A 905533-nucleotide genomic window follows, 5' to 3' on the forward strand; every position below is an offset into this window, starting at 1 on the left:
GTGCCTTCGGTGTCGATCTTCGAGGAGACGACGACGTCGGCGGCGCTGGCACCACTGGCGAGCAACGCCGTCAGCGTGGCGGCAAGTGCAAGATTCTTGAACATGATGTTTCCCTTTGTACCCCGTTAAACCTTTGTTTTGCAGGCCCGCGCCGCCTCAAGGCCACTGTCCGGACACACAAGCGTTCGTGTGAGCCGACAACCCACAAGCGAATTTCTGGCTGCTTCGGGCAAATACCGCTCATCGAGAAAAAAACGATGTCGCTTCGGTTTCCCGCTGCAGTCGCGCGATTATGACGAGCGTACTCGACATTCGCGCGAAATTGGATTTCTTTTTTCGGGGGCAAGTGCGTTTGTTTTTGTTCCCCTTACCCGTTTGACGCTGTTCCGATCTCATTTCTGTGGCTGGATCGGTTAGGCGACGAAGAAACGATAGCGGCCGCCCCTGTGCTTAGGGATATCTTTTTTCAAGAACACATCATATCGTCGGGCTATCAAAGCCGGTCTCGCGGCCGCAGCAGGGCGCTCGCTTGGCGTGGAAGGAAGAAGGGTTTGTATCTCGGCGCATTGTTCATAGCCGACATGGTGTTCTCGGTCGGCTCCGTCAGGGAGACCGCCCGTCAGCTCTCTTTTTCTCCCTCGACCGTTTCCAGTGCGCTCCGCCGTCTGGAAACGGAGCTTGCCATGAAGCTCGTCGAGCGGGCATCCGGTGAGCTCGCAACCCTGCTTGCCAGCTCGAAGGTCCAGAAGGGGCTCCAGCCTATCCTTGCCGGTATCCGCCAGCTTTCCGCCCGGGTGAAGGAGCCGCCCGCGCCTGATGATTATGCGCAATGGGCGGCGCGCCTGCCGCTGAAGATCGCCACCATCGAGCGCTTCCTCGAAGTCGCCGATCAGGGCAGCATCAACCGCGCCGCGCGACGCCTGCGGCTGGGACAGCCGCAGCTCTCGCTGCAGATCGCCAATCTGGAGGAACTGTTCGGTTGCCGCCTGTTCGAGCGGCAGGCGCAGGGCTCGGTGCTGACCGATGCCGGCCAGGAAGTCCATGCCATCCTCGCCGGCATCGCCCAGGCCTGGGACGAGATGAAGGCCGCGGCGGATGAGCGGTTTCAGCGGACCGCGCGTGCCGTTCGCATCGGGTCGATCATCCCGACAGGCTCTGAAAGCTGGGTCGCTCGCTCGCTTGCAAGCCTCGTGTCGCGCTGGAATATCGGCGGCAACCGCAACATGCTGTCGCTGATGCTGATGACCGCGGACGACCTGCGCGAGGCGCTGCGGTTCGGCCGCATCGATGTCGCCATCGTCGATTCCGTCTTCGGCCTCGATGCTTTCGAGCACATGGAACTTGTCGCGACCGACATGGTGGCGATCGCGCCGCTTGACAGCAAGGAGCAGACGGTGGCCGCGCTGGTGGAAAATCACCCGCTCTGCGTGCCGAGTTCGCGTACCGGCATCGGCAATGCCGCGACGGCCTTCGGCTACGATAGCCGCGACCGGCGCCGCTTCCGCGGCCGCGACATCACCTCGGCCGATTCCCTGCCTGTCATCGTCGATCTCGTGGCTAATCACGGTTACGTCTCGTTCCTTGGCCGCGTCAGCGCGCTTCCGATCACCGACAAGGTCAGGATCGTCGACCCCGAGCAGATCCTGCCATTGTCTTATCATCTCGCCCACAATGGCCGCAAAGCGTCGATCGAGGCATGCCGCCTGATCCACCAGGCTGTTCGCGAACTGGTGGCTGACGTGGAAGCACCCGGAAAATATCCGGCATTCCGGGGATAGGTGGAACCATTGTACCACCTTTGCGTTTGGGTAGGTTACGTTAGTCCGGACGTACGGATACTATAAGCCCCCCCGATCTCGTTCGGCACCCAAGGAGAATAAAAATGAAAATTCTGGCAACAGCGCTCGTCGCGCTGGGCATTGTCGCTTTGCCCGCAACTTATGCTGAGGCTCAAGATTATCATCGCTGGCATCATCATCGCCCTATGGTCGTTCAACATCACCAGCCTGACCATGGTTGGAATCGCCACCACGGCTGGCGTAACGACCGGCCATACCATCATCATCGCTGGGATAGGCGGCACCACAACCAGCCGCATTTCTCGCACGACTGACGATAAGCAACTGACATGTATAAACGGCGCCTTCCGGCGCCGTTTCTTATTGAGGCTACCGATGTCCGACCTTGGCAGGTTCCAGAGCGTGACCGGCGCAGGCCCATGTTTTTGCCCACTTTCTTGACGACGAACGTGTCCGGCCCCTTGCCGGGCACGGTGAGGCCGGAACCTCTCGAAAATACCCGCCATCTCCGGGCGTTTTGGAACAATCGGAGCGCAACCGCGTTTTATTTGCTGGTCTGGACAAGCGCGGATGATTCGAGCCGCGTCAGCGTCCGGCTTCCAAGGAGGCTGGAAATGAAAATTCTGGCAACAGCGCTCATCGCGCTCGGCGTAGTCATTCTACCCGCAACCCATGTCGATGCACGCCAACATCACCGCTGGCATCATCATCATACGGTGATCATCTATCGTCACTACCACCACCACTATCGACCCTATTACTATCGGCCTTATTCCTATTACCGCCCCTATTATTATAATGATTATTACCAGCCCTATTACTCCTTTGGCTTGTTCGGCTGGCCTGGCTATAGTCATGGCTGGTATGGTGGTCGGGGATACCATTCTGGTTGGTATGGTGACCGAGGATACCATCACGGATGGCATGGCGGCGGTGGCTGGCATAGATGGCGCAACCAGCCGCATTTCTCGCATAACTGAACATGCCGGCTGATATGCAAAACGGCACCTTCCGGCGCCGTTTTCCCAACGGATTACCTGCTGTCCGGCGTCATAAGCTCATGCCGGATTCAGAACATGAACGGCACGGGCAGCCATAAGATGCTTCACCTTCTCGCCATAGGCAGCCATATGCGCTGCGGCGGCGTGAGCCTTCAATGCGTCCATGCTCGCCCATTTCTCGACGACGACGAATGTATCAGGCCCGAATGCCGGATCGGCGCCGTCGACATCGACGACAGCCGTGTATTCGATGCAGCCATTTTCGGCGTGGACAGCCGGAACGTTCGCCTGGAAGGCTTGGAGCACTTCGGCCCGCTTGCCGGGCAGGGCGGTGAGGATGGCGAGAACGTGGATCATGATGATGTCCTTGAAACAATTGGATGATGCCGGTGAAAAATACCGGATGCCGCCGATTCCGCGACCGGTTTCGACCATTATCACAAAAAGACGACGCTCGAACGCTTGACTGTTCGGCTCAGCCCGAAAGCCTCACATGCGGTTGATATTTTTTGGATCGAGCGATCCGCTAAGCAGATGCCCGAATGCAATGATATTGCCCTGCAGGCGGCCGCGCCGGTCGATATAGGCTGGTGGATTGACTGCGCCGACGATATTCGAGGCAACGTTGCCGCCCATCAGCTTGAGCGCCCATTGCAACGACACGGAGCGCTTTTTCACAAGGTAAAGCGGATTGGCGACCTGGGAATATCCGAGACGCATGCCCGATGTGCGCCCCATTTTGACCCCGAGATGGACGCCGCGCAGCCGATTGAACCTGACGATCTTGCCGTATGGACGCAGCCTCCGGCACAGATCGACGTCCTCCTGCCAGGCATAAAGCGGCAAGGCTTCATCGAAATAGACACGATTGGTCAGGATGGGCTGCAAGCGGAAGATCATATTGCAGCCATAGGCATTGTGAGCGGCTTCGATCGATGGAACAGGATCAGGGGTCGCGTCCTCCTCGATGGCCCGGTCCGCTTCTTCCGCCGTCAGGCCCGGTCCGAGGATGCCGTCGCGGATGACCTCTCCGGTCGCCACGACAATCTCCTTGTCGGCCTCGAACAGCGCTTCCGTTTCGGCAAGATAGTTTGCCGCGGGAAAGAAATCGTCGTCAAAGAAGATAAGTGCATCCATGCCGGCGGCGGCATCGATGATCGCGTTGCGCTGCGGGCAGCTTCCCCGTTGAGATGAGACGATGCTCACGGGAAACGGCGCCGATTGCAATCGTTCCATGTCGATATCTTCGTCTGTGGCCGGGCAGAGGAAAAGGTGATCCGGCCTGCGCGTCTGCGCGGCAAGCCTGTCGATCATGCATGCCAAAATCGCTTTGCGACCGCATGTCGCAACCCCCACAGCAATCTTCATGGTGCATCCCCCAATGTCATCCAGAACGCACAGAAACATCAAAATCTGAATCTTTGGTTGTATTTATTACGCGGATTCAACGCATCGCTTGCAAAGCGATTTCCCGTGCCATGATCCGCAAACGAAGGATCGCCGCCGAGGTCCTGCGAAAGCCCGCGAGATGACCGGCGCGCCGATCATGGCCGAAGCGGATGGCGGCCCCGAATGCCTGACGCAAGCCATGAATGCCAAGAATTTTCGCATCCATGGTTTTCAAAGCGGGCCGTCTCTGCGGTCTTGGCCGAAGTCAACGTCGAAGGTATCCGCCAGCATGAACACGCGCGATTCAAGATTTCACTACAAGGGCGGCATGCCGCATACGCAACTCAGCCTGCACCATACGGAAAATGCCCGGCTGCTGCCCGATCGTGGCGAGCTTCTTCACCGGTTGCCGCACGGAGGCATCTGCGCGGAGATCGGCGCGGCCTTCGGCGACTTCACCGGGGAAATTCTTGAAAAGAACGCGCCACGGGAGCTCTACCTCATCGATGCATGGGATACGCCCCGCTACCAGGACGGTCTGGAGCAGATCAGGACGACATTCAGAGGGGCGCTGGAAAACGGCCGCCTGCATATCGTGCAAGGCTATTCGACGGTAAGGCTGGCGGAGTTTCCGAACAGCTTCTTCGACTGGGTCTATATCGATACCAATCATAGTTTCGAGACGACATGGGAAGAGCTGTCGATCAGCCACTTCAAGGTGAAGCAGGATGGGCGCATCGCCGGTCACGACTTTTGCACCGGCAACGTCGTCGACGCTATCCCCTATGGCGTGGTCGAAGCCTGCACCAAGTTCTGCAAGGATTTCCATTGGCAATTCGAATACCTGACCGTGGAATCCCAGGGGCACTTTTCGTTTTCGCTGAAACGGCTCTGAGTGCGTCTGATCTCGGTTTGCGGAACCGATTGTAGCCGCAGGCGATGATTCCGAAGAGGCTTACTTGGAAGCACCGGGTGTGTAAGGCTTGCACTTATAAGGTATCGAGCCTTCCTTATCACGAACGACCGCATTGCCTTCCGGATCGAGCTTCAAAGTCCAAGATGTTTGCAGGCCGTTCGAGCCCATAAAACCTCCCGTGAAGGTCACGTCGTCTCCTTGCCGGGTGAATCCGGTGACACCGCCAAGGTGGCGTTGATAGTCCTGCGAGCGCATGACGACGCCGACGAGAGCCGCTGATCCGGTGGGAGATGACAAACCGTATCCGCCATTGGGCGCGCACGGCATCATGTCGGCGATGAATGGGCCGCTGACGCAACTAAGGACGTGGCCGAACTGCTTTTTGGAATTTAGGTGAACATATACGTTATCAATACCGTCGCCCCTGCAGAGCATATGCATTGGCTTCTCCGCGGGAGCTGCTAATGCCATGCCGGTGGCTGCCAGATAAGCGGCGGCGGCGATTGCGTTCATGAGATTCATAGAGGCCTCCGATGGCAGCCATCATTAGCTTGCACGTTCGATAAGTCGAGTGCAGCCCATCTTGTTCTTGACTATCTTCGGTCCCTAAATTGGCCGCTTCGAATCGCGATATCGCGGCCACGAAATAGGGGAAACAGACACCTGAGAACGGCTGTAGCAATGTGTGGAAAGAGTAGTGCCTGGAAAAATGGTGCCGCTTGCAGGACTCGAACCTGCGACCCCATCATTACGAATGATGTGCTCTACCACCTGAGCTAAAGCGGCATTCAAGGGGCTTTGGTTCGGCCCCGCGATTTGCATGGCGCTGATACAGTCTATACGGCCAGATTTCAAGCGTCCAAATCGCCATTTCGCAAAAAAGCGAAAAGCCTGTGAAAAAACAGGCCGCTCCTTGCTCGTTCAAAGCGCCAGCCGTGCACGCGCCTGATGATATTCCGTCTCCAGCCGGTCCACCAGCGCCGCAACGGGCTCGATGGCCTTGACAGCGCCGATGCCCTGGCCGGAGCCCCAGATGTCCTTCCAGGCCTTGACGCCGGTCGTGGCCGCCTCGAAATCCATCTTCGAAGGGTCGGCTTCGGGCAGCTTGTCTGGATCCATCCCGGCGGCAAGGATGGAAGGTTTCAGGTAGTTGCCGTGCACGCCGGTGAAATAGTTGGAATAGACGATATCGGCGGCGGCGCCGTCGACGATCGCCTGCTTGTAGGCGTTGGCAGCGCGGGCTTCCTCCGTCGCGATGAAGGGCGAGCCGATATAGGCCATATCGGCGCCAGCGGCCTGGGCTGCAAGAATGGCGCCGCCGGTGGCGATGGCGCCGGCGAGCAGCAGCGGCCCGTCGAACCATTCGCGGATTTCCTGGACGAGCGCAAAGGGCGAGAGTTGGCCGGCATGGCCGCCGGCACCCGCGGCGACCGCGATCAGCCCGTCCGCGCCCTTGCGGATAGCCGAGTTGGCGTGGCGGTTGTTGATGATATCATGCAGCACGATGCCGCCATAGGAGTGCACTGCCGCATTCACCTCAGGCACGGCGCCGAGCGAGGAGATGACGATCGGCACCTTGTATTTCATGCAAAGCATCAGATCGTGTTCCAGCCGCTTGTTTGACGTATGGACGATCTGATTGACCGCAAATGGAGCTGCCGGCCGTTCGGGGTTTGCGGCATTATGTGCGGCAAGATCCTCGGTGATCATCGCCAGCCATTCATCGAGCTGGCTTTCCGGGCGCGCGTTCAGGGCCGGGAAGGATCCGACCACGCCGGCCTTGCATTGCGCCAGCGTCAGCGCCGGATGCGAGATGATGAACAGCGGCGAGGCCACGACCGGCAGCCGCAGGCGCTCGGTCAGGATTGAGGGGAGGGCCATGTACATCATCCCTTTCTTTGACGTTTACGAAAACGTCAAAGGAATAACAGATGTCTTTTTGAAGGGGAAGATGGTGCTCGCATGGAGGTGCAATCGGCGGCCTTATGGCCAAACCCGCTTAAATTCCTCGCAGATTTGGGGAGAGTCTTTAGATTTTATTTTTCCGCTTGAGATAATCTCCCAGCGCCATATCCGGAATCTTTCTCTTGGCCGGACGTCGAGCTTTCCTATCTGCTTCGAGAAGACCCGCTTCCTCATCGACCGTTTCATCGCCGCTCATTTGTGCGACCACGATATTAGAGGCATGTCGGCCTTGCCTATTGGATTGCGCCTTGAATCGTGGAATCGCCTTGCGCTTGGCTTTGTTGTTCTCACCATACGCATCCCGTCCGTCGCGCTCATAGGAAAGAAGCTTGTCTTCCGATGGAGATCGGCTTTCTCGGGTCTTTTGATCACTCATCCTTTTGCACCTCGTTGTAGGGACAAAGGCTATCATTCGAAAATCGATCATGTCGAGAGAGTTCCGCGCAGTCCGATGCGCCTTCCAGCCATCGCAATTGCGTCGTCTTTGACATTTATCCCCGCCCGAGTGCCTGTGGCTTTGGTCGGAGGCTTGCGTATTGACGGACAGGGCGTTACCGAATCCGGTTAACGAATGATAAAGACCGGGACCGTCTTGTCGGTAGAGTCTGCAGGTATGTTGCGAGTGAGAGTAAAGGACCTGATGTGAGCGGATTAGAAACGGCTATCAGAAGCGCGTTGGACCGGTCCGATCGCGCCAATCCGGAAATCCGGGCTCGCATCTATCAGTCGGCGCGGCAGGCTTTGGAAGCCGGCCTCCGCAAGCAGGATATTACCGATATCAATGTCGTCTCCGCCCAGCGTCAGCGGCTGGAAGCGACGATCCGGCAGATCGAGGCCGAGGAGCGCGTCCGCCCGGCGGAGGAAATATCGGTTTCGCCGCAGCTCGATGTCCCGCATGTTTCCCCGGCGGTGCCACGACCGGCGGCCGGGCAGCCGGCACAACAGCATGAACCGGTCATGAGCGTGCGCGGTGAAACCCGCAACCCCTCGCTTTCCGTCCACGCTTCCGCTCCGGTCGAACCCGAAACAGTCGAGCCCGCAGCACCGGAGAGCGATTTCGGTGATATGCGCGCAGGGCCGGCCGATCATCTCGGCGCCGATAGCGCCATAAGGCCGGCGACCGCAGCCGCACCGGCAGCGGCGCGAACAATGAATTTCAAGCCCGAGCGCGCTGCGGTTCGCCGCAAGCCGCGCAAGTTCTTCTCGCGCCTGCTGGTATTCTGCATTCTGCTCGCCTTCCTTGGTGTCGGAGCCTGGTGGATCAAGACTTCGGGCGTGTTCATGTCGGCGGCGCAGAGAGACACGAGTGTCCGCAATCCGCCGGCGCATATCGATTCGCAGGATTTCAGCGGCAGCAACAGCGACGAAGATACGTCGGGCGACGGGGATAGCAGCGGCCCTGCCAATCCGGGGCTGGCGACCATCGACCCGCAGAACAGCTTTTCCGAAGAGTGGGTCGCGATACTGAAGCCGACGGACGCGTCGAAGGTCACCGCCGGCGCGCAGGCGAAGGCTGAGAATATTTCGGAAAACGAGGGGCCGGCCGTGCGGCTGACCTCTCTCAGCAGCGGCGCGGATGGCGCGGCCTCGGTCCAGGTGCCTATCAATGTGCTGCAGCAGATGGCGGGCAAGCCGTCGACGATCGCGCTGACGTTACAGTCCACCTCGGACACGCCGACGCAGATTACCGTCGAATGCGACTTCGGCTCGCTCGGCAGCTGTGGACGGCATCGCTTTACGGTCAGCCGCCAGAAGACGGATGCGCTGTTTCAGGTCCGCTACGATCGCTCGCTGGCGCCGACGAGCCCCGGCCGCCTGATCATCAACAGCGACGTCGACGGCAAGGCCCGCGGCATCAACGTCTACGCCATCCGCGTGCTGCCCGGACAATAGGCCCGGGTAGCCCTTCCCCTATTTGAGAACGTCTGGACCCATGCCGAGGATCTTTTCGTCGATTTCGCCAATGGCCTTTTTGTCCTTGCCGTCATAGTCGAGCGTCAGCAGGATGTGACGGATGAGGTTCAGACGAGCGCGACGCTTGTCGTTGGCGCGGATGACCGTCCATGGCGCGTAATCGGTATGCGTATCCTTCAGCATGCGGTCGCGCTTTTCGCCGTAGTCCTTCCATTTCGGCAGGGCGGCTATATCCATGGAAGAAAGCTTCCAGACGGCGCGCGGATCGTGGCATCGGTCGTGGAAACGCTTCAATTGCATCTCTCTGCCGATATCCAGATAGAATTTGAAGAAGGAGATGCCATCCTGGACGATGAGCTTTTCCATCTGCGGCGCCTGCTTCAGGAACTGCTCGTACTGCTTCGGGGTGCAGAAGCCCATGACCGGTTCGACACCGGCGCGGTTGTACCATGAGCGGTCGAAGAGAACGAATTCGCCCGCCGTTGGGAATTGGGCGACATAGCGCTGGAAGTACCATTGCCCGGCCTCGCGGTCCGTCGGTTTGGTGAGCGCCACGACGCGTGCCAGGCGAGGGTTCATATGCGCCGAGGTTGCGGCGATCGAGCCTCCCTTGCCCGCGGCATCGCGTCCCTCGAACAGCGCCATCACCCGCTTGCCTGTCGCCTGCAGCCAGAACTGCACCTTGATGAGCTCGATCTGCAGCATCTCCAGCTCTTGCTGATATTCCTCTTCCTTGAGCTTCTTTTTGTAAGGGTAGCCGCCCGAAGTCAGCGCTTCGTCGTCGATCCAGCCCGGCAGCACGGGATCATCGACATCGAATATGCGCTTGCTGCCGCGGATATCCAGCTCCACGGCACGGCTCTTCGCTTGTTCTTCTCCCATATGTCAGGCTCCTCGGCTCTTTACGCTCTGTTAAACATGTCGCTTGGGCACGACAAAAGGCTCGCTGGGCAAACTGGGACTTTTATCCAATGGTTTCAAGCCCTTTGCGGGTTTCCTTCTTTGCCGGCTACGTTTATTGTTGTGAGTTATCGCCTTCTGTGGATAGAGCCGAATACTTCTGTCATGAATCCCGGTTAAGAGGCGGAATCCAGCATTCCGTAACGACAGACAAAGGGACGGGCGCAATTGGAAGACGAATGGTCATTTGTCAGGAGACTGGCGCTGCGGTTGCGGCAGGAGAGCGCTATGCTGATCCTGGCGACGCTGATCGCCGTACTTGCGCTCATCGAGGGCATCAATACCGGCGCTGTCTTTTGGATCTGGGCCATCGTCATGATCGTCGCGCTGATCCGGCCTCCGCTGGTGGAGCGGATCGTCGTGCCGTCGCGGGAGGAACCTCAGCCGATCGATCCGGAAGTTCTGCTGCGCATGGTTTTTGCGGGATTGGCTGCACTCGACATCCCGGTGCTGATCATCGATCGCGAGGCATCCGTACTGGTGCAGAACGCAGCCGTCGAAAAGGCCTTCGGCGCCTTCCCCGCGGGGGCGCATATCTCCTCGAAGCTGCGCTCCCCCGGCCTGCTCGACATGGTGCGCGAGACCATAGCCACCAACACGCCGAACCAGATCGAGCATTCCGAGCGCCTGCCGTCGGAGCGCGTCTATATCGTGCGCATCGCGCCGGTCGAGCTGCCGGAGGCCGATGTCGAGACCGGCTTCTTCCTGCTGTCGTTTCGCGACATATCGGAACTGCGTCACATCGATCGCATGCGCTCCGATTTCGTTGCCAATGCCAGCCATGAACTGCGCACGCCGCTTGCGTCGCTGCGGGGGTTCATCGAAACCATCCAGGGGCCGGCCAAAGCGGATCCGAAGGCACAGCAGCGCTTCCTCGGCATCATGCTCGACCAGACGACGCGCATGAGCCGGCTGGTCGATGATCTCCTGTCGCTATCCAGGCTGGAGCTGAAATCGCACATCGCCCCGGATCAGAAGGTCGATCTCGTGCCGCTGCTCGGTCATGTGCGCGACTCGCTGCTACCGCTTGCCGGCGATCTTGACGTGACGATCAATCTGCATATGCCGGCGGGCAAGGTGGAGGTGCTGGGCGACCGCGACGAGCTGGTGCAGGTCTTCGAAAATCTCATGGAGAATGCCTGCAAATACGGCCAGGAAGGCAAGGCGGTGGAGGTTACCTTGCTGAACGAGCCGGGCCAGGCGGTTGAGGTCGTCGTGTCCGACAGCGGGCCGGGAATTCCCGCAGAACATGTACCGCGCCTGACCGAGCGCTTCTATCGCGTCAATGTCGAGGACAGCCGCTCCAAAAAGGGAACCGGCCTCGGGCTTGCCATCGTCAAGCACATTCTGACCCGGCACCGCGCCAGATTGATCGTCAAGTCGGAAGTCGGGAAGGGAACGGACTTTACCGTCCGTTTCTAAGAACCCCCATAAATCGCCCATTTTTGGCGTGATTTATTCCATTAATTTCAAAGAGATGACCTGTCATAATTGTTTCACTCGCCTGACATAAAAGGGCGGTGCTTTGGCCGCTAAGAAAGTGATGCTGAACCAGGCGGATGTGGCATCCGTTACAGCGCTCTTCAGAGCTCGTCAGGGGGATTCATTATGAATGCTTTGAAATTGTCTATTCTTGCGCTGGTTGCATCGGCTGCCTTTGCTGGTGCCGCGACGGCTCGCGATCAGATTCAGATCGCCGGCTCATCTACGGTATTCCCGTATGCCAAGATCGTTGCCGAAAGCTTCGGCGAGACCTTTACCAATTTCAAGACGCCCGTGGTCGAGTCGGGTGGCTCCGGGGCCGGCCTAAAGGAATTCTGCAAGGGCGTCGGAACGGATTCCATCGACATCGCCAATTCATCGCGCCCGATCAAGGACAGTGAAATCGAAGCCTGCAAGGCTGCCGGCGTCGCTGATATCCAGCAGATCAAGATCGGCTACGACGGCATAGTTTTCGCTTTCGACAAGAGCAATCCGGACATCAAGTTCGAGCCCGTCGATCTCTATAAGGCACTTGCCGCCGAAGTGGTCGTTGATGGCAAGCTGGTTCCGAATCCCTACAAGAAGTGGTCGGAGATCAAGCCGTCGCTGCCGGATTTCGAGATATCAGCCTATATTCCGGGCGAGAAGCACGGGACGCGGGAAGTCTTCGAGGAGCGGGTGCTTGCCGCCGGCTGCAAGGCTTCCGGAGCGGTCGACGTGATCAAGGCAGCCGTTTCCGATGCCGGCCAGCAAACCAAGAAATGCGTCGCTGTACGCAAGGATGGCGTCGCAGTTGATATCGACGGCGACTATCCCGAGACGCTCGCCCGCATCAATGCCAACAAGCACGGCGTCGGCGTTTTCGGCCTGTATTTCTACCAGAACAATGCCGACAAGCTGAAGGTCGCCACCGTCAGCGGCATCGTGCCGTCGGGCCAGACGATCGCCGATGGCACCTATCCGGTGTCGCGTCCATTGTTCTTCTACGTCAAGAAGGCGCATCTCGGCGTCATTCCGGGCCTCAAGGAATATGTCGATTTCTTCACGAGCGATCAGATGATCGGACCGGACGGCCCGCTGGCGGAATACGGCCTCGTGCCCGCTCCGGATGGCGAGCGCGACCAGATCCGCAAGGACTTCGCCGGCGGGAAGATCATGTAAGTGCATAGAGACTATGCACCGGTGCGGGTTTGATCCGCGCCGGTGTTCGCCGGGGAGTGGGAATGAGCATATCGCTGCTGTTGTTGTGTCTGTCGGTCATTGGTGCCCTTGCCTTCGTGCTCGGGCGCGCGAGGGCGACTGCGATATCAGGCGGCAGGTCTTCCTCGATGCACTCCCGGCTCGGCTATCATGGCGCCTATGCTGCGATCTGGGCGGTGCTGCCGGCCCTGGCGCTCGTCTGTGTCTGGCTGATCGTCAGCCCGATTATTATCGATCGCCTGGTGGTCAAGTCCTTTCCGGAAGAGGTGAGAACCCTTCCGCAGGCGGAGCTTAACCTCAGCTATGGCATGGTGCGCAGCATTGCCCACGGCATGCGCCTGCTCGATGGCCAGGAACTCGCCGCGGTTGACGGCGGCGCGGCCGATCTCCAGTTGCTTCTGGCGCAGAAGGGCGTGCCACTCGCGGTCCGCCCAACGGGTTACATGATCGATGCAGCCAATAAATATAACGGCATGCGCGAAGTCAGCCGGATGGTGATGTCTGCATCGGCGATCCTTCTGTCGTTGCTTTGCGCGGTTCATGGCTTGCGTGCCATCGCCCCGCGTTTTCGCGCCCGCAACCGTGTCGAGCAGGTCATCCTCGGCGCCCTGATCGTCGCCTCCTCCATTGCGGTGCTGACGACGGTCGGGATCGCCTTTTCGATGCTTTCGGAGGCGGCGCGTTTCTTCAGCATGGTACCTGCCCATGAGTTCTTCTTCGGCACTGTCTGGGATCCGCGCTTCACCGGTGCCGGCTCACAGACATCCGGAACTTTCGGCTTGATACCCTTGCTGGCCGGCACGATCTATATCGGTCTCGTCGCCATGTTGTTCGCGGTGCCGATCGGCTTGTTCGCCGCCATCTACATGGCCGAATATGCTTCGGCCCGCGTGCGCTCGATCGCCAAGCCCCTGCTCGAAGTGCTGGCCGGCATTCCCACGATCGTCTACGGCTTCTTTGCCCTCGTCACGGTCGGGCCGTTCCTGAGAGACATCTCGGCGGAGATCGATGGCCTGCTAACGGGAAGCTATACAAGTTTCATCGAGGCGCAGAGCGTCCTGACGGCGGGCTTCGTCATGGGCGTCATGCTCATTCCCTATGTCTCCTCGCTGTCAGACGACATCATCATGGCCGTGCCGCGGTCGCTGCGCGATGGCTCGCTCGGTCTTGGCGCCACCCGCTCGGAAACGGTCAAGCGCGTTTTGCTGCCGGCGGCACTTCCGGGCATCGTCGGCGCGCTGCTGATGACCGCCTCGCGGGCAATCGGCGAAACGATGATCGTCGTGCTGGCCGCCGGTGTCGCGGCTCGCATGCAGTTCGATCCCTTCGAACCCATGACGACGGTTACCGTGAAAATCGTCAACCAGTTGACCGGCGATCTGGAGTTCACCTCGCCGCAGACACTGGTCGCCTTCGCGCTCGGCATAACGCTGTTCTGCCTGACGCTCTGCCTGAACGTCTACGCGCTCTACATCGTCCGCCGCTACAGGGAGCAATACGAATGAGCGACATCGTATCCTCCTCGTCACAGAATATTCCGCGCGGGCTTACGCCGGGCGCCCCGGCGCGGCGCGATATCGGCATCAAGCGGCGCTATGCCGCCGAGCGCCGCTTTCGGGCCTATGGCATCGCCGCCGTAGTCTTCGGCCTGGTCTTCCTTCTCACGCTTGTCTCGACCGTGGTCCGCAACGGCTATACCGCCTTCGTGCAGACCTCGATAACCCTACCGATCGAATTCACCGAGAAAGTCATCGACCCCACCGGCAAGCGCGCCAGCGATCCGAAGGTGCTGATATCAGCCAACTATCCGGTCCTCATGCGCGATGCGCTGGTGAAGGCCTTGGGCATCGATCCTTCCGATCGCGTACTCGTGCGCGAAGCCACGACAATGGTGTCGGACAGTGCGCGGATTGCACTGCGCAACAAGATCATGGCCGATCCCTCGATCATCGGAACGACTGGGAATGTGACGTTCCTTGCGAGCGCCAATATCGACTCCGCCAACAAGGGGCAGATCGACCTGGCGGCCGACGAGAAGGATCGCAAGGTTTCCGATCGGCAGCTCGGCTGGATGAAGCAGCTGACAGCCAGCGGCGCGCTGCACGAAGCTTTCAACAGCGGTCTCTTCCTCTCGGGCAACTCGAGCCGCCCCGAGGCCGCGGGTCTCGGCGTCGCGCTGATCGGCTCGCTCTATCTGATGCTGACCGTCCTCGCGCTCGCCTTGCCCGTCGGTGTCGCCGCTTCGATCTATCTGGAGGAATTCGCGCCAAAAAACCGGCTGACGGATCTGATCGAGGTCAACATCAACAATCTCGCGGCGGTGCCCTCCATCGTCTACGGCCTGCTCGGCCTTTCGGTGTTCATCAACATGATGGGGCTGCCGCGCTCTGCCTCGCTGGTCGGCGGGCTGGTGCTCAGCCTGATGACGCTGCCGATGATCATTATTGCCACGCGCTCGGCACTGCGGGCGGTACCGCCATCGATCCGCAGCGCGGCACTCGGCCTTGGCGCGTCGCGCATGCAGATGGTCTTCCATCATGTGCTCCCGCTCGCCATGCCGGGCATCCTCACGGGCACCATCCTCGGGCTGGCGCATGCGCTCGGCGAGACGGCGCCGCTGCTTCTGATCGGCATGGTCGCCTTCGTCGCCAACTATCCGGCCTCGCCGCTCGATCCTTCGACGGCGCTGCCGGTGCAGATCTACATGTGGGCGAGCGAAGCGGAGCGGGCCTTCGTCGAGAGGACCTCCGGAGCGATTATCGTGCTGCTCTTCTTCCTCGTTGCGATGAATATCGGCGCGATCCTGCTGCGGCGCCGCTTCGAACGGCGCTGGTAGGGGAGGGCGACCAAATGAACATGATGACGGAAGCCGCGGGCGAAAGAGCATTAGCCAAGAAGATGATGACGATCCCCTACAAGATGATCGGCCAGGACGTCTCGGTCTTTTACGGCGACAAGCGCGCGCTCTTCGATGTCAACCTGAACATTCGCGCCAATACGGTCACGGCACTGATCGGTCCTTCCGGCTGCGGCAAGTCCACTTTCCTGCGTTGCCTCAACCGAATGAACGACACGATCGAGACCTGCCGCATCACCGGCAAGATCACGCTCGACGATCAGGATGTTTATGACAACAGCATCGATGTCGTGGAGCTGCGCGCGCGTGTCGGCATGGTCTTCCAGAAGCCCAACCCGTTTCCGAAGTCGATCTACGAGAACGTCGCCTACGGACCACGCATCCATGGCCTGCACAGCTCGAAAGCCGATCTCGAGCATATCGTCGAGACCAGCCTGCAGAAAGCCGGTCTCTGGGGCGAGGTCAAGGATCGGCTCTATGATGCCGGCACGAGCCTGTCCGGCGGCCAACAGCAGCGTCTGTGCATCGCTCGCGCGGTCGCAGTCAGTCCAGAGGTCATCCTGATGGACGAGCCATGTTCGGCGCTCGACCCCATCGCAACCGCAAAGGTCGAGGATCTGATCCATGAGCTGCGGGAAAACTTCACCATCGTCATCGTGACGCATTCCATGCAGCAGGCAGCCCGCGTTTCGCAACGCACCGCAATGTTTCATCTCGGCCATCTGGTTGAGGAGAACGATACCGATAAAATGTTCACCAATCCCGACGATTTCCGCACGCAGGATTACATCATGGGCCGTTTTGGTTGATGATGCCGTGCGCGCGGCTCCTTTCACACAGTTCACCTTGAGGATAGAAAAATGGTCTCCACTCACATTCTCTCTGCCTATGACGAAGACCTGAAGTTCCTGACGCGCCGCATTGCGGAAATGGGCGGTCTGGCCGAGCAAATGGTCAGCGACAGCGTTCGCGCACTGGTCCAAAGCGATACCAGTCTTGCGCAGAAGGTCATTTCCGACGACGTCATTCTCGATCATGCGGAACGGGAAGTCGGCGACAAGGCGATCGTCACCATCGCCCGCCGGCAGCCGATGGCCGCCGACCTGCGCGAGATCATGGGCTCGATCCGCATCGCTTCCGATCTGGAGCGTGTCGGCGACCTCGGCAAGAACACCGCCAAGCGCGTCATCGCCGTGCAGGGCACAGGCGTTCCGCGGCGGCTTGCCCGCGGCATCGAGCATCTCTCCGAACTGGCGCTCAGCCAGCTCAAGGAAGTGCTTGACGTCTATGCCACCCGTTCGCCGGACAAGGCTGTGTCGATCCGAGAGCGCGACGAGGAAATCGACGCGATGTACACCTCGCTCTTCCGCGAGATGCTGACCTACATGATGGAAGATCCGCGCAATATCACCACCTGCACGCATCTTCTCTTCTGCGCCAAGAACATCGAGCGCATCGGCGACCATGCCACCAACATCGCCGAGACGATCTATTACATGGCGACCGGCGCCCAGCCAGAAGGCGAGCGCCCGAAGGATGATACCGCCAACACCGTTGGCGCGGTGACGGAATAATCTGGAAGCGAAGAAAAGGAGACCAGAGGCGCATGGTTCCGAGAGTTGCTGTTGTAGAAGACGAGGAAGCGCTCAGCGTTCTGCTGCGCTACAATCTCGAGGCTGAGGGCTTCGAGGTCGATACGATCCTCAGAGGCGATGAAGCCGAATTGCGTCTCCAGGAGCGCATCCCCGATCTTCTGATCCTTGACTGGATGCTCCCCGGTGTATCCGGCATCGAGCTCTGCCGCCGGCTGCGTATGCGGCCGGAGACGGAGCGCCTGCCGATCATCATGCTGACGGCCCGCGGCGAGGAAAGCGAGCGCGTGCGCGGTCTTTCCACCGGCGCGGACGATTACGTCGTCAAGCCGTTCTCGACGCCGGAGCTGATGGCCCGCGTCAAGGCGATGCTGCGGCGCGCCCGCCCGGAGGTTCTCTCCACGGTACTGCGTTGCGGCGATATCGAGCTGGATCGCGAGACCCATCGCGTTCACCGCAAGAGCCGCGAAGTGCGGCTGGGACCGACGGAATTCCGCCTGCTGGAGTTCCTGATGTCCTCGCCGGGCCGGGTCTTCTCGCGTTCGCAGCTGCTCGACGGCGTATGGGGACACGATATCTATGTCGACGAACGTACCGTCGACGTGCATGTCGGCCGCCTGCGCAAGGCGCTCAATTTCTCCAATATGCAGGATGTCATCCGCACCGTTCGCGGTGCGGGTTACTCCATGGAAGCTTGAGCGGGTACGCCCGTTCAGGCATCGACATAGCGGCGGAAACAGAAAACGGGCCTTTCGGCCCGTTTCGTTTATCTTATTCTGGAGCGGTTACGCGTTTCACCGACTCGCGTGACCGCTCTATACTATTGTTTTTACGCAATTCCGGACGGAAAACCGCTACGCACTTTTCCTGGAATTGCTCTATGGGGCATCTCAGCCGCGCGGTTGAGCTGGCCGACGCCGTTCATGCACCGGCTGGTAGGCCAGGCGCTGATGGTAGCCGCAATAGGGCGATGCATCCGGGCTCTCGTTGCCGCAGAAGTGGAAATCGTCCTTCAGCGGGTCGCCGACTGGCCATTTGCAGGTGCGTTCCGTCAGCTCGGTCAGGACGAGGCGCCGAGAGATCGGAACGACGACGTTGGCAGCCGGACGATATTGGATCTCGTTGACCGCATCGACCTCAATCTCTTCCTTGAGCATGGTCGCGCCCTGCTGGCGGGTAACCGTGCGGGTTGCGACGCGCGATGTATAATTCGATGCGCGGGGCGCCGAGGCGCCGCGCTTCGGCGTTCGGGCAGCGGTCGCCGTGCCGCCCGCCTTCGCTCGGCCCGGCAGGCTCAAGCGGTGCACCTTGCCGATGACGGCGTTACGGCTGACACCGCCCAGCTGCGCCGCGATCTGGCTGGCGCTCAACCCTTCGGACCATAGCTTTTTAAGCTTCTCGACGCGTTCGTCTGTCCAATTCATGCCCTGTCTCCGCTGTCGCGTTTCCGATGGCAGAATCCTTCACCATTGCCCCGCATAGGATCGAGGCGCGAAACGCTCTAAAATTGTGGTGACTAGTTCCGCCGCATGCAGTCTAGCAATTGGTTTTTAACCTAGTGTGAGGCTGACTCCGTGACAAGAGTCGCGGGAATCTTGAGGAATCGATTTCGAGGTTTTCCCCAACTTGCTGTCCTGGCGTGGCATTTATGCAATATGATCCGGCCAACGCATCCCGTTCGGCCTCGGCCGCTCTCTCGCACCTGCTAAATCGCCAGTTTTGTTGACATCGCGGTGCAAAACATCAATAGTGCCCACGCCGCCGCAAGGCGGCATTTTTAATTTTTTCGGACCCGTTTCATGGAAAGGAAGCGATTGGTCCTTAGGGTTGTGATCGAGGAGATACGCCATGGCCGAGACAGCGGCGCTTTATGACACCTATATGCGCGCTCCGCTGCGGTTCGAGCGAGGCGAGGGCGTCTGGTTGATCACGGAAAATGGCGAACGCTACCTCGATTTCGCGGCCGGTGTGGCAGTCAATTCGCTCGGTCATGCGCATCCCCATCTCGTGGCCGAGCTGAAGGCGCAGGCTGACAAGGTATGGCACCTGTCCAACCTCTACGAAGTGCCCGGTCAGGAGAAGCTGTCGAAGCGGCTGACGGAAGCCACATTCGCTGACAAGGTGTTCTTTACCAATTCGGGCGCCGAAGCGCTGGAATGCGCCATCAAGACGGCGCGGCGCTATCAGTTTGCCAACGGGCATCCCGAGAAGTTCCATATCATCACCTTCGAAGGTGCCTTCCACGGTCGTACCATCGCGACGATCGCTGCCGGTGGCCAGGAAAAGTATATCGAAGGCTTCGGCCCGAAGGCCCCCGGCTTCGACCAGGTGGCTTTCGGCGATCTTGATGCGGTTCGTGCCGCAATCACTGATGCGACGGCTGCGATCCTGATCGAGCCGGTGCAGGGCGAGGGCGGTATCCGCCCGGCGACCAACGAATTCCTGCGCGGTCTCCGCGATATCTGCGACGAGCACGGTCTGCTCCTGGTGCTCGATGAAGTACAGTGCGGCGTCGGCCGCACGGGCAAGCTTTTCGCCCATGAATGGGCCGGCATCAAGCCCGATATCATGGCGGTGGCCAAGGGTATCGGCGGTGGTTTCCCGCTCGGCGCATGCCTTGCAACGGCAGAGGCAGCCTCCGGCATGAAGGCCGGCACGCACGGGTCGACCTATGGCGGCAATCCGCTTGCCATGGCGGTCGGCAATGCGGTGCTCGATATCGTGCTGGCCGATGGCTTCCTGGAGCATGTGCGTGATATGGCGCTGGTCTTCCGCCAGGGCCTTGCCTCGCTCAAGGATCGCTTCCCGGATATCATCGAGGACATCCGCGGCGAAGGTCTCATGCTCGGCATCAAGGCAGCCATCCCGCAAGCGGATCTGCTGCAGGCGATCCGCGCCGAGCATCTGCTGGGTGTTCCGGCCGGCAACAATGTCGTTCGCCTGCTGCCGCCGCTGGTCGTGACCGCCGAGGAAGCGCGCGAAGGTCTTGCTCGCATCGAGCGTGCGGCCGAGCGTGTACGCGCCGCCCGCGTCAAGAAATCGGCCTAAGTTCGACGCCCGCAGTCGGGGCGTTCTTGCCCTATGCGGGCGTTATTGTTTTTTCTGGAGTACAGGTGAGGACATGGCTTCTCCGAAACACTTTCTCGATCTCTCGGCTGTAGCGGCCGCCGATCTGCGCCACATCATCGATGACGCGATCGTGCGAAAAAGGGCGTTGAAGGCGGGTACCGCCGATAAGCCGCTTGCCGGCAAGATGCTGGCGATGATCTTCGAGAAGCCTTCCACCCGGACCCGCGTCTCCTTCGACGTCGGCATGCGCCAGCTCGGTGGCGAGACACTTTTCCTGTCCGGAACCGAAATGCAGCTCGGCCGCGCCGAGACGATCGGCGATACGGCGAAGGTGCTGTCGCGCTATGTCGATGCGATCATGATCCGCACGACCGATCATTCGCGCCTGTTGGAACTGGCGGAGCATGCGACCGTTCCGGTCATCAACGCGCTGACCGACGATACGCATCCCTGCCAGATCATGGCCGACATCATGACCTTCGAGGAGCATCGCGGCCCGGTCAAGGGCAAGACTATTGCCTGGACGGGCGACGGCAACAACGTGCTGCATTCGTTGATCGAAGGCGCTGCGCGGTTCGGCTATCGCATGAACATGGCGGTACCTCTTGGTTCCGAGCCCAAGGATCACTATTTGAACTGGGCCCGCAACCAGGGCGCCGAAATCATGCTCTCGCATGATGCCGACCGTGCGGTCGCCGGTGTCGATTGCGTGGTAACCGATACCTGGGTTTCCATGAATCAGGAACACCGGGCCCGCGGTCACAACGTCTTCCAGCCCTATCAGGTCAACGCGGCTTTGATGGCACAGGCCGGCAAGGACGCGTTGTTCATGCATTGCCTGCCCGCCCATCGCGGGGAGGAAGTGACTGATGAAGTGATCGATGGTCCGCAATCCGTTGTTTTCGATGAGGCGGAAAACCGCCTGCATGCGCAAAAGTCGATTCTTGCTTGGTGCCTGGGCGCAATCTGAGGATATGAAACCGCGTCTGAGGGCGCGGGCGCAGTAGGAGTAGAGCAATGGCCGAAAATGCAGCCTCGCTGGGTCAGTTTGATTTTGCCGGTGACGATCACGTGGTTCCCTTCCAGGTGGAAGGGCTCGATGTGCGCGGTCGTGCCGTGCAGCTTGGTTCGTTGCTGGACGCAATTCTTGCCCGGCACAACTATCCGACCCCGGTCGCCCGGCTTTTGGCCGAGGCCATCGTCCTGACCGTCCTGCTCGGAACCTCGCTGAAGTTCGAGGGCAAGTTCACCGTGCAGACCAAGAGCGACGGTCCCGTCGACCTCCTGGTTGCCGATTTCTCGACGCCGGAAAATGTCCGCGCCTACGCTCGTTTCGATGAAGAGGCTCTGGCAAAGGCGATCGCCGCCGGTGAAACCGAGCCGGAACAGCTGCTCGGCAAGGGCGTGCTCGCCTTCACTATCGATCAGGGTCGCTACAGCCAACCCTATCAAGGCATCGTCGCTCTCGACGGCGCCTCGCTCGAGGAGATTGCCGGCACTTATTTCCGCCAGTCGGAGCAGATACCGACTCGGGTTCGCCTGGGCGCCGCAGAACTTTTCGATCGTGACGAGAACGGCAAGCCGCGGCATCGCTGGCGGGCGGGCGGCCTGATCGCGCAGTTCCTGCCGGAAGCGCCGGAGCGCATGCGCCAGCCGGATCTCCATGGCGGCGATGGCGATAGCGGCATGCGTGATCATGTCGAGGACGATGCCTGGGCGGAAGCACGCAGCCTGGTGGAGACCATCGATGCGGATGAATTGACGGATCCGCTTGTCGGCACCGAGCGCCTGCTGTTCCGCCTCTTTCATGAGCGCGGCGTGCGCGTCTACGAACCCAAGGCGGTTTTCGACCGCTGTTCCTGTTCGCGCGACAAGCTGAAGGGCGTGTTGCAGGGGTTCTCGGCCGAGGAGATCGAGGCCAGCCAGGAGAACGGCGAAATCGCCGTCACCTGCGAATTCTGCTCGACCACGTACCGCTTCGAGGCAGCCGAGATAAATGTGACCTGATCGGGCTCAGTTCAGCGTGCGCATCAGGTTGGGCGTATCGAGGGAGAAGGCGGGGATCTTGACATGGAAAAGTTCCCCGTCATCCGTCTCCATCTGGTAGTGGCCGAACATCATTCCCGAGGGTGTGTCCAGCGGGCATCCTGAGGAATATTCATAGGTGTCGCCAGGCCGCAGATGCGGCTGTTCGCCGACGACGCCGGGGCCGGTCACTTCGTCGACTATTCCGTTCATGTCGGTGATATGCCAATAGCGCGTCACCAGCCGAACGGAAACTTTCGAGTGGTTGGAGATGACGATGCGATACCCCCAGACATAGCGATCGTCATCCGGATCGGATTGCTCCTCCAGATAAAACGGCTCCACGACCACTTCTATGTCGCGTGTTAGGGCGCGATACATGCCTGATACCTTACCACTGCGCTGGAGCATCAAGCGTCGGACAAACGCTGGAAAAGCCTCAGTATCTTTAAGTCTGCGGCATATTATCCGCTTTCCACCGTCCCGCAAAATGCAGGATCTCTAGCGGTATCCTACAAGCAACCTATTCCGTCAAGGAACGGATCGGTGAAAACCCGTGTGATCGGCCGGAGCATCCCGGTTTTTAGCTATTACGGCTAATATCGAAGGTTAATAGGCCGCAGCCAAAAGTATCACAGGCCGCTTCTCTTTCACTGTTATCCCGCATACTGCTGCCCGAATACCCTCCATGGGCGGAAACGCTTACGGAAATTGCAGGTTGACTTGAGACTCGATTGTCATGTCCGCCACGCCTCAATCCAAATCTCTAGATCATATAATTCCCAAACCGGTCTTGTGTTCCCCGAGAAGCGCTTCTCTGCGATTTCCCGGCGAGGGGATTTCGGCTATCATCTGATTCTGGCATGGCCCGTGCCTCCCCCCTCCATCCGGGAAAGTATACTTCATGCGGGGCTGTCGATCATCAAACCGACTGTTTGAGCGCCGGGCATAAGGAGGGGTTGCGGTCATTGCTCGCAATAGGAGGTTTACAATGAGGCTTTCCGCCCCTGTTTATCATTTGAAGCGCAAGGCGCGGCTGCTGTCGCGTCAACAGAATATTCCTTTGCATGCCGCGCTGGATCGCGTAGCGGCCCGCGAAGGATTTCAAGGCTGGAGCTTGCTTGCGGCCAAGACGCAAGCGGCCGTACCCGCCGACGATTTGTTCTCGCTCTTGAGTCCGGGCGATCTGGTGCTGGTCGGCGCGCGGCCCGGCCAGGGCAAGACATTGATGAGCCTCAAGCTCGCCGTCGGAGCCATGAAGGCTGGCAATCGCAGCGCCTTCTTCACGCTGGAGGATACGGAGAAGGTCGTCCTGGATCGCTTTCGGATCATCGGCGTGGATCAGGCCGAGTTCAGGGAACTGTTCGAGCTCGACAGTTCCGATGCCATAAGTGCCGATTACATCACGCGCAAATTGGCCTCAGTGCCGCGCGGCACATTGGCGGTGGTCGACTATCTGCAGATACTCGATCAGAAGCGGGAGAAGCCAGAATTGATGACCCAGGTCCGGGCATTGAAGGCCTTCGCGCGCGACAAGGGCGTGATCGTCGTGTTCATCTCGCAAATCGACCGTTCATACGATCCGGCGCTGAAGCCATTGCCCGATCTCGATGACGTTCGTCTGCCGAACCCGCTGGATCTCGCGCTTTTCGACAAGCTGTTCTTCTTGCATGCCGGCAAGGTTCAATACAAGGCGGCGAGCTGACGCTGGCCGTCTGCTTGCATCATGGCCTGCTCAGGGCAGGTCGGGCCGCCCGGAAAATCTCCGGGCGGCTTGTCGATTGATATCAGGCGGAGACCTGTTCCAGAGCGCGGGCGAAATCCTCGACCAGATCCTCGCTGTCTTCGATACCGGCGGAGAAGCGCACGGTGCCCGGCGAAATGCCGAGTTCGGCGCGCGCCTCGTCGGTGAGGTTCTTGTGCGTCGTGGTGGCCGGATGAGTGATCAGGCTCTTGCTGTCGCCGAGATTGTTGGAAATCCGCACGATTTCCAGTGCGTTCTGCAGCTTGAAGGCCGCTTCCTTGCCGCCCTTCAGCTCGAAGGCCACCAGCGTCGAGCCGCCGGTCATCTGCTTTGCGATGATATCGGCCTGCGGGTGATCCTTGCGGCCGGGATAGATCACGCGGGCGACCTTGCCGGGGTGCCCGGCAAGGAAATCGGCCACCTTGGCGGCATTCGCCGTCTGCTGCGCGACGCGCAGCGGCAGTGTCTCGATGCCCTTCAGCAGCGTCCAGGCGGTGAACGGCGACATGGCCGGGCCGGTGTGGCGGAAATAATCCTGCAGGTTCTCGTCGATCCACTGCTTGTCGGAAAGGATGACGCCGCCGAGCGAGCGGCCCTGGCCGTCGATATGCTTGGTGGCGGAGTAGACGACGATATGGGCGCCGAGCTCCAGCGGCTTCTGGAAGAGCGGGGTGGCGAAGACGTTGTCGACCACGACCTTGGCGCCGATCTGGTTGGCGAGTTTGGCGACGGCGGCAATGTCGACCACTTCCAATGTCGGATTGGTCGGGCTTTCCAGGAAGAAGACCTTGGTCGTGGGACGGATGGCCTTTTCCCAGTTTTCGACGAAACGTCCGTCGACCAGCGTGCATTCGATGCCGTATTTCGGCGCCAGCGTTTCGACGACCCAGCGGCAGGAGCCGAAGAGCGCGCGAGCGGCAACGATATGGTCGCCGGCCTTCAACTGGCAGAGAATGGCGGCGGTGACGGCGGCCATGCCCGAGGCCGTGGCGCGGGCATCTTCCGCGCCTTCCAGCGCGCACATGCGCTTTTCGAACATGTCGTTGGTCGGGCTGCCGTAGCGGGCGTAGATGAACCCATCCGTCTCGCCCTTGAAGCGTGCTTCCGCCGCTTCCGAGGTGTCGTAGACGAAGCCCTGGGTCAGATAGATTGCTTCGGATGTTTCGCCGAATTGCGAACGGAGCGTTCCGCTGTGAACGAGCTGGGTTGCGGGGCGCCAAGTCTTGCTCATGCCATCACCACTTTCAAAACAAAAAAACCGGCCGCAATTGCAGACCGGTTTCAACCCGGTCTTTTTAGCCACTTATTTAACGTGGCTGCAAGCCGACCGGCCAAATCACCACGGGATAAGTTGCAATACTGCCGTTGATCGCTTGCGTCAATTCCCTGAGTTTGGTTTTGTCTGCGACAAATTACTGTGCCTGGCGCCCGTAGGCTGCGCAAAGGATCACGGTAACACTTGGAATTTGCACATGACCCTTCAGATCGCGCTATGGTTTGCAGGATTGTGTGCCGGGGATGAGGCATGATGGCTCGCAATACTGGAATTCTAGCCGATCGCGCCATTGCGGCGCTTTTTGACGCGGGGCGGCTGACGAGCGAACGGGAACTGGACGCCGATCAGATCCAGCCGGCGAGCCTCGATCTTCGGCTCAGCGCGCATGCTTTCCGCGTCCGCGCCAGCTTCATGCCCGGCCCGTCGCATCTCGTCGCCGACAAGCTCGACCGGTTGAAGCTGCATGTCATCGATCTCTCCGAAGGCGCTGTGCTGGAAACCGGCTGCGTCTATATCGTGCCGCTGATGGAGCGCCTCGATCTGCCGGCTGACATGTCTGCGTCGGCCAATCCGAAAAGTTCGACCGGCCGCCTCGATATCTTCACCCGCGTCATCACCGACCGGGCGCAAGAGTTCGATAAGATCCCGGCCGGCTATTCCGGCCCGCTCTATCTGGAAATCAGCCCGCGCACCTTCCCGATCGTCGTGCGCCGCGGCTCGCGCCTGTCGCAGATCCGTTTTCGCGTCGGCCAGGCCGTGCTCACCGAGCCGGAACTGCTGGCCCTGCACGAGACCGAAACGCTGGTGGCCAGCAAGAAGCCGAACATCACCGGCGGCGGCATCGCGCTGTCGATCGATCTTGCCGGCGACAAGGAGGGCCTGATCGGCTATCGCGGCAAGCATCACACCGCCGTTGTCGATGTCGACAAGAAGGCCCAGCACGATATCTTCGATTTCTGGGAGCCGCTCTATAGCCGCGGTCGCACCGAACTGATCCTCGACCCGGACGAATTCTATATTCTCGTCTCTCGCGAAGCCGTGCATGTTCCGCCGCATTATGCCGCCGAGATGACGCCCTTCGATCCGCTGGTCGGCGAATTCCGCGTCCACTATGCCGGCTTCTTCGATCCGGGCTTCGGCCACGCGCCGTCCGGCGGCCGCGGCAGCCGCGCCGTGCTCGAAGTGCGCAGCCACGAGGTGCCTTTCATCCTTGAGGACGGCCAGATCGTCGGGCGCCTGATCTACGAACACATGCTGGAACAGCCGAGCAGCCTCTATGGCTCCGGCCTCGGCTCGAACTATCAGGCGCAGGGCCTGAAGCTGTCGAAGCACTTTCGGCTCTGAGGGGCTAGCGACTGGCCTTGACAGAGACCGCCAACTGTTGGACATCTCAGGGTGTCAGGCGGGTGTAGCTCAATGGTAGAGCAGCAGCTTCCCAAGCTGAATACGAGGGTTCGATTCCCTTCACCCGCTCCAACTTGCCCTTGTCAAAAACGGCCTCTTGTTTTCAGCGCAACCTTCAGCGCTTCGCCGAAGGTTGCGATCGGGCGGGCGAGGCGTCCGGCCTGCGGGCGATGCATCAGCCAGTTGACGACTTTCGGGCTGAAATCCGGCGCCTCGATGACCTCGACGGCATCGCGCCAGCGGCTTTCCGATAGCGCCGCCGGTGTCAGGACGCCGATACCGAGACCGCGTGATACCAGCGACATGCGCAATCGGCGCTCATGGCTTCGCCAGCTCGACGCATCAATGGTCTCTTCGTCGGCATCTTCTTTCTCGGCGGCACGCTGGGCTCGGCGCTTGCCGGCACCGCATGGGATTTTGGTGGCTGGGTTGCCGTCTGTGCAACGGCCGCAGGCTTTGGCGCGGTTGCCTTGATCACAGGCCTTGCGGAGCGTAGGTGAAGGATGCAAGAAAACGGCAACACTTGCCGCCTCGCCTCCGCGTCGCCATATGCTGGCTCATTCAGGTGGGTGCCAGACAAGAATGGCAAAAGGAGTGCCCCTTGAAAGGAGCGTCCTTATGCGCGGCATTGCATGGTTCTACAGATTGAAGGCGATCTTTGTGCGTGGCGTGCTCACGATATCGCGCAGCACGAAAATTCCGCTGGGAACGACGATCATCTGGAAGCGCGGCAGTGTTCGCATCGGCGCAAAGGGGCATTTCCGCAAGGGCGTCGTCATCGATGCGCAAAAAGGCAGCATCGATATCGGCAATCACGTCTCCTTCAACGAGTACACAATTCTGTTGGGCAGTGGCGGGATTTCGATCGGCAACGATGTGCGGATCGCCGCCCATGCCATGGTCGTATCCTTCGATCACAATTTCGATGATCTCACCCAGCCCATCCGCCAGCAGGGTCTCACGAGGAAGCCTGTCGTCATCGAAGATGATGTCTGGATCGGCGCGGGAGCGAAGATCCTGGGCGGCTCCCATATCGCTAGGGGATGCGTCATCGGCGCGAATGCCGTCGTCAAGGGGAAGACCGAGCCATACGGCATCTATGTCGGTGCGCCCGCCAGATTGCTGAAATGGCGCGGACAGAAAGACAACTCCACTGCCGAAAATATCGAGCAGCTTCTTTCTTCGAAGAGATTGACAAACCGATAGGCATTGACGTGTCGAAACAGGCGGCATTCGTTAAGACGTGCCGCCTGCAGTCTATTCGCCAAATGGTTTACGATCGCGGCGTTCTCAGAATTCCGTCCAGTCCGCGTCCTTGCTCGTCGTGGCCGGTGGCTGATTGCCACTGAACGCACTCAGCAATTTCTGGCCGAGCGCGCGCGCCGGCGAGGGCGCCGGACGTGCCTTCACGCCGTCGACAGCCCGGATGACGGGAGCTGGCGCAGGTCGTGGCAGGGGTCGCGCAGTGGGCCGCGGCGCATTGGTTGCGGCAGGCGCCGCACGTACATGTGCAGCCTCGCCTCCGCTCGTGCGGAACTGGCCGATGAGTGCCGCCAGAGAGGCGGCCTCGGTCGCCAGACTGTGGCTCGCAGCCGTGCTTTCCTCCACCATGGCGGCGTTCTGCTGGGTGCCGTGATCCATGGCGTTGACGGCGGTATTGATCTCCTGCAGGCCGGCCGACTGCTCGCGCGAGGCTTCGGCGATCGCGTGTACATGCCGGTTGATTTCCTGCACGTCCGAGACGATGGCGTCGAGTGCCTTGCCGGTTTCGTTGACCAGGCCGACGCCGGTCCGGACATGCGTTTCGGAGGTGGCGATGAGCGTCTTGATCTCCTTGGCGGCATTGGCGGACCGTTGCGCCAGCTCGCGCACTTCCTGGGCGACCACGGCAAAGCCCTTGCCGGCCTCGCCGGCGCGGGCGGCTTCGACGCCGGCGTTCAGCGCCAGCAGATTGGTCTGGAAGGCGATCTCGTCGATGACGCCGATGATGTTGCTGATCTCCCCGGAGGATTTTTCGATCTGCTGCATGGCTTCTACGGCATTGCGAACGACCTCGCCGGACCGCTCCGCGCCTGCGCGCGTATGGACGACGAGTTGACTTGCTTCCTGCATACGCCTGGCGGCGTCCTTGACCGTCGTGGTGATCTGTTCCAGCGCGGCGGCGGTTTCCTCGACCGATGCCGCCTGTTGTTCCGTGCGCCTTGAAAGCTCGTCGGCTGCGCCACGGACTTCGTTGGCACCGGCGTTGATGGCGCTGGCATTGGCGCCGACCGCGTGCATTGCCCCGTCGAGCTTGAGGAGCGCGTTGTTGAAGTCCTGCCGGAGCTGATCGAGATGTTCGACGAATTGGGTGTCGATGCGCGTCATGAGATCGCCTTCCGCAAGACGCTTCAAGCCATCGCCGACCGCTTGAACGGCCTGCTGCAGATGCGCTGCCTCGGCAGCCTGCCGAACCTCGCGTTGAGCGCGTTCGCTGTCGCTGAGCGTCCGGTCGGCTTCGGCCTGCGCCGCGAGCCGCGCGCGTTCTATCGCGTGGTCGCGGAACACGACGACGGCTGATGCCATCTGGCCGATCTCGTCGCGACGGTCGTGGCCTTCGATTTCGCTTGCCGTATCGCCGCCGGCGAGCGTCGTCATGCGGTGATGCAGATGCATCAGCGGCGCAGCAATGCTTTTCTGCGCGACATACATGCCGAAGATCAGGGAGAGAAGTGTCACGGCACCAAGGGTGCCGAGCGTATAATCGATGGCACTGTTGACCTCCGCCGACAAGGCATCGCCGCCGCTGTTCATTCGGTTTGCCAGCGCATCGCCATTGGCTTGCATCTGCACCATGAGCTTGAGCAGTTTGTCGTTGACCACGGCCATGCCCGCCTCGGCGCCTTTGGCGTCGCCATTCTTGCGCTGCTCGATCGCCTTGTTCGTGAGCGTTTGCAAGTCATCCAGTCCGGCGAGGATCGCGTCGATGGGCTGCTTCCGGGCGGGGACAAGGCTCTCGGCATGCTTCAGCCTATCCTTCGCCTCGCTGAAATAGCTGCTGCCCGCCGTCGCCGCCGTCTTGACGGCATCGCTGCCGGGATCGAAATTCAGCATCAGGCTTGCCTGCAGTACCCCGGCCAGTGCGGCGGAATTCGAGCGCGCCCCTTCCGTCGCCGCAATGGCTTCCCGATCGAGGAAGGCCTTGTAGGCCTGGTCCGCCTTGCGGGACTCGCCGGCGATATACAGCAGGCCGGCGAAGGAGATGAGGCCGAGAAAAAGGATCACGGCAAGCATCTTGGTTTTGATTTTCAGGTTCCTGAACATGATGGTCCATTTGGGTGCCGCGCCCTTATCGAGGAGAATGCGCAAGGGTCCGCTCGTCTTGGAAGGACGGTGAGGATCGCGCCGCCTGATATGTGCGGATGAAGCCGAATTTGCGGGATACCTTGCGAAGAAGGCTCGGACGACTTGCATCATGCGATCGGCTGCCGGGCCGACGTCGTCGATGCCGCGAGTACAATCAATAGAGCTTAATCGACCGCTAACGAGGGCACTTATGCGGCCGAATTCCCACGGCAATTTTGTGCTTGTTCAAAATCTCGCAACCGACCGGTGCGGCACGCGTCCGCCATTCATCTTGCGGACGCTGCCGCCATCATTCCTTGGCGCGATATTCCCCCTGCGGCATGACTCTGCTACATCGGTTGGTGAATCAGGGATCGATACACACGACCGGAGGCTGGATCATCACCATGCGTGTTTGCCTTTCGTCGCCAACCTCCGCAACGAAGCTTCTGGCGCGCGCGGCGCTGATCGCCATGTCGTGCGCCTTGCCGCTTGCCGCCCAGGAAGCCAAGCCGCCGAGCCTGCCGATCCTGTTCGATGCGCGCGAGCGACTGCCGAAACCTGATCTGTCTTCTTTGGTGAGATTGAGGTTTCTGACCTCGATCGATTTCCCGCCCTTCAATTTCGTCGATCAGAACGGCAAGCTCGCAGGCTTTCATGTCGAGCTCGCCCGCAAGATCTGCGACGAACTCGGCATATCGGACAAATGCCAGATCCAGGCGTTACCGTTCAACGAATTGCAGGGGGCGCTCACGGCTTCGCAGGGCGATGCGGTGATTGCCGGCGTCGCCGTGACCCCGGAGCTGCGCAAGACCTTCGCCTTTTCACGCCCCTTCCTGACGTTGCCGGCTCGTTTCGTCCGCAACCTCAAGGCTCCGATCAGCGGCACGACGGCCGCATCGCTTGCCGGACACCCCGTCGGCGTGGTCAAGGGGACGATGCACGAGGCTATGATGGCGGCTTTCTTCCCGGCGATCAAGCCGGTGCCGTTTGACGACAAGGCGGCTCTTCTGGCGGCCGTCAAGGACGGCAAGATCGATGCCGTCTTTGCCGACGGCTTGCAACTGTCCTTCTGGGTATCGTCGCCGGCGGCGGAAAAATGCTGCGCCCTTTTCGACGGTCCCTATCTCTCCCAGCAGTTCCTCGGCGAAGGCATGACCATCATGCTGCGTCAGCAGGACGCCGATCTGACGGCGGCGATCAATCATTCCCTCGCCACTCTGTCCCGCGATGGCAGGCTGCAGGAAATCTATCTGCGTTATTTCCCTTACGGGCTCTATTGATCAGGCCTTGCGGTAGCGGGCAATCGCGCTGCGCTCGATGGCCGCGCAGGTGAGCTTGTCGAGGCCCAGGCGGTCGCGAAGCAGGCTGAGAAGGCGCAATTCCTCCGCCTTGACCGACAGATCGGCCGACGCGACTTCCACGGCGAGCGCATACGCCGTGTCGTAGAGCCGGGCCGGCAAGGTGTCGCGCACGGTTTCAAGTACGATATCGAGCCCCTCATTGTTCGCCAGAAGCTTGGCGCAATCGCGGGAGACCGAGATCAGCGTCTCGTCGTCAAAACCCTTGAAAACCGGCAGGGCGTGGATGAGTTCTCCAATCCGGCTGAGTTCCCGGTCGTTCATCGTTCGATCGACGGCCGAGGCCAGTACCATGACGTAGATGAGGGCCTCGTGAGCGGAAAGCGGCTTGTTCATGACAGGCGAAGTCCTTCGAATTTGGCAGACTGAAAAGTCGCGCGTCTCATGGCAAAAGCTGGTGGCGGAAGCAAGGCGTCAGATCGGATTGAGCGGATCTTCCTTGGGCAAAGCAGGCCCAAGGGTCGATTTTCCAGTCTTTCGTGGGTCGTCACCATAGATGCCGCGCTGCTTCTGCTTTGCTTCGTCGACAAGCGGCGCCAGCGGCGATCCGGGTTCCGGCTCGGCCCAGCCGAAACGCACGAGCCAGGCGCTGAGATCGACGCGAACATAGCGGCAGGCACCTTTCACCGTGCCCTGCCAGGTCGCGCTCGGCAGGTCGCAGTCGATGGTGCGTCCGCGCAAATACATGCGGAATGCGGTGCGGGCAGCCAGTCCGCAAGGCCAGCTTTTGCCGCTCGGGCCGGTGCACATCCGATCGACATCGGTTGGGATGATGCCGGTGAGCTGCACGCTCCTGCCCGCAATGGTCAGCACACCCGCCTGATCCGCGAAGGGTCGGACAAGCTCGATGGGCTTTATCTGCTCCTCAGGTTTCTGCGCATCACCGAGCGAAGCCTGCTCCGACTGAGGCCGGGGCGGAAGGGTCTGATGTTCGGATGCAGCCATCTGCCTGTCGATCTGATCGGCCGGCATCCGGTTGTCCGGCGTCGGATCTACTTTAGCCTGGTCGGCAGGCGCAGGATCCGGCGATGTCGATGCGGCGCTGGCCTTGTCCGCCGCGACTTCGGTTGGCCCTGAAGTCTGGTCCGAGGGCGTGTCCGTGTTTTTCAAGAACCGTGCCGGCGGCGCCTCATTCGGCTTTGCCGAAACATTGGTCGACTGCGCTGTGGCGGGAAGGGCCTTGCTCTCTTGCGCCACTGCCGGCTGAGCAGTGGCTGCGTTGTCTTCCGCAGCCTTACTTACATCGCTGCCAGGCGCTATCTCCACGGCCGGCTTGGCGGGCGGCGCCCCGGTCTGATCTTCCGGCTGCGTTTTATTGGAGGTCGTATCGTCCTGCTTAGCTGTATCGATGGGCTTTGGCGCATCATTATTCTTCGCAGGCGTGAGATCGGCCTTGGCGGTTTCCGCCGGCGCTGTCGCCGGCCGATTTTCCGTCACCGCGCCGCTAGCGCCTCGGTGGGGCAGAGAAAAGCCATGCTCTCCCAGCTGGACCACGATCAGCGTCAACCACGAACCGACCACCGCGCCCGCCACACCTCCAAGCAAAATATTACGACGCATACCGAGAAAACTTTCCTATTGGCTTGCCCATATGATCCGGGCGATCCATTCCACATCCGCCAGATCGAAGCTGCGGTTGGGGTGCTCGGGGTTGAGCGACATCAACTCGATCGAGCGTGCACTCTGCCGCAGCAAGACCTTGGCCATGACTTCGCCGTCGCGGGTCTTGACCACGACACGGTCGTTTCGCCGGATCTGAGCCCCTGGTTCGACGATCAGAATGTCGCCGTCGCGGTAAAGCGGCAGCATGCTTTCACCCTGTATCTCCAGCGCATAGACGCCGGCCTCATGCCCGGTCGCGGCGGGAAATTCCACCATATCCCAGCCCTGGCCCGCCGGGAAGCCGCCGTCATCGAAGAAACCGCCGGCGCCTGCCTGGGCAAAACCGATAAGCGGAATGGAGCTGCCGGCTGGTGAAATTCCCTGGGCGGACATCTCGCCACTCCGCAGGAAACCCAGAAATTGCTCGAGGCTCGCGCCTGTCGCATCCAGCACCTTGGCGATCGATTCCGTCGATGGCCAGCGCAGGCGCCCGTCCTGGCTCAACCGCTTCGACTTGTTGAAGGACGTAGCATCGAGCCCCGCTCGGCGTGCCAGACCGGAGGGCGTCAAGGCATATCGCTCGGCGAGCCTGTCTATCGCACCCCATATCTGCTCATGTGACAGCATCGCCGCTCAGCATCCGCGCGCCGGATGGCCCGGCGCTCAACTCATTGCAAAAAGGTTAACCGAGGCATTTTGGCGAGTAAAGGGCGAGATAGGAATACGGTCCTTTATCCCTGTGCTTTCATCGCCCAGCTATCCCGGGCCTCAGGTCTTCTGTGGCTGCGGCTTGGTGTCCGGCTGCTCGTTCTGGAATTCCTTCGCCATGCCCATGAAGCCGCGCATGAATTTCTGCATGATGCCGAGCGTGCGATCGACATCGGCGTCGCTCGGAAGGCTTGATCCGTTGTTGGAGGCAACGGTCTTTTCCAGCTTGGTCACGCGGTCGGAGAGACGGTCGAGCTCGTCGTCATAGGCGGCGCGCTCGTCGGCGGCCATGCGGCAGACGAGGTTGCCGTTCTGATCCTGGCAGATGGACATCGCGCCGGTCTGCCGATCGAGGCGGACGAAATGATCGCCGCTTCGCTCCAGCTGGAAGCGCGTTGCGTCCGGTTCGGCCGCGAATGCGGGTGCAGTCAGAAGAACAGCGGCGGGCAGAAGCAGGGCCGCGATGCCGATTCTCATTTCCTTCGTCATGTCATCCTCCGGATTTTCTGCTTAACTGTGCATCTTCGCGCACGTTTCCCCGTGGACATCGACGGCGGTTTTCGTGCAAAGCCCTATCAGAGCAAATGTTCACATAGGGATGATGACCGCGATGCCAGTGGTTTACAAGATCGTGCCGGATGCGCTCTGGCAGCAGGCCAGACAAACCGGCGTTTTTAATGGCGCGGCGATCGATCTGACCGACGGCTTCATTCATCTGTCCACGGCCAGGCAGGCGGTGAAAACCGCGGAGCTCTATTTCGCCGGCCAGGCAGGGCTGCTGCTGGTGGCGATCGACGGCGATGTGCTTGGCGAGAAGCTGGTGTTCGAGCCCTCGCGTGGCGGCGATCTCTTCCCGCATCTCTACGCGCCGCTGCCGCTTTCGGCGGTGCTCTGGGAAAAGCCGCTGCCGATCGGTTCCGATGGTGCGCATGTCTTTCCGGAGATGGCCGAATGATCGGAGCCTTTCGTGATCTCGGCCGGCGCGGCCTCTTCCTCCTCGATCCGGAAACGGCGCATGGCATGTCGATTGCGGCGCTGAAGTCCGGCCTCGTGCCGGCTTGCCGCGTCAGCGCCGATCCGCGCCTGCGCCAGACCGTCGCCGGGCTCGACTTCGCCAATCCCATCGGCATGGCGGCCGGCTTCGACAAGAACGCCGAGGTGCCGGAAGCCCTGTTGAAGCTCGGTTTCGGCTTTACCGAAATCGGCACGGTGACGCCGAAGGCGCAGCCCGGCAATCCGCGCCCGCGCATCTTCCGTCTCGTCGAGGACGAGGGCGTCATCAACCGCCTCGGCTTCAACAATGAAGGTCATGAAGCGGCTCTCCGCCGGCTGCAGGCTGTTCGCGGCAAGGGCATCATCGGCGTCAATATCGGTGCCAACAAGGACAGCGTCGACCGCATCGCCGACTACGTCACCGGCATTCGCCGCTTCTATTCCGTGGCGCGCTATTTCACCGCCAACATTTCTTCGCCCAATACGCCGGGCCTGCGCGATCTGCAGGGGCGCGAAAGCCTGTCGGCGCTGCTGTCGGCCGTGCTCGCCGCCCGCGACGAGGAGGCAGCGAAGGCCGGCAAGCGCATCCCCGTCTTCTTGAAGATCGCGCCTGATCTGACCGAGGAGGGCATGGACGACATCGCGGCCGAAACCTTGGCCCACGCTTTGGACGGCCTGATCGTCTCCAACACCACGCTTTCGCGCGATGGGTTGAAGGATCAGCGACAGGCGAAAGAGGCGGGTGGCCTTTCCGGCAAGCCGGTCTTCGAGAAGTCGACCATTGTGCTGGCGAAGATGCGCCGCCGTGTCGGCAGCGCTCTCCCGATCATCGGGGTCGGCGGCGTCTCGTCGGCCGAGACGGCGCTGGAGAAGATCAAGGCAGGTGCCGATCTGGTGCAGCTTTATTCCTGCATGGTCTATGAAGGGCCGGGCTTGCCCGGCCAGATCGTCGCCGGCCTGTCGAAGCTGCTCGACCGCGAGCGTGCGGGCTCGATCCGCGACCTGCGCGACATCAGGCTGGACTACTGGGCGAACCGGAACGTCTGATCGGCCCGTTTCTTCAGGCCCATGGCCAGGAAGATGCCGCGGAACAGCAGGAAGGCATTCATGGCCATCCACAGGCCGTGATTGCCGAGCGTCGGGACGAGGATCGCAAGCGCTATAAGGTAGCCACCGAAGGACATCAGCATCCGGTTGCGCATGTCGCGCGACCAGGTGGCGCCGATGAAGACGCCGTCCATCAAGAAGGCGAGAGCGCCTGTCAGACCCGTGACGGCGGCCCAGGGCAGATAGGTTTCGGCAGCGGCGCGAACCTCCTGCGAAGTCGTCAGCAGGCGGATCAGCGCCGGGCCGACGGTGAAGAAGAACACGGCAGCGGCAAGCGCCAGCCCGAAGGACCAAAGCCCGGTCAGCTTCAATCCGCGCTCGAAGGCAGGCCGATAGTTGGCGCCGATTGAGCGGCCGGTAATCTGCTCTGCGGCGTTCGCCAGTCCGTCGAGATAATAGCCGGACAGCAGGAAGAAGTTCATCAGCACCGCATTGGCGGCCAGCATCACCGCGCCGAAGCTGTTGCCGATGCGCGTCATTAGTGTGAATGCGCCGATCAGCACGAAGGTCCGGATGAGGATGTCGCGGTTGAGCGCGAAGAGCTGCGTGAGCTTGGAGCGCGACAGCAATTCGGCGCGCGCCGGCCTCTCTTCGGCGGCAAAGCTGCGTATCACGATGGCGAGCCCCAGCAGCGTGCCGGTCGCCTCACCGATCAGCGTGCCCCAGGCGACGCCGGCAACCCCCCAGCCGAGCCAGAGGCCGAGAAAAATGGCGAGCGCGATGTTGACGCCGTTGATGACGGTCTGCAGCAGCAGCCCGATGCGGCCCTGGCCGCGACCGAGCACGAAGCCGAGCAGCGCGTAATTGGCAAGTGCCGCCGGGCCGGAGAGCATGCGGATGGAGAAGTAAGTGCGTGTTGCATCGGCAATGGCACCTTGCGGCCCCATCAGCTTGATGCCGAGCCAGAGCAGGACGGGCGACAGTACGACGATCAGGAAGCCGCAGCCGAGTGCCGAGATCAGGGCACGCCAGAAGACCGCCTGCTGTTCGTGCCGGTCATGGCGGCCATAGGCCTGTGCGGTAAGCCCGGTCGTGGAGGCGCGCAGAAAGTTGAAACTTGCGAAGATGAGATCGAAGAGCACCGCGCCGATCGCAAGTCCCGCAAGCGCATCCGGCTGGCCGAGATGGCCGACGACGGCGGTGTCGGCAAGACCGAGCAGCGGCGTCGTCATGAAGCCGAGGGTCATCGGAAGCGCGATCGACAGCACGAGCCGATGTGTGACATCGAAGGGCAGAACCCTTCCGCTCGCGTCCTGAACATTCATATCTGCTTCGCGCCTCCTCAATCCGTGGAGAGCACCATGGACCAATAGGGCTTGCTGCCGGAAGAGGGGGCATAGGCAAGAGCGACGCCGATACCGTCATATTTGCCGAGCATGTTGTGCAAATGCTTCGGCGAATTGATCCAGGCCGTGACAGCGGCGTTCACGTCGCGCTGGCCCTCGGCGATGTTTTCGGCGGCCGGCAACTTGACGCCGCTCGCCTTGACCCGCTTGCCGAAATCGTCGCCGATGCCGATCAGATGTTCCATCTTGCCGGCATCCGCCATGCGTCGCGCCTGATAGACGGCGGCGGTGCTGGCGGCGGTGTCGATCTTCAGCGGCGGCAGCCCGTTCTTGGCGCGCAGCGCGTTGACGAGCGGTAGGGCGGAGGCGGTCTGGTCGCTGGCCGGCGTGTTGGAAAGGCGGGCAGGCGGCGTGGCGCAGCTCGCAACGGAGGCAGCGAGCGCAAGGGCGGCGAGGCGCAGCGTATCGCGGCGCGTATAAGGCAATGTCTGGGAATTCATGTCAGCGGTTATAATTGAACAATCGGAGAATGATGAAGAGCGGGATGACGATGGATGCGCCAATAACCAGATAATCACCGAACTCACCGAGCGCAGCAAAGCCGCTGTGCCAGAGATCGACGACGAAGCGGCGCAGGCCGTTGAGGAAATCGAGCGGCCGCCAGCCGAAGAACTTCATCACGAAGCCGACGACGAGCGATACGACAACGAGCTTCACCACTGTGCGGCCCGGCGAGTCGCCGAGGAATCTGTTCACCTGATCGGACATGCTGACGTCTCCATAGTGGGCAGTCGGTCGGTTTTGAGATAGGGCCGCGGGCTGCTGCGCGCAAGCGCTTTTGCCTGGCATCCATCTCAAACACGCGTCTGCCTGAAATAGGACTTGAGTTTTTTTGTGGCCGCGTCCAAAGCCGAGCGTCAAACAGGATCGAACCCATGCTGCCGAGCCAGCTTTCCTCCGGCGATGTCATTGCCGACCGTCGTGCCGACTACGCGAAAATGCTTGCCGAGGGCGGCGAGCCAGCGAGCGCCGGCGAATTGATGGAACAGGCGCTGGAGCTTGTGCCGCACTGGGCCGCGGGCTGGTTCACCCTCGCGACCTATCGCGAAAAGGCCGGCGATGCGCCGGGCGCGATCGCTGCATTGAACGAGGTGCTGGCGCTGGATGCCGGCGACGTCTTCGGCGCGCGCCTTAAGCTTGCGGTTCTGGGAGCAGTGGCGGTGCCGGACCGGCCCCCGAGCCTTTACGTCGAGCGGCTGTTCGACGATTACGCCGATCGGTTCGAGACTTCGCTGGTGGGGAAGCTTGGCTATAGCGTTCCGGGCAAGCTTGCGGCCCTGATCGCCGGCACGGCCGATATATCAACGCATTTCCAACTCGCCGTCGATCTCGGCTGCGGCACCGGCCTGTTCGGGCCGGAGATCCGCGGGCGCGTCGATCGGCTCGAAGGCTTCGATCTGTCGAAGGGCATGCTCGCCAAGGCAGCGGAGAAGGGCGTCTACGACCATCTCGGCCAGGCCGATCTGTCGCTGGAGCCGCTTCTATCGGGCGTTTTCGATGCCGGGCTGGCGCCGGGACGGGCAGATCTCATCACCGCCGCCGATGTCTTGATGTATCTGGGCGATCTGCATGGCGTCATGGCGATCACGCGCATGCTGGCGGCCGACAATGCCGTCTTCGCCTTTTCGGTCGAGGATGCGGAGCATCCTGAGGGCTATGTGCTACGCCACTCTCTGCGTTTCGCCCATTCGGAAGCCTATGTGAGGGAGGTGTTGGCCGACCATGGCTTTGCGGTACAGGATCTCGCGCGCAGCATCATTCGCATGGATGCCGGAAAACCGGTCCACGGCATTCTGTTCATTACGCGCAAATCCGCCTGACCGATCGATTCTTGCGAATTTTAAATAGGTCAGTATTCCTTACATATTTGCTCTTGATTGTGGCACGGGCTTTCAGCAAATTCCCTGAAAACAAAGGGGAAAGCACATGGCAAACCTGAAGAGCGCCTTTGGCGTCTGGAACACGTCCGCGACCCGGCATTCGCTGGTCGAGGATATTCAAGGCATAGTTTCCGGCAGTCTGGTTTCGTCGCTCGGGCTTTTCTGCCTTTCGAGCGCCGGGCTGTTGACGGGCAGCACCGCCGGCGTCGCCTTCCTGCTGCATTATGCGATCGGCGTGAATTTCGGCCTGGCCTTCTTCGTGGTCAATCTGCCGTTCTTCTATCTGTCGCTGAAGCAGCTCGGTCCCGCCTTCACGGTGAAGACCTTCATCGCCATTGCGCTGACCTCGCTGCTGACCAATATTCAGCCGCGCCTGTTCGAGGTGGCCCATGTCAACGCCCTCTGGTCGGCACTTCTCGGCGGCATCCTGCTCGGCTTTGGACTGCTCGCACTCTACCGTCACCGCGCCAGCCTGGGCGGTGTCGGCATATTGGGGATCTATTTGCAGGAGCGTTTCGGCATACGTGCGGGGCTAGTGCAGCTTGCGGTCGACCTTTGCGTTCTCGCGGTCGCTTTTGCAGTGACCTCGCCATTCGTGGTCATCTGCTCGGTGTTGGGCGCAATCGCCCTCAACCTCTTCCTCGCGATCAATCACCGCTCGGATCGCTATATCGCCTTCTAGACGGCCAGTGATTTACTGTTTGCGGGTCTCGTCGGACTCGACGATCGCAGCTTCGTGATACCAGCTGTCGAATGCAGCCGTCGCGATGCTCGTGCCGATGTCCGGGGTGAGGTTTAGCTTAGCGCGCTGGCCGACCGCGGTAGGGCGGGCCTTGACGGGAAACTGATAAATCTTTGCCGTTTCGTGTTGAACACGGATTGCCATTCTTTGTCTCTCCTTTTGGTGTTCAAGCGGGCGTGCTTGAAGAGACAACTCATATATAGCAGAGCCAAACGCAGATTTCAGCATTCTGCTCAAAAAAAATGCTAAACGTTGAAATTATAGGCAATTTAGATGTCGCCAGATCGGCGCCCCCTGTCTGAACCGGCCGATTTTTCGGGCCGGCCCGAATCGGCGAGGGTGCGACAAGTTGGCAGCACCTGCCGTCGAGCGGCTTACGATTTGAAAAGATTTGGGCATTTAATGCTCATAAATCCCCGCGCAAAAGCGTGCGAATTGCGAAATCCTCGTCGCTCGAGTCGAACAGCCGCGTAATCTGGCATGTCAAATGCATGTCATGTGGCAGCCGTTTGTAGTGAAGGATTTTTCGGCGGGCGTGCCGGCAATTTTTTCTACTTCGCCTGATTAACTGTTATGAGGTGCGTAATGACGAAATTTAAGCTCGAGTATATCTGGCTCGACGGGTACACCCCGGTACCGAACCTGCGCGGTAAAACGCAGATCAAGGAATTCGACGCATTTCCGACGCTTGAGCAGCTTCCGCTTTGGGGCTTCGACGGTTCGTCGACGATGCAGGCCGAAGGCCGCAGCTCCGATTGCGTGCTCAAGCCCGTCGCCCTCTATCCCGACCCGGCCCGTACCAACGGCGCCCTCGTCATGTGCGAAGTCATGATGCCGGACGGCGTTACGCCGCACGCTTCCAACAGCCGCGCGACCATCCTTGACGATGAAGACGCATGGTTCGGCTTCGAGCAGGAATACTTCTTCTATAAGGACGGCCGTCCGCTCGGCTTCCCGGAAGCCGGCTACCCGGCTCCGCAGGGCCCGTACTACACCGGCGTCGGCTACAGCAATGTCGGCGACGTTGCTCGCGAAATCGTCGAAGAGCATCTCGATCTTTGCCTGGAAGCCGGCATCAACCATGAAGGCATCAACGCCGAAGTGGCCAAGGGCCAGTGGGAATTCCAGATTTTCGGCAAGGGCTCCAAGAAGGCCGCCGACCAGATCTGGATGGCCCGCTACCTGCTGCAGCGCCTGACGGAAAAGTACGGCATCGACATCGAGTTCCATTGCAAGCCGCTCGGCGACACCGACTGGAACGGCTCGGGCATGCACTGCAACTTCTCGACCAAGTTCATGCGCGAAGTCGGCGGCAAGGCTTATTTCGAAGCGCTGATGGCTCAGTTCGACAAGAACCTCGACGCTCACATCGCCGTCTACGGCCCGGACAACGACAAGCGTCTGACCGGTAAGCACGAAACTGCTCCGTGGAACAAGTTCAGCTACGGCGTTGCTGACCGCGGCGCCTCGATCCGCGTTCCTCACTCCTTCATCAAGAACGACTACAAGGGCTACCTCGAAGATCGTCGCCCGAACTCGCAAGGCGACCCCTACCAGATCGCTTCGCAGGTTCTGAAGACCATCTCGGAAGTCTCGACTGAAGGCTTCGCTTCGGCTGCCGCCTAAAGCTTCCAAGCTTGGCTTGCTGAGCATAGGAAAGTGAATGAATGACGCGGGACTTCGGTCCCGCGTCATTCGTTTTTTTGGGCCAGTTCTGAGCTTATCAAATGGCGTTTATCGCCCAGATTCTCATGTGCGCCGGCTGCTAACCCAGACGCCGTCATCCTCGGGCTTGACCCGAGGATGACGGCGTTCAGTGGCGAGCGGCGACGCACAGCATGTTTAGGAAAAGGAAACTCAGGCCGCCTTGTTTGCCGCATCGACCGGATGCAGCGCGCGGAAGCCGACGGCGAGCCGGTTCCAGATATTGATCGCGCCGATCGCCACGGTGATCTTGACGATCTCCTCTTCGCTGAAATGTTGTTTCAGCGGTTCGTAGTCGGCATCCGGTATGCCCGTCTGGGCAATCTTGGTGACGGAGTCGACCCAGCGAAGCAGGGCGCGTTCGCGGTCGTCATAAACAGGCGATTCCCACCAGACGCACATCAGGTTGATCCATTGTTCGCTAAGTCCGTCGTGCCGGGCTTCCTTCACATGCATGTCGACGCAATAGGCGCAGCCATTGATCTGCGAGGCGCGAAGCTTGATCAGGTGGATGAAGCGGCGCTCCAGACCCGAGCTCTGGACGAAGTTTTCCAGTGCGACGATGGCCTTGTAGGAGTCGGGCGAGGCTTTGGCGAAATTGAAACGGGGATGCATGGTCTTCTCCTTGGGTTCAAGTTCTTGGTTCAGCTTTTGGTCTTGCGTTCATGGATCGCGAGAAAGGCGCAGCCCCTCGCGTTTATGCCGCCGTCCGTGTCCGTTTGCCTGAGGTCGGTCAGCACGTCGGCGATGCTGGTTTTGGCCAGTTCGGCCCGATAGGCGCGTTCAGCCGCAAGCATGGCGGCGTTGATGCCGCAGGGCTTGGCGAAATAGCGCCCCGGCAATGGGCTCGGGCCGCGCTGGCGGATTTCCGCGCAGCGGAAGGCGGGCGCCGGACCCTCGGCGGCCAGCACGATATCAAGCAGGCTGATCGCCTCGGGCTTGCGCGCCAGCCGATAGCCGCCTTTCGGCCCTGGAACCGTATCGAGAATGCCCGCGCCCGAAAGCGCCTGCAGATGCTTCAGAAGGTAGCTGACCGAGACGCCATGAAATTCGGCAAGGGCAGCGGCCGAAAGCACACCTCCATCCGACAATCCAGCCAGCATGCTGACGCAATGGATGGATTGTTCGACGCCGTCTCCGAGTTTCATGTCTCGGCCTCTCTAATCATGGATATTTTTTATCCGCGATTATTCTCGGAGTCAATTGTTTTTTTAATTGGGGCGGTATGTAGCCTGAAAGGTGGCTGTCGATATGCTGCGCGCCCGACACCCCCCTTGTGGGGGAGATGTCACGACAATGAGAGAGGGGGTGCACACTTTCTACGAACTCCAAAACCAACGATGCGAAGTCAAACATCCCCGCTTCTCATCCGCCGCATATCCATTACATTTGCCCGCGTGGACCAGATCGACCCGGAGCACCCTCTTGCCCTGCCTGCCCCCTTCATCCGCTGGTTTGCGGAAAAGGGCTGGCAGCCGCGTGCCCATCAGCTCGAACTGTTAGCTCGCGCCGAGGCCGGCGAAAGCACGCTATTGATCGCACCGACGGGCGCGGGCAAGACGCTGGCGGGCTTCCTGCCGTCGCTCACCGATCTCACCCGCCGCGGCAAAGTCCCGCCCGGCTCGGCCTTCACCGGCATCCATACGCTCTACATCTCGCCGCTGAAGGCGCTCGCCGTCGATATCGAGCGCAACCTGATGAAGCCCGTTACCGAAATGGGTCTGCCTGTTTCGGTCGAAAACCGCACCGGCGATACGCCTGCCGGCAAGCGGCAGCGCCAGAAACTCAATCCGCCCGATATTCTTCTGACGACGCCAGAGCAGGTGGCGCTTTTGCTCGCCAATCGCGAGGCCGAGCGCTTCTTCAAGGATCTGAAATATATCGTCTTCGACGAGCTGCATTCGCTGGTCACCTCCAAGCGCGGTCACATGCTGTCGCTCGGTCTCGCCCGCATCCGCAGGCTCGCGCCAAGCGTCCGGACCATCGGCCTTTCAGCCACCGTCGCCCAGCCGATGGACCTGCAGAAATGGCTGGTGGCGCAAGAGCAAGGGAAGGAGCAACATGCCGGCCTAGTTCTGGTCGATGGCGGCGCCAAGCCTGACATATCGATACTATCAACCGAAGAGCGCATCCCCTGGTCCGGCCATTCCGCGAAGTATGCGATCCCCGATATCTATCGCGAGCTGAAGGCCCATCGCACCACGCTGCTCTTTGTCAACACGCGCTCGCAGGCAGAAATGCTGTTTCAGGAGCTGTGGTCCGCCAATGACGACAACCTGCCGATCGCCCTGCACCATGGCTCGCTCGATGTCGGCCAGCGCCGCAAGGTGGAGGCGGCCATGGACGCCAACCGCCTGCGCGCTGTCGTCGCCACCTCGACGCTCGATCTCGGCATAGACTGGGGCGATGTCGATCTCGTCATCCATGTCGGTGCGCCCAAAGGCGCAAGCCGCCTCGCCCAGCGTATAGGCCGCGCCAATCACCGCATGGATGAGCCTTCCAAGGCAATCCTGGTGCCGGCCAATCGCTTCGAGGTCATGGAATGCCAGGCAGCCCTCGACGCCAATTATATCGGCGCGCAGGATACGCCGCCGATCGGCGCCGGCGCGCTCGATGTTCTCGCCCAGCATGTGCTCGGCATGGCCTGCGCCGAGCCCTTCGACATGCTGGAGCTCTATGATGAGGTGCAGAGCGCCGCTCCCTATGCCGATCTCTCCTGGGAAACCTTCGAGCGCATCGTCGATTTCGTCGCCACTGGCGGCTATGCGCTCAGAACCTATGAGCGCTATGCCCGCATCCGCAAGACGCCGGAAGGACGCTGGCGCGTTTCCAATCCGCAGGTCGCCCAACAATACCGTCTTAACCTCGGCACCATCGTCGAAGAGGCGATGCTGAATATCCGCATGGTGAAGCGCAATGCGCTCGGCTCGCTCGGGCGAGGGGGAGCGCCGCTCGGCAAGGTCGAGGAGTATTTTCTCGAACAGCTTTCGCCCGGGGATACGTTTCTGTTCTCCGGCAAGGTGCTGCGCTTCGAAGGCATCCGAGAGAACGAATGCCTAGCGTCGCAGGCTTTCTCCATGGACCCGAAAATCCCATCCTATGCCGGCGGCAAGTTTCCGCTGTCAACCTATCTCGCCGATCAGGTGCGGGCGATGATCGCCGATCCCGACCGACGGCATCGCCTGCCGGATCAGGTGCGTGACTGGTTGGAACTCCAGAAGGAAAAATCGCTGCTGCCACGGCGCGACGAGTTTCTCATCGAGACTTTCCCACGCGGCAGCCGCGCCTACATGGTCGCCTATCCCTTTGAGGGGCGTTTGGCGCACCAGACGCTCGGCATGCTCTTGACCCGCCGGCTGGAGCGGGCCGGGGCCAAGCCGATGGGCTTTGTCGCCACCGATTATTCCCTTGGCATATGGGGATTGGAGGATATGGGGATGATGATCGCCAATCGCCGTCTCAGCCTCTCCGATCTGTTCGATGAGGACATGCTCGGCGATGATCTCGAGGCCTGGCTCGACGAATCCTTCCTGCTGAAACGCACCTTCCGCAATTGTGCCGTGATTGCCGGCTTGATCGAGCGCCGGCATCCCGGCAAGGAAAAGACCGGCCGTCAGGTGACGGTATCCGCCGACCTGATCTATGACGTGCTGCGCAGCCACGAGCCGGATCATATCCTGCTGCAGGCGACCCGGCAGGATGCCGCGACGGGACTTTTGGATATCGGCCGACTTGGAGATATGCTGAGACGAATCAAAGGCCATATCACCCACCGGGCGCTGGATCACATCTCGCCGCTCGCCGTGCCGGTGATGCTGGAAATCGGCAAGGTGCCGGTGCCTGGCGAGGCCCACGATGCCGTGCTTGCGGAGGCTGCCGACGACCTGATCCGCGAGGCCATGGAATGAAGCATGATCCCAAAAAGTGTGAAGCGGTTATTGGACGAGATCATGCGAAACAGACGACAAAGGTAGAGTATTAGGGTGATGAACCGCCTGGCGCTAGCGCGAGATATCAACGGTCAAGGGAACGGCGCGACAACTGCGTCGGGCGCCGAGACCGTCGTTCACGGCGTTGCCGCCCTCTGCGATCCGCTCGGTGCCCTCTATCTGCCGGATGCCGGCATTCTCGTCGTCTCCGATCTGCATCTGGAAAAGGGCGCCGCTTTCGCCCGCCGCGGCATGCTGCTGCCGCCTTACGATACGCTGGCGACGCTGACCGTGCTGGCAGCCGTCATCTCCCGTTACGACCCGAAGCTCGTCGTCTCGCTTGGCGACAATTTCCACGATCGCCTTGGCTCGCAGCATCTGCCGGAGGAGTTTCGGAGCCTGATCGTCACCATGGCGCGCGGCCGCGAATGGATATGGATCAACGGCAATCATGATCCGGACGGTACCGTCGATCTGCCCGGTCATTCGGTTGACGAGATGCACTATGGCGGGCTGACCTTCCGCCACGAGCCGAAGACGGGACGGCATGCCGGCGAGATCGCCGGCCACCTGCATCCTTCCGCCACCGTCCGTCGCCGTGAGAAATCGGTGCGACGCCCATGTTTCGCCACGGACGGCGCACGTCTGCTGATGCCCGCCTTCGGCGTCATGACCGGCGGCCTCGACCTTCGCCACAAGGCCATGGCCGGCCTGTTCGAGCCGGAGAGCCTGATCGCCCACCTGCTCGGCCGCGACCGGATCTATTCGGTGCGGTTTGGCAATCTGTCGGCCTGAAGCATTTCAGGCAAATTTCACCGGCTCGTAGCGCAGGACCACCGCTCCCGTTTTCAGCGCTCTGGATTCAAGCAGCTTCAACGGTCTCTGCTCGGCTGCCGGCTTGAAATGCGGATTGCCGGCGCCCAGCACGACGGGAACGAGGCAGATGCGGATCTCGTCCACCAGATCAGCCTTGAGCAACACATCCGTCACCTCGGCGCTGCCGAAGACGAACATGGTCTTGCCGGGCTCTTCCTTCAACTTCCTGACTTCGGCGGCAATGTCGCGAACCACGCGGGTATTGTTCCATTCCGCCTTGTCGAGCGTCCGCGAGGCGGCGATCTTGGCGATACCGTTCATATAGGCGGCGATATCGGGTGTCTCAGTTGCGGTCCGCCAGTAGGCGGCCATTCCCTCATAGGTCTTGCGGCCGAAGATCAATAGGTCGCCCTCGTGGCCGAGCTCGGTCGCATAGCGTTCCAGTTCGTCGCCCCAGGTGAGCATGTGAAAATCGAGGTCCCATGGCTTGATTCCCTCGAAGTAGCCGTCGAGCGTCATAAGATTCCAGACAACAAGCTTCCTCATCGTTTTTCCTTCGCCATAACCGTATCATGATCAAAACCGCTTGCTAAATGCAAGCAGTTGAAAACTAGTTCGACTGATGGCAAAATGCAAGCAGTTTTTGGAGACTCTTATGGACGCATTGCACCGCTCAGGCTGCCCGATCAATCTGACGCTGGAAATCCTCGGCGATCGCTGGAGCCTGATCATCATCAGGGACATCATGTTCGGCAATCGCCGCCATTTCCGCGAGCTGCTGCAGAAGTCGGAGGAGGGTATCGCTTCGAATATTCTCGCCGACCGCCTGAAGCGGCTGGTCGAGCGCGGGCTTCTCACCCGTGACGATGATCCCACCCACAAACAGAAAGCCGTCTACAGCCTCACCGAGATGGCGATCGATCTCGTGCCGCTCTTTGCCCACATGGGCGCCTGGGGCCGCAAGCATCTTCCGGTCTCGGAGGAACTGTCGATCCGCGCCGAGCTGCTGGAAGAGGGTGGGCCGAAGCTCTGGGAGGATTTCATGGACGAACTGCGCGCCAGGCATCTCGGCAAGGTGCTGCCACCGGGCACGCCGTCGGTGCTTGGCAGATTGACGCAAGCCTATCTCGCGGTCGTCGAGCGCAAGAAAAGCGAATGATCAGCTTTTCCGGAATATGAAGCTTGCCGCCCATCCGGTAATCAATGCCAGCAAGACGGAGAACACGCCGTAGGTGATCGGTCGCTGGTGCGCGGCGTCGGTTATCATCTGCTCTATGCCGGTCTTGATGACCCGCAGCGGCAGGGATTTTTCGTTCAGAAACTTGCCGGTTTTGAAGAGATAGGCGCGCACCGTATGCACGCCGTTCGGCACATCGGCGGGTATTCTGAGCGTCGCTTTGAACAGTGTGGAACTGACGAAGCGCACGCCTGCCGGATCGCTTTCATAGAGGCCTCCGGCCGATTGCAGCCGGCGGAAGGCCTGCCGGAATTCCGGCACGTCAGCGACATTGCCGACGAAGCCGACCGGGGTCAGGGGAATATGGTCGACGCCGATGCCGCGGTCGCTGAGTTCGAGCGGCGCGGTGATATTGTCGACGGCGCGCGTGCTCGACAGAGAATAGGCCTGCGGCACATGCTCGAATGTCATCGACCGGGTGTTGACCCAGATGCCGAAGACGCGCTCTTTCCTACGCACCGTGGCGTTTTCGCGTGGGCCCTCCAGCACGACGACGATGTCATACTGGCCGATCGCCAGAAGCAGCTGGTCGGTGTTCGAAAGGGCGCCGAAGATCGTCAGGTCGGCGCCGGCGAAGTCTGAGGTGATGGCGATCTCGCTCGTCGAGGTGCCGATCTCCATAGTCTCGCGCGATGATGTCGAGGTCGTCGGCTGATCGAGAAGCACCTGCGCCTGGCCGCCGAGCGGCGCAAGCAGCAGTGTCGCGGCGATGAGCAAGCCGACGCGCCTCATCTGCTTACCCCTTCGAGGACGACAGAATAGACGTCTGCTGGCGTGACCACCAGGGCGATTGCCAGGCGAAGCCCGACGGCGAGAACGAGGAGGCCGAGCAAGGCGCGCAACTGCTCGCCGCGCAGCCTCTGGCCGACGCGCACGCCGTATTGGGCGCCGACGACGCCCGCCACCATCAGCAGGAAGGCCAGTATGATATCGACGGAATAGTTGGTTGCGGCCTGGACGATGGTGGTGAAGGCCGTCACGAAAATGACCTGGAACAGCGAGGTGCCGACGACCACGTTCGTCGGAACGCGCAGCAGATAGATCATGGCCGGCACGAGGATGAAGCCGCCGCCGATACCCATGGGCGTCAGCATGCCGACGAAGAAGCCGAGGCCGACGACCGGTATGGCGCTGAGATAGAGCTTGGATTTCTTGAAGCGCAGCTTCAGGGGCAGGCGCTGCACCCAGTTATGATGGCGCGGCTTGCCGGAGGACGGCGGCAGCTTTCCCGCGGCCCGGCGCATCGCCCGCACGCTTTCCCACAGCATCAGCGTTCCGACGGTGCCGAGCAAAAGCACGTAGATCAGCGAGATGATCAGGTCGATCTGGCCCAGTCGGCGCAGCAGCACGAACAGCCAGAGGCCGAACGTCGCACCCGCAAGGCCGCCCGCCAGAAGTATCGCCCCCAGCTTCAGATCGAGCGAGCCGCGGCGAAAATGGGTAAGCGCGCCCGAGACCGAGGAGGCGACGACCTGATTGGAGCCGGTGGCGACCGCGACGACGGGCGGGATGTTGTAGAAGATCAGGAGGGGCGTGATGAGAAAGCCGCCGCCGACGCCGAACATGCCGGAGAGGAACCCTACGGCTGCGCCCATGCCGAGAATAATGAGGATATTCACCGACAGTTCTGCGATCGGCAGATAGATCGTCACGCGTTGTTCCCATTTGCAGGCATTCCGGCATGTCGACCGGAGCCCGGACCATTTTCCCCTTTAAACAGCGGATTCTAATCTGAAATCGTTGCCAGAGCCTTAGGAAAAGCCATGCCGCTTCAGTTTTCGAATTGCTGGCTCCACTCTAGCGCGGATTTTTCCGCATTTCTGTGACGTTGATCCAGCAGACGGGTGACAGGATGTAGACGGCAGTGCGTATCGCGGCTCCCCGAAACGAAAAATGCCGGCATGGTGGCGCCGGCATGTCGATGTCCTGAACTCCGCAGGAGCCGCAAAGCCTATTTGTTGCGGGCCAGAAGCTCCTTGACGACCTGATCGGTCACCCGGCCGTCCGACGGCAGGCCGACCGACTTCTGGAAGCTTTTCAATGCCGCCACGGTCTTGTCGCCCATGCTGCCATCAGGCGCACCGGCGTCGAAACCGTTCTTGTTGAGGATCGCCTGGATGTTGCGAATAGCCTTCTTCATGTCGATGGAGGCTGTGTTCACGCCCTTGCCGGTCGTCCATTCCTCCGGAATGTCGGTGCCGTTGGCCTTGGCGTCGGTCGGCTGCACTTTCCAGAGGTCGACCTTGGCGCGAGCGCTTTCGAGATCGGCCGGCTTCATGGCGTTGGCGACCTCGTCGCGCTTCTGAGCGGCGTCCTTGTCGCCGCTCTTTGCGGCGATCGCGAACCACTTGTAGGATTCCTGCAGATCCGCCTTCACGCCGTTGCCGCGCGCATAGAGGATCGCGAGGTTGAACTGGCTGTCGGACACGCCGAGGTTGGCGGCGCGGATGAACCAGTTTGCCGCCGAATCATAATCCTGCTGGCCGGCAGCGCCCGAGGCGTAGAGGACGGCGAGGTTATGCATGGCGCTGGCGTTGCCCTGATTGGAGGCCTGCTCGTAATATTGCTTGGCCTTGGCCAGATCGTGGTCGATGCCGTTGCCCTTCTCGTACATGCTGGCAAGACGGTACTGCGCGGGCGCGTAACCCTTGTCGGCCGAAAGCTGATACCAGCTTGCCGCTTGCTTGAGATCCGCCGCGACGCCGCGACCATCCGTATAGCGTGCGCCGATTTCGAAAAGCGCGACCGGGTCGCCCGACTTGGCGGCGGCGGCGAGCGAAGGCGGCTGGATGCCGTCGGGCACACTGATGTCCGTTGGCGCTGAGGAAGCTGCTGCCGGCGCTGCCTTGTCGGCCGGAACGAAGGCTGCCGTCTGCTGTGCGGACGGCGGCGTGCTGCCGACCGGAGCCAGAGCCTCGCTTGCCTGGTTGCCGTCGAGCGGAGCAGCGACCGTCAGGTGATCGTTTGTCTGCGCAGGGGCCGGATTGGTGGGCGCTGCCGTCTGTTGAACGTCCGCCGCATTGCCCGTGGAAACGGCAGGCAAGGCGGATTGGTTTGCGAGCTGCTGGTTGTTCACCATCGGGCTTGCATTGGCGGCGATGCCGTTGGTCGCGGCGCTGGCTGCCGGCGAGGCCATCGTCGAGACCTCTGCGGGCGGCAGGGCCTTTTGGCCGCGCGTCAGCGTGTTGACCAGCGGAAACGCCATGATGGCGAGCAGGGCTGCGCCGACGGCAAGCAGGATCGGCCGACGGAAGCGCGAAAATGCACCGCCCTTTTTTGCGTCCTTCTTGGACGAAGGGGTCGAGCGCTGCGTCTGGTCGACTTCCATCGCCGCTGCCTGAGCGGCGCGGCGGGCTGCTGCGATATAGTCGGCGCGTTCGATTTCGGTCGGCTGGCGGCTGTTGCCGTTGCGCGCGGCATTCTGGCTGGCGCGCACGCGCTCCAGGATTTTTTTGATGTCGGGCGCGCCCGAGCCCGGCTCCAGCAGCGCGTTGGCCTCTTCGGCGGGCATCATGTCGGCGGGATCGATCGACGGCGCCTGTTCGATGACCGGGCGGTCCGGCGGGAAGATCGGTTCCGCCTTTTCGGGCGTGAACAAACGCTTGCCAAGGCTGGCGAGCAGACCGGCCTTCGAGCCGCTCTTCTTCGCAGCCGCCTTGATTTCGGCTTTCGTGTTGGCATCGATCGCTTCCGCGATGGCGACCTCGGAAGAGACGGCGGATTCGGCGGGCGCAATCGTGCGGATGATCGGCCCGGCCTTCTGCTGCCCGGCCATCGGCGGTTTCACTGCCGGCGCATTCTCTTCGGCGAAGACGTCGCTTTCGAAGCCGGCGCCGGGCATGGCAGGTGTCGGCCGGCGATGCTCCATGTGATCCAGGCGGTCGGCGATCTGCAGCAGCGTGCCATGCAGCGCCTCGAAGGTGCGGTGCGTGCGTTCGTCGCTGCTGCGGCTGAGATCCTCTAAATGGCGAAGATCCTCGGCGAGCGCGCTAAGAGCGGACATATCGGCGGCCTGCACGCCATTGCCGATCCCGCCGTCCCGGGAATAGGCCTCGACGACTGCTTCCGCCGCGTGGCGCGCCGCTTCGATGATGTATTCGTCATTGGTCGCCATATAGTCTTCGATGGCGCTCATCCGGCGGTCGAAATCGACCGGGATGTGGTCGGCAGCAGCCCTCGGTTCATTCGTCAGCAATGCGGACAGATGGGCAATCTGCTCTTCGAGATTGCGCAGCGCCTGCGTGTCCGTGGGCGCTGCGGCCGTGCTGGCCTCCAGCCGTGCCGCGATATCGGACAGGCGCCCCTCCAGCCGGTGAGCCATGCCGTCGTCGAGGCCGGCCGCGGGAAGCGGCGGATGAAAATCCATCTCGTCGATGCGGCGGGCCAGGTAATCGAGCCGGTCCGCCAGCACGTGATCGACCGACCCATGCTCCAGTGCATCGATCTTGTGGGAGATGTCGGCGAGATAACCGACGAGCTCGGGCTGCACGGCGGCCTTCTGCGAGTGCTCCATCATGTAGGAAAGCTGGTCCAGACGTTCCTCGAGCCGGGCGACGGCCTTGGCGCTGCCCAATTCGTCGATACGCACGGCGAGCGCTTCAAGACGACCGGAGAGATCGTCGGCCGGCTGGCGCCGCGCCGCATCGCGGCCCATCAGGTCTATCTGATCGGCAAGGCCGCCGATGCGGCCTTCCAGCCGTTGCATCGCCTGATCCTGCGGCTGCATCATGCTGCCGAAGCTCTCCACGGCGGTCGCGATCGCCAGCAGCTTGTTTTCCAGGGCATGCACGGCCGGGCTGTCGTTCCTGCCGGCCAGCTGCTGTTTCATGTCGTCGAGGCGATAAGCAAGCGAAACGAGCTCATCCTGCAGGCCGGCGGTGTCGATTGCCTTAACCTGGCGCTCGACATGATGCAGGGATTCCTCGCGGGCAAGGCCGTCCATCAGGGAGCGGAGCTCGTCGAACTCGGCCTTCAGGCCCATCGTTTCCGGCTGGCCAGCGAGTTGATTGATGCTGTCGGCAAGGCGAGTCATGTCTTCGCGAACGTCGGCGGCGAATTGCGTGTTCTGCGCGCTCTCGCGGATGTCGCGGATTTCGAGGCGTAAGGCGCCGACTTCGCGGGTCACGCTTTCGGCGATGTCACGCTTGAGATCCTGGCGAAGGTTGACGAGCGCCTGGGCGATGTCGACTGAGCTTTCGGCGGTCGGCCGCTGCGGCTGGCGCGCGGAGGTATAAGGATCGACCGGCCGGCGGGTCGGCTGTGGTTCGGCATGGGCGATATCGTCACGGCGCGCGTGCAGCCGCTCGCGGTTCGCCTCAAGCGCGCGCTGGCGCTGGCGGATCTCCGCAAGCGGGTCGGGACGAATATCGTTTTCCTGACGCTCGGCACGCAGCGGGCGTTCATAGGGTCGGCTGACCGGGGCCTCGCGTTCGACGCGGGGTGACATGCGCTCCGGTACGGCGGCCCGCTCGGGAGCGGCTGCATAGCCGCCGGCAACGCGCTGGCGGGTCTCCCGGGAGGCGGCGGTGCCCATCAGGCCCTCTATGCGCGCCTCCAGCCCCTCGATCGTGCGGCTCAAAGCGTCCAGCGACGCCCAGTCGCCCGTACCGGTAGGATTTGATCGCGATCCGCTCATGTCTTTTGCTCGCTTCGAACTATCGACCACTACGGGCCACCGGACTGACAGGACGAGGACATCGCGACGTTTCCGCGCCGCCCGCATCCCACCATTCGGAAAGGGATAAATATATTGGCTTTCCTCAAACCGAGCCGCAAAACGGCGTTTCCTCAAAGGACAAAATTGAAGAAACGCGAAGCATTGCTGCTCAACTCGTACAATTTACGAAACGTGGTAAACAACTCGTTAAGTTTTGCCGAAGTCTTAACCTTTTATTTCGGTTCCATAATCGAATGTTCGGATATTCTTATGAAGGGACTGCGCCGGCGGCACCTCCAAAACCGGTGTTTCCCACTGCCTGGATCCAACAGTTCCCGCATCGCCCGTCACCAAAATTTCAACGCGCGGCACAAATTTGACGTTTACGCAAACGTCAATATTTTGTAAGAGTAGCCCAGTGGCCGGAATCTGAGATCCGGCGGCGAATTGGAGGAATTCGAGAAATGCCAGTCTACAAGGCACCGGTGAACGATACGCTCTTCGTCCTGAACGATGTGCTCGGGCTCGAGCGTTACAACAATCTGCCGGGTTACGCCGAAGCCACGCCCGACATGATCGAAGCGATCGTCGGCGAAGCGGCCAAGCTGTCCGAAGAGGTGCTCTTCCCCCTGAACTATTCGGGCGACCAGGAAGGCTGCGTGCGCCATGATGACGGCACCGTCTCGACGCCGAAGGGCTTCAAGGACGCCTATCGCGCCTATCGCGAAGGCGGCTGGCTGGGCCTGGCGGTGCCGGAGGAGTTCGGCGGCCAGGGGCTTCCCTATGTGCTGCATTGCGCTGTCGGCGAATACACCTCCGCCGCCAATATGTCGCTGATGATGTATCCCGGCCTCACCCAGGGCGCGATCGCGGCCGTCCTCGTGCATGGCTCCGACGCGCAGAAGCAGACCTATCTGCCGAAGATGGTCGATGGCACATGGTCCGGCACCATGAACCTCACCGAGCCACATTGCGGCACCGATCTCGGGCTGCTGCGCACCAAGGCGGTTCCGCAAGGCGACGGCAGCTACAAGATTTCCGGCCAGAAGATCTTCATTTCCGCCGGCGAACACGACATGACGGACAATATCGTCCATCTCGTTCTTGCTCGCATCGAGGGGGCGCCTGAAGGCACCAAGGGCATTTCGCTGTTCATCGTTCCGAAGTTCCTCGTTAGGGAAGACGGTTCGCTCGGAGCGCGCAACCCGGTCTCCTGCGGCGCGATCGAGCATAAGATGGGCATCCATGGCAACGCGACCTGCGTGATGAACTATGACGAGGCCACCGGTTTCCTGATCGGCGCCGAGAACAAGGGCCTCAACGCCATGTTCGTCATGATGAACGAGGCGCGCCTCGGCGTCGGCCTGCAGGGGCTTTCGATCGCCGAGATTGCCTATCAGAACGCCGCCGCCTATGCCCGCGAACGCATCCAGGGCCGCGCGCTCTCCGGCCCTAAGGCGCCGGACAAGAAGGCCGATCCGATCATCGTCCATCCCGATATCCGCCGCACGCTGATGACCATCCGTGCCTTCAACGAGGCCGGCCGTGCCTTTCTGCTGTGGACGGCGCTGAAGTCTGATATCGCCCATCGCTCGCCAGACGAGAAGGAACGCCAGTCCGCCGACGATATTCTCGGCCTGGCGACGCCGATCCTCAAGGGCGTGATGACTGACAAGGGTTTCGAACATGCCGTCATGGCGCAGCAGGTGTTTGGCGGCCACGGCTATATCGAAGAGCATGGCATGAGCCAGTATGTCCGCGATGCCCGCATCACCATGATCTATGAAGGGGCCAACGGCATTCAGGCGCTGGATCTCGTCGGCCGCAAGCTGGCGCTGAACGGCGGCCGCGCCGTCATGGCCATGTTCAAGGAGATCGGCGATTTCTGCGAGGAGCATCGCAACGACGAACAGATGGGCTTCTTCACCAAGCATTTGAAGAAGGGCTTGAACGACGTGCAGGCCGCGACCATGTGGTTCATGCAGAACGCCATGGCCAAGCCCGACAATGCCGGTGCCGGCTCGACCGATTACATGCACCTCTTCGGCCTCGTCGTCCTCGGCTATATGTGGGCGAAGATGGCGAAGGCGGCGCAGGATGGCCTTGCGAACGGCGACAGCGCGCGCGAAGACTATTTGAAGAACAAGCTTGTCACGGCGCGGTTCTACATGGAGCGCATCATGCCGGAAACGGCGCTGCGCAAGGCCCGCATCGAAACCGGCGCAGACACGATGATGGAACTGGCGGCGGAAGCCTTTTGAATTCTACCTTCTCCCCGAGAGGAGAAGGGGGAATTCGCGGCTTCGGTCGCCATATGCTGAATTGGAAGGCGGCACGCCGCCGCAGGGAGATGAGACATGACCGAGGTTTTCATTTACGACCATGTGCGCACGCCGCGCGGGCGGGGCAAGAAGGATGGATCGCTGCACGAAGTGCCGTCCGTGCGCCTTGCCGCCAAGACGCTTGAAGCGATCCGCGACCGCAACGGTCTCGACACAGCGACGGTTGACGACATCATCATGGGCTGCGTCGATCCGGTCATGGAAGCCGGCGCCGTCATCCCGAGGGGGGCTGCCTTCGAAGCGGGCTACTCCACCAAGGCGCCCGGCATGCAGATTTCCCGTTTCTGCGCCTCCGGCCTCGATGCCGTGAATTTCGGCGCGGCCAAGATCGCGCAAGGGGCTGATGATATCGTCATTGCCGGCGGCGTCGAAAGCATGTCGCGCGTCGGTCTCGGCATGTCCGGCGGCGCGTGGTTCATGGATCCCTCGGTCAACTTCCCGGCCTATTTCATGCCGCAGGGCGTCTCAGCCGATCTGATCGCCACCAAATACGGCTTCTCGCGCGATGATGTCGATGCCTATGCCGTCGAAAGCCAGAAGCGCGCGGCCAATGCCTGGGAGAAGGGCTATTTCAAGAATTCCGTCGTCTCGGTGAAGGACATCAACGGCCTGACCATTCTGGACCGCGACGAGCATATGCGCCCCGGCACCGACATGCAGGCGCTGGCCTCGCTCAATCCCTCCTTCCAGATGCCCGGCGAGATGGGCGGCTTCGAAGCCGTCGGCATCCAGGCGCATCCGGAAGTGGAGCGCATCAATTATGTCCATCATGCCGGCAATTCTTCCGGCATCGTCGATGGCGCTGCCGCCGTACTGCTCGGCTCCAAGGCGGGCGGCGAGAGCATGGGCTTGAAGCCGCGCGGCCGCATCAAGGCTTTCGCCAATATCGGCTCCGATCCGGCGCTGATGCTGACCGGCCCCGTCGACGTCACCGAAAAGCTCTTGAAGCGCAGCGGCATGACCCTTGCCGATATCGATCTCTTCGAACTCAACGAAGCCTTCGCCGCCGTCGTGCTGCGCTATATGCAGGCCTTCGACATTCCGCACGACAAGATCAACGTCAACGGCGGCGCCATCGCCATGGGCCATCCGCTGGGTGCCACCGGCGCGATGATCCTCGGCACCGTGCTGGACGAGCTGGAGCGCCGCGACCTCAATACCGCGCTGATCACGCTCTGCATCGGCGCCGGCATGGGCACGGCCACGATCATCGAACGCGTCTGAGGGAGGGGAAACCAATGGCTTACACAAATTTCACTGTCGAGACCGACGCAGACGGCGTAGCACTCGTCACCTGGGACATGCCCGGCAAGTCCATGAACGTCTTCACCGCCGAGGTGATGGACGAGCTGAACGCCATCATCGACGCGACAGTTGCCGATGCAGCCGTCAAGGGCGTGGTCTTCACCTCGGGCAAATCGTCCTTCTCCGGCGGTGCCGATCTGTCGATGATCAAGTCGATGTTCTCGTTCTATCAGGAGGAGAAGGCCAGGGATCCGGCCGCCGCGACGCAGAAGCTCTTCGATCTTGTCGGTCGCATGACCGGCCTGTTCCGCAAGCTGGAGACCTGCGGCAAGCCGTGGGTTTCGGCCATCAACGGCACCTGCATGGGCGGTGCCTTCGAGCTGTCGCTGGCCTGCCACGGACGCGTCGCTTCAAGCGCCAAGAGCGTCAAGATCGCGCTGCCCGAGGTCAAGGTCGGCATCTTCCCGGGTGCCGGCGGCACGCAGCGTGTGTCACGATTGACTGACGCTCAATCGGCTTTGCAGATAATGACGACGGGCCAGTCGCTGACGGCGGTGCGCGCCAAGGCGATGAACCTGGTGCATCAGGTGGTCGAGCCGGATCAGCTGATCCCCGCGGCCAAACAGATGATCAAGGACGGCCTGAAGCCGGTCGCACCCTGGGATGAAAAGGGTTTCAAGGCGCCGGGCGGCGGCATCTGGACGCCGGCCGCAGCCCAGCTCTGGCCGGCAGCCCCGGCCATCCTGCGCCGCGAGACATCGGGCAATTATCCGGCCGCACTCGCTATCTTGAAATGCGTCTATGAAGGTCTGCAGGTTCCCTTCGACACCGGCCTGAAGATCGAGCAGCGCTATTTCACGCATGTGCTGCAGACCACCGAAGCCTATTCGATGATCCGCTCGCTGTTCATCTCCATGCAGGAGCTCGGCAAGGGTGCCCGCCGCCCGGCGGGACAGCCCAAGACGGAGTTGAAGAAAGTCGGCGTTGTCGGCGCCGGTTTCATGGGGGCTTCCATCGCCTATGTCACCGCAGCGGCCGGCATCCCGGTCACGCTCATCGATCGTGATATGGAAGCCGCGACCAAGGGCAAGGGTGTCGGCGAAGGTTTGGTCAAGGATTCAATTGGTAAGGGAAGACTGACTCAGGATGAGGGAGCAGCCCTGCTTTCCTGCATCACGCCCTCGGCCGATTACTCCGATCTGAAGGATGCGGATCTCGTCATCGAGGCGGTGTTCGAGGATCGCGACGTCAAGAAGGCCGTCATCGAAGCGGTGGAAGCCGTGCTGCCGGCAGGCGCCATCTTCGCCTCCAACACCTCGACGCTGCCGATCTCCGGCCTTGCCAGGAATTCCAAGCGCCCGGCGGATTTCATCGGCGTCCATTTCTTCTCGCCCGTCGAGAAGATGATGCTGACCGAGGTCATCCTCGGCAAGGAAACGGGCGACCGTGCCATTGCCGTCGCGCTGGATTACGTCGCCGCCATCAAGAAGACGCCGATCGTCGTCAACGACACCCGCGGCTTCTTCGTCAATCGCTGCGTCTTCCGTTACATCCATGAAGCCTATGACATGCTGATCGAAGGCGTGCCCGCGGCGATGATCGAGAATGCCGCCAAGATGGCCGGCATGCCTGTCGGCCCGCTGGCGCTCAACGACGAAGTTGCCATCGATCTGTCCTACAAGATCCTGAAGGCGACCGTCGCGGATCTCGGTGAGAAAGCGGTCGATCCGCGTCACATGCAGCTAGTCAGTGGTCTTGTGGAAGGCGAAGGTCGCCTCGGTCGGAAGAATACCAAGGGTTTCTACGACTATCCGCCGAAACCGGCCAAGAAGTCGCTTTGGCCGGGCCTGAAAGAGCTTTATCCGCAGAAGAAGGCCGATGACGTCGATGTCGGCGTGCTGAAGCAGCGCTTCCTCGTCACCATCGCGCTTGAGGCGGCGCGTACCATGGAAGAGGGCATCGTCACCGATCCACGTGAGGCCGATGTCGGCTCCATTCTCGGCTTCGGCTTTGCACCTTATACCGGTGGCGCGCTGTCTTACATCGATGGCATGGGCGCCCAGGCTTTTGTCGATCTCTGCGAAAAGCTCGCGACGGCCTATGGTCCGCATTTCAAACCAACGGCACTCCTGAAGGACATGGCCGTGAAGGGCGAGAGCTTCTACGGCCGCTTCAATCCCTACGGCGTCGAGAAGGCGGCTTGAGGCAATAATCCATCGCGGACAGCAAAAAATGGGCCGCTTCTGTCGGGAGCGACCCTTTTCGTTCGTCCTCTGCTCAGTCCATCAAACCGAGGAGAGTGACATGACAGAGATCATCGGCAATCGCGACGAGGCCGAAGCCATTGGTGCCGTGCTTGCAAGCTGGGCCACCGCCCTTGGCAACAAGCATGCGGCTGGTGTCGTTGGGCATCTGAGCGACGATATCGTCAGCTTCACGCTGGCGGCACCCCTGGTGCACAAGGGCAAAGGTGCAGATGGCTTGGAGAATTGGTTTTCGACCTGGCAAGGCCCGATCGGCGGCGATGCCGTCGACGTCAAGCTGACTGTCGGTGAAGACGTCGCCTTCTGGACCGGGCTTGTGCATATGACTGGCCGGAAGACCGATGGCTTCGAAGTCGACCTCTGGTTCCGCCAGACGCTCGGCCTCAGAAAGCAGGCCGGCGTCTGGAAGATCGTGCATGAGCACACGTCGGTGCCATTTGCGATGGACGGCAGCGGCCGCGCCGAACTCGAACTGAAACCGTAAGGATTATCTTACGCTATGCTCAAGGGTTTCTCCTTGCCAGCCCGCAGGGCAACGACACCCCAGCCGACCAGCAGAAGGATCGCCGCCGCGTAAATGTCGGCTGCCGCAGCAAATCCGAGCGCCTTCGACAGGAAGCCTGCCAGGATCGCCGGCACGCTGAAGGCGAGGTAGCTCTGGATATAGAAGGCCGAAAGCAGCCCGGCGCGCTCGTCCGGCTTCGCCAGCGGCATGATGCTGCGCACGGTGCCGAGGAAAGTCGCGCCGAAGCCTGCGCCGGCGATCAGCGTTCCCGCGGCAAGGATCGACACCTCAGCCGCATGCACGCCGGCGACGACAGTCAATACGCCGAGCGTCATGCTCGATATGCCAAATGTCATTGATGTCGCGGACGATCTCTTGCGCAGCAGAAACACAGCACCCGCGCCGCTGATCGTCAGCGCCGCGACCACGGAGCCGCCGACGAGAGGCGCCGTGCTGCCGGTCGTCGCACTCACGAGCGAGGGCACCAGCGATAGATAGAAGCCGCCGAGGGCCCAGACGGCAACATTGATCGGCGTCAGCGCCAGCAATGTGCGGCGAGCCTGCGGCGGAACCGCCACTTCCGGCTTCAGCGATGCGAGAAGCCCGGCCCGGCGTCGGGTCGTTTCCGGCACCAGCCAGAGAAGCACGGCCTGAATGGCAAGCAGGACGAGCGTCACGGCATAGACAGACAGCGTTGGCGCCGGCGCGTACTCGACCAGCAGGCTCGTACCGAGCGCGCCGATCGCCATGCCGGCAAGCGGCGCAAGGCTGTTGGTGATCGAACCCTTGATCGGATCGAGATCGACAAGCGCGGCGCCGATGGAGCTTGCTGCGGCGCCCGTTGCCAGGCCCTGCACGATGCGCGCGGCAATCAGCCAATTCGGACCCTCGGCCATTAAAAACAACGCCATCGCCACCATATTGAGGAGGATGGACACAAAGATCACCGGGCGGCGGCCGAGATGATCGGAGATCGAACCGACGATGAGCAGCGCGACGAGCAGGGCGAAGGCATAGACGGCGAAGATCACCGTGATCAGCACCGGCGAAAAGGCGAAGGCCTGCTGGTAGAGGCGATAAAGCGGTGTCGGCGCGGAGGAAGCGGCAAAGAACAGGGCGCTCGTCGCTGCATAATAGAACGGCGCCAGGCGTCTGGCCGGCGAAATCGGAGTGCTGGCAGTGGATTCGATCGAGGGCATCGACTATATCCTGCTTAAAGCTAAAAGATTGCGTTAGGCTCATATAGAGCGCCGCATGCACAAAAGCAAATAATTTGCGTTAGTGGACAGTCAACCCCGTTCACGATAGGCAAAAGGGAAAGATTGGCAAGGTTTATGGGCTATAGGGAAAACCCGCGTCCGGGTGGGCGCAGCGCCAGGGTTCAGGCTGCGGTGCACCAGTCCGTCCGCGATATGCTCTCGACAATGGATCGCGCCGATGTGACGATCCCGTTGATTGCGCAGCGCGCCAATGTCACGCCGTCGACGATCTATCGCCGCTGGGGCGATCTGCAGGAGCTCCTGGCCGATGTCGCTGCCTCGCGCCTGCAGCCTGACGGCGCGCCGCCAAAGATCGGCAGCGCGCGCGACGATCTCGAAGCCTGGGTCGAGCAATATGCAGACGAAATGGCCTCCGGCGTCGGCCGGGAGATGATCCGCGATGTGCTCTCGGCCGCCGATGCGACAAATGCCGAAAGGTGCAGCGGCTACACCCAGCATCAATTATGTGTGCTCATTGCCCGGGCCAAGGAATACGGTGAAGCCTTTCCGACCCTGGTCGAGCTGATGGATCACGTCATTTCGCCGATCATGTATCGCGTCCTTTTCGATCAGGCGCCCGGCACAGATTATGTTCGCGAACTCATCGCACGAGCAATGCCGAGGGACACATCCCGAACTTGAGACGGCGTCGATTCCGGCGCACGACTCACCAGACGCTGTCGGGCTGTCTTCTTTGCGACTTTGATTGGTTGCCCGCAACTGACGAACAAGTTAACGGATGAATACACGCAAAAATTGTCAATGCAATGGAATTTCCTTGGAATACGCGTGCCGGAATGGGGCTCTTCGTCAATTTGTTATTGAAAAATAAAGCAGAAGATGATGCTAATTATCTTTAGCGAATTCAACGGCAACGCGAAGGGGTCTGCTCAATGCTTAATGAATTCAAGGCATTTATCGCACGCGGCAATGTCATGGATCTCGCCGTCGGAGTGATCATCGGCGGTGCTTTCGGCGGCATCGTGAAATCGCTGGTTGACGATATCATCATGCCGGTCGTCGGTGCGATTTTCGGCGGCTTCGATTTCTCGAACTACTTCTTCGGTCTCTCCTCGGCGGTCAATGCGCCGACACTGGCGGCTGCCCGCGCCCAGGGTGCGGTTTTCGCCTACGGTAATTTCATCACCGTCCTCATCAACTTCCTCATCCTCGCCTGGATCATCTTCCTGATGGTCAAGGGCGTGAACACGTTGCGCAAGCAAGTCGAGCGCAAGGAAGAGAAGATCGCCGAGGCAGCGCCTCCGCCGGCGGATGTGCAGTTGCTCACCGAGATCCGCGACCTTCTCGCCAAGCGTTGAGGGGGTTCCGCGCCGCTGATTTTAAAGCCTCGGCCCGACAAGGGCCGGGGCTTTATTCATCACCAAAATCGATCGATCACTAAGGCAAAGTCATGGGATTTGCCCACCATTGTGCTCTATGAAGGCGAAAACCGGAGACTTTGCATGTCGATACTGAATAGCCTCAGCCCGCGTGCGCTTGCAGCACCCGAAAGCGGGATCGTCGAAGTTGTGAATTATGCCCGTGGCCGTGACGGCCTCCTGCCGCTCTGGGTCGGCGAGGGCGATCTGCCGACGCCGGATTTCATCAATCGCGCCGCCATGGCCTCGCTCAACGCCGGCGAAACCTTCTACACCTGGCAACGCGGCATTCCGGAACTGCGCCAGGCGCTCGCCGATTACTATGGCCGGCACTTCGGCACCTCCTTGCCGATGGAGCATTTCTACGTCACCGGCTCCGGCATGCAGGCGATCCAGCTTTCCGTACAGGCGATCACCTCGCCCGGCGACGAAATGGTCTATCTGACACCCGCCTGGCCGAATATCGCCGCCGCGCTGGAGATATCAGGCGCCCGCTCCGTCGATGTGCCGCTGCAGTTCGAGAATGGCAAATGGTCGCTCGATCTCGGGCGTCTCGAGGCTGCGATCACGCCGAAGACCAAGGGTCTTTTCATCAACACCCCATCAAACCCGACCGGCTGGACGGCAACGCATCAGGATCTTGCCGATATTCTGGCGCTGGCGCGAAAGCACGGTCTCTGGATCATGGCCGACGAAATCTACGCGCTCTACTATTATGCCGGCGGCCGCGCGCCGAGTTTCCTCGATATCAAGGAAGCCGACGACAAGATCCTCTTCGTCAATTCCTTCTCGAAGAACTGGTCGATGACCGGCTGGCGGGTCGGCTGGATCGTCGCGCCGGCCGAACTCGGCCAGGTAATCGAAAATCTCGTACAATATTCGACATCCGGCGTCGCGCAATTCATGCAGCGCGGCGCGGTCGCCGCCCTGAACGAGGGCGATGACTTCGTTCGCTCGAACATCGCCAAGGCCACCCGTTCTCGCGATATTCTCTGCGATGCCCTGATCGCCACCAATCGCGTGCAGACGCTGAAGCCGGATGGAGCGCTCTATTCCTTCCTCAAGATCGACGGCGTCACCGACAGCCGCGGAGCCGCCATCGACATCGTCGACAAGACCGGCGTTGGCCTCGCGCCCGGAACGGCTTTCGGGCAGGGCGGCGAACTCTTCCTGCGCGCCTGCTTCCTGCGCGACGCGGCTCAGGTCGCCGATGCCGCAGAGCGGTTGAGCCGGTATATTTTGAGTTTGTAACGAGAAGCATCTTCGCGATTGCCGCACCTCTGATACCCCCTCTGTCACGACAGTGACAGAGGGGGATGCGCATCCTCCTCGATATCGATACTTACCCGTCGTATAGCCAATCGATAAAATGCGACCGATCCCGCAAATCCCTACCTAACCATAGAAACAAACTTCCCCTTCCTACAGTCTGCTCAGCGCAGGCTTTTAATCAAATCGCACGAATACAACCCTCATATATCGCCGATACGACTTGGCGGGGACGCGAAGAATGACGGTGTTGGTGACGGGCGGAGCCGGATATATCGGCAGCCATATGGTCTGGAGATTGCTTGAAGCGGGCGAGGACGTGGTGGTCGTCGACCGCCTTTCGACCGGTTTTCGCTGGGCTGTTCCGCCCGCCGCCCGGTTCTATCTCGGCGACATGGCGGACGAAGCGCTGCTGCAGAAGATTTTCGCCGAAAACGACATAGACGCCATCATCCACTTTGCCGGTTCGGCCGTGGTGCCGATGTCGATCGAGGATCCTCTCGCCTATTACGAAAACAACACCGGCAAGACCCGCATCCTGATGAGCGCCGCCGTCAAGGCTGGCATCCGTCATTTCGTCTTTTCTTCCACCGCCGCCGTCTACGGTCCGCAGCCCGCGGAAAGGCCGGTCAGCGAAGGCGCACCATTGCGGCCTGAATCGCCCTATGGTCAATCCAAGCTCATGTCGGAGCTGATGCTGCGCGATGCCGCTGCGGCCTATGATTTCCGTTATGTCGCGCTGCGCTACTTCAACGTCGCCGGCGCCGACCCTAAGGGGCGGGCCGGCCAGTCGACCGAGGGTGCGACCCATCTCATCAAGGTTGCCTGCGAGGCGGCACTCGGCCGCCGCCATCAAGTGGATATCTATGGCACCGACTATCCGACGCATGACGGAACGGGCGTTCGCGACTACATCCATGTCAGCGATCTTGCGGACGCGCACCTCATGGCGCTGCGCCATCTGCGCAGCGGCGGCCGGCCGCTGGTCGCCAATTGCGGCTATGGCCTGGGCTATTCCGTGCTTGATGTGCTCAACATGGTCATGCGCGTCCATGGCCGTGCTTTCCGCATCCACATGTCGCCGCGCCGGCCGGGCGACACGGCCAGCGTCGTCGCCGATGCGACGCTCGCCCATCGGGAACTCGGCTGGGCGCCGAAATACAATTGCCTGGAAACGATCGTGCGCTCGTCGCTGGATTGGGAACTGCAGCTTGCGCAACGTTCAAGCTTCGATGCGGGCGGGCTCAAGAAGGTCTACGCTGCCCCGAGCATCCGGTAGCCGGAGCCGACGGCATCAACTGTCAGCACCTCTCCAAGGCCCGAGAAAGGCCGGCGCATTCCGGCGTACGGCTTCCGTCAGAAAATCGATGACGGTGCGCACGCGCGGCGATTGGCGCAGATCGCGGTGGCAGGTGATCCAATAGTGGCGCTTGAGATCCACTTCCTGCGGCAGCACGACCTGCAGATCCGGATGCTTGCCGGCGATGAAAAACGGCAGCACGCAAAGCCCCAGTCCGTTCTTGGTCGCCGTCAGTTGCGCGAAGATGCTCGAGCTCTGGAATTGCGGCCTGATGCGCGGATGGACGTCGCCGAGATAGTCCAACCCCGGCGCGAAGATCATGTCCTCGATATAGCCGATGAAAGCGCAGTCGGGCAGGTCGTCGCGGCTCTCGATCGCTCGATGGCTGGCGAGATAATCTTGCGATCCATAGACCTGAAGGTGATAGTCGGTCAGCTTCTCGGTGAAATAGGGGCCGGCCTTCGGCGGGTCGAGCACGACGACGATGTCGGCCTCCTTGCGCGAGAGCGACATGATCTGCTGGATGGTGATCAGCTCCAGCGAAATGGTCGGATGTTTAGCCGTGAATTCCGGCAGCACGCCGGTAAAGAAGAAATTCGAAAAGCCTTCCGGCGCGCTGATGCGCACTACACCGCGCTGCGCCGCCGATCCGGCGGAAAGATCCGTCCGAAGACGCTCGGTTTCCTGCTCCATGCGCTCCGCCGTGTCGATGAACCGCTGGCCCATGCCCGTCAGCATGTAGCCGCGCGGATTGCGCTCGAAGAGCTTGACCTTCAGGGCGAATTCCAGCCGGTCGATGCGGCGCGAAACGGTGGCATGGCTGGTGCGCAACTGCCGGGCCGCGGTCGAAAGCTGCCCGGTTCGCGCCACGGCGAGGAAGAATTGCAGATCGTCCCAGGTAAAGTGCGGCGTGCCCTTCATGTTTCCCCCTTCTGTTCAAAAATGAACAGACCCTGTTTGGAATTAATTGCAATCGCGACTTGCGTCAACGCGCGATTTCCTTGATCCTGCACGTCTCGGAAAGTCGTTTGGAGGAAAGCGGCTGGCCAATTTTGAACAGATTCATTTTTGCCAAATCTCTGGGAGGAGAATATGCGAAAGAGTCTTATTGCATCCCTGGCACTTCTGCTTGCAACCAGCACAGCGGCTTTCGCCGCCGGCGCGTCCGACGGTGTCGTCAAGATCGGCATCCTGAATGACCAGTCGGGCGTCTATGCCGATTTCGGCGGCAAGTCGTCCGTGGAGGCTGCAAAGATGGCCGTCGAGGATTTCGGCGGCAAGGTGCTCGGCGCGCCGATCGAGATCGTCGATGCCGACCATCAGAACAAACCGGATATCGCTTCGAACATCGCCCGCCAGTGGTACGACCAGGACAAGGTCGACGCGATCATGGAGCTGACGACCTCGTCGGTGGCGCTTGCCGTGCAGGCCGTCGCCAAGGAGAAGAAGAAGATCGATATCGTCACCGGCGCTGCAACGACGGATCTGACAGGCAAGCAATGCTCGCCCTATGGCTTCCACTGGGCCTATGACACGCATGCTCTGGCCGTCGGCACCGGCGGCGCGCTGGTCAAGCAGGGGGGCGATACCTGGTTCTTCCTCACGGCCGACTACGCCTTCGGCTATTCGCTGGAGCAGCAGACCGGCGATTACGTCAAGGCAAGCGGCGGCAAGATTTTGGGTTCCGTTCGCCATCCGCTGTCGACGAATGATTTCTCATCCTTCCTTTTGCAGGCGCAATCGTCCGGCGCCAAGGTCATCGGCCTTGCCAATGCCGGCCTCGATACCTCCAACGCCATTAAGCAGGCCTCGGAATTCGGCATCACCCAGGGCGGCCAGCATCTGGCGGCACTTCTCTTCACGCTCGCCGAAGTCCACGGCCTCGGCCTGCAGGCGGCTCAAGGGTTGACGTTGACCGAGGGCTATTACTGGAACCTCGACGACAAGAGCCGCGAATTCGGCAAGCGCTTCTTCGCCCGCACCGGCAAGATGCCGAACATGATCCACGCCGGCACCTATTCCGCCGTCACGCAATATCTGAAGGCGGTGCAGAAGGCCGGCACTGATGATACCGAGGCCGTCGCCAAGGAACTGCATGAAATGCCGGTCGATGATTTCTTCGGCCGCGGCGGCACGGTCGGCGCCAACGGCCGCATGATCCACGACATGTATCTGCTCCAGGTCAAGAAGCCGGATGAGAGCAAGCAGCCGTGGGATTACTTCAACGTGCTGGCAACCATTCCTGGCAAGGAAGCCTATATCGATCCCGCCAAGAGTGGTTGCGATCTCGTCAAGCAATGAGGTTACGGCCGGCCGATGGCGATATCAGCAATAGATCAGCATGAAGAGCCTCGGGTGGTCTTGTCCGCCCGGGGACTCCGCCGCGATTTCGGTGGTTTTACCGCCGTCAAGAATGTCGATCTCGATGTGCAGCATGCCCGCGTCCACGCGCTGATCGGCCCGAACGGCGCCGGCAAGACGACGGTGTTCAACCTGCTCACCAAGTTCCTGCAGCCCACCCACGGCACGATCACGCTGCTCGGCACCGATATTACCCGCACGAGACCCGACAAGGTGGCGCGCATGGGCCTCGTGCGCTCCTTCCAGATTTCGGCTGTTTTTCCGCATCTGACCGTGCTCGACAATGTTCGTGTCGCCTTGCAGAGGACGAGCAATCTCGCCCATCAATTCTGGCGGCCGATCTCGGCGCTCGACAGCCTCAACGCCCGCGCCGAGCAGCTTCTCGCGTCCGTCGGACTTTCGAAGGAGCGGGATGCCGTTGCCGCCGATCTTTCCTATGGCCGCAAGCGCGTGCTGGAGATCGCGACGACCCTGGCGCTCGACCCGAAAGTGCTGCTGCTCGACGAGCCGATGGCCGGCATGGGGCTGGAGGATGTCAACACCGTCTCCGCCATCATCCGCGAGGTGGCGCGCGACAGGGCCGTGCTGATGGTGGAGCATAATCTCTCCGTCGTCGCTGACATCTGCCATCAGGTGACCGTGCTGCAGCGCGGCGAGATCCTGGCTCAGGGCGATTACGCCACGGTCAGCCGCGACCCGCGCGTCCGCGAAGCCTATATGGGCATGGAGGAGGCTTGAGGATGGCGGCGTTGCTCGAAGTCCAGGGGCTGAATGCCTGGTATGGCGAAAGCCACATCCTGCATGGCGTCGACATGCGGGTCGGCGAGGGCGAAACCGTCACCATCCTTGGCCGCAACGGCGTCGGCAAGACGACGACATTGCGCACCATCGTCGGCATCGTCCGCGCGCGCAAGGGCAGGATCGCCTTTGCCGGCGCCGACATGATGCAGGTGCCTTTGCACAAGACCGCCCACAAGGGCATCGGTTTCGTTCCGGAGGAACGCGGCATCTTCTCGACGCTCAGCGTCTATGAAAACCTGATGTTACCGCCGGTCGTGGCATCAGGCGGGATGACGGTCGACGAGATTTTCGAACTGTTTCCCAATCTGCACGAGCGCCGCAACAGCGCCGGCACCAAGCTTTCCGGCGGCGAGCAGCAGATGCTCGCCATGGCGCGCATCCTGCGCACCGGCGTTCGCATGTTGCTGCTCGACGAGCCCACGGAAGGCCTTGCGCCCGTCATCGTCCAGCGCATCGGCGAGGTCCTGCAGAAGCTCAAGGCGCGAGGGATGACCATATTGCTGGTCGAGCAGAACTTCCGTTTCGCCAGCCGCATTGCAGACCGCTTCTATGTGATGGATCACGGCCAGATGGTCTCGGAGTTTCCGGTCGGCGAACTGCCCGAGCGCATGGACATGCTGCACAAAGCGCTGGGGGTCTGAACCATGACGACGATATTCGGTATCCCCACCCAGGCCCTTCTCGGACAATTGCTGATCGGCCTCATCAACGGCTCCTTTTATGCGCTGCTGAGCCTGGGGCTCGCGATCATCTTCGGCATGCTGCGGGTGATCAATTTTGCTCACGGCGCGCTTTACATGCTCGGCGCCTTCACAGCCTATCTGCTGCTCGCCTATGCCGGGATCGGCTATTGGCCGGCCTTGATCGTGGCGCCGCTGATCGTCGGTCTGTTCGGTGCCCTCGTCGAGCGGCTATGCCTGCGCCAGCTTTACAACATCGATCCGCTCTACGGCCTGCTCTTCACTTTCGGCATGGCGCTGACCATCGAGGGCACGTTCCGCTATCTCTACGGCTCCTCAGGCCAGCCTTATGCGGTGCCGGCGGAACTGGCGGGTGCCAGGAACATCGGTTTCATGTTCCTGCCCGTCTATCGCGGCTGGGTGATCATCGCCTCTCTCATCGTCTGCATCGGCACTTGGCTGCTGATCGAGAAGACCAAGCTCGGCGCCTATCTGCGCGCGGCGACGGAAAATTCCGTGCTCGTCCAGGTCTTCGGCGTCAATGTGCCCGTGCTCCTGACGCTGACTTATGGTTTCGGTGTCGCACTTGCCGCCTTTGCCGGCGTGCTGGCGGCGCCGATCTATCAGGTCTCGCCGCTGATGGGATCGAACATGATCATCATCGTCTTTGCCGTGGTCGTCGTCGGCGGCATGGGGTCGATCATGGGCGCGATCGTGACAGGTTATATGCTCGGAATTGCAGAGGGCCTGACCAAGGTCTTCTATCCGGAAGCGTCGAATATCGTCATCTTCGTGATCATGGCGATCGTGCTGCTCATCAGGCCCGCGGGCCTCTTCGGTCGGGATGCGTGAGATGGTTGATCTGACCACATTGGGATCCAGGCGACACCAGAGGTTTTCGGCGCAGAAACTGCTGCTGGTTATCGGCGTCGTCGGGCTGATCTGGGCGCCGTTCTTCATCTACCCGATCTTCGTCATGAAGGTGCTTTGCTTCGCACTGTTCGCCTGCGCCTTCAACCTGCTGCTCGGCTATGCAGGCCTGCTCTCCTTCGGTCATGCCACCTTCTTCGGCGGTGCCGCCTATTTCACCGCCTATGCGGTGAAGGAGTGGGGCGTGCCGCCGGAGCTCGGCATCCTGATCGGCGTCGCCGGCGCGGCGCTGCTCGGCCTGGTCATGGGCTTCGTCGCGATCCGACGGCAGGGCATCTACTTCGCCATGATCACGCTGGCGCTGTCCTACATGTTCTATTTCTTCTGCCTGCAGGCTGCGTTTACCCATGGCGAGGACGGCATTCAGTCCGTGCCGCGCGGCTATCTCTTCGGCATCCTCGATCTCAACAATTCCTTCAACATGTATTATTTCGTCCTCGCCGTGTTCCTGATCGGCGTTCTGATCATCTGGCGCTTCATCAATTCGCCTTTCGGCATGATCCTGAAGTCGATCCGCGAGAATGAGCAGCGGGCGATCTCGCTCGGCTATTCCGTCGCGCATTACAAGCTCGGCGCCTTCGTCATGTCGGCGGCGCTGGCGGGGCTCGCCGGAGCGGTCAAGGCGCTGGTCTTCCAGTTCGCGACGCTCACCGACGTCGCATGGCAGATGTCGGGCGAAGTGATCCTGATGACCCTGCTCGGCGGCATCGGCACGCTGATCGGCCCGCTCTTCGGCGCGGGATTCGTAGCGACCCTGGAAAACTACCTCGCGACGTCGGAATTCCCCGTCACCATCATCACCGGCATCGTCTTCATGGTCTGTGTCCTGCTCTTCCGGCGTGGCGTCATCGGCGAATTCTATGCGTCGCGGCTGGGACGGAAGCTGGGATTTGAATATCGGCGTTGATTGGTTGCCTTTCCTTCTCCCCGTTCGCGGGGAGAAGGTGCCCGAAGGGCGAATGAGGGGCTATTTCGAGATTGATCCGCAAGCCGGGATTTGCCGAACCTTCATGCCCCTCACCCTAACCCTCTCCCCGCACGCGGGAGAACGAATGACTGAGTTTTGAACATGGATCGCTTCGACTACATCATCATCGGTGCCGGCAGTGCCGGCTGCCTGCTTGCCAACCGGCTCTCGGCCGATCCCAACAATCGGGTGCTGCTGCTGGAAGCGGGCGGCAATGACAACTATCACTGGATCCATATTCCCGTCGGCTATCTCTATTGCATTAACAATCCCCGCACCGACTGGTGCTTCACCACGACGCCCGAGGCGGGGCTGAACGGTCGCTCGCTGAACTATCCGCGCGGCAAGGTGCTTGGCGGCTGCTCCTCCATCAACGGCATGATCTACATGCGCGGCCAGGCGCGCGACTATGATCTCTGGCGGCAGCTCGGCTGCACCGGCTGGGGCTGGGAAGACGTGCTGCCCTATTTCACCAAGTCCGAGGATCATTACAGGGGCAAGGACGAGATGCACGGCGCCGGCGGCGAATGGCGGGTGGAGAAGGCGCGTGTGCGCTGGGCCGTGCTCGACGCCTTCCAGGCGGCAGCCCGCGAGGCAGGCATCCCCGAAACGGCCGATTTCAATCGTGGCAACAATGAGGGCTCCGGCTATTTCGACGTCAACCAGCGTTCCGGTATCCGCTGGAATACGGCGAAGGCCTTCCTGCGGCCGGCAATGAAGCGAGGCAATCTGACGGTCTACACCAAGGCCCAGGTGCGGCGCCTCGTCATCGAGGGTGATGCCGTGATCGGCGTCGAGTTCCAGCACGATGGCGTGGCGAAGCGCGTCTACGCAAGCAAGGAGACGGTGCTGTCGGCCGGCTCCATCGGCTCGCCGCAGATCCTCGAACTGTCAGGCATCGGGCAGGGCGATGTGTTGAGCAAGGCCGGCATCGAGGTCGTCCGCGAGGTCAAGTCCGTCGGCGAAAACCTGCAGGATCACTTGCAGCTTCGCATGGCTTACAAGGTGACCGGCGTTCCCACCTTGAACGAGAAGGCGACGAAGCTCATGGGCAAGGCGGCGATCGGCCTCGAATATCTCATCCGCCGCTCCGGGCCGATGGCGATGGCGCCGAGTCAGCTCGGCATCTTCACCCGCTCCGGGCCGGACAAGGAAACGCCGGATCTGCAATATCACGTGCAGCCGGTCTCGCTCGACAAGTTCGGCGATCCCGTCCATCCTTTTCCGGCGATCACCGCCAGCGTCTGCAACCTGAGGCCGGAAAGCCGCGGCTCGGTGCATGTCCGCAGCCCCGACTTTGCCATGCAGCCGGCAATCAGCCCGAATTATCTCTCCGCATCGCGCGACCGCGAGATCGCCGTGCGCTCCATCCGCCTGACGCGGCGGATCGTGGCGCAGCCTTCCTTCGCGAGATTCAGTCCGGAGGAGTTCAAGCCCGGCCCGTCCTATCAGACCGATGCTGATCTCGAGCGCGCCGCCGGCGACATCGGCACGACGATTTTCCATCCCGTCGGCACATGCCGCATGGGTAGCGATCCGCAAAGCGTCGTAGATCCCCGTCTGCGGCTGCGCGCCCTTGCAGGGCTGCGCATCGCGGATGCGTCGATCATGCCGTCGATCACATCGGGCAACACCAACTCGCCGACGATCATGATCGCCGAAAAGGCGGCTGAGATGATCCTTGCCGACAACCGCTGAACGCCTGCTGATGAGAGCAAGTCCAGGAAAAGTGCGCAGCGGTTTTCCGTCCGGAGTTGCGATAAGACAAAGAACCGGAACGGTCCGGCAGTTCCGTGAAATGCGAACGGTTCTGGCGGCAAGGACAGGAGATTTGCATGGATAGCACGGACGAAGTGATCATCGAGCGACGCGGATCGGCTGGCATCATCCGGCTCAACCGGCCGAAGGCGCTGAACAGCCTGACGCTTCCTATGGTGCGGACGATAACCTCGGCCCTTGAGGAGTTCGCCATCGATCACGCCATCGCCGCCGTCATCGTCAAGGGCGAGGGCGAGCGTGGCTTCTGCGCGGGCGGCGATATCCGCCTGCTGCACCAGAGCGGCAAGGAGGGTTCGGACGGCGCGGAAACCTTTTGGCGCGAGGAATTCCGGCTCAACCATGCCATTTCACGCTATCCCAAACCCTATGTCGTGCTTATGGACGGCATCACCATGGGCGGCGGCGTCGGCCTTTCGGCGCATGGCAGCCATCGCATCGTTACCGAACGCACGCGCCTTGCCATGCCTGAAACAGGCATCGGGTATTTCCCCGATGTCGGCGCCACCTGGCTCTTGCCGCGCGCGCCGGGCGAAGCCGGCACCTGGCTGGGCCTGACTGGCCTTCCCGTCGACGCCGCCGACGCACTGCACGCAGGATTCGCCGATCATTGTGTTGCCTCCTCGGCGCTTCCTGTATTGATAGATGCGATCGCGGCGCTGCCTGCCTCGGCTTCCGCCGCCGATGTGCATGCCCTGATCAAGACCATGGCAACGGATGCAGGCGAGAGCCGCCTTGCGGCAAATCGTGACGTGATCGATCGCGCCTTTGCAGGGGATACGGTCGAGGAGATTCTACAGGTGCTGGCCAAAGAATCGGGGGAATTCGCCGCCGAAAGCGCCGGCGTGATTGCCGGCCGCTCGCCGACCAGCCTGAAGCTGACGCTGCGGCTGCTGCGCGCCGGGCGTACGAGCGGAGATCTCGCCGAGTGCCTCAATCGTGAACTCGGCGCCTGCCTGGGCATATTGTATAATCATGATTTCTACGAAGGCGTCCGTGCCGCCGTCATCGACAAGGACCGCAACCCGAAATGGTCGCCGGCCAGTCTTGCCGAGGTGAGGTCTAGCGATATCGACCGCTTCTTCGTACCGGCGCAGCCGCCGCTTTTCGCAGCATAACGGATCATGGGAGGAAAATCATGACACGGATCGCATTCATCGGCCTCGGCAATATGGGAGGCCCGATGGCCGCCAATCTGGTCAAGGCCGGCCACGCCGTCATCGGTTACGATCTCTCGCATGACATGCTCAAGGCCGCCGAGGCAACGGGAGTCAAACCCGCGAACGTGCTGACCGAAGCCTTGGCGGAGGCTGAGGTGGTGGTGACTATGCTGCCGAAAGGTCAGCATGTCCTTACGGTCTGGACCGATATCCTTCGCTCCGTGCCGAAGGGTACCCTGCTGATCGACAGTTCCACCATCGATGTCGATAGTGCCCGCAAGGCTCACGTCATGGCGGGTGAGGTTGGCTGCCTCTCGCTTGACGCGCCGGTCTCGGGCGGCACGGGTGGCGCCTCGGCGGGAACGCTGACCTTCATGGCGGGTGGCTCCCCGGAAAGTTTTGCGGCCGCCAAGCCATTGCTGGAGGTGATGGGCCGCAAGATCGTCCATTGCGGCGATGCCGGCGCCGGACAGGCGGCGAAAATCTGCAACAATATGATCCTCGGCATTTCCATGATCGGCGTCTGCGAGGCCTTCGTGCTCGGCGAAAAGCTCGGCCTTTCGCATCAGGCCCTGTTCGATGTCGCCTCGACCTCCTCCGGCCAATGCTGGTCGATCAACACCTATTGCCCGGTGCCAGGCCCCGTGCCGACATCGCCGGCCAATAACGACTATAAGCCCGGGTTCTCGGCAGCCTTGATGCTGAAGGACCTGCGCCTGTCGCAGGAGGCGGCGCTGTCGAGCGGTGCATCGACGCCGCTAGGCGCGGAAGCGGCGCAGCTCTACGCGCTGTTTGAAAAGCTCGGCAATGGAGGGCGTGATTTTTCCGCGATCATCGAGATGTTTCGGGAAGCTGGTTGAGTATAATCGGTAACAGTCCAGTGAGTTGAAAGCCCGGATTGCCCCTCACCCCGGCCCTCTCCCCGCTCGCGGGGAGAGGGGGATTATGCCCCATGCTACTTCAACCGGACTGAGAGCAGGCTGTTTTACGCTATAGTTCCCTCTCCCAGCGAGCCGGGCGAGGGCGAGGGGCTCTTTGCCGAGCAACAGCCTCAAAGAATGAGCTTGAACTCACCGCCACATGCCGCGCATGCGCGCGCCGACATCGACGCGCACCTGCCGGGCTCGAATGGCGGCGGGGCTTTCCGCCCGCGCCTGAGGCCAGCCGCAGACTTCGAAGAATTGCAGCAATGTCGCCGGGATGAAGCGCGTGCGCGAGGCAAAGACATGCTTGTCGCCCTGCGCATGCTGGCCGTGAATGAAGAACCGTTGCGGCGTGACGAGATCGAGATTGTCCTTGGCCCGCGTCATCGCGACATAGAGCAGGCGCCGCTCCTCCTCGATCTCTGCGGATGATCCGACGGCGAGATCGGCGGGGATGCAGCCGTCGACGGCATTGAGGATGAACACCTTCGTCCACTCCTGCCCCTTGGCGGAATGGATGGTCGACAGGATCAGATAGTCTTCGTCGAGCAGCGGCACGCCGGCCTGGTCGCTGGTGGCATCCGGCGGATCGAGCGTCAGTTCGGTCAGAAAACGCTCGCGCGAACCATAGCCGGCGGCAATCTGCTCAAGCTGGACGAGATCCGCCTGGCGCGTCGCAGCATCCTCGTGCGCCCGCTCCAGATGCGGTTCGTACCATTGCCGCACCAACCCGATTTCCGCCGGCCAGCCGGCCTTGCCGCTCTTCACGTCTCGCATTGTGTCCACGAAGACGGTCCAGTCATCGCCCGTGCGCGGCGGCGTCGGAAGCTCGGCGAGGGCGGCGATCGGATTGGCATGTTCGCCGATTTGGTCGAGCACGCGCTGCGCCGTGGAGGGGCCGACGCCGGGCAGAAGCTGCATCAGCCTGAAACCCGCCACCCGGTCACGTGGGTTCTGGGCGAAACGCAGCGCGGCCAGCATGTCCTTCACATGGGCGCTGTCGAGAAACTTCAGCCCGCCGAATTTGACGAAGGGGATATTGCGGCGGGTAAGCTCCACTTCCAGCGGCCCGCTATGACTTGAGGTGCGGAACAGCACCGCCTGCTGTTTGAGCCTGGTGCCGCCCTCGCGATTTTCCAGCACTTCGTCGGCGACATAACGCGCCTGATCGCTTTCGTCGCGCACCGTCACCAGTCGCGGTCGCTCGACGCTCTGCCGTTCCGTGCGCAGATTCTTGGTGAAGCGCTCGGAAGCAAGATCGATGACAGCATTGGCGGCGGCGAGGATTGGCTGCGTCGAGCGGTAATTGCGGTCGAGCGTCACGATATCGGCAGCGGGCGTGAAGGCTTTCGGGAAGTCGAGGATGTTGCGCACCGTCGCCGCGCGGAAGGAATAGATCGATTGCGCATCGTCGCCGACAACGGTCAGGCCGCGGCCATCCGGTTTCAGCGCCAGCAGGATCGACGATTGCAGCCGGTTGGTATCCTGGTATTCGTCGACGAGCACATGGTCGAAACGACCGCCGATATCCTCGGCGATCAGCGGCTCTTGAAGCATATGCGCCCAGTAGAGCAGCAGATCGTCGTAATCGAGCACATTCTGCGCCTGTTTCGCCTCGACATAGGCGGCGAAGAGATCGCGCAATTGTTGTTCCCAGGTCGCGCACCATGGGAAGAAGTCGCGCAGCATCTCTGCGAGCGGTGCTTCCGAATTGACGGAGCGTGAATAGATGGCAAGGCATGTCGCCTTGGTCGGAAAGCGGCTTTCGAGCTTGGAAAAGCCGAGGTCGTGGCGCGCGAGGTTCATGAGGTCGGCGCTGTCTTCCCGGTCGTGGATCGTGAAGGCCGGATCGAGCCCGATCTGCTCGGCATAATCTCTCAGAAGACGTGCGCCGATGCCGTGAAACGTGCCGCTCCAGGCGAGCGCATCGGCTGTAATACCCGCATTGGCACCGATCACCTCGCGGCAGATTCGCTCGACACGGCGGCCCATTTCGGCGGCGGCACGGCGCGAGAAGGTCATCAGCAGGATCCGGCGCGGGTCGGCGCCCTTGACGATCAGATGCGCGACACGATGAGCAAGCGTATTGGTCTTGCCGGATCCGGCCCCGGCGATGACAAGCAGTGGCCCTGCGACATGGCCGTCGCCGGCCGTTGTGCCGTGCTCCACCGCCAGTCGCTGCTCCGGGTTCAGCTTTTCCAGATAGGCCGCGCTCATGAACTCTCCTGAATGCCTCGGATGAAGGGCGCGCCAGGCGCAAATCCGCGACGAATCGAATCGGCGAAATGATCCGGACGTTCTATGGATGTTCCGAATTGCCTAAACCTGTCAAGATTTGTGGGATTCGCTGGGGATGTGATCTTTTGCGCAAGAATCCTACCCGGATTTGGTCAGGCATGGCTCGAAAAGGACTATCCTCATGCTTATGTATCATTATGGCGCTCATCTTGAGTTTTGGGTTTCAGCAGTGCGTTGAGTGAAGGTTTCAGAATATGAACGAAACGATCGCCACTGGGCTGCATCTGCCGGGCGGACTGGTGGCTTTGCCGGATGGGCGCATCGCGCTCGTTGAGATGGATCATACCCGCCGCGGTCTGAAGCTTTTCGACACTAGCGGTGCGCATCGGGAAGTTTGTCGGATCGGTGGTCGTCCGACCGGGATTGCGATCGACGGCGATGGCTGCTTCTGGATAACCGACGGCCCAGAGCATTCCCTCGTCAGGCTCTCGCCGCAGGGCCGGGTGCTGCAGGTGATCGAAGGTGGCGCGGACGGCTCGTTTCTCCATCCGAACGATCTCGCTTTCGGGCCTGACGGCTTGCTCTACATGACCGATTCGGGCATCCGCACCGCCGATCTGCTCGAAGGCGGCCATATTCATCCGGATTTCTTCAAGGCGGCCTACAATGGCTGCGTCTATCAGATCGATCCCGCCGAAGGCCGCGTCATCAGGGTCCTAGCCGCGGGCTTGCTCCTTGCCAATGGCATCGCCTTCAGCGCCGACGGGCTGCTCTATTACAGCGAGACCCTGACCGGAAAAATTCATCGGCAGATCGTCGGCGGGCGGCAGGAGATGTTCGCGCAGTCGATGACATCGCCCACCGTCAACGCGTTGCGCGGGCCGGCCGGCATCGCTTTCGATCGCAGCGGCGTGCTCTATTGCGCCATGTACGGATTGGGCGAAATTTCGCTTGTCGATACCGAGGGCAGGATGGCGGGCCATATCCGCACGAACGGCGCGCGGCCCGGCAAGATTGCCTTTACTGTCGACGGCAAGCATTTGCTCGTCAGCGAGCAGGACAATGGTGCTGTGGAAAAGATAACGGCGCCGCGACCCGGGCTGCCATTGCATATGCCGTCCATCTAGAGACTCGATCTCCCGCCATATCCGTAGTCATGAAGCGATGAAAGGAAAGTTGCAGGGGTCTGGTTGGGAGAACCACGTGCTTATCACACATCACACAAATTTCCTCGCGTGATCCGTCTCCGCAATCCTGCTTGGCGCAGTTCTTGTCGCTTCTCCTGCTCTCGCCAACAATGGCAATGGCGCTGGCAACGGCAATGGCAATGGCAGTGGCAGTGGCCATGCAAATAGCAAAAACGCCGACAATTCCGCTCAGGACGCATCGGCGAGCGATGCTTCGACGTCAAAAGCCAAATCGGCGAGTAGCCTTGGTGCTTTGAACGGCTTCATGCACGCCTCGCCCAAAGCTTTGGCACATGCCTCCGCCAAATCGGAAATCGGCAGGGTTGCTGTCGTCTATGGTGGCCTCCTGCAGAATTACCTGTCACCGCGGCAGGGTACCACGCCCCATCGGCCCGCCGGAGCCGGCGAGAGCGCTTCCATATCCACTGTCGATATGATTGCTGAAGCGGCTCTCGTGTCCGCGAAATCATGTCCGTGATCGACCGGACTTCTCCGGAAAAGACTTAGAGCGGCTAGGCGTTTCACTGAATCGCTTAACCGCTCTATGTTTTTGCTTTGCGCAATTCCGGACGGAAAGAACGCCCCGGTGTCCAGTGTGGACGCCGGTGGACATGCCCGGAGGCCGGGCATGTCCTGTTCCAATCGCGCTGCCGCTTATTCCGCGGCGGGGATCTGCTTATTATCCTTGCCGGACTTGCCGTCCGCCGGCTTCTCGTCGTTGGCAACTGTCTTGGCGTGACGGCGGCGCCAGTCGCCGAGGAAGAGCAGGATGGGTGCTGCGATGAAGATCGACGAGGCGCCAGCGACAAGTATGCCGAACACCATCGGGATCGCGAAGCTGGAGACGGCGCTGCCGCCCCAGATCGCCATCGGCACCAGCGCCAGGAAGGCGGTGGCGTTGGTATAGAGGCTTCGCGCCAGGGTCTCGTTGATCGACTTGTCGATGATCTCGCGCAGCGGCATCGACTTGTAGAGCCGCATGTTTTCACGCATGCGGTCATAGACCACGACCTTGTCGTTCACCGAATATCCCACAAGCGTCAGGATCGCGGCGATGGCCGTCAGGTTGAAATCGAGGCCGGTGATCGCGAAGAAGCCGATCGCCTTGGTGACGTCGAGCACCAGCGTGACGATTGCGCCGACTGCGAACGGCCATTCGAACCGCACCCAGATGTAGACGAGCATCGCCAGGCTGGCGATCACGACCGACAGGATGCCGGCCCAGGCAAGCTCGCCCGAGACCTTCGGACCGATGACATCGGTGCCTTCAATGGTCGCGGCTGGGTCGATCTTGGTGATTTCCGCCTTGAGCTTGGTCACCGCTGCTGTCTGTGCCTCTTCGCCGCCGTCCTGGCGCTGGGCGCGGACAAGGATGCTGTTGTTGTCGCCGAAAGACTGCAGTGAGATTTCGCCGAGGCCGAGTGTGTTCAGCCCCTGGCGGAACGTCGACAAGTCGGCCGCGTCCTTGGTCTTGACCGACATCTGGATGCCGCCGCGGAAATCGACGCCGTAGTTGAGGCCTGGATGGATGAATAGCACCACCGAGGCGATCGACAGGATCGCCGAGACGGTGACGCCAAAGAAGCGGGCCTTCATGAAGTGAATGTGCCTGTCATAGGGGCTGAAGGGGATCAGCGGCCTGATGTTGAGCACCTTCAGCTTGCGGCGACGGGTGATGGCGATCATCACGACGCGCACGAAGGCGACGGAGGTGAACATCGAGATAATGAGGCCGAGCCCCATGGTCACGGCAAAGCCGCGAACCGGGCCGGAGCCAAAGTAGAACAGGATGGCGGCCGCGATCAGGGCCGTCATATTGCCGTCGATAATCGTCGAATAAGCCTTCTTGAAGCCGTTATCGATGGCGGCGAAGGCGCCGCGGCCCTTGCGGGTTTCTTCGCGGATACGCTCGTTGATGAGAACGTTGGCATCAACCGCAAGGCCGATACCGAGGACGATGCCGGCGATGCCGGGCAGCGTCAGCGTGGCGCCGACCAGCGTCAGGGCCGAGAAGGTCAGGATCGTGTGAACGAGCAGTGCAAAATTCGCGAGAATGCCCCAGGCGCCATAAAGCACGAAGATGAAGGCGGCAACCAAGACGAAGCCTACCAGGCCGCTATAGATGCCCTTCTGGATCGCATCGGCGCCGAGGTCAGCGCCGACGGTGCGTTCTTCGATGACGGTCAATTTGGCCGGGAGCGCGCCGGCGCGCAGCAGGGCTGCGAGCGTGGTAGCGCTGTCGGCGGTGAAGTTGCCGGAGATCTGGCCCGAACCTCCGGTGATCGGCTCACGAATATTCGGTGCACTCAGCACCTTGTTGTCGAGGACGATGGCGAAAGGCTTGCCGACATTTTCGCGGGTGATTTCGGCAAAGCGGTTGGCACCGGCGCTGTCGAAACGGAAGGTGACGAGCGGCTCATGCGTGTTCGGATCGAAGCTCACGCGGGCGTCCGTCAGGCGGTCGCCGGACAGTTCGATACGGTCGAGGACCGGATAGCTGTTGCCCTGCTCATCCTTGAGGATCGTGACGCCGGGACCGGGATTGTTCGGATCGGCATTGTCGGCAAGCAGGTGGAAGGACATCTTCGCGGTCGAGCCGAGCAGCTCGCGCAGGCGCGACGGGTCCTGTGCGCCCGGAAGCTGCACGAGAACGCGGTTCGGGCCGACGCGCTGGATGGTCGGTTCGGCAACGCCCACTTGGTCGACGCGCTTGCGGATGACTTCAAGGCTCTGCTGGACGGCGGAATCGACATTGCTGGCGATACCGGCCTGCGAGAAGGACATAGTGATCGTGCCGCCGTTCGGGGCGATCGTCAGGTCTGACTGGCCGGCGGAGAGGCCCGAGGTGACCGTGTTGGCAAGCGTCTGCAACTGCGTCACCGCATCGCCGCTTTGCGTGGGATCGGTGAGTGTTACGACGACCTGGTTGCCGTTGCGGATGATCGAGCGGGTCTGGATGTTCTTGTCGCGCAGAACGCGGCGCGAATCCTGCTGCAGCGATTGCAGCCGGCCATTCGTCAGGTCCTTCTCGTCGACTTCGAGGACGAGATAGGAGCCGCCGCGAAGGTCGAGGCCGAGCGGTACCTGGCTATGCGGCAGCCAGTTTGGGATTTTGCTGAGAGCCGACTGCGGAAGTACGTTCGGCAAGGCAACGAGAATGCCAAGCACGATGATCACCGAGTAGAGTGCCACCAGCCATGGTGAAGTGCGCATGGGTATTATCCTTGGAAATACGCTGATGCCAGCGGTGGTGCCGCTGGCGGACGTAGGTCATGTCGGGGAATGCGCCAAAGGGCGCGTTAACCGGTCAGATGAGGCCGACCGGCGGGGCGCGCGCGAGATAGGCGCGAAATGCCAGGATTTCAGGCTGCGTGACGTCATTGCGATCGCGCGGCTGCCAGAGATCGATGAGAAGTCGGAACGATGGAGCGGTCGCGAGCGTCGCGGGCCCAATATCATGCCAGGTGGCTTTCGGCAGAGCCGTGCGATCGGCGACCACCATGCCGCGAACCGGGTCCCGCAGCGAAAGGTAAAGGGGTTGATTGTCCTTACCGGAAGAAAGCGCATCTGCATCCGAGCGAGCGGCAAGGTTGATGCCGCCGCCAAGCGCCAGCCCGAGATAAGCGAAGAAGGCGAGGAACAGCGAGGCGATCACGCGCGCTCCGGCGCGGTGCGTCCTGTTGTCCTTATCTTCGCTGTCGGCGGCGCCGAATTCGAGCGGGTTCAACGGTAAAAGATGCCTTCATTCCTTTGCCGGCGCGGGCTCCGGCGGTTCGGTCATGATATCAGGACGCTCCGCGTCTTCATAGTGCGGCCTGTCATGATGCACTTGCGCGAGCCGGTCAACCATGCCAAGCGCGATTTCTCGCTCTCCCATGATGACGGTATCGGCGCCGTATTGCTTCAGCACGTCGATCTCGATATCGGAATGCGCCCGTGCGACGATCAGCAGCGGAGGGTTGATCGCCCGAGCCTGCTCGGCGATGCTGCAGGCTTCGAATGCGTTGGGAATGGCGATGACCAGGCTGCGGGCTGCGGCGATATTGGCATATCCCAGCACCAGCGCCGAGGCGGCATTGCCGTAGATCGCTTCGATCCCTGCCTGCTTGAGCTCGCCGATCCGCTTTTCGGAATCCTCGATGACGACGAAGGGCGTAGCAGACGATTTCAGATTCTCGCCGACGATGCTGCCGACCCGGCCATAGCCTATCAGCACGGCGTGACCGGTCATGGTGACCCTGCGCAACTCTTCATCGACTTCGGCGGCAGCTGGCTGTTCGGCAGGAATGGGCGATGGCTCGACGGTCGCCGCCTTATCGGCCTGCACAGCCGCCTGCTCTCCGCTTTCGGGTGTCTCGCCGCCCTGCCGCCTGGCGTCCAGCATCTTGCGCAGCCAGTCGCAGGCGATGAAGGCAAGAGGGTTCAGGATGATCGAGATGATCGCGCCGCCGAGAATGAGGTCGCGCCCTTCGCTCGGCAGCAGACCGAGTTCGACGCCGAGGGCAGCGAGGATAAAGGAGAATTCGCCGATCTGCGCCAGACTGGCGGAGATGATCAATGCCGTACTCATCGGCTTGCGGAAGGCGAGCACGATAACGAACGAGGCGACCGATTTGCCGATGACGATGATGAATACGGTCGCAAGCAACGGCAGCGGATTATCGATCAGGATATTGGGGTCGAACAGCATGCCGACGGAAACGAAGAAGAGCACGGCGAAGGCATCGCGCAGCGGCAGGCTTTCCTGTGCTGCCCTGTGGCTGAGCTCGCTTTCCGAAAGGATCATGCCGGCGAAGAAGGCGCCGAGCGCGAGCGAGACGCCGAAGAGCTTTGCCGCGCCAAAGGCGACACCGAGCGCGATGGCGAGGACGCCGAGGCGGAAAAGTTCGCGCGAACCGGTGTGAGCGATGCGGTGGAGGATCCAGGGAATGACCCGGCGCCCGACAACCAGCATGAGGCCGACGAAAGCCGCGACCTTGAGCAGCGTCACCCCGATGATGCCGGTGATGCCGAGATCGAGGCCGAGCAGCCGGCTCAAGCCGGCTGACAGCGGTTCGACGCTGCCGTGGCCGTTACCGGAAATGCTGGCCGCGGCCGGAATGAGCACGAGAGCCAGAACCATCGCGAGGTCTTCGACGATCAGCCAGCCGACTGCGATCTTGCCCCGCTCGGTCTCGACCAGCCGCCGCTCCTGCAGGGCTTTCAGAAGCACAACCGTCGAAGCGACCGAAAGCGCAAGGCCGAACACCAGGCTGCCGCCGAGTGGCCATCCCATCAGTGTGCCGAGGCCCCAGCCGAGCAGGGTGGCAAAGCCTATCTGGACGATTGCGCCGGGAACGGCGATGCCGCGCACCGACAGGAGATCCTTCAGCGAGAAATGCAGGCCGACGCCGAACATCAGAAGGATGACGCCGATTTCCGCCAGTTCCGGCGCGAGGTTCTGGTCGGCAACGAAGCCCGGCGTATGCGGGCCGGCCAGCACGCCGGCGATGAGATATCCCACCAGCGGCGGCAGTTTGAACCGGTTGGCGATGGCGCCGAGGATGAATGCCAGGACAAGGCCTATGACGATGGTCGAAATCAAGGGCGTGTCATGTGGCATTGCCGTCTCCTCGATGCTGGAAATCCTGTGCGATTATGCTATAATTTGGTTTATGTTGACCAATATGGTTGGTTTTTGATCGTGAATCAAGGCATGAAACCAATGATTCTGACCCCGGCGCTGTGTCGCGCGGCACGTGGCCTGCTCGATTGGACTCAATCGGACATAGCGGAGAAGGCTGGCGTATCGCGAAGCACGATACGCGACTATGAAGGCGGCCATCACGAAATCCACCGGGCGACCGAGGCACAACTGCGCCTCGCCTTCGAGGAAGGCGGCGTCGTTTTCACGGAGATGCCGGGTCTCGGCTGGGGGCTTTGCCCGCGCGTGCCTGTCATTCGCGATTAGAGCAATTCCAGGAAAGTGCGTAGCGGTTTTCCGTCCGGAATTGCGTAAAAACAATAGCATAGAGCGGTCGGGCGATTCCGTGAAACGCGTAACCGCTCTAGGATTTGGGCGACAGGCAGCTCGCCGGGACGCGATAGGCGTAGAGCGTCTTTCCCTTCATGTCACCGAGATCGGGCGACCAGCTCTTGATCAGCTCCGCTTGGCCCCCGACACAGTCGAACGGATCGTCGGAGACATAGAGCACGCTGCCGGTCACGGTCGCTGGAAGAGAGAAATTCTGCTCGTAATAGCTTTTCGGGAAGCCGCCGAAGTTGCGCGCATAGATGTGGAACGGCTTGCCCTTCAGCGTATAGAAGAGATCGGCGAGAATATCGCGGTCTTCGCCGACGATATCCGGTGTCTTCGCCATTGTTGCGATGTCGGCGATTTCCAGGCTGATGGCGCTGCGGCCGATATAGCGCTTCATGACCAGATCGCCGTTGGGCAGCTTGATGTCATAGGCGAAGACAGTCAGGATCGGGATGACGAAGGCAACGACGCCACCGATGATCAATGAGGTCACCAATCCCTTTTTCGTCAGCCGATAGAGCAGCCAGACGGCGAGGATGATGCCGACGACATAGGCGGTAACAGCCCAATTGGCATAGGCCTTGGCGAAAAGGGCCTGCAGGGTGATCAGGGCCACCACCGGAACGGAAAACCAGAACAGCAGCTTTTCCCGGTCGTCGCTCTGGCCCCGGATCAGCCGCCACCCGGCCCACAGCATGGCATAGAAGACGACCGGCCCGACCACGCCGAACTGCGCCCCGACGAAACCGAGTGCGCTCAACACATGTTTCAGCAGCCCGCCGTTGCCGCCGCCCGTGCCCCAATGGGCGATGGTTTGCGTATGGCGCACGGTCGCCGCTCCATGGGTGACGTTCCACCACAGATTGGGCGCAACGACGATGGCGCCCGCAATGGCAGCGATTGCGACGTCGCGCCAGGCGATGCGGGCGGAGCGCAGCGTCAGCATGGCGATGCCGACGCCCGGCAGCAGGAAGAGTACCGAATATTTGGTCAGAAAGGCTATGCCGAGGCTGATACCCAGGATCAGCGCCTCGAGAACAGAGGAGCGCTTCGTGAGGCCGAGAAAAGCCCAGATCGCAATTGTCACGAACAGGATCTGGATCGTGTCTGTCGATACCAGCACGGCCGAGAGCGAGGCGGCAGGCAGGGTGATGAAGATCACGCCGACCCAGGGCTCGATATCGCGCCCGGCGTCTCCGTCGATCAGCCGCCGTGTCGTGCGCATCAGCATCAGGGCGGTGGCGAGATGAAAGAGCGGCGCCGATACGCGGATCCAGAATGTCGAATCCGATCCCGATATGGTGTTGAAGAAGCGGATGACCCAGGCGATCATCGGCGGCTTGGAATAATAGCCGAAGTCCAGGTTCTGACCCCAGAACCAATATTGCGCCTCGTCGACGAACAGGTCCGTCCTGTTGAGCAGCAACATGATCACGCGCCAAAGCGTGACACCGAAGATGATTGCAAGACCGAGCCCCAGCGAAAGTTTCTGGGTGTCTGTTCGGGAATGGGTCGTATCGGGCATTGACTGATGGATCTCGGTGCCGGGTCGTGGGGCTTAATACGGAACTATCAAGCTCAATGCTAGCTCCCGACGGCCGGGAAAGATGGCGAGACGCCCGTTGCCGCCGCCTCCAAAAGGCTCCGCGGCCGATTTTTGCGTCCGAGATACCGGGTAGGTCTTCCCTAAAGGACGCGAGATGCGGTCTTGCCGCGCGCCTGTTCTATGCGGCATAGAAGCATGAACGCCGCTAGCGTCAGGCTGGCCATCAGCGAAGCGGTCAAACCAAGAACAATCATTGCTCTCTCCGTATCGACATCGAAGGTGTCTATGCCTTCAGCAGTAGGGCATGAAGCTTGCTCGTGACTTGCGATCGGCAGCTTTTTTCAGTCGGCTGAACGTTCATGAAGCGCATCGCTAAATTAGGGCTATTCGAAACAGGACGCTCGGCGTGATGTCATTAACCTTCGGGCAAGGAATTAACCATAAACATTGAGCTTGAACGTCGGAATGGGAAAATTGTGACTCGTTCTCACCAGGCATGAAGCCGCCCCGCCGTACCGTGTAGATCCGGTATCCATCTCATCAGACAGGTCCGCAAAAGACTTTGATGAACGAGCGAGCTTCAGCGCCTAGATCACACGATCGAAGGCTAAGGGCCCCTTTCTCGCCTCCTCATAGCGTCCGGCGCGGATCATCAGCGGTTTCGCCAGCGCTTGGGCGCGCGGCAGTTGCGAGGACGATTTTGGCGCAGGATTCGCCGTCAGATCAGGCAGGTAGGGCGCAGGCTGGCAGCCTTCGCGACCGCTTGCGTTTTGCTGGCCTCGACGCCGGACAATGCGAAACCTTGCGCCGCAACCGACCGATGCTCGAAGCTCATCTCAAGGCTGGCCTTCGCGATCTCTTCCATCGGTTCCAAAGCTTTCCGGACGCCGCCCGCAATTTTACGAGTGAAAGCCAGCTCCAACGGCTTCAGGATCTGCAAACCTCGCATTGGGACGTGCTGACGGATGCGCGCTTCGACAGTCTCTATGCCGAGCGTGTCAAGGTTCTCTCCGACAGCGAAAGCAAGATGGGGCTCGATCCGCGCTGGCATGTCGCGGGCCACGGGGTGGTTCTGGAGCATATGCTTGCCGGCATCATCGACGAGATGGGCGCCCGCGCCATCCTGCCGGGAAGCAAACGTCGTGCCCGGGAACTGAGCGAGCTCGTCGCCGCCGTCATTCGCCTCGTCATGGTGGATGTCGAGATTGCGGTGTCGCTTCGGTTCAATGAATTGCGTGTCGGCCACCAGCGCGCGCTTGCCGAGCAGCGGGCTGCCGATCGCGCCGAGGCGGCCGACCTCATTGCGGAAGTCGTCAACGGTCTTGCCGTGCGCGACCTGACGGTTCGCCTGCCCATGGATTGTCCCGAAGCCTATGCGGAAGTGGCCGAGGCCCTGAACGCAGCTCTCGACGACATCCAGCAGCAATTTGCCGCTCTGTCCGGTGGTGTTCAGGCGGCGGAGACCGCAACGGACGCCATCGCCCGCGCATCCAGATCCTTCGCCGAGGCTTCGGCAGAACAGTCGCAAGGGCTTGCAGCGTCCGCGCGGCAGCTCGCTGAACTGGCCGATCAGGTGCGTGGCAATGCGGCCAATACGCGCTCGGCCGAACGCGCCGCCGCTTCTACCCGGGTGGCTGCGGAAGACAGTGGCCGGATTGTCGGCCAGGCCATATCGGCCATGTCGGATATCGAGACCTCGGCCGAAAAGATCGGTCAGATCATCGGTGTCATCGACGAGATCGCCTTCCAAACCAATCTGCTCGCCCTGAATGCCGGCATCGAAGCCGCCCGCGCCGGCGACAGCGGTCGCGGTTTTGCCGTTGTCGCGCAGGAAGTTCGCGCCCTGGCGCAGCGTTCCGCCGATGCCGCCCGCGAGATAAAGGTTCTGGTGACCGGCACCAAGGCACAGGTGGATGCCGGCGTGCAGATGGTCGGCCGTACGCAGGACGCGATCGGCAGCATCGTTCGCCAGGTGACCGACATCAATGACGTCATCTCCGGGATCGCGACGGCCAGCGATGACCAGGCCGTCGGCCTGCATTCGGTCACGACCGATATCGGGGGCTTCAGCCAACGCGCCGCTGCGGGGGAAAGCCTTGCAAGCCGCGCGCACGAAGGTGCCGATCATTTGCAGACCGTCGTCGTCGAGCTTGGCCGGACGATCCGTGAATTCCGCATCGAACGCGAACGGCGCCATGCTGCCGCGCCGGTGCAGGTGGCGGCCGCGCGCCAGCGCCAGCTTCCCGGTCGCGACGAGTTCGTTGCCCGGCGGGATGAGGACGATGTGTCCGAATTCGATTTTCCGCTTCGCAGGATCGGCCTGGGAGGCGAGCGGAATGCCTATTGATGTCTCTGTTTTATGCGCATGCGGGCCGTCAGGCCCGATTTCAGACAACTAAGGAATGAAGCGATGCGGAGTAGGAAAAGCGAAAAGGCAGTCAGTCTGGCCGCGGTGCTGGACCTCAACGAGGCCGCGGCACTTCGCGGCAAGTTGATGGGGTTGCGCGGCAGCAATGTCGTGATTGATGCGTCCGGCGTCGAGAGGATCGGGGCCCTGTGCGTTCAGGTCATCATGGCCGCTGCCAAGACGTGGAATGAAGACAAGCTGTCCTTCACTTTCTCCAAGGTGTCGGACGCATTTCAGAAAACGATGCAGGTGATCGGGGTGGATATCTCCCATCTGCTTGCCAAGGAGATCCGGCAATGAAGAAAAAAGTTCTGACCGTGGATGACTCACGGACCATTCGAAACATGCTTCTCGTCACCCTCAACAATGCGGGCTTCGAGACCATTCAGGCCGAAGACGGTGTCGAGGGCCTGGAGATTCTGGAAGAAGCCAACCCGGACGTCATCGTCACCGACATCAACATGCCGCGCCTCGACGGGTTCGGCTTCATCGAGGGCGTGCGCCGCAACGACAAATACCGCGCCGTTCCGATCCTCGTGCTGACGACCGAGAGCGATGCTGAAAAGAAGAACCGTGCCCGCCAGGCCGGTGCGACCGGCTGGATCGTCAAGCCGTTCGATCCCGCCAAGCTGATCGATGCCATCGAGCGTGTAACCGCTTAAACAGGATTCACCCCTCATGGATATGAACGAAATCAAAGAGATTTTCTTCCAGGAGTGCGAAGAGCAACTCGCCGAACTGGAATCCGGTCTCCTGAAAATGAATGATGGCGACCGCGACCCGGAAACCGTCAATGCCGTATTCCGAGCTGTTCATTCCATCAAGGGTGGGGCGGGGGCCTTCGGTCTGGACGATCTGGTCGCATTCGCCCACGTCTTCGAGACCACGCTCGATTGCGTTCGATCCAACAAGCTGGAGCCGACTCAGGATGTCTTGAAGGTCATGCTCAAGGCCGCCGACGTTCTGGCCGACCTGACCAATGCCGCCCGCGACGGCGGCAGTGTCGATCAGGCGCGCAGCCGGGGCCTGGTCAAGGAGCTGGAGGCGCTGGCGCACGGTGTCCTGCCGGCACCATCCGCCGCTGTTGTCGCCGAGGCGGCTCCGAAGGCCGCCACACCCGCGCCCGCGCCGACGGATGACAGCGGCTTCCAGCCGATCCCCTTCAGCTTCGATGATGACTTCGGTGCCGACGAGGCCGCTGGCGCCGTACCGGAATACGAAGTGAGCTTCCGCCCGCGCTCCGATCTCTACGCCAAGGGCAACGATGCCACGCTGCTGCTGCGCGATCTCGCGCGCTTGGGCGAGATGAGCATCTATTGCGACGTAGATGAGTTGCCGGGTCTTCCCGAACTCGATCCGGAAGCGGCCTATTTCAAGTGGACGATCTCGATCAAGACGGACAAGGGCGAGGATGCCATTCGCACCGTCTTCGAATTTGCCGAATGGGATTGCGACCTTGATGTCCGGCAGGTCGAAGATGCCGCCGGGCCTTCCGGTAACGAAGAATTGCCGATGGTGCCGGTGCCCTTCGATCTTTCCATCCTCGATGAGGAGAGCACCGAGCCGGAAGCCGAGCCGATCGAGGAAGCACCGCTGCCGAAGAGCGATGCGGCCGCGGCCGTTGCGGCGGCTGAAACCGCCAGCAACGTTACCCAGCTTGCCGCTGTCGCCGCTCGCGTCGAAAAGAAGGAAGCGGCCCTGGCCGCTGCCGCCGCTGCCAACGCCGCCGCCGCGCAGAACAGCGCTGCCGCCGCTGCGGGACAGACCATTCGCGTCGACCTCGACCGCGTCGATCGACTGATCAACCTGGTGGGTGAGCTCGTCATCAACCAGGCCATGCTGTCCCAGAGCGTCATCGAAAACGACAACAATGGCACGTCCTCGATCAACATGGGCCTCGAAGAGCTGCAGCAGCTCACCCGCGAGATCCAGGACAGCGTCATGGCGATCCGCGCCCAGCCGGTGAAGCCGGTGTTCCAGCGCATGTCGCGTATCGTGCGCGAAATCGCCGACATGACGGGCAAGTCGATCCGTCTGATCACCGAGGGCGAGAACACCGAGGTCGACAAGACAGTCATCGACAAGCTCGCCGAACCGCTGACCCACATGATCCGCAATGCCGTCGACCACGGCATCGAAACCCCTGAAAAGCGCGAGACGCTCGGCAAGAACCCGGAAGGCACCGTCCGCCTGACGGCAAAGCACCGTTCGGGCCGCATCCTGATCGAGCTTGCCGACGACGGCGCCGGCATCAACCGCGAAAAGGTGCGCCAGAAGGCCATCGACAATGATCTGATCGCGGCCGACGCCAATCTTTCCGACGAGGAGATCGACAACCTGATCTTCCTGCCAGGCTTTTCGACCGCCGACAAAATTTCCGACATCTCGGGACGTGGTGTCGGCATGGACGTGGTCAAGCGCTCGATCCAGGCGCTCGGCGGCCGCATCAACATCACCTCCAAGCCGGGGCAGGGCTCGGTCTTCACCATGAGCCTGCCGCTGACGCTTGCCGTCCTCGACGGCATGGTGGTGACGGTTGCCGGCCAGACCCTGGTCGTGCCGCTGACCGCGATCGTCGAGACGCTGCAGCCGGAGGCCGCCGCCATCCATTCCTTCGGCGCGAACCATCGCCTGATCTCGATCCGCAACAGCTTCTGCCCGTTGGTCGATGTCGGGCGCATCCTGAATTTCCGCGCCACACAGGCCAATCCGGTCGAGGGTGTCGCACTGCTGGTCGAATCGGAAGGCGGCGGTCAGCGTGCGCTCATGGTCGATGCCATTCAGGGTCAGCGTCAGGTCGTCATCAAGAGCCTTGAAGCCAATTATACGCATGTGCCCGGCATTGCGGCCGCGACCATCCTCGGCGATGGCCGCGTCGCCTTGATCCTCGATGTCGATGCGGTGGTCGGCGCTTCGCGTGGCCAGTCGCTGAAGGCCGAGATGTCTTACGCAGCGGTGGGGTAAGTCTATGTCCTATGCCGTCAAGAACCTGACCCGGGAAGACCGCGAGCTGATCGCCTTCCGGATCGGCGACCAGGAATTTTGCATCGACATCATGTCGGTTCGCGAAATTCGCGGCTGGACACCGGCTACAGCGATGCCGCATGCACCTGCCTACATGCTTGGCGTCATCAACCTGCGTGGCGCGGTGCTGCCGATCGTCGATCTCTCGGCCCGGCTCGGCATGAAGCGTGCGGAACTGACTGCGCGGCATGTCATCATCGTGGCGCAGGTCAAGCGAAAGGTCGTCGGCCTTCTGGTCGACGCCGTGTCCGACATACTGACGATCACGACCGACAATATCCAACCGACACCGGAAGTCTCCTCGGACCATGAGCGGCAGTTCGCGCGCGGCATCGTCGCAATCGAGCGCCGCATGATCTGCCTGATCGAACTGGAAGCCCTGTTTCCTGAAAACGAAAGCGAAGCTGCATGAGCGTGATGGGAGCAATAGATCTCAAGGCATCGCCAGACGAGGTCCTGGCCAGCGGCGAATATCCGCTGACCCGGCGCGATCTCGCCGAGATCGCCGCCATGATCTATGCGGATGCGGGCATTTCCCTCAACGAAAGCAAGGCGTCGCTGGTCTATTCACGGCTGTCGAAGCATATTCGTGCGCTGGGCCTGCGGGGCTTCAGAGACTATTGCCTGCTGGTTTCCTCTCCGGCGGGAAGCGCTGCACGGCGCGAGATGCTGTCGCATCTGACGACCAATTTCACCCGTTTCTTCCGGGAAAATCATCATTTCGATCATCTTCGCGATGAGGTTCTGCCTGGTCTCCTCGCCCGCGCCAAGGCCGGAGGCCGTGTGCGGATCTGGTCGGCTGCCTGTTCCGACGGGCAGGAGCCCTATTCGATAGCATTGACGGTTCTGGCGCTCATGCCGAATGCCGCGGACTTCGATTTCAAGATTCTGGCGACGGATATCGACCCCAAGATCCTCAGTCTGGCCCGCGCAGGCGCCTATGACGAAGCAGCCCTCGAGACGATCTCGCCTGCCATGCGCAAGCAATGGTTCCAGGATGTTGATGTTCAGGGGCGACGCAAGTTCCAGATCGACGATCGCGTCAAGCGGCTGATCACCTACAACGAGCTGAACCTGATGGCGCAGTGGCCCCTCAAGGGTGCCTTCGACGTCATCTTCTGCCGCAACGTCGTCATCTATTTCGACGAACCGACACAGGTGAAGATCTGGTCGCGCTTTGCCGGACAGCTGCAGGAGGGCGGCCACCTCTATATCGGCCATTCCGAGCGGGTTGCCGGCGAGGCGAAACATCTCTTCGACAATGTCGGCATTACGACCTACCGCTATCTCGGTAAAAACGCGGGGAGAAAGTCATGAGCGCCGCTGCCCGTGTTCTCGTGGTCGACGATTCCCCGACCATGCGTGGCCTGATCACCGCTGTACTGCGCTCCGATCCGGAGGTCGACGTCATCGGTCAGGCCGGCGATGCTCTTGAAGCACGCGCTGCGATCAAGGCGCTCAATCCGGATGTCGTCACGCTCGATATCGAGATGCCGAACATGAACGGCCTCGATTTTCTGGAAAAGATCATGACGCTGCGGCCCATGCCGGTCATCATGGTATCCACAATGACACATCGCGGGGCGGATGCGACGCTCGCCGCGCTGGAAATCGGTGCGTTCGATTGTGTCGGAAAGCCCTCCCCGGGCGAGCCGCACCCCTTCGGCGACCTGGCGGAGAAGGTGAAGGCCGCCGCCCGCTCGCAGCGGCAATATGTCAAGCCCGCCGCCAGCCGTACGCCGCCGCCGGCCGTTGCCGATTTCCGCGTCGGCCGCAAGATCGTCGCCATCGGCTCGTCCACCGGCGGCGTCGAGGCATTGATCAACGTGCTGCAGAAATTTCCGGCCAACTGCCCGCCGACCGTCATCACCCAGCATATGCCTCCGAGCTTCACGCGCAGCTTTGCCGAGCGGCTGAACCGCCTCTGTGCGCCTGTCGTGGAGGAGGCGACCGACGGGGCACGGCTTGAAATAGGCAAGATCTATCTGGCGCCCGGCGGCGAAAGGCACCTGCGGGTCGCCAACGCTTCGGCACCCCATTGCCGTCTGGCAGACGGTGGGCCGGTGAATGGCCATCGCCCTTCCGTCGACGTGCTCTTTGATTCCGTCGCCGAACTGGCGGGCCGCAATGCCGTCGGCGTGATCCTGACCGGCATGGGGCGCGACGGCGCCTCCGGTCTTCTCAAGATGCGTCATGCCGGCGCGCGCACCATCGGCCAGAATGAAAAGACCTGCGTGGTCTACGGGATGCCGAGGGTCGCCTACGAGCTTGGTGCCGTCGAACAACAGTTTCCGCTGAACGCCATTGGCGAGGAAATTTTGAAAATAACAGCCGCCCGAAAGGAAGGGAGCGAATAATGTCTCTAGCGGAGAAAATCAAAGTTCTGATCGTCGACGATCAGGTCACCAGCCGCCTCTTGTTGAGTGACGCGCTGACGCAGCTCGGGTTCAAGCAGATCACGGCTGCCGGTGACGGCGAACAGGGGATGAAGATCATGCAGCAGCAGCCGCATCATCTGGTCATCTCCGATTTCAACATGCCCAAGATGGATGGGCTCGGCCTTCTTCAGGCCGTCCGCAACAATCCGGCGACCAAGAAGGCGGCCTTCATCATCCTGACGGCGCAAGGCGACCGCGCTTTGGTTCAGAAGGCGGCACAACTCGGGGCCAACAACGTTCTGGCCAAGCCTTTCACCATGGAGAAAATGAAAGCGGCCATCGAGGCCGTGTTCGGAGCGCTGAAATGATTGCTGAGGGTGCGGTCCGTCGCATGCACATCATCCAGGGTGAGTACAAGGTTGTCAGCGATCCGGACGTGGTGCTGGCGACCATCCTCGGCTCGTGCGTGGCGGCCTGCCTGCGTGATCCGGTCGCTGGCGTCGGCGGCATGAACCATTTCCTCCTCCCGGGAATGGCGACTTCGCCGATGAGCGGTGGCGATGCGACGCGTTACGGCGTGCACCTGATGGAACTTCTGATCAACGGCCTCCTGAAAAAGGGCGCGCGGCGTGATCGGCTGGAGGCTAAGGTCTTCGGCGGCGCCAAGACGATCGCGACCTTTTCCAATGTCGGCGAGCAGAATGCGGCTTTCGCCATGCAGTTTCTGAAAGACGAAGGTATCCCGGTTGTCGGCTCCAGCACGGGCGGCGAGCATGGGCGCAAGATCGAATATTGGCCGATCTCCGGACGTGCCAGGCAATATCCGCTAACCGGCGCAGAGACGCAGAAGACCGTGGCGCTCGAGCAGCGTCCGGTTGTTGCACCCAAGCCGGTCGACAACACGATCGAGTTTTTCTGATCAGCGAGGCTACTGCATGACCCCCTTCCAGCGTGCCGAAACGTCCACCATCGAGGAAACGCTTCCGGCCATCCTTCTGCGCATTGTTTCCGAATTGCATGACGTCGCCTATCTGATCGAACGCATCGAACCGCAACTGCTCGACATCAGTGGTATCAACGTGCTCGAATCGCCCGACACGATGAAGGTCATCCAGGGTATCGATCTCGCCGTCCAGAAGACGCGCGGCATCGCTGAATTCATCGACACGATTGCAGGCGCCATGCCGGAGGGCTGGACGGTCGATCTTGCGACGGCCTTGAGCCTGGTCAAGCTGACGGAAATGCAAAAGGCGCTCGGCGGGGGCAGTTTCCATGCGCACTCCCAACCCATGGCGAAGGCCGCCGGCGATTTCGATTTCTTCTGATCGAAGCCGGCCACGGTGAATGCTGCTTTTCTTTTGTAATTTTCTCTAATTTACACCGGGTTTTTTCCTGCTTTTCGGCCCGACGAAACGTTCGCACAAGTTTCGATTTCTATTTTCGCTGCACGGCACAAAGCCATCAGGTCTTTGACGAATCGTGCGAGAACAGAATGAATCTGTTAAATCAATTAGTTCCCTTGTTCCGGAATCTCCAGAATCTCGGGAGAACACGCCTGCTGATCATGGGCGGCGTGGGCGCAGCTTCCATTGTGCTGGTCCTTCTTGCCGCCCTTTACGTCAATAAGCCCACCCAGGAGACGCTTTATGTCGGCCTGGATGCCACTGATCTCAATCAGATCAGCATCGCGCTTGCCGAAGCAAAGATCAACTTTCAGGTCGGTACGGATGGTACCAGCCTGACTGTGCCGACCGGCATGACCGGCAAAGCCCGCGCTCTTCTCGCCGAGCGTGGTCTGCCGAATAGCGGCAATGCCGGCTATGAGCTGTTCGACAATGTCGGTTCGCTCGGCCTGACCTCATTCATGCAGGAAGTCACCCGCGTTCGTGCGCTCGAAGGAGAAATCAGCCGCACGATCACCTCCATCGCCGGCATCAGCGCGGCGCGCGTGCACATTGTCATGCAGGATGTCGGCAACTTCCGAAAGGCGGATCAGAAGCCGACTGCCTCGGTCATGATCCGCGCCAGTGCGGAAGCGGCGCGCAAGTCGGCGCCGGCTATCCGGCATCTCGTCGCGTCCGCCGTTCCGGGTCTTGAGGTCGATGACGTCACGATTCTCGATTCGACCGGCCAGTTGCTTGCCTCCGGCGACGATCCCAGCAACGGTGCGCTCAGCCGCAATCTCGGCATCGTGCAGAATGTGCAGGGCGAAGTTGAGTCGAATATCGACAAGGCGCTCGCACCCTTCCTCGGCATGGACAACTTCCGCTCCAGCGTAACGGCGCAGCTCAATACCGACAGCCAGCAGGTGCAGGAAACCACCTTCGATCCGGAATCGAAGGTCGAGCGCTCCGTCCGCACGGTGAAGGAAGCGCAGAAGTCGCAGCAGAGCCAGCCCGACAGCGCGGCAACCGTCCAGCAGAATATTCCGCAGGCGGCCCCGCAATCCGGCGGCAACACGCCGACCTCGAACGATCAGTCCGACAAGCGCGAAGAACAGACCAACTACGAAATCAACAGCAAGACGACGGCGACGACACGCAACAGCTACAAGATCGAGAAGCTGTCCGTCGCCGTGGTCGTCAACAGGGGCCGCGTCGCGCAGATGGTCGGCCAGGGCGCGGATCAGGCGAAAATCGACGCCTATATCGCCGAGATGCAGAAGATCGTGGCGACTGCGGCCGGCGTCGATCCGAGCCGTGGCGACATCGTCACCGTCAATGCGATGGACTTCCTCGACAATCAGTTGCTCGACGACAATTCCTCCAGCTTCAGCGTCACGGATATGCTGGGCCGTAACATGGCCGGCATCATCAACTCGCTCGCCTTCGTCGCGGTTGCCTTCCTGATCGTCTGGGTCGGCTTCCGCCCACTGATCCGCTCGCTCGGCGCTGGCGCGGGCAGCGGCACGGCTCTGCCGGAAGCAGCGGGCCTGGAACTACCGGACTTCGCTCCCGCGGTCGAGGGACCCGGCGCCGCCCTGATGGACGGCTTCGGCTCGGATTTCGGCTTCGACAGCACCGACGATTTGCTGACGATGGGCGACGATGGCGGCACCTTCAACCGCCGCGTCAAGGAAGGGCCTGAACGCCGCCTCTCGCGGATGGTGGAGATCAGCGAGGAACGAGCCGCGAAGATCCTCAGAAAATGGGCCGTCGACCAGGCAGCCTGACGAAAGGACCGGGAGAGATCCCGGTCCTTTCTCATTTGAGGGTACTTGAAATGCCGCTCTTCCCTTGCCCTTGCCGTCCCGGGGCCTCTCTGATTCAACTGGGTAATTTGACGTGTGCGTAAGATGGAATTTCACTGGAAATGCCGTTGCTGGGTAGAAAGAATCGACTTACAACTGATATGCCTTTCCGCAATGGTTGTTTAAGCAGCGCGATTCGGCCCTCGATTTCCGTGTTTCGCAGGTTCGAAGAGTTTGCAGAGTCCGGGAACGCGGAAAAATCAATTCATGGTTCGATGGTTGTGTATGCGGCGATTGATGCCAATGCGATTGCCGACATGGAATTCAGTAGTGAGTGCGCTCATCTGCCCCGCCCGCGCCGGGATGTATTTTAGTCGCGGAAGAGAATGAATCGGCGCGAATGCCTTGCCGAGAACCGAAAGCGGCTTTCTTGGCAATGCGCTGGGCGCTGACGGAACAATGCTCTCGTTTGACGGCCGATCGTCCAGCAGCGGCAGGAAATGCAAGAATGGATATGCAGATATCGCAGGCGAGCAAGGGCGACAGGGATGCGCGATCAGCGGCATCCATCGGCGCCATGTCGCGCGAGCAGCTCATTCTGCAGCTGAGCGCCATTGCCGGCCCATCCTATCTGCAGGCCGGCCTGCGCGCGCTGGCGAGCTATGCCGGCGCCTCTCATTATCTTCTGGCGCGGTGCGATCTCATACAGGAGAACGGTCTCGATTTCGTCGTGGCCTGCGATTGGCCTTTCGATCTTGTCAGGCGCCTTGCACCGGAGTTGACGAGCGGCTATGGCCGCACCGGCGAGTTGGAAAAATGCATGGCGCTGTTCCAGCCGAGTGCGGCTGTCTTGCCCGACGATGTCGAGCTGCCGGAAGGCGTCGGTCGCCAATATTATGCTATGACTTTCAACGTCGGCCGAACGCGCTTCTCCTTGCTGCTGTTGACCCGCGACTCCGTGCCGTTCTTGCTCGAACGGCTCCGCGATGTCGGTCTATTGTCGGGTTATCTCGCCAGCTTCACGCGTTGCGTCGAAGTCAGGTCGGAGCGCGATTTCGATCTGACTGAACGTGAGCTGGAATGTCTGTTCTGGATCGCCGAGGGAAAGACGAGCGACGAGATTGCCATGATCCTTGGAATATCGCGCAATACCATCAACAATTACATCACCAGTGTCATGCGTAAGACCGCGACCAAGACCAGATCGGAGGCAATTGCCTTCGCCGTCCGAAACAATCTCGTTTGAAGGCATAGTGAATGCGATATCAGCCAGACAGGACGACGGGTACGCCGGCAGAAACACGGCTTACCCGCTCGGGCAGGATTTCTGGCCGCTCCGATCTTTTTCCGAAGCTCGTCTCGATGCTGAAGTTGATCGATGCGCAGCATTTTGCGGTTTATCGTCTCCACGGCTCCGGCCTGCCGCACAAGCAGCGCCTGGTATGCGAGCTCGACAATTGGGGCTCAGCGAACTCCGTCGTCGGCAAGGCTTTCGTCGACGCCTATAGCGATGCGCTGATCGAGCATATCGAGAAATCGATGCTTCCTCTCATGTGGAACGGCCGCGATAGCGACAGCACCGCCGAGACGCTGGACTTCGCCTCGTTCACGCAGCGCCTGAAACCGCATCTCGTGCCATTTGCCGGCGTTGCCTTTCCCGTACGGCTGGGTAGCGTGGGGAACGGCTATGTCGTCTTCACTGCGAAATTCATGGATCTGGCGAGCGACATGATCGTGGAGCTGCACGGCCGCTGCTGCCAGCTCATGATGGAGCTCCTGTCGCTTGATGAACGCCGCTCGCAGGCCGCCGAAGCACTCAGCGAGCGTGAGATCGTCTGTCTGCAGCTCGCCGGCGACGGCCGCATCAGCGAGGAAATTGCCGAGAAGCTCGGATTGTCGGTACACACCGTCAACGCCTATCTCGGCTCGGCCACGATAAAGCTTGACAGCGTGAACCGCATCCAGGCGATCGCGAAGGCGATCCGCTTCGGTTATATAAGCTGATAGGCTGAGCCGCCGCGCCGCGGCGGATAGCCCTTATCACATAAATTGCAAGATTTGGAAGCAGCTCAGCTCGCGCGAGCAATCTCGCCATGGATTACGTAGCGGGCATCCATGAGACTACGTGCGAGCAGCGCCGTATTCTCGTCCGGATCGGTCGACGCCCTGTCAAAGGCGATGTGATTGATCTCGATGCCGGCATGATGCTCGGCCAGCGCCAGTTTCGCATAGATGGTGACGCCGTGCGGCTTGATTTCGAGGTCGATCGTGACCTCCGCCGGGCCGCCCCAATCGAGCTTGTAATCGCCGCCAAGTCCGAAATTGACTGTGCCGGGGAGGAAATAGAGCTCGGCCGCCGAGGCAACGAGGTCAGCAATATTACCATATCGTTCGAAACGCAGCAGCGATATCAGGTCGGCGGCGTCGAGGAGGCGCAGCTCGCTCGCGACCGGGCTGATGGCTTCGGCAAGTATTTGTTCACGTTGGGCAGAGTAGGGGCATTTTTTCATTTGGTTTATCGTACCCGTTTTCTATTCGTCTGCGCGGCGTAGATCCTATGGATGAGCTCGGCGACAGCTTTGTAAAATACTGACGGGATGACGCTATCAACCGAGACTTGCGCAAACATGGAGCGTGCGAGGGGCACGTCTTCGAAAACGGGAATATTGTTGGCCTCTGCTATCTCTCTGATTTTCAAGGCGATAAGGTCCTGCCCCTTCGCGACGACGACGGGCGCGTCATTCTCTTCGCGCACATAGCGCAGCGCCACGGCAAAGTGCGTCGGGTTGGCGATGACGAGGGTCGCGCGCGGCACTTGCTTCATCATGCGGCGCCGGGCGCGGTCTCGCGCGATCGAGCGCTGGCGCGATTTGACGATCGGGTCGCCCTGGGATTGCTTGTGCTCGTCCTTGATCTCCTGCTTGGTCATTTTCAGCTGATCGAACCAGTGATATCGGCTCCACAACACGTCGGCGATACCGACGACCGCCGTCGCCATGAGCACGATGACCAGAATCCGCTGAACGATCGTCGACAGGCGCACGAAGATTGTCTGCGGGTCGGAAGACATGGAGTCCATCGCGTGGAAGAACTGGCTTCGCAGCACGAAAAACATGATGATGCCGACCACCACGATCTTGGCGAGAGATTTTCCGAATTCCACCAGGCCGGATGTGCTGAAGATCCGCTTCCATCCGGAGACGGGCGATATTCGGGAAAATTGCGGCTGGATGCGGTCGAGAACCGGCGTCGGCAGATTCTGGAACATCGAGGAGCCGATGCCGAAGGCGAAGAACAACACGACGGCCGGCAGCACCAGATTGCCGACTTCCCAGCCCAGGCGGGTAAACAGCAACATGGCGTCGGGGCCTGTTTCAAGTTGCCATTGATCCGGCTTTTCGAAGAGGTCGCGCAGGACTTCGCCCATGCGGCCCATGCGCTCCGGCAGGAAGAAGGTGACGTAGATGATGGTCGCGAGCATGGAAGCAAAGATGGTTGCGTCCCTGGAGTGGGGAACGTTGCCCTTCTCCACCGTGTCGCGGAGTTTTTTCTCCGTCGGCTTTTCTGTTTTACTGTCCTTGTCTTCGTCAGCCAAAACAGCCGTCCTTCATGAAACGGAAAGAGGCCGCGCATCACACGCGGCCCTGAGCTTGAACATACTAAGACGAATTAGGTGAGTCGTGCGGAGATTACGCTGCTTCTTCCACAGGCGTATTTTCCTTGGACTTGAGCTCGATCTGGCCGGAATTGGCGAGCCGGATGGCCTCCTGCGCGATAGCGCGTCTCGCGATGGCGATTTCGCGTGGGTTGATGCCGGTATTGCCCATCTGCAGATCGGATTCGATCATGCGCCGTTGGCGCGGGCTGATCGAGGAAAGCACGATCTCGCGGATTTCGTTGTTCGAACCCCGGAGCGCCATGGTGAGAATGTCGGCGGCGATGTCGTTGAGCAGCAACACGCGGCTCGGCTGCGGCATGCGGATGAGATCGTCGAACAGGAAGATCTTCGGACGGACCTTCTCGACCGATTCCTTGTTGATCGATTCCAGCGAGTTGAGCAGGGTATCGACCACCGGCTTGTCGAGTTCGTTCATCAGATCCGCGACCTTGGTCGAGCCGGAAGCGTTGCGTTCGGCATCGATCTCCGCCATCAGCCCGAGAACGCGGTTCTCGATGATCTGCGCCGCCTTCGGACTGACTTCCTTCAGGTTGACAGTACGGTTCATGATGTCTGGGCGCTGCGCTTCCGGAAGCTGCAGCAATACCTTCGCGCCGAAGGCCGACGGCATCATCGACAGCACATAGGCGACGGTTTGCGGATGCTCGCGCAGGAGGAACTTCGCGACGAAAACCGGATCGGCCTCGCCGAGACGGTCCCATATCGAGGTTTCGTAAGCCTGGAAGGCGGTACGCCTGCCGAGCAGGCTGTCTACCTCGTCCGGCGTCAGGCCTTCCTCGAGAATGCTCTCGATGGCCTTGGCGTTGTCCATCAGGCCGGCGCCCTCCGTGAAGAGGTCCTCGAATTCCGCCACGAGTAGCGCCAATTCATCCGGTGGAATGAGCCTCAGCGATTGTGCCGAGGCGATGATGAGCTGCAGTTCATTCTGGGTAAAATACTTGAGCAGCCGTCCCGCCACCTGCTTTCCCATGGCAAGAAGGACGGCCGCCGCTTTTTCAGTCTGAGATAACGGTTTCTCGGCAAGCGCGCCGCTGAAATCGTCAAAGTCCATCATGGTCTTCGTCTCCATCCCGCACGGGGAGTGGGCTCATCCTGAGCCGGGTTCAGCTTTTTTTCGTATTGTATATTTCAATGAGCTTGATACCGAACCTGGTGTCGTCATGTTCCAGAACGGTAATTTCGCCCCGGCCGATCTTGCGGCCGTTTACGGTAATTTCGACCGGCTCGCCGATCTTCTTGTCGAGTGCGATAATGGCACCTTCGGTCAGGTTCATCAGGCCGGAGACCTGCATCCGGCAATTACCGAGAACGATCTGGACGTCGATCGGGATATCCATGATCAGGTCGAGATTGGCGGCAAGAGCGCTACCCGGCGGGACAGGCTCGGAGGATGGGCCACCGAAGTCGCTGTCGCCGAAGGCCGAGCCGGAGTTGTCGTCGCCAAAATCGCCGAATGTCGAAAGGCCGGTGCTTGGTTCCGCGCCGAATGCATCGGCATCGAGATCCGGCATGCCGCCTTCATTGCCCTTTTTCAGGACGCCGCGCAGGCCATCGATGGCCTCGTCCAACGCGGCGTCGCTGCTTGAAACTTCGAGCGATTCCTCGCTGCTTTGCTGTATCGTCTTCGTAGCCATGAAATCACTATTCCAGTTGAAACTTGCCTCAAGCTGCCGTGGGTGGCGGGCACCGCCAGCCGGTCAATTCATCAGGTGCCGAAGAAGCTCGTCATCGGAATTCACATTGTCCTTGACGCGCACCGTATAGTTTTCGCCAGAGCGTCCGAATTCGCAGATGTAGAGATCCTTGCTGTTGGCGCTGACCTCGACCCGCACGTCGCCCGCATCCATGAATGGAATGACATCGCCGACGGCGAGCCTGGAAATCGTATCGAGCGTCAGGGATTGCAGCCGGATGCGCGCATCCAGCGTCACCTGCGAGCGGCGCACCTGCTCGCCGAGCTGTTCCGACCATGTCTCGGAGGCTGCCGTCGTGTTCTTCGGCCGCGGTGCACTGACGACGGTCCGCAACAGTTCGCGCTGGGGCACGATGATGACGACCTGGGAAAGCGACTTGCCGAGCGAAACCGTCATCGTGATCGCCGCGGCGAATTCATCCTTTTCGCCGCTGACCGGTGCCGGACGATCTTCGACATTGTGGGGCGGGTCCAGATAGGGCTCGAAGCCGCCGGTCGCATTGACGGCCGAACGCAACACATTGGCGATCTTGTCGAACACCATGACGGAAAGATCGAGTTCGATCACCGAAAGCGGCCGGGGAACGGCGGCTTCCATGTCCTCCAGACGAGCTCCCAGCATATGTTCCATAAGCGTCATGATAAAGCCGGCGCCGCAGCCGAGCACGAATTTCGGCGCCCAGTTGCGCAGCGAACCGTTTACCAGGGCGTAGCTGCCGCCAAGTCCGGCAACCAGATCGTTCATAAGACCCGGCTGACAGCTGGCATAGGCGATCCCTATGTCGAGACCGGTTTCGCTCTTGATCATATCGGGCAGAAATTCAGCATAGACCTGTCCGAACGCCGTGCCGAGCTTTGTAAGCGCCGCCTCATCGCCAAGGCTGCCCGTGAGCTTGGCGTAGAGGATTCGATCCATCGTCTGCATCTTGTGTGCGGATTGCTGGCTCATGGTCATCAGGCCGCCTTGCTCTCACCGCCGGGGTTCATCATTTCCTGCTCGACGGCGTCGATGGAAGGACGCTCATAGGAGGAGATGGTCTTGCGACCATATTCAAGCGCCACCTGCGGTACGGAGCCGTTCATATAGGCCAGCAGCGTCTGCTTCACGATGACGTAGAGACGATGCTGCTTGTTGCGCACGACCTTGATCTGCGAGACCAGCGGCGCGCAGACTGAGTAGGACAGGATGATACCGAGGAAGGTGCCGACCAGCGCCGAGCCGATGAGATGGCCGAGCACTTCGGGTGATTCGTTGATGTGGCTCATAGCCTTGATGACGCCGAGAACGGCGGCGACGATACCGATGGCGGGGAAGGAATCGCCCATGATCGTGATCGAATGATAGGGCTTCATCTTATCGTGCTGCATGGTGTCGAGTTCTTCATCCATCAGCGCCTCGATCTCGTGGGAGCGGGCGTTGCCTATGATGATGAGACGAACATAATCGCAGATGAAGGCCGTCAGATCCTTGTTCTTCAGCACGGTCGGCGCCGCCTTGAAGATCACCGATTCATCGGGGTTGTCGATATGGGCTTCGATTTCGTTGCGCGACTTGGTGCGCAAGTCCCGCATCAGGGCGTAGAGCACGCCGAGCGTGTCGAGATAGTCGCGCTCCTTCGGAACTGCATGCCGGAACGCTTCCAGCAGTGCCTTGCCCGAGTCCTTCACGACCTTCATTGGATTGGCCATGATGAAGCCGCCGAGACCGGCGCCTGCGATAATGACAAATTCGAAGGGCTGGAATAGCGCGCCTACGTCTCCGCCCATGGCCATGAAGCTGCCTATGATGCAGCCGCAGGTCACTACAAATCCGATAATAATGTTCATCGTCGGTCCACACCTGAACGTTGCTTCATACGATGAACTAGGAGACCTGCCTTGCGTGAGGCTGTTCGTCGTGTTGCGCGACCGCCTTTTGCCTTGTCAGCTTCGCACAAGCCAGTGCAGGCAGAGTAACGTGCAAGGGCATCCATGCCCCGCTAACGAAATGTAGGAGCGCCGTTCGGCGTTTCCTTTCCCGTTATTCTCCAATGTCCGGAGGGCGTTGAAAATGCAGTCTGGTATCTATGTGGCGCTGTCGTCCCAGATGGCGCTTGAGCGGCGTCTGACCACGATCGCCGACAACTTGGCAAACGTGAATACGACGGGCTTCCGGGGCACCGAGGTCAAGTTCGATCAAGTCCTCAGCAATACCCAAAACAAGCTGAACGCCAAAGTCGCCTTCGTGTCGCAAGGCAACGACTATCTCTCGACCGACAATGGCGAATTGCAGAACACCGGCAATCTATTCGACTTCGCCGTCAAGGGCGACGCCTGGTTCGGCCTCAACACACCGGCGGGTCTGGTGTTGACGCGCGACGGCCGTTTCACCATGACCGACAGCGGTGCTCTGGTGTCCGTGCGGGGCTTTCCGGTGGTCGATCCCGGCGGCGGACCAATCCAGCTCGACCCGGCGGGCGGCGCGCCGACCGTTTCGTCGGATGGTACCGTCTCGCAGAACGGCAAGCGCATGGGCCAGATCGGTCTCTATGATGCGGATGTCGGCAAGGGCTTCCTGCGCTACGAGAACAGCGGCATTCTGCCGACGGACACGCCCCAGCCGGTTGTCGACCGCTCGAATGTCGGCGTCGCCCAGGGTTACCTCGAAAACTCCAACGTCAACGGCATGCGGGAAATGACCCAGCTGATCGAGGTCAATCGCGCCTTCGACAGTATCAGCACGCTGACGAGCAGCAGTGAGGGCACGCTCACGGACGCGATCAAGACCCTCGGCGGCAGCCAGTAAAGAGGGCGGATCATGTTCGAGGATCGGTTGCCGGATGGTGCATTGTCGCCGAAGCTTTCGCACATGGCTGTCCTGGCGGGCCAGTATGCGGTGGCGGAAAATGCCGTGGCCCATGGCGGCCACGTGCGGACGATCGCCGCCGGGCATTACACGGTTGCCGGTCTCTCCAGACAGGTGCGTCTCGGCGATTTCGTCGCGCATCGTTCGCAAACGGGCGTCCATCTCGGCGAGGTCGTCCGCGTCGAACCCGAGCTGACCTATGTCTGTCCGATCGAGCCGGGAGAACCGATCGGCATTCAGGATACCATCATCCGCAAGGGCGCCTTCCGCATCGCGCCGAGCGACGGCTGGTGCGGTCGCACGATCAATTCGCTGGGTGAACCGATCGACGGGCTGGGACCGCTGGCGATGGGGCTGGAATCGCGCGCCATCTCCAACACCGCGCCGCCCTCGATGACGCGCAAGCGCGTCGATACCGGCTTCAAGACGGGCGTGCGCGCCATCGATATCTTTTCGCCGCTGTGCCTCGGCCAGCGCCTCGGCATCTTTGCCGGCTCCGGCGTCGGCAAGTCGACGCTGCTGTCGATGCTGGCCAGAGCCGACGCCTTCGACAAGGTCGTGATCGCACTGGTCGGCGAACGCGGCCGCGAAGTGCGCGAATTCATCGAGGACACGCTCGGCACGGATATGCAGAAATCGGTGGCCGTCGTTGCGACCAGCGATGAGAGCCCGATGCTGCGCAAGATGGCGCCGCTGTCGGCGATGACCATCGCCGAACATTTCCGCGATCAGGGCGATAACGTGCTGTTGATCGTCGACAGCGTCACCCGCTTCGCCCATGCCATTCGCGAGGTTGCGACCGCGTCGGGCGAACCGCCGATCGCGCGCGGATATCCGGCCTCGGTCTTCACCGAACTGCCGCGTCTTCTGGAGCGCGCCGGCCCAGGACCGGAGGGCACCGGCACGATCACCGCCATCATTTCCATCCTCGTCGACGGCGATAACCACAACGATCCGATCGCCGATTCCACCCGCGGTATTCTCGACGGCCATATCGTCCTGCAGCGCAGCCTTGCCGAGGAAGGCCGCTATCCACCGATCGATCCGCTGGCGTCGATCTCGCGTCTGGCGCGCAAGGCCTGGACACCGGATCAGGAAAAATTGGTTTCGCGTCTGAAGGCGCTTGTGCATCGCTATGAAGAAACCCGGGACCTGCGCCTCATCGGCGGGTATCGCCAAGGGGCTGACGCGGATCTCGATATCGCCGTCCGCCAGGTTCCGATCATCTACGAGATACTGAAGCAGACCCCTGGCGAGCGGCCGTCGGCCGACGCGTTTACCGACCTTGCGACCGCTTTGAAGAATGCCTCGGCCGGAATGGTTCCGGCCAAGGGAAGATAGCGGTGGCAAGATGCATCACCTCATCCATCCCTTTGAATTCAAAGATCCTGTTCTCAGCTAGCCGACATTTCCTAACTTCGTGCCGAAAGAGGGACCAAACGTGAGAGAATCCGATGCAGACGAACCGGTCGCTCCGCTGAAGCCGGCGAAGAAGCGAACTGTCACGGACAGGGCCTTGGTCTGCGCGGGCCTGGCGCTTGCCGGCGCGTCAGCCTTTTTCCCCTGGTACGTCTTCCTGAACCCGGACAAGTTCGGCATCCACGTGGCCGAAGGCGACCGCTCGCGCGATTTGCCGAACTGGCCGGGCCGTGAGATCGTCAGCGTGTCGCCGCTTGCCATGGTCAACAAGAACCCAAACGGCCCGAAGGACCTCATTCCCGATCCCTTGACGACCGCGACTGTCAGCAATGTCGGGCGCGAGGACGATAAGGGACAGCCCGCCGAGGACCAGCCGCTCCCCGGCAAGTCCCCGTTCCATCTGCTGCACGTCGCAAACGGCCGCGCTTTGATCGAGGATGACACGGGCATGTACGTCGTGCGCGTCGGATCGATTCTGCCCGACAACAGCCGTCTGGCCACCATCGAGCAGCGCGATGGAAAGTGGGTGATCGTCACCTCGACGGGTGATGTTTACGGCCACAATTGAAAAGCCCGGAATCGCCTGCGTTTCAGGCGTTTCGAAGAGTTTGCAGGAACGCATTTCCCGCAAGTCCCACGCAAGATTATGCCGCTAGGGTGATAGTGTAAGAACGGAGAGAAGCCATGCAACCCATTCAGCTCTTTGACCTGGCCTCGCGGCAAGCCGAGTGGCTCCAGGCGCGTCAGGAAGTTGTTGCCGGCAATATCGCCAATGCCAATACCCCGAAATATCGCGCCAAGGACGTTACGCCGTTCCAGGCCGTTCTGGACAACCAGAACGTCGGCATGGTGAAAACCAATCCTGCACATCTTTCGGGCAATGAATTCAGCGCGAGCGGCGACGTCAACGTCGAAGAAGCGTCGCTCAGCCAGGAAATAGGCGTCCAGGAGTCGGGTAATACCGTCGGCCTGGAAGACGAACTCTCCAAAGCCGGCGATATCAAGCGGCAATACAGCTTGAACACCGCGCTCGTGAGCTCCTTTCATCGCATGATGTTGATGACCGTAAAACAATAGATGAAGTGAAGATGTCATGGACCCCTTATCAGCCGCATTGAAGATTGCAGGCTCCGGCCTGGAGGCCCAATCGACCCGTTTGCGTGTCGTTTCCGAAAATATCGCCAACGCCCGCTCGACGGGCGATACACCCGGCGCCGATCCCTACCGGCGCAAGACCGTGACTTTCGGCGCCGAGCTGGACCGTGCCAACGGGTTGACGACGGTCGGCGTCAAGAAGCTGGGCGAAGACACTGGCAAGTTCGTCGAGGAATACGATCCGGACAATCCGGCAGCGGACCAGAAGGGCTACGTCAAGATGCCTAATGTCAACGTCCTCGTCGAGATGGCCGATATGCGGGAAGCCAACCGCTCCTATGAGGCCAACCTGCAGACGGTCAGGCAGGCCCGCGATCTCATCTCTTCCACTATTGACCTGTTGAAGAACCAATAATGATCGATTCAATCAAGAATGTCGCCTCTCTCTCAGCCACCCGCGGCCTTGGCAGCATTGCCACGGACCTGACCTCCGCCGCATCCGGAGTGCTTGGCTCATCGCCGGCCGTCGCGATGGGAACCACGGCCGGAATGAGCTTCGCTTCGGTCATGTCGAATGTCGCGAAGGACTCCGTCAACACGCTGAAGGAAGCTGAAAATGCTTCCTTTGCCGGCATGAAGGGCCAGATGAGCACACGCGAAGTCGTCGACAAGGTCATGCAGGCGGACCAGACGTTGCAGACCGCGATTGCACTGCGTGACAAGCTCGTGTCAGCCTTTCTCGACGTTACGAAAATGCAGATCTAGAGCGGTGTTACCGCTCTAATTAACTGATTTGGCGGGAATTATTCGCAGGCCGCGCCGCGGTTTCGAAGGCCCCGCCCCACCTCGAAGGACGAAAGCATGAGAGCGCTCGCAATTGCCGCGACGGGCATGGACGCCCAGCAGACCAACCTGGAAGTGATCGCGAACAACATCGCGAACATCAATACGACGGGTTACAAGCGTTCGCGCGCCGAATTCTCCGACCTTCTCTATCAGACCGAGCGCGCCAAGGGCATCGCCAACCGGCCGAACCAGGCCGTGGTTCCCGAAGGCGCCAACATCGGTCTCGGCGTGCAGACCGTGGCTGTGCGCAACATCCAGATCCAGGGCGAACTGTCGCAGACGCAGAACGATCTCGACGTCGCGCTCGTCGGCCGCGGCTGGTTCCAGATTCAGATGCCGGATGGCACGACGGCCTATACCCGCGCCGGATCGTTCAACAAGAGCGACACCGGCCAGATCGTCACGCCCGACGGCAACGTGCTCGAGCCCGGCATCACGATCCCGAACAATGCCAGCAACATTACCATCAGCTCGGCCGGCCAGATCGCAGCCACCATCGGCACGGCGACGACGCCGACCGTTCTCGGCCAGTTGCAGATCGCCAACTTCGTCAACGAAGCCGGCCTGCAGCCGATGGGCAGCAACCTTTTCACACAGACGCCCGCCTCCGGCAATCCGGTCGTCTCCGATCCGAACGAGAACGGTTTCGCATACCTGAAGCAGGGTTATCTGGAATCGTCGAATGTCGATCCGGTCAAGGAAATCACCGATCTGATCACGGCACAGCGCGCCTATGAGATGAATTCCAAGGTCATCACGACGGCTGACGACATGGCGCAGATCGTCAGCAAGAACCTGAAGTAGCGGGAAGGACGGGCCGAACATGAGGTTTCGCCGGATGAAAAGCTTAGCAATGGCCTGGCTCGCCGCAGCGAGCCTCTCCGTCGTGTTCGTGTCGATCGCGCCCGTAGGCGCGGCACGCGCCGACGCGGCCGGCATGGGTACCGCGGTGGTGCCGACCGAAACGATCTATCCGGGCGACATCATCAGCAGCGGTCAGCTCGAGGAGGTCGAAGTCACCAACCCCAATCTGACGGGCGATTATGCCAAGCGGCTCCGGGAGGTGACGGGTCTGGTATCGAAGCGGACGCTTCTGCCTGGCCGGACCATCTCCGTCTCCGCTTTGCGCCAGCCCTACGCGGTAACGCGCGGCTCCAACATCCGCCTGGTGATGACCATGGGCAGCATGACGATCACCGCGGCCGGGACTCCGCTGGATGACGGCGCCGTCGGCGACAGCGTGCGTGCCCGCAATATGGATTCCGGCATCATCGTCAACGGCACGGTTCTCGAAGACGGCACGATCCGCGTGGTCGCAAAATGAAGAGACTTCGTCAATTTTTCGCGGTTCTGCTTGCATTGCCAAGCCTGATCGTTGCCGATCCGGCCATGGCGATGCAAGCGCGCATCAAGGATATCGCCTCGCTGCAGTCAGGACGTGACAACCAGCTCATCGGCTACGGCTTGATCGTCGGTCTCCAGGGGACCGGCGACGGCTTGCGTTCCTCGCCTTTTACCGAGCAGTCCATGCGGGCGATGCTGCAGAATCTCGGTATCTCGACCCAGGGCGGCCAATCTGCCGCCAGGAACACCGCCGCCGTCATGGTCACGGCGAACCTGCCGCCGTTTGCAAGCCCCGGGAGCCGCATCGACGTGACAGTCAGCTCGCTCGGCGATGCGACGTCGCTTCGCGGCGGTACGCTCATCATGACCTCGCTGAGCGGTGCCGACGGGCAGATCTATGCCGTCGCGCAGGGCTCGGTCATCGTTTCGGGCTTCCAGGCCCAGGGCGCTGCCGCAACGGTCACCGAAGGGGTCACGACGGCCGGCCGCGTACCCGGCGGCGCCATCATCGAACGCGAGCTGCCGTCGCGCTTCAAGGATTCGGTCAATCTGGTCCTGCAGCTGCGCAATCCGGACTTTTCCACCTCCATCCGCATTGCCGACACCGTCAATACCTGGGCGACCTCGCGCTTCGGCGCGCCGATCGCCGAGGCCAAGGATTCGCAGGAAGTCGCGATTGCCAAGCCCAAGATGGCGGATCTGACGCGGTTAATGGCCGACCTCGAAAACCTCAGTGTCCAGACCGACACACCGGCCAAGGTCGTCATCAACGAGCGGACCGGAACGATCGTCATCGGTGCCGACGTTCGCGTCTCGCCGGTCGCCGTCAGCTATGGAACGCTGACGGTACAGGTCAGCGAGAACCCGCAGGTCATCCAGCCGGAGCCCTTCTCGAACGGCCAGACGGCCGTCCAGGATCAGACCGACATCACCGCCACCAAGAGCGGCGGCCGTGTCGCGGTGCTGGAAGGGCCCGACCTGAAAACGCTGGTCTCCGGCCTCAACAACATCGGCGTCAAGCCGGACGGTATCATCGCCATCCTGCAAGGCATCAAATCGGCCGGCGCCCTGCAAGCGGAGCTCGTATTGCAATGATATCGATCGCCATCGCCCGGAAAATGCTGAACTCCTGTGGCCTCGCGGCAACCTTGGCAACAGTTACCATGGTGCTGTCGCTCGGCTTCGCAACGGCGCAGGAAGCGCCAAAGCCGGTCGTCGTCGACCCGGCTTCCAGCCAGGATGAGATCCGGCAATTCTGCACCAACATCGCCAATCCGGCCCGGGATCAGCGCTACCTGCTGCAGAAGCAGGAATTGGAGAAGCTGCAGGCGGATGTCGATCAGCGCATCGCCACCATGGACAAGCGCAAGGCGGAATACGAGGACTGGCTCAAACGCCGCGACGACTTCCTGAAAACCGCGGATCTCGGCTTGGTCGACATCTACAAGAACATGAAACCGGATGCGGCGGCGGCGAGCCTCAACGATGTCAGGATCACGGTGGCGGCAGCGATCATCATGAAACTTTCGGCGCGCCAGTCGAGCCTCATTCTCGCGGAAATGGATGCAAAGAAGGCGGCTGTCATCACCAACATCATCGCCAGCGCATCCGACCCGAATACATCGAAGTCGAAGGACCCCACATGAACATGCGTCTTACGGCCACGTGCGCGGTCGTCGTCTTCCTCGCCGGTTGCAACTCTCAAGCTCTGAAGGAGATCGGCAGGGCGCCGGCCATGAGCCCGATCGGCAGCGGCCTGCAATACGCACAGACGCCACAGATGTCGCAATATCCGAAGCGGCCCCACCAGGTCGCGCAGGGCTATTCGCTCTGGAACGATTCGCAGGCAGCCCTCTTCAAGGACGCGCGCGCGCTCAATGTCGGCGACATCCTGACCGTCACGATCCAGATCAACGATAAGGCGAACTGGGACAACGAGACCAACCGCAATCGCACGAACAAGAGCGACATGAACTGGGATATTTCCGCCAAGATCTTCGGCTGGAAGCCCGCCACCAACGCCGATGCAACCTCCGGCTCTGATACCAGTACCGACAGCAAGGGCAAGATGCAGCGTTCCGAGCAGATCAACTTGCTGGTCGCTGCGGTCGTGACCGGCATTCTCGAAAACGGCAACCTGATGATCAGCGGCTCGCAGGAAGTCCGCATGAACCAGGAAATTCGCATTCTTAACGTCGCCGGTATCGTGCGGCCACAGGACGTTACCGCGGAGAATACGATTTCCTACGACAAGATCGCCGAGGCGCGCATCTCCTATGGCGGACGCGGTCGCCTGACGGAAATACAGCAGCCGCCCAGGGGACAGCAGGCCGTCGACTTGTTGTCGCCGCTTTGACGGCCGGTGGCATCGGATAGTTTGAGAACGGACGGACAAGGACATGGCAGTGGCCACAGACGAACCGGCAAAAGGCAAGGGATCGCCGCTGATCATGACGATCGTCGGGCTGCTGGTGCTGACCGTGCTCGGCGGCGGCGGCGGCTGGCTGCTCGGCACAGTGGTCGCCCCGAAGATCAAGACCGCAACGGCGGCCGTGCAGGCAACGGCGCAAGCCGCCGGTAACGGCAAGCAGGCTGCGGCGGCCGCGCAGGCGAACGGCGTCATCGCGCTTGACCCGATCACCGCCAATCTCGCCTATCCCTCGCAAAACTGGATAAGGCTTGAACTTGCGCTGGTATTCAAGGGGCAGCCCGACGCGCAGCTCGCCCAGAGCATCCATCAGGACATCATGGCCTATATCCGCACGGTCTCCCTGCAGCAGATCGAAGGCGCACGGGGACTGCAATATCTTCGGGATGACATTCAAGAGCGTGTTGACCTGCGCTCGGAAGGACGCGTATCGAAAGTTATGTTCAGAACTTTCGTGATCGAATGATTCGATTAATACTTGTCATATCTGTATTAGCTATTGCTGTATTGTCGCCTGAACTGGCGATGGCGCAGCAATTGCCGCAACAGCTCCCCACCGATCTTCTGAACGTCCCCGTGAATGGCTCGGTCGCGGCCTGGATCATCCGCACGTTCGGCCTGTTGACCATCCTGTCGATCGCGCCCGGCATCCTGATCATGGTGACGAGCTTTCCGCGCTTCATCATTGCTTTCTCGATCCTGCGTTCCGGCATGGGCCTGGCGACCACGCCGTCGAACATGATCCTGCTCAGCCTGGCCCTGTTCATGACCTTCTACGTCATGTCGCCGACCTTCGATCAGGCATGGAAGGATGGCGTGCAGCCGCTGCTTGCCAACCAGATTTCGGAGGCCGATGCCGTGCAGCGCATCGCCGAGCCGTTCCGCACGTTCATGTCCAACAATACGCGCGACAAGGACATCAAGCTTTTCGTTGATCTGGCGCAGGAGCGCGGTCAGACGCCGGTGCTCGACAACAAGATCGACTACCGTGTTCTGATCCCGGCCTTCATGATCTCGGAGATTCGTCGCGGTTTCGAGATCGGTTTTCTGGTCGTCCTGCCGTTTCTCGTCATCGACCTGATCGTATCGACTATCGTCATGGCCATGGGCATGATGATGTTGCCGCCGACGTCGATTTCGCTGCCGTTCAAAATTCTTTTCTTCGTGCTGATCGACGGCTGGAACCTGCTGGTCGGCAGCCTCGTCCGTTCCTTCCACTGACGGGTCAGCCGCCGGCGCTCGTCGGAAACCTGGTTCCCGACGATCTGCAAGCCTTACTCGGCGGCGATAGCCGCCGCGTTCTGATCATAAGTCAGAAAAGGCTCCATGCGCGGCGGCAGCGCCGGCACGTCCATGTGGTCGGGTGCAAGGCCCTGCTTGGCGCGTGCCACCATCATCTCGAAGGCCGTCTCCAGATGGTGGGTGAAGCGTTCGGCGTCGAAGAGCGGCTTAATGGAGCGATTGACGGCCAGTGTTTCCTTGAACTGCGCAATGCGTTCCGGCTGGCCGGCGAGCTGCACGGCCATGTCTTCATAGGCCTGGATATCGTCGGCCACCAGCTCCGGTAAGCCTATCGCGTTCAACAGGCTTTCGCTGACGCGGGAGGCGAAGTTGGTGCCCTTCACGGTGAGGACCGGCAGGCCGCCCCAGAGCTGTTCCGATGTGGTGGTATGGCCGTTGACCGGGAAGGTATCGAGGCCGAGATCGGCAAGCTGCTGACGATCGATGTGGTCCTCGTAGCGAATACGGGTGGTGAAGACGACCCGTTTGCGGTTGATGCCGCGCGCTTCCAGGCGTGACCAGAGATTGGCTTCGGCGCGCGGGCCGTTGCACAGCAGCCAGAGCACGCTGTTCTTGCTGCGCTTGAGGATGTTGCACCACACGTCGACCATCTGCGACGTGACCTTGCGGTTGCCGTTGAAGGAGGCGAAGACGAAGGCCTCCTCGGGCAGCCCGTGCTGCGCGCGCGTCGTCGGCCGTGGCTTCGGGCGGTACAGCGGATCGTTCGGCTGATAGCATTCGGGCAGGCGGCAGAACTTCTCGTGAAAATGCGGCTTCGAATGGTCCGGCAGCACGTAGGGGTCGCCGACGATGTAGTCGAGATCGATATTGACGGCCGTGCCGGGGAAGCCGAGCCAGGCAGCCTGGATCGGGGCGGCCATGTGATTGAGGATGCGGGCGCGGCTTTCCTTGGTATGTCCCTTGAGGTCGACCAGAATGTCGATACCGCGGGCGCGGATCATTTCCGCCGCAGCCTGGTCGGAAAGGCTGCGGACGTCGACCATCGCCCCCCATTTCGCGTGATCGAATTCCTGCTCCCGCTGGGAAGACAGATCCGAATGGTCGAAGAGCGTGATCTCGAACCGATCCCTGTCGTGCAATTCCAGGGTACGCTGCATGAGTTTCATGGTCGCATGTCCCGGCCAGAAGTCGGACGACAGATAGCCGATGCGTATCTTGTTGCCCCATGTATGCGGGGCGTTGCGCCGTGCCTCGGCATGGCCGGCTGGCAGCGGCACGGTATCGTGGATCGCAAGCTTGTTGATCGCCTCGTCGCCGCACCAGTGCAGATGGAAGAAGGGATTGTCCGGAATCACGTAATCGAGATTGCCTTGCGCGATCGACGCGGTGATGGGGGCCATGTGCCTGTCGACGACTGCAAGGTCGGACACCTCGCGGGCGAAGATCAAATAGAGCGTGCGAAAGATGATGTTGTCGGGGTGCTTCTTGAACAGCGTCGCGACGATGTGTCGGTTGCCTTCGTCATAGAGATCGTCCGTCAGCAGTTTCGCTGCCATGAGCCGATGTCTAAGTTCGGGTCCCTCGACGAGTACGGTCTTGAAGCCGACGAGGAGTTCTTTCTGCTGGCGGCTGAGGAAAATGCGCGTGAGGACGAAGGCAAGGTCAGGATCCTTGAATGCCATCGGCAGGATCATGCTTCCGATCGCCAGCGCCTGATCGTCGTTGCCGCAATCGCCGTGCAACAGCAGCGCTTCGCGAAGATACTCCTCGCGATGGGGCTTTTGCCTGCCTGCCAGTTCGTAGGCGCTTGCCGCATCCGATTTGAACCCGAGCTTCAGCAATGTTTTCGCCAGCAGCGCGTAGGTCTTGGGTGACCTGTCGACGTTAAGCAATTCGTTCAGCGTTTCCAGCGCGCGCGTATATTGCCCCTTCTGATAGAAACCGGACGCTGTCACAAAGGCGTTTTTCGTATTCACGAGCGAGAACTCCGAGCGGAATGTTGAACTGGGCTCCGGTCGAAGACCGAGCACCGGCATCATGGATTCGCCGCATCATCGCGCGCGTAGCTTGCCTGAAACCGAAGCATCTGTCGAAAGGCCTTCATGCTTTCTTAGCCACGTTCCGGAGAGATATTTCCCGGCAGCCGGCGCTTAAGGAATTCGCAAGCAATGGATGCGAGTGTCCTTGCGACATGACGGGTTTGGTCCGCTAGGAAATGGATCGAGGTGCATGAAGCCGCTCCGTCATCGCCGGTGTTTTCAGTCCGGTATGTCCTCCTTTTTGTATCCAGTTTCCAGGGGACAACCTCAATGACCAGCATTATTACCAACAATTCCGCAATGGCCGCCCTCCAGACGCTGAAGGGCATCAGCAGCAGCCTGCAGAGCACACAGAGCGCCGTTTCGTCCGGCCTGCGCATCTCCAAGGCTTCCGACAACGCTGCTTACTGGTCGATCGCCACCAGTATGAAGTCCGACGACAGCGCCCTCGGCGCCGTTTCCGACGCTCTCGGCCTCGGCGCCGCCAAGGTTGACACCGCATCGACGGCCGTCACCAGCGCCATCGACGTCGTCGGCCAGATCAAGGACAAGCTCGTCAGCGCCATGGAAGGCTCGGTCGACAAGTCGTCCATCCAGGAAGAAATCGGCCAGCTGCAGCAGCAGCTGCAGAGCGTTGCCCAGTCGGCTTCGTTCAACGGCGAAAACTGGGTCATGGCCAAAAGCGGCGACTCCGCTTCGGTTGTTGCCTCCTTCATCCGTGGCACCAACGGCACCGTTTCGGTCAGCACGACGTCCTACGCGTTCAACTCCGGCGCAACCGGCAACGTTCTGTTCGGCGCAACCGCATCCGGTTCGATCGACACGACGTCGGGCATTCTCGGCACCAAGACCGGTTCCTACTCGGTCTTCAGCCTTGACATCACCGGCATGACCTCCGGCCAGATCTCCACCTCCCTCAACATGGTTCAGACCGCTCTGAACTCGTTGACCAGCATGGGTTCGAAGCTTGGCTCGATCTCCAGCCGCATCGACCTGCAGACGAGCTTCGCTTCCTCGCTCTCCAGCTCCATCGAATCGGGCGTTGGCAAGCTGGTTGACGCCAACATGGAACAGGAATCGAGCAAGCTGTCCGCTCTGCAGACGCAGCAGCAGCTGGCCATCCAGTCCCTGTCGATCGCCAACTCTTCGACGCAGTCGATCCTGTCGCTCTTCCGTTAATCGGAAGCGTCAGCTACCCGCTGATCGAAATTCCTAAACAGGAAGTTAACCGCGCCTATCTAAGGCGCGGTTTTTTTTATATTTTCAGGCCTAACACGGTTCAGCTTTTCTTAACTATATTGCTGTTTCTTAGGACCATCGAAACGGCGAGTTAACCTTAACGGATTTGGTTAACAGGCATGATGCTGAATGCCGTTACCGGTTTTTGGTCCGGAATGTCCCTTATTTAACCACTGCCAAAGGGGCAAAATATCATGACGAGCATTCTTACCAACAACGCCGCAATGGCTGCTCTCCAGACACTGCGCAGCATCGGCTCCGATCTGCAGAACACACAGAGCGCCGTTTCGTCCGGCCTGCGCATCTCCAAGGCTTCCGACAACGCTGCTTACTGGTCGATCGCCACCAGCATGAAGTCCGACGACAGCGCCATTGGCGCCGTTTCCGACGCTCTCGGCCTCGGCGCCGCCAAGGTTGACACCGCAACCACCGCCGTCACCAGCGCCATCGACGTCGTCGGCCAGATCAAGGACAAGCTCGTCACCGCCATGGAAGGCTCGGTCGACAAGTCGTCCATCCAGGAAGAAATCGGCCAGCTGCAGCAGCAGCTGCAGAGCGTTGCCCAGTCGGCTTCGTTCAACGGCGAAAACTGGGTCGTAGCCAAGGGCGGCGACTCCGCTTCGGTTGTTGCCTCCTTCATCCGTGGCACCAACGGCACCGTTTCGGTCAGCACGACGTCCTACGCGTTCAACTCCGGCGCAACCGGCAACGTTCTGTTCGGCGCAACCGCGACCGGTTCTATCGACACGACGTCTGGCATTCTCGGCACCGTGACCGGCACTTACTCGGTCTTCAGCCTTGACATCACCGGCATGACCGGCGGCCAGATCTCCACCTCCCTCAACATGGTTCAGACCGCTCTGAACGCCCTGACCAGCATGGGTTCGAAGCTTGGCTCGATCTCGGCTCGCATCGACCTGCAGACGAGCTTCGCCTCTTCGCTCTCCGACTCGATCGAATCGGGCGTTGGCAAGCTGGTTGACGCCAACATGGAACAGGAATCGAGCAAGCTGTCCGCTCTGCAGACGCAGCAGCAGCTGGCCGTCCAGTCCCTGTCGATCGCCAACTCTTCGACGCAGTCGATCCTGTCGCTCTTCCGTTAATCGGAAGCGTCGGCGCCGCGCGCCGGTCGAAATTCCTGAACAAGAAGTCAACCGCGCCTGCCAAAGGCGCGGTTTTCCTTTTTTGTCGCTTGCTGCTTCAGTGGCCTCTACGAAGCGGCCGCGAGCGTGGCGCCAGCCTTGCCGCAAACCGCATCGACGAAGCCGTCGAACAGCTTGCGCATGGCGACCTGCTTGTAGGGATAGATGGCCGGATCATCCATATTGTGGACCACCATCGCGACATCGAGCTCGAACACCAGCAGGCGCCCGTCGGGGAGTTCGGCGCAGTCAATGCCGAAATAATCGAGCCCGATGTGGCGGTGGAGAGCTGCAAAACTGGTCTTGTGACGAACCGCGAAGTCCGTATCGAAGTTCTCCATCCAGGCCTGCTCGACGGCGCGCTTTGCCGCGCTTTGCCCCATGCCTGCGCTCAGATAGTGCACGATCCAATGGTCGGAAAGCGCCATGTGGCTCGCAAAAGCCCTCCCGTTGATGAACACGACGCGCTGCTTGTTGTAGTAGCCGTCCGGGCCGCGGAAATCGATGAAGGGCGCGACGTAAAGCTCGGCAGCCGGCTGTATCTCCAGCCAGGCTGACAGTCCCGCGAGATCGGCGATGCGCTCCATTCCGTGGCCGGCATGGGTGCTGATCGGCCGGATGACGAGCGGGAACGCGAGACCCGGAACGCAATCTTCCAGGCGTTTGACACCCGCGCCCACGGCGACGAGATCCTGGCGTGATACGCGATAGGTGGTCGGCGAGAGGATTGATGGCTCGTTGGCCAGCATTTCGCTCACGCCGTCACGTGTCAGCCTGCTGATCAGTTCGGGATTGCGGTTCATGACAGGGCCGTCGAAACCCGCAAGCAGCTTTTCCATATGGGCGAGGAGAGGCGCGTTTTCGGTCGATTCCCCGATTGCCATGAAGGCTACGTCGTATTCCGGCAGATCTGCGAGCGCGGTGGTTTCGAGGTCGACGTAGCGCAGCCACAACACACAATTGCTGCCCGCCAGCAGGAAGTCCACTGGCGTGTTCGCCATGAAATCGCCTTCCGTGACGAAGGCCAGAAGGCGGGGGCCGGTTCCATTGCCATGGACCACACAGAAATCGCGGCGCAGCTGCACGGCATTGTGCAGGATCTGGCGGGCCTCCTCGGTGCGGCTCAGTGTTTGCAGGATCGTCGCCATGTCCAGGAGTGTTGCGGCATCGGTAGGATCCGCTGTCGCGCGCTGCATCAGCTCGTTCCAGAGCGGCGTCACGTCGCGGCCGGCATAGATGAGCGATACGATCCTCTGCATGCCCAGTATGCGGGCGCCAGCCCATGTGTCTGAAGAAACCGGGGCGGCAATGGGGGCTTTGGTCATCAGCATTCGCGTAGATCCTGTCGGGAACCGAGTGTCAAAATGCCCTGAACGAGCGCGTCTATGTCCGCCTGTCGCGTGCGATGGTTCACGATCGCGGCGCGGATTGCCGGCTGTCCGTTCAGATGGGTCAGAGACGGAGCAACCCGGCCTTCGGCATGGAGGTGTTCGACGATATCGGCGTTGATGGCCGGTGGCGCCTTGCCGTCGGGGCCGACATAGGCAAAGCAGACGATATTGAGCGCGACAGGCGCCAGCAGCTTCAGGGCCGGCTCTCGCTCGACCTTTTGCGCAAGGCCGCGCGCCAGCATGCAATTCGCGCTCATCGCATTGCCCAGCGCCTTGACGCCGTAGGTCTTCAGGGTGAACCAGGTCTTCAGCGCGCGGAAGCCGCGGGAAAGATCCGGACCGTAATCGCAGGGCCACCAGTCGCCGCCGGCAAGGCCCGTGGCTGCGCGGCTGAGATAGGCGGCTTCCGACGCAAAGGTTTGACGCTGCCACTCGCTGTCTCGAACGAGCAGGAAGCCGGCATCGTAGGGTACCTGGCCCCATTTGTGGAAATCGAAGGCCAGCGAATCGCAGGTCTCGATGCCCGCGAACAGATCGGCGAGATCCTCGCTCAGGATACCCAGCGCGCCCAGTGCACCGTCGACGTGAAAATGAAGATCGTATCGGTCGGCGATGCCGCGCAGGGCGGCCAGATCGTCAACGGCACCGGTATTGACGGTTCCCGCGCTTCCGATCACGAGGAACGGTGTATGCCCTTCCTGCCTGTCGCGCAGGATCGCCTGCTCCAAGGCCTCGATATCGATCTGCCCGGCGGCGTTGACCGGGATGCGCCTCAGCTGATCGCTGCCGATCCCGGACATCTCGAAGGCGCGCGGCACGCAGCCATGCACCTCACGCGACGCATAGGCCACCAGACGAGCTTCGTCGGATAGCCCTGTCGCACGAACATCGGTGCCGAGTTTGCGGCATCTTGCAAGTTGCACCGCTACGAAATTGGCTTGAGATGCGCCGGTCAGGAATATGCCGCCGGCCGTATCCGGAAACGAGAATATCTGGCGTGTCCAGCGGATGATCTGGCGTTCGACCTCGATCGGCATATGATCTCGCCCGCCGAGATTGGCGTTCAGCCCTCCAGCGAGCATTTCGGCAAGCATGCCGGTAACCGTGCCGCCGCCCTGCACCCAACCCATGAATCCCGGATGGATATTGCCACTGCCATAGGGGAGGATGTTGTCGCGGAAAATCGCATGGACATCTTCGAGGTCACTTGCTTCGATGGGCAACGGTGCATCGAACAGCGCGCGTCCGGAAGACGGGGCGGGTTGCCAGACCGGCTTTGCAGCAAGTGTTTGCAGATGATCGAACATGTCGTCCAGCATCTGATGACCTTGCTTGCGCAAGGCCTGCCAGTCGTCGGGATCGAGGCTCGTCCGCTGATGGCGATCATCCGCCACCCGCCCGGCCTCCTGCAAGCTAAACATCGTCACCTCGTATTCGGCCGTTGTGCCGACATTGCCGCCCGGCCGCGTCTTACTCGACATTCGTCGGATCGGCGCAATGCTATGCCGTCCAAGATGGCGCGAGGCTGACTTGCATTGTTCAAACGCTCCAAAATGGCAAGATCACCCCGAAATCGACGCTTTCATGCACGTGTTGCGAAAGACCCTTGGGCATACGCAATGCAAGGTGGTGCATATGGAATCCCCGAGAGTTTGATCAGCTATTCTCCAGAAAGTATGATTCCGTTAACTTTTACGCGCGGCATTAACCTTTTGTTAAGGCTAATGCTGTCATTTGCAGCTAACGCAACGGTTGGTTAACCACTCTTAAGAGCCGGTTAACAAGCATGAGGCTGATTGCCGTTCCCGGCCGCAGACCGGAATGTCCCTTCCAAATTCAGCCACAAGGGGCACCCTTCGATGACCAGCATTCTCACCAATAACGCGGCAATGTCCGCTCTTCAGACTCTGCGCTCCATCAATACGAACCTCGAAGATACTCAAAGCCAGGTTTCTTCCGGCTATCGTGTCGCCAAGGCATCCGACAACGCCGCCTATTGGTCGATTGCTACCACCATGCGTTCCGACAACAGCGCGCTTTCCGCCGTCTCCGACGCGCTGGGGCTGGGTGCCGCCAAGGTCGATACCGCCTATACGGCCATGGACAATTCCATCACCGTCGTTCAGCAGATCAAGGACAAGCTCGTCGCAGCAACCGAAAACAGCGTCGACAAGGCCGATGTGCAGGAGGAGCTCGCGCAGCTTCAGCAGCAATTGGAGAGCATTGCCCAATCCGCCTCCTTCTCCGGACAGAACTGGATGTATGCCGTCAATGGCGCGTCGGCTTCCGTCGTTTCTTCCTTTGTGCGCAACAATGACGGTACTGTCGCCGTCAACAGCACCAGCTACAGCTTCGATACCGGATCGCAGGGCAATGTCATGTTCGGCGCGGATGCCACGGGCGCCATCGATACCAGTTCGGGCATCCTCGGTACCCAGCAGGATATCAACGGGACAGCCTATTCCGTCTTCAGCCTCGATATCACCAACATGACGGGCGGTGATATCGCCAAATCGATGAACCTTGTACAGGGCGCCCTCAACGCCATGACAAGCACCGCTTCGCAGCTCGGTTCGCTCTCGACCCGCATCGATCTGCAGACCAGCTTCGTCTCCTCCCTGCGGGACACGATCGACTCCGGCGTCGGCAAGCTCGTCGATGCGAACATGGAAGAAGAGTCGAGCAAGCTTTCCGCATTGCAGACGCAGCAGCAACTGGCGATCCAATCGCTGCAAATCGCCAACAGCAGCGCGCAGAACGTCCTGGCGCTCTTCAAGTGAGCCTTGACTGGAGCTTACCTTGAGATGGCGCGGCGGCTTTTCTCTCTTGTCGCCGCGCATAAGCTTTTGTTAACCTTGCCGCGTAACTGATTTGCAGTTTTCTGCGCAGGGCCGTTTTTCGATCTCTTTGGAGCGATTTCGGCACCTTGTTCTAGCGACGGGCCGTGCTGGGATATCTCCCGCTGGTGGGCATGAGGCCAATCGTTGCTGCCGGATCGGCCCGGTTTGCCAGTTCCAATGGAATTACGGATATTCAGATGAGCAATGTGACGACGAATCGTGCCACGTCCGCGGCACTGACCGTGTTACGCGGAGTCAACAAAGACCTGGGTGTCGTGCAGCAGCAGGTTTCATCCGGCTTTCGCGTCCAAACTGCAAGCGACGATCCCACCTATTGGTCGATGGCGACAACGATGCGCTCGGACCGGAGCAGTCTTTCCACGATTACGGACGCACTCGGCCTCGGCTCCTCCAAGGTCGACACGGCGTCCACGGCCATGGATTCAGTCGTAAGCCTGCTGACCCAGATCCAGGCCAAGCTGGTTTCTGCAAAGGAGCCCGGCACGAACAAGGATGCCGTCAATGCCGATATTCAGCAGCTCAAGGGCCAGCTGCAATCGGTCACGCAGTCGGCGTCCTTCTCCGGCGAGAACTGGCTCTACAATGCCAATCAGCAGGCCACGACGCAGCAATCCGTCATCAGCAACTTCACCCGCGGTGCCAGCGGGCAGATAAGCCCCGTGTCGATCAACTACGACAGTTCGCAAACCCTGATGATCGATACTGCCGATCCGAGCCGCGGATTGCTGACGAAGAATGTCGATGCAAGCACGTTCGACACCTCGAGCGGCGGCAGCACTACGGCCCGCAACTATTATCTTCTGGCCGCCGATAGCGGCACGACGCCGACCGGTGGGACGGAGATCTCGATCTCGAGCAGTACGACGGACGCTGAATTGACGGATATGCTCAATGTCACGAATTCGCTTCTGACGTCTGCAACCGCGGCGGATTCGACCCTTGGCCTGATGAAGTCGCGCATCGACGATCAGTCCAGCTATATTTCAAAGCTCAGTGACGCCATCAAGAGCAGTGTCGGCGATCTTGTCGATACGAACATGGAAGAGGCATCGGTGCGGCAGAATGCCCTTCAGACGGCGCAGCAGATGGGCGTTCAGTCGTTGTCGATCGCCAATAGCATGGCGAGCAAGGTGTTGATTCTCCTTCAGGGGAAATGATGGTGGGGCGGCGCGGCCAGATCGGCAGCGGTCCCGTCTTCATCCTCGCACAAGTTTGACTGCCTACGGTCCATCGCAGTGGCATGGTTGCGCAGTTTGCCGATGACATCAGTCGTCATTTCCGGCAGCGCAGCCACAGGACGGAAACCGGAAGCGTGATGATCGACGTTTTGAGCATGGGAATTGTTCGGCCCTCTTATGGCATCCACTCGCAACGCCATGCCGATGCGAACGGGGAGATACACGCGTGAGCTTGGTATTATCCCGATACCTCAAGGATTTCAGTGCCGAGCAGGCGCCACCTTCCGACGTGGCGGACATGCCATTCGGCGAGACAGCCTTTGTTCCGGATAGTCCGGTAGAGCCGCCGGTTGATATCGAGGCGGAGCGCCGCGAGGCATATGCGGAAGGGCACGAGGCGGCCACGCAGGAACTGTCTGAGAAGCATCAGGCTGAGCTCGATGCCATGGCGGACTCGTTCCGCAATGAAATCGATGCCCTCCGAGCGCGCTACGAGGAGCAGGCAGCGGAAAGGATTGCGGCGGACATGACGCGTATGGCGGCGATGCTCGGCCAGGCGATCAGCGCGGAAGCCGCCGCGGCGCTTGCACCGATCATGACCGAAACGCTGACCGCCAGCGCCGTCGCCGATCTTGCCGATCTGGTCAAGGCAGCGATCCTCGACGGCAGCGCCGGCCCGATGGTGGTCAGTGGGCCGCATCATCTCTTTGAAGCCCTTCAAGACCATCTCGGCGACGATGGCGCTCTCCTGCGCCACGTCGAAGCGCCGGATGTCGATCTCGCCGTTACCATCGGCGATAGCGTTCTTGTGACGCGCATGTCCGCCTGGGCCGCCAGTCTGAGAGAGATTCTGAAATGAGCGACGGCGATCAAAATCAGGGCAAGCACGAGATCATCATCGTCAAGCGTCATGGCGGCGGCGATCACGAAGGCGGCCACGGAGGCGCATGGAAGATCGCCTATGCCGACTTCATGACGGCCATGATGGCATTCTTCCTGGTGATGTGGCTGGTGAACGCTGCAAACGAGGAGACGAAGGCCTCGGTCGCCTCCTATTTCAATCCGATCAAGCTTGCCGATGAGAAGCCGACGGAGAAGGGCGTCAAGAAGCCTGTGGACCAGGCTGAAGGCGAGAAGAATCAGCAGAAGTCAAATCAGCCGCAGGACAGACCGAACGACGGCAAATCCGCCAAGACTGGCGAAGACCTGACGTCCACCTCCGGCGACCAGACGAACTACTCGGAGGCCGACTTCTTCGAGAACCCCTATTCGGTCCTGGCGGAAATCGCACAGGAAGTCGGTCAGCAGGCCAATGTCAGCGCCAAGGGTGAGGGCGGTGCCGCCCAGTCGGGTCCGGCCACGGGCGCGGACGGCGGTCAAGCCTATCGCGATCCATTCGATCCGGATTTCTGGACCAAGCAGGTCAAGGTCTCCAGCGCGTCGAAGAATGCGAACGAGGAACAGTCCGCCAAGTCGGATCAGTCGCCAAAGGGCGAAGTCATCGCACTTTCCAAGGCAACCGCGGCCGATACCGGCCAGCCGGCCAATCAGCTGCAGACCCCCGAACAGCAACCGACGGTGAGCGAGCAGCAGGCATCCGGCGCGCAGCAGCAGAACAATCGGGCAGGGAAGTCGGCACAGACCGCGAGCGCCGCCGGGCAAAGCGATGCCTCGACCTTCGAGGACAACGCCGCCGTGGCGCAGGGCAAGAGCACGACGCCGACCAAGGCGCAGCAGCAGGAAGCCAAGGAACTGCAGCAGGCGATACAGTCTGAGATCAACGGTGTCGCGGGCCAGCTGGCCGAGGGTCTGCAGGTTACGTCGACCGAAGGCGGTCTGTTGGTGACGATCTCCGACCAGAGCAACGATCCGATGTTCAACATAGGCTCCGCCGTGCCGCGCCGGGAAATGGTGATGGCTATGGAGAAGATCGGCAAGATCCTGGCGGAGCGCAAGGGATCGATCCTGGTCCGGGGTCATACCGACGGCCGCCCCTATATGGTTGGCGGCCGCAACGACAACTGGCGGCTGTCGCTCGACCGCGCCCAGAGTGCCTACTATATGCTGACCAGCGGCGGACTGGATGAGAAGCGGATCGTACAGGTCTCCGGCTTTGCAGACCGGCGCCTGAAATTGCCCGACGATCCCTTCAACGACGCCAATCGCCGTATCGAGATCCTGATTGCGAACCCGTCGAGCCAGGCGTCGAAAGACCAGGCACCTCCCGATACCCAGAACCCCGTGAAGCCCATTCCGGGCAAGGGCAAGTCAGGTCAAGGCAAACAGGGATAGTCCATGGCGCGCAAACAGCATCGTCATAGCCTTGTGCTCGCGCTGACCTTCGGCATGCTCGTGCCGGGTGGTGTTCGCGCCGAGGGGCAGGACGTCCTGCCACTCTACAAGATGCTGCGCTCGCTCGAATTCATCCAGGATTCCGTCGTCGCAGGCGACAGCTCCGCCGGTGAAATGCAGCGTTTCATGCTGGCCACCATCGATGAGCGCCTGCGCAATGTGGACAAGGCGGTCTTCGACGACGACCGTAACGTCGATGCTGCCCTGATCTACACGATGAGCGGTGGCAATCCGGCAACGCTCGAATATCTGATGTCGCGCGACGTCAATGGCAATTTCGACAACCGGGTTGCCGACGTTCTCAGGAAGTATCTGAACGGCAAGGGTCTTCTGGTCGTCAACACGCTCGCCGACATTGCCAGGGAATATCGTGACAAGCCGATCGGCCCCTACCTCGCACTGGTTGCCGGCAATGTGATGTCCGGAAAGAACCCGACGGCGGCCTTGAAGCTTTATGACTGGGCGCGTTTGACCGCGCCGGGGACGATCGTGGAGGAATCGGCACTTCGACGTTCGCTTGCCCTGTGCACCGATGCCGGGCTGGTGCCATCAGGGCTCGAATACGCGCGGCGCTACACGAGGCGCTTTCTGCATTCGCCCTATGCAAGCCAGTTCGCCGATCTTTTCGTGCAGCTGGTCGTCGATCACGACTCCGCTGTCAAACAGCAGGATATCGTCGATATCCTCTCCTTCATGGATCCTCCCAGGCAACGGGAAATCTATCTGCGTATGGCACGCCGTGCGGCGATCGCCGGCAAGTCCGATCTCGCGACGCTCGCGGCCGGTCGTGCCCAGGCGATATCAAACGACGGCAGCGACGCCTTCGGCGCATTGGCGGGCTTCTACGGCGGGGTTGCGGGCGTATCCACGCCAGCTTTGCAATCGGCGGTCAACAATCTCGACCAGATGCCTGCGGGTGAACTGAACGCGGAGGATCGTGCGTTGCGCGATGCCGCCAAGGCGGTGGCGCAGGAGATTCTACGCGCACCCGACCCCGCAAGCCTCGGGCAAGGCACTGTTCCTAACCTGCCCAACCAACAGAGTACTGAACACGATGCTGCTGTGACGAATCAACCGGGAGGCCAATTGCCCGGCACGGCGGGTGTTGAGGAGGGAGCCGCGGCAAGCGCTGCTCTTACCCCGGAGGGAGGGCGGCAGGAGGCCGACCCTTCGTTCAACGCATTCGTCACGACGAGCCGTTCGAAGCTTGATGCGATCGACGGCATGTTGAAGCAGGAAAGTCACTGATCATGAACGACATCGGTATATCCGGCGCCTCTTCAGGGGTGGATGTTCTTGCTTCCTCCAAGGGTGCGCGCCCGGGAAAACAGGATGACGGCAAGGGATTTCTGGATGCGCTGACCGGCTCACTCGGCAACGGACGTAACACGTCCGGGACGAGTGCCGGCACGGACGCGAAAGCCGCTGCCGATATGAACGGGAATGCGGACACCGGGAAGGCGGCATCGGGCGATCAGGCGCCTGACGCTCCGGCTCCCAGCACTCCGGCTATCGATGAAAGCATCAATGCCGGGGCTGGAATGATCGATACTTCCGCCGCCGATCTCGCCAATCTTCCCAGCCTTCCCAAGGGCGCCAAGCTCGGGCAGGGTGCCGGGACGGCGACCCTCTCTAAATCTCTGATAGAGCTTCAAAAAGCCATTTCGGCCGGTTCCGATACCGACCCGGCCGCGGCAACGACCGATCCGACCGCAGCGACGACTGATCCAGCTATGCCTTCTCCCGAGGCGCGTGACGTGCCGGCGCAGCCCAAGGTCCTGGATCAGTTTGCGGATATGGCGCAGCAGCTGGTCGAGGTGGCCGCAGCCGCTGACCAGCCGGCGCCAGCCGAAGGTGACGGCAAGGCACCGGTCGTAAAGGGCGGCAAAGGCACCTCGACGACGGATGACGGTAAGTCTTTACTAACGCAATCCGCCCATGCGGCTGGCACGATCTCTGACGCCTTGTCACTCCTCAACGCTCCGCAGACCGTTGCCGCGGTGCAAGGCGTAACGGTCCCAGATAGTCAGGCTGCAGGCGGCGATACGAAGGTTCAGGGAGCTGTGCTCGGCAATGCGGCGCTGACGCAAGACTCGTCGGACAATACGGCGGCGTTGCCTAGCGACGGCAATGGAGCGGATGCGGCGCAGACCTTTCGGCTGACACGCGCAGACGGGCGAGGCGGCGCGCTCGACATGTCGATCACCAAGAATGGTCACGACGCGGCAGATGTCAATGTGGCGGCCTCCGCGAACGGCGATGGGCAGGCGGTCACAGTGCTCGAAAGTCGCCGCTATCTGGGCCTGACCGCCAGCCCCAACTCGGCGCTCGTTGCCGGTTCGCTTGCCGGCGATCGCGAATGGTCGGCTGCGATGCAGCCGGGCTCGGCGCTCTCCAACGCAGCAAGCTTGACGAGCACCGGCAAGGTCGTCAACACCCTCAAGATCCAGCTGCGTCCCGACAATCTCGGCGATGTCACGGCCACCATGCGGCTCTCCGGCGACCAGTTGAGCGTCGACCTGAAGGTGCAGACGGGCGAGGCCTACAGACAGCTCCATGCCGATCAGAGCCGCATGGTCGATGCGCTGCGGGCTCAGGGCTATCAGGTCGACAGCATCACGGTGACCATGGCTTCGAATGCGGATCAGCAGTCCGACAGCGGCAGCCGGCAATCCGGATCGGGGCAGTCGCAACAGCAATCCCTCTTGAACCAGGGGCAAGGCGGCGATGCACGTCCGAAGGGCCAGAACTATTCGGGACAGCAGGCAAATGGCAATGACGGCAATCGCAGCTCGGGTGAGCGCGGCGTGGAAGATGGCGCTGCTGGCAACGCTCAGCGTTCTCGCTCTGGCGCAGTTTACCTGTGAGGCGTTCGCATCCGGAAACGCGACGCCACCCGACAACGGTGCGGCCGGCCTCTGCGAACGTGAAATTCAGTCGGCCGCCGCGAAATACGGAATACCGGAAGGAATTCTTTACTCGGTCGGGTTGACGGAAACGGGACGCAAGGGTTCGCTCTATCCTTACGCCCTCAATATTGAAGGCCGGCCGGTCTTCCCGCCGTCCGAAAATGCCGCTCTGCAAGCTTTCGCCGCAGCGCGACAGAACGGCGCAAAGCTTATCGATATCGGCTGCATGCAGATAAACCAGTATTTCCACGGCGAGAATTTTCCCTCTGTTGCCGCTATGTTCGATCCTCGCAGTAACGTCGAGTATGCCGCAAAGTTTCTCCGCAATCTCCATGACCAGCATGAGACATGGACGATGGCGGTAGCTAGATACCATGCCGGTCCGAACAATAACCCCGCCCAGAAGGTCTATGTCTGTCGCGTGATCGCCAATCTGGTTGCCACCGGCTATGGAAAATGGACGCCCAACGCGGCGACCTTCTGCCAGGACTAGACAACCTATAGGTTGCATACCCCTTCCGGTTAGCCGTCACTAACTCTTTCGATGGAGTTGACAGTCGCGAGATGGCCTGAATTACATATATTAATAATGTAATAACTAACTACTTTTTTATCGGTGTAAATTGCCGAGCACCTACTATATCTAGTGCAAATCGCCCCTCGAAAGTTAATCAATTATTAATTCCCGTCACTCATTTCCGACAGTTGTTCGTGATTCGCCCGATTCGTACCCATAGTTCATCGAAACACCACACTGATTCGGAGGCGGACGAATGATCGTAGTGGTTGATGAGCGAGAGCTTGTTAAAGACGGATATACTTCACTTTTTGGACGGGAAGGCATCCCATCCACGGGATTTGATCCTCGCGAATTTGGCGAATGGGTCACGACGGCGGCAGAGGGCGATATTGCGGCAGTCGAAGCATTTCTGATCGGGCAGGGACAGCACGTATACGAGCTTCCCAGGGCGATCCGTGACCGGACGATGGCACCCGTCATCGCGGTCAGCGATCATCCCTCGCTCGAATCGACTCTTGCGCTTTTTGATTGTGGCGTCGACGATGTGGTCCGCAAGCCGGTGCATCCGCGGGAGATCCTGGCACGGGCCGCGGCAATCCGCCGTAGGCTCAAGGCAATCACCAACTACACCGATATTGGCGCGATTCGCATCTTTGCCGATGGTCGCGACCCGGAAATCAACGGTGATGTTTTTGCATTGCCGCGGCGTGAGCGGCGCATCCTGGAATACTTGATCGCCAATCGCGGCCGCCGGGTGACCAAGACGCAAATCTTCAATGCGATCTACGGCATCTTCGATGAGGAAGTCGAAGAAAATGTGGTGGAGAGCCATATCTCGAAGCTGCGCAAGAAGCTGCGCAAGAAGCTTGGTTTCGATCCGGTCGATTCCAAGCGCTTCCTGGGTTACTGCATCGATTGGAGCTGAAGCTCCCGATCCTGCCTCCAGTCAGTTGAATTCAAGCAGAAGCCCGAGAATCCAGCGATTCTCGGGCTTTTGCTTGAGCAGTCGTCAGGCTGTGTTTTCTTTCTAAGGTGCGTCGTCTCTTACCATTTGCCGTCTCGTTGATGCGCGGGCGGATGCAAGGCGACGCTCTTCGAAAAGTCGCCTCGCGACGAATGACTTTTCCTCCTCTCAGACAGCTTCACGCAAGGCCCGCCACCTACTCTCAGTCGCAAGAAGGAAAACGAGGATTCCAGATGAGCATTTTCGGTAGCATGAAAACCGCGGTTTCAGGGATGAACGCACAGGCGAATCGTTTGGGGACCGTTTCGGACAACATCGCCAACTCCAGCACGACAGGCTACAAAGAGGCGTCGACGAGCTTCTCCTCGCTCGTGCTGCCTTCTTCCGGCGGCAGCTACAATTCCGGCGGCGTGGAGACTTCGGTTCACTATGCGATTTCGCAACAGGGCAACGTGTCGGCCACCACTTCGAGCTCCGACCTTGCAATCCAGGGTAACGGCTTTTTCGTCGTTCAGAGCGCGGCGGGACAAACGTTTCTGACCCGCGCCGGCGACTTCTCGCCCGATGCCAGCGGCAACCTGGTCAATTCCGCCGGCTTTACGCTGATGGGCTATTCCGCCGCCGCTGGCTCCCCTTCGGTTGTTGTCAACGGCTTTGGTGGCATGGTGCCGATCAATGTGACCCAGAGTGGCGTAACAGCGGTCGCAACGACGACCGGCACCATGTCGGGCAATCTCAATTCCAATGCCAAGATCGCCACCAGCAGCGCGACCGGATATCTGCCGTCCGAAAACCAGGCGCCGGTCACCACCGACACGAGCAAGGCGTCGATCACAGGCTACGACAGTCAGGGCAACGCCGTCACCTTCGACGTCTATTACACCAAGACTGCGGACAACACCTGGGATGTCTCGATCTACAACAAGGCTGACGCCGCTTCGGGTGACACGCCGTTCCCCTATTCTTCAGGCCCCGTCGGCAGCACGACCCTGACGTTCGACAGCAATGGCGCGCTGACATCGGGCGGGACGTTCGACGTCACCTTCGGATCCAACTCGCAGACGATTGCCATGGATATGACCGGCTTCTCCCAGGTAGCCACCGATTTCAGCGCCACCGGCAAGATGAACGGTCAGGCTCCCAACCCGGTGACGAGCGTCACCGTCGGTAAGGATGGCACTGTCAACGCCGTCTACAAGGACAGCTCGACCAAGGCACTCTACCGCATTCCGCTCGCCACCGTGTCAAGCCCGGACAATCTGACCGTGGAAACCGGAAACGTCTATTCGGCGAATGGTGTGTCCGGCGTAACGGTCAGCGGTTGGCCTCAGAGCGGCGGGTTCGGTTACATCCAGTCCAACGCACTGGAGGAATCCAATGTCGACCTCGCAACCGAGCTGACGAATATGATCGTATCGCAGAAGAGCTACACCGCGAACTCGAAGGTCTTCCAGGCCGGTTCCGATCTTCTCGACGTTCTCGTCAACCTCCAACGTTAAACTCCAACGTTAAAACGGATAGGGTATCGAGTCAGTCATGTCGCTCACAACAGCACTCAATAACGCACAGGCGATATTCAACAATACCGGCGCGCAGAGCAGCGTCGTATCGAACAATATCTCCAATGCTAGCAACGCGGATTATTCGCGTCGCCAGGCGATGCTGACGACCGACATGTCTGGCGCGCAGGTGGTGAAGATCGCTCGCGCCGATGAGCCGGCGCTGCAGAAGGCCTATCTCGGCAACGCGTCGGCCGACGCTGCGCAACAGCTGCTTCTGAAGGCCTATAACAGCCTTCAGTCAGCGACGATTGGCGGCAACGACAACGAGACCGCACCTGCGACCTACCTGTCTGCCTTTCAGACAGCGATGCAGACTTATGCGGGGTCGCCGTCCAGCACCACGGCGGCTCAATCCGCCATCAATGCGGCTCAAAGCCTTGCCACCGGGCTCAACGACGCCACGACCGTGGTGCAGAGCACCCGGGCCGATGCCGACAAGCAGATCGCGTCCGATGTCGATACGCTGAACGGTCTGTTGAATCAGTTCCAGACGGCAAACGACGCGGTCAAGTCCGCGACGGCAACCGCCGGGCCTACATCGAGCGCGGTCGCCGATGCGCTCGATCAACGCGATTCCGTCTTGAAGCAGATCTCGCAGATTGTCGGTGTGACGACGGTGACGCGCGCCAACAACGACGTGGCGCTCTACACCACAAACGGTGCGACCCTCTTCGAGACCATTCCGCGCTCGGTGACCTTTACGCCGACGAATTCCTACACGGCAGGCACTCCCGGCAACAATGTCTACATCGACGGTGTTGCATTGCCTGCGGGTCAGGGCGCCGCCACCACGGCGCAGGGTAGCCTCCAGGCGTCGTTGCAGGTTCGAGACGACGTCGCTCCGACCTACCAGAAACAACTCGATGAAATCGCGCGCGGTCTGGTAACGGTCTTCTCGGAGAAGAACCAGACGGATCCTACCGCAGCGGCGCAGACCGGTTTGTTTACCTGGAGCGACGGCACTGTTCCAACCAGCGCATCCGTCGTCACGGGTATGGCCGGCTCGATCACCGTCAACCCGGCATTGATCGCGTCGCAGGGCGGCAATCCGAACCTCCTGCGCGACGGCGGTATCAACGGGACGGACTATGTCGTCAACGCCAGCGGCGATAGCGGTTATTCCACCCAGCTGGATGCCTACATCACCGCCATGAACACGAAGATGGATTTCGACTCCACTGCGGGCTCCGACACCAGCGCCAGCCTCATGGATTACTCGTCCAGCTCTATCGGCTGGCTCGAGGGGCAGCGCAGCGCGGCGACGACGGCGGGTGAAAACACGTCTGCGGCACTGTCGCGCTCCTCAAGCGCCTATTCAAACGCGACCGGTGTCAATCTCGACGAAGAGCTGACGCTGATGATGGATATCGAACAGTCCTACAAGGCTGGAACCAAGATATTGAATGCAGTCAACGAGATGCTTCAATCGGTACTGGATATTGCGAGCTAAGCCATGAAACTTTCTTTCATTTCGAGCACAGCCATTCAGAACTCCATGCGTCAGACGATCCGTCAGGCGCAGAACGAGATGACAGATGCATCGACTGAGGCCACGACAGGTACCTATGCGGATATTGGCGTTTCGTTGGGCAGCGGCACGACGCAGAACGTTAATCTGACGAGGGAAGTGACGCGCATCGATTCGATCCTCAGCAGCAACTCGATCGCAAACCAGCGAATGACGTCGTCGCAGACTGCCTTGAGCGATATGAGCTCTCAGGCACAGAAGTTCATGGATCAGCTGGTGGCGCTGCGCGGCAATACCGACGGTAGTAGCGTGTCGCTGACGCAGCAGACGGCCACGGCGACCATGTCCAGCTTTATTGCGGACGCCAATACCATGGTCAACGGCGAATATCTTTTTGCCGGCACCAACACCGACGTGCAGCCCGTGACAGACAACTCCGCGGCGGCGACCACCGCGATCCAGACAGCGTTGACGCAGTATGCCACGGACAATGGCACAACCGTTGACCAGCTCAGCGGCGCCCAGATGAAGGACTTCATCACGACCATTGTCGAGCCGATGGTCACGTCCGACAGTAGTTGGTCCAGCTGGTCGAGTGCGTCGGATCAGAACATGACCAACCGGATTAGTAACTCTGAAGTCATCGATTCGTCGACAAATGCGAATTCGTCGGGTATGCGCTATCTGGCACTCGCAACGACCGTTGCCAATTCGCTGATGAGTACGACGCCCAGTCTTGGTCAGGATGCATTGAATGCAGTCACCGACCAGGCGACCAGCTATGCGCGCCAGGCGATCGACGGACTTAACACCCAGGCGAGCCAGCTCGGCCTCTCTCAGTCGCGCCTGACGGATGCAAACACCGCTCTGAATGCCCAGAAGACCATTCTCAATACCAATATTGGCGACCTGACGGGAGTGGATCCCTACGAGGCTTCCACCAAGGTCAATAGCCTCGAGACGCAGCTCCAGACCGCTTACACCATCGTCTCGAAGATCCAACAGTTAAGCCTTGTAAATTACCTTTGATGATCAAAGGGAAGTAATGACCAGGAAGGATGCATGAATGTATCAGTTCTCATATGCGGAAGTCATGCAGGATGCAGTGGCCGACGCCAAAGAGCGAGAACGACAAGTTCTGGACCGGTCGATTGCCCTTCTCTCTGCGGCCCGTGATGCGGGGAAATACGGCCGTGAAGCGATTGAAGCCCTGTTCTATACGCGGCGCGTATGGGTCAGCTTCGTCGAGGACCTGAAAAGTCCGGAGAACCAGCTCAATGTCGAACTGCGCGCCAACTTAATTTCGATCGCCATCTGGATATTGAAGGAATGCGATCGGATCCGGCGGCGCCAGTCGGAAAACTATCAAGGCATCATCGATGTCACCACCATCATCAGGGATGGACTTAAATGAAAAGTACGCTTCGCATATCGCTTAAAGCCGGGGAAAAGATCTTTATCAATGGGGCTGTTCTGCGTGTCGATCGCAAGGTCGCCCTGGAATTCCTGAATGATGTGACCTTCCTCCTTGAAAACCACGTGCTTCAGCCAGAGGACGCCAACACCCCGCTGCGCCAGCTCTATTTCATCGCGCAGATGATCCTCATCAATCCCGAAGGCAAGGAACAGTCGACGACGATGTTCCGCAAGTCGATCGTTATGCTGCTGTCCTGCTTCCATAATGAGGAAGTGCTGGCCGAGTTGAAGCGTATCGACGGCCTCGTGGCCACCGGCCGCGCCTTCGATGCATTGAAGGCGATCCGCGGGCTCTATCCGGTCGAGGACAATATTCTGAATAATCAGGAGATGCCCGCGGCCACGATCGAACACATTCGCCGGGAGATTGCTCCATGGCAGCGGTAGATGCCGTCAACAGCAGCACGAGCGGTTCCTCCAAAACCGCTGCCGCAGCCTCGGCGAGCGCCACCCTGAATTATAACGACTTCCTGCAGCTCCTCATCGCACAGATGAAGAACCAGGATCCGACCTCTCCGATGGATGCCACCCAGCAGATCTCACAGCTTGCCAGCTTCTCTCAGGTCGAGCAGCAGATCCAGACGAACTCACACCTCGAAACGGTGTTGCAGAACCAATGGATCTCGCAGGCGTCCGACTATATCGGCAAGCAAATCCAGAGCGCCGACGGCAAGGTCACGGGCACGATCAAGGAAGTAACCGTCTATTCGGACGGTGTTATCGCCCAGACCACGGCGGGCGACAAGGTCCTGATCCAGGCCGGTGTGACGATTGCCCCGGCTGGCACGGCCATTGATACGACGACATCATCGAGCGATACTGGCACCGGCGATTCGTCGAGTACGAACTAGAGCAGCAGCTTATGAGGAGCTGGCTGAACCTGAGGTGAAGATGTCATGAATGAAGCCGATGCATTGGATATCTTCCAGGCGGCGATCCGGACGGTGCTCGTGGCTTCCGGCCCGGCGGTTCTCGCGGCCATGATTGTCGGTCTGGTGATCGCCTTGATTCAGGCGCTGACCCAGGTGCAGGAGGCGACATTGACCTTCGTGCCGAAGATCGTCGCCGTCATGGTGACCATCGGCATCACGGCCCCTTTCGTCGGCTCGCAGATCTCGATCTTCACCAATCTTGTCTTTTCCCGAATCCAATCGGGCTTCTAGATCGGGGCCGGAGGCCGAAATGGCTTTCGGCTCATATGTTTCGCTGGCTGTAAGCCATTCTCGCACAAGCTTCGCCTCTTAAAGATCGGTTCGAATAGGGCAGGCGGATCAGCCGTTTGCCCCCTCTCATGAAGAGACGGAACCGGTCGATGGCACAACCACCCGCATTAGCACTCCCCAAAGCCAATCCAAGCGTTCGTGATATCGGGTTCGCCCTCGGTATCATGGTCATTCTTTGCGTGCTGTTCCTGCCGATCCCGCCGTTCCTGATCGATCTCGGGCTCGCTTTTTCGATCGCGCTTTCGGTGCTGATCCTCATGGTGGCATTGTGGATCAAGAAGCCGCTGGAGTTTTCGTCCTTCCCGACGATCCTTCTGATCGCCACGATGACGCGTCTGGCGCTGAACATCGCGACGACGCGTGTCATCCTCTCGCATGGCTATGAGGGGCATGACGCCGCGGGCGGCGTCATTGCGGGCTTCGCCAGCCTGGTGATGTCGGGCGATTTCGTCATTGGTCTGATCGTCTTCATGATCCTGATCACCATCAACTTCATCGTCATCACAAAGGGCGCGACGCGTATCGCCGAAGTCGGCGCCCGCTTCACCCTGGATGCCATCCCCGGCAAGCAGATGGCGATCGACGCCGATCTTTCGGCGGGCCTGATCGATGAGAAGGAGGCGCAGCGACGCCGTCGGGAACTGGAAGAGGAAAGCTCCTTTTTCGGCGCCATGGACGGTGCCTCGAAGTTCGTGCGCGGTGACGCGGTTGCCGGCCTTTTGATCACTTGCATCAATATCTTCGGCGGCATCATCATCGGCTATTTCCGTCACAGCATGCCGATCGGCCAGGCTGCGGACGTCTTCGTCAAGCTTTCGGTCGGCGATGGTCTGGTGTCGCAGATGCCGGCGCTGATCGTGTCTCTGGCCGCCGGCCTCCTCGTTTCGCGCGGCGGCACCTCCGGTTCCACCGATCAGGCCGTCATCAATCAGTTGAGCGGCTATCCGCGCGCGCTCGCCGTCTCGGCGGTCCTGATGGGCATTCTGGCCATCATGCCCGGCATGCCATTCGTGCCCTTCGTGTTCCTTGGCGGCCTGATGGCGGCCGGCGCCTGGTTCATTCCGCGCCAGGTCGAAGCCGAGAACAAGCTTCGCCGCGACGCCGAGGAGCAGAAGGTGATGCAGACGAAGGAGATGGAGAAGGATTCGGTCAAGTCGGTTCTGAAGACCGCCGAGATCGAGCTGGCGCTTGGCAAGATCGTCTCCACCCGCCTGCTCGGCGCCCATCAGGAACTGGCCTTCCGCGTCGGCAAGATGCGCAAGAAGTTCGCGACGCAATACGGCTTCGTCGTGCCGGAGATCAAGGTGATCGACGACATGGCCATCGCCGACAAGTCGTATCAGATCCGCATCCACGGCACGACGATCGCCTCCAACGTGCTGCGCGTCGGCGAAGTGCTTGTCGTCACCGGCGCGGGCCGCAAACCCACCGTTCCGGGCGATGACATCCGCGAACCCGCCTTCGGCATGCCGGCCGTGTCCGTTCTCGAAGCCTTCACGGAGGATCTGAAGCGCGAAGGCTTCCAGCCGATCGACAATGTTTCCGTCGTGCTGACCCATATGAGCGAGGTCATTCGCAACAACTTGCCCGCACTTCTGTCCTACAAGGACGTGAAGATATTGATCGAACGTCTCGATCCCGAGTACAAGAAGCTCGCCGACGAGATCTGCTCGTCGCATATGTCCTATTCGGGCTTGCAGGCGGTGCTGAAGCTGCTGCTTGCCGAGCGCGTCTCGATCCGCAACCTGCATCTCATCCTTGAAGCCGTGGCCGAACTTGCGCCGCACGTGCGCAAGACGGAGCAGATCGTCGAGCATGTCCGCGTGCGCATGGCGCAGCAGCTCTGCGGCGATCTGGCCGACAACGGCGTATTGCGAGTGCTGCGCCTCGGCAGCAAATGGGACCTGGTCTTCCACCAGGCGCTTAAGCGCGATCAGAAGGGCGAGGTCGTCGAGTTTGACATCGATCCGCGCAGCCTCGAGGAGTTCAGCGAGCAGGCAGGCAAAGTTATCCGTGAATATATGGACCGAGGCATGCCCTTCGTTCTTGTCACGTCGCCGGAAACGCGCTCCTATGTGCGCATGATCATCGAACGCTTGTTCGCGACACTTCCGGTTCTGTCGCATGTGGAATTGGCCAAGGGGATCGAGATCAAGATTCTAGGTTCCATTTCATGATATCTGACCCCCAGGGTACCATTCTGGCGCTGTTCGTCGCCTTCTGCCGCATCGGCGGCTGCATGATGGTGCTTCCGGGGTTTTCGTCGGGCCGGGTGCCGACGCAGATTCGGCTGCTTATCTCGGTGGCCTTGTCGATGGCGATCCTGCCGCTGCTCTGGAATACGATCTATCCCGAAGTGTCGAAGAGCGGCGCGAGCTATATAGCGTTGATCTTCACCGAAGCGATCATCGGTCTGATGTACGGCATGATGGCCCGGATCTATACGCTGGGCCTGCAGTTCGCCGGTACGGTCATATCAATGATGATCGGCTTCAACGCTCCGGCCGGCGCTGATATGATCGAGGATTCAAGCGAGACCTCGATGACCAGCCTCATCAGCTTTTGCGGGCTGATGATTCTCTTCATCCTGGATTTTCATCACTACGTTCTGCAGGCGTTGGTCGATTCCTATTCCCTCATTCCCTTCGGCGGGCATATCGAGCCTCGGACCGCGCTGATCTCCATTACGGACGCGCTGGAAGCAACTTTCTTCATCATGCTGCGGCTGGCGAGCCCTTTTCTGCTTTACGGCCTGATGTTCCAGATCTCGATCGGCTTCATCAACAAGCTGGCGCCGCAGATACCGATCTATTTCATTTCCACGCCCTATCTTCTGATGGGCGGTTTGTTCATGCTCTATCTCAGTATGGCGACGATGATCAGCCAGTTCTCCAATGCGTTCCTCACTGTTTTCAACGGGCATTAGCGGATGAGCGGAAAGGCTGCGCATCGCACCTTGGACGGGCTCGGGAACGCACAGACGGTGGGCAGGTAGGCCATGGCGGAAAGAAGTCGTTCTGAAAAACTGAAGCGCCTCGTCGCGGTGCAGCGGCATCTGGAACGGATAGCCGAAAACGAGCTTGCCGATACGACGCGTCAGCGCGACGATGTCACCGCATCGATGGAAAGGGTGATGGATGCGATCAGCTCCGCCGACCCCATTCATATGGCGTTCTCCATACAGTATGCCGACCGCTATGGCCGCCTGACGATCAGGGATCAGCAGCTTGAAGGCATTCAGGAGCTGATTCAGATGAAGGTCCAGCAGGAACGCACCAAGGCTGACCGGCTGGAAGAGCATATGAAGGACGCTCGGGAGCTCGAAACGCGCGAAGCTGACGATAATGCGGTCTACGACATCGTCGATCAGCACTTCGCCGCTGCAACGCCAGCCTCCAGCAAGGTTCAAAAACCATAATCACCGCGATCATGGAGCAGGATGTGCATCGTTGGGTTGCCCGCCTGCTCTGACCGTTTGATTCGACATGCCCTCCACGCGATCGATGCATCGTGTGTTTCCGGGGCATGCGATAGCAGAAGGAGACGTGACGTGGCTATTTCGCCTCCGAGTGATTTGGTTCTGGATGTCGTCAAGGCCGCCAATCCGACCGATGTCGAGGCCGCCCAGGCCAAGCTCGCCGCCAACAAGGCCGCTTTCGCCGCCACCAGCCTCGCCGAAAACGGCAATGGCTTCGGCGCGGCATTCGATGCCCTTAATAGCGCTGCAACCCAGGCCGGCCTCAGCAACGCCAATACCCACACTGGCCCGACGAAGGTACCACAGGTCTATCGCAAGTTCGAGGCCATGATGCTGCAGAATTTCGTGAAGAACATGCTGCCGAGCAGCGAGACGCTCTACGGCAAGGGTTCGGCTGGCGAGATCTGGAAAGGCATGATGGCCGAGCAGCTGGGCAACACGATCGCCAAGAATGGCGGCGTCGGCATCGCCGAAAAGATGTATCAGGAACAGGTCACCAAGATGCGCAATACCGGCGCCATCAATTCCGCGACCAATGAGAACGACAAGAAGATGGCCTTGAGCGCCGTCACGGATTTTCAGCGCAAGACGCTGGCCGCCGCTGACGACAATAGCGATAGCGATACCAGCATCACCAATCAGAACACGCTGACGTCCCAGAAAGCATAAGCGAGGTAATACCATGGAAGTGATGTCGCAAGACTATCGGATCAAATCGGTCCTTGGCCGCCTGGAGATGATTATCGATAACGAGAACAACCGGATCGGCACCGACCCGGAGTTCGATCTGAAGGTGTCGAACGCTCACAAGAGCCGCTGCCTCTACGAATTGTCGATGCTGTTTCGGGATACCGATCCGGCGGAACTCGCCGTCGCTCATATCGAGCAGCTTCATGGCCTGAAGAAGAAACTGGTTGTGAACGCGCGTCGCGTCGAGGCTCATCTCGAGGCCGTGCGCGCGGTCGCCGACATTCTGCGGAACGCGGTGCAGAACGCCGATGCGGACGGCACCTATTCGCAAGAGCAATTCCGCGTCCGTGAGGCTGGATGATCAAGCTCGTTCTCACCGGCCTGTGGGTCTGCGCCGTAACATTGGCCTCGGTCTATTTTTCGGTGCAGACGGCGACGGCGCCCGCGACCAGTCCTGACGATGCCAAGAAGGCACAGCAGGAACTGGTCAAGGGCGAATCGATCAATGTTCCCGTCATCGCCAACGGCCAGGTGACCGGCTATTTCCTGACCCGTATCTCCTTCATGATGGAGAAGGGCAAGGTAAACGCACTGCAGATACCCTTGCCGGAACTGACGACCGACGAGCTCTTTTCGCTGCTGATCGGCAACAAGGCGATCGATATCGCCCACGTCGAGAGCTTCGATGTCGCTGCCTTTCGCAGCGATCTGAAGAAGCGGATGAACGAACGGCTCGGCGGCGACTATGTTGCCGACGTGCTGATCGAACAGCTCGACTACCTCTCCAAGGAGGAAACTCATGGCGGCGAAAGCATCGGCAGGAAAACGGTCAAGCCGGTGAAGATCGTGAAGGATGCCACGACCGACAGCGCGACTGCTCACTAGATATCGGCTTGCCAAGGCGATAGCGCCGCCCCATCCGAGCGGCGGCAAACAACGATTTGCCGCCCGACGACAAAGTTAACAAACCCCTGACAATTTCAAGCAATTTAAAGGATTTATTCTAACGGAAGGTTGGAATTGCCTTGCTATAAGCACCTCCTGTGCATGCCTCTCTAGTTGCCGCGCCGACGAACGGCCGGGGAGGCGTGCCTTGTATCGCCGGCGCCGGATATGGTTGAGCGCTGCCGGCAGGAGGTTGTTGGATTGAATCCGGTCGCTGATTTTGCCGTACTCGCGTCACGCCGCATGATCTTCGATCTGCCGGTCTGCGATCTTGATTGGGAAGACGCGCTGACCTTCATCGATGAGCTCGCATCCCTGCCGGTCGGACATACCGCGATTTCCTTCGTCAATGCCCACAACATGCTGGTGATGCTGCGCGACGAGAGCTATCGCGAGGTTCTGGAGCGCAATCTCGTTTTGCCTGATGGCGTGGGTCTCGATATCGCCTCCCGGGTTGCCCACGGAGAGCCCTTTCCCGCCAATTTGAACGGCACCGATTTCGTACCGGCGCTGCTGACCTTCATGGAGCGGCCGAAGCGCATCGGTCTCGTGGGTGGCCGTCGCGCGATCGTCGAGAAGGCCGCGGAGAGAATGCGGCGACACGCGCCTTGGCATGAATTCATCGTCATCTCGGACGGCTTCTTCGATCCGGCGAGAAGCGACGCGGTAACCAGGGAAATCAGCCGACAGAAGATCGATGTGCTGATCGTCGGCATGGGAACGCCGCTGCAGGAAAAATGGGTTGCCGAAAATGTCGGTCCGCAGCATGCGCGGTTGGTGCTGACCGTTGGCGCGCTGTTCGATTTCTTTTCCGGAACGGTGCCGCGCGCTCCGGGGCTGGTACGCGCATTGCGCAGCGAATGGATGTTCCGCCTGCTGTTGGAACCGAACAGGCTGTGGCGGCGCTATGTCCTCGGCGTGCCGCTGTTCTTCTATCAGGTGATTCGGCACCAGTTCGGCCGCAAGGAGCGTATCCTTCGCGCAGAACCACAGGAAGCGCCGCAGCCGCTGCTCGTATCGCGAGATAAACTCGCGAGTTGATCACGCGCTGACGTGGCGTTAACCTTTTCTTTGGCATGAAAATTTAGAGTGGGTTAACCATTCGCATCGGTCCCCGACCATGCGCGCGAGATGACCTGCCATGTCGGAAAACAAAGCAAGGCTCGGATTTTACCCTGACGATGCGGAAGCCTTCGAGGTTTCGCGCCGGCCGCACCGGCGTGTCGCCTCCGATCGGGAAGACAATATACCCTCTGCTGCCTCCCATCTGCGTGCGGCCAACTCTGACGATCCACGCGATGCGGAGCTGCGCGCGATTCTGCGCAGAATGCTCCGCGGCGATCCCTATCCTGTCTCGGGTCGAAAGGCATTCGTGGAGGAAGGTGCGCAGCAGGCCCAGTCCCTGACCGAGCATATCAGCAGCATTCTGAGCCATCGCTACATCGACGAGCCGGTCAGTCATCCGTCATCGGAGGCCGACGTGGATCTGCTGGAATTCGTGCCCGACCTGCTCGATGGCGGAACCGGGCTGCCGGCTCAGACCGCCACACCAGTCTCGCGCGAGCAAATCCCCCCGCTGCGTCCTTGGACTTTTGGTGTTGGCTCCATCGGTTTTGTCATCGCAGCTTCGCTGGCGGGAGCGGCCATTCCGACGATGCTCGCGCCACCGCCGCTCTATATGTCGCAGACCGTCCTGCATGTTGAAGGGAAGGAGGGCCGCGCGCGCCAGGCATTGCTGGATGTAGCGGCAAAGCGCGCGGTCGCCCCTTCAGCCCTTTCCGACGTCGTCGCCAGGCTGAAGCTGGATCGCGATCCGGAATTTACCGGCAGCCGGGCGGGCGCTCTTGGCGTTGCCGTCGAACTCCTGTCCGGCAACGGCAATGCCTCCGATGCGCCGTCGCGCGCGCAAGCCGCTCTTCGCAAGGGCGTCGCCGTGAGCGTCGATGGCTCGGCCGGCCTCCTGCGCTTGGCTGTCACCACGGGCGATCCGGTCAGGTCCGCCGAGATCGCCAATCGGCTGGCTGTGGCCACGACGCATGATGCCGCCGTCGCGCAGGCGGCGGGAACACCAGCCGTTGGCGATATGGCAGCCGATAACAGTCGCAAGGAGCTCGAGCGTGCCTCGGCCGCACTCGCCGGCTTCAAGGCGCAGTATGGCGAAGACAGGATCGCGGCGGCACTGGCGTTGCAGGAGCAGCGGCAGCAGTTGGATGGCGACATCAAAGCGGCCGGTCTGGCAGTGCGTAGCGCCAAGGCGCGCGTTTCGGCGGTCAAATCCGCGACACCTGCTTCCGTCCTCGGCGGTGCATTGCCGGGCGATCTGGCATCGGCCGCCCTCGATGATCTGCGCAGCCGTTACAACGCCGCCAAGGCGCAGCTTACGCAGCTCTCGACGCAGCTTGGTCCCCGCCATCCCCGCCTGCTCGCGCAGCAGGCAACCGTCGATGATCTCACGGCCAGCATCCGCAGCCAGCTGCAACGGCTTGTCGTCAGCAGCGATGCAGCCTTGAAGACCGCCCTTGAAGACCAGCAGGCCCTTTCTGCGCGTATGACCGCTCTCAGCCAGAAGAGCGTCGATATTGACGTCGTCCGTCTCGCGCAATTGCAGGATGCCGTTGCCGCCGCGCAAAGCCGCTACGAGGCCGATCAGCAAAATCCCGTTATTGCTCCGCCAGAAGCCGGGGCGCCGTTGACCGTGGTGTCGCAGGCCGTCGCAGCCGCAGCGCCGCTGGACGACGGTCTTGTCGGCAATCAGGCGATCGGCTTCCTGGGAGGGCTCTGCCTGGCTCTTTGCCTGGTTTTCCTGCGTAAATGGCTTACTGGTGCCGCGCCGACGGAGGACGATACGGTCGTCGATGCCACCACCGCTCTTCAGCAGGATATCGAGCTGGAGTTTCCGTCAACGCACGATGCTCCCGACGAACCTGTTGCGACCCCTATGCCGGAAATGGGAAGCCAACCGGCCGGCGCCGATGAATGGACGCGTGTCCGTCAGGAACTGGCGTTCCTGCGTGCCAAGGTTCAAACCTATGCCGCGCACAGGCATGTCGGCCGCGGTTGATCGGCCCGCCGTTTTCTCCTTGCAATTACCACTTTCAGACACCATAGGGCGTTTGCAGGCAATTCGATCAGGCTGACGGCTTGTAGATTGCTGCCGAATTCATATCGGGAGACGAGCGTGACGACAGTGATCGACGGAAAGATTGCGGCGGCTTCGGTGATCGAGGCGGTGAAGGTTGCCGCCGGCGGGCTTGAGACGGAGACCGGTGTTAAGACCGGACTTGCCGTCGTCATCGTCGGCGACGATTCGGCCAGCCACGCTTATGTGAACTCCAAGAGCAAGATGGCCAAGGAATGTGGCTTCAAGTCCATCCAGCACACGCTGCCGGCGGAAACGACGCAGGAAGAACTCGCTGGTTTGGTACAGTCCCTGAACGAGGATCCGTCCATTCACGGCATTCTGGTGCAGCTGCCGCTGCCGAAGCATCTGGATTCCGATGCGATCATCCAGTCGATCCGGCCGGACAAGGATGTCGATGGGTTGCATGTGGTCAATGCCGGCAAGCTTGCGACCGGCGATCTCTCAACCGGACTGATCTCCTGCACGCCGGCCGGCGCCATGCTGTTGGTGCGGCGCATTCATGGCGAGGACCTGTCGGGGCTGAATGCCGTCGTCATCGGCCGCTCCAATCTGTTCGGCAAGCCGATGGCGCAATTGCTGCTCAATGCCAATGCGACTGTCACGACGGCGCATTCGCGCACCAGGGATCTGGCATCTGTGGCTCGCGGCGCTGATATCCTGGTGGCCGCGGTCGGCCGGCCTGAGATGGTCAAGGCCGATTGGATCAAGCCGGGCGCAACGGTTATCGATGTCGGCATCAACCGCATTGCCGCACCGGAGCGCGGCGAGGGCAAGAGCCGGCTGGTCGGCGATGTCGCCTATGCGGAAGCCTCGAATGTCGCCGGCGCCATCACCCCGGTTCCGGGCGGTGTCGGGCCGATGACGATCGCCATGCTGATGGCCAATACCGTCATTGCCGCCCATCGGGCAGCCGGAAAGCAGCCGCCGAAGTTTTGAGCCTGCGTCAGTCGGCCGGCGCGACGCCGGTCGAAGCACGAACGATCAGCTCCGTCTTCCAGAGTTCCTGCGCCGGAAACGTCTCGCTATGCTTGATCTCACCGATCAGGCGTTCGGCAATGCGTATGCCGGCGGCGCGCAGCGACGAGCGCGTCGTCGTCAGCGGTACGGTGAAGCTTTCCGGCTTGAGCAAGGTCAGCACGTCGTCATGGGCGATCAGCGATATATCCTCGCCCAGCTTTAGCTTCGCCTGGTTGATGGCGCGAACCGCGCCGAGCGCCAGCACGGTACTGGAACAGAGAACTGCCGTGGGGCGCTGTTCGAGCTGCAGGATGCGCTCCATCTCGAACAGGCCCTGCTCATCGGTCATGGCAGTGTGACTGACGCGGGCTTCGTCCAAAGCCAGACCCCACACGGCGAGCGCCGCCTCGACGCCGTTTTTCCGCCGAATGGCGAAATCGAGATAGATGGGGCCGTTCAACAGCGCAAAGCGCCTGTGCCCGAGCTGCAGCAGCAGCTTCGTGGCGTCATAGAACGCGGCTTCATTGTCGATGTCAAGGTAGGGATAATCCGGTTCCGAGCCGATGGACCGCCCATGCACGAGGAAGGGCATGGAGAGCGTCTTCAGCATTTCCAGGCGGGGATCGTGGCCGCGCATATAGTTGACGAACAGGGCATCGACATTGCCGCTGGCCGCCAGCCGCTTCAAGGCACCGACTTCGTCATTCGGATCCGCGGGCGTGAGCACGAAATGGAAATCGTGCCGCAGGGCCTCCTCGCCAAGCCCGGTCAGGAACTCGCTGAAATGTACGTCGGAAGAATTGCCTGGCGATGTCGGCATGACCAGCCCGATCGAGCCGGCCTTGCCCGTCGCGAGCCTTTGCGCCGCTTTGTTGGGCCGGTAGCCGGTTTCCCGAACCGCTTTGAGCACTCGCTCGCGGGTCTCGCGATTGACTTCCGGATATCCGTTCAAGGCGCGGCTGACTGTCGTCTGCGACAGCCCCAGCATTTGCGATAGCTGTTTCAGATTCACGTAATTCGGCTCCCAACTCCTCGCCCGCTAAGATGCCAACGTAACCTCCCGCGACGTCCACGGCTTCCAAAGCGCTTTCAAATATGTAGCAGGCGACGCGCCTGAAACAAGACAATTAGCAAAATATTGGGGCTTATTTTATGCTGCAGCGCGAGAAATGCTATGTATATTAGTCAAAATCCGAAAATCACTTGACTTTGTCCCGTCCTCAATGGATGAGAGAAGCAGCCAAAGCGCTTTGAGGAATGGAGCGCGCAGCGCGACAATGTGTTTCGGCTCGTGGATTTTATGTTTGGGAGGACAACCACATGAAGAAGTTGTTTTTGATGACTGTCGCTGCCGCCGCTCTGGTGGCGGGTACAGCGATGGCGGCCGATCTGAAGTTCCAGCCCGGCCAGGACTCCAAGTTCAATTGGAAGAGCTATGACGAATTCAAGGCCGCTCACGCCGATCTGAAGGGCGAGACGCTGACGATCTTCGGCCCCTGGCGGGGTGAGGACGAGGCACTCTTCACCAGCGTCCTGAATTATTTCACCGAAGCGACAGGCGTAAACGCCAAGTATTCGTCCTCGGAAAACTACGAGCAGCAGATCGTCATCGACACGCAGGCCGGTTCGCCGCCAAACGTCGCCATCCTGCCGCAGCCGGGTCTTTTCGCCAACCTGGCCAGCAAGGGCTATCTGACGCCGCTCGGTGACGAGCTGGGAAGCTGGGTGAAGACGAACTACGGCGCCGGCGACAGCTGGGTCGGCTACGGCACCTACAAGGGCAAGGACGGCAAGGACGCCTTCTACGCATTCCCCTACAAGGCCGACCTGAAGTCCCTTGTCTGGTACGTGCCTGAGAATTTCGACGAGGCCGGTTATAAGGTTCCCACCACTATGGAGGACCTTTTCAAGCTTTCCGACCAGATCGTCAAGGACGGCGGCACGCCCTGGTGCATCGGTCTCGGTTCGGGTGGCGCTACCGGCTGGCCGGCAACCGACTGGGTCGAGGATCTGATGCTGCGCTTGAACGCGCCGCAGGATTACGATCATTGGGTCGACAACACGCTGAAGTTCAACGATCCGAAGGTCGTCTCCGTCATCGAGGAATTCGGCAAGTTCGCCAAGAACGCGAAATATGTCGCCGGCGGCGTCGCAGCGGTTGCTTCGACCGATTTCCGTGATAGCCCGAAGGGTCTCTTCACGGTTCCGCCGAAGTGCTATCTGCACAAGCAGGCCTCCTTCATCCCGTCCTTCTTCCCGGAGGGCACCAAGCTTGGCCAGGATGCGGACTTCTTCTATTTCCCGCCCTATGCCGCGCATCCTGAACTCGGCAAGCCGGTCGAGGGTGCTGGCACGCTTGCTGCCATCACCAAGGACTCGAAGGCTGCCCGTGCCTTCATCCAGTTCCTGCAGACGCCGATCGCTCAGGAAGTCTGGATGGCGCAGTCCGGCTTCCTGACGCCGTACAAGGGTGTCAACACGGCGGCCTATGCCAACGATACCCTCCGCAAGGAAGGCGAAATCCTGACCAGTGCGACGACCTTCCGCTTTGACGGATCTGACCTGATGCCGGGCAAGATCGGCGCGGGCTCGTTCTGGACCGGTATGGTCGACTTCGTCGGCGGCAAGTCCGCCAAGGACGTTGCCGACGAGATCCAGAAGTCCTGGGACGCCATCAAGTAAGACATCGCAAGCCAAGCGTCGCCGGCAGATACCGGCGACGCCATGCACCATGTTACGGCGCGCCCGCGAGGCGCGGTTGATGTCGGGCGGGTGGCCTCAAGCAGGTAAATTCGGGAGGGAAGGATGTTTTCGCAGATACTGTCGGCGATTGGGGCCATGATATTCGGCGTTGCCTTTTGCGCCGCTTATTTCTGGTTCTCCAACAAGCTTCTGGACATAATTTTTCCGGCAAAGGAGGGGACCGAGGTCCATACCGCCGCCGTCAACCTGACCCGCCGCGGCCTGATTCGGCCCTGGCTCTTCTTGGGTCCGGCGCTCTTCCTGCTGGCCGTCTACCTCGTCTATCCGGTGGTCGCGACCCTCATCCTGTCCTTCTACGGGCCTGACGGCAATCAGTTCGTCGGCGGCGCCAATTATCTCTGGGCCCTCAACGACACTGAATTCCGCCAGTCGATCTTCAATAATATCCTCTGGCTTGCTGTCGTGCCGGCCGCCTGCACCTTCTTCGGCCTCGTGATCGCCGTCATGACCGACCGTATCTGGTGGGGCAACATCGCCAAGGCCGTCATCTTCATGCCGATGGCGATCTCCTTCGTGGGCGCCTCGGTCATCTGGAAATTCATCTACGAATATCGCGGCGGCACCGACGCTCAGATCGGCCTTTTGAACTCTGTCGTCCAGTTGTTCGGCGGCACGCCGGAAGTCTGGATCACCATTCCCTTCTGGAACAATTTCTTTCTGATGGTCATGCTGATCTGGATCCAGACAGGCTTTGCCATGGTGATCCTGTCGGCGGCGCTGCGCGGCATTCCGGAGGAAACCATCGAAGCTGCCGTCATCGACGGCGCCAACGGCTGGCAGATCTTCTGGAAGATCATGGTGCCGCAGGTCTGGGGCACGATCGCCACGGTCTGGACCACCATCACCATTCTCGTGCTCAAGGTTTTCGACATCGTGCTCACCATGACCAACGGTCAGTGGAACACGATGGTGCTCGCGAACCTGATGTTCAACTGGATGTTCCGCGGCGGCGGCGATTCCGGCCGAAGCGCGGTCATCGCCCTCGTCATCATGGCGGCGGTGACGCCGATCATGATCTGGAACATTCGTCGTGCAAACGCAGAAACGAAGGGGCGCTGACATGCTTGGAAATCTCGGTCGCATCGGTCCCGCCCGCATCTTCGTTCATGCCGCGGTGTTGCTTATCGTCCTCCTCTGGCTGCTGCCGACGCTCGGCATCTTCGTCACCGCACTGCGCGACAAGGATCAGATCGTCGTCTCCGGCTGGTGGACGGCTTTTTCCGGCTCCTCGCAGACCGCCGCCGTGCGCCTCGATGGCCCGGACAAGGCAAAGCAGGATGGCGCCAACTATGTCATCGCTGGTACGGTTGCCGGAGAAGGCAACAGCGGTAACGGCAGGATCGAGTCCTTCGGCCTGCGCGTGCAGGAACCGTCCACCTACAAGGTCGGTTCGTCCGCCGATCTCGGCAATGGCGAGACGCTCACCGTCAATGCGGACGGCAGCTATCGCTATCAGAAGAACGGGCCTTTCGGTGCCGATGCGCGCAGCAAGCGCATCTATCTGACCATCGCCACGCCGCCGCAATTCACGTTCGATAATTATCGCAGCGTGCTGGGCGGCGAGGGCATCGGCCAGTCCTTCATCAATTCGCTGACGGTGACGATCCCGGCAACGGTGATCCCGATCCTGATCGCCGCCTTTGCAGCCTATGCGCTGGCCTGGATGGAGTTCCCTGGGCGCGCCTTGTTGATCGCGCTCGTCGTCGGCCTGATCGTCGTGCCGCTGCAAATGTCGCTGATCCCGCTTCTGCGCATCTATAACGAGATCGGCCAGATCTTCGGCGTGCCGTCCAAGACCTATCCAGGCATATGGCTGGCGCATACGGCCTTCGGTCTGCCGCTGGCCATCTATCTGCTGCGCAACTACATTGCCGGCCTGCCTAAGGAGATCATCGAATCCGCCCGCGTCGACGGCGCCAGCGATTTCGACATCTTCGTCAAGATCATCCTGCCCCTGTCCTTTCCGGCGCTCGCCTCCTTCGCGATCTTCCAGTTCCTCTGGGTATGGAACGATCTGCTGATCGCCATGGTGTTCCTCGGCACGGACAAGGATCATCTGGTCCTGACGGCGGCCCTGAATGCGCTGCTGGGCTCGCGCGGCGGCAACTGGGAGATCCTGACGGCATCCGCCTTCGTCACCATCCTTATCCCGCTCTTCGTCTTCTTCGGTCTGCAGCGCTATCTCGTGCGCGGTCTGCTCGCCGGGTCGGTGAAGGGGGGCTGATCCAAGACTATTCCATTCTAACGGGACCTATTCAGCATGAGCATTGCCCCTCAATCGATTTCGGCAGTTGACAAGGACTGGTGGCGTGGCGCGGTGATCTATCAGATCTATCCGCGCTCCTACCAGGACTCCAATGGCGACGGCATCGGCGACCTTAAGGGCATCGCCATCCGCCTGCCGCATGTCGCGGCCCTGGGTGTCGACGCAATCTGGATATCGCCCTTCTTCACCTCGCCGATGCGCGATTTCGGCTATGACGTCTCCAACTATGAAGACGTCGATCCGATTTTCGGCTCACTCGCCGATTTCGATGCGATGATGACGGAAGCCCACCGCCTCGGCATCAAGGTGATGATCGATCTCGTGCTGTCGCACAGCTCGGATCGCCATCCCTGGTTCGTCGAAAGCCGCTCGAGCAAGGACAATCCCAAGGCCGACTGGTATGTCTGGGCCGATGCCAAGCCGGACGGCACACCGCCCAACAACTGGCTGTCGATCTTCGGCGGCTCGGCCTGGGCGTGGGATCCGACGCGCATGCAATATTACATGCACAACTTCCTGACCTCGCAGCCGGATATGAACCTGCACAATCCGGAAGTGCAGGATAGGCTGCTGGACGTCGTGCGTTTCTGGCTCGATCGTGGCGTCGACGGTTTCCGCCTCGATACCATCAACTTCTATTTCCATGACAGGGAACTGCGCGACAACCCGGCGCTGGAGCCCGCGCGCCGCAACGCCTCGACCGCGCCGGCGGTCAATCCCTATAATTTCCAGGAGCATCTCTACGACAAGAACCGCCCGGAAAACTTGAAGTTCCTGCAGCGTTTCCGCGCCGTCCTCGACGAATATCCGGCGATTGCCGCCGTCGGCGAAGTCGGTGACAGCCAGCGTGGTCTCGAGATCGTCGGCGAATACACGTCCGGCAATGACAAGATGCACATGTGCTACGCCTTCGAGTTTCTGGCGCCGGATGCGCTGACGCCCGATCGCGTCGAAGAGGTCATGAAGGATTTCGCCGCTGCTGCCCCCGAAGGTTGGGCCTGCTGGGCATTCTCCAACCATGACGTCGTGCGCCACGTCAGCCGTTGGGGCAATCTGGTCGCCGATCGCGATGCCTTCGCGAAGCTCTATGCAGCGCTGCTGCTGACCCTGCGCGGTTCCGTATGCATCTATCAGGGCGAGGAACTGGCACTCACCGAAGCCGATCTTGCCTATCAGGATCTGCAGGATCCCTACGGCATCCAGTTCTGGCCGGAATTCAAGGGCCGCGACGGCTGCCGAACGCCGATGGTTTGGGACAGCCAAGTCGCACAGGGCGGCTTTTCCACAGTCAAACCATGGCTGCCTGTGGCCGTCGAGCACATCCTGCGCGCTGTCAGCGTTCAACAGGGCGACGAAAATTCGGTGCTGGAGCAGTACCGCCGCTTCCTCGCCTTCCGCAAGCAGCATCCGGCCTTTGCCAAGGGTGAGATTGCCTTTGCGGATCCGCAGGGCGACATACTCATCTTTACCCGCACCTACGACGGCGAGACCATTCTCTGCGCGTTCAACATGAGTCCCGCCGAAGCGATGGCGGCCTTGCCTGAAGGGAACTGGCAAGCGTTGACCGGGCACGGCTTTACCACCAACAACTACGGCAACAAGATCGATATTCCGGCCTGGAGCGCTTATTTCGCGCGTCTTGCCTGAGCCCTTGGGAGGAGGAAGAATAGATGACGGGACTTGTTCTGAAGGATATAAGAAAATCCTACGGCAGCGTGCATGTGCTGCATGGCATCGATCTGGAGATCAATGAAGGCGAGTTCATCGTCTTCGTTGGGCCGTCCGGCTGCGGCAAATCCACATTGTTGCGCATGATCGCCGGGCTCGAGAGCATCACCTCGGGCGACATGCTTATTGCCGGGCAGAAGGTGAACGAAGTACCGCCCTCCAGGCGCGGCATCGCGATGGTCTTCCAATCCTATGCGCTCTATCCGCATATGACTGTCTACGACAACATGGCCTTCGGCATGCGGATTGCCGGCGAAAACAAGCAGGAGATCGACCGTCGCGTCCGCGCGGCGGCCGCCAGCCTGCAACTTACCCAATATCTCGAGCGGCTGCCCAAGGCCCTTTCGGGCGGCCAGCGCCAGCGCGTCGCGATCGGTCGCGCCATCTGCCGTAACCCGAAGGTCTTCCTGTTCGACGAGCCGCTGTCGAACCTGGACGCCGCCCTGCGCGTCGCCACACGCATCGAGATCGCCAAGCTCAGCGACTCCATGCCCGAGACGACGATGATCTACGTCACGCACGACCAGGTGGAGGCGATGACGCTTGCCGACCGGATCGTGGTGCTATCCGCCGGCCGCGTCGAACAGGTGGGTGCGCCGCTCGAACTCTATGAGCGCCCGGCCAACCTCTTCGTCGCCAAGTTCATCGGCTCTCCGGCGATGAACATCATCCCGGCGACCGTGACCGAAACCGGCACGACGACGACCGTGACGCTGAAGGGCGGCAAGTCGGTGACGCTCGACTTGCCGACCGAGGCTTCCGAGAGGGGTAAGCAGGCGAGCTTCGGCGTTCGTCCGGAAGATTTGCGCATCGCGACCAACGAAGATTATCTCTTCGAAGGCGAGGTCGCCATCGTCGAGGCGCTCGGTGAAGTGACGCAGCTCTATATCGAAGGTCTGGTTGATGGCGAGCCGATCATCGTCAAGATCCCCGGCATTACCGATATCCACCGCGGCCAGAAAATGCGCTTTGCCGCCGACAGGCAGAAGCTGCATCTCTTCAATGCCGACGGCCATACCTATCGAAAGCAGTAGCAGATTGCGCCTATGAGACGACGCCGGCTCAAGCAAAGACGAGCAACAAAATTCAACTTGAGCTGGCGAACTCAAACTTTCTGTTAAAGACCCGCTGATAGTCTTGTCTTCGTAATATACGTCAGGGGTTTACTAAGATGGCTGCTTTCGGCAGGGCTAATTCAGGCCAACATTTCCTCAATAAAGAAGAATCCTTCATGTATGACCGCGAAGTGCGGTTCCGAATGGAGGATACGATGAACGCCGCGCGGCTCGAATACACGGAAAAGGGTGTGATGAACCTCGCGTCGCGCCGCTGCGACATCACCCGCATCTCGCAGAGCGGCGCCATCCTGGCGATCCTCACTCAGTATAATCTGCCGAAGCAGTTCTATCTGGATATCCCAGACGCGCGCATCACCAAGGTTGGCTGCGTGCTGATGAAGGTCTTCTCCAACAACACGGTGGAAGTGCGTTTCCTGCGTCTGCTCACGGAGAAGGAAATGAACAAGATCTTCGTCTACAGCACGCACCCCGCCCATCGCGACCGCGTACTCGACATCCGAGCCTAGAGCAATTCCAGGAAAAGTGCGTAGCGGTTTTCCGTCCGGAATTGCGCAAAAACAATAAGCTAGAGCGGTTAGGCGATTCCGTGAAACGCACAACCGCTCTAGGCAGCAAAACCGGTCGACGGTCTCCGCAGCCAAAGGGCCGAGACATAAAGCACCCGCAACGCTCCTGCCTCTGTTCGCTACTTTAAAGTGGCGGACGTGAGGCTTGTTTCCATTTCCCGTCTTTTGACCCGGTCAAAAGCTTTGAACTGACTCAGGCAATTTGATTATACGCCTCGGTCATTGCTGCGCGGCATCTTCCTGCAGCCACAGGCGTCTGTCGTGTGGCAATGGTGCATAATCGTGCCATGCGGCCAGCTTGTCGTGGTAAGCCCTTCTGTAGGCCTGATGGTCTAAGAAGCCGGTATTCTCCTGAACAAGCTCCGTACCAATGTCGTAATAGATGTCGAGATTGTTCAAGTCAGGCACCGGGGTCTTGCCACGTTCGCTCTCTGCCTGCATTTGCCAGAAAAGCTCTTCGAGACGGCGGGCCAGCGCCGGAATGTCGCGCAGCGCCGATGTCTCCCGTTTAGCCTGCAGGATCTCCCTGACCTTCGCGAGGCTCCGGGGAATTTTTGCAAAGCCGACGGCCTTGTCGATGTAGGATTGCGGGTCCGAACATATCAACTCCGGCACGCCGGCCGCGGCAACGATGCTGTGGCAGAAGCGCGCAGCAAAGCTCTTGCCGGGGAATGTAAGGACAGGCAACCCCATGGTCAGGGCATCGGCTGCGGTCGAATGCGCCCCGTAGGGAAATGTGTCGAGGAACAGATCGGCGAGCGGGATCCGGGCGAGATGTTTGGCATTCGGTGCCTTGGGCGCGAAAATGAGGCGCTCCGGCGCAACGCCGGCATTCTCGGCCACCTGGCGCAGGCGCTTATCCACATCGTCGCCGCCGGTGAGCAGCCAAAGCACGCTGTCGGGCGTCGCGGCAAGGATCTTCATCCAGTACGCAAAGGTTTCCTGCGTGATTTTCTGCATGCCGTTGAAGCAGGCAAAGACGAAAACATCTTCCGGCAGCCCTGCCTCTCTGCGTGACGGTTTTTCGGCAATCACCCTCTTGCGATCAATCGGCTGGTTACAGGCGATTCTGAGCACTTTCTCCGAATAGTAAATCTCGCTCTCGGGCGGGATAATGTGTTCGTCCGCAATGATGTAGTGATGGAACGGACTGCCCATCGTGCCTGGATAGCCGCAGAAGTTGACGATAACGGGCGCTGGCCTGTAGGCGAAGATCTTCGTCCGCGCATGCTTGGTATAGCCGTTGACATCCACCAGAATGTCGATGTCGTCGTCGGCGATCTGCCGAGCCGCCTCGGCGTCATCGAGCCCGGCGATATCACGCCAGCAATCGACGACGGCCTTCATGCGCGTCTGCGTCGGGTCCCCCGTCACAGGGTCGCCGCAGTAGTAGGCGTAGATTTCAACGCTGCGTTTGTCATGCAGTTCCAGCACTTCCCGGAGCGCAAAGCCGACCGCGTGATCGCGCAGGTCCGAGGAAACATAACCCACACGAAGGCGCTGGCCGGTTCCCGTCTTCTGCTTTGGCGTCTTGCGCGGGAAGCCGCTGGTATCCGGACGTCCTACGAAAGACTTGTTGTAGCGATAGGCCTTTGCGAGCTGGAACAGCGGATCGTCGGAAAAGCAGGCAAGTGTCAGGGGCGACATCGCATCGAGCAGTTGGCGCATGGACACATGGTCCGATGTCACCAGAGTCGGCCATTTGCACTGGCGCTGGCGTAGCGCACTCCAATGTTGTCCAGCCTCGGTCTTATCAGGCCGAAGTTCGATTGCTTGCCACAAAACGGCTTCCGCATCCTCCATCAGGCCGGCGTTCTCCATGACACGACCGATGTGCTGAAGCGCCAAAAGGCGATGCGTGAGCTTGTCCGGCGTGCTGTCCGCGGTCATGTCCACGAAACTGCGCCATTGCAGGATTGCCTGGGTGGCGATGCCGCTATCTTCCAGCGCCCGTCCGAGATTGATGTGCGCCGGACCAAAACGCGAATCGAGCTTGAGGCAAGCGCGCAAGGCATTAATCGATCCCGCCACGTCGCCCAACTGCCGCAAGGTAACGGAATAATTGAAATAGACGAGATGCAGGTAGGGATGGGTTTCGTTGAATGCGATCCAGACCTTATAGGCCTCTACCGCCTCGATCTTTTGTTCCGCACCACTTCGGGCTTCTGCGAACTGGAACAGCTCGTTGAAAGGAAGGCGCTGAGTGCGCGCTAACTCCAGAATTTCGGCAAGAGACCGAGCGGAAACTGTAGCTGATGCATTGTTGGTGACCATGGACATCCCACGAATTGGCGGCAGGCATTGCAACCATTTAAGAAATGGTCATCAGTAGTGTTAACTGTGCTAGCTTGCCTTGAACATGTCACGCCATGCCTCCTGAAATCGGTGGAGGCCCTGTCAGCCATCAACAGATTTATGCGGTCTCGAACTACGCCGGGAAACCGCGTGCAATCCTGACGGTGGCTGCGAGTCCTCGGTCACACGTTCTCGCCCGGGCCAGGGTCGAGCCGGTCTCTTGTGCGAGCTTCGAAGCACGGCTTCGAGATCGTGAACTGGTCAAAAAGCGCGGATCAGGCACTCACATAGTTCGAGATGACGGCCGCGATCTGATCTGGACTGAGATACCCCATCTGGGATTTCATGAGAGTGCTCAATTGTGTGCTCGACAGGCTCGCTATGTCTTCCGTGGATAGTCCCGCCACGCCGTTCGAACTGAACGACGCGATATCGCCGGTTGAGAACGTCGCCAGCTCTTGCGTCGACAGTGCCGCAACTTGCGCTGACGTCAGCCCGCTCACCTGGCTCGTGGTCAAGGCCTCGGCTTGTGCCGTCGTCAGGGAGGCGATGGCCCTGGTGCTCAATCCCGCGATCGCCTTCGAATTGAGGGCGACGATATCATCCGTGGTGAACACGGCGATGTCATCGGTGTCCAGTGCAGCGAGCTGCAATGCATTCAGTGCATTGATCTGCGATGTCGACAGAGCCGCGATTTGATCGGTGCTCATCGCTGCGATCTGATTGAAACCCAGCGAGGCGAGCTGGCTGGTCGACAGGGCTGCGATCTGGTCGCTCGTCAGAGCTGCGACAAAGGTCGTGGACAGACCCTGTATCGAGTCCGAGCTGATCGCCGCGAGTTCGGCGGTGGAGAAGGTTCCCAGATCTTCCGTCGTCAAGCCTGCTGCACCTGAGGAACTCAAGGCTGCGATCTGGGCGGTCGACAGCGCCTCAACTTGCTCGATGCTCAAAGCCCCGACCTGCACACTGCTGAGGCCGGCGATGCTGGCTGTGCCCAGCGCTGCGATTTGCGCGGTGGAAAGCGATGCGACAAAGTCCGTGGACAACCCCTGGATGGAGCCGGAGCTGATCGCGGCGATATCGCTGGAGGAGAACTTTGCGAGGTCGCTCGTGCTCAGCCCTGCGATGCCTGTCGAACTCAAGGCGGCAATTTGGGCCGTGGAGAGCGCCTCGATCTGCTCGACGCTCAGGGCGGCAACCTGTGCACTGCCCAGGCCCGACACGCCCGCCGTGCTCAGCGCCGCCACCTGCGCCGTTGACAGGGCTGCGATATCGTCGGTGCTGAGGACAGCGATCTGTTTGGATCCGAAAGCACCGATTTGAGCTGTCGTCAAAGCCTCGACCTGGTCGGTGCTCAGAGTGGCGACCTGCGCCGTCGTCAGTCCCGCGATGCCATCCGTGCCGAAAGCGGCGATCTGCGCCGTTGACAGCGCTGCAATAACGGCCGTGGACAGACCGGATATGGCGCTCGCGCTGATCGCTGCGATATCGGCGGTCGAAAAAGTCCCGAGAGCGTCGGTTCCGAGGATCGCAATCTGCTTGGAACTGAGGGCTGCCACCTGGGCAGGCGTCAAGGCCTCCGCTTGGTTCATGCTCAGCGCCGCGACCTGATCGGTGGACAAGCCCGCAATGCCGCCTGTGCCAAGTGCCGCGATTTGCGCGGTTGTCAGCGCCGCAATAACGGCTGTGGACAGGCCCGATACGGCGTTCGAACTGATCGCCGCTATGTCGGCGGTCGAGAAAGTGTCGAGATCATCCGCCCCGAGGGCTGCGATCTGCTTGGAACCGAGGGCGCCGACCTGGGTCGGCGTCAGTGCCTCGGCCTGATCCGTACTGAGCGCGGCCATCTGGTCGGTGGTCAGGCCCGCGATACCGGACGTGCTCAACGCTGCGATCTGCGCCGTCGACAGAGCCGCGATCCCTTTCGTACCGAGTATCACGGTTTGTTTGGAACCAAGCGCCCCGATCTGCGCCGTCGTCAAAGCTTCGAGCTGGTCGGAGCTCAAAGCGGAGATCTGAGCCGTGGTCAGGCCCGCGATACCGGCAGTGCTGAGCGCCGCGATCTGGTCTGTCGAGAAGGCAGCTATCGTAGCCGTGGACAGGCCCGCTATGCCATTCGAATTAATCGCCGCGATATCGGCGGTAGAGAAGGTCTCAAGATCGTCCGTTCCCAAGGCTGCGATCTGGGTCGAGCTCAACGCGGCAACCTGGGGCGTCGTGAGGGCCTCGGCCTGGTCGGAACTCAGAGCCCCTATCTGAGCCGTGGTCAGGCCGGCGATGCCGGCCGTGCTGAGGGCAGCGATTTGCGCGGTCGACAGCGCAGCGATACTTGCGGTGCCAAGGCCAGCAATCTGGGTGGAGGCAAGGATAGCAACCTGCGCGGTGGTCAGGGCCGCGAGCTGGCCGGTGCCCAAGGCGGAAATCTGTCCTGTGGTCAAACCTGCGATGCTGGCTATGCCCAACGCCGCGATCTGGTCCGTCGAGAAGGCGGCAAGCGTGGCCGTGGACAATCCCGATATGGCGCTCGAACTGATTGCCGCCATATCGGCGGTCGAGAAAGTCTCCAGAGCATCCGTTCCCAGGGCCGCTATCTGCTTCGAGCTCAGCGCGCCGACCTGCGTAGCCGTCAGGGCCTGGGCCTGATCGGTGCTCAATATGGCGATCTGCGCGGTGGTCATGCCCGCAATGCCGGCCGTGCTGAGCGCCGCGATCTGGTCCGTCGTCAGGGCGGCGATGTCATCTGTGCTGAGGGCAGAGACCTGCTTGGAGCTGAGAGCGCCGATCTGGGCTGTCGTCAGGGCCTGGGCCTGACCGGTGCTGAGGACGGGAACCTGCGTGGTGGTCAGACCCGTGGTGCCGGATGTGCTGAGTGCGGCGACTTGCGCAGTGGAAAGGGCAGCGATAACGCCCGTGCTCAATGCCGCGACCTGGGTCGGGCTCAGAGCCGCAATCTGCTTGGTAGGCAGGGCATCGACCTGACTGGTGGTCAGGACCGCGATCTGTCTGGTGGAAAGGCCGGTGATCCCTGCCGTGCTGAGTGCGGCGATCTGCGCCGTCGACAGTGCGGCAACGGCTGCCGTGGACAAGCCCGATATGGCGCTGGAGCCGATCGCTGCGATGTCCTTGGTCGAGAAGACAGCTATGTCGTCGGCTGTCAGGGCTGCAAGCTGCGTAGAACTGAGGACGGCGACCTGAGCAGTCGTCAACGCCTCGGCCTGACCGGTATTCAAGGCCGCGATCTGTTTGGTGGTAAGGCCGGCAACGCCGGATGTACTGAGCGCGGCGATCTGCGCCGTCGATAGTGCGGCAATGGCAGCGGTGGACAGGCCGGATATGGCGCTGGAGCTGATCGCGGCGATACCATTGGTGGAGAGAGCAGCCATGTCGTCCGTCGTCAGCATTGAAAGCTGGGCCGAATTCAGCGCTGCGATCTGCGTCGTGGTGAGAGCCTGAAGCTGGCCAGTGCTCAAAGCGACAATCTGCCTGGTGGTCAGACCGGCAATGCCGGAGGCACTGAGCGCGGCGATCTGCGCCGTCGACAGCGCGGCAACGGCGGCCGTGGACAGGCCCGATATGACACTCGAGCCGATCGCCGCGATGTCCTTGGTCGAGAAGGTCGCGATGTCGTCCGTACTCAGGACTCCAACCTGTTTGGAATTCAGAGCGCCCACCTGGGCAGCCGTCAGGGCCTCGGCCTGTGTGGTGCTCAGCGCCGCGATCTGTTTCGTGGAAAGGCCGGCGATACCCGAGGTGCTTAGAGCCGCGATCTGCGCGGTGGAAAGCACGGCGATAACGCCTGTGCCCAAAGCCGCGACCTGTGTCGAACTCAACGCTGCAATCTGCTTGGTAAGCAGGGCATCCATCTGATTGCTGCTCAAGGCGAGAATCTGGTCGCTTGTCATCCCGGCAACGCCGCCGGTGCTGAGGGCGGCGACCTGGTTTGTCGACAGGGCTGCGACGGCAGCCGTGGACAAGCCCGAAATGGCAAGCGAACCGATCACCGCGAGATCGGCGGTCGAGAAGGTTGCTATATCTGCCGTGCTCAACGCGGCGAGCTGGGTTGAGCTCAGTGTTGCGACCTGGCTCGTCGTCAGCGCTTCGGTCTGTGCCGTGCTGAGGGCCGCAATCTGATCGGTGGTGAGGCCGTCGATGCCGGCGGTGCTGAGTGCCGCTATCTGGCCGGTGGAAAGCGACGCGATAGCTCCCGTGCTCAAGACGGCGACCTGGCTCGAGCTCAGCGCCGCAATTCGCGCCGTGGACAAGGCGGCAATCTGCGCCGTGGACAAGGCGGCGACCTGATCGGTTGTCAGGCCTGCAATGCCGGTCGTACTCAGAGCTGCGATCTGGCCGGTGGAGAGTGCGGAGATGACAGCCGTGCTCAGGCCGGGGACGGCGGTATTCGAAATCGCCGCTATGTCGGCAGTCGAGAACGTGGCTATGTCGTCTGCACCCAACGCAGCCATCTGGGTCGAACTCAGCACCTTCACCTGCGCGGAGGAAAGTGCCTCGACCTGCGCCGTGCCAAGGGCGGCGATCTGGCTCGTCGTCAGACCCGTGATGCTGAGTGTGCTCAGGGCGGCAATCTGGTCAGTGGAGAGGGAGGCTATGATATCCGCATCCATAGCGGCAATCTGCGATGAACGCAGAGCCGCCACCTGTTTCGTGACCAGAGCATCGACCTGGCCGGTACTCAATGCATCGATCTGCGTCGTGTTGAGGCCGGCGACGCCCGCTGTGCTCAAGGCTGCGATCTGCGCGGTCGACAGAGCGGCAATCGCAGCCGTGGACAATCCCGATATCGCACCTGAACTGATCACCGCGACATCGGCGGTGGATAGAGCGGCGATATCATCCGTCCCAAGAGCGGAGAGCTGGGTGGATTTCAGGGCCGCGAACTGGCTCGTCGTCAATGCTGCCACTTGATCGGTGCTCAGAGCGTTGACCTGATCTGTGGTCAAGCCGGCAACACCGGAGGTGCTTATGGCTGCGAACTGCGTTGTGGAAAGCGAGGCGATGACATCCGTGCTAAGCGCCGCGATCTGCGCCGAGCTGAGCGCCGTGACGCGCACCGTGGGCAGGGCGGCGATCTGCGCCGTGCTCAGGGCCGCGATCTGGCTGGTCGTCAACCCGGCAATTCCGACCGCGCTCAGAGCAGCGACCTGATTCGTCGAGAGCGCCGCGATGACGTTCGTGCCCAAGCCCGATATGGCCTTGCTTGAGAGCGCCGCGATCTCCTCGGTCGAGAAGGTGGCGATATCATCCGTTCCAAGAGCGGCAATCTGGGTAGAATTCAGCGCGGCAACCTGGCTCGTCGTCAATGCCTGCATCTGCGCCGTACTCAGCGTGTTGATCTGATCGGTCGTCAGGCCTGTAACGCCGGATGTACTCAGTGCCGCAATCTGCGCCGTGGAAAGGGATGTGATCACGCCGGCATTCAAGGCGGAGACCTGTGTCGACGTCAGCACTCCAATTCGCGCAGTGCTCAACGCCGCGATTTGGCTGGTGCTCAACGCTGCGATCTGACTGGTGGTCAGGCCGGCGAGCGCGCTTGTGCTCAGGGCGGCAATTTGCGCTGCGGAAAGATCTGCGATGACGCCGGTGCTCAAGCCCGCGGCGGCTTTGCTTGATATCGCCGCTATATCCGCGGTCGAGAAGGCGGCTATATCATTCGTCCCGAAAGCGGCCATCTGAGTTGAGCTCAGTACCGCGACCTGGGTCGTGGTCAGCGCCGCAACCTGGCTGGTGCTCAAGGTCGCAATCTGGCCGGTCGTCAGGCCGACGATCGCACTTGTGCTCAGCGCCGCAACCTGCTCGGTGGAAAGCGATGCAATGACACCGGTGCTCAGCCCGACTATGGCTTTGCTTGATATCGTTGCAATATCGGCGGTCGAAAACGTGGCTATGTCATCCGGGCTCAAGGCGGCAAGCTGTGTTGAACTCAGCACCTTGACCTGTGAGGACGACAGCGCCTCGGCCTGCGCTGTGCTCAACGCCGCGATCTGGCCGGTCGTCAGGTTCGCAACGGCACTGGTGCTGAGGGCAGCGATCTGCGCGGTCGAAAACGCCATGATGTCGTCCGTACCCATGGCGGCAACCTGAGCTGCTTTCAGGGCGGCAGCCTGGGTGGTCGTCAAGGTGGCGACCTGCTCCGTGCTCAGGGTAGAGATCTGGCTCGTCGTCAAGCTTGCAATGGCACTTGAACTGAGGGCGGCGATCTGTGCGGTCGAAAGCGCAGCAATTTGGCTTGTCGTCAGGCCGACAGCCGCGCTTGTGCCCAAGGCGGCAATCTGATCCGTGGAAAGAGATGCAATAACATCGGTACCCAGGCCTGCCATGGCTTTGCTGGAAAGCGCCGCGATCTCGGCGGCCGAGAACGTGGCTATGTCGTCCGCACCCATGGCGGAAAGCTGGGTCGAGCTCAGTGCTTTTACTTGAGCGGCGGAAAGCGCCGCAGCCTGCGTCGTGCTCAAGGCGGCGATTTGGCCAGTGGTCAGGCCGGCGATGCCGACCGTACTGAGCGCGCTGACCTGTTCGGAGGAGAGGGATGCGATGACATCCGTACCCAAAGCCGCAATCTGCTTGGAACTCAGCGCGGCGACTTGGGTCGTCGCCAGGACGGCCGCCTGTGTCGTGCTCAACGCCGCGATCTGATTGGTGCTCAGACCTGCAATCCCGGTCTTGCTCAAAGCAGCAATCTGGGTGGACGAGAGGGCTGCTATGACGTCCGTGCTCAGGCCCGATATCGCTCTGCTGGAAATCGCCGCGATATCGGCGGTCGAGAAGGTCGCGATATCGTCCGTTCCCATGGCGGAAAACTGTGTCGAACTCAGTGCCGCGACCTGCGTTGTCGTCAACGCCTCGGCTTGTGCCGTGCTCAAGGCGGCAATCTGGGTCGTCGTCAGGCCGGAAAGACCGGTTATGCTTAGGGCGGCAATCTGTGCGCTCGATAGCGCCGCGATTTCGGTCGTGCTCATGACCGCGACTTGCGCCGCCTTGAGGGCGTTGACCTGTGTCGTCGTCAAGGCTGTGACCTGCATCGTGCTCAAAGCAGCAATCTGGGCCGTGGTCAGGCCCGCGACTGCGGTCTTACTCAGGGCGGCCATCTGCGTGTTTGACAGCGCCGCGATGTCATCTGTACTCATAACAGCGACTTGCGTCGCCTTGAGAGCGCCGACCTGCGTCGTCGTCAGGGCAGCGACCTGCTCCGTGCTCAACGCTCCTATCTGGGCTGTCGTCAGACCGGAGATCGCGCCGGTGCTCAAGGCAGCGATCTGATCGGTCGAGAGGGCCGCGATAACGGCCGTGGACAAGCCGGGCACCGCCGAAACGGTGATTGCCGCCATATCCGCGGCGGAGAATGTAGCGACGTCATCCGTCCCGAGTGACGCAAGCTGGGACGAACTCAGCACCTTGACCTGCGTGGAGGAAAGCGCCTCGGCCTGATCCGTGCTCAGCGCTGCGATCTGGCTCGTCGTCAGGCCGGCGATAGCACTCGTACTCAGGGAGGCAATTTGTGCGGTGGAGAGCACCGCAATATCGTTTGTCCTCATCACCGCGATTTGCGACGCTTTGAGAGCAGCGATCTGAATTGTTGTGAAGGCGGCGACTTGAGCCGTGCTCAGTGCTGCGATCTGGCTCGTCGTCAGGCCGGTAATCCCACTGCTGCTCAGGGCGGCAACCTGATCGGTGGAAAGCGCTGCAATGGCGCGCGTATCCAGGCCCGATATCGCTTGGTTGGTGATCGCAGCAATATCATCAGTGGAGAAAGTCGACACGTCCGCAGCGCTTAGAGCCGCCAACTGCTTTGAGCCAAGGGCTTTGACCTGAGACGTGGTCAAGGCTTCCGCCTGATCTGTCGATAGAGCGCTGATCTGCGCTGTGGTGATCGCGGCGATCTGAAGCGTGCTCAGACTTTCGATGTCCGAACCGGTAAGAACAGCGAGCTGATCAAGCGTCAAGCCGACGATGGCGTTTTGTGAAATGGCGTTCAACTGCTGCGAACTGAGGACATCAACGTCTTCCGTATCCAACGCGGCAATTTGAGCCGAAGAAAGGACGCTAATCTGCTTTGTAGACAGTGATGCTACGTCCTCCGTCGTCCAGGCCTTAACCGCAGCGGTCGAAAGAGACCTGATCTGAGTGGTGCTTAGGGTGGTGACGATCGAAGTCATACGTGCAGCTCTTAATGTTAGCTAATACGGAAAGCCATTCACCCGATAACCAGCATCGCGTGAATGTTCGGGGCCCGAAAACTGACAGTCATAAAAATTCACAGCCTGACAAAGCGGGTGTAGTCAGACTAGCTTGCCCGAACCTGAGGTTGGTGTACCCAGCGGGATTTCACCCGGCGACGTCGAGCAGCGTTCCATTCGGAACGTGCCCTCCATGCTGTCCGGAGCGAGGCTGCGTGCGCTCGTTGGACACGCAGCGAAATATGGAAATATAAGGCGCTAGGAAAATCGCCGGACGTGGCAGGCTTTATCGGAGAAGCCATCGGGCTTCTGCCCGAACCAACCGATAAAGCCGCCGCCAGTCTTCGTTTGAGCAGACGTTGCTTATCGCCCGCTGCTGGCGCTTCACGGCGCTAAGCCGTGAGACGCTTCAGTGGAACAGGACGCTTGCGCCCTGATCGGCCGGACCCGCGGCACGGCGGAACGGGGCGAAGAGCTCGCGCCCCATGCCGAATTCGTTCCCGGAGAGATCTGCGGTGACCGGTTCGCGCTCGGCCATATCGGCGGCGTCCACCAGCACCTCCAGCGTGCCGGCGATCGCGTCGATGCGGATGATGTCGCCCTCCCGGATGCGGGCGATAGGGCCGCCTTCGACGGCTTCCGGCGTGACATGGATTGCGGCCGGAACTTTGCCGGATGCGCCGGACATACGGCCGTCGGTCAGAAGCGCCACGCGGAAGCCGCGATCCTGCAGCACGCCGAGCGCCGGCGTCAGCTTGTGCAGCTCCGGCATGCCGTTGGCCTTCGGGCCCTGGAAGCGGACGACGGCGACGAAGTCGCGGTTCAGCTTGCCGTCCTTGAATGCCTGCTGCATCTCCAGCTGATCGTGGAAGATGACGGCCGGCGCTTCGATGATGTGGCGTTCCAGCTTGACGGCGGAAATCTTGATGACCGCCTTGCCGATGTTGCCGCGCAGCATCTTCAGGCCGCCATTGCCCTGGAACGGCGTCTCGATGCTCGCCAGCACCTTCGGATCGGCGCTCTTTTCAGGTGCCGGTTCGCGCGCGACATTGCCGTCGGCGCCGAGCTTGACGTCGATGGAATAGGAGCTGAGGCCATGACCGTAGACGGTACGCACGTCATCGTGAAGCAGCCCCTTCTTCAGCAGCTCCTTGATGAGAAAGCCCATGCCGCCGGCGGCATGGAAGTGGTTCACGTCGGCAAGCCCGTTCGGATAGACGCGGGCAAGCAGCGGGATGATGTCGGAAAGCTCCGAAATATCCTGCCAGGTCAGCACGATGCCGGCGGCGCGCGCCATGGCGACCAGGTGCATCGTGTGGTTCGTCGAGCCGCCGGTGGCGTGCAGGCCGACGACACCGTTGACGATCGAACGCTCGTCGATCATCTCTCCGGCCGGCGTGAATTCGTTGCCCATGGCGGTGATGGCGAGCGCCCGCTTGGTGGCCTCGCGGGTCAGGGCCTCGCGCAGCGGCGTGCCGGGATTGACGAAGGACGCGCCGGGCATGTGGAAGCCCATGATTTCCATCAGCATCTGGTTGGAATTGGCCGTGCCGTAGAAGGTGCAGGTGCCGGGGCCATGATAGGACTTCGATTCCGCCTCCAGCAGTTCGGGGCGGCCGACCTTGCCTTCGGCGTAGAGTTGGCGCACGCGCGACTTCTCGTCGTTCGGCAGGCCTGACGTCATCGGCCCGGCCGGAATGAAGACGGCCGGCAGATGGCCGAAGGAGAGGGCGGCGATAACGAGGCCCGGCACAATCTTGTCGCATACGCCGAGGAAGACGGCCGCATCGAACATGTTGTGCGACAGGCCGACGCCGGCCGACATGGCAATCAGGTCGCGCGAGAACAGCGAGAGCTCCATGCCCGGCTGACCCTGCGTGACGCCGTCGCACATGGCAGGCACGCCGCCAGCCACCTGGGCGATGCCGCCGGCCGCGGCTGCTGCCTCGCGGATGATCGCGGGATAGGTCTCGAAGGGCTGATGCGCCGAGAGCATGTCGTTATAGGAGGTGATGATCCCGAGATTGGGCACGCGGTCGCCCGCCAGTGCATCCTTCTCGGAGGGGGAACAGACTGCGAAACCATGCGCCAGGTTGGCGCAGCCGAGCACGGAGCGTTGCGCACCCTTCATCGCGGTATTGCGCAGGCGGTCCAGATAGCGCTCTCGCGTCGGCTTCGAGCGCTCGACGATGCGTGCGGTAATCTTGGAAATGCGGGCGTCAGCGGCCATGGTCGATCTGCCTCCGTCTGTTCTGCGCGGTGCCCCGGAAGATCGGCTTCGATCTGTTTTGGTAGAGGGCGTGGCGCGTGGTTCGAATGTCAATGCGATGCCGATACGCCCTTGCGGGCGCCCGGCGCAGCAGCTGTTGCTGGTCTTTCAGAGTTCGATGACGAGGCCTGTCGGCTGCGTCAGGGAGCCCAATAAATCTCGACTGGAGAGGCGGCCCGGCGCAGCACGGCGCGGATCGGCATCTCGGTTTCTTCGCCCGGCGCTTCCGCCTTGGCCAAAACGTCCTTCTTGCCCTCTCCCTCGATATGGAGCACCAGCAATCGGGCATCCTGAAGGCTGGAGAAGGTAAACGTCAGCCGCGGCTCACCGGCACCTTCCGCTTCCATCGTGATGATACCGCGCGGTGTCTTCGGATCGAGAGCGGTCAGGAGATTGCTGCCGCCCGGAAAGAACGAGGCCGTGTGGCCGTCATTGCCCATTCCGAGGATGGCGACATCGAAGGGCTGGCTGACGACTTTGGTCTTCTCCGTGGCGATGGCTGCGGCCTCCTCGACGGAAGCCACGGCCTGATAGAGCGGGAGGAACTTGGCCGCAGCGGCCTTGTCCCTCAGCAGGTTTTCCTGGACGAGCAGGTGGTTCGAGCGCGGATTGTCTGCCGGCACAAACCGTTCGTCGACCAGGGTGATGGTCACCTTGCCCCAGTCAATCGAACGCGAGGACAGCACCTGGAAGAAGGCCTTCGGCGTCGAGCCGCCGGAGACCGCTATGCTTGCGGAGCCGCGCGCGGCGATGGCGGCCGAGAGGGCCTCGGTCACCTTGTCCGCGAGCTTGCCGGCGAGTTCGGCGCCATTGGCGAAAGCATGCATATTCGCTGTCATCGTTGTCGTCCCGGATTAAATATCGTCATGCCAGGTGCGGCCGTCGCGCTCGATCAGCGCGATGGCCTGGCTCGGACCCCATGTGCCGGCCGTATAGCCCTGCACCTGCTGACCGGCCTCTTCCCAACCCTTGAGGATCGGATCGACCCACTTCCACGCCGCTTCCACTTCGTCGCGGCGCATGAACAGCGTCTGGTTGGAGCGGATGACGTCCATCAGCAGGCGCTCGTAGGCATCCGGATTGCGGACGTTGAAGGCCGAGGCGAAGCTCATGTCGAGCGAAACGTTGCGCAGGCGCATGCCGCCCGGACCGGGGTCCTTGATCATCAGCGACTGCTTGACGCCTTCGTCCGGCTGCAGGCGGATGATCAGCTGGTTGGCGACGGTGCGGCCAGCGGCCTGATCGAAAATATTGTGCGGGATCGGCTTGAAGGTGATGACGATCTCCGACATGCGGCCTGCCAGACGCTTGCCGGTGCGGATGTAGAAGGGAACGCCGGCCCAGCGCCAATTGCCGATCTCGGCCTTGATGGCGACGAAGGTTTCGGTGTTGGAGACGCCGCCTTCGAGTTCATCGAGGTAGCCCTTGACCGGGCCGCCCGAGGATGCGCCGGCGCGGTACTGGCCACGAACCGTCGCCTGCTCGACGTTGGAAGCGTTGATCGGCTTCAGCGCGCGCAGCACCTTCAGCTTCTCGTCGCGCACGGCTTCGGAATCCATCGAGGAGGGGATTTCCATCGCGGTCAGGCAAAGGAGCTGCAGGATGTGGTTCTGCACCATGTCGCGCAAGGCGCCGGCGGTGTCGTAGTAGCCGGCACGGCCTTCAAGGCCAACCGATTCCGCAACCGTGATCTGCACATGGTCGATGTGATTGGCGTTCCAGAGCGGTTCGTAGAGGGCGTTGGCGAAGCGCAGCGCCATCAGGTTCTGCACGGTTTCCTTGCCGAGGTAATGGTCGATGCGGAAGATCTGCTCTTCCTTGAAGACCTTGCCGATCGTGTCGTTGAGCTGCAGGGCCGAAGCGAGGTCGCGGCCGATCGGCTTTTCGACGACGATACGGGTCTGCTTGGTGATCAGCTTGTGGTCGTGGATCTTCTGCGAGATGTCGCCGAAGATGCCCGGAGCGACGGCCAGGTAGAAAGCGCGGACGCGCTCCTTGCCCTCGTCGAGAATCTTCTTGAGCTGATCCCAGCCGGCATCACTGCGCGCGTCGACCGGAACATAGAACAGACGGGCGAGGAACTTCTTGACTTGCGCCTCGTCATATTCGCCCCCCTTCAGGTGTTCCTTGAGGGCGGCGTCGGCGAATTTGCGGTATTCCTCGTGCGAAAGCGCGCTACGCGAAGCGCCGATGACGCGGGTCGGTTCGGAGAATTGGCCTTCGATCTGGCGATGATAAAGAGCGGGCAGAAGCTTGCGCTCGGCAAGGTCGCCACTGCCGCCGAAAACGACATAATCAAATGGTTCAACGGGAATGATTTGGCTGCTCATGAGGTATCTCTCAATCGGTCTTGGTTGAGGTCCCTTTTAATCTAATCGATTTAAAAAGGCCAGTGTGCATCGCAAAATTCAGACTCGGCTTTTTATAGTGGATTGCCGGCGGAAGAAATCCATCTTCCGATTTTTAGAACCTGTCGCGCAACGCAAACCACGAGAGCGCCAGGAAAAGCAGAGGCGCCCGCATGCGCGCGCCGCCGGGGAAAGGTGGAACATTCAGCTCCTTGAAGAGGTGAAGCTCGTCCGCATTCCCGAGAACTGTTTTCGCATAGAGTTTACCGCAATAGTTTGACAGCATGACCCCATGCCCGGAATAGCCGCCGATCGAGGTGACGCCCGGCATGACCTCCCGCACGAAGGGCTGGCGCGGCATGGTGATGCCGACCGATCCGCCCCAGGCATAATCGATGTTGATATCCGCCAGGGCCGGATAGATCTCGGCGATCTGCCGGCGGATGTGCTGCGTTATGTCGCGTGGATTGTCTGATGTATAGGCCTCGCGCCCGCCGAACAGCAGGCGCCCGTCTTTCGATTTGCGGAAATAGCGCACCACGAATCGCGAATCCGCGACGGCTTCGTTGCCGGGAAGCACGGTCGGGAAGCGATCGAGCGGTTCGGTGGCGCCGATGAAGGAGCGGATCGGCATGACATGGCTCGCGGTCACCGGCTCGAGGTTGTCGATATAGCCGTTGCAGGCAATCAGCACCCGTTCGGCGGTGATTTCGCCGCCGTCCGTCTGGATGATGGTCTTGCCGCCCGATTGCCGGAAGGCCTGCGCCCTGGTCATTTCGAAGAGGGAGGCGCCTGCCTCGGCGGCGACCCGCGCCAAGCCGATGAGCAGCTTCAGTGGGTGGATATGCCCCGTGCCCATGTCCCTGACGCCGTAGAGATAGAATTCGGAGCCCAGCCGTTCCTGGGTCTCGGTCCGATCCATGAATTTGACGTGCGGATAGCCGTAGCGCGTCGCGGCGATCTCCGCATTTTCCATATAGGCGTGCTTGTAGCTCGGCTTGTGCGTGACATTCATCTGGCCCGGCAGGAAGTCGATGTCGATACCGTGCTCGGAGGCGAAATCGAGAAGATGGCGCTTCGCATCCTCGGCAAGATCGAAAAGAGCCTTCGAGCGCTCGTAGCCGATCTTCTCTTCGAGCTCCTCGGGCCATGAGCGCTGGCCGGTACCGAGCTGACCGCCATTGCGGCCCGAAGCGCCGTCGCCGAAGCGGTTGCCGTCGATCAGCACCACTTCGGCACCACCCTTGGCGAGATTGTAGGCCGCCTGCAGGCCGGTATAACCGCCGCCGATAATCGCGACATCGGCCCGGCGCGAACCATCGAACTTCGGATAGATCGGGCGTGGGCCGACGGTTGCCTGATAAAAGGAAAGTCCCGGCGCGATCGGGCTCTGCCATGTTTCGTGCAGTGTCATGGGCGATCCCTTCACACGTTGAGCAGAAGGAATTCCCGCTCCCACGGGCTGATCACCTGCATGAAGGTTTCGAACTCGCCGCGTTTGACACCGGCATAGATGTCGATGAATTCCTTGCCGAGGACCTCCTGGAAGGCCGGTTCGCCCTCCAGGAGCGCGATGGCTTCAAGCAGGCCGCGCGGCAGGTCGATCGAGCCTTCGTTGGCCGAATCCTCGGTCGGTGCCGTCGGCTCCACCTTCTTCATGATGCCGAGCAGGCCGGAGGCGAGCGAGGCGGCGAGCGCGAGATAGGGGTTGGCGTCGGAGCTCGGCAGCCGGTTTTCGACGCGGCGGGCCTGCGGATCGGAGACCGGCACGCGGAAAGCCGTGGTGCGGTTGTCGTAGCCCCAGGCATTGTTGACCGGGCAGGACATGTTCGGCGCCAGCCGCCGATAGGAATTCACATAGGGCGCAAGCATCGCCAGCGCATTCGGCACATAGCGCTGCATGCCGCCGATGAAGTGGAAGAATTCCTGCGACGGACTGCCGTCCGGATTGGTGAAGACGTTCTTGCCGGTCTCGATGTTCACGACGGACTGATGAATATGCATCGCCGAGCCCGCCTGGCTCTGCATCGGCTTGGCCATGAAGGTGGCATAGATGCCGTGCTTCAGCGCTGCCTCGCGAATGGTGCGCTTGAACATGAACACCTGGTCGGCAAGCTCGATCGGGTCGCCATGGCGCAGGTTGATTTCGAGCTGCGCCGGACCCTCTTCATGGATCAGCGTGTCGATCTCGAGACCCTGCTTCTCCGAGAAGTGATAGATATCGTCGATCAGTTCGTCGAACTCGTTGATGCCTGCGATCGAGTAGCCCTGACCGCCGAGAATCGAGCGGCCGGAGCGACCTTTCGGCGGATGCAGCGGATAATCGGGGTCGTCATTCTTGGCGACGAGATAGAATTCGATCTCGGGCGCCACCACCGGCTTCCAGCCGCGGTCGCGATAGAGTCCCAGAATCTGCTTCAGCAGGTTGCGTGGCGTATAGGAAACCGCGTGTCCTTCGGAATTGACGATATCGCAGATCACCTGCGCTGTCGGGTCGGTTTCCCAGGGGACGACGGAAAGCGTCGAGAGGTCCGGCACCAGCTTCAGGTCGCTGTCGCGCGGCTCGTAGCGGAAGCTCTCGGTTTCCTCCGGATACTCGCCCGAAATCGTGTGGCGGTAAATCGCGGAAGGCAGTGCCAGCGACGTATTGGAGGTGAATTTCGAGGTCGGCATCATCTTGCCGCGCGGCACGCCCGCAAGGTCCGGAGTGATGCATTCGATGTCCTCGATCCCGCGCGCCCGCAGCCACTGGGCTGCTTCCTTCCAGTTTGCCACGCCGCGTGCCGATCTCAGGCTAGGAGGTACCGTAGGGACTTTCGAGACAGGCACGGAAGCTTTCAGCGGGGTCTTTCTCGCAGGCATAAAACACCGTATTTGGATTGATCGGTGATTGCATCATAACCGCAGTTTGCCAATTGGCGAGGGGGAAAACCGCTCGGACTTTCGCCGTATGATGGAAAAATGATCAGTGAGCGCGGCGAATGATTAGGGGTTGAAGCGTGGTCGGCAGGTATGATGTGATCGTTCTCGGAGCGGGCGCGGCAGGCATGATGTGCGCCATCCGCGCCGGCCAGCGCGGGCGTTCCGTCGCCGTGCTCGACCATGCCGCGGCACCCGGCGAGAAGATCCGCATTTCCGGCGGCGGCCGCTGCAATTTCACCAATATCCATGCCGGCCCGAAGAACTTCCTGTCCGCCAATCCGCATTTCGCCAAATCGGCGCTGGCTCGCTTCACGCCTCGGGATTTCCTCGCCATGGTCGAGCGCCATGGCATCGCCTGGCATGAGAAGACGCTTGGCCAGCTCTTTTGCGACAACAGCGCCAAAGACATCATCCGCATGCTGACCGACGAGATGCGCGCGGCCGGCGCGCAACTGTTGTTGCGCACGGAAACAAGCGGGGTGGAACAGATTGACAGCGGCTATCGCATCAGCACTTCGGAGGGCACCTTCGAGGCACCCTCGCTGGTTGTCGCGACCGGCGGCAAGTCGATCCCGAAAATGGGCGCGTCCGGCTTTGCCTATCGCATCGCCGAGCAATTCGGATTGCCGCTTGTCGAGACGCGGCCGGGCCTGGTGCCGCTCACGCTCGATCCGCAGCTCCTTCAGCGCCTCGCGCCGCTTTCCGGCATCGCCGCGCCTGCCGAAATCCGCCACGGCAAGACGGCATTTCGCGAAGCCCTGCTCTTTACCCATCGCGGCCTCAGCGGGCCGGCCATCCTGCAGATTTCCTCCTACTGGCGGGAAGGGGAGGAGATTACCGTCGCGATCGAGCCTGACGTCGATGTCTTTGCACTTCTCAAGAAAGCAAAGCAGGCCAACGGCCGGCAATCGGCGCAAACAGCCCTTGCCGAGCTCCTGCCGAAGCGGCTGGCGCAGCACTTCGTCGAGGCCGAGGGCGTGTCTGGCAATCTGGCTGATCAGTCCGACAAGCGCCTGGAGCAGCTCGCGGCTGCCATTCAGTCCTGGCCGGTAAAGCCGTCCGGCTCGGAAGGGTATCGCACTGCGGAGGTAACGCTCGGCGGCATCGATACCAGCTGCCTCGATTCGAGGACCATGCAGGTGAAAGCCGCGCCCGGCCTCTTCTTCATCGGCGAGTGCGTCGATGTGACCGGCTGGCTCGGCGGTTATAATTTTCAATGGGCATGGGCGTCCGGTCATGTTGCCGGCGAGGCTGCGTGAGCCTCCATATTCAATGCCTTGTGCGCTCCGTCAGAAAATGGAACCGGCCTCTGGTTCTCGCGTTTTCCTTTCCTACATGTTTACTGAATACATTGGCAGTTGCCGAACAGACTATTTGCCGGTTATCGTGTCAGTGCGAAAATGGGAATATGCTCATGAACAAAACCAATCGTCGTGCTCGCGCCATTGCAATCGCTCAAACCCGGGATAACGCCAAGCTCCTGGCCGCGAGGCTTTTGATGCTGGCGATGGGTGCTACCGCGGCCTGCATCGCGTATCTGGCCGTGCGCGGCTATTGAGTTTAGCCGCTTTTCATGTCTTGGCCGTCATTGTCCTGGCGGCTTTTGTCTGCGCGTCAATATTCTTTTCGACGCCTTCTGACTTGCATCTGTTCAGCTACGAGGCGCCCCGCTGGCGCCTTATCTGAAAATTAATCTATCAGACCGACAATTCCCGCAGTTTTATGGGGCGCTCGTCTGCGAGACCGAGCCGATGCAATGATTGCTTCCTGACACCACTCAGGACCCCGCCTGCGAAGATTTTCAAGATTGACGAGGATACGTCCGGCCAGCGCTGCGGAGGCGTCGGCGAGGGGAGCGGTGAGAGGTCTGAGCCACCATGTTGATTGATAGGATACTGTCTCGTTTCAAGATCAAGACGAAGGTTCTCATATTCGTCCTGCCCTTCGTCATCAGCATTTCCGCCGTCGGGCTCACCGGGCTCTATGCTTCCGGCCTGCTGCAGGGACGCATGGAAATCTCCAACAGCGTGCTGCAATCGCTGACTGGCTTCAAGAATCTCTATGGTTCCATGGATGACTTCCTGCGCATCACCAATGCGCAGCAACGCGACAAGCTCTACGGGGATATCAAGTCCCAGCAGGGCGTGCTCAATGCGACGCTCGGCCAGCTCGGCGCGGATTCGGAGGGCCGCGACAATCTGACCGACGCAACCGCCAAGACGGCCGACACGGCCAATCTCGTCGGCAGGCTTTGGACGCTCCACGAGCAGGAGGTTGCGTTCCGCAAGACCATCGACGACGCACAGCGAGCCTTGATCAGCGCCCGTTTCAACGTCAATTTCAACAGCCAGCAACTGGAAGATCAGATGCGGCAGGATCAGGCCGACGCGACCTCGACATTGCGCGCCGCGGACCGTCTGCTGAAAGGCGGCGATCTGCTTGCCTCGGTTGCTGAGGATTTCAACAAGGGAGCGACGCCGGCCGACAAGGTCAAGCTTCTCAAGGACCGGCTGCCGGATCTGAACAAGGCCCTGCGTTCCATCGACCTTGCGCTGCCGCAGAACCAGAAGAGTGTCGTTCAGTCGCTGACGAGCACGATCAAGGATCTGACCACTTTCACCGAAAGCACCGATGCGCCGACCGATGACACCATTACCAATATCGGCCGTCTTCTCTCGCGCTTCCGCCAGACATCGACCTACACGCAGCTGACGGCGACGCAGATGATGCGTCAGGCGACCACGACCTTCGTATCGCTGGATGCCCGCGTCGCGCAGACCAATTCCGTTCTGCAGGATACCCGCCGCCTCGAAGATTCGGTCTACTCGCTGCAGCTCGTCCTCGCCGAGTTCAACGCCAATACCAACAAGGACAATCTCGTCCGCCTGCGCCAGGAAATCGCAAAGCTCGGCGGCGATATCGATACGCTGAACCAGAGCGCCAAGAGCATGGATTTCGCCGGTGATATCGATGCGGCCATCCGCCCGGCGATCAAGTCGATGGACGACGCCGGCGGCAAGCTGGTCGATACGATCACCCAGCGGGTTGCCGAATATGCAAGTGCCCGCCAGCAACTCGACCAGGTGTGGAGCCAGCTGACCGCCTTTGCCGAGACGCAGAAGCAGAGCGCCGGCTCCGAACGCGACCAGGCGAACTACATATCCATCCTGGCGACGGCTTTGGGTATCATCCTCTCGGTCGCCGGCGGTATCGCACTGGTCCTCACCCTGCAGCGTCCGATCGGCCAGATCACTGCAGCCATGCGCCGGATCGCCGATGGCATGCTCGAGACGGCGATTTCCGGCGAGCAGCGTCACGACGAAATCGGCGACATGGCCCGCGCGCTCGGTATCTTCAAGGAAAACGCCATTTCGAAGATCCGCATCGAGGAACAGAGCGACGAGGAGCGCGCTGCCTCCGAATACGAACGTCAGCGCAACGACGCTGAAAAGCGCGAACTCGACCGCCAGATCGATTTCGCGGTCAGCGAGCTTGCAGCCGGTCTCGAACGCCTCGCGCAAGGCGATATTTCCGCCACGATCGAGACACCCTTCATCGGCCGCCTCGAACAGCTTCGTCAGGACTTCAACAGCTCGCTGTCGCGCCTGCAGGAGACGCTGAGCCAGGTCCGCAGCAATGTCGAGATGATCCAGAGCAACGGCAACCAGATGGCGGCCTCCGCCGAGGATCTGTCGAAGCGCACCGAGCAGCAGGCGGCTTCGCTGGAGCAGACCGCCGCCGCCGTCGACGAGATCACCGTCACCGTCCGCTCGTCCGCCGAGCGTGCCAAGGACGCGGATGCCATCGTGCGCGAAGCCAAGCGCAGCGCCGATGACAGCTCCGTGGTCGTCGGCAACGCCATCGACGCGATGGCACGCATCGAGGGCGCCTCGCGCCAGATCGAGCAGATCATCGGCGTCATCGACGAGATCGCGTTCCAGACCAATCTCCTGGCGCTCAACGCCGGTATCGAGGCGGCGCGCGCCGGTGACGCTGGCAAGGGCTTCGCCGTCGTCGCCATGGAAGTGCGCGAGCTGGCACAGCGCTCGGCCGCCGCCGCGAAGGAAATCAAGGGACTGATCAACAAATCGACCCAGGAGGTCAATTCCGGCTCGCAGTTCGTGCAGGAGGCCGGTTCTGTCCTGGCGCAGATCAGCAGCCAGATCGTCACGATCAGCCAGCATGTGGAAATGATTGCCCGCGCCAGCCACGACCAGGCAAGCGCGCTGCAGGAGGTCAACGCCTCGGTCAACCACATGGATCAGATGACACAGCAGAACGCCGGCATGGTGGAAGAGACCACGGCGGCAAGCCGCGAGCTGGCCACCGAAGCCGACGCGCTGTTGCATCTCATCCAGCAGTTCAAGATCGAAGCCGGATACAGCTCAGGCTATATGCGGGAAGAAGCGGCTTGACCGCAGCAACCATCATCATCGCAGGCGGACCGGTTGATCTCCAGCCGGTCCGCTTTTTTTGTCGCCTTGTAAGCGGCATACAGACGGTCGAGCACACGCCCGCCCCAGGGGAAAAGCGGCCAGGGATCGTGCCCATAGTCGAGGTAGAACAGATCCTCGTTGCGGCGCCATTGCTCCTCGCGCGCCCGGCATTGTAGTTCGATGGCCTTGGCCAAAGCGATGCTGTCCATCATGAGACATCTCCATGTTGTGGGCATCTCTTCAACTACACACAGAAATTTGCTTTATAAACAGCCGTTTTCGCCTTATGTTTTTCAATTATGAAAAACACGGCATGGGATTCCTATCAACTTTTCCTCGATGTCGCCCGTGGCGGCGGGCTGACGGGAGCGGTCGCGACCAGCGGTTTGAGCCCGGCAACGATCGGCCGGCGCATGCTGGAGCTCGAAGGGCAGATCGGCCGCCTGCTTTTCGAGCGCAGCCAGGCCGGCTACACATTGACCGGCGATGGCCAGGCGCTGTTCGACCAATTGCTGGAGATGGAGGCCGCGGCTCGCAAGGTGGATAGCTGGCAGCGCGATGCCCAGGGCGGCGCGGTCGTCCGGATCGCCGCCGGCACCTGGGTCGGCTGGCTGCTCAGCCAGAACATGCCGGTGATCTGCTCGGAGCGGGACGGCTTTCGCATCGATCTGCATCTTGGCGAGCGCCGCGCCAGCCTTGCCCATCGCGAAAGCGATATCGGTATCCGCGCCTTCGAGCCGGAGGAAGCCAATCTTGCCGCCATCAAGACCGGCGATGTCGCCTATGCCGCCTATCAGGCCCGCAACATGCGCTTTGCCGGACCGCAGCGCTGGATCGCCGTGGCGGAAGACGAGGCGGTTTCGGCCTATCTGCGCTGGCCGCATCAGAACCGACGGCAGGAGATCGCCTTCACGGTCAGCCGCCCGCGGTCGCTTCATGATCTGGTGCTGGCGGGGTCTGGCATCGCGGTTCTGCCCTGCTTCGTCGGCGATCAGGAGCCGAGGCTGGAGCGCGTCGGCGAGGAAATAGCAGCCCTCCGCCACCGGCAATGGATCGTCATGAACAATGCCGATCGCCATCGCCGGGAAATTCGCACCGTGGTCGATCGCATGACCCGGTTGTTGAAGAGTCATTCGGAGCTGTTTGCCGGCAAGCGCCCGACCTACGCGTGAACCGGCGGCGATGAACCGCCGGTTTGCTCTTGTTCAGCGCGCCGCGTCGCCCCAGCGATATTCGACGGTGGCGTCATCCAGCTTGGCTTTCAGCTCCGGATCGAGCTTGAGATCGATGGCGGCGAGCGTGTCCGTCAACTGATCCGGGCGGCTAGCACCGATGATGGCTGACGTAATGACCGGATTGGCGGCGACCCAGGCAACGGCGAGCTTGACGAGCGACTGGCCTGCCTCTTCGGCGATGCCGCGCAGCTTCTCGATCGTTGCGAATTCGCGTTCGTGCCAATAGCGTTGCAGGTAGTTGGTACCGGCGCTGCGCAGCTGCGAGCTGAAGCGGCCTTCGGTCGGTGCGACATCGTGCCTGTGCTTGCCGGTGAGAAGGCCTCCGGCGATCGGATTGTAGGGGATGACGGCGATGCGTTGTTCTTCGGCAAGTGGCAGCAATTCGCGCTCGATTTGGCGGAACAGCAGATTGTAGCGCGGCTGCACCGAGACGAAGCGGGCGGTGCGCAAAAAGTCAGCGCGGCCAAGCGCCAGGGCCAGCCGATAGGCCAGGAAGTTCGACACGCCGACATAGCGGGCCTTGCCCGAGCGTACGATGATATCGAGCGCTTCCAGCGTCTCGTCGATCGGCGTTTCGCGATCGTCGGAATGCAGCTGGTAGAGGTCGACGTAATCGGTGCCGAGACGCCGCAGCGAAGCGTCGATGGCATCGAGAAGGTGCTTGCGGGATGCGCCCTGATCCCAGGATGACGGGCCGACCTTGCCGACGGCTTTGGTCGCGACGATGAAGCGGTCGCGCTTGCCCTTCAGCCAGCCGCCGACGATCTCTTCGGTGCGGCCGGCAAGCTGCTCGTCGCCGCCAAGCGGGTAAACGTCGGCCGTGTCGATGAAGTTGACGCCGGCGTCGGCCGCCTTGTCGAGAATGGCGTGGGCTGTGTCTTCCTGCTTGATCTGCAGGCCGAAGGTCATCGTGCCCAGGCATAGGCGCGAGACGCTGAGGCCGGTATTGCCGAATTTTTGGTACTGCATGATGCACCCTTGAATTATGGGTTGGGTTTGCCCGCTGGGCAGGGCTGCGAAACGGGCGTGAGACTATTCTAGGAGTGAGACGCTCCGATGTTAGCAAAGCTGGTTTCCGCATTCACGCAGGAAGCGGATCTTGAGTTCACAATCGCGTGCAAGCAGGAAGCGTCACCCTTTGCAAATCCGCCAAAGCTCGTAATGGCTTGCTTTTCCCCCTTGTGGCGTTCCGATTTCCTTTCTAGTCTAACGGGAAAAACAGAGGGTTGGGTGTCGCCAAGATGCCCTTGAACAAAACAGGAGTGACTATGAAGTCCATGTTCGCACGGCTCGCAGCAACGGCTTTCGCGGTCGTTTCGCTGGCGACGGCCGCTCAGGCAGAAGACAAGGTCGTCAATATCTACAACTGGTCGGATTATATCGACGATTCGATCCTGACCGATTTCACCAAGGAAACCGGCATCAAGGTCGTCTACGATACGTTCGATCAGAACGAGACGCTGGAAACCAAGCTTCTGGCCGGCAAGACCGGTTATGACATCGTCGTGCCGACGGCATACTTCCTGCAACGCCAGATCAAGGCCGGTGTCTTCCAGAAGCTCGACAAGTCCAAGCTGCCGAATATTTCGAACATGTGGGATACGGTGCAGCAACGCATCGCCACCTACGATCCGGGCAATCAATACGCCATCGACTACATGTGGGGCACCAGCGGCGTCGGCTACAATGTCGACAAGGTGAAGCAGATTCTCGGCACCGACGAAGCGCCCGATATCGACGTGATCTTCGATCCCAAGCTCGCCGCCAAGTTCAAGGATTGCGGCATCTATATGCTGGATTCGCCGACGGACGCCATTCCGGCCGCCCTGCGCTATCTCGGCCTCGATCCGAATTCGACCAAGGCCGAGGATTTCAAGAAGGCCGAGGCGCTGCTGACCTCGATCCGGCCCTTTGTCCGCAAATTCCATTCCTCTGAATATATCAATGCGCTCGCCAACGGCGATATCTGCATCGCCTTCGGCTATTCCGGCGATGTGCTGCAGGCACGCAATCGAGCCGTAGAAGCCAAGAACGGTGTGAACATCGGCTACTCGATCCCCAAGAAGGGCGCGCAGATGTGGTTCGACGTCATGGCGATTCCCGCCGATGCGCCGCATGTCGCGGAAGCGCATGCCTTCCTCAATTACATCATGAAGCCGGAAGTCATCGCCAAGGCCAGCAACTTCGTCTCTTACGCCAACGGCAACAAGGCGTCGCAGCAGTTCGTCAACAAGGACGTGCTTGAAGATCCGGCTGTCTACCCGACGGATGAGGTCAGGAGCAAGCTGTTCACGCTCACCCCTTGGGATCCGAAAACACAGCGCGTCGCCACGCGCTTGTGGACAAAGGTCACCACTGGCCAATAATTCGAAGAGGCCCGGACGGCAACGTCCGGGCCTTTCCTTAGGAGGATAAGGTAAGAATGAAGAGCGTGCCGGGTAGGGGAAGAGCCGGTGCTAGAGCATTTCCAGGAAAAGTGCGCAGCGGTTTTCCGTCCGGAATGCGAAAAAACAAGATGGAGCATTTTCGCGATTCGAAGAAAAGCGGAAATGCTCTAGGACAGCCCGCCCGGCATCCATTTGGGGATAGATGATGAAGTCACTCGGTAATATCCGGCGTTCCTTTGCTCCTTGGAGCGACCCTTCGGCCAAGCCGTACATTTCCTTCAAGAACGTGACGAAGAAGTTCGGTGATTTCACCGCCGTCGACAATCTCTCCCTGGATATCTACAACCGCGAATTCTTCGCTCTCCTCGGCGCATCGGGCTGCGGCAAGTCCACGTTGCTGCGCATGCTGGCGGGCTTCGAGCAGCCAACGACGGGCGAGATCGTGCTCGATGGCCAGAACCTTGCCGGCACGCCGCCCTATCGCCGCCCCGTCAACATGATGTTCCAGTCCTACGCGCTGTTTCCGCATATGTCGGTGGAAAAGAATATCGCCTTCGGCCTGCGCCAGGACGGCATGCCGAAAGCCGAGATCGACGATCGCGTCGCGCAGATGCTGAAGCTCGTAAAGCTCGAGCAATTCGCCAAGCGCAAGCCCAACCAGCTTTCCGGCGGCCAGCGCCAGCGCGTGGCGCTGGCCCGCTCGATTGCCAAGCGTCCGAAGGTGCTGTTGCTCGACGAGCCGCTCGGCGCGCTCGACAAGAAGCTGCGCGAGGAGACGCAGTTCGAACTCATGGATCTGCAGCAGAGCCTCGGCCTCACCTTCGTCGTCGTCACCCATGACCAGGAAGAAGCGATGACCATGGCGGACCGCATCGCCGTCATGAGCCACGGCAAGGTGGTGCAGGTGGCGACACCGGCGGAAATCTATGAGGCGCCCAATTGCCGCTTCGTCGCAGACTTCATTGGCGATGTGAACATCCTCGACGGCAACGTTACCTCCGCGCAGTCTGGCATCGTCGAAATCGCTGTCGATTCCGCCCTCACGCTGCGCACCGCCTCCAGCGAGGCACCGGCCGCGGGAAGCCGCGCCAGCCTCGCTATCCGGCCTGAGAAGTTGAGGGTCACGCCGCGCCCGCCGGCCAACGCGTCGGTCAATGCCACCGAAGGCGAGATCTGGGATATCGCCTATCTCGGCGACATGACCGTTTTCCATGTGAAGCTGAAGAGCGGACAGGTGCTCAAGGCCTCGTCGCTGAACGCGGTTCGCGCCGTGGAAGAACCCTTCGCCTATGACCAGAATGTCTGGGTGTCCTTCGACGAAAATGCCGGCGTATTGTTGAAGGACTGATCATGAGAGCGCTCGGTTCCTCCCTCTATCAGCGCCTCGTCATCATCATTCCCTATGCCTGGCTGCTGATCTTCTTTCTCGCGCCCTTTCTCATCGTCTTCCGCATCTCGCTGTCGACCAAGGCGCTGTCCGTCCCGCCCTACGATCCGTCGTTCGCCTGGGCCGACAGCTTCGCCGACTGGTGGGACAAGCTGCAGACCATGTCGTTCGACAACTACGTATGGCTGACCGGCGATCCGCTCTATATGAATGCCTACATTCAGAGCCTTCAGATCGCTGGCATCTCGACGCTGTTGACGCTGATCATCGCCTATCCCATCGCCTACGGCATGGCGCAGGCGCCGCGCACGATCCGGCCCACTTTGCTGATGCTGGTCATCCTGCCCTTCTGGACGAGCTTCCTGATCCGCGTCTATTCCTGGATGTCGATCCTCAGCACCACGGGTCTGCTGAACCAGCTGTTGATGGCGCTCGGCATCATCCACGAACCGCTTGTCATCCTCAACACCAATACGGCCGTCTATATCGGCATGGTCTATTCCTATCTGCCCTTCATGATCTTGCCGCTCTATTCCGCGCTGGAGAAGATGGACGACACGCTGATCGAAGCGGCGCAGGATCTCGGCTGTACGCGGATCGGCGCCTTCTGGCGCGTCACCTTTCCGCTCTCCATTCCCGGAGTCATTGCCGGCTGCATGCTGGTCTTCATTCCAGCTGTCGGCGAGTTCGTCATTCCCGACCTGCTCGGCGGCTCGGAAACCCTGATGATCGGCAAGGTGCTCTGGACCGAATTCTACAGCAATACCGACTGGCCGCTGGCATCGGCGGTGGCGACCATCCTGCTTCTGGTATTGGTGGTGCCCATCGTCTTCTTCCAGCATTTCCAGGCCAAAGCCGACGAGAAGGGGAGATAGTCAATGATCCGCTGGTCTCGTTTCAACATCGTCTCGGTCACCCTCGGTCTGGCCTTCCTCTATCTGCCGATCCTGCTGCTGGTCATCTACTCCTTCAACAGGTCTCGGCTGGTCACGGTCTGGGGCGGTTTCTCGACCCAATGGTATGTGCATCTGTTCAGCAACGACACCATGCTGAGCGCCGCCTGGCTGACGGTGCGCATTGCGCTGCTATCGGCGACCATCGCCACCGTGCTTGGCACTATGGCGGCACTCACCTTGGTGCGTTACACGCGTTTCCGCGGCCGAATCCTGTTTTCGGGCATGATTTATGCGCCGCTGGTCATGCCTGACGTCATTACCGGCCTGTCGCTGCTGCTGCTGTTCGTGGCGTCCGGCGTCGACCGCGGCTTCTGGACGATCGTCTTGGCCCACACGACACTGACCATGTGTTTCGTCGCCGTCGTCGTGCAATCGCGCCTGCTGACGTTCGATCGATCGATCGAGGAGGCGGCGCTGGATCTGGGCGCTCCGCCGGTGCGCACCTTCTTCGAGATCACGCTTCCGATCATCGCGCCGGCCGTGTTTTCGGGCTGGGTCCTGGCTCTGACGCTGTCGCTCGACGATCTGGTAATCGCGACCTTCGCGTCCGGCGCCGGTGCCAAGACGCTGCCGATGCTGATCTACAGCCAGGTCAAGCTCGGCGTCACGCCGGAGATCAACGCCATCTGCACCATCCTGATCGGCGTCGTCGCCATCGGCGTCATCTGCGCTTCCATTGCGACCAAGCGTCGCGAGGTCCAGCGCCAAAGGGACGAGCACGCGGCGGCCGCAGCTTGAGACAAGGTTGCGCGGAGCGGATTATTGCTCTTGCGGCTGGGCCGGTTTCTGCAAAAGCGTCGTCACCGGCGAGACGACCGGATCCGGCCAAGTGCCGCCAATGAAGAAGGGCAGCATCGGCAGCTCCTCCGAATCGGCGGGCGCGGTTGCGTCGATCGCGCCTGAAAGCGCCAGGCCATTGCTGCGGAAGGGAACGACACCATTCAATGTCACGGTTTCGTTCCGCCCGGCGATCGTGGCGTTCTGGACCTCGGCCGATCCCTTTGCGAAGCTTGCATCGACATTGATGCTGTCGAAATCGAAGGATCCGCCGGCAATGTCACTCATTCGGAAGAAGGCTTTTTCCGCCGCCAGACCCCGGAAGGTCGAGATGTCGAATTGGCGGAAGGAGCCGGTGGTCGACTGGAAATGCATCTTTCCGGCGACGTCGCTGAGCGTGGCGACCCAGATCGGCTTGGAGGTGCTGAGCGCGAGGTCCAGCGACCCTGCTGTCATCAACGGCAGCGGGCCTGGCAGCTTCAACCGGGTAAAGAGCCCGCCGAAATCAGCATTGCGGATGGATATCTGCAATTTGCCGCCGCCATCGAAGTCTCCTGGAGCGACCTCCAGATGGGCGGTCAGCGAGCCCCCCTCGAAGCCGCTGTCGCCGATGTCGAATTTCGCCTTGCCGCCGGCGACGAGCAAGCTCGCGCCGATATTGTCGAACTGGAAGGGGCCGAGCGCCGCCTTGTTGGATGAAAGCGTCATATCGAGATCGAGCCGCTGCAGCGGATTGCCGTTCAGCAGCGCATCGAAGGCGGTCTCGGCGGCGAGACGCATGGAGAAGGCGGCCAGGAACGGATTGAGGTTCATCTGGTCGAAGGCGAGCGTGCCGGAAATCTTCGGCTTGCCAGCCGTGGTGTAGCTCAGATCCATGACGCCGGAGGCAGCGGAATCGTTGACCTTGAAATTCAGATTGTTGAAGCGCAGGCCGTTCTCGATCGCTGCTATATCGGCGTTGAGCGAGACGTTCTTCAGCGCATCGGCGGCCGGCAGGTGCTGTCCGCTCCACGCCAGGAAGGAAGGCACGTTGGGCACGCTGAGCTCGAGATTGCCGGCAAGCGTCGAAAGATCCGAGATGCTGGTGACGCCCGCATAAGTCCAGCTGATCAGCGGCGAAGAGAAACTGGTCCTGGCATCAACGCTCTTGCCGGCGAAAAGCAACAGAGGCTGGGTGGAATCGAAGTTGAGCTTGACGTCCTGCCCGTTGAAACGGGCGAGGATGACAGCCGTCATCGGGCGGGACAGCCGTGGCCACGATATGTCCGCATTGACACCGTTCATCTTGTAGACGTTGCCGCTGCGATCGTCCGTCATCTCGACGCTGCCATCCTCGATGGTCAGCATGCCGATGGCGGCATCCTGGTCCTTGGGTATCGACACACCTTGGCTGGACGAGGACGCGTCCACCTGCTCGATCGCCTTGGAAAGGCGGCCTTCGTTCGTCCAATCGATGAGGCCGTTCTCGTCGCGCCGGATGTAGAGGGTCGGGCGCAGGAAATGGAATTCATGAAAATGCGCGCGTCCGCGGATGGCTGAAAGCAGCGAGAAATCCGCCGATAGGCTGTCGACATGGCCCAGTACCTTGCCGTTCTTCGTCGGCTCGCGGATCGTAACCTGATTGAGCGTCACGCGCGGCGTCGGCCAGAAATCGAGAGTGGGATCGCCCTCGATCTGGGCGCGGTATCCCGTCCATTCCGAAAGCGCCTTTTCGATGCCGGAGCGAACCAGCCCGCTGGAGATCAGGAAAGGCGCCGTCGCTCTGAAGACAGCAAAGATGATGAGGATTGTTAGAAGAATGATACCGGTCGTGCGAACGACGCTCGGCAGCCAGCGCGAGGCCGATCGCATCGTCAACCACCATTTATTGTTTCTCGACGCTCTCATATCCCGTGGAAACTCTCAAACTGATAGGGACGATCTGCCTATGCTTGCCGGATATAGGAAATGTTTAGCGGATGCAAACATTGCACACTGGAAATGCCCACAACTCCATGACTTTATAGTGCGCTGCAACATTGGTATATAAGGCGAGAAGCAGGGAGGGAAATATGCAAGATCAACAGCCACTTTGGACGCCATCGGAAGAATTTCGCCGCCAGAGCCCGATGTTTTCCTTCATGCAGGAATGCAACCAGCGTTTCGGCCTGTCAATGCCCGATTTCTGCGGCCTGCATGCCTGGTCCATCGCCGATCGCGAGAACTTCTGGACAGCGGTCTGGGATTTCTGCGGCATCAAGGGAAAGCGTGGAGAGAGGGCGCTGATCAATGGCGACCTCATGCTGGAAGCCCGCTTCTTTCCCGATGCCGAACTGAATTTTGCCGAGAATCTGCTGTCGAGAAGCGGCGAGGGCGATGCGCTGGTGTTCTGGGGCGAGGACAAGGTGCGCGATCGCTGGTCGTGGGACCGGCTGGCGGCGATGGTATCGCGCCTGCAGCAGGCCTACCGCGCCCTCGGCATCGGCAAGGGCGATCGCGTGGCGGCAATGATGCCGAACATGCCCGAAACCATCGCCTGCATGCTGGCGGCCGCGTCGATCGGCGCGATATGGTCCTCCTGTTCTCCGGATTTCGGCGAGCAGGGCGTCATGGATCGGTTCGGCCAGATCGAACCGAAGCTTTTCATCGCCTGCAGCGGCTATTGGTATGGCGGCAAGCTGCAGGATGTCACGTCGAAGGTCAGCGCCATTGCACAGCGGCTGAATGTACCCACCCTCGTCGTGCCCTATGCCGGCAGCGCCGACGCGGTCGTGGCAGCGACGCCTGATGCGCGAACCCTTGATGCGTTTGTCGCGCCGTTCGAGGCGAAGGCGGTCGAGTTCGTCGCGGTGCCCTTCTCTCATCCGCTGTTCATCCTGTTTTCCTCCGGCACCACCGGCGTGCCGAAATGCATCGTCCATTCCACCGGCGGCGCGCTTCTGCAACTGATCAAGGAGCATCGGCTGCATTGCGGCGTCGTTCCCGGCGAAAAGGTCTTCTATTTCACCACCTGCGGCTGGATGATGTGGAACTGGCTCGTGACCGGGCTTGCCGCCGGCGCGACGCTCTGCCTCTACGATGGATCGCCCTTTGCGCCCGACGGCAACATCCTGTTCGACTATGCGCAGGAAGAGAAGTTCGCTCTGTTCGGCACCTCGGCCAAATATATTGATGCCGTTCGCAAGAGCGGCCTGACCCCGAGGACATCGCATGATCTTTCAAGCCTGCGATTGATGACCTCCACCGGCTCACCGCTGTCTCCGGAAGGCTTCTCCTTCGTCTATGAAGGCATCAAGGACGATGTCCAGCTCGCTTCCATCTCCGGCGGCACCGATATCGTCTCCTGCTTCGTGCTCGGCAATCCGCTGCAGCCTGTCTGGCGCGGCGAGATCCAGGGGCCAGGTCTCGGCCTTGCCGTCGACGTCTGGAACGAGGACGGCAAGCCGGTGCGCGGCGAGAAGGGCGAGCTGGTCTGCGCCAAGGCCTTTCCCTCGATGCCTGTCATGTTCTGGAATGATCCAGAGCGCGCCAAATATCATGCCGCCTATTTCGAGCGTTTCGACAATGTCTGGTGCCATGGCGACTTCGCCGAATGGACCGAGCACGGCGGCCTGATCATTCACGGCCGCTCGGACGCCACGCTCAATCCCGGCGGTGTGCGCATCGGCACGGCCGAGATTTACAATCAGGTCGAGCAGATCCCGGAGATTCTGGAGGCGCTCTGCATCGGTCAGGATTGGGACGACGATGTCCGCGTCGTCCTTTTCGTCCGCCTCGCCGCCGGCGCTTCGCTGACGGAGGAGCTGGTCAAAGCGATGAAGACGCTTATCCGTACCGGTGCTTCGCCTCGCCACGTGCCGGCCAAGATCATCGCCGTTGCCGATATTCCGCGCACGAAATCCGGCAAGATCGTCGAGCTTGCGGTGCGCGATGTCGTGCATGGCCGGCCCGTCAAGAACAAGGAGGCGCTTGCCAATCCGGAAGCGCTGGATCTCTTCGCCGGGCTGGAGGAGCTGAAGACTTGAGCCGTACCCTAAAACTGAGGGGCAAACGATGACCCCCCTCTGCTAACTTCGCGTTAAGAAAGATTGGTCAAAGGTAAAAGCCGACTTGAGACCGTTCGCATGAGCTATGAGCGGATTGGAGCTTCCCCTGGCTCCCGAGACATGAAGTTAACCGACTCGAGCTTTCGTTAGGCAGCATCAACTTCAAAGGCAGCGCGTTCGCTGCCTTTTTTTCGTTCCGTCGCACGCAAATACGCGCCCGCTCTGTACATTGGCCTACCGACCAAGTATGTGCAGGCTTGAAGAAGAGGCCTGCGACGTGCGGGCCACGATGATCCGTGCCGCTTGGCACGCGAAGAATTCCGAAAGACAAGATATGACCGAATTCGAAGGCATCGTTCCTGCGATTGCCCAGGCTTTGGCAAAGCGCGGTTACGAAGTGCTGACGCCGGTGCAAAAAGCCATGCTCGATCCCGACCTTGCCGGCAAGGACGCGCTGGTCTCGGCCCAGACCGGCTCCGGCAAGACGGTAGCCTTTGGCCTGGCGCTTGCCCCAACCCTGTTGGATGGCGCAGAGCGCTTTGGCCGCGCCGGCACGCCGCTGGCCTTGGCGATCGCGCCCACCCGCGAACTGGCGCTTCAGGTCCAGCGCGAGCTGGAATGGCTCTATGAATTGACGGGCGCCACCATCGTCTCCTGCGTCGGGGGCATGGACATGCGCACCGAAAAGCGGGCGCTGGAGCGCGGCGCGCATATTGTCGTCGGCACGCCGGGCCGCCTTTGCGACCATATCCGCCGTAATTCGCTCGATATTTCCGAGCTGAAGGCCGTCGTACTGGATGAGGCCGACGAGATGCTCGATCTCGGCTTCCGCGAGGACCTTGAATTCATCCTGGAAACGTCGCCGGCCGAGCGGCGGACGCTGATGTTTTCCGCAACCGTGCCGCGCTCGATCGCCAAGCTTGCCGAGAATTACCAGCGTGACGCCGTGCGTATCGCCACGGCTTCGGAAACCAAGCAGCATGTCGATATCGACTATCGCGCCCTGACGGTTGCGCCGAGCGACAGGGAAAACGCCATCATCAACGTTCTGCGCTACTACGAGGCGCAGAATGCCATCGTTTTCTGCTCGACGCGTGCAGCCGTCAACCATCTGACGGCGCGCTTCAACAATCGCGGCTTCTCTGTCGTCGCCCTGTCGGGTGAGCTTAGCCAGAGCGAGCGCACACATGCGCTGCAGGCCATGCGCGACGGCCGCGCCCGCGTCTGCATTGCCACCGACGTCGCTGCCCGCGGTATCGACCTGCCGGGCCTCGATCTGGTGATTCACGCTGATATACCGACCAATCCGGAAACGCTGCTGCATCGAAGCGGCCGCACCGGCCGTGCCGGCCGCAAGGGCGTCAGCGCTCTGATCGTGCCGCTCAGCGCCCGCCGCCGCACCGAACGCCTGCTGGAGGCAGCTCGCCTGCGCGCCACCTGGGCGAAGCCGCCGTCGGCGGATGAAGTGAACGAACGCGACGACGAGCGTCTGCTCGCCGATCCGATTTTCTCCGAACCGCTACGGGATGAGGAGCAGTTGCTGGTAAAGCGGCTGCTGGAAAGCCATGGCGCCGAACAGATCGCGGCCGCATTCCTGCGTCACTATCGGGCGCGTCACTCCGCGCCGGAAGAGCTGCAGGACGTGCCGGCTGAAGGCGAGCGCAAAAAGCCTCGCCGAGACGATTTTCCTGTTTTCCGCGATGACGCGCCCGGCTCTTCTTCCTCTGGACGCAACGATTTCACCGACGGCGTCTGGGTGTCGCTTTCTGTAGGACGCAAGCAGAACGCCGAGCCGCGTTGGCTGATCCCGATGCTCTGCCGCAACGGCAACCTGACCAAGCGTGACATCGGCGCGATCAAGATGCAGCCGGAGGAAACCTTCGTCGAATTTTCACAGGAAGGCGCCGAGCGCTTCCTTGCAGCTATCGGGCCTGACAAGACGCTGGAAAGAGGCATCCGCGTGAAGCCGCTCGCCGGAGTGCCGGATTTTTCGCAGGCGAGGAGGGAAGGGGATTTCGAGAAAAAGAAACCCTTCGCCGACAAGGGCGCCCGCCCTCAGGAGGGCGGCAAGCCGAAATGGAAATCAGACCGCAAGCCGGAACGGACGCAGGCAGGCGAGAGCGTTGCTTCGGAACGCCAGGATAAGAAGCCCTGGGTGAAGAAGCCCGGCAAACCGCATTTCGCCAAAAGCGATGCAGCCCCGGCGCCCGGCAAGCCGAATTCGCGAGCCAAGCGCAAGGCGACGAAGGTTCGGGGGGAGTAATTTCCGCTGTGCTGCGCCTGGGTCAGGCGCGGCGCATGCCGGCGCGATACGAATTGAGCTAGGGATAGGCATAGAGAGAATGTCCGGCCCGCGCCATTTGCAGGCGCTCGAGGACTGAGGCAGAATGCCGCCATCGAATATGCGGCAGGATAGGCTCATGCTCATTGGTTCATGTCATTGCGGCAAGGCAAGTTGGACCCTCGAGGGTGATCCAGGCTCGATCACGGCATGCAACTGCACTCTCTGCCGGCGCTATGGCGCGCTGTGGGCCTATGACTACGAAGGAGAGCGTATCTCCATCGCCGGAGAGACTGCCTCCTATACGCGCGCCGCAGAGAAGCAGCCCTCTCTCGAAATACTATTCTGCCCAGCCTGTGCCTGTGTATTGAGCTGGCGCGGCTTGAGGCTTCAAAGGGACGGCCGCCGGCGCATGGCCGTCAACCTGCGGCTTGCACCACCGGATCTTGTCTATGAATTGCCGATCGATCATTTCGATGGGCTGGACACGTTTGAAGACCTACCTTCCAAAGGCCGATGTGTGCGTGATCTCTGGTTTTGACAGCGGCAGCCCCGCCGAAGGTTACGATGCACCTTGGCTGCAGCTATTGCCCGATAGTGGTGCGTTTCCACCACCATCAAACTAAGATCATCTTCAATTCGCCAGCACCCTCGGCGACGGGAAGGTGATTTCCACCAGCGTTCCTTCATTGGGCGCGGAGTTGATCGAGAAGCTCGCCCGGTTGGCGTCGACCATGGCTTTCGTCAGCGGCAGGCCGAGGCCGGTGCCGTCGCCGCGCTTGCGGGAATTGGTCGACACCTGTCGGAAAGGCTTCATGGCCTGTTCCAGTTCCGAGCGTGTCATGCCGACGCCCGTGTCCCGGATGCGCAAGACAACGCTGCCATTGCCTTCATAGGAGGTCGACACGACGATCTGGCCGCCTGAAGGCGTGAAGCGGATGGCGTTGGACAGGATATTCAGCGCGATCTGCTTGATCGAACGCTGGTCGGCCACGACATTCGGCACGGCTTGCGACAGCGCGGTGCGGATGATGACGCGCTGGCTGTTGGCCTGTGGCTGCACCAGCGAGACCGACTCGGTGATCGCCTCGTTCAGGCCGACCGACGCGAATTCCAGATCCATCTCGCCGGCCTCGATCTTGGAAATGTCCAGCAGATCGTTGACGATGTCGAGCACATGCCGGCCGGAGCGGCCGATATCGGTCGCATATTCGATATAGCGCGAATGGCCGATCGGCCCGAAACGCTCGCCGGCCATCATGTCGGAAAAGCCGATGATGGCATTGAGCGGCGTGCGGATCTCGTGGCTGACGCGGGCGAGGAAATCCGTCTTGTGGGCATTGGCGGTTTCGGCGGCGCGTTTGGCGTTGCGCAGCTCTTCTTCAGTCCGCTTCCATTGCGTGATGTCGCGGATGACGGCGCAGTAGCCGTTGGAGGAATTGAGCCGGCCCATGGTCATGAACAGCGGCACGAAGCCGCCAGACGCTTCGCGACCGATCACTTCGCGACCGTCGTTGAGCACGCTTGCGACGCCGTGGCCGGAAAGGCCGCTGAGATAATCGAGCACCGCCCTCTGGCTTTCATGGGCAAACAGCATGGTGAAAGGTTTGCCGCGGGTTTCCTGGTCGTCGTAGTTGAAGAGCGCGCTCGCCGAGCGGTTCACCGAGCGGATCTCGCCCTCCTGGCCGATGATGATCACCCCGTCGGTCGCCGTTTCCAGCGTCGAGCGCAATTCCTCGATCTCGACCTGCAGCTTGGCGACCTTTTCGAGGATGCGTTCGGGGCGGGCTTCCTCGGCAACCGGTTGCGGCGGGGCAGACGGCTCGCTCTTCTCCACCGGCATCAGCGCCAGCATCAAGGCGGTGCCGTCCTCCCAGCGGATCGATTGCAGCCGCGCGGTGACCGGCACCAGCGCGTCGTCGGCGCGCACGACCATCATCGTGCCCGGCTGCTCGGTCTTGCCTTCCAGATCATTGCGCTGCAGGAGCGCGTCCAGACCCCCGACGTGCTCGAGATCCGTCAGGCTCTCGTAACCGGTCAGCCGCAGAAATTCCGGATTGCCGTGGATCAGCCGATCGCCGGCATGAACGAGGATGGCCAGCGGCAACTGATCGACGATCTCAGCCGACAGGCCGGTGTGCATTTTTATGCGCGGCGGAATGGCGGTGCTCAGAACATCAAGCGGATCGAAATCCTCTTCCGGCTCGGCTGAGGCGCCTTGCGTTTCGGCGGGAGGATTGCCGGTGGCGGCATCGTCCGGTTTCTCCGCAGCGTCGGCGGGTTCCTGGCTCGGTTCGGATGCCAGTTCGCTCGCTTCCGCCGCAACGTCGGCATGCTGAGCGTCGACATTGTCGTTTCCGACGGTCGTTTTGGCCGTGTCGGACAGGATTTCGTCAGCCGCGTTCGGTTGCGGCGCGATATCGACGCTTTCCTCAGATTGCTCAGTGGGCGGCTCAGTGCGCTTGCCGAAGGGTTCGAGCTGCCGAGCGATTTCCCGAAAGGCGGCCTGCTCGCTTGCTGAAAGGCCGGCCGGTGTCAGCGGACGGCGCTCGTAGAGCCGTATGACCTTGTCCGACTCGCGGCGGTTCGGCGTGTCGGCGATCTGCAGAGCCGGTGGCTCCTCGCTTGTGGTGGGGGCGTCTTCAATCGTTGCATGGCCGATATCCTCGGCTTGTTCGGTCGCGGTTGCGTCTTCCGGCTCGGGAGCTGGATGTTCGGTCGCCGCCTCTTCCATCTCCGCCGTTTGGTCGATAGCGACAGGGGGCGTGGACTGGTCGTCCTGCTCGCCCAGGGTCATTCCACGCTTCGTCGGATCTTCGATGGTATCCGCCAGACGGACGACGCCGAAGCCTCTGAAGCCGTCGAATTCGCGGCTGCGCGTATAGGTCGGCAAGGCGGCTAGGTCTACCGGCACCATCAGGCCCGTGCCTTCCACCGGCCAATAGATCGTCCGACCCGACCAGGTGTCGCGCCGCGCCAGCAGTTCGGCGATCTTGCCGTCCGGATCGAGATTGAAGCGGGCGGCGACATCGGTAAAGGCGGCGCCTGCGAGCTGCGCCGCGTGCGGTCCCACAGCATCGGCGAACTCACGCGAAACCTCGCTGAAGTGGCCTGCGGCATCGATCTTCCACACGAAGCGGGTGGCGCGGCCGTTGCGCTTGAAAGTGAAGCTCTCCGCGTGATCGTCTTGGGCAGCGGGCGCTTCGGACGCGGCGGCCGGCTCGGCGCTCACATCCGTTGGGGCATCGGCGATATGGTCTTCACCATCATCTGCCGCTTCCATATTCGGTTCGTCGGATTGGGCGGCCGCTTCGACATCGGCGTCGCTTGCGCCATCCATCAGGGCTAGCGCATGCGTGTCTTCCGCTGCGCTATCGGTGGCCGGAGTTGCCTCGGCCTGTTCGTCCGGCTGATATTCCGGCGTCTCGTCCAGTTCCTGAATATGCGCCACCGCATCGATGACGTCGCCGAAGGGCGCTGTCGCAGCGGGGTTGGGAGCTTCCTCCAGGGCCGCACCTTCCAGTTCCCGGCGAGCCTCTTCCGCCTGCGGTTCGGCCGAAGCCGACGCGGCGCCGAGGCTACCTGTCGGATCGAGGTGACCGAGGGCGGTTTCGACGACGAACAGCAGGTGCAGGGCGGGGATTTCCGACAGCTTGCCGATGGCGGCCGGCAGATAGCCGCGACCGGTCGGGATCGGTCGCTTGATCAACCGGTCCGGCTGCGCGCCGGCCATGGTCGTCAGCATTCTCGCCGTCTGCGGCGTGACGCCCAGCGTGCCGAAGCGGGCGGATGCGGCGATCACTTCGCCGTCGCGGCCGACGACGGCCATGTGGGTATCGGGGTCGTCGAACCCATCGATCATGCGCTTGGCGCATTCGGCTGATGCCATCGGCTTGGCCGAGACCGGCGAGGAAAACAGGATTGCTTCCTCGTCCGCCTGAATGCGGATGAGTTCGACCGCCGCGTTGACGACCGCGCGCTGGAAGCCGGAGGCCATGCGGATCAGGAAAGTACGCTGGTCGCCAATGCCGCCAAGTCCGCGCGCCGTCGCTTCGATCTGGCGGAACGAGACGTCGCCGGGCTTCGGTCCCTGATCGAGGAAATCGTAGATGACGTCGTAGCCGAAGAGGTTGGCGCCGGCGCCATTGGCCCACAGCACGCGATCCATGCCGGTCGAGAACATTACCATGGCTTCACCACGGGCAAAGCGTTCCCGAACGCGCGGATGCACGGCAATGTCAATGAACGGATATTGAACTGCGGGCATATTCCAACCTGTTTTGCGGGCGTGACCGCCTCTCGTGTTTTAACGGTTTATTAATAACCGTACCCCGCTTTTGGGTCCAGCAAAGGCCCCATCTTTCGGCCGGAAAGGTTAATACGTTGTGCGTCGCACAATTATGTTGCACTGCACAATTTTTTATATTATATAAGCCTCACACAGTTCACGAAGGGTGCCTCGAAGAGGACCCGTATAGGAGCGTAATCATGGCTACTGTAAAGAAAGACGACGTTTTTTCAACGGCTGCATTCGATCCTTCCAAGGTCTCCGAATCCTTCCGCGAATTCGCGGAAAAGGGTGCTGCCCAGTCCAAGGAAGCCTTCGCTAAGATGAAGGCTGCCACCGAGGAAGCCGGCAAGACCGTCGAAGCGACGGTGCAGACTGCACAGGCTGGTTCCGTTGAGATCGGCCTCAAGGCAATCGACGTTCTGCGCACCAATGCCGAAAGCTCGCTGGCACACATGGAAGCCCTGCTTCGCGTCAAGTCCGTTGCCGAACTGTTCGAACTTCAGACCTCCTTCATCCGCAAGCAGGCCGAAGTCACCATCGAACAGGCCAAGTCCATTCAGGAAACCACCAAGAAGGTTGCTGAAAAGCTGGCAAAGCCGGCCAAGGATGCAGCCGAAAAGGCAATGGCTTCCTTCAAGGTCGCCTGATTTCCCAAAAGCCTCCCAAGGCATGAACGTCCCGTTTTCAGGTGAAAGCTCTGAAGGCGGGACTTTTCGTTTAGGGACGGTTCCTGTTCGTGCAAATGCTGGCGGCGCACCACCATCCGGATATCTTTGAAGCTTTTTTGTATTGCGGGGAGATAGGACTTGAAATAATTTCAAAGTCCTCGTATGTCACCCCCGTTCGCGGCGACGCGAGCATGTGCGGTTGTAGCTCAGTTGGTTAGAGCGCAGGTTTGTGGCACCTGAGGTCGGAGGTTCGAGACCCCCCAACCGTACCATTCTCTCCCCAGTCGATCAGACATGATAGCTCTCCCGGCACCGGCCGAGGGCTATTCCTTGCTTTCAGGTTTCTTTACGACATGCCCCGGCGAGATCGGATCGCTTGCGGGAAAGGTTTCCTCGAGCGCCTCTTCGAGGTAGTCGTCCTGTTCCTTGTGGTCTTTCTCAGCCTGCTTCGGTTTCTTTTTCTCGCTCATCATCCTTACTCCCCAAAGTGCTCCTGAAATAACTAGACCACGGGATGCCCTTGTCCAGCGTAGCCTCATCTGAGCGCCGTGTCGCGCGCTTCTTGGGACTCACCGGGAGATGCTCTTAGAATGTAATCCGCGACACGATCGTAGCGCGGCCACGTGGTGGTATTGCGGGCGTCTCGGGGGGAACTCTGAATGTCTTTCGCACGGCGCGCGGCGCGGCGCCGGGGATGGCGCTTTCGACTGCGGCGATATCCTCGGGTTTGACTTTGGAGGCGCTGCAGGCACCCTGTTTGTTCCAGAGGCTTTCAGCAATGCTGCTGCCCACCGCGGCGGTGATGGCTGTTCCGGCTATATCGTTCTGCTGAACTTTATTTGCTTTCACCATCCCCCGGATGGCCTCGCCGAGTATCTTGGCGGAATCCTCGAACGACACGTTGCGTACCTGGTCGAACCGCTTGCTATTCTCGCCATCCACAATGCAATGGTGCGCCGTGAACAGCCAGTCGTGGATCATGTAGGCCGGCGCATAACCCCACGGCGACAATCCTTTGAAGACCTGCGCGATCTTCGGAATAGAGCCACCGTCCGTGTACATCAAGCCGGGCTGGATTTCGGCGCCGGGTAGAGAGCGATCAGCTCGGCGGAACGTCAAGGGATCGGCAGGATCGGGAACGAAGACGAACTTGCCATCTCCGCTGGAATCACCCTCGCCAACCCACATCACCAACAGGCTGCCGGTTAGCGTCGCCGGAGCAAGCTGTGAAAAGTCGACAGTCGTGCATGCGCTGAGACCAACGGCAAGCGCCGTGAAGAATACCCCGCCTTTCAGCATCAAGCGCTCCCTCGGAATCTGCTCGAATGAAATGAAAGCCTGCCACTCTACTTATGCACGAGCTGGCCGCATGCGCAAATAAAACCGAAAGTCTTGCACGGCGAGGACGCGGTGCCGGCCTCCGACGATGGACCAGCGAGACTTCCTATGGAACCCTGCCTGCTCCCGACCGTTAGCCAATATCAGCAACAAGACGGAAGGAACTGGCATGTCCGTGCCGCGCGAGCCGATTCCCGAGACGCCACCGATGCCTGATCCGGGTTGGGCACCGAAGCCGCCGATTGAGGAGCCGGATCCGGATAGGATGCCGGATGAAATTCCCGTGCCCAATCCTGATGAGAACGAGGAGCCGCCGAAACATGCTTAGGGCGAGGCGGGCCTTTACAGGAACATCCGCCGTTCTTCGCTGACCAGTTCCTGCAGGAAATCCGACACGGTGCGCACTCGCACGAGATCGCGGGCACTTTCGTGATAAACAGTCCAATAGGCGCGCTTGATGGAGATATCGGGCAGGATGCGGGTGAGTTCCGGGAATTGCCTGGCGATGTAATCGTGCAGGATGCCGATGCCGGCGCCGGAGCGAACCGCTTCCGTCTGGCCGATGGAGGTGGAGATTTCGAAAGAGGCATCCCAGCTGCGCATGATCTCGCCGGAGAAATTTAGCGAGGCGGTGAAGATCAGGTCCTCGACATAGCCGATGCGCGGATGCAGCTTCAGCGCTTCCACGCTATCGGGCAGGCCTGCCTGCTCCAGATAGGCTTTCGAGGCATAGAGGCCGAGCGTGTAATCCGTCAGCTTGGAGGAGACCAGGCGGCCCTGCTCGGGGCGCTCGAGCGTGATCGCGATGTCGGCCTCGCGCTGTGACAGCGAAAAGGAGCGAGGCACCGGCACGAGCTGGATGCGCAGCTCCGGATAACGCGCGATCAGCCGTCCGAGCCTAGGCGCCAGGAAGGAGACGCCGAAACCGTCAGGCGCGCCGATGCGCACCGTGCCGGTAATGGCGCTGTCGAGGTGGCCGACGCTTGCCTGCGCGCGCAGCATCTCGGTTTCCATGCGCTCCGCCGCATGCAGGAAGATCTCGCCCTCTGCTGTCAGCTCGCAGCCATTGGTGCGGCGCACCAGCAGCCGTGTCTTCAGCCGCTCCTCCAGCGTCGTCACCCGCCGGGAGAGCGTGGCATGGTTGACGCCGAGCCGCTTGGAGGCCGCCAGAATCTGCCCCGTGCGGGCGACGGCGAGAAACATGCGGACATCATCCCAATCCATATGCGCATCCAGGGCTTTAATTTTTGCACAACGGTTGCTTATAGCAGCTCATTGATTTGTGCAAATTGAAGTGCGATCCTGTATACATCCAAGAAAACGAGGAGGCACATCCATGCAAGAGATCGGTCATTTCATCGGCGGCAAGCACGTCGCCGGCACCAGCGGACGCACAGCCAACGTCTACAATCCGGCAACCGGCGAAGTGCAGGCGACTGTCGCGCTCGCCAGCGTCGCGGAGATCCGCGCAGCGGTCGAAAATGCCAAGGCAGCGCAGCCCAAATGGGCGGCCACCAACCCGCAGCGCCGCGCCCGCGTTTTCTTCAAATTCGTCGAGCTTCTGAACAAGCACATGGACGAGCTGGCCGAGATGCTCTCCAAGGAGCACGGCAAGACGATCGAGGATTCCAAGGGTGACATCATCCGTGGCCTGGAAGTCTGCGAATTCGTCTGCGGCATTCCGCATCTCGCCAAGGGCGAGTTCACCGAGGGCGCCGGCCCGGCGATCGACATGTATTCCATTCGCCAGCCGGTTGGCATCGGCGCCGGCATCACGCCGTTCAATTTTCCGGGCATGATCCCGATGTGGATGTTCGCTCCGGCGATCGCCTGCGGCAACGCTTTCATCCTGAAGCCTTCCGAGCGCGATCCTTCCCTGCCGATCCGCCTGGCCGAACTGATCATCGAAGCCGGCCTGCCGGCAGGCATCCTCAACGTCGTCAACGGCGACAAGGCTGCGGTCGACGCCATCCTGGCCGATCCGGATATCGCTGCCATTTCCTTCGTCGGCTCCACGCCGATCGCCCGTTACGTTTACGGCACGGCTGCCATGAACGGCAAGCGCGCCCAGTGCTTCGGCGGCGCCAAGAACCACATGATCATCATGCCGGACGCCGACATGGATCAGGCCGTCAACGCCCTGATGGGCGCCGGCTATGGCTCGGCCGGCGAGCGCTGCATGGCGATTTCTGTCGCGGTACCGGTCGGCGAGGACACGGCCAACCGCCTCGTCGAGAAGCTGGTGCCGAAGATCGAATCCCTGCGCATCGGTCCTTATACCGATGACAAGGCCGATATGGGTCCGCTCGTCACCAAGGACGCTTATAACCGCGTCAACGGCCTGATCGACCGCGGTGTCGAAGAGGGCGCCAAGCTCGTCGTCGATGGCCGTGGCTTCAAGCTGCAGGGATATGAAGACGGCTATTTCGTTGGCGGCTCGCTGTTCGACCACGTCACGCCGAGCATGGATATCTACAAGACCGAGATCTTCGGACCGGTTCTGTCCGTCGTCCGTGCCAAGAACTATGAAGACGCGCTCGACCTGCCGATGAAGCATGAATATGGCAATGGCGTCGCCATCTACACCCGCGACGGCGATGCTGCCCGCGATTTCGCCTCGCGCATCAACATCGGCATGATCGGCGTCAACGTTCCGATCCCGGTTCCGCTCGCCTATCATTCCTTCGGCGGCTGGAAGGCTTCCAGCTTCGGCGATCTCAACCAGCACGGCACGGACTCGATCAAGTTCTGGACGCGCACCAAGACGATCACCGCCCGCTGGCCGTCCGGCATCAAGGATGGCGCCGAATTCGTCATGCCGACGATGAAATAAGGATCGCCATTATCGAATGATTTCAACCGCCGTCCGACATATTTCCGGGCGGCGGTTTTTTGTTGCGATTGTTTTGGGTAGAGTGAGCTTGTCTACGCCATTGTTTTGCTCTAGAACAAAACAAGAACAGTGGGAGGACCGCATGGTGTCCGTGACCTATCAGATCGACTATCTTGAATTTCCGTCGAAAGATGGCCTGAAAACCCGGCGCTTCTTCCAGGAAGCTTTCGATTGGAGCTTTGTCAGCTACGGGCCGACCTACCATGTTATCGAGGCGGCGGGTATAGACGCCGGCATCGACGGCGATGCGGGGGAAGCGGCCGGGGCGCCGCTGCCTGTGGTGCGCACCACCGATCTGGAAGAGGCCCAGCGCGCAGTCGAATTCGCCGGCGGCGTCATAACCCGTCCTGCCTTCGATTTCCCCGGCGGCCGACGCTTTCACTTCCGCGAGCCGGGCGGCTGCGAAATGGCCGTCTGGGTCTCCGCGCCCTGAGCACCCAGGCCAGTGTGGCATTAAGGTTGCAGCTACGGGGGCTATTTGCCCCCCTGGCGGGCGAATGCTGCCGTCGGATATTTTTCCGTTGATCGGCGCTTATTTTCCTGCTCTCAAGTGCAACGGTAAGGCGAGTGGTGTGTCGCGCAACACATCTCCCCGCGGCCCGTGCTCATGTGAGGTGCCTCCGGGAAACGCTCGTCCTCTCGTGGGGTAGGGGACTACAATATGGCAACTGTCGAGCAAAGCTATCCGTTGGGCGGAAAGCCCTTTTTCCAAAGGGCTTCCTTCACGGGCAACGCCTCCGAATATTTCGGCATCTGGATCGTCAATATTCTGCTGACGATCGTTACGTTGGGCATCTATTCGGCCTGGGCAAAAGTACGCCGCAACCGGTATTTTTATGGGAATACCGCCCTTCTGGGCCACAGCTTCGAATATCATGCCAAGGGCAAACAGATACTCATCGGCCGGCTGATCGTGTTCGGCTTTCTTATCGTGGTGAATATACTTTCACACGTGGCGCCGTTGGCGGTGCTGGCGATCTGGCCTGTCATGCTTGTGGTATTCCCATGGTTTCTCATGCGCGGACTGAGGTTCAATGCGCGCGTGACAAGCTATCGCAATGTGCGCTTCGATTTCGTCGGGACCTATGGCGGCGCGTTCAAGGCGATCTTCCTGGGTACCCTGGTAACGGTGATATCGGTCGGGCTGCTGTCTCCGGTCGCAACCCGCTGGTTCTATAAATACGTCTTCGACAATCTGCGTTACGGAGATCGACCCTTCTCGACCGAGCCGCGATTGGGCGCGCTGTACGAGGCGTTCATCACCGTAGTCGCGATTGTGATCGCCGGCCTCGTGATCTTGGGGCTTTTCGGTGCTGCCGCGGGCGGTTTCAGCGGCAACTCGATGGGTCGGGGAATGGGTAGCATCAGCCTGTGGCATTGGATGATTGTGCTTATTTTCCCGATTTACATATTGGCCGGCCTCTACTATCGCGCGACGGTGCGCAACATCATCTGGTCGGCCGCGATGATCGATCATCGCCATCAGCTCAGGAGCGATCTCGGTCGCCGGCGCTATGCGTGGATTGCGATTTCCAATGTCGTTGTCACCTTGGTAACCCTCGGATTGATGCGCCCCTGGGCGGCAGTGCGCATGCAAGTTTTTCTTACCGAGCATACTGCTGTCCATGTCGACGGTGAAATCGGCGTGGTCTTCGACCAGATCCGCTCGACCGGCAACGCCATCAGCGCGGAATATCTCGATGTCGATGGATTCGACTTTGGCTTCTGATCCGCAAGCGATCGCGACGGGCATCTGGCATCCGCCGCATTCCAGCCGGGAGGTTCCGGCCCGGCTGTTGGATGTCGGCGGATCGCTCATCGTGCTGTCTGACGAAGAGGGAGACGCGAGCAAGCGGCTTGCCTGGGGCATCCGCTCCGATATCGACGTCAGCCAGCGCGTGGGCTCCATCCCGCGCCGTATCGTGTTCGGAAACGAATCGGTTTTCGAAACCCGCGATAACGACGCCGTCGATGCCTATCTGCAAAGCCGCGGCGAAAAGCGCAGCAGCTTTGTTCATCGGCTCGAGATCGTCCGCCCCCGGCTGATCGCCTTCGCCCTGGCGGTATTCGTCCTGGCCTCGATCATCTATCGCTATGCAGTGCCGGCCCTCGTGGAGGTCGCCGTCTTGGTAACGCCGCCGGTGGTGCCGAAGATGATGTCGGCGGGAACGCTGAAGACATTGGATCGAGTGACCTTCGGCCCCAGCAAGCTTCTCGAGGCGCAGCAGGCGGAAATTCGCGATGATTTTACCAGGATAACCGCGAACGCTGAGGGCGGTGCGGGCCGCTATCATCTGAATTTCCGCGATGGCGGCCTCATCGGCCCCAACGCCTTCGCGCTGCCGGACGGCAATCTCGTCCTGACCGATCAGCTCGTCGAGCTGGCCGGCGGCGACAAGGAGATGATCACCGCCGTGCTCGGCCATGAGATCGGTCACGTCGAATACAAGCACAGCCTCCGCCAGCTGTATAGCGCCGCCGGTGTCGCCGGTCTCGTGTTGCTGATCGCCGGAGACGTGGGTTCTGGCGTTCACGACGTATTGACACAGGGCGGCGGCCTTCTCGCGCTTTCCTACTCCCGGCAAGCCGAGGCGCAGGCCGACCGCCGCTCGGTGGAGCTGATGCTGGCCGCCGGCGAAGACCCGGCAGCGTTGTCGCGCTTCTTCGATCTCCTCGAAGCCAAGCTCGATGATCATGGTGATACCAGCATGCTGTCGACCCATCCGGGTACGCCGGAGCGCAAGCAGGCGATCCTCGATTATGCCAGGGAACTGCAGGAGAAGCAGGCGAGGACGGGCGGATGAGCAAGTCGGCGCCGTCAGAATAACGTGAATATGAATTTCATATTTTGGAATTGTTCAAAACTAAGAAAGTCTCTATATACGGATCGACCCCCTAAGCAGCCTCGATTCCAGGAGATCGGCATGCGCTTGACGAAACAGACCAATTACGCGGTGCGCATGTTGATGTATTGCGCCGCCAACGACGGCCATTTGAGCCGCATCCCGGAAATCGCCAAGGCATACAGCGTTTCCGAGCTTTTCCTCTTCAAGATTCTGCAGCCGCTGACGAAGGCAGGTCTCGTCGAAACCGTACGCGGCCGCAACGGCGGCGTGCGCCTCGGCAGGCCTGCGACCGCCATCAGCCTTTTTGACGTCGTTCGTGTCACCGAGGATAGCTTCGCCATGGCGGAGTGCTTCGAAGAGGGCGTGGTGGAATGTCCGCTGGTGGATAGCTGCGGTCTCAATACGGCGCTGCGCAAGGCTTTGAACGCTTTCTTCGATGTTTTGACGGAATATTCCATCGACGATCTGGTCAAGGCGCGTCCGCAGATCAACTTCCTGCTCGGCCTGACTGATCTGGATCACCGGGCGATCGCCAAGAAGCCGCGGATCGCCGCTCCCGCAGCCTGATCGCCCTTCGCGAATTCCATCATGTTTGCGATCCGCAGTTGCCTCCGGCCGCTGCGGATTTTTGTTGGTATTGCCTCCTATCGAGGCAATAGAGGGTTAGCCGATTGCAAGAGTAAAATGTCAAATCATTCTGAAACTGCTAAATCGGCGCAAAATTTTGCCAGATTATTACCAATTCAAAGGCTTTTTTGTCCAAAAATTTCCAAACTCCATAATTTGGAAAAAATTTAGGCGGCGCTTGTTGCTTTCAAACTTAAAATAAAGTTCCATCGGCCCGATCCGGAAGGGAACCTCTGGGGTGTCCACGGCTTCAAAAGAATAACAAACCTGGGAAACGATATCATGAAAAAGATCTCTGTCCTGCTGGCAGTGACAGCCTTGACTTCGGTCATGGCGACGTCCGCCTGGTCGAAAACACTCGTTTATTGCTCGGAGGGCTCGCCGGAAGGATTCGATCCGGGAATTTATACTGCCGGTACCACGTTCGATGCTTCTTCGCGTACGGTCTACAGCCGCCTCGTCGAATTCAAGCACGGCAGCACCGAGGTCGAACCTGGCCTCGCCGAAAGCTGGACCGTTTCCCCCGACGGCAAGGAATACACCTTCAAGCTGCGCAAGGGTGTAAAGTTCCAGACGACCGATTTCTTCACGCCGACGCGTGACCTCAATGCCGATGACGTTATTTTCTCCATCGGCCGTCAGATCAGTGCAGACGGCCCCTGGGCCAAGTATGTCGCCGGCGGTTCCTACGAATATGCTGATGGCATGGGCTTCACCAAGCTGATCAAGTCGATCGACAAGGTTGACGACCTTACCGTCAAATTCGTGCTGAACCATCCGGAAGCCCCGTTCCTCGCGGACCTCGCCATGGACTTCGGCTCGATCCTGTCGAAGGAATATGCAGACAAGCTCCAGGCCGACAAGAAGATGGAGCAGATGAACCAGCAGCCGCTCGGCACCGGCCCGTTCACCTTCGTCGCCTACCAGCCGGATGCCGTCATCCGCTACAAGGCAAACGAGACCTATTTCAAGGGCAAGGAAAAGATCGACGATCTCGTCTTTGCGATCACGCCGGATGCATCCGTCCGCGCGCAGAAGCTGAAGTCCGGCGAGTGCAATATCATGCCGTACCCGAACGCGGCCGACATCAAGGATCTGAAGGCTGACAAGAACCTCAAGGTTCTCGAGCAGGCCGGCTTGAACGTTTCTTACCTCGCCTACAACACGCTGATCGCGCCTTTCGACAAGGTCGAAGTGCGCAAGGCGCTCAACATGGCCGTCAACAAGCAGGCCATCGTCGACGCCGTCTTCCAGGGTTCGGCTTCGGTCGCGACCAACCCGATCCCGCCGACCATGTGGTCCTATAACAAGGACGTCAAGGACGATAAATACAACCCTGACGAAGCCAAGAAGATGCTTGAAAAGGCTGGCGTCAAGGATCTCAGCATGAAGATTTGGGCGATGCCGGTGTCGCGTCCCTACATGCTGAATGCACGCCGCGCTGCCGAGCTGATGCAGGCTGACCTTGGCAAAATCGGCGTCAAGGTCGAGATCGTCACCTATGACTGGGCTCAGTATCTGAAGCTTTCCTCCGCCAAGGACCGCGACGGCGCGGCCATCCTCGGCTGGACCGGCGACAACGGCGACCCGGACAACTTCCTTGACACGCTGCTCGGCTGCGATGCCGTCGGTGGCAACAACCGTGCGCAGTGGTGCAACAAGGAATTCGACGACCTGGTGAAGAAGGCCAAGCAGACGGCCGACGTCAAGGAGCGCACCAAGCTCTACGAACAGGCCCAGGTCGTGTTCAAGCGTGAAGCACCGTGGATGACCATCGACCATTCGGAAGAGTTCATCCCGATGACGAAGAATGTCACCGGCTACTTCCAGGATCCGGTCGGCGTTCACCGCTTCGACGGCGTCGATATCGCCGAATAACAAAAAGTCTGTGAGAATGCCCGGCTAGAACCGGGCGACCCGGCGGTCAGGCAATCTGCCTGACCGCCGGAAAAATTTGGACAACTGTCATGTTGCGATTTCTTTTCAGCCGTCTTGCGGTGCTGATCCCGACATTCCTCGGCGTATCGATCGTCGCCTTCTCTTTCATCCGCCTGCTTCCCGGCGATCCCGTCATGCTGCTGTCGGGCGAACGCGTGATGTCGCCGGAACGCCATGCCCAGATCTCGCACGATCTCGGCTACGACCAGCCGATGGTCGTTCAGTACGGCAAATACATCTGGAGCGCCTTGCACGGCGACCTCGGCACCTCGATCACCACCAAGCGTGACGTGCTGACCGACTTCTTCACCTTCTTCCCGGCAACGCTCGAGCTGTCGATCTGCGCCATGATCCTGGCGATCTGTCTTGGCATTCCGGCCGGCGTTTTCGCCGCCGTCAAACGAGGGACATGGTTCGACCAGACCGTCATGGGCGTCGCCCTCGTCGGCTATTCCATGCCGATCTTCTGGTGGGGCCTGCTGCTGATCATCGTCTTCAACGGCTATCTGCACTGGACGCCGGTTTCGGGCCGCATCGGTCTCATCTACTTCTTCAAGCCGATCACCGGCTTCATGCTGATCGACAGCCTGCTGTCCGGTCAGAAGGGCGCTTTCTGGTCCGCGCTCAATTCGCTGATTCTGCCGACGATCGTTCTCGGCACCATTCCACTTGCCGTCATCGCGCGGCAGACACGTTCGGCCATGCTGGAAGTGCTCGGCGAGGATTATGTGCGCACCGCCCGCTCCAAGGGCCTGTCGCCGCTGCGGGTCGTCTCCGTGCATGCGCTGCGCAACGCCATGATCCCTGTGGTCACCACCATCGGCCTGCAGGTCGGCGTGCTGCTCGGCGGCGCCATCCTGACGGAGAGCATCTTTTCCTGGCCGGGCATCGGCAAATGGATGATCGACGCCGTCTTCAAGCGTGATTATCCGGTGGTGCAGGGCGGCCTGCTGCTGATTGCCGGCATCGTCATGCTCGTCAATCTGGCTGTCGACGTGCTCTACGGCTTCGTCAATCCACGCATTCGTCATTAGGAGCGGCTCATGAGCACGGTTAGCGTCAAATCCGACCGCCCCTCCGCTCTGGCGGAGTTCTGGTACTACTTCTCTCGCAACAAGGGCGCCGTCATCGGCCTTGCGATCTTTCTTTTCGTCCTGTTTCTGGCGATCTTCGCCGGCCTCGTCGCCCCGCATGATCCCGATGCCGCCTATGGCAGCGACATGCAGCGCCTGCCGCCGTTCTGGGCGCAGGGCAGCAACAGCAGCTTCCTGCTGGGCACGGATGCCAACGGCCGCGATCTCCTGTCGCGCCTCATCTACGGCACACGGTTTTCACTGTTCATCGGCCTCGTGGTCGCCTCGCTTTCGGCAATCGCCGGCATTCTGATCGGCCTCCTCGCCGGCTATGTTCGCGGCCGCACCGATACGATCATCATGCGCATCATGGACATCATCCTGGCCATCCCGTCGCTGCTGCTTGCCCTGGTGCTGGTGGCGATTCTCGGGCCTGGCCTGACGAACGCCATGATCGCGATCTCCATCGTCAACCAGCCGCATTTTGTGCGCCTGACGCGCGCATCGGTCATGACCGAACGCGACAAGGAATATGTCATCGCCTCGCGCGTCGCCGGTGCCGGTCCGCTGCGGCTGATGTTCAAGACGATCCTGCCGAACTGTCTGGGGCCGCTGATCGTGCAGGGCACGCTCGCGTTCTCCTCTGCCATTCTCGATGCCGCGGCTCTCGGCTTTCTCGGCCAGGGCGCCCAGCCGCCGACGCCGGAATGGGGCACGATGCTCGCCGACTCGCGCGAGTTCTTCCAGAGCAACCCCTGGCTCGTCACTTTCCCCGGTCTCTGCATCCTGATCACGGTCCTCGCCATCAATCTGATGGGCGACGGCCTGCGCGATGCCTTCGACCCGAAGCTGAAGAGGTCGTAATGGCGCTTCTCGATATTGAAAATCTCACCGTTGAATTCCAGACCTCGTCCGGCCTGTTCCGGGCAGTCGACGGTGTCTCGCTCACCTGCGACAAGGGAGAGATCCTCTCGATCGTCGGTGAATCCGGTTCCGGCAAATCGGTCTCCATGCTCGCCATGATGGGGCTCTTGCCCTGGACGGCGAACATCACCGCCGACCGCATGATGTTCGATGGCAAGGACCTGCGCGGCATCTCCGCGCGCCAGCGCCGCAAGATCATCGGCAAGGACATGGCGATGATCTTCCAGGAGCCGATGTCGAGCCTCAATCCGTGCTTCACGGTCGGCTTCCAGCTCGGCGAGACCCTGCGCATCCATATGGGTCTCGACCGCAAGGCGCGCCGCCAGCGTTCGATCGAGCTTTTGAATCTCGTCGGCATTCCGGCGCCCGAAGATCGCCTGTCGAACTTCCCGCACCAGATGTCGGGCGGCATGAGCCAGCGTGTCATGATCGCCATGGCGCTCGCCTGCAATCCGAAGCTTTTGATCGCCGACGAGCCGACCACCGCGCTCGACGTGACAATCCAGGCGCAGATCCTCGATCTGCTCGCACGCCTGCAGCGGGAGCACGGCATGGCGCTGGTGCTCATCACCCATGACATGGGCGTCGTCGCCGAAACGGCTGAGCGCGTGCAGGTGCAGTATGCCGGCCAGAAAGTGGAGGAACAGCCGGTCAAGGCGCTGTTCCGCGATCCGCATCATCCCTATACGGCCGCGCTTCTCTCGGCGCTGCCGGAGCGTGCCGTGGTCGGCGAGCGCCTGCCGTCCATCGCCGGCGTCGTCCCCGGTCAGCACGATCGGCCCACGGGCTGTCTCTTCGCACCGCGTTGTTCCTTCGCCACGCCCGAATGCGACAAGGGCGTCACACGCCAGGGCGTCGATCTCGGCAGGACCCTTTGCAACTATCCGCTGGAACATGGCAAGCCGCTCGGCCATCCCGGCATTGCCGCCACGCAAGCAGCAGGAGGTGCGGCATGACCGGCGCTGTTCTCGAAGGGCGCGATCTCGCCCGTTTCTACACCATCAAGCGCGGCAGTTTCAAACCGGAGGCGACCGTCAAGGCGCTGAACGGTGTCAGCTTCAGCCTGCAGTCGGGCCGCACGCTCGCCGTCGTTGGTGAATCCGGCTGCGGCAAGTCGACGCTCGCCCGTCTGGTGACGATGATCGAACACCCGACATCAGGTGAATTGCTGATCGACGGCAAGCCGGCGAAGCTCGGCGATCGCAGCCTGCGCAGCGCCGTGCAGATCGTCTTTCAGAACCCCTATGGCTCGCTCAACCCGCGCCAGAAGGTCGGCTCCATTCTTGAGGAGCCGCTGAAGATCAACACCGATGACGATGCCGCGACCCGCCGCCGCAAGGCCGAGGAGATGATGGCGCGCGTCGGCCTGCGCCCGGAGCATTACGACCGTTACCCGCATATGTTCTCCGGCGGCCAGCGTCAGCGCATCGCCATTGCGCGCGCCCTGATGCTGCGGCCGAAGGTGCTGGTGCTTGACGAGCCGGTTTCCGCGCTCGACCTGTCGATTCAGGCGCAGGTTCTCAACCTCTTGATGGATCTGCAAAAGGAGATGGGTCTTGCCTATCTCTTCATCTCGCACGGCCTTTCCGTCGTCCGCCACATCGCCGATGACGTGATGGTGATGTATCTCGGACGACCGGTCGAAACCGGCACGGCCGAAGAGGTCTTCAGCCGCCCGCGCCATCCCTATACCGCGGCACTTCTGTCTGCGACGCCGATCGCCGATCCGGAGCGCGAGAAGAACCGCATCCGCCTGCAGGGCGAGCTGCCATCGCCGCTCAACCCGCCGACCGGCTGCCACTTCAACCCGCGCTGCTGGCGCGCGCAGGACAAATGCCGGCAGACCGCGCCGGAATTGACCGGCGAGGGAACGCATAAATTTTCCTGTTTCTTTCCGCTGGATTGATCCAAGTTGTGAAACAGGCAGGTCCGGCTTTCCCGCGCCTTTTTGCCCGGCACTGCCTCCGTCACAGTTGCAGATGCCGATTGGCTTGCTCAGCCTAACCCTCTCCCCGCGTGCGGGGAGAGGGTTAGGCTGAGGGGCCAGGCACTTGGATGCGTCAACGGTGGAACCTGCCTGACTGTCATTATCGGCCATGGTTCAAGGCAGAAAACAATATGAGTGAAATATCCAAGATTCCCCTTGCCATCATCGTCATGGGTGTGAGCGGCAGCGGCAAATCCTCGATCGGCGAGGGCGTGGCGGCTCGGCTCGACATACATTTCATCGAGGGCGATGCGCTGCATCCGGCGGCCAATGTCGAGAAGATGAGCAAGGGCATCCCGCTGACCGACGAGGATCGCTGGCCGTGGCTCGAAAAGATCGGCCAGGAGATCACGGCAAGCCTTGCCAAGGGCGAGGGGATCGCCGTTTCCTGCTCGGCGCTCAAGCGCATCTATCGCGAACGCCTGCGTGCTGCTGCCGGCGGCCATCTCTATTTCATCTATCTTGACGGCTCCAAGGAGCTGCTGACCAAGCGCATGGGCGAACGCAAGGGCCATTTCATGCCCGCCTCGCTATTGGAAAGCCAGCTGCAGACGCTGGAAGTGCCGACCGGCGAGCCTGGTGTCGTCACCGTCGATATCGACGACACGATCGACGGCATTGTCGAAGCTGCTCTCAAGGGCCTTGCGGCAATCCGCTAGGCTGAAGATCACGGCGCGAATCGATCCGGCGCATAAGCCGAAATATCGATGAAAGGCTTCTCGCCGGTGATGAGCTCGGCGAGCACGCGGCCGGTCACGGGACCGAGCGTCAGGCCGTGATGCGCATGGCCGAAGGCGAACCATAATCCCTCGTGGCGTGGCGCCTTGCCGATGATGGGCATCATGTCGGGCGTGCAGGGGCGGGCGCCCATCCAGGGTTCGGGGTCGAGCCGTTCGCCGAGCGGGAAGACGGTGCGGGCGACGGCCTCGGCGCGGTCGAGCTGCACCGGCGTCTTTGGTGCGTCGCGCAGCGCGAATTCCGCCCCCGTCGTCAGCCGGATGCCGCGGCTCATCGGCGCCAGCAGATAGCCGCGTTCGGCATCCAGCGTCCAATTGTTGAGAACGGCATTGCCCTCGGCGGCATAGTGCATGTGATAGCCGCGCTTCACGCCGAGCGGAAAGGCATAGCCGAAGCGTTTCGTCACCAGGTCTGCCCAGGGTCCGAGCGCGACGACGACATCCTCCGCCTCGATCGACCCTTCCGCCGTCACCATTCTCCAGGCCGAGCCGGATCGGCCAAGCGAGACGGCGTCCCCCGTCGTCACGCGGCCGCCGATGCTTTCGAAGTAACGGCGATAGGCTGATGTCAGCCCATGCGGATCGACCACCGACCATGGATCGCGCCAGCGCAAGGCGCCGGCAAAGCTGTCTTTGAGATGCGGCTCCGCCGTCGCCACGTCCGCGCTGGTCAGCGCATCGTAGGCGATGCCGAATTCGCGGTTGAGACGTTCGGCTTCGGCAAACTCCGCGTCGCGTTTCTCGTTCGAGCGGAAGAGCTCCACCCAACCGTTCTTGCGGATCAGCTCCTTGGCGTGGGCGGCTTCGATGAGGTCGTTGTGTTCGCTCACGGAATGCTCGATCAATGGTGCATATGCGCGCGAGATCATCTCATGGCGCTTGGTGTTGGAATTCCACCAATAGCGGGCAAGGAAGGCGATCTGCGCGGGGAGCGCGCGTAGATGGTAATGCGCATCGACGCGATTGTTGAAGGCGTAGCGCAGCAGCAGGCCGAATTGCTGCGGAAAGCCGTAGGGCACCACGCCCTCGCGCTGGATGAGGCCGGCATTGCCGAAGGACGTTCCCTGGCCGGGCTCCTTCCTGTCGACGAGGACGACCTGGCGTCCCCGCCGCTGAAGGTGGATTGCCGTCGATACGCCGACGATGCCGGCGCCGAGAACGATTGCGTCCTTTGTCATTTTCCCCTGCTATCCGCATGTTCATGGCACTCAGCGCGATCTCACGGAAGGTTTGATATCGTTGCGTGGACTGCGCCCTAAGCATCGAAAATGCCTGCCAAATTTCAGCGGCGCAAATGAAAAATGCGGTCAGGCCGCAGTCTGTCTCAAGCAGGCGTTCTCGGCGCGGATGCGGATAGTGAGAATGATGCCGTTCAGCAGCGAAAAGATCGCTGCATAGAGCGGCATGCCGAAGCAAAGCGGCAGCACCGCTATCTCGGCGACGACAATCACATAGTTCGGATGATTGAGGAAGCGATAGGGCCCATTCGTCACAAGGGGCGCTCCGGGCAATATGATGATACGCGTCGTCCAGCGCTCCTTGAGCGTGGCCAATACCCAGAGACGCAATCCCTGAAGCACCATGAACAGGAGGAGCCAGACGGGATCGACCGGCCGGCCGGTGGCAAGCAGCCACAGGCCGACGAGCCATGCCGCATGCATCGCCACCATGAAGGGATAGTGCTCCCCAGCGCATTCCCGGGCGCCGCGGGCAAGGAGGGCGGCGGTGTTGCGCTTCGCATAGGCCAGTTCCGCCAGCCGCTGCAATGTCACGAAACTCAGAAGAGCGATCGATGGCCACAGCATCATGCGACCCTCTTCAGCGTGATGCAGCTCGCCGTAAACCCCGGCCCCATCGCAACCAATGCCGAACGTTCAGGCAATCCAGCGGCGATCGCGCGTTCCAGCACGAACAACACGGTGGGGGAGGACATGTTGCCGTAATCACCGATCACCTCGCGTTCTATATCGAGCGAGCCGGGCTCGAGACCGAGCGCGCTTTCCAGCGCCGCAAGCACCCTGGCGCCGCCGGGATGGCAGATGAAACGGTCGACATCCGATAGCGAGAGCCCGGCTCGATCGAGAATGCCTTCAATCGCGGCTCTGACATGGGTCTCGGCAAAGACTGGCAGCGATTGCTCGAGGACGATGCCGAAGCCGGTGTCGTCGATCTTCCAGCCCATGATGCCGAGACTGTCGGGGAAGAGATGCTCGCCCGTCGATTCGATTTCGGCGATGCCACCATCTCCGGCCCTCAGGACGCAGGCCGCCGCCCCGTCGCCGAACAGGGCCGTGGCGATGATGTTGGGTCTGGTCAGCTCGTCCAGGCGGAAGGCCAGCGAGCAGAGTTCGATCGAGACGAAGAGGACGACTGCGCCCGGCCGGCTTCTCGCCATTTTCGAGGCAATGGCAAGGCCGGAAACGCCTGCCGCGCAGCCGAGCCCGAAGATCGGCACCCGCTCGATATCGCAGCGAAAGCCGAGCTCGCCGGCGAGCCGCGCTTCGAGGCTTGGTGTCACAACGCCGGTGGAAGAGACCGTGACGATGCAATCCACCTGATGAGCTTCGATCCCGGCGCGTTGCAGCGCCCCTATCGCGGTCCGCCGGAAGAGCTCGGTTGCGACTTCGACATAGGCCGCCATGCGATCCTGCCAGCCATGTGGCTGTTCGAACCAGGAAAGCGGCCGCGCCACATGGCGCTTGCGGATGCCGGTGCTTTCGAAGACGCGGGCCAGATATTTGAAATCCTGGAATCGCTCGGAAAACAATCGGCCCGCCGTTTCGGCGGCCTCCGATTGGAGAATGATGTTGTCGGGGGTTGCGACGGCAAGGCTTAGAAGTTTGACGGTATCGATCACGAGTTTCTCCTGCTGCCCTTGGAGGGCGTGCCCTGTGAAACACGCAACGATCGACATCTATTCGATGCCGGGGCGGTCACAAAAGAGTGACGACCGCCAAAGGTCTGAAGAAAAAATATTCTCAGGCGATCCGAATAAAAGCAGCAGGCGGTGTGTTCTCCCCTCGCAACGTCCATTTTGCCAAGGAGACATTCCATGACGACCACAGCATTCCGCCTGGCTTCCATTGCCCTCGGCGCAGGCCTCGCCCTCAGTGCCTTCACCGTTCCGGTTTTCGCAGCCGGCGACAATTCCAGCACGACGCCGACCTGCAAGAAGGGCGAGATCTACGACCAGAAGACGAAGAAATGCGTCAAGCAGCAAGGTGCCAACGTCACGGACGAAAACCGCGCTGACTATGCATATTCGCTGGCCAAGAAGGATCATCGCTATCAGGAAGCGTTGGCGGTCCTCGACACCATGCAGAACCCCAACACGGCCGAAGCGCTGAACTATCGCGGCTATGCCACCCGCAAGCTCGGCCGCACCGATGAAGGTATTTCCTACTATACGAAGTCCGTCGCCATGGATCCGAAATACACGCTGGTCCGCGAATATCTCGGCGAAGCCTACGTCATCAAGGGTCAGATGGATCTCGCCAACGATCAGCTGAGTACGATCAAGGCGCTCTGCGGCAACACGACTTGCGAGGAATACCGCGATCTTCATGCGGCTATCCTGAACCCGTCGAGCCTTTGAGGCCGGGATCGGTTCAACGACAAATGTCATGAGCAGGGAGCTTTGCGAGAAATATGGGAACCATGCCGGTCGCTCGTACCGCAATTTCTGCTTATAGTCTGATAGCATCGGAGCCGCCGAGAAGGCCGGCGGCTCCTGCAAGCGCTGATGTCGCGGAGGATGCCATAGCGAGCGAAGAGGATATCAGGGCGGGCCTGTCCCAACATCTGACGCGGCTGTGGCGCTATGGCGTGGTGCTGTCGCGCCAGCGTGACGTGGCCGACGATCTTGTTCAGGCGACCTGTGTCAGGGCGCTGGAGCGGGCGGCCCAGTTTACATCAGGCACGAGGCTGGATCGCTGGCTGTTTGCGATCCTTCATTCCATATGGCTGAACGAGGTTCGTTCGCGGCGGGTGCGCCTGGGACAGGGCTTTGTCGATGCCGATGAGACGCTGGTTTTCGACGGCGCGCGGGAAACAGAGACGCATATTCTCGCCGGCCAGGTGTTGCGACGGGTGCAGGCGCTTCCGGAGGCGCAGCGCACCGCTGTATTTCTCGCCTATGTCGAAGGACTTTCCTATCGCGAGGTGGCCGACATTCTGGCTGTGCCGATCGGAACCGTGATGAGCCGGCTGGCGGCGGCGCGGGCAAAGCTTGCTGAAGGCATGGGGGCGATGGACGACGGACGGCCTTCGGGGGGCGGGCGACTGGGGAACGGAAATGAGTGAATTGAACAAAGGAAACATGCCCTCGGACGAGCAGCTCACCGCCTTCATTGATGGCGAGCTGGATGCGCCCGATCGCGAAAGGATCGAACGACTGATCGCCGCCGACGAGCGCGTGGCGGAGCGATTCGATCTCCTGTCGCACAGCGCCCTGCCGTTCCGCCAGGCGTTCGAGCCGCTGCTTGCCGAGGCCCCCGCTGCCAAGCTGGAAGCCATGCTCGCCGCCATTCCCGCAGTCCAGGAGCGCAAGACCGGTGCCTTCGATGTCAGCCGCCGAGGCTTCCTTGCGGCAATTGCCGCGAGCTTCGTAGCGGCCATTGCGGTAGACCGCGCGGTGATCGGCATTGGCCATCGTCTCGCCGGGCCGGACGAAGACACCGAATGGCGTGCCGTGGTTGCCGAATATCTCTCCCTCTATACGGCGGATACATTGAGCGCACCGGGCGGCGACCGGGCGCAGCAGACAGCGCAGCTGAACGAAGTTGGCGCTAAGCTGGGCCTGTTGCTGGCGCCCGAAACCGTCGTCATGCCGGGCGTCGACTTCAAGCGTGCCGAGATATTGAATTATGACAGCAAGCCCCTCGCGCAGATTGCCTATCTCGATCCGCAAACCGGACCCATGGCCCTTTGCATCGTCCAGTCCGCCAGGGGAGCGGCTGCGCCGGATATGGAAAATCGCCGCGGCATGAATATCGTCTACTGGTCGAGCGCCACACACGCCTTCATGCTGATCGGCCACGCACCGATCGATCGGATGAAGGCATTGGCGGATAACGTCATGGGCAGGCTCACGGCCTGAGATAACCGGCCTCTTGGAGAGTGCTCTGTTCATCGGCTCAAATCGCGCCGTTCGGTCGCGGCTGCCATCAGCGCAAACGGCAGTTTGCGCTGATGTGGTCGTTTCTTCCGATCTCTGATGCGCGGTCGGAAGAAACGGAAATGCTTAGCCCACGAGTGGACGCGGAAGCACGAGGTCAGAAACCTTGTAGATGTGAAATTCGCTTTCAGAGACGGTATCGAGCTTCTTAAATTTTTCGAGAAAGGCCGGATCGGAAAAGAATTCGTCGACATTGTTCTCGTCGCGGATCGCCTCGATATTCACGACGGTTTTGCCGTCCGTACTTTTCGACAGGTTGCTCCATAGAAATCCTTCCTTCCGTTCCGCAACATAGTGCACGACATCCTGGATGATTTTGAATGCTTCCTCCTGCTTGCCCGGATGGGCATGAATGACGTTCACGACGAACACGGTGGGCTGAGAAGCGAATTGGAACTCGGCTTTTTGGGGATGGGTCACGCGATCTCCGTTCAAAAGTTGTCGGGCGGAATTTGCCGCGTTGCGAGAGATAGCCGGCGACAAAGGCGGAAAAAATGGGCTAGTCATCCGCAGATAATGGACGTTGACGTCCGCAATGGGATTGCTCGCCATGGACAATATCGCCGCGTTGAATGTGTTCGTGATTGCGGCGGAAACCCGCAGTTTTGTCCGCGCCGGAGAGATACTCGGCGTTTCCTCGTCGGCCATCGGCAAAACCATGGCCCGCTTGGAGAAAAGGCTTGGCGTACGCCTGTTTCACCGAAACACCCGCAGCATCGCGATTACCGCCGAGGGTATTATGTTTCTCGAGCGCTGCAGGCGAATTTTCTCCGAGATAGAAGCGGCAGAACAGGAATTGTCGCAAACTATCGCCGCGCCCCGTGGCTGGCTCCGCGTGAGCTTGCCCCTCGCCGGCATGCTTTTCATGCCCACGATCACCAAATTCATGCGCGCGTTCCCGGACGTGATGATCGACCTCGATTTTACGGATCGCCTGGTCGATGTGATCGAAGAGGGGTTCGACGCAGTGGTGCGAACGGGCGAAATGACCGACAGCCGCCTGATGGTGCGGACGCTCGGAAGATTCTCCCACCGTGTTGTCGGGTCGAAGGAGTATTTCGACCGCTTCGGGATTCCCAAAAGGCCGGAAGACCTTTCCGCACACATGTGTCTCCACCACAAATATCCGTCAACCGGCAGGCTGGAACGCTGGCCGTTACGCTACGATGCTGGGGTGGGAAAATTGGAGCTGCCTGTATCGTCGATGGCAAGCACGCTCGAGCCGCTGATCAGTATGGCTGAGGCTGGGCTTGGTGTCGCCTGCCTGCCGCTCTTTACCATCGGCAGGCAAATTGCGGAGGGAAAGCTCGTCTCCGTTCTGGCCGACTATATCGAGGATGTCGGCGAATTCCGCATTCTCTGGCCGTCGAGCCGTCAATTGTCGCCAAAAATACAAGCCTTTGTAAAATTCATGGTGGAAAATCTGTTTCGTCCCTGATGGCCGCCGTTTCGGGTTAGGGGGATGCTGGAAGCAGCGCGACCGAATAGCTAAAATGGCGCGATCTAAAAAGAATTTGGCGAAAACCCATCCTGCTGGTATTCTCGGCCCAACGAAAATCGAATGAGCGCCTGCAGCATGCCGGAAGGTGTCGCTCGGCGCGGTGGAAAAGATACGTGAGTGACCCCGACAGCGGCAAAGCGCCGCAGGCAGACGGGGCGTCGGAAGCAGAGCGCAGGAAGGGTAAATCCTCCCGGCGCGCGAAGCGCAAGCGTGGCGGCCATGGCCGTCCGACCGCTCATTCTGCCGAGGCCAGTCAGGCAGGCAAGCCCAGCCCGGCGGCGACGCGCCCAACAGAGGATGAAGCCGGTTCCCCGGCCAAAAAGCGAAAGCGCCGACGCCGCGCCCGTGGCGGAGCCCATGGTGATGGGCAGCACGCTTCTCCGATACAACAGCCCTCGTCCGCGCCGGAACATCGTGCCGCGTCGGATCATGGACATCCCTCATCGCACAAGAGCGGCAAGAACCGGCGCAAGCACCGCAGCAAACGCGGCTTGCAGGGCCGGCCACTGGCGCATGAGAAGACCGCACAGATTGTCGCCCCGACGAATGCGTTTGCCGCCGGGCACGTGCAGGTCCATGAGGATCATCGCCATGACCGGCAATCGATGCCGCGGCGTGAGGGGCATGCGCAGCATCATCATGCCGAAGGCGATTCCCGTCCGGTCGACCTTTACGCCGCGCTTGATCTCGGCACCAACAATTGCCGCCTGCTGATCGCGCAGCCGACGCGCCCGGGGCAGTTCCGGGTCATCGATGCATTCTCGCGAATCGTGCGTCTCGGCGAGGGGCTTGGCGCCAGTGGACGGCTGTCCGGCGATGCCATGGACCGGGCCGTCGAGGCGCTGCGCATCTGCGCCGCCAAGCTGAAGACGCGTGAGATCCGCCGCATGCGGCTGATCGCGACCGAAGCTTGCCGCGCGGCTGACAATGGCGAGGCCTTCCTCGAGCGCGTCACCGCCGAAACGGGATTGCAGCTGGAGATCATCGACCGCGAGACCGAAGCGCGGCTTGCCGTCTCCGGTTGCTCGTCGCTCGTCGGGCCGGAAGCGCGTTCGGTCGTGCTTTTCGATATCGGCGGCGGCTCCTCCGAGATTGCCGTCATCCGCATCGGCGAAAACCGCTCGAGCCGGCTTGCCAATCATATCACCCATTGGACCTCACTGCCCGTCGGCGTGGTAACGCTTTCGGAGCGGCACGGCGGACGCGACGTAACGCCGGAGCTGTTCGAGACGATGGTGTGCGAGGTTGAGCGCATGCTCGAACATTTCGATTGCCCGCCGGTACAGGGGGCCGCACGCGATAGCGGCGATTTCCATCTGATCGGCACGTCGGGCACGGTGACGACACTTGCCGGTGTGCATCTCGATCTGCCGCGTTACGATCGGCGCAGGGTCGACGGTGTCTGGCTGTCGGACGACGAGGTCAGCGCGATGCAGGCGAAGCTGCTCTCGTGGGACTTTGCCGGCCGCGCCGCCAATCCTTGCATCGGGCCGGATCGCGCTGATCTGGTTCTTGCGGGCTGCGCCATTCTGGAGGCGATCCGCCGCCGCTGGCCGAGCCCGCGCATGCGCGTTGCCGATCGTGGCCTGCGCGAGGGATTGCTTACCGACATGATGGCGGATGACGGCGTTTGGCGGCGGGGCCGCTCGCGCCGCGGTTATCGACCGAGGGACGTAAAGGGGCCGCAGACTTGAGTAAGCCAACCATCGCCGGCAACCGCACGGGCCGCAAGCTCGGCCAGCGCGTCAAGAAAAAGAAGCTGAAGGCCTCCTCGCGGGAGTGGCTGCATCGGCACATCAACGATCCCTATGTGCAGCGAGCCCAGCTTGAAGGCTATCGCGCCCGCGCCGCCTTCAAGCTGCTGGAGATCGACGAGAAGCACCAGATCCTGAAGGGCGCACGCCGCATCATCGATCTGGGTGCGGCACCGGGAAGCTGGTCGCAGATCGCGGCCAAGGTGACCGGCTCGACGGAAGACGATATTCGCGTCGCGGCCATCGACTTTCTGGAAATGGCGCATCTGCCTGGCGTCACCATCCTGCAGCTCGACTTTCTCGACCCGGACGCGCCGCAACGGCTGGTCGATGCTGTCGGCGGTGAGCCGGACTTGGTGATGTCGGATATGGCGGCGCCGACGACGGGCCATCACCGCACCGATCACCTGCGCACCATGCATCTCTGCGAGGTCGCGGCGCATTTCGCAATCGAGGTTCTGGCCGAGGGCGGGCATTTCCTCGCCAAGACCTTCCAGGGCGGCACGGAGCGCGACCTGCTGAACCTGCTGAAGCAGAACTTCCGCCAGGTCGTCCATGTGAAGCCGGGTGCATCCAGGGCGGAATCGGTCGAAATGTTCCTGCTGGCAAAAGGCTTCAAGGGACGCAATGTCGAGCACGGCACAATAAGCGCTTGATTGAGCAGTCGCTTTTGGTCGATGATGTGGTCCCCTCGATACTGAAGGCGGCTCATCATCACCATGCTTCTTTACGTCACGCTCGGTTCCAACGACATTCCGCGTGCTCGCGGCTTCTATGACGCAGTTTTGCCGATCCTCGGCTACCGGCGTCAACGCGAATCGGACGAGGAAATCGGCTATGCCGCCGATGGCGACGTCCGTTGCCGGTTCTGGGTGGTGACCCCCTATGATCACCGCGCCGCAACGATCGGCAATGGCTCGATGGTTGCTCTGCATGCGGAAAGCCGCTCGGATGTCGACGCCTTCCATGCCGCGGCCCTGGCCAATGGCGGCACCGATGAAGGCAAGCCCGGCCTTCGTTCCTTCCATGCCAATTTCTATGCTGCCTATGTGCGCGACCCCGATGGCAACAAGCTGAGCGCCGTCTGCGAAAGACCGGAATAGGCGCCGACGCCTGACTGACGCGTCATCATTTTGCGGCCGGCTGCTGCACCTGTGGCTGCGCGGTGGCTACGCGCTTCAGGCCGGCCTTGTGGCCGGAGACCGTGGCGCCGGCGCTGCGATCCATTCTGATGAAGGGAATAGTGGCAAGCACGGTCAGGGCCGAGATGCAGAAGAAGGCGATGTGGAAATCGCTGACCTGCAGTTCCGTGCCGCGGAAGAAAGTCGAGGTTTCCAGGATCATGGCAGCGACCGCGACGCCGAGCGCCAGGCTGATCTGCTGCATGACGGAGCTCATGGAGGTCGCCTGGCTCGCCTGCTTGTCGCTGATATCGGCAAAGGCGAGCGCATTGATGCCGGTGAAGAAGAACGAGCGCGAGAAGCCGCCGATCAACAGCACTCCGATGATGATGAGATGCGACGTCCACGGCTGGAAGAGGCCGGTGCAGATCGTCGTAATTGTCGTGACGGCCGCAGCCGAAAGAAGTGCTGTCTTGAAGCCGACGGCGGTAAAGACCCGGCGCGCGATGAACTTGGTCGAGATCGCGCCGATCGCGCCGGCAAAGGTGATCAGGCCGGACTGGAACGGATTGAGGCCGAAGCCGAGCTGCAGCATCAGCGGCGTCAGGAAGGGCATGGCGCCGATGCAGATGCGAAACAGCGTGCCGCCGGTGACGGAAGCGCGGAAGGTGCCGTTCTTCAACAGAGACAGGTCGAGGATCGGTGCGGGGTGGCGACGTGCGTGGCCGATATAGAGGAAGCCGCAGACGAAGCCGACGACGATGGCCGAGATGCCGATGTATGGCGGGAGCGCCGGCAGGCTGATGACCGACATGCCGAAGACGACGCCGGCCGCCGCGAAGGACGTCAGCAGGAAGCCGATAGCATCGAGCTTCGGCGGCATGGTGGCCTCGACTTCCGGCAGGAAGATTGACGACAGGATGACGCCGAGAATGCCGACGGGTACGTTGATCAGGAAGATCCAGTGCCAGGAGGCATAGGTGGTGATGAAACCGCCGAGTGGCGGGCCGGCCAGCGGGCCGACAAGTGCCGGAATGGAAAGCAGCGCCATGGCCGAGACCAGATCGCTCTTCTGCGTGGTGCGCACCAGCACCAGGCGTCCGACCGGTGTCATCATCGAGCCACCGACACCCTGCAGGAAACGGGCAAAGACGAATTCCAAGAGGCCGCCCGAAAAGGCGCACATGATGGAGCCGATGACGAAGACGCAGATGGCGATGCGGAAAATGTTCTTCGCACCGAAGCGGTCCGCCATCCAGCCGCTGATCGGGATGAATACCGCGAGCGACACCATGTAGGAGGTCAGCGCCAGTTTGAGGGTGATTGGGCCGACATGCAGATCGTTGGCGATCGCCGGCAGCGCTGTCGCGATGACCGTGGAATCCATCTGTTCCATGAAGAGAGCGACGGCGAGGATCAGCGGAACGATGCGATTCATAGGCGCTTGCCTTGATGGGTCTTATCTTCGGGAAGGCGGACCGCTGGGGAGGCAGTCAGCCGCTCTGTAGTCCTATGTGAAGCCGCTGCCAATCCCGGATTCTGCTCCATGATCGCTCGGAGATCACGTCTTCGTGATGTCCGCTGCCGCGTGGCGCGGAACGCAGGATTTGACATATGCTAAGAGCATGGAAATGCTAAACGCATAAAACGCCGCCCGTGTATTAGCGGAATTGGATTGTCTTGTCATGACCAAATTATCGGTCACGCAAGATCATATTCCCGGCCCTCGTTGCCGGCGGCGATGATAGGCGCAGCTTACGCTGCCCCAGTACAAGGAGTGACATCATGACTGCCGTTCCGCCCCCAGACGCGCACCAGTTCAAATTGGGATCCTGCACCGTCACCGTCATCAAGGACGGTGCCAGTGTCATGGACAACCCGTGGGAAATCTTCGGCTCGAACCAGGCACCGGATACGGTCCGCAAACTGCTGGAGCAGAATCTCCTGCCGACGGAAAAGCTTGTGAACAGCTATACGCCCGCCATTATCGACACGGGTTCCGACGTGATCGTCGTCGACACCGGCATCGGCGCCGCCGGCCGCGCGCGCGGTCTTGGTCGCTTTCGCGAGGGCCTGAAGGCCGTTGGCTATACGCCGGAACAGGTGACCGTCGTCGCTCTGACGCATCTGCACGGAGATCATATCGGCGGGCTGATGGAGGATGGCGTCCCGGCATTTCCGAACGCCCGCTACGTTGCCGGCGAGATCGAATATGGCTTCTGGACCGACAAGGCGCGCGAAGGCACGCCCGCCGAAGGCGGCCAGAAGTCCGTGCTTGCCAATGTGGCGCCCTTCGCCGAGAAGATGACCTTCCTTAAGGATGGCGACCAGATCGTCAGCGGCATGACCGCCATGCTCGCGCCTGGTCACACGCCCGGCCATCTCGTGTTTCATCTGGAATCGGACGGCAAGCAGCTTGTCATGACCGGCGATACCGCCAATCACTATATCCTGTCCGTCGGCCGTCCGGACTGGGAAGTCCGCTTCGATGTGGATAAGACTCAAGCCGCCAAAACCCGGCGGCGCATCTTCGATATGATCGCCGCCGACCGGATTCCCTTCCTCGGCTTCCACATGCCTTTCCCCGCCGTCGGCTTCGTCGAGAAGCAGCCGGAAGGCTTCCGCTACATTCCGAAGACCTATCAGTTCGACTTGTGAGGGCAGGGGGATAGTCCTGCCTTGGCTCCCGGACATAAGCCTTACGCTACAGTCGTGGAATAGATCATCACCCTATCTCGCGACGGAACGGATGGCGGCTGCAAAGGCGGCCGGCGCTTCCTGCGGCAAGTTGTGACCTACCTTGGGAATGACGCGGCGCTCATAAAATGGTGTTGTGAAATGGCTGGCGGCGTAGTCGATCGCATCTGGTGGATCGACCCCGTCGTCTGCTCCCTGCAGAACGACAGTCGGCACGGTGATGTCAGGCTGTTTCGCTAGTAGCGCCTCGATGGGCTGCAACGCCGGATCCCCAGGGATGCCACCGAAGCGATGCCGATAGGAGTGAATGACGATGTCAACGAAATCGGGATTTTCAAACGCGAGATAGCTCTGTTCGAAGGTGGCGTCATCGAATGTCCATGTCGGAGACCATATCCGCCAGATGAAACGGCAAAGGTCGCGGCGATTCTGAGCAAGCCCGGCTCGGCCGCGTTCCGAGTGGAAATAGTACTGATACCAATAACGGCATTCTTCCTCCGGCGAGACCGGGTGTTCGGCCATGGCGATATTCTGGATGTTGTATCCCGTTCCGCAGCTCACCAGCCCTCGAACGCGCTCGGGCCAAAGTGCTGCGACGATACAGGCTGCCCGTCCGCCCCAATCATAGCCCCCGAGCACGGCTGAAGGGATGGATAGCGCATCCATGAATGCCAGCAGATCGGCGCCGAGCGCCGCTTGCTCTCCGGAGCGGAAGGTCTCATCTGACAGGAAACGGGTCGGGCCGTAGCCGCGCAGGAACGGCACGAGACAGCGCCAGCCCTCTGTTGCAAGCTGTTGTGCGACCTCGTCGTAGGCATGGACATCATAGGGGAAGCCGTGCAGCAGGATGACCGGCTTGCCGTCGAGCGGTCCGGTTTCGTGATAGGCGATTTCCAGGACTCCGGCGGTGACGGTCTTCATCCCCGATCTCTCTTCCGTTCAAAGCTGCGCGCCCAGTATGTCCCAGCATGGCAAAGGGAACCTCATACGGCAATCGAAATCCCGAATGCCTGCAACGGTTGCATGCCTAGAGAGCGGATTTCCATAAAAGCCGCCCAAACACTCGCCGTTTGCAGTTTCATGGCACGGTGTGGGGGATGGTGTTATCCACCGGGCGCTTTTCCCTATTCCCTTCCTGTCATAGACGTGTTACCAGCCCTCGCCAACTTCCAAGCAACACTTGCAAGATCGCCCGGTAGACGATTCGTTCCGGAGCCTTGCTGTTTTTCACAGACGAAGGAATTTGGCCATGGCACGCATTATTGAAACGTCAACCGGGTTGGATGCTCTGACATTCGACGACGTGCTCCTGCAGCCGGGACACTCCGAGGTCATGCCCGGCCAGACGAATATTGCCACCCGCATCGCCCAGGACATAGAACTGAACCTGCCGATCATGTCAGCCGCGATGGACACGGTGACGGAAAGCCGTCTTGCCATCGCCATGGCCCAGGCCGGCGGCCTCGGTGTTATCCACCGCAACCTGACGCCGGTCCAGCAGGCCGAAGAGGTCCGCCAGGTCAAGAAATTCGAAAGCGGCATGGTGGTCAATCCGGTGACGATCGGTCCCGACGCGACGCTTGCCGAGGCACTCGCCCTGATGAGGGCGCATGGCATTTCCGGCATTCCGGTCGTTGAAAAGTCGCAACTCCCCGTTGGCATCCTCACCAATCGCGACGTCCGCTTCGCTTCCGATCCTCAGCAGAAGATCTACGAGCTGATGACCCGTGAAAACCTCATCATGGTCACGGACGGCGTGCAGCAGCAGGAAGCCAAGCGCCTGCTGCACAAGCATCGCATCGAGAAACTGCTTGTTGTAGACGGCGAAGGTCGCCTCGTCGGCCTGATCACGGTCAAGGATATCGAGAAGTCGCAGCTCAACCCGAATGCCTCGAAGGATGCGCAGGGCCGCCTGCGCGCCGCCGCCGCCATCAGCGTCGGCGACGACGGCTTCGAGCGCGCCGAACGCCTGATCGAAGCCGGCGTCGACCTCCTGGTCGTGGATACCGCCCATGGCCATTCGCAGCGCGTTCTCGACGCCGTCACCCGCGTCAAGAAGCTCACCAACTCGGTCCGCATCATGGCCGGCAACGTCGCTACCTATGACGGCACGCGAGCGCTGATCGATGCCGGCGCGGACGCCGTCAAGGTCGGCATCGGCCCCGGCTCCATCTGCACGACCCGCATCGTCGCTGGCGTCGGCGTGCCGCAGCTCGCGGCCATCATGTCGGCGGTCCAGGCCGCTCAGGACCAGAACATCCCCGTCATCGCCGATGGCGGCATCAAGTTCTCCGGCGATCTGGCCAAGGCCATCGCCGCCGGCGCTTCCGCCGCTATGGTCGGCTCGCTGCTGGCCGGCACGGATGAAAGCCCGGGCGAGGTCTATCTCTACCAGGGTCGCTCCTTCAAGGCCTATCGCGGCATGGGCTCCGTCGGTGCCATGGCGCGCGGCTCGGCCGATCGCTACTTCCAGGCTGAGGTCCGCGACACGCTGAAGCTGGTGCCGGAAGGCATCGAAGGCCAGGTACCCTACAAGGGCCCGGTCTCGGGCGTGCTGCATCAGCTCGCCGGCGGCCTCAAGGCTGCGATGGGCTATGTCGGCGGCGCCGATCTCAAGGACTTCCAGGAGCGCGCCACTTTTGTGCGCATCTCCGGCGCGGGCCTGCGTGAAAGCCATGCCCATGACGTCACGATCACCCGCGAAAGCCCGAACTATCCGGGTGGAGGCGTCTGATTGATGGCAGATCAAGCCCAAGGCAGCGTCAGGTCCCTGCAGGGCCTGACGGCGATCCTCGCGGCTCTCTGCCTGGCGCTGTTTGCCTGGATCTATGCCGGCTTCGTCACTGCCTTTCGCAATGCGGCGGGGCAGCAGATGCTGGATGCGCGCATCGGCGGCTACGAGCAGGGTGATGTCATTGCCATGGTGCGCTATCTCAAGGATCATCCCGATCTGGCTGCAATCCTGCATTCCATGTATCTCGGACCGGAACTGGTCTTTCCGCTGGTGCGGGCCGGCCTGTTGTTCTGCCTGATGCGTCTGATCGGTCCCGGCGGTTTCTTCTTCGGCCGCCCCCTTCCGCCGGGCGCGACCACAGTCATTTTCTGTCTGCCGGTCTTTTATGGGGTTGTCGATTATGCCGAGAATATCGCCGGCCTCATGCTTTATCCGCCGGCGATGCCATCGGACTCGACCGTAACGCTTCTTTCAAGCGTGCTGCCAATCATCGTGAGGCTGAAGTTCCTGACGCTGGTAGTGACCGTTATTCTGCTGGCCCGTTTCGCGATTTTTCGCTACCTCTCGCCGGACGGCTCCAGACCGTCCTGATCGACCGTTTCGGCTTTCGGAAATTCCAAGGGAGTTGGCGACTTGACAGGCTATGAAATGTTCTGGCCGATGGTGGCGCATGCGGTGCTTGTTTTCATTCTCTATGCATTGCTGGGTTGGCGTCGCCGCGTTCTGGTGAACGACGGCCGGATCAAGCCCTCACAATTTCGCGAAAACCATGCCGGCGACGAGCCTGCGGAAAGCCTGGTGGTGCGCAACAGCATCGCCAATCAGTTCGAGCTTCCCTTGCTCTTTTACGTCTGCTGCATCGTGCTCTATGTGACCCAGGCGGATAACCTGCCTGCCGTGATCCTTGCCTGGCTGTTCGTCGCCACGCGCTATGTGCATGCCTTCGTGCATGTGACCAGCAACAACCTGCGCTACCGCAGCCCGCTCTTTGCCCTGGGCTATATTGTGCTGGCCGGCATGTGGGTCTGGCTCGGCGTCTGGCTCGCCTTCTCCTAAGCGGCGTGCGTAATCGCTGATAGTAACCTGCGGTAACGTATTTGTGTTCTTCCTTTGTCGTTACGCTGCGACCCGGCGACCTATCTTGTCAGCGGGTGGCTTGCAGCAACGTGCCGGCTGCCGGAGAAAAATAGGGAGAACAGGACCATGAGCACGGACAAGCCCATCGTGACGCAGGCGATGATCAACGCCTATGACGAATATACGCATCTGACGCTCGATCGTCGGGGCTTCATGGAAAAGCTGACGAAGCTTGCAGGCTCGGCCGGAGCTGCCGCCGCCATCGCGCCGCTGCTTGCCGCCAACAAGGCGAGTGCCGAGGTCATTGCCGCCGACGACAACAGGGTGAAAGGCAAGGATGTCACCTACGCCGGCAGCAAGGGCGAGATGAAGGGGTATCTCGTCCGTCCGAAGGATGCGGCCGGCAAGCTCGGCGGCGTCATCGTCATCCACGAAAACCGTGGCCTCAATCCGCATATTCGTGACGTGGCGCGCCGTATGGCACTGGAAGGTTTTATCGCGCTGGCGCCGGACTTCCTGTCGCCGCTCGGCGGCACGCCCGAGGACGAGGACAAGGCGCGCGACATGTTCACCAATCTCGACCCGGCGCTGACGGCAGCCAATGCCGAGGCGAGCCTCGCCTATCTCGCCAAGCTCGACGGGGCCAACGGCAAGGTCGGCGCTGTCGGCTTCTGCTGGGGCGGCGGCCTTATCAATCGCTTCGCGACCATTTCGCCGGAATTGAAGGCCGGTGTCGCCTATTACGGCGCGCAGCCGCCGGCGAGCGATGTCCCGAACATCAAGGCCGCTCTTCTGCTGCATTATGCCGGCCTTGACGATCGCATCAATGCCGGAATCGATGCCTATCGCAAGGAGTTGCAGGCCGGCGGCAAGACCTTCGAGATCTTCGTCTATGACGGGGTCAACCACGCCTTCAACAATGATACGTCCGCCGCCCGTTATGACAAGAAGGCTGCGGATCTGGCCTGGGGCCGAACCGTCGAGTTCCTGAAAAAATACGTGGCGTAGGGCGCATCATACGTCGTCGATGCCTCCCGATGAGGCAATCATCATGCACCAAGGCCGAGACCATGGCCGGCCTTGGTCGTCGCAGCCGCAGCGTGCATCTCGACTATACTTAAAATTGGAATTTTCCCTTTTACGCGCGTTGAACGCGTGTATGCCATAGCGTCTCCACGCCCCGCGTCGTTCCGCATGACAAGGAAACGGGAAATGCATGAGTCCTGATAGCCCCGCCCACACCACGTTCCGCAAGAGGCCGCAGCAGGAACGAAGCATCCAGCGTGTCGACGCCATTCTCGCCGTTGCCGCCAGGTTGATCGCGGAGAAGGGCGTCAGCGCGGTGAAAATGACGGAGCTGGCCACCGTGGCCGGGATCCCGATCGGTTCGATCTATCAGTATTTCCCGGACAAGGCCGCGATCGTCAGGGCCTTGCTCGAGCGTCACGCCAATCTCATCCAGCAGAAGGTCGGGGAAGCCTTCGCCGCCGTAAGGTCGCTTGACCATGCCGTGGAACTGGTTTGCGGCATGATCGATTGGTACTACCGCGAATTTCGCGGCGATCCGGCCTATCTGGGCGTATGGTTGGGAACGGAGATAGACAGGGATATCCTGCAGCTCAACATGCAGCACAGCAATCACGTCGCTGAAATATTCCTCAGTAATATCCAGCCCTTCCTGCCGGCCGAAAGCCGCATCGACCTGAAGGCGCGCACGCAGCTCTTCAGCCATCTGATCGGCGCATCCGTCCGCTTTGCCATCATGAGCGACCATGGAATGTCGATACGCTTGCTGCATGAATGGAAACAGGTGATCCGCGCTACGCTGCTGGCAGAGCCGGCAGCGTAGCAAGATCGGGCAAAGAGGCGCCGGTTGCCGAAAAGGCGCTTACCAGCCCGGCAGGATATGCCCGGCGCGCAGCCTTGGAGAATAGCGGGTGTAGGTCTTCACCTCGCCATCGAGGTCGTCGTCGACCGCTGCCGGCGTGATGTTGTCCAGGCAGGCGGAGATATGGGCGGTGATGGCGTTCATCAGCGACACGGAAAGGCCCGCCCGCTTCATGATGCCGATCTGCACTGGCGGCAGGGGCGGGAAACCGTCGGCCTGGGTCAGCACTTTCATGCCGGTCCTGAGCGCCGATTCCGGCATGACCGAAACCGCCATCCCGGCGAGCACCGCCGCCGCAACCACGGTGCAGGACCAGCTGGTGAACAGGATCTGATAGTCGCGGCCGCCGGCATCGAGCGCCGAGCAGGCAAGCTGGCGCCACTGACAGTCGCGCCGCCCGACGGCGAGCGGGATGGGTGCATCGTCGCGCAGCGGATGGTTGGCCGAGCCGACCCAGCAGAGCGGCTCCGTCCGCACGACATCGGACATTCTCTCACGCGGATTGTGCGTGACGAGCGCGATATCGAGCTCGCCGCGATGCATCCGCTCGGCAAGATCGACCGAGGGTTCGCAGACGATGTAGAGCTCGACGTTCGGATGCGTCTTGGCGAAGCGGCCGATGATCTCGGGCATGTAGCGGTCGGCGTAATCATCCGGCGTGCCGATCCGCAACGTCCCTTCGAGACGGTTGTCGTCGAAGGCGGCCATCGCTTCGTTGTTCAGGCGGATGATGCGGCGGGCGTAGTTGAGCAGTTTTTCGCCTTCGGCGGTCAGGCGGTTGCCGCGGCCGTCCTTGATGAAAAGCTGCTTGCCGACGCGCTCTTCCAGCCGGCGCATCTGCATCGAAACCGCCGACTGTGTCTTGAATACCCGGTCGGCGGCCTTGGTGAAGCTGCCGGAATCCACGATTGCGATGAAGGTCTGCAATTGGTCGAGGTCGAGCGGCGCGGCCATGGTCTCACCTATAAAGGAGTTTGATAGTTATCATTAGAAACATTCGTTGGACTGATCAATAGGGCTTTGGCATCTTCCTGATGCAATTCAGCATACCAATCGAACAGAAGCTCTTATCGAACTTCTCCCGGCCGACGCCCCTTTCCCAGATCATCGGGAAGGGGCTTGGCTAGCGTGTGCCTCAAGGAAAGGACTACGGAAATGCGCACGACAGATCGGACACTTCACCTCGGCCCTGCAACACGGTCGCTGCCGTTGACGGCACGCTTGATGCTTGCTTTCGCCAATGTGGCATCCGGCTGGCGCGCAATCCGCAATCGCCGCGAGATCCACTATCTGAATGAGCTGAACGACAGCCAGCTGAAGGACATCGGCCTGACCCGCCAGGACCTCGACGCCGCGCTGATCACCTCGACCTTCTTCGAGGACCCGTCCAGCCACCTGACTAATTCCGCGCGTCGCCGCACACGCCTCTCCGCCTTCCGCAGCTTCCGCGACTGAAGTCGGAAAATAGTTTCCCCGCAGGGTGATAGCCAATAAGCCCTGCCTCTTTCCCGGTGTTCGGCCTCAGGCCAACACCGGGTTTTTTCTTTTTGTGGATATTGTTCCGACGGCAGACCATGGGCGGACAAGTTGCCTGCAGCGGCAATTGCCTTATGTTACCGCTGATCGAAATTGCAGGGATGTGGCGATGGCAACCGTGATCTTCTTCCACTCTGTCTATGGCTTGCGTTCTCTCGAAAATGAGGCCGTCGAGCGCGTGCAGGCGGCCGGACACAAGGCTTTCGCACCGGATCTCTATGAAGGGCTGATCGCCCGATCGATCGAAGAAGGCTTTGAATTCAAGGACGAAATCGGCTGGCCGACGATTTGCGAGCGCGCGGAATGGGCGATGGCGGGCCTGCCTGCATCGACTGTGCTCGCCGGGTTTTCGATGGGCGCCGCCGTTGCGGCGAGCCTCTGGCCGAAACGGCCGAAGACCGCCGGCGTCCTTTTCCTGCATGGCATCGCCGGAATTGCCGACAATGCCCGCAAGGGCCTGCCCGTTCAGCTCCATCTTGCCGAACCGGATCCGTTCGAACCGGAGGAGGATGTTGCCGCCTGGCGATCGGCGGCCGCGCGGTCCGGGATCGCGGCGGATATATTCACCTATCCCGGCGGCGGCCATCTTTATACCGATGCCAGCCTGCCCGATTATGATGCCGCGGCTGCCGACCTCACCTGGAAGCGAGTCATAAGCTTTCTTGATGCCGTCGACGCCCAAGCTTGAACTGAAACTATTTGTCGCCTAACTTATGGGCATCAGTCATTCAAACAGGATGTGTGCCGCAATGGATTCCAACCCGACCGCAATGCCGTTCAGCCTTGCCATCGGGGACATTCGTATCCATGCCTTCATCCATCGTTCTATCCAATCTTTCTTGGTCCACGCCTGACGGCCGGCCGCTTCTTTCCAATCTCGATCTGAGCTTCGGCACCGAACGCACGGGCCTTGTCGGCCGCAACGGCGTCGGCAAGACGACGCTGCTCAAGCTCGTTGCCGGCGAATTGCAGCCCCGGTCCGGCACGGTCTCCTTCAACGGCAGACTGGGCATCCTGCGTCAGAGCGTTCAAGTGCAGGCCGGTGAAACCGTCGCCGATCTCTTCGGGGCGAGCGAGGCACTGGCCGTCCTGAAGCGTGCGGAGGCTGGCGGGGCAACGGCCGAAGAACTCGCCTCGGCGGACTGGACGCTGGAGGCCCGCATCGCCTCGGCGCTCCATCGCGTCGGGCTCGATGTCTCGCCCGAGACACTTCTCGTCACCCTGTCTGGCGGGCAGCGCACGCGATGTGGCCTTGCGGCGCTGATCGTCGACGATCCCGATTTCCTCATTCTGGACGAACCGACCAATAATCTCGACCGCGACGGCCGTGCCTCGGTGATCGATCTGCTTTCGAACTGGAGAGCGGGCGCGATCGTGGTCAGCCATGACAGGGAGCTGCTCGATGCGATGGATGCGATCGTCGAGCTGACCTCGCTCGGGGCGACACGTTACGGCGGCAACTGGAGCCAATATCGTGAACGCAAGGTCCTGGAGCTGGCGGCGGTCGAGCATGAGTTCGCCGAGGCCGAGAAGCGCGTAGTTGAGGTCGCACGAAGCGCGCAGGCAACAGTCGAGCGGCAGGCCCGCCGGGACAAGGCCGGCCGGAAGATGGCGGCCAAAGGCGGCATACCGCGCATCATGCTCGGCGGATTGAAGGAGCGAAGCGAGACGACGGGCGGCGAGAACGCGCGTCTTGCCGAGCGCCGGCGCGCCCAGGCTTTGCAGGATGCCGCAGCCGCCCGCGAAAAGATCGAGATCCTGCAACCGCTGACGGTCAAGCTGCCGACATCGGGATTGCCGGCAAGCCGGATCGTTCTGAAGATGGAGAAAGTCACCGCCGGCTATCAGCCGGAACGACCGATTATCAGCGATTTCGATTTCGTCATCACCGGCCCGGAACGCATTGCGATCACCGGGCCGAACGGCTCGGGCAAGACGACGCTTCTGGCGCTCGTCTCCGGTGCGTTGGAGCCATGGAGTGGGACGGTGCGCGTCGTCTCCTCAGCCATCCTGGATCAGCGCGTCAGCCTGCTCGATCCATCGCTTTCGATCCGCGACAACTTCCGCGACATCAATCCGGATGCGGACGAAACGGCCTGCCGCGCCGCGCTCGCGCGCTTCATGTTCAGGGCGGATGCGGCGCTGCAGATCGTCTCCACCTTGAGCGGCGGACAGCTGTTGCGCGCAGGCCTTGCCTGCGTGCTCGGCGGAGCGGTGCCGCCAGCACTGTTGATCCTCGACGAACCCACCAATCATCTCGATATCGATTCGATCGCGGCGGTCGAGGCGGGATTGCGCGCTTATGACGGCGCGCTGCTGGTGGTCAGCCACGACGAGATATTTCTGGAGAGCATCGGGATATCGCGTCGGCTGGAATTACCCTTGCGGACGACCGATTGGGCAGGGACCACCGATTGGGCAGGGACCGTGGAATGAGGAAAAACTGCGTCATGCGGTTAAGCTCGTGACGTGTGCAACACCCCCGCCTCTGCCATGAGCGGGGCGGGGGAGCTCCAAAACAATCGGATCCAGAGAGCGTCAGGCGGCGCCGACGCCCGCGATGCGATCCAGTTCGGCAATCTCGTTCTTCGGCAGCACGAGCCCGGCGGCGGCGAGATTCTGCTGCAAGTGCTCGAGAGACGAGGTGCCGGGAATGAGCAGGATATTCGGTGCGCGTTGAAGCAGCCAGGCGAGCGCCACCTGCATCGGCGTAGCCTTCAGGCGTGCGGCGACATCGGACAGGGTGGAGGATTGCAACGGGGAGAACCCGCCGAGCGGAAAGAACGGCACATAGGCGATACCGTCGCGGGCAAGCTCGTCGATCAGAGTGTCGTCGGCCCGGTGAGCCAGATTATACTGGTTCTGCACGCAGACGATCTCGGTGATCCCACGTCCCTCGGCGATCTGCTTGGCGGTGACGTTGCTGAGCCCGATGTGACGCACGAGACCCTGCCTCTGAAGATCAGCCAGGATTGTCAGGGGCGCCTCGATCGACCCCTCGGCGGGACCATGCACATCGAGCATGATGCGAAGGTTGACGACGTCAAGCACATCCAGCCCCAGATTGCGGAGATTGTCATGCACCGCCTGCGTCAGCTCCTCGCGAGAGAAGGCCGGCAGCCATGAGGCATCCGTGCCCCTCCGGGCGCCGATCTTGGTGACAATGACGAGATCGTCACGGTAGGGGTGGAGCGCTTCGCGGATCAGCCGGTTGGTAACGTGCGGGCCGTAGAAATCGCTTGTGTCGATATGGTCGACGCCAGCGGCGACCGCTGCGCGCAATACGGCGAGCGCCGTCTCGTGATCCTTGGGCGGCCCGAACACGCCGGGGCCCGCAAGCTGCATGGCGCCGTAGCCGAGACGTTTGACGCTATAGTCGCCGAGGGTAAAGCTGCCGGATTGATCGATGTTGGACATGATTATCTCCATTCAAGATGGAACAGAGATATGCGCAATCCCGCTGTTTGATAACCGGGTGCAATCAGTACAGGTTGTGCGGAATTTCGAACAATGGATGTCGAGTTTGCTTGAGATCGTTGTCTCTCCATGTCGCGCTGTTCGGTGCGACGGTGGATTATCATGAGCTGCTCCGTCCGCGTCTCGCCGGATCATATATCATCGGTGGTGGGCTCACTCAGGCGCGTGCGGAGGAGCTCTTAAGGGAAGGCAAAGCCGACGCGGTGGTTTTGGCACGGTCTTTCTCGCCAACCCGGATTGCCGGAGCGTTTTCGTCGCAACGCGCCTCTAAACGAACCGGATCGCTCGACCTTCTGTGCGCCCGGAGCCAAGGGCTATATCGACTATCCGACGCTTGCCGCGTAGGCCCATCGGTCGCCTCCAGCCTGCACGCCGCGTGTGGCAGCGCGGTTAGAGCATTTCCAGGAAAAGTGCGAAGCGGTTTTCCGTCTGGAATGCGTAAAGAAACAAAACGCTCTAGGACTTGCCTTCGGGCGTCTTGGCCGGGCTGCCGTTCTGCATATAACTATCGAAGATCGTTTCCATGTTCTTCTGGTAGTTCTTCTGCACTTCCAGGCCGCTGTCGAACATGGCGTTGAACATGTCGGTATAGGCGGCCATGTCGACGCCGGCGGCGGGCTTCGCCTTGGGTTCTTCCTTCGGCGGCTCGACTGGCGACATCGGAAAGTTGCGCATCATGTCCTGAAACGCCTTGGCAAAGGGATTGTCGAGGAAGGGATTGGCGGGTTCGGCCTTCCCGTGCTTGGCCGGATCGCCGCCGAACATCAGTTCCATCGCCTGGGTGAAGGGGTTGTTGAAGATGTTTGCCTGCGGAGACGGCCGCTGCTTCGGCGCGAAACCGATGGTCTGCAGCCAGCCTTGCATCATCTCGCCCATCGCCGTGTTGAGGAAGGGATTGGCCATTGGCGGTATCTGGCCGCTGGTCTCCTTGAACAGGCCGCCCATTAGCGTATCGGCCATGGCGGGCAGCATGCGCTTGTAGATCTCCTGGCCGACGCCGGTCATTTGTGCGGCCTGCGCCGCGATCGCACGGGAGACTTCCTTGGAGCCGAAGAGGCGCGCCAAGACGGCGTTGCCATCGGCAATGCCTTCCGGCGTGAAGGCCTTGCCCATGTCCTCGAAATATTTGGCATAGTTGCCTGAGGTGATGTCCTGCATCACGCCCATGAAATTATAGGGGTCCGCCGCGCTGCGCTTGAAGCCGGTCGAGAAGGCCGGCATCAGCGCCGCCATCGCCTTGGTCGCCTGTTCCTGCGCGAGGTTGAACTGCTTGGCCATGGCCTCAGTCGCGGCGCCGTTCTGTGCCTGCATCATCATGTCGAAGAGTGGCAGCATCGAAGTCCCTTTCCCCGCAGTAACGCCGCTTCGGAATCACGCGGCGCATGATTCCGATAGTATAGCGGGAAAAAAGAGAGCGCATACCGGTTTCTGCCGTCGTGCCGTCCAGGCGATGAAGGCAGGCAGATCCGCTATCAGTATTGATATTCTTCGAAGATCGGCTCGACCGACTGGTTCCAGCGGCCGTTGTAGAGCATCAGCAGATCGTCGGCGAGCGTGCCCTTCTTGGCAAGCACCTCATCGAGCGGTGCGAGGAAGACGGTTTCGTCCTGCCCGTCGCCATTCAGCCGCGCGCGGTTCTTCAGGCCGATGCGGGAAATGCCGACGACTTCGCGGGCAATGTCCATCAGGCCATGCCCCTTGATCACGGCCTTCAGGCCTTGCGCCGGCACGACGTTGCGCAGCGCATTGACCTCGTCGAAGCTCCAGTCCTTGGTCAGCTCGTCGGCAGCCGTCAGCGCGGCATCGTCGTAAAGCAGGCCGACCCAGAAGGCCGGCAGGGCACAGATGCGCCGCCAGGGGCCGCCGTCGGCGCCGCGCATCTCCAGGAAGCGCTTGAGACGCACGTCGGGGAAGAGCGTCGAAAGATGGTTCGTCCAGTCGCCCATCGTCGGCTCCCAGGCCGCGATCTCGCCCTTCAAGGCGCCGTTCATGAACTGGCGGAAGGTGACATGCGTACAGTCATGGTAGCGACCGTCGCGGACGACGAAATACATGGGAACGTCGAGCGCCCATTTCACGTAGTCTTCGAAGCCGAAATCATCCCGGAAGGTGAAGTCGAGCAGGCCGCCGCGGCTGTTGTCGGTATCGCGCCAGATGTCCCCGCGCCAGGAGGAAAGGCCGTTTGGCTTGCCCTCGGTGAAGGGCGAGGAGGCGAAGAGCGCCGTTGCCAGCGACTGCAGCTTCATCGACACGCGCATCTTGCGGCGCATGTCCTCTTCCGACGAAAAATCGAGATTCACCTGGATCGTGCAGGTGCGGTACATCATGTCGAGACCCTGGGTGCCGACCTTCGGCATGTAGCGGCTCATGATCTCGTAGCGGGATTTCGGCATGCGCGGGGTTTCGGCCAGGGTCCATTTCGGGCTGCCGCCAATCCCGAGGAAGCGAATGCCCATCGGCTCGGCGATCTCGCGCACGGTTGCCAGATGGCTGTTGGATTCCTTGCAGGTCTCGTGGATGGTTTCGAGCGGCGCGCCTGACAATTCGAACTGGCCGCCCGGCTCGATCGAGATCGCGCCCATGCCTGTGGGCTCACTGAGCCCGATGATGTTGCCGCGATCCATGATCGGATCCCAGCCGCTCTTTTCCTGCAGCCCCTTCAGGAGTGCGGAAATGCTGGCTTCGCCGAAATAGGGCACAGGGCTGTTGTCGGCGCGGAAGAACACGAACTTCTCGTGCTCCGTACCGATGCGGAAGTCCTCCTTGGGCCTGCTGCCGGCGGCCAGATAGGCCGTCATTTCCGAGACCGATGAGAGCGGAGTCTGGTCGGTGGTGTCGCGCGCCATGGTATTACCTTAGATCTCGGAAAGAGAACCCGCGCCAGCCGCAGGCCAATTGGAAGGGTGATTGACGCGGATTGAGGTACGGTGCAAGTGAATTTCTTTCAAGGGTCGTTCAAAAAAATAGGATTTTGTGTCTTAGAGGTCGCATCGCGACTGTGCGACTCGCCGGCATATTTGCACAAGTGTTCAAGACCTCCAGCCATTCCCGCGGATAGTTTGCTTCGACTGACAATGAACGGAGCATATCCATGTTCGGTGAAAATGGCCTTTATCCCATCCTGACGCTGCTTCTGGCGTCCTTGGTCATCATGGGGAGCCCCGGTCCTTCGACGATCAGCGCGACGGCGATGGGTGCTGCTTATGGCTTCCGGCGATCGCTTGGATATGTGTCCGGCCTCATCGTCGGCACTGTTGCGGTATTGCTGGCCGTGGCAGCCGGCGTCGTTGCCGTATTGCTCTCCGTGCCGCATGGCGCGCTCGTGCTGACGGTGGTTTCGGCTGTTTACATCCTTTACCTCGCCTTCAGGATCGCCACGGCGCCGCCGCTGGCACGCAGTGACGATCAGGTCGCCGCCCCCGCATTTTCCGGTGGCTTCCTTTTGGCTGTCGCCAATCCGAAGGCCTATGTGGCGATCGCCGCAGTCTTCGCCGGTGTCAGCGTCTTTCAGGATCGGCGGCTGCTCGATACCACAGTGAAGATCGCGCTGCTGACGGGGATGATCGTCGCCATCCATATCGTATGGCTTCTCGTCGGCGCCTCTCTGTCGCGCTTCCTTCAGCATCCCACGGTTTCGCGGGCGGTCAACATCTCCCTGGCTGTCCTGCTGGTCGTTGCGACGGTGTTCGCCGTGGTGGGCTGACGGCGAGGCGAGCCTAGAGCGGTTACGCGTTTCACGGAACCGCCTGACCGCTCTATGCTATTGTTTTTACGCAATTCCGGACGGAAAACCGCTACGCACTTTTCCTGGAATTGCTCTAGTTCCAGTCGCCGATCGCGGCCTGGATCACGGCCATGGCCGCGACGGCGGCCGTGTCGGCGCGCAGGATGCGCGGTCCCAAGGGGATGGCCGTGACGAAATCGAGGCTGCGCAGCAGCGCGCGCTCTTCTTCCGAAAACCCGCCCTCGGGGCCAACCAGCAACGCCAGATGCTTCTCCTTGACCTTCGTCAGCAGCGGCAATGGATTCTGGCCGGCATCGCCTTCGTCGCAATAGATGATGCGCCGCTCGCGCGGCCAGCGGGCGAGCAGATCGGCAAGCTTCACCGGTTCGGCGACATCGGGAATGCCGAGGATGCCGCATTGCTCCGCCGCCTCGATGACATTGGCCCTGACCTTGTCCAGATTGGTGATTTTGCCCTGCACATGCTGGGTCATGACCGGCTGCAGCAGGCCCGCGCCCATTTCCACGGCCTTCTGCACGAGATAATCGAGCCGCCCGACCTTCAGGGGCGCGAAGAGATAGTGCAGGTCGGAAGGGGCCGGCTGCGGCCGTGCTTCCTCGACGGGCGTGAGCTGTATGCGCTTGCGGGAGGGGAAGGAGATGCTGGCTCTCCATTCGCCGTGGCGGCCGTTGAAGATCAGCAGCTCCGCGCCGTCCTCCATGCGCAGCACGTTGGCGAGATAGTTGAACTGATCCTGATCGGCTTCGATGGCACTGCCCGCCTCGATGTCTGAAGTCACGAACAGCCGCTGCATGCGGAAATTGGCGCGCATGGATACCTCTCGAATCCCTTAGATGAAGAGCGCGACCATAACCCAATACACGACGGCGGCAAGCACAGCCGACATCGGAAGGGTGATCGCCCAGGCGGCGATAATGGTCATGAAGTGCGAGCGGCGCACCAGGCGCCGGCGATGGATTTCGTCAGGGTTGCGTTCGTCGGTATTATTGGCCTCGTGCCAGGGGATGCCGGCGGCTTCAGCCTTGCCGCGCATGTAGGCGAGCCTCCGCCTGGAGTGGCTGGTATACCATTCGCGGAAGAAGCCGACGCCGAAGACCGACCCGACAGCGATATGGGTCGAGCTCACCGGAAACCCGAACCAGGCCGCGACGATGACGGTGAGCGCCGCCGATGTGGCGACGCAATAGGCCCGCATTGGATTGAGCTTGGTGATCTGTTCGCCGATCAGGCGGATCAGGCGCGGGCCGTAGAGCAGCACGCCGACAGAAATGCCGCAGCCGCCGATGAGGACGACCCAGTATGGGGCGTTCCGGGTGGTGGTTTCCGCCACTACGCTGAGCGAGCCGCCGAGGCCGATATCGCGAACGATCGCCGCAAGCGGACCGATTGCATTGGCGACGTCATTGGCGCCATGCGCAAAGGACATCAGCGCTGCCGCACCGATCAGCGGCAGGCGAAAAAGCTTGCGCAACGAACTGTTCTTGTTTTCGAGCCCGGTCGATTGCGCCGCCACCAGCGGTCGCGCGCCGAGCCATGTTATGACGCCGACGCCAAAGCCAAAGCCGATTGCGATATTCAGCAGGCCTGAGATCGCCCCTTTGGGCACGAGCTGCACGATGAGATAACTGGAGAAAGCGCCGGCCATCAGCCCGATCAATATTGGGATCCAGTATCTGGCGGCTGCGAGCTTGTCGTCGCGATAGATGATGGTGCTCTTGATGAAGAAGAGGATGCTGGCGGCGATGGCGCCGCCGAGAAAAGGCGTCACGACCCAGCCGGCGGAGATGGCCGCCAGCATTCGCCAATTGACCAGTTCCGGACCGACGGCCGCGGCGCCCGCGCCGACAACGGCGCCGACGATCGCATGCGTGGTCGAAACGGGGGCTTTCAGCCAGGTGGCGAAGTTGATCCAGAGTGCAGCCGCCAGAAGTGCCGCCATCATCAGCCATGCGAGCTTGCCGCTGCTGATGATGCGGTTGGTGTCGACGATATGCGTCGAGATGGTGTTGATGACCGGCCCGCCCGAGATCGCTGCGCCGAGAACTTCGAATATGGCCGCCATGATCAGCGCTTGCGTCATGGTGATCGCGCGTGCGCCCACCGCCGCACCAACATTGTTGGCCACGTCCTTGGCGCCGATATTCATGGCCATGTAGCCGGCGAGCGCCACGGCGGCGAAGATCAATGTCGCGCGCGGTTGGTCGAGTACGTAGATACCGGCAAAAACCATGGCGAGGCCAAGGAAGATCAGGCCGATGCCGGGCGCAACCAGACGCTTGGTGACGTGATGGGTCGCATCCTCGACATAGGTGAATCTGTCGAGGTCCTTGTCGAGTGTCCGCTTTACTGGTGTTGCCGGCTGGTCGGGCATGCCATTCTCTGAATCGAAACCTCTCGTATTGCGCTGCCCGACGGGCGGCGCAATATGCACCCTGCATCCTGGCACAGTTTCTTGTGAGTATTGTGGCTTACTTCGTCTGTTCCACCGCGGATGTTTGCGTCATCCGCTGTGCGAAGACAAGGATGAGGTCGCGCAATTCCGGCTCGCGAACGCGCTTGACCGCTTCGTCGCTAGAGACCCATTCGATGGAGCGTTCGCCTTTTTCCTTGAAGTTCTTGACGAGTTCGCTGACTTCGAGTGCATAGACCTGCACACGGCACGGCACTTGAATGCCGTCCTTCAGTACCTTGTCGTAGCTGAACGCGCCGAGCGGCGCGGTTTCCACGGTGCCGCGCACGCCGGCCTCCTCGAAGGCTTCACGCGCCGCGACTTCATGGGAGAGCTTGCCCGGCATCGGCCAACCCTTGGGAATGACCCAGCGACCTGTATCGCGGCTGGTCAGCAGCAGCACTTCGAGATCGCGTGTCTTCTTCTTCACCCGATAACAGAGCGCGGCATACTGCTGTCGCGGCGGACGCCGAAACATCAGTTGCACATCATTCGCTATGCGGCTGAAAATGGCCAATTGTCGGTTCACCTTTTGGGGCTGGAGTGAAGGTTGTATTCTATAATAACATCGTGTGGAAAAGTTTTGCGGTCCATATGGCGGTATATGGTATTTCCCCACAAATTTATTGAGTGGTGAGTAGTTAAAAGTGGCAGGATTTGCCTTCTGATATTCGCCGGCGATTGTGCTGAAAGCGACATTCAACAGCATTTTTATGCCGCAGACGGCGCAGTTGCTTAAACGGGCCCACTATCATACTGGAAAAAAAGATAAATCTTTGTCATGTCCCAACATGCTTCGTCCAGACGCCTGCCACCCTTGAACGCGCTGCGCGCCTTTGACGCCGTCGCGCGTCGTGGCAGCATCCTGAAGGCGGCCGATGAACTCGGCGTCGTGCGCGGTGCCGTCAGGCAGCAATTGAACGTGCTGGAAGCTCATTTCGGCGTGTCTTTGTTCGATCGGGAGAACGGCCGGCTCGTCCTGACGGCGAAGGGCAGGGCGTTCGCCGATTCCATCGGTGTCGCCTTCGGCATCCTGGCGCGGGCCTCGGCGGAGCTTTCGGCCGGGAACCGGCGCTCCATCCGGCTCGGCGTTCCCTCGGCCTTTGCCGTCTGGTGGCTGATGCCGCGCGGTGCCGATCTGCAGGTGGCACTTCAGGACATCGACATAGATATCGTGCCGATGGCGACAGTGGAGCCTCTGGTCAGACGTCCCGATCTCGAAGCGGTGGTCATGGGTGGCGAATACAGGCCGACGCGCGATATCACGGCCATTCGCTTCATGGAGGATGAGTTCGGCCCGGTCGCGACTGCGGAGGTTGCGGCTCGTCTCGGCCTTGCCGCCGGCGTTCCGGCTTTGGCCGGCGCTGTCGCCTTGGGTAGCCGTTCCGCCCCAAGCCTTTGGAATGACTGGTTCGCGGAAAGCGGCCATGCACCCGTCCGGTTTGCCGGCAATCGTGAGTTCGAGGATCTGCTGCTTGCGATCGGCGCCGCCCGCTCCGGCCTTGGGGTCGCCATCGCGCCGCGCACGGCCATCGGCGAGGACCTCGAGCGCGGTACTTTGGTAGCGCCTTACGGCTTCATTCGCCGGCCGGCCGGCTACAGCCTCAGCATCCGCAGCGGCGACGCAAAGGACCCGGATTTGGCCCGGCTGGCGGATTGGTTGATCGCCGCAGGCGCTTAGCGAGCCAGCATGGCAGATTTTCTGCCATGCTGTGCATTCCAATGTCCATCGACAGGCCGCCGACCGGCATGCCAGATCACGACATGAAACCAGCCGCCAGGAGCGCATCATGGATCAGTCTTCTTCTTTGTCCCGCATCGATTGGGTTGCCGCAAGCTGCCGGCTGCTGGCGGCGACGACCAAGGAGTTTCATGCGACGAAGCCCTTTGTCGGTCTCACCATCGGCACCGGCATTCATCTGGAGCCGAAGACGGTCGCCCTGTTGATGACGCTGCGCGCTGGCGGCGCTGACCTCGTCTGCACCGGCAATCTCAACAGCACCCAGCCGGAAACCGTCGATTATCTCCGCGCTCAGGGCATCACCGTCTTTGCCACGCAGACAAGCAATGCCGATGAGCATGGCGCGAGCCTCGATGCGATCCTTGCCGAGAAGCCGAACTTGCTGCTCGACAATGGCGGCGACCTATTCGTTCGCGCCGCCGAAAAGCCCTATGCCAATCTTCTCGGCGGCACCGAAGAGACGACGTCAGGCCGCACCCGGCTGCTGCCCCTGCGCGACAAGCTCAACATGCCGATCCTGGTTATCAACGACAGCCCGATCAAGCAATTCGCGGAAAACCGGCATGCCGTTGGCCAAAGCCTGTTCGAGAGCTATCTGCGCTTTACCAACCGCTCCACCAATGGCAAACGCGTCACCGTCTTCGGCTACGGCGCCTGCGGCAAGGGGGCGGCGGCATGCTTCCGCAACGCTTTTTCCGCGGTCAGCGTCGTCGATATCGATCCGGTGACGACGCTGGAGGCGCATCTGGACGGCTTCTCGACACCGTTGCGCGAGGCGGCAATCCGCTCTGCCGATATCCTCGTCACGGTCACAGGCTATCCGGATATCATCACCGCGGCCGATCTGTCGCTGATCAAGGACGGCGCAATCCTGATGAATGGCGGCCATTTCCCGCATGAGATCGATGTCGAGGCGTTCCGCAACAGCCCCGAAGTCGCCGGCATCGATCGCTATGCCGCCGAGCATATCGAGACCGTACGCATGCGTGACGGCCGCGCCTTCCACATCCTCGGCAGCGGCCATATGGCCAATCTGGCCGGCCCACGTCCGCTCGGCAACAGCGTCGAATCCATGGATCTTGGCTTCACCTTGCAGGCCCGCTGCCTGGAGCGCGTTGCCAAGGGCGGTCTCGGCAAGGAGGCCTGCGTCATTCCCGTTCCCAAGGATATCGACGCCATGGTCGCTTCCGCCTATCTGGACCTGGCGCGCTAGCAGGCCATGCGGTCAGGCCCTGGCCAGAGCCTCCGGCAGCCATCGGTCATAGAGCCCGGCCATCTCGTCGCCGAAGCAGCAGAAGATGATTTCGTCAAAGGCGCCGTCTTGGCTTTCGGCAACGGCGGTGCGTGTCGCGATCCCGGCGGCCGGTGCAGCGGGAAAGCGATAGATGCCCGTGGAAATGGCAGGAAAGGCGATAGTCTTCAGGCCGTGCTGCCGAGCAAGGCCGAGGCTGTTGCGATAGCAGCTTGCGAGCAGGTCCTCCTCGCCGTCGCCGCCACCATTCCAGACGGGGCCAACCGTGTGGATGATATGCCTTGCCGGCAGGCGATATCCTTTGGTGATCTTCGCCTGTCCGGTCTTGCAGCCGTTCAACATTCTGCATTCCGCAACGAGTTCCGGTCCTGCTGCGCGATGGATCGCACCATCGACGCCGCCTCCGCCGAGCAGGCTGCTGTTTGCCGCATTGACGACAGCGTCGACCGAAAGCTTGGTGATGTCGCCAAGAATGACGGTGAACCGCGTTCTGGTTGTGGGGGATAGATCGGAGCGGATGCTTTCAAGGGCGGACATGCTGATCTCCTCGATCCTCGGAAAAGCTCTTCTACCGCTCCCAATAGGGCAAGGGGCCGTAAAGTTCCGTCAGGAAATCGATGAAGACCCGGACCTTCGCCGGCAGGAACTGCCGGCTCGGATAAACGGCCGAGAGGGTGACATTGTGCGACCCTTCATAGGCCGGCAGCACCTGCACGAGGCGGCCGTCCCGAAGCTCGGGGCCGACGTCCCAGGTGGAGCGCAGCGCGATGCCGAGACCGGCAATGACGGCTTCGCGGATCACCTCGCTGGAATTGGTGATCAGCTTTCCCTCCGGCCGGAAGGTCAGCCCTCCCTTCGGACCGTCGAGCCGCCACGGATCGTGATTATGCGCCGGCAGGCAGGTATGCCGGCGCAGATCCTCGATATCCTCGGGCATGCCGTGGGCAGCGATATAGGCGGGCGAAGCGCAGAGCACCCTGCGCACCGGCGCCAGCCGGCGGGCCACGAGGCTGGAATCGGTGAGTTCGGCAATGCGGATGGCAAGATCGTAGCCGCCGCCGACGATATCGACGAATTCGTCGCTCAACACCAGATTGATCGCCAGTTCGGGATGGGCCTGCATGAAGGATATCAGGTGTGGGGCGATGTGCAGCCGGCCAAAGGACGTCGGGGCCGATATCTTCAGTGTGCCCTGCATCTGCGCCGAACGGCCGGCAATATAGGCTTCCGCCTCTTCCAGCCCGGCGAGGATGGCAAGCACCCGGTCGTAGAAGCCCTGGCCGGCTTCCGTCAGCGAAATCTGTCGTGTCGTGCGCTGCAGCAGCCGCGTGCCAAGCCTGTCTTCCAGGCGCTTGATGCGCTTGGAGATGACAGCCGGCGAAAAGCCGAGCGCGCGGCCGGCGAGCGACATGCTGCCCGTTGCGACGACGCTGGCGAAGATTTCGAGATCCCCTAGGTTTGTGGTCATTCGCAACTATTTCCTGTTTTGGAATAAATGCTTATCATTTGCGCCGATTTTGGGAAGGCGGTAAGCGTGTTATGCGTTAAAAGAGGCTGCGTCGAAGTCGGATGCAGGAGGAGGACGACATGGCCGAGGCCATTTCATTTCTGGAGCCGCGCGCGGACGTTCTTGCCCGCCGCAGCGCCATCGTTGCCGACCTTGCCGATCTTCTGGCGCCCGAATGTCTGATCCATGAGGCGCGCGAGCTCGTCCCGTTCGAAACCGATGCCTTCGTCTCCTACCGTCGCGTGCCGCTCGCCGTTGCGCTGCCGCGCTCGACGGCTGAAGTGGCGGCCGTGATGAAATACTGCCATCGCTACGGCATTCCCGTCGTGCCGCGCGGCGCGGGCACCTCGCTTTCCGGCGGCGCCATTCCGCAGGAAGACGCCGTTGTGCTCGGCCTTTCCAAGATGAACCGCATCCTCGACATCGATTTTGCCAATCGCACGGCGACGGTGCAGGCCGGCGTCACCAACTTGAGCGTCTCTGAAAGCGTCTCGGCCGATGGTTTCTTCTATGCGCCGGACCCGAGCTCTCAGCTCGCCTGCACCATTGGCGGCAATGTCGGCATGAATTCCGGCGGCGCGCACTGTCTGAAATACGGCGTCACGACAAACAATCTGCTCGGCGTCAAGCTGGTGCTGAGCGACGGCACGATCATCGATCTCGGCGGCAAGGCGCTGGATGCGGCAGGCTACGATCTGCTCGGCCTCGTCTGCGGCTCGGAAGGCCAGCTCGGCATCGTTACCGAGGCGACGGTACGGCTGATTGCCAAGCCCGAGGGCGCCCGGCCGGTGCTGTTCGGCTTCGACACATCGGAGGAGGCGGGTGCTTGCGTCGCCGATGTCATCGCGGCCGGCATCGTTCCCGTCGCCATCGAATTCATGGACAAGCAGGCGATCGAGATCTGCGAGGCCTTTGCCCATGCGGGATATCCGCTCGACGTCGGCGCTCTGCTGATCGTCGAAGTCGAGGGCTCGGAAGCCGAAATGGACGACATGTTGAAAAGCATCGTCGACATCGCCCGCAGTCATAACGTCAAGACCGTGCGCGAATGCCAGTCGGCGACGGAGGCGGCGCTGATCTGGAAGGGCCGCAAATCCGCCTTCGGCGCCACCGGCCGCATTGCCGACTACATCTGCATGGATGGCACCGTGCCGCTCAGCCAGCTCTCCTATGTTCTGCAAAAAACCACTGAGATCGTCGATCGCTACAGTCTGCGGGTCGCCAACGTCTTCCATGCCGGCGATGGCAATATGCACCCGCTGATCCTGTTCGACGCCAACGATCCCGAGGAGGCGGCCAAGGCGGAGGCGGCCGGCAACGATATTCTGCGGCTCTGCGTCGACGCCGGCGGCTGCCTCACCGGCGAACACGGCGTCGGTATCGAGAAACGCGACCTGATGCGGCATCAATATGCGCAGGTCGATCTCTACCAGATGATGGCGGTGCGTGCGGCTTTCGACCCGGGCTGGATCCTCAATCCCTCCAAGGTCTTCCCGCTGGATGGACGCAACGCGGCATGAGCGAATTCCATCCGAAGACGGAGGGGGAGGCGGCCTCCATCATCAGCGACCATGCGGCGCGCGGCGCGGCCTTGGCCGTTGTCGGCGGCAATACGCGCTCCGGCTTCGGCAATACGGTTGCCGCCGAAGCCACACTGTCTTCGCGCAGCCTCACCGGAATCGTCGCCTATAATCCCGGAGAGATGGTGATGACCGCGCGTGCGGGCACGCCGGTTGCCGAGATCGAAGCGGCACTGACCGAAGGCGGCCAGATGATGACCTTCGAGCCGATGGATCACCGGCCGCTGATGGCGACCGAGGGCGAGCCGACGATCGGCGGCGTTTTTGCAGCCAACATTTCCGGCCCGCGCCGCTTCGTCAGCGGAGCCGCGCGCGACAGCCTGCTTGGCGTCCGCTTCGTCAATGGCAGGGGCGAGATCGTCAAGGCCGGTGGGCGGGTGATGAAGAATGTCACCGGCCTCGATCTGGTCAAGCTGATGGCGGGCTCGCATGGCACCCTCGGCCTCCTGACCGAGGTCACTTTCCGCGTGCCGCCGCGAGCGAAGACGGAGGAGACGATCGTCGTTTCCGGCCTCAACGACGCCGAGGCGGCCAATGCGATGGCCGCCGCCATGGCGCTGCCGCTCGATATATCGGGGGCAGCCCATCTGCCGCTTACGGTCGGCTGGTGCTTCCTGGACGGCAAGCTGCCGGAAGGCGAGGCGACGGTGTTGCGCATCGAGGGTCTGCCTGGCTCCGTTTCGGTAAGAGCGGAGAAACTGATTGCCGCCATGAGCCGCCTTGGTCGCGTGACGCGTCTCGCGGAAGAAGAAAGCCACAGGCTTTGGCGGCAAATCCGCGATGTGAAGCCCTATGTCGATGGCACGATGCGCCCCGTCTGGCGCGTGTCGGTCGCGCCCGGCATCGGCCACCAGCTCGTTGCCGCGCTTCGCCTGGAAGCCGGCGTCGATGCCTATTATGATTGGCAGGGCGGTCTTGTCTGGATGCGGATGGAGGCGGAGCCGGAAGGTGACGTGCTGCGCCGCTATATTCATGCGCTGGGTGGCGGCCATGCGACCTTGCTGCGCGCCACGCCGGCCCACCGCGCGACGACACCGGCCTTCCAGCCGGAGCCAGAGGCCGTGGCGCTGCTTTCGGCGCGCGTGAAAGAAAAATTCGATCCGGCGGGGATTTTTAATCCCGGGAAGATGGGGTGATGCGGATGGCGTCTTTGGCTTGGCACCCCCTCACCCTAGCCCTCTCCCCGTGGGGGAGAGGGGTTCACCCGATTCTGCGCCGCTTCTCGATGACCTCGCTGGCAAGAAGACGGCGAGAGTGCCTGTCTCCCCTTCTCCCCTCGGGGAGAAGGTGCCCGATAGGGCGGACGAGGGGGCTCTGCGCGGATAAGCGAGCGGTTTTCTCTTCATCGGTGAGAAAGTAGGGAAAGCCTGATGCAAACCAATTTCACCCCTGCCCAGCTTGCCGATCCGCATGTGGCCGAATCCGAGGCCATTCTGCGCAAATGCGTGCATTGCGGCTTCTGCACAGCCACCTGTCCCACCTATGTGACGCTTGGCAACGAACTCGACAGTCCGCGTGGCCGCATCTATCTCATCAAGGATATGCTGGAAAACGGCAGGCCCGCCGATGCCGAGGTAACAACGCATATTGACCGCTGTCTTTCCTGCCTCGCCTGCGCGACCACCTGTCCCTCGGGTGTCGACTACATGCACCTGATCGACCACGCCCGCGTCCATATCGAGAATACCTACAAGCGCCCGCTGATGGATCGGCTAACCCGCAATGTGCTTGCGGCCGTCTTGCCGTATCCCGGCCGCTTCCGGATGGCGTTGCATCTCGCCAGCCTTGCCCGGCCGCTTAAAGGTGCATTGAAACGTATCCCGACCCTGAAACCCTTTGCCGCCATGCTCGATCTTGCGCCCCGCACGGTTCCTGCACCCTCCGCGTTTGCCAAGCCCGGTCGGCACGAACCGCAGGCGGAGCGACGAGGGCGGGTGGCGATCCTGACGGGTTGCGCCCAGCCGGTGCTCGATCCGGGGATCAACGAGGCGACGATCCGCCTGCTGACGCGCCTCGGCGTCGAGGTGATCGTGCCGCAGGGGGAAGTCTGTTGCGGCTCGCTGGTGCACCACATGGGGCGGGAAGAGCAGGCGCTCGCCGCCGCCCGTGCCAATGTCGGCGTGTGGATGCGCGAGATCGAGGCCGGAGGGCTCGATGCGATCATCATTACTGCATCCGGCTGCGGCACGACGATCAAGGACTATGGGCACATGCTGCGCCTCGATCCCGCCTATGCCGAAAAGGCGGCCAGGGTTTCGGCGCTTGCCAAGGACATCACCGAATATCTCGCGAGCCTCGATCTGCCCTCGCACACGCCACGCGGCATCGCGGTTGCCTATCATTCCGCCTGCTCCATGCAGCATGGGCAGAAGATCACCATGGCGCCGAAACTCCTGCTGAAAGCGGCGGGCTTCACGGTGCGCGACCCGGCGGAAGGGCACCTCTGCTGTGGTTCGGCCGGCACGTACAACATCATGCAATCGGAGATTTCAGCCGAGCTGAAGGCCCGCAAGGTCAGGAATCTCGAAGCGACGAGGGCCGATGTCATCGCGACAGGCAATATCGGCTGCATCACGCAGATCGCGACGGCGACGGGCATTCCCATTCTGCATACGGTCGAATTGCTGGATTGGGCCTATGGCGGCGACATGCCGGCAAAGTTGAAGGGACTGGAGCCTGCGGCAGCCTAGCATTACAGTTGCATATTTCTATAAACTCTGAATCTATGGGTCTCCATGATTCGGAGGTCATGGATGATGGGTGCATCAATCGAGACGACGCTGGAACTTTGGGCATCGTCGCTGCGTGACGTCAAGGCTCGTATGCGGCGACTGTTTACGCAGGAGCGAGTTGCAGCATCCGCGAACCTTTTCCTGGACGGCTTGCTGGGTGACGAGCGGCGAAAGACAGGTTGGATGCGCGCTGAGGCGGCCGGGGATCCCGGTCCGTGGCGGCAGCAAGCCATTTTGGGTCGCGGACGCTGGGACGCGGATGGACTTCGCGACATCGTGCGAGAGTATGTTGTGGAAAACCTCGCCGCCGATGATGCGGTCCTGGTCATCGATGAGACGGGCTTCCTCAAGCAGGGCAAGACATCGTGCGGTGTTTCGCGTCAATATACAGGTTCGGCAGGCAAGATAGCGAACTGCCAGATCGGTGTGTTCGCCGCCTATGTGTCCGTTCGCGGTCATGCCTTTATCGATCGAGCCCTGTACTTGCCCAAGAGCTGGACCGGTGATCCGGCAAGGCTTGCAGCCACCCATGTTCCTGAGGCTATAGCCTTCGCTACCAAGCCAGGCCTGGCTGTCGATATGATACGGCGTGCGCTGGCAGCCGATGTGCCGTTTTCATGGGTGGCTGCAGATGCGGTCTATGGCGTCGGGGACGTTGAAGGGACCCTGCGCGGAGCCTGCAAAGGCTACGTTCTTGGGGTTAAATCGGACCACCATTTCGGCTCCTGGTCGGGCAAGCCTCCGGTCGCCGGCACAGCTCAGGAGATCGCCCGTGACCTCGATCCAAAAGCATGGCAGCGTCTTTCCGCCGGTGATGGCACCAAAGGCGCGCGGCTTCATGACTGGGCCTACTGCGAACTCGCCGATCTCCATGCCGACGAATATAACGAGACGGAAACGGGCCTTTGGACCCGTGGCCTCCTGATCCGGCGCAATATCAGCGACGGCGATCTCGCATTCTTCACCACATGGTGCCCGGCCGGAACGGGCATCCAGACGCTCGTTTCCGTTGAAGGCCATCGCTGGGCCATCGAAGATAGCTTCGAGACCGCCAAGAACGAGCTCGGACTCGATCACAACGAAACCCGGTCATGGCATGGCTGGCATCGCCACGTCTCCCTGGTCATGCTCGCCTTCGCCATGATGGCGGTGATCCGGTATCGCGCCAATGACGTGACGCCCCAAAAAAGACCGCGGATGCCGCCCATCAGGATTTAATCCGCTGGTCTATCCAGGAAGTCCGGCGCATCGCCACAAGGCTTGCCCAGCGTCGCATAAAGCCCGCCTACGTCATCGCGTGGTCATGCTGGAGGCGCGCCCATCAGGCTGCCGCTCGACGAGCGCATTTGAAAGCAAAAATGCAACTGTAATGCTAGGTCACATACCCATAAAATAGTTTTTGTTTTTAATGGATTGTGATTCACTGCTTCCGTTGATTTGGAGGCAGTGATGGCTCGCTTTGATTTGACGGATTTCGAATGGTCGGTGATTGAACCGCTTCTTCCAACGAAGGTACGCGGCAAGGCGAGGGTTGATGATCGGCGGGTGCTGAATGGTATCTTCTGGCGACTGAGAACGGGTGCGCCCTGGGCGGATATCCCGGCTCGATATGGTCCCTATACCACCTGCGTAAATCGCTTCAACCGGTGGCGCCATGCTGGGCACTGGGAGCGTATTCTCAACGCAATATCAGAAGCTTACGATGGCGACATCCAGATGATCGACAGCTCGTCAATCCGCGTACATCAACATGCTGCCAACGGCCAAAAAAAGAAGAGCGATCCGGTTGCATGGGTCGCTCGCGTGGCGGACTGACAACCAAAATCCATGCACTTGTCGATGCTGATGGCCGTCCAATCTTGCTGAAGCTGACGCCAGGCCAAGCGCATGATGGACGTTCGGCTGCCGATATGTTCGAGACTGTTCGGGCCGGAAATATCCTTCTGGCTGATCGTGCCTACGACAGCGACGCGTTGCGCCAAAACCTCAAAACCCGTGGCGCATGGGGATGTATTCGCCCTATGCCAAACAGGGTCAATATTCCCGTCTTCAGCCCATGGCTCTACAAACAGCGCAACGCGGTCGAGCGGTTCTTCAACAAACTCAAACACTTCAGAGCAGTCGCAACCCGATACGACAAACGCGACGACAACTTCCTCGCATCCGTCCAGCTAGCCTCAATTCGAATTTGGCTCCGATCTTATGAGTCGGTCACCTAGAGCAACTCCAGGAAAAGTGCGCAGCGGTTTTCCGTCCGAAAGTGCGTAAAACAACATAGAGCGGTTAAGCGATTCCGTGAAGTGCGCAAGCGCTCTAATGTAATTTGTCCGGCGGGGTCGGGCGGTATGTTTGCCATTCGATCTCGAATTTATCAGCAGCGATCTGCGTCATGCTGATGCGCTCCTGCCCTTCCTCGAAGAAGATGCCGTCTACGAGATCCGCAACGCCGTCGTAAAACGAGCCTTCCACCAGGCTGGTGATGCGCCGCATGTCGTGCTCGCGCGCGGAAAAATCGGCAACCGACATGCATTGCCGGCGACCGTCAGCGAATACGTCGATCAGCCGCGGAACGTCGCCGGCGACATCGACCTCGTAGTAGACGACGACCGGCTCCTCGCTTTCCGGATGGATCCAGTCACACCGATAATAAGAAAAGCTCATGCTCTATTGCATAGCACAAAATCCCCTAAGCCTGAACCGGTTTAGGGGATCCGTCGCTAGCCCAGCCAAAATATTTCTAGAAGCTGAACGAGACACCGAAGTTGAGGGCGTGGGTGAAGACCCTGGTCTTCAGCGTGTCGCCGCTGTCGATCGAGACATTGTCCACGAAATTGTAGTTGCCCTTGTATTCGACGAAGGTCGACCAGCGCTTGCTGAACTGGTAGCTGACACCGGCCTGCGCCTGCAGCGACGCGCCGCCGAATTCGTAATCGAAGGTGCGGCCGGACGAGCGCGTCACTTCGACATGCGGCACGTTGATGCCGGCGCCGAGGCCGACATAGGGCGTCCACTTGCGGGTCGGATCCTGGAAGCGATAGAGCGCGTTCAGCGTCAGCATGTTCAGGCCGTCGGTGAACTCGAAATGTGACCAGCCGGGCGTATTGCCGAGATCGCCGTAAACCTTCGCATGGGTGTAGTCGAGCGACACGCCCCAGTTCGACTTGTCGAATTCGTCAAGCCACCAGATGCCGCGGAAGCCGAAATAGGGCGGCATCTTGAAGGATTTTCCCGACCAGTTGGGGTCGAAATCGGCGCCGTCCGATGTCTTCACATTGCTGCCGGTGGCACCCTGGAAGCCGCCATAAGCTGAAAACTGCATTTCCGCCGAGGCAGAGTTGGCGGCGAATAGGAATGCTGAAATCGCAAGCGCGGCGACAGCCGGCTGCTTGATGCGAAATGCGCGATGCATATGAAATCCCCGGATGGCAAATTGATGCTATCTAAACGCGCTTCCATGACAGTTCTATTGCACACACTGGTAACTGGATGTGGCTTAGGCGGGAAAACTGACACGAAACTGAATATAAGCGGCCATTTTCCGGCAGTCAGTCCCGATAAGTTCGAGGATGTAACAACAACGCAACAGTGGGCTTCGCCGTACCGGTACGAAACAGAAACGGAGCCGTGTTCCAAGGCGACACGAGCGCCCTGAGCCTGTCCATGGCTCAGGGCGCTCGTGATTCAGGCTTGAGTGTGAGTCGCGAACGGGATCAGCCGGTCAGCCGCCGAAGATCGTCCTCAGCACGTCGACACCGCGATCCTGATAGCTGACCTCGCCCTGCTTGTTACCGGGCCCGACGACGATGACCTTGGTGCCGATCGGCACCCGATCGTAGAGATCCGTCACATCCTTGTTCATCATGCGGATGCAGCCGGAGGACATGTTCAGGCCGATGCTCCAGGGCTGATTGGTGCCGTGGATGCGAAAGGCTGTGTCGTTGCCGTTGCGATAGAGATACATGGCGCGTGCGCCGAGCGGATTGTCCTCGCCACCTTCCTGGAAGGCTGGCAGCTTGTGGCCCTTCTTGGCTTCGCGGACACGCATTTCCGGCGGCGGCGTCCAGCCCGGCCATTCCGCCTTGCGGCCAACCTTGACGACGCCCGACCATCCGAAGCCGTCGCGGCCAACGCCGATGCCGTAGCGTCGCGCGCGGTTGTCGCCTTCGACGAGATAGAGATACTTGTTGTTGGTATCGATGATAATGGTGCCCGGCTGCTCGTTGGTCGCCAGCCTGACCAACCGCCGCTGGAACTGTGGCTTGACCTGGCCCCGCGGCTCCATCGCCACCCGGATCACATCGCTGCGCGTGGCCGACGCCGCATAGGGTGCGGAAGCGCTGAAAGCCGCGGCGTTCGATGCCGCAAGAAGACACGCCGTAACGACGCCTGCCGCCACGACGGATAGTGCTGGTTTCATATGTCATTCCCCTCGCTGAATTCAGCAAGAAACTACCGAAACCTGCGAGGGGATCAAGATCAAAATGTCCGATGCGAAGATTGGCCTCAAAGGAGCGCCATCTCTTCTGTCGTCCGGTCGGCTATAGTCGGGGCTGTAGTGTGTGGGAGGATAAGGCTGGCGCGGCGAACCCCGAGGCTCCTTCGATCGGGAGCGAGATCGCCGCGCATTCCCCAGAGTGATCTGCAGATCACATTACGATAACGCGGGTTCCGACCTTCACCCGGTTATAGAGGTCGATGACATCCTCGTTTCGCAGACGGATGCAGCCTGACGAGACGGCGTTGCCGATCGTCCAGGGCGCGTTGGTGCCGTGGATGCGATAAAGGGTTGAGCCGAGATACATGGCGCGCGCGCCGAGCGGATTGCCTTCGCCGCCTTCCATGTGTGCCGGCAGATAGTGCCCCTTTGCAGCTTCCCGTGCCACCATTTCGGACGGCGGGTTCCAGTCCGGCCATTCCTGCTTGCGGGTGACGGTGTGGGCGCCGGCCCATTCGAAACCGGGCTTGCCGACGCCGACGCCATAGCGCCGTGCCTTGCCGTCTTCCATCACCAGGTAAAGGAAGCGGTTGTTGGTGTCGATGACGATGCTGCCGGGTTTTTCCTTGGTCTGGTAGTCGACGACCTGCGGCAGGAATTGCGGATCGATCTGGCCGCGGATTGCCGGATATTGCGGGCGGGCCATGGCGACCTGTTGCACGACGGGACGCGAGAACAGCCCACGCGGCTGCACGACCTGGCGAACCTGCGGATTGACCTGCTGTTCGGCGGCACGCCGCGCCATCGGACGAACTGGGTAGACGACCGGCTGGACGCCGTTGCCGCCGAGCTGCATCACCCAGGGAGCGGTCAGATCGGGACTGACGATCACAGGCGGGCGCGACTGGTAGCGATCGTCTGCGAAGGCGGTTGAGGCAACCAGGCTCAAGGCGCCGGCAGCACATAGAATGGCGTGTTTCATCATCGGACAAACTCTCTACACATGGGCCGAGGATGGGCGCGACAGCGCCCGGTCACGACTATGGTGCCACCTGCGCGCGAGCGAATGGTAAACATCTATTCATCAAAATGCCGGAAAGCCGATAAAGCTTTGTCAGGGTTACCGCCTGGTTTGGAAATATGGTTTGCAAGTGGTAAATCTGGAATCGGAATGCGCGATCGCCGAAATGCGTCTATGATTTTAAGCGTTTGATTGATCTGATTTTATCCGATAGTTGCTTACCGGTTTCCGGTGGTGCCCGCTGAATTGGGAGACGAATCGCAAAAATGACCGAAACGGGCATCATCACCGGCGAGGACGGCAAGGACCGCTGCTTCTGGCACGGCAATCTGCCGGAATATCTGCGCTATCACGACGAGGAATGGGGGCGCCCGGTCGTAAACGACATCAGGCTGTTCGAGAAGATCTGCCTGGAGGGCTTTCAATCCGGCCTCTCCTGGCTGACGATCCTGCGCAAGCGCGAAAACTTTCGTGCCGCTTTTGCCGGTTTCGATTTCGAGAAGGTTGCCCGGTTCGAAGAGGCAGATATCGAACGCTGCCTTGGTGACGCGGGCATCATCCGCCATCGCGGCAAGATCGTCTCCACCATCAACAATGCCCGCCGCGCCATTGAGCTGCGCGGGGAATTCGGATCGCTCGCCCGCTATTTCTGGAGCCATGAGCCCGGCACTGCGGAGCGCCCCGATGTCTTCGACTTTGCGCACCTTCGCGCCAACCCGACGACACCTGCTTCCGTGCGGATTTCGAAGGATCTGAAGAAGCGCGGCTGGACTTTCGTCGGCCCAACGACAGTTTACGCTTTCATGCAGGCCATGGGCCTCGTCAACGATCACATAGAGGGTTGCTTTTGCCGGAAAGAGGTGGAGGCGATGCGCCGCGCATTGGTGCGGCCATGAAAGGTCTGGCCGTTGGTCTTTCGCTGTCCGTCCTCGCGCTCCTTGACGGCCGGGTCGTCTATGCGGAGGATACGCAGCAGCAGTTGCAACTGCCGCAGCTCGATCGGGGAGAGACGATCGAGAAGATCGGCCTGCCTGCCGTGCTCGAGAAATTGACGGGCTGGACGAAGTTCGGCAAGGGCAAGGTCTACATGCTGGCGCTCAAGAAGGGCCAGCATGTGCGGATCACCTTCAGTTCGAAGAGCCCATACACCTATATGGCGATTTTCGATCTGTCCTCGAACGATGACGAATCCTTCTTCGGCACGGACGAGGACGGCAACACCGCTGATGTCACAGTCAACGAGGATACCACCTGGCTGATCAAGCCCTATTATTCTCGCGTCACGCGTCGTCGCGGTCTCGGCGCGCCCTATGAAATCCTCATCGATCCCAATCCGCCGGCCGCGCAGCAACCGCCCGCCGATCAGCGGAAGGATCAGGGACCGATGCTTTTCCCGCCGCGTTCCAAGCAGGGGCAGTAGGGCTCAGGACAGCCCTTCGATTACGCTTGCCAATTCTCCGAGATGACCGATCTTGCGGAAACGCGGGGCTTCCGTGGGCTCCTCGACATGTTCGAAGGTCCAGGTGAGTTCGTGCGGCACGAAGACCCCGTAGCTGCCGGCGGCAAGCGCCGGCACGATGTCGGATTTCAGCGAATTGCCGATCATCATCGCCCGCTCCGGTCCGTCGCCCACCTTGGAAAAGATGCGGCGATAGGTGGAGGCGTTCTTGTCCGAGACGATCTCGACCGCATCGAAGAGATCGCCCAAGCCGGACTGGGCGAGCTTGCGCTCCTGATCGAAGAGGTCGCCCTTGGTGATCAGCACCAGCAGATAGTTGCCGGACAGCGCTTCCAGCGTCTGGCGGACATGCGGCAGCGTTTCGACGGGATGGGCGAGAAGATCCCGGCCAATATCGAGGATCTCGGCGATGACGTTCGCCGGCACATGGCCCTCCGTGATCTCGATCGCCGTCTCGATCATCGAGAGCGTGAAGCCTTTGATGCCGAAGCCGTAGTGGCGCAGATTGCGCTTCTCCGCCTCCAGCAGCCGCGCCGAAACACGGTCGCTGTCGGCATGGTCGGAGAGCAGGTCGATGAACTGCTGTTCCGTCAGCCGGTAGAATTGTTCGTTCTGCCAGAGCGTGTCATCGGCATCGAAGCCGATCGTGGTCAGCGGGCGTTGCGTCATCGGTATTTCCGTTCTGCGCAGGGGATGAAGGTTGGAGTCTATCCTGCGCCGGACTGGAAGCAAGAGCGAGCAATGGTAACCGCATCGTGATCGATCGGAGGTCTCGCGTTGAAAGCCAATTCCGGTGCATTATGTCGTTGTTGTCTCGATTGCGACGGCGCCAGAGCCGAGCTTCGACGACTGTCTTCTGACCTCTCCACGGCGGCGCGGACAAGCGGCTGCCATGCCGGGGCCAATTATAGCCAAGAGATAAGAACTCACAGACTGGAAGTCTCTTCCGGCTGACCACAAGGGAATTTTCTCCTATGCGTTACAATCAACTCGGTAATACCGGCCTGTTCGTCTCCGAGCTTTGCTTGGGCACGATGACCTTCGGCGAAGCCAATCCCAACAGCACCTGGGGCTCGATCGCCGACGTCGACCAGGCGCTGGCCGACAAGATCGTCGAAAGCTCGCTCGCCGCCGGCATCAATTTCATCGATACCGCCGACGTCTATTCGCTCGGCAATTCCGAAAAGCTGCTCGGCCAGGCTCTGAAGAACCTCCGTGTTCCCCGCAAGGATGTCGTCATCGCCACCAAGGTCTGTGGCGTCATGGGCGACAAGCCGAATGATCGCGGCGCATCGCGCGGCCATATCATGGACTCTGTGCAGGCAAGCCTCGACCGCCTGCAGACGGATCACATCGATCTCTACCAGATCCATGCGACGGACACAGTGACGCCGATCGAGGAGACGCTGCGGGCGATGGATGATCTCGTCTCGCGCGGTCTCGTCCGCTATGTCGGCGTTTCCAACTGGCAGGCCTGGCGCATCGCCAAGGCGCTCGGCCTGTCCGAACGCCGCGGCGTTGCCCGGTTCGAGACGGTTCAGGCCTATTATTCCATCGCCGGCCGCGATCTGGAGCGTGAAATCGTGCCGCTGATGGCCGAGGAAAAGCTCGGCCTCATGGTCTGGTCGCCACTCGCGGGCGGCCTGCTATCCGGTAAGTATGGCCCGGGAGCCCCGGGCAATGGCGAGGGACGACGGGCGAGCTTCGACTTCCCGCCCGTTGACAAGGACCGTGCCTGGGCCTGCGTCGCTGCCATGCGCGAAGTGGCCGACAAACATGGCGCAAGCGTCGCCACCGTGGCGCTTGCCTGGATCCTGGCGAAGCCTTTCGTCACCAGCATTATCATCGGCGCCAAGCGTCTCGATCAGCTCGATCAGAATCTCGCCGCCGTCAAGCTGAAGCTTGATGCCGACGATATCGCCAAGCTCGACCAGGTCAGCGCGCTTGCGCCTGAGTATCCCGGCTGGATGCTGGCCCGCCAGGGCGCCTTGCGCGTGCCCCAGCCCTTCGAACCGAAGGCTTGATTTATGCCGAGACCGAGCCGCCGTCTGAGGGACGGCGGCTCGCCTGTCGTCACAACTCGATGACGATCTTGCCGAAGGCACCGCGATCGAGATGATCGAAGGCGGCCGGAACCTCGCCGAAACTATAGCAATGGTCGATGCTAGAGACGCCTGCCGTCTGCAAACACCCGGTTCCACGCCAGGATCTGCACCGATTTTCTGAGCCCGGCTGACCAGAAGGGATCTTCCTTCACCAGTCGGTCGACATCATCGGAACTCTCAGCTTCGACGAGCCATAGCCCGCCGGCAAAAGTGTCGTCTTCCCGGTTGAGCGGTCCCGCCGTCTTGATGGAAGCTGCGTTCTCCTCCAGAAACGTGAAGTGGCGCCCCAGATATTCCTTGCGAATGGCGGCGGCATCTTGCCGTTCGTCTTCGAACAAAACCGCGAATAGTTTCATTATGGCCTCCTTGGCTGGATCTTCCCAGCCTATGACTGCAATAATGCGATTGCATGCGGTGAGTTTGCGGTAAGGGGCTGCAAAATTGCACGATATTGATTGGAATGACCTGCGCTATGTCCTTGCTCTGGCCCGCGGCCGCTCCCTCGCCGCGGCCGGAAGGGAACTCGGCACCGATGCGACGACCGTTGGCCGACGCCTGAGAATAGTGGAACGGCATCTCGGCGCGGCCCTGTTCCAGCGCGATGCAGGCGGCATGATGTTGCCGACGCCGACGGGCGAAATTGCTGTGGCGCGGGCCGAAGCGATCGAGGCAGAAGTCATGGCGCTGTCAGGGGCCTTGGAGGCCGCCGACCCCATGGCACTCGGCAGGGTGCGCTTGACGGCGCCGCCATCCTTCATCAATCGCCTGCTGATCCCGGCGGTACCCGGTCTCCTGTCGCAACATCCTGGCCTGCAATTCGAGCTCATCGGCGATGCCCGCAACTTCAACCTGACCCGGCGCGAGGCAGACATGGCGCTGCGGCTTGCAAGGCCGGCCGATATGGCGAACAGCAAGGTCGTGGCGCGACGCATCGCGACGCTGGACTATGCCGTCTATGTGGCGGAAGGGCAGCGGGATCAGGCGGAAAGCTTGCCCTGGATTGTTTATGAAGAGGCGATGGCGCATCTGCCGCACGCCCGCTGGATCGCAACCCAAGCGGAGAAGTCAGGCCGCGCCGGCGCTCTTGCGGTCAATGATGCGGAATCCCTGCTCCAGGCCGCGATTGCCGGGCTGGGGCGCGCGCTCCTGCCAAGAGTCTTGGCCGAGGACGCCGACGGTCTGTGCCGCGTCGACAGCGGGGACGGAAGCCTGCCGGTGCGTGAGGTGTGGCTGCTGATCCATGCGGAGTTTCGCCAACTCGCCCGCATCCGCGCCGTTTCGGGCTGGCTGGACAAGGTATTCTGCCGCCCACCCTCTCAACAGCCTGAATGACGGCAAGGGAGGCGGCGCTCGCGTGCCGCCTCCCGTTCTCGCGAAATTACTTGCCGTGCTTCTTCAGCCAGGCCTTCATCTCCTTGATCTCGGCTTCCTGCGCGGTGACGACGGCCTCCGCCAGTTTGCGCAGTTCGGGATCCTTGCCGTATTTCAACTCCACCTTGGCCATGTCGATCGCGCCTTGATGGTGCGGGATCATGCCGCGGACGAAATCCGCGTCGGCATCGCCGCTATAGGTGATCATCATGTCCTTGTGCATCTTGCCCATGGCATTGTTGAAGGCCTTGCTGGAGGCGCCCTGGTCGCCCATCGGCTTGCTCATGTCCATGCCCGACATGTCGTCGGCAAGGGCGGGAAGGGTAAAGGCAAAGGCGAAAGCGCCGGCGAGGATAAGGGTTCTTGACATAGACATAGGCGTCCTTTCCATTTCTGGACGATATCTGAATTTGAGCGGAGAACCCGCTCTTGCGATGAAAACAGAGGGTCGTCAGGCGAAACGGGGCGGCGGCGCCGTCGGCTCCGGGCGGGAGCCGGCAAGACGTTGGCCGGATGCCGGCACCGGATAGGAGAATGCATCCTGCCTGCTGTCGGCAGCCGCAAGCACTGGCGTCACGGCCAGGCAGGCCGCGCAGGACGGCACATGCGCCATGCCGCCGGCACAAGGATTTTCCGGCTTCCTGTCCTCGTGCTGAGCCATGTCGCCATGACCTGCCATGCCAGGCATATCGCCGTGCATGCTCATCGCGGATGCAGCCGGCATCGCCATCACGGAATCGCAGATAGGACAGCTCGCCAGCGCCGGCATGGCACCGTAGAACAGCCAGGCAATCAACATCGTCAGGATCGCGAAGAAGCGCATGAGCAAGAACCTAGCTGCGCGTGCTTCGAAGGCAAGTGCAAATTGCAGCGGCGCGACATTGTGTGGCGATCAGGGCCGCAGTTCGACCTGCTTGATGATTTCGACCGGAGGAAAGCTGATGCAATCGACGGCATCGAAGGTCACGGTGAATCCCGAACGTTTTCTCGCAGCCCATTCCAGTGCTTGCGCCGCCGAAGCAGCCGGAATGCTCATGGCGATGGTGCAATGCGGTTGCCAACGGTTCGGGCGGTAGTGCTCGTGGCAGAGAGAGGGATCGATGTCGTCATGGATAGCGCGATGCATTTGTCTCAGAACTCGATCGTCGGCGGGACGCGCCCATAGAACCAGCATCTCGTTGAGGAAATGGCCGATATCCGCAAATTCGATCGATATGGCCGGCATATTGCCGAACACTTTTTGGGCCGTCGCGAAGAGAACGGTCGGCAGAATGTCCTCGTAGATGGCGAAGGTCAGATGCGGAGGATCGTCCAGACGCGCCATGGACGGGATGCTTTCGAACCCGCTGGCCGCTCGCCAGAGATCCAAGACAGGAGCGGCGGTGGCATTCGAACATTTCAGAACGATCGCGTATGGCATGGCGTCTCTGTCGCCCTCTCTAGCTTTTGTCGGTTTTGCTAGGCGCTAACATATAACAATCCTTGCCGCATTCCGCCCAATCCGCTAGTTAACCGCCACTGTTCCCGTACCGGATTACCCTACAGATGAGCGACAAGCAGAAGAAACCACAGAAGCTCAAGGCCCGCCTGCCGCGCGGCTTTGTCGATCGTTCGGTCAGCGATATCCGCGCCGTCAACGAGATGACCGCAAAGATCCGTAGCGTATACGAGCATTATGGTTTCGATCCCGTCGAAACGCCGCTGTTCGAATATACGGATGCGCTCGGCAAGTTCCTGCCCGACAGCGACCGGCCCAACGAAGGCGTGTTCTCGCTCCAGGACGATGACGAGCAATGGATGTCGCTGCGCTACGACCTGACGGCGCCGCTCGCTCGTCATGTCGCGGAGAACTTCAACGAGATCCAGCTTCCCTATCGCACCTATCGCGCCGGCTATGTCTTCCGCAATGAGAAGCCAGGCCCGGGCCGCTTCCGCCAGTTCATGCAGTTCGATGCCGACACCGTCGGCGCGCCGGGCGTACAGGCCGATGCCGAAATGTGCATGATGATGGCCGATACGCTGGAAGCCCTCGGCATCAAGCGCGGCGACTATGTGATCCGCGTCAACAACCGCAAGGTTCTGGATGGCGTGTTGGAAGCGATCGGCCTTGGCGGCGCCGACAAGGCCGGCCAGCGGTTGAACGTATTGCGCGCCATCGACAAGCTCGACAAGTTCGGTCCCGAAGGCGTGGCACTGCTGCTCGGACCCGGCCGCAAGGACGAATCCGGCGATTTCACCAAGGGCGCCGGGCTCGATGTCGAGCAGATCGACAAGGTGCTCTTCTTTGTCGGCATCAAGGATTATGCCGAAAGCGCCGTCCAGCTCGCCGAGCTGGTCGCCGGCACCTCGAATGGCGGCGAGGGCGTCGAGGAGTTGAATTTCATCGGCAGCCTCGTCACAAGCGCCGGCTATCAGGCTGATCGCATCAAGATCGACCCCTCCGTCGTGCGCGGCCTCGAATATTACACCGGCCCGGTCTATGAGGCCGAGCTGCTGTTCGATGTCACCAACGAGAAGGGCGAAAAGGTCGTCTTCGGCTCGGTCGGCGGCGGCGGCCGTTATGACGGGCTCGTCTCGCGCTTCATGGGCCAGCCGGTGCCGGCCACGGGCTTCTCCATCGGCGTCTCCCGTCTGATGACGGCCCTGAAGAACCTAGGTAAGCTCGGCCAGGACGAGGTGATCGCTCCGGTCCTCGTCACCGTCATGGACGGCGATGTCGAGGCCATGGGCCGCTATCAGCGCTTTACGCAGCAGCTGCGTGCCGCCGGCATCCGCGCCGAGATGTTCCAGGGCAACTGGAAGAAGTTCGGCAACCAGCTGAAATATGCCGACCGCCGCGGCTGCCCGATCGCCATCATCCAGGGCGGCGATGAGCGCGCCCAGGGCGTCGTTCAGCTCAAAGACCTGATCGAGGGCAAGCGCCTCTCCGGCGAAATCGAGGACAATGCCAGCTGGCGCGAAGCCCGCGTCGCGCAGGACGTTGTGCCGGAGGCAGAATTGGTCGCCAAGGTACAGGAAATACTGGCGGCACAGGCGGAAGACAGGAAGAGGGCGGGCTGATGGCCCTGATCAACCTTCCGGATTTTGCCGGTGACCTCCTTGCCGAATTTACCGGCCGCCGGACGGAGCGGGTCGACACGCCCATCATCCAGCCGGCTGAGCCGTTTCTCGACATGGCGGGCGAAGACCTTCGCCGCCGCATCTTCATGACCGAAAGCGAGACCGGCGCCAGCCTTTGCCTGCGTCCGGAATTCACCATTCCCGTGTGCCTGCGCCACATCGAAACCGCGACCGGCACGCCGAAGCGCTATTCCTATCTGGGTGAAATCTTTCGCCAGCGCCGCGAGGGCGGCCATGAATTCTATCAGGCTGGCATCGAAGATCTCGGCGACCGCGATACGGCAAGCGCCGATGCGCGCGCCATCGGCGATGCCATCGCCATCCTCAACCGCCTGGTCCCCGGCAAGGCATTGTCGGTGACGCTGGGCGACCAGGCCGTGTTCGAGGCGGTCGTCCAGGCCCTCGGTCTGCCCTCCGGCTGGCAGAAGCGGCTGATCCATGCCTTCGGCAACATGATGCAGCTCGAAACCCTGCTGGCGCGTCTGGCAAGCCCGCATCCGGTCACCGGGCTCGATCCGCATGCCCTCGATTTCCTCAATCGCGGCGACGAGCAGGGGCTGGTCATTCATATCGACAACACCATGCAGGCGACCGGCTATTCCACCAATGCCAGCCGCTCGCCACAGGAGATCGCTCGCCGTCTTCGCGAGAAGCTGGTTCTGTCGGAAACCCGTCTCGATAATGCCGCCTTCGGCGTGCTGGAAGAGTTTCTGTCGTTGAGCCTGCCGCTGGCGGACGCGTCTGCAGCGCTGGCCGGCTTTGCCGACGCGGCTGGCCTGAAGCTGGGCGCGGCGCTGGAAGGTTTCGATGCCCGTGTCGCGGCGCTCGCCAATGCCGGGGTCGATACATCGATGATCGAATATCGCGCCGCCTTCGGCCGCCCGCTCGACTATTATACCGGCCTCGTCTTCGAGGCGACGGTGGAGGGATCGACGGCGGTGCTCGCCGGCGGCGGCCGCTTCGACCGATTGCTGACCCTGCTCGGTGCTAGGGATCACATCCCCGCCGTCGGCTTTGCGCTCTGGCTCGACCGCATCGAAACCGCGAGGGCAGCCTGATGACGATCACCATTGCGCTTCCCTCCAAGGGCCGGATGAAGGACGATTGCTCGGCGATCTTCGAACGCGCCGGCATGCCCATTGTCGCCGTCGGCAATGACCGCTCCTATCGCGGGCGCGTCGAGGGTTGGGACGATGTCGAGATCGCCTTCCTGTCTGCCTCGGAAATCTCGCGTGAACTCGGCAATGGCAGCGTCGATTTCGGCGTCACCGGCGAGGACCTCGTGCGTGAGGGCATGGCGGAGGCGGATCGCCGCGTCGAATTCTCAGCCCGCCTCGGCTTCGGCCATGCCGATGTCGTCGTAGCCGTGCCTGACATCTGGCTCGATGTCGACACCATGGCCGATCTCGGCGATGTCGCCGCCGATTTCCGCGCCCGTCATGGCCGCAGGTTGACGGTCGCCACCAAATATTGGCGGCTGACGCAGCAGTTCTTCTCCAGCCAGCACGGCATCCAGCTCTATCGCATTGTCGAAAGCCTCGGCGCTACCGAGGGTGCGCCGGCCGCCGGCTCCGCCGATATCATCGTCGACATTACCTCCACCGGCTCGACGCTGAGGGCGAACCATCTCAAGGTTCTGTCTGATGGCGTCATCCTGCGCTCGGAGGCGTGCCTCGTTCGCGCCCGCAAGCAAAGCCACGAGGGCAACCCCATGGTTCAGCGCATCGTCGCGGCGGTGCGTGCCGCGCTCTGATTTTTTGGATATTCACGCATGAAAAAAGCCCGCCGGAGCGATCCGGCGGGCTTTTTTAGTCCTGGGAGATGCGCTGCAATCAAGCGGTGGCGTAAGCACCGCGGCGTGCGTCGAGCGAATAGACGCCTGCGCCGTTGGTGGCGAGCATGATGTAGGCGCCGGCGAGCGTGACGTTCTTCAGGAAGTTGACGAAGTTCAGGCCGTTGATCCAGCCGTTGGCGGCAGCCGGAAAGTCCGGAACGTTGACGGTCGGCAGGTGGAAGATAACACCGGTGAACACGCAGAAGGCGGCGAGCAACCAGCCGACGATGCGGACCTGGAAGCCGATGAGGACGCAAACGCCCGTGACGAATTCGAAGGTGCCGGCGAGATAGGTGAGCAGCGTTGCGTAGGGCATGCCGGCGCCGGCGATCATGCCGGCGGTGCCTGCCGGATCGGTCAGCTTGCCGAAGCCGGCGAAGATGAACATGAAGGCGAGCAGGATGCGCGCCACGAGGATGACGATATTGTTGGTGTTGGACATGATAGTCTCCAATGAAAGCGGTTGGGTCGGTGGCGACAATTTCTGGAGACGGATATTCGTGATTTTTGGGAGATTGAAAAGATAAACAACTGCGCACAATTAGTTCACAATCAGTGAACAATGCTGACGCTCAGCACTCTTCCCATCGGCTCCGTATCGGTTATGTTGACGCAAATTCATCCGCCAAAATCATAATCTTGGAAGGAGCCCCCATGGCCGATCTGTCGTCTTTTCCAATCACGAAGCGCTGGCCCGCCAGTAATCCGGATATCATCCAGCTCTATTCGCTGCCGACGCCAAATGGCGTCAAGGTGTCGATCGCGCTCGAGGAACTGGGTCTGCCCTATGAGCCTCATCTGGTTTCCTTCGGCACCAACGACCAGAAGTCGCCGGAATTCGTTTCGCTGAATCCGAACGGTCGCATTCCCGCGATCATCGATCCCAATGGTCCGGACGGCAAGCCGATCGGCCTGTTCGAGTCCGGTGCGATCCTGGTCTATCTCGCCGAGAAGACCGGCAAGCTTATGCCCAAGGACGCGGCCGGCCGTTACGAGGTGTTGGAATGGGTCTTCTTCCAGATGGCCGGCATTGGTCCGATGTTCGGCCAGTTCGGCCACTTCTTCAAGTTTGCGGCTGATAAGGTCGCCAACAATCCCTATCCGGTCGAACGTTATCGCGACGAGGCCAAGCGTCTTTTAGGGGTTCTGGAAGAGCGCCTGAAGGGGCGCCAGTGGATCATGGGCGACGAATACACCATTGCCGACATCACGACGTTTCCGTGGGTTCGCGGCGTCGATGTGTTTTATGGCGGCCGGGACGTTCTCGAATTCGAGAGCTTCCCCTCGGTCATGAGCTGGCTGGAGCGCGCTCTTGCACGTCCGGCGAGCCAGCGCGGGTTGAACATTCCAAAGCGGGATTGATTGGCTCCGATCTCCTCGGGAGCAGGTCGGTCAGGTCCGTCTTTGTCGCGTCCATGTGCCTGGCCTCTCACGCCAGCACGCTCCCCGTAGACGGCAGGGCAATTGCTTATGGGGCATGCCAGTGCCGTAAGCCCCTTTTCCCCGAGGGGAGAAGGGGTTGTGCGGCGACGATCTCATCTCATATGCGATTCCCCTGCCGTAGACGGGGCGAGGGGGTCGGTCCCGCGTTTGCGGCGGGATCTCACTCAGCAATGAAGGTGCCGATTTTAGAGGACGAAACTCCCTTTCCCTGCTTGCGGGGAGAGGGTTGGGGTGAGGGGCGGTCCCGCAAGTGAGACGATGGTAAATTCACCTGACCATCATCGACAGTGGCTTCTACTGCCGGATGGCCAACTGGCTGCCCGGCTCCAGCTTGAAGCGCGGAAACAGGAAGACGCCGACCAGGCTGCCGGCATGTTTTCCGTCGGCGGCGATGGATTCGCCGACGCAGAAGATTGGCTGGCGATGACCGCCGGTACCAAGGATCGTCGTTGAGTAGCAGAAGCAGGATGCAGCGGTAGCCCCTTGCTCGAAAATATCGAGGATGCGGATGCGATCATGCGCATCATAGCAATGCATCAGGCTCAAGAGACCGCATTCCGAGGAGCTCAGCCCGTGCAGCATGGTGCTCCACTGACCGAGCCGGATGATGCCGCTCGACAGGTCGCCCGTCCAACCTTCGGAAACGCAAAACTGCGCCAGAAGATCGGGATCATGCCCCTCGAATTCCAGCGAGCCGGGAGCAAAGGGTGCGGAAAAATTGGCCTTGGCAATCTTGAACAATATGATCCTCACTTGAGCGCATGGTCCCCCGAGCGCGCTTCATTCGAATTCCGTCCATCTTCGGATGGAACGTCTCCCCCGCATGTCGCGCTTTCAGGAAAAGCAGAGCCGCATCTCCGCTGATTCCGTCTTTCGCCATGCTTTTCGGGTTGTCGATCCCGTCTATGAAGTCATTTCAAGTAATAAATCCGGACGCCATCATTCCATGATGTCATGATTGTACGCAGGCGCTGATTAATCGTGCCGAAAATAAGTAAAATTTGTGTGCATTGCAGCTTACCCTCTAAAATCGCTGCGCTGGGATTTATAGGGACTTTTTTGAAAACGGCAATGGGGCAGTTTGCGTAAATTTGCATGGCCATGAAACTTGCCGAACTTGCATCAAAACTGTTTCGGCACAAATGAAAAGGGCGACCCGAGGGCCGCCCTTCGTCAATTCCGGATGCCGGATTGAACAATCGTAATAAGGCTAAAGCCCTGTCACATCATGTCCATGCCGCCACTTCAGGCCGCTTGACGGCCTGAAGCATCAAAGATGCATGGGCGAAGCTTTATGGACATTCCTGTGATTGGGCCGATGCCCTATCACATCATGTCCATGCCGCCCATGCCGCCCATGCCGCCAGGCATAGCCGGAGCGTCCTTCTTCGGCAGTTCGGCGATCATGGCTTCGGTGGTGATCAGCAGCGAAGCAACAGAAGCTGCGTTCTGCAGAGCCGTGCGGACAACCTTGACCGGGTCGACGATGCCCATGGCGATCATGTCGCCATATTCAGACGTCTGAGCGTTGTAGCCGTAGTTGTCTTCGTTCTTGTCGAGAACCTTGCCGACAACGATCGAAGCTTCGTCACCAGCGTTTTCAGCGATCTGGCGAACCAGCGCCTGCAGCGCACGACGAATGATGTTGACGCCGGCTTCCTGATCCTGGTTCTCACCCTTGGCGGTGATCTTCGTGGAGGAACGCAGGAGAGCGATACCACCGCCCGGTACGATGCCTTCCTGAACAGCAGCGCGCGTCGCGTTGAGAGCGTCGTCGATGCGGTCCTTCTTTTCCTTCACTTCAACTTCCGTCGAGCCGCCAACGCGGATCACGGCAACGCCGCCAGCGAGCTTGGCAAGACGTTCCTGCAGCTTTTCGCGGTCGTAATCGGAAGAGGTTTCTTCGATCTGAGCCTTGATCTGGGCAACGCGGCCTTCGATGTCGGACTTCTGGCCGGCGCCGTCGACGATCGTGGTGTTTTCCTTGGAGATCGAAACCTTCTTGGAACGGCCGAGCATGTCGAGGGTGACCGACTCGAGCTTGATGCCGAGGTCTTCGGAGATGACAGTGCCGCCCGTGAGGATGGCGATGTCTTCAAGCATGGCCTTGCGGCGATCGCCGAAGCCAGGAGCCTTGACGGCAGCGATCTTCAGACCGCCACGCAGCTTGTTGACGACGAGCGTTGCAAGAGCTTCGCCTTCGACGTCTTCAGCGATGATGAGGAGCGGCTTGCCGGTCTGAACGACGGCTTCGAGAACCGGGAGCATGGCCTGCAGGTTCGAGAGCTTCTTCTCGTGCAGCAGGATGAACGCGTCTTCGAGATCGGCGATCATCTTTTCCGGGTTGGTCACGAAGTAGGGGCTGAGGTAGCCACGGTCGAACTGCATGCCTTCGACGACTTCGAGTTCGGTTTCGGCGGTCTTGGCTTCTTCAACCGTGATGACGCCTTCGTTGCCGACCTTCTGCATGGCTTCAGCAATATCGAGACCGATCTGCTTTTCGCCGTTTGCCGAGATCGTGCCGACCTGTGCGACTTCTTCTGACGTGTTGATCTTCTTGGCCTTGGCCTGGAGATCCTTGACGACTTCTGAAACGGCGAGATCGATACCGCGCTTCAGGTCCATCGGGTTCATGCCGGCTGCAACTGCCTTGGCACCTTCGCGAACGATGGCCTGGGCGAGAACGGTTGCAGTCGTCGTGCCATCGCCGGCGATGTCGTTGGTCTTCGAAGCAACTTCGCGGACCATCTGGGCGCCCATGTTTTCGAACTTGTCTTCGAGTTCGATTTCCTTGGCGACCGTGACGCCATCCTTGGTGATGCGCGGAGCGCCGAAGGACTTGTCGATAACGACGTTACGACCCTTCGGGCCGAGCGTTACCTTGACTGCGTCGGCGAGAATATCGACGCCACGAAGCATCTTTTCGCGGGCGCTGCGGCCGAATTTTACTTCTTTAGCTGCCATGTCTAAAAACTCCTGAATTCGCATTGTCCGGGTTTATGGCCCGTCAGCTGTATCGGAAAAGGGGAAACCGGCTGGATTAGCCGATGATGCCCATGATGTCGGCTTCCTTCATGATGAGAAGGTCTTCGCCGTCAAGCTTGACTTCGGTGCCCGACCACTTGCCGAACAGGATGCGGTCGCCGGCCTTGACGTCGAGCGGGACGATCTTGCCGGAGTCATCGCGAACGCCGGAGCCGACGGCGACGATTTCGCCTTCCTGCGGCTTTTCCTTGGCGGTATCGGGAATGATGATACCACCCTTGGTCTTTGCTTCGGACTCGACGCGACGAACGACGACGCGGTCATGAAGGGGGCGGAAATTGGTGCTTGCCATTGTCTAATCCCTCGATCAAATGACATTCACGGATCAGCGGGGGATCCGTATGGGCTGTGTTAGCACTCAGCATTGGCGAGTGCTAGCGACGGTGATTTAGGGGTGGCTAGCAAACGAGTCAAGAACGTGCCCGTGAATTTTTTCAAACCGCTCTTCATTGACTTGCTGCCGGTTTTGCCGGAAAATCGTGGGCATGGGGTTTGCGGATACCCCACGAGGCGTCATGCCGGAGTTTCGCGTCCATCTCTTTTGGAAGGGACGTAACATGACTTCGTTCAGCGCCATCACCCCCGAAAAGCTTCTTCGTCTGCTGGGTACGCCGAAAGCGCCCGCGATACTCGACGTTCGCAGCGTCGAGGATTTCGACGCCGATCCCTGTCTGGTGCCGGCCTCGCGCCGCCGGGATTACAAGGATGTTCAGGCTTGGGCCGCCGAATTTCACAACCGGAATGTCGTTTGCCTCTGTCAGCACGGCGGCAAGCTCAGCGAAGGCGTCGCCGCCTGGCTGCGGCTGGCTGGTGCCGCGGCGGAAATCCTCGATGGCGGTCTCGACGCCTGGCGGGCGGCAGGATTGCCGTTGATCCCGGTTTCGATCCTGCCCGATGCCAACGCGTCCGGTGCAACCGTGTGGGTAACCCGCGCCCGGCCGAAGATCGATCGTATCGCATGTCCCTGGCTGATCCGCCGCTTCGTTGATCCCGGCGCTTCGTTTCTCTTCGTGACGGCTCAGGAAGTCGACGGCGTCGCCGAACGCTTCGGCGCGACACCCTTCGATGTGGAGGGGGTATTCTGGAGCCACCGCGAGGAGGAATGCACTTTCGATACCATGGTGAAAGAATTCCGGCTCGACCTCCCGGCTCTTCACCATCTTTCCCGCATCATCAGGGGCGCCGATACCAACCGGCTCGATCTTGAACCGCAGGCGGCTGGCTTGCTTGCCGTTTCGCTCGGCCTGTCGCGCATGTTTGCTGACGATATCGAACAGTTGGATGCGGGCATGTTGTGTTATGACGCGCTTTATCGCTGGTCGCGAGACGCGACCCAGGAAAAGCATGATTGGGTATCGCATGGAGCAAGAAGATCGTGAGCGAAACCGTTTTGGCTGACGATCTGGTTGCGAGCCCGTCCCTCAGCGAAGCTACACGCGTGTGGGCGCGCGTCGGCGCCTTGAGCTTTGGCGGCCCGGCCGGGCAGATCGCCCTCATGCATCGCATGATCGTCGACGAGAGGCGTTGGGTCGATGAGCAGCGCTTCCTGCATGCCTTGAGCTACTGCATGCTCTTGCCAGGCCCGGAGGCACAGCAGCTTGCGACTTACATCGGCTGGCTGCTGCATGGCTGGCGCGGCGGTTTGATTGCCGGTCTGCTGTTCATCCTGCCGGGCTTTGTCGTCATTCTGGCGCTTTCGGCTTTCTACGCCATTTTCCATGACACCAGCCTGCTTGCCATGATCTTCTTCGGCATCAAGGCGGGCGTGCTGGCGATCGTCTTGCAGGCGCTGATGCGGCTGAGCGGCCGTGCCCTCAAGAGCCGCTTCCATGTGGCGATAGCGATTGCCAGCTTCGTCCTTCTCTTCATCTTCGATCTGCCCTTTCCCATGGTCGTGCTGCTGGCCGGCCTTACCGGATATGGGCGGGTCCTCTATCGAGCCTGGCGTGACGAACAGTGGCGACCACGATTGCCGCGCCTGACGGCGCCAACCAGCCGCTTCGGATGGCTCGGAGGCGCTCAAGCGAAGGCGTCCGTCCTGACGATCCTGCTTTGGGTATTGATCTGGCAGGCGCCACTGTTGTTGGTGCATGCTCTGCACGGTCCACAGGATGTCGTCTCCGAGGCGCTCAGCGGTGAAACAAGCGTATTCGGCGCCATTTTCTCCTTTTTCTCACGCATGGCGATCGTCACCTTCGGCGGCGCCTATGCTGTTCTGGCTTATGTCGCGCAGACGGCGGTACAGCATTATGCCTGGCTGAAGCCGGGCGAAATGCTGGATGGTCTCGCACTTGCCGAGACGACTCCTGGGCCCCTCGTATTGGTTTTGTGCTTCGTTGGCTTCATGGCGGGATTTCGCAATCCCTTCGGCTTCGATCCTCTGTTTGGCGGCTTTCTCGGAGCGAGCCTCGCGGCCTGGGCGACATTTGCGCCGAGCTTCCTCTTCATCTTCGCCGGTGCGCCTTACATCGAAAAATTGCGCGGCCATGCGGGTCTTTCGGGCGCGCTTGCCGCCATCACGGCGGCCATCGTCGGCGTTATGACCAACCTTTCGGTTTGGTTCGGGCTGCATGTGCTGTTTGCGAATGTCGATCGGCTGGTGCTGTTCAGTCACCCCGTCAGGATTGACGGCGGCGATTTCGCCAATGTACCGATCGCTGGTATCGCGTGGCCGAATTGGGGCACCCTTGATATTTCGGCGCTGTTGCTCTTCGTCCTCGCGGCCGTCCTGGTTTTCCGTCAGCGCGCCGGTGTTGCCACCGTGCTCGGCGTTTCCGCCGTGGCGGGTTCCCTGCTCCGGCTTGCCGCTTGAGCCCCGTGCGACGCAAAAACCTGCGTATCGCTCTTGTAATTTGCCGGCCGGTTTGCGATGTCAGCCCGTGATTTATTTGACGCGAGGACCGCATGGGCAAACGTATCGGAAGCTTTCGCGAGATCGGCGGACTTTATGATGTTGCGCTCTGCGATGTGTGGGGCGTGCTTCATAACGGCGTCTCCGGTTACAAGGAAGCGTCCATCGCGCTGGAAGCGGCCCGCACCCAGGGTCTGACCGTCGTGCTCATCACCAATTCCCCGCGCGTCGCTCCGAGGGTGGTCGAGCAGCTGCGCGTGATCGGTGTTCCCGACAGTGCCTATGACCGCATCGTCACATCGGGCGATGTCACCCGCAGCCTGATCGCCGAGGGTCCGAAAAAAGTGTTCCTGCTGGGGCCGGAGCGTGACATCGGCATCCTCGAAGGGCTCGACGTGCAGCGTGTCGAGGCGGGCGAAGCCGAAAGCATCGTCTGCACCGGCTTCTTCGACGACGAGACTGAAACGCCTGACGATTATACCGACATGCTGACGGCTTGGGCTGCCCGCAAGGTGCCGCTCATCTGCGCCAATCCAGACCTCGTGGTCGAGCGCGGCCACCGGATGATCCCGTGCGCCGGCGCCATGGCCGCCTATTACGAGCGGCTCGGCGGGCAGACGCGGATCGCCGGCAAGCCGCATCAGCCGATCTACGAAGCCGCGATTGCGGCAGCCCGCGAGGTGCGAAGCGAATTCCCGCTGTCGCGCGTCGTCGCCATCGGCGACGGCATGCCGACCGACGTGCGCGGCGCGCTCGATTACGGCCTCGATCTTCTTTACATCAGCCATGGCATCCACGCCCGCGAATACGTCGTCGACGGTCACACCGACGAAGCCGCACTCGGCGCCTTCCTGGCGCGCGAGCAGGCCTCGCCGAAGTGGTGGATGCCGCGCCTTGCTTGACCGGAGTGGCAGACGATGACCGTTTTCCATCGCAACGAGACCCGCGACCCGCTTCCCGACGATCTCAAGGGCGGCGTCATCGCCATCGGCAATTTTGACGGTGTGCATCGCGGTCATCAGTCGGTCCTCGATCGGGCGCTGGAGATCGCCAGGGAGCGGGGCGTTCCAGCTCTGGTGCTGACCTTCGAGCCGCATCCCCGCACCGTGTTCAAGCCGGATCGGCCGGTCTTCCGCCTGACGCCGGCACCGCTGAAGGCGCGCTTGTTGGAAGCCCTCGGCTTCAACGCCGTCATCGAATATCCGTTCGATCGTACCTTTTCGCAGCGCTCGGCGGATGAATTCGTCCATTCGATCCTCATCGACTGGTTGCATGCCTCGGAAGTCGTCACCGGCTTCGATTTCCATTTCGGCCACGACCGTCAGGGCGGCCCCGCCTTCCTGATGAACGCCGGCAGCCACAATGGTTTCGGCGTGACGCTTATCGACGCCTTTCGCGACGAGAATACCGAGGTCATCTCCTCGAGCCGCATCCGCACGCTGTTGGCCGAGGGAGACGTGGGCCAGGTCGCCGGCATGCTCGGATACCGCTATACCGTCGAAGCGCCTGTCATCGGCGGCGAGAAGCTCGGTCGCACGCTCGGTTTCCCCACAGCCAATATGCAGCTTCCGCCGGAAATATCGCTGAAGGCCGGTATCTACGCCGTGCGGTTCCGTGCAGCGGACGGCGTCATCCGCGACGCGGTTGCGAGCTACGGCCGCCGTCCGACGGTCACCGACAACGGCGCGCCGCTGCTCGAGACCTATGTCTTCGATTTCAGCGGCGACCTCTACGGCCAGATCTGTTCGGTTTCCTTCTTCGGCTATCTCCGCCCCGAACTGAAGTTCGACGGCCTAGATGCGCTGGTCGCGCAGATCAGGAAGGACGAGGATGAGGCGAGGGCGCTGCTCGCCGGTGTCCAGCCGCTTGGCGAAATCGATCGCTGCATCGCCTTTTCCTGATATCATGCAAGGGGTTGGCTGGGCGAAGCGTGCCGCACCGCAGCATTTTTTTGCCTTGAGCCAACCTTCATATGCGTTAATCCTTATCGGCGATGAGGCGTGAGTCGGCGCGCCAGTCTCCGAAAGGTATTCGAATGGATAAACGCTTTGGAACGGCGGCCTGCTGGCTGCTCGTCATTCCCTATATCGGCTTGCTCTGGGTCCCCTTCTACAACAGCCATGATCCGGTCTTGCTCGGTTTCCCCTTCTTCTATTGGTATCAGCTGGCCTGGGTGCCGATCACCGCTGTCCTGACGTGGATCGCCTATCGGAGCATGCGCCATGACGACTGAGATCGATCCGACCGCACTCGCCGTCTTCATCTTCTTCTTGGCGCTCGTGACCGTCATGGGCTTTGTCGCCGCGCGCTGGCGCCGGCCGAAGACCCTTGCCCATATTGACGAATGGGGCCTTGGCGGCCGCACCTTCGGCACGTGGATTACCTGGTTTCTCGTCGGCGGCGACTTCTACACGGCCTATACCGTGATCGCCGTCCCGGCCCTGGTCTACACGGTCGGTGCCTATGGGTTCTTCGCGCTGCCCTATACCATCGTCGTCTATCCTTTCGTCTTCATGGTGATGCCGCTTCTCTGGAGGCGGGCAAAGGATCACGGCTACGTCACCGCGGGCGATGTCGTGCACGGCCAATACGGCTCGCGGGCGCTCGAATTGGCGGTCGCGCTCACCGGCGTCATCGCCACCATGCCCTATATCGCCTTGCAGCTCGTTGGCATGACGGCAGTGTTCAAGGCCCTCGGGCTTCACGGCGAACTGCCGCTCGCCGTCGCCTTCATCATCCTGGCGCTCTACACCTATTCGGCCGGCCTTCGCGCCCCGGCGCTGATCGCCTTCGTCAAGGACATCATGATCTACATCGTTGTCATTGCCGCCATCGCGCTCATTCCGGCGAAACTCGGCGGTTACGCCAATGTCTTTGCCGCCGCGGATGCGGACTTCCAGGCCAAGGGGGCAGGCAGCCTGCTGCTCGGCGGCAACCAGTATGTCGCCTATGCGACGCTGGCGCTCGGCTCGGCGCTCGCGGCCTTCATGTATCCGCACACGCTGACCGGCATCTTCGCCTCCAACAGCGGCAATACCATCCGCAAGAATGCCGTGTTGCTGCCGGCCTATACGCTGCTGCTCGGCCTGTTGGCCCTGCTCGGCTATATGGGCCACGCGGCACATCTGAAGCTGGATAGCCCCAATGATGTCGTTCCGGCGCTGTTCCAGTCGCTGTTCTCGAGCTGGTTTGCCGGCTTTGCCTTTGCGGCCATCGCCATCGGTGCGCTGGTTCCCGCCGCCGTGATGAGCATTGGTGCCGCCAACCTCTTCACCCGCAACTTCTGGAAGGCCTACATCAATCCGCAGGTTTCCGATGCCGGTGAGGCAAAGGTCGCCAAGATGACCTCGCTCGTCGTCAAGGTCGGTGCGCTTCTCGTCATCATTTTCCTGCCGACGCAATTCGCGCTCGATCTGCAGCTCTTGGGCGGCATCTGGATATTGCAGACGCTGCCGGCCCTGGTCTTCGGCCTCTATACCAAGTGGTTCCGCGCGCCGGCTCTGCTTGCCGGCTGGTTCGTCGGCTTCTTCGGCGGGACCTACCTCGTGTGGGATGCCGGCTGGAAGCCGCTGCACATAGTCGCGCTCGGAGACGCAAGCTTCACCGTCTATACGGGGCTGCTGGCGCTGGCAGCAAACATCGTTGTGTCGGTGATCCTCAATGCGGTCATGCCGGCGCGGGCGACGGCACACGCCTGATCGAAGCAATATCCTGTCGGCCGCGGGCGGAAACGTCCGCGGCCTTTCTGTGCGTTGCCGGCACTGTTTCCTCTTCCTTTCCTTGGAAAAAACGCCTATGAACCGGCGATCATGACCCAATTTCGGCTGAGCCTATCGATACGAATTATTGGCCCGGCCTTCCGCGCGCTTTAAGCTGCCGGGAGGTCCGGGTTCTTGGCGCCCGTTCCCGAGGCGCTTTCCGCCGCCGAAAAATCCCCATATGGCTGCGCCTGTTTGGCGCAAGACGCCCGAGACACCGAGGCAATTGTCAGAACTATGACCGATACCGCTGAAAAGATGGATTATTCCAAGACCCTTTACCTGCCGGAAACCGATTTCCCGATGCGCGCTGGACTGCCGCAGAAGGAGCCGGAGCTGGTGAGCCGCTGGCAGGACATGGATCTCTACAAAAAGCTGCGCGCCTCCGCCGCCGGCCGCGACAAGTTCGTGCTGCATGACGGCCCGCCCTACGCCAATGGCCACATCCATATCGGCCATGCCCTCAACAAGATCCTGAAGGATGTCATCACCCGCTCGTTCCAGATGCGCGGCTATGACAGCAACTACGTTCCCGGCTGGGACTGCCACGGCCTGCCGATCGAGTGGAAGATCGAGGAAAAATACCGCGAGAAGGGCAAGAACAAGGACGAGGTTCCGGTGAACGAGTTTCGCCAGGAATGCCGTGATTTTGCCGCCGGCTGGATCAAGATCCAATCCGAGGAGTTCAAGCGCCTCGGCATCGTTGGCGATTTCGATAATCCTTATCTGACCATGAATTTCCATGCGGAATCCCGTATCGCCGGTGAGCTCTTGAAGATCGCCCGCAGCGGGCAGCTTTATCGTGGCTCCAAGCCGATCATGTGGTCGGTGGTCGAGCGCACGGCGCTGGCGGAAGCCGAAGTCGAATATGCCGATGTCGAGAGTGATACGATCTGGGTGAAGTTCCCGGTCGTTGAAGGCCCGGCCGAGCTTGCCGGGACCTTTGTCGTCATCTGGACGACCACGCCCTGGACGATCCCCGGCAACCGCGCTATCGCCTATTCCCAGCGCGTTTCCTATGGCCTCTACGAAGTGACGGAAGCCGCCAATGATTTTGGCCCGCGCCCCGGCGAGAAGCTGGTCTTTGCCGACAAGCTGGCCGAGGAATCCTTCGCCAAGGCAAAGCTACAATACAAGCGCCTGAACGATGTCACCGCAGACGATCTGGCAGCGCTCACCTGCGCGCATCCGCTGGCTTCGCTCGGCTACGGGTTCAAGGTGCCGCTGCTCGACGGCGATCACGTGACCGACGATGCGGGTACCGGCTTCGTGCATACCGCACCCAGCCACGGCCGCGAGGACTTCGACGCGTGGACGGGACATGCGCGTGCGCTCGAAGCGCGGGGCATCTCGTCCACCATCCCGTTCCCCGTCGATGACGCCGGCTTCTACACCGCCGATGCCCCCGGGTTTGAAGGCGGCCGCGTCATGGACGACAACGGCAAGAAGGGCAATGCCAACGATCTCGTCATCAAGGCATTGATCGAGACGAACACGCTCTTCGCGCGCGGACGGCTGAAGCATTCCTATCCGCATTCCTGGCGCTCGAAGAAGCCGGTGATCTTCCGCAACACACCGCAATGGTTCGTCTACATGGACAAGGACTTCGCGGACGGCTCCACGCTGCGGTCGCGCGCGCTGAAGGCGATCGACGATACACGCTTCGTGCCTGCTGCCGGCCAGAACCGTCTGCGCGCCATGATCGAGCAGCGCCCGGACTGGGTTCTGTCGCGCCAGCGCGCCTGGGGCGTGCCGATCTGCATCTTCGTCGACGAGCAGGGCAACATCCTGCAGGATGACGGCGTGAATGCCCGCATCCTCGAAGCCTTCGAAGGCGAGGGGGCTGACGCCTGGTTCGCAGACGGCGCCCGCGAGCGCTTCCTCGGCGAGAAGGCCAACGAGCCCTGGACGCAGGTCATGGATATCCTCGATGTCTGGTTCGACTCGGGCTCGACCCATACGTTCACGCTGGAAGATCGTCCGGACCTCAAGTGGCCGGCGGACGTCTACCTCGAAGGCTCGGACCAGCATCGCGGCTGGTTCCATTCGTCGCTGCTCGAAAGTGCCGCGACGCGTGGCCGCGCGCCTTATGACACGGTGGTCACGCATGGCTTCACCATGGACGAGCAGGGCCGCAAGCAGTCGAAGTCGCTCGGCAACGTCGTCGCCCCGCAGGATGTGATGAAGGACGCGGGCGCCGATATCCTGCGCCTCTGGGTCATGACCACGGACTATTGGGAGGATCAGCGTCTCGGCAAGGCCATCATCCAGACCAATGTCGATGCCTATCGCAAGCTGCGCAACACCATCCGTTGGATGCTCGGCACCCTGGCGCACGACACGGGCGAAGTGATCGCTTACGCCGACATGCCGGAGCTGGAGCGGCTGATGCTGCATCGCCTCGCCGAGCTCGATGAGCTGGTGCGCGAAAGCTACGACGCCTTCGACTTCAAGCGCATTGCCCGCGCCCTCATCGATTTCGCGAATGTCGAACTCTCGGCCTTCTATTTCGATGTTCGCAAGGATGCGCTCTATTGCGACGCGCCGTCGAGCCTGCGCCGCCGTGCGTCGCTCGCTGTCATCCGCACTATCTTCGATTGCATGGTGACGTGGCTGGCGCCGATGCTGCCGTTCACGACGGAAGAGGCGTGGTTGTCGCGCAATCCGTCGGCGGTATCAGTTCATCTCGAACAGTTCGTCGCCGTACCAGTCGAATGGAAGAACGAGGCCCTGGCCGAGAAGTGGAAGAAGATCCGTGCCGTGCGCAGCGTCGTCACCGGCGCGCTGGAAATCGAGCGCAAGGACAAGCGTATCGGCTCGTCGCTGGAAGCTGCCCCGGTCGTCTATGTCGCCGATCCGGAGCTGCTGAAGGTGCTTGAAGGACAGGATTTCTCGGAAATCTGCATCACTTCGGGCATCACGATCGAGAGTGGTGAAGGCCCGGCGGATGCTTTCCGTCTCGATGATGCCGCCAAGGTCAGCGTCGTGCCGAAGCTTGCCGAAGGCCGCAAATGCGCCCGCTCCTGGCGCATCACCACCGATGTCGGCTCCGATCCCCAATACCCGGATGTCTCGGCGCGTGACGCCGCGGCCCTGCGCGAATTGATGGCTGTCAACTGAAGAAAATTGCCGGGTGAATTGCCTTTGCGGCGTTCATCCGGTAAAAGCTGCCTGAAAATGGCCTGATTTTTACGGCAGTTCCCGTTGAATGGGGTTCTGCTACATTTTGTTCCGGCATGGCTGGGAAGGGTTTTCATGAGAGCGATGCATAGCGTTCGTGTCGGCGTCAGCTTGGCGGCACTTGTGATTGGCTGCGGCGTGATGTCTGGCTGCCTCAGCAGCCCGACTTACGGCACCGACAAGACGGCAGGTGTGCAGCTTCTGGACGATCTTGGCGATATCGCTTCCATTTCGGCCGCGACGCCGAAGGACAAGGGCGTGAAATATCCGAACCGCCCCGGTCTGGTCGTTCCTCCCGACAAGGACAAGGCCAACCTGACTCAGCCGCAGCAGTCGCTGGCAAGCAAGGATAATCCGGCCTGGCTGGAATCGCCTGAAGACGCACGCAAGCGTCTTGCCGATGAAGCCGACCAGAAAAAGAACGACGTCAATTATCGTTCGCCGCTGGCTCAGGCCGACAGCACCAAAAACCGCATGACCGAAGCACAGCAGACGGCGGCCTATCGCGCCGCGCGTCAGGATCAGGCCGGCACCTATATCGACCAGCGCCGCTACCTGATCGACCCGCCGCAGCAATATCGTCAGGTTTCCGATCCGACTGCCCTCAACGATGTCGGTACGCCCGAGTCGAAGAAGGAAAAGCAGCGCAAGAAGGACGCCGAAGCCGCACAGCAGACCAACAACAGCAGTTGGTGGAAGCCCTTCCAATAAGCAGTTCACAGGGCGGCCTTCCTGCATAATTCTCTAAATAGGAATCGATTAGGGAAAATTATGCAGCATTTTAAAGTGTTGCAGCGCCGCGCGGCGCTGTAAGCCGCCGCTTTTCAGCCTTCGGAGCGTTTCGGTTGAAAGAAGCCTCTGAGGATCTCGGCAGATATTGTTTCCCCGATACCGGAGTAGACTTCCGGCGCGTGATGGCAGGTCGGCTGATGGTAAAAGCGTACGCCATTGTCGACGCCGCCTCCCTTCGGATCCTCGGCGCCGTAATAGAGGCGGCGGATGCGCGCAAACGAAATCGCAGCGGCGCACATGGTGCAAGGCTCCAACGTGACGTACAGATCGGCGCCCGCAAGACGCTCTTGCCCCAGGTCCTCGCAGGCCAGGCGGATGGCGACGATTTCAGCGTGTGCGGTAACGTCGTTGAGCTCGCGGGTGCGATTGCCGGCCTTGGCGACAACCCGGTTGTCAAGCACGAGGACAGCGCCGATCGGCACTTCGCCACGTTCGCCGGCGCTGCGCGCTTCGGCCAGCGCAAGCTCCATGAATTGATTTGTAGCCGCCATTCAAGATTTTCCACTTAACCGCAAGGGCGCGACCTGATAGGAACACGCCTTAAAAATTCAGGCAAACAACAAATGACAATGAATGACAAGCCCAAGCGGCCTGGGTCTAAACCCTTTGCTGGCGACAAGCAGACGATAAAACGCGATGGCGCGAAGCCGGTAAAGGCCGCGGTAGCCCGCGCTACGGATGAGACAGTAGCCGGAGACGGAAAGGCGGAACGCATTTCCAAGGTGATGGCGCGCGCCGGCGTGGCCTCGCGCCGCGACATCGAGCGCATGATCATGGACGGCCGCGTCAGGCTGAACGGCGTGCTGCTGGATACGCCGGTCGTCAACGTGACCCTCACGGACAAGATCGAAGTGGACGGCATGCCGATCCGCGGCATCGAGCGCACGCGCATGTGGCTCTACCATAAGCCGGCCGGTCTGGTGACCACCAATGCCGATCCGGAAGGGCGCCCGACCGTCTTCGACAACCTGCCCGAAGAACTGCCACGCGTCATGTCGATCGGCCGCCTCGACATCAACACCGAAGGCCTGCTGCTGTTGACCAACGACGGCGGGCTCGCCCGCGTGCTGGAACTGCCGACCACCGGCTGGCTGCGTCGCTACCGCGTGCGCGCCCATGGTGAGATCGATCAGGACGCGCTCGACAAGCTGAAGGAAGGCATTGCCGTCGACGGCGTGCTCTACGGCTCGATCGAGGCGACGCTCGACCGCACGCAAGGATCCAACGTCTGGATCACCATGGGCCTGCGCGAAGGCAAGAACCGCGAAATCAAGAACGTGCTCGGCGCGCTCGGCCTCGAGGTCAACCGTCTGATCCGCATTTCCTACGGCCCGTTCCAGCTTGGCGATCTGCCGGAGGGTCGCGTATTGGAAGTGCGCGGCCGCACGCTGCGCGATCAGCTCGGCCCGCGTCTGGTCGAAGACGCCAAGGCGAATTTCGATGCGCCGCTCTACAATGCCCCGGCGGTTGCCGGCGAGGATGAGGCCGAGGCTAAGCCGGCAGCACACACCGCAAAGGAAGAGCGCCCGAGGCGTGACCGCGAGCGTCCCGAGGACAAGCGCGAGCGCGCCTTGAGCCGCCTCGACACCAAGCGCGACGATCGTCGCGACGAGGGACGCCGCGAAGGCGGCCGCAAGGAGGATGACCGCCCGAAGCGCCAGCCGCTCGGGTCGCGCCGCAGCGCCAATGTCTGGATGGCGCCCGGTGCCCGTCCGCTCGGCGAAAAGGCTGCCGCGAAAGCTGCCAAGAATACCAGAACCGCCGCCAAGCGCGGCGAGCCCGAGCGTCCGCAACGCAGCGGTTTCGACCGTCCGGACGAAGGCCCCCGCGTTCGCGTCAATCGCGTCGACGAGGCGGATGGTGAATGGATCCGTTCGAGCGAGGAAGCACCGCGCAAGTCGCGCGGCGATGACGAAGGCTCCGATCGCAAGCGCTCAGATCGCCCCCGTGGCGACCGTCCTTTCGGCGATAAGCCCCGTGGTGACCGTCCCTTTGGCGACAAGCCCCGTGGCGAGCGGACGTTCAGCGATCGTCCCCGCGGCGAACGTGGCTCGCGGCCGGAGGGTAGTGACCGTCCCCGCGCGAAATCTTTCCAGGGCGAAGCCCGCTCCGAGCGTCCCCGTAGTGAGCGCCCGGTCGGGGATCGCCCGCCGCGTGGCGACCGTCCCTTTGGCGATAAGCCGCGCGGTGCTCGCCCTTATGGTGACAAGCCCCGTGGCGATAGGCCATTCAGCGACCGTCCCCGTGACGACCGCCGGCCCCGCGCCGAGGGCGAGGAACGTCCGCGCGCAAGATCGTTCGATGGCGAGCAGCGTTCCGAACGTCCTCGCGGCGATCGTCCATTTGGGGATCGTCCGCCGCGTGGCGACCGGCCCGCTGGTGATCGCCCGCAGGGCGAACGTTCTTTCGGTGACCGGCCGGCCGGCAAGCCCTTCGGCAAAAAGCCGGGAGGCGGCAAATCCTTCGGCGGCAAGCCGGCTGGAAAGCCTGGCGGTTCGCGCGGTTTCTCAGGCAAGCCCGGCGGCGCGGGCCGTCCGTCCGGTGGCCCAACTCGCAGTGGCCCAAGTCGCAGCGGCCCGAGCCGTGGCGGCCCTGGTAGGGGCGGCCCCAAGGGCGGAAAGGGTTGACGCGCGGTGAGGATCGTCGGCGGTGAGTTTCGCGGTCGCTCTCTTGCAACGCCGAAGTCGAACGATATTCGTCCGACGGCGGATCGCACGCGCGAGAGCCTGTTCAATATTCTGAGCCACGCCTATCCCGAAGCCATCGACGGCACGCGGATGATGGATATTTTCGCCGGCACCGGCGCAGTCGGGCTGGAAGCGGCATCCCGTGGCTGCCGCCATGTGCTTTTCGTCGAAAGCAGTGTCGAGGGCCGTGGCTTGCTCTGGGAAAATATCGATGCGCTTGGCCTGCACGGCCGCACGCGCATGCTGAGGCGCGATGCGACGGATCTCGGCAGCGTCGGTAACCTCGAACCTTTCGATTTTCTCTTCGCCGATCCACCCTATGGCAAGGGGATGGGCGAGAAGGCCTTTGCGGCCGCCGCAGCTGGCGGCTGGCTCGTGCCGGGCGCCCTGGCTATCCTCGAAGAGCGGGCAGACGTGACGATTGCCGTCCCGTCGGATTTCCTGTTTCTGGAGGAGCGGACCTTCGGCGACAGCAAGATGCATTTCTTCCGTTATCAGCCACAGGCGGCCTGACGGGGGAAGGAGAGAAAGATGGGCGACTACGCTGATTTCGTCGGCAGCGACTATACGCTTGCTGTCTCCAGCACGCCGAGCGTGGCGGTTGCCTTCGGCTGTGGCGGCGCGCGGGGTCTCGCCCACATCCATATCATCGAGGCGCTGGACGAACTCGGCATTCGCCCCGTTGCGATCGCCGGGGCTTCCATCGGCTCGATCATGGGCGCTGCCATGGCGGTTGGCATGAGCGGCGCCGAAATCCGCGATCATACCCTCGCAACGGTCGGCAATCGCCCCGCCGTGCTCAACAAGATCTGGAGTTTGCGGCCGGTAAACATGCGCAGCATCCGCTTCGGTCAGTTCAATCTCGAACGCATCCTGCGTACTTTCCTGCCGACCACCTTTCCTGAGAATTTTGCGGATTTGCACATACCGCTGAAAGTGGTGACGACGGATTATTACGAGCAGGCCGAGGTGGTGATCGAAAAGGGCGAGCTTTTTCCGGTGCTCGCCGCATCCGCTGCCATCCCTGCCGTTTTCATGCCGGTCAAACTCGGCGAACGGGTGATGATCGACGGCGGCATCATGAACCCCGTTCCTTATGAGCATCTGGCCGGGCTTGCCGATATCATCATCGGCATCGACGTCGTCGGCGGCCCGGAAGGCAATGGCAGGCATATTCCGAACCGCATCGAAAGCCTGTTCGGTGCCGGCCAGCTGACCATGCAGTCCAACATCGCCTTGAAACTGCGCCTGCAGGCACCGCAAATCTTCCTGCGGCCGGCTGTCGGCCGCACCGGTGTGCTTGACTTCCTGAAGGCGCGCGAGATTCTCGCGATGTCAGCCGGCGTCAAGGACGAGCTGAAATTCGCCCTCGACCGGGTGATAACAGCGAAGAATTAGGCGCTATTCCGAACCAACATCCTGTCAAAAGATACTAAGCCCGCTCCGGCTCCTCCTGCGGCAGCGCCACGAGATCGTCAGCGTCGCTATACGCTTCGGCCGCGCGCTTCGGCTTGACCAGCGGTTCCGGCTTGACAGGACGTGAATAGAGCATGTCGGTACCCGCCTGCAGCCCCTCGCTCACCTGCAGCACGAGCCGTTGCTCGTCGCGCTTGCGGATATCCTCGCCGATCTCATAGGCCTCGGCTTCGCTGACGCCGAGGGCCTCCAGCGTGCGGCGGCCGAAGAGCAGACCGGATTCCAACGTCTCGCGCAGCTCGTAATCCACGCCCTTGTGACGCAGTTCGATCGAATGAATGCGGTCATAGGAGCGAACGAAGAGGCTCGCATGCGGATAGTCCGTCTGGACGAGCTCGACGATCTTGTCGGTAACCTCGCGCAGATGCGTGCTGACGACGACGATCTTGGCGCGATCGATGCCGGCGGAGCGCAGCACCTCCTTGCGGGTGCCGTCGCCGAAATAGATGCGGAAACCGAAGCTCGACGCCTGGCGGATACGATCGGCGGAAAAGTCGATGACGGTGACGTCCCGGCCGCTGGCGAGCAGGATCTGCGCGGCGATCTGGCCGAAACGCGAAAAACCGATCATCAGCACATCGGAACCGGCGCCCTCGAAATCCTCGTCCAGTTCCTCCTGCGTGTCCGCCGTTATCAGGCGTTTCGAAAGCGCCGCGCTGAGCGGCGTCAGTGCCATGGACAAGGTGACGATGGCGATCAGCATCGATGCGGTGCTGGCCGAGAAGAGGCCGCCGCTGGCGCTGGCCGCGCTGAACAGCACGAAGCCGAATTCGCCGCCTTGCGGCAGCAGACCGGCGATGCGGACGGCGTCGTTATGCGGCGAGCCGGCCACACGGCAGAGCGCGTAAATCACGATTGCCTTGACGATCATGACGACGGGAACGGCAAGCAGGATCAGCACCCAGTTGTCGACGATCACGTCGAGTTTCAGCGACAGGCCCACGGCGATGAAGAAAATGGCGAGCAACACGCCGCGGAAGGGCTCGATATCCGCCTCCAGCTCGTGACGGTAGGAGGATTCGGCCAGCATCACGCCGGAGAGAAAAGCGCCCATTGCCATCGAGAGGCCGGCAAGCTGCATCAAGGTCGCCGATCCCATGACCACCAGGAGGGCAGCGGCAATCATCGCCTCGCGCGCGCCGGTGCGGGCGATCACCTGGAACAGCGGCGTCAGCAGATAGCGACCGGCGATGATCATCGCCGCCACCGCGCCGACGGCGACCGCCAGGTCAGGCAGGGGATTGGTGGCCTCCTTCGGCCCGTCGAGAACGGTGACGAGCGCAAGAAGCGGCACGATCGCCAGATCCTGCAGCAGCAGCATGGAGAAGGAGCGCTGGCCGTACTTCGTGTTGACGTCGCCCTGCTGTTCCAGGATCTGCATCGCGAAGGCGGTAGAGGAGAGGGCGAGGCCGAAGCCGATGATGATGCTGCCCTGCCAGCCGGCAATATTGGCGAGATAGGCGGCGAGCGTCAGCGCCAGTCCGCTGAGGATCACCTGCGCGGAGCCGAGACCGAAAATATCGCGCCGCATCTGCCAAAGCCGAGACGGCTTCAGTTCGAGGCCGATGATGAACAACAGGAAGACGACACCCAGCTCCGCGACGGCGAGCACGGCTTCGCTGTCGCCAATGCCGTGCAGGATCGGGCCGATCACCACGCCGGCTGCCAGATAGCCAAGCACTGTGCCCAGCCCCAGTTTCTTGAAAATCGGCGCCGTGACGACGGCGCCTCCGAGCAGCATCAGGGTTTCGGTGAAAAGGCTATTGGGGGCGGACATCGTCTGTTTCTTTCCGTAGGGCAGGCGGTGTTGCAACACATGACTACGATAAACAGCCATGCGTGAAGAGATTAGAACAAGAATCGGCTCGGCCGCCCTTGATGCTTTATGTAGTGCACAATAAATGGAACGCGAATGAAAGGCCAAATCATGTCTTCAGAAATCGATTCCGCCGCTCTGCTTTCCCGTGCCAGCCAGTTGATCGACCTTGCCCGGAAAGCCGGGGCGGATGCGGCCGATGCCGTCGTCGTGCGATCGCGAGCCCAGTCCGTCAGCGTTCGCCTCGGCCAGGTGGAGGGCACCGAGTCCTCCGAAAGCGATGATTTCTCACTGAGGGTCTTCGTCGGCAACCGTGTCGCCAGCGTTTCCGCCAATCCCGGTTTCGATCTGCAGGCGCTTGCCGAGCGTGCCGTGGCAATGGCAAAGGTGTCGCCGGAAGATCCGTTCGCCTGCCTTGCCGACGAAGGCGACCTTGCCAAGAGCTACCCCGATCTCGAACTCTTCGATCCCACAGAGGTTTCCTCCGCCGAATTGCGGGAAGCAGCGCTTGCGACCGAAGCGGCGGCGCTCGCCGTGCCCGGCGTCAGCAATTCCGTGGGTGGGTCTGCGTCCGCCGGCATGGGCGGCCTGGTTCTCGTCACCTCACATGGCTTTGCCGGCCACTATATGGGATCGCGCTTCGGCCGCTCCGTCAGCGTCATTGCCGGTGAAGGCACCGGCATGGAACGCGACTATGATTTCGACAGCCGTCTCTATTTCGCCGAGCTGGACACGGCCGAGGAGATCGGGCGCCGCGCTGGCGATCGTGTCGTCAAGCGCATCAATCCGCGCCAGGTTCCCACGGATAAGAACGTCACCGTCGTGTTCGATCCGCGCGTCGCGCGCGGCTTCGTCGGCCACATCGCCGGCGCGATCAACGGCGCCTCCGTTGCCCGCAAGACCAGCTTCCTGCGTGACAAGATGGGCCAGCAGGTCTTGAAGGCCGGGCTTTCGATCACGGACGATCCGCTGGTCGTGCGCGGCCCGGCTTCTCGGCCCTTCGACGGCGAGGGCGTCTCCGGCAAGCGGCTGGTCATGATCGAGGATGGCGTGCTGAAATCCTGGTTCCTCTCCACGTCAGCTGCGCGCGAGATCGGCGGTGGTCTCAAGACCAACGGCCGCGGCGTTCGCGGCGGCACGACGGTATCCCCGTCCTCCACCAATCTGGCGCTGGAACCGGGCGATATATCCCCGGAGGAGCTGATCCGCAGTGTCGGAACCGGTTTCTACGTCACCGAACTTATCGGTCAGGGCGTCAACATGATCACCGGCGAGTACAGCCGCGGCGCCACAGGCTTCTGGATCGAGAACGGGGAGTTGACCTTCCCGGTTTCGGAGGTGACGATCGCCTCCAATCTGAAGGACATGTTCATGCGCGTGACGCAGGCCAACGACATCGACCGCGATTTCGGCGTCGCCGCCCCGACGCTTGCCATCGAAGGCATGACGCTGGCAGGACGCTGAGGAGTAAGTAGAGATTGGAATCTGTGAATGAGCGATAGCCAGAAGGCCGGCCGGCTGAGCGATGTGGACCTGATTGTCGAGGCCGCGCTCGAGGCAGGCAGGATCGCTCTCGGTTTCTTCCGGCAATCGCCGGAGGTCTGGTGGAAGAATGGTGGCCTCTCTCCGGTGAGCGCCGCCGATTTTGCCGCCAATGAAAGCCTTGCCGCTATCCTGCGTTCGGCGCGCCCCGGCTATGGCTGGCTCTCGGAGGAGACCGATGACGACGCCGATCGGCTGTCGCATCAAACCGTCTTCGTCGTCGATCCGATCGACGGCACCAGGGGCTTCCTCGCCGGATCGGACTTGTGGTGCGTCAGCGTCGCCGTCGTCACGGATGGTCGCCCGGTGGCGGGGGTTCTGTACGCGCCGTCCCTGGATGAGCTGTTCGTGGCGACAGCCGGAGGCGAGGCGTCGAAGAACGGCAAACCGATCCATGTCTCGCAAAGGTTGGGCGACGATCCTCATCGGCTGGCGACGGGCGAAGATATGCTCACGGGCTTCGATCCGGATTTCCGCAAGACGGTCGAACGGGTGAAACACATCCCCTCGCTTGCCTATCGCCTTGCCATGGTTGCGGATGGCCGCCTGGAAGCAACGCTCGTCAAGCGCAATTCCCACGACTGGGATCTGGCAGCCGCCGACCTCATTCTGGAGCGGGCCGGCGGCGCGCTCGTCGATCTCTCCGGCAATGCGCTGCGCTACAATCGCGCCGAAGTATCGCATGACGAGCTTTGCGGCGCGCCGGCATCGCAGCTTCCTGAATTTCTCCGTCAACTTTCGCACCGACGAGACAGTTGACCTTTTGGTCAAAATCCCGCAGATGAAGGGCGGAGGGGGACGACAGTAGAAAGAGACGAAAATGACTGATACCAGCGGCAAAAAGCAGCTCCTGCACCTAGTCTTCGGTGGTGAATTGGAAAACCTCGAAGAGGTCCAGTTCCGCAACCTCAACGAACTCGATATCGTCGGCATGTATCCCGATTATGCGAGTGCCTTGACGGCGTGGAAATCCAAGTCGCAGCAAACTGTCGACAACGCCCATATGCGTTATTTCATCGTCCATTTGCATCGTCTGCTCGATCCGCAGGAAAAAGCGGGATCTTGAGGTCGTTTCATACCGAAATTTGCATTTGATATTTCCCTCCGATGAGGCGTTATCGCTTTAAATTCGGCTGTGAAACAGTATCTTTGACACAATAAGAACGAAAAATCGGCCGTTTATTCGGCCGTTTGATAATTGGGATTTGGCATCGATGATGATCAGCTGGGATAGGAGTCGATCGAGATGAGCAGCCTCAGGGCGCGCTTTGCCTTGAGCGCCTATCGTTTTGGCGGGATCGCTGTCTATCCGTTCATCGGGCCTTACCTTGCGGTTCGTGCCGCGAAGGGTAAGGAAGATGGTTCCCGCAAACTGGAGCGTTCCGGCTATGCGAGCGCCAACCGCCCGCAAGGGCCGCTGATCTGGTTCCATGCCGCAAGCGTCGGCGAGACCTCGGCGGTCATCCCGCTGATCCGCGAAATCCGTCGTCGCGACATTCACGTCATTCTGACGACCGGCACGATCACCTCGGCAAAGGTGGCGCATGAGCGTCTCGGCGAGGAGGTCATCCATCAATATGTGCCCCTCGATCTGAAGCCGGCGATACGACGTTTCCTCGATTATTGGCAGCCCGATTGCGCGATTTTCGCCGAATCCGAGATCTGGCCGACCACCATCACCGAGCTTGGTCGCCGGCGCATTCCGCAGATCCTCGTCAATGCCCGCATGTCGGACCGCTCCTACGCCCGCTGGAGCAAGCATCCCTCGCTTGCCGAAGCGCTGTTCGAAAATCTCGCTTTGGTCGTTGCCCAGTCCGATCTCGATGGAGAGCGCTTCCGCGATCTCGGCGCCGTGCAGGTGACTAGATCGGGCAATCTCAAGGTGGATACCGACGCGCCGTCCTGCGATGCGCCAACGCTTGCCGGCTACATGAAGCAGATCGGCGGCCGCAAGACCTGGGCTGCGGTTTCGACTTTCGAGGGCGAGGAGGCCGCTGCAGCCTCCGTCCACAAGATGCTGAAGGAGCATAACGGCCAGCTCACCATCATCGTGCCACGCCATCCCGAGCGCTGCGATGCGATCGAGGCGATGCTCGTGGAACAGGGGCTGAAGGTGGCGCGCCGCACTCGCAACGACATACTGTCATCCGACGTGGATGTTTTCCTTGGCGATACGATCGGCGAGATGGGCCTTTATCTGCGCATGACCGAAGTTGCCTTCATGGGCAAATCGCTGTTCAACGAGGGCGGCCAGAATCCACTGGAGCCGGCCATGCTCGGCTGCGCGATCCTGACCGGCGGCCATGTCCAGAATTTCCGCGATGCCTATCAGGTGCTTGCCCGTCGCGGCAGTGCCCGCATGGTGCGCGACACCGAGATGCTGGCTCGCGGCGTTCATTATTTGCTGACCAACGACACGGCGCGGCGCGGCATGATCGATGCCGGTTTCGTGGCCGTGCATGAGATGCGCGGCGCCCTGGCAGCAACGATCAAGGGGCTCGAGCCCTATATCAATCCGCTTACGGTGAAGGCGCGGCTGCTGCCGAAGACGATGGCGAACGGCTAGGAAAGGAACGGCATGGCGGCGGTCAAGCTGGGAGCGATTGCGGGGCTTCTTTTCGACAAGGACGGCACGCTGCTCGACTATGACGCGAGCTGGTTGCCGGTCAATCGCGAGCTTGCCCGAATTGCCGCGCATGACGATGCCGTCCTCGCGGATCATCTGCTTTCCGCATGCGGCATGGATCCCAAGACAGGCCATATCGTGCCGGACAGTCTGCTGGCGGCCGGCAACACGCGCCAGATTTCCGAAGGTCTTGTGGCGGCCGGCTCGAAGATGGACCTATCGGAGCTGATAGAAAGGCTCGACGCACTCTTTGCGCATGCGGCGGATTTTTCCTCGCCCGTCACCGATCTCGCCGGCTTCTTCCGTCGGTTGCATGAACGGGGCTACAAGCTCGGGGTCGCCTCCAGCGATAACGAGCGCTCCATTCGCCAGACCGCCCGCCGCTTCGGTTTCATCGACTATCTCGATTACATCGCCGGCTACGACAGCGGTTTCGGCACCAAGCCGGAGCCGGGCATGGTGCTCGGCTTCTATGCGGCAACCGGTCTTTCGCCAGTACAGGTCGCTGTCGTCGGCGACAACAATCACGATCTTCACATGGGGCGCAACGCCGGCGTGGGGCTGACCGTCGGCGTGCTGACGGGAACCGGCTCGCGCGAGACGCTGACAGCCGCATCCGACTATTGCCTCAACGACATTACCGAACTGGAGAGCCTGCTCATGCCGGTCGCTCAATTGGCGTGATCTTGCCAAAGGCTTGCTTTTTCACCCGATCTGCCCTTTTCTGCCGCCTTGCTGAAGGCACAGGGACGAGGCTGGATTAGAAATATGGTATCGGAAGCACCACCTTTCTGGTGGCGAAAACCGGATTGGCGTGCCTGGGGGCTCTCACCCTTTTCCTTCCTCTATGGTCGCATTGCCGGACACCGCATGGTGAACGGCAAACGAGCCTCCGTGCCGGTGCCGGTCATTTGCGTCGGCAACTTCACGGTCGGCGGGGCCGGCAAGACGCCGACGGCGCTCGCTCTGGCCCAGGCTGCGAAAGCCAAGGGCATGAAGCCCGGGTTCCTCAGCCGGGGCTATGGCGGCTCTCTCGATGTTACCACAGTGGTCGATCCCGAGCATCACCATGCCACGGCTGTCGGCGATGAGCCGCTGCTGCTTGCCCGCGAGGCGCTGACGGTGATTGCCCGTCGCCGTGCCGAGGGCGCGGAGCGGCTTGTGCGTGAAGGCGCGGATCTCATCATCATGGATGATGGTTTCCAGAGCGCGCAGCTAGCAATCGATTATGCACTGGTGGTGATCGATGCCGGCAGAGGCATCGGCAATGGCCATCTCGTTCCGGGCGGTCCGGTGCGCGCGCCGCTGCGCACGCAGCTTCTCTATGCATCCGCTTTGTTGAAGGTCGGCGATGGCAATGCCGCCGATCGCATCGTTCGGCTTGCCGCGCGGGCCGGAAAACCCTTCTTCGCCGCCTCCGTCAAGGTGCGCGGCCAGGAGGATCTGCGCGGGCGCAATGTGCTCGCTTTCGCCGGCATCGCCGACCCCGGCAAATTCTTCCGCACGGTCGAGACGCTCGGGGCGAATATCGCCATCCGCCGCACTTTCGGAGATCATGAGCATCCGGGCGAGGACGAGGTTGCGGATATTCTCGATATCGCAGCGCGCGAAGACCTCCAGATTGTCACGACATCCAAGGATTACGTTCGCCTGATCGGTCATCACGGCCGCGCCGATGAGCTGCTTGAGCGTTGCCGCGTCATCGAGATCGATATGGTTTTCGACGATCCGCAGGCTCCAAAGCTGATCATCGACAGGGCGATCGCGACGGCTCGCGAACGGCGCTTACGGGAAGGAAGGACCGGCAAAAGCGGCTAGAGCGGTTGCGCGTTTCACGGAATCGCCTGACCGCTCTGGCTTATTGTTTTTGCGCAATTCCGGACGGAAAACCGCTACGCACTTTTCCTGAAATTGCTCTAAAGCTGCCGGCCCGTGTCAGGCAAAAGCCAAGATATTCAGCGTTTCTGGTTGGGAAGCGCGCCGGCCCGCTTTTCGGCCTCCAGCGAGGACATCACATCGGCATAGGGTTCCTGCCGGGCAACGCTCCAGTAGCGCAGCTCATCGAGCGCAATGCGCTGGCCGGTCATGGCGCAGATGACGTACGAGCCGGGCATCAGGATCTGGAAGTCGCCGTCGAGGTAGCGAACTTTCGCCTCGCGGTTCCCATGTCCTTCGAAAAGATTCATCTGATGCCGTCCTCGATCTCTGTCACCTGTTTGCCATACCGCGCCGGACGGGACTTTTCCAGTCCTTTCGAAACGGGGCGTCTTCAGCTGCGCCCGAAGAGCCGTTCGATGTCCGAGAGCTTCAGCTCTATATAGGTCGGCCGGCCGTGGTTGCACTGGCCCGAGCCCGGCGTCGCTTCCATCTGGCGCAGCAGCGCGTTCATCTCCTCCGGCCGCAGCCGCCGCCCTGAGCGTACCGAACCGTGGCAGGCCATGGTCGCGGCCACATATTCCAGCTTCGCGGCAAGCCCGGAGGCGGTGTCCCACTCGGCGATCTCATCGGCCAACTGCCGGATAAGCCCTTGCGCATCGACCTCGCCAAGCATAGCCGGCGTCTCCCGCACGGCAATTGCGCCAGGACCGAAGCGCTCGACGGCAAGGCCAAGCTCGCCAAGCTCTTCGGCGAACACCATCAGCCGGTCGCAATCCTCTTCCGGCAGGTCGACGATCTCGGGGATCAGCAGGACCTGCGAGGATAGCCGCTTCGAATGCAGGGCCTTGCGCATCGCTTCGAATACCAGCCGCTCATGCGCCGCATGCTGATCGACGATGACGAGGCCGTTTTCAGTCTGCGCGACGATATAATTCTCGTGCAGCTGGGCGCGGGCAGCGCCCAGCGGAAAGCGGGACGGTTCTTCGGCACGCATCGGCTCTATCGGCTGAGCAGCCTCGGCGCGGGCAGTGGGCATGGCAAGCCCGTCGAAGGCAGCCTGAGACCTTTCCGTGAAACCGTATCCTCCGGCTGTCGCGGTCCTCTCATAAGGGCGTGATGGCGATGTTTCTGGCGTCCAAGGAGCGGCCGCGGGCGATGGCCGCCATCCCGGCTGGAAGCCCGAGCGGCCGGCGGTGAAAGCGCGCAGCATGCCATCCGCCCCCGTCGTTGCGGCACGATCGCCCTCCCGCACCAATGCCTCGCGGATCGCGCCGACGATCAGGCCGCGCACGAGGCCGGGATCGCGGAAGCGCACATCCGATTTCGCCGGATGCACATTGACGTCCACGAGCGCCGGGTCGACCGTCAGCGAGAGGACGGCGACGGGGTAGCGGCCGGAGGGAATGGTTTCGGCATAGGCGCCGCGGATCGCCGACAGGATCAGCTTGTCCTGCACTGGCCTGCCGTTGACGAAGGCATATTGGTGTGCCGAGTTGCCGCGATTGAATGTGGGAACGCCGGCAAAGCCGGTGAGGCCCACATCCTCGCGCATGGCGTCGAGCGCGATGGCGTTATCCTTGAAATCCGCGCCGAGCACTTGCGCCATGCGCGCGAGATGATCGTTACCGGTCGCTGGAAATTCGAGCGTCGAACGATCGCTGCCCGACAGCACGAAACGCACCTGTGGGAAGGCGATCGCCATGCGCTTGACGACCTCGGTGATGGCAGCGGCTTCCGCCCTCTCGGTCTTCAGGAATTTGAGGCGCGCCGGCGTCGCAAAGAACAGGTCACGCACCTCGACGATCGTGCCGGGATTGGCCGCCGCCGGGCGCAGATGCAACACCTTTCCGCCGGCAACAGCAATCTCCGTGCCGCCGGCCGCACCCGTCCTGCGGCTGGCGATCGACAGCCTTGCCACGGAAGCGATGGAGGGCAGGGCCTCGCCGCGAAAGCCGAGCGTGCGAATATCCTCCAGCGTATCCGAGATTTTCGACGTGCAGTGGCGCCTGACCGCGAGTTCGAGGTCTGCCTCTTCCATTCCGGAGCCGTTGTCGCTTACCCTCAGCAGCGCCTTGCCGCCGCCTGCCGTGGCGATTTCGACGCGCGTTGCGCCGGCATCGATCGCGTTCTCGATCAGCTCCTTGGCAGCACTTGCCGGCCGCTCGATGACTTCGCCCGCGGCGATCTGGTTGATCAGTGTTTCGGAAAGTTGCTTGATGGCCATGGCTTCATTCTCGTGGATTCGCGGCAGTGTGAAAAGAGGAAAGGCGGCGCTCGTGTCATCATCCACCCGTTTCCATCCAGGGGCTTTGTTAAGAAATTTAATCAATGTTTAAGGGAATGATGACAGGTTGCGTGACAAGAAGCTTGAAATGACTACAGGTGGCGCGCTTCGTGCACGCTGGAGGCTCTTGATGGCAGGTTGGTGGCCGTCAACTCTCATGAGCCAGGTTCCATCTGTTTCAAGTGGCAAGGCCAGCATGATATTTTCATAAATTTGCCTTGCAGAGTGAGTGCCGCTCTGTCGATTTTTCGTGCTGTGAAACTGGTTGGGTGTAGGGATCGGACGAATGACTGCCGGAATTGAAAAGGCAGCCTTGGCAATCATGACTGAAGATGCGCTTTCCGGCGGCAATCTGCAGACAATGCTCTTTGACGCCCTCTGTGACGGACTGTCCAGCGCCCTCTTCGCGTACGACAAGAACGATCTGCTGTTGTTCGCCAGCCGCCAGGTCCTGAACTTCTTTCCGATCCAACCTGAATTCCTGCGACCCTCGACGCGACTGCGCGACTTCCTGGGCGCCGTGTTCGACACGGGCATACGGACTCGGGACCGCGGCCAGGCCAAGTCTTCGGCCAACCGTGAAAACTGGATCTCGCAGCGCATCGCCTCGCACTGGCGCGAGCGGTTTGAGACGACCGAACACTTTTCGGATGAGCGCTGGGTTCGCATCATCAAGCGCCGACTACCGTCTGGCATTGGCGTCTGCATCGTCTCCGATATTTCCGAAGTGAAGAAACGCGAGGAGCAGTGGCGCGTCGACATGGAGCGCGTGCAGCTTACTGAGGACATCCTCGACAACCTGCCGTTCCCGCTTTTCGTCAAGGACCAGAACATGGTCTATGTCGCTGTCAACAGGGCGTTCTGCGATAAATACCAGGCGGTGGCCGACGAGGTGCTGGGTCGCAAGGGCACCGATCTCTTCTCCACCGATCTTGCCAATCGCTTTCATGAGAGTGACCGGCATGTCATCGAGACCGGCGAGATGTCGATCTCGCAGCAGCGTCAGATTGGCCGAGACGGCGTCGTGCGCGATATCGTCACGCGCAAGCAGCGCATCGGCAAACCCGGCCGTTACTTCCTCGTGGGCACCATGCAGGATCTGCCGAAGGACGGAGGCGATTTCGAGGAATTCGCCCATGCTTCCCAGATCAGGGAGAACAACGACCGGTCCTATCGGCGCGCCTATGTTCCCATGGCTGCTTTACAAACCATTTCGCGCCGTCCGGCTGCCATGGAGACCTTCGTCCCGGAGAATTTCAGTGGCCGCAGGATTCTGGTCGTCACGGCCGATTTTGCTGCAGAGACGGCCGCGCTGAAAACGCTCGGGAATTACGGCTTCGAGGCATGTGTCGTTCATAATGAGAACGAAGAGGCGGCGTTTCTCGATGTGGCAAGCGCGCACGGCGTCAAGATCGATCTTGTGATCGTCGACAACCAGCTCGGCAAGCGCGGCATCGAACTGGCCGAGCGGCAGAACGTCTCCGCTCTCTCCCTCGATGGTTCGCAACTCTCCACCGAGCTCACATTCCTGATAGCACGTCATTTCAACCGGAATATACGCGGCGAGCTCGGGGACATTGCCGAGCCGGGGATAGGTCAGGAATGGCGGGTCGCCGCCGGTGAAAGCCGCAGCATCCAGATCCTCGTCGCCGAAGACAATGATATAAATCAGATCGTCTTTTCACAGATTCTCGAAGGCCTCGGGTACAGCTATGCAATTGCTGCGAGCGGCGATGAGGCAGCGCGAATGTGGAGCGAGCACCGCCCCGAACTGATCCTTATGGATATTTCGCTGCCGGGCCTCAACGGCTTCGAGGCGGCGCGCTTGATCCGTGGCGCGGAAAAGGGCAGCGGATCGCATACGCCGATCATCGGTGTGCTGCCCCAGGCTTTCGAGCGCGATCGCAAGGAATGCGGGGAGGCTGGCATGGATGACGTCATCCTGAAGCCCGTCAGCCCTGATATTATCGAGACCGTATTCCAGAAGCACCTGTGCAGCGCCGCTAAAGCAAAAAACAGATAAGTATCGCAATGGTATAGCGCCGACGGCAAGTTATCGCTCACATCGAATGAGTATCACCCTGCCATCCTTTGTTAAGACTTAGCCCTCATGCTTTTTCCAGGGTGGAGAAAACGTCGGAATCGAATATGAAATCGGCTGAAATACCGCTTGGGCCAGTCAGTCAGGAAGCGCAGGCAACAGCATATACCGATCCGCTGACCGGATTGGGCAATCGTCATCGCATGCGCGAGCGCACGCGACAGCTTTCGCTTGAGCGCGCCAGCGATCCCGCCCCCTTCACCATCGGCATCGCCAATCTGGATGCCTTCAAGCCGATCAATGATCTTTTCGGCGTCGAAGCCGGCGATGAAATTCTCTGCCAGGTTGCGCATCGCCTCAAGGCGTGCATTCCGGATGGTGCGACGGTGACCCGCCATGACGGCGACGAATTCGCTTTTGTCCTGCCGCTGGTCTTCGAACGCGTCGGCGCCGAAAAATTCGGCCAGATGATCCGCGAAGTGCTGTCGGCGCCGTATGATCTCGGCGACCGCAACGTTCGCCTTTCCGCCTCCTTCGGCTTTGCTATCCATCCCTTTGCCGGCGACGAATTCGACGATCTCCTCAAGAACGCCGAGACCGCGCTTTATCGCTCCAAGCGTCGCGGCCGTGGCCAGATCACCGTCTATTCCAAGGAGATCGCACAGGAGATGAAGCGCGCGACGCAGCTCGAGCAGGCGCTGCGCAATGCCATCATTTCGGATGTCATCGATGTGCATTTCCAGCCGATCGTTTCGCTCGCCAATAATATGGTTCTCGGTTTCGAGGCCCTGGCTCGCTGGAACGATCCCGATCTCGGCTTCGTCTCACCTGCCGTCTTCGTGCCGCTGGCCGAGGAGCGCGGCTTTATCGACGCATTATCCGAGGCCCTTTTGCGAAAAGCTGCCGAGGCTGCGCTCTCGTGGCCACGCGAGCTTTTTCTGTCCTTCAATCTGTCCTCGGCGCAGTTGATGGACCCCGGCACCAGCAGCAGCGTCCTTGCCATTCTCGCCCGCGTCGGCCTGGACCCGCATCGCCTGGAGCTCGAAATCACCGAAACGGCGGTCATGAGTTCGGCCGACACGGCGCATCGCATCATTGCCGATCTCAGGGCAGTGGGCGTGCGTATCTCCCTTGACGATTTCGGCACCGGGCAATCCAGCCTCGGCCGCTTGCGTGAATTCATCTTCGACAAGGTGAAGATCGATCGCGCCTTCGTTTCGCGCATGAATTCGGACAGAGCCTCCGAACATATCATCAAGGCGGTTCTTGCCATGTGTGAAGGGCTGGAGCTGCGTGTGGTCGCCGAAGGCATCGAAGAACATGCGGAAGCCGCAAAGTTGAAGGCGTTGGGCTGTGCCATGGGGCAGGGCTATTATTTCGGCAAGCCCGTGGATAGCGTCGCCACGCTTCGCTATCTGCAGACCCATTATTTCGAAGCCGCCAGCGAGCGCGAGATCGCATAGGCTGAAAAATAATCCAAAAAAGGCGGCCCCTGAGGGCCGCCGCTTGTCCGTCTATCTGACCACCTGGGTTACTTGTTGGTGGTCGACGATGTCGTCGTGTTGTCCGTTGCCGGCATTGTCGACGTTCCAGCCGAACTTGCGGCCTTGTCGGAAGCTTGCATCGCAAGCGTCTTGAACTCCGGCGCAGCCTTCAATGACTCAGCCGTTTCGGTCGTCGTCAGCTTGATGGTGCCATCCTGAGCATTCTGGGTGGCACTGATCTTGTCGAACGGGACTGCGACGTTCTTCTGGCCCATGCCAAGGAAGCCGCCGACGCCGACGATCGCGGCGACAACACCGCCCTGCTTCTGCAGGATCAGATCGTTGATGCTGCCGATGCTTTCGTTCTTACCGTTATAGACAGACTGACCCATATAGGTCTTGGCGCTGATCTGGTCTGCCGACTGTTCGGTCAGATTACCGGCTTGTTCCGTGCCGGTCATGGCGGCGGGAGCCTGTGCCTTGGTCTGCGGAGCCGCACTATCCGGCTTCGTTGTGTCGGGTGTGGCCGGAGCCTTCTGCGACAACGGTGCGCCGCTGCCGCCGGTCGACGGTTGCTGCGACTGCGCGAAAGCCATTGGTGAAAGAACGGATGCAGTGGCAAAGATTGCGCCTGCGGCGACGGAAGTGAAGAGTTTCCCAGTCATCGTGAACCTACCTTTCATTCTGATGGGCATGCTTTAAGAAGCGCATGCATACCAGTACGAGTGGAGCCTTTGTTTTGCCGACCATCATCGTACCGGTCGTAGAGGCTAATGGTTCACGGAGGCTTTGGTTCCGTCAAAAGTTGCAGTAAGAAAATTTTTCGGAGCAACAGACCGAGAGAATATTGTGAAAAAACAATTTGTTATGAAGATCAAAAACAACCTGGAAGATTGAGCGGAGTGGTGATGAAGGATCGTGCCCGCTCATCTTTGGTGGCACGGGGCTTGGTCTGTTACGGCGCTAATTCGCATCGCGGGCACCACCTTCGCACCCGCAACGCGCGAAGGTGGCCGTCGTTCAAAGCTTGTATCGCGGATCGAAAACGCCCCTGACCGTCGCGCCAAGTTCCAGAAGCGCACCGGCCTGCGGCTGCATGGAGCGAGCTTCGTCATCAAGCCCTTCCCAGGCGGTCGTCACCGCCAGCCGATCAGCGTTCTTGCCGATGAAGGCGGGGCAGGAGGGCTGCATCGCGGGCACGCGATAGCGCTCGATACGCAGGCCGTCCGGGCTGTACTTGTCAACGAAGCCGGAACCCCAGCGCGCATTCCAGATATAGCCGTCGGCATCGCAGACCGAGCCGTCAAGACCGCCTGGGTCCTCCATGCTGTCGACCATCACAATCGGTTCACCTGCCGGAAGCCCGGTCTCCGGATCGACCAGCACGCGCATGAGCTGGCTGACGCGGGTATCGGTGAAATAGCCGATCGTGCCATCGGGCGAAAAACAGATCGAATTCGGAATGCTGATCTGGTCGAAGATCTTGGTGACCTTGCCGCCGGCTGCCACATGATAGATGGCGCCCGCCTGCATCTCGGCGCGCTTGCCCATGGTGCCGATCCATAGGGATCCGGAGACATGCGTACGCCCGTCATTGGAACGGTTCTCAGGCTTGTCGGCTTCGATCGCCGCATAGAAGCTCAGCTCGCCGCTGGCGATGTCACGCAGGAATAGCCCCTCTTCGGTGGCGATCATCTGCCGCTCTGCGTCGACGCGGGCGAGCACGCTCGCCATCATCGGCAGCTCGTGAACCTGCTTCTTGCCGGTCGGTAGATGCAGCTCGTGCAATTCCTTCCCGAGGATGTTGAACCACCAGACCGTGTCCGTATCGGGATCGTAGGTTGGGCCTTCGCCCAGGACAGATGAAGTATTGCAGAGAATATTGCCCTGAAAATCATGAATATCGGTCATAGATCAGGCTCCTATGGCTTCGTCATAGGCATAGATGGTTGCCTTGGCGCGTTCGGCAACCTCCTCCGCCGTCATTCCCGGCTTGTAGAGGCTGGTGCCGAGGCCGAAAGCGAGAATGCCGGCCTTGGTGTAATCCGCGAAATTCTTGTCCGAAACGCCGCCGACGGCAGCGATAACAAGCTCCGGCGGCAAAACGGCGCGGATAGCGGTAATGCCGGAAGCGCCGAGCACACCCGCCGGGAAAAATTTGAGACCCGTGGCGCCGGCCCTTGCCGCGGAAAGCGCCTCCGTGGCGGTGAACACGCCGGGCATTGTCACCATGCCCTTGTCGCGGGCGCGGCTGATGATCGCAGGCTCGACATTCGGCGTGACAAGCAGCTTGCCGCCGGCGCCATCCAGTCTGTCGACGTCCTCGATGGTCAGCACGGTGCCGGCTCCGATCAGGCAATCGGCAGGCGCCATCTTGGCGGCGATTTTGATCGAGCGGAAAGGTTCGGGCGAGTTCAACGGGATCTCGATGGCGGTGAAGCCGGTCTCGATCAGAGCGCCGACGATATCGGCCGTTTCCTCCGGCTTGATGCCGCGAAGAATGGCAATGAGCGGGCGCTTCATGGGAGGGAAAGGAATGCGGGTCGTCATCAGCTTTTGCTTTCGTTCTTGAGCCAGATCGCTTCCGCCGCCGCGGAAAGTCCGCGACGGACGGCGGCATCGGCATCGATGGTCTTGTGGGAGAGAGATAGGGTGCGGAATGCATCCTCGTAGAGAGCCTGCAGGCGTCCGGAAGCGACGAGCATGATGGATGCTCCTTGTCCGGCGGAAGCCAAAGCGCCGGCAATCTCGGCGCCGATCAGCGTGCCTGATATCAACGCCTGGGCGCCGGCAGCCGTCAGTCCGTGCAGAAGCTGGCCGGAGCGGGCGGTGAACAGCAGATTGGTAGCGAGCGCCGGCTTGTCGAAAGCAGCCTTGAGCGCGGCTTCGAAGGCCCCGGTATCGGTGGGCATGTCGGCGCTGCCGGCAACGGCATGCGACAGGATGCTGTGCTTGGTGATGACGTCAAAGAGTTCGCCGGTCATGAAGGTCGAGAAACCCATAACCTGGCCGTCGACCACGCGCACCCATTTCGAATGCGTCCCCGGCATGCAGACGAGCTGCTCGCCCTTTGTATCGGCGGCGATCGCGCCGAGCAACTGCGTTTCCTCGCCGCGCATGACGTCAGGCGCTTGCCTGCTGCGTTGCGCGAGACCCGGCAGGATACGAACATCGCGCGACTGTCCGGGGACGGCGACCGCGCCAGTGAGAATGGCGGCAAGCGATGTCGGCGTGTCGATGTAACCGGCTTCCACCCAGCCCTGGCGCGCGCCAGCCATGCCGCAGACGATCACGGGAATATCTGCCGGCGCCGAGAGTGCATCCAGGTGTGCCTGCAATACCCTTGCAAAGCCTGTCTGGGCCGCCGTGGTCATGCCTTCGCCGCTGCGCCGCTCCCCCAGAATGCTGCCATCCTGGCCGATCAGCCATAGCCGAAAACTGCTGGTGCCCCAGTCCACCGCGACATATGCGGGTTTCGTCATAAGAAAATGCTCCGATTCTTCACTAGAAAATGCCGCCATCGACGGTAATGGCTTGCGCGGTGATGCTGCCTGAGCAGTCCGAGGCGAGGAAAAGCACTGGCCCCACAAGATCGGCGGCCTTCAGCACATGCTTGAGGCATTGCCGTTCGACGGTTTTGGCCATGCCTTCCTCCGTCAGCCAAAGCTCAAGCTGTCTCTCCGTCACGATCATGCCGGGCAAAACGGCGTTGACGCGGATGTTTTCCGGGCCGAGGCGGCCCGCGAAGCTCTTGGTGAGCCCGATAATGCCGGATTTCGCAGTTGCGTAGGAAGAAAGCGCCGGCGGGTTCATCCTGAAGACGATCGAGGAGAAGTTGATGATCGCGCCGCCACCGGCCGCCCGCATGGCGGGGGCCGCCGCCTGCGATACGAAGAAGACCTGCTTGAGGTTGATCGCCTGGTTGTTGTCCCAATATTCCTCGGTGGTCGTGTCGATATTGTGCCGGTCGTCCCAGGCCGCGTTGTTGACAAGCACGCGGATCGCGCCGAGATCGGATTCGACCGCTGCGACCGTGTTCCTGATGGCGCCGACATCGCGCAGATCGGCGTGATAGAAGACGACAGGATGGGCCGACTGTGCCGAGAGCTTGGCGGCAAGCGCCTTGCTCGGCTCTTCGGCAATGTCGATGAAGGCGACTTTCGCGCCCTGCCGGGCGAAACCTTCGACGAGTGCCGCGCCGATACCGGAGCCGCCGCCGGTGATCAGCACGGTTCGATCCTTCAGATCGGGAAATTGTGCCTGCGTCTCGGTCAAGGTTTCTTCCCTCCCAGGATCGATGATGTCTCTAGTTCCATTATTTGGAACGAAATTTGACTATGTGGAATTATCGGATTACCCTCCCATCGTGTCAAGGATGCGGCGGCAGTGCCAGCGATAAATGAAGGGCGCATGGGTCTGAATTCGGATGGTGAAAAAGCGGATACCCGCCGTGGCCGCGAAACCGGCACGCTTGGAAAGCTCATGGCGCTGGTCGACCATGTGGCGCTTGCCGATGGTCCGATGCGTTTTACCGACATCCTCTCATTGTCCGATCAGCCGCGTGGTACGCTACATCGGCAATTGTCGCACCTCGTCGAGGAAGGACTTTTGGAGGTCGATCGCGACGGGCGCTATCGTCTCGGGATCAGGCTTCTGAACCTTGCCTCGCGCAGCTGGGCGCGCAACGAATTCCGCGCCGTGGCCGAACCGCATTTGCGCCACTTGCAGGAATTGACCGGCGAAACCGTGCATCTCGGTGTCTTGCGCGGCTCCGAGGTCATCTATCTCGACAAGGTCGAAGGCCGACAGTCCGTGCGCATGTATTCCCAGATCGGCAATGCCTCGCCGGCCTATTGCACGGGGGTTGGCAAGGCGGCGCTCTCCGCACTGGACGATCTAGATCTCGCTGGGCGGATTGCCGCTCTCGAGTTTCGAGCCTACACCGCGCATACTCATCGCAATGCCGCGCGGCTGCTTGCCGATATCGTGGAGATCAGGGTGCGCGGCTATGCATTCGATCGCGAGGAGCACGAGAGCGGCATATGCTGCGTTGCCGCACCGATCCGCGCAGATGATGGCGGTATGCTGGCGGGCGTCTCGGTGACCGGTCCGGCCTATCGCGTGACATCGCAGAAATTGCAGCAATGGGCGCCCCTGGTGGTGGCCGCCGCCGATTCGATCATGACGGACATGCGCAACCGGCTGGGTCCGAAGCGATAGCTCCGACATGTTTTCCTCAAGGGACCGCTGAATTATATTGAATTAATGCTTCAGGCGCTGGATCTTAGCAAAATTGCATGCTTGTCTTGAATTTGCTTGTTGAGAAGCGCGCAAGAACTGCCATTATCCCTCGCGTGACTACTGGGCGCGCGAAGGGGTTTGGTGAAATGACGACCGGACATCGTAGTAACGAGCGTTGACGCGAGCGAGATCCTGAGAAAATTATATTTGAACAAGTGCCGGCTACCGACGTTGGTACGATGACCTCCCGGGGCCAAGAGACGGAAATTTCGTATTTTTCCCTTTTTTACATAAAGAAGACTGATGATGGCGGCATTGGTGCAGGTGGGAACGTCTCCTCGCGGCGAGGATTATATTGACGAAGTCAGCAGGCTGAAGACCCAATTCGACGTGTTTCGGTTCATGAAACGATTGACGGAGGTCTATCGTTGCCGGGCCTTCATGGTCGTCAATCTGCCGCCGATCACCTCCTTCGAGTTGCAGAGCAGTTCGGTGATCAACAACTGGCCGGCTGAACTTCTGTCCATCTATGATCAGGAAGCGTTGTTGCCGACCAGCCCGGTGTTGCAGCGCCTGCGAACCTCGACCTTGCCCTTTGTCTACGAGGTCTCCACGAGCCCGAATAGGGAAGAGAGCAAATCCCAGTTCGCGGTTGCCTTGTTTGAACGCTTTCGCATGACGCGCTTCATCTATCTGCCGGCCCATGATGTCTCAGGCGTTCGCGGAGCGGTTTCGCTGGCCGGCGATCGCGAGCCTTTCTCGCGCGAAGAGGTCAAGGATCTCTTCTATATCGCAACCCATATCTTCGATAGGCTTGCAGAGATCCGCAATCTCGATATCCGCGTTGTCGATGCACTTACCGATCGCGAGATCGATTGCCTGAACTGGACGGCGGCCGGCAAAACCAGCGCCGAAATTGCCGAAATCCTCACGCTCTCGGAACATACCGTCAATCACTATCTGAACCGGGCCACCAAGAAACTCGATACCGTCAACCGCACGCAAGCGGTTGCCAAGGCGCTCCGCGTCGGGCTGATAAAATAGGCCTTGCTCGCCGACGCCCGGTCCGGGTGGATATTTTGTTTCGCGAGCGATCGACGGCCGAACTGATCCCAATTGAACGAAATTCAGGCAGCATCCTGAGTGAATTTTGTGCGCTGCAAATAAAAACTGATGGAGCGCTTTGCGGCACTTTCGCTGCGCAATTGAGCGTGTGTTCCTCAAGTGTTTGAAAAATATAAGCTTCTCTGTTTCCTCCGAAATTGGCACGCTTCCTGCTTGTTAACAGGCAGAGGTCCAGAGGGGACTTTGATAACAGCGCCGATCAATGCGCGCGGATCAGACGACCGTCGTCGATACCATCGCCCTAGCTTCTCCTGGCGAAAGGTATCGGCGGCGGTTGTTGCTTATTTGGCACGTCGATCGACATCGATGGGGCCGAAAGCACGATTTTTGCGACCTTGCCCTACTTCTTTCCCAACTTTGCTTTATGTCGGCCGTCGCAAATAACTTTCGTCTTGGGAGAGCGTTGCGGCTGGTAAGGGTCATAGACCCGGCGGACCTGCTGGCCGCAGCGGACGACGCTTTTTGTCGAAGCCCCCTGGATTTCGTTTGGCGAAGCCCTCCCGCTCCACTATCTAAGCCAGAGAGATTCCGGAAGGCACGCGACTTGATGCCTTGCTCCGGATGAAGATTGCGCAGTGAGGATGCAATGGCAGACATCACCAAGGAACAGGTGCTGGAGACGCTGAAGACGGTTCGCGGCCCGGATCTGGAGCACAATATCGTTGAGCTCGGCATGGTGTCGGATGTCTTCATCTCCGATGGCAAGGTCTATTTCTCCATCACTGTTCCCGCCGAACGCGCCAAGGATCTGGAGCCGATGCGCCTTGCGGCCGAGCGCGCTGTCAAGCAAATGCCCGGTGTCAAGGGTGCCATGGTGGCGCTGACTGCCGACAAGAAGGCCGGCGCCCCGGCTGCGCGCCCGGCGCCGCCGCAAGCTGCCCCGCATCCCCATTCCCATCCGCATGCCCCGCAGCAGCCGCCCCGCGCCGCCAAGATCGGCGTTCCCGGCGTCGGCGCCATCATCGCGGTCGCGTCGGGCAAAGGCGGCGTCGGCAAATCGACGACGGCGGTCAATCTTGCGCTCGGCCTGCTTGCCAATGGCTTGCGCGTCGGCATCCTGGACGCCGACGTCTATGGCCCGTCGATGCCGCGCCTGCTGAAGATCTCGGGCAAGCCGTCACAGATCGATGGCCGCATTATCGTTCCCATGGAGAATTATGGCCTCAAGGTCATGTCGATGGGCTTCCTGGTCGAGGAAGAGACGGCGATGATCTGGCGCGGGCCGATGGTTCAGTCGGCGCTGTTGCAGATGTTGCGCGAGGTTGCCTGGGGCGAGCTCGACGTGCTCGTCGTCGACATGCCGCCCGGCACGGGCGACGTGCAATTGACCATGGCGCAGCAGGTGCCGCTTGCCGGTGCCGTCATCGTCTCCACCCCGCAGGACCTGGCATTGATCGATGCGCGCAAGGGCCTCAACATGTTCCGCAAGGTTGAGGTTCCCGTCCTCGGCATCGTTGAAAACATGAGCTATTTCATCGCCCCGGATACGGGCGCGCGTTACGATATTTTCGGCCATGGCGGCGCGCGCAAGGAAGCCGAACGCATCGGCGTGCCCTTCCTCGGCGAAGTGCCGCTGACCATGAGCATTCGCGAGACCTCCGACGCCGGCACGCCGCTCGTCGCCGCCGAACCGGAAGGCGTGGTCGCCGGTATCTATCGCGAGATCGCCGCGAAGGTCTGGGCACAAGTGGCCAATACCCCGCTGCGCGCCGCGCCCGCCATCGTGTTTGAATAATTCACCGCGGCATATCCGCTTTCTCCGTCACGACGGATTGTCTTGCCGGCATCGTGTGCTATGACTTCGCAGAATTTGGGAATCTGCGGTGAAAGCGCGCAATGAAGAGGTTGTGACTTGATTCTTTGCGAGCTTTGCTGCATATGCGCCGCCGGCGTGGAACTGGTCTGGCGTGTCCTATGACCGCCCTCCGCCGTTCGGTGGTTTTATTTCGTCCGGCTAGGCTGGGTCACCGGGACGGACGAAGGATTGGTACAGCAGCGCAATGGAACATGGACACGGATTCCCGGCCGGACCGGCGGGATACGACCGGAGTTTTATGAGTTTTTTTCATTGGCCATTGGTGGGATCGCGGCGAGTGCGTGCAAAGCGCCTTGGCTGTAGCTTTGTCTCCGCTGCTCTGGGAGCCAGCAGTTGATAACTGCCCATTGCTCAGATTCAAAGCCGCTTGAGCTCCACGACCTTTCGGCTGCCGCGCACTTGCCCGACAATGTTATCTGGATCGACATGGTCGACCCTACGCGCGAGGAAGAAGCCAACATCGAGCGCCTGCTTGGGCTCCAAGTGCCGACGCGAGAGGACATGAAGGATATCGAGCCGTCGAGCCGGCTCTATGTCGAGAACGGCTCGGTTTTTCTGACGGCCTCGCTATTGTGGAAGGCCGATACCAATCTGCCGATGCTGACCGATGTCGCCTTCATCCTGACGGGACATCGGCTGGTGACGATCCGTTATGCGCAGCCGAAATCCTTCGCGCTGTTCATCGCGGCTCTGCCGCGCATTCCCCCGGAGCGGCGTACCGGTATCGCGCTCCTGACCATGCTTTTGGAAACGATCGTCGACCGCACCGCGGAGGTCCTTGAACAGACGGTCTCCGGTATCGATATATTGTCGGCGCATGTGTTCGGCGATCGTGTCAAGAAGATCCGCCGCCCGTCAAACTATCTGGAAGAGAAGCTCAAGGACATTGCGGGCTACCATCGTACCATCAGCAAGGTGCGTGACAGCCTGAGTTCTTTGTCGCGGCTGCTGACCTTCCTTTATACCATATCCGCCATGCAGCAGGACCAAGAGGCCAAGGAATTGTGCCGCAATGTCTCGCGGGATGTGCAATCCCTGTCGGAGCATGCATCTTTCGTCGCAGGCAACATCACCTTCCTGCTGGATGCATCGCTCGGATTGATCAATATCGAGCAGAACGCCATCATCAAGATCTTCTCGATAGCATCTGTTGTGTTTCTGCCGCCGACGCTCGTGGCATCCGTCTATGGCATGAATTTCGAGCTTATGCCCGAACTGCATTTCGCCTACGGATACCCGGGCTCGCTGCTGCTGATGGTCATATCCGCCATCGTCCCGTTTTTCTTTTTTCGCTGGAAAGGCTGGCTCTGAGAGTCTAGTGGTCCTGAATGTCTAACCAAACCGATCATTCTCCCGACGGGAAAATGAACCCTCGTAAGCTCGCCTACCTCGCCCTCGGATCGGTCGGCGTCGTCTATGGTGACATCGGCACGAGCCCGCTCTATGCCTTTCGCGAGGCACTGAAACCGGTGGCCGTCGACGGCCTGACGCGCAACGAAGTGATCAGCGTCGTCTCGCTGATGTTCTGGGCGCTGACCATCATCGTCACGATCAAATATGTCCTTTTTCTGCTGCGCGCCGACAATGACGGCGAAGGCGGCACGCTGTCGCTCCTGGCGCTGCTGATGAAGACGGCAAACGGCCATACAGCCGTCCTGATGCTGCTCGGATTGTTGGGCGCCGCACTTTTTCTCGGCGACGCGATGATCACTCCGGCGCTCTCGGTGCTTTCCGCCGTCGAGGGTCTGAAGCTGGTGACGCCGCAGCTGTCGGCCTATATCGTGCCCATATCGGTTGCGATTCTGGCGCTGCTTTTTGCCATCCAGTCGCATGGCACCGGTGCCGTCGCCCGTTTCTTCGGCCCGATCACGGCGCTGTGGTTCATCGTCATGGGCGTTGTCGGCATCATGCACATCTCCGATGACTACGGCATCCTCGCGGCCTTCAATCCCTGGTATGCGGTCAATTTCCTCGTCAAGGAGGGTTTTCTCGGCGTGGTCGTGCTCGGCGCCGTCTTCCTGACCGTGACCGGCGCGGAAGCGCTGTATGCCGACCTCGGCCATTTCGGCCGCCGGCCGATCCAGTGGGCCTGGTTCGCGCTGGTGTTTCCGTCGCTGACGCTGAACTATTTCGGCCAGGGCGCCCTGGTACTGCGCGAACCGCTTGCCATGTCGGATCCCTTCTTCCTGATGTATCCGCGCTGGGCCATTCTGCCGGTGGTCATTCTCGCCACCATGGCAACGATCATCGCCAGCCAGGCCGTTATAACAGGCGCTTTCTCGCTGACACGCCAGGCCATCCATCTGGGCTTCCTGCCGCGCATGGAAATCCTCTTCACCTCGGAGACCAATACCGGCCAGATCTTCCTGCCGTCGGTCAACGCCGTCCTGTTCTTCGGCGTCATTTTCCTGGTGCTGAGCTTCAAGACCTCGGATGCCCTGGCGACGGCCTACGGTATTTCGGTCACCGGTGCGATGGTCGTCACCTCGATCATGGCTTTCGAGTTCGTCCGCGTTCGCTGGAATTGGACGCTGCCCATGGCTATCGCCGTGCTGGCGCCGCTGGTGCTGCTGGAATTCGTCTTCCTCGGCGCCAACCTGCTGAAGATCCACGACGGCGGCTATGTACCGGTGCTGATCGCAACCGCCTTCACCGTCATCATGTGGACCTGGCGTCGCGGCACCGCGATCCTCATGGAAAAGACGCGGCATACCGATATCCCGCTGTCATCCTTCGTCAGCTCGATCGAGCGCAAGAGCGATCACTCGCCGGCGCATGTACCGGGCACGGCGATCTTCCTGACCAGCGATCCGGAATCGGCGCCCGCCGCGCTGCTCCACAATCTGAAGCATAATCACGTCCTGCACGACAAGAACGTCATCCTGACGATCCGCACGATCAACAAGCCGCGCGTCGCCCAGGAAGACCGCTACTCGGTCGAGAAGGTCTCCGACCGGTTCTCGCGTGTCGAGCTGCGCTTCGGCTTCATGGAATCGCAGAACGTCTCGCAGGCGCTCGCGACCCTGCGCAAGACCGGCCTGAAGTTCGACATCATGTCGACCTCTTTCTATCTGGGCCGTCGCAAGCTGGTGCCCGATGCCAAATCCGGCATGCCGCATTGGCAGGATCGGCTCTATATCGCGCTTGCCAATGCCGCGACGGATCCGTCGGACTACTTCCGCCTGCCGGCCAACCGCGTGGTCGAGCTCGGATCGCACGTCATCATCTGAGGCAGATGCTATCGCTGTTTTGTCAAAGGTGGCCCGGTGGATATCCGCCGGGCCTTTTTTCTTTCAGGCTGTCGCTCGCCCATTGATGAACGCGCCTTTGCGCGAATTAACCATCCATCAAGGTTAATGGGAGATTATTCCGGCTCTTAGTTCCGAGTGCCGTTTGGAGTCCGGTGTTGTCTCGTTCGCCTCATATCAGCCGAAAATTGCGGGTTCTTCCAAAAAATTGGATATCTCCAGCCGTCTTCGGGCTTTGCGCCTGGCTGATCTTTCCATCGACGGCTGCCTACGCCGATCTCGCCGGCCTGCTTTCGGGCATCGACAGGGAAGGCAGCAACTGGCGCATGGTGATGACCAACTCGCCGGCCGGCTCCACCCACCAGGCAGAACTGGCCTTCGGCGATGCAAAGACGGCGGCTGCCGTTGGCGATGGCGGTCTCGTGATGCCCGATGGCCGCCGCGTAGCCTTCCTTTCCGAGCAGAAGGGCAGCGATCCCCGGCCGGATGAAGAGCGCATTAATCGTCGGGACAAGAAGGGCCGGATAGTTTCCGTCGCGCCGATGTTGCCGCCGAAGGATTTTTCTGCCGGCTCTGTGCTGCAGCGGCAAAGCATGCTGTTTCGGCAGGAATCGGACACCGGCGAGCGGACCGCGTTCCTGAAGCCGAAACTCGGCGGCAAGGAGATCCAGATCGCCACCGCCTTCTACAAGAAGCGGCCGCCGCAGCCGGACGATGGTGTGCCGACTTATCTGGCGGGCCTGGTCACCAATCAGAATGCCGATGTTCTGGCCGCCGCCTATGCGTCGCCGGCGCCGGACTATGCTCGGACTTCGCCCTTCGATTCCATCCTTGCCAAGGATCAGGACGGCGAGGGTCGTTTTGTGCCGCAGATAGGACCGAAGGATCATCCCTGGGCTGCCAATGTCCTGCCGCCTTCGGTATTCTCCTCCGATGAGCAGCAATGCCTCGCCACCGGCATCTATTTCGAGGCGCGTGGGGAATCGGTAAAAGGGCAGGCGGCCGTCGCCCAGGTCATTCTCAATCGCGTTCGCAATCCGGCCTACCCCAAGACCATCTGCGGTGTCGTCTACCAGAACGACGACTGGCACAATGCCTGCCAGTTCTCCTTTGCCTGCGACAGCGTCAAGGACCGGGTCAACTCGCCGGAGCATTGGCGCATCGCCCGTCAGGTTGCCATGGCCGTCACCGCCGGCAAGATCTGGCTTCCGGAAGTCGGCTCGGCCACCCACTACCATGCTGTTTATGTCAGGCCGAAATGGGCGGCATACATGGTGAAGGTCGGCCGCATCGGCATGCACATCTTCTATCGCACCTATGGCGGCGGATGGAGCTGACGTGATCGTGCCGATGAATTGAGGCGCCCTGAAGCCTCATGGCTGGCAAAAAAGCCACAAGAGACTGCCGGCTGAAGAGGATTCTTCGGCTCAGTTTCCGCCCGGTAAGGCTTCTTTAGCGTAAACTCATGATTTAATTGGGCTAATTAATGGCTGGACAGATGGTGTCTACGCCTTGACTATGCTTTTTCCTAAAACTATGTTGCGCGCGACTTCAAAACGGGCCGAAAGGTGGCGAAACCTGCCGTTCGTTTACGCGTTGACCGGGGAAATGGGATACGCGCAACGAAAATGGGAGGATGCCACCATGACGGATGATCGCGACGAAGGTCTGGAAAAGCGGCGTGCGGAGCTGGGAGCCGAACTGGCAAGCAAGCGCGCTGCGGTGAGAGAGGATGAATCGGGGGAGGTTCGCGCCGAGGTAAGCCGCAAGGGCTACGCTCAGGCGATGAAGCTTTCCAGTGAGTTCATTGCTGCCATCATCGTGGGCGCTGTTCTGGGCTATGTCTTCGACCGTTTTGTCGGTACGGCGCCGTGGGGCATGATTATCTTGCTGCTTCTCGGATTTTGTGCCGGCGTGCTGAATGTGCTGCGCTCCGCGGGAAAGGTGGCGACACCGGTACTCGAAGAGCGCGGGCCTGACAAGAAATGAGCGGAAACAACGCCGGGGGCGCTGTTTCCAAATGAGAGGCATCCGTTCGGCAGAGCGGAAAAATGAAAGAGAACAAGCGGTGGCAAACGGACCTACCCATCAGTTCCTGATCTTCAAGATTATCCCGATCGATATCGGTGGAATTGATTTTTCGTTCACCAACGCTTCCTTGTTCATGGTCGCCTCCGCAGTGCTCTCTGCCGGATTCCTGTACTATGCCAGCGCACCGCGCGGCGTCATTCCGACGCGGGCTCAGTCCGTGGCGGAAATGGCCTATGAGTTCATCGCCTCCATGTTGAAGGAAGGGGCGGGGACGAAGGGAATGAAGTTCTTCCCGCTGGTCTTCTCGCTCTTCATGTTCGTGCTGACGGCCAATCTGCTCGGCATGGTTCCTTATTTCTACACCATCACCAGCCAGATCATCGTCACCTTCGCGCTGGCGCTTCTGGTCATCCTGACGGTCATTATCTACGGTTTCCTCAAGCACGGTTTCGGTTTCCTCAAGCTCTTCGTGCCGCAGGGCGTCCCGGGCATTCTTCTGCCGCTGGTGGTGATCATCGAGATCATCTCGTTCCTGTCCCGGCCGATTTCGCTCTCCGTTCGTCTTTTCGCCAACATGCTCGCCGGCCATATCACGCTCAAGGTTTTCGCAGGCTTCGTCGCCTCACTCGGAGCCCTTGGCGCGCTTGGCATCGGTGGCGCAATTCTTCCCCTCATCATGACCGTCGCCCTCACCGGTCTCGAATTCCTCGTTGCCTTCCTCCAGGCTTACGTCTTTGCGGTACTGACTTGCATGTACCTCAACGACGCAATCCACCCGGGTGGCCACTAAGGATAAAGACATTGGCGTCTAAGGGCGTCAGTCATTCACCGCACAACCATTTCAAAGGAGTTCAACATGGACGCGGAAGCAGCAAAGTTCATCGGCGCAGGTTTGGCTTGCTTTGGTATGGCCGGCACGGCTCTCGGCCTCGGCAATATCTTCGGCAGCTACCTGTCCGGCGCACTGCGCAATCCGTCTGCCGCTGACAGCCAGTTCGGCCGTCTGGTATTCGGCTTCGCCGTTACGGAAGCTCTGGGCATCTTCTCGCTGCTCATCGCTCTCCTCCTGCTCTTCGCCGTCTGATATCAGCGGCGTCATAGATCACGGTTCGCGGGCAGCGAGCCGTGATTCTTTGTATTTGCAGACCACCTGGAGGTGAGCATGTTTGTGACCCCGGCATACGCTGACGAAGCACCGCCGGCCGCCGGCGAGGTGCACACGGAAACGGGTGCGCCCGAGCAGGGCCATCACGCCGGCGTATTCCCGCCGTTCGACCATACGACCTACGCCTCACAGCTGCTTTGGCTGGTGATCACCTTCGTTATCTTCTACGTGGCCATGCAGAAGATCGTCATTCCGCGCGTTGGCAAGATCCTGGAGAGCCGGCATGACCGTATCGCCCAGGATATCGAGGAAGCCTCGCGCCTGAAGGCTGAAGCCGACGCTGCCGTCGCGACCTACGAAAGCGAATTGGCAGCTGCGCGCGCCAAGGCAAATTCGATCGGCGCCACCGCCCGCGATACCGCCAAGGCAAAGGCCGAGGAAGATCGCAAGGCGATCGAGGCAAGCCTTTCCGAAAAGCTCAAGGCCGCTGAGGCTCGCATCGGCGAGATCAAGCAAAAGGCTTTCGGCGATGTCGGAGCGATCGCGGAAGAGACGGCTGCTGCCGTCGTCGAGCAGCTGGTCGGCAACGTCGCCGGCAAGGCTGATGTCGCTTCGGCTGTTGCCGCAGCATCCGCCAAGCGGGAGGGTTGATCCATGACGTTTGCTCTTGATGAAACTTTCTTCGCTTTTGTCGCGCTTCTCATCTTCCTCGGCCTGATCGTTTATCTGAAGGTTCCGGGCATGATGGCAAAGTCGCTGGACGACCGTGCCGATCAGATCCGCAACGAACTGGCAGAAGCAAAGCGCCTGCGCGAAGAGGCTCAGCATCTGCTGGCCGAATACCAGCGCAAGCGCAAGGAAGCTGAAGCAGATGCGGCGAACATCGTTGCGGCTGCCGAGCGTGAAGCCCAAATGCTGACGTCGGAAGCCCGCAAGAAGACGGAGGAATTCGTCGCCAACCGCACGGCGCTGTCCGAGCAGAAGATCAAGCAGGCGGAAGCCGATGCGATGAAGGCGGTTCGTTCCGCTGCCGTTGACCTCGCGATTGCGGCTGCGGAATCCGTGCTTGCGCAGAAGACCGGTGGAAGCGTTCAATCGGGCCTTTTCAACGACGCAGTCAACGAAGTGAAGACCCGGCTGAACTAAGCCGGAGAGATCGAAATTCAAAAGAGCCCTGCCTCGGCGGGGCTTTTTTTGTTTTGGCCTCCCGTCTTCTCGGTGTTTGACTAAGGGCCCCTTCCGCATCTAGATCATTTGGGCGCGCAGGGAGGGTCGATGCAGATATTGGACGGCGAGGAACCGTTTCGTCAGGGCGATCACATCCTGCGGCCGGTTCGCCCATGGACACCAAGCGTTCATGCTTTGCTCGCCGCCTTGCGGCGACATGGTTTTGCCGCAGCTCCGCCGCCGGCTGGATTTGATGCGGTCTGGGAGAAAGTGACCTATCTGCCCGGCACCACCGGCGATCTCGACGACAACGTCGAAATGCGCTCCGAACTGGCCTTGCGGTCGGCGGCGTCTCTGCTTCGTCATTATCACGATTGTTCAGCTCGGTTTCTGCGCGACCTTGCAACGGAATGCATATGGCAATTGCCGGCCCGAACGCCGCGCGAAGTCATCTGCCATGGGGATTTCGCACCCTATAATGTCGTACTGAACGGCGGCGAGGTGACTGGTATCATCGACTTCGAGACGGCTCATCCCGCCCCTCGGTGCTGGGATCTGGCCTATGCCGTCTATCGCTGGGCGCCGCTGTCCTCAGGCATCGGGGTGGAAAGCCTGGATGGGCTGGACAACCAGATCCGGCGTGCCCGCATCTTTGCCGATGCCTATGGAATGTCGGCTGCAGAACGCCGCTCTCTGCCCGATGCCATCGTCGAGCGGCTGGAGGCGCTGCTGAGCTTCATGGAGCAGGAGGCGGCGCGCGGCGTCGAAAAATACCGGCGGGACCTCAAGGAGGGACATGATCAGGGCTACCGCCTGGACATTGCCTATATGACGAGATGGTCGGCGGAAATTACGGCAGGAATGACCGAGTAACAGATAGCAGCGATATGATCTTCAGACGGCTTCCTTCTTCAGGGGCCGAAAGCTCATGCGGTGCAGGGAGCACGGGCCATGCAGCTCGATGCCGGCGCGATGCTGGGCAGTGCCATAGCCGGCATGGGCCGCGAAGCCATAGGCGGGAAAAACGTCGCCTGCTCGCGCCATCATCCGGTCACGCGTCACCTTCGCGACGATCGAGGCGGCTGCGATCGAGAAAGAGCGCGCATCGCCCTTGACCACAGCCTTGCCAGGGCAGGCAAGGCCCGCGGGCACATCGAGGCCGTCGGTCAACACATAGCTTGCCGGCACCGCCAGGCTGCAAATGGCACGGCGCATCGCGTCGAGGCTTGCCTTGCGGATATCCGTCGTGTCGATACGGGCTGCACTCGATGAGGCAATGGAAACGGTTGCCGTCGCGAGGATTTCGACAAACAGCGCTTCGCGTCTGGCGGCGGTGAGCTGCTTGGAATCGTTCAGCCCCTGCGGAATGCGTTCGGGATCGAGAATGACTGCCGCTGCGACGACAGGCCCTGCGAGGGGCCCACGGCCTGCCTCGTCGGCACCGGCGACCGGCCAGTGTCCGGCGCGGCGGGCGATCAGTTCCAGCTCGAAGGTCGGGATGATTGGCGCTTCGTCGAAAAGCATGGGAGAATCGGGTGATGTGCTGCGTGGCATGCGGCAAAGCTCGCACACCACCCGATCTCCTGCAAGCCCCCGGTGGATCAGGGCGGCGAACCTGGGGGGCTCTCTTCCAGCGGGCACAGGGAAAAACCCGCGAGGAAAGGTCAGAGCAGCGACAGCTGGACGCCGCTGCCGTCAGGCGGCACGAACAGGTCGTCGCGCAGCGCGATATTGCGGCGTGTGAGATCGAGCCGTCGCGTTGCCATTTCGAAGCGACGGCTGATCTGCCAGGCATAGGGTCCGGCACCCTTCATGCGTTTGCCGAACTCCGCATCGTAATCCTTGCCGCCGCGCATCGAGCGGACCAGCGACATGACGTGGCGGTAGCGATCCGGATAGTGCTGCAGCAGCCAGTCGCGAAACAGCGGGCTCACTTCCAGAGGCAGCCGCAGGATCACATAGCTTGCCTCCAGCGCGCCGGCAGCCTTGCCGGCATCGAGGATGCGCTCGATCTCATGGTCGTTGAGGGCGGGAATGATCGGCGCCACCATGATCGAGGTGCGGATGCCGGCCTCGCTCAGGGCCTGGATCGCCTCCAGTCGCCGCGGCGGCGTCGCGGCGCGCGGTTCCATGGTGCGCGCCAGCTTCCGATCGAGCGTCGTCACCGACAGGCCCACCCGCACCAGGTTCTTGGCGGCCATGTCCTTGAGGATATCGATATCGCGCATGACCAGCGCTGATTTGGTGACGATAGCGACCGGATGGTTCGCCCTGTTCAGCACTTCGAGGATCTGGCGCATGATCCGCCATTCCTTCTCTATCGGCTGATAGGGATCGGTGTTGGTGCCGATGGCGATGACGCGCGGCTTGTAGCCGGGCTTTGCCAGTTCCCGCTCCAGAAGCTTCGCCGCATCCGGCTTGGCAAACAGCTTCGCTTCGAAATCCAGCCCCGGCGACAGGCCCATATAGGCATGCGTCGGCCGCGCGAAGCAGTAGATGCAGCCGTGCTCGCAGCCGCGATAGGGATTGATGGAACGATCGAAGGGAATATCGGGCGATTCGTTGCGCGTGATCGCGGTGCGCGGCTTCTCCACCTGCACCTCGGTCTTGAAGGGCGGAAGCTCCTCCAGGGTCTGCCAGCCGTCATCGAAGGTCTCGCGCTGCCGAGCTTCGAACCGGCCGCTCGGGTTCAGCCCGGCGCCGCGTCCGCGCCGGCGCTCGACGTCGACCCTGAGGCCGGCGTCGGCGATCAAGGCGTTGGCAATGTCTGGCGTATTGGCAGGCGCGAATGCGGCCTGCCCTGCAAGGGACTGCTCGTTCATCGGTAGCTCCAGGGCGGTTCGTGGCGCCGCACGCCGCGTCTAAGATGATTAAATTCCTATCCGACAAATGAGAACAATGCAAGAACAAAATACGAAATTGCACTCCGCCGCGACCTTTGAGGCTGTGTATAAGCCTTCCCGCTAAACCTTCGGGTTTGAGGGGTTATGCGCTGGCAATAAATTGTGCGCCGCTCTATAAATGGGCAATGTTGACGGTAATCATCGAATGTCAGGATCAGGAACCTGAGCTGGCGCAGACATTGGCGGCATTGGTGGCGGGCGCTATCGAGGGCCTGGTTTGCGATGTCGTCGTGCTCGATCACGGCTCGCGGGACGGCACCTCACGGGTGGCGGATGCCGCCGGCTGCCGGTTCTATTCGCAGTGGGATATAAAGGACATATTGCGCACGGCGCGCGGCGAATGGCTGCTGCTGGTCGAGCCCGGCGCGCGCCCGCAGGCCGGCTGGATCGACGAGATCGCTGAATATGTTTCATTGAACAAGGTGCCTGCACGCTTTACCGCATCGCGCGGTTATCGCCGGCCTTTCCTGCAGCGCATCGGCCGCGGCACACCGCCCCTGGAGCTGGGATTACTGCTTTCCAAGCCACAGGCCATCGCCGTCGCCAGAACCGGCATGCGGCTGGCGGAATTCGCCAAAGGTCAGAAAAGCCGCAGGCTTTCAAGCGAGCTCATTCCATCCTGGGTCGCGCGGGCGGCGCGATAGAGCTTTCATCGTCCCAGATTCCATTTGTAAACCTGGGAATAGCTGTCATAATTTTGTTGTGGCGGCACCTTTCGCGTATCGCGTCGGGCGGCCGACCACGAAGATGCCGGTATGCGGCGGAACTGGTCAGCGGAACTCTCCTTTTCCGCCGAGATTTCGGCGAAAGGAGGTGCGTTATGAAACGCACGATGCTCTACCGCCTTATGGCAACGGCCTTCGTTGCAAGTGCAATTCTCTATCCCGGCGTTGCCGCCTCCCAAGCGACACTGGCTTGCGCCAAGCGCGTTGATATCATCGCATTCCTTGGCGACCATCTTTCCGAAAAGCTGTCGGCTGCCGGCAAGCTCGATCCCAACACCATCGTTGAAATCTACGCTGCCGAAAGCGGCAACTGGACGCTGATGATCAGCGACGTCTCCGGACGGAGCTGCATCATTCTCAGCGGTGATACTTGGGAATCAATTCCTGCCCTGCCGGGGCCAAAGGCATAGCGGGCTGCGAGGCCTTGCGGACACGCAGGATCTATTTGGAACCGCCACCGCGCTTCAGATGCTCGTCGAGGCGGGGCATGATCTCCACGAAATTGCAAGGCATGTGCCGGTAGTCGAGCTGCGCCTTCAATATGCCGTCCCAGGCGTCCTTGCAGGCGCCGGGAGAGCCCGGCAGCACGAAGATGAAAGTGGCATTGGCGACGCCGCCGGTTGCCCGCGACTGTATCGTCGCCGTGCCGATCTTGTCGTAGGAAATGCGATGGAAGACCTCGGAAAAACCGTCCATCCGCTTTTCGAACAAGGGTTCCAGCGCCTCGGGCGTGACGTCGCGGCCGGTAAAACCGGTGCCGCCGGTGGTGATCACGACGTCGACCGCATCATCAAGTGTCCAGGCTTCCACCTGGGCGCGAATGCGCTCCTTGTCATCGGGAACGATGGCGCGGCCGACAAGCCTGTGACCGGCTTCGGCAATGCGTGCGACCAGCGTTTCGCCGGACTTGTCGTCGGCCAGCGTGCGCGTATCGGAGACGGTCAGCACGGCGATGCCGACGGGAATGAAGGATCTTTCGGTGCCTGGGCCTGCCATCATGCCTCTCCCGCAATCGTCTCGGTCGCCTGGAAATACCAGTCCGGCCTCTGTCTGTGAAGCAAGGCAGCCGCAGCCTCTGCCTGCTCGATGGTATCGAAGATGCCGAAGCATGTCGCCCCGGAGCCGGACATGCGCGTCACAATGGCATGCTGGCTTCCGATCAAACCGGTGAGCGTTGAAATCTCGCCGCAAATCATTCGCGCCGGCGGCTCGAGGTCGTTGCGCAGGCTTCTGATCGTCTCGATCCATTCGTCGCGCCCCTGCGGCATCCGCGACGGGAACAGGAGCGGCGGATTGTCCTTGCGGGAAAGCCGGCGGAATACCTCCGGTGTCGAGACGCCGACAAGGGGATTGCCGAGAACCATGGAAAAGGACGGAAAATCCGGCAGGAGTTCGATCGCCTCGCCAATGCCGCGCGCCACCAACGGCCGGCTCGCGAGGCACATCGGCACATCCGCCCCGAGCTTCAGCGCAATTGCCTTTGTCGTTTCTTCCGGCAGTGCTGCGCCCCATAGCCGCGTCAGCCCGCGTAGCGTCGCGGCCGCATCCGCCGAGCCGCCACCGATGCCCGAGGCGATCGGCAGGTTCTTTTCGAGATGGATGTGAACGGGCGGCGCATCGATCTCGAAAAGAACCTGCCGCAGCAGATCTCGCGCCTTGAGAACGAGGTTGCTTCCCGCTTCTGCATCGGCGGAGAGAAGAGGGGCAAAGCGCCCGGAAAGGCTGAATTCGTCATGCTCGCTGGTGCGAAAGGCAAGGCGGTCGCCGTGGCGGGCAAAGCTCACCAGCATATCGAGCAGATGATAGCCGTCGGCGCGGCGGCCCATCACATGCAGCGCAAGATTGATCTTTGCGGGCGCTTCCTCCGTGAGGTCGAAATCGCCCGCTGCCAAGATCGCGTTCATGAAAAGTCTTAGGACTTCTTATCGACCGGAGCAGGCGCGTTCGAATCGGGAGCGGGCGCCGGTGCCGGATCGGGCTGCTTGGTCTTGTCGACCGTCTTCGGATCGGTGTCGAGCGCAGGCAAGCCCTTGTCGACTTTCTCCTTGATCTTCGGAATATCGGCTTCTTCCGGCTTCGAGGCCAACGCCCGATTCCACTGGTAGACGGCTTCGAGCTTGCGGTTTACGCGCCAATAGGCATCGCCCAGGTGATCGTTGATGGTGGGATCGCCGGCCTTGAGCTGTGCGGCGCGCTCCAGCTCGTTCACTGCATCGTCGAAGCGGTTGAGGCGGAAATAGGCCCAGCCGAGCGAATCGACGATGTAGCCGTCATCCGGCTTGAGGTCGACGGCCTTCCGGATCATGTCCAGACCCTGGTCGAGGTTCATGTTCATGTCGACCCAGGAATAGCCGAGATAGTTCAGCACCTGCGGCTGATCCGGGTTGAGTTCCAGAGCCTTCTTGAAGTTCGGCTCGGCATCGGCCCACTTCTTCAGCCGCTCATAGGCGATGCCGCGCTGGAAGAACACGGCCCAGTCGCTGCGCTTCGGCACGGGGCCGATGATCTGCACGGCCTTGTCGTAGTTATCGGCCATGGCCTGGAAGTCCTTGGCATCGGAAAGGACGCTGCCATAGGCCAGATAGCTGCGGACGTCGTTGGGGTCGGAATCGATCAGCGCCTTCAGATGCTTGCGGGCATCGTCAACCTTGCCGGCCTGCGCCAGAGCAAGCCCGAGTTGCAGCTCGGAGATGCGGGCCATCGGCGAATTGTCCGGCACCTTCCTGTAGAAAGCGATGGCGCGATCGGTCTGCTCCTGCTTTTCCGCAAGCCCGCCGAGAAGAACCAGCGTATCGGCGGCCTTCGAATCGAGCGAGTTGGCGATCTGCAGATAAAGCGAAACGACATCTTCGGCGCCGTCCCGGTTGAGCGCGGCACCGATGGTGAACAGCACGGCCGCCGCGCCCTGCGTCGCGTCAGTTACCTGCTGCTCTGGCGTATCACCCTTGCTGATGCTGTCGCGAAGCGCATTGAGCGGCGCGTAATTGCTGACGAGGTTGTCGCCGACCGAAATTGCATCGAGAGCCTTCTGCTTGTCGCCGGCCTTGGCCTCGAGGCGTGCCAGTGCCATGACGGAGCGCATGAAGGTGTCGGGTGCCGTTGCGCCACCCGTCTTGTCGAGGACGGCGTCGTTGAGATGCGAGCGTGCCGATTTCAAATCGCCTATCGTCAGGGCGATGGCGCCGGCATGATAGTTCTTGAAGATGTTGAACCAATCGGGGCCCTTCATCTTGTCGATCATCGCGATCGCTTCCTTGCCGCGGCCGGAGCCAGCGCGGGCCCAGGCGGAGAGCAGGTTGGTCATCATCCGGTCGAGATCGTTCGGACCGTTATACTTCAGGATATCCTGAGCGCTCCTGTATTCATGGCGGCGGATGGCGTCCATGCCGCGCACGATCGTCGTGACGCGCTCGACGGAGGGATCGCTCTTCAGCTCGTTGGCGTATTTCACGCCTTCTTCAAGATTGCCGTTGAGCAGCAGCGAAATCATCAACCGCTGACGGATTTCCGGATTGCCCGGCTCGATCATCAGCGCCTTTTTGTAGAGCGCGATGGCGGTGTCGTAGTCGTGGTCGACATCGGCTGTGCGGGCGGCCAGGAAAGCCCCGGCAAAAGTATCGACATTTTCCGGATCGAAGGCGACCGGGGTGTTGATCTCCGGCGCTGCCGGCTTGTCCTCAGCACGCGCGCCATTCAGGGCGGACACGGAAAGGATCGCCGCCAAGGCTACGCCCGAGAGGAAACGGATGGCAAGTCTCTGCCGCATTAGAAAGCCTTTCATCAAGGGATGGCCAGCGAAGTCGCCGGCGGCATAAAGCATTCGTGTCAACTGATTCACAACAGGATGGCTTTTTTGAAGCGGCCCTGCAAGAAATTCGGTCCGCCGCTATCAATTAACGCGTTCGATGCAGAAATCGATCACTTCCAGAAGTGCGGATTTCCAGGGCGTTTCCGGCAAAGGCGCCAGGGCGTCGCGGGCGATGGTGCCATAATGAATGGCACGGGCGATTGTGTCGGCAAGTGCGCCATATTTCGTGATCAGGCCCAGGGCCTTCTCAAGGTTCTCGTCGCTGTTGTTGCCCGTTTCGATGGCGTCGCGCCAGAAGGCACGTTCCTTTTCGGTGCCGCGGCGATAGGCCAGGATCACCGGAAGCGTGATCTTGCCTTCACGGAAATCGTCGCCGACATTCTTGCCGAGATCAGCGGCCTTGCCGCCGTAATCGAGCGCGTCGTCGACGAGCTGGAAGGCGAGGCCGAGATTGGTGCCGTACGATTTCAGCGCATTGCGCTCAGCCTTGCCGGCATTGGCGACAATCGGACCGACTTCGGCGGCGGCGGCAAAAAGCGCCGCGGTCTTGGCGCGGATGACCGAGAGATAATCGTCCTCGGTCGTTTCCATGTTCTTGGAGACGGAGAGCTGCAGCACTTCGCCTTCGGCGATGACGCAGGCAGCCGAGGAGAGTACATCGAGCGCCTCGAGCGAGCCGACTTCGACCATCATCCGGAAAGCCTGGCCGAGCAGGAAGTCGCCGACAAGGACGCTCGCCTGGTTGCCCCAGATCATGCGGGCGGTGGACTTGCCGCGGCGCAGGTCGCTTTCATCGACCACGTCGTCGTGCAGCAATGTCGCCGTATGCAGGAACTCGACGGATGTGGCGAGCTTGATGTGATTGTCGCCCTGGTAGTTATAGAGCGCCGCCGAGGCGATGGTCAGCATCGGCCGCAAGCGCTTGCCGCCAGACGAGATGAGATGCTCCGCAACCTCGGGAATCATCTGTACATCGGAACCGGCTTTCGACAGGATGAGCTGATTGACGCGTTCCATGTCCGCCTTGGTCAGATCCACCAAAGGCTTGATGGATGCCAGTTTATTCTTGCTTTCTTCCAGCGGTATCACGACGCCCAACGATCCGGACTCCTGTTCATTTTCTGCAAAGCACCATAAGAAGGGGCGAAAGAGGCGGCAAGAGGCGAATTGTCTCGTCGCGTAAATTTGACAGGAAACTCAAGGCTTATGCACGAACTCATCCGCACGAATGATCCGGTCCTCCTCTCTTTTGCGGAGAGCCTGATGAAAGATGCCGGGATTCATTGCTTCGTCGCGGATCAAGCCATGAGCATTCTCGAAGGCTCGCTCGGCATGCTGCCGCGGCGCTTTCTGGTGGATGAGGAGCGCGCCGATCGGGCACGGCGTATCCTCGTCGACGCCGGCCTCGGCGACGAGTTGCGCCCGGCGCGTGCCTGAGGTGCGCTATGACCGATAGCCCCTCGGAAACCATCGACGCCTTCCATCGCGGGGCGTTTCATGTCGTCCAGCCGAAGGGCAGGGGACATCGTTCCGGCATGGATGCCATGCTGCTGGCAGCTCTCGTCGCCGACGAGCGCCCCATCCGGGTGGCCGATCTCGGCGCCGGCGCGGGCGCGGCCGGCATGGCGGTGGCGTCGCGGCTCGATCGGGCAGATGTGGTGCTGTTCGAACGCTCGCCCGACATGGCCGAATTCGCCCGCAAGAGCCTGTTGCTGTCAGAAAATGCCCGTTTCGCCGGCCGTGTCTCGGTCCTCGAGGCCGATGTGACGCTGACCGGCAAGGACCGCAATGAGGCGGGGCTGATCGACGACAGTTTCCATCACGTCATCATGAACCCGCCCTTCAACGACGCCAGCGACCGGCTGACGCCCGATGCGCTGAAGGCCGAGGCGCATGCCATGACCGAGGGGCTCTTCGAGCGGTGGATACGCACGGCGGGCGCGATCATGATCCCCGGCGGCCAGCTGTCGCTCATTGCCCGGCCGCAATCGATCGGCGAGATCATCGGCGCCTGCGGCCGCCGCTTCGGCGGCATCGAGATCACGCCGATCCATCCGCGCGAGGGCGAAAACGCGGTGCGCATCCTGGTGACGGCGATCAAGGGATCGAGGGCGAGGCTGGCGCTGCGCGCGCCGCTGATCATGCACGGCGAAGGGACGCACAAATTCTCCGATTTCGTCGACGATATGAACAACGGTCGTGCCGCCTATCCGCGCAAATAACGCGTTGCCGGCGTGAATCGGCGCATGAAATGCGATCGGCGATGTTGCGTTTGCCGTTTCCATGCATACATCACGGGCAGCGAACATCATGATTCAAGGTGACGAATGGTTGGGTTTTTCAGGCGCATGCTTCCGAAGCGGTTTCGCAAGGAAAGGGTGGTCATACCTGTCGTTCGGTTGAGCGGTGTCATCTCCTCCGGCGGCGGTCCGCTGCGGCAATCGCTGAATCTGGCTGGCGTCGCGCCGGCATTGGAAAAGGCCTTCGATATGAAAGACGCGCCGGCCGTCGCCATTGCGGTGAACTCGCCGGGTGGATCGCCAGTACAATCGCGGATGATCTATAATCGCATCCGCGATCTGGCTCTTGAGAAGAAAAAGAAGGTTCTGGTCTTCGTCGAGGATGTGGCGGCTTCCGGCGGCTATATGATCGCGCTCGCCGGTGACGAGATCATCGCCGACGCCACCTCCATCGTCGGCTCGATCGGCGTCGTCTCCGGCGGTTTCGGCTTTCCGGAGCTGTTGAAGAAGATCGGCATCGAGCGCCGCGTCTATACCGCCGGCGAGAACAAGGTGATCCTCGATCCGTTCCAGCCGGAAAAGGAAAAGGACATCGACTATCTGAAGAGCCTCCAGCTCGAGATCCACAAGGTCTTCATCGACATGGTGCGCGAGCGGCGGGCGGGAAAGCTTGATGCGGACGATACTGTGTTTTCCGGCCTCTTCTGGACGGGAGGCCGCGGCCTTGAGCTCGGCCTTATCGACGGTCTCGGCGACATGCGTCAGGAATTGCGGAAGCGTTTCGGCGACAAGGTCAAGCTCGCGCTGATTACCACGCCACGCAGCCTTTTCGGCCGTCGCGCCCCCGGTGTTTCTCTGTCTGGTATCGATGGTCTCGGTGCCGGCCTTGCTTCCGGGCTTGCGGAAGTGGCAGAGGAAAAGGCATTGTGGAGCCGGTACGGATTGTAATCGGGAGCGCTGGGTAATGCCCCAGATCATCTTCTTCGTCGCCGCCGTCGGCGGCCTGTGGTTTTTGTATCGGCGCTTCGTCCGCGACGCCCAGAGGCTCGCCGAGAAGTCCCGTCGCGCCGAAACGGAGCGGCGTACCGGTGCAATCGGGACCCTGGTCAAGGATCCGAAGACGGGGGAATACCGCGTCAAGCGGGAGGATGAGTAGCATTCGCGGACACGGCGGCGCGCAACGGCAAGGCGACAGCTTGCCTGTCAAAGTCTTGACCCTTTCGCCCGGTCGTGGCACCTGTCCGCCAAACCATTCGCTAGCGGAAGAAATCAATTCCCATGACTGCCAACGTGCCCGACCATATGAACCCGAAGCGCTCCTTTCAGGCGCTGATTCTGACGCTGCACAATTATTGGGCCGACAAGGGTTGCGCGGTTCTGCAGCCATACGACATGGAGGTCGGTGCCGGCACGTTCCATCCGGCGACCACGCTTCGCGCGCTCGGCCCGAAGCCCTGGCGTGCAGCCTATGTTCAGCCGTCGCGCCGCCCGTCCGATGGCCGCTATGGCGAGAACCCGAACCGTCTGCAGCATTATTATCAGTATCAGGTCATCCTGAAGCCCAATCCGCCGAACCTGCAGGAGCTCTATCTCGGCTCGCTGAAAGCGATCGGCCTCGATCCGCTTCTGCATGACATCCGCTTCGTCGAGGACGACTGGGAGAGCCCGACGCTCGGCGCATGGGGTCTCGGCTGGGAGTGCTGGTGCGACGGCATGGAAGTGTCGCAGTTCACCTATTTCCAGCAGGTCTGCGGCATCGAATGCGCGCCGGTTGCCGGCGAACTGACCTACGGCCTTGAGCGCCTTGCGACCTATGTCCAAGGCGTCGACAGCGTCTACGATCTGAATTTCAACGGCCTCGAGGGCGAAGACAAGATCAGCTACGGCGATATCTTCCTGCAGGCCGAGCAGGAATATTCGCGGCATAATTTCGAATATGCCAATACCGAAATGCTGCATCGCCATTTCATCGATGCCGAGAAGGAATGCCAGGCGCTGCTGGCCGCCGGCGCGCCCGGCGACAGCGATAACCAGCGCCTGCACAAATGCGTTTTCCCGGCCTATGACCAGTGCATCAAGGCGAGCCACGTCTTCAACCTGCTCGATGCCCGTGGCGTCATCTCGGTGACCGAGCGTCAGAGCTACATCCTGCGCGTGCGCACGCTGGCCAAGGCCTGCGGCGAGGCCTTCCTGCTGACGGATGCCGGCGGCGCCAATTGGCATCAGCGGGCGGCCTGAACGGCTGGAAGTAGCAGCGCTCGCCTACTTTGCGGGCTGCGGCATTGCTCCGCGGCCCAATCTTGGGCTTGCTCCGCGGCGAAAGCCGGGTGACATTGCCGGCAAATCTGCCTAGTGTCCCTGCGGTTGCAGTCGCCCCGGGGAGTCGAGATGTATATTCTTCTAGCAATCATAGTGCTGGCAGCGCTCTATGTCGTCTTCATCTACAACGGGCTCGTTCGCGCGCGCCAGGTCGCGGAAGAGGCATGGTCCGGCATCGACGTGCAGTTGAAGCGCCGCGCCGATCTCATCCCCAATCTGGTCGAGACGGTCAAAGGCTATGCCGGCCATGAGAACAAGACGCTCGTGGAAGTCACACAGGCCCGCAATGCGGCCCAGGCTGTGCCCGCTGGTGACGTTGCCGGCCGCGCCGTCGCCGAGGGCATCCTCAGCCAGGCGCTCGGACGTCTGATGGTCGTTTCCGAAGCCTATCCCGATCTGAAGGCCAATACCGGCTTCGTCGAGTTGCAGCAGTCGCTGGAGACGACGGAAAACGAGATCCAGATGTCACGCCGCTATTACAACGGCGCCGCGCGCGATCTGAACGTCAAGGTCGAGACCTTTCCCAACAATCTCATCGCCGGCCCCTTCGGCTTCGTCAAGAAGGCCTATTTCGAGATATCAAACGAAGCGGATCGCGCCGTTCCCACGGTAAAGTTCTGAGATTCCCGCTATCGGTTTTTCATGCGAGGCGGTAAAGGAAGCCGACCGACGGCCATCGGCCGCCTTCCTGACTGACCAAAGAGAATGATGATGGGTAGAGCAAAACTCACGATTATCCCACCTGGCAAGCCGCTGACCGGCCGCGCCATGCCGCCGGGATCGAAGTCGATCACCAACCGCGCGCTGCTGCTCGCCGGCCTTGCCAAAGGCACGAGCCGGCTGACCGGCGCGCTGAAGAGCGACGATACCCGCTATATGGCCGAAGCGCTGCGCGCCATGGGCGTGACGATCGATGAGCCGGATGCCACGACCTTCATCGTGACAGGCAGCGGCAAATTGACGGCGCCGTCCGAGCCGCTTTTCCTCGGCAATGCCGGCACGGCAACACGCTTCCTGACCGCCGCCGCAGCACTGGTTGACGGCAAGGTCGTGGTGGATGGTGACGCCCACATGCGCAAGCGGCCGATCGGCCCGCTGGTCGACGCGCTGCGCTCGCTCGGCATCGATGCTTCGGCTGAAACCGGCTGCCCGCCCGTGACTATCAACGGCACCGGCCGCTTCCCGGCAAGCCGCGTGCAGATCGATGGCGGCCTTTCCAGCCAATATGTCTCGGCGCTGCTGATGATGGCTGCCGGCGGCGATCGCCCTGTTGATGTCGAGCTGCTCGGCGAGCATATCGGCGCCCTCGGCTATATCGACCTGACGGTTGCGGCCATGCGCGCTTTCGGCGCCAAGGTCGAGCGCGTGAGCCCGGTTGCGTGGCGCGTCGAGGCCACAGGCTACCAGGCCGCTGATTTCCTGATCGAGCCGGACGCCTCGGCCGCAACCTATCTCTGGGCGGCCGAAGTGCTGAGCGGCGGCAAGATCGATCTCGGTACGCCGGCGACGGAATTCTCGCAGCCGGATGCGCGAGCCTATGATTTCATCTCGAAGTTCCCGCATCTTCCGGCCGTCATCGACGGCTCGCAGATGCAGGATGCCATCCCGACGCTTGCCGTTCTCGCCGCCTTCAACGAGACGCCGGTGCGCTTCGTCGGCATCGAGAACCTGCGCGTCAAGGAGTGCGATCGTATCCGCGCGCTGTCGAGCGGCCTGTCGCGCATCGTCCCGAACCTCGGTACGGAGGAGGGTGACGATCTGATCGTCGCTTCCGATCCGAGCCTTGTCGGCAAGGTTCTGCCGGCCGAGATCGACAGCTTCGCCGATCACCGTATCGCCATGAGCTTTGCACTCGCTGGCCTGAAGATCGGCGGCATCACCATTCTCGATCCCGATTGCGTTGCGAAGACCTTCCCGGCCTATTGGGATGTACTGGCATCGCTGGGTGTCGCCTACGAAGACTGACGCCTCGCTTCAAAAGGGAACCGAGCGCGGAAACTATGTTTTACGCTGGACGGCGCCCAGGAGGGCGCCGCGGTATCTCTTGGGGGTGTGATGACGCGGCTTTCCGGGCTTCTCCTGGCTTTGCTCCTGCTGCTTTGCGCAACGGCTGTAACGGCGGCAGAACTCATCACCAATTTCGACCAGGCAATCGCCCTGCATCGCGATGGTTCCATGCGGGTTATCGAGACGATCTCGGCGAATGCGGAAGGCCGTGATATCCGACGGGGCATCTTCCGGGACTTTCCGTTGACAATGACCGATGCCAACGGCCGCGAGATCGAGGTGGATTTCAAGGTCGTTTCCGTCGAGCGCGACGGGCAGCCGGAGGATTGGCGCAGCGAGCGCATCAGGGGCGGTGAGCGCATCTATATCGGCAACGCCGATCGACTCCTGAACCCAGGCCCGCACACGTTCCGCATTACCTATGATACCGACCGGCAGATCCGTTATTTCGACGATCACGAAGAGCTTTACTGGAACGTGACAGGCAATGGCTGGCTGTTCCCGATCATCAATGCCAAGGCGACTGTCACATTGCCTGACGGTGTGGAACCCCAGCAGCTTGCCTTTTTCACCGGGCCGCTCGGCGCCAACGGGAAGAATGCAAGCGCGAGCGCACAGGGCAATATCGTCACCTTTGCAACGACCCGACCCCTCGCTATGGCCGAAGATTTGACGATCGCCGTCAAGCTTGCGAAAGGGACGATCACGCCGCCGAGCGCCAGCCAGCAATGGGGCTGGTTTTTTCGAGATCATCTGGATACCAGTATCGCCATCGGCGGTCTGTTCGTGCTGTTTATCTATTACATGCGCAGCTGGGTCAGAGTCGGGCGCGATCCGCCGCCGGGCGTGATGGTTCCACGCTGGGACCCGCCTGACGGTGTTTCGCCGGCGCTGGTCAACTATATCGACAACAAGGGCTTCACCCGCTCGGGATGGACGGCACTGTCGGCGACGGCGATCGATCTTGCGGTGCGCGGCTATGTCATCCTCGACGATCTGAAGGAGAAAGTGGTCATCCGCCCGACCGGCAAGGCGGCCGGCAGCAATCTGGGCGGCGGCGAAAAGGTGCTGATGCAGGCTGTCGGGCCGTTTTCCCCGCTTGTCATCGACAAGGAAAACGGCCAGGCGGTGCAGAAGCTCGGCTCGCAGTTTCGCAGCGCCATCGAGCGCGACCATCGCGATGAATACTATAAGGCCAATGCGTTCTACACCATTTTCGGCGTTGTGCTGTCGGTCCTGATCCTGGCGTCCATCATCATCTTCGGTCGCCTGCATGAGAATGCCCTGCCGCTGATCATCGTGCCCGGTTTCCTGTCGATTTTCGTGACGATCTTCGCGAGCATGATCGGCCGCAGGTTCCGCCGCCACAATACCAGCCTCGGTCAGCGAATTCTGTCTGTCCTGGTCTTCGCCTTTTTCGGCTTCGTCTTCGTATCCATCGCGGTCAGCGGTTTTGCGGCTGCAGTCATGCCGCTGTGGGAAGCGGGCTTGCTGCCACTGACGGCCGGCATCGTCGGCATCTTCGCCCTCAACGTCGTCTTCTATTTCCTGATGGGGGCGCCGACACCGCTCGGGCGTAAGATGATGGATGGCATCGACGGTCTTCGGCAATATCTGACGCTGGCCGAACGTGACCGGATGAACATGCAGGGCGCGCCGCAAATGTCGCCGCAGCATTTCGAGAAGCTGCTGCCCTATGCCGTCGCTCTCGGCGTCGAAAAGCCCTGGTCCAGTGCTTTCGAGACCTGGCTCGCCACCGCAGCCGGCGCATCTGTGGCGGCGACCTATGCGCCGGTATGGTATTCCGGCAACTTCAACCCCGGCAATATCGGCGGAACCATCGGCGATTTTTCCTCCTCCATGGCCTCCACCATCGCCTCGACCATTCCAGCCCCGGTATCCAGCTCGTCCTCTGCCTTTTCGGGCGGCGGAGGCGGTGGAGGTGGCGGCTTCTCCGGCGGGGGCGGCGGCGGTGGAGGCGGTGGGGGCTGGTAGTTGTCCACCTCCCCCTTGAGGGGGGAGGTCGCCGCGCAGCGGCGGGTGGGGGTGACCGTTGTCTAGCTGCGGAGGTTGTCGCGATCACCCCACCCCGGCCTTCGGCCGACCCTCCCCCTCAAGGGGAGGGTGTACGCCGCGATTTTCGATTGTAAGAGACGTGGAACCTTGATGCCCCAAAAGCCCTCCAAGCTGGATCGTTTCAAGATCGTCAATAGCCGGCGCTTGCGCGGTGGTTCAACGGCTGCGGAAGCCAAGCTTTGGAAGCATTTGTGGCGCATTCCAATCGAAGGGACGCATTTTCGGCGGCAGGTTCCGATCGGGCGTTATTTCGCTGATTTCGCCTGTCATCAGATAGGTTTGATTATCGAGCTCGACGGCAGCCAGCACGCAGACGAAGCGGCAAGACGTTATGATGCCGAACGAACGTCCTATCTCGAAAATGAGGGCTACCATGTCGTTCGCTTCTGGAATGCCGAGGTCATGGATGAGATCGAGGCTGTTCTGGATACGATATTTGCCATTGTGCAGCAGCGGCAAATTTTGCTAGCAGAGGCCGACCGTTTTCACCCCACTCCGGCACACCGTGCCGACCCTCTCTCTCAAGGGGAGGGTGAGGAACCTTGACATGCCCGATCTCCTGCTCGAACTTCGCTCCGAGGAAATTCCCGCCCGTATGCAGCGCAAGGCTGCGGGCGATCTGAAGAAGCTGGTGACCGATGCCCTGGTCGAAGCGGGTCTTTCCTATGAGGGTGCGAGGGAATATTGGACGCCGCGGCGCCTCACGCTCGACATTCGCGGCCTGACGGCGCGCTCCGCCGATGTGCGCGAGGAGCGCAAGGGTCCGCGCACCGATGCCAATGAAAAGGCGATCGAAGGCTTTTTGCGCGGAGCAGGCCTGTCTTCCATTTCAGAAGCACAGGTGCAGAGCGACCCGAAGAAGGGTGATTTCTACGTTGCGATCATTTCCAGGCCCGGTCGTGCAGCGGAAGAAATCGTCGCTGCCGTTATGCCTGATATCGTCAGAAATTTCCCATGGCCGAAATCCATGCGCTGGGGCAAGGCCTCGGCTAAGCCCGGCTCGCTGCGCTGGGTGCGCCCGCTGCAGTCGATCGTCTGCATGTTCGGCACGGAACACGAAGAGACCGCCGCCATCCCCTTCGAGATCGACGGCATCATCGCCTCTAACGTGACCTATGGCCATCGCTTCCATGCGCCTGATGCGATCACCGTCAAGCGCTTCGACGACTATGTGGCGAGCCTGGAGAAGGCCAGCGTCATCCTCGATGCCGAGCGCCGCAAGGATATCATCCTGCATGATGCCCGCGACATCGCCTTTGCCAACGGCCTGGACCTGGTCGAGGACGAGGGCTTGCTGGAAGAAGTGTCCGGCCTGGTCGAGTGGCCCCAGGTGCTGATGGGCTCCTTCGAGGAAGACTATCTGTCGATCCCGTCTGAGATCATCCGTCTCACCATCAAGACCAACCAGAAGTGTTTCGTTACTCGCCCGCAGGCGGGCGAGACGCTGTCCAACCGCTTCATTCTCGTCTCCAACATCCAGGCGACGGATGGCGGCAAGGAAATCATCCACGGTAACGGCAAGGTCGTGCGTGCCCGCCTGTCCGACGCGCTGCATTTCTGGAAGCGCGACCAGGGCGACCTGCCGGATCTCGAAACGCTGGAAGCTTCAGCCGCCAAGTTCGGCCTCGACCTGACGAAGCCGCTCGATCAGCGCATGGCCAAGCTCGATGCGCTTGATGTCACCTTCCATGCCAAGCTGGGCAGCCAGGGCGAGCGTGTCGCCCGCATCCGCATGCTTGCAGCTGAACTCGCCAAGATCACCGGCGCCGATCCGGCTTTGGTCGATCGCGCCGTGGTCCTGGCCAAGGCTGATCTCCGCACGGAAGCCGTCGGCGAATTCCCCGAGCTTCAGGGCCTCATGGGCCGCAAATATGCGGTGCTGCAGGGCGAGGACGCCTCGGTCGCCGCCGCCATCGAGGATCACTATAAGCCGCAAGGCCCCTCTGACCGCGTCCCCGAGGACAAGGTGGCGATCACGGTCGCGCTTGCCGACAAGCTGGATACGCTCGTCGGCTTCTGGGCGATTGACGAAAAGCCGACGGGTTCGAAAGATCCCTACGCGCTGCGCCGCGCCGCTCTCGGCGTCGTCCGGATCCTGCTGGAGCGAGGCGTGCGTCTGCCACTGCTGGCAACGACCGACGATGCTGATCTGCTGGCCTTCTTCCATGATCGCCTCAAGGTCTATCTGCGCGATCTCGGCGCCCGTTACGACTTGATCGACGCCGTGCTGACGCCGGAGACGGATGATCTCCTGATGATCGCCCGTCGCGTCGAGGCGTTGACGGCCTTCATTACCTCCGAGGATGGCAAGAACCTGCTCGCCGGCACCAAACGCGCCACCCAGCTTCTGGCCGCCGAAGAGAAGAAGGGCACGGTTGTCGCCGACAGCGTTTCGGAAGCCCTGCTGAAGCTCGATGCCGAAAAGGATCTCTTTGCGGCCGTTAAAGCAGCCTCCGCCGAGGCCTCCGATGCGATCGCCAAAGAGGATTTCCGCTCGGCCATGGCAGCGCTTTCCAAGCTGCGCGCGCCGGTCGACCGCTTCGCCAAGGACGTGTTCGTCAACGATGAGGATGCCGCTATCCGTGCCAACCGCCTGGCGCTCCTGCGCCTGATCCGCGCGGCAACCGGCACGGTCGCTGATTTCTCCAAGATTGCGGGATAAAGCCGGAGGGGCGATGACCGGAAAAATCCTCGTCAGCGCCTGCCTCATGGGCCATGCCGTCCGCTATGACGGCCGTTCCAAGCCGCTCATCCATCCGGCGATCGATCGCTGGCGCGAGGAGGGGCGGCTGGTGACGATCTGCCCGGAAATGTCCGCCGGTATGGCTGTGCCCAGGCCGCCAGCCGAAATCGAAAACAGCGCCGCAGGCGAGGATGTGCTCGCCGGCACCGCACGCGTGATGGAGATCAGTGGCGGCGACGTAACCGAGGGGTTTCGGCAGGCCGCGGAGAACGCGCTGGCGCTCGCGCGAGAAACCGGCTGTCGGTACGCTTTATTGATCGACGGCAGCCCCTCATGTGGCTCGGGCTTTATCTATGACGGCTCCTTTTCCGGGGGGCGGCATCCGGGCCATGGCGTTACGGCTGCGCTGTTGCAGCACGCCGGCATCGAGGTTTATTCCGATCGTGAGATAGACAGGCTGGTCGTGCGGTTGGCAGCAGACTGAAGCAGCCGATCGCAGCTTAAACGAAAACCGCCGGACGCAAGCCCGGCGGTTTCTCTTTTCTGACTTTTCCGGCTCAGGCCGCGCGACGACGATGATCCTCAGCCGGATGGCCATCGTTGACACGGAAGCCACGGATGAGGGCGAGCAGGTCTTCCGTATCGCCGGCGAGCGTCTCGGCCGATGCCGTCGTCTCTTCTGCCATCGCGGCGTTCTGCTGGGTGGCGGCATCGAGCTGGTTCATCGAGGACGAGATCGAGCGCAGCGTGGTATCCTGCTCGGAGGCGCTGTGGGCGATCTTCGAGACGATCTCGTTGGCCGCCTTGATCTGGTCGGAGATACGCTTCAGCGCTTCGCCTGCTTCGCCGACAAGGCGGACGCCCTGGTCGACCTGCCCGGAGGAACGGGCGATCTGGTCCTTGATCTCCTTGGCGGCCGCCGCGGAACGCTGGGCCAGTTCACGCACTTCCTGGGCGACGACGGCAAAGCCCTTGCCGGATTCGCCGGCGCGGGCGGCTTCGACACCGGCGTTCAGGGCAAGCAGATTGGTCTGGAAGGCGATCTCGTCGATGACGCCGATGATCTTGCTGATCTCCGACGAGGACTTCTCAATCCCGCTCATCGCTTCGATTGCCTGGGCAACCACGGCGTCGCTGCGCGATGCCTCGGTGCTGACGGCGTGAACGCGTTTGCTGGCCTCATGCGCGCCTTCCGCGGTCTGGCGGACGGCGACGGTGAGTTCGTCCAGTGCCGCCGAGGTCTCTTCCAGGCTGGCGGCCTGGCGTTCGGTGCGCTGCGACAATTCGTTGGAGGCGCGACGAATCTCTTCCTTGCTGAGGCCGATATCATTGCCTTTGGCGTTGACACGGCCCATCGCAGCCTCGAGGTGCGAGAGCGCCTCGTTGAAGTTGTTGCGAAGGCCGGCATAGCTGGCACCGAGATCGCCGCAACGCACCGTCAGATCGCCGCGGGCGAGATCCTCGAGCGCCTTGCCGATGACGGAGACGACGCGTGCCTGCTCGCGCGCTTCATCCTGCTGCTGCTGCAGGTTCTGTTCGCGCTCGTTGCTGATTTCCAGCTCCTGCGCCGCCTGGCGGTCGGCGAGTGCATGACGTTCGCGAATCTTTTCCTGCAAAGCCCTGGTCGCCTTCGCCATCAGGCCGATTTCGTTGCGCATTTCGATATGCGGGATGGCGGTCTTCACGTCCTCGTCGGCGACAGCCTTGAGGGCAGCATGGACATCGGTGAGCGGCTTCGTGATGCCGCGGATGAAATAGAAGGCAGCCCCGATGCCGACCAGGGAGACGATGCCGCAGATCATGAGCGCACGCCACATGGTGGCATTGATCTGCTCCTGCAGGTCATCCATGTAAACACCGCATCCGAGCACGATCTGCCACGGAGCGAATGCTGCCGAATAGCTGCCCTTCAGGAAGAAGTCGCCGTCGGGGTGGCCGGGCTTGTTCCAGTAATAGATGGTGCGGCCGCCGCCCTTGATGCCCTTCTCCACCATTTCCTTGCTGAAATGCGTGCCGTTCTTGTCGACCTGCGAGGACATGTCCTTGCCGATGTTGACCGGGCTCGGATGAATCCGCTGGATCACATTGTAATCGAAGCCGAAGAAATAGCCGGCCGGCGCGAAGCTGACATGCGACAGCACCTTGAACGCCTCGGCCTGGGCAGCGTCATGCGTCATCTCGCCGGATTTCTCGCGCTGGTAATATTGGTTCAGAACCGAGATGCCGGATTCGACCTGCGTGCGCAGCATATCGAAACGATCATCATAGATGGAATCGGCCTGCGACCGGATTTGAAAATAGGTGGCTACGGCAAAGGCGGCCATGAGGACGCCGAGCAGGGCAAATAATTGATGTGCGATCTTGAGATTTTTCATAACGTCTCCCACAGGTAATTAAATACCGGTGCGGTATCCTACCGCCTGTGCGATCGCCTGAGAGATTCCCAATACGCTTGCCGCCGCTCGAAATGACATGCTGCTGTCCGGTGGACAGTAAAATCTCATTTTATGTCTAAAAAACCTTTAACTTGAGCAGTCTGGTTGTATTTGCCGGGAGTTGAAACCTGGGATATGGCGTGCGAGATAAGTAATATTTATTCAGACTCGAGAATAACTCGAGTGAAGATCAGAATTTCTCGGGATTTATTTTAGAAGTAGCAAATGCGCTCCAGGACTTAGCCTGAGCGTATTGTCCTGCCATCGCGGCTCGGCCCGCCGACCCGAAAGGTGGGCGGGCGAGGCAGGACATGAAAATTCGCAGCTATTGACGAAGCTGGAAGCCGGAGAGATCGAGCGGCGCAAGCTCGGGAGTCTGGGCGATTTTTGGCACGGCGGCGGTCTTTGCCGCCGTATCGATGCCGTCGATGGATTCGCCGGCCGCAGCCAGGGCCTCGGGAGTCGGCTTGGTGACGAACACGACAGGAGAGCCGCCCATCCAAGCCTCAGTGCGCACCACCTTCTTCTCGCCGTCGATGCTGCGGATGGCGATGGATTGCGTACCGGGCGTCAACGTCGGCACGACATATTCCTTTTCGACCGCCGGCGGCTTGAGGGGAGGGCACTGGACGCACGTCTTGTCGACAATGCTGCTGTTGCGGTCGAGCAACTTGCCGTCGATAGGCTGGATAGACGAGGCCATGGCGGAGCTGCCGGCCAGTACGCATGCCAAGGTCAGGAAGAAGGAACGCATAACAAACAACTCCGTCTATGTTGACGAAGACATTAGCGAGCCTTTGTTTCCATACCGTCAGGAGATTAGGTAAAAATTTAGTGGACCGCACATTGAGAGAGGATGCGCCGTTTACGCCTCGCGCTCGACCGCGCGCCAACCGATGTCGCTTCGGTAGAAGCCGTTTTCCCAGCGCACCTGGCCGGCAAGGGCATAGGCGCGCTTCTGCGCTTCGCTCACGGTCTTGCCGGTCGCGGTAATGGCGAGCACACGGCCGCCGGTCGCGATCAGGGCGCCATCTTTGAGGGCTGTGCCGGCATGAAACACTTTCGCCTCATCGGCGTCTGCCGGCAGCGCTGATATCGGCGTGTTCTTGGCGTAGGAGCCGGGATAGCCTTTCGAAGCCATGACCACGGTCAGCGCGGCGTCATCGCTCCATTCGGCGTTGACCTGATCCAGGGTGCCGTTGGCGCAGGCGAGAAGCAGCGGCAGAAGATCGCTCTTCAGTCGCATCATCAGCACCTGGCATTCCGGATCGCCGAAGCGGACATTGTATTCGATCAGTTCCGGCCCCTTCGCGGTGATCATCAACCCGGCAAAGAAGACGCCGGAGAAGGGATGACCGCTCTCCGCCATGCCGCGCATCGTCGGCTCGATGATGTCCTTCATTGTGCGATCGACCATGTCAGGCGTCATGACCGGGGCCGGGGAATAGGCGCCCATGCCGCCGGTGTTCGGGCCGGTATCGCCGTCGCCGACGCGCTTGTGGTCCTGGGCGGTGGCCAGCGCCAGCGCATGCTTGCCGTCGCAGAGGCAGAAGAAGCTTGCTTCCTCGCCGTCCAGATAGGCCTCGATCACCACCTCCGCCCCGGCCTCGCCGAATGCGCCCTCGAAGCAGTCGTCGATGGCTGCAAGGGCTTCGTCGATCGTCATGGCGACCGTCACGCCCTTGCCGGCGGCAAGCCCGTCGGCCTTGACGACGATCGGAGCCCCCTGCGCGCGGACATAGGCCTTGGCCTTTGGCGCGTTGTTGAAGCGCTGATAGGCGCCGGTGGGGATATCGTAGCGGGCGCAGATATCCTTGGTGAAGCCCTTGGAGCCTTCCAATTGCGCCGCGGCGGCGGAGGGGCCGAACACGGCGATGCCTTCAGCGCGGAGTTTGTCGGCAATACCGGCAACCAGCGGCGCCTCCGGGCCGACCACGACGAAATCGATGGCTCTTTCCTTGCAGAAGGCGACGACGGCGTCATGATCGTCGATATCGAGCGCCGCCAGCGTCGCATGTTCGGCAATGCCGGGATTGCCTGGGGCGGCATAGAATTCCGTCATGAGCGGCGATTGCGCCAGCTTCCAGGCCAGTGCGTGCTCGCGTCCGCCCGATCCGATCAACAGAACTCTCATGGCTTGCCCTTTCGTTGCATCCTTTTGCGCGGTTAAGGGGGGTTGGGCCAAAGGTCAAGCATCAAATCCTGTGGAGGCATGGCGGTCAACATTGCCATGCCTTTTTATGTCGCTAAAGCGGGGTGCGGTTTTGGATGTCAGGTCGCCTTTCCCCCGCCGGATCGGGGTGATCTGCGTCGAAAACAGTTTCTTATGTTCGCGGGATCGTGCTTATGGTCCCCTCACGATTGTCCAGTCCAGAGAGTCACATGGCCGCTGATATCCGTTCCCTTGCCGCAACCATCGCCGCCGAGATCAATTCCCGCCCGGATCAGGCCAAGGCCGCCATCGAGCTCCTCGACGAAGGTGCGACCGTGCCGTTCATTGCCCGTTACCGCAAGGAAGTGACCGGCGGTCTCGACGATGGGCAACTGCGGACGCTGGCGGAACGGCTCGTCTATCTGCGCGAGCTGGAAGCCCGCCGTGCCGCGATCGTCGAGTCCATTACCGGCCAGGGCAAGATGACCGATGAGCTGATGGGCAAGATCGCCAAGGTTGCCACCAAGGCCGAGCTGGAAGACCTTTATCTGCCCTATAAGCCGAAGCGCCGTACCCGCGCCGAGATCGCCAGGGAACGCGGCCTCGCTCCGCTTGCCGACACCATACTTGCAGACCGGACAAAGGAGCCTGCGGTTCTCGCCGAAGGCTTCATTACAGCCGATGTGCCCGACGTGAAGGCGGCGCTCGAGGGCGCGCGCGACATCATCGCCGAAGGCATTACGGAAAATGCCGACCTGCTCGGCAAGCTGCGCGGGCATATGAAGACGACCGCCATCCTGAAGGCAACGGTCGTGGATGGTAAGCAGGAGGCGGGCGCCAAGTTCTCCGATTATTTCTCACATCAGGAGCGCTGGGCAACCGCGCCGGGCCATCGCGCGCTTGCCATGCTGCGGGGATGGAACGAAGAGGTTCTGACGCTGACCATTGATGTCGATGTTGACGCCATCTCGCCGAACAAGCCGGTCGAACGGATGATCGCCACGGCCTATGAGATCGGCCCGAGCCGGCCCGGCGACCGCTGGCTGATGGAGGTCGCGAGCTGGACATGGCGCGTGAAGCTTTCCATGTCGCTGTCGCTCGACCTGATGCGTGAGCTGCGCGAGCGCGCCGAGGAGGAGGCGATTCATGTCTTCGCCCGTAATCTGAAGGATCTGCTGCTCGCAGCCCCCGCCGGTTCACGCGCCACGATGGGTCTCGATCCGGGCATCCGCACCGGCGTCAAGGTGGCGGTGGTCGACGGCACGGGCAAGTTGCTGGAGACGACGACCGTCTATCCCTTCCCGCCGAAGAATGATGTGCGCGGTACGCAGGCGACCTTGGCGGCACTGGTCCGCAAGCACAAGGTCGAGCTGATTTCCATCGGCAACGGCACCGGCAGCCGTGAGACGGAGAAGCTTGTGGCCGACATGCTCGCCGATCTGCCGGCGCCGAAGCCGACCAAGGTCATCGTCTCGGAGGCCGGCGCCTCCGTCTATTCCGCCTCGGAGACTGCGGCACTTGAATTTCCCGGCCTCGACGTCTCGCTCCGCGGAGCCGTCTCCATCGCCCGCCGCTTGCAGGACCCGCTGGCCGAACTCGTCAAGATCGAGCCGAAGTCGATCGGCGTCGGCCAATACCAGCACGATGTCGATCAGCTGAAGCTGTCGCGTTCGCTGGACGCGGTCGTCGAGGACGCGGTGAATGCCGTAGGTGTCGATCTGAACACGGCTTCCGCTCCGCTGCTGGCCCGTGTCTCGGGCCTCGGCCCGTCGATCGCCGATGCGATCGTCAAGCATCGAGACGGCGAGGGGGCCTTCGAGACCCGCCGCGATCTGTTGAAGGTTGCCCGCCTCGGCCAGCGCACCTTCGAGCAATGCGCCGGCTTCCTGCGCATTCCCAACGGCAAGGAGCCGCTCGATTCCTCGTCGGTGCATCCGGAAGCCTATGGCATCGCCAAGAAGATCGTTGCCGCCTGCGGACGCGACCTGCGCAGCCTGATGGGAGATACGGCAAAGCTGAAGGCCCTCGATCCCAGGCAGTTCATCAACGAGAAATTCGGTCTGCCGACCGTGCGCGACATCATTTCCGAGCTTGAAAAACCTGGCCGCGATCCGCGCCCGAGCTTCAAGACCGCGACCTTTGCCGAGGGCATCAACGAGATCGGCGACCTGAAGCCAGGAATGCTTCTCGAAGGTACGGTGACCAATGTTGCCGCCTTCGGTGCCTTCGTCGATATAGGCGTCCATCAGGACGGATTGGTGCATGTCTCGCAGCTTGCCGATCGCTTCGTGAAGGACCCGCATGAGGTGGTCAAGGCTGGCGACGTCGTGAAGGTCACGGTCGTGGAAATCGACGTGAAGCGGAAGCGAATCGCTCTCTCGATGCGCAAAGATGGCGGCACTGTGGCGCCGCCGCCGGCACGTGATTCGCGAGAGCAAGGTGGGGCACGCAACGCTGGCGGTAGGGGCGATAGTCGTCCGAAGGCGGAGCAGCAGGGCAGTTTCGGTGCCGCTCTGGCCGATGCACTCAAGCGAAAATAAGGACTTAGCGAGAGACATTGCAAGAATGTCACACTCTGGCAGTGTTGTTGCCGGAGTGCTACAGAGTGCGAAAAGGTGCGCTTGCCACAATGTTCTGAAGCGCTAGAGTCAGCCCTAATGTCATGTCATAACATTCGAGGCGTCCATGGCGTCGGCACTCTTCTCTCTTGTTACGAAACTTGTCCGTAAAGGCTCGCTGAAACTTACGCTCGCGTCCGGCGAGACGCACATGATCGGCGATGGGTCCGGCGAAATGGTCGCCATCCGCCTCGCCGACCAGCAGGCGGAGGACGCGATCGCGCGCGATCCGACCTTGAAGCTCGGCGAAATGTATATGGAAGGGCGCTTCATTCTCGAGCAGGGGGATATCTATGAATTCCTCTCTCTGGTGAAGCAGAACACCACCAACGAAATCTTCGATCTGCGCATGGCGGCCCTCCTGATGGGGCGCATCGTCTGGCAGCAGCTCAAGAGCCGGTCGCCGATCAATCGCAACAAATACAATGTTGCGCATCACTACGATCTTTCGGCCAAGCTGTTCGATCTCTTCCTCGATGATGATTGGCAGTATTCCTGCGCTTATTTCGTGCCGCCTGGCATCAGCCTGGACGAAGCGCAGGTGGCCAAGAAGCGCCATATCGCCGCCAAGCTGCTGGTTGAGCCCGGCCAGCGCGTTTTGGAGATCGGCTCCGGCTGGGGCGGCATGGGCATGTATCTCGCCGAAGCCAATCCCGGCCTCGATTTTACCGGCATCACGCTCAGCGAAGAGCAGCTCAAGGTCTCTCGTGAACGCGCAGCCAAGCGCGGATTGTCCGACCGCGTCCGTTTCGAGCTGCAGGACTACCGTTACATGGCGGGCCGGAAGTTCGACCGCATCGTCTCTGTCGGCATGTTCGAACATGTCGGCATCGGCGCCTATCGCAGGTTCTTCAAGAAGGTTTCGGAACTGCTCGACGACAACGGTGTGATGGTGCTGCATTCCATTGCGCGTCCGAAGCCGAGCTTTGCCACCAATGCCTTTATCGAAAAGTATATCTTCCCGGGTGGTTATATTCCTTCGGTCGGCGAGACTTTGCCGCCGCTGGAAAAGGCCGGGCTTCTGGTCAAGGATGTCGAAATCCTGCCGATGCACTATGCGCATACGCTGCGGCACTGGCGCCAGCGCTTCGTCGCGCGAAAGGCGGAAGCCGTGGCGCTCTACGACGAGAATTTCTTCCGCATGTGGGAATTCTATCTGGCCGGCTCGGAAATGGGCTTCCGCTGGGATGAGCTCTTCATCATGCAGATCCAGATTGCCAAGAACCAGTTCGCCGTTCCCGACAACCGCAACTATATTGGCGAGCGCGAGGCGAAGCTGAGGGAGTTCGAGGCGACACGGGCGCCGCTGGAGAAGATAGTGTTCTAAACCTTCGCCGTTGTTTTGAATGGTTGCGCCGGATTTTGGATTTCCAAAGTCCGGCGCTTTAGCGTTCAGTCCCGGCAGGTAGCGAGGATATGGGTGCTATTTGACCACTTTGACGGTCAGATTCTCGTCGCTGACTTTACTTCCGTACAATACGGTCACCCGCAGGGTGAATTGATCGGTGCCGACGAAACCGGGATCGGACGTGTAGTATATCGTAGTACCTTCAATGGGCTTGCCGCTGCAGATATAGGCATCGCTATCCTTGTCGTATTTGACGTGAACCGTGCCATGTTCGAATGTGACTTTGCCATGGCTGGGCTGCTTGACCACCGCCGTATAGGGGTAGGAGTTGAAGGTGCAGTCCCGCTTCACCGACGAAGCCATTCCGAGCGCGGTCTTCTTGCCCGAAATGACTCTGTGCGAATATTGATCTTGCTTGGCGCCCCCGATCGGTGCGCTGACACAGCCGGAAAGCATCAAGCCGATGCTGAGAAACGCACCGAGATAAATCCAAGATTTGGTTTTCATTTTGCCTCTTGTTCAACCTTCATATGAGCAGGTCACTGCTCAAATTCTGGCGTCGCGCCATTACCTTGGATTGAGTAGCGCATGCCGAAATTAAATCGCTGCGACAGATCGGCGCAAGCCGGAGACCAGCGCAAGTCTCATCGAGAATTTTGCCGTCGGTCCCGAATTCGACCGCGCGTGGTTAAGAGAGCGGTAACGCGATCCGAATAGTTTGAGGCAACTCTAGGGCCGCGTGTATGGCCCTTTGTATTGCGTATTATGGAGTTGCATTGTGTTTACGAAATCGCGTCTGCTTTTCACGTTCGGCTTGTTCGCTGCCTCAGCCGGTGCGGCTTCGGCGGGAGACGGCCAGCATTTCTGGTCGGGTAACTGGTACCTAAGCGTCGGTGCGGCCGGTTTCTCGGCGCCGAAATTCGAAGGCAGCAAGCACAACAAGCTGCAGTGGTCGCCGTTGATCTCCGTCGGCAAGCAGGGTCCGGGTCCGCGTTTCTCCTCGCGCAACGACAATCCGTCCTTTGCTCTGATCGAGAGTGACGCCTTCCGAGTCGGTATCGTCGGCAAGTTCGTGCCGAGCCGGGACAGCAGCGACGGTCGTGAGCTGAGGGGCCTGAAGAAGGTCAAGTGGGGCGTTGAGGCCGGCGGTTTTGCCGAGGCCTATCCGACCGACTGGCTGCGCGCCCGCGTCGAAGTCCGCCAGGGCATTCGCGCCCATAGCGGCCTCGTTGCCGATGCCGCCGTCGACGCCTTCACCGACATCACTCCGGAACTGCGCTTGTCCGGCGGCCCGCGCATGACGCTCGCCTCCAACGATTATTTCAACACCTATTACGGCGTCAACGCGCGGGAGGCGGCCGCCTCCGGCCTCAGCCGTTACAACCCGGGCGGTGGCGTGAAATCCGTCGGTGCCGGTGGCGCATTGACATGGAAGCCGTCCGAGAATTGGACCACCAGCACTTTCCTGGAATATACGCGTCTTACCGGCCCGGCCGGTGACAGCAGCCTCGTGCGCGAGCGTGGCGACCGCAATCAGCTGCTGATCGGCGTCTCCGCCAGCTACAAGTTCAACTTCACGATGAACTGAGAAATGAGCGGGGTTTAGGCTCCGCCGCTTGACCTTCAGCGTCGGATATCACTACTAATCGCCTATGCAAAAGACAGGCGACATCAACGGGCGCGTCGCTGACGCGCCATCCGGAAACTGGGTTTACCGCGTTCTGCCGCCGGTGCTTTGGCCCTATGCGCAGCTTGCGCGCTGGGACAGGCCGATCGGCTGGCAGCTTCTGATGTGGCCGTGCTTCTGGTCGGTGGCACTTGCCGCCAATGCCTCCATTTCCATGGGGCATGGTTCGCCGGGTTTTGTGGTGATCTATCACCTCATCCTGTATTTCGTCGGTGCGGTCGCCATGCGCGGCGCCGGCTGCGCCTATAATGATCTGGTCGATCACGGGATCGACATGAAGGTCGCGCGCACGCGCTCGCGCCCACTGCCGTCTGGCCGCGTAACACGCTTTCAGACCAAGGTCTTCATCGCGCTCCAGGCTCTGGCCGGCCTTCTGGTGCTTTTGCAGTTCAATTGGTTTGCCGTCCTTCTCGGCGTGCTGTCGCTTGCGATCGTCGCGCTCTATCCTTTCGCAAAGCGCTTCACCGACTGGCCGCAGTTCTTCCTGGGTCTTGCCTTTTCCTGGGGTGCTTTGATGGGCTGGGCCGGCCTTTTCGGCAGCCTGTCGCTTGCTCCGATCGTGCTTTACGCCGCCGCCATCCTCTGGACGATCGGCTACGACACGATTTATGCGCATCAGGACAAGGAAGACGACGAGCTGATCGGCGTCCGCTCGACCGCGCGGCTCTTCGGCGACCAGACGCGCCTCTGGCTGATCGGCCTCTACGGCGCGACAGTGCTTCTGATGCTGGTTGCCTTCGCCCTGGCCGGAGCCGGCTGGCTTTCCTATGTCGGCCTGATCGTCGCGGGCGGTATGTTCGCCTATCAGATCGCCGTGCTTGACATCAAAGATGGCGAGCAGTGCCGAGCCCTGTTCCTATCCAACAACCGGGTTGGCCTGATTGTCTTTGCCGGGCTCTTCCTGTCGTTCCTGCTTCTTGTTCCGTGAGCATGTAACCATCGAGCATGGCTGGCGATGAGCGTTTGCTGAGGCCATAAAATCTGTCAGCCGCAGGATTGCACATCCCACGGCCGATCTTTGGTAATGTCGGAACTTAATCCTGACAGCTCAGTGCCGCGCAATGATCTCGCGGCCTTCGATCTTCATCTTGATGCCGAGCTTGCCGGTCGAGCGGCGCACGAGGAAGCGCGGGCGGCGATCGGCGAAATAGGAATGACGTCGACGCGGTTGGCTGTCCAGCGCGCGGACACTGCCCAGATGCTCTTCCAACGGACGGGCAACGCCATCGGCCTCAATCATCAGCATCGGGATACGGAAGGCTTCCGACCAGGAGCGCCAATCGGCAGCGATGTCGCTGAGATCGTGGGCAACAAGGAGGGGGATGCAGAGGTCCGGATCGGAGTGATGCAGTTCAAGCGTAACGGTGACTTCGCCGTCACCATGGTCGATGGCGCGAGCGGCGACACCCATGAAAGCGCGTTTTGGCAGGGCGACGGACAGCGGCAGGCCGCTGGACGGCAGGATCTTGCGCAGCACGGCGCCGCGCTCATCGATCGTGATGGTAACGTCACCCTCGGCACCCCGCATGGCATAGCTGACCTGTTGCGGAAAGCGCGTCGGATCAAGCCGCAGTGTGGTTCCAGCCCAGTCGGGCTTCAGGACGGTATTTGTCATCGATTTTCTACCCTTGCTTTACCTGAGAGCCGGTTTTCCGGTCTTCTCTCGGAGAACTTTTGTCCTCTCGTTGCTGGGCAGATTAGGCGCGGTCCCTTCCAGACAGCTTAAAAATTGCGGTTAAGAAAACTTTGCGTCCTCAAATGGTTAGCGAAATCGAATGCATCAGGGTTTCCATAAAGTGAATGCAAGGCACGGCGGCTGCTCCATCGCGGTACACGCAAAGGATGAGGTGTTGTAAGTCTCAGGTAAGGTTTGTGTGGGAAAATGCTTCCAGATTCGCGGGCTTGTACGAGCTTATATTAGAGATCTATTGGGATTTTGCTGATGATTTCCACTTATCTTGGTTATACGATTGCAACCAGAGATATGTCAACGTCGCTCAATCAGGTGGCATCACAGTCTCAGAATAAGCGCCTGATCGACTATTACAATGCCAATATCGGCAAAGTAAAGAACGTCGATGACTTCGTGAATAACTATCAGCTGTACAGTTATGCAATGGAGGCCTACGGGCTCTCCGACATGACATACGCCAAGGCCTTTATGAAACAGGTGCTGACCAGCGACCTCAGCGATTCCACCAGTTTCGCCAATAAATTGACCGATCCGCGCTACAAGGAATTTGCCGCGGCGTTCAATTTCGGTACGGGCAGCACGAACGCGGCGCAATCCAGCAAGCAGGAAGACGATCTGATCGGGCTTTATCAGCAATCATATACGAATGAGGCGACGGCTGCCGCGACGGAAACGAGTTACTACAGCCAGAACATCAGTTCGGTTAAGTCTGTCGATGACCTGCTCGGCAACACGCGCCTGAGGAACTACGTCCTGCAGGCCTACGGCATCGATCCGACTTACGCATCGAATTCGATCCTGAAGCAGATGCTGACGAGCGATACCAGCGATCCAAACAGCTACGTCAACCAGAACGGCAGCGCCGCCGACAAGGCTCTCGCAGCGGAGTTCAATTTCAACGCGGATGGCACGGTCAAGACATCCACGGCCGACAGCGACAATGCCTATTACGAGGCCAATATCGGCAATGTCACGTCGGTCGATCAGCTGACGTCCAATCCGCGGCTGTTCCAGTACGTCAAAACAGCCTTCGATATCCCGGTCTATATCACCGCCGACCAGTTCAATGCCTCGGCCAAGGATGCGGGCGTTGCGAGCTCGAACGGGCTGACCAGCGTCATGGCCGAATTCAATTTCCAAAGCAATGGGACGGTCGCCTCCGGCTCGCAGGCGCAGACATCGGCTCAGATGAGCGCCACGACCACGGCCTATACGACGAATTACCCTGGGGGGCCGCAGACCCTCGGCCAGCAGGCCGATGTCATGAGCGCCTATAACTCCGGCGTGCCCTCGTACACCACCAGTGTCGGCGCGGCCGACAACGCTCTGTACTATAAGGACCATATCGGCTCTATCACGTCAGTCGACCAGTTGACGTCGGACGCCCGCCTCTTCGACTTTATCAAGACGGCCTACGGCGTCGATGCGAGCACACCCGCCATCGTCTTCAAAAATGCCTTTTCCGATCCGACGACCGCTTCCATCTTCGGCCTGACGGATGTCGTCGCCGCGTTCAATTTCCAATCGGACGGCACGCTTGCTTCTGGCGATACGGCCCAGTCCCAAAGCGCGATCGATGCTGCCTCGACCGCCTATATGACGAACTATCGGTCTTCGCAGTCGAACCTGACGACCGATGCGGTCAACAACTACAAGAACCGCATCGCCAACGTGAAGACCATCAAGGATTTCTTCACGAGCAATACCGCCGATAGCAGCACGTCCAACGACAGCATGCCCGAACTCTACCAGATGGCTCTGCGCGCCTACGGCATCGGTTCGAACGAGGTCACGAAGACCCAGCTGACCAAGATCCTCGAAAGCGATCCCTACGATTCCAAGAGCTATGTCAGCTCGCTTAAGGATTCGCGCTTTACGGCGCTTGCCAAGGCCTTCAATTTCGATAGCGCTGGCAATCTGAAGCCTCCGGTCCAGTCCCTGTCGCAAACGCAGACGAACAGCTATATTTCTGAATATTCCAGCCGCTCCACGGCAGGATTGACGGGCGCCCTGCTGACCAAGGCGACCAATGACGCCAAGACTGCCGGCACCTATTTCGCGACCAACATCGTCAATGTCACCAGCGTCACCGGTCTGCTTGCCGACAGCAAGCTCACAAATTTCATCCTGACCGCCAACGGCATCGATCCGAAAACCGTCGACACGGCGACGCTGAAGAAGGCTTTCGCCTCCGATCCGTCCGACTCCAAGAGCTTTATCAACACCGCTGATGGTGCCAAGTTCAAGAGCATCGTCGAGGCGTTCAATTTCGATACGAGCGGGAACCTGACGGACAGCAAGCTCGGCACCGCACAGAACGGGGGCGCTCTCGCCCAGACGAACGATCTCTACCTGCATCAGACGCTCGAGGATCAGGAAGGACAAACCAACGCCGGTGTGCGCCTGGCGCTCTACTTCCAGCGCAAGGCGCCGAGTATCAATTCGATTTACGACATCATGGGCGACACCGCGCTCTACCAGGTCATAACCACCACCTACAGCTTGCCGAGCTCGATCTCTTCCATGGATGTCACTACCCAGGCCAATATGCTCAGCAAGTTCGTTAACGTTTCCGATCTTCAGGATCCGGACAAGGTCAATAAGCTGCTGCAGCGATTCTCTGCCATGTATGACCTGGAGAACAATACCGCGTCGTCCACGTCGCCGGCCCTGTCGATTCTGACGAGCTCTTCATCGGGCGTCGGCATCAGCGCCGACACGCTGCTGTCGATCGCGCAGCTGTCCTCGTCCAAGTAACGAACCCCGCAAAAAAAATCCGATCTGCATTGCCGCCGCGTTTCCGCGCGGCAAGTGCGCCCATTTGCGCGGAATTTTCGATGTTGTTCGGGCGGCACAGACAGCAGGAATACGTGCTTTCAGCAGCGGTCAGAAGGAACTTATTAACCATCCTTGCCCTATTCGATTTGAGAAGCCATCGGCAATATCAATGACTGGGTTGCAGGTCTCATGCGTCTTTCCCGAACGACACTTTCGAATGCGTCACAAGGCGTCCAGCCGGAGGGCGAACTCGACCCGGAACAGGCCGCCGAGGAGGCGCGTCGGATCGAGCAGATTGCTGCCCGCCGTGCATTCCTGGAAGAGAAGATTCGCAACGCCCGCGAAGCCAAGCGCAAGGCCGAGGAGCATCGCCGCGCCGAGGAATTGCGGCGTGCCGAAGAGGCAAGGCAGCGGACGGCCGCCGTACCGAAACCGGTCGTCGAGGCTTTGCAGGCGAAGCCCGCGGAGAAGGATCCGGTGATGACCGTCCTGCCGCATGGAATTTCGGCGGAGGATCTTGCCTCGCCCGGCTGGCAGAACGCTTTTCTGATGGGTCCGAACGTTCGGTTCACCCGCACGCGGGAAAACGAGATTATCAGCCGTCGCCCGCCCGCCGAGCTGCCGGCCGAAATCACGCCGCCGGTCTCCACTCATGCCGCGATGCGGGTCATGGAACCGCCCGTCATCGAGGTGCCGGCCACCCTCGCTGCGCCACAGCCGGCGCAGCCCGCCGAGTTCCATCTGCCGCTGCTTGAGGACATGCCTTTTGCGGTGGAGAGCTACATGCCATCAGTAATTCAGAAATCTCCGGCAACCGAGCCGGACGCATTGGAGATGACCGTTATCGCTACCGCATTTTCGAAGGCTCCGGCGACCGCGCTGGACGCTTCCCCAGTATCGTTGAATGTTTCCGAATCCGTTGCCGCGCCTGTGGTCGAGTCGCGGCTCGCTCATCTCTCCGATTTCGCTTTCTGGGACGCGATGCCCTTCGACGGCGAATTCGTGTCCGCCATCAGGGGCGCGCCGACCCAGCCGGTGATGATTTCCGAGCTTAAGGTTGAAGCCGAATCGATCGTCGCGAAGTTCCGCATCGTGGAATGCCGCCGACCGGCTGCGGTTGCGGAGATTCAGCGGACTGTCGAAGCGGCTTCTGCCGTTGAAGCTGCTGTGTTGGCCGAAGCCGTTCCCAGCCTCTCGACGGCAACAGTCAGCACGCCGGCCATGGACGAACTGGCGGCTTGGGAAGCTGCCGTTCTGGCGCCGGTCGTAGAAGAGGCATCAGAGATTGCCGCACCTGCCGTTGTCGAGCCGCAAGTCGTAGCCCAGCCGGAGGTATTTGTACCGCCCGCTTTCGTAACGGCCGTCTACGGCGCTGAGGCCGCTCCGGTTGCCGAATCTCGTCCGGCCCCGGTAATGGTCGTGGCACCTATGCCGGCCAAGGTCGCAGCACCTGCACCTGCCGGGCCGGTTGCCAAGGCAACACCGACCGTTCCCGCCGTCGAAGCCGCTGCCCAGCGGCTGATCGATGCGCCACCGTCGCGGATTACGCCACGTCGACCCGCATCGCTGACGCCGCCCGAGTGGCGCCCGATCGCCCAGAGCGGCGAGGGAGAATATGAGTTTCCGCCGCGCGAGCTGCTGCAGGAGCCTGCGGTTCGTTCCGGCGTGATCATGACCCAGGAAACGCTGGAGCAGAATGCCGGCCTGCTGGAAAGCGTGCTGGAAGACTTTGGCGTCAAGGGCGAGATCATCCACGTTCGCCCCGGCCCCGTCGTCACGCTCTATGAATTCGAGCCGGCACCCGGCGTCAAATCCTCGCGCGTCATCAATCTTGCCGATGACATCGCCCGCTCAATGTCCGCATTATCAGCCCGCGTCGCTGTGGTCCCCGGCCGCAACGTCATCGGCATCGAACTGCCGAACGTCACCCGCGAGACCGTCTATTTCCGCGAGATGATCGAATCCCCGGATTTCGAAAAGAGCGGCTACAAGCTGGCGCTCGGCCTCGGCAAGACGATCGGCGGCGAACCCGTCATCGCTGAACTGGCGAAGATGCCGCATCTGCTCGTCGCCGGCACCACCGGCTCGGGCAAGTCGGTCGCCATCAATACGATGATCCTGTCGCTGCTCTATCGCATGTCGCCGGAACAGTGCCGCCTGATCATGGTCGATCCGAAGATGCTGGAACTGTCGGTTTACGACGGCATCCCGCACCTCCTGACCCCCGTCGTCACCGATCCCAAGAAGGCCGTGATGGCGCTGAAATGGGCGGTGCGCGAGATGGAGGATCGCTACAGGAAGATGTCGCGTCTCGGCGTGCGCAATATCGACGGCTACAACAGCCGCGTCGCCACCGCCAAGGAAAAGGGCGAGACGATCCACGTCATGGTCCAGACCGGCTTCGACAAGGGCACGGGCGCCCCGATCGAGGAAAGCCAGGAGATGGACCTGACGCCGATGCCCTATATCGTCGTCATCGTCGACGAAATGGCCGACCTGATGATGGTCGCCGGCAAGGAAATCGAAGGCGCGATCCAGCGTCTGGCGCAGATGGCGCGTGCCGCCGGCATCCACCTGATCATGGCGACGCAGCGTCCGTCGGTCGACGTCATTACCGGCACGATCAAGGCAAACTTCCCGACGCGTATCTCCTTCCAGGTGACGTCGAAGATCGACAGCCGCACCATCCTCGGCGAGCAGGGCGCCGAACAGCTGCTCGGCCAGGGCGACATGCTGCATATGGCCGGCGGTGGGCGCATCTCCCGCGTCCACGGCCCCTTCGTCTCGGACGAGGAAGTCGAAAAGGTCGTAGCCCACCTGAAGCTGCAGGGCCGCCCGGAATATCTCGACACGGTCACCGCCGACGAGGACGAGGAAGACGACGAAGAGGATACCGCAGTCTTCGACAAGGGCGCCATCGCCTCCGAAGATGGCGACGACCTCTACGAACAGGCGATCAAGGTCGTCATGCGCGACAAGAAGTGCTCGACCTCCTACATCCAGCGGCGCCTCGGCATCGGCTATAACCGCGCGGCCTCGCTCGTCGAACGCATGGAGAAGGACGGCCTCGTCGGTCCCGCCAACCATGTGGGCAAGCGCGAGATCATCTCGGGCAACCGCAATGGTGGGGGGCAGGGAGTGCCGACGAATAATGCGAGCCAGGAAGATTTCGATTGATCCGGAAGGCACCCAGCCAGGTGTAATCCAAACTTAACTGGGAAGCGGCCTTTCGAATGGAAGGCCGCTTTTGTTTTGTCAGACGCGCTCGAGCTTGATGTGCGGCGAGGGCGGCAGCTCGACCCGGATGGTATCGTCACACTGCACCCGGCCACCCTGCGATACGATGCCCATGATGCCAGCCTTGCGGACCGGGCCGCCCTCGGCATCGCGATCGAGCACGGCATGCAGCAGGCCTCTCTGGAAATCGTCTATCTGCTTGCAGGGGTTTCGCAAGCCCGTCACCTCGACGATCGCTTCTTCGCCTATATGCAGACGCGTTCCCTGCGGCAGCGAAAGCAGGTCGATGCCTCTCGTCGCAATGTTCTCGCCCATGTCGCCCGGAGCGACGGAAAATCCCTTTTCGGTAAGTTCGTCGAACAGCTCTTCGTGGATGAGATGCACCTGGCGCAGATTGGGCTGCGTCGGATCGACTGCGACGCGCGAGCGATGCTTCACCGTGACCCCCATATGCGCGTCGCCTTCCACGCCGAGGCCCGTCAGCAGCTGGATGTGAGTCCGGTTCTGCTTGCTGAACCCGTGCACATTGCTGCTGCTGACTGAGGTTACATATATGCGCTTGCCGCTCATGCCGAACCCTTTCATAAACGATCCAGATCTCTATAAATTGGTGTATACCAATTTCAAGGCGACGGAATTGTGATGGATGAGAAAAATCGGCAGGGTGACGGCGTAAAAACCCTTGGTGGTTGGGTGGCCGTGGCGACCGAGCTGCGAGCCGCCATCGACAGAGGCAGGCACGCTCCGGGTAGCCGCCTGCCGAGCGAGCGCGCTTTGTCGGAACAATTCGGTGTATCGCGGGTGACGATGCGGCGCGCGATCGCCGAGTTGGAGGGGGAGGGGCTGTTGCGCGTGGCGCGCGGAAGCGGCGCTTATGTCCGCGCCGATATGCCCGTCCGCTTCAAACTGGGTGACAAGGTGAGGTTCAGCAAGGATCTGACCACGACGGAGGCAAACCTCACCCGCAAAGTTCTTTCGACCAGCGAAATTCCAGCCAATGCCAATATCGCGACGAGGCTCAATCTGCAGCCGGGCGAAATGGTGCTGGAAATGCGCGTGGTTGCTTATGCCGACGAACTTCCCGTCTCGGTTGTCATGCGAAGTTGCTCCGCGATGCGCTTTCCCGGCCTGACGGAAAAGTTCGCCGCAACGGGCTCGTTTACAGTGGCGCTGAAGGATTACGGTGTGACGGACTATTGGCGCCGCTCCACCGACATCACGGCGCGTATGCCGACCGAGGCCGAGGCGCGCCTTCTACAGCAATCGCGTCTGAAACCGGTTCTTGCCTATGCCGGCGAAGACGTCGATGCCGACGGCACGGTCATTTCGTGCCAAATCGGCTGTTTCGCTTCCGAGCGGGTCGTTGTGACAGTCTAAAATCTCAGGGCCTGAGGACCTTCCCCGGATTCATGATCCCAGCCGGGTCGAATGCCATCTTGATCCGGCGCATCAGGTCCATCTCGATATCCGAGCGGATCGAAGCCAGTTCGTCGCGTTTCAGCTGGCCGATACCATGCTCGGCGGAGATAGAGCCGCCATGCTGCAGCACCAGCCCGTGCACGATCTTGTTCATCTCGTGCCAGCGGCCGATGAATTCTTCCTTATCGGCGCCCACGGGCTGCGAGATGTTGTAGTGAATATTGCCGTCGCCCATATGGCCGAAGGCGCAGATGCGAGCGCCGGGCAGGGCCGCGATAACCGCCTTTTCCGCCTCGGCCATGAATTGCGGAACCTGCGCCACCGGCACGGAAACGTCATGCTTGATCGAGCCGCCCTCCGGCTTCTGTGCATCCGACATGCTTTCCCGCATGTGCCAGATGGCCTTCTGCTGTGCTTCGGAGCTGGCGATCGTTGCATCCTGGATCAGGCCGGCCTCGTAGCCTTGCTCCAGCAGCGTCGTCATCATCCGCTCTGCGGTTTCGGCTGAGTCCGAGGTGGAGATATCGATCAGCACGTACCAGGGATACGCTGTCTCCAGCGGATCGCGGACTCCGGGGATGTGGCGGGCGGTGAATTCGATGCCGATGCGAGGCATCAGTTCGAAACCGGTCAGCGCCGTGCCGCAGAGGCTCGAAGCGTTCTTGAACAGGGTCAGCGCCTCATCCACCGATTGCAGGCCGGCAAAGGCGACCTGATGGCCGAGCGGCTGCGGGAAGAGCTTCAGCACTGCGCCGGTGATGACGCCCAGCGTGCCTTCGGCGCCGATGAACAGATCGCGCAGATCGTAGCCGGTATTGTCCTTCTTCAGGCGGCGCAGCCCGTTCCAGATCTCGCCAGTGGGCAACACAACTTCGAGGCCGAGGCAGAGTTGGCGCATATTGCCATAGGCGAGAACGGCCGTGCCGCCGGCATTGGTGGAGAGGTTGCCGGCGATGCGGCAGGAACCTTCCGAGCCGAGCGACAGCGGAAACATGCGGCCATGTTCGGCCGCTGCCTTATGCACGTCCGCCAGGATGCAGCCGCCATCGACGATCATCGTATTGCCGACCGGATCGATATCGCGGATGCGGTTCATCCGCTCCAGCGACAGGATGATGTCGGAGCCACCCTCGCGCGGCGTCTGGCCGCCGACGAGGCCGGTATTGCCGGTCTGCGGCACGATGGCCGTGCCGGTCTCGCTGGCGAGCTTGAGGATCGCTGACACTTCTTCCACGGAGCCGGGCTTCAGCAGCATCGGCGATGCGCCGTGGTAGAGGCCGCGGTTTTCCACCAGATGCGGTGCGATCTCCACGGGGTCACGCGTCGCATGCTTTTCGCCCACGATGGCGGCGAAGCGGTCGAGAAGGGCGGAGGAGGGGGCGAAGCTGCTCATGGTGTGTCCTTTGCCGATAGGGTTCGGGCCGATTTAGTCTCTGGAACTTGCTGATCTTCTTCGAATTGTCATCAAGTTCCAGCTATTCGCTTTTGCATGATCCCCAAAACCGCTTCGCACTTTTGGGGATCATGCTCGGGGCGCGGCCGCGCGGCGCAGCCGGTCGTTGATGGCCTCGCCGAGGCCATCGTCCGGAATGTGGGAAAAGGCGATCGTCACGGCACCCGTCGCATCGGCGCGCTTCATGAAATCGAAGAGGTTGGCGGCGGCTTCCGAAAGATCGCCGCTAGGGCTGAGATCCAGCACGGCAACGGCATTTTCGATGCCGGCAATCGCGGGTGTCCCGAAGCGGATCAGAGCTTCGTCCGGCGAAACATCGGTCGCATCGAGCCGCACGGCTGCGCCCGGCGCATAATGCGAAGCAAGCATGCCGGGTGCTTCGATGGCAGGTGCCGCACCTCTCTTGCGCTTCACGGCCTTGCCCGCGATCCGTTCGATCTCGCGCGCCGCCAATCCGCCCGGCCGCAGCAGCCGCAGCTCGCCGTCCTCGACCTTGACGATGGTCGATTCGACGCCCACCACCGAAGCGCCGGCATCGAGGATCAGCGTGATCCGCTCTCCGAGGTCGTCGTCGACATGATCGGCGCTGGTGGCGCTGATCTTGCCCGACGTATTGGCGCTTGGGGCGGCCAGAGGCTTTCCGAAGGCGCGGATCAACTCGCCGGCAAAGCCCTGCGGCACGCGGATGCCGACCGTGTCGAGACCGGCGGTCGCCAGCGGATGGATGCCGCTTTCAGGCCGTAGCGGCAGCACCAGCGTCAGCGGACCGGGCCAGAAGGCTTCCGCCAGCTTGCGGGAGATGGGATCGAAGATCGCGTAGCGTTCAGCCATGGCCAGATCGCTCATATGGCAGATCAGCGGATTGAAGCGCGGCCGGCCCTTGGTTTCGTAGATACGGGTGATGGCGGCCGGATTGGTGGCATCGGCGGCAAGCCCATAGACGGTCTCCGTCGGCAATCCGATCGGCAACCCCTCGGCAAGCGTTGCCGAGGCGACCTCTATCGCCGTTTGCGGATGTTCAAGGATGTCTATGTGTCGCGCCATGGCCTGCCCGTTTGCAGTTCAGGCCGTTCTTATGCTTTTCAAGTTTTCGGATCAATGATCAAAGCTGGCGAATGATGTCGCGAAGCTGCTCGTTGCGGGCGCCGAGCAGCAGGACGTTGCGGATGGCGGTCTGCGGATCATGGGTGTGGAAGAGCACTCCGTTGCCCCGGATGTCGCGATTGATCGTCAGCTTCTTTTCCGACGCTTCCTTGTCCGGATGGACGGCGACGGCGAAATACATTCGCGAATATTTCAGGCTGATGTCTTCGAAGAAATTGTCGTTCTGGCCGAGGCGGGCAAAGAAATTGGCGATGTAGAAGGCCCAGCTTACCTCCTCATATTTCGCGAATTGCGTTCGCGCCGCGGTGACGTGGCAATAGCCGAGATGCGGCGTATCCCGCAGGGTGTGATGGAAGATCAATTTCGGAAAGCGGATCGACTGGTGAAAGCTGTTGAGACGGCCATGGGTTGTCTCGCCGGCGTTCCGCAGCTTGCTCGCCGTGCGTTCGGCCACTTCCTCGAACGTGAGGTAACGTCGCTCCTCGGCGAGCCAATGCGTCTTGTCGCGATTGATGCGGCCGGTGCGGAGAAATTCCGTATACCCCGCCGCCGGCGGTACCGGCTCCGGGTTGGCGGGTTTCTTGGCATCGAAATATCTGAGTTTTGCCATGCCGGCTCGCCATCGAGGTCTGGATGCCGAATGATAGATCGTCTAGCTTGAGCCGGGCTGAAGCGCGCGCTCTTGCTGGCGGATCGTTGAAAAGGATCAGAATCATGCCCGGCATTACCGATCTCAAGCTGCTGCTGGCGGACATGAAGCCGAATCTTGCCGAGGGCGAGTTCGTCTATTGCAGCGTGCCGGCTTCGGCGCTCGCCGATCATATTCACCTGGAGCCGATCGGGCTCTTTCGGGAAAGGGAGGGAGTGACGTTGATCCTTCCTCTGGAAGCAGCGCGGCAGGCAGGGCTTCCGACGGCCCCCGCCATGCGGATGATCACGCTCGATATCCATTCCTCGCTGGAGGCGGTCGGCCTGACCGCAGCCTTTGCCACGGCCTTGGGAAATGAGGGCATCAGCGCCAATGTCGTCGCCGCCTACTATCACGATCATATCTTCGTTCCGGCCGTTGATGCCGGCCGTGCGGTGGCGGCGCTGCAGGCGCTTTCGCAGGCGCACGCGCGCCTTTGATCGCCTGCCATCGGCGGACCTGTCGCATTCAGAATAAAGCGTCGCTCGCGAGAGGTGGGAGGATCACTATTCCTGCATCCCACGGCGATGCATAAGAGATTGAATTGTCTTCCTATATTGCCGCTATGCGCAACCGTCCGGGCGTCTCGTTTCGTCTGTCGCCAATTTCGAAGCCGATGTCGCATTGTAGCGCAGCGGCTGAAGGGGCCGAGAGCTATGATGTCATCAATCTCAAGGTGCCGTCTGCTAGGGAGGCGGAGAATTGGGAAGCCGGTCAAAATCCGGCGCTGCCCCCGCAACGGTGGTGGAGTAAGGCATGGCGGATAAAGCCACTGGGTCGGGTCGACCTGGGAAGGTGCCATGGGGTCCTGGCGACAGGGCCGCTCCAGAGCCCGGAAACCAGCCTTGGGCACATATGGTTTACTGACCGCGGCGGGCGGTCGGGACATTGCTTTGGGCCGTTCCCACCGGCCGTGCATGTCCTTCGCCCGTTTCTTGGTACTGCGCAAGGATAGGCAAATGGATATCAGCAGCAATGTTCTGCGGCAATTGAAGAATCGCCGTGAGGGTTTCAGCCTGGAGCAGCCCTTCTATACTGACCCGGATTACTTCAAGCTCGATATGGAGATGATCTATTATCGGGATTGGCTGTTCATCGGCCATGATTGCGAAGTGCCTCGCGCGGGTAATTATTTCACCGTCCAGATCGGCGATTATCCCGTCGTCATCGTTCGCGGTCGCGATCAGGTCATCCGTGCCTTCCACAATAGCTGTCGTCATCGCGGCTCGCGGGTCTGCACGACCGAGCGCGGCTCGTCGGCAAAGCTCGTCTGCCCCTATCACCAGTGGACCTACGAGCTGGACGGCTCGCTGCTCTTCGCCCGCCAGATGGCCGAGGATTTCGACAAGAGCCAGTACTCGCTGAAATCGGTTCACTGCGAAAGCGTCGGCGGCTATATCTTCATCTGCCTTGCGCAGAATGCGCCGGACTTCGCGCCGGTTCGCGCCACGATCGAGCCCTACATAGCCCCTCATCGCCTCAGCGAGGCCAAGGTCGCCTTCCAGAGCACCATCATCGAGAAGGGCAACTGGAAGCTCGTCTGGGAAAACAACCGCGAGTGCTATCATTGCGCTGCCAACCATCCCGAACTCTGCCGCACTTTTTCGGAAGCGCCGACGGTGAGCGGCGTGCAGGGGGCAATGAGCGATCCCGTGATCACAGCTCATTGGAAGCGCTGTGAAGCTGCCGGCCTGCCGAGCGAATTCAAGATCTCGCCGGACGGACAGTTCCGCACCGCACGCATGCCGCTGATCGAAGGGGCCGAAAGCTACACCATGTCCGGCCAGAATGCCGTCAAGCGGCCGCTCTCGCCCGATGTGACGATCAACAACATCGGTACGATGCTGCTGTTCCATTACCCGACGACCTGGAACCACATGCTCGGCGATCACGCGATTTCCTTCCGCGTCCTTCCGCTCAACGCCGAGGAAACCGCCGTCACCACCAAATGGCTGGTGCACAAGGATGCGGTCGAAGGCGTCGATTATGATCTCGAAGAGCTTACTCACGTCTGGACTGAGACCAACGATCAGGACCGCCGCATCGTCGAGGAAAATGCCTTCGGCATCCGCTCGCCTGCTTACGAGCCCGGTCCCTATTCGGAAATCCATGAAGGCGGCGTCATGCAGTTCGTCGAGTGGTACTCGAATTTCATGATCAACCGGCTGCAGGGCGATCAGGCCAAGCTGTCGGCGGTTGCCTGAGCATGAACATGACCGTCTCCCTCCGTCATCGACATCTCGACCAGATGCAGCCCTGGAGCGACAGGCAGCATCTGCTCGAATGCCTCTCGGTCACGCCGGAAGCGCCCGATGTGATGACCTTCACATTCGGGTCCGACAAGGACAACTGGTTCCGTTACCTGCCGGGCCAGTTCGTGACGCTGGAGCTGCCGACGGCGCCCGAGCCGGTCATGCGCACCTATACGCTGTCGTCGACACCGTCGCGGCCCTTTTCGGTCGCCGTGACCGTCAAGGCGCAGAAGGACAGCATCGGCACGCGCTGGATGTTCGAGAACCTCAAGCCCGGCATGCGCATCAAGGCTTTCGGTCCCCTCGGCGATTTCAGCCATATCCGCCATCCCGGCGAGAAATATCTCTTCGTGTCAGCCGGGTCCGGCGTGACCCCGATGATGGCCATGACCCGCTACATGGCCGACACGGCGCCGTTGTCGGACATCACCTTCGTCAATTGCTCGCGCAGCCCGGCCGACATCATCTTCCGTTCGGAGCTGGAATATCTCGCCCGCTTCATGCCGAACCTCAATCTCGGCCTGATCGTCGAGGGCTGCGGCCGCACCGAGCTCTGGTCGGGGCTGAAGGGTCGCATCGACAAGGCCAAGATCGGCTTGCTCGCGCCGGATTTCATGGATCGCACGATCTTCTGCTGCGGTCCGGAAGTCTTCATGGATGCGGTCCGCTCCATGCTGGAAGCGCATGGCTTCGACATGTCCCGCTACCATCAGGAAAGCTTCCAGCCGGCGAATGCGGCAACGCCGCTTGCCGAGGTCACCGACGATGCGTCGACTGAAGCTGCAACCACGATCCGCTTCACCATGGCCGGCAAGGACGTCGTCTGCGCGGCGGGGCAGACCGTGCTTCAGGCCGCGCGCGGCGCGGGCGTACGCATCGGTGCGGCCTGCGAATCCGGCCTCTGCGGCACATGCCGCGTCATGAAGCTTTCCGGCGAGGTCGAGATGAACCACAATGGCGGCATCCTCGATGACGAGATCGAGGAGGGCTATATCCTCGCCTGCTGTTCGCGGCCGAAGACGGATGTCCAGGTCGAAGCCTAGAGCAAACTCTAGGAAAAGCGTGCAGCGGTTTTCCGTCCGGAGTTTCGCGAAAAAATATCATAGAGCGGTAACGCTATTCCGTTGTCGCTCTAGAAATCCTGATAATTCAGCTCATTGATCTCCACCGGCTCAGACCGACGGGTCGAGGCCGTGACGATGGGATCGATCACCAGCGAGATAAGCGTCTGCCGCGGTCCGTTGCAGGTCGGTGCCTGTGCGATCATCACGTCGGGCGCAGGCAACGGTTTGGCAGGCAGTAGCTCGCCTTGCGGCCAGATCTTGGCAAGCTGTATCTTGGTCATTGGTACAATATTGACGTCGATATCGGTCAATGTGCCCGGAACGCGGTAGGGGCAGCTCTTTTCGGAACAATTGTCCGATGAAGCGAACTGCCAGATGGCATAGCTGTCCCAATTGCCGAGCGGGAAGGTGCCGATCACGTCCGGCTTGTAGCGCGCGTACCACAGCGGCAGCCGCGACAGCAGCGGATAGATGTCGCGATGATCGGCGATGTAGCGGGCGATGTTGTGGTTGGTATAGAGGATGGGGTAGCGGCCGGTTCTGACCTTGATATGGGCGACGAAGACCTGGGCATCCTCCAGCGACATGAATTGCGTGGAGTCCATGCCGTCGATATCGAGCACCATCAGCTCGTCCGGCTGCGGATCGGCATAGTCGAGAAAGTGATTGGCCTGGTCGATGGGATTGCCGGGCCGCCCCAGATGGTAGGCGCCCCACAACAGGCCGTTCATCTTCGCCAGCATGCGGCGCGTCTGATACAGCTCGCGACTGACGGCGTATTTGCGCCACATCGTCTTGCAGTGTGCGACCGTGTCGCCGGCATGGTCGCCTGTACAACTGAAACTTTCGGGTAGACCGTCGGAGGCCTTGGAGATGAAGCCGGCGATCCGCTTGTCCTGTAGAAACGCATTCCAGTCGATGGTGTTCAGTTCATAGGCGTCGATGATGAGGGCGTTTCTCGGATCCGTCCAGGGTCGACTTTCACCGGCCGAAAGCTTCGTAGCCGGCCCCATGAGGGCCAGGACCATCAGAAAGCTGCAAATCAAGGCGTAAGTCTGCCGGGATCCTTTCATGAAATAATAGTAAGGATTGCTGGTTAATCTTGGGTTAAGGATGAAATCACTATAAATTCATCGTGGAGCCCTCGCATAACTCCTTAAATTGGTAGGGATTTGAGGAACAGAATAACGTGTTGCCGCGTTTCTCGCCGTCTGTTCGGACATGCGACGAAGCAGGCATTTCAACCCTGCTCGGGAAGCATCCCGATATCGAACGCCAAACGCCTGAGCACAAGACAAACCAGGGAATGGAGATAAGAATGCTTGGTTTCCGTGCGAGAATTGCGACCATCGCTATTTCGGCCGCTGTTACCCTGACGAGCTTCACGCCGTCCTTCGCATTGCAGATGCCTGCCGCACCGGTTGCGCCCGCCGAAAAGACCGCGCCCGCCAATATCGAGCAGGTTCAATGGCGCCACTATCACGGTGGTTACTATCGCCGGGGTTGGTATGGCGGCTATCGCGGTTATTCGGGCTATCGCCATGGCTATCGTTACCATGACGGCTATTGGTTCCCGCTGGCCGCCTTCGGCGCCGGTGCGATCATCGGCGGCGCGATTGCCAGCCAACCGCGCTATTACGCCGCTCCGCCTCCAGCCGGCGGCATCAACCCGCGTCACGTCGAATGGTGCTCGGATCGCTATCGCTCCTATCGCGCTTACGACAACACCTTCCAGCCCAATCAGGGCCCGCGCCGTCAGTGCTACTCACCCTATTATTGAGCGACGCTTAGAGGTTCATCGATGCGAGCCGCCCGGCACATGCCGGGCGGCTTTTCATGCATGGTCAGATGTCAGAGAATGTTGATCCGTTTGAGCAACCACCATGCCAGCAGCATGGACGCGGCGATGAAGCCGATCGCATATTGCGTACCGCCTGTCCCGCCGGAGAGCGGCAGGTTCGATGTGTTCATGCCGAAGAAGCCGGTCACCAGCGTCGGCGGCAACAAGAACGCCGTCATGATCGACAGGATATAGAGATGGCGATTGATCTCGGAGGCGAGCTTCGAGTCGATTTCTTCGTGCAGTAACCGGGCGCGCTCCTGGAGCGCATAGATATCATGCTCGACCGCTTCGAGCCGGCTCGTCAGGCGCCCCGCGACATCCTCGAAGCCGAGCGGCATTTCCTCGTCGTCCGAGGCGGCGGCGTGGCGCATCAGCGACAGGACTGTGCGCAGATGGCGATGCAGCCGTACGATCGTCCGTCGGATCGGCGGAAGCCGCGTGCGCTCGTCGCGCGACGTGTTCCCGTGAAGGAAGTCCTCGATAGAATTCAGCTCTTCGCTCATCTCGATGACGACCGAGATCATGGAGCGCTGGAATTCGACGACCAGCAGCTCGAAAATATCCAGCGGACGGGAAAATCGCGCCGCATTCTTTTCGATCAGCATCCGTCCCCGGTCCAGACTGCGAAGCGGCTGCAGCCGGCTGGTGATGAGCATGCGGTCGGTCAGCGCAAAATGCAGCCAGCCGATGTCACGAGTGTCCTGACCGAACTCATGCTGGAAGTCGACCAGCGTGCCGAAGAGCATCTGTTCATCGACGGTAAGCATCGCATGCGTCTCGTGCGTGGTCAGCGCTGTGCGTGCCGCTTCGTTCAACCCAGGTACGTCCGCAAGGAAGGTTGGGACGCGGGCATCCACGAGATTGAGATGCAGCCAGAGGAAACCGTCTCCGCCAAAGAGCGTGGCGCGATCGGTATCTTCGGGCAACCGCTCCGGCTTGTCTGCGCCGGGATGGAGACGATAGGCCCAGACAAAGCCGGGTATCGTGATGGCAGACGTGATTGTGTTCATGGCCAGATCATTCGGATTGTCGGAACAGTTGCCTTAGTCTTCGTTCATGACGATTGTTTATGCAAGTCTGCCCGTTGTTGGAATAATCGCATGCGCGGGCGCAGATGTCTCAGCCGCGCAGCGCGTGCAGGGCGAATGTGTCGTTCGAGTTCGCAATCAAGTGGAAATGAGCATCGCATCGCCTTTGTAAAATTGACGTTTACGTAAAAATCAACTAGCTATAACAACACGTCGACGATGGCCTGGGTGAGGCGGGCCATCGGACCACAAATGCGGAGGAAAGCATCATGTACAAGGCGCCTGTCGAGGAAATCGCATTCACGCTGAAGCATGTCGCCGGCATGGAGCGGGCGATGGAAGAGGGCATCCTCGGCGATCTCAGCGCCGACGTCCTCGATGCCATCCTGGCGGAGGCTGGACGTTTCGCCGGCGACGAGATGGAGCCGCTTGCCGAAATCGGCGACAGGCAGGGCGCGAAGCTGGTCGACGGCAAGGTGGTTCTTCCGGACGGATGGGAAAAGCTCTATCGCGACTGGATCGCCGGCGGCTGGAACGGGTTGACCGCGCCGGAGGAGTTCGGCGGACAGGGCCTGCCACATATGCTGAATATCGCGACGCTGGAAATGTGGAATTCCGCTTCGATGGCGTTTGGTCTTGCCCCGACGCTGACCATGGGGGCGGTCGAGGCACTCATCGCCCACGGCAGCGAAGACCTGAAAAAGACATATCTGCCGAAGCTCGTATCAGGCGAGTGGGCCGGCACCATGAACCTGACCGAGCCGCATGCCGGTTCCGATGTCGGGGCGCTGCGCACGCGTGCAGAGCGCCGCGACGACGGCACCTATCGTCTCTTCGGCCAGAAGATCTTCATCACCTGGGGCGATCACGAGGCGGCGGAAAACATCGTCCATTTCGTGCTCGCCCGGCTTCCGGACGCGCCCGCGGGCACGCGCGGCATATCGCTTTTCCTCGTGCCGAAATTCCTCGTAAACGATGACGGATCGCTTGGCGTCCGTAACGATTATTTCGCCCATTCTCTGGAGCACAAGCTCGGCATCCACGGCTCGCCGACCTGCACGATAATTTATGGCGATGGCAAATATGGCGCCGAAAAAGGAGCTGTCGCCTGGCTTGTCGGCGAAGAGAACAAGGGACTCGCCTGCATGTTCACGATGATGAACAATGCGCGCCTCGCCGTCGGCATTCAGGGCGTGGCGATTGCGGAAGCCGCCACCCAGAAAGCCATCGCCTATGCCAGCGAGCGCACGCAGGGCCGCGCGCCGGGCACGACGGCGACGGGCATGAGCCCGATCATCGAACATCCCGATGTCGCCCGCATGCTGCTGACCATGAAGGCGCTGACGCAGGGTTCGCGCGCCATCTGCTATGCCTGCGCCGAGGCGATCGATATGTCGCATCGCGATCCCGAAAAGGCACGCTACTGGCAGGAGCGCGCCGCACTGTTGACGCCGATTGCAAAATCCTTCTCGACCGATGCCGGCGTCGATGTCGCCTCGCTTGGTATCCAGGTCCATGGCGGCATGGGCTTCATCGAAGAGACGGGAGCGGCACGCCTGCTGCGGGATGCCCGCATCGCGCCGATCTATGAAGGCACCAACGGCATCCAGGCGATCGACCTCGTGACCCGCAAGCTGACCATTGCGAACGGCGATCAAGTGCGCGCCTTCCTCGGCGAATTGCGCGGGATCGCCGATGCCGTCGCCAGATCCAATCTCAACGGCTTCGGGGAAACGGCGCCGCGGCTGGAATCGGCCATCGCCGATCTCGAAAAGGCAAGCGAATGGCTGCTCTCGCGACAGGCCGAAGGCGCCGTCGCCGAGGCGCTGGCGGGTGCGACGCCCTATCAACGGCTCTTCGGTCTCGTGCTGACCGGAGCTTATCTGGCCAAGGGCGGGTTGGTCGATGCGGCGGATGGCGAGGCCGGAAAGCGCATCGCGCTTTGCCGCTTTGCTGCCGAGAATCTTCTGGCCGAGACCGCCGCTCTCACTGACCGTATCGTCGCCGGCGCGTCGAGCCTTGAAGCTGCCCGCATCGCGCTTGCCTGAGGAGATCTAATGACCGACCATATTATCATCGAACGTCCCGAGACCACGCCGCATGTCCAGATTATCCGGTTCAACCGTCCGGAAAAGAAGAATGCGATCACGCGCGCCATGTACCAGGCGATGACCGATGCGCTGAAGGCGGCGGACGACACGCCGGATATCCGCGTCAACGTCTTCCTCGGCACCGAAGGCTGCTTTTCCGCCGGCAACGACATGGCCGATTTCCTGGCCTTCGCCATGGGCGGAAGCATGGGCCGCGAAGTGCTGGATTTCCTTGCCGCACTGGCGACGGCGAAGAAACCGGTCGTCTCGGGCGTGGACGGCTTGGCGATCGGCATAGGCGCCACGATCCACCTGCATTGCGATCTGACGGTGGCTTCCGACCGTAGCCTGTTCAAGACGCCTTTCGTCGATCTTGCCCTCGTCCCCGAAGCGGCCTCCAGCCTGATTGCGCCGCGCCTGATGGGTCATCAGCGCGCCTTCGCCCTGCTCGCCCTCGGCGAAGGCTTCTCCGCCGCCGAAGCAAAGGAGGCCGGCCTGATCTGGAAGGTGACCGCACCCGAAGCGGTGGAGGCTGAAACGCTATCGTTGGCTGCCAAGCTTGCGGCCAAGCCGCCGGAGGCGCTGCGGATAGCGCGTGACCTGATATGGGGCGAACCGGACGCCATCCTTAGTCGTATCGCTGAGGAAGCCGAGCTTTTCGCGACACGGCTGAAAAGCGCCGAAGCCCGTGCAGCATTCGAGGCGTTCATGAAGCGGTAACTACATCACCCGCCCTCATGGTGAGGAGGCCTGAAGGGCCGTCTCGAACCACGAGGGTCGGCCACCCCAACGCGCGTCGAAGAGAACTACTTCTCCAGCGCCACGACGACCTCGACATGCGAGGTCCACAGGAATTGGTCGATCGGCGTCACTTTGGTGATGCGATAGCCCCCTTCGGTCAGCAGCGCGAGATCGCGTGCCAACGTTAAAGGGTTGCAGGAGACGGCGACGATCTTCTTGACCTGGGAGCGGGCCAGTTCCTTGCACTGGAATTCCGCCCCGGCGCGCGGCGGATCGAAGACGACGGCGTCGTAGACCTTCAATTCCTGCGTCATCAGCGGCCGGCGGAAGAGGTCGCGGCGCTCGATGGTGACCGGCTTTAGCCCCTGTGTGTTGCGGGCGGCGTAATCGAGCGCGGCCAAGGGCTTGGCCTCGCCTTCCACCGCGTGCACCCGTCCGATCCGCGCCAGGCGAAGCGAGAAGGTGCCGCTGCCGGCGAAGAGATCGGCGATGCGCTTGGCCTTGCCGACATGGGTCGTGACCAGCTCGGCCATGGCGTCTTCGGCCTGCTTGGTCGCCTGCGTGAAGGCGCCGGGTGGCGGCGAGACCTGCACGCCGCCGAAATCGATCGTCGGCTTTGCCGGTTCCACCAGGATTTCGCCGTTCACCGAGACGCGCGCGATGCCGCGAAGCGTGAGCACGGTTTCGATCGCGCTCCGACGCTGCTTGTCGGAAAGGGATTTGACGTCGTCGACGGCGAGATCGAGGCCGGAAGGCATCTCCAAAACGGAGATGCGGAAGGCTTCCGCGTTGACGGCGAGTGCCGCTGCGACCGCCGTGATCGCCGGCAATTGCGACATGATCCCGGACGAGGCGATGGGACATTCCTCGATTGCGACGATGTGGTGGCTTTCGGCCTGGTTGAAGCCGATCAGCGTGCCCTTCTCGGTCTTGCGCGCCGCGAAGACGACCTTGCGGCGCTCGCCGGGATGGGCGGCGATAATATCATCCACCTCGGGCGTCAGGCCCTTGGAACGGAGCGCGTCGATCACGAGCTGCCGCTTGAAGGCACGGTAGGGCGCATCGGCATAGTGCTGCAGCGTGCAGCCGCCGCAGGTGCCGTTGACGCCATCGGGACCGAAGTGCCGACAGTGCGGTTCCCGCCGGTCTGGCGAGGCCGCTGCGATCGACATCAACGTGCCCTGGCTTTTCACCCGCGCGATAGCGACGCTTTCGCCCGGCAGCGTAAAGGGCACGTAGATCGGGCCATCAGCGCCTTGCGCGATGCCGTCGCCCTGGGCGCCGAGCTTCTGGATGGTGACGGTTTCGGTGCTCATGACTTGATCCCTGCGAGAAGAAATTCGTGGTTGCCGTCGCCGCCTGATATCGGCGAGGCGATGAGGCCGAGGCTCTGCCAGCCCATATCCTCGCAGAACCAGCGTTCGAGCTCGGCAGCAACGGCGGGAGCAGAGGAGGGGTCTTTCAGAAGACCGGCCTTGCCGATCGCATCGCGCCCTGCCTCGAACTGCGGCTTCACCAGCAACACGGCGCGCGCGCCCGGCTCCGCAAATGCCAGCGCCGGCGCCAACGCCAGCTTCAGCGAGATGAAGGAGACATCGGAAACGATGAACGAGATCGGCTTGCCGATATCCTCGGCCGTGAGGTTGCGGGCGTTCAGCCCCTCTATACTAGTCACGCGCGGATCGGCCGATATGCGTGGATGCATCTGCCCATGGCCGACATCGATGGATGTGACATGCGCGGCGCCACGCTGCAACAATACCTCGGTAAAGCCGCCGGTCGACGCGCCGACGTCGAGACAGTGCTGCCCTTTCGGGTCGAGCTGGAAATGATCGAGTGCCGCGACCAGCTTCAGGGCCGCCCGCGAGACATAATCCTGGGCCGGATCGTCGATCGCGATCTGCGCCTCTTCGGTGAACAGCGTGCCCGGTTTGGTCACAACCTTGCCGTCGACGGTCACGGTGCCGCGTTGAATGGCATCGCGCGCCCGCGATCGGCTGGCGAAAAGCGAAAGGGTGACGAGAAGCTGGTCGAGGCGTTGCGGTTCTGACATAGGCAGTCCATGCCGGGCAATGCAGTGCGTTGCAAGCCTTTTGTGCCGATGTCGCCGTTGACGCCGGGCTGCAGTCGGCCATAATCGCACAAATCAACGGTTGAGAGGGCATCATGCGAAGAATCGGTGGCTATGCGGCGCTATTGGCGATGTTCGCCGCTCCGGCCTTTGCGAACGACACCATGGCCGAGTTGAAGACCGGCGGTCTCGCCTATGTCCGCACCGGCGATATCAGCATGGACGAGGAGAAGCTCTTCATTTCCGCGGCCCAGGTGCGCGTCGACTATGTCTTCGAAAACACATCCGACAAGGACGTCGAAAGTCTCGTCGCTTTCCCGATGCCCGATATCAAGGGTGATGTCGACAGCATGGTCGATGCCGGAAATGTCGACGCTGACAACTTTCTCGGCTTCACCGTGACGCAGGACGGCAAGGCGATCGTACCGACCCTTCAGCAGAGCGTCACGGTCGCGGGCGTCGACATGACGGATGAATTGAAGGCGCGCGGCGTACCGTTACTGCCGCTCAGCAAGACGGCCATGGATGCCGTCGCCAAGCTGCCCGTCGATGTCTTGGAAGACTGGACGGCTCGCGGGTTGATCGTTGATGACGAATATGACAATGACGGCCAGGGCATGAAGCATCATCCGACGCCGATGTGGACGCTGCATACCACCTATTGGTGGCGCACCAAGTTTCCGGCCAAAGCCAGGATCGGCGTACAGCATAGCTACAAGCCGAGCGTCGGCGGCACCGTGGCCATTACGTTTGCCGGCGACCAGGACTACCAGAAGCAGCAGCTGCAGGCCTACCGCAGCAAGTATTGCGTCGACGATGCCTTCCTGAAGACGGCGACCAAGCTTTCCGCCACGGCCGACAAGGGCGGCCGCACCTATACCGAGAGCTGGATCTCCTATGTGCTGACCACAGGCGCCAACTGGTCCGGCCCGATCAAGCATTTCGAGCTGACGGTCGACAAGGGCAGCCCGGAAAACTACATCAGCTTCTGCGGCACCGACGTCAAAAAGACCGGGCCGACCTCCTTTCAGATGGCGGCGCAGGATTTTTATCCCGAACACGATCTGGATATCTTGATCCTCGCCGCGACCCCCGGGAACTGAGCCAGGTTTAAACGGCGTATCGTCAAAATTAAATAATTTTAAAGCCGTAGCCTCTACCGATGTCCGTGATTGCGATGGTCTGTTTCAGGATCAACGCCTGCCATGACGGCTTCACGCTTCCGCGTCCCAATCATACCCTTCCCTGAATTTTTCGAGCATCCGCCGTCCTTTCCCACGGCCTATCGATGCTCGCCAGGACCGGCGCTCAGGAGGCGCTCGCTTATGTTTGCGAAAAAACTGTCGCTGAATGGCAAGCTTGCCATAACGTTCACGGCGCTGATCGCCATTTTCGCCTGCGTTTCGGCATTCGTGTATTCCAAGGAAGAGATGTCGGCTGGAGCTGCGGCGGAGCAGGCCAGGTCGCAGCAGCTCGTCAATCTCATCGACGACTCCTTGCAGGCAATGCTGGAACAGGCGGTCAACCTGCGCGGCTTCCTCCTGCTCCACAGCGACAGCACCTATGCCGATGTTTTCGCCAATCGCGACCGGATGTTGAAGAGCATTGCCGCGGCCAAGCAGGTCGCTGCCGACTCTCCGGATCTGCTGCAGGCCATCGACAACATGCAGAAGGCCGCGGATATCTATTTCCATCAGCTTGCAGAGCCGCAGACGAAGGCTCGCAAGGAAACCGACATGCCGCTCGACCAGATCGTCAAGATCGGTCAGAACGAAACCAAGGGCCAACTCGACGGTTTCCGCGAGGCGGCCGCAAAGATCAAGCAGGCAGCCCGCGCCAAGGCCGGCGACCTGGCGGCGACGCAGGATCAGGCCAATGGCGATCTGCGCCTGACGCTCGTCGTGGGCGGCATCCTCGTGGCGCTGATCGCCGCCGTTCTTGCCTGGCTGCTGTCGCGCATCATCGTTCGCCCGATCGTCGGCATGACCGCCGCCATGGGACGTCTGGCCGGCGGCGAGCACGATATCGACGTTCCAGCCGTTGGCCGTGGCGATGAAGTCGGCAGCATGGCCGATGCCGTTCTCGTCTTCAAGCAGGCGGCGATCGAGAAGCTGCGCCTCGCCGGCGAGACCGATCGCATGCGCGATGACGCCGAGCGTCAGCGCCAGGTGAGCGATGATCAGAAGGCGCGCGAAGAAGGTGAAATCCGCTTCGCCATGGAGACGCTTGCAGGTGGGCTCTCGGCTCTCGCCGCCGGCAATGTCGCGGCGCGTCTCGACCGCACCTTTGCGCCGCAGTTCGACAGCGTTCGCGCCGATTTCAACAATGCCGTCGAAAAGCTGGAAGCGGCCTTGCAGTCGGTTGGCACCAATGCCGCCGCCATCAATGCCGGCGCCGACGAAATCCGTTCGGCCGCCGACGATCTTGCTCATCGTACCGAGCAGCAGGCCGCCGCCGTCGAGGAGACTGCCGCAGCCCTGGAAGAGGTCACCACGACGGTCCGCGATTCGGCCAAGCGCGCCGAGGATGTCGGCCATCTCGTCGAGCGTGCACGCCTCGGCGCCGAGAAGTCCGGTGAAGTGGTGCGCAAGGCGGTATCCGCCATGCAGCAGATCGAAAAGTCCTCGGGCGAGATCAGCAACATCATCAGCGTCATCGACGATATCGCCTTCCAGACCAATCTGCTTGCCCTGAACGCCGGTGTCGAAGCCGCCCGCGCCGGTGATGCCGGCAAGGGTTTTGCCGTCGTCGCCCAGGAAGTCCGCGAGCTTGCCCAGCGGTCCGCCAATGCCGCCAAGGAAATCAAGGCGCTGATCACCACGTCGAGCGATCAGGTCAATACCGGCGTGTCCCTGGTCGGCGAGACCGGCAAGGCCCTGGAATTGATCGTTTCGGAAGTTCGGGAAATCAATCGTCACGTCGGCGCGATCGTCACGGCGACCCGCGAGCAGTCGACCGGCCTGCAGGAGATCAACACTGCGGTCAACAACATGGATCAGGGCACGCAGAAGAATGCCGCCATGGTCGAGGAACAGACCGCAGCCAGCCACGCACTCGCCCGCGAAGCCGCGGCACTGAATGAGCTGTTGCGCCAGTTCCGGCTCAGCAATGCGCCGCAGGCAACGTCCGCGCGTCCCGCAGTCGCAACGGCACGCTCGAAGCCTGCTGTATCGCCGGCCCGGGCGCTCGGCCGCACGGTGGCCAAGGCCTTCGGCGGCAAGGCAACCGCGGCTGCGGCCGCCCAGGACGAATGGGAAGAGTTCTGATCGTCCTTCGATGAGCGACCCCGCCTGGGTCGTTCATGGCGAATCATCTCCGTAAACAGCATCGGCCTGCCGCTCAGCGACGGGCCGATGCTATTGAGAGGCCGTGAAAAAAACGACGAGGTCTCCAGCTCCGTTCTATTTTGGCGCATCTGTCGCGACAAGGGACAACAGCTCTTTTGCGTGGCACGCGTGCCTTGAGCGCCATCAACGCCATGCCAACCGCCCTTCTCGTCAGCATTTGTTAAATATTTAAGCGACGAGAGGGTTGCGCTGAGCTTCGAACCACCTTTTTTATAGGCCTCGTGATGATTGCCGAGGGAGATTCGAATGGGACGGCTCGTCCGAGTTCCGACCAATGAAACACAGAGACTTTTAGCGGTACGCTCCCTGAACGCGATTCATAGCAGTCCGACGCCGGAGCTTTCCGTCCTTGCGGAGCTGGCAAGGGGCGTTTTCGGCACACCCTATGCGGCGATCAATATCATCGACGAGGACTGGCAGCGCATTGCGGGGCAGGCGGGCCTCGAGATTGCCGAATGCTCCCGCGATATGTCGATCTGCACGCGCGTGGTCTTTGACGACGAATTGCTTGTTATACCCGATCTGGCTGAAGATACCGAGTTGATGGTCGCGCCCTTTGTCGTGGAGGATCCGCGTTTTCGCTTCTATGCAGGCGCACCGGTCCGATTGGAGAATGGCCAACCCGTAGGTGCCTTCTGCATTCTCGATCAGTCGCCGAGGCGCTTTTCCCCGAGCGAGGAGCAGAGCCTTTTGCGATTTGCGCAGATCGCAAGCGCTCTCCTGTGTCTTCAGAAGACGAATCTGCTAATGGGTATCGCTGAAAACGACTTGCGCACTGCCGCCATGACCGACCCTCTGACCCGCTTCTTCAACCGTTCGGCATTGGATGCCGTAGTCGACGGAGCATTGAGCGCCGCTGTTGCAGCTGGCCGGAATTTCGGCGTCCTCTATCTCGACATGGATGGCTTCAAGTCGATCAACGACCGCTTCGGTCATAATGTCGGCGACGAAGTTCTGTGCGAGGCGGCAGCACGCATCCGCTCGGTCATCCGTACCGATGATATCGTCGTTCGTATGGGAGGCGACGAGTTCGCGATATTCGTGCCGGCCCCGCCCGACAGGAACGCGCTTGTTTCATTGTCCGAACGATTGCTTATGGCATTCAGAGCGCCGTTTACGGTCGATGGCGTATCCATTTTCGCAAGGCTGAGCATCGGCGCTGCACTCGCGCCCAACGATGGCGCGACGCGTATGTTGCTGCTAAGGAATGTCGATGCTGCGCTTTATCAGGCAAAGGCAGCCGGCCGCGACCGCGTGGCAGTTTTCAATGCGCTCGATTCTTGATGGCATCAGGCGGCCGTAGACCCGCCTGATCCTATCCGCATTATCCGGCAGCCTCGACGATCCGGCCGTGGCCCAGCGCCCTGAACACCGTCTGCACGATGCCTGCGCGGTCGAGGCCGGCTTTGGCATTCATGACTTCGGGCTTCGCCTGGTCCATCCAGATATCGGGCATGACGAGCGTGCGGATCTTCAGGCCGTTGTCGAGCAGGCCCTCGCTGGCGAGGAACTGCATGACCTGGCTGCCGAAGCCGCCGACCGAGCCCTCTTCGATGGTGATCAGCATCTCGTGGTGGGCAGCAAGCTGGCGAATGAGATCGTGGTCGAGGGGCTTGGCGAAGCGGGCGTCTGCGACCGTCGTCGGCAGGCCGGCGGCGTCGAGATCCTCGGCCGCGGCAAGGCTGTCGGCGAGACGCGTGCCGAAGGAGAGCAAGGCGACTTTCGACCCCTGCTTGACCACGCGACCCCTACCGATCTCCAGAATCTGGCCCCGTTCGGGCATTTCGATGCCGACGCCTTCGCCGCGCGGATAGCGGAACGAGATCGGCCCTAGATCGTAGGCGGCCGCCGTCCGCACCATATGCTTCAGTTCCGCCTCGTCGGCGGCAGCCATGATGACGAATCCGGGCAGGGTCGCCAGAAAGGTCGTGTCGAAGGACCCGGCATGCGTCGGCCCGTCGGCGCCGACGAAACCGGCGCGATCGATCGGGAAGCGCACCGGCAGACCCTGGATCGCCACGTCATGCACCACCTGGTCATAGGCGCGCTGCAGGAAGGTGGAATAGAGCGCGGCAAAGGGCTTGTAGCCCTCGGCGGCAAGGCCGGCAGCAAAAGTCACGGCATGCTGCTCGGCGATACCGACGTCGAAACAGCGCTTGGGGTAGAATTCCTGGAGCTTGTCGAGGCCGGTACCATTAGGCATGGCGGCGGTAATGCCGACGATCTTGTCGTCGAACATCGCCTCCTGCACGAGAGCATCGGCAAAGACGCTGGTGTAGCTCGGCGCATTCGGTTTCACCTTGGCCTGCGCGCCGGTGATGACGTCGAACTTGTTGACGCCATGATATTTGTCGGCGGCCGCCTCGGCTGGGGGATAGCCCTTGCCCTTCTGCGTCACGACATGGATCAGCACCGGACCTTGCGCATTGTCGCGGACGTTGCGCAGCACCGGCAGCAGATGCTCGAAGGAATGGCCGTCGATCGGGCCGATATGATAGAAGCCCATCTCCTCGAACATCGTTCCACCGGTCACATAGCCCCGTGCGTGCTCGACGGCGCGTGTTATGGCGCGATCGACCTTCTTGCCGAGATAGGCCGTCAGTTTCTTGCCGAAATCGCGGAAGCCCATATACGTGCGGCCGGAGGCGAGGCGGGCGAGATAGGCGCTCATCGCGCCCGTCGGCGGCGCGATCGACATATCGTTGTCGTTGAGGATGACGATCAGCCGCGCGTCGAGCGCGCCGGCATTGTTCAACGCTTCATAGGCCATGCCGGCCGACATCGCGCCGTCGCCGATGACGGCGATGACCCGGCGGTCGGTTCCATCAAGCTCGGCGGCAACTGCCATGCCGAGGCCGGCGGAAATGGACGTGGAGGAATGCGCGGCGCCGAAGGGATCGTATTCGCTTTCGGCGCGGCGCGTGAAGCCCGAAATCCCGCCTTCCTGGCGCAGCGTGCGGATGCGGTCGCGCCGTCCGGTCAGAATCTTGTGCGGATAACACTGATGCCCGACATCGAAGATGAGGCGATCGTTCGGCGTATCGAAAACGCTGTGGATGGCAATGGTGAGTTCGACGACGCCAAGACCGGCGCCGAGATGTCCGCCCGTGCGCGATACCGCATCGATCATTTCGTCACGGACTTCGCGGGCGAGTTGCGGCAAGTCCCGGTCCTCCAGCTTTCGCAGGTCGGAAGGATAATGGACCCGGTCCAGCAGCGGCGTCTCTGGCATTTGTGTCAAGGCAGAAGCCTCTTTCTTGCTATTCTTGGGCGGTTGCCCGCCTTTACGTCAAAACAGATTGCGACAAAAGACGCCGAATTCAAGGAGTGCCCGAACAAGAAACATTTGGCACTGTTATGAACCCGTCAGCCCTCCGGCAAGGGAATAAACTCTTCCTCGTCGCCCGGCACGATATCGAAACGGCCCGTGCGCCATTCTTCCTTGGCTTTTTCGATGCGTTCCTTGGAAGAGGATACGAAGTTCCACCAGATATAGCGCTTCGAATTGAGCGCCGCACCTCCAAAAAGCATGAGATGACAGCCTTTTTCCGCAGCTTCCAGGGTGATGGCATCGCCGGGGCGGAAAACGAGGAGCTGATCCTGCGCGAAGTGATCGCCGGCGACGATGAGCGAGCCGGAGAGGATATAGACCGCGCGCTCCTCATGGGCTGCACCAAAAGGAAACGTCGTGTTCGGCTGAAGCTGCAGATCGACATACAGCGTGTCGGAGAAGGATTTCACCGGTGATTTCAGGCCTTCGAAATCTCCGATCACCACGCGCCCGGTTACGCCTCCATCGGCGATGACAGGCAGCTCGTCTTTCTCCGTATGGGCAAAGGAAGGATCGATCTCCTCCTTGTCGTCGGGGAGCGCCAGCCATGTCTGCAGGCCCGACATCGCAAAAGGATGATCGCGCAGATTTTCCGGGGTGCGTTCGGAGTGAACGATCCCGCGTCCGGCCGTCATCAGGTTGACGTCGCCGGGGCGGATCACCTTGGCCGTGCCGAGGCTGTCGAGATGGCGGATCTCGCCGTCGAACAGATAGGTGACAGTGGAAAGGCCGATATGCGGATGCGGGCGCACGTCAACCGCTTGGCCCGGCCGAAAAATTGCAGGCCCCATGCGGTCGAAGAAGATGAACGGCCCCACCAACCGTCGGCGGCTGCTTGGAAGAGCTCGCCGCACGGAGAAGCCGCCAAGGTCGCTGGTGCGCGGAATGATGAGATTCTCGATCGCATCGCAGGCGAAGGCGTCACCGGCTTGCGGATCGTTTCCTGGGAAGAAAGACATGGCGGTTCTCCTTTCGGTTGAGGCTCAACCTACCGGGAATGTCAGGGAAACTCAAACTTTCCTGTCTTATCTCACGCGCCGTCCAGCGGCTCCGCGCCCTGCGGCTTGCCGGCGCGGTCGAGCCGGATCTTCTCGATGCGGTTCTCGGCGGCCGACAGCAGCGCCTCGCAATGCTTCTTCAGTGCCTCGCCGCGCTCGTAGATGGTGATGGATTCATCCAGTGCCACGTCGCCGCGCTCCAGCCGCGCAACGATGCTTTCAAGCTCCGCCACGGCCTTCTCGAAGGAATAGCCTGATACATCCACCTTGGCGCTTTCGCTCATCGTCAACCCTTCATCATGCGCAGAATATGCAGACCCGCCGATTCGGCCAGCCCTTCCAGATCATAGCCGCCTTCGAGCAGGCTGACGACCCGGTTGTTGGCGCTGCGATCGGCGACCTCCAGGATCCGCCCCGTCGCCCAGTCGAAATCCTCGCCGGTGAGGTTCAGTTGTGCCAGCGGATCGCGGTGGTGGGCATCGAAGCCGGCCGAGATGATGATGATGTCTGGGCGGAAATCATCGAGCGCCGGCAGGATGCGCGACTTGAAGGCCTCTCGGAAATGATCGCCGCCGGTATTGGGCGAAAGCGGCGCATTGACGATGGTATTGTGCGTGCCGCGCTCGTCCTTCTTGCCGGTGCCCGGATAGAGCGGCATCTGGTGGGTCGAACAGAAAAGCACGGATGGATCGTCCCAGAAGATGTCCTGAGTGCCGTTGCCGTGGTGCACGTCCCAATCGACGATGGCGACGCGCTCGGCGCCATGAGCATTTTGCGCATGGCGGGCGGCGATCGCCGCATTGTTGAAGAAGCAGAAGCCCATGGCCTTGGTCTTCTCCGCATGGTGGCCGGGCGGGCGGGCTGCGACGAAGACATTGTCGGCAGCGCCGGAAAATACGTCATCGACCGCGGCCATGGCGCCGCCGACGCCGTGCATGATCGCCTGCAGCGTCTTCGGGCTGGCATAGGTATCCGCCTCGATCTGGTTGATCTCGCCATCGTTGCCTTTGTCCGGCATCGACCGCAGGACGAAGTCCAGATGCTCTTCGGGATGGGCAAGCAGGACCGCGTCTTCATTGGCCGCAGGGGCCTTTCGCCGGTCGAGCCGCTCGAAATTCGGATGCTCCAGCGCGATGTTCAGCGAGCGCAGCCGGTCCGGCCGTTCCGGGTGGCCAGGCGGTACAATATGCTCAAGAAAAATCGGGTGTTCGTAAAGACGTGTGCTCATGGGGCCAATCTATAAATGAGGTGTGACGCCTATTACAGGACATGGACAATGTCACTACAATGTCAACAATCCATCTTAACCACTTTGGAGCGGCGCCCGTTTACTTATTAAGGCGCGATGTTAAGCTTTCATTAAGGTGCGTATGGCGTTGGGCAGGGTTTTCACGTGATGACGAGTGTAGAGCGATCCGATGTCATCGAGTTGAGAGTGCCACCGCGCGATGTCGACCGGCACGGTCATATGTTCATCGCCTCCTATATCTCACAGGCGGAGACGGCGCTCTCGAATTTCTGGCGCACGCGGCCGCTGGTCGACGACGAACCGGCCTATGTCGCCACCAAGGCATCCTGTTCCCTGCACCGGGCCTTGCATTACGACGACCTTGCCCGCTTCTCGATCAGCGTCAACAAGATCGGCGGCAAGTCCATCGGCTTCGTCGTCATGGTCGAGACCGGCAATGAACTGGCGGCCGAGGTCGAGATTCTGTGGCTTGCCGTGCGTGGCAATGAGCACGACCCAGCGCCGCTGCCAGAGGACACCCGCGACTGGCTCTACAAATATCTGACGTGATGCGTTCGCCGATTGCGTTTTTTCCGCCCTGAGCCGAGTTCAGCTCCGCTGCGGCAGAAGCGGATAGCCGGCCATGACGGCGCGACCGACGAGGGCAGCAACGACTGCCTTGATGAGATCACCCGGCACAAAGCCCAGGGAGCCGAAGAACGCTTTGGTGAAGCCGATGTTGATGGCCAGCCAGGCAATGCCGAAGGCATAGAGCACCACGACGCCGCCGATGACGGCGGCGATGAAGAAGCCGATGCCCTGGTTGAGGCTGGTCTGCTCCGGCTTCACCAGCCGCTCCGAGAGATAGCCGGTAACGAAGGCCGCGAATATCCAGCCGATGAAGAAACCGGCCGTCGGGCCCGCGAAGACGGCAAGACCGCCGCGGCCGCCCGATAGCACCGGCATGCCGATTATCACCAGCAGGACGACGATCAGCACCGCGATCGTACCGCGCCTGGCGCCGAGCACCACGCCCGCCAGCATCACGCCAAGCGACTGCGCGGTGATCGGCACGGGAATGATGCCGATCGGAATCGGCGGCAACAGGCCGAGCGCCACTATGATGGCGGCAAAGAGTGCGGAGAGGACAAGATCGCGGGTATTCATGGCGGCTCCATCCGAAAAAGATCTATGTTCAATGCCGCCGAATGCCGCGCGCGTCAATCGCAGCCGCGATATTGTCAGCGTCGCGCAGCGTGAGGATGATCAGCGGCACAAGCGTCGTTGCCAAGCGTATTTTGATTCCCCGCGCTTCGTGCGCTTCGCGGATGGCGCGATAGCGGTCGAGAATCTCAGGCACGAAACGCAGGACGAGGCCGACCGCGAGCCCGATATCGGCCGCCCTGAGCAAACCCATCTTCTCAAGCGGCGTCGCAAGAACGGTGATTTCATCGATGAAGGCGGCCATCGATGTTGTCGCCGTTACAGCGGCTGCAAACAGCGCAAGCGCGGTCAGCCGCAGCGCCACCACGACGACAAGGTGAAACGGACTGAAGAGCAGGTTCAAGAGTGAAAGCACGGCAATGGAGATGAGGATCGGACGGAGCCGCCTCAATGCCTCGCCGACCGAGAGGCCGCTGCGAAAATAGAGGCCGGCACCGATGAGGTTTGCGAGCTCGAGCAGCGCGGTGGAATCCGCCAGGAACAATAGAATGCCGAGCGCGGCAAGCGTTACGAGTTTCACGCGCGGTGTCAGCCGATGCATCCATGTATCCGCGTCCACGTGCAGCGTTTGCATCAGCTCGCCATCTCCTTGTAGTGGGCGATGGCTTCCGCCGCCGGTGCGTCGACAACGAGGCGGCCCTGATCGAACAGCAGCACCCGGTCGAAATCCTCGACCAGCGGCAGGTCGTGGCTGATGATGATGACGTTTTCCGGCAACGCTGCGATCGTCCTCTGCACCAGCGCCCTGTTCTTCAAGTCGAGCTGGTTGGTGGGTTCGTCGAGAATGAGGATATCGGGGCCGGTGACCAGCACCGAGCAAAGAGCTGCCATCTGCAGCTCGCCGCCCGAAAGTTCATGGGCGCGCCGCGCGCCGAGATGGCTGACGCCGAACCGCTCGAGAATGCCGTCCACCGCCGCCTCGATCTGCACCTTGTCCAAGCCGCGAGCCTTGAGCCCGAAGGCGATGTCGTCGCGCACGATGGGCAGGATGATCTGGTTCTGCGGCGACTGAAAGATATAGCCGACTTTTCCGAGCACGGAGGCGGCATCGCTGGCCGTATCGAGCCCGTCGACGACGACGCGGCCGGTGGTCGGCTTGGCGAGCCCGTTGATCAGCCGCGCAAAGGTCGTCTTGCCGGAACCGTTGAGGCCGATGATCCCGACGCGCTTCTCCTGAAGCGTCAGGTTCAGCGGGTAGAGCGCGGTCCGTGTGCCGAAGTTGACGCCGGCATTGTCGAAGCGGATGTCCAAGCGGCTTGCCTGTCCCATGGTGATGTCGCGGTCCTATAGCGCATTACGGCGATTTATCAAATCAGGGGCTGTTTGAAAGCATGGGAATTTATGCCTATGATCGCTCCATGACGAATCTGCTTTCGAATCGCGACGCCCGCCGCGTCTTCCTTGCCAAGCAGGGGCTTGCCAATCCGCCGAACCGCGCCTTGACCAAGGCGGGGTTGCTGCAGCTCATCCACGATATCGGCTTCGTGCAGGTGGACAGTATTGGTACCGTCGAGCGGGCGCATCACCAGATCCTGTTCTCGCGCAATCAGACCTATCGACGCGAACATCTGACCGAGCTGCTGGAAAAGGACGGTGCGCTGTTCGAACACTGGACGCACGATGCCTCGATCCTGCCGAGCGCTTTCTTCGTTTATTGGAAGCACCGGTTCCGCCGCGAGGAGTTGGCGCTCGTCGAGCGGTGGCGCAAATGGCGCGGCGAGGGTTTCGAATCTGCTTTTGAAGAGACCTACGAGCGTGTGCTGAAGAACGGCGCCATCATGGCGCGTGAGATCAAGGCGGAGGGCCATGTCTCGGGCGGCTGGTGGAATTGGCATCCGAACAAGACCGCGCTCGAATATTTCTGGCGTACCGGCAAATTCGCGATCGCCGGCCGCACGAATTTCCAGAAGGTCTACGATCTGGTCGAGCGCGTCTTGCCGGATCACGTCCATACACCGGAGGTCGATCATGAGGAATTCGTCGAATGGGCTTGCCGCAGCGCTTTGCAGCGCCTGGGCTTTGCCACCTCAGGCGAAATCGCTGCCTTCTGGGATCTGGTGACGCCGCAGGAAGCTAAGAAATGGGTGGAGACGCATCGCGACGAACTGACGGAAATGCTGATCGAACCGGCCATTGGCGGGAAGCCACGCCCCTCCTTCGCGTTCACCGACTTCCATGCCATGCTCGACAGTTATCCGGAAGCGCCGGCGCGTATCCGCGTGCTCAGTCCCTTCGACCCGGTGCTGCGCGACCGCAACCGCACCGAACGCCTCTTCGGTTTCTTCTACCGCATCGAGATTTTCGTACCGGAGCCCAAGCGCGAATATGGCTACTATGTTTTCCCTCTGCTGGAGGGCGACCGGCTCATCGGCCGCATCGACATGAAGGCCGACCGCAAGGTGGGTACATTGGACGTCAAGCGCTTGTGGCTGGAACCGGGCGTCAAACCCTCTGCTGGCCGGCTTGAGAGGTTGGAAGCGGAGCTGGAGCGTGTCGCCCGTTTCACCGGCGTCGAGAAGGTCGTTTTTCTCGAGGGCTGGCGGGGCTAACCACCTCCCCCTTGAGGGGGGAGGTCGCGCGGAACGCGCTGGTTGGGCTGACAGTTGGTTAGCTCTGGCAGCGGGCGCAAATAACTCCACCTAACCCTCCCCTCCAAGGGGAGGGTTAGGTGGAGGGGCCTATGAAAAGGGAGAGATACTTGGCACCAATTCTTGAGGGCCGCAATATCAGGCTCCGCCCGCCATGTGCTGATGATGCAGATGTGCGTGTTGCTCTCGGCAATCATGCCGAGATAGCGGGGATGTACGGCGTGAACAGCGGCGACGTGAAGCCGATTACCCAGGAAGGCGCGACCGCGTGGCTGCAATGGCTTATCGATCATCCCCATGCGTGGATCATCGAAATCAATGGCATCTTCGCCGGTGAAATCAGATTGGACAACGTCAATCGCCAAGACAGGCGCGCGACGATGGCGATCGGTATCAACAATCCAGCCTTGCTAGGCAAAGGCTTCGGCACCGAAGCGATCACCGTTCTGCTGCGCCATGCTTTTGGTGAAATGGGGCTGCATCGTATCGGAATACGCGTGCTCGCCTACAACAAACGCGCCATCCGCGCCTATGAAAAGTGCGGCTTTATTGTCGAAGGACGGGAGCGGGAGACGGCCTATGTCAACGGCAGTTGGCACGATGACATCATGATGGGCCTGCTCGATCGAGATTTCTCGTCGCTGCGGCCGCGAGACTGATTTTATCCGTCAGAACTGCGTGCCGCGTGCGGTTGGTCGGCTTTTGCTCACGTTGCTGGTCGATGTTGGCGCGACGCTCGTAGTGCCTGCAAATTCGGTTTGAGATAAGGCGGTGACCAGATCACAAGCCCCGTCAAAATGCCGATTATGAAAATGATCTTTGCAGCGATGGCGAAAGCTGTCCCAAGCAATCCTGTCCAAAACAATGCGCGGTAAGAGCCGTAACGCGCTTCGAGTGCCTCATACAGCAGATTCCCACCGTCAAGCGGAAATGCCGGCAAAAGATTCACGCCACACCAAACAAGATTTAACACGCCAAGCCAAAGCAACGCTGTGAAAAGCGGTGGAACGGCAGTGGGTGGGGGCCGAAACCAAGGTGCCTCTGGACTTGGCGCAACAGGACTGAGGGAATTCTGGATAGCGGTATGATAGGCCAACAAAAGCACGAGCCCGAGCACGAGATTGATAATGGGCCCCGCGATCGTAATCAAACGCCGCTGAATATGGGTGCTCCCCTCGGTTTCCAAAATAGCTTGACCACCGCCTGCATGCAGGCGGATTAGCGTTGGGGTAAAACCGAGATACCGCGCCGTAAGAGAATGGCCGAGCTCATGAGCCAGGATCGAAAGGATGATGCCTACGGCCACGAGGCTTGCGGCGATGAATCCCGTTGCGCTAAACCTACTCCACAGGGGAAAAGTGATGAAGAACGCAACGATCATGATACCACCGTGCAACCAGATCGGCGGCAACCCGGCAATCGTTAGCTCCAACCCTTCATCGTAACAGGTCAGCTTCAACGGCTATAGACCTCGTACAGGCTTCGCCAGGAACGATCGCGCTGTCTCGCCCATTAGCGGGCGAGATCAACCCCTCAGCAAATCTCCGTCTTGGCGATCTTGATGCCGAAGCCTTCGAGGCCGACATAGTGCCGTTCGCGGCTGGTCAGCAGCTTGATGGAGCTGACGCCGAGATCCTTGAGGATCTGCGCGCCGAGACCGATTTCCAGCCATTCGCTTTCGCGCGCCTGCGCCTCGGCATGGCTTTCACGCTCGGCCTGTCGCGCTTTGCGGCCATTGTCGAAATGGCCAACGCCCACGGAACCTTCGCGCAGATAGACGATGATGCCGCGGCCTTCTTCTGCGATCTTCTTCATGTAGAAATCGACGGGACGGCGCTTGCCGAAAATATCCTCGGCAACACTCTCGGGATGCAGGCGCACCGGAATGTCGATGCCGTCGCGGATGTCTCCGAAGACGACGGCGAGATGCTGCATCGTGTCCCAGGGCAGCGAATAGGTATGCGCGCGCGCCTTGCCGAACGGCGTGTCGATATCGAAGCTGGTGCCGAGCTCGATCAGCGTTTCCTTGCGCTGGCGATAGGCGATGAGATCGGCGACGGAGACCATCTTCAGCTCATGCTGTTCGGCGAAGCTGACCACCTGCGGGCCGCGCGTCACCGTGCCGTCGTCATTGACGAGTTCGCTGATGACGCCGATCGGCGGCAGGCCGGCGAGCTTGCAGAGATCGACCGCGGCTTCCGTGTGGCCCGAGCGCATCAGCACGCCGCCTTCGCGGGCGACGAGCGGGAAAATATGGCCGGGGCGGACGAAATCGGTCGGGCCGACATTCGGATTGGCGAGGTTGCGCACGGTCAGCGTCCGGTCGTCGGCGGAAATACCCGTTGTCGTGCCGTGCTTGAAGTCGACGGAAACGGTGAAAGCGGTCGTATGGGCGGAATCGTTTTCCGCCACCATGGCATTGAGGTTCAGGCGCTTGGCCTCCTCGCGCGGCATGGGCGTACAGACGATGCCGGATGTATGGCGAACGATGAAGGCCATCTTTTCCGGCGTGCAATGAACCGCGGCAACGATCAGGTCGCCCTCGTTCTCGCGGTCGTTGTCATCCATGACGACGACGATTTCGCCGGCTTCAAAAGCCCGGATGGCATCGACAACGCGCTTCTGGTCGTAAGGCATCAAGAAATCCCTATCTCTGCCGGCCCGTCTGGCCGCGATCTCTCAGATAATGATCGGCAACGGCGCAGGCAACCATTGCCTCGCCGATCGGCACGGCGCGAATGCCGACGCATGGATCATGCCGCCCCTTGGTGCGCACGTCGACATTGTTGCCATCAGCATCGATCGATCGGCGTTCCGTCAGGATCGAGGACGTCGGCTTGATGGCGAAGCGGGCGACAACCGGCTCACCGGTGGAAATGCCGCCCAGAATGCCGCCGGCATGGTTGGACAGGAAGATGCGGTTGCCGTCGTTGCCCATGCGCATTTCGTCGGCGTTTTCCTCGCCCGTCAGTTCGGCAGATGCGAAGCCTTCGCCGATCTCGACGCCCTTGACGGCATTGATCGACATCAGCAGCGAGGCGATATCCTGGTCGAGCTTGCCATAGATCGGCGCGCCGAGGCCCGCCGGCACACCTTCGGCCACGACTTCCACGACGGCGCCCACCGAGGAACCGGCCTTGCGGATGCCGTCGAGATATTCCTCCCATACCGGCACGATCGCAGGATCCGGTGCGAAGAACGGGTTCTGGTCCACCTGCGCCCAATCCCAGTTGGCACGGTTGATCTTGTGCTTGCCGATCTGCACCAGCGCGCCGCGGATTGTGACGCCGGGCACGACGAGGCGGGCGATGCCGCCCGCGGCAACCCGCGCTGCCGTCTCGCGGGCAGACGAGCGGCCACCGCCGCGATAGTCGCGAATGCCATATTTGATGTCATAAGTATAATCGGCATGGCCGGGGCGATAACGGCGCGCGATCTCGCCATAATCCTTCGAGCGCTGGTCGGTATTCTCGATCAGCATCGAAATCGGCGTGCCCGTCGAGATCATCGTTTCGCCGTCCTCGTCCATCATCACTCCGGACAGCACCTTGACGAGATCGTCCTCGCGCCGCTGCGTCACGAAGCGCGATTGGCCGGGCTTGCGTTTGTCGAGCCAGACCTGAATGTCCTCGAGCCTGAAGCGAAGGCCGGGAGGGCAGCCGTCGACGATGCAGCCGAGCGCCGGCCCATGGCTTTCGCCCCAGGTAGTGACGCGGAAAAGATGACCGAATGTATTGTGCGACATGAAAAACGACCGGATTGGTGCGGTCTGCCGGGCAGGCCGCGTCTTGTCTCTTGCGATTGCGGCACACTCATAGGACAAAAAGCCGGTAAGACAAAATCTTTCTTTCCGCGATGGCGCAGTGCCGGTCTCCACCCTCCGTCATCGCCTCTTCGGTATGGTAAACAAGGATTAAGCCGTGCTGTGGATTGTGACAATGCATTTATCAATTGGGCAAGCAAAGTCACCGTTGTGGGCAACTTCCGCCATATTCGAAGTGTTTTTTAGGCTGCATAACAAATCAAAATCGAATTGACGTATAAAGGGTAACGACCATGCGCTTTTTTGTAGCGACGCTTTTGGCCACGGCAAGCCTGCTTGCTCCCGTCGCGGCCTTTGCCGAAAGCGCTGACGTCGAGTCCACGATCAAGAAGGTCGATACGAAGAATTTCAACATTACGCTGGACGATGGCAAGAACTATCAGGTGCCGGAGGATTTCGATTTCAACGGTCTGAAGGCCGGCGTGAAGGTTGTTGTCTTCTACACTGAGGTCGACGGCAAACGCGTCGTCAACGATCTCGACATCGTTCAGTAAATATTGATGCCGCCGGACAAACTGGCGGCTCGTGAACCGTGTCACCGGCTGTGTTGACGTGTTGTTTTATCCCGGTCCGGAAGAAAGCTGCCGCGTACTTTTCCGGGGCTGCCTCAGATCCAGCCGATGATCTTCATCTGCGGATCGACCTTCAGAATCTGATCCTGGTGGATCGGAATTTCCGCCGCCTCTTCCTTTGCGACATCGCCGACCAGACGGAACAATGTGCGGATGACGCCGCCATGCGTGACGCAGACGGTTGGCCGTTCGACCGAGGTCAGCCAGGAGCCGACACGCCAGGAAAGGATTTCATAGCTTTCCGCATCTTCGCCGGGCGGGATGAAATCCCATTTGCCGGCCTTGCGCTCGGCAAGGCGCTCGGGTTCGGCAGCCTTCAATTCCCTAAGGGTGAAGCCTTCCCAGGCGCCGAAGGACACCTCGACCAGCCGTTCGTCGGTGCCATAATCCTTGGGCGGCAGGCCCATGGCCTCCCGCGCGATCTCCATGGTCTCGCGGGTGCGCCGCAACGGGCTTGCGACGAAATCGAACGGCTTGTTTTCGAATGCGAGGATTTCGCGAAGGTCGATGCCGTTCTGCCGCGCCTGTTCTCGGCCGATGGCGTTGAGGTCGATGTCCTTCTGACCCTGCAGGCGGCGCGCGGCATTCCAGTCGGTCTGACCGTGTCGGATCACATAGAGGATGGGCGGCACGGTCAGATTTCCTGTTGATCAGTCCTTCTGGACGGAAATGTCGGGCGCGTCCACGGACTTCATGCCGATCGTGTGGTAGCCGGAATCGACATGATGGATTTCGCCGGTAACGGCTGTCGACAGGTCGGACAGGAGATAGAGAGCGGAGTTGCCGACTTCGTCGATCGTGACAGTCCGCTTCAGCGGCGCGTTGTATTCATTCCACTTCAGAATATAGCGGAAATCACCGATGCCGGAAGCAGCGAGCGTCTTGATCGGGCCTGCCGAAATCGCGTTGACGCGAATGCCGCGGCCGCCGAGATCGACGGCGAGATAGCGCACGCTTGCTTCCAGAGCAGCCTTGGCGACACCCATGACGTTGTAATGCGGCATGACCTTCTCTGCACCATAATAGGTCAGGGTGATCATCGAGCCGCCATCATTCATGATTCGCTCGGCGCGCTGGGCTACGGCGGTGAAGGAATAGACGGAGATGTCCATCGTCCGCGTGAAGTTATCGCGGCTGGTATCGAGGTAACGGCCGGTCAGCTCATCCTTGTCGGAGAAGGCGATGGCGTGCACGACAAAATCGATCTTGCCCCATTTCGCTTCCAGCGCGTCGATGACGGCGTCGATCGTCGCGGGCTCGGTAACGTCGCAATGGCCGGCCATGAAGGCGCCCAGCTCCTGAGCCAACGGCTCGACGCGCTTCTTCAAGGCATCGCCCTGCCATGTCAATGCGATTTCGGCTCCGGCTTCCGAACAGGCTTTGGCAATACCCCACGCTATCGAACGGTTGTTTGCTACGCCGAGGATGACGCCGCGCTTGCCTGCCATGAGGCCAGTGGTTTGAGCCATATTCTGCTCCCTTGAACTTTCGAATGATCCTGCCTATGGCATAGGCCGTCCCCCTGTTCAAGCATCGTCAGGATCATCAACTGTTAGGGATCGTAACAAAGGGTGCTGTTTTCACCAAAATTTCACAGGAAAAGACCTTCCCGCATGCTGCGCATCAAATCGGTAATCTTATCATCCGGTTTTTCCCACAGCATCAGTCGCAATTCCACGACGAGATCGCCATTTCCGCCATTTCCGTCCGGTAATCCCTCGCCGTGGACTCGGATAATCTGATCCGAACCGGACCAGGCAGGCACCGTGAGCTTGACCGGCCCGCTCAACCCTTCGACTGTCGTCTCGCAACCGAGCACTGCATTTTCGATGGTAACCGGCAGCGTCGTGCGGACGTCATGGCCGTTGAGTGTGAAACGCGCGTCAGTGGAGAGATGGACGGTGACCGCCACATCGCCACGCAGCATCCCCTGAAGCTTCAATCCCTGTCCCTTCAGATGAAGCACCTGGCCGTTACCGATATCCGTCGTCGCCTGAAAGCGCGCCTCGCGACCATCGGATAGCGGAACGGTGATCCATCGCCCCTTCAGCATGTCGTCGAGCGTTACTGTCGCTTCGGCCGCGACCTCCGGGGTCTTTTCGGGCGCCTTGTCCGGCACGCTGCCCGTGAAGCGACGCACGATGGAACCGAGAATGCGGAAGGGGGAGCGCGCTCCGACAGAGGCGGTCCCCGTTGCCAGCTGCTCCTCTTCCGCCCGCTGTTCTTCCATCGCGGCCGCGTTCGGCTCGCGCTGCTTCTCTGCCTGTTGCGCGCTCATCTCGGATGCAGCCTGGTCCTGCTGCGCGCGGCCGGCTTTCACGCCGAAGATCCGCTCGACCATATCTTCCGGCGCCTCGCCTGTGCCGGCCTGTTGTCCCGAAGCGGCGGCTGCCGCTGCCTTGCGGGCGTTTGCGCGGGCAAGCTCCTCCATCACCCTTTCGGCATTGGCGCGGGCAACCCTGGCACGTTCCGCGGCTTCACGGGCAGCCTGTCGCTGTTGAATGATGGTCTGCTCCGCGGTCTGGCCCTTCGCTTCGGCCATACGGGCGACTTGATCGTAGCGGCTGCGCTTTTGCGGATCCTTCAACGTTTCATAGGCGCGGCCGATTTCGGCGAAACGCTCCGTTGCCGTCGGATCACCCATATTGTGATCGGGATGGGCGGTCTTTGCGAGATTTCGCCAGGCTGCCTTGATTTCGCCCGCCTCGGCATCTCTTTTTACGCCCAGTATCTTGTAAGGATCGCGCATTCCTGTAGCCACCGTCTTATGGGTGTGCCTGGCCCCACGGCGGCACCCCGAAACAAAAACACAACGATCGCACCTCGTTTTCTCGCGTCCCCGAAGGGGGCAAGGTCGATGCGCGTACGAGCTGATCCTGCGGGAATAGTTGCTAATCAGGCGTTACGCCGGACAGTGGGTGGCGCCCTGCATCTTCGGGGATGGTTAGCCAATTACTAACGATCGCTGCCAGATATGGGATTGGATGCGGAGCGCATTGTTCCGCCAGGTCTCTTCGCGAGCCGGAAAAAGGGAGGGGCGGCGGTCAGCCGGCCTGTTGAAAGCTCAGCAACTGCCATTCGCCCTGACCGATGAGGCAGGTCCGGCCGGAGAAATTGGCGATGCCGTCATAGGAATGGCGGGTGGTGCGAAACTGGCGGCAGACAAGACCCGCGGCATTGCTCTCGACGATCGTGCCGATGACGCCGGCGCTGCCGGTGGAGGCATTCGCCCAGGGAATGGGTTGTCCGTTAAGCTTGTGAAGATCCGCAGAGGTCACGGCGTTGCGCACGGTGGCTTCGTCGGAGATGCTGTCGGTGGTCACCGGAGCAGTCGGGACCGTGCCCGTCGATACGCTGCGGTCGACCTTGGCCGAGCTCAGATAGTCCATGCCGCCGCCGACGCAGCCGCCAAGGGTGAAAAAGGAGACAAGGGCGACAGCCGTCGTCACGCCTTTTGCAAGCTTGCGCTTTGTATGAACGGTCGACTTTGCTATGACTTCCACCCGGATATCTTGGCCTGCCTGAGAGGCTGGCGATTTTTAGGAATTGCGGAGCATTTGAACTAATATGTCGGAAAACGAGTTAACAAGCGGTGACTTCACCGAACAGAACGAGCCTTTCACTCTTTTCGCGGCCTGGCTGCGCGAAGCAGAGACCACAGAGCCAAATGATCCGAATGCGGTTGCCCTGGCGACGGTGGATGGGGATGGATTGCCAAATGTCCGCATGGTCCTTTTAAAGGGTTTCGATAGCGACGGATTCGTATTCTATACGAATTTCGAAAGCCAGAAAGGTCAAGAAATTCTTTCCCAAAAGAAAGCAGCCATGTGTTTCCACTGGAAATCGCTGCGCCGGCAGGTGCGCCTGCGCGGATTGGTTGAAGTGGTGAGCGACAAGGAGGCAGATGAGTATTACAAGACGAGGGCGCGCGGCAGCCGCATCGGCGCCTGGGCTTCGAAGCAGTCTCGCCCTCTGGAGAGTCGGTTTGCGCTGGAAAAGGCCGTTGCGGAATATACGGCCCGTTATGTCATAGGCGACATTCCACGCCCGCCCTATTGGTCCGGCTTCCGTATTCGGCCGCTGTCGATCGAATTCTGGCACGATCGCCAATTCCGCCTGCACGATCGAATCGAATTTCGCCGTGACGTGCCGGAAGGCGCGTGGCAAAAGGTGCGGATGTATCCGTGAGGCCTACGCCGTTGTCCGGCGGGCCTACGCCGTTTCCCGGCGACCCATCAGCCGCAGGGGGATGCCGGAGGCGAGCGCCGCGGCATAGCGCGCCTTCTGGTAATGACCGTTCAGGGATAATCTCGGCAAAAGCGTGAGGGCATTGGCGTTTGCTGTAATTGTTCCGGGGCGTGTCGTGACGCCGACCGAGAAGCCGAGCTCCGCGGCAAGCCTGCCTTCGCGCGGCGAGACCGCCTGGGCCGTGCCATAGGGATAGGCGATCGCCATCGGCCGCCGTCCCGTAATATCGGCCACATAATCGGCCGAGAGCGCCATTTCGACAGCAGCCTCCGCTTCGGGCAGCCTGGCCAGTGCCCGGTGGCTCACCGTATGCGCGCCGAGCGAAGCCAATGGATGATGGGCGAGATGCCTCAACTCCGTCCGGTCCATGATCGACGCGCTCACGATGTCGAGCGGCTCCAGTCCCTTCTTTCGCGCAATGTGATCGATCCGGGCGATGGCCTCGCTTTCGTCGCTGTCATGAACGAAGGCAGCGAAGCGCGCAAAGGCGGCGTATCGCTGGCTCTCCTTGCCGAGCGGCAGAAATTCCTCACCGGCGCCGAAATCGAAGGTCAGCCGATCCAGCCGGCCAAGCAGCTCAGCCAGCGTTTCCCACCAAAGGCTATGAGTCCGCTCTGAAAGCCCCTGGGCAACGAAAACGGTGAACGGCGTGTGGTGGCGGGCGAAGATCGGCAGGGCATGATCGAGATTGTCGCGATTGCCGTCGTCGAGCGTGAAGGCGACGAAGGGCGGTTTGCCATGAGCGTTCGCCACGCGCTCCGGCAGCGCATCAAGGGCAATGAAATCATAGCCATCCTGCTTCAACCGGACGATCGTGCGGTCGAGAAAATCGGGCGAAACCTCGAGATGTGCATTGGGGGCGAAGCGGCGGGGGAGGGCGGGGCGAACGTGATGCAGGGTGAATATGACGCCCATGCCGGCAACGTCTCGCATTAGGCCTGCGCCTTTAAGAATTGCGGCGGCTTCCAGCCCGCCGGAGATCATCGTGCGCTTGAGGCGGACCTTGATGCCTGGTTCCATGCGGCTTGACCCGGTTGACGAATGTCAAGGCTGTAGCGCATCCTCCGTTAAGTCTTGCTGAATCTTTGCCATATTTCCAATGCGTTAACAGTTATTTTACCAGGAAAGACAAAATTGAGGAATTATCGAGGCTATTGCCTCAATATCGCACCGATATCAGGTTTTTTGTCGCAAAATCATACAGGGATTGATGCGGTGTGTTGGCATTCATTCGGTTGGGGACAATTATGAAAAGACTTTTGATGGCCCTGTCGGCGGCCGTCTTGCTGTTGAGCGCTCCTGCGGCGAGCTTCGCCGGCAGTGCCTATTTCATCATGGATGCGAAGACCGGCAAGGTCCTTGCATCGAGCAATGCCGATGATCTCAACCATCCTGCATCGCTGACCAAGATGATGACGCTGTACCTGACCTTCGAGGCGATCCATCGCGGCAAGCTGAGCTGGAACACCAGGATCCCCGTATCGAGCGCCGCCGCGTCCAAGCCCCCGACCAAACTCGGCTTGAAGCCCGGCGGCACGGTCACCGTCCGCGAAGCCGTCGACGGCATGATCATCAAGTCAGCCAATGACGCCGCCGCTGCGATGGGCGAAGCTCTTGGCGGCAGCGAAAGCGGCGTTGCCCGGCTGATGACGCAGAAGGCACGCGAACTCGGCATGCGCCGCACCGTTTTCATGAATGCTTCTGGCCTTCCGAACATGCAGCAGGTGACGACCGCCCGCGATATGTCGACGCTTGCCGTCGCCCTCATCAACAACTACCCCCAGGAATACCGGCTCTTCTCGCAGGCAAGCTTCAACTATCGTGGCCGATACGTTCGCGGCCATAATAACCTCATGTATCGTTACGAGGGCATGGACGGCATCAAGACCGGCTACACCAACGCCTCCGGCTTCAACATCGTCAGCGCCGTGCGTGACGGCAACCGTCGTGTGATCGGCGTCGTCATGGGCGGCGCGACAGCGCGTAGCCGAGATGCCCTGATGGCGTCGCTGCTCGATCGCAACGTGCCGAAGGCGAGCCCGGTTTCGACATCGCGGCTCGTTGCCAGCATCGGCAACATCAGGACGAAGCAGGTCGAAGTGGCATCGGCGTCCGACAACGTCGCCGTGGATATCGACGCGCAGACCACCGCCACGACGCGTAAGCGTCTGGAGGTCGCTCCGGTCGCTCCGCTGGCATATGCCGCCACGTCGAACGTCACCGTGCCGATGGATCGTCCCGTCGCGATGGACGAAATCATGAGTGCCGGCAAGCCCGCTGCGACCGGCGGCTGGCAGGTGCAGATCGCCGCCACCCCAAGCGCACAGGCCGCCAAGGATATTCTGTCCGAGGCGAAGTCTAGGACTGGCAATGCCCTCGCCAACGCCTCGCCCTATACGGAGGCATTCGGCAAGGGCGGCAACACGGTCTATCGCGCCCGCTTCGTCGGCTTCTCCACCCGTGACGATGCAAGCTCGGCCTGCGCTGCGCTGAAGCGCAAGGATTTCGATTGCATGCTGCTTCCGAACAAGGGCTGAGCATAGCGATAGTTCGAAAAGTCGAGCCGGCAGGGCAAAAAAATCCGCCGGCTCGACTTTTTTGATGGAATCGTTCATTGATGGCTGGAACATAAAGGGAACGATATCGATGCTATCCGAACTGATCCAGCAATTCGAAACAGCCTCCGCGACCTATGCCGCCGACAATGGCCTTGAGCGCGACGACGACTGGTTCGTCCTGAAACTTCAGGAGGAGATGGGCGAACTCACGCAGATCTGGAATAAGACGACAGGCCGCGGGCGACGCAGGGGCATGAGCGACGAGCAGCTGGCGACGGCGCTCGCGGATGAAACGGCCGATCTGCTCGGCCATGTCCTGCTTTTCGCGCATCGAAATGGCCTCGATCTCGCTGCCGCAGTCGAGCGCAAGTGGTGCTTTCGCCCTCGTGGAGATTGAGGGTGAGGGGCGGTCTAGAGCAATTCCAGGAAAAGTGCGTAGCGGTTTTCCGTCCGGAATTGCGTGAAACAATAGCATAGAGCGGTCAGGCGATTCCGTGAAACGCGTTACCGCTCTAGGCCTTCGTGCCGCCCACCGTCACCTGATCCATCCTCAGATGTGGCTGGCCCACGCCGACGGGAACCCATTGGCCGCCCTTGCCGCAATTGCCGATGCCGGTATCTAGCTTCATGTCGTTGCCGATCATCGAGACGCGCTTCATGGCGTCGGGGCCGTTGCCGATCAGCATGGCGCCCTTGATCGGCGCGCCGACCTTGCCGTTCTCGATCAGATAGGCCTCGGTGCAGCCGAAGACGAACTTGCCTGATGTGATATCCACCTGGCCGCCGCCGAAGGAAACGGCGTAGACGCCCTTCTTCACCGAGGCGATGATCTCTTCGGGCGTCTTGTCTCCGCCGAGCATATAGGTGTTGGTCATGCGCGGCATCGGCGTGTGGGCATAGCCCTGCCGACGACCGTTGCCCGTCGCCTTCATGCCCATCAGGCGGGCGTTCTGCCGATCCTGCATGTAGCCGACCAGCTTGCCGTTCTCGATCAGCACGTTATAGGCCGAGGGCGTGCCTTCGTCGTCTACCGTGATCGAGCCACGGCGGCTTTCGATCGTACCGTCGTCGACGACGGTGACACCCGGTGCGGCGACCATCTGACCCAGCAGTCCGGCAAAGGCCGATGTTTTCTTGCGGTTGAAATCGCCTTCCAGCCCGTGACCGACGGCTTCATGCAGCATGACACCCGGCCAGCCGGATCCGAGCACGACATCCATCGTGCCGGCAGGCGCATCGATCGCCTCCAGATTGACGAGTGCCTGGCGCAGTGCCTCGTCGGCGCCGTGGCGCCAGTTGTCCTGCGTGATGAAATCACCGAAACCGATACGGCCGCCCGTGCCGAAGGAACCGGACTCCTGCCGGTCGCCGTCACCCACGACGACGGAGATATTGATGCGCGTCATCGGCCTGATATCGCGCACGCGATGGCCGTCGGCGCGCAGAATGTCGACCACCTGCCAGCTTGCGGCGATGGATGCCGTCACCTGGCGCACCTTGCCGTCCTTGTCGCGCAGATAGCTGTCGATCTGCTGAAGCAGCTTCGCCTTATCCTCGAATGTCGGCGCGCCGATCGGATTCTCGTCGCTGTAGAGCACCTTGTTGGTGCGCTGCGGCGCGGCCGCATAGGAGCCGGCGTAACCCGCCGTGACGGCGCGCACGGCATCGGCGGCCCGCTTCAGCGCAGCTTCGGAGAGATCGCCCGCATGGGCGTATCCGACCGCCTCGCCGGCAACGGCGCGCAGGCCGAAGCCCTGTTCTGTGTTGAAGCTGCCGCCCTTCATCCGTCCATTGTCGAATGTCAGCGATTCCGCCTGGACATGCTCGACGAAGAGCTCGCCGTCATCGGCGCCTGAAAGCGCCTCGGCGACGATGCCGCGCAGCTTGGTTTCATCGGCATCGAAAAGAGTAAGGAGATCGGTATTCATGGGTCAGGTGCTCCGTTCAGAGCCGATGTAGGCTTCGCATGGCGCAAGAGCAAGCCCATCCCCTCAGGGAAGGGCGTCGTAGCCTTCTGCAAAGCCCTTCAGATCGACCGGAATGCCGATGCCTTCCTCCGGCGACTGGAAGACGATGAAGGTCGCGGTGGCGCCGCTGCGCAGCGTCTTCAGCAATTCGTCTTCAAGCACGACTTCCGCATAGCAGCCGTCGGCAAAGCAGCGCACGAAATAGGCGCGACCGATATCCTTGCCGTCGATATTGAGGCCGAGGCCGTTCGGCAAAAGTACGCCGAGCGGCGCGAGCACGCGCAGGATCTTTGACTTGCGATCAGCGGTCTTCAGGACCACGACGGAAAGGCCGATCTCCGGGCGATCCTCTGCGATCACGTTCTGCATCAGGGCGCACTGCTCGGCAGAAGCACCCGCCGGCTTGTCGCAGACGACGGACCAGGCCCCGTGGCTCGAGCGCACCGTGCCCGGAGGTTGTGGAACCTGGCTGGTCGGAACTTGCTGCGTATGGGGCTGCGGCTGGCCCTGTTGCTGGGGCTGCAGCTGTTGGGTCTGCTGCGCCGGCTGAGTCTGTTGTGCCTGCTGCGCCCATGCAGGCACAGCGATCGATGCCGCAATGCTGCCGGTAACAAGCCAAAGCCGGGCAAGGGAACGAAAACCCATGGAAACCTCTAGATTCGAATCAGTGCCGATATTGTTGAAGCCCAGGCTGGCAAATGAAAAGCCCCGCGTGCTGGATTCCAATCGACTACGGCGGAAATACGACGTGTACTCCATTTTGTCCGTGTGACGCCATGGACCGCGATGCAATTTTTCGTATGATGATGAAATGCTTGCCATGTCCGGCTGGCAAAAGGGGACGGCATATTCGCGCAAAAATGCCGCACTAACAAATGGCGGGAGTTGTTGCGGAGTACCCCAAACTGTGGTTTGAAGCGCAATAGACTGTAGGGATACTGCGTTTGAGGTTGATCTGGGATCAAACGCTGGAGGGAGAGACATCGTGATTAAGAGAGCTTACGCGGCTCTGACGGCTCTGATCTGTCTGCTTTTCGCGACAGGCAGTTATGCCGATCAGCCGAGACCTTGGGAAACCGGTATGCAGGAGGCGGCGACCGGCAATATGCATCAAATCCGCTGGTTTGAAGCATACACGCTTTGGTTTATCATCCCGATCACGCTGCTTGTTCTCGTCCTTCTGGTCGTCGTTATCGTGAAATTCCGGGCTTCCAAAAACCCGGTGCCCTCCAGGACGAGTCACAACACGCTGGTCGAGGTCGCCTGGACCATAGGTCCTGTCCTCGTCCTTCTGTTCCTGGCCATTCCTTCCTTCAACCTTCTCACTGACCAGCTGACTTTCCCGGAGCAGACGGACGTGACCGTCAAGGCGACGGCGACGCAGTGGCAGTGGAATTATGAATACGAGAACAGCGGCACCACGCCGCTCGCCTTCGATTCGTTCATGTTGAAGGAGCCGGATCGGGCGGCCGCCGGCAAGGAAGACAAGTCGAAATATCCTCGGCTCCTTGCCGTCGATAACGAGATGGTGGTGCCGATCGGCAAGAACGTCCGTGTTCTCGTCACTGCCGCGCCGACCGATGTCATCCATTCCTTCGCCATGCCTGCCTTCGGCATCAGGATCGACGCTATTCCTGGCCGTCTGAACGAGACCTGGTTCAAAGCTGACCGCGAAGGCCTGTTTTACGGCCAGTGTTCCGAGCTCTGCGGCAAGGATCACTCTTTCATGCCGATCGCCATCCGTGTCGTCTCCGACGATCAGTACAAGCAGTGGATGGCTTCCGCTGCAACTGATCTGAGCAAGGCGAACAAGGCTCTGATGGCCGCCGTCGACCAACCGGCAACCGTCAAGGTCGCTGAAAACACGGCGAAATAAGGAGGGGTAGGGACAATGGCTGGATCCACGGCACACGACGATCATTCGCACGATCTTCAGGACGCCCATGCGCATGACGATCATCACGCTCACACGCCAAGCTTTGCCGAGCGCTGGCTGTATTCGACGAATCACAAGGACATCGGCACGCTCTATCTGATCTTCGCGATTTTCGCGGGTGTGATCGGTTTCCTGCTGTCCGTTGCCATCCGCATGGAATTGCAGGAGCCCGGCATTCAGATCTTCAGCGGTCTGGCGTCCATGGTCTATGGCTATTCGGGCGATGCCGCCATCGACGGCGGCAAGCAGATGTACAACGTCTTCGTGACAGCCCACGCGCTGATCATGATCTTCTTCATGGTCATGCCGGCGATGATCGGCGGCTTTGCCAACTGGATGGTGCCGATCATGATCGGCGCGCCTGACATGGCGTTTCCGCGCCTGAACAACATCTCCTTCTGGCTCATCGTTCCGGCCTTCCTGCTGCTCATTCTTTCGATGTTCGTCGAGGGTCCCGCGGGTGCTTATGGCGCGGGCGCCGGCTGGACGATGTATGTACCGTTGTCGGGTACCGTCGGCCATCCGGGCCCAGCGATCGATCTGGTGATCTTCGCGCTGCATCTTGCCGGCGCCTCGTCTATCCTCGGCGCGATCAACTTCATCACGACGATCCTCAACATGCGTGCCCCGGGCATGACGCTGCACAAGATGCCGCTGTTTGCCTGGTCGGTGCTGGTCACTGCCTTCCTGCTGCTCCTGTCGCTGCCCGTTCTTGCCGGCGCCATCACCATGCTGCTGACCGACCGCAACTTCGGCACGACGTTCTTTGCGCCGGAAGGCGGCGGCGACCCGCTGCTTTATCAGCACCTCTTCTGGTTCTTCGGCCATCCGGAAGTCTACATCCTGATCCTGCCCGGCTTCGGCATGATCAGCCACATCATCTCCACCTTCTCGCGCAAGCCGATCTTCGGCTATCTCGGCATGGCCTACGCCATGGTTGCGATCGGCGCGGTCGGCTTCGTCGTCTGGGCCCACCACATGTACGTGACCGGCCTGTCGCTCGACACGCAGCGCTATTTCGTGTTCGCGACGATGGTCATCGCGGTTCCGACCGGCGTGAAGGTCTTCTCGTGGATCGCGACGATGTGGGGCGGCTCCATCGAGTTCCGCACGCCGATGATCTGGGCGCTCGGCTTCATCTTCCTGTTCACGCTCGGCGGCGTCACCGGCGTTCAGCTCGCCAATGCCGGCCTCGACCGCGAATTGCACGCGACCTACTTTGTTGTGGCACACTTCCACTACGTGCTGTCGCTCGGCGCGGTCTTTGCGATCTTCGCCGCCTGGTACTACTGGTTCCCGAAGATGACCGGCTACATGTACAACGAGCGGATCGGCAACTGGCACTTCTGGATCACCTTCGTCGGTGTGAACATGGTGTTCTTCCCGCAGCACTTCCTCGGCCGCGCGGGCATGCCGCGCCGCTACATCGACTATCCGGATGCTTATGCGGGGTGGAACTTCGTGTCCTCCATCGGCTCCTATGTCGCAGCGGTAGGCGTTTGCTTCTTCTTCTGGGGCGTTATAGATGCATTCGTGAAGAAGCGCGTTGCAGGCAACAATCCCTGGGGTGAGGGTGCAACCACGCTTGAGTGGCAGCTTTCGTCGCCGCCGCCGCACCACCAGTGGGAAGAGTTGCCGCGCATCAAGTAAGCCTGTTTCCGGACGCCGTGATGAGCGGCGTCCGGCTCAACTGACAATTGGAAGAGAGAATGACGGTCATCGACAATCACGAAGCGCTCGCAAAGAAAGGCGAAACCGGCTTGTCGGAAGCGAGTGCACGCGATTATTTCGAGCTTCTGAAACCGCGGGTCATGTCGCTGGTCGTCTTCACCGCCTTTACCGGCCTGGTGCTGGCTCCCGGTCATATCAATCCGATTCTCGGTTTCATCGCCATTCTTTGCATAGCCGTGGGTGCCGGCGCATCCGGCGCCTTGAACATGTGGTATGATGCCGATATCGACGCGGTGATGAGCCGCACCGCGCGCCGGCCGATACCCTCGGGCCGCATCAGGGCCTCCGAAGCGCTGGCGTTCGGCCTCGTGCTGTCAGGTTTTTCGGTGGTGATCCTCGGTCTTGCCGTCAACTGGCTCTCCGCCGGGATACTCGCTTTCACGATTTTCTTCTACGCCGTCATCTACACGATGTGGCTGAAGCGTTCGACACCGCAGAATATCGTCATCGGCGGCGCCGCCGGCGCCTTCCCGCCTGTTATCGGCTGGGCCTGCGTCACCGGTAGTGTGTCGATCGAGAGCATCGTGCTCTTCCTCATCATCTTTCTCTGGACGCCGGCGCATTTCTGGGCGCTGGCCCTGTTCAAGATGGGCGACTACGAGGCCGTCGGCGTCCCGATGCTGCCGAACGTCGCTGGTATCCCCACGACCAAGAAGCAGATCGTCGTCTATGCCGTGCTGACCGCCATCGTCGGTGTGGTACCGGCTTTCATGGGCTTTGCGAGCCTGGGTTACGGCGTCGTCGCCGCGGTGCTGGGCGCGATCTTCGTGCACTGTTCCATCGCCGTCTGGCGCATGGCCGATGGCGACAAGAAGATGGTTCCGGCAAAGAAGCTCTTCGGCTTTTCCATCATCTATCTCTTTGCGATCTTTTCCGCGCTGCTGATCGACCGGCTCATTGCCGTGTTGATGTCGAGCGGCGGCGGAGGCTGGCTATGATCGACCTCGTCAAATTGACGGAAGCACAGAAGAAATCGCGGCGAGGGCGCAATATCGCGCTCGGCCTAGTACTGGCCGGCCTGGTGATCCTGTTCTACACGATCACCATCATCAAGGTCGGCACCGGACACGGTTGAGGAGGGATGATGGAGGAGGAGGTCACGAAGAGCGCAAGAACCGGCACCCGTAACAACGGGCTGGTCGTTGCCATGTGCCTGAGCTTCGTCATCGGCATGAGCGCCATGTGTGCCGCCGCTGTGCCGCTTTATCGCATGTTTTGCCAGGTTACGGGCTACAACGGTACCACGCAGCGTACGGAACAGGTATCCAGCGTCATTCTCGACAAGTCGATCCAGGTTTCCTTCGACGCCAATGTCGCGCCCGGCCTGCCCTGGGATTTCAAGCCGGCGCAAAAATCGGTGAACCCGAAGATCGGCGAGACGATCGAGGTCAAGTTCCTGGTGGAAAACAAGTCCGACAAGGTGGAACGCGGCCAGGCGATCTTCAATGTCACGCCGCTCGAAGCCGGTGTCTATTTCAACAAGGTCCAATGCTTCTGCTTCAATGAAACAGATCTCGCGCCCGGGGAAAAGCGCGAGATGCCGGTGGTCTTCTACGTCGATCCTGAAATCACCAAGGCTGCGGAAACCAAGTCGATCAACGCGCTGACACTGTCCTACACATTCTACCCGCGGGAGGGCGCAAAGCCCTTGGCGTCGAATGACGGCGCAGTGCAGCCGGCGGAAAAAAAACTTTGATGGAGAGTGCTTTTCGGGTTCACCGGAAGCAATATGGGAAAAAGTTATTCGGGGATTGCTGACATGGCCGAAGCGCATCAGAAGAAACACGATTATCATATTATCGATCCCAGCCCATGGCCGTTCATCGCGGCCATCGGGGCCTTCGTGATCACCTTCGGCGGCGTCGGCTTCATGCGCTACCTCAATGGCGGCGCGCTGCATCTGTTTGGGATCAACTTTGCGCAGCCCTGGCTGTTTTTCATCGGCCTGGCTGTCATCCTCTACGTCATGTACGGCTGGTGGTCGGACACGATCAAGGAGGCGCATGAAGGCGCGCATACACGCGTCGTCTCGCTGCACCTGCGCTACGGCATGATCATGTTCATCGCCTCCGAGGTGATGTTCTTCGTCGCCTGGTTCTGGGCCTATTTCGACGTCAGCCTGTTCCCGAACGAGGCGATCCAGGCTTCGCGTACGGCTTTCCTCGGCGGCCAGTTCCCGCCGAAGGGTGTCGAGGTGCTCGATCCCTGGCACCTGCCGATCTACAACACCATCATCCTGCTGCTGTCGGGCACGACGGTCACCTGGGCGCACCATGCGCTGCTGCATGGCGACCGCAAGAGCATGATCCAGGGGCTGACGCTGACAGTCCTTCTCGGCGCGCTGTTCTCCTGCGTGCAGGCCTACGAATATGCGCACGCACCCTTCGAGTTCAAGAACTCGATCTATGGCGCGACCTTCTTCATGGCGACCGGCTTCCACGGCTTCCACGTGTTGATCGGCACGATCTTCCTGCTGGTGTGCCTCGGCCGCGCCATCAGGGGCGATTTCACCCCGAAGCAGCATTTCGGCTTCGAGGCGGCCGCCTGGTACTGGCACTTCGTCGACGTCGTCTGGCTGTTCCTGTTCTTCTGCATCTACATCTGGGGCAGCTGGGGTGCGCCGGTCGCGGCCGGCTGATCGCCAATATCCCATTGCAATGAAATGGAAGGCGGGCACCAGGTGTCCGCCTTTCTGTTTGGGCGGCTTCAGCCGCCCGCCGCAAGCCGCTCGAATGCCGAGGGGCTCGGAATGCCGCGATCCAGAGCCTGCTTGATCTCATCTGCGCATGCCTGCGGGCTTTTTGCCGAGGTATCGACCTCCAGATCGTAGATGCCGGGCCGATGCACCTCTTCCTGCCAGGCAAGCACCGGCGCGGGAACGGCCATATCAGGGCCGATCGGAACGTAGATTCCTTGCCTCTCCGGGCTTTCCGCCAGCCGCCGCTGCATCACCACATCGAGAGAACAGCGCACGCCGACGAATAGAACCGGCAACCCGGCCAATTGCCAGGCGCAATCCGCCAGAATGCCGAGCGGGCTCGAATAGGCGTCGTGATGGCCGAACTCGGCGACGACATTCAAGCCCATGCGGCTGTGAGCGGCGATCGACGCATACAGTGCGGCATAAAAGCGCGGAATGAGCGGTTCGAGATCGGGCCGCTCGCCGCCGGGGCGCAGGCCGATGCCCGGACGGTAGCGCGCCGGCGTGATGTGCCTGATATAGGCGTCGACGCCGAGATTGACCCACACGCCGTCGAATCCGGCCTGGATGGCCTCGACGATGCTGGATTTTCCCGACCGCGGCGCACCGTTCAGGATGATGATGCGGCCCGTTGAGCCACCGTCGCCATGTTCCATGAAATAGGTCCCTTTTGCATATATTCCGGCCCGAATGCGACGATGTCAGAGCTTTTCGATTGGACGGACGCACCCATCGCCGCTACTGATGATGACAGGGGGCGGGATCGGAATGCTCGTCCGCAATGACAGGCCGATCGAGACAGAACTTTGACCTCAGAGCAAGACAAAGGCCCCGACGGGGCACCCCGTGATGACAGCACCCTCTTTGCCCCCGTCGATCCGTTCAAGGTCGGTATCCAGGGATGTTGCCCGCGCTGCGGCCATGGCAAGCTCTTCGATGGATTATTGTCGATAAAGCCGCGTTGTTCCGCCTGCAATCTCGACTATACGTTTGCCGATGCCGGCGATGGGCCGGCGGTCTTTGTCATCCTGATCGTCGGCTTCATCGTCATCGGTCTGGTCCTGTGGATGCAGATCAATTATGCGCCGCCGGTGTGGGTCTATATCGTGCTGTTTGCGCCGCTCACCATCATTCTGTCGCTGCTGTCCCTGCGGTGGTGCAAGGGCATTCTGATCGCGCTGCAATATCGCAACAAGGCCAGCGAAGGGCAGATCAGTCGTGACTGAGTCTGCTGTATCAGTCCGCCGCGCCAATCCTCTGTGGCAAATCGGCAAGGCGCTGATCCTGCTCGCCGTCCTTGTCATCCTGGTTTGTTTGGGCACCTGGCAGGTCCAGCGGCTGCACTGGAAGGAAGGCCTGCTGGCCGACATTGCCGCGCGCAAGGATGCGCCTGCCGTGCCGCTGTCGGCGATCGAAGCGATGGCCGCTTCCGGCGGCGACATAGAATATCGCGTGGTGACTACCGCCGGTCACTATCTCAACAACAAGGAACGGGACTTCCTCGCCACCTATGCAGAGGAGCCGGGCTTTCACATCTATACGCCTTTGCAGCTTGACGATGGCCGCTTCGTCTTCGTCAACCGGGGTTTCGTGCCGTCCGAGGCCAAAGAGCCGGAAATGCGCAAGCAGGGGCAGCTGACCGGCGAGCAGACCGTCACCGGCCTTGCACGCGCCAAGCTCGTCGACCGGCCCTCGGGCATGCCGGACAACGATACGGTCAAGAACATATTCTTCTGGAGGGACCTGGATGCGATGGCATCCAGTGTCGGGCTGCCCAAGGACAAGGTGCTGCCCTTCTTCATCGATGCCGACAAGACGCCCAATCCTCAGGGCTTGCCGATCGGCGGCGTGACCATCATCGATCTGCCGAACAGCCACCTGCAATATGCGGTGACCTGGTATGGCCTGGCGGTGGCGCTGGCTGCCATCGTCGCGATTTCCTGGTGGCGTAAACATCATCCGGACGCGCCATCACAATAGAATAGCTTCATTTCGATGGAATATTCGGCTAGAGCATGATCCCAAAAAGTGCGCAGCGGTTTTTGGACAAGATCATGCGGACTAAACGGAGCAGGCGGCAGGGCGCACCTATCTGTAGCTCTGCCACTGTCGCGGATTTCGGAAGAGACATGAACATAGCCGTTTCCAAACCTGACCTGACCATCCGGCTTTGCGGGCCGCGCGGTTTTTGCGCCGGCGTCGATCGCGCCATCCAGATCGTCGTGCTGGCGCTGAAGGCCTATGGTGCGCCGGTCTATGTCCGCCACGAGATCGTGCATAATCGCTATGTCGTCGAGGGGCTGGAAGCCAAGGGCGCCATCTTCGTCGAGGAGCTGGACGAGATCCCGGCCGAGCATCGCGCCCAGCCGGTCGTGTTCTCCGCCCATGGCGTGCCGAAATCCGTGCCGGCCGATGCCGATGCGCGCAATCTCTTCTATCTCGACGCGACCTGTCCGCTGGTTTCCAAGGTCCACAAGCAGGCCATGCGCCACAATCGCCTCGGCCGCCATGTCGTCCTCATCGGCCATGCCGGTCATCCGGAAGTGATCGGCACCATGGGCCAGCTTCCCGAAGGCGCGGTGTCGCTGATCGAGACCGTCGAGGATGCCGACGTCTACGAGCCCGCCGATCCCGATAATCTCGGCTTCGTGACCCAGACGACGCTTTCGGTCGATGACACCGCCGGCGTCATCGCGCGGCTGCAGGAGCGCTTTCCCAATCTCACCGCCCCATCAGCCGATTCGATCTGCTATGCCACGACAAACCGCCAGGAAGTGGTGAAGGAGGCAGCCCCCGGCTGCGATCTCTTCATCGTCGTCGGCGCGCCGAACTCCTCCAATTCCAAGCGCCTCGTCGAAGTGGCGCTGAGGGCAGGGGCGACGAAATCTGTGCTCGTCCAGCGCGCTTCGGAGATCGACTGGGACAATATCGACGACATCAGCACTGTCGGCCTTTCGGCTGGTGCATCTGCGCCAGAGGTTATCGTCAACGAGATCATCGAAGCGTTCCGCGCCCGCTACAATGCCGTCGTGGAGCTTGCCGAGACGGTGAAGGAAACCGAGAATTTCCTCGTCAATCGCGAGCTGCGCAGCATCGAGCTGACGACCGCCGACATGGCCTTCGTCAACGGCGAATAACCGATCCCAAAGCGCCCAAATTCAGGACTGTTTCGTGGCTGTTTATACCGATATTACCGAAGACGATTTGAAGTGGTTCCTGACGGAGTATGATGTAGGCGAACTGCTCTCCTATAAGGGCATTGCCGAGGGAGTCGAGAATTCGAACTTCCTGCTGCACACGACGCGCGATCCGCTGATCCTGACGCTTTATGAGAAGCGCGTCGACAAGGGCGACCTGCCGTTTTTCCTGGGGCTGATGCAGCATCTGGCAAGCCGCGGCCTGTCCTGCCCGCTGCCGTTGCCCCGCCGCGATGGCGAGCTGCTCGGCCATCTCTCCGGCCGCCCTGCCGCCCTGATCTCCTTCCTCGAAGGCATGTGGCTCAGGAAGCCCGAGGCGCATCATTGCCGCGAGGTCGGCAAGGCGCTGGCCGCCATGCATGTCGCCGGCGAGGGCTTCGAAATCCGCCGCCCGAATGCGCTGTCGCTCGAGGGTTGGCAAGGGCTCTGGGAAAAGTCCGAGGCGCGCGCTGATGAGGTCGAGCCCGGCCTGCAGAACGAGATCCGCAGCGAGCTCGATTTCCTTGAGCATCATTGGCCGAAGGACCTGCCTGAAGGCGTCATCCACGCCGACCTTTTCCCGGACAATGTCTTCTTCCTGGGCGACACGCTTTCCGGACTGATCGACTTCTATTTCGCCTGCAACGATCAGCTCGCCTACGACGTCTCGATCTGCCTCAACGCCTGGTGCTTCGAGAAGGACTACGCCTACAACGTCACCAAGGGGATGGCGCTGCTCGACGGCTATCAGAGCGTGCGCCCGCTGAATTCAGCCGAAATCGCCGCCCTGCCGACGCTCGCGCGCGGCTCGGCGCTGCGCTTCTTCCTGACCCGCCTTTACGACTGGCTGACGACGCCGGCCGGCGCCATGGTCACCAAGAAGGACCCGATCGAATATCTGCGCAAGCTGCGCTTCCACCGCCAGATCGCCTCCGCAGCCGAATACGGGCTGAAGGCATGAAGCATGTCGATATCTTCACGGACGGCGCCTGCTCCGGCAATCCCGGCCCCGGCGGCTGGGGCGCGGTGCTGCGCTACGGCGACGTCGAAAAGGAACTTTTCGGCGGCGAGGCCGAGACCACCAACAACCGCATGGAACTGCTGGCGGCGATCTCGGCGCTCAACGCGCTGAAGAGCCCCTGCGAGGTCGATCTTCACACCGACTCCAAATATGTGATGGATGGCATCTCCAAATGGATTTTCGGCTGGAAGAAAAACGGCTGGAAGACCGCCGACAAGAAGCCGGTGAAGAACGCCGAGCTATGGCAGGCGCTGGAAGAGGCCCGCAACCGGCATCAGGTGACGCTGCACTGGGTGAAGGGTCATGCTGGGCACCCGGAGAATGAGCGCGCGGATGAGCTGGCGCGCAAGGGGATGGAGCCGTTTAAGCGGAAGTAGGGGGTTGGTGTCGTTCGTTCTCGGCCCAGATTTTCTCCCTTAAGGCCACTCCGATCGTCGATTCTTGTCGGCCGTCAGCATCGCGTCATCACAGTGGGTAGTCCGAATAAATCATCCTGAGATTTGGATCTTTGGCGATGCTGACTGGAGTCACGAGGCTCTGATTGAGGATGTATTTATAGCACTGATCGAAATCGTAACCGCGTTCGGTGCATTCGCTATCGCGCTGCCATCGTGACTGAACCAGGTTTTTGACAAGCATGTTGTCGATGTTTAGCTCAGATATTTTCTGTGCCTTGCCAATGTCGATGCCGGCAGCCTTGTAGGCGAGATAGGGCAGTTCGCTGCAATAAATCGCATCATTGTTGAAGGAGAAAAAGAGGTCGTAGGGTTTACCGTAGAGCGTGCGGGAGTAGGACAGAAGTTGCCGTGCTTTTTCGGGTGTGAGGCGCGGGTCGCGATAGATCGCCACTCGCCTCAACAAGCCGCGATTGATCCAGGTCTTCAGGGGTGTTTCTTTGACCCGTGCCGCGGCCTCGATGACCGTGATTGCGCCATTGTCGTTTTTGATGATGCCCATGTGCGAAAAGGCGGAGCCAGTGGCGAATATGATCGCGCTTGATTGGCTACTGGTCGATGTCTGAAAAATCAGATCACCGTCTTGAAGCGGCGGATAGTCACCGCCTGCAGTGGCATAGAGCGTTCCTATGATAAGACAAGCGAACAGAATTGCCACGGCCATCAGCTTCTTCATGCTATCCTCAGAACCGATTGAAAGCCTTCGATCAATTTGTCTTGCAAGGCTCTTTTGCGCTGAAACATGGCACTCGGAAGGCCAATCATAAAATAGATGACGGTGAGGATCGCAATTTTAACAATGGTTCTCGGGCGGATCGTCCATCAAAAATACGGACAGATCCAATCAGCCTTTGGGGTAGGGGAAGAGGACCGACTTTGCCAGGCCTTCAAAGTCCGCTTCTGGTCCACTGAGAACATTGAGCCAGTCACCACCAAAAAGCCTCAACATCACCTCACCCCATCTTGCCCCATCCCCCTTTCCCTCTATGCTGCCTCCAACATCCAGGGAGGCTGTATCCATGATCCTGCACTGCGTTTTTCTTCGGCTTAAATCCGCCATGACACAGGATGAGAAGAAAGCTCTTTTCGAATCCGTGGCCGCTTTGCAGCAGGTCATTCCCGGCATTGTCGATGTCAAATACGGGCCGAATGTCTCGCCGGAGGGGCTGCATGGCGGCTTTGTCGATGGTTTTGCCGTAACGTTCGAGAGCGCCGAGGCGCGGGATGCCTATCTGGTGCATCCGCAGCATGTCGCCGTCGGCGAGCGGATCGTCTCTTCGACCGATGGCGGCCTGGCCGGGCTGCTGGTCTTCGATCTCAATCTTTAAGCAAAGCGGGCTTTAAGCAGAACGGGCCGCAGGCAAAACATACCTGCGACCCGGTTTGCTCAGTGTTCGTTCAGTCGGCGGCTCAGCTCGACTTCGCCATCGCGGCGGCCAGCTGGTCAACGTTATAACGGAACATTTTCTCGTAAGTCGAAGCCGGACCATTGGCCTTGGAAAGGGATTCGACGTAGAGCTCGCCGCCCGGCTCGGCGCCGGTGGCCTTGGCGACCTGCTTGACGAGGCGCGGATCGTTGGAGTTTTCGAAGAAATAGGTCTTCACATGCTCCGTCTTGATCTGCTCGATCAGCTTGGCGACATCGGCGGCAGAGGCTTCGGTTTCCGTCGAGACGCCGAGCGGCGACAGGAAGCTGACATTGTATTCGCGGCCGAAATAGCCGAAAGCGTCGTGGCTGGTCAGCACCTTGCGGCGATCGTCGGCAATCTTGTCGAAGTTGCTGTGGGCATAGGCGTCGAGTTCGGTGAGCACCTTGGTGTAGCGCTCGGCATTGGCCTTGAAATCGGCAGCGTCGGCGGGATCGGCCGCGGAGAGCGCCTTTTCGATATTGGCGACCCAGACCTTCACGTTGACCGGGCTGTTCCACACATGCGGATCGGTGACCGTCTTGCCGTCATCGACCATGGTGCGGGTGTTGATGCCATCGGAGGCGACGACTGGCGTTCCCTTGTAGCCCGATGCGCTGATCAGCCGGTCCATCCAGCCTTCCAGGCCCTCGCCGCTGACGAAGGTGACCTTCGCGGCGTTGAGCCTCTTGGCGTCGGCAGGCGACGGCTCGAATTCATGGGGATCGCCGTTCGGGCCGACGAGGCTCGACACCTTCACATGGTCGCCGCCGACCTGCTTGACGACATCGGCAAGCACGGTGAAGGAAGCGACGACATCCAGCGTCTCGGCGGCGGCGGGGCGGGCGACGCCAAAGGCGACGAAGGCCACTGCCGTGGCTGAGAGGAGCAGTTTCTGTTTGTTCATGCGAGACTCCTTGTTCGGATTAGCCCCGGAGATGGGGACGGGGAAAGAACCGCCGGGCAAGGCCCGAAGGTGCGAAGAGGATGGAGAGGCCGTAGATCAGGCTTGCCGTGATGATGATGGTCGGGCCCGAGGCAAATTCGAGATGGTAGGAGGCGATGAGGCCGATATAGCCGGAAGCCGCCGCCGTCCCCGTCGCGATCACCATCATCACGGGCAGGCTGCGCGACCAGAGCTGCGCGATCGCCGCCGGCAGCATCATCAGCCCTACGGCCATCAGCGTGCCGAGCGCCTGGAAGCTGGCGACGAGATTGAGCACGACGAGCAGCAGGAACAGGAAATGATAGACCGGCCCACGCCCGCCAACCGCGCGCAGGAAGCCCGGATCGAAGCATTCCATGACCAGCGGCCGGTAGATGACGGCAAGGGCCAGCAGCGTCACCGTCGTGATCGCGCCGATCTGATAGAGGGCAGGGGCGTCGATCGCGAGGATCGTGCCGAAAAGCACATGCAGGAGATCGATATTGGACCCGCGCAGCGACACGATGAGCACGCCGAGCGCCAGCGACGTCAGATAGAAGCTGGCAAAGCTCGCATCTTCCTGCAGCACCGTCATGCGGCTGACGAGGCCGGAGAGCAGCGCCACCGAAAGGCCGGCCACCAGCCCCCCAAGCCCCATGGCCGTCAGCGACAGCGAACCGGCGATGAGATAGCCGATGGCAGCACCGGGCAGCACCGCATGACTCATGGCATCGCCCATCAGGCTCATGCGCCTGAGCATCAGGAAAACGCCGATCGGGCCGGAGCCGAGGCCGAGGCAGAGGCAGGCGATGAGCGCGCGCCGCATGAAGCCATAATCCGCGAAGGGCGCGAGGAAGATATCGTAGGCGGTCATTCGGCCGGCTCCCGCTTTGCGAGACCATTTTCGGCAAGCTCATCATCCGGCAGGCAGGCTTCGGCCTCCTCGTCCCAGCGCTCGGCCATGGCCCGCGCCCTGATGAGGTTGGCGGGGCTCATCACGTCCTGCGTGTCGCCCCATCCCACAAGCTCGCGGGCAATCAGCATTGTCTCGGGAAAGTGAGCGCGCACCTGATCGAAATCATGCAGAACGGCGATGACGGTGCGCCCTTCGTTGTTCCATCGCAGAACGAGGTCGAGCAGATCGCGCGTCGTGCGCTGGTCGATGGCGGTAAAAGGTTCGTCCAGCAGGATGACGCGCGCGTCCTGCAGCAGCAGTCTCGCGAAGAGCACGCGCTGGAATTGGCCGGCCGAGAGCGAGCCGATATGTCTGTTTTCGAAACCGGAAAGCCCGACGACCGAAAGCGCATCGCGCGCCCGCTCCGCATCCTGGCGCGAGAAGCGGCCGAATGCGCCGGCATTCTTCCAGGCACCGAGCATGATCGTGTCGGCGACCGAGATCGGAAAGCGGCGGTTGATATCGGCGGCCTGCGGCAGGTAGCCGAAATCGTTGCGCGTCAGCGCCCCGCGATCGATCGACCCTCCCGCCGGCCTGAGTTCACCGACGATGGCTTTCAAGAGCGTCGATTTACCCGCACCATTCGGCCCGGCGATCGCCGTGAGGCTACCGGTCCGGAAGGCGCCGGAAATGTGGTGCACGGCGGGATGACGCTCGTAGGTGACGGTAAGATTGTCGAGACGGATCAGATCGCTCATGCCAAGGCCACCGCCCAGCCGATGGCCGCCCAGAGTACCGCTATGCCGACCGCGACATAGGCAAGGCGCACAAGAGCGGAACGCCCCATCAGGGAGGACGCGAAGGGGTTGTGGTCGAAAGGCATGTGGGGGCTTTCATTTATGTAATAACATTACGTGTTGTAGCCGAGAAAATGCGGCGGAAAAGAGGCGTGGGCTGGATTACCTGCCGATTGCTACGAACGATATTGGAATATCTCTCGGCCAATGCCGTTGGCTCCCAATCGCCATGGCGATTGCTACAAAGTTATCTTGCCGCGATATTGAGATCTGGAGAATGCTGGACAGGGCTGGAAGAGGAGGCTGTCTTGAAATTGCGGCTGGAGCTATTTGTTACCGACGTTCAGGCATCGATAGAATTCTATCGCCGGGTGCTGAATTTCCAGGAAATTGGTCAGGCAAGCGCGGACTATACGATGCTCACGAATGGCGAGGCGGCCATTTCTGTCAACAAGCGGGAGGCCCTCGGACACGATCATCCCCTTCGAGCCACCGATGGAGAGCGGCTCGGCCTCGGCGTCGAAATCGTATTGAACGTTGCGGACATAGAGGGCTTCTACGAGACCACCAGAACGCGTGGTCACCCGGTATCCGAGCTTGTCCTGCAACCATGGGGTCTACGCGATTTTCGCATCATCGATCCGGATGGCTATTATATCCGGGTGACAAGCAGACATAGGGCATAGAAATGGGAACACTTGGGCATACCCAAGTATTCCCGATTCAGTCTGGAGCGGCAGTCATACGACCGGCCCCCTCAATCCGTCGAAATCTCAAAGCTGCTCGATCATCGCGGCAGCACCCGAAACCGTAGCCTGGCCCGGGCTTTCCTCGATGTTCAGCGACTTCACCACGCCGTCTTCCACCAGCATGGAATAGCGCTTGGAGCGGATGCCGAGGCCACCGGCGGAGAGGTCGACTTCGAGGCCGAGCGCCTTGGCGAAGGAGCCGTCCCAGTCGGCGAGGAAGTGGATCTTGCCCATGCCGCCGGATGATTGCGCCCAGGCGCCCATCACATGCCAGTCGTTGACCGAGATGACGGCGATATCATCGACGCCCTTGGCGAGAATGGCGTCCCGGTTTTCGAGATAGCCAGGCAGATGGTTGAGCGAGCAGGTGGGCGTGAATGCGCCCGGAACGGCGAAAAGCACGACGCGCTTGCCGGCAAAAAGCTGCTCGGTGCTGATCTCGACCGGGCCGTCGGCGGTCTTTTCCTTGAAAGTGGCGGCGGGCAGTTTATCGCCGATTGCAATGGTCATGGCTCTCTCCTTGGGGCGCGATCTCGGGGGCGTTTGAACGGCCGCCGATTGGATAGGGATTGTTGGGCGAACTATAGATCGGAGCTATTCGAACGCAAGCGTGGTTTCCATGGCGCGATCGCCGTCGACGACGAGGACACCCCAGGTCTTGCCCTTGATATCGTAATTCTTCGGCAGCTTGGCGATTGCGATATCGGCCGAGTAGGCGGTGCCTTCCCGCTTCGCATTCGCTTGCTGGAAAAACACGTAGCCCGTCGGCCCGGTGACATAGATCGCCGGATTTTCTCCGGTCGCGTCAGGCAGGGTGAGGTGCAGCGAAAGGTTTTTCGCATCCGCGGAAAGGCTGTGGCTCTCAAGGGCGAAATCAGAGGATGGAGCCTGCGGCAGGGAGGCCTTGGCTGCGTCCAGCAGTGCCAGTTCATGCGCCGTCGGCTGTTCGCTCGTCGGCAGCGCCAGCGAATACTCAGCCTGGAATGGAATGCAGATCTCCTTGCAGAAACCGATGAAGGCGGTCAATTCCAGTTTTGCCGGCGTCTTGCCCTCGATGGTGAAATCGAGCGGCAATGTCACCGGCGCGTCATAGCCGATTTCCTGTATGGCGCCGACCGTGATCCTTTTCGGGATCGGATAGCCGGTCTTCTCCAGCTTTATTCCGCTATTGGGGGCCAGCGTTACCTGTGGCGGGATGCCGCTCTGGCCCGGTTCGCGCCAATAGGTGATCCAGCCGGGCTGTGGTTCGATCTGCAGCGCGGCGCGGATATGCCCTTCGGCGTCCGGTGCCAGCGCAACCAGGCGCATGCGGCCGCCCTGATTGTGCACCCAATCAGTCGTTGCAGCGAAAGCGGCGGTACCGATGCACAGGATGGCGGCAAGCGTTTCGGCAAGAAGCGTTGGCAGGCGGGGGAGGGTAACTGTTCCAATCATGAGAGCAGGATTTAGCGGATTGGCTGGCCCGGAGCCAGCGCGGCTTAAAAAAGAAATGATCATTTTCAGTTGATTGATTTATGACATTGCCCCATCTTCTTTTTTAGCGGTGCAGTTATGGACTGCGGTCAGGAGGCACAATGTCCCTATCGACGCTGAAGAATAGACGCGAAAGAGGTTTTCTCGACGGCCAGTTCCTGATCGCCATGCCGGGCATGGAGGACCGGAACTTCAACCGGACGGTTATTTATATTTGCGCTCATTCCGATGCCGGGGCCATGGGCTTCGTCATCAACCGGGGCCAGAAGCTGACCTTCACGGATGTCCTTTTGCATCTCGATATGATCAAGGACGACGACGCCATCGTTCTCCCGCCCGTCGCGCGCGATTTCCCCATCCAGACCGGGGGACCGGTCGAAAGCGGCCGCGGCTTCGTCCTGCATTCCGACGACTATATCAGCGACAGCAGTATTCCGGTCAGCGACGATATCAGCCTGACGGCGACGCTGGATATCGTGCGGGCCATCTCCAAGGGAAGCGGCCCCAAACGCGCCACCATGCTGCTCGGTTACGCCGGCTGGGGCGCCGGCCAATTGGAGGCCGAGATCGGCAATAACGGCTGGCTGAACTGCCCCGCCGAAGAGGAATTGATCTTCGACCGAAGCCTCGACGACAAGTACGAGCGCGCCTTGGCTTTGATGGGTATCAACCCCGCAATGCTGTCGCCGCATGCGGGGCATGGCTGAGGCGAACTGCATTATATTGGAACGAAGTAACGCCCGTGACGTTTTCATGGCAGGGCAACGGCAATAACGCTGTGCCAATTATGGAGGTGTTAGACATGGGTAGCACGACCGACAAGGTATCCGGCAAGGTCAACGAAGTGGCCGGCAAGGCCAAGCAGATGGCCGGCAAGGCCACGAACGACAAGGAACTGCGCGCAAAAGGCGCGGCCCAGGAAGCCAAGGGCAAGGTGCAGGGCGCCATCGGCAAGGCCAAGGATAAGGTCAAGGGTGCAGTGGATCGGATGTAATCCGGCTGCTCGCCAATTTCAGGTCGCTGTGCAATCTGAGATAGTGCCGCAGAAGCGGCCCGCTAAGTAGAGCCTGTCTCGGAGACGAGACGGGCTCTTTCGTGTCGATGGGACGTTATTTCGAAGAGGGTTTCCATGCGGCTTTTCACTTGCGACCATTGCGGCCAGCCGGTGCATTTCGACAACAGGCAGTGTGTCCGCTGCGGTCATCAGCTCGGATTCGTCCCGGATCGGCTGGCCATATATGCGCTGGAGGCCGAGGAAGGAGCGAATTGGCATCTGGTCGCCGAGCCATCGAGCCACGTCCGTTTCTGCGCCAACGCCGAACTCGATATCTGCAATTGGCTTGTCGATGCGGACGACCCGCAGCCATTCTGCACAGCCTGTCGTCACAACCGCCTGGTGCCCAACACGGATACCCAACAGGGCATAGACCGCTGGCGGCGCATCGGTCAGGCCGAGCGGCATCTGTTCTATTCGTTGTTGCGCTGGAACCTGCCGCATCCTGATCGACAACAGGATCCTGTGGGCGGGCTGGTGTTCGACTTCCTCGAAGATGAGGTGCAGGGCAGCAATGTCGTGCCCGCCAGGACCGGCCATGAAGAGGGGCTGATCGCTATTCGTGCCGCCGAAGCCGACGACGTGACGCGCGAACAGGCGCGCGCCTCCATGAACGAGCCATACCGCACGCTGCTCGGCCATTTCCGCCACGAGACCGGCCACTTCATCTGGAACAAGCTCGTGCGCGACCGCGGCCGGTTCGATGTTTTCCGCACCGTCTTCGGAGACGAGAGAGCGGATTACGGCATGGCGCTTCAGTCTCACTATGACAATGGCCCGCCGCCGAACTGGCACGAAAACTTCATCAGTGCCTATGCCAGCGCCCATCCCTGGGAAGATTTTGCGGAATGCTTTGCGCATTACCTGCACATCGTCGATACGCTGGAAACCGCGCGCTCCTTCGGTTTGGCGGTCGACCCCTTTGGTTATCACGAGATGGCGGCGGAGGTGGATTTCAATCCCTATAGAGCCGAAAGCGCCGACCAGCTCGTCAGCGCCTGGATCCCCTTGAGCGTCGCGATCAACGCCATTCAGCGCAGCATGGGGCAGCCGGACTCCTATCCCTTCATCCTGTCGCCGCCGGTGGTGGCGAAGCTGGACTATGTCCGCACCCTAATCAACGACGCCTGATCCGCCACCCCAGCCGGGGAGGGGAAGGTCTATGCACGCTTCGTCAGAGGAAAGCGTTCCTTCAACAGCCTGATCACGGAATCCGTGCCCATCGGCGGCCCGAAGATGAAGCTCTGACCGTAGGTGCAGCCGATCTTGGCGAGCTCCAGCGCATCCTCTTCGGATTCGATTCCCTCGGCGACGACGCGCATGTTGAGTTCGCGCGCCATGGAAATGACGGAACGCAGAAGGATGGCCTTCTTGTCGCTCTCGTCGCGGACCATCGCCTTGTCGAGCTTGATCATGTCGAAGGGGAAGCGGGTAAGGTAGGCGAGCGAGGAATAGCCGGTGCCGAAATCGTCGAGCGCCAGGCCGATGCCGGCTTCGCGCAGCTTGTCGAGCACGAGCCGCGCCTGCTCCGGGTTCTCCATCACCTGCGATTCCGTCAGCTCGAGCTTGATGCGGCTCGGATCGCAATGGGTCTTGGCGAGCAGGGCACGGATATCGTCGTAGAGCTCGTTGTTGAGCAGCTGCACGCTGGAGAGATTGATGGATACGAAGAGCGGCAGGTCGCCGGTCTGTCGCTGCCAAGCCATCAGATCGTTGGTCGCCTGCTCCAGCGCGAACATGCCGAGCGGACCGATAATGTCCGAGGCCTCGGCGATGGGGATGAATTCCGTTGGCGGAATATTGCCGCGCTTCGGATGTTCCCAGCGCATCAGCGCCTCGAAGCCGGCCACCTCGGCGTCTTCAAGCCGCACGATCGGTTGATAGACCAGCGAGAGTTCCTTGCGTTCGACGGCGCGGCGCAGGTCTGTTTCGAGCTGCAGACGGTCAGTACCGAAGCTGCGGAAGGCGGGCTGGAAGGGCTCGACGCGATTGCCGCCGGCGCGCTTGGCGCGGTACATGGCAAGCTCGGCGTCGCTGAGCATGCCGGGCGCATTTTCCTGCTGGTCGACCCAGGACGTCAGCCCGACCGATGCCGTCAGGATGATCTCGCGATTGGCGAAGTTGATCGGCACCATGATCGCCTTGCTGATCGCGTCGGCAAAGTCGGCCACCTTGGCCGGATCGCGCTCGGAAACGAGGATCAAGCCGAACTGGTCGCCGGAAAGGCGCGCGAGCGTGTCCTGAGGCTTCAGCAGGCGGCGAAGGCGTCTCGTCAGCGCGATGAGAATATTGTCGCCCGCAGCGACGCCGAGTGTGTCGTTGACGAGCTTGTAGCGGTCGATGTCGATCACCATGACGGTCGGCCGCAGCTGGTTGCCCTCCGGCGCCAGCGTCAGAACGGCCTGCAGGCGATCGAGAAAGACCTGTCGGTTCGGCAGTCCGGTCAGATTGTCGTGCACCGCGTCGTGCAGCAGCCGCTCGATCGAATTCTTCTGCTCTGTGATATCGACGATGGTGCCGACGCAGCGAATGATCTCGCCGTTCGATCCAAGCACCGGCCGCGCGCGGATCGACAGCCAGTGGAAATGTCCGTCTTCGGCGCGGATGCGGAATTCGTGGTTCAGCCGGCCGCGACGATGTTCGAGAAGCACGTCCAGGGTCGCGCGGAAGCGGTCGCGGTCGTCGGGATGCAGCCGCGGCAGCCAGTTGCGCGCCGCGCCATGCATGGTGCCCGGCGACAGGCCGAGCTTCGTCGAGATGTCGGGCGTCGTCACCACGCGGTCGCGTGCTACATCCCAGTCCCAGACGGTGTCGCCGGAGCCGGTAAGCGCTAGGGATTGCCGTTCGAGATCCGAGAACAGGCCCTGCTGGAATGCGCCGCCGGCAAAGGCATGCTGCATGACCGTGAAGCCTATCAGCAGGACGATCAGCACGAGGCCGCCGCCGAGTGCTGGCTGGATGATGTCGTTGTCGAGCTTGCCCGTCACCGTCATCCAGGCGCCGAACAGCCAGACGAGGATCAGCGCCCAGGCAGGCACCAGCAGGATGGCGCGGTCATAGCGGCTGAAGCCCAGATAGATGATGAGCAGCAGACCCGCAGTCGCAGTCAGTGCCAGCGACAACCGGGCGATGCCGGCCGCGATCGACGGATCGTAGATCGCCACGCCGAAGAGCAGGGCGAGGCCAAGGACCCAGGCGAGCGTGACGTAGCCCAGGTGCGCATGCCAGCGATTGAGGTTGAGATAGGTGAACAGGAAGATCACCAGGCTTGAAGCGAGCGCCACCTCCGCACAGGCGCGCCATATTCGCTGATCGCTTGACGTGATCATGATGAGCTTGCCGAGGAAGCCGAAATCCACACAGATATAGCCGAGCACCGCCCAGGCGAGCGCTGCCGTTGCCGGCAGCATCGAGGTGCCCTTGACGACAAAGAGAATGGTCAGGAACACCGCCAGCAGGCCGGCAATGCCGAGCACGATGCCACGATAGAGCGTGAAGGCGTTGACCGTATCCTTGTAGGCGTTGGGTTCCCAGAGATAGAGCTGCGGCAGGTTCGGAGACGAGAGTTCGGCAACGAAGGTGACGACGGCGCCGGGGTTCAGCGTGATGCGGAACACATCGGCCTCGTCGCTCGGTTGCCGGTCGAGCGCAAAGCCTTCGCTCGGCGTGATCGCGACGATGCGCTGCGAGCCGAGGTCCGGCCAGAAGACCTTCGAATTCACCAGGCGGAAATGCGGGGCGACGATGACGCGTTCCAGCTGCTCTTCGGAAACATTGGCGAGCGCGAAAACGGCCCAGTCGCCCTGATGGTTCGGTGAGGAGGATCGTACCTCAATCCGGCGCCGGATGCCGTCGGCGCCGGCGGCCGTTGAGACCTGAAAGGCCTCGCCCTGGTTGGTATAGATCTCCGTTGTTGCCGTCAGGTCGAGGGCTGTGTCGTCGCGGGAAATCTTCACGGGCTCGGCTGCGTGCGCCATGCCGGCAAACAGGAGCAGCATGGTGGCCGCGAGCGTTGCGAGCAGCGCGCAGAGCCGCTTGGCGGTCGGCATTGCTGGCATCAATCCGGTGGTCATCGCTGGTCGTATTTTCGGTTCGGGTCGGCATCCGCTGCCAACCTTGAAAACATGACATGGTCGCGCCACTGACCGTTGATTTTTAGATACCCGCGCAAATGACCTTCTCGCTGGAAACCGGCCTTTTCCAAAAGCCGCATGCTACGCTCGTTATCCGGAATACAGGCTGCTTCAATACGGTGCAACTCAAGTCCGGAAAAGATATAGGGTATAACCAACTGAAGTGCGGCGAACATATGACCCTGACCGGAATAGCGCTCGCCCATCCAGTATCCGATCATGCAGCTCTGCGCAGCACCGCGGCGAATGTATCCGATCGTTATGCCTCCGACCAACGTCATGTTTTCCCTAAGGAAAATGAATAACGGTATGGCCTGGCCGGAACTATATTCCTGCTTGCCCCTGATGATGCGCGCCCGGTAGGCGCCTTCGGTCAGCTCGTCATGCCGCCAGGTCGGTTCCCAAGGCTCCAAGAAGCGGCGGCTTTCGGCTCTCAGCCTGTGCCATTGATTGAAATCGGAGTAACGCGGCAGGCGCAGCAAATATTGGTCGTTTTCGAGTTCAACCGCGTCCGGATGACGTGAGAGAAACCGAAAGACAGATTTTTGCATGCCGCCAAGCACTCCCCCGAGAATTGAACCCATCGGCCCGCGGCGTGGCCTTAGCCGCTCGCGCTTCTGGAGGCGGGCGCCGGCGACGACAGCGACATGACGATGTCTTCCATCGGTGCAAGCTGTTCCAGCGGCCCGATCGCCGAAAGCGTCGGTACTGTATCGAAGAACAGGCGGCCGGCAAGATCCGTCAGCCGGTCGATGGTGATGCCCTCCAGGCGCTCCAGCATCTCCTGGTTCGGGATCGGGCGGCCATAAAGCATCATCTGCCGGGCGATCTGGCCGGCACGGGCAGCCGGACTTTCCTGGCCCATCAACAGCTGCGCGCGGATCTGGGCGCGGGCCCGCTCGATTTCCTGCTGCTGGATCTCGTGTGAGGACTTATGCAGCTCTTTCACGATGACGGGCAGCAGCTCCGGCAGGTTCTCGCCGCCGGTGGCGGCGTGGATTCCGAAGATGCCGGTATCGGAGAAGCCCCAGTGAAATGCGTAGACCGAATAGCAGAGACCCCGGAATTCGCGCACTTCCTGGAAGAGACGCGAGGACATGCCTCCGCCGAGGATATTGGCAAGGATCTGCGAACAGTAGAAGTCGCGCGTGTGGTAGGCACGCCCCTCGAAGCCCAGGAGGATCTGCGCATCCATCAGGTCGCGCGTTTCGCGGATGTTGCCGCCGATATAGCGAGCCGGCTCGATCACTGGCGAAGTGGAGGGTTTGGTCGGCAGGCTGGAGAAGCGCTCCTCCACCTGACGCACGAAGCTTTCGTGATCGACCGCACCGGCCGCCACGACGAACATGCGATCGGTCGTGTAGTTGCGGTCCAGATAGTGACGAATCTGCTCTGGCGAAAAGGAGACGACGGTTTCCGGCGTACCGAGAATTGCGCGGCCGAGCGTCTGGCCGCGATAGGCGACCTCGGAGAACTTGTCGAAGACCACGTCGTCGGGCGTGTCGTTCGCCGCATTGATTTCCTGCAGGATAACCTGCTTTTCGCGGGCCAGCTCCTCCTCTTCGAAGGCGGACTCCGTCAGGATGTCGGCAAGAATATCGACCGCGAGCGGCACATGGTCCTTCAGCACGCGTGCATAATAGGAGGTCGTTTCGGTCGAGGTAGCGGCATTGACTTCGCCGCCGACATTCTCGATCTCCTCGGCGATCTGCCGCGCGGAACGCCGCGCCGTACCCTTGAACGCCATATGCTCGAGCAGATGCGCGATCCCGTGTTCCGCTTCGGTCTCGTTACGCGAACCCGACTTGATCCAAACGCCGAGTGCCACGCTTTCGAGGTGTGGCATCGATTGGGTTGCTACTGTCAGCCCGGACGCAAGCCGGGTGCATTCCACTGTCATCGCTTGTCTTTCCGCGTCTGTTGTTCCCCGGCCCGGGCATGCTCGCCGATAAAACTTTCCACGGCTTTAAGCTCCGGATCGAGAACGTCGAAACGCTCCTCCCTGGTCATCAGACCAGCAAGCCACGTTGGAAGCGCCGGGTCAATACCACATGCGGATTTTACTGCGGCGGGGAATTTCGCGGGATGCGCGGTGGCAAGCGTCACCATCGGGCTCGTCGACCGCTCGTTTTTCTCCGCCACGAAGACGCCGATGGCCGTGTGTGGATCGAGTAGGTAACCCGTTTCCGCCAGCGTTTTGCGGATTGTCTCTGCCACCTGCTTTTCGCTGGCACGACCGGCGCGGAAGTCCTTCTTGATGAACTTCAAGGCCTTTTCGCTGATCGAAAAGCCGCTCGACTGTTTCAGGCTTTCCATCGCGGCGCGCACCTTCGAGGCGTCACGGCCATTCGCTTCGAACAGCAGCCGCTCGAAGTTGGAGGAGATCTGGATATCCATCGACGGCGCGGTGGTTGCCTTGACGGCGCGCATCTCGTAGCGGCCGGTCTTCAGCGTGCGCGCCAGGATGTCGTTCTCGTTGGTGGCGATGACCAGGCGGTCGATCGGCAGGCCCATCCGCTTGGCGACGTAGCCGGCGAAAATATCACCGAAATTGCCCGTCGGCACGGTGAAGGAAATTTTCCGGTCCGGGCCGCCCAGCGCAACGGCCGTGGTAAAATAATAGACCACCTGCGCCATGATTCGCGCCCAGTTGATCGAGTTGACGCCGGAAAGCCTGACCTTGTCGCGGAAGCCGGCATCGTTGAACATGGCTTTGACGAGGTTCTGGCAATCATCGAAATTGCCGTTGATTGCCAGAGCATGCACATTGGCTTCGGTCGAGGTGGTCATCTGCCGCTGCTGCACCGGCGAGACCTTGCCATGCGGAAATAGAATGAAGATGTCGGTGCGCTCGCGGCCGGCAAAGGCGTCGATTGCCGCGCCGCCGGTATCGCCCGATGTGGCGCCGACGATCGTTGCCTTTTGCCCGCGCTTTTCCAGCGCATAGTCCATCAGCCGCGCGAGCAGCTGCATGGCGACATCCTTGAAGGCGAGCGTCGTGCCGTGGAACAGCTCCATGACGAAGCTGTTCGGGCCGGTCTGCACCAGTGGCGTCACCGCCGGATGACGGAAGGTGGCGTAGGCGTCGTCGATCATGCCGCGGAAGACATCGGCGGGGATTTCGCCGTTGGTGAAGGGCGACAGGACGGCGAAGGCGACGTCCTGGTAGCTCTTGCCGCGGAAGGCGCGGATCTCTTTTTTCGTCAGGGTCGGCCATTCACGGGGAACGTAGAGCCCGCCGTCACGCGCAAGGCCGGTCAGGAGGGCGTCGCAGAAGCCAAGGGCAGGGGCTTCTCCCCGCGTTGAGATATAGTCCACGGTCTAGAATTCCTTCGGTCGCAAAATTGCCTGAGTGATCGGTTGAGAGAGTAGAGGAACGAAACGACGGCGGCCTGTCTTTTTGCGTCGGATCAGCCGCGTGGTTTTCGCGTTTGCGCAAGGCGCGTGGGATCAGCGCCGGCGGGCGACAGTTTGTGCCAATATGTCGATCTCGAAAAGTGAGCCAAAACGGTGTCTACCCAATCGATTTTTCGCTGCGTCGCTGGTATAGACCATCGCCAAGTGTCATAAAAGGCCCGTCCGACAGGCTTCAGGCCGATAATGTGAATTGTATGGAGAGGGTGGAATAATAGTGTTTGGCAGGGTTTCGCGTCGTCTTTTTTCCGCTTCGCTTCTGGCATTGCTGACTGGTTGCAGCTCTCTTGGCCTCGGCGGCAACAGTGACAAGCAGCCGGGAACGGATGTTACGGTCGCACCGCAGGCGGGTACCACCGGGGCTGCTCCCCAGGTAACTGGTGGTCAGGCCTATGTCGCCGGCAAATGCCCGCAGGTTACCATCCCCGACCAGGCCGCCGTCTACCGGACTTACGCCAAGGGCGCCAAGGATGACCCGAACCAGTTGACCTATCAGGCCTCGCTGGCGGAGGCGACGCGCCAGTGCACGACCGATGGCACCAATCTCGGGATTCATGTCGCCGTGCAAGGGCGTCTGGTCGCCGGCCCGATGGGTAGCTCCGGCAAGGTGACCCTGCCGATCCATGTCGCCGTCATGGACAACGAGACCGCGCTTTACAGCAAGACCATCAACTACACGGCTGAAATTCCACCGGGCGAGAGCACGGCCCAGTTCCTCTTCAGGGACGACGATATCAGCGTTACCGGTGGTTCAGGCGGTTTTACCATCGTCCAGGTCAGTTTCGACCAGGGGCCGCAGAAGCCTGACAAGGGTGAGAAGCCGGCACGCAAGAAGCGCCACTAAGCGCACGTCGCCTGCGCATCCGAACTGCGCCGCGATTGTGTGGGCGCATATGTCATTCGCACGAAATGAAAAAGGAAAGGCCCTGTCTCGCGGCGGGGCCTTTTCTTTGCAGCCTGCGATATCTCACAAAACGCCATCCCATTCGGCCAGGGCCATGACGATGCCAGGCAGGTCGGCCATACGGGCAATCACGGTCTCCGCGCCGGCATCGGTCAGCTTGTCGGCATGCGAGGGATAGGTATGCGAAGCACCGGTGAAGCCGATGACGCGCATGCCGGCGGCGCGCGCCGCCTGGACGCCGTGGACCGAATCCTCGACGACGATGGTATTGGCTGGGTTGGCGTTCATCTGCTCGGCGCCATGCAGGAAAATGTCCGGCTTGGGCTTCACACGGTCGGCGCCGAGATCCTTGGCGGAGTAGATATGCGGCGCGAACAGCGTGAGGTAGCCGACCTTGGTGAGCATCATGTCGAGACGCGCGGAGCTGGAGTTCGAGCAGACACAGCGCGGCATCGGCAGTCGCGACAGCGCGAGCGGAACGCCGGAAATCGCCTGGACATCGTTGGCGAGCCGCAGATCCAGAAGTTTTTCCGATTTGTCGAGCAGCGATGCGGAGAGCGGGATGCTGGCCTCGCGCTCGACTTCGAACAGAATGTTGTGCCAGGTCATGCCGGCAAAGCGCTCGCCCATTTCCTCGGCACTGATGGGATAGCCTGCATCCGTCAGCAGTTTGGATTCGACGTCTGCCGCGATGATTTCCGAATCGACCAGAACGCCGTCGCAGTCGAAGATGATGAGGTCGAAGCCATTACTCATGAGAATTGCTGCCTTTGATGAGGGCTGGGTTCGGCATGTTCGGTGGAAAACCGTCAGTGTATCGGAACATGCTCAGAAAAAATGACCGTCGCGCTTTACACGATGTGCCGGCAAAGCTCAACCAATTGGCGGGCATGGCTGTGCTGCGCTGACGGAAAGGGTCGGCGAAGTTCAAAAGGCTTCATGACTTCAGCATGTCGCTCGACAATCCGTAAGCCCGGCTTTAAGGATCGGCCATGGCCAAGGAGCGTCACGACACCATTGCCAGCCGCATCAGCCGGGTGCTTGCCGACCGCATCATCCGTGGTGAGATCGCGCCCGATGCGCGGCTGCGGCAGGATCACATCGCCGAGGAGTTCGGCACCAGCCATGTGCCGGTGCGCGAGGCATTCCGGCGGCTGGAAGCGCAGGGCCTGGCGATCAACTTGCCGCGTCGCGGCGTTCGCGTCGCCTCCTTCGATCTCGAGGAGGTCCGCGAAGTCGCCGAAATGCGCGCGGCACTCGAGGGTCTCGCCTTGAAGCATGCGGCGCAGCACCTGACGCCTGCCATTCTGGATGCCGCCGAGGAGGCGACGCGGGAAGGCGATGCCGCCGGCGATGTCCATGCCTGGGAAGAGGCCAATCGCCGCTTCCATCGTCTCATCCTGGCGCCCTGCGGCATGGTGCGCCTGCTGGCCGCCATCGACGACCTGCATGCCGCCAGCGCCCGCTTTCTCTTTTCCGCATGGCAATCCGGCTGGGAAAAGCGCACGGATCACGATCATCGCGCCATCCTGGCCGCACTCCGCCAAGGGCGCTCCGACGAGGCTGCCGCCATCCTGCAGAAGCACGTCCAATGGATCGGTCGCGCTCCCGTGCGCACTCCCTCAGGCTCGACGCGCGAGGCCTTCGCGATCGTCGGTTGAGCACTCGAAAAAATTATAGATAATTTTTGGCGGAAACACTCGCGCGAGTCATCTTTCGATGGCAGGAGTTGGCTCATTCTATCTGATCTGCGGTACGGGACTTGGTCTAAAGCTCCGTACCTGAAGGCGGTACTACCATTTTTCTTCCCTTTGAAATCCATGCTTTCCGGGCCCTCCTGCCCCAAGCAGCATAAATTTACGCATCCGCCGCTTGCCTCGATCTATAAACTCGGACATAAAATAGATGGGAATTAAAAATTATCTATAATTTCTAGAAGGAGAGCTCATGTCCCTGCTGCATCATCACGAAGAAGCCACCTTTGACCCGCTGCGCCTTGCTCAACGGTCGCTGGTCGTCAAGGCCGCCTTCGTTCTCGCCGGAACGCTGGCGCTGGCGCTCGCGTCGCAGATTTCGGTGCCGATGGTGCCTGTGCCGATCACCATGCAGACCTTTGCGGTCACCATGATCGGCGCGCTCTACGGCTGGCGTCTCGGCGCGATCACTATTCTGGCGTGGCTTGGCGAAGCCATGGTCGGTTTTCCGGTTCTGGCCGGCGGCGCAGGCGGCATCGCGCCCTTCATGGGGCCTACGGCCGGCTATCTCGTCTCCTTCCCGATCATTGGCGCGCTGGTCGGCTGGCTTGCCGAGCGCGGCTGGAGCGGCGACCGCGTCGTGCGTAGTTTCCTCGCCCATCTCTCGGCCAATATCCTGTGCCTTGCGATCGGTGGCGCATGGCTTGCGGCATTGATCGGCGCTGAAAAGGGCTGGCTCTTAGGCGTCGCTCCGTTCATCCTTGGCGCCGTGCTGAAATCCGCGCTTGCGGCCGCAGTATTGAAGACCGCCCAGGTCTATAGCGGCAAGGCAAAGCTGAATTGACTGTTCGGCTTCGCGCCCACCATCTGCTCTGCATGCTGACCTTCGTCGGTGAAGGCTATACGCCGGCCTTCACCGACAATTATCGCCGCATTGCCGAGCGTCTGACAAAAGGGGAGGAGATCAAGCTGGTCTCCGGGCCTGACGATATCTGCGCACCGCTTCTGGACAAGATGGAGCCGCACTGTTTCAAGGCGTCGGTCATCGAGCGGGACGCCGCTGCTCTCGCGGACGTGGTGGCCCTGCTGGGAGAAGAGATCGAAATTGGCGCGATGCTGGCGCCCGATGCCGCCCTGCTTGCAAAGCTACGGCGGAATTTCGCCAGCGGTGAGATTCGCCACGCCTGCCTTGGTTGCGAATGGGGAGATCTCTGCAGCCGAATTGCAGCCGGCAATTTCGCCGACGTCCTGATCGGCCACGCCTAGGAGAGCTCGCCCGCCTCGATCGGAAAGAGCGCCAGAAAACGGCGCTCGCCTTCCGGCGTAAAGAAGATCGAGCGACTGTTTTCGGTTCGCCGCGCCCAGCCCTTGTCGAGAAAATTCGCAAGAAGTGCCTTGCCGAGGCTGCCGGCGAGATGGGCGCGGCGTTCACTCCAGTCCAGGCAGGATCGACAGAGCGGACGGCGGCTCGACCGCAATCCGGATATGTCTATGCCGATCGAACCAAGGTGGGTCTCGCCCTGCGCCGTCAGGCTCAGGCCTTCGCCCATGGCTGAAATCGAACCACCTTCTATCAGACTGTCGAGCATGCGCACGCCATAGTCACCGGCAAGATGATCGTAGCAGATGCGCGCCTTGCGCAGCGCCGGCTCCTTCGGGCCGGGGCGGTGGCGCAGGTGTCCGCGGCTGGCGGCAAAACCCATGATCCCCTCAAGCAGCTTGCCGACGCCATCATCCGCCAGCGCGAAATAGCGATGCCGGCCCTGCTTGCGCTGCGCCAGTAAACCACCCGCTTCGAGCTTGGAAAGATGGGCGCTTGCCGTCTGCAGCGTCACGCCGGCCGCAGCCGCCAACTCTGTTGCCGTCAGCGCGCGGCCGCCCATCAAGGCCGTCAGTATGTTTGCTCGCGCCGGATCACCGATCAACGAGCCGATCTGCGCTATGTCAGGACCTTCTTTCATACTTCGATCGTAGCCGAAGCATCTCCGTTCTTCAATGTGCGAAAACATCCGTATCAGCAAAGGAGAAAGCCATGATCACCTGTTTCATCCGCTATCAGATCGACCCCTTCAAGCAGGAGGCCTTCGCCGAATATGGCAAGGCTTGGGGCCAGATCATCCCGCGCAATGGCGCCGATCTCATCGGCTATTTCGCCCCGCACGAGGGCTCATTGACGACAGCCTACGGCGTCTACAATATCGAGAGCCTGGCCGCCTACGAGGCTTATCGCAAAAGCCTGGCCGCCGATCTGGAGGCCCAGGCGAATCACGATTTCTCCCGCCGCGAGCGTTTCATCTTGCAGGAGGATCGTATTTTCCTGAAAAATATATCCCTGCCGCATACGCCGAGGATATCGCCATGATCGCAGTCATTTTCGAAGTCGTTCCCCATCCCGATGAGCGTCAGCACTATCTCGACATAGCCGGAAAGCTGCGCGCCGAACTCGAAACGATCGACGGTTTCATCTCCATCGAGCGCTTCGAGAGTCTCAGCCAGAGCGGCAAGATCCTGTCGCTTTCCTTCTGGCGCGACGAGGCGGCGGTCAAGGAGTGGCGCAACCGCGAAGCCCATCGCGCGGCGCAGAAGGCCGGTCGAGGAACTGTTTTTGCGGACTACCGTCTGCGTATCGCCCATGTCGTCCGCGACTACGGCATGAACGAGCGGGACGAGGCGCCGGCTGATAGCCGGGAAATTCATGATTCAGCCGAGAGAGCCGGGGCCTGATAGTCGGCCTCGGCAAAGTCAAAGCTGCTGTATGACAAGTGAGCGGATACGGTCGGCAACCGATCTGTCGGCCGGGGTATAGATGACCAAACCGAGATCGGGTCGGCCGTCGACGGCAAAGGCGGAATATTCCAGCTCGATAGGGCCAAGTTTGGGATGGCGCAGGTGCTTTAATCCTTCCCCCTGGACGTGAACGTTATTCTCAAGCCACAACGCTTCGAATTCCGAACTGACTTTGCAGAGTTCATCGACAAGCTCGCTGACTTCCGACACCGCGCCGGCGCGGGCCGCATCGGCCCGGAAGGCTCCCACCACAAAACGGGCTAGGTTCTCCCAGTCATGCTGTGAAGCGCGAATGGCGGGATTGCCGAATAGCAGGCGCAGAATATTGCGTTGCTCGACGGGAAGTGCGCCATAGTCGGTCAGGACCACGGCTGCGGCGCGGTTCCACGCGACGACATCCCAGGTGGCGGTCTTGATCAAGGCGGGACTTGCGTCGAGCGAGTCCAGCAGGCGTTGCAGCCGAGGAGTGACGCCTTCGGTGGTCCTGTAACGAACCTCGGGTGGCCGCCCGAGCCCCAACATGAAAAGATGTTCGCGCTCCGGTTCGGTCAGCATCAGCCCGGTGGCGATCCGGTTCAATACGTCCGAGGAGGGAGAGCCGCCGCGACCCTGCTCCAACCATGTGTACCAGGTGGGGCTTATGTTGGCGCGTTGGGCCACCTCTTCCCTGCGCAGTCCGGGTGTGCGTCGGCGCCCCGAAAAGCCGAAGGTCGCCGGATCAAGCCGGTTGCGGCGATCCTTCAAGAAGGCTCCCAATGAGTTGCCGGTATTGATCGGCATGATGATCCTGTTAGCAATTATAATATGATGAGGTCACTACTTTAACAGAATAAAGGATGGTCGGATAGTGCGTGCTCGACCAACAAGGAGACGTCATCGTGCGTATCTTTCTTACGGGTGCGACCGGCTTTATCGGTTCAGCCCTTGTTCCTGAACTTATAAACGCTGGCCATCAGGTGATCGGCATGACCCGGTCGGACGCCGGAGCGCAATCGCTGGCGGCTGCAGGCGCCGAAGTGCACAGGGGAACTCTTGAGGATCCGGAGAGCCTGCGCAGCGGCGCGGCGAAGGCGGACGGCGTGATCCACACAGCCTTCGACCACGATTTCTCAAGGTTCGTGGAAAATTGCGAAAAGGATCGACACGCCATCCGGGCGCTCGGCGCCGCACTTGCCGGCTCGGATCGGCCGCTGGTCATAACCTCCGGCACCGGCATGGGTAATCATAAGCCCGGCCAGCCCGGGACCGAAGATGTCTTCAACACCAGCCATCCCAATCCACGTATCGCTTCCGAACTGACGGGCGCTGAGCTGTTGAATGCGGGAGTGAACGTATCGGTGGTCCGATTGCCGCAGGTTCATGATACGCGCAAGCAGGGCCTCATCACGCCGTTCATCGCCATCGCTCGCGAAAAGGGCGTCGCAGCCTATATCGGCGAAGGACGCAATCGCTGGCCTGCTGCGCACCTGCTCGATGTGGCGCGTCTCTATAGGCTCGCACTGGAAAAGCGGGAACTGGGAGCACGTTACAATGCGGTTGACGAAGAGGGGGTTGAAGCCCGCGAAATCGCGGAGGCCATTGGCCGCGGCTTGAATGTGCCGGCCGTGTCCATTTCGCGCGAGGAGGCAGCGGATTATTTTGGATGGATGTCGGCGTTTGCCGGCATGGATTTCCCCGCTTCCAGTGCTCAGACCCGGGCACGGCTCGGATGGCATCCGACCGGTCCGTCGCTGATCGCCGATCTCGACGCAATGCAATACGGTGAAGTGGCTCGCTGAAGCATTGACGCCAGGTGTATGAAGGCAGGGCCGCGGATTTCCGCGTCTCTGTCGGCCCCATGTTATTGTTTTTACGCAACTCCAGGACCAGTTCGTCAAAAGCGAACGGCACGGGCTCAGCTTCGATCGAAGTCGACGGCGCTGCCAAAATTGTCCAACAGATTGATCTTTGGCTGCGAATGCCGGGGACCGTCCCGATGGTCATCTGTGCCATTGGCGTTGTCGGCGCCATTTAAGCCGTTCCACCGGAATTTCGAGAAAATGCTCTCCGCTTCAGCCTTTGGTAACCAAGTTAGGTAACCATAACACCCAGTTAAGAGCATCGAGTAAGTGTAACAGAGAGTATCACATGGCGTCAGTTTTCCCGCTTGCCGACCTCAGGACCTCAGCAGTTCCGGGGTCCTGGATCGACACGATCATCAAGGGCGATTGCGTAGCGGCTCTTGAAGCACTACCCAATCATTCCGTCGACGTCATTTTTGCCGACCCGCCCTATAATCTCCAGCTGGGCGGCACGCTGCATCGTCCCGACCAATCGCTTGTCGACGCAGTCGATGACGAATGGGACCAGTTTGCCTCCTTCGAAGCCTATGATGCCTTCACCCGCGCCTGGCTGCTTGCCTGCCGCCGCGTGCTGAAGCCGGCAGGCACGATCTGGGTCATCGGCTCCTATCACAACATCTTCCGTGTCGGCGCGACGATGCAGGACCTGAATTTCTGGATCCTCAACGACATCGTCTGGCGCAAGACCAATCCGATGCCGAATTTCAAGGGCCGCCGTTTCCAGAACGCGCATGAGACCATGATCTGGGCGAGCCCGAACGCCAAGGCCAAGGGCTATACCTTCAACTACGACGCCATGAAGGCCGCCAACGACGACGTGCAGATGCGCTCGGACTGGCTGTTTCCGATCTGCAGCGGCAACGAGCGGCTGAAGGGCGAAGACGGCAAGAAGGCGCATCCGACGCAGAAGCCGGAAGCGCTGCTCGCCCGCGTCATCATGGCTTCCTCCAAGCCCGGCGACATCATTCTCGATCCCTTCTTCGGCTCGGGCACGACCGGCGCCGTCGCCAAGCGCCTCGGGCGCCACTTCGTCGGCATCGAGCGCGAGCAGGATTATATCGACGCTGCCAGTGCTCGCATCGCCGCCGTCGAGCCGCTCGGCAAGGCGGAACTGACCGTCATGACCGGCAAGAAGGCCGAAGTTCGCGTCGCCTTCAACGTGCTCATCGAGAGCGGCCTTATCAAGCCCGGCCAGGTGCTGACGGATGCGAAGCGTCGCTATAGCGCCATCGTGCGCGCCGACGGCACGGTTGCTTCCGGCGGTGAGGCCGGTTCCATTCATCGCCTTGGCGCGAAGGTCCAGGGCCTTGATGCATGCAACGGATGGATGTTCTGGCATGTCGACGACGGGCGGTCCCTGCGCCCGATCGACGAGCTCCGGGCCATCATCCGCAGCGATATGGCAAAGGTGGAGTAGCCTCAGTCGCAAGCGCGGGCAGGTCCGATTGTAAACCGCCTCACGGTTTCCGGGACGTCGCCTAAGGCCGGATCCGAATACCGCCTTCTTCCGTCATGTACCTCCAGTTAGGGAAGAAGGCGAAACGCCCAGGGCCTTACCGCACGATACGTCCGGTAAGGCCCTGGGCGTCTCTTTAGCTTCCGGTCTCAGAAGTCCTGATAGTCCGTGACGTCGACGCGCACGACGCGACCGTCTTCGTCGAAGGTGATCGTTTCCTCGCCCTCGCGGATCAGCGGCTTGCCTGTCTTGCTGTTGGTGGCGCGAACGGACCAGACAGCGCGGCCCGAAAGCGGTGTCAGCGTTTCCACCAGCGAATTGGACGCCGTCTGGTCGGGATATGTATCGAAATAACCCCGGAAGGCCTCCATGATTTCGGCGCGGCCGGAGAGGCTGCCGACACCGTTGGAGACATAGGTGGCATTGTCAGCGAAGAAATTCTCGATCGCCTCGTAGTCGAGACGATTGATGGCGTCGTGGAACAGGTCGATGCGTTCTGCGGGATCGAAGATCATCGGTTCAAACCTTTATGCCATGGGCGGCGAGATCGCTGCGCAGCTTCTCGGCGCCGGTGAAATGGACCGCGTGCCAGCCGGCGGCCTTGGCGCCTTCGACATTGGCGAGCGAATCGTCGATGAAAATCGTTGACGCGGGGTCGAGGCCGAAGCTCCTGGCATGCGCATCGTAGATTGCGACATCCGGTTTGATCAGCCCGATATCGCCGGAGACCGTGACGCCGCGCGGTTTGTTGAGGAACGGAAAGCGCACCTGCGCCTCGCGAAACGTGTCGGAGGCGAAGTTGGTCAGCATGGTGACATCGCGTCCCTCAGCGATCAATCCTTCAAAGATCGCGACGCTGTCGTCATAGGCGTGGGGCACCATTTCGTTCCAGTGCTTGCGGAATGCACGGATCTGTTCCGCCCGCTCAGGATGTTCGGCGATCAACAGCTCTTCCGCTTCTTCCCACGTACGGCCGCGATCCTGCTCGATGTTCCATTCATGGGTGCAGACGTTCGCCAGGAACCATTCGCGTTCGGCATCGTCCGGGATGACGCGGCTGTAGGGAAGGGTGGGGTCGTAATGAAGAAGAACCTTGCCGATATCGAAAACGATATGCCGTATTTCCGTGGTCATGAATGAGTTCCTGATGTTTAGGCACTGGCTTTAATGAATGCGCGAGGAATAGCCTGGGTGATCGCTTTTTTCATGACGGTTGGTAAGGCTTGCGCTTCAAGATTTGTAACCGGTTCCCACCATCCGTCATTGCGGTTGCTGCCCGATGCCACCTGAGCGCGATAGATCGACAGCCGCAGTTCGAAATGGGTGAAGACGTGCGTCACGGTCCCCGCTGCCTGCCAATCGGCCGGGAAGGGGGCGGCGTCCGTGCCGGTCTCACCATCGATCCGTGCCGTCCAGCCGGTGGTCGGAACCTCGGTCATGCCGCCGAGCAGCCCGCTGGCGATGCGCCGGCGCAGATAGATTTCGCCCTCGCCATTGACCGCCACGAAGGCTGCTCCCTGCCGCACGGGCTTATCTTTCTTTGCCGCCTTCACTGGAAAATGCTCAGGATCATGCAACGCCAGCGCCACGCATGCATTGTTGAAAGGACAGAGCGAACAGACCGGTCGTTTCGGCGTGCAGATCGTAGCACCCAGATCCATCATCGCCTGCGCGAAATCGCCGGGGCGGTCGGCAGGCGTTAGCAATGCCACTTTCTGCTTCATTATGGGCTTGCCTGCAGGCAACGGCGTCGAGATAGCATAGAGCCGGGAAATGACGCGCTCGACGTTGCCGTCCATGACGGCCGCCTGCCGGTTGAAGGCAATGGCCGCGACGGCCGCCGCCGTATAGTCGCCGATCCCCGGCAGAGCCCGCAGACCGTCCTCGGCATCGGGGAAGCGCCCGCCATGGTCCGCCGCCACGGCTTCAGCGCATTTCTTCAGGTTTCGGGCACGCGCGTAATAGCCAAGGCCGGCCCAGGCGGCCATCACATCGTCGGTGGGAGCCGCAGCCAGATCGCCGACTGTCGGCCAGCGCTCGAGGAACTTGGCGAAATAGGCTTTGACCGCAGGCACCGTGGTCTGCTGCAGCATCACCTCCGACAACCAGATATGATAGGGGTCTGGCTTGACGCCGCGCGCGGCCATCGGCGGCGAGACGCGCCAGGGCAGGTCTCGATGATGGCGGTCGTACCAGGCAAGCAGGGATGCGGCCGAAGGGGATTGCGAAGTCTTGGTCATGATTTGCCGCGTCGAGGGGAAGTGCTCTATACTTGGCTAAGCTGCGTCGGGCGATCAAGGTCCAGAACGTACAAAGCGTGTGCCGGAACCCGATTGAGATGAGTTATCCCCGAAAAGGCGAGAAGCAGATTTCCGAGCTGACCAACGGCATCGTCGATCCCGTGCTGGCGAAGCGCGCCGGGATCAATACGGCGCTGCTCGGTTCCTGGGATGAAATCGCCGGCGAGGATTTCGCGGAATGCACGCGGCCGGAAAAGATCGCCTGGGCAAGGCATGGAGGTTCGGGCGATGACGGCCGCTACCAGCCCGGCGTACTCACCATCGCCTGCGAAGGCGCCCGCGCGCTTTTTCTCACTCATGCGCAGGGCGAGCTCATCCAGCGCATCAACGGTTTCTTCGGCTTCCACGCCATCAGCCAGATCCGCATCGTGCAAAAGCCGGTCTCGACCGCGTCGAAGCGCTCCCGCACGCCGCCGCCGCTGAAGGGCGAGGCTGCTCGCAAGCTCGAAGGCATGATGGATGGCATCGAGGACGAGAAGTTGCGGGCGGCTATTCAGAGGTTGGGCACCGCGATGGTCTGGAAGCGGCGGTAACAGACCGGGCGAACCGCATATTTCCTGAATTGTGGAAGAAATTTAAGTTGTTTGTCTTTGCCAGGTCACAATTCTTTGAAGAAAGTTGCCCAACCGTGCCTTGTTAGCGGCAACCAGCCGTTATATCGCATGAAACATTCGAAGACCTCTTTTAACGACGGGTGACTCTATGCCGATGTCCGACATGTTCTTGACCAAACGCCACCTGCTGGGCGGTTCTGCCGTTGCAGCGCTTTCCGTGGCGTTCTCGGCCTTTGCCGACACCGCATCCGCCGCAAATGCCTCGACGGCCGCGGGCGGACAGGAGACCACCAGCTCCGGCGACGACGCGGTTCCCCCGGCGGATGGCGATGTCAACATGAGCGAAGTGCTGAAGCCCGGCGCGCTGCCGGAAATCGCACTCGGCAAGGAAGATGCTCCGGTCAAGATCGTCGAATATATGTCGCTGACCTGCCCGCACTGCGCGCATTTCGCCGTCACGACCTTTGACGCGATCAAGCAGAAGTATATCGACACCGGCAAGGTTCGCTTCATCATCCGCGAATTCCCGTTCGATCCGCGCGCCGCCGCAGCCTTCATGCTGGCCCGCTGCGCCCCGCAGGAACAGTACATGCCGATGGTCGAAATGCTGTTCAAGCAGCAGATCGCCTGGGCGTCTCCGGATGTCGATGGCCGCTCCGCACTGCTGCAAATGTCGAAACTCGCCGGTTTTACTGAGGATAGCTTTACGAAGTGCTTGACGAACCAGAAGCTTCTGGATGATGTCAATTCAGTAAGGGAACGCGCGGCCAAGGACTTCGGCGTCAATGCGACACCGACCTTCCTGATCAATGGCAAGCGCTACGCAGGGGACATGTCTGTTGGTGCCATGTCGAAGCTCATCGACGGCCTTCTCTGATCCGCGCCTTTTTGATGCACAGGCGGGCGGCCGAGGCCGCACGCCTGCTTTCTATCACCTCCCCCTCCAGGGGGGAGGTAGCGAGGAACCCGCCGGTGGCGGTGATTTCTGGGGTGAACGCAGGATCGCCCCACCTCGAACCTTCGGTCCGACCCACCCCCTCAAGGGGAGGGTGGAGATCAGCCTATGAAATTCAACAGGCTTAGACTGGTCGGTTTCAAATCCTTCGTAGAGCCGGGGGAATTCGTCATCGAGCGCGGCTTGACTGGCGTCGTCGGGCCGAACGGCTGCGGCAAGTCCAATCTGGTCGAAGCGCTGCGCTGGGTGATGGGCGAGAATTCCTACAAGAACATGCGCGCTTCCGGCATGGATGACGTCATTTTCTCCGGCTCCGGCAACCGTCCTGCCCGCAACACCGCCGAAGTCGGCCTTTATCTCGACAATAGCGACCGCACGGCGCCGGCCGCCTTCAATGATAGCGACGAGATCCAGGTGACGCGCCGCATCGAGCGCGAGCAGGGCTCGGTCTACCGCATCAACGGCAAGGAGGCCCGCGCCAAGGATGTGCAGCTTCTCTTCGCTGACGCCTCGACCGGGGCGCGTTCGCCATCCATGGTCGGGCAGGGGCGCATCGGCGAGCTGATCCAGGCCAAGCCCCAGGCACGGCGGCAGCTGTTGGAAGAGGCCGCTGGCATTTCCGGCCTGCATTCGCGCCGTCATGAGGCCGAGCTGCGCTTGCGTGCGGCCGAGGGCAATCTCGAGCGCCTGGACGATGTGACCTCGCAGCTCGAAAGCCAGATTGAGAGCCTGAAGCGTCAGGCGCGTCAGGCCAGCCGCTTCAAGATGCTATCAGCCGATATCCGCGCCCGCGAAGCCATGCTGCTGCATATACGCTGGGTGCAGGCGAAGGAGGCCGAAGCCGAGTCCGACAGTGCCCTCAATCAAGCGACGGTGTTGGTTGCCGAAAAGGCACAGATCCAGATGGAGGCGGCGAAGGCCCAGGGCATCGCCAGCTTCAAGCTGCCCGAACTGCGCGAGGACGAGGCGAAGGCTGCTGCTGCGCTGCAACGGCTGCAATTCGCCCGCAACCAGCTGGAAGAGGATGCTAACCGCATCCTGCGCCGCCGCGACGAGCTGACCCGCCGGCTGGCGCAACTGGCCGAGGATATCAGCCGCGAGGAGCGCCTTGTCGCCGACAACGCCACGATCCTTGCCAGGCTGGACGCGGAAGAAGCCGATCTTGCCGAGACCCTTGCCGATTCCGGCCGTCTTGCAGAGGAGACACGCGAGGCGTTCGAGGAGGCTGCCGCAAAGCTCGCCGATAGCGAACGGATCTTCGCCGCGCTGACGGCCGAGCGTGCCGAGGCCGCAGCCGCCCGCAACCAGCTTGAACGCGCCATCCGTGATCTAGCCGACCGCAAGATGCGGCTCGAACGCCAGGCCGACGAGGCGAACCGCGAGCTTGCCGCCATCGACGAGAAGATGGCCGATCTGCCCGACCCCGACGAAAAACGCAGCATGGTCGAGGCGGCCGAAGACGTCGTCGCGGAAGCGGAAGCCGCAATCCAACTCGTGGAAACGGCTCTTTCCAAAGCGCGCGAAACCGAAGCCCTGTCGCGTGGACCGGTCGAGCAGGCGCGGGCGGCGCTGAACGCGCTTGAAACGGAAGCGCGCACCATTTCCAAGATGCTGGCGGCGGGCGACACGTCTGGCGCCTTTTCGCCGGTTGCGGAGGATCTGCGCGTCGATCGCGGCTTCGAGATTGCGCTCGGGGCGGCGCTCGGTGATGATTTGGAATCGCCTCTTGATCCCCAGGCGCCGATTTATTGGTCCGACAATGGCAGCGGCGCGACCGATCCGGCCCTGCCTGACGGAGCCGTGCCGTTGATTTCACATGTCGGTGCGCCGGCAGCATTGACGCGGAGCCTGCGTCAGATCGGCATCGTCGCGGCGGGCGACGCTGAGCGGCTGATGCCGGCGTTGAAGCCAGGGCAGCGGCTGGTCACCAAGGATGGGGCGGTGTTCCGCTGGGATGGCCATGTGACCGGAGCCGATGCGCCGAGTGCCGCGGCCCTGCGGCTGGCGCAGAAGAACCGCCTTTCCGAACTGGAAGCCGAGGCCGAGCTTGCACGCGACGTGCTGATCGAGGCTGAAGAGCATCTGTCGGCCGCCGCGGAGGCGATCCGGGCGGAAGAGGGGCGTCTGGGCACCGCCCGCGACGCCAGCCGGCTTGCCGCCCGTCATCTCGCTGAAGCCCGTGAAGCCTTGGCTGCGGCCGAGCGCGCGTCCGGCGATCTCATCCGTCGCCGGGATGTGATCGTCGAGGCGGTCAGCCGGCTGCGGGAGCAGCTCGAAGACGTGGCGATGCAGGACGAAAATGCCCGCATCGAGCTGGAAGATGCGCCCGATCTCGCAGCCATCGATCTGAAGTTGAATGCCCAGCAGGCTGAAGTCGCGACCGATCGCGGCATCTTGGCCGAGGCCCGCGCCCGCCATGAGGGCCTGAACCGGGAAAACGAGGCGCGGCAGCGGCGCATCCTGGCGATCCAGCAGGAGCGGGATACCTGGCGCCAGCGCGCCGCCAGCGCCGAGGAGCATATCCAGACGCTGCGCGACCGCGAAGAGGAAGCGCGTGACGAGGCCGCCGAGCTCGATCTCGCGCCGGATGAATTCGATGACAAGCGCCGCGCGCTGATGAACGAATTGCAGAAGGCCGAGGAGGCGCGCCGCGTGGCCGCCGACCGCCTGGCCGAAGCGGAGACCGTTCAGCGCGAGGCCGATCGGCACGCGGCTACAGCACTGTCCGAACTGGCGGAAAGCCGCGAAAAGCGCGGCCGTGTGGAGGAGCGGCTGGCGTCCGCCCGCGAGCGCCGGCAGGAGAGCGAGCTGCGCATTCGCCAGGCCCTGAACGTCGAGCCGCATGAAGCGCTCCGGCTCACCGGCCTGTCGGCGATGCAGAGCACGCCGGATTTGCGCGAAGTCGAGCGCGAGCTGGAACGGCTGAAGATCGAGCGTGAGCGCCTGGGCGCCGTCAACCTGCGCGCCGAGGAGGAGAGCCGGGAACTGAGCGAGCGGCTGCAGGCGCTGATCAAGGAGCGCGACGACGTCATCGACGCCATCAGGAAGCTGCGCGGAGCGATCCAGAGCCTCAACCGCGAGGGCCGCGAGCGCCTGATCGTCGCCTTCGACGTCGTCAATGCGCAGTTCCAGCGGCTGTTCACGCATCTCTTCGGCGGCGGCACGGCCGAGCTTCAGCTCATCGAATCCGACGATCCGCTGGAAGCGGGCCTGGAAATTCTCGCCCGCCCGCCGGGCAAGAAGCCGCAGACCATGACGTTGCTGTCCGGCGGCGAGCAGGCGCTGACGGCCATGGCGCTGATTTTCGCCGTATTCCTCACCAATCCCGCGCCGATCTGCGTGTTGGACGAAGTGGATGCGCCGCTCGACGACCACAATGTCGAGCGCTACTGCAATCTGATGGACGAGATGGCCGCATCGACCGAGACGCGTTTCGTGGTGATCACCCACAATCCCATCACCATGGCCCGCATGGATCGCCTCTTCGGCGTGACCATGGCCGAGCAGGGCGTGTCACAGCTCGTCTCCGTCGATCTGCAGACCGCCGAGCGGCTGCGCGAAATCGCCTGAGCGCCTTTCCACGGGCAAGAAAACGGGTCTGATATCGACAAGAAATTGCGGTGTCGGCTGCCGTGCAGCCGTAAAGCGTGATAGCTTTGTTTTCGATCAACAATATGTGGCGCTAATCCGCCCGGAAGGGAAGCATGTCTGGATCTGGTGGCGGTATTTTCGATTTCTTCGGAATACTCGCCGTGCTGCTGCTCGTTGCCGCCAACGGTTTTTTCGTCGCGGCGGAGTTTTCTCTCGTTTCCGTTCGTCGCAGTCGCGTGACGGAGCTGGTTGCCGAAGGGCGGATGAACGCCAAGTCGCTGCAGAAGGCGGTCGACAATCTCGACGCCAATCTGGCGGCCACGCAGCTCGGCATCACGATTTCCTCGCTCGCACTCGGTTGGGTCGGTGAGCCGGCGCTCGCCCATCTTCTGGAGCCGCTTCTCGATTTCCTTCCCGGAGCATGGGCCGCGGCCAGCTCGCATGCGATCGCCGTCGTCATTTCCTTCGTCATCATCACCGCGCTCCACATCGTGCTCGGCGAACTCGCTCCGAAGAGCCTGGCATTGCAGCGCAGCGAGGATACGGCCCTCGGCGTGGTGCGGCCGCTCGGTCTTTTCCTCTTCCTGCTGCGTCCCGCGATCACCGTCCTTAACGGCCTTGGCAATCTGGTCCTGCGTCTCTTCGGGCTGCGGCCTGGGACTGGCGAGGGCTCGCTGCATTCGCCCGCCGAGATCAAGCTTTTGATCGCCGAAAGTCAGGAAGCCGGCTTGTTGGAGCCAGCCCAACAGGATCTGGTCGAACGCATCTTCAACATCGGCAATCGCGATGTCTCCAACATCATGACGCCGCGGCTGGAGGTTGATTGGATCGATGCCGACGATACGCCGGAGGAAATGCAGAAAACCATCCGAGAAAGCCGTTTCGAGCAGCTTCTGGTCGCCCGCGGATCGATCGACGAGCCTATCGGCATGATCCTGAAGAAGGATCTTCTCGATCAACTGCTGAACGGCGAGCCGCTGAACCCGATGGCCGTCATCCGCCAGCCGCTGGTCGTGCACGAGGCGACGGCGGTGTTCAAGGTGCTCGAAAGCTTCAAGCGCGCACCCGTGCGCCTCGCCATGGTCATCGACGAATATGGCAGCCTGGAGGGCATCGTCACGCAGACCGACCTCCTGGAAGCGATCGCCGGCGATCTGCCCGATATGGATAACGAGACGCCCGATGTTGTCGAGCGCGCCGACGGCTCATTGCTGATGGAGGGCATGATGCCGGTCTATGACGCCTTTGCGAGGCTCGGTCTGCGCGAGGGCGAGGAAGACGTGACATTCCATACGCTCGCGGGCTTTGCTCTTTACCAGTTCGGCCACCTGCCCGACGTCGGCGAAAGCTTCACCTTCGGCGGCTGGCATTTCGAAATCGTCGATCTCGATGGGATGCGGATCGACAAGATTCTGGCGCGGCGGGAGGCGGGGGCTTAAACGCCGGCCGACGGCAGCGACGAAATACCGCTTGCCCACCCTCTCCCTCGCTTTTGGAATGGCCGGAAGGCCTCCGATTTCGATCAATCGATTGAAATCGGGAGCCTGTGGGTCATATTTATTGTGCAGCGCAACATTTTGCCGCATTTGTCGATTTTCATTTGCCGCTCAATGAATTAAGTTCAACCCTAGGAGTTGGACGGGGACAATGACGAAGTGGGTCTATACATTCGGCGGCGGCAAAGCCGAGGGAGGCGCCGGAGACTTTGAGAGGCTCGGCGGCAAGGGTGCCAATCTTGCCGAAATGTGCAGCCTCGGCCTGCCGGTTCCCCCTGGCCTGACGATCATCAGCGAGGCCTGCTCTTTCTATTACAAGAACGGCCGTAATATTTCCGATGAGCTGAAGCCACAGGTCATGCAGGGCCTGAAGCAGATGGAAACCATCACGGGGCGCAAGTTCGGCGATACCGAGCGGCCGCTATTGGTCTCCGTTCGCTCGGGTGGTCGCGCCTCCATGCCCGGCATGATGGATACCGTCCTCAATCTCGGTCTCAACGATGCCACGGTGCAGGCTCTCGGCCACGATGCCGGCGACGCGCGTTTCGCCTGGGACAGCTATCGCCGCTTCATCCAGATGTATGCCGATGTCGTCATGGGACTCGACAACGAGGTCTTCGAAGAGATCTTGGAAGATGAGAAGGCCCGTTTCGGTCACGAGTTCGATACCGATCTTTCCGCCGTCGAATGGCAGCACGTGGTCTCCATCTACAAGACCGTCATCGAGGAGGAACTCGGTGTGGCCTTCCCGCAAGATCCGGAGGTTCAGCTCTGGGGCGCCGTCAGCGCCGTCTTTTCCAGCTGGATGAACCCGCGCGCCGTCACCTATCGCCATTTGCACAATATTCCCGAGGCCTGGGGCACGGCCGTCAACATCCAGGCGATGGTGTTCGGCAACCTCGGCAATGCCTCCGCGACCGGGGTGGCCTTCACCCGCAATCCGTCGACCGGGGAAAAGGAGCTTTACGGCGAATTCCTCGTCAACGCGCAGGGAGAGGATGTCGTCGCCGGCATCCGCACGCCGCAGAGCATCACCGAAGCCGCCCGCATCGCTTCCGGCTACGACCGGCCGTCGATGGAAAAGGTGATGCCGGAGGCGTTCGCCGAATTCCGCCGCATCTGCGCGCAGCTGGAGACGCATTACCGCGACGTCCAGGATCTGGAGTTCACCATCGAACGCGGCAAGCTCTGGATGCTGCAGACCCGAGCGGGCAAGCGCACCACCAAGGCGGCGATGAAGATAGCCGTCGATATGGTCGGCGAGGGGTTGATCACGGAAGACGAAGCCGTCACGCGCATCGATCCGACGACGCTCGATCAGCTTTTGCACCCGACCATCGACCCGCGCGTCCGTCGTGAGGTCATCGGGTCCGGTCTGCCCGCCTCACCGGGCGCGGCCACCGGCGAGATCGTCTTCACGGCCGAGGAGGCGATCATCGCCGAAGAGGAAGGCCGAAAGGCTATTCTCGTGCGGATCGAAACGAGCCCGGAAGACATTCACGGCATGCATGCCGCCGAAGCGATCCTCACCACGCGCGGCGGCATGACCAGCCACGCCGCCGTGGTCGCCCGCGGCATGGGCATTCCGTGTGTCGTCGGCGCCGGCACCATGCGCATCGATATGCGCAATGAAAAGCTGATCGGCATCGGCGTCACGTTGAAGAAGGGCGACATCATCACCATCGACGGATCCACCGGCCAGGTGCTGAAAGGCGAGGTGCCGATGATCCAGCCGGAATTGTCCGGTGATTTCGGGCTCATCATGGCCTGGGCCGACCGGTCGCGGCGCATGACAGTGCGCACCAATGCAGACACGCCGGCCGATGCCCGTGCGGCGCGCTCATTCGGCGCCGAAGGCATTGGTCTTTGCCGCACCGAGCACATGTTTTTCGAGGGAGACCGCATCCATGTGATGCGCGAGATGATCCTTGCCGAAGACGAGGCGGGGCGCCGCGCCGCCCTTGCCAAGCTGATGCCGATGCAGCGGCTCGATTTCACTGGCCTGTTCACCATCATGCATGGCCTGCCTGTAACCATCCGCCTGCTCGATCCGCCGCTGCACGAGTTCCTGCCGAAGACGGACGAGGAAATTGCTGAGGTTGCCGGAAGCATGGGCATGGAGCCGGCTATTTTGCGCCAGCGCGTCGATGCCTTGCACGAGTTCAACCCCATGCTCGGCCATCGTGGTTGCCGGCTGGCGATTTCCTATCCCGAGATCGTCGAGATGCAGGCGCGAGCCATCTTCGAGGCGGCGGTTCTGGCGGCGCGCGAGACGGGTGCCCCGGTCGTGCCCGAGATCATGGTGCCGCTCGTCGGCCTGCGCTCGGAGCTGGACTACGTCAAGGCGCGGATCGACGAGGTGGCCCGCGCCGTCATGTCGGAAGCCATGATGAAGATCGATTATCTCGTCGGCACGATGATCGAGCTGCCGCGCGCGGCGCTGCGCGCCCATATCATCGCCGAGGCTGCCGAGTTCTTCTCCTTCGGCACGAACGACCTGACTCAGACCACCTTCGGCATGTCGCGCGACGATGCCGCCGCCTTCATCCCGACCTATCAGCGCAAGGGCATCATCGAGCACGATCCGTTCATATCGCTCGATTTCGACGGCGTAGGGGAGCTCATCCGCATCGCCGCCGAGCGCGGCCGCCGCACACGCAACGACATGAAGCTCGGCATCTGCGGCGAGCATGGCGGCGATCCCGCCTCCATCCATTTCTGCGAGGATATCGGGCTGGACTATGTGTCCTGCTCACCCTTCCGCGTGCCGATCGCGCGGCTTGCGGCAGCACAGGCGGCGATCAAGGGGCGAGCCTGATTCTCTGGAGCATTTCCAGGAAAAGTGCGCAGCAGTTTTCCGTCCGGAATGCGTAAAAACAAGAAGATAGATCGTTTTCGCGATTCGGAGAAAAGCGGAAATGCGCTGATGGCGGAACGCCGCGCCGCTCAGCGGCGCCAATAGCCGCGGTTATGGTAATATCCCGGTCCGCCGACCACGATTGTCGGTCCCCAGAAGAAATCATCATTGCTTTCCATGAAGGCACGCTGATCCGCGCGTCGGCTAAGATCCTGATTCATCAGGCAGTTGGCGAAATTTTCCGAGCCGCGCCGAAAACCGTAGCTGCCGCATCTGGCTTCGTCCGCCGCGCGAATCTCCTCCGCCGTCTGGCAGGAAGAGAGCACGAACGTCATGGCGAGAAGGGAGAGTACGGGAGCGACGATACGCATGACCTGATGTCCTAAACGCAAATATGCAGACGCGAATTATAGCGCCGCGCGGTGCCGCGCGAAAGGCCTATCATCGGTTGCCGGCGCGAATGCTCAGGCAGCTTCTCTCGGTTTTTTCGGCAGCCGCTGCAGCAGATCGACGAAGGCATCGGCGAAACGCAGCAGATGCTCGGTTTCCTCATCCGGTTGCAGCAGGCGGATTTCCGCGCCGTCTTCATCGAGAGCCGCAAAGAGGGTGCGCATCGCCGCGTCTCCTTCGGGAATCCTGATGACAGCCAACCTGCGGCAATCCGGAATCAGCCCCGCGGCGGGAAGATCGAACAGAAAGTCGCCGCTCACGGCCGAAGCTGCGCTTCGCACGGCCTCGCAGAAGGAGGCCTCGCCACCGGAAAAACCTTCGAGCGAAAGTTCAAGCTCGAGAAGTTCGAGCGGCAAGGTCGGCTCGACTGCATCGGCCGCGGCAATGGCCGCTCCCGGCAGCGGCTTGGCAGCGATGTCTTTGGAAAGCATCGGTTCCATCTCATCAAGTCCTTTCACAGCCTCGATAAAACACTGGAAGAATGGCCTTTTTTAGGAATTTAAGCAAGCGCTCACATTTTTGTTCTAGCCGTTACTGGCTTCAGCTCTGACAGGACATTGCTCGTCGACGCCATGACATTCGATTTATTTTCGCTGTTTCTTGTTCTAAACATAGATCGCTTTCCGGGATTCGGTGCATCCGGCTTCCGATCCGACGCGCCGATGAGCCCTTGATGACCATTCGCTTCGACCGTCCCGTTTCACATGCCGCCCGCGCCGGGCGTTTGATCGCGTCCTTTGCGCTGGTGCTTTGCGGGGTGACCTTGATCGGTCATCGTTTCGGACCGTTGGAAACGCCTTATTTCGTGCTGCTGCTGTTGATCTCCGCCGGCTGTGCCGCCCTGGCGGTAGTGCTTGCGATGCTCGGCCTTGCCCAGCTCTGGCAGAGCGCCGCCATCGGCGGCGTCTCAGCCGTCAAGGCACTCATCTATGCCACCTTGCCCTTGGCTATCGTCGGTTACGGCGCCGAGCGCTATTGGACCCGGCCCCCGATCTACGAGATATCGACCGATCTCAGCGACCCGCCGGAGTGGCTGGCGACGCCGGATGCCAGGCAGATCTGGCTGCCGGCACGCCATCTGGTGACGCAGCAGGAGCGCGATGCGCAATCTGAAGCCTATCCGGCCCTGATCAGCCGCCGCTACGAAGGGGCCACCGACCGGGTATTGGAGGCGGTGCGCAAGGTTGCGAGGGACAGTCATATCACCATCGTCAAGGCCGATGGCGCCGATGTCGCCGACCCGAACGGCAATGCGAAGCCGAGGCACCGTACCCGCCCGCAGAACACCGGCCCGGCACAGGACGACAGCACCACAGTCGGTGACGTGCCCGATATCGTTCCGGTGCCGAAGCCGCGCCCCCTTCGGGATGGCGTGGCCGATCTGATCCGTCAGAACACGGACGTTGTTCTGCAGGGGGCGACCCGCACCCGCATTTTCGGTCTCCCATGCGATGTGCTGATCCGTCTTCGCGAGGAGGCCGAGACGACGCTCGTCGATATCCGCGTTTCCTCCCGCTACGGCCAGAATGATCTCGGCGTCAGCGCCGATATGGCGGACGGCTTTCTGAAGGCGCTGGATGCGGAGCTGCTCGGGATCGCCGGAGGCTGACGCGACTCAGGCGGGTCTATACGCTCCGGTGAGCGCCGGCGGCCCGTCGGTTTCCACCCGGCCTTTTTCCACGAGATCTTCGAGATGCGCCAGCACCGAAAGCGCCGCCGCGCCGTGGAGACGCGGGTCCGTATCGCGATAGATGGCTTTCACCATGTCGAGGATCAGCCGGTCGCCGGCCTTGATGCGCTCCAGTACGGCGCGTTCGCGCATGCGGCGATGGGTTCTCAAGCCGCGCATGAAAGAAGCGGGTTCCCTCACTGGGCCACCATGGCCGGGCAGAAACAGGCGATCTTTTCGAACAAGCAGCCGCTCGAGCGAGGCCATGTAATCGGCCATCGAACCGTCCGGCGGGGCGACGATCGACGTCGCCCAGGCCATGACATGATCGGCCGAAAAGAGGATGCCGCTGCCTTCAAGCGCAAAACAGGCATGATTGGCCGTATGGCCGGGTGTCAGCAGCGCGGTCAGCTGCCAGCCGTCTCCCGAGACGCTTTCGCCGTCAGCAAGCACGATATCCGGCCGGAACTCCATATCGGAGCTTTCGGCGAAGGGATTGACCTCGCCCTGATAGAGCGGCCGCGCAGCGCGATGTGGCCCTTCGCCGACCGTGAGCGCCCCCGTCGCCTCTTTCAGCCGCCTTGCGAGCGGCGAGTGATCGCGATGGGTGTGGCTGACGAAGATATGCGTGACCTCGCGCCCCTTCAGTGCCGTCATCAAACCGGCAAAATGCTCCTCGTTCTCCGGTCCGGGATCGATGACCGCCACGGACGAGCCGCCGACGATGTAGCTGTTGGTGCCATGAAAGGTGAAGGCGCTGGGATTGTTGACCGTCATCCGCTCGATGCCGGGCGCAACGGGAACAGCGCGGCCATAGGCCGGCTCGAAAGCAAGGTCGAAGTCGGGCGTGCTCATGATTGCTTATATTCGATTTCGATAAAGGACATCGGCTCGGCGCCGGCATTGACCACATTATGCTCGACGCCGGCCTCGCGCCGGTAGGCGGCACCCTTGGCCATGTCGACGCGCCGGTCACCGCCAGGCTCTTCCAGAAGAAACCGGCAATCCGTCATCGGCACCACGACATAGCCGAGGCCATGCACATGATGACCGGTGTCGGCGCCTGGCTCGAAATCCCAGCGGGTGATGCGCACGACAGCATCATCGAGAAGCACGGTCGGGACAGCCGGCGGGCGGGCGCGAAACTGGCTCATCGGATCTCCTGATTGGATTGCAGTGCGGCAAGACCTATCATAGCGACCCGAGAAGCGCACAGAAATATGCATCCACGCGCAACTTAGTGATTGTGGCCGGATGCGACCTTTGCTAATCAGACGCCGATTTGGCTGAGTTGCGGCCACTTCCTCTGTTGGGGCGTCGCCAAGCGGTAAGGCACCGGTTTTTGGTACCGGCATTCCCAGGTTCGAATCCTGGCGCCCCAGCCATATATCTCTGGGTCCGTTCCGGCTATTGTCTTGTAGAACACAAGGGCAGTCTTTCTTTAATTTATGAAGGAAATTCGCTCGAGAAATCCCAGTATCCGCTCCCCTTTATTCCCAGCGCTTAAATATTGTTTGACCATTTTCAGACACTCTCATCGCCATCATCTCGATACAGGCGATCATGAACCAGACCTCCCCAAAATTGCTGCTCTCCATCGTTGCCCCCTGCCACAATGAGGAGGAGGGGCTGAAGGAGTTTTGCCGGCGGACGGTGGCGACGGCGCGGGGTGCGGTCGGTGAAGCCTTCGAGGTCATATTGGTGGATGATGGTTCCGCCGACGGCACCTGGGAGATCATCGCCTCGCTTGCGCAGCAGACACCGCAGGTGCTCGGCGTGCGCCTGATGCGCAATCATGGTCACCAGCTTGCCGCCACCGCAGGCCTTGCCGCCTCGCGGGGCGAGCGGGTGCTGCTCATCGATGCCGATCTCCAGGATCCTCCGGAACTGTTGCTGATGATGATGCCGATCATGGATCGCGGCGCGGATGTCGTCTATGGCCAGCGCGTGCGCCGGCAGGGGGAGAGCTGGTTCAAGCTCACCTCCGCCTCGCTCTTTTATCGCCTGCTGTCGCGGCTCGCCTCGGTTACGATCCCGCGCGATGTCGGTGATTTCAGGCTGATGAGCCGCCGAGTGGTCGATATCCTGCTGTCGATGCCGGAGCGCGATCGCTTCATTCGCGGCATGGTGAGCTGGATCGGCGGGCGGCAGGTGGCGCTGCCCTATGAGCGCGATGCGCGTTTCGCCGGCACGACCAAATATCCGCTGCGCAAGATGATCAATTTCGCGATCGACGCCATCACCAGCTTCTCCACCGTGCCCTTGCGGATCAGCACGTGGCTCGGCCTTGCGAGCGCCGGTTGCGCGGCCTTGCTGTTGCTCTACACGCTCGCGCGCTGGATTGCGGGCGAGACGATCGTCGGCTGGTCGAGCATCATGGCGGCGATCACCGCCTTCAGCGCCATCCAGCTTATCTGCATCGGCATCATCGGCGAATATGTCGGCCGGCTGGTGCAGGAGAACAAGAGACGGCCGATGTTCATGATCGAAAGCCTCGTGCAGGGCAATCGATCGCTCGATATCCCCGGCGATTTTTCCGAAATGGACGCAGCGACCAAACGCCGTGCGCTGGAGCAAGCTTTGGGTGGACCGGGTGAGGCGGGCAACAGCGCGGCGCAAGTCAGGGCAGCACGCTGATGTCCCATCAGTCCGCCAATTCGTCATGGGGCGGGGCGACGGCCGCGGCTCCGGCGCGGACCACTGTGGAGGCGGATGCCGTCGTTGTCAGGCAAAGGCCCGATGTCGTCATCGCTGCCTTCGTGGCGGCAGTGGCCGTCTTCGTCGCCATTTTCAAATTCCCGCCGATCCTCGACTATCCCAACCACTATGCGCGCATGTGGCTGCTTGCCGGCGGCATCGATACACCGCCGTTTCAGCAGATCTATGCGATCGATTGGAACAGGAGCTTCACCAATGTCGGCATCGATCTCATGGCCTATTGGCTGGGACCGCTGATCGGTGTCTCGCTGCTGGCGCGCAGCCTGCTTTTCCTGGCGATCGTGCTGCCGCCGCTCGGAGCGATCGCTCTGCACAGGCGCTTGTTTGGCGGCGGCTACTATTGGCAGATCGCCATTCTTTATTTCGCCTGGTGCGCAACGCTGATCGGCGGCTTCATCAATTTCCAGATTGGGCTCGGCATGGCGCTGTTCTTCGCAACAGCCGATCATGCCCTGCAATCGCGAAACCGGGCCGCGCTGTTTGTCTTTCGCCTGCTGGCTGGCCTGCTGCTCACCACCATGCATATCTTTTCGCTCGGCTTCTACATGGCGCTCGTCTGCGGGCTCGAGTTTTCGCCCACCATGGCGGCGATGAAGTTATTTCGCGATTTCATGCGCTTATGCGGCAGGCTGGCGATGGCGATGCTGGCCTGCGCCTTGCCGGCGATCTGTCTTTTCCTCTACCAGCCGGTGCTGCCCGATGCCGGCAACGGCAATCTCGGCGCGTCCTGGAATAATTCCCTGGTTCTGATCCTGGCCAACCTGATGTCGGCGTTCTGGAGCTATACGGTCCTGGCGGATATGCTGTTCCTGATCCCGCTGATCCTCGTCTGCACCAATGCTGTGCGGACACGCCGGCTGCAGCTGCATGCGGGGCTTGCGGTCACGGCAACCGGCCTGCTGCTGCTCGCCTGCCTCTCGCCGCGCCATCTATTGGCTACTGGCTGGATCAGCTGGCGCTTCCCGATCATGGCGGCGCTGGCGGCCATGGTAATGGTATGTCCCTTGCCTCGCCTGTCGCGCCGGCAGGCCCTGCTTGTCGTCACCATGATTTCAGCGGTTGCGCTTGGCAGGACCGCCTGGATCGGTTTCAACTGGTGGCAGGGCGAGGCCGAGGTCGCAGATGTTCGCACCGTGCTTGCCGCGGTACCGGAGGGCGCGGCGATCCTGCCTGTCATGCGGCAGCAAAAGAGTACGCCGCATGTCGTCGACCATCGTTACTTTGCGTGGAATCAGGACACGTTCCGGCATTTGCCGACGCTTGCTATCCCTTATGCGCATAGCTTCGTGCCGACGGTCTTTACCGCCAAGGGCAAGCAGCCATTGACCGTCCTGCCGCCCTGGAGCGATATCGCTGTGCCGGAAGGCAATCTCCTCTCCGTTGGCCTGCTCGATTGCCCCGATGAGATCGGCACCGTCAGCAGCTTTGCGCCCTATCTCGTCAATTGGCGGCAGCGCTTCGACTTCATTCTGCTGGTCAATGCCGATGTCGAGGATCGTTTTGACGGCACGATCCCGAGCGGCGTGCGGCTTGCCGCGGAAACGCCCTTTGCCAAGCTCTATGCTATCGACAAGGCCTTCGTGCCGCCTGCGGGTGCGGTGCCGCCGAAGAGCTGCGCCGAGTTCGCCGCGGCAAATGACTGAGGCCGCATCAAGTCAAACAGGCGGCTCCTTCGAGCCGCCCGTCGAATTGGTTTCCCGATAAAGTCCCTGTTTCAGCTCGCCTTTTCCGGCGGAGCCAGAAGTTCGGCGCAATAGGACGAGCCGCTGACGCCCGGCTGGTCGCCGAGGATGTGGACCGAGCGGATGACATAGCTCTGATTGGTGACGATATCGGCCTTGCAGCTGAGATAGCGCTTGCCGCCCTTCTTGCCATCCTTGGTCGCGATCGTGATCGTCTTGTAGCCGCCGCGCCACGTATAGACGCGATTGCCGCTTTCGTCGCGGTCGGAGAGCGGCGGGCCGTAGGCCGCGAAGAAGCGTCCAGCGGACTGGCCTTCCCAGCGATCCTGAACGGGGTTGCTCGCCATCAGCGGCAGGCCTGTTGTCGTTGCTGTCGTGGTGCTGCAACCGGCTAGCGCCAGCAACAGTCCCGCCGCGGTGATCATGCGGATATTCATCGTGTCGTCCTTGAGCTTCTGTCACGCATTCGGTCGCGGAAAGGCCGCTGTCCCACGACGTTTCCACCTGTCCCGCCTAGGGCTTTAGCGCCAAAGCCGGCAAAAGAAAATTCCCATCCGCGTGTACAAGTGGGATTTTAGTCAATCTGTTGCGTCTTTTGCACGCCGGCCCTTCCAGCGCCTGTTTCCTGCCGATTTTCTAGGCAGCGGCCCTGTAATCTTTTCGTCAAAAATCAAACGGTTTTTTGAGATTGGTGCTTGTGCATCAAAAATGGCTGGTCTATAGAAGCGCCGCTGGTCACGGAGTGTAGCGCAGTCTGGTAGCGCACCACGTTCGGGACGTGGGGGTCGAGTGTTCGAATCACTCCACTCCGACCAGCTTAAAACACTGATCTTTCTCCCGAAAAATCCACCCAAAGCAGTCATCAGAGCGGCGTTGTACTACGGCGAAGCTGGCCATACCCTTGGAGGTTCGTTGAGTTGCCTTCAAGGCTGTGCGCGCCGTTATCGCGCGCCACGGACATCCAGACCGCGTTGAGGATCTGCTTTTGCAAAACCGGCTCTTTTTGTCGCCCAAAGCACCATATACAAAGGAGGCGCGCATGCACCCGACTCGACCGTCGGACGGCTTGCGGGCGCAGAAGCGGAGTGACGGGATGAGTCTTGTTGAAAGGGTGGCTGGGTTGGCCGGAGAGGGACTTGCGTGGCGGCGGCAGCGCTATGGCGCGTGGTCTCGCGACGCTATCGGACAAAAGCCGGGGATTGCAACCGGCGTCGGTGTGTTGGCTCTAGGTGCCGCATTTCTCCTTGCTTCAGGCGGAGATCCTGCGCGCGCCGCTGATTGCGGCAATGTCGCAGCGCCCGGTCTCGACTGGAGCGGATGCAGCAAGACCAATATCATGTTGCCAAGCAGCGATCTGCACGGCGCCAATCTTGCCGGCGCTCACTTCGACAGCACGGATCTGAGCGACGCCAATCTGACCTCCGCCAATCTTGAAAAGGCGACGCTGGTGCGCGCATGGTTGAAGACAGTCCTTGCCGACGGCGCGAATTTTTCAAGGATCGAGGCCTATCGCTCCGACTTCAGCAATGCGTCTGCCAATGGCGCATCTTTTGCCAATGCCGAGCTGCAACGGGCAGAATTCGGCGGCGCTAAGCTTGCCAATGCGGATTTCCAGAAGGCCGAGCTCGGCCGCGCCGATTTCGACAAGGCGGTCCTGTCAGGCGTGAATTTCTCCTTTGCCAATCTCTCCCGTGCGACGCTGGCCGGCGCGGTGATGCAGGGGCCGGTCTCCTTCGGCGGGGCCTTCATGTACCTGACCCGCATCGAAGGTCTTGATCTGACGGCTGCCACTGGCCTCCAGCAGGCGCAGATCAATCTGGCTTGCGGCGACAATACGACGAAGCTGCCCTCGTGGCTGCAGGCGCCCTCCGTCTGGCCATGCCCGCCGGACGATCCGGATGACAAGGACTGACGCTGGTCCTGAGAGAAGAGATCCTTAAGAAGGCAGTGTGCGATGTTTGCAGAGAAGACGATTGAGCACGACAGCAAGCCCGAATTCTATCGCGAGCTTGCCGGCCAGCTGCAAGCCTCGCTTGATGGCGAGGCGGATTCGATTGCCAATGCAGCCAATACATCCGCGCTGATCTTCCAGATGCTGCCCGATCTCAATTGGGCCGGCTTCTATTTCCTGCGGTCGGGTAGCGAGCTTGTGCTCGGGCCGTTCCAGGGCAAGCCGGCTTGCGTTCGCATAGCCGTCGGCCGCGGCGTCTGCGGAACGGCGGTCGAGAAGGCACAGTCGATCCTCGTGGAAGATGTTCATGCTTTTCCCGGTCATATCGCCTGCGACGCGGCCTCGCGCTCGGAGCTGGTGGTGCCGTTGGTCCGCAATGGAAAGGTTTTCGGCGTCATCGATCTCGATAGTCCGGTTGCCGGCCGCTTCGATCGCGATGATCAGGCCGGCATCGAGGCGCTTGCCGCAATCTACACCGCCTCTTGCCAAACGGGCGATTGAGCGCCGACACCGTGGAGTGTCACGCGCTCGTGATCGATATGGCAAATTGGACCGGCGATACCTATATCTCGCCTCGCAACCACTCCCATAACGCTGATCGAGCTTGATATCCGCCAACCCGCTTCCTTTCGCTGGTCCCGGTCAAGTTTGAAATGCGTGCCAAGGGCAAGGAGAACAACATGGGCAATTATAGCAAGACAGCAGAATCGATAGCCAAGCTTACCCCTGAGCAATATCGCGTGACGCAGCAAAGCGGCACGGAGCGCCCCGGTACGGGCGAACTTCTCTATAACAAGCAGTCGGGCATCTATGTCGACATCGTATCGGGGGAGCCGCTGTTTGCCTCTTCCGACAAATTCGATTCTGGCTGCGGCTGGCCGAGCTTCACCAAGCCGATCGAACCAGCCAATGTCAGCGAGCTGACCGATATCTCGCACGGCATGGTGCGCACCGAAGTGCGCTCGGCGCATGGCGACAGCCACCTGGGCCATGTTTTCCCGGACGGACCGCAGGATCGTGGCGGCCTGCGCTATTGCATCAATTCCGCCTCCCTCCGCTTCGTGCCGCGTGACCGCATGGAAGCCGAGGGGTATGGTGCCTATATCGATCAAGTGGAGGATGTAAGATGACTACGGAGCGTGCAGTTCTCGCCGGCGGTTGTTTCTGGGGCATGCAGGATCTCATCCGTCGTTACAACGGGGTCATCTCGACGCGCGTTGGCTACAGCGGCGGCGATGTCCGCAATGCCACCTATCGCAACCATGGTTCGCATGCCGAAGCGATCGAGATCGTTTTCGATCCGCAGAAGATCAGCTACCGTGACCTTCTGGAATTCTTCTTCCAGATCCACGATCCGAGCACCCGTAATCGCCAGGGCAATGATGTCGGCATGAGCTACCGCTCGGCGATTTTCTACACGAGCGAGGAGCAGAAGCGGGTCGCTCTGGACACGATCGCCGATGTCGACGCCTCCGGCCTGTGGCCGGGCAAAGTCGTCACCGAGGTAGCGCCGGTCAGCGACTTCTGGGAAGCGGAACCGGAACACCAGGATTATCTGGAGCGCTATCCGAACGGCTATACCTGCCACTTCGTCAGGCCCGGCTGGAAGCTTCCGGTCCGGCATGCCGACGCAGCGCAGCGCGCGGCGTCCTGACGCGGGGAACAGCTCAATCGGACGGCTGAAACCCTATCTCGGCACATGGGATGTGAGGCGCCGGATCATCGACCGCCTCAATCATTCGCTGGTAACATTCGAAGGGCAGGCTTTTGTGACGCCTGTCCAGTTCGAAGAACATGGCGATACGCACAGCGATCATGCGACGCTTAGAAGCAGCCGCACCTATCGGCTTGACGATGCGGTTGAAGATCTCGTCGTCCGCTTTCCCGGCCTTGCCGAATTCATCCGTATCGGTGACGGCGCGTCACAGCATGTCGTTCATCATTGCGGCCCCGATCTTTACCGGGGCCGTTTTTTCTTTCGAGGGCCGGACGCCTGGGCCGAGATGTGGCACGTGCGCGGGCCTCGGAAGCATTATCTCAGCCTCGCGCACTATCGACGCGCTTAATCAAAGCCGCCTGTTCTGGTTGGGCTTGCCTTATCGGGCAAGCCGCCGCCTTGCCTGCGCAGCTTGCGCCAGATCCTCCAATGTGCGGATGGAGGTCTGCCAGTCAATGCAGCCGTCGGTGATGCTCTGGCCATAGACCAGCGGCTTGCCGGGAACGAGATCCTGGCGGCCGGCGATGAGGTTGCTCTCCATCATCATGCCCTTGATGCGCCGGTCGCCGGCCGATATCTGCTCCGCCACGGCGCTGACCACCACCGGCTGGTTTTCCGGGTTCTTGCTGCTGTTGGCATGGCTGGCATCGATGATGATCCGCGGCTCGAGCCCGGCTTTCAATGCCAGTTCCGATACGGCCTGCACGTTGGTCGCATCGTAATTCGGCTCTTTGCCGCCGCGCAGGATCAGGTGGCAATCCTCGTTGCCGCGTGTCGAGGCGATCGCCGCCAGACCTTCCTTGGTCACGGCCGGGAAATGATGCGGCTGCGAAGCCGCTACGATGGCGTCGAGCGCGATCCGCACATCGCCATTCGTCCCGTTCTTGAAACCGACAGGGCAGGAGAGACCGGACGCCAATTGCCGATGCACCTGGCTCTCGGTCGTCCTCGCACCGATCGCGCCCCAGCTTACGAGATCGGAGATATATTGCGGCGTGATCGTATCGAGATATTCGCAACCGGCCGGCAGACCGATTTCGTTGACATCGACCAGAAGTTTCCGCGCGATGCGCAGGCCTTCCTCGATGCGATAGCTGCCGTCAAGATGCGGGTCGTTGATCAAACCCTTCCATCCGACGGTGGTCCGCGGCTTCTCGAAATAGACCCGCATGATGATCTCGAGATCGTCGACGAAACGGTCGCGCTGTTCCTTCAGCCATGCCGCATATTCACGCGCGGCATCCGGATCGTGGATGGAGCAGGGGCCAATGACCACGATCAGCCGGTCGTCCTCATCGCGCAGGATGTTATGGACAGCGTTGCGCGCCTCGGTGACGGTTGTCGTCACCGCTTCGTCGCGGGGGATCTCATCTATGATGCGAGAGGGCGGCGTGAGCGCCGTGATCTCGACAATGCGCAAATCATCAGTGGAATTCAGCACGGTATCGGTTCCTTGTAAGATCATACCGCGGCGACAAAAAAAGCCGCCAGGTAGACTAGCGGCTGTTCGGGTCTTTGGTGTCGCGTCAGTGTTAACTACGCACAGGCCCGCCTCCGCTGAAAGCAGCGGTACGAATAAAATCGCGAGGCGTATACGCAGATGATCGACATGAGTTGTCTCTACGACAAAAAATGCTTGATGTCGATGATGTTGATGCGGGCAAAATGAAGGAGATTGGCTGCGGCGCCGCCATTCCATCTTACTGACAGATCCGGTCTTCAGCGCCTATTTGCGGATCGTCTGTCTGGGTGAGATATTCTACAATTCTCTACGGATGCCGCTGTTGTTCGTTTGAGAGGCACGGACCCCAAAATTTAACCCCTGCCTCGGAAGGACCGGCCCGACTTCGCTGGAAGTCGGACCAGTCCCCATCCGATCAGGGGTCAAGTCAGATCAGATCTCGAAAACGAGGTCTTAGAAGCTACGCTGGAAGCGCAGAACGCCAGCCCACTGGTCCTGATTGATGGAGTCCCAGTTGGTGTATGAAACTTCCGGCTGAACCAGGAGGTTCTTGACCGGGTTCCAACGAAGGTTGGCGGTCGCAGCGAAGATCTTCGAGTCGGTGTAGGCAACCTGAGCGTTGGCCTGCAGCTTGGCGTCGATCGGAACGGTGACGCCGCCCCAAACAGCCCAGTCACCCCAGCCGATGGTCTTGGCCGGGCCAGCGCCGTTCGAGCTTGCGTACTTGTTCAGCTTGTCGCCGTCGGTGTTCCAGCCGCCCATGACGAAGGCCTTGAAGACGCCGAAGTCGGCATCGGCGCGGGCCTTGATGGCGCCTTCTTCGACGATCGAGTCGTAGCCGCCAACAACCTTGAAGCCAAAGTTGCCAACCTTGTAGCCGGCACCGGCAACAACGTCGGGAGCGTAGTGGTCGGAGCTGTCTTCGCCGTTGACGCCCTTGGCGCCCGAACCGGAGTTGCTGTCTTCGACCGAGATCACAGCCGTGAAGCCGTTGCCTGCGTCGTAGTTGTAGGTCAACTGGTTCAGTTCGTACGGACCGTCATAAACAACGTCGTCGTTGATGACGTTGCCGGCGTAACCGATGTAGGAGTTGTACTGCGAGTCGGCCTTACCAATGGTGAAGCCACCGAGGCTGATATTGGCGAACAGCAGCTTGGTGGTTGTCGAACCGCCATCCTGCCAGTCGAAACGATAGACGGTGTTGGTCTTCAGCGGACCGTATTCGGTGTCCGATGCGGTATCGACGCTCAGCTGAGCGCGGGTGTGCCACAGCGTGCCGTAACGGTCAGCCGGGTTGTAAGCGTTGTACCACTTGCCTTCGGTACGAACCATACCGCCGACCTTCAGGCAGGTTTCCGTGCCCGGGATGAAGAAATAACCAGCGCCGTACGCGTCGCAGATGCGGACGTATTCGAGCGGTTCCGGCTCAGCGGCGACGACAGCGTCGGCTGCCTGAGCGCCAGAAACTACTGCCAGAGCAGCAGCGGAGCCGAGAAGAAGGCTCTTGATGTTCATAAAAACTCCAATCCAATATAGATTGGGCACAGGCTGTCGCGTCGAAAAATCGACGTGCCTTGACCCTATCCCTGTTTAAAAACCCCGACTCGGGAGAAACGGGCCCCACCCGCTTCTGTTCGCTATTAAAGACGAATTCCTGTAAAGTTATATGATATATTTTTCTCGGGATGACTTTTTCGTGAATTTTAAATTCCAGTTGCAGGAAAGCAACATCTGCAAATACAAATAGTAAGTGCGCCATAATATTGGCTGCGCAATAGTCATTCTTAAGAATAGATCGCTGAAAAGGACGGCCTCGGCTGTCGTTCGAATGGCTCAGCGGAGTGGCAGATGCGACTGGAGAGGCCGAGCCGACATGCGCTCAGGCGAGGGCAAAAGCCAAGCATGCCTGCGCCACTGTCAAGCTGGCGTGAGGAGGCAGGCGCCGGTTTGCTCAGTACGACACGGTTCGTTTCGAAGCCGGAGATATCAGCTTGCTGAGCGCCGCGCCGATCATGATGCCCCAAAGACCGCTAATCATGCCGATGATGATATCAAGGGATGAACCGGAATCGCCGCTCGCCAGGAAATGCGAAAGCCAAAGTGCCAACACGCTGCCGATCATCAAGAGGCAGGTGAAGGATGGCGACTGCGGGTAGGCCAGTCGCGCAAGCATGCCGGCCACGCAAAGCGCGCCGGCACGAAATAGGTCGAAGGGATTGCCAAACGCGGCTTGCCAATTGAGATGCGCAAAGGTCACGGCGATGAGCGCCGCGATATAGGTCCATGCAATAATCTTAAAAAACCGGTCTGATATCATTGGGATATGATATAGCAGCGGCACATTTAAACTCCAGTCTTCTGCCATTCCAAAGGCTGCGATCGATGCGATGCGGCGCGCACAATTTATGTGGCGGCGAAACATTCCGTTGCGTTGTGGCAAAGATTTCTGCGTTCTTTGGCCTTCGATTTGCCTTGCTGGCATGCCTCTCGCCGGCTTATGCCTCCGACTCCGTCAGAGCCTCGTCGTCGTCGGGCACCTGGTTCGCGGCTTCGCTGGTGTCGCTCGACGATCCTCGTCCGAGGGAAGAGAAGACGACGATCGCGGTGATGGCGGTGATCGCGGTCAGGAGCCAAAGCAGTGCGCTGAACGCATCACTATAACCGTGGATCAGTGCGGCTTGTCCGATCGCAGGTGCGTTCGCTGCCGCGGCGGAAAGATCGCCGGTGACGAGCCGTTGCGCCGTGGTGGCCGCGTGCTCGCCCGCCGATGTGCCGAGATTGGACTGTATGAAGGCGCTCAAAACAGCGCTGACGACGGCAAGGGCGACACCTTCGCCGGCGACGCGGGTGGTGCTGAAGATACCGGTCGCCATGCCGGCGCGTTCCTTCGGAACGACGCTGACGGCCAGCCCGTCCATCAGGCCCCAGGGCAGGCTGATGCCGGCGCCGATCGTCAGCAGCGGGCCGATCAGCGCCGACGACGCCGAACCGGCAGCGAAATGGCTGAGCCAGAAGAGACCCACAGCCGAAATGACAAGGCCGGCACCGCAGATAGCGGCGGCACTGAACCAGCGCGTCAAAAGGCCGGCGGCGATCGGTAGGATGAGAAGCGGCGCCGAAAGGGCGATCATCATTCGGCCGGCGGCAATCTCGCTCATGCCTTCGATGCCGACGAAGCGCACCGGCAGCAGGATCAGCAGCACGACGAAGGCATAGGCCGGCGCTGCCGCCAGCAATTGCACGCCGACGAAACGCGGATAGCGAAACAAGGTGAGATCCAGCATCGGCCGCTTCACGCTACGTTCGATGATGCCGAAGGCCAGGAGGAGCAATGCGGCGCCGGCTAGCAAGATAATGACAATCGGGTCGCTCCAGCCGGTTTCCGGCGCGCGCAGCACGCCATAGGTGAAGAGCGTGAGGGCGAGCGTGAAGCTCAGCGCTCCCGGCCAGTCGAGCCCGGCCGCATCCGGATCGCGGGATTCGCGCAGAAAGCGCGCACCGAGGCCGAGCGCGAATAGAGCCAGTATAACGACGAGGAGGAAGATAGAGGGCCAGCCGAACGCATCGATCATCAGGCCGGAGGCAATCGGCCCGAAAGCCAGACCGACGCCGAAGCTTGAGCCGACGATGCTGAAGGCCCGCATGCGTGCCGTGCCATCGAATTCCTGGGCAAGGGATGCCATGCCGCCCGAAAAAGCGGCGGCGGCGCCGAGGCCCTGCAGGGCTCTCAATATGTCGAACCAGACGATGTTGCCGGCAAACGCCAGTCCGGCCGAAAACAGCGCGAAACACCCCACTCCAGTCAGGAAGATGCGCCGGCGGCCAAAACTGTCGGCAAGCGCGCCGGCCGCCATCAGGCAACTGCCGAAGGTCAGCATGAAGGCATTGGTCACCCAGTTGAGGGCGATCGGGCTGCCGCCGAGCGTGCGGCCGATGGCCGGCAAGGCAACGGCCGGGCCGGTGAAGGTCAGGGGCATCGCCGCTGCGGCGCAGCAGACTGCGACGAGGACGAAGAGTTTTTCGGTCGCAGTTGCGACCTTTGTCTTGCTGAGGGTCATCGGGATTTCCGTTGGGTTTGAGCAAGGGCGAGCCCACGGGCGGCTTGGGAACGATGAAGGCTTGAACGCCTTCGCCCATGGGCTTCAAATGACCCGATGAAGATAGTTTTGCTGTAATCGGATGATAATAAGGCTATAACTCCATATATACCGGAAAAAAACGCTTGAATGAGGTGCGCATGGATCGCTTGAGCGGCTTGAATGCTTTCGTCCGGACGGCGGATCTCGGCAGCTTTGCCGCTGCCGGTCGCGTGCTTGGCCTTTCGGCCTCAGCGGTCGGCAAGGCGGTCAGCAATCTGGAGCGGCAGCTTGGCGTTCGGCTGCTGCAGCGCTCCACTCGCAGCATCCGCTTGACCGAGGAGGGGCGCCTCTTTCATGAGCGCTGCCGACGCGTGCTCGACGATCTCGACGACGCGCAGGCCTCGCTTGCGCAGGCGGTGGCGGTGCCGCGCGGGCGGCTGCGTGTCAGCGTTCCCATCGTCAGCTATCATTTCCTGCTGCCGATCGTGCCGGAATTCGTGGCCCGCTATCCCGATGTCGAACTCGACATCGATTTCAACGACCGCATCGTCGATATGATCGAGGAGGGGGTCGATGTGGCGATCCGCAGTGGCGATCTGCCGGATTCGCGTCTGATGTCACGCACCTTGCGGCCGTTTCAGATGCTGCTTTGCGCGGCCCCCAGCTATCTGGAGCGCCACGGCGTTCCCGATTGCCCGCGCGCGCTCAATGAGCATGTGGCGGTGCGGTTTCGCTTTCCGAACAGCGGCAAGCTGCAGGATTGGCCCCTGACCTTGCCGGAGGGCGAGCCAGAACTGCGCATGCGAACGGCTTTTTCCTGCAATAATATGGAAGCCGTGCGCGGTGCCACGGTCGCCGGCCTTGGCATCGGATGCATGCCGGATTTCCTCGCGCGCAGTCCGCTTGCGGAAGGAAAGTTGCGAACTGTTCTCGATGATTTCATCAATGAGCCCGGCCATTTCCATGTGCTCTGGCCCTCGAGCCGTCATTTGTCGCCCAAGGTCCGCGTGTTCGTCGATTTTGTCGGCGAGCGGCTCTTTGCAAAGAGCTGCGAAGTCTTGCCCGTTGCTCTCAAAGCTTGAATCAAGGCCTATCCGGGCCACTCTTCAACGGCGATGCAAAATTGCGGAATGAGATAGCAACTGTGTCGGCGGCAACTTTGCGCCAACAGCGGATTTTGCGAAGGTGCCGATGCACGCGGCATGCTTGGCGATTAGGCAGAGCCCTATATGGCGGCGTAGCCGGGCGAGCAGAGCGAGTGACTTCCGTTTATGTCGTGTTTGTTGACGCGATTGCACCGCTGCGTCGCGGGTCGGTCGGTGATGCTGAAAACGACTGCTCTGCTCGCCAGATTCATCTGCCTTTCATATGCCGGGAGTCAGGACACGGCCTCAGGCGTCCTGAGCCAACGCGAACCGCTGTGCGACTCGTGCCACGCGCTCGCCGTAAGTCCGGGCAGTCTCCAGATCGCCGACCGACATTTCGTTCGGGGCTGCGTCGGCATCGGACTGCGCCATGGGCGCGATATACGATCCCATCCTGTTTGCATCGTCCCGCGTCGACGCCTTCACGTTCGCTGGCTTTATCCCCAGGCTGACCCACAGTCCCCCATGCTGTCCTGCCAGAAGAACGAAGTATTCAAGCGTGTTGAGCTTGTCGCCGTTCAGGCTGGCGCTGTTGGTGAAGCCCCCGAAAACCTTGTCCTGCCATTTATTGGTGAACCAGGCCTTCGAGGAAGTGTCCGCGAACTTCTTAAACTGCCAGCTCGGGCCACCCATGTAGGTTGGCGATCCGAAGATGATGGCATCGGCGGCATCCAACGCGGCCCATCCGTCATCGGAGAGGTTGCCGTCTGCATCGATGGCGTAAAGCACTCCGCCCGCACCTTCCGCGACGGCTTCCGCCATCCGCTGGGTGTGGCCGTAGCCGGAATGATAGACGACGACTGTGCTTGCTGTACGATTTGACATGCTGGTTTTGGCCTCCTTCGGGCCGTTGTTTTGTGCTGTCCGGAAGCGAGTTCGCTCCGTCTGGCGTCTTCTTCGAGATGGATTGATGACGGGAGTTCGGACGACACCCGATGCCGCGGCGATGGAGACCGTTATCCAGCCGGTTACGCGCTGGTTCTCATGGTGCCGCCTCTGCTTGCCGCAAGATGCTCAGGCGAGGCCGCTGAGACCGGCCAGTATCAGCAGTAGTAGGAACAGCATTGGCGGCGGGAGTTCCCGATAATTCCGGATACGGACAATGGACGCAATTGCGGCGAGCATGATGCAGGCACCCAATCCGACCCCGATGTAGCGGGTGCCGGCTGTGATCAACAAAAACGCGGTTACAAGCTCGAGGGCGGACGTTACCCAACACCACCAGAATGGGAATCCAAGTTGCACGAAACCCGCGCGGATTTTTGGCTGACCACTCGCGTTGACGATAGCGCCGACGAGGAACGCCGCGGCGGCCAGCCAGACGAGGACGTTTTCGAGCGTCGTTGCGCCCGTGAAAGTTTGAATTGGAAGATTCATTGATTTTCTCTTCGCTGATGAATCATGCCGTTCTGGATATTCTAGCAACGAAATATATTCTAGCATCGCTAGATTGTCAATCGCTGCTCTTTTTGATAGCTTTGGACTTACAAAATTCGCGCGCATGAAGATGAGGGCATGAGGTGGGCAGCAGCGAACGCAAGATCAGGGAACGTGAGGAGCGCGAACGCCGGATAGTCGTCGCTGCGAGGACGATCGCGGAACGTGATGGCTGGCCTGCCGTCACGATCCGGCGTCTCGCCGACGAGATAGAATACAGCCAGCCCGTTCTCTATTCGCATTTCGGAAATCGCGATGAGATCGTCGGAGCGGTCGCTCTTGAGGGCTTCGGCGAATTGGCCACGATACTCCGCGCCGCGATCCGGCCATCCTCCACGCCAAAGGAATCAGTGGAAGGCGTCGCGACCGCCTATCTCGATTTCGCTTTCGCCCGGCCTGCGATGTACGAGGCGATGTTTATCCTTCCAACCGGCCTTCGCTTCGCCAGGTCCGACACGCCGGCACCGCTCCGTGCGGGTTTCGGAGCTATGGCGACCGTGATCGCGCCGTTCTCCCAGGATGTGGATACCGCTACCGAAACTTTCTGGGCGGCACTCCACGGATTGGCGGAGCTTGAGCGCCACGGCAGGATAAGGCCCGCTTTCCGGTCTCACCGTATCACGCTCCTCATGCAGATGGTGTCGGGTCAACTCTGAGAGCGGGTCTTGCGATTAATCCGGTCCCGCATAAGTGGCTTGGAAAATGTGGGACAAGGCAAAGGACCAAAGCTCTTGGAGTTTGGCTGCCGAAACATGCCGTTCGATGGTGGCATTTGCTCCATTAGACAGTAAAATTGAACCACGCGACGCCAAACCCGCCCGCAACCGCCAAAATTTGGAAATCACGATGACTGTTTCTGGAGTCCCATTGTCCATTCCCTGACCCCCTATGTCGCAGGGGAGCAGCCGGCCATGGGCGATGTGATCAAGTTGAATACCAACGAAAACCCCTACGGCACCTTTCATCGGGACTGGTTCGAGAAACATCGCGATTTGATCATTGCCAGCCGGGAACGCCTTTCCATGGCGCTGAAAGAACTCGGCTTCGACGTGCTGCCGTCCTCTGCCAATTTTCTGTTCGCGCGGCACCCGGATCAATCGGGCGCGGAGTTGGCGGCACAACTCAGGAGCCGGGGAATTCTGATAAGGCGTTTTTCCCGGGGGCGCGTTGGCGACTACCTGCGCATCACCATTGGAACGGACGCCGAATGCGAACGGCTTCTGGCGGCTCTCGGCGAAATATTGCGCTGATCCCAAGTGTAGGGGGGCATTCAGCAGCAGAGAGGCCGACGGAGGTCGGCCTCTCTGCTGCTGAATGCCCAGCCGTGATCAGATATCGCTGGCTGCGTTCGACCAGATTTCCGCGGCCTGCGCCGAGGTGACGCGGCGGACTTCCGTCTCGTCGCGGCGGCTGGCGAAGAGTTCGCTCGCCATGATTTGCTCGGCGAGATCGGCCGGCAAGGACAGGAGAACGCGCTGGCCCTCCTTGTGGATACCGCCGACATCGGTGCGCTTGCCGGTGATCATGCCGCCGGCGACCGTGTTGTTGCTCTCGGGATCGATCAGGATGAAGGAGCCGGTCGAACGGTTCTGGTCGTATGGGTCGAAGACGGCGGCTTCGTCGAAGGAAAGGCGAACCTTGCCGATGGCGTTCATCCACAGCGATTGAGCCGGTGCCCAGGCGCCGGTCTTCAGTTCGAGCTGAGCGATCGGCTGCACCTGCACACGCTGGCGGCGGCTGCCGCTCTTCAGCCAGTAGCGCTTGCCCGGCTCGATGCCCTCAGGCTGCAGCGCGACGATCTGCGCATCGAAGGAGAGGCCGGATTGCGGCTGGCTGTCGATCGCGACAATCATGTCGCCGCGCGAGACGTCAACCTGGCGGTCGAGGACGAGCGTGATCGCATCGCCGGCAACGGCGGCGTTGCGCACCAGATCGAAGGTGACGATCTTCGAGACGTTGGCGACCATGCCCGAAGGCAGGATCATGACGCTGTCGCCCGGCTTCACCGAGCCGCCGGCAACCGTGCCCTGATAGCCGCGGAAGCTTTCGCCGGGGCGCGAGACGCGCTGCACAGAGAGACGGAAGCCGACCGTCTGCGCCGAGCGAACGGTTGCCGATTCCAGCGCCTCGACCAGCGTCGGGCCATTGTACCAGGGCATGGCGGCCTGGCCGGAATAGACGACATTTTCGCCCTTCAGCGCCGACATTGGAATGGCCGTGATCTGCTTGACGCCGAGCGAAAGGGCGAATTCGCGGAAATCGTGCGAGATCTTCTCGAAGCCGGCGCGGTCGTAGTTCGTCAGGTCGATCTTGTTGACGGCCAGCACGAACTGCTTGATGCCGAGCAGCGAAGCGATCGTCGCGTGGCGGCGCGTCTGCTCCAGAATGCCCATGCGGGCATCTACAAGCAGCACCGCCAGATCGGCGGTGGAAGCGCCCGTCGCCATGTTGCGGGTATATTGCTCATGGCCGGGCGTGTCGGCAACGATGAAGGAGCGCTTGTCGGTCGAGAAATAGCGATAGGCGACATCGATGGTGATGCCCTGTTCGCGCTCGGCCTGCAGGCCGTCGAGCAGGAGCGCGAAGTCGGGCAAGCCGAGATCGTTCTGCTTGCCGGTGGAATCGCGCTGCAGCGTGGCGGCCTGGTCTTCCTTGACCGCCTTGGTATCCCAGAGCAGGCGGCCGATCAGCGTCGACTTGCCGTCGTCGACGCTGCCGCAGGTGAGCAAGCGAAGCGGGCGCGAGTCGCGGACGGCCTTGGCCGGTTCGGCGGCGGCCCCGACAGCGGGCAGGGTGACGGCGGCGTTGGCGTTTGCGGTCATCTCAGAAATATCCTTCACGCTTCTTCTTTTCCATGGAGCCGGACTGGTCGCGGTCGATGGCGCGGCCCTGACGTTCGGAAACCGTGGCGATTTCCAGCTCTGCAATGATTTCTTCAAGGGACGTGGCGGTGGAGCGGATCGCACCGGTCAGCGGGAAGCAGCCGAGCGTACGGAAGCGGATGAGTTCCTCGCGCTTGACTTCATCCGGCAGCAATTCGAGCCGCGGATCGGCCGCCATGATCATCATGCCGTCGCGCTCGACGATCGGGCGCTTCGCGGCGAAATAGAGCGGCACGATCGGAATGTCCTCGGCCTGGATGTAGCGCCAGATGTCGACCTCGGTCCAGTTGGAGAGCGGGAAGACGCGCACGCTCTCGCCCTTGCGGATCTGGCCGTTATAAATGTTCCAGAGCTCCGGGCGCTGATTGCGCGGATCCCAGCGATGATCGGGCGTGCGGAAGGAGTAGATGCGTTCCTTGGCGCGCGAAGCCTCCTCGTCGCGGCGGGCGCCACCGAAGGCGGCATCGAACTGGCCGGCATCCAGCGCCTGGCGCAAGGCCTCCGTCTTCATGATGTCGGTGTAGCCAGCCGAACCATGGGTGAAGGGCGTGATGTTCTCCGCCTTGCCGCGCGGGTTGATATGCTCGATCAGGTCGAGATCGTACTTCTTCACGATCTCGTCGCGGAAGGTGATCATCTCGGCAAATTTCCAGCCGGTGTTCACGTGCAGCAGCGGGAAGGGGATGCGGCCGGGATAGAAGGCCTTGCGCGCCAGATGCAGCAGCACCGAGGAATCCTTGCCGACCGAATAGAGCATCACGGGACGCTCGAATTCGGCCGCAACTTCGCGAAAGATATGGATGGCTTCGTTTTCCAGCGCCTTCAGGTGCGGATCGAGCGGCGGCTTGACGCTTTGCGGATTGGAAAGTTCCGTATCCGGACGGCTATCGGGCATGTATGACTCCAGAACTTCAATTGTCCCGACCGGAAATTTGGCCGGAAAGAATGGCTGCGTTGGTTCCCGGTAGATCGGCGGCGATGAAACGCGCTTCAGATCGGAGCCGGGAACCGGCGAGGTATGCTATTGAGCGGCGACCGTGGCCTCTTCGTGAACATGCAGGCCGCATTCACGCTTTTCGTCGTTCTCCCACCACCAGCGGCCGGCGCGCTCGGGCTCGCCTGGCTTGATGGCACGGGTGCAGGGTTCGCAGCCGATCGACGGATAGCCGCGGGCATGCAACGGGTTTACCGGGACGCTGTTATCCGCGACGTATGCGCGGATAGCATCGATATCCCAATCGGCCAACGGATTGATCTTGATCAGGTTGCGCTCCGGGTCGAATTCGGCAAACGGCGTATCGGCGCGGTTGGTGGATTGGCCGCGGCGCAGGCCGGTGATCCAGATCGTGGCGCCGGACAGTGCACGCGCAAGCGGCTTCAGCTTGCGCACGCCACAACAGGCATGCCTGGCTTCGACGCTCTCGTAGAAGCCGTTGAGACCGTACTTTTCGGCATAGGCGTCAATATCAGCCTTTTCCGGTTCGTAACGGACGATATGGATGTCGTACTGGCTTTCCGTCTCGTCGATCAAGGCGAGCGTTTCAGGAAAGAGACGGCCGGTCTGCAGCGTCGCGACTTCGATCGGCAGGCGATGGTTGCCGATCTCCGCCGTGATGACCTGGTCCTCTATCCCGAGCGAGGTCGTGAACACGGCGCGGCCGCCAAGGCTGGCGACCAGGGACAGACGGCCTGCAAGATCGAGCGATGCCAAGCGGCTGTTCAGCGTCGCGGCGTCTTCAATAAGGGTAATGGCAGTCATGGGGGATCCTGTCCTGATATTCTCAGGAGTATCGCAGCTCGCAGGGGCAGCGGACAGAAAAATAGATTTCGAAAGCAAGCGGCTGGAGAGTAAATATCTCCATGAAGCTGCGCCGATAAGGAAAAGCGACCGCCTCGGCTGTTAACCAAGGCGTTTTGCCACCTGAAGCGGCTGCTCGGAAGCACCTGAAATGGCTAGCCATCTTTAAGTGCTTGCTTTAATGTCTATAGAAATAGTAGAGTTACACATAGCTTGTCAAACGGAAATCGGAAGTGATGGCCAAAATGATGCGTATTGGCGGATTTTGAGTTAAACTATGAGCATAGAGACAAAAGAATGAAAACAAGGCTGGGTTGCCAGCGTTTTCCCGACGTTGCCCCATTGGTGTCTTCGCTCCGGAATTAGCCGTGGACGAAGTCTGCAGAGTTCTCAAACGATCCGGCTGAACCGATCGGCCGAACGTATCGCATGTGTGTGTAAGCGGTTCGAAATGATTACTCAGAAAGCAAAATATGCGCTGCGTGCGCTATCGGCCCTTGCCCAGTCCGAGGCAGGCGCGCCGATGATGATTTCCGATATCGCGGCGCAGCAAAGGATCCCGAAAAAGTTTCTGGAGCAGATCCTTCTCGACCTGAAGCATCAGGGCATCGTGATCAGCCGGCGCGGCAAGCAGGGAGGTTATCTCCTCCGCAAGCCGGCCGACGAAATCACCTTCGGCGAGATCCTGCGCGTTATCGACGGGCCGCTGGCGCCGCTGCCCTGTCTGTCGCTCACCGCCTATCGTCGTTGTGACGATTGTGACGGTGAGCAGACCTGCGAAATCCGGCATGTCTTCGCCAGGGTCGCCGATGCAACCCGCAAGGTTCTTTTCTCGACGACCATCGCCGATGCGGTGGCGCAGCCTGACGGTGCCGCGGTCACGAGGCTGATGGCCTGACCTTCAGTGAGCGGCGGTTTCCTCGCCCGCTTCCTTCTCCATGGCACGCCGCGCGCGGATGGCCGCCGCGATGAAGACGCGCGACAGGCCGTGATAAAGCGGCTCGCGCGACAGCAGCCGCGACGTCACATAACCGATCATCGAGACCGCCATGATTGGAATCACTGCCTGATGGTCGCCCGTCATTTCCAGGATGATGACGAAGGCCGTCATCGGTGCCTGGACGACGCCGGCGAAATAGCCGGCCATGCCGAGAATTGCCGCAAGTGCGACACCGCCACCGACGAGTTGGCCGACCGTGCTGCCAAAGCCGGCGCCGACGGCAAGCGAAGGCGCAAAGATGCCGCCGGGAATGCCTGAGATCATCGACAGGAAGCTCGCAAGCAGCTTTTCGACGAAGAAGAGCGCGGGCAGGGCATGTCCCTCCACAGCGCCGCGGGCTTGGTCGTAGCCGGTGCCGAAGGTCTGGCCGCCCGAGAAGACGCCGATGGCGGCCACGACGAGGCCGCACAGGCCGGCAAGGATCAGCATGCGCTGGAGCGGCTGAGGCTGCGCCCAGCGGCGGATGCGGATGCCGGCATAGAGCGCAAATCCGCTGAAGGTGGCGCCGAGAGCGCCGCCACCGACGCCGCAGATCAGCATGACGATCCAATCCCTGAGCATCGTCGGCGCGGCATCTGCTGTGCCGAAATAATTATAGCTGCCGGAAAGGCCGAGGGCTGCAAGGCCGGAAAGGATGACGGCCGTCAATACCAGGCCGTTGGCACGCGATTCATAGGTGCGGCTCATCTCCTCGATCGCAAAGACGATCCCGGCAAGCGGCGTGTTGAAGGCTGCGGCGATGCCGGCCGCGGAGCCGGCAAGGATCAACCCCTTCGCCTGCGCCATGCCGCCAAAGCGGGCAACGGCCAGCATGAAGGACGCGCCGACCTGCACCGTAGGTCCTTCGCGGCCGATCGAGGCGCCGCTGAGGAGCCCGAGAACGGTCAGCACGATCTTGCCGAAGGCAAGCCGTAGCGACAGCAGTTTCGTACGGTCCTCGGGGTGATGCAGATGCCGCGCGGCGATTGCCTGCGGAATACCGCTCCCTTGCGCGTTGGGAAACAAGGTCGTGGCCAGATAGGCTGACAGCACGAAGCCAAGCGGCGTCAGCACGAGCGGCAGCAGCCAAGTCCATTCTCCGGAATGGGTAACACCCGCAAAGGCGCGCTGCGCCAGATCGGCAAGCTTCGCAAAGCCGACACTGATCACGCCGATCGCTAGAGCCCCCGTCCAGAAGACCAATCGCGGCCGCCAGAGCTGAAATGAACCCCAGAAGACGCGGGAACGGCGGAGCAGCTTGGACTTACGATAGATGGGGGGCATGAGGCTTTTTAACCGGTGGATCGAGCGATGTGTCCATTTAGGACTCAAGTCTGAACAGTCTGCTTAAAAATGGCGGATGAGGATACTCACACTGTCTTACAAGACTTCAATTAACCGCGGACGTTTACATGAGCGTTGACATGTTCCAATTGCATCGCAATTGCAACGCACAAAGGTGGGTCATGAAATCCGCTTCCATTCCTTCGTTAAGAGTCGACCCGGAACTGCGCGCCGCCGCTGAGAGTGTGCTGAAAGAGGGGGAAACGCTCTCGGCTTTTGTGGAGAATTCGCTAAGGGCTCAAATCGATCACAGACGGGCACACGCGGAATTCATCGCGCACGGCTTGGCTGCGCGAGAGGAAGCCAAGCGTACAGGGATCTATTATAGCGCCGATGAGGTGGTTGGCGAATTGAAGGAGATGCTTGCAGCAAAGATAGCGCGCAAAGCAAATTGAAATATGCAGTTCGCTATGCCAGCTCGGCTCGTGACGATATCAAGCGGCTTTATGCCTATCTGCTCGACCGCGATGAGAACCCCGCCAAACGTGCCATTTCGGTCATTGAAAGTGCGATGAAGATGTTAGCGGACTTTCCGTTCAGCTGCCGCAAGGCATCGGTGGATAATCCATTTCTCCGCGAGCTCGTCATTCCGTTTGGGTCTGCCGGTTACGTCGCGCTGTTTGAAATCGAGGATAGCGAGACGGTGACGATATTGGCGATCAGGCCTCAGCGCGAGGAAGACTATCACTGATGCCTGTCGATCTTATCGGTCGCTCGTCTCCCAGCGCGGATTGACCCACGGTTCCTGATTCGAGCGCGCCAGCCTCTGCTTGCCGAGGATATGGTCGGCGGCCTTTTCGCCGGTCATGATCGAGGGGCCGTTCAGATTGCCGTAGGTGACGTGCGGGAAGATCGAGCTGTCGGCGACACGCAGCCCGTCGACGCCGATAACGCGGGTGTCCGGATCGACCACTGCCATCGGATCGTCCTTCGAGCCCATCCTGCAGGTGCCGCAGGGGTGATAGGCGCTTTCCAGATGCTCACGCAGGAAGGCGTCGATCTGTTCGTCCGTCTGGACGCCCGGGCCTGGCTGGATTTCCGGCCCGCGATAGTCGTCGAAGGCTTTCTGCCCGAAGATTTCGCGGGTAAGGCGCACGCAATGCCGGAATTTTTCCCAGTCCTCCGGATGGCTCATGTAGTTGAAGCGGATCACGGGATCGGCCTTCGGATCGGACGAGCGTAAGGCGACTGCGCCGCGCGACTTGGACAAATTGTAGCCGACATGCGCCTGGAAACCATGGCTCTTGGCCGCCGCCTTGCCGTCGTAGCTGATGGCGACCGGCAGGAAGTGATACTGGATGTCGGGCTGCTTGACGCCGGGTGCCGAGCGCAGGAAGGCGCAGGCTTCGAACTGGTTCGAGGTGCCGAGGCCCGATTTGAAGAACATCCATTGCGCGCCGACAATCGCCTGCATGTACCAGGGCAGCCAGGAATAGAGCGAAACCGGCTTCAGGCTGGTCTGCTGGAAATAGAATTCCATGTGGTCCTGCAGGTTGGCGCCGACGCCGGGGCGGTCGATCTTCACCTCTATGCCCATATCGCGCAGATGCTGCGCCGGTCCGATGCCCGAGAGCATCAGCAGCTTCGGCGAATTGAACGAAGAGGCCGAAATGATCACCTCGCGGTTCGCCTTGATGACTTCGATCTTGCCGCCGCGTTCCACTTCGACGCCGGTGGCGCGACCATTTTCGATGACGATTTTGCGGGCGAAGCAGCGGATGAGCTCGACATTCGGCCGCTTGAGGGCGGGCTTGAGATAGGCTGTCGCCGCAGACCAGCGCCTGCCCATCCAGGTCGTCTGCTCCATCAGGCCGAAGCCTTCCTGCTTTCTGCCATTATAGTCTTCGGTCGCCTCGAAGCCTGCCTGCTTGCCCGCCTCGATGAAGGCATGGAACAGCGGATTGCGGGCGTCCCCGCGGCGCACATGCAGCGGTCCATCGGTGCCGCGCCAGCCTTCCTCGCCGCCGTGCGAGTGTTCCATCCGCTTGAAATAGGGCAGCACGTCGGCATAGGCCCAGCCTTGGGCGCCGAGTTCTTCCCAGCGATTGAAATCTTCCGCATGGCCTCGCACATAGACCATGCCGTTGATCGAGGAGGAGCCGCCGATCACCTTGCCGCGCGGCGCGGTGATGCGCCGGTTGTTAAGTTGCGGCTCCGGCTCGGAAAGATAGCCCCAATTGTAGCGGTCCATGCTCATCGGCCAGGCAAGGGCCGCCGGCATCTGGATGAAGGGGCCGAAGTCGCTGCCGCCGAATTCAAGGACGATGACCGAATGCTTGCCATCCTCCGACAGGCGGTAGGCCATGGCGGAGCCGGCCGAGCCCGAGCCGACGATGACGAAATCTGCTTGCATGACCATGTGCTCCAGGTGGATAGCGGCGAAAGTCGAGGCGGTTCTATACCCTCCCCTCGAGGGGAGGGTCGGCCGAAGGCCGGGGAGGGTGATCGTCGGCATGCGCATAGCGGCTGGTCACCCCCACCCGCCGCTATGCGGCGACCTCCCCCTTTAAGGGGAGGTAGATCAATAAGGCGCCTGCACCGGCCCCATACCGACGTAAACGGTCTTCAATTCCGAATAATGCTCTAGTGCTGCGAGCGAATTCTCGCGGCCGAAGCCGGATTGCTTCGAGCCGCCGAAGGGAATTTCCACCGGCGCGAGATTGTAGGCATTGATCCACAGCGTACCGGCCTCGAGCTGGTCGACGACGCGGTGGGCGCGGGTGAGATCGGCGGTGAAGACGCCGCCGGAGAGGCCGAATTCGGTGGCATTGGCGCGGACGATGACCTCAGCCTCGTCATCGAAATCGAGAACGCACATGACCGGCCCAAAGATCTCCTCGCGGGCGATGGTCATGTCGTCGGTCACGTCAGCAAAGACGGTCGGCTGAATATAGTAGCCTTCGCCGGAGACATTGTTCGGAATGCCGCCGCCGGCCACCAGTGTCGCGCCTTCCGCCTTGCCCTTTTCGATATAGGACAGCACCTTCTCGCGCTGCGCCCAGGAGACCATTGGGCCGATCTGGGTCGCCTCGTCCATCGGGTCGCCGATTAGCATCGCTTCGGTGCGAGCCTTCAGCCTCTTCAGGAATTCGGACTTGATCTTCCTGTTGACGAAAACGCGGGTGCCATTCGAGCAGACCTGGCCGGTCGAATAGAAATTGCCGAGCATGGCGCCGCCGATGGCGCTGTCGATGTCGGCATCCTCGAAGACGATCAGCGGCGACTTGCCGCCGAGCTCCATGGTGACATGCTTGAGGTTGCCCGCGGCCGCAGCGGCGACCTTACGGCCAGTGGGCACCGAGCCGGTCAGCGAAACCTTGGCGACGTCGGGATGGTTGATGAGCAGCGGCCCGGTTTCGCGGTCGCCCTGGATGACGTTGTAGAGCCCCTTGGGAAGACCGGCCTCGATGAGAATCTCGGCGATCTTCAGCGCGCCGAGCGGCGTGTTCTCCGAAGGCTTGAACACCATGGCGTTGCCCGCCACAAGTGCAGGCGCTCCCTTCCAGCAGGCGATCTGCTGCGGATAGTTCCAGGCGCCAATCCCGACGCAGACGCCAAGCGGCACGCGCTTGGTATAGGCGAAATCGCCGCCGAGCGGGATGTAGGAGCCGTTGAGGCCGGCTGCCGCGACGCCGCCGAAGAATTCGAAACTGTCGGCGCCGGAAGTGGGGTCGGCGACGATGGTTTCCTGGATCGGCTTGCCCGTATCCAGTGTCTCGAGCTCGGAAAGCTCGCGGTTGCGCTCGCGCATGATGTCGGCGGCACGCTTCAGGATGCGGCCGCGCGCCGTCGGGCTCATCGCAGCCCATTCCGGCTGCGCCCGCTTGGCGCTGGCAATGGCCCTCTCGACGATATCAGGTGTTGCCGCGTGCAGCCGTGCGATCACCTCGCCGGTGGCGGGGTAGATGCTTTCGATGACGGTTCCGTCGGTATCCTCGACATATTCGCCGTCGATGAAATGCGAGGCTTTCGGTTGTGCGCGCATCATAGAACCCTCAGTTCTTCGTAAGACACCATGACATGCTCCCGAAAGGCAGGTCGTTCGGTCAGGTTTTCGTAATAGCGCTCCAGCCGCGGAAGGGAGGGGCGCGGGATATCGATGTCGAAATAGCGATAGAGCACATGGCCGAATTGTATGTCGGCCAGCGTCAGGTCATCTCCTGCAAGGAAGCGATGCCGCTCGAGTTGCCTCTCGGCGATGTCGAGTTTCGCGCCGAGCGCAGTCAGCGCCGCCGCAATGGCCTGTTGGTCTTGCAGAGCCGGTGCGGTGCGCACCACGCGCCAGAACACCGGGCCGGTGAAATTCAGCGTAATGTTGAGCTTGGCCCACTCAGCCCATTTGTCGATCTGAGCGCGGCGTCGCGCGTCATCCGGCCAGAAGGCCTCATCGCCATGTTGCGCGGCGAGATAGCGGATGATGGCGCCTGTTTCCCAGAGCGGCTCGCCATCATCCTCGCGCAGCACCGGAACGGTGCCGTTCGGATTCATCCCTAGAAATTCAGCGGTGTCGTTGACGCCATATTTGAAGCCCGCATCGATGCGTTCATAGGCAAGGCCGAGCTCGCCGATGCACCACATCAGCGCCTGTACGTTGGATGACGATTTACGGCCCCATACGGTCAGCATGCTCTTCAGCCTTTCAGCGCGTTGAGGTAGGTCGTCAGGTAATCCTCGGTCAGCGCGATCGACGCCTCGATGCTGATCGGAGCGGATCGCAGGCTCTGACGGATATAAAGCCCGTCGATCATGGCAGCGGCACCTTCGGCGATACGCTCCGCGTCCTCGGCCGGGCACAGAGGCTTCAGATTTGCCACCAGGTTCGAATGCAGCCGGCGCGCGTAGATAACGAGAAAGCGGCGCGTTTCCTCGGAGCGTTGCGCCTCGGCATAGAAGGCGAGCCATGCGGCGATCGTTTCCGGTGCGAACTGGTCCGCCTGGAAACTGACGCGAATGACGGCTGACAGCTTCTCTCGGGGTGTTCTCGCGGCCCGGAGCGCCGTCACGACGCTGTCGCGCAGGCGCTGTAGATGAGCGCGGACGGTTTCGATCAGCAACTGTTCCTTGCTGCCGAAATAATGATGCGCGAGGGCAGGGGAAACGCCCGCCTGCTTGGCGATTTCGGACATGGTAACGGTCAGCGAGCCGTGATCGCCGATCACGCGCATCGCCGCATCCACAAGCGCCTTGCGGCGCACCGGTTCCATTCCGACTTTCGGCATGCGTCACTCCTGAAGGCTTGGAGCGAGTGTATTTTTGATTGACTGATCAATCAACAAAAAAATCTCGTGCCGGACCGGGCCGCGTCAAAAAATCCGCAGCCTCTTTCCGAGTTGCATTTCTGTGCCATACTTCCTGACAGGAGGAGGTACAGTCATGGTCGATATTCCTAATGAAGTTCTCCCATCCGCGATGCGCGACAAGTGGGGTTGGTTTGTTGGCCTCGGCATCTTGCTGCTGATTTGCGGCGGCATAGCTCTCGGCAATCTGTTTATCGCCACCGTAGCCTCGGTGTACTATGTCGGCATGCTGATGCTGATCGGCGGCATCGTGCATCTGGCGCATGCCTTTCAGGTACGGGGTTGGGAGCATATCCTGTTCTGGGTGCTCAGCGGTCTGCTCTATACGCTTGCCGGCGTCCTTGCCTTTACCAATCCCTTGCTGGCCTCCGAGGCCTTGACCCTGTTCCTCGCCATCGCGCTGCTCATCGCCGGCACATTTCGCGTCTGGGTCGGCCGCAAGGTAAAGCCCGAGAGCGGTTGGTTCTGGATCGTCATCAGCGGCGTTGCAACCGCCATCGCCGGCATCGCCATCGCGCTTGGCTGGCCGGTCAACAGCCTGTGGGTTCTCGGTCTTTTCCTGGCGTTTGATCTGATTTTCCAGGGCTGGACGCAGGTGGCCTTCGGCCTCTTCCTCAGGCGGTAGACCGCTTCCTAAGGAGTAACGAACTACTACTTTTTGACAAGGAGCGTGAGCAGCGCTACTCTTTGCCTGTTGCCGTGTAAGGCGGAACGGCGTCGAACGAATGTAACGACGGTGCCATCAACTGGAGCATGCATGTCCAAAGGACATGTCTCACAGGCACTGTTTAAGCCCGCAGAATATGTCTCCAGCGAAAATTCCGCTTAAACAACGTCAAGGGAGGAATATCATGCCGATGGTAACGGTTTCCATCTCTCCGCTTCAGGCCGCAGGCATTCGTGCCGCAGTCGACACCGGCACCTACGCCTCGAGCAGTGAAGTCGTGCGGGAGGCCCTGCGCATGTGGGATGCCGCACGCAAGCGCGGCGACATTTGCGATGCGCCCCAAGCAGCCAAAGATCTGGAAACGGCGGTAAAAAGCAGCCGTTGCGTTGCTGACATGTTCGCCGACTACGAGGCGGAGAGACGCCGGCACAACTGAGCCGCAAGGCCTCCGCAACATCGGAAGATCGTCGCGGATCCCTTGCTCGTGGCCGCTGAATGGATGGTTAATATACCTTTACCATTCACGAAACTTTCACACAGGGGAAAGGTTTCGTTGACGTCTTCTGGCGCATCTTGGGTTGAAAACGCGGTAAATACAAAGTTTTACTCAAATAATTAGATCAAGAATCCGCAAGTGGAGATGGGCATGTCCCTGACTGCCGCAGTCGAGCCGGGCCTATTGCGCCGGTATGCCAGCGACCAGATTGTCACTCTCGCCAAACTCGTTATCGAAAATGCGTTCCAGCCGATCGTGGAGGCCGGCACCGGCACTGTTTTCGGCTATGAATCCCTGATGCGCGGACAGGAGCGTATCGGTTTCGACAGCCCGGTCGATATACTCGACGAAGCCGAGCGCACCGGCCAGCTTTTCGGGCTGGAGCAGATGGTCACAAGCCGCGCACTGGCGAAATTCGCCACCCTGCCCAACGCCGTTGCCGCCACTCTTTTCCTCAATCTCGATGTCCGGTTGATCCCGCAGGGCGTCGCACTGGTCGATGGCTTGCTGCAGCACATGAGAAAGGCGGGTGTCGCCCCTTCCTCCGTCTGCTTCGAGTTTTCCGAGCGCTTCGACAATACGAGCGTGCCCGAGTTCCGTGATCTGGTTGCACGGATGCGCAATGCGGGCTTCAAGCTGGCTATCGACGATTTCGGCGTCGGCCACGGCGAAATGAAGCTTTTGTCCGATTACCCCGTCGATTACCTGAAGATCGACCGGCATCTCATCGTCAATATCGATCGCAGCGCCCGCAAGCGCCACATTCTCAGAAACCTCGTCAATATCGCCCATGTCCTCGGCACCCGCGTCATCGCCGAAGGCATTGAAACCGAGGCGGAGTTCCTGACCTGCCGCGAATTCGGGGTGGATCTCGTCCAGGGTTGGTTCATTGCTCGCCCGACGGTTTTGGTCAATGAACTGAAACAGAGCTACCCGCATCTCCAGGACCTTGGCAAAACGATGCGCAACAGCCAGTCCCTGGACGAAATTCTCATCCGCAAGCAGATCGAAGTGCTGCCGACCATTCGTGAGGGCGACAGCATGGACAGCGTCTTCGAGCTCTTCCGCCGCAATCCGCGCCGGGCCTATTTCCCGGTCGTGAACGCCAATGACGAGCCGCGGGGCATCATCCATGAATACCAGCTCAAGGAATACATCTATCAGCCCTTCGGGCGCGATCTCCTGAAGAACAAGGTCTACGAGCGCTCGATCTCGCATTTCGTCGAGATGGCGCCGATCGTCGGCCTCGATTCCGATGCCGATACGCTGATGGCGATCTTCGCCAATATGGAAAGCAGCGATTGCCTGATCGTCACCGAGGGCACGCATTATGCCGGTATTGTTTCGGCCGCGTCGCTGATCAAGGTCATCAACGAAAAGCAGCTCAAGATCGCCCAGGATCAGAATCCGCTGACCGGCCTGCCGGGTAACCGGGCGATCCATGATTTCATGCAGGGTGCCGGTCGCGACGGCGATGAGGTCAGGCACTTCTGCTATTGCGACTTCGACAATTTCAAGCCGTTCAACGATGCCTACGGCTTCCATCTGGGCGATCATGCCATCTCGCTGTTCGCGGCGCTGATGCGCCGCTACTTCTTTGCCGAGCGCAATTTCCTCGGCCATGTCGGCGGCGACGATTTCTTCATCGGCGTCGCCGGCTGGAGCATGGAGGAGCTTCGCGAAATCCTGGACCGGCTGCTTGCCGATTTTCATGCCGATGTTCTCGATCTCTATTCGGCGGAAGACCGGGCGGCCGGCCGCATTCGCGGTCATGACCGTAGCGGCGTCGAGGCCGAGTTCCCGCTGATGCGCTGCTCCATCGGCATCCTGCAACTGCCAGAAGGTTTGGTGATCGACAATATCAACCGCGTCAGTACCTCCATCGCAGGCATCAAGACGAAGGCAAAGGAGAGCGCCGCCGGCGTCGCATTCCTCAGTCTGGCCGAGACGAATTGACGCCCTCCCGCATTCGCGCCTTTTCAAGCGCCCTGCGCTAAACTATCTCCACTGCTTTACTGGAGAGGAAAATGTGCCATGCCCTTGCCGTCTGAAATGCGTTTCGTGGATTTGCCGTCTTTCGGCGGACCGGAGGTCATGACCATCGCCCGGAAGCCTCTGCCGGTTCTGAAAGCAGGCGAGATCCTGGTTCGTGTCGAGGCCACCGGCGTCAACCGGCCGGATGTGGCGCAGCGGCAGGGCACGTATCCGCCGCCCAAGGATGCCAGCCCGATACTCGGCCTCGAAATAGCCGGCGAGGTCGTCGACGTCGCCCCCGGCGTCAAGGAATTCGCCATTGGCAACAAGGTCTGCGGCCTTGCCAACGGCGGCGGCTACGCCGAATATTGCGTGCTGCCGGCCGGTCAGGCCCTGCGATTTCCCAATGGCTATGATGCAGTGCGCGCCGCGGCGGTCCCCGAAACCTTCTTCACCGTATGGGCCAATCTCTTCCAGATGGCCGGCCTGACCGAAGGCGAAAGCGTGCTGATCCATGGCGGCTCCAGCGGCATCGGCACGACGGCGATCCAGCTTGCCCGCGCTTTCGGCGCAACTGTTTACACGACGGCCGGATCGAAAGAAAAGTGCGAGGCGTGCGAAAAGCTCGGCGCGAAGCGGGCTATCAATTACAGGCAAGAGGACTTTGCCGAGGTCATCAAGGCGGAAACGACCCATGGCGTCGATATCATCCTCGATATGATCGGTGCTGCCTATCTGGAGAAGAATCTGGCCTCGCTCGCCCGCGACGGCTGCCTCTCGATCATCGCCTTCCTCGGCGGCGCCGTGGCTGACAAGGTCAATCTGCAGCCGATCATGGTCAAGCGCCTGACGGTGACCGGGTCGACCATGCGCCCGCGCACGGCGGAGGAAAAGCGGGCCATCCGCGACGACCTTGTCTCCCAGGTCTGGCCGCTGCTGGACGAGGGCACGATTGCCCCCGTCATTCATCGGGTATTTGCCTTTGACGATGTGATCGAGGCGCATCGGTTGCTGGAGACCAGTGACCATATCGGCAAGATCATGCTGAAGCTGGCTTGATCGTCACGGACAAGGCGATGGCGATCAGGCCGGGCAGTGCCGTCAGTGCGTAGAGCCAGGTCGCCGCTGACAGGCTTCCGGCAATACCGCCCGGATGGGTCAGTCCCGCGCCGTTGACGATGACGCCGGCGAGCGCCGCACCGAATGCGCCGCCGAGCGACTGAACCATCGAGATCGCTGCCGATGCCTTGTCCTGCTCGACCCGGCTGGCGATACTGATGATCCTGGTGACGAGATGTGCCCAGCCGATGCCGACGCCGAAGCCCATCAGGAACATGGCGGCGACGGCGGGCGCGAGCTGGACAAGATCGCCAAAGGAAGCGGTGGTCGCCATGAATGGGATCAAGGATGCGGTGGCGGCCGTTTCAAGGATGCAGCCGGTTACGATGGCGACGGCCGCCCGCCTGCCCGAAAACGAGGCGCTGAAGAAAGCCCCGATCGTCCAGCCGAGCGCTACCAGCGCAACGAGATAGCCCGAGACCAGGGGCGTCACGCCATGCAGCGTCTGCAGGAAATAGGGGATGTAGATATCGCTCGTCAGCACCAGCATGAGCGTGAACATCGTCAGATAGAGCCGTGAGATCGGGTCGGTGATCATGGCGGTGCCAAAAGGAAGCAGCCGTGTGTCGCTGTTGCGCTCAATCATGACCATCGCCGTGACGAGCAGGATCGAAACGGCGATCAACACGATCTTATAGGATCCATGCCCGCTCGTGCCGGCGATGCTGACCAGCAGGACGGCGGTCAGCAGAAGCACGATTTGGATAAGCGGCGTTTTGCCGCCCGCCCGGTCGTCGGCGACGTCAGGCAGCAGCCACCGTGCTGAAACTGCCATGACCAGGGTCAGCGGCACCAGGACGATGAAGGCCTCGCGCCAGGCGCCTCCGGCGGCAAAGAAGCCGCCCAGCGTCGGTCCGAGCACTGTCGCTACGCCCCAGATGGCAGCATAGAGCGTGGACGCTTTGCGCCACAGAGGCTCGGGATAGACGAAGCGAATGAAGGCATAGGCGAGACCGGACAGCATGCCGGCGCCATAGCCCTGCGCGGCGCGACCGACCAACAGCGCCGGCATTGCCGGCGCGGCGGCGCAAATCAGGCTGCCGGCGCCGAATAGGATGGCGGCCGCGATATAGACAGCACGCAGACCCATGCCTTTCGGCCTCGTTGCGACGGTGATTGAACCGAGTACGCCAGCGGCGACGAAAAGCGTCGTCATCCAGGAAAACAGCTCCAGGCCGCCGATATCCCGAACGATCGAAGGTGCAACCGTGGCCATGATATAGGCTTCCACGGCATAGAGCGTAACGCCACCGCCGAGCATCAGCGTCGCAGGCAAGAGCCTTGGCGAGAATAGCGTGAAGAGGGAGGCGGGTTTGGGCGGCATGGTGTTTTCGATGCTCGACATCGGAAGATCCTCGGCGTTTCCCTAGTAGGTAATTATTTTCCAAGTTATAATTTGGAAAATTACATCACTGCGAAATTAAAACAAGTTATAACTTGGAAATTGGATTTGACGGCGGCGGAACCTCTCGCCGCAGCCAAGGGTTCGGAGCAGTCTCGGCTGGGGTCTTTTTGAGAGCCGTCGATGTCATCGGAGATTGGCAATCCGGGGTGCAGCGGCTATCACTGGCCATCCCGGCAAATCAGAGGCTGCATTCCGTCATGTCCAATCCCGTCTGCGTCGAAGTCACCCGTGGTGCCCTGGTGGAGAGCCGCCATCGCGGCTCCGTCGTTGCGGTCGACGGAGAGGGGAAGCTGGTCTTTTCGGTCGGCGATATCGAACGGGGCGTGTTTCCCCGCTCGGCCTGCAAGGCGATGCAGGCTTTGCCGCTGGTCGAAAGCGGTGCCGCCGATGCATACGGTTTAGGCAACAGGGAGCTGGCGCTTGCCTGTTCCTCCCACAATGGCGAGGATGAGCATGTCGCGCTCGCCGCATCCATGCTCGCCCGCGCCGGTCGTGATGTCGGCACGCTCGAATGTGGCGCGCATTGGTCTTCCGATCTGAAGACCGTCATCCATCAGGCGCGCACCATCGACAAGCCGACGGCGCTGCACAACAATTGCTCGGGCAAGCATGCGGGCTTCGTCTGCGCCTGCTGCCATCAGGGTATCGATCCGACAGGTTATGTCGGCTACGACCATCCGCTGCAGCAGCAGATCCGCGAGACGATGCAAAGCCTCACCGGGGCGGTTCTCGAACATGACAATTGCGGCACGGACGGCTGCTCGATCCCGACCTATGCCGTACCGCTCAAGGGGCTGGCGCACGGCTTTGCCAAGATGGCAACCGGCGTCGGCCTGGAGCCGCTGCGCGCCAAGGCGTCACGCCGGCTGTTCGAGGCCTGCATGGCCGAGCCTTTTTACGTTGCCGGCACCGACCGCGCCTGCACGAAGCTGATGCAGATCGCCCCCGGCCGCATCTTTGCCAAGACCGGCGCCGAAGGCGTCTTTTGCGCTGCAATCCCCGAACAGGGCATCGCCATCTCAGTCAAATGCGACGACGGCAATGGTCGCGCCGCCGAAGTTATGGTGACGACGGCGCTCTCCCGTTTCTTCGAAAAAGATGGCGAAGTTCACGCCGGCCTTATGGCCATGGCCAACAGACCGTTCAGGAATTGGAACGGCATCCATGTCGGGGATATCAGGCCGGCGGCGGCTTTGATGGCGTAGTATTCCCCAGCTGATTCCGCTCAATTGTCGTTCTATTCGGCCGGCACGTGCTGCCGTACGATCCTGTATTCCTGCCAGATCAGGATCATCACCACCAAATCGAAGACGGTGAGGATGATGAGCCCGATGCCGTGCGTCTCGGTGAAGCGGTAGAGTTGGTAGGCGATGAAAAGCGCCAAAGCCACCAATGATGCCGGGTAGGCCCACATCTTGCCTCTGAGCAAACCGATGACGAGCAGTATCTTCACCAACCCGTGGCTCAATAGGTAATAGGCATAGAAGTTCTTGGTGCCGACGGAGAAACCCTGCGCCCAGGCAAGCAGATGCGTCGCAACGAAGTCTTTCGGATCGTTGAGCAGTTCGGGCTGTGAGACCCTGTTCGCCAGCCGGAGGATCGACTCGGTGCTGACAAGCCCAAGGACGATGCCGCCGATGCATTCGATCAATGCATGCGCGCCCTTCAACAGGACGCTGATTTCGAAGAGCTGATGAATCCGGCGCTCATTCATATGCGATCGTAACCTCTTTGGGATGCTCTTGAAATGCACTGGTATCAGGCCGGCATAGGATCAATCTTCGGCCGGATCATGATCATTGCGAAGCAATTTCCAATGCCGCATTTTTTCCGGCTGTTGAATGGTGGCACTTTCATCAGGCCGTCAAGAGGGACACCTCCGCATCGCGATAGGGAGCCAGGCTTTCCTCAGGGACATCGGACGATACGATCAAGCCGGAGACGCTCGTCATCGGCAGGATTTGGCAGGGAGAGGCGGCATTCAGCTTCTCGCGCGTTGCCAGCACATAGGTTTCCGCCGAACATTGCGCGATGTGCCGCTTGATGGCGGCCTCCTCGAAGTCACCGGTCGAGAATCCGCGAGCGGGATGGATGGCGGTGACGCCGAGAAAGAACGTATCCGCCCTTATCGAAGCGATTGCCGCCATGGCCACGGCGCCCGTTGCCACCATCGAATGCTTGTAGAGCTTGCCGCCGATCAGAATGACGTCGGCGGCGGAATGATGTTCCAGCTCGCCGGCAATCGTCGGGCTGTGGGTGACGATGGTGACGGGCAGATCTTTCGGAAGGTGACGGACAATCTCGGCGTTGGTGGTGCCGCCATCGAGGAATACGGTCTGGCCAGGCCGAACCATGCCAGCCGCATGGGCGCCGAGCCGCCGCTTCTCATCCGAGGAGACGCTTTGCCGGGCCGAAAAGTCCGGCAGATCGGGCGAGAGCGGCAGTGCACCGCCATGCACCCGCTTCAGCAGTTTTTCCCCAGCCATTTCCCGCAGGTCCCTGCGGATCGTGTCCTCGGAGAGGCCGAGATCATCGGCCAGCGCCTTGGCGATGACTTGGCCGTCACGGCGCAGAATATCGAGAATGAGAGCTTTTCTTTGGCCGGTGAGCATGTTTATTTCCGCACGATAATTCATGAATTTTCATGAATCTACCAGAATAGAGTCGACAATCAAGAAAATATGCGCATATTCGTGCAAATTCCTGCAGTAAGCAGGAGGAAAAGGAGATGTGACATGTTGATCCTGATCGCCGGCCCCTATCGTTCCGGCACCGGGGATAACCCCGTTAAAATGGCTGAAAATCTCAAGCGCCTGGAGGCGCCGTCCTATGCCCTGTTCAAGGCCGGGCATCTGCCTGTTATCGGCGAATGGGTGGCCTTGCCGGTTTGGCATGCCGCCGGCGGCAGGAGCGTCGGCGACGACCTCTATGAGGAGATCTTCCATCCGACCGCCGGTCGCCTGCTTCAGCTTTGCGAGGGTGTTCTGAGATTGCCGGGCGAGTCCAAGGGCGCCGACAATGATGTCCGCATCGCCCGCGAGCGCGGCATTCCCGTCTGGTACAAGCTGGAAGACGTGCCCGGCTGCGCCTGATCGCTAGCCGCCCATCCTCGTGATCCGATGTCATGCGGATGGGCATGCCGGCTTGATCGATCAAAACCTTTTGTAGCGGCTATCAACGCCAGCCACTTCCGTATTTGCCAGGTTGCCTTTAGCTTTCCGCTGGAATCCAACCAAGGAATGGAACATGCTCACACTCTATTTTGCACCGGGCAGCTGCGCGCTCGCCAGTTTGATCGCCCTGGAAGAGGCGGGTCTTGCCTATGAGCCCCGGCGTCTCATCCTTGCCAACGGCGATCAGCGCCAGCCGGAATATCTCGCCATCAACCCCAAGGGACGGGTGCCGGCACTGGTGACCGACAGAGGCGTCATCACCGAAAATATTGCGATCATGACCTATATCGCTCAGATCGCGCCGGCAGCAAAACTGGCACCGTTCGACGATCCCTTTGAATTTGCTGAGATGCAGGCCTTCAACAGCTATATTGTCTCGACCGTCCATGTGAACCATTCGCACAAGGGACGCGGCTATCGCTGGACCGACGATGCGGCGGCAATCGAGACGATGAAGGCAAAAGTGCCGCAGACCATGGCCGAAAGCTTCGCATTGATCGAAGACAAGATGCTGAAGGGGCCTTGGGTGATGGGCGAGCAATATACCGTCGCAGACGGCTATCTCTTCACCATGGAAACCTGGTTGCCCGGCGACGGCGTTGATCGCGACGGTTTCGCGAAGGTCAGCGCTCATTATGCTCGCATGCTCGAGCGCCCGGCCGTTCAGAGAGCGCTTGCCGTCGAGAAGGGCTGATCACATCTGGCGGAATGCCGCCAGAAGCTTCTTCGGCGCGCGGTACTGCCACGCCTCGATCAAGCGCTGCTGCAGTTCCTCGTTGCCGATCGCGGTAATGCGCAGGGGCAGGGATGGCCAGCCGACATAGTGATCGGTCTGAAAATAAATCTCCGGCGCCATCTCCATCAATTGCTCCTTGCGGTCGATGGGGATAGCCAGCACGACGGTCTCGTTGTTCTTGACCGTAACGAATGCTTTGCCGCCGACTTTGAAGGCGGGCAGGCCATAATGCGCACCAGGTTCGACGCCCGGCAGTTGCGCCTGCGTGATGAGCAGCTGCAGGCGGGCAGCGATGCTATCGATGTCGAAAGGTGAGGCCATGCTCGTGCCGGGGATATAGGGTCTCTCTTACGCGCATTCTTCCGGCCGAACGGCGCGCTTGTCCATCGGCCGCCCCAGATTTTCCGGCATCAGCGGCAAGTCGGCCAACTCCTCAAGCGACATGGCCGCGAGTGTAGGATGTTGCAGGGGATCGCGTTCTTCTTCGCGAGCCTCTTCCAGCAAATGACTGAAGAAAAGCTTCAATATAGACATGGCATGCCTCCTTGGATCTCCGCATCGATGCAACCATGAGGGCATCGGCCAGTCGGGCGGCGGCAGTTTTCAATTCCATGCTGCAATAATCGCGGCTATGACCGCTTTATGCAATTGAGAATGACGAGATGCTGATATAGATAATCTATATGAAGAATCTCAACAGCGTTCATCTGAATGGTCTTCGCGCCGTCGAGGCGGTCGGCCGGCTTGGCTCCTTGCAAGCCGCCGCTGATGAGCTCGGCGTGACGATCGGCGCCGTCAGCCAACAGGTCATCAAGTCCGAGGCTCAGCTGGGCCGGCCGCTGTTCGAGCGCACGCCCAAGGGCATGACGGTCACGGAGACGGGAGCTTCGATACTGGCGCGGCTTCGGGAGGGCTTTCAGGCGCTGTCGGCTGCAGTCGCCCTTGCGCAGCACAGGGACGACAATATCCTCACAATTTCAGTTGCGCCGGTTTTTGCTGCTCGTTGGTTGGTGTACCGGCTTGATCGCTTCGCAGGCCGCCATCCGGATATCCGCTTGCGCATCGATGCCACCACGCAGCTGGTCAACCCTGCAACCTCGGATGTCGATATCGGCATCCGGGTCGGCAGCGGGCATTGGTCGGGCGTCAAGTCCGAGCTGTTGCTGGCGCAGGAGATCTTTCCGGTCGTCACGCCGCAGATCGCCGCGACGCTTCGCGAGCCCGCCGACCTATTGAAAGTGCCTGCCGTCATCGACGGACACGCGATGTTCAAATGGGACGTCTGGCTTCGCGAGGCTGGCCTCTCCGGCCGCTGCATGGAGGAGCGGCATATCTTCAACGACGCATCACTCTGCCTGGATGCTGCCATGGCGGGGCAGGGCACGATGCTCGCCTGGCAGACGCTGGCAGCCTATGCGCTGGAGCAGAAGTGCCTCGTCGACCCCTTCGGCATCCGCGCCAGAACCGGTTTCGGCCATTACTTCATCACCGCCGAAGGCGTGCGCGAGGCGCAGAAGGTCACCGCCTTCAAGGCCTGGATCCGCGAGGAGATGGAAGAAAGCATGCGCCTCTTCCAATAGCGGGGATTCAGACCGGCTCCTTGCCGCGGGTTGCCTGCATGGCCTTGTAGCCGTCGCGTGACTGGCAGCGTTCGATCCAGGCTTTTACCTTCGGTCGAGCGTCGAAGAGTTCCTGCTCCGTCTGCGCATAGCGCAGCACTTCCGCCAGGTTGAGATCGGCGGCGGTAAAGCGGTTGCCGACGAGGTAGTCCTGGTTTTGCAGGTGCTTTTCCAGCACATCCAACGGCTTCTTCAGCGAGCGGCAGGCAACTGCGATCCCGGCCTTTCCGGGCTCGCTGTTCTCCTGGGCATTGTCATAGATGCGGACGATCGCGACGCTGTAGGGCTCGACTTCGGTCGCCGCCCACATGGTCCACATAGACATCATGCCTTCCTCCTCGACAGTCTTGCCGGCGAGCGGGCCGCCATATTTGCGGGCAAGGTAAAGGTTGATGGCGAGCGATTCATGCATGACGAGATCACCGTCCTTAATGCAGGGGATCATGCCCATCGGATTGATGGCCAGAAACTCCGGCGACATCGTGTTGATCGGGGCATCGACGGCAAGGGGATTGGCGACGCGCCCAGCCTGGATGACCGGCACGGAGTTGAACGCGATGCCGATTTCCCTAGCCATCCAGTAGTTGCGCGATGCGCGCGAGCGATAAACGCCATAGATCGTCAGCATGTCGTTCTCCGATTTTTGAGTCGGCAGGACGTTATGCGCGCGTCCTGTCAAACGGAAGAGGCTTGCGCTGATATCTGAGATCAAAGCTTTTGATGAGCGGTGGGCCGCCTGACTAACCCTCGTGGTTCGAGGCCCTGCCGCTTCGCCGGCAAGGCACCTCTCACCATGAGGGTTGGAGAGAGCTCTGAGATCAACAGTGGCGGTTAGCCCGGATGCTGGAGCCTCGAAGGGCGAGGCGGATGGCGGGCGCTGGGGGCAAGCACGAAAATATCCGCAAGCCGCCCGAAATCTTTGCAAATCATGCTGCCGATGCCCAGCCTTCGTTCGGAAATTAGCGCCCGTGCATGTTACATTGGGGTTGTGGTTTCGTCGGGTGCGGTAGGAGGCATTCGGTGAAATACGCGCAATTGGTGACTGCGATCTCGGGAGGAGAGCAGATGCTTGCAACCAGCGTATCGCTAGACGACAAATATACCGCAGAGGAAGGCCGCGTTTTCATGACCGGCCTGCAGACGCTGGTTCGACTGCCCATGACCCAGATGCGGCGTGACCACGCCGCCGGTCTCAATACGGCAGCCTTCATTTCAGGCTATCGCGGCTCGCCCCTCGGCGGCTACGACCAGCAACTCCTGAAAGCCAAGACTTACCTGGACGCCCACGACGTCACCTTCCAGCCCGGCATCAACGAAGATCTTGCGGCCACCGCCGTCTGGGGCACGCAGCAGGTCGGGCTGTCGCCCGGCGCGCGCAAGGACGGCGTGCTCGGCATCTGGTATGGCAAAGGCCCGGGCGTCGACCGCTCCGGCGACGTGCTGAAACATGCCAACGCCGCCGGGACATCGAAGCACGGCGGCGTCCTGTGTTTCGCCGGCGACGACCACTCGGCCAAATCCTCGACGATTCCGCACCAGACCGACCATGATTTCATGTCGGCTGTCATTCCGGTCCTTTATCCCTCCTCCATTCACGAATTTCTCGAATACGGCCTGCTCGGCATCGCCATGTCACGCTATTCCGGCTGCTGGGTCGGCATGAAGTTCATTGCCGACACCGTCGAGACGACGGCCGCCGTCGATCTCTCGAGCGAAAAGCGGCAATTCGTGCTGCCGACCGATTTCGAGCTGCCGCCCGGCGGCCTCAATCTTCGCTGGCCCGATCCGCCTCTGGTGCAGGACGATCGTCTGCAGACCTACAAGGCCTATGCCGCCATCGCCTTTGCCCGCGCCAATCGCGTCGACGAAATCACCCATGACGTGCCCAATGCCCGCTTCGGCATCATCTCCTCGGGCAAGGCCTATGAGGATGTGCTGCAGGCGCTGCGCGAACTGGAGATCGGCCCGAGGGAAATGGCCGCGATCGGCCTGCGCATCCTCAAGGTCCGCATGCCCTGGCCGCTGGAGCCGGAGGCCGTGCGGCATTTTTCCGAAGGGCTGGACGAGGTGCTCGTTGTCGAGGAGCGGCGCGAGATCATCGAAAACCAGATCAAGCAGCAGCTCTTCAACTGGCGCGCCGATGTCCGCCCGCGCATCGTCGGCAAATTCGACGAACACGACAAACCCTATCTCAGCCTCTCGGCGGCACTGACCGTCGGCGCTGTCGCCAGAGCCATCGCCGGGCGCATCGTCAAGCTCGATCTCGACCCTTCGCTGCACGACCGTATCGCTGCTAAACTCGCCTATCTCGCCGAGCGCGGCCAGATCAGCCGCAGCCATGTCGCACCGGTGAACCGCACGCCTTTCTTCTGCTCCGGCTGTCCGCACAACACCTCCACCCGCGTCCCCGAGGGCAGTCGCGCCATCGCCGGCATCGGCTGCCACTACATGGTCACCTGGATGGACCGCAACACCGAGACCTTCACCCAGATGGGCGGCGAGGGTGTGCCCTGGACGGCGATTGCCCGCTACACCGACGAAAAGCACATGTTCGTCAATCTCGGCGACGGCACCTATTTCCACTCCGGCATTCTCGCCATCCGTCAGTCCGTTTCCGCCAAGGTCAACGTTACCTACAAGCTGCTCTACAACGATGCCGTCGCGATGACCGGCGGGCAGCAGATAGACGGCTATCTGACGCCGGAGCTGGTGACGAAGCAGCTGCACGACGAGGGCGTCACGCCGATCTACCTGCTCTCCGACAATCCCGGCGTCTATCGGGCCTCCGAGCTTGCGCCTGGCGTCAAGGTATTGCACCGCGACCATATCGATCAGGTAATGCTGACGCTGCGCGAGACGCAGGGCTGCTCGGCGATCGTCTATGTGCAGACATGTGCGGCAGAGAAGCGCCGCCGCAGGAGCCGTGGCCTGATGGAAGACCCGGCCAAGCGCGTCTTCATCAATCCGGCGGTTTGCGAAGGCTGCGGCGATTGCTCGGTGCAATCCAACTGCATTTCCGTCGAGCCGCTGGAGACAGAATTCGGCCGCAAGCGCCAGATCAACCAGTCGAGCTGCAACAAGGATTTCTCCTGCGTCAAAGGCTTCTGCCCTTCCTTCGTGACAGTCCATGGCGGCAAGCGCCGCAAGCGGAAGGCGCTGGAACACGCGGATGTCGAAATGCCCTTGCCGAAGATCCCCATCGTCGGCGAACGGCCCTGGAACATCGCCATTGCCGGCGTCGGCGGTACCGGTATTCTGACCATCGGCGCCATTCTCGGCATGGCCGCCCATCTCGACGGCAAAGTGCCGATGATCCTCGACATGGCCGGCCTCGCGCAAAAAGGCGGCGCCGTCATGAGCCATCTGCGCATCGGCCTCAATCAGGCCGACGTCACCTCGTCGCGCATCGTCAATGGCGGCGCCGACCTGCTGTTGTCAGCAGATGAGGTAGTGGGCGCATCCAAGGATGCGATCACGCTCTGCTCGTCGACGCGCACCACAGCCATCGTCAATACGGGCCTGATGCCGGTCGCCGATTTCGTCCGCAACCGCGATTTCGATTTCAAGGTCGGCTCGGTGCAGCATGCGATTGCCAAGACTGTGAGCGATAAGTCCGTCTTCCTCGATTTCGGCCATGTCGCCACCGAGGTCACCGGCGATGCCATGTCGACCAATATCATGCTGACGGGCTTTGCCTGGCAGCGCGGCTTGTTGCCGTTGTCGCTCGAAGCGATCGAAAAGGCGATCGAGCTCAACGGCGTCGCCGTCAAGGCCAACCTCGCGGCCTTCCATTGGGGCAGGCTTCTCGCCCATGATCCGCAATCGGTACACGACATGATGGCCGAGCCGGATGTCGGCAAGACGCTGGCGGAAATGAGCCTCGAAGAACTTATCAGGCATCGCAAGGCGCATCTGACAGCCTATCAGGACGCCGCGCTTGCCGACCGCTACGCCGCCTTCGTCGCCCACGCCAACGCCCTGGCCGCAAGGGAGCGCCTTTCGGACAAAGTACCCTTCGCCGTTGCCGTCACCTATGCCCGGATCTTGGCCTACAAGGACGAATACGAAGTGGCGCGGCTTCTGACCGATCCCGCTTTCGAAGCACATCTGCGCGACGAGATGGAGGGCGATTTCAAGCTGGCCCTCAATCTCGCGCCGCCCATCCTCGGCGGCAAGGATCCGAACGGCCGGCCGAAGAAGCGCGAATTCGGCGCCTGGATTCTGCCGCTTCTTCGCATGCTCGCGCCGATGAAGCGGCTGCGCGGCACGGCCCTCGATCCCTTTGGCTACATGGCGGAGCGCCGGCTGGAGCGCCGGCTGATCACCGAATATGAAGGCATCGCCGGGCGCGTGCTTGCGGGCCTCAATCACGACAACGAGGCGGAAGCCCTTGCCATCCTCTCATTGTTCGATGAGATAAGAGGCTTCGGCCCGGTCAAGGAGGAGGCTGCCCGGAAGATCATGGCCAAAATAGCCGACAAGCTGAAGGCCTATGAGGCGCCGCGGGAGAAGCAACGTGTTCCGGCCGATGCAGCCTGACGGCTTCGGGGCGGATATGAAACAAGCCTATCGACAGATGCGTTTGAGAAGCACGGGAGGAGAAGCCGGATGTTTGAAGGGGGATTGAACTTCGCACTTGGCGAGGAGATCGATGCGCTGCGTGATCAGGTGCGCCGCTTTGCCGACCGCCGCATCGCACCGTTTGCCGACGAGATCGATCGCAACAACAGTTTCCCGACGCATCTGTGGCGGGAGATGGGCGAGCTTGGCCTGCTCGGCGTCACCGTCGACGACGCCTATGGCGGCGCCGGCCTCGGCTACCTCGCCCATACCGTCGCGATGGAGGAGATCAGCCGCGCCTCCGCTTCCGTCGGCCTGAGCTATGGCGCCCATTCCAATCTCTGCGTCAATCAGATCCACCGCAACGGCACGACGGCGCAGAAGGAGCGCTACCTGCCGAAGCTGGTTTCCGGCGAACATATCGGCGCGCTTGCCATGTCGGAACCGGACTCGGGATCGGACGTGGTGTCGATGAAGCTGCAAGCCGAAAAGCGCGGGCACCGTTATCTACTGAACGGCAGCAAGATGTGGATCACCAACGGCCCGGACGCCGATGTTCTCGTCGTCTACGCCAAGACATCGCCGGATGCCGGACCGCGCGGGATCACCGCTTTTCTCGTCGAAAAAGGGTTCGCTGGCTTTTCCGTCGGCCAGAAGCTCGACAAGCTCGGCATGCGCGGTTCGAATACCTCGGAGCTGATCTTTCTGGATTGCGAAGTGCCGGAGGAAAATGTCCTCGGCCAGATCGATGGCGGCGTCCACGTGCTGATGTCGGGTCTCGATTACGAGCGCGTCGTACTATCAGGCGGTCCCGTCGGCATCATGGCCGCGTGCATGGATGTCGTGCTGCCCTATCTGCATGAGCGCAAGCAGTTCGGCCAGTCGATCGGCGAGTTCCAGCTCATGCAGGGCAAGCTTGCCGACATGTATGTGACGATGAATGCCGCTCGCGCCTATGTCTATGCGGTCGCCGCCGCCTGCGACCGCGGCGAGACGACCCGCAAGGATGCGGCTGGCTGTATTCTTTACTCCGCCGAAAAGGCGACGGCTCTTGCGCTCGAATGCATCCAGGCGCTCGGCGGCAACGGCTATACCAACGATTATCCCGCCGGCCGGCTGCTGCGCGACGCTAAGCTTTACGAGATCGGCGCCGGCACCTCCGAAATCCGGCGCATGCTGATCGGCCGCGAACTGTTCGCCGAAACTGCCTGATTGCGCAATTCCATTCCCATTAACGGTGAAGCCGCATGACCGTCCTGAAATCAGAGATATCGACGCATACGGATCGCTTCAGAGACAATCGCGTCGCCATGCTGGAGGCGATCGGCGTGGCGGACGCTGCCGCCCTGCAGGCGACGGACGGCGGCGGTGCGCAGGCGCGAGAGCGTCATGTCAGCCGCGGCAAGATGCTGCCGCGCGACCGGGTGATGGGACTGATCGATCCCGCAACACCGTTTCTGGAGATCGGCACGACGGCAGCCCATGGCCTCTATGGCGGCGACGCGCCGGGCGCCGGGCTCATTGCCGGCATCGGTCGTGTTTCCGGCCGCGATTGCATGATCGTCTGCAACGACGCCACGGTCAAAGGCGGCACCTACTATCCGATCACCGTGAAGAAGCATCTGCGGGCGCAGGAGATCGCGGCGGAAAACAATCTGCCCTGCCTCTATCTGGTCGATTCCGGAGGGGCCAATCTGCCGAACCAGGATGAGGTCTTTCCGGACCGCGATCATTTCGGCCGCATCTTTTACAATCAGGCCAATATGTCGGCAGCCGGCATTCCGCAGATCGCCGTGGTCATGGGCTCCTGCACCGCAGGCGGCGCGTATGTGCCTGCCATGTCCGATGAGGCCATCATCGTCGAAGGGCAGGGGACGATCTTTCTCGCCGGCCCGCCGCTGGTGAAGGCGGCGACCGGCGAAGTGGTTTCGGCCGAAGATCTCGGCGGCGGCGATGTTCACACGCGTCTTTCCGGCGTTGCCGACCATCTGGCGCGCGACGATGCGCATGCGCTTGCCCTGGCGCGGCAGGCGGTCGCCAATCTCAATCGCCGCAAGCCCATGACGGTCGAACTGTGCGCGCCCGAGCCGCCGCTTTACGATCCGGAAGAAATCCTCGGCATCGTCCCCTCCGATCCGCGCACGCCCTATGATGTGCGCGAGGTGATCGCCCGCATCGTCGACGGTTCGCGCTTCGATGAGTTCAAGGCCCGCTATGGCGCGACGCTGGTCTGCGGCTTTGCCCATGTCCACGGCATTCCGGTCGGCATCATTGCCAACAATGGCGTGCTGTTTTCGGAATCGGCGCTGAAGGGCGCCCATTTCGTCGAGCTTTGCTCGCAGCGCAAGATCCCACTGGTCTTCCTGCAGAACATCACCGGCTTCATGGTCGGCAGAAAGTACGAGACGGAGGGCATCGCCAAGAACGGCGCCAAGCTGGTGACGGCGGTCGCCACCACCAAGGTGCCGAAGATCACCATGCTGATCGGCGGCTCTTTCGGCGCCGGTAATTATGGCATGGCCGGCCGCGCCTATTCGCCGCGCTTCCTCTGGACCTGGCCCAACAGCCGCATCTCAGTGATGGGCGGCGAACAGGCGGCCGGTGTGCTTGCAACGGTGCGCGGCGAGGCGCTGGCCCGTGCCGGCAAGCCCTGGACGAAGGAGGAAGAGGCCGCCTTCAAGGTGCCGACGCTCAAGATGTTCGAGACCCAGAGCCACCCGCTCTATGCCTCGGCCCGGCTTTGGGACGATGGCATCATCGACCCGCGCAAGAGCCGTGACGTACTGGCTCTATCGCTTTCGGCCGCGCTCAATGCGCCGATCGAAGACACACGCTTTGGCCTGTTCAGAATGTGAGGAGATTGAGATGAAACGCGATACCATCAATGCCAAGAATGCGCCGCAGCCGCGCGGCGGCTATGCCCAGGCGGTAAAGCTCGAGAATTTCGAGAAACTGCTGTTCATCAGCGGCCAGATTCCGACGACCGCAGACGACGCGCTTCCCGAGGGATTCCAGGCCCAGGCCCGCCAGGTCTGGCTTAATATCGATGCCCAGTTGAAAGCGGCCGGCATGGGCAAGACCGATATCGTCAAGGTGACGACCTTTCTTGCCGATCGTCACCACACGATGGAGAACCGCGAGATCCGCAGCGAATATCTGGGTTCGCTCACGCCGGCCATGACGGTGGTGATTGCCGGTATTTTCGATACGGCCTGGCTGCTCGAAGTCGAGGTCATCGCCGCGCAATAGGGTCCGCTGATGTTTTCGAAGATACTGATCGCCAATCGCGGAGAAATCGCCTGCCGGATCATCCGGACGGCAAGACGCTTGGGCGTTCGCACGGTCGCCGTCTATTCGGATGCTGATATCGGCGCGATGCATGTGGCGTTGGCCGATGAAGCCATTCATATCGGCGCGGCCGCCGCCGGCGAAAGCTATCTTTCGAAGGAGAAGATCATCGCGGCCGCCGGGCGGGCCGACGCGGAAGCCATTCACCCCGGCTATGGCTTCCTGTCGGAAAATGCCGATTTTGCCGAGGCGGTCGAGAAGGCCGGACTGGTCTTCATCGGCCCTTCGCCGAGCTCGATCCGCGCCATGGGTCTCAAGGATGCGGCCAAGGCGCTGATGGAGCGGGCCGGCGTGCCCGTCGTGCCCGGTTATCACGGCGAGAGGCAGGAGCCGGGCTTCCTGGCCGAGCAGGCCGGTAGCATCGGCTTTCCCGTGTTGATCAAGGCACGGGCGGGCGGCGGCGGCAAGGGCATGCGCCGCGTCGATCGGCCTGACGATTTTCCGGCCGCGCTGGAAGCTGCAAAGCGGGAGGCGAAATCGGCCTTCGGCGATGATGCCGTGCTGATCGAAAAATATCTCATCCAGCCTCGCCACATCGAAATCCAGGTTTTCGGCGATAGCCAGGGCAATGTCGTGCATCTCTTCGAGCGCGATTGCTCGCTGCAGCGCCGGCACCAGAAGGTGATCGAGGAGGCGCCGGCGCCCGGCATGACGCAGGAGATGCGCAACGCCATGGGCGAGGCGGCGGTACGGGCTGCACGGGCCATTGACTATCGCGGCGCCGGCACAGTCGAGTTCATCGCCGATGTCTCTGACGGCCTGTCGCCGGATCACTTCTTCTTCATGGAGATGAATACCCGCCTGCAGGTCGAGCATCCCGTCACCGAGGCGATTGCCGGCGTCGATCTGGTGGAATGGCAGTTAAGGATTGCCGGTGGCGAGCCTTTACTGAAGACGCAGGCCGAACTTGCGATAAACGGTTGGGCCTTCGAAGCGCGGATCTACGCAGAGGATCCATCGCGCGGCTTCCTGCCGGCAACCGGCACGCTGTCGCATCTGAGGTTTCCCGATGGCGATGTCCGCATCGATGCGGGCGTGCGCGAGGGGGATAGCATCACGCCGCACTACGATCCGCTGATCGCCAAGCTGACGGTTCACGCGCCGGATCGCCCGGCAGCACTTGCCAGGCTGACGCGAGCTTTGGAGCAGACGCAGGTGGCGGGAACCACCACCAATCTCGATTTCCTCATTCGCCTCAGCCGCCAGCCGGATTTCTTCGCCGGCCGTCCGGATACGGGGCTGATCGACCGGGAAGCGGAGGCCCTGACATCGGCGCAACAGCCTGACGATGCGGCGCTCGCTATTGCAGCCATTGTCGAGGCAGGCGGCTTTGCCCGGCTCGATGGAAGTGATCCCTGGCATGCGCTCGGCGCCTGGCAGCTCTGGGGCGAAATGAGCCGGCCCGTGACGCTGCATTTCGGCAGCGGGCAGGCGAATTGCCGCGTGATCGCAAAAGGCGGGCAGCTTTTCAGCGTCGCCTTCGATGACCGCACCATTCCGGTCCGCCTCATGGCAGATGGCAATGGTGTCCGTCGCGTCGAGATCGACGGCCGGCAGTCGAGCGTCGATATGTTCGAGGCATCGCATGGCATGACGCTGTTCCTCGACGGGCGCACGCATCATTTTCATCGGCTCGATCCGCTGGACGGCGGCGAAGAGGCGACCGCCGGCGGCGATCGACTGATCGCCCCGATGCCGGGCCTCGTCAAGATCGTCCGCGTCCGCGAGGGCGAAACGGTGGCCAAGGGGCAGGCGCTGATCATCATGGAGGCCATGAAAATGGAATTGACGCTGACGGCGATGCGCGACGGCGTCGTGGAGAGCCTGCATGTCGGCGAGGGCGATCAGACCAGTGAGAGCGCCGTCCTTCTGTTGCTCCGCCCGGAGGATACGGCATGATTGAAGAGCCCTCCGACCATGTCACGATCGTCGAGATGGCTCCGCGTGACGGTCTGCAGAACGAAAAGCAACCCATCGATACGGCAAGAAAGATCGAGCTGGTGAACCTGCTCTCCGATTGCGGTTTCGAGCGCATCGAGGTCACCAGCTTCGTCAGCCCGAAATGGGTGCCGCAGCTTGCCGACGCCGCCACCGTCATGGCCGGGATAGAGCGTAGACCAGGTGTGCGCTATGCTGCGCTGACGCCGAACATGCAGGGTTTCGAGGCGGCACTTGCGGCCGGTGCAGACGAAGTGGCGATCTTTGCATCTGCTTCCGAAACATTCTCCATGCGCAATATCAATTGCTCCATAGCCGAGAGCATCGAGCGCTTCCGGCCGGTGGCGGCCGCGAGCCGCGATCACGGCCTTCCTCTGCGCGGCTATGTCAGCTGCGTCGTCGAATGCCCTTATGAAGGCCCGGTATCGCCGGAGAAGGTTGCCGATGTTGCCTGGCAATTGCGGGCGCTCGGCTGCTATGAAATCAGCCTCGGCGATACGATCGGCAAGGGAACGCCGGAGGCTGTCGACAGAATGCTCGCGGCGGTTCTGGCCGAACTTCCCGTCGCAGCACTCGCCGGCCATTTTCACGATACGTCCGGGCGCGCGCTCGACAATATCGCTGTTGCCCTGGAGCGCGGCTTGCGGGTGTTCGATGCCGCCGCCGGCGGCCTCGGCGGCTGCCCCTTCGCACCTGGCGCAAAAGGCAATGTCGATACGGTGGCCGTGCATGACTATCTGGTTTCGCGCGGCTTCCGGACCGGCCTTGACGAAGAGAAGCTCGGCCGAGCCGCTGCCTTCGCGCGAAGCCTGAGGAGTGCCGCATGATATCGAAAACGATCCATGTCCTTGTCGATGAGCGTGGTGTCGCCCAGCTGACGCTGGCGCGCCCGGAAAAGCACAATGCCCTGTCGGCAGAGATGATCGATGACTTGACCGCTGCAATCCATGATCTCGGCCACGACAAAACTGTCCGCGTCGTCGTGCTTGCAGGCGAGGGGGCAAGCTTTTGCGCCGGCGGCGATCTCGGTTGGATGCGCGCCCAATTCGACGCGACGCGCGCCGGGCGCATGGTTGAGGCTCGCCGGCTTGCCATGCTTTTCAAGGCATTGAACGAATTGCCCAAGCCGCTGGTCGCGCGTGTCCACGGTAATGCCTTCGGTGGCGGCATCGGCATCCTCAGCGTGTGTGACTTGGTGATTGCCGCGTCCACGGCACGCTTCGGTCTGACGGAGGTCCGCCTCGGCATCATCCCCGCCACCATCAGCCCTTACGTCGTTGCCCGCATCGGCGAGGCGAATGCCCGTCCGCTCTTCCTCTCGGGCAAGATCATCGATGCCTGGCAAGCGCATGCCGCCGGCCTGCTTTCCCGTGTCGTCCCCGAGGAGGCGCTGGACGAGGCCGTCGAAGCGGAAGTCCGGCATTTCCTTGCCGCGTCTCCGCAAGCTGCAGCCCGCGCCAAGGCGCTGGCTCGCTCGGTCGGCAGGCCGATTACCGACGGCATGATCGATCACGTCGTCGAGCAATTGGCGGATGCGTGGGAGAGCGAGGAGGCAAAGGAGGGCGTTGCCGCCTTCTTCGAAAAGCGGCCACCGAACTGGCGAGAGGCCTAGACGACCCTGTTACGCTCGATGGTCAGTTGCGGGAACTCGCCGTTTCCCACCGCCAGGTCGCCGGAAGCTGGCTTGTCCCAGCGAAAGCCCATGATCGCGCCTTTCTCCATTTCCTGGAAGAGATTGTCTGAGATGAGCGCCGAGCCGGCGCCATCCGCTACCGATACGACGCAGCCGATGCCGGCATGGCGGATAATGTTGCCTGTGGCGACGACGTTGCGGAGATAAGGCCCCCAGCCGAGTTTCAGGCCCCAAAGCGGCGCGTTTTCGATGACGTTATCGGCAATCAGCGTGTCGGCCTCGGCCGATATCCCGATGCCGAAACCGCTTTCCTGAGCGTAAGGCGCTGTTAGCGACAGGTTGCGGACGATATTGCCCGTCACGGTGGCGAGCCGGCCGCCTTTGTCGAAATTGGCGACGGCGATGCCGTTTGCCGCGCCGTCGATCAGGTTGTTGTTGATGACGGCGCCTTCGAATTCGAATTCGCAGAAGATTGCCGTCTCGCCGGAGCGCAGGCATTGATTGGCCGATATCTGGACGTTCGATGCCGAATTGGCGCGGATCGCAGTGAAGGCGCAATCGGCAATGCGGTTGCCGGAAACCAGAACATCATCGGCCCGAAAGACGTTGATGCCGTTGCCGTTCTGGCCGGTGCCGCCGCCATTGGCGCCGATGCGGGCTATGCGGTTGTCGGTGACGCTGCTGCCGTCCTCGGCCTTCTCCCAGCGATGGATGAGGATGCCGCCATTGCCACAATCCTCGACGCTATTGCCTGTGACCGTCAATCCGGCCGATTGGACGGAATAGATGCCGGCCTCGGCGGCGCCGGAGATGCGGCTGCGCTCGATCCGGCCGCCGCAGCGCTCCAGTTGCAGCGCATGTTTGCGGCTGCCGGCAATCAAGCAATTGTCGATCAGCACCTCGTCGACACCGGTGAATTGCAGGAGACCACCGGCATAGTCGGCAAGCCAGCGATTGCCGCCATCGAAGACGATGCCGGAAAGCTCGATGCGCCTGGCCTTATCGGCGTTCATCAGGTGGCCGTCGCCGCCATAGACGAGGCGCGTGGCGCCGGGCACGCCGGTTATGCGGGTATTATCAGGCAGCGTCAGGTTCGAGACGGTGTAGTTGCCTGGCGGCAGGAGGAGAGGCACGTTGTTGCGCGCGGCACTATCGATCATCGCCTGCAGCTTGCCGCTCTTGATATCGCTCGTGCCCGGCGTCGCCTTGTAGGCGATGGCGTCGATCGGGCCGCGCAGCGCGGCGCCGTTCATCCCGGCAAGCGGCGCAGCAAAAATGCGGGGCGCAAACAGGCCGGCGGCGGCAGAAGCCGCCACAGAGGCGATGAACGCGCGGCGCTGGATCATTGCGGACTCCCGAAATAGCACTCAGCAAGCAGAAATCGTGCCACGAGCATCTGTCCCGTTTTGGCACGCATGCGACGCCGAATCTGCGACTTGGACGCTTTCCTCCTGGGCGTCGGGCCGCGCGCTTATCGTTTCGTTTACCGATCCGGCCCGGACGATGGCTGGAATTCGATCGGTTCGCGCTGTGGGCGAATCGCGGCGCATGCTAGCTCTGCCACATGCGGATCGCAGCCTTTCAACGTATGGCACTCTTCGACGCCGTCGATCGGACGACGGAGGTGCTGGCGCGCGATGTGGCATGGGCGGAAGCACAAGGCATCGACCTCGCCCTTTTTCCCGAATGCTACCTTCAGGGACACAGCTACAACAAGGCGATTGCCAGGCGGCGCGCCCTCTCTCTCGATGATCCCGCCCTGAATACCTTGATTGGCCGCTGCGCGTCGGCAAGGACGACCGCGGTCATCGGGCTTTTCGAGCTGCGAGGGGAGGCGATCTACAACAGCGCAATCGTCGTCAAGGCAGGTCAGATAATCGGGGTCTATGCCAAGGCGCATCCCCTCGAGAGCGGCTGCACGCCGGGAACGGATTTTCCTATCTGGGCACTGGACGATTGGCGCTTCGGCATCAATATCTGCGCCGATCTCAGATATCCCTACACGGCATCCCGGCTTGCCAGAAAGGGTGCCGGCCTCATCTGCAATCCCATCAATCTTATGCTGCGGCCTCACAAGGCGGAGATGTGGCACAAGCCGGGCATATCGAGCCTGCAAATATGCGCCAGGCACACGAAATGCTGGGTCATGGCGTCGGATGTCGTCGGCAGCAATGACGACGGCTGGCTCAGTTATGGCAGCTCAGCGATCGTCGATCCCAACGGCGTCGTCGTCGCGAAGGCGAAGCCGTATAGCGAGGATGTGCTGGTCTTCGATCTGCCCGATCGACAGCATGAAGGCAAATTCGATCAAAAAGCTGGTGTCATCGCTACATAATCGCGCAAATCACGCTATCCTTTCATCCATGAGACCAGAACAACTGCTTTATCCAGCGCCCGAGGGATTGTTCTGTCCGATCGGTGGCTTCTATATCGACCCCGTGCAGCCGGTCGAACGGGCGCTCGTCACGCATGGCCATTCCGACCATGCCCGCTCCGGCCATACCCATGTGCTCGCCACGCGCCAGACCCTGGATATCATGCGTATTCGTTACGGTACCGGCTTTGCCGGCTCGGAACAGGCGGTCGGCTTCGGCGAGGAGGTGACGATCAACGAGGTTAAGGTGCGGTTCCATCCGGCGGGTCATGTTCTCGGCTCGGCGCAGATCGCGGTGGAGAAGGATGGGCTGCGGATCGTCGTCTCCGGGGACTACAAGCGCCGGCCGGATCCGACCTGCGCCGCCTATGTACCCGTTCCCTGCGATGTCTTCATCACCGAGGCTACCTTTGGGCTGCCGGTGTTCCACCATCCCGACCCGATGGAAGAGACGCAGAAGTTTCTGGCTTCCCTTCGCCAATTCCCGGAGCGGACCCATCTGATCGGCGCCTATGCGCTTGGCAAGGCGCAGCGCGTCATCCGGCTGCTGCGCGATGCCGGCTACGACGAGCCGATCTATATTCACGGCGCGCTCGAGACCCTGTGCGATTACTACGTCAGTCAGGGCATTATGCTCGGCGAGTTGCGGCCGGCAACGGTCGAGAGCCGCGATCAGTCGATCTTCCAGGGCGCCGTGGTCGTCGGCCCGCCATCGGCATTTTCCGATCGCTGGGCAAGGCGGTTTCATGATCCGCTGCCGGCCTTTGCCTCCGGCTGGATGCTGGTGCGCCAGCGTGCCAAGCAGCTCGGCGTCGAGCTGCCGCTCGTCATCTCAGATCATTGCGATTGGCCGGAGCTGACGGAGACGATTTCCGAATTGAAGCCGGGCGAGGTCTGGGTCACCCACGGACGCGAGGAAGCGCTCGTCCGCTGGTGCGAGCTGCAGGGTATTGCGGCGAAGCCTTTGCATCTCATCGGCTATGAAGACGAGGGCGATTGATGAAAGCCTTTGCCGATCTTCTCGACCGCCTGGTGCTGACGCCGAGCCGCAACGGCAAGCTGAAGCTGTTGACCGATTATTTCCGCGACACGCCGGACCCCGATCGCGGCTATGGTCTCGCCGCCATCGCCGGCACGCTCGAGGTTCGCAACGTCAAGCCCGCGATGCTGCGCGAACTCGTGCTGGAGCGCATGGACGACGTGCTGTTCCGCTATTCCTACGACTATGTCGGCGATCTCGCCGAGACCATATCGCTGGTCTGGGACAAGGAAAGCGACATCGTGCGCCCGGCCGGCGAGCAGCCCAGGCTCGGCGAGGTCGTCCGCGGCATGAATGCGCTTGGCCGTACCGAGGTGCGCAGCTTCGTTCGAGACCTGCTTGATCGGCTGGATACCTCGGGCCGCTTCGCCTTCCTGAAGCTCGCCACCGGCGCCTTGCGCATCGGGGTATCGGCCCGGCTCGCCAAGCAGGCACTGGCAGAGCTCAGCGGCAAGGACGTGACCGAAATCGAAACCCTGTGGCATGGTCTGCAGCCACCCTATGAGAGCCTGTTCCGCTGGCTTGAAGGGCTGGCAGAGCGGCCGGTGCTGGCGACGCCGGCGATCTTCCATTCCGTCATGCTCGCCAATCCGGTCGAGCCAGGCGATCTCGACGGGCTCGATCCGAAGGATTTCGCAGCCGAGTGGAAATGGGACGGCATCCGCGTCCAGCTTTCGCGTGCCGGGTCCACGAGCAAGCTCTATTCCCGCTCCGGCGACGATATCTCCGGCGCCTTTCCCGACATCGTCGATGCGATGAGCTTCGAGGGCGTCATGGATGGCGAGCTGCTGATCGGCGGCACGGTGCGCTCCAACAACCCGACGCGCAGCTTTTCAGACCTGCAGCAGCGCCTTAACCGCAAGACGGTCACGCCGAAGATGCTGGAGGAATATCCTGCCTTCATCCGCGCCTACGACCTGCTGTTCGACGGCGAGGAGGATGTGCGCGGCCGCGGCTTTCTCGATCGGCGCGAACGGCTGGCTGAGATCGTCGAGGCGGCACCCCATGACCGTTTCGATCTTTCGCCCCTCGTCGAGTTCACCTCCTGGGAGGAACTGGAGTGGCTGCGCGCCTCGCCGCCCGATCCGGTGATCGAAGGCGTGATGATCAAGCGCCGGGACAGCGCCTATCTTGCCGGACGGGCCAAAGGCCCTTGGTTCAAATGGAAGCGCGACCCCTACAATGTCGATGCCGTGCTGATGTACGCGCAGCGCGGTCATGGCAAGCGTTCCAGCTATTATTCCGACTTCACCTTCGGCGTCTGGTCGATGACGCCGGAGGGCGAGCAGCTGGTGCCCGTCGGCAAAGCCTATTTCGGTTTCACCGATGCTGAGCTCGAAGTGCTCGACAAATTCGTTCGCAACAATACGGTCGATCGCTTCGGTCCGGTGCGGGCGGTGCGCGCCGATCGCGATTTCGGCTTCGTTCTCGAAGTCGCCTTCGAGGGGATAAACCGCTCCACCCGTCATAAATCCGGTGTTGCGATGCGTTTTCCCCGCATTGCCAGGCTTCGGCCGGACAAGCCGCCCTATGAGGCGGATCGGCTAGAAAGTTTGATCGCACTGATTGACGCGAAGGCTCCCGCTGTTGATGAATAGGTGAGGGCGATTCCTCACCACAATGTGAGTTGGCCCTGCCTTTCAACCCGTGCAATTTTGAACTGCGCCGGGATAATTGGACAGAGCCTATGACCATGTCTGACGACAACACATTCCGTCCCAATCGCCGCGGCGTTCTTGCCGGCCTCGCCGCCGCGCTTTTCGCTCCCAACATCGTTAGGGCTGCCGATGACAGCACGGCCGGCCCTAAGCCTGCCGATGGCAAGAGCGCCGTCGCCAAGAATGAGGAAAAGGCAGCGGATGCGCCGCCGCTGCTGTCGGGCGATTATGCCAAGGAGCGCCACCTGTTCCGCACGGATCTGCTCAGCAAGGGGCCTGCTCCCGACATATACGAACCGCTGGTGACGCCGTCGACCGCCGACCAGCTTTTCTATCGCAGCGGCGTCGGCAGCGAGTTGGAGCTCGTCGCCTGGGTTTCCCGCTACACGCGAACGGCCAAGCCGAAACCGGCCGTGCTTTTCCTGCATGGCGGCAACGCTATCGGCCAGGGTCATTGGCAGCTGATGAAGCCTTATATCGAGGCTGGCTACGTCGTCATGATCCCTTCGATGCGGGGTGAAAACGGCCAGAAGGGCAATTTCTCCGGGTTTTATGACGAGGTTTCGGATGTGCTGGCCGCTTCCAACCGGCTGCGGCATCTGCCCGGCGTCGACCCGCATCGCATGTTCCTGGCTGGGCATAGCGTGGGGGGTACGCTGACAATGCTCGTTGCCATGTCGACTAGGCGCTTCCGCGCGGCCGCGCCGATATCAGGCAATCCGGATGCTTATGCCTTCTTCAGCCGTTATCCGCAGGATATCCGCTTCAATACCAAGAACCCGCGCGAATATCAGATGCGCTCGCCGCTCTGCTATGCGCACAACTTCAAATGCCCGATGAAGCTGTTTCACGGCACTGAGGAGGCTCATTTCGACTCGCGGCTCGCTCTGCTCGCCAAGCGGGCGACGGCGGGCGGCGTGAAGATGGACATGGAAACCATGCCGGGCAGCCACAATTCCGCGCTGCCGGGCGAGATCGAGCAAAGCATCCGGTTCTTCGAAAGCGTGGCCGCCTAACAGTAATTCCAGGAAAAGGCACAGCGGTTTTCCGTCCGGAATTGCCTCAGAGCAACGTATAGAGCGGTTCGGCGAGTCCGTGAAACGCTGCGCCGCGCTATGTATTGGCTATGCCATCAGTCTTTCTATCAGTGCCGCCGCCGCTTCCGCGATCACCGTTCCGGGCGGGAAGATCGCGTCCGCGCCGGCGGCCTCCAGCGCTGCAAAATCCTGGGGCGGGATGACGCCGCCGATGGCGATCAGGATATTGCCGGCGTGGCGGCGGGCGAGCGCTTCCTTCAGCTCCGGCACCAGCGTCAAGTGGCCTGCAGCCAGTGATGATGCGCCGAGGATATCAACACCTTCACGGACGGCGACATCGGCCACTTCCTCCGGTGTCTGGAACATCGCGCCGACGATGACATCGAAGCCGAGATCGGCAAATGCCGTTGCGATGACCTTCTGGCCGCGATCGTGACCGTCCTGACCCATCTTGGCGATGAGGATGCGGGGTTTCTCGCCACGCGCCTTGCGGAAGGCTTCGACCTTGGCGACGGCCTTGTTGAATGCTGGGTCGGCATCGCCGACTTCCTGGCGATAGACGCCCGAAATGGTCCTGATCTCGGCAACGTGCCGGCCATAGGCCTTTTCCAGCGCCAGCGAAATTTCGCCAACCGTCGCTCTCGCCCGCGCCGCCTTGACCGCGAAGTCGAGCAGATTGCCGGTGCCGTTGCGCGCGGCGTCTGCCAGAGCATCCAAGGCGGCTTCGACCGCAGCCGTCTCGCGCGTGCCCTTCAATTGCTGCAATTTCGAGAGCTGCCGGGCGCGCACCTCGGAATTGTCCACCTTGAGCACGTCGACTTCGATGTCCTTTTCCGGCCTTGAAAAATTGATGCCGACGAGGATCTGATGGCCGCTGTCGATGCGTGCCTGCGTGCGCGCGGCCGCCTCTTCGATCCTGAGCTTCGGAATGCCCTTCTCGATCGCCTTCGCCATGCCGCCGAGCGCCTCGACCTCCTCGATATGGGCAAGGGCGCGGGCTGCAAGATCATGGGTCAGCCGCTCGACATAGGCCGAGCCGCCCCAGGGGTCGATGATGCCTGATGTGCCGGATTCCTTCTGCAGCAGGATCTGCGTGTTGCGGGCGATGCGGGCCGAATGATCGGTCGGCAGCGCCAGCGCCTCGTCGAAGGAATTGGTGTGGAGCGACTGCGTATGCCCCTGCGTCGCCGCCATGGCCTCGACCATGGTGCGGATGATGTTGTTCATCGGATCCTGCGCCGTCAACGACCAGCCGGAGGTCTGGCTGTGCGTCCTGAGCGCCAGGGATTTCTGGTCCTTCGGCGCGAAATTCTTCTGCATCAGCGCGGCCCAGATCAGGCGGCCGGCGCGCATCTTGGCGACTTCCATGAAGAAGTTCATGCCGACTGCCCAGAAGAAGGAGAGGCGGGGGGCGAAGCTGTCTATGTCCAGTCCGGCAGCGACCCCGGCCCGTGCATATTCTATGCCGTCGGCGATCGTATAGGCGAGCTCCAGATCCGCGCTCGCACCGGCCTCCTGCATGTGGTAGCCGGAGATAGAGATGGAGTTGAACTTCGGCATGCGCTGGCTGGTGTAGCTGAAAATATCCGAAACGATCCGCATCGAAGGCTGCGGCGGATAGATATAGGTGTTTCGGACCATGAACTCCTTGAGGATATCGTTCTGGATCGTGCCGGAAAGCTTGTCCTCGGAAACGCCCTGTTCCTCCGCCGCGACGATATAGAGCGCCATGATGGGCAGCACGGCGCCGTTCATAGTCATGGACACGCTCATCTCGTCGAGCGGTATACCGTCAAAGAGCTGGCGCATGTCGAGGATGGAATCGATCGCGACGCCTGCCATGCCGACGTCGCCCGCCACGCGCGGATGATCGCTGTCATAGCCGCGATGGGTGGCGAGATCGAAGGCGACGGAGAGGCCTTTCTGTCCGGCGGCAAGATTGCGGCGATAGAAGGCGTTGGATTCCTCGGCGGTGGAAAAGCCCGCATACTGCCTGATGGTCCAGGGCTGCTGGACATACATGGTCGGATAGGGCCCGCGCAGGAAAGGGGCGGCGCCCGGATGGGTATCGAGGAAATGCAAGCCGGCGAGGTCGCTCTCACCGTAGCTGCGCTTGACGGCGATCCCTTCCGGCGTGTCCCAGGCCGGCGCGCTTGTCGTGCGTGTCTTGGCTTGCGGCTTTGCCCAGGGGATATTGGCGAAATCGGGAATCAGGGTCATGCGGCCGGTACCTCCGCGAATGCCGAGCCTGCGTTACGCCCAGCTGCGACGAATTCGATGATCGTTCTCATGCCCCCAATCCTTCATCCAGCCGTATCGGCGTCAGCCCCATCCCGCCAACGAGCGGACCCAGCGGCCCCAAGACCGCAACCGGCCGGTCCGCCTTCATCGCAAACAATGTGGTTCCGACAATCGGCTTGGCGATGCGGCTTGCGCGCGCCTCGGCAACCATCGCCGCCAGCCGGCCGCTGGCGATGACGTTCGCCAATCCGCCGTCGCGTTCGATGCCGGTAAAGATCTCCCATGCCTTTTCGGCAAGAGCGTCCGTCAGCGCCTCGATGCCGCCGGCGCCGGCGGCGGGATCGGCGACATGGTCGAGATGGCTTTCGGCGATCAGAATCGTCTGCGTATTGCGCGCCAGGCGCCGCGCCAGCGGATCGGGGATGCCATGCGTCAGGCTGTGCGGCAGCACGGCGATTTCGTCGGCGCCGCCGGTGCCCGCCGCAAAGACCGCGATCGTATTGCGCAGAATGTTGGTCTCCGGATCTAGCGTCGTGAGCATGCGATAGCTCGTTTCCATGAAGATATGCGCGGGCTGCGGATCGGAGGCGCCGCAGGCCTCGGCGATGCGGCTGAAGATCAATCGCGCGGCACGGACCTTGGCCATGGTCGTGAATTGGTTCTGGTCGGCTGAAAGGCAGAGGCTCGTTGCGGCCAGAACGGCCTCCGGCGAAAGTCCCACCTCATCCAGCGATCGCAGATGGCCTGCGAGGCTTGCGGCCATGACCGCCAGCTCCTGCGCCTCGGTTCCGCCGGCATTGTGGACTGAGCGGCCGTCTGCATTGACGGTGGTGCCGGGCAGCTTCTGTTCGGACAAACGGCGAATGTCCCTTGCTGTCTCGGCCTGTTTGTCGCCCATCGAGAAAGCGTCAAGGCCAAGATGCAGCGCCGCGGGCGGTTTTTCTCCGAAGGCAGCGATCAGAGTCTTCGCGGTGTCGGGAGTGAAGCCATCGAGGCGCAGCGAGACATTCTTGCCCGACATCACCGTGACAAGCCGGTTGGCGAGCGCCTCCCTCTCCGTGTCGATTCCGGTGCCGAAGCCTGAGGCCGAGGTTTTGGAGACGAGGCAAATCCCGCTTGCACCGTTGGCAAGATCGTCATCGAGCTGTTGCAGGGCACGATCCATGTCGGGATCGTCCAGTCGCTGGGTGACTGTCCAGGGGAGATCGGCTCGTCCGCGCGATAGTGGCGCGCAATCGCGGCGGCGCTCGTAGAGTGGTTCGATCGCGATGCCGTCATCGGTTTGCGAGACCAGCGTTTCCTGAAAATCCTTGCCCTTCAGCGCCCGTTCCACCAGCTTGAGCCATGTCTTGCGATCGGCTCCAGCGAAGATGTTCGGGTCGAGACTGTCGATATTCATGCCATCCTCCGTCCCGCTATGGTCTAGCCCATGATGTCGCGGGGGAAAACAGGAGTTTGGCCAATCCGTGCAATATCTTCGCCCGTGACGCCAGCCTCGCTCCAGCCGCGCCGGTCATCATGCCGCCGACCCGACGTGTGTTCCAACTGGTTTCCGATGATGGCCGATCTGCTGCCCGTTTCCCGCCACCTGCTTGCCGCTACCGCTTTGGCGACATTGTCCGCCTGCAGCGTCATTCCTGATACCGGTGCGACTGATCCTGATCGGTTCGTGCAGGAAACGTCACCGGTCTTCTATCGGCCCGAAGGCATCGATCCGCAGAAGGTGCGGCGCCTGCCGGTGCAGCCCGTGCCGCAATCGCGCGATCTCTTCCGCACGCAATTCCATCAGACCTATGGCCTGCCGACCTTCAATCCGGTGCATCAGGCCATGTATGCGCAGCGAGACGAGGACGATTTCACGCTGCCGGCCATCCCCTACAAGCGCATCGATCCACGTTTCCTGCGGCAGGAGGTGGACTACACGACCAACGAGCGGCCCGGCACGATCGTCGTCGATACCAGAAGCCACTATCTCTATTTCATCGAGCCGGGCGGCAAGGCGATGCGCTATGGCGTAGGCCTCGGTGCGGCAGGTTACGCCTGGCATGGCAGGGGCGTCATTCAGTCGAAGCAGAAATGGCCGCGCTGGACTCCGCCCGCCGAAATGGTTGCCCGCGAACCGCAGATGAGGCCGCTTTCGGCAGAGCGCGGCGGCATGAATCCGGGGCCGACCAATCCGCTCGGCGCGCGTGCGCTCTACATCTATCAGAATGGCAAGGACACGCTTTACCGCGTCCATGGCACGCCGGATTGGCAGTCGATCGGCAAGGCAGCATCCTCCGGCTGCGTGCGCATGCTCAACCAGGATGTGATGGATTTATACAGCCGCGTGCCCGACAAAGCGGAAATCGTCGTTTTGTAGCGGTAATTTACCACAAATTTTCGTGATGTTGCATAAGTGCGATAGCCGCGCTCGGCTGCGCTCTTTAGTTTTGCTCCTGTCTCTGCGAACCTCGGGGCAGCCGAATCAGCTTTTTGTTGCGGGTTCTTGCTTCCCTTCAATAGGAACGATGCTGTCGACATGAGCCTGCCTTCATCCTTTTCCCGACGTAATTTCCTCGCCCTTGCTGGCATCGGTGCCGTCTCGACGCTCGCCGGCTGTGCCTCCACCATCGACAACGGCCCTGTCGTCAGCCCGGTGCAATATACCGGCGCGCCCAGGCCGTTCCGTACCTGGCTCTCCAGCTATGACGGTGAGCAACCGGATCCAGCCGTGATCTATGCGGCCATGGACGATGGCGGCTTCCATCTCCCGGCGATTCCCTATCAGCAGATCGATCCGCGCTTTTATCGCCAGCGCGTCGTCGATCCCACAGGCGAAGCGCCGGGCAGTGTAATCGTCAATACCACCCAGCGCATGCTCTACGTCACCGAGCAGGGCGGCACGGCGATGCGCTACGGCATCGGCGTCGGTCGCGAAGGCTTTGCCTGGCAGGGCCGCGGCGTCATTCAGTGGCGCAAGAAGTGGCCGCGTTGGAATCCGCCGGACGAAATGGTTGCCCGCCAGCCGGAGCTCGTCAAGTTCTCCATCGCCAATGGCGGCATGGATCCGGGTCTGAAGAACCCGCTCGGCGCGCGCGCTCTCTATATCTTCGAGGGCAAGCAGGATTCGCTTTATCGCCTGCACGGCAACCCGGACTGGCGCTCCATCGGCAAGGCCGTTTCTTCCGGCTGCGTCCGTCTGCTGAACCAGGACGTCATCGATCTCTATGATCGCGTGCCGGAACGCGCGCCGATCCTGGTGACGTCTTAACATCGAGTTATTGTCGTAAGCGGGACGCCACGAATGCGGGCGTCCTTCCTCGCCCCTCTATCCTACCGAACGGGCGGGCGAGATGACCTGAGGCAGCCGCCGCTCACTCGGCCGTCAGATTGATCTTCAATTGCTGTAGCCTGTCGCGCAGATTGGCGATTTCAGTCATGTCGCAGCCGGTGGCCTCGCCGATGGCGTCCATGATGGTGCCGACCTGGCATTTCATGCCGGTACCCTTCTCCGTCAGTGAAATGATCACCTGCCGCTCGTCCTTCGGGTCGCGCGTGCGGCTGATCAGGCCAGCCTGCTCCAATCGCTTCAACAGGGGCGACAGTGTGCCGGAATCAAGATCCAGCTTTTCGCCGATGGTCTTGACCGAAAGGCGACCCTTTTCCCACAGCACGAGCATGACGAGATATTGCGGATAGGTGAGGCCGACGCGATCGAGGATCGGCTTGTAAGCACGGTTGAAGGCATGTGCGGCGCTGTAGACGGCAAAACAAAGCTGCCTTTCAAGCCGCTTTTCTTCGTCGGGGATCATGCTTTGCCCATTTGGCTTGTCCGTCATTGCTGCTCCGCCATTTTTTTGTTGGGTGCATTGTCACAAATTCACTTTGCGAAATCAAATTGCAAAAATATATATTGCGCACGATTAAATCGTGATATATAAAATCGACATCCAACCCGAAGGAGAGATGACATGCCTATTCTCTACACCACCAAAGCTTCCGCCACCGGTGGCCGCGCTGGCCGCGCTGTTTCCGAAAACGGCGTCCTCGACGTCACTCTGACTGTGCCGAAGGAACTCGGCGGCGATGGCGCTACCGGCACCAATCCCGAGCAGCTCTTTGCGGCTGGTTATTCTGCCTGCTTCCTCGGCGCTTTGAAATTTGTGGCAGGCCAGCAGAAGGTCAAGATTCCGGAAGACGCCAAGGTGACCGCGACTGTCGGCATCGGCCCGCGCGCGGACGGCGGCGGCTTCGGCATCGAGGTGTCTCTGTCCGTCCACATTCCCGGCATGGACAAGGCCGAGGCTGAGAAGCTCGCCGCCGCCGCCCACATCGTCTGCCCTTATAGCCACGCCCTGCGCACGTCGACCGAAGTGCCGGTCACGGTCGCCTAAAACGAAATCCTCTCACGCGGCCGCGTGAGAGGCGGACAAATCAAAATTGGGAGCGGTGAGCTTTTTGCTTGCTGCTCCTTTTCTTTTGCAAGAAATATGCTATATATTTTCTCAGGAAAGGATAAGGCGATGGCAAAAGCTCAAATAGCAGGTCATTCGGCGCCTGGTGAGGCTGCCGTCATCACCAAGGCGGTTGTCAATGCCGCCGAGCGGCTGGGATTGAATGCGCGCATATTGGCTGCGGTGATCGGCGTTTCCGAGGCGACCGTCTCGCGCATGAAACGGCAGGATCACCTTCTGGAGCGTGACAGCAAGCCATTCGAACTTGCCGTGCTTTTCGTTCGCCTCTTTCGCTCGCTCGATGCCATTGTGGGCGGCGATGAGATGGTGGCGCGCCAATGGCTGCGCAACGGCAATCTCGCCCTTGGCGCCGCGCCGCAAGATAAGATTACCTCTATTTCTGGTTTGACCGATGTCCTTGCCTATCTGGACGCCCGCCGCGCTCTCATCTGAGGCGGGGGCAATTTCCGGCCGTTATTGGCGGCTGGTGGAATCGCAGCATCAGGTCTCGACGCTGAAACTGGTCGATACGCTGGAAGAGCAGGCGCTCCTCGAAAATCTTCTGGAAGAAAGCAAGCCGGTCCTGCCGCCGGAATGTGCCGGGCTCGACTATCTGCTCGCCACGCCCTTTCGCTATGGCGCGATCTATCCGCACGGTTCCCGCTTCCGCCGTGCCGGCCGCACGCTCGGCGTTTTCTACGCCTCCGAACAGGTGGAGACGTCCCTAGCGGAAATGAGCTTCTATCGGCTGCTCTTCTTCCGCGATTCCCCGGATACCCCGCTGCCCACCAATGCTGCGGAATATGCTGCCTTTGCCGCGGCGATCGAGACGAAGGCGGCGATCGATCTGACAAGGCCGCCGTTGGATCGCGACCTGCGGCAATGGACCGATCCGGTCAATTACGAGGCATGTCAATCGCTTGCCGAGGCAGCGCGGGCAGGGGGCATCGAGGCGATCCTCTATCGCTCGGTCCGGGATCCGCAAGGCGGCAGAAACATGGCGCTTCTAACCGCCAGGGCCTTCGCGGCGCGCGAACCTGTGGAACGACAGACCTGGCGCATCAGGCTGTCGCGAGCCGGTGTTCAGGCGCTGTGCGAATTCCCCAGGCGCCGTATCGGCTTCGAACGGAAGGATTTTGGCAGCGATCCCCGCCTGGCGGGATAGCGGCTCAGAGCAACGCCGCCAGGTCACTCCGCAACCGGTCGCCATTGCCATCGGGCAGACGCTCTTCCAAGGCCGCATGCGTTGCCTTCCAGATCGGCACGGCGGCGGCGAGCATCGCCCTGCCTGATGGTGTGAGGCTGAGCAGGCGGGCGCGGCGATCCTTGGGATTGGGCATGATATTCACCCATCCGCGCCGCTCCAGCGGCTTTAAGGCTGCCGTCAACGTCGTCTGATCTATTGCAAGCAGTGTCGCGACAGGACCCATGGGCGCGGGCTCCGGCCTGTTCAAGGACATCATCAGGGAAAACTGCCCGTTGGTGAGCCCGAGCGGCCTCAGCGCCTCGTCGAAACGTCGCGCCAGAGCTCGCGCCGCACGCTGGACATGCAGGCAAAGGCAGGTGTCACGCACCAACAGGGTAGTTTCAAAGGGAATTTCGATCGCGTTTGACATGATTCATTAATATTGATATCAATATATTTGTCAAGATTTGGACTGGAAAACGCCGGAGGAGGGCGCTGACAATGAACCAGGTCGTTTCCCGAGACGTATGGCTGGAGGCCCGCCGTCAATTGCTTGCCAGCGAGAAGGAGGCAACGCATTTGCGCGATCGCGTCAATGCGGAGCGCATGGCCTTGCCCTGGGTGAAGGTCGAGAAAGACTATGTTTTCGATACGCCGACCGCCAGGAAATCGCTTGCCGATCTCTTCGATGGCCGCAGCCAGTTGATCGTCTATCACTTCATGCTCGGTCCGGATTGGGAGGCTGGATGCCCTGGCTGCTCTTTCCTCGCGGATCATCTCGATGGAACGCTTGTGCATCTCAACCATCATGACGTCACATTGGTCGTCGTTTCCCGTGCCCCGATCGACAAGGTGGAGGCCTACAAAAAACGGATGGGCTGGAACTTCCCCTGGGTATCGTCCTTCGCCAACGACTTCAACTTCGATTATCATGTCTCCTTCTCGAAGGAGCAGCTTGCCGGCGAGACGGTCTTCTACAATTTCACGCCCATGGATTCGGCTGAAGGCAATGACGAGCTGCCTGGTCTCAGCGCTTTCTACAAGGACGAGGTTGGTAATATTTTCCATACCTATTCAAGCTATGCCCGCGGCCCGGAAGAGTTGATCGGCACGCTGATGATCCTTGATCGCGCACCCAAGGGGCGCAACGAAAGCAGCACGATGAATTTCGTTCGTCGTCATGATGAATATGAGGATACCGCCAAGGCGCATTCCTGCCATTGAGACGCTACAGGACTGTGATATTTGTTGATTCCGTGGGAGCAGGGGTCGAAATGTTGTGTTTTGTATTTAGGTAAGACCTAGCGCTTGCTTGCAGCGAAACAAACAGATCGATTATCGTTCAGCCGTCACTTTCATCGGCGATGATGGCTCGCGCTGACAACCGGCTCAAATTGAGCTGGACGAATGCCACAAACGAATAGGGAGAGATTCGATGGCTGAGAAGGGTTATTTTGTCTGGTACGAGTTGATGACCACCGACATGGCAGCGGCAGAGGCTTTCTATCGGAAGGTTGTCGGCTGGGACGCAGAGGACGCCGGCATGCCGGATGTCGGCATGGCCTACACGCTGTTCAGCGCCGGTGCGGGTCCCGTCGCCGGATTGATGGTGCTGCCTGAAGAGGCGAAGGCCATGGGGACGCCCCCCTGCTGGACCGGCTATATCGGCGTGCCTAACGTCGACGAGGCAGCCAAGACCATCGTCGCGAAGGGCGGCAAGGTCTATCGCGAGCCGACGGATATTCCGGGCATCGGCCGGTTTGCTGTGGTAGCCGATCCCTATGGAGCCGCCTTCTGCATCTTCACGCCACTACCCGGGCAGGATTGGGGTCCGTCGGAGCCCGCTGCTGCCGGCTATATCGGCTGGCATGAACTCTATGCCGGCGACGGTCAGAAGGCCTTCGATTTCTATTGCGAGATGTTCGGCTGGGAATCGAGTTCCGACTTCGATATGGGCCCGATGGGCACGTACAAGATCTTCAAGATCGGCGATCGGGACTTCGGCGGCATCATGACCAAGCCCGCGGAAATGCCGGTGCCGGCCTGGAATTTCTACATCAACGTGCCGGCGATCGATGCGGCGATCACGCGTATCAGCGAGGGCGGCGGCGCGATCGTCAACGGCCCGATGGAGGTTCCCGGCGGTAGCTGGATCGTCCAAGCCACCGACCCGCAGGGAGCGTTTTTCTCCCTGGTCGCGCCGATACGGTGATCTCTACCCTCCCCTTGAGGGGGAGGGTCGGCCCAAAGCGCCGGGGTGGGGTGATCCCCAAGTTTGCGGCATGTCACCCCCACCCGCGGCTTTGCCGCGACCTCCTCAAGGGGAGGGTACCCTTCTACCGCTTCAAGCTTCCCAGAATCCCCCGGACCAGCGCGCGGCCGACCTGCGTGGCGACCGTGCGCGCCACGCTCTTCAAGGCCGCTTCCATGATCGTCTCGCGCTGATAGCCGGAGCGGCCGCGGCTTGATGTCTTGTTGCTGTCTCCGCCAAAGCCGGGGAGTGTCCAGCCATCACCAGCATTATCGCTCTGCGGCGCGGCTGCCTTGCGCGCGCGTTCGGTCAGGATTTCATAGGCGGATTCGCGATCGATCGTCTGGTCGTACAAGCCTGCGACCGGGCTGGCGTTGATGACGGCTCGACGTTCCGCATCGCTGACGGGACCGATACGGCCTGACGGCGGGCGGATCAGCGTGCGCTCGACGATCGACGGCGCGCCCTTGCCCTCGAGCATCGAAACGAGCGCTTCGCCGGTGCCGAGTGTGGTGATGACTTCAGTGCAGTCGAAGGCGGGATTGGGCCGGAATGTCGAGGCTGCGGTCTGCACGGCTTTCTGCTCGCGCGGCGAATAGGCACGCAGCGCATGCTGCACACGGTTGCCGAGCTGCGCCAGCACCGTTTCTGGCACATCGAGCGGATTCTGCGTCACGAAATAGACGCCGACGCCCTTGGAGCGGATCAGGCGCACGACCTGCTCGACACGCTCGATGAGCACCTTCGGCGCGTCGTTGAAGAGCAGATGCGCCTCATCGAAGAAGAAGACGAGCTTCGGCCTTTCCGGATCGCCGACCTCAGGCAGCTCCTCGAAGAGTTCCGAGAGCAGCCAGAGCAGGAAGGTGGCATAAAGGCGGGGGTTCATCATCAGCTTGTCGGCGGCCAGCACCGAGACCTGTCCGTAGCCGTCGTTGCTGACGCGCATGATGTCGGAAATTTTCAGCGCCGGTTCGCCGAAGAAGTTTTCAGCACCCTGCTGTTCCAGCACCAGAAGCGATCGCTGGAGCGAGCCGACCGACGATTTCGAGATCAGGCCGTATTTGCTGGAAAGCTCGCTGGCGTTTTCGCCCATATAGTTCAGCAGCGCCTGGAAGTCCTTGAGATCGAGTAGCGCCAGACCGTTTTCATCGGCGATCTTGAAGGCGATGTTGAGCACGCCCTCCTGCGCCTCCGAAGCGTCCATCAGGCGCGCGAGCAGCAGTGGCCCCATCTCGGCGATGGTCGTGCGCACGCGGTGGCCCTTTTCGCCGTAGATGTCCCAGAAGATGACCGGGAACTGATCGAATTCATAAGGGGACAGGCCGATTTCCTCGGCTCGCTTCAGCAGGAAGTCCTTGGCCTCGCCCTTGACGGCGATGCCGGAGAGGTCGCCCTTGATGTCGGCGCAAAACACAGGCACGCCGGCCTTGGAAAATCCTTCCGCCAGCACCTGCAGCGTCACCGTCTTGCCGGTGCCTGTCGCACCGGTGACGAGGCCGTGGCGGTTGCCGAATTTCAGCGTCAGGAATTCGTCCTTGTTGATGCTTTCGTCCGGATTGCGGCTGGCGCCGACGAAAATCTGTCCATCCTGCTGCGGCATGGTGTCGTCTCCCTTTGGGCGGCGGCACAGCAACGCTTAAAGGTTGCCAGAACCGTTCATCGATTTGTCCTGACACTGTTATAAGAACTGACTTGAACGGGGACAACCATTCGCGTCACGGTTATGTTTCTGGTAGTATAACGAGGTCCGGCGCGGCTTGTGTCGGTTGGCCCGTTCAGTTACGTTGACGTTAACGTCGTAAAAAGGCAGGAGGCCAAAGTGAACGAAGTTATTGATCAGATCGCAACCAAAGCCGGCATTGCTCCTGATCTCGCAGAGAAGGCCGTTGGCATGATCCTTGGCTTTCTGCAACGCGAGGCTCCGGATGGCCCCGTCACCAAGATGATCGAATCGATCCCCGGCGCGTCTGATCTCGTTGCGCAATACAATGGCGAGGAAACATCGGGCGGCGGCCTGCTCGGCGGCCTCCTTAGCGCCGTTGGCGGCGGTGGCGGCCTCATGGCGCTCGGCCAGCACTTGATGAGCAGCGGCCTCAGCATGGGCGAGATCACCTCGCTCGCCAAGGAAACGATCGCAACCGCCCGCCAGCATGCCGGCGACGAAGTGGTCGACCAGGTCGTCAACTCCGTTCCTGGCCTGCATCAGTTCCTCTGAGATAGGTAAGGCCTTTCCGGAAAGCTCGGAGAGGCCGGCAGCCACTGGCGCGCGTCGATTTTTGCAGGCGCCGCCAGCGAGCGATGGTCCAATCTTCATGTCTTCCGGCCTTCGCCATCCCTTGTGAGGCGAGGGCCGTGGCTTTTGGGGAGGTCGCCTCATGTCCGTCAGCGCTATTCCCTCCCTTTTGCCGAGAGGGCCGGGGCATCGTTTCGTGCTATACGGCGATTCCTGCTCCGGCGTTCCGGGTGCCCTGCATGAAGGCACCTTCGCTGCCGTAAACGCAGTCTTGCGCCGGCTCGATCCGCCGCCGGAATTCATTCTGTTTCCGGGTGACGAGATCATCGGGCTGACGGCCGATCCGGAAGCGCTGCGGGCGCAATGGCGGCATTGGCTCGATCATGAAATGGCATGGCTCGACCGGCAGGCGACGCCGCTCTGGCACACCACCGGCAACCACACGACCTATGACGAGATGAGCGAGCGGGTGTTCCGCGAGATGCTTCAGCTGCCGGAAAACGGGCCGCCGGGGCAGGAGGGACTGTCCTATTGGGTCCGCCGCGGCGATCTTCTGCTTGTTTTCGTCCATACGCTATGGACAGGTCTTGGCGGCGAGGGGCATGTCGAGACGGAATGGCTGGAGGCGACGCTGAGGAAGCATGCCGATATCAGGCACAAGATCGTCCTCGGCCATCATCCAGTCTTCCCGGTCAACGGCTTTTCTGGTGCCTACCAACGCGAAATCGGTCCCGAATATGCCGGGCGATTCTGGGATATTCTCGTGGAAGCCGATGTGCTTGCCTATGTCTGCAGCCATATGCTCGCCTTCGACGTTCAGGTTCATCGTGGCGTCCTGCAACTCTGCACGGCAGGGGCAGGTACTGCGCATCGGATGCCGGAGGAGGTGGAATATCTGCATTGCATCCAGGCCGCGCTGGATGCGGACGGGTTTCGCTATCAGGTGCTGGACACCGATGGCGTGGTTCGCGAGAAACTGCAATGGCCTTTTAAGCCGGCCGAGAATTGGCGGAATCTGTCGCCGGGATCGCATGCGGCAGGCTTCGGCGGCTCCAAAGGGCCGAACCATGTCGTCGAACTGCGGATTACGGGGTTCATGGCAAATGGGACTCATGCACCGGCGCAAACGCTCTTCTCCGCCTTCGATCCTCAAATCATCGCGCCGCTTTGGCTCGGCCAGCGCGGCCCGCATCAGACCTTGACCCTGATTCTCGGCCGCAAGCCCGGCCGCAGCCCTCATTATTGGTTCGGACCCGATCTGATCCCCGGCCAGCCTTTCGATATCGACATCGCCTTGCATGCCGGCATGGGACCGGGCGGCATGCTCTATCGCAAGCACGGGGATCACCGATGGAATTCATTCCACGGAGCCTCCGCAACCGGCCTCGAGCATATGGTCTGGCCGGCGCAATGGAGCGTGGGACATGGTCAGGGCGGTCCGGTGGATCGCCCTTTCATGGGTAGCGAACTCACCGTCCAGATTGGATGCGAAAGCTAGCGCTGTGGCAAGCATGTGCTTTCCGCCGCCGTTTCGGATTCTGCTAAACTGCTTGCCTGATCGAGTCGGAGGCAGGGAGTGTTGGCATGGCGAAATGGGATGGCGCCTACACTTGGCACAAACGGCCGTCGGCTGTCGGGGCGCCGGAGCGGCTACGCGTGGCGACGTGCCAGATCCCTGTCGGCCATGACATTGCAGCGAATACGACGCAGATTCTGTCGCTGATAGAAGCGGCGGCTGAGGCCGGCGCGGATGTCGCCCATTTCCCGGAATGTGCCCTGTCCGGGTATGGCTCTGCCAATTGGCCTGATTGGACCGGCTTCGACTGGGCGGCCCTTCAAGCGGCGCTGGAAAAGGTCCGATCGGCCGCGCGTGCGCATCGTGTTTGGGTCGTGACCGGCTGTGTGCACAATGACGAGGCCACCGGCCGGAAATTCAACTCCGTCTATGCCCTCGATCGTGATGGCAATATTGTCGGTCGCTACGACAAGCGTTGTTGTTCGGCCAATGATTTGCGCGCTTTCGAACTGGGCCGTCGACAGCTCGTTCTCGACATTGACGGCGTTGCCTGCGGCTTCCTCATTTGCCGCGATTGGAGTTATCCGGAGGTTTGGCGGGAATATGAGGGGCGTGTCGAGTTGGTCTTTCATTCCGCCTGCGCCGACGGACAAGGCCGTGACAAGAACGAGACGCACACCGTTCCCGCAATGATGCAGGCCTATGGCAGACAATATCTCTATGCGGTCAGCTCTTCCAATTCGTGCCGGCAGAGCCAGGACTACCCGAGCCTCTGGATCGAGCGTGGCGGCCATATGGGCGGCCAGGCTACGCGCCATGAAGCCGGCTTCACGATCAACGCACTTGCAGACGACCCGGAACAAGACCGCTTCTTTGCCGCGGTGCTTGAAGCACATCGCGCGGAGCGGATTTTATACGGGCTGGCCGAATAAAACGTAGATCGGCCGGGCCGGCATCTATCGATGCCGGCCCGTGCACATTCAAACCGTCTTTCTGCCCGGTTTATCGCCCGGCTGATGCCAGGTGCGGCCGTCGCGTCCGATGAGTTCGTCGGCGCAGGCCGGGCCCATGCTGCCGGGCGCGTAAGGATCGGGCTTGCCGCCCTCGGCCCAGAGATCGAGGAAGGGCTGCACGGCTGCCCAGCCGGCCTCGATGCCGTCGGCGCGCTGGAACAGGGTCTGGTCGCCGACGAAAAGCTCGTAGAACAGGCTTTCATAGCCCGTCTGCTTGCCGATATCGAAACGATCGGCATAGCGGAAATCGAGCGAAATCGGCGCGGTTTTCAGCACAAGCCCCGGCGATTTGATCGAGATTTCCATGTCCAGCCCCTCATCGGGCTGCACCTGGATGATGAGCCTGTTCGGCGGTAGCTGAGGGCGCGAATCGTGGCGGGGGAATTGTGCGAAGGGCACCTGCCGGAAGGTGATGACCACCTCCGTATCGCGCGTCTTCATCGCCTTGCCGGTGCGCAGGTAAAAGGGCACGCCGGCCCAGCGCCAAGTGTCGACCAGGAGCTTCAGTGCCACGAAGGTTTCCGTATCGCTGTCAGGCGCAATATCGGCGGTCTCAGTATAGGCGGGCAGATCCCTGCCGGCGAGAGGGCCGGCCGCATACGCGCCGCGCACACCGTTCTGGGTTGCTTCCTCACGCGAATAATGGCGCAGAGCTTTCAGAACTTTAGCCTTTTCGTTGCGGATCGATTCTGCGTCGAAGCTGTTTGGCGGCTCCATGGCCACCATCGCCAGGAGCTGGAAGAGATGGTTCGGCACCATGTCGCGCAAGGCGCCGGTCGCATCGTAAAACTTGCCCCGAAGGCCAACATCCACCAGTTCTGCTGCCGTGATCTGGACGTGATCAATGTAATTGTTGTTCCAAAGCGCCTCGATCATCATGTTCGCAAAACGCGTCGTCATGATGTTCTGGACGGTTTCCTTGCCGAGGAAGTGGTCGATGCGATAGATTTGGCTTTCTTCGGCATGATTGAGGAGTCGCGCATTCAGCGCCTGGGCCGAGGCAAGATCGTGGCCGAAAGGCTTTTCGATCGCGATGCGCCGGAATGCGCCCGTCGTTTCGTCGGTTAGGCCGTTTTCCGAAAGCTTTTCGGCGATATCACCGAAGAAACTCGGCGGCACGGCGAAATAGAAAGCCGCATTGGCGCTCGGCGCATGCGAAAGATAATCCGCGATACTCTTGTAGACAGCATTCTGGGTGAAGTCGCCAGAGATGTAGCTGATGCGCTTGCGCAGGCTTTGCCACGCCGCTTTTCGCTCCTGATCCTCGATGTCGCCTGATGTTTTCAAGAATGCATCCAGGCGCTCCAGCAGCATTTCGACGTTGCCGGGTTCGATGCCGATGCCGAGAACATGCAGATCATCGCCCACAAGCCCGTTGTGGGTCATGTTGATCAGTGTCGGAATAAGAAGGCGCCGGGTAAGATCGCCGGTCGCGCCGAAGATTACGAATGTCAGCGGCGGGGCCGGTGCAACCTCGGGGCTGGTCATGAGCGCATCTCCTTCTGGCGGCCATACAAGGGGCTTCTGGACGACATCGACTATCTCCTCGGAGCTATTGCTGTTTCAGCTTTGGCTGCTCGTGTTCTAGCGCGGGCCAACGCCGGTTGTCGATGGGATCGACAGACCGCTGTCAGCCCGACTTTTGGGATGGGGTGTCGCCTACTTCTTCACGGCGACCAGGAAGAGCCGCGGGAAGCGCAACAGCACCTTGCCGTCCACGAGCGGCGGATAGGCCTTTTCGATGCGTTTCAGATACTCGGCCGCGAAAGCGTCCCGATGCTCGGCGCCAGCGTGATCGAGATAGGGACGCAGGCCTGTGCCTTTGACCCATTCGACGATGGCAGCAGCATTCTCCAGCGCGTGATTATAGTTGGTGTGCCAGATATCGACGCGTGCCGACTTGCCGATCAGCCTGTTATAGTAGGCCGAGGGTGTGGGAAGGGGATTGCGGCGCACGCTTTTTTTCGCGAAAGCGTTGCTCCAGGGGCCGTTCTTCGCGGTTTCCTCCATCATCAGATGGTTGGGCTCGGTCAGATTATCGGGCATCTGGATAGCCAGTACGCCGCCGCGCTTCAGCCCATCCATCAGGTGATCGAAAATCTCAAGATGATCGGGCAGCCACTGAAAGACGGCGTTGGCAAAGAGCAGGTCGACGGGCTCTTCAGGGCGCCATGTGGCAAGATCGGCCTTGACGAAAGTCGTGCCGGGCATGCGCTTGCGCGCCGCTTCCAGCATATTCTCATCGCTGTCGAGACCGGAGACACCGGCGGCGCCATAGCGCTCGACGATCAATTCTGTCGAATTGGCGGGGCCGCAGCCGAGATCGATCGCTCGTTCGATGCGCTCCAGCGGCACCTGCGCCAGAAGATCGCGCGCCGGACGCGTGCGTTCATCCTCGAATTTCACATATTGGCCAGCAGACCATGCCATGAGCGTATCCTCTACCTAGATTGCATATTCCATCGGTTGAATCCGGACCTTGTCGATATTTCGGCCATTGAGTTTGACCACTTCGAAGGCGAGTCGGCCAGAGTTGAAGCGTTCGCCCTCATGCGGCAAATGGCCAAGGCCCCATAGAATGAAGCCGGCAAGCGTCGAATAGCGATCCGCCTCGTCGATGAGGTCGGTGCCGACAAGCTTCGACAGATGGCGAATGTCGATCCAGCCGTCGACGGTCAACGATCCGTCCTCGCCCTTGTCGATGGTCAGCGGCTCATTGTCCTCATCGGGGAATTCGCCGGCGATCGCTTCGAAGAGGTCGGTAGTCGTCACCAGTCCTTCGATTTCGCCATATTCGTCGAGAACAAGCGCCATCGCCTGGTTGGACTGGCGCAGCCGCTCCATCAACTTCAGCACATTGATGCTTTCATGCACGGCAAGCGGCTGACGGATGGAGCGCTTAATATCGATCTCGCCGTCCTGCAGCAGATCGCGCATGACGTCGCGCGCGCTGGCGATGCCGACGAAATTGTCGAAGCTGCCGCGGATGACCGGAAAGCGCGAATGGCCGATCTCGATGACGCGGCGTTGCTGCTCCTCGCGCGGCTTGTCGAGGTCGAGGCAGACGATATCCGTGCGCGGTGTCATGATCGAGCGGGCCGAGCGATCCGCGAGCGTCAGCACGCCGTGGATCATGTCCTTTTCCTCCGTCGAGAACACTTCCTCGGTCACCAGCTTTTCGGCTGTCCGCTCGCTCGTTTCGCCGAGAGCGCCCTGCGGCCGTTGTGCGCCGAGCAGGCCAAGAACGGCGTCGGCGGTGCGGTTGCGAATGTTGGTCGGCGTGATCAGCCGTTCCTTGTTGCGCCGGGCGAGCTGGTTCAGGGCCTCGATGACGATCGAGAAGCCGATTGCCGCATAAAGATATCCCTTCGGCACATGGAAGCCGAAGCCTTCGACAACAAGCGAAAAGCCGATCATCATCAGGAAGCCAAGGCAGAGGATGACGACGGTCGGATGTTTCGAGACGAAGGCCATCAGCGGCTTCGACAGGAACAGCATGACCCCGACGGCAATGATCACCGCAACCATCATCACCGAGAGCTCTTGCACCATACCAACTGCGGTGATGACACTGTCGAGCGAGAAGATGGCGTCGAGTACGACGATCTGGACGATCACCTGCCAGAAGACGGCATGAACGACCTTCTTTTCCCCCTGGGCCTCTTGTCCTTCCAGCCGCTCGTGCAGTTCCATCGTGCCCTTGAACAGCAGGAACAGGCCGCCGACGATCAGGATGATGTCGCGACCGGACAGGCCGAAGCCCCAGACGGAGATCAGAGGTGCCGTCAGCGTCACCACCCAGGCGATGGAGGCGAGCAGCGCCAAGCGTATGATGAGAGCCAGCGCCAGTCCGATCATGCGCGCGGCATCGCGCTGGTGCGGCGGCAGCTTGTCTGCAAGGATGGCGATGAAAACGAGATTGTCGATGCCGAGAACAATCTCGAGAACGATGAGGGTAGCAAGCCCGATCCAGGCGGATGGGTCGGATAGCCAGTCGAAGATCATTAATTCCTAAGCTTGGCGCCGGCCATGATAGGCCTGCCAATTCTTTCCTTCAGTTTTTCGGATGATATGCCGCGCGCCAATCCCAAAGCGCGGCTGGTACAGCCGGCGCTATCCGGATCGCATAGACCAAGCGGGTCGGCTTTCCTGGGACAAGAACTATAAGGCTCGCTATCGGGCATGGCCTGCTATCTGGACACGAAATCGCATTTGCGCAAGGGCGCGGGGCAGATCAATCTACCTGAGTTCCATGACATTTTTTCAAAAATGCTTTTTTGCCCATGGTTTCGACCACTCTGAAAGGTTGACGGCGGGCCGTATTGCGCTCGGAGTGAGATTCAAAATTGCGTGATGACGCTGATCCCCGTGCCCTCGGCCTTGTCCAGCGTCGTCAACGCCGGAACGGCCTCCTCCAGACTGATCCTGCGGCCGATCAGCTTTTGCGGCGCAATCTTGCCGGCCGCCAGCATGTCGAGCATGGCATCGTAGCGCCAGGCCTGCATGCCGTGGCTGCCGTAGATTTCCAGTTCATGGCCGATGACTTGCGCCATGGGGATCTGCGGCGTTGCATGCTCGCCGAGCATCAGGCCGACCTGAACATGCCGGCCGCGCCGGCGCAGGTTCTTGATGGAGTTGAAGCAGGTTGCGGGGTGGCCAAGCGCATCGATCGACACATGCGCTCCGCCCTTGGTGATCTCGCGCACCGCTTCCGCGACATCGGCGACGCTTGCCGCGTTGATCGTCGCCACAGCGCCGCACTCACGGGCGAAAGCCAGCTTCTCGTCCGAAATGTCGATGGCGATGGCATTCGCTCCGAGCGCGCTGGCGATCATGATCGCGGAGAGGCCCACGCCGCCGCAGCCATGCACGGCGATCCACTCGCCGGGGCGGGTTTTCGCCTGATCGGCGACGGCGCGGAACGAGGTGGCGAAACGGCAGCCGAGGCTCGCCGCCGTCGCATCATCTATCGTCTCGGGCAGTTGAACGAGGTTCGTGTCGGCATAGTCGATCGCGACATATTCGGCAAAGGAACCCCAATGAGTGAAGCCGGGCTGGAACTGGTTGGGGCAGACCTGCTGGTTGCCGGAATGGCATTCGGCGCAATGGCCGCAGCCTGATACGAAGGGAACGGTGACGCGATCGCCGACCTTGAAACGGACGACGCCGCGACCGGTCGCCACGACCTTTCCCGCAAGCTCATGCCCGGGTACGTGAGGGAGCCTGATATCTGGGTCATGGCCCATCCAGCCATGCCAGTCGCTGCGGCAGAGCCCGCTCGCGCCGACCGCGATGACAACGCCATCCTCGCCCGGCGTCGGGTCGGGCAGGGTGCGGATCTCGGGCATCACCTCGAAGGCCTCGTAATACATCGCTTTCATCGGACTTCTCGCTTTTCCTAACGGTCGTTGCAGGCCATCATTTTTCCTGATGAACCTATTCGTCAAGCTGTTGTTTCGGCGCATGAAAATTGCGCTATGAATGCGGTATCAGGCGCTTTGTTGCAAATGGATTTTGTCGCGCAGTTTCTGCTTGACCCTGGGATTGTGCGGTTATTTGCTTTTCGCCACGTTAGAGAGGAAACCACCATGGCCGTCGATACATCGCCCCGCACCACCACATGGACCCATGTCGAAGGAGAATGGCTTACCGGCAATCCGCCGCTGATCGGGCCGACCTCGCATGCCATGTGGCTTGCCTCGACCGTGTTCGATGGCGCGCGCTGGTTCGACGGCATCGCCCCCGATCTCGATCTTCACTGCCAGCGCATCAACCGCTCGGCTGTGGCCATGGGGCTGAAGCCGATCAAGACATCAGAGGAAATCGAGGCGCTTGCCTGGGAAGGCATCAAGAAATTCGATGGCAAGACGCCGCTCTACATCAAGCCGATGTATTGGGGCGAGCATGGCTCTGCAGGCAGCGTCGTCGCCGTCGATGCGGAATCGACCCGTTTCGCACTGTGCCTGTTCGAGGCGCCGCTCGGCGGCACTGGTGGTATCACGCTGACCGTCTCGCCCTTCCGTCGTCCGTCGCCGGAAACGGCGATGACCGACGCCAAGGCGGGCTCGCTCTATCCGAACAGCGGCCGCATGATCCTGGAAGCGAGGAAGCGCGGCTTCGACAACGCGCTCGTGCGCGACATGAACGGCAATGTCGCCGAGACCGCCTCATCCAACGTGTTCATGGTCAAGCACGGCGTTGTCTATACACCGGTCGCCAACCGCACCTTCCTTGCCGGCATCACCCGCGCCCGCGTCATCGGCCTGCTGCGCCAGGAGGGTTTCGACGTGCGCGAGGAGACCCTGTCTGTCGAACAGTTCACGGACGCCGATGAGATCTTCACGACGGGCAACTATTCCAAGGTCGTTTCCGTCAATCGCCTGGACGACCGCGAATTCCAGCAGGGGCCAGTCGCCCGCAAGGCTCTGGAGCTCTACATGCATTGGGCACACGGACGCCGCACCAGCGAAGAATGAGGGCGACGGGGAAGCACTAAGCCTCGGTGAAGCGCAGAGTTCGGCGGAGGCCGCTTTCCGCCGGATCATTCGTCAGCAATAGTCGATGCGCTTTCGGATCGGAACAAACATAGGCGCCAAGGCGCAAAAGAATAAATTACGACATAAGAAATATTGAGAATTAATCCCGCACCGATTGCTATTGTGGTAAAGTGAACTTGGTCGGCATAACCACTAAGGAGGCCGCCATGAAAATTTCTCTTCCTGCGTCTGTCTATCTCTTCGACTATTACAGGGTTTTTCTTCAGCTCTGTGTCGTGTTGGCGATTGCATTCATCATCTATTCGACGCTGTTCGGATTGACCTGGTGATATCGGAAGCGATCGAAGCCGTCGGCCCATGAAGGCGGACGGGTCCATATTATTAAGAGGTAGTCGACGATGAGCCTGAGCTTTCCCAACCGCAGCCGCAGTTACGATGCCTCGGCACGGCGCATCCGTTTCACGGGCCATGACGGCATGTTCGAGGTTCCGTTTCTCGTCGAGGCGGATGTCTTCCCGGGTGCCAGCACCGAGGCCGGCTATCTAGCCGCCTTCGATGCCGGTCGCGACGCGATCCAGAAGGTCGCAACGAAAGCCTATGGCTATGCCCGGCGGCGCCTCTATATCCTGACGGCGAATGATTTTCGCTGACGGGATTACTCGGTCTCTTTCCTAGGGCTGACCCACCAGCAGTAAATTGCCCCGATCGCCAGCAGCACACAGGTTCCGAGGAACACGGCGCGCATGCCGATATGGCCGCCGACGAAACCGCCCATGACGGGACCTGCCACCTGACCGACGTATTGTGAGGAGATGGAGAGGCCGAGGATGCTGCCGGTGGCTGCATCCGGCACATTGTGGCGGATAACGGCGGTGATGCAGGGCAGGAGCCCACCAAGTGCCACGCCCATCAGGAAACGCAGCGCGATCAATTGCCAGGCCGAGGTCACGAAAGCCTGCGGGATCAGCAGCAATGCTGCGACCGCCAGGGCTGCCATGATCACGGTCCAATGGCCGATGCGGTCAGCGAGCTTGCCGAGCCATGAGGCTGACAGGATGCTGCCCAGGGCCGCCGCGGCCATGACAACGCCGGATACCATTGTCACATTCGTATCGGCCACGAACTGCGCGACATAGATTGTTATGATCGGCTCGATCGACATGTTGGCCAGCATCAGCAGCAGGCCGATCGACAGCATGGCGATGACGGGGCGTTTGTCGGGGATAGAGGCCCAGCCGCCGCTGGCTTTCGCCGCCTTCTTCCGCGCCGCCGATTTCTCCTCCTTGATGAGGAACGTCGTCGCCAGGAAGGTGAAGAAGATCACGCCGCCGGCGAGCAGGAACGTACCGCGGATGCCGATCAGCGGCGGCAACGCGCCGCCGATCAGCGGTCCCACGAGGTTGCCTGCCATGATGCCGGCGGACAGCGTGCCCAGCGCCCAGGCCGAGCGATGCTTCGGCGTCTGCGTCGCCACCAGCACCATGGAGCCGGAGGCGTAGCCGCCGGCAAGGCCGGTGAACAGGCGCAACGCTACCAACTGCCAGACATTGCCCGCCATGCCCATCAGCGAGATCGCGACCGTCATGCCGAGGCTGGCGCGCACCAGCATCAGCTTACGGCCGTAGATGTCGCCGAGCCGCCCCCAGAGCGGCGCGACGAAGGCGGCGGCGAAGAACGTGGCGCCATAGGCGATCCCAGACCATTGCACGATCGCCGCCTTGTCGGTAACGCCGAGCTCCTCGACATAGATCGGCAGGAAGGGAAGCAGTAGCGTCATCGCCACGATGGTCGTGAAGGAGCCGACGAGGCAGATGATCAGGTTCCGCATCCAATGAGCGGTTTCCGGCTCAGCAGGTGCCGCTGCTTCCCATCTCGTCTCGGTCATTTCCTGGCCTTCGCATTCATTGTGTAAAACAATTCCCGGCTGCCTGACGCAAGGATATGACCCTTCGCGGCGGCGAGCAGGTCGGCGCGGGTGAACAGGTCGGGAAGGTTCAGTCGGTCGACATCCAGCGCGTAGACGGTGACATGATAGCTGTGCACGCGCTCGTCGTTCCAGGGCGGGCATGCGCCCATATACCCCCCATGCGGCCCATCCTTCAAGTTGCCGCCGCCGGCGCCGTTCTGGCCGCGCCGCCCGTGGTCCGTGCGCTCGAGCGGCAGGCCGCTCGCCGAGGGGCCACCGCCATCGGCGCCTTCGGCAAGCGTCGTGCGGGAGGCGGGAATATCGGCAAGGACCCAATGGACGAACTCCATCCGCTTGAAGTCTTTCGGGATGGCCTTGTCGTCCTTGTTGAACAGCGAGAAGTCGGTCGGCACATCCGGATCCACCATGGTCACGGCATAGGAGCGCGTGCCTTTCGGCCCCTTCGCCCATGACAGGGGAAGGCTCTTGTTCGGACCGGGCGCCGATTTGTCGTTCGGTGTCGAAATGCAGGAGGCATTCTCCGGCGACAGCATCCGGCCGTTGCTCTTTTCGATCGTCACCTTGAGATCGGCCGATAGGGCCGGCGTGGCGGCCGCCGCGGCTACAATAGCGGTGATGAGGGTGAGACTGTTTTTCATGACGTTGCCCTTTCGCGTTTCGTTCCATGCGAGCTTTCGAGGGCAGGGTCTAGCAAATCCACCCTGAGCACTGGCGCACGCAAACGCTCAATATTCGGCCAAAAACGCTCACGCGCTGCGCAGGCGGCCCGCGAAGCGGCGAGGGGAACGATAGCCTGTCGCAAGGGCCGCCTCGCGCAGCGACAATCCGTCTTCGACAAGCAGCGTCGTGGCCAAGGCAATACGCTCGCTCGCCAGCACGTCGCGCAGCGACGCACCCTCCCGCGACAGGCGGCGGCGCAGTGTTGCATTGCTCGTGCCGAGTTCGGTGGCGATAAGATCGGCGGTCCAGGGACGATCCGGCTGCCAGCGCACCAGAGCGCGTACGGCATCTGCGGTCGTTTCCAGCGAGCCCGGCAGCGCGCCGCGCATGCCGAGTACCATGAGCACTTCCAGGAGGCGATGCTCGATCAGGGCGGTCGGCAGGCCGCCGGCGGCGATACCTTCGCCGGCGTGATGGACGGCGGCGGCCAGCAGCGAATCCAGCGGCAGATCGATCTGCGAGGCGACGCGGGCGGGCGGGAAGGCTTTGGTGGCGCGGCGCGCGAGTTGGTCGGGAAAGGTGATGAAGATCGCCCGATAGATGCCGCTCTGCGGATCGGGATCGTTGACGACATCGCCGCTCCAGCCCGCGGGCAGCACGATCACCGTGCCGGCGGCAAAGCGCCGATGCCGTCCCATGCTCAGGATTTCCTTGGAGCCTTCGAGGATGGCAACAATCGAGAGCTGGGAAAAGGCCGAGCCGGCAATGCGCTCGCGTTCGCGCGTGACGAAGGTGAAGAGTGTGGAGTAGCTGTTTGCGCCGACCGGCATCGCGGCGGGACGATTGTCCTTGGCCGCCAGGCGGCGCAACTTTTCCAGTATGTAATTGTGGGCCTCGGACACGACGATGGCTTTCTGCAGATGAGGGGCGTCGTCAAGTTTGGACCACACGGGTGACGATGCCAAGGCCGCAAAGTGCCTTGTCGGTTCGGTTGGCATATGTTATAACCGATTGCGTTTTGCAATCAGTTTGCGGCTAACTCAACAAATTTGGGGTTGGTCGCCTGCCTTGGAGAGGAGACGCATCATGAGTTCTCTTGAAACTGTCCGCTGCGATACGGTGCGGCGCCTGTTTACCGCCTATGTGGCGCAGCATCCCGATACCGTCGCTCCGATGCTGGCCCCTGATTTCACCTTTTCCAGCCCGCGCGACGATCACATCGACCGGCAACGGTATTTCGAGCATTGCTGGCCGAAAGAGAAGGTGTTTCGTGACATTCACATCGAGCATCTGGTGCCCGATGGCGACGACGTGATCGTCAGCTATCGTGCCGAGAAGATGGACGGCAACAGTTTTCGCAATGTCGAACTGATCCGTTTCGCCGGCGACAGGATCGCCGAGGTGAATGTCTATTTCGGGCGGGACGTCTGACGCAATTCCAGGAAAGGTGCGAAGCGGATTTCCATCCGGAATTGCGTAAAAATAGCCGCTTCAGACGGCAGTGATCTTCGACAAGGCTGCCGCCAGAGCGGTCGTCGGACCACTCATGGGGTGGGCGCAATTTTCAGGGAGCAATTGCGCGGCGTCGGTCATAGAGGCCTGCGCGAAAACCACCGTGACGGGGCCGTCGCCATGGGCCGCCTCCACCGCCTTGGCGATGGATGCCAGATAGGCCGGCTGATCGCCCGCCCGAAACAATGCCCATGCGCCGGGGATCAATCGAACCTCGATCGCAGCACCGGTCGCTTCGGCCGCCGCCTCGAACAGCCCGGTGGTCGGGCCGATGGTCGTTTCGACGGTGCAGAGCACGATCACCTTGCCAGCCGCTTTGACGGCCTCTTCCGCAAGCACGCCATCGGCTCTGACGATCGGAACTGCTGCGTTTGCGGCGGCTTCCGATATCGCCGGGCCGAGAGTGGAGCAATTGAGGACGACAGCATCCGCATCCCGCGCAAGGCACTGCAGGACATCAGCCGTCTCCATCACGATATCGCTCGTCAGTCCTCCCAGCCGTTCGGCAGTCAAGAGGAGGTCGGCGCGGACATGATGATGAAGGGCGCCTGCCGGAAGGCCAAGCTGCCTTGCTGCATCCTCATAGATCGGGATATTGCTGTCGGCTGTGTGCAGGCAGGCTATTTTCACGGAATTTGTCTCGCTGAGGCCACTCGACACTGTCGGGATTCGCCGAGGCTAGCCTCTGGCGATCTCGTTGTCGACGCGTGTCATGTCGCAGATCGTGGCCGCGCTGCTTCAACCTGAGAGCAGCCTGACGTCGCAGCGTGCGCTATTCGGCGTCCGCAACGGGCGTGATCGGTTCGATATCGACTTCCTGCGTCACACGTTCCTGGGCGACGTCGTCATTGCGCATCCGGTATTGCGGGGAATTGTCCCTCGCCGGAAGAAAAGCCGTGATCCGGTAAATGTCCGCCGCTTTCGGGGAAAGACCTTTCCGGCTCTTGAGTCGAACGATCTGGCCGATGGGGAAACGGTGGATGGGCACGGTACACTTCTTCTTTCCGGCCACCTCTGTTGCATGGCCTTGTTATCATGGCGCTCTGGCGCGAATGTCGTCTATCGGGAAATGCATGTCCGGCAAGACGGCGGAGATGCCGCTTGCCGAACATCGTGGCCTGATTGTCGACGGAGTGATCGCGGGCTGCCAGTACATCCGTGGTCAGCGCCGCATTCCGTTCAAATCATGCCAATCTGAGCTTGGAAACAGAGCTGCGGCCCATGCCGTCCTGCTCGATTTCGAAGATCAGCTTCTGACCTTTTTTGAGTGTTTCCAGGCCGGATTTCACCACTGTTTTCGCGTTAACGAAAATAGCGACGCTGCCGTCGGTCGGCTGAATGAAGCCGTAGCCCTTTTCCAGGTCGAAATTCTTGACGATACCATTGAACATGCTGTCTCCCCGGGCCTGGCATGGTCAAATGACGGCAGCTGTGCCGTCCATATCCAGACCATACGGTTGAGGAGATCGGCGGGTCGAGAACTCTGACGCCGCGAAGAGCCAAGCCACCCAAAACGATCCTTTGCAACTACAGGATGATTAAGGCTTAAATAAGACCAGTCTTGGCTGAAAGCGCGAATAGACCGTCTTTGCTGCATTTAGATGGCGATACCACGTCCATGCTGGCTTGATCGGCGCAAATGGTATCCGGCTGATGGCGGGTAAATTTTCCTCCGGCCCGCGACTTTTTTGGCATGTCGCCGGTTGCCCTTCCAAGCATCCCCTCCTATGTTCCGGATCACCTGCCGACGCAATTTTTTGCCAAGAGGAGATATGACCATGGCTTTCGAATTGCCTGAACTTCCCTATGATTACGAAGCGCTTTCGCCGTTTATGTCGCGCGAGACCCTCGAGTATCACCACGACAAGCACCACAAGGCCTATGTCGACAACGGCAACAAGCTCGCCGCTGAAGCAGGCCTTTCCGATCTCTCGCTCGAAGAGATCGTGAAGAAGTCCTTCGGCACCAATGCCGGCCTCTTCAACAATGCTGCCCAGCACTACAACCACATCCATTTCTGGAAGTGGATGAAGAAGGGCGGCGGCGGCAACAAGCTGCCGGGCAAGCTTGAAGCAGCCTTCGCTTCCGATCTCGGCGGCTACGACAAGTTCAAGGCCGATTTCGCTGCTGCCGGCGCCACGCAGTTCGGTTCGGGCTGGGCATGGGTTTCCGTCAAGAACGGCAAGCTCGAAATCTCCAAGACCCCGAACGGCGAAAACCCGCTCGTTCATGGCGCCAACCCGATCCTCGGCGTCGACGTATGGGAACACTCCTACTACATCGACTACCGCAACCTGCGCCCGAAGTATCTCGAAGCCTTCATCGACAGCCTGATCAACTGGGACTACGTCCTGGAGCGCTACGAAGCCGCAACGAAATAAGCTTCGCCGTATCGGCTGGCTTTCACACCCGGCGTCACCTTGGCGCCGGGTGTTTTCTTATCCGCCGATCGTCAATAATGATGTTGTCCGCGTACCGCTTTGCCGGCCCAAGGAGGCTGCATGTCGTCCACACCGCTCTTCCGCTTCGGTGTCGTCGCAGATCCGCAATATGCCGATCTGGAGCCCAACCTGACCCTCAATCGCTATCCCGCGAACAGCCTTGTCAAACTTCGCGAGGCAATAGAAGAATTCAACCGGCACGAGCTCGCCTTTGTCGTGACCCTCGGCGACATCATCGACCGCGAATGGAAGGGCTTCGACGCCATTCTGCCTGTCTATGAGACCTTGCGCCACCCAAAGCATTTCCTGCTCGGCAATCACGATTTCGCTGTAGCGCCCGAGCATCTGCAGGCCGTTCACCAGCGCGTCGGCATGCCGTCGGCCTATTACGATTTCGGCCATGCGGGCTATCGCTTCATCGCGCTCGACGGCAACGAGATCAGTGTCTTTGCGCCGCCGGAGGGCGATCCTCGCCGGGATGAGGCGAAAGCGCTGATGAAGGCGCTGGAGACTTCGGGGGCGTCGAACGGCCAACGCTGGAATGCCGCCATCGGCAGTACCCAATATGCCTGGCTAGCGGCCAAACTGCGGGCAGCGAAGACGGCGGGCGAGAAAGTCATCGTCATGAACCACTACCCGATTTTCCCTGACGATTCGCATAACGCGCTCGACAGCGACCGTATGCTGGCGCTCCTTGCCGAACACGATCATGTCGTCGCCTATCTCAACGGCCACAATCACGCCGGCAATTTCGGCGTCGTCGGCGGAACTTATTTCGTCAATTTCAAAGGCATGGTCGATACCGAAGACAGCAACGCCTTTGCGATCGTCTCGGTCCATGAGGACCGGCTTGATGTTGTCGGGTTCGGTCGGGAGACAAGCAGAAGGTTGGCGTTGAGCTGACGCTCACTCCGCCGCCATCCGCATCTCTGCCACATCCCGCTTCGGCGGTGTGCCGAACATGCGGGTATATTCGCGGCTGAATTGCGAGGCGCTTTCGTAGCCGACCCGATAGGCGGCGCTCTCCACATTGGCGTGGCCGGCGACCATGAGCCGGCGGGCTTCGAGCAGCCGCATCTGTTTCTGATACTGCAGCGGCGTCATCGAGGTCAGCGTCTTGAAATGCTGATGGAACGAGGAGGGGCTCATGCGCGCGGCGGCGGCAAGTTGCTCGATGCGCACCGGCTCGGCGAAATTGTCGCGCAGCAGACGGATGGCGTCGGCAATGCGGCGGGTCTGGCCGTCGGGCAGCACCAGCTTGCAGACCTCGCCGCCGTTGGGTCCGGTGAGCAGCCAGAAGCAGATTTCTCGCATAATCGCCGGATAGAGCACCGGGATGGCCTTTGGGGTCGCGAGCAGCCTGGTCAATCGCGCCAGGCAATCGGCAAGCGGCTGGCTGAGATCTTCGACGAAGATGCCGAGACGGGCACTGCCGGCCGGCTTCGGCGGCGTGTCGAGCTGCTCCATCACCTCGCGCATCATGCCGACATCGAATTCGAGGGAGATGGCGATATAGGGCTTCTCCGGGCTTGCCTCGATCACCCGGCCGGATGCGGGCAGCTCGATGCTGATGATCAGCGCCTGCATCTCGGCATAGTCGATCACCCTGTCATGCAACATCAATTGCTTGGCACCCTGGACGATCACACAGAGCGCCGGCCTGTAGATCATCGCATGCGGCATCTTAAGCTCCGTCGAGCGCATGATGTGCAGGCCATCGATGCCGGTCGGAAATATCCCGTTGTCGCCGTCAGGGCTGGCTTCGATGAAGTGTGTGAGTGCGTCTTTGAGAGCGGATGACATCGATGGTCTCCAGGGCAGGGTGCCGATGTCGTCATCATAGCAGTGTGACATCGGGCGACAAGGTAGTTGGAGGAATAGGCAAGAAATTCGAGAGTTCCGGCATTCAAGGAAATGGCTCGACGGGCGTAGACTTCCGTCATCAAGCATTCTCTGGAGTATGGCAAATGACGACTGAAAATATTGATAAATCAAAGGCAAAGATCGCAATCATCACAGGCGGCAGCCGTGGTCTCGGCCGAAACACGGCCATTCATCTCGCCCGCCGTGGCGTCGATGTCATCCTGACCTACAACTCAAAGAAGGCGGAAGCCGACAGCGCCGTGGCCGAGATCGAGGCACTTGGACAGAAGGCCGTGGCGCTGCGGCTCGATGCTGGAAGCGTCGCCACGTTCGATGATTTCATCGCGGCCATCGGCCATGCGCTGCGCCAGACCTGGGGGCAGGACCGTTTCGATTTTCTCGTCAACAATGCCGGCACGTCCTATCACGCATCCTTTGCGGAAACGACGGAAGCCGAGTTCGACAAGCTCTACAACGTCCATTTCAAGGGCGTCTATTTTCTGACCCAGAAGCTGCTGCCGCTCATTCAGGATGGCGGCCGCATCGTCAACATTTCCTCCGGCCTTGCCCGCTTCAGCAACCCGGGCTCGTCGGCCTATGCAGCGATGAAGGGTGCGGTTGAAGTTCTCACGCGATATCTCGCCAAGGAGCTTGGTTCTCGTGGCATCGCCGTCAATACGGTGGCGCCGGGTGCGATCCAAACAGATTTCAGCGGCGGCATCGTTCGCGACAATCCCGAAGTCAACAAGATGGTTGCGTCGATGACGGCACTCGGCCGGGCCGGCCTGCCCGACGACATCGGCCCGATGATCGCCTCGCTGCTTTCGGAGGACAATCGTTGGGTCAATGGCCAGCGCATAGAGGTCTCCGGCGGCATGGTGGTTTGAATTAGATATACGGACTTGCTGTCCTTTTTGGCGTCGTATTTAGGATCAATCTTCGATGAGACGAGTTTTCGGGGCCACGCCATTCGGGCATGGTCCTGAGCCTCCGCAGTCGCTCAGGGCGCGGCAGCTTGTGCATTCACCTGCCAGCCATTCACCCACATCTGCCGCAACGCGTCTCCTTCGCCCTTGAACGATCGTCCGGTCGCCTCGCAGCTCTCGATTCTATCGCTGCGGAAGTTGCGGATCGCCTGGCGCAGCTCGCACCATGCGACGATGTTGGCGGTTTCGGCATAATAGATCAGCGCAATCGGGCGGATGATGCGCTCGGTCGCGCGGCCCAGTTCGTCGCGATAGGCGAGATCCAGCTTCTCCTCGTCACGAATGGCGCGGCGTACCAGCGCCAGATCGGTGGCCGAGGCCGATGGCGCGGCAAAACCCCAGGCATGCAGCGCGTTGGCGTCGATGGTCTGGCGCAGGGGCGGCGGCACGGCGCCGGCAATCTTGGCGCTTACCCGCTTGGCCGCCTGCTTCAACTCATCGTCGCCGGTGCGTTCCAGCAGCGCCAGCGACAAGACGATCGCCTCCATTTCCTCGATCGAAAACATCAGCGGCGGCAGGTCGAAGCCGGGACGCAGGATATAGCCGATGCCGCGCTCGCCCTCGATCGGCACCCGCATCGCCTGTAGTGCCGCGATATCGCGATAGACCGAGCGAACGGTCACCTCCAGCCGCTCCGCAATATCGGCGGCCGTCACCGTCCTTTTGGCCAGCCGCAGGATCTGAATGATCTCGAACAGGCGCGATGCCTTGCGCATTTCATCCTCTCCACCTGAAGACTACTGACAACACCCCGTCAGTTGTTCCGATCTATAAGGCTGTCTATCGAATTGAAAATCAACAATTTCCTCTGCTGGATTCGTGCAGGGGAGGATAGGCAACTGACATGGGTTACGCGGAAAATCTCTGGCTCTTCTTTCTTCTTCTCGTCGGCATCATCATCGTACCGGGCATGGATATGCTGTTCGTCCTTGCCAATTCATTGACCGGCGGCAGCAATCGCGGATTGGCCGCCACCGGCGGCATCATGCTCGGCGGCGTGGTGCATTCGCTGAACGGCGCTCTCGGTATCGGCCTGCTGATGCATTTCGTGCCCATTCTTTTCAACCCACTGCTCATTGCCGGTGGCGCCTATATGGCTTTCATCGGGGTCACGCTCATGCGCAGTTCCATAACCGTCGGGCAGGAAGGGCCGGCCGGCAGTCGCTCCGCCTGGAAGGCTTTCCGCCAGGGAGCGGTGACCTGCCTGATCAATCCCAAGGCCTATCTCTTCATCTTTGCCGTGTATCCGCAATTTCTGAAACCGGATTACGGGCCGATGTGGATACAGGCCGTCATCATGGGAGCCATGACCATAGTAACGCAATTTGCCATCTATGGCGGGCTTGCCGTCACCGCCGGGCGCAGCCGTAATCTGCTGATTGCCAATCCCCGCGCGACTGCCCTTGCCGGCCGCGCCGCCGGGTTGCTCCTTGTCGCGGTCTCGGCGTTCACCGTCTGGGAAGGGCTCAGGATGGCGTGACTTGGGGATGGCGCAGCCCGTGTGTCGGGAACATGACACTGATTTTGCTAGGTTCTCACCACTTTGTGACTTCATTGCCGGAGCGGAAACCGGCAAACATGTCACCCGTGACCATGCGCCGGCCGCGCACGCGGTCTTTGTGGCTAGTGAGAGGTAGGAGAACAAAATGAAGTGGAAAGCGATTGTGGCGGCAACGGCTTTGGCCGGCATCGCCCTGGGTTCGGTCGTCGCAGCCGACGGCACGCATGATTCCCGCATCGGGATGATGAAGAAGATCGGCGGTGCGACGGGCGCTCTCGGAGCGATTGCCAAGGGCGACAAGCCCTATGATGCCGACATCGTCAAGGCCTCGCTGTCGACGATCGCCGAAACCGCGAAGGCGTTTCCGGATCAGTTCAATCCGCAGAGCGACAAGACCGACGCCGAGGTCAACCCGAAGATCTGGGACAATCTCGATGACTTCAAGGCGAAGGCCGCAAAGCTCTCCACCGATGCAGAGACCGCGCTCGCCCAGCTCCCGGCTGACCAGGCCGGCGTCGGCGGAACGCTGAAGACCTTGGGCGGCAGCTGCGGCGCCTGTCATCAGGCCTACCGCATCAAGAAAGACTAAGCGGTAGGTCGGCCTCGTCTGAAAATTGGTTTCGGCATCCGCATCGGCCTTGCCGCCGATGCGGATGCCTTATGGTTTTAAAGCCGAGCTAAAGGGGTAGATGTGATGGCGCGGTTTGTCCGGTGGCTGCTTTGCCTTGTCGGCGTGATCGTTCTTGGCTGTGGCGCGTTCTATGTCGTGACCGCGCCGTCGCCCTTGCCGGCGAGCCATTGGGCCAACCTCGGCGATCCCGATGTCAAGAACGGCGAGATGGTGTTCTGGGCCGGTGGCTGCACGAGTTGTCATGCCGCGTCCGGTGCTCAAGGGGACGCGAAGCTGGTGCTGTCAGGCGGCCTGGCGCTCACCAGTCCTTTCGGCACCTTCCATGTGCCGAACATCTCGCCGGATGAAAAGGCCGGGCTCGGCAGCTGGACACTGGCCGATTTCGGCAATGCCATGAAGCGGGGTGTCGGCAAAAACGGCGAGCATCTCTACCCGTCCTTCCCGTACGGCTCCTATACCCGCATGAGCGACAAGGACATCAACGATCTCTGGGCCTTCCTGAAGACGCTACCGAAGAGCGACAATGTTGCCCCGCCGCATGAACTGCCGTTTCCCTTCAACATCCGGCTGGCGCTCGGCGCCTGGAAATTCCTCTATCTCAACGACCAGCCGCGCGTCGTGCTTGCCAATGCGGATGACAAGATCAAACGCGGCCAGTATCTGGTGGAGGGCCTGGGCCATTGCGGCGAGTGTCACACCCCGCGCGATGCTCTCGGCGGCTTCTTGAGCGGCCAATGGCTGGCCGGAGCGCCCAATCCCGAGGGCAAGGGGCAGATTCCGGACATAACACCCGGTTCCAAGAAGATCGGCAGCTGGAGCGCCGGGGATATCGCCAACTATCTCGAAACCGGCTTCACGCCCGAGTATGATTCCGCTGGTGGTTCCATGGCCGAAGTGCAGCAAAACATCGCCCATTTGCCGGCTGCTGATCGCGAGGCGATTGCTGCCTATTTGAAGGCGTTGCCGTCGCGGTGAGGCGAAGGGTTTGTTAGACCGCATCCGAGCGCCGGGCGAGATAAAGATGCGTTTCGTATCGCAGCTCGAATTCGCCGCCATTGGCATTGATGGCATCGGCAATGGCAGAAAGAAGCGCCGCCAGTTCCTTCGGCGGTAAAAGCCGATAGCCTGAAAGCGTACGCAGCAGGGCGGTATAGCTTTGCGCGGTATGCTTCCGGCTCCAGCGATAGCAATGCTGTGCCGGCGCTTCGAAATATTCGGATTGGCGCAGCAATTCCGCGAATGGACCGTCCGGCAGATACCATGCCTCTGCCGGAGGCCCGGAGAGTTGAGGTGCATGGCGGGCATGGATATCGGCGAATTTCTCCCCGAACGGCGGCTCGGGCGGCATTGGTACATTGCCGAAAACTGCCAGGGTTCCATCCGGTGCAAGCGGGGCAGCGGTCTTGGCGAAGCGCAACTCAGGCGAAACCCAATGGAAGGATTGTGCGGCAGCGATCAGCTTGAACGCTCCCACTTCGCCCGGCCAAGCCTCGAAGGTGGTCTGCACAAAGCGAACCTTGGCAAATTCCTTCAGACCTTTCCTTGCAACCGCGATCAATTCCTCGCCCGGATCGAGCGCGAGAACGGAAAGACCCCGCCGCGCAAACGCCTGCGTCGCCTGTCCTGTGCCGCAGCCGATTTCGAGGATCTCATCCCTGTCGTTGAGGCCGGCGAAGGCGATCACATCGTCGAAGAGCCTGTCGGGATAGGTGGGGCGGGCATTGTTGTAGAGGCTGGCGACGCCGTCGAATGTGAACCGCTGTTCCAAGGCACGCCTCCCGTTGCAGATCGAAGCCGACAGCCATTTTTCTAGCGCATTTGCGATAAAGCTTATAGCGGCAATAGCGCGGGATTCGGCAACGGGAGAGAGCAGTCGTGGACGTAAGGGTGGCGCATCAAGTTCCCTATTTCAGCCAATGGGAAACGCCTGACATGACGCTGGCTGTCGTGGCCGAGGGCGCGCAGGTGGCTTTGCTGAGGGACCCGCTCTGGGCGTCTTCCGGCGCAAGCAGCGTCGAAGATTATGCCCGCTGGGCCGGCAATCTCTGCGGCATGGCCTGCCTGAAGATGGTGCTTGCCGCACGCACCGGCAAAACAGTTCCACTCATGGATCTGGCGATGGGATGCAAGGAGCATGGCGGCTATGTCGAGGAGCCGGACGGCAGGATCAAGGGGTTGATCTATGCGCCCTTCGTTCCCTTCGTCAGGGAGCGCTTCGATCTGAATGCCAGGGTCGTCACCGGGATTTCCGCCGCTGACATTGCCGATATCCTCGGGCAATCGGAGTTCTTCATCGCGTCAGTGCATCACTCGATCCGCTGGCCCGAGACCGAGCCGCCGGCAAAGGGCGGCCATCTGGTGCTGGTGACGGCCATCGATGGAAGCAGGATCCGCTTCCACAATCCGTCCGGTCACGTCGATGCGACGCGTGAGAACGCGGAGATGTCACTGGAGGTATTCGAGAAGTTTTTTGCAGGCCGCGGGATCGCCATCGATCACTAAAGCTTGGAGCAGTCGACGGCAATCCCTGTAAAGGCCGGCATCAGGCCAAAGCCTGCAGATAGCGCATGCCGGTGACCGGACGCGGCTTGAAATCCATGTTTTCATAGAAGCGGTGCGCCTGAACATTGCCTGTCGCGGCGCCGACGGAAAGGAAGCTGCAGCCGGACTTGCGGGCCACTTCGCGGGCGCGGTCGACGAGATGCTGCCCGATGCCGTGGCCGCGATGGCCGTCGCGCACGAAGAGATGATGCAGGTCCATGCCTCGCTGTCCCTCTTGCGCCTTGTAGAGCGGCACGAGGATGGCGTAGCCGATCAGCCCGTTCTCGCCTTCGGCCACCAGCGCCGTGATCCAGGGCATCGGGCCGAAAAGATCGCGCTCGAGCTGCTCGGGTGTCGCGCCGGAAGGGTCGCCGTGATGGGCGGCCAGCAGCCGGATCATGTCGTTCAGCTCCGGCAGGTCGCGCGGGTGCGCATTGCGGATGGTCAGAACAGGCGGGCGGAGTAGTGAGATGTCGCTATCGTCTAGCATGGCATTTGCGTCCTTGTTTTTTCAATGAGCCGTCAGGACGCTGCCGATACAACAAAGCCGCCTGACGGCGGCTTGTTGACAAAATGATCTGTCTTGGCCGCCCCTTACAGGTACAGCCAAAAATACGAGCGATTATGGAGCGCGTGCTTGATCATGGCGCATAGATGATCCGGTTCAGCGTATTTGTCAATGGGGCGCCTCAATGCTCCGCTTCGCATAGTCCGTGGTCCGACAGTGCCCGGATCACATAGCAGTCTTCGATGCTGTGGCCGTCGCAATGCGACACGATACGCTCGAGCTCGTGCTCCAGCCTCTTCAGCTGCGCGATCTTGGTGCGCACATCGTCCAGATGTTCGCGAGCGATGCGGTCAGCCCCAACGCAGGGGCGGTCCGGATGCTGGCTGAGCGAGATCAGCTCCTTGATCGCGTCGATCGTCAAGCCAAGATCCCGGCCGTGGCGTATGAAGGCCAGGCGCTCCAGATCGGTCTTGGAGTAACGCCGCTGGTTGCCCTCGCTGCGGTCGGGTTCCGATATCAAACCCATCTGCTCGTAGTAGCGGATGGTCGGCACCTTGACGCCGGTACGCTTGGACAAGTCGCCGATCGATAACATGGCATGATCTCCGATACCTCTAGTCTCTAGAGCAATATATATGCGAGCGTTCAGGGGATTTGCAAGTGACAAGGCTTCCGTTGCGGCATCAATAATAGTATACCCCCCTATATTAAACATTGAGATTCGGATGTCCCATACCATTCGCCAGCAAGCCAAGCTCCTGTCTCGCGTCCGCCGTCTCAAGGGCCAGATGGAAGCGGTGGAACGCGCGCTCGAGGCCGAGCGGCCGTGCGGAGAGGTGCTGCAGCTCCTAGCCTCCATCCGCGGCGCCCTGACGGGACTGACCGGCGAAATTCTGGAAGATCATCTGCATGAGCATGTGCTCAATGCCGAGGACGAGCAAGCCCGCCGTCAGGCGGTCGATGAAATGTCCGATGTGCTCAAGACCTATCTGCGCTGATCAGGGCTTCGGGACGTTCAAGGAGAATGATGTCATGAGTGTTTCCTCGGATGCTGGCCACAGCCACGTCTTTCTCGGCTCGGATCATCAGCGCAATGAGCGTCGTATCTGGCTCGTCATCGCGCTGACGGCTGTTATGATGGTGGTCGAGATCGGTGCCGGCTCGGTCTACGGTTCCATGGCGCTGATGGCCGATGGCTGGCATATGTCGACGCATGCCAGCGCCATGCTGATTTCGGCGCTTGCCTATCTCTACGCCCGCCGGCATGTGCATAATGCCCGGTTTACCTTCGGCACGGGCAAGCTCGGCGATCTCGCCGGGTTCGCCAGCGCCATCGTACTTGCAGTGATCGCGCTGCTGATGGGTTGGGAGAGCCTGCTGCGGCTCCTTAATCCGGTGGCCATCAATTTCCGCGAGGCGATCGCCATCGCTGCGGTCGGCCTCGTCGTCAATATCGTCAGCGCATGGCTCTTGCGCGAGGATCACGATCATCATCACCATGGCCACTCCCATGACCATCATCACGACCACGGTCACGCCCATGGCGGCAAGGACAACAATCTGCGTTCGGCCTATGTCCATGTGATTGCCGATGCGATGACATCCGTTTTGGCCATCATTGCCCTGTCGCTCGGCAGCCGGTTTGGCTGGACCTTCCTCGATCCGCTGATGGGTATCGTCGGCGGCCTGGTGATCCTGCAATGGTCGTGGAGCCTGCTGCGCGCATCCGGCGCCATTCTGCTCGATTTCATTCCGCCCGGCGAAGACTTGCCGGACGAGATTCGCGAAGCGATCGAAACGGGCGAGGATCGCATCACCGATCTCCACGTCTGGCAGGTTGGGCCTGGACATCATGCGGCGATCGTCGCGGTGGCAACGCCCGTGTCGCGCGATCCGGCCTTCTACAAGGCTCGGCTTGCCGATATTCATGAGCTTTCCCACGTTACCGTTGAAGTGACTGTCGACAAGGCAGCATAGAATCCGGTAGCAATCGGGCCGGTCGGAGGCTTGCCATATTCCTCGCATAGCCCAAAATCTGCCGATTCCGCTGGAGGCTTTCGCATGCCCATATTGCTTACCCGCCGCCGCCTCGTGGCTGGCTCGGCGCTGTTCCTGCCCGCACTGACATTCGGTGCGAATGCACTCTTCGCGCAGGATGCCGGCACCTCGCCACAGGCGCCCGCCGCCCAAGGCGATTCCGCGACGCCCGACAGCGGGCAGGGCATGGACAGCGATAATGGCGCGCAGGGCAATTCGCAGCTGACTGACGACGTCGACAAGCAGCTGGCGGATCTGGAAAAGAAGACCGGCGGCCGGCTCGGCGTCTCTGTGCTGGATACGGAAACCAACATTTCCCTCGGCTATCGCGAGGAAGAGCGGTTCCCCCTGTGCAGCACCTACAAGGCGCTCGCCGTCGGCTTCGTGCTGACTCGGGTCGATCAGGGTGTCGAAAAGCTCGACCGTCGCGTCACCTACGGCAAGGACGTCGTGGTGACTTATTCGCCGGAAACCGAAAAGCATGCCGGCACCGATGGCATGACCATCGCCGAACTCTGCGGCGCCGCGATCACCTTGAGCGACAACACCGCCGGCAATCTACTGCTCCAGAGCTTCGGCGGTCCTGCGGCGTTGACATCCTGGCTGCGTAGCACCGGTGACACGGAAACCCGACTTGACCGCAACGAGCCTGACGTTAACCAGGCGATCAAGGACGATCCGCGCGATACGACGACACCGGATGCGATGCTGGATTCCATCGGGCTCCTGACACTCGGCAATACGCTATCCGAAACATCGCGCGATCAACTGATCAACTGGTTGGTCGGCAACACCACCGGCGATAATCGCCTGCGCGCCGGCTTGCCGAAGGAGTGGAAGGTCGGCGACAAGACCGGCACCGGCAACAACGGCTGCTTTGCAGATATCGCCGTCGTCTGGCCGCCGGATCGTGGCCCGATCCTGGTGACGACTTTCGTCGCCGAGGGGACCGCGCCTGCGAAGGATATCGAGGCCGTCTTCGCCGACGTCGGCAAGATCGTCACCGGAATGGTGGGGCAATAGCAGGAAATATCGCAGACAAAACAATATGATACGATCGTGACGTGAATCAGGATCCCATCGTCTTCATGTGGTTTCGCAACATGTTCAGGCGATGGATAATGCGGCGGAGGCGCTGTCCGTTTCCTTGTCTGCGTCATTCTCGTCGGTGCCGAGCTTCTGCTTGATCTCGGCTGCGATCTGGTCGTTGATGGCCTTCTGCTCAGCGGAAGGCAGGGCCTTCAAGGAATCTTCCGTCAGATTGTTCTCTTCCAGATATTGCGCCCGGATCTTTTCCGCCGGCGACATGTTCGCCCATTTGGTAAATTCGTCCAGAATGTCCTGGCTGGGCTGCTCGCTCAATGAGGTAGAGCTGCTGTTACTTGTGGTACCGGTGCTGTCTCCACCGGTGCTACCGTCGGTCGCCGAGGACGACGTCGAACCGATCTGGCTGAGCCATAAGCCGGATGAAATGGAGGAGGGGACGCCGCCGGATGCGATGGACGGTGCCTGCGTTTCCTGCTCGCTGCTATCGTCGGGCAAGGTAAAGGGTGAACTGCCGTCGGAGTCAGCATCCTGCTGGCTGCGTATCGGGGTGCTGAAATAATTCTGGGTGCCGTGATGCACTTTCATCGTCATATCTCCCTATGGGTTGACGGACGATGACTCCGCAAGCCTGTCCGGAGCTTAAGCGGCGGGCCTTGTCAGGTGCCGCAGAAGGTCTGCAGCACCCGTTCCGCCGGCAATGGCGGCTCGGCATAAGGCGCAAAGGCAGGCTGGTCCTCATAGGGTTTAGCGAGCACCTTCAGCAGCGCTTCGAACAGGGAAAAGTCATCGTCCTCGACCGCCGCCTGGATCGCCTGCTCGATTCGGTGATTGCGCGGAATGAAGGCAGGATTGGCCTTCCGCATCGCTTGGCCGCGCGCTGCTGCCGTCCGGGGATCGCGGCCGAGGCGCTCGCGCCAGCGTTGAAGCCACGGCGCGATGGATTGCGGATCCTGGAAGGTGGCGGCGAAATCCGTGACATCTTCATCCGCGGCGAGGGTCGCAAGGCGGCGGAAAGCGAGCGTGAAATCCGCGCTCTGCTCTTGCATCGTCGCCAGTAGCGATTGGATCAGGTCGAGATCGCCGTCTTCCTCGTTTGCCAGGCCGATCTTGGCACGCATGCCGGAGAGCCAATAGGCCTGGAAGCGCTCGCCATATGCTTTGATAATGGTATTCGCCAGGTCGATCGCCGTATCGACGGATGGGTCGATCAGGGGAATCAGCGTTTCGCCGAGGCGAGCGAGGTTCCACTGACCGATTGCCGGCTGGTTGGCATAGGCGTAGCGGCCGTTGCGGTCGATCGAGGAAAAAACGGTCGCCGGATCGTAGGCATCCATGAAGGCGCAGGGGCCGAAATCGATCGTCTCGCCCGATACAGTCATGTTGTCGGTGTTCATCACGCCATGGATGAAGCCGACGTGCAGCCATCGCGCGATCAGCGCTGCCTGCCGCTCGGCCACGGCCTCCAGCAGCGCGAGATAGGGGTTCGTTCGGTCTCTGATCTCGGGATAGTGCCGGGCAATGACGTGATCTGCCAGTGTCCGCAGGCTGTCCGTATCGCCGCGGGCGGCGAAGAACTGGAAGGTGCCGACACGGATATGGCTTGCCGCAACACGCGTGAAGATCGCGCCGGGCAGCACTTCCTCGCGGTAGACCGGCTCTCCGGTGGTCACCGCCGCAAGCGCCCGAGTCGTCGGAATGCCCAGCGCATGCATGGCTTCGCTGATGACATATTCGCGCAGAACAGGGCCAAGCGCGGCACGGCCATCACCGCGCCGCGAAAACGGCGTCGGACCAGAACCCTTGAGTTGAATGTCGCGACGTCTGCCGTTGCGATCCTTCACTTCGCCGAGAAGGATCGCACGACCGTCGCCGAGCTGCGGCACGAAATTGCCGAACTGGTGGCCGGCATAGGCCATCGCGATCGGCTGCGACCCCGGCAGGAGCTCGTTTCCGGAAAAGATCGCCGCGCCGTTGCGTTCCAGCGCGTCCACGTCTAGCCCGAGTTCCCGTCCCAGTGCCTCATTGAACTTGATCAGCCGCGGCGCGGCAACAGGTGTCGGCGCCTGATCCGCCAGGAATTGCGGCGGCAGGCGCGCATAGCTGTTGTCGAACGGAATGCTAGGTGCCTGATGCGCCTGTGTTTCGGAAAGGGAAGAGCTCATGCCTTTAAGGTAGGGCTGGCGACGAGGGCGTGCAAGGCGCTTGTTTCCGGTAGGAAGATATCCGTCCCTAGCCATCTTCCAGCTCTCGGGCCATCTCCGCCAATTTCCTAACCGTATTGAGATTTCTCGATGTTCCTGCCTTCAGTGCAGGCAGCTTCAGCTTGGAACGTCCCGAGCCGTCGGGGTAGTGGATATAGATTTCCCTGCCGGCAACCTGCACTTCTTCCCCGCCCGGCGCGACGAGCTTGTCCAGAGCATCCTTTGGCGCCGCCTCCGGAAGGAAGGTGATGAGCAGATAGTTCGGCTTGGCATGCGGGAAGGGCGAGCCTTCCGCCGCAGCTTCCAAAGCCTGACGGCTGCGCAGGATCACCCCGGGCGATTTGCCCATCTTGCGGGCCAGCGCCTCCTCCAAGCGGACCTGAACCTTGGCCTCATCCTCTTCGGAGCGAAAGAGCACATTGCCGCTCTGGATATAGGTCTTCACGTCCGTGAAGCCGATTTCCTCACAGAGCGCCTTCAGCTCCGCCATCGACAATGTGCCGGTGCCGCCGACATTGACGGCACGCAGCAGGGCGACAAAGACGGTCATTCTCTCCTCCCGGCTTCCGCCTACATCTTGTCCGCTACCTTGATGGCGAAGGAATATTCGAAAGCCACTTCCTCCAGGCGCTGGAAGCGTCCGGACGCGCCACCGTGGCCGGCATCCATGTTCGTCTTCAAGAGGATCGGCGCGTCGCCTGTCGTCTTGTCGCGCAGCTTGGCGACCCATTTTGCCGGTTCCCAATAGGTGACGCGGGGGTCGGTGAGGCCGCCGAGCGCGAGGATGGGCGGATAGGGCTTTTCCCCGACATTGTCATAGGGGCTGTAGGCGGCGATCTGCTCGTACTCTTCTTTGCTGTCGATCGGATTGCCCCATTCCGGCCATTCCGGCGGCGTCAAAGGCAGGGTGTCGTCGAGCATGGTGTTGAGCACGTCGACGAAGGGGACGGCGGCGATGATGCCTGCGAATTTCTCCGGTGCCATGTTGGCGACAGCGCCCATCAGCATGCCGCCGGCCGATCCGCCTTCGGCGATGATCTTCGCGTAAGAGGTGAACTTCTGCTCATTCAAATAGTCGGCCGCGGCGATGAAGTCCCTGAACGTATTGGTCTTCTTCTCCATCTTGCCGTCTTCGTACCACGAAAAACCCTTGTCCTTGCCGCCGCGGATATGGGCGATGGCGTAGACGAAGCCGCGATCTGCGAGTGACAGGCAATTGGTGTTGAAACCGGCGGGAATGGCGATGCCATAGGCGCCATAGCCATAGAGCAGGCATGGCGCGGAACCGTCGAGCGGCGTGTCCTTGCGATAAAGCAGGGTTACCGGCACCTGCTCGCCGTCCCAGGCGGGCGCGAAGACGCGGCGGGTGACGTAGTCGGCCGGATTGTGGCCAGAGGGCACCTCCTGCGTCTTCAGCAGGGTGCGCTCGCGCGTCACCATATTGTAGTCGTAGAGCTGGCTCGGCGTCGTCATCGAGGAATAGGAGAAGCGGATGACATCCGTATCGTATTCCGCGGCCCCCTGCAGGCCGAGCGAATAGGCTTCCTCTTCGAAGGCAATCGAATGTTCCTCGCCGCTGTGGCGGTCGCGGATGATGATGCGCGGCAGTCCGTCCTTGCGCTCCAGCCAGATGAGGTGTCGGGCATAGGCCATATGGTTGAGGATCAGCGTGCCCGGCTTGTGGGCCACCACTTCGCGCCAGTTTTCCTTGCCCGGTTTGTCGGCCGGCGTCTCCATGATCTTGAAATCCTTGGCGTCGCCGTCATTGGTCAGGATGTAGAAGACGTCGCCGCCTTCCGTCATCTCATATTCGATCCCCGTCTCGCGCTCCGCCACCAGCTTCGGCTCTGCGGTGAGGTCGGAGGTCGGGATGATGCGGTATTCGCTGGTCTCGTGATCGTGGATATCGATGAAGATGTAGTCATCAAGCAAAGAGCCGCCGACGCCCATGAAGAAGCCTGCGTCTTCTTCTTCATAGACGAGCCGGTCCTGCGATTGCGGCGTGCCGACGATGTGATGGAAGATCTTGGAAGGGCGATGGTTCTCGTCCTGCAGCGTGTAGAAGAAGCTCTTGCCGTCGGGCGCCCAGACGCCGCCGCCGCCGGTGTTTTCGAGCACGTCGGCAAGGTCCTCGCCGGTCTCGAGATCGCGGACCTTCAGCGTGAAATATTCAGAGCCCTTGTCGTCATATCCCCAGATGCCGCGGCTATGGTCGGTGGAGTGATCGAGGCCTGAAAGGCGAAAATAGGACTTCCCCTCATTCTCCTTGTCGCCGTTCAATAAAAGCTTGCGGTCGCCGCCGTTGCGGGCTTCGCGGAAATAATGCGGCTGCTCGCCGCCGGTGACGAAGAGCGTCCCGTAAGCGTAGGGGCCGTCCTTGACCGGCACCGAGCTGTCGTCCTCCTTGATGCGGCCCTTCATCTCGCCGAAGAGAACCTTCTGCAGCTCCTTCGTGTCGGCCATCGCGGCATTCATGTAGGCGTTTTCGGCCTCCAGATGCGTGCGGATTTCCGGGGCCAGGATCGAAGGATCCTTGAACATTGCCTGCCAGTTGTCGGCGCGCAGCCATGCATAATCGTCGCTGCGGCTGATGCCATGACGCGTATCCGTAATGGTTTTTTTCGGGGCGGCAGGCGGGGTGGGGAGGTTCTTGAAAACTGACACGGGAGCGCTTTCTCTGGTGTGAAAGTCGGATGCGAGGAGAACAGAGAAATAGAGGGCGGCTGCATGAGGTTCAATAGGCAAGTGCCCCGTCAAGTTTCATGCAAGTCGCCGATATTAGTCTCGATCGAACAGGCGGCTTGCGGGAAAACCGATTGGGGGCTGCCTTGATGAGACCACATTCTTTACCGAAGTCGGCATACAATGCGTCGACATAAGGGCGGTTGAACCGCCTTCCCCGAGGGGAGCGGACGCAATCAAATTCGGAAAAATGCAAGGGACCGGTCATCATGCTGAAACTCTTTGCCATCCTTATCCCTTTGGCTTCTTTCGCTAACTCTGCCTTCGCTGTTGATGTGACCATGAAGAAGGAGTTGGAAAAGCTTGATCCTTCCGAGCGGATGGCGCAGGCATGCGACGCGGAGGCCATGAAGCGGATTGGCACGGAAAAGACGGGTTTCAAGCCGGACAAGGTGATTGCCTATACGTTCGGCGACCCGGCGATGAACCCGGATTCGATGAATGCGCCCGGCGCGGTCTTCCGCAGCAAGGGTGACTGGTATCATCTCTCGTATATATGCGTCACCGGCCCGCAGCACATTCATGTTCGGGACCTGAGTTATCAGATCGGCGATAAGGTGCCGCGCGACAGCTGGCAGCAGCACTATCTTTACGACTGAGCGCCCAAGGCATTTTCAGGAAAATTGCGCAGCGATGCCGTGAAGCCGCTGGAAGGCTCTATCTCCGCTTTTGCACGTCCACGCGCGTGAGTTCCGACAGGATGTGTTCCTGCACATCCGAAGGCTGCCGGCGGACGGCATCCGTCAGGTCGCGCAGCGTCGCCCTGAGGCTATGAAGCTGATCGACCAGATCCATGACGACATCGACGCCGGGCTGGTTGAGGCCCATGGCATTGCTGAGGTCGAGAATAAGCTGGCCGCGCGCGATGTCCGCCTCGCGGAAATTCCGGCCCTGATCCGTCACTTCCGGCACCAGCCAACCCTCAGAGATCCAGACTTCCAGAACTGTGGTCTCGATTTCGAGGTGCAGTCGAAACTCTCTCTCATCCATCGCCTATCCTCCCATGGTCTTTCTGGGATCTTGCATCTTGCCGGCCTCCCATTCGGAGGCGAAACGCGTGAGCTCGGGATCCGCCGCGTCCGGAAGGACCACCTTCAGGGTGACGTAGGCGTCGCCGTTTTCCTTACCGCGCACCGGTGCGCCCTTGCCCTTCAGCCGCAGCACCTTGCCGGTATTGGAATTCGGCTGCAGTGTCACGGTGACAGGACCGGAGGGTGTTGGGACCCGGATCTTGCCGCCGAGCACCGCCTCCGTCAGCGAAATCGGCAGTTCCAGCCGGATATCGTCGCCGTCGCGGGTGTAGAAGCGGTGCGGACGGACATGCACCGCAATCAATGCATCTCCAGGCTTGCCGCCATTGATGCCGGGTTCGCCCTTGCCCTTCAGGCGCAGGGTCTGCCCGTCGCGGGTGCCCGGTGGTATCTGAACGTCGAGCGCCGGCCCGTCAGGCAAGCTGATCTGCTTCTTCGCGCCGTTGATGGCATCAAGAAAGTCGGCTTCCATCGAATAGTGACGATCTTGACCCTGCATTTGGGATTGGCCTCGGCTGCGCCGTGAGAAGAAGTTGGAAAATATGTCGTCGGCATCGCCGAAATCGGCGAATCCTCCGGCATTCCGATAGGGACCGCGCTGGCCTTCGTTCGCGGCATAATCGCGGTAGTAGTTGCGCGGTGCCTGCTCGGTGCCGCTGCTATCGATCTCGCCACGATCGAAACGCGCGCGCTTCTCCTCATCGCCTACAATGCCATAGGCTGCCGAGACCTCCTTGAACTTGTCCTCGGCCTGCTTGTCGCCGGGATTGAGGTCGGGATGCAGCTTTTTGGCAAGCTTGCGATAGGCGTTTTGAATATCCTTTTGCGGGGCGTCCCGTTTTACGCCCAGAACTTCATAGGGATCGCGACTCATGCATGTCTCTCTTTGGGAGCACGGAAAAATAGGCAGATAGTGATAGAGCGGCCTCATATCAATCGTAGCATAGACGCGGCCAGGTTGAAGCCCGGACCTCGATGCTTTGCAGAGTCACGGCATTTGTGATGCGAAATCGGCATGTTTGCCGTCGGCTTGCCATATTTCCGGCGTGTTGGCGGATGATGGCGGACGCCGAGGCGGAAAACCTATGGCAATCACGTGCCCCTTCCGCCAGATTTCATTTGCTCGATCCGCTCGGTGGCTGCCCGATGAACCGTTTTTTGCTGACGTCCGCATTCCTTGTCGCTGCCGTTCCGGTTGCCTTCGCCGCTCAGCCGACGCAACAGCCTGCCGGCTGGCCTGAACTTCCACCAAAGGCCCCTGTCTCGAACGTCAAGCTCGTCGAGCCGCATCTGCACGTCAATCGGGCAGGGAAGGGCGCGCCGCGCATCGCGCTGACGTTCGATGCCTGCATGGGCAAGACCGATCCGCGCATTCTCAGCACGCTGGTCGATCAGCATATTCCGGCGACGATCTTCGTCACCGCGCGCTGGCTGCGCACCAATCCGGATTCGCTTGCCGTCTTCCTCGCCCATCCCGACCTTTTCGAGCTGGAAAATCATGGGCAGAACCATATTCCGGCCGTCGATGTTCCGACCAAGGTCTACGGCATAGCCGCCGCAGGATCGCCGCAGGCGGTAGCTCAGGAAGTGAAGGGCGGAGCCGACGCCATGATTGCCGCCGGCATTCAGCAGCCGCGCTGGTTCCGTGGCGCGACCGCGAAATATACACCCGCCGCCATTATGCAGATCCGCGGCATGGGCTATCGCGTTGCCGGATATTCCGTGAACGGCGACAGCGGCTCGCTGCTGCCGGCCAAGATGGTGGAGAAGCAATATGCCTCCGCCAAGGATGGCGATGTCATTATTTCCCACATCAACCAGCCGACGCATGCGGCGGGAGAGGGCGTGGTGGCAAGCATCCTGGCGCTGAAGGTCAAGGGCGTGCAGTTCGTCCGCCTGCAGGATATCCCCGAAAAGGGCGACGACGGCACGACGAACTGATGGCGTAAGCCTCGGTTTGTCTCAGCCTGGCAATTGCGGCTGGGTTTTTTCCTCGATGAAGAGTTCATCGACGACGGTCATGACGATCAGCGAAAGCGGCAGCGCCAGCATGGCGCCGATGGCGCCCCACATCCATGTCCAGAATATGATGGCGAGGAACACGACAAAGGGGTTGAGCTCCCATTGCCGGCCCATGACCGCGGGAAACACCAGGTTCTCCACCGCAAGATGCACAGCAAAGAAGGCCGCAGCCGGCGCTAGAGCAAAGATGATGTCCGATTGCGTGATGATGCCGGCGATCGCGAGCGCAATCGTCATCGTCGTGACGCCGAGGAACGGGATGAAGCTCGAGAGGAAGGCAAATACGCCCCAGAGTATCGGCACGCTCATGCCGCCGACATAGGCGATAACAGTCATGGCAACGCCGATGCCGGCATAGATCAGCGAGGCCGTGGCGAAATAAAAACCGAGCACCCGCTCCACCGCATTGATGATGCGGATTGCCGTCAGTCTCGACTCCCTGCTGGAAAAGGTCATGATGATCGTTTTACGCAGGGTAACCCGGCCGGAGAGAAACAACAGGAGCGCAGCAAAGAAGATCAGTATTTGAACGATGGCCGGTGTGAGATTGCTGGAGAGAAGATGCAAGACATTGCCGCTGTTTTCCAGCAGCGTGGTGATGGACATGGGACCGCTCTGGAAAGTCTCCGGGGAAATATGCAGCCATTTGAACCGGTTGAGATAAGGCATCAGCCTATCGGAGGTTCGCTGGAAGAAATCGGGAGCCTCCTGAGCCAGCGTTGCCAGCGGCCCGGCGAGCGCGTTGACGACGAGGACGATGGCCAGTGCTACCGCCGACGACAGGAGAATGGCGTTGAGGACACGGGGCACGCCAAGTCTGCTCAGTTTCTCCGCCGCAAGACCAAGGATCATCCCGACCACGACGGCAAGCGTCACCGGAATGAGGATCATCGACATCATATAGACGCCTGCAAGCGCCAGGATGAGGAAGATGCCTATGGTCGCCCATGAGGCGGCGACATGGAGTTTGCCATTTGTTGGATAATCCGCCAGTTCGGCCGCGTCGGCTTCGTTGCCATATCCGCCCGCCGCGGAGCCGCTTTCCTGCGCCGCCGTTCCGCCTGCATGCCTGCCGGCGATTTTATCGATCTCCATCCCATCAAATCCCCGAAGGCACGATCGCCTTACCACTAAAACGCGAAAGGCCCGCTCCAGTTCCGGAACGGGCCTTGTCATGCTTGGTCAGCCGGGCAAATTACGCGACCAGGTTCAGCCCGATGCCCCAGGGATCCCGCAGCGAAACGCCGCCGTCGCGCTTCTGGGTCTTGATCTCATGCTGGTCGAGGGCGGCCACGGCCTTATCAAGCGAGACTTTGTCGTTGAAGCGCAGGGTGTAGTCAGAAAGGCCGGTCATGTGTTCGGAGCGCACTCCCGCGCCGCGGCTGTTCCAGGTGTTGGCGCCGAGATGATGGTGATAGCCGCCGGTCGCAAGGAAGGTGGCGCCGGGATAGCGCGCGGCCATGACCTTCATGCCGAGAACGTCGCGATAGAAGGCGTTCGCCTCTGCCACGTCGCCGACCTGCAGGTGGATGTGGCCGATCGCCGAGCCTTCGGCCATACCGTCCCAGCGGTCCTGCGGAGCGCTTTCATAGAGCTGCTGCAAGTCAAGCCTGAGGGTCGCCATCTCGACCGTGCCGTCGCTATGGAACGTCCACTGCTCGTGTGGCCGATCGGCATAGATCTCGATGCCGTTGCCTTCCGGGTCCGACAGATAGATGGCTTCGCTGACGATGTGGTCGGACGCGCCTTCGAGCACGACGTTATTATGTGCTGCATGACGAAGCCAGCGGGCGAGTTCGACCCGGCTCGGCATGAGGAAGGCGGTGTGAAACAGGCCAGCCGCCGTTTGCGGCGCGCGCACGGCCGCGCGATCCGTGGTGAGGGTCAGGAGAGGTTGGCCGGCGACGCCCAGGACTTCGCCACTCGCCGTCTTCTCGACCACCTTGAGGCCGAGCATGTCCTGATAGAAGCGCGACACCAGCGGCAGGTCGGTGACCACGAGATGCGATTGGCCGACATAGGCAGGACGCGTCAGTGCATAGGAGGGGGCGGTTTCGGTCATGGGTTATTCCAACCTCGATGTTCTGGAAAGGCAACCGGCGTGGACGGCAGGAAACCGTCAGCGGTGGGCGGGAGATTTTTCGCCGGTTGATATGCCTCTTCGATGTCCTCTCGCCCGCTGTACTTGCCATCCTATATGGCGGATTTCGATTGTTCACAGAAGGCCAGAAATTGCGGATTGAGCGTTCGCTCCCTGTTGACGAGATACTCCGCGCGTTCACGAAGATTTATTGAAATGCCCGTTTGGTGCGGTTGCTTCCACTTCGGTGAGGTGCAAGAATCGGGCTGTTACGGAATTGGAACGCGCACAGATGGCCGAATATAGAGGCGTTCGCTGGGCTTATGATCGATACGAAGTGATCGCCGACAGCATTGTCAACGGCGTCGGCGTCGTGTTTGCGCTGATCGGCGCGACCGTATTGATCTTCTACGCGACCGTCTGGAGCTCCTACGGTGGGATCGCTGCCGCCTGGATCTACGGCGTCGGTCTCGTGCTGACCTTGGGGATGTCCTTCGCCTACAATGCCTGGCCCGTATCGCATACCAAATGGTTCCTGCGGCGTTTCGATCATTCCTTCATCTATGTGCTGATTGCCGCCACCTACACACCCTTTCTCGAACGCGGCGCGGAGGATCCGCTGCTGCTTGCCATGCTGATCGCAGTCTGGGCTTTTGCAGCCTTCGGCATTGTGCTGAAATGCTTCTTTCCGGGGCGTTACGATCGGCTGGCGATCCTGCTTTATCTCGTCATGGGTTGGAGCGGCGTGATTGTGGCCAAGCCGGTCTCGACCTATATCCCGTTCGCGTCGATGCTGCTCATCGTCATCGGAGGGGTGATCTACTCGCTCGGCGTCATCTTTCATGTCTGGGAAAAGCTGCGCTTCCAGAACGCCATCTGGCATGGCTTTGTCATTGCCGCCGCCGCCGTGCACTATTCGGCGGTGTTGACGTGCTTCAGCCTGTCACCGGAAAACTTTTGACGACCTGCGCCGTCGGCGTGCATTTCTTCGTGGAGCGCAGGCTGCGCACCAGGCGCATGACCATGGCGTCGTAGCGCTGCATGTCCGCCTTCGAATAATCCATCTGGAAAAAGGCCGCTCCGCCGTTGCAGAGGGCTACGCCGCGCACATAGACGATACGACCCTGCTTTGTGCCGGAGAAGCTGATGCCGCGCGAGTTCGATTTGGAGTAGGAAATCTTCCAGCCCTGATCCTTGGCGAGCGCCACGCGCACATTCGCTTCCGTCGAGAAGTCGCCGTTGGGGATGATCGTGCTGAAAACCTGCAGCATGGCAGATCGATCCGCCGGCGACAGGGAAAGGCGGTTGGCATCGTCTGATGGGGCCGAGAGATGAAATTCCGACGGCAGCTCGATCGCATAGCCGAAGCCCGTATTGTCATAGGACCACCAGTCGGCGGCAAAGGCCGACGCAGGGGAAAGAAGCAGGAGGGCGGTCAGGCGCGCGAGCATTGCGGTTTCCGGGAGGCTGGATCTGCAAACCGATCAAGAATAGCGCATTTTTCAGCAGAAATTCCATAGCGATTCTAAGAATAAGAATAAAATAGCCTAAATTCGTTACAGCTTCATTGCGAGCCATGCACGTTTAGCGGCTTATTCGACACTGCAGCCATTTGTGCCGGACTTCTGAGCCGATGCTGTGAAACGATCGCCGTCAGAAACATGGTGCGCATCCTCAACCTGTAGGCTGTTCCTGCCGAAAGCCGATTTCAGTGGTTTAATCCCGGTTTTATTCCCGCAGGACTTGAGACGGTCCCGCCTTTCGCCTATCCCTGCAACCTAGCTCCGGCCATGCCGGATTCCGCATTGGTGTTCAGCAGGGAGAGGACATGGCCGGTTTCGCGGGCCTGACATTCCTGGCTCTATGTCTGCCCTTTTTCGGTGCGCTGATCGCGTCCGTCATCGTTCGGCGTTTTGGGCACCATGCGGCTTGGCCGTTGGCGCTGCTTCCTGCGCTGGCCTTTCTCCATTTTACGAGGTTTCTCCCCGACATTGCCTCGGGGCAGGTCGTCCGGGCCGGTTTCGATTGGGTGCCGAGCCTCGGCTTGCGCTTTTCATGGCTGCTCGATGGTCTGTCGCTGACCTTCGCTTTGCTCATCACCGGCATCGGCACGCTGATCGTTCTCTACTCAGGCGGTTATCTGAAGGGGCATGCGGATCTCGGGCGCTTCTTCTCCTTCATCTTCCTGTTCATGGGCTCGATGCTCGGCCTTGTCGTTTCGGACAGTTTCCTCACCTTGTTCGTCTTCTGGGAATTGACCTCGATCACGTCCTTCCTGCTGATCGGCTTCGACCATCAGCGGGAGGCGTCGCGCCGGGCAGCGCTGCAGGCACTGGTGGTCACCGGTGGCGGAGGGCTGCTGTTGCTCGCGGGCCTGCTGCTCATCTGGCAGATCACCGGGGTTGGCTCGATGTCCGACCTGCTGAAAGCCGGCGATGCCTTGCGCGGGAGCCCGCTCTATCTCGCAGCCCTGATCCTGGTGCTCGGCGGCGCCTTCACCAAATCGGCGCAATTTCCGTTTCATTTCTGGCTGCCGAACGCCATGGAAGCGCCGACCCCCGTATCGGCCTATCTGCACTCCGCCACCATGGTGAAGGCGGGCGTCTATCTGCTGATGCGGCTCAATCCGGCCATGGGTGGGACGATGGCCTGGCAGACGATCCTCCCGATTTTCGGCGCTGCGACGCTGCTGGTCGGAACCTTGCTTGCCATACGGCAGACCGATTTGAAGTTGAAGCTGGCCTATACGACGGTCTCCTCCCTCGGCCTGCTCGTGTTGCTCACCGGTTTCGGCTCGGATTACGCCGTCGAAGCCGCCGTCCTTTATCTGGTGGCGCATTCGCTGTTCAAGGGCGCTCTGTTCATGATCGCCGGCATCGTCGACCACGAGACGGGAACGAGAGATATCACGCGCCTGGGCGGCCTGCGCTCCGCCATGCCGCTGACCTTCGCTGCCGCCCTGATCGCCGCCATCTCGATGGGCGGCCTGCCGCCCGCTTTCGGGTTCCTCGCCAAGGAGGAGATCTATGCGGCTCTGGCACAGGCCTCGCCGGGCGCGATCATTCTGACGATCGTCGCCGTTGCCGGCAACGCGCTGATGTTTGCCATCGCCTTTGCCGTGGCGCTGAAGCCCTTCCTGGGACCGACGACCGAGACGCCGCAGCATCCGCATGAGGCGCCCCCACTGCTCTGGCTCGGACCGGTAGTGCTTGCCTTGCTCGGTCTCGCTTCGGCTTTGCTCTCGGGCCTATGGCATGCCTATGTCTCGTCGCCGATGGCCAGTGCCGTCAGCGGCAAGGGATTGCAGATATCGGTGTCGCTCGTCCCGCATGTCGGTCTGCCCCTTGCGCTGTCGGTGGCGACCGTGTTGATCGGCATCCTTGTCTATTGGAAGCTTGATCGCGCCCGCTTTCTCATGTCGGTCGTCTTGCGGGCTCTGGGCCCGGGACCGGACCGCGGCTTTGATGGCTTCATTTCCAGCCTGGTGCGATTGTCACACCTCGTCTCGCGCGTCCTGCAACCCGGCCGCCTGGAAATCTATGTCACCGTGACCTTTGTTTGCCTTGCAGCCACGCTGTTGATCCCGCTCACCATCCATGGCGAACTGCCGGCAATCCCCTCATGGCCGAATTTGCAATGGCATGAGGCGACGATCTTCCTCATCGCCGTTATAGGGCTTGCTGCCGTCGTCCTTGCGCGCGACCGGCTGACCGCTATCGTTTCGCTCGGCATTCAGGGTTTTGCCGTGGCCGTCATCTTCCTGCTGTTCGGCGCGCCGGATCTGTCTTTCACGCAATTCATGGTCGAGACCCTTTCCGTCGTGATCCTTGCCATGGTGATGACGCGGCTGCGTCTGTCTTCCTCGGATCGCCGTCCGCCGTTGAAAATGGTCGCCCATGCCGCGCTTGCGATTGCTTGCGGCGTCGGCTTCGGCCTCCTGTTGCTGAAGGCGACGCAGGCACCCTTCGACCTGACGTTGACGGCCTTCTTCAATCACTATTCGAAGCTGATCGCCCATGGCGACAACGTCGTCAATGTGATCATCGTCGATTTCCGCGGCACGGACACGCTCGGCGAGATCGCCGTTGTGGCCATTACCGGGCTTGCGATCTTGGCGCTGATCCGCATTCGGGCGGGCGGCGAGCGCAAGCTTGCGGCCAACGATCCTGATCTTGAGGAAAAGTTGGAGGCTGAGCGTTCATGAACACGCTGATCTTCCGCACCGCCGCGCCGTTTCTCACTGCACTGATGCTGCTCTTTTCCGTTTTTGTCCTGTTGCGCGGCCATAACGAGCCTGGCGGCGGCTTCATCGGCGGGCTGATCGCGGCCTCCGCCCTGGCGATTTATGGCATTGCTTGCGGCGTGACGGCGGTGCGGCGCGCGATCATGTTTCATCCGCTGGCGATTGCCGGCTTCGGCCTGCTGGCGGCGACCGTCGCCGGTTTCCTGTCCGTCTTCTCCGGCGTGCCGTTCATGACCGGGCTGTGGATCTATCCGCATGTGTTCGGCGTCGAAGTGCCGCTTTCCACCGTCATGCTCTTCGATATCGGCGTCTATCTGGTCGTCGTCGGCGCCATCACCTCGATCGCGCTCGCGCTCGAAGAGCGGGAGGTGGATTGATGGAGGTCGTCTTTTCCGCTTTGGTCGGCCTGTTCTTTACGGTCGCGATCTACCTGATGCTGTCGAAATTCTCGATCCGCATCATGCTCGGCATCGCGATCCTGGGCAATGCCGTCAACCTCTTGCTCTTTACCGCCGGCCGGGTAACTCCCGAGGTGCCGCCGATCATCCCGCGAGGTGCGACTACGCTCGATCTGGCTGCTGCCAACCCGCTGCCGCAGGCGCTGATCCTGACGGCGATCGTCATCTCATTTTCGTTTCTCGCCTTTCTGCTCGTCCTGACCTACCGGGCCTATCAGGACCTCAAGACGGACAATACCGGCGAGATGCTGGTGGCCGAACCGGACGAGCGGCCGCTGCCGCCTTTGGGTTACTAGCGATATGGCCGGACCAGCCGACACCGCTGTCGATCTCTCCGCCGCGCTGGTGGCTGCGCCAGTGCCGCTCGGGCATTGGCTGGTGATCCTGCCGGTGGCCCTGTGCATCAGCCTTGGCGCGATACTTCTGATGTTGCGCAACCGCACCGAATGGCACGCCTGGATCGCCATTCCCGGCCTGATGCTGCTGGTGCTGGTCGATGCCGCCTTGCTTTACAGGGTCGCCAGCGATGGGCCGGTGACGATGGTGATGGGTCGATGGCTGCCGCCGTTCGGCATCGCCTTCAGCGTCGATCTTCTCGGCGCGATCATGGCCCTGACGGCGGCTATCGTCGCGCTCGCGGGCGGCATCTATTCGCTCGGCGAGATTGTCACCAGCGGGCGCCGCTATGGTTTTTTCCCATTTCTGCTGCTGCTGCTTGCCGGCGTCAGCGGCGCTTTCCTGACCGGCGACGTCTTCAATCTCTATGTCTGGTTCGAGGTGCTGCTGATATCGTCTTTCGGCCTGCTGATCCTCGGTTCCGAGCGGGAACAGATCGACGGCGCGTTGAAATATGCCGTGCTCAATCTCATCGCCACCACGCTGTTTCTGGTCTCCGTCGGCTATCTCTACGCCATCTTCGGCACGCTCAACATGGCCGACATCGCGATGAAGGCGAGGGCTGGCGACAGCAGCGGGCCGCTGATGACGCTGGCAGGCCTGTTCCTGCTCGCCTTCGGCATGAAAGCGGCTGCCTTCCCCGTCAATTTCTGGCTTCCCGCCTCCTATCACACGCCGCGCATCACCGTTTCGGCCCTGTTCGCCGGCCTGCTCACCAAGGTCGGCGTCTATGCTCTCATCAGGGTTCTCGTCATGTTGCTGCCCGTCGAGCGCGCCGAGCTTGGCCCGGTCATTACCGTCGTCGCCATCGCGACGATGCTTGCAGGCGTGCTGGGCGCGCTCGGCGAAAATGATATTCGCCGCATGCTTGGCTACATGGTCATATCAGGCATCGGCACGATGCTGGCGGGCGTGGCACTCGGTAGCGCCGATGGTCTCAGCGGGACGATCTTCTATGCGCTGCACTCGATGGTGCTGATGACGGCGCTCTACCTGCTGGCAGGCCAGGCTGCCCGGCTCGGCGGCGGTTTTTCGCTGACTTCGCTCGGTGGGCTTTATCGGCGGAGCGGTTGGTTCGCCGGCCTCTCGCTGGTGCTGTTCTTCGCCGTCAGCGGCCTGCCGCCTTTTTCCGGCTTCTGGCCCAAGGTCGTTCTGGTGAAGGCGGCGCTTGCAACAGGCGCCTGGTGGCTGGCCGCCGCGATCCTGCTGGTCGGTTTCCTGACGACGATCGCCTTCGGCCGGGTCTTCCTGCTGGCATACTGGCGCCCGGGGAGTGAGGGAGGCGCTGTGGCCGTTGAGCCGATCAGATGGCAGGCCGGTCTGCCGCTTCTCGCTCTTGCCGCGCTGGTCGTCGGTTTCGGCCTTTTCCCGGAGCGCCTTTTGCATCTGACGCAGCGCGCCGCGGCAGACCTTGTAGATCCATCCGCCTATCTGCACTCTGTCTTTCCTGCTGCGGGGGGCGTGCAATGATCCTGTTCGTCTTCAATCTGCTGCTTGCCATCGTCTGGGTCGCCGTCACCGGCAGCGCCTCCTTCATGAATTTGGTGTTCGGCTTTCTTCTCGCGGCCGTTGCGCTTGGGATCGTGCGGTCGTCCTATGGCGGCGTCCTTTACCTCGGCCGTGTCCGCCGAATACTCGCGCTGTTGCTGTTGTTTCTGTGCGAGCTTGCCAAATCCGCCTGGGCCGTCGCCATGGCCGTCATGAGCCCGAAGATGGATGTAAAACCGGGGATTTTCGCCTTCCCGCTGAGAGTCGACCGCGATTTCGAAATCACGCTGCTTGCCAATCTCATCACGTTGACGCCCGGCACCCTTTCCGTCGATGTTTCCGACGACCGGAAGATCCTCTACGTGCACGCGCTCGACTGTTCCGATCCGGACGCCATCAGGCGGAGCATTGCCGAGGGCTTCGAGCGTCGGATCATGGAGGCTTTCCGATGATCGCCGCATCCATCGTTTCGGCCGCCGCTATGGTGGCGCTCGGCATTCTGAGCATCGCCTTTTTGCTGACCGTCTATCGCGTGGTCGCCGGCCCGACACTGCCAGATCGTGTTCTGGCGCTCGACATGCTGGTGGCGGTTGCCATCGGCTTCATCGCCGTCATCGCCATCAAAACCGGCTTCACGCTCTATATCGATATTGCCATTTCGCTTGGCCTTGTCGGCTTTCTTGCTACCGTTGCCTTTGCCCGTTTCATCCTCACGCACGCGCAGTCCAAAGCGCCGGTGCAACCTCACGTGGCGCGGGACAGTGGCAACGCGCAGCAGGGCAAGAAAACCCGCAAGAATAGTCGTCGGCAGAAGGGAGGGCGGTAGTGGAATTGTTCTGGGCTGTCATTGTTGCCGCTCTGCTGTTGGCCGGCGCACTATTCTCGCTGATCGCCGCGATCGGTATCGTTCGTCTACCCGATCTCTACAGCCGCATGCATGCCGCGTCGAAAGCCGGAACTGTTGGTTCCGGTCTTTTGCTACTTGCAGTCGGTATTCATTCGCAGGACTTATCGATATTGGCCCGTGCCTTGGCAGGTTTCGTCTTCTTCGTGCTGACCGCGCCGATTTCGGCGCATCTTCTTGCACGCGCGGCACATAAGGCCGGTCATCGGTTGACTTTGCCCTCGGTGAGAGACGAACTGTTGACGGGACAAATGCCGAAACGCCTGTCCAAAACAAGGCGCTAACAAACGCAAAGATTGTCGGAAAAGCAATACATGTTCGCCTCTTTAGTTATCTATTTTTAATAGATGAGATTTTTGAGAAGAAATGATGGGATTAAAAACTGGACATTTGGGTAAAGAGTGCTAATTCAGATTCAAGTAGAGTTTTGATGTTGAGTTAGTCTCGACCGGGTATAAGTTCTCGATGCTTTGATCTTTCTTTGGAGCAAAGCTGAACAAAGCTTTCTTCCGGTTAATGATTGGGGATCATTTTCCCTAATCACTAATTCTGACATCAGACGGTATAGAAGCGGTTTTCGTCGCATGACGTCTAGGGGTGGATTTCACGCGATAAGAAACGTGGCGTAAAGCACCGCTTTTTGCTGGAGGCTGCTACGAATGCGGGCAATGCGTTAGTGCGGATTGCCTGGCGCAACGAGACTTGGAATCGATATGATTTCCGGGGCTCCGCGCGGTTTATACAGCAATGCTGTGCCTTGCGCGCTCGATGGAGGCGCGGCCAGCAGGCAAGCCGATGAACAGGAGAACAAAATGACAGATACGGCCCTTGGCAATGGGCACGAGTTACTGGTTGAGCTGACAGCCGATATAGTCGCGGCTTATGTCAGCAACCATGTCGTCCCGGTCAGCGACCTTCCGAATCTGATTTCCGACGTACATTCCGCCTTGAGCAGCACCTCGGCTCCGGCTCCTGCCGTTACCGTGGTTGAAAAGCAGAAGCCGGCCGTATCCGTTCGCAAATCTGTACAGGATGATCAAATCACTTGTTTGGAATGCGGCGGCAGCTTCAAGTCGCTGAAGCGTCACCTGATGACCCATCATGGTCTCTCGCCTGAAGAATATCGCGAGAAATGGGATCTGGCGGCTGACTACCCGATGGTGGCGCCGGCCTACGCGGAAGCACGTTCACGGCTAGCGAAGGAAATGGGTCTCGGCCAGCGTCGCAAGCGCGGCACTCGTTAAGCGCCCAGGAGCGATTTCAGGAAAAGTGCGTAGCGGTTTTCCGTCCGGAATTGCGCAATAACAATCACGTAGGGCGGTTGGGCGATTCCGTGAGACGCGTAACCGCCCTAGCTGGTCTGCAGAAAAACCCGGCTTGCGAGCCGGGTTTTGTCTATCATCGTGACGCCAGCCGGGCCTATGCTGCGGCTCTCACGCGGGCTTCTTCGCGGATGCGCTTGATCATGGAGCGCAGTCCATTGGCGCGCTGCGAGGAGAGATGCTCGACGAGGTCGATCTTGCCGAAGACATCGAGCGCATCGAGCGCGGCAATTTCGGACGCCGGTTTGCCGGAATAAATGGCAAGCACGATCGCCACCAGCCCGCGCACGATATGTGCGTCGGAATCTCCCTCGAACGTCAGGACCGGATTTTCAGGGTCGCCGGACGCATGCGTCACGAGCCAGACCTGACTGGCGCAGCCCTGCACCTTGTTTTCCAGCGTCCGTTTATCTTCCGGTAGATCGGGCAGCGCCTTGCCGAGCTCGATCACGTAGCGGTAGCGATCCTCCCAGTCGTCCAGGAAGGAAAAGTCCTCGATGATCTTGTCAAGCGTTGCCATCAAATCGATCCAATTTGTCCATCGACTTTGGATATAGGCGAAACGACGGGCGATTTGAACCCGCGGATAAAAAGAACGCCGCTGGCCTGTCGAGGCTGCGGCGCGCAAGGTGGGCCAAAGAAAAGGCGTCAGGTTCGCGGACGCGGCATCGGCAGCGGCACGGAAGAGGGCAGCTTGACCGTGCCGGTGATCAACACGTCGGCGGTTTCGGTGCCGATGACGCGCTTGACGGGCATCGGTTGCGTCGTGGCGGCGACCTGTTCGGGGCTCACGCGCGCTGCCGCAGTGTTGACGGAAGAATTTGAAGACTGATCCTTGAAGTGGCGCCCGAGCATGTCGTAGGCGACGCGTGCGCCGTCGCGGGCCTGATAACCGAGGGCCGTCAGCGTTTCACCGCCCTTCATACAGACATCCGGCTTCTCGGAGCACATCGCGCCGACATATTGGACGACGCCTGTGGCGGCCGAAAGCGCGTCGGAGACCTGCACGGTCGGCTCTCCCGCCGGGCGGGGGTCGCCCTCGGGCTTCGCGAAGATCGGCAGGAACATGAGAACCAGCGAGAACCAGAACCCTGTTCTAATGAGAAACCACATTTCCTTGCCCACTTTCTCTGTCATCCGGCTCGGTCGCCGATTCGGACTTGTCTGTCCGATGTGGCTCGAACCCTATCCGGCAGAGGACAACATCACTTTTCAAAACTCCTCGGCATTTTCGGCTAATTTGATTCAAATTTTAGCTTTCCGAATTCGAACCGCATTTAGATCAAATTGTAGCGATTGCTGTTAAGCATGTCTCGCCCTATCCGCCTGATATGCAGGGCTTTGCGGCCACAGGCCCTGTCGCAAAAGTTAACGCACGACGGAAATCTAAATAAAATCCGTTGCTTACCCGCTGTTAACCACAAAAAACAAAGGTCCCGCTTTCTGCGCCAAAACGGGATTTTGGAGCTTTTTCGGCCGACCGGCGGGGCTTTCCTTTATTCTTTCCTTAAGTCGCCAGAGCCTATTGTGAGGTCCAATAAGTGACCGTTTTGACGGGTTGTAGTGTGCGCGTATTGAGTAACATGACTGTCGGGGCTGGAGCCTTCGTAGACCGGGTAGGCGGAAGCTGGCTCTCCCGGACGAACGGGAATAGCGAAGTCCGTGGGCAGGAACTGGCGATCCTGCGCCGGCTTGCGCTTGCCTCATCCGTGGCTCTCTTTGCGGTTCCCATCGGGCTTTCATTTGTCACAAGCCCGGCCGTGGCACTGCCCGCGGGCGTCGCCACCGTTTGCGCCGCTTTCCTGTTTTCGGCCGTGGGCAGCATCGCGCTGTCGCGGCAGAGACCTGATTCACAAACCACCGAGGCGGTCATCGTCGAGCATCATGACTTGATGCTCGAAGCCGCTTTCGGGCTCGTCCTACTGCTCGATCCACAAGGCAATGTGACTACGGTTGGCGGCCGCGATCGCGCGGAATTCCTGAGCTGGATGCGGGACCCGACCGGTCGCGGCTTCATCGAACAGATTCATGTTTCGGACCGGATCCTTTTTCTGCAGGCGGTCGATGTGCTGCGTCAGGGCCGCGATGCATTCGGCGTAGACCTGCGCCTGGAACGCTCGACCGTCCTGGGCGGGGATGAGCAGTTCGTCCATGTCCGCATGGAGCTGACGGCACGACGCGACGGCGAAGGCCGATTGACGACGATCGTCGGCCAGCTGCGGGATATCTCGCAGGATAAGCAGCTTCGCGAGGATGCCGCGCGCAAGACCGCCGAGGCGCAATCGGCCAATGACGCCAAGTCAAGCTTCCTTGCCGCCGTCAGCCACGAGTTGCGGACGCCGCTCAATGCGATCCTCGGCTTCTCCGATATTCTCGGCGGCGAATATTTCGGCAAGCTGGAGAACAATCGGCAGCGGGAATATGTCGGCCTGATCCGCCAGTCCGGCGCGCACTTGTTGTCCGTGGTCAATACCATGCTCGATATGAGCAAGATCGAGGCAGGGCGCTATGAGCTTATGCTTGAGTCCTTCCCGATCGAGGACTCCATTGCCGCATGCGAAGCCATGCTGGCGCTGCAGGCGAAGGAAAAGGGGCTGACCTTGACGAGCCGCGTTCAGCGCGGCCTCGGCGAGATCGTCGCCGACCAGCGTGCTCTCCAGCAGATTCTGATCAATCTCGTCGGCAATGCGATCAAGTTCACCGATGCGGGCGGCGCCGTCACCGTCGATGCGGCATTGGCGGACGGGATGCTGAAGCTCTCGGTCGGCGATACCGGCATCGGCATCGCGAGCGAGCGGCTGGCCTCGCTCGGGCAGCCTTTCGTGCAGATCCAGAACGATTATACGCGCCGCTACGCCGGCACCGGCCTCGGCCTCTCGCTGGTCAAGGGACTGGTGGCGTTGCACGGCGGAAGCTTCTCGATCGCCAGCGCACCGGGCGAGGGCACGGTGATCACAATCCTTATTCCGTTCGACGGTTCGGCCGCCTTGACGACACAACAGTCTGTGGATGCCAATCGCCCCGTCGATTTTCCGCCGCGCCTGAAACATACTATGGAGACGAATGAAAGGCGAAACGAGGAAGAGATGAATGGCCCCGCAAAAGCGAAAATCGCCTAAGGGAAGAGGTAAGGGCAAGCGCAAGCAGCCCGGCTTCGCTTCTCGTGGAGCGGTTGCCGTGGGCAGCCTCGGCCTGCGCGGCGGCGCCGCGTTGGGTGGCCTTGGGCTGCGCGGCGCGGGTGCTCTTGCCGGTCTGGTCGGCGGTGCGGTCGGCAGGCATCCGGCAATCGCCGGCGGTGTTGCTCTCTTCCTCGGGGTTTTCGGCTTTGTAACCGCCAATGCGCTTTGGTATCAGCCAGGCGCGCATCCGTCGCCCTTGCTGCGTACCCGCGATCCTGGCGCTCCCTATCAGATCCCCGGCCGCAAGTCGTTCCTGCATGCGCAGCAGGCCGATGCCGGCAATGTCACGACATTCCGCATCGAGCGACAGGCTTCCACAACCGGTTCCACGCCTTCTGCCGCGGCGGGCCAGGCGGCGAGCCCGACCGCCGGACAAGCGCCGGCCGCCACGCCATCGAAGCTGGTTGCCGACGTGCAGGCCGAACTCATCCGCCATGGTCTTTATGATGGCGCAGCCGACGGCGTTACCGGATCCCGCACGACCGCTGCCATTCTGTTTTTCCAGGAGGCGTCCGGCCTGGCCCAGACGGGCGCGCCCACACCCGAGCTCCTGGCCGCGTTGAAGGCGGCCAATGCCGGCGCTGTGCCTGCCGGCAAGACGAATGTTGCGACCGTTCCTGCGGAGCGCCCCGTCAATGTGTCGGCTACCGCGCAAGCCATCGACCCGGTTGCCACCGCCATCCAGAACGCCGAGAAAAACATGAAGCCCGGCGCAGTCGCTGCGAAGGCCACGCCGAGCGATGCAGTCGACAAGGTCAACATGGTGATGCAGATCCAGAAGGGTCTGAGCAACATCGCCTACAGCAACGTCAGCGTCGATGGCGTCGCCGGCGAGCAGACCAAGGCCGCCATCCGCCGGTTCCAGAAGCATTATCGCCTGCCGGAAACCGGCGAGCCGAACATCGCCGTCCTGAAGAAGCTGCAGGATATCGGCGCGCTTTAGCGCGTGCGTTCAATTGCTTCGCCGGCCGCTTCTCGTTATAGCTCGGCCATGAGATTGCGCAGCGACATTTTTGTGTCCGCCTTGACCCGACGTCTGTTCGCCCGGGGCGACTTTGCCGCCGTCGAGCGGAAGGGCGAGGAGCAGGCCGGAGCGATCTTCATCCGCCAACGGTTCCGTGACGGGTCGGAGACCCTCTATGCCCCGGCACCGCAGAGCTTCTTTGACGATGAGGAGAGCGGCACCCGCCTGTTCGAGATCCGCATTAATCGCAAGGAAGCCGCCGAGATTCGCCAGACGCTCGATCGCGAGCTGAAATTCGATCCGGATCTATGGATCATCGAACTGGAGACCGACGATATCGCCGATATCGTCCCGCTCGTCGACCAACGTCCCAACCCTCTGGATTGACGGCCGCTATCGCCGGCCTACCACGCGCAGCTCCCGGATCGTACCGGACTTGGCGCCGAAGAGAGGTTCGGCCGGGCGAGGGGCCGGATTGTCCTGTGGCAGATAAGTGTAGCTGTCGGCGCGGCGCCACGCATCTACTCGTGCCTGGCTTTCCTCGGTATCGATTCCATCCAGAACCAGCCACGCGCGGCTGACGCTGCCATGCCGCTCCGCAAGATGCGGATAGAAGCGCTCAAGCGAATAGACGGCGTCGGCGAGGCCCATGCCGAGGCTGACCAGCGTCACCGCCAGCTGCTGGCCTGATGTATCGATCATGATGCGCTCGGTGAGCCAACGGCTGGAGGAGAGCGCATCGGCCAATGTGGTGGCAAACTGCAGTGCATCGCGTTCTCGCGCGAAACGTACGAGCAGGGCTTCCTGCGTTTCGCTGAGGCTGCGCAAACCGAGGCGATCCTGATCGTCGCGGGCCAGGTGACGAGCGGCCTGCTTGATTTGCTGGCGCAATGCTTCTTCGCGCGACAGCCGTTCGGATTCCAGCGGGTCGGTCTTCGGCGTTGCTTCCCTCGCCGGGGCGTCCGCTGTCGTTATGCCGCGATCGGGCTCGGCCTGGTGCAGGCCGACAAGCGCGTCGATGACCTTGGGAGATAGGGACGGCCGGCGGACGATTGCCCGCGCATGCGCTGCCCCTTGCGTGCGGGCAATGGTGATGAGGGTATCGTCATCGATCGCCTGCGAGCTGGTGAGGAACGGAGCGGCGATCGCGATCGGCTGACAACCGATGAACAGGGCGACGGCTTGAGGCACTGTCGGACATTGGGAAAGGGCGGCAACGGCCTGCCGCTTTGCCTCTTCGGACGATGCCTGGAAAACCGGGGTGAAGAGTTCCGCAAACTGGCGAAGTTCCGATTTCGACGGATGGTTCATGCCCTCGAAGCTGGTGATCGTCGCCATTAGAACCACGTCCTTCTTGCGGACTGTCGCAGGTTCTTCGAGGTCTCGAAACCGGTCACGCACGCCAACACCCATACTGATACGCAGAACAAAAACGCTGGGAGCCGGATTGTTGGACCTGTACCCCACCGCGCCTCTATCCGGTCGGGCCGGGTCGCCCTTTTACCGTTGGGAACGGCTTCGGCGGCGATTGTCGAAACGGGTGTGGACACGGTCGTCCTTATCTGGCTTTTACAGAAGACTAAGGCCGGCAAGGTTAATGGTTGATGAAAACTTTATTAAAATGCCAATAAAAATTGCGCGTTAAGCTTGCGCGAGAATATCGGCCGGATTTATGCCGGATAAGCTGCAGCCGAGGGGGAGCACCCTGCTGCAAAAACGCATTCGCAGCGAGGCATTGATGTGACGGCTCAACCTATAGGGGTTTGGCTTGGCATGTCGCCATAAAGCATTGCAGGCTTGTCTGAAGCCGCGCGTTTCGCTTCGATCACAGTCTAATTGGGAAGAAGTTGCCTAGATTCCTCTCTGCTCACGCAGCGCGGCGAGCAGCTTTTCGGAGGTATTGTAGCCGGACTGAAATAGGCCAATGGCCGCAGAGGCCGCGAGCTGGGCTTCAGCACTTGTGATATCGATCCGCTTCTCTGTGCACCATGTATCGAGCGCCCCGCGCAGGACCATGACATCCTCAGGTAAGAAGACGGAATTGCCCGTCGCATGCATTGCGTCGCCCTCAGTTTTCGCTTTGACAATACGTTAATTTTCTGTGAGCGCAAATAATATTTGCGTGACGCTTTTTTGCAACGCGATGGTCGGTTGCCTATTCGCCAGCGGCGCCCATGATTCACTTAAGGATATGATATTGCAGGGTTTCATAACCAAACCGATTCCGGTGATTTTTTATCGGCTGGTGAAACTAATCCCGCCTTCACAGCGTTATGAGGGTATGACGACTCGTGCCTAGGGTGAAATGCGATGATGATTAGCATTCTGTTAACCGCGCTGTGTCTGAATTCGGTCAAAAGCAGTGATTTGCAGAATGCGGTCGTCAATAAAGTTAGCATGGGAGCCACAACCGGTACCCATGCCACGGTGTCCAGTAAATACCGTGAGAAGGCGTGAATGTCTTTCGTCTTGGCCCAAAGTATGAGGCTGGGACTGGAAGAAGCGCTAGCCCGCTCTGAGGACGGGCAGGGTGAAATCAGTCGCAAGTTCATCCGTCTCGAGACGCAAATGGAGACGAGAATGGCAAAGATCATATCTCTTTCGGAGCGGCGATCGCGAATGCCGCCACGCGCTCAAAAGGAGCCGGTGGAAGCAAAACTATTGCTGTTTACCGGCGTTCGCTACGAGCATCTGGACACCGTAACCGACCGCCCGGGGGCGGGGGGCAAGCGGGCAAAAAGCAAGTAGCTGCCCATCATATGGACTGTCGCGGTGGGATCGGCATCGCGACAACACATCTTCGCTGCGGTACGCAGCCTTCAGATCGCAGCGCCTGTCCCGCGAGCCATGGGCTCAGACTTTGTTCTGGCCCATTCTCAGTTGTCATTGAATTCGTCACAGCCGGCTTCCGACAGGAAGTCACGGGCCGCATCGTCGAAGCTGGCCTGCGGCGCCATCGTATGCAGAACCGCATAGCCCTGGGTGCGCGGCACTTCGACGAGGATCGATTGCGCGAGGGACGGCGGCAGGGCCTTGCGGATGCCGGTGAGCTGTATGGGAGATGCCAGCAGCAAATCGAGCGTCCCGCCGACGGATGTGCGGTCACTCATGCTGAACACCTCGTTGGATGCCGCGTCGTAGACGGCGAGCGACCAGAAGGGCACCTTGCCTTTGGCGGTCAGGTGTACCGGCTTGTCTTCGATGTCGAATGCGCAAACGGCGGTCCGGATATAGGGGTCGGTATTGGAAAGCCCCGCATCGTCATCCTTGTCGTCGAGCATGTAGAAATGGTTTTCGTCGCCTTCGTCGGACACCCGGGTATAGGCGTCGCGATCCGAGAAATGCGGCAGTGACAGAATGATGACGAGATGCAGCAGCGCTGCGCCGAATAGGCCGGTCAGAACAGCGAAAACGAATCTAAACATGGCCGCATCCGATCTTCTCGAGTTTCGGCATGGTCAGATCGATCAGCCCGGAATTGCTGGCCGCAGGCGAATCCAGCAGCGTCCATACCAAGCGAAAATTGCCCGCGGCGGGGAGCGCGAGCCAGTTGCCTGCATGGGCGTCGGGCGAAATGGTAATGTCGAAGCTTGAATCCGGATTGCGCAGCACGATCCAGGAATTGATCATCGACGGTCGTCCCGCAGGCCCGGCCAGCGGTTCGCCGTCATTACCAGCGATGAAAAGCGTCCAGAGCCGCGCCGGCGGCGTCTGGCCGCTGATGCGATAGCTGCAACTTGTCGTCAGCCGCCCGCCGGCACTATCGTCGGAAGCGGTGAACACCAACCCCTCCGCCGTGCCGTAGAGCAGTCGGCCCGCGCGGGCGCGATGCGATTTGGCATAGGGATCGGCCTCGGCTGTTTGCATTTCCGGAAACGCCTGCCAGACGCCTAGCTTGATCGCACCGAAACCGGAGGTCACATCCAGCGCAAAAAGCGTGAACAAGATCCCGCCGCCAAAGGCGATCAGCAGTGAAAGCGCAACAAGAAGGGGAACTCGGAACACCCTGGGATCGTCCTCGTGACAAATCAGTGTCGATTTATTCCTGATTCTGAAGGTAGGGGGAAGGGCGGGCGTCGTTGGTTCGATATCACCGATGGGCAAAAACGCGCGAAGGAGCCTCGTGAATGCGAGCATCTGCCGGGGTTGCTTGCTCCCGCAGCTGGGATGTCGAGTTCAGATGTTTTCCTGTATCTTTTCGGTGGAAAGCCGAAAGGAGCGGCGGCCAATCGCGGATCTCGCTCCTCTTGCCCCGAACGACCGCTACTCCGCAGCAGCCAACTTCTGCGCTTCGAGCGCTGGAGCCGTCTTCAGCCTTTCACCGATATCGCGAAGGATCTTCGTGGAATCCACCGACAGCGAGCGCGGTCGCACGAGCGGCGGCAGACCGCCATCCGTCGTGTCCGCCGGCTTCTTGGCCGCCACCGTCTGCGGCTTCTGCACCGGGAATGGATTGCTGATGCCTGGAATTGGTTTCAGCACGACCCCCTGGTTCGCATAGTCCATGATCTTCTTGAAGGTCATGGCCGGCAGCGTGCCGCCCGTCATGTTGTTGGTCGAGGTATAGTCGTCGTTGCCGAACCAGACGGCGCAGGTGTAGTTGCCTGTAAAGCCGATGAACCAGGCGTCGCGATAGGCTTGAGTTGTGCCGGTCTTGCCGCCGATGACGATGCCGTTGTCCAGCGCTGCCTTGCGGCCGGTGCCGATCACCGGAACCTGCGTCAGCATCTGGTTCATGTAGGAGGTGGCTTTTTCGCTGAGGACGCGCTTGGCGGACGGCTCGTCGCGACTGAAATCATAGATCACCTTGCCGTCATAGCCGGTGATCTGTTCGATGCCGTGGCGCCGCGACTGCATGCCATCGGCCGGGAAAACCGCATAGGCCGTGGCCTGGTCGAGCACGGTCACTTCCGATGTGCCGATCGGAATGGTCTTGTCGTTGCGGATCGGCGTCTCCACGCCCAAGGCCTTGGCCATGTCGCGAATGGGCTGAATGCCGAACTTCTCCTTGGCCAGACGCACCGGAACCGTGTTGATCGACTGCGTGATCGCCTGCGTCAGCGTCACCTTGCCTTCATAGCGGTTCTCGTAGTTGTGCGGGCTCCAGTTGCCCCAGGTGATCGGTGCGTCGACGATGGTGGATGTCGGCGTCATGCCGTTCTCCATCGCCACGGAGTAGGTGTAGATCTTGAACGAGGAGCCTGGCTGGCGCAGCGCCTTGGTCGCGCGGTTGAACTGGCTTTCGCCGTAGTCGCTGCCGCCGACCATGGCGCGGACCGCGCCGCCGCTTTCGATGAGAACGCTGGCGCCCTGCTTGGCATGGTAGCGCTCGCCATATTCCATCAGGCTGGACTGGATCGAATCCTCCGCCGCCTTCTGCAGCCCCATGTCGATAGTCGTGCGGACGATCAGCGAGCGTTCCGGAAAACGCGTGGCGAGCCGCTGCACTTCATCGAAGGACCAGTCGAGGAAGTAGTCCGGAGAGTCGATCTGGGCGCGGTCGACGACGGAGGCGGGATTGCGCCGTGCGGCGATCACCTGGCCCTCGGTCATCAATCCGCTCTGCACAAGGTTGGAAAGCACATCGTTGGCACGGGCGCGCGCGGCCGGCAGATTGACGTGCGGCGCATATTTCGCCGGTGCCTTGAACAGGCCAGCGAGCATCGCGGCCTCCGCCAGATTGACGTCGGTGATGCTCTTGCCGAAATAGAATTGCGCCGCAGCGGCCGCGCCGAAAGTGCCGCCGCCCATATAGGTGCGGTCGAGATAGAGGCTGAGGATCTCCTTCTTGGAGAGATTGGCTTCCAGCCAGATCGCTAGAAAGGCCTCCTTGATCTTGCGATCGATGGAGCGTTCGTTGTTGAGGAAGATGTTCTTGGCAAGCTGCTGCGTCAGCGTCGAGCCGCCCTGCACGACGCCGCCGGCCTGCGCATTGACCGTCACTGCGCGGAACAGGCCGATCACGTCGATGCCGAAATGGTCGAAGAAACGCCGGTCCTCGGTCGCCAGCACCGCCTTGATGAAATAGTCCGGCAGCTGGTCTACGGGAACGGAATTCTCGTGAATGATGCCGCGATGGCCGATGACGTTGCCGTAGCGGTCGAGGAAAGTGACGGCAAAGTTGCCGCGATTGCGCCAGTCGCCCTGTGTCGCCTCGAAAGCCGGCATGGCGAGCATCAGCATGACGACGGAGCCGGCCGCGCCGAGCGTCAGGCCTTCGCCGAGCAGTTCGAAAACGATGCGTTTCCAGCCGCGCACGCGGAAACGGCGGAAGAAAATCGTGATATCTTCCCAGGCTTCGCCAAGCCGAAAACCGGCATTCCACAAGGTGGAGTCGATCCATGAATCGATACGCAGAAAGAAATAGCGTTTCCGGCGCGGCGGCTTTCCGGCCCCGCTCTCCTGTTGCGTCCCGGGCTCTGTCTTCGGCCCGTCTTCTGGATTGGATGGGTCTTCCACGCGCTACTTCCCGACCACAATACTGCTGCGTGTCTCCTTGTGGCGCACGCAAAGCCCATTATCTCATAGAGTGGCGAATTGAATAATTGGTTGATTTAGAGAAAAGAACAAGAGACACGCATGTCGCGGCCCGCATTTCCTGCCTGGGCGGCGAGGATGATGAGGATGGACGAGATACCTTTCTGGAAAAGCAAGGCGCTGGCGGAGATGAGCACGCCGGAATGGGAAAGCCTTTGCGACGGCTGCGGCCTCTGTTGTCTCAACAAGCTGGAGGATTGGGATAGCGGCGACGTCTATTTCACGTCGGTCCGCTGCAAGCTGATGGATGGCGAAAGCTGTCAATGCACCAGCTATCCGAACCGGTGGGATTTCGTGCCCGATTGCGTGCAGTTGACGCCGGAAAAGGTACCGGAGCTGGCATGGCTGCCGCCCACCTGCGCCTATCGTCTCGTCGACGAAGGCCGTGACCTCTATTGGTGGCACCCGTTGATATCTGGCGATCCGGAAACGGTCCATATCGCCGGCGTCTCCGCGCGGGGACGCACGATCAGCGAGAACGACGTCGCGCTCGACGATTTCGAGGACTATGTCGTCGACTGGCCGTTGACCGTGGAAGACCACATGGAGCCTAAACCTCCGGTAAAACCATAGATTTCGGCGCCACGTTTCGCCATGCCCGACGCACGAGCGCCTTTACCGCCTTACGATCCGCGCCGTGATGGAAAAGCCGCGTCGATCCCTTGAGCCCCCAGCCACCCGGCACGGCCGCGACATGCTGCGGCAAGGTGGCCAGCGCCATCTGCTGCTGATCGGGCGTCAGCTTGACCACGCAGAAATCGGGGCCTGGGAGAGTCATGAAGATCTTGCTCCGCACCCGAAAGTCACGGATTCCGAAATGTGAGCTTTCTGCCGTCTCCGGCAGCCCGAGAGCAAGGGCAATGAGATCCTCGTCTTTCATAAGGACGACAATATCATGCCGGGCTGCGATGCGGAAACTGGTTGCCTGCGACGAAACGGTTTCATGGGTGAGCGGCCGATTCATTGAATTGATTCCGCGCGCATGATATCGCGCGGTGCCTTCGCACACGCACAGGGAGCCGTCGCGTGATCCGTCATATCGTCTTCTTCACCGTTCCCGATCGCGCCAATCTTGAGGACGTCCGCTCCGGCCTGTCGATCCTGACCGCCATCCCGCATGCGCGCCTGCTGGAGATCGGCACGAATGTAAAGACCGACCAGCTCGGCACCGAAGTCGATATCGTCGTCTATGGCGAATTCGATGACGAGGCCGCGCTCGCCGCCTACAAGGCGCATCCGAATTATCAGCGCTCCATCGATCGCGTTCGCCCGCTGCGGGAAATGCGGATTGCCGCCGATTACGAGACGACGGTCGCGATCCGCGAACCGTTCTGAACGAAGCCTTGGCGGGGCCTTCCATCGCCAGCAATTTCAAGCGATTGAGCGCTCGAACGGAATCGGATTGTCGCCGAGCGGATTCATTGCGAGAGGTCCTTGAATCAACGTCTAAGGTTCCTGACTCTTCCACAGAAGAAGCGCCCTCAACTGATTCAAAAGACTCAAGGAAAACTTGGTGTTTTACGTTCGTAAAACACTTGAGGGCCGATTGGGTTGGCCAAGCATGCGCGATCGATCATGACGCGCTTATGAGGCAATGATAATCAAGAATGATTAAAAATGCCTGAGTCTTGGATTTATGCATGTTGCCGCCAACCGGATACATGAGCATGGATAAGAGATTGGCATCGATAACATTCGATAAACTGCCGCCGCCGCCGCTTTGGAACTTCGCATATAATAGATTCAAATAGTTAAATTCAATTTTTAGCTTGCTGCACGTCCTGCGAGCGGAAAATTACAGCCCATTCATTTGCCATTCAGACGTGTTTGGGTACATATTTGCTCAAGTTAATGTCCCTGTGGGAAGTCTGAAGCATGGCCTCATTTTTAAGCATAGCAGCAGCGGCGGTCGTCTTGGCCGGCTCGGCTGTTTTGCCGGCGCCGACGTCGACCCTGGTGGCCCGCGCCAACAGCGATTGCAGCGAGGCTGCGGCCGCTGTCGTTGAAAAGACGGGTGGGCAGCTCCTTTCCGCGCAGCCGTCCGGCGATAGCTGTGTCATCACCGTTCTCGTACAGGGCAACGGGCAGCGTCCGCGCAAGGTGACGATGAAGGTGCCGATGTGAAGCATGAGCATCTTGGGTCATAACGCACAGCGGACGTTCTAAAGCCTTGAATCTCACGCAAAATCTTATCGTTTCCATGATTCCACTGTAGCTCGATTTACAGTACTGTTTCTCGAACCGGGGAAATTGGGTCCAACATGCGCATTCTCATAGTCGAAGACGATATCAATCTGAATCGCCAGCTCGCCGAGGCCTTGAAAGAGGCAGGCTACGTGGTCGATACGGCCTTTGACGGCGAGGAAGGCCATTTCCTGGGCGATACAGAACCCTACGACGCCATCATTCTAGATATTGGTTTGCCGGAGATGGATGGCATCACCGTGCTGGAGAAATGGCGCGGCGCCGGGCGGGCCACGCCTGTGCTGATCCTGACCGCTCGCGACCGCTGGAGCGACAAGGTGGCCGGCATCGATGCCGGCGCCGACGATTATGTCGCCAAGCCATTCCATGTCGAAGAGGTGCTCGCCCGTATCCGCGCATTGATCCGCCGCGCCGCAGGCCATGCCTCCTCGGAAATCATCTGCGGTCCGGTGCGGCTCGACACCAAGAGCTCGAAGGCGACGGTCGACGGCAAGCCGCTCAAGCTCACCTCTCATGAATACCGCTTGCTTGCCTACCTCATGCATCACAAGGGTGAAGTCGTCTCGCGCACGGAGCTGGTCGAGCATATGTACGATCAGGATTTCGATCGCGATTCCAATACGATCGAGGTTTTCGTCGGCCGTCTGCGCAAGAAGATGGGCGTCGATCTGATCGAGACGGTCCGTGGCCTTGGTTACCGAATCCAAGCTCCGACCAATGCGAATTAAGTCGCTCACCGCTCGCGTCCTGCTGTTGACCACACTCTGGTCCGCCGTGGCGCTGGTGGTGATCGGCCTGGTTATCTCCAATATCTATCGTAAGAGTGCCGAGCGCGGTTTTGAGGACCTGTTGCGCGCACAGCTTTCCAGTGTGATCAATTCGGTCACGATCAGCGATCAGGGTGAGTTATCTGGCAAGCCGGAGCTTGGCGACCTGCGCTTCGCCCAGCCGAAGACCGGCTGGTACTGGATAGTCGAACCGCTCGGTACCTATACCGCGACACCGCTGGTCTCGCCGTCCCTCGGCGCATCGAACCTGCCGGTGCTGTCGGTGCTGGAGGCACCCTTCGACAAGCAATACCAGCGCTATTACATCGTTACGGATGCCTTCGGAAACCGCGTGCAGGTGGCTGAAACCGAAATCCAGTTCGATACGGACCATGCAGCTCGGTTTCGCGTCACCGGCAATGTCGCTGTCGTCGAGGACGATGTCCGCAATTTCTCCCACAGCCTCTATTTTGCGCTCGTCGGTTTCGGCGTCGGCAGCCTCATCGTCAACGCGCTTGCCATTCTCTACGGTTTGAAGCCGCTCGATAAGGCCCGCGCGGCGCTGGAGCGCATCCGTGCCGGCGAGAGCGAGCGTTTGCAGGGTGATTTCCCGCGCGAGATCCTGCCGCTTGCAAATGAGGTCAACGCCCTGATCGAAAGCAACCGACGCATCGTCGAGCGAGCCCGCATGCAGGTAGGCAATCTCGCCCATTCGCTGAAGACGCCGATCGCGGTGCTGCTCAACGAATCCCGTGTGCTGGAGCGCTCGCACGGCGATCTGGTGAAGAATCAGGCCGAGGCTATGCAGGGGCAGGTGCAATCCTATCTCAACCGTGCCCGTATCGCGGCGCAGCGCGAATCCGTGCTGGCGCGCACCGAGGCGGAACCGGCGCTGGAGCGGCTTGTCCGTGTCATGCGGCGGCTCAATGCGGACAAGGAGTTCGAATTGTCGGTTGCTCCCAATCTTGCCCTTGCCATGGAGCAGCAGGATCTGGAGGAGACGGTCGGTAACCTGCTGGAAAATGCCGCCCGCTTTGCCGAGCACAAGGTGCGTCTTTCCGCGAGCGAGGCGCCGCCGGAAATCAAGGGCATCGATCCCGTGCGGCGTCATTGGGTGGAACTGGTGGTCGAGGACGATGGACCCGGCCTCGAGCCGGATCAGATCCGCGAGGCGATGAAGCGCGGGCGCAGGCTGGACGAGAGCAAGCCGGGCACCGGTCTCGGGCTATCGATCGTCAGCGAGATCACCAACGAATATCAGGGGCGGCTGGAACTCTCCCGCGGTGCCTGGGGCGGCCTTCGCGCCAGCCTAATTCTGCCTGGTCTGACGAAGGATGTTGCGTGAGGCACGGCATGATGACAAAAAGATGTGGTGGGTCATGATGATGCCGCATCGCAGTACCTATAGTTTGCTTGTTGATACTGGTTCGGTTGTATGAAGCTTCGTACCTTTTTCTTGATCGCCCCCTCCGTTTTTGTCGCGATTGCGCTTTCAGGTTGCTCGACGACGAGCGGCAAGGGCGGCGGCATAAGCCTGCTCCACTCTTCGAAGTCCGCGGGGTCGACGACCTATATTGTCGCGCTTGAAGGCGGCATTGTCGGACGAACCGGCATCAAGCTCAGCGATAGTGACCTGCAGCGGGCGCTGGAAGCGGAGTACCGGGCGCTGGAGAGCTCGCCGCTCGGTCAGCCCGTGGTCTGGAACGGCAGGAATGCCAGCGGCGAGGTCATTGCCGCTGCTCCCTATCAGGTCGGCTCGCAAAATTGCCGGCAATACACGCACACGATCACGGTCGAGGGAAAGCCGACCACGGCAAGGGGTGCCGCATGCCGCAATGACAACGGCACATGGACGCCGCTCAACTGAGATGGTCTTAGCCCTCGCGCCAGTGGGGAGAGAGTGGCGCCAAAGCGCCGGGTGAGACGGCGTTGCACCGTCAGGATTGCCTTCGTCGTTTCGCTCCTCATCCCCTCATTCGCCCCTTGGGCAGCTTTTCCCGCTGGGGCGAAGGCATAGTAGGCGCGGCCAAACGCCTCAAATCTTCGTCAACGGGGCTTTCGCGGTTGGAATAAGCGCCTCGTTAAAGTATTGGGCGTCTATGCTGTTCTGGATTCTCGTGGCCGTTCTGACGGCTGTTGTCGGCGCTGTGTTGCTTCACCCTCTTCTGCGTGGTGCAAAGGAGGCTGGCGACCGTCGTTCGGGAGAGGCCGAGGTCTACCGCGATCAGCTTCGTGAACTGGATCGCGATCTTGCCGGCGGGCTGATTTCCGCGGAAGAGGCCGGCTACGCCCGCGCGGAAATCGGCCGACGCCTGATCGCCGCTTCCAAGGAGGAGGCGAGCGAAGCGAAATCGTCTCAACGTGGCAGCTATCGCCTTTCCCAGGCCTTCATCGTCGTCATGCTTCCCGTCGTAGGGCTCTGTCTTTATCTTGCCAATGGCGAGCCCGGGCTGCCGTCGCAGCCGCTGGAAGCGCGGCTCGAAAAGCCCGGAAACGATCTTGCCATCTCGATCGTCAAGATCGAACAGCACCTCGCCAGGAACCCGGATGACGGCAAGGGCTGGGAGGTATTGGCGCCGATCTACTTCAAGACCAACCGCATAGGCGATGCGGAGCTTGCCTATCGCAACGTCATCCGCCTGCTGGGGCCGAACGCCGCGCGGCTCGGCGATCTGGGCGAGGTGTTGGTGGTCAAGGCTGATGGTATCGTAACCGCGGATGCGCGCAGCGTACTGCAGCAATCGCGGGCGCTTGATGACGCCAACCCACGAACGCTCTACTATCTGGCGCTGGCATTGGAGCAGGAAGGCAAGGCGGCGGATGCGAAAGCCGCATTCGAGGCTCTGGCGAAACAATCGCCGCCGGATGCGCCGTGGCTTGCGGCCGTCGACCAGCATATCGTCAAGAACGGCGGCAAGCCGGTGGCGTCCGCAAATGTGAATGCGCCCGGCAATCCGACGGCCGAGGATGTCGCGGCTGCGAATAGCTTGAATAGCGGCGATCGCCAGCAGATGATCCGCGGCATGGTCGATAGCCTCGATGCCAAGCTCAAGGAAGATCCGAAGAATTTCGAGGGCTGGATGCGGTTGATCCGCTCCTATGTCGTGCTGAACGACCGGGATCGCGCCGTCGATGCGCTGAAGCGCGGCCTTACGGCCTTCCCGGCGGATGGTGGGGAGGGACAACAGCTCCTGGCGCTGGCAAAAGAATTGGGACTGCCGACGGAGGTGACGCAGCAATGACCCGCAAGCAGAAACGTCTGGCTGTCATCGCCGGCGGCATGGGGTTCATCGCCATCGCCGTGCTGCTCGTCCTGTTCGCCTTCAGCCAGTCGGTTGCCTATTTCTACATGCCTGGTGATCTCGCCAAGACGCCGGTCAATGCCGGAACGCTCATCCGCCTGGGCGGACTCGTCGGCCAAGGCTCCGTCGTGCGCGGCCAGGGCACGCAGGTGCAATTCTCTGTGACCGACGGCAAAGATACGATCAAGGTGAGATATGACGGCCTCCTGCCTGATCTCTTCCGTGAGGGACAGGGTGTCGTGACCGAAGGCAAATTCGAGCCGGGCAGCGATGTCTTCGTTGCGGACAGCGTTCTGGCCAAGCATGATGAGCGCTACATGCCGAAACAGGTTGCCGACAAGCTGAAGGCGGATGGCGTCTGGAAGGGTAAGGAGGCGACTCAATGATCATCGAGCTCGGACATTATGCCCTGGTGCTCGCGCTGGCGACCGCGCTTATCGTTTCCATCCTCCCCGTGATCGGCGCGCGGCGCGGCGATGTGTCGATGATGGATATCGCGCCGGTCGGTTCCGTCGTCACGTTTGTGCTCGTTGCTTTTTCCTTCGGCGTCCTGACCTATGCCTATGTGGCCTCCGATTTCTCGGTGCTGAACGTCTGGGCCAATTCCCATTCGCTGATGCCGCTGATTTTCAAGATCTCCGGGGTGTGGGGCAATCACGAGGGATCGATGATGCTCTGGCTGTTGATCCTGTCGCTGTTCAGCGCACTCGTCGCCTTGTTTGGCCGCAATCTGCCCGATGTGCTGCGCGCCAATGTCCTCGCCGTACAATCCTGGATCTCGTCGGCTTTTCTGGTCTTCATCCTCTTGACCTCCAATCCCTTCATCCGGCTTGACCCGGCGCCTGCCGAAGGCCGGGACCTCAACCCCGTCCTGCAGGATATCGGCCTCGCCATCCATCCGCCGTTGCTCTATCTCGGCTATGTCGGCTTTTCCGTCTGTTTCTCCTTCGCCGTTGCGGCGCTGCTGGAGGGCCGCATAGACGCTGCCTGGGCGCGCTGGGTCCGGCCCTGGACGCTGGCTGCCTGGAGCTTCCTGACGCTCGGCATCGCCATGGGCTCCTACTGGGCCTATTACGAGCTCGGCTGGGGCGGCTGGTGGTTCTGGGATCCGGTGGAGAATGCCTCCTTCATGCCCTGGCTTGCCGGGACGGCGCTCCTGCATTCCGCACTGGTCATGGAAAAGCGCGATGCTCTGAAGATCTGGACGGTTCTGCTGGCGATCCTGACCTTTTCGCTGTCGCTGCTTGGTACATTCCTTGTGCGTTCCGGCGTGCTGACGTCGGTCCATTCCTTCGCCAGCGATCCGACGCGGGGCATTTTCATTCTCTGCATTCTCCTCCTTTTCATCGGCGGCGCGCTGTCGCTCTTCGCCTTCCGTGCGCCGAAGCTTGCCGCCGGCGGATTGTTTGCACCGATCTCGCGCGAGGGCGCGCTGGTGCTGAACAACCTCATCTTGACGGTTGCCTGCGGCACTGTCTTGACCGGCACGCTGTATCCGCTGGCGCTGGAGACCCTAACCGGCGACAAGATTTCCGTGGGGCCGCCGTTCTTCAACATGACGTTCGGGCTGTTGATGATGCCGATCCTCATTGCCGTGCCATTCGGCCCGTTGCTGGCCTGGAAGCGGGGTGACCTGCTCGGCGCGCTGCAGCGGCTCTATGTTGTGGCCGGTCTTGCCTTCCTTGCCGGACTTGTTCTTTTCTACTTGCGGCACGGTGGCCCGGTGCTCGCCGTTCTCGGCCTTGCCGCCGGCTTCTTCCTGGTCTTCGGCGCCCTGGCCGATCTCTGGTATCGCGCCGGCGTTCGCAAGGTGGCGGCAAATGTCGCTTGGCGCCGTCTGCGCGGGCTGCCGCGCTCCGCCTTCGGCACAGCACTTGCCCATGCCGGTCTCGGCGTCACCGTGCTCGGTATCGTTGCCGTGACGACCTTCGAGACGGAGAACATCACCAGCATGAAACCGGGCGAGACGGCCGAACTCGGCGGCTACAGCCTGCGTTTCGAGGGCATGCAGCCGGGCGTCGGCCCGAACTACACGGAAGATCGCGCCCGCTTCACGGTAAGCCGCGGTGGCGTCGCCTTCGCGAAAATGTCGTCGTCCAAGCGCGTCTTCACCGCCAACCGCACGGCAACCACCGAGGCCGGCATCCTGACGCTTGGGCCGAGCCAGCTCTACGTGTCGGTGGGTGACGCCAGCAAGGATGGCGGCATGGTGGTGCGCATCTGGTGGAAGCCGTTCATTCTCTGCATCTGGATGGGCGCTCTCGTCATGGCCATCGGTGGCTTCGTTTCGCTTAGCGATCGCCGCCTGCGTGTCGGCGCGCCGAGCCGCAAGGTAAAGCAGGCGCGCCCCGCCTTGGAGCCGGCGGAATGAGCAGAGGTTGGTCGACATCCCATCTCGCGATCGCACAGGCTCTGGCGACCTTTGCACGCCTGTGCCTCTGTCTTGCGGCGATCATGGCGCCGATGCCGGCCTTCGCCGTCAATCCGGATGAGGTCCTGCCCGATGCGACTCTGGAAGCGCGGGCGCGCACCATCTCATCCGAATTGCGCTGTATGGTCTGCCAGAACCAGTCCATCGACGATTCCAATGCCGATCTTGCCCGTGATCTGCGATTGCTCGTGCGCAAACGCCTCGTCGACGGAGATACCGACAGGCAGGTGCTCGATTACATCGTTTCCCGCTACGGCGAGTTCGTCCTGCTGAAGCCGCGTTTCACGGAAAAGACGCTTATACTTTGGGGCGCACCGATTGCGCTCTTTGTCGTAGGTGGATTTGCCCTTGTCGTCTATGCCCGTCGCCGTGCCGGTAAGCCGACCGGCAAGCCTCTCACTCCGGAGGAAGAGGCGCAATTGGACGATATCCTCGGCAAGTGATGCGGTCGTCATTTACCCGCACGCCATTGCAATCATTTCCATACATTACGAATTTTTCATGGGGCGGACAGTTCGTTGTAACGTCCGGCGCCCTATATCTTTACCATCACGCATCATAACCGGTTTCCCATCCGTGGAAATCTGACGAGAGAAGAGAAGGTAACTCGCATATGTTCAGGAATATCAAGAACACCTTGTCCCGTAGCACCGCTATGAAGGCTTCTGTCGTCGCCGGCCTCGCTGTCGCTGCTCTGACTACGGGTGTTCCGGCTGTCGTCAGCAATTCCTATGCCGATGTCGTCAATGTGCAGGCGCCGCAGGTGCCGAGTTTCGCCAACGTGGTGGATGCCGTATCGCCAGCGGTCGTCTCGGTCCGTGTCGAATCCCGCATCAATACGGTTGCCGATGAAGACGATTCCTTCGGCCTCGGCCGTGGCTTCGACGATCTTCCCGACGATCATCCGCTGAAGAAGTTCTTCAAGCAGTTCGAGCAGCAGCAGGGCCGCGGCCAGCAGAAGGGCCAGAACCAGCAGAAGAACTCCGAGGACGGCAAGGGTCGTCTGCGGCCGGTCGCTCAAGGCTCCGGCTTCTTCGTGTCGGAGGACGGCTATATCGTCACCAACAACCACGTCGTTTCCGACGGCGCTGCCTTCGTCGTCGTCCTCAACGACGGCACCGAGCTTGACGCCAAGCTCGTCGGCAAGGATTCGCGCACCGACCTCGCTGTTCTGAAGGTCGACCCCAAGGGCAAGAAGTTCACCTATGTCGGCTGGGCCGACGACGCCAAGGTTCGCGTTGGTGACTGGGTCGTTGCCGTCGGCAACCCGTTTGGTCTTGGCGGCACGGTCACCGCCGGCATCGTTTCCGCTCGTGGCCGCGATATTCATTCCGGCCCCTATGACGATTATATCCAGATCGACGCACCGGTGAACAAGGGCAATTCCGGCGGTCCGACCTTCAACCTCAACGGCCAGGTGGTCGGTATCAATACCGCCATCTTCTCGCAGTCGGGCGGCAGCGTCGGCATCGCCTTCGCGATCCCGGCGACAACAGCCAAGGATGTCGTGACCGATCTGATCAAGACCGGCACCGTTTCGCGCGGCTGGCTCGGCGTGCAGATCCAGCCCGTCAGCAAGGATATTGCCGAATCCCTCGGCCTTTCCGACGCAAGTGGCGCGCTTGTCGTTTCCCCGCAGGACGGCTCTCCGGGACAGAAGGCCGGCATCAAGAACGGCGACGTGGTCACGGCAGTCAATGGCGAACCGGTCAAGGACCCGCGTGACCTCGCCCGTCGCATCGGCGCCATGCAGCCGGGTGCCAAGGTCGAGGTGTCCCTGTGGCGTAATGGCAAGTCCCAATCCGTCACGGTCGAGCTCGGCAGCTTGCCGGCCGATCAGAACCAGGCTTCCAACGACGACTCGCAGCCGAACCAGCCGCAGCAGCCGTCCTCCGAAAAGGCTCTGGCTGATCTCGGCATGACAGTCGGTCCGTCCGACGACGGCAAGGGTGTGGCGATCACCGCTGTCGATCCCGACTCCGATGCTGCCGACAAGGGCATAAAGGAAGGCGAGAAGATCACTTCCGTCAACAACCAGCAGATCTCGAACGCCGGCGACATCTCCAAGGTCATCGAACAGGCGAAGAAGGACGGCCGCACGCGCGCGCTGTTCCAGATCCAGTCCAACGATGGCAGCCGCTTCGTAGCCCTGCCGATCAACGCCGGCTGATCCCATCAGCCGACTGAATGCATTGGGAAGCCGCGCAGGCCACGGCTTGTGCGGCTTCCCTTTTCAAAGCCCCCACAATGACTGGCTTCAAGGCAGGTGAAAAATGACGACCGCTGGCCAACATGCCGTGACCTCTTCCGATTCCGGTTGTGCCGATACGCCCTCGGCGGGTAATGTCGCCCACATGAAGATTCTGATCATCGAAGACGATCTCGAAGCGGCGGCCTACCTCACCAAGGCGTTTCGCGAGGCCGGCATAGTTGCCGATCACGCAAGCGACGGCGAGAGCGGTCTCTTCATGGGCACCGAGAACACCTACGATGTTGCCATCATCGACCGCATGCTGCCCCGCCGCGACGGACTGTCTGTCATCAGCGAATTGCGCCGCAAGGGCGTACACACGCCGGTCCTCATTCTCTCCGCGCTCGGCCAGGTGGATGATCGCGTCACCGGCTTGCGTGCCGGCGGCGACGATTATCTGCCGAAGCCCTATGCTTTCAGCGAGTTGCTGGCGCGCGTCGAGGTCCTCGGCCGTCGCAAGGGTACGCCGGAGCAGGATGTGCTCTATCGCGTCGGCGATCTGGAGCTCGACCGGCTGTCGCATGAGGTGCGCCGCGGCGGCAAGGAGATCCCGCTGCAACCGCGCGAATTCCGCCTGCTGGAATATCTGATGAAGAATGCCGGCCAGGTTGTCACCCGCACCATGCTTCTCGAGAATGTCTGGGATTACCATTTCGATCCGCAGACCAATGTCATCGACGTACATGTCTCGCGGCTGCGCTCCAAGATCGAGAAGGATTTCAGCCAGCCGCTGCTCAAGACGATCCGCGGCGCCGGCTATATGATCAAGGATGAGGGATGAGTCGCTTTCGCGTCCTCTTCAAGTCCACCGCAGTCCGCCTATCCGCCCTCTACATCCTTCTTTTTGCGCTCTGTGCCGCCACGCTCGTTTTCTACGTGACGGCCATGTCCGAGCGGTTGCTGACCGGTCAGATCCGCGATGCCGTTCAGCAGGAAGTCAATCAGGTCAAGCGTGCCTACGATATTGGCGGCCTGAACCTGCTCTTGCGCACGATGGAGCGTAGGGCCCGCCAGCCAGGCGCCAATCTCTACGTCATTGCCGGCCCCTCCGGCGATATCCTCGCCGGCAACGTCGCCTCGGTGCAGCCCGGTGTACTCGGCCAGGCCGGCTGGACGGAACTGCCTTTCACCTACGAGCGCTATACCGACGCAACCAACGATCCGGAGCGCCGGCATCTGGCGATCGCCAATATCTTCATTCTCGACAACGGCCTGCGCATCCTGATCGGCCGCGACCTCGGCGAACCGGAGCGCTTCCGCCTGCTGGTACGCCAGGCGCTGATGCTGGCGCTGGCGATCATGGGTGTCGGTGCGCTGGTCATCTGGTTCGGTATCGGCCGCAACGCCTTGAAGCGCATCGACCGGATGACGGATGCCAGCCGTAAGATCATGGCGGGTGACCTTTCGCAGCGCCTGCCCGTTGGGGGCTCCGGCGATGAGTTCGACCGCATGTCGGCATCGCTGAACGCCATGTTGGGGCGCATCGAGAAATTGAACGAAGGCTTGCGGCAGGTCTCCGACAATATTGCGCATGACCTGAAAACGCCGCTGACGCGGTTGCGGAACAAGGCTGCGGAGGCGGTCGACAATGGCGATAGCGAGGGCCGTCGCGTCGCGCTCGAGGGCATCATCGGCGAATCGGACCAGCTGATCCGCACCTTCAACGCGCTGCTGATGATTTCCCGCGTCGAGGCGGGGTCCGTGGCGGCCGAAATGACCGCCGTCGATCTTTCTTCCATCGTCGCCGATACGGCCGAACTCTATGAACCGGCCGCCGAAGAGGTTGGCCTGGCGCTCACAGCCGACATCGAGCCGGATGTGGAGGTGCAGGGCAATCGCGAACTGATCGGTCAAGCGCTGTTCAACCTCATCGACAACGCCCTCAAATATGCGGCCGGTTGCCGTGGCGAGCCGGCGGTGACGTTCAAGCTGTCGCGCACGCATGATGCTGTCATGCTTGCCGTTGCGGACCACGGTCCCGGCATTCCCGCCCATCAGCGCGCCGATGTGATCAAGCGCTTCTTCCGCCTGGACGAAAGCCGTTCCAAGCCGGGAACGGGCCTTGGCCTGGCGCTGGTGGAAGCCGTCATGGAGCTGCATGGAGGCCGGCTCGAGCTTTCGGATACCGATCCCGAGCATTCCGATGCCAAGGGACTAACGGTCACCATGATCTTCCCCACACAGAAACAATAGACTAATCCTGCCTTATCCGATTGCTCTTGGGGAGAGCTGCATGACGACGACGCAAGGCGATTTGTTGCGGGATGTCCCGCCTGGGCGGCTGCGGCCGCTGAACCAGACGGAATTGAAGTCCACGCTCGCCGATCTCAAGCAGATCGCCGGCGTGGAGCCGGCAATCGCCGCCCTGCTAGGCGGCGAGAGTTCCCTGCGGGATTTTGTCGTCGCCGCGCTGGCACTGTCGCCCCATCTGCGCGAAATGGCCAATCTCGAACCGTCGCTGCTCGTTGCGGCCATCGAGAAGCCATTGTCGCCGCAGATCAAGGCACTGGTCGAACAGGCCCGTCGTGCCTGGTTGCCGGCGGAAGACGGTGGGGCGTCGCCTTCGGAATCCGAAGTCATGAGCCGTCTGCGTGTGGCCAAACGCCGGGCCGCCTTCCTGATCGCGCTTGCCGACCTTGCGCGTATCTATGACGGGAGGGTGACCACCCGCTGGCTGAGCGCCCTTGCGGAAGCTTCCATCTCCGCGGCGATCGACCATCTGCTGTTGTCTTCGCACGTAGCCGGCAAGATCTCGGTTGCCGATCCCGCCGCTCCAAGCCGGAAATCGGGCCTGATCGTGCTCGGCATGGGCAAGCTCGGTGCTGAGGAGCTGAACTACTCGTCCGATATCGACATCGTCGTTTTCTTTGACGAAACGGCCGGTATCGTTCCCAATCCGGAAGACGCGATCGATATCTTTCCGCGGCTGATGCGCCGGCTGGTGCGCATTTTGCAGGAGCGCACGGCCGACGGCTACGTGTTCCGCACCGACCTGCGTCTGCGGCCCGACCCCGGTTCGACGCCGCTTGCGATCCCCGTCGATGCGGCGATGATCTATTATGAGGGCAGGGGGCAGAACTGGGAGCGTGCCGCTTTCATCAAGGCCCGGCCCGTCGGCGGCGACATCGCCGCGGGGCAGGCCTTCATCCGCGATCTCGTGCCCTTCGTCTTTCGCAAATATCTCGACTATGCCGCGATATCGGACATTCATTCCATCAAGCGGCAGATCCATGCGCACAAGGGGCACGGCGCCATTGCGGTCAAGGGCCACAATGTCAAGCTTGGCCGCGGCGGCATTCGCGAGATCGAGTTCTTCGTACAGACGCAGCAGCTGATCGCCGGCGGCCGCATGCCGGCGCTGCGCTGCCGTTCGACGGAGGAAACGCTGGCGGAGCTGACCAAGGCGAAATGGATAGACGCGGAAACGCGCGACGAGCTGGCGGCCGCCTACTGGTTCCTGCGCGATGTCGAGCACCGCGTGCAGATGGTGCGCGACGAGCAGACGCATCTGCTTCCGGAGACGGACACCGAGCTGAAGCGCGTTGCTTTCATGATGGGGTTTGCCGACGTATCGGCTTTTTCCGTGGCTTTGGTAACGATCTTGAAAACGGTCGAGCGACGCTATGCCCGCCTGTTCGAGCAGGAAACAAAACTGTCGACCGAAACCGGCAATCTGGTCTTCACTGGTCAGGGTGATGATCCCGATACGCTGGAGACGCTGCGACGTCTCGGCTTCGAGAGACCTTCGGATATCTCCAACGTCATCCGCACCTGGCACTATGGGCGATATCGCGCCACGCAATCGGTCGAGGCGCGCGAGCGGCTGACCGAGCTGACGCCCGAGCTGCTGAGGGTCTTCGGCGAAAGCAAGCGGGCAGACAAGGCGCTGCTGCGCTTCGACAGCTTCATCTCCGGATTGCCGGCGGGCATTCAGCTCTTCTCGCTGCTCAGCACCAATCCGGCATTGCTCTCGCTCATCGTCAACATCATGTCGTCGGCACCGCGTCTCGCCGAGATCATAGCCGCCAAGCCGCATGTCTTCGACGGCATGCTGGACCCGGGTCTCATGGCCGAACTGCCGACACGGGACTATCTGGCGGAGCGCATCAGAAGCTTTCTGGCGCCGGCGAGGCATTATGAGGAGGTGCTTGACCGCTTGCGCATCTTTGCGTCCGAACAGCGCTTCCTGATTGGCATTCGCCTGCTGACGGGCGCGATCGGCGGTTTCATGGCCGCCCGCGCCTTCACCTATCTCGCCGATCTGATCGTCGAGGCGGCGCTGGATGCTGTAATGAAGGAAATCCGCGCGGCCCATGGCGAATATCCCGGCGGCCGCGTCGCCGTCGTCGGCATGGGCAAGCTCGGCAGTTTCGAGCTCACGGCAGGTTCCGACATCGATATCATCCTGCTCTACGACTATGACGATACGGCAGGTGAATCCTCAGGTCCGAAGCCGCTGGATGCGACCCGTTATTTCACCCGCATCACCCAGCGCCTGATCGCGGCTCTTTCGGCCCCGACGGCCGAAGGCGTGCTCTATGAGGTCGACATGCGCCTGCGCCCCTCGGGTAACAAGGGCCCGGTCGCCACGCGCATCAACTCCTTCGAAAGATACCAACGCGAGGAAGCCTGGACCTGGGAACATATGGCGCTTTCGCGAGCGCGCTTGATCTGCGGCGACGAGGAACTGACGCTGAATGCCGAACGCATCATCGGCGAGGTTCTTTCCGCAAGGCGAGATATCGCCAAGATCGCCAAGGATGTCCTGGAGATGCGCAGACTGATCGAACAGGAGAAGCCGCCGGAAAGCATCTGGGATCTGAAACTGATCCCCGGCGGGCTGATCGATATCGAATTCATTGCGCAATATTTGCGGCTCATCGCGCCGACTCGCGGCGTCGGCATAGATGCTAACGGCCTCAGTACGGCCGATGCATTGAAATTGCTAGGCGGCAGTCTGATGGATCGCAACGATCTCGATGTTTGTCTGGAGGCCCTGCATCTCTATACAGCGCTGTCGCAGCTGATCCGGCTTTGCATCGACGGTTTGTTCGATCCGGGACATGCGCCTTCCGGGCTGATCGAGCTGGTCTGCCGTGCAGGCGACTGTCCCGATATTCGCACGCTCGAAGCGGAGCTGAAGCGGCTCTCGAAGGCGGTACGAAAAATATTCCAGACAACGGTGGGAAGCTGATCAGCGCCGATCAGGAATGCGAATAGCGATGACCGTGCCGACGCCCTCGCGGGAGCGGATACGCATGCGGCCGTTATGCAGCGCGGTCAGCGATCGCGAAATCGCGAGCCCCAGGCCGGAGCCTCCTTTGCTTTTCGCATATTGGCTTTGCACCTGCTCGAAGGGTTGGCCGATCTTGCTCAGGGCCGATTTTGGAATGCCGATGCCGGTATCGGCGATGATCAGCACCACGGCATCCTCGACCTTGCGGGTACGAACCGCGATGCGGCCGCCGTCATTGGTGAATTTCACGGCGTTGGAGAGCAGATTGAGCACGATCTGCTTCATGGCGCGGCGATCGGCGCTGAGCCTGATATCGGCAGAGATGCACTGCTCGACGAGAATGTTCTTGTGTGTGGCCGGAATGCGGGTGAGACGCAGGCATTCCTCGATCAATGGAGCGAGGTCGACCTGCTCGCAGCTGAGCTTGATATGGCCGGCCTCGATTTTGGACATGTCGAGGATATCGTTGATGACGTTCAGCAGATGCTTGCCGCTGTCATGGATATCCTTGGCATATTCATTGTACCGCGCCGAGCCGAGCGGGCCGAACATCTGATCCTGCAGGATTTCCGAAAAGCCGAGGATGGCGTTGAGCGGTGTGCGCAGCTCATGCGACATATTGGCGAGGAATTCCGATTTCGCCCTGTTGGCGGCCTCGGCGCGTTCTTTTTCGCAGAGGTAATTGGCATTGGCGGTCGACAGTTCCGCCTTTTGCCGTTCCAGGATCTGGCGTGAAGCCGAGAGATCGTTGATCGTCGCCATCAGCCGTCGCTCGGATTCGCGCAGCCGTTCCTGGTTGCGCTTCAACTGTGTAATGTCGGTGCCGACGGAAACGAGGCCGCCGTCACGGGTCCGGCGTTCGTTGATCTGCAGCCAGCGCTCATCTGCAAGCTGGACTTCCGTCGTCTGCGAATGATTGGAGCGGCCGGGATCGACAATGCGGCGCTCGATGACTGGCCGAGCCGCGGCGGCGTTGACCATGGCGCGTTCGGCCCCCGGCACGAGCACCTTGTCCGGCAGTCCGTAAGCCTGCTGGAAGTGGGCGTTGCACATGACAAGGCGATCATTCTTGTCCCACAAGACGAAGGCTTCTGAGGTGCATTCGATCGCATCGGCCAGCCGCTGGTCGGCTTCGGCGTAGCGCTGCGCCAGCCGATGCTGTTCGGTGACGTCCATGGCGATGCCGATCATGTGCACGCGGCCGGAATTGGTGCGAATGACCTGGGCGCGGGCACGCATCCAGACATAATGCCCCTTGGCATGGCGAATGCGAAGAATCTGGTCCACCTGGCCGGCGCTGCCGCGGGTGACGGAGCGGGCCAGCATATGCAGGCTGTTGTCATCCGGGTGCATCAGGCGTGCCGCATCGGTGAAGGCGAGCGGCTTGTCGGCGGCCGGCATTCCAAGCATGTCGTACATCGACCGCGACCAGAAGAACTTGCGGCTGGTGAAATCGAAATCCCAGAGGCCGCAACGGCCGCGGGAAAGGGCCGTCTCGACGCGCAGGTTGGATTCGAGGAAGATTTCGTCGGCATCGCGGGCCCGCTTCACCTGCGTGTAATAGGCATAGAGAATGACGAGCAGAATGGACGAAATGCCGGCAAAGAGCGTGACGTTGAGCGTCAGCTCATCGCGCCAGAGCTTGTCGATCTGCTCCATCGAAGCGGCCGACAGAATGAAATCGCCCTTGTCGCCGATCAATGAAATCGCCGCATAATAAGGCTCGCCGTCGATCATCGTCTCGATGACGCCGGCGTGATCGCCGAAATTCCGGATGGCGGATACCTCGGGAAAGAAGTCGAAGATCAACATGCCGATATAGGCGGAGCCGGCGGCGGATGAGCCGAAAACCCTTCCGCTCGACTGCACGAGCAGAACGAATGCGCCGCTATCCAGCCGATCCTGCGGCAGGTAGGTCGCAAGCTTCCGCTCCGCGTCGCTCCGGTTGCCGGCCTGGAACAGGCTGGCATCGTTTGAAAGGGCGGCCGATGCGGCGGCGATGGAAAGCGAGGTCGCGCGCCGGGCTGACGCCGCCATCCGGCCGTGTTCGGTGACCATGCCGAAGAAATGCGAGGCGGCAACCACCATCAGGAAGGAAATGATGAGGACCGGGATGATGCGCTTGAGGATATGTTCGGTCTGCGGGAAGCGACGCGACATCGTCTCCACCCGGACACCCGTCCGATCAGTAACGCCGCTATGCCAGGATTTCAGACCGTCGAAATTAACACGCAGCCGTCCATCGGCCGCGGTTGCCCGCCGCACGTCCACCATCGCTCTAGCCTTGTCCCTCGTGTGATTCGCTGCGCCGCTCGCCCGAATCTGCCTTAATGAATCACTCGTGATTCGCCTTGTCCAGAGGGCGAGGTAAAACTTTCTTAACCATCTGCGATTTCAGCATCTTTTGTACACGCACCGGTAAGTTGCGTGCATTCGGGACTCGTTGAAGCTGAAAAAGATGCCGCAAGTCAGCCGTCTCGATCGACGGCCGGCAAGACCGGGATCATTCCTTCAGGATACGCTCCACGATATCCCGCACGTCGCTCGAAAGACCGCCGGCCCGTTCGATCCGCACCAGAGCCGAGCGGGCATGGTCGGCGCGCACCGGTTCCAGCAGGCGCCAGGAGCGCATCGAAGTCAAAATACGGGCGGCAAGCTGCGGGTTGCGTTGATCGATGTCGAGGATCTCGTCGGCGAGGAAGCCGTAGCCGGCGCCGTCGGCCCGGCCGAAGCCGGTCGGGTTGGCGAAAACGAAGGTGCCGAGCACGGCGCGCACGCGGTTCGGATTGGTGCGCTTGAACAGCGGCGTTTCCATGAGCCGCTGGATGCGCTCCAGCGCGCCTGCGCCGGGAATCCCGGCCTGGATGGCGAACCATTTGTCGATGACCAGAGCATTTTCGGAGAAGCGCTCGCGGAAATGCTCGAGGGCAGCGGCGGTTTCTGCCGTATCGGGAAAGCGATGCGCGAGAATGGTCAGTGCGGCGCTGAGATCGGTCATGTTGTTTGCCGCGTCATAGGCGGCCTTTGCACGGGCGGGCGTACCATCCAGTTGCGACAGATAGGTCAGAGCCGCATTGCGCAGCGCCCGGCGCCCGGCGCTTGCCGCGTCCGGGCTGAATGATCCTGGCGTCTGCATGCTGTCGTAAAGCGCAGCAAAGATGTCCTTGCCGGTTTCGGCGACCCGCTTGAGGATCGCCTGGCGAGCCGTGTGGATGGCATCGGGATCGTTGTTGCCGCCGAGTTCGCGGGCAATGTCGGCTTCGCTCGGCAGGGCAAGCGCCTGTGCCCGGAAGGCCGGCTCCAGGCTGTCATCGCCCGCTGCCGCCAGCAACGCGTCGACGAAGGCGGAATCGCAGGTGACGGCAATGCCTTGACGTGCATCGCGAGCCGCCTGCAGGAGGTTAGGCAGCCCCAGGTCGATCAGCGCCTGCCAGCGGGCGAAGTGATCGGTTTCGTAACGGGCGATCAGCGCCAGATCCCGGGCGCTTTGGTTGAACTGCAGGTTGATCGGTGTCGAGAAGCTGCGGTTGAGCGACAGAACCGGCCGCGAGGGGATGCCGTGGAAGACCACCGTCTGCGCCTTTTCCGTGAGGTGCAGGACGTCGTCGGTCAGTTCCGCTCCGGCCACAGACGACGGGGCGATCACAGCACCGTTTTCGGCAATCAGCGCCAGACGCAGCGGAATATGCAGGGGCTTTTTGGTCGTCTGGCCCGGCGTGTTTGGCTGCATTTGTTCGAGCGACAGCGTGAAGGTCTTGGCGGCGGCATCATAGTCGCCGGAGGCGGTCACGAGAGGTGTGCCTGCCTGGTGATACCAAAGCGAAAACTGCGTGAGGTTGCGGTCGCTGACATCCTCGAAACATCTAACGAAATCCTCGATCGTCACAGCCTGTCCGTCGTGCCGATCGAAGTAGAGGTCCATGCCCTTCTTGAACAGATCGCGGCCGAGCAGGGTCGCGATCATGCGCGTGACTTCGCTGCCCTTCTCGTAGACCGTCGTCGTGTAGAAATTGTTGATTTCGCGGTATGTCGTCGGACGCACCGGATGGGCGAGGGGACCGCTGTCCTCCGGAAACTGCTCCGACTTCAGATGACGGACCTCGGCGATGCGCTTGACCGGCCGCGAGCGCTGGTCGGCGGAGAATTCGTGATCGCGATAGACGGTCAGGCCTTCCTTGAGACAGAGCTGGAACCAATCGCGGCAGGTAATGCGGTTGCCCGTCCAGTTGTGGAAATATTCATGCGCGATGATCGCTTCGATATTGGCGTAGTCGGCATCGGTAGCGGTTTCCGGATCGGCCAGCACGTATTTGTCGTTGAAGACATTGAGGCCCTTGTTTTCCATCGCCCCCATGTTGAAGTCCGAAACGGCGACGATCATGAAGATGTCGAGGTCATATTCGCGTCCGAACCGCTCCTCATCCCATGTCATGGAGCGCTTCAGCGCATCCATCGCGTAAGCCGCACGCGGCTCTTTGCCATGCTCGACATAGATCTTCAGCGCCACCTCGCGGCCGGACATGGTCGTGAACGTATCCTCAACGACGCCAAGATCGCCCGCCACGAGCGCAAACAAATAGCTCGGCTTCGGATGCGGATCGAACCAGGCGGCGAAGTGCTTGCCTTCGCCGTAGCCGGCGCCGCCGAGGAAATTGCCGTTCGACAGCAGCAGCGGGTTTGCTTGCTTGTCGGCGATGATATTGACCGTATAGGGAGCGAGAACATCCGGTCGGTCGGGGAAATAGGTGATGCGGCGGAACCCTTCGGCCTCGCACTGCGTGCAATAGACGCCGCCGGTGCGATAGAGGCCCATCAACTGTGTATTGGCCTCCGGATTGATCACCGTCGTGATGGTGAGCTCGAAGGGCGTGCTTTCCGGCAGGTCGCGAATGGTCAGGCTGTCCGGCGAAGCTTCATATTGTCCGGCCGGAACTTCGTCCTGATCGAGCAGCAACCCGGAAAGAACCAGCTCATCGCCGTCGAGCACGAGCGGGGCTTTCGGATCGGTGCCTTCCCGCCGGTGAAAGATCAGCCGCGCTTCGACCTTGGTCTCGGTCGGATGCAGATCGAAAGTGAGATCCACGCGTTCCAGAACGAAGTCGGTGGGACGATATTCTGCCAGATAGACAATCTGGCCGGTGTCTGTTCGCATGGTCCATCCTGATCAAGGCTTATGCTATGGCGGGCGCAATCCGAAGCCTTACCTCGGACTGGAAGTCGCCGCATCATTACATCGAAATCTGAACCAAAGTTAAAGTCATATCATTACATCGTTATGTTTTGTTATGGCACAGCAAGTATTCGATCGACGGGCAGCTTCCGTTTCAGGTTGAATGCCACTCTTGGATGTGTATCCGGCCGCTGCGTAATCATTCTCCGGCTGTTTTTGCCTGCCTTTGCAGCGAATGCGGTCACATCGTTCAGACGGGTCGTCATTGCCTTGCTGTCATCGAAAACAGCGTGCGCAGACAGAGAAGAGTTATTTAAAGTAAATTATTTGTTTAATCTCTTACGGTATGAGTGCGTCTACACAACTATAGCATGCTATAGGCTTTCGGAATTATGATCGATTCCGGTGAACTCGTTCACAAAAATAAAACATCCTGTATTATCGGCAGTTGAGAAGGGCACCCCAAGGAGGCCCGATTGAGCTTTTCCATTGAGCAACTTGCTCGCCATCCTAAATTCATATCATCGCTGCGCTTCCTCGCGGAATCGTTGCGGAACCGCTACGATCATGGCCCGCGAATTGCGCGAATGCTTGCCTCGCATCAGCGCTGGCTTTTGACCCAGACGGCCTATGCGCTTCATTTCGAATACGATCCGGCGGTACCCGGCTCCGGTCTGACCGTCGTCAGCCTTCGCGATCTTATCACGCGTCATCGGGTCGCCAGCCGCAACACGGTGCTGAGCTTTGTCGAGGAGCTGCTCACCTATCGCTTCCTCGTGCCGGCCCCCGGCCATGTTCGACGCCCCCGGCGCTATGTGCCGACCGAGATCAGTCACACGGCGATGTTTGGCTGGTATCTGTCCAATCTGGCGGCGCTCGATCTGCTCGACGATGGCGTGCGTGCGGTCGCACTTGCCACCTCTCCGGCGCTGATGGATCTGGCACAACCGCGCATGGCGCGTCACTGCCTGGAGGCGGAAGTCTGGCGCGAGCCGCCGGAAGGCGTTGGCTTGTTTTTATGGACCGAGGCCGGTGGTCTTGTCGTCGACCACATCATGGCGAAAATGGATCTGAGCGCGGAGATGGAAAGCCACATCGATATCGGGCGCGTCGACGCGCGCGCACTGGCGGCTCACTTCATGATATCCCGGACCCATCTGCAACGCCTTTTGCGTAAATCCGCCGATCGTGGCGACATAGGCTGGTATGATGAACCCAAGAAGACACGCATGTGGATATCGCGCGATTTTCTGGATCAGTATTGCGGATGGCAGGCTGTGAAGCTTGCGGCGATAGACGAGGCTTTCGCCTGGGCGCAGTCTGCCGCAGGGCGCCCCGATCCGAAACAATAATGGCGGCGAGATGCAGCCGGGCGTCGATACCCGGCGGTGCTTCATGAGATCTTTTCTGGATAGTCTAAACGACGGGCCGGATCATCGATCCCGCCCGTGAGGCCTCATAGAGGAATGCTGGCCACTGCTGCCCGTGCGGGGCTCGAGTCTTTGCATTCGTCCCTGCCAAGATTGCGAGCGCGCTCGAATTCCTCGGCAGCGCGCACCGCGGAGCCGATATGGCCGACCGAATCAAAGAGGGTGATGAGCGAACGCAAACCCGAAGACATGCTGCAATTCCTGAAAATCAAAGGCGAGGCTATGCCGCAACCCGCGGCCGCGCTTGTTCAGCAGGCGCGGAAATCGGCGAAGATGGCGGTCGGACGGCTGACGCGCGCCGAGATTCCGGTGCCTCGGGCTGTCATCTGCTCGTTGGCAGCGACGCCGAGATTGCGATGTCCGTTTGTAGCGCGCACGGGCTCGAGAGCGCGACGCAGGGTGTCAAACCCGCAGTGAATAGGACGAAAACGTGAACTCATGGCCTTGGTTCCTTTTGAGATTCCTCCCAAGACACAGCTATATATTGCAGTGCAACATATATTTCGCAATGCACAGCCGCGAAAGACTGCCATGCTACAAATGCATGGCTAGTGTCATTTTTTGTTAACTGTGGCGAAAATCAGCCTAATATTTCGGCGTCGAGACGATTCTTGAAAGCGAGCAGATCATTCCATGCCAGCCGCTTATTGATCGGCGCGGTGAGCAATTCCTGCGGATGAAGGCTGGCGATTGCCGGGATCGTTCGGCCGAGAATGCTGATTTCCCGCCATTGTCCGCGCAGTCCGTGGATGGTCTCGCCGCTGTCGAAGAAATGACGCGCGGTGAAATTGCCGAGCAGCAGCAATGCTTTCGGTTCCGTGAGCGCTATCTGCCGCTCTATGAACGGACGGCATATCTCGATTTCCGGTGCCGAGGGCGTGCGGTTGCCCGGCGGTCGCCACGGAATGACGTTGGTAAGCAGGATATCGTCGCGCCGAAGGCCGATGGCGGCCAGCATCTTGTCCAGCAACAATCCGGCGCGGCCGGCAAAGGGCACGCCTTCCCGATCGTCGTCGGCACTCGGCATCGGGCCGATCACCATGATCCGGCTTTCGGCCGTGCCGCTCGCAAAGATCGTCGAGCGGGCGCTGTTTTTCAGATTGCAGCCGTTGAAGGCCTCGATTGCAGTCTTCAGCTCGGCAAGCGACCGCGCGCTTTCAGCCGCGAATCGGGCCTGCTCCATAACCTGTTCGTCGGGGATCGCGGGCGCATTGCGCGGCGAGGTGGGGGGCGGGACAGCAACTGGCTTCGCGCTCTGACGACGATCCGGCTGCGCTTTCGCCGCAGGCGGCGGCGCTTCGTCACGCGACGGCGCCGCCCTTGCCCCCAGTCGTGCGGCCCGCATGGCTTCGAATTCGGCAAATCGGTCGACCGGCTGCTCTTCCAGCAGCCAGTCGACCCCGGCATCCGCATGAAAATGCAGGAGAGCGGCAAGTTCGGCCGGTGTTAGGTCGCTGGCGGAGATCATGGACGAACTGTAGCCAATGCGGCACAGGAACGAAAGAGCAGGGCAGCGTGCTCTATCACGCCGTCCACTGGGCGATGTCCTCGCGCTCGCCGATCAGCGCAAGGCCATGGGCGATCGAGAGCAGCTCGCCGCCTGTCTCGATGCGCTCCTGACCGAAGCGTTCCGTGAAGATGCGCCGCACAGCCGGCACGAAGGACGTGCCGCCCGTCAGGAATACCTTGTCGATCGCGTCGGGTGACGTCCTCGTGGTCGTCAGCACATCGTCCAGCGCGCCTTCGATACGGGCAAGGTCGTCTGCGATCCACTTTTCGAAGTCCGCCCGGCGGACACGCGTGCGGCCGGCCTTGCCGAGGGGTGGGAAGTTGAACTCCGCCTCTTCATCAGCCGAAAGGGCCATCTTCGTTGCCGACACGGCCTGATAGAGCGGATAGCCTTCGTCATGCTCGACGAGTTCGATGAAGGTCTCCAGCTTTTCCGGCTCCAGGCTGCTGCGAACCAGCGTTTTCAGGTCGGCATATTCGCGCGAGGTCTTGAAGATGGAGAGTTGGTTCCAGCGGCCGAAGTTGGCATAATAGGAGGTGGGCATTTCCAGCAGCTTGTCGAAGCTCCTGAAGAAGCTGCCCTTGCCGATTGCCGGCGAGACGATGTTGTCGATCATCCGGAAGTCGAAATGATCGCCGGCAATGCCGACGCCGGAATGGCCCATCGGGGTGGCGGTGAGCTTGCCGGCATGGGTCTCGAAGCGGATGAGCGAATAGTCCGTCGTGCCGCCGCCGAAGTCGGCTACCAGCACGGTCGCATCCTTCTTCAGATGCTGGGCGAAGTAGAAGGCGGCCGCCACCGGCTCGTAGACGTAGTGGATTTCCGGGAAGCCGATGCGGGACAGGGCCGCGTTGTAGCGTTCCGTGGCGAGTGCGGGGTCGGGATTGGCGCCGGCAAAATGCACCGGCCGGCCTGTAACGATCCGTGAGACTTCGGTGGGCCAGCCGTCTTCCGCATAGGCGCGCAGGCGCCGCACGAAAATCTCCATCAGATCTTCGAAACGATGGCGTTTGGCGTAGATGAGCGTGCCCTGGAAAAGCGCGCTTGCCGCAAAAGTCTTGATCGACTGCAGAAAGCGACAGTCACCGGGATTGTCGATGAACTGCCGGATCGCCGCATGTCCGGCCTCGACCTTCAGTGCCGCAGCGCCCAGCGCCGGGTCCTTCATGAAGGAGAGCGCCGTGCGCATGCTGTCGGACGTGCCTGTTGCGCTGTTGAAGGCGACCGATCGGGTGTCGGGCCCATCGGCCATCGCCAGAACCGTATTCGTCGTGCCGAAGTCGAAACCAAGCGCCCGAGCCATGCCCGCACTCCTTTCCGTCAAAATTTTCAGGATTGGGACAAAGCCCCTGTGAGGCGCGAGACGCGCCACTATCGCAAAGAGGGCGCGTCATGACATGGCTGGGTAGCAAGTGCAAGACTTGGCGATGGGTTTTATTTGGCCTGTCCAAAGACGCGGGCGGTGACATTCCCGCCTTGCGCGATGCCATCGGCAATTCCGGGCATGCCAAGCGAAGCAGGCGCCTCTCGGCGCCCGTTGATCTCATTCGGCGGCGATAGCCGTCGGTCTGTCTTTCGGATGCTGGTCCGTGTCCTTGCGTTTGCCGAGGCGAGCCAGAAAGTCGCTCAGGCGGTTCATCTCAAGGAAGATCACCGGCGTGATGAACAGCGTCAGGATCTGCGAGACGACCAGACCGCCAACGACCGCGACACCGAGCGGCTGACGCAGCTCCGAGCTCGCGCCCCCGCCGACGGCAATCGGCAGGGCACCAAGCAAGGCGCAGAAGGTCGTCATCATGATCGGCCGGAAACGGCGAACGCAGGCTTCATGGATCGCCTCCGCCGCAGATACGCCACTGCCCGATCGCAGCGTTTCCAGCGCCACGTCGATCATCATGATCGCGTTCTTCTTGACGATACCGATCAGCATCAGCAAGCCGATGAGGGCGATGATCGACAGGTCGAAACCGAAGAGCTTGAGGGAAAGCAGCGCGCCGAGGGCGGCGGCCGGCAGGCCGGACAGAATGGTCAGCGGATGGATAAAGCTCTCGTAAAGCACGCCGAGGACCACGTAGATCGTCAGCACGGCGGCAAGGATCAGATAAGGCGTGCTGCCCTGCGACTGCTGGAAGATCTGGGCGGTGCCGCCATAGGACGTGAAGACGTCCGCCGGCATGTTGAGATCCTTCTTGATCTGATCGATCTGTGCCGTGGCGTCACCGAGGGCTTCGCCCGCAGGCAGGTTGAAGGACACGGTGGTCGACACGAGCTGGCCGGTCTGGTTGATGGTGACCGGGCCGGTGGTGCGCTCGACATGGGCGAAGTTCGACAGCGGAACCAGGGCGCCGCTTGCGGAGGCGACCCGGATTTCCTGCAGCTTCTGGTCGTCCCAGGGTTTGCTGGTGTCGAATTCGACGATAACGTCATAGCTGTCGCCGGTGGTCTGGATCTGCGCGGCGTTATAATTGCCGAACGCTTCCTCCAGCGTGGTGCGCAGCACATTGTTGTTGATGCCGTAGTTGGCCGCCTTTTCGGTGTCGACGACGATATTGGCCTGCAGCGCATTGTTCTGCTCATCCGAGGCGACATCGGTGAAGCGCGGATCGCGCCGCATCTGGTCTGCGATCTTGTTGGACCAGAGGTCGGTCTTGTCGGCGCTCAACGCCTGAATCACCAGCTGGTATTGGCTGGCGGTCTGGCGGCCGCCGAAGCGCAGGCTTTGTTGCGGTGTGATGTAGGCCTTGATACCGGCGATCGTGCCGATGGTGGTGCGTATTTCACGCAGCGTCTGGTCCAGCGGCTCGCGCTGATCCTTCGGCTTCAGCTGGACATACATCGTACCGTTGTTCAGCGGCTGGCGCGCACTGCCGCCGACGATCGACATCACGTGGTCGACGGCGGGGTTCTTTTTGACGAGGGCTGCGGCCTGGTTTTGCAGGTCGCGCATGGCCGAATAGGATATATCCTGTCGAGCCTGGGTGGAGATCTGCAGGCGGCCGATGTCTTCCGTGGGGAAGAAACTCGCCGGCAGCACCATGAACAGATAGGCGGAAAAGCCGATGGAACCAAAGAAGCACACAAGCACGGTCGCGCGATGGCGCAGACACCAGGATACGCCTCTGTCGTAGCCGCGCTGCGTCCAGTCGAAGCCCTTGTTGAAGAGACGAACTGGCAGCGGTGGCTGGCCATGGCCGCTGGAGAGGCGGGAGCTGAGCATCGGTGTAACTGTCAGCGAAACGATCGCCGAAGAGACGATGGCGATGGCGACCACCATGCCGAATTCGTTGAAGATGCGTCCAACGACGCCACCCATCAGAAGAATCGGGATGAATACGGCGATCAGCGATATCGACATCGAGATGATCGTGTAGCTGACTTCCGCCGAACCCTTGATCGCCGCCTGCAATACCGGCATGCCTTCCTCGACATGTCGCAATATGTTTTCCAGCATGACGATTGCGTCATCCACCACGAGGCCGACCGCGAGTGTCAATCCTAGTAGTGAGATGTTGTCGACGCTGTAGCCCAACACATACATCATGCCAAAGGTCGAAATCAGCGACAGCGGCACGGCAAGGCCGGGAATGATCGTTGCCGTCACATGGCCGGTGAAGAGATAGATGACCAGAACGACAAGGCCGATCGTCAGCAACAGCGTGAACTTCACGTCGGAGATGGCGTCACGGATCGGTTGCGCCGAGTCGTTCATGACGCTCGTCGTGACCGAACCGGGAATTTCCGCATGAAGCTGCGGCAGTTTTGCGTTGATTGCATCGACGACGTCGACGGTGTTGGCATCCGGCTGACGCTGGATCGCAAGAATGATGGCCCGTTTGCCATCATACCATGAGCCGGTATTGGTATTTTGCACACTGTCCTGGACGTCGGCGACATCGCTGAGGTGGATCGCCGCGCCATTGGGATTGGCAATGACCAGCGACTTGAACTGCTGAGCATCGGTAAGCTGCGTGTTGGCGTTGATGGTCATGCTCTGTGCGTTGTTCTGCAGAGTGCCGACCGGAACCTGGTTGTTGGCGTTGACGAGCGCGGTGTTGACGGTGTCGATGCCGATGCCGCGGTCCTGCAGCTTGCTCGGATCGACCTCGACACGCACGGCGTAAGTCTGCGCGCCGAAAACGGTCACTTCGGCAACGCCCGGGAGCGTCGACAGCGAAGGGGAGATGATGTCTTCGGCAATTTCGTCGAGCTTGCTGCGCGGCATTGTATCGCTCTGCACGGCAAGAAGCATGACCGGCGCGTCGGCCGGATTGGTCTTGCGGTAGCCCGGCGGGGTCGTCAGGTTATTGGGCAGCTGGCGCGTTGCATTCGAAATTGCCGCCTGAACGTCGGCGGCGGCGGCATCGATACTGCGATTGAGATCGAACTGAAGTACGATGCTCGTATTGCCGAGCGAGTTCGTGGCCGAGATTTCACTGATGCCTGGGATGGTTTCGAACTGCTTGATCAGCGGAGTGGAAACCGATGTCGCCATGGTCTGCGGCGAGGCGCCGGTCAACTGTGCCGAGACGTTGATCGTCGGAAAGTCGACCTGGGGCAAAGCCGCGACCGGCACGAGCTGATAGCCGGCCAAACCGGCCATGACTACACCCAGCGCCAGAAGCGTGGTCGCCACCGGCCGTTGGATACAGAAATTGGGGATCATTGCTGTGCTCCAACCGTAATCGTTTCGCTCTTCCGGCCCGACTGATCATCGGCTGCGGCAAGGTTCTGTGTCTTTCCGTCGTTGAACTGTTCGACGACGGTCTGACCATCGGTCAGCTGTACCTGTCCCTCGACGACGACATGATCTCCTTCCGAAAGACCTTTGGCGACAGCGGTAAAGCCCCCGTTCTCGCGCTGTACGGTGACCGGCGTCATATGAACCTTGCCGTCTTTGACGACAAAGGCGAAGAAACCGTCAGCGCCTGGGCTGATGGCAACCGTCGGAGCGACGATCACAGGCTGAGTGTCGGTAAGGTGGACGATGATGTTGACCGATCGGCCAGGCCAGATAGCACCATTGGCATTGGCGAACTTTGCCTTGGCAAGGATGGTGCCGGAAGCGGCATCGACCGAATTATCGAAGAAGCTGATTTCGCCCTGGCGGGACTTGCCCTTATCCGAACGCGGAACAGTGCTGACCGGCACGGTGCCAGCCTTCAAAGCTTCCTCCAATTCCCGCAGATGATTTTCCTGCAGATGGAATTGTACGTAGATCGGATCGTATTGGGTGATGGACACGATCGCCGTACCGGGAGTGACATAAGCACCTGGGCTCGGGACGACATTGCCAAGACGCCCATCATACGGGGCTCGGATTTGTGTGTTTTCCAGCAGCACCTGGTCGGATGCAAGCTGAGCCTTGTCAGCGTTGACGTCGGCGACGGCGGTATCGCGTGCCGCAACTGCCTGATCGACCGTCTGCTGCGTCCCGGCGTTGGCAAGCAGGCTCTTGGCTCGGGTGAGGGCTGATTCTGCCGCCACAAGCGTTGCCTGATCCTTGGCTATGGTCGCTTGATCCTTGTCGACGGCGGCTTGTGCAGTCCGTGCGTCGAGCTTTGCGATCAGATCGCCAGCCTTGACCATCACGCCGTCCTTGGCTTCGATCGATGTGATGATGCCGGATTCCTGCGCGGCAATCGTCGTCGCATTCTGCGCAACGGCCGAGCCGGTAGCGGTGACGTCATTTGGAAGGAGTGTTTTTGTTACCGCAACGGTCTTGACGACCGAAGACAGTGCCGCGCGCTTGTGGCTACCTGTCGCCGTTTTGCTGCCGTCCTTGGTTTCTGCGGAGGCCTGATCAACAAATGCCGAAAGAAAAGGAATACGGTCACGATAGCCCCAGACTGCAAGGGCAGCGACGACTAGAAGGCCGAGGGGAAGCCAAAATTTTTTCATATTGAAGAACCGGTCGAAGCGAGTTGCAGAAAGCGCGATGACATCGAGGTGTATTTATTGCGTCGCACAACAAAGACGGGCTTCGCCGCAATCCATCACATCGCCGTTACCGCTAACGTTCGGTAATTCTGTCCCTATAACCTGAATTTATGAACGCTCATCCAGTGCAATTTACCACAGTTCGACATGACGAAAAATTAAAGCTTGGAAAGCTTTCGACTTGCTCTGCATTGTGCGGCGCAGCAAATAGTCAGATGATTATTTTTTGATTGCCGCCATGTAATAAATGGAGGGCTGCATACGCTTTTACAGCGCTTATCGCGTAAAGACAGGCCACAGGCGTCATGGCGGCCCCGTCTTCGCTCACGGAATTGTGTTGTCAGGCCCCATTTACAAAGGCCTGTTTTCGATTTGCCGATGACGACTTTAGAGCAATTCCAGGAAAAGTGCGTAGCGGTTTTCCGTCCGGAATTGCTCAAAAACAATAAGCCAGAGCGGTTAGGCGATTCCGTGAAGCGCGCAACCGCTCTAGAGGGATCGCGCAGCGCCTCCATCGCAGCGAACCATCGTCCCGGTCACGTAGCTTGCGGGTTCGCTGCAGAGAAAAGCGGCCGTTGCCGCGAATTCCTCGACGCGGCCATAGCGGCCGGCGGGAATGCGGTGCTGACGCTCGGTGCTGACCTCTTCGAGGCTCTTGCCGCCGCGCCTGGCCGTTGCGGCGTCGAGCTCGGCCAGTCGATCAGTGGCGATGCTGCCCGGAAGGAGCATGTTCACCGTGATCCCTTGTGCCGCCACTTCGCTCGCCAAGGTCTTGCTCCAGCCGGCGAGCGCCGGGCGCAGCGTATTGGAGAGCGCCAGATTGGGGATCGGCTCGATGACGCCGGAGGAGGCGACGGTGAGGATGCGTCCCCATCCTTGCGCCTTCATGCCAGGCAACAATGCATTGGTCAGGGTGATGATCCGCGCCACCATGGAGATGAAATAGGTCTCCAATCGCTCGGCGGTCATATCCTCAGTCGTTCCCGGCGTCGGGCCGCCGGTATTGTTGACGAGAATATCAATGCCGCCGAGTTTCTCGGTAACGGCCTTGCCGATGATCTCGATGAAATTCTCGTCGTTGAGATCGGCCCAGATCCAGTCGGCCCGGCCTTTCCCCTCGGCGTTGATGGCCTTGCAATTATTGTCAAGCCTCTCGCCGTTGCGGCCGCAAAGCAGGACGTTTACTCCCTCGCGTGCCAGCGCAACGGCGATGCCATGCCCCAGCCCCTTGGAAGAGGCGAGCACCAGCGCGCGTTTCCCGTCGATACGAAGATCCATCTTGATCACCCTTCTGCTATCTCGAAGTTCTCAAGTGGAACTTATAGAGCGGCATCAGCCGATTTTGAAAGCCACAGCGTGACAGCGGCCAGGTAAAAGAGATCGAAAGTTGACGTTAACGTAAAGGTAATTTAACTTGATTGCTAGTTGGACGAATTGGAGGATTGCCTGTCGCTTCCCGGCTCGACAATCCCTTCCCATTTTGACAAGAGATAACCGAAATGGGGAAGACGCCCAAAGGGGACAAGGCCGCGCTCCCATGCCATCGGGCGCCCGGCCAATCGGAGAGAGTATATGACTGACGCGAGCGAGCTGCCTGAACGCGAGAGCATGGAATTCGACGTCGTGATTGTCGGGGCGGGTCCTGCGGGGCTTTCTGCGGCGATCCGGCTGAAACAGGTCAATCCGGACCTGACCGTCGTCGTGCTCGAGAAGGGCGCCGAGGTCGGCGCGCACATCCTGTCGGGTGCCGTCGTCGATCCGATCGGCATCGATCGCCTGCTGCCTGGCTGGCGCGAGGAGGAGGGCCATCCATTCAAGACCGAAGTGACAGCGGATCACTTCCTGTTCTTGGGCCCAGCCGGCTCCATCCGGCTGCCGAACTTCATAATGCCGCCGCTCATGAACAATCACGGCAACTACATCGTCTCGCTCGGCAATGTCTGTCGCTGGCTGGCCGAGAAGGCGGAAGGCCTCGGCGTCGAGATCTATCCCGGCTTTGCCGCAACCGAAGTGCTCTATAATGACAAAGGCGCCGTCATCGGTGTGGCCACCGGCGACATGGGGATCGAGAAGAACGGCGAGCCCGGCCCGAACTATACGCGCGGCATGGAACTGCTCGGCAAATATGTGCTGATCGGCGAGGGCGTGCGCGGCTCGCTCGCCAAGCAGCTCATTGCCAAATTCGACCTCTCGAAAGATCGCGAGCCGCAGAAATTCGGCATCGGCATCAAGGAACTCTGGCAGGTCAAGCCGGAGAACCACAAAAGGGGTCTGGTGCAGCACTCCTTCGGCTGGCCGCTCGGCTTCAAGACCGGTGGAGGCTCATTCCTTTATCATCTGGAAGACAATCTGGTCGCCGTCGGCTTCGTCGTGCACCTGAACTACAAGAACCCCTATCTCTATCCCTTCGAGGAATTCCAGCGCTTCAAGACGCATCCGGCGATCCGCGGCACCTTCGAGGGCGGCAAGCGCATCTCTTACGGTGCACGCGCCATCACCGAAGGCGGTTATCAGTCGGTGCCGAAGCTGACCTTTCCCGGCGGCGCGCTGATCGGCTGTTCGGCCGGTTTCGTCAATGTGCCGCGCATCAAGGGCAGCCACAATGCGGTGCTGTCGGGCATGCTGGCAGCCGACAAGATCGCCGCGGCGGTCGCCGCGGGCCGCGCCAATGACGAAGTGATCGAGATCGAGAACGAATGGCGCCAGACGGATATCGGCAAGGACCTGAAGCGGGTGCGCAATGTCAAGCCGCTGTGGTCGAAATTCGGCACGCTGGTCGGCGTCGGCCTTGGCGGTCTGGACATGTGGACGAACCAGCTGTTCGGCTTCTCATTCTTCGGCACGCTGAAGCACGGCAAGACGGATGCCCAATCTCTCGAGCCCGCGTCCAAGCACGAGAAGATTAACTATCCGAAGCCGGATGGCGTCCTGACCTTCGATCGGCTGTCCTCGGTGTTCCTGTCGAACACCAACCACGAGGAAGACCAGCCGGTGCATCTCAAGGTCAAGGACATGGCGTTGCAGATATCGTCGGAGCACGACATTTTTGCCGGCCCCTCGACCCGCTACTGTCCGGCAGGCGTCTATGAATGGGTGGAGAAGGATGGCAAGGAGACCTATGTCATCAACGCCCAGAACTGCGTCCACTGCAAGACCTGCGACATCAAGGATCCCAACCAGAACATCAACTGGGTACCTCCACAGGGTGGCGAAGGGCCTGTCTATCCGAATATGTGAGATGCAATGACAGAGGTCGGGCAAGGCGCCTGGGCGATCCGTCTGGCTCGGCCGGAAGAGCAGCATTTGCTTGCTGATATCGAGATCGATGCGTTCTGGGCGTTGCATGAGGCCGGTGCCGTGGCCTGCGAGCCGACATCGCTGTCAATCGAAGTGCTCAGGCAGTCACAGGCGGAGCAGCTGCTGCTCGTCGCCGTCGATGACGGCGACCAGCCGTTCGGCTTCCTTGCCGGCATCCTCAAGGACGGTTCCGTTCACATTGCCGAAATCGATGTCGTCAGGCACTGGCAGAAGAAGGGCGCCGGAAGGCGTCTGATGGAAGCTGTCATAGCGGCGGCGAAAACGCAGGGTGCTGCAGGCGTCACTTTGACGACGGACCGGCATGCCGCCTTCAACGCGCCTTTCTATGCCTCGCTGGGATTTCGAATATTGGGCAATGAAGAAAGGCCGGCTGAGTTGACGCGGATCCTGGAGAATGAGGTCGCGCACGGCGCCGATCCGGCCAGACGCGTGGCGATGGCGCTTCGGTTCTGATCCGTATCCCAGGGTGGGCCAGATCGCCAATCCGAAGCGCCATGATGTCGAAGACAGGAATTAATGCTGGGCGCTTTTCCGGGCGAGCAGACCGGTGGAGAGAGCAACACCTATGCCGGTGACGAGGGCGGCTGCAATGCCAGCCGCTCCGATTTTCTCACCGAGCAGGAACCCGCCGCCGATGGTGGCGAGAACAGGCGTGATGGCGGTGAAGGCTGCGGCCTGCGTGCCGCCGAGGGCCTGGACGGCAAGACCGTAGGCCAGGGTGGCGGCAAGGCCGGACAGCAGCCCCTGGCTGACGATCTGCAGGCCGATTTCCGGCAACGGCACCGATGCGAGCGAGCTGCCGAAGACGAAGGCCAGTCCGACATGGATGAGGAAGGACCAGACAGCGATGATGGCGCTCGATTGCAACGCGCTCAAGCCCGAGCGGCGGAAGGCATGGGTGTAGCTTGCCCAGAGCAAGGCTGCGAGCGGCAGCAGCGTGAAGCCTTCCCAGGAGATCTGCACGCCGTAAAGACTGCGTGCCAGCAGGATGACGACGCCGGCGACGATGCCGGCAAGGCCGAGCCAGCGGGTCACATCGAGCCGTTCACGAAACAGCGTCACGCCGATTAGGGCGGCGGCCAGCGGCATGGAACCGCCGAGCAGGATGCCGGCTGCCGAGGCCGGGGTGAATTGAATGGCGAAGGTGGTCAACTGAAAGAACAGGGCGCCGGAACCGCAGACCATCAGCGCCAGCAGCTTCAGTGGCACGCCTTTCGGCAGCAGGCCGGTCCGCCACCAGACGGGGGCCAATACCAGGGCCGGCACGCCGTAGCGGATCAGGCCGAGGTCGATCGTGCTCATCTGCGTCTCGGCCGTGTGGCGTGTCGCCAGAATCCAGTTCGCCCAGATCAACACGGTGACGATAGCGCCCGCATAGCCGATCGCTGTGGGGCTGATTTTGCGGGTGGGGAGGGTCAAGGCGGTCATCGACATATCCTTTCCAACGATCCAGTTTGTCTTTCGATGGGAAGAAGATAGCGCCGAAGGCTGAGGCATGTCCTTGCTAGTTATGGCTCCAAAAACATGATACAGGCAATAATCTGCCAATATGGATGCTTGAGTTTCTCAGATATGCCAAAGCTGGATAAATTCGATATTGCCATCCTCAATTGCCTTCAGGAGGACGCGCGCGCCACCAATGTCGAGATCGCCGAGCGGGTCAATCTTTCGCCGTCGCCCTGTTTGAGGCGCATCCGCAACCTGGAAAAATCCGGCCTACTGCGCGGTTACCGCGCCGATATCGATCGCAAGGAGGCCGGCCTCGGCCTCACGGTTTTCGTTGAACTCAAGGTCGGTCATCACTCGAAGGAAAATTCCGAGGCGCAGCAGGCAGCATTGCTCGCCATTCCGGAGGTCGTGGCCTGCCATTTGATTTCGGGAACGGCCGATTTCCTCGCGGAGGTCGTGGTGGCGGACCTTGCCGCCTATGAGAAGGTGATGTCGGAAAAGCTTTTGGTGCTTCCCGGCGTGGTCGATCTGCGCTCGAACTTTGCGATCCGCACGATCAAGACCAATGGTGCCCTGAAACTGCCACAGCCTGAATGAAACAGGCGAAGTGAAAATGAAAAGGGGCCGTTGCAGGCCCCTTTTTGGATGAGAGCCTGATGATCCTCAGAGCATCGTTCCGCTGAGGATCATCAGTGCGACCGAGAAGTAGATCACCAGCCCGGTGACGTCGACCAGCGTCGCAACGAAGGGCGCCGATGCGCTGGCCGGGTCGAGCCGCAGCTTCTGCAAAACGAACGGCAGCATCGAGCCGGCAAGCGAACCGAACGTCACGATGCCGATCAAGGCTGCAAAGACAGTAAAGGCGACGAGCTGCCAGTGCGGACCGTAGTCGAAGAGACCGATGGTCTGCCAGAGCACGATGCGGGCGAAGCCGACGAGACCGAGAATTGCGCCGAGCACGATGCCCGTCGGCAGTTCACGCAGAGCCACGCGCCACCAGTCCGCAAGCTTTAGCTCGCCGAGCGCCAGCGCCCGGATGATCAGCGAGGTTGCCTGCGAGCCGGAATTGCCACCGGAGCTCATGATCAGCGGGATGAACAGCGTCAGCACGACGGCTTTTTCCAGTTCGCCTTCGAAATGCTGCATGGCGCTTGCCGTCAGCATTTCGCCGAGGAAGAGGGCGGCAAGCCAGCCGGCGCGCTTGCGGATCATGCCGCCAAAGCTGATCTTCATGTAGGGCTGACCGAGTGCTTCCATGCCGCCGAACTTCTGTGCGTCTTCGGTCGTATCGGCAATCATCGTGTCGATGACGTCGTCGACGGTGACGATGCCGAGCATGTGGCCCTTGTCGTCGACAACCGGAAGCGCCAGCAGATCGTGGCGCCGGATCAGACGGGCGACGTCCTCCTGCTTCATCAGTGGCGGCGCCGTTACCGGCGTGCCCTTCTGTGCGACGGTGAGGATACAGGCGTCGGGCTCGCCGGTGATGAGGCGGCGCAGCGTCACGACATGCAGCAGCACATGTGTCTCGTCGTCGAGCACATAGATGGCATAGACGGTTTCGCGGGAGCGCTCGACCTGGCGAACGTGGTCGAGCGTCTGCGCAACGGTCCAGCTTGCCAATACGCTCACGAACTCTGTCGTCATGATGCCGCCGGCGGTGCGCGGCGGGTAGCCCATCAGGCCCTGGATCGCTTGCCGGGCATGCTCGTCGAACGTGGCGAAGAGCCGGGCACGGGTGTCGATATCCATCTCGAGCAGCACGTCGGCGACACGGTCGTTCGACATGCCGTGCAGCAGCCGGGAGGCGTCCGCATTGCCCATGACTTCGAGAATTTTGGATGCGTTGCGCAGTTCCGGCCGGTCGAGAATGCGCACGGCGCGCTCTTCCGGCATTTTGGCGAGAATGCGCGCAGCCTCGCCCACATCGAGCACGTTCAAGGACTCGACGCGTTCCGCGATGGTTACGGCGCGGTTGTTATTGATGAATGCACGAGCGGCGTTGCCAGCCCGCATGGGGAAGCTGTTGATATTCATTAAAGCTCGCCTTTCCAGTCGATCCGCCGTCGTAGCGGATCGTGGCGAGCCGACAGGAGTCGGTTAGTGCACGAATGCTACTGACGGCAAAGGCAATCGACTACTACTGTCGCTAGGCATCTAAAGATGGCTCCGGTTAATCGGCATGGAAAAACATTATTCCCCACGTGGGGGAGAAGTCGCGCCGAAGGCATAAAAAGTCAAGAGGTGGAAGCAGTTAAAGGCACTATGTCGCAAGAAAAATTTCTTTAGGCGGCCGAAAGTTTGTGCGTTGCAACAAATTCCGTTGCGAATGCGTTAAATAGCTTGGCCGGACGCCTCGCGCCCGGCCATATTCGCTGAAAATTTCAGTCTCTCAGAAGCCCACCAGGACGACCTTGCCCTTCATTTTTCCGGTTTCGACCAGGGCATGCGCCTTCTTCAGATTCGCCGCGTTGATCGTGCCTGCGGTCTCCGTCAGCGTCGTACGGACCTTGCCGGCATCGACCAGTTCGGCGACCTTCGTCAGCAGCCTGTGCTGCTCGATCATGTCGGCCGTGTTGAACAGCGGGCGGGTGAACATCAGTTCCCAATGGATCGAGGCCGACTTGCGCTTGAAAGGCATGACGTCGAGCGTCTTCGGATCGTCGATCAGCGCGAACCGGCCCTGCGGGGCGATGGCATCGACGATGGACGCGATGTGGTCAGCGGTATTGGTCGTCGAGAAGATGAAGGCGGGCGCGCCGATGCCGAGCGCCTCGATCTGAGGCGCAAGCGGCTTCGAATGGTCGATGACGTGATGCGCGCCCAACTCCTTGACCCAGGCCTGCGTTTCCGGCCGCGAGGCCGTAGCGATGACGGTGAGGTCGGTCAAGGCGCGTGCGATCTGGATCGCAATCGATCCGACGCCGCCGGCACCGCCAATGATGAGGATCGCATTTGCCACGCCGGGAACGGGATCCTGCACCTTCAGGCGATCGAAGAGCGCTTCATAGGCCGTGATCGAGGTTAATGGCAGCGCAGCCGCGGCCGCAAAATCGAGGCTCTTCGGCTTGGCCCCGACGATGCGCTCGTCGACGAGATGGAATTCGACATTCGAGCCGCCGCGGTTGATGGCGCCGGCATAGAAGACTTCATCGCCCGGCTTGAACATCGTGACCTCGGGACCGACGGCCCTGACGATGCCGGCCGCGTCCCAGCCAAGGATCTTGTATTCGCCTTCGGGCGGCGCGGCGCTGGCACGGACCTTAACGTCGACCGGATTGACGGAGACCGCCTTCACTTCGACGAGCAGGTCGTGGCCCTTGGCCTCGGGTGTCGGCAGGTCGATATCGATGAGCGATGTCTCGGCGGAAATGGGCTGAGGTTGCTTGTAGGCGACTGCACGCATGGGAGAAGCTCCTGGTTTTGTTGCACACAGGCTAGATGCGCATTATCATCAAAGGGCGCAAGAATGCACAAATTCTGTACGTAGGTACAAAAAGGATACTGTCGATGTCGCTTCCCCGCTCCAAGCTCGTCAGGAATTTTCCGGGATGCCCGGTCGAGGCGACGTTGAGCCTGCTCGACGGCAAATGGAAGGGCGTGATCCTGTTTCACCTGATGGAAGGAACGCTGCGCTTCAATGAAATCCGCCGCAAGCTTCCGTCGGTGACGCAGCGCATGCTGACGAAGCAACTGCGCGAATTGGAAGAATCCGGGCTGGTCTCACGCACCGTCTTTCCGGTCGTGCCGCCGCGCGTCGAATATGCTCTGACGCCGCTCGGCACAAGCCTGCGGCCGATCATCAAGGCGATGGCTGTATGGGGCGAGGAGAATGTCTTCTGCCACAATGGCCGGCAGGAACTGGCCGCACCCGCGGCCTCATGCGTGGCCGGTACGGCGCTCCAGGCCAACTGAAACGGCAAAGACCGCAAGACCGGCGACCGAGAGAACCGCGCCGACATAGCCGGTCGCAGCCGCGGTGAAGCCCCAGGTGATCACCATGCCGCCGAGCCATGCGCCGAGCGCATTGGCGATATTGAAGGCGGAATGGTTTGAGGCGGCAGCCAGCGTCTGCGCATCCGCCGCCACATCCATCAGGCGGGTCTGCACGGCCGGACAGGCGGCAAAGCCGCAGCCGATCAGAAACACGCAGACGCAGAGCATCACCGGATTGGCGGCCGTCAACGAAAACAGCGTCATGATGATGATATTGAAAATCATCATGCCGCCGATCGTGCCCTTGAGCGAGATGTCGCCGAGACGGGAGCCCACGACATTGCCGACATTCATGCCGATGCCGAACAGCGCAAGCACGACCGGCACCATGCTTGCCCCAAGGCCCGCAACCTGTGTCGTGGTGGTGGCAACATAGCTGAAGATCGAGAACATGCCGCCGAAGCCGACGGCGGCGATGCCAAGCGTCAGCCATACCTGGATGCGCTTGAGCGCGCCGAGTTCGCGGGTGATGCTGGCGCCTTCCTCGACCCTATCCTTGGGGAGGAAGAGGGCGATGAGCAGCATGGTCGCGAGGCCGATGCCACCCACCATCATGAAGGCCGCCCGCCAGTTCAGAAGCTGGCCGAGGAAGGTGGCGATCGGCGTGCCGATCAGCGTGGCGATCGTCAGGCCGAGCATGACTTGGCCGACGGCGCGGACGCGGCGGTGAACCGGCACCATCGATGCGGCAACCAGCGCGGCAACGCCGAAATACGCGCCATGCGGAAGGCCGGTGATGAAACGCAGCGCCGTGAAGCTTGCGAAGGTCGGTGCGAATGCGCTGGAAATATTGCCGGCGGCGAAGATCGCCATCATCAGCAGGAGCAGCGTGCGCCGCGCCATCTTGGCGGCGAGCACGGCGATAATAGGCGCACCGACGACGACGCCGAGCGCATAGGCGCTGATGACATGACCTGCTTCCGGCGTGGTGACGCCAAAGGTGTCGGCAACATTAGGCAGAAGTCCCATGATGACGAATTCACCGGTACCGATGCCGAAGCTGCCGACCGCGAGGGCCAGTGTCACGAGCGCGATGGCCGTGCGCGAAGGCGCTTCCAGGACGGTTTGGGTATCGAGGACGTCGGCGGCAATATCGCTCACGAAAGCTCCTTGGCGACAAACCCGGGCAAGGCGCCGCGAATCATGCAGCGAGCCCGGAACCCGGCATTCGATGCATCATGGGGAAATAAAGGACTGGAGGGGCATGGACATACCTCAGGCGATAGTATCGATGGCGTCGATATTTCTGTCGCGTGCATTTTTTGCAGTGCAGCATGTCGTACGCTGCATAAGTGAACATTGGTCCGATCGGGCAGAGCAGTTGTAATGCTTGAAATCGCTTCATTCGGAACCATCTGTGGGGGAGGCGCACGGGGGCATTCGCCCCTTCCCGAAATACAATTTGCGGAAAGACCAAGAGCCCCAATGAAGTTGATCGGCTTTTTCAACCGCGATGGCGGTACCTTCCGGACGACGGATATGGCTGCCTATGAGGCGAAGGCGGAGCAAGTCTTCCGCGATGCCGGTCATGATTTCGAAGCCGTGGTCGTGGCGGGACGAGACGTCGTGTCGGCGATGGAGCGCGCGGCGCGCCGGGACGACATAGACGGTATCGTCGCCGGAGGCGGCGACGGCACGATTTCGGCCGCCGCCGCCATCGCCTGGAAGACCGGCGTCGCCCTCGGCGTGATTCCCGCCGGCACCATGAACCTGTTTGCCCGTTCGCTGAGGTTGCCGCTCGATATCTGGCAGACGCTGAACGTGCTCGCGACAGGTGAGGTCGACAAGGTCGATATCGGCAGCGCCAACGGTCGGGCCTTCGTGCATCAGTTCTCAGCGGGCCTGCATGCGCGCATGGTGCGTTATCGCAACGGCTATACCTATCGCTCGCGCATCGGAAAGATGTCGGCCAGCACCCGTGCCGCCTTCGGGGTCATCGCCAATCCGCCGGAATTCGATGTCGACTTCGAAGCCGGCGGCGTTCGCGAACGCCGGCACGTGTCGGCGATTTCCGTCTCCAACAATCCCTTTGGCGCCAATGCACTGCTCTATGCTGACAATCTGCAGGGCGGTGAGCTCGGCTTCTACATGGCAAAGCCATTGCGGCCGCTTGGCGTGGCGCGTCTTGTCGTCGATATGCTGCGCGGCCGGTTTCGTGAGAACACCGATGTCATGGTCATGCATGCGCCGGAAGTGCATCTGCATTTCCCGAAGCTGCGCCAGCTCGCAAACTGCGTCATGGATGGCGAGTTGCTGCCGCTGGAGCGCGATGTAACGCTCAAGGTTCATCCCGGCGAACTCAAGGTGATGGTCCGCGAAGGCACCGCCGCCAGCGTCGAGCGCGAGGGTGCCGTCAACAGCCTGGCCGTCTGAAGCGGTCAGAGACGCGGCAGATAGGTTCGATAGTCGAAATCGGAAACGGTGCGCAGAGAGCGGATGGCTTCCTTGTGCTTCGTATCGCCGTAGAGCTTTTGATATCGCTCGCCAAAGATATCGGCGATGAAGACAGAGCTGCGGAAGCGTTCGACGGCGGTCAGGAAGTCATGCGTCAGCCGCGGGGCATTGGCCGGCACGTAGGTCGGTGTCGTCTCCTCGCCGGGGTCCAGTTGGTTCTCTAAACCGAGCAGCATGCCGCCAAGGATTGCCGCCAGCATCAGATAGGGATTGGCGTCGGCGCCGGCGACACGATGCTCGACGCGCGCGCCAGGTCCATCCTTTTCGGGAATGCGCACTGCGGTGCCGCGATGGCCATAGCCCCAGGTCAGGTCGACGGGGGCGAAGGAGCCCGGCTGAAAGCGGCGGTACGAGTTGGCATAGGGCGCAAAGATCAGCTGCGCATCCTCTAGCGTTTGCAGTAACCCGGCGCAGATCGATTTCAGCTTCTTCGGCTCGCCGCCTTCCGCATCGAGGATATTGCGGCCCTGATCATCGATGATGCTGGCATGTACATGCAGTCCGGAGCCGGCGTGATCGGTATAGGGCTTCGCCATGCAGGTCGATTTCAGGCCGTGCTTGCGCGCCGCCTGCTCGGCCACGCGCTTCAGCATGATGCAGTCGTCGGCGGCGGCAAGGGCATCCGGGCGATGCAGCAGGTTGACCTCGAACTGGCCGGGGCCGAATTCCGCCGTCGTCGCGTCCGCCGGCAGCGCCTGCGCCCTGGCATAGCTGCGCAGCGTTTCAAGATAGCCGTCGAGCAGGTCGACCGCGTCCATGTCGTAGAGCTGGTAGCCGTTCGGCTCGTCGCGATAGGTCAATGCCGGCGGCGGCGAGGGGATGCCTCTTTCGCGCCAATCGCCGGCAAGCAGATAGAATTCCAGCTCGGTTGCGATGACGGGGGTCAGGCCGAGCGCCTTGTAGCGGTCGACCACGGCCGCAAGAATGGCGCGGGGATCCTGAAAGCTCGGGCTGCCGTCGAGCTCATGCATGGTGGCCAGCACCTGCTTCGACCCAGGCGGTGCCCAGGGCATATCCGCGAGTGTGCGCCGATCAGCGACACAGGTACCGTCTGGATCGCCGATCGTCAGCGACAGGCCTGTCATGTCGTCATTGTCGTCGCCCCAGATATCGAGCGACTGCGTCGAGGTCGGTAGCCGCACGGCGCCGGACCAGACCTTCTTTTCGGCCGCGATCGGGATCTGCTTGCCCCGCAGCCGGCCGTTCATGTCCGATATCAGCACCTCGATACGCGCATTACCTTCGGTTGCGTTGTCGGCCGCCATACTCTTGTAAATCCCCAATGCTCACGGCATGGTCGTAAACCATGATAGCTATCAGTCAAGTCTGGCGACGCTGAGTCTCCGTGCCAGGCCCCTCACCCCAGCCCTCTCCCCGCATGTGCGGGGAGAGGGGACTCTCCGATGCCCATCTTCGCGCAATGCGGTAATTGGCACGAAAACTCCCTCTCTCCGTTTGACGGGGAGAGGGCTGGGGTGAGGGGCCATGCACACAATTGCGGCGTCGGCGGACTCGCCTGGCAGAAACCAATTGCAATGAGGTGAGTTTCAATCATGCCCGACATGCCAAGCCGCTCCAATCTTGCCGCTCTCGATGCCGCCCATCATCTCCATCCCTTCGCCGATATGAAGAAGTTGAACGCCGACGGCGCACGGATCATCCAGCGCGGCGAGGGCGTCTATATCTTCGACAGTGAAGGGCGGAAATATCTGGATGGCTTTGCCGGCCTCTGGTGCGTGAATATCGGCTACGGCCGCACGGAGATTGCCGATGCCGCGATCCGGCAGATGAACGAACTGCCCTACTACAATACCTTCTTCGGCACGACGACAACGCCGGCGACGCTGCTGTCTGAAAAAGTCTGCGCCCATGCCGGGCCGCATTTCAATCACGTCTTCTTCACCAATTCCGGCTCGGAGGCCAACGATACCTGGTTCCGCATGGCGCGGGTCTACTGGAGCGCGGTCGGCAAGCCCAGCAAGAAGACCGTCATTGCCCGCAGGAACGGCTATCACGGGTCGACTGTTGCCGGCGCCAGCATGGGCGGAATGAAATACATGCACGAGCAGGGCGACCTGCCGATCCCAGGCGTCGTCCACATCGGGCAGCCCTATTGGTACGCCGACGGCGGCGAGCTCTCGCCGGAGGAGTTCGGCCTCAACGTCGCCCGAGAGCTGGAGGAGAAGATCGATGAGTTGGGCGAGGACAATGTCGGGGCCTTCATCGCCGAGCCGGTACAGGGCGCGGGCGGCGTCATCATTCCACCTTCGACCTATTGGCCGGAAATCGCGCGCATCTGCAAGGCCCGGAACATCCTCTTGGTCTGCGACGAAGTAATCTGCGGCTTCGGTCGCCTTGGCTCATGGTTCGGCTATCAGCATTTCGGCGTCGAGCCCGATCTCGCCCCGATCGCCAAGGGATTATCGTCGGGCTATCTGCCGATCGGTGGCGTACTCGTCAGCGATCGCATCGCCGACGTGCTGATCAACGAGGTCGGCGAGTTCAATCACGGCTTCACCTATTCCGGCCACCCGGTATGTGCGGCCGCCGCACTGGAGAATCTGAGAATTCTCGAGGATGAACGGCTGGTCGAGCGCGTTCGCGACGATATCGGTCCCTATTTTGCCGAGGCCTGGGGCAGCCTTGCGGATCATGACATGGTCGGCGAGGCCGTCAGCATCGGCCTCATGGGCGCATTGCAGCTTGCCGCCGATAAATCCACCCGCCGCCGGTTCGAGAAGCCCGATGCGATAGGCTCGGCCGTCCGCAACCACGCGCTCGCCAACGGTCTCGTGCTGCGCGCGACGGCCGACCGCATGCTGGCGTCGCCGCCGCTCGTCATCAGCCATGAGGAAGTGGATGCCATGGTTCGCATCACGCGGCTGGCGCTCGATGCCGTCTGGGCGGAGGCGAAGTCGTAATCAGCGCTTGCCCGTCGGCGTCGGCGCATCCCACTTGCCCGCCTTGTGAAGGGCAAGCGTCAGCGCCGCGACATGGATGACCTGGATCATCTTGCCATCCAGCGCCAGCTCGATCGCCTGCCGGATCGGCATGCGGATCAGGCGAATGCGTTCGGTCGGGTCGTCCGCCGGTCTGGCGCTGAACTCGACATTCCGGGCGATGACGATGTGCGCCAGATTGGTGTGAGTGGCCGGATTGGGCGCAAGCTTGCCCACATAGTCCCAGTCGGTGGAGGAGAGGCCGGTTTCCTCGCGCAGCTCGCGCGCCGCCGCCTCGACCGGGCTTGCATCGCTCGCGTCTATGGCTCCGCCGGGCAGTTCGAGGGCCACGACACCCAGCCCATGACGATACTGTTGGACGAGATAGATATGATCCTCGGCATCGAGCGCAATAATCTCGACCCAATCGGGATATTCCAGCACATAATAAGGCGCGATTTCCACGCCTTCCGCTGTGACGCAGCTATCGGCCCGGACCTTCAGCCACCGGTCGTGAACCAGATAAGTGGAGCTCTTTCTCTCCCAGGGCGGAAGATCGGCGGTGTCGGTCAGTAGGTGTGTGACGTCGTCCTTCGAGTCCATGTACGGTTCGAGCCTCTATTTCGGATAGACCCACGCATAGGCGAAAGACGCCATGTCACCCGGTTTGCCATGAATATATTGCACATCCGTGAGCTTGATGTCCGGCGTCGCATATTGCAAACCGAGAGTGTCGCGCAGCCAGTTCGACAACTCCCGCGGCATGACACCATTGTCCTTGCCCGGGCGCCACACGATCAGGATCGGCTTGTTTGCGCTCCACTGATAATCGGCTTTCAGATTTGGAAAGAAGAGCGACATGGCCGGCACGTCGGGAAGCTGCAGGTGCAGGTTGCCGGCGGGCAGCCATCCGTTCGTCAGCATCAAGCCCGGCCGCTTGCCTTCGCTCGCAAGGATCTGCCGCACGAAGGCGGGATAGGGGGTGTTGTAGTGGTCGTAGGCGCCAAACAGCATCGGGAAGATGGTGCGGGTCAAAAGCAGCGCCGGGATAACGACCATCATGACGAGCGGGACATAGAAGAAACGCTTGCCGAAATCCGCGGCCGTGATTCCGGCGACTTCCATCTTCAGGCATAGATAGATCGGCAGCAGGAAGAGGAAGGGCAGCAGCCAACGGTCGCGCAGATCCGTCATGCCGATGGTGACGATCAGGATCAGCACGATTATGGCGATGACGGCAAACAGGATTTCGAAGAAGCGGGTCCACTCGTTCGACCGGCCGCCGAAGTTCTTCAGCAAGCTCTTGCCGAACACCAGCGCATAGACGATGAGCGTCGGTGCGCCGATGATGACGATCAGCTTTAAGAATTTCAACGGCCCTTTCACGAACTTGGCGAAAGCGCCCTCCGGCGCCTCCTCCGCCATGATGCCGAGCGTGCGGCCGGAGGCGAGGTCGAAATTGTGGATCAGCCAGATCCCGTGCGGCAGGAAGATCACCAGGGAAATGAGGATGGTCAGCAGGAAGCGCTTGTCGAAGACGCGGGCACGGCCCTGCGGGTGCATCAGCACGGCGACCAGGGCGCCGGCGGCGAGCAGCGCGAAATTGTATTTCGACAGCATGCCGAGGCCGAGCGCCAAGCCGGTGAATGCATAGGAACCAAGGCTTGGCGCCTTCAGCGTGCGGATGGCGCCGCAAAGAAACAGGTTGATGGTGACAAGCTGCGCGACCGTGTGCGTCAGGTCGCGCTGGGCCTCCCAGAAGAATTGCGGGATGGTGAGCAGCGACAACGTTGCGATCGCCGCGAAGACCTTGTCGGTCAGCACTTCCCTGGCCAGCCTGTAATAGCTGAGATAGACGAGGAAGAGGAAGATGTTCTTGACGGCGGAGATTGCAGTCAGCGACAGGCCGAAGACGGAAACGACGACTGCCTGCACCCAATTGTATAGCGGCGGCTGGGAATCGTAGCCAAGCGTCAGCCATTGCGAGAACAGGGCCTGCTGCGACTCGTCGAAGCGCATGCCATGCGGGATGGCGAGGCGCACCAGGAACTCGATGATGAAGTAGCCAGCGAGAAGCGGGATGATGGCATCCGGTCGGCGGACCAGAAACCTATGCATCCTGGTGATCCCGATCGAAGATCTTGCGCACGATATAGTTCGGCGAAAGATCGTCGCGATAGTAGATGCGCGCGATCATCTCCGCGAGGATGCCTGTCGTGATCATCTGGATCGATGACAGCAGCAGCACGACGCCGACCAGCAGCAGCGGCCGGTTGCCGATGTCGCTGCCGAAAATGAACTTGTCGATGAAGAGCCAGAGCAGGATCAGGCTGGCAAGAGCGCCGAGGCCGAGGCCGAGTGAGCCGAAGAAGTGGCCCGGCCGCGCCTTGTAGCGCATGAAGAACATCACCGACAGCAGATCGAGAATGACGCGGAAGGTGCGCGAAATCCCGTATTTGGAGGTGCCGTGCTGGCGCGCATGATGGGTGACGGGGACTTCGCCGATACGCGAGCTCGGCACCACGCCGGCGACCCAGGCGGGGATGAAGCGGTGCATCTCGCCCATCAGCTTCACCTGCTTGATGATCGAGGCGCGATAGATCTTCAGGCTGCAGCCATAGTCGTGCAGCTTGACGCCGGTGATGCGGCCGATCAGGTAATTGGCGCACCAGGAAGGGATCTTGCGAAGCAGGAGCCCATCCTGGCGGTTCTTGCGCCAGCCGACGAGCAGGTCGAGCTGTCGCCGTTCCAACTCTTCGACCATTGAAGGGATGTCTTTCGGGTCGTTCTGAAGGTCGCCATCCATGGTGGCGATCAGCCGGCCACTGGCGGCGTCGATGCCCGCCTGCATGGCTGCCGTCTGGCCGAAATTGCGCTGAAGCTCGACGATGCGCAGCGTCAGCCCGTCGCGCGGCAGCGACCGGCGCGCATTGGCAAGGGTTGCGTCCGTGCTGCCGTCATCGACCAGGATCAGTTCCCACGGTCTTGCAAAGCCAGCCATGGCGGAGCAGATGCGCTCGACGAGCGGCCCGACGCTTTCTTCCTCGTTGAAGACGGGCACAACCAGCGAAAGCTCAAGAGGGCCTGCCGTATCGGCCTGGGGGAGGGTCGACTCTGCCGTTGTCTGCAACTCTTCTTTCTCCTAAAAGACCGGCAGAACCTGCCGGACGGAACGAGCGATATGTCCGGCCTCAGCCACCGCTCGCATTGGGTGCCCTAACTACATGAAGACTCCGACGGTTGCCAGCCGACAGAATTGGTTTATTCGCAACCGAATGACGCTGCTCACTCTCGCGGTGGTCGTCGCTTATGCCGCCTTCATCGAATGGTTCTGGGGGTGGAGTTCTATCCTGGCGCAGTGGGGCAAGGTCGGCCTTCTGCCGATCCTGCTCGCCCTAGCGCTTTTGACCGGCACCTACTTCCTGCGCACCTGGCGCATCTATGATTATTTCCCGAAGGAAACAGCTGGCCATTTCGCAGCGCTCTTCCGTGTGACGCAGGTGCATAATCTGCTTAATATCATGATGCCGTTCCGTACTGGGGAGACCAGTTTCCCGGTGCTGATGCGCTCCGAATTCGGCATACCGCTGGCGCGCGGCACATCGGCGCTGTTCGTCATGCGGCTGCTCGACCTGCATGCGCTGCTGGCGGCGGCCGGCGTCGGTCTTGCGCTTGCTTCGCCTTACCGCGTTCTGGCCTGGATCGTATGGCTGGCTTTCCTGTTCTTGCCGGTCGCAGCTTTCGTTTCGCGCCGGCCGCTGATCCGCCTTGCCGCCAGCATTCTGCCGAAGAAGGCGCAAGGGCTGGTACATGAGCTGGAGCGCGGCCTGCCTGTCGATGCCCAGGCCTTTGCGCGCGCCTGGCTGACGACGGTGGTCAATTGGCTGGTCAAGGTCGCGGTACTTGCCTGGGCGCTCGGCCTGATGAATGTCACGCCGTTATCGGCAAGTTTCGGCGGCGCGCTCGGCGGCGAATTGTCGTCAGTGCTGCCAGTGCATGCGCCGGGAGGTGTCGGCACCTATCCGGCCGGCATCACCGCCGGCGCCATGGCATTCGGCGCTTCGGGCGAGAAGGCTGCGCTCGAGAACCTGGCGCAGGCGAGCATCAACGCCCACCTCCTGATCGTCGTTTCGGCACTGACGGGCACCGCCATCGGTCTGCTTGTTTCCAGAAAGCGTGCCTGATCCGGCTAATGCCGGGTTTTGTCTTCCAGTTCGGCCAGCCGCTTGCGCAGAAACGCTTGCTCCGGCGCCTGTTGGCAAAGCGAAAGCGCCATCTCGTAGGATTGCCGTGCTTCCTCGTTGCGCTCGAGTTGGCGCAGGAAATCAGCTTTGGCAGCGTGGGCAAGGTGATATCGCGCCAGACGCTCCTCGCCGAGCAGGCTATTCACGATGGCGAGCGCCGCTGCCGGCCCATCACACATCGAGACGGCTACCGCCCGATTGAGTTCGATCACCGGCGAGGGATTGGCCAGCAGCAAAAGGTCATAGAGGGCGACAATCCGCCGCCAATCTGTGTCGTCTGCTGTCGCGGCGCGCGCATGTTCGGCGGCGATGGCGGCTTGCAGGGCGTAGGTGCCGACGCCGTCCGCGGTCATGGCCTCGGCCGAGAGAGCCAGGCCCTCGCGAATCCTGCTGCGATCCCAGAGCGAGCGGTCCTGATCGGCGAGCAAAACCAGCTCACCGGCGGCGTCCGCGCGGGCAAGCCGTCGCGAATCCTGCAACAGCATGATCGCCAGCAGTCCCGAGACTTCCGGATCCGGCAGAAGCTGCAGCAACAACCGGCCGAGCCGGATGGCCTCGGCTGCGAGATCGGCGCGAACGATCGTTGCGCCAGAGGATGCGGAATAGCCCTCGTTGAAGACGAGGTAGATGACGTGCAGCACCTGGGCCAGCCGCTCCGGCAGCTCCATCTTGTCAGGCACCTCATAAGGAATGCCGGCCGCGCGGATGCGGTTCTTGGCGCGGACGATGCGCTGGGCGACGGTTGGCGCCGGAATCAGGAAGGCGTGGGCGATCTCCTCCGTCGTCAGGCCGCACACCTCGCGCAGCGACATCGCCATCTGCGCTTCCGCCGGAATGAGGGGATGGCAACAGGTGAAGACCAGCCGCAGCATGTCGTCCTCGATCTCTTTGCGTTCAGCGATCTCCATCGTCTCCCCCTCCGGATAGAGGCTGTCGGCGATATCGGCCTGGGCAGCATCGAAGCGCACCCGCCGCCTTATGTGATCGATGGCGCGAAAGCGGCCGGCGGAGACAAGCCAGGCATAGGGATTGGCCGGAATCGTCTCCTCCGTCCATTGCTGCGCGGCCGCTGCGAACGCATCGTGGAGCGCCTCCTCGGCCCGATCGAAATCGCCGAGCAAGCGGATCAGCGTTGCCAGCACGCCGCGCGAATGGCTGCGATAGATGCTGTCGATGGTCTGGTTCAGCGACACGGCGTCAGCGTTTCTCCGCTAAGTCTCCCCGAAGCGTCAGGATACGCACCGGACGAATCTCGATGGCACCATAGCGTGCCGAGGGAATGTGTTTGGCGATATCGGTCGCGCTATCCAGATCGGGCGCATCGATGAGATAGAAACCGGCCAGATGTTCCTTCGTCTCCACGAATGGCCCATCCGTCACCGAAAACGTGTCGCCCTGCGGTCGGATGACGATCGATTTATCTCGGAGTTCCAGCGCATCCGAAACGATCAGGCGGCCGTCCTGCCGCAGACTCTCATCATAGACGAAATGCTCGGCGATCAGATGGTTCATCTCGCTTTGAGTCAGCCTTCCGTCGACGTCGACTGATGTGTAGATCAGGCATAGAAATCGCATCGCTCTCTCCCTTAGCGCCTATTCATCCGGAAACCGGATGTCGAAGGCCGCACGGACCTCGATCATGCCGTAGCGGGCGACGGGGAAGGTGGCGGCAATGCGCGTGGCTTCCTCCATGTCCCTGGCCTCGATCAACACGAAGCCGCCGAGATGCTCCTTCAACTCCGCGAAGGGACCGTCGGTGATCGCGGTCTCGCCCTGGCGCACCCGGACCGTTCTGGCGGTCTCCGGCTCCCGCAATGCATTGGCGACGATGATATGGCCGCTGGCGCGCAGCCGGTTGTCGTTGTCGATGGACTCCTGCGTCAGCTGTCGCCCTTCCTCCTCGGAAAGCTTGCTGATCTCGGCTGTCTCGAACCAGACCTGACAAAGAAATTTCATCGCCGCCTCCTCAAAGATCCGAGCCGAAGGAATGGATAGGCCGCACCTCGATGCTTCCGAGCTTTGCAAGCGGGATGCCGGCAGCAACCCGGATTGCGTCGTTCAGATCCTTCGCATCGATCAGGATGAAGCCGCCTAGATATTCCTTGGTCTCAATGAAGGGACCGTCCGTCACCGCGGTCTCGCCGTTGCGGACCCGCACCGTAACCGCCGAGCTTGGCGACTGCAGCGCCTCGGCATGGATCATGTGCCCGCTGGCCATCAGATCCCGGTCGTAGCCGAGCGAATCCGAATCGAGCCTGTGCTTTTCCTCCTTGGTCATGGTGTCGAGCATCGAACCGTCGAACCAGACCTGGCAGAGATATTTCATCGCAGCTGCTCCTCTCGCAATTTGATAACAGCCATAGACGAGCCGGCCGTACGCAAATCGACAGCCCGATCCGCAGCATGACAAAAATTTTCGGCCCTGTCGAAAAAGCTCGACCCCGGTCGACCAGCTCCGTCGTCACGAAAGGAGAGACGGAGATGTACGGTCTGGAAGCCGCAATCGTGCACTACTGGCAAAAGAAGACAATGTCGGAAGAAGAGCTGCTTGACGCGGCGGATGTCGGAAGGGTCGTGTTCCGCATCTGGATGGGGTTCGCGGGCTTTGCCCTGCTGATCCTGTGCCTGAGCTGGGGTGCGGCGCCAAACGACGAACGGCCGCAAGTTGCGGCCGCTGCCAAGATAGTTTCGATACCGGCAGAAGGGCGGTAGGGGGAGAGCCCCAGCCTATTGGCCCGGCTTATTGAAACGCCGTTTCGAAGAAGCTGCGCAGCTTGCGCGAGTGCAGCTTTTCCGGCGGCATTTCGGCCAGTTTCTGAATGGCGCGGATGCCGATCTGCAGATGCTGGTTCACCTGGGTGCGATAGAAGGCGGTCGCCATGCCCGGCAGCTTCAGTTCGCCATGCAGCGGCTTGTCGGAGACGCAGAGGAGCGTGCCGTAGGGAACGCGGAAGCGGAAGCCGTTGGCGGCGATGGTCGCGGACTCCATGTCCAACGCCACGGCGCGGGCCTGCGACAGGCGCTTGACCGGGCCTGCCTGATCGCGCAGTTCCCAATTGCGGTTATCGATCGTGCCGACTGTGCCGGTGCGCATGATGCGCTTCAGCTCGAAGCCCTCGAAACCGGTGATTTCGGCGACGGCCGCCTCCAGCGCCACCTGCACTTCGGCGAGCGCCGGGATCGGCACCCAGACCGGCAGATCGTCGTCCAGAACATGGTCTTCGCGCATATAGGCGTGTGCGAGCACATAGTCGCCGAGCCGCTGGCTGTTGCGCAGGCCGGCGCAATGGCCGAGCATCAGCCATGCATGCGGGCGCAGCACGGCGACGTGGTCCGTGATCGTCTTGGCGTTGGACGGGCCGACACCGATATTGATCATGGTGATGCCGGCATGCCCCTTCTTCTTCAGATGGTAGGCCGGCATTTGCGGCAGGCGCGGCGACGTCACATCGCCCTCGGGCCGGCTGGAGCCGGCCTTGGTGACGATATTGCCGGGTTCTACGAACTCGGTGTAGCCGTCTCCGCCGCTGGCCATCAGATCCCGCGCCCATTTGCAGAATTCGTCGATATAAAACTGATAGTTCGTGAACAGCACAAAATTCTGGAAATGCGCGGCGCTCGTCGCGGTATAATGCGAGAGGCGGGCCAGCGAATAGTCGATACGTTGCGCGGTAAACGGTGCGAGCGGCGAGGGCTCTCCCGGAGGCGGGATATATTCGCCGTTGGCGATCTCGTCGTCCGTCGTGTTCAGATCCGGCGTATCGAAGAGGTCGCGCAGCGGAATATCCTCGAAAGCCGCAGCGGAGGCCTCGACATGCGCGCCTTCGCCAAAAGCGAAATGCAGCGGAATGGGCGTCGACGATTCGGACACGACCACCGGTACATTGTGGCTGCGCATCAAGAGCGTCAGCTGCTCTTTCAGATAATGGCGAAACAGTTGCGGACGCGTGATGGTGGCCGTGTAGACGCCCGGCGCGGTGACGTGACCATAGGAAAGACGCGAGTCGACATGGCCGAAGCTCGTCGTTTCGATACTGACCTGCGGGTAGAAGGCGCGGTAGCGCGCCGTGATCGGCGCACCCTTGGCCAACTCGGTGAAACTGGCGATCAGGAAGGCGGTATTGCGATCGTAAAGCTCCGTCAGCGCGTCGACGGCCTTGGCCGAATCATCGAAGGTCCGGGGCTGGACCGGGCTGGGGGAGGAGATGTCGAGGGGTGAAAAAGGAGAGATTCTGTTGCTCATGAGCCATTATAGAGTGTCGTTGTTAACAAGCAAACGACGTTGAAAGAGACGGCTCTGGATTTTCGCAGCTATTTTCTTGCAATCGTGCCTCCAGCCCAGCCATCCGGGATGGAGAGATGTTTCCTTATTGCACGGTCGTGCAATAAGGCGCGCCGGTTTGCAGGCAGGTGAAGCTTGCCCCGAAATGCGATTGCGCGCCGCTGCGGCCGGCGTGTTCGACCGCAACAGAGAAGCTGAATGCGAAGACGGCTGCAAACAGCATAACGATGACAAAACGCCGTGCCATGATAAACGAGTCCATGTTCCTGACCCTACCCGTGCCCTATACTGGACACTGTTTTGCCATGGTCAGGCTGAACAGGTGCTGAGATACCGGTTCATCCAGCGTTCATGAATCTTACCGGACTTGATTGTCGATTTGCATGCCGCGCCTAATGAGGCCTGCCCGAAGGGTCGCGGGCAGGCGCACAGGATCACGCATTTTTCGGACGGTGCGCTCCTTAGAGCGGTTACGCGTTTCACGGAATCGCCCCACCGCTCCATGATGTTGTTTTTGCGCAATCCCGGACGGAAAACCGCTTCGCACTTTTCCTGGAATTGCTCTAGAGCCTCGTCCAGGTCTGCGACTTGCAGAAGATTTTCAGGACGCAGCCCTTCATCCTGACGGTATTGCCACTGACGGAGCCGGAGCCGCTATAGGTCTTGTCCTCGGAAGGGTCGGTGAGTTCGCCCGTATAGCTGCCGTCCTTGCCCTGCATCTTGCCGATCTGCCGGCCGGCATATTTGCCTGTTTTCAGCGTCACGCAATAGCTGTCCGCGCAAGGTGTGATGGCGGCGGTATCGCCTTCCACGGTCTTCCAGTCGCCCACGATCGGCTCGTCAGCGAAGGCTGCGCTTGCGCTGACGAGCAGCGCCGCGGCGAGAATGGTTACACGGATCATTTTGTTGTTCCTCCCCAGGGTGCCGTCCGGCCCTGCGACCGGAAATACGCCAAGATTATCTAACGCGAACGTAAAGGTAAATATGGTTTCCAAGCGCAAATTCCCGTTATGCTGGCCTCCAGCGTCCTGTCGAAAAATACTGTTTCCGATGACTACAGCTCATTTCGTGGTGAACGAAGGGTTTAAATCCAGATCCTAACAAAACGTAAAATTCGCGCAAAAGTCCTTAGTTTGCAAGGCAAGCGATGTTTAACAAAATCCCAAGTTTACCAAGCATTTGTACTTTGTTTGCACCGAATTAAGCATGCATTTTAGCCGTTTTTTGAAAGCCGTCTGCGATTGTGAGGTCATCAAACGAGCGGGGCAAACCCGCCGGCCGGAAGGACCGGAAAGCCGCGAACGACGGCAAGGTCCTAACGGAAAAACAGGGCAAGTACGAACAGAAGTAAAACAGGGATAAAACCGATGGCACGCTTCGAAACACCGATGTCTGAAATGGCCATGATGGGTGGCAACAGCGCCGATGCCCTTTGCGAGCTGGGCGTGAACTACGCGACCGGCAGGGGCTGCACCGCAGATCTCGTGGCCGCCCATAAATGGTTGAATATCGCGGCCATCCGTGGCAGCGCGCGGGCCGCCGAGCTTCGTGCCGACGTCGCCGCAACCTTGACCAAGATGCAGCTCGCCGCAGCGCTCCGCGCCGCCCGCGAGTGGATGACCACGCACTGAAGCGCGCCAACTAAATACGACGGCTGACCTCGAAAGAGGGGATGTCGGCGGACGACGGAGAGGCGAACCGCCGAAACAACGAAAACCGCGACCGGCCGGAACAAGGCCGGCGCGGTTTCTTCGTTTGAGATTCAACCGATCGCCTTCAGCACCTTAGGCAGCGCTTCGGCCAGCAGATCCAGATCTTGGGCAGGTCCGACACTGATGCGGATGCAGCGGTTGAGCGGCGCGACGCCCGGCATGCGGATGAAAACACCGTGCTGGATCAAGCCATCGACGATCGCGCGGGCATAAACGCCCTCGCGGCCGCAGTCGATGGCGACGAAATTGGTAGCGGAGGCAAGCGGCAGGAGCCCGTTGTCCCGCGCGATCACGCCGATCTGCTCACGAGCCGCCTGGATCTTGCGGACGACCTCGGCGAGATAGGCCTGATCCTTTAGCGCGGCGAGCGCCGCCACCGTCGCCAGCCGGTTCATGCCGAAATGATTGCGGATCTTGTCGAAGGTCAGCACCGTCTCGGGCATGCCGATGGCATAGCCGATGCGGGCTCCGGCAAGACCATAGGCCTTGGAGAATGTGCGGGTGCGCAGCACGTTCGGCAAATCGATCAACGTTGAGATCGCCGGCAGGGAGCTCGCTGGTCCCGTCTCGCTGTAAGCTTCATCGAGGATGAGCAGGCAATTTTCGGGCAGGGCGCGGGCAAAGGCGACGATCTTGTCCGCCTCCCACCAGCTTCCCATCGGATTGTCGGGATTGGCGAAATAGACGAGCGGCGCATTCTCGCGTCTGACCGCTTCAAGCAGCCCATCCAGATCTTCGCGATCGTCGACATAAGGCACGGTCACCAGGCGGCCGCCGAAGCCCGAGACGTGGAAATTGAAGGTAGGGTAGCCGCCAAGCGAGGTGACGACAGGCGTGCCCGGCTCGATGACCATGCGCGCGATAAGCCCAAGCAGGCTGTCGATGCCTTCGCCAACGGCGATATTGGCGGACTGGACGCCGAGATGCGCGGCGAGCGCCTGCTTCAGCGCAAAGTTTTCCGGATCGTTATACATCCAGATGTCGCCCGCCTGCTCGCGCATGGCTGCGATGACCGAGGGCGCGGGGCCGAAGCCGTTTTCATTGGCGCCGATGCGGGCTTTGACCGTCAGCCCGCGCTGACGCTCCAGCGCTTCGGGGCCGACGAAAGGCACGGTGGAGGGAAGGGCGCTGATCAGCGGCGTGAAGCGCGAAAAGGCGGACATGCTGGCTTGTTTTCCCGAATTCTGTTGCAAGGTGCGGCAGAATAGGCGCTTGGCGTGCCGTTGCAAGAGCGGAAAGCTGCGGGATCTGCGCCTACCGTCTCCTGCCGCGCGCGGCGAGCGCTTCGGTATTGCCGATCATGAAATCGGCGCGAACGACGCGGCGCAATGTCTCCGGCTCGATCAGGTTGATGAAGCGGACATGGATGCGGTTGCCGTTGCGGCTCGTTTCGGCGCAGGCGATGCGATAGGCGAGGCCGAGAATGTTCAGGTAGTAATGGCTCGGCAGCCCGACGGTCGTGGCGACGACGAAGCTGGCGCCGCCGCGCGAGATGTCGACGATCTCGGCGCTGCGCATGGAAATACCGGTGAGACAGGGACGTACCGCCACGAGACGCGCCGGCCTCTGGACAAAGAACCGTTCCCAACTCCGTTCGTAGACTTCGGATTTGACTTTCGCCAGATGCGTTGCGCGAAGCATTGTCATTCCCTGTTGAAGAGCAGACCGAATTCATCTCGGTTACACCATGAACCTTGCACGGAGGTTTTGCGGAAGCGTCAATTGCATTGGTAGAATTTTAACGGGTTCGCCTTTTGTGCCGATTTGGATGCAGCTTGACAGGAACATTGGCTTCGATCATACGGATTGTCGGTTTGAGGCGCCTGCCGCTCGCGGATAAAATCCAAGGTGAAGTCCTCGCAGTTTTGGTCACAGCCACATAGGGCATGCTGACTGACGGCAATGCGAGCCCCGTTCCACGGTCGTAAATGCGTGCCTTAGCAAAGGCTGACCTCATGACGACGACCTATCCGTCCATAGATGAATTAAAGGTGCAGGCCCGGCGTTTGCGTCAGGCCATGGCTGAGCGCGGCGATGACATGAGCCATAGCGCCGCGCTGGAGCTCATCGCCAAGCAACATGGCCTGCGAGACTGGAACACGCTCTCAGCGCTCGCGGCCAAACCGAATGACAGGCCCGATGCGCCCTTCGCGGTCGGCGCTGCCGTTCGCGGCCGCTATCTGAACCAAGCCTTCACCGGCAAGGTTCTGGCACTATCAGCGAAGTCCGGCGGGCTTTACAAGATCACCATTCACTTCGACGAACCGGTCGACGTGGTCGCCTTCGAGAGCTTTTCGGCCTTCCGACAGCGCATCAACGCCCAGGTCGACGCCGATGGTATCTCGCCGCGCAAGACGTCGAACGGCGTGCCGCATCTGGTGCTCGACATCTGATTTATCCCGTCATCAACGAATCTCGAGCTTCGCCTTTCGCAAGCGGCTCCGCCTGGATCTTCACATGACACGTCATTCCGAAACCAACATGTTCCTCACCGGCTGGCTGCCCGGCGTTTTTGCCAAAACCGCCGCGCCGATCGTCGTCATCACGACAGTCAGCGGCCTTTTTGCCGTGGTCGACGCCTATTTCCTCGGCGTCTACGTCGGCGCCGCCGCGCTGTCTGCGGTCAGTCTCATCTTTCCCGCCTTGATGTTGCTCATTGCGCTGCAATCGCTGGTCTCGAACGGCATGGCGAGCATTCTCGCGCGCCGCCTCGGGGCCGGGGATCGTGTCGGGGCAAGGAGTGTGTTCGCCGGCGCCCATGCGCTGGCGATCGCCGTCGTGATCCTCATCAACATCGTCTATTGGGCGGCGGGCCGACAGCTCATCGTCATGGCGGCGGCAGGAAATGCAACGGTTGCCGCCAATGCCGAAGCCTTCATGGGCGTCATGGTCGCCTTCGCGCCGATCAGCTTCTTTTTGTCGCTGCATGTCGATGCACTGCGTTGCGAGGGGAGGCTCGGCTTCATGACGCTGGTGACGCTTGCCTCGACCCTGCTCAATATCTTCGCCAACTGGCTGCTGATGGCCGTGGCCCATTGGGGTGTCGTCGGCTCGGCCGGCGGTTCGATCCTCGCGCAATTCATCTGCCTGGCGATCATTCTCGTATATCGCCTGCGTCGTCCCGGTGCGCTCGCGGTCGACATGAAGCTGCACCTGCGCGAATGGCGCGGCATCTTCGCGTTCGGCGCGCCGATGAGCCTCGGCTTCATCGGTATCTCGTTGAGCTCGGCGGCAATCCTCTTCAACCTGTCGATCTGGCACGAGGGCGACTACGTCTCGACCGTTGGCGCCTATGGGATCGTGACGAGTGTGATGACTTTCGCCTATCTGCCGCTTCTCGGCCTCAGCATCGCGCTGCAGACCGTATCGGGCCACAATCATGGCGCGGCACTTCCGGCCCGCGTCGGCCGCAGCGTGCTGATCGCGATGGCCTCGGCTCTGATCTATTGCGCCATGGTGGAACTGATCGTCGAAATGCTGGCGGGACATCTGGGGGCGATCTTCGTCGCGGATCCGCTGATCGTCGCGGAAGTCGGCCGTATTCTGCCATGGACGATCGGCGCCTACTTCCTCTTCGGCCAGGCGATCATTCTATCATCCTATTTCCAGTCGGTCGGCGATGCGAAACGCGGCGCGATCTTCGGCTTGTCGCGGCCCTATCTGTTCACGCTGCCGCTGACATTTCTTTTGCCGCTCTTCTTCGGCGAAGGCGGGATCTGGATGACACCGGTCTTTGCCGAGGCGGGAATGATCCTGCTCATCTGGCTCGTGCTGTCGCGCAACGCCAGAAACCGGGGCTGGCGCTTCGGCCTGTTGCCGGCATGAAACAGAAAGGCCGCGCTCTCGAGGCGCGGCCTTTCCTTTCGGAGGCCAGTTAGGCCTTGAGCAGCCATTCGTGTTCCGGCGCGTTGTAGAATTTCCAGATGCGCTTCGGACCAGCCATGACGTTGAGATAGTAGAGATCATAGCCATGGCACGCGGCGCAGGGATGGTATCCCTTCGGCACCAGCGTCACGTCGCCGTCCTCCAGCACCATTACCTCGTCCAGCGATCGGTCGTCGGTATAGACGCGCTGGAAACCGAACCCCTGCGGCGGGTTGAGGCGGTGGTAATAGGTCTCCTCGAGGAAGCTTTCGTTCGGGAGGTTGTCCTGGTCGTGCTTGTGGGGAGGATAGGACGAGGTATGGCCGCCTGGCGTGATCACTTCCACGACAAGCAGCGAATGTGCCGCGCCGTCGTCTTCCGGCATGATGTTGTTGACATGGCGAACGTTGGTGCCCTTGCCGCGTGTCAGCGCGGGGTGCGTACCCGGCGGGATGGCGCGCGCCTCATAGGAGCCGCCGCCCGGAGCCGAGCAGACGGCAAGTTCCAGCTCGGTTTCGGCCGTGACCGACCAGCTCGAGCCGGCCGGAATGTAAAGTGCATGGGGCGCGCCCTCGAACGGGCTCATGCGGCCGCCGAGCACGCCGAAATCCTTCGCGCCCGCCTTGGCGCTTCCCTTGCCGCTGACCCAGACGAGGCAGACTTCGCGATCGCCGGTTTCCGCCGAGGCCGTTTCGCCCGGCTTCAGGCGATGGAGATCGAAGCCGACATAGGTCCAGCCGGCGCTTTGCGGCGTGACATGGGTGACGCGGCCATGGGAGCCATCAGGTTTGACCTTGAGATTTGGCATGGGCGTTCTTCCTCACTTACTTGGGGAAACCCTCGGTTTCCACCGTATAACCTGCGGCCGTCATGACGCGCATCAATTCGGCATGGCCGATCTCCGCCATTTTCCGCGGCGGAGCCTTGCGCGGGTCCTGTTCGGCCTCGACGACGAACCAGCCTTCATAGCCATAATCGGCCAGGCGCTGGACGATGGCCCCGAAATCGAGCGAGCCGTCGCCCGGCACCGTGAACGCGCCGAGCGCCACCGCGTCGAGGAAGGACTGCCGGCTGCGATCCAGCCCATCCACGACAGGCTTGCGGATATCCTTGACGTGGACATGGTTGATGCGGGCGTGGTGGTTGTCGATGGCGCGCAGGACGTCGCCGCCGGCAAAAGCGAGGTGACCCGCGTCGAGCAGAAGCGGAATCCCTTCGCCGGAATAGCGCATGAAGGCGTCGAGCTCCGGCTCGGTTTCGACGACTGCGGCCATGTGATGGTGATAGGAGAGCGGCATGCCCTGCTCGGCGCACCATTCGCCGAATTCGGTCACGCGGCGCGCATAGGCCTTCATCTCCTCATCCGAAAGGCGCGGCTTGGTGGCGAGCGGCTTGGAGCGGTCGCCCTGGATGGAGCGGCCGACTTCGCCATAGACGATGCAGGGTGCGTTGACCGCCTTGAACAGCGCGATCATCGGAGCGATGCGGTCCTTGTTGGCGGCAAGTTCCTCGTTGACCAGCGTGCCCGAAAACCAGCCGCCGCAGAGCGTCACGTCGGCGGCGCGCAGGATCGGCAGCATCTCCTCAGGATTGCTCGGGAAACGCCGACCCTGTTCCATGCCGGTGAAGCCAGCACCGCGTGACTGGCGCAGGCATTCTTCGAGAGATACGTCGTCGCTCAGCTCCGGAAGATCGTCGTTCCACCACGCGATGGGCGACATGCCAAGTTTGGCCTTCATCAATGGTCTCCTTGAAAATAGTGTTGGAGGAGCCGAAACGCTCCTCCGGAAAAATGAAAGAAATCGATCAGCCGATACGCTGGACGGCGCGCGCTTTTTCGTAGGCGGCACGGGCCTTGTTGACCTCAAGCCGGGGGCTGACTTCGGGAACGGCGACGTCCCACCAGTGACCGCCTTCATCCGTCGTGATCAGCGGATCGGTGTCGATGACGATGACCGAGGTGCGCTCGTTCTTCTTCGATGCCTCGATCGCCTGTTCCAGTTCGGCGATGGAGGCGACTTTCACGGCAACCGCGCCCATGCTCGCGGCATGCGCCCTGAAGTCGATGTCCGGCATCACCTCATGGTACGAATCCTTCAGCAGATTGTTGAAGTTCGCGCCGCCGGTTGCCATCTGCAGCCGGTTGATGCAGCCGTAGCCCCTGTTATCGAGGAGGATGACTGTGAGCTTCAGGCCGAGCATGACCGAGGTCGCCAGCTCCGAATTCAGCATCATGTAGGAGCCGTCGCCAACCATGACGACAACGTCCTTGTTCGGCCGCGCCATCTTTGCGCCGAGGCCGCCAGCGATCTCGTAACCCATGCAGGAGAAGCCGTATTCCATGTGGTAGCTGCCGGGCGCGGTTGCCGGCCAGAGCTTGTGCAGCTCGCCCGGCAGGCCGCCGGCGGCGCACAGCACGATGGTTTTATCGCCGCCGAGCGTGCGTGTGACAGCGCCGATCACCTGGGCGTCGGAGGGCAGGGCGGCATTCGTGGTCGCCATCGCCTTGGCGGCGGCCTCCATCCAGACCTTCTTCTCCCGCGTTGCCTGCTCCGCGAGCGAGGCCGGAGCCCGCCAGCCGGCAAGGCCGGCGCCGAGTGCCTTCAGACCTTCGCGCGCATCCGTCACCAGTGGGTGACTATCGTGCTTCAGCGCGTCATAGGCCGCTATGTTGAGGCCGATCAACGCCAGCTTTTCGTTCTTGAATAGCGCCCAGGAGCCGGTGGTGAAGTCCTGGCACCGGGTGCCGACGGCGATCACCAAATCGGTGTCCTCGGCAATGGCATTGGCGGCCGACGTGCCTGTGACGCCGACCGAGCCGAGCGCCAGCGGATGCCTCTCGTCGATCGCCGACTTGCCGGCCTGCGTAACGACGACGGGGATGCCATGCGCTTCGGCGAAAGCAGTCAGTTCCTTGGTCGCCTGTGAATAGAGCACGCCGCCGCCGGCAAGGATAACAGGCTTTTCGGATTTGCGGATCAGCGCAACGGCATTCGCCAGCTCGTCGGCATCCGGCTGCGGGCGTCGCGTCGTCCAGACATGTTCCTCGAAGAAGCTCTCGGGATAGTCGAAGGCTTCCGCCTGCACATCCTGGCAAAGCGACAGGGTCACCGGACCGCAATCGAGCGGATCGGTCAGTACCTGCATGGCGCGCTTCAGCGCCGTGATGATCTGCTCCGGCCGGGTGATGCGGTCGAAATAGCGCGAAACCGGGCGGAAGGCATCATTGGCGGAGACCGTGCCGTCGCCGAAATCCTCGATCTGCTGCAGCACCGGATCGGGCGCGCGGTTGGCGAAGACGTCGCCGGGGAGGAAGAGAACGGGGATGCGGTTGACATGCGCGACACCTGCGGCAGTCACCATGTTCAGCGCGCCGGGGCCGATCGATGTTGTGCAGGCCATGAAGCGCTGGCGGAAGCTCGCCTTGGCATAGGCAATGGCGGCATGGGCCATGCCCTGCTCGTTGTGAGCGCGATAGGTCGGCAGCTCCTCGCGCACCTGATAGAGCGCCTCGCCGATGCCGGCGACGTTGCCGTGACCGAAGATCGCCCAGACGCCGCCGAAGATCGGCTGCTTCTGCCCGTCGATGATGGTCATCTGCTTCTTGAGGAAATGTGCGACGGCCTGCGCCATCGTCAATCGGATCGTCTTGCCCATGGGGCGCCTCCCAAATGCTTTTAAACTATTGCAGGCCGCGGGTTTTCAGCCACGCCTGGGTCAGTTGCCGGAAGCGGCTGGCCATGTCGGCAATCGCTTCCTCGTCGTTCATGCTGCCTGACAGCCAGGCCCGCGCCGCATCGGAAAAGATCGTTCGCCCGACGGCGAAACCCTTGACCGAGGGTGCGGCCAGCGTCGCCTCGAAGCTGCGGATCAGTTCCTCTGCCGGTGCCTCCAGACCGAGCAACACGATACCCCGGCACCATGGATCATTTTTGGCGATCACGGCATCGATTTTTTTCCACGCGGCGGTCGATTCCTGCGGCTCCAGTTTCCACCAATCCGGTTTGATGCCGAGCGCATAGAGCTCTTCCATGGCGGTCGGGATCGTGTCGTCGGTGAGCGGACCATTCTTGCCGGCGATGATTTCGACCAGCAGTTCGCGGCCGACCTTTCGCGCTGCCTCGAACAGCGTCCGCAGCTTCTCCTGCTGCTCCGCCTTCAATTCCTTCGGATCGTCCGGATGGTAGAAGCAGAGGCATTTGATGCAATGATTGAGCGGCCATTCGACGAGCTGCGAACCGATATCCTGGCTGAACTCGAATTTCAGCGGTTTCGATCCCGGCAGTTCGACCGGCCGTCCAATCCAGGAGAAATTCTTGGTTGCGGCATCGAAGAAGGCATCGCGGCCGAAGCGCTCATCGATCAGCATGCCGTAGCCAGGCCGGCCGTCGGCCACCCGCGCCGCCGCCTCGACGGCCAGTCGCTTGAAAGCAACGATCCTGTCATGGCCGACACCCAGTTCGTCGGCAACGCTGACGAGCTGCGAGCGGTGATCGATGGCAAGCGCCATCAGCAGCGGGATCTCGTCACCGCGACGGGTCGTCGCCCAATGGACGTGGTTGATCGCCTCATCCTTGCGCAATGCCCGGTGCTTGCTGCCCGTCTTGAGGAAGAAATCGAGCTCTGTCCAGGTCGGATATTCCGGCGAGCAGAGCAGACGGGAGACAGCGAAGGCGCCACAGGCATTCGCCCATGTGGCGCAGGTCTTCAGCGGTTCACCGCGCAGATAGCCGCGCAGGAAGCCGGACATGAAGGCATCGCCGGCGCCGAGCACATTGAACACCTCGATCGGGAATCCGTCGCCGACGATGCCGGCCTCGAGGTCGTCCGAGATCGGGCCTTCATAGACGATACAGCCCATGGCACCGCGCTTCAGCACGATGATCGCGGGCGACAGGCGGCGGATTTCCTTCAGCGCGCCGAGCACGTCGTCGACGCCCGAACCGATCATGATCTCCTCTTCCGTACCGACGATCAGGTCGCAATCCGGTAGCGTCTCCCTCATCTTCGAGGAAACGCGATCCGACTTCACATAGCGCTCGAACCCCTCGGCATGGCCGGCGAGGCCCCAGAGGTTCGGCCGGTAATCGATATCGAAAATCACCTTGCGGCCGTTCGCCTTGGCGATACGGATTGCCTTGCGCTGTGCGGCCTCGGTGTTCGGCTTGGAGAAATGCGTTCCGGAAACCAGAACGGCAGCGGAGGACTTGATGAAGTCCTCGTCGATATCGCTCTCCTCCAGCGCCATGTCGGCGCAATCGGAGCGATAGAAGATCATCGGCGAGACGCCCTCGGCCTCGACCGCGAGCAGCACCAGCGCTGTCAGGCGCTCCTTGTCCGTCGCGATCCCGTCGACGGCGACACCTTCGCGCGCCGACTGTTCGCGGATGAAACGGCCCATCTGTTCGTCGCCGACGCGGGTGATGAGGCCGGATTTCAGTCCCAGCCGTGCCGTGCCGATGGCGATGTTGGCCGGGCAGCCGCCCACCGACTTGGCGAAGGATGCGATATCCTCCAGCCGCGAGCCGATCTGCTGACCATAGAGATCGACGGAGGAGCGGCCGATGGTGATCACATCGAGTTTCGCCTCCGGCCGAGCGTCCGGATTGTCGTGTGCCATGATGTCCTCCCGTCCCAGCATGACCCTCTTGCTCTTCAGCTTGCGCCGGGATCATGCATTATTGAAAGTGCCGGTGTTCGTTTTGTCCCGGTTGTGGTCGATCGGGCGGTCATCTCCCACGACCGTGATCCTGGCGGTAATGAAACATTGGTTCCGATATTTTGTCAATTCGGAATGTTTATTCCATTTTCGTTTTGTCTGCTTTTATCACGCTTTTTCGCCGACGCTCCGCGATGGCGACGGGAAAGGCCATGATGAGCGCCATCGAGGCCGACAGCGAGCGGAAGCCGGCAAAGTCGGCTTCGGCCACTTCGAACCAATGGGTGGCGCAGGCGGTGAGCGGCGAGAAGGCCGAATCGGTGATGGCGATGACGGGCACTTGGCGCGCGGCGAGATCCTCCGCCTGCGCCAGACTATCGGCGGCATAAGGGGAAAAGCTCGCGGCGATCGCCGCATCTTTCTGCGTGGCGAAGCGGGTAATCTCGCCATCGATGCCGTTCGGCGAGGCGACGATCTGGTGGCGTATGTTCAGCTTGGAGAAGGCGTAGGTCATATGCGCCGTCAACGGGTATGAGCGGCGCTTGGCGATGAGATAGATCGTCTCCGCGGCAGCAAGCACATCGATTGCTTTGGTAAAGGTTTCCGTCTCGATGGTGGCGGCGAGTTTGTTGACCGATTGGCTGGCAGCAGAGAGGAAGCCGGAGAGAATGCCGGCCTCCTCGTCCGTGATACCGGAGCGCTCCAGCGTTACCAGCCGCTCTTCGTAGCTCAGCGTCCGATCGCGCAGCCTCTCGCGAAAGATGCTCTGCAGGTCGGAAAAGCCCACGTAGCCGAGATGGTGGGCCAGGCGCACCAGCGTCGACGGCTGGACTTCGGCCGCCATAGCAATGCTGGCTGTCGTACCGAAGGCGATCTCGTCGGGATTGGCAAGCGCGAAGGCAGCCACCTGTGCAAGGCGCTTCGGCATGGCATTCTTGCGCTCTATGATAATGCTGCGCAGGCTTTCGAAGTCACGCGGCACCCTGATCTGCGTGTCGATGCTATTGTCCATGCCCCCGTCCTTCCGCCGCTACACCCGCTAATGAAACAAATATTCCATATTCGCAACGATAGCGGATTTTGATTCATCCAGCACGAATATTTTTAAGTGAATGATTTGAAACATATAACTTAGATTTTTTGTGAGTTGTGGCGACGGCCGCCGCAAGAGTGCGCTTGTCAAAACGGTCCAGATATTCCAAAAATCAGCCCAACTTCAGGAGATGATGTGGGGAGGACAGGCAAATGAAGCCGTTGGGCGTTGGATTGATCGGAACCGGCTACATGGGCAAATGCCATGCGCTGGCGTGGAATGCGGTCAAGACCGTGTTCGGCGATGTCGCGCGGCCGCGCCTGGTGCATCTGGCCGAGGCCAATGCCGATCTGGCGAAGGCTCGGGGCGACGAATTCGGCTTCGAAAAGGCGACGGCCAACTGGCGCGAGCTTGTTGCCGATCCCGATGTCGATGTCGTCTCCGTCACGACGCCCAATCAGTTCCACCCGGAAATGGCGATTGCAGCTCTCGAAGCCGGCAAGCATGTCTGGTGCGAAAAGCCGATGGCGCCTGCCTATGGCGATGCCGAACGCATGTTGGCTGCCGCCAGGGCTTCCGGCAAGGTTGCCGTTCTCGGCTACAATTATATCCAGAACCCGGTGATGCGGCACATCAAGGCGCTGATCGGAGAGGGTGCGATCGGCGCGGTCAATCACGTCCGCGTCGAGATGGACGAGGACTTCTTGGCCGATCCAAACGGCCTGTTCTACTGGAAGAGCGAGCTTGCCTCGGGTTACGGCGCTCTTGATGATTTTGCCGTGCATCCTCTCTCGCTGCTGTGGTTCCTGTTCGGTCATGTCGAAGCTGTCATCACCGATATGGCGAAGCCCTATGCCGAGCGGCCATTGAAGGACGGCGGCCGCCGCACCGTCGAAAATCACGATCTCGCCAATGTGCTGATGCGGCTGGGAGGCGGCATTTCCGCCGTGCTCATGGCCAATCGCTCGGCCTGGGGCCGCAAGGGCCGTATCGCCTTGCAGATCTTCGGCTCCAAGGGGTCGATCTCCTATGATCAGGAGCGCATGAACGAATTCGAGCTTTACCAGGCCGAGGGCAGGGATAGCGAACAGGGATTCCGCAAGGTTCTCGCCGCCCCCGCGCACAAGCCCTACGATCGCTTCATCCCGGCGCCCGGCCATGGCCTCGGCTTCAACGATCTGAAGATCATCGAATGCCGCGAGCTGATCCGCGCCATTTCCGGGCAAGCTGCGTCCGTCGTCGCTTTCGCGGATGGCCTGCGCATCGAAAAGTCTGTTCATGCCATGGCGCGATCGTTCCACGAGCGGCGTTGGATCGAAATCGTCGATTAGGCATTGTGCAGTCGGGTGGACCCACCTGGTGCGGCACACGTGCGGCAGAAAAAGAGATGGAGCGGCAGTCCGGCTTCGGCCGGACGTCCGCCGCTCTTGGCTGCCGGCCTAACTTTCTCCCGATCCTTGGCGCAGGGTCAGTCGTCATTGACGCTTGCAGGTGTAAGCGTTACCCCTGAAATCCATAGACGCATCCGTCCCGCATCACGCCGGCGGATCGCCATGATAACAATGGAGTACGGATCGTGACGGGCAGATTGGTCATTATCGGGGCCGGGCAGGCGGGCTTTGCGCTCGCAGCCAAATTGCGGGCACTTGGTGATTCCAGGCCCATCACCATCGTTGGTGCGGAGGAGAGCCTTCCCTATCAGCGACCGCCATTGACCAAGAAATATCTGCTTGGCGAGATGACATTCGATCGCCTGCTGTTCCGCCCGGAACATTGGTATGCCGACAACAATGTCGATATCCGTCTGTCCACCTGGGTCGAGCAGATCAACCGCGCCGCAAAGCAGATCGTCATGCAGGACGGCTCGGTGCTGGGCTATGAAACGCTGGCGCTTGCGACGGGGGCCACTCCGCGTCGACTGCCGCCTTCCGTCGGTGGCACGCTCGAAGGCGTCTATCTCGCCCGCGACAAGCGCGATGCGGATCTTCTTGCGGGCGAGATGCGCCCCGGACGCCGGGTCCTCATCATCGGTGGGGGGTATATCGGACTTGAGGCGGCCGCCGTCGCGCGCCATCGCGGCCTTGAGGTCACCCTGATCGAAATGAGCGACAGAATCCTGCAGCGTGTCGCGGCCAAGGAGACGGCCGATATCTTCAGGGCGATACACAGCAAGCATGATGTCGTCATTCGCGAGAAGACCGGACTGAAGCAGCTCGTCGGCAGGAACGGTCATGTCGCCGCCGCGGAGCTTTCGGACGGATCCACCATAGATGTCGACTTCGTCGTCGTCGGTATCGGTGTCGCCCCGAATGACAGGCTCGCCAAGGAAGCCGGCCTTGAGGTCGGCAACGGCATCGTCGTCGATTCGTTCGCCCGCACCTCTGATCCATCCATTTTCGCTGTGGGCGATTGTGTCGAGCTGCCATGGGAGGGCGGGCGGATCCGACTCGAATCGGTCCAGAACGCCGTCGATCAGGCGGAAGCCGCAGCCGAGATCATTGCTGGTGGCAACGAGGCCTATGATCCGAAGCCGTGGTTCTGGTCGGATCAATACGACGTGAAACTGCAGATCGCCGGTTTCAACCTCGGCTATGACGAAACGTTGATGCGCGCCGGCGCCCGCGAGGGCTCCGTTTCCGTCTGGTATTTCAAGCAGGGCCGTTTCATCGCTGTCGATGCCGTCAACGACGCAAAAGCCTATGTTACCGGCAAGAAGCTGCTGGAAACGGGCGTCAATCCGTCGAAAGCCGTTCTGGCCGATCCTGCTGCGGATATCAAACAGCTCCTGGTTTGATATCAACTGCAAGCCGGCTATGAGGTTCGCCTCCGCAGGCTGCTCTCGCCGTCTTAATGCATGGAGAACATGTGCGGAGATGAAAAAGCGCTTGCGTCGATAAATGAATGGCCCTATCAGGGCCGCACCGGAGAGGTGGCCGAGTGGTCGAAGGCGCTCCCCTGCTAAGGGAGTATACCAGAGATGGTATCGTGGGTTCGAATCCCATCTTCTCCGCCAGTCCCACCGTTTCTACGCCATGTCGCGATATTCTGCTTAACCGCCGCCGAATGCCGCACGGCATCAGCGGAAGCGGGAAAGCGTTTCAGTCGTCTTTTCCCACAATTGTCGCCGTGCTTCCTCGTTATCCGCGGGGGCAACAGGCGTCAGCAGGCGCGCACTCTTCGCCGAGACATATGCCCCGGTCTGTTTGCCGAAGGCCGGATCGGTGGCCAGCTTCACGATGGCCCCTGCGCCACGCTCGGGATTGCCAATGCCAAGCCACGTCAGCAACCCGGCGACTGGACGAGCAAAGCTGAGTTCACGGCCGAGCCCGGTGACATTGAAACCCGGACATAGGCAATTGACGACGACCCCCGTCCCGTCGAACTGCCGGGCTAGTTCGAGGGAGAACATGATGTCCAGAAGCTTGGTGCGGCCATAGATCCTTGATGATCCCCGTGCGGTGAAGGGGGCGATGTCGAGCAAATCCTTTTCGATGTCGAAAGCGCCACTCTGGCGCGAGGCTTCCGAGCCGACGGTAACGATGCGCGATGGCGCAGAATGCACGAGGGTTTCGCGCAGCGTATCCGTCAGCAACCAGGGAGCGAAATAGTTGACGGCGATCATTTCCGCATAGCCGTCCGCGGTGACGCGCTGCTCGAAGGCGTGCAGTCCCGCATTGTTGATGAGCACATCAATGCGCGGATGCCGCGCAGCAATGGCCTTGCCGGTCCTCACCACCGCCGCCAAGTCGGAGAAGTCGACGAAATGCACATCGACCGGCGTGCTGGGCGCGACTGCCTCGATCGCGGCGCAAGTTTGGTCGGCCTTGGCCTTGCTGCGCGCGGTCAGGGTGAGGTGCGCCCCGCATCGGGCCAGGCTCAAAGCGGCGAGTTGACCGATGCCGTCGGTGGCGCCGGTGATCAGAATTTTAGGACGAGCGGACATTTGGCACAGCACCATTTAGTTGATATATGTCCATTAGTGTGATTGGTGGACAAATGTCCACTAAATTTCTTTGAGGGGTACGCAAATGAGCAAGACGCATACGGAGCTTGTGACGGAATTGGGTCGCGAACTGAACGCCCTGCTCGTGGCGTCCCGCACGGTCATAGCCGCTTCGGCCGCCCGGTTTCGTCCTGATCTTCAGCCGGCCGCCTACCAGCTCGCGGCCATGCTTGCCGGCCAGGGTGCCACAAAGGCAGGGCGCCTCGCGGACCGGCTCGGTATGGACAAAAGCGCCGTCAGCCGGTTGGCAAAAACGCTTTGCGACAATGGGCTTGCGCAAGCCTCTGCTGACCCGGACGACGGGCGGGCGATCGTCTACAGCCTGACGGACGCGGGCCGTGAAGGAATTCAAGCCGCGGACGCGGTCAAATCCGACGCGTTCCTTTCGCGCGTAGCTGGGTGGGAGAATGAAGAACTCACCCTGTTCATCGGCTTACTGAGAAAGTTCAATCGTTTTTGAAAAGCATATGGCGGCGCGGGCATTTCGACGACAAACATCCGGCAAAATGCGGCTTTAGAGGGCTATGGCGTAGACGTAGTGCTCATCATCATCGGGCGCGGCCCGCCAGCCTCCCGATTTCCCTCGATGGCCCGATAGAGCCGCCGACCACCGCATACCACACGCGGGGTAGGAATCACCGATTCCACGCTATAGCCCGATACGGCGCCATCAAATCATAGTTGAGTCCAGCCGATATCGTCCCGTCGAACATCTGGAAAGTCGTCAGGGAAACGGCTCGGTAGCCGTTTTGACCGCCCGTGGCGACTGGTGCTGATCACCGCAGATGAGCCGTTGGCTGGCTGATGCCCGGTTGGCTCGCGACAGCGCGCCCAGCAGCGTCGAGGTGAACGAGGCCCGCAGCGCGTCACGCAGTTCCATGTGAAGTGCGCCAAGGGCGGGTTCGTCCTTGTAAGCGGCAAGGAGACTGGGTGGCGGCGGGGCATAGGCCGACGCCGCGCCCGCTGAAAGGAGGCTCATCAGGCAGAACATTTGCGCGCCATCGCCAAGCTCCGGCACATGGTGTCGCAAGAGTTCAGTCATGGTCGCGAGCCTGCCGAGGGAGGACCGCTTGTGCCTCTTGATCGTCTCGACCGAGACATTGTGCTCCAGGACGCCGCTCTGCGCGCCGAAGAGGCTGCACAGCGCCGACTTCTACGACCAAGCCGTCCAACGGCGCCTGTGGACCGTCTCCGAAGAGCTTACCGGAGTGACCTTTCCGGTGAGGTGAAGCGGCGTCAAACACCGCCAATTGTCCGATATGGCCGCCCGCCGATTGCCGCAAAATGCGAAATATCTGCTTATCTGTCGGATGATTATAACGATCTCGCAGTTCTCATCTTCGTCAGGCGTGGCCCGCCATTCCTATCGAATCGTCAGTATTAGCCGCCGGCCGTTCCTCAAATCGGAATTGCGATAGATCCGCCAACACAGGCCCACCTCCGTTGCTGCCTGTTCAATTCTTCCACGGATGCGTTGCGGCATCGCAATAATCTCGCCATGGGGCCGCTCCGTCATCCAATAGCGAATCGTCCACGACGGAATCATTTGGGTACCTGCATCGATTTGGGACGGCAGGTGAGCTGTTTCGCCGCCGCCCACTACCTGCAATCGCAACGGTAAATGTCGTAAATGATCCCTGAGACGTCGCGAAAGCCTGCAATTCGCCATGGAACGGCTATTTTTGCGCCCAATTCCATTTCTTCGGCGATGTTTGCGCCTGTCTCGTAAGTCCCCGTGGATTAAAGATTTTCTTAACAAAGTCTAAACCTATATTGCGGCGGGGTTGCCGATTTGTGTCCTTTCGGCAACAGGACTTAGGGAAGGCTAACGCAAATCCCCCTTTCCGAGTAGATGTCGATTGCGTGACAGAGCGCGTCTTGTATTTTCACTCTCGGAAGCGAGGGCGATTGATCGTCCACTTCTTGAAACGCGAGGATGGGACAGGGAATACCTTCGGGTAGTTCTCATTCTCGAACAAAACTTTGACTGGAGGTCAATAATGAACATCAAGAGCCTTCTTCTCGGCTCCGCTGCCGCTCTGGCAGTAGTTTCCGGTGCTCACGCAGCCGACGCTGTCGTTGCTGCTGAGCCGGAGCCGCTTGAATACGTCCGTATCTGCGACGCTTACGGCGCCGGCTACTTCTTCATCCCAGGCACCGAAACCTGCCTCAAGATCGGCGGCAAGGTTCGTACCGAAGGTCAGTGGTACGACGCTTACAACCCGAACAGCCGTTTGGGTACGCTGTGGCACACCCGCGCTGAGTTGAACGTCAACACTGCGACCGATACCGAATACGGCCCGCTGAAGACCGAGACCATCATTCGTTGGGACTGGAACGACGGCAACGCGACCAAGACCAACCTGCTGTGGGCTTACATCAGCCTCGGTGGCTTCACCGTTGGTAAGACGGACTCGCAGTTCAACGTCTTCACCGGTTATGCCGGCGACGTCATCAACGACGACGTGGTCTATGACGGTCCGTACGAGCTGAACCAGATCACCTACAACTACGATGCAGGCAACGGCTTCACGGCTGTGATCTCCGTCGAAGATTCCAATTCCGGTACGGGCGCCACTGGCTCTAACGGCGAAGACAGCTCCGACCATTACGCTCCTGACGTTGTTGCCGGTGCCGGCTTCAAGTCTGGCGCATGGGGCTTCAAGGTCGTTGGCGGCTACGACTCGATCGTCGAAGAAGGCGCCATCAAGGCTCGTGTCGATGCTGACTTCGGTGTCTTCTCGGCCTTCTTGATGGGTGGCTGGAACACCGACGGCGACAAGCTGAACAAGTACGCTGGTTCGAACGGTGCTGGCGATGCTTCCGGTATCGGCTGGGGTGACTGGGCTCTTTGGGGCGGCGCAAGCGTTCCGATCAACGAAAAGCTGAAGTGGAACTTCCAGGTCGCCTACACCGACTCGAAGATCTTCGCTGCGACCACGAACCTCAAGTTCAACCCGGTCAAGAACCTGCTCATCGAGCCGGAAGTTTCCTACACCAACTGGGATTCGATCAACGAAGACCAGTGGGCTGGTATCCTCCGCTTCGAGCGCAGCTTCTAATCTGATCTGACGTCTGTCATATCTGATTTCTCTCACTACGGTGAGGAAGAGCCCGGCCTTAACGGCCGGGCTTTTTCGTGTGCGTGATCGAACATAAATCGCGTGTGATTGAAAAGACAAAGACGACTTTTGATTCTTGATTTTTCTAATGCACTATATCCTTATATTCCGGCTTTCCTTCTAAAGTAACTCCAAGTAAAGATCGGCTTTGAGTCCAGCGGATTTGTGACGGTTTTGCGACGTGATTTTTGTGCAACGCACTTTTTGAAACGCGCGTCATAAATGCCGATAGTTTGTATCTGATATTGCTCTGAAAAAAACGATCTGTAGGTTCCAAACCGGAACCGAGACTCACTTTAGTCTCGGTTCTCCCAGATCAGGGGTCAACTTTGAACATCTAGGTGGGGTGGGGCGCGTCGTTTTTCGGCGTGATTTCTCATGCCTAATTGATATTGGAACTGGAGTTACTATGAACATCAAGAGCCTTCTTCTCGGCTCCGCTGCTGCGCTGGCAGCAGTATCCGGTGCTCATGCGGCTGACGCTGTCGTCGCCGCTGAGCCGGAGCCGCTCGAATACGTCCGCATCTGCGACGCTTACGGCGCTGGCTACTTCTTCATCCCAGGCACCGAAACCTGCCTCAAGATCGGCGGCCAGGTCCGTACCGAAGGCGGCTGGTACAACGCTTACAAGGCTGGTCAGGACCAAGGCGCCCGCGGCACATATTGGCATACCCGCGCTCAGCTGAGCATCGATACCGCAACGGACACCGAATACGGTCCGCTGAAGACCAACACGGTCTATCGTTGGGACTGGAATGACGGCAACGCCACCACCACCAAACTGCTCTGGGCCAATATCAGCCTCGGTGGTTTCCTCGTCGGTAAGGCCGATTCGGCCTACTCGACCTTCCTCGGCTACGCCGGCGACGTCATCAACGACGACGTGATCGAATACGGTATCAATGGTACCGACGAACTGAACCAGCTCACCTACAATTATGATGCTGGTAACGGCTTCACGGCTGTAGTCTCGGTGGAAGATTCCAACTCCGGTACGGGTGCCACGGGTGCAAACGGCGAAGACAGCTCTGACCACTATGCGCCGGACGTTGTCGCCGGTGCTGGCTACAAGGCTGGCGCTTGGCAGTTCCGTGTCGTAGGCGGCTATGACTCGATCGTTGAAGAAGGCGCTGTCAAGGCTCGCGTCGATGCCGACTTCGGTATTCTCTCCGCGTTCATCATGGGCGGCTACAACACCGACGGCAGCAAGCTCAACAAGTACGCTGGTGCTGGCGGCGCTGGTATCGGCTGGGGTGACTGGGCTCTCTGGGGCGGTGTTGGCGTTCCGGTCAACGACAAGCTGAAGTGGAACCTGCAGGTTGCTTATGACGACCTGAAGACCTTCTCCGCGACCACGAACCTCAAGTTCAATCCGGTCAAGAATCTGCTCGTCGAGCCGGAAGTGACCTACACGAACTACGACTCCGTGAACAAAGACACTTGGGCCGGCATCCTCCGCTTCCAGCGCAGCTTCTAATTCGGTTCGCCGAATCGGATTCGATAAAACTTCTGATCAGACCTCCGATCAGAAAAAACTGGCCCGGTTTTCCCAACCGGGCCTTTCCTTTTGTGCAGTCCTGAATGGCCGAGGGTGCCGTCAAACCGCCGAGAGAAAAGACCGAATTGCATCTGGAATGTCGCCGAGATGCAAAATGGGGGCATGCCCTTGCCCGGTGGCGGTCTTGATGACGGTTCCTTGGTGACGGCTTGCCATTTCGGCGGTGGTAGCAGTTGTCAGAAGCTTTGAATTCTCGCCGCGAATCACCATCAGCGGTATGCCATGGAAGCCTTCGAACTGTGCCCACAGATCAGGAAGCGGCGCCTCGAGATCAAGCGATTGCATCTGTGCCGCGATAGCGGGGTCGTAATCGGCAACGGGCTTGCCGTCGGCGAAAGCATAGATCGCGCGCGCCATATCCTGCCAGTCGCCGTCGCCGAGGGCGGTAAAGGCGCTGCCATGATTCTGCCGCAGGATATCTACGGCTTCATCCCAATCAGCAGGTTTTCTGTCACGGTTAAGGTAATCGCGGATATCGACCAGCCCGACCTTTTCCAGGACAGGGCCAATATCGTTGAGAATGACCGCTTTCAGGACATCCGGGCGGCTGGCCGCAAGCATATGCAGCACGAGACCGCCGCGCGACGTACCGATGAAGATGGCCTGTGGGATATCGAGGGCTGCGCAGACGGTCAGCACGTCCTGAGCTTCGACGGCAAGATTGTAGTGGGATTTGTCTGCATCCCATGCGGATGAACCGCGTCCGCGAGCGTCGAGCGTAATCACCCTGCGGGGAACCGTGGGGTCCCGTGACAGAAGCAGGGCCAATTGGTGGAAGTCCCGGGAATTACGCGTCAGCCCCGGCAGGCAGATGACGGGCGGTCTCGCCAGATTTGCTGATTGGCCGCCGCCATAATCCCGGGTGTAGAGTTGCAGCCCGTCCGGGGCTGCTATCGTTCGGGCAATGAAGCCGCTTTGATCGTCGCTGCGCATGCATCGTGCCTCGTGCTTGGGATATCGCGAGGGATGTAACGTCATTTCCGCAGCATGCACAACCGTGGTTGTGGCTTCGGCTTAGCCGCGACCGCTGACGAGATCGTGCACGATGTCGGTCTTTTGTCCGAGGCGTGCCTTGTAGACCTGATAGTTCTCCATCACCCGTTGGACATAGTTGCGGGTTTCGGGGAAGGGGATGCGTTCGATCCAGTCGATGACATCGTCCAGCGACTTGCCGCGTGGATCGCCATAGCGGCTGATCCATTCCGGAACCTTGTTCGGACCGGCATTGTAGGCGATGAAGGTGAGGATATAGGAACCGCCGAAGGTGTCGATCTGCTCGCCGAGATAGTGGGCGCCGAGTGTCGCGTTATAGCCGGCATCCTGCGTCAGCTTATCGGCGGAATAGGCCATGCCGTGTCGGCCGGCGACGGCCTTCGCCGTCTTCGGCAAAAGCTGCAGCAGGCCGCGCGCATTGGCCGAGGAGACGGCAGCCGGATTGAAGGCGCTCTCCTGCCGGGCGATGGCATAGGCAAGCGCCTTGCCGGAGCCGGAAATATTGGCATTGTTCGGAATGACGCCGATCGGGAAGGCCAGTGCCGCCACATCGACGCCGCGGCCATAGGCGATCTTGCCGACCTGCAGCGAAAGCTGATGGTTGCCCGAGCGCTCGGCCTGCGCCGCCAGCATGGCGATCTCGCCTGGGCTTTGCAATTGCTTCGCCAGCGCCCGGTAGAGTGCCTCGGCGCGCCAGCCATGTCCCGCCGCCTCCAGACGCGAAATGGCCTGCACGGACTCGCGTGCCTGGAAGCGTTGCCGGTCCTCGGTCGAAGGCGATGGATAGGAGACATTCAACGTCTGCCGGCCAAGTTTCTCTGCCGCAAGCTGGCCGTAGAATGTGCTCGGGTAGGAAGCAGCCTTGGCATAGAAATCGCCGGCCTTGCCTGGTCCGCCGCCTTCGGCCGCACGGCCGAGCCAGTACCAGGCGCGAGACTGCGAGATCGGTCCATTCGAAACCTGCAGGATCTTGCGGAAATGCATTGCCGCAGTTGCGCCGTCCTGCAGGCCGCGCAATGCATACCAGCCGGCGTGGAATTCGGCCTCGCCGACATCCTGCGGGCTTTCCGCAACATTGGTGTCGACGACGCCATAGGCGGCCTTGAACTCACCCTGATCCACCAGCCCGCGGCTGACGATGCGTTGTTCGTTCCACCATTGGCCGGGATCGACGAGCACGCTGCGGTCGCGCGGCATCTGCGCCAGAAGGTTGGCGGCATCGTCATATTTGTTCTGGCGGCGGAGGTTTTCGATCCGCATGAAAAGATAGGCCGGGTCCTTGCGCCATTGCGCATCCATGGCTGCAATCAACCCATCGGCCTTGGCTGAGTGATCATTGACCGCTGCCCACGCTTTGTAGAGCGATTGGGCCTTCCCGAGATCGCCGAAGCGCTTCGCTTGCGCGGTGCGATCGCGGTAAAGCAGATAGTCCATGCGCGCCTTGTGATCGGCAGGCGACAGCAGGCCGGAGAATTCCGCGAGGATCTTGTCCTCAAAAGGCTTGTCCAATGCTTCGTTACGCCAGATCTTGCGGATCAGCTTGGCAGCTTGCGCCGAGTTGCCGCGCGCGACGAGCGCACGTGACAGGATCACCGAACCTTCGACGGTTTCCGGCTGGGTGTTTTCGAATGCGGCAAGGATTTGATCCGTCGGCGGATTTTCGGTGTAGAGCGCCCGTTCCGAGTTGCCGCGCAGGCTGCCGAGTCCAGGCCAGCCGACAAGCTCGCGGGCGGCGGCAGCAATCTCGCCGGAGGGAATGCCCGGCTGACCTGACGTGGCGATCGCCCAGGTCAGAATATGGCGGTCGAGCGTGCCTTCGCCCAAGCCGTTGCGAATGGCAAGCGCCTGCATGGGGTTCTTGTTAGAGAGTGCGTCGAGGCCGGCCTTCAGGTCGCCGCTCACGGGTGCAACGGCAGGGCCGCGCGGGATCGAGGCGGTGCTCATCGGATCGGGCATCGCCATGGCCACATCGGCGCCGTCGCGGGTCGATGTCTGTTCACCGGGAAGCTGCGAGGCAAAAGCGCCCCATGCGACCGCCAAGCCTACAGCGGTCCAGATCGTGACAGGTCTCTTCATCCGGCTACTCACAAAACTATCAGGCCCCTTCCATTTGCCAAATGCTATATTAACGAAACCTTACCGGGGTCCGAATTTCAATCAATTATCATATCGGAAACTGCCCTTCACCATTCAAAGCGTGCTTGTCGCCGTCAAGCCGGCGCTTTATGGTGCGCGGATTCATAACCATGGATTGCGGCTGAAGCATGAAAGCAGCGCCGCTAGGAGACTTGCATGTTCCAGGGGTCCATTCCCGCACTCGTTACGCCCTTTACTGACGCCGGCAAGGTGGATGAGGTTTCCTTCGCCTCACATGTCGACTGGCAGATAAAAGAGGGTAGCAGCGGCTTGGTGCCTGTGGGCACGACGGGTGAATCGCCGACCCTGTCGCATGAGGAGCACAAGCGCGTCGTCGAGCTCTGCATCGAGGTGGCGAACAAGCGTGTTCCGGTCATGGCGGGTGCCGGCTCGAACAACACGCGCGAAGCGGTCGAGCTTGCCCAGCACGCCGAGAAGGTCGGTGCCAACGCGGTTCTCGTCGTCACACCCTATTACAACAAGCCGACGCAGAAGGGCCTCTATGCTCATTTTGCTGCCGTCGCGGAGGCGGTGAAACTGCCGATCTACATCTACAATATTCCGGGTCGGTCAGTTGTTGACATGACGCCGGAGACGATGGGCGCGCTTGCCAAGGCCTACGCCAATATCGTCGGGGTGAAGGACGCGACCGGCAAGATCGAGCGTGTCTCCGAGCAGCGCATCACCTGCGGCCGTGATTTCCGCCAGCTTTCCGGCGAGGATGCAACGGCACTCGGCTTCAATGCCCATGGCGGCGTCGGCTGCATTTCGGTAACGGCCAATGTTGCGCCGCGCCTTTGCGCCGAACTTCAGGCGGCGACGCTTGCCGGCGACTACGCCAAGGCTCTGGAATATCAGGATCGCCTGATGCCGCTGCACAAGGCCATCTTTATTGAACCGGGACTTTGCGGCGCCAAATACGGTCTCTCGCGCCTCGGCCGCATGAGCCGCAACGTCCGCTCGCCGCTGCTCTCGACCTTGGAGCCGGGTACGGAGGCGGCAATCGATGCGGCAATGCGCCATGCCGGCCTGCTGAACTGAGCGTATAGCAAGCGCATCGCTGGAATCTCCGCCGGGCCGCTCTCTTCACAAGGAGGGCGGTCTCGCCTATTTAGAGTACAGGAACTTGGCGCGCCGACGGCTGCCGCCGGAATGACATAAGAAAAGAAGAAGAAAAATCATGGCCCCCAAAGGCAGCCAACGCGTAGTCAACAAGATCGTGGCGGAAAACCGCAAGGCCCGCTTCAACTACGAGATCATCGATACCTATGAGGCGGGGATCGTGCTGATGGGCACGGAGGTCAAGTCCTTGCGCGAAGGCAAGGCCAACATCGCCGAATCCTACGCTTCGGACGAAGGTGGCGAGATCTGGCTCATCAATTCCTATCTGCCGGAATATCTGCAGGCGAACCGCTTCAATCACGAGCCGCGGCGCCGCCGTAAATTGCTGCTTTCCAGCCGCGAGATCGGCCGGCTGCGCTCCGCCATCAATCGCGAGGGCATGACGCTGGTCCCGTTGAAGATCTATTTCAACGACAACGGCCGCGCAAAGCTGGAACTGGCCCTCGCCAAGGGTAAGAAGCTGCACGACAAGCGCGAATCCGAGAAGGAGCGCGATTGGAATCGGCAGAAGAGCCGGCTGTTGAAGGACAACCGGTAAGGGCGGCGGCAGGCAAGCGCGGGGCATAGGTCAGGCATGGCCGACAGGTGCCGGCGAAAACCTTGCCGGCTCTATTGCTCGTCGGCATCCGTTTGCGCATGGCTTACCTCGGCCGAACGCTGAGGGCGCTCCGACGGTTCGCGTCCGATTTCAGCTTTCAAGGACACGAGATCGATGAAATGATCAGCCTGACGACGCAGGTCGTCGGCGATCATCGGAGGCTGGGTTGCCATGGTCGAGATGACCGAGACCTTGCGGCCACGGCGCTGCAGCGCTTCCACCAGGGTGGTGAAATCGCCGTCTCCGGAGAAGATCACCAGATGGTCGACGGTTTCCGATTGCTCCATGGCGTCGATCGCCAACTCGATGTCCATGTTGCCCTTGATCTTGCGGCGTCCCATGGAATCGGTGAATTCCTTGGCCGGCTTGGTGACGACCTTGTAGCCGTTATAATCAAGCCAATCGATCAGCGGGCGGATCGAGGAGTATTCCTGGTCTTCGATAAGCGCCGTGTAATAATAGGCACGCAGCAGATATCCGCGTTTCTGAAATGCTTTCAGAAGCTTACGATAGTCGATATCGAAGCCGAGGCTCTTCGATGCAGCGTAAAGATTGGCGCCGTCTATAAAAAGGGCAATTTTTTCGCGTGGGTCAAACATCGCTTACATATCCACTGTTACAAAAATGCATTATTTTTTCAAAGTGAAGCTAAAACAAGGCCTTGTATGGCATTGCAGAATAATTCGTATTACTTTATGAATTATTCATATAATCGAGATTTAGGGCACGAAAGGTGATATTCCAAGCAATCTTAGGTAGAACTAGCTATTTGTCTAGGGGAATTTTAGCACCTTCTGGGATGGCGCGAGAGCACTCAAACAGGAAAAACTTGAATTTGCCTTCGTTTGCTTGTATCGGCGTGTCTACTCCGAGACATGATGACGACATCACGACCGCAAAGGACAGGCAATGGCCCGTGTCACAGTAGAAGATTGCATTGATAAAGTTGAGAACCGGTTCGAGCTCGTGCTGCTCGCCAGCCACCGCGCCCGCCTGATTTCGCAGGGCTCCTCGATCACGATCGATCGCGACAACGATAAGAATCCCGTCGTTGCGCTGCGCGAAATCGCCGACGAGACCCTGTCTCCGGACGATCTCAAGGAAGACCTGATCCACTCGCTGCAGAAGCATGTCGAGATCGACGAGCCCGAGCCGGATCCGGCAAGCCTGCTGGCGACCGGCGGCGCTTCCGCCTCCAGCGATGAGGAAGAAGATCTCCCGGAAGCCGTTACTTTCGACCAGATGTCGGAAGAAGAGCTTCTGGCGGGCATCGAAGGCCTGGTTCCGCCGGAAAAAAGCGACGATTACTGATCGTCGAGCTTGATGCTCCGGGCAGGAGCGATATGATGAGGGGATGCGTGCGCCGGTCATATGACTGGCGCGCTTTTGTTTTTGCGGGAGTAGCTTTGGAATGATGCGGCAATACGAGCTTGTTGAGCGCGTGCAGAAATACAAGCCCGATGCCAACGAAGCTCTGCTAAACAAGGCCTATGTTTATGCGATGCAGAAGCATGGCCAGCAGAAACGTGCCAGCGGCGATCCCTATATTTCCCATCCTCTCGAAGTTGCTGCCATTCTGACGGACATGCGTCTGGACGAGTCGACCATCGCGGTCGCTCTCCTCCATGATACGATCGAGGATACGACGGCGACGCGCGCCGAGATCGATGAATTGTTCGGCGAGGATATCGGCCGTCTGGTCGAAGGGCTGACCAAGATCAAGAAGCTCGATCTCGTCACCAAGAAGGCGAAGCAGGCGGAAAACCTGCGCAAGCTGCTGCTCGCCATTTCCGACGACGTCCGCGTGCTTCTGGTGAAACTCGCCGATCGCCTGCACAATATGCGGACGCTCGATCACATGTCGCCGGAAAAGCGCGCCCGCATTTCCGAAGAGACGATGGAAATCTATGCGCCGCTTGCCGGCCGCATGGGCATGCAGGATATGCGCGAGGAGCTCGAGGAGCTGTCCTTCCGCCACATCAATCCCGAGGCGCACGATACCGTCACCAAGCGCCTCGAAGAGCTGTCGCGGCGCAACGAAGGCCTGGTCAAGAAGATCGAGACCGAACTGCGTGACCTGCTGGTCGCCAACGGCCTTGCCAATGCCATGGTCAAGGGCCGGCTGAAAAAGCCCTATTCGGTCTTCCGCAAGATGCAGTCGAAGTCGCTGTCCTTCGAGCAGCTTTCAGACATTTACGGTTTCCGTCTTCTCGTCGACGATATTCCGTCCTGCTACCGCGCGCTCGGCATCGTGCATACGCGCTGGCGCGTCGTTCCGGGCCGCTTCAAGGACTATATCTCGACGCCGAAGCAGAATGACTACCGCTCGCTGCACACGACGATCGTCGGCCCCTCCAGTCAGCGCATCGAACTGCAGATCCGCACCAAGCGCATGCATGAGATCGCCGAATTCGGCATTGCCGCCCACACGCTCTACAAGGACGGCACCAGCACCAGTACCGGCAACAACGGCGACGGCGAGCTCCTGTCGCGGGAAAGCAATGCCTACTCCTGGTTGCGTCATACCATCGAGGCGCTGGCCGAGGGCGACAGCCCGGAAGAGTTCCTCGAGCATACGAAGCTCGAGCTGTTTCAGGATCAGGTCTTCTGCTTCACGCCCAAGGGCAAGCTGATTGCCTTGCCGCGCGGCGCCACGCCGATCGACTTTGCCTATGCCGTCCACACGAATATCGGCGACACCACGGTCGGGGCCAAGATCAACGGCCGCATCATGCCGCTGGTCACGCGGCTGACCAACGGCGATGAGGTCGAGATCATCCGCTCCGGCGTGCAGGTGCCGCCGGCCGCCTGGGAAGAGATCGTCGTGACCGGCAAGGCACGCGCCGCCATTCGCCGCGCCACCCGGCTTGCCATTCGCAAGCAATATGCCGGCCTCGGCCATCGCATTCTGGAGCGTACCTTCGAGCGTGCCGGCAAGGTCTTCTCGCGGGAAGCATTGAAGCCTGCCCTGCATCGTCTCGGCCAGAAGGATGTCGAGGATGCCATTGCTGCGGTCGGGCGAGGGGAAATGTCGTCGCTCGACGTTCTGCGCGCCGTCTATCCCGACCACCAGGACGAACGCGTGACCGTCAAGCCCGCCGGCGACGAGGGCTGGTTCAATGTTCACAGTGCCGCTGGGATGATCTTCAAGATCCCCGGCAAGAACAAGGCCGATCTCGCCGACGGCGCCGATGCGCCGCCGATCCGTGGCCTGGCAGCCAATGTCGAAGTGCATTTCGCACCGACGGGCGCCGTGCCCGGCGACCGCATTGTCGGTATCATGGAAAAGGGCAAGGGCATCACCATATATCCGATCCAGTCGCCGATCCTGCAACGGTTCGACGATGAGCCGGAACGGTGGATCGATGTGCGCTGGGATCTGGACGAGGCCAACAAATCCCGTTTTACCGCCCGTGTCCTCATCAACGCGCTGAATGAACCCGGGACGCTCGCCAAGGTCGCGCAGACCGTTGCCGATATCGACGTGAACATCCGCATCCTCAACACGGTTCGCGTTGCCGCCGATTTCACCGAGATGGCGTTGGATGTCGAGGTCTGGGATCTGCGTCAGCTCAACCAGCTTCTCGTGCAGCTCAAGGAACTTGATTGCATCGCGACGGTGAAGCGGCTTTACGAGTGACATCGGCCGCCGCCGCTGTCGATCCAGTGCAGGCTGCATATTTTGTGATCATTTTATGACCAAATTCGAGCGGCTTTCTGGATAGGTATGCACTGAACGCATTGCTGTGTCTATTTTAGAGCGGTGGTAATTGACCTCCGTCCAGCCTATCTTCTGGTCATCGAAGAAACGAAACAAAGATGAGAGAAGACAATGTTTAGCCCGATCAAGAAATTCGCCCGCGCCCTGCGTGTTCCGAGTGTTGAAGAACGCGAAATGGCTTATCTGAACGGCTCGCACGACCGTTTTGACCTTGAATATCGTCAGCGTCAGGTCGACCGCGGTCTGTTCCGCCAGCGTTAATAGCTGTTAATACTTTCAAGACCAGGAGGGGCGCGCCATTGTTGCGCCCTTGGAGCAGTCGCCAACTTGCGATAATGCTTCCAGAAAATGTCAGAGCGTTCTCTTTCCTGCCCCTGAACAGGTGACGCTCCCAAAAAGGGCCGCACTTTCGGTTCTTAATCAGCGCGTGATATGCTTGGCCGGTCTTGTCATGACGGCCCCCAGTGCACTAGATAAGCCGCATGCTGTTTCGTCGCCGAAAACCACTGACACTGAAAGAAAAACTGCGGGAGCACATTTGGCCCCGCAAGGGTTTCCTTCGTTCGTTCCAATATTTTGGCAAGCGTCTCGTCCGCCTTGCCGCCTCGCCGCACTCGGTTGCGGCCGGTTTTGCGGCGGGTATCGTCGTGTCCTGGACGCCGTTCATCGGCGTGCACTTTGTGATGGCGATCATCATCGCCTATCTGATCGGCGGCAACGTCATCGCCTCAGCCCTCGGCTGCCTGGCAGCCGGCAATCCTATTACCTACCCCTTCATCTGGGCCTTCACCTGGGAAATCGGCCATCTGATCCTGGCGCGCGACAGCGGCGGTCAGGGCGGTGGCAGCATCGATCTGCCGGCGTTGTGGCACAAGGGCGATCTCCTGCAGATTTGGGACCCGGTTTTGAAGCCGATGCTGATCGGCGGCATTCCCCCAGCGATCGTTTCGGGTGTGATCGTCTACGCTCTGACCTATTATGGCGTGAAGACCTTCAAGATGCGCCGCAAGGAGCGCCTGATGGAGCGTGCCCGCGAGCGCCTGGCGCTTGTCGACAACGCGTCGAGCGTTTGACGAAGTCCGACTGCGCCCCGGCCGGCTGGAGGGCCTTCTCATGATCATCGGGATAGGCAGCGATCTCATCGATATCCGCCGCGTCGAAAAGACGATAGAGCGCTTCGGCGTCCGCTTCACGGACCGCTGTTTCACCGACATAGAGCGGGCCAAATCCGAGCGCCGCAAGAACAAGGCCGCCTCCTATGCCAAGCGCTTTGCCGCCAAGGAGGCCTGCTCCAAGGCTTTGGGCACCGGTCTGGCGCAGGGTGTCTTCTGGCGCGACATGGGCGTCGTCAATCTGCCGAGCGGCAAGCCGACGATGCAGTTGACCGGCGGGGCAGCCGAAAGGCTGGCCGCCATGCTGCCGGCAAATCATCGCGCCGCCATTCATTTGACGATAACGGATGATTTTCCTCTTGCTCAGGCCTTTGTGATCATTGAGGCGCTGCCGATGGACGGCTGAATCGCCACCGGATGTCGCTTTTGGCACCGGTGCCATTGCCGCCGCGATATGAAGCGGGTAGAGAGTGCCTGAATGGAAGTTGCGCCGGTGGGGTGCGAAAAAGGAATAAGACTGCGTGTCCGAGAAAGCCGTAAAACAGCAGAACGCCCTGTGGGAAAATATCAAGGTCATCGTTCAGGCGCTTGTCCTGGCCATGATCATCCGCACGGTTCTATTTCAGCCATTCACCATTCCGTCCGGTTCGATGATGCCGACGCTGCTGGTCGGCGACTATATCTTCGTCAACAAGTTCGCCTATGGCTACTCGAAGTATTCGCTGCCGTTCTCGCCGGATGTGTTCAGCGGCCGTATCCTCGGCAGCGAACCGAAGCGCGGCGACGTCGTGGTTTTCCGCTTCCCGCCGAATCCGGATGTCGACTATATCAAGCGTGTCATCGGGTTGCCCGGCGACCGCATCCAGGTGAAGAACGATATTCTTTATATCAATGGCCAGGCCGTGCCGCGTGAGCCGCATGGCACGTTCTCGTCGGATTACAGCCAGGAGCCGGGCGACAATATCCCCGTCTACAGCGAGCGGCTGTCTGATACGGGCAAGGTCTACGACACGCTGGATCTTTCGCCGAACTCGCGCGGCGACAATACCCAGGAATACGTCGTCCCGGCTGGGCACTACTTCATGATGGGTGATAATCGCGACAATTCCGACGACAGTCGCTTCGATGTCGGCTATGTGCCGGCTGAGAACCTGATCGGCCGCGCCAGCATCATCTTCTTCTCGCTTGGGCACGATACGTCGTTCCGCGAGATCTGGAAATGGCCGACCAACATGCGTTGGGATCGCCTCTTCAAGGTTGTCGAATGACGAAAGTGCAGACGCTTTCGCAGGCGGATCGTGCCAAACTTGAATCTGCGATAGGCTACGAATTCGCCGAAAGGGAACGCCTCGATTGGGCGCTGACGCATGCCAGCGCCCGCACGCAAAAGACTGATAACTACGAGCGGCTGGAATTTCTCGGCGACCGGGTTCTTGGCCTGTGCATCGCCGAGCTGCTGTTCAAGACGTTCGGGACGGCGACCGAAGGCGAGCTTTCGGTGCGCCTCAATCAGTTGGTCAGCGCCGATACCTGCGCCGAAGTCGCCGATGAAATGCAACTGCATCTCTATATCCGCACCGGCGCCGACGTGAAGAAGCTGACCGGGAAGCGCATGCTCAATGTGCGTGCCGATGTCGTCGAAAGCCTGATTGCAGCGCTTTATCTGGATGGCGGCCTCGAAGTAGCCCGCAAGTTCATTTTGCGTTATTGGGAGCGCCGCGCGGTTCGGCCCGATGGCGCAAGGCGCGACGCCAAGACGGAATTGCAGGAATGGGCGCATGCGAAATTCGGCGTCACCCCGGTCTACAGGGTTGATGATCGCAGCGGACCGGATCATGATCCCCGCTTCACGGTGACCGTGGAAGTGGCGGGAACGGCGCCCGAGACAGGAATAGAACGCTCCAAACGCGCGGCTGAACAGGTTGCGGCGACGCGGATCTTGGAGCGCGAAGGTATATGGCAGCCTCAGTCGACTGAGAAATGACTGCCTGGAAACGACGGAAAAGATGACCAATCAGCAAGACACGCCCGCCGACGACGGCGCGGTTGAACAGACCGGTCCGACCCATTCGGGTTTCGTGGCCCTCATCGGCCCGACCAATGCCGGCAAGTCGACGCTGCTCAACCGGCTCGTCGGCGCCAAGGTTTCGATCGTCAGCCATAAGGTGCAGACCACGCGCGCGATCGTTCGCGGCATCGCCATCCACAACAATGCGCAGATCGTTTTCATGGATACGCCGGGCATCTTCAAGCCGCGCCGCCGTCTCGACCGCGCCATGGTGACGTCCGCCTGGGGCGGCGCCAAGGATGCCGATCTCATCATGCTGCTGATCGACAGCGAGCGGGGATTGCGCGGCGACGCCGAGGCCATTCTCGAAGGGCTGAAGGAGGTTTTTCAGCCGAAGATCCTCGTTCTCAACAAGATCGACCGTGTCCGCCGCGAGGACCTGCTGGCGCTTGCCGCCGCTGCCAATGAGAAGATCGCCTTCACGCAGACCTTCATGGTATCGGCCGAAAACGGCTCCGGTTGCGACGATGTTATGGACTATCTGGCAAAGACCCTGCCGGAAGGGCCTTGGTATTATCCGGAGGATCAGATCTCGGATCTGCCGATGCGTCAGCTCGCCGCCGAAATTACCCGTGAAAAGCTGTTCCTGCGGCTTCACCAGGAGCTCCCTTACGCCTCGCATGTCGAGACGGAAAAGTGGGAAGAGCGCAAGGATGGCTCTGTTCGTATCGAGCAGGTGATCTACGTCGAGCGCGAAAGTCAGAAGAAGATTGCGCTCGGCAAGGGCGGTGAAGCGATCAAATCGATCTCCACCGCATCGCGCAAGGAACTCTCCGCGATCTTGGAGCAGCCCGTGCATCTCTTCCTCTTCGTGAAGGTGCGTGAGAACTGGGGAGACGACCCCGAGCGCTTCCGGGAGATGGGGCTGGACTTCCCGCGTTGATGGAACTTTGCTTCGCTGAGTGCTTTATATTGCAACAGCTTATCGGGCCTGCCGCTTGAGCTGATGCAACTCAGGGAGGCGCTCCATGGCGAAGGCCGCGACGATGCATGGGCAACGAACGCCATGCCAACAATGTCCGTTGAGGTCTCTCCCGCATTTTCGCGAATTCGACCGCGATGAGCTGAATTTCATCAGCAGTTTCAAGAAGGGCGAGCTTCTCGTCGACGCGGGCGCCACGATTTTCCTCGAAGGTGCGCACAGCGCCCACCTCTTCACGATCCTGTCCGGCTGGGGTTTCCGTTACAAGACGCTCGAGGACGGCCGCCGGCAGATTCTGAACTATGTCATGCCTGGCGATCTCGTTGGCTTGCAGGGCTCGATCATGGGAGAGATGCAGCACTCCACCGAAGCGCTTTCGCCGATATCGCTCTGTGTTTTTGAACGCACGGAATTGATGACGCTCTACAATTCCCATCCGCCGCTTGCCTTCGATCTGACCTGGATTGCGGCCCGGGAAGAGCGAATACTGGATGAGCATCTGCTGAGCATCGGACGCCGGTCGGCAATCGAGCGAGCAGCCTATCTGATCGCCTACCTGTATCAGCGCGCCAGCGCCCTTCGGCTGTTCAATGGCAGCAAAGTCATTCCGATCACGCAGCAGCATGTGGCCGACACACTCGGCCTTTCCGTTGTCCATACCAATAAGACATTGAAAAAACTGGCCGAACGCGGGCTGATTCTCTGGCAGGAGCGCGGATGCAACGTTCTAGACGTGAAAAAGCTCGCCGAAATCGCCGGTTGGGACGGGCTTGATTCGGGCAAGCGGCCCTTCATTTGAAGGCAATTCATTTCGTCAGCGACATGTCTTTTTTAAATGTCGGCGGCAACTGTATCAGCATAGATTACTATCACCGTCACTTTTCGACCAGTTTCACCTTTTACTAACCCCGGCAGCAGAAGCGATTGGAGCATGTTGACGAGCCCATAGTGCCGCATTGCAAAAAGTGCGAAGCGGTTGAGAGGCGAGGTCATGTCACAAGGGACCGAGCCAGCACGGATGGGGAAAACCATCCATTCAATACGGGCCGATGATTGGCGCCGGAGGGATAGATGTGGACTTATTTACGGGGGGCGCCGCTTGGCGCACACACGCAGGGATGGCGCTGATATGACATTTCAGCGCGTCCTTATTCTCGAAGACAATCTCATTATTGCGATGGAGGCGGAGGAAATACTGCGTCTTGTCGGGATCGAGCAGGTGGAGATTGCCTCGAATCTGGAACAGGCGGTCAACGCCATTCATTCCGATACTTATGATTTTGCGATGCTGGACGTCAATCTCGGGGAGTCGACAAGCTTTGGCTTTGCCCGGCTGCTGGCCGAGCGCGGCATCGCCTTCGGTTTCGTCAGCGGCTATTCCGATACGCTCGATTTCCCGCCGGACCTGCGGCATGTGCCGCTTTTGAACAAACCTTTCGATGAGCAGTCCATGCGCCTCTTTGTCGAAAGGCTGACAGCGGTCGGCAGATCTTCCGCCATGTGACAGCCGCAGCTATTTGTCCTAAACTCGAATCGCGAATTCTTTTGGGGCAGACCAGCCAATGCAATGGCAGGACCACGCAATCATCTTGGGCGTCAAGCGTCTTGGCGAGACCAGCGTCATCGCCGAGGTGATGACGCGGTCGCGCGGCCGGCATATGGGCCTGGTGCGAGGAGGCCGGTCTCGTACCATGCAGCCGGTGCTGCAGGCCGGTAATCTGGTCGAAGTGACCTGGCGGGCAAGGCTGCACGAGCATCTGGGCGAATTTCGCATGGAGCCGATTGCATTGAGAGCGGCGCGGCTGATGGAAACGGCGACCGCCGTCTACGGCGTGCAGGCGATGGGCGCCCTGTTGCGGCTGCTGCCGGAGCGGGATCCGCACCCGCACCTTTACGATGCGCTCGATGTCATCCTGGAAAACCTGGAGAATCCCGCCGATGCCGGCGAGCTTTTCGTGCGTTTCGAGCTCGCGGTGCTGAACGATCTCGGCTTCGGTCTCGATCTGACCGAATGCGCGGCGACCGGCATACGCGAAGACTTGGCGTTCGTTTCGCCAAAGACCGGGCGCGCCGTCTGCCGTGCTGCAGGTCTGCCGTGGGCCGACAAGATGCTGGTCCTGCCGCCTTTCCTCACGATCGGGGCCGTCGTCGCCGCGGATAGCGAAAGCCTGGCCGCCGCTTTCCGCCTGACGGGTTTCTTCCTGCATCGCCATGTCTATGAGCCGCGCGGCATACAGATCGCCGCAGCGCGCGAGGGTTTCATTCAGGCGGCGCTGAAGGCGGTCAATTCCGTTGCGTTGGATGATACGACGGCCTCGCCAGTTCTCATCGCAAAGCACTGAAAAGCGGGCTGTGCGCCCGTGGCGCGATTCCCAGAGCAATTCCAGAAAAAGTGCGCAGCGGTTTTCCCTCCGGAATTGCGTAAAAATAAATGGATAGAGCGGTTTGGCGATTCCATGAAACGCTGAACTGCGCTATCGCCGCTTGAAGGCCCAACCCTCCGGCCGTTCCTCGATGACCGTCACCGCATCGCCGATCTTGACTGAGCCTTCGCCGCGCGGCACGACGTTCCAGCCGAACAGGGGACCGGGAACGCGGCGATCGGCGGACATGCGGACGCGACCCATGGCGGGCATCGGGTTCGGCACGTCGCGGGAGCCGGTCTTCTGATCCTGCGTCGTCATGATACAGCGCGCGCAGGGCTTCACCAGATCGAGGCGGATGCCGCCGATCTCGATCGTCGCCCAGCGGTCTTCCGGCCACGCCTCGTCGCAATCGATGACGATGTTCGGACGGAAGCGCTCCATGCCCACAGCGCCTTCGCCATGGGCAGCAAGATTGGCGTTGAGCGCCTTCAGCGAGCCGGTTGTGGTGACGAGGATCTGGTATCCATCCGAAAAGGTGACCGGCGTATCGTCGCCCGCCCATTCCGGATTGGCGGCGCGCTTGGCAAGCCCGTCGAAGAACACCATCTTCACGTCGCGCTTCAGCCAGTCGGACAGGGCCTTGTTGGTTTCTTCATCGGCAACCGATGCGCTGACGGCCGATTTCCAGACGATGACATCCATGCGATTGTCGGGGTGCGGCGGCGGCACGATGATGTCGGGCTTGCCCTCCATCTTCAGGCGCAGGTTGGAGGGGCCGGGCTGGATATCGATCTGCGCAAGCGCCTGCAGCTCGCGCTGGGTAATGAAATGGCCGGAGGGATCGACCAGCATGGCACGGCGATCACCGGTCAGCCCGAAGGCGTCGATGGCAGCCGATGGAATGGCGATGCCACGCGCGCTCTTGAGCGGATAAATAAAGAGATCGCTGACCCGCATAGTGTAGCCCTCAGATTTCGTCGATGAACATTGCCAGCACCGTCTTCAGCCGGTCGTGCCGCGCGCCTGCAAATCTGCGGCCGGTCTCGGTCTGGAAGCCATCCGCCAGTTTGAACAGCTTTGTCTCGAAATGGTCAATGGCGAAGCGCTTGTCGTCGAGCGGTCTCTCCGTTGCAAGCGGGTCGAACGGGTCGTAGAGGCCGGAACCGAGGCGGCCTGCGATATAGAAGCAGCGCGCCGCGCCGACCATGCCGATCGCGTCCAGCCGGTCGGCATCCTGCAGGATCTTCGCCTCGAGCGTTTCCGGCGGAAGATTGGCGGAAAAACTGTGCGTGGTGATCGCATGCGCCGTGGCCGCAATGTCGGCATCCGTCCATCCGAGCTGCCGCAGGATGCCCGAGGCCTTCTCGGCCGCCAGCCGCGAAGCCTGCGCGCGATGGGGCGAATTCTTCTCGACCGCAACGCAGTCGTGCAGCAACACGGCCGCGGCGAGTATCCGGGCATTGCCGCCGTCCTCGGCCTGGATAGCCATGGCGTTCCTGAAGACGCGCAGGATATGGGCAATATCATGCGAACCGTCATCGCCGTCGGCGGCATGCGGGATAAGATCCGCCGCCAGCGTTTCGAAGGGGGCAAACGCCCGCGCCATCCTGTTGGTGTCCATTATCGCACTTGCTCCGGAATGATCTGTCGCCAGGTTCCCTCGTCCTACCGGGACAAGGGATTCGCCGCAATCACCCCGTCGTCTTCTTGCGTGTCAGGATCTTCTGGTAGAACAGGCCGATGCCGATCAGGACAGCGCCGAGGCCGATGAAGGACAGGGCGCGCAGGAAACCCTCGAGGTTTGCCATATCGATCAGGAAAGCCTTTACGACGGCAATGAAGACCAGCGCCGCCGAGGCGATACGCAGGCTGCGTGCCTCGAAACGGGCGCCGAGCCCGAGAAGGGCGATGCCGATCAGCAGCCAGACGACGGAATAGGAATAGAGTTCGCCCTGGATGAAGCCGTTCCAGAAAGGAATGTATTCCCCCTGCCATAGCCGGCGCACCGATAGCGTCGCCCAGGCAAGGGCCATGACCGCGCCGGCAACGGCCAGCATGCTTACATAGGGTAGGGGGCGTCGGTTCCGCGCATAGAGCGCCAGTCCGCCATAGGCGATGGCGGGCAGGAGATAGCCCAACAGCAATAGATTGAACAACGGAATCCGACCGGCGCTCTCGCCAGTGATAAACGGGTTTAATCCCAGCAGATGCAATGTCAGGATCAGGATGACCGAGAGGGTGCCGAGAGCCATGCTGCCATAGCGGAAGACAGGGCTCGCGGCGCTGAGGTCGAGGGCCATCAGCGTCGCGGAAGCACCGATCGCCAGCAGCGTGTAGATCGATTGTTCTCCGAGTGTTGGCACGGCGTCATTGAGGACACCGCCATTCATGGCATGGCGCACCAGGATGGCGATCGTCAGCAGCAAGAGGAAGGAGGCCAATGCCTGCAGCGCGTTGCGCAGCCGGACACTTGGAGAGTGACGGACCGTGAAAGCCGCCAACACGGCAAGTGCGGCAGGAATGCCGTAGCCCGCCAGCAGCATGTTGAAGACCGGTGTCGTGCCGAGCTCGGACGGATCGACGATGGTCGGCTGCCAGGCGATGCGCGCCATGGTGATGATCAACGCGGCGACCATGGTCCAGGGAAGGACCGGCCAGTCGCGCACGCGCGCCGCCGAAACATAAGCGATGCCGAGGACCGGCAGCAGTATGGTAGGCGCGGCGTCATGCGCAAACATGTGCAAGGCAAAGACCATGGCGCCGAAGGAGCCGGCGGCGAGTATGTTGGTCGGCAGGTTCAGCCCTTCGCCCGAGCGGCGATGTTGCCATTCTGCGAGCGCCATCAGGACTATGCCCAGCCCGATGCCATAGAGGCCGTGCAGCCAGTCGAACGTCCAGTTGCCGAAATTGATGAAGCTGATCGTCGCGATCGCCAGCGGCGTGGCGGCCATGATCAGGCTCCAGAGCGCGGCGAAGGGCTTCTCGCCCTCTGCGAACCGCCTCAGAAAGAAGGCGCCGACCAGCACGAAGATGGCTCCGAGACCGAGCGCTTCATAGAGCACCATGCTCTGCATCGTCACGATACCGTCGGCGCTGTTGGGCTCGACACCGGCAATCCAGTTGGTCAGAACGCCGGACACGCCAACGACGGCGACGACGGCTGACAGGATCGCCGCCCAGCCCGCATGAATGCGGCCAGCGCCGAAAGCCGCCACTGCCGCGACGATCGCCGCGAACATGAACATGGCATCGACGATGGGATATCCAGATTGGAGACTGTAGGTCAGCAGGTGGAGTGATACCGCAAGGGCGCCGATCGACGCCGTCAATGTCATGCCGAGCGGCGGTCGGGCAAGGAACGCGCCCCAGCCGCCGGTGCTCGCTAGCTGCATCGAATCGGCCGCCATCTCTGTCCCTATGCCATCTGCGGCCTTCGCGGCAGTGGCAGCCAGGTAGCGTCCCGGCCAGATGAAAATGGTGCCGCCGATCATGGCAAGCATGGAAAGCGTAACCGGCGTGAAGTCCACGACTTCGCTGTAGGCGACATAGAGCATCGGCCAAAGGCTGAGCAGCGCATTGGCAAAGGAGGGCGTAATCAGCCAACGCCGCAGCCGCGACGCGAGCAGGGTCGCAAGCCACGTCAGAACGAGATAGCCGAACAGGACCCATGGCTGCGGCGCCGTCGACGCGATCAGGGCGGGGGTGACCATGGAGGCGAGCAGACCGAGGCCGGCGAGCGCCTGTCCGTGCTGCAGCGACAGTGCAAGCGTTGCAAGCGAGATCAGGCCCAGAAGAACGAAGGCCGTCGCCGGCCCGATGAAGCCATAGATCCCATGCGCCGCATAGGTCGATCCGAACAACGCGACGACGCCGGCTGCCGTCAGCACGCCGGGGATCATCGCGTTCTGGAAGGCATTGCCGAGAACAGGCGCTGAGCGTCGGCGAATGATTTCGCCTGCCGCGACGAGGATCAAGCCGAAGATCGCCGCGAGCACAAGCCGGACGCCCGGGCTCAACAGGCCGCTCTCGATCGAATACTTGACCATGAAGATACCGCCAAGCGCGAGAGCGATGCCGCCGACCCACACGGCCCAGCGCGCGCCGATCGTGCTTTCCAGGCTCTCTCTCGGCTGCGGCGCTTCCCGCGCCGCGATATCCGGACCACCATCCGTGATCGTGTCGTCCGTGAGTGCATCGGGGATGTTGCGCGCGGCGATGGCAGGTTCTTCGATGCCGGCCGCGGTAGGCTCTTTGATTGCCGCTTCGGTCGGTGGCTCCTGGATGGCTGCTGCGGGTCCCGCGGCGGCGGCGATCGCCGGCTCCGTCATGCGGACTGATTCGCCTGCGTCCGCCATCAGCACCCTGCCAGCGAGCGCATTTTGCAACTCCTGGACGCGCGTTTCCAGCCGCTTTATCCGCAGATTGTATCCTCGCAGTATGAAAATACCGACGATCAGGATGACGAGCGGCAATAGTTCCATCATGTCCTCTCTAGGCAATCCGCCGCACAATATACCAATCGGCCAGAACGGTAAGACCAGACAGTAAAATTTGCTTATGATTCCAGTTGATTATGGCCATCGTCTCGATAAAGCCATGCGGAAGAAATATTAGACAATTACGATTTACTGCTTGAAAACTATGGTTAATACTCATTAACAATTTGTCTTTACGAGCCGAGCAAAGCAGCTTATCAAGGCTGCATAGTTCAACTCTGAATGTATTGCGTACAAACGATGTCGCATGAGGCGGCTCCTACCTCAGGAGGTTTGTATGTCCCATGTTTCTTCCATATCCAGCAGCTCCTATCCGTATCGCGGCACGCTTTCGCGTCTCGATGCCAATGGTGACGGCGTCCTCAGTCGTACGGAGCTCGAAGCCGGCGAGCGTCCAGGCATTCTCGAAGCCAATACTGATAGCTCCGCCAGCGCATTGGGTGGCCTCATCGCAAAGCTGATGCAACTGCCGAGCGCCGATGCGGCATCCACGGCCACGTCGCCGCAATCCAATATTGCGTCTGGCGTGGACCTTCTGTCGCCAATGGATGCCTACAACAACACCTATGGCCAGTACGACGTCAGCGGCATAGCCGCCTGATAGATGTCCGCTGCAGTGTTTTGGCGGCCAGCCGGATATGCCGGCGGGCCGCCTTGTCTATTTGATGCAGCCGCATTTCCCCTCCTCGGAACACTCGTCTCCGCCAAGCGTTAGATACCGACACGCAAGGGAGAACTGTTCCATGAAACGGATGATGATCGCTGCAATTCTCACTCTCGCCGCGGCCTTGCCCGCCGCAGCGCAGAGCCAGGGAACGGCGACGGCCGATTTTGTCGGTCTCGATGGCAAGCAGGCGGGGCGGGCAACGCTGACCGAAGGCAAGGCGGGCGTGCTGATCGAGATGGAGGTGTCCGGCCTGCCGTCCAATCGCTGGGTGGCTTTCCACATTCATGAAAGCAGCCGCTGCGATCACACGCACGGATTCGAGTCCGCAGGCGGCCATTTCAATCCCACAAAGGCCGAGCATGGTTTCCTTGCCGCCAAGGGACCGCATGCGGGCGATATGCCCAACCAATATGTCGATCAGGACGGCAAGCTGCACGCCCAAGTGTTCAACGGCATGGTGTCATTGAACGGCAAGAATGGTATTCGCGGCCGGACGCTGATGATCCATGCCGACTCGGATGATTACCGCAGCCAGCCGGTTGGTGGTGCCGGCAAGCGCCTCGCATGTGCTGTCATTCAATAGATGAGACGGTCAGGGTGATTCGGACCCTTTATGCTGCCGGTGTGTAGCAAAGGTTGTCTTCGCCGCGCCAAGGCCCATTGGCGATATGATTCGGTAGCTGTCAATTGAGGTTAATGATCAATTAACACATATCTTTAATCACGCGACCAAATCGACCTATTCTATCCGCAGATGAATAAGTGTGCCGGGGGGTAACCGAACACGCCGATGGCGTTTGCTTTAGGAGATTTGGATGAGTGGAGTTTCTTCAGTTGGAAGCAGCATGACGGCTGCCTCGTACAGTCCCCTTGATAAGAACCAGGACGGCATTGTGGACGCCCAGGAATTGCAGCAGGCGGCACAATCCGGTCTCCTGTCGGCAAGCGTCCTCAGCGACGAGGACAATGGCAGCAGCAGCGATCCGAGCGCGACCGATGTTTTCTCCGGCAATCTGGCATCCATGCTGCTGCAGATGCAGCAGACAGGCGCCAGCCAGTCGAGCACGGCTTCGTCCACTGGCGGCTCATCCAGCCAATCGCCCATGGACCAGCTGTTTGCCAGCCTCGACACCAATAAGGATGGCAAGGTTTCGGCGGACGAGTTCGTTGCCGGGCGACCGAAGGACATGAGCGAAAGCGACGCCCAGAACCTTTTCAAGAGCATTGATACGCAAGGCTCTGGCTCGCTGTCGAAGGATCAGTTCGCCGAAGGCCTCGATGTTCTCAAGCCCCTGGACGCTTCTGCCGCCGACATGCTGTCCCTGGAGCCGACGTCCAGCGGCAGCAGCGCAACGAGCTTAGCCACGACTGCCAAGAATAACGCGCTGGATAACTTCCTTGCCGAAATGCAATCGTCGATGAATCTCTATCAGAATACCTACGGCCAGTATGATCTTGACCAGACGGGCAGCGCTGCGGCCTGATCCATCGGGATGGATTGTTGCGATACGGATGGAGGCTGCGCAAGCGCAGTCTCCGTTCTTTCATAGAATGTCGCTGTGCACAGCCAATGGCAGGATGAAAGGCGCGTTGCCATCGGCATCCGCGCCGCGTCCGATCTCCTTGACCGCCGCGACCAGCCGGCCCTTGCGCCCGAGCATGTCGTCACCGATTGCGATCAGCCGGGCATTTGGTGTCGCATAAGGGGAGGCCGAGCGCAGGCGGCGGACGAGCGCCAGATCGTCCTCTTCCGGATGAACGGCGAGGGCCGCGATCAGCGCCGCGGCTGGCGAACGCGATACACCCATCCAGCAATGGATCAGCAAGGGCGCCGCGCGATCCCATTCCGCTGCAAAATCGATGATGGCGCGAACATGCGCCTCCTGCGGGGCGATGAGATCGCCGGTGCCGGCAAAGCTGATATCGTTCATGTTGAGCAGCAGATGACGTTCCGCCTTGATGACGGCCGGGCGGTGAAAGGCATGCTCCTTGGCCATCAGGCTGATCATTTCGCGCGCATGATGGCGAACGGCCATTTCGGCGATGCGTGCCAGCGGCGATACGACGATCGTCGTCACGCACCGATCCTCATCGACGTGCGCTCGGCCTCGATCGCCTCGAAGCGCCTTAGGAACAGCCGCTGCGCCTCGATGGCCGGCATGGGTTCGATCGGCAGCATCTCGCGGGTGATGTCGCGGGGTTGACCGAAGAACTTGCGCGCCTCCTCCGGCGTGAAGCCGGCAAGCAGTGTCGCCTCGAAATAGGCCGAGACCGTATCGGCCTTCTTGATCTTTTCCTTCAGCTGCGGAGCGCAATGCGGGGGCAGGGCAAAACGACGATAGATCGCCGCTTCGAGCCGTTTCTCGACCGCCTTGTAGTCGCCGCCGACCACCGACTTGAACGGCGAGATCATATCGCCGATGACATATTCCGGTGCGTCGTGCAGCAGCGCCGCCAGCAATTCGTCCGGCGTCGCCGGGTTCAGATGACGAAAGATCGCTTCGACGATGAGGCTGTGCTGCGCCACTGAAAAGGCATGATCGCCATAGGTCTGGCCGTTCCAGCGCGCAACGCGGGCAAGCCCATGGGCGATATCGCTGATCTCGACGTCGAGCGGCGACGGATCGAGCAGGTCGAGCCTCCGTCCCGATAGCATGCGCTGCCAGGCGCGCGCAGTCTTGGCCGATGTCATGCCGAAGCCTCGTCGGCCTGGGAAGGGAAGGAGAGGCCGGACCAAGCAGGCAGCGATACCGAGACGTCGGTATCATCGGCCCGGATGGGTGTTCCTGCTGCCATGGCTTCGCCCGCGCGGTCGATGCGGACGATGGCAAGACCCTTGCTGCCTGCGGTCGAACCGAGCGTGCCCACAGGCTTGCTGCCCACGGTGAGTTCCGTGCCGGAGGCGGGCAGGTCGGCATTGCCGCTCACGATGACGACGCGCCTGCGCGCCGTGCCGCGATGCTGCATGCGGGAGACCACCTCTTGGCCGACATAGCAGCCCTTGCGGAAGCCCAGGCCGCCGTTGAGGTCCAGCAGCACATCGTGAGGAAACGCGTCCTGCAATGCGAAATCGCGGCCGGAAACGGCAACACCGTTGGCGATGCGCAGCGCGTCATAAAGCGTCTCGGCATCGTCCCCATGTTGGCCCGATGTGCGCGTCAGCGTGATGCCTGCCTTGGCGAAGCGGCTATCCTTGGGGCCGTCGGTTGCCTTGTCCGCCCAGGCGACGGTAACGCCTTGAATATCTTCGACGCCGAAATCGACCTTGGCGCGCAGCCGGTACATGGTGAGCCGCTTCAGAAGGCCATCGCGCTGTGCCGTGTCTGTTTCGAGCAGAAAGCCGGAGCCATCTCGCCAGATCATGAAGTCGAACAGGATCTTGCCCTGCGGCGTCAGCAGCGCCCCGGGGCGCGCTTCGTCGGCGCCGAGCGAGACGAGATCGGTGGTGATGAGATTGTGCAGGAACGATTCCGCCTCGGCGCCGGCGACGCGGATGAAGGAACGGTCTCTCAGGAATACGGCTGGCATGATGGATCCGCTGATTTGGGCTATGATCCAGAGGTAGGGCCTTCGACCGGGAACCGCAAGTTCTCCGACCAGATCATTCGCCCGACGTGAAAAATTTCCACTTGCCGTCCGGCGTGATGCCGACGCGATAGAAATTGTAGCCGCCGAATTCCAGCATATCGGCGTAGTCGCCCGCCGTGACGATGCGCATCAGGTCGACCTTTTCCGGGGTGGAGAGCGTCTTGATGTCTTTCTGCGCGAAGTAGGGCCAGACATAGATTTCGTCCGGCGTACCCTGGCCGACATGGGCAAAGCCGGTCGACATGATGTCGAGGAGGATGGACAGGATTTCGATGCCGTCCGGATCGCCCGAAAGATCGTGCAGGGTCTTGATCGGATCCTCGCCGGGATTGTCGGCGGTGACCTGGGTCTGCTTGAGACCGCCACCGATATTCATCAGCGGGCGCAAGCGCTCGAGATCGCCTGAGGCTGCCGCCTCCACGATCGCCTCACGGAGCTTTCGCACCGGTTCCGGCGCCTTGTTGATGTCGAAGAGGAACTCGACCGACTTGTTTGCGCTTGCTGCATCGCCATTGCCCTGGTCGGCTTGCTTGTTGACCAGCGGATCCGGCGTCGGGAGCGTAGTGGACGGCGCTTCCAGTGCTTGCTCGACAGGTTTCTGGTTCTTCTGCTGAGCGGAGGCGCCTGGAGCGTTCGGTTGGGAAGCTGGTGGATTGAGCTGCGAGAAGGCTAGTGCCGGCAACGGCAAGGCAACGGAACCGGCAATCATGGTTACGGCTGCAAACGAGGCAATGGAACGGCGACACTCGTTGCCCGGAAACATATGCATAAACAATCTCTGGTTACTATTGCAGGGTACGGTTCGGAGAGAATTCCCCAGCGAGCATGCGTTCCCGAAGCGATTCGAGCAAGGCTTCCGCGCCCTGCTCACCCTGTATGCGGATGGTCTCGCGAATGGCATGCGCGATGGCGGCGTCGGCGATGATCTCGGGCTCGATACCATCAGCCATGCCGTCAGCCCAAGCCTCGTTCTGGTATTCCAGCGCTGCCTGCATTTTTTCATGGACGATCATGTCGTCGATTTCGTTCAGGCTGGTTTCCATTGATTCTTTCCTCGAGACGTTCATGTCCTTACCACTTGCTTAACAACTTTATCAGCCTTTTCCTAAAACGACACGGCTGGGTGCGAAAAGGGGTTAATAAATCGTTAATTTCCAAAGCGGGCGGTGATTTCTGTCGCCAGTGTTGCACCTTCGTTACGGTATCGCTCCTCGGCAACGAGGGCCTGCGGCGTGCAATTCGTGTAAACCGATGCAAAGGACCTATACCCACGGTTGAACGCGGCGGTCAATTTTTCCTTCCTTTTCGGCTCGCCCTTGGTTTCGGTGTCAAGCAGCTGCTGCATATCTCCCCGCCATCCGTCTTCCGATGCTGCGCAAAGATTGCGCAAATAATCGATCGAGCCGAGGATTTCGGCGAGCCGGGACAGTTGCTCATCATAGGGCGTGGGTCGTTCGGCGACCGCGGTGTCGGGCGTCTGTGCCTGTGGCGCGTTCGCGACAGGTTGCGCCGCGGCCGGAAGCGCGGCGGCGAGCACAAAGCAAATCAGAAGCGGTCGGCCAAGACGGTTGTGAATCATGTATTCAGTTGAGCGGACAAGCATGACGTGAACAAGGCATAGCATGCGCTTTCCAACCCGTTATTGCCTCGCATCGTTAATATCGCGGCTGGGGATGCGTACCAGTCGCCGCAATCCTTTCCACGCATTCGAGCACGCTGGCCGGAACCGGCAGGGTTCGGACCTCCTCCAGCGAATACCAGCCGATGGCTGCGGCATCGTCGGCGGCTTCCGCAATGGCTTCTCTGTCGGCATCGACGAGGAAGACCGACAGCAGGAAATGGCTCGTCAGCGTTCCGTCCGCCGCATGGGAGCGCAGATCATAGGTTTCGAACAGGCGAGGATTGCGTGCGCTTATGCCTGTCTCTTCCTTGAATTCGCGCAGGGCCGCTTCCGCCGGCGTTTCGCCGTCTTCGGCCCTGCCGCCCGGAAAAGCATACATGTCGGCAGATGGCGGGTTGCTGCGCAGGACAAGCAGGAATCGGCCGTCGCGTTCGAGGATGGCGGAGGAGGCGGGGCGGGGAAAGGACGTCATGGCATCGTTTCATATTCGCATGATGAGACGTCTACATCTCTACAGGAACCGAGCCTTGCTGTCCTCCGGGAAAGCCCTTTAACTCGCTGCCGACAGGGGCGGCGATTCGTATGCGCCGAATGTGCGGGCGACCATGGGAATGATCTACGGACTGTATGCTCTCGCGGCCTTGGCCGAAATTGCCGGCTGTTTCGCCTTCTGGGCATGGTTTCGGCTGGCAAAGCCAATCTGGTGGCTTGCGCCGGGTCTTGTGTCGTTGGCACTCTTTGCGTGGCTGCTGGCACTGGTGCCGAGCGAGGCCGCCGGGCGTACCTTCGCCGCCTATGGCGGCGTCTATATCGTTGCTTCCATCCTGTGGCTCTGGCTGGCGGAGGGGCGGCTGCCGGACCGCTGGGATATTTCCGGCGCGGCCATCTGCCTTGCCGGTGCGGCGATCATTCTCTTCGGTCCACGCGGCTGACCTTCCGCTTGACCCGGCGCTTTCCGGGTGCAAAACAAGCCCCATGTGCGGACGCTTTGCTTTGACATCGACGGCGGACTATGTGGGCGAGGCGCTGGGCGTCCTGCTGCGCGACGATTTTCCGGCGCGTTACAATATCGCTCCGACACAGCCGATCCTCGTCGTCATATCCGGTGAGAGGCAGCAGCCCGGCAGCAATCTGCCGGATCGCCGCGCCCTTTTGGTGCGCTGGGGCTTCATGCCCGGCTGGGTGAAGGACCCGAAGGAGTTTCCGCTTCTGATCAATGCGCGCGCCGAAACGGCAATCGGCAAGGCATCCTTCCGCGCCGCCATGCGCCACCGCCGCATCCTCGTTCCGGCGTCGGGCTTTTACGAATGGCATCGCCCGTCCAAGGAAAGCGGTGAGAAGTCGCAGGCCTATTGGATCCGGCCGCGCGCGGGCGGCGTCATCGCCTTTGCCGGGCTGATGGAAACCTGGTCGTCGGCCGACGGCTCGGAAGTGGATACTGGTGCCATTCTGACGACCGCGGCAAACAGCGCCATGCGCCCGATCCACGATCGCATGCCCGTCGTCATCAAGCCGGAAGATTTTGCCCGCTGGCTCGATTGCAAGACGCAGGAGCCGCGAGATGTCCTCGATCTGATGACACCGGTTCAGGAGGATTTTTTCGAAGCTATTCCGGTTTCGGATCGGGTTAACAAGGTCGCCAACATGGGGCCGGACCTGCAGACGCCTGTAACGGTTGAGCCTGTGAAAAAGCCGTCGAAGAAAACGGATCCCGAGGATGGCCAGCTAAGCCTTCTTTGATCGGCCGCCATTCGGCGACCGGTGTCGGGATATGTCGCCGAGCCATGGCTGTTTGGCAGCCGGCCGGCGATTGTCGACCTCAGGCGATTTTCTTCTTGAGAGGCTTGGACTTCAGCATCAGATGGGCCGCAAGAACGGCTTTCAGGCCGAGCGGCCGATAAAGCATGCTGGGATCGATCTTTGCCTGCGGTTGTGCCGCTTCGTCTTTCTTCTGCGTCATGATTAACTCCTCACCAATGCTCCCCGGAGCATTTTCCGATTCACTGTCGTGTATCGCTGTCTCGTCGTAAATCATGACAAATCGAAGGCGTTTTCCAATCAGCTTTTGTAAACAATGACCACATTTCGCGAGATTAGCATCGAATCTTCGTGTGAAATCCATCCTGATGAGATGCTAATATTCCGTTAAAAGGCCCGGCTGCGCGTACCATCAATACCGCCCGGTGGCTGTTCTGGCTCTCTTGATTGCTAAGGGGAGCTTACAAACTTGCGGTTGCGCACGATGGCGTCACGGGAGCACCGCCCTGGGCATGCCTCGCGTGCCGGCTAAATATGCCGGCCGATATCGTCGTTGGAATCGTCGACGTCGGGGTCGCCCGGTCCGTTGATGGTGTAGGTGCCGTATTTCTTCGCCCAGGAACGTGCACCGAGTGGCAGGGACAGCAGGTAGACGATGACGGTCACGACCATGACATGCCATGTATAGCTCATCAACAGCGCCACATAGACGACAAGGGCGAGCATGATCGGCAATACGAGGTCGCGCCGGATGCGGCTGCCTTCCGTCTTGCCGGACCAGACGGGCAGGCGGCTGACCAGCAGAAAGCCGATGAGCACGGTGTAGGCGGCACCCCAATAGGCGAAAGTCCTGTCCGGCGTCAGACCGAGGAAGCCGAGATAGACGGGCAGCAGCACCAGCATGGCGCCGGCAGGCGCGGGGACGCCGACGAAATATTCCGATTGCCAGGACGCCTTGTGTTCGCGCTCGGTCATGACGTTGAAGCGCGCGAGCCGCAAGGCGGCGGCGATGGCGTAGATCAAGGCGGCGATCCAGCCGAGCGAGTGGGCCTGATCGAGCAGAAAGACATAGACGACCAGCGCCGGCGCAACACCGAAGTTGACGATATCGGCCAGCGAATCCATCTGTGCGCCGAATTTTGAAGTTGCCTTCATCAGACGTGCCACACGTCCGTCCACGCCGTCGAGGAAGGCCGCAACCAGCACGGCGACCACGGCAAGCTCGTAGCGGTTTTCGAAAGCGAGGCGGATACCCGTCAGTCCCGCGCAGATCGCCAGCACGGTGATCATGTTCGGCACAATCAGCCGCAGGGGAATTTCCCGCAGGCGCGGCCCGCGCGCTTCGTCATTGGATCCATGCGGCTCGAAAGGCGGAAAAGGCGTCTTCATTTCGTTCGTTTCTCTGGGGCTCAGCTGCGACGGCTAACGGTCGGGCCCTTGGGCGAGCCGAATTCGGCAATCACGGTTTCGCCAGCGATCGCCCTTTGGCCGACGGCCACGCGCGGCGAAGCACCCTCGGGCAGGAAGACGTCGAGGCGTGAGCCGAAGCGGATCAGGCCGATGCGCTCGCCCGCGTCCAGCGGCTCGTTCGGGTTCACGAAACAAAGGATGCGGCGGGCGACGAGACCGGCGATTTGCACGACACCGATTTCGCCGTGCTTCGTTTCGATGACGAGGCCGTTTCGCTCGTTCTGCTCGCTGGCCTTGTCCAGTTCCGCATTGAGGAAGCTGCCCTGGCGATAGGCGATGTTGGTGATGCGCCCGCGCATCGGCGAACGGTTCACGTGGCAGTCGAAGACGTTCATGAAGATCGAGACGCGCAGCATCGGCTCGGTGCCAAGGTTGAGCTCAGCCGGCGGCGTGACCATCTGCACGCCGGAAACCTTGCCGTCGGCCGGCGATACGGCGAGGTCGTCATCCTGGGGCGTCATGCGCTCGGGATCGCGGAAGAAATAGGCGCACCAGAGCGTCAGGATCAGGCCGATCCAGAAGAGCGGCTTGAAGATCCAGCCGAGCACCAGCGACGCGACGAAGAAACCTGCAACGAAGGGATAGCCTTCCTTATGCACCGGAACGATGACGTTGCGCACGCTGTTCAACAAGCTCATCTAAAGCCTACTCCGTTAAGGGCACCCTCGTGAAAACCGAACCCCGGTTGCGGAACGAGATGATGCCGGTCAAAAGATGAGAACAAGATAAGCGGTCTTGCTCTGATTACCAGTCGACGGTGACTACAGGCAAATGCCGTCATGAGCAATGCTCTCGCACGCTCGCCCCCAATGCAATCCCGCTCTCTTCTGCGGCCTCCACTACCTGGCGTTTTCCAGATCCGCCTTCGTAAAGACTGGAAGGACAGAGAGTTCTGGAAGGCCTTGGATTGTCGGCGCGCCATCCCCGCGCCAGATGGCGCAGACGACGGCAAGGATGTGTGCATGCTCGCCGAGCGCCAGGCGATAGGCGTCTTTCACTGCGCCGCCCGTCGTAATGACATCCTCGATGAAAGTGACGCGGCGACCCGAAACATTCTGTCCCTCGATGGCCCGGCATGTCCCATAGGTCTTCGCTTCCTTGCGAACAAACGCTGCGGGGAGGCCGATCTCGAGCGAGATTGCTGTTACAAGCGGAATGCCGCCCAGTTCCAGGCCCGCCAGAATCTCGGTTTCGGCCGGGATGATCTCAGCCATGGCGCGGGCCAGCGGCTTTAGAAGAGAAGGTGTGCCTTCGAAGCGATACTTGTCGAAATACCGGTTGGAGATCTGACCCGAACGGAGTGTGAATTCACCCTGCAGGCTTGCCACTTCGGCAATACACCGGGCGAGATCGCCTTTCGTGTAAGTTACCCCATCAGTCATCATCGAACCTCCCATATCGCAAAGCTTCTCGCGTATACGCGCGAAATCATCCGACCGTAAACCGCATAATTTTAGCAGTCGTGGCGGGAAGTGCTGGTGGCGGGAAGGGGCAAATATGCGCCAGGCTCGGTATGCGCAAAAGGCAAGCCGCCGGAGACGATCCGGCGGCTTGGGGATGCGATGCTGTCGTGAAGTAGGGATCAGAGGCCGAGAGCGGCGCGCAGTTCCGCCTTGGCGCCCTCGTATTCGCTCTTGTAGTCGTCATGAGCCATGATGGTTTCGGCGATGACGGTGCCGGCGATGCGGCCGGCTTCGATGTCGGATGCATAGTGAATGCCGCCGACGATGCGGTTATGGCCGTATTCCCAGGCGCGGGCCATGATGACAGCACGCTTCTCCGGCACCATGTTCGAGAGCACGATGCCCATCAGCGTGCCGACCGTGGTGTGGCCGGACGGATAGGAGCCGGACTTGGAGAGCGGTACGATCGGCTTTACGAGATCGCTGTAGAGATGCGGACGCGGGCGCTTCCAGACATCCTTGGCCGGATCGACGACGGCGCCTTCCGTCTCGACGATGCGATCGAAGAATGCGGAGAATTTCGGCAGATTCTCCTTGGTGAACTTCGGATTGTCGATGACATCGGAGAAGCGCCAGACATTCTCTTCCGCATCGGCCACGGCGCGTGCCGCCATTTCCGGTGTGCGGGTAACCTGAATGGTCAGGATTTCGCCCAGCTCGGCCTTCATCTGCGCCGAATCATTGGCGGGCGGCGGCGGCAGCAGATTGAGGAGATTGATCTCCTTGGCATCCGTGAACGGCTTGGCATCCTCGGCGAAAACCGGCGAGGTAACGCCGACAACGAGCAGCAGTGTTAAAACTTTGGCAAAATTACGCATTTGGGGCTCCCTTGAAAGTGAGAACCGTACCTAGCAAGCTGTCGTCTCAACCTCGTGACAGCTGCCCTGTGTAATATTTCTGCGCGATATTGCCTGGGGTGACCCCTCGGAGCAGCAGTATGCCGCGCCTCCGCTCAGCTTGCCGGCGCCAGCCGGTTGACCACGCCCAGGTCGTCGTTTTCGCGCACCTGCTTCAGAAGCTCCTCGGCCTGCGTTGCCTCGCGTTGACGGTTCCACATGGAGGCGTAGAGCCCATTCTGGGAGAGCAGGTCCGCATGCGTGCCGCGCTCGGCAATCACGCCGCTTTTCAGCACGATGATCTCGTCAGCGCCGATCACGGTCGAAAGGCGATGGGCGATGACCAGCGTGGTGCGGTTCTTCGAAACGACATCGAGGGCCGCCTGGATCTCGCGCTCGGTCGTCGTGTCCAGCGCCGAGGTCGCCTCGTCGAGGATCAGAACCGGCGGCGCTTTTAGAACGGTGCGGGCAATCGCGACGCGCTGCTTCTCTCCCCCTGACAGTTTGAGGCCGCGCTCTCCGACCTTCGTCTCGAAGCCGTCGGGCAGATGGCGGATGAAATCGCCGATTTGGGCGATCTCCGTCGCCGCCGCTACCTCCGCGTCGCTTGCGCCCGGCCGACCGTAGCGGATGTTGTAGGCGATGGTGTCGTTGAAAAGCACCGTGTCCTGCGGCACCATGCCGATCACTTTGCGCAGGCTCTTCTGCGTCACCGTGCGCAGGTCCTGGCCGTCGATGGTGATCGTGCCGCTCTGCACGTCGTAGAAGCGGTAGAGAAGGCGCGACAGGGTCGATTTTCCCGCACCCGACGGACCGACCACGGCGACTGTCTTGCCGGCGGGCACATCGAAGGAAATGCCCTTGAGGATCGGCCGGGCAGCATCGTATGCGAAATGCACATCCTTGAACGAGATGGCGCCGTTGCCGATAATCAGATCCTTTGCGTCGTCAGCGTCTGTCACCTCGGGCTTGACCTCCAGCAGGTCGAACATTTCCTCGATATCAGTCAGGCCCTGGCGGATTTCGCGGTACACGAAACCGATGAAATTCAACGGCACGGAAAGCTGCAGTAGCATGGCATTGATAAAGACGAAGTCGCCGACGGTCTGGTGCCCGTTGAGAACGGACAAGCCGGAGATGACCATCATGACCGTCGAGCCGAGGCCGAAGATCACGCCCTGGCCGAAGTTCAGCCAGCCGAGCGATGTCCAGACGCCCGTCGCGGCCTTTTCATACTTCGCCATCGACTGATCGAAACGCCTGGCCTCCATCTCCTCGTTGCCGAAATACTTGACGGTCTCGAAATTCAGAAGCGAATCGATCGCCTTCGTATTGGCGTCCGTGTCGCTGTCGTTCATCGTGCGGCGGATGGAAATGCGCCAGTCGCTCGCCTTGACGGTGAACCAGATGTAGAGCCAGACCGTGACCGCCGTCACGGCGAGATAGGAAAAGCCGTAGCCGCGCCAGAAGATGATGGCGGTCAGCAGGAATTCGATGAATGTCGGAAACGTATTGAGGATGGTGAAGCGGACGATGGTTTCGATGCCCTTGGTGCCGCGCTCGATGACGCGCGAAAGGCCGCCTGTCTTGCGCTCCAGATGGAAGCGCAGCGACAGTTCGTGTATGTGCACGAAGGTCCGGTAGGCGAGCTGGCGAACCGCATACTGGCCGACGCTTGCAAACAGCGCATCGCGAAGCTGGTTGAGGCCGAGCTGTATGAGACGTGTAGCGTTCGTGGCGACGATGAGTGCGATGGCGCCGACCATGAAGGCCGGCAGGATGCCCTGCATGTCGAGCTTGCCGTTCAAGGCGTCGACGGACCATTTGAAGAAATAGGGAACCAGCAGCAGGAAGAATTTCGAGACCAACAGGAAGACGGTCGCCCAGACGACGCGCATCTTCAGGTCCATGCGTCCGGCCGGCCACATATAGGGCCAGAGATTGATGATCGTATTCAATGGATTGCTGGAATCCGCCGATATGGTTTTCTTGCGGTCTGCCATGTCCGTCTCCGGCGAATAATCGAGGCAGCCGGACGTTGACGACCACTGGGGCGGCCCGGCTGGGATTGCCTTCGCATGCAAAAGCGCGGCCGTCACGCGAAGGCGATGAGGGTTGCGCGACGCTTATACTATTTTTATGCCGCGTAAAAGCATCGGCCAGGCGGCGATCGCGCCTGGCCGATGCATGACCTTGTCGAGGGAGCTCCAGGCTATTGTTTTTACGCAGTTCCGGACGGAAAACCGCTGCGCACGTTTCCTGGAATTGCTCTAGAGATGCTCGCCCGAAAGCCGCTTGCGATGAAGCTCTTCGGCGTTGGGAAGCGCGTCCTTCGGAAGGCCGAAGACCTGTCCGGGAAGGATCCTGTCCGGATTGTTGATCTTGTCCTCGTTGGCCAGATAGATCGTCGTGTAGCGCACGCCGGCGCCATAGATACGGCGTGATATTTGCCACAGCGTATCGCCGCGACGGATGATGACGGCGTTGGCATCCTGCGAGAGCGGAGCCTGCTCCAGTGTCTTCGGACCGCTCTCGTTCGACGAGACCTCCGTATTCGGCTGGGCCGGTGCCGTCTGTGCCGGCGCGGTGATGGCCGCGATCATGTGTTCGAGATTGGGTAGCCCATCGCCGACCGACTTCGGATCCTTCGGAAGAGCCTGCAATACGGCAAGCGCCTTGAGGGCGGCGGCCGAAGCGTCGGCAGCAGCCTTCTTCAGGTCCGCGCTGGCGCCAATGGCCGGCCGGAATTCCGAAAGCGACTTCAGCGCGATCTCCGTGCCGGAGCGTGCAGCGGCAAGCTGTTCCACATTCGGCTGCTTGCCGTCAGTAAACAGGCCCTTCAACAGTGCGAAAGCCTTGCCGGCACCTTCTCTGAGCTTGGCAAGCTCGCCCTCGTCGAGCGGCACCATCGCGGCGGCCACCGACTGCGTCTGGGCGCCGGTCGCAGCCGGCGTCTGCGCGGCAACGGTCACCTGGTTGCCTTCGGGGCGGGTGAAATTGACGCTGGTGCGCACAACGACCTTGCCTGCGCTGTCGAGCACGTCGACGCGAATCTTGTGGTCGCCGACAGCGAGCGGCATCACGCCATCGACGACGAAATGCCCGTCGCCACCGGCCGCGATCTCTCCGATCAACTTGTCGTCGGCATAGGCGCGCACCTTGGCGTGGGGCTTCGTGGTGCCGGCAACGAAGATATGGTCGTTTTCGATTTCCACGGCGTTGACCAGGACATCCGGCTGCCCATCCGTCGTCGCAGGCGTGCCGGCAGCGGGGTTGGCGGATGCCACGGCGCTACCGTCCTGTTGCGGCTTAGCGTCGGATGCATTGCCCTGAGCATTGGCTGTCGGCGCATTCTGCTCGGCGGCAGTCACGCGGCCCTGCTTGGCCGAGGGAGCCGTGATGATACGGCTGGCCGTGCCCGGCTTCGACACCATGGCGAGAAGCTGTGTCGAATCATCCTTCGGGACTGAAACGGTGGCCACTTCCTCGGAGTTGACGGGCTTGCCGTCCTTGCCGGTCGCGCGCAGCACCAGCTCGTGATCGCCGGGCGGCAACGGATTGTCGAGTACCGCGGCAAAGTCGCCGCTGGGGCCGACATTGGTGGTGGTCACGACCTTTTCGCCATCGACGATCTCCAGCTTGGCGTTCGGCTCGGCCGAGCCGGCGATGACGGTGGATCCATCGGGTTCTACGCGCAGCACGTCGAACGACGGGACCAGGGATTTCGTCGCTGCCTCGGTCGTTGGTGCAGCGCCGCCGGTCAGCGCCGCCAATGCCTTGTCGATTGCAGCGCTGGCCTCGGCCGCGTTGTCGGGAAGCGACTGGACAATGGCGAGCGCCTTGTTCGCGCCATCCTGTACCTTTGTGACGAGGCCGGTCGCCGTCTGATCCGTGCCGGCGGGAAGCGCAAAAGCGACGATCGACTGAAGCGCCGTGATCGCCTTCGTCTTCGCGGCTGCGAAAATATCCTGGCTCGGCGTCGTGCCATCCTTGAACAGCGCCTTGAGGTCGGCAAGCGACGCTGTCGCGGCACCCGTCAGATCGGTAAGCTTTTTGGCGAGATCGGCCGTGTTGGCGGCGTTCGACACCGCATTCTGTGTCGACTGAGCTGTCTCGGCAGCCTTTTGCGCACTATCCTCGATCGTATTCTTCACCGTGTTGCTGGCCTGATTGACCGCATCGCCTATCGGCTTCTTGTCCCCGTTGATGCGCGGCATCACGAAAAAGACCATCAGTATGGTCGCAATTATCAGCACCAACAGAGCCAGCCAACCGGCACGGTTCTTCATCATTATTTATCTCCAGGCGGCGAAGTCGTCGCAACTCCTGAAATTGCTAGCGATTTCGCCTGTTTTTACAAGCTTTCTAAGCCATTTTCGCATGTCCGGGCACAAGTTTTCCTTCGAAAAATCTTGACTGAGCATTTGCAGCATAGTTGTTTGCATCCATGACCGACGATTCTGCGCCAATTCGATCCATTTGCGTTTATTGCGGCTCAAGGCCGGGGCGCGATTCTTCCTACATGGCTGCCGGCCGCGAGCTGGGCAAAAGCATAGCCGAGAACGGCCTGCGCCTGATCTATGGCGGCGGAACGAAGGGCATCATGGGCGCTGTCGCAAGCGGTGTGCTCTCGCACGGCGGTCAGGTCACGGGCATCATTCCGGAATTTCTGGTCGACATGGAAGCGACGCGCCATTCGCTCGGCCAACTGGACGAACTCATCATAACGCCAGACATGCATGCGCGCAAACATGGCATGTTCGAGCGCGCCGACGCCTTCGTGGCGCTGCCTGGCGGTATCGGCACTTTGGAGGAGATCGTCGAGATCATGACCTGGGGCCAGCTCGGCCGTCATGAAAAGCCGATGGTTTTCGCCAATATCAATGGTTTCTGGGATCCGATGATGGAGCTCATCCGCCACATGACGGAGGAGGGCTTCGTTCACACCGCCCATCGTGTCCAGCCGCTGGTCATCGACAAGATCGCCGACATCATTCCGGCTATCCGCAAGCACGCCGCTGAAACGCAAGGCGACCGCGGCGGTGAAGAGGCGGTCATTTCCAAGCTCTGAAGGGCGCTGGTAACAGCCGCCAATTCCGTCAGCGCGTGCGGCTCCGCCTCAACATCGACCAGCTGTAAAGCGCCAGGCCGGCCCAGATCAGCGAGAAGGCGATCATTTGTGTCGTCCCGAAGGGTTCCTTGAACAGGAAGACGGCAATCAGGAAAACCATCGTCGGCACGATGTATTGCATGATTCCGACGGTGGACAACTTGAGGAGCTTCGCGCCGTTCGCAAAGATCATCAGCGGCAGGGCGGTGATCAGGCCGCATCCAAGCAGCAGCGCGGTATCGGTAAGGCCCGTTCGATAGAGATGGCCTTCGCCGCGCGCCTCCAGATAGACGATGTAGAGCGTCGCCGGGATGCAGAGAAGCAGCACTTCGAGGAAGAAGCCCTGATTGGCGCCAACCGGCAGCGTTTTGCGGAAGAAGCCGTAGAAACCCCAGGAGAAGGTCAGCGTTAACGCGACCCAGGGCAGGGTTCCCGCCTTGATGGTGAGGATGACGACGGCTGCCGCAGCCAGTCCGATCGCGACGATCTGCGCCGGCGCCATCTTTTCCTTCAGCAGCAGCGAGCCGAGCGCGATGCTGAACAGCGGGTTGATGAAGTAACCGAGCGCCGCATCTAGCGAATGACCGGCGCCGATCGCCCAGACATAGGTCCCCCAGTTGATGGTCACAAGCGTCGCGGTCAGCGACGCCATCGCGACCGTGCGCGGATTGCTGAGCGCCGCCTTGACGTTGCCCATGCGGCCGAGCGCCAATAGCACTGCGCCCGCGACGGGAATGGACCAGAGGATACGGTGAGCGATGACCTCCATCGCCGGGATGTGCCCGAGCGCCTTCATGTAGAGCGGCAGAACGCCCCACATGAGGTAGGCCGTCAGCACGAAGCCGAACCCGCGTGCACTGTCTTCGTTCTTGATCTCAGGGGCGACCGTATCGGTGGCCATGAATGTTTCCCGCCATATTCTGTTCTTTGAGACGGGATTACTCCAATGCGGGTGACGTGGCTAATTCATTTCCTTGACGGCATCGTCAAGGTTTTTGATAGGCGGCGGATCACTCCGCCGCGATTCTGCCCGCCATATGACGGTTCTTCATCAGCTTGTAGATGACGGAATCCATCAGCGCCTGGAACGAGGCGTCGATGATGTTTTCCGAAACGCCGACCGTCCACCAGCGCACGCCGTCGCTGTCGGTGGATTCGATGAGGACGCGGGTCACGGCCTCCGTGCCGCCATTGAGGATACGCACCTTGAAGTCGGCCAGTTCCAGATCATCGATCTCGTGCTGGTATTTGCCGAAATTCTTGCGCAGCGCTAGGTCGAGCGCGTTGACCGGGCCATCGCCTTCGGCGACCGACATGATGGTCTGGCCGTCGATGATGATCTTGACCACCGCTTCCGAGACGATCTTCACCCGGCCGTGGGAATCGAAGCGACGCTCGACCATCACGCGGAAGCCGTCGATCGCGAAGAATTCCGGAATGGTGCCGAGCGTGCGGCGCGCCAGCAGCTCGAAGCTGGCATCGGCGCCTTCGTAAGCGTAGCCCGTGGCTTCCCGTTCCTTGACGATCTGGATCAGCTGGTCGAGCTTGGGGTCGTCCTTGCCGACTTCGATGCCTCGCCGCTTCAGGGCATTGATGAAGTTCGACTTGCCGCCCTGGTCGGAAACCATGACCTTACGGAAATTGCCGACGCTTTCCGGCGGCACATGTTCGTAGGTTCGCGGATCCTTGAGCAGGGCCGAGGCATGGATGCCGGCCTTGGTGGCAAAGGCGGAAGCACCGACATAGGGAGCCTGGTGGTCTGGCGAGCGATTCAGCAACTCATCGAAGGCGTGCGAAAGACTGGTGAGCCCGACGAGCCGCTCGGCATCGATCGTCGTTTCGAATCGCTCGCTATAGGCCCGCTTCAGCGCCAGCGTCGGGATCAATGTGATCAGATTGGCGTTGCCGCAGCGCTCGCCGATACCGTTCAGCGTTCCCTGGATCTGCCGCACGCCGGCCTCGACGGCGGCAAGCGAATTGGCAACCGCCTGACCGGTGTCGTTATGGGCATGGATACCAAGACAGTGCCCCGGAACGCCACAGGCGATGACGGCTTCGACGATGGCGCGGATTTCCGGCGGCTGCGAGCCGCCATTGGTGTCGCAGAGCACCACCCAGCGCGCACCCGCCTCATAGGCGGTCTTGGCGCAAGCGAGTGCATAGGTCGGATTGGCCTTGTAGCCATCGAAGAAGTGCTCGCAGTCAACAAGGGCTTCCTTGCCGGCGTTGACGGCAGCGTTGACGCTTTCGGCGATGCTTTCGAGATTTTCCTCGTTGGTACAGCCGAGCGCCACCTTGACGTGATAGTCCCAGCTCTTGGCCACGAAACAGATCGCGTCCGCCTTCGCCTGCAAGAGGCTGGCAAGGCCGGGATCGTTGGAGGCAGAAATGCCGGCGCGCTTGGTCATGCCGAAGGCGACGAAAGAGGCCGATTTCGTGCGCTTCTCGTCGAAGAAGGCCGTATCGGTCGGATTGGCGCCGGGATAGCCGCCCTCGACGTAGTCCAGGCCGAACTCGTCCAGCATGGTTGCAATGGCAATCTTATCCTCGACGGAGAAATCGATGCCGGGCGTCTGCTGGCCATCGCGGAGCGTCGTGTCGAAGAGATAGATTTTTTCGCGTGTCATACTGTTTCCTCCGGCGAGCCGGTTTGATGGTGGGTGCCCCTCATTCGTCCTCTCTCGGTTTCGCTTTGCCAAACCGTTCGAGTCCACCTTCTCCCCGTTTACACGGGGCGAAGGGGCTTGTGAGGTCGTTCTCTCTCCCCGCGTGCGGGGAGAGGGGGCTTACTCGGCATTACACTTTCCCGGCAAACTTGTCCGTCGCACGGATCAACTGATCCAGGATACCCGGCTCGGAAGAGGCATGGCCCGCGCCCTCGATCAGATGAAACTCCGCCTTCGGCCAGGCCTTGTGCAGCGCCCAGGCATATCTCGCCGGGCAGGGCATGTCGTAACGGCCATGAACGATGACGCCGGGAATGTCTTTCAGTTTGTGCGCATCGCGCAGGAGCTGACCTTCTTCCAGCCAGCCGGCATTGACGAAGAAGTGGTTCTCGATGCGCGCGAATGCATGCGCATATTCCGCGTCCTCGAACTGCACGCTGACGGACGGTTCCGGCAGCAGCGTGATCGTTTCGCCTTCCCAGATCGACCATGCCTTGGCGGCCTCCAGGCGGGCTGCCTTATCGGGATGCGTCAGCAGGCGGTGGTAGGCCGCCATCATCTCATGGCGCTCGTCCGGCGGGATCGGCGCCACGAAGCGCTCCCACTTGTCCGGAAACATCTCCGAGACCCCGAACTGATAATACCAGTCGAGCTCGGCTCTCGTCAGGGTGTAGATGCCGCGCACGACCAGTTCCGAAACGCGTTCCGGATGCGTTTCTGAATAGGCGAGCGCCAGCGTCGAGCCCCAGGAACCGCCGAAAACAAGCCATTTCTCCACGCCGGCCATTTCGCGAAGCCGCTCGATATCATCAACCAGATGCCAGGTCGTGTTGGCTTCGAGGCCGGCATGCGGCGTCGACCGTCCGCAGCCTCGCTGGTCGAACAGGGTCACGTCGTAAAGCGCCGGATCGAACACGCGGCGATGGCTCGGCGAGATGCCGCCGCCCGGACCGCCATGCAGAAAGACCGCCGGCTTGGCGCCGGGCGTTCCCACACGCTCCCAGTAGATGACATGCCCATCGCCGACATCGAGATGGCCGGAGGCATAGGGTTCGATTTCCGGATAGAACGTCCGCAGGATCTCCGTCATATTTTCAGTCCCCCGGCCGGCCAGACGTCCGTATCGTGATCGGGATGCTGGAAGGAAATGATCCGCTCCTGCTGGGCATAGAAATCAGGATCCTGGAGCACGGGCTTTTCGAAGATGGTCTCTACCCAGGGCAGGCGCGAGGCATGGTTCACCTGGATCTGCGGCGCGAGATCATCGCGCTCGTCGAAGGCGCCGATGGCAATCTCCAGGCCACCAGGATGGCGATAGGTCATCGGCGTGCCGCAATTCCTGCAGAAGCCGCGATCGATGTTGACGGAAGATTGGAAATAGGTCGGCTCGCCACGCGTCCATTCAAGACCATCGTTCGGTGCCGTGACAAGAGCGGAAAAGAAGCTGCCGAACTGCTTCTGGCACATGCGGCAATGGCAGATCGACGGGCGACCGAGCTCTCCGCGAATGCGAAACCGCACCGCGCCGCATTGGCATCCTCCGCTTCTGGTGACTTCAGTCATGGCGCTTCTCCTGGGGCCAGGTTGAGGTATCGTGATCGGGGTGTTGGTGGTTGGATAGCCGGATCGACGAAGCGCGATCGGAGCCATCTTCATCCGGTTCCATCGGCAGCACATCCAGCGCATGGAACCAGGGCATCTTTGCCGCAAGGTTCGATTGCGCGACAGGCTGGACCGCCATCGGCTCATCCAGCGAGCCAAGCGTGACATTGATGAAAGCCGTACCCGGAATATCATAGAACAATGGCGTGCCGCAGGCGCCGCAAAAGCCACGGCGCACGAGATCGGACGAATGAAACCATGAAGGTTCGCCGCGCGTCAGCTCGAAATCGGCGCGTTGGGCGCTGCCAAGCGGGAGGGCGTAGTTGCCCGATGATTTCTGGCACATGCGGCAATGGCAGAGATGCGGATAGCCGAGCGCGCCGGCGGTGCGATAGCGAACCGCGCCGCATTGGCATCCACCGCTATATCCCGCAGTCATCGTCATTGACCGGTCTCCGCTGGCCATGCTGCCGTATCGTGGTCCGGGTGCTGGTACGACACAAGCTCCAGCACGAAGGGCGCCTGCTCTGCGTCTTCTTCCGTCCGATGGCCCGGCAGCAGATGCAGCCGGTCGACGAAATCGATCTTGGCTTCCGTTCCGTATTGCACGACGGGCGGCAGCTGCGAGGGATCGTCGAAGGCGCCTGCCGCCACCGCCACACCATCCGGCGCCTCATAAGTCAGCGGTGTGCCGCAGTCCCCGCAGAAACCGCGCTTGACGTAGTTGGAAGACTGGAACGTTTTCCGTTCCCCGCGTGTCCAAGTCAGCTCCGCGCCGCGCGTCGAGACCAGCGGTGCGTAATAGGCGCCGAAGGCTTTCTGACACATGCGGCAATGACAGATCGACGCATCCTTCAGTTCGCCCCGCACCCGGAAGCGAACCGCACCGCATTGGCAGCCACCTGTGTAGGTTGCACTCACCGCTTGACCTCCCAAGTCGTGATGCGCTCGCCCGTTGCCGGATCCTTGCCATCCTTCAGCTGGATGCCCCTTGCCAGAAGGTCGTCACGGATCCTATCCGCTTCGGCGAAATTCTTCGCCTTCAGCAGTTCCAACCGCTGCCGCACCTTGGCATCGATCTCGGAAGCGACGGCTTCATCGACTTCCGCCTTCTTCGGTAGCAGGCCGAGAAGGGCGGCGCTCGCTGCAAAGACAGGCAGGAGGCTCGCATCGGCATTGGCGGCCTGGGCCAAAGCATGCAGCGCCTGAATGGCGACGACGGTGTTGAGGTCGTCGGCAAGGGCGGCGAGAACCGTCGCATCAGGTGCTGTACCGCTGGCATCCGCTGCCGGCCATTTGGCGATCAGCCGCTCGGCTTCCTCCAGACGTTTGACGGAAAAGTCGATCGGCTCTCGGTAATGCGTCATCAGCATGGCGAGCCTCAGCACTTCGCCCGGCCAGGTCCGGCCGCCGAGTTTTTCCGTCTGCAACAGCTCATGGATGGTGACGAAGTTGCCTTCCGATTTCGACATCTTGCGGCCTTCGACCTGCAGGAAGCCGTTATGCATCCAGACGTTCGCCATCGTATGCGTGCCGTGCGCGCAACGCGACTGGGCAATTTCGTTCTCGTGATGCGGGAAGATCAGATCCAGCCCGCCGCCATGAATGTCGAAGACATCGCCAAGATAGCGCCCGCTCATGGCCGAGCACTCGATGTGCCAGCCCGGACGGCCACGGCCCCAGGGGCTTTCCCAGCCGGGCTCGTTCGCGTCGGAGAGCTTCCACAGCACGAAATCGCCGGGGCTTTTCTTGTGTTCGTCGACAGCGATGCGGGCACCCGCCTGCTGCTCATCTAGATTGCGCTTCGAAAGCTGACCGTAATCGGCCATCGACTTGGTGTCGAACAGCACTTCGCCGGCCGCCTGATAGGCGTGGCCTCTTGCAATCAGCTTCTCGATGATATCGATCATCTGGGCGATGTTGTCAGTCGCCCGCGGCTGCACGGTCGGCTCCAGGCAGCCGAGCGCGGTCGTATCCTGAAAATACTGCGTCTCGGTCTTTTCCGTCACCAGGCGGATCGCCTCGTTGAGCGGCAGGCCGGGATGGTCGCGTAGCGCCCGTGCGTTGATCTTGTCGTCAACATCGGTGATGTTGCGCACGTAGGTCACGTGGCTCTCGCCATAAACCTGCCGCAGCAGCCGGAACAGCACATCGAAGACGATGGCGGGGCGGGCATTGCCGATATGGGCGAAGTCATAGACCGTGGGGCCGCAGACATACATGCGGACGTTCTCGCGGTCGATCGGCTGGAAATCGACTTTTTCGCGTGTCAGCGTGTTGTAGAATTTCAGTTGCGGCGCGGCGCCCATTTCACTCTCCCAAAGGCATAGATCCGAAAAAAATCGTCACCGGCCGGCCGGAACGTTTGTCATCTTGGATTTTGGGAGACGAAAACGGCCAGACCAGCGAAACGCTAGTGAATAATTTTCCGGCAGATAATGCAGATAACCGTTTTCATGGCAGGCTTTATCGCGCGCCGGATGAATTTGGTCAAGTGGGGAGGGAGCCTCTCCCGTACGGGGAGAAGTTCTTTTTTACTCCGGCATCCGGTAGTCGACGAGCTTGTTCTCGCGCACGACGAAGAGCTTGCCGGTTTCGATGACATCGGCTGCGGTAAGCGGCAAGATCGCCTTGGCGACGTCGCGGGGATGCGGCAGCGTATCCGGATCTTCGCCGGGCATGGCCTGGGCGCGCATAGCGGTGCGGGTCGCGCCCGGATCGACGCTGGTGATGCGCAGCGGCGTGCTCTGGGTTTCGCCGGCCCAGGTCCGCGCCAGTGCCTCGACAGCAGCCTTGGATGCGGAATAGGCGCCCCAGAACGGCCTGCAGCGATGGGCGGCGGCCGACGACAGGATAACGGCGCGTCCCGCATCGGAGCGCATCAGCAGCGGTTCGACGGAGCGGATCAGCCGCCAGGTGGCTGTGACGTTGACGGTCATCACCTTCTCGAAGACTTTCGCCTCGATATGGCCGATCGGCGAGATCACGCCGAGCACCCCGGCATTGGCGACGAGGATATCGAGCTTGCCCCAGCGTTCGAAGATCGACCCGCCGAGCGCATCGATGGCGTTCATGTCGGCGAGGTCGAAAGGCACGAGCGTCGCAGACCCACCGGCGGCCTTGATGGCGTCGTCCAGCTCCTCAAGTCCGCCGACCGTGCGGGCGCAGGCGATCACATGCGCGCCAGCCTTGGCGAGTTCCAGTGCCGTAAAATAGCCGATACCGCGCGACGCGCCGGTAACGAGGGCGATCTTGTCCTTGAGGTTGACGCTCATGCTGTCTTGATCCGAATGCTATGGGGAGGAAAGGGGCAAGAAACGCCCCTTGTCAGCCGTTACCGGGGGTCAGCCGTTGCTGGCAAGCATGGAGAGCTTGCGCACGTTGCTTGTGCTTTCCCGGTCGAGCAGGCGCGTCGGATAGTCACCGGTGAAATAGTGATCGGTGAACTGCGGCTGCGCATTGTCGCGCGGCTCGCCGCCGACGGATCTGTAGAGTCCATCAATCGACAGGAATTCAAGGGAATCGGCGCCGATGAAATCGCACATGGCCTTCAGGCTGCCATACTGGTTGGCAAGCAGCTTTTCAGCGTCCGGCGTATCGATGCCGTAGAAGTCCGGATAAAAGATCATCGGGCTGGCGACGCGGATATGCACTTCGCGGGCGCCAGCCTCGCGGATCATCTGCACGATCTTGACCGAGGTCGTGCCGCGCACGATGGAATCATCCACGAGAATGACGCGCTTGCCCTCGATGATGGCGCGATTGGCGGAGTGCTTGAGCTTGACGCCGAAAGCGCGGATCTGCTGTGTCGGCTCGATGAAGGTGCGGCCGACATAGTGGTTGCGGATGATGCCGAGCTCGAAGGGGATGCCGCTTTCCTGCGCGTACCCGATAGCCGCCGGCGTGCCGCCATCCGGCACGGGAACGACGACATCGGCCTCGACGGGGGCCTCCCTGGCAAGGTTGATGCCCATGTTCCGGCGGGTGACATAGACGTTGCGGCCGCCGACCACGGAATCGGGACGGGCAAAGTAGACATATTCGAACAGGCAGAGTCGCTCGGGCTTGGAAACTTCCGGCTTGCGTGCATCGATGGTGATCGAGCCATCCGGCTGGATCTCGCAGATGACGACTTCGCCGTTTTCGATGTCGCGGACGTATTTGGCGCCGATGATGTCGAGGGCACAGGTTTCCGAACAGAAGATCGGCTTGCCGTCGAGCTCGCCCATAACAAGCGGCCGGATGCCGATCGGGTCGCGCGCCGCGATCAATTTGGTGCGCGTCATGGCGAGCATCGAATAGCCGCCTTCCATCTGGCGGATCGCATCGATGAAGCGGTCGGAGGAGGAGGCCTGCTTGGAGCGGGCAATGAGATGGAGGACGACTTCGGTGTCTGACGTAGCCTGAAAGATCGCACCGTCGGCGATCAACTGCCGGCGCATGGTCAGGCCGTTGGTGAAATTGCCGTTGTGAGCAATCGCGATGCCGCCGACTTCCAGCTCGGCGAACAGCGGCTGCACGTTGCGAAGGATGGTTTCGCCCGTCGTCGAGTAACGCACATGGCCCATCGAGCGGTCGCCGGGCAGGCGGGCAAGCGTGGCAGGATCGGTATAGTGATCGCCGACGAGACCCATCCGCCGCTCCGAATGAAAGCGCTGGCCGTCGAAGGAGACGATGCCGGCGGCTTCCTGGCCGCGATGTTGCAGGGCATGCAGGCCGAGCGCCGTCAGCGTTGCCGCGTCGGGGTGTCCCAGAATGCCGAATACGCCGCATTCCTCGTGCAGCGTGTCGCCGTCGATATCATTCTCGATGGAAAGGGAATGGTTCATGGCTGCGGGCCTTTGCTCTCAACGTGGGCGGATCGGGCGGCGTCACGACTGGATACTACAATAGCTGAAAATCCGGCCAGAAAATACATCGGGCCGGATCTTCCAGTTTCATGCCGCTCACATGGCGATTATCACGCGGCGGGTCAAGCCTGTAAACGCATTGTCAATTGTTTGTCTGTGGCGCCGGTGCATCGTCGGGCGGCGCGGTATCGTTCGTCGCACCGTTGTCGCCGCCCTGCTGGGGCTGCGTCTGCTGTTGCTGATTGGGTGCGATCTTGTTGATGATCTCGGGCGGCAGCATCGCCTGGATGTTGTCAGGAAGTGCCGACTTCAGCTTCTCAACCATCGAATCGAGGAAGGGCTTCGACTTGGCGTTGTTGACCCAGTCCGGACGGGCGGCGGGTGCCACGAGCCAGTTCCAGAAGGCCACCACGACAACCATCAGCAGCAGGCCGCGAGCCGCCCCGAACAGAAAGCCGAGTGTCCGGTCGAGTGCGCCGATGCGGCTGTCGATGATGAAATCGGCGATCCGGATGGTGATGAAGGAAATGATGATCAGCGCCAGCAGGAAGATGACGCCGGCCGAAGCGATCGTCGCGATCTTGGTGTCGGCCTTGTATTGCAGCGCATAGGGAACGAGCAGGGGATAGAGATAGTAAGCGGCGACGGCCGAGCCACCCCAGCTTACGATCGAAAGAATTTCGCGGGAAAACCCGCGGACCATGGCCAGAACGGCGGAGAACAGAAGAACGCCGATAACAATACCGTCGAAAATCGTAATGGGCATGTATAATCCACTTCAAGACTTGCCACGCCATGTTGGCGGGCATCGGCCTCAGTATGAGCCTCTTCTACGTCAAGGACGGCTGAAGTAAGGCTCAGTCTTCATCTTCCGCACGCTTAAGCGCACCTTTCGATCCGGCTATGCGCGCCACCAGGTCCGGCAGGCTTTCAACCTCACTCCAGCGTCCGCCGTTGACCTTCGGCAGGTCGGCGGAAGCGGCAGGCAGGAGGGCCGTAGAAAATCCCAGCTTCTCGGCTTCCTTGAGACGCTGGGCGGTGTGCGCAACCGGCCGGACGGCGCCCGACAGGCTGACTTCGCCGAAATAGACGCAATCTGCGGGAAGGGCAAGACCAGCCAGAGAGGAAACCAGTGCAGAGGCGACGGCAAGGTCGGCAGCCGGCTCAGAAATGCGGTAACCGCCGGCGACATTGAGATAAACATCGTGCTGGCCGAGCCGAACGCCGCAATGCGCCTCCAGCACCGCGAGAATCATCGACAGCCGCGCCGAATCCCAGCCGACCACGGCGCGCCGCGGTGTGCCGAGCGATGTTGCGGCGACCAGCGCCTGTACTTCGACCAGGATCGGCCGCGTGCCCTCCATGCCGGCAAAGACGGCGGCTCCCGGCGATTTCGAATTACGTTCACCGAGGAAAAGCTCGGACGGGTTCGCCACATCGCGCAGGCCCATGTCGGACATTTCGAAAACGCCGATCTCGTCGGTCGGGCCGAAGCGATTCTTGACTGTGCGCAGGATGCGATAGTGATGGCCGCGATCGCCCTCGAAATAAAGGACGGCGTCGACCATGTGCTCGACGACGCGCGGGCCGGCGATCTGGCCGTCCTTTGTGACATGGCCGACAAGCACCATGGCAGCACCCGTCTGCTTGGCGAAGCGGATCATCGCCTGCACGCCGGTGCGCACCTGCGTGACGGTCCCGGGAGCGGATTCGGCAAGCTCGCTCCACAGCGTCTGAATGGAATCGATAATGACGAGATCCGGCCGTTTGCCCTCGGCCAGCGTCGCCAGGATATCTTCGACGTTGGTCTCCGCCGCCAGCATCACGTCGGTATCGGCCGCTTGCAGCCGCTGCGCGCGAAGGCGAACCTGCGCCACGGCCTCTTCGCCCGAGACGTAGACGACCTTGTGCCCCTGGCGGGCGAGCGCCGCCGCGGCCTGCATCAGCAGCGTCGACTTGCCGATGCCGGGATCGCCGCCGACGAGGACGGCCGAGCCGCGCACGAAACCGCCGCCTGTGGCACGGTCGAGCTCTGAAATGCCCGTGAAGATGCGCGGTGCTTCCTCGATCTCGCCGGAAAGCGAGGTCAGCGTCACCGGGCGCCCTTTCCTGGGCGTCTTTGTCGGACCGCCGCCGATCCCGCCCATCGGATCTTCCTCGACGATGGTATTCCATGCGCCGCAGCTATCGCATTTGCCCGCCCAGCGATTGTGGATCGTGCCGCAGTTCTGGCAGATGAATTGTGTACGGCCCTTAGCCATCGGATGCTGGTCTCAAAGTTCAAATGCTCCGCTCTTCGAAGCGAATCGCGATCGGCTGACAGATAATGTCTTTCGCGGCCCATCAAAACTAATGATTTCCGTATCAACGCCGATCGTGTCAGCCTTTATGCTGGGTTTTTATGGATGATGACCGATGTTTGACTATTCGCTTGCGCACTGGATCGCTTTTCTGACCGCCGCGACGCTGCTCAACCTCTCGCCGGGGCCGGATATCGCCTTCATTCTCGGTCACACGATCAGAAGCGGCATGCGCTCCGGTTTCGCCGCTTTGTTCGGCATATGGAGCGGCGCGTGCCTGCATGTGCTGATGGCGGCAGCGGGACTGTCGGCGATCCTGGCCGCCTCGGCGCTCGCCTTCTCGACGATAAAGTGGATCGGGGCTGCCTATCTGATCTGGCTTGGCATACAGGCATTGCGCTCCAAGGGTGAAGCCGCATGGATCAAGGACGACGGCAAGACACTGTCCTCGGGCCGCATCTACCGGCAGGGCATTCTGGTTTCGCTGCTCAACCCCAAGGTCGCGATCTTCTTTCTCGCCTTCCTGCCGCAGTTCGTCGTCGAGGGCGCCGGCCCGGTCTGGGCGCAGCTCCTGCTGCATGGCAGCCTGATCATCGTCGTGGCTGCGTTCATCGAGCCGCCGCTCATCCTTCTCGGCGGTCGGCTCACTGAGGCGCTGCGGCGCAATCGCAGCGTCGGGCTGTGGCTCGATCGTGGATTGGGCGCGCTGTTCGTCGCTCTTGGCGTGCGCCTGGCGATTAGCGCGCGTTAGAGCATTTCCAGGAAAGTGCGCAGCGGTTTTCCGTCCGTAATGCGAGAAACAAGAAGATAGGGCTATGCCTCGGTCTCTTCCGAGATATAGCGCCGCTCGTGCCGCAGCCCCATGCTCGTCAGCATCTCGTAGCCGATCGTGCCGGCGGCTCTGGCCGCATCATCAACCGGGATATTGCTGCCGAATAGCTCGATATAGTCGCCAGCGCGAACCAGATGGTCCGGCAGGTCGGTCACGTCGAAGATGGTGAGGTCCATGGTGATGCGGCCGGCAACGGGCACCTTGTGCCCGGCAATGAAGCCCTGGCCGCCGGCAACGCCCGCCTGGCGCAGCGGCACACCGGCGCTTGACTGGCTGCGCATGTAACCATCGGCATAGCCGGCCGAGACGATCGCCAGCCGGCTATCGCGCGTCAGCTGAAGCGCGCGGCCGTAGCTCACCGTTTCGCCGGCCCTGACGGAGCGTGTCTGGATGATCCGGGCTTCTGCCGTCGCCACCGGCCGCATCGGATTGGCCATGCCGGGAACGGCCTCGGCGCCATAAGTGGCGATACCGGGGCGGGTAAGATCGAAATGATACTCCGGCCCGAGAAATATGCCGGCCGAATTGGCAAGGCTCGCCTCTATCCCCTCGAAGGCCGCGCTGACCTTGCGGAAGGCGTCCAGCTGCTGCCGGTTCATCGCATTCGACGGATCGTCGCCACAGGCAAGATGGCTCATGACAAGCACCGGCGAGAAGCTCGCAGGCCGCGAGACGTCGTCGGCGAGTGCCAGTGCATCCTCCATCGGTAGGCCGAGCCGGTTGAAGCCGGTGTCGACCTGCAGCGCGCAAGGATAGTCGCCATAGTCCGAAAGCACCGACATCCAGAAGGTCAGTTGCTCCTCCGACGCGATGATGGGTACGAGATCGTTCTCGAAGAATATCCGCTCCATCCCCGGCCAGATGCCGCAAAGCACGAAGATGCGCGCCTCGGGCGCGTAGAGTCGGAGCGTTGCGCCTTCATCAGCGGTCGCGACGAAGAAATCACGGGCGCCGGCCGAATAGAGGGTTTCGCCGATATCCTCGATCCCGAGCCCATAGGCATCCGCCTTGACGACGGCAGCGGTGCGGGCGCTGCCCGAGCGGCGGGCCATCTCGCGCCAGTTTTCGACAAGCGCGCCGAGATCCACCGTCAGCCGCAGGCCGGCGGAAGCGAAAGCGTCATAGTCATCGAAATTGTCTGTCATGGAGCCGCCTTAACGAAAAAAATGGCCGGAGATGATTTGGCTCCGGCCAGGATAGTGATCATCGATGAAAAGAAAAAGTGCTGCGGCACATATACGTGCCGCCTACCGCCTTTGTCAGTGCTCTTCATATTGAAGGAAGGAGGAATCGGCGAGATCGGCGAAGCGCGTGAATTCCGACTGGAAGGCGAGCTTCACCGTGCCTGTGGGGCCGTGACGCTGCTTGGCGATGATGACGTCGGCCGTCCCCTTCACGCGGTCGAACAGGGCTTCCCATTCGGCATATTTCGGATCGGCCGGATCGCGGGGCTCCTGGTTCTTCACGTAATATTCCTCGCGGAAGACGAAGAGCACCACGTCGGCGTCCTGCTCGATCGAGCCGGATTCGCGAAGGTCCGAAAGCTGCGGCCGCTTATCGTCACGGCTTTCGACGGCACGCGAGAGCTGGGATAGCGCGATGATCGGAACGTTGAGTTCCTTGCCTAGCGCCTTCAGGCCCGTGGTGATTTCGGTGATTTCCTGGACGCGGTTTTCCCCCGACTTCTTGGAGCCGGTCATGAGCTGGATGTAGTCGACGACCAGTACGTCGAGGCCGCGCTGGCGCTTCAGCCGGCGGGCGCGAGCGGCAAGCTGGGCGATGGAGATACCGCCGGTCTGATCGATGAAGAGCGGCACCTTCTGCATCATCATCGAGCATGCCACGAGCTTCTCGAAATCCGCATCGTTGATATCGCCGCGGCGGATCTTCGACGAGGAGACTTCCGTCTGCTCGGAAATGATACGGGTGGCGAGCTGTTCCGACGACATTTCCAGCGAATAGAAGCCGACGACACCGCCATTCTTCGCCTTGGTGGAGCCGTCCGGTTGCACCTCGCCTTCGAAGGAGGCGGCGATATTGTAGGCGATATTGGTGGCGAGCGACGTCTTGCCCATACCGGGACGGCCGGCGAGGATGATCAAGTCGGACCGCTGCAGGCCGCCCATCTTGCTGTCGAGTGAGTGAATGCCCGTGGAAATGCCGGACAGGCCGCCGTCGCGCTCCTTGGCCACGGCCGCCATGTCGATTGCCAGCGCCACGGCGTCGTTGAAGGCCTGGAAGCCGCCGTCGTAGCGACCGTTTTCGGCGAGCTCGAACAACCGGCGCTCGGTATCCTCGATCTGCGTCTGCGGCGGCATGTCCAGCGGCGCGTCGTAGGCGATGTTGACCATGTCCTCGCCGATGGTGATCAACGCCCGGCGCAGCGCCAGGTCGTAGATGGCACGGCCGTAATCCTCGGCATTGATGATCGACACGGCTTCGACGGCGAGGCGCGCGAGATATTGCGCGACCGTCATGTCGCCTACCTTCTCCTCCGCGGGCACGAAGCTCTTGATGGTCACCGGGTTGGCGGTCTTGCCCATGCGAATGATGTCGCCGGCGACTTCGAAGATCTTCCGGTGCAGCGGCTCGTAGAGGTGGATGGGCTTCAGAAAATCCGAGACGCGATAATAGGCATCGTTGTTGACGAGGATGGCGCCGAGAAGAGCCTGCTCCGCCTCGATATTGTTAGGGGCTTCGCGATAGTGCTGTTCGGCGGGAGCAATGGCGGCGAGCTTGCGCGCAGCTTCGTTCATTTTCCATCTCTTCGTACTTTGGAGTATCGAATGGTTTGCGATGAAGCGTTGTCATGGTCAACCGTGCAAATACGTCGCTTTGGTGAACGAGGGCAAATCAGGCCCCGCTATCAACATTGTTCCACTCGTCCACAGGGACAAGTTTCGGCCGTATAAAAAATCCCTTGTCGCCACTTTGCAACGCAAGGCCCGACACACGAATCACTTATGCAAGTTATCCATAGGTGATTTTAACCGGGTATTTCGCCCGGCGCATCAACTTGTGCGGCTATGATGCTTGAAAAGATAAGAAAATCCGGTTATTGCCTGAATAGGGTAGGCTGCTAATAATATAAAGTTGCAATAAATGTCCGGTGCGCCATCAAGACGTGAGCTTTTCGATGAAGTTTCCTCTTTCAATCGTAAGTTGAGAGCGGCATTCGATGCGCTGGTGCGTGAACATGGAATGACGCTCGCTCGGGCAAGGGTTTTCCATAGGCTCTCGCGTCGTGACGGGATCAATCAGCGGGAGCTCGCCGACGAACTTGAGCTCGAGACGCCAACGCTCGTGCGCATCCTCGATGCCATGGAGGGACAAGGTTTCATCGAGCGCCGCGCCGTACCATCAGATCGTCGCGCCAAGCAGATATTCATGACGGAATCCGGAAAAGTCGTCGCTGCCGAGGTCGAGGCTCTTGCCACCGGTGTGCGCGCGGATATTTTGGAAGGGATTTCGGACGAGGATATCGGCATGGCGCTTAAAGTTATCCGCGCCATGACGGCCAATCTTCAGAATGTGGGCAAGTCATGAGGTAATGTATGAGCGGCGAGCCAGGCCCGGTCCCCAAAGTGGAAGCCAACGCCGTCCCTGCCGCTCCACCGCCCATGCCGGGCTGGAAAGTGCCGCTCTATATAGCGGCATCCGTCATGTTCTTCCTGACGCAGGGCCTAGGCCTCAACCTCGCCTTCGCCAATCTGACCCAGATCCAGGGAACCATCGCCGCCACGACCACAGAATCGGCATGGCTTTCGGCCGCCTACATGGCGCCGAACGTCAGTCTCGCCATCGCGCTGGTGAAGATCCGGCTGCAATACGGGGTCCGTAATTTCGCCGAGGTCAGCATTCTCGGTTTCATCGTTGCTTCGCTGCTCAATCTCTTCGTTTCCGATCTGCATTCGGCGATTGTCGTCCGTTTCTTGAGCGGCATCGCCGGCGCGCCACTGTCGACGCTCGGCTTCCTCTACATGCTGGAAGCGTTCGAGCCGGCCAAGAAGATGACCGTTGGCGTCAGTCTGGCGATGACGAACACGCTGCTGGCGGCGCCGATCACTCGCCTCGTGTCGCCCTCGCTTCTCGACTATGGCGAATGGCGTGGCCTCTATACTCTCGAAATGGCTCTGGCGCTGCTTGTCATGCCGATCATCTATCTGCTGCCGCTGACGCCGCCGCCGCGCGTCAAGGTCATCGTTCTCGGCGATATTTTCAGCTACCTGCTGGTTGCCATCGGTTTCGGCTGTCTGGCGGTGGTTCTGTCGGTCGGTCGCCTCTACTGGTGGCTGGAGGTGCCTTGGCTCGGTATCGTGCTGGCGATCGGCATTGCTTCGCTGACCGCTGCTGTCGTCGTCGATCTAAGAAGATCGACACCGCTCATCGATGTTCGCTGGCTGTTGCGGCCGGAGATGCTGCACCTGACCGGCATCCTGCTGGTATTTCGCCTGATTGCCGCCGAGCAGACTTCGGTCGTCGTGACATTCTATCAGAATGCTGTCGGGCTGCTCTACGACCAGCTCTCCATGCTGTACTGGATCATCCTGGCATTTTCGGTCATCGGCGGGCTCATCTGCGCTGTCTTGATGACCTATGGGTTAAGCTGGCAGATCCAGTTCGTCGCGCTTGCTCTGATGGGGGTCGGTTCCCTCATCGATTCGCAGGTGACCAACCTGACGCGGCCGGAACAAATGTATCTCAGTCAGGCGATGGTGGCCGCCGGCGCAGCACTTTTCCTGCCGCCATCCATGTCGGTGGGCTTCAAGGCGGCTCTATCGAAGGGGCCGGCCTATCTGGTGACCTTCTTCGTCATTTTCACCTTCACGCAAAGCGTCGGCGGTCTGATCGGTTCGGCGTTCTACGGCACGCTGATCATCATTCGCGAGAAATTTCACTCCGCCGTGTTGACCGAGCGCGTGCTGCTGACCGATCCGCATGTGGCCGAACGCGTCAGCCAGCTTTCATCATCTTACGGCAAGGTGATCGGCGACAGTGCGATCCTCAAGGGAGAGGGGCTGGCGCTGCTTGGCGCGCAGGTGAGCCGTGAGGCCAACATGCTCGCCTATGGTGATGCTTTTCTTGTTGCGGCAGTGATCGCCTTTGTCTCGCTTGCCGGACTTTCGCTGCATGTATTCTTCCGCTTCGTCAAAACTCGGCTCGCTGAAGATCGGCCGCAGGCCATGGCATCCAACCCTTGAGGATATGAAATAGCTCCATGTCGAGGCTCGTTCGCTCTCCAATCGAAGTCATTGCGGTTCTTGCCGGCATCGGCGGCGTTATGCTGGTGCTCTATGCCTGGCACCTGCCGCCGTTCAGAAGCTCGGTCGAAACCACCGACGACGCCTATGTCAAGGGCTATGTCACGACCATCAGCCCGCAGGTCAGCGGCTATATCACCGACGTGCCGATCAAGGACTACAAGCTCGTCAAGCAGGGCGACGTTCTCACCAAGATCGATGACCGTATCTATCGGCAGAAGGTGGCGGAGGCGCACGCGACGCTTGACGGGCAGAAGGCGGCGCTCGCCAATTCGCAACAGCAGGAGCAGGCCGCCAAGGCCGGCATCGTCTCCAGCCAGGCGCAGATCGATAGCGCCAACGCCGCGCTGAAGCGCGCCCAGCTCGCCTGGGAGCGCGTGACGACGCTGGTGGCCAAGGGCGTGTCCACGACAAGCGATTCCGAGCAGGCGCAGGCGACGCTGCAGCAGGCGCAAGCAGCCGTCAACCAGGCGAAGGCGGCCCTTGACGTATCGCAACAGAACCTGACGACGATCATCGTCAACCGCGCCTCGCTGGAGGCCGGTGTCAGCGGCGCGGAAGCCGCCGTGCAGCTCGCTGATATCGATCTTCAGAATGCGACCATTGTTGCGCCGCAGGACGGCCGCGTCGGCGAGATCGGCGTGCGCCTCGGCCAATATGTGACGGCCGGAACGCAGCTCATGGGCCTGGTGCCGAAGGATATCTGGGTGATCGCCAATTTCAAGGAGACCCAGCTCGACGGCATGAAGCTCGATCAGCCCGTCACGATTTCCGTCGACGCGCTCGGACACCGCGAGATCAAGGGCCATATCCAGCGCTTCTCGCCGGCGGCTGGGTCTGAATTCGCCGTCATCAAGCCGGACAATGCCACCGGCAATTTCACCAAGGTCGCCCAGCGCATCGGCGTCAGAGTCAAGATCGATCAGGGGCAACCCTTGGCGGACCAACTGGCGCCTGGGATGTCCGTGGTCGTTTCGGTCGATAAGAACTCCCAGCCGGAGGTGGGCATCAACGACGACTAGAATGCTTCCGCATTTCCGCGAATCTCCCGTCATCTCATATCAGCAATGGTGTGGTTGAAGAGGCTTGGTAGGCGGGATCTGCCGATTCGGCAGTTCCTCATGCCTTCGAGAATTGAAGGAGAACAAGTTCGTGGTTTCGCCTATGCCTTCCTATGTCGATCACATCGCCGATCCAGATCGATCCTGCGCGATCGTCGTCCATCGTGGCGTGTGGCGCGCCGCGCCAGAGAACAGCCTCCTGGCGATCGAAAGAGCCATATCGGCTGGCTATGAGGTGGTTGAAATCGACGTCCGGCGCAGCAGCGACGGCGAGCTCTTCCTGTTGCACGACGACACGCTGGAGCGAATGGCGGGTCTTAACCGCGAGCCGGAGACGCTGACGCTGCAGCAATTGTCGAGCCTGAAATTGCGCAATCGCGATGGCGGCGCGACGAATGAGTTCACGGGCGAAAGACTACCGAGCCTGAAGGAAGTCTTTGACCTGACGCGGGATCGCATTTTCATCCATCTTGACGTCAAGCACCGGGAGATGATCCCCGACGTCATCGCCTGCGCCCGATCGATGGGCGTTGACCAGCAGGTCGACTTCTGGGGAGACTTGAGGAACCATCAGGATCTTTCATGGATCCGCGAAAAGGTGGAACCACATGGCGTTCCCTTCATGGCCAAAACGCGGCTGAACGCAGCGGATGCGGCTTCCCAGCTCGACCTTCTCTTCAAGCTGAGCCCGTTCCTGTGCGAAATCTATTTTGACCGGCTGGAGCAGGTCGTCGGGCAAGCGGCGCTTTTTCAGGAGCGCGGCATCGCTCTCTGGGTCAACACGCTCGATTCGGTCTCATGCGCCGGTTTTACCGATACCGCCGCGCTCAAGGATCCGGACGCGATATGGGGACGCCTGATTGATGCCGGCGTCTCCGCCATTCAAACCGATGAGCCGGAGGCCCTGAGAGCCTATATCGGCGCCAGGGCATGAACCCACACCAACGCAAAAAGAAAGCCCGGATCGTCCGATCCGGGCTTTCTCACATCCAGCAATGGACTGGAAATTATGCGTCGTCTTCTTCGGCATTGCCGTCGGCTTCCGGATCGAAGAAGTCTTCCGGACGCAGGGCGTCTTCGTCAACGCCGTAGATGGCGTCTGCGGAGGTGAGGGTCTCGCCCTTGGACTGACGCTCGGCTTCTTCAGCGGAACGGGCAACGTTGAGCTCGATCTTGATTTCGACTTCTGCGTGAAGCCCGATCGCAACATCGTGCAGGCCGATGGCCTTGATCGGCGTGTTCATGTGAACCTGGCTACGGCCGATGTTGAAGCCTTCGGCGGCGAGGATTTCGACGACGTCACGGGCGGCGACCGAACCGTAGAGCTGGCCGGTTTCGCCAGCCGAACGAACGACGATGAAGGACTTGCCGCCGAGAACGTCTGCGACCTTCTGTGCTTCGCTCTTGCGCTCCAGGTTACGGGCTTCGAGCGTGGCGCGCTCGGCTTCGAAGCGGGCCTTGTTGGCGGCATTGGCGCGGAGCGCCTTGCCGAGCGGCAGCAGGTAGTTACGGGCAAAGCCGTCGCGAACCTTGACGGTTTCGCCCATCTGGCCGAGCTTGGAGATGCGCTCGAGAAGAATGACTTGCATTTTCTTGTTCCTTTCGATGTCAGATTTTCGTGTCTGTTGGTTTGGATGTGTCGGCATTCTTGTTCGGAGTGAGCGATATCGCCTTGCGGGTATCGTAGAGGCCGAGAACAAGGATGATGAGGAGCGGCAGCGTCAGCAGGAAAGATGCCAGATAGCAGAGGACAAGCACGGGTATGCGCCAGTCCTTGCCGCGCGTCCGGTAATGCAGCGACGCAAAGCCGGAAGTGATGAAGCCCGCGCCGAAGGCGCCGAGGACGGCGGCGGCAATCAGGCCAACCACGCCGCCGAGGAACATGGCGACGATCGCCACGAGAAAGACGAAGATCGCGTTGCGGTTCATGCGCAGTGATGAGGGGATATCCTCCCTCGGGCGCAGATTATGCCTCGAGGCTGCAACGATGCGGATCGCCACATAATAGGCGGCCAGCAACATCATGACCCAGATCATGCCCCAGACGACTGGGATCATGTAGAGCATCAGCGACTTCATTTTCGCGATCGCAATCGGATCGAGCTGAAGGTCGGGGGATTGCTGGTTCACCGCGCTGACGTAGGCGTCCACCACCTGGCCGACCAGATCGGCGTTGTAGCCCATGATCGCGCCGGCGATGATAACAGTTACCGCCGTGAGGCCGCAGAGATGCAGCATGATGTCGGAGAGCGGATACCAGGCCATCAGGTGGTCCGGGCCCCCGAGCTCGGAAGCGGGACGCGCCAGATTGGCGAGATGGCTGAGCCAGGCAGGTATCAGCGTCAGTACGAGTGTAAATATCCCGAAATACATCGACTGCCAGACGGCGCCGATGACACTTGCCACCACGACAGCGACGACAACGGCCACGTTGCCCCAGCCGAGGCCGACGAGCAGGATAGGGAGGGCGGAAAGCGCGCCGAACAGAATAAACAGCAAAGGCTGAGTAGTCGCGCCATACACGAGTAGGGCGGCGGTCAGACCGGCAAGCGCGCCGATACCAAGCTCTTTTGCACTTAACTGTTTCACGTCGCTGTCCTGCTTCGTATCGAGCAGTTAGAGGATGCTTCCGAACCTCGGTTCTGAAAGCCGTCCCCAACATGGGGTTTCAAGGTCCCGATCCGCGCCCACCGCGAAAAGGGCAAGGGAAGGCATGACTGCCTTCCCTCAAATCATATCAGCGTCGGCGCTTATTAGGCGAGGACGTAGGGCAGCAGGCCGAGGAAACGGGCGCGCTTGATCGCCTGGGCGAGTTCGCGCTGCTTCTTCTGGGAAACGGCCGTGATGCGGGAAGGAACGATCTTGCCGCGCTCGGAAATATAGCGCTGCAGGAGACGGACGTCCTTGTAGTCGATGCGCGGCGCATTGGCGCCCGAGAACGGGCAGGTCTTGCGGCGGCGATGGAACGGACGGCGGACCGGTGCGGAGGAAACTTCAGACATTGTTCAAAATCTCCTTATACGCGGTCTTCGCGCGGACGGCGCGGACGGTCGTCGCGGTCACCACGATCCGGGCGCGGACCACGGTCACGGTCGCCGAAGCTACGCTCCGGACGGTCGCCATCGCGGCGCGGACGGTCGTCACGGTCGCGCTTCTGCATCATGGCCGACGGGCCTTCTTCATGCTTTTCAACAGCGATCGTCATGTAACGCAGGACGTCTTCGCTGATGCGCATCTGGCGTTCCATTTCCTGGACCGCAGCGGCCGGCGCATCGATGTCCATCAGGGCGTAATGAGCCTTGCGGTTCTTCTTGATGCGATAGGTGAGGGACTTGAGGCCCCAGTTTTCGATACGCCCGACTTTACCGCCGTTAGCTTCGATGACACCCTTGTACTGTTCTACGAGGGCGTCGACCTGCTGAGTGGAGATATCCTGTCGAGCAAGGAATACATGTTCATAAAGAGCCATGGATAGCTTTGCCTTTCTTGCGTTGATCTGAACCCGGGCTCTAGCGGCTAAGCCTCAACGACTGCTCCTGAGAGGGATAACCCCAAGCAAGAAAAGCGTTTCCGAGACGGTCGAGAGCGGAGACACGGGAGGCTGGAACGCTTCCGTTCCGACGATTTTCCCAAAAGAAAACCGGCCCTCCGTTCAGCCACCAGCCAGAAGACCGGGTTGCGAACAGGGCGGCTTATACGGATTTTTGCGGGAAAGGCAATAGGAGGGGCGAAATTGGGTTGTTTTGTGCAAAGGCAGCAGCCATCAGGTCAATTCGCATGCCGGTGTCCCGTCGCATTGCATGCAGCCCGCTCTCCCGTCATGATGGCATACATCAATTTCGGCCAACACGGACTGTTCATGCGCATCTTTCTCGTCCGCCACGGCGAATCCCTCGGCAACATCGATGAGCAGGCCTACCGGCAGTTCGGCGATCACAATGTGCCATTGACCGAGTGGGGTTATCGGCAGGTGCTGGAGGCGGGACGGGCCATCGCCGCCTATCTGAAGGCATTGCCGAGCGCCGAATTGCGCAAGCTGAGCATCTGGCATTCGCCGTTCTTGAGGACACGACAGAGCAAGGATGCCTTGCTGGAGGTTCTGCCCGCCGAGCTGATCGGGGACATTCGGGAGGACTATCTGTTGCGTGAGCAGGATTTCGGGCTTTTCACCGAAATCTACGATCATGCCGAACAGAAACGGAAATTTCCCGACGAGTTCGAGAAGTGGGCGAGGCTGCGCAACAATAGCGGCAAGTTCTATGCGCGGCCGCCTGACGGCGAGAGCCGGGCGGATGTTGCCCAACGTGTTCGCCTGTTTCTACAAACCGTCATGCACGACGCCGAAAACGGAAAGAACAATGTCATCATCGTCGGCCATGGCGTCACCAACCGGGCCTTTGAAATGAATTTCCTGCATTGTCCCGTCGATTGGTTCGAGCGCTCGGACAATCCGGGGAATGCCGACGTCACGCTGATCGAAGGGCGACATTCCGCAGACTACAGATCGATCCTGCTCCACAAGGCCTCGGATCGCGGGCAGGGGCAGGACGAGTTGCGTGAAGCGCATGGCTCCGAATTGATGCTCGCGCCAAAAGATCGTGCAATAGACCACCCGTAACGGCCGCTTCTTCCGGCCGCCACGGTCTGTCCATTTGCTACGCCTCACATCGGCATCGGATACTTCCGGTGGACCTGTTCGATCTCGGCCAATACCTCCGCGGGCAAGGTCACGTAAGCTGCGGCGATATCGGTCTCGAGCTGCGCCGTCGTCGTGGCGCCGATGATCACTGACGTCATGAACGGCTTGGTGAGGCAATAGGCGAGCGCCAGCTTGGACGGGTCGAGATCGTGCTTGGCGGCGATCTCGAGGTAAGCCTTGACCGCGGGTTCCTGCAGCGGCTGCAGGCGGCCGCCGATGTCGTGGTTGATCGAGCCGCGGGAGCCGGCAGGCCGTGCGCCGCCGACATATTTGCCGCTGAGGATGCCGCCGGCGAGCGGCGAATAGGCGAGCAGGCCGACATCCTCATGATGCGAAAGCTCGGCCAGATCGAGATCGAAATGCCGGTAGAGCAGATTGTATTCGTTCTGCGTGGAGACGACGCGCGGCAGGCCCATTTGTTCGGAAATCGTCAGATATTTCTGGATGCCCCAGGTCGTCTCGTTGGAAAGGCCGAGGGCGCGGATCTTGCCGGCCTTCACCATCTCGCCCATCGTCTCCAGGATCTCGGTGATATCGGCGACGGCCTTCTCGCGGTCCTGCGTAAAGGGGTTGTAGCGCCAGTTCTGACGGAAGTGGAAATGGCCGCGGTTCGGCCAATGAACTTGATAGAGGTCGATATAATCGGTTTTCAGCCGCTTCAGGCTGCTGTCGATCGCCGCGCGGATATTGGCGGCATCCGCGCCCTGGCCGCCGCGCAGATAGTCGCGCCCAGGGCCGGCGACCTTGGTGGCGAGCACGACGTCCTTGCGCTTGCCGGTCTTTTCGAACCAGGTGCCGATATACTCCTCGGTACGGCCTTGGGTCTCCGCGCCGACGGGCGTCGTCGGATACATTTCGGCGGTGTCGAAGAAATTGACGCCTTTATGGAGAGCGTAATCCATCTGATCATGCGCTTCGGCTTCGCTATTCTGCGTGCCCCAGGTCATCGTGCCCAGGCAAATTTGCGAAACGGAAATATCGGTGCGGCCTAAATTCTTATATTTCATGGGAAAACCTTGGAGATAGGGGAAATTCATGATGAAGAGAGTTGCGAGAATTTAGGCGTGAATTGAGCGAGCGCAAGAAGAAAATCGCTGCGTCCCGCGAGCGCAAAAGCCGTTGGCTGCGGGGTTTACGCTATTGACTCCGCCGCAAACAATGTCATTGGGAAGCGAAACGACCCCAAAAGGACGCTTGATAATGACTGTTGCTTTCACATTTCCCGGCCAGGGCAGCCAGGCCGTCGGCATGGGCAAGGACCTTGCCGACAATTTCGCCGAAGCGCGCGCCGTCTTCGAGGAAGTTGATGAAGCGCTCGGTGAAAAGCTTTCCGACGTCATCTTCAATGGCCCGGAAGACAGACTGACGCTGACGGCCAATGCGCAGCCGGCGCTGATGGCCGTGTCGCTCGCCGTCATTCGTGTTCTGCAGGCTCGCGGCCTCGATCTGAAGAGCAAGGTCTCCTATGTCGCCGGCCACTCGCTCGGCGAATATTCGGCGCTCTGCGCCGCCGGCACCTTCTCGCTTGCCGATACAGCGCGGCTGCTGCGCATTCGCGGCAACGCCATGCAGGCGGCAGTCCCCGTCGGCGTCGGCGCCATGGCTGCGATCATCGGGCTCGAACATGCCGATGTCGCCGCCGTCTGTGCCGAAGCTTCCGCGCTGGGCGCCTGTCAGATCGCCAACGACAATGGCGGCGGCCAGATCGTCATTTCCGGCGAGAAGGCGCCCGTCGAGAAGGCAGCCGAGCTGGCAACCGCCAAGGGCGCCAAGCGCGCCATCCTGCTGCCGGTTTCCGCCCCCTTCCATTCCGCGCTGATGGCGCCGGCCGCAGAGGCGATGCGCGAGGCGCTGGCCGGCGTTGCCAAGGCCAATCCGGTCGTGCCCGTCATCGCCAATGTCAAGGCCGCTCCGGTGACCGATGCCGAAGAGATCGCCAGGCTGCTCGTCGAGCAGGTCACCGGCCAGGTGCGCTGGCGCGAGACGGTGGAATGGTTTGCTGCCAACAATGTGACAACATTGTATGAAATTGGCGCCGGCAAGGTGCTGACGGGCCTGGCGCGCCGCATCGACAAATCGGTCAACGGCATCGCCGTCAACAATGCTGCTGATATCGACACGGCGCTTGGCGTATTGCTCGGCTGACAGAGATTAAGGAACGAGGGACAAACATGCTTGATTTGACCGGCCGCAAGGCCCTGGTAACCGGCTCATCCGGCGGCATAGGCGAAGAGATCGCCCGGCTCCTGCACAAGCAGGGCGCCATTGTCGGCCTGCATGGCACGCGCGTCGAGAGACTGGAGGCATTGGCCGCCGAGCTGGGCGACCGCGTCAAGATCTTCCCGGCCAATCTGTCGGATCGCGACGAGGTCAAGGCGCTCGGTGCCAAGGCCGAAGAAGAGCTCGGCGGCGTCGATATTCTCGTCAACAATGCCGGCATCACCAAGGACGGCCTGTTCGTGCGCATGAGCGACGAGGACTGGGATGCCGTACTGGAAGTCAATCTCACCGCCGTCTTCCGGCTGACACGCGAGCTGACCCATCCGATGATGCGCCGCCGCTATGGCCGCATCATCAACATCACCTCCGTCGTCGGCGTGACAGGCAATCCCGGCCAGGCCAATTATTGTGCCTCGAAGGCCGGCATGATCGGCTTCACCAAGTCGCTGGCGCAGGAAATCGCGAGCCGCAACGTCACCGTCAACTGTGTCGCCCCCGGCTTCATCGAGAGCGCCATGACCGGCAAGCTGAACGACAAGCAGAAGGAAGCCATCATGGGTGCCATTCCCATGAAGCGCATGGGCAACGGCGCGGAAGTCGCTTCCGCGGTCGCCTATCTTGCGTCCTCCGAAGCCAGCTACGTCACCGGCCAGACGATCCACGTCAACGGCGGCATGGCAATGATCTAAAGGGAATTGCTATTGGAGGGAACTTTCCCTCCAATAGCATGTTGAGCAACCCGGAGCCGGCTATTTTCTGGCTTTGCGACGGACTTAAACCGTGTTAAGCGGGCCATGACTGTGAACAGTCGTCCCGAAAATGCAGACGGACGGCGCCGCGCTTTTGGCGGCTCGGCCGGATCTCAGCGCCGGGTTGTACGGGTTTGCCAGCGGCGCCAGAACAGGTGCTGCAGGCTTGAATTAGGGTAGGGATGTCACAGGGCATTCTGATCAGGACATAAGGTCGAGGAAACCGACATGAGCGATATCGCAGAACGCGTAAAGAAAATTGTTGTTGATCATCTTGGCGTTGACGCCGACAAGGTCGTTGAAAGCGCAAGCTTCATCGACGATCTGGGTGCGGACTCGCTCGACACGGTCGAACTGGTCATGGCCTTCGAAGAAGAATTCGGCGTTGAAATCCCCGATGACGCTGCTGACTCGATCCTGACGGTCGGCGACGCGGTAAAGTTCATTGAGAAGGCTCAGGCCTAATCTTTCGTACTTTTTGAATGGGCGGGCTCAAGAGTCCGCCCTATTTCGTCCCGCGACGTCGGGCGCACCATATTTATACGCATATCATCATAAGAAGACGGGGGTCTGAGGGCGATGAGACGTGTCGTTATCACGGGTACCGGCATGGTATCACCTTTGGGCTGCGGCACGGAGGTGTCCTGGTCGCGTTTGATCGCCGGGCACAACGGCGCGCGCCTCGTGACCGAATTCGAGGTCGAGGATCTCGCCGCGAAGATCGCATGCCGCATTCCGTTTGGCGACGGCACCGACGGCACTTTCAATGCTGACGACTGGATGGAGCCGAAGGAGCAGCGCAAGGTCGACCCCTTCATCATCTATGGCATGGCAGCTGCCGATATGGCGCTGGCAGACGCCGAATGGCACCCGGCCACGGACGAGGACCAGATCGCGACCGGCGTCATGATCGGCTCCGGCATCGGCGGCCTGGAAGGTATCGTCGAGGCCGGCTATACGCTGCGCGACAAAGGCCCGCGCCGCATCTCGCCCTTCTTCATTCCCGGGCGTCTCATCAATCTCGTTTCCGGCCAGGTCTCCATCCGTCATAAGCTGCGCGGCCCGAACCACGCCGTCGTCACGGCCTGCTCGACCGGTGCGCATGCTATCGGCGATGCGGCCCGCCTGATCATGCTGGGCGATGCCGATGTCATGGTCGCGGGCGGCGCCGAAGCTCCGGTCTGCCGTATCTCGCTTGCCGGCTTTGCCGCCTGCAAGGCGCTGTCGACGGAATATAATGACGACCCGCAGAGAGCTTCGCGCCCCTATGACCGCGACCGTGACGGCTTCGTGATGGGCGAGGGCGCTGGCGTCGTTGTTCTGGAAGAGCTGGAACACGCCAAGGCCCGCGGCGCCAAGATCTACGCCGAAGTTGTGGGATACGGCCTTTCTGGCGACGCCTATCACATCACCGCTCCGTCGGCGGACGGCGAGGGTGCATTCCGCTGCATGACATCGGCATTGAAGCGCGCCGGTCTGACGCCGGCGGATGTCGACTATATCAATGCACATGGCACCTCGACCATGGCCGACACGATCGAACTCGGCGCCATCGAGCGGCTGGTCGGCGATGCCGCGTCCAGCATCTCCATGTCGTCCACCAAGTCGGCGACAGGCCATCTGCTCGGGGCCGCCGGCGCGATCGAGGCGATCTTCGCCACGCTCGCCATTCGCGACAATATCGTTCCGCCAACGCTCAATCTCGACAATCCGGAACGCGAGACCGCCATCGATCTTGTTCCGCACAAGGCCCGCAAGCGGGACGTCAATGTCGCACTGTCCAACTCCTTCGGGTTCGGCGGTACGAACGCATCGCTTGTCCTGCGCCGTTATGAGGCATAATAACAGCGCGTAACTGCGAAAGCGGGAATGCTCTTCGGCAAGCCTGCGCGCTGTCCTCGAATTTTATCGCGCCCCATGCATCCCGGGGATGCGCCGCGGTAATGTCTGATCGGTCGAAGGCGAAGCTTCATAAGGCTCCGCCTTATCCTCTGAACCTGTTTTTTGCCGCATTGCTTGGCCAAAGAGCAGGCAATCACGAAAAGGAAGGGATTGCCGGTGAGCGATACGAACCAGAGCAACGGAACTCCGAACGGACAGAAGGGGCCGATCATACCGAAATCGGCAAGCGAAGCCCTGCGTCCGGAGCGTGTTCCGGATCCGCCGAAGCGTTCACGCAAAGCCCGCAGTCAGATGGTGATCTTCCTGAACTTCCTGATGACGTTGGCGATTTTCGTCGTCGTCGCGGCCGTAGCAGGCACGTATTATGCTTTCTCTGTTTACCAGAGCCCAGGCCCGCTGACGACCAATACGAATTTCATCGTCCGTAACGGCGCGGGCCTGAACGAAATAGCCAATCGTCTCGAATCCAACAATATCATCAGCGACCAGCGCATCTTCCGTTGGCTGACGACCACTTATCTGCATGACGGCGAAACCTTGCGGGCCGGCGAATACGAGATCAAGGCGAGCGCTTCCATGAAGGACATCATGGAACTGCTGAAATCGGGCAAATCCATCCTCTATTCGGTCACTTTGCCCGAGGGTCTGACCGTGCGGCAGATCTTCAACAAGCTGCAGGCCGATCCCGTGCTCGAAGGTGATTTGCCATCTGCCCTGCCGGGAGAGGGCAGCCTGAGGCCCGACACCTACAAGTTCACGCGCGGCACCAAGCGCACGGAAATTATCCAGCAGATGGCGGCCGCGCAAGACAAGCTGGTCGAGCAGATCTGGGATAAGCGGGACCCGAACCTGCAGCTGGCGAACAAGCAGGATTTCGTCACGCTGGCCTCCATCGTCGAGAAGGAAACCGGTCTGGCGGATGAGCGCGCCCATGTCGCTTCCGTCTTCCTGAACCGCCTCGGCAAGGGCATGCGCCTGCAGTCGGATCCGACGATCATCTATGGTCTCTTCGGCGGGGAGGGGAAGCCTTCCGATCGCCCGATCTACCAGTCGGATCTGAAGAAAGAGACGCCTTATAACACTTATATCATCAAGGGCCTGCCGCCGACGCCGATCGCAAATCCCGGCAAGGATGCACTGGAAGCCGTCGCCAACCCCTGGAAGAGCCAGGATCTCTACTTCGTGGCGGATGGCACGGGCGGCCATGTCTTCGCCGCGACGCTGGAAGAGCACAACGCCAACGTCAAGCGCTGGCGCAAGCTTGCCGCCGAAAAGGGTGAAGATCCGAGCACCATCGCGGTTGACGGTCAGCCCGATGACGCTGCCGCAACCACTACCGGTTCGGGCACCCAGCAGAAAAAGAAGACGAACTGATCCTTGCTGCGCCATGGCCTCATTGAAGCGGTGGCGCGGATTCACTTTACATTGGTCCATAATCCGATGATTTTCAGCGGATTATGGATAGGAATTATCGGAGGCTTGCATGGCATTGCAGTCCATGACGGGTTTTGCCCGGCGTGAAGGTACGAGCGGGCGCAGTCGCTGGGCATGGGAATTGCGGTCGGTGAACGGCAAGGGGCTGGATGTCCGCCTGCGGTTGCCGCCAGGACTGGAGCGTTTGGAAACCGATGTCCGCAAGCTGATTGCCGACCGGTTTTCGCGCGGCAACCTGCAGGTCGGCCTCTCGCTATCCGTCGAGGAAAGCCGGGTCGAGGTCGTGGTGAACCAGGAGGCGCTGGCGGCCGTGCTGGCGCTGCGCGATCAGCTTGCCGGCATCGTCGATCCCGCGCCTCTGAGGCTGGATAGCCTCATGGCCGTTCGTGGGCTCGTCGAGTTCAAGGAGGCTGAAGAAGGCGAAGAAGTGCTTGCGGCACGCGACGCCGACATCATCTCCGGTCTTGAGGAGGCCCTTGGCGATCTCAGCGACATGCGCGGACGGGAAGGCCGGGCGCTTGGCCAGATCCTGCTCGGTCAGGTCGCAACCATCGAGGCGCTGACAGCTGTGGTCGAGCAAGATCCCTCGCGCTCACCGCGAGAGATCGCCGTGAGGCTTGCGGCACAGGTTGCCACGCTTCTGGACGGCTCGTCGGGCCTCGATCGCGACAGGCTGCATGCCGAGGCTGCCCTTCTCGCCACTAAGGCCGATCTTCGCGAGGAGATCGACCGCCTGAAGGCTCATGTGGCGGCGGCGCGCGATCTCCTTTCCAAAGGCGGCCCCGTCGGTCGCAAGCTCGATTTTCTTGCACAGGAATTTAACCGGGAATCGAATACCATCTGTTCGAAGTCGAATACCGCCGCGGTTACCGCCGCCGGCATCGAACTGAAGGTGGTCATCGATCAGTTCCGCGAACAGGTCCAGAATTTGGAGTAGGCTATGAAGCCGGCGACATCCACATCCATTCCGATTGCCCGCCGGGGGCTGATGCTCGCGATTTCCTCGCCATCCGGTGCAGGCAAATCGACGATCGCGCGTACCCTGCTGGACAAGGATAAGCAGGTAAGCCTCTCCGTCAGCGTCACGACGCGGCAGCGCCGGCCGAGCGAAATCGAAGGTGTGCATTATCATTTCGTTTCGCAGCGCGAGTTCGAGCGACTTCGCGATTCCGACTCGCTGCTCGAATGGGCCGAGGTGCATGGCAATTTTTATGGCACGCCGCGCGAACCGGTGGAGACGGCGATGGCCGAAGGGCGTGACATGCTTTTCGACATCGACTGGCAGGGCGCCCAGCAACTGCAGGAAAAGATGCCGGCGGACGTCGTCTCCATCTTCGTGCTGCCCCCAACGATGACGGAGCTGCAATCGCGCCTGCATCGCCGCGCCGAGGATTCGGAAGAGGTCATCGCCATGCGTCTCGCCAATTCCCGCGCCGAGATCGCGCATTGGCGCGAATACGACTATGTCATCGTCAACGACGACCTTAACGTCGCCTTCGACGCCGTACAGTCGATCGTCAAGGCCGAGCGTCTGCGCCGCGATCGTCGGCACGGCATGTTCGACTTCGTTCGAGATTTGCTGGAAGAAACGCCGAAGCGCTGAGGCCGATCGGAAGCTCTGATCCGGTCAAAGACAGTTTGCCAATCGGCAAAACTCTTCCACGGAGAGCGTCTCGGCACGCCGTTGCGGATCGATATCGGCTTTCAGCAGCAACGCTTCGCCGCCGAGCGGCTTCAGGCTCTGGCGCAGCATTTTACGGCGTTGGCCGAAAGCGGCTTGCGTTATCTTTTCCAGCTTGTCGACGGCGCAGGGGATGGGATTTTCCCTTGGCGTCAGATGCACCACCGAGGACGTCACCTTTGGCGGCGGCGTGAAGGCCTGTGGAGATATGTCGAAGGCCATGTGCGCCTCCGTGCGCCAGCCGCAGAGAACGCCAAGCCGGCCATAATGATTATCATCTGCCTGCGCAACGATCCGCTGGCCGACCTCTTTCTGGAACATCAGGGTCAGCGACTGCCAGAAGGGTGGCCAGCTTGGCGGCAGAAGCCAGTTGACCAGCAGCTGGGTGCCGACATTGTAGGGTAGGTTGGCGATAATCTTGACGGGACCTTCCGGTGCCATTGCAGCGAAATCCGTCTTCAGGGCATCGCCCTCGATCACGTCAAGCCGGCCAGGATAGTGATCGGCGATCTCAGCAAGCGCCGGCAGGCAGCGTGAATCGCGCTCGACGGCGATGACCTTGGCGGCGCCAAGCGCCAGAATGGCGCGCGTCAGCCCGCCAGGCCCTGGCCCAACCTCGAATACGGTGACGCCTTCAAGCGAGCCGGCGGTGCGCGCGACCTTCTGGGTCAGGTTCAGATCGAGAAGGAAATTCTGGCCAAGCGCCTTGCGCGCATCGAGGCCATGACGCTGGATCACGTCGCGAAGAGGCGGCAAGCCGTCAAGTGCAGCCATCAGCGATCGCTTCCAGTCTTGCCGCTGATCTCGCTGGCGAGCCTCAGAGCGGCCACCAGGCTGTCCTCCTTGGCGATTCCCTTGCCGGCAATGCCGAAGGCCGTGCCGTGGTCCGGCGAGGTGCGGACGAACGGCAGCCCGAGCGTGACATTGACGGAATCGTCGAAGCCGAGCGCCTTGGCCGGGATCAGGGCCTGATCGTGATACATGCAGATGGCGACGTCGTATCGGCGGCGGGCCTCGTCATGGAACATCGTATCCGCGGGAAGGGGGCCGAAGGCATCGATCCCCTCGCTGCGAAGAACGTCGATCGCCGGACGGATGATGTCGTCATCCTCCTTGCCGAGGGCGCCGTTTTCGCCGGCATGCGGGTTGAGGCCCGCAACCGCCAGCCGCGGCTTGAAGATGCCGAAGCGGCTGCGCAGATCGTGATCGGTAATTCTGCAGGTCTCGATGATGAGATCGGACGTCAGTGCCTGCGGCACGTCCTTCAGTGGAATATGAATCGTAACCGGAATGGCACGGAGCTTGGGACCGGCCAGAAGCATGACGGGCGTGACCCGTTTGCCGGTCGCGCGCGTTGCGAGATCCGCCAGGAACTCCGTATGGCCCGGAAAGCCGAAGCCGGCGTCATAGAGTACGGATTTGGCGATCGGGTTCGTGACAACAGCGGAAGTCTTGCCACTCATGCTGAGGGAGACGGCCATTTCAATAGCGGCGATCGTTCCCTTTGCCGTGCCGACGTGCGGCTGACCGGCGATAACATCCACACCGGCCTCGATCGGCAGGATCGGCAGGGCATCATGGAAAACATCGCAGGCGGTAGCGGGGTCGGCCTCTTGCAAAGGCACGTCGAGACCTAGCTGGGAGGCTCGCGCCGCGAGAACGCCCGCATCACCGAGAAACAGGAAGGGCGGCAAACCAAGCTCGCCGCGGCGGAGCCAGGCGGCCAGCGTGATATCGGGGCCTATGCCTGCCGGATCCCCTTGCGTCAGCGCCAGGGGCATGGAAGAGCGCGAGGGCATCGGCAGCGGTCAGCGATCGACAATCTGCGCCTTGGAGCGCAGTTCGTCCATGTACTTCTTGTCGTTGGGGTTGACGCCCTTGGCGTTGTTCTTGCCGATATCCTCGGCACGGAAGACTGCCGCGGCTGCGACGTCATCATTCACCTGACGCTGCGAGCAGATCGCGATATATTCGACGCCACGGTCCGTCACGACGGAGCTTGTCGTATTGCCCGAGGCCTTTTCGAGCAACGGTTTCCAGATTTCCGGAACTTCCGGTGCCAGAACGCGGCCGAGATCCTGAACGGAAACATCGCGCATGGTCGCAGCAAACACCTTCGCCTGATCGCAACCTGGGAACTTGGAGCGCGACGCTTCGGCCTCGGCCTTGCGCGAATTCAGGATCGCGTTCCGCTTCGCCGTCGGAACGACGAAAATGACCTGCTTCAGGAAGTATTCGGTCGTGACCGGCTTCGACTTGTTTTCCGTCATGCGGGTCACGAGGTCGTCGTTCGATATGCGGTTGCTCGAACCGAAGCGGGCATTCACCACGCGCGGCCAGCTCATGGAAATGGCAATGTAGGATTTGAAGTGGTCGACGCCCACGCCCATCTTGTCGAGGATTTGGCTGAGCTGCTGTGGCGACATCTTGTTGCTGGCGGCGAAACGACCAAAGGCAGCGTCGACCTCCGTCGTAGACACCGACATGCGCAGACGCGCTATTTCCGCACGCTTCAGCGTTTCATCGATGAGCTGCTCTTTCGCCATTTTGGCAAGATCGCCCTTCTGGCGCTGCAACTTGAGGAAGTTGACGCGCTTCGCAATGTCGCCTGATGTAATGACCTGGTTGTTGACAACGACCTTTACCTCACTTGCCGCGAAAGCAACATCGCTGCTCGGTACGGCGAAGCTTGCCATAACCAGGGCCGCGGCTCCGAATAGCAGAGCGCGCATCGGTGTCTTTCCAGAAAACATCAACTACCCCTTCCCAAAGGTCTTTCTTGTCGGCATGTGCCATATCGGAACGCCATTGGCGCCATAAGGCAACTTTGCGCCACATGTCTACATCAAGCGCGATGAATTGCAAAATCCTTGCGGCGAAACAATGACGCGAGGAATGATGATCCGTTTCAAAATGAAAGAGCCGGCTGTGAAGCCGGCTCTTTGCAATTTTCCTAGATATCAGAACGTTGCGTCTTGGACGCTACCGAGATTGACGTCCCCGAGCGTGCGGAAGGTCAGCCGGGCACCGACGGACCAATTGCTTGCCGACTGATCGGTCGTGTCCTTCTTGTTCAGGAACGAAATGCTGAGGATCGTGCATTCGTCCTCGTAAGACAGGCCTATGCCCTGACGGGTGACCTGGCTGTTGTTGATATCGTAGCTTACCGTCCCGAAGACCGACCAGTATTCCTTGAACTTGATCTGCGCGCGCGTCTGGATTTCATCCTGATCGCTCGTGAAACCATATTGCGGCTGAGCAGTAATATGGGTGTAGATCAAATTCGTCTGGAATATATCGTTCGCAAAACCGACCGATGTGTCGCCGCGGCGGAACGCGAAGTTCTTCTCGTCGAAGCGATAGGATGTCGACAGCGAGATGCCCTGCGGCGTCGTCAGACCGAACATCGTGACATAGTCGGAACGGGTTGTTTCAAGTCCCGAATCTGCGCCGACACCCGCCAGATCGGGGGTTGCGAAGGAGTTGCGACCGGCAAGCTGGTACGACTGGCCGAAGATGTGCTGCAACTTGTAGCCGTTGTCGAAGCTGCCCGTGTAGCGCCAACCGACGTTGGCGCGCGTGCCGCCTTCTATACGGTCGAAGCCGGAGAACTTGTCACGGTCGAACAGGTTCGTTGCGTCGAAAACGAAGCTCTGGGCATCCTCGTTGGGCAGCTGGCCGGCAAGTTGCTCGTCCGGGCGCACATAAATCTGCGCGATCGGCTCGAACACATGCGTGCTGTTGCTCGTCGTGATGAGGAACGGGTACTTGGCTTCGAGGCCGGCCGTCACCATGCCACGCGTCGCGTAATCGCTGGTGTCGTAGTTGCCGGAATATTGGCCGGTAGGCGAATCCATGCCGAGGCCGTAGACGTCCCCACGCGCGGCTGCCAACGGTGTCAGCACAAGGCCTCCATCGGTGGTGAAGGTGCGCTGCCACTGCACTTCGGTGCTGAGGCGCGTGTCGCTTCCGGAAAGACCAAGGAAGCGGTCGTTCAGGCTGGCGTCGCCAAGGTTGTTGACGTTGTCGAGCACAGAGGCCTTGTCACGCGACAGATGCGTGAGATTCATCGTCGCCGACAACTCGCCGCCATAGACCGACTTCGGATCGACGTAATGATAGTCGATGCTCGGATAAACGACGGCTTGCTGCTTTTCCGCAGTGCTGTTGTTGTCGGCATCCTGGATGTCGTAATAGAAAGCGCGCATATCGAAATAATTGCGCTTTCCGAGACCGGTCAGGTAGATGTCGTTGGTATGGGTGCTCTGGCTGAGACCCTCGAGCCCATATGTACGCGAGAAATTGTTGTCGCTCTGCGCCGTGACATCCCAGCCGAACGTCCAGCGGGGATTGATCTTGAAGTCCGCCTTGGAGCTGATCATGCCGCGCGTCTTGTGCTCGGCATCGCTGGTCCCTGCGGTGAATGAGCCGGGATCCATCTGACTGATGCCGGCGACACGCAGGACATGCGTGCCGTTTTCAAAGCGCTGACGGAACTCGCCCTCGAGCAGCAGGCCTTGGCCGGTGTAGCCTGTGGCGCTGACCGTCGCATCCATGCTGGGCGATATGACGTAATAATATGGAACCTTCACGCCAACACCGAGGTGCTGCGAGACGCTTACCGACGGAAACAGGAAGCCGGATTTGCGCTTCACCGTATTGTCGGGAACTTCGATCCACGGGACATAGGCGATCGGCAGGCCGAACAGCTCGAAACGGGCATGCTCGAGACGCACGGTATGCGTCACGCCGTTCTGGACAACGCGCCGTGCCTTGACCTGCCATAGTGGCGCCCGGCCCTCCTGGGAGCAGGCCATACAGGCCGTATAGACGCCCTTTGTCAGAATCAACTGATTGCCGCCGACGCGCTCGCCCTTTTCGGCGACCATGCGGGTGTTGTCAGGCATTTCGATGCGCAGCGAGTTGACGAAGCCGTCCGAGAAGCTGTCGGTGACATCCATTTTGTCACCGTACATGCGATTGCCGTCCGGCATGATCAGCTCGACATTGCCGATGGCCGTCATCCGTCCGGATTTCTGATTATATTCAACCCTCTGGGCGACCATTCTATAGCCGCCATAGTTGATCTGAACGGCACCGCTGGCGGTGACGATCTGCGCGTCCTTGTTATAGACTAATTCATTGGACGAGAGGACAAGCTTAGAGCCCTCCGGTACCTTGACCTGGATAGGAGCGGTTACGGCGCCAGTACCGCCATTGTTGTTGTTGGCCTGGGCATAAACTGCGACAGGGCTCATGATATACGCGCTTGCGGCCGTGCCCGTAACGAGGGCACCCACAAACTTCCTGATACTCTTGCGGTTGCCTGCCGCCACTTAGCCGTCCTCCTGATGAAGCAGGATCGTTGCTCCGAATGCCAATGCGACGATCACGGGTATCCATGTCGCCACGAAGGGAGGAACCACTCCGCTGCTCCCGAATGCCTTTACAAGCACGGTGACAACATAAAGCACGAAGCCTGAGAGGATTCCACCCAGAATCACGGAGCGCGATTGGTTGAATCTACTGAATTTTAACGAGACTGTTGCTGCGATCAATGTCATTGCCACCAGAAGGAATGGTTGCGATAGCAGCGAGTGAAATTGGGTTTGGAGTGCATTGGTCGATATGCCGAAGGAGCGTGCGACCTTTATTCGATTAGAAAGATCATAAAAAGCAATGGTTTCCGGCTGCGCCAGGCGCTGTGAGACGAAATCCTGTTTCAGATTCGTACGGACTTGTACCGAGCTCTTGTGGTCAGGGATTTCGCCCGGCCGCCGTTCGACGACATTGTTAAGAAGCCAGTAACCATCTTCCAACTTTGCCGACTGCGCATCCTGCCGGAGAACGATATTTCCCTGTGAATCGAAGTGGATAAAGACGACCGTCATCAACGTCGTTCCATTGTTCAGGACGGCCTTGGCGCCAATGATCACATCGTCTTTACCGTTCGACTGGCGCAGCCACGGTACCGAAAGTGTATTGTGATAGGACGGGTCGCCGCGCAGGTCGGCTTCCATCGTCTCAGCCTGTCGCTGGCCCCATGCCGCCACCGGATTGAGGGCGAACATGGTCAGCAGGCCGACGCAGAAAGCGCCCATTATGAACGGCATCATGAATTGCCAGACCGAGATGCCGGCGGCGCGCGCTATCACCAGTTCGCGGCGGCGGTTGAGTGCGATCAGCACCGTCATGCCGACGAAGAGGGCGATGAACGGCACGGTCTGCTGCAGAATGAACGGCAACCTGACCATCGTCATCACCAAACCGAGGGGAACGGTATACCCGGGCAGTCCCGCGAGTCGGCCGGCGGTCTCACTGAAATCGACGAGATAGACGATCGAGATGACACCCAGGAAAAACCAGAACGTCGTCACGATGTAGCGAGTGAAGAAGTAGCGCCCGAGTGTGCCGAAGATCATGCGCCGCTCCCGTTGGAATTACCGGGTGTTGCAGGCATGCGATCCTGGACTTTTTGTCTCCAGTTGCTGAGCCGGTTGCGGATCGAGACCGGCATCGTCATCTTCCGGTTTCTGAACAGCAGCACGATAGCGATGAGAGCCGAGATGATGTTGATGCCGTAGAGAACGCCAATGAAATTAGGCGCATTCTCGATTTGGTTGGCCGCATAGAAATCCGCCCAGCGCAGCGCAAAAGCTATGGTCAGCGCCGACACCATGGGATGCAGACGTGCTTCGCGATGCGACCGAGCGTCGCCGGCGATGACGAGCGATATCAGCGCAAATATGGCGGGAAGAGCCCAATCGTTGAGGCGTCTGTGCAATTCTGCCCGGTAGCCGGTAGGTTTGGCCTTATAGTCCGCGTCGTTCGGATCCGGATTCAACAGGAAGCCGAGGTCACGGTCGCTGGCGCGCACGGTCGCCTGGCCACGGCTCTGCGTCATGTCGGAGAGATCGAAGGAATAGGAATCGAAGTTTATGATTGAGACATCGCCATCGGCTGTTTTGCGATGGACTTCGCCGTCCTTCATCAAAAGCGACGTGCCGCTCGGATCGACAGCGCCTTCCTTCGCATAATAGATGAGATCGAAGGCAGGATCGCGGGAGTCAACGACGAACAGCCCCTTTAGAATACGTCCCGACAAGCGCTGGCTGATCTGTACGTAAAGACCATCCTCGATACGCCGGAAGTTCTTCTCTTCGATGACGGTGGAAAGAAGGTCGGCATAGGCCTCCGCGACCATCTGGCGGGCAGCGACGCGAGCCCTGGGCTCAACCACATTATCAACGAAGAAGGAGAAAACACTGATCGCTATGGCAAGAATCATGATCGGTCGGATGATGATGCTTCGTCTCGCACCGGCCGCTTCCATGACCGTAAGCTCCGAATCGCTGTTCATCGCCGTCAGCGTCTGCGTGATGCCGATGACCAATGCGAAGGGCAGAACGATCGGAATGATCGTGGGCAGGATAAGGGTCGCAAGCTTTGCGAACGACCCGATCGACTGGCCGCTGTCGGTCACGAGATTGATGCGCTGCAGCACCTGGGTCGTCCAGATAATAGCGAGCACTGGCAGCAACGCCACCAGGAACATCATACCGACACGCCGTACGATATAGGTTTCGAATAACTTCATGCCGGCCCTTAAACGCAACGCCCGTCGAGCGAGCCGACAGAGATTCATCCTCATCTACGCTGTTTGCGTTTTTTTGGCGACAACCAACTCGCAAAAAAATCGTTAATTTTCCGAGATTCTTCTGTTGTGTGTCGTTTGGGATAATGCCAGCAGCGCGGCGAATATGACAAGCGAGGAAAGCCAGCCAAGGACGGCATCGGACAGGTAGTGGCCGCCGAAAGCCACTCTGAGCGCCGGAATGACGACAGAGACGGTCGCGATCGGCAGGGCGACGGCCCTACGAAGCGGTTGCGGGATGATGAAGATCAAGCAGAACAGCCAACCCGCGGCTGCTGCTTCGCCCGAGATGAACGAGCAGTTGCTGACACATTTGCCGGCGAAGGATCCCGCATGCACGAAATCGAGCGTGCCGCCGAACAGATCGGTTTGCCTGGGGCGGGGACGGCCCGAAAAGGCTTTCAGCCAGAGATTGACGATCACGACCGGACCAAGCAGCAACGAGCCGAGCGCGATCTTGAGGTTGCGGGCTCTGAGCTTGTTGAAGGTTGCACCGTGGTGCTGCCAGCACTGGAGCAGCATCCAACAGAGGATGACGGCCGAGATATAGGGGAGCTGGAAAAACACCTCCCGCAGCAGGCGCAGATGCTGATCGTCACCATAAGGGAAAATGCCGCAGATCTGATCGGGCCTGGCAAGGGCGAGACATTGCTTGGGCAGGAAGAACGCGTTCGCGACCGCGAGGTCGATCTGCGGAAAGAGCGAGAACAGACCCAGCAGCATCCACCAGAGACAGAAGAGCGCGATGAAGATGTCACCCGCCGTGCGCGGGCGCAGGTTTTCAGAAAAGCGGTCTTCGCGGTCGAGGCTGTTGAAGTCTATGATCAAGGTGGCTTTCCGGCAAAGAATGACGTCGCCCGATGGCGGCGAAAACACCAATGCGCTGAGCCTAGCTGCGCTAAATGACAGGGATTTGAAGCGGCGAAGTCCGTTTCTTCGGGGAACGCTTTGCCAAAGGCTTGTATTGCCTAGGCAAACCTTGAATGATGACCACCGAAATTATTCTTGTAATACGCATGGTAATCGGAGCCGAAATGTCTGTGAAATTCGAGATTTCCTTCGCCAATTCGGTCCGCCTTAGTGGTGGTCTGGCCATTCTCCTGAAAGACACCGATAGTGAGCTGCCGGCGGGTGCCGAGAGCGCCGATCCGGCTCATGTTTTCGCCAAGGCCGCGCCCATTTCCGGCTTCAAGGCCAAGGCATTGAACAGCCTTGATATTATCGCTCCCGAAGCCGCGCCGGTCGACAGGATCGTCGTCATCGGCACCGGCAAGGCGACGAACCTGAGCGTTCATGACTGGCTGAAGCTCGGCGGCAGTGCTGCGGCCAAAATCCGCAATGCGGAGAAGGTGGCCATCTTCCTCGATGCCCCGGCCATCAAGGTCGGAGCCAGGGAGGCCGCGGATTTCGCGTTGGGCATGTTGCTGCGCGCTTATAGCTTCGACACCTACAAAACGAAGAAGGGCGATGACGACGAGAAGGCTGCTGCCCGCAAGCCCGTCAAGGTCACGATCGTCACCCAGGAGGCCGCTGCCGCCAAAAAGCTTTTCGCGGCTTCAGAGGCTATTGCCGGCGGCGTGATTCTCGCGCGTGATCTCGTCAACGAGCCGCCGAATGTCCTCGGTCCCGTCGAGTTTGCCGCCAAGGCGAAGGAGCTGGAAAAGCTCGGCGTCGAGGTCGAGATCCTGACCGAGCGCGAGATGCGCCGGCTCGGCATGGGCGCGCTGCTCGGCGTCGCGCAGGGCTCAGCCCGGCCGCCGCGCCTGGTGATCATGCACTGGAAGGGCGGCAAGTCGAAGGACAAGCCGGTCGCCTTCATCGGCAAGGGCGTCGTCTTCGACACCGGCGGCATTTCCATCAAGCCGGCCGCCGGCATGGAGGACATGAAGGGTGACATGGGCGGGGCCGCAGCCGTCACCGGCCTGATGCACGCGCTCGCCGCACGTGGCGCCAAGGTCAACGCGATCGGCGTCATCGGCCTCGTCGAGAACATGCCTGACGGCAACGCCCAGCGGCCGGGCGACATCGTCACCTCCATGTCCGGCCAGACGATCGAAATCATCAACACCGACGCCGAAGGCCGGCTCGTTCTCTGCGATGCGCTCTGGTACACCAACGATCGCTTCAAGCCGCAATTCATGATCAATCTGGCGACCCTGACCGGCGCGATCCTGGTTGCCCTCGGCAATCTGCAAGCCGGCCTGTTCAGCAACGACGACAAGCTGGCGAACGAGCTGACAGCTGCTGGTCTCGTTACCGATGAGCGCCTGTGGCGCATGCCGCTCGGCAAGGACTACGACAAGATGATCGACAGCAAATTCGCCGATATGAAGAATACCGGCGGCCGCCATGCCGGCTCGATCACCGCCGCCCAGTTCCTCAAGCGCTTCGTCGGGGAAACGCCATGGGCGCATCTCGATATCGCCGGAACGGCGATGGGCTCGGTTCAGGATGAGATCAATCAATCCTGGGGCTCCGGTTTCGGCGTGCGCCTGCTCGACGAGCTGGTCCGTGCGAACTACGAATCGTGACCAGGCTGGCCTTGTGAGATAGAAGAGGCGATATGACCGACGTTCTCTTCTATCACCTGACGGAATCGAAACTTGAGGACGCCCTGCCGCCGCTGATCGACAAAAGCGTTGAGCGCGGCTGGCAGGTTGCTGTCCAGATGCTTGAGCCGGCGCGGCGCGATCTCCTCGATGCCCATCTCTGGACCTACCGCGAGGACAGCTTCCTGCCGCACGGCACGGATGAAAGCGAAATGGCGGACCGGCAGCCGGTGCTGCTGACGGTCTCGCCCGACAACATCAACAATGCCAGCGTACGATTCTTTATCGATGGTGCAGAAGCCACGGACGTCGAGTCGTACCAGCGCGTCGTGTTGATGTTCGACGGATACGATCAGGAGCAGCTGGAAAGCGCGCGCGCCCAATGGAAGCGTCTGAAAGGCGAGGGGCATAGCCTCACCTATTGGCAGCAGACCCAGGACGGCCGCTGGGAGAAAAAGGCGTGACGCTTTTGCCGCTCCCGTTCCGGGAAGCGGCAACCAGGCTCATTCAGCCTCCGCCAGAATCTTGTCGATGAAGTCCTTCTTCGCCGCGGTGTAGGCCGCGCGGTTGTCGGCATATTTTGACGCAAGCTCCACCTTCAAAGCCTCATAGGCGTGAGCGATATCCGGGCGCTTGCGTAAGTGGTCGCGAAATACGATGAAATGACGCCAATTCGTGCCGCCGTGTTCGACGACGTGAACTAGGTGCGTGCGGGTATCCCCGGCGACATCGCGGCCGAAAATGTGATCGTCGGGGACAATATTGCTGCCGGCATAGTCATAGCCAATGGATGCCATCGGCTCGATACAGGCAAGGCCGTCCTCGAAGCGCCGAACGCCGACGGCAATGTCGATGATCGGCTTGGCCTTGATTTCCGGGATGGAGGTGCTGCCAAAATGCTGGATCTCGATGGCAAGGTCGCCGAGAGCGCCACGAATGGCAGCCTCCTCCAGCAAATAGGCCTCGTGCCATTTCTGGTTCGGCTCCGCAAGTTTGACTGTCTTATTGCGGACGCCAAGGCCGAAGGATTGTTCACGTTCCGATACCATCGGCAACTCCCCGATGTGATAATGCGCTAAGCTAGTATACTGCGTAGCCTATCTCACATCGGGGAATGCGATCAATCGTGAAACGCTTCCACAAACTTGCGCTTACCGAGCATGAAGGCGTCGGCGACGTGACGCAGCGGCGAAACGTCGACATCGGAGACACCGGCTTTGACGATCTCGGCAAAGCGACGATAGAGCGAGGGATACTCGGCTTCAGGCGCCGAGAAAGTCAGTTCGCCATTCACGGAAAGCTTGGAGCCGCCTTCTGAAAGAACCATCTGGCCCGCATCCGTCTCGGCGACGATATCCCAGCTCTGCTTGCCGGTCTGGCGCCAGTCGAATTCGGCATGAACCGGCAGACCCTGGCCGCTCTTGAAGCGCAGATCGGCCGCGATCGGCGAATCGCGATTCTCCGGGAATTCCAGTGTCGCGCCGGTCAGGAAGAGCGCTGGAAAAATATGGGTGACGATCGACAGCGCATTGATGCCAGGATCGAAGACGCCGAGTCCGCCGGCCTGCCAGATCCATTCCTGGTTCGGATGCCAGTGGCGCACGTCTTCCTTCCAGATCACATGGACGCTGCGGATGGTCGTGTCGGCGAGGAAAGCCTTGGCGGCCTCCACGGCAGGCGCATAGCGCGAATGCCAGCTCGCAAAGAGTGAGACGCCTTTGGTCCTTGCGAGATTCTCGAGATCGGCAACTTCGCTCAGCGTCGCGCCCGGCGGTTTTTCCAGGAAGACGTGCTTGCCGGCCGAAAGCGCCTTGTAGGCAGCCTCGTAGCGATATTGCGGCGGCATGCAGAGCGAGACGGCGTCGATTGCCGGCACGGCGTCGAGCATGGCCTCGATGGTCGTGAAGGCCGGAATGCCCTCGACGGTGCCATGACGGCTTGCCGTGGCGACCAGCTTGAAATCCGGATTGTTCGCGATGGACGGAAGATGCTGGTCGCGGACAATCTTGCCGACGCCGACAATAGCAAGGTTGATGGGGGACATGGGTGTCTCTCGATTAGTATGATTATTGATGCGATCTTTATCAGAATGCCGCATGCGGGCAAGGGCGGCAAATTGTAAATGCGTGCGCTCGGCTTTACGCGCGGGCATTGTACCGGAGCCATCATCACACTTGGAAAACCGGCTCGGGCTCTTGATTCACCGCTTGAAATCGGCACTCTGCCTGTGCGCGGCAAGAGATCCTGGGAAAGACCGCCGCGGGGGGAAATCATGAAAACATTGCTCGGCTTCAGCCGAATCGTGGACTATGCGACTGAGATCATTGGAAAATCAGTCTCATGGCTCATTCTGGTCGCCGTATTGGTCAGTGCCGGAAATGCCATTGTCCGTAAAATGTTCAACATCTCGTCCAATGCTTGGCTGGAGGCGCAATGGTATCTGTTCGGCGCCGCTTTCATGCTCGCCGCCGCCTATACGCTCCGGCAGAACGAGCACATCCGCATCGATATCGTCTATGGCTCGCTCCCGCGCCGGGCGCAGCACTGGATCGATCTCATCGGCCACTGCCTGTTCCTCATGCCGTTCGCACTGCTGATGGTCTATGACCTCGTGCCCTACGTGCGCATGTCTGTCATGTCCGGTGAGGTCTCCTCCAGCGCGGGCGGCCTGATCATCTGGCCGGGCAAGGCACTACTGCTGGCCGGCTTCTTCCTGTTGGCGCTGCAGGGTATCTCCGAGATTATCAAGAAGATTGCCGTCATGCGCGGTGATATGGAGGATCCGAACCCCTATGTGCCGACGCATGCGCCCCTCGAGGTGGAAACGCCGGTAGGGGAGACACGCCGATGATGGAATTCATTGCCGTGAACATGGCGCCGATCATGTTCGCCTCGCTGATCATCTTCCTGCTGATCGGTTATCCCGTCGCCTTCGCTCTCGCCGCCAACGGTCTCCTGTTCTTCTGGATCGGCGTCGAACTCGCACCCTATTCGGGTGGTTCCATCAATCTGTCATGGCCGCTCCTCAATGCGCTGCCGGATAGGTTCTGGGGCGTGATGTCCAACGATACGCTGCTGGCAATCCCGTTTTTCACCTTCATGGGCATCGTGCTGGAGCGTTCCGGCATGGCCGAAGACTTGCTCGACACGGTCGGCCAGCTTTTCGGCCCGATCCGCGGTGGGCTTGCCTATGCGGTGATTTTCGTGGGCGCACTGCTTGCCGCCACCACCGGCGTCGTTGCGGCTTCGGTCATCGCCATGGGCCTTATCTCGCTGCCGATCATGCTGCGTTACGGCTATGACCGGCGGGTGGCCTCCGGCGTCATCGCCGCCTCCGGCACCCTGGCGCAGATCATTCCGCCGTCGCTGGTCCTGATCGTGCTTGCTGACCAGCTCGGCCGCTCGGTCGGCGATATGTATGCAGGGGCACTGATCCCAGGCCTCATATTGACCGGCCTCTACATGCTCTATGTGCTGGTAATGTCGATCATCAGGCCGAACTCGATGCCGGCACTCCCGAAAGAGGCGCGCTCGCTCGGCTCCGGCGTGACCTCGCTTTTCGTCGCGTTGCTGGTCGGCGCCGGCGTCGCCTATGCCGCCCATGTCTATCTGACGCCGATCTACGGGGGAAACGCCGATATTCTCGGTGCAACTGTCGGCGTCGCCTTCATCTACGCCATCGCCGTCATCGACAAGACGATGAAGTTCAATCTGATGTCGCGGCTGGCGCAGCAGGTGATCATCGTGCTGATCCCGCCATTGGCGCTGATCTTCCTCGTGCTCGGCACTATCTTCCTCGGCATCGCGACGCCGACCGAGGGCGGAGCGATGGGGGCAGTGGGCGCGCTGGTCATGGCGGCGGCCAAGGGCCGGCTGTCCATGGACGTCGTCCGCTCGGCGCTGGCGTCGACCACGCGCCTTTCTTCCTTCGTGCTGTTCATCCTGATCGGCTCGCGCGTGTTCTCGCTGACCTTCTACGGGGTCAACGGCCATGTCTGGGTCGAGCATCTGCTGGTGTCGCTGCCGGGCGGCGAAGTCGGCTTCCTGATTGCCGTCAATCTCCTGGTCTTCGTGCTGGCCTTCTTCCTCGATTTCTTCGAGCTGGCCTTCATCATCGTGCCGCTGCTGGCACCCGCCGCCGATAAGCTGGGCATCGACCTCATCTGGTTCGGCGTTCTCCTTGGCGTCAACATGCAGACGAGCTTCATGCATCCGCCTTTCGGCTTCGCGCTGTTCTACCTGCGCTCGGTCGCGGCAAAGGTGCCCTATCTCGACAAGGTCACGGGTAAAAATACGGCTCCGGTAACGACCGGTCAGATCTATTGGGGGGCGGTGCCGTTCGTCGGCATCCAGGTGCTGATGGTGGCACTGACGATCACGTTCCCGCAGATGGTCATGCACTACAAGGGCGCGGGCACCGGGCTTGACCCCAATACGATCAAGATCGAAGTACCGGGCTTCGGCACACCCGGCCAGGACAATGGCGGCGGCCTCGGCCTGCCGGGCCTGCAGCTTCCGGGGGGCGGTCCGCCGAGCGACAAGCCGGCCGGGCAGGGCGGCGGGCAGCCAAATCCGCCGGCCAATGATCTCAGCCAACCGCCATCATTCAATTGAAGGCGGTCGTTATAGGCATGTTGGATTGCCTTCGGCCAGGGCAAAGAAAAACCCCGGAGCGCCGCTCCGGGGTCTCTTGTTTCCAGTTCGCTGATCAGATCTTGCCGGCGCGCTGCAGCGTCATCATGTAGACGTCATAACTATACTCAGCGACCTGCGCATAGAGATAATGCTGGCCGCGGAAGCCCTTGATCGATTCCCAGATCTTCTTGAAGGTCGGGTTCGAGGCTTCCATTTCGGCATAGACCTCGTTCGACTTCTCGAAGCAGGCGTTCATGATTTCGGTGCTGAACGGACGCAGCTTGGCGCCTTCGGCGACGACGCGTTTGATGGCGGCAGGATTCAGATAATCGTACTTCTGCAGCATGTTGGCGTCGGTCGCCTGGGAGGCGGTGCGCAGCAGCGACTGATAGGCCTTCGGCAGGCCCTCATAAGCCGCTTTGTTGAACATGAAATGCACGGTCGGGCCGCCCTCCCACCAGCCGGGATAGTAGTAGTAGGGTGCGACCTTGTAGAAGCCGAGCTTCTCGTCGTCATAGGGGCCGACCCATTCGGCTGCGTCGATCGTGCCCTTTTCCAATGCCGGATAGATGTCGCCGCCGGCGATCTGCTGCGGCACGACGCCGAGGCGCTCCACCACCTTGCCGGCAAAGCCGCCGATGCGCATCTTCAGGCCCTTGAGGTCGGCAACCGAATTGATCTCCTTGCGGAACCAGCCCCCCATCTGCACGCCGGTATTGCCGCCTGGAAAGCCGATCAGCCCCTGCGTTGCCAGGAATTCGTTGAACAGGTCGATGCCGCCGCCGTGATATTGCCAGGCATTCATGCCGCGGGCATTGAGGGCGAAGGGAACGGCCGCGCCCAGTGCCCAGACCGGATCCTTGCCCCAATAGTAATAGGCAACTGTGTGGCAGGCCTCGACGGTGCCTGCCGAAGTCGCGTCGGCGGCCTGCAGGCCGGGCACGATTTCACCGGCCGCGAAGACCTGGATGTTGAAATTGCCGTCCGTTGCTTCCGAGACGTATTTCGACAGCACTTCGCCGCCGCCGTAGATCGTATCGAGCGATTTCGGGAACGACGAAGTCAGGCGCCAATTGATTTTTGGATTGCTCTGGGCAACGGCCGGAGCCGCAAGGGCTGCGGCTGCAACCGAGCCGGCGCCGGCCACGCCGGCTTTCCTCAGAAATGAACGACGATCCATCTGTTACTCCCCCCGGATACGAGCGGGCGGGCTGGCCCGCTCTTCGTGATCACGCCGCAACTAATCATGCCGCTCGGCGCCTTTCAAGCGCATCCGAAGATCTTGCAACCACTGACTGATGTTTATCTCAGGAAACCGTTCTCCGGCTTCGGGCCCTCAGCGCGTGAACTTGATATCGGCCTGGGCGACGAGATTGGTCGCCGGTGCCGGAGCGTGCTTGTACTTGAGCGTCACGACCTTGTATCCCTCCTTCTCGAGGCGGATCAGAAGGGTCGGCAGCATGGTCACGGTACGCTGGTGGATGTCATGCATCAGGATGATGCCGCGGCCGCGCTCCTGTAGCTGCTTTATCGTTCGCGCCGTGACAGAAGCTGGCGTGGAAGTGAAATAGTCCTTGCTGTCGACATCGACGTCCATGACGATCATGTCGCGAGCGGCGACGGCGGCCCGCAGGCGTTTGGAGTCGGCGAGGTAGGGGAAGCGGAAGAAGGGTATTTCGGTGCCAATGACCTTGGAGACGGCATTCTTGCCCTTGGCGATCTCGGCCATCGCCATGTCGAAGCTCATCTTGTCGAGGTCGGGATGGCGGAAGGTATGGCTGCCGATGGTGTCGCCACGAGCGAAGACTTCCCGGGCGATCGCCGGGTGGGCTTGCGCCATTTCGCCGACCATCATGAACGTCGCCTTGACGCCGAACTTGTCGAGCGTGGCGAGAATGCGTTCGGTCTTGCCGGGGGCAGGGCCGTCATCGAACGTCAGGATGACTTCCTTGTCGGCCAGCCTGACGTCCTTGAGCGAAGAGACTTCCAGCGTCCGGCCAGCGAGATTGTGCGGGCCATTTATGCTCGCCAGGTCTCTGGTCTCAAGATCGGCGACGAGCCATTTGTTCGGCTCCATCTCGACCGGATCATTGGCTTTCAGCGGCTTGTGGCGCGGCTCTTCGGCCGCATAGCCGGTTTTGAGCGATGCTTCATTGCCCGGTTTCGTGGCGCATCCTCCCAGAGCCAGGGACACGGCAAGGCCAGCCAGTAAAACACGGTAGTTCATCGGAATCGCTCAACACTTATGTCAATGAAGGTTGGGCGTACTTTCCGTAGTTATGGTTAATGATCGGTTAGGATCGGCTCCGAAACCATTAAGAATTCACGCGCGCTAGCCGGAGATGGCGCTTTCATATTCCGATGAAAGTTCCAGCCATTGCTCCTCGGCTGCAGCGAGCTTTTCAGCGGCATCCGCGCGCTGTTTTGCCTTCTCAGCAGCCTTGGCGGGCGCCTTCTCGTAAAGAGCGGGATCTGCAAGTTCTGCATCAAGCGTCTGAATCAATTTCTCAAGCTTGGCGGTCAAGGATTCGATTTCGTTGATCTTCTTCTTGAGCGGCGCCTGTGAAGCGCGGCGTTCTGCATTGAGCTTGCGCTGATCCGCCTTGGAGACGGAATCGTCGTTGCCGTTCGCCTTGGCCTTGTCATCCCTCGGCTTCGGACTCGCGACGACGAGGCTGCGGTAATCTTCGAGGTCGCCATCGAAGGTGGAAACGGTGCCGTCGCGCACCAGCCACAGCTGGTCGACCGTCGCCTCGATCAGGTGGCGGTCGTGCGAGATGAGGATGACTGCGCCGGAATAATCGTTCAGCGCCTGGATCAGCGCATTGCGGCTGTCGATATCCAAATGGTTCGTCGGCTCGTCGAGGATCAGCAGATTCGGCGCGTCGAAGGCGGCAAGGCCCATCAGCAGCCTCGCCTTCTCGCCGCCAGAGAGATCCTTGACCTGCGTGTCCATCTTCTCCGTCGCCAGGCCCATCTGCGCGACGCGAGAGCGCACCCTCGCTTCCGGTGCTTCGGGCATCCTGCGGCGGACATGCTCGACAGCCGTCTGGTTCGGCATGAGATCATCGAGCTGGTGCTGGGCGAAGAAGCCGATCTTCAGGCTCGGTGCCAACTTCACATCACCGCTATCGGCATCGAGCCGGCCGGAGACGAATTTGGCGAAGGTGGATTTACCGTTGCCGTTGGAGCCGAGGAGGGCGATGCGGTCTTCAGCGTCGATGCGCAGGTTGAGGCGTTTCAGGATCGGCTTGCCGGGCTCATAGCCGACCGCGCCGCCGCTGACGGCGATAATGGGCGATGCGGGCTGCTTTTCGGGTTCCGGAAAGCTGAAGCCCATCACATGATCTTCGATGACGGCGGCGACAGTCCCCATCCGCTCCAGTGCCTTGACGCGTGATTGCGCCTGCCGCGCCTTCGTAGCCTTGGCCTTGAAACGATCGATGAAGCTCTGCAGATGCTTGCGTGCCGCGTCGTTCTTCGCTTTGGCTTTCGTCTGCAGTTCGTCGGCCTCCGCCTTCTGCCGCTCGAACTGGTCGTAGGAGCCGCGATAGAAGGTGAGCTTCTTCTGATCGAGATGGACGATGGCGTTGACCGCCGTATTCAGGAGGTCGCGGTCGTGCGAGATGATGATGACCGTGTGCGGATAGCGGCGGATGTAATCTTCCAGCCAGAGCGTGCCTTCGAGGTCGAGATAGTTCGTCGGCTCGTCGAGCAGCAAAAGGTCCGGCTCGGAAAACAGCACCGCAGCGAGCGCAACACGCATGCGCCATCCGCCGGAAAACGAGGAGGCGGGGCGCTTTTGCGCCTCGTGATCGAAGCCGAGGCCGGCAAGGATGCTGGCAGCACGCGCTTCGGCCGAATGCGCGCCGATATCGGCAAGCCGCGTCTGGATGTCGGCGATGCGATGCGGATCGGTTGCCGTCTCGGCTTCAGCAAGCAGTGCTGCTCGCTCCTTGTCGGCCGCGAGCACGATGTCGATCAGCGGCTCTTCCGTGCCGGGTGCTTCCTGCGCGACCTGGCCGATGCGGGCATTGCGCGGGATCGAGACCGAGCCGCTTTCAGGGGCAAAGTCGCCAGTGATGATCCTGAACAGCGTGGATTTGCCGGCACCGTTCTTGCCGACAAGGCCAGCCTTCGTGCCCGCCGGAAGCGTCACGTTGGCATGGTCGATGAGAAGGCGGCCGGCAATGCGGGCGGAAAGGTCTGAAATCGAAATCATGGCGCGGTTTTGGCCGAACTCGGCGCCGAAGGCAAGAGCGCGAAAGCGTTCAGGCGTCTGCGCGCCGCTTGGGCTCCGACAGGCTCGCGCAGTTCTTCAACCTCTCGATCAGCTCGGTCTCGTAGAGCATGAGATTGCTCAGCGACGCGTGGAGGCTGTCCAGGGCGGCGCTGGCATTCGGCGCCGTCCCGACCCCGCGGGCAAAATGCCGCTTCTTCTTCAGCCCTTTGGCAAGCTGATCCGCCACCTCGCGCAGCATGTCGGCCGCATCGCTTTCGGATTTCCGCGCGACCAGCCCGCAATGGCTGACAAGGCGATGCTTCAGGCCGATCTCATCGAGCTTGCTTTGCGAGGGGTGTGGGCCGAGCGCTTCGATCTCGCTGGCAAGACAACGGTCCTGGCCATATAGCGCCTCGTGAAAGAGCTGATAGTTGCGCGGCAGGTTCCTGACCTTCAGCCGCGTCATGAAGCGGCCGATGGTCTCGAGCTCGGTTTCTGATTCACTGTCATCATTGCCGATAGAAGATGCGGAAACGCCTGTCTGCGAACTCTTCATGCCTGCTCTCTGACTGCCACTTGGCTCACATATCTCTCCAACTTGCAGGCGCGCAGGTTAAGGCAACATGAACGAAATCGCCTATCCGCGTGATCGGACAATAAAATTAGCGGCTTGAGCAACGCCTGATCGCATCGAAGGGATCGCGGTTCGCCTATGGCTTACATCCACTGCCGCCCTTCACTGCGCAGGAAATGCAAGAGGTCCAGCACCAGCGATGGCTTGCCCAGCGTCGTCAGGATCATGTGGCATTGGCCCCGGTGATGGGTCTGATGATTGAACATATGTGCAATCGCCAGATGGAGCGGATGGATGATCGCGCCCGGCCGAAGGACGGATGTATAGGTGATGTCGGCCGCAAGGATGGCGGCATCCAGCGTCTCCACCCAATCGAGGATGTGCCGATCTTCGGCCTCGCGCATTTCTCGCAGCCCTGTAAGATCGTTATGCAGAACGACACCCAGCGCCGCCGGTGGCTCGCCGGTTCCACTGAAACGGTGCATCCACAGCCGGTCCGTCACCAGCAGATGGTTCAGCGTTCCATGCAGCGAGCCGAAGAAGGCACCGCGATCCTCGTGAAATTCCGCATCGCTGAGCCGGGCGGCGGCATCGTAGACTTGAACATTGGCCCAACGATTGTAGTCGGCAAGCATTTTGAAATGTCTGAGCATATGGCTTTTCCTCCATGGCTATGAGATCAGTCCGAACCAGAATTGAGCAAATGAACCGGACCATCCGCGAAGTCCGCTAATGAACGGTTGCTTCGCCGCTTAGTCGCTTGCGAATCGACCGTCCGTACTGTGACAGCGGCGTGAAATTGGGCTGTCCCCCTTGTTTTCGGGCTGTGGGGCGGGTAAAGACCGCCCACTTTTCTCTGATTACAAGGAACGGACCCATGGCGATTGAACGTACTTTCTCGATGATCAAGCCGGATGCAACGAAGCGCAATCTGACCGGCGCCATCACCAAGATTTTTGAAGACAATGGCCTGCGCGTCATCGCCTCCAAGCGCGTCTGGATGAGCAAGCGCGAAGCCGAAGGCTTCTACGCTGTCCACAAGGAACGCCCCTTCTTCGGCGAACTCGTCGAAGGCATGACCTCCGGCCCGACCGTCGTTCAGGTTCTGGAAGGCGAAGGCGCCATCCTGAAGAACCGCGAAATCATGGGCGCAACCAACCCGGCCAACGCCGCTGAAGGCACGATCCGCAAGATCCACGCTTTGTCGATCGGCGAAAATTCCGTTCACGGCTCCGACGCTCCGGAAACGGCTGCTGTCGAAATCGCTTACTGGTTCTCCGAAACTGAAATCGTCGGCTGAATCGGACTTTCAGCGCTTGCGCTGAACGATTTGAATTGACTCAAGAAAGCCGGGATTTTGCATCCCGGCTTTTTTCATGCCGGGCAGGCGGCATCGTGCCCATAGTCGATGCTGCCGTCACTTTTGAAGACATCCGGATTGGCGGTGTAGACCGGGCCGACGACGAGCGGTTTTGTCGGCAGCACGGTCTGGTCAAGGTCGGATTTCACCTCGGTCTTGATCGTCTGGATCGTCTTGTCGCTTGCATCCACCAGCTTGATCGAGACGGAATAGGGGCGATCCTTGCGCACGCAGCGCAGATCCGGGCTTTCGAGCGTGATCTTGTCCCAGAAGGTATAGATCTTCTGCCGAACCACAAGGGGGTCGCCCCCGGCGGGATTTTCGAATTCCGCGACGGCCGTCGTTCCCTCGGGGATCGGGGCAATCTTTTTCAGCGTGATCATGTAGCTGGCGGTCGCCACGCGATAGTTGAATATGAAGAGGCGGCCGCTGAGCTGGGTCGGACCCTCATCGTCTTTTCTCTGGCAGCCTCCAAGCGCCAGCCCTGCGATCGTGGCTGTCAGCAGGATCGTTCGGATAATCATGGCGCAGTCTCCTCCTTCTTGCGCCGGTAGTGCCGGCTTGCCTTGGCGCGGTTGCCGCAGACCGCCATGTCGCACCAGGCGCGGCTTTTGTTCTTGCTGCGATCGATGAAGAGCCAGCCGCAGTTGCGGCAGATCTTCATCCGCTCCGGGTCGGGCATGGCGATCAGGCGTAGCGTGGAGTGCACCGTCGCTGCCTCCAGTCCATCGGAGGAGGCTCGCCGTAGGACCTGCGCCAGCGCCGCCAGCAGGTCGGCGAGCAGCGCATCGGCTCCGCCGCCGAGGACGCGGGCACGAAAGTAGCGGTCGATCGCCTCGCGCAATCCGATGAAATCGGCCTTGTTTTCCTGCCGCACCGGCAGAATATCGCCGAACAGCGCCCGCTCGGCACAGAAATTCACTGCTGCTTTCGGAAAGCTTTCCATCTGCCCCGATCCCTCGAAGCGGTCGATCCGCCGTTCGTCGTCATGACGCAGGACCACGCTGTTGGCGACATCAAGCGCCAAGGCGCCACCGGAAAAGCGATGTGGGGTCCAGGAAAAGCTCATGCTGAAAATTATAACTGGTAAAATTGATTTTGCCAGTTACTATTTGCATGTCCTCGGAGGGGTCATGGCCTATCTTCTGCAGCAATTGGCAAATGCCGTTCCGCTCGCCGCGCTCTATGCCGCGCTTGCCTTCGGCTATGCCATCGCCTTCGGGGTCATGAAGCGGGCCGATATCACCTATGGAGCGCTCTTCGCCTTCGCCGGCCAGATGCTGGTGCTGTTCACCGACGTCGGCTACACCAGGATGTATCTGATCCTGCCGGCTGCCTTCGTCTTCGGCGCCATCGCCGCGGCCGCCTATACGCTGGGTACCAGTTTTCTTGTCGGCCGCGCGATCATGCTGCCGCTGTCGCGCAAGTCGCCGAATACGATCATCGTCGCAGCACTCGGTATGATGATCATCCTGATGGAGACGGCGCGGCTTGCCTCCAATACGCGCGGCATCTGGCTGCCACCCTTTCTGAATGGCGCTATCGTCTTCTGGGATAGCGGCGATTTCCGGGTGACGCTTACCGAGATCCAACTCCTCAACACGGCGCTGATGATCCTGGTGATCCTCGCCGGCGCCTATGTCCTTAGACGCACCGGCTGGGGACGCATCTGGCGGGCGGTGACCGACGACGCGCTGGCTGCCGAGCTTTGCGGCACAAGTGCCAACCGCGTCTTCCTGATGGCCTATGTCGCCTCGGCACTGGTTGCGACCATCTGTGGGCTACTGGCCACCTCCTATTACGGAACGATGGATTTCGGGGCTGGGCTGATGTTCGGGCTCAAGGTTCTGATGATCGCGGCCGTCGGGGGCTATTCCGACCCGCTGAAGTCGGCGGGCGGTGCGGCGCTGCTCGGTCTGGGGGAAACGATGTGGGGCGCCTACGGCCCGTTCCTGTGGCGCGACTTTGTCATCTTTTCGCTGCTCGTGCTGCTGCTGGTATTGAGCCGGCGCGAGCGGGTCGTTCCCTGAGGCCTATTTCTTCGCGGCCCATTTGGCGCGGGCGGTATCGTCGGCGTCCCTGGCCGAAACCCAATCGCCCTCCTTGCCGTCCTTGGCATGTTCCTTCTTCCAGAAGGGAGCCGAAGTCTTCAGGAAATCCATGACGAAATTGGCGCCGTCGAACGCTGCCTGCCGGTGCGGTGCGGCGGCAATGACGAGGACGATGTTTTCGCCGGGCGCGATCTTGCCGTAGCGATGGATGGCGGTCAGGCCGAAAAGCCCGAAGCGCTCGATGGCGAGGTCGGCGATGCGGCTGATTTCCGCCTCCGCCATGCCGGGATAATGTTCCAGCTCAAGCGCGCCGAGCGTGCCGCCTTCGTCGCGGCAGAGCCCGGAAAAGGTGACGACTGCGCCGATATCGAGCCGCCCCTGCGTGAGGCTGTCGATCTCGGCCTGGAGATCGAAATCTTCTTGCTGAACGCGGACGAGCGGCTGCACGGCCATCAGCTCACCCTCCAGTCATCGGTGGGAACAGCCCGATCTCGCGCGCACCGGCGATCGGCTCGTCGTGATCGGCATGTTCCATGTTGATGGCGACCCGGATCGCTTCCGGAAACTGAAGCGCTGTCTCGTATTCTTCCCCCAAGGTCTTCAAATGATTAAGGAGATCACCGACGGTGATCACCTCGGCGGGAAGAGAGATCTCCTCTTCGGCCTTGCCGATCCGCTCGCGCACCCAGGCGAAATAGACGAGCTTCGTCATCATTCATCGTCCACGATATGCTTCAGGCCGGCGCGGAAATAATCGTAGCCGGTGTAGATGGTCAGCAGCGCCGCGACCCACAGCAGGACGATGCCGATCTCCGTCGTATAGGGTAGCACCTTGTCGCCGGCCGGCCCAGCCAGCAGGAAGGCGATGGCCACGAGCTGCGCGGTCGTCTTCCACTTCGCGATGCGCGTCACGGGAACGCTCACTTTCAAGGCGGCAAGATATTCGCGCAGGCCGGATACCAGTATTTCACGGCAGAGGATGATGATCGCCGCCCAGAGCGACCAGCCGGCGATCGTGCCGTCGGCCGCCACCAGCAGCAGGATCGAGGCGACCAGCAGTTTGTCGGCGATCGGATCCAGCATGCGGCCGATATTCGAGGTCTGATTCCAGATGCGCGCGAGATAGCCGTCGAGAAAGTCGGTGAGCGAGGCGATCACGAAGATCCAGAGCGCGACCCACCGCGCGAAATCGGAACCTTCCAGCTTGCCCTCGACGAAGAAGCACAGGACGATCAGGGGTACGCAGAGGATGCGGCCGTAGGTAAGCAGATTGGGAATGCTGTAAGCGCGCGAAGCCATGGAAATCGTTTCGTTTCGGTTGTGTCGGCAGATCTCGGTGAGCCTTTGTCAAAGTCTCATCTCGCTCCAGCCATTTGATTGAGCATGATCTTATCCAAAAACCGCTCCGCACTTTTTGGGATCACGCCTAGATGATGGTTTGATTACCCTATCGTCAACATTCTTTCTGTTCTTTCACCGTCATTGCGTGGAATTTGCGACCGGCTTTTTATTTCGCGGTGTCTTCATGAAAATGGTTGTAGACCTGCCGTGCTACGGCTTCCGATATGCCTTCCACAGCCATCAGGTCGGACAGGGCGGCGCGCGATACGGCCTTGGCGGTGCCGAAATGCTGCAGCAATGCCCGCTTGCGCGACGGGCCGATACCGCCGATTTCATCCAGCGGATTCTTGATCATCTCCTTCTTGCGCCGGGCGCGATGCGAGCCGATGGCGAAACGGTGGGCTTCGTCGCGCAGGCGTTGGATGAAGTAGAGCACGGGATCGCGCGGCGGCAGGGTGAAGCTCTCGCGGGAAGGGGCGAAAAAGCGCTCGCGTCCGGCGTCGCGGTCGACACCCTTGGCGACGCCGATGGCGATGACGCTGTCGGTGATTCCCAACTCCTCGAGAATGGCCCGCACCGCTGTCATCTGCCCCTGGCCGCCATCAATGAGGATGATATCAGGCCAGGCGGGGAAGGGCTGGTCGGCTGCATCGGCGGCGGGAGCCTCCGTCGCAGCGCTGCGGTCGGGCTTGCCCTCTTCCTTCAGCAGGCGGGAGAAGCGCCTTGTCATCACTTCGCGCATCATGCCGAAGTCGTCGCCGGGCGTGATGTCGGTCGATTTGATGTTGAACTTTCGGTACTGGCCTTTGACGAAACCTTCCGGCCCGGCCACAACCATGCCGCCGACCGCATTCGTGCCCATGATGTGGGAGTTGTCGTAAATCTCGATGCGCTGCGGCACGTAAGGAAGCTTGAAGGTCTCCTTGAACCCCTCTAGCAGCCGCGATTGCGAAGCCGTCTCCGCAAGCTTGCGACCATGCGCTTCGCGGGCATTGGCAACGACATGATCGACCAGATCGCGTTTTTCGCCGCGCTGCGGCACGAGGATCGAGACCTTGTGGCCGGTCTTCTCGCTGAGCGCTGCCGCCAGCAGCTCGATTTCCTCGACCGTCTCCGAAAGAAGAATCTGCCTGGGCACCGGTTTGTCGTCGTAGAACTGCGCCAGGAAGGCGTTCAGCACTTCGGCGCCTGACAGTGATGGGTCGGCCTTGGGAAAATAGGCTCGATTGCCCCAGTTCTGGCCGGTGCGGAAGAAGAAGACCTGAATACAGGAGATGCCGCCCTCGTGATGGATGGCGAAGATATCGGCTTCCTCGACGCCGGCCGGATTGATGCCCTGATGGCTCTGTACGTGCGACAGCGCCGCCAGCCGGTCGCGAAAGACGGCGGCGCGCTCGAAATCGAGATCCTCGGCGGCGGCGTTCATCTCCTCGGCCATATGGGCCTTGACGTTCTGGCTCTTGCCGGAAAGGAAATCCTTCGCCTCCTGCACCAATTCTGCATAGCCCGAATCGCTGATCTCATGCGTGCAGGGTCCGGAACAGCGCTTGATCTGGTAGAGCAGACAGGGCCGGGTGCGCGTCTCGAAAACGCTGTCGGCACAGGTGCGGATGAGGAATGCGCGCTGTAGCGAATTGATGGTGCGGCCGACGGCGCCGGCCGAGGCGAACGGGCCGAAATAGTCGCCCTTGCGGGCGCGGGCGCCGCGATGCTTGAAAATGGCTGGTGCGCGATGGTCGCCGGTGATCAGAATATAGGGAAAGGACTTGTCGTCGCGCAGCAAGACGTTGAAGCGCGGCCGCAAGCGCTTGATCAGATTCGCTTCCAGCAGCAGCGCTTCTGTCTCGGTGCGGGTGGTGACGAACTCCATATTGGCGGTTTCGCGCACCATGCGGGCGATGCGGTTGGAATGCACCCGGCCCATGGCATAGTTGGCGACACGCTTCTTCAGGCTGCGTGCCTTGCCGACATAGAGCACGTCGCCGGCTTCGTTGAACATGCGGTAGACGCCGGGATTGTTCGGCAGGCGCTTGACGAATTCAGCGATCAGTTCCGCGCCGCGCAAGCCGGTCTCGTTCTTGCCGCCTTCGTTCCAGTCGACGGGCACGACAGGGGAGGCGGCGGCATCGCCCTCTACCTCGATGTCGTCTTCTATATCCTCTGATTCGTCGTAGAGAATGCCGCCATCGGGCAGCTTTCTTCCATTCATTCCGCACTCTCCGCCACATCAGGCGTTTCCCAGGCAAGATGCTGGCCGCCGTCGAGCGCTATCATTTGGCCCGTGATCGAGGGCGTGTCAAAAAGAAAGCGGATGGTGCGGCCGAATTCTCCGAGCCCCGGCGCGGCCTTCAATATGAGGCCGTCGATCTGGGCCTGAAAGTCCTCTTCCGACTGTCGCGCGCTGCGCACCGTCGGCCCCGGGCCAATCGCGTTGACGCGGACGCGAGGGGCAAAGCTCTGCGCCATCGTCTGGGTCGCCGTCCAAAGGGCCGCCTTCGACAGCGTGTAGGAATAGAAGCGTGGGTTGAGCGCCCAGACCCTCTGGTCGATCATGTTGACGATCAATCCCGGATTGGGCTCGGGAAGCTGCCGGACGAAATCGGCTGATAACATTGAGGGCGCGCGGACATGCACGGCAAAATGCGCCTCGAAGGCTTCAGCATCGAAACGCTGGGCGGAATCGCCGAGGAAAGCCGAGGCATTGTTGACCAGCAAATCAAGCGGACCTAGGGCGGCCGCGGCTTTCTCGACGAGGGTTGACGTTTCGCCCAAATCTTGCAGGTCGGCCTTGATCGCAATCGCCTTCCTGCCCATTTGCTGCAATTTCGCCACGATTTCCGCCGCCTCGGCGAAGGATTGGTTGGCATGCAGCGCCACCGCGAAGCCATTGGCCGACAGATCCTCGGCTATTGCCCTGCCTATTCTTTTTGATGCGCCCGTTATCAATGCCGTGCGAAGTTCTTCCTGGCTCAAGATACCGCCTTCTTCTCGTCGTTACCCAATCGAAGCTCATATAGGGCGTCGATACACCATATGAAAAGGTGCTTGAGCGAATGACGCTCTTGACATCTCTTATGTAGATCTTGAGATATATTTAGATTAAAATAAGTATACATGCTTTAACCATTGGTTATGGTTAACAATTCCTCTGTTGCGCTGAAGCAACATCGAAATTCAGCCATGTCTGTGCCACAATGATATCATATTTTGGCTCTTCCAATTCCTCATTTGCACTCCAATTTCAATCTCGATCCGGGAGGGATTTATTTTAATTGCTCGTGACGCTTCGAAGTCAAAGATTGTAGACGAAGCACACGGGACTGAAAGGAGAAAAGTATGCGTACTCTCGTAACGACCCTCATGGTCTCCGCTTTCGCTCTCGGCGGCTACACCGCAGCTCAGGCTGCTGACGCTGTTGAGCAGGTTCCGCAGCCGCCCGTCGCTCAGGAAGCAGCTCCGGTCGTCAACAATTGGTCCGGCTTCTACATCGGTGGCGAAGGCGACTGGAACAAGGGTCACTTCAACCGCACCGGCAACACCTACGCCTTCGGCGGTGGTGCCTTCACCGGCTACAACTGGCAGCAGGGACAGATCGTATACGGTGTCGAAGGTGACCTCGGTTACGCCGACTCGGAGACGTCCCGCAATGGCCTGACTGCCAAGAACGGCGTCAATGGCTCGGTTCGCGGCCGTCTCGGTTACGATTTCAACCCGTTCATGCTGTATGGCACGGCTGGTCTGGCGCTCGGCCAGAACAAGCTCTCGGACGATACCTCGTCTGAAAGCAAGACGGCTGTTGGTTACACGGTCGGTGCAGGTGCTGAAACCTTCATCACCAGCAACATCACGGCTCGCCTTGAGTACCGTTACACCGACTACGGCAAGAAGACCTTCAACCTCGACTCCGGCAGCTTCTCGCGCGGCTTCGACGAGCAGAGCGTCAAGGTCGGTATCGGCGTGAAGTTCTAATCACTTGACAGTATGGAATGAAGAAAAAGCCGGGGCTCTTGCCCCGGCTTTTTCTATTTCATGCTTCTGAATATTTATGCGGGTGAGGGCTTCCTGGGTGATGAGAGCGCCGAAGCCGCGCGGTGCACCTGTGATGAACCAAGCACCCATGACTTTCTCCTTTGTCGGTTGGCAGCGTGGAATTCGCTTGCAGGAGAGAAAGGTAGGATGGCCGGATGATCCGCATGCTGGAGGACTGGTGCCCCTACTATTCCGGCTTCTTCCTCTATTATCCGAGCCGTCGGCAATTACCGACGGCCTTGCGCGCCTTTGTCGATTTCGTGAGGAACGGCGATGTATACTGGAGCTAAGCGAGACAGCGTCAGGCCTGCGGCTTCATCGCCGGATAGTCGGGGAAATGCTTTTCGAACTTGCTCGCCCAGTTGATAAGCTCCGCATGGTCCGCCTCCCATTGGCCTTCGAAGCGGAGCTGCAGATAGCCGATAAGGGCGGCAAGCGCGAAATGTCCCGCATGCAGCTTCTTGCCGATCTTTGGTGGCTCTGCATCCAGGTGGGCGAGCGCGCGGCTTGCCTTTGTCCACTGCCGGTCGATCCAAGGCTGGTGCTGCTTTTCGGGTTCGCGGAGGCGCCGCTCGTAAACGATCGACAGAAGGCACTCCATGGTGCCGTCGCACAGCGCTTCCAGAACTTCGGCTTCGGTGCGCTTACCCTTCTTGGAAGGATAAAGGCCACCCTCCTGCCGGTCGAAGTAATGCATGATGGCGCGGCTGTCGAAAATCGCTTCGCCATCGTCGGTCAGCAAGGTCGGGATCTTGCCCAGCGGATTGTTGTCGACGAGTAGCGCCGGCCCGGCATTGGTATCGACACGGATCTCCTCGAGTTTGATGCCGAGATGGCGGGCCGCCATGCGCACCTTGCTGGAAAAGGGGGAGGTGGACGAACAGAGAAGTCTCATGGGATCACCTGTGGGATGGGCGGGAGGAAATTCAATGTTCGCCGCGCAGCCAGAAGGCGCGTTGCGAGGCGAAACGGTCCTGCGCCAGCAGATCCTTCAGCGCCGGCAACAGCGCATGCAACTCGTCCTTCAACGTGAAGGGCGGATTGACGATGATGAGGCCGGAGCCGGTAAGCCCGGCGAAGCCGCGGTCGCTTTTGACCGTCAACTCCGCGCAGAGCATCTTCGGCACCTCCAATGCCTGCAGTGCTTCGTGAAACTGCTTGATCGGCGCGTCCTTCTTGATCGGATACCAGAGGCAATAGGTGCCGCCGGGAAAGCGGTGCCAGGCTTTCGCCAAGCCGCCGACCAGCCGCTCATATTCGCCGTCTTCCTCGAAGGGCGGGTCGACCAGCACGATCCCGCGCTTTTCTTTCGGCGGCAGATGCGCGCCGAGCGCCAGCCAGCCGTCAAGCTCGGTGATGCGCGCATGGTGGTCGCCTTCGAACAGCCGGTGCAGCCGCTGGAAGTCCTCGGGGTGCAGCTCCATGGCTGATAGCCGGTCCTGCGGGCGGAACAGCATGCGGGCGAGCTTCGGCGAACCGGGATAGAATTGCAGGCCGCCTTCGGGATTGAGTTCGCGAACGGCGGTCAGATAGGGCTCCAGCAGATCGGCGACCTGCGGCACGAGTTCCGCTGCGAGAAGCCTGCCGATACCATCCTGCCATTCGCCGGTCTTCTGCGCTTCCTCCAAAGAGAGATCGTAGAGCCCGATGCCGGCATGGGTGTCCAGAACACGGAACGCTTTGTCCTTGTTCTGCATGTAGCGGACGAGGCGGGCGAGCACCGCGTGCTTGAGCACATCGGCGAAGTTGCCCGCGTGATAGATATGCCGATAGTTCATTGTCGGTGAAGTCCGCATGAATTGTTGCGATGGGCCGGATTATCCCTAGTGGCCGGTCATCGCTTGAAATATAGAAACATCATGAACATTGCGACCCCTATTCAAGCCAAATCCCGCATTGGTCACACGGCCTGTCCGCATGACTGTCCGTCAACCTGCGCGCTGGAGATCGATCTGACGGACGACGGCCGGATCGGCCGCGTCCGCGGCGCCAATGATCATTCCTACACGGCCGGCGTCATCTGCGCCAAGGTCGCCCGCTATGCCGAGCGCCTCTATCATCCCGATCGTCTGATGAAGCCGCTGCGCCGCGCCGGCGCCAAGGGCGAGGGGCGTTGGCAGGAGATTTCCTGGGACGATGCGCTGGACGAGATCGCCGAGGCTTTCGTCAAGGCCGAAGCCAAGGACGGCAGCGAGGCGATCTGGCCTTATTTTTATGCCGGCACCATGGGCTGGGTCCAACGCGATTCCATCGATCGCCTTCGCCATGCGAAACGTTATTCCGGCTTCTTTTCCTCGATCTGCACCAATCCGGCCTGGACCGGTTTCACCATGGCGACGGGCGTGCTGCGCGGCCCCGATCCGCGGGAGATGGGCCGCACCGACTGCGTCGTCATCTGGGGCACGAATGCGGTCGCGACGCAGGTCAATGTGATGACCCACGCGGTCAAATCCCGCAAGGAGCGCGGCGCCAAGATCGTCGTCGTCGATATCTATGACAATCCGACGATGAAGCAGGCCGATGTGGCGCTGATCGTCAAACCCGGCACGGATGCGGCGCTCGCCTGCGCCGTCATGCACATCGCCTTCCGCGATGGCTATGCCGACCGCGCCTACATGGCCAGATATGCCGATGATCCGGCAGGCCTCGAAGAACATCTGAAGTCGAAGACCCCGGCCTGGGCAGCTGGCATTACCGGCCTTTCGGTGGATGAGATCGAGGCCTTCGCAAAGCTGGTGGGGACGACGAAGAAAACCTATTTCCGTCTCGGTTACGGTTTCACGCGCCAGCGCAACGGCGCCATCGCCATGCATGCGGCCGCCTCGATCGCCACCGTTCTCGGTTCCTGGCAATATGAGGGCGGCGGCGCCTTTCATTCGAACAGCGATATCTTCCGCATGGACGCGAGCGAGCTGACCGGCCGGTCCATGAAGGATCTGGATATCCGCATGATCGACCAGTCGCAGATCGGCCGGGCGCTGACAGGCGATGCCGTGGCGCTTCGCCATCGCGGGCCGGTGACGGCCATGCTGATCCAGAATACCAATCCGGTGAACATCGCGCCCGAGCAAAGGCTGGTGAAGCGCGGCTTTGCCCGTTCCGATCTCTTCGTTGCCGTGCACGAGCAGTTCATGACCGACACGGCCGAGATGGCCGATATCGTCATTCCCGCCACCATGTTCGTCGAGCATGACGACATCTACCGCGCCGGCGGCCAGAATCATATTCTTCTTGGCCCGAAGCTGGTCGAGCCGCCGCCGACCGTGCGCAGCAATCTCTTCGTCATCGAGGAGTTGGCCAAGCGTCTTGGGGTCGCAGATCGCCCCGGCTTCGGCTTTTCCGCCCGCGAGATGATCGACCGGGTTCTGTCGAGGAGCGGCTTGCCGGATTACGATTATTTCCTTGAGCATAAATGGTTCGATCGTCAGCCGGCTTTCGAGGATGCGCATTTTCTGAACGGCTTTGGCCATCCCGACGGCAAGTTCCGGTTCCGCCCGGACTGGGTCAACCAGCCGGCCCCAAACCGCCCGCCTGCGTCAGTCGGATTGCTCGGTCCTCATGTGGAGTTGCCGGAATTCCCGGATCAGGTCGATGTCATCGAAGTGGCCGATCCGGATCATCCGTTCAGGCTCGCCACCTCGCCGTCGCGCAACTTTCTGAATTCGAGCTTCGCGGAAACCAAGACGTCGCGGCAGAAGGAAGGCCGCCCCGAGGTGATGATCAATCCGGCCGATGCCGCGGCGCTCGATGTCATCCATGGCGATCTGATCCGCATCGGCAATGCGAGAGGCGACATCCGCCTCCATGCGCGCGTGACGACAGAGGTGAAGCCGGGTGTGCTGATCGCCGAGGGGCTCTGGCCGAATAAGGCCCATGTCGATGGCGAGGGCATCAACGTCCTCACCGGAGCCGATCCGGTCGCGCCCTACGGCGGTGCGGCCGTTCACGATAACAAGGTATGGCTGCGCAAGGATATGGCATGAGCGAATTCGGAAAGGCGAAAGCCGAAATCGTCAACGAGAAGACGTTGGCGGATCAATGGACCCGGCTCAGCAGCTATGATGTCGACTACACGGATTCGCGCGGCGAGAAGCATCGCCTGAAGCGCGAGATCTATCACCGCACGCCGGCCGCCTGCATCCTGCTCTACGATCCCGCCCGTGAGACGGTCGTGCTCGTCCGGCAATACCGTCTGCCGTCGCAGCTTGCCGGCCTGCCGGCATGGATGATCGAAGTGCCCGCCGGCCTGCTCGATGGCGACGAGCCGGAGGCAGCGATCCGGCGCGAGGCCATGGAGGAGACCGGGTTTCGCGTGCGCGATGTCCGATTTCTCTTCAAGGCGATGACCTCGCCGGGTGCCGTGACCGAGATCATCCATTTTTTTGCCGCCGTGATCGATACGTCCGATCGGGTCGCCGATGGCGGTGGGCTTGCCGAGGAGCATGAGGATATCGAGGTGTTGGAAATTCGATTGTCCGATGCGATGGCAATGATCGAGGCGGGCGATATCCACGATGCCAAGACGGTCATTCTGCTGCAATGGGCGACCCTGAACAGGGCGAGCCTGCAGTAGGTCCATCGAAGTCAGGGAGCTGGGCCCAAAACTATGCTGCCGCCTTCATCACCGTGTCACGAATCGAGACTACCGGGGCGTGCTGGCCGAAGACGTCCGGACGTGTCCGTGCCTTTCAGATGATAGACACTGTTTCAGGAGAAAGCCGATGTGGCTCAGCAATTTCACGCTCGTTCTTCCCAATGAAGTCGTCGACCAGGGTGCCGTGCGCATCGAGGATGGCGTGATTGCCGAAATCCGCTCCGAGCCGGTGGAGCAGGCGACCTTCGATGGCGGCGGGCGCCTGCTGATGCCCGGTTTCGTCGATCTGCATTGCGATATGATTGAGCGCGAGATCGCGCCGCGGCCGAACGCCATGATGCCGATCGATTTCGGCATTCACGAACTGGACAAGAAGCTGGCCGCCGCTGGCGTCACCACGGCATTTGCCGCGCTCTCCTTTGCGACCGAAAGCGTCTACGGTCACGTCCGTTCGCTCGAAACCACCTCGGCTGTGATCCGCGGCATCAACAGTTTGCGCAATGACCTCCTGATCGATCACCGCGTTCATGCCCGCTATGAAATTACCAATCTGGGCGCGGCGCTGACCCTGGAGCGGCTTTTGAAGGACGGCGACATCGACATGGTCTCCCTGACCGACCACACGCCTGGGCAGGGGCAGTACAACGATATCGAGAGCTACATCCGCAGCATGTCCGAGCGTCGCGCCATGTCGCGCGAGGCTGCCGAGGAAGTCGTGGCGAAGCGCATCGCCCAGCGCCAGGATCCGGAAATCGAACGCAAGCTGCACGATGTGGTCGAGCTTTCGCTGAAGCACAAGCTGTCGCTCGCCTCGCATGATGACGACAGCGCCGAGAAAGTGGCGGCGATGCACGATCTCGGCGTGACCATCAGCGAGTTTCCAGTAACGGGACCGGCCGCCGAAGAGGCTTGCCGCCGCGGCCTCTGGACGCTGATGGGTGCGCCGAACGCGCTGCGCGGTCAGTCCATGTCCGGCAATCTCAGCGCCCTGGACGCTGCCCGCGCCGGCCTGCTCGGCATCATCGCCGCCGATTATCACCCGGCCGCTTTCGTGCCGGCGATCTTCAAGATTGCGGAGGTTGTTGGCGGTGGCCTGCCGGCGGCGGTTGCCATGGCAAGCGCCAATGCTGCCCGTTCGGCCGGCCTTAATGATCGCGGCGAGATCGCCGTCGGCCAGCTTGCCGATCTGGTTGCCGTCGAACCCGGCTCGGTTCATCGCATTCGCGCGACCTTCCGCGGCGGCCGCATCGTCTATAGCGACGGCACGCTGCATCCGCTGATGGCGATTGCGGCTTGAAGAGAAAATCGAAGGGGCGAATTAGGCGCCGTTCGGCTCCATAACGCTCTATTTAAGCCATGTCCCCAAGCAGTGACACGACCTGCCGTCCATGGGCGGCAGCTGTTCTGGCAAGGCTGATGGCCTTGCCGTCTTGCATCCCGACTTTGCCTTCCGCGAGCAGCCGCAGGGACTGCGGATAGAGCTGATGTTCGACCGTCAGCACACGGGCAGCCAATGCGTCCGCCGTATCGCCGGTCAACACCGGCACGGCCGCCTGGCCGATCACCGGGCCTTCGTCCATGCCTTCGGTGACGAAATGCACTGTGCAGCCGGCAACGCGCATGCCGGCGTCGATGGCGCGTTGATGCGTGTGCAGACCGGGAAAGAGCGGCAGCAGGGAAGGGTGGATATTGATGATCCGACCTTCATAGCGCTGGATGAAGCGGCCGGAAAGCAGCCGCATGTAGCCCGCAAGGCAGATGATGTCGGGAGACAAGGCTTCCAGCTGCGAGAGGATCGCCTCTTCGTGGGCGTCCTTGCTGGTAAAATCCTTGCGGACGAAGGCGAAGGTGGCGATGCCCTCGGCGGCAGCTTTTGCCAGTCCGCCGGCATCCGCCTTGTCGGCGATGACGGCGACGATCTCAGCCGGATAGTCGGGAGCCGCCGTCGCCTTCAAAAGGGCCATCATGTTGGAGCCGCCGCCGGAAATGAAGACGACGACGCGTTTGCGCGGCGTGTTCATAGAGCGAGCGTACCCTTGTAGACCGTGCCTCCAGCGTCTTCGGTGCGAGCAATCATGCGGCCGAGTGTTACCACAGCCTCGCCTTCGGCTTCGAGCGCTGCCTTCACGGCTGCAACATTGTCTGCCGCCACGACCACGATCATGCCGATGCCGCAGTTGAAGGTGCGCAGCATTTCCTTGGCCTCGACGCCGCCCGTCTTGGCGAGCCAGGAGAAGACCGGCGGCACCTTGACGGCGGCAAGATCGATTTCGGCGGCCAGATGCTTCGGCAGCACGCGCGGGATATTTTCGGGAAAGCCGCCACCGGTGATATGGGCGAGCGCCTTGAGCGCATGTGTCTCGCGGATGGCTTTCAGCAAGGGCTTCACATAGATGCGCGTCGGCGTCAGCAGCGCTTCGCCAAGTGCCTTGCCTTCTGCGAAAGGCGCCGGCGCGTCCCAGCCGAGGCCGGAAATCTCTACGATCTTGCGCACCAGCGAGAAGCCGTTGGAATGCACGCCCGAGGAGGCGAGGCCGAGAATGATGTCGCCTTCGGCGATGTCGCCCGATGGCAGCAACTGGCCGCGCTCGGCCGCGCCGACGGCGAAGCCCGCCAGATCGTAATCACCGTCGGAATACATGCCCGGCATCTCAGCCGTCTCGCCGCCGATCAGTGCGCAGCCCGCCTCGCGGCAGCCGGCCGCGATGCCGCCGACAATCGCCGCGCCCTGATCGGGATCGAGCTTGCCGGTGGCGAAGTAATCGAGGAAGAACAGCGGCTCCGCACCCTGGACGACGAGGTCGTTCACGCACATGGCGACGAGGTCGATGCCGACGGTGTCATGATAGTTCGCATCGATGGCGATCTTCAGCTTGGTGCCGACGCCGTCATTGGCGGCGACCAGCACCGGATCGGTGAAGCCTGCGGCCTTGAGATCGAAGAGACCTCCAAAGCCGCCGATTTCGCCGTCGGCGCCGGGACGGCGCGTCGAGCGCACGGCGGGTTTGATCTTTTCGACCAGCAGATTGCCGGCATCGATATCGACGCCCGCGTCGCTATAGGTCAGACCGTTTTTTCCAGACTGGCTCATGCTTCCGCCTCCGATGGCCGCCCTTCCGTCGCGACAGGGCTCTGATCGGGTCGCCATTGCATGATAGGGGCGTTTATGCAAGGCGCAAGGGCGGCCAACCCCTCGATTTTCCCCGCTTCACAGCGCAACAGGCCGATTTCCGGCCGCAGGCTTGACCATAATTGCAGCATCATCCTATGTCCTAAGCAAGCGGCAGACGGGCCGGAAACAGCGGGGAAGTCGATGGAGCAAAAAGTCAGCGGGGCGAGCCTCAAGCGGCAACTCACTTTCTGGGTGATCGTGCTCGTCGTCTTCATCGGCTTTCTTTATCTCTTCAGCACGATCCTGCTGCCGTTCATAGCGGGCATGGCGGTTGCCTATTTTCTCGATCCGGTCGCCGACCGGCTCGAAAGGATCGGCCTCAGCCGCCTGATGGCGACGGTGGTCATTCTTGTCTCATTCGTGCTGGTCTTCGCGCTGGCGCTGACGATCGTCATTCCGATCATCATCAATCAGTTCAACGATTTCATCCAGCAGATACCGGCCTATGTGCAGCAAATGCAGCAGCTCGTCGCCAAGGCGCAGACGATGGTGCTGCCCGATTGGATCCGCAATCAGCTCGGCGCGATCAAGGACAATTTCTCCAGCATAATGTCCGATGGCCTGAGCTTTGTCGGCGGTCTGTTTGCGCAGATCTGGAGCTCCGGCAAGGCCCTCGTCAACATCATCTCGCTGCTGGTCGTCACGCCGGTCGTCGCATTCTACATATTGCTCGACTGGGACCGGATGATCGCCAAGGTGGATGACTGGATACCGCGCGACCACGTCGCCACCGTCCGTCAGATCGCAACGGAGGTCAACCAGGCGATCGCGGGCTTCATTCGCGGGCAGGGCTCGCTCTGCATCATTCTCGGCATATATTACGGCGTCGGTCTTTCGCTCGTCGGCTTGAACTTCGGCCTTTTGATCGGCCTGTTCACGGGCATGATAAGCTTCATACCCTATGTCGGTTCGCTGGTCGGCCTCATTCTGGCTGTTGGAGTGGCGCTGGTCCAGTTCTGGCCCGACTATCTCTGGGTCGGCCTGACGCTCGCCGTCTTCTTCACCGGCCAATTCCTCGAGGGCAATGTGCTGCAGCCGAAGCTCGTGGGCGAAAGCGTCGGCTTGCATCCCGTCTGGCTGATGTTTGCGCTTTTCGCCTTCGGCGCTCTCTTCGGCTTCGTCGGTCTGCTGGTCGCAGTTCCTGCCGCCGCCGCCTGCGGCGTCCTTGTTCGTTTTGCCCTTTCGCGATACCTTCAGAGCGATCTCTATTACGGACGCTCGGAAGCCGGCAAGGCGCGCAGAGCCAAGGCCGGAAAGCCCGAGAACAACTAGACATGACAGACGCAAAGAATGCTGATGTGAGGCGCAAACCCGCCGAACAGCTACCCTTGGCCTTTACGCACGACCCCGCAAGCGGTCGCGACGACCTGCTCGTCGCCGATCCCTTGAGCGCGGCGGTGAAGATCGTCGATTCCTGGCCGCATTGGCCGTCGCCGGTGGTGATCCTGGCGGGTCCCATCGGCTCGGGCAAATCGCATCTTGCCAGTATCTGGAGTGAAAGATGCGGCGCGATATCAATCCATCCCGTGGCGGGCTCGGACGCCGCCGTTGCTGCCGCAAACGGCCCGGTCATTTTCGAGGATGTGGATCGCCTGGGCTTCGACGATACCGAGCTCTTCCATGTCATCAACAGCGTTAGGGAGAACGGCACCAGCTTGCTGATGACGACGCGGCTCTGGCCGATGTCCTGGCCGGTCACGCTGCCCGATCTGCGCTCCCGCCTCAAGGCTGCGACGGTGGTCGAGATCGGCGAGCCGGACGAGGAATTGCTGTCGCAAGTCATCGTAAAACTCTTTGCCGACCGCCAGCTTTATATCGATGATAAACTCGTCCTTTATATCGTCAATCGAATGGAGCGTTCCATGAGCGCCGCGCAGCTGATCGTCGACCGGCTGGACCGGCTGGCGCTGGGGCGAGGCACGAGGATTACGCGAGTACTGGTCGCTGAAGTATTGAATGAACTGGGCAATTCCGGTCAGCCGGATTGAGCCGACGTCGAGCTGTCACAGTTCCGTCGTCAAACTGATATACGTGGCACATGGGTTAGAGATGAGGGTAGGTGGAACATGGACTCGGCACTAACGGAACATCAGGACGCCAGCCAAGAGACCCCGGAGGCCACTCCTCCGATCAACGAGCTGCTGAGCAGCCCTGAACGCTTCATCAACCGCGAATTTTCCTGGCTGCAGTTCAACCGACGCGTCCTCGAGGAGACGTTGAACACGGCGCATCCGCTTCTCGAGCGTGTCCGCTTCCTCTCCATTTCCGCCGCCAACCTCGACGAATTCTTCATGGTGCGCGTCGCCGGCCTCGAGGGTCAGGTCCGCCAGAAAATCCTCGTGCGCACGCCGGATGGCAAAACGCCAGCCGAGCAGCTCGATGATATCCTGCGTGAGATCGACAATCTGCAGATGGAGCAGCAGGCCTCGCTCGCCGTCCTGCAGCAATATCTTGCCAAGGAAGATATCCTGATCGTCCGTCCCGCCGCCCTTTCCGAGGCCGACCGGCAATGGCTCCACACCGAGTTCGAACAGGCGATCTTCCCGGTTCTGACGCCCTTGTCCATCGATCCGGCCCATCCGTTCCCGTTCATTCCGAACCTCGGCTTCTCGATCGCGCTGCAGCTGAAGAGCATGAACGGCCGCGAGCCGATGACGGCGCTGCTGCGCCTGCCGCCGGCGCTCGACCGCTTCGTCCGGCTGCCGGACGCGAGCAACGTCATTCGCTACATCACGCTTGAAGATGTGGTGAACATCTTCATCCACCGGCTCTATCCAGGCTACGAAGTGCAGGGTTCGGGTACGTTCCGCCTGATCCGAGACAGCGATATCGAAGTCGAGGAAGAAGCCGAAGATCTGGTGCGCTTCTTCGAAACCGCGCTGAAGCGCCGCCGCCGCGGCTCGGTGATCCGCATCGAAACCGATTCCGAGATGCCGCTCGAGCTTCGCCAGTTCGTGGTGGAATCGCTGAACGTGCCGGGAAACCGCATCGCGGTTCTGCCGGGCCTGCTGGCGCTCAACACGCTCTCCGAGATCTGCAAGGCCCCGCGCGACGATCTGCGGTTCGAGCCCTACAATGCGCGATTTCCTGAGCGCGTCCGCGAACACGCCGGCGATTGCTTCGCCGCCATCCGCGAAAAGGACATGGTGGTCCACCACCCTTACGAATCTTTCGACGTGGTCGTGCAGTTCCTTCTCCAGGCTGCGCGCGATCCTGACGTTCTGGCGATAAAGCAGACGCTCTACCGTACCTCGAACGACAGCCCGATCGTGCGTGCGTTGATCGACGCCGCCGACCTCGGCAAATCGGTAACGGCCCTTGTGGAGCTCAAGGCCCGCTTCGACGAAGAGGCAAACATCCGCTGGGCACGCGATCTGGAGCGCGCCGGTGTGCAGGTCGTGTTCGGCTTCATCGAACTCAAGACCCATTCGAAGATGTCGATGGTCGTGCGCCGCGAGGACGGCAAGCTGCGCACCTATTGCCATCTCGGCACCGGCAACTACCATCCGGTCACCGCAAAAATCTACACTGACCTGTCATACTTCACCTGCGATCCGAAGATCGCCCATGACATGGCGAATATCTTCAACTTCATCACCGGCTACGGCGAGCCGGAACATGACATGAAGATCGCGGTTTCGCCTTACACGCTTCGCACCCGCATCCTCCAGCATATCGAGGGAGAGATCGAGTTTGCCAAGAACGGCCACCCGGCGGCGATCTGGATGAAGATGAATTCGCTTGTCGATCCCGACATCATCGACGCGCTTTATCGCGCCAGCAACGCCGGCGTCGAGATCGATCTTGTCGTGCGCGGCATCTGCTGCCTGCGTCCGCAGGTGCCTGGTCTTTCCGAGAATATCCGCGTCAAGTCGATCATCGGGCGCTTCCTTGAGCACAGCCGCATCTTCTGTTTCGGCAATGGTCAGGGCCTGCCGTCGGACAAGGCGCTGGTCTATATCGGCTCAGCCGACATGATGCCCAGAAACCTCGATCGCCGTGTCGAAACCCTTGTGCCGCTCACCAACAAGACCGTGCATGAACAGGTGCTTTCGCAGATCATGCTGGGCAATATCATTGACAATCAGCAAAGCTACGAGATATTGCCGGACGGTACTTCACGGCGCACGGAAGTGCGCAAGGGAGAAGAGCCTTTCAATGCGCAGCAGTATTTCATGACCAATCCCAGCCTGTCCGGCCGGGGTGAAGCCTTGAAATCCAGTGCGCCGAAACTGATCGCTGGGCTGTTGTCGGGCCGCAACAAATAAAACTGGACCTGCATGGTTGAATCAGAAGCCCAGGGGCGCCTTCCCGGTATTGCCCCGGTCTCCGTCGTCGATATCGGGTCGAATTCGGTCCGTCTTGTCGTCTATGAAGGCCACTCACGGTCACCGACCATCCTTTTCAACGAGAAAGTGCTTTGCGGCCTGGGAAAAGGCATAGCACTGACCGGAAAGATGGACGAGGAAAGCGTGGCGCGGGCGCTTGCGGCCCTGCATCGTTTCAAGGCGCTCTCCGATCAGGCGCGTGCATCGACCATCTATGTTCTGGCGACCGCCGCGGCGCGCGAAGCGAGCAATGGTCCGCAGTTCATTCACCAGGCCGAAGCCATTCTTCAGCGCAAGGTGCGCGTGCTTTCGGGCGAAGAAGAGGCACGTTTCTCCGCGCTCGGCGTCATCAGCGGTTTCTTCCACCCCGATGGCATTGCCGGGGATCTTGGCGGTGGCTCGCTGGAGCTGATCGACATCAAAGACCACGAGATCGGCAAGGGCATCACGCTGCCGCTCGGCGGCCTGCGTCTGTCCGAATATGCCGGTGGCTCGATCGACAAGGCGCGCGGCTTCGCGCGCAAGCATGTCAAGACCGCGAAATTACTGAGCAAGGGCGAGCGCCGCACGTTCTATGCGGTCGGCGGTACATGGCGAAGCGTCGCCAAGCTGCACATGGAAATCCGCAAATATCCGCTGCACATGATGCAGGGCTATGAAGTGCCGCTCGATGAGATGCTGCGTTTCCTGGATCAGATCGTCGAAGCGAAGGATTCGAAGGATCCGGCGTTTCAGGCGGTGTCCAAGCATCGCCGTTCGCTGCTGCCCTTCGGTGCTGTCGCCATGCGCGAAGTGCTGACGGCCATGAAGCCGTCCGTCATCTCCTTCTCCGCTCAGGGGGTTCGCGAAGGTTATCTTTATTCGCTGCTGACGGAGGCGGAGCGCAACAGCGACCCGCTGCTCACCGCCGCCGGCGAGCTTGCTATCCTGCGCGCGCGCTCGCCGGAACATGCCCGCGAGCTTGCCGATTGGACCGGGCGGATGATGCCCTTCTTCGGGATCACCGAGACCGACGAGGAAAGCCGCTATCGCCAGGCAGCCTGCCTGCTTGCCGATATAAGCTGGCGCGCCCATCCGGATTATCGTGGCTTGCAGGCGCTGAATATCATCGCCCATACGTCCTTCGTCGGCATCACCCATGCCGGCCGCGCCTTCATCGCGCTTGCCAATTACTATCGTTTCGAGGGATTGAACGACGACGGTGCGACCGAGCCGCTGGCAACGATCGCTACGCCGCTCTACATCGAACGCGCCAAGCTGCTCGGCGGCCTGTTGCGCGTCGTCTACCTATTCTCGGCCTCGATGCCCGGTATCGTCCGCAACCTGTCGTTCCGCCGTTCGACAAAGCCTGATCTCGATCTCGAATTCGTCGTTCCGGCCGAATATCACGACTTTGCCGGCGAGAGGCTGGACGGCCGCCTGCAGCAGCTCGGCAAGCTCACCAATCGCCGCCTGGCCTTCTGCTTCGAATAAGCTTTGTGTTGCATGGGATTGAAGCCTCTCCCTGCACGGCAGGGAGAGGCGGTTTCATTGTGCTTACTTCGCGTTCAGGAAATCACCGACTTCAAGAATGCTGAACTCGTTGTCGTCAGCCTTGTCGACCGCGCGGCCTGCCGAGAAGGGCAGGTTGTTGTCGTTGCCGATGATGATATGCGTGGCATCGACGCGATCGACATTCTCAATGGTGACGAAGGGCATGTCGTAGAAGCCATCGCCGCCACCCTGGCGACGCTTGTGATCCGGGTCCTCGATGCGCAGCAGATCGATATAGCCGATCTTGCGAACGGACTTGCCGACATTGGCGTCGCTGAACTCGATCTTGTAGACGCGCTTCAGCTCGGCGGGAGCCTCGAAGCAATCCGGCTTCGGCTGCTTGGGATCGGCGCAGGCCTTGTCCTTCGTGCCGGCGCCATTGTCGCGTTCGATGACGAGGGCTGTCGTTTCATCGAGCATGTTGAAGTCGCCAATCGACACACCCTTGTCCGCGAACGGATAAAGCCAGCTGCGGCCGGTCCAGCCCTTCGAGGCGACGTCGAACTCGATGACGCGGATGGCGGTGTGGCCGTCGACGCTTTCCATCTGGCCGTCATCCTTGTAGATCGCGCCTTCCAGCAGGCCGTAAAGCTTCGAGCCGTCCTTCGACAGGGCAAGGCCTTCGAAGCCGCCCGAACGCTTCAGGTTGAAGGCCGGCATCTTCTGCGTCGGGTTGCCCGGCAGCTGCAGCAGGGCGTTGTCCGGAGACATGACCGGCTTGCCGTCGACTGTCGTGGCGAAGACGTCGGTCAGCTGACCATTCGTATCGAACTTCAGCAGATAGGGACCGAATTCATCGCCGAGCCAGAAGCCGTCGGCGACCGGCTGGATCGATTCGATATCGAAATCGGAGCCTGTGAGATAGCGCTTGCCGGAGCCTTCGAGGACGATCGGGAAGGGGGCTTTCTTGTTCGGATCGGACAGGAACAGGTTCTTGACGACATCGACCTTGCCATTGTCCCAGTCGAACTTGAGCTGATGCAGGAACAGCATGGCGTCGCTGGAATTCTGCTTAGAGCCGAAGCCGTTGTCCGACAGCGTCCAGAAGGTGCCGTCAGGCATGGCCTTGATGCCGGAAAAACCCTGGATCGGCTGGCCGTCGAAGGGCAGCTTCAGATCGGTTACGCGGGCGCCGTCCTTGCCCGGCACGGTGCCGAGAGCGTCCGTGCGCTTGCGATCCGGCGTCGTGAATTTGCCTGACGTTTTCAGGAAGTCGGGTGCATCGGCCGGAGCGGCGATAATTGTGTTGGCGGGCAGGATGGCTTGCCCGGCAAGCTTTGCCGGAAATTGCTTTTCGTCGGCATGGGCGGAAGCGGCAAGCAGAATGAACAATGCCGTTGAGGCGGAAAGAATTCGAGTCATCATGTCACCTTGTTGGCCAGGATTGGCGAAAACAATCCCGCTTAACAGGCGAGCCATGTCGACGAATTAACGCTTAGGTGAAGATTTGGTGACTGTGGACAACCCATAGGATGTGAAGCTCAGGCGTGCATCGATGCCGAACATACAGCCGCCGCTTTGCATTTCTTACAATCTGCCGCGGACTGTCTTGATGGCTTGCCGGCTTTGCGTGTGAAGCGCGATGACGCCGAGGTGCTGATCGCGTCCGCGAACGGCATGCTCCCCGAGGTTTTCCTTGATGATCGTCTCGGGAAGCTCCAGCCGTCTGGCAAGGTCGCTCGAAATCAGCACCTGGCGCTCCAGCGTCTTGCAGAGCTGCTCCAGCCGGGAGGCGATGTTCACGGTGTCGCCGAAATAGGCGATCTTGTGATGGTCGACGCCGATTTCCGCCGTGACGATGCTGCCGCCATGCAGGGCCGCTCTCAGGCGCGGCACCCTGCCATAGGATTTCAACCACGTCTCCGAGTTCGCTTCGATATCGTTGAGGATGTTGAAGACGCAGCGCACGCAATTGGCATTCTTGATGCCGCGGCGAAGCGGCCAGGTGATGATGGCGGCGTCGCCGATATAGTCGTCGATCGCGCCCTTGTGCCGCCATACCGGTTCGGCAAGCGCGCCGAACACCGCGCCCAGAAACTCTTGTGTTTTCAGGTCGCCGTGCTCCTCGGCAAAAGCGGTGGATCCGACGAGATCTATGAAAAGGAATATACGCTCTTCCTGCACCGGATTGCGATATCGGCCAGTCAGCAGGCTGAGAAAGACGTCGCGGCCGAGCAGCTCCCGCACGCGACCGACGAAAATGATGACGGCCGTTACCATGACGGCATAGATGTAGACGTCTATTTTCAACAGCGTGAGGTCTTCCCACGAGCCTTCGACAAGACCGAGCAATTTCAGAATACTGCCTGCCATGGCATAGCCGACGCTCATCAAGGCGAAATCGACGATGAGGGCTGAAAGGATAAAGGCGGGGGTCGGCAGGCGATGCATCCATACGTTCAGCCGCGCCAGAATCATGCGGCGTTCGAAGGCCAGCAGCGGCATGCCGCAGAACAGTGCAAAGATCGCACCGATATACATCGGCGCCTGCGGAAAAAACACTATGCCGTAGACAACGCCGGTCGAAGCGACAAGCAGTGATGTAAGGATCCAGTTGCGCACCGAATGGAGAATACCCATTCACTTTTCCGCCGAAAAAAGACGCCCGTCATCGACGCGGGACTGCGCCGACAACACTTCTGCGCCATCGAATATAATGACTGCATCAGACGTTCATTCCACGAGATTTGCGGCGCTATCGTGGTGGCAACCAGCATCTCCGTTCGCGAATCATACGCAATCGCAGCGCGCCGGGAAAGGATAATGTCGCGACTAGAGGATGACCGTTTCAACCCGCTTTCCGACGAAACGCAGGGCCACCTGGCCTTGAATCAGCTGCAAGGCCGTTTCGCCGAAGAGATCGCGTCGCCAGCCGGTGAGGGCAGCCACCTCGGCGTTCTCGCCTTCGGCCGCGATCTTGTCGAGGTCTTCGCTGTTGGCGATCACTTTCGGCGCGACGCCGTGCTTTTCGGCGATCAGTTTCAACAGAACCTTCAGCAGTTCGGCTGCGGCAGCCGTGCCTTCCGGAGCCTGCTGATGGCGCGGCGGATGCGGCATGTCGGACTTCGGCAGCGCCAGGGCTTCATTGATCGCCTCGATCACGGCCGCGCCGGCAGTCGAACGCTCCCAGCCTTTCGGGATGGTGCGCAGTCGGGCAAGTGCTTCGCTGTCCTTCGGCTGCTGCTGGGCGATTTCGTAGATCGCGTCATCCTTCAGCACGCGGGCGCGAGGAACATTGCGCGCGCGCGCCTCGCGTTCGCGCCATGCCGCCACATATTTGAGGATTGCCAGTTCCTGCGGCTTGCGCAACCGCATCTTCAGGCGCTGCCAGGCATCGTCGGGGTGCAGGTCGTAAGTCTCGCGCGCCTCGAGAATTGCCATCTCCTCCTGCAGCCAGGAGGCACGGCCTTCTCGCTTCAGCTGCTCGTCGAGCGAAAGATAGACGTCGCGCAGATGGGTAACATCGGCGAGCGCGTAGTCGAGCTGCTTTTCCGAGAGCGGCCGCCGGCTCCAATCCGTGAAGCGCGAGGACTTGTCGATATGTACGTTCTTGATGCGGCTGACGAGCTGGTCGTATGAGACGGAATCGCCGAAGCCGCAAACCATTGCGGCGACCTGCGTGTCGAAGATCGGATGCGGAATGAGATTGCCGCGATGGAAGATGATTTCGATGTCCTGGCGCGCGGCGTGAAAAACCTTCAGCACAGCCGGATTTGCCATCAGCTCGAAAAACGGCTGAAGGTCCAGCCCTTTGGCCAGTGGGTCGACCAGTACCTCGGTCGTCGGGCTCGCCATCTGTATCAAACACAGCTCCGGCCAGAAGGTCGTTTCTCGCAGGAATTCCGTATCGATGGTAATGAATTCCGACTTGGCCAGCTCTTGGCAGGCCGCCTCCAATTGGGCGGTAGTTTCGATCATCTCAACACATTCATCGATAAAACAGTTGCTTAACTTCCTTCTCCTTTCAGCCGGATATGTCAATACTTTCGCGGACAAAGCTCTTGCCGCATTTCGCTTTTGGTTGAAATTATCCGGAGCGATGCCATTTCGACCGCACAATCCGGATCGAAAGCGGTTTGCGGCCTCGCCTTAGGCCACGCGCACGTAGCTGGTCATCCCGGTCTTCTGATGCTCGATGATATGGCAATGCAGCAGCCAATCGCCAGGATTGTCGGCGACGAATGCGAGCTGCACTTTCTCGTCCGGCTGGATCAGATAGGTGTCGGATACGAACGGCTGCACCTGCCGCGTCGAGGAGGAGATGACCGTGAAGCTCATCCCGTGCAAATGAATGGGATGGCTATGCGGCGTGACGTTCTCCATGTCGATAACATAGCTCTTGCCCAGCTTCAGCTCGGCAAGCGGGGCGGTCGGATCGGGAGTGTCGCCCGGCCACGGCACCTTGTTGATCGCCCAGAAACTGTAGCCGAGCGAACCGCAGATGCTATTGTCAGCCGTATTCTCGGCCGTGGAGCTCAGGATCAGCGGAAGGTGTGTTGCCGAACCGAGGTCGGCCTTCTTAACCGGATTGTCTTCCAGCGGCGCCAGATCGCGGACGTCGCGTTTCAACGAGCTGCCCACCGAGCGCAGCGTCGCGAGCACCTTCGGGTCGGTGCCTTTGATATCCTCCAGCTTGACGATCGCTCCCTCGCTATCAGGCATGCGCACGGCCAGCTCCAGCCGCTGGCCCGGTCCCAGCTGCAGGAGATCCAGCGGAAAGCGCTGCGGCACCGGATTGCCGTCGATGGCGATCACGGTCGCCTCGCCACCATCCAGGCGGAAGGAATAGATGCGCGTGACATCGGTGATGGCAACACGCAGGCGCACCAGGCCGCCGGAGGGAGCGTCATATTGCGGCTGCTGCTGCCAGTTCGCTGTTCGCACCGTTCCGTAAGTGCCGGATTTGGCCGCATCGCGCGGGCGAAACTGCGCGATGAACTGGCCGTCGCCGCCCAGCCGCCAATCGCGCAGATTGAGCACCACTTCCGAATCGAATGCCGGATCCTTTGGATTTTCGACGACGATCACGCCGGTCATTCCATGGCCCATCTGCTCCAGCGTGTTGCAGTGCGGGTGATACCAGAATGTGCCGGCATCGGGTGGCGTGAAGGCATAGTCGAAATGATCGCCGGTATAGACATAGGGCTGCGTGAGGAAGGGCACGCCGTCCATGTTGTTCGGCAGACGGATGCCGTGCCAATGGATCGTGGTCGGATCGTCTATGCCGTTGATCAGGCGGGCGGCGAAGGATTCGCCCTTTTTCATGCGCACGACAGGAGGCATCCCGCCGTCGCCATAGGTCAGGACGTCCCTGGTTGCCCCGCCATCCGTCAGATTGGCCTGGATCCTGGCCGTCTTCAGCACCCGCGGCTCGGCCGCCACCGCTTTGTCGGCAAACCTGCTCGCGATACCGATGCCGATACCATAGGCGCCGGCCACGGCGGAAGCTTTCAAGAGATTGCGACGGGTAAGGATCGGCATGCCGGGCTCCGGAACGATGAGATATGGATGCCTGTTTAAAGTTGACCTTGGTATTCAGCAATAGCACTGCCCTAGCCAAACTGCCGCAGCGGCTACTTGCGGATGTCGGGATAGGCGGCGGATGAAACAGCTTTAAGTCGACTTCCGGCGTTCGAGCCTTGACAAATCGGGCGCGCCATGCGCTTTTCCGCCCGATTTTCTCGTCGGCAGGCGAGGGGCTTGCATGTCCTTTCGCTGCGGCCCGCCAAGTCCAGGATATATAATTATGCATCGCTATCGCAGCCACACATGCGCCGCCCTGCGCAAGTCCGACGTCGGTTCGACTGTCCGCATTTCCGGCTGGGTTCATCGCGTCCGAGATCATGGCGGCGTGCTGTTCATCGACCTGCGCGATCACTACGGCATCACCCAGGTCGTCGCCGACCCCGATTCTCCGGCCTTCAAGCTCGCCGAAACCGTGCGGGGCGAATGGGTCATCCGCATCGACGGCCTGGTGAAGGCGCGCACGGAAGACACCGTCAACAAGACCATGCCGACCGGCGAGATCGAGCTCTATGCTCAGGAGATCGAAGTGCTCTCCGCCGCCAAGGAATTGCCGCTGCCTGTTTTCGGCGAGCCGGACTATCCCGAAGATGTGCGCCTGAAGTATCGCTTCCTCGATCTGCGCCGCGACACGCTCCACAAGAACATCGTCAAGCGCACGCAGGTCATCTCCTCCATGCGCCGCCACATGGGTGACGTCGGCTTTACCGAATACACGACCCCGATCCTCACGGCCTCGTCGCCGGAGGGCGCGCGCGACTTCCTTGTGCCGAGCCGTATCCATCCCGGCACCTTCTATGCGCTGCCGCAGGCGCCGCAGCAGTACAAGCAGCTGCTGATGGTCGCCGGTTTCGACCGTTACTTCCAGATTGCCCCATGCTTCCGCGACGAAGACCCGCGCGCCGACCGTCTGCCGGGCGAGTTCTATCAGCTCGACCTCGAAATGAGCTTCGTGACGCAGGAAGACGTCTGGAACACAATGGGCCCGCTGATGACCCAGGTGTTCGAGGAATTTGCCGAGGGCAAGCCGGTCACCAAGGAGTGGCCGCGCATCCCCTATGACGTCGCCATCCGCAAGTATGGCTCGGACAAGCCGGACCTGCGCAACCCGATCGTCATGGAAGCGGTGACCGAGCATTTCGCCGGCTCGGGCTTCAAGGTCTTCGCCAACATGATCGCATCGAACCCGAAGGTCGAAGTCTGGGCCATCCCGGCCAAGACCGGTGGTTCGCGTGCGTTCTGCGATCGTATGAACGCCTGGGCGCAGAGCCAGGGCCAGCCGGGCCTCGGTTATATCTTCTGGCGCAAGGAAGGCGAAAAGCTCGAGGGCGCCGGACCGCTCGCCAAGAACATCGGCGAGGAACGCACCGATGCGATTCGCACCCAGCTTGGCCTTGACGACGGCGATGCCTGCTTCTTCGTCGCCGGCGACCCCGCCAAGTTCTACAAGTTCGCCGGAGAGGCCCGCAACCGCGCCGCCGACGAGCTGAACCTGATCGACCGCGACCGTTTCGAGCTTTGCTGGATCGTCGACTTCCCGTTCTTCGAATGGAGCGAGGAAGAAAAGAAGATCGATTTCGCTCACAACCCGTTCTCGATGCCACAGGGCGGCCTTGAGGCGCTCCAGAACCAGGATCCGCTCACGATCAAGGCGTATCAGTACGACGCCGTCTGCAACGGCTTCGAAATCGCTTCGGGCTCGATCCGTAACCAGTCACCGGAAACCATGGTCGCCGCCTTCGAAAAGGTCGGCCTCAGCCAGGCTGATGTCGAGGAGCGCTTCGGCGGCCTCTACCGCGCCTTCCAGTACGGCGCGCCTCCGCATGGTGGCGCTGCCTTCGGGATCGACCGTATCGTCATGCTGCTGGTCGGCGCGAAGAACCTGCGCGAGATCTCGCTGTTCCCGATGAACCAGCAGGCACAGGATCTCTTGATGGGCGCCCCATCGGCTGCAACGCCGACGCAGCTGCGCGAACTGGCCATCCGTCCTGTGCCGCCCGTCAAGAAGGACTGAGCCTTTCAGGCCATATGAAATGCAAAACCCGGCGACCGAAATCGCCGGGTTTTTTGTGCTTAATTCGACGACCAGCCTAGTCGTTTGATGTGATCTTCAGGCCGATCATCTTTGGGATCGACTCTTTTGCGTTTCTCGCTGCTTCGATGACCGTCGACATCGGGATGGGTTGGGCGGGGGTCGCGCTAAACGTCAGGCTTCCGGGATTGTTGGAATATTCAATAATCGCTCCTGAAAGCATCCTTTGGAGATCGGGAATATCAAGCTCTGCTGTTAACGCCAGCATTTCTTTAGCGAAGCGGTTCGCAGATTGTGCACGCGTCACATGGTCCCATTGACTCACGTAGTCGAGCGCGCGGTTGGTGACTGACGCATCGTCAAAACGGATCTGCGCGCTATTCAACGTCAATTGTTGAACGAATGCGAGAGCCAGCAAGTATTTAGCATTTTTGGTATTCTCATCGTCCTTGGCGCCGGTCATGGAGGAGTAAAGTGCAACCGTGGTGTTGTAGAGTCCCGGGGTGATGCCCGAGAAGCTGAGCTGTACATTCAGCTTCCCCATATTCTCCAGATCGATCGTGTAGTCCGTCAGATCATACTTGCCGGTCGAAAACTCCCAGCTGCTTTTCATGGAAAATGTTGCGTGCAGGTTTTGCAGCCCAAAATATCGAATTGCTTCAGAGCTTACTGGCATTTGAGCAAGGGAGAGATCGGCGACAATTCCGTCGATTGTGAAGCTGGAATCGACGCCTTTTCTGTCTGGACGTTTCGTTGAGACAGAATTGGCAGTGGATATGGAGAAAAACTTTTCACCGACTTTTAGAGAGGACACCGGGCCAGCATGTGCGTGATAAGTGAATACCGAGTCGATATCGCTCAGCGTCGCATTCGCGGGAATCTCGAGATCGTCCACCCTGAGTCCCGCTGCCCTGGCACTAAAGTCTTTTTGCTCTGTTGTAACATCGGGAATGAGCACCTTCTCGATTGTATAACCGCCCGCCCGTTCGGCCACGCCAGTCATCGTGACATCGCCGAGGGCAAACCCGGTTCTTCCTCGCGTATATATCGCGTTTTTTAGGACGACGGTTGAACCGTTAACATCGACGTTTCCGGCCTCGATCGAGTCGCCTATTTGCGCGGCTATCGCATTGTTAAGCTTCTTTAGGACGTCGGCACCATCCAACGCGAAGGCGGAGTTGGCAAAGAACACAAGTCCTGCGCTGACTGCGATCAGCTGGGTTGCGCGATAGAAAATCATGGCTGCGTCGTCTCGACTAAAAGATGTTGATCTACACGGCTGGATTGCGCATTGTGTTGCAATCTCTAGCAATATGTCATCGAAATTCCAATAATAGTTGTATTCGGAATTCGGTATTTTGAGCTTCATCTGGGCTGTTTGCAAAAGCGTAACGGCTCATGCTTTCGCAGCGTCCATTTTCATGAAATGCAAAACCCGGCGACCTTTTCGTGTTTTGTTGGGGCCTAGAGTGCGGCGTAGATCGCGTCGCGAAGATCGATGGTGAACTGGCCCCACATACCCTCGAGCGCCGTGTTGGTCAGCGCCACGGCCGTCAGCTTTTTCTTAGGATCGATGAACCAGCTATGGCCATAGACGCCGCCCCATTTGATTGTGCCTGCGGAGAAGGGGACCTGCGCCTCGACAGGGTCGACAACGACGGACCAGCCATAGCCGAAACCGAAGCCGGGTTGCTGCGGCTGCATATGGCCACCCGCCTGATCGGCCATCATGGCCTTCACGGTATCGGTCGACAGCAGCGGAGCACCGCCCTTGCGCACGGTTTCGAGGATGGCGAGCACGTCGCTCGCCGTACCGACCATGCCCGCGCCGCCGGACTGATAGGAACCGGGATCGAAAATTCTGTCCGGCGCAAAGCGGATCGTGCCATCGAGTATGGGCATAATCGCCTCATCCCCCATCCGCTGCGGTTCGGGCTCCGCATTCATATAGGCCGCAGCGAGGCGGTTGCGGTCGCGCACCGAAAAGGCAGTGTCGGAAAGCCCAAGCGGTCTCATGACCAGTTCCGCGACTGCCGTGTCGAGATTGCCGCCGGTTTCCTTTTCGATGGTGCCGCCAAGCACATCCATCGCTAGGGAATACTGCCAGCCTTCGCCAGGTGCAAAGAGAAGGGGTGCGGTTGCGAGGCGCTGGAGATTGTCCGCAATCGAACGGCCCGGTGTGTCGAGACCGTCGGATACGCCGGCACGATGATAAGGACCGTCCTGCTCCTCGGCGAAGGTGTAACCCAGCCCGGACGTGTGCGTGAGGAGGTGCCGGATGCGAATGACCGGCTCGCTCCCGTCGGGCAGGCGGGGCCGGAAATCCGGCAGCCATTTGGTGATCGGATCATCGAGCCCGATGCGGCCCTGTTCGACAAGCCGCATGGCGGTAATGGTGACGATGGGCTTGGTGATGGAGGCAAGGCGGAAGATCGCATCTTCCTGCATTGCCACATCGTTTTCTCGGTCCGCCAGACCGGCGGCGCGGTGATAGGCCAGCTCTCCGTCCTTTGCGATCAGGACAACCGCTCCGACCAGCCTCTTATCCGCCAGGGCGGCTTGAATTGCGGCATCAACGCCTTCAGCAAGGCCGCCGTCGCTCGGGCGCGCGGAATTTTCCAGGGGAAGACTCATGGGGCAAAACCTTCTATAATCACAATGACCATTCCTGAATAAACCAGATCGGGAAATAATTCTAGAGTGACCATTGTGAAAAATAGAAAAGAGACGGAAAATTCTTCACTGCGCAAGCGCGGGCGCCCGCCTGCCTTCGATCGCGAAACGGTTCTTGCCGCTGCGCGCGATACATTTTGGCAGCACGGCTACGATGGCTCCTCCATCGCGGATCTGACAGCCGCGATGCGGATTACGCCGCAAAGCCTCTACGCGGCCTTCGGCTCGAAGGCAGAGCTTTATCGCGAGACGCTCGAGCAGTATCGGCGCATGCCCCGGCCTGAACCGGGCAATCCATTTGAGGCGAACGTGGATACGGTGAGCGCTTTCGAGCGCTTCCTCACGAATTCTGCAAAGATCTTCACGGCGCCGGAACATCCGAAAGGCTGCATGATCTCGACGGCGGTGCTGAACTGTGCCGAGGAGAACGAGCCGATCGCCCATCATGTCTCGTCGATGCGCCTGCAGACGCTGGATGTGTTCACGACGAGGATCGAACGCGGCATGGCGGAGGGCGATATGCGGCCGGATACCAATGCGCGCTCGCTTGCGCGTTTTCTGGGAGCGATCGTGCAGGGCATGTCCGTTCAGGCGCGGGATGGCGCCACTACCGACGAACTGCTCGCCCTGATCGGGCATGCGACCAGTGAGCTTCGAAAATATCAGCTTCAGCAACCGGCCGATCGTTGAAGACGAAAAAACCCGGCGACAGAGATCGCCGGGTTCCTGAATTGCCAGATGAAAGGCCGATCAATCGTTCGACGAAACCTTGAGGCCGATGACCTGCGGGATCGACTGCGGGGCGCCCATGGCGGCACCGATGATCATCGGCACCGGAACCGGCTTGCCCGGAGCGGCGGTAACCGTCAGGCTCTTCGGATTGTCGAGATAGGCGCTGACAGCCGTAGACACGGCGTTCTGCAGTTCCGGAACGTTGAGCTGCGCCATCATGATCGGCGTCATCGCCTTCAGCGTATCGGCCAGCTGCTTGCCGGTGACGCCCTGCTGCTTGCCGGCGAAATCGAGTGCGCGAGCGGTGATCGACGCGTCGTCGAAGCGGATCTGGGCGCTGTTGAAGGTCAGCTGCTGGAGAAGGCCCAGCATGGCGAGACCGGCCGACTGCTGTGCTTCCTGCTGGTTCGGATTGGCACGTACCGTCTTCAGCGCATCCTGCATCGACTTGGCGAAGGCAGGTGTATAGCCGGAAATGCTGAAGGCCAGGTTGAGCTTGCCGATATCCTTGAAATCGAAGGAATATTCGGTGATGTCGATCGTGCCTGGCCCGATCGCCCAGCTGCCCTTCATGGCGATCGCGCCATTGATCTCCTGCAGGTTGAGCGCGGCGATCGCATCCTTGGCCTTCGGGTCGTCGACCTTGCTGAGGTCGGCCTTGACGCCGTTGATCTTCGCATCGAAGTCGAGGCCCGACTTGTCGTCGCGCTTGGTCATCGTCGCGTCGGCGTTCTCGATCGAGAACACCTCGGCGCCGTCCTTGGTGACGGACAAGGTGCCGGCATGCGCACTCTTGTAGAACAGCAGCGAGCCGAGATCGCCCTTGGTTGCGTCGGCCGGTACTTCGACACCGCTCAGTGTGAGATCGGCGGCGGCGATGGCGACACCGTCCTTATCGATATCAACATCCGGAAAGGCGACTTCGCCGATCGTGTAGCCGCCGTCTTCTTCCTCAACGTCGCTCATGGTGATGTCGCCCAGCGGAATGCTGTCCTGCATCCCGGCTGCCTTGAAGCTGGCACCTTTCAGCGTCACGGTGGTGCCGTCGATGTCGACGCCATTAGCGGCAATCGAGCCGCCTTGCTGTCCGTAGACATCGTTGATCTTCTTCAGGAGGTCGTTGCCATCAAGCGCAAAGGCCGAGCTGGCGATAGACAAGATTGCGGCGCTGCACAGCATCAGCCGCGTTGTCCGATAGAAAGTCATGATGGCGTTTCCTCTTTAAGCCGGTGGTGTTGTAGGCGGGGCGTACAGATTGAGCGTGTACCGCGGTGTTTTATATTGATCTTTTTCCAAAATTCCAATGACAATGAGGTTGCGAGCAAGTGCAGCAAAAATATGTCTGTTTCGGCATCGCAACCCGCGTTGAACGGCTTCATCCACAGGTGCTTTCAGCGGATTTCTTGCCGGGAATCGGTATTTTCGATAGTCAAGGATCATGGGACAAAATCTTTTACCGCCTGGTGGCGGCGATGACGACAGCATCCTTCCGGTCGACCTGAAGGCCGCGCTCGAAGAGCGCTACCTGGCCTATGCCTTGTCGACGATCATGCACCGCGCACTTCCGGACGTGCGCGACGGCCTGAAGCCGGTGCACCGCCGCATCGTCTATGCGATGAGCGAAATGGGATTGCGTCCCAATTCGGCCTTCCGCAAATGCGCCAAGATCGTCGGCGAGGTGATGGGTAACTATCACCCGCATGGCGACCAATCGATCTATGACGCGTTGGCCCGTCTGGCGCAGGATTTCTCGCAGCGCTATACGCTGGTCAACGGCCAGGGCAATTTCGGCAATATCGACGGCGATAGCCCGGCCGCGATGCGCTACACCGAATCCAAGATGACGGCGGTGTCCGAGCTGTTGCTCGAAGGCATCGACCAGGATGCGGTCGATTTCCGCGATACCTACGACGAGTCGAATTCCGAACCCGTCGTTCTGCCGGGTGCTTTCCCCAATCTGCTCGCCAACGGCTCTTCCGGCATCGCCGTCGGCATGGCGACCTCCATTCCGTCGCACAACGCCCATGAGCTTTGCGACGCGGCATTACATCTGATCAAGGACCGCGAAGCCACCGTCGAGAAACTGGTGGAGCTGTATATTCCCGGCCCGGACTTTCCGACGGGCGGCATCATTATCGACGATCGCCGGAGCATCATCGAAAGCTACAGGACGGGCCGCGGGGGATTTCGCGTCCGCGCCAAATGGGAGATCGAGGATCTCGGCCGCGGTGGCTACCAGATTGTCGTTACGGAAATTCCGTTCCAGGTGCAGAAGTCACGGCTGATCGAGAAGATCGCCGAGCTGCTGCTGGCACGCAAGCTGCCGCTTCTGGAAGACATTCGCGATGAATCCGCCGAGGACATCCGCGTCGTCCTGATACCGAAGAGCCGCACCGTCGATGCGACGATCCTGATGGAATCGATGTTCAAGCTGACGGAGCTGGAGAGCCGCTTCCCGCTCAACATGAACGTCCTGTCCATGGGCCGCATCCCGAAGGTCATGGCGCTGAACGAGGTGCTGAAGGAGTGGCTCGACCATCGCCGCGAGGTATTGCTGCGTCGGTCGCGCTTCCGGCTCGCCGCCATCGAAAAGCGGCTCGAAATCCTCGGCGGCTTCCTGATCGCCTACCTCAACATCGACGAGGTCATCGCCATCATCCGCGAGGAGGATGAGCCGAAGCCTGTGATGATGGAGCGGTTCGGGCTCACGGACAATCAGGTCGAGGCGATCCTCAACATGCGGCTGCGCTCCCTGCGCAAGCTGGAAGAATTCGAGATCCGCAAGGAGTTCGACGGCCTGACCAAGGAAAAGACCGATATAGAATCGCTGCTCGCCTCGGAAGAGAAGCAGTGGCAGACGGTCGCCTGGGAGATCGGCGAAGTGAAGAAGAAATTCGCCAAGGCAACCGAGATCGGTCGTCGCCGCACGCAGTTCGCTGAGGCGCCCGAGGCCGACGACGCCGCGATCCAGCAGGCGATGATCGAGAAAGAACCGATCACCGTCGTCGTCTCGGAAAAGGGCTGGATCCGCGCCCTGAAGGGCCACATTTCCGATACGTCGTCGCTCACTTTCAAGGAGGGCGATGGGCTGAAGGTTGCCTTCCCGGCGCAGACGACGGATAAGATCCTGATCATCACGACGGGCGGCAAGGCCTATACGCTCGGCGGTGACAAGCTGCCGGGCGGCCGCGGCCATGGCGAGCCGCTGCGCATCATGGTCGACATGGAGAACGATCAGGACGTGCTGACGGCCTTCGTCCACGAGCCGCAGCGCAAGCAACTGATCGCCTCGACCTCAGGCAACGGCTTCATCGTGCCCGAGGCGGAACTGGTCGCCAATACCCGCAAGGGAAAGCAGATCATGAACGTGTCCTACCCGGACGAGACGAAGCTTCTGGTTTCGATCTCCGGTGATCACGCCGCCGTGGTCGGCGAGAACCGCAAGATGGTCATCTTCCCGCTGTCGCAGTTGCCGGAAATGTCGCGCGGCAAGGGCGTGCGTCTGCAGCGCTACAAGGATGGCGGCGTCGCTGACATCAGGTGCTTTGCCATTGCGGACGGGCTGACATGGGAAGACAGTGCCGGCCGGACCTTCACCAAGACCAGGGACGAGCTGGCGGAATGGCTGGGCGATCGCGCCGGCGCCGGCAGGGCCGTACCGAAGGGCTTCCCCAGAAGCGGTAAATTTTCAGGGTGAGTAGCGATCGGGCGAAGCCCGAGCAATCGACCCGGTGGGTCGATTGCAGCGACGAACGCCTTGAGCCCTAGCGAAGGGCCGGGTGGTGCGTCAGGGATCAATCGGTATAGGGGATGCAGACGTCACGTAGGAAACGCGTCGCGCCTTCTTCATCAATCTCTCCGGCGGCCACCGCAACGACGAAACTGTAGAGGTGGGCAGCGGGGGATATCAACCTGAGCGCATCATCCGGCGATCGCCGCTCGGGTCCTGACCCGCGCCTGCCAAAGCGAATGGGCGCCGAGCGCGAGGATCAGTATGGCCCCGCCGGCCAGAGCCATGTTGGTCGGCGCTTCGGCAAAGATCAGCCAGACCCAGATCGGCGCCAGGATCGTTTCCAGCAGATAGAACATCGCTACTTCCGGCGCTGAAAGAAAGCGCGTGCCTGTCGCAAGGCACCAGAAGGAGAGGGGCATCAGCACTGCGCCGTCGAGAAGAATCCAGCCGGGTTGGTCGATGGAAAAGCCTGAGGGAACGAGATGATAAAGCCCGGCTGCGGCCGGAATGACAGCCGATAGCAGCGATGCGAAGCCCATATCGCGCCGCGAGGCGCGGCCGATGGTAATGGCGCAGGCGATGGAGAAAGACGCCAGCACGGAAAGCGCATCGCCCAGCAGATGACCGCCCTCCATGCCGTCTCCGACGATCAGGCCGACGCCCAGGAGCATGACGGCCATGGTGACGAAAGTCGAAAGGGCCGGGCGCTCCTTGAGGAAGATCCACGAAAGAAGCGCCGTGAACATCGGATTGAGCGCGATGATGAACACGACATTCGCCGCCGTCGTGTAATAGACGGCGAGAAGAAAGGTGATGGTCGTCAGGCCGTAGAAGAGGCCGACGGGAAGCCCGAGCCAGCCCGGCAGCACACTTCGCAACGAGCCGGTAACGCGTCGGATGATCACAAGGACGGTCAGTGCCACGACGATCGTCGCCAGGCTGCGTGCTGACAGCACCGACCACACGTCACCACTGGAAAGGCGGATCAACGGTATGTCCATCGACAAGGCCAAACCGCCGAACGTGGTCAGCAACAGGCCCTTCCTGTGATCGGAGAGATTGGAGAACATTCAGCGGATGCTGCCGTCGTCGGCGTTCGTGGCAGGATCGAAACGCTCCCAGCCGCGCGGCGTCAGATGTTCCTGCGGTTGGAAACGTGTCTTGTAGTCCATCTTGCGGGAGCCCTTGACCCAATAGCCGAGATAGACATGCGGCAGCCCGAGCGCCTTCGCCCGCTTGATATGATCGAGGATCATGAAGGTCCCGAGCGACCGCTGGTCGTGATCGGGATTGAAGTAGGAATAGACCATCGACAGCCCGTCGCTCATCACGTCGGTCAACGCCGCCGCCAATAGCTCGCCTTTCGGGCGTTGCTCCAGGCCCGAGCCTTCTTCGCGCCGGCGATATTCGATGATGCGGGTGTTGACGTGCGTGTCCTCGACCATGATGGCATAGTCCAGCACGGTCATGTCCGACATGCCGCCCTGCTGATGGCGATAGTCGAGATAACGGCGGAAGAGGGAATATTGCTCGCTCGAGGGCTGTGCCGGAAATTCGGTGGCGATGACGTCGCTATTCGTGGACAGCACCCGCTTCATCGAGCGGCTGGCTTCGAATTCCTGGGCGAGAATGCGCACCGATATGCAGGCCCGGCAGGCTTCGCAGGCGGGGCGATAGGCGATGTTCTGGGAACGGCGGAAGCCGCCTTGGGTCAGAATATCGTTCATCTCGGCAGCGCGCGGGCCGACAAGGTGCGTGAAGACCTTGCGTTCCATCTCGTGCGGCAAATACGGACAGGCAGCGGGTGCCGTCAGGTAAAACTGCGGAGATGGCGTCGACTGCGTATTCATCTGCCGTTGATTGCCCCTTTTGCCGGCACCGGTTTTTTACAAGCATGGCCCAAGTTTAGAAAACGTCAACTACGTCCTTTGGTAAAGAACACAGTTTCCTAATTGACCATGCGTAAAAGCGTGTTTCTGCGGGCCAACAGGCTCCGCAGGGATCGAATCCTATGTTGCGGCTGGCGCCCCGTTTTATGCCGTACGGGCGATGACCGTGCCGAGCAACAGGTCGTGCACCAGGCGGCTGCGATCGGTGAAGAGGCCCGCCAGCAGAATAAGCGGCGTCAGGACGGAATTGAGTATCCAGAACAGCGCCAGATGGACGATCGCGGTCAGGAAATCCATCCGCCGGCCATCGACGCGCACCATCGTCAGGCCCATCGCGCGCATGCCGAGTGAAGCCTGATAAGGCCCACCAAGCGTCCAGCCGAAATAGAGGCCGGCAACGATGATGAAGAGCGCCGGATAAAGGAAGAAACCGAGCCCAAACGTCAGGATCGACACGAAGAACAGCACCACGGCCGCCGGGATGCAGAGCAGAGCGACGATGACATAGTCGACGATGAAGGCGAAGATGCGCCGGCTCAGCACGCCACTATAGGCGCGCCAGTCGTCCGGTGCTGCATAAAGCGGGCTAGGGTTCAGGCTCATCACTTTTCCTCCTTCGCGCATAACTCCTTCGATCGTCCAGATTTAAGGAAAGGCTTATGCGCAGATTAAAGAATCTACCGCGACCTTTGCGCGTCCGCCAGGACGCGCGGCGCAGTAGAGAAACATTTGCCGAACATATGGTATGAGGTCCGGCAAATACAATAAGCATGCGGCAGGCGTATGGCTGGAAACTATTTCTTTGCCAGGTGCCTCGCCACATCCATTGCGAAATAGGTGAGGATGCCGTCGCAGCCCGCACGCTTGAAGGCGAGGAGGGTTTCCAGCATCACCTTGTCGCCGTCGATCCAGCCGTTGGCGGCGGCCGCCTTGATCATCGCGTATTCGCCGGAGACCTGATAGGCGAAGGTCGGAAGGCCGAATGCCTCCTTCAGCCGCCAACAGATGTCGAGATAGGGCAGGCCCGGCTTGACCATCAGCATGTCGGCGCCTTCCTCGACGTCGAGTGCCGCGTCCCGCACGGCTTCGGTGCCGTTTGCCGGGTCGATATAATAGGTCTTCTTGTCGCCCTTCAGCAGGCCGCCAGTCGAGATCGCCTCGCGGTAGGGGCCGTAGAAGGCCGAGGTGAACTTTGTTGCATAGCTCATGATGCCGACGCTCTGATGGCCGGCGGCGTCAAGAGCCTGGCGGATCGCGCCGATGCGCCCGTCCATCATCTCCGAAGGCGCGATGATGTCGGCGCCGGCATCCGCCTGATAGACGGCCGCGCGCGCGACCTGCTCGACCGTCTCGTCGTTGACGATCTCGTTGCCGCGCAGGATGCCGTCATGGCCATGGCTTGTGAAGGGGTCGAGGGCGACATCGGTGATGACGCCGATGTTCGGCACCGCCTTCTTGATCGCCGCGCTGGCAAGATTGATGAGATTGTTCTTCTCGAGGCTGTTCGAGCCTGTTTCGTCGCGCAGTTCCATCTCGATGTTCGGGAAGGTGGCGAGCGCTGGAATGCCGAGATCGGCCGCCTCCTTTGCCGCCTCCACCGCCTTGTCCACACTCATGCGATTGACGCCTGGCATGGCGGGGATCGGCTCCACGATGCCGGTGCCGGGGATGAGAAAGATCGGCCAGATCAGATCGTCGACGGCGAGCCTGTTTTCCTGCACCAGGCGGCGGGTCCAGTCGGCCTTGCGGTTGCGCCGCATGCGCCGATGCCCGGTAATCTCATCAACGAGGTGCGTCTTGTTCTCCATGGTGCCGCCGTCCTTCTTCGTCTATCTATGGCCTTATTGTATAGGCAGCGTACCTATCACGCTGTCCCCAGGATTCAAAACCCGGCGAAAGGCCGCAGCCAAGATCGCTCTGGCGAGGCGAGTGCCTCCTACGTATTGTTCGCGCATGGAACCTGATTCTTCGACCGTACCCAAGAATTCGCTGACGGACATTCTGTTCGTGCTGTTCCTGCGGCTGATTGCGATCGCGTGCTTCTGGCTCGGCCTGCAATATTGGGCGATGCTGGTCGGCTATTCGCTTGGTGGCCATGCGCGCTTCGATCTGCTCGATCTGCCGTGGAAGGTCGCCAGCGCCGGGCTTGCCGTCGTCTTCCCCGTTGCGGCACTCGGATTGTGGCTGACGGTATCCTGGGGTCCGGTCATCTGGGTGCTGGCCGCGGGCGGCCAGGGATTGATGTATGGCGTCTGGCCGGAGATATTCGGATCCAATCCGCTGATCATGATCTTGCATGCCTGCGTGGCCGTGCTTTATTGCCTGTTCCGCATCCTTTTGTGGCAGGAGAAGCGGCGTCGCCGGCAGCAGCAGGTAATGGTTGATTTACCTTGAGACACCAAGACTTCGCGGTAAGATGCTGTTAAGCCTGCAGTTTAAGTAGAATTTTATGTGTATTCGATAGGGTCTCACTCAAGGCGGGAAGAAAACGACACCGCCAAACAAAACAGAGTGAGGCCAAGTCATGATGAACACGAAAATCAAGCCGCAGGCAGTTTCGAATGCTCGGGATCAGCAGGTTGATGACATCCGGGGCCTGTACATGGAATCCCTTCACCTGGTGGAGCGCCTTCACCGTCGTCTCCTCGATGTGATCAAGGACGAGTTCGACCGCCAGGGTCGCGACGACGTCAATGCCGTCCAGGCGCTGCTCCTCTTCAACATCGGCAATTCCGAACTGACGGCCGGCGAACTGCGCTCCCGCGGTTTCTACCTCGGCTCCAACGTTTCCTACAACGTCAAGAAGCTGGTCGATCTCGGCTTCATCAACCATCAGCGCTCGCGCATCGACCGTCGCTCGGTCCGCATCAGCCTGACGGAAACGGGCCAGGACATCGCCGAAACCGTTGCGAAGCTCTATGAGCGCCATATCGGCTCGATCGACAAGGTCGGCGGCATCGGCACCGACGAATTCACCCAGATGAACAAGCTCCTGCAGCGCCTCGACCGCTTCTGGAACGACTCGATCATGTACCGCCTGTAAGTAACGGCGACGGATCAACCGTAAGACCCTTCCAGTAAAACAAGCCGGACACGTTCCCTGCGTGTCCAGCTTGAACGCGTCGTAGGCCCCTAATTGTGCGCTTTTTGCCACGACCGCTCTTCAGCTTCTGTTACATGTGCCGTGCAAAGCGGTTGTACCATTGACGGCAGGTCAGGACAGGTTATGAACCGCGGATAACTGTGGTATTTTAGCAATTGCAATATGACTCTTCTGTCGCGGCAGCACGGCAAGGCAAGTTTCATGCCGGGCGACACGAATTGGCCATATTGCTATGACAGCGGAAACCGACGGCAAGCGGCGTTCTCAAATCTCGATCTTCCTGTGCCTTCGCTTCGCAATATTGTGATAGTTCGTGGCGAAGTTTTTGATGGTGCTTTACGGGAACGGATCGATACTGAGCTGCGTTACTTGGCGCAAGCCGCGCTATTTACTGCTTCCTCTCTAGGCTGCGCATAATTGGATCGCAGCGCTGAACGGTTGGGATATGTCGAAGAAAAACGGAATTGAACCCTTTTCGCGCCGCTCTTTCCTGCGGTCGGCCGTAACTTTTGGCGCTGCCGCATTGGCTGCGCCGGCCCTTGCGCAAAACGCGACTCCGCTGGAGGCGCTGATCAACGACCGTTCTCGCGGCAATTGGGACGACCAGTTCGACGCCAAGGCTGCGGCACGCACGGCAGCCGCCGTCCAGTCGAACACGCCAATCCTCGGCCCTGATTCCGTACCGAACATCCAGCAGGCGATTGCCCGGTATCAGAGCATCGTTGCCAATGGCGGCTGGCCGCAGATCAATCCGACGAGCCAGCAGTCCATGCAGCTCGGCGTCACCGATCCCGCCGTGCAGTCGCTGCGCCAGCATCTGATGGTCACGGGAGACTTGCCGCGCGAGGCGGGTATTTCCTCATCCTTCGATTCCTACGTCGACGGCGCCGTCAAGCGTTTCCAGGCCCGCCACGGTCTTCCGCCGGATGGCGTCCTCGGCGATTTCACGCTGAAGGCGATGAACATCTCGGCCAATGTCCGCCTGCAGCAGCTGAATACCAACCTCGTTCGCCTCCAGACGTTCCCGTCCGATCTCGGTCGCCGTCATGTCATGGTCAACATCCCGGCAACCCGTGTCGAAGCCGTGCAGGATGGCCAGGTGGCGCTGCGTCACGAAGCCATCGTCGGCCGGGAATCGCGCCCGACGCACATCATCAATTCAAAGATCTACGAGGTCATCCTCAACCCCTATTGGACGGCGCCGCGCTCCATCATCATCAAGGACATCATGCCGCTGATGCGGAAGGATCCGACCTACCTGACGAGGAGCAATATCCGCCTTCTCGACGGCAAGGGCCAGGAAGTTGCGCCTGAGACGATCGACTGGAATTCGGACAAGGCTCCGGACCTGATGTTCCGTCAGGACCCGGGCAAGACCAACGCCATGGCGTCCACGAAGATCAACTTCCATAACCCCAACAACGAATATATGCACGACACGCCGGAGCAGGGCCTGTTCAACAAGCTGATGCGTTTCGATAGCTCGGGCTGTGTGCGCGTTCAGAACGTGCGCGACCTGGCGACCTGGCTGCTGACCGAAACGCCCGGCTGGCCGCGCCAGCACATCGAGCAGGTCATCTCCACCCGCGTCAACACGCCGATTACGCTTGCGACGGAAGTGCCGGTTTATTTCGTCTATATCTCCGCGTGGAGCGCTGCCGACGGTATCGTCCAGTTCCGCGACGATATCTATAATCTCGACGGCAATTCCGAGCTCGCGCTCGAAACGACCCAGGGCATGGAGCAGCCGGTTCAATAATCGGCTTCCAACCGCAATTGAGATCGAAGCCGCGTCCCTGGATGCGGCTTTTTCATTGGCTGGCACCCCTCAGCGTAGAATGCCCAGCAAATGTCGCTGATCGTATTGCCCTCGCGCGACCCTGACGCTAATACCAATTGCATTGCCGTTCCGGCCCGTTCAGGAGCTTTCACGATGACCAATCCGTTCACCGAACCTTTCTTCAATCGCTCGCTTGCCGATACCGATCCGGAAATCTTTGGCGCGATCGGCAAGGAATTGGGTCGCCAGCGGCATGAGATCGAACTGATCGCCTCGGAAAACATCGTTTCCCGCGCCGTGCTGGAAGCGCAGGGCTCGATCATGACGAACAAATATGCCGAAGGCTATCCGGGCAAGCGCTATTATGGCGGCTGCCAGTTCGTCGATATCGCCGAAGAGCTTGCCATCGAGCGCGCCAAGAAGCTGTTCGGCGTCAATTTCGCCAACGTCCAGCCGAATTCCGGCTCGCAGATGAACCAGGCCGTGTTCCTGGCGCTGCTGCAGCCCGGCGACACCTTCATGGGTCTCGATCTCAATTCGGGCGGTCATCTGACGCATGGTTCGCCGGTCAACATGTCCGGCAAGTGGTTCAACGTCGTTTCCTACGGCGTGCGCGAAGGCGATAACCTGCTCGACATGGAGGCGGTTCAACGCAAGGCCGAGGAAACCAGACCGAAGCTGATCATCGCCGGCGGCACCGCCTATTCCCGCATCTGGGACTGGAAGCGCTTCCGCGAGATCGCCGACAGCGTCGGCGCCTACCTGATGGTCGACATGGCCCATATCGCGGGCCTCGTCGCCGGTGGCCAACATCCGTCGCCATTCCCGCATTGCCACGTTGCGACGACCACGACCCACAAGTCGCTTCGCGGCCCGCGCGGCGGCATGATCCTCACCAATGACGAGGATCTGGCCAAGAAGTTCAATTCGGCAGTCTTCCCCGGCCTGCAGGGTGGCCCGCTGATGCATGTCATCGCCGCCAAGGCCGTGGCGCTCGGCGAAGCGCTGCAGCCGGAATTCCAGGATTATGCCGCGCAGATCGTCAAGAACGCCAAGGCGCTGGCCGAAACGCTGATCTCCGGCGGCGTCGACGTCGTCTCCGGCGGCACCGACAACCACTTGATGCTGGTCGACCTGCGCAAGAAGAATGCCACCGGCAAGCGCGCCGAGGCCGCTCTTGGCCGCGCCTACGTCACCTGCAACAAGAACGGCATTCCATTCGATCCGGAAAAGCCTTTCGTCACCTCCGGCGTCCGTCTCGGCACCCCGGCCGGCACGACGCGCGGTTTCAAGGAAGCCGAATTCCGCGAAATCGGCAATCTGATCATCGAAGTGCTCGATGGTCTCAAGGTCGCCAATTCCGATGAGGGCAATGCTGCCGTCGAGGCCGCTGTGCGCGAGAAGGTGGTCAAGCTCACGGACCGCTTCCCGATGTACGGCTATATGGGCTGAGGAGGGCGGATGCGCTGCCCCTATTGCGGTACGGAAGATACCCAGGTCAAGGATTCGCGCCCGGCGGAGGATAATACCTCCATCCGCCGGCGGCGGATCTGTCCCGATTGCGGCGGCCGTTTCACCACGTTCGAGCGCGTGCAGCTTCGCGAGCTGATGGTCATCAAGAAGACCGGCCGCAAGGTGCTCTTCGATCGCGACAAGCTGGTGCGATCCTTCGAGATCGCCCTGCGCAAGCGTCCGGTCGACCGTGACCGTATCGAACGCGCCGTTTCCGGCATCGTTCGCCGCCTCGAAAGCTCCGGTGAGACGGAAATCAGCTCGGAACAGATCGGCCTCCAGGTGCTGGAGGCGCTGAAGACCCTCGATGACGTCGCCTTCGTGCGCTATGCCTCGGTCTATCGCGATTTTTCGCATGCCGAGGATTTCGAGCATGTGATCAACGAGATCAACGCCAAGATCGCCCGCGATCCGCTGGATCCTTGACCATGACGCAGCGGTCCGAGGACGAGCGTTTCATGGCTGCGGCAATCCGCCTGTCGCGCACGCATCTCGGGCTGACCTCCACCAACCCATCCGTCGGCTGCCTTGTCGTCAAAGACGACGTGGTCATTGGCCGTGGCGTCACGGCCGTCGGTGGCCGCCCCCATGCGGAGCCCCAGGCTCTGGCCGAGGCGGGCGAGTTGGCGAGGGGCGCCACGGCCTATGTGACGCTCGAACCCTGCTCGCATTATGGCAAGACGCCGCCCTGCGCCGAGGCGCTGATCGCCTATGGCGTCGCGCGCGTCGTGATCAGCGTCACGGATCCTGATCAGCGCGTTTCCGGGCGCGGCATCAAGATGCTGCGCGACGCCGGCATTGAAGTCGATACAGGCATTCTGGAGGAAGAGGGCAGGCGGTCTCTGGCAGGATACCTCATGCGCCAGACGAGAAACAGGCCCTATGTAACTCTGAAGCTTGCTATTTCCGCCGATGGAATGATCGGCAGGACAGGCGAGGGGCAGGTGCGCATCACCGGCGATATCGCTCGCGCCCAGGTGCAGATGCTGCGTGCCGAAAGCGACGCCATTCTCGTCGGCATCGGCACGGCGATAGCGGACGATCCGGAATTGACCTGTCGGCTTCCCGGCCTTGAGGACCGCTCGCCGTTGCGCGTCGTCATCGATGAAGACCTTCAGCTTCCGCTCGGCAGCAAGTTGGTGAGGACGGCGCGGCAATATCCGGTCATCGCCGTTGCCGGCCATCCGCCACCCTTCGACGAGAATACCGACAGCGCCTTTTTAGGCCGCCGTGCCGCTCTCGATGCCGCCGGCGTCGAGGTGTTGCAGTCTAATTCGGGCGAGCCGGGAGAGTTGCTGGAAGCATTGGGCACGCGGGGGATTTCCTCCCTGCTGGTCGAGGGGGGGGCGAAGACTGCGCGACATTTCCTCGATGCTGATCTGGTCGACCGCATCCTGCTGTTCCAGGGGCCGGCCGATATCGGCGAAGGCGGTATTGAATCGCCTATCGTCAAATCCAATATCCCACCCAGTTTCATGCATATCAGCGAGAGCCAGTTCGGCGACGATCGCTGCGACGAATACGAAAGAGGTTTTTGATGTTTACCGGAATTGTCACCGATGTCGGCACGGTCGAATCCGTTTCTCCGCTCAAGGAAGGCATCAAGCTGCGCGTTGCTACCAAATACGATCCAACCACGATCGACATGGGCGCCTCGATTTCCCATGCCGGCGTCTGCCTCACGGTCACCGGATTGCCGCAGGAGGGCAGCAATGGACGCTGGTTCGAGGTAGAAGCCTGGGAGGAAGCCCTGCGGCTGACCACCATCGGCACCTGGGAAGCCGGAGCCAAGATCAATCTCGAGCGCTCGCTGAAGATCGGCGACGAACTCGGCGGCCACATCGTTTCCGGCCATGTCGACGGCAAGGCGGAAATTCTCTCCGTGACGGCGGAAGGCGATGCGACCCGCTATCGCCTGCGCGCGCCGGCGCATCTTGCCAAGTTCGTCGCGCCCAAGGGGTCTATTGCGCTCGACGGCACGTCGCTCACGGTCAACGCCGTCGACGGCACCGACTTCGACGTGCTGCTGATCCGCCACACCTTGGAAGTCACCACCTGGGGCGAGCGCAAAGCGGGGGATTTCGTCAATTTCGAAGTCGATACCATGGCGCGCTATGCCGCTCGGCTGGCTGAATTTCCGGTCGCTCGTGAAGGGTGAACGTCACGCAGTAGCGGAGTAGGGGTGCCCATGAATGCCCCTTCTCGGCGCGTTGCGAGCGCAAGCAGATTCAGTCGATCGACCTGCAAGGCGATCAGCCGTTTCGTGCAAGCGTCTTTTCCATGCGAAAGTTCGCCAGCGTCTGCCCACGCTTTTCCACCTGCTGCGCAGCCACCACGACAAAGCCGCGTCGCTCGAAGAAGGGGCGAGCAGTCAGGCTGGCTTCCGTGAAAATTCGCGGAAGCTCCTGATTGCGGGCAGCTGCTTCCACCGTTGTTAGCAGCAGGCTGGCAACACCCTTGCCCTGATGATCGGGGTGGACGAACATCATGTCGAGGCAACCGTCCGCCTTCAGATCGGCAAAGCCGATTGCCACCGAGCCGTTCATTACAAGCCAGGTCGGTCGGCTCGCGCGCCATTGCGCCCAGACGTCGATGTCATCGACTTTCGCCCATGCAGCGATTTGCGCCGGATTGTAGTCCTTCGACGCAACCTCGCGAACGGCTCGGAGGAAAATCTCGATCGTGGCTTGCGCATCGGCCGGCTCGTAGGCCTTAATCGAGAAGAGCTCCTGCGAAGCCATCTTCGTTACACTTTCTGGAGTGGCGATCGGTTTCGCATCTATCGCTCGAACATGGCGTTGAGCTTGTCCTTGTAGTTCACTTCGCCGATCCGGCGGAAGCCGACCTTTTCCGCGATGCGCAGGGACGGCGCATTTTCCAGGTCGACGATGCAAGTCATGCGCCGGCCTGCGAACTGTTTGTCCGCCCATGCAATCGCCGCGCTCACGGCTTCCGTGGCATAGCCCTTGCCCTGCATCGGCGGCGTGATGCTCCAGCCCGCTTCCAGCGTGCCTTCCGTCGTCGGGCTCATATCGCGATGCAGATCGAGAAAGCCGACCTCGCCGATGAGCCTGCCGCTTTCGCGCTCCTCTACGGCAAAGAAACCGAAGCCGAGATGATGCCACATGCCGGCATAGCGCAGCAGGCGCGCCCAGACCTGCTCGCGCGTGGGCGACTCACCGCCGATAAAGCGGACAAGGTCCTTTTGTTTCCAGATGGCTGTGAATTCGTCGAAATCGTCCAGCCTGTGGCCGCGGAGCAGAAGTCGTTCAGTCGTCAATGTCGGAATCATGGTCATGTAGTTATGATGTCTTTGCTATCAGGTATGTATTTCCGTGGGTGTGATCAGTCGTTCGATGCGCCGGGCTCGCCATCCCAGTAGTCCACGTCGACGCTGGCGGCGCGGCCGATGACCCGGAATGCCGCTTCGCCGCCCCGATAGGTTTTCGCCAGGAACTTGCCCGAGTCCGGATATTCGACGATTTCCGTCTGCGCCTTGGTCGAAATCGCGAGATAGATCAGCACCGCGGGGCCGGTATTGATCAATTGATGCGCAGTCTCCGGGCCGCCGGTCGGAGCGCCCAGCACATCGCCTTTGCTGACGAGGATGCGCTGATCGCCGAAGCGATAGTCGCCTTCGCCGTCGAGAATGACGAAGAGCTCCTCTTCGACATGATGATTGTGAAATGGACAGCCCGATTTGCCGGGGGGCACTTCGTTGTAGCTGATGCCGATGTCTTTCAGGCCGAGCAACGCACCGAAGGAGGTGTCGCTGCCGGCGAAGAAGCTCCCCTGTTGCCAATGATCCAACTGAAGTTCGCCGACATTGACGGCGGGTCTGGATTTTTTCGTCATGAGCCTCACCCTTCCCAGGTCCGGAATTATTATCGAAGCAGTTGGGTGCGCGGAAGCCACAATTTCCATGGCTGTTCCGATGGCCCCCAAATAGGGCGAGAATCGGCGGCGGCCATTGAAAAACACTTGCCAAGCGAGGCCCGCCGTGGTTTGACCCGGCCTAGCAAGGTGCCGCCCCCTCTCAATTCGCAGGTGATATATGTCCAGCTCTCCCAATGCCCATATCCTCATCGTCGAAGCCCGCTTCTACGACGATATGGCCGATGCCCTGCTAGACGGCGCCAAGACCGCGCTCGAAGAGGCTGGCGCGACCTATGATGTCGTCACCGTGCCGGGCGCGCTGGAAATTCCGGCTGCGATCGCCATGGCTCTCGACGGTGCGGACAATGATGGCACGCAATATGACGGCTATGTCGCTCTCGGCATGGTCATTCGCGGCGAAACCTATCATTTCGACATCGTTGCCAACGAATCCTCGCGCGCGCTGATGGATCTGGCCGTCAGTGAATCGCTTGCGATCGGCAATGGCATCCTGACCGTCGAGAATGACGATCAGGCCTGGGTGCGGGCGCGCCGCTCGGAAAAGGACAAGGGCGGCTTTGCCGCCCGCGCGGCGCTGACGATGATCGCGCTGAGACAAAAGTTGGGTGCATAAGTTCATGAGCAATCAGGATAACGAGCGACCGGCAAAGCCCGCGAACCAGCGGGGGGCAGCTCGCCTTGCTGCCGTTCAGGCGCTCTATCAGATGGATATCGGCGGAACCGGCGTGCTGGAGGTGGTGGCCGAATACGAGGCACACCGTCTCGGGCAGGAGCTGGATGGCGAGACCTACCTGAAGGCCGACGCATCCTGGTTTCGCTCCATCGTATCAGGCGTCGTGCGCGAACAGACCCGGCTCGATCCGCTGATCGGCTCCGCCCTTCAGGACGACTGGGCGCTGTCGCGTCTCGACAGCACCGTGCGCGCCATCCTGCGCGCCGGCACATTCGAGCTTCTCGACCGCAAGGACGTGCCGGTTCCGGTCATCGTCACCGAATATGTCGAGATCGCCCACGCCTTCTTCGAAGAGGACGAGCCGAAACTCGTCAACGCCGTGCTCGACCGAATCGCCAAGCAGGTTCGCGGCGAAGCCAAGAAATAGGCTTCCTTGGAGGCGCTGACCGCTGCGGTTTGCACTTTCGTTTCCTTCGTTCGCGCCTGATTTCAGTTACGGATATTCTTTTGAACCTCCAGCGGGTGTTTTACCCGCGGGCGGTCTTGACGCGACGTTTTCCCAACAGCAATCTCGCATTGCACATCTGTCGGTCGTCTTGGAGGAGGGCGGTCACGGTTGTCGCAGGCGGCCGGGCGAGGAGTGAACCGCCGGCTTTTTTGGAGGGAAAAAGCGAAATGTCAATTCTTTTAGGTGTTATAGCGTGCGGGCTGCTCTCGGTGGTTTACGCCATCTGGACGACCCGGTCGGTGCTTGCTGCCGATCAGGGCAATGCGCGCATGCAGGAGATTGCGGGTTATATTCGGGAAGGCGCCCAAGCCTATCTGGCGCGTCAATATAGAACCATCGCAATTGTCGGTGTCATTGTTTTCATTGCAGCCTGGCTTCTATTGTCTGCCGAAGCCGCTTTCGGTTTCCTGATCGGCGCGATTCTCTCGGGCGCTGCCGGCTTCATCGGCATGCACGTCTCCGTGCGCGCCAACGTCCGCACGGCTCAGGCCTCGTCGCATAGCCTGGCGGCCGGTCTCGATATCGCCTTCAAGTCGGGCGCTATCACCGGCATGCTGGTTGCCGGCCTCGCATTGCTCGGCGTCTCCATCTACTTCTATGTGCTGACCGATATTCTCGGTCATGAGCCGGGCTCGCGCGATGTCATCGACGCCCTGGTATCGCTCGGTTTCGGCGCGTCGCTGATTTCGATCTTCGCCCGTCTCGGCGGCGGCATCTTCACCAAGGGCGCAGATGTCGGCGGCGATCTCGTCGGCAAGGTGGAAGCGGGTATCCCCGAGGACGATCCGCGCAACCCCGCGACCATTGCTGACAACGTCGGCGACAATGTCGGCGATTGCGCCGGCATGGCGGCCGACCTGTTCGAAACCTATGCAGTCTCTGTGGTCGCCACTATGGTTCTTGCCGCGATCTTCTTCGCCGGCACGCCGATGCTTGACTCCGCCATGATCTATCCGTTGGCGATCTGCGGCACCTGCATCATTACCTCGATCATCGGCACCTTCTTCGTCAAGCTCGGCGTCAACGGTTCGATCATGGGCGCGCTCTACAAGGGGCTGATCGCCACGGGTCTCCTGTCGATCGTCGGCCTCGCAGTCGCCACGTCGCTGACCATCGGCTGGGGTTCGATCGGCACTGTCGCAGGTTTCGATATCACCGGAACGAAGCTGTTCCTCTGCGGCATCGTCGGGCTGATCGTCACGGCGCTGATCGTCGTCATCACCGAATACTACACCGGCACCAACAAGCGGCCGGTCAATTCCATTGCCCAGGCGTCCGTCACTGGCCATGGCACCAACGTCATCCAGGGCTTGGCCGTCTCGCTTGAATCTACGGCACTGCCGGCGCTCGTCATCGTCGGCGGCATTCTTGCCACCTATCAGCTCGGCGGCCTGTTCGGCACGGGTATCGCCGTGACGGCCATGCTTGGGCTTGCCGGCATGATCGTAGCGCTCGATGCCTTCGGCCCGGTGACCGACAATGCCGGCGGCATTGCCGAAATGTCGCATCTTCCGCCGGAAGTGCGCAAGTCGACCGATGCGCTGGACGCCGTCGGCAATACCACCAAGGCGGTGACGAAAGGCTATGCCATCGGTTCGGCCGGTCTCGGCGCGCTGGTGCTGTTTGCCGCCTATTCGAACGACTTGAAATATTTTGCCTCCCATGGCGATCAATTCCCCTATTTCGCCAATGTGGGCGCGATCTCCTTCGATCTCTCCAACCCTTACGTCGTTGCCGGGTTGCTGTTCGGCGGCATGATTCCCTATCTCTTCGGCGGCATCGCCATGACGGCCGTCGGCCGGGCTGCCGGTTCGATCGTGGAGGAAGTGCGCAGGCAGTTTCGCGAGAAACCAGGCATCATGCAGGGCACCGAACGCCCTGATTATGGCCGCGCCGTCGACCTTCTGACCAAGGCGGCCATTCGCGAGATGATCATTCCGTCGCTGCTGCCGGTGCTGGCACCGATCGTCGTCTATTTCGGCGTGCTTCTGATCTCCGGCTCCAAGGCTTCGGCCTTCGCCGCACTCGGCGCGTCGCTGCTCGGCGTCATCATCAATGGCCTGTTCGTCGCCATTTCCATGACGTCAGGCGGCGGTGCCTGGGACAATGCCAAGAAGAGCTTCGAGGATGGCTTCGTCGATAAGGACGGCACGCGTCATCTGAAGGGCTCGGAGGCGCATAAGGCGTCGGTGACGGGCGATACCGTCGGAGATCCCTATAAGGATACGGCCGGCCCGGCTGTCAATCCGGCGATCAAGATCACCAATATCGTTGCATTGCTGCTGCTGGCCGTCCTTGCGGGATAGAGCGTGATGCCGAAAAGTGTGGAGCGGTTTTAGGACGACATCATGCTCCACCTTTTTTGATTATGGAGCGGATTCGGATTTTAGGTCGGTTCGACCTAAAATCACCCGCTCTAGCCGAAAAAAACCGAACGCATAAAGAAAACCCGCGAGGCGCTATGCCTCGCGGGTTTTTCGTTGGAGCATCTTCCCGGCCTATTGGCCCGGATTGAGGTTGTTGAGGAAGTTCCTCGCGCCGTTCACGCCCTGGCCGCCGCCCTGCAGGATCTGCTGCAGGAAGGTGATATCGCGGCCGCCGGTCGGTGTCGTACGGCTGATCATGTCGAAGACCCTGCCGTCCTTCAGCGTATAGTTGGCTTCCTGCTTCACGATACCGTCCTTGTCGAAATAGATCGCCAGGATGTTCTGGTCGACCAGTTTCGGTTTCATGAAGGCGGCGGCGCGCGTGCGCTTCTGGGAGATGTAGTAGAATACCTCGCCGTCGAAGGTCGCTGTGGTTGAGGGCGTACCGAGCGACAGCAGCACCTGCTCGCGGCTCGAGCCGACGGGCGCAAGGGCGAGCGACTGCTGATCGAAGATGTAGCCGTTGTTCATGACCTCGCCGGTCTGGCAAGCCGTAAGTCCTACGGTCGCAATCACCAGGGCGATGGCGGCACTGCTGCTGAAAGTAATGTCAGACTTGAAATACCGTCTGGTCAACGACATCTCATCTCCCCTAATGAATCAATCCGATGGCCGAGCGGCCGGTATGATCTTGCTGCGCACATCATTGTGGCCTTTCCGCGATGGAAAAAGCTACAATGGTGTTGTTCGTCACTCTTCTTCACCGACATCCACAGGGTGATGAAGGTAAGGGCGGGAGCCTTGAAGCGGGCACAAACGGCATTGCAATTCGCGCCTGCTTCGGTAAACCAGCTTTGGCGTGGATGCAACAAGGCCAAGCAAAAACGGGGCGCTCTGAAGGAGCCAATTCCGGGAATTTTCATGATTTTTGGGCTATTCCGCAAAAGAAATCACAATCAGATCATCGTCGTCAGGCAATATGAGGTCCTGACATCGATGGCGCGAGAGCCGGTTTTCTATACCGGCTACAACGTGCCGGATACGGTGATGGGGCGCTTCGAATTGCTTTCGGTTGTCATGATCCTTTTTTTCCGGCGGACGCGATCGTCCGCGACCAGCGGCCAAGAGCTTGCACAGGAAATCGTCGATGCGTTTTTCGAGGATATCGACTATTCGATCCGCGAGCTTGGAATTGGTGACAACAGCGTGCCGAAGCGCATGAAGAAACTCGCCGGCATGTTTTACGGGCGGCTCGAAAGTTATGCGACGGCCATGGACGGCAATGATCGTGCTGCACTTGCCGCAGCACTTCGTCGCAACATCTATCCGAAGACGGACGAGGGAGCCTCGATGGCGGCGCTGGCCGACTGGATGATGGACGCCGAGGCGCATTTGGCCGCCGTGACGGAGGCCGATATCGCCACGGGCTCGGCGACGCTGCCGCAGCCAGGCAAGCTCGGCCAAAAGGTAGGTTAAGGGGCAAAAAATGAAAACACACAACTCCGATAAAACGCCGTTTTCCTATCCGGTGAAGGTTGGCCATATCTCCGCCAATCCGGTGGATGTGCATGTCGAGGCGGATGATCGCGAACTTGCGGGCTTGGCGGCGCTTTGGGATGTCCTTTCCGTGGAAAAGCTCGAAGCGGATCTGAAGATCTCGCGCTGGAAGCGCGACGGCGTGCGGATCAAGGGCAATGTAAGGGCAAAGCTCGTCCAGGCGTGCGTCGTCACGCTTGATCCGGTCGAATCTGACATCGACGAGAATTTCGAGCATATTTTCGTACCTGAGGATTCCAAGCTGGCGCGCGCGCCCTCGGTGGCTGCGGGTGAAATGGTGCTCGATCCCGATGGACCGGACCTTCCCGACACGTTCACAGGCGACACGATCGATGCCGGTGCGGTCGTTGCGGAGTTCGCGGCGCTTGCCATCGACCCTTATCCGCGCAAGCCCGATGTCGAGTTCGAAGGACACATCGAAGACGCCGGCGAAAATGACAGGAAACCTTCCCCATTCGCCGTTCTGAAAGACTGGAAAAAGGAATAGACTCCGATGGCAACTGAGCACAATTCAGTTGTAACCGAGGGAGAAAACGGTATTTTGACGCCAAATTCGCCAGGCCCGGCGGACAAAAAGGACTAGGGACGCGTGATCAGAATTTCTCTTGACCTAATGGGTGGCGACTTCGGCCCTGAGGTTGTTGTTCCCGGCGCGGCCAAGGCGCTGGATAGGCATCCCGACATCACTTTCCTCATGTATGGACAAAAGGATCGCTGCGAGGCGATCCTTGCCAAATATCCGAAGCTTCGGGAAAGATCTGCCTTTCACGAATGCGATGTTGCCATCAGCATGGACGAGAAGCCGAGCCAGGCGCTGCGCCGCGGCCGCTACGTGTCCAGCATGTGGCGTTCCATCGAAGCGGTGAAAGTGGGGGCCGCCGACGTCGTGGTGTCTGCCGGCAATACCGGGGCGTTGATGGCAATGGCGAAATTCTGCTTGCGCACCATGGCCAATATCGAACGTCCGGCGATCGCCGCAATCTGGCCGACGCTGCGCGGCGAAAGCATCGTGCTCGATGTCGGCGCCACCATTGGCGCGGACGCGCAGCAGCTGCTTGATTTTGCCCTGATGGGCGGTGCGATGGCACGCGCGCTTTTCGAGATCGAGCGCCCGACCGTCGGCCTGCTCAATGTAGGCGTCGAAGAAATCAAGGGGCAGGAGGAGGTCAAGGATGCTGGCCGCCTGATCCGGGAGGCCAATCTCGAATCGCTGGAATATTCCGGCTTCGTCGAGGGCGACGATATCGGCAAGGGTACGGTCGATGTCGTGGTCACGGAAGGCTTCTCCGGCAACATCGCCCTGAAGGCTGCGGAAGGTACGGCAAAGCAGATCGGTTCCTATTTGCGCTCGGCGATGACGCGCACGCTGCTGGCCCGCATCGGCTATATCTTCGCCAAGGGAGCTTTCGACCTGCTGCGCGAGAAGCTGGACCCCAGCAAGGTCAATGGCGGCGTTTTCCTCGGCCTCAACGGCATTGTCATCAAGAGCCACGGTGGCGCGAATGCGGAAGCCTTTGCAGCCGCCATCGATGTCGGCTACGACATGGCCAAGAACGGGCTTACGCAGAAAATCGAAAACGATTTGAAGAAGTATCATGCTAAACGGCTGCCCCCCATCGGGCCGGAAGCGGCATGAGCGACGGGGTATAAGCAGAATGATCCGTTCAGTTGTCCGCGGATTTGGGGCGGCGCTCCCCAAGCGTGTCATGACCAATGCAGAGATGGAACAGGTTGTCGACACCAACGACGACTGGATTGTCCAGCGCACTGGCATTCGCCAGCGCCACATTGCAGGCGAAGGCGAAACCACGGCTTCGTTGGGTGAGCAGGCGGCACGCGCCGCCCTCGCCAACGCCGGGCTGACGCCCGACGATCTCGATTTGATCATCGTCGCCACCTCGACGCCCGACAACACGTTTCCCGCCACAGCGGTGAATATCCAGAACCGGCTCGGCATGCATCATGGCTTCGCCTTCGACGTCCAGGCCGTCTGTACCGGGTTCGTCTATGCCGTGACGACCGCCGACGCCTACATTCGCGGCGGCCTTGCCAAGCGCGTGCTCGTCATCGGCGCCGAAACGTTCTCCCGCATCCTCGACTGGACCGACCGCACGACCTGCGTTCTCTTCGGTGACGGCGCCGGTGCGCTGATCCTCGAGGCAGGCGAAGGGAGCGGCACAAACCGTGACCGCGGCGTGCTGACGGCAAGCCTGCGTTCGGATGGTGCCCACAAGGACAAGCTCTATGTCGACGGCGGTCCCTCCTCGACGGGAACGGTCGGCGTGCTGCATATGGCGGGACGCGAGGTGTTCAAACACGCAGTCGGCATGATCACCGACGTTATCGAGGCTGCCTTTAAGGCTGCCGGCGCGACGGCTGACGACCTTGACTGGCTGGTGCCGCATCAGGCGAACAGGCGCATCATCGATGGGTCCGCCAAAAAGCTCGGAATTGCTCCCGAGAAGGTTGTGATCACCGTCGATCTCCATGGCAATACGTCGGCCGCTTCGATCCCGCTGGCCCTCGCGGTTGCTGCCGGCGACGGCCGAATCAAGAAGGGCGATCTGGTCATGCTGGAAGCCATGGGCGGCGGTTTCACCTGGGGCGCAGTGCTGCTGCGCTGGTAGGCCTCATCTCTAAAAGCCGATTCCGAACAAGAGCTTGACCGTTTGGCGCAAGGGCAATAGTCTCGTACGGCTTGAATAAGATTACCTATCAATATGGGCGGGGAGCTATGACGGGCAAGACAGTGACGCGCGCAGATCTGGCGGAGTCGGTATTCCGGAAAGTCGGTCTCTCCCGGACGGAGTCGGCGGAACTCGTCGAGACAGTTATCGATGAAATTTGCAACGCCATCGTGCGTGGAGAAACCGTAAAGCTCTCCTCATTCGCGACTTTTCAGGTGCGTGATAAGAATGAACGCGTCGGCCGAAATCCGAAGACCGGCGAGGAAGTTCCGATCTCTCCACGGCGCGTCATGACTTTCAAGGCATCCAACGTCCTGAAGACCCGCATCCTCAAGGCTCATGCGAGCCGCAAGGCGAAAGCCAGACCGGTAAATCCGGCCTCCTGATCCATTCACGCCATTTGTTTCCCATCGGCAGGGTGCCTGCGATGCGACGCTTTTTGGATGTATTTCTCTGGCTTTTTGCAGTTTGCTTGTGTAGCGGCCGAAGAGATGACTTGAATTTCTCCTGGCAAACCGTTGAAATATGGTGAGTCGCATCATGATAAGATGCGGCGCCAATATCAGGTCTTGCGTGATTTGGCGCGAATGGCGCCGTAGTCGCGCTGTGGGAGTATGATGATGGACAAGAGCCCGGATGCATTTCGCACGATCAGCGAAGTTGCCGAAGACCTTGACCTGCCGCAACATGTCCTACGGTTCTGGGAAACACGCTTTCTGCAAATCAAGCCGATGAAGCGTGGCGGCGGCAGGCGCTACTACCGGCCGGAGGATGTCGACCTCCTGAATGGCATCCGCCATCTGCTGTACGATCACGGCTATACGATCAAAGGCGTTCAGAAGCTTCTGAAAACCAACGGCAACAAGTTCGTTATCGCCGTGGGGCACGGGGATCTCGCCAGCGTCGAGGCACTTGCCGGGGCGGCGCAGGAGCCTGCTCCGGTCGAACCGCGTGTCGGTTCCACCAATCCGGAAGACGACCAGATTGTCGGGCGCGCCAAGGCGCCGATAAGCCGTCGTTTCTTTAATTTCGTCAGCGGGGAGGACGGCGTGCCGGATGTCTCGCTCGGCAAGTCCAGTGTCGGCAAGGAGGATCGGGCGTTGCTTCAGGAAACGCTCTATGACCTGCTGGAGTGTAAACGTCTGCTCGATCAGGTGCGATAGAGCGAAGTCCGGTCGGCGGCATCGCCAGCGTCGTTCGGTAGAGTGTCCAAGGGCATGCCTTGCGTTTTTCAACGGAAGTGCAACCGAAACATGTGTATGCTTGCGTTGCGCACCTTGGGGAAGGCATCGGGATGCTCGCCCATATAGTCAGCTACAGTGCGTGATATTTTTGTCACATTTGCTACCCTTTTGCGTTGTAAAAAATAGTTCGGCAGCCTTATTAACTTGTCCGACTTTGGCGGCGGGTTCAGTTTGAAACCGAAGCCTTGTGCTTCGCCCTGTAATAGGGGAACAGCCAGTCAGGCCATGGAGGGGTGTGATGTTATCTGCCTTGAGGTCCATCCCTGATGGATAGTCGAATGGAGACATCATGAACATCAAGAGCCTTCTTCTTGGCTCCGCCGCTGCCATCGCCGCAGCGAGCGCTGCCCACGCTGCTGACGCAATCGTTGCGGCCGAGCCCGAGCCGCTTGAATATGTCCGCATCTGCGATGCCTACGGCACCGGATATTTTTATATCCCCGGTACCGAAACCTGCCTGAAAGTCGGCGGCAAGGTCCGTACCGAAGGCGAGTGGTACGACGCCTACAATCCGAACAGCCGGGTCGGCACGATGTGGCATGAGCGTGTGGAACTCAATGTCGATACTGCGACCGACACCGAATACGGTCCGCTGAAGACCAACACCATCTTCCGTTGGGAGTGGAACGATGGAAATGCGACCAGCGCCAAGCTGCTGTTCGCCAATATCAGCCTCGGCGGCTTCACGGTTGGTAAGCTCGATTCGCAGTACAACCTATACGTTGGTTACGCTGGCGACGTCATCAACGACGACGTGATCTATGACGGCCCGTACGAACTGAACCAGTTGACCTACAACTACGATGCAGGCAACGGCTTCACGGCTGTGGTCTCGCTCGAAGACAGCTACTCCACCTCCGACGGCAGTGCATCTTATGGCGCTGGCTGGTGGACGGACGACAAGTCCAACCACTACGCTCCCGATGCCGTCGCCGGCTTCGGCTACAAGGTGGGTAACTGGGGCTTCAAGGTCGTCGGCGGTTATGATTCCATCGTCGAAGAAGGCGCCATCAAGGCGCGCATCGATGCCAAATTCGGCGCTGTGGAAGCCTTCCTGATGGGTGGCTGGAACACGGACGGCGACAAGCTGAACAAGTATGCCGGCACCAACCAGGACGTCTCCGCTTGCACGACGTCGAGCGGTGCGGTCAATGCGGCCAAGTGCGGCTGGGGTGACTGGGCAGTTTGGGGCGGCGTCGGCGTTCCGGTCAACGATAAGCTGAAATGGAACCTGCAGCTTGCCTATACCGAATCGAAGATCTTCGAAGCGACCACGAACCTCAAGTTCAACCCGGTCAAGGATTTCCTGATCGAGCCGGAATTGACCTACGTTCACTACGACTTCATCAACGACGATACCGTCGCCGGTATCCTCCGTTTCGAGCGGAATTTCTGATCGGAAATGAACCGGATGTCTCGGCCTTTCGAGTAAGGCCGCAGACGCAAGCGGATCTCAAGGCCCTGCCGCCAGGCGGGGCCTTTTGTTTTGCCGCTCCCGTTGACGGGCTGAACCCGTTAAGCACGATACCATCTTTGCGCGTGATTTTGAGGGATTCTGCCGGTTTTTTGCGCGTTGCCTGACGGCATTGGCTTGCTAAGACTTACCGTTGGCTGTATTTCCCTGTCCCAGGGTTGTACTATAAATTGCCGGAGGGAATATGCGTATACGTGCCACCGTAGCGGCGAGCCTCATCGCCGTAACCACTATTCTATCGAGCTGTCAGACACCGCAGGAATCTGCGATGAATGCTGAAATGACGTGCCAGTCACAGGGTTTCCGCCCCGGTTCGCAGCGCTACAATCGCTGCGTCGGCGCCACTTACCAGGCAAATCGCGTCCAGGCGCAGCAAGCTGAAAATCAGGCAGCCGCTCTTGCCGCCGCCGGTATCATCGGTGGTGTTCTTGTCGGCGCCGCAGCCAGTGATCACCATCACCGCGGCTATTATGACCGCCCGTATTACCGTCGCTGCTATCGCTGCTGGTAGGCATCGCGATAGCCCGATCGCTCACATGTCGAAACAAAAACTCCGCCGGCTTCTCCCGCTGGTGGAGTTTTCATGTTTCCGGTCGCTCTTAGAACGGCTGAGTCATCTCCTCCCGGCTGACCAGCTTCAGGCTGCGGTCAGGCTGGATGATGTAGGTTTCAAAGACATCCTGACCCCATTGATTGGTGAAGTGATGCTGCAGCCGCGTGCCGGGCGGCGATTGCGTCAGCTTCATGTGCGGCTGGCCGTGATAGGTAATACTGCCGGGAATCGGCTCCAATGGCTGGGCTGTGGTGCATGCGGCAAGCAGCGGTGCGCATAGCATCAGGGCTATCAGGGGTTTCATTGCCTCAACTTTCCGATCGCTTCTTATTCTCTTAATTCCGTCTCGCAATAAAGACGAAAGGGCATCTGTGAGCTTGGGTCCAAATCACTATATAGAGGTAATATTGAAGCGTTCGGCGACAAGGCTGTCTCACGCATATGTGCTTGGCGCCGCTGCCGGATTTCGAAGGAGGCGCATATGTTTACGATTGCCAGGTCGATGACTGCCATGGGCTTTGGTTTGCTGCTGGCGGCTGGTGCCGCCATGCCGGCCGGTGCCATCACCATGCCGGCACTGTCGGTGCCTGAAAAGTCCGACGTCATTCAGGTTCACGGCCATGGCCATTGGCACAATCATAATCACTGGAGCGGTGGCCATCGGCGTCATGGTTCCGATAGCTATTATGATGACAATTCGGACAGCGGCGTGCTCTTCAAATCCTTCGTGACAGGCACGCTGTTCAGCGGGCAACGCGCCCGAGGCTATTACGACGGCCATGCCCGCGCCTGCGCAAGCCGCTACAGCTCCTACCGCGCCTCGGACAATAGCTATCAACCGAGCCGGGGGCCGAGACGCGAGTGCCGTTGAGCCGGAACTTTTTCTGAGCGGCCCGCCACTTTTCGCTTGCGTCGCGAAACTCTAAACTCTAAACGAAACAAGCCGTTTCGGCAGGTCGGGGCGTAGCGCAGCCCGGTAGCGCACTTGACTGGGGGTCAAGGGGTCGCAGGTTCAAATCCTGTCGCCCCGACCATTTATCTCCTTGAGCTCCCAATCGAATTTCCAGTGATTTAGCTGCACCACGAGGATGGCTGGCCCGTCCAGCGCCGCGCGAGTCCTTCTGAGACGAGTTGATCGCCGATCGAGCGGCCCGCGCGCATGGCGATGCGCAGTTTGCCGCCATTCTGGTCATCGCTGCGATTGCTGCCGGAAAGTACGAAGGTTCCGTCATTGAGGAGGGCCTGCAGCCGCAGTTTCGCGGCCACGGCCTTCTGCCTCTCGCTCGGACAGCGCGCGGCATCGGTGTATGGCACGTCAATGTCGGCCAGCTGGATCCTGACGCCATCCTGCCAGAACGTGTTGCCATCAACCACGCAGTTCGTTCCCGAGCCGGCGCCACAAAGCACAAACCGGCCGCCGGTCTGGCCCCGTAAGCCGGGCACTGGCCGTTCGATCGGCATCCTGCTGATCGGCATCGCGACGGGAATGGCGGCTGGCGGCACGGGCAGGGCGGATGTCGCACGCGGTTCCGGAGCGACCGCGACGGTCTTGACCTTCGGCCTGGTTGCCGGCACCGGCGCTTCCTGTGCCACATGCGGCATGGCAGCGACCGCGCCTGCATGGGCGAGCATCGACGGCATCTCCTTGCGATGCTGGTAGGCGTAGATGCCGGCCACGGCCGCCAGGCCGACGACACCCCACAGCCACATCGAATTGCCCGCCCTGGATTGCGGCTTGCGCCGTGTGCGCCGTTTCGCTTTCGCCATGGTATCATCCCTCAATTGCGAGGGGATTATCGCCGCGATTTCTTACCGATCCGTTGGCTTTCGCATCATTGACTATCGGGAGCAGGGATTCCTATTTCGCTGGTGCGGTGGCCGGCTTCAGTTTGACCGACATCGTCACCTGTCCGTTTACCGAGAGCCTCGGCCCGCGGCCGTCGGGACTGTTGACCGAGGTATTGCTCGACATCGCGCTGATCTCGCAGGCGTCGGCAATGGTATCGAGCAAGGTCGCGCAGCTGCTCGCGGCGATCTTGTAGAAGGATTTCAAAGCCTTCTCCTGCTGCTCCTCGTTGTCGCCGTCCGGTACCGAATAGGAAAGCGATATTCCCGACTGCACGGAAATATATCCTTCCGGCGGCTGACGAGGATTGCGCAAGGGAAGGTTCTGAAAGTTCTGTGCAAGGGCCGGCAGGGCCGTGCTGGCGAGTAACAGGCCGACAATGGCCGGGATAAAAAATCTGGTCATATCATCTCTCCGTTTGCGCCGTTGTCGCAAATGCGGATGAAGGCTTGGTGATGGCGTAACTTAAAATTGTAGCGTTGGCGGGATTGCCGCCCGGTTTGCGAATCAGAAATGCATTAGTGGCGGCGATCGCGCAAAAGCTTCCTTGCCAAGCCCGCGGCCAAGGAGCATAGTCTAGTGGTATCGTCGGGTATTAGCGGGCACCGGCGAAGTTGTTGCGTGCTTCTGCCCGAAGGACGAGGCAGCGCAAATGTTGGAAACCCCCATACATCCACGGGATTTGCCTTTGTTTTCGGACGATCTCGACCGTCTGGAGAAGGTGCTTGACGCTGTCTGTGAGGATCGTGGCATGAACCCGCGCAGTCCGGAAGCCGAGCGTCTGGGTGCATTGATCATCCAGCTTTACCGTCAGGGCGTGAAGGACGACGCCAAGCTTCTTGCGCTTGCAAGGGCTTATTTCTGACACAACCGCGTTTTTTTATGGCCCTGAATCTAATCGATTTAAGCTGATTTCACATAGCAGCAATGATGCTTTGTGCCTGTTCGAAGCTGCACCGCCATCCTATATTTGCTGCATTGCACAAAGAGAGTCTGTCTCTCGATGTCACTGAGCCCCCTGGGGGACAGTGCGCGGCCGCCGCGACGGAGGAAAACCACTAGCGGCGGGCGCGGAGAATCTGAAAGGTCCATGATGAATTTCAAAGTTCCGAGCCGGCTTCGCCGCCTGCTTGTCGATTCTGTCGAGCTGCCGCAGCTCATGTTTCCGGCGACACGGCCGCAATCTCCGCCACCACGTCGTCGCGTCCCCACGCGCCCGGTGCCGCAGCAACTGACGGAAGTTTTGTGGTTCGGTCGCAATCCAGGCGATCTTCGCATGCTCGAATATGTGCCGCCGGGCATCAAAGGGCCGATGCCGCTCGTCGTCGTCCTGCACGGGTGTCATCAGAACGCCGAGGATTTCGATCGCGCCAGCGGCTGGTCGGCTCTGGCTCGTCAGCACGGGTTTGCCGTGCTTTACGCCGAGCAGAAGACGTCGAACAATCCCAATCTGTGTTTCAACTGGTTTCGCCCGAGCATGGTGACGCGCGACCGCGGCGAGTTGGGTTCCATCCGCGAGATGATCGATTCCAGCCGACGGCTGCACGAGATCGACGATAACAGGATTTTCGTCATGGGTCTGTCTGCCGGCGGCGCCATGGCCGCGGCGCTGCTTGTGACCTATCCGGAGCTGTTTGCCGCGGGTGCCGTCATCGGCGGCTTGCCTTTTGGAGCCGCTCGCGATGCCATGTCGGCTATGGATGTCATGAATCGCGGCTCCACGCGTACGGCCGAAAAATGGGCCGATCTCGTTCGCGAGGTCTCTCCGAATGCCCGCAGCTATCCCGTTGTTTCCATCTGGCATGGCGATGCCGACGATGTCGTGTCCTTTGCCAACGCGGAAGCGTCGGTCGCTCAGTGGCTTGCCGTGCGCGATCGTCCGCAGACCAAGGGCCGCCTGCGCCTTTTCGAAGGCGGCGAGCGGCGCGAATGGCGCGACGATTATGGCAACATGATCCTGGAACTCGTCACGCTGAACGATTTCGGCCATGGCTTGCCGGTCGGTTCGGTCATCGAGGGCCGGGAACCGGCAAACGATACCGAGCGCTTCATCCTGGCCGCGGCCGTTTCCGCACCGGAGCAACTGGTCAAGAGCTGGGGGCTAGCGGCCTAGAGCCACCGCAAGAAAACTGCGGCAGTTTGCCGTCTGGAATGGCGGAAAAACAATGCCGTAGAGCGGTTCGGCGAAACGCATAACCGCTCCGGCCGTCAATCATCATTGGTGGCGTTCAGGTTTTCCGGCCGGATGCTGCCATCCTCGGCCCAATGCTTGAAGCGGACGCCGGCGCCGCCGGCGTCATCGCCGCCGCTGGCAAGGAATAGCACGCCCCGGGTTTCAAGGACGGAGCGAACCGTGGCAAGCGCCTTGGCATCTGCGGAATTGGCATCCGTTTCCAGGGCTTCGATCGTCGACACCGGAAGCTTGCTCTCGCTGGCGAGCGTCTCCGCCGTCAGTCCGAGCATGGCGCGCGCGCCGCGTAATTGTGCTGATGTAATCATGGTTTAACTGTATCGCATAAGCCGGAAAATCGGAACTCATTTCGGATGGAAACCACGTTCGAGTTTAGAATGCGGCAGCGCTCTTCGTCCGCTCTTTGGCGATCTCAGGCAATGGGACTTTTTCCTGCCGTTCCAGGCGAACAGGGGCGGGATAGCCGAGCAGGTCGTAATAGATCTCCTCGGTCGCATCGGCCATACCGTCGAGCGTATAGCCGTCCTTGCGGCGGCGTGCTTCGGCGGCAATGCGTGCCAGCAGATTGGGGTCGGCAAAGTGCGACATCGCGGCGGCAAGTTCAGCGGGATCGTCGCTGTTCGGTACGATGTAGCCGTTCCTATCGGGCTCCAGCACCGTGCGTGCGCCGCCGACATCGGCCAGCACCAGCGGCTTTCCTGCCGACGCCGCTTCCAGCATTACATAGGACATTGCCTCATATCGGCTCGGCATAACAACGACATCGAACGCATCGATGGCGGTAACGCCCGGTATGCTGCCGTCAAGGCGGGCGCGGTGCGCCAGCCCGGCGGCCCTGATCATGTCGTTGACGGCTTCCGCAAGTTCCCCGATCCCGATCATCAACAAATGCGCCTGCGGCAAGCCATGGGCGATGCGGGAAAAAGCTTTGACAAGCCGCTCCGGCGCTTTCTGCGGGGTCAATCGGCCGACGAAACCGAAGAGGAGGGCGTCCTGAGGGATGCCGTAGCGGGTGCGGATGGCAGCGCGTTGGCTGGTTGGCGGTGCGCTGACGCCATTGACGACGATGCGCAGACGCGCTTCGGGAATGCCCAACGACAGCGCGTGGTTATATTCGTCGCGGGAGACGCAGATCAGGCGGTCGGTCAGCCGGCTGCCGAGAAAGCGCTCGATGCCGCCATAGATCAATCGGCCCCTCGAGCCGAGTGTCGGGTCCATGGTGCGAAAGGCGTGCGGCGTGTAAAGGACCGGCACATGTCGTCCCGGCAGCCGCAATCGTGTCAATGCCCCGGCCTTCGAGCTATGGCCGTGGATCAGATCGAACGGTCCATTAAGGGCGGCGATCTTGCGGAGATGCCACCATGCGGTGATATCCCAGGGACCCGGAGCGCGCCGCATGGCAAGCGGAATGACGTTGTCGAGGCCCATGCCTTCGAGCTCTGCGACGAAGGCGGCTTCGGCGCGCAGCGGCGAATAGACGGCGGTCACCGAATGACCGCGCCGCTGCATCGCCCGGCACAGATCGAGGAAATGCCGTCCGGAGCCGCCGCCGCTTGGCTCGAGAACCTGCAGCAGCGACAGACGCTTGGTGCTACTATGAATGTTCACGGTGCTGCTTCCCTTCGGCTCAAGCTACGCTGATACTTCCGCTCGAGGGCGCCGCAGCCCCAGACGATGCCGATCAACATGTAGAGATGGCGCCAGTGGTCGGTATCGATGACATTGCCGATGCCGACATGGCCGAGAATGACGATCCAGGCGATCATCACGTAGGGCTGCCAGGGCCGTTCCTTCAGGAGATTGCGAAAGCCGATATAGATGGTCCAGCAGATCATGCTGACCCAGCAGAAGAAGCCGAGCCAGCCGTAGGTGGTCAGCGTCTTCAGCCAGGTATTGTGCTCGTCCTCGCGAAAGAGTTTGCCGAAGACCAGTGGCCCTATGCCGAGCGGCCGCTCCATGGACATCATGAAGCCGATGCGATGACGTTCGAAACGGCCGAGGTGGCCGCCGTCATAGTCCTGCACGAGTTGGGTACGCGTGGAGAACAGGTCGCTGACCTGATGGAATTGCAGCGCGACGACGAGCAGGACGACCATGAGAATGATCGCGGTCAGCGACATGACAAGGATGCGCAGCCGGAATGCGTTGCTGCGGTGCTTCAGCAGCATACAGAAGATCAGCATCGCCGAGGCGAAGGCAAACAGGGCCCAGGCGGCGCGGGAGAAGGAGAGGAAGATGCCGAAGGCCAGAATGAACAGGCAGATGCCCTTGATCGGCGCCTTCTTCAGATCGCCGATCAAGATACCGTGCATGAGGTATATGCTCGGTGTCACCAGATAGGGACCGAAGACGTTCGGATCCTGGAACGCACCCATCGCGCGGTCGTAGCGGGTGAAGATATCGAAGCCGGGAACGGCGTGGAAATAGCCGAGAATACCGAGGCTCGCCGTGATCAGCGCTGCCACGACCCAGGTATTGAAGATCAGCTTCAGCCGCTTTTCACCGTCCTCGATGATGGCAGCATAGAAGACGGAGCTGAGTGCCAGGAAGGTGGAGACGGCGATATAGACAGGACCGTCGAGATGGTCGCTGGCGTCGAGATTGCGCATCTGCGTGATCGACAGCATGCCGCCGACATTGAAGGCCAGAAACAGGGCCAGAAGCGGCGCGACGCTGCGGGATATCTTCAGCCCGAGAATGAACCAGGTGCCGATGAGAAAGGCGAGCCACAGCTCATAGGGGGCGGGTTCCGCGATCACGAAGCCCGACAGGAACACTCCGAAGGCGACGCCGGCCGTTCCGATCAGCCGTATTGTGGCGAGCTGCGGCTGCGCGACGCGAGACGATGGGAGGTCGATCGCGGTCAATAGGCGTTTTCCGTATTGAGCAGACGGAACGGCGTCAGGAAGAGGATCTTCAGATCGAACGCCAGCGACCAGTTCTCGATGTAATAGAGGTCGTATGCGGTACGGAACTTGATCTTGTCGTCGCTGTCGATTTCGCCCCGCCAACCGTTGATCTGTGCCCAGCCGGTCACGCCGGGCTTGACGCGATGGCGAGCGAAATAACCTTCGACGACATCGGAATAGGTGCGATTGTGGCTGGCGGCGAGCACGGCATGCGGTCGCGGACCGACGAGCGAGAGATTGCCAAGCAGCACGTTGAAGAGCTGCGGCAGCTCATCGATCGAGGTCTTGCGGATGAAGCGTCCGACAGGCGTGACGCGAGGGTCGTTCTTGGTGACGGCGTTGCGGGCGGTCGGGTCGCTCATGTGCGTATACATGGAGCGGAACTTCAAGACCTTGATGATCTCGTTGTTGAAGCCGTGGCGCTTCTGCATGAAGAATACGGGCCCTTTCGACGTCGTCTTCACGGCAATCGCCGCGCCGAGCATGATCGGCCAAAGAAGCGTAAGCGCCAGCACGCTGAAGAGGACATCGAAGATGCGCTTGGCGACGCCATCCCAATCGCGGATCGGCTTGTTGAAGATATCGAGCATCGGCACGGCGCCCACATGCGAATAGGCGCGCGGGCGGAAGCGCAGCTTGTTGGCATGCGCAGCAAGCCGAATGTCGACGGGCAGCACCCAGAGCATCTTTAGCAATTGCAGAATGCGTTCTTCGGCGCTGATCGGCAGCGCGATGATCAGCATGTCTATGCGCGTGAGCCGAGCGAACTCGACCAACTCGGAAACCGTGCCCAGCTTCGGATAACCGGCGACCATGACGGGCGAGCGCTTTTCGCCGCGATCATCGAAGATGCCGCAGATGCGTATATCATTGTCAATCTGATGCTCGAGCGCGCGGATCAGCTCCTTGGCCGGCTCGCCGCCGCCGACGATGACGGCACGTCTTTCCATGACGCCGTTGCGGGCCCAATGACGGATGCCGTATGCGAAGACCAGGCGAGCAACCAAAAGAAACACCGCGCCTGTCGCGAACCAGATGCCGAGAAGGCGGAACGAATAGATATTGTTGACGTCGAACGGGAGGAGGGCAAGGGTCATGACGATGAAGGCCGCTGCCCATGGCCCGAGAATTCGTTGCAGGAAACGCTGCGGCGCACGCAAAATCGGGATCTGGTATGCGTCGGCGACCTGCAGAAAGACGATCGCGAGGCCACTGAGCGCGACGGTCACCACGGCTTTCGAGAGGAAGGGATGACCGTCCGTCGTCATTCCGAAGAAGAGGATCGCCAGGCCGACGGCAAGCAGCGACAGGAATTCGAAGAGCCGATATTGCCCTATGATGATGGCCGGCGTCTGATTGCCTTCGCGAAATTGTTCGGCGATCTGCAGCGCATAGGCATTGATTTCGCCGGCCGGACGCTCGCTGCGGGCTTCTTCGGCGCCACGTGTGCGGATTTCGGAAACCTGCTTGCGAATATTGTCCAAGTTAAACTGCTCGGACTTGTCGATGTTGTTCATGGCAATTCATCCGGTCGTTACCGGAATTGGCCTAGCAGATATCAGCTAAAAAACGCTTACACCACTTGCTTGTATTCTAATGTTCTCCGTCTAATCCAAGTATATTATGATACAGGTGCAAAGTATCTCTTGCCATGGCGGAGGCTGAAAAGGCCGAGCGGATCGCCTGGATATTCGGCATGTTGCGGCTGCCCCAGCCCGGTTCCGTGATCGCTTCGGCCATGACGCGCGCCAGATCGTCGGCGTCGTCGGGTTCGGCGAGCGCCGCGCTATTTTCTCCGAGCGCCTCGGGAATGCCGCCGACGCGCGAAGCGATCACCGTCTTTCCTGCCGCAAGCGCTTCCAGAACGATGTAGGGCATGGCCTCTGCGCGCGAGGGAACGACGACGTTTTGAGACATCGAAAAGGCTTCGTGTACACGCATGGCCGGCAGCATGCCGATACGGTGACCGAGACCCTGCTCGATCATCATGGCGCGGTATCTGTCCCTGTCCGGACCATCGCCGATCATCAGCGCGGATAGTGGCCGGCCGATCCGCCGCTCTGTCTTTGCGAAAGCGTCCATAAACAGATCGGGACCCTTCAGGTCCCGCATCATGCCGATATAGACGAAATGCACGGAGTCCGATCGTGTGGGTATATTGCGAAAATCCCTCTCGCTGATGCCGTTGTATATCATGACCGAGCGCGTGCGCGGCTTGCCGACTTTCCTTTCGTAGGTGCGGCGCTCGAAATCGCAGATGAAGATCAGACCGTCGGTCAGAAATTCCAGTATCCGCTCCAGGCTGTGCACCAGCATTCCCTGTGGCGAACTGCGCGAAAAATGCAGGCTGCCGCCATGCGCAGTATAAAGGCGGGCTACGCGATACCTGTTCACCCGCAGGATCGAGCCGAGAACGCGCGCAAGCAGGCCGCCCTTGGCGCCATGCCCGTGCAGCACATCCGGCCGCAAACTCTTGATTTTCTTGTAACCGCGCCAAAGCGTCGTCGCGTCGGAGAGGCTGATTTGACGCCGGATAGGCAGACGGGTCACGCCGAGTGCCAGAAAGGGGGCGATGTCGTCGAACAGCCGGTCCTCATGCTCCCCGCCGGTGAGGCTGTCGCAAAGGATGCCGACTTCATGTCCCGCTTTACTCTGTTCCTCCGCCAGATCGCGGACGTGGCGGAAGATCCCGCCGACCGGAGACCTGAAGCAATGGAGGATACGGAGCGGTTTTGCCATGATCGGGCGCTGTCAGAACAATCGTTCTCTGACATAGATCGTATCGCCCGCCAGCACCGGATCGGAGATGCCGACGCGCCCGGTCATCACGTGGCCGTTGATCTTGCGCGTGACGTCTGCATTGGCCTGGTTGGCGCGGCTGGAGAAGCCGCCGGCGACTGCTATGGCGTTCTGCACGGTCATACCAGGCACATAGGAATATTGGCCCGGCTGGCCGACCTCGCCCATGATATAGACAGAGCGGTAGCGATCGACATCGATTGTCACGTCGGGATCGCGGATATATCCTTGGCGAAGCTTCTGCGCGATCTGGCCGGAGAGCTGCTGCAACGTCCGGCCGCGGGCAGGGACCTGGCCGATGAGCGGGAAGGCGATATAGCCGGCCTGGTCGACCGTGAAGGTGTTCGTCAGGCCTGGCTGATCGAAGACGGTCACACGCAGGCGGTCGCCGCTATCCAGCGTATATGGCTGAATCGTGGCTTCGCTGAAGGCCTTCGGCGCAGGCTGATAGGTGTTGCAGCCGGTGAGCGCGGCGCTCACGGCAGCCATGCCGAGTGCCAGAACAATCTTTGGCTTTGCGAAGGGCATTTCGCGCTCACAGGAGAGGAAAATCACTGTCGCCGTTATCGATCCGTTAGGGTTAACGGTCGGTAAATAGCCAAGAAAATTCTCTCGCAAATATTAGGCATATCGAAAGCGATGCATGCGAAATACTATTAACGCTTGGGTTACCATAGTCGTTTACGATTAATTTCGGCTTTATATTATGGAGTTCTTGTATATGTCCGGTGTCAACAACACCCAGCAGGATGTGGACATCGATCTCGCGCAGCTCTTTCGCGCCGTATGGCGGCGGCGATTGCGGGTCATTGTCATTACGCTGGCAGGCGCCTGTCTGGCATTTGTCCTCGCCAAGGTGGTTTCGCCGGAATATCGCAGCGAGACCCGTATTCTGATCGAGCAGCGTGCACCGGCCTTTGCAACGACGACGACCGGCAACGACGCTGGTTCGGCGCCTCTGCTCGACGAGCTTAACATCGCCAGCCAGGTCCAGATCCTGCAGTCGGCGGATCTGATCAAGCAGGTCATTACCAATCTCAAGCTCCCCGAGCACCCGGAATTCGCCGCAGCCAACAAGGGCTCCGCACTTTCCGATATTTTCGTCATGCTGCATCTGAAGCGCGGTGCCCTCGACAAGGCGCCGGAAGAGCGGATGCTGGATGCCTTCACCAGCCGGCTGCAGGTCTACCAGATCAACAGTTCGCGCGTGATCGGCATAAGCTTCACCTCCCGCGATCCGGATCTTGCCGCCAGCGTGCCGAACGCGATGGCGCAGGTCTATCTCTCGATGCAGAGCGGCGCCAAGCTCGATTCCAATAGCGAGGCGACGCGTTGGCTGGAACCGGAGATCAACAGTCTGCGCGAGAAGGTCAGCGAGGCCGAAAAGAAGGTCGCCGACTACCGCTCGGCCAACGGGCTTCTTCAAACGAGCCAGAACGGCAATTTCGCAACGCAGCAGCTTGGCGATATCTCAGGCCAGCTGGCGCAGGTGCGCGGCGATAAGGCCAATGCCGAAGCGCGGGCCCAGGCGGTGCGCAACGCGCTCGCCAGCGGCCGCTCCACCGACACGCTTGCCGATGTCGCCGGTTCGCAGGCAATCCAGCGGCTGAAAGCGACGGAGTCCAACCTGGAATCGCAGATCTCGGATCTGTCCACGACGCTGATGGATGGCCATCCCAGGCTGAGGAGCCTGCGGGCGCAGCTCGTCGACATCCGCCAGCAGATCAATCGCGAGACCCAGAGGATTCTGGCCAGCATCGAAAACGAAGCCAAGGTGGCGCAGCTGCGCGAGCAGCAACTGCTGGCGCAATCGAACACGCTGAAGGCCGATAGCGCCAGGGCAGGGGAAGACGAGGTCGGCCTCAATGCACTGGAGCGCGAGGCCGCGGCGGAGCGGCAATTGCTGGAAACCTATCTCGCCCGCTATCGCGAGGCTGCTTCCCGCGTGGACAAGAATTCGAGCCCGGCCGATGCCCGCGTGGTTTCGAAGGCGGTCGAGCCGGTCGATCCATATTTCCCGAAGGTCGGCCCGATCGTCGTGGTATCAGCATTGGCGACCTTCATCCTGACCGCCATCGTCATCATGCTGGCGGAACTGTTCAGCGGTCGCGCATTGCGGCCCGTCGGTCGCGACGAGAAGGCTTTGCCGGAAATGCCCGCTCGTCCTCAGCCTGATATCCAGACGGCGCCGGCGCTGGCCATGGTGAAGCGCGCCGATGTGCCGGCAAGCATGCTTTCGGTCCCGGCAGACGAAACCCTGGCGCAGGAGATGGCGGCGTCAGTCGATCCGGAGCTCAAGCCGAAGCCAGCGGTTCAGGAAGTGGAAGACGAGGAGGATTTCTCCATCCAGTCCGTCGCCGACTATCTGATCGCCAACGGCTCCAGGCTGGCGATTGCCATATCCCCGAACGGTGACAGCGGATCCACAGCGACGGTGATGCTGGCACGGACGATTGCGGATGCCGGAAGCCGTATCGTGCTGGTCGACATGACAGGAACGGGTTGCCCCTCCCGGCTCATGGCCGAGCACGACGAACTTTCAGGCGTGACCGACCTGCTGTGCGGCGAGGCCGCCTTTGCGGATACGATCCACCCTGATCGGCTCTCCGACGCCCATCTCGTGCCGCAGGGCATGAGCGATCTCGGTCGTGCGATGCGCGGCGCCGACCGGCTGTCGCTGATCCTTGATGCGCTCGGTTCGGCCTATGACATCGTTCTTGTCGAATGCGGCGCAGCCGATGTTTCCGGCGTCGCGCGACTGACGCGCAGCAAGGATACGGAGATCATTCTCTCCATGCCGGTGCCCGACGAAGGCCAATTCATTGCAGCGATGGCGGAATTCCAGAAGGCTGGCTATGAGCACATCATCCTGATGTCCGGATGGCGCCAGGAGCTCGATCCGGATACGCGGCGCGACGCGGCGTGATCAATCCCTGTCGTTCTCGTCGGCCACAGCCGGACCCGCGCCCCGCCGGGCCCGCAACCGCTGGATGAAGGCATAGAGCTGCCAGTTGGACTTGATGGCGGCCTTGGCGCGCGTGATGCTTCGTTCTGCCAGAGCCGCTACATGGCCGATGCCGGATATCGGCAGGAACAGATCATGCTGCGTGGTCTCCATCGGACACCAGGAGCGCTTGTAGTTCTGGTCGCCGATGCCGAAATCGAAGAGGGCGACGCCCTCGCGATGCAGACGCTCGATCATCAACCAGAACAGCAACTCGCCGGGGCTCGCCTCGGCAACCAGCGCCTCGTCGATCGAGGCAAACTGGCAGATGACGTGATCGCCCTTGCGAGACAGGGCCGCGACCGCCGCAATGTGCCCCTCATGTTCGCCCTTGAGCCGGAGGGCATGCATCTGCAGCGTGGCATCGACGCCATCATTCCCACGACGCAGCAGCCGGCGCAGAGCGGCTTGCGTCGGCGCATGGGCAAAGACGTCGGGCAAGCCGGCTTCCCGGAAGCGGGTCGCCTTCTGCTCGAAGAACAGGTCGAGCAGCCCGTCCTGCTGATCGGGCGCGGCGTTCACATAGTCATAGCCGCCCTTGGCATCGAGGAGACGGCTCTGGTGCTTGAACTTCTTGCGGCGGCGCTTGGCGTTCACCTGTTTCAGGCTCGCCTCGAAACTGCCGAGGAAAGGCAGTTGGAAGGCGTGGTTCTGGTTTTCCACGGCGGGTAGCGAGGCAAGCGGGCTTCTGCGGCCGCGCCAGTCGAGCGGCACGTTGCGCAGGATGACGATATCCGCCTTGCCGCGCAGGGCTTCTGCGACTGCCGTCGTCTGCGCGGACGTCAGGCCCTCGGCGGCGCCCTGCAGAAATTCGGCGGAGAACAGGCCGGTGTTGATGTTGCTATGGCGCGTGCCGATGAATTCGGCTCGGCGCACGCCGCGTTCGCGGATGATCTCCAGCGGCAGGATGAAGGCGGTATGATATCCAAGCGAGCCGCGAACGATAGCCAGCGGATGCCGAAAGGTCTCCACCCAGGCCGAGCACCAATCATAGCTCTGGTGCAGCGAAGCCAGGTCGTCTCGTTCCAGCACGCGCCATTCGGCCTCGAGCGCGGCTATGCTGTCGAAGACGTCGATGCGGAAGCCGCCGCCCTTAGCCGGCTGCGCTGTAACGGGCATGCTCCGCTCGCCCGTTGCCAAGGCAACGGCCGTGACGGCGATATCCCGTTCTTGCGTCTGCATCCGATCCTCTCCGCTCTGGCGGCGTTCGAACTCAGTCTTGCGGGTCGCGGCTTATTTTTGGCTTAAGATGGGACGATCCGCGCGCATATCCCGTGGATCAGGGTTAGCCTTGCGTAAATTGCCCCAGCGCAGCGGCTATTGCGGACGCGGCCCGGCCATCCATTTGATGATCCCCATGGCCGGCAGCACCCAGATGATGCCGCTGAACAGGAAGTAGAGGAAATGGACCCAGCCGGGTTGATCTCCGAGCGTGCGCACTGCAACGATCATGGCAACGATCGCATAGATTGCAACCAACAGCACAAGCAGGATCATGCCTATGAATTTGCGCAGGCGAAGGGGCACGGGGTGGTCTCTCCTCTTACGACGACATGCCGCGACGGCATGCCGCAAACTCCCGGGACTTGTTTTGCACGCCCCTATCGGGCAAATCAACAGCCTGATCGAAGGGAGACGTCATGGCTGCCACTAATTTCACGTCGGAACAGGCTATATTGAAGGAGGTGGTCCGCCAGGACCGCAATCGCCGCGCCATCCGCCTCTGGCTTGCCTGTGTGCTGCTGGTTCTCTTCGGCCTGGTGCTGGTGGGCGGTGCGACGCGCCTGACCAATTCCGGCCTGTCGATCACCCAGTGGCAGCCGATCCACGGCGTCATCCCGCCTCTCAATGCCCAGGAATGGCAGGAGGAATTCGACCTCTACAAGCGCATTCCGCAATTCCGGCTCCTGAACAAGGACATGACGGTCGGCGAGTTCAAGGGCATTTTCTGGTGGGAATGGGCACACCGCCTGCTCGCGCGCGCCATCGGCATCATCTTCGGCCTACCCCTGCTGTTCTTCGTCCTGACCGGCCGTGTCGAACGCAAGCTTTGGCTGCCGCTTGCCGGTATCTTTCTGCTCGGAGGCCTGCAGGGCGCGATCGGCTGGTGGATGGTGTCATCCGGCCTGGAGGCGCGCACGGACGTCAGCCAGTATCGCCTCGCCATCCATCTCGTCACCGCCTGTCTGATCTTTGCCGCCTGCATGTGGTTCATGCGCGCGCTGTCGCCGCATTCGAACGAACCGGCGCCGACCCGCTATTCGGCGAAGCTGGCGGGCCTCATTGCCATTATGGCGCTATTTCAGATCTATCTCGGCGCTCTCGTCGCCGGGTTGGATGCCGGCCTGAGTTACAACACCTGGCCGCTCATGGATGGCGCCATAGTCCCGGATGGATTGCTCGTACAGTCGCCGGGCTGGATCAATTTCTTCGAAAATCCGAAGACGGTGCAGTTCATCCATCGCCTCGGCGCCTATGCGCTATTCATCGTCGTCGCCATCAACATGATCATTTCGCTGGGCGCAGCGCCGCAGACGACACATGCACGCCGCTCGGTCGTCCTGTTCCTGCTTGTGCTGATTCAGGCGATACTCGGCATCACCACGCTGCTGCTGCAGGTGCCGTTACACCTGGCATTGGCGCATCAGGCGGGTGCTTTGATCGTCTTTGGTTTCGCGATCGCCAATTGGCGGGGCTTTTATGGCGAATTGCCGCGCCAGACGTCGATCGTCGTGGGAGATTGAGGCGCATCGCGCCTCAATTCAATCCTTCTTAGCGTGCTGAGGCGACACTTGCCGCCGACGACATCCGCGACACGACTTTCAAGTGCTTGATTTCACCGCGCTTGAAGGCGGCGAGGAAGCGATTGTAATCCTTAAAGACCACGCAGCCATTCGATTCTGCTCGGCCTCCTCTGAGCATGTACGTATGAGCCAGCAAGCCGTCGCGGCCATAGACGCGGGAGCCGCCTGTGGGTGTTAGGCGCAGCGCCTGTACGCCATGGAACGGGCTTTCCCTGTACGTCAGCTTATAAGTCTCAGGCGGCGTCGGGCCGGTATTTTTGCGGTCGACATAACGCGGATTGTCACGCATGTAACCGAGGCCGGAATGGGCTTCCAGACGCTCGCCGCTCGGCAGATAGACGGTCTTCGCCTCGATGTCGTAGATGGCCGTACCTTCGCCCGGGCTGATGGCGGCAAAGGGATTGAGGAACGGCTTCGTCTTGCGCACGGAGCTGTCGTCCGGATTCGCATAAGCCATGAGACGCGCCGGTGGCTGCGCGGGGGTATCCTTGATCGTTGCCCTGGCAATGGCGGCTGACGCTGGGATATTGGTGCGCTGTACCTCCGGCTCGCGGTCGGGGCGGGCCATCGGCACCACGCTCAGCACAGCTTCCGCCATTGCGATATCGGCGTCCTTGGCCGGCAGCGGTGTCGCTTCGGCAATTGCAGGCAGGTTTGCAACGGGGGCTGCCGACGCAACGGCGACCGGCTCCGGAACGGAGTTTGCCGGACCCACCGCCGGTATGGAGGCGGCGGCGTATTTTACTTGGGCCAGTGATTGGACCGCGGCGGCAAAGTTGACCGCGATCACCTTGCGCAGATGGTCGATTGCCTCCGGCGAGGCTGCCACTTCGACACGGCCGCTCTTAATGCTCGCTGCCTCGCTTCGAGCCAGCTTGATCTCGGATGTCTGTTGCGCCAGAGCGTTCGCCAGCTGCAAGCGCACGGCGTCCCGATTGGCGGTCTTCGCCTGAACTGCGTCATCCTTCGTCAGCTCATGGGTTGCCCCGCCCACCGGTGCGTTCGCCGGCGCGCTGCCGAAGCGGCTCCGCTCGTTCAGCGATGCGACCTGGCTGGAGAGGCGGGCAGGATGCGCCATGTGGCCTTGCGGCACGATGAAGGCGGATGCCCGCGGCGTCAGAAAATCATTGGCTGTGCTGGTCGCGCCGGGGAGGGACAGCACCATCGATTGCGTGGTGATCAGCGTGGCGGCGACCCAGGCGAAGGCCACCACGGCGACGCCGGTGGCCAATGTGCCGGGGCGGATGCTGAAGGATTTTTTCCGTCGCGAGGCGTAGCCGAAACGCGAATTGAAGCTACCGAAGCCATCGGTCACAAACGCCATGATACTCGTTATCCAAACTACACAGACACCATGCCGGCTCACAGATGCACACGCGTCTCGACGCGGAACCCGCATCACGACCACCACACTGCCGACTGTCTGGAAGCATGCCGAATTATGGTAACCAATTCCTTTACGCTGGTTCATTCTTGAATATTGATTGAAAATAGCGGTGTCTTCGACGGCCCAGTCATCCGGGCCAGCGAAGCGGTTAAGGAATAAATCCGGCCGACAATTGGTCGCGCCGCATCACAGCCGATCACTTTTTTGTGTAGAGGCTGCTAATTTAGCGACAAGGCGGAATTGTGGCCGCAGGCGCTTGGAGACTGTCGAATTGACGGGGGATCTCTGCGTGACACGAAGGAGCCCGGCCTGATCTATCCTCGACGGGATGATCGGGCCGGGTGCATGGAGTGTCCGCTTGTAGGCCGGCGTTCGGCGCCTCAGGCGCTCAGCATCAGATCCATATTCTGTACCGCAGCACCCGACGCACCCTTGCCGAGATTGTCGAGCAGCGCCACCAGATTGACCTGGCCGGCGCCCGGCGTACCGAACACGAAGAGCTTCATTGTGTCCTTGCCCGCCAGTTCAACAGCGTTGACGCGCGGCAGGGCACGGCTCTCGTCGAGCGGGACGACCTGAACGATATCCTGGCCGGCATAATGGGCTGAGAGTGCGGCGTGAATGCTTTCCAGTGTAGCACCTTCAGCCAGATCGCCGAGATACAGCGGCACCTGCACGATCATACCCTGCGGGAAGCGGCCGACGGATGGCGAGAAGATCGGTGCACGGTCGAGCAGGCCATGCGTCGTCATCTCAGGCACGTGCTTGTGGGTCAGCGACAGGCCGTAAAGGAAGTGCGGAGCGCTGATCGCATCCGGATGATCGGGGTTTTCCATCTGGGCGATCATCTGCTTGCCGCCACCGGTATAGCCGGAAACGGCATTGACCGTCACAGGATAGTCCGCCGGAATGATGCCGGCGGCGCGCAGCGGACGGATGAGACCGATCGCGCCTGTGGGATAGCAGCCCGGATTGGCGACGAAACGCGCAGCCCTGATCTTATTGCCCTGATTGCTGTCCATCTCGGCAAAGCCATAGGCCCAATCCGGATGGATACGGAAGGCGGTGGACGTGTCGATGACGCGGACATTGTTGTTGGCCGCGACCATTTTCACCGCTTCCTTCGACGCATCGTCGGGCAGGCAGAGAATGGCGATATCGGCGCTGTTCAGCATGTCCTCGCGCATGGCGGGATTGCGCCGTTCGGCTTCAGGAATGGACAGGAGTTCGACATCACGGCGGTCGGCCATGCGCGTGCGGATCTGCAAGCCCGTGGTTCCGTGTTCGCCATCGATGAAGATCTTCGGTGCCATCTTATTCCTGCTCTTTCAATAGGTTCAGAGTATTTCCGGACTCAGTTTGCCATGGAGTTGATTCAAAATGATAACGGCTGCAATTGTCTGGTCATGATCTTATCCGAAAACCGTTTCACACTTTTCGGGATCATGCCCTAACGTCCAGCCGCACGCCTTTCAGCGTGGAGACCGAGCATATACATCGCTACTGTTGCCCCTGCAATGGCGGCGATATCGGCATGGTCGTAGGCAGGCGACACCTCGACGACATCCGCGCCTCTGATGTCGAGCTGATCCAGGCGTTGAAGCGTCGAGAGGATCTTCGCGCTGGAGGGGCCACCGGCTACCGGCGTTCCCGTACCCGGCGCATAGGCGGGGTCGAGGCAATCGATATCGAAGGTCAGATAGGCGGGTGCGCCCTGGGTGTGGGAGATGATCGTCGAGGCGATATCGGCGGCGCTCATGTCTTCCACCTGATGGCCGTAGAGAATCTGGATGCCGAAATCATCAGGCGCATGCGTGCGTATGCCGATCTGGATGGAGCGATCAGGATCGATGAGGCCATCGCGGACAGCGCGGGCGACGAAGGAACCGTGGTCGAGCCGTCGGCCGTCATCAAACCATGTGTCCTGATGCGCATCGAACTGCACAAGGGCTAGGGGACCATGCTTGGCCGCATGCGCTTTCAGCAGTGGCCACGTGATGAAATGGTCGCCGCCCAGCGTCAGCATGAAAGCGCCGCTGTCGAGGATCGCTGCGGCCTGCCGCTCGATTGCGGCGGGCGTTTCCTGATGATTGCCGTAATCGAGCAGGCAGTCGCCGTAGTCGATGACGGACATCTCGGCAAAGAGATCGCGATTGAAGGGATATTGCGGGTCATTGTCGAAGATGGCCGAGGCGCGGCGGATCGCCTGCGGCCCGAAGCGCGTTCCCGGCCGGTTGGAGGTCGCGGCATCGAAGGGTATGCCCCAGACCACGGCATCGACCTCTTCGAGCGATTTTGTAAAGCGGCGGCGCATGAAGGATAGCGCGCCGGCAAAGGTCGGGTCGCTGGCGGCCGAGGTCAGATTTGTCGCGGTAAAGGCATGGTCAATCGACGTGCTCGGCAAGGGCGTCTCCTTTGCTCGCATGGAAATCATAGGCCCGTTCTACCCGCGCTATGCGAACCTTATATTGCTCGTACCAGCGCTCGCGCCCGAGCTTCTGCGCTGCCAGATGCGACACAACATTCTTCCAGGCAAGAATGCTTTCCTCGTCCCGCCAGAAGGAGATGGTGATGCCGAAGCCGTCGGCGCCCCGCGCGCTCTCGAGCCCGAGACAGCCGTCCTGCGCCAGTGCGAGTGTCTCCATGCGTTCGCCCATGGCTCCATAGCCGTTGTCTCCCGGCGTGCGGATGGAGGAAAAGGAAACGATGTAATAGGGCGGCTGCGGCGTATCCGCGAAATGCGATGGTCTGTCTGTGCTCATGGCGTGCCTCTTGGGGCGAACGGGATTCGCGAGCTTCGGTGTGAATCGCGAGGGAGCGGGCCTCGAATGCCTATTTGCCCGATCTGGCCGTGCATTGATATTCCTTTTTCACGCAGGCGATTTGCGGCGTGGAGCAATCGGCGCGACCATCGGTCACAACGCAGTAGGAACAGCTATCGGTGAACTCGCGGCAATCGGAGTTCGCTTGAAGAAAGTCCTTCATGCTCTGCATCTCCGCCGCCTTGTCTGGCGGCGGTGCCTGTCCGGCATCGTCGCAAAGGGCTGGCGATATGCCGGCAAACACGAACAAGATGGGCAAAGCGAATCTGAGCATGTGTGCACTCCTCATGAAGAAGGCCCGAGTATGCCATCGGAGGCATGACTTGCCTCGACAGATATGCACTTTTGCCGTGCACGTGTAAAAACAAAAAGGCCGGGTTCGCACCCAGCCTTTCCAAATTCCGATCTCGGGTAAGCGATTAACGCTTGGAGAACTGGAACGAACGACGTGCCTTCGCACGGCCGTACTTCTTGCGTTCGACGACGCGGCTGTCGCGGGTCAGGAAGCCGCCCTTCTTCAGGACCGGGCGCAGGCCGGGTTCGAAGTAGGTGAGCGCCTTGGACAGGCCGTGACGAACGGCGCCGGCCTGGCCGGAGAGACCACCGCCGGCAACGGTTGCGATGATGTCGAACTGGCCGTCACGAGCAGCGGCGAAGATCGGCTGGCGCAGGATCATCTGCAGAACCGGACGGGCGAAATAGGCCGTGTAGTCCTTGCCGTTGACGATGATCTTGCCCGAGCCGGCCTTGAGCCATACACGAGCGACAGCGTCCTTGCGCTTGCCGGTCGCGTAGGAGCGACCGAGCGAGTCAACCTTGCGGACGTGAACGGGAGCAGCTGCTTCCGATACCGTGCCGAGATCCTTCAGGGAAGAGAGATCAGCCATTATCAGGCGCTCCTTACGTTCTTCTTGTTGAGCTTGGCCACGTCGAGAACGACTGGCTGCTGGGCTTCATGGGGATGGTTCGAGCCGGCGTAGACGCGCAGGTTCTTCATCTGGCGACGGCCGAGCGGGCCGCGGGGAACCATGCGCTCGACAGCCTTTTCGACGACGCGCTCCGGGAAGCGGCCTTCGATGATCTGACGAGCCGTACGCTCCTTGATGCCGCCGGCATAACCGGTGTGCCAGTAGTAAACCTTGTCTTCGTACTTCTTGCCGGTGAAAACGATCTTGTCGGCATTGATGACGATGACGTTGTCGCCGTCGTCGACGTGCGGCGTGAAGGTAGCTTTATGCTTGCCACGCAGACGCATTGCGATGATAGAAGCGAGACGACCAACGACGAGCCCTTCGGCGTCGATGAGAATCCACTTCTTCTCCACCTCTGCAGGCTTCTGGGAGAAGGTTGCCATGTCGAATACTCTCTTTTAGGACCCCGGACCCGAAGGCATCAGGGCGTTTCTTGTTGCTTGATTTGGCGTGTAAACGCACGCCAAAAAGAAAGCAGCCCGGAAAGGCTGCGATCTGTGGCGGCTTATAAGGCGAACTGATGCCAACGTCAACATATCGAAATTTGGCGGCTGCAAAAATAAATAAGTGAAATCAACTGGTTACATAAGCGGTATAATTATACCACATACAGAGAGCGTCAACCCAGCCGCAAAACCAGGACGCCGGCGGCGATAATCGCGCCAGCGACGTAACGCCAGATGCTTGAGCGCTCCTTCAAAACGACGACGGAGATGACCAGCGCGAAGAGGATCGACGTCTCGCGCAGGGCGGCAACCATGGCGACCGGAGCCTTGGTCATCGCCCATAAGGCAAGCCCGTACGAGATGATCGAACCGCCGCCGCCGATAAGCCCGCGCCACCAATTGTAGCGGATGTGGGCGGCGACGGCATTGACGCCGCGCTGCGAGATTGCCCATGCAAACAGAAGGACCGGCGGCAGGAGCGACATCCACAGCGTATAGGATATGGAATTGCCGGATATCCGCGCGCCGATGCCGTCGACATAGGTATAGGTCGCGATGACAGCGGCGTTGGCAAGCGCCAGCACGATCGCGCGGCGGCTGCCTTTTCGTGCCTCGAAGGCAAGCGTCAATATCCCGGCGCAGATGGTCATCGTGCCGATCAGGGCGCCACCCGAAAGCGTCTCCTTGAGAATGAAACTGCTTGTGGAAACGATGATCAACGGCGCGACACCCCGCATCAGCGGATAGACGAGGCCGATGTCGCCGGCGCGGTAGGCCGCCGCGACAAGCTGGAAATAAGCGAACTGGAGGATCGCCGAAGCGCCGATGAACGGCCAGGCCGCGGAGGCCGGTAGCGGCAGGAACGGCAGCAAGGGCAGGGCTGCAGCCGCGCCACCAGCCGAAACCAGTGCGGCATCCAGCGACTTATCGGTTCCCGCCTTGATAATCGCATTCCATGTCGCGTGCAGTAAGGCACCGAAAAGGACAAGAGCGATGACGTCGAAAGACACAGGAACCTCTGAAATGAACGCTAGCCAACAAAAGCTTGATGTTTTGTGGGAAAGTGACTGCCATTTGACCCGTAATACGACAAAAAGCAACGGGATGTTCTAGTCGCAAACATGCCGCCGCCCGTTCAGATGGCGGGTTGTCGAGGTCAGTAGATGGGTTCGCCGTATGTTCCGACGCACGCCTCTAAAATTAGATATTACTAATTTATTGGAGCGTGAGGTGCGAACAAGTATCGCATGCCATGTGAACGCAAGGGTAGAATTAGGCCAGCCTTACTCGAAGAGACATCACATTGCATTGTTGAAAAAAATGACTACACAATCTTTTGGTGCGGCCTTGACCCGATGGAGCGGCCGTTAACGCTGACCGATCCTGCTGCAACGCAAAATAGTGTGGATAAAATTGCAGATATCGAAGAATATTACAGAGATTGGCGTTGGCAACGGTATAAATCTTTGAAAAAGCGGGTTATGGTTTCAGGTATAAAACTCCTGATGCAATGTTTCCTGCGGTATAGGTCGGCGAAGAACCAAAAAATATTCTGTGGAAAATTAATGAATTTGCATATATTGCGTGTTCGCAATCGGTTCTCATTTTCGGTCTTCTTTTATAAGACTTTACTAATTGAATATGAATGAATAGTGAACAGAAGTTGTATTTCATGAGAACGTGCTGGAGTTGACCGGGGTAAAGCGGGTGAAAGCGCTTTGGAACACACTCCCAATTGAGGCGCATCATTGCGCTATCGCAGACTGCCATGGCGGCAGCGCGCTATACTTAAGACAATCAAGGGTCGTGCCCGTCTGTGTGATCGAAAACGGTTGTATTCAATCACCAGCCCTGGCTGATTATGATCAGCGCCGGAAAATCAATTCATCGTCATCGAGATCAGTGGTCGGCCGACACGTATAGACAGGGCAGGAGGCGCGATCCTTCGTCGGCAGATAATCCTGATAGGTATAGTAGCCGAGGTCGCACGCATCGCTATTGACGACATAGCGATCGTAAAGCGTCATGTTGGGTGTTCTTTTGGCCGGATAGCGCATGATCACCGCGCGCTCGCGACTGATGGTCGCCCTGGCTTCGGCGCAGGTCATGGACATGGAGTTATATCGCGAAATCGCCATCGCCGGCGAGGCTGCCGATGTGATCAGCAGGCCCAGGAGTACGATCTTTTTCATCGGGTTAATCCTCCCTGAAGTTGTTATAATGTAATATATACGTGGAAACTGCCGCCGCGGTTTCTATATCTGTGGCGAAAACGCAAGTGTGATCGAGTTGGGAGGCTTGGTGATGAACCACAATAATTATGATGATTCCTATATTGCTGACATCCTTCTATCCGTAAGGACCATCGCGCTCGTCGGCGCTTCGCCCAATCCGGCGCGGCCGAGCAATGGCGTCATGGCCTATCTGCTGAACAGGGGGTATCGTGTCATTCCGGTCAACCCCGGGCAAGCCGGCAAGGAAATCCTCGGGCAGTGGGTCTACGCGCATCTGTCCGATATTCCCGAGCCGGTGGACATGGTCGATGTTTTCCGGGCGCCCGAATATCTGCGCGCGGTGGTCGAGGAGACCATCATGATTGAGCCAAGGCCGCCTGTCATCTGGGGCCAGCTCGGCGTGCGCGATGACGCGGCGGCGGCTAGAGCCGAGGCCGCGGGCGTCAGGGTCGTCATGGACCGCTGCCCGGCCATCGAATATCCGCGTCTGGTTGCCTGACCGGACGGGAAGCGCAGTTGCGGGCATGTGGCCGTTTATCGCGCGATCCGGCTGAAAGCGGGCACGTTTTTCCCGCGGGCCGGAAAGTGCAGCAAAGTTCGCGGTTAACTTTCATACGCCAGACGCTATGATTTCCCCGTCACAGATAAAACTGGCGGGAGGAAAAATCATGCCGACGAACAATCCGGGTTTCGACACGCTGGCCGTCCACGCAGGCGCGCAGCCGGATCCGACGACGGGCGCTCGCGCCACGCCGATCTATCAGACGACATCTTTCGTCTTCCAGGATGCCGATCATGCCGCGGCACTCTTCGGGCTGCAGCAGTTCGGCAATATCTATACGCGCATCATGAACCCGACACAGGCCGTGCTCGAGGAGCGGGTGGCCGCTCTGGAAGGCGGAACGGCGGGACTTGCGGTCGCTTCGGGTCATGCCGCCCAGATGCTCGTCTTCCACACCATCATGCGGCCGGGCGACAATTTCGTCGCCGCCAAGAGGCTTTACGGCGGCTCCATCAATCAGTTCGGCAATTCCTTCAAGAATTTCGATTGGCGGGTGCGTTGGGCCGATTCAGCCGATCCCTCCACCTTCGAAGCCCAGATCGATGACCACACGCGCGCCATCTTCATCGAGAGCCTCGCCAATCCCGGCGGCACCTTCGTCGATATCGACGCGATCGCCGCCGTTGCCCACAGGCATGGTCTGCCGCTGATCGTCGACAACACCATGGCAAGTCCTTATCTCATCCGGCCATTGGAACATGGCGCCGACATCGTCGTGCACTCGCTGACGAAATTCCTCGGCGGACACGGCAATTCCATGGGTGGTGTCATCATCGATGGCGGCACCTTCAATTGGTCGGCTTCCGGCAACTATCCGATGCTGTCGGCGCCGAGGCCGGAATATAATGGTGTCGTGCTGCACGCGACGTTCGGCAATTTTGCCTTCGCCATTGCGTGCCGCGTCCTCGGTCTGCGCGATCTCGGCCCGGCAATCTCGCCGTTCAACGCCTTCCTCATTCTGACTGGCATCGAGACGCTGCCGCTGCGCATGCAGCGCCATTCCGACAATGCGCTTGCCGTCGCGCGGTGGCTGAAGGAGCAGGAGAAGGTGGCCTGGGTGAACTATGCCGGGCTCGAGGATGATCCGAACCATGCTCTGCAGCAGCGCTACTCGCCGAAGGGGGCGGGATCGGTCTTCACCTTCGGACTGAAAGGCGGCTATGAAGCGGGCAAGGGACTGGTGGAGGGACTGGAACTCTTCTCGCATCTCGCCAACATCGGCGACACGCGCTCTCTGGTCATCCATCCCGCCTCGACGACGCACAAGCAGTTGACCGACGAACAGAAGGTCGCCGCCGGCGCCGGCCCCGATGTGGTGCGTCTGTCGGTCGGCATCGAAGACGTCAAGGACATCATCGCCGACCTGGAGCAGGCACTGGCGAAAGTCTGAGGGCCGCGTCGATAAAGGGCTGAAAAAGCCTGCCGGCTATCTTTGATGGGTCGTCGTTTCGTGCTTGTCTCGGTCCCGTGATCGCAAGGAAGCGACCGCGGACTGCTGAGGCTTTGCCGCCGAAGCGCATCGACAGGAGGCATTTGTGACGGCATATCTGCGATTGAATATCGATGGCGTCGAGCCGGAGACCGGCGCGCCCGCTGCAGATCGGCTCGTCTCGGGAACTCCGAGCTTTCGCACCTGGAACCTCGATGAGGCCGATGGCGGCCTTTACGCGGGTATCTGGGAGGCGTCGCCGGGCAAATGGAAAATCGTCTATGACGAGTGGGAGTACTTTCATATCCTCTCCGGCTATTCGGTGGTAACTGCAGAGAACGGCGAGGCTTTTCATTTGCGCGCCGGCGACCGCATGATCTTGAGGCCCGGCTTCAAGGGGACGTGGGAAGTCATTGAAACGACTCGCAAGGACTATGTGATCCGTCTCTGAAAGCCCCCTGAATCAAAACAAGGAGGCCGATGTTTTCCGCCGAACGGCAAGCTTTTCCATGTGCTTTCGGGATAGCCATTATCATTGCTGCAGGTTGTGTCACTGGCGCTTCATTAAACTGTCATCAAACTGAAACAATGCGTCTTTAGAGCCATCCTTGTCGCCAGGAGATTGAGGTGGGGAGGTCATCTATAATGAGTACCCCGTGCCGGTCTTCTGCTCGCCATCCTTTTGTTCACTTGAGGAAGTGAGTCTACTATGCTTAATCTGAAACTCCGTTCCCTTTGCCTGACCGCTGGCCTGGTTGTCACCATGGCCGCTTCGGCTATGGCTGCCGACATCACGGGCGCCGGCTCGAGCTTCATCGCGCCGGTTCTGTCCAAGTGGGCCGAAGGCTATAAGGCTGCGACGAACAATGTCGTCAACTACCAGTCCGTCGGTTCGGGCGCCGGCATCAAGCAGCTCCTCGACAAGACCATCGTATTCGGCGCTTCGGATAAGCCGATGAGCGACGCTGATCTCGAGAAGAACGGCATTGCCCAGTTCCCGATGATCTCCGGCGGCATCGTCGTTTCCTATAACGTCGCTGGCGTAAAGCCGGGCGAACTCGTTCTCGACGGCAAGACGCTGGCCGATATCTTCCTCGGCAAGATCGCCAAGTGGGACGATGCGGCCATCAAGGCCCTCAACCCCGACATTAAGCTGCCTTCCGGGCCGATCTCCGTCGTTTATCGCGCCGACAGCTCGGGCACGACCTTCAACTTCACCGACTACCTGTCGAAGGTTTCGCCGGAGTGGAAGGAAAAGGTTGGTTCGAACACGGCGGTCGAATGGCCGGTCGGCTTCGGCGCCAAGGGTTCCGAAGGCGTTTCCACCACTGTCAACCAGACGGCTGGCTCGATCTCTTACGTTGAATATTCCTATGTCGTCGCCAACCACATCGGTTTCGCGAAGATGAAGAATGCGGCAGGCAAGGTTATCGAGCCGAGCCTCGACACATTCAAGGCTGCCGCTTCCAACGCCGATTGGGCCCATGCCAAGAACTTCAACCTGATCATCACCAATCAGCCGGGCGACAAGAGCTGGCCGATTGCAGCTTCGACCTGGGTTCTGCTCTACAAGAAGCCGGCCGATCCTGCTCAGAACGAAGCAGCGCTGAAGTTCTTCAAGTGGTCCTATGAAAAGGGCCAGAAGGACGCGACCGACCTGTCCTATCTTCCGGTTCCGGAAACTGTTGCCAAGGTTGTCGAAGAGTCCTGGAAGAAGGACTTTGGCACGAAGTAATTTGTGCTGGATGAGAGTGCGGCGGACAGGGTTTGGCCCTGTCCGCCTTTCGTGACAGGACAAGGGGAAATCGATGGCTGACGCGACTCAGACGGCTGGCTTCCAGGCATTGGATACCACCGCCATCACGAGAAAATTCCGGAGACAGGACCGGATTTTCTATTTTATGACGCTTTGCTCGGCTGCTCTTGTCGTGCTTCTGCTGCTGGCAATCATTGTGGTTCTTGTCATCGATGCCTTGCCAACCTTCCAGGCCTTCGGGTTTTCGTTCCTCTGGGGCACGAAGTGGAGCGCTCCCGCCGATATTTATGGTGCTGTGCCTGCGGTGGTCGGTACGCTGGTGAGTTCGTTCATCGCCATGCTGATTGCCATTCCCCTGGGCATCGGCATCGCCATCTTCCTCACGGAACTTTGCCCCGGCAGCCTGCGGCGTCCGATCAGTACGGCCATCGAGCTTCTGGCCGGTGTTCCATCCATTATCTACGGCATCGTCGGTCTGTTCATTCTCGTGCCGCTGATGCAGACCTATATCCTGCCCTTCCTTATGATGACGGTCGGCCAGGTGCCGTTGATCGGCCTGCTGTTCCAGCCGCCGGCGCCGGGCGTCGGCCTGCTGACGGCAAGCCTCGTGCTGGCCGTCATGATCCTGCCGTTCATCACCGCGATCTCCCGCGATGTGTTCACCACCGTGCCGCCGATGCTGCGTGAATCCGCTTACGGCATGGGCATGACTACATGGGAAGTGGCTCGCCACATCCTGATCCCCTATACACGTCGCGGCCTCGTCGGCGGCATCATGCTCGGCCTCGGTCGTGCGCTTGGCGAAACCATGGCCGTCACTTTCGTGATAGGCTCGGTGAGCCGTCTGCAATCGTCGATCATTTCGCCGTCCACCACCATTTCCGCCCAGATCGCGAACAACTTCGGCGATGCCGACGGTCTGCAATTGTCGAGCCTGATTGCGCTCGGCCTGCTCCTGTTCGTCCTTTCCTTCTGCGTGCTTGCGGCGGCGCGGTGGATGATCGGCCGCGGCGACTCGCTCTGAGGAAAAAACCCATGGACAATGCAATTCGTCAGAACCTCGTGTCGAGGCGTTATGGGAAGAACCGGGTGATGATGGTCTTGTGCTTCATCGCAGCCGTCCTCGGCATATTCTTTCTGAGCGTAATCCTTGCGACCCTCCTTTATCGCGGTGTATCGGCGCTCAGCCTCGACGTGTTCACCATGTCGATCCCGGCCCAGGGCTCGCGTGGTGGTCTGATCAACGCAATCTACGGCACCGTGCTGGTCACGGGCCTCGCCATCGTGATTGCTGCGCCGATCGGCATTCTCGCCGCCACCTATCTGGTGGAATATGCCAACGGCAGCAAACTTGCCGAGGCTGCCAAGTTCCTCAACGACATTTTGCTGTCAGCACCCTCGATCATCATCGGCGTGTTCGTCTACGGTGCGGTGGTCGTGCCCATGCACGGCAACTCTGCCATCGCCGGCATCCTTGCGCTGGCGCTGATCGCCCTTCCGGTCGTCAACCGCACGACACAGGACATGCTGTTGCTGGTGCCAAACGCGCTTCGCGAGGCGACCGCCGCGCTCGGCGCGCCGCGCTGGAAGTCCATGATGATGGTGGTCTACCGTTCCGCCTGGACGGGCATCCTCACCGGCATCCTGCTGGCCGTCGCCCGCATCAGCGGCGAAACCGCACCGCTTCTCTTTACGGCCGGTTACAGCAAATTCATGAATGCAGACCTGACCGGTCCAATCGCCACGCTGCCGGTTGCCATCAACACGCTCGCCGCCGATGCAGGCGAGGATCTCAAACAACTGGCTTGGGCCGGCGCATTGATCATCACCGTTGCCATCCTTGCCCTCAACATCCTTGCCCGTGTCTTGAGTGGGCGTCGCCAATGACGCAGCCGCCGAACGATAGGAATGAAACCATGAACATGAGCGACAACAATTTCCAGAGCGTCAACGCACAGCCGGGGAAGGACGCCGTTTCTCAGTCGGATCTCGGCATGCTCGCGAAACTTCAGGTGAAGAACCTCGATTTCACCTATCAGAACGGCCATCGCGTTCTGAAGGGTGTGAATATGGACATCCGCAAAAATGCGGTCACTGCCTTCATCGGCCCTTCGGGTTGCGGCAAATCCACACTGCTGCGCACCTTCAACCGGATGTATGACCTCTATCCGGGCCAGACGGTTTCGGGCGAGATCCTGCTGGACGGCCGCAATATTCTCACCAAGGACGTCGATCTGAACGATTTGCGCGCCAAGGTCGGCATGGTGTTCCAGAAGCCAACACCGTTCCCGATGTCGATCTATGAAAACGTCGCTTTCGGCATCCGGCTCTATGAGAAGATTTCCAAGGCGGAGATGGACGTGCGCGTCGAAGCGGCGCTGACGGAAACGGCGTTGTGGAGCGAAGTGAAGGAAAAGTTGCACCAGAGCGGACTTGGCCTTTCCGGGGGCCAGCAGCAGCGTCTCTGCATCGCCCGCGCCATCGCGCTGCGCCCGGAGGTCTTGCTTCTGGACGAGCCGACTTCGGCTCTCGATCCGATCTCCACGGCCAAGGTCGAAGAACTGGTGTCGCAGTTGAAGGGCGATTTCACGATCGTCATCGTCACGCACAATATGCAGCAGGCGAGCCGCATCTCCGACAGTACCGCCTTCATGTATCTCGGCGACCTGATCGAATACGGCCCGACCGAGCAGATCTTCCAGGCGCCGAAGGTGAAGCGCACGGAAGACTACATCACCGGTCGTTACGGCTGATACGGTCCGGGCATCGCCTGAACCCAAGATTTAAGATGGCGCGCCGGTCGGACGCGCCATTTTGCATTTTAGCCATGACGTGAATTTTGCCGGTTGCCGTGCCGCGGGCTGCGAAAACAGCGAACACCCGCCTTTGGCGGGCGGCTCGAACTCACCAGGTCAGTTCGAGCTTGTCCAGGCCGTGGAATTGGTAGACGTCCTTGACCTCGGGCGTCCTCTTGAGCTTCAACCCAGGCAAGCGCTCGAAGAGGATCGGCAGCACGACGTTCAATTCCAACCGGGCCAGCGGTGCGCCGATGCAGAAATGGATACCCGCGCCGAACGACAGGATGGGTGCTTCGTTGCGGTCGGGCTTGAAGGTGAGGGGATCGGAAAATTTCGTCGGGTCCAGATTGGCGGCTGCAAGGATCATCGCCACCTTGTCGCCGCGCTGAAAGGAGATCCCGTCGATTTCCGTCAACTCCAGGCACCAGCGGTCGAAGATGTGCACGGGCGCGCAGATGCGCAGCGTCTCTTCCACCGTTCGTTCCGTCGTCGCCTCGTCCTTGAAGAGCTCGGCCGGCGAATAATCGCTTTCCAGAATGACGCGCACGGAATTGCCGATCTGATGCACCGTCGCTTCATGGCCGGCATTGAGCAGCACGATCGTCGTCGACACCAGTTCGTCTTCGGTCAGATACTGACCCTTGTGCTCGGTGGTGATCATGTGCGTCAACAGATCGTCGCGCGGATTGGCGCGGCGCTCGCGGATGACGGTTTTCACATAGTCGGCGAATTCCTTTGCGGCCTGATCCGCCGCGTCTTCGTCGGCAGCCGTACGGCCGAACATGTACATGCGGACATAGGCGTGGGACCACTTCAGCAGCTGTGGCCCCATTTCTTCCGGTATGCCGATCATCCGCGCGATCATGGTGACGGGAATGACGTCGGCAAAGGCCGACAGAAGCTCGACCTCACCGTCCTTCTCGAAGCCGTCGATCAGGCGGGTGGCCAGTTCGGCCAGTTCCGGTTTCATCTTCTCGACATGGCGGGACACGAAGGCGCGGTTGACGAGGGTGCGCAGGCGCGTGTGCTCGGGCGGTTCGATTTCGAGGAGCGAGTACTGTTCGGCAAGATCGAAATTCTTCAGATGCGGCAGAGGTGCCGGCATGCCGAGCTCTTCACGCGTGGCGATGTGCAGGATCTGGCGGCCGAAGCGGCGGTCGCGCAGCAGCCCGTTCACATGGTCATAGCCTATGAAATACCATTGTTTCTGCTCCTCCCAGTAAAAGGTGGGACATTGAGCATGCAAGGCGGCGTAGACCGCATTGGGATTCGTATAGAAGGCGGGATCGCGGGCGTCGAGAGAGACGCGGCGGGCCGCCGAATCGATGGAGAGGAGGGAAGATGTGATCATGATGACAAGGATTATCGGAATAAATCGCGCCGGAAAAGCCCGTCACATGCCGGCGAGCTTGCCCATGCGTCGCAGGGCGTGAATCTGGTCATCGAGTGTCGGAACCAGTTCGCCGCCATCTGTGTCTGGCGGCGCGTCGACCGTCTTTGCGATTTCCATTTCGTCGAAGACGATGATGCAATTGCGGCCTGCGCGCTTGGCGGCGTAGAGCGCGCGATCGGCGGAGGAGACGAGCCGATCCCAGCTGACAGTGTCACGCGGCATGATTGCCACGCCGATGCTGACCGTCGCCGGCACCAGGGAACGACCCGCGAGCAGCGGGACGCGGCAGAAATCGGCGCGGATCGTTTCCGCCAGCGCCTCGGCCTGTGCCTGATCGTCTATGGGGACGAAGGCGACGAATTCCTCGCCGCCCATGCGGCCGAACGCGCCGCCGCGCGGCACGAACTGGTGGGCGATGCGCGCAAATTCGATGAGAACGAGATCGCCCGTCTGGTGTCCGTAACGATCGTTGATCGTCTTGAAGTGGTCGAGATCGAACAACAGCGCGGCGAGCTTTTGCGGCTGCCGTTGTCCCTCTCCGGCAAGAATCTCGTAGCTGTCCTGAAGGCCGCGGCGGTTCAAAACGCCGGTCAGCGTATCGGTGATGGAAATTGCCCGCCAACGACGCTCCGCGCGCTCCATCAGCAACTTGCCCATCAATGCGACGGCGACCGTGATGAACAGCGCATCGCCGAGCGCCACATAGCCACGATAGATCAAGGCCTCTTCCTGCGTGGGAGCGAACAGTGCCATCCCGACGGAGGACACGAAGCAAAGGCAGGCTAGAGCCATGAACACAAAGCCTAACTGGCCGCGCGCCTGTTCCCGCCGACCTTCGGCGGGGCGGACCGCACAGGCGAGCAATGTCGCGCCGACCGCGCCGGCCAGGTCATGGACGATGATGCGATTGACGAAGCTGTCATTGACCCATGGCAGGCTGACGCCGACCAGCCAGATGACGGGTGGCAGCAGGGCCGACCATTCGAGCTTGCGCTTGTCGAGCCATCGAAAGCCGGCAATCCAGGCGCTTTCGCCAAGCAGCGCGATCGCATTGCCGATCTCGACCGACAATATGTCGGGAATGAAACCGCGGGCCGCCACCAGCGCAAATCCAATCGCATTCACGATAAAGCCCAGCGCCCACATCAGATAGGCGGGCGATCGGCGATCGTGCCACCAGGCAAGAAGAAATACGGCCGCCAGGGTGATGGCTTCCGAGCACCAGATGATCAACCCTGTGGTCATGTTAAGCACGATCAGCATTTCTCCTTGCCAGGGCCAACCCGTCGGCGCGAAAGAGCGGACGGTTCCTGCGACTGGCCTATCCTTGCCGAATAAGATGGTAAGTTCCTTAAGTGTCTTGGTAAATTTTGGCCGTTTCCGCCTGCACCGTACCGGCACCGTCCTTTATGCTTCCTTCACCCTGCGGTCGGGAAAAGCGGTGAATTGCGCATGGCACGACACCCGCCCGGTTGGCATTGCGAAAGCGGCGATTAGAAATGCTTTGTCAACGCTTCCTAGGGCATTAGTGCTTTTTGAGGTTATGCTTTCGTGCGTCTTGAAGTGCAGGGCAGTGACACTCTATGTAGGGGTAACGGATTTTATTCGATTCCCGGCGCTTTTGCCGCCGGGGCAAGCTTGGTAAAGGACGCACATGAGAAATCCAGTCGATACAGCTATGGCTCTGGTGCCGATGGTTGTTGAACAGACCAACCGTGGGGAACGGTCTTACGACATCTATTCCCGCCTGCTGAAGGAACGTATCATCTTCCTGACCGGGCCTGTCGAAGACCATATGGCCACGTTGGTTTGCGCCCAGCTTCTGTTCCTCGAGGCGGAAAACCCGAAGAAGGAAATTGCGCTCTACATCAATTCGCCGGGCGGCGTCGTGACTGCCGGCATGGCGATCTATGACACGATGCAGTTCATCAAGCCGGCCGTTTCGACGCTGTGCATCGGCCAGGCAGCCTCGATGGGTTCGCTGCTGCTTGCCGCCGGCGACAAGGATATGCGCTTCGCCACGCCGAATTCCCGCATCATGGTTCACCAGCCGTCCGGCGGTTTCCAGGGGCAGGCTTCGGACATCGAACGTCATGCGCGCGACATCATCAAGATGAAGCGTCGCCTGAACGAAGTTTACGTGAAGCATTGCGGCCGGACATATGAAGAAGTCGAGCAGACGCTCGATCGTGACCATTTCATGTCCTCCGATGAGGCAAAGGAATGGGGTCTGATCGACAAGGTGCTGACGTCGCGTACCGAAATGGAAGGTGAAGCCGCCTCTTGATTATCCTTGAGGTGGTGGCTTCCTCGCCACAGTTCTATCCCATTTGTGATCGAATAGGGGTTTAATGTGGAACGGAACGCGGTAATAGTAGGCATTCGTGCTATGTAGCGTTTTTATGACATAGCATTCGGGCATTCGAGGGGGATCGTTGCCACGCAGTTCCGTTTGTCGGGCCTGCGTTCAGTACCCTGAAGGGCGCCGCGATCTGCTAATAACGAGGTGCAGGTCCGGCGGATGCATAGAGTGGACCGCGATTTCAACTTGGAAATTGACGGCGTGCTGGAAGGAAAGTGATATGAGCAAAGTCAGCGGCAGCAACGGCGGCGACTCGAAGAACACGCTTTATTGTTCGTTCTGCGGTAAGAGCCAGCATGAAGTCCGGAAGCTGATTGCCGGACCGACCGTCTTCATCTGCGATGAATGCGTTGAACTATGCATGGACATTATCCGCGAGGAAAACAAATCCTCGATGGTCAAGTCGCGTGACGGCGTTCCGACACCGCAGGACATCATCAAGGTTCTTGATGAATACGTTATCGGCCAGAGGCAGGCGAAGAAGATCCTGTCCGTGGCCGTTCACAACCACTACAAGCGCCTCGCACATGCGTCCAAGAACGGCGATGTCGAGCTGGCGAAGTCGAACATCATGCTTGTCGGTCCGACCGGTTGCGGCAAGACCTATCTGGCTCAGACGCTCGCCCGCATCATCGACGTGCCCTTCACCATGGCCGACGCGACCACGCTGACGGAAGCAGGCTATGTCGGCGAGGACGTGGAGAACATCATTCTCAAGCTGCTGCAGGCTGCCGACTACAACGTCGAGCGCGCCCAGCGCGGCATCGTCTACATCGACGAAGTCGACAAGATTTCCCGCAAGTCGGACAATCCGTCGATCACCCGCGATGTATCGGGCGAGGGCGTGCAGCAGGCGCTGCTGAAGATCATGGAAGGCACGGTCGCTTCGGTTCCTCCCCAGGGGGGACGCAAGCATCCGCAGCAGGAATTCCTGCAGGTCGACACGACCAACATCCTGTTCATCTGCGGCGGTGCCTTTGCCGGTCTCGACAAGATCATCTCCGCCCGTGGCGAGAAGACCTCGATCGGCTTTGGCGCTGCTGTCAAGGCGCCGGACGATCGCCGCGTCGGCGAAGTGCTGCGCGAGCTGGAACCGGAAGATCTGGTCAAGTTCGGCCTGATCCCGGAATTCATCGGCCGTCTGCCCGTGCTGGCGACGCTGGAAGACCTGGATGAGGACGCGCTCATCCAGATCCTGTCCGAGCCCAAGAACGCGCTCGTCAAGCAGTACCAGCGCCTGTTCGAGATGGAAGACGTTGAACTGACCTTCCACGAGGACGCATTGCGCGAGATTGCCAAGAGGGCGATCGTGCGCAAGACCGGCGCGCGTGGTCTGCGCTCGATCATGGAGAAGATCTTGCTCGATACCATGTTCGATCTGCCGGCTCTGGAAGGCGTCCGCGAGGTGGTCATTTCCGAGGAAGTGGTCCGCGGATCGGCCCGCCCGCTCTACATCTATGCAGATCGGCAGGAGGAAAAGGCCAACGCGACGGCCTAACGATCCGATTTGTGTTCGTGAATCAGGGGCTCGTTGTCGACGGGCCCCTTTCTATTTGAAAAATCGTGCAGTTTGCTGATAAAGTCTGGGATAAGCGTGTGGGACCGCCGCCAAACCCGGTTGTGAAGAGCGCCTGCTGCAGCCATGATGGCATGATTCTGGAGCATCCGACGGATAGGGCTTGGGCCCGGCGTTTTTCCTCGGATCCTGATTTGTCGGCGGTGTTTGAGTGGCCGGGCGTCGGTGCTTTGTTGTTGCGTTCCTCCTCGTAAATATGCGGATCGCTGTCTGGCGACAGTGCGTCGCGCGCGACTTGAAATAGGCAATGTGAAGCTCCACTTGTTAACCAAGTGAGAGAGCCGGCTAATCCCCTAAGGCCGGCAGAGAGCCCGGGAACGGGACGACGGAAAGGAAATAACATGACTAAGAAAACGTCTGCGGCAAATGAGAGCATTGCCTATCCGGTATTGCCGTTGCGCGACATCGTGGTTTTCCCCCACATGATCGTGCCGCTGTTCGTCGGACGGGAAAAATCCATTCGTGCGCTGGAAGAGGTCATGGGCTCTGACAAGCAGATCATGCTGGTCACGCAGATCAATGCCAGCGACGACGATCCTGCGCCGGACGCGATCCATAGGGTTGGTACCGTTGCCAATGTGCTGCAGCTGCTGAAACTGCCCGACGGCACCGTGAAGGTGTTGGTCGAAGGCCGTGCGCGTGCGGAGATCGACGAGTATACCGGCCGCGAGGACTTCTATGAGGCCCTTGGCCATGTCTTGCATGAGCCGGAGGAAGATCAGGTCGAGCTCGAAGCGCTGAGCCGCTCGGTCGTTTCTGAATTCGAGAGCTATGTAAAGCTCAACAAGAAGATTTCGCCGGAAGTGGTTGGCGCCGCCAGCCAGATCGATGACTATTCTAAGCTCGCCGACACGGTTGCCTCGCATCTGTCGATCAAGATCACCGAGAAGCAGGAGATGCTGGAAACCACCAGCGTCAAGGGCCGCCTCGAAAAGGCGCTCGGCTTCATGGAAGGCGAGATTTCGGTTCTGCAGGTCGAAAAGCGCATCCGCTCGCGCGTCAAGCGCCAGATGGAGAAGACCCAGCGCGAATACTATCTGAATGAACAGATGAAGGCGATCCAGAAGGAGCTCGGCGACGGCGAAGAAGGCCGCGACGAGATGGCCGAGTTGGAAGAGCGCATCTCCAAGACCAAGCTGTCGAAGGAAGCCAAGGAAAAGGCCGATGCCGAGCTGAAGAAGCTGCGGCAGATGAGCCCGATGTCGGCGGAAGCCACCGTGGTGCGCAACTATCTCGACTGGTTGCTGGGTATCCCGTGGCACAAGAAGTCGAAGGTCAAGGCCGACCTCAACAATGCCGAGAAGATCCTCGAACAGGATCATTTCGGCCTCGACAAGGTCAAGGAGCGCATCGTCGAATATCTGGCCGTCCAGGCCCGCGCGACGAAGATCAAGGGCCCGATCCTGTGCCTCGTCGGCCCTCCGGGTGTCGGCAAGACCTCGCTCGCCCAGTCGATCGCCAAGGCGACCGGCCGTGAGTATGTCCGCATGGCACTCGGCGGCGTTCGTGACGAAGCCGAGATCCGCGGCCACCGTCGCACCTATATCGGCTCGATGCCCGGCAAGGTCATCCAGTCGATGAAGAAGGCCAAGAAGTCCAACCCGCTCTTCTTGCTCGACGAAATCGACAAGCTCGGCATGGACTATCGCGGCGATCCGTCATCGGCCCTGCTGGAAGTGCTGGACCCGGCGCAGAACTCGACCTTCATGGATCACTACTTGGAAGTCGAATATGACCTCTCGGACGTGATGTTCATCACGACGGCGAATACGCTGAACATCCCTGCGCCGCTTATGGACCGCATGGAAGTCATCCGGATCGCCGGCTACACCGAAGATGAAAAGCGCGAGATCGCCAAGCGGCACCTGCTGCCGAAGGCCATTAAGGAACACGCGTTGCAGCCGCAGGAATTCTCGGTCAGCGACGACGCCCTGATGGCAATCAGCCAGCAATACACCCGCGAAGCCGGTGTTCGTAACTTCGAACGCGAATTGATGAAGCTCGCCCGCAAGGCGGTCACCGAGATCATCAAGGGCAAGACCAAGTCCGTTGCGGTCACCGCTGCGAACATTGACCAGTATCTCGGCGTTCCGCGCTTCCGCCACGGCGAAGCCGAGGGCGAGGATCAGGTCGGTGTCGTCACCGGTCTCGCATGGACGGAAGTCGGTGGCGAGCTGCTGACGATCGAAGGCGTGATGATGCCGGGCAAGGGCCGCATGACGGTCACCGGCAACCTGAAGGAAGTCATGAAGGAATCGATCTCGGCGGCGGCATCCTACGTCCGCTCGCGCGCTGTCGATTTCGGCGTCAAGCCGCCGCTCTTCGACAAGAGCGACATCCACGTGCACGTGCCGGAAGGCGCGACGCCCAAGGATGGCCCGTCGGCCGGTGTCGCGATGGCAACCGCGATCGTCTCGATCATGACCGGCATCCCGGTTTCCAAGGATGTCGCCATGACCGGTGAAATCACGCTGCGCGGCCGTGTGCTGCCGATCGGCGGCCTGAAGGAAAAGTTGCTGGCGGCACTGCGCGGCGGCATCAAGAAGGTTCTGATCCCGGAAGAAAACGCCAAGGATCTGGCGGAGATTCCGGACAACGTGAAGAACAACATGGAGATCGTTCCGGTCTCCCGCATGGGCGAGGTGATCAAGCACGCGCTGGTTCGCCGGCCCGAGCCGATCGAATGGGACGGCACTGTCGAAACGCCAGTGATCGCAACCGTTGACGGCGTGGATGAAGTGGGCGCGACGATCGCTCATTGAGCGTTGTTGCCTCAATTATGTCGAATTGACATAAAAGGCGAAAAGACCGGCAAATTTGCCGGTCTTTTTTTGTGAAAAGCGTATGGCAACGCTTGCTTTTCCTTGATTTGCAGGGCTTTTGGGGTTGCGGCGGGTAAGAGCATTCGTATTCTTCGCCCCGCTATAGATAAGTCGTTTCATACCAGAGAAAGGGGTGGAAACATGAACAAGAATGAGCTCGTGTCCGCAGTGGCCGAGAAGGCCGGTATCACGAAGGCTGACGCTGCTTCCGCTGTTGACGCTGTTTTCGATGCCGTGCAGGCTGAACTGAAGAAGGGCGGCGACATTCGCCTTGCTGGCTTCGGCAGCTTCACCGTTTCTCACCGTGCAGCCACGAAGGGCCGCAACCCGTCCACCGGCGCCGAGGTCGATATCGCGGCTCGCAACGTGCCGAAGTTCACGCCTGGCAAGGGCCTGAAGGACGCTGTTAACAGCTAATCTCGTTTCCACCCGCTGCGAGGTGTTTGCCTTGCGGGTGTTGAACATGAGGGGTCCGCTTGGCGGGCCCCTTTTTTCGTTTTGAGGTAGGGAGGGCCGGATTTCGTTCGCTAGCCCTGACCAATAAGATGGACGGTCCGTGCGTTCTCTTGCGAAGAAAACGTCACGGGGTATTTTCGAATGCCTGACGTTGACGTTTCAGCCGAATGACCATTGGGATCATCAAGAAATGACCGCATCGCCTTCCTTTCTCGGCCTTCCCGATCAACTAACGGACGGCGGCATGCCCCGCGCGGTCATTTTCGCAGCTGGCCACGGCAGCACCTATCCCGGTAAGGACAGCAGTGGCTATGTCTTGGCTGCTGGTGCCATTCGTTCTGCGAGCGAGGTCGACGCGCCTCTGATCGAGCACTGGGATTTCGATGTCGGCGGACCGCTTTTCAACGGCAAGCCTCCGTGCTGTGTCGACGCCGGCGACGTCCCGACCACTATGTACGACAATGCCGGAAACCGTGCCCGGATCGAGGCGAAGACGCGTGAGATACTGGCGTCAGCGGCCGTACCGATCATGATCGGCGGCGATTGTTCCGTGACGATCCCCTTCCTCGCCGGATTTGCGGATCGCGGACCGGTCTGGATCCTGCAGATCGATGCTCACATCGATTGGCGAGACGAGCTGCATGGCGAGCGCTACGGCTATTCGAGCCCGATGCGTCGGGCGAGCGAGATGCCGCATGTTGGCGGCATGGTTCAGGTCGCTCTTCGTAGCGTCGGCAGCGCACGTCTTACCGACGTCAAAGACGCGCAGCGCTATGGCAGTCGTTTCGTGACGGCTCGCAAAGTGCATGCTGAGGGCGTTGAAGCCGCTCTCCAACATATTCCAGAAGGTGCGCAGGTTGTCGTTACCCTCGATTGCGACAGCATCGATCCCTCGATTATGCCCGGGGTAGCGGCGCGCACGCCCGGTGGCCTCACCTATACGCAGGTAATCGATCTGATTGCGGGTCTGGGCAAGCGCGCCAGGATTGCCGGCTTCGACCTGGTCGAATTCTATCCGCCTGCCGATATTGACGGTTTATCAGCCATCACCGCCGCGCGCATTCTTACCAACATGATCGGAACCATTGTCCGGCAGGTTTGAGCCCTGTTGGTATTCGGTGCTCCCGTCGCTCTGTTTCTCCGGTGACGAAAAATACCCTATATCAGGAGTGGCCGGGGATGAGGCCAGCCACTCCCTTATGCGAAGCCGCTGTGCTTACCAGCGATGGTGAACGTGCGGAGCGATGAGGCGCTCATAGATCTCGCGCGTAGCCGCCATGACGTCGGCTGACAGCGGCGCAAGGTCGGCCGCGGCTGCGTTGGCTTTGGCCTGCTCGGCATTGCGTGCGCCGGGGATGACGACGGTCACGGCATCGCTCATCAGGATCCAGCGCAGCGCGAAAGCCGCCATGCTGGCGCCTGCTGGAACCAGCTTGCGCACCTCTTCCACCGCCTGCAGACCCACCTCGAAGGGAACGCCGGCAAAGGTCTCGCCGACATCGAAGGCCTCGCCATGGCGATTGAAGTTGCGGTGATCATCGCTGGCAAATTGCGTGTCGCGGGTGATCTTGCCGGAGAGCAGGCCCGACGCCAGCGGCACGCGGGCGATGACCGCGACGTTCTTCCGCTTGGCTTCCTTAAAGAACAGGTGATCGGGGCGCTGGCGGAAGATATTGTAGATGATCTGGATGCTGAGCACGCCCGGATATTCGATCGCCTTCAGCGCCTCCTCGACCTTTTCGACGCTGACGCCGTATCCCCCGATCTTTCCGGCCTTCTGCAGCTCGTCGAGACCGGCGAAAACCTCCGGCCGATAGAGCACTTCGGTCGGCGGGCAATGAAGCTGGACGAGATCCAGGCTCTCGACGCCGAGGTTTCTCAGGCTGCGATCGATGAAACCTTCGAGATTGGCCTTGGTATAGCCGTCGGCGACATGCGGGTTCAGCCGGCGGCCGGCCTTGGTTGCCACCATCGGGCGCTGGCCGCCGCGGGCCTTCAGCACATCGGCAATGATCTTTTCCGAGCGGCCGTCGCCATAGACGTCGGCGGTGTCGATGAAGGTCATGCCGGCGTCGAGAGCGGCATTCAGCGCCGCACGGCCGTCGGCCTCGCTGACATCACCCCATGCGCCGCCGATCTGCCAGGCGCCGAAGCCGACGTCTGTCACGCTGAAGGATGTTCGCCCGAAAGCATGATGTCTCATGAGATGTCTCCTCTTCATTGGTCATGAAATGCCAGCGGAGTAGCAGCCGCTCGAACCCGCGACAAGGGTGCACCGGCGATGCAGGATCGCAATCGCGTGAGCGAGGAATATGACAGTTTCCACCCGCTTACGAAACCGTTGGATGAAGCGCGCGGTGCGGTGTTCATTACGCCTTCGTTTCCTTAAAAGGGGAGACCGGATATCTGACGACGATCGGAACCCATGCCCTCTTTCAGCTTCATCCACGCCGCCGATCTGCATCTTGGCAGTCCCTTTCAGGGGTTGGCGTTGAAGGATGCCGCTGTCGCCGCGATCTTCGTGGAAGCCAGCCGCAAGGCATTCTCGACGCTGGTGGGGCTGGCAATCGAAAAGCGCGTCGATTTCTTCGTCATCGCAGGCGACGTCTATGACGGCGACTGGAAGGACAACAAGATCGGGCTGTTCTTCAACCGCGAGATGGCGCGGCTGGAGCGGGCCGGAATTCCGGTCTATCTGCTGCGCGGCAATCACGATGCGGCAAGCGTCATCACCAAGACCATCACCTTGCCGGCCAATGTCCATGAATTCCCCACCGGCAAGCCCGGCAGCGTCAAACTGGATGCGCTGCAGGTGGCCCTGCATGGCCAGGGCTTTGCCGAGCGCTCGGCCAACGACAATCTGGCGCTCGCCTATCCCGCACCCGTGCCAGGCTGGTTCAACATCGGCATTCTCCACACCTCGCTCACCGGCCGCGAGCCGCATGCGCCCTATGCGCCTTGCTCGGTCGATGATCTGCGCTCGCGCGGCTATGACTACTGGGCGCTCGGCCATGTGCACGATTACGAAGTGGTGGCGCTTGATCCGCTGGTGATCTTTCCCGGCAACCTGCAGGGCCGCAATATCCGCGAACGCGGCGCCAAAGGCGCGGTATTGGTGAGGGTCGAAGACGGCCGGATCGAACATGAGCGCCTGATCGTCGACGAGGCGCGTTTCGCACAGGTCGATATCGTCATCGGCCCGGATGACGACCAGGCGGCGATCCTGCGCGGCGTCGAGCAGGCAGTGCAGCCGGTCGCCGATGACATGGCCGGGCGGATGACGGCGCTACGCATTCGGCTTTCCGGTGTCACGCCGCTGCACGGCGCGATAGTGGCCAACCGCCAGCAATGGCGCGACGAGGTCGAGGCTGCATGCCATCGCGTGCATGAGGATATCTGGCTTGAAAAGCTGGAGCTGCGGCTGGAGCCGCCGGTGGCGCAAATCGTAGACGTAGACGGCGCCCTCGATCTCCGCCAATTGCTGGCCGAGCATGCCGGTGACGCGGATATCGCTGTAGAAGCGGGTCGGTTTATCGATGAGATTGCGGTGCGCCTGCCGGGCGGGCTTGGCGCGGCAGCACAGCCATTGGATGACGACGTGGAGGCTCTTATCGAAGAGGCGCGACAATTGCTCCTGGCTCGCGGGCAGGGGGCAGGCTGATATGCGTTTCGACCGGCTCGATATTCTCCGCTACGGCGCACTGACCGACCGCACGCTCGATTTCCGTGCCGGCGCCAGGCTGCATGTCATCTATGGCCCGAACGAAGCAGGCAAGTCGTCCGCACTGAGCGCGATTTCCGATCTGCTGTTTGGTTTTCCCGCCGCAGCCGAACAAAGCTTTTTGCATGAGCCCGGCACCTTGCGGATCGGCGCGGCGATCAGCGCGCGCGACGGAACTCGGCTCACCTTCCGCCGCCGGCGTGGGCGCAAGAGCACACTTCTTGCACCCGACGAAAAGGAGACGCCGCTTGCCGAGGATGTTCTTGCGCCGTTCCTTGGCAATTTGAGCCGCGATGTCTTCGAACGCGCCTTCGGCCTTGATTCGCAACGGCTGCGACAGGGGGCGACCGCCATGCTGCGCAGCGGCGGCGAGATCGGCAGCCTGCTGTTTTCGGCGGCTTCCGGCCTGACAGGCCTTTCGCGGCTGCGCCAGTCGTTGGAGGCGGAAGCCGATGGCGTCTATGCGGCCAGGCGCTCGAAGGATCGTAGCTTCTACCAGGCCCTCGACCGCTATGAAGATGCCCGCAAGGCCGAGCGCGACCATGAACTCAAATCCGGCGACTGGAAGAAGCTGCTGGCGGAGGCAGCCGACCTCGAGGCTGAGCTGGAGCGTTTGCAGGCCGAGCGCCATGACACGCGACAGACCCTGGACCGGCTCACGAAGCTGAAGACCTTGCAGCCTCTGCTCGCCGAGATCGACGCGGAAGGCATGGCGCTTGACGGCCTTGCCGATCTCTCCGCCATCCCGGATGGCTTTGCCGACAGGCTCGAACACAAGCTGCGCGACAAGCAGGTTGCCGAAGAGGAGTTGCGACGGGCCCGGCAGACGGTCGTTCGTGCCGAGGAAGACCTGGCCCGCATCCATGTCGATGACGCGCTGCTGCAGATATCGGGCGATATTACACAGCTCTTTGCCGATACCGGCAACTATCGCAGCCAGCGCCAGGATCTGCCGCGCGTCGATCAGGAGCTCGCCGGTTATGAAGCAGCACTTGCCCAGCTTGCACGCCGTCTGGGCGTTCCCGATGTCGAACGATTGGAAAAGCTCCAGCCGAGCGATGTGGATCGTGCGCGCCTGTCCGAACTGGTGGAGGAGGGCAGGCAGCTCTCGCGTCAGCTGCAGGTGCTGGCTGAACAATCCGACAGCGAGCGCAAGCAGCTGGCGGCACTGGAAAAGGATAGCCTTGCCGGGCGCCTGATCGATCCGAGGCCTTCCATCGATCAATTGGAGGCACTGGCCAGCGACCTCTCCGTCTTGGCCCGTCTCGACGCCCTGGAGACGCAGATACGCCGCACGGAAGCCGATCTCAACGAGGCGGCCGCGCGGTTGCGGCCACCGGTCGGTGACATCGCCGTGCTTTTCGCGGCACCCTTGCCGGAAAGTGCCGAGATTGCCACCCATCGTGAAACGATCGATGCGGCCCGCACGAAAACGCGCGAGGCTGGCGATAAGCTGCGCGGTTATGATGAGCAACTGAACGAGATCGAACGGGCGCTGGCGGATGCCGAACGCACAGGGCCGATCGTCACGCGCGAACAGATCGCTGCGGCGCGAGAAAGCCGCGATGGGCACTGGGCATCCATCCAGGAAATGCTGGCGGCCGGTCACTCTCCCGACGCCAAGACGATTGCAGCGCTGACGGTGAGCGTCGCCGAGGCTGATCGTCTCGCCGATGCCGCGTTGAAGGATGCCGATCGCGTCGCGCGCCATGCCGATTATCGTCTGCGTCAAGTGCGGCTGAGACGGGAGCGCGAGGACGTATCCGATCGGCTGCAAGGATACGAGAAGGCACTGGCGGATGCCCAGGCATCCTTTGCCGGCCTTTTCGAAGCCTGCGGCGTCACCGCGCTCGATCCGTCGATTATGCTGGAATGGCGGCGAGGGGTCGAAGGGTTGCTGCGCGAGCGCAAGGCGCTGCGCGACTTGCTCGATGGGCGGAACGAGAATGTCTTGGCCGAAGCGCGCGTGTCTCCAGCCCTGCAGGATATTGCGGAGGCGACCGGCTACAAGAGCGGCCGCCTGCCGCCCGTGGCGATGGCCGAAGGATTGCGGAAGCACCTGCGTCTGGCTGCCGAGCGCTGGAGCGAAAGTCGCACGCGGGAAGGGGAGATAAGTTCGGCGCGCGACCGGCTGGCACGGTTTGACGAGCAGCGGCAGGCGCTGGAACGACGGCATGTCGATTGGCGCGAGGCGTTCGGCAAAGCCGTTCTGCCCCTTGGCCTGCCGACGGATGCGACACTGGAAATGGCGTCTGTGGCCCTGAAGGCATGGGAAGAGCTGCCCGATGCTTTGGCGGAGCGCGACAACCGGCTGCGCCGCGTCAATGGCATGCGTCGTGACATGGCGGATTTCGAGCGCCGGCTCGCAACCCTCGCTGCCAGCGCAGGCTATGAGCTTGATCATCTGCCGCCGGATGCCGCAGCCGAAGCGCTGCATACGCGTGCCAACGCCATGCGCGGCGAGTTGAAGAGGCGCGACGGCATTGAAGAGGATCGGCAGCACGCGGAAGGATTGGTCGCGCGCCACGAGGAAGCTCTCATGATCATATTGGCCGATCTAGATCATCTGACCGCGGATCTGCCAGGGGCTACGGATCTTCCCGCTCTGCTGTCGCGGCTGCGCGAGCGCACTCGCTTGAATGCACGGTTGGTCGAGAGCCGCGATCGTTTCCGCCAACAGGCGGATGGCAAGGCCGAGGCCGAGCTTCGTGTCCAGCTCGCCGATTTCGAACGGGTTGCAGCCGATCTGGAAATCGAGCGGTTGACCGAGGAAGACCAGCGGCAGTTCACCATACATGGCGAGCTTTCGGCGCGGCTGGCGGAAAACCGGCGCCAGCGGCAGGCGCTCGAGACCGGCGTCAGTGCCGAATACGCGGTTTTCGAAAAGCTTTCGGCCGAGCAGGAAGCGAAGGACCTGGCGCGGCAATGGGTGGTCCTGATGCTTGCCGCGCGAATGCTGGCGGGCTCGATGGAATCCTATCGCGAAAAGCAGGCGGATCCCGTCATCAAGCGGGCGGGCGACTTGTTTTCGCAACTGACCGGCGACCGCTTCGTTCGCCTTGTCGAGGCACATGACGAAACCGACGCGCGGCAGCTGCTGGCGGAACGCGTGGCTGGCGAGCATGTGCCGCTAGAAGGCCTGAGCGAAGGGACCCGCGACCAGCTCTATCTCGCCCTGCGCTTGGCTTTCCTGGAGGATTATTCCGCCCGCAACGAGCCGGCGCCGTTGATCATCGACGACATCTTCCAGACGTTCGACGACGAACGCGCAAGCGCCGGATTGAAGGTACTCGCCGGCACCGCAGAACGCTTCCAGACTGTCCTATTCACCCATGAGATGAGCCTGGTCGAGATCGCCAGACGCGAGATCGGTCGGGATTTGGACCTGATCCAGCTCTGAGCGCAGCGATCGGCGCGTCTATGACATCGAGGGGATATGCAATCGTGTGGGGATCAGGATCCTGGGGTCCGATTTGTCCCGACTGTAGGCCGGATTGAGTGCGCGATCGGCGAACGTCTGCGTCGCATGCAGCCGCCGAAGGTTCTCTTTTTCCTGGTCGAACCGCTTCTTTCGCTCGCCCGACTTGTCCGATCCCCGCGATAGCGATTCGTGGTGGTAAAGGCAGGCAAAGGGTGTCCAGACGATGCGAAAGCCGGCCTTGTAGGCACGCAGGCAATAGTCCACGTCATTATAGGCGACCGCGAAATTTTCCTCGTCGAACAGGCCGATCTTCCGGAGACAATCGCCCGAAATCAGCATCACCGCGCCGGTCACGCAGGTCATGGAATTGCGGACATGGAGCCGGTTCATCGGGCCGCCGAATTCCCTAGGCTTGCTCATGTACCAATGGCCCGCCAGTCCGCCGAAACCAACAACGACACCTGCGTGTTGCAGCTTGTCATTCGCAAAGAGAAGCTTGGCGCCGACGATGCCGGTTCTGTCATAAGCGAGGCAGGATACCATCTCCTTCAACCAGCCCGGCTCGATGACTTCGACGTCATTGTTGAGGATCAGGTAGTGTTCGCCTGTTGCCGTCTTCAGGCCGCGGTTGACGGAGCGCGAGAAGTTGAAGGCTTCCGGCGAGATGACGGCTGAAAAGTGCGGCTGCGTCCGGCGATAGTGATCGTAAAGGTTAAGGACCGACTGATCCGTGGAACCGTTGTCGATGACCATGACTTCGAAGTTGGAATAGTCAGTCTTTTCGAAGAGATCACGGAGGATACGGGAGATCAGGTCGAGATTGTCCTTGCTGGGAATGATGATCGAAACCTTCGGCCAGTCGCGCGGCGGCTCGAACGTGACGCGATGCAGCGTCTCCGTGAGGGCTCCCTCGACCTCAATCGCCTGCTGTTGCCGTTCAAATCGCTCCGTCAGCGCCTTTCTGGCATTCGCGGTGGCGGCATCCAGGAACTTGCGCGAATAGGTCCTGCCATTGCGGCGCCACCAATAGGCCGGGTAGGGCAGGTGGAGGATGCTTTCCTCCGGAACTCTCTCCAGATAGCGCAGCAGCAGGTCGTAATCCTGAGAGCCATCGTAACCGGTGCGAAGATAGCCGATCTCGCGAAGCCGGCTGTGGCGATAGATGGAGAAGTGGTTGATGTAGTTGACGCCCGTCAGCAGGACGGGGTCGTAGGCCGGCTTCAGCATAACGCCCGTCGGCTTGAGTGTGTCGTCGACAACCAGCTCGTCCGTATAGAGGAAATTCGCGCCCGGATTTTGCTCCAGCGTGTGCCTGATCATCTTGAAGGCGTGGGGAGCGATGACATCGTCATGGTCGAGAAAGGCGATCCACTGGCCGCTGGCATGGGATAGTCCGGCATTGGTGGCCGCCGCGATCCCGCCGTTGCGATCGTTCAGCACGAGGTGGATATTCGCTTTCGATTGCTGCGACTCATACCATTGCCGTGTTTCCGGGGACGTCGAACCGTCATCGCTCAGGATGAGCTCCGTGCCATTCTCCGCTTGGGCTTCGAAGGACTTGACGAGATCGTCGAGATAGCGGCGCGGCGCATTGTATACGGGAACGACGACGCTCAGCCAAGTTCCGGCTGTTGCCGAGACCGGCGAGGCAACGAGATCAGAGGCTAGTCGATAGCTCGCGTCAGCATATTGCGTCGTCAGGTTCGCAGACCGCTTTCCGAAATTCAGCCTCGGTATCTTTGTCCAATGTTGCGGAAGCTTGCCGAGATCGATGCGCTCTGCCTTCCCCTCCATGCCGAGGAGATTTGAAATATGCCGTTCAGCGGATTTCGCGGAAGCGAAAGCCGTAACGTCAAAGCTGAATGTCGTCGGGAAGCTGACCGGATCGGCGCGCAGGGCGCAGATGGTGCCCACGGACCCTATGTCTGCCGTAACGACGAACCGCCGCCCTTCCGGCAGGGATGTCGCATCCTTCTCCCGGAAGCCGCGGCCGCGATTGACATAGAATTTCGGATCGATGGCTTCATCGGTCGCGGCAATATGAATGACGACCAGTCTCTTTCGGACGGGCGGAAACCTGATTTCGAATGCGGGATCATCGCCCACGGACTTCCAAAGATTGGAATTCGCATCGGCGGGGAGTTTACGCTCGAGGTCGGCGTTCGGTAAGATCTTGAGTGTCATCGATGTCTTTATATCCAGACGCCGGCAGCGCGCATTGTCTTCATGATTCGGGCGCTAAGCCACGTCGCCGAACGGTTCAAAACGTATACCGGGAAATGCAGGCGTCGCGTGCTGCCGCATTTTTTCGATCGAGCTTCTTGTCGCGTCGCGAGCAACCAAGCGACGCGCCCGATCGCTGACGAGCTGGTCGATTGCCGTCAGCCATTCTTCGTGGGTGTTGCCGATGTGAAGCTCTGCGGCCATTGCGCAGCGTGCAAATGTCGGGCAATTCGAGAATATGGCTGCGGCCTGCAGACGGCTGATATCGATCCGCTTCGTATCGGCGCGGCTCGCATTGGTCTTCCCCGAGAGGAGGGGAGCGAGCGCAATATCGGCGCTGTGGCGCTCTGTCCTGGCAAGATAAGCCGACCAGGGGAGTGGTGGAATGATCGTTATTCTCGACGGGTCGATTCCCTGGCGGCTCCAGCGGCGTGCAAGATTGCCATTGGCGAAAACCTCGAAATGCAGATTGCCATGCTTTTCCATCGCGGCCTTGACGATCGGCATGAGGAATTCATGCTCACGGCGGTGAATGCCGGTCGCATGGTAGACCATTTTCAGCGGCGCAATGGTCTCATCCCCGATATCGAGCGCGGCATCGGCCGGATTTGCCGGCATCGGTGCAAGGATATCGATCTGGTGGCCTGCCGTGGCCAGCGTCCCCGCCAGGGCTTCCGTGGACGTCCAGATATGTGTCAGCAATCGATTGACCCTTGGCAACGGACGGACGGCCAGTTTGATCAGTCTGAGCTTGTAAGGCCAGCTCGCCTCCTTGCCGGTGACAACGGCCCGGATGTCGTCATCGACGAAATAGGCCACGCCTGCAAGGCTGTCACGCCTCTTTTCCAGCCAGCGTAATTGTGGTTGCTTGATGTAGCGGCAGATGATGACGAAGAGCCCCTCGCTATCGACCGTATCCAGGGGATCATCAAGGCCCTTCATGATGACCGGAATTTCGTCGAGCGTCTTGGCTCGTTCGTCAAGATAGTAGCTGACGCTGGGATTGGGGTATCGTGAGAGGATGAGGAGCCGTTTTGCGGTGCGATAAGTGTCTTTCGCATATGCCCCCGATGGTCGCGGTCTTGGAAGCAGTCCGTAGATGATATCGCGCAGAATTTGCATGGGGCTGTCCGCGCGACCTTATACCAAACGGCTTCGGACGTTCGTCAGCGCCCCGACAACCGCACCCCAAATCAACAGCGTCGCGGCGAAAACGCCGCCGATCCAGAGCGCTCGTTTGGGATACTCGGCATCATCGGGCAAATCCGGTGCGAGAAATGTATCGAGATAGAGCAGCTGCTGCTTACTGACGAACTGAACCTGCTCAAGGGTTTTCATGCTCGTTGCGAACTGCTGCTCGGCGAGGCTCTGCTCGAGTTCACGTTGAGACATATCGACCGACACGTCGGCAAGGTTTTGCTCCGATTTGTTCTGCCCGGCAATTTGGCTGTTCAATTGATCCAGTTGCTTCTGCTTGCTGTCGATTTCGCGTTTAAGCACTTTCATCTGCGGCGCATCGGCCGAAACGGCTCCGAGCAGCGCGTCGTATTTTTGCTGAAGGCCTATCCTCTCCTTCTGCACGGACGAGATCAGATTCGTTATAATGGTCGATGCCCCCTCGACACTGAGGATGCCCGTTTGGTTGCGGGCGCTCAGAAGCTCTTCTCTGGTGTTCTGCAACTGGTTCTTTGCGTTATCCAGGTTCGTTTGGGCCGTCACGATGACATCGCGCCAGATGCGGTTGTTGACGTCGTTGACCACGGCTTCGGAGGCGGTGACGACCTCCTTCAGTATCTTCTGGGCGTCGCCCGCCGAAAAAGCGCGGGCCTTGACCGTCACGATGCCGCTATTGGCATCGATGCTCACGGAAATCATATCCTCCCAGTAACGAAGCAGCTTCTCAGAACTGGCATCCTTCTTCAGTCTCGCAATGGGATCGATCGTTTCGCGCCCGTAGATATTCTGCAAGTCGACCTTGCTGGTCAGGGCCGCCACCATGTCCTTGCTTTTGATGAAATTGGTGACGATCAGCGTATCCTGGACGATTTGCGTCGATGGCAGGCCGGTAGCCTTGGCCAGCTGGTTTTTCCCAAGCGCCGGCGTCGAAGACCGTACCGTAAAGCGCGTTTCCGATTGATATTGATCGGATGCCAGGAAGACGAAATAATATATCGAAGCGAGATTGGGGACGACAAGCAGCAGAAAAGTCGAGGCCAGGATCGCCTTGCTGATGATTTGCTGCATTGGGCGCGGCCGCAGGCCGACCGCTTTGAACAATTGGCTCCGCCTTGACGTCGAAAAACGCAATTTCCGCGCGGTCACGGAGAGATTCGCGGCCACGTTGCGACTGTGCTCAGTCGCGCTGAGCTGGACTGTTTCGGTCACTTTTCCGGTGTCGTGCGCCATATTGGGCCTTGCTGCCAATCCCTCGTGTCTTATCGGTTCAGTCTATAATAGGCTTCGATTGCCTGCTCTACCTCATCGAAGACGATAAGCCTGCCGTCGACAAGTACCATACCTTTGTCGCAATGCGTTTTGATCATGCCCATACTATGAGAGACCATGATGATATCGGAATTCTTGCGTCTGCTCTCGAATGCGACCCTGCAACGCTCCTGAAAGCGTGCATCGCCGACGGCGAGAACCTCGTCCACCAAGTAACATTCAAATTCTATGGCCATGGAGAGCCCGAAAGCCAGTCGTGCACCCATGCCCGAAGAATATGTCCGCACGGGCGCATCCAGATAGTCGCCCAGCTCTGCGAACTCTTCAACAAAACGGGATACGCGTCTCACATCCTCGCCATAGGCGCGGGCAACGAAATGGACGTTGGCCCGCCCCGTCATGAACGGATTGAAGCCGCTGCTCAAGCCCAGCGGCCAGGACACGCGCACGTCCTTTGTGATCGTGCCCGAATTGGCCAGCATCGTGCCGGCGATCATTCGTATCGTCGTTGACTTTCCCGCACCGTTGACGCCGAGCAAGCCATAGGAATAACCCGACTGGAACTCGCAATTCACATGGTCGAGAATGATCTTTTTGCCGCTCTGCGTCTTGAAGAACTTCGAAACGTTCTTGAAGCGGATCATCGGGCATCCCTACTCATATGCGATGATCCTGTACGGACGCCCAGATGAGTGAAAGCGTTGCCCAGGCAACGGTCAGAGCAAGCAGTATGATCAGCGGCGTGCTGACGCGACGCGGGAAAATTGCCTCGTCCGGCAGAGTTGGATTGACGAATACCGCAAGATAAAGCGTCTTGCGCAACGCTTCCGCAAGGACGGCATCGTAATTTTTCTGCGAACTCTCGTAGAGCTTTTCCGCGATCAAGCGATCGGTATCGAGTCTGGAATATTCCAGCAGCGATTTTGCAAGACTTTCATTTTCCGGGCCTGTCAGCTCGGTTTTCATCTTGTCTATCTGCGCATCCAAACTTTCCTTGGCCAGGTTCAGTTGTTGAAAGGTCGGGGAGTTCTCGGCGTTGGACTGTCGCATCACGAAGAGGCGCGTTTCAAATTCGAGCTTTTGTGCCAGCAGTCCGGTCAAAAGCGTGCCACTGTCCTTGGCCTGCGTCTGCGGGCTGAGAAGGCCGGATGCATGCTGGAATTGATTCAGTGCAATCAAAGTGTCGCCATAGGCTTTGCCGCTTTTCTCGACGTCTGCCTTCATGCTTTGGACGATGTCGTTGCGTGCACGTGTGGAAAGCTCGTTGATCAGCTTTTCGCTCTCCTGAATGATCGCATCGGCAAGCTTTACGGAATCATCGGGTGTGAACGTCCTAACCTTCAGCGTGATGATGCCCGAAGAGACGTCGATATAGGCGCTGACGTGATCGTTCCAGTATTTCAGAAATTCTTCGTCGGATTCCGAAGCGCGAAATCGCGACAGAAAATCCGCATCTCCCCTTGCAAACATCGACTTGTAGTCGAGGTTTGCGCCGATCCGTTTCAGTATTTCCGTAGAATGGATGAAGCTGGTGACGACATAGGCATCCTGCGAAGCGGAGCGCATGTTGAGAACACCGGATGCACCCGCGCCGCCGGAGGGGTCGCTCCCATCACTGTTGCCATCCGCACCGGAGACTGCGCGAACGGCAAAGCGGGCCTCCGCGACATATTGGTCCGAAGCAATGAAAGCATAATAGACCGAGCAGGCCAGAAAAGGCAGGATGACGAGCAGTAGGAAGCCAAGTAGCCGTAGTGGCGGCTTCCCACCGGATTGGGTTTCCGGCTCTTGTCCGTCATGGACCGGTATGTACTCGATTTCCTCGCGCTCGCGGCGTTGTGGGGAGCGCCGCCGGAACAAGGCCGGCAGTATCTGTCGGGCCGGCCTTACGCGCGGGTATTCTTCAACTATCGCGTCTTCAATGACTGGTTTTGGCATGTCGGCTTACAATCGTTTCGCGCAGCTCCGGCGCGGGTGGTTTCATCGCCTCACGCACATAGTGATCGAAAATCAAATCTTCCTCGAGCATAAGTTCGGCAATATGCAATGAACGCAGTTGTGCTGCAATGTTTTCAAGGGTGCTATGCCTCGAGGGCAACGGGAAATCGTCAATCGGAATCCCGAGCAACTCGCCAACCGCATGTTGAAAGTAAAGACTGTCGCTATCATGGCCCACGATGGCAAAACGCGACAGAAGATCGATCGCGGCGGCCACATCGCTACGCGTGACGAGCTGTTCCGGTATCGTCGTGGCCAGCTGGCGGGTGACCGGTGACACGAGAACGCTTCTGACATTTTGAGGCGCTTTCTTGAGCGCCATTTTGAGAGAGGCGTCGCTCTCAAGATCGACGTCGGCAAAATGCTCCGCAGCGGGCGCCAATATGATCTTGTCGCGGTCGCCGAAAAAGGAAATTTGAGTTCTTGCCATTCGTTTCAGAAGAAATATCCGCAGGGCCAATTCGTAATAGGGGTCAGTCAGCAGAACGATTGCCTTGAATCCCTTGTCGAGAAACTCTTCGTAGTTCCGCAGCAGCAGACGTCCACTGATATAGATCGACTGGATGGCGTTCAGATGAAAGGCCTGAAGCGCCGTCTCGTGACCGAAACGCTCTACGGACGGCAGCTCATATTGAAAGTGGCGGCCGCAGTGATAGTCGAATTTGACCATCGGCAGGAGCTGCGTTTCAAGCCGTAAAATCTTCAAAGGAATTGTTTGCGGGACTTGCGGCCGCCGGTAGATCAACAATCCTGACTTCGCGTCATGGATCATCAGCGATGTTCGCTCAGCCAGATCCGGGATGATCGTCGTATCCAACTTGAAGCCGACGCGGCCGTTTTCATGCCGTCCCGAATCAATGACAGCCTGTTTGAGCTGATCGCATGGCAGGATCATCAAATCGCCGTTCGCATCGGATACCCTGATGTGCGGCAGGTCGGAAAAGCCGTCGGGAATAAGATAACCCTCGAGAATGGTGCCGTGATCATATTCGAGATTAAAAAGCACGGATATTCTCCGGCATTTGTACTCGGTCGGCGCTGCTTGTCGCACTGTGCTCGAAAAACACCAGGTTACCGGTCGCGCCCCGAAGCACGTCAAGACGACCCGCGATATGGCTGATCTTGAATCCCGGCATTCAAACCTCGTCAGGAAGCATCAGGCGCTTTGCGCGCCAGCAGCGAAAAGCTCGGGCCGCCAGGGTGGTTCAGGTTTTCGTCCCTGATGACGATGTCGCTGTAACCGAGCTTACGCAACAGCATCAATATGTCATCCCGGTGCATCCAGAAATGCCGGTCCTTCATACCGCCGCAGAAAGACGCGTTGGCATTGGCGTGATGATAGCTTCGTTCGTAGTAACGTACGGGAACCCCGTCGACCATTCTGGTTTCGACTTTGCCGCTGAAAGGCAGGCGCCGCACGTCACCCTCGGGCATTGCGTCCTCCAGAACGAAATGCGTCCAGATGAAAACCGCTTTGGTCCGGCTTGCCAGCAGCCGCAGGAATTCCCCGGGATCGGCCATGTGATAGAGAACGCCGGATGCCAGCGCGAAGTCATAGGTCTCGTCGCGTTCCGTCAGCCACGACTGGATGTCGCCCAGCATGAAGGAAGCGGTATCGATATTCAGAATCTGCTTGGTGACGAGGCACCTCAGGAAACAGAGACGATTTGCTTCGATCGCGTCGATTCGCGCCGGGAGATGGCTGTGCAGCATATAGGTGTGCATTCCCTCCAATGGTCCCACTTCCAGGACCTTCTTGCCTTCGATAGATCCGAACGATTGCAGGGCCCACGCTATCCGGTCGTCTGCGTAGAGGGGCAGCGCTCCGGCATTCAAGTTGAGGGCAGGGGGAAAAGCACAATTCCAGCCGGAAAGGGCATCGATCGCATTCTGATGGCTTGGGATGCCTTGCTCGTACTGGTCGAATATTTCCAAAGGGTCCTTTGACGACTTTTTCGGCGATCGCTTTGAAAAACCAAGCATTGACATAACCTTTATTTCCATCGGTATTTGCCGATTTGGAGAAATTACCACGCCAGTTGCGAGTGACGTACTATTCGTCCCGTCAATTCACAACCCTAGCGGTACGATTGAGCGCCGCTGCCCATTTCCGAACGGCCAAGAGCACGCCTCTCCGGGCAGAAAACCACACCGCCGGACGCCAAGTAGATTCTATTTCTATCTTTACCGCTCAATGCTTCTCTGGCGGGACTGCCGGGCTCCGATAGTTTCTGAATTCTTGTAATGCGCTATTCCTGGAAACAGCGGTTTGGAATTGATGCCTTCTACAGGCACCAGCAAGCCTATGAAAAGCGGAGAAAATGCCGATTCGCAAAACATGGTTTCGTGACTCAGCTCGATTTCTCCTGATCCTATTGTTTAATAGATCATTTCATCATTCAGAAAATATTAATTTAAAATCTCCAAATAATATTGACATAAATTGCCTTATTCGCACTTGGCGCTTATACGCAGCGGGGTCGATTGTTCATCACATATCAGGTGTGTTCGGATGATCGCACCGAATTTTTTTGATGGCGCTTTAGGTTGAATGGGCTTGTTGACGGCCGCTCGTTATGCTTTCAAGGCGTCTACATATTTGATGCATACTATGTCGGTCTGAACCATCAGGTAACGGCGGCAGCTAATAATTTGGGGTTGTTCAATTGATTCGGGTTGGCGCCGTATTTTGCTGCGTAATTCTAGCTGGATGCAATTCCGTCTCGAGCGAAGGGCCGCTGGCCGGTGCGATCACGAGCGATGCGGGACAATCCAGCGCCGAGCTTGGACGCAAGAATGCCGCCGTTTTTGATATTGTCGACATCGACAGCCGTACCGCGCGTCTGGTTTCGGATTATGTTTCTTCCACACTCAACCGCCGGTTTGGTATCGGCGGTGGTGTCGGACGGGTAGTTATCGGCGTCGGCGACGCATTGAAGGTGACGATTTTCGAAGCGGGCGCTGATGGCTTGTTTTCGACGGCACAATCGAAACAGGTGTCGCTCGATATCGTCGTGCAGCCGGACGGGACGGCGGCCATCCCCTATGCCGGCTCTGTTCGGTTCGCGGGCAAGACACTCGAGCAGGCTCGCAAGGCGATCCTGGCGGCTCTGGCCACCAAGGCTGTAGAGCCGGATGTCATCGTGACGAGCACGGGTACGGCATCGCGAACTGTTACGGTTTCGGGCGCGGTCGGGCGTCCCTCGATGGTTCCCTTGGATCTGACCGAGGAAAAGATCACGCAAGTCATCGCCAAGGCCGGCGGATCAGTGACGCAGCCTTATGAAACCTATGTTACGCTGGTTCGCGGCAGCAGGACCGGGACGGTTCTGTTGAAATCGATCATCGAGCATCCGTCCGAAGATATCTATGTTCAACCTGGCGACCAGATCTTCCTGGTGCGTGATCCCAGAACCTTCACATTGATGGGCTCCGTTCGCGGAGACGGCCGTCTCGAGTTCGGCGCCAACGACCTCAATCTCCTCGAGGCTGTTGCCTTAGGTCATGGCGCCGACGATGACTCGAGCAACGCCAAGGGCTTCTTCCTGTTCCGTTATGAAGAGCCGGATATCGTCAGGAGCCTGCTTGGCCCGGCGCGATTCCAGGAATTGTTGCGCAAGGGAATGGTCGCGGACCCCAAAGGGCGTTATCCGATCGTCTATCGTTTCGACATGTCGCATCCGGACAGCTTGATCGTAGGGCAGACCTTCCCGGTCAAGAGCCGCGACGTCATCTATGTGTCGCGCCATCCCTCCGTCGACATTCGAAAGTTCCTGACCCTTGTCGGTACGCCATTGGGCATCGCTTCTCAGGGTGCTGCGACAGCGGTCAATCTGGGCCAGTAACGTCAAGAAATGGAGATTTCGCGGCTTCGCCAAGGTCTGCTTTTACCTCCATCGGCGCATAGACACCGACATATGTATGATCGTGACGGATCACGCCTTGTCGCCGGGGTGGAATTGATCCCTGAAGTGATGTGAAGAAATGTCCGCAACCGACTCGAGCGCGGAGCGCGTTTCAGACACAAGCACTGATGGTATCGAGGATAGCATGTTGCTTCGATTGTTGCACTGCCGCATATTGCGCTGTACACCCGGATTTTTGTCGGTGACAACCACAGATAATTGTGGTGTGAACAGTTGATAATGAAATTGAATAGTTCGGTACGACGCGCTTTGTAAAATATTGCTGAGAGATCATGACGGTTGAAATTATCGGACGCGCAAGCGTTGCCCCTGGGGCGGGTTCGATCGAAGAGCTTCAGCTCGTCCTCAAGGAAGGGCGTTGCACTGTAGGCCGCATACCTGAAGAGCGCTGGGACCTTGCGCGCTTTTGGCATCCGGCCATAGGCGTTCCGGGAAAGACCTATAGCTACTCCGCCGGCGTCATCGAGAATATATTCGCCTTCGATCCTGCGGTTTTCGGCCTTTCGCAACGCGAAGCGATGCAGATGGATCCGCAGCAGCGCATCCTGCTCAATGTCGTCTGGCGGGCCTTGGAAGATGCGAACTTGCCGATCGACGGCTTTGAAGGCCAGCGGGTTGGCGTCTACGTCGGGGCATCCTCTCTCGAGCATGGCAATCTGACCCTCGAGGACCCTGCATCGGGTGGCCCGTATTTTATGACGGGCAACACGCTTTCCATCGTTTCCAATCGCATCTCGCATATATTCGGTCTGCGCGGGCCGAGCATGACGATCGATACGGCCTGTTCGTCATCGCTGGTTGCGCTGGATCAGGCGGTACGGGCGTTGGAATGCGGTGAAATCGACACTGCGATCGTCGGCGGCATCAATGTTCTGCTCCACCCCATGTCTTTCGTGGGCTTTGCTCAGGCGCGCATGCTGTCGCCGGAAGGCCTTTGCCGCGCCTATGACGACAACGGCCGCGGCTACGTTCGTGCCGAAGGTGGCGCGGCGATCGTGCTGCGCCGGACCGACGTCGCCTTGCGCGAGAAGGATTGCAGCCACGCCAGAATCCACGCGGTCGGGGTCAATTCCTCGGGCCGCACCAACGGCATCTCGATGCCGTCGCGCGAGGCGCAGGCCGCTTTGCTGCGTTCGATCTACGAAGGGCACAATATCGACGTCAATCGCATTGCCTTCGTCGAGGGTCACGGAACGGGGACGAAGGTCGGCGATCCCGCCGAGATCTGGGCGATCGGCGAAGTTATCGGTCGCAATCGCCGGGCTCCGGTGCCGGTCGGGTCGATCAAGTCCAATATCGGGCATACCGAGCCCGCATCGGGTCTTTTCGGCCTTCTGAAAGCGATGATCGCGCTGGAGAACAACTTCTTGCCGGCGTCGCTGCATTTCGACCAACCCAACGAAAACATCGATTTCGACGGACTGAACGTTCGGGTCAACACCTCAGCTATCGAGCTTCTTCCGGCGAAGCAGGCGCGCTTTGCCGGCGTCAACTCTTTCGGGTTCGGCGGCACCAATGCACATGTCGTCATCAGCGACCCCGATCCGGTTGCGCCGCCCGAACCGCAAATCCGCGGTGACGGAATGGTTTTCGCGGCAAGCGCCCACACGGCCTCGGCGCTTTCGAAATTGCTCGAGGACTACAGGACGCGCCTCGAACATGCCGAGCCCAAGGAGGCTCGCCAGATCGTCGCTTCGGCTGCAGCCAATCGCGAACCGATGCGCCATCGCTTCGCGGCGCGTGCCAAGGACAGCGCTGCGGTGCTGGCGGCGATCGAGGCACACCTCACCGGCAAGAGCTCCGTCGGCGAGGCCGGTGAAGCCCCGGCACAACCCGCCAAGATCGCCTTTGTCTTTTCCGGCAACGGCTCCCAATGGGCAGGCATGGGCGTCGGCGCCTATGAGGAAAATCGTCATTTCCGGCAGTGTTTTCAGTCATTCAGCGCACTTTTTGAATATTATCTGGGCGAGAAGCTGACGGATCTTCTGGTCGCCCCGGATCTTGCCTCGCGTCTGGCCGATACCAAGATTGCGCAACCTCTATTGTTTGCGGTCCAGGCTTCCCTTTCGGATTGCCTGTGGGCCATGGGCGTCAAGCCTGATGCCGTCTTCGGTCACTCCGTCGGCGAAATCGCCGCCGCCTACGCCGCCAAGGCACTGACAGCTGCCGAAGCGGTTGCCATTGTCGCCAAGCGTTCGCTGCATCAGGATCTTCTCGCCGGCGAAGGCAAGATGGCGGCCGTGGTCCTCAACGAAGAGGCAGCGCTTGCTTTCGCAAGATCGCATGGTCTCGACAATATCTGTGTCGCTGCGATCAATGCACCGAATTCGGTAACGATTTCCGGCCCGGTCAGCGAGATCGAGGCATTCAGGGATGCTGCGCGCAAATCTCAGATCGTGGCGCACATCCTCGACATCAACTATCCTTTTCATCATCCGATCATCGATCGCGCCAAGGATGCCTTCCTCGCGGATCTGCCCGATGTGGCGCCGGATAGCGGCACAGGGACCTTCATTTCGACCGTGACGGGCGAACTCAGCGATGGACGGTTGCTGGATACGCAATATTGGTGGCGCAATGTTCGCGATCCGGTGCTCTTCAAGGCTGGCTGTCAGGCCGCCATGGCGATGGGATGTAATCTCTTCGTTGAAATTTCGCCGCGCCCGATCCTTTCCAATTATGTAGCGGAGATCGCAAAGCAGGCATCGGTTCAAGTGGTCGCGATACCGACGCTGCTGCGCGAGGGGCATCTTGCCGGTCACGATCCGGTTTCGCAATCATTCGCCCGCGCGGTTGCCAACGGCGCGCCGGCGTTGCGTGCGCGAGGCAGCGCCACGCGCAATGCTTTCGTCAAGTTGCCGCCGTTGCCGTTCGAACCGATGGAGCTGCGCACCCAGCCGACAAGCGACGAGATCGATATTTTCGGCCGCGATCGCAAAAGCCCATACACTTTGCTCGGCTGGCGGACTGATATCAACGGCTCGAACTGGAAGAACCATCTCGACGCCCATCTTTTCGCCGACCTTGCCGAGCACGTCGTCGACGGCAAGGCGATCATGCCTGGGAGCGGTTTCATCGAGATTGCCGTTACGGCCGCACAGCGATATTTCGGGACAGACGAGGTCGAGATCGGCAATCTCGAGATCGTCCGGCCGCTTGAACTGCGCCCGGATCGCATGGTGGAGCTGTCGACGATCTTGTCGCCCGAGACCGGGGACATCGAGATCCGGTCGCGTGAGCGTCTGAGCAATGACGACTGGACCGTTCACGCCGTCGCGCGCTGCCGCAAGCCGCTTGGGGGTGAGGACCTCGGCGGCCATGTCGAAAGACGGGCCAAGGAGCGTAAACTCGTTCTGACCGCCGAAATGACCTACCAAACGGCCGAGCGTTTCGGCCTGCACTACGGCCCGCACTTCCAGCTTCTGTCGAAGGCTGTTGCGTTCGGCCACGATGTTATCGAGGTGGAACTCAATCCGGCGGCAGCACCCTCGCATCCGTTCGGGGCATATAATCTCAATCCCATGTCGGTCGACGCCGCGTTCCACGGGCTTGTGGCGCTGTTCGATCAGCTCTCCGGAGACGAAGCCGGTGCGCCCTATATTCCGGTTCGCTTCGGCGCGATCAGGGTTTTTGGCAAGGGACGGCCTATCGTCAAAGCGACGATCGAGATCGATCGGTTCAGCGCGAATTCGATCAAGGCCCGTTTCCGCCTGTTCGATGCGGGCGGCGAGCAGATTGTCATTCTTGACGATTGCCGTTTCCGCCGCACGCATCTGCGCCGCCGCGCGACACTTGATTCCGTCGCATTTCATTATGAGAGCATTCCTTCGACCGTCTTTGCCCGCCGCGAAAGTTCGGGAACGGTACTGCCTGATAGTTTGCCTGTGCCTGGCGCCGATCGGGACCATTCGCTCAACAATGCGACCCTTCTTCTCGACGCCGCGATCTATCGTGCCTGCCACGAGATCGCCTTGGCGGTTGCCGACAGGAGTGGCGTCGTCTCGTATTCCAGTCTGCCCGGCGAGCCCGAGTTCAGATCCTTCCTCGTAAACTGCCTCTATATTCTCGAGGATGCCGGCATAGCCTCGGCAAAGGGTGGCGATTGGGATATTCCGCGGGAACCGACATTGCCGCCGGTGGCCGAGCTTCTGCAGGAGATTTATCGCGAGGACGCTGGCCGCGTGGCCGAAACCGTTCTCGTCAACAATGCCTATCGCGAGACGCTTGACCGTCTGGCGGCCATGCGCCCGCATGTCTTGGGGCACGAATCCTCGGCATCGGGGATAAATGCGCCGAGTGCAGCGACGCTGGAGCATGTGCTCGTTCAATCTCCCTTGAGCGAAAGACGGCTCTCGATACTAGCGGCAGCGTTGACGTCGTCCATCGAGGCCAATCCGGAAACCATCGGGCATATTCTCGAAATAGGCTCGGTATCGCCGGCCTTCAGCCGCAGATTGGTTGCGATCGCGGCGGCGGCAAGTGCCTGCCTGATCATTGCCGAACCGCGCGAGCAGATGCGCCGCGCGCTGGAAATCGCCTTCGAGCGCGATCCGCATGTGATCGTGACCGAACCGGCCAAACTGGCGGATCGAACGGTCGCCGACATCGTCGTTGCGTCTGGTGATCAGGCCCAGCATCTTCTGCGGCACGACGACGGCGTCAGGGCGATCGTCCGGAGGACCGCGGCCCATGGCGGGCAGTTGCTGCTGGCCGATCGCGCACCGAGCGCCTTCAACGATTTCGTCCTTGGTCTGTCGGAAGGCTGGTTTGCGGACAGCCAGTCGCCGGAATTCCCTGTCGGGCGGCTCGGCACGCCGCAGCAGGTCGAGAATCTTCTGGCCACCCTGGGCTTTACCAAGACGCATGTTCACGAACTGACCTTTCCGGACGGCGCGTTGATTGCTGTGACCGCTGCCGCGGAGCGTCAGTTGGAAGCAAATGGACAAGCAGATGCCGCGAACCCGATGCTGATTTTGTCCGAACAGGGCAAGAAGGGCATAGGTAGGCTCGATAAGCGAACGATCGTCATCGATGTCGGCACGTCACCCGTAGATATTGTCGGCGCGCTGGAAACTCTCGACCGCGAACCGCGTCGGGTCGTCTATCTGGCGGATGGAAAGCGCGATCGTGATCCGACCGACTTGTCGCTGGCTCGTCTTTCGATATTCACCGAATTGGCAGACGCTTTGTCGCGACATGGCGATGGCGGAAGGCCGCGGCTGGTCATTGTCGCACCAGGCGGCTCGCCGCTCGCCAGCGCGTCCATCGATGTTGCCAATGCCGGCCTATGGGCCTTCGCACGCGTTCTCCAGAACGAGTATGACGGCTTCGACGTGCATCTGTTGGACGCCGATGCGAATGACAGGCGGACGATTTCTTCCGTCGAGATGCTTCTGGCCGCGGAGACGGATAACAGAGAGTGGATTCTGGATGGCTCCACGGGAGAAATCCGGGAAATCAGGGCCGCTGCTGGTCCCTTCGCCGCCGTCGAAACGAACCGCCACAACATTGCCGCCGCGACGATCCGGCAGCATGTAAGCGGTCGTCTGGATAGCCTGGCCTGGGAGGAAACAAACCTTCCTGTGCCGGAGGCGGGGGAAGTCGTTGTTGCCGTTGAGGCCACCGGCCTCAATTTCCGCGATGTCATGTGGGCGATGGGCCTTCTGCCGGAAGAGGCATTGGAGGACGGCTTTGCCGGTGCCACGATCGGCATGGAGTTCGCGGGGCGAATTCTGGCGGTGGGAGATGCGATCGACGATCTGCAGCCGGGCGACAAGGTCATGGGCATCGGCCCTGCGGCGTTTTCGACCCATGTGCATGTCCGCCGCGATGGCGTGACCAGGCTGCCGGAGAAGATGGAAACCATTGCTGCCGCGACGGTACCGGTCGCCTTCCTGACGGCCTACTACGCGATGGTCGAACTGGGACGCATTCAATCGGGCGAAACCATCCTGATCCATGGAGCCGCCGGCGGCGTCGGTCTTGCCGCGCTCCAGATAGCCAAGCTCAAGGGCGCCAAGGTGATCGCAACCGCCGGCACGGTCGAGAAGCGTCGCTTCCTCGAAATGCTCGGTGCCGATCATGTGCTCGATTCGCGCTCTCTGGATTTCGTCGCGGGCGTCCGTCAGTTCACGCGCGGCGAAGGCGTCGATCTCATTCTCAATTCGCTTTTCGCTGAGGCGATGGAGCGCAGCATCGAACTGGTCAAACCCTTCGGGCGTTTCCTGGAGCTGGGCAAGCGCGACTACTATTCCGACCGCAAGATCGGCCTGCGCCCGTTCCGGCGCAATGTCAGCTATTTCGGCATTGATGCCGATCAGTTGCTGGTCAATGTGCCTGACCTGACGCGGCGGATCTTCGCTGAAATCGGTCAGCTCTTTGCAGAAGAAAAACTGACGCCGCTGCCTTACCGCGCCTTCGATTATGATGAAATCGGCAACGCGTTCCGGCTGATGCAGAATGCCGGCCACATCGGCAAGATCGTCGTGCGGCCGCCCGTCATCGGTATCGATAGCGTCCTGCCAGCGCCGGCAAAGGTCTTGCGTTTCGATTCCGAAGGCATCTTCCTGGTTGTCGGCGGCATCGGCGGTTTTGGACTTGCCGCCGCCGATTGGCTTGTCTCCAAGGGTGCGCGCCGCATCGCTTTGTGCTCACGCCGGGGCGAAGCCGATCCCGAGACGAAGAAGGGAATAGGCGAGTGGGCAAAGCATGGCGCAACGACGACGCTGCACGCCTGCGATATCACCGATGAAGCCGCTGTCGAAGCGTTGCTGGTCTCGCTTCGTACCGAAGGTGTGTTGAAGGGCATCATTCATGCCGCCATGGTCCTCGACGATGCGCTTCTTGCCAACCTGACGCCGGAGCGCAATCGCCCGGTCGTAGAGGTCAAGATACGCGGCGCCGAAATCCTCGACCGGTTGACGCAGAAGGACAAGCTGGAACTCTTCCTGCTGTTCTCGTCGGCGACGACCATGCTCGGCAATCCCGGGCAGGCGAACTATGTGATGGCGAACGGCTATCTGGAGGGGCTGGCGCGAGCGCGCCGCGCGGCAGGCAGGTCTGCGCTCGCCGTTGGTTTCGGTGCTATCGCCGACAAGGGGTTCCTTGCCCGCAACGGCGAGGTCAACGAACTGCTGTCGAAGCGCATTGGCAAGGCCGCTCTGAAGGCCCGCGACGCCTTGGAGCAGGTCGAGCGCTACATACTGGCCGATACCGGCACGGTCGATGCCGCAGCCGTCATGATCGCCGAAATCGACTGGAACGCCGCCCGCCTGCTGCCAATTGCCGGCCGGTCGCTGTTTGAGCCGCTGATGCGCCATACCGGCAGCCATCAATCATTGAACGAAGGCGACGCCATCGATCTCAGGGAGTTGATCAAGGGCAAGTCGGAAGAGGAGGCGCAGGCCGCTCTTCATGCGCTCGTTGCCTTTGAGATTGCCGCGATCCTGCGTGTGACCGAGGATACCGTGACACCCGACAAGGTCCTGAAGGATATCGGCCTCGATAGCCTGATGGCCATGGAGCTCGGCATGAGCTTTCAGCAGAAGACCGGCTTCGACATTCCCCTGAGTGGCGTAGGCGAAGGCACGACCGTCAGCGATGTGGTCAGCCGTTTGCGTGACCGTGTCATGAATCGCGGCAGCGACGAGACGGAGGGCTCCGCGGTGAACGAAGACCAGGTGGTCGAACGTTTGGCGCGCAGCCATGCCGGGGAGCAGGAAAAGAGAGTCGCCCAGTGACGACGCAAGATGCCGATGGCGACAGAGCGGTGGAACAGACGAAAAGCAACCTGCTGGAACAGATGCGTCGCGTCGGTGAGTCTTCGGGGCGCAATCGGGCCGAACGCTTGAATAGGCAATCGCAGCCACAGCATCGTCAGGCGGCGCGCTTCGAGGATCTGCCGGAATACAAGCGCGTCGAGACGCAGCGCATGGCGGTCGCGATGTTGGGTGTCGGCAATCCTTTTTATCGCTCCCACGACGGCGCAGCCGGTGCGACGACCCGCATCGGCGGGCGTGAGTTCATCAACTTCGCCTCCTATGATTATCTGGCGACCAATACCGACCCGCAGGTCGCGACGAGCGCCAAGCAGGCCATCGATCGTTTTGGAATCTCCGCGTCCGCCAGCCGCCTCGTTGCCGGTGAGCGGCCGGGGCATGTGGAACTGGAACAGCGGCTTTCCCGTCTCTACGGCGTCGATGCCGCGGTTTGCTTCGTCAGCGGCTACCTGACCAATGTCGCGACGATCGGTTGTCTGATGGGACCGCAGGATCTGGTCATCCACGATGAGTTCATTCACAACAGCGCGTTGGCTGGCATCAAGCTCGCGGGTGCCGTGCGCCGGCTTTTCAAGCATAACGACGTCGAGAATCTCGAGGGCATTCTGAAGACGCTCTCGTCCGACTTCCGTCGTATCCTCGTCATCGTCGAGGGCGTGTATTCGATGGATGGCGATGTCGCCGACCTGCCGGCTCTGCTGGAGCTGAAGGCGCGCTACGGTTTCTGGCTGATGGTGGACGAGGCGCATGCGCTCGGCATCCTCGGCAAGACGGGTCGCGGCACCTTCGAGCATTTCGGGCTCGATCCGCGTGATGTCGACATCTGGATGGGCACGCTGTCGAAGACGACGTCGAGCTGCGGCGGCTATATTGCAGGCAGCAGCGCGCTTGCCGATATCCTGAAGGCGGAGGCGGGGGGCTTCGTCTACAGCGTCGGTCTCTCGCCGGTTCTCGCCGCCGCCGCCATCGCCAGCCTCGATATCCTGCAGGCCGAGCCTGAGCGAACCGAGCGGCTCAGGCGCAATGGCCACCTGTTTCTCGAATGCGCGAAAGCGGCGGGTCTCGATACCGGCCTGAGCGTCGGTTACTCGGTCGTGCCGGTCATTGTCGGCGATTCGCTTCGTGCTGCCCAGCTCTCGAACGATCTGCTGGCGGAGGGCATCAACGTGCTGCCCATCATCCATCCGGCCGTGCCGGAGGGAATGGCGCGGCTGCGCTTCTTCATCACCTGTAACCACACCGAGGAGCAAATCCGCCGTGCAGTTGCGCTTACCGCGAGGAAACTCAAGGATTTGCAGGACAGGAATTTCGGTCTGGCCTCGCTCGACATGGACAAGATGATGCAGTTGCTGCCGACGAGCCAAGCCGCAGGCAGGCCATAACTTAGGACGATCATTGCATGCATGTTATCGTCACCGGAGGCTCAAGCGGAATCGGTCTGGCGATAGCGAAACTCTATGCGACCAGAGGCGATCGAGTATCGCTTCTCGCACGCCATCCTGGGCGGCTTGAGCAGGCGCGGGCGGAGATCATATCGCTTTCCGGCATCGACAGTGCCCGTGTTCAAATAGCCTCCGTCGATGTGGCTTCCGCTGATCAGACCACGGCTGCAATAGAGATCTGCGAAGCGTCGTTCGGCCCCTGCGATATTCTGATCGCCTCCGCCGGCATTGTCGAACCGCGCGCTTTCGACGCGATGTCGGCCTCCATCTTCGAAGAGCAGATTTCCATCAATTTCCTCGGAACCGCAAATGCGGTGCGCTCGGTCTATAGGGGCATGAAGGCCCGCCGCAGCGGCAGGATCATGATGATTTCCTCCGGCGCTGCGTTGGTCGGCATTTTCGGCTACACGGCCTACTGCGCTTCCAAGTCGGCGCTGGTCGGCTTTGCCGAAGCCTTGAGCGCCGAAGCCGAGGCTTTTGGCGTCCGCATATCCATCTGCTTCCCGCCCGATACGCTGACACCGCAATATCGGCGGGAAATCTCCATGCGACCCGCCGAAGCGAAAATCCTCATGGGCTCTGTCAAGCCGTGGAGCGCGGAGGCGGTGGCCGCGAGAATCGTTCGCGGACTGGAACAGGGCAAGGCGAAAATCCATTTCGGTTTTTCGCTGGCGGCGCTTGCTTATTTCGGGCCGCTGATTAAGCCGCCGCTGATGTGGTTTATTTCGCGGAAAACGAGAAAAATAATTGGGCAAGAAGCAACGGAAAGCCTTGCCGACGTGACCGACAGAGGTTTTGATCATGGTAAGTAATACGAAATAATCGTCAGCGTTGTGCTATCGGCACACATGGCCGGAAAAAAGTGAGCGAGGGAATCGGCGCCCGCGCTTCACGGGTTGAAAAACGCTGCTGCAGACAGCGGGCATTTGGATGACATAGTCTTGAAACTTCATGATTTTCCAATTCTTTTGACTCTTGCCGGCTTCGCGTTTTCCTGCGTCGTGGTGTTTCTTACCGATAGCCTCGCAATGCCGGCGGCCATCAATGCGCAGAATCGCACCGAGAGAAGCTGGCAACGCCTGATTTACGATTGGGCGGCCAGAATTCCCGTTATCGTGCTGATTTATGCCGCCTTCTTTGCGATTTCCTGGCGTCCGATCTACAGCACCCAGGCGGTCATCAGCTTCTTTGTCATCTTCACCGGGATTTCGCGGGCAAAGTTCGAGTTCATCCGGGAACCCTTGGTCTTTTCAGACATCGCGCTTGTGGTCGACGTCTTCAAATACAAGGAGATTTTCTACGCGACGTCGCTGAATATCTTCTTCTGGGTAATCGCCTTCGGCTACGTCTTCGGCCTCAGCGGTCTCTATATGTATTGGGAACCGTCTGTCCTGCCGGCCGAGAACGGTGTTCTTTGGATTCTCCTGATGTTGGCCGTCGCCTTTTCGCCATGGCTTGCCCTGTTCAGCAGGATCATCAGCGAGCCGGTTTGCCATTTCACGCAGAGGTTTCTCGGCAAGGTCGACGTCAAGATGGATACGGTGCGATTCGGCACCTTCGCTTCGGTCGTCTTTCATTTCGTCATCTGGGTCGGCGTCAGACGCGAGGCGATCGTCACGCAGCTGTCGGAGCGCTTCATTTCAGCGCTGCAGGAGCTGTGGGAGCATGGCGACGACGAACCGCTCGTCGTCATATGGCAATCCGAATCCTTCATCGACCTAAGGCATTTCGGCGTCGAAAGCGTCAAGCTTCCCAATCTTGACCGGCTGCGCGCTCAGGCGGCTCAATGGGGCCGGATGACCAGCGTCTTCGAGGGGGGGTACACGCTGCGCACCGAATTTGCGATGCTGAGCGGGCTGCTGCCCGAAAACGTCCATATCGATGCGAGCTATCCCTATCTGCGCGCCAGCCACTACAAGGACGTCGTCTGGCCCGCACGGCTGAAGAAGGCCGGTTGGAAGACGCAGTTCATTCACCCTTACGACAGGACCTTTTTCCTGCGCCACAAGGCACTGCCGCAGCTCGGCTTCGACCGGATGATGATGCTGGATGAATTCGATCACAATCCGGAGCGCGATGGCCCCTATGTCAGCGACCTCACGCTGACGAAAAGCGTGATCAGGGCGATCGACGAGGATGGCACCGCCAAGAATTTTGTCTTCGTGGCATCCATGGCGAATCACGGCCCCTGGGAGCCCGGCCGATGCGGCGATCTCGTCAATCCGGTGGATATCTATAGCGAGCTTTTGATGCGCGCCGATCATGCGCTCGGCAATCTCGCCCATCATCTCGACAGGCTGGATCGTCCGGTCTGGCTATTGTTCTATGGCGATCACGCGCCCTTGCTGAAGGCTTTTGCCGATCCTTTCCCGGATCCGCGCACCGATTACATCATCGTTCCTCTAGGGCGTGCGCGGGCGCACACGCAGAGGCCGAAACCGCCGCAGGAAGAAGCGCCCTGGAACCTCATCGGCACCTTGCTGCGCTATGCGGGCCTTAGCACCGAGGTTCCGGAGAATGGCTGAAGGGCAGGGGCCCGGAGGCGTTTCCCCGCGAGTGTTTCTCTTCCTTCAGGGGCCGTCCTCGCCTCTATTCGTTGAGATCGCCAGGATATTGCAGGCCGCAGGCAGCCGATGCATCCGCATCAATCTCAATGCCGGGGATTGGATATCCTGGCGTTGGGGGCATGCCGTGAGCTACCGCGGCGATTTCACCGGCTGGCGCGACTATATTCACAGCCAAATCGAAGCCCACGGCATTACGGATGTGATTCTGCACGGTGAAGAACGCCCTTATCATCGCGTCGTCATCGAAGAAGCACAAAGGCTGGGTGCCAGCATCAACGTCGTGGAGATGGGATATTTACGGCCGGATTGGGTGACACTCGAGCGTGACGGGCTGTCTTCCAATTCCCACTTTCCGGCGGACCCCGCCTATATCATCGAGGCGGCGGCGAACCTGCCCGAGCCGGACTGGGCGCGGCGCTTCAGTCAGTCGTTCCTTGCCGAAGCGCTTTACGACCTCGCCTACTATCTGCCGACTGTTTTTCTGTGGTTTCTCTATCCCGGTTACCGGCGGCACGGGCTCTACCATCCGCTGATGGAGTACGCCGGCTGGCTGCGCAGGCTTCCCTCAAGCGACAGAAGGGCAGGCGAGGCGGAAAGCACTATTGAACGGATGATCGGCGGTGGGAGGCGATTCTTCGTCTACCCTTTGCAGCTTCAGACGGACTATCAACTGCGTTCGCACTCGCCCTTCCATCGGCAAGAGGATGCCATCAGGCTGATTCTCCGGTCCTTCGCCGCGAATGCGGCGCCCGAAACGCATCTTGTCGTCAAGCTGCATCCGCTCGACAACGGGCTCGTCGATTGGAAAGCCTATATCGCTCAAATCAGCGCATCGTCCGGTTTGTCCGACCGGGTTCATTTCATCGATGGCGGAAATCTCGAAAAATTAACCGCCGCAAGCCAAGGCATGGTGACGGTCAATTCCACGGCGGCATTTTCAGCTCTGCAGGCGGATAAGCCGGTCAAGGTCCTCGGCACGGCCGTCTACGACATGGCGGGGCTGACTGATCAGAAGCCCTTGGATCGGTTTTGGCTGGATCCGGAACTGCCTTTGGCAGAGCTCCGCGACGCATTCTTCAGGCTGCTTGCTGCAAGCGTGCAAGTGCGGGGCAATTTCTGCTCGAAGGCGGGCGCGCGGGCGGCGGCCGCACGGATTGCCGAAAGATTGCTGTCAGGAACGGTCAACCTGCCAGGCGCCTACATGGATAAGGCACCGCGGCAGAAGCCAGAGAAGGTCCATATACCGTGATCGCCCGAAGCATCGGCGATGCGACCCTGAAATTGACATGGCAGCCGCTTATATGCGGAATTGCAATAAACTTAACGCAGCGATTCGACGTTGGGATAGAGAACACAGAACTGTTTGCCGGGAGCAAACGTCATGGATGGCAGTAAGATGGAAAGATTTATGCTGAAAGAGCTGCTTATGATCATAGCGGCTCTCGTGCTCGTTTCCGTAGTGCTTCTGACGATCGTCATCACCGGCAATTATTGAGCGGCGCGCCATAGCGCCTTCGAAAAGCATTTCGCCAGAGAGCAATTGATCTGCTTCCGACACAATAATCTGATGAAAAATAGATCTGAAAAATGGTGGGCGATGAGAGCCCACAAGATAACCGGAAAAACAATAGTTTAACGGTAAGTGAGACATCTAAGAAAGTTGAGGCTTTTCAGTCTTTTGTAAATGGCAGTGTCTCATCAATCGACGATGCTGCGCGCTGGCTTGTCCTCAATCGTTCGGCCGTTGTTGGCCCGGTTATCCCCTTCCTGAAGGAAAAGTTCGGCCTATCGAACCCTGAAGCTGTCGAGGTGACGAAGGCCGCTCATGTGCTGCAGTACGGGAAAGCGCGATGACCGGCTCTTTCCCAGTCAGCAACGCGCTGCTGCGCACGCGCCTTCTGTCGCGCCCATACGACGACCGCGACCGCTACTTTGAAACAGGACAGGGCACGAGGCCCGCGAGCAAGGCATACGAAAAGCAATCGTCGGCACGGGCGGCTGAGCGCGTTGTAGCGCGAGCCCGCCGCCGTCCGGTCACCAGCGAGCAGCGCTCCAAGGAAATTCAGCGCCGCCGCACATGGTCGAGTGCTGGCAACATGCCGCCTGAAATCCGCGCCTGCTATTCCGAGGCCGAACGTGCAGCCCTCTGTGTAATTGCCAAACGTTGCAGCGAAAAAGGCTTCTGTGATCTCTGCATTGATGAGATCGCACGTTTAGCCGGCGTTGGTCGTACGTCAGTGCAGAACGCTCTTCGTAAGGCGCGCTCGAAGGGCGTTGAGCATATCTCCGTTCGAGAGCGCCCGCAGCGATCCGGCAAGAGCCTTACCAACATCATCAAGATTGTTTCGTCGTCGTGGCGCGGGTGGATCGAGCAGGTCATAGGGTTCAAACGTTTGAGCACTTCACTGACTCAAATAAAAACCTCTCCTTCCAAGTGTGTGGAAACTGAAAAATCGGCTTTTGAGAGGGAGTATGCAGCTTCCGTCCGAGAGCCCTCAAATCAACCGCCCACACGGCAGGCACGGTCCGCTGAGAAATGGTCGCGCTACTGGCGCACCTCGACCGCAGCGCGCGGTTAGGTCACCGAGGCGCGGGCAATGGCCGAACTGGATACGAAAACAATCAAAAGGCTGCGCAAGCTCCTGCCGATGCTGACCAGTGACCAGCCGGGGGAAGTCCTCGCCACTGTGGCAGCGATCCTGCGAGCCTTGAGCGGTAAAGACGCTTCGATACACGATCTGGTCGCGGCATTGGGTAGGCCGCGAAAGCCGCGCGTCATTGAGCGGATTGTCTACCGTGATCGTATCGTGGTGGAAGAGAGGATCGTCTACCGCGACCGCGAGGAAGCACCCAAAGAGCTTGTCGGCGCGGCCATGTCGGCTGATGAGGTGTTGAAGACGACGCGGATGCTGCTTGCGGACGCCTTCCTGAATGATCGGGAGCACGGCTTCGTTTGCAACATGCTGGCGCGCGCCGAATGCGGGGGCGACCGGTTCGCCATCACACCAAGGCAATTCATCTGGCTTCAAGAGTTGACGGTTCGTCATCGCGAAATGGAGGCGGCGTATGGCTGACACCCGCCCCCATTCAGGGACCGTGCGACCAAAGAGCCTGCTGGACGGGCCTGGGGGACTGCGCGATTTCGTCAGTTGCACCCTTTGCAAGCGGTACACGGATACACGTGTGCACACGTGTTTTGCACGCATCTGCACGGGTGGCGACCGTGACTAAGGCAAGCACCGATCCGAGAACGACGCTGCGCTGGTTGGGGCAGGTCGCGCAGTATGTGGCGGCGGGCCGTCCGCTCCCTTACCACCTCTCGCTCTTCATGCTGCAAGGGCTTTCACCCTTCCTCGAAACGGCTGGCGAAATCTCGCTTGATCAGGCGTTCGGAACGCGCCGGCACGGCGGTATCAGTGCCGCCAATGCCGTGAAGAACGCCCAGCGCGACGACATGTTGCGGCACCTGCGCAACATTCACCCGGAGTGGAGTGCCTTGGCTCCGAGCGTTGCCAGCCGCCGCATGCGGCAAGCCTTCGAACGCTACGAGGCCGGGCGCTGGAAACGCGAGAAAAGCGCCACCTCCGCGCCTTCCTCAGAGCCGGCGACCACCTTTTGGCGCGTCCTCAACGCCGGGATGCGCATGCCGCAAGAAGCCCGCCTTCGCCAGATCCTCGAACGTGAAATTCAAGAGGCTGTTTGAATTTCAGGTCGCGGGCGGGATTTTCCAAATCATCAACGGGGATATACCGAATGACCATCGACCTTAGCCGCCTGACTGTGCTCGGCACGATCAGCGCCCGCGAAAACGCCGCGCTGGAACAGGCCCGCGCCACGCTGGACGTGGAATTGTCCGCCTCGAAAGAGGTTCGTCGCCAGCTTCTCGCCGAGCAGCGCCGCGACGGCTTGGCCAGCGAGCGCGGCAGCATCCGCCGCCGCATCGACCAGCTTCGCACCAAACAGGCCGAAATCGACCAGCATATCGAGGAACAGGAAGCCTCGATCGAACTGCTTCAGGAGCGCGCCACCGCCGCGCATCGCCTACGCAAGACCTGCGAAGCATGGGCCGCGCAGCGCGTGCAGAACGGAGGTGCGCAATGAGCGATATCGATCTCCGCCGCATCGTGGAAAAGTCGGTTGCGGGCGGCCAAACCCTGATGACGACGCTTGAGGATATCCGCAAGCGCATCGTCCTCAAGCGCTATTCCATCACCAAAATCCAGCAGGCTCCGGTTTCGTCCGACGAAGCCTTGCAGCGTTTGAATGACTGGATTGAGGCGGCGACCGCTGGCAGCGCCGTCGAAAACCTTGCTGCTCGCTTCACTGCCCCCGGCTATCGCCAGCCGGCAAGCAGCGTTCCCTTGGAAATCATCGCCGCTGCGATCTTTGGGCCGCTCCGCGACCTGATCGGCGGCGCGATCTCCGAAAGCTACAGCTCGGCCAAGGGCATCTCCACCGCCGACCGCGCCCGCGAATTGGAGAAGGCCGAACGCGAGCTGCTTGAGCTTGAGTGCGCCGAAGAGGCGATCATTCGCCATGCCGAACAATGCGGGATCGACGTGCTTCGCCGTATCGACGCCGATCCGCGCGCCGTCCTTTCCTCCGGGGAGTTTTTGAAATGAGCGCTATCGTTGATAAGAATACCATTCGCCTGACCGGTTCCGTGCAATCCAGCGAGTTTCAGTCGGGTGAAGACGGTTTTAGCTCGACGGACGTGTTTTACGCGCTGGCCGGCTTCGATGACAAAGCCGCGATCACCGTCTACGTCAACTCTCCGGGCGGCATCGCCACCGAAGGCGCTGCGATTTACGCGCTCCTGAAATCCTATCCCGGTCGGCTCGATGTGGTCGTTGAGGGCATTGCCGCTTCCGCCGCCTCGTTGATCGCCATGGCCGGCAAGAAAGTCACCATGGCAGCGGGTTCCGTGATGATGATCCACGATCCCGCAGCCGTCACGGTCGGCAACAGCGACGACCATTCCAAGACAATTGAAGCCCTTGAAGCGCTCGCGACCGCCTACGCCCGTGTCTATGCGGCGAAGTCGGGCAAGAGCGTCGCTGCCTGCCGCGAAATCATGAAGGCCGAAACGTGGTTTTCCCCGGAAGAGGCGGCAAGCGCCGGTTTCGCGGATGCCAGCAGCGCCAAGTCCGGTTCGATTGTCGCCGCCTTCGATTACCGCCAATTCCGCAACGCGCCTGAAAAGCTGGTGGCGCTTGCGGCCTCTCAAAACTGGGGTTCCAGCAACCCGTCCAAGGCGCTGAAAACGCCGAAATCCAAGGAGAAAACTATGCCGCAGGATGATGCAGCCAACGCGGTCAAGACCCGCATGAAGGCCATCATGAAATCCGATGAGGCCGAAGGCCGCGAGGCTCTTGCCGAGTACCTGGCCTTCGAAACCAGCATGTCCGTTGAGGAAGCTATCGCGCTCATGAACGCCGCGCCGCGCGGCACCGATGGCGCGGCTACCCAGAGCGAACAGGAATACCAGCCGCCGCGCCTCTGGACGGCGAATGCTCAGGGCTTGAACCGTGGCGGCATGGCCCCTTCGGCAAGCGAACGTGCTGGCGCGGGCAAGCGCGCCAATCTCTCCGCCAACATGAAGCGCCGTTACGGGATCGAATAAGGAACCGCCATGCAGACGTTCAACTACAAGACGGAAAGCGATATCGTCAAAGACGAGGGTAAAAATCGCTTCTCCCGCGACACAGACACCCTCGCTTCCGGTTCCGGCAAGGTTTTGGCCGGAACCGTCCTCGGAAAGCTCACGAACGGCGGCAAGTTCAAGCCGCTCGCTCCCGATGCGACGGACGGCACGCAGATTGCCGCCGCCATCATCCTCCAAAATACGAACGCGACCGCTGGCGATCAGGAGGTGGTCAACCTCAAGCGCCGCGCGCAAGTCGTTCTGCAAAACCTCGTCTGGCCCGGCGCGATCACCACCGCGCAGAAGCTAACCGCCCTCGATCAACTTGCCGCCCTCGGCATCATCGCACGCATGGGAGTGTAAACCGTTGCCTACTCCACTCGACTATCTGAACGCTCCCGAATTTGCCGACGACCGGCTGACCGAGAGCATCAACATTCCGCCCTATGTGACCGGACGTCCGGCGCAGCTCGGTATCTTCTCCGATACGCCGATCCACACGACCTATGTTCGTCTCGGCGTTTCCGAGCAGGAATTGACCGTCATCCCGGCCCGCGAGCGCGGCGGCGAAACGAACCTCAACATGCGCGGCGACAAGAGCGGCGTGTCCTTCGATATTCCGCACTTCCCGCTCGATGATGCGATCACGCCGGCAGATATCCAGAACCTCACCACCTGGGGCGACGGTGACGTGATCATGGCGAGCCTTGAGGATGTCTACAACGACCGCCTCATCAACATGCGCGGCAAACACGACCTGACGCATAGCTACCTCGATTGGGGCGCGCTGAACGGGATCGTGCTGGACGGCGAAGGCAAGCAGTTGCTCAACGTCTACGAAAAGTTCGATCTGATCGAGCACAGCGTCGAATTCGATCTGGAGACCGCCACCACGGAAATCTCACCGCTCAATCGGCAGGTGAAGGCCTATATCCGTCGTGAATTGCGCGGCACGCCGGCAACCGGCCTTCGCGTCCTTGCTGGTGGCGAATTCTTCGACAAGTATGTGGGCCATCCGAACGTGCTCGAAGAGCTTCGTGGCTACAAGGGCGATACCGCCAATCCGGGCCGCGATGACATCCAAGATACCTTCACCTATGCCGGCCTCACGCTTGAGCGCATCGATGAAGAATACAAGGTGCGCCAGTCGAACGGCACGCTGGTTTCCCGCAAGGCCGTCGCTGACGATGAAGCGATTGTCGTTCCGCTCGGAACGCCGTTCTTCAAGCGCTATATCGCGCCCCCGGACACGATCAGCGGCGCGAACCGCCGTCCCGACCCGGATACGAAGGTGTTCGTTTCCACGGATGATCTTCCCCACGACAAGGGCCGCGAAATCCATACTGAATCGAATGTGCTGCCGATCTGCATTCGTCCGCAGCTTCTTATTCGTCTCAAGATGAAGTGAGGTCGGCCGTGGCGTAAGCCGCCAAACTGGCGGCTTACTCTTCCAAAACCCCAGTAGATGTCCACTCAATAACTCTAGCGACTTCCGCAACTCGGATATTCAACGGGCACGGTAGTCTCCTAGAAGCAGGCATGCTGACTATTGCTATTTGCTTGCAGCGCGAAGTGCCGCAAGGACATTTGGATCGTTGGCGAGCGTCTGCGCGATTGCAAGGCCATCACGGATATCCGCTGGGCCGCCGCTCGGATGCCGCTGATTGTGAATACAACGAACCTCTGCGAAAACGGTTTGCAAGCTCAATTTCGGGTGTACCCAATCTATATCCGGACCGAGATCAAGCCACGGAGGGCGACAGTCGCCAAATAGCATCATGTCCACGTAAAATGCGGGGCCAGGGAGCTTGCCTCTCGTTCCCGATTGTTCGGCGACATAGGCTTTCGTGAAGGCGAAGTTCGCTTGCAGCTGCGGTACGATATCAAAGTGCGGCCTCATTGCTGCTGCTTCGCGCACTGCTTGCTCGGCACCGATTTCCCCGATCTGCAGTCGTTCGACTATTGATTTGAGATGCCCGCGCGAGGCGTCGAGGCCTGCGCGACGCCCCAGCATCCGAAAGCCACAGGCCAAGACCATACGCGGTCCAGGGTGACCACTTTTGATGTCTGCGTTCCGGACGGCGTCGAACATCTGCCAAGCACGCACAAGGAAATCGTGAGTTGGCGCGCGTGCTCTCAGCGAGAGATCACGGTACGCCACCGCTCCATCGTTCATTACCAATGTCGGAAAGTATCTGGCACTGTTCTCAGCTACAATACGATGAAACGTTCTGATGCGAGCGAGGGCGTCGCGAGCGTCGGGGTGTAGTGGATTGAACCTAGAGGCGGAAATCATTTCACCGTAGCCAAGCAAATCGATCCAGCAGGATACGGCGACCTGAAAGGGAAACTTAGTGCTCTTGCCAACTGCTGTTGACGGATTCATGTTCCTTGTCCCTTCGGTATTCTGAGCTTCCTATTGGGCGCTGACAGCGACAGGTAATACCTCGCGATTTCGAGCACACGGATGGTACGACCAGCGTGAATTAATTGCCGACACCATCACTTTTCCCTAAGTGAGTTCAATGTTCCGAAAAGAACCTCAGCCCGTTCGAGCGTCTTCAAGACAGGCTCTGCATCCCCCGCCAGTGTGCTTGGATGCATCAGAAGCCAAGAAGCAGGCGTGAAGTGGCTATAGAGCGGTGTCGGTTCGGGTAGCAGGTTGAAATACGCCTCCGCCTTTTTCACTTGACGCTCGGTGCTTGTATCAGCGGCGTTTAGCTTCTCAGGATCAAGCCTTAGCGTGCCCACAAGCCCATAGGTCTCGTTGACAATCTGACAGAAGAGCTCGGGGTCGAAGAGGTCTTCGATGTCGGCCTCTTCTTGGCTCACAAATTCAGCTATCGACAGGACGCCGCCCGCCTTGATGACCCCAAACTTTTTGAGAGCCTCAAGCTTGTTCTTATCCTTCTTGGTGTAGTCAGACAGGGCGATCACATCTAGATTATTGCCAGCGAATAGCGAAACAAAGGATTGGATTTTGTCGATGCCTCCTGCGGGGCACATCACCCAATTCGGGTCGAGCCCGGTCCGATTACGGCGGAGCAACTCTGCGGATAGAGCCTGCAGATAAAGGATGTCGCCGGGACCTTCGACAAGTATCGTATGCTTACTGATAAAGAGTGATTGTGTTAGGGAGTAGCCGAGTGCTCCTTGCAGCGGGAACACGGAGTCCTTGTCAGCTTTGAGAACATCTTCGCGGACCATGGTGCCAGTCGGCGTTCGTCGTCCTCTTTCGTCCACCTTCACTAGGTCCTCGACGATCCGCGACGCCATGATGTTGTTATGGGGAACCATGAACGGGGAGTGCGTCGAGTAGATGATCTGGTGATGGGGTTCAAGCTTTTCTGTGAAGTACCTTAGCAAGTCCGCTTGCGCGAGACCGTGCAAGGTGAGACCCGGTTCGTCGAGCAGCAAGAAGATCTTGCCCGTAGCGTCCTTCTTCACTCGGTCGAATTTGATGAGGAAGGAAAAGAACCACGTAAAGCCCGCGCTCCGTTCTGAGAATGATGTGTCAGCCTTGTGAAGCAGGTTGTAGATACGGGCTCGTCCAACTGCGCCGGAATCAAATGGGGGCGGATCGCCCGGGAGGCCTTGTGCGACGCTCACGCGGATCTCGATATCTTGGTTCTGCGTCCAGTATTCAAGGATCTCTTCGGTGAGAACGTTGGATGCGGCCTGCAGCTTCGCGTTGAAGCTTTCGAAGGTGGTGGTCGCTAGTATTTCGCCAAGCGGAACACCGGAGTAGTCCAGGAACTCCCAAAACAGCCGGTCGCCGCGGAATGCATCGTCTTGGAATAGCGATTTATCGTTTGCGCGCTCGTTCAGCGACGGCAGATGCACCATAGCGTTCATGCGGTCGTAATTTGAGAAGTACATGAACTGCGGGAAGTGCGGCTCAAGAAGTTTTCGAGCTTTGTAGAAGACGGACTTATTCGGGTAGTCGTTCGCCAGATCGAGCAGTGCTTTGTGTTTTGGGCTGGAGGCCAATTCGGTGAGCTTCGCGATAAGCTCCTTAAAGGTGGTTGGATTTCCAACTTGGCTTTTCTCGGCTGCAGAGAATCCTCGTTGTGAGATGAGGAAGGCGACTGCGTTCGCTTCGTTGATCGGGACGGTCCAAGTGGTGCCGCTAGAATTATATGAACGGGAGATGGTTATTGTATTTCCAGTGACTGCTTCAGGCCCGAACTCTCCCTTTAGCTCATCAATCTCCGACTCTTCCAGTTGCCACAACGACCGGACGACCTCGGCTTGTCCTTCACCATGCCGCTCTTTATATCGTGCGAGGTAACGTTTCGGGTAGTCGCGTTCCAGCTCGTAAGACAATGGCGTTGCAGGATGTGGGTTGAGGCCCGCGATTGCCTGAAGGATTGCAGTCTTACCCGCCTCATTCTTTCCGATAAGGCAAGTAAGATGCTCAACGGAGAACTCCCCTGAATCTTCGATGGATCGGAAGTTTTTAATACGAACGCTTTTTAGCTCCATTGGGTCCCCGCAGTTTAACGGTAGCAACGTTAGTGTTAGCGTCAAATTACCGTGAGTCTTTGCTTAAGGCGACTAGTAGAAACGTCAAGTATCGAAAATTAAGCAGCCGACGCGAAATATCCGCTCATGGCCGAAAGCTGATCATGAATTGATTCCAACGGAACGTCTTCGCGAAATTGTCAGATTACGACTGAACGAGACTTATTTCCAGCTTCGAGCCCGTCGCCTCGGCGTAGCGCCGTAGGGTATTCAGCGAAGGCGATACACCGCCGCCTTCTAGCCGTGCAATTGCCGATTGCGTGGTGCCGATGCGGCGAGCAAGCTCCGCCTGCGAAAGATTCGCCTTCGTCCGGGCGCTGATCAGCGTTTCGACAAGCTGAAACTCTGCATCCGCCTTTTCGTATTCCTGCCGGAACTCGGGGTTGTTCATCAGCTTCTTTTTCAGTTCGGCAATCTTGGTCATGGCTTCACCTCGTTCATTCGCTCTCTGGCTATCGCCAGCGCGCCCGGTGGCGTCTTCTGTGACTTCTTCACGAAAACATGCAGTACGATGACGCGACGGCCCGTAACGGTCACATAGATGCCACGGGCGATGCCTTCGGCGGCTTTGGCGCGCAATTCCCAAAGCTTGCCTTCCAGATGCTTCACATGCGGTTCGCGCAATTGCTCAAGGCCGACATTCTCGACCGCTTCCATGAGGCGGATCAACCGCGCCTGAAGACCGGGAGGCAATGCCTCGATTTCAGCATCAGCGGCATCGTGCGTTTCGACCGTCCATCTCATGCGCGCTATATAGCGGATATGCTATCTCAAATCAAGTCGCCAACGTGAAGATGCCTAAAGCTGCCCTATCGGGAACGGTTATTCGTCATCGCGCGGCGGCAGTATAGCCGAGTAATCTGAGCTGGGTCGTGTCAACACCATGTGGCCCTTTTTGCCGATTGGATTCAATCGGACAAATTCTCCAATCTGCTTTGATGACAGTTTGGGGTACAGACTGGACTTCTTGCTGAAGTCCATGATCTCGGCGCGCTCCTCCAATAGGCGGCGTTCTTCTGGCGTCAATTGTATAAACAGCCTCATGATGTCATCTAGACGGCGTTGCGCGCTCCAAGCGCTCCGTTCTAGTTCGTTGATGATAGTCGTCTCCGGTGCCAAACTCTGTTTCAGGCGGTAGACCACTTCATCCATCAGAGAGCGACCGCTGTAGCCCGCTGCCGTCATCAGAGAAAAGTTCAATTCCTCATCGAAGTCGAGACCCGCATCTTCAAACTTGGGGAAATCCAGACTGTTCGCCAGCCTGTGAACGATCTCGGCGTTCATAGACCGGCCGCTTTTGGCTGCCTCGTCTTTGATGCGGTCTCGCATTCCCTCAGGCAAGCGCAATGGGAATTGGTCAGAGCCGCGCCCCGGCTTAAGGTCAGTCACTAAGCTTCTCCCCAGTTTTTTATATCACTGTAATTTATCTGTTTGACTGTCAATGAAATCACGGTAATTTACATCACGGTGATTTCATAGGGAGGGTTTGCTGTGGCATTAGCCGGCCGTGATTCAGAGAAATTTTTGATGCGTTTGCCGGATGGCTTGCGAGCACGGATTAAAGTGGCCGCGCAGAAGAACGTACGCTCGATGAACTCAGAGCTGCTTTATCAGCTCGAGAAGATTTATCCCGAAATTCAGGAAACAGAAAAAGCCGACGCAACGGCCTAGGAACCTGCGTCGGCTTTTTATCTAACCTCTTCGAAAGGTGCACCAAAGTGCAGGCGAAACGTACTACAGAAAACATCGATCATGCAACTGCTCTAGACCGGCTTTCCAAACTTGCCACGCGCCTCGACTGCCTGACCGGCGACACGCAGGACACGCTTTGCGCCGCCGAAATTGCGACAAGCCATATCGTTGACGTCCTTTTCCCAGGACGCAAGGCAAGCGATCATATCGAGGCGGTTTGGGCCGATGACTATTATCAGATCGATGCGCGCGAACGCAGACATATAGACTTCATGACGACCGACATGGTTGACCGTGCAGTTCGCGCCGACCGTATCGCAACCGAGCTTTCTGAGGAGCTTCTGCAACTCTCTTACGAAATGCGCGCCGCGGCTAAGGCCGACAAGGCATCCGGACTTGAAGATTGCATTTCCGCGTGGAAGGTCGTGCACGCCGCATGGATCGATACCGAAAAGGGCGGCACGGTTCCTACCAATACGTCCGAAGCCGACATGGAAGAGCAGGCGCTTTTGGCACTTGCTGCGTACCCTTGTGATTCGTTGGGCGATATCCAACGCAAAGCCAATCTGTTTCTGAGCAATGAGCATTTGTGCGGGGTGGCTTCGGACTATGCGCTGCACTTATTGCGCTCCTTTTCGGGAACGGAGTTCGCAGCAGACCGTGTTGAGGGACGCTCATGAAAAGTGTAGCCGGAGCAACCCTACGCTCGTTGTCGTTGCCTCGTTTCGCGCTTCGCCGAGACGAGGTTGCTGCTTCTCTGGCGATTTCACCCTCCCTGTTCGATAACTGGGTGCAGGACGGTCTTATGCCCGAGGGCAGGAAGATCGGCGGCGTTGTCCTTTGGGACACAGAGTTGATTCGCGCAGCGTGGCAGGCTCTGAACGAGTACCGCGAATCGCATGCAGACGACGGGGGTGAAAACCCGTTTGATAATATGGTGGCGTGATGAAGACTGAGCTTCGTCACTTGGTGCACGATCCCGACAAGCGCGGGAATGATCGCTACTACGTCCGAATCAAAGGGCGACCCAAGATCCGCATCCGAGAAACGTTCAAGGATGCCAAGGGCAACATTACCCGCGAATTCATGGCGGCCTATTGGGCCGCCATGGCCGCGCTTCAATCGGAACAGGCGCCAAAAAAGCCAGAACTGCCGCGCGAGGAGACCTTCAACTGGCTCTTCGACCAGTACTACCGGTCGGTTGCCTTCAAAAAATTCGAGGCTGATACGCAGAGGGACAAGCGTAGCGTTCTCAGCCGATTCGCGGAGAAGGCGGGCGAGCTGCCATATAAGAAGTATCGTCGCGAAGACATGGAAAAGAGCCAGCAGGCTCGTAAGGATACGCCCGGAGCGGCCGACAAGCTGGTGAAGGTTCTGCGCGCCGTCTTCAATTGGGCGATGAACCAGAAGCCGGCGCTTGCCAGCCATAACCCCGCCGTTGGGATCGAGCCGATCAACAAACGCAAGGGCGGATTCCATACATGGACGCCTGACGAGATCGACCAGTTCCGCGCCCATTGGGCCATTGGCACCACGCCGCGTCTCGCGATGGAGGTCATGATCAATATCGGCGCGCGCCGCTCCGACGCTGCGCGGATTGGGCCAAAGGACGAGTTCAGGCGTGAGGGAGAACGCTGGACGCGTTTCACTGCCTATAAGGGCCGCAACCGCTTCCCTGTGGAAATGGAGGCACGCCTTACGCCGGAGCTGATCGAAGCTTTGGAAAAGACGGAAACTGGCTCTGATTCGTACGTCCTCAGCGCTCGTACCACTCCTTATACTATAGAGAGCTTCGGCAACGCCTTCTCCCGCTGGTGCGGGGAGGCGGGTTTGCCGCATTGCTCGTCCCATGGCCTGCGCAAGGCTGCATCCGTCGCATACGCCGAAAGCGGCGCGTCCGCTCCGGAGCTGATGGCGCTCTTCGGATGGACGAACTTCAAGACGGCTCAAATCTACATCGAGAAGGCTGAAAAGCGGCGCATGCGCACGAACGCATTCGAGCGCAAAGCGGCGTACGAAAAGCGATCAAGTGTCCCACTTTTCGAGCCGAAAACGGCGAATGAGACAAACGAGGAATAAAACGATGGAAAATCAATGTGACTTTTTGGAAGTGGTGGGCGATGAGAGACTCGAACTCCCGACATCCTCGGTGTAAACGAGGCGCTCTACCAACTGAGCTAATCGCCCTTCAGCGGAGCGAGCCATTCGCCCGCCGCATTCGGTGGCCGTGATCTATGCGGAACGGCAAAAAACCGCAAGAGTGTTTGTGAAGATTTTTTGATTTTTTTGCTCCTTGCGCATGTTCGGCCGTCGTCATCCACATGCGCCGATAGGAAGGAAGATCGATTGCAGCGGTGCATGTGAGGCGCTGATGAAATGCGTGAGGCGGGAAGCTGCTATGCCAAATCGACGGGACGGAAAATTGCCGGCGAGCTTCTCCAAAACAATTAGCGCTCTGTCATCGATTTGTATTCAAACCTGCTTGACACCCAAACACGAACCCCGTAGTTAGCCGCTCATCGAACGGCGAGGCCGCTTTGATGGGTGCGAAAGCGCTCGGAATACTTGAAATGAATGCGGGTGTAGCTCAGTTGGTTAGAGTGCCGGCCTGTCACGCCGGAGGTCGCGGGTTCGAGCCCCGTCACTCGCGCCATTTCAAGGTAAGTTCCGGGTCTGGCGCTCGGCTGAAAGGCCAAACGATGCGCGGGTGTAGCTCAGTCGGTTAGAGTGCCGGCCTGTCACGCCGGAGGTCGCGGGTTCGAGCCCCGTCACTCGCGCCATTCTTTCCAAGCCATTACAATCAATCATCAATTTTTTGCGATTGCGAAAGACCCTTTTCGCGTTTGCGCGGATTTGTCGCGATGCAGTCGCAACATATTGATATCTACCGCTCGGTAGTACTCCAAACGACAGATTCAAAAGGCTTGCGCGCGCGCTCTGCCTGCGCTAACCACGGCTTTGTTGCAACGCTCTTTCGCCTGGCTTGGGCATTTGCTCAAAGGCGCCCCCCAGGCGCTCATGGCAGGCAGGGATGGACATGATGACTGGACTGCTCAGTTCCTATATTCCGATAGCGATTTTCATTGGTATTGCCCTGGTGATAGGCTTGGCGTTGTTGATCACGCCGTTTGCCGTCGCCTTCAAGGCGCCTGACTCGGAAAAGCTGTCGGCTTATGAATGCGGCTTCAACGCATTCGATGACGCCCGCATGAAGTTCGATATCCGCTTCTATCTGGTATCGATTCTCTTCATCATATTCGACCTGGAAGTCGCCTTCCTCTTCCCCTGGGCCGTATCCTTCGGTGCGATCGGCTGGTTCGGGTTCTGGTCGATGATGGTGTTCCTCGCGGTGCTGACCATCGGCTTTATCTATGAATGGAAAAAGGGAGCCCTGGAATGGGAGTAGCCCAAAGCAACACGACGCTCGTTGCGCCGCAGCCGAAGGGGATTATCGATCCCGCAACCGGCAGGCCTGTCGGCAGCAATGATCCGTTCTTCGGCGAGATCAACAATGAACTCGCCGACAAGGGTTTTCTGGTCACGTCTACCGATGAGTTGATCAATTGGGCTCGTACCGGCTCGCTGATGTGGATGACCTTCGGTCTGGCCTGCTGTGCAGTCGAGATGATGCAGGTCTCCATGCCGCGTTACGACGTCGAGCGCTTCGGCTTCGCCCCGCGCGCTTCGCCGCGCCAGTCCGACGTCATGATCGTCGCCGGCACGCTGACCAACAAGATGGCGCCGGCGCTCCGCAAGGTCTACGACCAGATGCCTGAGCCGCGTTACGTGATCTCGATGGGCTCCTGCGCCAACGGCGGCGGTTACTATCATTATTCCTATTCGGTTGTTCGCGGATGCGACCGCATCGTGCCGATCGACATTTACATACCGGGCTGTCCTCCCACTGCGGAGGCGCTGCTTTACGGCGTGCTTCTGCTGCAGAAGAAAATCCGGCGCACCGGCACGATCGAACGGTAAGGCAGGGGACAAGGCATTATGAGTGAAGCCCTGAACGAACTCGCCGCTTACCTCACGGAAGTTCGCAGCGCTCTGATCTCGTCGAGCGAGATCAAGTATGGCGAGCTGAATGTGACGACGACGGCCGAAAACGTTATCGCACTGCTGACATTCCTGCGCGACGACGCCAAGTGCGGCTTCGTCAACATGACGGATATTTGCGGCGTCGACTGGCCGCAGCGCGCCGAGCGCTTCGATGTCGTCTATCATCTGCTGTCGCCGAAGAAGAATCTGCGCATCCGCGTCAAGGTTCCGGTCGGCGAGGACCAGCCTGTTCCCTCCGCCTGCGGCATCTATCCCGGTGCCGACTGGTTCGAGCGCGAAACCTGGGACATGTACGGCGTTCTCTTCACCGGCCATCCGGATCTGCGCCGCCTCCTGACCGATTACGGTTTCGAAGGCCATCCGCTGCGCAAGGATTTCCCGACCACCGGTTTCGTTGAAGTTCGCTATGACGACGCCGCCAAGCGCGTCGTCTACGAGCCTGTGGAGCTGAAGCAGGAATTCCGCAACTTCGATTTCTTGTCCCCTTGGGAAGGCACGGATTATGTGCTGCCCGGCGACGAGAAGGCGAAGGCATAATTTGAGGCGTGTGGCGGGCTCGAACCTGCCATTCTCTGAATATCGGACAACGCGAGCATCGCCGCCATGACAGAACATAACGTTCGCAACTTCAACATCAATTTCGGCCCACAGCATCCGGCTGCACACGGCGTTTTGCGTCTTGTCCTCGAACTGGACGGCGAAATTGTGGAACGCGTCGATCCGCATATCGGCTTGCTGCATCGCGGCACGGAAAAGCTGATCGAATCGAAGACCTATCTGCAGGCCGTTCCTTACTTCGATCGCCTCGACTACGTGGCGCCGATGAACCAGGAACATGCCTATGCGCTGGCCGTCGAGAAGCTGCTCGGCATCGATATCCCGATCCGCGGCCAGCTGATCCGCGTGCTCTATTCGGAAATCGGCCGCATCCTGTCGCATCTCTTGAACGTCACTACGCAGGCCATGGACGTCGGCGCTCTGACGCCGCCGCTCTGGGGCTTCGAAGAGCGCGAAAAGCTGATGGTCTTCTATGAGCGCGCCTCGGGCTCGCGCATGCATGCGGCTTATGTTCGTCCGGGCGGCGTTCACCAGGATCTCCCGGAAAAGCTCGTTCAGGATATCGGTGATTGGTGCGATCCGTTCCTGAAGGCGCTCGACGATATCGATGACCTTCTGACCGGCAACCGCATCTTCAAGCAGCGTAACGTCGATATCGGCGTAGTCTCGCTGGAAGACTGTTGGGCCTGGGGTTTCTCGGGCGTCATGGTTCGTGGTTCCGGCGCCGCATGGGACCTGCGCAAGGCGCAGCCGTATGAGTGCTATTCCGATCTCGAATTCGACATTCCGATCGGCAAAAACGGCGATTGCTACGACCGGTATCTGATCCGCATGATCGAAATGCGTGAGTCCGTCCGCATCATGAAGCAGTGCGTCAACCGCCTGCTCGGCGACGCCAAGACCGGACCGGTCTCGTCGCTGGACGGTAAGGTCGTGCCGCCGAAGCGTGGCGAGATGAAGCGCTCGATGGAAGCGCTGATCCACCATTTCAAGCTTTATACCGAAGGCTACCATGTGCCTGCCGGCGAAGTTTACGCAGCCGTCGAAGCGCCGAAGGGCGAGTTCGGTGTCTACCTCGTCTCCGACGGTTCCAACAAGCCTTACCGCTGCAAGATCCGCGCGCCGGGCTATGCGCATCTGCAGGCCATGGATTTCATGTGCCGCGGTCATCAGCTTGCCGATGTCGCCGCAGTGCTTGGTTCGCTCGACATCGTCTTCGGCGAGGTGGATCGTTGATGCGAGCCTGGCAGGTCGTCATCCCCGCGCTTCTTGTCGCCTGCAGTGCTTCGGCCCAACAGGCCAGCTCGGCGCAGAGCTTGCCCAGCATCAATCTGCAGGGCTCGAAAGCAACGGGTGGCAACACTGCAAAAAGCGGAAATACGGCCCCGTCGGGCGCGGATTCGACCATGGCCGATCTCGTCTCGCGTGGTTATGAAATCAAGGCCGCTGTGCCGAACGGCGGCAAGTTCGTTGTGTTTATGCAGAAAGACCAGTCGGCCTACGCCTGCGAATTTTCGTCTCTGACGGATACGCGGTGTGGGTCCTTAAACTGAGATAAGGCGTGAAAGATGTCCGTTCGTCGACTAGCCGAAGATCAATTCCAGCCTGCCGCTTTCGCCTTCAGCGATGACAACGCGGTGTGGGCGGAAAAGACGATCAAGAAATACCCCGAGGGACGCCAGCAGTCCGCGATCATCCCGCTGATGATGCGCGCGCAGGAGCAGGAAGGCTGGGTCACCAAGGCGGCGATCGAGAAGATCGCCGACATGCTGGATATGGCCTATATCCGTGCGCTTGAAGTCGCCACCTTCTATACGCAGTTCCAGCTGCATCCGGTCGGCACGCGGGCGCATATTCAGGTTTGCGGCACGACGCCCTGCATGCTGCGCGGATCCGAGGGGCTGATCAAGATCTGCAAGAGCAAGATCAATGCGCATGCCTTCGACCGCAATGCCGACGGCACGCTCTCCTGGGAAGAGGTCGAATGTCAGGGCGCCTGCGTCAACGCACCGATGGTGGTGATCGGCAAGGATACCTATGAGGATCTGACGCCGGCACGTCTCGAGGAGATCATCGATGCGTTCGCCGCAGGCAAGGGCAGCGAAGTCAAGACCGGCCCTCAGATCGACCGCATTTTCTCCGCACCGGAAGGCGGGCTGACGTCTTTGACATCAGAAGAGCCGAAGGCGAAGACAACGGGAGCCAAGGCCAAGGCTGACGCTGTTTCGATCCCGCCGTCTGAAGCGGCGCGCCCGAAGAGCACGGATGCCGAAACCAACCAGAGCCTGAAGACGCCTGCAACCGCGCCGGCCGAGGCGGCAAAGAACGCCAAGGCATCGGAAGCGCAGCCGCTTTCCGCAACGGCAGCGTCTGCTACCGTGACGGAGAAGGCCGAGGGTGCGCAGAAGCCGTCTCTCACGGATAAGGATCGTCCCGCCGGCATCGAGAAGCCCGCGCAGCCGGACGATCTCAAGCTGATTTCTGGCGTCGGTCCGAAGATCGAGTCCGTTTTGCATGAGCTCGGCATCTTCACCTTCGCGCAGGTTGCGAGCTGGAAGAAGGCCGAGCGCGAGTGGGTCGACGGCTACCTGAATTTCAAGGGCCGCATCGAACGCGACGACTGGATCAAGCAGGCTAAGGCACTCGCTAAGGGTGGCGAAGCGGAATATATCAAGGTCTTCGGCAAGAAGCCGCGGTAAGAGGTGAAGCATGTTACAAGATCAAGATCGCATCTTTACCAATATCTACGGCCACAAGGACAAGTCCCTGAAGGGCGCGATGTCGCGCGGCCATTGGGACGGCACCAAGCAGATCCTCGAAAAGGGTCGTGACTGGATCATCAACGAGATGAAGGCTTCCGGCCTTCGCGGTCGCGGCGGCGCAGGCTTCCCGACCGGCCTCAAGTGGTCCTTCATGCCGAAGGAAAGCGACGGCCGTCCGCACTATCTCGTCGTCAATGCCGACGAGTCGGAGCCGGGCACCTGCAAGGACCGTGACATCATGCGTCACGATCCGCATACGCTGATCGAAGGCTGCGTCATCGCCGGTTTCGCCATGGGCGCAAACACTGCCTACATCTACGTCCGCGGCGAATATATGCGCGAACGCGAAGCCCTGCAGGCGGCAATCGACGAGTGCTACGATGCCGGACTTCTGGGTAAAAACAACAAGCTCGGCTGGGATTTTGATGTTTTCGTTCATCATGGTGCCGGCGCCTACATCTGTGGCGAGGAAACCGCGCTGCTCGAAAGCCTGGAAGGCAAGAAGGGCCAGCCGCGCCTGAAGCCACCTTTCCCGGCCAATATGGGTCTCTACGGTTGCCCGACCACCGTCAATAACGTCGAGTCGATTGCCGTTGCCCCGACGATCCTGCGCCGCGGCGCAGGCTGGTTTTCGTCCTTCGGTCGTCCGAATAATGTCGGCACGAAGCTGTTCATGCTGTCCGGTCACGTCAATCGCCCGTGCACGGTCGAAGAAACGATGGGCATCACTTTCCGCGAGCTGGTCGACAAGCATGCCGGCGGCATTCGCGGCGGCTGGGACAATCTGCTGGCCGTCATTCCCGGCGGCGCATCGTGCCCTGTGGTTCCGGCGGCTGACATCATCGACTGCCCGATGGATTTCGACGGCCTGCGCGATGTCAAATCGTCCTTCGGCACCGCGGCGGCGATCGTTATGGATAAGTCGACCGACATCATCAAGGCGATTGCTCGCATCTCGGCCTTCTTCAAGCATGAAAGCTGCGGCCAGTGTACGCCGTGCCGCGAAGGAACGGGCTGGATGTGGCGTGTTCTGGAACGCATGGAGCGCGGCAATGCGCAGAAGCGCGAAATCGACATGCTGTTTCAGGTGACGAAGCAGATCGAAGGTCATACTATCTGCGCGCTCGGTGACGCAGCCGCATGGCCGGTGCAAGGCCTGATCCGCAACTTCCGTCCCGAGATCGAAAAGCGCATCGACCAGTATACGGCCAATGCGACGAGCCACGGCGCGGTGCTGGAAGCAGCCGAGTAAGGATTGTCATGGCGAAGACCAAGGATATCAAGCAGGACAGCGGGGCGGCCGATGCATCGGCCGATTTCGCTCGCGTTGCTGCCGATATGCTGCGGAACGCGCCGGTCATGCCGATCCATCCGCTGATGGCCCATCCGGCAGCCGCGTTCGCCGCTGCGTCCGCCATAGGGTTCGGGTTCACGTCGCAGATCGCCGGCGCGTTCTTCGGTGCGCTGCAGGGCGCTGTCGAAGCGGCGAGCAAACGTTCTGTCGCGCCGGACGAAAAGGATGATGCCGTCGCCGCGGAAAGGCCGGTGGCAAAGAAGGATGGGGCAGGGGAAGCGAAGCCGGCAAAGGCATCGCCCGCCGCCAAACCCGCCGCTGCAAAGCCTGCCACTGCAAAGCCGGCAGCCGTGAAGAAGGTCGAGCCGAAGCCGGCTGCGGTGAAAACTGCGCCAGCCAAGGCGGTGGCCAAGACGAAAGCCAAGATCGCCGTTGTAGAGCCGGTCGCGGCGAAGCCCGTTGCGAGCCCTGTGCGCAGCCGCAAGGCCGCGGCGAAGGCTGACGACCTGAAGCGGATTTCCGGCATCGGTCCGAAACTGGAGCAGGTGTTGAACGGACGCGGCATCCAGCGTTTCGCCGATATCGTCGCCTGGAGCGACGCGGATATCGAGCGGATCGACGCGGAGCTTGGGTTCGACGGCCGCATCCGGCGCGACGACTGGGTCAGCCAGGCGAAGGCGCTCCTGCCGAAAGGGCGGAGTTAAGATTTTTCCCCGGCTGTTTCTCGCAGCCAGGGAGGTGAATGAAGGCGGTGGAAATGTTGCGGGCGCTATCCCCAATGTTTCGGTCGGCGCGCTGATCTTGCGGGGACAAGATTGGGCAAGGCTTATTGTGAGCAAACCAGTGCCACGCGGTTTCGTGCCGTGCCGGTGGCAAGCTGGTGTTGCGATTATGAAATTGTCTGCGGCCAGGTTCGGCTGGAGACGTGACATAGGACTGAGTGGACGATGGCTAAACTGAAGATTGACGGTAAAGAGATCGAAGTTCCGGATCACTACACGCTTATCCAGGCGTGCGAGGAAGCCGGCGCCGAAGTCCCGCGCTTCTGCTTCCATGAACGACTGTCGGTGGCAGGCAATTGCCGCATGTGCCTCGTCGAGGTCAAGGGCGGCCCGCCGAAGCCGCAGGCTTCCTGCGCCATGGGCGTGCGCGATATTCGCGGCGGCCCGAACGGCGAGCTTCCCGAAGTCTTCACCAACACGCCGATGGTCAAGAAGGCCCGCGAAGGCGTGATGGAATTCCTGCTGATCAACCATCCGCTGGATTGCCCGATCTGCGACCAGGGTGGCGAATGCGACCTGCAGGACCAGGCTATGGCCTTCGGCATCGACAGCTCGCGCTATCAGGAAGACAAGCGCGCCGTCGAGGACAAGTATATCGGCCCGCTCGTCAAGACCGTCATGAACCGTTGCATTCACTGCACGCGCTGCGTCCGCTTCACGACGGAAGTTGCCGGCATTTCCGAGCTTGGCCTGATAGGCCGTGGCGAAGATGCCGAGATCACCACCTATCTCGAGCAGGCGATGACCTCCGAGCTGCAGGGCAACGTCGTTGACCTTTGCCCGGTCGGCGCGCTGACATCGAAGCCTTTCGCCTTTACCGCCCGCCCGTGGGAGCTGAACAAGACCGAATCGATCGACGTCATGGACGCGCTTGGTTCCGCCATCCGCGTCGATACCCGCGGCCGCGAAGTCATGCGCGTGTTGCCGCGCGTCAACGAGCAGATCAATGAAGAGTGGATCTCCGATAAGACCCGCTTCATCTGGGACGGCCTGAAGACGCAGCGCCTCGACAAGCCTTACGTCCGCCAGGATGGCCGCCTGCAGCCAGCAAGCTGGAGCGATGCCTTCGCTGCTATCAAGTCGGCGGTTTCAGCGACCAGCGGCGAAAAGATCGGCGCCATTGCCGGCGATCTCGCTTCCGTCGAGGAAATGTATGCTCTGTCCGAGCTGCTGAAATCGCTCGGATCGGAAAATCTCGACTGTCGCCAGGACGGGACGGCGCTCGATCCGTCGCTCGGCCGCGCAACCTATATCTTCAGCCCGAGCATCGAAGGCATCGAAGCCGCCGATGCGCTGCTGATGATCGGCACCAATCCGCGCTTCGAGGCGGCAGTGATGAACTCGCGCATCCGCAAGCGCTGGCGTCGGGGCAAGTTCCCGATCGGCGTGATCGGCGAACATGCCGATCTGCGCTACTCCTACGACTATCTCGGCGCCGGCCCGGAGACGCTGGCCGATATCGTCAGCGGTTCGCACAGCTTCGCCGACGTTCTGAAGAACGCTCAGAAGCCGATGATCATCATCGGCCAGGGCGCGCTGATCCGCGAAGACGGCGCAGCCGTGCTGGCATCCGCGGCCAAGCTTGCCGCAGCCGTTGGTGTCGTCAAGGACGGCTGGAACGGTTTTGCCGTGCTGCACACGGCAGCGTCGCGCGTCGGCGGCCTCGATCTCGGCTTCGTGCCGGGCGCAAAGGGGGTCAATGCTGCTGCGATGCTGTCGTCGATGGACGTGCTCTTCCTGCTTGGTGCCGATGAACTCGATTTCACCCGTAAGGGCGCGAAGTTCACCGTCTACATCGGCTCGCATGGCGACGAGGGCGCTCAGAATGCCGACGTCATCCTTCCGGCTGCGACCTACACCGAAAAGTCGGGTACCTGGGTCAACACCGAAGGCCGCGTCCAGATGGGCAACCGGGCCGGTTTCGCCCCGGGCGACGCTCGTGAGGACTGGGCCGTCATCCGCGCTCTTTCCGATGTGCTCGGCAAGAAGCTTCCCTTTGATTCGCTGAGGGAATTGCGCGCCAAGCTCTATGCAGCCTTCCCGCATTTCGCTGGCGTCGACGAGATTGCCGAAACCGATAGCGCCCAAATTGTCGCACTCGGGAAAAAAGCCGCTGCGATGGGCAAATCGGCGTTTGCTTCGCCGATCAAAGACTTCTATTTGACGAACCCGATAGCACGCGCCTCGGCTGTCATGGCTGAGTGCTCGGCATTGGCCCGCAACAACTTCCAGGCTGCGGCAGAGTAAGGGCAGAGGACTATGGATTCATTCGTTTCGACCTATCTCTGGCCGGCGCTGATCATGATCGGCCAGTCTCTGCTGCTCCTGGTCTGCCTGCTGATCTTCATTGCCTATATCCTTCTTGCCGACCGCAAGATCTGGGCGGCGGTTCAGTTGCGTCGCGGCCCGAACGTCGTCGGTCCCTTCGGCCTGTTTCAATCTTTCGCCGATCTTTTGAAGTTCATGGTCAAGGAGCCGATCATTCCGGCGGGCGCCAACAAGACCGTGTTCCTGCTGGCACCTCTGGTTTCGGTGGTATTGGCGCTGTCCACCTGGGCTGTCGTACCGATGGCTCAGAATTGGGTAGTCGCCGACATCAACGTCGGCATCCTCTACATTCTGGCGATCTCGTCGCTTGAGGTGTACGGCATCATCATGGGCGGCTGGGCTTCGAACTCGAAGTATCCGTTCCTCGGCGCGCTGCGCTCGGCGGCGCAGATGGTGTCCTACGAAGTCTCGATCGGCCTCGTCATCGTCACCGTGCTGCTTTGCGTCGGTTCGCTGAACCTCACGGATATCGTGCTCTCGCAGCAGACGGGCCTCGGCACCAAGCTCGGCCTGCCGGCGTCGTTCCTCGATTGGCACTGGCTGTCGCTGTTCCCGATGTTCATCGTGTTCTTCATCTCGGCGCTGGCGGAAACCAACCGTCCTCCCTTCGACCTTCCGGAAGCGGAATCGGAACTGGTTGCCGGGTTCATGGTCGAATACGGCTCCTCTCCGTACATGATGTTCATGCTCGGCGAATATGCCGCCGTCGTTCTCATGTGTTCGCTGACGACTATTCTCTTCCTCGGCGGCTGGCTGCCTCCGGTGGATATCTGGATCCTCAACTGGGTTCCGGGCATCATTTGGTTCCTGCTGAAGTCGTGCCTCGTCTTCTTCATGTTCGCTATGGTGAAGGCTTTCGTGCCACGCTACCGCTACGACCAGCTCATGCGCCTCGGCTGGAAGGTGTTCCTGCCGCTGTCGCTCGCCATGGTCGTTATCGTTGCATTCGTGCTGAAGGTGACGGGATGGGCATGATCATGTCGATCCTCGCTTCAAGCAGATTTGGAGGTTGAAGATGGCCGGAATTTCCAACGCCGTCAGCTCGCTGTTCCTCAAGGAATTTGTCGGCGCATTCTTTTTGTCGATGCGTTACTTCTTCAAGCAGAAGGCGACGATCAATTATCCGTTCGAAAAGGGGCCGGTCAGCCCGCGCTTCCGTGGCGAGCATGCGCTGCGCCGCTATCCGAACGGTGAAGAGCGCTGCATCGCCTGCAAGCTCTGTGAAGCCATCTGTCCTGCCCAGGCCATCACGATCGAGGCCGGGCCGCGCCGCAACGACGGCACCCGCCGCACGGTGCGTTATGACATCGACATGGTGAAGTGCATCTATTGCGGTTTTTGCCAGGAAGCATGCCCGGTCGACGCCATCGTCGAAGGGCCGAACTTCGAATTCGCTACCGAGACCCGCGAAGAGCTCTACTTCGACAAGGCGCGGCTTTTGGAAAACGGCGACCGCTGGGAACGCGAAATCGCGCACAATATCGCGTTGGATTCGCCCTACCGCTAAGCGGTGTTTTGAATATGCCGCGACGGCCGGCCAGGTTGTCGCCGTCGCGGTTGAATATAGACCGGGGCTTTGCCGGACGAATGTCAGGCTAAGCCCCATCGGGCAGGGATACTCCCGGCTGCCCGGGGGAAGACGAAAAAGGCACCAACATGGGTCTGCAGGCTCTTTTTTTCTACATCTTCGCCTTTGTCGCGGTGGCGTCGGCGTTCATGGTTATCTCGGCGCGGAATCCGGTCCATTCGGTCCTGTTCCTCATCCTGGTTTTCTTCAACGCGGCCGGCCTCTTTCTGTTGTTGGGGGCTGAATTCCTGGCGATGATCCTGCTGGTCGTCTATGTCGGCGCCGTGGCGGTTCTCTTCCTCTTCGTCGTGATGATGCTCGATATCGATTTCTCCGAGCTCAGGGCCGGCATTCTGGAATATGCACCGATCGGCGCATTGATCGGCGTCATCCTTGCCGCCGAGCTCATCGTCGTTGTCGGCGGCAGCGTGATCTCGCCCCAGATCGCCAAGACAGTCGCCATGCCGATCCCGGCCGTGACCGAGCGAACGAACACGGCCGCCCTAGGCGACGTGCTCTACACCAACTACGTTTACTTCTTCGAGATCGCCGGCCTTGTGCTTCTGGTCGCGATGATCGGTGCGATCGTGTTGACGCTGAAGCATCGCACGCACATCAAGCGCCAGAATATTTCCCAACAGGTCGCCCGCACGCCCGCGACCGCCGTCGAGGTGGTCAAGGTCAAGCCGGGGCAGGGCGTCTGAGGCGGGGCACGAGGATCAAAGGAACAAGAACATGGTCATTGGACTTTCCCACTACCTGACGGTCAGCGCCATCCTCTTCGTGCTCGGCGTCTTCGGTATTTTTCTCAACCGTAAGAATGTCATCATCATCTTGATGTCTGTCGAACTCATATTGCTCGCGGTCAACATCAACATGGTCGCCTTCTCGTCGTTCCTCAACGACATCGTCGGCCAGGTCTTCGCTCTGTTCATTTTGACCGTCGCTGCCGCCGAGGCTGCCATCGGTCTTGCAATTCTCGTCGTCTTCTACCGTAACCGCGGCTCCATCGCCGTTGAAGACGTCAACATGATGAAGGGCTGATACAGCTATGTTTTTATATAAGGCTATCGTCTTTCTTCCTTTGATCGGCGCGATCATCGCCGGCCTTTTCGGCCGCGCCATCGGCGCCAAGGCTTCGGAATATATCACCACCGGCCTGATGATTATCGCCGCGATCCTGTCGTGGGTCGTCTTCTTCACGGTGGCGCTCGGCCATACCGACGGCCCGATCAAGGTTGAAGTCTTGCGCTGGATCCAGTCCGGCGGCATCGACGCGTCCTGGTCGCTGCGCATCGATACGCTGACATCGGTGATGCTGATCGTCGTGAACACGGTTTCGACCCTCGTTCACGTCTATTCGATCGGATACATGCATCACGATCCGCATCGTCCGCGCTTCTTCGCCTATCTCTCGCTCTTCACCTTCGCCATGCTGATGCTGGTGACGTCGGATAACCTTGCCCAGATGTTCTTCGGCTGGGAAGGCGTCGGTCTGGCTTCCTATCTGCTGATCGGCTTCTGGTTCAAGAAGCCGTCCGCATCGGCAGCTGCGATTAAGGCCTTCGTCGTCAACCGTGTCGGCGACTTCGGTTTCGTGCTCGGCATTGCCGGCGTCTTCGCCCTCTTCGGCTCGATCAATTTCGACGTCATCTTCGGCAATGCGCAGAGCTTCGCCGCAGGGCAGGGTGGCCAGCCTGGTGACATCGTGCTCAACCTCTTCGGCATGCAGCTTGATCGTGCGCATGCGCTGACCGGTGTCTGCCTGCTGCTCTTCATGGGCGCGATGGGCAAGTCGGCGCAGTTCCTGCTGCACACCTGGCTGCCGGACGCCATGGAAGGCCCGACCCCGGTCTCCGCGCTCATCCATGCCGCAACCATGGTTACCGCCGGTGTCTTCCTCGTCGCCCGCATGTCGCCGATCTTCGAACTCTCGCCCGATGCGCTGACCTTCGTCACCATCATCGGCGCGATCACGGCCTTCTTCGCGGCAACGGTCGGCCTCGTGCAGAACGACATCAAGCGCGTCATCGCCTATTCGACCTGTTCGCAGCTCGGCTACATGTTCGTCGCCCTCGGCGTCGGCGCTTACGGCGCTGCCATCTTCCATCTGTTCACGCATGCCTTCTTCAAGGCTCTGCTCTTCCTCTGTGCCGGTTCGGTCATCCATGCCGTCGACGGCGAGCAGGACATGCGTCACATGGGCGGCCTTCGCTCGCACATCAAGAAGACCTACTGGATGATGATCATCGGCACGCTGGCGATCACCGGCGTCGGCATTCCGTTTTCGCCGATCGGCTTTGCCGGCTTCTTCTCTAAGGATGCGATTATCGCGGCGTCGTACACGTCGCACAATCCGGCTTCCGGCTTTGCCTTCACGCTGCTGGTCATCGCCGCGCTGTTTACCAGCTTCTATTCCTGGCGCCTGATCTTCATGACCTTCTATGGCAAGCCCCGCGCCTCGCACGAGGTCATGCATCATGTGCATGAATCGCCGAATGTGATGCTGATCCCGCTCTATCTGCTGGCGATCGGCGCCGTCTTCGCCGGCTGGTATTTCCATGACTACTTCGTCGGTCTTGACTACGAGGAATTCTGGAAGCATGCGCTCTTCACGCTGCCTGACAACAAGATCCTCGAAGAGGCGGAGCATGCTCCGCATTGGGTCGAACTCAGCCCGTTCATCGCAATGGTGCTCGGTTTCGTGACCGCCTGGTACATGTACATCAGGTCGCCGGAGACGCCGCGCAAGCTCGCGCAGCAACAGCGCGTGCTCTACGAGTTCCTCTTGAACAAGTGGTACTTCGACGAGCTCTATGACTTCCTCTTCGTTCGCACCGCCAAGGCGCTCGGCCGCTTCCTCTGGAAGAAGGGCGACATCGGGGTCATCGACACCATCGGCCCGAACGGCGTCGCCGCCCGCGTCGTCGATGTCACCAACCGCGTCGTGCGCCTGCAGACCGGCTATCTCTATCACTATGCCTTCGCGATGCTGCTCGGTATTGCAGCCCTCGTTACCTGGATGATGCTCGGGAGTTCCCTCTGATGACCGATTGGCCTATTCTTTCAACGGTCACGTTCCTGCCGCTGGTGGGTGTCCTTCTCCTGCTGTTCACGCGGGAAGATGGACCCAACGGCCGCCGCAACATCCTGAACATCTCTCTGGCGACGACGGTCTTCACGTTTATCGTGTCGCTGTTCGTCTGGATCTGGTTCGACAATGCCAATCCGGGCTTCCAGATGATCGAGAAGCATGATTGGCTGACCAGCGGCATCAGCTATCACATGGGTGTCGACGGCATCTCGATGCTGTTCGTCATCCTGTCGACCTTCCTGATGCCCTTCTGCGTGCTGGCAAGCTGGCTCTCTGTGGAGAAGCGACTGAAAGACTACATGATCGCCTTCCTCGTCCTCGAGACGATGATGGTCGGCGTTTTCGTGTCGCTGGATATCGTGCTGTTCTACGTCTTCTTCGAAGCCGGCCTTATCCCGATGTTCCTGATCATCGGCGTCTGGGGCGGCAAGGATCGCGTCTACGCCAGCTACAAGTTCTTCCTCTACACGCTGCTCGGCTCGGTGCTGATGCTGCTCGCCATCATGGCGATGTACTGGCAGGCCGGTACGACTGACATCCCGTCGCTGCTCGCCTACAAGTTCCCGCCGCAGCTGCAGACGTGGCTATGGCTTGCCTTCTTCGCCTCCTTCGCGGTGAAGATGCCGATGTGGCCGGTCCATACGTGGTTGCCCGACGCACACGTTCAGGCGCCGACGGCGGGCTCGGTTATCCTGGCCGGTATCCTTCTGAAGCTCGGCGGCTATGGTCTCATCCGCTTCTCGCTCGGCATGTTCCCGAACGCGTCGGAATTTTTTGCGCCGCTCGTCTTCGCCCTGTCGGTCATCGCCATCATCTACACCTCGCTGGTGGCGCTGATGCAGGAAGACATCAAGAAGCTGATCGCCTATTCCTCGGTTGCCCACATGGGCTATGTCACCATGGGCATCTTCGCGGCCAACCAGCAGGGCGTCCAGGGCGCGATCTTCCAGATGCTGTCGCACGGCATCGTCTCCGGCGCTCTCTTCCTCTGCGTCGGCGTGATCTACGACCGCACCCATACCCGCGAAATCGCGGCTTATGGCGGCCTGGTCAACAACATGCCGAAATATGCCGTGGCGATGATGGTCTTCACCATGGCCAATGTCGGTCTGCCCGGCACCTCCGGCTTCATCGGTGAATTCCTCACCCTGATCGGGGTCTTCCGCGTCAACACCTGGGTTGCCTTGTTCGCCGCCACCGGTGTGATCCTGTCGGCCGCCTATGCGCTCTGGCTTTACCGTCGCGTCATTTTCGGCGTGCTGGATAAGGAGAACCTGAAGAAGCTGCTGGATCTGTCGCCGCGTGAACAGCTGATCCTTTATCCGCTGATCGCGCTGACGATCCTCTTCGGCGTCTATCCGGCTCCGATCTTCGACGCCACGGCCGCTTCGGTGGATCTGCTGGTAAACAACTATACCGCTGCCCTGCACGCTGCGCAGAACGTTGCGCTGTCGATGAATTGATGACGGGACCTATTCGACATGACTGCTGACACAATTCTTGCAAGCCTGCATCTTTCCATTCCGGAGCTCATCCTCGCGGTCGGTGCGCTTGCGTTGCTCATGATCGGCGTCTTCTCAGGCGAGCGGTCCGGACCCATGGTCACCGGTCTTGCCATCGCGGTGCTCGCGGTGGCCGGTCTCTGGATCATCTTCGTTCCGGGCGAGGGCCTGGCTTATGGCGGCGCCTATCTCGCCGATGGCTTCTCCCGCTTCATGAAGATCGTCGCGCTGGTCGGCTCGATCGTCACCATGTTCATGAGCATGGGGCAGGCGCGCGAGCAGCAGCTCGATCGCTTCGAGTTCCCGGTGCTCCTGCTGCTGGCGACCCTCGGCATCCTGCTGATGATCTCGGCGCATGACCTGATCTCGCTTTATCTGTCGCTGGAACTGCAGTCGCTGGCGCTCTACGTCGTTGCCGCCATCAACCGCGACAATCTCAAGTCGACGGAAGCCGGCCTGAAGTACTTCGTCCTTGGCGCTCTCTCTTCCGGCATGCTGCTCTACGGCATGTCGCTGGTCTACGGCTTCACCGGCCACACAACCTTCGATGCCATTGCCACCGCGCTCAGCGCCGAGACCCGCTCGCTCGGGCTCGTCTTCGGTCTGGTTTTCGTCCTTGCCGGCCTGGCCTTCAAGATCTCCGCCGTGCCGTTCCATATGTGGACGCCGGATGTTTACGAAGGCGCGCCGACGCCGGTCACCGCCTTCTTCGCTGCTGCGCCGAAGGTCGCGGCCATGGCGATCCTGACCCGCATCGTCATTACCGCCTTCCATCCGGTGCTTGCCGACTGGCAGCAGATCATTGTCTTCATCTCGATCGCCTCGATGGTGCTCGGCTCCTTCGCCGCGATCGGTCAGCGCAACTTCAAGCGACTGATGGCCTATTCCTCGATCGGTCACATGGGCTATGCGCTGGTCGGCCTTGCCGCCGGCACCAAGACCGGCGTATCCGGCGTCATGCTTTACATGGTCATCTACATGGTCATGACCCTCGGTACCTTTGCCATCATCATGGCGATGCGCCGCAAGGACGGCCGTCAGGTTGAGAATGTCGATGATCTCGCCGGCCTTTCGACCACCAACCCCTTCATGGCCGTCGTGCTGACAGCACTGATGTTCTCGCTGGCCGGCATTCCGCCGCTGGCAGGCTTCTTCGGAAAGTACTTCGTTTTCGTCGCAGCTATCCAGGCGCATCTCTATGCGCTTGCCGTCATCGGCGTTCTCTCTTCGGTCGTCGGCGCCTACTACTATCTGCGCGTCATCAAGGTCATGTGGTTTGACGAAGCCAAGGACGAATTCACCCGCACGGCTGGTTCGCTGCGCCTGGTCTTCGGCCTCTCGGGCTTGTTCGTGGTCGGCTACGTCCTCTTCGGCGGCGCTATCGGCGGTGCTGCCGATCTGGCTGCCGCGACGCTGTTTTGATGGCGTCTGACATGAATAGCCGGAAGTCGCTTGCCGACTTCCGGCATGATGCCCTTTCAGAGACAAGTTCCACCAACAGCGAGTGCCTGGAACGGGCACGTGCGGGCGATCGCGGAAACCTTTGGGTCACCGCCGAACGTCAGACCGGTGGACGTGGTCGCCGCGGCCGTCCCTGGGTATCCGAGCGCGGTAATCTCTATGCATCTCTCCTGTTGATCGATCCTGCTCCGATGGACCGTCTCGGCTCCCTGCCGCTCGCGGTCGCGATTGCCGTGCATCAGGCGGTGCGCAGCGTGCTGCCGCTGGCCGCCGAACCGGTCGAAATCAAGTGGCCGAACGATATCCTGATCGGCCGCAAGAAGACCTGCGGTATCCTGCTCGAGGGCGAAGCCTTACCCGATGGGCGCTATGCGCTTGTCATCGGTATCGGCATCAACGTCGCCGTCATGCCCGACAATCCGATGTATCCGGTCACCTGCCTGCGGCAGCAGGGCTCGATGGTCTCGCCTGATGAATTGTTTGCCCATCTCTATGCGGCGATGGCCGAAGCCCTTGATGTTTGGAACAGCGGCAAGGGCATTCGGGAGGTCACGGCGCGCTGGCGCGAAGCGGCCTGTGGCGTCGGTGAAAAGATCACGGTGAACTTGCCGGACAAGTCGATTTTAGGCCATTTCGTCGGAATCGATGATAATGGCTTGTTGATGCTCGAGACCGAAGACGGCAGGACTATGCCGATCGCGGCGGGCGATGTTTTCTTTAGGTAATGGTTGGGAACGAAATGGCGAAACAAGACGAACTGGTGTTTCTGCCACTCGGCGGCGTCGGCGAGATAGGTATGAATCTCGCTCTGTATGGCTATGGAACGCCGGAGCATCGCCAGTGGATCATGGTCGATTGCGGCGTTACGTTTCCGGGACCGGATCTGCCGGGCGTGGATCTGGTGTTGCCGGACATCCGCTTTCTCGCCAAGGAGCGCAAGAACCTCAAGGGCATCATCATTACCCACGCGCATGAGGATCACTACGGCGCGCTGAGCGATCTCTGGCCGGGTCTCAACGTCCCCGTCTACGCTTCGGGCTTTACCGCCGGCCTTCTGGAAGCCAAGCGCGATTATGAAAAGACGATGGGTCAGATCCCCATCACCCCGTTCAAGGCTGGTGACCGCATCAATGTCGGCCCCTTCAGCATCGAGGGCGTCGCCGTCAATCACTCCATTCCCGAACCGATGTCGTTGATGATCCGCACGCCGCTCGGCAACGTCATTCATACCGGCGATTGGAAAATCGACCACGAGCCTTCGCTAGGGCCGCTCACCGACGAGACCCGCTTCCGGCAGCTGGGTGACGAAGGCGTCCTGGCGCTGATGTGCGATTCCACCAATGCCCTGCGCGATGGCGTCTCGCCCTCGGAAAAGGACGTTTCCGAAAGCCTGCGCAAGATCATCGAGAATGCCGAAGGCCGGGTAGCGATCACCACCTTCTCCTCGAATGTCGGCCGCATCCGCACTGTTGCCGAGGCTGCCGAGGCCGCGGGTCGCGAAGTGCTGTTGTTGGGCAGTTCGCTGAAGCGTGTCGTCGACGTCGCCCGCGATGTCGGTCTCATGGACGGCATCAAGCCGTTCATTGCCGAGGATGAGTATGGCTATATCCCGCGCGACAAGGTCGTAGTCATCCTGACCGGCAGTCAGGGTGAGCCGCGCGCCGCTCTTGCCAAGCTGGCAAGGGACGAAATGCGTCACGTCGCGCTGGCATCAGGTGATATCGTCGTCTTTTCCTCGCGCGCCATCCCCGGCAACGAGAAGGCCATCCAGGACATCAAGAACGGCCTGATCGAACAGGGCGTGCATGTCGTGACGGATGCCGAAGCGCTCGTGCACGTGTCCGGCCATCCCCGGCGCAATGAGCTGCAGAAGATGTATGAGTGGACGCGGCCGAAGGTCGTTGTGCCTGTGCATGGCGAGCCGACGCATCTGAGCGCGCATAAAGAACTGGCCGAACAGTCCGGTATCGCCACCGTGCCGAAGGTTCGCAATGGCGACATATTGCGCCTCGCGCCGGGACCGGTCGAGGTGATCGGCGAGGCGCCGCATGGACGTATCTTCAAGGACGGCATACTGATTGGCGATTTCGACGAGATGGGCATCGGCGAACGCAAGAAGCTGTCCTATGTCGGCCATGTCGCCGTCAATCTCGTGCTCGATGCCCGTTACGACATCGCCGGCGATCCGGATATCGTGTGCATCGGCCTGCCGGCCTATGACGACGAAGGCGAGGAGATGGAGGACACGCTCTTCGATGCCCTCGTCAGCGCCATCGAGAGCATTCCGCGCGCCCGCCGCAAGGATCTGGCGATGCTGCAGGAGGCTGCTCGTCGCGCCGTGCGCTCCGCCGCCAATCACGGATGGGGAAAGAAGCCTTTTGTGACGGTGTTCGTCACGCGCACTGCCGGCTGAGGCCCGTGATCCGATCGGGGAGGAGAGATCCGTGCTTGGACGCATCAATCACATCGCACTTGCCGTTCCGGACATAGCCGCCGCTTCGGCGACCTATCGCGAAACACTCGGCGCTAAGGTGTCTGCGCCGCAGACATTGCCGGAACATGGCGTCACGGTCGTCTTCGTCGAGCTGCCAAACAGCAAGGTCGAACTGCTCGAGCCGCTGGGCGAGGCCTCGCCGGTCGCCGCTTTCCTCGCGAAGAACCCCGACGGCGGCATGCATCATATCTGTTACGAAGTTGCAGATATCCTTGCAGCACGCGACCAGCTGGTCGCCGCAGGCGCTCGCGTGCTTGGAGATGGCGAGCCGAAGATCGGCGCGCATGGCAAGCAGGTGCTCTTCCTGCATCCGAAGGATTTCTTCGGCACGCTGATCGAGCTCGAGCAAGTGTGACATTAAAGCGCTGGACGACGCTTTGAAACGCGACAGCTTTGCCCCTATAAGCAACTTGGAAGAGGAAGAGGCGAGCAGGCTCGTCTTAAGGGAGCGGAATGGTCCAGCAGATTATAGCGAGTCTCGCGGTGTATTTCGTCATCTGGTGGATCACGCTTTTTGCGGTCCTTCCATTCGGTTTGCGCACCCAGGCCGAGGACAAGCATGTGGTCTTCGGCACTGTCGAAAGCGCACCGACGAAATTCCGTGCCTGGAGAGTGGTGTTCTTCACGACGCTGGTATCGGCTCTCATCTATGGTTCCTGGTATGTCGCCTCGCACTATTTCGGACTGAGCGTCGACTCCATTCCGCGGTTCGTTCCGAACTACGACAAATAACCTATCGGAAATTGTGGTTGGAATCGCCTGGACACCAATCGCCTCGCGATCGCTTTCAATTTGTCACGCGCCTGTCATCTTTGTGAAGCAAAGAATCTATGGACGATGGCCGCAATGGGTTTGTTAAGGAGCCTTTTGATGCGTCTGTCGAGCCAGTTGGCAGACAGCTAGCCAAGGCGAAAAGCAAAAAAAAACAAGGCCATAAGCCTTGTTTTAAAGTATCGCGTGATCCTTATCCGTTACCGGGGCAGCGAGCGAGCGCGCCTAAGATCTGATCCTCCCAAGACTTGACCGCGAAACGGCAAGAATTTAACCTTCCTGCCTCTTTTGTGAGCTAAAATTAGCTCAAAGATTGAGCTTTGTCATCTATTTTTTTGCTTTTTTGCTACAGTCGCGCAGAATTTTTCTGTTGATGAAATTTCGTCTTAAATCCTTACAAACGTGCGATTTTTCGAAATCGCGGAAATATATCACATCGCCCGCATTCGTGGGCATTTCTCGCATTCCCTACGCGTCGAATGCGGGTTTCCTTCCTGCGCCGAAGCAGTTATGAACTGCCTCCAGTACACAATTTGCTAACGATTCCGCCAGAGGCGAATCGTCAAACCTCTGGAACAAGCGTCATGCGTCTGTCTCGTTACTTCATGCCCATTCTGAAGGAAAATCCTAAAGAGGCTGAAATTGTTTCCCATCGGCTCATGCTGCGCACCGGCATGATCCGCCAGCAGTCACAGGGTATCTATTCCTGGCTGCCGCTGGGCAAGCGCGTGCTCGACAAGGTCAACAAGATCATCCGCGAGGAGCAGAATCGTTCCGGCGCCATCGAGCTTTTGATGCCCACGCTGCAGACGGCCGAGCTCTGGCAGGAGAGCGGCCGCTACGACGCCTACGGCAAGGAAATGCTGCGCATCAAGGACCGGCAGGACCGGCCCATGCTTTACGGCCCGACCAACGAGGAGATGATCACCGACATCTTCCGGTCCTACGTCAAGTCCTACAAGGACCTGCCGCTCAATCTCTATCATATACAGCTGAAATTCCGTGACGAGATCCGTCCGCGTTTCGGCACCATGCGCTCGCGTGAGTTCATGATGAAAGATGCCTATTCCTTCGATCTGACGCAGGAAGGCGCCGTGATTGCCTACAACAAGATGTTCACGGCATATCTGCGCACCTTCGACCGCCTTGGTCTTCGGGCAATCCCCATGCGCGCCGACACCGGCCCCATCGGCGGCGAGCTCAGCCACGAATTCATCATCCTCGCAGATACCGGCGAATCCGAAGTTTTCTGCCACAAGGATTTCGTCAATTTCGATATCCCCGGCGAAGACACGAATTTTGATGACGCTGCTGGCCTGAAAGGCATCTTCGACAAGTGGACTTCGGTCTATGCTGCCACCTCGGAAATGCATGATGAAGCCGCCTTCAACGCCATCCCCGAAGGCGAGCGCCTCTCGGCGCGCGGCATCGAGGTCGGCCACATCTTCTACTTCGGCACGAAATATTCCGAACCGATGGGTGCGAAAGTTCAGGGTCCCGACGGCAAGGAACACCCTGTACACATGGGATCTTACGGTATCGGCCCGACACGCCTTGTTCCCGCCATCATCGAAGCATCGCATGACGAGAACGGAATCATCTGGCCTGCTTCGGTTGCGCCTTTTGACGTCGTGGTGATCAACATGAAGTCCGGCGACCAAGCCTGTGACGATGCTTGCGAAACGGTCTACGCCGCCCTGTCGAAGGCCGGCAAGGATGTCCTGCTTGACGATCGCGACGATCGTGCCGGAACGAAGTTCGCGACGGCGGATCTGATCGGCGTGCCCGTGCAGATCATCGTCGGGCCGCGTTCGATCGCGGGCGGCGAGGTGGAAGTGAAGGACCGTAAGACCGGTGCTCGCGAGACGATGACAGTCGAAGCGGCAATCAAGCGGCTGGCCGGCTGATAGACAAAAGACAGGATGGAAGGCGAATGGCGGTGAACGTGGCAGTGGAACAGCAGGGAAATTCGCCCAAGGCCAGCCCGTCATCCCGTCCGTTTTCCGGATTCGAGAGACTTGTCGCGTGGCGCTATCTTCGCTCCAGGCGCAAGGAAGCATCGATTTCGGTCATTGCCGGCTTCTCGCTGGTCGGCATCATGCTGGGCGTCGCCGCGCTGATCATCGTCATGGCGGTCATGAACGGCTTCCGCGCCGAACTCTTCAAGCAGATTCTTGGCTTCAACGGCCATGTCGTCGTGCAGCCGATCGATTCGCCGTTGAACGACTATGCTGAGCTGGCTAAGAAGTTTGCCGCTGTTCCCGGTGTCACCATGGCCTTGCCGCTGGTGGAAGGTGAAACGCTTGCGTCCGGGCGGGGCGGCTCCGGCACCGGCGCGCTGGTGCGCGGCATCCGCGCCGAGGATATGACCAAGCTCAAAACCGTTTCCGATCATATCGTCTCCGGCGACATAGTCGGCTTTGCCTCGGGGCAGGGCGTGCTGGTGGGTACACGCCTTGCGCGGCAGCTGGGCCTGACGGTCGGCGACCAGATCACGCTGACGGCGCCCGATGGCGATGTGACGCCCTTCGGCGTCAATCCGCGCGTCAAGGCCTATACGATCTCCGGCCTCTTCGAGGTCGGCATGTCCGAATATGATTCCTCCGTCGTCTTCATGCCGCTGGAGGAATCACAGCTCTTTTTCAACGCCGAAGGCATCGTCGAGAAGATAGAACTCTTCGTCAGCAATCCGGATGATGTCGATGAGCTGAGGCCGAAGATCGAGGCTGCCGCGGGTCGGCAAGTGTTCCTGACCGACTGGCGGCAGGTCAACGAGACTTTCTTCTCGGCCCTGCAGGTCGAGCGCAACACCATGTTCATGATCCTGACGCTGATCGTCCTCGTGGCTGCGCTAAATATCATTTCCGGTCTGATCATGCTGGTGAAGGACAAGGGCAGCGATATCGCCATCCTGCGCACCATGGGCGCGACGTCCGGGGCGATAATGCGCATCTTCTTCATGACAGGTGCTGCCATCGGCGTGGTCGGCACATTCGCCGGCGTTCTGCTCGGTGTCCTGGTCTGCCTGAATATCGAATCCATCCGGCAGTTCTTCTCCTGGATTTCGGGCACGGTGATCTTCAATCCGGAGGTCTATTTCCTCAGCAAGCTGCCGGCCCAGATGAATATGAGCGAGACCGTCTCCGTTGTTGTGATGGCACTGACGCTGTCTTTCCTTGCCACGATCTTTCCGGCCTGGCGTGCCTCGCGGCTCGATCCGGTGCAGGCGCTGCGCTACGAATAAGGAATTCGCATTTGATGAAAGGCAACGTCGTTCTCCAGCTTTCGGGCGTGGAGCGTCATTACGGGCAAGGCGATACCCAGCTATCGATCCTGAAGGGAGCCGATTTCGCCCTGCGCAGCGGCGAGATCGTCGCGCTGGTTGCGCCCTCCGGTACCGGCAAATCGACGCTCCTGCATGTGGCCGGCTTGCTCGAGCATCCCGATAGCGGCGAAGTGCTGATCAACGGTCAGGCATGCGAAGGCTTGTCCGACGACAAGCGTACGGCAGTTCGTCGCAGCGAGATCGGCTTCGTCTATCAGTTCCATCATCTGCTGCCGGAATTTTCGGCGCTTGAAAACATCATGATGCCGCAACTGATCTCAGGTCTCTCCCGCAAGGAGGCAAGTGAGCGCGCCGCCCAGCTTCTCGATTACATGCGCATCGGCCACCGCGGCGATCATCGACCGGCCGAATTGTCCGGCGGCGAACAGCAACGCGTCGCCATTGCGCGCGCCGTCGCCAATGCGCCTCTGGTACTGCTGGCCGATGAACCGACAGGCAATCTCGATCCCGCAACGGCACATTATGTCTTCGATGCCCTTGAAGCGCTGGTGCGGCAGTCGGGTCTGGCGGCATTGATCGCCACGCATAATCACGAACTCGCAGTCCGCATGGACCGCCGCGTCACATTGAGCGAAGGCAAGGTGGTCGAGGTCTGATCGCCCGTTACGGAACGATCAGCCCGCCGCGATAATCCAGCTCGTAGGCCTTGCGCTCCTTCACCATGATGACCTCGTGACCGATAAAATGGTCGCAGCCGCCGGTGCTGCGATCGACGTAACGGCCGAAGGCGTGTTCGAATTCGAAGCCGCCGAGAAAGCGTTTTTCATCGAGATAGAGCCGTAGCAGCGCTGATTTGATGACCATGCCGGCGCTCCGCCCGTCGATCAGGTCCGGCTCGACGATGCGGCCGAAATAGTTCATCGCCCAGACCGGCTCGTCGTCATGCCAGACCAGCTCCTGCCCGGCGAAATCCGTGCCGCCGAAATAGCTGTCGAGATAGCGCCAGCGGCCATTGGCATAGCCGATGTCATGCGAGCCGCTTCGGCAGGACGGCAGTCTCTCGCCATCTCCGACATAGGTCTCGGCCTTGGCGATGACAATGAAATCGTTCAGCTCGGCAAGATCCGGCATGGCCCTCTCCAATGATGGTGAGCGACCACAATGCCATGGAATGTGCAGCGTGTAAAGAACATATAGTGAACAGACGCTGTGTTTGCTATTGTCCGTCTCCGCAGATTTTCTGGCCGAAGTCGTCTTGCCAGTCCTCGATTTTGACCGTTTTGGCGTCTGCCTTGATATCCTTGCCGTTCTTTGTCGCCTTGCCGGTCAGGACATTGTAGTCGCAGTTGTACCCGGAATCGGGTTCGAGCGTATCGCGGGACACATAGGTATAGCCGGCAACGACGAAGCTGTTGTTGCGGTAGGCGAGTGTCAGCGTCTGCTCCCAGCGGTCGCGTCCGACGCTGTCATTTTGCGATGTGACGGTGATGGATCCGTTCGGCAGCGCCGCGATCGACGGTTCCTGGCCGACCATGCCGTCAGGCCCCACGCTGCCCCATATCTTGTTCGGCGCGCTGACTGCCAGATTCACCAGCGCATGTTCGCCACCGCGCAGATAGATGTAGATGCCGATCGGATTATCGGCCTGATCGTCGGGAGCCGATGCGACCAGCAGGGCGAGATCCGGCTTGCCGTCCTTGTTCCAGTCGCCGATCGCCGCGTCGATGATACGGTCGGGCGCAATGGCGTCCCCGGCATGCGCCGTGGTCGCGACCGAAAGCAGGGTGAAGGCGGCATAATTCAGTGATTTCATGATGATCTCCCCTTTGTCCCTGCATAGCCTCGGGTTGATCGAGCGTCCATCGGCAAGACGAAATATCGGACGATGAAATTTATTGATGCATCTATTGACTCCCGAACAAAAATAGAACAAAAAAGAAACATAACGAGTAAGGAGCGCGTAAATGACCGATATCATTCGAGACGTTGCAGCATTCACCTCCATCGTGATGTTCGTCGCCAGCTTTTCCCTCATCATGATGGCGATGTGAATTTTATTCCCATACGAGCACGTTGCCCCCGAGTTTAATGGGAGCAACTCATGGACTTTGTCGTCCGCAATGCCGAGAATGGCGGTGATTCATTCAGGCATGCGGAAGGGTATGAGATGGCGGATAAGGGTGGCAGCGGTGCAGCGATTGCGCCAGTTGGCGAGGCGCCGGAATTCGTGCATCTCCGGGTTCATTCCGCCTATTCCCTGCTTGAGGGCGCGCTGCCGCTCAAGAAGATACTGGCCAAGGCCATCGGCGACAATCAGCCGGCTATTGCCATCACCGATACTAACAATCTCTTCGTCGCCCTGGAGTTCTCCCAGAAGGCGATGGAGGAGGGGCTGCAGCCGATCATCGGCTGCCAGGTATCGATCGACATGGAGGATGGCGGCGAAGGCGAAAAGCGCGGGCCGCAACAGGCCCTTGCCAAGCTGCCCTCCATCGTCCTGCTCGCCGCCACGGAGCGGGGCTATGAGCGTCTTGTCGATCTGATCAGTCGTGCCTACCTCGGCGGCGAGGGCAATCATGCCGTTCACATCACCGCCTCGTGGCTGGAGGAGATCGGCACCGAGGGCATGATCGCGCTTACCGGCTCGCTCGGCGGGCCGGTCGATATAGCGCTGAAAGAGGGGCATGCGCCACAGGCGCTATCCCGGCTGCTGACGCTGAAGCGGCTGTTCGGCGACAGGCTGTATGTCGAACTGCAGCGCCACGGCACCTATGATCGCCGTCACGAACAAAAGATGCTCGCACTCGCCTATGAGCATGCGCTTCCGCTGGTTGCCACCAACGAGGCTTTTTTCCCCACCCGCGACGATTACGATGCCCACGACGCCCTTATGGCGGTCGCTCACAATGCCATCGTCTCGGACGATACGCGTTTCCGCCTGACGCCTGATCACTATCTGAAGAGCCGTGCCGATATGGCGAAGCTGTTCTCCAATCTGCCAGAGGCGCTGGAGAATACCGTCGAGATTGCTCGGCGCTGCTCCTTCGTTCTGCAAACGCGCAAGCCGATCCTGCCACGCTTCACCGGCGCCGCCGATGATGAGGAAGAGGCCGATCGCGCCGAATCGGCGGAGTTGCGCGCTCAGGCGGTCGAGGGTCTTGATCAGCGTCTCGCTTCGCTCGGCATGGCGCCGGGCTATGTGGAAAAGGACTATCGGGAGCGGCTGGAATTCGAGCTCGGCGTTATCGAGGGTATGAAATTCCCCGGCTACTTCCTGATCGTTGCCGACTTCATCAAATGGGCCAAGCGGCATGATATTCCCGTCGGGCCGGGCCGTGGTTCGGGCGCAGGCTCGCTGGTCGCCTATGCGCTGACGATCACCGACGTCGATCCACTGCGCTTCTCGCTGCTGTTCGAGCGCTTCCTCAATCCATCACGCGTCTCGATGCCGGACTTCGATATCGACTTCTGCCAGGATCGGCGCGAAGAGGTGATCCGCTACGTGCAGGCCAAGTATGGCCGCGAGCAGGTGGCGCAGATCATCACCTTCGGTTCGCTGCAGGCGCGCGCCGCCCTTCGCGACGTCGGCCGCGTGCTGGAGATGCCCTACGGCCAGGTCGACAAGATCTGCAAACTGGTGCCGAACAATCCTGCCAATCCGACACCGCTCAGCAAGGCGATCGAGGAAGAGCCGCGCCTGCAGGAGGAGGCTGACAAGGAACCGGTCGTCGCCCGCCTGCTCGATATCGCCCAGAAGATCGAAGGACTTTACCGTCACGCCTCGACACATGCCGCCGGCATCGTCATCGGCGACCGGCCGCTCTCCAAGCTAGTGCCGATGTATCGCGATCCGCGCTCCGACATGCCGGTCACCCAGTTCAATATGAAATGGGTCGAGCAGGCCGGCCTGGTGAAGTTCGACTTCCTCGGCTTGAAGACGCTGACGGTCCTGAAGACAGCCGTCGATTTCGTCGCCAAGCGCGGCATCGCGATCGATCTTGCCAGCATCCCACTCGAGGATAAGCCGACCTACGACATGCTCTCGCGTGGCGAAACGGTCGGCGTGTTCCAGGTGGAAAGTGCGGGCATGCGCAAGGCTCTCATCGGCATGCGCCCGGACTGCATCGAGGACATTATCGCGCTGGTGGCGCTCTATCGCCCCGGCCCGATGGAGAATATCCCGGTCTACAATGCCCGCAAGCACGGTGAGGAAGAGATCGAATCGATCCATCCGAAGATCGACTACCTTCTGAAGGAGACGCAGGGCGTCATCGTCTACCAGGAACAGGTGATGCAGGTCGCCCAGGTGCTGTCGGGCTATTCGCTCGGCGAGGCCGATCTTCTGCGCCGCGCCATGGGTAAGAAGATCAAGGCGGAGATGGACCAGCAGCGTGAGCGTTTCGTCGATGGCGCCGTCAAGAACGAGGTGTCGAAGGGGCAGGCGGACGTCATCTTCGATCTCTTGGCCAAGTTCGCCAATTACGGCTTCAACAAGTCCCACGCCGCCGCCTACGCCATCGTCTCCTATCAGACCGCCTATATGAAGGCGCATTATCCGGTGGAGTTCCTGGCGGCGTCGATGACGCTGGATATGGCCAACACTGACAAGGTCAACGACTTTCGTCAGGATGCCAAGCGCCTGGGCATCGAGGTCATCGCGCCCTCGGTCCAGACCTCCTTCCGCCATTTCGAGACCGGCGAAAACCGCATCTATTATGCACTGGCCGCCATCAAGGGCGTCGGCGAATCCGCCGTGCAGCACATTGTCGAGGTGCGCGGCGATCAGCCATTTGCCAGCATCGAGGATTTCTGCCTGCGCATCGATCCGAAGCAGATCAACCGTCGCGTTTTGGAAAGCCTGATTTCCGCCGGCGCCTTCGATTGTTTCGAGCTCGACCGCGCGCAGCTGATCGGCGGGATCGATCGGATCATGGGTTATGCGCAAGTGGCGCAGGAAAACAAGCGCAGCGGTCAGCACGACATGTTCGGAAGCGCTGCGTCCGGGCCTGAGAAGATCGCATTGCCGCCTTATACGCCGTGGCTTGCCTCGGAGCGCCTGCTGCGCGAATTTCAGGTGCTCGGCTTCTATCTGACCGCCCATCCGCTCGATACCTACAAGAGCGTGCTCGACAAGATGCGCGTGCAGAACTTCGCCGATTTTTCCGCTGCGGTGAAGCAGGGGGCGAGTAACGGTCGCCTCGCCGGCACGGTGATCTCGAAGCAGGAACGCAAGACGCGCACCGGCAATAAAATGGGCATCTTCGTCTTCTCGGATGCGTCAGGCCAGTTCGAAGCCGTGCTCTTCTCGGAAACGCTCAATCAATATCGCGACGTGCTTGAAGTCGGCAAATCCTTCGTCATCACCGCCCAGGCGGACGAGCGCCCGGAAGGCATCAGCCTGCGTCTGCAGACGGCGCAGTCGCTGGAAGAAAAGTCGCTGCAGATGCAGAAGGCGCTACGCGTCTATGTCCGCGATTCCGGGCCGCTGAAAGCGGTTGCGGCCCATCTCAACACCAAGGGCGATGGCCTCGTCTCCTTCATCGTCATCAAGGAGGAAGGCATGCGCGAGGTCGAGGTGGCGCTGCCGGAAAAATACCGCATCACGCCGGAAATCGCCGCCGCATTGAGAACGGCGCCCGGCGTCATCGATGTCGAACTGGTCTAGCCTCTTTTACCGAGCGCGCCGCCATTGGTGATGGTGATGAAATCGGTCTCGTTGCCGGTTTCCGGGCCGACGCCGGTATCGGAAATCGTCAGCGACGAACCCGGTGTCAGCAGGTCCTCGATGCGGTGGCGCACCTCGTCGGGAATGCTGATACGGCCAAGCGCCTGTCCGGCGGCATCGAGCGATTGTGCCTGCGCCTCGCTGGTGATGCCGAGCCGCTTCTTCGCCTCCCTGGTAAGATCGTCGTCAAGGGTCATGCCAAACCAGTCGGCCTTGCCGCTGATGCGGTCGATCGTATTGGCGGTGAAGAAATGCACGCCAAGCGCCTCTTGCGGCTCGGCGATGATGGCGGGCGCCTCAAAGAGCGGCTTGAAGCTCTGGCGAATCATGATCGCGCCGTTCGGCGGCTCGCCCTTGCCGGCTGCGGCATAGACAGCCTTCATGAGTGCCGGACTGACAAGTCCGCCCGTCGTCTTGATGTCATGTGCCTTTCTGAAGTCTTCGATCGCCTGCACGGTCGCCGGCCCGAGCATGCCGTCCGGCGTACCGGCCGCAAAGCCCATGCCGTTCAACAGGCCCTGAAGATCGCGAACATTCTCGCGCAATCCGCGCCGGGTGATCAGGATACTGAGTGGCGACTGATCGACGGGCGGAGCGAGACTTGCTTGCGCCGCCGGGATCTGGATCGAGGCGACGTCGTTCGTGGCGACCTGCAGCGGCTGTGCCTGCGGCAGGAAGCTTGCCGTCATGGGACGCAATTCGATGCCTGAGAACAGAGCCGGAGGCGGAGCAGCTTGCGGCTGGAACAGCATGCTACTTTCGAAAGGCTGCGGCACCAGCGGCCGGTCGGCGATGACGACATGCACCCCGCGCTCGGTCATCTGGTAGAGCATCTTGGCAAAGGCCTTGGGCATGCGCACGCAGCCGTGAGAGGCCGGATAGTTCGGAACCGAGTTGGATTCGTGCAGCGCAATGCCTGACCAGGTCAGCCTTTGCATGTAGGGCATGGGCGCGGCCGAATAGAGATTGGACTCGTGATAGACCTTCTTCTCCAGGATGGAGAAGATACCGCTCGGTGTCGTATGGCCAGGCTTGCCGGTCGAAACCTTCGATGTCGCCACGACCTGGTCACCGTCATAGACGGCAAGCGATTGCCTGTCCTTCGACACGACGATCTGCAGGGTGCGCGCATCCGACGCGGCAAAGGAAGGATGGGAAAGGGCAGAGGCTGAGAGCAGCCCAAGCCCAAGCAACAAAAACGGCTTCATAGACACACAAACCAAAAACGCAATACTCGTATCGGCTAAGGTTAGACGTCTAAGTTTAAGGAAGACTTGCTGAAAAGAAGCGCTTTATCGGGTCGCCGAAAACCAGATGCTTCCTTGTTATGTTGATCATCTGCCGTAGCGCCGAAGCGGGGCAATCGGCCCTGCTTCGGCGGCAATCGGTTGGCAGAGAGTGGAAGCGTCAGCGCACGCTGGACGCCACCCAGTTATGCCATTCCTCCGCGCTGCCGTGGAAAGCGTTGAGGTCGATCCTGCCGTCGACGCCATGCGAGACGCCGGAGCCGGAATATTGCCAGAACAGCCAGTTGCGACCGGGATAGACCTTGGAGGGATGGGCAGCGACGGAGCGCAGCCAGAAGGGATAGTTGAGCAATTCGCCGCGCAGGTTGTCGCGATAGAAATCCGGAGCCGTATAGACGATCGGGCGCTGGCCGTAGTGTTTTTCCAGCTTGTCCATGAAGACCTGCATCTTCGCCAGGACTTGTTCGCGCGACGGCCGCCGCTTGCAGCTCGATTCGCCGTTCCATTCCACGTCGATCACCGGCGGCAGGGCTCCTGCTTCTCTCGGAACGTTGCGGATGAACCAGTCGGCCTGCTCGCCGGCGGTACGGCACCAATAGAAGAAGTGGTAGGCACCGTGCTTCAGGCCAGCTTGTTGAGCGGCACGCCAGTTCTTCTTGAACATCGGATCGAGGTGGTCGCCACCATCGGTCGCTTTGATGTAGACGAAATTGGCACCCTGGGTGCGCAACGTTTCCCAGTCGATGTCGCCCTGCCAGCGCGAGACGTCGACGCCATGCACGGCCAGTTTCCTTGGCGACGTTGTGCCGAAGTTGATCGGCTTGGCATCGCGGAACTGATGGGAATAGATCTGCATCGGCTGCTGCCGCATGGCGCGGGGCATCGGGTTTGCCGGCGAAAGCATGGCGAGCGGCCGTTGCAGCGGCAGCGGAACCTCATCTCCACCCTGGTTTGACGGCAGGAACGCCTCCGGCCGAGGATCCGCCGGCAGCGAGGTCACCAGCGCTTGCTGCCGCTCAACCCGCGAGACCGTCTCGCCGATTTCGACCGACGGCGTAGGAGTTTGGCTCTTTGCGATCGAGCTGGTCATTTCTTTCGAAGGCGCGCTGGTCTGCGCGGCTTCGCGCTCGCCTCTGGCGGCGCAGCCCGAGATCGTAAGGGAGGCAAGAAGGATGGTCGATACAGCCGATAGACGCATAGGAACCCGTACGCAAAACACAATCGACGGCGGATCCGCGCCGTTCGGAAATCACAGAGACTAAGTGCTAATAGAAATTTACCAAAAAAGATTGAATCAGATCTTTCTAACGCGAAGATTCGCGCGGGGAGCGCGGTCATCCGCCGGCGCGCAAGAGTATCACTGCATGGTGACTATATCGTAAGGCTTTGTTATCTCTCGCGTTTACCGCCAAAAGTGTAACCTGTCTCGACCGTCTTGTTGCCGAACTTTTCTCTGAGCTTGTCCATCGCCGCCTCGGCAGCGGCGCGGCGTGTTGCCTGTTCGTCGATCAGATCGGGTGGATCGGCGCGGGCCGCATCGCAAAGATCGGTGACGCCTATACCGATGAGGCGGAACTTCGTGCCATCGGTCTCGGCTTCAAGCAGGCGCAGGCCGGTGCGGAAAATTCGATCGGCAAGCTGCGTCGGATCCTCCAGGCGGCGATTGCGGGTCCGGCCCTTGAAGTCGGCAGTTTTCAGCTTCAGCACCACGGTCTGGCCGGCAATGTCGCTGCGCTTCAGCCGGCGCGAGACCTTCTCCGAAAGATCGCGCAGGATCGGCACCAGATCGTCATGGCGGGAGATGTCCTCGAAGAAGGTCGTTTCCGACGATACGCTCTTTGCCGCTTCGTTCGGATGCACCGTGCGGTCGTCGATGCCGCGCGACAGGCGGGAAAGCCGCTGGCCGATGACCCCGTAGCGGCGCATGAGATCGCCTTCCTCCATGGTCTGCAGCTGGCCTATGGTGCGGATGCCGTCGCTTTCCAGCGTTGCGGCAAAGGCTTTGCCCACGCCCCATATCGTCGTTACCGGGCGCGGCTCCAGAAATGAGAGTGCCTCTTCCTGGCCGATGACGGAAAAGCCGCGCGGCTTCTGCAGGTCGGAGGCGACCTTGGCGAGGAACTTGCAGTAGGAGAGGCCGACCGAGATGGTGATACCGATTTCCTGCTCCACGCGCCGGGCGAATTTCGCCAGGATGCGGGCCGGCGGATCGTGGTGAAGCCGCTGCGTGCCATCGAGTTCCAGAAAGGCCTCGTCGATCGAAAGCGGCTGCACCAACGGCGTCAGTTCCTGCATCAGCGTGCGAACCTCGCGGCCGACGCGAACATATTTCTCCATGTTCGGGCGGATGACGACGGCCTGAGGACACGCCTCCAAGGCTTTGAACATCGGCATGGCAGACCGCACGCCATGAATGCGGGCGATGTAGCAGGCAGTGGAGACGACGCCACGCTTGCCGCCGCCGATAATGACCGGCTTGTCGGCGAGTTCCGGATTGTCGCGCTTCTCGATCGATGCATAGAAGGCGTCGCAATCGATGTGCGCCAGGGTCAGCGCATAGAGTTCGCGGTGATAGACGAGGCGAGGACTGCCGCAGGCCCGGCAGCGCGTCCGCACGGCCGATTGCTCGCTCAAGCAATCGCGACAGAAACCGGAAATCTTATCGGGCGCAGGGGTCATCAAGCGAGAACAAAAATTGAACATCGCTACCTTATGTTCTAAGCTTGCGAGTCTCAAGGTGGAAAACAGCGTAGGGGGAAGGGGTGCAGGATTTAAGTGTGCGACCATTGACGCCGGATCGCTGGGACGATTTCGAGACACTCTTCGGGCCGAGCGGCGCCTGCTATGGCTGCTGGTGCACCCATTTTCGCATTCCGACGTCACAGCGCAAGACGATGGACGGGGCGGCGAAGAAGCGGTTCATTGAGGAGCGCGTTGCGGCCGGACCGCCGCCGGGTCTTCTCGGCTATGTCGGCGAGCGCCCGGTTGCCTGGGTGCAGGTGGGTCCGCGCTCGGAGTTGCCGCAATGGAATTCTCCAAAAACGGTGTCACGGCCGCTCGATCCAGCCGATGCCGAGGATCGCTCGGTCTGGGCTGTGAGCTGCTTCTTCATGAATTCACATGATCGCGGCAAAGGATACAGCCATCGCATGCTGTCGGAGGCGGTGAATTTCGCCAAGGCTTCAGGCGCGCGCCTGCTCGAGGGCTGTCCCATCGAACGCACGAAGCAATCGAAGTCGGTCGGCCTCTATGTCGGCTCGCAGCGCATATTCGAGACGGCCGGATTTTCCGAGATCGCGAAGCGCAAGGATGGGCGGCCTCTGATGCGCCTTGTTCTCTGATGGTGGGGCCGGCGGTCTCAGCGGACGATATGGGCCTGGATCAGCGGTGCTGCCTGGCTCCATTCGTTTGCCGCGAGGATGCCCGCCGCAGCGGCGGGCGCCATGCGATGGACGATGGAATCCGGCTTCAGGTTGATCAGGAGGCAATCCGGAACATGCTCGCCGACCGAATGCAGATTGTGCGCCATGTCGTCGACGAAGGCGACCGGCAGCGTGCGCCTTCCATGCAGCGACCGCACGATCGGCCCTTTCGGCTGCAGCGATGCGAGCAGCGGATAGGCGAGGCCGAGCCTGTCGAGAAGCCGGCGTCGCTGAGCCCAGAATTGCGGCGGCATGGCCGTGAGAAAAACGATGTCGGCGTCTTTCGAAAAATCGCCGAGGGTATCGGTGACGCGATCAAGCGGCGTCTGCCATTGCTCCTGCGCCTCGAAGAACGCTTCGATCAACCTATGAACGTCCTTTTCTTCCAGCACCGCTCCATCGGCCTTGGAGATGATGTTGCCCGTAAGCCTGAAGGAACGCGGCAGGAATTCATGGCCTTCAGCATCGATGAAGAGCAGGAAAGGCGCAAAGAAATGCAAAACGACATCATCGACATCGCAGACGATCAACGGCCGGTCCTTGAGGCGGATATGCGATGTGTCGAATTGGAGCGGGGCATCCATGGTCAATATTCTCCGGAGGCAAGGCCGGGCGGCGAGAAATGTGCCGACGCGGCCGCGACGGTTTCCGGCGGAATGCCGCTGGCCTCGCAGAAAGCCAGCAATGTCGGCTCGTGGTTCATCAGAAAGTCGAGCATGCCCGCAAGAAAGGCCGGCTCGTTGATGGCGTTGCGCACCTGCGCCGGCTCGACGCCGGTGAGCGCCAGGAAGCGGCTGAACATATCCGGTTCGTTGGCCAGCCAGCCGAGCACGGCAATCGCTGTCTCTTGCGGCTCTGCCGCGCTGTTCTTCGGGTTCTTGAAGTTACTTTGCATTTCGACGGGTGAGTTACCTATTTTTCAACCAAATGCCGGTAGTATCCGATTCAAGTATTTCTGGAATCGATTTCTCACGACCCTATATTTTGAGAGAATAGATGCAATACCGGATGCAGGGACAGCTTTCCATGCCTAAGCAAGTGATGATTGTAGAAGACAATGAGCTGAATATGAAGCTCTTTCGCGATCTGATCGAGGCGTCCGGCTACACCACGATCCAGACCCGAAACGGCATGGAAGCGCTTGATCTCGCTCGCAAACATCGCCCGGACCTGATCCTCATGGATATCCAGCTTCCGGAAGTTTCCGGGCTGGAAGTGACCAAGTGGCTGAAGGAGGACGATGATCTGCACGTCATTCCGGTGATCGCGGTCACGGCCTTTGCCATGAAGGGCGACGAAGAGCGCATTCGCCAGGGCGGATGCGAAGCCTACGTCTCGAAGCCGATTTCCGTCCCGAAATTTATTGAAACCATCAAGACTTATTTGGGCGACGCCTGAGCGTGGGGAAAAGCTGATGACCGCGCGCATCCTGGTGGTTGACGATATTCCAGCGAATGTGAAGCTTCTCGAGGCGCGGCTGCTGGCCGAGTATTTCGAGGTGCTGACGGCGGAGGATGGAGCGAGAGCTCTTGCCATCTGCGCGGGCGCCCAGGTCGATCTCATCCTTCTCGATATCATGATGCCGGGCATGGACGGGTTCGAAGTGTGCGAGCGCCTGAAGTCCGATCCGCGCACCGCGCATATCCCCGTGATCATGGTCACGGCGCTGGATCAGCCCGCCGATCGCGTGCGTGGCCTGAAAGCCGGAGCCGACGATTTCCTGACCAAGCCGGTCAACGACCTGCAGCTCATTTCGCGCGTCAAGAGCCTGCTTCGTTTGAAGACGCTCAGCGACGAGCTGCGTATGCGCAACGAGACCGCCCGCAATTTCGGTATCGAAGACCTGCTGCGGGTCGGCGATGGCCGCGCTGACGAAACCGGCCATGTGCTTCTGGTCGACGGCCGCGCCAACTCGCAGGAGCGCATCATCCGCGCGCTCAAGCCGATTGCCCAGGTCATGGCGATGTCCGATCCGCAGGCCGCCCTATTCGAGGCAGCGGAACGGCCGTTCGAGCTCGTCATCGTGAATTCGAATTTCGACGACTATGATCCGCTGCGGCTTTGCTCGCAGCTTCGCTCGCTGGAGCGTACGCGCTTCCTGCCTGTCTTGCTGGTGACCGAGCAGGGCGCGGACGAGATGATCGTCCGTGCGCTCGATCTGGGTGTCAACGATTACATCGTCCGACCCATCGATCCGAACGAATTGGTGGCCCGTTGCCTGACGCAGATACGCCGCAAGCGTTACAACGACCGTCTGCGGGCCAGTGTGCAGCACACCATCGAGCTTGCCGTCACCGACGCGCTCACCGGCCTGAACAACAGGCGCTATCTCGACAATCATCTGAAGATCCTTTTCGACCGCTCCTTGGCGCGCGGACGGCCGCTCTCTGTTCTGATCACCGATATCGACCGGTTCAAGCACGTCAATGACACCCATGGTCATGACGCCGGCGATGAAGTGCTCAAGGAGTTCGCCGCCCGCATCCGGTCCACCGTGCGCGGTGCCGATCTGGCTTGCCGCTATGGCGGCGAGGAATTCGTCGTCGTCATGCCCGATACGCCTGCCGAAGTGGCCGCTGCCGTCGCGGAGCGATTGCGCGCGTCGGTAGAAAATATGCCCGTCAAACTGCGCGAAGGCGGCGTTGCTCTTAACATTACGGCCTCCTTCGGCATCTCGTGCCGTTTGGAAACAGTCGAAACGCCGGAGCAATTGATGAAGCAGGCCGATCTTGCGCTTTATGAAGCGAAAAGGGCAGGGCGCAATCGGGTTGTTGCTTCAGCGGCCTGATCTAGAACAGATCAGTCGGAATAAGGCCCTCCCATGAATATTGAGGGGCATTCGCAAGTTTTGAACAATGATTAAGATTTTGTAATCTTTGCATCGCTGCGGTATGTCGCCGGGATTTTCTCAAAGGATAATTTCGGCGTTTTCATTTTTTATTTGGCTAGATACTTGAGTTTATAGATTATTTTAGAGATTTTATAATTACTATTCGATATGTTCACGTTTAGTCTGTGGTTTTAGTTAGAAAAAAATGCAGAAAAACTGTGGATTAATCGAGGATAATTAACGTGTTCAAATGTTCTTAAATATCTGTATTCGGAATTTGTTGCATCTGCGAATGCCATCTCTTCCCTCTTCAGATGTGTTCGCTTTTGAATTGTGAATTTCGCAGAAGATTCATTCAGAAGAAATCGGGAATTTTAACCATCCAACCAGAGAACAATTTTTTATCATTAAGAATTTGTTGATTTTCTTTCGATTTCGCGCAAATTTAGTCTCGTACACAGACAGCCCGTATGGGTTCGAGATACCCCATGATGCTCAGGTCCGCCGCATCTCCTGGGTCGTGGGGTCGGTCGGCTGGCATGCAATATAAGCGGTTCCTCGTGCCGTTTTGCAGGCTAGCCGACCCCCAACTCAAAACGCCGTTCTTCGTTTTTCGAAGGCGGCGTTTTTTCTTTGTCGACGAATACAAGGGATCTATATTTTAGCTCTTCTTGCCTTAGGAAGCACAGTCAAGCTCGGCGCCAGGAGAACGTCATTGAAAACAAAAAGGCGCTAACCTCTCGGTTGCGCCTTTTGTAACCAGAAGTTTAGGGAAATTACTTGATCTTCGTTTCCTTGAACTCGACGTGCTTCTTAGCAACCGGGTCGTACTTCGTCTTCGTCATCTTGTCCGTCATCGTACGGCTGTTCTTCGTCGTGACGTAGAAGAAACCGGTGTCGGCCGTCGACAGCAGCTTGATCTTGATAGTGGTAGCCTTGGCCATAGTCGTCCTGCCTTTAATAAAAATGAACGCCGTGGACGGCCAGTGCGGAGGTCCACGGCGAATTCTGGCGCGAAACTACAAATCGCGCCCGAAAAGTCAACCCCTGTTGCCCATGAAAAGCAATCGTATCCCCGAAAGCAGGACATAAAGGCCGAAGAAAAAGGCAACGGCCCAGGCAAAGCCGCTGGGGTTGACCAAATCCATCGCCGTGCCGATCGTCGGCGGCCCGAGAACCATGCCGATGGCATAACAGAAAACGAAGGCCGCATTGGCGGCCGCGAGATCCGCTCCGGTCAGGCGCGTGCCCAGATGGCTGAGGCCAACCGTGTACATGCCGGAGACGCAGCCGCCCCAGAAGAGCAGAATGACCGCGAGAATGATCCAGTTCGAGGACAGAGACGGCAGCAGCAGCGCGCCCACCAAGCCGATGGTGGCCATGATCGAGAGCAGTGGCCGCTTGTCGCGCATGCGGTCGGCAAGCAGCCCCAGGGGGATCTGGAAAACGAAATTACCGACGCCCATCACGGTCAAGAGCAGCGCGGCCTGTGATTCGTTGAAGCCGAGGCGCGTGGCATAGCTGGTGAACAAGGAGCCGCCGCCGACGGTGACGGCGCCGAACACGAACACTGCGGCGGTCGCCGTCGGTACCAGGAAGATGTAGCGGACGAAATGCAGCTCGGGCTTTTCGTCGACATCCGGGCTTTCGTTGCGCGCGATGAAGATCGGAATGGCGGCTGCCAGGATGATGCAGGCGCCGATGGCGAAGGGCATGAGCCCTTCGCTGCCGACAAGCGAGAACAGCAGGGGGCCGGCGGCAAAGCCGAGGGAGAAGACCGTGGAATAGAGGCCGAGCACGAAACCGCGCTTGGAAGGCGGCGAAGCCGCATTGATCCAGAATTCCGACAGGATGAACAGAGTCGTCGTCGACCCGTGGAACAGGATACGCAGCGGAAACCACAGAAGCAGGTTTTCCGCGTAGTAGAAGCCCAGCGAGCTCAGCGCGGAGAGCATGACCGCCCAGATCATCGTCTGCACGACGCCGAAGCGATGGGCGAGTTTTGTCGTGATGACCGCGGCGAGCATCGACGCCACCCCCATCATCGCGGTGTTGACCCCGATGAGGCTTGAGGGGACGCCGCGCTTTTCCAGAATGATACTGAGAAGCGGCAGGCCCAACCCGATGGCTATGCCCACGGCGGATACGGACGCGATAGCTGCGACGAGCGAGGGCCAGTGAATTTCTTCGACATGGCCGGTCTTGCCGTTCGTCGGTTCAAGCATAAACGGATCCTTGCAGCGCGTGGCGGGCGAATCGATCGGCACGTGGGATATAGAAAGGCACGGCACGGCCAAATTCAGGTAACGAGTCGGCTTTCATGAGATCGGTCATATCCCCCGGGATGGTCCTTTCGACGCCCGGCATGTTCAGACAAGAAACGCTGTCCATGTCAAGCCGTTGCCGGCAAACCAGCTCCGCTGAATCCCGAATATACGACGAATCGATATTGGCCGTGACCAAAGGGCGTAACGGCGCAAGGTGAGTTCCGCCTGCCGCGCGGGCGAGCGACTTGGGCTGGCATATGGCTTTCACGACCGGCTGTTTCCCTGATCCCAGTCGTCCGGGCTGTCGTCGTGGCCACCGAAGCCATGCATGCGGAGCGCCCATTGCAGGCCGATGACCCCGCCTTTGATGGGCTGTATGATCGCAAGCGCCGCGATCACCGTGATCGGTGCCCAGATCGCGAGGTGGACCCACATCGGCAGATTGAAGGCCATGTCCGTCAGCATGTAGCCGCCGACGACGATATGGCCGAGAACCAGGATCACCAGATAGGGCGGCAGATCGTCGGCGCGTTGATGGAAAATCTCCTCGTCGCACACAGCGCAACGATCGACCGGCTTCAGGAAGGCACCGAAGAGTTTGCCGGTGCCGCAGCGGGGACAGCGGTTCAGCATGCCACGGGTAATCGATCGCCCGAGCGGGCGCTCGCTTTCGTCTGCGCCACCATAGCGCATGGTGGGATCGGATGGGCTGCCCGTCATGAATGCTCTTCCTTCCTGGCGGCAACCGTCCCTTACCGGCGGCCGCGCGGTGGTCTCGTGCCCGGCGCTTTGCGCGCCTGATTTTGATTGCGGCGGGTCGCCTTATGGAAAGAGCGTACCGCCGTCGGCATCGACCGTCCGTCGCTCAGCATTTCGAAGCGCAGCGCGCCCGCAA

At 60.6% G+C, this 905533-nt stretch carries 863 protein-coding genes, 10 tRNA genes, 1 pseudogene and 2 riboswitches (2 of these 876 running past the window's edge); of the genes and pseudogenes, 502 read left to right on the plus strand and 372 right to left on the minus strand.

The window, feature by feature from the left end; translation table 11 throughout:
- Positions 1-104, minus strand: partial view of a glycine betaine ABC transporter substrate-binding protein OsmF gene (gene osmF / locus AB8B29_RS00555; RefSeq protein WP_037203099.1) — the start only. It extends 805 nt beyond the left edge of the window; 104 of the gene's 909 nt are visible here — the first part of the coding sequence; the start codon lies at positions 102-104; its stop codon lies beyond the left edge, outside the window.
- Positions 105-551: 447 nt separating this feature from the next.
- Here osmF and AB8B29_RS00560 point away from each other — a divergent pair, with 447 nt between their 5' ends.
- The 3 genes from AB8B29_RS00560 (at position 552) to AB8B29_RS00570 (ending at position 2779) form a co-directional block, all read left to right on the plus strand.
- On the plus strand, positions 552-1778 hold the full coding sequence (locus AB8B29_RS00560) for a LysR family transcriptional regulator (RefSeq protein ID WP_047641060.1): 1227 nt from the start codon (positions 552-554) through the stop codon (positions 1776-1778).
- A gap of 104 nt (positions 1779-1882) precedes the next feature.
- Positions 1883-2113: a hypothetical protein gene (locus tag AB8B29_RS00565; protein ID WP_131511987.1), complete on the plus strand. Its 231-nt coding sequence runs from the start codon at positions 1883-1885 to the stop codon at positions 2111-2113.
- 300 nt (positions 2114-2413) lie between these two features.
- The gene (locus AB8B29_RS00570) at positions 2414-2779 is read left to right on the plus strand and encodes a hypothetical protein (RefSeq protein ID WP_234903696.1); all 366 of its coding nucleotides are present in this window, start codon (positions 2414-2416) and stop codon (positions 2777-2779) included.
- A 78-nt stretch (positions 2780-2857) separates the two neighbouring features.
- Here the strand turns inward: AB8B29_RS00570 and AB8B29_RS00575 are convergent, their stop codons facing one another.
- Positions 2858-3157: a putative quinol monooxygenase gene (locus AB8B29_RS00575; protein ID WP_037203333.1), complete on the minus strand. Its 300-nt coding sequence runs from the start codon at positions 3155-3157 to the stop codon at positions 2858-2860.
- A 132-nt stretch (positions 3158-3289) separates the two neighbouring features.
- Entirely contained in the window at positions 3290-4168 is an 879-nt protein-coding gene (locus tag AB8B29_RS00580; RefSeq protein WP_037203106.1) for a glycosyltransferase family 2 protein, read from the minus strand.
- Between the two features lie 310 nt (positions 4169-4478).
- Here AB8B29_RS00580 and AB8B29_RS00585 point away from each other — a divergent pair, with 310 nt between their 5' ends.
- On the plus strand, positions 4479-5084 hold the full coding sequence (locus AB8B29_RS00585) for a class I SAM-dependent methyltransferase (protein WP_047641209.1): 606 nt from the start codon (positions 4479-4481) through the stop codon (positions 5082-5084).
- A gap of 60 nt (positions 5085-5144) precedes the next feature.
- On the opposite strand, the gene AB8B29_RS00590 is transcribed toward AB8B29_RS00585, so the two are convergent.
- The 4 genes from AB8B29_RS00590 to AB8B29_RS00605 form a co-directional block, all read right to left on the minus strand.
- Positions 5145-5627 carry a hypothetical protein gene (locus AB8B29_RS00590; RefSeq protein WP_052224431.1) on the minus strand — a complete coding sequence of 161 codons (483 nt, stop codon included), beginning with the start codon at positions 5625-5627 and terminating at the stop codon, positions 5145-5147.
- Positions 5628-5815: 188 nt separating this feature from the next.
- A tRNA-Thr gene (locus AB8B29_RS00595) sits at positions 5816-5891 on the minus strand.
- Positions 5892-6026: 135 nt separating this feature from the next.
- Positions 6027-6986: an NAD(P)H-dependent flavin oxidoreductase gene (locus tag AB8B29_RS00600; protein ID WP_047641207.1), complete on the minus strand. Its 960-nt coding sequence runs from the start codon at positions 6984-6986 to the stop codon at positions 6027-6029.
- A gap of 148 nt (positions 6987-7134) precedes the next feature.
- Complete coding sequence (locus tag AB8B29_RS00605; protein ID WP_047641058.1) at positions 7135-7446, minus strand: hypothetical protein; 312 nt, start codon at positions 7444-7446, stop codon at positions 7135-7137.
- A 266-nt stretch (positions 7447-7712) separates the two neighbouring features.
- Here AB8B29_RS00605 and AB8B29_RS00610 point away from each other — a divergent pair, with 266 nt between their 5' ends.
- Complete coding sequence (locus tag AB8B29_RS00610; RefSeq protein WP_047641057.1) at positions 7713-8963, plus strand: hypothetical protein; 1251 nt, start codon at positions 7713-7715, stop codon at positions 8961-8963.
- Positions 8964-8981: 18 nt separating this feature from the next.
- Here the strand turns inward: AB8B29_RS00610 and ppk2 are convergent, their stop codons facing one another.
- Positions 8982-9866, minus strand: a complete 885-nt coding sequence (ppk2, locus tag AB8B29_RS00615) for a polyphosphate kinase 2 (RefSeq protein WP_047641056.1) — start codon at positions 9864-9866, stop codon at positions 8982-8984.
- A gap of 306 nt (positions 9867-10172) precedes the next feature.
- Here ppk2 and phoR point away from each other — a divergent pair, with 306 nt between their 5' ends.
- The 7 genes from phoR (at position 10173) to phoB (ending at position 17773) form a co-directional block, all read left to right on the plus strand.
- A complete protein-coding gene (gene phoR, locus AB8B29_RS00620) occupies positions 10173-11366 on the plus strand; it encodes a phosphate regulon sensor histidine kinase PhoR (protein ID WP_037203117.1) in 1194 nt (397 codons plus the stop codon).
- Between the two features lie 186 nt (positions 11367-11552).
- Positions 11553-12587, plus strand: a complete 1035-nt coding sequence (locus AB8B29_RS00625; protein WP_037203119.1) for a substrate-binding domain-containing protein — start codon at positions 11553-11555, stop codon at positions 12585-12587.
- Positions 12588-12649: 62 nt separating this feature from the next.
- Positions 12650-14131: a phosphate ABC transporter permease subunit PstC gene (gene pstC / locus AB8B29_RS00630; protein WP_037203120.1), complete on the plus strand. Its 1482-nt coding sequence runs from the start codon at positions 12650-12652 to the stop codon at positions 14129-14131.
- On the plus strand, positions 14128-15462 hold the full coding sequence (gene pstA / locus AB8B29_RS00635; protein ID WP_092574390.1) for a phosphate ABC transporter permease PstA: 1335 nt from the start codon (positions 14128-14130) through the stop codon (positions 15460-15462). Before pstC (AB8B29_RS00630) ends, pstA (AB8B29_RS00635) begins: the two co-directional genes overlap by 4 nt.
- 14 nt (positions 15463-15476) lie before the next feature.
- The gene (gene pstB / locus AB8B29_RS00640) at positions 15477-16292 is read left to right on the plus strand and encodes a phosphate ABC transporter ATP-binding protein PstB (RefSeq protein ID WP_047641053.1); all 816 of its coding nucleotides are present in this window, start codon (positions 15477-15479) and stop codon (positions 16290-16292) included.
- Between the two features lie 51 nt (positions 16293-16343).
- Entirely contained in the window at positions 16344-17057 is a 714-nt protein-coding gene (gene phoU, locus AB8B29_RS00645) for a phosphate signaling complex protein PhoU (protein WP_037203126.1), read from the plus strand.
- A 32-nt stretch (positions 17058-17089) separates the two neighbouring features.
- A complete protein-coding gene (gene phoB, locus AB8B29_RS00650; RefSeq protein ID WP_004128368.1) occupies positions 17090-17773 on the plus strand; it encodes a phosphate regulon transcriptional regulator PhoB in 684 nt (227 codons plus the stop codon).
- Between the two features lie 192 nt (positions 17774-17965).
- Here the strand turns inward: phoB and AB8B29_RS00655 are convergent, their stop codons facing one another.
- Entirely contained in the window at positions 17966-18499 is a 534-nt protein-coding gene (locus AB8B29_RS00655) for a GcrA family cell cycle regulator (protein WP_037203127.1), read from the minus strand.
- A 424-nt stretch (positions 18500-18923) separates the two neighbouring features.
- Between AB8B29_RS00655 and AB8B29_RS00660 the strand changes: the two genes are divergently transcribed.
- The 3 genes from AB8B29_RS00660 (at position 18924) to AB8B29_RS00670 (ending at position 22151) form a co-directional block, all read left to right on the plus strand.
- A complete protein-coding gene (locus AB8B29_RS00660; protein WP_037203129.1) occupies positions 18924-20123 on the plus strand; it encodes an aspartate aminotransferase family protein in 1200 nt (399 codons plus the stop codon).
- 73 nt (positions 20124-20196) lie between these two features.
- A complete protein-coding gene (gene argF, locus AB8B29_RS00665) occupies positions 20197-21114 on the plus strand; it encodes an ornithine carbamoyltransferase (protein WP_037203131.1) in 918 nt (305 codons plus the stop codon).
- A 47-nt stretch (positions 21115-21161) separates the two neighbouring features.
- Complete coding sequence (locus tag AB8B29_RS00670) at positions 21162-22151, plus strand: Hsp33 family molecular chaperone (protein ID WP_037203133.1); 990 nt, start codon at positions 21162-21164, stop codon at positions 22149-22151.
- A 6-nt stretch (positions 22152-22157) separates the two neighbouring features.
- On the opposite strand, the gene apaG is transcribed toward AB8B29_RS00670, so the two are convergent.
- Positions 22158-22550: a Co2+/Mg2+ efflux protein ApaG gene (gene apaG / locus AB8B29_RS00675; RefSeq protein WP_037203135.1), complete on the minus strand. Its 393-nt coding sequence runs from the start codon at positions 22548-22550 to the stop codon at positions 22158-22160.
- A 610-nt stretch (positions 22551-23160) separates the two neighbouring features.
- Here apaG and AB8B29_RS00680 point away from each other — a divergent pair.
- Positions 23161-23874 carry a DNA helicase gene (locus AB8B29_RS00680; protein ID WP_037203136.1) on the plus strand — a complete coding sequence of 238 codons (714 nt, stop codon included), beginning with the start codon at positions 23161-23163 and terminating at the stop codon, positions 23872-23874.
- 82 nt (positions 23875-23956) lie between these two features.
- Here the strand turns inward: AB8B29_RS00680 and AB8B29_RS00685 are convergent, their stop codons facing one another.
- Positions 23957-25144, minus strand: a complete 1188-nt coding sequence (locus AB8B29_RS00685; protein ID WP_047641049.1) for an O-succinylhomoserine sulfhydrylase — start codon at positions 25142-25144, stop codon at positions 23957-23959.
- A gap of 43 nt (positions 25145-25187) precedes the next feature.
- Positions 25188-25266, minus strand: a riboswitch (SAM riboswitch).
- A 172-nt stretch (positions 25267-25438) separates the two neighbouring features.
- Here AB8B29_RS00685 and AB8B29_RS00690 point away from each other — a divergent pair.
- The gene (locus tag AB8B29_RS00690) at positions 25439-26533 is read left to right on the plus strand and encodes a 2'-deoxycytidine 5'-triphosphate deaminase (RefSeq protein ID WP_037203141.1); all 1095 of its coding nucleotides are present in this window, start codon (positions 25439-25441) and stop codon (positions 26531-26533) included.
- A gap of 58 nt (positions 26534-26591) precedes the next feature.
- Positions 26592-26665: transfer RNA gene (locus tag AB8B29_RS00695), tRNA-Gly, on the plus strand.
- Between the two features lie 11 nt (positions 26666-26676).
- On the opposite strand, the gene AB8B29_RS00700 is transcribed toward AB8B29_RS00695, so the two are convergent.
- Complete coding sequence (locus AB8B29_RS00700) at positions 26677-26898, minus strand: hypothetical protein (protein ID WP_245297551.1); 222 nt, start codon at positions 26896-26898, stop codon at positions 26677-26679.
- 15 nt (positions 26899-26913) lie between these two features.
- Between AB8B29_RS00700 and AB8B29_RS00705 the strand changes: the two genes are divergently transcribed.
- Both AB8B29_RS00705 and AB8B29_RS00710 read left to right on the plus strand, forming a co-directional pair.
- The gene (locus AB8B29_RS00705; protein ID WP_092575106.1) at positions 26914-27093 is read left to right on the plus strand and encodes a hypothetical protein; all 180 of its coding nucleotides are present in this window, start codon (positions 26914-26916) and stop codon (positions 27091-27093) included.
- A 118-nt stretch (positions 27094-27211) separates the two neighbouring features.
- A complete protein-coding gene (locus AB8B29_RS00710) occupies positions 27212-27799 on the plus strand; it encodes an acyltransferase (protein WP_092575104.1) in 588 nt (195 codons plus the stop codon).
- 84 nt (positions 27800-27883) lie between these two features.
- On the opposite strand, the gene AB8B29_RS00715 is transcribed toward AB8B29_RS00710, so the two are convergent.
- Positions 27884-29896 carry a methyl-accepting chemotaxis protein gene (locus tag AB8B29_RS00715; RefSeq protein WP_092575186.1) on the minus strand — a complete coding sequence of 671 codons (2013 nt, stop codon included), beginning with the start codon at positions 29894-29896 and terminating at the stop codon, positions 27884-27886.
- A 494-nt stretch (positions 29897-30390) separates the two neighbouring features.
- Here AB8B29_RS00715 and AB8B29_RS00720 point away from each other — a divergent pair, with 494 nt between their 5' ends.
- The gene (locus tag AB8B29_RS00720) at positions 30391-31200 is read left to right on the plus strand and encodes a transporter substrate-binding domain-containing protein (RefSeq protein ID WP_245297559.1); all 810 of its coding nucleotides are present in this window, start codon (positions 30391-30393) and stop codon (positions 31198-31200) included.
- Here AB8B29_RS00720 and AB8B29_RS00725 read toward each other — a convergent pair whose 3' ends face one another.
- The 4 genes from AB8B29_RS00725 to AB8B29_RS00740 form a co-directional block, all read right to left on the minus strand.
- Entirely contained in the window at positions 31201-31614 is a 414-nt protein-coding gene (locus AB8B29_RS00725; protein ID WP_034513789.1) for a tellurite resistance TerB family protein, read from the minus strand.
- A gap of 78 nt (positions 31615-31692) precedes the next feature.
- A complete protein-coding gene (locus AB8B29_RS00730) occupies positions 31693-32838 on the minus strand; it encodes a thermonuclease family protein (RefSeq protein ID WP_092575100.1) in 1146 nt (381 codons plus the stop codon).
- Positions 32839-32853: 15 nt separating this feature from the next.
- Positions 32854-33507 (minus strand): S24 family peptidase, encoded by a 654-nt coding sequence (locus AB8B29_RS00735; protein ID WP_092575098.1) that lies wholly within the window; start codon positions 33505-33507, stop codon positions 32854-32856.
- Positions 33508-33648: 141 nt separating this feature from the next.
- On the minus strand, positions 33649-34077 hold the full coding sequence (locus AB8B29_RS00740; protein ID WP_037203157.1) for a hypothetical protein: 429 nt from the start codon (positions 34075-34077) through the stop codon (positions 33649-33651).
- A gap of 109 nt (positions 34078-34186) precedes the next feature.
- Here AB8B29_RS00740 and AB8B29_RS00745 point away from each other — a divergent pair, with 109 nt between their 5' ends.
- Both AB8B29_RS00745 and AB8B29_RS00750 read left to right on the plus strand, forming a co-directional pair.
- Positions 34187-34543, plus strand: coding sequence for a DUF952 domain-containing protein (locus tag AB8B29_RS00745; RefSeq protein WP_092575096.1), 357 nt, complete (start codon positions 34187-34189; stop codon positions 34541-34543).
- Positions 34540-35628, plus strand: coding sequence for a quinone-dependent dihydroorotate dehydrogenase (locus AB8B29_RS00750; protein WP_037203160.1), 1089 nt, complete (start codon positions 34540-34542; stop codon positions 35626-35628). Before AB8B29_RS00745 ends, AB8B29_RS00750 begins: the two co-directional genes overlap by 4 nt.
- Here the strand turns inward: AB8B29_RS00750 and AB8B29_RS00755 are convergent.
- From AB8B29_RS00755 to AB8B29_RS00765, 3 genes are read right to left on the minus strand one after another with little or no spacing between them, the layout of a single operon-like run.
- Positions 35604-36953 carry an MATE family efflux transporter gene (locus AB8B29_RS00755; protein WP_037203162.1) on the minus strand — a complete coding sequence of 450 codons (1350 nt, stop codon included), beginning with the start codon at positions 36951-36953 and terminating at the stop codon, positions 35604-35606. The genes AB8B29_RS00750 and AB8B29_RS00755 overlap by 25 nt on opposite strands.
- 17 nt (positions 36954-36970) lie before the next feature.
- Positions 36971-37474 carry a CAP domain-containing protein gene (locus tag AB8B29_RS00760; RefSeq protein WP_037203163.1) on the minus strand — a complete coding sequence of 168 codons (504 nt, stop codon included), beginning with the start codon at positions 37472-37474 and terminating at the stop codon, positions 36971-36973.
- A gap of 1 nt (position 37475) precedes the next feature.
- Entirely contained in the window at positions 37476-37742 is a 267-nt protein-coding gene (locus AB8B29_RS00765; RefSeq protein ID WP_037203165.1) for a DUF6460 domain-containing protein, read from the minus strand.
- A gap of 167 nt (positions 37743-37909) precedes the next feature.
- Between AB8B29_RS00765 and AB8B29_RS00770 the strand changes: the two genes are divergently transcribed.
- Positions 37910-38854, plus strand: coding sequence for a methyltransferase domain-containing protein (locus AB8B29_RS00770; RefSeq protein ID WP_037203166.1), 945 nt, complete (start codon positions 37910-37912; stop codon positions 38852-38854).
- Positions 38855-38960: 106 nt separating this feature from the next.
- The gene (locus AB8B29_RS00775; RefSeq protein ID WP_037203167.1) at positions 38961-39596 is read left to right on the plus strand and encodes a YitT family protein; all 636 of its coding nucleotides are present in this window, start codon (positions 38961-38963) and stop codon (positions 39594-39596) included.
- A 12-nt stretch (positions 39597-39608) separates the two neighbouring features.
- Here the strand turns inward: AB8B29_RS00775 and AB8B29_RS00780 are convergent, their stop codons facing one another.
- A complete protein-coding gene (locus AB8B29_RS00780) occupies positions 39609-39800 on the minus strand; it encodes a DUF2735 domain-containing protein (protein ID WP_037203168.1) in 192 nt (63 codons plus the stop codon).
- 441 nt (positions 39801-40241) lie between these two features.
- Between AB8B29_RS00780 and AB8B29_RS00785 the strand changes: the two genes are divergently transcribed.
- Complete coding sequence (locus AB8B29_RS00785; protein ID WP_037203169.1) at positions 40242-41282, plus strand: glutamine synthetase beta-grasp domain-containing protein; 1041 nt, start codon at positions 40242-40244, stop codon at positions 41280-41282.
- 231 nt (positions 41283-41513) lie between these two features.
- Here AB8B29_RS00785 and AB8B29_RS00790 read toward each other — a convergent pair whose 3' ends face one another.
- Together AB8B29_RS00790 and AB8B29_RS00795 are read right to left on the minus strand one after the other, a co-directional pair.
- Positions 41514-41975 (minus strand): carboxymuconolactone decarboxylase family protein, encoded by a 462-nt coding sequence (locus AB8B29_RS00790; protein ID WP_037203170.1) that lies wholly within the window; start codon positions 41973-41975, stop codon positions 41514-41516.
- Positions 41976-42004: 29 nt separating this feature from the next.
- Complete coding sequence (locus AB8B29_RS00795; RefSeq protein WP_037203171.1) at positions 42005-42508, minus strand: RrF2 family transcriptional regulator; 504 nt, start codon at positions 42506-42508, stop codon at positions 42005-42007.
- 249 nt (positions 42509-42757) lie between these two features.
- On the opposite strand from AB8B29_RS00795, the gene AB8B29_RS00800 reads away from it, so the two are divergent.
- Positions 42758-45268: a ligase-associated DNA damage response DEXH box helicase gene (locus AB8B29_RS00800; protein ID WP_037203336.1), complete on the plus strand. Its 2511-nt coding sequence runs from the start codon at positions 42758-42760 to the stop codon at positions 45266-45268.
- 78 nt (positions 45269-45346) lie between these two features.
- On the plus strand, positions 45347-46084 hold the full coding sequence (gene pdeM, locus AB8B29_RS00805; RefSeq protein ID WP_037203172.1) for a ligase-associated DNA damage response endonuclease PdeM: 738 nt from the start codon (positions 45347-45349) through the stop codon (positions 46082-46084).
- 6 nt (positions 46085-46090) lie between these two features.
- Here the strand turns inward: pdeM and AB8B29_RS00810 are convergent, their stop codons facing one another.
- The gene (locus tag AB8B29_RS00810; RefSeq protein ID WP_092575092.1) at positions 46091-46651 is read right to left on the minus strand and encodes a dihydrofolate reductase family protein; all 561 of its coding nucleotides are present in this window, start codon (positions 46649-46651) and stop codon (positions 46091-46093) included.
- A gap of 109 nt (positions 46652-46760) precedes the next feature.
- Between AB8B29_RS00810 and AB8B29_RS00815 the strand changes: the two genes are divergently transcribed.
- Positions 46761-47264, plus strand: coding sequence for a winged helix-turn-helix transcriptional regulator (locus AB8B29_RS00815; protein ID WP_037203174.1), 504 nt, complete (start codon positions 46761-46763; stop codon positions 47262-47264).
- Here AB8B29_RS00815 and AB8B29_RS00820 read toward each other — a convergent pair whose 3' ends face one another.
- The 3 genes from AB8B29_RS00820 to AB8B29_RS00830 all read right to left on the minus strand — a co-directional run bounded on the left by AB8B29_RS00820 (position 47265) and on the right by AB8B29_RS00830 (position 52977).
- Complete coding sequence (locus AB8B29_RS00820) at positions 47265-48074, minus strand: TIGR02186 family protein (RefSeq protein ID WP_037203175.1); 810 nt, start codon at positions 48072-48074, stop codon at positions 47265-47267.
- A complete protein-coding gene (locus tag AB8B29_RS00825; RefSeq protein ID WP_037203176.1) occupies positions 48071-48994 on the minus strand; it encodes a sulfite exporter TauE/SafE family protein in 924 nt (307 codons plus the stop codon). Before AB8B29_RS00825 ends, AB8B29_RS00820 begins: the two co-directional genes overlap by 4 nt.
- 299 nt (positions 48995-49293) lie before the next feature.
- The gene (locus AB8B29_RS00830) at positions 49294-52977 is read right to left on the minus strand and encodes a peptidoglycan-binding protein (protein WP_113118239.1); all 3684 of its coding nucleotides are present in this window, start codon (positions 52975-52977) and stop codon (positions 49294-49296) included.
- Positions 52978-53462: 485 nt separating this feature from the next.
- On the opposite strand from AB8B29_RS00830, the gene AB8B29_RS00835 reads away from it, so the two are divergent.
- The 4 genes from AB8B29_RS00835 (at position 53463) to AB8B29_RS00850 (ending at position 59333) form a co-directional block, all read left to right on the plus strand.
- Positions 53463-55259 carry an acyl-CoA dehydrogenase C-terminal domain-containing protein gene (locus tag AB8B29_RS00835; RefSeq protein WP_113118240.1) on the plus strand — a complete coding sequence of 599 codons (1797 nt, stop codon included), beginning with the start codon at positions 53463-53465 and terminating at the stop codon, positions 55257-55259.
- Between the two features lie 96 nt (positions 55260-55355).
- A complete protein-coding gene (locus AB8B29_RS00840; protein ID WP_439006071.1) occupies positions 55356-56564 on the plus strand; it encodes an acetyl-CoA C-acetyltransferase in 1209 nt (402 codons plus the stop codon).
- Positions 56565-56578: 14 nt separating this feature from the next.
- On the plus strand, positions 56579-58789 hold the full coding sequence (locus AB8B29_RS00845; RefSeq protein WP_439006073.1) for a 3-hydroxyacyl-CoA dehydrogenase NAD-binding domain-containing protein: 2211 nt from the start codon (positions 56579-56581) through the stop codon (positions 58787-58789).
- Between the two features lie 100 nt (positions 58790-58889).
- Positions 58890-59333: a YybH family protein gene (locus AB8B29_RS00850; RefSeq protein WP_092575085.1), complete on the plus strand. Its 444-nt coding sequence runs from the start codon at positions 58890-58892 to the stop codon at positions 59331-59333.
- Positions 59334-59341: 8 nt separating this feature from the next.
- On the opposite strand, the gene AB8B29_RS00855 is transcribed toward AB8B29_RS00850, so the two are convergent.
- A complete protein-coding gene (locus tag AB8B29_RS00855) occupies positions 59342-60553 on the minus strand; it encodes an MFS transporter (RefSeq protein WP_092575084.1) in 1212 nt (403 codons plus the stop codon).
- Between the two features lie 135 nt (positions 60554-60688).
- Here AB8B29_RS00855 and AB8B29_RS00860 point away from each other — a divergent pair, with 135 nt between their 5' ends.
- The 4 genes from AB8B29_RS00860 to galE all read left to right on the plus strand — a co-directional run bounded on the left by AB8B29_RS00860 (position 60689) and on the right by galE (position 64540).
- The gene (locus AB8B29_RS00860; protein ID WP_037203186.1) at positions 60689-61255 is read left to right on the plus strand and encodes a TetR/AcrR family transcriptional regulator; all 567 of its coding nucleotides are present in this window, start codon (positions 60689-60691) and stop codon (positions 61253-61255) included.
- Positions 61256-61506: 251 nt separating this feature from the next.
- Positions 61507-61932, plus strand: a complete 426-nt coding sequence (gene mscL, locus AB8B29_RS00865; protein ID WP_037203190.1) for a large conductance mechanosensitive channel protein MscL — start codon at positions 61507-61509, stop codon at positions 61930-61932.
- 144 nt (positions 61933-62076) lie between these two features.
- Positions 62077-63243, plus strand: a complete 1167-nt coding sequence (locus AB8B29_RS00870) for a pyridoxal phosphate-dependent aminotransferase (RefSeq protein ID WP_047641031.1) — start codon at positions 62077-62079, stop codon at positions 63241-63243.
- Positions 63244-63502: 259 nt separating this feature from the next.
- On the plus strand, positions 63503-64540 hold the full coding sequence (gene galE, locus AB8B29_RS00875; protein ID WP_047641030.1) for a UDP-glucose 4-epimerase GalE: 1038 nt from the start codon (positions 63503-63505) through the stop codon (positions 64538-64540).
- A gap of 15 nt (positions 64541-64555) precedes the next feature.
- On the opposite strand, the gene AB8B29_RS00880 is transcribed toward galE, so the two are convergent.
- Positions 64556-65482 (minus strand): LysR family transcriptional regulator, encoded by a 927-nt coding sequence (locus AB8B29_RS00880; RefSeq protein WP_047641029.1) that lies wholly within the window; start codon positions 65480-65482, stop codon positions 64556-64558.
- Positions 65483-65653: 171 nt separating this feature from the next.
- On the opposite strand from AB8B29_RS00880, the gene AB8B29_RS00885 reads away from it, so the two are divergent.
- From AB8B29_RS00885 to mmsB, 8 genes are all read left to right on the plus strand, one after another.
- A complete protein-coding gene (locus AB8B29_RS00885; RefSeq protein WP_092575082.1) occupies positions 65654-66862 on the plus strand; it encodes an ABC transporter substrate-binding protein in 1209 nt (402 codons plus the stop codon).
- A gap of 15 nt (positions 66863-66877) precedes the next feature.
- Entirely contained in the window at positions 66878-67660 is a 783-nt protein-coding gene (locus tag AB8B29_RS00890; protein ID WP_092575081.1) for an ABC transporter ATP-binding protein, read from the plus strand.
- A 2-nt stretch (positions 67661-67662) separates the two neighbouring features.
- Entirely contained in the window at positions 67663-68364 is a 702-nt protein-coding gene (locus AB8B29_RS00895) for an ABC transporter ATP-binding protein (protein ID WP_092575079.1), read from the plus strand.
- Positions 68365-68367: 3 nt separating this feature from the next.
- A complete protein-coding gene (locus tag AB8B29_RS00900) occupies positions 68368-69255 on the plus strand; it encodes a branched-chain amino acid ABC transporter permease (protein ID WP_092575077.1) in 888 nt (295 codons plus the stop codon).
- 1 nt (position 69256) lies between these two features.
- Positions 69257-70240, plus strand: coding sequence for a branched-chain amino acid ABC transporter permease (locus AB8B29_RS00905; protein WP_037203203.1), 984 nt, complete (start codon positions 69257-69259; stop codon positions 70238-70240).
- A gap of 162 nt (positions 70241-70402) precedes the next feature.
- Positions 70403-71998: a GMC family oxidoreductase gene (locus AB8B29_RS00910; protein WP_037203204.1), complete on the plus strand. Its 1596-nt coding sequence runs from the start codon at positions 70403-70405 to the stop codon at positions 71996-71998.
- Positions 71999-72135: 137 nt separating this feature from the next.
- The gene (locus tag AB8B29_RS00915) at positions 72136-73194 is read left to right on the plus strand and encodes an enoyl-CoA hydratase/isomerase family protein (protein ID WP_092575072.1); all 1059 of its coding nucleotides are present in this window, start codon (positions 72136-72138) and stop codon (positions 73192-73194) included.
- A gap of 20 nt (positions 73195-73214) precedes the next feature.
- Complete coding sequence (mmsB, locus tag AB8B29_RS00920; protein WP_092575069.1) at positions 73215-74096, plus strand: 3-hydroxyisobutyrate dehydrogenase; 882 nt, start codon at positions 73215-73217, stop codon at positions 74094-74096.
- A gap of 210 nt (positions 74097-74306) precedes the next feature.
- Here mmsB and AB8B29_RS00925 read toward each other — a convergent pair whose 3' ends face one another.
- On the minus strand, positions 74307-76376 hold the full coding sequence (locus AB8B29_RS00925; protein ID WP_037203207.1) for an ATP-dependent helicase: 2070 nt from the start codon (positions 76374-76376) through the stop codon (positions 74307-74309).
- Between the two features lie 275 nt (positions 76377-76651).
- Between AB8B29_RS00925 and AB8B29_RS00930 the strand changes: the two genes are divergently transcribed.
- Positions 76652-77524 (plus strand): SMP-30/gluconolactonase/LRE family protein, encoded by an 873-nt coding sequence (locus AB8B29_RS00930; protein WP_037203208.1) that lies wholly within the window; start codon positions 76652-76654, stop codon positions 77522-77524.
- A 714-nt stretch (positions 77525-78238) separates the two neighbouring features.
- Here the strand turns inward: AB8B29_RS00930 and secD are convergent.
- From secD to ybaL, 3 genes are all read right to left on the minus strand, one after another.
- Positions 78239-80797: a protein translocase subunit SecD gene (gene secD / locus AB8B29_RS00935; protein ID WP_037203210.1), complete on the minus strand. Its 2559-nt coding sequence runs from the start codon at positions 80795-80797 to the stop codon at positions 78239-78241.
- Between the two features lie 94 nt (positions 80798-80891).
- Positions 80892-81311: a hypothetical protein gene (locus AB8B29_RS00940; protein WP_037203211.1), complete on the minus strand. Its 420-nt coding sequence runs from the start codon at positions 81309-81311 to the stop codon at positions 80892-80894.
- 15 nt (positions 81312-81326) lie between these two features.
- Entirely contained in the window at positions 81327-83186 is a 1860-nt protein-coding gene (gene ybaL, locus AB8B29_RS00945) for a YbaL family putative K(+) efflux transporter (protein ID WP_037203213.1), read from the minus strand.
- A 102-nt stretch (positions 83187-83288) separates the two neighbouring features.
- Here ybaL and AB8B29_RS00950 point away from each other — a divergent pair, with 102 nt between their 5' ends.
- Positions 83289-83534 (plus strand): helix-turn-helix domain-containing protein, encoded by a 246-nt coding sequence (locus tag AB8B29_RS00950; RefSeq protein WP_376774215.1) that lies wholly within the window; start codon positions 83289-83291, stop codon positions 83532-83534.
- A 97-nt stretch (positions 83535-83631) separates the two neighbouring features.
- Here the strand turns inward: AB8B29_RS00950 and AB8B29_RS00955 are convergent, their stop codons facing one another.
- Positions 83632-85128, minus strand: a complete 1497-nt coding sequence (locus tag AB8B29_RS00955) for an ArnT family glycosyltransferase (RefSeq protein ID WP_439006075.1) — start codon at positions 85126-85128, stop codon at positions 83632-83634.
- Positions 85129-85849: 721 nt separating this feature from the next.
- Between AB8B29_RS00955 and AB8B29_RS00960 the strand changes: the two genes are divergently transcribed.
- The 13 genes from AB8B29_RS00960 to visR all read left to right on the plus strand — a co-directional run bounded on the left by AB8B29_RS00960 (position 85850) and on the right by visR (position 98152).
- The gene (locus AB8B29_RS00960; protein WP_439006077.1) at positions 85850-87496 is read left to right on the plus strand and encodes a globin-coupled sensor protein; all 1647 of its coding nucleotides are present in this window, start codon (positions 85850-85852) and stop codon (positions 87494-87496) included.
- 63 nt (positions 87497-87559) lie between these two features.
- Positions 87560-87856: an STAS domain-containing protein gene (locus tag AB8B29_RS00965; protein ID WP_037203221.1), complete on the plus strand. Its 297-nt coding sequence runs from the start codon at positions 87560-87562 to the stop codon at positions 87854-87856.
- The gene (gene cheY1, locus AB8B29_RS00970) at positions 87853-88218 is read left to right on the plus strand and encodes a chemotaxis response regulator CheY1 (protein WP_034488652.1); all 366 of its coding nucleotides are present in this window, start codon (positions 87853-87855) and stop codon (positions 88216-88218) included. Before AB8B29_RS00965 ends, cheY1 begins: the two co-directional genes overlap by 4 nt.
- Positions 88219-88234: 16 nt before the next feature.
- Positions 88235-90520 (plus strand): chemotaxis protein CheA, encoded by a 2286-nt coding sequence (locus AB8B29_RS00975; RefSeq protein ID WP_092575064.1) that lies wholly within the window; start codon positions 88235-88237, stop codon positions 90518-90520.
- 4 nt (positions 90521-90524) lie between these two features.
- Entirely contained in the window at positions 90525-90992 is a 468-nt protein-coding gene (locus tag AB8B29_RS00980; RefSeq protein ID WP_113118243.1) for a chemotaxis protein CheW, read from the plus strand.
- Positions 90989-91897, plus strand: a complete 909-nt coding sequence (cheR, locus tag AB8B29_RS00985) for a protein-glutamate O-methyltransferase CheR (RefSeq protein ID WP_037203224.1) — start codon at positions 90989-90991, stop codon at positions 91895-91897. The genes AB8B29_RS00980 and cheR overlap by 4 nt, the downstream gene beginning before the upstream one ends.
- A complete protein-coding gene (gene cheB, locus AB8B29_RS00990) occupies positions 91894-92937 on the plus strand; it encodes a protein-glutamate O-methylesterase CheB (protein WP_037203225.1) in 1044 nt (347 codons plus the stop codon). Before cheR ends, cheB begins: the two co-directional genes overlap by 4 nt.
- Positions 92937-93326 (plus strand): response regulator, encoded by a 390-nt coding sequence (locus AB8B29_RS00995; protein ID WP_037203226.1) that lies wholly within the window; start codon positions 92937-92939, stop codon positions 93324-93326. Before cheB ends, AB8B29_RS00995 begins: the two co-directional genes overlap by 1 nt.
- Entirely contained in the window at positions 93323-93877 is a 555-nt protein-coding gene (cheD, locus tag AB8B29_RS01000) for a chemoreceptor glutamine deamidase CheD (protein WP_037203228.1), read from the plus strand. Before AB8B29_RS00995 ends, cheD begins: the two co-directional genes overlap by 4 nt.
- A 16-nt stretch (positions 93878-93893) precedes the next feature.
- Positions 93894-94283: a chemotaxis protein CheT gene (gene cheT, locus AB8B29_RS01005; protein ID WP_037203230.1), complete on the plus strand. Its 390-nt coding sequence runs from the start codon at positions 93894-93896 to the stop codon at positions 94281-94283.
- 167 nt (positions 94284-94450) lie between these two features.
- The gene (gene fliF, locus AB8B29_RS01010; protein ID WP_037203232.1) at positions 94451-96130 is read left to right on the plus strand and encodes a flagellar basal-body MS-ring/collar protein FliF; all 1680 of its coding nucleotides are present in this window, start codon (positions 94451-94453) and stop codon (positions 96128-96130) included.
- A 526-nt stretch (positions 96131-96656) separates the two neighbouring features.
- Positions 96657-97394, plus strand: coding sequence for a transcriptional regulator VisN (gene visN, locus AB8B29_RS01015; protein ID WP_037203234.1), 738 nt, complete (start codon positions 96657-96659; stop codon positions 97392-97394).
- An 11-nt stretch (positions 97395-97405) separates the two neighbouring features.
- Positions 97406-98152, plus strand: coding sequence for a transcriptional regulator VisR (gene visR, locus AB8B29_RS01020; protein ID WP_037203235.1), 747 nt, complete (start codon positions 97406-97408; stop codon positions 98150-98152).
- 65 nt (positions 98153-98217) lie between these two features.
- Here the strand turns inward: visR and AB8B29_RS01025 are convergent, their stop codons facing one another.
- The 6 genes from AB8B29_RS01025 to motA all read right to left on the minus strand — a co-directional run bounded on the left by AB8B29_RS01025 (position 98218) and on the right by motA (position 103347).
- Entirely contained in the window at positions 98218-98658 is a 441-nt protein-coding gene (locus tag AB8B29_RS01025) for a hypothetical protein (RefSeq protein ID WP_047555998.1), read from the minus strand.
- A 5-nt stretch (positions 98659-98663) separates the two neighbouring features.
- Positions 98664-99743 (minus strand): flagellar biosynthesis protein FlhB, encoded by a 1080-nt coding sequence (flhB, locus tag AB8B29_RS01030; protein ID WP_037203238.1) that lies wholly within the window; start codon positions 99741-99743, stop codon positions 98664-98666.
- A 94-nt stretch (positions 99744-99837) separates the two neighbouring features.
- Positions 99838-100881 carry a flagellar motor switch protein FliG gene (fliG, locus tag AB8B29_RS01035; RefSeq protein WP_037203338.1) on the minus strand — a complete coding sequence of 348 codons (1044 nt, stop codon included), beginning with the start codon at positions 100879-100881 and terminating at the stop codon, positions 99838-99840.
- A 49-nt stretch (positions 100882-100930) separates the two neighbouring features.
- On the minus strand, positions 100931-101461 hold the full coding sequence (fliN, locus tag AB8B29_RS01040; protein WP_092575060.1) for a flagellar motor switch protein FliN: 531 nt from the start codon (positions 101459-101461) through the stop codon (positions 100931-100933).
- Between the two features lie 63 nt (positions 101462-101524).
- A complete protein-coding gene (locus AB8B29_RS01045) occupies positions 101525-102475 on the minus strand; it encodes a FliM/FliN family flagellar motor switch protein (RefSeq protein WP_167669587.1) in 951 nt (316 codons plus the stop codon).
- A complete protein-coding gene (gene motA, locus AB8B29_RS01050) occupies positions 102475-103347 on the minus strand; it encodes a flagellar motor stator protein MotA (protein ID WP_037203242.1) in 873 nt (290 codons plus the stop codon). The genes AB8B29_RS01045 and motA overlap by 1 nt, the downstream gene beginning before the upstream one ends.
- Positions 103348-103570: 223 nt before the next feature.
- On the opposite strand from motA, the gene flgF reads away from it, so the two are divergent.
- The 13 genes from flgF (at position 103571) to fliP (ending at position 112718) form a co-directional block, all read left to right on the plus strand.
- The gene (gene flgF, locus AB8B29_RS01055; RefSeq protein ID WP_037203244.1) at positions 103571-104305 is read left to right on the plus strand and encodes a flagellar basal-body rod protein FlgF; all 735 of its coding nucleotides are present in this window, start codon (positions 103571-103573) and stop codon (positions 104303-104305) included.
- Between the two features lie 12 nt (positions 104306-104317).
- Positions 104318-105706, plus strand: coding sequence for a flagellar protein export ATPase FliI (gene fliI, locus AB8B29_RS01060; protein WP_037203246.1), 1389 nt, complete (start codon positions 104318-104320; stop codon positions 105704-105706).
- Positions 105707-105806: 100 nt separating this feature from the next.
- On the plus strand, positions 105807-106352 hold the full coding sequence (locus tag AB8B29_RS01065; protein WP_092575058.1) for a flagellar protein: 546 nt from the start codon (positions 105807-105809) through the stop codon (positions 106350-106352).
- A 116-nt stretch (positions 106353-106468) separates the two neighbouring features.
- Positions 106469-106861, plus strand: a complete 393-nt coding sequence (flgB, locus tag AB8B29_RS01070; RefSeq protein WP_037203248.1) for a flagellar basal body rod protein FlgB — start codon at positions 106469-106471, stop codon at positions 106859-106861.
- Positions 106862-106877: 16 nt separating this feature from the next.
- Positions 106878-107294, plus strand: coding sequence for a flagellar basal body rod protein FlgC (gene flgC, locus AB8B29_RS01075; RefSeq protein ID WP_037203249.1), 417 nt, complete (start codon positions 106878-106880; stop codon positions 107292-107294).
- On the plus strand, positions 107294-107644 hold the full coding sequence (locus AB8B29_RS01080; protein ID WP_037203251.1) for a flagellar hook-basal body complex protein FliE: 351 nt from the start codon (positions 107294-107296) through the stop codon (positions 107642-107644). The genes flgC and AB8B29_RS01080 overlap by 1 nt, the downstream gene beginning before the upstream one ends.
- A 96-nt stretch (positions 107645-107740) precedes the next feature.
- Positions 107741-108529: a flagellar basal-body rod protein FlgG gene (gene flgG / locus AB8B29_RS01085; RefSeq protein ID WP_037203253.1), complete on the plus strand. Its 789-nt coding sequence runs from the start codon at positions 107741-107743 to the stop codon at positions 108527-108529.
- A gap of 34 nt (positions 108530-108563) precedes the next feature.
- Positions 108564-109049: a flagellar basal body P-ring formation chaperone FlgA gene (flgA, locus tag AB8B29_RS01090; protein WP_376774213.1), complete on the plus strand. Its 486-nt coding sequence runs from the start codon at positions 108564-108566 to the stop codon at positions 109047-109049.
- Positions 109046-110164 carry a flagellar basal body P-ring protein FlgI gene (locus tag AB8B29_RS01095; protein WP_037203258.1) on the plus strand — a complete coding sequence of 373 codons (1119 nt, stop codon included), beginning with the start codon at positions 109046-109048 and terminating at the stop codon, positions 110162-110164. The genes flgA and AB8B29_RS01095 overlap by 4 nt, the downstream gene beginning before the upstream one ends.
- A gap of 23 nt (positions 110165-110187) precedes the next feature.
- A complete protein-coding gene (locus AB8B29_RS01100; RefSeq protein WP_244655112.1) occupies positions 110188-110715 on the plus strand; it encodes a MotE family protein in 528 nt (175 codons plus the stop codon).
- Positions 110712-111425 (plus strand): flagellar basal body L-ring protein FlgH, encoded by a 714-nt coding sequence (gene flgH, locus AB8B29_RS01105; protein ID WP_037203261.1) that lies wholly within the window; start codon positions 110712-110714, stop codon positions 111423-111425. Before AB8B29_RS01100 ends, flgH begins: the two co-directional genes overlap by 4 nt.
- 43 nt (positions 111426-111468) lie before the next feature.
- Positions 111469-111963 (plus strand): flagellar basal body-associated FliL family protein, encoded by a 495-nt coding sequence (locus AB8B29_RS01110; protein ID WP_037203263.1) that lies wholly within the window; start codon positions 111469-111471, stop codon positions 111961-111963.
- The gene (gene fliP / locus AB8B29_RS01115; protein ID WP_037203264.1) at positions 111960-112718 is read left to right on the plus strand and encodes a flagellar type III secretion system pore protein FliP; all 759 of its coding nucleotides are present in this window, start codon (positions 111960-111962) and stop codon (positions 112716-112718) included. Before AB8B29_RS01110 ends, fliP begins: the two co-directional genes overlap by 4 nt.
- Before the next feature lie 53 nt (positions 112719-112771).
- Here fliP and AB8B29_RS01120 read toward each other — a convergent pair whose 3' ends face one another.
- The gene (locus AB8B29_RS01120; protein WP_047641202.1) at positions 112772-114715 is read right to left on the minus strand and encodes an O-linked N-acetylglucosamine transferase, SPINDLY family protein; all 1944 of its coding nucleotides are present in this window, start codon (positions 114713-114715) and stop codon (positions 112772-112774) included.
- A 333-nt stretch (positions 114716-115048) separates the two neighbouring features.
- Between AB8B29_RS01120 and AB8B29_RS01125 the strand changes: the two genes are divergently transcribed.
- Positions 115049-115957, plus strand: a complete 909-nt coding sequence (locus AB8B29_RS01125; protein WP_145675919.1) for a flagellin N-terminal helical domain-containing protein — start codon at positions 115049-115051, stop codon at positions 115955-115957.
- 254 nt (positions 115958-116211) lie between these two features.
- A complete protein-coding gene (locus AB8B29_RS01130; protein ID WP_113118244.1) occupies positions 116212-117120 on the plus strand; it encodes a flagellin N-terminal helical domain-containing protein in 909 nt (302 codons plus the stop codon).
- 107 nt (positions 117121-117227) lie between these two features.
- Here the strand turns inward: AB8B29_RS01130 and AB8B29_RS01135 are convergent, their stop codons facing one another.
- Both AB8B29_RS01135 and AB8B29_RS01140 read right to left on the minus strand, forming a co-directional pair.
- Positions 117228-118490: an ATP-grasp domain-containing protein gene (locus AB8B29_RS01135; protein ID WP_037203270.1), complete on the minus strand. Its 1263-nt coding sequence runs from the start codon at positions 118488-118490 to the stop codon at positions 117228-117230.
- Positions 118484-119971, minus strand: coding sequence for a pyridoxal-dependent decarboxylase (locus AB8B29_RS01140; protein WP_113118249.1), 1488 nt, complete (start codon positions 119969-119971; stop codon positions 118484-118486). The genes AB8B29_RS01135 and AB8B29_RS01140 overlap by 7 nt, the downstream gene beginning before the upstream one ends.
- A gap of 438 nt (positions 119972-120409) precedes the next feature.
- Between AB8B29_RS01140 and AB8B29_RS01145 the strand changes: the two genes are divergently transcribed.
- The 24 genes from AB8B29_RS01145 (at position 120410) to AB8B29_RS01260 (ending at position 144254) form a co-directional block, all read left to right on the plus strand.
- Positions 120410-121330: a flagellin N-terminal helical domain-containing protein gene (locus AB8B29_RS01145; RefSeq protein ID WP_047555981.1), complete on the plus strand. Its 921-nt coding sequence runs from the start codon at positions 120410-120412 to the stop codon at positions 121328-121330.
- Positions 121331-121587: 257 nt separating this feature from the next.
- Entirely contained in the window at positions 121588-122568 is a 981-nt protein-coding gene (locus AB8B29_RS01150; protein ID WP_113118245.1) for a flagellin N-terminal helical domain-containing protein, read from the plus strand.
- A gap of 247 nt (positions 122569-122815) precedes the next feature.
- Complete coding sequence (locus AB8B29_RS01155; RefSeq protein WP_092575042.1) at positions 122816-123448, plus strand: hypothetical protein; 633 nt, start codon at positions 122816-122818, stop codon at positions 123446-123448.
- Positions 123445-124881 (plus strand): MotB family protein, encoded by a 1437-nt coding sequence (locus AB8B29_RS01160; RefSeq protein ID WP_037203276.1) that lies wholly within the window; start codon positions 123445-123447, stop codon positions 124879-124881. The genes AB8B29_RS01155 and AB8B29_RS01160 overlap by 4 nt, the downstream gene beginning before the upstream one ends.
- 3 nt (positions 124882-124884) lie before the next feature.
- Positions 124885-126189, plus strand: a complete 1305-nt coding sequence (motC, locus tag AB8B29_RS01165) for a chemotaxis protein MotC (protein WP_092575040.1) — start codon at positions 124885-124887, stop codon at positions 126187-126189.
- Positions 126190-126191: 2 nt separating this feature from the next.
- On the plus strand, positions 126192-127808 hold the full coding sequence (gene fliK, locus AB8B29_RS01170) for a flagellar hook-length control protein FliK (protein WP_092575039.1): 1617 nt from the start codon (positions 126192-126194) through the stop codon (positions 127806-127808).
- Positions 127756-128343: a transglycosylase SLT domain-containing protein gene (locus AB8B29_RS01175; protein ID WP_037203279.1), complete on the plus strand. Its 588-nt coding sequence runs from the start codon at positions 127756-127758 to the stop codon at positions 128341-128343. Before fliK ends, AB8B29_RS01175 begins: the two co-directional genes overlap by 53 nt.
- Positions 128344-128623: 280 nt before the next feature.
- Positions 128624-129295 carry a transcriptional activator Rem gene (rem, locus tag AB8B29_RS01180; RefSeq protein WP_037203280.1) on the plus strand — a complete coding sequence of 224 codons (672 nt, stop codon included), beginning with the start codon at positions 128624-128626 and terminating at the stop codon, positions 129293-129295.
- A 272-nt stretch (positions 129296-129567) separates the two neighbouring features.
- The gene (locus AB8B29_RS01185) at positions 129568-130833 is read left to right on the plus strand and encodes a flagellar hook protein FlgE (RefSeq protein ID WP_037203282.1); all 1266 of its coding nucleotides are present in this window, start codon (positions 129568-129570) and stop codon (positions 130831-130833) included.
- Positions 130834-130870: 37 nt separating this feature from the next.
- A complete protein-coding gene (gene flgK, locus AB8B29_RS01190) occupies positions 130871-132346 on the plus strand; it encodes a flagellar hook-associated protein FlgK (protein WP_047555967.1) in 1476 nt (491 codons plus the stop codon).
- Positions 132347-132349: 3 nt separating this feature from the next.
- A complete protein-coding gene (locus AB8B29_RS01195) occupies positions 132350-133393 on the plus strand; it encodes a flagellar hook-associated family protein (protein ID WP_047555963.1) in 1044 nt (347 codons plus the stop codon).
- Between the two features lie 37 nt (positions 133394-133430).
- Entirely contained in the window at positions 133431-133778 is a 348-nt protein-coding gene (gene flaF / locus AB8B29_RS01200) for a flagellar biosynthesis regulator FlaF (protein ID WP_037203287.1), read from the plus strand.
- Positions 133775-134227, plus strand: coding sequence for a flagellar biosynthesis repressor FlbT (gene flbT / locus AB8B29_RS01205; RefSeq protein ID WP_037203289.1), 453 nt, complete (start codon positions 133775-133777; stop codon positions 134225-134227). Before flaF ends, flbT begins: the two co-directional genes overlap by 4 nt.
- Positions 134215-134691 carry a flagellar hook assembly protein FlgD gene (gene flgD, locus AB8B29_RS01210; RefSeq protein ID WP_037203290.1) on the plus strand — a complete coding sequence of 159 codons (477 nt, stop codon included), beginning with the start codon at positions 134215-134217 and terminating at the stop codon, positions 134689-134691. The genes flbT and flgD overlap by 13 nt, the downstream gene beginning before the upstream one ends.
- 45 nt (positions 134692-134736) lie before the next feature.
- Positions 134737-135003 (plus strand): flagellar biosynthesis protein FliQ, encoded by a 267-nt coding sequence (gene fliQ / locus AB8B29_RS01215; protein ID WP_037203292.1) that lies wholly within the window; start codon positions 134737-134739, stop codon positions 135001-135003.
- A 149-nt stretch (positions 135004-135152) separates the two neighbouring features.
- Positions 135153-137240, plus strand: a complete 2088-nt coding sequence (gene flhA, locus AB8B29_RS01220; RefSeq protein WP_037203293.1) for a flagellar biosynthesis protein FlhA — start codon at positions 135153-135155, stop codon at positions 137238-137240.
- Positions 137237-137989, plus strand: coding sequence for a flagellar biosynthetic protein FliR (gene fliR / locus AB8B29_RS01225; protein WP_037203295.1), 753 nt, complete (start codon positions 137237-137239; stop codon positions 137987-137989). Before flhA ends, fliR begins: the two co-directional genes overlap by 4 nt.
- 72 nt (positions 137990-138061) lie before the next feature.
- The gene (locus tag AB8B29_RS01230; protein WP_037203296.1) at positions 138062-138481 is read left to right on the plus strand and encodes a hypothetical protein; all 420 of its coding nucleotides are present in this window, start codon (positions 138062-138064) and stop codon (positions 138479-138481) included.
- 132 nt (positions 138482-138613) lie between these two features.
- A complete protein-coding gene (locus AB8B29_RS01235) occupies positions 138614-139210 on the plus strand; it encodes a rod-binding protein (protein ID WP_047641009.1) in 597 nt (198 codons plus the stop codon).
- A 13-nt stretch (positions 139211-139223) separates the two neighbouring features.
- A complete protein-coding gene (locus AB8B29_RS01240) occupies positions 139224-139592 on the plus strand; it encodes a hypothetical protein (RefSeq protein WP_037203300.1) in 369 nt (122 codons plus the stop codon).
- On the plus strand, positions 139589-140116 hold the full coding sequence (locus tag AB8B29_RS01245; protein ID WP_037203301.1) for a hypothetical protein: 528 nt from the start codon (positions 139589-139591) through the stop codon (positions 140114-140116). The genes AB8B29_RS01240 and AB8B29_RS01245 overlap by 4 nt, the downstream gene beginning before the upstream one ends.
- Positions 140117-140377: 261 nt before the next feature.
- On the plus strand, positions 140378-141217 hold the full coding sequence (locus tag AB8B29_RS01250; RefSeq protein WP_037203344.1) for a WecB/TagA/CpsF family glycosyltransferase: 840 nt from the start codon (positions 140378-140380) through the stop codon (positions 141215-141217).
- A 100-nt stretch (positions 141218-141317) separates the two neighbouring features.
- Positions 141318-143237 carry a succinoglycan biosynthesis transport protein gene (locus AB8B29_RS01255; RefSeq protein ID WP_092575037.1) on the plus strand — a complete coding sequence of 640 codons (1920 nt, stop codon included), beginning with the start codon at positions 141318-141320 and terminating at the stop codon, positions 143235-143237.
- Positions 143238-143354: 117 nt separating this feature from the next.
- Positions 143355-144254: a bifunctional methylenetetrahydrofolate dehydrogenase/methenyltetrahydrofolate cyclohydrolase gene (locus tag AB8B29_RS01260; RefSeq protein WP_439006082.1), complete on the plus strand. Its 900-nt coding sequence runs from the start codon at positions 143355-143357 to the stop codon at positions 144252-144254.
- A gap of 7 nt (positions 144255-144261) precedes the next feature.
- Here the strand turns inward: AB8B29_RS01260 and AB8B29_RS01265 are convergent, their stop codons facing one another.
- On the minus strand, positions 144262-145287 hold the full coding sequence (locus AB8B29_RS01265) for a LacI family DNA-binding transcriptional regulator (protein WP_092572994.1): 1026 nt from the start codon (positions 145285-145287) through the stop codon (positions 144262-144264).
- Between the two features lie 308 nt (positions 145288-145595).
- On the opposite strand from AB8B29_RS01265, the gene AB8B29_RS01270 reads away from it, so the two are divergent.
- The 6 genes from AB8B29_RS01270 to AB8B29_RS01295 all read left to right on the plus strand — a co-directional run bounded on the left by AB8B29_RS01270 (position 145596) and on the right by AB8B29_RS01295 (position 152617).
- Positions 145596-146957 carry an ABC transporter substrate-binding protein gene (locus AB8B29_RS01270; RefSeq protein WP_113119171.1) on the plus strand — a complete coding sequence of 454 codons (1362 nt, stop codon included), beginning with the start codon at positions 145596-145598 and terminating at the stop codon, positions 146955-146957.
- Positions 146958-147080: 123 nt separating this feature from the next.
- Positions 147081-148097 (plus strand): carbohydrate ABC transporter permease, encoded by a 1017-nt coding sequence (locus AB8B29_RS01275; protein WP_037199056.1) that lies wholly within the window; start codon positions 147081-147083, stop codon positions 148095-148097.
- Position 148098: 1 nt separating this feature from the next.
- The gene (locus tag AB8B29_RS01280) at positions 148099-149262 is read left to right on the plus strand and encodes a carbohydrate ABC transporter permease (RefSeq protein ID WP_037199054.1); all 1164 of its coding nucleotides are present in this window, start codon (positions 148099-148101) and stop codon (positions 149260-149262) included.
- Between the two features lie 36 nt (positions 149263-149298).
- Positions 149299-150951, plus strand: a complete 1653-nt coding sequence (gene bglA, locus AB8B29_RS01285; RefSeq protein WP_037199053.1) for a beta-galactosidase BglA — start codon at positions 149299-149301, stop codon at positions 150949-150951.
- Between the two features lie 23 nt (positions 150952-150974).
- The gene (locus AB8B29_RS01290) at positions 150975-152066 is read left to right on the plus strand and encodes an ABC transporter ATP-binding protein (RefSeq protein WP_037199052.1); all 1092 of its coding nucleotides are present in this window, start codon (positions 150975-150977) and stop codon (positions 152064-152066) included.
- 197 nt (positions 152067-152263) lie between these two features.
- The gene (locus AB8B29_RS01295; protein ID WP_037199051.1) at positions 152264-152617 is read left to right on the plus strand and encodes a hypothetical protein; all 354 of its coding nucleotides are present in this window, start codon (positions 152264-152266) and stop codon (positions 152615-152617) included.
- A gap of 279 nt (positions 152618-152896) precedes the next feature.
- Here the strand turns inward: AB8B29_RS01295 and AB8B29_RS01300 are convergent, their stop codons facing one another.
- The 7 genes from AB8B29_RS01300 to AB8B29_RS01330 all read right to left on the minus strand — a co-directional run bounded on the left by AB8B29_RS01300 (position 152897) and on the right by AB8B29_RS01330 (position 170643).
- Positions 152897-154951, minus strand: coding sequence for an O-linked N-acetylglucosamine transferase, SPINDLY family protein (locus AB8B29_RS01300; protein WP_092572993.1), 2055 nt, complete (start codon positions 154949-154951; stop codon positions 152897-152899).
- A 296-nt stretch (positions 154952-155247) separates the two neighbouring features.
- On the minus strand, positions 155248-163143 hold the full coding sequence (locus AB8B29_RS01305; protein ID WP_439006084.1) for a beta strand repeat-containing protein: 7896 nt from the start codon (positions 163141-163143) through the stop codon (positions 155248-155250).
- Positions 163144-163573: 430 nt separating this feature from the next.
- Positions 163574-165394 carry a phosphogluconate dehydratase gene (edd, locus tag AB8B29_RS01310; RefSeq protein WP_037199048.1) on the minus strand — a complete coding sequence of 607 codons (1821 nt, stop codon included), beginning with the start codon at positions 165392-165394 and terminating at the stop codon, positions 163574-163576.
- Between the two features lie 179 nt (positions 165395-165573).
- The gene (gene pgl / locus AB8B29_RS01315; RefSeq protein WP_047640443.1) at positions 165574-166272 is read right to left on the minus strand and encodes a 6-phosphogluconolactonase; all 699 of its coding nucleotides are present in this window, start codon (positions 166270-166272) and stop codon (positions 165574-165576) included.
- A 15-nt stretch (positions 166273-166287) separates the two neighbouring features.
- Positions 166288-167763, minus strand: a complete 1476-nt coding sequence (gene zwf, locus AB8B29_RS01320; RefSeq protein WP_037199044.1) for a glucose-6-phosphate dehydrogenase — start codon at positions 167761-167763, stop codon at positions 166288-166290.
- Positions 167764-167896: 133 nt separating this feature from the next.
- Positions 167897-169195 (minus strand): NAD(P)/FAD-dependent oxidoreductase, encoded by a 1299-nt coding sequence (locus tag AB8B29_RS01325; protein WP_047640444.1) that lies wholly within the window; start codon positions 169193-169195, stop codon positions 167897-167899.
- Between the two features lie 11 nt (positions 169196-169206).
- Positions 169207-170643, minus strand: a complete 1437-nt coding sequence (locus tag AB8B29_RS01330; RefSeq protein WP_037199041.1) for a glutamine synthetase family protein — start codon at positions 170641-170643, stop codon at positions 169207-169209.
- 137 nt (positions 170644-170780) lie between these two features.
- Here AB8B29_RS01330 and AB8B29_RS01335 point away from each other — a divergent pair, with 137 nt between their 5' ends.
- The 3 genes from AB8B29_RS01335 (at position 170781) to AB8B29_RS01345 (ending at position 175118) form a co-directional block, all read left to right on the plus strand.
- The gene (locus AB8B29_RS01335; RefSeq protein ID WP_037199040.1) at positions 170781-171962 is read left to right on the plus strand and encodes an NAD(P)/FAD-dependent oxidoreductase; all 1182 of its coding nucleotides are present in this window, start codon (positions 170781-170783) and stop codon (positions 171960-171962) included.
- A gap of 155 nt (positions 171963-172117) precedes the next feature.
- A complete protein-coding gene (locus AB8B29_RS01340; RefSeq protein WP_167669525.1) occupies positions 172118-172261 on the plus strand; it encodes a hypothetical protein in 144 nt (47 codons plus the stop codon).
- Between the two features lie 319 nt (positions 172262-172580).
- Positions 172581-175118: a methyl-accepting chemotaxis protein gene (locus tag AB8B29_RS01345; protein ID WP_037199038.1), complete on the plus strand. Its 2538-nt coding sequence runs from the start codon at positions 172581-172583 to the stop codon at positions 175116-175118.
- On the opposite strand, the gene AB8B29_RS01350 is transcribed toward AB8B29_RS01345, so the two are convergent.
- Positions 175094-175351, minus strand: coding sequence for a hypothetical protein (locus AB8B29_RS01350; RefSeq protein WP_047560985.1), 258 nt, complete (start codon positions 175349-175351; stop codon positions 175094-175096). The two genes, AB8B29_RS01345 and AB8B29_RS01350, sit on opposite strands and share 25 nt — an antisense overlap.
- A gap of 87 nt (positions 175352-175438) precedes the next feature.
- On the opposite strand from AB8B29_RS01350, the gene AB8B29_RS01355 reads away from it, so the two are divergent.
- Positions 175439-176311 carry a LysR family transcriptional regulator gene (locus tag AB8B29_RS01355; RefSeq protein ID WP_047560989.1) on the plus strand — a complete coding sequence of 291 codons (873 nt, stop codon included), beginning with the start codon at positions 175439-175441 and terminating at the stop codon, positions 176309-176311.
- Positions 176312-176344: 33 nt separating this feature from the next.
- Here the strand turns inward: AB8B29_RS01355 and AB8B29_RS01360 are convergent, their stop codons facing one another.
- On the minus strand, positions 176345-177343 hold the full coding sequence (locus AB8B29_RS01360; protein WP_047560993.1) for an aldo/keto reductase: 999 nt from the start codon (positions 177341-177343) through the stop codon (positions 176345-176347).
- A 308-nt stretch (positions 177344-177651) separates the two neighbouring features.
- Between AB8B29_RS01360 and AB8B29_RS01365 the strand changes: the two genes are divergently transcribed.
- The 4 genes from AB8B29_RS01365 to AB8B29_RS01380 all read left to right on the plus strand — a co-directional run bounded on the left by AB8B29_RS01365 (position 177652) and on the right by AB8B29_RS01380 (position 181842).
- Positions 177652-178740, plus strand: coding sequence for a polyamine ABC transporter substrate-binding protein (locus AB8B29_RS01365; protein ID WP_234903768.1), 1089 nt, complete (start codon positions 177652-177654; stop codon positions 178738-178740).
- A 226-nt stretch (positions 178741-178966) separates the two neighbouring features.
- Complete coding sequence (locus tag AB8B29_RS01370; protein ID WP_037199032.1) at positions 178967-180109, plus strand: ABC transporter ATP-binding protein; 1143 nt, start codon at positions 178967-178969, stop codon at positions 180107-180109.
- 2 nt (positions 180110-180111) lie between these two features.
- Complete coding sequence (locus AB8B29_RS01375) at positions 180112-181023, plus strand: ABC transporter permease subunit (RefSeq protein WP_037199031.1); 912 nt, start codon at positions 180112-180114, stop codon at positions 181021-181023.
- 3 nt (positions 181024-181026) lie between these two features.
- Positions 181027-181842, plus strand: coding sequence for an ABC transporter permease subunit (locus tag AB8B29_RS01380; RefSeq protein ID WP_037199029.1), 816 nt, complete (start codon positions 181027-181029; stop codon positions 181840-181842).
- Between the two features lie 21 nt (positions 181843-181863).
- Here AB8B29_RS01380 and AB8B29_RS01385 read toward each other — a convergent pair whose 3' ends face one another.
- Positions 181864-183768 (minus strand): AsmA family protein, encoded by a 1905-nt coding sequence (locus AB8B29_RS01385; RefSeq protein ID WP_047560997.1) that lies wholly within the window; start codon positions 183766-183768, stop codon positions 181864-181866.
- Between the two features lie 164 nt (positions 183769-183932).
- Here AB8B29_RS01385 and AB8B29_RS01390 point away from each other — a divergent pair, with 164 nt between their 5' ends.
- The 3 genes from AB8B29_RS01390 to AB8B29_RS01400 all read left to right on the plus strand — a co-directional run bounded on the left by AB8B29_RS01390 (position 183933) and on the right by AB8B29_RS01400 (position 188728).
- Entirely contained in the window at positions 183933-185885 is a 1953-nt protein-coding gene (locus tag AB8B29_RS01390; protein WP_047561000.1) for an acetoacetate--CoA ligase, read from the plus strand.
- Between the two features lie 355 nt (positions 185886-186240).
- Complete coding sequence (locus tag AB8B29_RS01395) at positions 186241-188169, plus strand: DEAD/DEAH box helicase (RefSeq protein ID WP_047640460.1); 1929 nt, start codon at positions 186241-186243, stop codon at positions 188167-188169.
- A 157-nt stretch (positions 188170-188326) separates the two neighbouring features.
- Positions 188327-188728 (plus strand): GFA family protein, encoded by a 402-nt coding sequence (locus tag AB8B29_RS01400; protein WP_037199024.1) that lies wholly within the window; start codon positions 188327-188329, stop codon positions 188726-188728.
- A gap of 93 nt (positions 188729-188821) precedes the next feature.
- On the opposite strand, the gene AB8B29_RS01405 is transcribed toward AB8B29_RS01400, so the two are convergent.
- Positions 188822-192454, minus strand: coding sequence for an ATP-binding protein (locus AB8B29_RS01405; RefSeq protein ID WP_037199022.1), 3633 nt, complete (start codon positions 192452-192454; stop codon positions 188822-188824).
- Between the two features lie 221 nt (positions 192455-192675).
- Between AB8B29_RS01405 and AB8B29_RS01410 the strand changes: the two genes are divergently transcribed.
- Positions 192676-193125, plus strand: coding sequence for a phasin (locus AB8B29_RS01410; protein ID WP_037199021.1), 450 nt, complete (start codon positions 192676-192678; stop codon positions 193123-193125).
- Between the two features lie 216 nt (positions 193126-193341).
- Positions 193342-193418, plus strand: a tRNA-His gene (locus tag AB8B29_RS01415).
- Between the two features lie 51 nt (positions 193419-193469).
- Here the strand turns inward: AB8B29_RS01415 and AB8B29_RS01420 are convergent.
- The 3 genes from AB8B29_RS01420 to AB8B29_RS01430 form a co-directional block, all read right to left on the minus strand.
- Positions 193470-193616 (minus strand): hypothetical protein, encoded by a 147-nt coding sequence (locus AB8B29_RS01420; protein WP_162693744.1) that lies wholly within the window; start codon positions 193614-193616, stop codon positions 193470-193472.
- Positions 193617-193731: 115 nt separating this feature from the next.
- On the minus strand, positions 193732-194448 hold the full coding sequence (locus AB8B29_RS01425) for a hypothetical protein (RefSeq protein WP_167669524.1): 717 nt from the start codon (positions 194446-194448) through the stop codon (positions 193732-193734).
- A gap of 378 nt (positions 194449-194826) precedes the next feature.
- Entirely contained in the window at positions 194827-195708 is an 882-nt protein-coding gene (locus AB8B29_RS01430; protein WP_037199019.1) for a LysR family transcriptional regulator, read from the minus strand.
- Positions 195709-195820: 112 nt separating this feature from the next.
- Here AB8B29_RS01430 and AB8B29_RS01435 point away from each other — a divergent pair, with 112 nt between their 5' ends.
- From AB8B29_RS01435 to AB8B29_RS01485, 11 genes are all read left to right on the plus strand, one after another.
- A complete protein-coding gene (locus AB8B29_RS01435) occupies positions 195821-197317 on the plus strand; it encodes a CoA-acylating methylmalonate-semialdehyde dehydrogenase (protein WP_037199018.1) in 1497 nt (498 codons plus the stop codon).
- Positions 197318-197462: 145 nt separating this feature from the next.
- A complete protein-coding gene (locus tag AB8B29_RS01440; protein WP_092573029.1) occupies positions 197463-197810 on the plus strand; it encodes a VOC family protein in 348 nt (115 codons plus the stop codon).
- Between the two features lie 228 nt (positions 197811-198038).
- A complete protein-coding gene (locus AB8B29_RS01445; RefSeq protein ID WP_092572988.1) occupies positions 198039-199106 on the plus strand; it encodes a YjgN family protein in 1068 nt (355 codons plus the stop codon).
- Positions 199078-200181 carry a M48 family metallopeptidase gene (locus AB8B29_RS01450; protein WP_081938807.1) on the plus strand — a complete coding sequence of 368 codons (1104 nt, stop codon included), beginning with the start codon at positions 199078-199080 and terminating at the stop codon, positions 200179-200181. Before AB8B29_RS01445 ends, AB8B29_RS01450 begins: the two co-directional genes overlap by 29 nt.
- A 120-nt stretch (positions 200182-200301) precedes the next feature.
- Positions 200302-200790, plus strand: coding sequence for an iron-responsive transcriptional regulator RirA (gene rirA, locus AB8B29_RS01455; RefSeq protein WP_037199013.1), 489 nt, complete (start codon positions 200302-200304; stop codon positions 200788-200790).
- A gap of 342 nt (positions 200791-201132) precedes the next feature.
- Complete coding sequence (locus AB8B29_RS01460; protein WP_092572987.1) at positions 201133-202728, plus strand: ABC transporter substrate-binding protein; 1596 nt, start codon at positions 201133-201135, stop codon at positions 202726-202728.
- A gap of 89 nt (positions 202729-202817) precedes the next feature.
- Entirely contained in the window at positions 202818-203822 is a 1005-nt protein-coding gene (locus AB8B29_RS01465; protein WP_037199010.1) for an ABC transporter permease subunit, read from the plus strand.
- A 9-nt stretch (positions 203823-203831) separates the two neighbouring features.
- Positions 203832-204725, plus strand: a complete 894-nt coding sequence (locus tag AB8B29_RS01470) for an ABC transporter permease subunit (protein ID WP_047561021.1) — start codon at positions 203832-203834, stop codon at positions 204723-204725.
- Positions 204725-205741 carry an ABC transporter ATP-binding protein gene (locus AB8B29_RS01475; RefSeq protein ID WP_037199007.1) on the plus strand — a complete coding sequence of 339 codons (1017 nt, stop codon included), beginning with the start codon at positions 204725-204727 and terminating at the stop codon, positions 205739-205741. Before AB8B29_RS01470 ends, AB8B29_RS01475 begins: the two co-directional genes overlap by 1 nt.
- Positions 205738-206691, plus strand: a complete 954-nt coding sequence (locus tag AB8B29_RS01480) for a peptide ABC transporter ATP-binding protein (protein WP_037199004.1) — start codon at positions 205738-205740, stop codon at positions 206689-206691. The genes AB8B29_RS01475 and AB8B29_RS01480 overlap by 4 nt, the downstream gene beginning before the upstream one ends.
- Positions 206692-206903: 212 nt before the next feature.
- Entirely contained in the window at positions 206904-207431 is a 528-nt protein-coding gene (locus tag AB8B29_RS01485) for a gluconokinase (RefSeq protein WP_037199003.1), read from the plus strand.
- A gap of 8 nt (positions 207432-207439) precedes the next feature.
- Here the strand turns inward: AB8B29_RS01485 and AB8B29_RS01490 are convergent, their stop codons facing one another.
- From AB8B29_RS01490 to AB8B29_RS01500, 3 genes are all read right to left on the minus strand, one after another.
- Entirely contained in the window at positions 207440-208687 is a 1248-nt protein-coding gene (locus tag AB8B29_RS01490) for an NAD(P)/FAD-dependent oxidoreductase (protein WP_047640450.1), read from the minus strand.
- A 129-nt stretch (positions 208688-208816) separates the two neighbouring features.
- The gene (locus AB8B29_RS01495) at positions 208817-209314 is read right to left on the minus strand and encodes an isoprenylcysteine carboxyl methyltransferase family protein (RefSeq protein ID WP_047561081.1); all 498 of its coding nucleotides are present in this window, start codon (positions 209312-209314) and stop codon (positions 208817-208819) included.
- On the minus strand, positions 209314-210366 hold the full coding sequence (locus tag AB8B29_RS01500; RefSeq protein WP_092572986.1) for a type III polyketide synthase: 1053 nt from the start codon (positions 210364-210366) through the stop codon (positions 209314-209316). Before AB8B29_RS01500 ends, AB8B29_RS01495 begins: the two co-directional genes overlap by 1 nt.
- Positions 210367-210561: 195 nt before the next feature.
- Here AB8B29_RS01500 and AB8B29_RS01505 point away from each other — a divergent pair, with 195 nt between their 5' ends.
- The 3 genes from AB8B29_RS01505 (at position 210562) to AB8B29_RS01515 (ending at position 212607) form a co-directional block, all read left to right on the plus strand.
- A complete protein-coding gene (locus AB8B29_RS01505; RefSeq protein WP_037198995.1) occupies positions 210562-211104 on the plus strand; it encodes a tetratricopeptide repeat protein in 543 nt (180 codons plus the stop codon).
- Between the two features lie 62 nt (positions 211105-211166).
- Positions 211167-211811, plus strand: coding sequence for an RNA polymerase sigma factor (locus tag AB8B29_RS01510; protein WP_047640465.1), 645 nt, complete (start codon positions 211167-211169; stop codon positions 211809-211811).
- The gene (locus AB8B29_RS01515) at positions 211804-212607 is read left to right on the plus strand and encodes an anti-sigma factor family protein (protein ID WP_245297427.1); all 804 of its coding nucleotides are present in this window, start codon (positions 211804-211806) and stop codon (positions 212605-212607) included. The genes AB8B29_RS01510 and AB8B29_RS01515 overlap by 8 nt, the downstream gene beginning before the upstream one ends.
- A 144-nt stretch (positions 212608-212751) precedes the next feature.
- On the opposite strand, the gene AB8B29_RS01520 is transcribed toward AB8B29_RS01515, so the two are convergent.
- Positions 212752-213105, minus strand: coding sequence for an antibiotic biosynthesis monooxygenase (locus AB8B29_RS01520; protein WP_037198993.1), 354 nt, complete (start codon positions 213103-213105; stop codon positions 212752-212754).
- A gap of 130 nt (positions 213106-213235) precedes the next feature.
- On the opposite strand from AB8B29_RS01520, the gene AB8B29_RS01525 reads away from it, so the two are divergent.
- From AB8B29_RS01525 to AB8B29_RS01540, 4 genes are all read left to right on the plus strand, one after another.
- Positions 213236-214123 (plus strand): LysR family transcriptional regulator, encoded by an 888-nt coding sequence (locus tag AB8B29_RS01525; RefSeq protein ID WP_092572985.1) that lies wholly within the window; start codon positions 213236-213238, stop codon positions 214121-214123.
- A 176-nt stretch (positions 214124-214299) separates the two neighbouring features.
- Positions 214300-215880 (plus strand): Ppx/GppA phosphatase family protein, encoded by a 1581-nt coding sequence (locus AB8B29_RS01530; RefSeq protein WP_047640451.1) that lies wholly within the window; start codon positions 214300-214302, stop codon positions 215878-215880.
- Positions 215877-216596, plus strand: coding sequence for an RlmE family RNA methyltransferase (locus AB8B29_RS01535; RefSeq protein ID WP_037198985.1), 720 nt, complete (start codon positions 215877-215879; stop codon positions 216594-216596). Before AB8B29_RS01530 ends, AB8B29_RS01535 begins: the two co-directional genes overlap by 4 nt.
- Before the next feature lie 63 nt (positions 216597-216659).
- Positions 216660-217043: a VOC family protein gene (locus AB8B29_RS01540; RefSeq protein WP_037198982.1), complete on the plus strand. Its 384-nt coding sequence runs from the start codon at positions 216660-216662 to the stop codon at positions 217041-217043.
- 25 nt (positions 217044-217068) lie between these two features.
- Here AB8B29_RS01540 and AB8B29_RS01545 read toward each other — a convergent pair whose 3' ends face one another.
- On the minus strand, positions 217069-218499 hold the full coding sequence (locus AB8B29_RS01545) for an MFS transporter (RefSeq protein ID WP_113119169.1): 1431 nt from the start codon (positions 218497-218499) through the stop codon (positions 217069-217071).
- 347 nt (positions 218500-218846) lie between these two features.
- On the opposite strand from AB8B29_RS01545, the gene AB8B29_RS01550 reads away from it, so the two are divergent.
- Positions 218847-219719, plus strand: coding sequence for an MBL fold metallo-hydrolase (locus AB8B29_RS01550; protein ID WP_439006088.1), 873 nt, complete (start codon positions 218847-218849; stop codon positions 219717-219719).
- Positions 219720-219791: 72 nt separating this feature from the next.
- Here the strand turns inward: AB8B29_RS01550 and AB8B29_RS01555 are convergent, their stop codons facing one another.
- Positions 219792-220679, minus strand: coding sequence for an alpha/beta fold hydrolase (locus AB8B29_RS01555; protein WP_037198974.1), 888 nt, complete (start codon positions 220677-220679; stop codon positions 219792-219794).
- Between the two features lie 328 nt (positions 220680-221007).
- On the opposite strand from AB8B29_RS01555, the gene guaB reads away from it, so the two are divergent.
- From guaB to AB8B29_RS01580, 5 genes are all read left to right on the plus strand, one after another.
- The gene (gene guaB / locus AB8B29_RS01560) at positions 221008-222492 is read left to right on the plus strand and encodes an IMP dehydrogenase (protein ID WP_037198972.1); all 1485 of its coding nucleotides are present in this window, start codon (positions 221008-221010) and stop codon (positions 222490-222492) included.
- Between the two features lie 3 nt (positions 222493-222495).
- Entirely contained in the window at positions 222496-223083 is a 588-nt protein-coding gene (locus tag AB8B29_RS01565; protein WP_113119167.1) for a hypothetical protein, read from the plus strand.
- Positions 223084-223125: 42 nt separating this feature from the next.
- Positions 223126-223548 carry an MAPEG family protein gene (locus AB8B29_RS01570; RefSeq protein ID WP_037198967.1) on the plus strand — a complete coding sequence of 141 codons (423 nt, stop codon included), beginning with the start codon at positions 223126-223128 and terminating at the stop codon, positions 223546-223548.
- 147 nt (positions 223549-223695) lie between these two features.
- Positions 223696-224577, plus strand: a complete 882-nt coding sequence (locus AB8B29_RS01575; RefSeq protein WP_047640455.1) for a dienelactone hydrolase family protein — start codon at positions 223696-223698, stop codon at positions 224575-224577.
- A gap of 208 nt (positions 224578-224785) precedes the next feature.
- A complete protein-coding gene (locus AB8B29_RS01580) occupies positions 224786-225418 on the plus strand; it encodes a TetR/AcrR family transcriptional regulator (protein WP_037198963.1) in 633 nt (210 codons plus the stop codon).
- A 39-nt stretch (positions 225419-225457) separates the two neighbouring features.
- Here the strand turns inward: AB8B29_RS01580 and AB8B29_RS01585 are convergent, their stop codons facing one another.
- On the minus strand, positions 225458-226411 hold the full coding sequence (locus AB8B29_RS01585) for a LysR substrate-binding domain-containing protein (RefSeq protein WP_037198961.1): 954 nt from the start codon (positions 226409-226411) through the stop codon (positions 225458-225460).
- A gap of 201 nt (positions 226412-226612) precedes the next feature.
- Here AB8B29_RS01585 and AB8B29_RS01590 point away from each other — a divergent pair, with 201 nt between their 5' ends.
- The 3 genes from AB8B29_RS01590 to AB8B29_RS01600 all read left to right on the plus strand — a co-directional run bounded on the left by AB8B29_RS01590 (position 226613) and on the right by AB8B29_RS01600 (position 229429).
- Positions 226613-226912 carry a DUF1127 domain-containing protein gene (locus tag AB8B29_RS01590; RefSeq protein ID WP_037198959.1) on the plus strand — a complete coding sequence of 100 codons (300 nt, stop codon included), beginning with the start codon at positions 226613-226615 and terminating at the stop codon, positions 226910-226912.
- Between the two features lie 190 nt (positions 226913-227102).
- Positions 227103-227681 carry a dienelactone hydrolase family protein gene (locus AB8B29_RS01595; protein WP_047640468.1) on the plus strand — a complete coding sequence of 193 codons (579 nt, stop codon included), beginning with the start codon at positions 227103-227105 and terminating at the stop codon, positions 227679-227681.
- 119 nt (positions 227682-227800) lie between these two features.
- On the plus strand, positions 227801-229429 hold the full coding sequence (locus tag AB8B29_RS01600) for an ABC-F family ATP-binding cassette domain-containing protein (protein WP_113119165.1): 1629 nt from the start codon (positions 227801-227803) through the stop codon (positions 229427-229429).
- 102 nt (positions 229430-229531) lie between these two features.
- Here AB8B29_RS01600 and AB8B29_RS01605 read toward each other — a convergent pair whose 3' ends face one another.
- From AB8B29_RS01605 to AB8B29_RS01615, 3 genes are all read right to left on the minus strand, one after another.
- A complete protein-coding gene (locus AB8B29_RS01605; RefSeq protein ID WP_047640470.1) occupies positions 229532-230410 on the minus strand; it encodes an aldo/keto reductase family oxidoreductase in 879 nt (292 codons plus the stop codon).
- Positions 230411-230926: 516 nt separating this feature from the next.
- Entirely contained in the window at positions 230927-231805 is an 879-nt protein-coding gene (locus tag AB8B29_RS01610) for a DUF937 domain-containing protein (protein ID WP_037198953.1), read from the minus strand.
- Between the two features lie 137 nt (positions 231806-231942).
- Positions 231943-233316 carry a glutamate--cysteine ligase gene (locus AB8B29_RS01615; RefSeq protein ID WP_037198951.1) on the minus strand — a complete coding sequence of 458 codons (1374 nt, stop codon included), beginning with the start codon at positions 233314-233316 and terminating at the stop codon, positions 231943-231945.
- Between the two features lie 245 nt (positions 233317-233561).
- On the opposite strand from AB8B29_RS01615, the gene AB8B29_RS01620 reads away from it, so the two are divergent.
- Positions 233562-234173: a LysE family translocator gene (locus tag AB8B29_RS01620; protein ID WP_047561047.1), complete on the plus strand. Its 612-nt coding sequence runs from the start codon at positions 233562-233564 to the stop codon at positions 234171-234173.
- A gap of 115 nt (positions 234174-234288) precedes the next feature.
- Here AB8B29_RS01620 and AB8B29_RS01625 read toward each other — a convergent pair whose 3' ends face one another.
- The 3 genes from AB8B29_RS01625 to AB8B29_RS01635 all read right to left on the minus strand — a co-directional run bounded on the left by AB8B29_RS01625 (position 234289) and on the right by AB8B29_RS01635 (position 237142).
- The gene (locus AB8B29_RS01625; RefSeq protein ID WP_113119164.1) at positions 234289-235026 is read right to left on the minus strand and encodes a 16S rRNA (uracil(1498)-N(3))-methyltransferase; all 738 of its coding nucleotides are present in this window, start codon (positions 235024-235026) and stop codon (positions 234289-234291) included.
- 18 nt (positions 235027-235044) lie between these two features.
- Positions 235045-236586, minus strand: a complete 1542-nt coding sequence (locus tag AB8B29_RS01630; RefSeq protein ID WP_113119163.1) for an inorganic phosphate transporter — start codon at positions 236584-236586, stop codon at positions 235045-235047.
- 97 nt (positions 236587-236683) lie between these two features.
- Complete coding sequence (locus AB8B29_RS01635; RefSeq protein ID WP_080760637.1) at positions 236684-237142, minus strand: NUDIX hydrolase; 459 nt, start codon at positions 237140-237142, stop codon at positions 236684-236686.
- 303 nt (positions 237143-237445) lie between these two features.
- Here AB8B29_RS01635 and AB8B29_RS01640 point away from each other — a divergent pair, with 303 nt between their 5' ends.
- Complete coding sequence (locus tag AB8B29_RS01640) at positions 237446-238345, plus strand: LysR substrate-binding domain-containing protein (protein ID WP_113119162.1); 900 nt, start codon at positions 237446-237448, stop codon at positions 238343-238345.
- Positions 238346-238454: 109 nt separating this feature from the next.
- Positions 238455-239618 (plus strand): adenosylhomocysteinase, encoded by a 1164-nt coding sequence (locus AB8B29_RS01645; RefSeq protein WP_037198941.1) that lies wholly within the window; start codon positions 238455-238457, stop codon positions 239616-239618.
- Positions 239619-239630: 12 nt separating this feature from the next.
- Here AB8B29_RS01645 and AB8B29_RS01650 read toward each other — a convergent pair whose 3' ends face one another.
- Entirely contained in the window at positions 239631-240194 is a 564-nt protein-coding gene (locus AB8B29_RS01650) for an O-acetyl-ADP-ribose deacetylase (RefSeq protein ID WP_051963984.1), read from the minus strand.
- A 31-nt stretch (positions 240195-240225) separates the two neighbouring features.
- Entirely contained in the window at positions 240226-241125 is a 900-nt protein-coding gene (locus AB8B29_RS01655) for a LysR family transcriptional regulator (RefSeq protein WP_037198940.1), read from the minus strand.
- Positions 241126-241244: 119 nt separating this feature from the next.
- On the opposite strand from AB8B29_RS01655, the gene AB8B29_RS01660 reads away from it, so the two are divergent.
- From AB8B29_RS01660 to AB8B29_RS01680, 5 genes are all read left to right on the plus strand, one after another.
- Complete coding sequence (locus tag AB8B29_RS01660) at positions 241245-242684, plus strand: FAD-linked oxidase C-terminal domain-containing protein (protein ID WP_037199062.1); 1440 nt, start codon at positions 241245-241247, stop codon at positions 242682-242684.
- Entirely contained in the window at positions 242681-243880 is a 1200-nt protein-coding gene (locus AB8B29_RS01665) for an FAD-binding protein (RefSeq protein ID WP_037198939.1), read from the plus strand. The genes AB8B29_RS01660 and AB8B29_RS01665 overlap by 4 nt, the downstream gene beginning before the upstream one ends.
- Positions 243881-244114: 234 nt before the next feature.
- Entirely contained in the window at positions 244115-245434 is a 1320-nt protein-coding gene (glcF, locus tag AB8B29_RS01670) for a glycolate oxidase subunit GlcF (protein WP_439006093.1), read from the plus strand.
- Between the two features lie 45 nt (positions 245435-245479).
- Complete coding sequence (locus AB8B29_RS01675; RefSeq protein ID WP_439006094.1) at positions 245480-246694, plus strand: IS701 family transposase; 1215 nt, start codon at positions 245480-245482, stop codon at positions 246692-246694.
- 231 nt (positions 246695-246925) lie between these two features.
- Positions 246926-247695 (plus strand): IS5 family transposase gene (locus tag AB8B29_RS01680; protein WP_236772135.1). Its coding sequence is split into 2 segments (ribosomal slippage): positions 246926-247240 and positions 247243-247695, totalling 768 coding nucleotides; the frame shifts between segments, so codons are not numbered across the junction.
- A 94-nt stretch (positions 247696-247789) separates the two neighbouring features.
- Here the strand turns inward: AB8B29_RS01680 and AB8B29_RS01685 are convergent.
- From AB8B29_RS01685 to AB8B29_RS01700, 4 genes are all read right to left on the minus strand, one after another.
- A complete protein-coding gene (locus AB8B29_RS01685; protein ID WP_037200779.1) occupies positions 247790-248137 on the minus strand; it encodes a DUF6881 domain-containing protein in 348 nt (115 codons plus the stop codon).
- Between the two features lie 76 nt (positions 248138-248213).
- On the minus strand, positions 248214-248885 hold the full coding sequence (locus AB8B29_RS01690) for an outer membrane protein (RefSeq protein ID WP_037200780.1): 672 nt from the start codon (positions 248883-248885) through the stop codon (positions 248214-248216).
- A gap of 309 nt (positions 248886-249194) precedes the next feature.
- Positions 249195-249893: a L,D-transpeptidase gene (locus AB8B29_RS01695; protein ID WP_113119353.1), complete on the minus strand. Its 699-nt coding sequence runs from the start codon at positions 249891-249893 to the stop codon at positions 249195-249197.
- Positions 249894-250122: 229 nt separating this feature from the next.
- Complete coding sequence (locus AB8B29_RS01700; RefSeq protein ID WP_092572971.1) at positions 250123-250896, minus strand: L,D-transpeptidase; 774 nt, start codon at positions 250894-250896, stop codon at positions 250123-250125.
- Between the two features lie 302 nt (positions 250897-251198).
- Between AB8B29_RS01700 and AB8B29_RS01705 the strand changes: the two genes are divergently transcribed.
- Complete coding sequence (locus AB8B29_RS01705) at positions 251199-251828, plus strand: DNA-3-methyladenine glycosylase I (protein ID WP_037200786.1); 630 nt, start codon at positions 251199-251201, stop codon at positions 251826-251828.
- Positions 251825-252352, plus strand: coding sequence for a hypothetical protein (locus AB8B29_RS01710; RefSeq protein WP_037200787.1), 528 nt, complete (start codon positions 251825-251827; stop codon positions 252350-252352). The genes AB8B29_RS01705 and AB8B29_RS01710 overlap by 4 nt, the downstream gene beginning before the upstream one ends.
- Before the next feature lie 3 nt (positions 252353-252355).
- Here AB8B29_RS01710 and AB8B29_RS01715 read toward each other — a convergent pair whose 3' ends face one another.
- Positions 252356-253060, minus strand: a complete 705-nt coding sequence (locus AB8B29_RS01715; protein ID WP_113119354.1) for an HAD family hydrolase — start codon at positions 253058-253060, stop codon at positions 252356-252358.
- Positions 253061-253365: 305 nt separating this feature from the next.
- Here AB8B29_RS01715 and AB8B29_RS01720 point away from each other — a divergent pair, with 305 nt between their 5' ends.
- The gene (locus AB8B29_RS01720) at positions 253366-254415 is read left to right on the plus strand and encodes an aldo/keto reductase (protein ID WP_113119355.1); all 1050 of its coding nucleotides are present in this window, start codon (positions 253366-253368) and stop codon (positions 254413-254415) included.
- A 140-nt stretch (positions 254416-254555) separates the two neighbouring features.
- On the opposite strand, the gene AB8B29_RS01725 is transcribed toward AB8B29_RS01720, so the two are convergent.
- A complete protein-coding gene (locus AB8B29_RS01725; protein WP_113119356.1) occupies positions 254556-254852 on the minus strand; it encodes a YciI family protein in 297 nt (98 codons plus the stop codon).
- 85 nt (positions 254853-254937) lie between these two features.
- Here AB8B29_RS01725 and AB8B29_RS01730 point away from each other — a divergent pair, with 85 nt between their 5' ends.
- Positions 254938-255828 (plus strand): LysR family transcriptional regulator, encoded by an 891-nt coding sequence (locus tag AB8B29_RS01730; RefSeq protein ID WP_439006096.1) that lies wholly within the window; start codon positions 254938-254940, stop codon positions 255826-255828.
- A gap of 46 nt (positions 255829-255874) precedes the next feature.
- Here AB8B29_RS01730 and copM read toward each other — a convergent pair whose 3' ends face one another.
- From copM to AB8B29_RS01745, 3 genes are all read right to left on the minus strand, one after another.
- On the minus strand, positions 255875-256243 hold the full coding sequence (gene copM / locus AB8B29_RS01735) for a CopM family metallochaperone (RefSeq protein ID WP_047560794.1): 369 nt from the start codon (positions 256241-256243) through the stop codon (positions 255875-255877).
- A 75-nt stretch (positions 256244-256318) separates the two neighbouring features.
- Positions 256319-256690: a hypothetical protein gene (locus tag AB8B29_RS01740; RefSeq protein WP_113119357.1), complete on the minus strand. Its 372-nt coding sequence runs from the start codon at positions 256688-256690 to the stop codon at positions 256319-256321.
- A gap of 69 nt (positions 256691-256759) precedes the next feature.
- On the minus strand, positions 256760-257287 hold the full coding sequence (locus tag AB8B29_RS01745; RefSeq protein WP_113119358.1) for a 2'-5' RNA ligase family protein: 528 nt from the start codon (positions 257285-257287) through the stop codon (positions 256760-256762).
- 125 nt (positions 257288-257412) lie between these two features.
- Here AB8B29_RS01745 and hisS point away from each other — a divergent pair, with 125 nt between their 5' ends.
- From hisS to hisG, 3 genes are read left to right on the plus strand one after another with little or no spacing between them, the layout of a single operon-like run.
- Complete coding sequence (gene hisS / locus AB8B29_RS01750; protein ID WP_113119359.1) at positions 257413-258927, plus strand: histidine--tRNA ligase; 1515 nt, start codon at positions 257413-257415, stop codon at positions 258925-258927.
- On the plus strand, positions 258927-260045 hold the full coding sequence (locus AB8B29_RS01755) for an ATP phosphoribosyltransferase regulatory subunit (RefSeq protein ID WP_037200806.1): 1119 nt from the start codon (positions 258927-258929) through the stop codon (positions 260043-260045). Before hisS ends, AB8B29_RS01755 begins: the two co-directional genes overlap by 1 nt.
- Complete coding sequence (gene hisG, locus AB8B29_RS01760) at positions 260045-260740, plus strand: ATP phosphoribosyltransferase (RefSeq protein WP_113119360.1); 696 nt, start codon at positions 260045-260047, stop codon at positions 260738-260740. Before AB8B29_RS01755 ends, hisG begins: the two co-directional genes overlap by 1 nt.
- 79 nt (positions 260741-260819) lie before the next feature.
- Here the strand turns inward: hisG and AB8B29_RS01765 are convergent, their stop codons facing one another.
- Entirely contained in the window at positions 260820-261263 is a 444-nt protein-coding gene (locus tag AB8B29_RS01765) for a DoxX family protein (RefSeq protein ID WP_037200811.1), read from the minus strand.
- Positions 261264-261475: 212 nt separating this feature from the next.
- Between AB8B29_RS01765 and AB8B29_RS01770 the strand changes: the two genes are divergently transcribed.
- Complete coding sequence (locus tag AB8B29_RS01770) at positions 261476-262183, plus strand: glutathione binding-like protein (RefSeq protein WP_047560810.1); 708 nt, start codon at positions 261476-261478, stop codon at positions 262181-262183.
- Positions 262184-262558: 375 nt separating this feature from the next.
- On the opposite strand, the gene AB8B29_RS01775 is transcribed toward AB8B29_RS01770, so the two are convergent.
- The 4 genes from AB8B29_RS01775 to groES form a co-directional block, all read right to left on the minus strand.
- A complete protein-coding gene (locus tag AB8B29_RS01775) occupies positions 262559-263005 on the minus strand; it encodes a hypothetical protein (RefSeq protein ID WP_047560914.1) in 447 nt (148 codons plus the stop codon).
- A gap of 170 nt (positions 263006-263175) precedes the next feature.
- Positions 263176-263367: a hypothetical protein gene (locus AB8B29_RS01780; RefSeq protein WP_131512195.1), complete on the minus strand. Its 192-nt coding sequence runs from the start codon at positions 263365-263367 to the stop codon at positions 263176-263178.
- A 223-nt stretch (positions 263368-263590) separates the two neighbouring features.
- A complete protein-coding gene (gene groL, locus AB8B29_RS01785; protein WP_037200815.1) occupies positions 263591-265228 on the minus strand; it encodes a chaperonin GroEL in 1638 nt (545 codons plus the stop codon).
- 76 nt (positions 265229-265304) lie between these two features.
- Positions 265305-265601: a co-chaperone GroES gene (gene groES, locus AB8B29_RS01790; RefSeq protein WP_034508496.1), complete on the minus strand. Its 297-nt coding sequence runs from the start codon at positions 265599-265601 to the stop codon at positions 265305-265307.
- Between the two features lie 265 nt (positions 265602-265866).
- Between groES and AB8B29_RS01795 the strand changes: the two genes are divergently transcribed.
- The 8 genes from AB8B29_RS01795 (at position 265867) to AB8B29_RS01830 (ending at position 275809) form a co-directional block, all read left to right on the plus strand.
- Positions 265867-266688, plus strand: a complete 822-nt coding sequence (locus AB8B29_RS01795; protein WP_047640430.1) for a sulfurtransferase/chromate resistance protein — start codon at positions 265867-265869, stop codon at positions 266686-266688.
- A complete protein-coding gene (gene chrA / locus AB8B29_RS01800; RefSeq protein WP_052224379.1) occupies positions 266685-268121 on the plus strand; it encodes a chromate efflux transporter in 1437 nt (478 codons plus the stop codon). Before AB8B29_RS01795 ends, chrA begins: the two co-directional genes overlap by 4 nt.
- Positions 268122-268213: 92 nt before the next feature.
- Positions 268214-269062 carry a TIGR01459 family HAD-type hydrolase gene (locus AB8B29_RS01805; RefSeq protein WP_047640429.1) on the plus strand — a complete coding sequence of 283 codons (849 nt, stop codon included), beginning with the start codon at positions 268214-268216 and terminating at the stop codon, positions 269060-269062.
- Positions 269063-269077: 15 nt separating this feature from the next.
- On the plus strand, positions 269078-270061 hold the full coding sequence (locus AB8B29_RS01810; protein WP_037200818.1) for a bifunctional riboflavin kinase/FAD synthetase: 984 nt from the start codon (positions 269078-269080) through the stop codon (positions 270059-270061).
- Between the two features lie 134 nt (positions 270062-270195).
- The gene (locus tag AB8B29_RS01815) at positions 270196-270393 is read left to right on the plus strand and encodes a DUF3311 domain-containing protein (protein ID WP_034508488.1); all 198 of its coding nucleotides are present in this window, start codon (positions 270196-270198) and stop codon (positions 270391-270393) included.
- Positions 270383-271858 (plus strand): monocarboxylate uptake permease MctP, encoded by a 1476-nt coding sequence (gene mctP / locus AB8B29_RS01820; RefSeq protein WP_037200821.1) that lies wholly within the window; start codon positions 270383-270385, stop codon positions 271856-271858. Before AB8B29_RS01815 ends, mctP begins: the two co-directional genes overlap by 11 nt.
- A 297-nt stretch (positions 271859-272155) precedes the next feature.
- Entirely contained in the window at positions 272156-275038 is a 2883-nt protein-coding gene (gene ileS, locus AB8B29_RS01825; protein ID WP_047640428.1) for an isoleucine--tRNA ligase, read from the plus strand.
- A 135-nt stretch (positions 275039-275173) separates the two neighbouring features.
- Complete coding sequence (locus AB8B29_RS01830; RefSeq protein ID WP_037200826.1) at positions 275174-275809, plus strand: hypothetical protein; 636 nt, start codon at positions 275174-275176, stop codon at positions 275807-275809.
- Positions 275810-275922: 113 nt separating this feature from the next.
- On the opposite strand, the gene AB8B29_RS01835 is transcribed toward AB8B29_RS01830, so the two are convergent.
- Positions 275923-276381: a nucleoside deaminase gene (locus AB8B29_RS01835; RefSeq protein WP_037200829.1), complete on the minus strand. Its 459-nt coding sequence runs from the start codon at positions 276379-276381 to the stop codon at positions 275923-275925.
- Between the two features lie 72 nt (positions 276382-276453).
- Between AB8B29_RS01835 and AB8B29_RS01840 the strand changes: the two genes are divergently transcribed.
- From AB8B29_RS01840 to AB8B29_RS01850, 3 genes are read left to right on the plus strand one after another with little or no spacing between them, the layout of a single operon-like run.
- Complete coding sequence (locus AB8B29_RS01840) at positions 276454-278517, plus strand: pseudouridine synthase (RefSeq protein WP_037200830.1); 2064 nt, start codon at positions 276454-276456, stop codon at positions 278515-278517.
- Positions 278518-278523: 6 nt separating this feature from the next.
- The gene (gene rsmD, locus AB8B29_RS01845; protein WP_037200831.1) at positions 278524-279090 is read left to right on the plus strand and encodes a 16S rRNA (guanine(966)-N(2))-methyltransferase RsmD; all 567 of its coding nucleotides are present in this window, start codon (positions 278524-278526) and stop codon (positions 279088-279090) included.
- Between the two features lie 18 nt (positions 279091-279108).
- Positions 279109-279975, plus strand: a complete 867-nt coding sequence (locus tag AB8B29_RS01850) for a patatin-like phospholipase family protein (RefSeq protein WP_037200832.1) — start codon at positions 279109-279111, stop codon at positions 279973-279975.
- A 34-nt stretch (positions 279976-280009) separates the two neighbouring features.
- On the opposite strand, the gene AB8B29_RS01855 is transcribed toward AB8B29_RS01850, so the two are convergent.
- The gene (locus AB8B29_RS01855; RefSeq protein ID WP_037200834.1) at positions 280010-281830 is read right to left on the minus strand and encodes a monovalent cation:proton antiporter-2 (CPA2) family protein; all 1821 of its coding nucleotides are present in this window, start codon (positions 281828-281830) and stop codon (positions 280010-280012) included.
- A gap of 150 nt (positions 281831-281980) precedes the next feature.
- On the opposite strand from AB8B29_RS01855, the gene AB8B29_RS01860 reads away from it, so the two are divergent.
- The 6 genes from AB8B29_RS01860 (at position 281981) to lpxK (ending at position 287855) form a co-directional block, all read left to right on the plus strand.
- The gene (locus AB8B29_RS01860) at positions 281981-283333 is read left to right on the plus strand and encodes a TldD/PmbA family protein (RefSeq protein ID WP_037200848.1); all 1353 of its coding nucleotides are present in this window, start codon (positions 281981-281983) and stop codon (positions 283331-283333) included.
- Positions 283334-283360: 27 nt separating this feature from the next.
- Entirely contained in the window at positions 283361-284170 is an 810-nt protein-coding gene (locus AB8B29_RS01865; protein ID WP_037200835.1) for a 3'(2'),5'-bisphosphate nucleotidase CysQ, read from the plus strand.
- 61 nt (positions 284171-284231) lie between these two features.
- Complete coding sequence (locus AB8B29_RS01870) at positions 284232-284477, plus strand: DUF4170 domain-containing protein (protein ID WP_439006097.1); 246 nt, start codon at positions 284232-284234, stop codon at positions 284475-284477.
- A 180-nt stretch (positions 284478-284657) separates the two neighbouring features.
- Positions 284658-285977: a lipid IV(A) 3-deoxy-D-manno-octulosonic acid transferase gene (gene waaA / locus AB8B29_RS01875; protein WP_037200838.1), complete on the plus strand. Its 1320-nt coding sequence runs from the start codon at positions 284658-284660 to the stop codon at positions 285975-285977.
- Positions 285978-285989: 12 nt separating this feature from the next.
- A complete protein-coding gene (locus tag AB8B29_RS01880) occupies positions 285990-286721 on the plus strand; it encodes an HAD family hydrolase (RefSeq protein ID WP_037200839.1) in 732 nt (243 codons plus the stop codon).
- An 84-nt stretch (positions 286722-286805) separates the two neighbouring features.
- On the plus strand, positions 286806-287855 hold the full coding sequence (gene lpxK, locus AB8B29_RS01885) for a tetraacyldisaccharide 4'-kinase (RefSeq protein WP_113119361.1): 1050 nt from the start codon (positions 286806-286808) through the stop codon (positions 287853-287855).
- Between the two features lie 137 nt (positions 287856-287992).
- Here the strand turns inward: lpxK and AB8B29_RS01890 are convergent, their stop codons facing one another.
- Both AB8B29_RS01890 and mutL read right to left on the minus strand, forming a co-directional pair.
- Positions 287993-288223, minus strand: coding sequence for a DUF2093 domain-containing protein (locus AB8B29_RS01890; protein ID WP_047560846.1), 231 nt, complete (start codon positions 288221-288223; stop codon positions 287993-287995).
- An 83-nt stretch (positions 288224-288306) separates the two neighbouring features.
- Entirely contained in the window at positions 288307-290139 is a 1833-nt protein-coding gene (gene mutL, locus AB8B29_RS01895; protein ID WP_113119369.1) for a DNA mismatch repair endonuclease MutL, read from the minus strand.
- Between the two features lie 346 nt (positions 290140-290485).
- On the opposite strand from mutL, the gene AB8B29_RS01900 reads away from it, so the two are divergent.
- Together AB8B29_RS01900 and AB8B29_RS01905 are read left to right on the plus strand one after the other, a co-directional pair.
- Positions 290486-292222 (plus strand): response regulator, encoded by a 1737-nt coding sequence (locus AB8B29_RS01900; RefSeq protein ID WP_047640424.1) that lies wholly within the window; start codon positions 290486-290488, stop codon positions 292220-292222.
- A 125-nt stretch (positions 292223-292347) separates the two neighbouring features.
- Positions 292348-293703: an EAL domain-containing protein gene (locus AB8B29_RS01905; RefSeq protein ID WP_047640423.1), complete on the plus strand. Its 1356-nt coding sequence runs from the start codon at positions 292348-292350 to the stop codon at positions 293701-293703.
- Positions 293704-293771: 68 nt separating this feature from the next.
- Here AB8B29_RS01905 and AB8B29_RS01910 read toward each other — a convergent pair whose 3' ends face one another.
- The 5 genes from AB8B29_RS01910 to AB8B29_RS01930 form a co-directional block, all read right to left on the minus strand.
- Complete coding sequence (locus tag AB8B29_RS01910; protein ID WP_037198489.1) at positions 293772-294389, minus strand: PRC-barrel domain-containing protein; 618 nt, start codon at positions 294387-294389, stop codon at positions 293772-293774.
- A gap of 355 nt (positions 294390-294744) precedes the next feature.
- Positions 294745-295635: an SMP-30/gluconolactonase/LRE family protein gene (locus AB8B29_RS01915; protein WP_037198491.1), complete on the minus strand. Its 891-nt coding sequence runs from the start codon at positions 295633-295635 to the stop codon at positions 294745-294747.
- Positions 295636-295638: 3 nt separating this feature from the next.
- The gene (locus AB8B29_RS01920; RefSeq protein ID WP_092572959.1) at positions 295639-296274 is read right to left on the minus strand and encodes a 2-dehydro-3-deoxy-6-phosphogalactonate aldolase; all 636 of its coding nucleotides are present in this window, start codon (positions 296272-296274) and stop codon (positions 295639-295641) included.
- The gene (locus AB8B29_RS01925) at positions 296274-297206 is read right to left on the minus strand and encodes a 2-dehydro-3-deoxygalactonokinase (RefSeq protein WP_047640421.1); all 933 of its coding nucleotides are present in this window, start codon (positions 297204-297206) and stop codon (positions 296274-296276) included. The genes AB8B29_RS01920 and AB8B29_RS01925 overlap by 1 nt, the downstream gene beginning before the upstream one ends.
- A gap of 22 nt (positions 297207-297228) precedes the next feature.
- A complete protein-coding gene (locus AB8B29_RS01930) occupies positions 297229-297999 on the minus strand; it encodes an SDR family NAD(P)-dependent oxidoreductase (RefSeq protein ID WP_439006099.1) in 771 nt (256 codons plus the stop codon).
- 135 nt (positions 298000-298134) lie between these two features.
- On the opposite strand from AB8B29_RS01930, the gene AB8B29_RS01935 reads away from it, so the two are divergent.
- The 12 genes from AB8B29_RS01935 to AB8B29_RS01990 all read left to right on the plus strand — a co-directional run bounded on the left by AB8B29_RS01935 (position 298135) and on the right by AB8B29_RS01990 (position 310330).
- Positions 298135-298944: an IclR family transcriptional regulator gene (locus tag AB8B29_RS01935; RefSeq protein ID WP_113119362.1), complete on the plus strand. Its 810-nt coding sequence runs from the start codon at positions 298135-298137 to the stop codon at positions 298942-298944.
- 324 nt (positions 298945-299268) lie between these two features.
- Complete coding sequence (locus tag AB8B29_RS01940) at positions 299269-300009, plus strand: helix-turn-helix transcriptional regulator (protein ID WP_173410450.1); 741 nt, start codon at positions 299269-299271, stop codon at positions 300007-300009.
- A 667-nt stretch (positions 300010-300676) separates the two neighbouring features.
- Positions 300677-301825, plus strand: coding sequence for an Mrp/NBP35 family ATP-binding protein (locus AB8B29_RS01945; protein ID WP_113119363.1), 1149 nt, complete (start codon positions 300677-300679; stop codon positions 301823-301825).
- 414 nt (positions 301826-302239) lie between these two features.
- Positions 302240-303217 (plus strand): magnesium transporter CorA family protein, encoded by a 978-nt coding sequence (locus AB8B29_RS01950; RefSeq protein WP_037198501.1) that lies wholly within the window; start codon positions 302240-302242, stop codon positions 303215-303217.
- Between the two features lie 53 nt (positions 303218-303270).
- Positions 303271-305136, plus strand: coding sequence for a potassium transporter Kup (locus tag AB8B29_RS01955; protein ID WP_376774219.1), 1866 nt, complete (start codon positions 303271-303273; stop codon positions 305134-305136).
- Positions 305137-305309: 173 nt separating this feature from the next.
- Positions 305310-306491 (plus strand): cell wall hydrolase, encoded by a 1182-nt coding sequence (locus AB8B29_RS01960; RefSeq protein ID WP_037198504.1) that lies wholly within the window; start codon positions 305310-305312, stop codon positions 306489-306491.
- A gap of 307 nt (positions 306492-306798) precedes the next feature.
- Complete coding sequence (locus AB8B29_RS01965; protein ID WP_037198506.1) at positions 306799-307143, plus strand: AtpZ/AtpI family protein; 345 nt, start codon at positions 306799-306801, stop codon at positions 307141-307143.
- A 79-nt stretch (positions 307144-307222) separates the two neighbouring features.
- Positions 307223-307975: a F0F1 ATP synthase subunit A gene (locus AB8B29_RS01970; protein WP_037198508.1), complete on the plus strand. Its 753-nt coding sequence runs from the start codon at positions 307223-307225 to the stop codon at positions 307973-307975.
- 66 nt (positions 307976-308041) lie between these two features.
- The gene (locus tag AB8B29_RS01975; protein ID WP_004109844.1) at positions 308042-308269 is read left to right on the plus strand and encodes a F0F1 ATP synthase subunit C; all 228 of its coding nucleotides are present in this window, start codon (positions 308042-308044) and stop codon (positions 308267-308269) included.
- 78 nt (positions 308270-308347) lie between these two features.
- On the plus strand, positions 308348-308941 hold the full coding sequence (locus AB8B29_RS01980; RefSeq protein ID WP_037198509.1) for a F0F1 ATP synthase subunit B: 594 nt from the start codon (positions 308348-308350) through the stop codon (positions 308939-308941).
- Positions 308942-308944: 3 nt separating this feature from the next.
- Positions 308945-309436, plus strand: coding sequence for a F0F1 ATP synthase subunit B (locus AB8B29_RS01985; protein WP_047560865.1), 492 nt, complete (start codon positions 308945-308947; stop codon positions 309434-309436).
- Positions 309437-309565: 129 nt separating this feature from the next.
- On the plus strand, positions 309566-310330 hold the full coding sequence (locus AB8B29_RS01990; protein WP_092572955.1) for a phosphotransferase enzyme family protein: 765 nt from the start codon (positions 309566-309568) through the stop codon (positions 310328-310330).
- 21 nt (positions 310331-310351) lie between these two features.
- On the opposite strand, the gene AB8B29_RS01995 is transcribed toward AB8B29_RS01990, so the two are convergent.
- Both AB8B29_RS01995 and AB8B29_RS02000 read right to left on the minus strand, forming a co-directional pair.
- Complete coding sequence (locus AB8B29_RS01995; protein WP_037198512.1) at positions 310352-311011, minus strand: ribonuclease HII; 660 nt, start codon at positions 311009-311011, stop codon at positions 310352-310354.
- A gap of 110 nt (positions 311012-311121) precedes the next feature.
- Positions 311122-312279: a PA0069 family radical SAM protein gene (locus AB8B29_RS02000; RefSeq protein WP_092572954.1), complete on the minus strand. Its 1158-nt coding sequence runs from the start codon at positions 312277-312279 to the stop codon at positions 311122-311124.
- 206 nt (positions 312280-312485) lie between these two features.
- On the opposite strand from AB8B29_RS02000, the gene AB8B29_RS02005 reads away from it, so the two are divergent.
- Together AB8B29_RS02005 and AB8B29_RS02010 are read left to right on the plus strand one after the other, a co-directional pair.
- On the plus strand, positions 312486-313004 hold the full coding sequence (locus AB8B29_RS02005; protein ID WP_037198514.1) for a glycosyl transferase: 519 nt from the start codon (positions 312486-312488) through the stop codon (positions 313002-313004).
- Positions 313005-313180: 176 nt separating this feature from the next.
- On the plus strand, positions 313181-313495 hold the full coding sequence (locus AB8B29_RS02010) for a hypothetical protein (RefSeq protein WP_047560876.1): 315 nt from the start codon (positions 313181-313183) through the stop codon (positions 313493-313495).
- A gap of 31 nt (positions 313496-313526) precedes the next feature.
- Here AB8B29_RS02010 and moaB read toward each other — a convergent pair whose 3' ends face one another.
- The 4 genes from moaB to AB8B29_RS02030 form a co-directional block, all read right to left on the minus strand.
- The gene (gene moaB, locus AB8B29_RS02015; protein WP_047560929.1) at positions 313527-314081 is read right to left on the minus strand and encodes a molybdenum cofactor biosynthesis protein B; all 555 of its coding nucleotides are present in this window, start codon (positions 314079-314081) and stop codon (positions 313527-313529) included.
- On the minus strand, positions 314081-314989 hold the full coding sequence (locus AB8B29_RS02020; protein WP_113119366.1) for a 4-(cytidine 5'-diphospho)-2-C-methyl-D-erythritol kinase: 909 nt from the start codon (positions 314987-314989) through the stop codon (positions 314081-314083). Before AB8B29_RS02020 ends, moaB begins: the two co-directional genes overlap by 1 nt.
- Positions 314990-314997: 8 nt before the next feature.
- A complete protein-coding gene (locus AB8B29_RS02025) occupies positions 314998-316851 on the minus strand; it encodes a tetratricopeptide repeat protein (RefSeq protein ID WP_047640437.1) in 1854 nt (617 codons plus the stop codon).
- A gap of 123 nt (positions 316852-316974) precedes the next feature.
- Positions 316975-317991 carry a polyprenyl synthetase family protein gene (locus tag AB8B29_RS02030; protein WP_037198518.1) on the minus strand — a complete coding sequence of 339 codons (1017 nt, stop codon included), beginning with the start codon at positions 317989-317991 and terminating at the stop codon, positions 316975-316977.
- A 108-nt stretch (positions 317992-318099) separates the two neighbouring features.
- On the opposite strand from AB8B29_RS02030, the gene AB8B29_RS02035 reads away from it, so the two are divergent.
- From AB8B29_RS02035 to AB8B29_RS02085, 11 genes are all read left to right on the plus strand, one after another.
- A complete protein-coding gene (locus tag AB8B29_RS02035) occupies positions 318100-318330 on the plus strand; it encodes a putative signal transducing protein (RefSeq protein WP_113119367.1) in 231 nt (76 codons plus the stop codon).
- An 8-nt stretch (positions 318331-318338) separates the two neighbouring features.
- Positions 318339-319115: a tRNA1(Val) (adenine(37)-N6)-methyltransferase gene (locus tag AB8B29_RS02040; RefSeq protein WP_037198520.1), complete on the plus strand. Its 777-nt coding sequence runs from the start codon at positions 318339-318341 to the stop codon at positions 319113-319115.
- A gap of 105 nt (positions 319116-319220) precedes the next feature.
- Positions 319221-320081 (plus strand): S49 family peptidase, encoded by an 861-nt coding sequence (locus AB8B29_RS02045; protein ID WP_037198521.1) that lies wholly within the window; start codon positions 319221-319223, stop codon positions 320079-320081.
- A gap of 16 nt (positions 320082-320097) precedes the next feature.
- Positions 320098-320289, plus strand: a complete 192-nt coding sequence (locus AB8B29_RS02050) for an NfeD family protein (protein ID WP_034508388.1) — start codon at positions 320098-320100, stop codon at positions 320287-320289.
- Positions 320290-320411: 122 nt separating this feature from the next.
- Positions 320412-321371 (plus strand): glycine--tRNA ligase subunit alpha, encoded by a 960-nt coding sequence (locus AB8B29_RS02055; protein ID WP_037198523.1) that lies wholly within the window; start codon positions 320412-320414, stop codon positions 321369-321371.
- A gap of 150 nt (positions 321372-321521) precedes the next feature.
- Positions 321522-322073: a LemA family protein gene (locus AB8B29_RS02060; protein ID WP_092572951.1), complete on the plus strand. Its 552-nt coding sequence runs from the start codon at positions 321522-321524 to the stop codon at positions 322071-322073.
- An 87-nt stretch (positions 322074-322160) separates the two neighbouring features.
- A complete protein-coding gene (locus tag AB8B29_RS02065; protein ID WP_092573023.1) occupies positions 322161-323417 on the plus strand; it encodes a 3-phosphoshikimate 1-carboxyvinyltransferase in 1257 nt (418 codons plus the stop codon).
- Between the two features lie 90 nt (positions 323418-323507).
- A complete protein-coding gene (locus AB8B29_RS02070; protein ID WP_439006104.1) occupies positions 323508-325454 on the plus strand; it encodes a DUF2207 domain-containing protein in 1947 nt (648 codons plus the stop codon).
- A gap of 171 nt (positions 325455-325625) precedes the next feature.
- Positions 325626-326081 carry an endonuclease domain-containing protein gene (locus AB8B29_RS02075; protein WP_439006106.1) on the plus strand — a complete coding sequence of 152 codons (456 nt, stop codon included), beginning with the start codon at positions 325626-325628 and terminating at the stop codon, positions 326079-326081.
- Between the two features lies 1 nt (position 326082).
- Positions 326083-328197, plus strand: coding sequence for a glycine--tRNA ligase subunit beta (gene glyS, locus AB8B29_RS02080; RefSeq protein ID WP_113118795.1), 2115 nt, complete (start codon positions 326083-326085; stop codon positions 328195-328197).
- A gap of 13 nt (positions 328198-328210) precedes the next feature.
- On the plus strand, positions 328211-328702 hold the full coding sequence (locus AB8B29_RS02085; RefSeq protein WP_037198531.1) for a DUF523 domain-containing protein: 492 nt from the start codon (positions 328211-328213) through the stop codon (positions 328700-328702).
- Between the two features lie 73 nt (positions 328703-328775).
- Here AB8B29_RS02085 and AB8B29_RS02090 read toward each other — a convergent pair whose 3' ends face one another.
- The 3 genes from AB8B29_RS02090 to purD all read right to left on the minus strand — a co-directional run bounded on the left by AB8B29_RS02090 (position 328776) and on the right by purD (position 332787).
- Positions 328776-330593 (minus strand): methyl-accepting chemotaxis protein, encoded by a 1818-nt coding sequence (locus AB8B29_RS02090; protein ID WP_113118794.1) that lies wholly within the window; start codon positions 330591-330593, stop codon positions 328776-328778.
- Between the two features lie 385 nt (positions 330594-330978).
- On the minus strand, positions 330979-331407 hold the full coding sequence (locus AB8B29_RS02095; RefSeq protein WP_037198533.1) for a plant virulence effector HPE1-like domain-containing protein: 429 nt from the start codon (positions 331405-331407) through the stop codon (positions 330979-330981).
- A 111-nt stretch (positions 331408-331518) separates the two neighbouring features.
- Positions 331519-332787, minus strand: a complete 1269-nt coding sequence (gene purD / locus AB8B29_RS02100) for a phosphoribosylamine--glycine ligase (RefSeq protein WP_047640406.1) — start codon at positions 332785-332787, stop codon at positions 331519-331521.
- Between the two features lie 248 nt (positions 332788-333035).
- On the opposite strand from purD, the gene AB8B29_RS02105 reads away from it, so the two are divergent.
- Together AB8B29_RS02105 and AB8B29_RS02110 are read left to right on the plus strand one after the other, a co-directional pair.
- Positions 333036-335345, plus strand: a complete 2310-nt coding sequence (locus tag AB8B29_RS02105; RefSeq protein ID WP_113118793.1) for a Tex family protein — start codon at positions 333036-333038, stop codon at positions 335343-335345.
- A gap of 145 nt (positions 335346-335490) precedes the next feature.
- A complete protein-coding gene (locus AB8B29_RS02110) occupies positions 335491-336750 on the plus strand; it encodes an SAM-dependent methyltransferase (RefSeq protein ID WP_037198537.1) in 1260 nt (419 codons plus the stop codon).
- 96 nt (positions 336751-336846) lie between these two features.
- Here AB8B29_RS02110 and AB8B29_RS02115 read toward each other — a convergent pair whose 3' ends face one another.
- Positions 336847-337278: a hypothetical protein gene (locus AB8B29_RS02115; RefSeq protein WP_052212587.1), complete on the minus strand. Its 432-nt coding sequence runs from the start codon at positions 337276-337278 to the stop codon at positions 336847-336849.
- Between the two features lie 289 nt (positions 337279-337567).
- Here AB8B29_RS02115 and AB8B29_RS02120 point away from each other — a divergent pair, with 289 nt between their 5' ends.
- Both AB8B29_RS02120 and ubiA read left to right on the plus strand, forming a co-directional pair.
- Positions 337568-338359, plus strand: a complete 792-nt coding sequence (locus AB8B29_RS02120; RefSeq protein WP_202032617.1) for a MipA/OmpV family protein — start codon at positions 337568-337570, stop codon at positions 338357-338359.
- 64 nt (positions 338360-338423) lie between these two features.
- Complete coding sequence (gene ubiA, locus AB8B29_RS02125; protein ID WP_037198540.1) at positions 338424-339386, plus strand: 4-hydroxybenzoate octaprenyltransferase; 963 nt, start codon at positions 338424-338426, stop codon at positions 339384-339386.
- A 120-nt stretch (positions 339387-339506) separates the two neighbouring features.
- Here ubiA and AB8B29_RS02130 read toward each other — a convergent pair whose 3' ends face one another.
- Positions 339507-340073 (minus strand): DUF6101 family protein, encoded by a 567-nt coding sequence (locus tag AB8B29_RS02130; RefSeq protein WP_037198541.1) that lies wholly within the window; start codon positions 340071-340073, stop codon positions 339507-339509.
- Positions 340074-340400: 327 nt separating this feature from the next.
- Here AB8B29_RS02130 and AB8B29_RS02135 point away from each other — a divergent pair, with 327 nt between their 5' ends.
- Together AB8B29_RS02135 and AB8B29_RS02140 are read left to right on the plus strand one after the other, a co-directional pair.
- A complete protein-coding gene (locus AB8B29_RS02135; protein ID WP_113118792.1) occupies positions 340401-342908 on the plus strand; it encodes a DUF1217 domain-containing protein in 2508 nt (835 codons plus the stop codon).
- Positions 342909-343118: 210 nt separating this feature from the next.
- Entirely contained in the window at positions 343119-346106 is a 2988-nt protein-coding gene (locus AB8B29_RS02140) for a DNA translocase FtsK (RefSeq protein ID WP_113118791.1), read from the plus strand.
- 78 nt (positions 346107-346184) lie between these two features.
- Here AB8B29_RS02140 and AB8B29_RS02145 read toward each other — a convergent pair whose 3' ends face one another.
- Positions 346185-346736, minus strand: coding sequence for an MOSC domain-containing protein (locus AB8B29_RS02145; RefSeq protein WP_113118790.1), 552 nt, complete (start codon positions 346734-346736; stop codon positions 346185-346187).
- A 72-nt stretch (positions 346737-346808) separates the two neighbouring features.
- Between AB8B29_RS02145 and phnF the strand changes: the two genes are divergently transcribed.
- Positions 346809-347543 carry a phosphonate metabolism transcriptional regulator PhnF gene (gene phnF, locus AB8B29_RS02150; RefSeq protein WP_113118789.1) on the plus strand — a complete coding sequence of 245 codons (735 nt, stop codon included), beginning with the start codon at positions 346809-346811 and terminating at the stop codon, positions 347541-347543.
- Between the two features lie 4 nt (positions 347544-347547).
- Here the strand turns inward: phnF and AB8B29_RS02155 are convergent, their stop codons facing one another.
- The 3 genes from AB8B29_RS02155 to AB8B29_RS02165 all read right to left on the minus strand — a co-directional run bounded on the left by AB8B29_RS02155 (position 347548) and on the right by AB8B29_RS02165 (position 350752).
- Complete coding sequence (locus AB8B29_RS02155; protein ID WP_113118788.1) at positions 347548-348978, minus strand: FAD-binding oxidoreductase; 1431 nt, start codon at positions 348976-348978, stop codon at positions 347548-347550.
- 129 nt (positions 348979-349107) lie between these two features.
- Positions 349108-350082 carry an L-threonylcarbamoyladenylate synthase gene (locus tag AB8B29_RS02160; protein ID WP_037198548.1) on the minus strand — a complete coding sequence of 325 codons (975 nt, stop codon included), beginning with the start codon at positions 350080-350082 and terminating at the stop codon, positions 349108-349110.
- 58 nt (positions 350083-350140) lie between these two features.
- On the minus strand, positions 350141-350752 hold the full coding sequence (locus AB8B29_RS02165; RefSeq protein WP_037198549.1) for a DUF6656 family protein: 612 nt from the start codon (positions 350750-350752) through the stop codon (positions 350141-350143).
- A 104-nt stretch (positions 350753-350856) separates the two neighbouring features.
- Between AB8B29_RS02165 and AB8B29_RS02170 the strand changes: the two genes are divergently transcribed.
- The 3 genes from AB8B29_RS02170 (at position 350857) to AB8B29_RS02180 (ending at position 354125) form a co-directional block, all read left to right on the plus strand.
- On the plus strand, positions 350857-351270 hold the full coding sequence (locus AB8B29_RS02170; protein ID WP_037198550.1) for an ACT domain-containing protein: 414 nt from the start codon (positions 350857-350859) through the stop codon (positions 351268-351270).
- Positions 351271-351487: 217 nt separating this feature from the next.
- Positions 351488-351692, plus strand: a riboswitch (cobalamin riboswitch).
- Between the two features lie 97 nt (positions 351693-351789).
- Positions 351790-353034 (plus strand): aromatic ring-hydroxylating oxygenase subunit alpha, encoded by a 1245-nt coding sequence (locus AB8B29_RS02175; RefSeq protein WP_037198552.1) that lies wholly within the window; start codon positions 351790-351792, stop codon positions 353032-353034.
- A gap of 2 nt (positions 353035-353036) precedes the next feature.
- Positions 353037-354125, plus strand: coding sequence for a hybrid-cluster NAD(P)-dependent oxidoreductase (locus tag AB8B29_RS02180; protein WP_037198554.1), 1089 nt, complete (start codon positions 353037-353039; stop codon positions 354123-354125).
- An 89-nt stretch (positions 354126-354214) separates the two neighbouring features.
- Here AB8B29_RS02180 and AB8B29_RS02185 read toward each other — a convergent pair whose 3' ends face one another.
- Positions 354215-355174, minus strand: a complete 960-nt coding sequence (locus tag AB8B29_RS02185; RefSeq protein WP_245297425.1) for a glycoside hydrolase family 25 protein — start codon at positions 355172-355174, stop codon at positions 354215-354217.
- Between the two features lie 290 nt (positions 355175-355464).
- Between AB8B29_RS02185 and AB8B29_RS02190 the strand changes: the two genes are divergently transcribed.
- Positions 355465-355926, plus strand: a complete 462-nt coding sequence (locus tag AB8B29_RS02190) for a BA14K family protein (RefSeq protein WP_037198556.1) — start codon at positions 355465-355467, stop codon at positions 355924-355926.
- 71 nt (positions 355927-355997) lie between these two features.
- On the opposite strand, the gene AB8B29_RS02195 is transcribed toward AB8B29_RS02190, so the two are convergent.
- Positions 355998-356999, minus strand: a complete 1002-nt coding sequence (locus AB8B29_RS02195) for a transporter (protein WP_037198558.1) — start codon at positions 356997-356999, stop codon at positions 355998-356000.
- 287 nt (positions 357000-357286) lie between these two features.
- Between AB8B29_RS02195 and AB8B29_RS02200 the strand changes: the two genes are divergently transcribed.
- Together AB8B29_RS02200 and AB8B29_RS02205 are read left to right on the plus strand one after the other, a co-directional pair.
- Positions 357287-359065, plus strand: a complete 1779-nt coding sequence (locus AB8B29_RS02200) for an acyl-CoA dehydrogenase (RefSeq protein WP_113118787.1) — start codon at positions 357287-357289, stop codon at positions 359063-359065.
- A 9-nt stretch (positions 359066-359074) separates the two neighbouring features.
- A complete protein-coding gene (locus tag AB8B29_RS02205; protein ID WP_439006108.1) occupies positions 359075-359827 on the plus strand; it encodes a crotonase/enoyl-CoA hydratase family protein in 753 nt (250 codons plus the stop codon).
- Positions 359828-359913: 86 nt separating this feature from the next.
- Here AB8B29_RS02205 and AB8B29_RS02210 read toward each other — a convergent pair whose 3' ends face one another.
- Together AB8B29_RS02210 and AB8B29_RS02215 are read right to left on the minus strand one after the other, a co-directional pair.
- A complete protein-coding gene (locus AB8B29_RS02210) occupies positions 359914-361164 on the minus strand; it encodes a class I SAM-dependent RNA methyltransferase (protein ID WP_113118785.1) in 1251 nt (416 codons plus the stop codon).
- Positions 361161-361901 carry a TlyA family RNA methyltransferase gene (locus AB8B29_RS02215; RefSeq protein ID WP_113118784.1) on the minus strand — a complete coding sequence of 247 codons (741 nt, stop codon included), beginning with the start codon at positions 361899-361901 and terminating at the stop codon, positions 361161-361163. The genes AB8B29_RS02210 and AB8B29_RS02215 overlap by 4 nt, the downstream gene beginning before the upstream one ends.
- Positions 361902-362014: 113 nt before the next feature.
- On the opposite strand from AB8B29_RS02215, the gene AB8B29_RS02220 reads away from it, so the two are divergent.
- The 3 genes from AB8B29_RS02220 (at position 362015) to AB8B29_RS02230 (ending at position 366550) form a co-directional block, all read left to right on the plus strand.
- On the plus strand, positions 362015-363022 hold the full coding sequence (locus AB8B29_RS02220) for a DUF4424 domain-containing protein (RefSeq protein WP_052224182.1): 1008 nt from the start codon (positions 362015-362017) through the stop codon (positions 363020-363022).
- A gap of 222 nt (positions 363023-363244) precedes the next feature.
- Positions 363245-365185 (plus strand): methyl-accepting chemotaxis protein, encoded by a 1941-nt coding sequence (locus AB8B29_RS02225; protein WP_047638893.1) that lies wholly within the window; start codon positions 363245-363247, stop codon positions 365183-365185.
- 327 nt (positions 365186-365512) lie between these two features.
- Positions 365513-366550 carry a sensor domain-containing diguanylate cyclase gene (locus AB8B29_RS02230; protein ID WP_113118783.1) on the plus strand — a complete coding sequence of 346 codons (1038 nt, stop codon included), beginning with the start codon at positions 365513-365515 and terminating at the stop codon, positions 366548-366550.
- 40 nt (positions 366551-366590) lie between these two features.
- Here AB8B29_RS02230 and dxs read toward each other — a convergent pair whose 3' ends face one another.
- From dxs to AB8B29_RS02250, 4 genes are all read right to left on the minus strand, one after another.
- Positions 366591-368507 carry a 1-deoxy-D-xylulose-5-phosphate synthase gene (dxs, locus tag AB8B29_RS02235; RefSeq protein WP_439006109.1) on the minus strand — a complete coding sequence of 639 codons (1917 nt, stop codon included), beginning with the start codon at positions 368505-368507 and terminating at the stop codon, positions 366591-366593.
- 125 nt (positions 368508-368632) lie between these two features.
- On the minus strand, positions 368633-369556 hold the full coding sequence (locus tag AB8B29_RS02240) for a pirin family protein (protein ID WP_092572935.1): 924 nt from the start codon (positions 369554-369556) through the stop codon (positions 368633-368635).
- Positions 369557-369627: 71 nt separating this feature from the next.
- Positions 369628-369879: an exodeoxyribonuclease VII small subunit gene (locus AB8B29_RS02245; protein ID WP_037198573.1), complete on the minus strand. Its 252-nt coding sequence runs from the start codon at positions 369877-369879 to the stop codon at positions 369628-369630.
- Between the two features lie 2 nt (positions 369880-369881).
- Complete coding sequence (locus AB8B29_RS02250) at positions 369882-370823, minus strand: histone deacetylase family protein (RefSeq protein ID WP_037198574.1); 942 nt, start codon at positions 370821-370823, stop codon at positions 369882-369884.
- A gap of 168 nt (positions 370824-370991) precedes the next feature.
- On the opposite strand from AB8B29_RS02250, the gene AB8B29_RS02255 reads away from it, so the two are divergent.
- Entirely contained in the window at positions 370992-371393 is a 402-nt protein-coding gene (locus tag AB8B29_RS02255) for an acyl-CoA thioesterase (RefSeq protein ID WP_037198575.1), read from the plus strand.
- A gap of 39 nt (positions 371394-371432) precedes the next feature.
- On the opposite strand, the gene AB8B29_RS02260 is transcribed toward AB8B29_RS02255, so the two are convergent.
- From AB8B29_RS02260 to AB8B29_RS02270, 3 genes are read right to left on the minus strand one after another with little or no spacing between them, the layout of a single operon-like run.
- Positions 371433-371990 carry a biotin transporter BioY gene (locus AB8B29_RS02260; protein ID WP_037198577.1) on the minus strand — a complete coding sequence of 186 codons (558 nt, stop codon included), beginning with the start codon at positions 371988-371990 and terminating at the stop codon, positions 371433-371435.
- Positions 371991-372018: 28 nt separating this feature from the next.
- Positions 372019-372621: an energy-coupling factor transporter transmembrane component T family protein gene (locus AB8B29_RS02265; protein ID WP_037198578.1), complete on the minus strand. Its 603-nt coding sequence runs from the start codon at positions 372619-372621 to the stop codon at positions 372019-372021.
- Entirely contained in the window at positions 372621-373298 is a 678-nt protein-coding gene (locus tag AB8B29_RS02270; RefSeq protein ID WP_047638924.1) for an energy-coupling factor ABC transporter ATP-binding protein, read from the minus strand. Before AB8B29_RS02270 ends, AB8B29_RS02265 begins: the two co-directional genes overlap by 1 nt.
- A 107-nt stretch (positions 373299-373405) precedes the next feature.
- Here AB8B29_RS02270 and AB8B29_RS02275 point away from each other — a divergent pair, with 107 nt between their 5' ends.
- Entirely contained in the window at positions 373406-374596 is a 1191-nt protein-coding gene (locus AB8B29_RS02275) for a winged helix-turn-helix domain-containing protein (RefSeq protein ID WP_037198629.1), read from the plus strand.
- 149 nt (positions 374597-374745) lie between these two features.
- Positions 374746-375294 carry a GNAT family N-acetyltransferase gene (locus AB8B29_RS02280; protein ID WP_439006111.1) on the plus strand — a complete coding sequence of 183 codons (549 nt, stop codon included), beginning with the start codon at positions 374746-374748 and terminating at the stop codon, positions 375292-375294.
- A gap of 47 nt (positions 375295-375341) precedes the next feature.
- On the opposite strand, the gene AB8B29_RS02285 is transcribed toward AB8B29_RS02280, so the two are convergent.
- The 3 genes from AB8B29_RS02285 to aroC form a co-directional block, all read right to left on the minus strand.
- A complete protein-coding gene (locus tag AB8B29_RS02285) occupies positions 375342-376094 on the minus strand; it encodes a M50 family metallopeptidase (protein WP_051963872.1) in 753 nt (250 codons plus the stop codon).
- A 74-nt stretch (positions 376095-376168) separates the two neighbouring features.
- On the minus strand, positions 376169-377272 hold the full coding sequence (ribB, locus tag AB8B29_RS02290) for a 3,4-dihydroxy-2-butanone-4-phosphate synthase (RefSeq protein ID WP_037198581.1): 1104 nt from the start codon (positions 377270-377272) through the stop codon (positions 376169-376171).
- A 10-nt stretch (positions 377273-377282) separates the two neighbouring features.
- The gene (gene aroC, locus AB8B29_RS02295) at positions 377283-378380 is read right to left on the minus strand and encodes a chorismate synthase (protein WP_037198582.1); all 1098 of its coding nucleotides are present in this window, start codon (positions 378378-378380) and stop codon (positions 377283-377285) included.
- Between the two features lie 311 nt (positions 378381-378691).
- Between aroC and AB8B29_RS02300 the strand changes: the two genes are divergently transcribed.
- The gene (locus tag AB8B29_RS02300; protein ID WP_037198584.1) at positions 378692-378952 is read left to right on the plus strand and encodes a DUF1344 domain-containing protein; all 261 of its coding nucleotides are present in this window, start codon (positions 378692-378694) and stop codon (positions 378950-378952) included.
- A gap of 113 nt (positions 378953-379065) precedes the next feature.
- Here the strand turns inward: AB8B29_RS02300 and AB8B29_RS02305 are convergent, their stop codons facing one another.
- From AB8B29_RS02305 to AB8B29_RS02320, 4 genes are all read right to left on the minus strand, one after another.
- The gene (locus tag AB8B29_RS02305) at positions 379066-379662 is read right to left on the minus strand and encodes a histidine phosphatase family protein (protein WP_439006113.1); all 597 of its coding nucleotides are present in this window, start codon (positions 379660-379662) and stop codon (positions 379066-379068) included.
- 18 nt (positions 379663-379680) lie between these two features.
- A complete protein-coding gene (gene fabI, locus AB8B29_RS02310) occupies positions 379681-380499 on the minus strand; it encodes an enoyl-ACP reductase FabI (protein ID WP_037198586.1) in 819 nt (272 codons plus the stop codon).
- A gap of 122 nt (positions 380500-380621) precedes the next feature.
- A complete protein-coding gene (locus tag AB8B29_RS02315) occupies positions 380622-381779 on the minus strand; it encodes a DnaJ domain-containing protein (RefSeq protein ID WP_037198588.1) in 1158 nt (385 codons plus the stop codon).
- 295 nt (positions 381780-382074) lie between these two features.
- Positions 382075-382533, minus strand: coding sequence for an RT0821/Lpp0805 family surface protein (locus AB8B29_RS02320; RefSeq protein WP_037198590.1), 459 nt, complete (start codon positions 382531-382533; stop codon positions 382075-382077).
- Positions 382534-382597: 64 nt separating this feature from the next.
- Between AB8B29_RS02320 and pdxH the strand changes: the two genes are divergently transcribed.
- Positions 382598-383218 carry a pyridoxamine 5'-phosphate oxidase gene (gene pdxH, locus AB8B29_RS02325; protein ID WP_037198592.1) on the plus strand — a complete coding sequence of 207 codons (621 nt, stop codon included), beginning with the start codon at positions 382598-382600 and terminating at the stop codon, positions 383216-383218.
- Positions 383219-383242: 24 nt separating this feature from the next.
- On the opposite strand, the gene AB8B29_RS02330 is transcribed toward pdxH, so the two are convergent.
- Positions 383243-384298, minus strand: coding sequence for a polysaccharide deacetylase family protein (locus AB8B29_RS02330; protein ID WP_037198593.1), 1056 nt, complete (start codon positions 384296-384298; stop codon positions 383243-383245).
- 227 nt (positions 384299-384525) lie between these two features.
- On the opposite strand from AB8B29_RS02330, the gene AB8B29_RS02335 reads away from it, so the two are divergent.
- Positions 384526-385815 (plus strand): D-alanyl-D-alanine carboxypeptidase, encoded by a 1290-nt coding sequence (locus tag AB8B29_RS02335; protein WP_037198594.1) that lies wholly within the window; start codon positions 384526-384528, stop codon positions 385813-385815.
- A 109-nt stretch (positions 385816-385924) separates the two neighbouring features.
- A complete protein-coding gene (locus AB8B29_RS02340) occupies positions 385925-386233 on the plus strand; it encodes a pyrophosphatase (protein ID WP_037198631.1) in 309 nt (102 codons plus the stop codon).
- 115 nt (positions 386234-386348) lie between these two features.
- On the opposite strand, the gene tldD is transcribed toward AB8B29_RS02340, so the two are convergent.
- Both tldD and AB8B29_RS02350 read right to left on the minus strand, forming a co-directional pair.
- A complete protein-coding gene (gene tldD, locus AB8B29_RS02345; protein ID WP_037198596.1) occupies positions 386349-387764 on the minus strand; it encodes a metalloprotease TldD in 1416 nt (471 codons plus the stop codon).
- A gap of 63 nt (positions 387765-387827) precedes the next feature.
- Positions 387828-388448 (minus strand): invasion associated locus B family protein, encoded by a 621-nt coding sequence (locus AB8B29_RS02350; RefSeq protein ID WP_037198632.1) that lies wholly within the window; start codon positions 388446-388448, stop codon positions 387828-387830.
- A gap of 340 nt (positions 388449-388788) precedes the next feature.
- On the opposite strand from AB8B29_RS02350, the gene coxB reads away from it, so the two are divergent.
- The 6 genes from coxB (at position 388789) to AB8B29_RS02380 (ending at position 394108) form a co-directional block, all read left to right on the plus strand.
- Positions 388789-389679, plus strand: coding sequence for a cytochrome c oxidase subunit II (coxB, locus tag AB8B29_RS02355; RefSeq protein WP_037198600.1), 891 nt, complete (start codon positions 388789-388791; stop codon positions 389677-389679).
- Between the two features lie 15 nt (positions 389680-389694).
- A complete protein-coding gene (gene ctaD / locus AB8B29_RS02360; protein WP_037198602.1) occupies positions 389695-391389 on the plus strand; it encodes a cytochrome c oxidase subunit I in 1695 nt (564 codons plus the stop codon).
- A 59-nt stretch (positions 391390-391448) separates the two neighbouring features.
- Positions 391449-392408 carry a heme o synthase gene (locus AB8B29_RS02365; protein WP_092572932.1) on the plus strand — a complete coding sequence of 320 codons (960 nt, stop codon included), beginning with the start codon at positions 391449-391451 and terminating at the stop codon, positions 392406-392408.
- Positions 392405-392545, plus strand: coding sequence for a hypothetical protein (locus AB8B29_RS02370; protein ID WP_037198606.1), 141 nt, complete (start codon positions 392405-392407; stop codon positions 392543-392545). Before AB8B29_RS02365 ends, AB8B29_RS02370 begins: the two co-directional genes overlap by 4 nt.
- 9 nt (positions 392546-392554) lie before the next feature.
- The gene (locus AB8B29_RS02375) at positions 392555-393166 is read left to right on the plus strand and encodes a cytochrome c oxidase assembly protein (RefSeq protein WP_037198633.1); all 612 of its coding nucleotides are present in this window, start codon (positions 392555-392557) and stop codon (positions 393164-393166) included.
- Positions 393167-393229: 63 nt separating this feature from the next.
- The gene (locus AB8B29_RS02380) at positions 393230-394108 is read left to right on the plus strand and encodes a cytochrome c oxidase subunit 3 (protein ID WP_037198608.1); all 879 of its coding nucleotides are present in this window, start codon (positions 393230-393232) and stop codon (positions 394106-394108) included.
- Positions 394109-394176: 68 nt separating this feature from the next.
- On the opposite strand, the gene AB8B29_RS02385 is transcribed toward AB8B29_RS02380, so the two are convergent.
- Entirely contained in the window at positions 394177-394827 is a 651-nt protein-coding gene (locus tag AB8B29_RS02385) for a phosphotransferase-like protein (protein ID WP_113119274.1), read from the minus strand.
- Between the two features lie 150 nt (positions 394828-394977).
- Between AB8B29_RS02385 and AB8B29_RS02390 the strand changes: the two genes are divergently transcribed.
- From AB8B29_RS02390 to rnhA, 5 genes are all read left to right on the plus strand, one after another.
- Positions 394978-395397, plus strand: coding sequence for a DUF983 domain-containing protein (locus tag AB8B29_RS02390; RefSeq protein ID WP_047560663.1), 420 nt, complete (start codon positions 394978-394980; stop codon positions 395395-395397).
- Positions 395390-396151 carry an SURF1 family protein gene (locus AB8B29_RS02395; protein ID WP_113119273.1) on the plus strand — a complete coding sequence of 254 codons (762 nt, stop codon included), beginning with the start codon at positions 395390-395392 and terminating at the stop codon, positions 396149-396151. The genes AB8B29_RS02390 and AB8B29_RS02395 overlap by 8 nt, the downstream gene beginning before the upstream one ends.
- 149 nt (positions 396152-396300) lie before the next feature.
- Entirely contained in the window at positions 396301-397308 is a 1008-nt protein-coding gene (gene ispH, locus AB8B29_RS02400) for a 4-hydroxy-3-methylbut-2-enyl diphosphate reductase (protein WP_113119272.1), read from the plus strand.
- A gap of 34 nt (positions 397309-397342) precedes the next feature.
- Positions 397343-398308 (plus strand): homoserine kinase, encoded by a 966-nt coding sequence (locus tag AB8B29_RS02405; RefSeq protein ID WP_113119271.1) that lies wholly within the window; start codon positions 397343-397345, stop codon positions 398306-398308.
- The gene (gene rnhA / locus AB8B29_RS02410; RefSeq protein WP_034508264.1) at positions 398305-398745 is read left to right on the plus strand and encodes a ribonuclease HI; all 441 of its coding nucleotides are present in this window, start codon (positions 398305-398307) and stop codon (positions 398743-398745) included. The genes AB8B29_RS02405 and rnhA overlap by 4 nt, the downstream gene beginning before the upstream one ends.
- An 88-nt stretch (positions 398746-398833) precedes the next feature.
- On the opposite strand, the gene AB8B29_RS02415 is transcribed toward rnhA, so the two are convergent.
- A complete protein-coding gene (locus AB8B29_RS02415) occupies positions 398834-399499 on the minus strand; it encodes a YiiX/YebB-like N1pC/P60 family cysteine hydrolase (protein WP_113119270.1) in 666 nt (221 codons plus the stop codon).
- Positions 399500-399842: 343 nt separating this feature from the next.
- Between AB8B29_RS02415 and AB8B29_RS02420 the strand changes: the two genes are divergently transcribed.
- Complete coding sequence (locus tag AB8B29_RS02420; protein WP_113119269.1) at positions 399843-400151, plus strand: Dabb family protein; 309 nt, start codon at positions 399843-399845, stop codon at positions 400149-400151.
- An 82-nt stretch (positions 400152-400233) separates the two neighbouring features.
- Here the strand turns inward: AB8B29_RS02420 and AB8B29_RS02425 are convergent, their stop codons facing one another.
- Genes AB8B29_RS02425 through AB8B29_RS02440 form a run of 4 tightly spaced genes read right to left on the minus strand, consistent with a single transcriptional unit; the run spans position 400234 to position 402932 of the window.
- Entirely contained in the window at positions 400234-401136 is a 903-nt protein-coding gene (locus tag AB8B29_RS02425) for a metal ABC transporter solute-binding protein, Zn/Mn family (protein WP_113119268.1), read from the minus strand.
- Between the two features lie 19 nt (positions 401137-401155).
- Entirely contained in the window at positions 401156-402028 is an 873-nt protein-coding gene (locus AB8B29_RS02430) for a metal ABC transporter permease (protein ID WP_037193430.1), read from the minus strand.
- Positions 402025-402807, minus strand: a complete 783-nt coding sequence (locus AB8B29_RS02435; protein ID WP_113119267.1) for a metal ABC transporter ATP-binding protein — start codon at positions 402805-402807, stop codon at positions 402025-402027. The genes AB8B29_RS02430 and AB8B29_RS02435 overlap by 4 nt, the downstream gene beginning before the upstream one ends.
- Positions 402804-402932: a hypothetical protein gene (locus AB8B29_RS02440; RefSeq protein WP_280518117.1), complete on the minus strand. Its 129-nt coding sequence runs from the start codon at positions 402930-402932 to the stop codon at positions 402804-402806. The genes AB8B29_RS02435 and AB8B29_RS02440 overlap by 4 nt, the downstream gene beginning before the upstream one ends.
- Positions 402933-403154: 222 nt before the next feature.
- On the opposite strand from AB8B29_RS02440, the gene AB8B29_RS02445 reads away from it, so the two are divergent.
- Positions 403155-403532 carry a VOC family protein gene (locus AB8B29_RS02445; protein WP_047638878.1) on the plus strand — a complete coding sequence of 126 codons (378 nt, stop codon included), beginning with the start codon at positions 403155-403157 and terminating at the stop codon, positions 403530-403532.
- Between the two features lie 87 nt (positions 403533-403619).
- Here AB8B29_RS02445 and AB8B29_RS02450 read toward each other — a convergent pair whose 3' ends face one another.
- A complete protein-coding gene (locus AB8B29_RS02450; protein WP_037193438.1) occupies positions 403620-404105 on the minus strand; it encodes a peroxiredoxin in 486 nt (161 codons plus the stop codon).
- Between the two features lie 84 nt (positions 404106-404189).
- Complete coding sequence (locus AB8B29_RS02455) at positions 404190-405029, minus strand: protein-disulfide reductase DsbD domain-containing protein (RefSeq protein WP_439006115.1); 840 nt, start codon at positions 405027-405029, stop codon at positions 404190-404192.
- A gap of 140 nt (positions 405030-405169) precedes the next feature.
- Between AB8B29_RS02455 and AB8B29_RS02460 the strand changes: the two genes are divergently transcribed.
- The 3 genes from AB8B29_RS02460 (at position 405170) to AB8B29_RS02470 (ending at position 407253) form a co-directional block, all read left to right on the plus strand.
- Positions 405170-405775, plus strand: a complete 606-nt coding sequence (locus tag AB8B29_RS02460) for a YqgE/AlgH family protein (RefSeq protein WP_037193441.1) — start codon at positions 405170-405172, stop codon at positions 405773-405775.
- 95 nt (positions 405776-405870) lie between these two features.
- Complete coding sequence (locus AB8B29_RS02465) at positions 405871-406062, plus strand: CsbD family protein (RefSeq protein ID WP_092572922.1); 192 nt, start codon at positions 405871-405873, stop codon at positions 406060-406062.
- Between the two features lie 135 nt (positions 406063-406197).
- The gene (locus AB8B29_RS02470; protein ID WP_092572921.1) at positions 406198-407253 is read left to right on the plus strand and encodes a zinc-binding metallopeptidase family protein; all 1056 of its coding nucleotides are present in this window, start codon (positions 406198-406200) and stop codon (positions 407251-407253) included.
- 29 nt (positions 407254-407282) lie between these two features.
- Here AB8B29_RS02470 and AB8B29_RS02475 read toward each other — a convergent pair whose 3' ends face one another.
- The 4 genes from AB8B29_RS02475 to thrC form a co-directional block, all read right to left on the minus strand.
- Positions 407283-410120 carry an EAL domain-containing protein gene (locus AB8B29_RS02475; RefSeq protein WP_245297431.1) on the minus strand — a complete coding sequence of 946 codons (2838 nt, stop codon included), beginning with the start codon at positions 410118-410120 and terminating at the stop codon, positions 407283-407285.
- A gap of 71 nt (positions 410121-410191) precedes the next feature.
- Complete coding sequence (locus tag AB8B29_RS02480) at positions 410192-410806, minus strand: GNAT family N-acetyltransferase (RefSeq protein ID WP_034508238.1); 615 nt, start codon at positions 410804-410806, stop codon at positions 410192-410194.
- A 50-nt stretch (positions 410807-410856) separates the two neighbouring features.
- A complete protein-coding gene (locus tag AB8B29_RS02485; protein ID WP_113119265.1) occupies positions 410857-412155 on the minus strand; it encodes a M16 family metallopeptidase in 1299 nt (432 codons plus the stop codon).
- Positions 412152-413573, minus strand: a complete 1422-nt coding sequence (gene thrC, locus AB8B29_RS02490) for a threonine synthase (protein WP_113119264.1) — start codon at positions 413571-413573, stop codon at positions 412152-412154. Before thrC ends, AB8B29_RS02485 begins: the two co-directional genes overlap by 4 nt.
- Positions 413574-413886: 313 nt before the next feature.
- On the opposite strand from thrC, the gene AB8B29_RS02495 reads away from it, so the two are divergent.
- Positions 413887-414513, plus strand: coding sequence for a hypothetical protein (locus AB8B29_RS02495; RefSeq protein WP_037193468.1), 627 nt, complete (start codon positions 413887-413889; stop codon positions 414511-414513).
- Between the two features lie 123 nt (positions 414514-414636).
- Here AB8B29_RS02495 and AB8B29_RS02500 read toward each other — a convergent pair whose 3' ends face one another.
- Positions 414637-415329, minus strand: a complete 693-nt coding sequence (locus AB8B29_RS02500; RefSeq protein WP_037193470.1) for an HAD family hydrolase — start codon at positions 415327-415329, stop codon at positions 414637-414639.
- 236 nt (positions 415330-415565) lie between these two features.
- On the opposite strand from AB8B29_RS02500, the gene AB8B29_RS02505 reads away from it, so the two are divergent.
- From AB8B29_RS02505 to AB8B29_RS02515, 3 genes are all read left to right on the plus strand, one after another.
- Complete coding sequence (locus AB8B29_RS02505) at positions 415566-416234, plus strand: GntR family transcriptional regulator (protein WP_113119263.1); 669 nt, start codon at positions 415566-415568, stop codon at positions 416232-416234.
- Between the two features lie 286 nt (positions 416235-416520).
- Positions 416521-417111 (plus strand): biotin transporter BioY, encoded by a 591-nt coding sequence (locus AB8B29_RS02510; protein ID WP_113119262.1) that lies wholly within the window; start codon positions 416521-416523, stop codon positions 417109-417111.
- A complete protein-coding gene (locus tag AB8B29_RS02515; protein WP_113119261.1) occupies positions 417108-417533 on the plus strand; it encodes a DUF1284 domain-containing protein in 426 nt (141 codons plus the stop codon). Before AB8B29_RS02510 ends, AB8B29_RS02515 begins: the two co-directional genes overlap by 4 nt.
- Here the strand turns inward: AB8B29_RS02515 and AB8B29_RS02520 are convergent.
- Positions 417530-418228 carry an ArsR/SmtB family transcription factor gene (locus AB8B29_RS02520; RefSeq protein ID WP_113119260.1) on the minus strand — a complete coding sequence of 233 codons (699 nt, stop codon included), beginning with the start codon at positions 418226-418228 and terminating at the stop codon, positions 417530-417532. The genes AB8B29_RS02515 and AB8B29_RS02520 overlap by 4 nt on opposite strands.
- Before the next feature lie 71 nt (positions 418229-418299).
- On the opposite strand from AB8B29_RS02520, the gene AB8B29_RS02525 reads away from it, so the two are divergent.
- Together AB8B29_RS02525 and AB8B29_RS02530 are read left to right on the plus strand one after the other, a co-directional pair.
- The gene (locus AB8B29_RS02525; protein ID WP_113119259.1) at positions 418300-418629 is read left to right on the plus strand and encodes an NIPSNAP family protein; all 330 of its coding nucleotides are present in this window, start codon (positions 418300-418302) and stop codon (positions 418627-418629) included.
- Complete coding sequence (locus tag AB8B29_RS02530) at positions 418626-418991, plus strand: antibiotic biosynthesis monooxygenase family protein (RefSeq protein ID WP_047638872.1); 366 nt, start codon at positions 418626-418628, stop codon at positions 418989-418991. Before AB8B29_RS02525 ends, AB8B29_RS02530 begins: the two co-directional genes overlap by 4 nt.
- An 18-nt stretch (positions 418992-419009) precedes the next feature.
- On the opposite strand, the gene AB8B29_RS02535 is transcribed toward AB8B29_RS02530, so the two are convergent.
- Positions 419010-419834, minus strand: a complete 825-nt coding sequence (locus AB8B29_RS02535) for an MmyB family transcriptional regulator (protein ID WP_047638871.1) — start codon at positions 419832-419834, stop codon at positions 419010-419012.
- A 98-nt stretch (positions 419835-419932) separates the two neighbouring features.
- On the opposite strand from AB8B29_RS02535, the gene AB8B29_RS02540 reads away from it, so the two are divergent.
- Positions 419933-420832 carry an SDR family oxidoreductase gene (locus tag AB8B29_RS02540; protein WP_047638918.1) on the plus strand — a complete coding sequence of 300 codons (900 nt, stop codon included), beginning with the start codon at positions 419933-419935 and terminating at the stop codon, positions 420830-420832.
- Between the two features lie 349 nt (positions 420833-421181).
- Complete coding sequence (locus tag AB8B29_RS02545; protein ID WP_037193489.1) at positions 421182-422312, plus strand: site-specific DNA-methyltransferase; 1131 nt, start codon at positions 421182-421184, stop codon at positions 422310-422312.
- A gap of 188 nt (positions 422313-422500) precedes the next feature.
- Here the strand turns inward: AB8B29_RS02545 and AB8B29_RS02550 are convergent, their stop codons facing one another.
- The 3 genes from AB8B29_RS02550 to mutY are packed head-to-tail and all read right to left on the minus strand — an operon-like array spanning position 422501 to position 424591.
- Entirely contained in the window at positions 422501-422866 is a 366-nt protein-coding gene (locus tag AB8B29_RS02550) for a nuclear transport factor 2 family protein (protein ID WP_047560602.1), read from the minus strand.
- A 4-nt stretch (positions 422867-422870) separates the two neighbouring features.
- Positions 422871-423485, minus strand: a complete 615-nt coding sequence (locus AB8B29_RS02555) for an HAD family hydrolase (protein ID WP_113119258.1) — start codon at positions 423483-423485, stop codon at positions 422871-422873.
- Positions 423486-423502: 17 nt separating this feature from the next.
- Complete coding sequence (mutY, locus tag AB8B29_RS02560) at positions 423503-424591, minus strand: A/G-specific adenine glycosylase (RefSeq protein ID WP_439006119.1); 1089 nt, start codon at positions 424589-424591, stop codon at positions 423503-423505.
- Between the two features lie 98 nt (positions 424592-424689).
- On the opposite strand from mutY, the gene AB8B29_RS02565 reads away from it, so the two are divergent.
- From AB8B29_RS02565 to ppdK, 5 genes are all read left to right on the plus strand, one after another.
- Complete coding sequence (locus AB8B29_RS02565; protein WP_047560593.1) at positions 424690-425184, plus strand: DUF721 domain-containing protein; 495 nt, start codon at positions 424690-424692, stop codon at positions 425182-425184.
- A 169-nt stretch (positions 425185-425353) separates the two neighbouring features.
- The gene (locus tag AB8B29_RS02570) at positions 425354-426082 is read left to right on the plus strand and encodes a DsbA family protein (protein ID WP_037193498.1); all 729 of its coding nucleotides are present in this window, start codon (positions 425354-425356) and stop codon (positions 426080-426082) included.
- A gap of 186 nt (positions 426083-426268) precedes the next feature.
- Positions 426269-429730 carry a chromosome segregation SMC family protein gene (locus AB8B29_RS02575; RefSeq protein WP_113119256.1) on the plus strand — a complete coding sequence of 1154 codons (3462 nt, stop codon included), beginning with the start codon at positions 426269-426271 and terminating at the stop codon, positions 429728-429730.
- A gap of 134 nt (positions 429731-429864) precedes the next feature.
- On the plus strand, positions 429865-431190 hold the full coding sequence (locus tag AB8B29_RS02580) for a hemolysin family protein (protein WP_037193502.1): 1326 nt from the start codon (positions 429865-429867) through the stop codon (positions 431188-431190).
- 208 nt (positions 431191-431398) lie between these two features.
- A complete protein-coding gene (gene ppdK / locus AB8B29_RS02585) occupies positions 431399-434065 on the plus strand; it encodes a pyruvate, phosphate dikinase (RefSeq protein ID WP_047638867.1) in 2667 nt (888 codons plus the stop codon).
- A gap of 128 nt (positions 434066-434193) precedes the next feature.
- Here the strand turns inward: ppdK and AB8B29_RS02590 are convergent, their stop codons facing one another.
- Together AB8B29_RS02590 and AB8B29_RS02595 are read right to left on the minus strand one after the other, a co-directional pair.
- Entirely contained in the window at positions 434194-434475 is a 282-nt protein-coding gene (locus AB8B29_RS02590) for a hypothetical protein (protein ID WP_037193513.1), read from the minus strand.
- A gap of 93 nt (positions 434476-434568) precedes the next feature.
- Positions 434569-434985 carry a hypothetical protein gene (locus tag AB8B29_RS02595; RefSeq protein WP_113119283.1) on the minus strand — a complete coding sequence of 139 codons (417 nt, stop codon included), beginning with the start codon at positions 434983-434985 and terminating at the stop codon, positions 434569-434571.
- A gap of 242 nt (positions 434986-435227) precedes the next feature.
- Here AB8B29_RS02595 and AB8B29_RS02600 point away from each other — a divergent pair, with 242 nt between their 5' ends.
- Positions 435228-436163, plus strand: a complete 936-nt coding sequence (locus tag AB8B29_RS02600; protein ID WP_113119255.1) for a DUF1499 domain-containing protein — start codon at positions 435228-435230, stop codon at positions 436161-436163.
- A gap of 6 nt (positions 436164-436169) precedes the next feature.
- Here AB8B29_RS02600 and AB8B29_RS02605 read toward each other — a convergent pair whose 3' ends face one another.
- Together AB8B29_RS02605 and AB8B29_RS02610 are read right to left on the minus strand one after the other, a co-directional pair.
- On the minus strand, positions 436170-437078 hold the full coding sequence (locus AB8B29_RS02605; protein ID WP_113119254.1) for an MBL fold metallo-hydrolase: 909 nt from the start codon (positions 437076-437078) through the stop codon (positions 436170-436172).
- Complete coding sequence (locus tag AB8B29_RS02610; protein WP_113119253.1) at positions 437075-437377, minus strand: cupin domain-containing protein; 303 nt, start codon at positions 437375-437377, stop codon at positions 437075-437077. The genes AB8B29_RS02605 and AB8B29_RS02610 overlap by 4 nt, the downstream gene beginning before the upstream one ends.
- Positions 437378-437533: 156 nt before the next feature.
- On the opposite strand from AB8B29_RS02610, the gene AB8B29_RS02615 reads away from it, so the two are divergent.
- The 3 genes from AB8B29_RS02615 to AB8B29_RS02625 all read left to right on the plus strand — a co-directional run bounded on the left by AB8B29_RS02615 (position 437534) and on the right by AB8B29_RS02625 (position 440584).
- Positions 437534-437608: transfer RNA gene (locus AB8B29_RS02615), tRNA-Gln, on the plus strand.
- Between the two features lie 178 nt (positions 437609-437786).
- The gene (locus AB8B29_RS02620; RefSeq protein WP_113119252.1) at positions 437787-438860 is read left to right on the plus strand and encodes a glycosyltransferase family 2 protein; all 1074 of its coding nucleotides are present in this window, start codon (positions 437787-437789) and stop codon (positions 438858-438860) included.
- Positions 438860-440584, plus strand: coding sequence for a hypothetical protein (locus tag AB8B29_RS02625; protein WP_439006123.1), 1725 nt, complete (start codon positions 438860-438862; stop codon positions 440582-440584). Before AB8B29_RS02620 ends, AB8B29_RS02625 begins: the two co-directional genes overlap by 1 nt.
- Before the next feature lie 71 nt (positions 440585-440655).
- On the opposite strand, the gene AB8B29_RS02630 is transcribed toward AB8B29_RS02625, so the two are convergent.
- Positions 440656-441060 (minus strand): hypothetical protein, encoded by a 405-nt coding sequence (locus AB8B29_RS02630; RefSeq protein WP_037193522.1) that lies wholly within the window; start codon positions 441058-441060, stop codon positions 440656-440658.
- 301 nt (positions 441061-441361) lie between these two features.
- Here AB8B29_RS02630 and AB8B29_RS02635 point away from each other — a divergent pair.
- From AB8B29_RS02635 to AB8B29_RS02660, 6 genes are all read left to right on the plus strand, one after another.
- A tRNA-Pro gene (locus AB8B29_RS02635) sits at positions 441362-441438 on the plus strand.
- 278 nt (positions 441439-441716) lie between these two features.
- Entirely contained in the window at positions 441717-442535 is an 819-nt protein-coding gene (locus tag AB8B29_RS02640) for a pentapeptide repeat-containing protein (RefSeq protein ID WP_081938704.1), read from the plus strand.
- A gap of 42 nt (positions 442536-442577) precedes the next feature.
- Positions 442578-443075, plus strand: coding sequence for a GAF domain-containing protein (locus AB8B29_RS02645; RefSeq protein WP_113119251.1), 498 nt, complete (start codon positions 442578-442580; stop codon positions 443073-443075).
- 179 nt (positions 443076-443254) lie between these two features.
- Positions 443255-443704, plus strand: a complete 450-nt coding sequence (gene msrB, locus AB8B29_RS02650; RefSeq protein WP_037193527.1) for a peptide-methionine (R)-S-oxide reductase MsrB — start codon at positions 443255-443257, stop codon at positions 443702-443704.
- The gene (gene msrA / locus AB8B29_RS02655; RefSeq protein ID WP_037193529.1) at positions 443701-444228 is read left to right on the plus strand and encodes a peptide-methionine (S)-S-oxide reductase MsrA; all 528 of its coding nucleotides are present in this window, start codon (positions 443701-443703) and stop codon (positions 444226-444228) included. Before msrB ends, msrA begins: the two co-directional genes overlap by 4 nt.
- On the plus strand, positions 444197-444640 hold the full coding sequence (locus AB8B29_RS02660) for a DUF6314 family protein (protein ID WP_113119250.1): 444 nt from the start codon (positions 444197-444199) through the stop codon (positions 444638-444640). Before msrA ends, AB8B29_RS02660 begins: the two co-directional genes overlap by 32 nt.
- 30 nt (positions 444641-444670) lie before the next feature.
- Here the strand turns inward: AB8B29_RS02660 and AB8B29_RS02665 are convergent, their stop codons facing one another.
- The 4 genes from AB8B29_RS02665 to AB8B29_RS02680 form a co-directional block, all read right to left on the minus strand.
- Positions 444671-445756, minus strand: a complete 1086-nt coding sequence (locus tag AB8B29_RS02665; RefSeq protein ID WP_167669521.1) for a 3-deoxy-7-phosphoheptulonate synthase — start codon at positions 445754-445756, stop codon at positions 444671-444673.
- A 450-nt stretch (positions 445757-446206) separates the two neighbouring features.
- Positions 446207-447268: a porin gene (locus tag AB8B29_RS02670; protein WP_037193535.1), complete on the minus strand. Its 1062-nt coding sequence runs from the start codon at positions 447266-447268 to the stop codon at positions 446207-446209.
- Positions 447269-447704: 436 nt separating this feature from the next.
- Positions 447705-448235, minus strand: coding sequence for a hypothetical protein (locus AB8B29_RS02675; RefSeq protein WP_246703056.1), 531 nt, complete (start codon positions 448233-448235; stop codon positions 447705-447707).
- Positions 448236-448248: 13 nt separating this feature from the next.
- Positions 448249-449811, minus strand: coding sequence for an MFS transporter (locus tag AB8B29_RS02680; protein WP_439006124.1), 1563 nt, complete (start codon positions 449809-449811; stop codon positions 448249-448251).
- Positions 449812-449990: 179 nt separating this feature from the next.
- On the opposite strand from AB8B29_RS02680, the gene AB8B29_RS02685 reads away from it, so the two are divergent.
- Complete coding sequence (locus AB8B29_RS02685; RefSeq protein ID WP_113119282.1) at positions 449991-450914, plus strand: LysR family transcriptional regulator; 924 nt, start codon at positions 449991-449993, stop codon at positions 450912-450914.
- A 309-nt stretch (positions 450915-451223) separates the two neighbouring features.
- Here AB8B29_RS02685 and AB8B29_RS02690 read toward each other — a convergent pair whose 3' ends face one another.
- Together AB8B29_RS02690 and AB8B29_RS02695 are read right to left on the minus strand one after the other, a co-directional pair.
- Positions 451224-451802 carry a flavodoxin family protein gene (locus AB8B29_RS02690; protein WP_037193541.1) on the minus strand — a complete coding sequence of 193 codons (579 nt, stop codon included), beginning with the start codon at positions 451800-451802 and terminating at the stop codon, positions 451224-451226.
- Between the two features lie 189 nt (positions 451803-451991).
- Entirely contained in the window at positions 451992-452354 is a 363-nt protein-coding gene (locus AB8B29_RS02695) for a DoxX family protein (protein ID WP_113119248.1), read from the minus strand.
- Positions 452355-452497: 143 nt separating this feature from the next.
- Here AB8B29_RS02695 and AB8B29_RS02700 point away from each other — a divergent pair, with 143 nt between their 5' ends.
- Positions 452498-453070: a TetR/AcrR family transcriptional regulator gene (locus AB8B29_RS02700; protein ID WP_047638859.1), complete on the plus strand. Its 573-nt coding sequence runs from the start codon at positions 452498-452500 to the stop codon at positions 453068-453070.
- Positions 453071-453325: 255 nt separating this feature from the next.
- Positions 453326-453664, plus strand: a complete 339-nt coding sequence (locus tag AB8B29_RS02705; protein ID WP_113119247.1) for an aminotransferase class I/II-fold pyridoxal phosphate-dependent enzyme — start codon at positions 453326-453328, stop codon at positions 453662-453664.
- Between the two features lie 78 nt (positions 453665-453742).
- Here AB8B29_RS02705 and cysN read toward each other — a convergent pair whose 3' ends face one another.
- The 3 genes from cysN to AB8B29_RS02720 form a co-directional block, all read right to left on the minus strand.
- Positions 453743-455236, minus strand: a complete 1494-nt coding sequence (gene cysN, locus AB8B29_RS02710; RefSeq protein ID WP_047560559.1) for a sulfate adenylyltransferase subunit CysN — start codon at positions 455234-455236, stop codon at positions 453743-453745.
- A gap of 1 nt (position 455237) precedes the next feature.
- Positions 455238-456191, minus strand: coding sequence for a sulfate adenylyltransferase subunit CysD (gene cysD, locus AB8B29_RS02715; protein WP_047638858.1), 954 nt, complete (start codon positions 456189-456191; stop codon positions 455238-455240).
- 126 nt (positions 456192-456317) lie between these two features.
- Positions 456318-457055 (minus strand): phosphoadenylyl-sulfate reductase, encoded by a 738-nt coding sequence (locus AB8B29_RS02720; protein ID WP_047560551.1) that lies wholly within the window; start codon positions 457053-457055, stop codon positions 456318-456320.
- 490 nt (positions 457056-457545) lie between these two features.
- Between AB8B29_RS02720 and AB8B29_RS02725 the strand changes: the two genes are divergently transcribed.
- Positions 457546-457992, plus strand: coding sequence for an RrF2 family transcriptional regulator (locus AB8B29_RS02725; RefSeq protein WP_037193559.1), 447 nt, complete (start codon positions 457546-457548; stop codon positions 457990-457992).
- 3 nt (positions 457993-457995) lie between these two features.
- Here AB8B29_RS02725 and AB8B29_RS02730 read toward each other — a convergent pair whose 3' ends face one another.
- The gene (locus AB8B29_RS02730; RefSeq protein WP_037193561.1) at positions 457996-459357 is read right to left on the minus strand and encodes a chloride channel protein; all 1362 of its coding nucleotides are present in this window, start codon (positions 459355-459357) and stop codon (positions 457996-457998) included.
- 182 nt (positions 459358-459539) lie between these two features.
- Here AB8B29_RS02730 and AB8B29_RS02735 point away from each other — a divergent pair, with 182 nt between their 5' ends.
- Both AB8B29_RS02735 and AB8B29_RS02740 read left to right on the plus strand, forming a co-directional pair.
- Positions 459540-459812 (plus strand): YlcI/YnfO family protein, encoded by a 273-nt coding sequence (locus tag AB8B29_RS02735; RefSeq protein WP_113119281.1) that lies wholly within the window; start codon positions 459540-459542, stop codon positions 459810-459812.
- Positions 459809-460108, plus strand: coding sequence for a type II toxin-antitoxin system RelE/ParE family toxin (locus tag AB8B29_RS02740; RefSeq protein WP_113119246.1), 300 nt, complete (start codon positions 459809-459811; stop codon positions 460106-460108). Before AB8B29_RS02735 ends, AB8B29_RS02740 begins: the two co-directional genes overlap by 4 nt.
- Positions 460109-460120: 12 nt before the next feature.
- On the opposite strand, the gene betA is transcribed toward AB8B29_RS02740, so the two are convergent.
- From betA to betI, 4 genes are all read right to left on the minus strand, one after another.
- The gene (gene betA / locus AB8B29_RS02745; RefSeq protein ID WP_113119280.1) at positions 460121-461770 is read right to left on the minus strand and encodes a choline dehydrogenase; all 1650 of its coding nucleotides are present in this window, start codon (positions 461768-461770) and stop codon (positions 460121-460123) included.
- 168 nt (positions 461771-461938) lie between these two features.
- Positions 461939-463402: a betaine-aldehyde dehydrogenase gene (gene betB, locus AB8B29_RS02750; RefSeq protein WP_047559773.1), complete on the minus strand. Its 1464-nt coding sequence runs from the start codon at positions 463400-463402 to the stop codon at positions 461939-461941.
- A complete protein-coding gene (locus AB8B29_RS02755; RefSeq protein ID WP_113119245.1) occupies positions 463402-464043 on the minus strand; it encodes a glutathione S-transferase family protein in 642 nt (213 codons plus the stop codon). The genes betB and AB8B29_RS02755 overlap by 1 nt, the downstream gene beginning before the upstream one ends.
- A gap of 5 nt (positions 464044-464048) precedes the next feature.
- Entirely contained in the window at positions 464049-464636 is a 588-nt protein-coding gene (gene betI, locus AB8B29_RS02760) for a transcriptional regulator BetI (RefSeq protein WP_113119244.1), read from the minus strand.
- Positions 464637-464790: 154 nt separating this feature from the next.
- On the opposite strand from betI, the gene AB8B29_RS02765 reads away from it, so the two are divergent.
- From AB8B29_RS02765 to AB8B29_RS02780, 4 genes are all read left to right on the plus strand, one after another.
- A complete protein-coding gene (locus AB8B29_RS02765) occupies positions 464791-465339 on the plus strand; it encodes an HdeD family acid-resistance protein (RefSeq protein WP_037193569.1) in 549 nt (182 codons plus the stop codon).
- A gap of 226 nt (positions 465340-465565) precedes the next feature.
- Positions 465566-465817 carry a ribbon-helix-helix domain-containing protein gene (locus tag AB8B29_RS02770; RefSeq protein WP_047559563.1) on the plus strand — a complete coding sequence of 84 codons (252 nt, stop codon included), beginning with the start codon at positions 465566-465568 and terminating at the stop codon, positions 465815-465817.
- A 210-nt stretch (positions 465818-466027) separates the two neighbouring features.
- Positions 466028-467833: a GGDEF domain-containing protein gene (locus tag AB8B29_RS02775; RefSeq protein WP_037193576.1), complete on the plus strand. Its 1806-nt coding sequence runs from the start codon at positions 466028-466030 to the stop codon at positions 467831-467833.
- 78 nt (positions 467834-467911) lie between these two features.
- Positions 467912-468910, plus strand: coding sequence for an NAD(P)H-quinone oxidoreductase (locus tag AB8B29_RS02780; RefSeq protein ID WP_113119243.1), 999 nt, complete (start codon positions 467912-467914; stop codon positions 468908-468910).
- Here AB8B29_RS02780 and AB8B29_RS02785 read toward each other — a convergent pair.
- Entirely contained in the window at positions 468891-470315 is a 1425-nt protein-coding gene (locus AB8B29_RS02785) for an MFS transporter (protein ID WP_113119242.1), read from the minus strand. The genes AB8B29_RS02780 and AB8B29_RS02785 overlap by 20 nt on opposite strands.
- Positions 470316-470572: 257 nt before the next feature.
- Between AB8B29_RS02785 and AB8B29_RS02790 the strand changes: the two genes are divergently transcribed.
- Complete coding sequence (locus AB8B29_RS02790) at positions 470573-471580, plus strand: asparaginase (protein ID WP_113119279.1); 1008 nt, start codon at positions 470573-470575, stop codon at positions 471578-471580.
- A gap of 32 nt (positions 471581-471612) precedes the next feature.
- On the opposite strand, the gene AB8B29_RS02795 is transcribed toward AB8B29_RS02790, so the two are convergent.
- On the minus strand, positions 471613-472089 hold the full coding sequence (locus tag AB8B29_RS02795; protein WP_051963340.1) for a DUF2127 domain-containing protein: 477 nt from the start codon (positions 472087-472089) through the stop codon (positions 471613-471615).
- A gap of 142 nt (positions 472090-472231) precedes the next feature.
- On the minus strand, positions 472232-472987 hold the full coding sequence (locus AB8B29_RS02800) for a DeoR/GlpR family DNA-binding transcription regulator (RefSeq protein WP_037194360.1): 756 nt from the start codon (positions 472985-472987) through the stop codon (positions 472232-472234).
- A 123-nt stretch (positions 472988-473110) separates the two neighbouring features.
- Between AB8B29_RS02800 and AB8B29_RS02805 the strand changes: the two genes are divergently transcribed.
- Together AB8B29_RS02805 and AB8B29_RS02810 are read left to right on the plus strand one after the other, a co-directional pair.
- Positions 473111-473467 (plus strand): NUDIX hydrolase, encoded by a 357-nt coding sequence (locus tag AB8B29_RS02805; RefSeq protein WP_037193584.1) that lies wholly within the window; start codon positions 473111-473113, stop codon positions 473465-473467.
- 154 nt (positions 473468-473621) lie between these two features.
- Positions 473622-474242 carry a glutathione S-transferase family protein gene (locus AB8B29_RS02810; RefSeq protein ID WP_037193587.1) on the plus strand — a complete coding sequence of 207 codons (621 nt, stop codon included), beginning with the start codon at positions 473622-473624 and terminating at the stop codon, positions 474240-474242.
- Here the strand turns inward: AB8B29_RS02810 and AB8B29_RS02815 are convergent, their stop codons facing one another.
- Together AB8B29_RS02815 and AB8B29_RS02820 are read right to left on the minus strand one after the other, a co-directional pair.
- Positions 474243-474605, minus strand: a complete 363-nt coding sequence (locus AB8B29_RS02815) for an MmcQ/YjbR family DNA-binding protein (protein ID WP_037193589.1) — start codon at positions 474603-474605, stop codon at positions 474243-474245.
- Between the two features lie 27 nt (positions 474606-474632).
- Positions 474633-474818: a hypothetical protein gene (locus AB8B29_RS02820; RefSeq protein ID WP_037193591.1), complete on the minus strand. Its 186-nt coding sequence runs from the start codon at positions 474816-474818 to the stop codon at positions 474633-474635.
- A gap of 149 nt (positions 474819-474967) precedes the next feature.
- Here AB8B29_RS02820 and AB8B29_RS02825 point away from each other — a divergent pair, with 149 nt between their 5' ends.
- Complete coding sequence (locus AB8B29_RS02825) at positions 474968-475864, plus strand: LysR substrate-binding domain-containing protein (protein WP_037193594.1); 897 nt, start codon at positions 474968-474970, stop codon at positions 475862-475864.
- A gap of 7 nt (positions 475865-475871) precedes the next feature.
- Here AB8B29_RS02825 and AB8B29_RS02830 read toward each other — a convergent pair whose 3' ends face one another.
- Complete coding sequence (locus AB8B29_RS02830) at positions 475872-476531, minus strand: glutathione S-transferase family protein (protein WP_037193596.1); 660 nt, start codon at positions 476529-476531, stop codon at positions 475872-475874.
- 392 nt (positions 476532-476923) lie between these two features.
- Here AB8B29_RS02830 and AB8B29_RS02835 point away from each other — a divergent pair, with 392 nt between their 5' ends.
- From AB8B29_RS02835 to AB8B29_RS02865, 7 genes are all read left to right on the plus strand, one after another.
- Positions 476924-480442: an indolepyruvate ferredoxin oxidoreductase family protein gene (locus tag AB8B29_RS02835; protein ID WP_439006127.1), complete on the plus strand. Its 3519-nt coding sequence runs from the start codon at positions 476924-476926 to the stop codon at positions 480440-480442.
- A gap of 69 nt (positions 480443-480511) precedes the next feature.
- Positions 480512-481675: an isovaleryl-CoA dehydrogenase gene (locus AB8B29_RS02840; protein WP_037193601.1), complete on the plus strand. Its 1164-nt coding sequence runs from the start codon at positions 480512-480514 to the stop codon at positions 481673-481675.
- Positions 481676-481710: 35 nt separating this feature from the next.
- Complete coding sequence (locus tag AB8B29_RS02845) at positions 481711-483318, plus strand: carboxyl transferase domain-containing protein (protein ID WP_037193603.1); 1608 nt, start codon at positions 481711-481713, stop codon at positions 483316-483318.
- A gap of 10 nt (positions 483319-483328) precedes the next feature.
- Complete coding sequence (locus AB8B29_RS02850) at positions 483329-483712, plus strand: RidA family protein (RefSeq protein WP_037193605.1); 384 nt, start codon at positions 483329-483331, stop codon at positions 483710-483712.
- Between the two features lie 9 nt (positions 483713-483721).
- Positions 483722-485710 carry an acetyl/propionyl/methylcrotonyl-CoA carboxylase subunit alpha gene (locus tag AB8B29_RS02855; protein WP_037193607.1) on the plus strand — a complete coding sequence of 663 codons (1989 nt, stop codon included), beginning with the start codon at positions 483722-483724 and terminating at the stop codon, positions 485708-485710.
- A complete protein-coding gene (locus tag AB8B29_RS02860; RefSeq protein ID WP_037193609.1) occupies positions 485707-486576 on the plus strand; it encodes a hydroxymethylglutaryl-CoA lyase in 870 nt (289 codons plus the stop codon). The genes AB8B29_RS02855 and AB8B29_RS02860 overlap by 4 nt, the downstream gene beginning before the upstream one ends.
- Positions 486573-487361: a crotonase/enoyl-CoA hydratase family protein gene (locus AB8B29_RS02865; protein ID WP_037193611.1), complete on the plus strand. Its 789-nt coding sequence runs from the start codon at positions 486573-486575 to the stop codon at positions 487359-487361. Before AB8B29_RS02860 ends, AB8B29_RS02865 begins: the two co-directional genes overlap by 4 nt.
- Here the strand turns inward: AB8B29_RS02865 and AB8B29_RS02870 are convergent.
- Entirely contained in the window at positions 487358-488728 is a 1371-nt protein-coding gene (locus AB8B29_RS02870) for a TIGR03808 family TAT-translocated repetitive protein (protein WP_047638847.1), read from the minus strand. The two genes, AB8B29_RS02865 and AB8B29_RS02870, sit on opposite strands and share 4 nt — an antisense overlap.
- Before the next feature lie 242 nt (positions 488729-488970).
- Between AB8B29_RS02870 and AB8B29_RS02875 the strand changes: the two genes are divergently transcribed.
- The 4 genes from AB8B29_RS02875 (at position 488971) to AB8B29_RS02890 (ending at position 493469) form a co-directional block, all read left to right on the plus strand.
- Positions 488971-489717 (plus strand): carbon-nitrogen hydrolase family protein, encoded by a 747-nt coding sequence (locus AB8B29_RS02875; RefSeq protein ID WP_244655118.1) that lies wholly within the window; start codon positions 488971-488973, stop codon positions 489715-489717.
- Between the two features lie 28 nt (positions 489718-489745).
- Positions 489746-490756, plus strand: a complete 1011-nt coding sequence (locus tag AB8B29_RS02880) for a ligase-associated DNA damage response exonuclease (protein WP_037193618.1) — start codon at positions 489746-489748, stop codon at positions 490754-490756.
- Positions 490756-492393 carry a cisplatin damage response ATP-dependent DNA ligase gene (locus tag AB8B29_RS02885; RefSeq protein WP_037193620.1) on the plus strand — a complete coding sequence of 546 codons (1638 nt, stop codon included), beginning with the start codon at positions 490756-490758 and terminating at the stop codon, positions 492391-492393. Before AB8B29_RS02880 ends, AB8B29_RS02885 begins: the two co-directional genes overlap by 1 nt.
- An 89-nt stretch (positions 492394-492482) precedes the next feature.
- Positions 492483-493469, plus strand: a complete 987-nt coding sequence (locus AB8B29_RS02890) for an alpha/beta hydrolase family protein (protein WP_037193622.1) — start codon at positions 492483-492485, stop codon at positions 493467-493469.
- A 108-nt stretch (positions 493470-493577) separates the two neighbouring features.
- On the opposite strand, the gene scpA is transcribed toward AB8B29_RS02890, so the two are convergent.
- Both scpA and AB8B29_RS02900 read right to left on the minus strand, forming a co-directional pair.
- Positions 493578-495710: a methylmalonyl-CoA mutase gene (scpA, locus tag AB8B29_RS02895; protein ID WP_113119241.1), complete on the minus strand. Its 2133-nt coding sequence runs from the start codon at positions 495708-495710 to the stop codon at positions 493578-493580.
- Positions 495711-495777: 67 nt separating this feature from the next.
- A complete protein-coding gene (locus tag AB8B29_RS02900; protein ID WP_037193627.1) occupies positions 495778-497130 on the minus strand; it encodes a methylmalonyl-CoA mutase family protein in 1353 nt (450 codons plus the stop codon).
- Between the two features lie 159 nt (positions 497131-497289).
- On the opposite strand from AB8B29_RS02900, the gene AB8B29_RS02905 reads away from it, so the two are divergent.
- Both AB8B29_RS02905 and AB8B29_RS02910 read left to right on the plus strand, forming a co-directional pair.
- Complete coding sequence (locus tag AB8B29_RS02905) at positions 497290-498093, plus strand: L,D-transpeptidase (RefSeq protein WP_376774221.1); 804 nt, start codon at positions 497290-497292, stop codon at positions 498091-498093.
- 159 nt (positions 498094-498252) lie between these two features.
- Positions 498253-498984: a L,D-transpeptidase family protein gene (locus AB8B29_RS02910; protein WP_037193632.1), complete on the plus strand. Its 732-nt coding sequence runs from the start codon at positions 498253-498255 to the stop codon at positions 498982-498984.
- A gap of 103 nt (positions 498985-499087) precedes the next feature.
- On the opposite strand, the gene AB8B29_RS02915 is transcribed toward AB8B29_RS02910, so the two are convergent.
- Positions 499088-499552, minus strand: a complete 465-nt coding sequence (locus AB8B29_RS02915; protein WP_113119240.1) for a MarR family winged helix-turn-helix transcriptional regulator — start codon at positions 499550-499552, stop codon at positions 499088-499090.
- A gap of 132 nt (positions 499553-499684) precedes the next feature.
- Here AB8B29_RS02915 and AB8B29_RS02920 point away from each other — a divergent pair, with 132 nt between their 5' ends.
- The 3 genes from AB8B29_RS02920 to AB8B29_RS02930 all read left to right on the plus strand — a co-directional run bounded on the left by AB8B29_RS02920 (position 499685) and on the right by AB8B29_RS02930 (position 501332).
- On the plus strand, positions 499685-500107 hold the full coding sequence (locus AB8B29_RS02920; protein ID WP_037193636.1) for an organic hydroperoxide resistance protein: 423 nt from the start codon (positions 499685-499687) through the stop codon (positions 500105-500107).
- A gap of 129 nt (positions 500108-500236) precedes the next feature.
- Positions 500237-500620, plus strand: coding sequence for an MbcA/ParS/Xre antitoxin family protein (locus tag AB8B29_RS02925; protein WP_113119239.1), 384 nt, complete (start codon positions 500237-500239; stop codon positions 500618-500620).
- Positions 500580-501332 carry an RES family NAD+ phosphorylase gene (locus AB8B29_RS02930; RefSeq protein ID WP_113119238.1) on the plus strand — a complete coding sequence of 251 codons (753 nt, stop codon included), beginning with the start codon at positions 500580-500582 and terminating at the stop codon, positions 501330-501332. The genes AB8B29_RS02925 and AB8B29_RS02930 overlap by 41 nt, the downstream gene beginning before the upstream one ends.
- A gap of 4 nt (positions 501333-501336) precedes the next feature.
- Here AB8B29_RS02930 and AB8B29_RS02935 read toward each other — a convergent pair whose 3' ends face one another.
- Positions 501337-501783, minus strand: coding sequence for a MarR family transcriptional regulator (locus tag AB8B29_RS02935; RefSeq protein ID WP_113119237.1), 447 nt, complete (start codon positions 501781-501783; stop codon positions 501337-501339).
- A 71-nt stretch (positions 501784-501854) separates the two neighbouring features.
- On the opposite strand from AB8B29_RS02935, the gene AB8B29_RS02940 reads away from it, so the two are divergent.
- Together AB8B29_RS02940 and AB8B29_RS02945 are read left to right on the plus strand one after the other, a co-directional pair.
- Positions 501855-502577 carry a DUF899 domain-containing protein gene (locus tag AB8B29_RS02940; RefSeq protein WP_113119236.1) on the plus strand — a complete coding sequence of 241 codons (723 nt, stop codon included), beginning with the start codon at positions 501855-501857 and terminating at the stop codon, positions 502575-502577.
- 211 nt (positions 502578-502788) lie between these two features.
- Positions 502789-503565, plus strand: a complete 777-nt coding sequence (locus tag AB8B29_RS02945) for a VOC family protein (RefSeq protein WP_037193650.1) — start codon at positions 502789-502791, stop codon at positions 503563-503565.
- A gap of 124 nt (positions 503566-503689) precedes the next feature.
- Here the strand turns inward: AB8B29_RS02945 and AB8B29_RS02950 are convergent, their stop codons facing one another.
- Positions 503690-505204, minus strand: a complete 1515-nt coding sequence (locus tag AB8B29_RS02950; protein ID WP_113119235.1) for a helicase HerA-like C-terminal domain-containing protein — start codon at positions 505202-505204, stop codon at positions 503690-503692.
- A 219-nt stretch (positions 505205-505423) separates the two neighbouring features.
- On the opposite strand from AB8B29_RS02950, the gene AB8B29_RS02955 reads away from it, so the two are divergent.
- From AB8B29_RS02955 to AB8B29_RS02965, 3 genes are all read left to right on the plus strand, one after another.
- Positions 505424-505819 (plus strand): hypothetical protein, encoded by a 396-nt coding sequence (locus tag AB8B29_RS02955; RefSeq protein WP_439006136.1) that lies wholly within the window; start codon positions 505424-505426, stop codon positions 505817-505819.
- A 160-nt stretch (positions 505820-505979) separates the two neighbouring features.
- Positions 505980-507335 (plus strand): metallophosphoesterase family protein, encoded by a 1356-nt coding sequence (locus tag AB8B29_RS02960; RefSeq protein ID WP_037193658.1) that lies wholly within the window; start codon positions 505980-505982, stop codon positions 507333-507335.
- Positions 507336-507421: 86 nt separating this feature from the next.
- Positions 507422-508285 (plus strand): carbon-nitrogen hydrolase family protein, encoded by an 864-nt coding sequence (locus AB8B29_RS02965; protein WP_051963342.1) that lies wholly within the window; start codon positions 507422-507424, stop codon positions 508283-508285.
- A gap of 48 nt (positions 508286-508333) precedes the next feature.
- Here the strand turns inward: AB8B29_RS02965 and zwf (AB8B29_RS02970) are convergent, their stop codons facing one another.
- From zwf (AB8B29_RS02970) to AB8B29_RS02985, 4 genes are all read right to left on the minus strand, one after another.
- Positions 508334-509854 carry a glucose-6-phosphate dehydrogenase gene (gene zwf, locus AB8B29_RS02970; RefSeq protein WP_037193660.1) on the minus strand — a complete coding sequence of 507 codons (1521 nt, stop codon included), beginning with the start codon at positions 509852-509854 and terminating at the stop codon, positions 508334-508336.
- A gap of 171 nt (positions 509855-510025) precedes the next feature.
- The gene (tam, locus tag AB8B29_RS02975) at positions 510026-510796 is read right to left on the minus strand and encodes a trans-aconitate 2-methyltransferase (RefSeq protein ID WP_037193662.1); all 771 of its coding nucleotides are present in this window, start codon (positions 510794-510796) and stop codon (positions 510026-510028) included.
- Positions 510797-510811: 15 nt separating this feature from the next.
- Positions 510812-512371, minus strand: coding sequence for a TerC family protein (locus AB8B29_RS02980; RefSeq protein ID WP_037193664.1), 1560 nt, complete (start codon positions 512369-512371; stop codon positions 510812-510814).
- A gap of 335 nt (positions 512372-512706) precedes the next feature.
- Entirely contained in the window at positions 512707-513747 is a 1041-nt protein-coding gene (locus tag AB8B29_RS02985; protein WP_113119234.1) for a zinc-dependent alcohol dehydrogenase family protein, read from the minus strand.
- A gap of 207 nt (positions 513748-513954) precedes the next feature.
- Between AB8B29_RS02985 and AB8B29_RS02990 the strand changes: the two genes are divergently transcribed.
- The 3 genes from AB8B29_RS02990 (at position 513955) to AB8B29_RS03000 (ending at position 515513) form a co-directional block, all read left to right on the plus strand.
- The gene (locus AB8B29_RS02990; protein WP_113119233.1) at positions 513955-514842 is read left to right on the plus strand and encodes a branched-chain amino acid aminotransferase; all 888 of its coding nucleotides are present in this window, start codon (positions 513955-513957) and stop codon (positions 514840-514842) included.
- 227 nt (positions 514843-515069) lie between these two features.
- Positions 515070-515192: a hypothetical protein gene (locus AB8B29_RS02995; RefSeq protein WP_271024474.1), complete on the plus strand. Its 123-nt coding sequence runs from the start codon at positions 515070-515072 to the stop codon at positions 515190-515192.
- A 69-nt stretch (positions 515193-515261) separates the two neighbouring features.
- Complete coding sequence (locus AB8B29_RS03000; RefSeq protein ID WP_037193671.1) at positions 515262-515513, plus strand: DUF1488 domain-containing protein; 252 nt, start codon at positions 515262-515264, stop codon at positions 515511-515513.
- A gap of 5 nt (positions 515514-515518) precedes the next feature.
- On the opposite strand, the gene AB8B29_RS03005 is transcribed toward AB8B29_RS03000, so the two are convergent.
- The 3 genes from AB8B29_RS03005 to AB8B29_RS03015 form a co-directional block, all read right to left on the minus strand.
- Positions 515519-516748, minus strand: coding sequence for an MFS transporter (locus AB8B29_RS03005; protein ID WP_113119232.1), 1230 nt, complete (start codon positions 516746-516748; stop codon positions 515519-515521).
- Complete coding sequence (locus AB8B29_RS03010) at positions 516745-517428, minus strand: YbhB/YbcL family Raf kinase inhibitor-like protein (RefSeq protein ID WP_113119231.1); 684 nt, start codon at positions 517426-517428, stop codon at positions 516745-516747. The genes AB8B29_RS03005 and AB8B29_RS03010 overlap by 4 nt, the downstream gene beginning before the upstream one ends.
- Positions 517429-517536: 108 nt before the next feature.
- Positions 517537-518352 (minus strand): helix-turn-helix domain-containing protein, encoded by an 816-nt coding sequence (locus AB8B29_RS03015; RefSeq protein WP_092573015.1) that lies wholly within the window; start codon positions 518350-518352, stop codon positions 517537-517539.
- Positions 518353-518536: 184 nt separating this feature from the next.
- Here AB8B29_RS03015 and AB8B29_RS03020 point away from each other — a divergent pair, with 184 nt between their 5' ends.
- Complete coding sequence (locus AB8B29_RS03020; protein WP_113119230.1) at positions 518537-518881, plus strand: nuclear transport factor 2 family protein; 345 nt, start codon at positions 518537-518539, stop codon at positions 518879-518881.
- A gap of 60 nt (positions 518882-518941) precedes the next feature.
- Here AB8B29_RS03020 and AB8B29_RS03025 read toward each other — a convergent pair whose 3' ends face one another.
- Both AB8B29_RS03025 and AB8B29_RS03030 read right to left on the minus strand, forming a co-directional pair.
- Positions 518942-519592, minus strand: coding sequence for an aspartate/glutamate racemase family protein (locus AB8B29_RS03025; RefSeq protein WP_113119278.1), 651 nt, complete (start codon positions 519590-519592; stop codon positions 518942-518944).
- A 142-nt stretch (positions 519593-519734) separates the two neighbouring features.
- Positions 519735-519950, minus strand: a complete 216-nt coding sequence (locus AB8B29_RS03030; RefSeq protein ID WP_113119229.1) for a hypothetical protein — start codon at positions 519948-519950, stop codon at positions 519735-519737.
- On the opposite strand from AB8B29_RS03030, the gene AB8B29_RS03035 reads away from it, so the two are divergent.
- The 3 genes from AB8B29_RS03035 to AB8B29_RS03045 all read left to right on the plus strand — a co-directional run bounded on the left by AB8B29_RS03035 (position 519943) and on the right by AB8B29_RS03045 (position 522306).
- Positions 519943-520449: a hypothetical protein gene (locus AB8B29_RS03035; protein WP_439006141.1), complete on the plus strand. Its 507-nt coding sequence runs from the start codon at positions 519943-519945 to the stop codon at positions 520447-520449. The two genes, AB8B29_RS03030 and AB8B29_RS03035, sit on opposite strands and share 8 nt — an antisense overlap.
- A gap of 291 nt (positions 520450-520740) precedes the next feature.
- Positions 520741-521343 (plus strand): superoxide dismutase, encoded by a 603-nt coding sequence (locus AB8B29_RS03040; protein ID WP_034508020.1) that lies wholly within the window; start codon positions 520741-520743, stop codon positions 521341-521343.
- A 120-nt stretch (positions 521344-521463) separates the two neighbouring features.
- The gene (locus AB8B29_RS03045) at positions 521464-522306 is read left to right on the plus strand and encodes a metallophosphoesterase (protein WP_113119228.1); all 843 of its coding nucleotides are present in this window, start codon (positions 521464-521466) and stop codon (positions 522304-522306) included.
- 3 nt (positions 522307-522309) lie between these two features.
- Here AB8B29_RS03045 and AB8B29_RS03050 read toward each other — a convergent pair whose 3' ends face one another.
- Positions 522310-523206 (minus strand): AraC family transcriptional regulator, encoded by an 897-nt coding sequence (locus AB8B29_RS03050; RefSeq protein ID WP_047559804.1) that lies wholly within the window; start codon positions 523204-523206, stop codon positions 522310-522312.
- Positions 523207-523370: 164 nt separating this feature from the next.
- On the opposite strand from AB8B29_RS03050, the gene AB8B29_RS03055 reads away from it, so the two are divergent.
- Positions 523371-524153 (plus strand): SDR family oxidoreductase, encoded by a 783-nt coding sequence (locus AB8B29_RS03055; RefSeq protein WP_113119227.1) that lies wholly within the window; start codon positions 523371-523373, stop codon positions 524151-524153.
- Between the two features lie 113 nt (positions 524154-524266).
- Here the strand turns inward: AB8B29_RS03055 and AB8B29_RS03060 are convergent, their stop codons facing one another.
- Positions 524267-524968, minus strand: coding sequence for a helix-turn-helix transcriptional regulator (locus tag AB8B29_RS03060; RefSeq protein ID WP_047559687.1), 702 nt, complete (start codon positions 524966-524968; stop codon positions 524267-524269).
- Between the two features lie 128 nt (positions 524969-525096).
- On the opposite strand from AB8B29_RS03060, the gene AB8B29_RS03065 reads away from it, so the two are divergent.
- From AB8B29_RS03065 to AB8B29_RS03075, 3 genes are all read left to right on the plus strand, one after another.
- Positions 525097-525732, plus strand: coding sequence for a LysE family translocator (locus tag AB8B29_RS03065; RefSeq protein WP_113119226.1), 636 nt, complete (start codon positions 525097-525099; stop codon positions 525730-525732).
- A 166-nt stretch (positions 525733-525898) separates the two neighbouring features.
- Positions 525899-526342 (plus strand): c-type cytochrome, encoded by a 444-nt coding sequence (locus AB8B29_RS03070; RefSeq protein WP_037193697.1) that lies wholly within the window; start codon positions 525899-525901, stop codon positions 526340-526342.
- Between the two features lie 102 nt (positions 526343-526444).
- Positions 526445-527359 carry a cytochrome c gene (locus tag AB8B29_RS03075; protein ID WP_037193699.1) on the plus strand — a complete coding sequence of 305 codons (915 nt, stop codon included), beginning with the start codon at positions 526445-526447 and terminating at the stop codon, positions 527357-527359.
- A gap of 13 nt (positions 527360-527372) precedes the next feature.
- Here AB8B29_RS03075 and AB8B29_RS03080 read toward each other — a convergent pair whose 3' ends face one another.
- Positions 527373-528152, minus strand: coding sequence for a class I SAM-dependent methyltransferase (locus AB8B29_RS03080; protein ID WP_047559690.1), 780 nt, complete (start codon positions 528150-528152; stop codon positions 527373-527375).
- Positions 528153-528271: 119 nt separating this feature from the next.
- Here AB8B29_RS03080 and AB8B29_RS03085 point away from each other — a divergent pair, with 119 nt between their 5' ends.
- Complete coding sequence (locus AB8B29_RS03085; RefSeq protein WP_312865248.1) at positions 528272-528886, plus strand: C39 family peptidase; 615 nt, start codon at positions 528272-528274, stop codon at positions 528884-528886.
- Positions 528887-528926: 40 nt separating this feature from the next.
- Here AB8B29_RS03085 and AB8B29_RS03090 read toward each other — a convergent pair whose 3' ends face one another.
- Both AB8B29_RS03090 and AB8B29_RS03095 read right to left on the minus strand, forming a co-directional pair.
- A complete protein-coding gene (locus AB8B29_RS03090) occupies positions 528927-529415 on the minus strand; it encodes a GNAT family N-acetyltransferase (protein WP_037193702.1) in 489 nt (162 codons plus the stop codon).
- A gap of 199 nt (positions 529416-529614) precedes the next feature.
- Complete coding sequence (locus AB8B29_RS03095) at positions 529615-530028, minus strand: MerR family transcriptional regulator (protein WP_037193704.1); 414 nt, start codon at positions 530026-530028, stop codon at positions 529615-529617.
- A 130-nt stretch (positions 530029-530158) separates the two neighbouring features.
- Between AB8B29_RS03095 and dmeR the strand changes: the two genes are divergently transcribed.
- The 3 genes from dmeR (at position 530159) to bla (ending at position 532493) form a co-directional block, all read left to right on the plus strand.
- A complete protein-coding gene (dmeR, locus tag AB8B29_RS03100) occupies positions 530159-530431 on the plus strand; it encodes a Ni(II)/Co(II)-sensing transcriptional repressor DmeR (RefSeq protein ID WP_037193706.1) in 273 nt (90 codons plus the stop codon).
- 34 nt (positions 530432-530465) lie between these two features.
- Positions 530466-531410: a CDF family Co(II)/Ni(II) efflux transporter DmeF gene (gene dmeF, locus AB8B29_RS03105; protein ID WP_037193708.1), complete on the plus strand. Its 945-nt coding sequence runs from the start codon at positions 530466-530468 to the stop codon at positions 531408-531410.
- A gap of 84 nt (positions 531411-531494) precedes the next feature.
- Entirely contained in the window at positions 531495-532493 is a 999-nt protein-coding gene (gene bla / locus AB8B29_RS03110; RefSeq protein WP_037193710.1) for a class A beta-lactamase, read from the plus strand.
- 84 nt (positions 532494-532577) lie between these two features.
- On the opposite strand, the gene AB8B29_RS03115 is transcribed toward bla, so the two are convergent.
- The 4 genes from AB8B29_RS03115 to AB8B29_RS03130 form a co-directional block, all read right to left on the minus strand.
- Positions 532578-533102, minus strand: a complete 525-nt coding sequence (locus tag AB8B29_RS03115; protein ID WP_037193712.1) for a hypothetical protein — start codon at positions 533100-533102, stop codon at positions 532578-532580.
- 71 nt (positions 533103-533173) lie between these two features.
- Positions 533174-534679, minus strand: coding sequence for a protein adenylyltransferase SelO (locus AB8B29_RS03120; RefSeq protein ID WP_037194370.1), 1506 nt, complete (start codon positions 534677-534679; stop codon positions 533174-533176).
- Positions 534680-534746: 67 nt separating this feature from the next.
- A complete protein-coding gene (locus tag AB8B29_RS03125) occupies positions 534747-535268 on the minus strand; it encodes a DUF1697 domain-containing protein (RefSeq protein WP_037193714.1) in 522 nt (173 codons plus the stop codon).
- Between the two features lie 20 nt (positions 535269-535288).
- Positions 535289-537382 carry a S9 family peptidase gene (locus AB8B29_RS03130; RefSeq protein WP_037193716.1) on the minus strand — a complete coding sequence of 698 codons (2094 nt, stop codon included), beginning with the start codon at positions 537380-537382 and terminating at the stop codon, positions 535289-535291.
- Between the two features lie 287 nt (positions 537383-537669).
- On the opposite strand from AB8B29_RS03130, the gene AB8B29_RS03135 reads away from it, so the two are divergent.
- Positions 537670-538059 carry a DUF930 domain-containing protein gene (locus tag AB8B29_RS03135; RefSeq protein ID WP_113119225.1) on the plus strand — a complete coding sequence of 130 codons (390 nt, stop codon included), beginning with the start codon at positions 537670-537672 and terminating at the stop codon, positions 538057-538059.
- A gap of 58 nt (positions 538060-538117) precedes the next feature.
- On the opposite strand, the gene AB8B29_RS03140 is transcribed toward AB8B29_RS03135, so the two are convergent.
- Positions 538118-538450: a chaperone modulator CbpM gene (locus tag AB8B29_RS03140; protein ID WP_037193718.1), complete on the minus strand. Its 333-nt coding sequence runs from the start codon at positions 538448-538450 to the stop codon at positions 538118-538120.
- Positions 538451-538453: 3 nt separating this feature from the next.
- On the minus strand, positions 538454-539365 hold the full coding sequence (locus AB8B29_RS03145; protein WP_037193720.1) for a DnaJ C-terminal domain-containing protein: 912 nt from the start codon (positions 539363-539365) through the stop codon (positions 538454-538456).
- A 272-nt stretch (positions 539366-539637) separates the two neighbouring features.
- On the opposite strand from AB8B29_RS03145, the gene AB8B29_RS03150 reads away from it, so the two are divergent.
- On the plus strand, positions 539638-540432 hold the full coding sequence (locus AB8B29_RS03150; protein ID WP_037194374.1) for a polysaccharide deacetylase family protein: 795 nt from the start codon (positions 539638-539640) through the stop codon (positions 540430-540432).
- A 21-nt stretch (positions 540433-540453) separates the two neighbouring features.
- Here AB8B29_RS03150 and AB8B29_RS03155 read toward each other — a convergent pair whose 3' ends face one another.
- Entirely contained in the window at positions 540454-541608 is a 1155-nt protein-coding gene (locus AB8B29_RS03155) for an AI-2E family transporter (protein WP_052212502.1), read from the minus strand.
- A gap of 100 nt (positions 541609-541708) precedes the next feature.
- Positions 541709-542575 carry a VOC family protein gene (locus AB8B29_RS03160; protein WP_047559703.1) on the minus strand — a complete coding sequence of 289 codons (867 nt, stop codon included), beginning with the start codon at positions 542573-542575 and terminating at the stop codon, positions 541709-541711.
- Positions 542576-542885: 310 nt separating this feature from the next.
- Here AB8B29_RS03160 and trhA point away from each other — a divergent pair, with 310 nt between their 5' ends.
- Positions 542886-543554, plus strand: coding sequence for a PAQR family membrane homeostasis protein TrhA (gene trhA, locus AB8B29_RS03165; RefSeq protein WP_113119224.1), 669 nt, complete (start codon positions 542886-542888; stop codon positions 543552-543554).
- Here trhA and AB8B29_RS03170 read toward each other — a convergent pair.
- Positions 543529-544044, minus strand: a complete 516-nt coding sequence (locus AB8B29_RS03170; protein WP_047559705.1) for a hypothetical protein — start codon at positions 544042-544044, stop codon at positions 543529-543531. The genes trhA and AB8B29_RS03170 overlap by 26 nt on opposite strands.
- 377 nt (positions 544045-544421) lie before the next feature.
- Between AB8B29_RS03170 and AB8B29_RS03175 the strand changes: the two genes are divergently transcribed.
- From AB8B29_RS03175 to AB8B29_RS03210, 8 genes are all read left to right on the plus strand, one after another.
- Complete coding sequence (locus tag AB8B29_RS03175; protein WP_047559707.1) at positions 544422-546797, plus strand: putative monovalent cation/H+ antiporter subunit A; 2376 nt, start codon at positions 544422-544424, stop codon at positions 546795-546797.
- Positions 546794-547213: a Na+/H+ antiporter subunit B gene (locus AB8B29_RS03180; RefSeq protein WP_047559710.1), complete on the plus strand. Its 420-nt coding sequence runs from the start codon at positions 546794-546796 to the stop codon at positions 547211-547213. The genes AB8B29_RS03175 and AB8B29_RS03180 overlap by 4 nt, the downstream gene beginning before the upstream one ends.
- Positions 547213-547590, plus strand: coding sequence for a Na+/H+ antiporter subunit C (locus AB8B29_RS03185; protein WP_037193735.1), 378 nt, complete (start codon positions 547213-547215; stop codon positions 547588-547590). Before AB8B29_RS03180 ends, AB8B29_RS03185 begins: the two co-directional genes overlap by 1 nt.
- 4 nt (positions 547591-547594) lie before the next feature.
- Positions 547595-549160 (plus strand): Na+/H+ antiporter subunit D, encoded by a 1566-nt coding sequence (locus AB8B29_RS03190; protein ID WP_047638823.1) that lies wholly within the window; start codon positions 547595-547597, stop codon positions 549158-549160.
- The gene (locus AB8B29_RS03195) at positions 549157-549630 is read left to right on the plus strand and encodes a Na+/H+ antiporter subunit E (RefSeq protein ID WP_047559717.1); all 474 of its coding nucleotides are present in this window, start codon (positions 549157-549159) and stop codon (positions 549628-549630) included. The genes AB8B29_RS03190 and AB8B29_RS03195 overlap by 4 nt, the downstream gene beginning before the upstream one ends.
- The gene (locus tag AB8B29_RS03200; RefSeq protein WP_047559719.1) at positions 549627-550004 is read left to right on the plus strand and encodes a cation:proton antiporter; all 378 of its coding nucleotides are present in this window, start codon (positions 549627-549629) and stop codon (positions 550002-550004) included. Before AB8B29_RS03195 ends, AB8B29_RS03200 begins: the two co-directional genes overlap by 4 nt.
- Positions 550004-550366 carry a monovalent cation/H(+) antiporter subunit G gene (gene mnhG / locus AB8B29_RS03205; protein ID WP_037193739.1) on the plus strand — a complete coding sequence of 121 codons (363 nt, stop codon included), beginning with the start codon at positions 550004-550006 and terminating at the stop codon, positions 550364-550366. The genes AB8B29_RS03200 and mnhG overlap by 1 nt, the downstream gene beginning before the upstream one ends.
- Positions 550367-550894: 528 nt before the next feature.
- Complete coding sequence (locus AB8B29_RS03210) at positions 550895-551326, plus strand: MucR family transcriptional regulator (RefSeq protein ID WP_034507962.1); 432 nt, start codon at positions 550895-550897, stop codon at positions 551324-551326.
- 175 nt (positions 551327-551501) lie between these two features.
- Here AB8B29_RS03210 and AB8B29_RS03215 read toward each other — a convergent pair whose 3' ends face one another.
- Both AB8B29_RS03215 and AB8B29_RS03220 read right to left on the minus strand, forming a co-directional pair.
- On the minus strand, positions 551502-551924 hold the full coding sequence (locus tag AB8B29_RS03215) for a SufE family protein (protein ID WP_037194376.1): 423 nt from the start codon (positions 551922-551924) through the stop codon (positions 551502-551504).
- Positions 551925-552052: 128 nt separating this feature from the next.
- On the minus strand, positions 552053-552541 hold the full coding sequence (locus tag AB8B29_RS03220) for a DUF5330 domain-containing protein (RefSeq protein ID WP_318283960.1): 489 nt from the start codon (positions 552539-552541) through the stop codon (positions 552053-552055).
- Positions 552542-552987: 446 nt separating this feature from the next.
- On the opposite strand from AB8B29_RS03220, the gene AB8B29_RS03225 reads away from it, so the two are divergent.
- Genes AB8B29_RS03225 through AB8B29_RS03235 form a run of 3 tightly spaced genes read left to right on the plus strand, consistent with a single transcriptional unit; the run spans position 552988 to position 555934 of the window.
- The gene (locus AB8B29_RS03225; RefSeq protein ID WP_186453455.1) at positions 552988-554523 is read left to right on the plus strand and encodes an ATP-binding protein; all 1536 of its coding nucleotides are present in this window, start codon (positions 552988-552990) and stop codon (positions 554521-554523) included.
- On the plus strand, positions 554495-555526 hold the full coding sequence (locus AB8B29_RS03230; RefSeq protein ID WP_113119223.1) for a peptidoglycan-binding protein: 1032 nt from the start codon (positions 554495-554497) through the stop codon (positions 555524-555526). The genes AB8B29_RS03225 and AB8B29_RS03230 overlap by 29 nt, the downstream gene beginning before the upstream one ends.
- A 48-nt stretch (positions 555527-555574) precedes the next feature.
- The gene (locus AB8B29_RS03235; RefSeq protein ID WP_113119277.1) at positions 555575-555934 is read left to right on the plus strand and encodes a DUF1491 family protein; all 360 of its coding nucleotides are present in this window, start codon (positions 555575-555577) and stop codon (positions 555932-555934) included.
- Positions 555935-555940: 6 nt separating this feature from the next.
- Here AB8B29_RS03235 and AB8B29_RS03240 read toward each other — a convergent pair whose 3' ends face one another.
- Both AB8B29_RS03240 and AB8B29_RS03245 read right to left on the minus strand, forming a co-directional pair.
- A complete protein-coding gene (locus AB8B29_RS03240) occupies positions 555941-556948 on the minus strand; it encodes a DUF2336 domain-containing protein (RefSeq protein WP_439006148.1) in 1008 nt (335 codons plus the stop codon).
- A 450-nt stretch (positions 556949-557398) separates the two neighbouring features.
- Positions 557399-557605 carry a hypothetical protein gene (locus AB8B29_RS03245; protein ID WP_037193743.1) on the minus strand — a complete coding sequence of 69 codons (207 nt, stop codon included), beginning with the start codon at positions 557603-557605 and terminating at the stop codon, positions 557399-557401.
- Between the two features lie 522 nt (positions 557606-558127).
- Between AB8B29_RS03245 and AB8B29_RS03250 the strand changes: the two genes are divergently transcribed.
- Positions 558128-558295 (plus strand): hypothetical protein, encoded by a 168-nt coding sequence (locus AB8B29_RS03250; RefSeq protein WP_167669520.1) that lies wholly within the window; start codon positions 558128-558130, stop codon positions 558293-558295.
- 128 nt (positions 558296-558423) lie between these two features.
- On the opposite strand, the gene AB8B29_RS03255 is transcribed toward AB8B29_RS03250, so the two are convergent.
- From AB8B29_RS03255 to AB8B29_RS03265, 3 genes are all read right to left on the minus strand, one after another.
- On the minus strand, positions 558424-558972 hold the full coding sequence (locus AB8B29_RS03255; RefSeq protein ID WP_037193745.1) for a DUF1254 domain-containing protein: 549 nt from the start codon (positions 558970-558972) through the stop codon (positions 558424-558426).
- Positions 558965-559552, minus strand: coding sequence for a DUF1214 domain-containing protein (locus AB8B29_RS03260; RefSeq protein WP_037193746.1), 588 nt, complete (start codon positions 559550-559552; stop codon positions 558965-558967). Before AB8B29_RS03260 ends, AB8B29_RS03255 begins: the two co-directional genes overlap by 8 nt.
- Before the next feature lie 258 nt (positions 559553-559810).
- The gene (locus tag AB8B29_RS03265) at positions 559811-562006 is read right to left on the minus strand and encodes a transglycosylase domain-containing protein (RefSeq protein ID WP_037193747.1); all 2196 of its coding nucleotides are present in this window, start codon (positions 562004-562006) and stop codon (positions 559811-559813) included.
- A gap of 165 nt (positions 562007-562171) precedes the next feature.
- On the opposite strand from AB8B29_RS03265, the gene AB8B29_RS03270 reads away from it, so the two are divergent.
- On the plus strand, positions 562172-562657 hold the full coding sequence (locus AB8B29_RS03270; protein ID WP_037193748.1) for a YcgN family cysteine cluster protein: 486 nt from the start codon (positions 562172-562174) through the stop codon (positions 562655-562657).
- Here AB8B29_RS03270 and AB8B29_RS03275 read toward each other — a convergent pair.
- Complete coding sequence (locus AB8B29_RS03275) at positions 562635-562964, minus strand: MmcQ/YjbR family DNA-binding protein (protein ID WP_092573010.1); 330 nt, start codon at positions 562962-562964, stop codon at positions 562635-562637. The two genes, AB8B29_RS03270 and AB8B29_RS03275, sit on opposite strands and share 23 nt — an antisense overlap.
- A 146-nt stretch (positions 562965-563110) precedes the next feature.
- Here AB8B29_RS03275 and AB8B29_RS03280 point away from each other — a divergent pair, with 146 nt between their 5' ends.
- The 13 genes from AB8B29_RS03280 to AB8B29_RS03340 all read left to right on the plus strand — a co-directional run bounded on the left by AB8B29_RS03280 (position 563111) and on the right by AB8B29_RS03340 (position 578234).
- Positions 563111-563419: a Dabb family protein gene (locus AB8B29_RS03280; RefSeq protein ID WP_047559738.1), complete on the plus strand. Its 309-nt coding sequence runs from the start codon at positions 563111-563113 to the stop codon at positions 563417-563419.
- Between the two features lie 540 nt (positions 563420-563959).
- Complete coding sequence (locus AB8B29_RS03285) at positions 563960-564208, plus strand: hypothetical protein (protein WP_034507944.1); 249 nt, start codon at positions 563960-563962, stop codon at positions 564206-564208.
- A gap of 137 nt (positions 564209-564345) precedes the next feature.
- A complete protein-coding gene (locus tag AB8B29_RS03290; RefSeq protein ID WP_037193750.1) occupies positions 564346-565017 on the plus strand; it encodes a response regulator transcription factor in 672 nt (223 codons plus the stop codon).
- Positions 565007-566401, plus strand: coding sequence for a sensor histidine kinase (locus tag AB8B29_RS03295; RefSeq protein ID WP_037193751.1), 1395 nt, complete (start codon positions 565007-565009; stop codon positions 566399-566401). The genes AB8B29_RS03290 and AB8B29_RS03295 overlap by 11 nt, the downstream gene beginning before the upstream one ends.
- A gap of 90 nt (positions 566402-566491) precedes the next feature.
- Positions 566492-566923, plus strand: a complete 432-nt coding sequence (locus tag AB8B29_RS03300; protein ID WP_047559742.1) for a membrane protein — start codon at positions 566492-566494, stop codon at positions 566921-566923.
- A gap of 232 nt (positions 566924-567155) precedes the next feature.
- On the plus strand, positions 567156-568298 hold the full coding sequence (gene ccmI, locus AB8B29_RS03305; protein WP_047559746.1) for a c-type cytochrome biogenesis protein CcmI: 1143 nt from the start codon (positions 567156-567158) through the stop codon (positions 568296-568298).
- Complete coding sequence (gene ccmE / locus AB8B29_RS03310) at positions 568295-568744, plus strand: cytochrome c maturation protein CcmE (protein WP_037193754.1); 450 nt, start codon at positions 568295-568297, stop codon at positions 568742-568744. The genes ccmI and ccmE overlap by 4 nt, the downstream gene beginning before the upstream one ends.
- Positions 568741-570729, plus strand: coding sequence for a heme lyase CcmF/NrfE family subunit (locus AB8B29_RS03315; RefSeq protein WP_037193756.1), 1989 nt, complete (start codon positions 568741-568743; stop codon positions 570727-570729). The genes ccmE and AB8B29_RS03315 overlap by 4 nt, the downstream gene beginning before the upstream one ends.
- Positions 570726-571232, plus strand: coding sequence for a cytochrome c-type biogenesis protein (locus AB8B29_RS03320; RefSeq protein ID WP_439006150.1), 507 nt, complete (start codon positions 570726-570728; stop codon positions 571230-571232). Before AB8B29_RS03315 ends, AB8B29_RS03320 begins: the two co-directional genes overlap by 4 nt.
- 170 nt (positions 571233-571402) lie before the next feature.
- Complete coding sequence (locus AB8B29_RS03325) at positions 571403-572959, plus strand: Do family serine endopeptidase (RefSeq protein ID WP_037193757.1); 1557 nt, start codon at positions 571403-571405, stop codon at positions 572957-572959.
- Positions 572960-573062: 103 nt separating this feature from the next.
- Positions 573063-573821 (plus strand): response regulator transcription factor, encoded by a 759-nt coding sequence (locus AB8B29_RS03330; RefSeq protein WP_037193758.1) that lies wholly within the window; start codon positions 573063-573065, stop codon positions 573819-573821.
- A complete protein-coding gene (locus AB8B29_RS03335) occupies positions 573818-575233 on the plus strand; it encodes a sensor histidine kinase (RefSeq protein ID WP_047559755.1) in 1416 nt (471 codons plus the stop codon). The genes AB8B29_RS03330 and AB8B29_RS03335 overlap by 4 nt, the downstream gene beginning before the upstream one ends.
- A gap of 40 nt (positions 575234-575273) precedes the next feature.
- A complete protein-coding gene (locus tag AB8B29_RS03340; RefSeq protein WP_113119221.1) occupies positions 575274-578234 on the plus strand; it encodes a bifunctional [glutamine synthetase] adenylyltransferase/[glutamine synthetase]-adenylyl-L-tyrosine phosphorylase in 2961 nt (986 codons plus the stop codon).
- On the opposite strand, the gene AB8B29_RS03345 is transcribed toward AB8B29_RS03340, so the two are convergent.
- Together AB8B29_RS03345 and pepN are read right to left on the minus strand one after the other, a co-directional pair.
- Complete coding sequence (locus AB8B29_RS03345; RefSeq protein WP_037193763.1) at positions 578235-580550, minus strand: PAS domain-containing sensor histidine kinase; 2316 nt, start codon at positions 580548-580550, stop codon at positions 578235-578237.
- 229 nt (positions 580551-580779) lie between these two features.
- Positions 580780-583428 carry an aminopeptidase N gene (gene pepN, locus AB8B29_RS03350; RefSeq protein ID WP_113119220.1) on the minus strand — a complete coding sequence of 883 codons (2649 nt, stop codon included), beginning with the start codon at positions 583426-583428 and terminating at the stop codon, positions 580780-580782.
- A gap of 494 nt (positions 583429-583922) precedes the next feature.
- On the opposite strand from pepN, the gene AB8B29_RS03355 reads away from it, so the two are divergent.
- Positions 583923-584798 carry a hypothetical protein gene (locus AB8B29_RS03355; RefSeq protein WP_037193767.1) on the plus strand — a complete coding sequence of 292 codons (876 nt, stop codon included), beginning with the start codon at positions 583923-583925 and terminating at the stop codon, positions 584796-584798.
- A gap of 326 nt (positions 584799-585124) precedes the next feature.
- Here the strand turns inward: AB8B29_RS03355 and AB8B29_RS03360 are convergent, their stop codons facing one another.
- From AB8B29_RS03360 to AB8B29_RS03385, 6 genes are all read right to left on the minus strand, one after another.
- Positions 585125-585316: a hypothetical protein gene (locus AB8B29_RS03360; protein WP_037193769.1), complete on the minus strand. Its 192-nt coding sequence runs from the start codon at positions 585314-585316 to the stop codon at positions 585125-585127.
- 140 nt (positions 585317-585456) lie between these two features.
- Complete coding sequence (locus tag AB8B29_RS03365) at positions 585457-586344, minus strand: uracil-DNA glycosylase (protein WP_037193771.1); 888 nt, start codon at positions 586342-586344, stop codon at positions 585457-585459.
- A gap of 55 nt (positions 586345-586399) precedes the next feature.
- Positions 586400-587689 (minus strand): Hsp70 family protein, encoded by a 1290-nt coding sequence (locus AB8B29_RS03370; RefSeq protein WP_037193774.1) that lies wholly within the window; start codon positions 587687-587689, stop codon positions 586400-586402.
- Positions 587690-587929: 240 nt separating this feature from the next.
- Positions 587930-591049 carry an efflux RND transporter permease subunit gene (locus AB8B29_RS03375; protein WP_037193775.1) on the minus strand — a complete coding sequence of 1040 codons (3120 nt, stop codon included), beginning with the start codon at positions 591047-591049 and terminating at the stop codon, positions 587930-587932.
- On the minus strand, positions 591046-592284 hold the full coding sequence (locus tag AB8B29_RS03380; protein WP_037193777.1) for an efflux RND transporter periplasmic adaptor subunit: 1239 nt from the start codon (positions 592282-592284) through the stop codon (positions 591046-591048). The genes AB8B29_RS03375 and AB8B29_RS03380 overlap by 4 nt, the downstream gene beginning before the upstream one ends.
- 528 nt (positions 592285-592812) lie before the next feature.
- Positions 592813-593601, minus strand: a complete 789-nt coding sequence (locus tag AB8B29_RS03385) for an SDR family oxidoreductase (RefSeq protein WP_047638902.1) — start codon at positions 593599-593601, stop codon at positions 592813-592815.
- Between the two features lie 294 nt (positions 593602-593895).
- On the opposite strand from AB8B29_RS03385, the gene AB8B29_RS03390 reads away from it, so the two are divergent.
- The gene (locus tag AB8B29_RS03390; protein ID WP_113119219.1) at positions 593896-595560 is read left to right on the plus strand and encodes an electron transfer flavoprotein-ubiquinone oxidoreductase; all 1665 of its coding nucleotides are present in this window, start codon (positions 593896-593898) and stop codon (positions 595558-595560) included.
- A gap of 6 nt (positions 595561-595566) precedes the next feature.
- A complete protein-coding gene (locus AB8B29_RS03395; RefSeq protein ID WP_092572852.1) occupies positions 595567-596094 on the plus strand; it encodes a GNAT family N-acetyltransferase in 528 nt (175 codons plus the stop codon).
- 60 nt (positions 596095-596154) lie between these two features.
- On the opposite strand, the gene AB8B29_RS03400 is transcribed toward AB8B29_RS03395, so the two are convergent.
- Positions 596155-597069 carry a DMT family transporter gene (locus AB8B29_RS03400; protein WP_092573008.1) on the minus strand — a complete coding sequence of 305 codons (915 nt, stop codon included), beginning with the start codon at positions 597067-597069 and terminating at the stop codon, positions 596155-596157.
- A 96-nt stretch (positions 597070-597165) separates the two neighbouring features.
- Here AB8B29_RS03400 and AB8B29_RS03405 point away from each other — a divergent pair, with 96 nt between their 5' ends.
- Positions 597166-597687: an Lrp/AsnC family transcriptional regulator gene (locus tag AB8B29_RS03405; RefSeq protein WP_376774223.1), complete on the plus strand. Its 522-nt coding sequence runs from the start codon at positions 597166-597168 to the stop codon at positions 597685-597687.
- A 66-nt stretch (positions 597688-597753) separates the two neighbouring features.
- Here AB8B29_RS03405 and mgtE read toward each other — a convergent pair whose 3' ends face one another.
- Positions 597754-599127 carry a magnesium transporter gene (gene mgtE, locus AB8B29_RS03410; protein WP_037193786.1) on the minus strand — a complete coding sequence of 458 codons (1374 nt, stop codon included), beginning with the start codon at positions 599125-599127 and terminating at the stop codon, positions 597754-597756.
- 355 nt (positions 599128-599482) lie between these two features.
- Positions 599483-600496, minus strand: a complete 1014-nt coding sequence (locus tag AB8B29_RS03415) for a zinc-binding alcohol dehydrogenase family protein (RefSeq protein WP_092572851.1) — start codon at positions 600494-600496, stop codon at positions 599483-599485.
- A 104-nt stretch (positions 600497-600600) separates the two neighbouring features.
- Here AB8B29_RS03415 and AB8B29_RS03420 point away from each other — a divergent pair, with 104 nt between their 5' ends.
- Positions 600601-601005, plus strand: coding sequence for a winged helix-turn-helix transcriptional regulator (locus tag AB8B29_RS03420; RefSeq protein WP_113119275.1), 405 nt, complete (start codon positions 600601-600603; stop codon positions 601003-601005).
- On the opposite strand, the gene AB8B29_RS03425 is transcribed toward AB8B29_RS03420, so the two are convergent.
- Positions 600970-602187: an MFS transporter gene (locus AB8B29_RS03425; protein WP_092572850.1), complete on the minus strand. Its 1218-nt coding sequence runs from the start codon at positions 602185-602187 to the stop codon at positions 600970-600972. The two genes, AB8B29_RS03420 and AB8B29_RS03425, sit on opposite strands and share 36 nt — an antisense overlap.
- 324 nt (positions 602188-602511) lie before the next feature.
- Here AB8B29_RS03425 and AB8B29_RS03430 point away from each other — a divergent pair, with 324 nt between their 5' ends.
- Positions 602512-603459, plus strand: coding sequence for a diacylglycerol/lipid kinase family protein (locus tag AB8B29_RS03430; protein WP_037193793.1), 948 nt, complete (start codon positions 602512-602514; stop codon positions 603457-603459).
- 5 nt (positions 603460-603464) lie between these two features.
- Here AB8B29_RS03430 and AB8B29_RS03435 read toward each other — a convergent pair whose 3' ends face one another.
- On the minus strand, positions 603465-604805 hold the full coding sequence (locus tag AB8B29_RS03435) for a glutamine synthetase family protein (RefSeq protein WP_047640152.1): 1341 nt from the start codon (positions 604803-604805) through the stop codon (positions 603465-603467).
- Positions 604806-605093: 288 nt separating this feature from the next.
- On the opposite strand from AB8B29_RS03435, the gene AB8B29_RS03440 reads away from it, so the two are divergent.
- Positions 605094-606461 (plus strand): aspartate aminotransferase family protein, encoded by a 1368-nt coding sequence (locus AB8B29_RS03440; RefSeq protein ID WP_047562160.1) that lies wholly within the window; start codon positions 605094-605096, stop codon positions 606459-606461.
- Here the strand turns inward: AB8B29_RS03440 and AB8B29_RS03445 are convergent, their stop codons facing one another.
- Genes AB8B29_RS03445 through AB8B29_RS03455 form a run of 3 tightly spaced genes read right to left on the minus strand, consistent with a single transcriptional unit; the run spans position 606462 to position 609609 of the window.
- On the minus strand, positions 606462-607082 hold the full coding sequence (locus AB8B29_RS03445; RefSeq protein ID WP_037193799.1) for an NUDIX hydrolase: 621 nt from the start codon (positions 607080-607082) through the stop codon (positions 606462-606464). It lies immediately after the preceding gene.
- Between the two features lie 15 nt (positions 607083-607097).
- Positions 607098-608597, minus strand: coding sequence for a glycosyltransferase family 39 protein (locus AB8B29_RS03450; protein WP_037193801.1), 1500 nt, complete (start codon positions 608595-608597; stop codon positions 607098-607100).
- Positions 608590-609609 (minus strand): glycosyltransferase family 2 protein, encoded by a 1020-nt coding sequence (locus AB8B29_RS03455; protein ID WP_037193803.1) that lies wholly within the window; start codon positions 609607-609609, stop codon positions 608590-608592. Before AB8B29_RS03455 ends, AB8B29_RS03450 begins: the two co-directional genes overlap by 8 nt.
- Before the next feature lie 94 nt (positions 609610-609703).
- Between AB8B29_RS03455 and AB8B29_RS03460 the strand changes: the two genes are divergently transcribed.
- The gene (locus AB8B29_RS03460) at positions 609704-610663 is read left to right on the plus strand and encodes a lysylphosphatidylglycerol synthase domain-containing protein (RefSeq protein ID WP_037193805.1); all 960 of its coding nucleotides are present in this window, start codon (positions 609704-609706) and stop codon (positions 610661-610663) included.
- Positions 610664-610668: 5 nt separating this feature from the next.
- Here AB8B29_RS03460 and AB8B29_RS03465 read toward each other — a convergent pair whose 3' ends face one another.
- Genes AB8B29_RS03465 through AB8B29_RS03480 form a run of 4 tightly spaced genes read right to left on the minus strand, consistent with a single transcriptional unit; the run spans position 610669 to position 613049 of the window.
- The gene (locus AB8B29_RS03465) at positions 610669-611910 is read right to left on the minus strand and encodes an RNA polymerase sigma factor (RefSeq protein WP_037194392.1); all 1242 of its coding nucleotides are present in this window, start codon (positions 611908-611910) and stop codon (positions 610669-610671) included.
- Positions 611911-611920: 10 nt separating this feature from the next.
- The gene (locus tag AB8B29_RS03470; protein WP_037193807.1) at positions 611921-612298 is read right to left on the minus strand and encodes a YciI family protein; all 378 of its coding nucleotides are present in this window, start codon (positions 612296-612298) and stop codon (positions 611921-611923) included.
- A gap of 18 nt (positions 612299-612316) precedes the next feature.
- Positions 612317-612679: a YciI family protein gene (locus AB8B29_RS03475; RefSeq protein ID WP_037193810.1), complete on the minus strand. Its 363-nt coding sequence runs from the start codon at positions 612677-612679 to the stop codon at positions 612317-612319.
- A gap of 10 nt (positions 612680-612689) precedes the next feature.
- Positions 612690-613049, minus strand: coding sequence for a YciI family protein (locus AB8B29_RS03480; RefSeq protein ID WP_037193812.1), 360 nt, complete (start codon positions 613047-613049; stop codon positions 612690-612692).
- Between the two features lie 155 nt (positions 613050-613204).
- Here AB8B29_RS03480 and AB8B29_RS03485 point away from each other — a divergent pair, with 155 nt between their 5' ends.
- Positions 613205-613435: a hypothetical protein gene (locus tag AB8B29_RS03485; RefSeq protein WP_037193814.1), complete on the plus strand. Its 231-nt coding sequence runs from the start codon at positions 613205-613207 to the stop codon at positions 613433-613435.
- A 28-nt stretch (positions 613436-613463) separates the two neighbouring features.
- Here the strand turns inward: AB8B29_RS03485 and AB8B29_RS03490 are convergent, their stop codons facing one another.
- From AB8B29_RS03490 to AB8B29_RS03500, 3 genes are all read right to left on the minus strand, one after another.
- Positions 613464-614966, minus strand: coding sequence for an AMP nucleosidase (locus tag AB8B29_RS03490; RefSeq protein WP_037193816.1), 1503 nt, complete (start codon positions 614964-614966; stop codon positions 613464-613466).
- 124 nt (positions 614967-615090) lie between these two features.
- Positions 615091-615252, minus strand: a complete 162-nt coding sequence (locus AB8B29_RS03495; RefSeq protein WP_162693676.1) for a hypothetical protein — start codon at positions 615250-615252, stop codon at positions 615091-615093.
- A gap of 316 nt (positions 615253-615568) precedes the next feature.
- The gene (locus tag AB8B29_RS03500; protein WP_037193818.1) at positions 615569-615907 is read right to left on the minus strand and encodes a DUF2147 domain-containing protein; all 339 of its coding nucleotides are present in this window, start codon (positions 615905-615907) and stop codon (positions 615569-615571) included.
- A 465-nt stretch (positions 615908-616372) separates the two neighbouring features.
- Between AB8B29_RS03500 and AB8B29_RS03505 the strand changes: the two genes are divergently transcribed.
- The gene (locus AB8B29_RS03505) at positions 616373-616636 is read left to right on the plus strand and encodes a sel1 repeat family protein (RefSeq protein ID WP_034507870.1); all 264 of its coding nucleotides are present in this window, start codon (positions 616373-616375) and stop codon (positions 616634-616636) included.
- 131 nt (positions 616637-616767) lie between these two features.
- Here the strand turns inward: AB8B29_RS03505 and AB8B29_RS03510 are convergent, their stop codons facing one another.
- Complete coding sequence (locus AB8B29_RS03510) at positions 616768-617880, minus strand: pyridoxal phosphate-dependent aminotransferase (protein WP_113119218.1); 1113 nt, start codon at positions 617878-617880, stop codon at positions 616768-616770.
- Between the two features lie 91 nt (positions 617881-617971).
- Entirely contained in the window at positions 617972-618364 is a 393-nt protein-coding gene (locus tag AB8B29_RS03515) for a PilZ domain-containing protein (RefSeq protein WP_037193823.1), read from the minus strand.
- A gap of 308 nt (positions 618365-618672) precedes the next feature.
- Between AB8B29_RS03515 and AB8B29_RS03520 the strand changes: the two genes are divergently transcribed.
- Complete coding sequence (locus AB8B29_RS03520; protein ID WP_047562220.1) at positions 618673-619110, plus strand: glyoxalase superfamily protein; 438 nt, start codon at positions 618673-618675, stop codon at positions 619108-619110.
- A gap of 64 nt (positions 619111-619174) precedes the next feature.
- On the plus strand, positions 619175-620542 hold the full coding sequence (locus tag AB8B29_RS03525) for an MATE family efflux transporter (RefSeq protein ID WP_439006152.1): 1368 nt from the start codon (positions 619175-619177) through the stop codon (positions 620540-620542).
- Positions 620543-620591: 49 nt separating this feature from the next.
- Here AB8B29_RS03525 and iolB read toward each other — a convergent pair whose 3' ends face one another.
- From iolB to AB8B29_RS03550, 5 genes are all read right to left on the minus strand, one after another.
- Positions 620592-621389, minus strand: coding sequence for a 5-deoxy-glucuronate isomerase (gene iolB, locus AB8B29_RS03530; protein WP_047562205.1), 798 nt, complete (start codon positions 621387-621389; stop codon positions 620592-620594).
- A 16-nt stretch (positions 621390-621405) separates the two neighbouring features.
- Positions 621406-622320: a myo-inosose-2 dehydratase gene (iolE, locus tag AB8B29_RS03535; protein WP_113119216.1), complete on the minus strand. Its 915-nt coding sequence runs from the start codon at positions 622318-622320 to the stop codon at positions 621406-621408.
- Between the two features lie 67 nt (positions 622321-622387).
- On the minus strand, positions 622388-624238 hold the full coding sequence (gene iolD, locus AB8B29_RS03540; protein WP_113119215.1) for a 3D-(3,5/4)-trihydroxycyclohexane-1,2-dione acylhydrolase (decyclizing): 1851 nt from the start codon (positions 624236-624238) through the stop codon (positions 622388-622390).
- A 25-nt stretch (positions 624239-624263) separates the two neighbouring features.
- The gene (locus tag AB8B29_RS03545; RefSeq protein ID WP_113119214.1) at positions 624264-626201 is read right to left on the minus strand and encodes a bifunctional 5-dehydro-2-deoxygluconokinase/5-dehydro-2-deoxyphosphogluconate aldolase; all 1938 of its coding nucleotides are present in this window, start codon (positions 626199-626201) and stop codon (positions 624264-624266) included.
- A 178-nt stretch (positions 626202-626379) separates the two neighbouring features.
- Entirely contained in the window at positions 626380-627252 is an 873-nt protein-coding gene (locus AB8B29_RS03550) for a MurR/RpiR family transcriptional regulator (RefSeq protein WP_047640144.1), read from the minus strand.
- 233 nt (positions 627253-627485) lie between these two features.
- Between AB8B29_RS03550 and AB8B29_RS03555 the strand changes: the two genes are divergently transcribed.
- The 3 genes from AB8B29_RS03555 to AB8B29_RS03565 all read left to right on the plus strand — a co-directional run bounded on the left by AB8B29_RS03555 (position 627486) and on the right by AB8B29_RS03565 (position 630286).
- The gene (locus AB8B29_RS03555; RefSeq protein ID WP_113119213.1) at positions 627486-628604 is read left to right on the plus strand and encodes a Gfo/Idh/MocA family protein; all 1119 of its coding nucleotides are present in this window, start codon (positions 627486-627488) and stop codon (positions 628602-628604) included.
- Between the two features lie 245 nt (positions 628605-628849).
- The gene (locus AB8B29_RS03560; protein ID WP_047640142.1) at positions 628850-630067 is read left to right on the plus strand and encodes an FAD-dependent oxidoreductase; all 1218 of its coding nucleotides are present in this window, start codon (positions 628850-628852) and stop codon (positions 630065-630067) included.
- 129 nt (positions 630068-630196) lie between these two features.
- Positions 630197-630286, plus strand: a tRNA-Ser gene (locus AB8B29_RS03565).
- Positions 630287-630349: 63 nt separating this feature from the next.
- Here the strand turns inward: AB8B29_RS03565 and AB8B29_RS03570 are convergent.
- Positions 630350-631216, minus strand: a complete 867-nt coding sequence (locus AB8B29_RS03570; RefSeq protein ID WP_113119212.1) for an SDR family NAD(P)-dependent oxidoreductase — start codon at positions 631214-631216, stop codon at positions 630350-630352.
- 85 nt (positions 631217-631301) lie between these two features.
- Here AB8B29_RS03570 and AB8B29_RS03575 point away from each other — a divergent pair, with 85 nt between their 5' ends.
- Positions 631302-631736 (plus strand): MarR family winged helix-turn-helix transcriptional regulator, encoded by a 435-nt coding sequence (locus AB8B29_RS03575; protein WP_037193845.1) that lies wholly within the window; start codon positions 631302-631304, stop codon positions 631734-631736.
- A 264-nt stretch (positions 631737-632000) separates the two neighbouring features.
- Here the strand turns inward: AB8B29_RS03575 and AB8B29_RS03580 are convergent, their stop codons facing one another.
- The gene (locus AB8B29_RS03580) at positions 632001-632387 is read right to left on the minus strand and encodes a hypothetical protein (RefSeq protein ID WP_439006670.1); all 387 of its coding nucleotides are present in this window, start codon (positions 632385-632387) and stop codon (positions 632001-632003) included.
- Between AB8B29_RS03580 and AB8B29_RS03585 the strand changes: the two genes are divergently transcribed.
- The 3 genes from AB8B29_RS03585 (at position 632317) to AB8B29_RS03595 (ending at position 635875) form a co-directional block, all read left to right on the plus strand.
- Positions 632317-632505: a hypothetical protein gene (locus AB8B29_RS03585; RefSeq protein WP_244655120.1), complete on the plus strand. Its 189-nt coding sequence runs from the start codon at positions 632317-632319 to the stop codon at positions 632503-632505. The genes AB8B29_RS03580 and AB8B29_RS03585 overlap by 71 nt on opposite strands.
- 771 nt (positions 632506-633276) lie before the next feature.
- Positions 633277-634338, plus strand: a complete 1062-nt coding sequence (locus AB8B29_RS03590) for a porin (protein WP_037193847.1) — start codon at positions 633277-633279, stop codon at positions 634336-634338.
- Positions 634339-634807: 469 nt separating this feature from the next.
- Positions 634808-635875 carry a porin gene (locus AB8B29_RS03595; protein WP_037193849.1) on the plus strand — a complete coding sequence of 356 codons (1068 nt, stop codon included), beginning with the start codon at positions 634808-634810 and terminating at the stop codon, positions 635873-635875.
- 120 nt (positions 635876-635995) lie between these two features.
- Here the strand turns inward: AB8B29_RS03595 and AB8B29_RS03600 are convergent, their stop codons facing one another.
- Entirely contained in the window at positions 635996-636889 is an 894-nt protein-coding gene (locus AB8B29_RS03600) for an alpha/beta fold hydrolase (RefSeq protein ID WP_047639158.1), read from the minus strand.
- Positions 636890-636970: 81 nt separating this feature from the next.
- Positions 636971-639025 (minus strand): lytic transglycosylase domain-containing protein, encoded by a 2055-nt coding sequence (locus AB8B29_RS03605; RefSeq protein WP_113118325.1) that lies wholly within the window; start codon positions 639023-639025, stop codon positions 636971-636973.
- 216 nt (positions 639026-639241) lie between these two features.
- Here AB8B29_RS03605 and dapA point away from each other — a divergent pair, with 216 nt between their 5' ends.
- Together dapA and smpB are read left to right on the plus strand one after the other, a co-directional pair.
- Positions 639242-640126 carry a 4-hydroxy-tetrahydrodipicolinate synthase gene (gene dapA, locus AB8B29_RS03610; RefSeq protein ID WP_037193854.1) on the plus strand — a complete coding sequence of 295 codons (885 nt, stop codon included), beginning with the start codon at positions 639242-639244 and terminating at the stop codon, positions 640124-640126.
- 139 nt (positions 640127-640265) lie between these two features.
- Positions 640266-640745 (plus strand): SsrA-binding protein SmpB, encoded by a 480-nt coding sequence (gene smpB / locus AB8B29_RS03615; protein WP_034507847.1) that lies wholly within the window; start codon positions 640266-640268, stop codon positions 640743-640745.
- A gap of 71 nt (positions 640746-640816) precedes the next feature.
- On the opposite strand, the gene AB8B29_RS03620 is transcribed toward smpB, so the two are convergent.
- Positions 640817-641404 (minus strand): LabA-like NYN domain-containing protein, encoded by a 588-nt coding sequence (locus AB8B29_RS03620; protein ID WP_037193857.1) that lies wholly within the window; start codon positions 641402-641404, stop codon positions 640817-640819.
- 310 nt (positions 641405-641714) lie between these two features.
- On the opposite strand from AB8B29_RS03620, the gene rpoZ reads away from it, so the two are divergent.
- The 11 genes from rpoZ to recO all read left to right on the plus strand — a co-directional run bounded on the left by rpoZ (position 641715) and on the right by recO (position 650970).
- A complete protein-coding gene (gene rpoZ / locus AB8B29_RS03625) occupies positions 641715-642116 on the plus strand; it encodes a DNA-directed RNA polymerase subunit omega (RefSeq protein WP_034507844.1) in 402 nt (133 codons plus the stop codon).
- Between the two features lie 100 nt (positions 642117-642216).
- Positions 642217-644445 carry a RelA/SpoT family protein gene (locus AB8B29_RS03630; protein WP_037193859.1) on the plus strand — a complete coding sequence of 743 codons (2229 nt, stop codon included), beginning with the start codon at positions 642217-642219 and terminating at the stop codon, positions 644443-644445.
- 192 nt (positions 644446-644637) lie between these two features.
- Entirely contained in the window at positions 644638-644787 is a 150-nt protein-coding gene (locus AB8B29_RS03635) for a DUF3563 family protein (RefSeq protein ID WP_080739544.1), read from the plus strand.
- A 221-nt stretch (positions 644788-645008) separates the two neighbouring features.
- Positions 645009-645599 carry a DUF2062 domain-containing protein gene (locus AB8B29_RS03640; RefSeq protein WP_037193861.1) on the plus strand — a complete coding sequence of 197 codons (591 nt, stop codon included), beginning with the start codon at positions 645009-645011 and terminating at the stop codon, positions 645597-645599.
- Between the two features lie 40 nt (positions 645600-645639).
- The gene (gene acpS / locus AB8B29_RS03645) at positions 645640-646044 is read left to right on the plus strand and encodes a holo-ACP synthase (RefSeq protein ID WP_037193863.1); all 405 of its coding nucleotides are present in this window, start codon (positions 645640-645642) and stop codon (positions 646042-646044) included.
- Positions 646045-646159: 115 nt separating this feature from the next.
- Positions 646160-646906 carry a signal peptidase I gene (gene lepB, locus AB8B29_RS03650; protein WP_037193866.1) on the plus strand — a complete coding sequence of 249 codons (747 nt, stop codon included), beginning with the start codon at positions 646160-646162 and terminating at the stop codon, positions 646904-646906.
- A complete protein-coding gene (gene rnc / locus AB8B29_RS03655; protein WP_037193868.1) occupies positions 646903-647622 on the plus strand; it encodes a ribonuclease III in 720 nt (239 codons plus the stop codon). Before lepB ends, rnc begins: the two co-directional genes overlap by 4 nt.
- Positions 647623-647644: 22 nt before the next feature.
- Complete coding sequence (era, locus tag AB8B29_RS03660) at positions 647645-648589, plus strand: GTPase Era (protein ID WP_037193870.1); 945 nt, start codon at positions 647645-647647, stop codon at positions 648587-648589.
- Positions 648590-648674: 85 nt separating this feature from the next.
- The gene (locus tag AB8B29_RS03665; protein ID WP_037193873.1) at positions 648675-649427 is read left to right on the plus strand and encodes a Crp/Fnr family transcriptional regulator; all 753 of its coding nucleotides are present in this window, start codon (positions 648675-648677) and stop codon (positions 649425-649427) included.
- 219 nt (positions 649428-649646) lie between these two features.
- On the plus strand, positions 649647-650132 hold the full coding sequence (locus AB8B29_RS03670; RefSeq protein WP_376774225.1) for a response regulator: 486 nt from the start codon (positions 649647-649649) through the stop codon (positions 650130-650132).
- A 58-nt stretch (positions 650133-650190) separates the two neighbouring features.
- Positions 650191-650970: a DNA repair protein RecO gene (gene recO / locus AB8B29_RS03675; RefSeq protein WP_113118324.1), complete on the plus strand. Its 780-nt coding sequence runs from the start codon at positions 650191-650193 to the stop codon at positions 650968-650970.
- Positions 650971-651102: 132 nt separating this feature from the next.
- On the opposite strand, the gene AB8B29_RS03680 is transcribed toward recO, so the two are convergent.
- The 3 genes from AB8B29_RS03680 to AB8B29_RS03690 all read right to left on the minus strand — a co-directional run bounded on the left by AB8B29_RS03680 (position 651103) and on the right by AB8B29_RS03690 (position 655475).
- Positions 651103-651951 (minus strand): MOSC domain-containing protein, encoded by an 849-nt coding sequence (locus AB8B29_RS03680; protein WP_113118323.1) that lies wholly within the window; start codon positions 651949-651951, stop codon positions 651103-651105.
- Between the two features lie 10 nt (positions 651952-651961).
- Positions 651962-652615 carry an HD domain-containing protein gene (locus tag AB8B29_RS03685; RefSeq protein ID WP_174156934.1) on the minus strand — a complete coding sequence of 218 codons (654 nt, stop codon included), beginning with the start codon at positions 652613-652615 and terminating at the stop codon, positions 651962-651964.
- 70 nt (positions 652616-652685) lie between these two features.
- Positions 652686-655475 carry a DUF2339 domain-containing protein gene (locus AB8B29_RS03690; RefSeq protein WP_037193882.1) on the minus strand — a complete coding sequence of 930 codons (2790 nt, stop codon included), beginning with the start codon at positions 655473-655475 and terminating at the stop codon, positions 652686-652688.
- Between the two features lie 292 nt (positions 655476-655767).
- Here AB8B29_RS03690 and AB8B29_RS03695 point away from each other — a divergent pair, with 292 nt between their 5' ends.
- The 3 genes from AB8B29_RS03695 to AB8B29_RS03705 all read left to right on the plus strand — a co-directional run bounded on the left by AB8B29_RS03695 (position 655768) and on the right by AB8B29_RS03705 (position 657641).
- Positions 655768-656091 (plus strand): hypothetical protein, encoded by a 324-nt coding sequence (locus tag AB8B29_RS03695; protein WP_037193886.1) that lies wholly within the window; start codon positions 655768-655770, stop codon positions 656089-656091.
- A 142-nt stretch (positions 656092-656233) separates the two neighbouring features.
- Positions 656234-656740 (plus strand): superoxide dismutase family protein, encoded by a 507-nt coding sequence (locus tag AB8B29_RS03700; RefSeq protein WP_037193888.1) that lies wholly within the window; start codon positions 656234-656236, stop codon positions 656738-656740.
- 262 nt (positions 656741-657002) lie between these two features.
- Positions 657003-657641: an EF-hand domain-containing protein gene (locus AB8B29_RS03705; RefSeq protein WP_439006155.1), complete on the plus strand. Its 639-nt coding sequence runs from the start codon at positions 657003-657005 to the stop codon at positions 657639-657641.
- A 60-nt stretch (positions 657642-657701) separates the two neighbouring features.
- On the opposite strand, the gene AB8B29_RS03710 is transcribed toward AB8B29_RS03705, so the two are convergent.
- The 7 genes from AB8B29_RS03710 to AB8B29_RS03740 all read right to left on the minus strand — a co-directional run bounded on the left by AB8B29_RS03710 (position 657702) and on the right by AB8B29_RS03740 (position 661838).
- On the minus strand, positions 657702-658235 hold the full coding sequence (locus tag AB8B29_RS03710) for a tyrosine phosphatase family protein (protein ID WP_113118321.1): 534 nt from the start codon (positions 658233-658235) through the stop codon (positions 657702-657704).
- A complete protein-coding gene (locus tag AB8B29_RS03715; RefSeq protein ID WP_113118320.1) occupies positions 658232-658849 on the minus strand; it encodes an HD domain-containing protein in 618 nt (205 codons plus the stop codon). The genes AB8B29_RS03710 and AB8B29_RS03715 overlap by 4 nt, the downstream gene beginning before the upstream one ends.
- A complete protein-coding gene (gene ygfZ / locus AB8B29_RS03720) occupies positions 658846-659685 on the minus strand; it encodes a CAF17-like 4Fe-4S cluster assembly/insertion protein YgfZ (RefSeq protein WP_113118319.1) in 840 nt (279 codons plus the stop codon). Before ygfZ ends, AB8B29_RS03715 begins: the two co-directional genes overlap by 4 nt.
- Before the next feature lie 73 nt (positions 659686-659758).
- Entirely contained in the window at positions 659759-660514 is a 756-nt protein-coding gene (locus AB8B29_RS03725; protein WP_113118318.1) for a hypothetical protein, read from the minus strand.
- A 16-nt stretch (positions 660515-660530) separates the two neighbouring features.
- The gene (locus AB8B29_RS03730; RefSeq protein ID WP_034507811.1) at positions 660531-660788 is read right to left on the minus strand and encodes a hypothetical protein; all 258 of its coding nucleotides are present in this window, start codon (positions 660786-660788) and stop codon (positions 660531-660533) included.
- A 104-nt stretch (positions 660789-660892) separates the two neighbouring features.
- On the minus strand, positions 660893-661348 hold the full coding sequence (locus tag AB8B29_RS03735; protein ID WP_047552814.1) for a TIGR02301 family protein: 456 nt from the start codon (positions 661346-661348) through the stop codon (positions 660893-660895).
- A gap of 52 nt (positions 661349-661400) precedes the next feature.
- The gene (locus AB8B29_RS03740; RefSeq protein WP_113118317.1) at positions 661401-661838 is read right to left on the minus strand and encodes an NUDIX domain-containing protein; all 438 of its coding nucleotides are present in this window, start codon (positions 661836-661838) and stop codon (positions 661401-661403) included.
- 139 nt (positions 661839-661977) lie between these two features.
- Between AB8B29_RS03740 and AB8B29_RS03745 the strand changes: the two genes are divergently transcribed.
- A complete protein-coding gene (locus AB8B29_RS03745) occupies positions 661978-662298 on the plus strand; it encodes a YnfA family protein (protein WP_037193908.1) in 321 nt (106 codons plus the stop codon).
- A gap of 43 nt (positions 662299-662341) precedes the next feature.
- Positions 662342-663106: an SOS response-associated peptidase gene (locus AB8B29_RS03750; protein WP_113118316.1), complete on the plus strand. Its 765-nt coding sequence runs from the start codon at positions 662342-662344 to the stop codon at positions 663104-663106.
- A gap of 79 nt (positions 663107-663185) precedes the next feature.
- On the opposite strand, the gene AB8B29_RS03755 is transcribed toward AB8B29_RS03750, so the two are convergent.
- The 7 genes from AB8B29_RS03755 to AB8B29_RS03785 form a co-directional block, all read right to left on the minus strand.
- The gene (locus tag AB8B29_RS03755; RefSeq protein WP_167669519.1) at positions 663186-663326 is read right to left on the minus strand and encodes a hypothetical protein; all 141 of its coding nucleotides are present in this window, start codon (positions 663324-663326) and stop codon (positions 663186-663188) included.
- Between the two features lie 326 nt (positions 663327-663652).
- The gene (pssA, locus tag AB8B29_RS03760) at positions 663653-664513 is read right to left on the minus strand and encodes a CDP-diacylglycerol--serine O-phosphatidyltransferase (protein ID WP_047639164.1); all 861 of its coding nucleotides are present in this window, start codon (positions 664511-664513) and stop codon (positions 663653-663655) included.
- A 20-nt stretch (positions 664514-664533) separates the two neighbouring features.
- Positions 664534-665232, minus strand: coding sequence for a phosphatidylserine decarboxylase (locus AB8B29_RS03765; RefSeq protein WP_047552826.1), 699 nt, complete (start codon positions 665230-665232; stop codon positions 664534-664536).
- Between the two features lie 201 nt (positions 665233-665433).
- Complete coding sequence (pyrE, locus tag AB8B29_RS03770) at positions 665434-665979, minus strand: orotate phosphoribosyltransferase (protein ID WP_439006156.1); 546 nt, start codon at positions 665977-665979, stop codon at positions 665434-665436.
- 197 nt (positions 665980-666176) lie between these two features.
- Complete coding sequence (locus AB8B29_RS03775; protein WP_113118315.1) at positions 666177-666875, minus strand: acid phosphatase; 699 nt, start codon at positions 666873-666875, stop codon at positions 666177-666179.
- Positions 666876-667009: 134 nt separating this feature from the next.
- Positions 667010-668896, minus strand: coding sequence for an ABCB family ABC transporter ATP-binding protein/permease (locus AB8B29_RS03780; protein ID WP_047553326.1), 1887 nt, complete (start codon positions 668894-668896; stop codon positions 667010-667012).
- A gap of 267 nt (positions 668897-669163) precedes the next feature.
- Complete coding sequence (locus AB8B29_RS03785) at positions 669164-671185, minus strand: LysM peptidoglycan-binding domain-containing protein (RefSeq protein ID WP_037193921.1); 2022 nt, start codon at positions 671183-671185, stop codon at positions 669164-669166.
- A 155-nt stretch (positions 671186-671340) separates the two neighbouring features.
- Between AB8B29_RS03785 and AB8B29_RS03790 the strand changes: the two genes are divergently transcribed.
- Positions 671341-671964, plus strand: a complete 624-nt coding sequence (locus tag AB8B29_RS03790; RefSeq protein WP_037194398.1) for a TIGR00730 family Rossman fold protein — start codon at positions 671341-671343, stop codon at positions 671962-671964.
- Positions 671965-671992: 28 nt separating this feature from the next.
- On the opposite strand, the gene rarD is transcribed toward AB8B29_RS03790, so the two are convergent.
- The 11 genes from rarD to radA all read right to left on the minus strand — a co-directional run bounded on the left by rarD (position 671993) and on the right by radA (position 683382).
- Positions 671993-672904: an EamA family transporter RarD gene (rarD, locus tag AB8B29_RS03795; RefSeq protein ID WP_113118314.1), complete on the minus strand. Its 912-nt coding sequence runs from the start codon at positions 672902-672904 to the stop codon at positions 671993-671995.
- 109 nt (positions 672905-673013) lie between these two features.
- The gene (cimA, locus tag AB8B29_RS03800; RefSeq protein ID WP_047639167.1) at positions 673014-674630 is read right to left on the minus strand and encodes a citramalate synthase; all 1617 of its coding nucleotides are present in this window, start codon (positions 674628-674630) and stop codon (positions 673014-673016) included.
- A 169-nt stretch (positions 674631-674799) separates the two neighbouring features.
- Complete coding sequence (gene pip, locus AB8B29_RS03805) at positions 674800-675759, minus strand: prolyl aminopeptidase (RefSeq protein ID WP_047552841.1); 960 nt, start codon at positions 675757-675759, stop codon at positions 674800-674802.
- On the minus strand, positions 675756-676232 hold the full coding sequence (locus AB8B29_RS03810; RefSeq protein ID WP_037193930.1) for a GFA family protein: 477 nt from the start codon (positions 676230-676232) through the stop codon (positions 675756-675758). The genes pip and AB8B29_RS03810 overlap by 4 nt, the downstream gene beginning before the upstream one ends.
- Positions 676225-676716 (minus strand): GFA family protein, encoded by a 492-nt coding sequence (locus AB8B29_RS03815; protein ID WP_113118313.1) that lies wholly within the window; start codon positions 676714-676716, stop codon positions 676225-676227. Before AB8B29_RS03815 ends, AB8B29_RS03810 begins: the two co-directional genes overlap by 8 nt.
- Entirely contained in the window at positions 676713-677192 is a 480-nt protein-coding gene (locus AB8B29_RS03820) for a GFA family protein (protein WP_047552847.1), read from the minus strand. The genes AB8B29_RS03815 and AB8B29_RS03820 overlap by 4 nt, the downstream gene beginning before the upstream one ends.
- Positions 677189-678580, minus strand: coding sequence for a cysteine--tRNA ligase (gene cysS / locus AB8B29_RS03825; protein ID WP_113118312.1), 1392 nt, complete (start codon positions 678578-678580; stop codon positions 677189-677191). The genes AB8B29_RS03820 and cysS overlap by 4 nt, the downstream gene beginning before the upstream one ends.
- A gap of 225 nt (positions 678581-678805) precedes the next feature.
- Positions 678806-679546, minus strand: a complete 741-nt coding sequence (locus AB8B29_RS03830) for an SDR family NAD(P)-dependent oxidoreductase (protein ID WP_037193938.1) — start codon at positions 679544-679546, stop codon at positions 678806-678808.
- A gap of 69 nt (positions 679547-679615) precedes the next feature.
- Complete coding sequence (purF, locus tag AB8B29_RS03835) at positions 679616-681100, minus strand: amidophosphoribosyltransferase (RefSeq protein WP_092572818.1); 1485 nt, start codon at positions 681098-681100, stop codon at positions 679616-679618.
- Between the two features lie 163 nt (positions 681101-681263).
- Positions 681264-681887: a CvpA family protein gene (locus tag AB8B29_RS03840; RefSeq protein WP_037193943.1), complete on the minus strand. Its 624-nt coding sequence runs from the start codon at positions 681885-681887 to the stop codon at positions 681264-681266.
- A gap of 91 nt (positions 681888-681978) precedes the next feature.
- Entirely contained in the window at positions 681979-683382 is a 1404-nt protein-coding gene (gene radA / locus AB8B29_RS03845) for a DNA repair protein RadA (RefSeq protein ID WP_037193945.1), read from the minus strand.
- Between the two features lie 154 nt (positions 683383-683536).
- Here radA and AB8B29_RS03850 point away from each other — a divergent pair, with 154 nt between their 5' ends.
- Positions 683537-684172 carry a LysE family translocator gene (locus AB8B29_RS03850; protein WP_113118311.1) on the plus strand — a complete coding sequence of 212 codons (636 nt, stop codon included), beginning with the start codon at positions 683537-683539 and terminating at the stop codon, positions 684170-684172.
- 62 nt (positions 684173-684234) lie between these two features.
- On the opposite strand, the gene alr is transcribed toward AB8B29_RS03850, so the two are convergent.
- Positions 684235-685398 carry an alanine racemase gene (alr, locus tag AB8B29_RS03855; protein ID WP_037193949.1) on the minus strand — a complete coding sequence of 388 codons (1164 nt, stop codon included), beginning with the start codon at positions 685396-685398 and terminating at the stop codon, positions 684235-684237.
- Between the two features lie 114 nt (positions 685399-685512).
- Positions 685513-687009 (minus strand): replicative DNA helicase, encoded by a 1497-nt coding sequence (locus tag AB8B29_RS03860; RefSeq protein ID WP_037193951.1) that lies wholly within the window; start codon positions 687007-687009, stop codon positions 685513-685515.
- Positions 687010-687355: 346 nt separating this feature from the next.
- Between AB8B29_RS03860 and AB8B29_RS03865 the strand changes: the two genes are divergently transcribed.
- The 4 genes from AB8B29_RS03865 to AB8B29_RS03880 all read left to right on the plus strand — a co-directional run bounded on the left by AB8B29_RS03865 (position 687356) and on the right by AB8B29_RS03880 (position 691509).
- Positions 687356-687799, plus strand: a complete 444-nt coding sequence (locus AB8B29_RS03865) for a MarR family winged helix-turn-helix transcriptional regulator (RefSeq protein WP_037193953.1) — start codon at positions 687356-687358, stop codon at positions 687797-687799.
- 8 nt (positions 687800-687807) lie between these two features.
- Positions 687808-689454, plus strand: a complete 1647-nt coding sequence (locus tag AB8B29_RS03870; RefSeq protein ID WP_047552863.1) for an MFS transporter — start codon at positions 687808-687810, stop codon at positions 689452-689454.
- A 17-nt stretch (positions 689455-689471) separates the two neighbouring features.
- Positions 689472-690536, plus strand: coding sequence for an HlyD family secretion protein (locus tag AB8B29_RS03875; RefSeq protein ID WP_047639173.1), 1065 nt, complete (start codon positions 689472-689474; stop codon positions 690534-690536).
- A 130-nt stretch (positions 690537-690666) separates the two neighbouring features.
- Entirely contained in the window at positions 690667-691509 is an 843-nt protein-coding gene (locus AB8B29_RS03880) for a glycerophosphodiester phosphodiesterase family protein (protein ID WP_439006159.1), read from the plus strand.
- 73 nt (positions 691510-691582) lie between these two features.
- Here AB8B29_RS03880 and rplI read toward each other — a convergent pair whose 3' ends face one another.
- From rplI to rpsF, 4 genes are all read right to left on the minus strand, one after another.
- The gene (gene rplI, locus AB8B29_RS03885) at positions 691583-692164 is read right to left on the minus strand and encodes a 50S ribosomal protein L9 (protein ID WP_037193962.1); all 582 of its coding nucleotides are present in this window, start codon (positions 692162-692164) and stop codon (positions 691583-691585) included.
- Positions 692165-692183: 19 nt separating this feature from the next.
- Entirely contained in the window at positions 692184-693164 is a 981-nt protein-coding gene (locus AB8B29_RS03890; RefSeq protein WP_047639174.1) for a DUF2232 domain-containing protein, read from the minus strand.
- Positions 693165-693328: 164 nt separating this feature from the next.
- On the minus strand, positions 693329-693577 hold the full coding sequence (gene rpsR / locus AB8B29_RS03895; RefSeq protein ID WP_034507767.1) for a 30S ribosomal protein S18: 249 nt from the start codon (positions 693575-693577) through the stop codon (positions 693329-693331).
- 14 nt (positions 693578-693591) lie between these two features.
- Positions 693592-694044 carry a 30S ribosomal protein S6 gene (gene rpsF / locus AB8B29_RS03900; protein WP_037193968.1) on the minus strand — a complete coding sequence of 151 codons (453 nt, stop codon included), beginning with the start codon at positions 694042-694044 and terminating at the stop codon, positions 693592-693594.
- A 390-nt stretch (positions 694045-694434) separates the two neighbouring features.
- Here rpsF and AB8B29_RS03905 point away from each other — a divergent pair, with 390 nt between their 5' ends.
- Complete coding sequence (locus AB8B29_RS03905; protein WP_037194400.1) at positions 694435-695193, plus strand: histidine phosphatase family protein; 759 nt, start codon at positions 694435-694437, stop codon at positions 695191-695193.
- Positions 695194-695237: 44 nt separating this feature from the next.
- Here AB8B29_RS03905 and AB8B29_RS03910 read toward each other — a convergent pair whose 3' ends face one another.
- Positions 695238-696281, minus strand: a complete 1044-nt coding sequence (locus AB8B29_RS03910) for an aldo/keto reductase (RefSeq protein ID WP_037194402.1) — start codon at positions 696279-696281, stop codon at positions 695238-695240.
- Between the two features lie 193 nt (positions 696282-696474).
- Here AB8B29_RS03910 and fabD point away from each other — a divergent pair, with 193 nt between their 5' ends.
- From fabD to gmk, 7 genes are all read left to right on the plus strand, one after another.
- Complete coding sequence (gene fabD / locus AB8B29_RS03915) at positions 696475-697419, plus strand: ACP S-malonyltransferase (RefSeq protein WP_037193971.1); 945 nt, start codon at positions 696475-696477, stop codon at positions 697417-697419.
- A gap of 26 nt (positions 697420-697445) precedes the next feature.
- Positions 697446-698183, plus strand: a complete 738-nt coding sequence (fabG, locus tag AB8B29_RS03920; RefSeq protein ID WP_037193973.1) for a 3-oxoacyl-[acyl-carrier-protein] reductase — start codon at positions 697446-697448, stop codon at positions 698181-698183.
- Between the two features lie 288 nt (positions 698184-698471).
- Entirely contained in the window at positions 698472-698708 is a 237-nt protein-coding gene (locus tag AB8B29_RS03925) for an acyl carrier protein (RefSeq protein WP_004122114.1), read from the plus strand.
- A gap of 114 nt (positions 698709-698822) precedes the next feature.
- Positions 698823-700085, plus strand: coding sequence for a beta-ketoacyl-ACP synthase II (fabF, locus tag AB8B29_RS03930; RefSeq protein ID WP_047639175.1), 1263 nt, complete (start codon positions 698823-698825; stop codon positions 700083-700085).
- Positions 700086-700301: 216 nt separating this feature from the next.
- Positions 700302-701519, plus strand: a complete 1218-nt coding sequence (mltG, locus tag AB8B29_RS03935; protein ID WP_037194404.1) for an endolytic transglycosylase MltG — start codon at positions 700302-700304, stop codon at positions 701517-701519.
- Positions 701520-701628: 109 nt separating this feature from the next.
- Positions 701629-702516 carry a YicC/YloC family endoribonuclease gene (locus AB8B29_RS03940; RefSeq protein WP_047639176.1) on the plus strand — a complete coding sequence of 296 codons (888 nt, stop codon included), beginning with the start codon at positions 701629-701631 and terminating at the stop codon, positions 702514-702516.
- 3 nt (positions 702517-702519) lie between these two features.
- Entirely contained in the window at positions 702520-703182 is a 663-nt protein-coding gene (gene gmk / locus AB8B29_RS03945) for a guanylate kinase (protein WP_034507754.1), read from the plus strand.
- A 24-nt stretch (positions 703183-703206) separates the two neighbouring features.
- Here gmk and rsmA read toward each other — a convergent pair whose 3' ends face one another.
- The 7 genes from rsmA to AB8B29_RS03980 all read right to left on the minus strand — a co-directional run bounded on the left by rsmA (position 703207) and on the right by AB8B29_RS03980 (position 711742).
- Complete coding sequence (gene rsmA, locus AB8B29_RS03950) at positions 703207-704034, minus strand: 16S rRNA (adenine(1518)-N(6)/adenine(1519)-N(6))-dimethyltransferase RsmA (RefSeq protein ID WP_047639177.1); 828 nt, start codon at positions 704032-704034, stop codon at positions 703207-703209.
- Positions 704034-705059 (minus strand): 4-hydroxythreonine-4-phosphate dehydrogenase PdxA, encoded by a 1026-nt coding sequence (gene pdxA, locus AB8B29_RS03955; RefSeq protein ID WP_047639178.1) that lies wholly within the window; start codon positions 705057-705059, stop codon positions 704034-704036. The genes rsmA and pdxA overlap by 1 nt, the downstream gene beginning before the upstream one ends.
- A gap of 9 nt (positions 705060-705068) precedes the next feature.
- Positions 705069-706013, minus strand: a complete 945-nt coding sequence (locus AB8B29_RS03960; RefSeq protein WP_037193987.1) for a SurA N-terminal domain-containing protein — start codon at positions 706011-706013, stop codon at positions 705069-705071.
- A 207-nt stretch (positions 706014-706220) separates the two neighbouring features.
- The gene (locus tag AB8B29_RS03965; protein WP_037193989.1) at positions 706221-708596 is read right to left on the minus strand and encodes an LPS-assembly protein LptD; all 2376 of its coding nucleotides are present in this window, start codon (positions 708594-708596) and stop codon (positions 706221-706223) included.
- Complete coding sequence (gene lptG, locus AB8B29_RS03970) at positions 708597-709682, minus strand: LPS export ABC transporter permease LptG (RefSeq protein WP_047552874.1); 1086 nt, start codon at positions 709680-709682, stop codon at positions 708597-708599. It lies immediately after the preceding gene.
- Entirely contained in the window at positions 709679-710857 is a 1179-nt protein-coding gene (locus tag AB8B29_RS03975) for an LptF/LptG family permease (protein ID WP_047552876.1), read from the minus strand. Before AB8B29_RS03975 ends, lptG begins: the two co-directional genes overlap by 4 nt.
- Before the next feature lie 102 nt (positions 710858-710959).
- Complete coding sequence (locus AB8B29_RS03980; RefSeq protein ID WP_051963347.1) at positions 710960-711742, minus strand: phosphatase PAP2 family protein; 783 nt, start codon at positions 711740-711742, stop codon at positions 710960-710962.
- Between the two features lie 206 nt (positions 711743-711948).
- Here AB8B29_RS03980 and AB8B29_RS03985 point away from each other — a divergent pair, with 206 nt between their 5' ends.
- On the plus strand, positions 711949-713445 hold the full coding sequence (locus AB8B29_RS03985) for a leucyl aminopeptidase (protein ID WP_037194409.1): 1497 nt from the start codon (positions 711949-711951) through the stop codon (positions 713443-713445).
- Positions 713446-713477: 32 nt separating this feature from the next.
- Positions 713478-713927, plus strand: a complete 450-nt coding sequence (locus AB8B29_RS03990; protein ID WP_037193995.1) for a DNA polymerase III subunit chi — start codon at positions 713478-713480, stop codon at positions 713925-713927.
- A 39-nt stretch (positions 713928-713966) separates the two neighbouring features.
- Here the strand turns inward: AB8B29_RS03990 and AB8B29_RS03995 are convergent, their stop codons facing one another.
- Complete coding sequence (locus tag AB8B29_RS03995; RefSeq protein ID WP_037193997.1) at positions 713967-714512, minus strand: GrpB family protein; 546 nt, start codon at positions 714510-714512, stop codon at positions 713967-713969.
- A 71-nt stretch (positions 714513-714583) separates the two neighbouring features.
- On the minus strand, positions 714584-715507 hold the full coding sequence (locus AB8B29_RS04000; RefSeq protein ID WP_037194000.1) for a Gfo/Idh/MocA family protein: 924 nt from the start codon (positions 715505-715507) through the stop codon (positions 714584-714586).
- Positions 715508-715735: 228 nt separating this feature from the next.
- On the opposite strand from AB8B29_RS04000, the gene AB8B29_RS04005 reads away from it, so the two are divergent.
- A complete protein-coding gene (locus AB8B29_RS04005; RefSeq protein WP_037194411.1) occupies positions 715736-716314 on the plus strand; it encodes a TRAP transporter small permease subunit in 579 nt (192 codons plus the stop codon).
- The gene (locus tag AB8B29_RS04010) at positions 716311-718077 is read left to right on the plus strand and encodes a TRAP transporter large permease (RefSeq protein ID WP_113118309.1); all 1767 of its coding nucleotides are present in this window, start codon (positions 716311-716313) and stop codon (positions 718075-718077) included. Before AB8B29_RS04005 ends, AB8B29_RS04010 begins: the two co-directional genes overlap by 4 nt.
- Positions 718078-718171: 94 nt before the next feature.
- Here the strand turns inward: AB8B29_RS04010 and AB8B29_RS04015 are convergent, their stop codons facing one another.
- The 5 genes from AB8B29_RS04015 to AB8B29_RS04035 form a co-directional block, all read right to left on the minus strand.
- On the minus strand, positions 718172-719278 hold the full coding sequence (locus tag AB8B29_RS04015; RefSeq protein WP_037194005.1) for a TRAP transporter substrate-binding protein: 1107 nt from the start codon (positions 719276-719278) through the stop codon (positions 718172-718174).
- A gap of 156 nt (positions 719279-719434) precedes the next feature.
- Positions 719435-720325 carry a polysaccharide deacetylase family protein gene (locus AB8B29_RS04020; protein WP_439006162.1) on the minus strand — a complete coding sequence of 297 codons (891 nt, stop codon included), beginning with the start codon at positions 720323-720325 and terminating at the stop codon, positions 719435-719437.
- Between the two features lie 105 nt (positions 720326-720430).
- Positions 720431-722320: an ABC-F family ATP-binding cassette domain-containing protein gene (locus tag AB8B29_RS04025; protein WP_113118307.1), complete on the minus strand. Its 1890-nt coding sequence runs from the start codon at positions 722318-722320 to the stop codon at positions 720431-720433.
- A gap of 49 nt (positions 722321-722369) precedes the next feature.
- Positions 722370-722876 (minus strand): hypothetical protein, encoded by a 507-nt coding sequence (locus AB8B29_RS04030; protein WP_047639181.1) that lies wholly within the window; start codon positions 722874-722876, stop codon positions 722370-722372.
- A gap of 161 nt (positions 722877-723037) precedes the next feature.
- A complete protein-coding gene (locus AB8B29_RS04035; protein ID WP_113118306.1) occupies positions 723038-723547 on the minus strand; it encodes a DinB family protein in 510 nt (169 codons plus the stop codon).
- 224 nt (positions 723548-723771) lie between these two features.
- On the opposite strand from AB8B29_RS04035, the gene ndk reads away from it, so the two are divergent.
- Positions 723772-724194: a nucleoside-diphosphate kinase gene (gene ndk / locus AB8B29_RS04040; RefSeq protein WP_034487391.1), complete on the plus strand. Its 423-nt coding sequence runs from the start codon at positions 723772-723774 to the stop codon at positions 724192-724194.
- Positions 724195-724268: 74 nt separating this feature from the next.
- Here ndk and AB8B29_RS04045 read toward each other — a convergent pair whose 3' ends face one another.
- A complete protein-coding gene (locus AB8B29_RS04045; protein WP_047552894.1) occupies positions 724269-724778 on the minus strand; it encodes a hypothetical protein in 510 nt (169 codons plus the stop codon).
- Positions 724775-725323, minus strand: coding sequence for a CGNR zinc finger domain-containing protein (locus AB8B29_RS04050; RefSeq protein WP_037194020.1), 549 nt, complete (start codon positions 725321-725323; stop codon positions 724775-724777). The genes AB8B29_RS04045 and AB8B29_RS04050 overlap by 4 nt, the downstream gene beginning before the upstream one ends.
- 64 nt (positions 725324-725387) lie before the next feature.
- On the opposite strand from AB8B29_RS04050, the gene AB8B29_RS04055 reads away from it, so the two are divergent.
- On the plus strand, positions 725388-726284 hold the full coding sequence (locus AB8B29_RS04055; RefSeq protein ID WP_047552896.1) for a branched-chain amino acid ABC transporter permease: 897 nt from the start codon (positions 725388-725390) through the stop codon (positions 726282-726284).
- A 3-nt stretch (positions 726285-726287) separates the two neighbouring features.
- Here the strand turns inward: AB8B29_RS04055 and AB8B29_RS04060 are convergent, their stop codons facing one another.
- From AB8B29_RS04060 to AB8B29_RS04080, 5 genes are all read right to left on the minus strand, one after another.
- Positions 726288-726758 (minus strand): molybdenum cofactor biosynthesis protein MoaE, encoded by a 471-nt coding sequence (locus AB8B29_RS04060; RefSeq protein WP_047552899.1) that lies wholly within the window; start codon positions 726756-726758, stop codon positions 726288-726290.
- A gap of 4 nt (positions 726759-726762) precedes the next feature.
- A complete protein-coding gene (gene moaD, locus AB8B29_RS04065; protein ID WP_034487384.1) occupies positions 726763-727017 on the minus strand; it encodes a molybdopterin converting factor subunit 1 in 255 nt (84 codons plus the stop codon).
- Complete coding sequence (gene pgsA, locus AB8B29_RS04070; RefSeq protein WP_037194026.1) at positions 727017-727604, minus strand: CDP-diacylglycerol--glycerol-3-phosphate 3-phosphatidyltransferase; 588 nt, start codon at positions 727602-727604, stop codon at positions 727017-727019. Before pgsA ends, moaD begins: the two co-directional genes overlap by 1 nt.
- 208 nt (positions 727605-727812) lie before the next feature.
- Positions 727813-729855 carry an excinuclease ABC subunit UvrC gene (gene uvrC, locus AB8B29_RS04075; protein ID WP_037194028.1) on the minus strand — a complete coding sequence of 681 codons (2043 nt, stop codon included), beginning with the start codon at positions 729853-729855 and terminating at the stop codon, positions 727813-727815.
- Positions 729852-730619, minus strand: a complete 768-nt coding sequence (locus AB8B29_RS04080; RefSeq protein ID WP_037194031.1) for an SDR family oxidoreductase — start codon at positions 730617-730619, stop codon at positions 729852-729854. Before AB8B29_RS04080 ends, uvrC begins: the two co-directional genes overlap by 4 nt.
- A gap of 363 nt (positions 730620-730982) precedes the next feature.
- Here AB8B29_RS04080 and AB8B29_RS04085 point away from each other — a divergent pair, with 363 nt between their 5' ends.
- Positions 730983-731615 (plus strand): outer membrane protein, encoded by a 633-nt coding sequence (locus tag AB8B29_RS04085; protein WP_047552905.1) that lies wholly within the window; start codon positions 730983-730985, stop codon positions 731613-731615.
- On the opposite strand, the gene AB8B29_RS04090 is transcribed toward AB8B29_RS04085, so the two are convergent.
- Complete coding sequence (locus tag AB8B29_RS04090) at positions 731616-731765, minus strand: hypothetical protein (RefSeq protein ID WP_162730999.1); 150 nt, start codon at positions 731763-731765, stop codon at positions 731616-731618.
- A 65-nt stretch (positions 731766-731830) separates the two neighbouring features.
- Here AB8B29_RS04090 and AB8B29_RS04095 point away from each other — a divergent pair, with 65 nt between their 5' ends.
- Positions 731831-731965, plus strand: a complete 135-nt coding sequence (locus AB8B29_RS04095) for a hypothetical protein (protein ID WP_280951366.1) — start codon at positions 731831-731833, stop codon at positions 731963-731965.
- A gap of 11 nt (positions 731966-731976) precedes the next feature.
- Here AB8B29_RS04095 and AB8B29_RS04100 read toward each other — a convergent pair whose 3' ends face one another.
- On the minus strand, positions 731977-732570 hold the full coding sequence (locus AB8B29_RS04100; protein WP_113118305.1) for a glutathione S-transferase: 594 nt from the start codon (positions 732568-732570) through the stop codon (positions 731977-731979).
- A 31-nt stretch (positions 732571-732601) separates the two neighbouring features.
- Positions 732602-733453 (minus strand): 23S rRNA (adenine(2030)-N(6))-methyltransferase RlmJ, encoded by an 852-nt coding sequence (locus tag AB8B29_RS04105; protein ID WP_037194415.1) that lies wholly within the window; start codon positions 733451-733453, stop codon positions 732602-732604.
- Positions 733454-733534: 81 nt separating this feature from the next.
- On the opposite strand from AB8B29_RS04105, the gene AB8B29_RS04110 reads away from it, so the two are divergent.
- The 3 genes from AB8B29_RS04110 (at position 733535) to AB8B29_RS04120 (ending at position 737566) form a co-directional block, all read left to right on the plus strand.
- Entirely contained in the window at positions 733535-735658 is a 2124-nt protein-coding gene (locus AB8B29_RS04110; protein ID WP_439006164.1) for a molybdopterin-containing oxidoreductase family protein, read from the plus strand.
- Positions 735655-736248: an NUDIX domain-containing protein gene (locus AB8B29_RS04115; protein ID WP_092572796.1), complete on the plus strand. Its 594-nt coding sequence runs from the start codon at positions 735655-735657 to the stop codon at positions 736246-736248. The genes AB8B29_RS04110 and AB8B29_RS04115 overlap by 4 nt, the downstream gene beginning before the upstream one ends.
- Positions 736249-736396: 148 nt before the next feature.
- Positions 736397-737566, plus strand: a complete 1170-nt coding sequence (locus AB8B29_RS04120) for an alpha-D-ribose 1-methylphosphonate 5-triphosphate diphosphatase (RefSeq protein ID WP_113118303.1) — start codon at positions 736397-736399, stop codon at positions 737564-737566.
- A gap of 52 nt (positions 737567-737618) precedes the next feature.
- On the opposite strand, the gene purN is transcribed toward AB8B29_RS04120, so the two are convergent.
- Positions 737619-738290, minus strand: a complete 672-nt coding sequence (gene purN, locus AB8B29_RS04125; protein ID WP_037194045.1) for a phosphoribosylglycinamide formyltransferase — start codon at positions 738288-738290, stop codon at positions 737619-737621.
- Positions 738287-739360, minus strand: coding sequence for a phosphoribosylformylglycinamidine cyclo-ligase (purM, locus tag AB8B29_RS04130; RefSeq protein WP_037194047.1), 1074 nt, complete (start codon positions 739358-739360; stop codon positions 738287-738289). The genes purN and purM overlap by 4 nt, the downstream gene beginning before the upstream one ends.
- 222 nt (positions 739361-739582) lie before the next feature.
- Between purM and AB8B29_RS04135 the strand changes: the two genes are divergently transcribed.
- The 4 genes from AB8B29_RS04135 (at position 739583) to ppx (ending at position 745242) form a co-directional block, all read left to right on the plus strand.
- Positions 739583-740713 carry an AI-2E family transporter gene (locus tag AB8B29_RS04135; protein ID WP_037194049.1) on the plus strand — a complete coding sequence of 377 codons (1131 nt, stop codon included), beginning with the start codon at positions 739583-739585 and terminating at the stop codon, positions 740711-740713.
- 2 nt (positions 740714-740715) lie between these two features.
- The gene (gene hdaA, locus AB8B29_RS04140) at positions 740716-741429 is read left to right on the plus strand and encodes a DnaA regulatory inactivator HdaA (RefSeq protein ID WP_092572793.1); all 714 of its coding nucleotides are present in this window, start codon (positions 740716-740718) and stop codon (positions 741427-741429) included.
- Between the two features lie 78 nt (positions 741430-741507).
- A complete protein-coding gene (locus AB8B29_RS04145; protein WP_047552932.1) occupies positions 741508-743709 on the plus strand; it encodes an RNA degradosome polyphosphate kinase in 2202 nt (733 codons plus the stop codon).
- Between the two features lie 12 nt (positions 743710-743721).
- On the plus strand, positions 743722-745242 hold the full coding sequence (gene ppx / locus AB8B29_RS04150) for an exopolyphosphatase (RefSeq protein WP_037194056.1): 1521 nt from the start codon (positions 743722-743724) through the stop codon (positions 745240-745242).
- 63 nt (positions 745243-745305) lie between these two features.
- Here ppx and AB8B29_RS04155 read toward each other — a convergent pair whose 3' ends face one another.
- The 4 genes from AB8B29_RS04155 to AB8B29_RS04170 form a co-directional block, all read right to left on the minus strand.
- A complete protein-coding gene (locus tag AB8B29_RS04155) occupies positions 745306-746664 on the minus strand; it encodes an esterase-like activity of phytase family protein (RefSeq protein ID WP_113118326.1) in 1359 nt (452 codons plus the stop codon).
- Between the two features lie 165 nt (positions 746665-746829).
- On the minus strand, positions 746830-747882 hold the full coding sequence (locus tag AB8B29_RS04160; RefSeq protein ID WP_037194059.1) for an adenylate/guanylate cyclase domain-containing protein: 1053 nt from the start codon (positions 747880-747882) through the stop codon (positions 746830-746832).
- Positions 747883-748074: 192 nt separating this feature from the next.
- Positions 748075-749220, minus strand: coding sequence for a ribonuclease D (rnd, locus tag AB8B29_RS04165; RefSeq protein WP_047552939.1), 1146 nt, complete (start codon positions 749218-749220; stop codon positions 748075-748077).
- Between the two features lie 171 nt (positions 749221-749391).
- Positions 749392-750783, minus strand: coding sequence for a multicopper oxidase family protein (locus tag AB8B29_RS04170; protein WP_037194063.1), 1392 nt, complete (start codon positions 750781-750783; stop codon positions 749392-749394).
- A gap of 265 nt (positions 750784-751048) precedes the next feature.
- Here AB8B29_RS04170 and aspS point away from each other — a divergent pair, with 265 nt between their 5' ends.
- Complete coding sequence (gene aspS, locus AB8B29_RS04175) at positions 751049-752839, plus strand: aspartate--tRNA ligase (protein WP_037194065.1); 1791 nt, start codon at positions 751049-751051, stop codon at positions 752837-752839.
- A gap of 76 nt (positions 752840-752915) precedes the next feature.
- Here the strand turns inward: aspS and AB8B29_RS04180 are convergent, their stop codons facing one another.
- Positions 752916-754097, minus strand: a complete 1182-nt coding sequence (locus AB8B29_RS04180) for a hypothetical protein (RefSeq protein WP_037194067.1) — start codon at positions 754095-754097, stop codon at positions 752916-752918.
- Positions 754098-754321: 224 nt separating this feature from the next.
- Positions 754322-755491 carry a serine hydrolase domain-containing protein gene (locus AB8B29_RS04185; RefSeq protein ID WP_047552951.1) on the minus strand — a complete coding sequence of 390 codons (1170 nt, stop codon included), beginning with the start codon at positions 755489-755491 and terminating at the stop codon, positions 754322-754324.
- Between the two features lie 66 nt (positions 755492-755557).
- On the opposite strand from AB8B29_RS04185, the gene AB8B29_RS04190 reads away from it, so the two are divergent.
- Positions 755558-756220, plus strand: a complete 663-nt coding sequence (locus tag AB8B29_RS04190; protein ID WP_174156936.1) for a TetR/AcrR family transcriptional regulator — start codon at positions 755558-755560, stop codon at positions 756218-756220.
- A 60-nt stretch (positions 756221-756280) separates the two neighbouring features.
- Here the strand turns inward: AB8B29_RS04190 and AB8B29_RS04195 are convergent, their stop codons facing one another.
- Positions 756281-757468, minus strand: a complete 1188-nt coding sequence (locus AB8B29_RS04195) for a hypothetical protein (protein WP_037194071.1) — start codon at positions 757466-757468, stop codon at positions 756281-756283.
- 15 nt (positions 757469-757483) lie between these two features.
- Complete coding sequence (locus tag AB8B29_RS04200; protein WP_156151499.1) at positions 757484-757702, minus strand: hypothetical protein; 219 nt, start codon at positions 757700-757702, stop codon at positions 757484-757486.
- Here AB8B29_RS04200 and parC point away from each other — a divergent pair.
- The gene (parC, locus tag AB8B29_RS04205) at positions 757701-759959 is read left to right on the plus strand and encodes a DNA topoisomerase IV subunit A (protein WP_047639194.1); all 2259 of its coding nucleotides are present in this window, start codon (positions 757701-757703) and stop codon (positions 759957-759959) included. The two genes, AB8B29_RS04200 and parC, sit on opposite strands and share 2 nt — an antisense overlap.
- Before the next feature lie 97 nt (positions 759960-760056).
- Here the strand turns inward: parC and AB8B29_RS04210 are convergent.
- The 5 genes and pseudogenes from AB8B29_RS04210 to hemB all read right to left on the minus strand — a co-directional run.
- Positions 760057-760158 (minus strand): annotated as a pseudogene (locus tag AB8B29_RS04210) (type II toxin-antitoxin system death-on-curing family toxin); the annotation flags it as partial.
- A 25-nt stretch (positions 760159-760183) separates the two neighbouring features.
- Positions 760184-761065, minus strand: a complete 882-nt coding sequence (locus tag AB8B29_RS04215; protein ID WP_047639195.1) for a DMT family transporter — start codon at positions 761063-761065, stop codon at positions 760184-760186.
- The gene (locus AB8B29_RS04220) at positions 761066-761845 is read right to left on the minus strand and encodes an arginyltransferase (RefSeq protein ID WP_047639196.1); all 780 of its coding nucleotides are present in this window, start codon (positions 761843-761845) and stop codon (positions 761066-761068) included.
- 183 nt (positions 761846-762028) lie between these two features.
- The gene (locus tag AB8B29_RS04225; RefSeq protein WP_037194080.1) at positions 762029-762487 is read right to left on the minus strand and encodes an RDD family protein; all 459 of its coding nucleotides are present in this window, start codon (positions 762485-762487) and stop codon (positions 762029-762031) included.
- 191 nt (positions 762488-762678) lie between these two features.
- Positions 762679-763692, minus strand: a complete 1014-nt coding sequence (gene hemB, locus AB8B29_RS04230) for a porphobilinogen synthase (RefSeq protein ID WP_047639197.1) — start codon at positions 763690-763692, stop codon at positions 762679-762681.
- A gap of 145 nt (positions 763693-763837) precedes the next feature.
- Between hemB and AB8B29_RS04235 the strand changes: the two genes are divergently transcribed.
- From AB8B29_RS04235 to AB8B29_RS04265, 7 genes are all read left to right on the plus strand, one after another.
- Positions 763838-764278 carry a DUF6163 family protein gene (locus AB8B29_RS04235; RefSeq protein ID WP_037194086.1) on the plus strand — a complete coding sequence of 147 codons (441 nt, stop codon included), beginning with the start codon at positions 763838-763840 and terminating at the stop codon, positions 764276-764278.
- A gap of 133 nt (positions 764279-764411) precedes the next feature.
- Positions 764412-764927, plus strand: a complete 516-nt coding sequence (ldtR, locus tag AB8B29_RS04240; protein ID WP_037194421.1) for a transcriptional regulator LdtR — start codon at positions 764412-764414, stop codon at positions 764925-764927.
- Between the two features lie 505 nt (positions 764928-765432).
- Positions 765433-766746 carry a L,D-transpeptidase family protein gene (locus AB8B29_RS04245; RefSeq protein ID WP_047552963.1) on the plus strand — a complete coding sequence of 438 codons (1314 nt, stop codon included), beginning with the start codon at positions 765433-765435 and terminating at the stop codon, positions 766744-766746.
- 174 nt (positions 766747-766920) lie between these two features.
- Entirely contained in the window at positions 766921-768219 is a 1299-nt protein-coding gene (glyA, locus tag AB8B29_RS04250) for a serine hydroxymethyltransferase (RefSeq protein ID WP_037194091.1), read from the plus strand.
- Positions 768220-768228: 9 nt separating this feature from the next.
- Positions 768229-768705: a transcriptional regulator NrdR gene (gene nrdR / locus AB8B29_RS04255; protein ID WP_034487306.1), complete on the plus strand. Its 477-nt coding sequence runs from the start codon at positions 768229-768231 to the stop codon at positions 768703-768705.
- A 2-nt stretch (positions 768706-768707) separates the two neighbouring features.
- Entirely contained in the window at positions 768708-769817 is a 1110-nt protein-coding gene (ribD, locus tag AB8B29_RS04260) for a bifunctional diaminohydroxyphosphoribosylaminopyrimidine deaminase/5-amino-6-(5-phosphoribosylamino)uracil reductase RibD (RefSeq protein ID WP_047639198.1), read from the plus strand.
- Positions 769817-770437, plus strand: coding sequence for a riboflavin synthase (locus AB8B29_RS04265; RefSeq protein WP_037194097.1), 621 nt, complete (start codon positions 769817-769819; stop codon positions 770435-770437). The genes ribD and AB8B29_RS04265 overlap by 1 nt, the downstream gene beginning before the upstream one ends.
- Positions 770438-770531: 94 nt before the next feature.
- Here the strand turns inward: AB8B29_RS04265 and AB8B29_RS04270 are convergent, their stop codons facing one another.
- From AB8B29_RS04270 to AB8B29_RS04280, 3 genes are read right to left on the minus strand one after another with little or no spacing between them, the layout of a single operon-like run.
- Positions 770532-771020 (minus strand): GNAT family N-acetyltransferase, encoded by a 489-nt coding sequence (locus AB8B29_RS04270; protein WP_037194099.1) that lies wholly within the window; start codon positions 771018-771020, stop codon positions 770532-770534.
- Between the two features lie 38 nt (positions 771021-771058).
- Positions 771059-771577, minus strand: coding sequence for a GNAT family N-acetyltransferase (locus tag AB8B29_RS04275; RefSeq protein WP_037194103.1), 519 nt, complete (start codon positions 771575-771577; stop codon positions 771059-771061).
- 47 nt (positions 771578-771624) lie between these two features.
- Positions 771625-772134 (minus strand): cupin domain-containing protein, encoded by a 510-nt coding sequence (locus AB8B29_RS04280; protein WP_037194105.1) that lies wholly within the window; start codon positions 772132-772134, stop codon positions 771625-771627.
- A gap of 199 nt (positions 772135-772333) precedes the next feature.
- Here AB8B29_RS04280 and AB8B29_RS04285 point away from each other — a divergent pair, with 199 nt between their 5' ends.
- From AB8B29_RS04285 to AB8B29_RS04295, 3 genes are all read left to right on the plus strand, one after another.
- Positions 772334-772789 carry a 6,7-dimethyl-8-ribityllumazine synthase gene (locus AB8B29_RS04285; protein WP_037194107.1) on the plus strand — a complete coding sequence of 152 codons (456 nt, stop codon included), beginning with the start codon at positions 772334-772336 and terminating at the stop codon, positions 772787-772789.
- A 4-nt stretch (positions 772790-772793) separates the two neighbouring features.
- Complete coding sequence (gene nusB / locus AB8B29_RS04290) at positions 772794-773276, plus strand: transcription antitermination factor NusB (RefSeq protein ID WP_004122322.1); 483 nt, start codon at positions 772794-772796, stop codon at positions 773274-773276.
- 248 nt (positions 773277-773524) lie between these two features.
- The gene (locus AB8B29_RS04295; protein WP_037194111.1) at positions 773525-775663 is read left to right on the plus strand and encodes a sodium-translocating pyrophosphatase; all 2139 of its coding nucleotides are present in this window, start codon (positions 773525-773527) and stop codon (positions 775661-775663) included.
- Positions 775664-775855: 192 nt separating this feature from the next.
- Here AB8B29_RS04295 and AB8B29_RS04300 read toward each other — a convergent pair whose 3' ends face one another.
- Positions 775856-776365, minus strand: coding sequence for an outer membrane protein assembly factor BamE (locus AB8B29_RS04300; protein WP_037194113.1), 510 nt, complete (start codon positions 776363-776365; stop codon positions 775856-775858).
- Positions 776366-776460: 95 nt separating this feature from the next.
- Between AB8B29_RS04300 and AB8B29_RS04305 the strand changes: the two genes are divergently transcribed.
- The 9 genes from AB8B29_RS04305 (at position 776461) to AB8B29_RS04345 (ending at position 783196) form a co-directional block, all read left to right on the plus strand.
- The gene (locus AB8B29_RS04305) at positions 776461-776706 is read left to right on the plus strand and encodes a hypothetical protein (RefSeq protein WP_156143630.1); all 246 of its coding nucleotides are present in this window, start codon (positions 776461-776463) and stop codon (positions 776704-776706) included.
- Positions 776645-777199, plus strand: coding sequence for a ubiquinol-cytochrome C chaperone family protein (locus AB8B29_RS04310; protein ID WP_112441764.1), 555 nt, complete (start codon positions 776645-776647; stop codon positions 777197-777199). Before AB8B29_RS04305 ends, AB8B29_RS04310 begins: the two co-directional genes overlap by 62 nt.
- Before the next feature lie 10 nt (positions 777200-777209).
- Positions 777210-777767, plus strand: a complete 558-nt coding sequence (locus tag AB8B29_RS04315) for a YceD family protein (RefSeq protein WP_112441766.1) — start codon at positions 777210-777212, stop codon at positions 777765-777767.
- A 102-nt stretch (positions 777768-777869) separates the two neighbouring features.
- Complete coding sequence (gene plsX / locus AB8B29_RS04320) at positions 777870-778916, plus strand: phosphate acyltransferase PlsX (RefSeq protein WP_034507627.1); 1047 nt, start codon at positions 777870-777872, stop codon at positions 778914-778916.
- Positions 778917-778935: 19 nt separating this feature from the next.
- Positions 778936-779907, plus strand: coding sequence for a beta-ketoacyl-ACP synthase III (locus tag AB8B29_RS04325; protein ID WP_047552977.1), 972 nt, complete (start codon positions 778936-778938; stop codon positions 779905-779907).
- Positions 779908-780014: 107 nt separating this feature from the next.
- Positions 780015-780353 (plus strand): integration host factor subunit alpha, encoded by a 339-nt coding sequence (locus AB8B29_RS04330; RefSeq protein ID WP_034507623.1) that lies wholly within the window; start codon positions 780015-780017, stop codon positions 780351-780353.
- A gap of 228 nt (positions 780354-780581) precedes the next feature.
- Positions 780582-781130, plus strand: coding sequence for a MerR family transcriptional regulator (locus AB8B29_RS04335; protein WP_037194122.1), 549 nt, complete (start codon positions 780582-780584; stop codon positions 781128-781130).
- A gap of 370 nt (positions 781131-781500) precedes the next feature.
- Positions 781501-782607 (plus strand): porin, encoded by a 1107-nt coding sequence (locus AB8B29_RS04340; RefSeq protein ID WP_037194124.1) that lies wholly within the window; start codon positions 781501-781503, stop codon positions 782605-782607.
- 262 nt (positions 782608-782869) lie between these two features.
- Entirely contained in the window at positions 782870-783196 is a 327-nt protein-coding gene (locus AB8B29_RS04345) for a hypothetical protein (RefSeq protein WP_113118925.1), read from the plus strand.
- An 88-nt stretch (positions 783197-783284) separates the two neighbouring features.
- Here AB8B29_RS04345 and AB8B29_RS04350 read toward each other — a convergent pair whose 3' ends face one another.
- Positions 783285-783542 carry a hypothetical protein gene (locus tag AB8B29_RS04350; RefSeq protein ID WP_037194127.1) on the minus strand — a complete coding sequence of 86 codons (258 nt, stop codon included), beginning with the start codon at positions 783540-783542 and terminating at the stop codon, positions 783285-783287.
- Between the two features lie 177 nt (positions 783543-783719).
- Here AB8B29_RS04350 and AB8B29_RS04355 point away from each other — a divergent pair, with 177 nt between their 5' ends.
- Together AB8B29_RS04355 and AB8B29_RS04360 are read left to right on the plus strand one after the other, a co-directional pair.
- A complete protein-coding gene (locus tag AB8B29_RS04355) occupies positions 783720-784109 on the plus strand; it encodes a BA14K family protein (protein WP_113118926.1) in 390 nt (129 codons plus the stop codon).
- A gap of 86 nt (positions 784110-784195) precedes the next feature.
- Positions 784196-784272: transfer RNA gene (locus tag AB8B29_RS04360), tRNA-Pro, on the plus strand.
- 37 nt (positions 784273-784309) lie between these two features.
- Here AB8B29_RS04360 and AB8B29_RS04365 read toward each other — a convergent pair.
- Both AB8B29_RS04365 and AB8B29_RS04370 read right to left on the minus strand, forming a co-directional pair.
- Positions 784310-785005 (minus strand): thermonuclease family protein, encoded by a 696-nt coding sequence (locus AB8B29_RS04365; RefSeq protein WP_047639201.1) that lies wholly within the window; start codon positions 785003-785005, stop codon positions 784310-784312.
- 91 nt (positions 785006-785096) lie between these two features.
- The gene (locus AB8B29_RS04370) at positions 785097-785489 is read right to left on the minus strand and encodes a hypothetical protein (protein ID WP_113118927.1); all 393 of its coding nucleotides are present in this window, start codon (positions 785487-785489) and stop codon (positions 785097-785099) included.
- Positions 785490-785736: 247 nt separating this feature from the next.
- Here AB8B29_RS04370 and AB8B29_RS04375 point away from each other — a divergent pair, with 247 nt between their 5' ends.
- Both AB8B29_RS04375 and AB8B29_RS04380 read left to right on the plus strand, forming a co-directional pair.
- A complete protein-coding gene (locus AB8B29_RS04375) occupies positions 785737-785949 on the plus strand; it encodes a hypothetical protein (protein WP_037194135.1) in 213 nt (70 codons plus the stop codon).
- 225 nt (positions 785950-786174) lie between these two features.
- Positions 786175-787197 carry an extracellular catalytic domain type 1 short-chain-length polyhydroxyalkanoate depolymerase gene (locus AB8B29_RS04380; protein ID WP_234903714.1) on the plus strand — a complete coding sequence of 341 codons (1023 nt, stop codon included), beginning with the start codon at positions 786175-786177 and terminating at the stop codon, positions 787195-787197.
- 95 nt (positions 787198-787292) lie between these two features.
- On the opposite strand, the gene AB8B29_RS04385 is transcribed toward AB8B29_RS04380, so the two are convergent.
- From AB8B29_RS04385 to AB8B29_RS04410, 6 genes are all read right to left on the minus strand, one after another.
- On the minus strand, positions 787293-787583 hold the full coding sequence (locus tag AB8B29_RS04385) for a helix-turn-helix domain-containing protein (RefSeq protein ID WP_037194136.1): 291 nt from the start codon (positions 787581-787583) through the stop codon (positions 787293-787295).
- A 64-nt stretch (positions 787584-787647) separates the two neighbouring features.
- On the minus strand, positions 787648-788883 hold the full coding sequence (locus tag AB8B29_RS04390; RefSeq protein WP_113118928.1) for a glycosyltransferase family 4 protein: 1236 nt from the start codon (positions 788881-788883) through the stop codon (positions 787648-787650).
- Complete coding sequence (locus tag AB8B29_RS04395) at positions 788880-790142, minus strand: O-antigen ligase family protein (RefSeq protein ID WP_113118929.1); 1263 nt, start codon at positions 790140-790142, stop codon at positions 788880-788882. The genes AB8B29_RS04390 and AB8B29_RS04395 overlap by 4 nt, the downstream gene beginning before the upstream one ends.
- Positions 790139-791701, minus strand: a complete 1563-nt coding sequence (locus tag AB8B29_RS04400) for an undecaprenyl-phosphate glucose phosphotransferase (protein WP_047552996.1) — start codon at positions 791699-791701, stop codon at positions 790139-790141. The genes AB8B29_RS04395 and AB8B29_RS04400 overlap by 4 nt, the downstream gene beginning before the upstream one ends.
- A 76-nt stretch (positions 791702-791777) precedes the next feature.
- Positions 791778-792923: a glycosyltransferase family 4 protein gene (locus tag AB8B29_RS04405; protein ID WP_113118930.1), complete on the minus strand. Its 1146-nt coding sequence runs from the start codon at positions 792921-792923 to the stop codon at positions 791778-791780.
- Positions 792924-792935: 12 nt separating this feature from the next.
- On the minus strand, positions 792936-793511 hold the full coding sequence (locus tag AB8B29_RS04410; protein ID WP_037194147.1) for a polysaccharide biosynthesis/export family protein: 576 nt from the start codon (positions 793509-793511) through the stop codon (positions 792936-792938).
- Between the two features lie 193 nt (positions 793512-793704).
- Here AB8B29_RS04410 and AB8B29_RS04415 point away from each other — a divergent pair, with 193 nt between their 5' ends.
- Entirely contained in the window at positions 793705-795909 is a 2205-nt protein-coding gene (locus AB8B29_RS04415) for an exopolysaccharide transport family protein (protein ID WP_113118931.1), read from the plus strand.
- Here the strand turns inward: AB8B29_RS04415 and AB8B29_RS04420 are convergent, their stop codons facing one another.
- Together AB8B29_RS04420 and AB8B29_RS04425 are read right to left on the minus strand one after the other, a co-directional pair.
- Entirely contained in the window at positions 795910-797169 is a 1260-nt protein-coding gene (locus AB8B29_RS04420; RefSeq protein ID WP_113118932.1) for a GNAT family N-acetyltransferase, read from the minus strand.
- A 135-nt stretch (positions 797170-797304) separates the two neighbouring features.
- Positions 797305-797514 carry a DUF2842 domain-containing protein gene (locus AB8B29_RS04425; RefSeq protein ID WP_037194153.1) on the minus strand — a complete coding sequence of 70 codons (210 nt, stop codon included), beginning with the start codon at positions 797512-797514 and terminating at the stop codon, positions 797305-797307.
- A 113-nt stretch (positions 797515-797627) separates the two neighbouring features.
- On the opposite strand from AB8B29_RS04425, the gene AB8B29_RS04430 reads away from it, so the two are divergent.
- A complete protein-coding gene (locus tag AB8B29_RS04430; RefSeq protein WP_037194155.1) occupies positions 797628-798731 on the plus strand; it encodes a COX15/CtaA family protein in 1104 nt (367 codons plus the stop codon).
- Between the two features lie 28 nt (positions 798732-798759).
- Here AB8B29_RS04430 and AB8B29_RS04435 read toward each other — a convergent pair whose 3' ends face one another.
- The 9 genes from AB8B29_RS04435 to AB8B29_RS04475 all read right to left on the minus strand — a co-directional run bounded on the left by AB8B29_RS04435 (position 798760) and on the right by AB8B29_RS04475 (position 806609).
- Positions 798760-800115, minus strand: coding sequence for a DUF2778 domain-containing protein (locus AB8B29_RS04435; protein WP_037194157.1), 1356 nt, complete (start codon positions 800113-800115; stop codon positions 798760-798762).
- A gap of 443 nt (positions 800116-800558) precedes the next feature.
- Positions 800559-801491, minus strand: a complete 933-nt coding sequence (gene argC / locus AB8B29_RS04440) for an N-acetyl-gamma-glutamyl-phosphate reductase (protein WP_037194159.1) — start codon at positions 801489-801491, stop codon at positions 800559-800561.
- Between the two features lie 137 nt (positions 801492-801628).
- Positions 801629-802582, minus strand: coding sequence for an agmatinase (gene speB, locus AB8B29_RS04445; RefSeq protein WP_047639207.1), 954 nt, complete (start codon positions 802580-802582; stop codon positions 801629-801631).
- Entirely contained in the window at positions 802563-802940 is a 378-nt protein-coding gene (locus AB8B29_RS04450; RefSeq protein ID WP_037194163.1) for an antibiotic biosynthesis monooxygenase family protein, read from the minus strand. Before AB8B29_RS04450 ends, speB begins: the two co-directional genes overlap by 20 nt.
- Positions 802941-803010: 70 nt before the next feature.
- Positions 803011-803274 (minus strand): hypothetical protein, encoded by a 264-nt coding sequence (locus AB8B29_RS04455; RefSeq protein ID WP_037194167.1) that lies wholly within the window; start codon positions 803272-803274, stop codon positions 803011-803013.
- Between the two features lie 145 nt (positions 803275-803419).
- Positions 803420-803887 (minus strand): 30S ribosomal protein S9, encoded by a 468-nt coding sequence (rpsI, locus tag AB8B29_RS04460; protein WP_037194169.1) that lies wholly within the window; start codon positions 803885-803887, stop codon positions 803420-803422.
- 2 nt (positions 803888-803889) lie between these two features.
- Positions 803890-804354 carry a 50S ribosomal protein L13 gene (rplM, locus tag AB8B29_RS04465; RefSeq protein ID WP_034507580.1) on the minus strand — a complete coding sequence of 155 codons (465 nt, stop codon included), beginning with the start codon at positions 804352-804354 and terminating at the stop codon, positions 803890-803892.
- A gap of 236 nt (positions 804355-804590) precedes the next feature.
- Complete coding sequence (locus tag AB8B29_RS04470; protein WP_047553024.1) at positions 804591-805427, minus strand: EamA family transporter; 837 nt, start codon at positions 805425-805427, stop codon at positions 804591-804593.
- Between the two features lie 855 nt (positions 805428-806282).
- Positions 806283-806609, minus strand: a complete 327-nt coding sequence (locus AB8B29_RS04475) for a hypothetical protein (protein WP_439006169.1) — start codon at positions 806607-806609, stop codon at positions 806283-806285.
- A 112-nt stretch (positions 806610-806721) separates the two neighbouring features.
- On the opposite strand from AB8B29_RS04475, the gene AB8B29_RS04480 reads away from it, so the two are divergent.
- The 7 genes from AB8B29_RS04480 (at position 806722) to pstB (AB8B29_RS04510) (ending at position 813151) form a co-directional block, all read left to right on the plus strand.
- Positions 806722-807150: a CoA-binding protein gene (locus AB8B29_RS04480; protein ID WP_037194426.1), complete on the plus strand. Its 429-nt coding sequence runs from the start codon at positions 806722-806724 to the stop codon at positions 807148-807150.
- A 169-nt stretch (positions 807151-807319) separates the two neighbouring features.
- Positions 807320-808603, plus strand: coding sequence for an O-acetylhomoserine aminocarboxypropyltransferase (locus AB8B29_RS04485; protein ID WP_113118933.1), 1284 nt, complete (start codon positions 807320-807322; stop codon positions 808601-808603).
- 145 nt (positions 808604-808748) lie between these two features.
- A complete protein-coding gene (locus AB8B29_RS04490; RefSeq protein ID WP_037194428.1) occupies positions 808749-809093 on the plus strand; it encodes a cupin domain-containing protein in 345 nt (114 codons plus the stop codon).
- A 258-nt stretch (positions 809094-809351) separates the two neighbouring features.
- Positions 809352-810377 (plus strand): phosphate ABC transporter substrate-binding protein PstS, encoded by a 1026-nt coding sequence (gene pstS / locus AB8B29_RS04495; protein ID WP_047553033.1) that lies wholly within the window; start codon positions 809352-809354, stop codon positions 810375-810377.
- Between the two features lie 73 nt (positions 810378-810450).
- A complete protein-coding gene (gene pstC / locus AB8B29_RS04500) occupies positions 810451-811422 on the plus strand; it encodes a phosphate ABC transporter permease subunit PstC (RefSeq protein ID WP_037194180.1) in 972 nt (323 codons plus the stop codon).
- Positions 811423-811433: 11 nt separating this feature from the next.
- Positions 811434-812285 carry a phosphate ABC transporter permease PstA gene (gene pstA / locus AB8B29_RS04505; RefSeq protein WP_051963349.1) on the plus strand — a complete coding sequence of 284 codons (852 nt, stop codon included), beginning with the start codon at positions 811434-811436 and terminating at the stop codon, positions 812283-812285.
- 107 nt (positions 812286-812392) lie between these two features.
- On the plus strand, positions 812393-813151 hold the full coding sequence (gene pstB / locus AB8B29_RS04510) for a phosphate ABC transporter ATP-binding protein PstB (protein ID WP_202032638.1): 759 nt from the start codon (positions 812393-812395) through the stop codon (positions 813149-813151).
- A 151-nt stretch (positions 813152-813302) separates the two neighbouring features.
- Here pstB (AB8B29_RS04510) and AB8B29_RS04515 read toward each other — a convergent pair whose 3' ends face one another.
- Both AB8B29_RS04515 and AB8B29_RS04520 read right to left on the minus strand, forming a co-directional pair.
- Positions 813303-814547: a cytochrome P450 gene (locus AB8B29_RS04515; protein ID WP_047639209.1), complete on the minus strand. Its 1245-nt coding sequence runs from the start codon at positions 814545-814547 to the stop codon at positions 813303-813305.
- Between the two features lie 42 nt (positions 814548-814589).
- Positions 814590-815852, minus strand: a complete 1263-nt coding sequence (locus tag AB8B29_RS04520; RefSeq protein WP_210255675.1) for a GGDEF domain-containing protein — start codon at positions 815850-815852, stop codon at positions 814590-814592.
- 391 nt (positions 815853-816243) lie between these two features.
- Between AB8B29_RS04520 and clpP the strand changes: the two genes are divergently transcribed.
- The 5 genes from clpP to AB8B29_RS04545 all read left to right on the plus strand — a co-directional run bounded on the left by clpP (position 816244) and on the right by AB8B29_RS04545 (position 822907).
- Positions 816244-816876, plus strand: coding sequence for an ATP-dependent Clp endopeptidase proteolytic subunit ClpP (clpP, locus tag AB8B29_RS04525; protein ID WP_037194184.1), 633 nt, complete (start codon positions 816244-816246; stop codon positions 816874-816876).
- Positions 816877-817171: 295 nt separating this feature from the next.
- Positions 817172-818449 (plus strand): ATP-dependent Clp protease ATP-binding subunit ClpX, encoded by a 1278-nt coding sequence (clpX, locus tag AB8B29_RS04530; protein ID WP_034507566.1) that lies wholly within the window; start codon positions 817172-817174, stop codon positions 818447-818449.
- Positions 818450-818868: 419 nt separating this feature from the next.
- Positions 818869-821289 (plus strand): endopeptidase La, encoded by a 2421-nt coding sequence (gene lon / locus AB8B29_RS04535; protein WP_034507564.1) that lies wholly within the window; start codon positions 818869-818871, stop codon positions 821287-821289.
- Positions 821290-821490: 201 nt separating this feature from the next.
- A complete protein-coding gene (gene hupB / locus AB8B29_RS04540) occupies positions 821491-821766 on the plus strand; it encodes a DNA-binding protein HupB (RefSeq protein WP_034507562.1) in 276 nt (91 codons plus the stop codon).
- Positions 821767-821995: 229 nt separating this feature from the next.
- Positions 821996-822907, plus strand: coding sequence for an agmatinase (locus AB8B29_RS04545; protein ID WP_113118934.1), 912 nt, complete (start codon positions 821996-821998; stop codon positions 822905-822907).
- Positions 822908-823021: 114 nt separating this feature from the next.
- Here the strand turns inward: AB8B29_RS04545 and AB8B29_RS04550 are convergent, their stop codons facing one another.
- Complete coding sequence (locus tag AB8B29_RS04550; RefSeq protein ID WP_113118935.1) at positions 823022-824008, minus strand: aldo/keto reductase; 987 nt, start codon at positions 824006-824008, stop codon at positions 823022-823024.
- Positions 824009-824230: 222 nt separating this feature from the next.
- Here AB8B29_RS04550 and AB8B29_RS04555 point away from each other — a divergent pair, with 222 nt between their 5' ends.
- Both AB8B29_RS04555 and AB8B29_RS04560 read left to right on the plus strand, forming a co-directional pair.
- The gene (locus AB8B29_RS04555) at positions 824231-825466 is read left to right on the plus strand and encodes a DNA repair exonuclease (protein ID WP_113118936.1); all 1236 of its coding nucleotides are present in this window, start codon (positions 824231-824233) and stop codon (positions 825464-825466) included.
- A gap of 1 nt (position 825467) precedes the next feature.
- A complete protein-coding gene (locus AB8B29_RS04560; RefSeq protein ID WP_439006172.1) occupies positions 825468-828926 on the plus strand; it encodes an AAA family ATPase in 3459 nt (1152 codons plus the stop codon).
- Between the two features lie 18 nt (positions 828927-828944).
- Here AB8B29_RS04560 and AB8B29_RS04565 read toward each other — a convergent pair whose 3' ends face one another.
- The 7 genes from AB8B29_RS04565 to AB8B29_RS04595 form a co-directional block, all read right to left on the minus strand.
- A complete protein-coding gene (locus AB8B29_RS04565) occupies positions 828945-831131 on the minus strand; it encodes a glycosyltransferase family 2 protein (protein ID WP_113118938.1) in 2187 nt (728 codons plus the stop codon).
- A gap of 54 nt (positions 831132-831185) precedes the next feature.
- Positions 831186-832292, minus strand: a complete 1107-nt coding sequence (locus AB8B29_RS04570; protein ID WP_037194197.1) for a hypothetical protein — start codon at positions 832290-832292, stop codon at positions 831186-831188.
- An 18-nt stretch (positions 832293-832310) separates the two neighbouring features.
- The gene (locus AB8B29_RS04575; protein ID WP_439006173.1) at positions 832311-833168 is read right to left on the minus strand and encodes a hypothetical protein; all 858 of its coding nucleotides are present in this window, start codon (positions 833166-833168) and stop codon (positions 832311-832313) included.
- Positions 833169-833605: 437 nt separating this feature from the next.
- Complete coding sequence (locus AB8B29_RS04580; RefSeq protein ID WP_037194208.1) at positions 833606-834259, minus strand: ABC transporter ATP-binding protein; 654 nt, start codon at positions 834257-834259, stop codon at positions 833606-833608.
- Positions 834260-834272: 13 nt separating this feature from the next.
- Positions 834273-835553, minus strand: a complete 1281-nt coding sequence (locus AB8B29_RS04585) for a capsule biosynthesis protein (protein WP_113118939.1) — start codon at positions 835551-835553, stop codon at positions 834273-834275.
- Entirely contained in the window at positions 835534-836508 is a 975-nt protein-coding gene (locus AB8B29_RS04590) for a hypothetical protein (RefSeq protein ID WP_439006175.1), read from the minus strand. The genes AB8B29_RS04585 and AB8B29_RS04590 overlap by 20 nt, the downstream gene beginning before the upstream one ends.
- Positions 836509-836759: 251 nt before the next feature.
- On the minus strand, positions 836760-837548 hold the full coding sequence (locus AB8B29_RS04595; RefSeq protein WP_234903716.1) for a class I SAM-dependent methyltransferase: 789 nt from the start codon (positions 837546-837548) through the stop codon (positions 836760-836762).
- Positions 837549-838279: 731 nt separating this feature from the next.
- Here AB8B29_RS04595 and AB8B29_RS04600 point away from each other — a divergent pair.
- The 15 genes from AB8B29_RS04600 to AB8B29_RS04670 all read left to right on the plus strand — a co-directional run bounded on the left by AB8B29_RS04600 (position 838280) and on the right by AB8B29_RS04670 (position 858378).
- Positions 838280-839458, plus strand: a complete 1179-nt coding sequence (locus AB8B29_RS04600; protein WP_037194219.1) for a polysaccharide biosynthesis/export family protein — start codon at positions 838280-838282, stop codon at positions 839456-839458.
- A 353-nt stretch (positions 839459-839811) separates the two neighbouring features.
- Positions 839812-847278, plus strand: coding sequence for a type I polyketide synthase (locus AB8B29_RS04605; protein ID WP_113118941.1), 7467 nt, complete (start codon positions 839812-839814; stop codon positions 847276-847278).
- Positions 847279-847340: 62 nt separating this feature from the next.
- Complete coding sequence (locus tag AB8B29_RS04610; protein WP_081938710.1) at positions 847341-848699, plus strand: aminotransferase class I/II-fold pyridoxal phosphate-dependent enzyme; 1359 nt, start codon at positions 847341-847343, stop codon at positions 848697-848699.
- A 17-nt stretch (positions 848700-848716) separates the two neighbouring features.
- Entirely contained in the window at positions 848717-849571 is an 855-nt protein-coding gene (locus AB8B29_RS04615; protein ID WP_037194223.1) for an SDR family oxidoreductase, read from the plus strand.
- Positions 849572-849700: 129 nt separating this feature from the next.
- Positions 849701-851284, plus strand: a complete 1584-nt coding sequence (locus AB8B29_RS04620; RefSeq protein ID WP_244655126.1) for an LTA synthase family protein — start codon at positions 849701-849703, stop codon at positions 851282-851284.
- Positions 851277-852575, plus strand: coding sequence for a capsule biosynthesis protein (locus AB8B29_RS04625; protein WP_439006176.1), 1299 nt, complete (start codon positions 851277-851279; stop codon positions 852573-852575). The genes AB8B29_RS04620 and AB8B29_RS04625 overlap by 8 nt, the downstream gene beginning before the upstream one ends.
- A 338-nt stretch (positions 852576-852913) precedes the next feature.
- Positions 852914-853180: a hypothetical protein gene (locus AB8B29_RS04630; RefSeq protein WP_439006177.1), complete on the plus strand. Its 267-nt coding sequence runs from the start codon at positions 852914-852916 to the stop codon at positions 853178-853180.
- On the plus strand, positions 853177-853905 hold the full coding sequence (locus tag AB8B29_RS04635; protein WP_439006178.1) for a hypothetical protein: 729 nt from the start codon (positions 853177-853179) through the stop codon (positions 853903-853905). The genes AB8B29_RS04630 and AB8B29_RS04635 overlap by 4 nt, the downstream gene beginning before the upstream one ends.
- A gap of 18 nt (positions 853906-853923) precedes the next feature.
- A complete protein-coding gene (locus AB8B29_RS04640) occupies positions 853924-854400 on the plus strand; it encodes a hypothetical protein (protein ID WP_047559956.1) in 477 nt (158 codons plus the stop codon).
- Positions 854401-854549: 149 nt separating this feature from the next.
- Positions 854550-855029 (plus strand): hypothetical protein, encoded by a 480-nt coding sequence (locus tag AB8B29_RS04645; protein WP_439006179.1) that lies wholly within the window; start codon positions 854550-854552, stop codon positions 855027-855029.
- A 50-nt stretch (positions 855030-855079) separates the two neighbouring features.
- Positions 855080-855427, plus strand: coding sequence for a hypothetical protein (locus AB8B29_RS04650; RefSeq protein WP_439006180.1), 348 nt, complete (start codon positions 855080-855082; stop codon positions 855425-855427).
- Positions 855424-855948: a hypothetical protein gene (locus tag AB8B29_RS04655; RefSeq protein WP_439006181.1), complete on the plus strand. Its 525-nt coding sequence runs from the start codon at positions 855424-855426 to the stop codon at positions 855946-855948. Before AB8B29_RS04650 ends, AB8B29_RS04655 begins: the two co-directional genes overlap by 4 nt.
- A complete protein-coding gene (locus AB8B29_RS04660) occupies positions 855945-856949 on the plus strand; it encodes a head maturation protease, ClpP-related (protein WP_439006182.1) in 1005 nt (334 codons plus the stop codon). Before AB8B29_RS04655 ends, AB8B29_RS04660 begins: the two co-directional genes overlap by 4 nt.
- A gap of 9 nt (positions 856950-856958) precedes the next feature.
- Positions 856959-857333 carry a head decoration protein gene (locus tag AB8B29_RS04665; protein ID WP_439006184.1) on the plus strand — a complete coding sequence of 125 codons (375 nt, stop codon included), beginning with the start codon at positions 856959-856961 and terminating at the stop codon, positions 857331-857333.
- A gap of 4 nt (positions 857334-857337) precedes the next feature.
- Positions 857338-858378 carry a major capsid protein gene (locus AB8B29_RS04670; protein WP_439006185.1) on the plus strand — a complete coding sequence of 347 codons (1041 nt, stop codon included), beginning with the start codon at positions 857338-857340 and terminating at the stop codon, positions 858376-858378.
- A gap of 144 nt (positions 858379-858522) precedes the next feature.
- Here AB8B29_RS04670 and AB8B29_RS04675 read toward each other — a convergent pair whose 3' ends face one another.
- The 5 genes from AB8B29_RS04675 to AB8B29_RS04695 form a co-directional block, all read right to left on the minus strand.
- Positions 858523-859356, minus strand: a complete 834-nt coding sequence (locus AB8B29_RS04675) for a hypothetical protein (RefSeq protein ID WP_439006186.1) — start codon at positions 859354-859356, stop codon at positions 858523-858525.
- 116 nt (positions 859357-859472) lie between these two features.
- Positions 859473-861455, minus strand: coding sequence for an ATP-dependent nuclease (locus AB8B29_RS04680; protein WP_439006187.1), 1983 nt, complete (start codon positions 861453-861455; stop codon positions 859473-859475).
- Positions 861456-861639: 184 nt separating this feature from the next.
- Positions 861640-861918, minus strand: coding sequence for a helix-turn-helix domain-containing protein (locus tag AB8B29_RS04685; RefSeq protein ID WP_439006188.1), 279 nt, complete (start codon positions 861916-861918; stop codon positions 861640-861642).
- Complete coding sequence (locus AB8B29_RS04690; RefSeq protein ID WP_092577776.1) at positions 861915-862238, minus strand: type II toxin-antitoxin system RelE/ParE family toxin; 324 nt, start codon at positions 862236-862238, stop codon at positions 861915-861917. The genes AB8B29_RS04685 and AB8B29_RS04690 overlap by 4 nt, the downstream gene beginning before the upstream one ends.
- 78 nt (positions 862239-862316) lie before the next feature.
- Complete coding sequence (locus tag AB8B29_RS04695) at positions 862317-862883, minus strand: Arc family DNA-binding protein (protein WP_439006189.1); 567 nt, start codon at positions 862881-862883, stop codon at positions 862317-862319.
- A gap of 102 nt (positions 862884-862985) precedes the next feature.
- Between AB8B29_RS04695 and AB8B29_RS04700 the strand changes: the two genes are divergently transcribed.
- The 4 genes from AB8B29_RS04700 to AB8B29_RS04715 are packed head-to-tail and all read left to right on the plus strand — an operon-like array spanning position 862986 to position 865265.
- The gene (locus AB8B29_RS04700; protein WP_439006190.1) at positions 862986-863165 is read left to right on the plus strand and encodes an Arc family DNA-binding protein; all 180 of its coding nucleotides are present in this window, start codon (positions 862986-862988) and stop codon (positions 863163-863165) included.
- 47 nt (positions 863166-863212) lie between these two features.
- Entirely contained in the window at positions 863213-863866 is a 654-nt protein-coding gene (locus tag AB8B29_RS04705; RefSeq protein WP_439006191.1) for a hypothetical protein, read from the plus strand.
- Entirely contained in the window at positions 863863-864132 is a 270-nt protein-coding gene (locus AB8B29_RS04710) for a helix-turn-helix transcriptional regulator (protein WP_285205901.1), read from the plus strand. Before AB8B29_RS04705 ends, AB8B29_RS04710 begins: the two co-directional genes overlap by 4 nt.
- Positions 864132-865265, plus strand: a complete 1134-nt coding sequence (locus tag AB8B29_RS04715; RefSeq protein ID WP_439006192.1) for a tyrosine-type recombinase/integrase — start codon at positions 864132-864134, stop codon at positions 865263-865265. Before AB8B29_RS04710 ends, AB8B29_RS04715 begins: the two co-directional genes overlap by 1 nt.
- Before the next feature lie 32 nt (positions 865266-865297).
- On the opposite strand, the gene AB8B29_RS04720 is transcribed toward AB8B29_RS04715, so the two are convergent.
- Positions 865298-865373, minus strand: a tRNA-Val gene (locus AB8B29_RS04720).
- Between the two features lie 389 nt (positions 865374-865762).
- On the opposite strand from AB8B29_RS04720, the gene AB8B29_RS04725 reads away from it, so the two are divergent.
- The 25 genes from AB8B29_RS04725 (at position 865763) to AB8B29_RS04845 (ending at position 889803) form a co-directional block, all read left to right on the plus strand.
- Positions 865763-865839: transfer RNA gene (locus tag AB8B29_RS04725), tRNA-Asp, on the plus strand.
- A 50-nt stretch (positions 865840-865889) separates the two neighbouring features.
- Positions 865890-865966, plus strand: a tRNA-Asp gene (locus tag AB8B29_RS04730).
- Between the two features lie 260 nt (positions 865967-866226).
- A complete protein-coding gene (locus AB8B29_RS04735; protein WP_034489570.1) occupies positions 866227-866592 on the plus strand; it encodes an NADH-quinone oxidoreductase subunit A in 366 nt (121 codons plus the stop codon).
- Positions 866583-867164: a NuoB/complex I 20 kDa subunit family protein gene (locus tag AB8B29_RS04740; RefSeq protein WP_037194235.1), complete on the plus strand. Its 582-nt coding sequence runs from the start codon at positions 866583-866585 to the stop codon at positions 867162-867164. The genes AB8B29_RS04735 and AB8B29_RS04740 overlap by 10 nt, the downstream gene beginning before the upstream one ends.
- An 18-nt stretch (positions 867165-867182) precedes the next feature.
- Complete coding sequence (locus AB8B29_RS04745; RefSeq protein WP_037194237.1) at positions 867183-867785, plus strand: NADH-quinone oxidoreductase subunit C; 603 nt, start codon at positions 867183-867185, stop codon at positions 867783-867785.
- A gap of 66 nt (positions 867786-867851) precedes the next feature.
- A complete protein-coding gene (locus AB8B29_RS04750) occupies positions 867852-869042 on the plus strand; it encodes an NADH-quinone oxidoreductase subunit D (RefSeq protein WP_037194239.1) in 1191 nt (396 codons plus the stop codon).
- Complete coding sequence (locus AB8B29_RS04755; protein WP_037194241.1) at positions 869042-869359, plus strand: hypothetical protein; 318 nt, start codon at positions 869042-869044, stop codon at positions 869357-869359. The genes AB8B29_RS04750 and AB8B29_RS04755 overlap by 1 nt, the downstream gene beginning before the upstream one ends.
- Before the next feature lie 15 nt (positions 869360-869374).
- Positions 869375-870505, plus strand: coding sequence for an NADH-quinone oxidoreductase subunit E (locus AB8B29_RS04760; protein WP_037194243.1), 1131 nt, complete (start codon positions 869375-869377; stop codon positions 870503-870505).
- A gap of 10 nt (positions 870506-870515) precedes the next feature.
- Positions 870516-871820 carry an NADH-quinone oxidoreductase subunit NuoF gene (gene nuoF, locus AB8B29_RS04765; RefSeq protein ID WP_037194245.1) on the plus strand — a complete coding sequence of 435 codons (1305 nt, stop codon included), beginning with the start codon at positions 870516-870518 and terminating at the stop codon, positions 871818-871820.
- An 8-nt stretch (positions 871821-871828) separates the two neighbouring features.
- A complete protein-coding gene (locus AB8B29_RS04770; protein ID WP_051963353.1) occupies positions 871829-872566 on the plus strand; it encodes an NADH-ubiquinone oxidoreductase in 738 nt (245 codons plus the stop codon).
- A 243-nt stretch (positions 872567-872809) separates the two neighbouring features.
- Positions 872810-874891 (plus strand): NADH-quinone oxidoreductase subunit NuoG, encoded by a 2082-nt coding sequence (gene nuoG / locus AB8B29_RS04775; protein WP_037194248.1) that lies wholly within the window; start codon positions 872810-872812, stop codon positions 874889-874891.
- 12 nt (positions 874892-874903) lie between these two features.
- A complete protein-coding gene (gene nuoH, locus AB8B29_RS04780) occupies positions 874904-875947 on the plus strand; it encodes an NADH-quinone oxidoreductase subunit NuoH (protein WP_113118942.1) in 1044 nt (347 codons plus the stop codon).
- Between the two features lie 40 nt (positions 875948-875987).
- Positions 875988-876479 (plus strand): NADH-quinone oxidoreductase subunit NuoI, encoded by a 492-nt coding sequence (gene nuoI, locus AB8B29_RS04785; protein ID WP_113118943.1) that lies wholly within the window; start codon positions 875988-875990, stop codon positions 876477-876479.
- A gap of 149 nt (positions 876480-876628) precedes the next feature.
- Positions 876629-877243 carry an NADH-quinone oxidoreductase subunit J gene (locus AB8B29_RS04790; RefSeq protein WP_037194252.1) on the plus strand — a complete coding sequence of 205 codons (615 nt, stop codon included), beginning with the start codon at positions 876629-876631 and terminating at the stop codon, positions 877241-877243.
- 31 nt (positions 877244-877274) lie between these two features.
- Entirely contained in the window at positions 877275-877583 is a 309-nt protein-coding gene (gene nuoK / locus AB8B29_RS04795) for an NADH-quinone oxidoreductase subunit NuoK (RefSeq protein ID WP_034507513.1), read from the plus strand.
- Between the two features lie 7 nt (positions 877584-877590).
- Positions 877591-879585, plus strand: coding sequence for an NADH-quinone oxidoreductase subunit L (gene nuoL / locus AB8B29_RS04800; RefSeq protein ID WP_037194254.1), 1995 nt, complete (start codon positions 877591-877593; stop codon positions 879583-879585).
- Positions 879585-881096 (plus strand): NADH-quinone oxidoreductase subunit M, encoded by a 1512-nt coding sequence (locus tag AB8B29_RS04805; protein ID WP_037194256.1) that lies wholly within the window; start codon positions 879585-879587, stop codon positions 881094-881096. Before nuoL ends, AB8B29_RS04805 begins: the two co-directional genes overlap by 1 nt.
- A gap of 18 nt (positions 881097-881114) precedes the next feature.
- Entirely contained in the window at positions 881115-882557 is a 1443-nt protein-coding gene (nuoN, locus tag AB8B29_RS04810; RefSeq protein ID WP_037194258.1) for an NADH-quinone oxidoreductase subunit NuoN, read from the plus strand.
- Positions 882557-883321: a biotin--[acetyl-CoA-carboxylase] ligase gene (locus AB8B29_RS04815; RefSeq protein WP_047553135.1), complete on the plus strand. Its 765-nt coding sequence runs from the start codon at positions 882557-882559 to the stop codon at positions 883319-883321. The genes nuoN and AB8B29_RS04815 overlap by 1 nt, the downstream gene beginning before the upstream one ends.
- Positions 883322-883335: 14 nt before the next feature.
- Positions 883336-885009: a ribonuclease J gene (locus tag AB8B29_RS04820; RefSeq protein ID WP_113118944.1), complete on the plus strand. Its 1674-nt coding sequence runs from the start codon at positions 883336-883338 to the stop codon at positions 885007-885009.
- A 31-nt stretch (positions 885010-885040) separates the two neighbouring features.
- On the plus strand, positions 885041-885445 hold the full coding sequence (mce, locus tag AB8B29_RS04825; RefSeq protein ID WP_037194264.1) for a methylmalonyl-CoA epimerase: 405 nt from the start codon (positions 885041-885043) through the stop codon (positions 885443-885445).
- 98 nt (positions 885446-885543) lie between these two features.
- Positions 885544-885822 carry a DUF1467 family protein gene (locus AB8B29_RS04830; RefSeq protein WP_037194266.1) on the plus strand — a complete coding sequence of 93 codons (279 nt, stop codon included), beginning with the start codon at positions 885544-885546 and terminating at the stop codon, positions 885820-885822.
- 623 nt (positions 885823-886445) lie between these two features.
- On the plus strand, positions 886446-887768 hold the full coding sequence (proS, locus tag AB8B29_RS04835) for a proline--tRNA ligase (RefSeq protein WP_037194268.1): 1323 nt from the start codon (positions 886446-886448) through the stop codon (positions 887766-887768).
- 26 nt (positions 887769-887794) lie between these two features.
- A complete protein-coding gene (locus tag AB8B29_RS04840; protein ID WP_037194270.1) occupies positions 887795-889105 on the plus strand; it encodes a lipoprotein-releasing ABC transporter permease subunit in 1311 nt (436 codons plus the stop codon).
- A gap of 14 nt (positions 889106-889119) precedes the next feature.
- The gene (locus AB8B29_RS04845; protein WP_037194272.1) at positions 889120-889803 is read left to right on the plus strand and encodes an ABC transporter ATP-binding protein; all 684 of its coding nucleotides are present in this window, start codon (positions 889120-889122) and stop codon (positions 889801-889803) included.
- A 7-nt stretch (positions 889804-889810) separates the two neighbouring features.
- On the opposite strand, the gene AB8B29_RS04850 is transcribed toward AB8B29_RS04845, so the two are convergent.
- Positions 889811-890278, minus strand: a complete 468-nt coding sequence (locus tag AB8B29_RS04850; RefSeq protein WP_037194274.1) for a DUF5680 domain-containing protein — start codon at positions 890276-890278, stop codon at positions 889811-889813.
- Positions 890279-890363: 85 nt separating this feature from the next.
- Positions 890364-890960 carry a hypothetical protein gene (locus AB8B29_RS04855; RefSeq protein ID WP_037194275.1) on the minus strand — a complete coding sequence of 199 codons (597 nt, stop codon included), beginning with the start codon at positions 890958-890960 and terminating at the stop codon, positions 890364-890366.
- A 354-nt stretch (positions 890961-891314) separates the two neighbouring features.
- Between AB8B29_RS04855 and dnaE the strand changes: the two genes are divergently transcribed.
- The gene (gene dnaE / locus AB8B29_RS04860; RefSeq protein WP_037194442.1) at positions 891315-894812 is read left to right on the plus strand and encodes a DNA polymerase III subunit alpha; all 3498 of its coding nucleotides are present in this window, start codon (positions 891315-891317) and stop codon (positions 894810-894812) included.
- Here the strand turns inward: dnaE and AB8B29_RS04865 are convergent.
- From AB8B29_RS04865 to AB8B29_RS04875, 3 genes are all read right to left on the minus strand, one after another.
- Positions 894809-896080 (minus strand): L,D-transpeptidase family protein, encoded by a 1272-nt coding sequence (locus AB8B29_RS04865; protein ID WP_037194277.1) that lies wholly within the window; start codon positions 896078-896080, stop codon positions 894809-894811. The genes dnaE and AB8B29_RS04865 overlap by 4 nt on opposite strands.
- Before the next feature lie 199 nt (positions 896081-896279).
- The gene (locus AB8B29_RS04870; RefSeq protein WP_037194278.1) at positions 896280-897317 is read right to left on the minus strand and encodes a glycoside hydrolase family 25 protein; all 1038 of its coding nucleotides are present in this window, start codon (positions 897315-897317) and stop codon (positions 896280-896282) included.
- A 191-nt stretch (positions 897318-897508) separates the two neighbouring features.
- Positions 897509-898798 (minus strand): DNA polymerase IV, encoded by a 1290-nt coding sequence (locus AB8B29_RS04875; RefSeq protein WP_037194444.1) that lies wholly within the window; start codon positions 898796-898798, stop codon positions 897509-897511.
- Between the two features lie 83 nt (positions 898799-898881).
- Between AB8B29_RS04875 and AB8B29_RS04880 the strand changes: the two genes are divergently transcribed.
- On the plus strand, positions 898882-899460 hold the full coding sequence (locus AB8B29_RS04880) for a hypothetical protein (RefSeq protein ID WP_037194279.1): 579 nt from the start codon (positions 898882-898884) through the stop codon (positions 899458-899460).
- A 17-nt stretch (positions 899461-899477) separates the two neighbouring features.
- Here AB8B29_RS04880 and AB8B29_RS04885 read toward each other — a convergent pair whose 3' ends face one another.
- Both AB8B29_RS04885 and AB8B29_RS04890 read right to left on the minus strand, forming a co-directional pair.
- Positions 899478-900125, minus strand: a complete 648-nt coding sequence (locus AB8B29_RS04885; RefSeq protein ID WP_037194280.1) for a hypothetical protein — start codon at positions 900123-900125, stop codon at positions 899478-899480.
- 2 nt (positions 900126-900127) lie between these two features.
- Complete coding sequence (locus tag AB8B29_RS04890; protein ID WP_037194282.1) at positions 900128-900436, minus strand: DUF3572 domain-containing protein; 309 nt, start codon at positions 900434-900436, stop codon at positions 900128-900130.
- A gap of 131 nt (positions 900437-900567) precedes the next feature.
- On the opposite strand from AB8B29_RS04890, the gene AB8B29_RS04895 reads away from it, so the two are divergent.
- Together AB8B29_RS04895 and AB8B29_RS04900 are read left to right on the plus strand one after the other, a co-directional pair.
- A complete protein-coding gene (locus AB8B29_RS04895; protein WP_028754034.1) occupies positions 900568-900939 on the plus strand; it encodes a response regulator in 372 nt (123 codons plus the stop codon).
- 16 nt (positions 900940-900955) lie between these two features.
- Complete coding sequence (locus AB8B29_RS04900) at positions 900956-902329, plus strand: PleD family two-component system response regulator (protein WP_037194283.1); 1374 nt, start codon at positions 900956-900958, stop codon at positions 902327-902329.
- A gap of 818 nt (positions 902330-903147) precedes the next feature.
- On the opposite strand, the gene rpmG is transcribed toward AB8B29_RS04900, so the two are convergent.
- From rpmG to rnr, 4 genes are all read right to left on the minus strand, one after another.
- Positions 903148-903315 (minus strand): 50S ribosomal protein L33, encoded by a 168-nt coding sequence (gene rpmG / locus AB8B29_RS04905; protein ID WP_003547442.1) that lies wholly within the window; start codon positions 903313-903315, stop codon positions 903148-903150.
- Positions 903316-903411: 96 nt separating this feature from the next.
- Positions 903412-904596 (minus strand): MFS transporter, encoded by a 1185-nt coding sequence (locus tag AB8B29_RS04910; protein ID WP_037194284.1) that lies wholly within the window; start codon positions 904594-904596, stop codon positions 903412-903414.
- Positions 904597-904902: 306 nt separating this feature from the next.
- A complete protein-coding gene (locus AB8B29_RS04915) occupies positions 904903-905358 on the minus strand; it encodes a DUF983 domain-containing protein (protein ID WP_037194286.1) in 456 nt (151 codons plus the stop codon).
- 32 nt (positions 905359-905390) lie between these two features.
- Positions 905391-905533: the end of a ribonuclease R gene (gene rnr, locus AB8B29_RS04920; RefSeq protein WP_037194288.1), read on the minus strand. 2236 nt of this gene lie beyond the right edge of the window; 143 of the gene's 2379 nt are visible here — the last part of the coding sequence; its start codon lies off the right edge, out of view — the gene reads right to left on this strand; it ends in the stop codon at positions 905391-905393.

It is taken from the genome of Rhizobium sp. 11_C7_N12_5 (assembly GCF_051811145.1).
GTDB classification, from domain to species: Bacteria; Pseudomonadota; Alphaproteobacteria; order Rhizobiales; family Rhizobiaceae; genus Rhizobium; species Rhizobium lusitanum.

Excerpts from the sequence above, each read along its gene's own strand:
- AB8B29_RS00565 (WP_131511987.1), top strand. The coding sequence starts at position 1,883 with ATGAAAATTCTGGCAACAGCGCTCGTCGCGCTGGGCATTGTCGCTTTG.
- AB8B29_RS00570 (WP_234903696.1), top strand. The coding sequence starts at position 2,414 with ATGAAAATTCTGGCAACAGCGCTCATCGCGCTCGGCGTAGTCATTCTA.
- AB8B29_RS00575 (WP_037203333.1), bottom strand. The coding sequence starts at position 3,157 with ATGATCCACGTTCTCGCCATCCTCACCGCCCTGCCCGGCAAGCGGGCC.
- AB8B29_RS00580 (WP_037203106.1), bottom strand. The coding sequence starts at position 4,168 with ATGAAGATTGCTGTGGGGGTTGCGACATGCGGTCGCAAAGCGATTTTG.
- AB8B29_RS00585 (WP_047641209.1), top strand. The coding sequence starts at position 4,479 with ATGAACACGCGCGATTCAAGATTTCACTACAAGGGCGGCATGCCGCAT.
- AB8B29_RS00590 (WP_052224431.1), bottom strand. The coding sequence starts at position 5,627 with ATGAATCTCATGAACGCAATCGCCGCCGCCGCTTATCTGGCAGCCACC.
- AB8B29_RS00600 (WP_047641207.1), bottom strand. The coding sequence starts at position 6,986 with ATGGCCCTCCCCTCAATCCTGACCGAGCGCCTGCGGCTGCCGGTCGTG.
- AB8B29_RS00605 (WP_047641058.1), bottom strand. The coding sequence starts at position 7,446 with ATGAGTGATCAAAAGACCCGAGAAAGCCGATCTCCATCGGAAGACAAG.
- ppk2 (WP_047641056.1), bottom strand. The coding sequence starts at position 9,866 with ATGGGAGAAGAACAAGCGAAGAGCCGTGCCGTGGAGCTGGATATCCGC.
- phoR (WP_037203117.1), top strand. The coding sequence starts at position 10,173 with ATGCTGATCCTGGCGACGCTGATCGCCGTACTTGCGCTCATCGAGGGC.
- AB8B29_RS00625 (WP_037203119.1), top strand. The coding sequence starts at position 11,553 with ATGAATGCTTTGAAATTGTCTATTCTTGCGCTGGTTGCATCGGCTGCC.
- pstC (WP_037203120.1), top strand. The coding sequence starts at position 12,650 with ATGAGCATATCGCTGCTGTTGTTGTGTCTGTCGGTCATTGGTGCCCTT.
- pstA (WP_092574390.1), top strand. The coding sequence starts at position 14,128 with ATGAGCGACATCGTATCCTCCTCGTCACAGAATATTCCGCGCGGGCTT.
- pstB (WP_047641053.1), top strand. The coding sequence starts at position 15,477 with ATGAACATGATGACGGAAGCCGCGGGCGAAAGAGCATTAGCCAAGAAG.
- phoU (WP_037203126.1), top strand. The coding sequence starts at position 16,344 with ATGGTCTCCACTCACATTCTCTCTGCCTATGACGAAGACCTGAAGTTC.
- phoB (WP_004128368.1), top strand. The coding sequence starts at position 17,090 with ATGGTTCCGAGAGTTGCTGTTGTAGAAGACGAGGAAGCGCTCAGCGTT.
- AB8B29_RS00655 (WP_037203127.1), bottom strand. The coding sequence starts at position 18,499 with ATGAATTGGACAGACGAACGCGTCGAGAAGCTTAAAAAGCTATGGTCC.
- AB8B29_RS00660 (WP_037203129.1), top strand. The coding sequence starts at position 18,924 with ATGGCCGAGACAGCGGCGCTTTATGACACCTATATGCGCGCTCCGCTG.
- argF (WP_037203131.1), top strand. The coding sequence starts at position 20,197 with ATGGCTTCTCCGAAACACTTTCTCGATCTCTCGGCTGTAGCGGCCGCC.
- AB8B29_RS00670 (WP_037203133.1), top strand. The coding sequence starts at position 21,162 with ATGGCCGAAAATGCAGCCTCGCTGGGTCAGTTTGATTTTGCCGGTGAC.
- apaG (WP_037203135.1), bottom strand. The coding sequence starts at position 22,550 with ATGTATCGCGCCCTAACACGCGACATAGAAGTGGTCGTGGAGCCGTTT.
- AB8B29_RS00680 (WP_037203136.1), top strand. The coding sequence starts at position 23,161 with ATGAGGCTTTCCGCCCCTGTTTATCATTTGAAGCGCAAGGCGCGGCTG.
- AB8B29_RS00685 (WP_047641049.1), bottom strand. The coding sequence starts at position 25,144 with ATGAGCAAGACTTGGCGCCCCGCAACCCAGCTCGTTCACAGCGGAACG.
- AB8B29_RS00690 (WP_037203141.1), top strand. The coding sequence starts at position 25,439 with ATGATGGCTCGCAATACTGGAATTCTAGCCGATCGCGCCATTGCGGCG.
- AB8B29_RS00700 (WP_245297551.1), bottom strand. The coding sequence starts at position 26,898 with ATGTCGCTGGTATCACGCGGTCTCGGTATCGGCGTCCTGACACCGGCG.
- AB8B29_RS00705 (WP_092575106.1), top strand. The coding sequence starts at position 26,914 with ATGGCTTCGCCAGCTCGACGCATCAATGGTCTCTTCGTCGGCATCTTC.
- AB8B29_RS00710 (WP_092575104.1), top strand. The coding sequence starts at position 27,212 with ATGCGCGGCATTGCATGGTTCTACAGATTGAAGGCGATCTTTGTGCGT.
- AB8B29_RS00715 (WP_092575186.1), bottom strand. The coding sequence starts at position 29,896 with ATGTTCAGGAACCTGAAAATCAAAACCAAGATGCTTGCCGTGATCCTT.
- AB8B29_RS00720 (WP_245297559.1), top strand. The coding sequence starts at position 30,391 with ATGTCGTGCGCCTTGCCGCTTGCCGCCCAGGAAGCCAAGCCGCCGAGC.
- AB8B29_RS00725 (WP_034513789.1), bottom strand. The coding sequence starts at position 31,614 with ATGAACAAGCCGCTTTCCGCTCACGAGGCCCTCATCTACGTCATGGTA.
- AB8B29_RS00730 (WP_092575100.1), bottom strand. The coding sequence starts at position 32,838 with ATGCGTCGTAATATTTTGCTTGGAGGTGTGGCGGGCGCGGTGGTCGGT.
- AB8B29_RS00735 (WP_092575098.1), bottom strand. The coding sequence starts at position 33,507 with ATGCTGTCACATGAGCAGATATGGGGTGCGATAGACAGGCTCGCCGAG.
- AB8B29_RS00740 (WP_037203157.1), bottom strand. The coding sequence starts at position 34,077 with ATGACGAAGGAAATGAGAATCGGCATCGCGGCCCTGCTTCTGCCCGCC.
- AB8B29_RS00745 (WP_092575096.1), top strand. The coding sequence starts at position 34,187 with ATGATGACCGCGATGCCAGTGGTTTACAAGATCGTGCCGGATGCGCTC.
- AB8B29_RS00750 (WP_037203160.1), top strand. The coding sequence starts at position 34,540 with ATGATCGGAGCCTTTCGTGATCTCGGCCGGCGCGGCCTCTTCCTCCTC.
- AB8B29_RS00755 (WP_037203162.1), bottom strand. The coding sequence starts at position 36,953 with ATGAATGTTCAGGACGCGAGCGGAAGGGTTCTGCCCTTCGATGTCACA.
- AB8B29_RS00760 (WP_037203163.1), bottom strand. The coding sequence starts at position 37,474 with ATGAATTCCCAGACATTGCCTTATACGCGCCGCGATACGCTGCGCCTC.
- AB8B29_RS00765 (WP_037203165.1), bottom strand. The coding sequence starts at position 37,742 with ATGTCCGATCAGGTGAACAGATTCCTCGGCGACTCGCCGGGCCGCACA.
- AB8B29_RS00770 (WP_037203166.1), top strand. The coding sequence starts at position 37,910 with ATGCTGCCGAGCCAGCTTTCCTCCGGCGATGTCATTGCCGACCGTCGT.
- AB8B29_RS00775 (WP_037203167.1), top strand. The coding sequence starts at position 38,961 with ATGGCAAACCTGAAGAGCGCCTTTGGCGTCTGGAACACGTCCGCGACC.
- AB8B29_RS00780 (WP_037203168.1), bottom strand. The coding sequence starts at position 39,800 with ATGGCAATCCGTGTTCAACACGAAACGGCAAAGATTTATCAGTTTCCC.
- AB8B29_RS00785 (WP_037203169.1), top strand. The coding sequence starts at position 40,242 with ATGACGAAATTTAAGCTCGAGTATATCTGGCTCGACGGGTACACCCCG.
- AB8B29_RS00790 (WP_037203170.1), bottom strand. The coding sequence starts at position 41,975 with ATGCATCCCCGTTTCAATTTCGCCAAAGCCTCGCCCGACTCCTACAAG.
- AB8B29_RS00795 (WP_037203171.1), bottom strand. The coding sequence starts at position 42,508 with ATGAAACTCGGAGACGGCGTCGAACAATCCATCCATTGCGTCAGCATG.
- pdeM (WP_037203172.1), top strand. The coding sequence starts at position 45,347 with ATGAACCGCCTGGCGCTAGCGCGAGATATCAACGGTCAAGGGAACGGC.
- AB8B29_RS00810 (WP_092575092.1), bottom strand. The coding sequence starts at position 46,651 with ATGAGGAAGCTTGTTGTCTGGAATCTTATGACGCTCGACGGCTACTTC.
- AB8B29_RS00815 (WP_037203174.1), top strand. The coding sequence starts at position 46,761 with ATGGACGCATTGCACCGCTCAGGCTGCCCGATCAATCTGACGCTGGAA.
- AB8B29_RS00820 (WP_037203175.1), bottom strand. The coding sequence starts at position 48,074 with ATGAGGCGCGTCGGCTTGCTCATCGCCGCGACACTGCTGCTTGCGCCG.
- AB8B29_RS00830 (WP_113118239.1), bottom strand. The coding sequence starts at position 52,977 with ATGAGCGGATCGCGATCAAATCCTACCGGTACGGGCGACTGGGCGTCG.
- AB8B29_RS00835 (WP_113118240.1), top strand. The coding sequence starts at position 53,463 with ATGCCAGTCTACAAGGCACCGGTGAACGATACGCTCTTCGTCCTGAAC.
- AB8B29_RS00840 (WP_439006071.1), top strand. The coding sequence starts at position 55,356 with ATGACCGAGGTTTTCATTTACGACCATGTGCGCACGCCGCGCGGGCGG.
- AB8B29_RS00845 (WP_439006073.1), top strand. The coding sequence starts at position 56,579 with ATGGCTTACACAAATTTCACTGTCGAGACCGACGCAGACGGCGTAGCA.
- AB8B29_RS00850 (WP_092575085.1), top strand. The coding sequence starts at position 58,890 with ATGACAGAGATCATCGGCAATCGCGACGAGGCCGAAGCCATTGGTGCC.
- AB8B29_RS00855 (WP_092575084.1), bottom strand. The coding sequence starts at position 60,553 with ATGCCCTCGATCGAATCCACTGCCAGCACTCCGATTTCGCCGGCCAGA.
- AB8B29_RS00860 (WP_037203186.1), top strand. The coding sequence starts at position 60,689 with ATGGGCTATAGGGAAAACCCGCGTCCGGGTGGGCGCAGCGCCAGGGTT.
- mscL (WP_037203190.1), top strand. The coding sequence starts at position 61,507 with ATGCTTAATGAATTCAAGGCATTTATCGCACGCGGCAATGTCATGGAT.
- AB8B29_RS00870 (WP_047641031.1), top strand. The coding sequence starts at position 62,077 with ATGTCGATACTGAATAGCCTCAGCCCGCGTGCGCTTGCAGCACCCGAA.
- galE (WP_047641030.1), top strand. The coding sequence starts at position 63,503 with ATGACGGTGTTGGTGACGGGCGGAGCCGGATATATCGGCAGCCATATG.
- AB8B29_RS00880 (WP_047641029.1), bottom strand. The coding sequence starts at position 65,482 with ATGAAGGGCACGCCGCACTTTACCTGGGACGATCTGCAATTCTTCCTC.
- AB8B29_RS00885 (WP_092575082.1), top strand. The coding sequence starts at position 65,654 with ATGCGAAAGAGTCTTATTGCATCCCTGGCACTTCTGCTTGCAACCAGC.
- AB8B29_RS00890 (WP_092575081.1), top strand. The coding sequence starts at position 66,878 with ATGGCGATATCAGCAATAGATCAGCATGAAGAGCCTCGGGTGGTCTTG.
- AB8B29_RS00895 (WP_092575079.1), top strand. The coding sequence starts at position 67,663 with ATGGCGGCGTTGCTCGAAGTCCAGGGGCTGAATGCCTGGTATGGCGAA.
- AB8B29_RS00900 (WP_092575077.1), top strand. The coding sequence starts at position 68,368 with ATGACGACGATATTCGGTATCCCCACCCAGGCCCTTCTCGGACAATTG.
- AB8B29_RS00905 (WP_037203203.1), top strand. The coding sequence starts at position 69,257 with ATGGTTGATCTGACCACATTGGGATCCAGGCGACACCAGAGGTTTTCG.
- AB8B29_RS00910 (WP_037203204.1), top strand. The coding sequence starts at position 70,403 with ATGGATCGCTTCGACTACATCATCATCGGTGCCGGCAGTGCCGGCTGC.
- AB8B29_RS00915 (WP_092575072.1), top strand. The coding sequence starts at position 72,136 with ATGGATAGCACGGACGAAGTGATCATCGAGCGACGCGGATCGGCTGGC.
- mmsB (WP_092575069.1), top strand. The coding sequence starts at position 73,215 with ATGACACGGATCGCATTCATCGGCCTCGGCAATATGGGAGGCCCGATG.
- AB8B29_RS00925 (WP_037203207.1), bottom strand. The coding sequence starts at position 76,376 with ATGAGCGCGGCCTATCTGGAAAAGCTGAACCCGGAGCAGCGACTGGCG.
- AB8B29_RS00930 (WP_037203208.1), top strand. The coding sequence starts at position 76,652 with ATGAACGAAACGATCGCCACTGGGCTGCATCTGCCGGGCGGACTGGTG.
- secD (WP_037203210.1), bottom strand. The coding sequence starts at position 80,797 with ATGCGCACTTCACCATGGCTGGTGGCACTCTACTCGGTGATCATCGTG.
- ybaL (WP_037203213.1), bottom strand. The coding sequence starts at position 83,186 with ATGCCACATGACACGCCCTTGATTTCGACCATCGTCATAGGCCTTGTC.
- AB8B29_RS00950 (WP_376774215.1), top strand. The coding sequence starts at position 83,289 with ATGATTCTGACCCCGGCGCTGTGTCGCGCGGCACGTGGCCTGCTCGAT.
- AB8B29_RS00955 (WP_439006075.1), bottom strand. The coding sequence starts at position 85,128 with ATGCCCGATACGACCCATTCCCGAACAGACACCCAGAAACTTTCGCTG.
- AB8B29_RS00965 (WP_037203221.1), top strand. The coding sequence starts at position 87,560 with ATGCGGAGTAGGAAAAGCGAAAAGGCAGTCAGTCTGGCCGCGGTGCTG.
- cheY1 (WP_034488652.1), top strand. The coding sequence starts at position 87,853 with ATGAAGAAAAAAGTTCTGACCGTGGATGACTCACGGACCATTCGAAAC.
- AB8B29_RS00975 (WP_092575064.1), top strand. The coding sequence starts at position 88,235 with ATGGATATGAACGAAATCAAAGAGATTTTCTTCCAGGAGTGCGAAGAG.
- AB8B29_RS00980 (WP_113118243.1), top strand. The coding sequence starts at position 90,525 with ATGTCCTATGCCGTCAAGAACCTGACCCGGGAAGACCGCGAGCTGATC.
- cheR (WP_037203224.1), top strand. The coding sequence starts at position 90,989 with ATGAGCGTGATGGGAGCAATAGATCTCAAGGCATCGCCAGACGAGGTC.
- cheB (WP_037203225.1), top strand. The coding sequence starts at position 91,894 with ATGAGCGCCGCTGCCCGTGTTCTCGTGGTCGACGATTCCCCGACCATG.
- AB8B29_RS00995 (WP_037203226.1), top strand. The coding sequence starts at position 92,937 with ATGTCTCTAGCGGAGAAAATCAAAGTTCTGATCGTCGACGATCAGGTC.
- cheD (WP_037203228.1), top strand. The coding sequence starts at position 93,323 with ATGATTGCTGAGGGTGCGGTCCGTCGCATGCACATCATCCAGGGTGAG.
- cheT (WP_037203230.1), top strand. The coding sequence starts at position 93,894 with ATGACCCCCTTCCAGCGTGCCGAAACGTCCACCATCGAGGAAACGCTT.
- fliF (WP_037203232.1), top strand. The coding sequence starts at position 94,451 with ATGAATCTGTTAAATCAATTAGTTCCCTTGTTCCGGAATCTCCAGAAT.
- visN (WP_037203234.1), top strand. The coding sequence starts at position 96,657 with ATGGATATGCAGATATCGCAGGCGAGCAAGGGCGACAGGGATGCGCGA.
- visR (WP_037203235.1), top strand. The coding sequence starts at position 97,406 with ATGCGATATCAGCCAGACAGGACGACGGGTACGCCGGCAGAAACACGG.
- AB8B29_RS01025 (WP_047555998.1), bottom strand. The coding sequence starts at position 98,658 with ATGAAAAAATGCCCCTACTCTGCCCAACGTGAACAAATACTTGCCGAA.
- fliG (WP_037203338.1), bottom strand. The coding sequence starts at position 100,881 with ATGATGGACTTTGACGATTTCAGCGGCGCGCTTGCCGAGAAACCGTTA.
- fliN (WP_092575060.1), bottom strand. The coding sequence starts at position 101,461 with ATGGCTACGAAGACGATACAGCAAAGCAGCGAGGAATCGCTCGAAGTT.
- AB8B29_RS01045 (WP_167669587.1), bottom strand. The coding sequence starts at position 102,475 with ATGACCATGAGCCAGCAATCCGCACACAAGATGCAGACGATGGATCGA.
- motA (WP_037203242.1), bottom strand. The coding sequence starts at position 103,347 with ATGAACATTATTATCGGATTTGTAGTGACCTGCGGCTGCATCATAGGC.
- flgF (WP_037203244.1), top strand. The coding sequence starts at position 103,571 with ATGCAGTCTGGTATCTATGTGGCGCTGTCGTCCCAGATGGCGCTTGAG.
- fliI (WP_037203246.1), top strand. The coding sequence starts at position 104,318 with ATGTTCGAGGATCGGTTGCCGGATGGTGCATTGTCGCCGAAGCTTTCG.
- flgB (WP_037203248.1), top strand. The coding sequence starts at position 106,469 with ATGCAACCCATTCAGCTCTTTGACCTGGCCTCGCGGCAAGCCGAGTGG.
- flgC (WP_037203249.1), top strand. The coding sequence starts at position 106,878 with ATGGACCCCTTATCAGCCGCATTGAAGATTGCAGGCTCCGGCCTGGAG.
- AB8B29_RS01080 (WP_037203251.1), top strand. The coding sequence starts at position 107,294 with ATGATCGATTCAATCAAGAATGTCGCCTCTCTCTCAGCCACCCGCGGC.
- flgG (WP_037203253.1), top strand. The coding sequence starts at position 107,741 with ATGAGAGCGCTCGCAATTGCCGCGACGGGCATGGACGCCCAGCAGACC.
- flgA (WP_376774213.1), top strand. The coding sequence starts at position 108,564 with ATGAAAAGCTTAGCAATGGCCTGGCTCGCCGCAGCGAGCCTCTCCGTC.
- AB8B29_RS01095 (WP_037203258.1), top strand. The coding sequence starts at position 109,046 with ATGAAGAGACTTCGTCAATTTTTCGCGGTTCTGCTTGCATTGCCAAGC.
- AB8B29_RS01100 (WP_244655112.1), top strand. The coding sequence starts at position 110,188 with ATGCTGAACTCCTGTGGCCTCGCGGCAACCTTGGCAACAGTTACCATG.
- flgH (WP_037203261.1), top strand. The coding sequence starts at position 110,712 with ATGAACATGCGTCTTACGGCCACGTGCGCGGTCGTCGTCTTCCTCGCC.
- AB8B29_RS01110 (WP_037203263.1), top strand. The coding sequence starts at position 111,469 with ATGGCAGTGGCCACAGACGAACCGGCAAAAGGCAAGGGATCGCCGCTG.
- fliP (WP_037203264.1), top strand. The coding sequence starts at position 111,960 with ATGATTCGATTAATACTTGTCATATCTGTATTAGCTATTGCTGTATTG.
- AB8B29_RS01125 (WP_145675919.1), top strand. The coding sequence starts at position 115,049 with ATGACCAGCATTATTACCAACAATTCCGCAATGGCCGCCCTCCAGACG.
- AB8B29_RS01130 (WP_113118244.1), top strand. The coding sequence starts at position 116,212 with ATGACGAGCATTCTTACCAACAACGCCGCAATGGCTGCTCTCCAGACA.
- AB8B29_RS01135 (WP_037203270.1), bottom strand. The coding sequence starts at position 118,490 with ATGCTGATGACCAAAGCCCCCATTGCCGCCCCGGTTTCTTCAGACACA.
- AB8B29_RS01140 (WP_113118249.1), bottom strand. The coding sequence starts at position 119,971 with ATGTTTAGCTTGCAGGAGGCCGGGCGGGTGGCGGATGATCGCCATCAG.
- AB8B29_RS01145 (WP_047555981.1), top strand. The coding sequence starts at position 120,410 with ATGACCAGCATTCTCACCAATAACGCGGCAATGTCCGCTCTTCAGACT.
- AB8B29_RS01150 (WP_113118245.1), top strand. The coding sequence starts at position 121,588 with ATGAGCAATGTGACGACGAATCGTGCCACGTCCGCGGCACTGACCGTG.
- AB8B29_RS01160 (WP_037203276.1), top strand. The coding sequence starts at position 123,445 with ATGAGCGACGGCGATCAAAATCAGGGCAAGCACGAGATCATCATCGTC.
- motC (WP_092575040.1), top strand. The coding sequence starts at position 124,885 with ATGGCGCGCAAACAGCATCGTCATAGCCTTGTGCTCGCGCTGACCTTC.
- fliK (WP_092575039.1), top strand. The coding sequence starts at position 126,192 with ATGAACGACATCGGTATATCCGGCGCCTCTTCAGGGGTGGATGTTCTT.
- AB8B29_RS01175 (WP_037203279.1), top strand. The coding sequence starts at position 127,756 with ATGGCGCTGCTGGCAACGCTCAGCGTTCTCGCTCTGGCGCAGTTTACC.
- rem (WP_037203280.1), top strand. The coding sequence starts at position 128,624 with ATGATCGTAGTGGTTGATGAGCGAGAGCTTGTTAAAGACGGATATACT.
- AB8B29_RS01185 (WP_037203282.1), top strand. The coding sequence starts at position 129,568 with ATGAGCATTTTCGGTAGCATGAAAACCGCGGTTTCAGGGATGAACGCA.
- flgK (WP_047555967.1), top strand. The coding sequence starts at position 130,871 with ATGTCGCTCACAACAGCACTCAATAACGCACAGGCGATATTCAACAAT.
- AB8B29_RS01195 (WP_047555963.1), top strand. The coding sequence starts at position 132,350 with ATGAAACTTTCTTTCATTTCGAGCACAGCCATTCAGAACTCCATGCGT.
- flaF (WP_037203287.1), top strand. The coding sequence starts at position 133,431 with ATGTATCAGTTCTCATATGCGGAAGTCATGCAGGATGCAGTGGCCGAC.
- flbT (WP_037203289.1), top strand. The coding sequence starts at position 133,775 with ATGAAAAGTACGCTTCGCATATCGCTTAAAGCCGGGGAAAAGATCTTT.
- flgD (WP_037203290.1), top strand. The coding sequence starts at position 134,215 with ATGGCAGCGGTAGATGCCGTCAACAGCAGCACGAGCGGTTCCTCCAAA.
- fliQ (WP_037203292.1), top strand. The coding sequence starts at position 134,737 with ATGAATGAAGCCGATGCATTGGATATCTTCCAGGCGGCGATCCGGACG.
- flhA (WP_037203293.1), top strand. The coding sequence starts at position 135,153 with ATGGCACAACCACCCGCATTAGCACTCCCCAAAGCCAATCCAAGCGTT.
- fliR (WP_037203295.1), top strand. The coding sequence starts at position 137,237 with ATGATATCTGACCCCCAGGGTACCATTCTGGCGCTGTTCGTCGCCTTC.
- AB8B29_RS01230 (WP_037203296.1), top strand. The coding sequence starts at position 138,062 with ATGGCGGAAAGAAGTCGTTCTGAAAAACTGAAGCGCCTCGTCGCGGTG.
- AB8B29_RS01240 (WP_037203300.1), top strand. The coding sequence starts at position 139,224 with ATGGAAGTGATGTCGCAAGACTATCGGATCAAATCGGTCCTTGGCCGC.
- AB8B29_RS01245 (WP_037203301.1), top strand. The coding sequence starts at position 139,589 with ATGATCAAGCTCGTTCTCACCGGCCTGTGGGTCTGCGCCGTAACATTG.
- AB8B29_RS01255 (WP_092575037.1), top strand. The coding sequence starts at position 141,318 with ATGTCGGAAAACAAAGCAAGGCTCGGATTTTACCCTGACGATGCGGAA.
- AB8B29_RS01270 (WP_113119171.1), top strand. The coding sequence starts at position 145,596 with ATGAAGAAGTTGTTTTTGATGACTGTCGCTGCCGCCGCTCTGGTGGCG.
- AB8B29_RS01275 (WP_037199056.1), top strand. The coding sequence starts at position 147,081 with ATGTTTTCGCAGATACTGTCGGCGATTGGGGCCATGATATTCGGCGTT.
- AB8B29_RS01280 (WP_037199054.1), top strand. The coding sequence starts at position 148,099 with ATGCTTGGAAATCTCGGTCGCATCGGTCCCGCCCGCATCTTCGTTCAT.
- bglA (WP_037199053.1), top strand. The coding sequence starts at position 149,299 with ATGAGCATTGCCCCTCAATCGATTTCGGCAGTTGACAAGGACTGGTGG.
- AB8B29_RS01290 (WP_037199052.1), top strand. The coding sequence starts at position 150,975 with ATGACGGGACTTGTTCTGAAGGATATAAGAAAATCCTACGGCAGCGTG.
- AB8B29_RS01295 (WP_037199051.1), top strand. The coding sequence starts at position 152,264 with ATGTATGACCGCGAAGTGCGGTTCCGAATGGAGGATACGATGAACGCC.
- AB8B29_RS01300 (WP_092572993.1), bottom strand. The coding sequence starts at position 154,951 with ATGGTCACCAACAATGCATCAGCTACAGTTTCCGCTCGGTCTCTTGCC.
- AB8B29_RS01305 (WP_439006084.1), bottom strand. The coding sequence starts at position 163,143 with ATGACTTCGATCGTCACCACCCTAAGCACCACTCAGATCAGGTCTCTT.
- edd (WP_037199048.1), bottom strand. The coding sequence starts at position 165,394 with ATGGCCGCTGACGCCCGCATTTCCAAGATTACCGCACGCATCGTCGAG.
- pgl (WP_047640443.1), bottom strand. The coding sequence starts at position 166,272 with ATGACAGCGAATATGCATGCTTTCGCCAATGGCGCCGAACTCGCCGGC.
- zwf (WP_037199044.1), bottom strand. The coding sequence starts at position 167,763 with ATGAGCAGCCAAATCATTCCCGTTGAACCATTTGATTATGTCGTTTTC.
- AB8B29_RS01325 (WP_047640444.1), bottom strand. The coding sequence starts at position 169,195 with ATGACACTGCACGAAACATGGCAGAGCCCGATCGCGCCGGGACTTTCC.
- AB8B29_RS01330 (WP_037199041.1), bottom strand. The coding sequence starts at position 170,643 with ATGCCTGCGAGAAAGACCCCGCTGAAAGCTTCCGTGCCTGTCTCGAAA.
- AB8B29_RS01340 (WP_167669525.1), top strand. The coding sequence starts at position 172,118 with ATGAACAAAACCAATCGTCGTGCTCGCGCCATTGCAATCGCTCAAACC.
- AB8B29_RS01345 (WP_037199038.1), top strand. The coding sequence starts at position 172,581 with ATGTTGATTGATAGGATACTGTCTCGTTTCAAGATCAAGACGAAGGTT.
- AB8B29_RS01350 (WP_047560985.1), bottom strand. The coding sequence starts at position 175,351 with ATGATGGACAGCATCGCTTTGGCCAAGGCCATCGAACTACAATGCCGG.
- AB8B29_RS01355 (WP_047560989.1), top strand. The coding sequence starts at position 175,439 with ATGAAAAACACGGCATGGGATTCCTATCAACTTTTCCTCGATGTCGCC.
- AB8B29_RS01360 (WP_047560993.1), bottom strand. The coding sequence starts at position 177,343 with ATGCAGTACCAAAAATTCGGCAATACCGGCCTCAGCGTCTCGCGCCTA.
- AB8B29_RS01365 (WP_234903768.1), top strand. The coding sequence starts at position 177,652 with ATGTTCGCACGGCTCGCAGCAACGGCTTTCGCGGTCGTTTCGCTGGCG.
- AB8B29_RS01370 (WP_037199032.1), top strand. The coding sequence starts at position 178,967 with ATGAAGTCACTCGGTAATATCCGGCGTTCCTTTGCTCCTTGGAGCGAC.
- AB8B29_RS01375 (WP_037199031.1), top strand. The coding sequence starts at position 180,112 with ATGAGAGCGCTCGGTTCCTCCCTCTATCAGCGCCTCGTCATCATCATT.
- AB8B29_RS01380 (WP_037199029.1), top strand. The coding sequence starts at position 181,027 with ATGATCCGCTGGTCTCGTTTCAACATCGTCTCGGTCACCCTCGGTCTG.
- AB8B29_RS01385 (WP_047560997.1), bottom strand. The coding sequence starts at position 183,768 with ATGAGAGCGTCGAGAAACAATAAATGGTGGTTGACGATGCGATCGGCC.
- AB8B29_RS01390 (WP_047561000.1), top strand. The coding sequence starts at position 183,933 with ATGCAAGATCAACAGCCACTTTGGACGCCATCGGAAGAATTTCGCCGC.
- AB8B29_RS01395 (WP_047640460.1), top strand. The coding sequence starts at position 186,241 with ATGACCGAATTCGAAGGCATCGTTCCTGCGATTGCCCAGGCTTTGGCA.
- AB8B29_RS01400 (WP_037199024.1), top strand. The coding sequence starts at position 188,327 with ATGCTCATTGGTTCATGTCATTGCGGCAAGGCAAGTTGGACCCTCGAG.
- AB8B29_RS01405 (WP_037199022.1), bottom strand. The coding sequence starts at position 192,454 with ATGCCCGCAGTTCAATATCCGTTCATTGACATTGCCGTGCATCCGCGC.
- AB8B29_RS01410 (WP_037199021.1), top strand. The coding sequence starts at position 192,676 with ATGGCTACTGTAAAGAAAGACGACGTTTTTTCAACGGCTGCATTCGAT.
- AB8B29_RS01420 (WP_162693744.1), bottom strand. The coding sequence starts at position 193,616 with ATGAGCGAGAAAAAGAAACCGAAGCAGGCTGAGAAAGACCACAAGGAA.
- AB8B29_RS01430 (WP_037199019.1), bottom strand. The coding sequence starts at position 195,708 with ATGGATTGGGATGATGTCCGCATGTTTCTCGCCGTCGCCCGCACGGGG.
- AB8B29_RS01435 (WP_037199018.1), top strand. The coding sequence starts at position 195,821 with ATGCAAGAGATCGGTCATTTCATCGGCGGCAAGCACGTCGCCGGCACC.
- AB8B29_RS01445 (WP_092572988.1), top strand. The coding sequence starts at position 198,039 with ATGGCAACTGTCGAGCAAAGCTATCCGTTGGGCGGAAAGCCCTTTTTC.
- AB8B29_RS01450 (WP_081938807.1), top strand. The coding sequence starts at position 199,078 with ATGTCGATGGATTCGACTTTGGCTTCTGATCCGCAAGCGATCGCGACG.
- rirA (WP_037199013.1), top strand. The coding sequence starts at position 200,302 with ATGCGCTTGACGAAACAGACCAATTACGCGGTGCGCATGTTGATGTAT.
- AB8B29_RS01460 (WP_092572987.1), top strand. The coding sequence starts at position 201,133 with ATGAAAAAGATCTCTGTCCTGCTGGCAGTGACAGCCTTGACTTCGGTC.
- AB8B29_RS01465 (WP_037199010.1), top strand. The coding sequence starts at position 202,818 with ATGTTGCGATTTCTTTTCAGCCGTCTTGCGGTGCTGATCCCGACATTC.
- AB8B29_RS01470 (WP_047561021.1), top strand. The coding sequence starts at position 203,832 with ATGAGCACGGTTAGCGTCAAATCCGACCGCCCCTCCGCTCTGGCGGAG.
- AB8B29_RS01475 (WP_037199007.1), top strand. The coding sequence starts at position 204,725 with ATGGCGCTTCTCGATATTGAAAATCTCACCGTTGAATTCCAGACCTCG.
- AB8B29_RS01480 (WP_037199004.1), top strand. The coding sequence starts at position 205,738 with ATGACCGGCGCTGTTCTCGAAGGGCGCGATCTCGCCCGTTTCTACACC.
- AB8B29_RS01485 (WP_037199003.1), top strand. The coding sequence starts at position 206,904 with ATGAGTGAAATATCCAAGATTCCCCTTGCCATCATCGTCATGGGTGTG.
- AB8B29_RS01490 (WP_047640450.1), bottom strand. The coding sequence starts at position 208,687 with ATGACAAAGGACGCAATCGTTCTCGGCGCCGGCATCGTCGGCGTATCG.
- AB8B29_RS01495 (WP_047561081.1), bottom strand. The coding sequence starts at position 209,314 with ATGCTGTGGCCATCGATCGCTCTTCTGAGTTTCGTGACATTGCAGCGG.
- AB8B29_RS01505 (WP_037198995.1), top strand. The coding sequence starts at position 210,562 with ATGACGACCACAGCATTCCGCCTGGCTTCCATTGCCCTCGGCGCAGGC.
- AB8B29_RS01510 (WP_047640465.1), top strand. The coding sequence starts at position 211,167 with ATGCCGGTCGCTCGTACCGCAATTTCTGCTTATAGTCTGATAGCATCG.
- AB8B29_RS01515 (WP_245297427.1), top strand. The coding sequence starts at position 211,804 with ATGAGTGAATTGAACAAAGGAAACATGCCCTCGGACGAGCAGCTCACC.
- AB8B29_RS01525 (WP_092572985.1), top strand. The coding sequence starts at position 213,236 with ATGGACAATATCGCCGCGTTGAATGTGTTCGTGATTGCGGCGGAAACC.
- AB8B29_RS01540 (WP_037198982.1), top strand. The coding sequence starts at position 216,660 with ATGCTTCTTTACGTCACGCTCGGTTCCAACGACATTCCGCGTGCTCGC.
- AB8B29_RS01545 (WP_113119169.1), bottom strand. The coding sequence starts at position 218,499 with ATGAATCGCATCGTTCCGCTGATCCTCGCCGTCGCTCTCTTCATGGAA.
- AB8B29_RS01550 (WP_439006088.1), top strand. The coding sequence starts at position 218,847 with ATGACTGCCGTTCCGCCCCCAGACGCGCACCAGTTCAAATTGGGATCC.
- AB8B29_RS01555 (WP_037198974.1), bottom strand. The coding sequence starts at position 220,679 with ATGAAGACCGTCACCGCCGGAGTCCTGGAAATCGCCTATCACGAAACC.
- guaB (WP_037198972.1), top strand. The coding sequence starts at position 221,008 with ATGGCACGCATTATTGAAACGTCAACCGGGTTGGATGCTCTGACATTC.
- AB8B29_RS01565 (WP_113119167.1), top strand. The coding sequence starts at position 222,496 with ATGGCAGATCAAGCCCAAGGCAGCGTCAGGTCCCTGCAGGGCCTGACG.
- AB8B29_RS01575 (WP_047640455.1), top strand. The coding sequence starts at position 223,696 with ATGAGCACGGACAAGCCCATCGTGACGCAGGCGATGATCAACGCCTAT.
- AB8B29_RS01580 (WP_037198963.1), top strand. The coding sequence starts at position 224,786 with ATGAGTCCTGATAGCCCCGCCCACACCACGTTCCGCAAGAGGCCGCAG.
- AB8B29_RS01585 (WP_037198961.1), bottom strand. The coding sequence starts at position 226,411 with ATGGCCGCGCCGCTCGACCTCGACCAATTGCAGACCTTCATCGCAATC.
- AB8B29_RS01590 (WP_037198959.1), top strand. The coding sequence starts at position 226,613 with ATGCGCACGACAGATCGGACACTTCACCTCGGCCCTGCAACACGGTCG.
- AB8B29_RS01595 (WP_047640468.1), top strand. The coding sequence starts at position 227,103 with ATGGCAACCGTGATCTTCTTCCACTCTGTCTATGGCTTGCGTTCTCTC.
- AB8B29_RS01600 (WP_113119165.1), top strand. The coding sequence starts at position 227,801 with ATGCCTTCATCCATCGTTCTATCCAATCTTTCTTGGTCCACGCCTGAC.
- AB8B29_RS01605 (WP_047640470.1), bottom strand. The coding sequence starts at position 230,410 with ATGTCCAACATCGATCAATCCGGCAGCTTTACCCTCGGCGACTATAGC.
- AB8B29_RS01610 (WP_037198953.1), bottom strand. The coding sequence starts at position 231,805 with ATGCTGCCACTCTTCGACATGATGATGCAGGCACAGAACGGCGCCGCG.
- AB8B29_RS01615 (WP_037198951.1), bottom strand. The coding sequence starts at position 233,316 with ATGGCGCGCGACACCACCGACCAGACTCCGCTCTCATCGGTCTCGGAA.
- AB8B29_RS01620 (WP_047561047.1), top strand. The coding sequence starts at position 233,562 with ATGTTCGGTGAAAATGGCCTTTATCCCATCCTGACGCTGCTTCTGGCG.
- AB8B29_RS01625 (WP_113119164.1), bottom strand. The coding sequence starts at position 235,026 with ATGCGCGCCAATTTCCGCATGCAGCGGCTGTTCGTGACTTCAGACATC.
- AB8B29_RS01630 (WP_113119163.1), bottom strand. The coding sequence starts at position 236,586 with ATGCCCGACCAGCCGGCAACACCAGTAAAGCGGACACTCGACAAGGAC.
- AB8B29_RS01635 (WP_080760637.1), bottom strand. The coding sequence starts at position 237,142 with ATGTTTCGGCGTCCGCCGCGACAGCAGTATGCCGCGCTCTGTTATCGG.
- AB8B29_RS01640 (WP_113119162.1), top strand. The coding sequence starts at position 237,446 with ATGTCCCAACATGCTTCGTCCAGACGCCTGCCACCCTTGAACGCGCTG.
- AB8B29_RS01645 (WP_037198941.1), top strand. The coding sequence starts at position 238,455 with ATGGATCAGTCTTCTTCTTTGTCCCGCATCGATTGGGTTGCCGCAAGC.
- AB8B29_RS01650 (WP_051963984.1), bottom strand. The coding sequence starts at position 240,194 with ATGTCCGCCCTTGAAAGCATCCGCTCCGATCTATCCCCCACAACCAGA.
- AB8B29_RS01655 (WP_037198940.1), bottom strand. The coding sequence starts at position 241,125 with ATGACCACAAACCTAGGGGATCTCGAAATCTTCGCCAGCGTCGTCGCA.
- AB8B29_RS01660 (WP_037199062.1), top strand. The coding sequence starts at position 241,245 with ATGGCCGAGGCCATTTCATTTCTGGAGCCGCGCGCGGACGTTCTTGCC.
- AB8B29_RS01665 (WP_037198939.1), top strand. The coding sequence starts at position 242,681 with ATGAGCGAATTCCATCCGAAGACGGAGGGGGAGGCGGCCTCCATCATC.
- glcF (WP_439006093.1), top strand. The coding sequence starts at position 244,115 with ATGCAAACCAATTTCACCCCTGCCCAGCTTGCCGATCCGCATGTGGCC.
- AB8B29_RS01675 (WP_439006094.1), top strand. The coding sequence starts at position 245,480 with ATGATTCGGAGGTCATGGATGATGGGTGCATCAATCGAGACGACGCTG.
- AB8B29_RS01685 (WP_037200779.1), bottom strand. The coding sequence starts at position 248,137 with ATGAGCTTTTCTTATTATCGGTGTGACTGGATCCATCCGGAAAGCGAG.
- AB8B29_RS01690 (WP_037200780.1), bottom strand. The coding sequence starts at position 248,885 with ATGCATCGCGCATTTCGCATCAAGCAGCCGGCTGTCGCCGCGCTTGCG.
- AB8B29_RS01695 (WP_113119353.1), bottom strand. The coding sequence starts at position 249,893 with ATGAAACCAGCACTATCCGTCGTGGCGGCAGGCGTCGTTACGGCGTGT.
- AB8B29_RS01700 (WP_092572971.1), bottom strand. The coding sequence starts at position 250,896 with ATGATGAAACACGCCATTCTATGTGCTGCCGGCGCCTTGAGCCTGGTT.
- AB8B29_RS01705 (WP_037200786.1), top strand. The coding sequence starts at position 251,199 with ATGACCGAAACGGGCATCATCACCGGCGAGGACGGCAAGGACCGCTGC.
- AB8B29_RS01710 (WP_037200787.1), top strand. The coding sequence starts at position 251,825 with ATGAAAGGTCTGGCCGTTGGTCTTTCGCTGTCCGTCCTCGCGCTCCTT.
- AB8B29_RS01715 (WP_113119354.1), bottom strand. The coding sequence starts at position 253,060 with ATGACGCAACGCCCGCTGACCACGATCGGCTTCGATGCCGATGACACG.
- AB8B29_RS01720 (WP_113119355.1), top strand. The coding sequence starts at position 253,366 with ATGCGTTACAATCAACTCGGTAATACCGGCCTGTTCGTCTCCGAGCTT.
- AB8B29_RS01725 (WP_113119356.1), bottom strand. The coding sequence starts at position 254,852 with ATGAAACTATTCGCGGTTTTGTTCGAAGACGAACGGCAAGATGCCGCC.
- copM (WP_047560794.1), bottom strand. The coding sequence starts at position 256,243 with ATGTCTATGTCAAGAACCCTTATCCTCGCCGGCGCTTTCGCCTTTGCC.
- AB8B29_RS01740 (WP_113119357.1), bottom strand. The coding sequence starts at position 256,690 with ATGCGCTTCTTCGCGATCCTGACGATGTTGATTGCCTGGCTGTTCTAC.
- AB8B29_RS01745 (WP_113119358.1), bottom strand. The coding sequence starts at position 257,287 with ATGCCATACGCGATCGTTCTGAAATGTTCGAATGCCACCGCCGCTCCT.
- hisS (WP_113119359.1), top strand. The coding sequence starts at position 257,413 with ATGAGCGACAAGCAGAAGAAACCACAGAAGCTCAAGGCCCGCCTGCCG.
- AB8B29_RS01755 (WP_037200806.1), top strand. The coding sequence starts at position 258,927 with ATGGCCCTGATCAACCTTCCGGATTTTGCCGGTGACCTCCTTGCCGAA.
- hisG (WP_113119360.1), top strand. The coding sequence starts at position 260,045 with ATGACGATCACCATTGCGCTTCCCTCCAAGGGCCGGATGAAGGACGAT.
- AB8B29_RS01765 (WP_037200811.1), bottom strand. The coding sequence starts at position 261,263 with ATGTCCAACACCAACAATATCGTCATCCTCGTGGCGCGCATCCTGCTC.
- AB8B29_RS01770 (WP_047560810.1), top strand. The coding sequence starts at position 261,476 with ATGGCCGATCTGTCGTCTTTTCCAATCACGAAGCGCTGGCCCGCCAGT.
- AB8B29_RS01780 (WP_131512195.1), bottom strand. The coding sequence starts at position 263,367 with ATGGCCATGCAAATTTACGCAAACTGCCCCATTGCCGTTTTCAAAAAA.
- groL (WP_037200815.1), bottom strand. The coding sequence starts at position 265,228 with ATGGCAGCTAAAGAAGTAAAATTCGGCCGCAGCGCCCGCGAAAAGATG.
- groES (WP_034508496.1), bottom strand. The coding sequence starts at position 265,601 with ATGGCAAGCACCAATTTCCGCCCCCTTCATGACCGCGTCGTCGTTCGT.
- AB8B29_RS01795 (WP_047640430.1), top strand. The coding sequence starts at position 265,867 with ATGACTTCGTTCAGCGCCATCACCCCCGAAAAGCTTCTTCGTCTGCTG.
- AB8B29_RS01805 (WP_047640429.1), top strand. The coding sequence starts at position 268,214 with ATGGGCAAACGTATCGGAAGCTTTCGCGAGATCGGCGGACTTTATGAT.
- AB8B29_RS01810 (WP_037200818.1), top strand. The coding sequence starts at position 269,078 with ATGACCGTTTTCCATCGCAACGAGACCCGCGACCCGCTTCCCGACGAT.
- AB8B29_RS01815 (WP_034508488.1), top strand. The coding sequence starts at position 270,196 with ATGGATAAACGCTTTGGAACGGCGGCCTGCTGGCTGCTCGTCATTCCC.
- mctP (WP_037200821.1), top strand. The coding sequence starts at position 270,383 with ATGACGACTGAGATCGATCCGACCGCACTCGCCGTCTTCATCTTCTTC.
- ileS (WP_047640428.1), top strand. The coding sequence starts at position 272,156 with ATGACCGATACCGCTGAAAAGATGGATTATTCCAAGACCCTTTACCTG.
- AB8B29_RS01830 (WP_037200826.1), top strand. The coding sequence starts at position 275,174 with ATGAGAGCGATGCATAGCGTTCGTGTCGGCGTCAGCTTGGCGGCACTT.
- AB8B29_RS01835 (WP_037200829.1), bottom strand. The coding sequence starts at position 276,381 with ATGGCGGCTACAAATCAATTCATGGAGCTTGCGCTGGCCGAAGCGCGC.
- AB8B29_RS01840 (WP_037200830.1), top strand. The coding sequence starts at position 276,454 with ATGACAATGAATGACAAGCCCAAGCGGCCTGGGTCTAAACCCTTTGCT.
- AB8B29_RS01850 (WP_037200832.1), top strand. The coding sequence starts at position 279,109 with ATGGGCGACTACGCTGATTTCGTCGGCAGCGACTATACGCTTGCTGTC.
- AB8B29_RS01855 (WP_037200834.1), bottom strand. The coding sequence starts at position 281,830 with ATGTCCGCCCCCAATAGCCTTTTCACCGAAACCCTGATGCTGCTCGGA.
- AB8B29_RS01860 (WP_037200848.1), top strand. The coding sequence starts at position 281,981 with ATGTCTTCAGAAATCGATTCCGCCGCTCTGCTTTCCCGTGCCAGCCAG.
- AB8B29_RS01865 (WP_037200835.1), top strand. The coding sequence starts at position 283,361 with ATGAGCGATAGCCAGAAGGCCGGCCGGCTGAGCGATGTGGACCTGATT.
- AB8B29_RS01870 (WP_439006097.1), top strand. The coding sequence starts at position 284,232 with ATGACTGATACCAGCGGCAAAAAGCAGCTCCTGCACCTAGTCTTCGGT.
- waaA (WP_037200838.1), top strand. The coding sequence starts at position 284,658 with ATGAGCAGCCTCAGGGCGCGCTTTGCCTTGAGCGCCTATCGTTTTGGC.
- AB8B29_RS01880 (WP_037200839.1), top strand. The coding sequence starts at position 285,990 with ATGGCGGCGGTCAAGCTGGGAGCGATTGCGGGGCTTCTTTTCGACAAG.
- lpxK (WP_113119361.1), top strand. The coding sequence starts at position 286,806 with ATGGTATCGGAAGCACCACCTTTCTGGTGGCGAAAACCGGATTGGCGT.
- AB8B29_RS01890 (WP_047560846.1), bottom strand. The coding sequence starts at position 288,223 with ATGAATCTTTTCGAAGGACATGGGAACCGCGAGGCGAAAGTTCGCTAC.
- mutL (WP_113119369.1), bottom strand. The coding sequence starts at position 290,139 with ATGGCCATCAAGCAACTTTCCGAAACACTGATCAACCAGATCGCCGCG.
- AB8B29_RS01900 (WP_047640424.1), top strand. The coding sequence starts at position 290,486 with ATGACTGCCGGAATTGAAAAGGCAGCCTTGGCAATCATGACTGAAGAT.
- AB8B29_RS01905 (WP_047640423.1), top strand. The coding sequence starts at position 292,348 with ATGAAATCGGCTGAAATACCGCTTGGGCCAGTCAGTCAGGAAGCGCAG.
- AB8B29_RS01910 (WP_037198489.1), bottom strand. The coding sequence starts at position 294,389 with ATGACTGGGAAACTCTTCACTTCCGTCGCCGCAGGCGCAATCTTTGCC.
- AB8B29_RS01915 (WP_037198491.1), bottom strand. The coding sequence starts at position 295,635 with ATGACCGATATTCATGATTTTCAGGGCAATATTCTCTGCAATACTTCA.
- AB8B29_RS01920 (WP_092572959.1), bottom strand. The coding sequence starts at position 296,274 with ATGACGACCCGCATTCCTTTCCCTCCCATGAAGCGCCCGCTCATTGCC.
- AB8B29_RS01925 (WP_047640421.1), bottom strand. The coding sequence starts at position 297,206 with ATGACGAAACCCGCATATGTCGCGGTGGACTGGGGCACCAGCAGTTTT.
- AB8B29_RS01935 (WP_113119362.1), top strand. The coding sequence starts at position 298,135 with ATGGGTCTGAATTCGGATGGTGAAAAAGCGGATACCCGCCGTGGCCGC.
- AB8B29_RS01940 (WP_173410450.1), top strand. The coding sequence starts at position 299,269 with ATGATGGCGGCATTGGTGCAGGTGGGAACGTCTCCTCGCGGCGAGGAT.
- AB8B29_RS01945 (WP_113119363.1), top strand. The coding sequence starts at position 300,677 with ATGGCAGACATCACCAAGGAACAGGTGCTGGAGACGCTGAAGACGGTT.
- AB8B29_RS01955 (WP_376774219.1), top strand. The coding sequence starts at position 303,271 with ATGAACCCTCGTAAGCTCGCCTACCTCGCCCTCGGATCGGTCGGCGTC.
- AB8B29_RS01965 (WP_037198506.1), top strand. The coding sequence starts at position 306,799 with ATGACGGATGATCGCGACGAAGGTCTGGAAAAGCGGCGTGCGGAGCTG.
- AB8B29_RS01975 (WP_004109844.1), top strand. The coding sequence starts at position 308,042 with ATGGACGCGGAAGCAGCAAAGTTCATCGGCGCAGGTTTGGCTTGCTTT.
- AB8B29_RS01980 (WP_037198509.1), top strand. The coding sequence starts at position 308,348 with ATGTTTGTGACCCCGGCATACGCTGACGAAGCACCGCCGGCCGCCGGC.
- AB8B29_RS01985 (WP_047560865.1), top strand. The coding sequence starts at position 308,945 with ATGACGTTTGCTCTTGATGAAACTTTCTTCGCTTTTGTCGCGCTTCTC.
- AB8B29_RS01990 (WP_092572955.1), top strand. The coding sequence starts at position 309,566 with ATGCAGATATTGGACGGCGAGGAACCGTTTCGTCAGGGCGATCACATC.
- AB8B29_RS01995 (WP_037198512.1), bottom strand. The coding sequence starts at position 311,011 with ATGCCACGCAGCACATCACCCGATTCTCCCATGCTTTTCGACGAAGCG.
- AB8B29_RS02000 (WP_092572954.1), bottom strand. The coding sequence starts at position 312,279 with ATGAACGAGCAGTCCCTTGCAGGGCAGGCCGCATTCGCGCCTGCCAAT.
- AB8B29_RS02005 (WP_037198514.1), top strand. The coding sequence starts at position 312,486 with ATGTTGACGGTAATCATCGAATGTCAGGATCAGGAACCTGAGCTGGCG.
- AB8B29_RS02010 (WP_047560876.1), top strand. The coding sequence starts at position 313,181 with ATGAAACGCACGATGCTCTACCGCCTTATGGCAACGGCCTTCGTTGCA.
- moaB (WP_047560929.1), bottom strand. The coding sequence starts at position 314,081 with ATGGCAGGCCCAGGCACCGAAAGATCCTTCATTCCCGTCGGCATCGCC.
- AB8B29_RS02020 (WP_113119366.1), bottom strand. The coding sequence starts at position 314,989 with ATGAACGCGATCTTGGCAGCGGGCGATTTCGACCTCACGGAGGAAGCG.
- AB8B29_RS02025 (WP_047640437.1), bottom strand. The coding sequence starts at position 316,851 with ATGCGGCAGAGACTTGCCATCCGTTTCCTCTCGGGCGTAGCCTTGGCG.
- AB8B29_RS02035 (WP_113119367.1), top strand. The coding sequence starts at position 318,100 with ATGCACGAACTCATCCGCACGAATGATCCGGTCCTCCTCTCTTTTGCG.
- AB8B29_RS02040 (WP_037198520.1), top strand. The coding sequence starts at position 318,339 with ATGACCGATAGCCCCTCGGAAACCATCGACGCCTTCCATCGCGGGGCG.
- AB8B29_RS02045 (WP_037198521.1), top strand. The coding sequence starts at position 319,221 with ATGGTTGGGTTTTTCAGGCGCATGCTTCCGAAGCGGTTTCGCAAGGAA.
- AB8B29_RS02050 (WP_034508388.1), top strand. The coding sequence starts at position 320,098 with ATGCCCCAGATCATCTTCTTCGTCGCCGCCGTCGGCGGCCTGTGGTTT.
- AB8B29_RS02055 (WP_037198523.1), top strand. The coding sequence starts at position 320,412 with ATGACTGCCAACGTGCCCGACCATATGAACCCGAAGCGCTCCTTTCAG.
- AB8B29_RS02060 (WP_092572951.1), top strand. The coding sequence starts at position 321,522 with ATGTATATTCTTCTAGCAATCATAGTGCTGGCAGCGCTCTATGTCGTC.
- AB8B29_RS02065 (WP_092573023.1), top strand. The coding sequence starts at position 322,161 with ATGATGGGTAGAGCAAAACTCACGATTATCCCACCTGGCAAGCCGCTG.
- AB8B29_RS02070 (WP_439006104.1), top strand. The coding sequence starts at position 323,508 with ATGACGCGGCTTTCCGGGCTTCTCCTGGCTTTGCTCCTGCTGCTTTGC.
- AB8B29_RS02075 (WP_439006106.1), top strand. The coding sequence starts at position 325,626 with ATGCCCCAAAAGCCCTCCAAGCTGGATCGTTTCAAGATCGTCAATAGC.
- glyS (WP_113118795.1), top strand. The coding sequence starts at position 326,083 with ATGCCCGATCTCCTGCTCGAACTTCGCTCCGAGGAAATTCCCGCCCGT.
- AB8B29_RS02085 (WP_037198531.1), top strand. The coding sequence starts at position 328,211 with ATGACCGGAAAAATCCTCGTCAGCGCCTGCCTCATGGGCCATGCCGTC.
- AB8B29_RS02090 (WP_113118794.1), bottom strand. The coding sequence starts at position 330,593 with ATGAAAAATCTCAAGATCGCACATCAATTATTTGCCCTGCTCGGCGTC.
- AB8B29_RS02095 (WP_037198533.1), bottom strand. The coding sequence starts at position 331,407 with ATGCGTTCCTTCTTCCTGACCTTGGCATGCGTACTGGCCGGCAGCTCC.
- purD (WP_047640406.1), bottom strand. The coding sequence starts at position 332,787 with ATGAGAGTTCTGTTGATCGGATCGGGCGGACGCGAGCACGCACTGGCC.
- AB8B29_RS02105 (WP_113118793.1), top strand. The coding sequence starts at position 333,036 with ATGGCCGCTGATATCCGTTCCCTTGCCGCAACCATCGCCGCCGAGATC.
- AB8B29_RS02110 (WP_037198537.1), top strand. The coding sequence starts at position 335,491 with ATGGCGTCGGCACTCTTCTCTCTTGTTACGAAACTTGTCCGTAAAGGC.
- AB8B29_RS02115 (WP_052212587.1), bottom strand. The coding sequence starts at position 337,278 with ATGAAAACCAAATCTTGGATTTATCTCGGTGCGTTTCTCAGCATCGGC.
- ubiA (WP_037198540.1), top strand. The coding sequence starts at position 338,424 with ATGCAAAAGACAGGCGACATCAACGGGCGCGTCGCTGACGCGCCATCC.
- AB8B29_RS02130 (WP_037198541.1), bottom strand. The coding sequence starts at position 340,073 with ATGACAAATACCGTCCTGAAGCCCGACTGGGCTGGAACCACACTGCGG.
- AB8B29_RS02135 (WP_113118792.1), top strand. The coding sequence starts at position 340,401 with ATGATTTCCACTTATCTTGGTTATACGATTGCAACCAGAGATATGTCA.
- AB8B29_RS02140 (WP_113118791.1), top strand. The coding sequence starts at position 343,119 with ATGCGTCTTTCCCGAACGACACTTTCGAATGCGTCACAAGGCGTCCAG.
- AB8B29_RS02145 (WP_113118790.1), bottom strand. The coding sequence starts at position 346,736 with ATGAGCGGCAAGCGCATATATGTAACCTCAGTCAGCAGCAGCAATGTG.
- phnF (WP_113118789.1), top strand. The coding sequence starts at position 346,809 with ATGGATGAGAAAAATCGGCAGGGTGACGGCGTAAAAACCCTTGGTGGT.
- AB8B29_RS02155 (WP_113118788.1), bottom strand. The coding sequence starts at position 348,978 with ATGAGCAGCTTCGCCCCCTCCTCCGCCCTTCTCGACCGCTTCGCCGCC.
- AB8B29_RS02160 (WP_037198548.1), bottom strand. The coding sequence starts at position 350,082 with ATGGCGCGACACATAGACATCCTTGAACATCCGCAAACGGCGATAGAG.
- AB8B29_RS02165 (WP_037198549.1), bottom strand. The coding sequence starts at position 350,752 with ATGGCAAAACTCAGATATTTCGATGCCAAGAAACCCGCCAACCCGGAG.
- AB8B29_RS02170 (WP_037198550.1), top strand. The coding sequence starts at position 350,857 with ATGCCCGGCATTACCGATCTCAAGCTGCTGCTGGCGGACATGAAGCCG.
- AB8B29_RS02175 (WP_037198552.1), top strand. The coding sequence starts at position 351,790 with ATGGATATCAGCAGCAATGTTCTGCGGCAATTGAAGAATCGCCGTGAG.
- AB8B29_RS02180 (WP_037198554.1), top strand. The coding sequence starts at position 353,037 with ATGAACATGACCGTCTCCCTCCGTCATCGACATCTCGACCAGATGCAG.
- AB8B29_RS02185 (WP_245297425.1), bottom strand. The coding sequence starts at position 355,174 with ATGGTCCTGGCCCTCATGGGGCCGGCTACGAAGCTTTCGGCCGGTGAA.
- AB8B29_RS02190 (WP_037198556.1), top strand. The coding sequence starts at position 355,465 with ATGCTTGGTTTCCGTGCGAGAATTGCGACCATCGCTATTTCGGCCGCT.
- AB8B29_RS02195 (WP_037198558.1), bottom strand. The coding sequence starts at position 356,999 with ATGAACACAATCACGTCTGCCATCACGATACCCGGCTTTGTCTGGGCC.
- AB8B29_RS02200 (WP_113118787.1), top strand. The coding sequence starts at position 357,287 with ATGTACAAGGCGCCTGTCGAGGAAATCGCATTCACGCTGAAGCATGTC.
- AB8B29_RS02205 (WP_439006108.1), top strand. The coding sequence starts at position 359,075 with ATGACCGACCATATTATCATCGAACGTCCCGAGACCACGCCGCATGTC.
- AB8B29_RS02210 (WP_113118785.1), bottom strand. The coding sequence starts at position 361,164 with ATGAGCACCGAAACCGTCACCATCCAGAAGCTCGGCGCCCAGGGCGAC.
- AB8B29_RS02215 (WP_113118784.1), bottom strand. The coding sequence starts at position 361,901 with ATGTCAGAACCGCAACGCCTCGACCAGCTTCTCGTCACCCTTTCGCTT.
- AB8B29_RS02220 (WP_052224182.1), top strand. The coding sequence starts at position 362,015 with ATGCGAAGAATCGGTGGCTATGCGGCGCTATTGGCGATGTTCGCCGCT.
- AB8B29_RS02225 (WP_047638893.1), top strand. The coding sequence starts at position 363,245 with ATGTTTGCGAAAAAACTGTCGCTGAATGGCAAGCTTGCCATAACGTTC.
- AB8B29_RS02230 (WP_113118783.1), top strand. The coding sequence starts at position 365,513 with ATGGGACGGCTCGTCCGAGTTCCGACCAATGAAACACAGAGACTTTTA.
- AB8B29_RS02240 (WP_092572935.1), bottom strand. The coding sequence starts at position 369,556 with ATGTCTTTCTTCCCAGGAAACGATCCGCAAGCCGGTGACGCCTTCGCC.
- AB8B29_RS02245 (WP_037198573.1), bottom strand. The coding sequence starts at position 369,879 with ATGAGCGAAAGCGCCAAGGTGGATGTATCAGGCTATTCCTTCGAGAAG.
- AB8B29_RS02250 (WP_037198574.1), bottom strand. The coding sequence starts at position 370,823 with ATGAGCACACGTCTTTACGAACACCCGATTTTTCTTGAGCATATTGTA.
- AB8B29_RS02255 (WP_037198575.1), top strand. The coding sequence starts at position 370,992 with ATGACGAGTGTAGAGCGATCCGATGTCATCGAGTTGAGAGTGCCACCG.
- AB8B29_RS02260 (WP_037198577.1), bottom strand. The coding sequence starts at position 371,990 with ATGAATACCCGCGATCTTGTCCTCTCCGCACTCTTTGCCGCCATCATA.
- AB8B29_RS02265 (WP_037198578.1), bottom strand. The coding sequence starts at position 372,621 with ATGCAAACGCTGCACGTGGACGCGGATACATGGATGCATCGGCTGACA.
- AB8B29_RS02275 (WP_037198629.1), top strand. The coding sequence starts at position 373,406 with ATGACGAATCTGCTTTCGAATCGCGACGCCCGCCGCGTCTTCCTTGCC.
- ribB (WP_037198581.1), bottom strand. The coding sequence starts at position 377,272 with ATGCCTTACGACCAGAAGCGCGTTGTCGATGCCATCCGGGCTTTTGAA.
- aroC (WP_037198582.1), bottom strand. The coding sequence starts at position 378,380 with ATGTCGCACAATACATTCGGTCATCTTTTCCGCGTCACTACCTGGGGC.
- AB8B29_RS02300 (WP_037198584.1), top strand. The coding sequence starts at position 378,692 with ATGCGCTTTTTTGTAGCGACGCTTTTGGCCACGGCAAGCCTGCTTGCT.
- fabI (WP_037198586.1), bottom strand. The coding sequence starts at position 380,499 with ATGGCTCAAACCACTGGCCTCATGGCAGGCAAGCGCGGCGTCATCCTC.
- AB8B29_RS02315 (WP_037198588.1), bottom strand. The coding sequence starts at position 381,779 with ATGCGCGATCCTTACAAGATACTGGGCGTAAAAAGAGATGCCGAGGCG.
- pdxH (WP_037198592.1), top strand. The coding sequence starts at position 382,598 with ATGTCGGAAAACGAGTTAACAAGCGGTGACTTCACCGAACAGAACGAG.
- AB8B29_RS02330 (WP_037198593.1), bottom strand. The coding sequence starts at position 384,298 with ATGGAACCAGGCATCAAGGTCCGCCTCAAGCGCACGATGATCTCCGGC.
- AB8B29_RS02335 (WP_037198594.1), top strand. The coding sequence starts at position 384,526 with ATGAAAAGACTTTTGATGGCCCTGTCGGCGGCCGTCTTGCTGTTGAGC.
- AB8B29_RS02340 (WP_037198631.1), top strand. The coding sequence starts at position 385,925 with ATGCTATCCGAACTGATCCAGCAATTCGAAACAGCCTCCGCGACCTAT.
- tldD (WP_037198596.1), bottom strand. The coding sequence starts at position 387,764 with ATGAATACCGATCTCCTTACTCTTTTCGATGCCGATGAAACCAAGCTG.
- AB8B29_RS02350 (WP_037198632.1), bottom strand. The coding sequence starts at position 388,448 with ATGGGTTTTCGTTCCCTTGCCCGGCTTTGGCTTGTTACCGGCAGCATT.
- ctaD (WP_037198602.1), top strand. The coding sequence starts at position 389,695 with ATGGCTGGATCCACGGCACACGACGATCATTCGCACGATCTTCAGGAC.
- AB8B29_RS02365 (WP_092572932.1), top strand. The coding sequence starts at position 391,449 with ATGACGGTCATCGACAATCACGAAGCGCTCGCAAAGAAAGGCGAAACC.
- AB8B29_RS02370 (WP_037198606.1), top strand. The coding sequence starts at position 392,405 with ATGATCGACCTCGTCAAATTGACGGAAGCACAGAAGAAATCGCGGCGA.
- AB8B29_RS02375 (WP_037198633.1), top strand. The coding sequence starts at position 392,555 with ATGGAGGAGGAGGTCACGAAGAGCGCAAGAACCGGCACCCGTAACAAC.
- AB8B29_RS02380 (WP_037198608.1), top strand. The coding sequence starts at position 393,230 with ATGGCCGAAGCGCATCAGAAGAAACACGATTATCATATTATCGATCCC.
- AB8B29_RS02385 (WP_113119274.1), bottom strand. The coding sequence starts at position 394,827 with ATGGAACATGGCGACGGTGGCTCAACGGGCCGCATCATCATCCTGAAC.
- ispH (WP_113119272.1), top strand. The coding sequence starts at position 396,301 with ATGAACATAGCCGTTTCCAAACCTGACCTGACCATCCGGCTTTGCGGG.
- rnhA (WP_034508264.1), top strand. The coding sequence starts at position 398,305 with ATGAAGCATGTCGATATCTTCACGGACGGCGCCTGCTCCGGCAATCCC.
- AB8B29_RS02415 (WP_113119270.1), bottom strand. The coding sequence starts at position 399,499 with ATGAAGAAGCTGATGGCCGTGGCAATTCTGTTCGCTTGTCTTATCATA.
- AB8B29_RS02420 (WP_113119269.1), top strand. The coding sequence starts at position 399,843 with ATGATCCTGCACTGCGTTTTTCTTCGGCTTAAATCCGCCATGACACAG.
- AB8B29_RS02425 (WP_113119268.1), bottom strand. The coding sequence starts at position 401,136 with ATGAACAAACAGAAACTGCTCCTCTCAGCCACGGCAGTGGCCTTCGTC.
- AB8B29_RS02430 (WP_037193430.1), bottom strand. The coding sequence starts at position 402,028 with ATGACCGCCTACGATATCTTCCTCGCGCCCTTCGCGGATTATGGCTTC.
- AB8B29_RS02435 (WP_113119267.1), bottom strand. The coding sequence starts at position 402,807 with ATGAGCGATCTGATCCGTCTCGACAATCTTACCGTCACCTACGAGCGT.
- AB8B29_RS02440 (WP_280518117.1), bottom strand. The coding sequence starts at position 402,932 with ATGCCTTTCGACCACAACCCCTTCGCGTCCTCCCTGATGGGGCGTTCC.
- AB8B29_RS02450 (WP_037193438.1), bottom strand. The coding sequence starts at position 404,105 with ATGACCATTGCAATCGGCGATAAACTGCCCGCCGCCACTTTCAAGGAA.
- AB8B29_RS02455 (WP_439006115.1), bottom strand. The coding sequence starts at position 405,029 with ATGATTGGAACAGTTACCCTCCCCCGCCTGCCAACGCTTCTTGCCGAA.
- AB8B29_RS02460 (WP_037193441.1), top strand. The coding sequence starts at position 405,170 with ATGTCCCTATCGACGCTGAAGAATAGACGCGAAAGAGGTTTTCTCGAC.
- AB8B29_RS02465 (WP_092572922.1), top strand. The coding sequence starts at position 405,871 with ATGGGTAGCACGACCGACAAGGTATCCGGCAAGGTCAACGAAGTGGCC.
- AB8B29_RS02470 (WP_092572921.1), top strand. The coding sequence starts at position 406,198 with ATGCGGCTTTTCACTTGCGACCATTGCGGCCAGCCGGTGCATTTCGAC.
- AB8B29_RS02475 (WP_245297431.1), bottom strand. The coding sequence starts at position 410,120 with ATGCTGCTCCTGTTTGCCGGCATGGCGCACGCAGCCGAGCCCGTGAAG.
- AB8B29_RS02480 (WP_034508238.1), bottom strand. The coding sequence starts at position 410,806 with ATGCAAAAATCTGTCTTTCGGTTTCTCTCACGTCATCCGGACGCGGTT.
- AB8B29_RS02485 (WP_113119265.1), bottom strand. The coding sequence starts at position 412,155 with ATGACAGTGGAATGCACCCGGCTTGCGTCCGGGCTGACAGTAGCAACC.
- AB8B29_RS02500 (WP_037193470.1), bottom strand. The coding sequence starts at position 415,329 with ATGAGTAATGGCTTCGACCTCATCATCTTCGACTGCGACGGCGTTCTG.
- AB8B29_RS02505 (WP_113119263.1), top strand. The coding sequence starts at position 415,566 with ATGGCCAAGGAGCGTCACGACACCATTGCCAGCCGCATCAGCCGGGTG.
- AB8B29_RS02510 (WP_113119262.1), top strand. The coding sequence starts at position 416,521 with ATGTCCCTGCTGCATCATCACGAAGAAGCCACCTTTGACCCGCTGCGC.
- AB8B29_RS02520 (WP_113119260.1), bottom strand. The coding sequence starts at position 418,228 with ATGAAAGAAGGTCCTGACATAGCGCAGATCGGCTCGTTGATCGGTGAT.
- AB8B29_RS02525 (WP_113119259.1), top strand. The coding sequence starts at position 418,300 with ATGATCACCTGTTTCATCCGCTATCAGATCGACCCCTTCAAGCAGGAG.
- AB8B29_RS02530 (WP_047638872.1), top strand. The coding sequence starts at position 418,626 with ATGATCGCAGTCATTTTCGAAGTCGTTCCCCATCCCGATGAGCGTCAG.
- AB8B29_RS02535 (WP_047638871.1), bottom strand. The coding sequence starts at position 419,834 with ATGCCGATCAATACCGGCAACTCATTGGGAGCCTTCTTGAAGGATCGC.
- AB8B29_RS02545 (WP_037193489.1), top strand. The coding sequence starts at position 421,182 with ATGGCGTCAGTTTTCCCGCTTGCCGACCTCAGGACCTCAGCAGTTCCG.
- AB8B29_RS02550 (WP_047560602.1), bottom strand. The coding sequence starts at position 422,866 with ATGATCTTCGATCCCGCAGAACGCATCGACCTGTTCCACGACGCCATC.
- AB8B29_RS02555 (WP_113119258.1), bottom strand. The coding sequence starts at position 423,485 with ATGACCACGGAAATACGGCATATCGTTTTCGATATCGGCAAGGTTCTT.
- mutY (WP_439006119.1), bottom strand. The coding sequence starts at position 424,591 with ATGACCAAGACTTCGCAATCCCCTTCGGCCGCATCCCTGCTTGCCTGG.
- AB8B29_RS02565 (WP_047560593.1), top strand. The coding sequence starts at position 424,690 with ATGAGTTATCCCCGAAAAGGCGAGAAGCAGATTTCCGAGCTGACCAAC.
- AB8B29_RS02570 (WP_037193498.1), top strand. The coding sequence starts at position 425,354 with ATGCCGATGTCCGACATGTTCTTGACCAAACGCCACCTGCTGGGCGGT.
- AB8B29_RS02575 (WP_113119256.1), top strand. The coding sequence starts at position 426,269 with ATGAAATTCAACAGGCTTAGACTGGTCGGTTTCAAATCCTTCGTAGAG.
- AB8B29_RS02580 (WP_037193502.1), top strand. The coding sequence starts at position 429,865 with ATGTCTGGATCTGGTGGCGGTATTTTCGATTTCTTCGGAATACTCGCC.
- ppdK (WP_047638867.1), top strand. The coding sequence starts at position 431,399 with ATGACGAAGTGGGTCTATACATTCGGCGGCGGCAAAGCCGAGGGAGGC.
- AB8B29_RS02590 (WP_037193513.1), bottom strand. The coding sequence starts at position 434,475 with ATGCGTATCGTCGCTCCCGTACTCTCCCTTCTCGCCATGACGTTCGTG.
- AB8B29_RS02595 (WP_113119283.1), bottom strand. The coding sequence starts at position 434,985 with ATGCTTTCCAAAGACATCGCTGCCAAGCCGCTGCCGGGAGCGGCCATT.
- AB8B29_RS02600 (WP_113119255.1), top strand. The coding sequence starts at position 435,228 with ATGACCATTCGCTTCGACCGTCCCGTTTCACATGCCGCCCGCGCCGGG.
- AB8B29_RS02605 (WP_113119254.1), bottom strand. The coding sequence starts at position 437,078 with ATGAGCACGCCCGACTTCGACCTTGCTTTCGAGCCGGCCTATGGCCGC.
- AB8B29_RS02610 (WP_113119253.1), bottom strand. The coding sequence starts at position 437,377 with ATGAGCCAGTTTCGCGCCCGCCCGCCGGCTGTCCCGACCGTGCTTCTC.
- AB8B29_RS02620 (WP_113119252.1), top strand. The coding sequence starts at position 437,787 with ATGAACCAGACCTCCCCAAAATTGCTGCTCTCCATCGTTGCCCCCTGC.
- AB8B29_RS02625 (WP_439006123.1), top strand. The coding sequence starts at position 438,860 with ATGTCCCATCAGTCCGCCAATTCGTCATGGGGCGGGGCGACGGCCGCG.
- AB8B29_RS02630 (WP_037193522.1), bottom strand. The coding sequence starts at position 441,060 with ATGAATATCCGCATGATCACCGCGGCGGGACTGTTGCTGGCGCTAGCC.
- AB8B29_RS02640 (WP_081938704.1), top strand. The coding sequence starts at position 441,717 with ATGAGTCTTGTTGAAAGGGTGGCTGGGTTGGCCGGAGAGGGACTTGCG.
- AB8B29_RS02645 (WP_113119251.1), top strand. The coding sequence starts at position 442,578 with ATGTTTGCAGAGAAGACGATTGAGCACGACAGCAAGCCCGAATTCTAT.
- msrB (WP_037193527.1), top strand. The coding sequence starts at position 443,255 with ATGGGCAATTATAGCAAGACAGCAGAATCGATAGCCAAGCTTACCCCT.
- msrA (WP_037193529.1), top strand. The coding sequence starts at position 443,701 with ATGACTACGGAGCGTGCAGTTCTCGCCGGCGGTTGTTTCTGGGGCATG.
- AB8B29_RS02660 (WP_113119250.1), top strand. The coding sequence starts at position 444,197 with ATGCCGACGCAGCGCAGCGCGCGGCGTCCTGACGCGGGGAACAGCTCA.
- AB8B29_RS02665 (WP_167669521.1), bottom strand. The coding sequence starts at position 445,756 with ATGATCTTACAAGGAACCGATACCGTGCTGAATTCCACTGATGATTTG.
- AB8B29_RS02670 (WP_037193535.1), bottom strand. The coding sequence starts at position 447,268 with ATGAACATCAAGAGCCTTCTTCTCGGCTCCGCTGCTGCTCTGGCAGTA.
- AB8B29_RS02675 (WP_246703056.1), bottom strand. The coding sequence starts at position 448,235 with ATGCCAGCAAGGCAAATCGAAGGCCAAAGAACGCAGAAATCTTTGCCA.
- AB8B29_RS02680 (WP_439006124.1), bottom strand. The coding sequence starts at position 449,811 with ATGACCCTCAGCAAGACAAAGGTCGCAACTGCGACCGAAAAACTCTTC.
- AB8B29_RS02685 (WP_113119282.1), top strand. The coding sequence starts at position 449,991 with ATGGATCGCTTGAGCGGCTTGAATGCTTTCGTCCGGACGGCGGATCTC.
- AB8B29_RS02690 (WP_037193541.1), bottom strand. The coding sequence starts at position 451,802 with ATGTCAAATCGTACAGCAAGCACAGTCGTCGTCTATCATTCCGGCTAC.
- AB8B29_RS02695 (WP_113119248.1), bottom strand. The coding sequence starts at position 452,354 with ATGAATCTTCCAATTCAAACTTTCACGGGCGCAACGACGCTCGAAAAC.
- AB8B29_RS02705 (WP_113119247.1), top strand. The coding sequence starts at position 453,326 with ATGGGCGATGTGATCAAGTTGAATACCAACGAAAACCCCTACGGCACC.
- cysN (WP_047560559.1), bottom strand. The coding sequence starts at position 455,236 with ATGACCGCAAACGCCAACGCCGCCGTCACCCTGCCCGCTGTCGGGGCC.
- cysD (WP_047638858.1), bottom strand. The coding sequence starts at position 456,191 with ATGCCCGATAGCCGTCCGGATACGGAACTTTCCAATCCGCAAAGCGTC.
- AB8B29_RS02720 (WP_047560551.1), bottom strand. The coding sequence starts at position 457,055 with ATGACTGCCATTACCCTTATTGAAGACGCCGCGACGCTGAACAGCCGC.
- AB8B29_RS02725 (WP_037193559.1), top strand. The coding sequence starts at position 457,546 with ATGATTACTCAGAAAGCAAAATATGCGCTGCGTGCGCTATCGGCCCTT.
- AB8B29_RS02730 (WP_037193561.1), bottom strand. The coding sequence starts at position 459,357 with ATGCCCCCCATCTATCGTAAGTCCAAGCTGCTCCGCCGTTCCCGCGTC.
- AB8B29_RS02735 (WP_113119281.1), top strand. The coding sequence starts at position 459,540 with ATGAAATCCGCTTCCATTCCTTCGTTAAGAGTCGACCCGGAACTGCGC.
- betA (WP_113119280.1), bottom strand. The coding sequence starts at position 461,770 with ATGCAAGCAGATTTCGTCATCGTCGGCTCGGGCTCGGCCGGCTCCGCC.
- betB (WP_047559773.1), bottom strand. The coding sequence starts at position 463,402 with ATGCGCGCACAACCGAAAGCCTCGCATTTCATCGACGGCGAATATGTC.
- AB8B29_RS02755 (WP_113119245.1), bottom strand. The coding sequence starts at position 464,043 with ATGCTGACCGTATGGGGCCGTAAATCGTCATCCAACGTACAGGCGCTG.
- betI (WP_113119244.1), bottom strand. The coding sequence starts at position 464,636 with ATGCCGAAAGTCGGAATGGAACCGGTGCGCCGCAAGGCGCTTGTGGAT.
- AB8B29_RS02765 (WP_037193569.1), top strand. The coding sequence starts at position 464,791 with ATGGTCGATATTCCTAATGAAGTTCTCCCATCCGCGATGCGCGACAAG.
- AB8B29_RS02770 (WP_047559563.1), top strand. The coding sequence starts at position 465,566 with ATGCCGATGGTAACGGTTTCCATCTCTCCGCTTCAGGCCGCAGGCATT.
- AB8B29_RS02775 (WP_037193576.1), top strand. The coding sequence starts at position 466,028 with ATGTCCCTGACTGCCGCAGTCGAGCCGGGCCTATTGCGCCGGTATGCC.
- AB8B29_RS02780 (WP_113119243.1), top strand. The coding sequence starts at position 467,912 with ATGCCCTTGCCGTCTGAAATGCGTTTCGTGGATTTGCCGTCTTTCGGC.
- AB8B29_RS02785 (WP_113119242.1), bottom strand. The coding sequence starts at position 470,315 with ATGTCGAGCATCGAAAACACCATGCCGCCCAAACCCGCCTCCCTCTTC.
- AB8B29_RS02790 (WP_113119279.1), top strand. The coding sequence starts at position 470,573 with ATGTCCAATCCCGTCTGCGTCGAAGTCACCCGTGGTGCCCTGGTGGAG.
- AB8B29_RS02795 (WP_051963340.1), bottom strand. The coding sequence starts at position 472,089 with ATGAATGAGCGCCGGATTCATCAGCTCTTCGAAATCAGCGTCCTGTTG.
- AB8B29_RS02800 (WP_037194360.1), bottom strand. The coding sequence starts at position 472,987 with ATGCTCACCGGCCAAAGAAAAGCTCTCATTCTCGATATTCTGCGCCGT.
- AB8B29_RS02805 (WP_037193584.1), top strand. The coding sequence starts at position 473,111 with ATGTTGATCCTGATCGCCGGCCCCTATCGTTCCGGCACCGGGGATAAC.
- AB8B29_RS02810 (WP_037193587.1), top strand. The coding sequence starts at position 473,622 with ATGCTCACACTCTATTTTGCACCGGGCAGCTGCGCGCTCGCCAGTTTG.
- AB8B29_RS02815 (WP_037193589.1), bottom strand. The coding sequence starts at position 474,605 with ATGGCCTCACCTTTCGACATCGATAGCATCGCTGCCCGCCTGCAGCTG.
- AB8B29_RS02820 (WP_037193591.1), bottom strand. The coding sequence starts at position 474,818 with ATGTCTATATTGAAGCTTTTCTTCAGTCATTTGCTGGAAGAGGCTCGC.
- AB8B29_RS02825 (WP_037193594.1), top strand. The coding sequence starts at position 474,968 with ATGAAGAATCTCAACAGCGTTCATCTGAATGGTCTTCGCGCCGTCGAG.
- AB8B29_RS02830 (WP_037193596.1), bottom strand. The coding sequence starts at position 476,531 with ATGCTGACGATCTATGGCGTTTATCGCTCGCGCGCATCGCGCAACTAC.
- AB8B29_RS02840 (WP_037193601.1), top strand. The coding sequence starts at position 480,512 with ATGTTTGAAGGGGGATTGAACTTCGCACTTGGCGAGGAGATCGATGCG.
- AB8B29_RS02845 (WP_037193603.1), top strand. The coding sequence starts at position 481,711 with ATGACCGTCCTGAAATCAGAGATATCGACGCATACGGATCGCTTCAGA.
- AB8B29_RS02850 (WP_037193605.1), top strand. The coding sequence starts at position 483,329 with ATGAAACGCGATACCATCAATGCCAAGAATGCGCCGCAGCCGCGCGGC.
- AB8B29_RS02855 (WP_037193607.1), top strand. The coding sequence starts at position 483,722 with ATGTTTTCGAAGATACTGATCGCCAATCGCGGAGAAATCGCCTGCCGG.
- AB8B29_RS02860 (WP_037193609.1), top strand. The coding sequence starts at position 485,707 with ATGATTGAAGAGCCCTCCGACCATGTCACGATCGTCGAGATGGCTCCG.
- AB8B29_RS02865 (WP_037193611.1), top strand. The coding sequence starts at position 486,573 with ATGATATCGAAAACGATCCATGTCCTTGTCGATGAGCGTGGTGTCGCC.
- AB8B29_RS02870 (WP_047638847.1), bottom strand. The coding sequence starts at position 488,728 with ATGATCCAGCGCCGCGCGTTCATCGCCTCTGTGGCGGCTTCTGCCGCC.
- AB8B29_RS02875 (WP_244655118.1), top strand. The coding sequence starts at position 488,971 with ATGGCACTCTTCGACGCCGTCGATCGGACGACGGAGGTGCTGGCGCGC.
- AB8B29_RS02880 (WP_037193618.1), top strand. The coding sequence starts at position 489,746 with ATGAGACCAGAACAACTGCTTTATCCAGCGCCCGAGGGATTGTTCTGT.
- AB8B29_RS02885 (WP_037193620.1), top strand. The coding sequence starts at position 490,756 with ATGAAAGCCTTTGCCGATCTTCTCGACCGCCTGGTGCTGACGCCGAGC.
- AB8B29_RS02890 (WP_037193622.1), top strand. The coding sequence starts at position 492,483 with ATGACCATGTCTGACGACAACACATTCCGTCCCAATCGCCGCGGCGTT.
- scpA (WP_113119241.1), bottom strand. The coding sequence starts at position 495,710 with ATGACCCTGATTCCCGATTTCGCCAATATCCCCTGGGCAAAGCCGCAA.
- AB8B29_RS02900 (WP_037193627.1), bottom strand. The coding sequence starts at position 497,130 with ATGAATATCGACAGTCTCGACCCGAACATCTTCGCTGGAGCCGATCGC.
- AB8B29_RS02905 (WP_376774221.1), top strand. The coding sequence starts at position 497,290 with ATGGCCGATCTGCTGCCCGTTTCCCGCCACCTGCTTGCCGCTACCGCT.
- AB8B29_RS02910 (WP_037193632.1), top strand. The coding sequence starts at position 498,253 with ATGAGCCTGCCTTCATCCTTTTCCCGACGTAATTTCCTCGCCCTTGCT.
- AB8B29_RS02915 (WP_113119240.1), bottom strand. The coding sequence starts at position 499,552 with ATGACGGACAAGCCAAATGGGCAAAGCATGATCCCCGACGAAGAAAAG.
- AB8B29_RS02920 (WP_037193636.1), top strand. The coding sequence starts at position 499,685 with ATGCCTATTCTCTACACCACCAAAGCTTCCGCCACCGGTGGCCGCGCT.
- AB8B29_RS02925 (WP_113119239.1), top strand. The coding sequence starts at position 500,237 with ATGGCAAAAGCTCAAATAGCAGGTCATTCGGCGCCTGGTGAGGCTGCC.
- AB8B29_RS02930 (WP_113119238.1), top strand. The coding sequence starts at position 500,580 with ATGTCCTTGCCTATCTGGACGCCCGCCGCGCTCTCATCTGAGGCGGGG.
- AB8B29_RS02935 (WP_113119237.1), bottom strand. The coding sequence starts at position 501,783 with ATGTCAAACGCGATCGAAATTCCCTTTGAAACTACCCTGTTGGTGCGT.
- AB8B29_RS02940 (WP_113119236.1), top strand. The coding sequence starts at position 501,855 with ATGAACCAGGTCGTTTCCCGAGACGTATGGCTGGAGGCCCGCCGTCAA.
- AB8B29_RS02945 (WP_037193650.1), top strand. The coding sequence starts at position 502,789 with ATGGCTGAGAAGGGTTATTTTGTCTGGTACGAGTTGATGACCACCGAC.
- AB8B29_RS02950 (WP_113119235.1), bottom strand. The coding sequence starts at position 505,204 with ATGCCGCAGCAGGATGGACAGATTTTCGTCGGCGCCAGCCGCAATCCG.
- AB8B29_RS02960 (WP_037193658.1), top strand. The coding sequence starts at position 505,980 with ATGTCCGTCAGCGCTATTCCCTCCCTTTTGCCGAGAGGGCCGGGGCAT.
- AB8B29_RS02965 (WP_051963342.1), top strand. The coding sequence starts at position 507,422 with ATGGCGAAATGGGATGGCGCCTACACTTGGCACAAACGGCCGTCGGCT.
- zwf (WP_037193660.1), bottom strand. The coding sequence starts at position 509,854 with ATGACCAGCCCCGAGGTTGCACCGGCCCCGCCGCTGACATTCGTAATC.
- tam (WP_037193662.1), bottom strand. The coding sequence starts at position 510,796 with ATGGCATGGTCTGCTGGCCAATATGTGAAATTCGAGGATGAACGCACG.
- AB8B29_RS02980 (WP_037193664.1), bottom strand. The coding sequence starts at position 512,371 with ATGATCTTCGACTGGCTATCCGACCCATCCGCCTGGATCGGGCTTGCT.
- AB8B29_RS02985 (WP_113119234.1), bottom strand. The coding sequence starts at position 513,747 with ATGAAAGCGATGTATTACGAGGCCTTCGAGGTGATGCCCGAGATCCGC.
- AB8B29_RS02990 (WP_113119233.1), top strand. The coding sequence starts at position 513,955 with ATGGCCGTCGATACATCGCCCCGCACCACCACATGGACCCATGTCGAA.
- AB8B29_RS02995 (WP_271024474.1), top strand. The coding sequence starts at position 515,070 with ATGAAAATTTCTCTTCCTGCGTCTGTCTATCTCTTCGACTATTACAGG.
- AB8B29_RS03000 (WP_037193671.1), top strand. The coding sequence starts at position 515,262 with ATGAGCCTGAGCTTTCCCAACCGCAGCCGCAGTTACGATGCCTCGGCA.
- AB8B29_RS03005 (WP_113119232.1), bottom strand. The coding sequence starts at position 516,748 with ATGACCGAGACGAGATGGGAAGCAGCGGCACCTGCTGAGCCGGAAACC.
- AB8B29_RS03010 (WP_113119231.1), bottom strand. The coding sequence starts at position 517,428 with ATGAAAAACAGTCTCACCCTCATCACCGCTATTGTAGCCGCGGCGGCC.
- AB8B29_RS03020 (WP_113119230.1), top strand. The coding sequence starts at position 518,537 with ATGAGTTCTCTTGAAACTGTCCGCTGCGATACGGTGCGGCGCCTGTTT.
- AB8B29_RS03035 (WP_439006141.1), top strand. The coding sequence starts at position 519,943 with ATGGGCACGGTACACTTCTTCTTTCCGGCCACCTCTGTTGCATGGCCT.
- AB8B29_RS03040 (WP_034508020.1), top strand. The coding sequence starts at position 520,741 with ATGGCTTTCGAATTGCCTGAACTTCCCTATGATTACGAAGCGCTTTCG.
- AB8B29_RS03045 (WP_113119228.1), top strand. The coding sequence starts at position 521,464 with ATGTCGTCCACACCGCTCTTCCGCTTCGGTGTCGTCGCAGATCCGCAA.
- AB8B29_RS03050 (WP_047559804.1), bottom strand. The coding sequence starts at position 523,206 with ATGTCATCCGCTCTCAAAGACGCACTCACACACTTCATCGAAGCCAGC.
- AB8B29_RS03055 (WP_113119227.1), top strand. The coding sequence starts at position 523,371 with ATGACGACTGAAAATATTGATAAATCAAAGGCAAAGATCGCAATCATC.
- AB8B29_RS03060 (WP_047559687.1), bottom strand. The coding sequence starts at position 524,968 with ATGCGCAAGGCATCGCGCCTGTTCGAGATCATTCAGATCCTGCGGCTG.
- AB8B29_RS03065 (WP_113119226.1), top strand. The coding sequence starts at position 525,097 with ATGGGTTACGCGGAAAATCTCTGGCTCTTCTTTCTTCTTCTCGTCGGC.
- AB8B29_RS03070 (WP_037193697.1), top strand. The coding sequence starts at position 525,899 with ATGAAGTGGAAAGCGATTGTGGCGGCAACGGCTTTGGCCGGCATCGCC.
- AB8B29_RS03090 (WP_037193702.1), bottom strand. The coding sequence starts at position 529,415 with ATGCTAGACGATAGCGACATCTCACTACTCCGCCCGCCTGTTCTGACC.
- AB8B29_RS03095 (WP_037193704.1), bottom strand. The coding sequence starts at position 530,028 with ATGTTATCGATCGGCGACTTGTCCAAGCGTACCGGCGTCAAGGTGCCG.
- dmeR (WP_037193706.1), top strand. The coding sequence starts at position 530,159 with ATGTCCCATACCATTCGCCAGCAAGCCAAGCTCCTGTCTCGCGTCCGC.
- dmeF (WP_037193708.1), top strand. The coding sequence starts at position 530,466 with ATGAGTGTTTCCTCGGATGCTGGCCACAGCCACGTCTTTCTCGGCTCG.
- bla (WP_037193710.1), top strand. The coding sequence starts at position 531,495 with ATGCCCATATTGCTTACCCGCCGCCGCCTCGTGGCTGGCTCGGCGCTG.
- AB8B29_RS03115 (WP_037193712.1), bottom strand. The coding sequence starts at position 533,102 with ATGAAAGTGCATCACGGCACCCAGAATTATTTCAGCACCCCGATACGC.
- AB8B29_RS03120 (WP_037194370.1), bottom strand. The coding sequence starts at position 534,679 with ATGAGCTCTTCCCTTTCCGAAACACAGGCGCATCAGGCACCTAGCATT.
- AB8B29_RS03125 (WP_037193714.1), bottom strand. The coding sequence starts at position 535,268 with ATGACCGTCTTTGTCGCCCTGCTGCGTGCCGTCAATGTCGGCGGCACC.
- AB8B29_RS03135 (WP_113119225.1), top strand. The coding sequence starts at position 537,670 with ATGCTGAAACTCTTTGCCATCCTTATCCCTTTGGCTTCTTTCGCTAAC.
- AB8B29_RS03140 (WP_037193718.1), bottom strand. The coding sequence starts at position 538,450 with ATGGATGAGAGAGAGTTTCGACTGCACCTCGAAATCGAGACCACAGTT.
- AB8B29_RS03145 (WP_037193720.1), bottom strand. The coding sequence starts at position 539,365 with ATGAGTCGCGATCCCTATGAAGTTCTGGGCGTAAAACGGGACGCCCCG.
- AB8B29_RS03150 (WP_037194374.1), top strand. The coding sequence starts at position 539,638 with ATGAACCGTTTTTTGCTGACGTCCGCATTCCTTGTCGCTGCCGTTCCG.
- AB8B29_RS03155 (WP_052212502.1), bottom strand. The coding sequence starts at position 541,608 with ATGGAGATCGATAAAATCGCCGGCAGGCATGCAGGCGGAACGGCGGCG.
- AB8B29_RS03160 (WP_047559703.1), bottom strand. The coding sequence starts at position 542,575 with ATGACCGAAACCGCCCCCTCCTATGCACTGACGCGTCCTGCCTATGTC.
- trhA (WP_113119224.1), top strand. The coding sequence starts at position 542,886 with ATGGCCGAATATAGAGGCGTTCGCTGGGCTTATGATCGATACGAAGTG.
- AB8B29_RS03170 (WP_047559705.1), bottom strand. The coding sequence starts at position 544,044 with ATGCTCGCGCGCCTGACCGCCCTCCTGCTTCTTTCCCCTGCGTCGGCC.
- AB8B29_RS03175 (WP_047559707.1), top strand. The coding sequence starts at position 544,422 with ATGGCCGGTTTCGCGGGCCTGACATTCCTGGCTCTATGTCTGCCCTTT.
- AB8B29_RS03180 (WP_047559710.1), top strand. The coding sequence starts at position 546,794 with ATGAACACGCTGATCTTCCGCACCGCCGCGCCGTTTCTCACTGCACTG.
- AB8B29_RS03185 (WP_037193735.1), top strand. The coding sequence starts at position 547,213 with ATGGAGGTCGTCTTTTCCGCTTTGGTCGGCCTGTTCTTTACGGTCGCG.
- AB8B29_RS03190 (WP_047638823.1), top strand. The coding sequence starts at position 547,595 with ATGGCCGGACCAGCCGACACCGCTGTCGATCTCTCCGCCGCGCTGGTG.
- AB8B29_RS03195 (WP_047559717.1), top strand. The coding sequence starts at position 549,157 with ATGATCCTGTTCGTCTTCAATCTGCTGCTTGCCATCGTCTGGGTCGCC.
- AB8B29_RS03200 (WP_047559719.1), top strand. The coding sequence starts at position 549,627 with ATGATCGCCGCATCCATCGTTTCGGCCGCCGCTATGGTGGCGCTCGGC.
- AB8B29_RS03210 (WP_034507962.1), top strand. The coding sequence starts at position 550,895 with ATGACAGATACGGCCCTTGGCAATGGGCACGAGTTACTGGTTGAGCTG.
- AB8B29_RS03215 (WP_037194376.1), bottom strand. The coding sequence starts at position 551,924 with ATGGCAACGCTTGACAAGATCATCGAGGACTTTTCCTTCCTGGACGAC.
- AB8B29_RS03220 (WP_318283960.1), bottom strand. The coding sequence starts at position 552,541 with ATGACAGAGAAAGTGGGCAAGGAAATGTGGTTTCTCATTAGAACAGGG.
- AB8B29_RS03225 (WP_186453455.1), top strand. The coding sequence starts at position 552,988 with ATGACTGTCGGGGCTGGAGCCTTCGTAGACCGGGTAGGCGGAAGCTGG.
- AB8B29_RS03230 (WP_113119223.1), top strand. The coding sequence starts at position 554,495 with ATGGCCCCGCAAAAGCGAAAATCGCCTAAGGGAAGAGGTAAGGGCAAG.
- AB8B29_RS03235 (WP_113119277.1), top strand. The coding sequence starts at position 555,575 with ATGAGATTGCGCAGCGACATTTTTGTGTCCGCCTTGACCCGACGTCTG.
- AB8B29_RS03245 (WP_037193743.1), bottom strand. The coding sequence starts at position 557,605 with ATGCATGCGACGGGCAATTCCGTCTTCTTACCTGAGGATGTCATGGTC.
- AB8B29_RS03250 (WP_167669520.1), top strand. The coding sequence starts at position 558,128 with ATGGCAAAGATCATATCTCTTTCGGAGCGGCGATCGCGAATGCCGCCA.
- AB8B29_RS03255 (WP_037193745.1), bottom strand. The coding sequence starts at position 558,972 with ATGTTTAGATTCGTTTTCGCTGTTCTGACCGGCCTATTCGGCGCAGCG.
- AB8B29_RS03270 (WP_037193748.1), top strand. The coding sequence starts at position 562,172 with ATGGACGAGATACCTTTCTGGAAAAGCAAGGCGCTGGCGGAGATGAGC.
- AB8B29_RS03275 (WP_092573010.1), bottom strand. The coding sequence starts at position 562,964 with ATGAAAGACGAGGATCTCATTGCCCTTGCTCTCGGGCTGCCGGAGACG.
- AB8B29_RS03285 (WP_034507944.1), top strand. The coding sequence starts at position 563,960 with ATGGCCTCATTTTTAAGCATAGCAGCAGCGGCGGTCGTCTTGGCCGGC.
- AB8B29_RS03290 (WP_037193750.1), top strand. The coding sequence starts at position 564,346 with ATGCGCATTCTCATAGTCGAAGACGATATCAATCTGAATCGCCAGCTC.
- AB8B29_RS03295 (WP_037193751.1), top strand. The coding sequence starts at position 565,007 with ATGCGAATTAAGTCGCTCACCGCTCGCGTCCTGCTGTTGACCACACTC.
- AB8B29_RS03300 (WP_047559742.1), top strand. The coding sequence starts at position 566,492 with ATGAAGCTTCGTACCTTTTTCTTGATCGCCCCCTCCGTTTTTGTCGCG.
- ccmI (WP_047559746.1), top strand. The coding sequence starts at position 567,156 with ATGCTGTTCTGGATTCTCGTGGCCGTTCTGACGGCTGTTGTCGGCGCT.
- ccmE (WP_037193754.1), top strand. The coding sequence starts at position 568,295 with ATGACCCGCAAGCAGAAACGTCTGGCTGTCATCGCCGGCGGCATGGGG.
- AB8B29_RS03315 (WP_037193756.1), top strand. The coding sequence starts at position 568,741 with ATGATCATCGAGCTCGGACATTATGCCCTGGTGCTCGCGCTGGCGACC.
- AB8B29_RS03320 (WP_439006150.1), top strand. The coding sequence starts at position 570,726 with ATGAGCAGAGGTTGGTCGACATCCCATCTCGCGATCGCACAGGCTCTG.
- AB8B29_RS03325 (WP_037193757.1), top strand. The coding sequence starts at position 571,403 with ATGTTCAGGAATATCAAGAACACCTTGTCCCGTAGCACCGCTATGAAG.
- AB8B29_RS03330 (WP_037193758.1), top strand. The coding sequence starts at position 573,063 with ATGACGACCGCTGGCCAACATGCCGTGACCTCTTCCGATTCCGGTTGT.
- AB8B29_RS03335 (WP_047559755.1), top strand. The coding sequence starts at position 573,818 with ATGAGTCGCTTTCGCGTCCTCTTCAAGTCCACCGCAGTCCGCCTATCC.
- AB8B29_RS03340 (WP_113119221.1), top strand. The coding sequence starts at position 575,274 with ATGACGACGACGCAAGGCGATTTGTTGCGGGATGTCCCGCCTGGGCGG.
- AB8B29_RS03345 (WP_037193763.1), bottom strand. The coding sequence starts at position 580,550 with ATGGTGGACGTGCGGCGGGCAACCGCGGCCGATGGACGGCTGCGTGTT.
- pepN (WP_113119220.1), bottom strand. The coding sequence starts at position 583,428 with ATGCGAACAGACACCGGCCAGATTGTCTATCTGGCAGAATATCGTCCC.
- AB8B29_RS03360 (WP_037193769.1), bottom strand. The coding sequence starts at position 585,316 with ATGAGTTCACGTTTTCGTCCTATTCACTGCGGGTTTGACACCCTGCGT.
- AB8B29_RS03365 (WP_037193771.1), bottom strand. The coding sequence starts at position 586,344 with ATGATCTCCGCCAGCGACCTAACACCGGCCGAACTTGCCGCTCTCCTG.
- AB8B29_RS03370 (WP_037193774.1), bottom strand. The coding sequence starts at position 587,689 with ATGGCTCGGGCGCTTGGTTTCGACTTCGGCACGACGAATACGGTTCTG.
- AB8B29_RS03375 (WP_037193775.1), bottom strand. The coding sequence starts at position 591,049 with ATGATCCCCAATTTCTGTATCCAACGGCCGGTGGCGACCACGCTTCTG.
- AB8B29_RS03380 (WP_037193777.1), bottom strand. The coding sequence starts at position 592,284 with ATGAAAAAATTTTGGCTTCCCCTCGGCCTTCTAGTCGTCGCTGCCCTT.
- AB8B29_RS03385 (WP_047638902.1), bottom strand. The coding sequence starts at position 593,601 with ATGGATCTTCGTATCGACGGGAAACGCGCGCTGGTGCTCGCCTCTTCC.
- AB8B29_RS03390 (WP_113119219.1), top strand. The coding sequence starts at position 593,896 with ATGACTGACGCGAGCGAGCTGCCTGAACGCGAGAGCATGGAATTCGAC.
- AB8B29_RS03395 (WP_092572852.1), top strand. The coding sequence starts at position 595,567 with ATGACAGAGGTCGGGCAAGGCGCCTGGGCGATCCGTCTGGCTCGGCCG.
- AB8B29_RS03400 (WP_092573008.1), bottom strand. The coding sequence starts at position 597,069 with ATGACCGCCTTGACCCTCCCCACCCGCAAAATCAGCCCCACAGCGATC.
- AB8B29_RS03405 (WP_376774223.1), top strand. The coding sequence starts at position 597,166 with ATGATACAGGCAATAATCTGCCAATATGGATGCTTGAGTTTCTCAGAT.
- mgtE (WP_037193786.1), bottom strand. The coding sequence starts at position 599,127 with ATGAATATCAACAGCTTCCCCATGCGGGCTGGCAACGCCGCTCGTGCA.
- AB8B29_RS03415 (WP_092572851.1), bottom strand. The coding sequence starts at position 600,496 with ATGCGTGCAGTCGCCTACAAGCAACCTCAGCCCATTTCCGCCGAGACA.
- AB8B29_RS03420 (WP_113119275.1), top strand. The coding sequence starts at position 600,601 with ATGTCGCTTCCCCGCTCCAAGCTCGTCAGGAATTTTCCGGGATGCCCG.
- AB8B29_RS03430 (WP_037193793.1), top strand. The coding sequence starts at position 602,512 with ATGAAGTTGATCGGCTTTTTCAACCGCGATGGCGGTACCTTCCGGACG.
- AB8B29_RS03435 (WP_047640152.1), bottom strand. The coding sequence starts at position 604,805 with ATGGCGGCCGACAACGCAACCGAAGGTAATGCGCGTATCGAGGTGCTG.
- AB8B29_RS03440 (WP_047562160.1), top strand. The coding sequence starts at position 605,094 with ATGCCCGACATGCCAAGCCGCTCCAATCTTGCCGCTCTCGATGCCGCC.
- AB8B29_RS03445 (WP_037193799.1), bottom strand. The coding sequence starts at position 607,082 with ATGGACTCGAAGGACGACGTCACACACCTACTGACCGACACCGCCGAT.
- AB8B29_RS03450 (WP_037193801.1), bottom strand. The coding sequence starts at position 608,597 with ATGCATAGGTTTCTGGTCCGCCGACCGGATGCCATCATCCCGCTTCTC.
- AB8B29_RS03460 (WP_037193805.1), top strand. The coding sequence starts at position 609,704 with ATGAAGACTCCGACGGTTGCCAGCCGACAGAATTGGTTTATTCGCAAC.
- AB8B29_RS03470 (WP_037193807.1), bottom strand. The coding sequence starts at position 612,298 with ATGCGATTTCTATGCCTGATCTACACATCAGTCGACGTCGACGGAAGG.
- AB8B29_RS03475 (WP_037193810.1), bottom strand. The coding sequence starts at position 612,679 with ATGAAATTTCTTTGTCAGGTCTGGTTCGAGACAGCCGAGATCAGCAAG.
- AB8B29_RS03480 (WP_037193812.1), bottom strand. The coding sequence starts at position 613,049 with ATGAAATATCTCTGCCAGGTCTGGTTCGACGGTTCGATGCTCGACACC.
- AB8B29_RS03485 (WP_037193814.1), top strand. The coding sequence starts at position 613,205 with ATGTACGGTCTGGAAGCCGCAATCGTGCACTACTGGCAAAAGAAGACA.
- AB8B29_RS03490 (WP_037193816.1), bottom strand. The coding sequence starts at position 614,966 with ATGAGCAACAGAATCTCTCCTTTTTCACCCCTCGACATCTCCTCCCCC.
- AB8B29_RS03495 (WP_162693676.1), bottom strand. The coding sequence starts at position 615,252 with ATGGCACGGCGTTTTGTCATCGTTATGCTGTTTGCAGCCGTCTTCGCA.
- AB8B29_RS03500 (WP_037193818.1), bottom strand. The coding sequence starts at position 615,907 with ATGATCCGTGTAACCATTCTCGCCGCGGCGCTGCTCGTCAGCGCAAGC.
- AB8B29_RS03505 (WP_034507870.1), top strand. The coding sequence starts at position 616,373 with ATGGCACGCTTCGAAACACCGATGTCTGAAATGGCCATGATGGGTGGC.
- AB8B29_RS03510 (WP_113119218.1), bottom strand. The coding sequence starts at position 617,880 with ATGTCCGCCTTTTCGCGCTTCACGCCGCTGATCAGCGCCCTTCCCTCC.
- AB8B29_RS03515 (WP_037193823.1), bottom strand. The coding sequence starts at position 618,364 with ATGACAATGCTTCGCGCAACGCATCTGGCGAAAGTCAAATCCGAAGTC.
- AB8B29_RS03520 (WP_047562220.1), top strand. The coding sequence starts at position 618,673 with ATGACGACGACCTATCCGTCCATAGATGAATTAAAGGTGCAGGCCCGG.
- AB8B29_RS03525 (WP_439006152.1), top strand. The coding sequence starts at position 619,175 with ATGACACGTCATTCCGAAACCAACATGTTCCTCACCGGCTGGCTGCCC.
- iolB (WP_047562205.1), bottom strand. The coding sequence starts at position 621,389 with ATGCCAAATCTCAAGGTCAAACCTGATGGCTCCCATGGCCGCGTCACC.
- iolE (WP_113119216.1), bottom strand. The coding sequence starts at position 622,320 with ATGAAGGCCAAACTTGGCATGTCGCCCATCGCGTGGTGGAACGACGAT.
- iolD (WP_113119215.1), bottom strand. The coding sequence starts at position 624,238 with ATGGGCAAGACGATCCGATTGACGATGGCGCAGGCCGTCGCACATTTC.
- AB8B29_RS03545 (WP_113119214.1), bottom strand. The coding sequence starts at position 626,201 with ATGGCACACGACAATCCGGACGCTCGGCCGGAGGCGAAACTCGATGTG.
- AB8B29_RS03550 (WP_047640144.1), bottom strand. The coding sequence starts at position 627,252 with ATGGACAATAGCATCGACACGCAGATCAGGGTGCCGCGTGACTTCGAA.
- AB8B29_RS03555 (WP_113119213.1), top strand. The coding sequence starts at position 627,486 with ATGAAGCCGTTGGGCGTTGGATTGATCGGAACCGGCTACATGGGCAAA.
- AB8B29_RS03570 (WP_113119212.1), bottom strand. The coding sequence starts at position 631,216 with ATGTCCGCTCGTCCTAAAATTCTGATCACCGGCGCCACCGACGGCATC.
- AB8B29_RS03575 (WP_037193845.1), top strand. The coding sequence starts at position 631,302 with ATGAGCAAGACGCATACGGAGCTTGTGACGGAATTGGGTCGCGAACTG.
- AB8B29_RS03585 (WP_244655120.1), top strand. The coding sequence starts at position 632,317 with ATGGTCGCGAGCCTGCCGAGGGAGGACCGCTTGTGCCTCTTGATCGTC.
- AB8B29_RS03590 (WP_037193847.1), top strand. The coding sequence starts at position 633,277 with ATGAACATCAAGAGCCTTCTTCTCGGCTCCGCTGCCGCTCTGGCAGTA.
- AB8B29_RS03595 (WP_037193849.1), top strand. The coding sequence starts at position 634,808 with ATGAACATCAAGAGCCTTCTTCTCGGCTCCGCTGCTGCGCTGGCAGCA.
- AB8B29_RS03600 (WP_047639158.1), bottom strand. The coding sequence starts at position 636,889 with ATGCGCAGCGACGATCAAAGCGGCTTCATTGCCCGAACGATAGCAGCC.
- AB8B29_RS03605 (WP_113118325.1), bottom strand. The coding sequence starts at position 639,025 with ATGAAGAGACCTGTCACGATCTGGACCGCTGTAGGCTTGGCGGTCGCA.
- dapA (WP_037193854.1), top strand. The coding sequence starts at position 639,242 with ATGTTCCAGGGGTCCATTCCCGCACTCGTTACGCCCTTTACTGACGCC.
- smpB (WP_034507847.1), top strand. The coding sequence starts at position 640,266 with ATGGCCCCCAAAGGCAGCCAACGCGTAGTCAACAAGATCGTGGCGGAA.
- AB8B29_RS03620 (WP_037193857.1), bottom strand. The coding sequence starts at position 641,404 with ATGTTTGACCCACGCGAAAAAATTGCCCTTTTTATAGACGGCGCCAAT.
- rpoZ (WP_034507844.1), top strand. The coding sequence starts at position 641,715 with ATGGCCCGTGTCACAGTAGAAGATTGCATTGATAAAGTTGAGAACCGG.
- AB8B29_RS03630 (WP_037193859.1), top strand. The coding sequence starts at position 642,217 with ATGATGCGGCAATACGAGCTTGTTGAGCGCGTGCAGAAATACAAGCCC.
- AB8B29_RS03635 (WP_080739544.1), top strand. The coding sequence starts at position 644,638 with ATGTTTAGCCCGATCAAGAAATTCGCCCGCGCCCTGCGTGTTCCGAGT.
- AB8B29_RS03640 (WP_037193861.1), top strand. The coding sequence starts at position 645,009 with ATGCTGTTTCGTCGCCGAAAACCACTGACACTGAAAGAAAAACTGCGG.
- acpS (WP_037193863.1), top strand. The coding sequence starts at position 645,640 with ATGATCATCGGGATAGGCAGCGATCTCATCGATATCCGCCGCGTCGAA.
- rnc (WP_037193868.1), top strand. The coding sequence starts at position 646,903 with ATGACGAAAGTGCAGACGCTTTCGCAGGCGGATCGTGCCAAACTTGAA.
- era (WP_037193870.1), top strand. The coding sequence starts at position 647,645 with ATGACCAATCAGCAAGACACGCCCGCCGACGACGGCGCGGTTGAACAG.
- AB8B29_RS03665 (WP_037193873.1), top strand. The coding sequence starts at position 648,675 with ATGGCGAAGGCCGCGACGATGCATGGGCAACGAACGCCATGCCAACAA.
- AB8B29_RS03670 (WP_376774225.1), top strand. The coding sequence starts at position 649,647 with ATGGGGAAAACCATCCATTCAATACGGGCCGATGATTGGCGCCGGAGG.
- recO (WP_113118324.1), top strand. The coding sequence starts at position 650,191 with ATGCAATGGCAGGACCACGCAATCATCTTGGGCGTCAAGCGTCTTGGC.
- AB8B29_RS03680 (WP_113118323.1), bottom strand. The coding sequence starts at position 651,951 with ATGCGGGTCAGCGATCTCTTTATTTATCCGCTCAAGAGCGCGCGTGGC.
- AB8B29_RS03685 (WP_174156934.1), bottom strand. The coding sequence starts at position 652,615 with ATGGACACCAACAGGATGGCGCGGGCGTTTGCCCCCTTCGAAACGCTG.
- AB8B29_RS03690 (WP_037193882.1), bottom strand. The coding sequence starts at position 655,475 with ATGGAACTATTGCCGCTCGTCATCCTGATCGTCGGTATTTTCATACTG.
- AB8B29_RS03695 (WP_037193886.1), top strand. The coding sequence starts at position 655,768 with ATGTCCCATGTTTCTTCCATATCCAGCAGCTCCTATCCGTATCGCGGC.
- AB8B29_RS03700 (WP_037193888.1), top strand. The coding sequence starts at position 656,234 with ATGAAACGGATGATGATCGCTGCAATTCTCACTCTCGCCGCGGCCTTG.
- AB8B29_RS03705 (WP_439006155.1), top strand. The coding sequence starts at position 657,003 with ATGACGGCTGCCTCGTACAGTCCCCTTGATAAGAACCAGGACGGCATT.
- AB8B29_RS03715 (WP_113118320.1), bottom strand. The coding sequence starts at position 658,849 with ATGACATCGGCCAAGACTGCGCGCGCCTGGCAGCGCATGCTATCGGGA.
- ygfZ (WP_113118319.1), bottom strand. The coding sequence starts at position 659,685 with ATGCCAGCCGTATTCCTGAGAGACCGTTCCTTCATCCGCGTCGCCGGC.
- AB8B29_RS03725 (WP_113118318.1), bottom strand. The coding sequence starts at position 660,514 with ATGCATATGTTTCCGGGCAACGAGTGTCGCCGTTCCATTGCCTCGTTT.
- AB8B29_RS03730 (WP_034507811.1), bottom strand. The coding sequence starts at position 660,788 with ATGGAAACCAGCCTGAACGAAATCGACGACATGATCGTCCATGAAAAA.
- AB8B29_RS03735 (WP_047552814.1), bottom strand. The coding sequence starts at position 661,348 with ATGCTTGTCCGCTCAACTGAATACATGATTCACAACCGTCTTGGCCGA.
- AB8B29_RS03740 (WP_113118317.1), bottom strand. The coding sequence starts at position 661,838 with ATGACGTCCTTTCCCCGCCCCGCCTCCTCCGCCATCCTCGAACGCGAC.
- AB8B29_RS03745 (WP_037193908.1), top strand. The coding sequence starts at position 661,978 with ATGATCTACGGACTGTATGCTCTCGCGGCCTTGGCCGAAATTGCCGGC.
- AB8B29_RS03750 (WP_113118316.1), top strand. The coding sequence starts at position 662,342 with ATGTGCGGACGCTTTGCTTTGACATCGACGGCGGACTATGTGGGCGAG.
- AB8B29_RS03755 (WP_167669519.1), bottom strand. The coding sequence starts at position 663,326 with ATGACGCAGAAGAAAGACGAAGCGGCACAACCGCAGGCAAAGATCGAT.
- pssA (WP_047639164.1), bottom strand. The coding sequence starts at position 664,513 with ATGAAGACGCCTTTTCCGCCTTTCGAGCCGCATGGATCCAATGACGAA.
- AB8B29_RS03765 (WP_047552826.1), bottom strand. The coding sequence starts at position 665,232 with ATGAGCTTGTTGAACAGCGTGCGCAACGTCATCGTTCCGGTGCATAAG.
- pyrE (WP_439006156.1), bottom strand. The coding sequence starts at position 665,979 with ATGATGACTGATGGGGTAACTTACACGAAAGGCGATCTCGCCCGGTGT.
- AB8B29_RS03775 (WP_113118315.1), bottom strand. The coding sequence starts at position 666,875 with ATGCGTAATTTTGCCAAAGTTTTAACACTGCTGCTCGTTGTCGGCGTT.
- AB8B29_RS03780 (WP_047553326.1), bottom strand. The coding sequence starts at position 668,896 with ATGGCAGACCGCAAGAAAACCATATCGGCGGATTCCAGCAATCCATTG.
- AB8B29_RS03785 (WP_037193921.1), bottom strand. The coding sequence starts at position 671,185 with ATGATGAAGAACCGTGCCGGTTGGCTGGCTCTGTTGGTGCTGATAATT.
- AB8B29_RS03790 (WP_037194398.1), top strand. The coding sequence starts at position 671,341 with ATGACCGACGATTCTGCGCCAATTCGATCCATTTGCGTTTATTGCGGC.
- rarD (WP_113118314.1), bottom strand. The coding sequence starts at position 672,904 with ATGGCCACCGATACGGTCGCCCCTGAGATCAAGAACGAAGACAGTGCA.
- cimA (WP_047639167.1), bottom strand. The coding sequence starts at position 674,630 with ATGACACGCGAAAAAATCTATCTCTTCGACACGACGCTCCGCGATGGC.
- pip (WP_047552841.1), bottom strand. The coding sequence starts at position 675,759 with ATGACGGAGATCCTGCGGACGTTCTATCCGGAAATCGAACCCTATGCC.
- AB8B29_RS03810 (WP_037193930.1), bottom strand. The coding sequence starts at position 676,232 with ATGACTGAAGTCACCAGAAGCGGAGGATGCCAATGCGGCGCGGTGCGG.
- AB8B29_RS03815 (WP_113118313.1), bottom strand. The coding sequence starts at position 676,716 with ATGACGATGACTGCGGGATATAGCGGTGGATGCCAATGCGGCGCGGTT.
- cysS (WP_113118312.1), bottom strand. The coding sequence starts at position 678,580 with ATGGGCGCCGCGCCGCAACTGAAATTCTACAACACGCTGACACGCGAA.
- AB8B29_RS03830 (WP_037193938.1), bottom strand. The coding sequence starts at position 679,546 with ATGAGCGTCAACCTCAAGGACAAGATCGCCCTCGTTACCGGCGCGTCG.
- purF (WP_092572818.1), bottom strand. The coding sequence starts at position 681,100 with ATGAACCATTCCCTTTCCATCGAGAATGATATCGACGGCGACACGCTG.
- AB8B29_RS03840 (WP_037193943.1), bottom strand. The coding sequence starts at position 681,887 with ATGCCCATTACGATTTTCGACGGTATTGTTATCGGCGTTCTTCTGTTC.
- radA (WP_037193945.1), bottom strand. The coding sequence starts at position 683,382 with ATGGCTAAGGGCCGTACACAATTCATCTGCCAGAACTGCGGCACGATC.
- AB8B29_RS03850 (WP_113118311.1), top strand. The coding sequence starts at position 683,537 with ATGTTTGACTATTCGCTTGCGCACTGGATCGCTTTTCTGACCGCCGCG.
- alr (WP_037193949.1), bottom strand. The coding sequence starts at position 685,398 with ATGACAGACAATTTCGATGACTATGACGCTTTCGCTTCCGCCGGCCTG.
- AB8B29_RS03860 (WP_037193951.1), bottom strand. The coding sequence starts at position 687,009 with ATGAACGAAGCTGCGCGCAAGCTCGCCGCCATTGCTCCCGCCGAACAG.
- AB8B29_RS03865 (WP_037193953.1), top strand. The coding sequence starts at position 687,356 with ATGTCCGGTGCGCCATCAAGACGTGAGCTTTTCGATGAAGTTTCCTCT.
- AB8B29_RS03870 (WP_047552863.1), top strand. The coding sequence starts at position 687,808 with ATGAGCGGCGAGCCAGGCCCGGTCCCCAAAGTGGAAGCCAACGCCGTC.
- AB8B29_RS03875 (WP_047639173.1), top strand. The coding sequence starts at position 689,472 with ATGTCGAGGCTCGTTCGCTCTCCAATCGAAGTCATTGCGGTTCTTGCC.
- rplI (WP_037193962.1), bottom strand. The coding sequence starts at position 692,164 with ATGCAAGTCATTCTTCTCGAGCGCATCTCCAAGCTCGGCCAGATGGGC.
- rpsR (WP_034507767.1), bottom strand. The coding sequence starts at position 693,577 with ATGTCTGAAGTTTCCTCCGCACCGGTCCGCCGTCCGTTCCATCGCCGC.
- rpsF (WP_037193968.1), bottom strand. The coding sequence starts at position 694,044 with ATGGCTCTTTATGAACATGTATTCCTTGCTCGACAGGATATCTCCACT.
- AB8B29_RS03905 (WP_037194400.1), top strand. The coding sequence starts at position 694,435 with ATGCGCATCTTTCTCGTCCGCCACGGCGAATCCCTCGGCAACATCGAT.
- AB8B29_RS03910 (WP_037194402.1), bottom strand. The coding sequence starts at position 696,281 with ATGAAATATAAGAATTTAGGCCGCACCGATATTTCCGTTTCGCAAATT.
- fabD (WP_037193971.1), top strand. The coding sequence starts at position 696,475 with ATGACTGTTGCTTTCACATTTCCCGGCCAGGGCAGCCAGGCCGTCGGC.
- fabG (WP_037193973.1), top strand. The coding sequence starts at position 697,446 with ATGCTTGATTTGACCGGCCGCAAGGCCCTGGTAACCGGCTCATCCGGC.
- AB8B29_RS03925 (WP_004122114.1), top strand. The coding sequence starts at position 698,472 with ATGAGCGATATCGCAGAACGCGTAAAGAAAATTGTTGTTGATCATCTT.
- fabF (WP_047639175.1), top strand. The coding sequence starts at position 698,823 with ATGAGACGTGTCGTTATCACGGGTACCGGCATGGTATCACCTTTGGGC.
- AB8B29_RS03940 (WP_047639176.1), top strand. The coding sequence starts at position 701,629 with ATGGCATTGCAGTCCATGACGGGTTTTGCCCGGCGTGAAGGTACGAGC.
- gmk (WP_034507754.1), top strand. The coding sequence starts at position 702,520 with ATGAAGCCGGCGACATCCACATCCATTCCGATTGCCCGCCGGGGGCTG.
- rsmA (WP_047639177.1), bottom strand. The coding sequence starts at position 704,034 with ATGGCTGCACTTGACGGCTTGCCGCCTCTTCGCGACGTGATCCAGCGT.
- pdxA (WP_047639178.1), bottom strand. The coding sequence starts at position 705,059 with ATGCCCTCGCGCTCTTCCATGCCCCTGGCGCTGACGCAAGGGGATCCG.
- AB8B29_RS03960 (WP_037193987.1), bottom strand. The coding sequence starts at position 706,013 with ATGTTTTCTGGAAAGACACCGATGCGCGCTCTGCTATTCGGAGCCGCG.
- lptG (WP_047552874.1), bottom strand. The coding sequence starts at position 709,682 with ATGATCTTCGGCACACTCGGGCGCTACTTCTTCACTCGCTACATCGTG.
- AB8B29_RS03975 (WP_047552876.1), bottom strand. The coding sequence starts at position 710,857 with ATGAAGTTATTCGAAACCTATATCGTACGGCGTGTCGGTATGATGTTC.
- AB8B29_RS03985 (WP_037194409.1), top strand. The coding sequence starts at position 711,949 with ATGTCTGTGAAATTCGAGATTTCCTTCGCCAATTCGGTCCGCCTTAGT.
- AB8B29_RS03990 (WP_037193995.1), top strand. The coding sequence starts at position 713,478 with ATGACCGACGTTCTCTTCTATCACCTGACGGAATCGAAACTTGAGGAC.
- AB8B29_RS03995 (WP_037193997.1), bottom strand. The coding sequence starts at position 714,512 with ATGGTATCGGAACGTGAACAATCCTTCGGCCTTGGCGTCCGCAATAAG.
- AB8B29_RS04000 (WP_037194000.1), bottom strand. The coding sequence starts at position 715,507 with ATGTCCCCCATCAACCTTGCTATTGTCGGCGTCGGCAAGATTGTCCGC.
- AB8B29_RS04005 (WP_037194411.1), top strand. The coding sequence starts at position 715,736 with ATGAAAACATTGCTCGGCTTCAGCCGAATCGTGGACTATGCGACTGAG.
- AB8B29_RS04010 (WP_113118309.1), top strand. The coding sequence starts at position 716,311 with ATGATGGAATTCATTGCCGTGAACATGGCGCCGATCATGTTCGCCTCG.
- AB8B29_RS04015 (WP_037194005.1), bottom strand. The coding sequence starts at position 719,278 with ATGGATCGTCGTTCATTTCTGAGGAAAGCCGGCGTGGCCGGCGCCGGC.
- AB8B29_RS04020 (WP_439006162.1), bottom strand. The coding sequence starts at position 720,325 with ATGAACTACCGTGTTTTACTGGCTGGCCTTGCCGTGTCCCTGGCTCTG.
- AB8B29_RS04025 (WP_113118307.1), bottom strand. The coding sequence starts at position 722,320 with ATGATTTCGATTTCAGACCTTTCCGCCCGCATTGCCGGCCGCCTTCTC.
- AB8B29_RS04030 (WP_047639181.1), bottom strand. The coding sequence starts at position 722,876 with ATGAAGAGTTCGCAGACAGGCGTTTCCGCATCTTCTATCGGCAATGAT.
- AB8B29_RS04035 (WP_113118306.1), bottom strand. The coding sequence starts at position 723,547 with ATGCTCAGACATTTCAAAATGCTTGCCGACTACAATCGTTGGGCCAAT.
- ndk (WP_034487391.1), top strand. The coding sequence starts at position 723,772 with ATGGCGATTGAACGTACTTTCTCGATGATCAAGCCGGATGCAACGAAG.
- AB8B29_RS04045 (WP_047552894.1), bottom strand. The coding sequence starts at position 724,778 with ATGATTATCCGAACGATCCTGCTGACAGCCACGATCGCAGGGCTGGCG.
- AB8B29_RS04050 (WP_037194020.1), bottom strand. The coding sequence starts at position 725,323 with ATGAGCTTTTCCTGGACCCCACATCGCTTTTCCGGTGGCGCCTTGGCG.
- AB8B29_RS04055 (WP_047552896.1), top strand. The coding sequence starts at position 725,388 with ATGGCCTATCTTCTGCAGCAATTGGCAAATGCCGTTCCGCTCGCCGCG.
- AB8B29_RS04060 (WP_047552899.1), bottom strand. The coding sequence starts at position 726,758 with ATGGCCGTGCAGCCGCTCGTCCGCGTTCAGCAAGAAGATTTCGATCTC.
- moaD (WP_034487384.1), bottom strand. The coding sequence starts at position 727,017 with ATGACGAAGCTCGTCTATTTCGCCTGGGTGCGCGAGCGGATCGGCAAG.
- pgsA (WP_037194026.1), bottom strand. The coding sequence starts at position 727,604 with ATGGCTTCGCGCGCTTACAGCATTCCCAATCTGCTTACCTACGGCCGC.
- uvrC (WP_037194028.1), bottom strand. The coding sequence starts at position 729,855 with ATGAATGGAAGAAAGCTGCCCGATGGCGGCATTCTCTACGACGAATCA.
- AB8B29_RS04085 (WP_047552905.1), top strand. The coding sequence starts at position 730,983 with ATGCGTACTCTCGTAACGACCCTCATGGTCTCCGCTTTCGCTCTCGGC.
- AB8B29_RS04090 (WP_162730999.1), bottom strand. The coding sequence starts at position 731,765 with ATGGGTGCTTGGTTCATCACAGGTGCACCGCGCGGCTTCGGCGCTCTC.
- AB8B29_RS04095 (WP_280951366.1), top strand. The coding sequence starts at position 731,831 with ATGATCCGCATGCTGGAGGACTGGTGCCCCTACTATTCCGGCTTCTTC.
- AB8B29_RS04100 (WP_113118305.1), bottom strand. The coding sequence starts at position 732,570 with ATGAGACTTCTCTGTTCGTCCACCTCCCCCTTTTCCAGCAAGGTGCGC.
- AB8B29_RS04105 (WP_037194415.1), bottom strand. The coding sequence starts at position 733,453 with ATGAACTATCGGCATATCTATCACGCGGGCAACTTCGCCGATGTGCTC.
- AB8B29_RS04110 (WP_439006164.1), top strand. The coding sequence starts at position 733,535 with ATGAACATTGCGACCCCTATTCAAGCCAAATCCCGCATTGGTCACACG.
- AB8B29_RS04115 (WP_092572796.1), top strand. The coding sequence starts at position 735,655 with ATGAGCGAATTCGGAAAGGCGAAAGCCGAAATCGTCAACGAGAAGACG.
- AB8B29_RS04120 (WP_113118303.1), top strand. The coding sequence starts at position 736,397 with ATGTGGCTCAGCAATTTCACGCTCGTTCTTCCCAATGAAGTCGTCGAC.
- purN (WP_037194045.1), bottom strand. The coding sequence starts at position 738,290 with ATGAACACGCCGCGCAAACGCGTCGTCGTCTTCATTTCCGGCGGCGGC.
- purM (WP_037194047.1), bottom strand. The coding sequence starts at position 739,360 with ATGAGCCAGTCTGGAAAAAACGGTCTGACCTATAGCGACGCGGGCGTC.
- AB8B29_RS04135 (WP_037194049.1), top strand. The coding sequence starts at position 739,583 with ATGGAGCAAAAAGTCAGCGGGGCGAGCCTCAAGCGGCAACTCACTTTC.
- hdaA (WP_092572793.1), top strand. The coding sequence starts at position 740,716 with ATGACAGACGCAAAGAATGCTGATGTGAGGCGCAAACCCGCCGAACAG.
- AB8B29_RS04145 (WP_047552932.1), top strand. The coding sequence starts at position 741,508 with ATGGACTCGGCACTAACGGAACATCAGGACGCCAGCCAAGAGACCCCG.
- ppx (WP_037194056.1), top strand. The coding sequence starts at position 743,722 with ATGGTTGAATCAGAAGCCCAGGGGCGCCTTCCCGGTATTGCCCCGGTC.
- AB8B29_RS04155 (WP_113118326.1), bottom strand. The coding sequence starts at position 746,664 with ATGACTCGAATTCTTTCCGCCTCAACGGCATTGTTCATTCTGCTTGCC.
- AB8B29_RS04160 (WP_037194059.1), bottom strand. The coding sequence starts at position 747,882 with ATGGGTATTCTCCATTCGGTGCGCAACTGGATCCTTACATCACTGCTT.
- rnd (WP_047552939.1), bottom strand. The coding sequence starts at position 749,220 with ATGATCGAAACTACCGCCCAATTGGAGGCGGCCTGCCAAGAGCTGGCC.
- AB8B29_RS04170 (WP_037194063.1), bottom strand. The coding sequence starts at position 750,783 with ATGCCGATCCTTACCCGTCGCAATCTCTTGAAAGCTTCCGCCGTGGCC.
- aspS (WP_037194065.1), top strand. The coding sequence starts at position 751,049 with ATGCATCGCTATCGCAGCCACACATGCGCCGCCCTGCGCAAGTCCGAC.
- AB8B29_RS04180 (WP_037194067.1), bottom strand. The coding sequence starts at position 754,097 with ATGATTTTCTATCGCGCAACCCAGCTGATCGCAGTCAGCGCAGGACTT.
- AB8B29_RS04185 (WP_047552951.1), bottom strand. The coding sequence starts at position 755,491 with ATGAGTCTTCCCCTGGAAAATTCCGCGCGCCCGAGCGACGGCGGCCTT.
- AB8B29_RS04195 (WP_037194071.1), bottom strand. The coding sequence starts at position 757,468 with ATGACTTTCTATCGGACAACGCGGCTGATGCTGTGCAGCGCCGCAATC.
- parC (WP_047639194.1), top strand. The coding sequence starts at position 757,701 with ATGGGACAAAATCTTTTACCGCCTGGTGGCGGCGATGACGACAGCATC.
- AB8B29_RS04200 (WP_156151499.1), bottom strand. The coding sequence starts at position 757,702 with ATGATCCTTGACTATCGAAAATACCGATTCCCGGCAAGAAATCCGCTG.
- AB8B29_RS04215 (WP_047639195.1), bottom strand. The coding sequence starts at position 761,065 with ATGTTCTCCAATCTCTCCGATCACAGGAAGGGCCTGTTGCTGACCACG.
- AB8B29_RS04220 (WP_047639196.1), bottom strand. The coding sequence starts at position 761,845 with ATGAATACGCAGTCGACGCCATCTCCGCAGTTTTACCTGACGGCACCC.
- AB8B29_RS04225 (WP_037194080.1), bottom strand. The coding sequence starts at position 762,487 with ATGAGCCTGAACCCTAGCCCGCTTTATGCAGCACCGGACGACTGGCGC.
- hemB (WP_047639197.1), bottom strand. The coding sequence starts at position 763,692 with ATGGAGAACAAGACGCACCTCGTTGATGAGATTACCGGGCATCGGCGC.
- AB8B29_RS04235 (WP_037194086.1), top strand. The coding sequence starts at position 763,838 with ATGGAACCTGATTCTTCGACCGTACCCAAGAATTCGCTGACGGACATT.
- ldtR (WP_037194421.1), top strand. The coding sequence starts at position 764,412 with ATGAACACGAAAATCAAGCCGCAGGCAGTTTCGAATGCTCGGGATCAG.
- AB8B29_RS04245 (WP_047552963.1), top strand. The coding sequence starts at position 765,433 with ATGTCGAAGAAAAACGGAATTGAACCCTTTTCGCGCCGCTCTTTCCTG.
- glyA (WP_037194091.1), top strand. The coding sequence starts at position 766,921 with ATGACCAATCCGTTCACCGAACCTTTCTTCAATCGCTCGCTTGCCGAT.
- nrdR (WP_034487306.1), top strand. The coding sequence starts at position 768,229 with ATGCGCTGCCCCTATTGCGGTACGGAAGATACCCAGGTCAAGGATTCG.
- ribD (WP_047639198.1), top strand. The coding sequence starts at position 768,708 with ATGACGCAGCGGTCCGAGGACGAGCGTTTCATGGCTGCGGCAATCCGC.
- AB8B29_RS04265 (WP_037194097.1), top strand. The coding sequence starts at position 769,817 with ATGTTTACCGGAATTGTCACCGATGTCGGCACGGTCGAATCCGTTTCT.
- AB8B29_RS04270 (WP_037194099.1), bottom strand. The coding sequence starts at position 771,020 with ATGGCTTCGCAGGAGCTCTTCTCGATTAAGGCCTACGAGCCGGCCGAT.
- AB8B29_RS04275 (WP_037194103.1), bottom strand. The coding sequence starts at position 771,577 with ATGACCATGATTCCGACATTGACGACTGAACGACTTCTGCTCCGCGGC.
- AB8B29_RS04280 (WP_037194105.1), bottom strand. The coding sequence starts at position 772,134 with ATGACGAAAAAATCCAGACCCGCCGTCAATGTCGGCGAACTTCAGTTG.
- AB8B29_RS04285 (WP_037194107.1), top strand. The coding sequence starts at position 772,334 with ATGTCCAGCTCTCCCAATGCCCATATCCTCATCGTCGAAGCCCGCTTC.
- nusB (WP_004122322.1), top strand. The coding sequence starts at position 772,794 with ATGAGCAATCAGGATAACGAGCGACCGGCAAAGCCCGCGAACCAGCGG.
- AB8B29_RS04295 (WP_037194111.1), top strand. The coding sequence starts at position 773,525 with ATGTCAATTCTTTTAGGTGTTATAGCGTGCGGGCTGCTCTCGGTGGTT.
- AB8B29_RS04300 (WP_037194113.1), bottom strand. The coding sequence starts at position 776,365 with ATGTCGTTGACCAGACGGTATTTCAAGTCTGACATTACTTTCAGCAGC.
- AB8B29_RS04305 (WP_156143630.1), top strand. The coding sequence starts at position 776,461 with ATGGTGTTGTTCGTCACTCTTCTTCACCGACATCCACAGGGTGATGAA.
- AB8B29_RS04310 (WP_112441764.1), top strand. The coding sequence starts at position 776,645 with ATGATTTTTGGGCTATTCCGCAAAAGAAATCACAATCAGATCATCGTC.
- AB8B29_RS04315 (WP_112441766.1), top strand. The coding sequence starts at position 777,210 with ATGAAAACACACAACTCCGATAAAACGCCGTTTTCCTATCCGGTGAAG.
- AB8B29_RS04325 (WP_047552977.1), top strand. The coding sequence starts at position 778,936 with ATGATCCGTTCAGTTGTCCGCGGATTTGGGGCGGCGCTCCCCAAGCGT.
- AB8B29_RS04330 (WP_034507623.1), top strand. The coding sequence starts at position 780,015 with ATGACGGGCAAGACAGTGACGCGCGCAGATCTGGCGGAGTCGGTATTC.
- AB8B29_RS04335 (WP_037194122.1), top strand. The coding sequence starts at position 780,582 with ATGATGATGGACAAGAGCCCGGATGCATTTCGCACGATCAGCGAAGTT.
- AB8B29_RS04340 (WP_037194124.1), top strand. The coding sequence starts at position 781,501 with ATGAACATCAAGAGCCTTCTTCTTGGCTCCGCCGCTGCCATCGCCGCA.
- AB8B29_RS04345 (WP_113118925.1), top strand. The coding sequence starts at position 782,870 with ATGCGTATACGTGCCACCGTAGCGGCGAGCCTCATCGCCGTAACCACT.
- AB8B29_RS04350 (WP_037194127.1), bottom strand. The coding sequence starts at position 783,542 with ATGAAACCCCTGATAGCCCTGATGCTATGCGCACCGCTGCTTGCCGCA.
- AB8B29_RS04355 (WP_113118926.1), top strand. The coding sequence starts at position 783,720 with ATGTTTACGATTGCCAGGTCGATGACTGCCATGGGCTTTGGTTTGCTG.
- AB8B29_RS04365 (WP_047639201.1), bottom strand. The coding sequence starts at position 785,005 with ATGGCGAAAGCGAAACGGCGCACACGGCGCAAGCCGCAATCCAGGGCG.
- AB8B29_RS04370 (WP_113118927.1), bottom strand. The coding sequence starts at position 785,489 with ATGACCAGATTTTTTATCCCGGCCATTGTCGGCCTGTTACTCGCCAGC.
- AB8B29_RS04375 (WP_037194135.1), top strand. The coding sequence starts at position 785,737 with ATGTTGGAAACCCCCATACATCCACGGGATTTGCCTTTGTTTTCGGAC.
- AB8B29_RS04380 (WP_234903714.1), top strand. The coding sequence starts at position 786,175 with ATGATGAATTTCAAAGTTCCGAGCCGGCTTCGCCGCCTGCTTGTCGAT.
- AB8B29_RS04385 (WP_037194136.1), bottom strand. The coding sequence starts at position 787,583 with ATGATTACATCAGCACAATTACGCGGCGCGCGCGCCATGCTCGGACTG.
- AB8B29_RS04400 (WP_047552996.1), bottom strand. The coding sequence starts at position 791,701 with ATGAACAACATCGACAAGTCCGAGCAGTTTAACTTGGACAATATTCGC.
- AB8B29_RS04405 (WP_113118930.1), bottom strand. The coding sequence starts at position 792,923 with ATGGCAAAACCGCTCCGTATCCTCCATTGCTTCAGGTCTCCGGTCGGC.
- AB8B29_RS04410 (WP_037194147.1), bottom strand. The coding sequence starts at position 793,511 with ATGCCCTTCGCAAAGCCAAAGATTGTTCTGGCACTCGGCATGGCTGCC.
- AB8B29_RS04415 (WP_113118931.1), top strand. The coding sequence starts at position 793,705 with ATGTCCGGTGTCAACAACACCCAGCAGGATGTGGACATCGATCTCGCG.
- AB8B29_RS04420 (WP_113118932.1), bottom strand. The coding sequence starts at position 797,169 with ATGCAGACGCAAGAACGGGATATCGCCGTCACGGCCGTTGCCTTGGCA.
- AB8B29_RS04430 (WP_037194155.1), top strand. The coding sequence starts at position 797,628 with ATGGCTGCCACTAATTTCACGTCGGAACAGGCTATATTGAAGGAGGTG.
- AB8B29_RS04435 (WP_037194157.1), bottom strand. The coding sequence starts at position 800,115 with ATGGCGTTTGTGACCGATGGCTTCGGTAGCTTCAATTCGCGTTTCGGC.
- argC (WP_037194159.1), bottom strand. The coding sequence starts at position 801,491 with ATGGCACCGAAGATCTTCATCGATGGCGAACACGGAACCACGGGCTTG.
- AB8B29_RS04450 (WP_037194163.1), bottom strand. The coding sequence starts at position 802,940 with ATGAGCACAGACAGACCATCGCATTTCGCGGATACGCCGCAGCCGCCC.
- AB8B29_RS04455 (WP_037194167.1), bottom strand. The coding sequence starts at position 803,274 with ATGCTCAGATTCGCTTTGCCCATCTTGTTCGTGTTTGCCGGCATATCG.
- rpsI (WP_037194169.1), bottom strand. The coding sequence starts at position 803,887 with ATGGCTGATCTCTCTTCCCTGAAGGATCTCGGCACGGTATCGGAAGCA.
- rplM (WP_034507580.1), bottom strand. The coding sequence starts at position 804,354 with ATGGCAACCTTCTCCCAGAAGCCTGCAGAGGTGGAGAAGAAGTGGATT.
- AB8B29_RS04475 (WP_439006169.1), bottom strand. The coding sequence starts at position 806,609 with ATGAAAAAGATCGTACTCCTGGGCCTGCTGATCACATCGGCAGCCTCG.
- AB8B29_RS04480 (WP_037194426.1), top strand. The coding sequence starts at position 806,722 with ATGAACCACAATAATTATGATGATTCCTATATTGCTGACATCCTTCTA.
- AB8B29_RS04485 (WP_113118933.1), top strand. The coding sequence starts at position 807,320 with ATGCCGACGAACAATCCGGGTTTCGACACGCTGGCCGTCCACGCAGGC.
- pstS (WP_047553033.1), top strand. The coding sequence starts at position 809,352 with ATGCTTAATCTGAAACTCCGTTCCCTTTGCCTGACCGCTGGCCTGGTT.
- pstC (WP_037194180.1), top strand. The coding sequence starts at position 810,451 with ATGGCTGACGCGACTCAGACGGCTGGCTTCCAGGCATTGGATACCACC.
- pstA (WP_051963349.1), top strand. The coding sequence starts at position 811,434 with ATGGACAATGCAATTCGTCAGAACCTCGTGTCGAGGCGTTATGGGAAG.
- pstB (WP_202032638.1), top strand. The coding sequence starts at position 812,393 with ATGCTCGCGAAACTTCAGGTGAAGAACCTCGATTTCACCTATCAGAAC.
- AB8B29_RS04515 (WP_047639209.1), bottom strand. The coding sequence starts at position 814,547 with ATGATCACATCTTCCCTCCTCTCCATCGATTCGGCGGCCCGCCGCGTC.
- AB8B29_RS04520 (WP_210255675.1), bottom strand. The coding sequence starts at position 815,852 with ATGCTGATCGTGCTTAACATGACCACAGGGTTGATCATCTGGTGCTCG.
- clpP (WP_037194184.1), top strand. The coding sequence starts at position 816,244 with ATGAGAAATCCAGTCGATACAGCTATGGCTCTGGTGCCGATGGTTGTT.
- clpX (WP_034507566.1), top strand. The coding sequence starts at position 817,172 with ATGAGCAAAGTCAGCGGCAGCAACGGCGGCGACTCGAAGAACACGCTT.
- lon (WP_034507564.1), top strand. The coding sequence starts at position 818,869 with ATGACTAAGAAAACGTCTGCGGCAAATGAGAGCATTGCCTATCCGGTA.
- hupB (WP_034507562.1), top strand. The coding sequence starts at position 821,491 with ATGAACAAGAATGAGCTCGTGTCCGCAGTGGCCGAGAAGGCCGGTATC.
- AB8B29_RS04545 (WP_113118934.1), top strand. The coding sequence starts at position 821,996 with ATGACCGCATCGCCTTCCTTTCTCGGCCTTCCCGATCAACTAACGGAC.
- AB8B29_RS04550 (WP_113118935.1), bottom strand. The coding sequence starts at position 824,008 with ATGAGACATCATGCTTTCGGGCGAACATCCTTCAGCGTGACAGACGTC.
- AB8B29_RS04555 (WP_113118936.1), top strand. The coding sequence starts at position 824,231 with ATGCCCTCTTTCAGCTTCATCCACGCCGCCGATCTGCATCTTGGCAGT.
- AB8B29_RS04560 (WP_439006172.1), top strand. The coding sequence starts at position 825,468 with ATGCGTTTCGACCGGCTCGATATTCTCCGCTACGGCGCACTGACCGAC.
- AB8B29_RS04565 (WP_113118938.1), bottom strand. The coding sequence starts at position 831,131 with ATGACACTCAAGATCTTACCGAACGCCGACCTCGAGCGTAAACTCCCC.
- AB8B29_RS04570 (WP_037194197.1), bottom strand. The coding sequence starts at position 832,292 with ATGCAAATTCTGCGCGATATCATCTACGGACTGCTTCCAAGACCGCGA.
- AB8B29_RS04575 (WP_439006173.1), bottom strand. The coding sequence starts at position 833,168 with ATGGTGGCGGCCCTGACCAGCAAGGTCGACTTGCAGAATATCTACGGG.
- AB8B29_RS04580 (WP_037194208.1), bottom strand. The coding sequence starts at position 834,259 with ATGATCCGCTTCAAGAACGTTTCGAAGTTCTTCAAGACGCAGAGCGGC.
- AB8B29_RS04585 (WP_113118939.1), bottom strand. The coding sequence starts at position 835,553 with ATGCCAAAACCAGTCATTGAAGACGCGATAGTTGAAGAATACCCGCGC.
- AB8B29_RS04590 (WP_439006175.1), bottom strand. The coding sequence starts at position 836,508 with ATGATCCTGCCATGCGATCAGCTCAAACAGGCTGTCATTGATTCGGGA.
- AB8B29_RS04605 (WP_113118941.1), top strand. The coding sequence starts at position 839,812 with ATGACGGTTGAAATTATCGGACGCGCAAGCGTTGCCCCTGGGGCGGGT.
- AB8B29_RS04610 (WP_081938710.1), top strand. The coding sequence starts at position 847,341 with ATGCGTCGCGTCGGTGAGTCTTCGGGGCGCAATCGGGCCGAACGCTTG.
- AB8B29_RS04615 (WP_037194223.1), top strand. The coding sequence starts at position 848,717 with ATGCATGTTATCGTCACCGGAGGCTCAAGCGGAATCGGTCTGGCGATA.
- AB8B29_RS04625 (WP_439006176.1), top strand. The coding sequence starts at position 851,277 with ATGGCTGAAGGGCAGGGGCCCGGAGGCGTTTCCCCGCGAGTGTTTCTC.
- AB8B29_RS04630 (WP_439006177.1), top strand. The coding sequence starts at position 852,914 with ATGGTGGGCGATGAGAGCCCACAAGATAACCGGAAAAACAATAGTTTA.
- AB8B29_RS04635 (WP_439006178.1), top strand. The coding sequence starts at position 853,177 with ATGACCGGCTCTTTCCCAGTCAGCAACGCGCTGCTGCGCACGCGCCTT.
- AB8B29_RS04640 (WP_047559956.1), top strand. The coding sequence starts at position 853,924 with ATGGCCGAACTGGATACGAAAACAATCAAAAGGCTGCGCAAGCTCCTG.
- AB8B29_RS04650 (WP_439006180.1), top strand. The coding sequence starts at position 855,080 with ATGACCATCGACCTTAGCCGCCTGACTGTGCTCGGCACGATCAGCGCC.
- AB8B29_RS04655 (WP_439006181.1), top strand. The coding sequence starts at position 855,424 with ATGAGCGATATCGATCTCCGCCGCATCGTGGAAAAGTCGGTTGCGGGC.
- AB8B29_RS04660 (WP_439006182.1), top strand. The coding sequence starts at position 855,945 with ATGAGCGCTATCGTTGATAAGAATACCATTCGCCTGACCGGTTCCGTG.
- AB8B29_RS04665 (WP_439006184.1), top strand. The coding sequence starts at position 856,959 with ATGCAGACGTTCAACTACAAGACGGAAAGCGATATCGTCAAAGACGAG.
- AB8B29_RS04675 (WP_439006186.1), bottom strand. The coding sequence starts at position 859,356 with ATGAATCCGTCAACAGCAGTTGGCAAGAGCACTAAGTTTCCCTTTCAG.
- AB8B29_RS04680 (WP_439006187.1), bottom strand. The coding sequence starts at position 861,455 with ATGGAGCTAAAAAGCGTTCGTATTAAAAACTTCCGATCCATCGAAGAT.
- AB8B29_RS04685 (WP_439006188.1), bottom strand. The coding sequence starts at position 861,918 with ATGACCAAGATTGCCGAACTGAAAAAGAAGCTGATGAACAACCCCGAG.
- AB8B29_RS04690 (WP_092577776.1), bottom strand. The coding sequence starts at position 862,238 with ATGAGATGGACGGTCGAAACGCACGATGCCGCTGATGCTGAAATCGAG.
- AB8B29_RS04710 (WP_285205901.1), top strand. The coding sequence starts at position 863,863 with ATGAAAAGTGTAGCCGGAGCAACCCTACGCTCGTTGTCGTTGCCTCGT.
- AB8B29_RS04715 (WP_439006192.1), top strand. The coding sequence starts at position 864,132 with ATGAAGACTGAGCTTCGTCACTTGGTGCACGATCCCGACAAGCGCGGG.
- AB8B29_RS04735 (WP_034489570.1), top strand. The coding sequence starts at position 866,227 with ATGACTGGACTGCTCAGTTCCTATATTCCGATAGCGATTTTCATTGGT.
- AB8B29_RS04740 (WP_037194235.1), top strand. The coding sequence starts at position 866,583 with ATGGGAGTAGCCCAAAGCAACACGACGCTCGTTGCGCCGCAGCCGAAG.
- AB8B29_RS04745 (WP_037194237.1), top strand. The coding sequence starts at position 867,183 with ATGAGTGAAGCCCTGAACGAACTCGCCGCTTACCTCACGGAAGTTCGC.
- AB8B29_RS04750 (WP_037194239.1), top strand. The coding sequence starts at position 867,852 with ATGACAGAACATAACGTTCGCAACTTCAACATCAATTTCGGCCCACAG.
- AB8B29_RS04755 (WP_037194241.1), top strand. The coding sequence starts at position 869,042 with ATGCGAGCCTGGCAGGTCGTCATCCCCGCGCTTCTTGTCGCCTGCAGT.
- AB8B29_RS04760 (WP_037194243.1), top strand. The coding sequence starts at position 869,375 with ATGTCCGTTCGTCGACTAGCCGAAGATCAATTCCAGCCTGCCGCTTTC.
- nuoF (WP_037194245.1), top strand. The coding sequence starts at position 870,516 with ATGTTACAAGATCAAGATCGCATCTTTACCAATATCTACGGCCACAAG.
- AB8B29_RS04770 (WP_051963353.1), top strand. The coding sequence starts at position 871,829 with ATGGCGAAGACCAAGGATATCAAGCAGGACAGCGGGGCGGCCGATGCA.
- nuoG (WP_037194248.1), top strand. The coding sequence starts at position 872,810 with ATGGCTAAACTGAAGATTGACGGTAAAGAGATCGAAGTTCCGGATCAC.
- nuoH (WP_113118942.1), top strand. The coding sequence starts at position 874,904 with ATGGATTCATTCGTTTCGACCTATCTCTGGCCGGCGCTGATCATGATC.
- nuoI (WP_113118943.1), top strand. The coding sequence starts at position 875,988 with ATGGCCGGAATTTCCAACGCCGTCAGCTCGCTGTTCCTCAAGGAATTT.
- AB8B29_RS04790 (WP_037194252.1), top strand. The coding sequence starts at position 876,629 with ATGGGTCTGCAGGCTCTTTTTTTCTACATCTTCGCCTTTGTCGCGGTG.
- nuoK (WP_034507513.1), top strand. The coding sequence starts at position 877,275 with ATGGTCATTGGACTTTCCCACTACCTGACGGTCAGCGCCATCCTCTTC.
- nuoL (WP_037194254.1), top strand. The coding sequence starts at position 877,591 with ATGTTTTTATATAAGGCTATCGTCTTTCTTCCTTTGATCGGCGCGATC.
- AB8B29_RS04805 (WP_037194256.1), top strand. The coding sequence starts at position 879,585 with ATGACCGATTGGCCTATTCTTTCAACGGTCACGTTCCTGCCGCTGGTG.
- nuoN (WP_037194258.1), top strand. The coding sequence starts at position 881,115 with ATGACTGCTGACACAATTCTTGCAAGCCTGCATCTTTCCATTCCGGAG.
- AB8B29_RS04815 (WP_047553135.1), top strand. The coding sequence starts at position 882,557 with ATGGCGTCTGACATGAATAGCCGGAAGTCGCTTGCCGACTTCCGGCAT.
- AB8B29_RS04820 (WP_113118944.1), top strand. The coding sequence starts at position 883,336 with ATGGCGAAACAAGACGAACTGGTGTTTCTGCCACTCGGCGGCGTCGGC.
- AB8B29_RS04830 (WP_037194266.1), top strand. The coding sequence starts at position 885,544 with ATGGTCCAGCAGATTATAGCGAGTCTCGCGGTGTATTTCGTCATCTGG.
- proS (WP_037194268.1), top strand. The coding sequence starts at position 886,446 with ATGCGTCTGTCTCGTTACTTCATGCCCATTCTGAAGGAAAATCCTAAA.
- AB8B29_RS04840 (WP_037194270.1), top strand. The coding sequence starts at position 887,795 with ATGGCGGTGAACGTGGCAGTGGAACAGCAGGGAAATTCGCCCAAGGCC.
- AB8B29_RS04845 (WP_037194272.1), top strand. The coding sequence starts at position 889,120 with ATGAAAGGCAACGTCGTTCTCCAGCTTTCGGGCGTGGAGCGTCATTAC.
- AB8B29_RS04850 (WP_037194274.1), bottom strand. The coding sequence starts at position 890,278 with ATGCCGGATCTTGCCGAGCTGAACGATTTCATTGTCATCGCCAAGGCC.
- AB8B29_RS04855 (WP_037194275.1), bottom strand. The coding sequence starts at position 890,960 with ATGAAATCACTGAATTATGCCGCCTTCACCCTGCTTTCGGTCGCGACC.
- dnaE (WP_037194442.1), top strand. The coding sequence starts at position 891,315 with ATGGCGGATAAGGGTGGCAGCGGTGCAGCGATTGCGCCAGTTGGCGAG.
- AB8B29_RS04865 (WP_037194277.1), bottom strand. The coding sequence starts at position 896,080 with ATGAAGCCGTTTTTGTTGCTTGGGCTTGGGCTGCTCTCAGCCTCTGCC.
- AB8B29_RS04870 (WP_037194278.1), bottom strand. The coding sequence starts at position 897,317 with ATGCGTCTATCGGCTGTATCGACCATCCTTCTTGCCTCCCTTACGATC.
- AB8B29_RS04875 (WP_037194444.1), bottom strand. The coding sequence starts at position 898,798 with ATGACCCCTGCGCCCGATAAGATTTCCGGTTTCTGTCGCGATTGCTTG.
- AB8B29_RS04885 (WP_037194280.1), bottom strand. The coding sequence starts at position 900,125 with ATGGATGCCCCGCTCCAATTCGACACATCGCATATCCGCCTCAAGGAC.
- AB8B29_RS04890 (WP_037194282.1), bottom strand. The coding sequence starts at position 900,436 with ATGCAAAGTAACTTCAAGAACCCGAAGAACAGCGCGGCAGAGCCGCAA.
- AB8B29_RS04895 (WP_028754034.1), top strand. The coding sequence starts at position 900,568 with ATGCCTAAGCAAGTGATGATTGTAGAAGACAATGAGCTGAATATGAAG.
- AB8B29_RS04900 (WP_037194283.1), top strand. The coding sequence starts at position 900,956 with ATGACCGCGCGCATCCTGGTGGTTGACGATATTCCAGCGAATGTGAAG.
- rpmG (WP_003547442.1), bottom strand. The coding sequence starts at position 903,315 with ATGGCCAAGGCTACCACTATCAAGATCAAGCTGCTGTCGACGGCCGAC.
- AB8B29_RS04910 (WP_037194284.1), bottom strand. The coding sequence starts at position 904,596 with ATGCTTGAACCGACGAACGGCAAGACCGGCCATGTCGAAGAAATTCAC.
- AB8B29_RS04915 (WP_037194286.1), bottom strand. The coding sequence starts at position 905,358 with ATGACGGGCAGCCCATCCGATCCCACCATGCGCTATGGTGGCGCAGAC.